This window comes from Pseudomonas sp. B28(2017) (assembly GCF_002113025.1).
Lineage (GTDB): Bacteria > Pseudomonadota > Gammaproteobacteria > Pseudomonadales > Pseudomonadaceae > Aquipseudomonas.
Genome location: NZ_NEJH01000002.1, coordinates 114,360 through 955,465 on the forward strand (window position 1 = coordinate 114,360; position 841,106 = coordinate 955,465).

At 59.7% G+C, this 841,106-nt stretch carries 778 protein-coding genes, 10 tRNA genes, 2 rRNA genes, 1 other RNA gene, 14 pseudogenes and 1 riboswitch (1 of these 806 only partly in view); of the genes and pseudogenes, 303 read left to right on the forward strand and 502 right to left on the reverse strand.

Annotated features, from left to right (window positions below; translation table 11 throughout):
* The 3 genes from CAF65_RS05140 to CAF65_RS05150 form a co-directional block, all read left to right on the forward strand.
* A protein-coding gene (locus tag CAF65_RS05140; RefSeq protein WP_085715338.1) for a TatD family hydrolase crosses the window boundary here: on the forward strand, nt 1-355 show its end. It extends 455 nt beyond the left edge of the window; the window shows 355 of its 810 coding nt (coding positions 456-810); the start codon falls outside the window, past its left edge; its stop codon occupies nt 353-355.
* A gap of 133 nt (nt 356-488) precedes the next feature.
* Nucleotides 489-1,970, forward strand: a complete 1,482-nt coding sequence (locus tag CAF65_RS05145; protein ID WP_085715339.1) for a methyl-accepting chemotaxis protein — start codon at nt 489-491, stop codon at nt 1,968-1,970.
* Nucleotides 1,971-2,126: 156 nt separating this feature from the next.
* Complete coding sequence (locus CAF65_RS05150; RefSeq protein WP_085715340.1) at nt 2,127-2,492, forward strand: terminase; 366 nt, start codon at nt 2,127-2,129, stop codon at nt 2,490-2,492.
* Here CAF65_RS05150 and CAF65_RS05155 read toward each other — a convergent pair whose 3' ends face one another.
* The 3 genes from CAF65_RS05155 to CAF65_RS05165 all read right to left on the reverse strand — a co-directional run bounded on the left by CAF65_RS05155 (nt 2,493) and on the right by CAF65_RS05165 (nt 4,595).
* A complete protein-coding gene (locus CAF65_RS05155; protein ID WP_085715341.1) occupies nt 2,493-3,290 on the reverse strand; it encodes an acyl-CoA thioesterase II in 798 nt (265 codons plus the stop codon).
* 167 nt (nt 3,291-3,457) lie between these two features.
* Nucleotides 3,458-4,216, reverse strand: a complete 759-nt coding sequence (locus CAF65_RS05160; RefSeq protein ID WP_085715342.1) for a CHAD domain-containing protein — start codon at nt 4,214-4,216, stop codon at nt 3,458-3,460.
* Between the two features lie 100 nt (nt 4,217-4,316).
* A complete protein-coding gene (locus CAF65_RS05165; RefSeq protein WP_008017838.1) occupies nt 4,317-4,595 on the reverse strand; it encodes a hypothetical protein in 279 nt (92 codons plus the stop codon).
* Between the two features lie 221 nt (nt 4,596-4,816).
* Between CAF65_RS05165 and CAF65_RS05170 the strand changes: the two genes are divergently transcribed.
* On the forward strand, nt 4,817-5,854 hold the full coding sequence (locus CAF65_RS05170) for a patatin-like phospholipase family protein (RefSeq protein WP_085715343.1): 1,038 nt from the start codon (nt 4,817-4,819) through the stop codon (nt 5,852-5,854).
* A 30-nt stretch (nt 5,855-5,884) separates the two neighbouring features.
* Here the strand turns inward: CAF65_RS05170 and CAF65_RS05175 are convergent, their stop codons facing one another.
* From CAF65_RS05175 to CAF65_RS05275, 20 genes are all read right to left on the reverse strand, one after another.
* Nucleotides 5,885-6,574: a response regulator gene (locus tag CAF65_RS05175; protein ID WP_085715344.1), complete on the reverse strand. Its 690-nt coding sequence runs from the start codon at nt 6,572-6,574 to the stop codon at nt 5,885-5,887.
* Nucleotides 6,575-6,621: 47 nt separating this feature from the next.
* Nucleotides 6,622-9,273, reverse strand: a complete 2,652-nt coding sequence (locus CAF65_RS05180) for a sensor histidine kinase KdpD (protein WP_085715345.1) — start codon at nt 9,271-9,273, stop codon at nt 6,622-6,624.
* A 289-nt stretch (nt 9,274-9,562) separates the two neighbouring features.
* On the reverse strand, nt 9,563-10,426 hold the full coding sequence (locus CAF65_RS05190; RefSeq protein WP_085715347.1) for a DMT family transporter: 864 nt from the start codon (nt 10,424-10,426) through the stop codon (nt 9,563-9,565).
* A 362-nt stretch (nt 10,427-10,788) separates the two neighbouring features.
* Nucleotides 10,789-12,030, reverse strand: a complete 1,242-nt coding sequence (locus CAF65_RS05195; protein WP_085715348.1) for a glycosyltransferase family 4 protein — start codon at nt 12,028-12,030, stop codon at nt 10,789-10,791.
* On the reverse strand, nt 12,027-13,265 hold the full coding sequence (locus tag CAF65_RS05200; protein WP_158090060.1) for a glycosyltransferase: 1,239 nt from the start codon (nt 13,263-13,265) through the stop codon (nt 12,027-12,029). The genes CAF65_RS05195 and CAF65_RS05200 overlap by 4 nt, the downstream gene beginning before the upstream one ends.
* Entirely contained in the window at nt 13,255-15,174 is a 1,920-nt protein-coding gene (gene asnB, locus CAF65_RS05205; RefSeq protein ID WP_085715350.1) for an asparagine synthase (glutamine-hydrolyzing), read from the reverse strand. The genes CAF65_RS05200 and asnB overlap by 11 nt, the downstream gene beginning before the upstream one ends.
* A gap of 58 nt (nt 15,175-15,232) precedes the next feature.
* A complete protein-coding gene (locus CAF65_RS05210) occupies nt 15,233-19,444 on the reverse strand; it encodes a D-glucuronyl C5-epimerase family protein (protein ID WP_085715351.1) in 4,212 nt (1,403 codons plus the stop codon).
* A complete protein-coding gene (locus CAF65_RS05215; RefSeq protein ID WP_085715352.1) occupies nt 19,444-20,805 on the reverse strand; it encodes a glycosyltransferase in 1,362 nt (453 codons plus the stop codon). Before CAF65_RS05215 ends, CAF65_RS05210 begins: the two co-directional genes overlap by 1 nt.
* Nucleotides 20,805-23,735, reverse strand: coding sequence for a class I SAM-dependent methyltransferase (locus CAF65_RS05220; RefSeq protein ID WP_085715353.1), 2,931 nt, complete (start codon nt 23,733-23,735; stop codon nt 20,805-20,807). Before CAF65_RS05220 ends, CAF65_RS05215 begins: the two co-directional genes overlap by 1 nt.
* The gene (locus CAF65_RS05225; protein ID WP_085715354.1) at nt 23,732-25,477 is read right to left on the reverse strand and encodes an ABC transporter ATP-binding protein; all 1,746 of its coding nucleotides are present in this window, start codon (nt 25,475-25,477) and stop codon (nt 23,732-23,734) included. Before CAF65_RS05225 ends, CAF65_RS05220 begins: the two co-directional genes overlap by 4 nt.
* Nucleotides 25,470-26,252: an ABC transporter permease gene (locus CAF65_RS05230; RefSeq protein WP_158090061.1), complete on the reverse strand. Its 783-nt coding sequence runs from the start codon at nt 26,250-26,252 to the stop codon at nt 25,470-25,472. Before CAF65_RS05230 ends, CAF65_RS05225 begins: the two co-directional genes overlap by 8 nt.
* A 4-nt stretch (nt 26,253-26,256) precedes the next feature.
* Nucleotides 26,257-27,345, reverse strand: coding sequence for a non-hydrolyzing UDP-N-acetylglucosamine 2-epimerase (gene wecB / locus CAF65_RS05235; protein ID WP_218191715.1), 1,089 nt, complete (start codon nt 27,343-27,345; stop codon nt 26,257-26,259).
* Nucleotides 27,342-28,436 carry a DegT/DnrJ/EryC1/StrS aminotransferase family protein gene (locus tag CAF65_RS05240; RefSeq protein WP_085715356.1) on the reverse strand — a complete coding sequence of 365 codons (1,095 nt, stop codon included), beginning with the start codon at nt 28,434-28,436 and terminating at the stop codon, nt 27,342-27,344. Before CAF65_RS05240 ends, wecB begins: the two co-directional genes overlap by 4 nt.
* Nucleotides 28,429-29,016, reverse strand: a complete 588-nt coding sequence (locus CAF65_RS05245; protein WP_085715357.1) for an acyltransferase — start codon at nt 29,014-29,016, stop codon at nt 28,429-28,431. Before CAF65_RS05245 ends, CAF65_RS05240 begins: the two co-directional genes overlap by 8 nt.
* Before the next feature lie 7 nt (nt 29,017-29,023).
* Nucleotides 29,024-29,971 carry a Gfo/Idh/MocA family protein gene (locus CAF65_RS05250; RefSeq protein ID WP_085715358.1) on the reverse strand — a complete coding sequence of 316 codons (948 nt, stop codon included), beginning with the start codon at nt 29,969-29,971 and terminating at the stop codon, nt 29,024-29,026.
* Nucleotides 29,972-30,027: 56 nt separating this feature from the next.
* On the reverse strand, nt 30,028-31,341 hold the full coding sequence (wbpA, locus tag CAF65_RS05255; RefSeq protein WP_085715359.1) for a UDP-N-acetyl-D-glucosamine 6-dehydrogenase: 1,314 nt from the start codon (nt 31,339-31,341) through the stop codon (nt 30,028-30,030).
* A gap of 263 nt (nt 31,342-31,604) precedes the next feature.
* Complete coding sequence (locus CAF65_RS05260; protein WP_085715360.1) at nt 31,605-32,543, reverse strand: aspartyl/asparaginyl beta-hydroxylase domain-containing protein; 939 nt, start codon at nt 32,541-32,543, stop codon at nt 31,605-31,607.
* Nucleotides 32,544-32,802: 259 nt separating this feature from the next.
* Nucleotides 32,803-33,777 (reverse strand): cysteine synthase A, encoded by a 975-nt coding sequence (gene cysK / locus CAF65_RS05265; protein ID WP_043302149.1) that lies wholly within the window; start codon nt 33,775-33,777, stop codon nt 32,803-32,805.
* Nucleotides 33,778-33,904: 127 nt separating this feature from the next.
* A complete protein-coding gene (locus CAF65_RS05270; protein WP_085715361.1) occupies nt 33,905-34,405 on the reverse strand; it encodes a DUF2442 domain-containing protein in 501 nt (166 codons plus the stop codon).
* The gene (locus CAF65_RS05275) at nt 34,393-34,623 is read right to left on the reverse strand and encodes a DUF4160 domain-containing protein (RefSeq protein WP_085716000.1); all 231 of its coding nucleotides are present in this window, start codon (nt 34,621-34,623) and stop codon (nt 34,393-34,395) included. The genes CAF65_RS05270 and CAF65_RS05275 overlap by 13 nt, the downstream gene beginning before the upstream one ends.
* Before the next feature lie 205 nt (nt 34,624-34,828).
* Between CAF65_RS05275 and CAF65_RS05280 the strand changes: the two genes are divergently transcribed.
* Complete coding sequence (locus CAF65_RS05280) at nt 34,829-35,674, forward strand: MoxR family ATPase (protein ID WP_085715362.1); 846 nt, start codon at nt 34,829-34,831, stop codon at nt 35,672-35,674.
* Between the two features lie 12 nt (nt 35,675-35,686).
* A complete protein-coding gene (locus CAF65_RS05285; RefSeq protein WP_085715363.1) occupies nt 35,687-36,865 on the forward strand; it encodes a VWA domain-containing protein in 1,179 nt (392 codons plus the stop codon).
* A 106-nt stretch (nt 36,866-36,971) separates the two neighbouring features.
* On the opposite strand, the gene CAF65_RS05290 is transcribed toward CAF65_RS05285, so the two are convergent.
* The 4 genes from CAF65_RS05290 to CAF65_RS05305 form a co-directional block, all read right to left on the reverse strand.
* Nucleotides 36,972-37,898, reverse strand: coding sequence for a biotin-dependent carboxyltransferase family protein (locus CAF65_RS05290; RefSeq protein ID WP_085715364.1), 927 nt, complete (start codon nt 37,896-37,898; stop codon nt 36,972-36,974).
* The gene (locus CAF65_RS05295) at nt 37,895-38,599 is read right to left on the reverse strand and encodes an allophanate hydrolase subunit 1 (protein ID WP_085715365.1); all 705 of its coding nucleotides are present in this window, start codon (nt 38,597-38,599) and stop codon (nt 37,895-37,897) included. Before CAF65_RS05295 ends, CAF65_RS05290 begins: the two co-directional genes overlap by 4 nt.
* A complete protein-coding gene (locus tag CAF65_RS05300; protein WP_085715366.1) occupies nt 38,596-39,348 on the reverse strand; it encodes a 5-oxoprolinase subunit PxpA in 753 nt (250 codons plus the stop codon). Before CAF65_RS05300 ends, CAF65_RS05295 begins: the two co-directional genes overlap by 4 nt.
* 73 nt (nt 39,349-39,421) lie before the next feature.
* Nucleotides 39,422-40,708 (reverse strand): MFS transporter, encoded by a 1,287-nt coding sequence (locus CAF65_RS05305; RefSeq protein WP_085715367.1) that lies wholly within the window; start codon nt 40,706-40,708, stop codon nt 39,422-39,424.
* A gap of 146 nt (nt 40,709-40,854) precedes the next feature.
* Between CAF65_RS05305 and CAF65_RS05310 the strand changes: the two genes are divergently transcribed.
* From CAF65_RS05310 to CAF65_RS05325, 4 genes are all read left to right on the forward strand, one after another.
* Nucleotides 40,855-41,784 carry a LysR family transcriptional regulator gene (locus CAF65_RS05310; protein ID WP_085715368.1) on the forward strand — a complete coding sequence of 310 codons (930 nt, stop codon included), beginning with the start codon at nt 40,855-40,857 and terminating at the stop codon, nt 41,782-41,784.
* Between the two features lie 112 nt (nt 41,785-41,896).
* A complete protein-coding gene (locus CAF65_RS05315; RefSeq protein ID WP_085715369.1) occupies nt 41,897-43,819 on the forward strand; it encodes an IucA/IucC family siderophore biosynthesis protein in 1,923 nt (640 codons plus the stop codon).
* Nucleotides 43,809-45,020 (forward strand): MFS transporter, encoded by a 1,212-nt coding sequence (locus tag CAF65_RS05320; RefSeq protein ID WP_085715370.1) that lies wholly within the window; start codon nt 43,809-43,811, stop codon nt 45,018-45,020. The genes CAF65_RS05315 and CAF65_RS05320 overlap by 11 nt, the downstream gene beginning before the upstream one ends.
* A gap of 15 nt (nt 45,021-45,035) precedes the next feature.
* On the forward strand, nt 45,036-47,147 hold the full coding sequence (locus CAF65_RS05325; RefSeq protein WP_085715371.1) for a TonB-dependent receptor: 2,112 nt from the start codon (nt 45,036-45,038) through the stop codon (nt 47,145-47,147).
* Between the two features lie 44 nt (nt 47,148-47,191).
* Here CAF65_RS05325 and CAF65_RS05330 read toward each other — a convergent pair whose 3' ends face one another.
* From CAF65_RS05330 to CAF65_RS05340, 3 genes are read right to left on the reverse strand one after another with little or no spacing between them, the layout of a single operon-like run.
* Nucleotides 47,192-47,734 carry a DUF2937 family protein gene (locus tag CAF65_RS05330; protein ID WP_008015970.1) on the reverse strand — a complete coding sequence of 181 codons (543 nt, stop codon included), beginning with the start codon at nt 47,732-47,734 and terminating at the stop codon, nt 47,192-47,194.
* A gap of 11 nt (nt 47,735-47,745) precedes the next feature.
* Nucleotides 47,746-48,522, reverse strand: a complete 777-nt coding sequence (locus CAF65_RS05335) for a class II glutamine amidotransferase (protein ID WP_085715372.1) — start codon at nt 48,520-48,522, stop codon at nt 47,746-47,748.
* A 32-nt stretch (nt 48,523-48,554) separates the two neighbouring features.
* A complete protein-coding gene (locus CAF65_RS05340) occupies nt 48,555-49,052 on the reverse strand; it encodes an MFS transporter (protein ID WP_085715373.1) in 498 nt (165 codons plus the stop codon).
* Nucleotides 49,053-49,188: 136 nt separating this feature from the next.
* Here CAF65_RS05340 and CAF65_RS05345 point away from each other — a divergent pair, with 136 nt between their 5' ends.
* The gene (locus CAF65_RS05345; RefSeq protein ID WP_085715374.1) at nt 49,189-51,243 is read left to right on the forward strand and encodes a S9 family peptidase; all 2,055 of its coding nucleotides are present in this window, start codon (nt 49,189-49,191) and stop codon (nt 51,241-51,243) included.
* A 194-nt stretch (nt 51,244-51,437) separates the two neighbouring features.
* Nucleotides 51,438-51,911, forward strand: a complete 474-nt coding sequence (locus CAF65_RS05350) for a cyclic nucleotide-binding domain-containing protein (protein ID WP_085715375.1) — start codon at nt 51,438-51,440, stop codon at nt 51,909-51,911.
* Here the strand turns inward: CAF65_RS05350 and CAF65_RS05355 are convergent.
* Nucleotides 51,908-52,198: a hypothetical protein gene (locus CAF65_RS05355; protein WP_085715376.1), complete on the reverse strand. Its 291-nt coding sequence runs from the start codon at nt 52,196-52,198 to the stop codon at nt 51,908-51,910. The two genes, CAF65_RS05350 and CAF65_RS05355, sit on opposite strands and share 4 nt — an antisense overlap.
* 95 nt (nt 52,199-52,293) lie before the next feature.
* Here CAF65_RS05355 and CAF65_RS05360 point away from each other — a divergent pair, with 95 nt between their 5' ends.
* Complete coding sequence (locus CAF65_RS05360; RefSeq protein ID WP_085715377.1) at nt 52,294-52,980, forward strand: spermidine synthase; 687 nt, start codon at nt 52,294-52,296, stop codon at nt 52,978-52,980.
* Nucleotides 52,981-53,029: 49 nt separating this feature from the next.
* Nucleotides 53,030-53,401 (forward strand): YajD family HNH nuclease, encoded by a 372-nt coding sequence (locus CAF65_RS05365; RefSeq protein ID WP_007898702.1) that lies wholly within the window; start codon nt 53,030-53,032, stop codon nt 53,399-53,401.
* A gap of 36 nt (nt 53,402-53,437) precedes the next feature.
* On the opposite strand, the gene CAF65_RS05370 is transcribed toward CAF65_RS05365, so the two are convergent.
* The 8 genes from CAF65_RS05370 to leuS all read right to left on the reverse strand — a co-directional run bounded on the left by CAF65_RS05370 (nt 53,438) and on the right by leuS (nt 61,973).
* Nucleotides 53,438-54,007: a 2OG-Fe(II) oxygenase gene (locus CAF65_RS05370; RefSeq protein ID WP_085715378.1), complete on the reverse strand. Its 570-nt coding sequence runs from the start codon at nt 54,005-54,007 to the stop codon at nt 53,438-53,440.
* Nucleotides 54,008-54,017: 10 nt separating this feature from the next.
* Nucleotides 54,018-54,584 carry a hypothetical protein gene (locus tag CAF65_RS05375; RefSeq protein WP_085715379.1) on the reverse strand — a complete coding sequence of 189 codons (567 nt, stop codon included), beginning with the start codon at nt 54,582-54,584 and terminating at the stop codon, nt 54,018-54,020.
* A 10-nt stretch (nt 54,585-54,594) separates the two neighbouring features.
* Nucleotides 54,595-55,344: a hypothetical protein gene (locus tag CAF65_RS27800; RefSeq protein WP_143492075.1), complete on the reverse strand. Its 750-nt coding sequence runs from the start codon at nt 55,342-55,344 to the stop codon at nt 54,595-54,597.
* A complete protein-coding gene (locus CAF65_RS05385; protein WP_256578608.1) occupies nt 55,322-56,551 on the reverse strand; it encodes a hypothetical protein in 1,230 nt (409 codons plus the stop codon). Before CAF65_RS05385 ends, CAF65_RS27800 begins: the two co-directional genes overlap by 23 nt.
* A complete protein-coding gene (locus CAF65_RS05390; protein WP_085715381.1) occupies nt 56,538-57,578 on the reverse strand; it encodes a SagB/ThcOx family dehydrogenase in 1,041 nt (346 codons plus the stop codon). The genes CAF65_RS05385 and CAF65_RS05390 overlap by 14 nt, the downstream gene beginning before the upstream one ends.
* The gene (locus tag CAF65_RS05395; protein WP_085715382.1) at nt 57,568-58,587 is read right to left on the reverse strand and encodes a hypothetical protein; all 1,020 of its coding nucleotides are present in this window, start codon (nt 58,585-58,587) and stop codon (nt 57,568-57,570) included. Before CAF65_RS05395 ends, CAF65_RS05390 begins: the two co-directional genes overlap by 11 nt.
* An 81-nt stretch (nt 58,588-58,668) precedes the next feature.
* Complete coding sequence (locus CAF65_RS28445; RefSeq protein WP_178076658.1) at nt 58,669-58,827, reverse strand: hypothetical protein; 159 nt, start codon at nt 58,825-58,827, stop codon at nt 58,669-58,671.
* A 548-nt stretch (nt 58,828-59,375) separates the two neighbouring features.
* Nucleotides 59,376-61,973: a leucine--tRNA ligase gene (gene leuS / locus CAF65_RS05400; protein WP_085715383.1), complete on the reverse strand. Its 2,598-nt coding sequence runs from the start codon at nt 61,971-61,973 to the stop codon at nt 59,376-59,378.
* A 284-nt stretch (nt 61,974-62,257) separates the two neighbouring features.
* Here leuS and CAF65_RS05405 point away from each other — a divergent pair, with 284 nt between their 5' ends.
* A complete protein-coding gene (locus CAF65_RS05405; RefSeq protein ID WP_007911337.1) occupies nt 62,258-62,728 on the forward strand; it encodes an RNA methyltransferase in 471 nt (156 codons plus the stop codon).
* Nucleotides 62,729-62,808: 80 nt separating this feature from the next.
* A complete protein-coding gene (locus CAF65_RS05410) occupies nt 62,809-63,186 on the forward strand; it encodes a DUF2892 domain-containing protein (protein WP_085715384.1) in 378 nt (125 codons plus the stop codon).
* 126 nt (nt 63,187-63,312) lie between these two features.
* Here the strand turns inward: CAF65_RS05410 and CAF65_RS05415 are convergent, their stop codons facing one another.
* Nucleotides 63,313-64,542 (reverse strand): hypothetical protein, encoded by a 1,230-nt coding sequence (locus tag CAF65_RS05415; RefSeq protein ID WP_085715385.1) that lies wholly within the window; start codon nt 64,540-64,542, stop codon nt 63,313-63,315.
* A 27-nt stretch (nt 64,543-64,569) separates the two neighbouring features.
* A complete protein-coding gene (locus CAF65_RS05420; RefSeq protein ID WP_008015986.1) occupies nt 64,570-65,019 on the reverse strand; it encodes a YcgN family cysteine cluster protein in 450 nt (149 codons plus the stop codon).
* A 278-nt stretch (nt 65,020-65,297) separates the two neighbouring features.
* On the opposite strand from CAF65_RS05420, the gene CAF65_RS05425 reads away from it, so the two are divergent.
* The gene (locus tag CAF65_RS05425) at nt 65,298-65,891 is read left to right on the forward strand and encodes a nitroreductase family protein (protein WP_085715386.1); all 594 of its coding nucleotides are present in this window, start codon (nt 65,298-65,300) and stop codon (nt 65,889-65,891) included.
* A gap of 59 nt (nt 65,892-65,950) precedes the next feature.
* On the opposite strand, the gene CAF65_RS05430 is transcribed toward CAF65_RS05425, so the two are convergent.
* The 6 genes from CAF65_RS05430 to CAF65_RS05455 all read right to left on the reverse strand — a co-directional run bounded on the left by CAF65_RS05430 (nt 65,951) and on the right by CAF65_RS05455 (nt 72,484).
* Nucleotides 65,951-66,883 carry a D-2-hydroxyacid dehydrogenase gene (locus CAF65_RS05430; RefSeq protein WP_085715387.1) on the reverse strand — a complete coding sequence of 311 codons (933 nt, stop codon included), beginning with the start codon at nt 66,881-66,883 and terminating at the stop codon, nt 65,951-65,953.
* Between the two features lie 119 nt (nt 66,884-67,002).
* Nucleotides 67,003-67,296: a YcgL domain-containing protein gene (locus tag CAF65_RS05435; protein ID WP_057400695.1), complete on the reverse strand. Its 294-nt coding sequence runs from the start codon at nt 67,294-67,296 to the stop codon at nt 67,003-67,005.
* The gene (gene rnd / locus CAF65_RS05440; RefSeq protein WP_085715388.1) at nt 67,293-68,426 is read right to left on the reverse strand and encodes a ribonuclease D; all 1,134 of its coding nucleotides are present in this window, start codon (nt 68,424-68,426) and stop codon (nt 67,293-67,295) included. The genes CAF65_RS05435 and rnd overlap by 4 nt, the downstream gene beginning before the upstream one ends.
* Nucleotides 68,427-68,549: 123 nt before the next feature.
* Entirely contained in the window at nt 68,550-69,200 is a 651-nt protein-coding gene (locus CAF65_RS05445) for a class I SAM-dependent methyltransferase (protein ID WP_085715389.1), read from the reverse strand.
* A gap of 72 nt (nt 69,201-69,272) precedes the next feature.
* Complete coding sequence (locus CAF65_RS05450) at nt 69,273-70,922, reverse strand: phosphoethanolamine transferase (protein ID WP_085715390.1); 1,650 nt, start codon at nt 70,920-70,922, stop codon at nt 69,273-69,275.
* Between the two features lie 179 nt (nt 70,923-71,101).
* Entirely contained in the window at nt 71,102-72,484 is a 1,383-nt protein-coding gene (locus tag CAF65_RS05455; protein WP_085715391.1) for a glutamine synthetase family protein, read from the reverse strand.
* Nucleotides 72,485-73,121: 637 nt separating this feature from the next.
* Here CAF65_RS05455 and CAF65_RS05465 point away from each other — a divergent pair.
* Nucleotides 73,122-74,039, forward strand: a complete 918-nt coding sequence (locus tag CAF65_RS05465; protein ID WP_085715393.1) for a DMT family transporter — start codon at nt 73,122-73,124, stop codon at nt 74,037-74,039.
* Between the two features lie 114 nt (nt 74,040-74,153).
* Entirely contained in the window at nt 74,154-75,092 is a 939-nt protein-coding gene (locus CAF65_RS05470; protein WP_085715394.1) for a LysR family transcriptional regulator, read from the forward strand.
* Between the two features lie 3 nt (nt 75,093-75,095).
* On the opposite strand, the gene CAF65_RS05475 is transcribed toward CAF65_RS05470, so the two are convergent.
* From CAF65_RS05475 to dapA, 7 genes are all read right to left on the reverse strand, one after another.
* Nucleotides 75,096-75,461, reverse strand: coding sequence for a 5-carboxymethyl-2-hydroxymuconate Delta-isomerase (locus CAF65_RS05475; protein ID WP_085715395.1), 366 nt, complete (start codon nt 75,459-75,461; stop codon nt 75,096-75,098).
* 58 nt (nt 75,462-75,519) lie between these two features.
* On the reverse strand, nt 75,520-76,446 hold the full coding sequence (locus CAF65_RS05480) for a LysR substrate-binding domain-containing protein (RefSeq protein ID WP_008016001.1): 927 nt from the start codon (nt 76,444-76,446) through the stop codon (nt 75,520-75,522).
* 337 nt (nt 76,447-76,783) lie between these two features.
* A tRNA-Ser gene (locus CAF65_RS05485) sits at nt 76,784-76,873 on the reverse strand.
* A gap of 83 nt (nt 76,874-76,956) precedes the next feature.
* A complete protein-coding gene (gene purC / locus CAF65_RS05490) occupies nt 76,957-77,670 on the reverse strand; it encodes a phosphoribosylaminoimidazolesuccinocarboxamide synthase (RefSeq protein WP_007944067.1) in 714 nt (237 codons plus the stop codon).
* 28 nt (nt 77,671-77,698) lie between these two features.
* Nucleotides 77,699-78,457, reverse strand: coding sequence for an MBL fold metallo-hydrolase (locus CAF65_RS05495; RefSeq protein WP_085715396.1), 759 nt, complete (start codon nt 78,455-78,457; stop codon nt 77,699-77,701).
* 4 nt (nt 78,458-78,461) lie between these two features.
* Complete coding sequence (bamC, locus tag CAF65_RS05500; protein ID WP_085715397.1) at nt 78,462-79,577, reverse strand: outer membrane protein assembly factor BamC; 1,116 nt, start codon at nt 79,575-79,577, stop codon at nt 78,462-78,464.
* A 17-nt stretch (nt 79,578-79,594) separates the two neighbouring features.
* Nucleotides 79,595-80,473: a 4-hydroxy-tetrahydrodipicolinate synthase gene (dapA, locus tag CAF65_RS05505; protein ID WP_085715398.1), complete on the reverse strand. Its 879-nt coding sequence runs from the start codon at nt 80,471-80,473 to the stop codon at nt 79,595-79,597.
* Between the two features lie 329 nt (nt 80,474-80,802).
* On the opposite strand from dapA, the gene CAF65_RS05515 reads away from it, so the two are divergent.
* Entirely contained in the window at nt 80,803-81,363 is a 561-nt protein-coding gene (locus CAF65_RS05515) for a glycine cleavage system protein R (protein WP_007984753.1), read from the forward strand.
* Nucleotides 81,364-81,373: 10 nt separating this feature from the next.
* On the forward strand, nt 81,374-81,847 hold the full coding sequence (locus CAF65_RS05520; protein WP_085715399.1) for a peroxiredoxin: 474 nt from the start codon (nt 81,374-81,376) through the stop codon (nt 81,845-81,847).
* A gap of 128 nt (nt 81,848-81,975) precedes the next feature.
* On the opposite strand, the gene CAF65_RS05525 is transcribed toward CAF65_RS05520, so the two are convergent.
* Nucleotides 81,976-83,046, reverse strand: a complete 1,071-nt coding sequence (locus tag CAF65_RS05525; protein WP_085715400.1) for an AI-2E family transporter — start codon at nt 83,044-83,046, stop codon at nt 81,976-81,978.
* 31 nt (nt 83,047-83,077) lie between these two features.
* Nucleotides 83,078-83,317 (reverse strand): sulfurtransferase TusA family protein, encoded by a 240-nt coding sequence (locus CAF65_RS05530; RefSeq protein ID WP_057400713.1) that lies wholly within the window; start codon nt 83,315-83,317, stop codon nt 83,078-83,080.
* Between the two features lie 98 nt (nt 83,318-83,415).
* Between CAF65_RS05530 and CAF65_RS05535 the strand changes: the two genes are divergently transcribed.
* On the forward strand, nt 83,416-84,849 hold the full coding sequence (locus CAF65_RS05535) for a M48 family metalloprotease (protein WP_085715401.1): 1,434 nt from the start codon (nt 83,416-83,418) through the stop codon (nt 84,847-84,849).
* 77 nt (nt 84,850-84,926) lie between these two features.
* Here the strand turns inward: CAF65_RS05535 and CAF65_RS05540 are convergent, their stop codons facing one another.
* The 4 genes from CAF65_RS05540 to rpoE all read right to left on the reverse strand — a co-directional run bounded on the left by CAF65_RS05540 (nt 84,927) and on the right by rpoE (nt 88,698).
* Entirely contained in the window at nt 84,927-86,351 is a 1,425-nt protein-coding gene (locus tag CAF65_RS05540; protein WP_085715402.1) for a DegQ family serine endoprotease, read from the reverse strand.
* Nucleotides 86,352-86,529: 178 nt separating this feature from the next.
* On the reverse strand, nt 86,530-87,489 hold the full coding sequence (locus CAF65_RS05545; RefSeq protein ID WP_085715403.1) for a MucB/RseB C-terminal domain-containing protein: 960 nt from the start codon (nt 87,487-87,489) through the stop codon (nt 86,530-86,532).
* Nucleotides 87,490-87,497: 8 nt separating this feature from the next.
* Entirely contained in the window at nt 87,498-88,085 is a 588-nt protein-coding gene (locus tag CAF65_RS05550) for a sigma-E factor negative regulatory protein (RefSeq protein ID WP_085715404.1), read from the reverse strand.
* Nucleotides 88,086-88,116: 31 nt separating this feature from the next.
* Nucleotides 88,117-88,698 (reverse strand): RNA polymerase sigma factor RpoE, encoded by a 582-nt coding sequence (rpoE, locus tag CAF65_RS05555; RefSeq protein ID WP_003172477.1) that lies wholly within the window; start codon nt 88,696-88,698, stop codon nt 88,117-88,119.
* A gap of 552 nt (nt 88,699-89,250) precedes the next feature.
* Here rpoE and nadB point away from each other — a divergent pair.
* Nucleotides 89,251-90,867 (forward strand): L-aspartate oxidase, encoded by a 1,617-nt coding sequence (gene nadB / locus CAF65_RS05560; RefSeq protein ID WP_085715405.1) that lies wholly within the window; start codon nt 89,251-89,253, stop codon nt 90,865-90,867.
* On the opposite strand, the gene CAF65_RS05565 is transcribed toward nadB, so the two are convergent.
* Together CAF65_RS05565 and CAF65_RS05570 are read right to left on the reverse strand one after the other, a co-directional pair.
* Nucleotides 90,836-91,288 (reverse strand): protein YgfX, encoded by a 453-nt coding sequence (locus tag CAF65_RS05565; RefSeq protein ID WP_085715406.1) that lies wholly within the window; start codon nt 91,286-91,288, stop codon nt 90,836-90,838. The genes nadB and CAF65_RS05565 overlap by 32 nt on opposite strands.
* Nucleotides 91,272-91,526 (reverse strand): succinate dehydrogenase assembly factor 2, encoded by a 255-nt coding sequence (locus CAF65_RS05570; RefSeq protein ID WP_007979797.1) that lies wholly within the window; start codon nt 91,524-91,526, stop codon nt 91,272-91,274. The genes CAF65_RS05565 and CAF65_RS05570 overlap by 17 nt, the downstream gene beginning before the upstream one ends.
* Nucleotides 91,527-91,674: 148 nt before the next feature.
* Between CAF65_RS05570 and CAF65_RS05575 the strand changes: the two genes are divergently transcribed.
* Nucleotides 91,675-92,616 (forward strand): folate-binding protein YgfZ, encoded by a 942-nt coding sequence (locus CAF65_RS05575; RefSeq protein WP_085715407.1) that lies wholly within the window; start codon nt 91,675-91,677, stop codon nt 92,614-92,616.
* A 34-nt stretch (nt 92,617-92,650) separates the two neighbouring features.
* Complete coding sequence (locus CAF65_RS05580; protein WP_085715408.1) at nt 92,651-93,472, forward strand: HDOD domain-containing protein; 822 nt, start codon at nt 92,651-92,653, stop codon at nt 93,470-93,472.
* Nucleotides 93,473-93,516: 44 nt separating this feature from the next.
* Here the strand turns inward: CAF65_RS05580 and CAF65_RS05585 are convergent, their stop codons facing one another.
* Nucleotides 93,517-94,905 carry a sensor histidine kinase gene (locus CAF65_RS05585; protein ID WP_085715409.1) on the reverse strand — a complete coding sequence of 463 codons (1,389 nt, stop codon included), beginning with the start codon at nt 94,903-94,905 and terminating at the stop codon, nt 93,517-93,519.
* Entirely contained in the window at nt 94,898-95,569 is a 672-nt protein-coding gene (locus CAF65_RS05590) for a response regulator (protein WP_057400723.1), read from the reverse strand. Before CAF65_RS05590 ends, CAF65_RS05585 begins: the two co-directional genes overlap by 8 nt.
* A 237-nt stretch (nt 95,570-95,806) precedes the next feature.
* Here CAF65_RS05590 and CAF65_RS05595 point away from each other — a divergent pair, with 237 nt between their 5' ends.
* Genes CAF65_RS05595 through CAF65_RS05615 form a run of 5 tightly spaced genes read left to right on the forward strand, consistent with a single transcriptional unit; the run spans nt 95,807 to nt 101,182 of the window.
* The gene (locus tag CAF65_RS05595) at nt 95,807-97,099 is read left to right on the forward strand and encodes an OprD family porin (protein ID WP_085715410.1); all 1,293 of its coding nucleotides are present in this window, start codon (nt 95,807-95,809) and stop codon (nt 97,097-97,099) included.
* Between the two features lie 39 nt (nt 97,100-97,138).
* Nucleotides 97,139-98,116, forward strand: a complete 978-nt coding sequence (locus CAF65_RS05600) for a tripartite tricarboxylate transporter substrate binding protein (RefSeq protein ID WP_085715411.1) — start codon at nt 97,139-97,141, stop codon at nt 98,114-98,116.
* 58 nt (nt 98,117-98,174) lie between these two features.
* Nucleotides 98,175-98,633 carry a tripartite tricarboxylate transporter TctB family protein gene (locus CAF65_RS05605; protein ID WP_085715412.1) on the forward strand — a complete coding sequence of 153 codons (459 nt, stop codon included), beginning with the start codon at nt 98,175-98,177 and terminating at the stop codon, nt 98,631-98,633.
* 1 nt (nt 98,634) lies between these two features.
* On the forward strand, nt 98,635-100,149 hold the full coding sequence (locus tag CAF65_RS05610; RefSeq protein ID WP_085715413.1) for a tripartite tricarboxylate transporter permease: 1,515 nt from the start codon (nt 98,635-98,637) through the stop codon (nt 100,147-100,149).
* The gene (locus tag CAF65_RS05615) at nt 100,142-101,182 is read left to right on the forward strand and encodes an AbrB family transcriptional regulator (protein ID WP_085715414.1); all 1,041 of its coding nucleotides are present in this window, start codon (nt 100,142-100,144) and stop codon (nt 101,180-101,182) included. The genes CAF65_RS05610 and CAF65_RS05615 overlap by 8 nt, the downstream gene beginning before the upstream one ends.
* A 55-nt stretch (nt 101,183-101,237) precedes the next feature.
* Here CAF65_RS05615 and ung read toward each other — a convergent pair whose 3' ends face one another.
* Nucleotides 101,238-101,930, reverse strand: coding sequence for a uracil-DNA glycosylase (gene ung / locus CAF65_RS05620; protein ID WP_085715415.1), 693 nt, complete (start codon nt 101,928-101,930; stop codon nt 101,238-101,240).
* A gap of 132 nt (nt 101,931-102,062) precedes the next feature.
* Between ung and CAF65_RS05625 the strand changes: the two genes are divergently transcribed.
* Nucleotides 102,063-103,175: an enoyl-CoA hydratase/isomerase family protein gene (locus tag CAF65_RS05625; protein WP_085715416.1), complete on the forward strand. Its 1,113-nt coding sequence runs from the start codon at nt 102,063-102,065 to the stop codon at nt 103,173-103,175.
* Nucleotides 103,176-103,231: 56 nt separating this feature from the next.
* On the opposite strand, the gene CAF65_RS05630 is transcribed toward CAF65_RS05625, so the two are convergent.
* Nucleotides 103,232-103,675 carry a hypothetical protein gene (locus CAF65_RS05630; RefSeq protein WP_085715417.1) on the reverse strand — a complete coding sequence of 148 codons (444 nt, stop codon included), beginning with the start codon at nt 103,673-103,675 and terminating at the stop codon, nt 103,232-103,234.
* 167 nt (nt 103,676-103,842) lie between these two features.
* A complete protein-coding gene (locus tag CAF65_RS05635) occupies nt 103,843-104,100 on the reverse strand; it encodes a hypothetical protein (RefSeq protein ID WP_085715418.1) in 258 nt (85 codons plus the stop codon).
* Nucleotides 104,101-104,311: 211 nt separating this feature from the next.
* On the opposite strand from CAF65_RS05635, the pseudogene CAF65_RS05640 reads away from it, so the two are divergent.
* From CAF65_RS05640 to CAF65_RS05660, 5 genes and pseudogenes are all read left to right on the forward strand, one after another.
* Nucleotides 104,312-104,807: pseudogene (locus CAF65_RS05640) on the forward strand (GGDEF domain-containing protein); the annotation flags it as partial.
* Nucleotides 104,794-105,012 (forward strand): cysteine-rich CWC family protein, encoded by a 219-nt coding sequence (locus CAF65_RS05645; protein ID WP_085715419.1) that lies wholly within the window; start codon nt 104,794-104,796, stop codon nt 105,010-105,012. The pseudogene CAF65_RS05640 and the gene CAF65_RS05645, both read left to right, overlap by 14 nt.
* Nucleotides 105,013-105,045: 33 nt before the next feature.
* Nucleotides 105,046-105,738 carry a pseudouridine synthase gene (locus CAF65_RS05650; RefSeq protein ID WP_085715420.1) on the forward strand — a complete coding sequence of 231 codons (693 nt, stop codon included), beginning with the start codon at nt 105,046-105,048 and terminating at the stop codon, nt 105,736-105,738.
* Between the two features lie 314 nt (nt 105,739-106,052).
* Complete coding sequence (locus tag CAF65_RS05655; RefSeq protein WP_085715421.1) at nt 106,053-106,937, forward strand: alpha/beta fold hydrolase; 885 nt, start codon at nt 106,053-106,055, stop codon at nt 106,935-106,937.
* Nucleotides 106,938-107,118: 181 nt separating this feature from the next.
* Nucleotides 107,119-107,192: transfer RNA gene (locus CAF65_RS05660), tRNA-Gly, on the forward strand.
* Nucleotides 107,193-107,744: 552 nt separating this feature from the next.
* Here CAF65_RS05660 and tam read toward each other — a convergent pair.
* The 5 genes from tam to CAF65_RS05690 all read right to left on the reverse strand — a co-directional run bounded on the left by tam (nt 107,745) and on the right by CAF65_RS05690 (nt 111,654).
* Nucleotides 107,745-108,515, reverse strand: coding sequence for a trans-aconitate 2-methyltransferase (gene tam, locus CAF65_RS05670; RefSeq protein WP_085715423.1), 771 nt, complete (start codon nt 108,513-108,515; stop codon nt 107,745-107,747).
* Between the two features lie 220 nt (nt 108,516-108,735).
* Entirely contained in the window at nt 108,736-109,239 is a 504-nt protein-coding gene (locus CAF65_RS05675) for a DUF4142 domain-containing protein (protein ID WP_085715424.1), read from the reverse strand.
* Nucleotides 109,240-109,313: 74 nt separating this feature from the next.
* Nucleotides 109,314-109,472, reverse strand: a complete 159-nt coding sequence (locus CAF65_RS05680) for a KGG domain-containing protein (protein ID WP_007982976.1) — start codon at nt 109,470-109,472, stop codon at nt 109,314-109,316.
* Between the two features lie 117 nt (nt 109,473-109,589).
* Nucleotides 109,590-110,936, reverse strand: coding sequence for a diguanylate cyclase domain-containing protein (locus CAF65_RS05685; RefSeq protein WP_085715425.1), 1,347 nt, complete (start codon nt 110,934-110,936; stop codon nt 109,590-109,592).
* A 79-nt stretch (nt 110,937-111,015) separates the two neighbouring features.
* Entirely contained in the window at nt 111,016-111,654 is a 639-nt protein-coding gene (locus tag CAF65_RS05690) for a LysE family translocator (protein ID WP_085715426.1), read from the reverse strand.
* Between the two features lie 153 nt (nt 111,655-111,807).
* Here CAF65_RS05690 and CAF65_RS05695 point away from each other — a divergent pair, with 153 nt between their 5' ends.
* Both CAF65_RS05695 and CAF65_RS05700 read left to right on the forward strand, forming a co-directional pair.
* The gene (locus tag CAF65_RS05695; RefSeq protein ID WP_085715427.1) at nt 111,808-112,047 is read left to right on the forward strand and encodes a CopG family ribbon-helix-helix protein; all 240 of its coding nucleotides are present in this window, start codon (nt 111,808-111,810) and stop codon (nt 112,045-112,047) included.
* Complete coding sequence (locus tag CAF65_RS05700) at nt 112,037-112,321, forward strand: type II toxin-antitoxin system RelE/ParE family toxin (RefSeq protein ID WP_085715428.1); 285 nt, start codon at nt 112,037-112,039, stop codon at nt 112,319-112,321. The genes CAF65_RS05695 and CAF65_RS05700 overlap by 11 nt, the downstream gene beginning before the upstream one ends.
* Before the next feature lie 19 nt (nt 112,322-112,340).
* Here the strand turns inward: CAF65_RS05700 and CAF65_RS05705 are convergent, their stop codons facing one another.
* The gene (locus CAF65_RS05705) at nt 112,341-113,249 is read right to left on the reverse strand and encodes a LysR substrate-binding domain-containing protein (RefSeq protein ID WP_085715429.1); all 909 of its coding nucleotides are present in this window, start codon (nt 113,247-113,249) and stop codon (nt 112,341-112,343) included.
* A gap of 77 nt (nt 113,250-113,326) precedes the next feature.
* On the opposite strand from CAF65_RS05705, the gene CAF65_RS05710 reads away from it, so the two are divergent.
* Nucleotides 113,327-113,815: a DMT family transporter gene (locus tag CAF65_RS05710; RefSeq protein ID WP_085715430.1), complete on the forward strand. Its 489-nt coding sequence runs from the start codon at nt 113,327-113,329 to the stop codon at nt 113,813-113,815.
* Between the two features lie 78 nt (nt 113,816-113,893).
* Here the strand turns inward: CAF65_RS05710 and CAF65_RS05715 are convergent, their stop codons facing one another.
* The 4 genes from CAF65_RS05715 to CAF65_RS05735 all read right to left on the reverse strand — a co-directional run bounded on the left by CAF65_RS05715 (nt 113,894) and on the right by CAF65_RS05735 (nt 118,606).
* Nucleotides 113,894-115,225, reverse strand: coding sequence for an MFS transporter (locus CAF65_RS05715; RefSeq protein WP_057400755.1), 1,332 nt, complete (start codon nt 115,223-115,225; stop codon nt 113,894-113,896).
* A gap of 184 nt (nt 115,226-115,409) precedes the next feature.
* The gene (locus tag CAF65_RS05725; protein WP_085715432.1) at nt 115,410-116,336 is read right to left on the reverse strand and encodes a hydroxymethylglutaryl-CoA lyase; all 927 of its coding nucleotides are present in this window, start codon (nt 116,334-116,336) and stop codon (nt 115,410-115,412) included.
* Nucleotides 116,333-117,526, reverse strand: a complete 1,194-nt coding sequence (locus CAF65_RS05730) for a CaiB/BaiF CoA-transferase family protein (RefSeq protein WP_085715433.1) — start codon at nt 117,524-117,526, stop codon at nt 116,333-116,335. Before CAF65_RS05730 ends, CAF65_RS05725 begins: the two co-directional genes overlap by 4 nt.
* 171 nt (nt 117,527-117,697) lie before the next feature.
* A complete protein-coding gene (locus CAF65_RS05735; protein WP_085715434.1) occupies nt 117,698-118,606 on the reverse strand; it encodes a LysR family transcriptional regulator in 909 nt (302 codons plus the stop codon).
* Between the two features lie 132 nt (nt 118,607-118,738).
* Between CAF65_RS05735 and CAF65_RS05740 the strand changes: the two genes are divergently transcribed.
* Nucleotides 118,739-119,758, forward strand: a complete 1,020-nt coding sequence (locus CAF65_RS05740) for a DUF4917 family protein (RefSeq protein ID WP_085715435.1) — start codon at nt 118,739-118,741, stop codon at nt 119,756-119,758.
* 32 nt (nt 119,759-119,790) lie between these two features.
* On the opposite strand, the gene CAF65_RS05745 is transcribed toward CAF65_RS05740, so the two are convergent.
* The 3 genes from CAF65_RS05745 to pap all read right to left on the reverse strand — a co-directional run bounded on the left by CAF65_RS05745 (nt 119,791) and on the right by pap (nt 123,840).
* A complete protein-coding gene (locus tag CAF65_RS05745) occupies nt 119,791-120,750 on the reverse strand; it encodes a DMT family transporter (protein WP_085715436.1) in 960 nt (319 codons plus the stop codon).
* A 280-nt stretch (nt 120,751-121,030) separates the two neighbouring features.
* Nucleotides 121,031-122,215: a thiolase family protein gene (locus tag CAF65_RS05750; RefSeq protein WP_085715437.1), complete on the reverse strand. Its 1,185-nt coding sequence runs from the start codon at nt 122,213-122,215 to the stop codon at nt 121,031-121,033.
* Between the two features lie 101 nt (nt 122,216-122,316).
* Nucleotides 122,317-123,840, reverse strand: a complete 1,524-nt coding sequence (gene pap, locus CAF65_RS05755) for a polyphosphate:AMP phosphotransferase (protein WP_085715438.1) — start codon at nt 123,838-123,840, stop codon at nt 122,317-122,319.
* 143 nt (nt 123,841-123,983) lie between these two features.
* On the opposite strand from pap, the gene mnmC reads away from it, so the two are divergent.
* The 5 genes from mnmC (at nt 123,984) to CAF65_RS05780 (ending at nt 131,362) form a co-directional block, all read left to right on the forward strand.
* Nucleotides 123,984-125,963, forward strand: coding sequence for a bifunctional tRNA (5-methylaminomethyl-2-thiouridine)(34)-methyltransferase MnmD/FAD-dependent 5-carboxymethylaminomethyl-2-thiouridine(34) oxidoreductase MnmC (mnmC, locus tag CAF65_RS05760; protein WP_085715439.1), 1,980 nt, complete (start codon nt 123,984-123,986; stop codon nt 125,961-125,963).
* A 170-nt stretch (nt 125,964-126,133) separates the two neighbouring features.
* Nucleotides 126,134-127,906, forward strand: coding sequence for an N-acetylglutaminylglutamine amidotransferase (locus CAF65_RS05765; RefSeq protein WP_085715440.1), 1,773 nt, complete (start codon nt 126,134-126,136; stop codon nt 127,904-127,906).
* Between the two features lie 3 nt (nt 127,907-127,909).
* Entirely contained in the window at nt 127,910-129,658 is a 1,749-nt protein-coding gene (gene ngg, locus CAF65_RS05770; RefSeq protein WP_085715441.1) for an N-acetylglutaminylglutamine synthetase, read from the forward strand.
* A gap of 158 nt (nt 129,659-129,816) precedes the next feature.
* Nucleotides 129,817-131,007: an osmoprotectant NAGGN system M42 family peptidase gene (locus CAF65_RS05775; RefSeq protein WP_085715442.1), complete on the forward strand. Its 1,191-nt coding sequence runs from the start codon at nt 129,817-129,819 to the stop codon at nt 131,005-131,007.
* 127 nt (nt 131,008-131,134) lie between these two features.
* On the forward strand, nt 131,135-131,362 hold the full coding sequence (locus tag CAF65_RS05780; RefSeq protein WP_008017754.1) for a YheU family protein: 228 nt from the start codon (nt 131,135-131,137) through the stop codon (nt 131,360-131,362).
* 166 nt (nt 131,363-131,528) lie between these two features.
* Here the strand turns inward: CAF65_RS05780 and CAF65_RS05785 are convergent, their stop codons facing one another.
* Both CAF65_RS05785 and CAF65_RS05790 read right to left on the reverse strand, forming a co-directional pair.
* The gene (locus CAF65_RS05785) at nt 131,529-131,861 is read right to left on the reverse strand and encodes a YnfA family protein (protein ID WP_085715443.1); all 333 of its coding nucleotides are present in this window, start codon (nt 131,859-131,861) and stop codon (nt 131,529-131,531) included.
* Nucleotides 131,862-131,925: 64 nt separating this feature from the next.
* Nucleotides 131,926-132,741: an SDR family oxidoreductase gene (locus tag CAF65_RS05790; RefSeq protein ID WP_057713747.1), complete on the reverse strand. Its 816-nt coding sequence runs from the start codon at nt 132,739-132,741 to the stop codon at nt 131,926-131,928.
* Nucleotides 132,742-133,026: 285 nt separating this feature from the next.
* On the opposite strand from CAF65_RS05790, the gene CAF65_RS05795 reads away from it, so the two are divergent.
* Nucleotides 133,027-133,179: a DUF3309 family protein gene (locus tag CAF65_RS05795; protein ID WP_008048964.1), complete on the forward strand. Its 153-nt coding sequence runs from the start codon at nt 133,027-133,029 to the stop codon at nt 133,177-133,179.
* A gap of 58 nt (nt 133,180-133,237) precedes the next feature.
* On the opposite strand, the gene CAF65_RS05800 is transcribed toward CAF65_RS05795, so the two are convergent.
* From CAF65_RS05800 to CAF65_RS05835, 8 genes are all read right to left on the reverse strand, one after another.
* Nucleotides 133,238-135,331 (reverse strand): LTA synthase family protein, encoded by a 2,094-nt coding sequence (locus CAF65_RS05800; RefSeq protein WP_085715444.1) that lies wholly within the window; start codon nt 135,329-135,331, stop codon nt 133,238-133,240.
* A 338-nt stretch (nt 135,332-135,669) separates the two neighbouring features.
* Entirely contained in the window at nt 135,670-136,275 is a 606-nt protein-coding gene (locus CAF65_RS05805) for an START domain-containing protein (RefSeq protein WP_085715445.1), read from the reverse strand.
* Nucleotides 136,276-136,361: 86 nt separating this feature from the next.
* Nucleotides 136,362-136,616: a YkgJ family cysteine cluster protein gene (locus tag CAF65_RS05810; protein ID WP_085715446.1), complete on the reverse strand. Its 255-nt coding sequence runs from the start codon at nt 136,614-136,616 to the stop codon at nt 136,362-136,364.
* A 165-nt stretch (nt 136,617-136,781) separates the two neighbouring features.
* Nucleotides 136,782-137,261, reverse strand: coding sequence for a translation initiation factor 2 (locus CAF65_RS05815; protein WP_085715447.1), 480 nt, complete (start codon nt 137,259-137,261; stop codon nt 136,782-136,784).
* Nucleotides 137,262-137,341: 80 nt separating this feature from the next.
* Entirely contained in the window at nt 137,342-138,781 is a 1,440-nt protein-coding gene (locus CAF65_RS05820; protein WP_007973699.1) for a PLP-dependent aminotransferase family protein, read from the reverse strand.
* A gap of 200 nt (nt 138,782-138,981) precedes the next feature.
* Nucleotides 138,982-139,794, reverse strand: coding sequence for an OmpA family protein (locus CAF65_RS05825; RefSeq protein WP_085715448.1), 813 nt, complete (start codon nt 139,792-139,794; stop codon nt 138,982-138,984).
* Nucleotides 139,791-140,147, reverse strand: coding sequence for a DUF4398 domain-containing protein (locus tag CAF65_RS05830; protein WP_085715449.1), 357 nt, complete (start codon nt 140,145-140,147; stop codon nt 139,791-139,793). Before CAF65_RS05830 ends, CAF65_RS05825 begins: the two co-directional genes overlap by 4 nt.
* 9 nt (nt 140,148-140,156) lie before the next feature.
* Nucleotides 140,157-140,993, reverse strand: coding sequence for an ABC transporter substrate-binding protein (locus CAF65_RS05835; protein ID WP_085715450.1), 837 nt, complete (start codon nt 140,991-140,993; stop codon nt 140,157-140,159).
* Nucleotides 140,994-141,035: 42 nt separating this feature from the next.
* Between CAF65_RS05835 and CAF65_RS28670 the strand changes: the two genes are divergently transcribed.
* Nucleotides 141,036-141,170: a hypothetical protein gene (locus CAF65_RS28670; protein ID WP_256578610.1), complete on the forward strand. Its 135-nt coding sequence runs from the start codon at nt 141,036-141,038 to the stop codon at nt 141,168-141,170.
* A gap of 10 nt (nt 141,171-141,180) precedes the next feature.
* Here CAF65_RS28670 and CAF65_RS05840 read toward each other — a convergent pair whose 3' ends face one another.
* Together CAF65_RS05840 and CAF65_RS05845 are read right to left on the reverse strand one after the other, a co-directional pair.
* Nucleotides 141,181-142,110, reverse strand: a complete 930-nt coding sequence (locus CAF65_RS05840; protein ID WP_085715451.1) for an electron transfer flavoprotein subunit alpha/FixB family protein — start codon at nt 142,108-142,110, stop codon at nt 141,181-141,183.
* Nucleotides 142,111-142,860 (reverse strand): electron transfer flavoprotein subunit beta/FixA family protein, encoded by a 750-nt coding sequence (locus CAF65_RS05845; protein WP_008017740.1) that lies wholly within the window; start codon nt 142,858-142,860, stop codon nt 142,111-142,113.
* A gap of 548 nt (nt 142,861-143,408) precedes the next feature.
* Between CAF65_RS05845 and CAF65_RS05850 the strand changes: the two genes are divergently transcribed.
* Nucleotides 143,409-145,073 (forward strand): electron transfer flavoprotein-ubiquinone oxidoreductase, encoded by a 1,665-nt coding sequence (locus tag CAF65_RS05850; protein ID WP_085715452.1) that lies wholly within the window; start codon nt 143,409-143,411, stop codon nt 145,071-145,073.
* Nucleotides 145,074-145,247: 174 nt separating this feature from the next.
* On the opposite strand, the gene CAF65_RS05855 is transcribed toward CAF65_RS05850, so the two are convergent.
* The 6 genes from CAF65_RS05855 to CAF65_RS05880 all read right to left on the reverse strand — a co-directional run bounded on the left by CAF65_RS05855 (nt 145,248) and on the right by CAF65_RS05880 (nt 151,116).
* Nucleotides 145,248-146,051: an IclR family transcriptional regulator gene (locus CAF65_RS05855; protein WP_085715453.1), complete on the reverse strand. Its 804-nt coding sequence runs from the start codon at nt 146,049-146,051 to the stop codon at nt 145,248-145,250.
* A 60-nt stretch (nt 146,052-146,111) separates the two neighbouring features.
* On the reverse strand, nt 146,112-147,422 hold the full coding sequence (locus CAF65_RS05860) for an MFS transporter (protein ID WP_085715454.1): 1,311 nt from the start codon (nt 147,420-147,422) through the stop codon (nt 146,112-146,114).
* A gap of 174 nt (nt 147,423-147,596) precedes the next feature.
* Nucleotides 147,597-148,745, reverse strand: a complete 1,149-nt coding sequence (gene dgoD, locus CAF65_RS05865; protein ID WP_085715455.1) for a galactonate dehydratase — start codon at nt 148,743-148,745, stop codon at nt 147,597-147,599.
* A 62-nt stretch (nt 148,746-148,807) separates the two neighbouring features.
* Complete coding sequence (locus CAF65_RS05870) at nt 148,808-149,428, reverse strand: 2-dehydro-3-deoxy-6-phosphogalactonate aldolase (RefSeq protein WP_085715456.1); 621 nt, start codon at nt 149,426-149,428, stop codon at nt 148,808-148,810.
* A 19-nt stretch (nt 149,429-149,447) separates the two neighbouring features.
* On the reverse strand, nt 149,448-150,440 hold the full coding sequence (locus CAF65_RS05875) for a 2-dehydro-3-deoxygalactonokinase (protein WP_085715457.1): 993 nt from the start codon (nt 150,438-150,440) through the stop codon (nt 149,448-149,450).
* Between the two features lie 193 nt (nt 150,441-150,633).
* Entirely contained in the window at nt 150,634-151,116 is a 483-nt protein-coding gene (locus CAF65_RS05880) for a GNAT family N-acetyltransferase (protein WP_085715458.1), read from the reverse strand.
* Between the two features lie 199 nt (nt 151,117-151,315).
* Here CAF65_RS05880 and CAF65_RS05885 point away from each other — a divergent pair, with 199 nt between their 5' ends.
* Both CAF65_RS05885 and CAF65_RS05890 read left to right on the forward strand, forming a co-directional pair.
* Nucleotides 151,316-152,569, forward strand: a complete 1,254-nt coding sequence (locus tag CAF65_RS05885; RefSeq protein ID WP_085715459.1) for an MFS transporter — start codon at nt 151,316-151,318, stop codon at nt 152,567-152,569.
* A 34-nt stretch (nt 152,570-152,603) separates the two neighbouring features.
* Nucleotides 152,604-152,921 (forward strand): hypothetical protein, encoded by a 318-nt coding sequence (locus CAF65_RS05890; RefSeq protein ID WP_085715460.1) that lies wholly within the window; start codon nt 152,604-152,606, stop codon nt 152,919-152,921.
* 120 nt (nt 152,922-153,041) lie between these two features.
* Here the strand turns inward: CAF65_RS05890 and CAF65_RS05895 are convergent, their stop codons facing one another.
* The 16 genes from CAF65_RS05895 to CAF65_RS05970 all read right to left on the reverse strand — a co-directional run bounded on the left by CAF65_RS05895 (nt 153,042) and on the right by CAF65_RS05970 (nt 166,368).
* Nucleotides 153,042-153,602 carry a DUF1285 domain-containing protein gene (locus CAF65_RS05895; RefSeq protein WP_085715461.1) on the reverse strand — a complete coding sequence of 187 codons (561 nt, stop codon included), beginning with the start codon at nt 153,600-153,602 and terminating at the stop codon, nt 153,042-153,044.
* A 16-nt stretch (nt 153,603-153,618) separates the two neighbouring features.
* Entirely contained in the window at nt 153,619-154,227 is a 609-nt protein-coding gene (locus CAF65_RS05900; protein WP_085715462.1) for a DUF4823 domain-containing protein, read from the reverse strand.
* 169 nt (nt 154,228-154,396) lie between these two features.
* Complete coding sequence (locus CAF65_RS05905) at nt 154,397-155,365, reverse strand: GTP 3',8-cyclase MoaA (RefSeq protein WP_085715463.1); 969 nt, start codon at nt 155,363-155,365, stop codon at nt 154,397-154,399.
* A gap of 137 nt (nt 155,366-155,502) precedes the next feature.
* Nucleotides 155,503-156,141, reverse strand: coding sequence for a TetR/AcrR family transcriptional regulator (locus CAF65_RS05910; protein ID WP_007997056.1), 639 nt, complete (start codon nt 156,139-156,141; stop codon nt 155,503-155,505).
* 341 nt (nt 156,142-156,482) lie between these two features.
* The gene (locus tag CAF65_RS05915; RefSeq protein ID WP_085715464.1) at nt 156,483-157,268 is read right to left on the reverse strand and encodes a TatD family hydrolase; all 786 of its coding nucleotides are present in this window, start codon (nt 157,266-157,268) and stop codon (nt 156,483-156,485) included.
* A gap of 72 nt (nt 157,269-157,340) precedes the next feature.
* Nucleotides 157,341-158,327: a DNA polymerase III subunit delta' gene (locus CAF65_RS05920; RefSeq protein ID WP_085715465.1), complete on the reverse strand. Its 987-nt coding sequence runs from the start codon at nt 158,325-158,327 to the stop codon at nt 157,341-157,343.
* Nucleotides 158,320-158,952 carry a dTMP kinase gene (gene tmk / locus CAF65_RS05925; RefSeq protein WP_085715466.1) on the reverse strand — a complete coding sequence of 211 codons (633 nt, stop codon included), beginning with the start codon at nt 158,950-158,952 and terminating at the stop codon, nt 158,320-158,322. Before tmk ends, CAF65_RS05920 begins: the two co-directional genes overlap by 8 nt.
* A 19-nt stretch (nt 158,953-158,971) precedes the next feature.
* A complete protein-coding gene (gene mltG, locus CAF65_RS05930; RefSeq protein ID WP_085715467.1) occupies nt 158,972-160,204 on the reverse strand; it encodes an endolytic transglycosylase MltG in 1,233 nt (410 codons plus the stop codon).
* Nucleotides 160,205-160,207: 3 nt separating this feature from the next.
* A complete protein-coding gene (gene pabC, locus CAF65_RS05935) occupies nt 160,208-161,023 on the reverse strand; it encodes an aminodeoxychorismate lyase (RefSeq protein ID WP_085715468.1) in 816 nt (271 codons plus the stop codon).
* Nucleotides 161,023-162,267 carry a beta-ketoacyl-ACP synthase II gene (gene fabF / locus CAF65_RS05940; protein WP_085715469.1) on the reverse strand — a complete coding sequence of 415 codons (1,245 nt, stop codon included), beginning with the start codon at nt 162,265-162,267 and terminating at the stop codon, nt 161,023-161,025. The genes pabC and fabF overlap by 1 nt, the downstream gene beginning before the upstream one ends.
* 108 nt (nt 162,268-162,375) lie before the next feature.
* Entirely contained in the window at nt 162,376-162,612 is a 237-nt protein-coding gene (gene acpP, locus CAF65_RS05945) for an acyl carrier protein (RefSeq protein ID WP_007987170.1), read from the reverse strand.
* A 197-nt stretch (nt 162,613-162,809) separates the two neighbouring features.
* Nucleotides 162,810-163,550, reverse strand: coding sequence for a 3-oxoacyl-ACP reductase FabG (gene fabG, locus CAF65_RS05950; RefSeq protein ID WP_085715470.1), 741 nt, complete (start codon nt 163,548-163,550; stop codon nt 162,810-162,812).
* A 17-nt stretch (nt 163,551-163,567) separates the two neighbouring features.
* Entirely contained in the window at nt 163,568-164,506 is a 939-nt protein-coding gene (gene fabD / locus CAF65_RS05955) for an ACP S-malonyltransferase (protein WP_085715471.1), read from the reverse strand.
* 123 nt (nt 164,507-164,629) lie between these two features.
* A complete protein-coding gene (gene plsX / locus CAF65_RS05960) occupies nt 164,630-165,640 on the reverse strand; it encodes a phosphate acyltransferase PlsX (protein WP_085715472.1) in 1,011 nt (336 codons plus the stop codon).
* Nucleotides 165,641-165,644: 4 nt separating this feature from the next.
* Nucleotides 165,645-165,827: a 50S ribosomal protein L32 gene (gene rpmF, locus CAF65_RS05965; protein ID WP_003179396.1), complete on the reverse strand. Its 183-nt coding sequence runs from the start codon at nt 165,825-165,827 to the stop codon at nt 165,645-165,647.
* Nucleotides 165,828-165,840: 13 nt separating this feature from the next.
* Nucleotides 165,841-166,368, reverse strand: coding sequence for a YceD family protein (locus tag CAF65_RS05970; protein WP_007942001.1), 528 nt, complete (start codon nt 166,366-166,368; stop codon nt 165,841-165,843).
* 105 nt (nt 166,369-166,473) lie between these two features.
* Here CAF65_RS05970 and CAF65_RS05975 point away from each other — a divergent pair, with 105 nt between their 5' ends.
* A complete protein-coding gene (locus tag CAF65_RS05975; protein ID WP_085715473.1) occupies nt 166,474-167,052 on the forward strand; it encodes a nucleoside triphosphate pyrophosphatase in 579 nt (192 codons plus the stop codon).
* A 54-nt stretch (nt 167,053-167,106) separates the two neighbouring features.
* On the opposite strand, the gene CAF65_RS05980 is transcribed toward CAF65_RS05975, so the two are convergent.
* Genes CAF65_RS05980 through rluC form a run of 3 tightly spaced genes read right to left on the reverse strand, consistent with a single transcriptional unit; the run spans nt 167,107 to nt 169,731 of the window.
* Complete coding sequence (locus tag CAF65_RS05980; protein ID WP_085715474.1) at nt 167,107-168,096, reverse strand: S49 family peptidase; 990 nt, start codon at nt 168,094-168,096, stop codon at nt 167,107-167,109.
* Nucleotides 168,097-168,119: 23 nt separating this feature from the next.
* Nucleotides 168,120-168,782 carry an HAD-IA family hydrolase gene (locus CAF65_RS05985; protein ID WP_085715475.1) on the reverse strand — a complete coding sequence of 221 codons (663 nt, stop codon included), beginning with the start codon at nt 168,780-168,782 and terminating at the stop codon, nt 168,120-168,122.
* Entirely contained in the window at nt 168,769-169,731 is a 963-nt protein-coding gene (gene rluC, locus CAF65_RS05990; protein ID WP_085715476.1) for a 23S rRNA pseudouridine(955/2504/2580) synthase RluC, read from the reverse strand. The genes CAF65_RS05985 and rluC overlap by 14 nt, the downstream gene beginning before the upstream one ends.
* 702 nt (nt 169,732-170,433) lie before the next feature.
* Between rluC and rne the strand changes: the two genes are divergently transcribed.
* Entirely contained in the window at nt 170,434-173,649 is a 3,216-nt protein-coding gene (rne, locus tag CAF65_RS06000) for a ribonuclease E (RefSeq protein WP_085715478.1), read from the forward strand.
* Between the two features lie 204 nt (nt 173,650-173,853).
* Here rne and CAF65_RS06005 read toward each other — a convergent pair whose 3' ends face one another.
* The 12 genes from CAF65_RS06005 to CAF65_RS06060 all read right to left on the reverse strand — a co-directional run bounded on the left by CAF65_RS06005 (nt 173,854) and on the right by CAF65_RS06060 (nt 185,326).
* On the reverse strand, nt 173,854-174,450 hold the full coding sequence (locus CAF65_RS06005) for an NTP transferase domain-containing protein (RefSeq protein WP_085715479.1): 597 nt from the start codon (nt 174,448-174,450) through the stop codon (nt 173,854-173,856).
* Nucleotides 174,447-175,430 carry an XdhC family protein gene (locus CAF65_RS06010; RefSeq protein ID WP_085715480.1) on the reverse strand — a complete coding sequence of 328 codons (984 nt, stop codon included), beginning with the start codon at nt 175,428-175,430 and terminating at the stop codon, nt 174,447-174,449. Before CAF65_RS06010 ends, CAF65_RS06005 begins: the two co-directional genes overlap by 4 nt.
* The gene (locus CAF65_RS06015) at nt 175,430-177,760 is read right to left on the reverse strand and encodes a xanthine dehydrogenase family protein molybdopterin-binding subunit (protein ID WP_085715481.1); all 2,331 of its coding nucleotides are present in this window, start codon (nt 177,758-177,760) and stop codon (nt 175,430-175,432) included. Before CAF65_RS06015 ends, CAF65_RS06010 begins: the two co-directional genes overlap by 1 nt.
* Nucleotides 177,757-178,227, reverse strand: coding sequence for a (2Fe-2S)-binding protein (locus CAF65_RS06020; protein WP_085715482.1), 471 nt, complete (start codon nt 178,225-178,227; stop codon nt 177,757-177,759). Before CAF65_RS06020 ends, CAF65_RS06015 begins: the two co-directional genes overlap by 4 nt.
* Before the next feature lie 244 nt (nt 178,228-178,471).
* Complete coding sequence (murB, locus tag CAF65_RS06025) at nt 178,472-179,491, reverse strand: UDP-N-acetylmuramate dehydrogenase (protein WP_085715483.1); 1,020 nt, start codon at nt 179,489-179,491, stop codon at nt 178,472-178,474.
* Nucleotides 179,488-179,952, reverse strand: a complete 465-nt coding sequence (locus tag CAF65_RS06030) for a low molecular weight protein-tyrosine-phosphatase (protein WP_085715484.1) — start codon at nt 179,950-179,952, stop codon at nt 179,488-179,490. The genes murB and CAF65_RS06030 overlap by 4 nt, the downstream gene beginning before the upstream one ends.
* A complete protein-coding gene (gene kdsB, locus CAF65_RS06035; protein WP_085715485.1) occupies nt 179,952-180,716 on the reverse strand; it encodes a 3-deoxy-manno-octulosonate cytidylyltransferase in 765 nt (254 codons plus the stop codon). The genes CAF65_RS06030 and kdsB overlap by 1 nt, the downstream gene beginning before the upstream one ends.
* Nucleotides 180,713-180,898 carry a Trm112 family protein gene (locus CAF65_RS06040; protein WP_003179363.1) on the reverse strand — a complete coding sequence of 62 codons (186 nt, stop codon included), beginning with the start codon at nt 180,896-180,898 and terminating at the stop codon, nt 180,713-180,715. The genes kdsB and CAF65_RS06040 overlap by 4 nt, the downstream gene beginning before the upstream one ends.
* A 24-nt stretch (nt 180,899-180,922) precedes the next feature.
* Complete coding sequence (lpxK, locus tag CAF65_RS06045) at nt 180,923-181,933, reverse strand: tetraacyldisaccharide 4'-kinase (protein WP_085715486.1); 1,011 nt, start codon at nt 181,931-181,933, stop codon at nt 180,923-180,925.
* Nucleotides 181,933-182,361 carry a biopolymer transporter ExbD gene (locus tag CAF65_RS06050; RefSeq protein ID WP_085715487.1) on the reverse strand — a complete coding sequence of 143 codons (429 nt, stop codon included), beginning with the start codon at nt 182,359-182,361 and terminating at the stop codon, nt 181,933-181,935. Before CAF65_RS06050 ends, lpxK begins: the two co-directional genes overlap by 1 nt.
* On the reverse strand, nt 182,358-182,993 hold the full coding sequence (locus CAF65_RS06055; protein WP_178076659.1) for a MotA/TolQ/ExbB proton channel family protein: 636 nt from the start codon (nt 182,991-182,993) through the stop codon (nt 182,358-182,360). The genes CAF65_RS06050 and CAF65_RS06055 overlap by 4 nt, the downstream gene beginning before the upstream one ends.
* A 98-nt stretch (nt 182,994-183,091) precedes the next feature.
* Nucleotides 183,092-185,326, reverse strand: coding sequence for a DNA internalization-related competence protein ComEC/Rec2 (locus CAF65_RS06060; RefSeq protein ID WP_085715489.1), 2,235 nt, complete (start codon nt 185,324-185,326; stop codon nt 183,092-183,094).
* Between the two features lie 135 nt (nt 185,327-185,461).
* Between CAF65_RS06060 and CAF65_RS06065 the strand changes: the two genes are divergently transcribed.
* A complete protein-coding gene (locus tag CAF65_RS06065) occupies nt 185,462-185,977 on the forward strand; it encodes a DUF2062 domain-containing protein (RefSeq protein ID WP_085715490.1) in 516 nt (171 codons plus the stop codon).
* A gap of 71 nt (nt 185,978-186,048) precedes the next feature.
* On the opposite strand, the gene CAF65_RS06070 is transcribed toward CAF65_RS06065, so the two are convergent.
* The 4 genes from CAF65_RS06070 to CAF65_RS06085 all read right to left on the reverse strand — a co-directional run bounded on the left by CAF65_RS06070 (nt 186,049) and on the right by CAF65_RS06085 (nt 189,217).
* Complete coding sequence (locus CAF65_RS06070; RefSeq protein ID WP_085715491.1) at nt 186,049-186,828, reverse strand: ABC transporter permease; 780 nt, start codon at nt 186,826-186,828, stop codon at nt 186,049-186,051.
* Complete coding sequence (locus CAF65_RS06075) at nt 186,825-187,757, reverse strand: ABC transporter ATP-binding protein (RefSeq protein ID WP_085715492.1); 933 nt, start codon at nt 187,755-187,757, stop codon at nt 186,825-186,827. The genes CAF65_RS06070 and CAF65_RS06075 overlap by 4 nt, the downstream gene beginning before the upstream one ends.
* A gap of 133 nt (nt 187,758-187,890) precedes the next feature.
* Nucleotides 187,891-188,514, reverse strand: a complete 624-nt coding sequence (locus tag CAF65_RS06080; protein ID WP_085715493.1) for a glutathione S-transferase family protein — start codon at nt 188,512-188,514, stop codon at nt 187,891-187,893.
* A 43-nt stretch (nt 188,515-188,557) separates the two neighbouring features.
* On the reverse strand, nt 188,558-189,217 hold the full coding sequence (locus CAF65_RS06085; protein ID WP_085715494.1) for a transglutaminase family protein: 660 nt from the start codon (nt 189,215-189,217) through the stop codon (nt 188,558-188,560).
* Nucleotides 189,218-189,469: 252 nt separating this feature from the next.
* Here CAF65_RS06085 and CAF65_RS06090 point away from each other — a divergent pair, with 252 nt between their 5' ends.
* Complete coding sequence (locus tag CAF65_RS06090; protein ID WP_085715495.1) at nt 189,470-191,917, forward strand: acyl-CoA dehydrogenase; 2,448 nt, start codon at nt 189,470-189,472, stop codon at nt 191,915-191,917.
* 74 nt (nt 191,918-191,991) lie between these two features.
* On the forward strand, nt 191,992-192,399 hold the full coding sequence (locus tag CAF65_RS06095) for a PA2817 family protein (RefSeq protein ID WP_007991629.1): 408 nt from the start codon (nt 191,992-191,994) through the stop codon (nt 192,397-192,399).
* Nucleotides 192,400-192,458: 59 nt separating this feature from the next.
* Here CAF65_RS06095 and CAF65_RS06100 read toward each other — a convergent pair whose 3' ends face one another.
* On the reverse strand, nt 192,459-193,457 hold the full coding sequence (locus CAF65_RS06100) for a LysR family transcriptional regulator (RefSeq protein ID WP_085715496.1): 999 nt from the start codon (nt 193,455-193,457) through the stop codon (nt 192,459-192,461).
* Nucleotides 193,458-193,546: 89 nt separating this feature from the next.
* Here CAF65_RS06100 and CAF65_RS06105 point away from each other — a divergent pair, with 89 nt between their 5' ends.
* The 4 genes from CAF65_RS06105 (at nt 193,547) to CAF65_RS06125 (ending at nt 197,161) form a co-directional block, all read left to right on the forward strand.
* Complete coding sequence (locus CAF65_RS06105) at nt 193,547-194,173, forward strand: hypothetical protein (protein ID WP_085715497.1); 627 nt, start codon at nt 193,547-193,549, stop codon at nt 194,171-194,173.
* A 637-nt stretch (nt 194,174-194,810) separates the two neighbouring features.
* Nucleotides 194,811-196,034 (forward strand): type II and III secretion system protein family protein, encoded by a 1,224-nt coding sequence (locus CAF65_RS06115; RefSeq protein ID WP_085715498.1) that lies wholly within the window; start codon nt 194,811-194,813, stop codon nt 196,032-196,034.
* A gap of 119 nt (nt 196,035-196,153) precedes the next feature.
* Nucleotides 196,154-196,867: a tetratricopeptide repeat protein gene (locus tag CAF65_RS06120; protein ID WP_085715499.1), complete on the forward strand. Its 714-nt coding sequence runs from the start codon at nt 196,154-196,156 to the stop codon at nt 196,865-196,867.
* 18 nt (nt 196,868-196,885) lie between these two features.
* Nucleotides 196,886-197,161 (forward strand): DUF3613 domain-containing protein, encoded by a 276-nt coding sequence (locus CAF65_RS06125; RefSeq protein ID WP_085715500.1) that lies wholly within the window; start codon nt 196,886-196,888, stop codon nt 197,159-197,161.
* Between the two features lie 215 nt (nt 197,162-197,376).
* Here the strand turns inward: CAF65_RS06125 and CAF65_RS06130 are convergent, their stop codons facing one another.
* The 12 genes from CAF65_RS06130 to CAF65_RS06185 form a co-directional block, all read right to left on the reverse strand.
* Nucleotides 197,377-198,339 (reverse strand): type II secretion system F family protein, encoded by a 963-nt coding sequence (locus CAF65_RS06130; RefSeq protein WP_085715501.1) that lies wholly within the window; start codon nt 198,337-198,339, stop codon nt 197,377-197,379.
* 30 nt (nt 198,340-198,369) lie between these two features.
* Entirely contained in the window at nt 198,370-199,356 is a 987-nt protein-coding gene (locus CAF65_RS06135) for a type II secretion system F family protein (protein WP_085715502.1), read from the reverse strand.
* Nucleotides 199,353-200,795: a CpaF family protein gene (locus tag CAF65_RS06140; RefSeq protein ID WP_085715503.1), complete on the reverse strand. Its 1,443-nt coding sequence runs from the start codon at nt 200,793-200,795 to the stop codon at nt 199,353-199,355. Before CAF65_RS06140 ends, CAF65_RS06135 begins: the two co-directional genes overlap by 4 nt.
* Nucleotides 200,796-200,798: 3 nt before the next feature.
* A complete protein-coding gene (locus CAF65_RS06145) occupies nt 200,799-202,019 on the reverse strand; it encodes an AAA family ATPase (protein ID WP_085715504.1) in 1,221 nt (406 codons plus the stop codon).
* The gene (locus CAF65_RS06150) at nt 202,013-202,507 is read right to left on the reverse strand and encodes a TadE/TadG family type IV pilus assembly protein (protein WP_085715505.1); all 495 of its coding nucleotides are present in this window, start codon (nt 202,505-202,507) and stop codon (nt 202,013-202,015) included. Before CAF65_RS06150 ends, CAF65_RS06145 begins: the two co-directional genes overlap by 7 nt.
* On the reverse strand, nt 202,507-202,986 hold the full coding sequence (locus CAF65_RS06155; protein WP_085715506.1) for a TadE/TadG family type IV pilus assembly protein: 480 nt from the start codon (nt 202,984-202,986) through the stop codon (nt 202,507-202,509). Before CAF65_RS06155 ends, CAF65_RS06150 begins: the two co-directional genes overlap by 1 nt.
* Before the next feature lie 8 nt (nt 202,987-202,994).
* Nucleotides 202,995-204,341, reverse strand: coding sequence for a TadE/TadG family type IV pilus assembly protein (locus CAF65_RS06160; protein ID WP_085715507.1), 1,347 nt, complete (start codon nt 204,339-204,341; stop codon nt 202,995-202,997).
* Between the two features lie 58 nt (nt 204,342-204,399).
* Nucleotides 204,400-205,215 carry a Flp pilus assembly protein CpaB gene (cpaB, locus tag CAF65_RS06165; RefSeq protein WP_085715508.1) on the reverse strand — a complete coding sequence of 272 codons (816 nt, stop codon included), beginning with the start codon at nt 205,213-205,215 and terminating at the stop codon, nt 204,400-204,402.
* 15 nt (nt 205,216-205,230) lie between these two features.
* Complete coding sequence (locus CAF65_RS06170; protein WP_085715509.1) at nt 205,231-206,559, reverse strand: AAA family ATPase; 1,329 nt, start codon at nt 206,557-206,559, stop codon at nt 205,231-205,233.
* A gap of 2 nt (nt 206,560-206,561) precedes the next feature.
* Nucleotides 206,562-207,092: a prepilin peptidase gene (locus CAF65_RS06175; protein WP_085715510.1), complete on the reverse strand. Its 531-nt coding sequence runs from the start codon at nt 207,090-207,092 to the stop codon at nt 206,562-206,564.
* A 27-nt stretch (nt 207,093-207,119) separates the two neighbouring features.
* On the reverse strand, nt 207,120-207,311 hold the full coding sequence (locus CAF65_RS06180) for a Flp family type IVb pilin (RefSeq protein WP_085716002.1): 192 nt from the start codon (nt 207,309-207,311) through the stop codon (nt 207,120-207,122).
* A 153-nt stretch (nt 207,312-207,464) separates the two neighbouring features.
* Complete coding sequence (locus CAF65_RS06185) at nt 207,465-207,656, reverse strand: Flp family type IVb pilin (RefSeq protein ID WP_085715511.1); 192 nt, start codon at nt 207,654-207,656, stop codon at nt 207,465-207,467.
* Nucleotides 207,657-208,061: 405 nt separating this feature from the next.
* Here CAF65_RS06185 and CAF65_RS06190 point away from each other — a divergent pair, with 405 nt between their 5' ends.
* A complete protein-coding gene (locus CAF65_RS06190) occupies nt 208,062-208,931 on the forward strand; it encodes a DNA-binding response regulator (RefSeq protein ID WP_085715512.1) in 870 nt (289 codons plus the stop codon).
* Between the two features lie 59 nt (nt 208,932-208,990).
* Here the strand turns inward: CAF65_RS06190 and CAF65_RS06195 are convergent.
* The 4 genes from CAF65_RS06195 to CAF65_RS06210 form a co-directional block, all read right to left on the reverse strand.
* Nucleotides 208,991-209,066: transfer RNA gene (locus tag CAF65_RS06195), tRNA-Gly, on the reverse strand.
* Between the two features lie 3 nt (nt 209,067-209,069).
* Nucleotides 209,070-209,145 (reverse strand) — tRNA-Glu (locus CAF65_RS06200).
* Between the two features lie 104 nt (nt 209,146-209,249).
* Nucleotides 209,250-209,325: transfer RNA gene (locus CAF65_RS06205), tRNA-Gly, on the reverse strand.
* Nucleotides 209,326-209,327: 2 nt separating this feature from the next.
* Nucleotides 209,328-209,403, reverse strand: a tRNA-Glu gene (locus CAF65_RS06210).
* Nucleotides 209,404-209,786: 383 nt separating this feature from the next.
* On the opposite strand from CAF65_RS06210, the gene CAF65_RS06215 reads away from it, so the two are divergent.
* Entirely contained in the window at nt 209,787-210,545 is a 759-nt protein-coding gene (locus CAF65_RS06215; RefSeq protein WP_178076660.1) for a hypothetical protein, read from the forward strand.
* 59 nt (nt 210,546-210,604) lie between these two features.
* On the opposite strand, the gene CAF65_RS29010 is transcribed toward CAF65_RS06215, so the two are convergent.
* Together CAF65_RS29010 and CAF65_RS29015 are read right to left on the reverse strand one after the other, a co-directional pair.
* Nucleotides 210,605-211,486, reverse strand: coding sequence for a methyl-accepting chemotaxis protein (locus CAF65_RS29010; RefSeq protein WP_371919002.1), 882 nt, complete (start codon nt 211,484-211,486; stop codon nt 210,605-210,607).
* A pseudogene (locus CAF65_RS29015) lies at nt 211,466-212,569 on the reverse strand (HAMP domain-containing protein); the annotation flags it as partial. The pseudogene CAF65_RS29015 and the gene CAF65_RS29010, both read right to left, overlap by 21 nt.
* 158 nt (nt 212,570-212,727) lie before the next feature.
* Between CAF65_RS29015 and CAF65_RS27810 the strand changes: the two are divergent.
* A pseudogene (locus CAF65_RS27810) lies at nt 212,728-212,832 on the forward strand (IS110 family transposase); the annotation flags it as partial.
* Between the two features lie 65 nt (nt 212,833-212,897).
* On the opposite strand, the gene CAF65_RS06230 reads toward CAF65_RS27810, so the two are convergent.
* Nucleotides 212,898-213,659: an SDR family oxidoreductase gene (locus CAF65_RS06230; protein WP_085715516.1), complete on the reverse strand. Its 762-nt coding sequence runs from the start codon at nt 213,657-213,659 to the stop codon at nt 212,898-212,900.
* Nucleotides 213,660-213,895: 236 nt separating this feature from the next.
* Here CAF65_RS06230 and CAF65_RS06235 point away from each other — a divergent pair, with 236 nt between their 5' ends.
* Entirely contained in the window at nt 213,896-214,900 is a 1,005-nt protein-coding gene (locus CAF65_RS06235) for an NADP-dependent oxidoreductase (protein WP_085715517.1), read from the forward strand.
* A gap of 121 nt (nt 214,901-215,021) precedes the next feature.
* Here the strand turns inward: CAF65_RS06235 and pyrF are convergent, their stop codons facing one another.
* The 11 genes from pyrF to CAF65_RS06290 all read right to left on the reverse strand — a co-directional run bounded on the left by pyrF (nt 215,022) and on the right by CAF65_RS06290 (nt 224,468).
* Nucleotides 215,022-215,720: an orotidine-5'-phosphate decarboxylase gene (gene pyrF / locus CAF65_RS06240; RefSeq protein WP_178076661.1), complete on the reverse strand. Its 699-nt coding sequence runs from the start codon at nt 215,718-215,720 to the stop codon at nt 215,022-215,024.
* Between the two features lie 213 nt (nt 215,721-215,933).
* The gene (locus CAF65_RS06245) at nt 215,934-216,989 is read right to left on the reverse strand and encodes an AI-2E family transporter (protein ID WP_085715519.1); all 1,056 of its coding nucleotides are present in this window, start codon (nt 216,987-216,989) and stop codon (nt 215,934-215,936) included.
* Between the two features lie 69 nt (nt 216,990-217,058).
* Nucleotides 217,059-217,865: a DUF4892 domain-containing protein gene (locus tag CAF65_RS06250; protein ID WP_085715520.1), complete on the reverse strand. Its 807-nt coding sequence runs from the start codon at nt 217,863-217,865 to the stop codon at nt 217,059-217,061.
* Between the two features lie 8 nt (nt 217,866-217,873).
* Nucleotides 217,874-218,533, reverse strand: a complete 660-nt coding sequence (locus CAF65_RS06255; RefSeq protein WP_085715521.1) for a glutathione S-transferase family protein — start codon at nt 218,531-218,533, stop codon at nt 217,874-217,876.
* 50 nt (nt 218,534-218,583) lie between these two features.
* Nucleotides 218,584-219,438 (reverse strand): alpha/beta hydrolase, encoded by an 855-nt coding sequence (locus tag CAF65_RS06260; RefSeq protein WP_085715522.1) that lies wholly within the window; start codon nt 219,436-219,438, stop codon nt 218,584-218,586.
* Nucleotides 219,435-220,241 carry an alpha/beta fold hydrolase gene (locus CAF65_RS06265; protein ID WP_158090062.1) on the reverse strand — a complete coding sequence of 269 codons (807 nt, stop codon included), beginning with the start codon at nt 220,239-220,241 and terminating at the stop codon, nt 219,435-219,437. Before CAF65_RS06265 ends, CAF65_RS06260 begins: the two co-directional genes overlap by 4 nt.
* Before the next feature lie 113 nt (nt 220,242-220,354).
* Nucleotides 220,355-220,798 carry a hotdog fold thioesterase gene (locus CAF65_RS06270; protein ID WP_085715524.1) on the reverse strand — a complete coding sequence of 148 codons (444 nt, stop codon included), beginning with the start codon at nt 220,796-220,798 and terminating at the stop codon, nt 220,355-220,357.
* A 32-nt stretch (nt 220,799-220,830) separates the two neighbouring features.
* Nucleotides 220,831-222,498, reverse strand: coding sequence for an AMP-binding protein (locus CAF65_RS06275; protein WP_085715525.1), 1,668 nt, complete (start codon nt 222,496-222,498; stop codon nt 220,831-220,833).
* Between the two features lie 110 nt (nt 222,499-222,608).
* Nucleotides 222,609-223,064: a phosphohistidine phosphatase SixA gene (sixA, locus tag CAF65_RS06280; RefSeq protein ID WP_085715526.1), complete on the reverse strand. Its 456-nt coding sequence runs from the start codon at nt 223,062-223,064 to the stop codon at nt 222,609-222,611.
* A complete protein-coding gene (locus tag CAF65_RS06285) occupies nt 223,061-223,411 on the reverse strand; it encodes a DUF4389 domain-containing protein (protein ID WP_085715527.1) in 351 nt (116 codons plus the stop codon). The genes sixA and CAF65_RS06285 overlap by 4 nt, the downstream gene beginning before the upstream one ends.
* Nucleotides 223,412-223,442: 31 nt before the next feature.
* Nucleotides 223,443-224,468, reverse strand: a complete 1,026-nt coding sequence (locus CAF65_RS06290) for an NAD(P)H-dependent glycerol-3-phosphate dehydrogenase (RefSeq protein WP_085715528.1) — start codon at nt 224,466-224,468, stop codon at nt 223,443-223,445.
* 195 nt (nt 224,469-224,663) lie between these two features.
* Here CAF65_RS06290 and CAF65_RS06295 point away from each other — a divergent pair, with 195 nt between their 5' ends.
* The 6 genes from CAF65_RS06295 to CAF65_RS06320 all read left to right on the forward strand — a co-directional run bounded on the left by CAF65_RS06295 (nt 224,664) and on the right by CAF65_RS06320 (nt 232,202).
* Nucleotides 224,664-226,787 carry a TonB-dependent siderophore receptor gene (locus CAF65_RS06295; RefSeq protein WP_085715529.1) on the forward strand — a complete coding sequence of 708 codons (2,124 nt, stop codon included), beginning with the start codon at nt 224,664-224,666 and terminating at the stop codon, nt 226,785-226,787.
* Between the two features lies 1 nt (nt 226,788).
* Nucleotides 226,789-227,721, forward strand: coding sequence for an ABC transporter substrate-binding protein (locus CAF65_RS06300; RefSeq protein WP_085715530.1), 933 nt, complete (start codon nt 226,789-226,791; stop codon nt 227,719-227,721).
* Nucleotides 227,718-229,619, forward strand: a complete 1,902-nt coding sequence (locus CAF65_RS06305) for an ATP-binding protein (RefSeq protein WP_085715531.1) — start codon at nt 227,718-227,720, stop codon at nt 229,617-229,619. The genes CAF65_RS06300 and CAF65_RS06305 overlap by 4 nt, the downstream gene beginning before the upstream one ends.
* 247 nt (nt 229,620-229,866) lie before the next feature.
* On the forward strand, nt 229,867-230,382 hold the full coding sequence (gene fabA, locus CAF65_RS06310; protein WP_003179264.1) for a 3-hydroxyacyl-[acyl-carrier-protein] dehydratase FabA: 516 nt from the start codon (nt 229,867-229,869) through the stop codon (nt 230,380-230,382).
* An 11-nt stretch (nt 230,383-230,393) separates the two neighbouring features.
* On the forward strand, nt 230,394-231,614 hold the full coding sequence (fabB, locus tag CAF65_RS06315; RefSeq protein ID WP_085715532.1) for a beta-ketoacyl-ACP synthase I: 1,221 nt from the start codon (nt 230,394-230,396) through the stop codon (nt 231,612-231,614).
* A 399-nt stretch (nt 231,615-232,013) separates the two neighbouring features.
* Complete coding sequence (locus tag CAF65_RS06320; RefSeq protein ID WP_085715533.1) at nt 232,014-232,202, forward strand: hypothetical protein; 189 nt, start codon at nt 232,014-232,016, stop codon at nt 232,200-232,202.
* A gap of 65 nt (nt 232,203-232,267) precedes the next feature.
* On the opposite strand, the gene CAF65_RS06325 is transcribed toward CAF65_RS06320, so the two are convergent.
* The 8 genes from CAF65_RS06325 to CAF65_RS06360 all read right to left on the reverse strand — a co-directional run bounded on the left by CAF65_RS06325 (nt 232,268) and on the right by CAF65_RS06360 (nt 241,948).
* Nucleotides 232,268-232,810 carry a DUF2058 domain-containing protein gene (locus CAF65_RS06325; protein ID WP_008016527.1) on the reverse strand — a complete coding sequence of 181 codons (543 nt, stop codon included), beginning with the start codon at nt 232,808-232,810 and terminating at the stop codon, nt 232,268-232,270.
* A gap of 28 nt (nt 232,811-232,838) precedes the next feature.
* Entirely contained in the window at nt 232,839-233,672 is an 834-nt protein-coding gene (gene mazG / locus CAF65_RS06330; protein ID WP_085715534.1) for a nucleoside triphosphate pyrophosphohydrolase, read from the reverse strand.
* A 126-nt stretch (nt 233,673-233,798) separates the two neighbouring features.
* Nucleotides 233,799-236,042 carry a GTP diphosphokinase gene (relA, locus tag CAF65_RS06335; protein ID WP_085715535.1) on the reverse strand — a complete coding sequence of 748 codons (2,244 nt, stop codon included), beginning with the start codon at nt 236,040-236,042 and terminating at the stop codon, nt 233,799-233,801.
* Nucleotides 236,043-236,162: 120 nt separating this feature from the next.
* Nucleotides 236,163-237,515 carry a 23S rRNA (uracil(1939)-C(5))-methyltransferase RlmD gene (rlmD, locus tag CAF65_RS06340; RefSeq protein ID WP_085715536.1) on the reverse strand — a complete coding sequence of 451 codons (1,353 nt, stop codon included), beginning with the start codon at nt 237,513-237,515 and terminating at the stop codon, nt 236,163-236,165.
* Nucleotides 237,515-238,417 carry a cysteine synthase CysM gene (gene cysM / locus CAF65_RS06345; protein ID WP_046043004.1) on the reverse strand — a complete coding sequence of 301 codons (903 nt, stop codon included), beginning with the start codon at nt 238,415-238,417 and terminating at the stop codon, nt 237,515-237,517. The genes rlmD and cysM overlap by 1 nt, the downstream gene beginning before the upstream one ends.
* Before the next feature lie 775 nt (nt 238,418-239,192).
* On the reverse strand, nt 239,193-239,714 hold the full coding sequence (locus CAF65_RS06350) for a hypothetical protein (RefSeq protein WP_085715537.1): 522 nt from the start codon (nt 239,712-239,714) through the stop codon (nt 239,193-239,195).
* 166 nt (nt 239,715-239,880) lie between these two features.
* Nucleotides 239,881-241,239 (reverse strand): sensor histidine kinase, encoded by a 1,359-nt coding sequence (locus tag CAF65_RS06355; protein WP_085715538.1) that lies wholly within the window; start codon nt 241,237-241,239, stop codon nt 239,881-239,883.
* The gene (locus tag CAF65_RS06360; RefSeq protein WP_085715539.1) at nt 241,229-241,948 is read right to left on the reverse strand and encodes a response regulator transcription factor; all 720 of its coding nucleotides are present in this window, start codon (nt 241,946-241,948) and stop codon (nt 241,229-241,231) included. Before CAF65_RS06360 ends, CAF65_RS06355 begins: the two co-directional genes overlap by 11 nt.
* Nucleotides 241,949-242,164: 216 nt before the next feature.
* Between CAF65_RS06360 and CAF65_RS06370 the strand changes: the two genes are divergently transcribed.
* The 4 genes from CAF65_RS06370 to CAF65_RS06385 all read left to right on the forward strand — a co-directional run bounded on the left by CAF65_RS06370 (nt 242,165) and on the right by CAF65_RS06385 (nt 246,922).
* Nucleotides 242,165-244,918 (forward strand): response regulator, encoded by a 2,754-nt coding sequence (locus CAF65_RS06370; protein WP_085715541.1) that lies wholly within the window; start codon nt 242,165-242,167, stop codon nt 244,916-244,918.
* Between the two features lie 95 nt (nt 244,919-245,013).
* Entirely contained in the window at nt 245,014-246,006 is a 993-nt protein-coding gene (locus CAF65_RS06375; protein WP_085715542.1) for a 2-hydroxyacid dehydrogenase, read from the forward strand.
* A 77-nt stretch (nt 246,007-246,083) separates the two neighbouring features.
* Nucleotides 246,084-246,518, forward strand: coding sequence for a hypothetical protein (locus tag CAF65_RS06380; protein ID WP_007988765.1), 435 nt, complete (start codon nt 246,084-246,086; stop codon nt 246,516-246,518).
* A complete protein-coding gene (locus CAF65_RS06385; protein ID WP_057396391.1) occupies nt 246,518-246,922 on the forward strand; it encodes an META domain-containing protein in 405 nt (134 codons plus the stop codon). Before CAF65_RS06380 ends, CAF65_RS06385 begins: the two co-directional genes overlap by 1 nt.
* A gap of 79 nt (nt 246,923-247,001) precedes the next feature.
* On the opposite strand, the gene CAF65_RS06390 is transcribed toward CAF65_RS06385, so the two are convergent.
* On the reverse strand, nt 247,002-247,469 hold the full coding sequence (locus CAF65_RS06390) for a TlpA disulfide reductase family protein (RefSeq protein WP_085715543.1): 468 nt from the start codon (nt 247,467-247,469) through the stop codon (nt 247,002-247,004).
* A 114-nt stretch (nt 247,470-247,583) separates the two neighbouring features.
* Between CAF65_RS06390 and arsC the strand changes: the two genes are divergently transcribed.
* From arsC to CAF65_RS06405, 3 genes are read left to right on the forward strand one after another with little or no spacing between them, the layout of a single operon-like run.
* Nucleotides 247,584-247,937, forward strand: coding sequence for an arsenate reductase (glutaredoxin) (arsC, locus tag CAF65_RS06395; protein ID WP_057396389.1), 354 nt, complete (start codon nt 247,584-247,586; stop codon nt 247,935-247,937).
* Nucleotides 247,934-248,530 (forward strand): NAD(P)H:quinone oxidoreductase, encoded by a 597-nt coding sequence (wrbA, locus tag CAF65_RS06400; protein ID WP_085715544.1) that lies wholly within the window; start codon nt 247,934-247,936, stop codon nt 248,528-248,530. Before arsC ends, wrbA begins: the two co-directional genes overlap by 4 nt.
* Before the next feature lie 2 nt (nt 248,531-248,532).
* A complete protein-coding gene (locus tag CAF65_RS06405) occupies nt 248,533-248,958 on the forward strand; it encodes a DUF2069 domain-containing protein (protein ID WP_085715545.1) in 426 nt (141 codons plus the stop codon).
* A gap of 88 nt (nt 248,959-249,046) precedes the next feature.
* Here the strand turns inward: CAF65_RS06405 and CAF65_RS06410 are convergent, their stop codons facing one another.
* Both CAF65_RS06410 and ttcA read right to left on the reverse strand, forming a co-directional pair.
* Nucleotides 249,047-249,721 (reverse strand): DNA-3-methyladenine glycosylase I, encoded by a 675-nt coding sequence (locus tag CAF65_RS06410; protein WP_085715546.1) that lies wholly within the window; start codon nt 249,719-249,721, stop codon nt 249,047-249,049.
* A 64-nt stretch (nt 249,722-249,785) separates the two neighbouring features.
* Nucleotides 249,786-250,610 (reverse strand): tRNA 2-thiocytidine(32) synthetase TtcA, encoded by an 825-nt coding sequence (gene ttcA / locus CAF65_RS06415; protein ID WP_085715547.1) that lies wholly within the window; start codon nt 250,608-250,610, stop codon nt 249,786-249,788.
* 281 nt (nt 250,611-250,891) lie between these two features.
* Between ttcA and CAF65_RS06420 the strand changes: the two genes are divergently transcribed.
* Both CAF65_RS06420 and CAF65_RS06425 read left to right on the forward strand, forming a co-directional pair.
* Complete coding sequence (locus CAF65_RS06420; protein ID WP_008016508.1) at nt 250,892-251,494, forward strand: Yip1 family protein; 603 nt, start codon at nt 250,892-250,894, stop codon at nt 251,492-251,494.
* 158 nt (nt 251,495-251,652) lie between these two features.
* Entirely contained in the window at nt 251,653-252,147 is a 495-nt protein-coding gene (locus CAF65_RS06425) for a SprT family zinc-dependent metalloprotease (RefSeq protein WP_085715548.1), read from the forward strand.
* Nucleotides 252,148-252,199: 52 nt separating this feature from the next.
* Here CAF65_RS06425 and CAF65_RS06430 read toward each other — a convergent pair whose 3' ends face one another.
* Nucleotides 252,200-253,381 carry a CaiB/BaiF CoA-transferase family protein gene (locus tag CAF65_RS06430; protein ID WP_085715549.1) on the reverse strand — a complete coding sequence of 394 codons (1,182 nt, stop codon included), beginning with the start codon at nt 253,379-253,381 and terminating at the stop codon, nt 252,200-252,202.
* A 144-nt stretch (nt 253,382-253,525) separates the two neighbouring features.
* Entirely contained in the window at nt 253,526-254,860 is a 1,335-nt protein-coding gene (locus tag CAF65_RS06435; RefSeq protein WP_085715550.1) for a dicarboxylate/amino acid:cation symporter, read from the reverse strand.
* 338 nt (nt 254,861-255,198) lie between these two features.
* On the opposite strand from CAF65_RS06435, the gene CAF65_RS06440 reads away from it, so the two are divergent.
* Nucleotides 255,199-256,197 carry an AraC family transcriptional regulator gene (locus tag CAF65_RS06440; protein ID WP_085715551.1) on the forward strand — a complete coding sequence of 333 codons (999 nt, stop codon included), beginning with the start codon at nt 255,199-255,201 and terminating at the stop codon, nt 256,195-256,197.
* A 54-nt stretch (nt 256,198-256,251) separates the two neighbouring features.
* On the opposite strand, the gene CAF65_RS06445 is transcribed toward CAF65_RS06440, so the two are convergent.
* From CAF65_RS06445 to CAF65_RS06455, 3 genes are all read right to left on the reverse strand, one after another.
* Nucleotides 256,252-257,598, reverse strand: coding sequence for an ATP-binding protein (locus tag CAF65_RS06445; RefSeq protein WP_085715552.1), 1,347 nt, complete (start codon nt 257,596-257,598; stop codon nt 256,252-256,254).
* Nucleotides 257,595-258,272 carry a response regulator transcription factor gene (locus CAF65_RS06450; RefSeq protein ID WP_085715553.1) on the reverse strand — a complete coding sequence of 226 codons (678 nt, stop codon included), beginning with the start codon at nt 258,270-258,272 and terminating at the stop codon, nt 257,595-257,597. Before CAF65_RS06450 ends, CAF65_RS06445 begins: the two co-directional genes overlap by 4 nt.
* 120 nt (nt 258,273-258,392) lie before the next feature.
* On the reverse strand, nt 258,393-258,995 hold the full coding sequence (locus tag CAF65_RS06455; protein ID WP_085715554.1) for a hypothetical protein: 603 nt from the start codon (nt 258,993-258,995) through the stop codon (nt 258,393-258,395).
* A gap of 146 nt (nt 258,996-259,141) precedes the next feature.
* Between CAF65_RS06455 and CAF65_RS06460 the strand changes: the two genes are divergently transcribed.
* Nucleotides 259,142-259,939, forward strand: coding sequence for a dienelactone hydrolase family protein (locus CAF65_RS06460; protein ID WP_085715555.1), 798 nt, complete (start codon nt 259,142-259,144; stop codon nt 259,937-259,939).
* Between the two features lie 85 nt (nt 259,940-260,024).
* Complete coding sequence (locus CAF65_RS06465) at nt 260,025-260,750, forward strand: 4'-phosphopantetheinyl transferase (protein ID WP_218191716.1); 726 nt, start codon at nt 260,025-260,027, stop codon at nt 260,748-260,750.
* Nucleotides 260,751-260,876: 126 nt separating this feature from the next.
* On the opposite strand, the gene CAF65_RS06470 is transcribed toward CAF65_RS06465, so the two are convergent.
* Together CAF65_RS06470 and CAF65_RS06475 are read right to left on the reverse strand one after the other, a co-directional pair.
* The gene (locus tag CAF65_RS06470; RefSeq protein ID WP_085715557.1) at nt 260,877-262,487 is read right to left on the reverse strand and encodes an ATP-binding protein; all 1,611 of its coding nucleotides are present in this window, start codon (nt 262,485-262,487) and stop codon (nt 260,877-260,879) included.
* Entirely contained in the window at nt 262,484-263,206 is a 723-nt protein-coding gene (locus CAF65_RS06475; RefSeq protein WP_085715558.1) for a response regulator, read from the reverse strand. The genes CAF65_RS06470 and CAF65_RS06475 overlap by 4 nt, the downstream gene beginning before the upstream one ends.
* A gap of 739 nt (nt 263,207-263,945) precedes the next feature.
* Between CAF65_RS06475 and CAF65_RS06480 the strand changes: the two genes are divergently transcribed.
* Nucleotides 263,946-266,840: a ribonucleoside-diphosphate reductase subunit alpha gene (locus CAF65_RS06480; protein ID WP_085715559.1), complete on the forward strand. Its 2,895-nt coding sequence runs from the start codon at nt 263,946-263,948 to the stop codon at nt 266,838-266,840.
* 220 nt (nt 266,841-267,060) lie between these two features.
* On the opposite strand, the gene pcaC is transcribed toward CAF65_RS06480, so the two are convergent.
* The 11 genes from pcaC to pcaR all read right to left on the reverse strand — a co-directional run bounded on the left by pcaC (nt 267,061) and on the right by pcaR (nt 277,842).
* A complete protein-coding gene (gene pcaC, locus CAF65_RS06485; RefSeq protein WP_085715560.1) occupies nt 267,061-267,453 on the reverse strand; it encodes a 4-carboxymuconolactone decarboxylase in 393 nt (130 codons plus the stop codon).
* A 10-nt stretch (nt 267,454-267,463) separates the two neighbouring features.
* A complete protein-coding gene (gene pcaD / locus CAF65_RS06490) occupies nt 267,464-268,255 on the reverse strand; it encodes a 3-oxoadipate enol-lactonase (protein WP_085715561.1) in 792 nt (263 codons plus the stop codon).
* An 11-nt stretch (nt 268,256-268,266) separates the two neighbouring features.
* On the reverse strand, nt 268,267-269,631 hold the full coding sequence (locus CAF65_RS06495) for a 3-carboxy-cis,cis-muconate cycloisomerase (protein ID WP_085715562.1): 1,365 nt from the start codon (nt 269,629-269,631) through the stop codon (nt 268,267-268,269).
* A gap of 45 nt (nt 269,632-269,676) precedes the next feature.
* A complete protein-coding gene (locus tag CAF65_RS06500; RefSeq protein ID WP_085715563.1) occupies nt 269,677-270,981 on the reverse strand; it encodes an MFS family transporter in 1,305 nt (434 codons plus the stop codon).
* A 129-nt stretch (nt 270,982-271,110) separates the two neighbouring features.
* Complete coding sequence (gene pcaG / locus CAF65_RS06505; protein ID WP_085715564.1) at nt 271,111-271,677, reverse strand: protocatechuate 3,4-dioxygenase subunit alpha; 567 nt, start codon at nt 271,675-271,677, stop codon at nt 271,111-271,113.
* Between the two features lies 1 nt (nt 271,678).
* On the reverse strand, nt 271,679-272,383 hold the full coding sequence (gene pcaH / locus CAF65_RS06510; RefSeq protein ID WP_085715565.1) for a protocatechuate 3,4-dioxygenase subunit beta: 705 nt from the start codon (nt 272,381-272,383) through the stop codon (nt 271,679-271,681).
* A 37-nt stretch (nt 272,384-272,420) separates the two neighbouring features.
* Entirely contained in the window at nt 272,421-273,626 is a 1,206-nt protein-coding gene (gene pcaF / locus CAF65_RS06515) for a 3-oxoadipyl-CoA thiolase (protein WP_178076662.1), read from the reverse strand.
* Nucleotides 273,623-274,402, reverse strand: a complete 780-nt coding sequence (locus tag CAF65_RS06520) for a CoA-transferase subunit beta (RefSeq protein WP_085715567.1) — start codon at nt 274,400-274,402, stop codon at nt 273,623-273,625. Before CAF65_RS06520 ends, pcaF begins: the two co-directional genes overlap by 4 nt.
* Nucleotides 274,402-275,259: a CoA transferase subunit A gene (locus CAF65_RS06525; protein WP_008016482.1), complete on the reverse strand. Its 858-nt coding sequence runs from the start codon at nt 275,257-275,259 to the stop codon at nt 274,402-274,404. The genes CAF65_RS06520 and CAF65_RS06525 overlap by 1 nt, the downstream gene beginning before the upstream one ends.
* Nucleotides 275,260-275,528: 269 nt before the next feature.
* The gene (locus CAF65_RS06530; protein ID WP_085715568.1) at nt 275,529-276,875 is read right to left on the reverse strand and encodes an MFS transporter; all 1,347 of its coding nucleotides are present in this window, start codon (nt 276,873-276,875) and stop codon (nt 275,529-275,531) included.
* Nucleotides 276,876-276,999: 124 nt separating this feature from the next.
* Entirely contained in the window at nt 277,000-277,842 is an 843-nt protein-coding gene (pcaR, locus tag CAF65_RS06535; RefSeq protein ID WP_085715569.1) for a pca regulon transcriptional regulator PcaR, read from the reverse strand.
* A gap of 689 nt (nt 277,843-278,531) precedes the next feature.
* Between pcaR and CAF65_RS06540 the strand changes: the two genes are divergently transcribed.
* Together CAF65_RS06540 and CAF65_RS06545 are read left to right on the forward strand one after the other, a co-directional pair.
* Nucleotides 278,532-278,732 carry a hypothetical protein gene (locus CAF65_RS06540; protein WP_007986337.1) on the forward strand — a complete coding sequence of 67 codons (201 nt, stop codon included), beginning with the start codon at nt 278,532-278,534 and terminating at the stop codon, nt 278,730-278,732.
* 376 nt (nt 278,733-279,108) lie between these two features.
* The gene (locus CAF65_RS06545) at nt 279,109-280,584 is read left to right on the forward strand and encodes an inorganic phosphate transporter (protein WP_085715570.1); all 1,476 of its coding nucleotides are present in this window, start codon (nt 279,109-279,111) and stop codon (nt 280,582-280,584) included.
* A 197-nt stretch (nt 280,585-280,781) separates the two neighbouring features.
* On the opposite strand, the gene ccoM is transcribed toward CAF65_RS06545, so the two are convergent.
* The 3 genes from ccoM to CAF65_RS06550 all read right to left on the reverse strand — a co-directional run bounded on the left by ccoM (nt 280,782) and on the right by CAF65_RS06550 (nt 281,639).
* Nucleotides 280,782-280,892 carry a cytochrome c oxidase subunit CcoM gene (ccoM, locus tag CAF65_RS28955; protein ID WP_008016477.1) on the reverse strand — a complete coding sequence of 37 codons (111 nt, stop codon included), beginning with the start codon at nt 280,890-280,892 and terminating at the stop codon, nt 280,782-280,784.
* A gap of 144 nt (nt 280,893-281,036) precedes the next feature.
* Nucleotides 281,037-281,198, reverse strand: coding sequence for a hypothetical protein (locus tag CAF65_RS28450; protein WP_178076663.1), 162 nt, complete (start codon nt 281,196-281,198; stop codon nt 281,037-281,039).
* A gap of 99 nt (nt 281,199-281,297) precedes the next feature.
* Nucleotides 281,298-281,639 carry a hypothetical protein gene (locus CAF65_RS06550; protein ID WP_057400799.1) on the reverse strand — a complete coding sequence of 114 codons (342 nt, stop codon included), beginning with the start codon at nt 281,637-281,639 and terminating at the stop codon, nt 281,298-281,300.
* Nucleotides 281,640-281,857: 218 nt separating this feature from the next.
* Between CAF65_RS06550 and rapA the strand changes: the two genes are divergently transcribed.
* Nucleotides 281,858-284,704 (forward strand): RNA polymerase-associated protein RapA, encoded by a 2,847-nt coding sequence (gene rapA, locus CAF65_RS06555; protein ID WP_085715571.1) that lies wholly within the window; start codon nt 281,858-281,860, stop codon nt 284,702-284,704.
* A gap of 168 nt (nt 284,705-284,872) precedes the next feature.
* Here the strand turns inward: rapA and CAF65_RS06560 are convergent, their stop codons facing one another.
* The gene (locus CAF65_RS06560) at nt 284,873-286,222 is read right to left on the reverse strand and encodes an MFS transporter (protein WP_085715572.1); all 1,350 of its coding nucleotides are present in this window, start codon (nt 286,220-286,222) and stop codon (nt 284,873-284,875) included.
* A gap of 267 nt (nt 286,223-286,489) precedes the next feature.
* Here CAF65_RS06560 and CAF65_RS06565 point away from each other — a divergent pair, with 267 nt between their 5' ends.
* Together CAF65_RS06565 and CAF65_RS06570 are read left to right on the forward strand one after the other, a co-directional pair.
* The gene (locus tag CAF65_RS06565; RefSeq protein WP_085715573.1) at nt 286,490-286,855 is read left to right on the forward strand and encodes a YkgJ family cysteine cluster protein; all 366 of its coding nucleotides are present in this window, start codon (nt 286,490-286,492) and stop codon (nt 286,853-286,855) included.
* Between the two features lie 147 nt (nt 286,856-287,002).
* The gene (locus tag CAF65_RS06570; protein ID WP_371918997.1) at nt 287,003-289,219 is read left to right on the forward strand and encodes a putative bifunctional diguanylate cyclase/phosphodiesterase; all 2,217 of its coding nucleotides are present in this window, start codon (nt 287,003-287,005) and stop codon (nt 289,217-289,219) included.
* Here CAF65_RS06570 and CAF65_RS06575 read toward each other — a convergent pair.
* Nucleotides 289,176-290,072, reverse strand: coding sequence for an NAD(P)-dependent oxidoreductase (locus tag CAF65_RS06575; protein WP_085715575.1), 897 nt, complete (start codon nt 290,070-290,072; stop codon nt 289,176-289,178). The genes CAF65_RS06570 and CAF65_RS06575 overlap by 44 nt on opposite strands.
* Before the next feature lie 196 nt (nt 290,073-290,268).
* Here CAF65_RS06575 and CAF65_RS06580 point away from each other — a divergent pair, with 196 nt between their 5' ends.
* Nucleotides 290,269-292,464, forward strand: a complete 2,196-nt coding sequence (locus tag CAF65_RS06580) for a hypothetical protein (protein WP_085715576.1) — start codon at nt 290,269-290,271, stop codon at nt 292,462-292,464.
* A gap of 271 nt (nt 292,465-292,735) precedes the next feature.
* On the opposite strand, the gene CAF65_RS06585 is transcribed toward CAF65_RS06580, so the two are convergent.
* Complete coding sequence (locus CAF65_RS06585) at nt 292,736-293,041, reverse strand: DUF2288 domain-containing protein (RefSeq protein ID WP_085715577.1); 306 nt, start codon at nt 293,039-293,041, stop codon at nt 292,736-292,738.
* Nucleotides 293,042-293,391: 350 nt separating this feature from the next.
* Between CAF65_RS06585 and CAF65_RS06590 the strand changes: the two genes are divergently transcribed.
* From CAF65_RS06590 to CAF65_RS06610, 5 genes are all read left to right on the forward strand, one after another.
* On the forward strand, nt 293,392-294,519 hold the full coding sequence (locus tag CAF65_RS06590; protein ID WP_085715578.1) for a branched-chain amino acid ABC transporter substrate-binding protein: 1,128 nt from the start codon (nt 293,392-293,394) through the stop codon (nt 294,517-294,519).
* A gap of 227 nt (nt 294,520-294,746) precedes the next feature.
* Nucleotides 294,747-295,670, forward strand: coding sequence for a high-affinity branched-chain amino acid ABC transporter permease LivH (gene livH, locus CAF65_RS06595; RefSeq protein WP_008016464.1), 924 nt, complete (start codon nt 294,747-294,749; stop codon nt 295,668-295,670).
* Entirely contained in the window at nt 295,667-296,923 is a 1,257-nt protein-coding gene (locus CAF65_RS06600; RefSeq protein ID WP_085715579.1) for a high-affinity branched-chain amino acid ABC transporter permease LivM, read from the forward strand. The genes livH and CAF65_RS06600 overlap by 4 nt, the downstream gene beginning before the upstream one ends.
* Nucleotides 296,920-297,687, forward strand: coding sequence for a high-affinity branched-chain amino acid ABC transporter ATP-binding protein LivG (livG, locus tag CAF65_RS06605; protein ID WP_085715580.1), 768 nt, complete (start codon nt 296,920-296,922; stop codon nt 297,685-297,687). Before CAF65_RS06600 ends, livG begins: the two co-directional genes overlap by 4 nt.
* On the forward strand, nt 297,688-298,389 hold the full coding sequence (locus tag CAF65_RS06610; protein WP_085715581.1) for an ABC transporter ATP-binding protein: 702 nt from the start codon (nt 297,688-297,690) through the stop codon (nt 298,387-298,389).
* A 196-nt stretch (nt 298,390-298,585) separates the two neighbouring features.
* Here the strand turns inward: CAF65_RS06610 and CAF65_RS06615 are convergent, their stop codons facing one another.
* Nucleotides 298,586-299,494, reverse strand: coding sequence for a LysR family transcriptional regulator (locus CAF65_RS06615; RefSeq protein ID WP_085715582.1), 909 nt, complete (start codon nt 299,492-299,494; stop codon nt 298,586-298,588).
* Nucleotides 299,495-299,601: 107 nt separating this feature from the next.
* Between CAF65_RS06615 and CAF65_RS06620 the strand changes: the two genes are divergently transcribed.
* The gene (locus CAF65_RS06620) at nt 299,602-300,201 is read left to right on the forward strand and encodes a short chain dehydrogenase (protein ID WP_085715583.1); all 600 of its coding nucleotides are present in this window, start codon (nt 299,602-299,604) and stop codon (nt 300,199-300,201) included.
* 21 nt (nt 300,202-300,222) lie between these two features.
* On the opposite strand, the gene CAF65_RS06625 is transcribed toward CAF65_RS06620, so the two are convergent.
* Nucleotides 300,223-301,323: an acyltransferase gene (locus CAF65_RS06625; RefSeq protein ID WP_085715584.1), complete on the reverse strand. Its 1,101-nt coding sequence runs from the start codon at nt 301,321-301,323 to the stop codon at nt 300,223-300,225.
* A 134-nt stretch (nt 301,324-301,457) separates the two neighbouring features.
* Between CAF65_RS06625 and CAF65_RS06630 the strand changes: the two genes are divergently transcribed.
* Together CAF65_RS06630 and CAF65_RS06635 are read left to right on the forward strand one after the other, a co-directional pair.
* Complete coding sequence (locus tag CAF65_RS06630) at nt 301,458-302,126, forward strand: COG3650 family protein (protein ID WP_085715585.1); 669 nt, start codon at nt 301,458-301,460, stop codon at nt 302,124-302,126.
* Nucleotides 302,127-302,233: 107 nt separating this feature from the next.
* Nucleotides 302,234-303,847, forward strand: a complete 1,614-nt coding sequence (locus tag CAF65_RS06635) for an NAD(P)/FAD-dependent oxidoreductase (RefSeq protein WP_085715586.1) — start codon at nt 302,234-302,236, stop codon at nt 303,845-303,847.
* A gap of 142 nt (nt 303,848-303,989) precedes the next feature.
* On the opposite strand, the gene CAF65_RS06640 is transcribed toward CAF65_RS06635, so the two are convergent.
* The gene (locus CAF65_RS06640) at nt 303,990-305,087 is read right to left on the reverse strand and encodes a PLP-dependent cysteine synthase family protein (RefSeq protein ID WP_178076670.1); all 1,098 of its coding nucleotides are present in this window, start codon (nt 305,085-305,087) and stop codon (nt 303,990-303,992) included.
* 247 nt (nt 305,088-305,334) lie between these two features.
* Between CAF65_RS06640 and nhaA the strand changes: the two genes are divergently transcribed.
* Nucleotides 305,335-306,522, forward strand: coding sequence for a Na+/H+ antiporter NhaA (nhaA, locus tag CAF65_RS06645; RefSeq protein WP_085715588.1), 1,188 nt, complete (start codon nt 305,335-305,337; stop codon nt 306,520-306,522).
* Nucleotides 306,523-306,622: 100 nt separating this feature from the next.
* Here the strand turns inward: nhaA and CAF65_RS06650 are convergent, their stop codons facing one another.
* Nucleotides 306,623-307,087, reverse strand: a complete 465-nt coding sequence (locus CAF65_RS06650) for a glycine zipper 2TM domain-containing protein (RefSeq protein ID WP_085715589.1) — start codon at nt 307,085-307,087, stop codon at nt 306,623-306,625.
* 165 nt (nt 307,088-307,252) lie between these two features.
* Between CAF65_RS06650 and CAF65_RS06655 the strand changes: the two genes are divergently transcribed.
* Complete coding sequence (locus tag CAF65_RS06655; RefSeq protein ID WP_008016450.1) at nt 307,253-307,489, forward strand: hypothetical protein; 237 nt, start codon at nt 307,253-307,255, stop codon at nt 307,487-307,489.
* A gap of 5 nt (nt 307,490-307,494) precedes the next feature.
* Here the strand turns inward: CAF65_RS06655 and pdxH are convergent, their stop codons facing one another.
* The 5 genes from pdxH to dinG form a co-directional block, all read right to left on the reverse strand.
* Nucleotides 307,495-308,142 (reverse strand): pyridoxamine 5'-phosphate oxidase, encoded by a 648-nt coding sequence (gene pdxH / locus CAF65_RS06660; RefSeq protein WP_085715590.1) that lies wholly within the window; start codon nt 308,140-308,142, stop codon nt 307,495-307,497.
* Nucleotides 308,143-308,166: 24 nt separating this feature from the next.
* Nucleotides 308,167-309,174, reverse strand: a complete 1,008-nt coding sequence (locus CAF65_RS06665) for an OmpA family protein (protein ID WP_085715591.1) — start codon at nt 309,172-309,174, stop codon at nt 308,167-308,169.
* Nucleotides 309,175-309,286: 112 nt separating this feature from the next.
* Nucleotides 309,287-310,432, reverse strand: coding sequence for a serine hydrolase domain-containing protein (locus tag CAF65_RS06670; RefSeq protein ID WP_085715592.1), 1,146 nt, complete (start codon nt 310,430-310,432; stop codon nt 309,287-309,289).
* 239 nt (nt 310,433-310,671) lie between these two features.
* Nucleotides 310,672-313,071: a beta-galactosidase gene (locus CAF65_RS06675; RefSeq protein ID WP_085715593.1), complete on the reverse strand. Its 2,400-nt coding sequence runs from the start codon at nt 313,069-313,071 to the stop codon at nt 310,672-310,674.
* A 96-nt stretch (nt 313,072-313,167) separates the two neighbouring features.
* Entirely contained in the window at nt 313,168-315,312 is a 2,145-nt protein-coding gene (dinG, locus tag CAF65_RS06680; RefSeq protein WP_085715594.1) for an ATP-dependent DNA helicase DinG, read from the reverse strand.
* Nucleotides 315,313-315,411: 99 nt separating this feature from the next.
* Here dinG and CAF65_RS06685 point away from each other — a divergent pair, with 99 nt between their 5' ends.
* A complete protein-coding gene (locus tag CAF65_RS06685) occupies nt 315,412-315,876 on the forward strand; it encodes a CopD family protein (protein WP_085715595.1) in 465 nt (154 codons plus the stop codon).
* 118 nt (nt 315,877-315,994) lie between these two features.
* Here CAF65_RS06685 and CAF65_RS06690 read toward each other — a convergent pair whose 3' ends face one another.
* From CAF65_RS06690 to CAF65_RS06705, 4 genes are all read right to left on the reverse strand, one after another.
* Nucleotides 315,995-316,753, reverse strand: a complete 759-nt coding sequence (locus CAF65_RS06690; protein WP_085715596.1) for a collagen pro alpha-chain precursor — start codon at nt 316,751-316,753, stop codon at nt 315,995-315,997.
* Nucleotides 316,746-317,024, reverse strand: coding sequence for a DUF1145 domain-containing protein (locus tag CAF65_RS06695; RefSeq protein ID WP_085715597.1), 279 nt, complete (start codon nt 317,022-317,024; stop codon nt 316,746-316,748). Before CAF65_RS06695 ends, CAF65_RS06690 begins: the two co-directional genes overlap by 8 nt.
* A gap of 148 nt (nt 317,025-317,172) precedes the next feature.
* Complete coding sequence (locus CAF65_RS06700; RefSeq protein WP_085715598.1) at nt 317,173-317,886, reverse strand: OmpA family protein; 714 nt, start codon at nt 317,884-317,886, stop codon at nt 317,173-317,175.
* A 91-nt stretch (nt 317,887-317,977) separates the two neighbouring features.
* Nucleotides 317,978-318,667, reverse strand: coding sequence for an OmpA family protein (locus CAF65_RS06705; RefSeq protein ID WP_085715599.1), 690 nt, complete (start codon nt 318,665-318,667; stop codon nt 317,978-317,980).
* A 189-nt stretch (nt 318,668-318,856) separates the two neighbouring features.
* Here CAF65_RS06705 and CAF65_RS06710 point away from each other — a divergent pair, with 189 nt between their 5' ends.
* The 4 genes from CAF65_RS06710 (at nt 318,857) to CAF65_RS06725 (ending at nt 320,620) form a co-directional block, all read left to right on the forward strand.
* Nucleotides 318,857-319,354, forward strand: coding sequence for a DUF6231 family protein (locus CAF65_RS06710; RefSeq protein WP_085715600.1), 498 nt, complete (start codon nt 318,857-318,859; stop codon nt 319,352-319,354).
* Nucleotides 319,355-319,358: 4 nt separating this feature from the next.
* Nucleotides 319,359-319,835: a YchJ family protein gene (locus CAF65_RS06715; protein WP_008016059.1), complete on the forward strand. Its 477-nt coding sequence runs from the start codon at nt 319,359-319,361 to the stop codon at nt 319,833-319,835.
* An 87-nt stretch (nt 319,836-319,922) separates the two neighbouring features.
* Complete coding sequence (locus CAF65_RS06720) at nt 319,923-320,417, forward strand: LEA type 2 family protein (protein WP_085715601.1); 495 nt, start codon at nt 319,923-319,925, stop codon at nt 320,415-320,417.
* Nucleotides 320,414-320,620, forward strand: coding sequence for an SEC-C metal-binding domain-containing protein (locus CAF65_RS06725; protein WP_008056806.1), 207 nt, complete (start codon nt 320,414-320,416; stop codon nt 320,618-320,620). The genes CAF65_RS06720 and CAF65_RS06725 overlap by 4 nt, the downstream gene beginning before the upstream one ends.
* 162 nt (nt 320,621-320,782) lie before the next feature.
* On the opposite strand, the gene CAF65_RS06730 is transcribed toward CAF65_RS06725, so the two are convergent.
* Nucleotides 320,783-321,340, reverse strand: coding sequence for a cysteine hydrolase family protein (locus CAF65_RS06730; protein WP_085715602.1), 558 nt, complete (start codon nt 321,338-321,340; stop codon nt 320,783-320,785).
* Nucleotides 321,341-321,531: 191 nt separating this feature from the next.
* Here CAF65_RS06730 and CAF65_RS06735 point away from each other — a divergent pair, with 191 nt between their 5' ends.
* From CAF65_RS06735 to CAF65_RS06770, 8 genes are all read left to right on the forward strand, one after another.
* Nucleotides 321,532-323,982: a penicillin acylase family protein gene (locus CAF65_RS06735; protein WP_085715603.1), complete on the forward strand. Its 2,451-nt coding sequence runs from the start codon at nt 321,532-321,534 to the stop codon at nt 323,980-323,982.
* Nucleotides 323,983-324,165: 183 nt separating this feature from the next.
* Nucleotides 324,166-325,200 (forward strand): ligase-associated DNA damage response exonuclease, encoded by a 1,035-nt coding sequence (locus CAF65_RS06740; protein ID WP_085715604.1) that lies wholly within the window; start codon nt 324,166-324,168, stop codon nt 325,198-325,200.
* A complete protein-coding gene (locus CAF65_RS06745; RefSeq protein ID WP_085715605.1) occupies nt 325,197-326,867 on the forward strand; it encodes an ATP-dependent DNA ligase in 1,671 nt (556 codons plus the stop codon). Before CAF65_RS06740 ends, CAF65_RS06745 begins: the two co-directional genes overlap by 4 nt.
* 226 nt (nt 326,868-327,093) lie before the next feature.
* Nucleotides 327,094-327,876 carry a transporter substrate-binding domain-containing protein gene (locus CAF65_RS06750; RefSeq protein ID WP_008016055.1) on the forward strand — a complete coding sequence of 261 codons (783 nt, stop codon included), beginning with the start codon at nt 327,094-327,096 and terminating at the stop codon, nt 327,874-327,876.
* Nucleotides 327,877-327,932: 56 nt separating this feature from the next.
* Nucleotides 327,933-328,661, forward strand: a complete 729-nt coding sequence (locus CAF65_RS06755; protein ID WP_085715606.1) for an ABC transporter permease — start codon at nt 327,933-327,935, stop codon at nt 328,659-328,661.
* Nucleotides 328,658-329,368 (forward strand): ABC transporter permease, encoded by a 711-nt coding sequence (locus CAF65_RS06760; protein WP_085715607.1) that lies wholly within the window; start codon nt 328,658-328,660, stop codon nt 329,366-329,368. The genes CAF65_RS06755 and CAF65_RS06760 overlap by 4 nt, the downstream gene beginning before the upstream one ends.
* 26 nt (nt 329,369-329,394) lie before the next feature.
* Nucleotides 329,395-330,513 carry a succinylglutamate desuccinylase/aspartoacylase family protein gene (locus CAF65_RS06765; protein ID WP_085715608.1) on the forward strand — a complete coding sequence of 373 codons (1,119 nt, stop codon included), beginning with the start codon at nt 329,395-329,397 and terminating at the stop codon, nt 330,511-330,513.
* 13 nt (nt 330,514-330,526) lie between these two features.
* Entirely contained in the window at nt 330,527-331,291 is a 765-nt protein-coding gene (locus CAF65_RS06770; RefSeq protein WP_085715609.1) for an ABC transporter ATP-binding protein, read from the forward strand.
* Nucleotides 331,292-331,407: 116 nt separating this feature from the next.
* On the opposite strand, the gene CAF65_RS06775 is transcribed toward CAF65_RS06770, so the two are convergent.
* On the reverse strand, nt 331,408-331,617 hold the full coding sequence (locus tag CAF65_RS06775; protein WP_085715610.1) for a hypothetical protein: 210 nt from the start codon (nt 331,615-331,617) through the stop codon (nt 331,408-331,410).
* A 107-nt stretch (nt 331,618-331,724) separates the two neighbouring features.
* Nucleotides 331,725-332,291 (reverse strand): dCTP deaminase, encoded by a 567-nt coding sequence (gene dcd, locus CAF65_RS06780; protein ID WP_007940589.1) that lies wholly within the window; start codon nt 332,289-332,291, stop codon nt 331,725-331,727.
* Between the two features lie 353 nt (nt 332,292-332,644).
* Here dcd and CAF65_RS06785 point away from each other — a divergent pair, with 353 nt between their 5' ends.
* The gene (locus CAF65_RS06785) at nt 332,645-332,854 is read left to right on the forward strand and encodes a cold-shock protein (protein ID WP_002554837.1); all 210 of its coding nucleotides are present in this window, start codon (nt 332,645-332,647) and stop codon (nt 332,852-332,854) included.
* Between the two features lie 148 nt (nt 332,855-333,002).
* Here the strand turns inward: CAF65_RS06785 and CAF65_RS06790 are convergent, their stop codons facing one another.
* Nucleotides 333,003-334,016, reverse strand: coding sequence for a DUF481 domain-containing protein (locus CAF65_RS06790; protein ID WP_371918998.1), 1,014 nt, complete (start codon nt 334,014-334,016; stop codon nt 333,003-333,005).
* A 148-nt stretch (nt 334,017-334,164) separates the two neighbouring features.
* On the opposite strand from CAF65_RS06790, the gene CAF65_RS06795 reads away from it, so the two are divergent.
* From CAF65_RS06795 to CAF65_RS06810, 4 genes are all read left to right on the forward strand, one after another.
* Nucleotides 334,165-334,527 carry an MGMT family protein gene (locus CAF65_RS06795; RefSeq protein WP_371918999.1) on the forward strand — a complete coding sequence of 121 codons (363 nt, stop codon included), beginning with the start codon at nt 334,165-334,167 and terminating at the stop codon, nt 334,525-334,527.
* Between the two features lie 44 nt (nt 334,528-334,571).
* Entirely contained in the window at nt 334,572-336,131 is a 1,560-nt protein-coding gene (locus CAF65_RS06800; RefSeq protein WP_085715613.1) for an AmpG family muropeptide MFS transporter, read from the forward strand.
* Between the two features lie 143 nt (nt 336,132-336,274).
* A complete protein-coding gene (locus tag CAF65_RS06805) occupies nt 336,275-337,990 on the forward strand; it encodes a proline--tRNA ligase (protein ID WP_085715614.1) in 1,716 nt (571 codons plus the stop codon).
* A 19-nt stretch (nt 337,991-338,009) separates the two neighbouring features.
* Nucleotides 338,010-338,963, forward strand: a complete 954-nt coding sequence (locus CAF65_RS06810; protein ID WP_085715615.1) for a hypothetical protein — start codon at nt 338,010-338,012, stop codon at nt 338,961-338,963.
* An 84-nt stretch (nt 338,964-339,047) separates the two neighbouring features.
* On the opposite strand, the gene dinB is transcribed toward CAF65_RS06810, so the two are convergent.
* The gene (gene dinB, locus CAF65_RS06815; protein ID WP_085715616.1) at nt 339,048-340,109 is read right to left on the reverse strand and encodes a DNA polymerase IV; all 1,062 of its coding nucleotides are present in this window, start codon (nt 340,107-340,109) and stop codon (nt 339,048-339,050) included.
* A 298-nt stretch (nt 340,110-340,407) separates the two neighbouring features.
* On the opposite strand from dinB, the gene CAF65_RS06820 reads away from it, so the two are divergent.
* From CAF65_RS06820 to CAF65_RS06835, 4 genes are all read left to right on the forward strand, one after another.
* Nucleotides 340,408-340,484: transfer RNA gene (locus tag CAF65_RS06820), tRNA-Met, on the forward strand.
* Between the two features lie 230 nt (nt 340,485-340,714).
* Nucleotides 340,715-340,791 (forward strand) — tRNA-Met (locus CAF65_RS06825).
* A gap of 272 nt (nt 340,792-341,063) precedes the next feature.
* Nucleotides 341,064-343,706 carry a bifunctional lysylphosphatidylglycerol flippase/synthetase MprF gene (gene mprF / locus CAF65_RS06830; RefSeq protein WP_085715617.1) on the forward strand — a complete coding sequence of 881 codons (2,643 nt, stop codon included), beginning with the start codon at nt 341,064-341,066 and terminating at the stop codon, nt 343,704-343,706.
* The gene (locus tag CAF65_RS06835; protein ID WP_085715618.1) at nt 343,706-345,001 is read left to right on the forward strand and encodes a virulence factor family protein; all 1,296 of its coding nucleotides are present in this window, start codon (nt 343,706-343,708) and stop codon (nt 344,999-345,001) included. The genes mprF and CAF65_RS06835 overlap by 1 nt, the downstream gene beginning before the upstream one ends.
* Nucleotides 345,002-345,064: 63 nt before the next feature.
* Here the strand turns inward: CAF65_RS06835 and CAF65_RS06840 are convergent, their stop codons facing one another.
* Nucleotides 345,065-346,966, reverse strand: a complete 1,902-nt coding sequence (locus CAF65_RS06840; RefSeq protein WP_085715619.1) for a potassium transporter Kup — start codon at nt 346,964-346,966, stop codon at nt 345,065-345,067.
* Between the two features lie 291 nt (nt 346,967-347,257).
* On the opposite strand from CAF65_RS06840, the gene rimO reads away from it, so the two are divergent.
* From rimO to tsaA, 6 genes and pseudogenes are all read left to right on the forward strand, one after another.
* The gene (gene rimO, locus CAF65_RS06850; RefSeq protein ID WP_085715620.1) at nt 347,258-348,595 is read left to right on the forward strand and encodes a 30S ribosomal protein S12 methylthiotransferase RimO; all 1,338 of its coding nucleotides are present in this window, start codon (nt 347,258-347,260) and stop codon (nt 348,593-348,595) included.
* Between the two features lie 111 nt (nt 348,596-348,706).
* A complete protein-coding gene (locus CAF65_RS06855) occupies nt 348,707-349,180 on the forward strand; it encodes a GNAT family N-acetyltransferase (protein ID WP_085715621.1) in 474 nt (157 codons plus the stop codon).
* 191 nt (nt 349,181-349,371) lie between these two features.
* Nucleotides 349,372-350,082: an rRNA pseudouridine synthase gene (locus CAF65_RS06860; RefSeq protein ID WP_085715622.1), complete on the forward strand. Its 711-nt coding sequence runs from the start codon at nt 349,372-349,374 to the stop codon at nt 350,080-350,082.
* A gap of 76 nt (nt 350,083-350,158) precedes the next feature.
* Complete coding sequence (locus CAF65_RS06865; RefSeq protein WP_085715623.1) at nt 350,159-350,629, forward strand: DUF1456 family protein; 471 nt, start codon at nt 350,159-350,161, stop codon at nt 350,627-350,629.
* A 6-nt stretch (nt 350,630-350,635) separates the two neighbouring features.
* Nucleotides 350,636-351,056: pseudogene (locus CAF65_RS06870) on the forward strand (SDR family oxidoreductase); the annotation flags it as partial.
* Nucleotides 351,057-351,232: 176 nt separating this feature from the next.
* Nucleotides 351,233-351,931 carry a tRNA (N6-threonylcarbamoyladenosine(37)-N6)-methyltransferase TrmO gene (tsaA, locus tag CAF65_RS06875; protein WP_085715624.1) on the forward strand — a complete coding sequence of 233 codons (699 nt, stop codon included), beginning with the start codon at nt 351,233-351,235 and terminating at the stop codon, nt 351,929-351,931.
* Nucleotides 351,932-352,114: 183 nt separating this feature from the next.
* Here tsaA and fpr read toward each other — a convergent pair whose 3' ends face one another.
* Nucleotides 352,115-352,894, reverse strand: coding sequence for a ferredoxin-NADP reductase (fpr, locus tag CAF65_RS06880; protein WP_003443014.1), 780 nt, complete (start codon nt 352,892-352,894; stop codon nt 352,115-352,117).
* 122 nt (nt 352,895-353,016) lie between these two features.
* Here fpr and CAF65_RS06885 point away from each other — a divergent pair, with 122 nt between their 5' ends.
* Nucleotides 353,017-353,943 (forward strand): LysR family transcriptional regulator, encoded by a 927-nt coding sequence (locus tag CAF65_RS06885; protein WP_085715625.1) that lies wholly within the window; start codon nt 353,017-353,019, stop codon nt 353,941-353,943.
* Here the strand turns inward: CAF65_RS06885 and CAF65_RS06890 are convergent.
* From CAF65_RS06890 to CAF65_RS06900, 3 genes are all read right to left on the reverse strand, one after another.
* Nucleotides 353,940-354,302 (reverse strand): diacylglycerol kinase, encoded by a 363-nt coding sequence (locus CAF65_RS06890; protein ID WP_085715626.1) that lies wholly within the window; start codon nt 354,300-354,302, stop codon nt 353,940-353,942. The two genes, CAF65_RS06885 and CAF65_RS06890, sit on opposite strands and share 4 nt — an antisense overlap.
* Before the next feature lie 75 nt (nt 354,303-354,377).
* Nucleotides 354,378-355,028, reverse strand: a complete 651-nt coding sequence (gene erdR, locus CAF65_RS06895) for a response regulator transcription factor ErdR (RefSeq protein ID WP_085715627.1) — start codon at nt 355,026-355,028, stop codon at nt 354,378-354,380.
* A gap of 218 nt (nt 355,029-355,246) precedes the next feature.
* Complete coding sequence (locus tag CAF65_RS06900) at nt 355,247-356,005, reverse strand: tRNA-uridine aminocarboxypropyltransferase (protein ID WP_085715628.1); 759 nt, start codon at nt 356,003-356,005, stop codon at nt 355,247-355,249.
* Between the two features lie 188 nt (nt 356,006-356,193).
* Between CAF65_RS06900 and CAF65_RS06905 the strand changes: the two genes are divergently transcribed.
* Nucleotides 356,194-356,616, forward strand: coding sequence for a quorum-sensing-regulated virulence factor family protein (locus tag CAF65_RS06905; protein WP_008019804.1), 423 nt, complete (start codon nt 356,194-356,196; stop codon nt 356,614-356,616).
* On the opposite strand, the gene CAF65_RS06910 is transcribed toward CAF65_RS06905, so the two are convergent.
* Complete coding sequence (locus CAF65_RS06910; protein WP_085715629.1) at nt 356,617-356,811, reverse strand: hypothetical protein; 195 nt, start codon at nt 356,809-356,811, stop codon at nt 356,617-356,619.
* A 482-nt stretch (nt 356,812-357,293) separates the two neighbouring features.
* Here CAF65_RS06910 and CAF65_RS06915 point away from each other — a divergent pair, with 482 nt between their 5' ends.
* Complete coding sequence (locus CAF65_RS06915) at nt 357,294-358,412, forward strand: TIGR00730 family Rossman fold protein (RefSeq protein WP_085715630.1); 1,119 nt, start codon at nt 357,294-357,296, stop codon at nt 358,410-358,412.
* Nucleotides 358,413-358,456: 44 nt separating this feature from the next.
* On the opposite strand, the gene recX is transcribed toward CAF65_RS06915, so the two are convergent.
* From recX to CAF65_RS06950, 7 genes are all read right to left on the reverse strand, one after another.
* Nucleotides 358,457-358,924, reverse strand: a complete 468-nt coding sequence (gene recX, locus CAF65_RS06920) for a recombination regulator RecX (RefSeq protein WP_085715631.1) — start codon at nt 358,922-358,924, stop codon at nt 358,457-358,459.
* A gap of 8 nt (nt 358,925-358,932) precedes the next feature.
* Nucleotides 358,933-359,991, reverse strand: coding sequence for a recombinase RecA (gene recA / locus CAF65_RS06925; RefSeq protein WP_085715632.1), 1,059 nt, complete (start codon nt 359,989-359,991; stop codon nt 358,933-358,935).
* A gap of 83 nt (nt 359,992-360,074) precedes the next feature.
* On the reverse strand, nt 360,075-360,575 hold the full coding sequence (locus CAF65_RS06930; RefSeq protein WP_085716003.1) for a CinA family protein: 501 nt from the start codon (nt 360,573-360,575) through the stop codon (nt 360,075-360,077).
* A 118-nt stretch (nt 360,576-360,693) separates the two neighbouring features.
* Nucleotides 360,694-361,035, reverse strand: coding sequence for a phage holin family protein (locus CAF65_RS06935; RefSeq protein WP_085715633.1), 342 nt, complete (start codon nt 361,033-361,035; stop codon nt 360,694-360,696).
* A 174-nt stretch (nt 361,036-361,209) separates the two neighbouring features.
* Complete coding sequence (locus tag CAF65_RS06940) at nt 361,210-361,944, reverse strand: XRE family transcriptional regulator (RefSeq protein WP_085716004.1); 735 nt, start codon at nt 361,942-361,944, stop codon at nt 361,210-361,212.
* A 401-nt stretch (nt 361,945-362,345) separates the two neighbouring features.
* On the reverse strand, nt 362,346-363,083 hold the full coding sequence (locus tag CAF65_RS06945) for a DUF5677 domain-containing protein (RefSeq protein ID WP_085715634.1): 738 nt from the start codon (nt 363,081-363,083) through the stop codon (nt 362,346-362,348).
* Between the two features lie 31 nt (nt 363,084-363,114).
* Nucleotides 363,115-363,909, reverse strand: coding sequence for a DNA adenine methylase (locus CAF65_RS06950; protein WP_085715635.1), 795 nt, complete (start codon nt 363,907-363,909; stop codon nt 363,115-363,117).
* Nucleotides 363,910-364,175: 266 nt separating this feature from the next.
* Between CAF65_RS06950 and CAF65_RS06955 the strand changes: the two genes are divergently transcribed.
* Nucleotides 364,176-364,547 (forward strand): hypothetical protein, encoded by a 372-nt coding sequence (locus CAF65_RS06955; protein ID WP_256578613.1) that lies wholly within the window; start codon nt 364,176-364,178, stop codon nt 364,545-364,547.
* A 111-nt stretch (nt 364,548-364,658) separates the two neighbouring features.
* On the opposite strand, the gene CAF65_RS06960 is transcribed toward CAF65_RS06955, so the two are convergent.
* The 30 genes from CAF65_RS06960 to CAF65_RS07100 all read right to left on the reverse strand — a co-directional run bounded on the left by CAF65_RS06960 (nt 364,659) and on the right by CAF65_RS07100 (nt 391,573).
* Nucleotides 364,659-364,817, reverse strand: a complete 159-nt coding sequence (locus CAF65_RS06960) for a hypothetical protein (RefSeq protein WP_256578614.1) — start codon at nt 364,815-364,817, stop codon at nt 364,659-364,661.
* Between the two features lie 121 nt (nt 364,818-364,938).
* Nucleotides 364,939-365,364 (reverse strand): cell wall hydrolase, encoded by a 426-nt coding sequence (locus tag CAF65_RS06965; protein WP_085715638.1) that lies wholly within the window; start codon nt 365,362-365,364, stop codon nt 364,939-364,941.
* A 98-nt stretch (nt 365,365-365,462) separates the two neighbouring features.
* Nucleotides 365,463-368,417 (reverse strand): hypothetical protein, encoded by a 2,955-nt coding sequence (locus CAF65_RS06970; RefSeq protein ID WP_085715639.1) that lies wholly within the window; start codon nt 368,415-368,417, stop codon nt 365,463-365,465.
* 12 nt (nt 368,418-368,429) lie between these two features.
* Entirely contained in the window at nt 368,430-370,967 is a 2,538-nt protein-coding gene (locus CAF65_RS06975; protein ID WP_158090063.1) for a phage tail protein, read from the reverse strand.
* Entirely contained in the window at nt 370,951-371,409 is a 459-nt protein-coding gene (locus tag CAF65_RS06980; protein ID WP_085715641.1) for an NlpC/P60 family protein, read from the reverse strand. Before CAF65_RS06980 ends, CAF65_RS06975 begins: the two co-directional genes overlap by 17 nt.
* Nucleotides 371,406-372,308 (reverse strand): DUF2163 domain-containing protein, encoded by a 903-nt coding sequence (locus CAF65_RS06985; protein ID WP_143492080.1) that lies wholly within the window; start codon nt 372,306-372,308, stop codon nt 371,406-371,408. Before CAF65_RS06985 ends, CAF65_RS06980 begins: the two co-directional genes overlap by 4 nt.
* Nucleotides 372,266-372,916: a DUF2460 domain-containing protein gene (locus CAF65_RS06990; protein ID WP_085715643.1), complete on the reverse strand. Its 651-nt coding sequence runs from the start codon at nt 372,914-372,916 to the stop codon at nt 372,266-372,268. Before CAF65_RS06990 ends, CAF65_RS06985 begins: the two co-directional genes overlap by 43 nt.
* Before the next feature lie 8 nt (nt 372,917-372,924).
* Nucleotides 372,925-375,699 carry a hypothetical protein gene (locus tag CAF65_RS06995; RefSeq protein WP_085715644.1) on the reverse strand — a complete coding sequence of 925 codons (2,775 nt, stop codon included), beginning with the start codon at nt 375,697-375,699 and terminating at the stop codon, nt 372,925-372,927.
* 81 nt (nt 375,700-375,780) lie between these two features.
* Nucleotides 375,781-375,972: a hypothetical protein gene (locus tag CAF65_RS07000; protein WP_143492081.1), complete on the reverse strand. Its 192-nt coding sequence runs from the start codon at nt 375,970-375,972 to the stop codon at nt 375,781-375,783.
* A 65-nt stretch (nt 375,973-376,037) separates the two neighbouring features.
* Nucleotides 376,038-376,385: a hypothetical protein gene (locus CAF65_RS07005; protein ID WP_085715646.1), complete on the reverse strand. Its 348-nt coding sequence runs from the start codon at nt 376,383-376,385 to the stop codon at nt 376,038-376,040.
* The gene (locus tag CAF65_RS07010; RefSeq protein ID WP_085715647.1) at nt 376,382-377,137 is read right to left on the reverse strand and encodes a hypothetical protein; all 756 of its coding nucleotides are present in this window, start codon (nt 377,135-377,137) and stop codon (nt 376,382-376,384) included. Before CAF65_RS07010 ends, CAF65_RS07005 begins: the two co-directional genes overlap by 4 nt.
* Before the next feature lie 10 nt (nt 377,138-377,147).
* A complete protein-coding gene (locus tag CAF65_RS07015) occupies nt 377,148-377,600 on the reverse strand; it encodes a hypothetical protein (RefSeq protein ID WP_085715648.1) in 453 nt (150 codons plus the stop codon).
* A gap of 5 nt (nt 377,601-377,605) precedes the next feature.
* A complete protein-coding gene (locus CAF65_RS07020; RefSeq protein ID WP_143492082.1) occupies nt 377,606-377,893 on the reverse strand; it encodes a hypothetical protein in 288 nt (95 codons plus the stop codon).
* A complete protein-coding gene (locus CAF65_RS07025; protein WP_085715650.1) occupies nt 377,886-378,098 on the reverse strand; it encodes a hypothetical protein in 213 nt (70 codons plus the stop codon). Before CAF65_RS07025 ends, CAF65_RS07020 begins: the two co-directional genes overlap by 8 nt.
* Complete coding sequence (locus tag CAF65_RS07030; protein ID WP_085715651.1) at nt 378,088-378,336, reverse strand: hypothetical protein; 249 nt, start codon at nt 378,334-378,336, stop codon at nt 378,088-378,090. The genes CAF65_RS07025 and CAF65_RS07030 overlap by 11 nt, the downstream gene beginning before the upstream one ends.
* 34 nt (nt 378,337-378,370) lie before the next feature.
* Nucleotides 378,371-379,315: a Mu-like prophage major head subunit gpT family protein gene (locus CAF65_RS07035; protein WP_085715652.1), complete on the reverse strand. Its 945-nt coding sequence runs from the start codon at nt 379,313-379,315 to the stop codon at nt 378,371-378,373.
* A 63-nt stretch (nt 379,316-379,378) separates the two neighbouring features.
* A complete protein-coding gene (locus tag CAF65_RS07040) occupies nt 379,379-379,795 on the reverse strand; it encodes a hypothetical protein (protein WP_085715653.1) in 417 nt (138 codons plus the stop codon).
* A 40-nt stretch (nt 379,796-379,835) separates the two neighbouring features.
* On the reverse strand, nt 379,836-381,188 hold the full coding sequence (locus CAF65_RS07045) for a S49 family peptidase (RefSeq protein ID WP_085715654.1): 1,353 nt from the start codon (nt 381,186-381,188) through the stop codon (nt 379,836-379,838).
* A 2-nt stretch (nt 381,189-381,190) separates the two neighbouring features.
* On the reverse strand, nt 381,191-382,801 hold the full coding sequence (locus CAF65_RS07050) for a phage portal protein (RefSeq protein WP_085715655.1): 1,611 nt from the start codon (nt 382,799-382,801) through the stop codon (nt 381,191-381,193).
* Nucleotides 382,798-383,019: a DUF6148 family protein gene (locus CAF65_RS07055; protein ID WP_085715656.1), complete on the reverse strand. Its 222-nt coding sequence runs from the start codon at nt 383,017-383,019 to the stop codon at nt 382,798-382,800. The genes CAF65_RS07050 and CAF65_RS07055 overlap by 4 nt, the downstream gene beginning before the upstream one ends.
* Before the next feature lie 3 nt (nt 383,020-383,022).
* Nucleotides 383,023-385,104 carry a phage terminase large subunit family protein gene (locus tag CAF65_RS07060; RefSeq protein ID WP_256578615.1) on the reverse strand — a complete coding sequence of 694 codons (2,082 nt, stop codon included), beginning with the start codon at nt 385,102-385,104 and terminating at the stop codon, nt 383,023-383,025.
* Nucleotides 385,067-385,567, reverse strand: a complete 501-nt coding sequence (locus CAF65_RS07065; protein WP_143492083.1) for a hypothetical protein — start codon at nt 385,565-385,567, stop codon at nt 385,067-385,069. Before CAF65_RS07065 ends, CAF65_RS07060 begins: the two co-directional genes overlap by 38 nt.
* A 183-nt stretch (nt 385,568-385,750) precedes the next feature.
* On the reverse strand, nt 385,751-386,467 hold the full coding sequence (locus tag CAF65_RS07070; protein WP_085715658.1) for a hypothetical protein: 717 nt from the start codon (nt 386,465-386,467) through the stop codon (nt 385,751-385,753).
* Between the two features lie 11 nt (nt 386,468-386,478).
* Complete coding sequence (locus CAF65_RS07075; protein WP_085715659.1) at nt 386,479-386,826, reverse strand: phage holin family protein; 348 nt, start codon at nt 386,824-386,826, stop codon at nt 386,479-386,481.
* Nucleotides 386,827-387,012: 186 nt separating this feature from the next.
* Nucleotides 387,013-387,495, reverse strand: coding sequence for a hypothetical protein (locus tag CAF65_RS07080; RefSeq protein ID WP_085715660.1), 483 nt, complete (start codon nt 387,493-387,495; stop codon nt 387,013-387,015).
* Nucleotides 387,492-387,827, reverse strand: coding sequence for a hypothetical protein (locus tag CAF65_RS27835; RefSeq protein ID WP_143492084.1), 336 nt, complete (start codon nt 387,825-387,827; stop codon nt 387,492-387,494). The genes CAF65_RS07080 and CAF65_RS27835 overlap by 4 nt, the downstream gene beginning before the upstream one ends.
* Nucleotides 387,824-390,526: a DUF5906 domain-containing protein gene (locus CAF65_RS07085; RefSeq protein ID WP_085715661.1), complete on the reverse strand. Its 2,703-nt coding sequence runs from the start codon at nt 390,524-390,526 to the stop codon at nt 387,824-387,826. The genes CAF65_RS27835 and CAF65_RS07085 overlap by 4 nt, the downstream gene beginning before the upstream one ends.
* On the reverse strand, nt 390,523-390,726 hold the full coding sequence (locus tag CAF65_RS07090) for a TraR/DksA C4-type zinc finger protein (protein WP_085715662.1): 204 nt from the start codon (nt 390,724-390,726) through the stop codon (nt 390,523-390,525). The genes CAF65_RS07085 and CAF65_RS07090 overlap by 4 nt, the downstream gene beginning before the upstream one ends.
* Complete coding sequence (locus CAF65_RS07095; protein WP_085715663.1) at nt 390,719-391,207, reverse strand: phage regulatory CII family protein; 489 nt, start codon at nt 391,205-391,207, stop codon at nt 390,719-390,721. Before CAF65_RS07095 ends, CAF65_RS07090 begins: the two co-directional genes overlap by 8 nt.
* A gap of 138 nt (nt 391,208-391,345) precedes the next feature.
* Entirely contained in the window at nt 391,346-391,573 is a 228-nt protein-coding gene (locus CAF65_RS07100) for a YdaS family helix-turn-helix protein (RefSeq protein WP_085715664.1), read from the reverse strand.
* 99 nt (nt 391,574-391,672) lie between these two features.
* On the opposite strand from CAF65_RS07100, the gene CAF65_RS07105 reads away from it, so the two are divergent.
* The 14 genes from CAF65_RS07105 to CAF65_RS07170 all read left to right on the forward strand — a co-directional run bounded on the left by CAF65_RS07105 (nt 391,673) and on the right by CAF65_RS07170 (nt 401,040).
* Nucleotides 391,673-392,419, forward strand: a complete 747-nt coding sequence (locus CAF65_RS07105; protein ID WP_256578616.1) for a helix-turn-helix transcriptional regulator — start codon at nt 391,673-391,675, stop codon at nt 392,417-392,419.
* Nucleotides 392,420-392,558: 139 nt separating this feature from the next.
* Entirely contained in the window at nt 392,559-392,765 is a 207-nt protein-coding gene (locus CAF65_RS07110) for a hypothetical protein (protein WP_085715665.1), read from the forward strand.
* On the forward strand, nt 392,762-393,139 hold the full coding sequence (locus CAF65_RS07115; protein ID WP_085715666.1) for a hypothetical protein: 378 nt from the start codon (nt 392,762-392,764) through the stop codon (nt 393,137-393,139). The genes CAF65_RS07110 and CAF65_RS07115 overlap by 4 nt, the downstream gene beginning before the upstream one ends.
* A gap of 8 nt (nt 393,140-393,147) precedes the next feature.
* On the forward strand, nt 393,148-393,423 hold the full coding sequence (locus tag CAF65_RS07120) for a hypothetical protein (RefSeq protein ID WP_085715667.1): 276 nt from the start codon (nt 393,148-393,150) through the stop codon (nt 393,421-393,423).
* Complete coding sequence (locus tag CAF65_RS07125) at nt 393,420-393,803, forward strand: hypothetical protein (protein ID WP_085715668.1); 384 nt, start codon at nt 393,420-393,422, stop codon at nt 393,801-393,803. The genes CAF65_RS07120 and CAF65_RS07125 overlap by 4 nt, the downstream gene beginning before the upstream one ends.
* A complete protein-coding gene (locus CAF65_RS07130; protein ID WP_085715669.1) occupies nt 393,800-394,042 on the forward strand; it encodes a pyocin activator PrtN family protein in 243 nt (80 codons plus the stop codon). The genes CAF65_RS07125 and CAF65_RS07130 overlap by 4 nt, the downstream gene beginning before the upstream one ends.
* 59 nt (nt 394,043-394,101) lie before the next feature.
* The gene (locus tag CAF65_RS07135; RefSeq protein WP_085715670.1) at nt 394,102-394,443 is read left to right on the forward strand and encodes a hypothetical protein; all 342 of its coding nucleotides are present in this window, start codon (nt 394,102-394,104) and stop codon (nt 394,441-394,443) included.
* 33 nt (nt 394,444-394,476) lie between these two features.
* The gene (locus tag CAF65_RS07140) at nt 394,477-395,298 is read left to right on the forward strand and encodes a YfdQ family protein (RefSeq protein WP_085715671.1); all 822 of its coding nucleotides are present in this window, start codon (nt 394,477-394,479) and stop codon (nt 395,296-395,298) included.
* A 72-nt stretch (nt 395,299-395,370) separates the two neighbouring features.
* Nucleotides 395,371-396,021 carry a hypothetical protein gene (locus CAF65_RS07145; RefSeq protein ID WP_085715672.1) on the forward strand — a complete coding sequence of 217 codons (651 nt, stop codon included), beginning with the start codon at nt 395,371-395,373 and terminating at the stop codon, nt 396,019-396,021.
* Nucleotides 396,018-397,037 carry a phosphohydrolase gene (locus tag CAF65_RS07150; protein ID WP_256578617.1) on the forward strand — a complete coding sequence of 340 codons (1,020 nt, stop codon included), beginning with the start codon at nt 396,018-396,020 and terminating at the stop codon, nt 397,035-397,037. Before CAF65_RS07145 ends, CAF65_RS07150 begins: the two co-directional genes overlap by 4 nt.
* Nucleotides 397,034-398,779 (forward strand): DNA cytosine methyltransferase, encoded by a 1,746-nt coding sequence (locus CAF65_RS07155; RefSeq protein WP_085715673.1) that lies wholly within the window; start codon nt 397,034-397,036, stop codon nt 398,777-398,779. The genes CAF65_RS07150 and CAF65_RS07155 overlap by 4 nt, the downstream gene beginning before the upstream one ends.
* Nucleotides 398,776-399,450, forward strand: a complete 675-nt coding sequence (locus tag CAF65_RS07160) for a hypothetical protein (RefSeq protein ID WP_085715674.1) — start codon at nt 398,776-398,778, stop codon at nt 399,448-399,450. The genes CAF65_RS07155 and CAF65_RS07160 overlap by 4 nt, the downstream gene beginning before the upstream one ends.
* 166 nt (nt 399,451-399,616) lie before the next feature.
* Nucleotides 399,617-399,814, forward strand: coding sequence for a hypothetical protein (locus tag CAF65_RS07165; RefSeq protein ID WP_056856218.1), 198 nt, complete (start codon nt 399,617-399,619; stop codon nt 399,812-399,814).
* Complete coding sequence (locus CAF65_RS07170; RefSeq protein WP_085715675.1) at nt 399,781-401,040, forward strand: site-specific integrase; 1,260 nt, start codon at nt 399,781-399,783, stop codon at nt 401,038-401,040. The genes CAF65_RS07165 and CAF65_RS07170 overlap by 34 nt, the downstream gene beginning before the upstream one ends.
* 75 nt (nt 401,041-401,115) lie before the next feature.
* Here the strand turns inward: CAF65_RS07170 and CAF65_RS07175 are convergent, their stop codons facing one another.
* Nucleotides 401,116-401,637 carry a hypothetical protein gene (locus CAF65_RS07175; protein WP_256578618.1) on the reverse strand — a complete coding sequence of 174 codons (522 nt, stop codon included), beginning with the start codon at nt 401,635-401,637 and terminating at the stop codon, nt 401,116-401,118.
* On the reverse strand, nt 401,595-401,960 hold the full coding sequence (locus tag CAF65_RS07180; RefSeq protein WP_371919000.1) for a DUF1778 domain-containing protein: 366 nt from the start codon (nt 401,958-401,960) through the stop codon (nt 401,595-401,597). The genes CAF65_RS07175 and CAF65_RS07180 overlap by 43 nt, the downstream gene beginning before the upstream one ends.
* A gap of 406 nt (nt 401,961-402,366) precedes the next feature.
* On the opposite strand from CAF65_RS07180, the gene mutS reads away from it, so the two are divergent.
* On the forward strand, nt 402,367-404,934 hold the full coding sequence (gene mutS / locus CAF65_RS07185; RefSeq protein ID WP_178076672.1) for a DNA mismatch repair protein MutS: 2,568 nt from the start codon (nt 402,367-402,369) through the stop codon (nt 404,932-404,934).
* Between the two features lie 142 nt (nt 404,935-405,076).
* Nucleotides 405,077-405,400: a ferredoxin FdxA gene (gene fdxA, locus CAF65_RS07190; RefSeq protein ID WP_085715678.1), complete on the forward strand. Its 324-nt coding sequence runs from the start codon at nt 405,077-405,079 to the stop codon at nt 405,398-405,400.
* A 472-nt stretch (nt 405,401-405,872) separates the two neighbouring features.
* Here the strand turns inward: fdxA and rpoS are convergent, their stop codons facing one another.
* The 8 genes from rpoS to CAF65_RS07230 all read right to left on the reverse strand — a co-directional run bounded on the left by rpoS (nt 405,873) and on the right by CAF65_RS07230 (nt 413,007).
* Nucleotides 405,873-406,880: an RNA polymerase sigma factor RpoS gene (gene rpoS / locus CAF65_RS07195; protein ID WP_007990225.1), complete on the reverse strand. Its 1,008-nt coding sequence runs from the start codon at nt 406,878-406,880 to the stop codon at nt 405,873-405,875.
* 105 nt (nt 406,881-406,985) lie between these two features.
* Nucleotides 406,986-407,843, reverse strand: a complete 858-nt coding sequence (locus CAF65_RS07200; protein ID WP_085715679.1) for a peptidoglycan DD-metalloendopeptidase family protein — start codon at nt 407,841-407,843, stop codon at nt 406,986-406,988.
* 211 nt (nt 407,844-408,054) lie between these two features.
* On the reverse strand, nt 408,055-408,690 hold the full coding sequence (locus CAF65_RS07205) for a protein-L-isoaspartate(D-aspartate) O-methyltransferase (RefSeq protein ID WP_177323574.1): 636 nt from the start codon (nt 408,688-408,690) through the stop codon (nt 408,055-408,057).
* A 41-nt stretch (nt 408,691-408,731) separates the two neighbouring features.
* The gene (gene surE, locus CAF65_RS07210) at nt 408,732-409,481 is read right to left on the reverse strand and encodes a 5'/3'-nucleotidase SurE (protein ID WP_007996928.1); all 750 of its coding nucleotides are present in this window, start codon (nt 409,479-409,481) and stop codon (nt 408,732-408,734) included.
* A complete protein-coding gene (truD, locus tag CAF65_RS07215; RefSeq protein WP_085715680.1) occupies nt 409,469-410,527 on the reverse strand; it encodes a tRNA pseudouridine(13) synthase TruD in 1,059 nt (352 codons plus the stop codon). The genes surE and truD overlap by 13 nt, the downstream gene beginning before the upstream one ends.
* Nucleotides 410,524-410,997, reverse strand: a complete 474-nt coding sequence (gene ispF / locus CAF65_RS07220; protein WP_085715681.1) for a 2-C-methyl-D-erythritol 2,4-cyclodiphosphate synthase — start codon at nt 410,995-410,997, stop codon at nt 410,524-410,526. The genes truD and ispF overlap by 4 nt, the downstream gene beginning before the upstream one ends.
* Nucleotides 410,998-411,040: 43 nt before the next feature.
* Entirely contained in the window at nt 411,041-411,886 is an 846-nt protein-coding gene (gene fghA, locus CAF65_RS07225; RefSeq protein ID WP_085715682.1) for an S-formylglutathione hydrolase, read from the reverse strand.
* 8 nt (nt 411,887-411,894) lie between these two features.
* Nucleotides 411,895-413,007 carry an S-(hydroxymethyl)glutathione dehydrogenase/class III alcohol dehydrogenase gene (locus CAF65_RS07230; RefSeq protein ID WP_008019788.1) on the reverse strand — a complete coding sequence of 371 codons (1,113 nt, stop codon included), beginning with the start codon at nt 413,005-413,007 and terminating at the stop codon, nt 411,895-411,897.
* Between the two features lie 107 nt (nt 413,008-413,114).
* Here CAF65_RS07230 and CAF65_RS07235 point away from each other — a divergent pair, with 107 nt between their 5' ends.
* Complete coding sequence (locus tag CAF65_RS07235; protein WP_085715683.1) at nt 413,115-414,011, forward strand: LysR substrate-binding domain-containing protein; 897 nt, start codon at nt 413,115-413,117, stop codon at nt 414,009-414,011.
* 169 nt (nt 414,012-414,180) lie between these two features.
* On the opposite strand, the gene ispD is transcribed toward CAF65_RS07235, so the two are convergent.
* From ispD to rpsB, 23 genes are all read right to left on the reverse strand, one after another.
* Nucleotides 414,181-414,888, reverse strand: a complete 708-nt coding sequence (gene ispD, locus CAF65_RS07240; protein ID WP_085715684.1) for a 2-C-methyl-D-erythritol 4-phosphate cytidylyltransferase — start codon at nt 414,886-414,888, stop codon at nt 414,181-414,183.
* Nucleotides 414,885-415,163: a cell division protein FtsB gene (ftsB, locus tag CAF65_RS07245; RefSeq protein ID WP_008019784.1), complete on the reverse strand. Its 279-nt coding sequence runs from the start codon at nt 415,161-415,163 to the stop codon at nt 414,885-414,887. Before ftsB ends, ispD begins: the two co-directional genes overlap by 4 nt.
* Nucleotides 415,164-415,393: 230 nt before the next feature.
* The gene (gene eno, locus CAF65_RS07250; RefSeq protein ID WP_085715685.1) at nt 415,394-416,683 is read right to left on the reverse strand and encodes a phosphopyruvate hydratase; all 1,290 of its coding nucleotides are present in this window, start codon (nt 416,681-416,683) and stop codon (nt 415,394-415,396) included.
* A 156-nt stretch (nt 416,684-416,839) separates the two neighbouring features.
* Entirely contained in the window at nt 416,840-417,685 is an 846-nt protein-coding gene (kdsA, locus tag CAF65_RS07255; RefSeq protein WP_057400872.1) for a 3-deoxy-8-phosphooctulonate synthase, read from the reverse strand.
* Nucleotides 417,686-417,690: 5 nt separating this feature from the next.
* Complete coding sequence (locus CAF65_RS07260) at nt 417,691-419,322, reverse strand: CTP synthase (RefSeq protein WP_085715686.1); 1,632 nt, start codon at nt 419,320-419,322, stop codon at nt 417,691-417,693.
* A gap of 274 nt (nt 419,323-419,596) precedes the next feature.
* On the reverse strand, nt 419,597-420,925 hold the full coding sequence (gene tilS / locus CAF65_RS07265) for a tRNA lysidine(34) synthetase TilS (protein WP_085715687.1): 1,329 nt from the start codon (nt 420,923-420,925) through the stop codon (nt 419,597-419,599).
* A gap of 135 nt (nt 420,926-421,060) precedes the next feature.
* Nucleotides 421,061-422,008 (reverse strand): acetyl-CoA carboxylase carboxyltransferase subunit alpha, encoded by a 948-nt coding sequence (locus tag CAF65_RS07270; protein ID WP_085715688.1) that lies wholly within the window; start codon nt 422,006-422,008, stop codon nt 421,061-421,063.
* 139 nt (nt 422,009-422,147) lie between these two features.
* Nucleotides 422,148-425,669 carry a DNA polymerase III subunit alpha gene (dnaE, locus tag CAF65_RS07275; protein WP_085715689.1) on the reverse strand — a complete coding sequence of 1,174 codons (3,522 nt, stop codon included), beginning with the start codon at nt 425,667-425,669 and terminating at the stop codon, nt 422,148-422,150.
* Between the two features lie 218 nt (nt 425,670-425,887).
* On the reverse strand, nt 425,888-426,514 hold the full coding sequence (gene rnhB, locus CAF65_RS07280; protein ID WP_057400877.1) for a ribonuclease HII: 627 nt from the start codon (nt 426,512-426,514) through the stop codon (nt 425,888-425,890).
* An 11-nt stretch (nt 426,515-426,525) separates the two neighbouring features.
* On the reverse strand, nt 426,526-427,656 hold the full coding sequence (gene lpxB / locus CAF65_RS07285; protein ID WP_085715691.1) for a lipid-A-disaccharide synthase: 1,131 nt from the start codon (nt 427,654-427,656) through the stop codon (nt 426,526-426,528).
* Between the two features lie 2 nt (nt 427,657-427,658).
* Nucleotides 427,659-428,435 carry an acyl-ACP--UDP-N-acetylglucosamine O-acyltransferase gene (gene lpxA, locus CAF65_RS07290; RefSeq protein WP_008019545.1) on the reverse strand — a complete coding sequence of 259 codons (777 nt, stop codon included), beginning with the start codon at nt 428,433-428,435 and terminating at the stop codon, nt 427,659-427,661.
* The gene (gene fabZ, locus CAF65_RS07295) at nt 428,432-428,872 is read right to left on the reverse strand and encodes a 3-hydroxyacyl-ACP dehydratase FabZ (protein ID WP_007978374.1); all 441 of its coding nucleotides are present in this window, start codon (nt 428,870-428,872) and stop codon (nt 428,432-428,434) included. The genes lpxA and fabZ overlap by 4 nt, the downstream gene beginning before the upstream one ends.
* A gap of 108 nt (nt 428,873-428,980) precedes the next feature.
* A complete protein-coding gene (gene lpxD, locus CAF65_RS07300; RefSeq protein ID WP_085715692.1) occupies nt 428,981-430,036 on the reverse strand; it encodes a UDP-3-O-(3-hydroxymyristoyl)glucosamine N-acyltransferase in 1,056 nt (351 codons plus the stop codon).
* 3 nt (nt 430,037-430,039) lie between these two features.
* The gene (locus tag CAF65_RS07305) at nt 430,040-430,543 is read right to left on the reverse strand and encodes an OmpH family outer membrane protein (protein WP_008000031.1); all 504 of its coding nucleotides are present in this window, start codon (nt 430,541-430,543) and stop codon (nt 430,040-430,042) included.
* Between the two features lie 45 nt (nt 430,544-430,588).
* Entirely contained in the window at nt 430,589-432,979 is a 2,391-nt protein-coding gene (gene bamA / locus CAF65_RS07310; RefSeq protein ID WP_085715693.1) for an outer membrane protein assembly factor BamA, read from the reverse strand.
* Between the two features lie 74 nt (nt 432,980-433,053).
* Entirely contained in the window at nt 433,054-434,406 is a 1,353-nt protein-coding gene (rseP, locus tag CAF65_RS07315) for a sigma E protease regulator RseP (RefSeq protein ID WP_085715694.1), read from the reverse strand.
* A gap of 53 nt (nt 434,407-434,459) precedes the next feature.
* Nucleotides 434,460-435,650: a 1-deoxy-D-xylulose-5-phosphate reductoisomerase gene (gene ispC, locus CAF65_RS07320; protein WP_085715695.1), complete on the reverse strand. Its 1,191-nt coding sequence runs from the start codon at nt 435,648-435,650 to the stop codon at nt 434,460-434,462.
* Nucleotides 435,647-436,453 carry a phosphatidate cytidylyltransferase gene (locus CAF65_RS07325; protein WP_085715696.1) on the reverse strand — a complete coding sequence of 269 codons (807 nt, stop codon included), beginning with the start codon at nt 436,451-436,453 and terminating at the stop codon, nt 435,647-435,649. The genes ispC and CAF65_RS07325 overlap by 4 nt, the downstream gene beginning before the upstream one ends.
* On the reverse strand, nt 436,453-437,208 hold the full coding sequence (gene uppS / locus CAF65_RS07330; protein WP_085715697.1) for a polyprenyl diphosphate synthase: 756 nt from the start codon (nt 437,206-437,208) through the stop codon (nt 436,453-436,455). Before uppS ends, CAF65_RS07325 begins: the two co-directional genes overlap by 1 nt.
* Nucleotides 437,209-437,221: 13 nt before the next feature.
* A complete protein-coding gene (gene frr, locus CAF65_RS07335; RefSeq protein WP_008019552.1) occupies nt 437,222-437,779 on the reverse strand; it encodes a ribosome recycling factor in 558 nt (185 codons plus the stop codon).
* Nucleotides 437,776-438,519 (reverse strand): UMP kinase, encoded by a 744-nt coding sequence (gene pyrH / locus CAF65_RS07340; protein WP_008000043.1) that lies wholly within the window; start codon nt 438,517-438,519, stop codon nt 437,776-437,778. Before pyrH ends, frr begins: the two co-directional genes overlap by 4 nt.
* Before the next feature lie 210 nt (nt 438,520-438,729).
* Complete coding sequence (gene tsf, locus CAF65_RS07345; protein ID WP_085715698.1) at nt 438,730-439,593, reverse strand: translation elongation factor Ts; 864 nt, start codon at nt 439,591-439,593, stop codon at nt 438,730-438,732.
* A 189-nt stretch (nt 439,594-439,782) separates the two neighbouring features.
* Complete coding sequence (rpsB, locus tag CAF65_RS07350; protein ID WP_085715699.1) at nt 439,783-440,520, reverse strand: 30S ribosomal protein S2; 738 nt, start codon at nt 440,518-440,520, stop codon at nt 439,783-439,785.
* 371 nt (nt 440,521-440,891) lie between these two features.
* On the opposite strand from rpsB, the gene map reads away from it, so the two are divergent.
* The 3 genes from map (at nt 440,892) to dapC (ending at nt 445,778) form a co-directional block, all read left to right on the forward strand.
* Nucleotides 440,892-441,674 (forward strand): type I methionyl aminopeptidase, encoded by a 783-nt coding sequence (map, locus tag CAF65_RS07355; protein ID WP_008000050.1) that lies wholly within the window; start codon nt 440,892-440,894, stop codon nt 441,672-441,674.
* 42 nt (nt 441,675-441,716) lie between these two features.
* On the forward strand, nt 441,717-444,419 hold the full coding sequence (locus CAF65_RS07360) for a [protein-PII] uridylyltransferase (RefSeq protein WP_085715700.1): 2,703 nt from the start codon (nt 441,717-441,719) through the stop codon (nt 444,417-444,419).
* A 159-nt stretch (nt 444,420-444,578) separates the two neighbouring features.
* Nucleotides 444,579-445,778, forward strand: a complete 1,200-nt coding sequence (gene dapC, locus CAF65_RS07365; protein WP_085715701.1) for a succinyldiaminopimelate transaminase — start codon at nt 444,579-444,581, stop codon at nt 445,776-445,778.
* A gap of 23 nt (nt 445,779-445,801) precedes the next feature.
* Here dapC and CAF65_RS07370 read toward each other — a convergent pair whose 3' ends face one another.
* Nucleotides 445,802-447,433: a Na+/H+ antiporter gene (locus CAF65_RS07370; protein WP_085715702.1), complete on the reverse strand. Its 1,632-nt coding sequence runs from the start codon at nt 447,431-447,433 to the stop codon at nt 445,802-445,804.
* A 183-nt stretch (nt 447,434-447,616) separates the two neighbouring features.
* Between CAF65_RS07370 and CAF65_RS07375 the strand changes: the two genes are divergently transcribed.
* The 4 genes from CAF65_RS07375 to CAF65_RS07390 all read left to right on the forward strand — a co-directional run bounded on the left by CAF65_RS07375 (nt 447,617) and on the right by CAF65_RS07390 (nt 450,781).
* Nucleotides 447,617-447,979, forward strand: a complete 363-nt coding sequence (locus CAF65_RS07375) for an ArsC family reductase (RefSeq protein WP_150754203.1) — start codon at nt 447,617-447,619, stop codon at nt 447,977-447,979.
* A gap of 32 nt (nt 447,980-448,011) precedes the next feature.
* Nucleotides 448,012-449,046, forward strand: a complete 1,035-nt coding sequence (gene dapD / locus CAF65_RS07380; protein ID WP_085715703.1) for a 2,3,4,5-tetrahydropyridine-2,6-dicarboxylate N-succinyltransferase — start codon at nt 448,012-448,014, stop codon at nt 449,044-449,046.
* Between the two features lie 128 nt (nt 449,047-449,174).
* On the forward strand, nt 449,175-450,380 hold the full coding sequence (locus tag CAF65_RS07385) for an aminotransferase class V-fold PLP-dependent enzyme (RefSeq protein WP_085715704.1): 1,206 nt from the start codon (nt 449,175-449,177) through the stop codon (nt 450,378-450,380).
* Nucleotides 450,377-450,781, forward strand: a complete 405-nt coding sequence (locus tag CAF65_RS07390) for a SufE family protein (protein WP_085715705.1) — start codon at nt 450,377-450,379, stop codon at nt 450,779-450,781. Before CAF65_RS07385 ends, CAF65_RS07390 begins: the two co-directional genes overlap by 4 nt.
* A gap of 88 nt (nt 450,782-450,869) precedes the next feature.
* Here CAF65_RS07390 and tcdA read toward each other — a convergent pair whose 3' ends face one another.
* Nucleotides 450,870-451,688, reverse strand: a complete 819-nt coding sequence (tcdA, locus tag CAF65_RS07395; RefSeq protein ID WP_085715706.1) for a tRNA cyclic N6-threonylcarbamoyladenosine(37) synthase TcdA — start codon at nt 451,686-451,688, stop codon at nt 450,870-450,872.
* Nucleotides 451,689-451,956: 268 nt separating this feature from the next.
* Between tcdA and CAF65_RS07400 the strand changes: the two genes are divergently transcribed.
* The 4 genes from CAF65_RS07400 (at nt 451,957) to CAF65_RS07420 (ending at nt 457,216) form a co-directional block, all read left to right on the forward strand.
* Nucleotides 451,957-454,548, forward strand: a complete 2,592-nt coding sequence (locus tag CAF65_RS07400; RefSeq protein WP_085715707.1) for a glycosyltransferase — start codon at nt 451,957-451,959, stop codon at nt 454,546-454,548.
* 234 nt (nt 454,549-454,782) lie between these two features.
* Entirely contained in the window at nt 454,783-455,934 is a 1,152-nt protein-coding gene (dapE, locus tag CAF65_RS07410) for a succinyl-diaminopimelate desuccinylase (RefSeq protein ID WP_085715709.1), read from the forward strand.
* Nucleotides 455,934-456,743 (forward strand): putative RNA methyltransferase, encoded by an 810-nt coding sequence (locus CAF65_RS07415; protein WP_085715710.1) that lies wholly within the window; start codon nt 455,934-455,936, stop codon nt 456,741-456,743. Before dapE ends, CAF65_RS07415 begins: the two co-directional genes overlap by 1 nt.
* A 95-nt stretch (nt 456,744-456,838) precedes the next feature.
* Nucleotides 456,839-457,216 carry a hypothetical protein gene (locus CAF65_RS07420; RefSeq protein ID WP_085715711.1) on the forward strand — a complete coding sequence of 126 codons (378 nt, stop codon included), beginning with the start codon at nt 456,839-456,841 and terminating at the stop codon, nt 457,214-457,216.
* 146 nt (nt 457,217-457,362) lie between these two features.
* Here the strand turns inward: CAF65_RS07420 and CAF65_RS07430 are convergent, their stop codons facing one another.
* Complete coding sequence (locus CAF65_RS07430; protein ID WP_008019570.1) at nt 457,363-457,572, reverse strand: cold shock domain-containing protein; 210 nt, start codon at nt 457,570-457,572, stop codon at nt 457,363-457,365.
* Nucleotides 457,573-457,807: 235 nt separating this feature from the next.
* Between CAF65_RS07430 and plsB the strand changes: the two genes are divergently transcribed.
* From plsB to CAF65_RS07445, 3 genes are read left to right on the forward strand one after another with little or no spacing between them, the layout of a single operon-like run.
* Entirely contained in the window at nt 457,808-460,312 is a 2,505-nt protein-coding gene (gene plsB, locus CAF65_RS07435; protein ID WP_085715712.1) for a glycerol-3-phosphate 1-O-acyltransferase PlsB, read from the forward strand.
* A gap of 51 nt (nt 460,313-460,363) precedes the next feature.
* Nucleotides 460,364-460,762 carry a YbaY family lipoprotein gene (locus CAF65_RS07440; RefSeq protein WP_085715713.1) on the forward strand — a complete coding sequence of 133 codons (399 nt, stop codon included), beginning with the start codon at nt 460,364-460,366 and terminating at the stop codon, nt 460,760-460,762.
* Nucleotides 460,763-460,786: 24 nt separating this feature from the next.
* The gene (locus CAF65_RS07445; RefSeq protein ID WP_085715714.1) at nt 460,787-461,476 is read left to right on the forward strand and encodes a DUF4197 domain-containing protein; all 690 of its coding nucleotides are present in this window, start codon (nt 460,787-460,789) and stop codon (nt 461,474-461,476) included.
* A gap of 451 nt (nt 461,477-461,927) precedes the next feature.
* On the opposite strand, the gene CAF65_RS07455 is transcribed toward CAF65_RS07445, so the two are convergent.
* Both CAF65_RS07455 and CAF65_RS07460 read right to left on the reverse strand, forming a co-directional pair.
* Nucleotides 461,928-464,993: an efflux RND transporter permease subunit gene (locus tag CAF65_RS07455; RefSeq protein ID WP_085715715.1), complete on the reverse strand. Its 3,066-nt coding sequence runs from the start codon at nt 464,991-464,993 to the stop codon at nt 461,928-461,930.
* A 6-nt stretch (nt 464,994-464,999) separates the two neighbouring features.
* Nucleotides 465,000-466,100 (reverse strand): efflux RND transporter periplasmic adaptor subunit, encoded by a 1,101-nt coding sequence (locus tag CAF65_RS07460; RefSeq protein WP_085715716.1) that lies wholly within the window; start codon nt 466,098-466,100, stop codon nt 465,000-465,002.
* Nucleotides 466,101-466,193: 93 nt separating this feature from the next.
* Here CAF65_RS07460 and CAF65_RS07465 point away from each other — a divergent pair, with 93 nt between their 5' ends.
* Entirely contained in the window at nt 466,194-466,832 is a 639-nt protein-coding gene (locus CAF65_RS07465) for a TetR/AcrR family transcriptional regulator (RefSeq protein ID WP_085715717.1), read from the forward strand.
* 124 nt (nt 466,833-466,956) lie between these two features.
* On the opposite strand, the gene CAF65_RS07470 is transcribed toward CAF65_RS07465, so the two are convergent.
* Nucleotides 466,957-467,739 (reverse strand): class I SAM-dependent methyltransferase, encoded by a 783-nt coding sequence (locus CAF65_RS07470; protein WP_085715718.1) that lies wholly within the window; start codon nt 467,737-467,739, stop codon nt 466,957-466,959.
* Nucleotides 467,740-467,832: 93 nt separating this feature from the next.
* On the opposite strand from CAF65_RS07470, the gene CAF65_RS07475 reads away from it, so the two are divergent.
* Complete coding sequence (locus tag CAF65_RS07475) at nt 467,833-468,453, forward strand: energy transducer TonB (RefSeq protein ID WP_085715719.1); 621 nt, start codon at nt 467,833-467,835, stop codon at nt 468,451-468,453.
* A 12-nt stretch (nt 468,454-468,465) separates the two neighbouring features.
* Here CAF65_RS07475 and CAF65_RS07480 read toward each other — a convergent pair whose 3' ends face one another.
* The 6 genes from CAF65_RS07480 to ppc all read right to left on the reverse strand — a co-directional run bounded on the left by CAF65_RS07480 (nt 468,466) and on the right by ppc (nt 475,069).
* The gene (locus CAF65_RS07480) at nt 468,466-469,302 is read right to left on the reverse strand and encodes an oxaloacetate decarboxylase (RefSeq protein ID WP_085715720.1); all 837 of its coding nucleotides are present in this window, start codon (nt 469,300-469,302) and stop codon (nt 468,466-468,468) included.
* Between the two features lie 34 nt (nt 469,303-469,336).
* Nucleotides 469,337-470,197 carry a DUF72 domain-containing protein gene (locus CAF65_RS07485; RefSeq protein WP_085715721.1) on the reverse strand — a complete coding sequence of 287 codons (861 nt, stop codon included), beginning with the start codon at nt 470,195-470,197 and terminating at the stop codon, nt 469,337-469,339.
* Nucleotides 470,197-470,502 carry a hypothetical protein gene (locus tag CAF65_RS07490; protein WP_085715722.1) on the reverse strand — a complete coding sequence of 102 codons (306 nt, stop codon included), beginning with the start codon at nt 470,500-470,502 and terminating at the stop codon, nt 470,197-470,199. The genes CAF65_RS07485 and CAF65_RS07490 overlap by 1 nt, the downstream gene beginning before the upstream one ends.
* A 232-nt stretch (nt 470,503-470,734) precedes the next feature.
* On the reverse strand, nt 470,735-471,409 hold the full coding sequence (gene tsaB, locus CAF65_RS07495) for a tRNA (adenosine(37)-N6)-threonylcarbamoyltransferase complex dimerization subunit type 1 TsaB (protein WP_085715723.1): 675 nt from the start codon (nt 471,407-471,409) through the stop codon (nt 470,735-470,737).
* Nucleotides 471,410-471,502: 93 nt separating this feature from the next.
* On the reverse strand, nt 471,503-472,150 hold the full coding sequence (adk, locus tag CAF65_RS07500; RefSeq protein WP_085715724.1) for an adenylate kinase: 648 nt from the start codon (nt 472,148-472,150) through the stop codon (nt 471,503-471,505).
* Nucleotides 472,151-472,438: 288 nt separating this feature from the next.
* Nucleotides 472,439-475,069, reverse strand: coding sequence for a phosphoenolpyruvate carboxylase (ppc, locus tag CAF65_RS07510; RefSeq protein WP_085715726.1), 2,631 nt, complete (start codon nt 475,067-475,069; stop codon nt 472,439-472,441).
* Between the two features lie 200 nt (nt 475,070-475,269).
* Here ppc and CAF65_RS07515 point away from each other — a divergent pair, with 200 nt between their 5' ends.
* Nucleotides 475,270-475,614, forward strand: a complete 345-nt coding sequence (locus tag CAF65_RS07515) for a pilin assembly protein (RefSeq protein ID WP_085715727.1) — start codon at nt 475,270-475,272, stop codon at nt 475,612-475,614.
* Nucleotides 475,615-475,737: 123 nt separating this feature from the next.
* On the opposite strand, the gene CAF65_RS07520 is transcribed toward CAF65_RS07515, so the two are convergent.
* The 15 genes and pseudogenes from CAF65_RS07520 to CAF65_RS27840 all read right to left on the reverse strand — a co-directional run bounded on the left by CAF65_RS07520 (nt 475,738) and on the right by CAF65_RS27840 (nt 491,575).
* Nucleotides 475,738-476,067 (reverse strand): hypothetical protein, encoded by a 330-nt coding sequence (locus CAF65_RS07520; protein ID WP_008051386.1) that lies wholly within the window; start codon nt 476,065-476,067, stop codon nt 475,738-475,740.
* The gene (locus CAF65_RS07525) at nt 476,064-476,978 is read right to left on the reverse strand and encodes an alpha/beta hydrolase (RefSeq protein ID WP_085715728.1); all 915 of its coding nucleotides are present in this window, start codon (nt 476,976-476,978) and stop codon (nt 476,064-476,066) included. The genes CAF65_RS07520 and CAF65_RS07525 overlap by 4 nt, the downstream gene beginning before the upstream one ends.
* Nucleotides 476,979-477,126: 148 nt before the next feature.
* Nucleotides 477,127-478,404 carry a flavohemoglobin expression-modulating QEGLA motif protein gene (locus CAF65_RS07530; protein WP_008019601.1) on the reverse strand — a complete coding sequence of 426 codons (1,278 nt, stop codon included), beginning with the start codon at nt 478,402-478,404 and terminating at the stop codon, nt 477,127-477,129.
* 32 nt (nt 478,405-478,436) lie between these two features.
* Nucleotides 478,437-478,991: a hypothetical protein gene (locus CAF65_RS07535; RefSeq protein WP_085715729.1), complete on the reverse strand. Its 555-nt coding sequence runs from the start codon at nt 478,989-478,991 to the stop codon at nt 478,437-478,439.
* A 50-nt stretch (nt 478,992-479,041) separates the two neighbouring features.
* Nucleotides 479,042-479,746: a TetR family transcriptional regulator gene (locus tag CAF65_RS07540; protein WP_085715730.1), complete on the reverse strand. Its 705-nt coding sequence runs from the start codon at nt 479,744-479,746 to the stop codon at nt 479,042-479,044.
* A 111-nt stretch (nt 479,747-479,857) separates the two neighbouring features.
* Nucleotides 479,858-481,360 carry a lysine--tRNA ligase gene (gene lysS, locus CAF65_RS07545; RefSeq protein ID WP_085715731.1) on the reverse strand — a complete coding sequence of 501 codons (1,503 nt, stop codon included), beginning with the start codon at nt 481,358-481,360 and terminating at the stop codon, nt 479,858-479,860.
* Nucleotides 481,361-481,472: 112 nt separating this feature from the next.
* Nucleotides 481,473-482,568, reverse strand: a protein-coding gene (prfB, locus tag CAF65_RS07550; protein WP_143492085.1) for a peptide chain release factor 2 whose coding sequence is annotated in 2 segments (ribosomal slippage) — nt 481,473-482,495 and nt 482,497-482,568 — 1,095 coding nt in all. Because the reading frame shifts where the segments join, the coding sequence is not laid out codon by codon here.
* A 125-nt stretch (nt 482,569-482,693) separates the two neighbouring features.
* Nucleotides 482,694-483,777, reverse strand: a pseudogene (locus CAF65_RS07555) (diguanylate cyclase domain-containing protein).
* 48 nt (nt 483,778-483,825) lie between these two features.
* The gene (locus CAF65_RS07560) at nt 483,826-484,836 is read right to left on the reverse strand and encodes a chemotaxis response regulator protein-glutamate methylesterase (protein ID WP_085715734.1); all 1,011 of its coding nucleotides are present in this window, start codon (nt 484,834-484,836) and stop codon (nt 483,826-483,828) included.
* Entirely contained in the window at nt 484,833-487,103 is a 2,271-nt protein-coding gene (locus CAF65_RS07565; RefSeq protein ID WP_085715735.1) for a hybrid sensor histidine kinase/response regulator, read from the reverse strand. Before CAF65_RS07565 ends, CAF65_RS07560 begins: the two co-directional genes overlap by 4 nt.
* Nucleotides 487,100-487,780 carry a chemotaxis protein CheW gene (locus CAF65_RS07570; protein WP_085715736.1) on the reverse strand — a complete coding sequence of 227 codons (681 nt, stop codon included), beginning with the start codon at nt 487,778-487,780 and terminating at the stop codon, nt 487,100-487,102. The genes CAF65_RS07565 and CAF65_RS07570 overlap by 4 nt, the downstream gene beginning before the upstream one ends.
* Nucleotides 487,777-489,048 (reverse strand): protein-glutamate O-methyltransferase CheR, encoded by a 1,272-nt coding sequence (locus CAF65_RS07575; RefSeq protein ID WP_085715737.1) that lies wholly within the window; start codon nt 489,046-489,048, stop codon nt 487,777-487,779. The genes CAF65_RS07570 and CAF65_RS07575 overlap by 4 nt, the downstream gene beginning before the upstream one ends.
* Nucleotides 489,045-489,581 (reverse strand): chemotaxis protein CheW, encoded by a 537-nt coding sequence (locus CAF65_RS07580; RefSeq protein WP_085715738.1) that lies wholly within the window; start codon nt 489,579-489,581, stop codon nt 489,045-489,047. The genes CAF65_RS07575 and CAF65_RS07580 overlap by 4 nt, the downstream gene beginning before the upstream one ends.
* Entirely contained in the window at nt 489,581-491,203 is a 1,623-nt protein-coding gene (locus CAF65_RS07585) for a methyl-accepting chemotaxis protein (RefSeq protein WP_085715739.1), read from the reverse strand. Before CAF65_RS07585 ends, CAF65_RS07580 begins: the two co-directional genes overlap by 1 nt.
* 54 nt (nt 491,204-491,257) lie before the next feature.
* Complete coding sequence (locus CAF65_RS27840; protein ID WP_143492086.1) at nt 491,258-491,575, reverse strand: hypothetical protein; 318 nt, start codon at nt 491,573-491,575, stop codon at nt 491,258-491,260.
* Between CAF65_RS27840 and CAF65_RS07590 the strand changes: the two genes are divergently transcribed.
* The 15 genes from CAF65_RS07590 to CAF65_RS07660 all read left to right on the forward strand — a co-directional run bounded on the left by CAF65_RS07590 (nt 491,549) and on the right by CAF65_RS07660 (nt 510,845).
* On the forward strand, nt 491,549-492,463 hold the full coding sequence (locus CAF65_RS07590; protein WP_007975056.1) for a LysR family transcriptional regulator: 915 nt from the start codon (nt 491,549-491,551) through the stop codon (nt 492,461-492,463). The two genes, CAF65_RS27840 and CAF65_RS07590, sit on opposite strands and share 27 nt — an antisense overlap.
* Nucleotides 492,464-492,568: 105 nt before the next feature.
* Nucleotides 492,569-494,068: a gamma-aminobutyraldehyde dehydrogenase gene (locus CAF65_RS07595; protein WP_085715740.1), complete on the forward strand. Its 1,500-nt coding sequence runs from the start codon at nt 492,569-492,571 to the stop codon at nt 494,066-494,068.
* An 84-nt stretch (nt 494,069-494,152) separates the two neighbouring features.
* The gene (gene ydcS / locus CAF65_RS07600) at nt 494,153-495,304 is read left to right on the forward strand and encodes a putative ABC transporter substrate-binding protein YdcS (protein WP_085715741.1); all 1,152 of its coding nucleotides are present in this window, start codon (nt 494,153-494,155) and stop codon (nt 495,302-495,304) included.
* Nucleotides 495,305-495,552: 248 nt separating this feature from the next.
* On the forward strand, nt 495,553-496,590 hold the full coding sequence (locus CAF65_RS07605; RefSeq protein WP_085715742.1) for an ABC transporter ATP-binding protein: 1,038 nt from the start codon (nt 495,553-495,555) through the stop codon (nt 496,588-496,590).
* A 1-nt stretch (nt 496,591) separates the two neighbouring features.
* Nucleotides 496,592-497,539: an ABC transporter permease gene (locus CAF65_RS07610; RefSeq protein WP_085715743.1), complete on the forward strand. Its 948-nt coding sequence runs from the start codon at nt 496,592-496,594 to the stop codon at nt 497,537-497,539.
* Nucleotides 497,529-498,338, forward strand: a complete 810-nt coding sequence (locus tag CAF65_RS07615) for an ABC transporter permease (RefSeq protein ID WP_057398636.1) — start codon at nt 497,529-497,531, stop codon at nt 498,336-498,338. Before CAF65_RS07610 ends, CAF65_RS07615 begins: the two co-directional genes overlap by 11 nt.
* Before the next feature lie 63 nt (nt 498,339-498,401).
* Complete coding sequence (locus tag CAF65_RS07620) at nt 498,402-499,826, forward strand: gamma-aminobutyraldehyde dehydrogenase (protein WP_085715744.1); 1,425 nt, start codon at nt 498,402-498,404, stop codon at nt 499,824-499,826.
* Nucleotides 499,827-500,029: 203 nt separating this feature from the next.
* On the forward strand, nt 500,030-501,514 hold the full coding sequence (locus CAF65_RS07625; protein WP_085715745.1) for an APC family permease: 1,485 nt from the start codon (nt 500,030-500,032) through the stop codon (nt 501,512-501,514).
* A gap of 763 nt (nt 501,515-502,277) precedes the next feature.
* Entirely contained in the window at nt 502,278-503,906 is a 1,629-nt protein-coding gene (locus CAF65_RS07630) for a glucan biosynthesis protein D (protein ID WP_085715746.1), read from the forward strand.
* A 277-nt stretch (nt 503,907-504,183) separates the two neighbouring features.
* The gene (locus CAF65_RS07635; RefSeq protein ID WP_085716009.1) at nt 504,184-505,098 is read left to right on the forward strand and encodes a glutamate/aspartate ABC transporter substrate-binding protein; all 915 of its coding nucleotides are present in this window, start codon (nt 504,184-504,186) and stop codon (nt 505,096-505,098) included.
* A 193-nt stretch (nt 505,099-505,291) separates the two neighbouring features.
* Nucleotides 505,292-506,038 (forward strand): amino acid ABC transporter permease, encoded by a 747-nt coding sequence (locus CAF65_RS07640; protein WP_085715747.1) that lies wholly within the window; start codon nt 505,292-505,294, stop codon nt 506,036-506,038.
* On the forward strand, nt 506,038-506,709 hold the full coding sequence (locus tag CAF65_RS07645) for an amino acid ABC transporter permease (RefSeq protein ID WP_085715748.1): 672 nt from the start codon (nt 506,038-506,040) through the stop codon (nt 506,707-506,709). The genes CAF65_RS07640 and CAF65_RS07645 overlap by 1 nt, the downstream gene beginning before the upstream one ends.
* Nucleotides 506,706-507,440 carry an amino acid ABC transporter ATP-binding protein gene (locus CAF65_RS07650; protein ID WP_085715749.1) on the forward strand — a complete coding sequence of 245 codons (735 nt, stop codon included), beginning with the start codon at nt 506,706-506,708 and terminating at the stop codon, nt 507,438-507,440. The genes CAF65_RS07645 and CAF65_RS07650 overlap by 4 nt, the downstream gene beginning before the upstream one ends.
* A 178-nt stretch (nt 507,441-507,618) precedes the next feature.
* Nucleotides 507,619-509,520, forward strand: coding sequence for a sensor histidine kinase (locus tag CAF65_RS07655; RefSeq protein ID WP_085715750.1), 1,902 nt, complete (start codon nt 507,619-507,621; stop codon nt 509,518-509,520).
* Nucleotides 509,517-510,845, forward strand: coding sequence for a sigma-54 dependent transcriptional regulator (locus CAF65_RS07660; protein WP_085715751.1), 1,329 nt, complete (start codon nt 509,517-509,519; stop codon nt 510,843-510,845). The genes CAF65_RS07655 and CAF65_RS07660 overlap by 4 nt, the downstream gene beginning before the upstream one ends.
* A 36-nt stretch (nt 510,846-510,881) precedes the next feature.
* Here the strand turns inward: CAF65_RS07660 and CAF65_RS07665 are convergent, their stop codons facing one another.
* The 4 genes and pseudogenes from CAF65_RS07665 to CAF65_RS07675 all read right to left on the reverse strand — a co-directional run bounded on the left by CAF65_RS07665 (nt 510,882) and on the right by CAF65_RS07675 (nt 513,811).
* Nucleotides 510,882-511,790: a hypothetical protein gene (locus CAF65_RS07665; protein ID WP_085715752.1), complete on the reverse strand. Its 909-nt coding sequence runs from the start codon at nt 511,788-511,790 to the stop codon at nt 510,882-510,884.
* Nucleotides 511,787-512,482 carry a hypothetical protein gene (locus CAF65_RS07670; RefSeq protein WP_085715753.1) on the reverse strand — a complete coding sequence of 232 codons (696 nt, stop codon included), beginning with the start codon at nt 512,480-512,482 and terminating at the stop codon, nt 511,787-511,789. Before CAF65_RS07670 ends, CAF65_RS07665 begins: the two co-directional genes overlap by 4 nt.
* A 98-nt stretch (nt 512,483-512,580) precedes the next feature.
* A pseudogene (locus CAF65_RS28675) lies at nt 512,581-512,706 on the reverse strand (disulfide bond formation protein DsbA); the annotation flags it as partial.
* Between the two features lie 70 nt (nt 512,707-512,776).
* Complete coding sequence (locus CAF65_RS07675; RefSeq protein ID WP_085715754.1) at nt 512,777-513,811, reverse strand: alpha/beta fold hydrolase; 1,035 nt, start codon at nt 513,809-513,811, stop codon at nt 512,777-512,779.
* Between the two features lie 215 nt (nt 513,812-514,026).
* Here CAF65_RS07675 and metR point away from each other — a divergent pair, with 215 nt between their 5' ends.
* Nucleotides 514,027-514,944, forward strand: a complete 918-nt coding sequence (gene metR, locus CAF65_RS07680) for a transcriptional regulator MetR (protein ID WP_007985733.1) — start codon at nt 514,027-514,029, stop codon at nt 514,942-514,944.
* 142 nt (nt 514,945-515,086) lie between these two features.
* Here the strand turns inward: metR and CAF65_RS07685 are convergent, their stop codons facing one another.
* From CAF65_RS07685 to CAF65_RS07705, 5 genes are all read right to left on the reverse strand, one after another.
* Entirely contained in the window at nt 515,087-515,584 is a 498-nt protein-coding gene (locus CAF65_RS07685; protein ID WP_085715755.1) for a GNAT family N-acetyltransferase, read from the reverse strand.
* A 2-nt stretch (nt 515,585-515,586) separates the two neighbouring features.
* The gene (locus CAF65_RS07690; protein ID WP_085715756.1) at nt 515,587-516,225 is read right to left on the reverse strand and encodes a LysE family translocator; all 639 of its coding nucleotides are present in this window, start codon (nt 516,223-516,225) and stop codon (nt 515,587-515,589) included.
* Nucleotides 516,226-516,248: 23 nt separating this feature from the next.
* Nucleotides 516,249-516,683, reverse strand: coding sequence for an NUDIX domain-containing protein (locus tag CAF65_RS07695; protein ID WP_085715757.1), 435 nt, complete (start codon nt 516,681-516,683; stop codon nt 516,249-516,251).
* A gap of 153 nt (nt 516,684-516,836) precedes the next feature.
* Complete coding sequence (locus CAF65_RS07700; protein ID WP_085715758.1) at nt 516,837-518,162, reverse strand: APC family permease; 1,326 nt, start codon at nt 518,160-518,162, stop codon at nt 516,837-516,839.
* Between the two features lie 164 nt (nt 518,163-518,326).
* On the reverse strand, nt 518,327-519,148 hold the full coding sequence (locus tag CAF65_RS07705) for a carbon-nitrogen hydrolase family protein (RefSeq protein WP_085715759.1): 822 nt from the start codon (nt 519,146-519,148) through the stop codon (nt 518,327-518,329).
* 124 nt (nt 519,149-519,272) lie between these two features.
* On the opposite strand from CAF65_RS07705, the gene CAF65_RS07710 reads away from it, so the two are divergent.
* Nucleotides 519,273-520,073 carry a LuxR C-terminal-related transcriptional regulator gene (locus CAF65_RS07710; protein ID WP_085715760.1) on the forward strand — a complete coding sequence of 267 codons (801 nt, stop codon included), beginning with the start codon at nt 519,273-519,275 and terminating at the stop codon, nt 520,071-520,073.
* Between the two features lie 165 nt (nt 520,074-520,238).
* Nucleotides 520,239-521,858, forward strand: a complete 1,620-nt coding sequence (locus CAF65_RS07715) for an FMN-binding glutamate synthase family protein (RefSeq protein ID WP_085715761.1) — start codon at nt 520,239-520,241, stop codon at nt 521,856-521,858.
* Nucleotides 521,859-521,885: 27 nt separating this feature from the next.
* On the opposite strand, the gene CAF65_RS07720 is transcribed toward CAF65_RS07715, so the two are convergent.
* From CAF65_RS07720 to CAF65_RS07730, 3 genes are read right to left on the reverse strand one after another with little or no spacing between them, the layout of a single operon-like run.
* Complete coding sequence (locus tag CAF65_RS07720; RefSeq protein WP_085715762.1) at nt 521,886-523,394, reverse strand: glucosyltransferase domain-containing protein; 1,509 nt, start codon at nt 523,392-523,394, stop codon at nt 521,886-521,888.
* 1 nt (nt 523,395) lies between these two features.
* Nucleotides 523,396-524,337 (reverse strand): glycosyltransferase family 2 protein, encoded by a 942-nt coding sequence (locus tag CAF65_RS07725; RefSeq protein WP_085715763.1) that lies wholly within the window; start codon nt 524,335-524,337, stop codon nt 523,396-523,398.
* Nucleotides 524,334-524,708, reverse strand: a complete 375-nt coding sequence (locus CAF65_RS07730) for a GtrA family protein (protein WP_085715764.1) — start codon at nt 524,706-524,708, stop codon at nt 524,334-524,336. The genes CAF65_RS07725 and CAF65_RS07730 overlap by 4 nt, the downstream gene beginning before the upstream one ends.
* Nucleotides 524,709-524,953: 245 nt before the next feature.
* Between CAF65_RS07730 and CAF65_RS07735 the strand changes: the two genes are divergently transcribed.
* The gene (locus tag CAF65_RS07735) at nt 524,954-526,078 is read left to right on the forward strand and encodes an OpgC family protein (RefSeq protein WP_085715765.1); all 1,125 of its coding nucleotides are present in this window, start codon (nt 524,954-524,956) and stop codon (nt 526,076-526,078) included.
* A 46-nt stretch (nt 526,079-526,124) separates the two neighbouring features.
* Here the strand turns inward: CAF65_RS07735 and CAF65_RS07740 are convergent, their stop codons facing one another.
* On the reverse strand, nt 526,125-527,555 hold the full coding sequence (locus CAF65_RS07740) for an amino acid permease (RefSeq protein WP_085715766.1): 1,431 nt from the start codon (nt 527,553-527,555) through the stop codon (nt 526,125-526,127).
* Between the two features lie 370 nt (nt 527,556-527,925).
* Here CAF65_RS07740 and CAF65_RS07745 point away from each other — a divergent pair, with 370 nt between their 5' ends.
* From CAF65_RS07745 to CAF65_RS07755, 3 genes are all read left to right on the forward strand, one after another.
* Nucleotides 527,926-531,039: a transglycosylase domain-containing protein gene (locus tag CAF65_RS07745; RefSeq protein ID WP_085715767.1), complete on the forward strand. Its 3,114-nt coding sequence runs from the start codon at nt 527,926-527,928 to the stop codon at nt 531,037-531,039.
* Nucleotides 531,040-531,181: 142 nt separating this feature from the next.
* Entirely contained in the window at nt 531,182-531,757 is a 576-nt protein-coding gene (locus tag CAF65_RS07750) for a PadR family transcriptional regulator (RefSeq protein WP_085715768.1), read from the forward strand.
* Nucleotides 531,754-532,545 carry a siderophore-interacting protein gene (locus tag CAF65_RS07755; protein ID WP_085715769.1) on the forward strand — a complete coding sequence of 264 codons (792 nt, stop codon included), beginning with the start codon at nt 531,754-531,756 and terminating at the stop codon, nt 532,543-532,545. Before CAF65_RS07750 ends, CAF65_RS07755 begins: the two co-directional genes overlap by 4 nt.
* 51 nt (nt 532,546-532,596) lie before the next feature.
* Here the strand turns inward: CAF65_RS07755 and CAF65_RS07760 are convergent, their stop codons facing one another.
* Both CAF65_RS07760 and CAF65_RS07765 read right to left on the reverse strand, forming a co-directional pair.
* A complete protein-coding gene (locus tag CAF65_RS07760; RefSeq protein ID WP_085715770.1) occupies nt 532,597-533,241 on the reverse strand; it encodes a Pr6Pr family membrane protein in 645 nt (214 codons plus the stop codon).
* A gap of 1 nt (nt 533,242) precedes the next feature.
* Nucleotides 533,243-533,473 (reverse strand): VF530 family DNA-binding protein, encoded by a 231-nt coding sequence (locus CAF65_RS07765; protein WP_008016727.1) that lies wholly within the window; start codon nt 533,471-533,473, stop codon nt 533,243-533,245.
* Nucleotides 533,474-533,824: 351 nt separating this feature from the next.
* Between CAF65_RS07765 and CAF65_RS07770 the strand changes: the two genes are divergently transcribed.
* From CAF65_RS07770 to cmoB, 7 genes are all read left to right on the forward strand, one after another.
* Complete coding sequence (locus CAF65_RS07770; RefSeq protein ID WP_085715771.1) at nt 533,825-535,207, forward strand: carbohydrate porin; 1,383 nt, start codon at nt 533,825-533,827, stop codon at nt 535,205-535,207.
* A gap of 190 nt (nt 535,208-535,397) precedes the next feature.
* The gene (locus tag CAF65_RS07775; RefSeq protein WP_085715772.1) at nt 535,398-537,809 is read left to right on the forward strand and encodes a glucose/quinate/shikimate family membrane-bound PQQ-dependent dehydrogenase; all 2,412 of its coding nucleotides are present in this window, start codon (nt 535,398-535,400) and stop codon (nt 537,807-537,809) included.
* A 316-nt stretch (nt 537,810-538,125) separates the two neighbouring features.
* On the forward strand, nt 538,126-540,543 hold the full coding sequence (gene lon, locus CAF65_RS07780; protein ID WP_085715773.1) for an endopeptidase La: 2,418 nt from the start codon (nt 538,126-538,128) through the stop codon (nt 540,541-540,543).
* Between the two features lie 216 nt (nt 540,544-540,759).
* Nucleotides 540,760-541,152 carry a protease inhibitor I42 family protein gene (locus CAF65_RS07785; RefSeq protein ID WP_008016732.1) on the forward strand — a complete coding sequence of 131 codons (393 nt, stop codon included), beginning with the start codon at nt 540,760-540,762 and terminating at the stop codon, nt 541,150-541,152.
* A gap of 2 nt (nt 541,153-541,154) precedes the next feature.
* Nucleotides 541,155-541,790 carry a lysoplasmalogenase gene (locus CAF65_RS07790; RefSeq protein ID WP_085715774.1) on the forward strand — a complete coding sequence of 212 codons (636 nt, stop codon included), beginning with the start codon at nt 541,155-541,157 and terminating at the stop codon, nt 541,788-541,790.
* A gap of 151 nt (nt 541,791-541,941) precedes the next feature.
* A complete protein-coding gene (gene cmoA / locus CAF65_RS07795; protein WP_178076674.1) occupies nt 541,942-542,721 on the forward strand; it encodes a carboxy-S-adenosyl-L-methionine synthase CmoA in 780 nt (259 codons plus the stop codon).
* Nucleotides 542,718-543,674, forward strand: a complete 957-nt coding sequence (gene cmoB, locus CAF65_RS07800) for a tRNA 5-methoxyuridine(34)/uridine 5-oxyacetic acid(34) synthase CmoB (protein ID WP_085715776.1) — start codon at nt 542,718-542,720, stop codon at nt 543,672-543,674. Before cmoA ends, cmoB begins: the two co-directional genes overlap by 4 nt.
* Nucleotides 543,675-543,738: 64 nt before the next feature.
* On the opposite strand, the gene tadA is transcribed toward cmoB, so the two are convergent.
* The 18 genes and pseudogenes from tadA to CAF65_RS07890 all read right to left on the reverse strand — a co-directional run bounded on the left by tadA (nt 543,739) and on the right by CAF65_RS07890 (nt 562,510).
* Entirely contained in the window at nt 543,739-544,236 is a 498-nt protein-coding gene (gene tadA, locus CAF65_RS07805; protein WP_085715777.1) for a tRNA adenosine(34) deaminase TadA, read from the reverse strand.
* The gene (locus CAF65_RS07810; protein ID WP_085716010.1) at nt 544,236-545,612 is read right to left on the reverse strand and encodes a multicopper oxidase family protein; all 1,377 of its coding nucleotides are present in this window, start codon (nt 545,610-545,612) and stop codon (nt 544,236-544,238) included. The genes tadA and CAF65_RS07810 overlap by 1 nt, the downstream gene beginning before the upstream one ends.
* Nucleotides 545,613-545,933: 321 nt before the next feature.
* A complete protein-coding gene (locus CAF65_RS07815; protein ID WP_085715778.1) occupies nt 545,934-547,280 on the reverse strand; it encodes a hypothetical protein in 1,347 nt (448 codons plus the stop codon).
* Nucleotides 547,281-547,284: 4 nt separating this feature from the next.
* Entirely contained in the window at nt 547,285-549,021 is a 1,737-nt protein-coding gene (locus tag CAF65_RS07820; protein ID WP_085715779.1) for a hypothetical protein, read from the reverse strand.
* Between the two features lie 382 nt (nt 549,022-549,403).
* Entirely contained in the window at nt 549,404-550,573 is a 1,170-nt protein-coding gene (locus CAF65_RS07825; RefSeq protein ID WP_085715780.1) for an RNA-binding domain-containing protein, read from the reverse strand.
* On the reverse strand, nt 550,555-553,230 hold the full coding sequence (locus tag CAF65_RS07830) for a TrlF family AAA-like ATPase (protein ID WP_085715781.1): 2,676 nt from the start codon (nt 553,228-553,230) through the stop codon (nt 550,555-550,557). Before CAF65_RS07830 ends, CAF65_RS07825 begins: the two co-directional genes overlap by 19 nt.
* Nucleotides 553,227-553,451 (reverse strand): hypothetical protein, encoded by a 225-nt coding sequence (locus tag CAF65_RS07835; RefSeq protein WP_085715782.1) that lies wholly within the window; start codon nt 553,449-553,451, stop codon nt 553,227-553,229. The genes CAF65_RS07830 and CAF65_RS07835 overlap by 4 nt, the downstream gene beginning before the upstream one ends.
* 38 nt (nt 553,452-553,489) lie before the next feature.
* Nucleotides 553,490-554,329, reverse strand: a complete 840-nt coding sequence (locus CAF65_RS07840; protein WP_085715783.1) for an HNH endonuclease — start codon at nt 554,327-554,329, stop codon at nt 553,490-553,492.
* Nucleotides 554,330-554,377: 48 nt separating this feature from the next.
* Nucleotides 554,378-554,530, reverse strand: a complete 153-nt coding sequence (locus CAF65_RS07845) for a hypothetical protein (protein ID WP_371919001.1) — start codon at nt 554,528-554,530, stop codon at nt 554,378-554,380.
* A pseudogene (locus tag CAF65_RS07850) lies at nt 554,502-554,869 on the reverse strand (Arm DNA-binding domain-containing protein); the annotation flags it as partial. The gene CAF65_RS07845 and the pseudogene CAF65_RS07850, both read right to left, overlap by 29 nt.
* A gap of 307 nt (nt 554,870-555,176) precedes the next feature.
* Entirely contained in the window at nt 555,177-556,754 is a 1,578-nt protein-coding gene (gene guaA / locus CAF65_RS07855; protein ID WP_008016739.1) for a glutamine-hydrolyzing GMP synthase, read from the reverse strand.
* 99 nt (nt 556,755-556,853) lie between these two features.
* Entirely contained in the window at nt 556,854-558,323 is a 1,470-nt protein-coding gene (guaB, locus tag CAF65_RS07860; RefSeq protein WP_085715785.1) for an IMP dehydrogenase, read from the reverse strand.
* 237 nt (nt 558,324-558,560) lie between these two features.
* The gene (locus tag CAF65_RS07865) at nt 558,561-559,109 is read right to left on the reverse strand and encodes a sugar ABC transporter ATPase (RefSeq protein ID WP_085715786.1); all 549 of its coding nucleotides are present in this window, start codon (nt 559,107-559,109) and stop codon (nt 558,561-558,563) included.
* 182 nt (nt 559,110-559,291) lie between these two features.
* Nucleotides 559,292-560,473 (reverse strand): formate-dependent phosphoribosylglycinamide formyltransferase, encoded by a 1,182-nt coding sequence (purT, locus tag CAF65_RS07870; protein WP_085715787.1) that lies wholly within the window; start codon nt 560,471-560,473, stop codon nt 559,292-559,294.
* Nucleotides 560,474-560,560: 87 nt separating this feature from the next.
* Entirely contained in the window at nt 560,561-561,028 is a 468-nt protein-coding gene (locus CAF65_RS07875) for a preQ0 transporter (protein ID WP_085715788.1), read from the reverse strand.
* A gap of 74 nt (nt 561,029-561,102) precedes the next feature.
* Nucleotides 561,103-561,318, reverse strand: a complete 216-nt coding sequence (locus CAF65_RS07880) for a DUF1289 domain-containing protein (protein WP_085715789.1) — start codon at nt 561,316-561,318, stop codon at nt 561,103-561,105.
* Nucleotides 561,315-561,839 (reverse strand): gamma carbonic anhydrase family protein, encoded by a 525-nt coding sequence (locus CAF65_RS07885; RefSeq protein WP_085715790.1) that lies wholly within the window; start codon nt 561,837-561,839, stop codon nt 561,315-561,317. The genes CAF65_RS07880 and CAF65_RS07885 overlap by 4 nt, the downstream gene beginning before the upstream one ends.
* 71 nt (nt 561,840-561,910) lie before the next feature.
* Nucleotides 561,911-562,510 carry a CoA pyrophosphatase gene (locus tag CAF65_RS07890; RefSeq protein ID WP_085715791.1) on the reverse strand — a complete coding sequence of 200 codons (600 nt, stop codon included), beginning with the start codon at nt 562,508-562,510 and terminating at the stop codon, nt 561,911-561,913.
* A gap of 148 nt (nt 562,511-562,658) precedes the next feature.
* Between CAF65_RS07890 and CAF65_RS07895 the strand changes: the two genes are divergently transcribed.
* From CAF65_RS07895 to nagE, 7 genes are all read left to right on the forward strand, one after another.
* On the forward strand, nt 562,659-563,210 hold the full coding sequence (locus CAF65_RS07895) for an NUDIX hydrolase (RefSeq protein WP_085715792.1): 552 nt from the start codon (nt 562,659-562,661) through the stop codon (nt 563,208-563,210).
* 107 nt (nt 563,211-563,317) lie between these two features.
* Nucleotides 563,318-563,821: a murein L,D-transpeptidase family protein gene (locus tag CAF65_RS07900; RefSeq protein ID WP_085715793.1), complete on the forward strand. Its 504-nt coding sequence runs from the start codon at nt 563,318-563,320 to the stop codon at nt 563,819-563,821.
* A gap of 296 nt (nt 563,822-564,117) precedes the next feature.
* A complete protein-coding gene (locus tag CAF65_RS07905; protein WP_085716011.1) occupies nt 564,118-564,849 on the forward strand; it encodes a GntR family transcriptional regulator in 732 nt (243 codons plus the stop codon).
* A 30-nt stretch (nt 564,850-564,879) separates the two neighbouring features.
* Entirely contained in the window at nt 564,880-565,986 is a 1,107-nt protein-coding gene (gene nagA, locus CAF65_RS07910) for an N-acetylglucosamine-6-phosphate deacetylase (RefSeq protein WP_085715794.1), read from the forward strand.
* Nucleotides 565,967-566,989 carry an SIS domain-containing protein gene (locus CAF65_RS07915; protein WP_143492087.1) on the forward strand — a complete coding sequence of 341 codons (1,023 nt, stop codon included), beginning with the start codon at nt 565,967-565,969 and terminating at the stop codon, nt 566,987-566,989. Before nagA ends, CAF65_RS07915 begins: the two co-directional genes overlap by 20 nt.
* Before the next feature lie 164 nt (nt 566,990-567,153).
* Nucleotides 567,154-569,670 (forward strand): phosphoenolpyruvate--protein phosphotransferase, encoded by a 2,517-nt coding sequence (gene ptsP / locus CAF65_RS07920; RefSeq protein ID WP_085715796.1) that lies wholly within the window; start codon nt 567,154-567,156, stop codon nt 569,668-569,670.
* A gap of 30 nt (nt 569,671-569,700) precedes the next feature.
* Nucleotides 569,701-571,416, forward strand: coding sequence for an N-acetylglucosamine-specific PTS transporter subunit IIBC (gene nagE / locus CAF65_RS07925; RefSeq protein ID WP_085715797.1), 1,716 nt, complete (start codon nt 569,701-569,703; stop codon nt 571,414-571,416).
* Between the two features lie 74 nt (nt 571,417-571,490).
* On the opposite strand, the gene CAF65_RS07930 is transcribed toward nagE, so the two are convergent.
* Together CAF65_RS07930 and purL are read right to left on the reverse strand one after the other, a co-directional pair.
* The gene (locus CAF65_RS07930; protein ID WP_085715798.1) at nt 571,491-571,802 is read right to left on the reverse strand and encodes a YqfO family protein; all 312 of its coding nucleotides are present in this window, start codon (nt 571,800-571,802) and stop codon (nt 571,491-571,493) included.
* A 20-nt stretch (nt 571,803-571,822) separates the two neighbouring features.
* Nucleotides 571,823-575,719 carry a phosphoribosylformylglycinamidine synthase gene (gene purL / locus CAF65_RS07935; protein ID WP_085715799.1) on the reverse strand — a complete coding sequence of 1,299 codons (3,897 nt, stop codon included), beginning with the start codon at nt 575,717-575,719 and terminating at the stop codon, nt 571,823-571,825.
* Nucleotides 575,720-576,004: 285 nt separating this feature from the next.
* On the opposite strand from purL, the gene mltF reads away from it, so the two are divergent.
* Nucleotides 576,005-577,465 carry a membrane-bound lytic murein transglycosylase MltF gene (gene mltF, locus CAF65_RS07940; protein WP_085715800.1) on the forward strand — a complete coding sequence of 487 codons (1,461 nt, stop codon included), beginning with the start codon at nt 576,005-576,007 and terminating at the stop codon, nt 577,463-577,465.
* A 125-nt stretch (nt 577,466-577,590) separates the two neighbouring features.
* Here the strand turns inward: mltF and pdxJ are convergent, their stop codons facing one another.
* The 8 genes from pdxJ to lptF form a co-directional block, all read right to left on the reverse strand.
* The gene (gene pdxJ, locus CAF65_RS07945) at nt 577,591-578,337 is read right to left on the reverse strand and encodes a pyridoxine 5'-phosphate synthase (protein WP_008053219.1); all 747 of its coding nucleotides are present in this window, start codon (nt 578,335-578,337) and stop codon (nt 577,591-577,593) included.
* Between the two features lie 66 nt (nt 578,338-578,403).
* Entirely contained in the window at nt 578,404-579,087 is a 684-nt protein-coding gene (gene recO / locus CAF65_RS07950) for a DNA repair protein RecO (protein ID WP_085715801.1), read from the reverse strand.
* 62 nt (nt 579,088-579,149) lie between these two features.
* Nucleotides 579,150-580,052, reverse strand: a complete 903-nt coding sequence (era, locus tag CAF65_RS07955) for a GTPase Era (protein WP_085715802.1) — start codon at nt 580,050-580,052, stop codon at nt 579,150-579,152.
* On the reverse strand, nt 580,045-580,734 hold the full coding sequence (rnc, locus tag CAF65_RS07960; RefSeq protein ID WP_007973960.1) for a ribonuclease III: 690 nt from the start codon (nt 580,732-580,734) through the stop codon (nt 580,045-580,047). Before rnc ends, era begins: the two co-directional genes overlap by 8 nt.
* A gap of 184 nt (nt 580,735-580,918) precedes the next feature.
* The gene (lepB, locus tag CAF65_RS07965) at nt 580,919-581,773 is read right to left on the reverse strand and encodes a signal peptidase I (RefSeq protein WP_085715803.1); all 855 of its coding nucleotides are present in this window, start codon (nt 581,771-581,773) and stop codon (nt 580,919-580,921) included.
* Nucleotides 581,774-581,778: 5 nt separating this feature from the next.
* The gene (lepA, locus tag CAF65_RS07970; RefSeq protein WP_085715804.1) at nt 581,779-583,578 is read right to left on the reverse strand and encodes a translation elongation factor 4; all 1,800 of its coding nucleotides are present in this window, start codon (nt 583,576-583,578) and stop codon (nt 581,779-581,781) included.
* Between the two features lie 171 nt (nt 583,579-583,749).
* Nucleotides 583,750-584,811, reverse strand: coding sequence for an LPS export ABC transporter permease LptG (gene lptG / locus CAF65_RS07975; RefSeq protein WP_085715805.1), 1,062 nt, complete (start codon nt 584,809-584,811; stop codon nt 583,750-583,752).
* Nucleotides 584,804-585,922, reverse strand: a complete 1,119-nt coding sequence (gene lptF, locus CAF65_RS07980) for an LPS export ABC transporter permease LptF (RefSeq protein WP_085715806.1) — start codon at nt 585,920-585,922, stop codon at nt 584,804-584,806. Before lptF ends, lptG begins: the two co-directional genes overlap by 8 nt.
* Before the next feature lie 406 nt (nt 585,923-586,328).
* Between lptF and CAF65_RS07985 the strand changes: the two genes are divergently transcribed.
* The 3 genes from CAF65_RS07985 to CAF65_RS07995 all read left to right on the forward strand — a co-directional run bounded on the left by CAF65_RS07985 (nt 586,329) and on the right by CAF65_RS07995 (nt 588,731).
* Nucleotides 586,329-587,819 carry a leucyl aminopeptidase gene (locus CAF65_RS07985; protein ID WP_085715807.1) on the forward strand — a complete coding sequence of 497 codons (1,491 nt, stop codon included), beginning with the start codon at nt 586,329-586,331 and terminating at the stop codon, nt 587,817-587,819.
* A 73-nt stretch (nt 587,820-587,892) separates the two neighbouring features.
* Nucleotides 587,893-588,321, forward strand: a complete 429-nt coding sequence (locus CAF65_RS07990) for a DNA polymerase III subunit chi (protein WP_085715808.1) — start codon at nt 587,893-587,895, stop codon at nt 588,319-588,321.
* Between the two features lie 8 nt (nt 588,322-588,329).
* The gene (locus tag CAF65_RS07995; protein WP_085715809.1) at nt 588,330-588,731 is read left to right on the forward strand and encodes a DNA polymerase III subunit chi; all 402 of its coding nucleotides are present in this window, start codon (nt 588,330-588,332) and stop codon (nt 588,729-588,731) included.
* Between the two features lie 154 nt (nt 588,732-588,885).
* Here the strand turns inward: CAF65_RS07995 and CAF65_RS08000 are convergent, their stop codons facing one another.
* On the reverse strand, nt 588,886-589,653 hold the full coding sequence (locus tag CAF65_RS08000; protein WP_085715810.1) for a sulfite exporter TauE/SafE family protein: 768 nt from the start codon (nt 589,651-589,653) through the stop codon (nt 588,886-588,888).
* Nucleotides 589,654-589,752: 99 nt separating this feature from the next.
* On the opposite strand from CAF65_RS08000, the gene CAF65_RS08005 reads away from it, so the two are divergent.
* From CAF65_RS08005 to leuA, 4 genes are all read left to right on the forward strand, one after another.
* The gene (locus CAF65_RS08005; RefSeq protein ID WP_085715811.1) at nt 589,753-590,643 is read left to right on the forward strand and encodes a LysR family transcriptional regulator; all 891 of its coding nucleotides are present in this window, start codon (nt 589,753-589,755) and stop codon (nt 590,641-590,643) included.
* Nucleotides 590,644-590,685: 42 nt separating this feature from the next.
* A complete protein-coding gene (xseA, locus tag CAF65_RS08010; RefSeq protein WP_085715812.1) occupies nt 590,686-592,065 on the forward strand; it encodes an exodeoxyribonuclease VII large subunit in 1,380 nt (459 codons plus the stop codon).
* 3 nt (nt 592,066-592,068) lie between these two features.
* A complete protein-coding gene (locus CAF65_RS08015; protein WP_085715813.1) occupies nt 592,069-592,890 on the forward strand; it encodes a M23 family metallopeptidase in 822 nt (273 codons plus the stop codon).
* A 489-nt stretch (nt 592,891-593,379) separates the two neighbouring features.
* Entirely contained in the window at nt 593,380-595,059 is a 1,680-nt protein-coding gene (leuA, locus tag CAF65_RS08020; protein WP_085715814.1) for a 2-isopropylmalate synthase, read from the forward strand.
* Between the two features lie 120 nt (nt 595,060-595,179).
* Here leuA and CAF65_RS08025 read toward each other — a convergent pair whose 3' ends face one another.
* The 21 genes from CAF65_RS08025 to trmJ form a co-directional block, all read right to left on the reverse strand.
* A complete protein-coding gene (locus CAF65_RS08025; protein WP_085715815.1) occupies nt 595,180-595,971 on the reverse strand; it encodes an amidohydrolase in 792 nt (263 codons plus the stop codon).
* Complete coding sequence (locus CAF65_RS08030; protein WP_085715816.1) at nt 595,959-597,107, reverse strand: pyridoxal phosphate-dependent aminotransferase; 1,149 nt, start codon at nt 597,105-597,107, stop codon at nt 595,959-595,961. The genes CAF65_RS08025 and CAF65_RS08030 overlap by 13 nt, the downstream gene beginning before the upstream one ends.
* 122 nt (nt 597,108-597,229) lie before the next feature.
* Entirely contained in the window at nt 597,230-598,702 is a 1,473-nt protein-coding gene (gene der / locus CAF65_RS08035; RefSeq protein WP_085715817.1) for a ribosome biogenesis GTPase Der, read from the reverse strand.
* A gap of 208 nt (nt 598,703-598,910) precedes the next feature.
* Nucleotides 598,911-600,062 carry an outer membrane protein assembly factor BamB gene (bamB, locus tag CAF65_RS08040; RefSeq protein ID WP_085715818.1) on the reverse strand — a complete coding sequence of 384 codons (1,152 nt, stop codon included), beginning with the start codon at nt 600,060-600,062 and terminating at the stop codon, nt 598,911-598,913.
* Nucleotides 600,055-600,696 carry a tetratricopeptide repeat protein gene (locus CAF65_RS08045; RefSeq protein ID WP_085715819.1) on the reverse strand — a complete coding sequence of 214 codons (642 nt, stop codon included), beginning with the start codon at nt 600,694-600,696 and terminating at the stop codon, nt 600,055-600,057. The genes bamB and CAF65_RS08045 overlap by 8 nt, the downstream gene beginning before the upstream one ends.
* A gap of 41 nt (nt 600,697-600,737) precedes the next feature.
* Nucleotides 600,738-602,027 (reverse strand): histidine--tRNA ligase, encoded by a 1,290-nt coding sequence (gene hisS, locus CAF65_RS08050; RefSeq protein WP_085715820.1) that lies wholly within the window; start codon nt 602,025-602,027, stop codon nt 600,738-600,740.
* 37 nt (nt 602,028-602,064) lie between these two features.
* Nucleotides 602,065-603,174: a flavodoxin-dependent (E)-4-hydroxy-3-methylbut-2-enyl-diphosphate synthase gene (gene ispG / locus CAF65_RS08055; protein WP_020795607.1), complete on the reverse strand. Its 1,110-nt coding sequence runs from the start codon at nt 603,172-603,174 to the stop codon at nt 602,065-602,067.
* A gap of 3 nt (nt 603,175-603,177) precedes the next feature.
* On the reverse strand, nt 603,178-604,167 hold the full coding sequence (locus CAF65_RS08060; RefSeq protein ID WP_085715821.1) for a RodZ family helix-turn-helix domain-containing protein: 990 nt from the start codon (nt 604,165-604,167) through the stop codon (nt 603,178-603,180).
* Nucleotides 604,167-604,925, reverse strand: coding sequence for a type IV pilus biogenesis/stability protein PilW (gene pilW, locus CAF65_RS08065; RefSeq protein WP_085715822.1), 759 nt, complete (start codon nt 604,923-604,925; stop codon nt 604,167-604,169). Before pilW ends, CAF65_RS08060 begins: the two co-directional genes overlap by 1 nt.
* A 12-nt stretch (nt 604,926-604,937) precedes the next feature.
* The gene (rlmN, locus tag CAF65_RS08070; RefSeq protein ID WP_085715823.1) at nt 604,938-606,086 is read right to left on the reverse strand and encodes a 23S rRNA (adenine(2503)-C(2))-methyltransferase RlmN; all 1,149 of its coding nucleotides are present in this window, start codon (nt 606,084-606,086) and stop codon (nt 604,938-604,940) included.
* Between the two features lie 28 nt (nt 606,087-606,114).
* On the reverse strand, nt 606,115-606,540 hold the full coding sequence (gene ndk / locus CAF65_RS08075) for a nucleoside-diphosphate kinase (RefSeq protein ID WP_007903599.1): 426 nt from the start codon (nt 606,538-606,540) through the stop codon (nt 606,115-606,117).
* Between the two features lie 92 nt (nt 606,541-606,632).
* Nucleotides 606,633-606,833 carry a Fe-S cluster assembly protein IscX gene (iscX, locus tag CAF65_RS08080; RefSeq protein ID WP_007941386.1) on the reverse strand — a complete coding sequence of 67 codons (201 nt, stop codon included), beginning with the start codon at nt 606,831-606,833 and terminating at the stop codon, nt 606,633-606,635.
* A gap of 14 nt (nt 606,834-606,847) precedes the next feature.
* On the reverse strand, nt 606,848-607,189 hold the full coding sequence (fdx, locus tag CAF65_RS08085) for an ISC system 2Fe-2S type ferredoxin (RefSeq protein WP_085715824.1): 342 nt from the start codon (nt 607,187-607,189) through the stop codon (nt 606,848-606,850).
* A 2-nt stretch (nt 607,190-607,191) separates the two neighbouring features.
* On the reverse strand, nt 607,192-609,054 hold the full coding sequence (gene hscA / locus CAF65_RS08090; RefSeq protein WP_085715825.1) for a Fe-S protein assembly chaperone HscA: 1,863 nt from the start codon (nt 609,052-609,054) through the stop codon (nt 607,192-607,194).
* 51 nt (nt 609,055-609,105) lie between these two features.
* Nucleotides 609,106-609,627: a co-chaperone HscB gene (gene hscB / locus CAF65_RS08095; protein ID WP_085715826.1), complete on the reverse strand. Its 522-nt coding sequence runs from the start codon at nt 609,625-609,627 to the stop codon at nt 609,106-609,108.
* Between the two features lie 8 nt (nt 609,628-609,635).
* The gene (gene iscA, locus CAF65_RS08100) at nt 609,636-609,959 is read right to left on the reverse strand and encodes an iron-sulfur cluster assembly protein IscA (RefSeq protein ID WP_003227904.1); all 324 of its coding nucleotides are present in this window, start codon (nt 609,957-609,959) and stop codon (nt 609,636-609,638) included.
* A 34-nt stretch (nt 609,960-609,993) separates the two neighbouring features.
* Nucleotides 609,994-610,380, reverse strand: coding sequence for a Fe-S cluster assembly scaffold IscU (iscU, locus tag CAF65_RS08105; RefSeq protein WP_007974006.1), 387 nt, complete (start codon nt 610,378-610,380; stop codon nt 609,994-609,996).
* 85 nt (nt 610,381-610,465) lie between these two features.
* Nucleotides 610,466-611,680 (reverse strand): IscS subfamily cysteine desulfurase, encoded by a 1,215-nt coding sequence (locus tag CAF65_RS08110; protein WP_085715827.1) that lies wholly within the window; start codon nt 611,678-611,680, stop codon nt 610,466-610,468.
* Nucleotides 611,681-611,730: 50 nt separating this feature from the next.
* The gene (gene iscR / locus CAF65_RS08115) at nt 611,731-612,222 is read right to left on the reverse strand and encodes a Fe-S cluster assembly transcriptional regulator IscR (protein ID WP_007982741.1); all 492 of its coding nucleotides are present in this window, start codon (nt 612,220-612,222) and stop codon (nt 611,731-611,733) included.
* Nucleotides 612,223-612,438: 216 nt separating this feature from the next.
* Nucleotides 612,439-613,215, reverse strand: a complete 777-nt coding sequence (gene cysE / locus CAF65_RS08120; RefSeq protein WP_085715828.1) for a serine O-acetyltransferase — start codon at nt 613,213-613,215, stop codon at nt 612,439-612,441.
* Nucleotides 613,216-613,217: 2 nt separating this feature from the next.
* A complete protein-coding gene (trmJ, locus tag CAF65_RS08125) occupies nt 613,218-613,988 on the reverse strand; it encodes a tRNA (cytosine(32)/uridine(32)-2'-O)-methyltransferase TrmJ (protein WP_085715829.1) in 771 nt (256 codons plus the stop codon).
* 146 nt (nt 613,989-614,134) lie between these two features.
* Here trmJ and suhB point away from each other — a divergent pair, with 146 nt between their 5' ends.
* From suhB to CAF65_RS08140, 3 genes and pseudogenes are all read left to right on the forward strand, one after another.
* Nucleotides 614,135-614,953: an inositol-phosphate phosphatase gene (gene suhB, locus CAF65_RS08130; protein WP_007982736.1), complete on the forward strand. Its 819-nt coding sequence runs from the start codon at nt 614,135-614,137 to the stop codon at nt 614,951-614,953.
* A 211-nt stretch (nt 614,954-615,164) separates the two neighbouring features.
* Nucleotides 615,165-615,356 (forward strand): annotated as a pseudogene (locus CAF65_RS27860) (MFS transporter); the annotation flags it as partial.
* Nucleotides 615,357-615,605: 249 nt separating this feature from the next.
* Complete coding sequence (locus CAF65_RS08140) at nt 615,606-615,866, forward strand: hypothetical protein (RefSeq protein WP_085715831.1); 261 nt, start codon at nt 615,606-615,608, stop codon at nt 615,864-615,866.
* Nucleotides 615,867-615,986: 120 nt separating this feature from the next.
* Here the strand turns inward: CAF65_RS08140 and CAF65_RS08145 are convergent, their stop codons facing one another.
* The 11 genes and pseudogenes from CAF65_RS08145 to CAF65_RS08200 all read right to left on the reverse strand — a co-directional run bounded on the left by CAF65_RS08145 (nt 615,987) and on the right by CAF65_RS08200 (nt 630,215).
* Entirely contained in the window at nt 615,987-616,967 is a 981-nt protein-coding gene (locus tag CAF65_RS08145) for a peptide ABC transporter ATP-binding protein (protein ID WP_085715832.1), read from the reverse strand.
* Nucleotides 616,967-617,935 carry an ABC transporter ATP-binding protein gene (locus tag CAF65_RS08150; protein ID WP_085715833.1) on the reverse strand — a complete coding sequence of 323 codons (969 nt, stop codon included), beginning with the start codon at nt 617,933-617,935 and terminating at the stop codon, nt 616,967-616,969. Before CAF65_RS08150 ends, CAF65_RS08145 begins: the two co-directional genes overlap by 1 nt.
* A 10-nt stretch (nt 617,936-617,945) precedes the next feature.
* Nucleotides 617,946-618,857 carry an ABC transporter permease subunit gene (locus CAF65_RS08155; protein ID WP_085715834.1) on the reverse strand — a complete coding sequence of 304 codons (912 nt, stop codon included), beginning with the start codon at nt 618,855-618,857 and terminating at the stop codon, nt 617,946-617,948.
* 10 nt (nt 618,858-618,867) lie between these two features.
* Nucleotides 618,868-619,878 carry an ABC transporter permease subunit gene (locus CAF65_RS08160; RefSeq protein ID WP_008018748.1) on the reverse strand — a complete coding sequence of 337 codons (1,011 nt, stop codon included), beginning with the start codon at nt 619,876-619,878 and terminating at the stop codon, nt 618,868-618,870.
* A 73-nt stretch (nt 619,879-619,951) separates the two neighbouring features.
* Nucleotides 619,952-621,547: an ABC transporter substrate-binding protein gene (locus tag CAF65_RS08165; RefSeq protein ID WP_085715835.1), complete on the reverse strand. Its 1,596-nt coding sequence runs from the start codon at nt 621,545-621,547 to the stop codon at nt 619,952-619,954.
* Between the two features lie 78 nt (nt 621,548-621,625).
* Nucleotides 621,626-623,059 carry an OprD family porin gene (locus CAF65_RS08170; protein ID WP_085715836.1) on the reverse strand — a complete coding sequence of 478 codons (1,434 nt, stop codon included), beginning with the start codon at nt 623,057-623,059 and terminating at the stop codon, nt 621,626-621,628.
* A 173-nt stretch (nt 623,060-623,232) separates the two neighbouring features.
* Nucleotides 623,233-624,834: an ABC transporter substrate-binding protein gene (locus CAF65_RS08175; protein WP_085715837.1), complete on the reverse strand. Its 1,602-nt coding sequence runs from the start codon at nt 624,832-624,834 to the stop codon at nt 623,233-623,235.
* Nucleotides 624,835-625,137: 303 nt separating this feature from the next.
* On the reverse strand, nt 625,138-626,763 hold the full coding sequence (locus CAF65_RS08180; RefSeq protein WP_085715838.1) for an ABC transporter substrate-binding protein: 1,626 nt from the start codon (nt 626,761-626,763) through the stop codon (nt 625,138-625,140).
* A gap of 495 nt (nt 626,764-627,258) precedes the next feature.
* Nucleotides 627,259-627,393: pseudogene (locus CAF65_RS08185) on the reverse strand (transposase); the annotation flags it as partial.
* Between the two features lie 274 nt (nt 627,394-627,667).
* A complete protein-coding gene (gene grxD / locus CAF65_RS08195; protein WP_085715839.1) occupies nt 627,668-628,009 on the reverse strand; it encodes a Grx4 family monothiol glutaredoxin in 342 nt (113 codons plus the stop codon).
* Between the two features lie 97 nt (nt 628,010-628,106).
* Nucleotides 628,107-630,215, reverse strand: a complete 2,109-nt coding sequence (locus CAF65_RS08200; RefSeq protein WP_085715840.1) for a molybdopterin oxidoreductase family protein — start codon at nt 630,213-630,215, stop codon at nt 628,107-628,109.
* A 630-nt stretch (nt 630,216-630,845) separates the two neighbouring features.
* On the opposite strand from CAF65_RS08200, the gene argF reads away from it, so the two are divergent.
* Complete coding sequence (argF, locus tag CAF65_RS08205; protein WP_085715841.1) at nt 630,846-631,766, forward strand: ornithine carbamoyltransferase; 921 nt, start codon at nt 630,846-630,848, stop codon at nt 631,764-631,766.
* On the forward strand, nt 631,763-632,872 hold the full coding sequence (locus CAF65_RS08210) for an ABC transporter ATP-binding protein (protein WP_085715842.1): 1,110 nt from the start codon (nt 631,763-631,765) through the stop codon (nt 632,870-632,872). The genes argF and CAF65_RS08210 overlap by 4 nt, the downstream gene beginning before the upstream one ends.
* Before the next feature lie 49 nt (nt 632,873-632,921).
* Here CAF65_RS08210 and CAF65_RS08215 read toward each other — a convergent pair whose 3' ends face one another.
* Both CAF65_RS08215 and ybaK read right to left on the reverse strand, forming a co-directional pair.
* A complete protein-coding gene (locus CAF65_RS08215; RefSeq protein ID WP_085715843.1) occupies nt 632,922-633,704 on the reverse strand; it encodes a PhzF family phenazine biosynthesis protein in 783 nt (260 codons plus the stop codon).
* A gap of 106 nt (nt 633,705-633,810) precedes the next feature.
* Nucleotides 633,811-634,281: a Cys-tRNA(Pro) deacylase gene (ybaK, locus tag CAF65_RS08220; protein WP_007971306.1), complete on the reverse strand. Its 471-nt coding sequence runs from the start codon at nt 634,279-634,281 to the stop codon at nt 633,811-633,813.
* 348 nt (nt 634,282-634,629) lie between these two features.
* On the opposite strand from ybaK, the gene CAF65_RS08225 reads away from it, so the two are divergent.
* From CAF65_RS08225 to glpD, 4 genes are all read left to right on the forward strand, one after another.
* Nucleotides 634,630-635,481: an MIP/aquaporin family protein gene (locus CAF65_RS08225; RefSeq protein ID WP_085715844.1), complete on the forward strand. Its 852-nt coding sequence runs from the start codon at nt 634,630-634,632 to the stop codon at nt 635,479-635,481.
* 74 nt (nt 635,482-635,555) lie between these two features.
* Nucleotides 635,556-637,061, forward strand: a complete 1,506-nt coding sequence (gene glpK, locus CAF65_RS08230; RefSeq protein WP_085715845.1) for a glycerol kinase GlpK — start codon at nt 635,556-635,558, stop codon at nt 637,059-637,061.
* Nucleotides 637,062-637,156: 95 nt separating this feature from the next.
* On the forward strand, nt 637,157-637,912 hold the full coding sequence (locus CAF65_RS08235; RefSeq protein ID WP_085715846.1) for a DeoR/GlpR family transcriptional regulator: 756 nt from the start codon (nt 637,157-637,159) through the stop codon (nt 637,910-637,912).
* A gap of 330 nt (nt 637,913-638,242) precedes the next feature.
* On the forward strand, nt 638,243-639,781 hold the full coding sequence (gene glpD / locus CAF65_RS08240) for a glycerol-3-phosphate dehydrogenase (protein WP_085716012.1): 1,539 nt from the start codon (nt 638,243-638,245) through the stop codon (nt 639,779-639,781).
* 67 nt (nt 639,782-639,848) lie between these two features.
* On the opposite strand, the gene CAF65_RS08245 is transcribed toward glpD, so the two are convergent.
* The 3 genes from CAF65_RS08245 to CAF65_RS08255 form a co-directional block, all read right to left on the reverse strand.
* Complete coding sequence (locus tag CAF65_RS08245; protein ID WP_085715847.1) at nt 639,849-640,955, reverse strand: NADH:flavin oxidoreductase/NADH oxidase; 1,107 nt, start codon at nt 640,953-640,955, stop codon at nt 639,849-639,851.
* A gap of 288 nt (nt 640,956-641,243) precedes the next feature.
* Entirely contained in the window at nt 641,244-642,953 is a 1,710-nt protein-coding gene (gene recJ / locus CAF65_RS08250) for a single-stranded-DNA-specific exonuclease RecJ (protein WP_085715848.1), read from the reverse strand.
* Between the two features lie 69 nt (nt 642,954-643,022).
* Nucleotides 643,023-643,565 carry a YaeQ family protein gene (locus CAF65_RS08255; RefSeq protein WP_085715849.1) on the reverse strand — a complete coding sequence of 181 codons (543 nt, stop codon included), beginning with the start codon at nt 643,563-643,565 and terminating at the stop codon, nt 643,023-643,025.
* 147 nt (nt 643,566-643,712) lie between these two features.
* Between CAF65_RS08255 and CAF65_RS08260 the strand changes: the two genes are divergently transcribed.
* Nucleotides 643,713-644,912, forward strand: coding sequence for a CaiB/BaiF CoA-transferase family protein (locus CAF65_RS08260; RefSeq protein WP_085715850.1), 1,200 nt, complete (start codon nt 643,713-643,715; stop codon nt 644,910-644,912).
* Nucleotides 644,866-645,831 carry a TIGR02285 family protein gene (locus CAF65_RS08265; protein WP_085715851.1) on the forward strand — a complete coding sequence of 322 codons (966 nt, stop codon included), beginning with the start codon at nt 644,866-644,868 and terminating at the stop codon, nt 645,829-645,831. Before CAF65_RS08260 ends, CAF65_RS08265 begins: the two co-directional genes overlap by 47 nt.
* A gap of 170 nt (nt 645,832-646,001) precedes the next feature.
* On the opposite strand, the gene CAF65_RS08270 is transcribed toward CAF65_RS08265, so the two are convergent.
* The 6 genes and pseudogenes from CAF65_RS08270 to xerD form a co-directional block, all read right to left on the reverse strand.
* Complete coding sequence (locus CAF65_RS08270) at nt 646,002-646,289, reverse strand: DUF3509 domain-containing protein (RefSeq protein ID WP_085715852.1); 288 nt, start codon at nt 646,287-646,289, stop codon at nt 646,002-646,004.
* Between the two features lie 161 nt (nt 646,290-646,450).
* A pseudogene (locus tag CAF65_RS28680) lies at nt 646,451-646,614 on the reverse strand (histidine kinase); the annotation flags it as partial.
* An 85-nt stretch (nt 646,615-646,699) separates the two neighbouring features.
* Nucleotides 646,700-648,109, reverse strand: coding sequence for a threonine synthase (thrC, locus tag CAF65_RS08275; RefSeq protein ID WP_085715853.1), 1,410 nt, complete (start codon nt 648,107-648,109; stop codon nt 646,700-646,702).
* A 66-nt stretch (nt 648,110-648,175) separates the two neighbouring features.
* The gene (locus CAF65_RS08280; protein WP_085715854.1) at nt 648,176-649,480 is read right to left on the reverse strand and encodes a homoserine dehydrogenase; all 1,305 of its coding nucleotides are present in this window, start codon (nt 649,478-649,480) and stop codon (nt 648,176-648,178) included.
* Between the two features lie 132 nt (nt 649,481-649,612).
* Nucleotides 649,613-650,344 carry a bifunctional protein-disulfide isomerase/oxidoreductase DsbC gene (gene dsbC / locus CAF65_RS08285; RefSeq protein ID WP_085715855.1) on the reverse strand — a complete coding sequence of 244 codons (732 nt, stop codon included), beginning with the start codon at nt 650,342-650,344 and terminating at the stop codon, nt 649,613-649,615.
* Nucleotides 650,345-650,528: 184 nt separating this feature from the next.
* A complete protein-coding gene (gene xerD, locus CAF65_RS08290) occupies nt 650,529-651,425 on the reverse strand; it encodes a site-specific tyrosine recombinase XerD (protein ID WP_085715856.1) in 897 nt (298 codons plus the stop codon).
* A gap of 107 nt (nt 651,426-651,532) precedes the next feature.
* Here xerD and CAF65_RS08295 point away from each other — a divergent pair, with 107 nt between their 5' ends.
* On the forward strand, nt 651,533-653,341 hold the full coding sequence (locus CAF65_RS08295; RefSeq protein ID WP_085715857.1) for a sodium:proton antiporter: 1,809 nt from the start codon (nt 651,533-651,535) through the stop codon (nt 653,339-653,341).
* A 113-nt stretch (nt 653,342-653,454) separates the two neighbouring features.
* Here the strand turns inward: CAF65_RS08295 and rplS are convergent, their stop codons facing one another.
* The 5 genes from rplS to ffh form a co-directional block, all read right to left on the reverse strand.
* A complete protein-coding gene (gene rplS / locus CAF65_RS08300; protein ID WP_008018567.1) occupies nt 653,455-653,805 on the reverse strand; it encodes a 50S ribosomal protein L19 in 351 nt (116 codons plus the stop codon).
* 45 nt (nt 653,806-653,850) lie between these two features.
* Entirely contained in the window at nt 653,851-654,603 is a 753-nt protein-coding gene (gene trmD / locus CAF65_RS08305; RefSeq protein ID WP_007897583.1) for a tRNA (guanosine(37)-N1)-methyltransferase TrmD, read from the reverse strand.
* 2 nt (nt 654,604-654,605) lie between these two features.
* The gene (gene rimM / locus CAF65_RS08310) at nt 654,606-655,142 is read right to left on the reverse strand and encodes a ribosome maturation factor RimM (protein ID WP_008053499.1); all 537 of its coding nucleotides are present in this window, start codon (nt 655,140-655,142) and stop codon (nt 654,606-654,608) included.
* 5 nt (nt 655,143-655,147) lie between these two features.
* Nucleotides 655,148-655,399, reverse strand: a complete 252-nt coding sequence (gene rpsP, locus CAF65_RS08315) for a 30S ribosomal protein S16 (protein WP_007972721.1) — start codon at nt 655,397-655,399, stop codon at nt 655,148-655,150.
* Between the two features lie 249 nt (nt 655,400-655,648).
* Nucleotides 655,649-657,025, reverse strand: a complete 1,377-nt coding sequence (ffh, locus tag CAF65_RS08320; protein ID WP_085715858.1) for a signal recognition particle protein — start codon at nt 657,023-657,025, stop codon at nt 655,649-655,651.
* 210 nt (nt 657,026-657,235) lie between these two features.
* Between ffh and CAF65_RS08325 the strand changes: the two genes are divergently transcribed.
* The 5 genes from CAF65_RS08325 (at nt 657,236) to rlmF (ending at nt 665,242) form a co-directional block, all read left to right on the forward strand.
* Nucleotides 657,236-658,048, forward strand: a complete 813-nt coding sequence (locus CAF65_RS08325) for an inner membrane protein YpjD (protein ID WP_085715859.1) — start codon at nt 657,236-657,238, stop codon at nt 658,046-658,048.
* Between the two features lie 12 nt (nt 658,049-658,060).
* A complete protein-coding gene (locus CAF65_RS08330) occupies nt 658,061-659,293 on the forward strand; it encodes a transporter associated domain-containing protein (protein WP_085715860.1) in 1,233 nt (410 codons plus the stop codon).
* Between the two features lie 260 nt (nt 659,294-659,553).
* Nucleotides 659,554-660,870 carry an MFS transporter gene (locus CAF65_RS08335; protein WP_085715861.1) on the forward strand — a complete coding sequence of 439 codons (1,317 nt, stop codon included), beginning with the start codon at nt 659,554-659,556 and terminating at the stop codon, nt 660,868-660,870.
* A gap of 251 nt (nt 660,871-661,121) precedes the next feature.
* Entirely contained in the window at nt 661,122-663,968 is a 2,847-nt protein-coding gene (locus CAF65_RS08340) for a valine--tRNA ligase (protein WP_085715862.1), read from the forward strand.
* A 245-nt stretch (nt 663,969-664,213) separates the two neighbouring features.
* A complete protein-coding gene (rlmF, locus tag CAF65_RS08345) occupies nt 664,214-665,242 on the forward strand; it encodes a 23S rRNA (adenine(1618)-N(6))-methyltransferase RlmF (protein WP_085715863.1) in 1,029 nt (342 codons plus the stop codon).
* A gap of 70 nt (nt 665,243-665,312) precedes the next feature.
* Here rlmF and CAF65_RS08350 read toward each other — a convergent pair whose 3' ends face one another.
* Nucleotides 665,313-665,594: an HU family DNA-binding protein gene (locus tag CAF65_RS08350; protein WP_007905514.1), complete on the reverse strand. Its 282-nt coding sequence runs from the start codon at nt 665,592-665,594 to the stop codon at nt 665,313-665,315.
* A 396-nt stretch (nt 665,595-665,990) separates the two neighbouring features.
* Here CAF65_RS08350 and yejK point away from each other — a divergent pair, with 396 nt between their 5' ends.
* Both yejK and CAF65_RS08360 read left to right on the forward strand, forming a co-directional pair.
* Nucleotides 665,991-666,995 carry a nucleoid-associated protein YejK gene (gene yejK, locus CAF65_RS08355; protein WP_008018580.1) on the forward strand — a complete coding sequence of 335 codons (1,005 nt, stop codon included), beginning with the start codon at nt 665,991-665,993 and terminating at the stop codon, nt 666,993-666,995.
* Nucleotides 666,995-667,345 (forward strand): glutaredoxin family protein, encoded by a 351-nt coding sequence (locus CAF65_RS08360; RefSeq protein WP_085715864.1) that lies wholly within the window; start codon nt 666,995-666,997, stop codon nt 667,343-667,345. The genes yejK and CAF65_RS08360 overlap by 1 nt, the downstream gene beginning before the upstream one ends.
* A gap of 40 nt (nt 667,346-667,385) precedes the next feature.
* Here CAF65_RS08360 and CAF65_RS08365 read toward each other — a convergent pair whose 3' ends face one another.
* From CAF65_RS08365 to CAF65_RS08410, 9 genes are all read right to left on the reverse strand, one after another.
* Nucleotides 667,386-668,321, reverse strand: coding sequence for a glutathione S-transferase family protein (locus tag CAF65_RS08365; protein WP_085715865.1), 936 nt, complete (start codon nt 668,319-668,321; stop codon nt 667,386-667,388).
* 88 nt (nt 668,322-668,409) lie between these two features.
* Nucleotides 668,410-668,712 carry a GIY-YIG nuclease family protein gene (locus CAF65_RS08370; protein ID WP_085715866.1) on the reverse strand — a complete coding sequence of 101 codons (303 nt, stop codon included), beginning with the start codon at nt 668,710-668,712 and terminating at the stop codon, nt 668,410-668,412.
* 40 nt (nt 668,713-668,752) lie between these two features.
* A complete protein-coding gene (locus CAF65_RS08375; protein ID WP_085715867.1) occupies nt 668,753-669,223 on the reverse strand; it encodes a nuclear transport factor 2 family protein in 471 nt (156 codons plus the stop codon).
* A 100-nt stretch (nt 669,224-669,323) separates the two neighbouring features.
* Nucleotides 669,324-670,628 (reverse strand): CynX/NimT family MFS transporter, encoded by a 1,305-nt coding sequence (locus CAF65_RS08380; RefSeq protein ID WP_085715868.1) that lies wholly within the window; start codon nt 670,626-670,628, stop codon nt 669,324-669,326.
* The gene (locus CAF65_RS08385) at nt 670,618-671,277 is read right to left on the reverse strand and encodes a FadR/GntR family transcriptional regulator (protein WP_085715869.1); all 660 of its coding nucleotides are present in this window, start codon (nt 671,275-671,277) and stop codon (nt 670,618-670,620) included. Before CAF65_RS08385 ends, CAF65_RS08380 begins: the two co-directional genes overlap by 11 nt.
* A gap of 246 nt (nt 671,278-671,523) precedes the next feature.
* Nucleotides 671,524-672,288 (reverse strand): amino acid ABC transporter ATP-binding protein, encoded by a 765-nt coding sequence (locus CAF65_RS08395; RefSeq protein WP_085715871.1) that lies wholly within the window; start codon nt 672,286-672,288, stop codon nt 671,524-671,526.
* Nucleotides 672,289-672,318: 30 nt separating this feature from the next.
* A complete protein-coding gene (locus CAF65_RS08400; protein WP_085715872.1) occupies nt 672,319-673,416 on the reverse strand; it encodes an amino acid ABC transporter permease in 1,098 nt (365 codons plus the stop codon).
* A gap of 10 nt (nt 673,417-673,426) precedes the next feature.
* On the reverse strand, nt 673,427-674,608 hold the full coding sequence (locus CAF65_RS08405; protein WP_085715873.1) for an amino acid ABC transporter permease: 1,182 nt from the start codon (nt 674,606-674,608) through the stop codon (nt 673,427-673,429).
* Nucleotides 674,609-674,673: 65 nt separating this feature from the next.
* Entirely contained in the window at nt 674,674-675,705 is a 1,032-nt protein-coding gene (locus tag CAF65_RS08410; protein ID WP_085715874.1) for an amino acid ABC transporter substrate-binding protein, read from the reverse strand.
* 467 nt (nt 675,706-676,172) lie between these two features.
* Between CAF65_RS08410 and CAF65_RS08415 the strand changes: the two genes are divergently transcribed.
* From CAF65_RS08415 to CAF65_RS08435, 5 genes are all read left to right on the forward strand, one after another.
* On the forward strand, nt 676,173-676,829 hold the full coding sequence (locus CAF65_RS08415; protein ID WP_085715875.1) for an alpha/beta hydrolase: 657 nt from the start codon (nt 676,173-676,175) through the stop codon (nt 676,827-676,829).
* 112 nt (nt 676,830-676,941) lie between these two features.
* Nucleotides 676,942-678,432 carry an ATP-dependent RNA helicase RhlB gene (rhlB, locus tag CAF65_RS08420; protein ID WP_085715876.1) on the forward strand — a complete coding sequence of 497 codons (1,491 nt, stop codon included), beginning with the start codon at nt 676,942-676,944 and terminating at the stop codon, nt 678,430-678,432.
* A 137-nt stretch (nt 678,433-678,569) separates the two neighbouring features.
* Nucleotides 678,570-679,514: an ornithine cyclodeaminase family protein gene (locus CAF65_RS08425; protein WP_085715877.1), complete on the forward strand. Its 945-nt coding sequence runs from the start codon at nt 678,570-678,572 to the stop codon at nt 679,512-679,514.
* Nucleotides 679,515-679,602: 88 nt separating this feature from the next.
* Nucleotides 679,603-680,736: an FAD-binding oxidoreductase gene (locus tag CAF65_RS08430; protein ID WP_085715878.1), complete on the forward strand. Its 1,134-nt coding sequence runs from the start codon at nt 679,603-679,605 to the stop codon at nt 680,734-680,736.
* Between the two features lie 90 nt (nt 680,737-680,826).
* Nucleotides 680,827-681,468 (forward strand): transcriptional regulator, encoded by a 642-nt coding sequence (locus CAF65_RS08435; protein ID WP_085715879.1) that lies wholly within the window; start codon nt 680,827-680,829, stop codon nt 681,466-681,468.
* 115 nt (nt 681,469-681,583) lie between these two features.
* Here the strand turns inward: CAF65_RS08435 and CAF65_RS08440 are convergent, their stop codons facing one another.
* The 6 genes from CAF65_RS08440 to CAF65_RS08465 all read right to left on the reverse strand — a co-directional run bounded on the left by CAF65_RS08440 (nt 681,584) and on the right by CAF65_RS08465 (nt 686,839).
* Nucleotides 681,584-682,360, reverse strand: a complete 777-nt coding sequence (locus CAF65_RS08440; protein WP_085715880.1) for an ABC transporter substrate-binding protein — start codon at nt 682,358-682,360, stop codon at nt 681,584-681,586.
* Between the two features lie 278 nt (nt 682,361-682,638).
* Nucleotides 682,639-683,091 (reverse strand): molybdopterin synthase catalytic subunit MoaE, encoded by a 453-nt coding sequence (moaE, locus tag CAF65_RS08445; RefSeq protein ID WP_007989960.1) that lies wholly within the window; start codon nt 683,089-683,091, stop codon nt 682,639-682,641.
* Nucleotides 683,092-683,094: 3 nt separating this feature from the next.
* Nucleotides 683,095-683,337, reverse strand: a complete 243-nt coding sequence (moaD, locus tag CAF65_RS08450) for a molybdopterin converting factor subunit 1 (protein ID WP_007989957.1) — start codon at nt 683,335-683,337, stop codon at nt 683,095-683,097.
* Complete coding sequence (gene moaC / locus CAF65_RS08455; RefSeq protein ID WP_007972660.1) at nt 683,334-683,807, reverse strand: cyclic pyranopterin monophosphate synthase MoaC; 474 nt, start codon at nt 683,805-683,807, stop codon at nt 683,334-683,336. The genes moaD and moaC overlap by 4 nt, the downstream gene beginning before the upstream one ends.
* 160 nt (nt 683,808-683,967) lie before the next feature.
* A complete protein-coding gene (locus tag CAF65_RS08460) occupies nt 683,968-685,362 on the reverse strand; it encodes a PhoH family protein (protein WP_085715881.1) in 1,395 nt (464 codons plus the stop codon).
* 352 nt (nt 685,363-685,714) lie between these two features.
* On the reverse strand, nt 685,715-686,839 hold the full coding sequence (locus CAF65_RS08465; protein ID WP_085715882.1) for a polysaccharide deacetylase family protein: 1,125 nt from the start codon (nt 686,837-686,839) through the stop codon (nt 685,715-685,717).
* Nucleotides 686,840-687,010: 171 nt separating this feature from the next.
* On the opposite strand from CAF65_RS08465, the gene yaaA reads away from it, so the two are divergent.
* The 16 genes from yaaA (at nt 687,011) to CAF65_RS08545 (ending at nt 707,025) form a co-directional block, all read left to right on the forward strand.
* Nucleotides 687,011-687,790, forward strand: coding sequence for a peroxide stress protein YaaA (gene yaaA / locus CAF65_RS08470; RefSeq protein ID WP_085715883.1), 780 nt, complete (start codon nt 687,011-687,013; stop codon nt 687,788-687,790).
* Between the two features lie 811 nt (nt 687,791-688,601).
* On the forward strand, nt 688,602-689,918 hold the full coding sequence (locus tag CAF65_RS08475) for a nucleotide sugar dehydrogenase (protein WP_085715884.1): 1,317 nt from the start codon (nt 688,602-688,604) through the stop codon (nt 689,916-689,918).
* Nucleotides 689,919-690,013: 95 nt separating this feature from the next.
* Nucleotides 690,014-691,495, forward strand: a complete 1,482-nt coding sequence (gene alg8 / locus CAF65_RS08480) for a mannuronan synthase (RefSeq protein ID WP_085715885.1) — start codon at nt 690,014-690,016, stop codon at nt 691,493-691,495.
* 36 nt (nt 691,496-691,531) lie between these two features.
* Nucleotides 691,532-692,701 (forward strand): alginate biosynthesis protein Alg44, encoded by a 1,170-nt coding sequence (locus CAF65_RS08485; RefSeq protein ID WP_085715886.1) that lies wholly within the window; start codon nt 691,532-691,534, stop codon nt 692,699-692,701.
* Nucleotides 692,702-692,710: 9 nt separating this feature from the next.
* Nucleotides 692,711-694,117 (forward strand): alginate biosynthesis TPR repeat lipoprotein AlgK, encoded by a 1,407-nt coding sequence (gene algK / locus CAF65_RS08490; RefSeq protein ID WP_085715887.1) that lies wholly within the window; start codon nt 692,711-692,713, stop codon nt 694,115-694,117.
* Nucleotides 694,114-695,595 (forward strand): alginate export family protein, encoded by a 1,482-nt coding sequence (locus tag CAF65_RS08495; RefSeq protein ID WP_085715888.1) that lies wholly within the window; start codon nt 694,114-694,116, stop codon nt 695,593-695,595. The genes algK and CAF65_RS08495 overlap by 4 nt, the downstream gene beginning before the upstream one ends.
* A 26-nt stretch (nt 695,596-695,621) precedes the next feature.
* Complete coding sequence (gene algG, locus CAF65_RS08500; protein ID WP_085716013.1) at nt 695,622-697,199, forward strand: mannuronan 5-epimerase AlgG; 1,578 nt, start codon at nt 695,622-695,624, stop codon at nt 697,197-697,199.
* A 10-nt stretch (nt 697,200-697,209) separates the two neighbouring features.
* Nucleotides 697,210-698,658, forward strand: coding sequence for an alginate O-acetyltransferase (locus CAF65_RS08505; RefSeq protein WP_085715889.1), 1,449 nt, complete (start codon nt 697,210-697,212; stop codon nt 698,656-698,658).
* An 8-nt stretch (nt 698,659-698,666) separates the two neighbouring features.
* Nucleotides 698,667-699,791 (forward strand): mannuronate-specific alginate lyase, encoded by a 1,125-nt coding sequence (locus tag CAF65_RS08510; RefSeq protein ID WP_085715890.1) that lies wholly within the window; start codon nt 698,667-698,669, stop codon nt 699,789-699,791.
* A 133-nt stretch (nt 699,792-699,924) separates the two neighbouring features.
* Nucleotides 699,925-701,490, forward strand: coding sequence for an MBOAT family protein (locus tag CAF65_RS08515; protein WP_085715891.1), 1,566 nt, complete (start codon nt 699,925-699,927; stop codon nt 701,488-701,490).
* 11 nt (nt 701,491-701,501) lie between these two features.
* A complete protein-coding gene (locus CAF65_RS08520) occupies nt 701,502-702,677 on the forward strand; it encodes an alginate O-acetyltransferase (protein ID WP_085715892.1) in 1,176 nt (391 codons plus the stop codon).
* A gap of 14 nt (nt 702,678-702,691) precedes the next feature.
* Nucleotides 702,692-703,348 carry an alginate O-acetyltransferase AlgF gene (locus CAF65_RS08525; RefSeq protein ID WP_085715893.1) on the forward strand — a complete coding sequence of 219 codons (657 nt, stop codon included), beginning with the start codon at nt 702,692-702,694 and terminating at the stop codon, nt 703,346-703,348.
* A 239-nt stretch (nt 703,349-703,587) separates the two neighbouring features.
* On the forward strand, nt 703,588-705,039 hold the full coding sequence (locus CAF65_RS08530; RefSeq protein ID WP_085715894.1) for a mannose-1-phosphate guanylyltransferase/mannose-6-phosphate isomerase: 1,452 nt from the start codon (nt 703,588-703,590) through the stop codon (nt 705,037-705,039).
* 200 nt (nt 705,040-705,239) lie between these two features.
* The gene (locus tag CAF65_RS08535; protein ID WP_085715895.1) at nt 705,240-705,704 is read left to right on the forward strand and encodes a multidrug transporter; all 465 of its coding nucleotides are present in this window, start codon (nt 705,240-705,242) and stop codon (nt 705,702-705,704) included.
* 32 nt (nt 705,705-705,736) lie between these two features.
* Nucleotides 705,737-706,561, forward strand: coding sequence for an SDR family oxidoreductase (locus CAF65_RS08540; protein ID WP_085715896.1), 825 nt, complete (start codon nt 705,737-705,739; stop codon nt 706,559-706,561).
* A gap of 74 nt (nt 706,562-706,635) precedes the next feature.
* On the forward strand, nt 706,636-707,025 hold the full coding sequence (locus tag CAF65_RS08545; protein ID WP_085715897.1) for a DUF4440 domain-containing protein: 390 nt from the start codon (nt 706,636-706,638) through the stop codon (nt 707,023-707,025).
* 115 nt (nt 707,026-707,140) lie between these two features.
* Here the strand turns inward: CAF65_RS08545 and CAF65_RS08550 are convergent, their stop codons facing one another.
* The 4 genes from CAF65_RS08550 to CAF65_RS08565 all read right to left on the reverse strand — a co-directional run bounded on the left by CAF65_RS08550 (nt 707,141) and on the right by CAF65_RS08565 (nt 712,048).
* On the reverse strand, nt 707,141-708,004 hold the full coding sequence (locus CAF65_RS08550; RefSeq protein WP_085715898.1) for an HlyD family secretion protein: 864 nt from the start codon (nt 708,002-708,004) through the stop codon (nt 707,141-707,143).
* A gap of 10 nt (nt 708,005-708,014) precedes the next feature.
* Nucleotides 708,015-708,215 carry a DUF1656 domain-containing protein gene (locus tag CAF65_RS08555; RefSeq protein ID WP_085715899.1) on the reverse strand — a complete coding sequence of 67 codons (201 nt, stop codon included), beginning with the start codon at nt 708,213-708,215 and terminating at the stop codon, nt 708,015-708,017.
* Nucleotides 708,205-710,409, reverse strand: a complete 2,205-nt coding sequence (locus CAF65_RS08560; RefSeq protein WP_085715900.1) for an FUSC family protein — start codon at nt 710,407-710,409, stop codon at nt 708,205-708,207. The genes CAF65_RS08555 and CAF65_RS08560 overlap by 11 nt, the downstream gene beginning before the upstream one ends.
* 139 nt (nt 710,410-710,548) lie before the next feature.
* Nucleotides 710,549-712,048: an efflux transporter outer membrane subunit gene (locus CAF65_RS08565; RefSeq protein WP_085715901.1), complete on the reverse strand. Its 1,500-nt coding sequence runs from the start codon at nt 712,046-712,048 to the stop codon at nt 710,549-710,551.
* A gap of 181 nt (nt 712,049-712,229) precedes the next feature.
* Here CAF65_RS08565 and CAF65_RS08570 point away from each other — a divergent pair, with 181 nt between their 5' ends.
* From CAF65_RS08570 to CAF65_RS08605, 7 genes are all read left to right on the forward strand, one after another.
* Nucleotides 712,230-713,198: a LysR family transcriptional regulator gene (locus CAF65_RS08570; protein ID WP_057395863.1), complete on the forward strand. Its 969-nt coding sequence runs from the start codon at nt 712,230-712,232 to the stop codon at nt 713,196-713,198.
* Nucleotides 713,199-714,249: 1,051 nt separating this feature from the next.
* Complete coding sequence (locus CAF65_RS08580; RefSeq protein ID WP_085715903.1) at nt 714,250-715,410, forward strand: efflux RND transporter periplasmic adaptor subunit; 1,161 nt, start codon at nt 714,250-714,252, stop codon at nt 715,408-715,410.
* A complete protein-coding gene (locus CAF65_RS08585) occupies nt 715,407-718,508 on the forward strand; it encodes a multidrug efflux RND transporter permease subunit (protein WP_085715904.1) in 3,102 nt (1,033 codons plus the stop codon). Before CAF65_RS08580 ends, CAF65_RS08585 begins: the two co-directional genes overlap by 4 nt.
* 9 nt (nt 718,509-718,517) lie before the next feature.
* Nucleotides 718,518-719,192, forward strand: coding sequence for a heavy metal response regulator transcription factor (locus tag CAF65_RS08590; RefSeq protein WP_085715905.1), 675 nt, complete (start codon nt 718,518-718,520; stop codon nt 719,190-719,192).
* Nucleotides 719,193-719,231: 39 nt separating this feature from the next.
* The gene (locus CAF65_RS08595) at nt 719,232-720,602 is read left to right on the forward strand and encodes a heavy metal sensor histidine kinase (protein WP_085715906.1); all 1,371 of its coding nucleotides are present in this window, start codon (nt 719,232-719,234) and stop codon (nt 720,600-720,602) included.
* 147 nt (nt 720,603-720,749) lie between these two features.
* On the forward strand, nt 720,750-720,974 hold the full coding sequence (locus tag CAF65_RS08600; protein WP_085715907.1) for a hypothetical protein: 225 nt from the start codon (nt 720,750-720,752) through the stop codon (nt 720,972-720,974).
* Nucleotides 720,975-721,221: 247 nt separating this feature from the next.
* Nucleotides 721,222-722,724, forward strand: coding sequence for a sensor domain-containing diguanylate cyclase (locus tag CAF65_RS08605; protein ID WP_085715908.1), 1,503 nt, complete (start codon nt 721,222-721,224; stop codon nt 722,722-722,724).
* A 188-nt stretch (nt 722,725-722,912) separates the two neighbouring features.
* On the opposite strand, the gene lpxC is transcribed toward CAF65_RS08605, so the two are convergent.
* From lpxC to rsmI, 18 genes are all read right to left on the reverse strand, one after another.
* On the reverse strand, nt 722,913-723,824 hold the full coding sequence (gene lpxC / locus CAF65_RS08610; RefSeq protein WP_008016709.1) for a UDP-3-O-acyl-N-acetylglucosamine deacetylase: 912 nt from the start codon (nt 723,822-723,824) through the stop codon (nt 722,913-722,915).
* A 112-nt stretch (nt 723,825-723,936) separates the two neighbouring features.
* Complete coding sequence (ftsZ, locus tag CAF65_RS08615; RefSeq protein WP_085715909.1) at nt 723,937-725,130, reverse strand: cell division protein FtsZ; 1,194 nt, start codon at nt 725,128-725,130, stop codon at nt 723,937-723,939.
* Nucleotides 725,131-725,195: 65 nt separating this feature from the next.
* A complete protein-coding gene (gene ftsA, locus CAF65_RS08620; RefSeq protein WP_007989901.1) occupies nt 725,196-726,455 on the reverse strand; it encodes a cell division protein FtsA in 1,260 nt (419 codons plus the stop codon).
* Nucleotides 726,456-726,470: 15 nt separating this feature from the next.
* A complete protein-coding gene (locus CAF65_RS08625) occupies nt 726,471-727,337 on the reverse strand; it encodes a cell division protein FtsQ/DivIB (protein WP_085715910.1) in 867 nt (288 codons plus the stop codon).
* A gap of 4 nt (nt 727,338-727,341) precedes the next feature.
* Nucleotides 727,342-728,325, reverse strand: a complete 984-nt coding sequence (locus CAF65_RS08630; protein ID WP_085715911.1) for a D-alanine--D-alanine ligase — start codon at nt 728,323-728,325, stop codon at nt 727,342-727,344.
* A complete protein-coding gene (gene murC, locus CAF65_RS08635; RefSeq protein WP_085715912.1) occupies nt 728,322-729,782 on the reverse strand; it encodes a UDP-N-acetylmuramate--L-alanine ligase in 1,461 nt (486 codons plus the stop codon). The genes CAF65_RS08630 and murC overlap by 4 nt, the downstream gene beginning before the upstream one ends.
* A complete protein-coding gene (gene murG / locus CAF65_RS08640; RefSeq protein WP_085715913.1) occupies nt 729,775-730,845 on the reverse strand; it encodes an undecaprenyldiphospho-muramoylpentapeptide beta-N-acetylglucosaminyltransferase in 1,071 nt (356 codons plus the stop codon). Before murG ends, murC begins: the two co-directional genes overlap by 8 nt.
* Nucleotides 730,835-732,052 (reverse strand): putative lipid II flippase FtsW, encoded by a 1,218-nt coding sequence (gene ftsW, locus CAF65_RS08645; protein WP_085715914.1) that lies wholly within the window; start codon nt 732,050-732,052, stop codon nt 730,835-730,837. Before ftsW ends, murG begins: the two co-directional genes overlap by 11 nt.
* Nucleotides 732,049-733,395, reverse strand: a complete 1,347-nt coding sequence (murD, locus tag CAF65_RS08650; protein ID WP_085715915.1) for a UDP-N-acetylmuramoyl-L-alanine--D-glutamate ligase — start codon at nt 733,393-733,395, stop codon at nt 732,049-732,051. Before murD ends, ftsW begins: the two co-directional genes overlap by 4 nt.
* Nucleotides 733,396-733,401: 6 nt before the next feature.
* Nucleotides 733,402-734,484, reverse strand: a complete 1,083-nt coding sequence (mraY, locus tag CAF65_RS08655) for a phospho-N-acetylmuramoyl-pentapeptide-transferase (protein WP_085715916.1) — start codon at nt 734,482-734,484, stop codon at nt 733,402-733,404.
* Nucleotides 734,484-735,851: a UDP-N-acetylmuramoyl-tripeptide--D-alanyl-D-alanine ligase gene (gene murF, locus CAF65_RS08660; protein ID WP_085715917.1), complete on the reverse strand. Its 1,368-nt coding sequence runs from the start codon at nt 735,849-735,851 to the stop codon at nt 734,484-734,486. The genes mraY and murF overlap by 1 nt, the downstream gene beginning before the upstream one ends.
* The gene (locus tag CAF65_RS08665; RefSeq protein ID WP_085715918.1) at nt 735,844-737,307 is read right to left on the reverse strand and encodes a UDP-N-acetylmuramoyl-L-alanyl-D-glutamate--2,6-diaminopimelate ligase; all 1,464 of its coding nucleotides are present in this window, start codon (nt 737,305-737,307) and stop codon (nt 735,844-735,846) included. Before CAF65_RS08665 ends, murF begins: the two co-directional genes overlap by 8 nt.
* Nucleotides 737,307-739,046, reverse strand: coding sequence for a penicillin-binding protein 2 (locus CAF65_RS08670; protein ID WP_178076677.1), 1,740 nt, complete (start codon nt 739,044-739,046; stop codon nt 737,307-737,309). The genes CAF65_RS08665 and CAF65_RS08670 overlap by 1 nt, the downstream gene beginning before the upstream one ends.
* Complete coding sequence (gene ftsL, locus CAF65_RS08675) at nt 739,046-739,339, reverse strand: cell division protein FtsL (RefSeq protein WP_008016694.1); 294 nt, start codon at nt 739,337-739,339, stop codon at nt 739,046-739,048. The genes CAF65_RS08670 and ftsL overlap by 1 nt, the downstream gene beginning before the upstream one ends.
* The gene (rsmH, locus tag CAF65_RS08680) at nt 739,336-740,283 is read right to left on the reverse strand and encodes a 16S rRNA (cytosine(1402)-N(4))-methyltransferase RsmH (RefSeq protein WP_085715920.1); all 948 of its coding nucleotides are present in this window, start codon (nt 740,281-740,283) and stop codon (nt 739,336-739,338) included. Before rsmH ends, ftsL begins: the two co-directional genes overlap by 4 nt.
* Nucleotides 740,280-740,735: a division/cell wall cluster transcriptional repressor MraZ gene (mraZ, locus tag CAF65_RS08685; protein WP_007917012.1), complete on the reverse strand. Its 456-nt coding sequence runs from the start codon at nt 740,733-740,735 to the stop codon at nt 740,280-740,282. The genes rsmH and mraZ overlap by 4 nt, the downstream gene beginning before the upstream one ends.
* A gap of 813 nt (nt 740,736-741,548) precedes the next feature.
* Nucleotides 741,549-741,902, reverse strand: an RNA gene (gene rnpB, locus CAF65_RS08690) — RNase P RNA component class A.
* A 75-nt stretch (nt 741,903-741,977) separates the two neighbouring features.
* The gene (gene rsmI / locus CAF65_RS08695) at nt 741,978-742,883 is read right to left on the reverse strand and encodes a 16S rRNA (cytidine(1402)-2'-O)-methyltransferase (RefSeq protein ID WP_178076665.1); all 906 of its coding nucleotides are present in this window, start codon (nt 742,881-742,883) and stop codon (nt 741,978-741,980) included.
* A gap of 177 nt (nt 742,884-743,060) precedes the next feature.
* Here rsmI and CAF65_RS08700 point away from each other — a divergent pair, with 177 nt between their 5' ends.
* The 4 genes from CAF65_RS08700 to CAF65_RS08715 all read left to right on the forward strand — a co-directional run bounded on the left by CAF65_RS08700 (nt 743,061) and on the right by CAF65_RS08715 (nt 746,507).
* Nucleotides 743,061-744,872 carry a penicillin-binding protein activator gene (locus CAF65_RS08700; RefSeq protein ID WP_085715922.1) on the forward strand — a complete coding sequence of 604 codons (1,812 nt, stop codon included), beginning with the start codon at nt 743,061-743,063 and terminating at the stop codon, nt 744,870-744,872.
* Nucleotides 744,872-745,234: a YraN family protein gene (locus tag CAF65_RS08705; protein WP_008016690.1), complete on the forward strand. Its 363-nt coding sequence runs from the start codon at nt 744,872-744,874 to the stop codon at nt 745,232-745,234. The genes CAF65_RS08700 and CAF65_RS08705 overlap by 1 nt, the downstream gene beginning before the upstream one ends.
* Before the next feature lie 104 nt (nt 745,235-745,338).
* Entirely contained in the window at nt 745,339-745,932 is a 594-nt protein-coding gene (locus CAF65_RS08710) for a phosphoheptose isomerase (RefSeq protein WP_007972584.1), read from the forward strand.
* Complete coding sequence (locus tag CAF65_RS08715; protein WP_007989868.1) at nt 745,929-746,507, forward strand: BON domain-containing protein; 579 nt, start codon at nt 745,929-745,931, stop codon at nt 746,505-746,507. Before CAF65_RS08710 ends, CAF65_RS08715 begins: the two co-directional genes overlap by 4 nt.
* 145 nt (nt 746,508-746,652) lie before the next feature.
* Here the strand turns inward: CAF65_RS08715 and CAF65_RS08720 are convergent, their stop codons facing one another.
* From CAF65_RS08720 to rplM, 7 genes are all read right to left on the reverse strand, one after another.
* Complete coding sequence (locus tag CAF65_RS08720) at nt 746,653-747,066, reverse strand: ClpXP protease specificity-enhancing factor (protein WP_085715923.1); 414 nt, start codon at nt 747,064-747,066, stop codon at nt 746,653-746,655.
* Between the two features lie 16 nt (nt 747,067-747,082).
* Nucleotides 747,083-747,700, reverse strand: a complete 618-nt coding sequence (locus CAF65_RS08725; protein ID WP_007989864.1) for a glutathione S-transferase N-terminal domain-containing protein — start codon at nt 747,698-747,700, stop codon at nt 747,083-747,085.
* 150 nt (nt 747,701-747,850) lie between these two features.
* Nucleotides 747,851-748,633: a cytochrome c1 gene (locus tag CAF65_RS08730; RefSeq protein WP_085715924.1), complete on the reverse strand. Its 783-nt coding sequence runs from the start codon at nt 748,631-748,633 to the stop codon at nt 747,851-747,853.
* Nucleotides 748,633-749,844: a cytochrome bc complex cytochrome b subunit gene (locus CAF65_RS08735; protein ID WP_085715925.1), complete on the reverse strand. Its 1,212-nt coding sequence runs from the start codon at nt 749,842-749,844 to the stop codon at nt 748,633-748,635. Before CAF65_RS08735 ends, CAF65_RS08730 begins: the two co-directional genes overlap by 1 nt.
* Nucleotides 749,844-750,437 carry a ubiquinol-cytochrome c reductase iron-sulfur subunit gene (gene petA / locus CAF65_RS08740; RefSeq protein WP_085715926.1) on the reverse strand — a complete coding sequence of 198 codons (594 nt, stop codon included), beginning with the start codon at nt 750,435-750,437 and terminating at the stop codon, nt 749,844-749,846. The genes CAF65_RS08735 and petA overlap by 1 nt, the downstream gene beginning before the upstream one ends.
* Before the next feature lie 268 nt (nt 750,438-750,705).
* The gene (rpsI, locus tag CAF65_RS08745; RefSeq protein WP_003228056.1) at nt 750,706-751,098 is read right to left on the reverse strand and encodes a 30S ribosomal protein S9; all 393 of its coding nucleotides are present in this window, start codon (nt 751,096-751,098) and stop codon (nt 750,706-750,708) included.
* Nucleotides 751,099-751,112: 14 nt separating this feature from the next.
* Entirely contained in the window at nt 751,113-751,541 is a 429-nt protein-coding gene (gene rplM / locus CAF65_RS08750) for a 50S ribosomal protein L13 (protein ID WP_003228062.1), read from the reverse strand.
* 245 nt (nt 751,542-751,786) lie between these two features.
* Here rplM and CAF65_RS08755 point away from each other — a divergent pair, with 245 nt between their 5' ends.
* Nucleotides 751,787-752,827 (forward strand): NADP(H)-dependent aldo-keto reductase, encoded by a 1,041-nt coding sequence (locus tag CAF65_RS08755; RefSeq protein WP_085715927.1) that lies wholly within the window; start codon nt 751,787-751,789, stop codon nt 752,825-752,827.
* 104 nt (nt 752,828-752,931) lie between these two features.
* On the opposite strand, the gene CAF65_RS08760 is transcribed toward CAF65_RS08755, so the two are convergent.
* A complete protein-coding gene (locus CAF65_RS08760) occupies nt 752,932-754,068 on the reverse strand; it encodes an acyl-CoA dehydrogenase family protein (protein ID WP_085715928.1) in 1,137 nt (378 codons plus the stop codon).
* 221 nt (nt 754,069-754,289) lie between these two features.
* Here CAF65_RS08760 and CAF65_RS08765 point away from each other — a divergent pair, with 221 nt between their 5' ends.
* Entirely contained in the window at nt 754,290-755,210 is a 921-nt protein-coding gene (locus tag CAF65_RS08765) for a GlxA family transcriptional regulator (RefSeq protein ID WP_178076678.1), read from the forward strand.
* A gap of 164 nt (nt 755,211-755,374) precedes the next feature.
* Here CAF65_RS08765 and zapE read toward each other — a convergent pair whose 3' ends face one another.
* The 3 genes from zapE to CAF65_RS08780 all read right to left on the reverse strand — a co-directional run bounded on the left by zapE (nt 755,375) and on the right by CAF65_RS08780 (nt 758,570).
* The gene (gene zapE / locus CAF65_RS08770) at nt 755,375-756,469 is read right to left on the reverse strand and encodes a cell division protein ZapE (protein ID WP_085715930.1); all 1,095 of its coding nucleotides are present in this window, start codon (nt 756,467-756,469) and stop codon (nt 755,375-755,377) included.
* 91 nt (nt 756,470-756,560) lie between these two features.
* Nucleotides 756,561-757,916: a tryptophan--tRNA ligase gene (locus CAF65_RS08775; RefSeq protein WP_085715931.1), complete on the reverse strand. Its 1,356-nt coding sequence runs from the start codon at nt 757,914-757,916 to the stop codon at nt 756,561-756,563.
* 24 nt (nt 757,917-757,940) lie between these two features.
* On the reverse strand, nt 757,941-758,570 hold the full coding sequence (locus tag CAF65_RS08780) for an alpha/beta hydrolase (protein ID WP_085715932.1): 630 nt from the start codon (nt 758,568-758,570) through the stop codon (nt 757,941-757,943).
* 144 nt (nt 758,571-758,714) lie between these two features.
* Here CAF65_RS08780 and CAF65_RS08785 point away from each other — a divergent pair, with 144 nt between their 5' ends.
* Nucleotides 758,715-759,149: a YhcB family protein gene (locus tag CAF65_RS08785; RefSeq protein ID WP_008016678.1), complete on the forward strand. Its 435-nt coding sequence runs from the start codon at nt 758,715-758,717 to the stop codon at nt 759,147-759,149.
* A 176-nt stretch (nt 759,150-759,325) separates the two neighbouring features.
* On the opposite strand, the gene CAF65_RS08790 is transcribed toward CAF65_RS08785, so the two are convergent.
* The 7 genes from CAF65_RS08790 to CAF65_RS08820 all read right to left on the reverse strand — a co-directional run bounded on the left by CAF65_RS08790 (nt 759,326) and on the right by CAF65_RS08820 (nt 770,036).
* Nucleotides 759,326-760,072, reverse strand: coding sequence for an OmpA family protein (locus CAF65_RS08790; protein ID WP_085715933.1), 747 nt, complete (start codon nt 760,070-760,072; stop codon nt 759,326-759,328).
* A 103-nt stretch (nt 760,073-760,175) separates the two neighbouring features.
* Nucleotides 760,176-760,817, reverse strand: a complete 642-nt coding sequence (locus tag CAF65_RS08795; RefSeq protein WP_008016675.1) for an MBL fold metallo-hydrolase — start codon at nt 760,815-760,817, stop codon at nt 760,176-760,178.
* An 87-nt stretch (nt 760,818-760,904) separates the two neighbouring features.
* Nucleotides 760,905-763,643, reverse strand: a complete 2,739-nt coding sequence (locus CAF65_RS08800) for a LuxR C-terminal-related transcriptional regulator (RefSeq protein ID WP_085715934.1) — start codon at nt 763,641-763,643, stop codon at nt 760,905-760,907.
* A 175-nt stretch (nt 763,644-763,818) separates the two neighbouring features.
* Complete coding sequence (locus CAF65_RS08805; protein ID WP_085715935.1) at nt 763,819-765,183, reverse strand: DUF1329 domain-containing protein; 1,365 nt, start codon at nt 765,181-765,183, stop codon at nt 763,819-763,821.
* A gap of 28 nt (nt 765,184-765,211) precedes the next feature.
* Nucleotides 765,212-767,113 (reverse strand): DUF1302 domain-containing protein, encoded by a 1,902-nt coding sequence (locus CAF65_RS08810; protein ID WP_085715936.1) that lies wholly within the window; start codon nt 767,111-767,113, stop codon nt 765,212-765,214.
* Nucleotides 767,114-767,451: 338 nt separating this feature from the next.
* A complete protein-coding gene (locus CAF65_RS08815; RefSeq protein ID WP_085715937.1) occupies nt 767,452-769,134 on the reverse strand; it encodes a fatty acid--CoA ligase in 1,683 nt (560 codons plus the stop codon).
* A gap of 272 nt (nt 769,135-769,406) precedes the next feature.
* Nucleotides 769,407-770,036 (reverse strand): LysE family translocator, encoded by a 630-nt coding sequence (locus tag CAF65_RS08820; protein ID WP_085715938.1) that lies wholly within the window; start codon nt 770,034-770,036, stop codon nt 769,407-769,409.
* A 91-nt stretch (nt 770,037-770,127) separates the two neighbouring features.
* On the opposite strand from CAF65_RS08820, the gene CAF65_RS08825 reads away from it, so the two are divergent.
* From CAF65_RS08825 to CAF65_RS08835, 3 genes are all read left to right on the forward strand, one after another.
* Nucleotides 770,128-771,093: a 2-hydroxyacid dehydrogenase gene (locus CAF65_RS08825; protein ID WP_085715939.1), complete on the forward strand. Its 966-nt coding sequence runs from the start codon at nt 770,128-770,130 to the stop codon at nt 771,091-771,093.
* 33 nt (nt 771,094-771,126) lie between these two features.
* Entirely contained in the window at nt 771,127-772,125 is a 999-nt protein-coding gene (locus tag CAF65_RS08830; protein ID WP_085715940.1) for a class I SAM-dependent methyltransferase, read from the forward strand.
* A gap of 51 nt (nt 772,126-772,176) precedes the next feature.
* A riboswitch (yybP-ykoY riboswitch) is annotated at nt 772,177-772,299 on the forward strand.
* A 90-nt stretch (nt 772,300-772,389) separates the two neighbouring features.
* Nucleotides 772,390-772,974, forward strand: a complete 585-nt coding sequence (locus tag CAF65_RS08835; RefSeq protein WP_007972537.1) for a TMEM165/GDT1 family protein — start codon at nt 772,390-772,392, stop codon at nt 772,972-772,974.
* A gap of 132 nt (nt 772,975-773,106) precedes the next feature.
* Here the strand turns inward: CAF65_RS08835 and CAF65_RS08840 are convergent, their stop codons facing one another.
* Nucleotides 773,107-773,925 carry a M48 family metallopeptidase gene (locus tag CAF65_RS08840; RefSeq protein WP_085715941.1) on the reverse strand — a complete coding sequence of 273 codons (819 nt, stop codon included), beginning with the start codon at nt 773,923-773,925 and terminating at the stop codon, nt 773,107-773,109.
* A gap of 1,361 nt (nt 773,926-775,286) precedes the next feature.
* Between CAF65_RS08840 and CAF65_RS29020 the strand changes: the two are divergent.
* A pseudogene (locus CAF65_RS29020) lies at nt 775,287-775,484 on the forward strand (HAMP domain-containing protein); the annotation flags it as partial.
* Between the two features lie 111 nt (nt 775,485-775,595).
* Nucleotides 775,596-776,339: a methyl-accepting chemotaxis protein gene (locus CAF65_RS29025; RefSeq protein WP_371919003.1), complete on the forward strand. Its 744-nt coding sequence runs from the start codon at nt 775,596-775,598 to the stop codon at nt 776,337-776,339.
* 127 nt (nt 776,340-776,466) lie between these two features.
* On the opposite strand, the gene CAF65_RS08850 is transcribed toward CAF65_RS29025, so the two are convergent.
* From CAF65_RS08850 to CAF65_RS08860, 3 genes are read right to left on the reverse strand one after another with little or no spacing between them, the layout of a single operon-like run.
* Nucleotides 776,467-777,090 carry an SOS response-associated peptidase gene (locus tag CAF65_RS08850; RefSeq protein WP_085715943.1) on the reverse strand — a complete coding sequence of 208 codons (624 nt, stop codon included), beginning with the start codon at nt 777,088-777,090 and terminating at the stop codon, nt 776,467-776,469.
* A gap of 35 nt (nt 777,091-777,125) precedes the next feature.
* Nucleotides 777,126-777,386 carry a putative signal transducing protein gene (locus CAF65_RS08855; RefSeq protein ID WP_085715944.1) on the reverse strand — a complete coding sequence of 87 codons (261 nt, stop codon included), beginning with the start codon at nt 777,384-777,386 and terminating at the stop codon, nt 777,126-777,128.
* A 9-nt stretch (nt 777,387-777,395) separates the two neighbouring features.
* Nucleotides 777,396-777,578: a CPXCG motif-containing cysteine-rich protein gene (locus CAF65_RS08860; protein WP_085715945.1), complete on the reverse strand. Its 183-nt coding sequence runs from the start codon at nt 777,576-777,578 to the stop codon at nt 777,396-777,398.
* Between the two features lie 138 nt (nt 777,579-777,716).
* Here CAF65_RS08860 and CAF65_RS08865 point away from each other — a divergent pair, with 138 nt between their 5' ends.
* On the forward strand, nt 777,717-778,883 hold the full coding sequence (locus CAF65_RS08865) for a 1-acyl-sn-glycerol-3-phosphate acyltransferase (RefSeq protein WP_085715946.1): 1,167 nt from the start codon (nt 777,717-777,719) through the stop codon (nt 778,881-778,883).
* Between the two features lie 76 nt (nt 778,884-778,959).
* On the opposite strand, the gene CAF65_RS08870 is transcribed toward CAF65_RS08865, so the two are convergent.
* Nucleotides 778,960-779,238 carry a hypothetical protein gene (locus CAF65_RS08870; RefSeq protein ID WP_085715947.1) on the reverse strand — a complete coding sequence of 93 codons (279 nt, stop codon included), beginning with the start codon at nt 779,236-779,238 and terminating at the stop codon, nt 778,960-778,962.
* Nucleotides 779,239-779,428: 190 nt separating this feature from the next.
* Between CAF65_RS08870 and CAF65_RS08875 the strand changes: the two genes are divergently transcribed.
* Nucleotides 779,429-779,635, forward strand: coding sequence for a hypothetical protein (locus CAF65_RS08875; protein WP_043302221.1), 207 nt, complete (start codon nt 779,429-779,431; stop codon nt 779,633-779,635).
* 105 nt (nt 779,636-779,740) lie between these two features.
* Here the strand turns inward: CAF65_RS08875 and CAF65_RS08880 are convergent, their stop codons facing one another.
* Nucleotides 779,741-780,325, reverse strand: a complete 585-nt coding sequence (locus CAF65_RS08880; RefSeq protein WP_008016656.1) for a YajG family lipoprotein — start codon at nt 780,323-780,325, stop codon at nt 779,741-779,743.
* A gap of 205 nt (nt 780,326-780,530) precedes the next feature.
* Between CAF65_RS08880 and CAF65_RS08885 the strand changes: the two genes are divergently transcribed.
* The gene (locus tag CAF65_RS08885; protein ID WP_085715948.1) at nt 780,531-780,770 is read left to right on the forward strand and encodes a hypothetical protein; all 240 of its coding nucleotides are present in this window, start codon (nt 780,531-780,533) and stop codon (nt 780,768-780,770) included.
* Between the two features lie 737 nt (nt 780,771-781,507).
* Nucleotides 781,508-783,016 carry a malate dehydrogenase (quinone) gene (mqo, locus tag CAF65_RS08890; RefSeq protein WP_085715949.1) on the forward strand — a complete coding sequence of 503 codons (1,509 nt, stop codon included), beginning with the start codon at nt 781,508-781,510 and terminating at the stop codon, nt 783,014-783,016.
* Between the two features lie 64 nt (nt 783,017-783,080).
* Here mqo and CAF65_RS08895 read toward each other — a convergent pair whose 3' ends face one another.
* The 4 genes from CAF65_RS08895 to CAF65_RS08910 all read right to left on the reverse strand — a co-directional run bounded on the left by CAF65_RS08895 (nt 783,081) and on the right by CAF65_RS08910 (nt 785,016).
* Nucleotides 783,081-783,368: a PA4642 family protein gene (locus CAF65_RS08895; RefSeq protein ID WP_085715950.1), complete on the reverse strand. Its 288-nt coding sequence runs from the start codon at nt 783,366-783,368 to the stop codon at nt 783,081-783,083.
* Nucleotides 783,369-783,431: 63 nt separating this feature from the next.
* The gene (locus tag CAF65_RS08900; RefSeq protein WP_085715951.1) at nt 783,432-783,917 is read right to left on the reverse strand and encodes a hypothetical protein; all 486 of its coding nucleotides are present in this window, start codon (nt 783,915-783,917) and stop codon (nt 783,432-783,434) included.
* A gap of 64 nt (nt 783,918-783,981) precedes the next feature.
* Entirely contained in the window at nt 783,982-784,455 is a 474-nt protein-coding gene (locus CAF65_RS08905; protein ID WP_007981336.1) for a WbuC family cupin fold metalloprotein, read from the reverse strand.
* Nucleotides 784,456-784,458: 3 nt separating this feature from the next.
* Entirely contained in the window at nt 784,459-785,016 is a 558-nt protein-coding gene (locus tag CAF65_RS08910; RefSeq protein WP_085715952.1) for a hypoxanthine-guanine phosphoribosyltransferase, read from the reverse strand.
* 163 nt (nt 785,017-785,179) lie between these two features.
* Between CAF65_RS08910 and upp the strand changes: the two genes are divergently transcribed.
* A complete protein-coding gene (gene upp / locus CAF65_RS08915) occupies nt 785,180-785,818 on the forward strand; it encodes a uracil phosphoribosyltransferase (RefSeq protein ID WP_085715953.1) in 639 nt (212 codons plus the stop codon).
* Nucleotides 785,819-785,820: 2 nt separating this feature from the next.
* A complete protein-coding gene (locus tag CAF65_RS08920; RefSeq protein ID WP_085715954.1) occupies nt 785,821-787,095 on the forward strand; it encodes a uracil-xanthine permease family protein in 1,275 nt (424 codons plus the stop codon).
* A gap of 104 nt (nt 787,096-787,199) precedes the next feature.
* Here the strand turns inward: CAF65_RS08920 and hemH are convergent, their stop codons facing one another.
* A complete protein-coding gene (gene hemH, locus CAF65_RS08925) occupies nt 787,200-788,222 on the reverse strand; it encodes a ferrochelatase (RefSeq protein WP_085715955.1) in 1,023 nt (340 codons plus the stop codon).
* Between the two features lie 13 nt (nt 788,223-788,235).
* Nucleotides 788,236-789,138, reverse strand: coding sequence for a TIGR01777 family oxidoreductase (locus tag CAF65_RS08930; protein WP_085715956.1), 903 nt, complete (start codon nt 789,136-789,138; stop codon nt 788,236-788,238).
* Nucleotides 789,139-789,334: 196 nt separating this feature from the next.
* Here CAF65_RS08930 and CAF65_RS08935 point away from each other — a divergent pair, with 196 nt between their 5' ends.
* The 7 genes and pseudogenes from CAF65_RS08935 (at nt 789,335) to CAF65_RS08965 (ending at nt 794,745) form a co-directional block, all read left to right on the forward strand.
* Nucleotides 789,335-790,321, forward strand: coding sequence for an NAD(P)/FAD-dependent oxidoreductase (locus CAF65_RS08935; protein ID WP_085715957.1), 987 nt, complete (start codon nt 789,335-789,337; stop codon nt 790,319-790,321).
* Nucleotides 790,322-790,518: 197 nt separating this feature from the next.
* Nucleotides 790,519-791,064: pseudogene (locus tag CAF65_RS08940) on the forward strand (YbgA family protein); the annotation flags it as partial.
* A complete protein-coding gene (locus CAF65_RS08945) occupies nt 791,061-792,002 on the forward strand; it encodes a MerR family transcriptional regulator (protein WP_085715959.1) in 942 nt (313 codons plus the stop codon). The pseudogene CAF65_RS08940 and the gene CAF65_RS08945, both read left to right, overlap by 4 nt.
* 21 nt (nt 792,003-792,023) lie before the next feature.
* Nucleotides 792,024-793,466, forward strand: coding sequence for a deoxyribodipyrimidine photo-lyase (gene phrB, locus CAF65_RS08950; RefSeq protein ID WP_085716014.1), 1,443 nt, complete (start codon nt 792,024-792,026; stop codon nt 793,464-793,466).
* A gap of 2 nt (nt 793,467-793,468) precedes the next feature.
* Nucleotides 793,469-793,546 (forward strand): annotated as a pseudogene (locus CAF65_RS08955) (nuclear transport factor 2 family protein); the annotation flags it as partial.
* A 17-nt stretch (nt 793,547-793,563) separates the two neighbouring features.
* A complete protein-coding gene (locus tag CAF65_RS08960; protein WP_085715961.1) occupies nt 793,564-794,346 on the forward strand; it encodes an SDR family oxidoreductase in 783 nt (260 codons plus the stop codon).
* A gap of 93 nt (nt 794,347-794,439) precedes the next feature.
* Nucleotides 794,440-794,745 (forward strand): YkgJ family cysteine cluster protein, encoded by a 306-nt coding sequence (locus CAF65_RS08965; RefSeq protein WP_085715962.1) that lies wholly within the window; start codon nt 794,440-794,442, stop codon nt 794,743-794,745.
* A 65-nt stretch (nt 794,746-794,810) separates the two neighbouring features.
* Here CAF65_RS08965 and CAF65_RS08970 read toward each other — a convergent pair whose 3' ends face one another.
* The 6 genes from CAF65_RS08970 to hemA all read right to left on the reverse strand — a co-directional run bounded on the left by CAF65_RS08970 (nt 794,811) and on the right by hemA (nt 800,190).
* Complete coding sequence (locus CAF65_RS08970) at nt 794,811-795,329, reverse strand: acyloxyacyl hydrolase (RefSeq protein WP_085715963.1); 519 nt, start codon at nt 795,327-795,329, stop codon at nt 794,811-794,813.
* A 128-nt stretch (nt 795,330-795,457) separates the two neighbouring features.
* Nucleotides 795,458-796,249 carry a glutamate racemase gene (murI, locus tag CAF65_RS08975; RefSeq protein ID WP_085715964.1) on the reverse strand — a complete coding sequence of 264 codons (792 nt, stop codon included), beginning with the start codon at nt 796,247-796,249 and terminating at the stop codon, nt 795,458-795,460.
* Nucleotides 796,242-796,997, reverse strand: a complete 756-nt coding sequence (locus CAF65_RS08980; protein WP_085715965.1) for a molybdopterin-synthase adenylyltransferase MoeB — start codon at nt 796,995-796,997, stop codon at nt 796,242-796,244. Before CAF65_RS08980 ends, murI begins: the two co-directional genes overlap by 8 nt.
* The gene (prmC, locus tag CAF65_RS08985; protein ID WP_085715966.1) at nt 796,991-797,821 is read right to left on the reverse strand and encodes a peptide chain release factor N(5)-glutamine methyltransferase; all 831 of its coding nucleotides are present in this window, start codon (nt 797,819-797,821) and stop codon (nt 796,991-796,993) included. The genes CAF65_RS08980 and prmC overlap by 7 nt, the downstream gene beginning before the upstream one ends.
* Complete coding sequence (gene prfA / locus CAF65_RS08990; protein ID WP_085715967.1) at nt 797,822-798,904, reverse strand: peptide chain release factor 1; 1,083 nt, start codon at nt 798,902-798,904, stop codon at nt 797,822-797,824.
* Nucleotides 798,901-800,190 (reverse strand): glutamyl-tRNA reductase, encoded by a 1,290-nt coding sequence (gene hemA / locus CAF65_RS08995; RefSeq protein ID WP_085715968.1) that lies wholly within the window; start codon nt 800,188-800,190, stop codon nt 798,901-798,903. The genes prfA and hemA overlap by 4 nt, the downstream gene beginning before the upstream one ends.
* A 350-nt stretch (nt 800,191-800,540) precedes the next feature.
* Here hemA and CAF65_RS09000 point away from each other — a divergent pair, with 350 nt between their 5' ends.
* From CAF65_RS09000 to ychF, 8 genes are all read left to right on the forward strand, one after another.
* Complete coding sequence (locus CAF65_RS09000) at nt 800,541-802,265, forward strand: tetratricopeptide repeat protein (protein WP_085715969.1); 1,725 nt, start codon at nt 800,541-800,543, stop codon at nt 802,263-802,265.
* 4 nt (nt 802,266-802,269) lie between these two features.
* Entirely contained in the window at nt 802,270-802,887 is a 618-nt protein-coding gene (lolB, locus tag CAF65_RS09005) for a lipoprotein insertase outer membrane protein LolB (RefSeq protein ID WP_085715970.1), read from the forward strand.
* Nucleotide 802,888: 1 nt separating this feature from the next.
* Entirely contained in the window at nt 802,889-803,740 is an 852-nt protein-coding gene (gene ispE / locus CAF65_RS09010) for a 4-(cytidine 5'-diphospho)-2-C-methyl-D-erythritol kinase (protein ID WP_085715971.1), read from the forward strand.
* Nucleotides 803,741-803,776: 36 nt separating this feature from the next.
* Nucleotides 803,777-803,851: transfer RNA gene (locus tag CAF65_RS09015), tRNA-Gln, on the forward strand.
* A gap of 46 nt (nt 803,852-803,897) precedes the next feature.
* Entirely contained in the window at nt 803,898-804,839 is a 942-nt protein-coding gene (locus CAF65_RS09020) for a ribose-phosphate pyrophosphokinase (RefSeq protein ID WP_003171603.1), read from the forward strand.
* Nucleotides 804,840-804,979: 140 nt separating this feature from the next.
* The gene (locus CAF65_RS09025; protein ID WP_085715972.1) at nt 804,980-805,576 is read left to right on the forward strand and encodes a 50S ribosomal protein L25/general stress protein Ctc; all 597 of its coding nucleotides are present in this window, start codon (nt 804,980-804,982) and stop codon (nt 805,574-805,576) included.
* Nucleotides 805,577-805,745: 169 nt separating this feature from the next.
* Nucleotides 805,746-806,330, forward strand: a complete 585-nt coding sequence (gene pth / locus CAF65_RS09030) for an aminoacyl-tRNA hydrolase (RefSeq protein WP_007973893.1) — start codon at nt 805,746-805,748, stop codon at nt 806,328-806,330.
* 22 nt (nt 806,331-806,352) lie between these two features.
* On the forward strand, nt 806,353-807,453 hold the full coding sequence (gene ychF / locus CAF65_RS09035) for a redox-regulated ATPase YchF (RefSeq protein ID WP_085715973.1): 1,101 nt from the start codon (nt 806,353-806,355) through the stop codon (nt 807,451-807,453).
* A gap of 122 nt (nt 807,454-807,575) precedes the next feature.
* Here ychF and CAF65_RS09040 read toward each other — a convergent pair whose 3' ends face one another.
* The gene (locus CAF65_RS09040) at nt 807,576-808,793 is read right to left on the reverse strand and encodes an MFS transporter (protein WP_085715974.1); all 1,218 of its coding nucleotides are present in this window, start codon (nt 808,791-808,793) and stop codon (nt 807,576-807,578) included.
* A gap of 335 nt (nt 808,794-809,128) precedes the next feature.
* Here CAF65_RS09040 and CAF65_RS09045 point away from each other — a divergent pair, with 335 nt between their 5' ends.
* Nucleotides 809,129-811,186, forward strand: coding sequence for a methyl-accepting chemotaxis protein (locus CAF65_RS09045; RefSeq protein ID WP_085715975.1), 2,058 nt, complete (start codon nt 809,129-809,131; stop codon nt 811,184-811,186).
* Between the two features lie 14 nt (nt 811,187-811,200).
* Here CAF65_RS09045 and CAF65_RS09050 read toward each other — a convergent pair whose 3' ends face one another.
* Nucleotides 811,201-812,106: a LysR substrate-binding domain-containing protein gene (locus tag CAF65_RS09050; protein WP_085715976.1), complete on the reverse strand. Its 906-nt coding sequence runs from the start codon at nt 812,104-812,106 to the stop codon at nt 811,201-811,203.
* A gap of 226 nt (nt 812,107-812,332) precedes the next feature.
* On the opposite strand from CAF65_RS09050, the gene CAF65_RS09055 reads away from it, so the two are divergent.
* The 6 genes from CAF65_RS09055 (at nt 812,333) to CAF65_RS09080 (ending at nt 817,957) form a co-directional block, all read left to right on the forward strand.
* Nucleotides 812,333-813,451 (forward strand): ABC transporter ATP-binding protein, encoded by a 1,119-nt coding sequence (locus CAF65_RS09055; RefSeq protein WP_085715977.1) that lies wholly within the window; start codon nt 812,333-812,335, stop codon nt 813,449-813,451.
* 15 nt (nt 813,452-813,466) lie between these two features.
* Complete coding sequence (locus tag CAF65_RS09060) at nt 813,467-814,387, forward strand: ABC transporter permease (RefSeq protein WP_008016605.1); 921 nt, start codon at nt 813,467-813,469, stop codon at nt 814,385-814,387.
* A complete protein-coding gene (locus tag CAF65_RS09065) occupies nt 814,387-815,193 on the forward strand; it encodes an ABC transporter permease (RefSeq protein ID WP_371919004.1) in 807 nt (268 codons plus the stop codon). The genes CAF65_RS09060 and CAF65_RS09065 overlap by 1 nt, the downstream gene beginning before the upstream one ends.
* Nucleotides 815,194-815,220: 27 nt before the next feature.
* Complete coding sequence (locus CAF65_RS09070; protein WP_085715979.1) at nt 815,221-816,267, forward strand: extracellular solute-binding protein; 1,047 nt, start codon at nt 815,221-815,223, stop codon at nt 816,265-816,267.
* A gap of 60 nt (nt 816,268-816,327) precedes the next feature.
* A complete protein-coding gene (locus CAF65_RS09075; RefSeq protein WP_085715980.1) occupies nt 816,328-817,788 on the forward strand; it encodes an amidase in 1,461 nt (486 codons plus the stop codon).
* 92 nt (nt 817,789-817,880) lie between these two features.
* Nucleotides 817,881-817,957, forward strand: a tRNA-Met gene (locus tag CAF65_RS09080).
* Between the two features lie 98 nt (nt 817,958-818,055).
* Here CAF65_RS09080 and CAF65_RS09085 read toward each other — a convergent pair.
* A complete protein-coding gene (locus CAF65_RS09085) occupies nt 818,056-819,165 on the reverse strand; it encodes a DUF2817 domain-containing protein (protein ID WP_085715981.1) in 1,110 nt (369 codons plus the stop codon).
* Between the two features lie 166 nt (nt 819,166-819,331).
* Between CAF65_RS09085 and ggt the strand changes: the two genes are divergently transcribed.
* On the forward strand, nt 819,332-821,164 hold the full coding sequence (gene ggt, locus CAF65_RS09090) for a gamma-glutamyltransferase (protein ID WP_085715982.1): 1,833 nt from the start codon (nt 819,332-819,334) through the stop codon (nt 821,162-821,164).
* Nucleotides 821,165-821,241: 77 nt separating this feature from the next.
* Here the strand turns inward: ggt and ddlA are convergent, their stop codons facing one another.
* From ddlA to CAF65_RS09110, 5 genes and pseudogenes are all read right to left on the reverse strand, one after another.
* A complete protein-coding gene (gene ddlA / locus CAF65_RS09095; RefSeq protein ID WP_085715983.1) occupies nt 821,242-822,336 on the reverse strand; it encodes a D-alanine--D-alanine ligase in 1,095 nt (364 codons plus the stop codon).
* Between the two features lie 47 nt (nt 822,337-822,383).
* Complete coding sequence (locus tag CAF65_RS09100; protein WP_085715984.1) at nt 822,384-822,983, reverse strand: flavin reductase family protein; 600 nt, start codon at nt 822,981-822,983, stop codon at nt 822,384-822,386.
* Nucleotides 822,984-823,090: 107 nt separating this feature from the next.
* Nucleotides 823,091-823,699, reverse strand: a complete 609-nt coding sequence (locus CAF65_RS29030; RefSeq protein ID WP_256578626.1) for a methyl-accepting chemotaxis protein — start codon at nt 823,697-823,699, stop codon at nt 823,091-823,093.
* Nucleotides 823,679-824,407 (reverse strand): annotated as a pseudogene (locus CAF65_RS29035) (PAS domain-containing protein); the annotation flags it as partial. The gene CAF65_RS29030 and the pseudogene CAF65_RS29035, both read right to left, overlap by 21 nt.
* A 117-nt stretch (nt 824,408-824,524) precedes the next feature.
* The gene (locus CAF65_RS09110) at nt 824,525-825,835 is read right to left on the reverse strand and encodes an MFS transporter (protein WP_256578624.1); all 1,311 of its coding nucleotides are present in this window, start codon (nt 825,833-825,835) and stop codon (nt 824,525-824,527) included.
* Between the two features lie 201 nt (nt 825,836-826,036).
* Here CAF65_RS09110 and CAF65_RS09115 point away from each other — a divergent pair, with 201 nt between their 5' ends.
* The 3 genes from CAF65_RS09115 to CAF65_RS09125 all read left to right on the forward strand — a co-directional run bounded on the left by CAF65_RS09115 (nt 826,037) and on the right by CAF65_RS09125 (nt 829,392).
* Complete coding sequence (locus CAF65_RS09115; protein ID WP_085715987.1) at nt 826,037-827,455, forward strand: short-chain fatty acid transporter; 1,419 nt, start codon at nt 826,037-826,039, stop codon at nt 827,453-827,455.
* A gap of 95 nt (nt 827,456-827,550) precedes the next feature.
* A complete protein-coding gene (locus CAF65_RS09120; protein ID WP_085715988.1) occupies nt 827,551-828,723 on the forward strand; it encodes a hypothetical protein in 1,173 nt (390 codons plus the stop codon).
* A 144-nt stretch (nt 828,724-828,867) separates the two neighbouring features.
* Nucleotides 828,868-829,392 (forward strand): lysine methyltransferase, encoded by a 525-nt coding sequence (locus tag CAF65_RS09125; protein ID WP_085715989.1) that lies wholly within the window; start codon nt 828,868-828,870, stop codon nt 829,390-829,392.
* Nucleotides 829,393-829,398: 6 nt separating this feature from the next.
* Here the strand turns inward: CAF65_RS09125 and can are convergent, their stop codons facing one another.
* Entirely contained in the window at nt 829,399-830,043 is a 645-nt protein-coding gene (can, locus tag CAF65_RS09130) for a carbonate dehydratase (protein ID WP_085715990.1), read from the reverse strand.
* 141 nt (nt 830,044-830,184) lie between these two features.
* Between can and CAF65_RS09135 the strand changes: the two genes are divergently transcribed.
* A complete protein-coding gene (locus tag CAF65_RS09135; protein ID WP_085715991.1) occupies nt 830,185-830,589 on the forward strand; it encodes a serine kinase/phosphatase in 405 nt (134 codons plus the stop codon).
* 51 nt (nt 830,590-830,640) lie between these two features.
* On the opposite strand, the gene rimI is transcribed toward CAF65_RS09135, so the two are convergent.
* Nucleotides 830,641-831,093: a ribosomal protein S18-alanine N-acetyltransferase gene (gene rimI, locus CAF65_RS09140; protein WP_007981794.1), complete on the reverse strand. Its 453-nt coding sequence runs from the start codon at nt 831,091-831,093 to the stop codon at nt 830,641-830,643.
* Complete coding sequence (locus tag CAF65_RS09145) at nt 831,086-831,832, reverse strand: energy transducer TonB (RefSeq protein ID WP_085715992.1); 747 nt, start codon at nt 831,830-831,832, stop codon at nt 831,086-831,088. Before CAF65_RS09145 ends, rimI begins: the two co-directional genes overlap by 8 nt.
* A 236-nt stretch (nt 831,833-832,068) precedes the next feature.
* Here CAF65_RS09145 and mksB point away from each other — a divergent pair, with 236 nt between their 5' ends.
* From mksB to mksF, 3 genes are read left to right on the forward strand one after another with little or no spacing between them, the layout of a single operon-like run.
* A complete protein-coding gene (gene mksB / locus CAF65_RS09150) occupies nt 832,069-833,349 on the forward strand; it encodes an Mks condensin complex protein MksB (protein ID WP_178076666.1) in 1,281 nt (426 codons plus the stop codon).
* The gene (gene mksE / locus CAF65_RS09155) at nt 833,339-834,052 is read left to right on the forward strand and encodes an Mks condensin complex protein MksE (protein WP_085715994.1); all 714 of its coding nucleotides are present in this window, start codon (nt 833,339-833,341) and stop codon (nt 834,050-834,052) included. Before mksB ends, mksE begins: the two co-directional genes overlap by 11 nt.
* Nucleotides 834,049-836,889 (forward strand): Mks condensin complex protein MksF, encoded by a 2,841-nt coding sequence (gene mksF, locus CAF65_RS09160; protein WP_085715995.1) that lies wholly within the window; start codon nt 834,049-834,051, stop codon nt 836,887-836,889. The genes mksE and mksF overlap by 4 nt, the downstream gene beginning before the upstream one ends.
* 163 nt (nt 836,890-837,052) lie before the next feature.
* On the opposite strand, the gene CAF65_RS09165 is transcribed toward mksF, so the two are convergent.
* From CAF65_RS09165 to CAF65_RS09185, 5 genes are all read right to left on the reverse strand, one after another.
* Nucleotides 837,053-839,356: an intermembrane transport protein PqiB gene (locus tag CAF65_RS09165; RefSeq protein ID WP_085715996.1), complete on the reverse strand. Its 2,304-nt coding sequence runs from the start codon at nt 839,354-839,356 to the stop codon at nt 837,053-837,055.
* Complete coding sequence (locus CAF65_RS09170) at nt 839,349-839,972, reverse strand: paraquat-inducible protein A (RefSeq protein ID WP_085715997.1); 624 nt, start codon at nt 839,970-839,972, stop codon at nt 839,349-839,351. The genes CAF65_RS09165 and CAF65_RS09170 overlap by 8 nt, the downstream gene beginning before the upstream one ends.
* Complete coding sequence (locus CAF65_RS09175) at nt 839,959-840,618, reverse strand: paraquat-inducible protein A (protein WP_085715998.1); 660 nt, start codon at nt 840,616-840,618, stop codon at nt 839,959-839,961. Before CAF65_RS09175 ends, CAF65_RS09170 begins: the two co-directional genes overlap by 14 nt.
* Nucleotides 840,619-840,765: 147 nt before the next feature.
* A 5S ribosomal RNA gene (gene rrf / locus CAF65_RS09180) occupies nt 840,766-840,881 on the reverse strand.
* A 145-nt stretch (nt 840,882-841,026) separates the two neighbouring features.
* Nucleotides 841,027-841,106 (reverse strand): 23S ribosomal RNA (locus CAF65_RS09185); the annotation flags it as partial.

The window sequence follows — 841,106 nt, forward strand, 5'->3', positions numbered from 1 at the left end:
GCCGGCTGCAGTCGTGCACTGCTTCACTGGCGAGCAGAAGGCACTGTTCAGCTATCTCGACCTGGACTTGCACATCGGCATTACCGGCTGGATCTGCGACGAACGCCGGGGCACGCATTTGCATCCGCTGGTCAAGGAGATCAAGCGCGGGCGCCTGATGCTCGAAAGCGATGCGCCGTATCTACTGCCGCGCAGCCTGCGCCCCAAGCCGAAAAACGGGCGAAACGAACCGGCATACCTGACCGAAGTATTGCGCGAAGTGGCGCTGCATCGCGGTGAAAGCCAGGAAGATCTGGCGGCGCATACTACGGCGTGTGCACGGGCGTTTTATCGGTTGCCCACCATCGGCATGTAAGCACTGCCCCCCCTGCTCGCTCCCACAGGGGTAATGGGGCAGCCCATTGATCTGTATCAAAATTCAGCCACCTGAGTAGCGGCACAATGCTGGCACCTTGCCAAAACTGTTTCCGCTATCAGAGAAGACCTCCATGGGTGCCTGGCTTAGCAATATCTCGCTGAAATACAAATTCTGGGCGGTCAACGCTGTCGCCTTCATCACCACGCTTTTGCTGGTGCTGTACGCCGTGCAGCTCGAACAACAGGCCCGCAGTCATGCATCCCGGGCTTCAGCTCAGTCACAGGCGCGACTGCTTGGCGCCTGGCCTGCCGGGCAACCTCTGCCCAAGACCGATAACCTGCTGACGTTCAATCGCGGACAGACGCCGACGCTGAATGGACAACCCATACCGCAACTCACCCATGCAAACGGCTGGGTCGAGATCAACTCTATGCCGCTGTTAGGTGACAATCCGTTGATGGGTGCCGAAGTGTTCTCGCGCGCCGACGACCAGCAGGTCGCCGTGATTGCCCACGGGCCAAGCCTGAGTCAGGTGTTCAGCGAGCGCTTCGCCAACTACGCGTCGGCGGTCTTCATCCTGATGCTGGCAATGCTCGGCGCATCGCAGTTATTGATCCGCTTCCTGCTCAGCCAGCTCAACACCTTGAAAGACGTCATGCTGCATGTGGAGAAAACCGGCGACCTGTCAGCCCGTGTGCCATTGGCTTGCAGCGACGAAGTCGGGCAAATGGCCAACGCGTTCAACGCCATGCAGGCCGGTTATCAACGGGTGGTCAACACCGTCGCCAACACCGCCCGGCAACTGGACGTCGGTGCCGCACAGCTGGCGGCCAGCATGAATGAAGTGCGCCACGGCATGCTGGGTCAGCAAAGCGAAACCGATCAGGCCGCCACAGCGATCAATGAAATGACCGCAACGGTCTATCACATCGCCCAACACGCGGGTGCCACCCGTGACCTTTCGCAATCAGCCGATACCCTGGCCGGCAGCGGCCAGGAGGTCGTGACACGGGTGCAGCGCTCGATTGCCGGACTGTCCACCGGCGTCCAGCAGACTGCCGAGATGATTCAACGCCTGGCCGAGGACAGTCAGAAGATAAACGGCGTAGTCAACGTGATTCACAGCATCGCCGAGCAGACCAATCTGTTGGCACTGAACGCCGCTATAGAAGCGGCCCGGGCCGGCGAAATGGGTCGCGGGTTTGCCGTGGTCGCCGATGAAGTGCGCAACCTTGCCAAACGCGTGCAGGCCTCCACGGACGAAATCACGCTCATGGTGTCAGCGTTGCAGGCCGGCACGCGGGACGCCGTGGATTTCATGCAGGAGAGCTCGTTCAAGGCCGACGACTGCGTGCATCAGGCGCAAGAGGCTGGCGTGGCATTGGCCGAGATCACCGGCGCGGTGGCGCAGATGCGAGAAAGCAATACACAGATCGCGGTGGCGGCCGAGCAGCAGAGCCAGGTGGCGGAAGAAATGAACCGGGCGGTGGTGAGCATCCGTGACGTGACCGAGAACACCGTGCAACAGACGATGACTTCGGCAACCACCAGCAATGAGCTGGCGGCATTGGCCGGGGAGTTGAGTAAGGCGATAGGTCAGCTCAAACTGTAAGGGCCTCTTCGACTTGCCCGCGATGAGGCCGGAACCGGCACCATCAATGTTGGTCAGGACACCTATCAAGCCAATAGCCAGCCTTGATTCGCCGCCTGCATTTACCGGGCCTATCCTTCAATCATGTAGTTCAACATGGATTCGAGGATCAGCATCATGGGCAAACGTCACCCCAACCTTCCCGCCTGGCAATGGCGAGCGTACCCGAACAATCATCAGCACCCGACCAATCTGGTGTTGTACCTGATCGCGGTGCCGCTGTTCATCGTGGCGTTTCTGTTGATCGTGTCCGGGGTGTTCAGCCTGAACCTGGCAAACATCGCCATCGGCGTGATCGGTGTAATTGCCGCGCTGGCCTTGCAACGTCACGGCCACAGCCTGGAGACGCAAGCCTCCGAACCCTTCAGTGACCGCAAGGATGCGATATCGCGCCTGATGGTCGAGCAGTTCCTGACGTTTCCGCGGTTCTTCCTCAGCGGTGGCTGGTGGCGCGCCTGGCGTGAGCGCCACCGCCGTCACTGATCAGGCAAACACCGTCACCGTCTGCCGGCTCATGGCGATCAACCGACCATCCGCGCTCCACATTTTCGCGGCGGCATGCCCGTAGCCGTCGGCGGCGTGCTCGGTTTCGACGAGGTATTTGCACCAGTCCAGGGTGTTCAGTTCCAGCAGCGGTTGAACGAATTCGATGGTCCAGGTCAGTGTGCTGCCCATCGCCGGCTTCTTCAGAAAAGGCATCAGGGCCGGCGGCCAGGCGTCCACCAGTGCCAGGATATGCGCCTCGCTGATGGCCTCTTCTTTGACGTCGCCACGCAGGCGCACCCAGCCGCCCATTTGCCGGGATGTGCTGCCGCTGAACGGCAGCCCGCCGACACTCCAGCGCATCGCCAGATGCCGCATGAACTCCGGGAGGACGCCTTCGACAAAAGGCAATTGCTGACACTCGTCCCAGTGCTTCATTTCAGGTGCCGATTCTGCGGCCACCGCCACTTCCGAAGGACGTGAGGCGCCAAAACTGCCCTGGATCAACGTCACCACCTGCCCCTTTTGCATCACCCGGCCCAATACCTGGCTGACCGCCTTGCCTTCGCGCAACACGTCGACTTCAAAACTGACCGGAACCTCGGGTTCGACCGGGCCGACAAAGGTGATTGCCAGCGAGCGCACTGGACGGTCCACCGGCACCCGGGCACGCATGGCTTCATACTGCAAGGCGGCCACCAGGCCACCGAAACTGGCGCGCCCCTGGGCCCAGGAGGCCGGGATAGACAGCTCCAGCGGCTGGCTACGGACAGCGTCGAGCAGTTCGGAAAAACGCATGAAAACCTCAAGGATCGAAAAAAGACGAAGGGATCTTAACCAGCAAGCGAGGGCTATACAGCACCCATTCCGGCCAAAAGTACTGACAGAAGAGCCGCACAGGTTTCATGCCGAACATAAAAACCCTGTGGGAGCAGACCCGTTCCCACATTAGTTCTCCGGCGTTTTCAGGGTTTGAAACAGGCCTTACTGAGCTTTTCCAGCACTCGGTCTGCACGACTTTCGGCCTCGGCCATGGTGGCTGTCCAGACCGCAACACAGGGTTGCAAGTCCGCTTCCTGTTCAGCCATGGCCAGCCATTGCACGCAATCGTGCCAATCACCCAGCGCACCCTGGGCCGATTTCAACCGGGGCATGGCTGCTTTCGGTAAACGGTCCAGTTCGGGGTAAGCGTCGATGCTATAGCGCACCCGCTTGATCAGCAGGCGCAAGCGATGACGGTCGTGGGCCGGGTCGTGCAGTGCCTCGTCGAGTATTTTCCACTGTTTGCCCAAGCGCTTTTCGATGCGCTTGCGCAGGCCCTTGAGCAATCCCTGGCGCTGGGCGGCACGCAGAAAACGCGGAAACGCATCGAGGACGATCAGCAATTGCGCAAGCTCCGGGCTGGCCGCAACGGCCGGATAGGCTTCGGCCATTTGCGCCATGCGCCGCTGTGCGGCTTGGGGTTGATGGTGCTGGAGCAGGTACGCCGCCAGCACTTCACGATCACGCAATGGCGTGGTCAGCTCGCCCACCCGGGAGGCTGCCGCTTCCAGTTGTTCGACACCGGGCAGCCCGCGCAAAGGCCGCAACAGGCTGCGTAACCGACGCATGGTTGTGCGCAGATCGTGTAACGCTTCAGGGTCAGTACGTTCTTTCAAGCGGGCCTGACAGGCCAGCAGACGAACTTCCAAGCCCAGAATTGTAGCCACCAACCGATTGATCATGGGGGGTTACTCCGTAAACAGCGCCAGGCTCCAGGCTACGAGCGGCAAGCCCGATGAGCATTGCAACTCGTAGCTTAGAGCCTGACGCTGCTTTTTGCCTTCAACGCCCCGCGCGCGATTCACGAATATAGAAACGGGCCTTCTCGGCCTTGTGGGAGCAGCCCTCGAATCCCTCGAATTGCTGCTGGGTCTTGGCCGCGGTCAACAGCGACAAGGCTTTGGAGTAGCTGACGGTCCCGGCGAAACCTTCGGCCTTGGCCAGGTCCAGCTCATGCCAGGCGGCATCGAGCTGGCTGCCACAGCTGTCGCGGTAGGCGGTTTTGCCAGCACAACCGGCGAGCGCCAGGGCAATCAATGGCACGCAGATCCAGGCTTTCATCATTCACTCCTCAAAGATAGGTCAACAGTCGTGCAGGTAAGACGGTGCGGCACCTGAAAAGTGCCGTTGGTCCCCTGTGCAAACTATAGCGCCGACGAGAATAATCATGTGCCGCCATGGAGTGTCGAAAATACGACGCTCCTGCCCCATCGAACGACCATGGCGATTGAAGCATGACCCCCGATGGGTGCATTGTTGAATCATTCAAACGAGGGCGATTCATGAAAAAGCGTGTCGCACTGGTATTGGGCTCGGGTGGAGCCCGGGGTTATGCGCATATTGGGGTCATTGAAGAGATCGAACGGCGCGGCTATGACATCGCCTGTGTCGCCGGTTGCTCCATGGGCGCGGTGGTGGGCGGAATCTACGCCGCCGGCAAACTCAATGATTACCGCGACTGGATCGAGAGCCTGGACTATCTCGACGTGCTGCGTCTGGTGGACGTCAGTTTTCGTCTGGGGGCGATTCGTGGCGAGAAAATCTTCGGGCAAATCCGCAAGATCGTCGGCGAGATCAACATCGAAGATTTGCGTATCCCCTACACGGCCGTTGCCGCCGACCTGACCAACCAGCAGGAAATCTGGTTCCAGGAAGGTTGTCTGCATCAGGCAATGCGCGCCTCGGCAGCGATTCCCAGCCTGTTCACCCCGGTGATGCAGGGTAACCGCATGCTGGTGGATGGTGGCATTCTCAACCCGCTGCCGATCGTACCGGTGGTGTCGAGCCATTGCGATTTGATCATCGCGGTCAACCTCAACTCCACCAACCAGCGCCACTATCAATTGCCGGTCATCCAGCGTCCCGCCGCCTTCAAGACCCGCTTCGACAGCCTGATCAACTCCCTGGGTTCGAAGCTGCCGTTCCGCCGCAAACAGGCCGAGCAACTGTTGATCCTGGAACAGGAGGCCTTGAAAGCCGAAGGTGCGGATTTCAACCCTTGGATCGAATCCGCCGAGCCCGACGCGCAGCAGCCCGCGGCTGCTCCGGAAACCAGTGGCGCTCCCCGCTCCGCCACCGGTTCGTTCATCATCGACAACGTAGGACCGGCATCCTTGCTGGACTTGATCAACCAGAGCTTCGAGGTGATGCAGACGTCGCTTGCACAGTACAAGATTGCCGGGTATCCGCCGGACATCCTGATCAACGTGCCCAAACGCGTGTGCCGGTTTTTCGAATTCTACAAGGCGCCGGAGCTCATCGCGTTGGGAAGGGAAATTGCTCGGGATACGCTGGATCGGTATGAGAATGAGCAGAACTGAACGCCTGATAGTCACCACAAAATTTCAAAACTACTCACTCAACAACCGATACCCCACCCCCGCCTCGGTCACGATGAACCGGGGTCGAGTCGGGTCATCCGCCAGTTTCTGGCGCAAGTGCCCGACCACGATGCGCAGGTAGTGAGTGTCTTCGGTGTGCGTCGGCCCCCAGATGTCCTTGAGCAATTGCTGCTGGGTGATCACCCGCCCGGGATACCGCGCCAGTTGCGCCAGCACGGCGTATTCCTTGCGAGTCAGTGCAACTTCGGTACCGTCGAGCAGTACCCGGCGATACGCCAGGTCGACCGTCAATGGACCGAAGGCCAGCGCCGCTTGCTGCACCTCGCCGACGGGCGCCTGGCGCAACAATGCACGAATCCGCGCCAGGAACTCCTGAATGCCGAACGGCTTGGTCACGTAGTCATTGGCGCCGCCATCCAGGGCCTCGACTTTCTGCCCTTCACCGGCGCGCACGGAGAGCACCAGCACGGGCACCGTCGACCACTCGCGAAAATCGCGCAATACCTGTTGGCCGTCCATGTCCGGCAAGCCCAGGTCGAGCACCAGCAAGTCCGGTTTGTTCAATGCAGCTTGTGCCAATCCTTCACTGCCGGTGCCGGCCTCCAGCACTTTATAGCCCTGGGAAGCGAGGCTGATGCGCAGGAACTTGCGGATCTGCGGTTCGTCGTCGATGACCAAAATGGTCGCGGTCTGGCTCATGAATTCATATCAATACAAAGAAGTGGCAGAGAGTAGCGCAAGCACGATCAGGCTTCACTCTCGTATCCCGGCTGAGCCTGTAGCGGCAGGTGCAACGTGATGCAGGTGCCGCGCCCCTCGATGCCGTCGGCAACGCTGATGCGCCCGCCATGAGCACCGACCATGCCCTGACAAATCGCCAGCCCCAGCCCGGTCCCCTGCCCGCCACGATCACCCCGCGCCGCGGTGTAGAACATGTCGAAAATCTTCGCCCGCTCCTCCTCCGGAATCCCCGGGCCCTCGTCGCTGACCGAAAAAAACAGCTCACTGTCATCAGTCCCGGCGCGCAATTGCAAACGCCCGTGGGACGGCGAAAACCGCGCGGCGTTTTCCAGCACGTTGATCAGTGCCTGCTCGATCAGTGCGGCATGCACGAACAGCAACGGTAACTCGGCCGGCACGTCGGTACTGACCTGCAACGGCGCAAGGACTGTACGCAGACGATTGAGCGCACTGCCGACGATGTCTGCCGGCGATACCCAGTCCCGCGCCAGCTTCAGGGCACCGTGGCCGAGCCGGGTCATATCGAGCAGGTTTTGAATGTAGCGGTCAAGGCGCTCGGCTTCATCGCGAGTTCCTTCGAGCAGTTCACGTCGATCCTCCAGCGGGATCGCTTCACCCAGGGCCAGCAGGCTATCGATACTGCCGCGCATGGATGTCAACGGTGTACGTAAATCGTGGGACACCGAAGCCAGCAAGGCACTGCGCAACTGCTCGGTTTCCCCGTGCAGACGCGCCGCTTCCAGATCATCGGCCAGTTGTGCCCGGGCCAGCGCCTGGGCCAGTGGTTGGGTCAGCGCGGTCAACAAGCGTCGGCGCTGGCCGCTCAGGGTCTGGCCTTCCCTGGCGCGCACGCCGAGCAACGCCAGCGGGCCGTCCTCCACCGATAATGGCCACCACCACCAGCGACCGAACGGCAAGGTGCCGGTACCCGCACCCGCCGATTGATCGTGCTGCCAGGCCCAATCGGCGGCGGCGCGTTCGGCTTCGGTGAACGCCAGCGGGCCACCGGTTTCGACTTTCCAGCCGTTTTGCCCGTCGCGATTGAGCAGGCACAACTGCGCATCTCTCCAACCGTTGAGGTGCTGGGCGGCCGCGCTGACCACGGCCTGGCGGTCGGTGGCGGCGGTCAGTTTGCGTGACAGGTCGAGCAATTCGGTGGTCTCTTCCTGGGTGTCGCGCAGGGCCTGCAATTGCCGGCGCTGGCGCGCCGCGAGATTGCCGGTGAGGGCCGCCATCAGCAGGAAGAACAGCAAGGTCAGCACGTCTTCTTCGCGCTGGATGCTGAGAGAGAAAGTCGGTGGAATGAACAGAAAATCATAGGTCAGGAACGACAGCGCCGCACAGGCCAGAGCCGGCCCCAGACTGCTGCGCACCGCCACCAGCAACACGGCGGCGAGGAACACCAGTGAAATATTTGGCAGCGGCAGAACACTCGCCACGGCCCAGGCCAGGGCGCTGGCCAGAACCGTCGCGACCACGGCCAACGCATAGTCGAACCAGACCAGTGAATGCATCGACCGCTGATGGGGTTGATGCTGCTGGTGATCGCTGTCGAGAACGTTGATTTCCAGTCCGCGGGCATTGCGCAACAGCCGCGCCGCCAGCCCGCCACCGAACAGACGTCGGCGCAAGCGCGGTCGGGACTGGCCGACCAGCACCAGGCTGGCACGACGTTCGGCGGCATGCTGAATCAAGGTTTTCGCCACCTCACCAGCGCGCAGCAACACCACTTCCCCCCCCAACCGTTCGGCCAGTTGCTGGGCGCTTTGCAGGCGCAGGCGCGACTGTTCGTCCCGCACGCGGCCGTTGTCCACGTGCACCAGGCTCCAGGGCAAGTGCCGCCGTTGGGCCACGCGACTGGCATGCCGTACCAGACGCTCGGCCTGGGCATCACCGTCGACCCCTACCAGCAAACGCCCGCGCACCGCTGGCGCCGCTTGACCGAGTTGGCGATAGCCTTGGGCCAGATCGTTATCGACCTGAGCCGCCGCGGTTTGCATCGCCAGTTCGCGCAGGGCTGTCAGGTTGGTCTGGGAAAAGAACGCGTCGATGGCCGCCCGCGCCTGCTCCGGCACATAGACCTTGCCGTCACGCAGGCGCTCCAGCAGTTCCCGTGGCGGCAAGTCGATCAGCAGCAGTTCGTAGGCCTCCTGCAATACCCAGTCCGGCAGGGTTTCGCGGACCTGCACGCCGGTAATGCCGCGCACCTGATCGTTGAGGCTTTCCAGATGCTGGACGTTGACCGTGGTGTACACGTCAATGCCGGCGGCGAGCAGCTCCTGGATGTCCTGCCAGCGTTTTTCGTGGCGGCTGCCGGGTGCGTTGGTGTGCGCCAGTTCGTCGACCAGCACCAGTTTCGGTTTGACTTTGATCAGACCGTCGAGATCCATCTCTTCGAGCAACACGCCACGGTATTCCGAGCGCACCAACGGCTGCTGCGGCAAGCCGCCAAGCAGTGCTTCGGTTTCGGCCCGGCCGTGGGTTTCGACGACGCCGGCAATGACTTTCACCCCTTGGCGTAACTGGGTGTGGGCCGCTTGCAACATGGCGTAGGTCTTGCCCACCCCCGGCGCGGCGCCGAGAAATACCTTGAGCCGGCCACGACCATCGCGGGGCAGGTCTGCTAACAGCGCGTCGGCGCGGCCGGAGTTGCTCATGCTTGGGGGGCTCATTTTTCAGATAGATATTGATGTGGTGATGCTGAGGCCGTCTTCGCGAGCAGGCTCGCTCCCACAGGGGATTTTCATTTTTCACAAATCCAGTGTGGGAGATTCTATGGTTGAGGGGAAGCCCTCAACCGGCTTTTGGCTGGTCAACAGCCAGAATCGGGCTTTGTCCCCCTCCTCCCTTTAAAGTCCACCCATACAAGAGGGCTTGCTCGCGAAGACAGTTGATCACACGCCAAAAATCACAAAGACCCGGAGCATGGCTCCAGGCCTTTTCGGATTACGCGGTTTTACGGAAGACGAATACCAGACCGACGATGATCAACAGCATGCCGAACAGGCTCAACATCGCCAGACGATTGCCGAAGATCAGAAAGTCCATCACTGCCGTTACCGCCGGCACCAGGTAAAACAGGCTGGTGACATTCACCAGATTGCCTCGAGCAATCAAGCGATACAGCAACAACGTCGCCAGCACCGACACCACCAGCCCCATCCATAGCACCGGCAGGATGAAACCGCTGCCGTGTTCGAAGTGAAATGGCTGGAAGGGTACGAAAACCCCGCACAACAACAGCCCCGCGAGGTACTGTACCGGCAGCGTGCCGAGGGGATTGTCGGTGATGCGTTTCTGCATGATCGAACCGAACGTCATGCTCGCCAGCGCCAGCAAACCGAAAAGCATCCCGGCCAGCGACATCCCGGCCAGTCCGATGCCCTGATAGACCACCATGATCAACCCGGTCAGCCCCAGAGCCAGACCGGACATCCGGCTCCAGGAACGCTGACGTTCCATCAGCACCACGGTGAGAATCGGCTGCACGCCCATGATGGTCGCCATCACCCCGGGCGTGACTTTAAGGTCGAGGGCCAGCAGATAGAAAATCTGATAGGCCCCCAACAACACCACGCCGGTGGCCATCGCATACAGCATCGGTTTGCCGCCCTTGGGTAACTTCAGCTTGAGCAACGGCACCAGCAACACCAGGCCGCAAAGAGCGATGACGAAACGAAACATCAGGAAGGCGAAAGGCGAGGCGTGGGCCAACCCCCATTTGGAGAAAATCGCCCCGCTGCTCCACAGCAGAACGAACAGGCTCGTGGACGCCGCCGCGAGCGCGGACTTTTTTGAAAGGACAAACATGAATACCACCTGTAGTCAGGCAAAAAGCCAACTCAGCCGAAGCTGAAATTCAGTCGTTTTTTCAGGCAGGCAGGGGAACAGCAGAACGCAGCTGATCAGCCCGAAATGCCAACGCCTGGCGGTGAGATCACCGCGCACACTGGCGTGCGACTAACAGGAGGGGGGTAATGACTGATCTGCCCAGGCTGCTGTTTCCCGCACGGCACGACGCCAGCGTTGACCGCTGAATCGACTACCGCGTTGATGAGGGATGCAGGCATTGGGTTGATCTTCATTTGATGGATGGTCAGATGGTCCGCAAACCATCGAGCGCCGACTATAACCAGCGCTCGACACAATTTGCAATGAGCCATGACAAGGATTTATACCCGTTCGGACTCACGGACAACGTCCCGCAAAATTTCTTCCATTTTGCTTTGAGAGGCGCTTGCCGAGTAAAACTCACGCACGTGAGCCAACGCATTGCTCCCCATATTCGTGGCGCGCTCAGGATCGTCGCACAGTTCGAGGACTGATCGCACCAACGCCTGATCGTCGTCCGGAGAGAAAACCAATCCGGCTCCCGCCAGCGTCATGATCCGCTGTGCCTCACCGCGAACGCCGCAGATTACCGGTTTGGAGCACGCCATGTAATCCAGCAGTTTGGTCGGAATCGCACCTTCGAACAGAGGAATGTCCTGCAGTGTCACCAGGCAGATATCCGCTGCATTGAGGTAGGCGCTGGCTTCATGCTTGGGCACCGGATCGAGAAACAGAACGTTGTCCAGCTCCATGGCTTGCGCCATTGCCCTCAAGGGTCGGCTCATCATCCCGTCACCAACAAGAACGAATAACACTTGCGGCTGGGACAGCAAGGCCTGGGCAGCCCTGAGCACGACCGCGATGTTGTTTGCCTCCCCGAGCGCACCAAAGTACATGACGACTTTACGATGTGCCCAGTCCATGCGTTGCCGGGTTTGCAGACGCAGTGTTTCATCAGGACGCAGCAAGTCGAAATCGACTCCACAAGTCACCAGTTCCACCTTGTCGTGTCGCCAGCCGCGATCGCGGATGTTCTGCTGGATACCTTCAGTCAGGGCGACGATGCGCCGGGATCTGTCATATAGCACCCGCTCGATCCAGCTCATGATCCGGATCAGATGACGATTGCGCAGGATACCCATCTGAACGGCGGACTCAGGCCAGATGTCACGTACTTCCAACACCATGGGAATACGGCGCAACTTGCACACCAGCCAGACGGAGAACATCGGGAAAATAGGTGGCGAAGATGCGATCACCACATCCGGACGACTCATGAACAGTAGACCCAGCGGGCAGGTCAGGGAAAAGGACAGGAAACTCAGCAACCGCCCCAAATAACTTTTATGCAGTTGCGAGTAGGTGTATGTGCGCATGACGTTCACCAGCCCGTCCCGCTCTGTGCGCATGAGCCGCTTGTACCAGGGACGGACAATCGCCTCGCGACGCATGTACCCGGTTTCACCCGTGACCACGGTAACCTCATGGCCGCGCTTGGCCAGGAACTGAGTCAGTTCGTAAACCAGCGAATGGCCAGGAGCACCGTGTCCCTGGTAGTACTGGTAAACCATGCAAATCTTCATCGAAAACGCTCATACAGTGTTTGCAGCCGGGCACCTTCGACTTGCCAATCGATCCGTTCACGAACCCTTGAAAGAGTTTCACGCCACACCTGCAATTCGGCACGATCCTGGAAAAAACTGTCGATGCTGCTTGCCATCGACGGGACACTCGACAAATCCGCCACCTGTCCAATTTCGTTGCCGCTGACAATGCGCCGCAACTCAGGAAGATCACTGGCCAGAATCGGCAGCCCGGCAGCGATGAACTCGAAAAGTTTATTGGGCGTGCAATAAAAGTTGTTCAGACAGATCGCCTGGTAAGGAATCACGCCAGCATCTGCGGCGGCCGTGATCTCCAGCAGGTCCCGTTGCGGCACGGCAGGATGCAGGAACACTCGTCGCTCCAGCCCCAGACGCTTGACCTGGGTGCTGAGCGCAGCCGCCAATTGCCCATCCCCCAGCAGCACCAGATGCACTGTCTGACATTTGACCAGTGCCATCGCGTTGATCAGTTCCGGCAGATGACGACCTGCCGAAAATCCCCCCTGAAACAGCAGGACTGCATGGCTGCGATCAATCCCGAAGCGGTCATGCAGGTACCAGGAGCGCGGCCCTGGCGGCAGAGCTCGCTCAGCGTTGTGAATCACCTGAACGTCATCCAGCTGATAGCGTCGCTCCAGTTCCCCGGCGATCGACGGATTGACAGTGATCACCAAATCACAGGCGCCGATATGCCGTTCTTCGATCAGTGCCCAATTGCGCCCCTGAGCCCGGCTGAACTCCTGTTCGCAATACAACTCGTGACTGTCGTACACCAGCTTCGCCGAAAACTCGGTGGCCAGCGCCCGCCCTACTGCAAGCATCGGTAAATCGTGAGCCACCACTACGTCAGCCCGCATCTGCCGAGCCTGATCGAAAAACAGGCGCAGGTAGAAACGCTCCTGATCGACCAGAAAACGCCAGGCCATCGCTTTGAGCAGGCGCATGACGCCGCCATTCATACTCAAATAGCGGCGTACGAACCGATACATCGACAACACCCGGTTCTCACGAATCGCTGTTTGCGAGGCGGCCTGCCCGACACGACAAACCCGGGGGTCATCTTCAGCCGGTGCATCCAGGGGCATTGCCAGAATGCGTACTTGCCAACCAGCCTCCTCCAGGCTGTCAGCCTGAAGAAGAATGCGCCGGTCAATTTGCCGATCATTGCACAGCATAAGAATCGAACGGTTGGAGCCAGTGCCGTCAGCGGGCATTGAGCGCAGCATCCCCGTCGATAAAGTTACGATGCCAAAGTTCCAGGCACAGCAGTCCCCACACCACACGACCGAACTCACGCTCGTTGTCGAGGGCCGCTTCTACCGCTTCGACGTTGTACAAACCGCGCTGACGTGCACGATCAGACAGCAGCGTATCGCGCACGAAGTCGCGAGCCACACCTTTGGTCCAGGCCGCCAAAGGCGTCGGGAAACCCATCTTGTCCTTGCGATCGAAGATTTGCTGCGGAACGATGTTGCGCACCGACTCTTTGAACAAATGCTTCATGCGTCCGCCCGCGAACTTGATGTTCGGAGGAACACGCGCCATGAACTCTACGATACGGTGATCCAGCAGCGGAACCCGCGACTCGATAGAGGCGGCCATGCTGGTGCGATCCTCAACGTGCAGTAACGCCGGCATGGAGCCTTTGAGGTCAAAGTAAGTCATTTGGTTGACCAGCGAATGCAGCCCTTCGTGATTGAAGATCTTCTGGTACGCCTCGAACGGCGAGTAACCCTTGTCGAAAACCCCTTGGTTGAAAAGGTGGGACATGCCTTCGCTGCGGTCGATCAGGCGGAAGTAGCGCTGATCGGCCGACGAAAACAAGCCCTCGCGCCACAACCCTTGAAGCATCGGCTGATACGTCTTGAGCAGCGGCAAGTTAGGGATGAGCGACTCCAGCGACACCGCGTAACGATGCTGATTCGACGTTTCGTTGATCGCACCGGACAAACATTTTTCGAGGTAGGCGGCCATGTAGCGGGCGTAGCCGACGAACAGTTCATCACCGCCCTGCCCGCCCAGTACGACCTTCACCTGCTCACCCGCCAGGCGCGACACGTAGTACTGCGGAATGACACCCGGACCCGCCAGCGGCTCGTCCATGTAGTGCATCAGCTTCGGCAGCATATCGGGCAGTTCATTACCCGGAATGTAGATCTCGTTGTAATTGGTGCCGGCAAAGGCTGACACAGCCTTGGCGTGTCCTGTTTCGTCGAATTGCGGCCCCTCACGGAAAGCCCCGGTGAATGTTTTCAGTTGCTCGCCACCCAGCATTCTGGATGCCAGGCAAACCACCGCACTGGAATCCAGACCACCTGAAAGGTGCGCACCCAATGGAACGTCGGAGCGCAGGTGCATGCGCACGGAATCTTCGATCAGTGCCGCCAGGTTATCGACGAAGTAGCGCTCATCATGGCTTTCATCGATATCGAATTGCAGGTCCCAGTACTGGCTCGTCTTGACCTTGAGCTGATTGCCCTCGAACCAGGCGTTGAGGTGATGGCCCGGCTCAAGTTTTTGCACACCTTTGAACAGCGTTTTTTCGTTGAGGCAGAACTGGAACGTCAGGTAATCCTGAAGACCATCGGAGTTCGATTCGGCCTTCACGCTACCGTCGGCAAACAGCGCCTTGATCTCGGAAGCGAAACTTAATTTGCGACCATCGAAGTGGTAGTAGAACGGCTTGATGCCGATCCGATCCCGAGCACAGAACAGACGTTGTTCGGCGCGATCCCAGATCGCAAAGGCAAACATGCCCAACAGACGATCAACACAACGCTCGCCCCACTCGTGAAACGCATAGAGCAGCACTTCGGTATCCGAGTAACTGTGCAGCGGGTGGCCACGACCAATCAGCTCACGGCGCAATTCCAGATAGTTGTAGATCGCACCGTTAAACACGATTGTGTAGCGACCATCTTCCGTCGTCATCGGTTGCTTGCCGTGCTCCGGGTCGATGATCGCAAGGCGTCGGTGCCCCAACGCCACGGGACGTGCAGGGTCCAGCCAGACGCCGTCACCGTCGGGACCGCGGTGGCGGATGGCGTCCATCATTGCCATGACACTGTTTTTTAACTCACCGGGTGAGCCGGCGGTTGTCAGAATCCCCGAAATCCCACACATACATTTCCCTGTTCAAAAATATAAAAATAAGAATAATTTATTTAACAAGAACGACTGATCAGATCGCCACCAAGCTATAACCACTCACCGTCATAAACATATACTTAGGATCGACATAATCATGAAGTATGCTTATCTTGGCTTCCGTGGACTTAGCCGTAAATTTTATCTCCATTGGAGGCGTGGTCTTTTTTGAAAAATCGAACCGGTGCGAAAATTTCGAAGTGACATCTCCATCAATAACAATGGAAACATCAAAAAACGGGGCAGCACCATCTATGTTACCAAACAGGTCTTTTGGTCGAACAGAAAACAAATAATTCTTACCTGGCGTCAGCTTGTTTAACGTCCACTCCTGATTTTGATTAGTAGAACCCGCACCGATAAAATTAGCCCCTTGCATGGCAGGGCCAAACCCTTTTTCGGTGATTTCTGCGTGACTACCAAATGCCATTTTCAGTGGAAAAGTCATTGGCTTATCCGGCCCACTCACACCTGAAGGGTTGGCTTTGGTAAAAATATTCTTTCCCGTAAAAGCCGCCAGGCCCAACCGAGTTGTTTTATGTCGCACACGAACAAATTTAAACCGTTTATAGGCGTCTTGCACCTCAGCAAAAGACAATGGTACCGTCGAATTTTGCCAAGTATAGTAAGCATTGTAGGTCGGATCATATAAATGCCAGGCATCGCCAAATTTCAACTCAGCGACAGCATGACCATCGTTTTTAGGGTAATTCAGAAGACTAATCACCCGCCCCTCTATCCCTTGAGCTGCGGCTAATGCCAGCAGGGTATTTGTAAAACTTCCACAAGCCCCAATGCGTTCGCTGACAGTTGCATCTGGTGTGTTTTCGCTTGCAACACCGACACCAAAGCCAGAAATATACTCCATGAACTTCATTACTTTTTCATGATCAGTATTTGCACCAACCGATAGTTTATCAGAAAGTTTTTTCATAGATAAACTGATCGACTGATGAAATATGCGCAAAGGGTTTGCAGGATCCTCGGCGGATAGAAAAAACTTCGAGTTATTCAGATCAGCGCTAGCAGCCTGAGGCAAAACAACAGGCGTAGCCTTGATTTCGATGAGGCGCAAGAGTAAACGTGGCTGCCCCGAAAAACCAGAGAACTCAAGCTTCATATGTTGAAATGCTTGAGCACCACTGAATTTAAAACTATAAGGCTTATCCGAACTCGAAACAGCATTAGAGAATACTTCTAGCGTATCTCCATGCTCATCAAGCAAATGGATCTTAACGTTTGCAGGGTAGTTACTTTTATTTTCCCACTGAAGTTTCAGAACACCATCCTTGATCGGGCTCGACATCTTCAAATTCACAAATGCTGACTGCTCACCCTCGATTCCCGCAACATAATCATTGCTCGGGTTACCATCCAGCGCATTCGAAAAACTGAAGTTCGCATAGGTGTCGGAAGCCGCTTCAACAGACGCAGAAATCACCTCTGCCTCGTCATCCTCCTGAGGTTCAATAATCACTGGTTTATTAGCAGCCTTGGCATCCAGAAAATATTTCTGGCGCTCAGCGTATTGTTGAAAAAACCAATCATTGGAAATATCTGCAATTCGCTTTAACTGTTCAACCTCGAAAACCTGATAGTCAGCCCCCTTGTACCATCCCATATCTTGAGGACGTACTTCGAAAACAGCCTCTTTCCACTGCTGATCCCCAACCATCGTCAGCAGACCGCCGCGCAATGGTACGAACGAGAGTACATTTCCTTCATTCAAGGCTTGCAGCTTGATATTGAAATGACCGGGTGCAACATCCTTGTATTTCACAATCAGCCGGTGTGGCTGCACGTCAAAATAACTTGTGAACTCCCGCTGCGGCAGCTCTGCAAAAAAATATGCGTTATGGCGAGTACCACCCGAAACCGCTGTCGAGTTGTTTTTATAACCGTCCACAAAACCGCGCACAGAACGTTGATCGACGACTGTAGAAGGGAGCCACTCAGAGCCGGAGATTCGGGTACCACCCTCAAAGGCGCTGTCCTTCCCGAGCTCCAGTTTCACACTCTTCTGAAATTGCGGAGCCAACAGCTGAATTTCTTCGATCAATGGTGAGCTTTCGCCGTCAATCCAATCCAATTGAAAGAGCAGTTCTTTCTTGGGATTCAGGTCATATCGCATCCAATAGCCAGTGTCGAACTGATTCAATTCAGTCCGAAGAGTATCAATACCAGAATCTGCAATAGCATTGATCCTGGCACTATTCAGCAGTTTCGCAGCGTTCTTCAGCCCTGGAATACTGATCAAATGAGCATTGAGCACATGCGTTGCATTAGGCACTTCTTCAAAGTAAGGCTGCCCGGCACGATTGACAGAGGATACTCCGCCGTCCTTGACACTTACCGTATAAGCATTGGCTACTTTTTCGATCAGAGCAGGTATTTTCGAAGAGCTGTCAGGTTTTGAGTGTGCAGTGCTGAGAGCTTCAAGCACGTAAGCTTGACTAAACGCCGAAGGCCAGTTTGCCTTGGTCGTCACGTCGTTATACGTGTTCTCGAAATTAAACAGATAAGTGACCGCAGAAGACGGGAGTTTCACTTGATGATGAGGCGAGAGAAACCAATCCAGCGCAGATTTACTCTTCACCAGGTTCTTATCTACTCCCCGATAGCCACCCTGCCCCACTGCCTCAGGCTGCAGATACTGTCGAGCAACAATAAATGGGGAATAAACAGGCTCACCAGGGTCGGATGCCGGATCATAACTTCCATCCTTCAGATACTTGGTTTTTTCGCTTGCACGCCACTGCATCACTACCCCATCCTTATCCAAAGAAAAGATTGGCAGCATAGGCGACTGACTTGGCACTTTATGCGCTGTTTGCTCTACAACCTTATATTCAGAGTCTTTTTTCCGAACATTAAGATAACCAGTGGCAACGTCGCTCCACTTCTGCAGCGACGGGCGAATCAATGCAAGCTTTTGAAGGTACTCTGCGTGTTTTTTCGCATAAGTATCTCCCACCCAATAGCCTAGATTTTCTGGCTTTACCGCGACCTTCCACTGACGCCATTGGCCAGAGCCACTCAACAACAGATCCGAATCAGGCAAGTTCTTGAAGGTATCGCTGCCAGGAGCGATAGAACGCATTTGTACAGCAATATTCCCTGGGGACGCGTCAAGATACTCGACACTTAGTTCTAACCGACGTGTCCTGAGGTTATTAGTCCATTTCGCTGGAAGCGCCATGTAAAAGTAGCTGTAAGGCGCAACCATTTTTCCATCAGAATCAGCAGGCTCCTTTTCACCCATTACAGACTTGAGCTTACGAACACTACGCCCGTCTACTGTTTCAATTTGCCCCCAGTCATTACCGGCGATTCTCAGAGAACCTTCACCATCGCCTGCTCCCCCCACATCCAGAACTGCATTCTTGCCAGTTTCTGGGTCACTCAGGGTAATCTTGTCAATTGCCAGTTCCGGGTTAGCGAAGCCATAGGGGTTTGCCAGACGAAAAAGCTGTTCATCTTTTTTTGCATTCAAGTCATAACGCAACCAATAAGATGCGTCGTACAAAGGCAACCAACGCTCCAGAGTATTGGCGCCTTTATCAAACCACTTTGTATAAACCGAGTCTCCGGTAACCTCAGCCAACTCTCGCAATGCGAGAAGGACCCGCATATGACCATTAAGGATATGTGATGGATTATTTATAGACGAAGGGATTTCTTCAAACCAGATATCATCGCCCGAAGTGAAAAGAAAACCGCCGCTTTTCAGTGGAACAAACAATGACTCTGCAGCTTTCCGTGCGGCAGCCAGACTTTTCTCGTCACCTGTTTTCTTCCAGTCAGCAAGAAGAGCCTGAATGCCAGTAGCCTGAGCAAACGCACTATCCCATGGAGCTTTTATGCTGACGTCATTGTAGGTACTGTCGAATTTATATAACCAAACCCACTGCCCCTGTGGGTTTTTCTTTAAATTATCGACCAGCCATTTAACATTCGCCTTGAATTTACTATCGTCTGGCTTTAGTCCCAACGAAGGATCATAGTCCTCCACCCCGGCATAGGCGAGTGCATACAAAGCGGTCCAGGCTGGGTGATTGACCATACCAAGTCCCTTGATATTGAGTAAAGGTATGCCATTTTCATCAACCGAATGTGCTGCTCGATCAACATCTGTCTGGCTGCTCAATACTTCAGCAGCCGAGCTTACGCCATAAGGCAAGCACAAACCAACACAAATAAATAGCGCAAGCATTCCACGACTTGAATATTTGAAAAGCGATGACATCAAACAACTCCAAACTGCAAAATCGACTCAATTTCCGAGGAAGCGACAGGTAGCAACTCCCCTACAGAATCGCCATAAACACTTTCCTGCGATTTCCAAGTCAGCAAAGAGCGCTTCTCTATCAAGTTTTTCTTCCAGGCATTGAGTTCTGAAGACAAAAATGCCGCATCAATAGCCATTGCTATATCCTTCGGTTTGTCCATTTTATGAGTCATCCCGAACCCATTCCCCTGAACAAACCGATTCAACTCAGGAGAGTCATTCGCAAGAATAGGCAATCCTGCCTGTATAAACTCAAACAACTTGTTAGGCGTACAAAAATACGAATTCAGATCAACATGAGGGTACGGAATAATACCCACATCGGCTGAGGCACTATGCTGCAACAACTCAACTTGCGGGACAGCCGCCATAAAGTACACATTGGAACCCAGCAACTTTAGACGCTCTGCCTTTGCCTTTAGCAAGTCGCCGTATGCTCCAAACCCCATCATTACAAGTGCTATGTCCTTGTTTTTCACATAGGCCATCGCGTCGATCAGGAACTCCAGGTTTCTGAATGGAGAAAAGCCCCCTTGAAACAACAGGATTTTTCGGTCTTGCGCAAGGTTCAGTTTTTCACGTAACAAGTCGTAGCTGGCCTGACCATCGAATTCCGGCACTGGATCGATGGCATTGAGCAGTGTCAGGGGCTTCTCAATGTCATAGCGATCGGCCATTTCCTCTCCAATCGACTCATTGACAGCAAACACCAAGTTTGCCTTTTTAATCAAACGAGCCTCGGTTTCCGAGCAAATCCTGCGCTGTTTGCCTGAGAAGGATTTCTGCTCTGGATAAAGCTCATGAGCATCATAAACCAGCGGCACGTCCCACTTCGCAGCCAGCTCAACGCCAGCTTCCAAGGCAGGCAAGTCATGAACCTGTACCAGATCACTCTTGTACATTTCCCCATGTTTAACGAATGCAGAGCGGAACGGCAACGGATCATGCAATGTTCGATTGCGATAGCGCTTCAACAGCAATAATTTATAGATTTCCCAGTTAATCTTACTTGCCCAGGCAAAACCTTTGTAAAATAGCTTGGTACGTTTCGGATAACGATTGGCCAGCCTATTTAGAATGTTATTAAAACCATGTTGGCGCGCGATATAAGCAAGGTACGTGTCATTCTCCGGAATAATGTCAGACAATCCAATACGAGTGAGATCAATCCCCTCAGGCATCTCTTCTGTATGAGTGTTCGCATCATAGGATAAGGCTAGAAGCCGTACTGAATGCCCAGCTTTAATAAGTGTTTGTGCTTGCGCGACCACTCGACGATCGAGATGTTGGTCGTGGCAAAGCATTAGGACGCGCGCCATTAGTTCTCCCCTGTCGAAACTCGATGGCGAATTTTTCCAAGATGCCTCCTGGCAAAGCTACCGAGCCGATTTTCAATATTCATATTCAGATTATTAAGTTGTGCCATTTGCTCTGCGGCTTCGGCTTCCAACTGGTGATAGCGCTGTTTCAGAGCGTCCCGCTCTTCAATAAGTTTGACGGATTGTTCAGCTCGCTCTTTCGTACGTTCAAGTTCTTCGAGTATTTGCTGATGATTCGCAACCAGCACTTGCAAGGCGATCGCCTGCTCGCCTGCTTCCCTCAAATGCATACGTTGGATTTCGTTTTGCTCTTCAATTTCCTGTACGACCACTGCCAGTCGGTCGGCATCCAATGCCTTGACCAAAAGTGCTTCGTGACTGGCTTCGAGGTTCTGCAACTTGACTTCTAGCGTTTCACACTCTTCAGCCCTGCGACGGAGTATCTGCAACTCATAGGTCAGGTTTTGATTTTGTACTTCAATCCGATTGGCATCAGATGCAATACGCATCAAAGCATCTCGTTCAGCGGAAACATTCTGCAAATCTACAGCAAGCCGATTTCCTTCTTCGGCTCTTAAGAGCAATGTGTCGCGCTCTGCTGTCAAATTCTGCAATGCCACCGCCAAGGCATCAGTCGCCCGGGTTTTCACCAACAAGGCGTCGCGCTCCGCGCTCAGGTTTTGCAGCTCCACCGCCTGGATATCCGCCGCGCGAGCCTTCGCCAGCAAGGCGTCGCGCTCCGCGCTCAGGTTTTGCAGCTCCACCGCCTGGATATCCGCCGTGCGAGCCTTCGCTTGCAAGGCATCGCGCTCTGCGCTCAGGTTTTGCAGTTCCACCGCCTGGGCATCCGCCGTGCGAACCTTCGCTTGCAAGGCATTGCGCTCTGCGCTCAGGTTTTGCAGTTCCACCGCCTGGGCATCCGCCGTGCGAGCCTTCGCTTGCAAGGCATCGCGCTCTGCGCTCAGGTTTTGCAGTTCCACCGCCTGGGCATCCGCCGTGCGAGCTTTCGCCTGCAAGGCATCGTGCTCCGCGCGCAGATTTTGCAATTCAACTGCCTGGACATCCGACGCGCGAGCTTTCGCCTGCAAGGCATCGCGCTCCGCGCGCAGATTTTGCAATTCCACTGCCTGGACATCCGACGCGCGAGCTTTCGCCTGCAAGGCATCGCGCTCCGCACTCAGGTTTTGCAATTCCACTGCCTGGACATCCGACGCGCGAGCTTTGGCTTGCAAGGCATCGCGCTCTGCGCTCAGATTTTGCAATTCCACTGCCTGGACATCCGACGCGCGAACTTTCGCCTGCAAGGCATCGCGCTCCGCACGCAGATTTTGCAATTCCACTGCCTGGACATCCGACGCCCGAGCCTTCGCTTGCAAGGCATCACGCTCCGCACTCAGGTTTTGCAATTCCACCGCTTGGGAGTCTGCTTCTTTGGCTCTTATTAGTAGTGCATCGCGCTCTTGCTCAAGGTTTTGAACTGCAATAGCAAAGCGTTCTACTTTTTTTTCCAACTTTTGAGCTGACTCCAGCCCAGCAGACTCGCTGGCCAATGCAAGCTTCTGTTTTAGTGCTGTGAACTGGATCTCCATTTGATCCAGAACACTGGCAATCGCCAGTTCACCTGGCACTCGCCAGGCGTTATACATTTCTGGATCAATCCATGAGGCTTCGACTACCTGGATATAAAGCGGCACGCCGGCGTATTGATCGATGAAATAACCAACCTTCGTGTCATCTGGCAGACTAAGCCTCAAGACTTGCGGCCCCTTATCCAGACTCAAACTGAGAAGCGGTGATCCTGCCTTCAACGTTACAAGCACACCGTAGTAGCCAGGCACAATGGCTCTGCCAAACTCCAGCGTTGCCTCGTTCTGGTCAGCCTCTAGTGCCAATGCGTCAAACAGCACACCAAACGCGTCTTCAATCACCAACGTCAACGGCTCGGTACTACCCGGAAGTCGGCGGACATGCAGTCGTGATCGATCAGCATAAAGCGGTAACTGAATCCGCCACAAACCATCGACCACAACGTATTGAGATACTTGCGGATAAGGAAGCAGGTACTGGACGGGAGGATTCGATGGTTGGAACTCTGCGGCCGACATGTCCTCCGCTAACGCAAGTGGCACCTCGACGTGAAAGTCCTTTTGGCGCGAGAACACAACCAAAACTTCACTGTGACTTCGCCAGTATCGGCCTTTGCGCAGATCTTCATAAACCACTTGTCCCAATGCGGCGGCACTCAAAGGGGCAAGAGGCGTCGGTGTTGTCCCGCAATGTCCGCAGGCACCGCAGTGTGGACATATTGCGCTTTCCCACCCTGCTGTTTCTCCAAGATGTTCGTGCCTGAAACGTGTTTCCACAGGCAGCATCTGCGTCCATGGCTCGCCTGCGATTACACTGGCAGTCACATGCCAGCCCGGCGGGGCTTTACAGTGCAGATCAACGATATCGTATGCACGCTGATGCCAATTTACATGATAGGCATGCTCACAGGAATTGCAGATCGAGGTGGCGTCCAGCATCTCCTCTCGGAAAGGGACAGCCACCATCACCCAATCCCGAGCAACCCGAAACAATTCACTCCAAGCGATATGCTCTTCGTGATCGGGCATATGCTCCAACGCATCGGTGGTTATTACCGAGTCGAATGCACCGTCTTCGAATGGCAACGATGTCGCGTCCCCAAGCACTCCTGGGTAAGGCAAACGCGACAATGCTTCAGCACTACTGTCCAAACCAGTGAATTGCGTACCCGTGGTTTGCGCGATGATGGCACTTAACTTTCCATCACCACACCCAACATCCAGTGCACTGACGACCGAACGAGGCCAAAAGTCCAGAAGAGCGGCCAGCAGATTGCGTTGGCCAGTCTGCATGGGTTGATCCCATATCTCCGCGCTTTGATAAAGACGGATATCCTGGCTCATGACAATTGTTCCCAGGTGGCGGGTTGATTGACGCAGCCAATTTGTACTTGAATTCCGGGCGGAGGGAGCACTTTGAGCGCATAGCAACGGTCATGCAAATCATAAGCCGCCGGCTCTATGGAAGACGCCAGATTCAGTTCCCTGAACAGGGCAACCGAAACCAAGTAGTCGCCAGGACCGAGAAACAGGGGATCAAATTTGACTCGAATACCGCCACGACCTTCCAGCTGTGAAAAATACTGGCCATTCAAACTGGCAATGACCTGCATTGCACAAGTTCCATCTGGCCGATATATAGCGACAACCGGGATCGGATCGCGCACTTGGGACGTCGCCGAATACGCTAATAATGCGCTCGCAGCCTCACCGCTGATCAAGGTATGCCGTGGCACCTCTTGCCCATCGAAGAAACCAAACCCGGTAATGATTACTTCGCCGCTTCCATAGCGATCGTCCTGGCTCAATTGTGGCAACTCCGCCAGCAATGAAGCGGTTGCGTCATCCTCTTCGTCCGCGCAAAGCTCCGCTCGAAGAAGCTTCCACTCTTGCGATTCATCGGCAGCGATTTCGGCGAGTCTTACATACTCTCCAATCTGTGTATCGAACTGCTCCAATGCAAGCGCAGTATCAGGACTGGATCTGAATTTGAGCTCAACCCAAGAGGAAGGATGACGCTTACCGAGCCATTGGACTTGCAGAGGTGCGTGCAGGTAGCGTCCGCCGAAGTCGCCAAACTGCCAGCCGTCACCCATTTTTTTCCAGTTCATGAACAGAGGATCGACTATGGGCCCCGAACCGTTCGACGAACCGTCCTGCATATCGAACCGGCCCTGCTTGCCCCGGGAGTCACCGAACGTAACCGATGCCAGAGTCAATGGCGACTTGGGCGCACCGCCCTGAGCACTGACAAGACGGAGCAAACTGATCTCATCGGTGCTGGACATCATGGAGGCGACTTGCCCGCGGGTCAGCGACATGCTCTTGGCACGCACACGTTTTTCCTCTTCTTCCCTGACTGAGGCCAGATAAGCTTTGCTCACCGGCAGAAGATCACCGTCCTGTCGAATCTTCCCGTGGTCGAGCCAGATCCCGCGATCACACAACATTTGCACCGAGCCAATGTCATGGGAAACAAAAATGATGGTTGCCCCCTGACTGGTCAGGGCCTTCATGCGCTGTATACATTTACCCATGAAGTAAGCGTCACCGGCCCCCAGCACTTCATCGATGATCAGGACTTCGGGAATGATTGATGTCGCAACAGCGAACGCCAGCCGCGCATACATGCCAGAGGAATATTCCTTGACCGGACGATGCAGGAAGTTATCAAGCTCGGTGAACTCAATGATTTCTTCCAGACACTCATCGACCCTCGAACGGGACACGCCTTGATAGGCCAGCGCCGACTCGATGTTCTGGATTGCGTTGAAGTCTGGATGAAAACCGGTGCCCAGACTCATCAAAGCCTGAACCTGACCATTGACCTGAATGACACCTTCGTCGGCTTTCATTTGCCCGGCGATAAGACGTAACAACGTACTTTTGCCCGCGCCATTACGACCGATCAGGGCGACTCTCTCTCCGCGCCCTATCTCAAGGTCAATATTTTTCAGCGCTTCGAAAACATCGAAACGCTTCTTGGCGACAGGAAGGCCCAGCGCATCCAAAGCCCTCCAACCAGGGCTCTGAAACCGGCGAAAGCTCTTGCTCACATTTTTGATGGAGACCGCGAACTCAGACATAGTCGGCAAATAGTGGCTTGAGTCTAAAAATCAATTTGTGCCCTGCCAGAAACAGCATCAGTGAGAACAATGCAAAAACGCCCAACTGCTCCATGGGAATGACGCCGTCTATCAAACAGCTTCTATAAAGCTCCATAAGCCAGGCGAGCGGATTGAAATGCACAATCGCTTTCATACCCTCTGGAACCATACTGGCCGTGTACGCAATCGGCGAAACCAACATCAGGAACAAGACAATGATTGGCAAAGCCTGTTGAAGGTCACGGAAAAAGACAGTCAATGTTGCAGTAATCCAGACCAGCCCCAGCACCATGAAAATCTGCAACAGATAAATGACGGGAACCATCAAGTGCGTCCAGTGCGGTCCATGCAGGTACAGTACGGCGCCCCACACCAGAAGCATCCCCATTCCCATAGTGGAGTGGCCGATGAGCACATCCCGGGCCACCACCAACTCGATCGGGAACAGGGTATTCATCAACAATCCCCTGTTAGCCACTATGCTGGTGGTACCCACACTGAACGCTTCAGCGAAAGCAAGAAAGGGAACGAGACCAGAGAACACCACAAGTATGTAATCTGGCGTGCCCATACCCGGCATCCGGACCTGCAAAATCTGGACAAATACCAAACTGTACATGCCAAGGAAAAGCAGGGGATAAAGAAGCAGCCAGATTGCACCCAGCACATTACCGCTGGTACGCCCACGAAGCCCTTGCCCAACAGTGGAGAGCAAAAGACGGCGATGGCGTATCAGAGTCTGAAAAGCATTCATCACATCAGGCCTGAAGCAACCGGGAAAGAACTTGCTGACTAGCCTGTCCATCACCGTACGGCTTTTCCAGAATGTCCTTGCGTACAGTGCGCATTTCGCGGAATGCATCAATGATTTTCTGGTGAGAGGCCCCCACCAGGGTATTCCAGCCCAACTCGACAGTTTCGAGCCATTCCGTTTCATCCCGCATGGTGATGCAGGGGACACCGTAAAAGAATGCTTCTTTTTGCACGCCACCGGAGTCAGTAAGAATGACCCGGGCGGATTGTTCCAGAGCAATCATATCGAGGAACGCAAGAGGTTCGACCACGGTGAGTGAGTTCAGATGGCGGGACAACCCATGGTCTTCCAGCAGCTTGCGAGTACGCGGGTGCAGTGGCAAAACCACCGGCAACTCTTGCGATATCTCTGCAAGGCCAGCCATGATTTCACCAAGCCTTTTCGGATCATCCGTGTTTTCCGCGCGATGGCAGGTAGCAAGAGCATAGACATTGTCTTCAAGCCCCAGTTGCTCTTTGATTCGACTCTGAACCTTGGCTCGCTCACTGTAGAACAGCGCGACGTCATACATGACATCGCCCACGTTATGTACGCCACTCACCAAGCCTTCTTTAGCCAGATTGTCGATAGCGGCCTGCGTTGGACACAGCAGCAAGGACGATACGCGATCAGAGAGGATGCGGTTGATTTCCTCTGGCATACACATGTTGAACGAGCGCAATCCGGCTTCTACATGCGCAACAGGGATATTGAGCTTCGATGCGGCCAACGCACCGGCCAATGTGGAGTTGGTGTCACCATAGATGAGCACCCAATCCGGCTTCTCTTCGAGCAGAACTTTCTCGATGCTTTCCAGCATCCGTCCGGTCATCACACCGTGAGTGCCACCGGATATTTCCAGGTTGTAGGCCGGAGTCGGAATGTCCAACTCATCGAAAAAGACCTTCGACATGTTTTCGTCGTAATGTTGCCCGGTATGCACCAGCACTTCCCGGATACGTTCGACACCTGCATTTTTTATTGCCCGCGACACAGCCGCAGCCTTGATGAATTGCGGACGTGCACCCACGATGGTGACAACTTTGATGCTCATGGTTTCAGCGCCTCGGACAATACATTGGCAATGACTTCCTGGCTGGAAGCTTCAAGATAGGGGTGCATCGGCAGGCTCATGATCTGCATTGCAACCTCGTCGCCGACCGGCAGTTGCGCCAGATGATCGGCCACCGCTGGCTGGCGGTTCAGGGGAATCGGGTAATGCACGGCGGTGGGGATGCCCGCCTCCTTCAGGCGCTGTTGAACAGTATCGCGCTGAGCGACACGAACGCTGTACTGCGCCCAGGCGCTGGTGTTGTGCGCTTCGACAAAGGGTGTGCACTTGATGTTGCGGGCCTGGAGCAATTGCTCATAGCGGCTGGCCACGGCCTGACGCAACTCCAGTTCTTCCGCAAATATTTCCAGCTTGGGCAGCAGGATGGCAGCCTGCAGGGTATCCAGACGACTGTTCACGCCGACCCGGATGTGGTGATAACGTCGGTCCTGACCGTGGCGAGCGATCTGGCGCAGCACCACGGCCAGCTCATCGTCATCGGTAAACAAGGCACCGCCATCGCCGTAGCAACCCAAGGGTTTGCTCGGGAAAAAACTGGTGCATGCGATGGTGGTCAGACTGCACGAACGTCGACCTTTATAGGTCGCACCAAAGCTCTGTGCCGCATCCTCGATCACCGGTATGGAGTGACGGGCAGCGATGGCATTGATGCTGTCAAAGTCGGCGCACTGACCGTAAAGCGAAACCGGAATGATTGCCTTGGTGCGCGACGTGATCGCAGCCTCCAGCAACAACGGATCAAGGTTGTAGGTACGCGGGTCGACATCAACGTAAACCGGCTTGGCACCCAGCAGCGCGACCGTCTCGGCAGTGGCGATGTAGGTGAAACCCGGCGTGATGACCTCATCGCCCGGACCGATGCCGATTGCCATCAAGGCGATCTGCAAGGCGTCGGTGCCGTTGGCGCAACTGATGCAGTGCTTGACGCCGACAAATCGTGCGAGTTTTTCCTCAAGCTCCGCGACTTCGGGGCCAAGGATATATTGACCATGAGCGAGTACCTGCTGGATGCCGGCATCTATCCGGTCCTTGAGGCGCAGTTGCTGGGTCTTGAGGTCGATAAATTCAATCACCGCGAGGCTCCTTGCTTAGTACTTTTCCATTTAGGACATAACGGTCGCCGGTGTGCTCGCATATTGCCGAAGACTGCCCTTGCAGAGGCAAAGCCAACTGCTCACCGAACTCGCTCATCCATCCGATCTGCTTGCCCGGAACACCCACGATCAACGCATAGTCCGGCACATCCTTGTTCACCACTGCCCCCGCACCGACGAATGCGAACGACCCGATGGTCACGCCGCAAACGATGGTGCAGTTGGCCCCCAAAGTGGCGCCCTGGCGGACCAGTGTGCTGCGGTATTCGTTTTTACGTTCGATGAGTGAGCGTGGGTTGTAAACGTTGGTGAAGACCATGCTCGGACCGCAGAACACACCGCGCTCGATGGTGACGTTGTCATAGACCGAGACGTTGTTCTGAATCTTCACGTCGTCGCCAATAACCACTTTGTTTCCGACAAACACGTTCTGCCCCAACGAGCAGCCTCTGCCGATGGAAGCCCCGGAGCAGACATGCACGAAGTGCCAGATACGACTGTCATCGCCGATCCGCGCACCTTCGTCGATGATTGCGCTGGCATGGACTTGATATGCCATAGCGCCCTCAGCGGACCAGGCGATTGAGGAACGGATGCCCTTCGCCATCCTGCGGCGCGACGGCGGCGGCCGAGCGAATCACATCAACGGTTTCGACGCAGTGACGCGCATCTTCGATGCCATAGCCCTTGCCATCCAGAATCGCCTGGTAGCTGACGGTATGCAGGTCGGTAAACCCTTCGGAAAACTCGATTTCGTTGCCGTCGACGGTGATCGAACGATACGTCGGTTTCTTGCCCTTGACCGAATCTGGCAGGTCATTGGCATCGATCGACAGGAACCAGCGAACCCGAGCGTTTTCGTACTCCAGGTAACCTGCGGCTTTGTGCTCATGACTGAAGTGAACGACGTTGCGTTGCAGTTTCCCGAAGATGAAATGCAGCATGTCGTAAAAGTGCACACCGATATTGGTGGCGACACCGAATGACTTGCGCGGATCGCCCTTCCAGCTTTCCATGTACCACTTGCCGCGAGAGGTGATGTAAGTCAGTTCAACTTCGTGCTTGTGCGTACGCTGCTCGCCCAGCACCCGATTGCGCAGGTCGATAATCGCCTGATGGTGACGCAATTGCAGGATATTCCACAGGCGCTTGCCGGTTTCCTGTTCGGTCAGCGTCAACTCATCCAGCATCGCCGGGCTTGGTACCAACGGCTTTTCGCAGATGACATCGCAGCCCAGGCGCAACCCGGCGTTAATGTGCGAAAAGTGCAGATGGTTCGGGCTGCATACCGAAACGAGATCCAGGGGTTGCTGCTGGCGTTTGAGCGTCCAGGCAAAGTCGTAGAACCGTTCGAACTCGGTAAAGAACTCACTCTGCGGGGAAAGACTGTCAATGATGCCGACCGAATCGTTGATGTCGTAGGCACAGACCAGTTCATGGCCGGTGTCCTTGATGGCGCGCATGTGTCGTGGGGCGATGTAGCCGGCAGCACCTACCAGGGCGAAACGTTTCACGGGCTTGCTCCAAATGATGACGCCCCGGCGTTGCCGGGGCTGGAAAGCTGAAGAAATCAGGCCTTGATGATGTGGCCTTCAGGCTGGCGGTACTTGCCGCGACTGTCGATCAACAGCTGCGAATGTTGGCCGATCAAATCGTAGTCGAAGCGCTCATGGTCCGTCGCCAGTACCACGGCATCGAACGTCGCCAGGTTTTCCGCTGTCAGGCTTTCGCTGTCCAGATCGAAATGGTGTTGACGCATTTTCGGGAACGTTTCTACGTGTGGATCGCTATAGGAGACGATGCCGCCCTTGGCTTCGATCAACTCCATGATTTCCACCGAAGGCGATTCACGCATGTCATCAACGTTTTTCTTGTACGCGATGCCCAGAACCAGCACGCGACTGCCTTTGACCGATTTGCCACGCTCGTTCAGGCCATCCATCAACTTCCCGACTACGTACTCGGGCATCGCCCTGTTCACTTCACCCGACAGCTCGATGAAGCGGGTGTGCAAACCGTATTCACGAGCTTTCCAGGTCAGGTAGAACGGGTCGATTGGAATGCAGTGCCCACCCAGTCCCGGCCCCGGGTAATAGGCGGTGAAACCGAACGGCTTGGTGGCCGCGGCATCGACGACTTCAAAAATATCGATCCCCATACGGTCAGCGACAACTTTCATCTCGTTAACCAGACCGATGTTTACCGCACGATGGATGTTTTCCAGCAACTTGGTCATTTCAGCCGCTTTTGTCGAGCTCACCGGAACAACCCGGTCAATCGCCTGCTCGTAAAGTGCAATACCGACTTCAAGACAGGCCTGGGTGTGGCCACCAATTACCTTGGGAATAGTGCGGGTCTCAAAGTCCGGATTACCCGGATCTTCGCGCTCGGGCGAGTACACCAGAAAGATGTTTTTACCTACCTGTAAACCGCCCTCTTCGATACGTGGCAACAACTCTTCCTCGGTAGTACCGGGGTAGGTTGTACTTTCAAGGGAAACTACTTGGCCCGCGCGCAAGTAGGGCTTGAGCGCATCAGTCGTATCGATAACGAAGCTCATGTCCGGCTCGCGATACTTGTTCAGTGGAGTCGGTACACAAAGAATCAACGCATCGCAATCGGCTACCCGGGCGAAATCCGAAGTGGCCTCGAAGCCCGAAGCAGACGCCTGGGCGATCTTGGCTGAGGGGATATGTTCGATGTAGCTTTGACCTGCATTGAGCTTGGTAACTTTCGACTCATCGATATCGATACCCAGTACGCGGTAACCGATAGCGTTGTAGCGCAACATCAAAGGCAATCCCACATAGCCAAGACCCACGATGCCGATCAAGGCCTCTTTGGATTTCAGTCGATTTTGAATAGCCTTGTGAGTATCTAGCATACAAACTCCATCTGAAAACAGGCTCCAATTACAAAGGGGGGGGGGTGAAGGCGGGGGACTGACAAACTGTTCGAAAGCTTAAATAACAGAAAAAACCAAGGGCTCAGGCCAGGCTGAGACGGGCTCTGTGTAAATCAATGGCATTTTGATGTTATTTTCGGTCAGCAATCGTACTACAAAGATGTTAAAAAGTTCCAAGCAAACAAAAAAAAAGATCGCCAATTGGCGATCTTTTTTTCTTGACACGCGGGGCAGTTGCAACTTCAGCCAAACAACCAGTAGGCCAGCAATCCCGATACCACTACCGCCAATATCGGCCGCAATACGCGGTAAGCCTTGGGATTACGGCGTTTCCACCGTTTAACCACACCACTGAATTTATCGCTGGAGTTCTTGCTCCAGGCGTAGGCTTTGTTGACCCCACCCACGCGCTCGTCATCCAGGTTCTGAGGAGCGGTAGCACGCCCCAGCCAGGCGCTGATGCTGCGGTTGATGCGGGTCATGAAGCGGTTGCTCAGCGGACGCTCGATGTCGCAAAACAGAATCACACGAGTCTTGTCAGTTTCGTTCTTGACCCAGTGAACATAGGTTTCGTCGAACATCACGTCTTCACCATCGCGCCAGGCGTAAACCTGACCGTCGACAAAGATTCGGCAATCATCGGAATTGGGGGTGGACAAGCCCAAGTGATAACGCAGGGAACCGGCAAACGGGTCGCGGTGCGGGTTGAGATGGCTGCCGCCCGGCAGCAGCGCGAACATGGCGCCTTTGACGTTGGGAATACCACTGACCAACTCCACGGTTCTCGGGCACAAGGCTTCGGCGGAAGGCAGCGGTTTGTCGTACCACTTGAGATAAAAACGCTTCCAGCCCTTCTTGAAGAACGAGCCAAAACCGGCATCGTTGTTCTTTGCCGCCGCACGGATATACCCCTCGTCGAACAAGTGCATCGCTTCGTCGCGAATCACCTCCCAGTTGTCCTTGAGCACATCCAGTTCCGGGAACTTGCTGCGATCCAGATACGGTTTCGAAGGCACACCGGAAAACAGGTACATCAAGGCGTTATAGGGGGCGAACAGTGCCGAATGGTTCACGAACTGGCGCAAAACCGGCAGACGCGCCTTGCCGCGTAAATGCACATAGAGGGTGCTGCCGAGAAACAGCAGCAACAACGAGGCCTTCGCGGCAAACGATAAGGTCATCAACAACTCCTTTGAAGATAAGCGACACGTGCGCCACGTCCATTGCCCGACATGGCTGCTGGCATGATAAACACTACCGACCCGATGAAAAACCTGCACTTTTCAACATTCAATGTTAATGAATGTGCAACAAAGCATTTCTTAACATAAAACGCCTGGCTGATGCAGATCCATCATCAACCGGACCCGATCAATGGATCGCAACCAGCGATAACGCCTCAACCATCAGCGCCAGCCACGACCCACCAATGTTCAACACTTACTGCTGATTCTCCTGTTCGGTAAACAGATCACTGAACAGCATGCTCGACAGGTAACGCTCACCGGAATCCGGCAGGATCACGACGATGGTCTTGCCCTGCATTTCCGGGGTCTCCGCCAGCCGAACGGCCACTGCCATGGCGGCGCCGCAAGAGATCCCGCACAAAATCCCCTCTTCCTGCATCAAGCGCAAGGCCATGGCCTTGGACTCTTCGTCGCTGACCAGCTCCACCCGATCGACCATCGACAAATCGAGGTTCTTCGGCACAAAACCGGCACCGATGCCCTGGATCTTGTGCGGGCTCGGCTTGATTTCTTCACCGGCCAGGGCCTGGGTGATCACCGGTGACACAGCCGGTTCCACCGCCACCGAGAGGATCGGCTTGCCCTGGGTATTCTTGATATACCGTGACACTCCGGTGATGGTTCCACCAGTTCCGACGCCTGCCACCAGCACGTCGACCGCACCGTCGGTATCGTTCCAGATTTCCGGGCCGGTGGTTTTTTCGTGGATGGCCGGGTTGGCCGGGTTGTCGAATTGAGCCGGCATGAAGTACTTCGACGGGTCGCCGGCAACAATTTCACCCGCTTTCTCGATGGCCCCCTTCATGCCTTTGGCCGGCTCGGTCAACACCAGTTCGGCCCCCAGTGCCTTGAGCACCTTGCGGCGTTCGATACTCATGGACGCCGGCATGGTCAGCATCAGTTTGTAGCCACGGGCGGCGGCCACGAAAGCCAGGCCGATACCGGTATTGCCAGAGGTGGGTTCGACGATGGTCATGCCCGGCTTGAGTTTGCCACTGCTCTCGGCGTCCCAGATCATGTTCGCGCCGATCCGGCACTTGACCGAGTAACCGGGGTTGCGCCCTTCGATCTTGGCCAGGATGGTCACACCACGCGGCGCAATGCGATTGATCTGCACCAGCGGCGTGTTGCCGATGGAGTGGGCGTTGTCAGCGAAAATGCGGCTCATGGCTGGGTCCTTAACGACAGCATTGAAATAGGGCATCAAGGTAAGCCTCTTGCCCACAGGCGTCCAGTCAGGTCGAACGTCCGCTTATCAGTGCAGTCAATGGCTTTGGATCGAAGCCGGATGCCAGCTAGTTATTGCGCGCGACAATGTACCGGCCAGTGTCTACTGCCGCACGGGGCGAATTCGATTGCCGTTGCAGGAAGTCCCAACCCAGGCAGGCCAAGGCTAACGATCGCGGCACCTTTTCGCGACCACTGCTATATCGGGTGATGCTGCGGGTACTGACCCCCAGCGCCTCAGCCGCCTGATTAAGCGGTAACCCGGTGCGCGCACGCCAATCAATGAAGATTCGGGTGTTTTCGTCGGCTGCATTTTGCGCCAAGGCATCCAGGTAGAGAGTGTCCGCACCAATCTGGATATCAAGTTCAGGCCATTCGACACTCCAGCCATCGTCACCCAGCGCTGCATAGTCAAAGGCGACTCCCTGCAAAGGCTGGAGGCCTGGATAGGCATGCAGGTCGCGGCTCAAATCGAGAGTCAGTTGCTGACCATCGATAAACGTCAGCGCCAGACGATAATCCGCCAACGCTTGCACTGCCGATAGCCGTGGTCGTTTCATGGGTAGCATCGTTTCCAATCCTCCAGTAATTGAGTCTGGTGGGCTCTGACCCACTCCAGAGCCTCCCTGAGAATCAGCGGCGGCGCCTTGCCCACCATCACTTCGACGGTTTCCAGGCCCAGCATGACGTCCAGCCCGCCACCCGTCAGATGAACGTGTGGCGGTGGATGATCCTTTTCGCGCAATTGAATGCGATACGTATCTCGAAATCGGTACTTGGTAGACATGCCCGACATGCTATCGCCAATATGGCGATACAAATATACTGGCCAACAGCCGAGACTGAGTCAAGATGTGACGCTCCATTCAGAGACTGAATACGCCGTCTGCGTTCACAGTCGACCGGGCACCGCGTTATAGTCGAGGCTGACTCTTTTATTGCGCCCCCGCCCTGCCGCGTTCAGGTCGGCGTTACCGTTCGAGGATTAGCAGATGAAGTTCGAAGGCACCCAGGCCTACGTCGCCACCGATGACCTGAAGCTGGCGGTCAACGCCGCCATCACCCTGGAGCGGCCATTGCTGGTCAAGGGCGAACCGGGCACCGGCAAGACCATGCTCGCCGAGCAACTGGCCGAATCCTTTGGCGCCAAGCTGATCACCTGGCACATCAAGTCCACCACCAAGGCTCACCAGGGCCTGTACGAGTACGATGCGGTCAGCCGCCTGCGCGACTCGCAGTTGGGCGTGGATAAAGTGCACGACGTGCGCAACTACCTGAAAAAGGGCAAGCTCTGGGAAGCCTTCGAATCCGAAGAGCGGGTGATCCTGCTGATCGACGAAATCGACAAGGCCGACATCGAGTTCCCGAACGACCTGCTGCAAGAACTCGACAAGATGGAGTTCTACGTTTACGAGATCGACGAGACCATCAAGGCAAAGAAACGCCCGATCATCATCATTACCTCCAACAACGAAAAAGAGCTGCCGGACGCCTTCCTGCGCCGCTGCTTCTTCCACTACATCGCTTTCCCGGATCGCGTGACGATGCAGCGGATCGTCGACGTGCACTACCCGGACATCAAGAAAGACCTGGTCAGCGAAGCGCTGGACGTGTTCTTCGACGTGCGCAAGGTGCCGGGCCTGAAGAAAAAGCCTTCGACCTCCGAGCTGGTGGACTGGCTGAAACTGCTGATGGCCGACAACATCGGCGAAGCGGTGCTGCGCGAGCGCGATCCGACCAAGGCCATCCCGCCGCTGGCCGGTGCGCTGGTGAAAAACGAACAGGACGTACAACTGCTGGAGCGTCTGGCGTTCATGAGCCGGCGCGGCACCCGCTAAGAGGCTGATGCCATGCTGCTCAACCTGTTCAATGAAATGCGCGCAGCCAAGGTACCGGTCTCGGTGCGTGAGCTGCTGGACCTGATCAACGCGCTGAAACAGCGCGTGACCTTCGCCGACATGGACGAGTTCTATTACCTGTCCCGGGCGATTCTGGTGAAGGACGAACGGCATTTCGACAAGTTCGACCGGGCGTTCGGAGCCTACTTCAATGGCCTGGAAAAACTCGACGACCACCTGCAGGCGCTGATTCCGGAAGACTGGTTGCGCAAGGAGTTCGAACGTTCGCTGACCGATGAAGAGCGGGCGGCGATCCAGTCCCTCGGCGGCCTGGACAAGCTGATCGAAGAGTTCAAGAAGCGCCTCGAAGAACAGAAGGAACGCCACGCTGGTGGCAACAAGTGGATCGGCACCGGCGGTACCAGCCCGTTCGGTTCCGGCGGTTTCAACCCGGAAGGCATTCGGGTCGGCGACGCCGGCAAGCGCCAGGGCAAGGCGGTCAAGGTCTGGGACCAGCGCGAATACAAGAACCTCGACGACTCGGTCGAGCTGGGCACCCGCAACATCAAGGTCGCCCTGCGCCGCCTGCGCAAGTTCGCCCGTCAGGGCGCGGCGGAAGAGCTGGACATCGATGGCACCATCGATCACACCGCCAAGGATGCGGGGTTGCTGAACATTCAGATGCGGCCGGAGCGGCGCAACACCGTCAAGTTGTTGCTGCTGTTCGACATCGGCGGCTCGATGGATGCCCACGTGAAGATTTGCGAAGAGTTGTTCTCGGCCTGCAAGACCGAGTTCAAGCATCTGGAGTACTTCTACTTCCACAACTTCATTTATGAATCGGTGTGGAAGAACAACATGCGCCGCACCTCCGAGCGCACCTCGACCATGGACCTGCTGCACAAGTACGGTGCCGACTACAAGGTGATCTTCATCGGCGACGCCGCCATGGCACCCTACGAAATCACTCAGCCGGGCGGCAGTGTCGAGCACTGGAACGAAGAAGCCGGTTACGTGTGGATGCAGCGCTTCAAGGAGAAGTACAAGAAGCTCATCTGGATCAACCCGTATCCGAAAGATACCTGGGGCTATACCTCTTCGACCAATATCGTGCGCGATCTGATCGAGGACCAGATGTATCCGCTGACGTTGCGCGGGCTTGAGGAAGGGATGCGGTTTCTTTCCAAGTAAAGATTTTTGTTGTCTGTGATGCCGCCTTCGCGAGCAGGCTCGCTCCCACAGTGGATCTTTGCTGTACATGAGATCCATTGTGGGAGCGAGCCTGCTCGCGAAGCTTTTAGCGGTCTGAAAAACGCCGCAAATACTCGACTTGTTCGCGATGCGCCACTTCCTGCACCACCGGCCGCAACCGCACCTCCGCTCCCGGCAGGCACTGCGCCAGCCGCGCCAGCGCCAACGGCGTCAATGCCCCCAATCGCGGATAACCGCCAATGGTCTGCCGATCATTGAGCAACACGATCGGCTGCCCGTCCGGCGGCACCTGCACGGCCCCCAGCGGGATACCTTCGGAAATCATCGGCTTGCCCTGGTACTGCAACGCCGGGCCCAACAGGCGAATGCCCATTCGGTCGGCACGGCTGTCGAGGTTCCACGCGCTGTTGAACGCATCGAACAGGCTCTGCCCGCTGAACTCACCGATCTGTGCACCAAGGACCAGATCCAGCACCGGGTTGCCGGTGAAATCCGGCACGCATTCGCTCGGCAACTCCCGCAGCAACATCACCGAATTGCCCGAATAGCTCAAATACGCGCCTTTGCCCAGCGCATGGCCCATTCCGTCCAGGCCGCCGAGCTCCTCTCGGACCACCGTCGCGCTACTGCCCAGTACTTTCGGTGCATCAAAACCACCCGGCGCCGCCAGATAGGCCCGGGCGCCGAGCAACGGTTGAGTGAATTGCAGACGCTGACCTTTGTGCAGCCTGAAACTGCGCCACGGTACCAGCGCCTCGCCGTCCACCTGCGCGCCAAGATCCGCTCCGGCCAAGGCCAGCACGCATTCTTCCTCGGCAACCACGGTAAAGCCTCCGAGGGTGATTTCGATCACCGGCGCATCCAGCCCGTTGCCCAACAGCCAGTTGGCCCAGGACATCGAACGCCAATCGGCCGCTCCACCCTGGGTCACGCCCAGATGCCGCACGCCGAATCGACCGGCATCCTGCAACAGGCACAGCGCCGTGCTCGCTTCAATCATCAAACGGCTCATGCCAGGGCCTCCAGTGGCGTATCGTCACCGCCCAGGTTAATGAACTCGGCATGGCCGACCGCTTCGAAGCGCACGGTGTCGCCGGGTCGCATCAGGCTGTAGCCATCACGGTTGCGATCGAACAATCTGGCCGGCGTGCGGCCAATCAGGTTCCAGCCGCCCGGCGACACCACCGGGTAAGCCGCCGTCTGCCGTTCGGCGATGCCGACACTGCCGGCGGCGACTTTCTTGCGTGGCGTGCTCAGACGCGGCGCAGCGAGCACCTTTTCCACCAGCCCCATGAAGGCGAAGCCCGGCGCAAAACCCAGGGCGAACACCTGATACTCACGCTCGCAGTGACGACGGATCACCTCCTCCACCGCCAATCCGCTGCGCTGCGACAACAGGCTCAACTCCGGTCCGACGCTCAAGTCGTACCACACCGGCAACACATGACAGGTACCGCGAGTACGCGCATTGGGCGACAGATCGATCAACGCCTGGGCAATCAATTCCCGGGCCTGGGCGGGACTCAGTGCGGTCAAGTCGTAATGCACCATCAGTGTGGTGTAGGACGGCACCAGATCGATCAGATGCGCACCGAATGCCGTGCGCAGACTGTCACTGGCGGCTAGCATCCATGGCATGTTGGTTTCGGCAATTTCATCGAACAGGCGCACCATCAGGCAATCCAGCGCCACCACTTCCACCCGCAGCTTCATGGCGCGCTCTGCCGGTTCAAGGCTTCACGGATGCGTTGCACGGCAGCGACCGAGCTGGCGTTGTCGCCATGCACACAGAGGGTGTTGGCTTGCAAATGCAGGGCGCTGCCATCGCTGGCGGTAAGCTGATCGCCACGGGCAATGGTCAGCGCCTGCTCGATGATCTTTTCCGGATCGTGATGCACCGCTCCCGGCAGTTGGCGCGAGACCAGCCTGCCGGCGCTGTCGTAAGCCCGATCGGCGAAGGCCTCGAACCACAGTGTCACGCCGTACTCATCGCCCATTTGTTGGGCGGCACTGTTGTCTTTGGTCGCCATCAGCATCAATGGCAGATTGCGGTCGTAGGACGCCACCGCTTGCAAAACGGCGCGCAATTGCACCGGGTTGGCCATCATGTCGTTGTACATCGCGCCATGGGGTTTGACGTAACTGACCCGGCCGCCCTGGGCCCGACAGATGCCGTCGAGGGCGCCGATCTGGTAATGCAGAATGTCTTGAAGTTCCTGGGCGGCATAAGCCATGGAGCGGCGGCCGAACCCCACCAGATCCTGATAGGCCGGATGCGCCCCCACTTGTACCCCGTGGCTGAGGGCCAGGCTGACGGTTTTGCGCATGACGCTCGGGTCGCCGGCGTGAAAACCGCAGGCGATGTTGGCGCAATCGATAAAGGGCATGATTTCTGCGTCCAGACCCATGGTCCAGCTGCCGAAACTCTCGCCGATGTCGCAGTTCAATAGCAGGCGGCTCACGCGGAACACTCCTGTAGGCTTTATTCTTTTTTGCTGCGGGACATATCTGTAAGACAGTCCCGAAGGTTATCAGTTACTGGGCGTCGAGTTGCTTGCCACGGGTTTCCGGCAGGCTCAAGGCCGCGAGGATCACCACGCCATAGGAAACCGCTGCAAAGGCACCGATGCCCACACTCAGCGGCACAGTCTGGCTGAGCAGGCCGATCAGCAGCGGGAACAACGCCGCCAGCGCCCGGCCGATGTTGTAGCAAAAGCCCTGGCCCGAACCGCGAATGCGCGTGGGGAACAACTCGGTCAGGAACGCGCCCATGCCGCTAAAGATCCCCGAAGCAAAGAAGCCCAGTGGAAAGCCCAGCCACAGCATCACGCCGTTGCTGACCGGCATTTGCGTGTACAGCAACACAATGGTGAACGAGCCGACGGCGAACAGGATGAAGTTCTTTTTACGCCCGAGGATGTCGGTCAAATAGGCGCTGATAACATAACCGACGTAGGACCCGATGATCACCATCGCCAGATAACCGCTGGTATTGAGTACGCTCAAACCGCGTTCGTTCTTCAGGAAAGTCGGCAACCAGGACGTGATCGCGTAGTAGCCACCCAGCGCACCGGTGGTCAGCAACGATGCGCGAATCGTGGTGAAGAGCATGCCGGGGGCGAAGATCTCGTAGAACTTCGACGGGTTGCTCGGTTCCTGTCTGGCTTTGGCTTCGCGATAGATTTCCGGGTCCTTGACCAGTCGGCGGACGAAGATCACGAAGATTGCCGGCACGATGCCGAGGATGAACAGCGCACGCCAGGCGTCGTCCGGTGGCAATACCGAGAACAACAGCGCATACAGAATCGCCGTCAGGCCCCAACCCAGCGCCCAGCCGGACTGCACCATGCCAACCGCCTTGCCGCGATCCTGGGCACGGATGACTTCACCAATCAGCACCGCGCCGGCCGTCCACTCGCCACCGAAACCGAAGCCCATCAGGGTCCGTGCGATCAGCAGTTGCTCGTAGCTCTGGGCAAAGCCGCAGAGAAAGGTGAAGAACGCAAACCACAACACCGTCAGTTGCAACGTGCGCACGCGACCGATGCGGTCGGACAGAATCCCTGCCACCCAACCACCGATGGCCGAAGCGATCAGCGTACTGGTATGAATCAGCCCGGCTTGACCGGTGGTGATGCCCCACATGGCGATCAGGGTCGGCACCACGAAGCTGAGCATCTGGGTGTCCATGCCGTCCAGACCATAGCCGATCTTGCAGCTCCAGAAGGTGCGCCGTTCCTGTTGATTGATGTTGCGATACCAGTCGAAAGGTCCCGGGCGGGCCGAGGCTTTCTGAATGAAGGGGGTGTCGGGCGCACTCATGGCAAATCTCCGCGCTGATTTTATTGGTATTGTTCTGAGCCCCGACGACGCCTATCGTGGGAACCGGATGCGTCGATTCTTGGATGCGCGCCCCTGCTGCGTCCAACTAATAAAAACCCGCCTTAGACATAAGAAATCTTTATCCCATGAACCTGAAGTTTCTCGAGACCTTTGTCTGGGTCGCCCGACTCAAGAGTTTCCGCCTGACCGCCGACAAGCTCTTCACCACTCAGGCCTCGATCTCCAGTCGCATCGCAGTGCTTGAAGGTGAGCTCGGGGTAAAGCTGTTCCTGCGTGATTCGCGCGGCGTGAGCCTGACGCCCGAAGGCCTGAAAGTGCTCGATTATGCCGAGCAGATGATGGACACCATGCAGGCGCTCAAACAGTCGATCGAAACCCGTTCGAGCAAGGCTGGGCGTGTGCGCATCGGCGTGATGGACACGGTGATCCACACCTGGCTCAGCCCGTTGGTGGCACAGATGACCGATCACTACCCCTTGGTGGAAATCGAGCTGGTGGCTGATACGTCGCTCAACCTCTGCGATCAGCTGCAAAAAGGCTTTCTCGATGTGATCCTGCAAACCGATTTGCTGCGCCAGGAAAGCGTGCGCAGCCTGGAGCTGGCCAGCCACCCCATGGGCTGGATCGTCGCCAGCAATTCCCTGTACAACCGCGAGTATTCAGGCGTCGCCGATCTGGCGAATGAGCGGATCATCACCTACTCGAAAAACTCCCATCCGCATCAGGAAGTGCTCGCCCTGATGCAAGCCAATGGCGTGATGGCGCCGCGACTGAACTGCGTGAATTCGGTGTCGGCGATTACCCGCTTGTTGCGCGATGGCTTCGGTATCGGTGCCTTGCCACCGGTGCTGGTGGCCGAGGAACTGGCGCGCGGCGAATTGACCTTGCTGGACATCGATCAACGACCACCCGACTTGCAGGTAGTGGTGTCGTGGCGGGTGGGTGTTGAGTGGGTCGAGGAGATTGTGGCGTTGTGTCAGCGCGTAGTGGAGCACTATGCGCAGAAGATGGGCGAGCACTACATGGTCTTGAGCAAACCCCTGGCCAGCCTCTGAAAAGGAATTCTCCACGCCACAAGTAGAAATCACTATCATTTGCATTATTATTTTAGAAATGTATTCTCTGCGCGCATTCAGCTAAACCACTGTCCAGAAGGAATCGGACTTGATGCGCGCTTACACGCAAAAACAGCAGCAATTGCTCTCGCACTGGAGCGAAGCCCTCGGCACTCAGGCCTTCCAGTCCCACCGCATCACCCTCGACCATTTGAGCAATGCCCTGGAGCCCGCCGCCCAGCGCTGCTTCCAACGCCTGATCCAGGCGCTGTTTCGTGAAGGTCTGATCAACCCCGACATCTGCGAATACGACACCGACAGCCGTTGCTGGCTGCCACTTGGCGACGGTGCGCGCCTTTGCTTCGATCACCTGTCGGGCGGAAGAATGAACAGCTGGGACGTGCGTGGCAGCATCGTCCTGCACACCCTCGACAGCCTGCCCCACAAAATCCAGTTGCCCAGCGAACTGCTCGCGCACCTCAGCACCCGGCTCAACCCGCCCGCCTCCCCGCAGGTACTGGAACGTCTGGCCCGCGAGCTGGACGACAGCTACAGCAACGACACCCTGTGCCTGGCGTTCCACCATGGATGGACCGAGCGCCTGAGAGAGCAGATCGACACCGAGCACGACGACAATCTGCTTGCCTGGCTCAAAGCCAGCCCCGACCACCAGAACCCGACGTCATTGCTCGAACAATGGGGCACGCTCGGCCATCCCTGGCATCCGAACTACAAGACCAAACTGGGCTTGAGCGCTGCGCAGGTCATCGCTTTCTCGCCGGAATTCGAAGCAAGTTTTCCAATTGTGCTGTGTGCCCTGCACCGTCAGTACGCGCACGTCGAATCACTGGCCGGCACCGGCGATTACTGGGACTGGTGGCAGGGCCACTTCCCGCAGGCCGCTGAACAATTGCAGCACCATTTGCAGCAACGGGGCCTGGAGGTAACGGACTACCTCCCGCTGCCATCGCACCCATGGCAAGCCAATGAAGAATTGCCCAATTCGTTCGCCAACGAGATCGCCGACAACCTGCTGATCATCACCGACATCGTTGCCTTCACTGGCCACCCGACCATGTCCTTCCGCACGGTCGTACCAGAGGCGAGCCGCGTTGCGCCGATGGTCAAGCTGCCGGTGGCCTTGCGACTGACCAGCGTGCAGCGCACCGTGTCGCCGCGCTCGGCCCGGATGGGGCCACGCATCAGCCAATTGATACTGCAGATTCTCGATCATGAACCGCAGATTCAGCGCCTGCTGAACATCGTGCCGGAGCGCATCGGCGTGCACTACGCGCCACAACCGGCCAATGACGAACGGTCCCGGCATGCCGCCGTGCTGTACCGCGACAACCCGCTGACGCTGCTGCAAGAAGGCGAACTGGCCGTGCCGGTCGGCAGCCTGTTCGCCGTCAACGAATTCGAACAGCCGTTGCTGCGTGACTGGGTGCAACTGGCTCAGGGCCGTGACGACAGCGAGGCCATGCTGGCGTTCTTCGATGATTACCTGTCGATTGCCGTCCCGAGCCTGCTGGGCATCTACCTGATGTATGGCGTAGCGTTCGAAGCGCACCAGCAAAACAGCTTCATGGTGATGGGTGCTGACGGACAGTTGAATCGGCTGCTGCTGCGTGACTTCGGTGACATCCGCATTGATCGTAAAACCCTGCACGCCAAGGGTCTGGATATCCAGCTGTACGATCCGAAAATGACCCTGTACGACGACGCCGGTTTTGTCCGCGACAAGCTCCTGCACACCACGTTCATGTGCCACCTCGGTGAGTTGACGCTGCTCTGCGCCCGCCACTGGAATGTGCCGGAAAACATCCTTTGGGAGTGCTTGGCCAAGCACGTTGAACAGTGCTTCGAGAGCGTTCGCGAGCACGTCGAACCGGCACGCTGGGCAAGCGAGCGTCAGGCCCTGCTGGAACAGGATTGGCCGGCCAAATCGTTCATGCGCATGCGCTTGCACGACAGCCACGCCGACATCGTCGGACGCCTGAGCAATCCGCTGCGAACCAACGCCGATGCTTGCTGATGGTCGTGCGTTGCGGCTGCTGATCGTCATCCAGTTTGTCTCCATGGGTGCCATGGAAATGAGCGGCCCGTTCTGGCCATTGCAGATCCAGCATCTGCTTGGGCCAGAGGGCGCCGGCTACACAGCGCTGCTATCGGCGCTGGTCTACGCCGGCCCGATGCTGGCGGCCATGCTGCTGACGCCCGCGTGGGGGCGTTTAGGTGATCGCACCGGGCACAAGCCGATGATCGTTCGGGCGTTGCTGGCACTTGCGCTGTGCCAAGGGCTGGCGGCTATTAGCCTCGACCCATGGCTGCTGGTGGGCATTCGCGTGATGCAAGGCGCATTGGCCGGGTTTCTCGCCGCCGCGCAAGCCTATGCCCTGGCCTGCTGCGACAGTTCCCGGCGCGGTCACACCCTGGCCCGTCTGCAATCGGCGACCGCCGTCGGCTCGTTGATCGGCCCGATACTGGGCGGCTGGTTGATGGACATCTCGGGGTTTGCCCTGCTCTGTCATGGCGCGATGGCGATTTGCCTGCTGTGTGCACTGGGGAGTTTTTTCCTGCCGGCCGACAAGGCGCGAGCCTCGACGAAGAAACCGGTGGCGCCGGTGGCCCTGCCTAAAGGCTGGCTCGGTGGAATCCTGCTGGTGATCGTGCTGATTCAAGCCGCGAAGATGATGCCCCAACCCTTCTACGCGCTGTACGTCGCCGACATTCTGCACGCGCCGGGCTGGCTGATCGGTGCCACTTACGCGGCGAGCGCCGCGACCCTGGCGATTAGCGCACCGCTGTGGGGGCGTCTGTTCGACCGCTGGCAGCCGGCCTACACCTTGCGCGTCATCGAAGGCGTTGCCTGGCTCTGTGCCCTGACGCTGGCGGCCACGGCTCTGGCTAACGAATGGCTGGGTTTTCTCGTCAGCCGGTTGGTCTGGGGCATCTGGCAAGGCGCACTGCTCCCCGTCGCCTATGCACTGATCGCCAACACCGTGTCCTCAAGCCAGCAGGGTTTTGCCCTCGGCCTGGGCAACAGCGCGGCCAAGGCTGGAGCCCTGCTCGGTACCGTCCTCGGCGGGATCTGCATGGGGCTGGTCGGGCTGGCCCACAGTTTCTGGCTGGTGGCGTTGACCTACGCACTGGCCGCCATCGGAATTCGCTGGGTGCGCTCATTCACCTCCATACCCGGCCCCGCAATCGTATCCACCCACACTTATCACGACTAAAAAAAAGACCAATTCATGACCCGAACCAAACTTTCCTTGTTGATTCCGCTGCTCGGCTCCGTCAGCGTCCAGACCTGGGCCGAGGACACCGAGCAGCAACCCGGCACATTGAACATGCAAGCCACCGTCGTTTCCGCGACTCGCAGCGAAGCGACCATTGCCTCGATTCCAGGCTCGGTCCAGGTGATCGACGAACAGCAGATCCGCGAACAGAGTGGCGCGGGGCGTCGGGTCTCCGACATCCTGGGGCAACTGGTTCCCGGCCTGGCGCCGTCCAGCGGCGGGATGAGCAACTTCGGCCAGACCCTGCGCGGGCGCAACATGCTGGTGTTGATCGACGGCGTGTCGCAGAACGCCACGCGTGACAACTTCCGCCAGCTCAACAGCATCGCACCGGCCAGTATCGAACGCATCGAGGTGGTTTCCGGCGCCAGCAGCATTTATGGTGCCGGTGCTTCGGGCGGCATCATCAACATCATAACCAAGCGCAATCAGGGTCAGGACCTTGCCTACAGCAGCAAACTGGGTCTGACCAGCGGCAACAACCTCAACAACAAGGGTTTCGCCTACGAGGCCTTTCAGAGTGCGACCGGGCGCAAGGATGCCCTGGACTGGTACGTGTCCGCCGACCTGACCCAGCGCAACGATCAGTACGACGGCAACGGCAATCGCATCCCTCAGGACACCTCCCAGGGCAGCAACATGGACACCGAAACCTATGACCTGCAGGGTCGTTTCGGTTACGAACTGGATGCCGACAAAAAACTCAGCCTGTCGCTGCAGGACTACAAGGACCAGCAGGACACTGGCTACACAAAAGATCCGAAAAACCTGCAACAGGCCGTGGCGGTCAAGGGACTGAAACTCGACGACCAGCCCTACACCCATAACCAGGCGGCCAACCTCAACTACACCGACAACGACTTCTACGGCCAGGGCCTGCAACTGGAAAGCTACTGGCGCCGGGCCGACGCGCTGTTCTTCCCGGACCTGTCGCGGGGCAAGGCCGGGATCGCCGACAACAACAGCGTGCAGGATGTCTACGGCCTGCGTGCGGCCATCGACACGCCGTTGCCGGCCATCGGCAGCGCCACAGGCAACCTGGTCTGGGGCGCCGACTATGATCACGAACGCTCCCGCCAACGCGGTGACCAATACACCCTCAATGGGCTGACCTACACCAAGACCGGCACCACTTACGAGCTGGGCCCGGATATCGAAACCACCACCAAGGCGCTGTTCGGGCAGATGTCCTGGGACATCGGAGACTGGACCTTGCGTGGCGGTGTGCGCCGCGAATGGATCGAAAGCGAGGTCTCCGACAGCATCGCTTACGGTCAGATCGTGCAGACTGGCGTACGCGCCATCCTGCCCGGTGACACGCTCAAATACGACGCGACGCTCTATAACCTGGGCGCGGTCTATCACCTGAGTGAACATCAGGACGTCTTCGCCAATTACAGCCAGGGCTTTTCGCTACCGGACATCCAGCGCTTCCTGCGTGATGTGAGCAGCACCTTCGACATCCAGAGCCTCAACGCCCAGGCGATCAAGGTCGACAGCTACGAGCTGGGCTGGCGCGGTGACTGGGACCGGTGGCAGGCCGACGTCACCGTCTATGAAAACACCTCGGACGTGACCCAGTTCTACGATGCCAACAGCCGTGTCTTGCGTCTGATCAACCAGAAGGAGCGGGTTCGCGGCATCGAAAACAGCCTGACCTACCGCGCGACCGATCACTGGTCGCTGGGTGGCACCTATGCCTGGGCCAAGGGCGAGACCCGGCAGAACGGGAAATGGATCGATCTGCCGGCAACACGCATTTCACCGGCCAAAACCACGCTGTTCGTCGGCTACAGCGAAGACGACTACAGCCTGCGCCTGCAAGGCATGCACCTGTCAAGTTACGATGCTGCCGCCAAGGACAACAATGGGCGCGACATCGAAGGCTATACGCTGGTGGACCTGCTCGGCTCCGTGTACTTGCCGGTCGGTCGTCTGGAAGGCGGGGTGTACAACCTGACCAACCGCACGTACGTCAACCTGTTCGCCCAGGCCAACGCCAAAGCGCCATTCCCCAACGCCGAAGGCCGTACCTTGAGCCTGGCTTATTCGATCGATTGGTAATCAAGCAAGGAGCCGGCTTGTCGGCTCCTTGACGTTCGACCGTGTTACAAACCGCGCAAATCCCGCTCTTCGATCGGTCGGCTCTGGCGCAGACGCTTGCCACCCAGCACCACCCAGTCAATCAGCCGGAACAGGCATTCCAGGCCAAACGACAGCAGCAAGGCGCCGCTCATGCCCCAGACCATCGCTTCAGGCGTCAACAGGATCTGGTAGCTGTAGCCATTCCAGGTTTCCTTGCGGATGTCCGGATCAGCGGCCAGCACCACTTGCAGGAAGCGGATGTACCACGGCCCTTGCATCGCCTGGAATTGCTTGTCCAGTGCCAGTTGGCGGGTCAGCAGGTTGCTCAGGCTGTCGGCGTCGCTGCGAAAGATCGGGTCTTCGCTGGCGCGGTAATGGGCCACCAGGGCCTGCATGTCACCTTTGAAGAACTGATTGGCGGTGTTCTGAAAGCCGCTCAATCCGGCTTGCGCTTCGATCAGATGGGCTTCGACCCGCTTGGCGTAATCGCCGATGAAGCCCGGCACCTGGACACCGATCAACAGGCCCGCCGCAAACAACACCAGCCGTAGATAACTGAGCAACATGCAAGGAGTCCTTATTCGGTCGTGCCCTGACTGACGCATTCGCCGCGTCGCCACAGGCTCCATTGACCCGGTTCGTAACGGGTCCAGGTTTCGTTTTCGGTCAGGGGTTCGGTGGCGATGACGGTGACCACATCGTTAGGGGTGGTTTCGGCCTGAAAATCGACGATCACGTCGACATCTTTCAAGCGCGCCGGGCCAAACGGTGCACGACGGGTGATCTGCGCCAATTTGGTCGAGCAATAGCAGAACAGCCAGTCGCCGTCGCTGAGCAGGCAGTTGAACACACCTTTGCTGCGGTATTCGGCGCAAGCGGCCACCAGATCCGGCAGCAACGCTTCGACCTCGACCGGCTCGGGGAACGCCGCACGCACGCGGTTGAGCAAATCGCAGAACGCCGCTTCGCTGTCGGTATCACCCACCGGGCGATAGAAACTGGTCGCTGGCTGAAAGTCCGCCAACTGGCCGTTATGGGCGAAACACCAGTTGCGGCCCCACAACTCGCGCACGAACGGATGGGTGTTGGACAGGCAGACCTTGCCTACGTTGGCCTGGCGGATGTGCCCGATCACCACTTCGCTCTTGATCGGATAGCGCTGCACCAGGTTCGCGACTTCCGACTCGCAGCTTGCCGCCGGGTCCTGGAACAGCCGCAGCCCACGGCCTTCATAGAAGGCAATGCCCCAACCATCGCGGTGTGGGCCGGTGCGTCCGCCGCGCTGCATCAGCCCGGTGAAGCTGAACACGATATCGGTCGGGACATTGGCACTCATGCCCAATAACTCACACATGCTCGGACTCTCGCTCAATCGCAGGGGCAAGGTTACAAACGGGGTTCGACTCGCATCCGCTGAGGATTGCTCGGCACGGGTGGACGACCGTAACGATCATCGCCGGCACCGCCGAACGGTTGATCATCCTCAGGCTCGTCGGCACGGACGGCGGCTTTGCTGACAGCCTCACGCTCCTTGCGGGCGTTGGAGGCGCGTTCGATGGGGAAACGGATCGCCACCAGCACCAGATAGAGGCCGAATGCGATCATGCCGTACATGAACAGATCGGAAATCGCCCGCCAGGCGTTATTGCCGACCTTGAACAGCAGGTCGAGCGCAGTAATGGCGACGGCCGGTGCGACTTTTTCCTTGACCGGATCGATGATGGTCGGGCTGAACAGCAACACGGCCATCGCCAGCCGCAGCGGCTCACGCAGCCAACGCCACATCCAGCGGGTCAAGCGCATCCACACCAACAGGCAGCCCAAAGCGGCAAAGGCGTAGAGGCCCCAAGCGATCAGATAGTCGTTCTCGGTCATGGTGTCCATGGCAAGGCAGGCAAAGAGGCGCTTATGATAACGGCTTTTCGCCCATCAGGCTGCATCAATGGCAGTCAAGCACCTGATGGAGCCTGTGGGTACAGGTTGCGAAGCCCCTATTGCGTACACTGTTCGAGAGCCCTTCATGCCCCTATCCGCCAACACTTGCGACGCTCCGATTGCCCACAAGGCTGATGGCTCCGACCCGTATGCCTGGCTGCAAGAGCGTGACACCGACGCAGTGATCGACTACCTGAAAGCCGAAAACCGCTATCAGGAGGCGCAGACCGCCGACCAGGCCGGACTGCGCGAAACCCTGTTCGAGGAGATCAAGGGGCGGATTCTCGAGACCGATTTGTCCCTGCCCTCGCCCTGGGGACCGTATCTGTACTACACCCGCACCATGGCGGGCGATGAGTACGCCCGGCACTACCGCTGCCCGCGTCCGGCCGATGACAGCCTGACCCTCGACGAAAGCCGCGAACAACTGCTGCTGGACCCGAACGAATTGGCCAATGGCGGCTTCTTTTCCCTGGGGGCGTTCAGCATCAGCCCGGATCATCAGCGCCTGGCCTACAGCGTCGACTCCAGTGGCGACGAAATTTACACGCTGTTCGTGAAGGAACTGTCCGACGGCCGCGTCAGCGAGCTGGAGTTCCAGGACTGTGACGGCAGCATGACCTGGGCCAACGACAGCCTGACACTGTTCTTTGGCGAACTGGACGACACCCATCGCCCGCACAAGCTGTATCGCTATCGACTTGACGGCACGGCGGCCGAAGAAGTGTTCCATGAGCCGGACGGTCGCTTCTTCATGCATTGCTACCGTTCAAGCTCCGAGCAGCAATTGCTGCTGTCCGTGGGCAGCAAGACCACCAGCGAAGTCTGGGTCCTCGATGCCTCCCAGCCCCAGCAGGCGTTCACCTGCCTGGCACCACGGGTCGAAGATCATGAGTATGACGTCGACCACGGCGTACTCGACGGTCAATGGACCTGGTTCATTCGCAGCAACCGTGACGGTATCAATTTCGCCTTGTACACGACCGTCGATACCGGCGCCGCGCCGACCGAAACCGACTGGAAGAACCTGATCCCCCACAGCGACACAGTGATGATCGACGGCATCAGCCTGAACACCGGGGCCATGACCCTGAGCCTGCGGGTCGGTGGCTTGCCGGTCATTGAGGTTCACCCACAAGGCCTGGCACCTTATCGCGTGCAACTGCCAGATGCGGCCTATAGCCTGCATGTGCAAAACAGCCTGGAATTCGAAAGCGAGCGGATTCGCCTGCGCTACGAAGCGTTGAACCGTCCGGCGCAAATCCGCCAACTGGACCTGGCCTCTGGCGAGCAGAAAGTCCTCAAGCAAACCCCGGTGCTCGGCCCGTTCGATGCCGACGACTACGTCAGCCAGCGTCTGTGGGCAACCGCGCCGGACGGCACGCAAGTGCCCATCAGCCTGGTGATCAAGCGCACAGACCTGGGCAAACCCGTGCCGCTGTACCTCTACGGCTATGGCGCCTATGGCGAAAGCCTCGACCCATGGTTTTCCCATGCGCGCCTGAGCCTGCTGGATCGCGGTATGGCGTTTGCCATTGCCCACGTGCGTGGCGGAGGCGAACTGGGGGAAGCCTGGTATCGCGCCGGCAAGCAGGAGCACAAGCACAACACCTTCAGTGACTTTATCGCCTGCGCCGAGCACCTGATCGCCCAAGGCTTTACCACTGCACCGCAGCTGGCGATCAGCGGCGGCAGCGCCGGTGGCTTGCTGATCGGCGCGGTACTCAATCAACGACCGGAGCTGTTCGGCGCCGCCATCGCCGAGGTGCCGTTCGTCGACGTACTCAACACCATGCTCGACCCTGACCTGCCATTGACCGTGACGGAATACGACGAATGGGGCAACCCTGAAGAGACGGACGTGCATGATCGGATCAAGGCCTACGCCCCGTACGAAAACGTCACCGCGCAAGCCTATCCGGCGACCCTGGTGATCGCCGGTTACAACGACAGCCGTGTGCAGTATTGGGAAGCCGCCAAGTGGGTGGCGAAACTGCGCGCGACCAAAACCGACAGCAACCCGCTACTGCTCAAGACTGAACTGGGTGCCGGGCATGGCGGGATGAGCGGTCGATATCAGGGGTTGCGTGACGTAGCACTCGAATATGCATTCTTGTTCAAGGTTTTGGGCATTGCCTGAGGAACCTGGCGCGGTGTGCCGGTCATAATTGCGTACAAGGCAGGCCGATACACTGCATATCCCCCTGTGCGAGCGAGCCTGCTCGCAAAAGCGGTGGCACATTCAATACCTCTATTGGCTGTGACAACCCATTCGCGAGCAGGCTCGCTCCCACACCCCGGAACAACAGACACAACAATAAAGACCGTGACGACATGTCTGAATCAACTTTTCTGAACAACGAAATTCGCGACTGGCTGATGGATTGCGGCCTGTTCAATCAACTGCTGCCGGCGGACTTCGCCGCGGCTTCGGGCTACTTCAGTATCAGCACCATTGCCCAGGGCGAGGAGATCTTCCAGGAGGGCGATGCCGGAAGTTTCATGTGCATCATCCATACCGGTCAGGTGGCGGTGCAGAAAACCTCCGCTGACGGGCAACGAGTCACCATCGCCACGTTGCGCAGCGGCCGTTCGTTCGGCGAAATGGCCGTACTCGATGGCGAACGGCGCTCGGCCAGTTGCGTGGCCGCCAGCAACTGCCAGTTGCTCAACCTGGGCAAGGACTCACTGGAAAAGATGCTCAACGACGCACCGAAAATCGCCGCCAAGATCATCCGCGCCCTCGCCGTGTCCCTTTCCAAACGCCTGCGCATGGCCGACGGCCAACTGCTTTCGCAGCAGGTCTAGCCACCCGGCGACTTGATTTTCGGCGGATTGGGCTCCAGGCCCGGTATCGGCTGGTCCTTGGTCGGCGGGCTCGGCATTTCAATCGGCACCAACGGCGGACCGCTACTGCCGGGGCCGACTTTAGGTAAAGGCGCCGGGCTGATTTGCGGGTACGGCGTGGGCGTCGCGGTGCCGGGCGAACCGGGTATTGGCGCGGGGCTTACGGGAATCGATTGCAACTGTTGAGCCTGCACTTCAGTTATCGAGAGCGCAGCCAGGGCAATGGCCGTTAGAATAGTGCGCTTCATCAATGGCTCCGTTGGCCTTGTCGTCATAAACAGGCTACTCCCAACTGTGTCTGTTTGCCCTCCCCTGTGCAGCCAATTTTCTTCAAGTGAGCCCCATGAAACGTTTCGTTCTGCTGGACACCACCCCCATTCCTGAAAACGGCGGTGCCCTGTGCCTGTTCGAATACGGCGAGGATTTCGTCATCAAGATCCAGGGTGGCGATGGCGGACAATTGATGAACACGCGCATGCATGGCTCCGAAGATGCCCTGGCCGAGATCCCATGTCGCAAAGTCGCCGGTCGACCGGACTCACGGGTGCTCATCGGTGGCCTGGGCATGGGTTTCACCCTCGCTTCGGCGCTCAAGCACCTGGGCAAGACCGCCGAAGTGGTGGTCGCCGAACTGGTCCCCGGTGTCGTTGAGTGGAACCGTGGACCGCTGGGCGAGAAGGCTGGCAATCCGCTGCTCGACCCGCGGACGGTGATTCGCATGGAGGACGTGGCAAAAGTCCTGCAAGCCGAACCCCAGGGCTTCGATGCCATCATGCTCGACGTCGACAACGGCCCCGAAGGCCTGACCCAGAGGGCCAATAGCTGGCTGTACTCCGCCGCAGGACTGAGCGCCTGCGCCAGGGCCATGCGCCCCAAAGGTGTACTGGCGGTCTGGTCGGCCAGCGCCGACCGGCAGTTTTCCGACAAACTGAAGAAAGCCGGCTTCAAGGCTGACGAAGTGCAGGTCTTCGCCCATGGCAACAAGGGCACCCGCCACACCATCTGGATTGCCGAGAAGCTCAAGGGCTGAGCTAAACTTCGCTTAATACCGTCATTAGTCTTTCTGCAAAGGTGAACCCATGAGTTCGTCCACCCCGACCAACACGTCCAAGCTGGATCGCATCCTCGCCGACAACCAGCGTGACAAGGAAATGGGCTACCGCGACAAGGCCCTGAAGATGTACCCGCATGTCTGTGGCCGCTGCGCCCGTGAGTTCTCCGGCAAGCGCCTGAGCGAACTGACGGTGCACCACCGCGACCACAACCACGACAACAACCCGCAGGACGGCTCGAACTGGGAGTTGTTGTGCCTGTACTGCCACGATAACGAGCACTCGCGTTATACCGACCAGCAGTATTTCGACGAAGGCTCCCTCAGCACGCCGAAGATCGCCAAGGCCACGCACAATCCGTTTGCTGCGTTGGCGGGGTTGATGAAAAAAGAAGACTGAGCTCTTTCGCCTCACAGAAAGGCACGCCCCCAGCGTTTACTTGGGCGATGATTTGAAAACGAGACTGACCCGCAACATGGGGCAAATCCTGCTGGGGGAGCTGGCGCGGTGAAGAATGCACCCTGGGAATATAACAATGCGCCCCGGCAGAGGGGCCACTGACTTTATGATTTCCCCGCTTTCATCGTAAAACAGAAGCTCCGCCCCCCAGTCTTGTTGCCAGTCGTCATGAGCAAAGTAAATCGAAGACAGATAGTCCGCTCGGCTACTGTCTTTATGCGCATACCCTTCCGTGCCGTAGGTATGTCCATTGGCGTACGCCCTGAGCAGTTTTTGCGGTGAACCAATTGCCGCTTCGATCTGTAGCCATAGCGCACTGACCGATTGTAGCCCCTGCCTGTCGGCTAAAACGGGGGCGCTGTCCGTCTCACTACTGGTATCGCCACCGGCGAAGTGCGAGTGCCAAAAAAAATAGTTATCATTTTGAACATTAGAACGCCAGCCGTACTGCCAGATCGGCTTTTTGGCCAGTGAGCTCAACTGACTTGCCAATTCGGTCGATATGATCCTGTCGTAGATTTTTACATCGTCGGCACCCAGCCTCATCTCAATCTCCCTATCCAATCCATAACACATATTCAATATTTAAACCGCCGTACGCTTCAGTGCTCGGGCGTTCATGACCATGACTGGCAAAACTGCCGAATCCACCCTCTACGGCAATGACACTGAGTTGTTGAGCCATGAACCCCGCGCTCAACCAGTTCACCCGCTTATCCGATTCAGCTGAGCATGTCGACATAAACAAAAACAACAAAGCATACCTTCCGACATCGACTTCATCTTCGAGTGATTTCTGTAACTGCTGGAATATCACTTCATTCGATGAGACATGAACAATATGCAGTTGTGCATCACAATACTGTTCTATCAATGCCAAGCAACGACGTTTTACTTCATCGATGCACCGGCTGTTCGATTCGCAGCCCAACCGCTCACGTGAAGTTTTACGCTGCAACCATGAACGTTCACATACATCGCTCATTCGTCGAGTCAGTTGCATAAAATCCCTGACACTCAACGTACGCTCGTCTCGCCAGCAACTGTAAATAATCGAGTACAGCGGCATATCTAGCGCAATAAATCCAGCTGTCGCTTCGTCCAGCTTTATCAGGTTATACACGCGCCACTCCTTATAGCGTGATGATCGCAATGGATGAGCAGCAATAATTCATGATTGGTTTAAAATCGCTCAACTCAAGCGACACTGGCGTTATATCCCTGACCTGCAGCGCATGAAATAATGCCGCTATTGAATGGCCTAACTCGATATAAAGCGCGCTGAGACTTCTTACGTCACGATAACGTTCGGCCAGCCGCTCGAAGTCACATTGAACGACCAGTTTCCCTGGTCGTTCATCGACTATCGCGGCGTCGTGTATTGCAAAAAACTGGTCATGGTATGAGTCATAAAGAAAACAATGACCGTGAATATCCGTATAGCAACACTCCAAAGAATGTACCGCGCCATTAGAGGGATAGACGCGCCGGACACCTGGCCCCAGATCCTTGATGGCCCACGGTGTGATCGCGTTATTCCGGAAAACAAATCGAATGGCCTCGAACACAGAATCCCGATCAGCTGGGTCATTGGCTTCTTCAACCGGGGGGGAACGCCGGAGTCGAGGCTTACCGAACAATACGGATTGGGCTCGCATTCGTTGATTGATAACGGTTTTTCCCCCATTAGAATAGTGGGTTCTGCGGCGCTCACATTCATAGATCGCGCCAGCCATCAGATTTGCACTCTGCGCCGAGCTGTCGAAACCTTCGCCCGCCAGCCGCTCCAGCAAACGCTCATTTTGTGAAAACAGCAGCCGTCCCGTATCAGTGTCATACCTGTACAGAGATTTTTTTGACTCAAACAAAGCATCGATTATCATCCAGAAAAATCCTTTTCCTGTACAAGTAATACATCAACAACAGCCTTACCATGTAACTGATGCCCACGAAATGGATGATTTGCGCCGCCCCAACATAGCCAAAATAGATCAACGCACTTAAAGGTACGAAATACAAACCTAATAACCACTTATTGGCGGACGAGATAACACTATTCATCGCTTTCAGCCGAAACACTCCATTCAGCGAGATAACAATGGCCATGGCTGGGTAGTAAGCCAGCGCCACCAGTGAATGAACGAATTGCCCCCTCGACATTTGATTTGTCAAAATACCGACGATCAATGTCAGGCCGAACGGAACAAACCAAGTGACCTTGAACGTATAACCAATCGCCTTAGAAAACAGCGTAGCGTCTTGCGCTGAATAATGACGAATGATCAACACCGCAGCACGCGCACAAATCATCCAGCAGGCCATCTGAAACGCAAAGGGGATGCGAAAATCGGCAAAATCTTCGGGAGCTATCTTGAACGCTACGACACTCAACAATAAACCAGACAGAGAAATACTGGCCACCGTGGACAGTTCCGGCAGGACAATCCCTCTGATCTTCATACAGAATTTCAACGAGGGTTTTATCGATTTAATGTTGATACTTGTGGAGCCCATGATTATCGAAACACCGATCACAAATAACGCCAGATCGATTGCCAGCATCCCCAAGCCTGCCACGACATAAGAAAAACCGACCCCGCTCAGCCAGAGCGCCAAATAAAGTCCGATATTGCATAACCACACACCTATCTGCAGCCAGAATACTGTCCGGCCATACCCCAACAACATTAAATAAGCCTGATTGAGTGAAGCAAATACCAGTACGCAGACAGACACCATTCGTAGAAACAGAAAAACCAGCAAACCTTCGTTGTGGCGACTCTCCTCGACCATATTTAGTGAAATCACTATATACACAATGGAAATGACGGCTCCGATAACTATCAGTGCTCCAGCACATTTAATATATGCGCGATGCCTTGATGCTTTTGAAAGTTGCAAAAAGGCGATCACCCAAGGCGATGCAAACGGTATCAACGCGGACATAATGTCTATGTTCACGCTCAACACACCAAACTGACCAGGAAACGCGACGCTCATCAACATCAGCACGCTGATACCTTTGATGACATCCACCGCCCCTGTGATGACAAAAAAAACATCGCTGAGGAAATCGTCACGCTTCAGCATTTCTGCTTCCGACTTTCCCCATCGTTGCCGTGTACATGGGAATCTCCTCGCTGGCCAGATCAATGCCCAGGACTGCTCGAAGTTCATCATCTCTAGTCGCCGGGGTGGTGACGCCCTGCACATTGAATTCGCTGCACGCGTTGACATGCATGTGCATGATTCTTCCGGCTTCGATAAACAGGTTTCTCAAGGCTTTATCATGTCGGTAGCGCCAGGCATAGGCGCTGGGTGTCGCGGTTAACACTAGCGTGTAATTGGCGGTCCTGGGAGCGACCATACCCCAGATGATGCGGGACATTGACTCTCTGAAATCACCCTCTTTGATCAGCCCGACGCACTGTTTGTCGAGATCGAGAAAGTAAACACCTGGGGGCAGACCGACAACGTCATACACCGTGACATACACGGAAAATGCCGCGCCGAAATTCTTGGTGTATTTCAAGCGACTGCCTTCCAGACGCCGGCACATGTCCAGTGTTTCCAGTAATCGCGATACTGAGTGCGACAATATTTCTAGAAACTCATCAACTTTAAGAGGGAGTGCCTTGAACTGCCGATGACTCCTGCGCTTGAGTGCTTTTTCTGCAAAGCCAGGGATCCAGTCGTTACTGGCTGAAGCTATTTTTCTCAGCGCAAGAACGAGTTGAACGCTGTCGATAAATGCTGGAACTTTCGGTGCCGGGCACAATGACGCCGACTCATATTCAAGGTATTTTTTTTCAAGGATCTTCACCCGATCCTTATCATCATCTACGTACTTGATGGTTCGGGACAACAAGTAGAAAGGAATACACGTTTCCCATCCTCTGTCAGACCAATGCTCGATACTTTCCGAGTTAATCAGGGTATCCGTTGCCGGAGTATTTTCATTTCGTGCGTTAGCCATCCGGGCAGCATGATCGTGACGTCTGAAAAAAGAAGGGGCGACCTCGAAACTTCTACCACTGCTTAAGTCGCTAAACTCTAGAATATTGTCATGGTTTTTGGCGAATGAAATATAAGCGTTTTTCAGGCTTTCATGCTGCATTCGATTGCCCCCCGACCATAATGGCACTCATCACCCCTTCCACAAGCGGATCAAGATCCAACATACGTTCGAAATTTATAACCTGAAGATTATATTGAGCCTGATTTCTATATTTCATCTTCAGCAGTGCCGTTTCGACTTGCATCGAAGCGTGCCCGGCATCCAGATGGACTGATCTAAATGTTCTCGGCTCGCGATACCGAAACATATTACGCTCCCAGATACAGGTAAACACAACGGCGAAATTTACGTCAAAATCGATATATGAATCGCGGACGCCAAACAGCGGTGTATATAGGTCCGGGGTATCAACAATTTTGACGGTATTAAAGCTATACGTCACGGCATTGAAGTGATGGACAGTCTGGTTGGCGAAATCCACCAGATACGCTTCAACCGGATGCCGCCCGCCGCCACTGGGCACTGTCTTTTTGAACACCCGACCACCGGTATTGAGTTGTGCCTCCTTTTGTACGCCCAGGCTCAGACTTACTGCACTCAGGATGTTCTCCAGATCACAGCCCGTGCCGCCTGCGCTGATGAGTTCTGCACTACGTTGCGGGTTAACGCCTTGCACCGAGACCGGGGATTCAGAATAGGCTTTGAAACGCTCCATTTCCTCTTCCACGGCCAGATATTCTTGCATTCGTTTATTGTCTCTGGTGCGACCATCCTTGTCGTATTCAAAAAACGGATAATTGTGCGTAACGCTCAAGTAGTCTGACGCACTTTTCCAGTTATAGTTCTTCAACTCAGCAACTCTGTCGTCACTGGCCGTGGCGCTACCGCTTAGTTTGACAAACTCGCTATCAATTAATTTTTCCAGCAGTTCTGATAGCGCACCCTTTTCCGTTCCAGGCGGAATTGAACGCGCAGAGAAGCCCAATAGATATTCGACAACAGGAAAGGAAATTCGAACTCTCTGGCGTGAGCCTATTAGATAAGCCAACGCATATTTTTCAAGCGTAATAATTCTTAAATCGGAATTTACCGACAGACTGGCAACCATGCCTGCTTACTCCTGAACGATGAAACAGGGCAATTTTAATTACCCTGTTCCGACACAGCTTTTTACGAAAAACGGGTTAACTTAGTTAATGCCACCGTCACCATGCTGCAAGCAAGCTTCGTTTCGTTCGATTTCCACAAAATCTGCAACGTCATATTGCTCGCTGATTTTCTGGGCGTTATCTACAGCAGTTTTGATCGAGGTTTCGGTAGATGCTATAGAAGTTTTTTCGATAGGCATGATTCATACTCCTCTATTAGTTATTTGTGTCCGCTGATAACGAACGCCCCCAATCTAAACAAATGAGAACCTGTGTCAACATGCGATTTCTCGCTAAATAAATATATTGGATCCAATTTGATTATTAAATTTGACGACTCACCGAACGCCTGCTAGCGATAAACCAGTGGTTGTATAATCTCCTATTTATTAGTCAAAAGCCTGTAAGAGATTGACTATGTAGCTGATTGCCATCCGTCCAGAAAAGAGAAAAAACGCCGCCATGCATCATGGTTTTTAATACCTAAACGAAATTAAAAAAATAAAACATATCTCCATTAAATATCAAAAAACTTCAGAATTCCCGCTTGAAATTTCTGGCTTTTGGAAATCGGAGGGCTTTAAACCAGCTGTTTCAGGATTTACCGGAAGGACTTTGAGATGTTAAAAGACCGATGTTGCTCAAGCGGCCCCATCAGAAAGCAGGGCCGGGGGAGGTCACCAGCGCCCGCCATGAAGGCTGACGCCGGTGTAATGAAGCAAGGAGCGAGCAATCCCTGCTTCAGATGTTACAGAACGATATTGACCAGGCGACCCGGCACGATAATGATTTTTTTCGCAGTGCCCTCGATGAATCGCGCGACTGCTTCGTCGTTGAGTGCACAGGCCTCTATTTCGGCTCGGCCGGCCTTGGCGGATACTACGATTTCCCCGCGCAACTTGCCGTTGACCTGGACCATCAGTTTCAACTCAGAGCGAGTGAGTACGTCAGGTGAAGCAATGGGCCACTGCGATTCGAGAATGTCCTCGGCGAACCCCAGTTCGGTCCAAAGTACATGGGCGATGTGCGGTGTAATCGGGTTGATGACTTTCAGCAGGATCTCGATCCCCTCTCGAATGACGTTGCCTGAGGCGGCCTTCTCGCTTTCAAGCAGGTTGAGGATTTTCATCACACCGGAGACGATGGTGTTGTAGTGCAGTTTTTCATAGTCCTTGTTGATGCTCTCCAACACACTATGAATTTCGAACCGCAGTTGCGCGGAGCGCTCGTCCAGACTGCCTCGCTGCACTGAAGCCACGATGGTATTCTGATGCTTGAAGGCGAAATTCCATAACCGCCGCAGGTAGCGATAGGCTCCCTCCACGCCGCTGTCACTCCAGACGATGCTTTGCGTGGGCGGTCCGGCGAAAATGGTAAACAGGCGAGCTGTGTCAGCACCGAACTTCTCGATGATTTCCCGTGGCTCGACGACGTTATTTTTCGATTTGGACATTTTTTCGATGCCGCCCATGATGACGGGCAAACCATCTTCCTTGGCGAGCGCCTCAATCGCCTGCCCCCCGTCACCGAACCTGACGTCGACTTCCGCCGGGTAGAACCAGCGTTTGGCGCCATCATCCGCTTCTCTGTAGAAGCACTCACGCAACAACATGCCCTGCGTGAACAGATTCTTGAACGGCTCATCAATCTCGATCAGCCCTTCATCACGCATCGCCTTGGTCCAGAACCGCGCGTACAGCAAATGCAGGACGGCATGTTCGACGCCGCCGATGTAGTGATCCATCGGCATCCAGTATTTTGCAGGCCCGGCGACCATCGCGTCTTGATCACCCGGCTCGCAGTAGCGCATGAAATACCAGCTGGAATCGACAAACGTGTCCATAGTGTCGGTTTCTCGCCGCGCGGGGCTACCGCAGGACGGACAATCGACATGCAAGAAATCAGGGTGTTTGAGCAAGGGATTGCCGGAGCCGTCGGGTATACAGTCCAGAGGCAAAATGACTGGCAGGTCCTTGAGCGGAACCGGGACATCACCGCACTGGTCGCAATAAATCATCGGGATCGGCGTGCCCCAGTAGCGCTGACGGGATATGCCCCAGTCCCGGAGTCGCCAGTTTGTTTTTTTCTCGCCGCCATGGTTGGCCAGTTCAGCGGTAATGGCTTCACTCGCCTCTTTGATTCCCAGACCGTCAAATGCGCCTGAATTGATCAGCACACCACGATCTTTCGCGGCGTATGACGCATCCCATACGCACTCGTCATACTCTAGCCCTTCAATGGCGATGACTGGTCGGATCGGGAGGCCTTTTTTACGGGCCAGTGAAAAATCACGCTCATCATGAGCTGCCACGCCCATGACCGCACCCGTGCCGTACCCCGCAACCAGATAATTCACCACCCATACAGGAATTGATGCACCGTTGATAGGATGCTCGACGGTGAAGCCGGTGAATACGCCGTCCTGATCAATGCTGTAAAGTTGTGCTTCGCTGGTGCCGCCACTTTTGAATTGCCCGATCACCTCTGCCAACTCTGGATTGAGCTCCACCGCCCGCAGGGCGATCGGGTGTTCCGGGGGGATGGCGCAGAAAGTCACGCCCATCAAGGTTTCGGCGCGGGTGGTAAACACCGACAGCTGCCCTTCCTCAATGAGCGCTCCATTTTTATCCTGTATTTGATGAGGGAATGCAAAGCTCACCCCTTCACTTTTACCAATCCAGTTGCGCTGCATGGACTTGACCATTTCCGGCCAACCATCCAGGTTATCGATATCCTTGAGCAATTCCTCGGCATATTGAGTGATCGCAAAGTAATAGCCAGGCACTTCTCTCTTTTCGACCAGCGCGCCTGATCTCCAGCCCCGGCCATTAATAACTTGTTCATTAGCCAGTACGGTTTTATCGACAGGGTCCCAATTGACAACCTGGGTATGTTTGTAAGCAATACCTTTTTCAAGCATTTTCAAAAAGAACCACTGGTTCCATTTGTAATAGTCAGGATCACAGGTTGCAACTTCACGGCTCCAGTCGATACTAAGCCCGAGGGGACTCAACTGCCCCTTCATATCCCGAATGTTCTGACGCGTCCAGTCTGAGGGCGACTTATTGGAAGCCAGCGCAGCATTTTCGGCTGGCAGCCCGAATGCGTCCCAGCCCATTGGCATCAACACGTTGAAGCCTTTCATGCGCATTTGCCGCGCAAGAACATCATTGATAGTGTAGTTGCGAACATGCCCCATATGCAGTTTCCCCGACGGGTACGGCAACATGGAACACGCATAATACTTGGGGCGCGAAGGGTGCTCGGAAACTTCAAATGTTTTTCTGACAGCCCAATCGGCTTGAGCGCTAGCTTCGACCTCGGCCGGATTGTATCTTTCCTGCATAAATACCCTCTCTGTACTTATCTATAAGAAGAAAGATCTCATGACCTTCCATTAGTCAGTCAACCCGTACTCCGTTAACGCCCTACCATACAGTACAAACCCGAAGGCTTTCCAGTCGCAGGCCAGGGTCTGCAATTTCGATCAAAATCGCGCCTGCTGCCAGAACTGGCAGCTACGCTGACTGCATTTCTGCTTAGTTTTATGTCGACGCCTGCGGTGTCTTTTCTGAACGGCGCCGGACATTTCCGTATAATCGCCCTCTTTTTCCCGAAGGCACCCCGCTCGTGGCAGACAAACGGTACAGCTGCATTGGTTTGTATAACCCCAAATCACCGGAAAACGTAGGTTCGGTGATGCGAGCCGCTGGCTGTTATGGCGTGGCGTCAGTGTTCTACACCGGCAAACGCTATGAACGCGCTGCCGACTTCGTCACCGATACCAAGCGCGTGCACTACGACATCCCGCTGATCGGCATCGACGACCTGAAGAAAATCCTGCCCCTCAATTGTGTGCCCGTCGCCGTGGAACTGGTCGAAGGCGCTCGCCCGTTGCCGGAATACACCCACCCGGATCGCGCGCTCTACATCTTCGGCCCGGAAGACGGATCGCTGGATAAAGAGATTCGCGACTGGTGCGAAGACGTGGTCTACATTCCGACCACCGGCTGCATGAACCTGGCCGCCACGGTCAACGTCGTGCTCTACGACCGCATGGCCAAGGGGCTCAATACCCGCTCCGGGCCAAAATTCCGCTGAATCGCCGCACATCCGATTGAACGAGCTGCCTGCCCGGGCAGTCAGCTTAACTATCGATCACTGAAGCCTGGAGACAGACCATGAGCGAACTCAAACCCGTCGAAAATATCGATTCCACCCCGTTCCAGAGCCCCTCCGGGCAGAACGTGCAGGGCTGGGAACGCATCGGCTCCCTGGCCGGCGGCGTGGTGATGGTGGGCAAGGGCCTGCGTCGTGGCGGGATATTTGGCCTGATCCAGGTGGCCATCGGCGGCGTGGCCCTGGCACGCGGCATCACCGGCCACAGCTCGGCGAAAAGCCTGCTGGAGAAAAGCCGTCAGGACATGAACAACGTGCGGACGAAAATCCAGCGGGCGGGTGAAGAACTGAAAACGCTGAAGGCCAATGCCGAAGCGGCGACCAAAACCGCCAGCGTTACCGGCAATGACGCCTTGAGGTCGCCGAAAACCGGGGTTTGATCCTGGATTTGCGCTTAAGCAACTGGCCTCATCGTCGGAACGCCGCCCGGAGCAAGCTCGCTCCCACAGGGGGTTTGTGTACAACACAGATCAAATGTGGGAGCGAGCCTGCTCGCGAATGCACAGTTACTGAATCAACTCGGTACTGAGCACCTTCGAAGAACCACCGATCACGCTCTCGCTGAGCTGAACAAACGCCTTGGTATCGATATCCCCCTGCCGCATTGCCCCGCGCAACACGTCGTCCAGCGAACGCTTGTTATGGGTTTTCAGGCGAATTTCGCGATCCAGCTCCTGCAGCAACACCACCGCCCTGGCCAGCTGCGCCGGGTTGATCCGGTCGCTGCGCAGCGTGGTGACTTTCTGGCTGATCCCGAGCAGTTTGCCGTGCAGGTTCTCGTAGCGTTCATCGCTCATGCCGCCGGCCCGGCGCACCAGTTCGATAGCGTAATACTCGGCAAAGCCTTCACTGATCCAGTCACTGCGCTGCGTGCCGTTGATCCGCCCGAACATCTGGGCCAACTCACGGACCAGAGCACTGGTGCCACTTTCGCTGACCAACGGCAGGTGGCTGTTGAGATAGATCGACTCGTGCGCCGACCGGCTGCCGCGCCACATTGGATCATTGGCCCCGACGATCAGCAGTTTGCCTGGGTGACGCGGATACAGCGCCTGCACTTGCGGCCAGACGAAGGTCAGCAGCGTCAGTACATCCATACGGCGCATACCCTGCCCCAGTGGCGAGGCGACGGTGACTTCAGTCTCACCCAGACGCGTACGGCGGCTGCCAAGCTGGCCGGCGAGCATCCAGCCTGTGGGCCGGTCGAACAGTCGGGAAGGGTTATCGATACGGAATTTGTTCTGACCAGTGCGCGGCCACGCGGTTTCAACGCTTTTCCAGCCACCGGGCAGCTCGAATTCAAGACGTGAAACCAGTTCGATGCCGTCCTGTTGATCGAGTTTGGCCGCCGGCACCAGATCTTCGCCGCGCATCAACGCCCAGTTTGGCGTCATGCGCGTGTCGAAGCTTCCGCTCTTGCGCCCGTGGCTGATACTCACGCGGTAGGTCAGGCTGGCCTTGTCAGCCGTCGGGCGCCAGACGCCTCGCGCCGCTTTGCCGGGGATCAGTTGCCATTGGCCGTCGGCCTTGAAATCGCTGTAGCGGCTGCCGTCGCCAAGGTCGAAATCCAGGCTGCGCACCGCCGAACCCTGGGCGAGCGTCAGGCGCACTTCGGCCTGATCGCTCTGCGGCAACAGGTGCACGTGATAATCCAGATTGACCTTGTTCGCCGCCCATAGGGGCGAACTCAGGGCTAATAATCCAACGCCCCACGCCTGCCGCCATCCCACAGCCATACACACTCCTTCGTGAAACGTTGAACGTCAGCCTGCGCGGAAAATCAGGTGATCTTCCCAATCGTCTTCCGGCACGCTGCCTTCGGCGAGCATGCGCCCGGACTGGGAAATCCGCTCGTGATGTACGGCATCGCGATCACCGCACACCAGGTGATGCCACAACGGCAGGTCCTTGCCTTCGCTGACCAGGCGATAGCCGCACGTCGGCGGGAGCCATTTGAATTCGTCGGCCTTGCCTGGCGTGAGCTGGATACAGTCCGGCACGGAGTCACGACGGTTAGGATAGTCCGTGCACTGGCAGGTTTTCAGGTCCAGCAATTTGCAGGCGATGCGCGTGTAATAAACGCTGTTGTCGTCTTCGTCTTCAAGCTTTTGCAGGCAGCACAATCCACAGCCGTCGCACAGCGACTCCCATTCCTCCTGATCGAGTTGATCGAGGGTCTTGCGTATCCAGAACGGTTCTACTTTGGCGGCCATGGTTCGAGCATCGACATCAGGTGGTGAAAAGGCCGCCAGTCTAGTGCCCGAAGTCCCTTGGGCCAAGCATTGGCGACTGTCGGTAGAACGGGCTTGTCAGTTTCTGCGCTGCCAAGTAGCTTTGCCAATCGCAAGGAGCCAGACCTGCGTGCCATTAACGCTCAACCGCGTTGCATTACGGTGAACTGCCACGGCTCTGGAAAACCTCACGGCCCGGCTCAACGGCGCCCACAGGTTTCGGACAACCCTCACTTTCAAACGTAGCAAGGAATCTCTTGATGAGTGCCAACCCACGCGTTGCCGATTACGCCATTCACCCTCAGTTCACCGATCGCTGGTCGCCCCGCGCCTTTACCGGCGAAACGATTCCAGAGGAAACCCTGCTGAGCTTCTTCGAAGCCGCCCGCTGGGCACCCTCGGCCTATAACTCGCAGCCCTGGCGCTTCCTCTACGCACGTCGCGACACGCCGAACTGGGAGCGTTACCTGGGCCTGCTGAACGAATTCAACCGCAGCTGGGCGCAACATGCTTCGGCCCTGGTGATCGTGATTTCGAAAACCACCTTCGCCGCGCCTGGTGCCACCGAAGAAACCCCGGCCCTGTGGCACACCTTCGACACCGGTTCCGCCTGGGGTCACCTGGCCTTGCAAGCAAGCCTGAGCGGCTGGCACACCCACGGCATGGCCGGCTTCGATCAGGAACTGACCCGCAAGGAGCTGAACATTCCTGAAGGCTACGCCCTGCACGCCGCCGTCGCGGTGGGCAAGCTGGGGGACAAGGCGAGCCTGGCGGATTACCTGCAAGCCCGCGAAGAACCCAGCCCGCGTCGTCCATTGAGCGAGTTGGCGGCTGAAGGCGACTTCACCCTCTAAGCCACACTGCAAAACCAATGTGGGAGCAAGCCCGCTCCCACATTTTTGATTGCGGTGAATCAATACCCGCGATCGAAATCCACTTCCCCGCGCAACGCCTCTCCCGCCTGATACGCCCGCAGGTTTTCGACAAACAGCTTCACCATCATCGACGGCGAAGTCGGTGCCGAACTGTGGCCGGTGAGCAGCAGGCCCCAGGCAGTCCAGAATGGATGACGCTGGGGCAATGGTTCCTGACGGCACACGTCGATCACCGCGCCCGCCAGGTGCCCTTCCTTCAAGGCCTCCACCAGATCCGCATCGACCACCGCCACACCGCGCCCGGCATTGATGAACAACCCGGTCGGCTTGAATTGCCTGAACAGAGCCGCATCGTAGATATCGTGGGTGGCCGGCGTGTTCGGCAGCAGATTGACCACGTAATCGACCTTACCGACCAGCCGCGGCAGATCCGCCAGTGAACCGACTTCGATAAACGGTGCCTGCTGGCGCGCGCTGCTGGCAACGCCATACAACTCGACGCCAAACGGCACGAGGAACTGCGCGACACTTTGACCGATATCACCGGTGCCGACGATCAACACCTTGCGCCCCGCCAGGCTCTGGCCATGGCGACTGTCCCACTTACGCTCGACCTGGCTGACCAGTCGCGCCAGCACTTCTCGTTCGTGGCCGAGCATATACGTGAGCACGTACTCGGCCATGACCTGGCCGAAGATGCCGACTGCACGGGTCAATCGATAGTGCCGCGGCAAGCCATCGGCCAGCAGCGGCGTAATGCCGGCCCAGGTCGATTGCAACCATTGCGGCTGATGGCCCTGGCGTAACAGGGTCGCCAGTAAATCAGGCTGGCCAAGCCACACCGGACAATCGGCGGCCTGGCTGGCCAGTTCGGCGGAGTCGCCGCTGGTCAGCACCTCCAGATCCGGTGCCGCCTCGCGCAACAGTTGGGCGTACACGGGGTGGTCGTGTTCAGCAATCAGGACGCGCATGCTTCAAACCTTTCAAAAACGGTGCAGACGGCAGCCGACAGAGCGGGGCTCCGTCGATGCTGCCATCGCTAAAATCAATCAGTGTTTCATAACCACTCTGAACAGAGCCTGTCTGCCGCTCAAACCGGATCGTTGCGACGCAACAACTCTTCTGGCAAGTGCTCGATGTACTCGTCTTCGGCAGGCGGCATTTGCAGGTGATAACCCTGTTTTTCGAGGTTTTCCAGTACGACCGTGATGTCTTCGCGTGACAGCTTGCGCTCGGGGGTCAGCACCAGGTCGAACGCGTGGATGGCCTTGCCGAAGGCTGCCATCAGGGCATCCGGCACACGCTCCAGAGCATCGCTCTTGAGCACATACAGATACATTTCGTTTTTCTTCGAGCTGCGGTAGATGGAGCAAATACGTTTCAAGGCTGTTCTCCGGCGGTGGCCAGGCTGTCGAGCAGCGCCTGGCCCATCAATTCGCGGCGCCAGCCACGCAGCGAATCAGGCAATTGGTAGGGACCATTGGGAAAGCCGCTCTTGAGCAGCGCTTCCAGGGTTTTCTTGCGCAGCATCAGTTCCGGCGCAATGTTCAGGCGCTCGGCTTCGGCCTGGCCGATGGCCTTCAGCTGCTTGAGTAGCACGGCAGCATCCACCGGTAATGGCTCCGCCACGGCTGGCGGCCATTGATCAGGCGACACACTGCCAGAGCGCTTGATCAGATCAAGCAGAAACTCGCCGTCCTGACGCACGGTACGCGGGTGCATGTCTTCGATCTTCGCCAGGGCACCGAGGTTGTCCGGCTGCGTGCGCGCCAATGGCCACAGCGAATGCTCGCGGATAATCCGGTTGCGCGGCAGGTCACGGGCGCGCGCTTCCTTTTCGCGCCAGGCGCAAAGCTCACGCAAAACGGCGAGTTGGGCTCGGGACAGCTTCCAGGCCAGCTTGGCATCGCGATAGACCTCGTCAGGGTCGATCTCGCGACGCAGGTTGGCCACCAGTTCGGCACCGTCTTCCAGGACCCAGGCGTATTTCTCGTCGGACAGCTTGGGACGCAGCTTTACGAAGACTTCAGCCAGGTGCACGGCATCTTCGGCGGCATAGCTGATCTGAGTTTCGGAAAGCGGGCGTTGCAGCCAGTCGGAACGGGTTTCACCCTTGGGCAGGTCGATGCCGAGCACTTCCTGCACCAGACGCGAATAGCCCATGGAAAAACCGAGGTTCAGGTAAGCGGCAGCCAGCTGCGTATCGAACAGTGGCGCCGGCAGGCTGCCGGCCAGGCGCAGCAGGACTTCGAGGTCTTCGCTGCACGCATGGACAACTTTGACCACGGCCGGGTTTTCCAGCAATGCGGCCAATGGTTGCCAGTTGTCGATAGTCAGTGGATCAATCAGGTAGGCGCGTTCGCCATCGCCGACCTGCAACAGGCCGGCGATCGGGTAGAAGGTGTCGACCCGCATGAATTCGGTATCGAGGGCAACGAATGGCAACTGCTGCCACTCGGCACACAACCGTCCGAGGCTATCGTTGTCGCGAATCCAGTGAATATCGATGGCCACACGGCTCTCCCTTGAAGAATGGCGCGCAGTATATATCGCCCCCGGCGATTTCCGCGCATCCACTGAACAAGAGCGTTAGCGAAAATTACTGCGTGACATACAGAATAGTCCGACAACGTCGGGCTAGCTGGTCTTACCCAGCACGTAGATCCGCATCCGCGCACAACCGGGAAAAAAGTCCTGATGGCTGAGCAAACGGAAACCCGCCTGCCTGAACTCGCTTTCCACCTCGGCCTTGCTCGGCAACGGCCCTTCCACGCTTGAACGCGCGCCCTTGAAACGACCGCCGAGACGCACCGCGACAATCACCGTATCGCGACTGACCCGGTAAAACTCGCCAAGCATCGCCAGACGATGTTCCGGATTGGCAAGGTACTGAAACAGTTGCATGCAAAAGATGCAGTCAACCGCGTTCTCCGACAAACCAATCGTGAACGCGGAGCTTTGAAAGGTCTTGATCCGCTTCAACAGACTCTGCGGGTGATGCGTACGGGCATGATCGAGGATGTCCTGGGACGGATCCGTCGCGAGAATCACCCGATTGGCATGTTCGGCCAGCACCGCCCAGAAACGCCCCACGCCGCAGGCCACGTCAAGGATCAACCCCGGTTCGCCGGCGACCTTGAGTGCATTGCGCACCAAACGCTCTTCACGCCAGAGCGCCAGACGTCCGGCCAGGCCCGGCGCTTGCGGCTGGAGGCAGACGCGCGCGTGTTCCTGGTCGTAGCGCCGGGCAATCTCAAGCTCGATGGCGGATGGGGGCTGAGCGGACATGTGCAATGGCTCTTGATGAAAGTTCTACAGGCCGCAGGTCGGCGGCCGCCGCGTGAAACAAAATCGGAGCACTCAATCTTTGGCCAACACACCGTCGACCACTGGACCACGACATCCGGCAAACATGTCCAGATCCTGGTTGTAGACCTTGCTGTTGACCTCCAGCAGCCCGAGCATCGAATGGAACAGGTTGTCCTGGCTCAAGGGCTTTTCACGACTCTGTTGCAGGCAGTGGGTATCTACCGCAAACGACTTTTTATAGCTGTCGGAGAACCACGCAAACATGGCTACATGCTTTTGCTGCTCCGGCGCCAGCATGTAAGGCGTGCCGTGAAGGAACAAGTTGTATTCGCCCAGGGACTCGCCGTGGTCCGACAGATACAGCATCGCGGTATCCACTTTGTCCTGGTTGCTGCGCAACAGATCGATCAGGGTCGACAGCACATGGTCGGTATAGACCAAGGTGTTGTCGTAGCCATTGACAATACTTTCACGACTGCAATTGTTCAGGGCATTACTCTCGCAAACCGGGGTGAAGCGCTCGAACTCTTTCGGATAACGCTTGAAGTACTCCGGACCGTGGCTGCCCATCTGGTGCAGTACCAATACCGTGTCCTTGTCCAGGGTATCGATGAAATGTTGCAGTCCTTGCAGCAGGATTTCGTCGCGGCATTCACTGTTGGCACACAGCGCCGGATCTTTCAGATTGCTGACGTCGTCAACGGTGACGCGATCGCACGTACCTTTGCAGCCTGACTGGTTGTCACGCCAGATCACGTCGATACCTGCATGCTTGAGCACATCCAGCAGGCCTTCTTCGTTCTTTGCCTTGCTGGCGTTGTAGTCCTTGCGCCCCATGTTGGAAAACATGCAAGGCACCGATACGGCGGTTTCAGTACCGCAGGAATGCACATCGGTGAAGGCGATCAGACCGTCTTCCTTACTCAGTTTCGGCGTGGTGTCACGACTATAGCCAAGGATGCCGAAATTCTCTGCCCGGGCACTTTCACCCACGACAAGAACAGTCAGGGACTTGCGCCCGTGAGTTTGCCAGACCGGATTGCGCTGGGCATCTTCCCCGATTTTGACAAAGGGCTGTCGTGCCGTGGCTACTTTTTCACGCAAGAAACCAGCCGAGGCACCAATGTAGTTGCTTGGCACCACCATCAGGCGCAACTCGTGATGATTGCGAAACAGCGAAGACAGGCCTTGATAGTTAACCAGTGCAACACCACCAATGACCGCTGCCGAGGCAAAAACCACCAGGACTTTACTCAGTAGCTCACGGTGCCAGCGACGGTAATCAATCGGCGTCGTCCACAACAGCCAGGTCGGTAAAACACCAAGCAGCACGATATAAAGAAACAACTTTAGCGACAGTAAGTCGCGCACTTCCGTAGCATTGGTTTCAGCAAAGTTACGCAACATGCCGGTGTCGATCAGAACACCATACTGACTCATGAAATACGCCACGCCCGCACTGATCATGAACAGCAGGGTCAAGACCGGTTTCAGCACCGGCCGGAAGGCCAGCAGGGTCAGCACAATGTTAAAGGCCGCGAAAATCATCACCCCGAAGGCCGCGCGCATGACGATGCCTTTACCATCGGATGCGGTGATTTCGAACAGGTGTTGCCAGAGTACAAAATTGAAACCAACTAACAAAAATGCGCTGGCAATCAGTGTCACCCATTCGGGGCGCACGGCTTTAATCTTGAGCATGAGGTTCGGCGGGTCCTGAAAAGATGTGCCTTCGGTAAATGTGAAAATTTCATTTACCGAGACAGCTGTAATTTTAGGTAGCCAACCATCAATTTTTTGTGAAAAAGAAGCCAACAATTAGTTGGCTTATTAAACCCGTCTGAAACTTTCAGACTATTTGAGAATGGTTCAGCTTCGACTCAAGCCTGGTGCAAGTACCAGCGCCAGTCCTGCTCACCGACCTCCCCCATGAATTGGCGGTATTCGGCGCGTTTCACCGCCAGGTAGACACCGAGGAACTCCTCGCCGAACGCTTCCCTGGCCCAACTGGAACCTTCCAGCGACCGCAATGTGGTCAGCCAGTCTGTCGGCAACAGTTTCGCAGCCTGTGCGTAGCCATTGCCTTCCACCGGCGCACCAGGGTCGAGTTGTTCGCGGATACCGCGATGAATGCCGGCCAGTATCGCCGCAGCCGCCAGATAAGGGTTGGCGTCTGCGCCACAAATCCGATGCTCGATGTGCCGGGAATACGCCGGCCCGCCGGGTACGCGCAGGCTCACGGTACGATTGTCCACGCCCCAGGTGGCCGCCAGAGGCGCATAGCTGTTGGCCTGGAATCGACGGTAGGAGTTGGCGTTGGGGCAGAACAGCAACAGCGAATCGAGCAAGGTACTGAGCATGCCTGCGACAGCCTGCTTGAGCAGCGGCGTTCCATCCGGGGCTTCGCTGGCAAAGAGGTTGTTGCCGTCCTTGTCCGCCAGACTCACGTGCATGTGCATCCCGGTACCGGCCAGGTCATCGAAAGGCTTGGCCATGAAGCAGGCTGTCATGCCGTGCTTGTGCGCCACCCCCTTGACCAGACGCTTGTAGCGCACCGCCTCGTCCATCGCCTGCAATGCGTCGGTGCGGTGCTCCAGGGTGATTTCCACTTGCCCCGGCGCGTATTCGGAAATGGCCGTGCGCGCCGGAATCCCCTGGAGCTTGCAGGCGCTGTAGAGATCGGCCAGGAACGGTTCGATCTGTTCAAGCTCGCGCAAACCATAAACCTGAGTGCCGCGCGGACGCCCGCCATCGACATCCAGTGCCGGTTGAGGCCGTCCGCTGCTGTCGCGTTGCTGATCCAGCAGGTAGAACTCCAGTTCCGCCGCCATGACCGGGTAATAGCCGTCAGCCTGTAAACCTTCGATGACTTTCGCCAACAAATGACGGGGATCGGCAATGGTGGCGGGCATTCCTTGCGTTGGGTGCATGCTGACCTGCACGGCCGCAGTCGGTATCAGACGCCACGGCATACGCGTGAGGCTGCCGCTGATCGGGTAGGCCCGGCAGTCGATATCACCGACATCCCAGACCAGCCCCGAGTTTTCCACGTCATCGCCGTTGATGGTCAGCCCGAGGATAGTGCTCGGCAATGGCCGCCCGCTTTCATACACTGCCAGCAACTCGTCACGGTGCAGCAGCTTGCCCCGCGGCACCCCGTTGTTGTCGAGAATGAACAGCTCGAACATTTCGATATCCGGGTTCTGTTCCAGAAAGGTCAGGGCTTCAAGCCTGGTGGCAAGCGAGGTGGTGGCACTGCTCATGGGGATTCTCTTTTTCCGTGTCAGACGGGTACGCAAAGGCACCCGCACGTCAATCCCGGCATCAACCGGAACAAGTAGGGACAATCAGCGGAAAAAGCAGGAATCCGGTGGGCGCGCATGGCGGCAATGCCACAGCGCCCAGAAGGCCAGTTCAGAAGGAAGTGCAGAAAGGTTCGGGGCGGTGGCGGGCGTGAATCGACGAACAAGGCTCGACGCTCGAGCGTCGATGGATGCCTTGAAGTGGATTGCGACTGGCCAACCGTCCATAGGGAGAACCGCAGAAAGCAGATGACCCGCAGCGTCACACGGCGGATCAAGTCGTTAAATCAGGATTTGTAGAACCTTGGATGTCGTTTGGCTAAACATTTCCCTGTTCAGTGGTGCCCCCCTGCGGGAGCTTGTATTTAATTTCCAAATACCACACCGGACTTTCTGATTTGCCGCCTCCAGGCTACGCGCGCCTAATCGGACACTACTGTTCAAGGTCCGATCATGGAAAACACGCGCGCCACCGCCCACCCTGCCCTCTTGCTGATGCCCTGCGTTGTCCCGTCTGCCCTGAACCTGCGCCCCTCCATGCCGCTGCCCTTCAACCCAGGGCACTACACCCGCCATATCCATTGACCCGGAGCCCGCCATGAAAACCACCGGTATCGCTACCGCTCACGCCAGTATGCTGCTTTGGGCCTTGTTGATCGCTGCGTCGTTTTCCGCAGCGGCGCAAGTCAGCCAGGCCATAGACCCGATCCTGCTGACCGGTTTACGCCTGTTGTTTTGCGCCGTGGTGTTTCTGCCGCTGTTGCTGCTCAAAGGCGATGCCGTCATGACCGCCCGCGCGTTGCTCGGTCACGCCGTGCTCGGCCTGCTGCTGGCACTGTACTTCGGCTCACTGTTCGAAGCATTGCGCTACACCTCGGCCGTCAACACCGGGACGATGTTCACACTGGTGCCGCTGATGACCCTGGCTTTCGAAGCCGTGCTGACACCTGACGGCAGCCTGAAACAACGGATTGTACCGATGCTGCTCGCCGCTGCCGGCGCAGTGTTACTGCTCATGAAAGGCAACGGCCCCGACGAGTTGCCATCGCCCTATGCATTGACCGTATACGGCATCGGCTGCCTGGCCATGGCACTCTACGCCCCCCTCAGCCAACGCCTGAAAGCCGATAGCCTCAAGGGCCGCGGGCCAGTGTCCATGACGTTCTGGAACATGCTGTTCGGCGCGCTGTTTCTGCTGGCATTCTGTGGCTTCAGTGGCGGTTGGCGCTCGGCATCATTACTAACGCTCAACGATTTTTATTGGCTGATGTACCTGGCGGTGTTCGCCACTCTGGCGACGTTTTGGCTGCTGCATCGAGCCATCGGTGTGATCGCACCGTCCTCGGTGATTTCCTACATCTACCTGAGCACGCTGTTTATCACCGTGTTTCACTGGCTTTGGGGGCGTCTGATGCCACTACCGCTGGGGTGGGCCGGCGCGGTACTGGTGGGCGTCGGCATGTTCGCGCTGTTGATGTCCAGCCGCCGTGCCGTGTCGGCGATGGTCCAGGGCTGAAAGGGCTTTGGGCGAAACTTCCGACGAGGCATTCTCCCTGTTCCCTCATTCCGCTAGGATCATTCGCTCATCCTTGCACAAGGTCAGCGCAAGGAACGTAGCGAGACGGAATGGATGCTGAACAGTAATTCGCTTAGAAAACTCGACATGCAGGACCTCATGGTGTTCGTCGCCTTGTACGAGCAAAACAGCGTCACCGGCGTATCCGAGGCGCTTTGCGTCAGCCAGTCCACAGTGAGTTACTGCTTGAAAAAACTGCGTACCGGTTTCGGGGACGAGCTGTTCATCAATACCCGTACGGGCGGCATGCAGCCCAGCCGCAAGGCTGGCACGATGTACCCTCACGTGCTGAAAATCCTCGAAAGCATCAACCTGTGTCACGCCGGCTCACCCACGTTCGACCCTGGACTGCAGCCCGTGATCTTCAACATCTGCGCACCGGAATATTTCGAGCAACTGATCCTGCCGCGCCTGTTGAAAACCTTCGACCTCGCCGATCTTCCGGTGATGGTCAACGTGGTCAAACTCGGAGCCGATATTCCTGCCCAAGCGTTGCGTGAAGGCAGCCTCGACCTGGTGATATGCTTCGGTCCGAACTTTCATCGCAGTCACGTCAATTTCAAATCGCAGACGCTGCTCGAAGATGATCTGGTGTGTGTTTTCGACAAACACGCCACGCCGGCGGAACCACGCTTGAGTCTGCAAACCTATGTCGAACGTCGACACGTATTCCCGACACCCTGGACGTCCGCCACCAACATGGTCGACGGCTGGCTCGCGCAGCAGGCTCATCAGCGCCAGATCGTCGCACGCGCCAACAGCTACAGCGCAGCGCTGAAGCTGATTACCGGAACCGACTATGCCCTGACCCTGCCCCGGCGCATCCAGCGATTGCTGGCCAGTGCCGAAACCTTCAATCACTGTGAAGCGCCCGAAGGCTTGCCGGGTTTCACCCTCGACATGCAGTGGAACCAGAGTGTCGATCGGGACAGCGCCAACACCTGGCTGAGAGAGCAGGTGATCCAGGCCTGTGTCGAGCAGGAAACGGCCTGATACTCAGTGGCTGATGGCGGTCTTGCTGTAGGAATCGCGATCAATGTCGAGAATTTCCACGCACAACTGGACTTCAATGCCGCTCGGCCATTCACACAGGTCCTGAACCACTGCCAGCAGGCTTTCAGACAGTTGTTTCTTGATCTGTGCGGAACGACCGCTCAACAGCGCCAGCTTCACATGCACGAACGCCCGCTGAGCCAGTGCCGTGCCAACCTTGAACGTCTCGACCTTGACCGCGCGGCTCTTGATGTCGAATTCGGCAGCAAACTGACCGGAACCCACCAGCGTATTGTTCAACCGCATCAATGCCACATCGGCATTCAGATCAGTCAGGTTGGCGGTGTATTCCATGTGCAGGTGAGGCATGAGTTGCTTCCTTCAAGTGGGGTGGAAAGGTCGTACATATAACACAACGCCACCCTGTTCACTCGGGCAGCGGCAATACGGCACGCTCACTCATGAACGCCTCCAGGCGCGAACGCAGCCAGCGCTCGGCAGGGTCGCTATCGACATGGCTGAGCCAGACCATGGACAGGTCCAGGGTCGGTGTCTTGAAGGGAAAGGGTTCCTTGAACAGCACTCCCGACGCGGCCATCGCCTCGGCTGTGTAATCCGGCAGGCTGGCAATCAGGTCGGTGCCGGCAAGCAGGGCCGGCAATGCACTGTACTGCGGCACCGAAAGCACCACTTGGCGCGTGCGACCGATATCCGCCAGCCACTCGTCGGCATAGCCACTGACATTGGCGGTATGGGACACCAGCACATGCGGTCGCGCGCAATATTCATCGAGGGTCAGCGGTGTGTCGGAAGCATCGGCGCGCAAAATGCTGGGCTGGATGTGCCGCAGCAACTTGCGTTTGGCATTGGCCGGCAGGCCGCGGGTCTGGCTGATACCCACCGTGATATCGCCGGATGCCAGCAAGTCGGGAATTCGCCAGTAATCGACATGCTGCACCACAAACACCACGTTGGGTGCCTCCTGGCGCAGAGCCCGCAGCAATGGCGGCAACAGTCCGAATTCGACATCGTCGGACAACCCGATGCGGAACGACATCGTGCTACTGGCCGGGTCAAAATCATGGGTCAGGCTCAAGGCCACGGACAAGGAATCCAGCGCCGGAGACAGGTGTTTGATGATCTCCTCTGCCCGCGCCGTCGGCTCCATGCGATGACCAACGCGTATGAACAGCGGATCATTGAACATCGCACGCAAGCGGTTGAGCGCAGAGCTGATGGTTGGCTGACCGAGAAACAGCTTCTCCGCCACCCGAGTGACATTGCGCTCGAGCATCAGTGTTTCGAATACCACCATCAGGTTGATATCGGCCTTGCGAAGTTCATTGCGGTTCATCCACTGTCCCCGATCCCCAAATCTACTGACAGTTTAGGTAGCTGGCACGATTGCCGTCTATCCAACTCAAGTTCACAGACTGATGCTGTTTACGGACGTCCAGGAACTGATCTAGAGAAAACCGGGCCGTACCCAGCCGTAAGGCGGGTGCAATAAAGCTGCTCCGAGCGAGCAGTTTTCCTGGAAACAGGCTTATGTTTTCCCACTTGGATGCGGTGCCTGGTCCGACAACGTTTCCTGTACCGGGGCGGGATGCCGACAGCGAGAGACCGCTGAAAAAAGCTTCAGAAACGAAAAAGCCCCGTAGCTTTTCAGCGACGGGGCTTTTTTCATGTAATGGCGGAGAGATAGGGATTCGAACCCTAGGTACCGGTGAAGGTACAACGGATTTCGAATCCGTCCCATTCGGCCACTCTGGCATCTCTCCAACGGCGCGCATCATAACAACACTTTCGCAGGAAGCGAACCCCCCAAGCGAAATATTTCTGTGCTTTCAGATGCTTGCGTCGTTTAAAGCGGTACGCCCAGACGATTGGCGACTTCTTCGTAGGCTTCGATGACATCACCGAGGCCCTGACGGAAGCGGTCCTTGTCCATTTTCTTGCCGGTCGCCTTGTCCCACAGACGGCAACCGTCCGGGCTGAATTCGTCGCCCAGCACGATGGAACCATCGTGGAACACACCGAATTCCAGCTTGAAGTCGACCAGCAGCAGGCCGGCGTCGTCGAACAGCTTGCTCAGGACTTCATTGACCTTGAGCGACAGTTCCTTCATGCGGACCAGTTGCTCGGCGGTGCCCCAGCCAAATGCCACGACGTGGGATTCGTTGATGAACGGGTCGCCCTTGGCGTCGTCCTTCAGGAACAGTTCGAAGGTGTAAGGGTTGAGCTTCATGCCCTCTTCGACACCCAGGCGCTTGACCAGGCTGCCAGCGGCGTAGTTACGCACGACGCACTCGACCGGAATCATGTCGAGCTTCTTCACCAGGCATTCGTTGTCGCCCAGCAATTTGTCGAATTGGGTCGGCACGCCAGCGGCTTCGAGCTTCTGCATGATGAAGGCGTTGAACTTGTTGTTCACCATGCCTTTGCGGTCGAGCTGTTCGATACGTTTGCCGTCGAACGCCGAGGTGTCGTTGCGAAACAGCAGGATCAAACGGTTAGCGTCGTCGGTCTTGTAAACCGACTTGGCTTTGCCGCGGTAGAGTTCTTCACGTTTTTCCATGATGGGCTCCGCTTGCTAAGTAGATGGGCTAGGCGATGTGGCGCCAGTCGAGCCCTGAATCTTGATCGGCCAGTTGCAGCCAGTCCGGGTCGCACCCGAGGGTGTCGACAAAACATTGCCGGGCCAGCTGCGGCAGGTTGTTCTTGCTGCTCAGATGGGCCAGGACCAGGTGTTGCAGGTCTTTCCAGCCCAACTCGGCCACCAGGAATGCCGCCTGATGGTTATTCAAATGCCCCAGCTCACCGCCCACCCGTTGCTTGAGAAAGTACGGGTAATGACCGCGGGCCAGCATGTCACGACAGTGATTGGACTCGATCATCAACGCATCGAGGTCCCGATAGCCGTCCAGCACCTTGTCACAGTACGAACCCAGGTCGGTCAACAGGCCGAAGCGCCGCTCACCGTCACTGAATACATATTGCGTCGGTTCCTGTGCATCGTGGGCCACGGCAATGACACCGATGCTCAAGTCGCCGATTTGCAGCTGCTCGCCGCCGGCCAGAAAGCCTGCGGGTTCAATCGGTTTGCGCATCCCGCGCAAGGTCCCGCGACTGAGGTAGACAGGCAGATTGTAGCGCCGAGACAGCAAACCCACGCCATGCACGTGGTCGGCATGTTCGTGGGTCACAAGTATCGCGCTCAGCTGCGCAGGGTTCACCCCCAGGCGCAGCAGGCGTTTTTCGGTTTCCCGCAGGGAAAAGCCACAATCCACCAAGACGTACGTATCAGCGCTGGCTACCAGCGTGCCGTTCCCTTGACTACCGCTGCCGAGAACGGCAAAACGCATAGGATCAGCCCAGGTTGTCCTGAATCTTGCTCAACACTTTACGCGCCACATCTGCCGGCGCCACGGTGTTGATGTTTTTCTCGACGGTGACCTGGACGTTCTCGCCAACCTTGCTCAGGCGAACCTGATAACGCTCGGCGCGGGCGTCAAGCTCTTCCTTGCTCGGCGCGCTGCCGAACAGGCTGCTGAAGAAGCCTGGCTTGTCGTCTTTCTTCTCGGCTTTTTCGGCCAGGTTGATGTAGTACAGGCCCAAGCTGCGGTTGATGTCTTCAACGCGCCACTCACCTTGTTCCAGGGCACGACCGACGCTCGACCAGGCACGATCCAGGTCGGTACCGACGTTCAGCACAGGGTTGCCGCTGCCGTCTTCGCTGAGGCTGACGCGGCTGGGTGCGTCGAAATCACGCGAAGCCAGCATCGAGACCGAACCGCCCTTCTCCGAGATACGGCTCATGCTCGCGAGCATGTCGTCGACCAGTGCCGCGTCCAGGCCAGTGTTGACCGAACGGTTGGTGAATGCCACGTCAGCGGTGCTGCCGGCAGGACGCTCGGCGCTGACCACATAGACTTCACTGGTATTGCGCTGTACGCCCGGCTCGATGCGCACCCGCACGCGGGTTTCGCTGTCCGTGCCGACGCCGGCCGCGCTCAGGCGTTTGCCCATGGCCGCGGACAGTTCGTCGGAATGTTGCCAGGTCGTGGTGAATTCGCCGGTTTGCGGACGCTGTTCATCCAGTCGGAAGCCGTTGTCCTGGAAGAACTGAACAGCCACAGGCCAGACTTCGGCTGGCGGGTTCTGGGCCAGGATAGAGCTGGAACCGCCGCTCTTCTGCAGGGAGTAGGCGCTGGCGTCGGCAGCTGCCGTCAGCGGCTGCGGCCGAGGCACGACGTATTCGCCCTTGGCGGTGTCATCAGCCACGTTGCGCGGGATCGGCAACAGCGGATCCAGACGCTTGGCGGTACGGACATCCGGTGGCATTTGCATCGGTGCAGTCTGTTGCGCGTCCAGGTAATCGCTACCGCGGTCACGGAAATAACCTTCCGGGCCCCAGACCCATCCACAGCCACTGGTGCTGGAGATAATCAAGGCAAGTGCGGAAAGTCCGGCCATTCGCTTCATGCGTTGTACTTCCTCAATTAAACCAGGACGCTGCACTGGCGCAGGGCCGAGCGGAGCGTTTCGTGACAAGGTGCGCTCAGCCAGGTCAGCGGCAGGCGAATGCCTTCGTGCATCAGGCCCATTTCAACCAAAGCCCACTTCACCGGAATCGGGTTGGCTTCGATGAACAGGTCCTTGTGCAGCGGCATCAGTTTTTCGTTGATGGCCCGCGCAGTCTCGGCGTCCCCCCGGAGGGCGGCCTCGCACAGATCGGCCATTTCACGCGGAGCGACGTTGGCGGTGACGGAGATGTTGCCCTTGCCGCCCATCAGGATCAGCTCGACTGCGGTCGGATCATCACCGGAAAGGACGATGAAGTCCTTGCTGACGCCATCGAGGATGGCTTTGGCACGTTTGAGGTCGCCGGTCGCTTCCTTGATACCGATGATGTTCGGCACGGTGGACAGGCGGATCACGGTCTCGGCCTGCATGTCGCAGGAGGTGCGGCCGGGAACGTTATAGAGAATCTGCGGGATGTCGACCGATTCGGCGATGTGCTTGAAGTGCAGGTACAGGCCTTCCTGGGTCGGCTTGTTGTAGTACGGCACGACCAACAGGCAGGCATCGGCGCCGGCTTCCTTGGCGTTGCGGGTCAGCTCGACGGCTTCGCGGGTCGAGTTGGCGCCGGTGCCGGCAATGACCGGAATGCGACCGTTGACCTGCTTGACCACGGCCTTGATGACGGCGATGTGTTCTTCGACGTCCAGGGTTGCCGACTCGCCGGTGGTGCCGACGGCGACAATGGCATGGGTGCCGTTTTCAAGGTGGAAGTCCACGAGTTTGCTGAGGCTGTCCCAGTCAAGACGCCCCTGTGCATCCATGGGTGTGACCAGTGCCACCATACTGCCCGCAATCATGAAACCGCTCCTGCCGGAAAAAGAGAGCCGTAATGGTACTGGCGCCAAGATGCTTGCACAAGCGAAGTACTGTGCTGCTGCCATTCCCCTTGGCGCCGGTTTTCGCTACCCTTCAGACTTTGATCGGTACTGATCAGCTTGTACGCCGGGTTCCAGCCTCCCTTTTCGGCCTCCCAGGCCCCGTTCCAGCGTCGCCGCTGCGCGCTCCCGCTATTATTGGAGCGAGTTGCGAGCCACGGCCCGGGATTTTCTGAACGGGCACGCGCAGGCGCACCCCGACGGCCAACGCCCGTCAACCTACCGACCGCTCATCGCTTTAGGAATGCTGCATGTCCACCCCCACAGTCCGCGAACAATTCCTTGTCATCAGTGCCCTCGGCGCCAACCCCATGGAGCTGACCAACGTCCTGTGCCGCGCCAGCCATGAAAACCGCTGCGCCGTAGTCACCTCCCGCCTGACCCGTCATGGCGAATGCAGTGCGCTGGTCCTCGAAATCTCCGGTAGCTGGGATGCCCTGGCGCGCCTGGAAGGCAGCCTGCCAGTACTGGCCAAGCGGCATGCGTTCACGGTCAACGTGGTGCGCAGCGCCGCCCTGGAAAACCGCCCCCAGGCCCTGCCGTACGTCGCTTATGTCAGCTCGGCCTACCGCTCGGACATCATCAACGAACTGTGCCAGTTCTTCATGGACCACAACGTCGAGCTGGAAAACCTGACCTGCGACACCTATCAGGCGCCGCAGACCGGCGGCACCATGCTCAATGCCACATTCACCGTGACCTTGCCGCCCGGCGTGCAGATCAGCTGGCTGCGCGATCAGTTCCTGGATTTTGCCGATGCGCTGAACCTGGATGCCCTGATCGAACCCTGGCGCCCACAGAACCCAATGTAAGGAAGCTTTCATGGCCGTTGCCATCGACCAACCGGTTGCCGATTTCGAAGCCCCCGCCACCAGCGGGCAGACCATCAGCCTCGCCGGCCTGAAAGGCAAACAGGTGGTGATCTACTTCTACCCCAAGGACAGTACGCCGGGCTGCACGACCGAGGGGCAAGGCTTTCGTGATCAATACGCTGCGTTCAAGGCCGCCAATACCGAAGTGTTCGGCGTGTCTCGCGACAGCCTGAAATCCCACGAGAACTTCAAGTGCAAGCAGGAATTCCCCTTTGAGCTGATCAGCGACAAGGACGAAGCCATCTGCCAGCTGTTCGACGTGATCAAGCTGAAAAAGCTCTACGGCAAGGAATACATGGGCGTGGATCGCAGCACGTTCCTGATCGACGCCAATGGCGTGTTGCGCCAGGAATGGCGCGGCGTGAAGGTGCCGGGGCATGTCGATGCGGTATTGGCGGCTGCTCAGGCTCTGAATAAGGCCTGATTTCCGGGCGTTCTTTCGGACACTTTCGCGAGCAGGCTCGCTCCCACATTGGTTTTGTGTTCAATCCCGTGGGAGCGAGCCCGCTCGCGAAGGGGCCATCAACCCCACTGAACAATCAAGCCTGACCGTTAAAGCAGCGGCGCCACCACCGGCTCCTTGCGCGGCCAGGCGTCCAGCACAGCCTTGAACAGCGTCGCCAGGGGAATCGCAAAGAATACCCCCCAGAAGCCCCACAACCCGCCAAACAGCAGCACCGCGCAAATGATCGCCACCGGGTGCAGGTTGACCGCCTCCGAGAACAGCAATGGCACCAGCACGTTGCCATCCAGCGTCTGGATGATCCCGTAAACCGCCATCAAGTAAATGAACTGATCGCTCCAGCCCCACTGGAACAGCGCAATCAGAAACACGGGCACCGTCACCACCACGGCGCCGACATAAGGCACCACCACCGAAATCCCCACCAGCAGTGCCAGCAACGCCGCATAGTTGAGCTCGAGAACAACAAAAGCGATGTAGGTCACGCCACCGCAAATGAAGATTTCGATGACCTTGCCGCGAATGTAGTTGGCGATCTGCCGGTTCATGTCATGCGCGACCCGGGTGATCAACGCCCGCTCACGGGGCAGGTAACCACGCACCCATTGGCCGATCATAGCCCGATCCTTGAGGAAGAAAAACACCAGGATCGGCACCAGCACCAGGTAGATCATGATGTTCACAAGCAATGGCAGGCTCGACAGCGAGAACGTCAGTGCCCACTGACCAAACTTGCCGATTTCACCCCGCGCCACTTCGATGGCCCGCAACACTTGCTCATCGGATACCAGGTGCGGATAGCGTTCGGGCAGCAGCAGTAACAGCGACTGCCACTTGGCAAGCATGCCGGGTAACTCATTGAACAACGTAATCAACTGATGCCACAGCAACGGCACGACAACCACGATAAATACCAGCAACAACCCCATGAATAACGCAAAGACCAGCCCCACTGCGGCCCAACCCGGCACGCGCAGGCGCTCGAGAGCCACCACCAGCCCCTGCATCAGGTACGCCAGCACCATCCCGGCGAGCACCGGCGCCAGCATACCACCCAGGGTCAGCACGGCGGTGAACGCCAGAAACAGCAGGACAGCCAGCACCACCGCCTCTTCATCGGAGAAATAGCGCTGAATCCAGTCGCGTAACACTTTGAACATCAATAATCCTTAGGGGTAAACGCAGCCGATTTCAGGCTTTTTTCAACCAGTAGCGGTAAACACCCGCGTCATCTTCTTCACGAAGCAGGGTATGACCGGCCAATCGGGCAAAGGTGCGAAAGTCGCGTTGCGAACCTGCATCAGTGGCGATGACCTTGAGTACCGCACCACTGACCATCCGGTTAAGTTCCATCTTGGCCTTGAGCAACGGCAACGGGCAATTCAGGCCACTGGCGTCCAGTTCAACGTCATGGGCTACAGCGTCGGTCATTGCATCACTCCGGGTCAGGTGGTTGAGCTGCCTAGAATATCTGGTCGCAACGCCGGTGTCCGGCTACAGTAAGGTCTTTGTCGACTAAGGCTTTGTGCATGACATTTTTGCGCCCTACCCTGCTGACGCTCGCTTGCCTGCTCGCCTCACCAGGCTTCGCCGACGACCTGCCGTCACTCGGCGACGCCAGTTCTGCCATTGTCTCACCTCAACAGGAATACCAGCTCGGCCGTGCCTGGCTGGCAATGTTGCGCAGCCAGGTTTCGCAGCTCAACGATCCGCAACTCAAGGATTACGTGGAGTCCAGTGTTTACCGACTGGTGGAGACCAGCCAGGTCACTGACCGGCGCCTGGAGTTCATCCTGATCAACAGCCCGCAGCTCAACGCCTTTGCGGCGCCGGGCGGGATCGTCGGGGTCAACGGCGGCCTGTTCCTCAATGCCCAGACCGAAGGCGAGTATGCCTCGGTACTGGCGCACGAACTGGCTCACTTGTCGCAGCGCCACTTTGCCCGGGGCGTCGAAGCACAGAAACGCATGCAAGTACCGATGATGGCTGCATTGCTGGCCGGTATCGTGGTTGCAGCCGCGGGCGCCGGTGACGCCGGGATCGCGGCGATTGCCGGCACACAGGCAGCAGCTATTCAGGAACAACGGCGATTCTCCCGCCAGAACGAACAGGAAGCCGACCGCATCGGCATTCTCAACCTGGAAAAGGCCGGTTATGACCCCCGGTCGATGCCCACCATGTTCGAACGCCTGATGCGTCAGTACCGCTACGATGCCAAGCCACCGGAATTCCTGCTGACTCACCCGGTCACCGAATCGCGTATCGCCGACACCCGCAACCGTGCCGAACAGGCACCACAGGGCGGTATCGAAGACAGCATGCGCTATCAACTGATCCGCGCGCGTGTCCAGTTGATCTATGAAGAAACCCCGGGGCTCGGCGCCAAGCGCTTCCGCGCCCAGCTTGACGAGAACCCGAAAAACGACGTGGCGCGCTACGGCCTGGCGATCGCCCAGATCAAGGGCGGTCAACTGAACGAAGCGCGGGAAAACCTCAAGCAGCTGCTGGCCAAGGCACCCAACGAAATCATCTACAACCTGGCTCAAGTGGATCTGGACATCACCAACAATCGCCTGCCCGACGCCCAGTCGCGGGTTGACCGGTTGATAACCCAGTACCCCGGCAACTACCCGCTGAATCAGGTGCGCGTCGACCTGCTGCTGAAGCAGAACCGCGCCGGGGATGCGGAGAAAGCCCTCGAAGGCCTGCTCAAGTCGCGCCCGGATGACCCGGACGTGTGGTATCAGGTTGCCGAAACGCGCGGCCTGTCGGGCAATATCATCGGCCTGCATCAGGCTCGTGCCGAGTATTTTGCGCTGGTCGGGGACTACAAACAGGCCATCCAGCAACTGGACTTCGCCAAGCGCAAGGCCGGCAGCAACTTCCCGCTCTCTTCACGGATCGACGCGCGGCAACGCGAACTGATGGAACAGGAGCGCATGATCAAGGACATGATGGGCTGACGCCTTCGGAGACAAAAAGTCCGGACATAAAAAAACCGCCTCTTTCGAGGCGGTTTTTTATTCAGCCGACAACCGGGTTATTCAGCCAGTTTGAAGGTGATGAAGCTCGCACGCCCCTGACGCAGTACCCGCATCGACACCGAGCGGTTCTTTGGCAGCGCCTTGGCGATGTCCGCGAACTCCTTGGTGGAACCGATGGCCTGGTTGTTCAGGTGGGTAATCACATCACCCGGCTGCAAGCCGATCATGGCGGCAGGACCGTCCTGCACCTCCTTGATCAGCACGCCACCTTTGAGGTCGTAGGTTTTCTTTTGCTCGTCAGTCAGCTCGACCACGGAAACACCGAGGCGATTGCTGCTGCGCTCGATGCTGGATTTTGGCAGCGCATCCAGCTCCTTGCCCTCTTCCGGAATCGCGCCGACTGTCAGTTCGACATTCTTGCGCTTGCCGTCACGAATCACTTCCAGATCGGCCTTGGAGCCGGCCTTCAATGCGCCAACGAGATGCGGCAGGTCGGCCGACATGACGATTGGCTGACCGTTCATGCTCAGGATCACGTCGCCAACTTGCAGGCCACCCTTGGCAGCCGGGCCATCATCCTGGATCTGGGCAACCAGCGCACCCGCCGGCTTCTCCAGACCGAACGACTCGGCCAGGTCCTTGCTCACTTCCTGAATCACGACACCCAGCCAGCCACGGCTGACCTTGCCTCCGGATTTCAGCTGATTGGAAACATCCATGGCCACGTCGATCGGGATTGCAAACGACACCCCCATGAAGCCACCGGAACGGGTATAGATCTGCGAGTTGATCCCGACCACCTCACCGTTCAGATTGAACAGCGGGCCGCCCGAGTTGCCCGGGTTGATCGGCACGTCGGTCTGGATGAACGGCACATAGTTTTCGTTCGGCAGGCTGCGACCGACGGCGCTGACGATGCCTTGGGTCACCGTGTGGTCAAAGCCGAATGGCGAGCCGATCGCGACAACCCATTGACCGGCCTTCAGGTCCTGGGATTTGCCGAGCTTCAGCACAGGCAGATCCTTGCCTTCGATTTTCAGCAGCGCCACGTCGGAACGTGGGTCGGTACCGATCAGCTTGGCTTTCATTTCGCTGCGATCAGCCAGACGAACGAGGATTTCGTCAGCATCGGCGATCACGTGGTTGTTGGTCAGGATGTAGCCATCAGTAGAGATGATGAAACCCGAGCCCAGGGAAGTTGCCTCACGCTGACGGTCGCGAGGTGAACGCGATTGCGGCGGCATGCCCCGCTCGAAGAATTCGCGCAGCATTGGCGGCAAGCCTTCGAGGTCGGGCATTTGCTGGTTGACTTTGCGATCCGGCAGCTTTTGCGTGGTACTGATGTTCACGACCGCAGGCGAGGCCTGTTCGACCAGTTGCGTAAAGTCAGGCAATTCGACCGCTTGGGCGGTGACCGCCTGACCGAGCACCAGCACGGTGGCAATTATGGAAAGGTAGGACTTCAAGCGTGGTATCGACATACGGCTCCCGTTACGACGAGCATGGTTAAGCGATATGGAGCAAGGAACACCGGGAACAATACGCCGGTATTTTTGTTCCGGGAACAACAAACAAGGCCAGAGCCGAGGGGCTCTGACCTATAAGAAATTTAAGGGATTTTTGCAAATTGAAATGCTCACGAAACATTTCGAATTCAGCTCACTGCTTGGTTGCAGCAGCGTCGGTACGCATCGAAAGCGCTATCCGTTCAGCAGTACCGACCGGTATCTCGCCGACGACGGTCACCATCATCTCACCCTGTGCTGTGGTCAAGCGCCGGGAAACCGCAACGGTCGGCCCCAACTGAGTACGGGTGTCGGTGACTGTTGCGCCATTCAACGGCTCGAGGAATACCGAAAAGCGCGCCAGACCATCGTCATACAACAGGCTATTGACCTGGGTTTTAGTCTCCGGATCCTTGCGAGCGGTGCTACTGGTCAGCTCGAAGCCCGGCGGCAACCAGTCGGAACGCCAGACCTGGGCGGTCTTGACGGCAGAAGCCTTGTCACTTTCAAGGTTGACCGGCTTGCAATCGTTACTGGCCTGCAGGTCGTCTTCGGAAGGAACGTCTTTAGTATCCAGTTGCGTGAACTGGAAGCGCTCCAGCAACCGCCCCTTGTCGTCCAATAGCAAAGACTTCAGAGGCAGGCCGGTTTCCTTATCCAGATGCAGTTCAAAACCGTAGCGGTGTTGATCGCGGGGTGTAAGCGATACGATCACCGCCGAACGGCCGGCGACACGCGACTTGCCGACGACAGCAAGGTCATACCAATTCTTGAGCTTTTGAGGATCGAGTGCACGGGCAGCCGAGTTGGGGGAGTCCCCAAGCCCTGCTATCAGTGTGCCGCTGACGCATTGAGTATGCCCATCAATGCGCACGACTTCCTGAGCGGAACCGTCGAGCTGGATCAATCGCTCGCGGACCTTTCCATCCTGGACACGGTGCCAGATGTTATGGGTAGAAAAACTACCGTTACGCTCGTAGACGAAAGTACCCTGAAAGCTCTGCTGTTGCTCTGCCTGGCCCAGGCGTGTCAACCAGTCCTGGGCATCATCGGCATGGGCTGGAACGATGAACCAGCCGCTGAGCAGAAGCGAAAGTAGAGGTATGGCGCGCATGATCCTCCTTAACGGTTTTCCAGGCTTGCGGCACGAGCGTAAGGCAGAGCGCTCTCAGTGCCTTTCAGTGCAGCCTGTTGTGCATGTTGGCGCAAGTAACCTGGCAGACGCTGATCGTGCCAGCCTGGCTGACCTTGCAAAACGCCGCTGGCCATTGGGCCGGTGGCTTCCGAACTCTCATTGTAGCCTGCCAGGACAGCAGGGCCTTTTACTTGAGGAACGGCCAGCGCGGGTTGACTGGATTGCTGGGCCAGTTCGACACCGGCGATCTCATCCTGGTTGTACAGACGCACACCGGCCAGCACCGCCAGGGTCACAGAAGCTGCGACCGCCAGACGACCCAGGCTGCGCCATGGACCACGGGAAGGTTTTGCCGGTACGGCTTCGTCAGTCAGGGCAGCAGAAACAGCCGCAGCGATGTCCAGACGTGGAAGCAGCAGATCCTTGTGCATCACTGCCCGAGCGATCTGATAACGAGCCCAGGTATCACGGGTTTCAACATCGTCACAGGCATTCAATACCCGACGCAATTCCAATTCGTCCGCTTCGTTATCCATCACTGCGGACAGCGATTCCTGCAGGGCTTCACGACTCATGGCGTTCCTCTCTTGGCTGTCGCCGCTGTCTTTAGTTTTCCTGCAACAACGGCTGCAGGGCTTTGTCGATGGCCTCCCGGGCGCGGAAGATCCGGGAGCGCACGGTGCCTACCGGACATTGCATGACGCTCGCAATGTCCTCGTAACTCAGACCATCAAACTCACGTAAAGTTAGAGCCGTACGTAAATCTTCCGGCAGTTGCTGAATGGTTCGATGGACGGTGCCTTCGATCTCATCCCGCAGCAAAGCCCGTTCTGGCGACTCGAGATCCTTGAGGCCGTGATCGCCATCGTAGAACTCTGCATCCTCGGAACTGACATCGCTATCCGGCGGCCGACGGCCGCGTGAAACCAGATAGTTTTTCGCCGTGTTGATGGCGATGCGGTAAAGCCACGTATAAAACGCGCTGTCTCCGCGAAAATTTCCAAGTGCACGGTACGCCTTGATAAAGGCTTCTTGTGCCACATCCTGGGCTTCATGGGTGTCGTGCACGAAACGCACGATCAACCCGAGAATTTTGTGCTGGTATTTCAGCACTAGCAGATCGAAAGCACGCTTGTCGCCGCGCTGAACGCGTTCGACCAGTTGCTGATCCTCTTCCTGGGTTAGCATGAACACTCCTCGATGAGCTCGGAGGAGGCTTGCAGAACCAAACGACCAGACTTGCAAACATAGACTCGGGCTTTTCGCAAAAGTTCTCCCCCTCCAGGCAAGTTTCCTGCGGGCTCTGATTTGGCACGCACGAAAAGCGCAGCGCGAGTTGACCCGGCTGCGCGAATAATCTTGTCATCGGATTCTTCGGCAAGGATCGAACCGCAATTCCTCACTGAAGCCGACACTGTCCCTTGTTTCAGGCAACCGTCTATTGATCTTGGCCCTTTGGCAAAAGTTCCAAATATTTATAGCTGCGCCGAACCGACATTGTGCAACCGTGAAGCGAAAATGACTGTTAAATCGGCGATACAGTCACTCTCGCGCCCAACGGGCAGAAAAACATCCGACGAAGCGAGCGATGTTTTGCGTCACAGTAGTTTCACAATGCCATGCTGGCTCGGGTATTGTGCCGCTCCCCCCCTCTATATACTAGTGGGCAGTGCGGCCGACTCGACTCACCAGTCCGGCTGCGCCACCCCCGACCCGGGTCGCTTTGAGCGGAATCCTGAAATGAGCCAACAGTTTCAACACGATGTTCTGGTAATTGGCAGCGGTGCTGCCGGCTTGAGCCTTGCGCTGACCTTGCCCGGTCATTTGCGCATTGCCGTTCTGAGCAAGGGCAACCTCGCCAACGGCTCGACTTTCTGGGCCCAGGGCGGCGTTGCGGCCGTGCTGGATGACACCGATACCGTTGAATCCCATGTCGATGACACACTCAATGCCGGCGGCGGCCTGTGCCATGAGGACGCCGTGCGCTTTACCGTCGAGCACAGCAAGGAAGCGATTCAATGGCTGATCGACCAAGGCGTGCCCTTTACCCGCGATGAACACTCGAGCAACGAAGATGGCGGGTTCGAGTTCCACCTGACCCGCGAGGGCGGTCACAGCCACCGGCGCATCATCCACGCCGCCGATGCCACGGGCGCTGCCATTTTCACAACCCTGCTCGACCAGGCCAGGAAGAGACCGAACATCGAACTGCTGGAACAGCGGGTTGCGGTTGACCTGATCACGGAGAAACGCCTGGGACTCGAAGGTGATCGCTGCCTCGGCGCTTATGTGCTCAATCGCGGCACCGGCGAAGTCGACACCTATGGCGCCCGTTTCGTGATCCTCGCCTCTGGTGGAGCGGCCAAGGTTTACCTGTACACCAGCAACCCTGACGGCGCCTGCGGCGATGGCATCGCCATGGCCTGGCGCTCGGGCTGCCGGGTGGCAAACCTGGAATTCAATCAGTTCCACCCTACTTGCCTGTATCACCCGCAAGCCAAGAGTTTCCTGATCACCGAAGCCCTGCGAGGCGAAGGTGCCCATCTGAAGCTGCCCAACGGCGAGCGCTTCATGCAGCGCTTCGATCCACGGGCAGAGTTGGCGCCACGGGACATCGTCGCCCGGGCCATCGACCATGAAATGAAGCGCCTGGGCGTCGATTGCGTCTATCTGGACATCAGCCACAAGCCCGAAGCGTTCATCAAGACGCACTTCCCGACGGTGTACGAACGCTGCCTGGAATTTTCCATCGACATCACCAGACAACCGATTCCGGTGGTCCCGGCGGCGCACTATACCTGCGGCGGTGTGATGGTCGATCAACAGGGCCGCACCGATGTGCCGGGACTGTACGCCATTGGCGAAACCAGTTTCACCGGCCTGCACGGCGCCAACCGCATGGCCAGCAACTCGCTGCTGGAGTGTTTCGTTTATGCCCGTTCAGCGGCTGCGGACATTCTCGAACAGTTGCCCCGGGTTCAGATGCCAGCCCCCCTTCCCGCCTGGGACGCGAGCCAGGTCACCGACTCCGATGAGGATGTGATCATCGCGCACAACTGGGATGAACTGCGGCGGTTCATGTGGGACTACGTTGGCATCGTGCGCACCAACAAGCGTCTGCAACGGGCGCAACACCGCGTGCAACTGTTGCTGGATGAAATCGACGAGTTCTACAGCAACTACAAGGTCAGCCGGGATCTGATCGAGTTGCGCAACCTGGCCCAGGTGGCCGAGCTGATGATTCTGTCAGCCATGGAGCGCAAGGAAAGCCGTGGCCTGCATTACACCCTCGACTACCCGGACATGTTGCCGGTCGCGCTGGACACTATTCTGGTGCCGCCCACCTACGTCGGCTGAATTTGAGCCGGACCCGCAGGCGTCGGTGTACATCCGCCGCCTGCGCATCCCGGGGCACGCAAATGGCCCTGACCCGGCGCTCGCCACGCAAACGGAAACGCAGTACCACCACCAACGGCAGCGCCAGGCTATCCGGCCTTAGTTGCACGGGCTGCCAACCCTTGGCCCGACTCCACAACTGCCAGCCATCGGCATCGCGCCGCAAACCGCAAAATGCCTGCGGGTGCGTCAGCAGGATCTGCCGGGGCAACAGCCAGGCTCCGTGAGCCACGCACAGCACGACGCCGAGCCAGCTGGCCCAGACCGGAATCGACAGTAGACACAACGAACCCAACGCGAACAGCTGGGCCAAAAGATACGCCGCCAGCAACTGCCGTGAGGCATGCCAGCGGCATTCGAACCCGTTACTTGGGCTGGACACGATCCAGGATCATGCGAACCATGCGTTGCAGTTCGGGATCCTCGGATTCGCTGCGTTCCATGAACCAGCCGAACATGTCCTGATCCTCACACGTCAGCAGTCGGACGTACAACGCGCGATCCACCTCGTTGAGCGTTGCGTAAACCTCTTTCGTGAACGGCACCAGCAACACATCAAGCTCAAGCATGCCGCGGCGGCTGTGCCAAAAGAGGCGGTTCAGTTCAACATCTTCGACCATGGAGCGCTCCTCAAATAGGCCGCAAGTATACAGACCCGCGCCCCGTCGAACACTCGGCTTTGGTCGGCACCGGCGATCCTTTGTGAACTACCCATTTCGAAGGCGCCACCTTATGATGTCCGCCAAACTCTTTACCCTGCGATGACCCATGGCCGATTCTGCTTTTTTCTGCACGCTTTCTCATGAAGGTGTTCTCGCGGTCCGCGGCGCGGACGCCAGCAAATTCCTGCAAGGCCAACTGACCTGCAATCTCAACTACCTGAGCGATTCCCGGGCCAGCCTCGGTGCGCGCTGCACGCAAAAAGGCCGGATGCAATCGAGTTTTCGCATCCTGCTCGAAGGTGACGGCGTGGTCCTGGCCATGGCCACCGAATTGCTCGAACCGCAACTGGCGGACCTGAAAAAATACGCGGTGTTCTCCAAATCGAAACTGACCGACGAAAGTACCGCCTGGGTCCGCTTCGGCGTTGAGCATGGCGATGCTGCTCTGATCAGCCTCGGTCTGGACCTGCCGGCAGAAACCGACAGCGTCGTGCGCAACGATGGACTGATCGCCATCCGCGTCTCGCCGGAGCGCGCCGAGTTGTGGGTCGCCGCCGGTCAAGCCGACGCGGTCAAAGGCAAGCTGTCGGCTGCGCTGAGCGAAGGCGATCTGAACCAGTGGCTGCTGGGCCAGGTCCGTGCAGGGATCGGCCAGGTCATGCCCGGCACCCGCGAGTTGTTCATCCCGCAGATGCTCAACCTGCAAGCGGTCGGCGGCGTGAGTTTCAAGAAAGGTTGCTACACCGGGCAGGAAATCGTTGCGCGGATGCAGTACCTGGGCAAACTCAAGCGCCGCCTGTATCGCCTGCAACTGGCTGCCAGCGAGCTGCCTGAACCGGGTATCGCGCTGTTTTCCCCGACCCACGGCAGCTCCATCGGCGAAGTGGTGCTGGCTGCCCGCGCCGGGCAAGGCATCGAACTCCTGGCGGTGTTGCAAGCCGAAGCAGCAGAGAGTGGAGACATTCACCTGGGCGCCCTCGAAGGGCCGTCCCTGCAACTGCTCGACCTGCCTTATGAACTGGACCGCGATCGCGAAATCCAGCAATAACGGCAGCACTTGGCGCGACACCTAGAGAGACTAAATGAGCGAGCTGGCGGAAAAGGTCCAACAGGATTTGGTTGAGGCCATCAATAACGATGACCTGGTTCTGCCAACGTTACCGGAGGTGGCCCTGCAAATTCGCAAGGCCGCAGAAAACCCGGAAATCAGCATCAGCACCCTGAGCAAAGTGATCGGCCGCGATGCCGCGTTGTCGGCGCGCCTGATCAAGGTGGTCAATAGCCCGTTGCTGCGCGCGACCCAGGAAGTCACCGATCTGCACACGGCGATCACGCGCCTGGGCATCAACTACAGCAGCAATCTGGCGATCGGCCTGGTCATGGAGCAGATTTTCCATGCCCGCTCCGACGTGGTGGAACAGAAGATGCGCGATGTCTGGCGTAAAAGCCTGGAAATCGCCGGTGTCAGCTATGCGTTGTGCCGCAGCTACACCCAGCTCAAGCCCGATCAGGCGGCCCTTGGCGGGCTGGTGCACCAGATCGGCGTGCTGCCGATCCTGACCTACGCCGAAGATCACTATGAGCTGCTGTCCGACCCGGTCAGCCTCAACCATGTAATCGACCAGATTCATCCGCTGATCGGCGAAAAACTGCTCAAGGTCTGGGAGTTCCCGGACATGCTGGTGCAAGTGCCACGGCTATACCTGAACTTCAAACGCCAGTCTGCACAAGTCGACTATGTGGATCTGGTGCAGGTGGCCAGCCTGTATTGCTTCCAGGACACCGATCATCCGCTTGCCCGTACCGATGCGCTGAATGTACCGGCCTTCAGGGCACTCGGAATCGATTTCGATGACGCGGCGATGTGCGCCGATCTGGAAGAAACACGCACGATGTTTTACTGATCCTTGTTGCGAGGGGGTCTGCCCCCTCGCCACAGTGTGAATGTTCATTCTCCCGCAATAAAACTCACCCGCACCTTCAAACCCGCCTGCTCACCATCGTGCAAGCTGACCTGTGCCAGGTGCGCGCGACAGATCTCGCCGACAATCGCCAACCCCAATCCGGAACCGGCCACTTGCTGATTGCGTCGGTAAAAGCGTTCGAATACCCGATCACGCTCTTCAAGAGGTATGCCGGGCCCATCATCTTCGACTTCCAGTACGGCGGGCGCCGAGACGCGCAGAATCACGTTGCCACCGGGCGGCGTGTGAGCCAGTGCGTTATCCACCAGGTTGCTCAGCAATTCGTTCAGTAGCGTCGGCTCGCCCCGCAACCAGACGGGTTCATCCGCTTCCAGCGCCAGCGCGATGCCGCGCTTGTGGGCCAACGGTGCCATGGCCATGCCCAGCTCCCGTGCCAATTGACTCAGGTCGAGTAACTGCGCGCCGCCCTCGGCAATCGCCCGGGCGCCATTTTCGACCCGTGCCAGGGAAAGCAACTGATTGGCCAGATGGGTCAAGCGATCGGTGCCCTGGGCGGCGGTCTCCAGCGTGCTGCGCCAGGTATCGGGCTCGGCCGAGCGCATGCCCAGCTCCAGTCGCGCCTTGAGTGCCGCCAATGGCGTGCGCAGTTCGTGGGCGGCGTCGGCAATGAATTGCGCCTGTTTCTCGAACTGGCCGCGCAAGCGCTCGGTAAAGTGATTGAGTGCACGCACCAGCGGCCACAACTCGCGCTGCACTTCCACCAACGGCAAAGGGCGCAGATCGTCCGGCTGGCGCTCTTCCACCGCCGTGCGCAAGCGCTCCAGCGGGCGCAACGCAGCACTCACCGCAAACCACACCAGCATCAACGCCCCCATTGCCAGCATGCCCAGGCGCAGCAACGTATCCGCCGCCAGGCTGCGGGCCATGCTGACGCGCGCTTCATCGGTTTCCGCCACGCGGATTTCCGCCATGCCGTTCATGTTCGGTTCGCTCACGGGCTTGAGCAGGCTCACCACGCGCACGTTCTGCCCGCGGTACTGGGCGTTGTAGAAGCGTGCCAGCGCCGGATAGTCGTCGGTGCGCGGCGTTCCCGGCGGTGGCGCGGGCAAGTTTTCGTAACCGGAAATCAGCTTCTGATTGATGTCGTTGACCAGGTAGAAAATTCGCCCGGCACTGTCGTAGGCAAACGTATCGAGGGCCACGTAGGGCACGTCGGCGCTCAGGCTGCCGTCGCGCTGGGAGACGCCGGCGGCGATGGTCCGCGCCGAGGCCAGCAGGGTCCGGTCATAGGCCGTGTCGGCGGCTTCACGACCGTTCCAGTAGGCGCTCAACCCGCTGGCCAGCATCAACACCACCAGCAACAGCGCCAGGTTCCACAGCAACCGCCAGCGCAGGCTGCTGGGCTTATGCATCGCGGCTTTCCAGCAAGTAACCGAGGCCACGGAACGTCACGATGGCGACCGGCTGACCATCGAGTTTCTTGCGCAGGCGGTGCACGTAGATTTCGATCGCATCGGGGCTGGCCTCTTCATCGAGACCGAACACTTGCGACGCCAATTGCTCCTTGCTCATCACCCGACCGGGGCGTGCGATCAGGGCTTCGAGCACGGCTTGCTCGCGGGAGGTCAGGGTCAGCAATTCTTCGCCGAGGGTGAAACGCCGGGTTTCCAGGTCATAGGCCAGCACACCGCAACGCTGAATGCGTTCACCGCCCAGCACACTGCGGCGCAACAAGGCTTTGACCCGGGCTTCGAGTTCGGTCAGTTCGAATGGCTTGGCCAGATAGTCGTCGGCGCCGAGGTTGAGGCCGTGGACCCGATCCTTGACGTCGCTGCGGGCGGTCAGCATCAACACCGGCAGGTTCTTGCCCCGTGCCCGCAAGCGCGCCAGCACTTCGAAGCCATCCATGCGCGGCAAGCCGACGTCGAGGATCGCCATGGCGTATTCCTCGCTGCCCAGCGCCAGGTCGGCCGCCACGCCATCGTGCAGGACGTCCACGGTCAGCCCGGTGCCCTTGAGCGCCTGGGCGACACTTTCGGCGAGCTGCAGATGGTCTTCGACGAGCAGGACACGCATGGATCTTTACCTCATTCAGGGATGGTCGACGCCATTCTTTGGCGCGGAGTTTACAGCCGCAACCGCCGCTGTGAAGCCCGAAAACCGTGAAAGTCAGCTGAAAGCTTAGCGAAAGGTTAGCCCGTTACAGTCCAGCCACGGACAGTTTCGACTGCCGTCGCTGCGGCCACACAGCGATACGAAAAACGCCTCGAAGCGTTTTCGACAAATAAGAACAATAAACGGAGTAAGTCATCCATGCAGTCCTTGCAGACCCAGGCTATCGTGCCTGCCCGCCTCTCCCGTTTCAGCCACACTGCGCTTGCCAGCGCTGCCGCCCTTGCCGGTTTTTCACCTTTGAGCCATGCCGCATTCTTCGAAGACAGCTCGGCCACTTTCGAAACCCGCAACATGTACTTCAATCGCGATTTTCGCGACGGTACCAGTGCCCAACAATCCAAGCGTGACGAGTGGGCCCAGGGTTTCATGCTCAATCTGAAATCAGGCTACACCGACGGCACCGTGGGGTTCGGTGTCGATGCGCTGGGCATGATGGGGGTCAAGCTCGATTCGAGCCAGGACCGCACCGGTACCGGGCTGCTGCCAACCCATGACGACGGGCGCGCGGCTGACGAATATTCCAAGCTCGGCCTGACCGGCAAAATGAAAATCTCCGCCAGCGAGCTGAAAATCGGCAGCCTGATCCCGGAACTGCCGATCCTCAAGCCCAACGACGGGCGCATCCTGCCACAGACCTTTGAAGGCGGCATGCTGACCTCCAAAGAGATCAAGAACCTGACCTTCACCGGCGGGCGCCTGGACAAGGCCAAGGATCGCGACAGCACCGACTTCGAGGACGTTGCCCTCAACAACAAGAACAGCCGCTTCGCCGGAACGGTGGCCGGCGAACACTTCGACTTTGGCGGCGTGGACTACAAGTTCACCGACAAGATCACTGGCAGCTACCACTTCGCGCAACTCGATGAAGTCTACAACCAGCACTATCTCGGGCTGGTTGCCTCACTGCCGTTCGGCCCCGGCACCTTCGCCAGTGACCTGCGGTTTGCCATCAGTGATGACCAGGGCGAGGCCCGTGGCGGCAAGATCGACAACAAGTCCCTCAACGGCCTGGTGAGCTACGCCCTGAGCGGGCACAAGTTCAGCGCGGGCTACCAACACATGTCCGGTGACAGCGCGTTCCCGTATGTGGATGGCACCGACCCGTACCTGGTGAACTTCGTGCAGATCAACGACTTTGCCGGTGCCGAAGAGCGCTCCTGGCAAGCGCGTTATGACTTCGACTTCGTCACCCTCGGCGTCCCCGGTCTCAGCTTCATGAGCCGTTACGTGAGCGGTGACAACATCAAGCTCAAGAACGGTGACGAAGGCAAAGAATGGGAACGCAACAGCGAGATCAAATATGTAGTACAAAGCGGCGCGCTCAAGGATGTCGCCGTGCGTCTGCGCAATGCCACCTACCGCTCCAACTACTCCGCTCGCGATGCCGATGAAGTGCGTCTGCTGGTGAGCTATAGCGTTGCCCTTTGGTAATTCAGTACGTCCATAACAACAACTCCCAAGGAGACTTGAATGAACCTGTCAATGCGTAAAATCGCCCTCGCCGCCAGCGTCCTGCTGTTCACCGGCCAAGCGCTCGCCGAACCCAAACGCCCTGAATGCATCGCCCCGGCCTCGCCCGGCGGTGGCTTCGACCTGACCTGCAAACTGGCGCAAAGCGCGCTGATCAACGAAAAACTGCTGACCAAACCGATGCGCGTGACCTACATGCCCGGCGGTGTCGGTGCGGTGGCGTATAACGCGGTGGTCGCCCAGCGTCCGGCCGATGCCGGCACCCTGGTGGCCTGGTCCAGCGGCTCACTGTTGAACCTGGCCCAAGGCAAGTTCGGCCGTTTCGATGAAAGCAACGTGCGCTGGCTGGCCGCCGTTGGCACCAGCTATGGCGCCATCGCGGTTAAAAGCGACTCGCCCTACAAGACCCTCGACGATCTGGTTAAGGCACTGAAGAAAGATCCGAGCAAAGTGGTGATCGGCTCCGGTGGCACCGTCGGCAGCCAGGACTGGATGCAAACCGCGCTGATCGCCAAGGCCGCCGGGATCAACCCTCGCGACCTGCGTTACGTTGCCCTTGAAGGCGGCGGTGAAATAGCCACCGCCCTGCTCGGCGGTCACATCCAGGTCGGCAGCACCGACATCTCCGACTCCATGCCGCACATCCTCAGCGGCGACATGCGCCTGCTGGCGGTGTTCTCCGACAAGCGTCTGGACGAACCGGAAATGAAAGACATCCCTACGGCCCGCGAACAAGGCTACGACATTGTCTGGCCGGTGGTGCGCGGTTTCTACCTCGGGCCAAAAGTCAGCGACGAAGACTACGCCTGGTGGAAAGCTGCCTTCGACAAACTGCTGGCCTCCGAAGACTTCGCCAAGCTGCGCGATCAGCGCGAGCTCTTCCCGTTCGCCATGACCGGCCCGGAGCTGGACACCTACGTGAAGAAGCAGGTCGCGGACTACAAAGTGCTGGCCAAAGAGTTCGGCCTGATCCAGTGATCGTCTCTGTCTAGCGGCTGCGACTTCGCTCGGCGGAGTCGCAGCACAGGAGTTCCTCATGCTCTTACAACGCATTTTTGCTTCGGTGCTGTTGCTGGCCTGTATCGGCCTGGCACTGATGGCGTGGCCGTACCAAGCGGCTTTTTCCTACGAACCGGTGGGGCCTCGGGCCTTTCCATTGCTGATGCTCGGCCTGATGGGCTCGGCACTTCTGTACATGGTATTTCGTCCTGCGCCGATCAAGCACAGCGATGACGAGCCGCCGCTGGACCGCGAAACCCTGACCAAGATCGGCATCTGCGTGGTGCTGTTGCTGGTATTCGCCGGCGCCTTCGAACCTCTTGGTTTCATCGTCGCCAGCATCCTCACCGGCGTGCCGATGGCACGCCTGTATGGCGGCCGCTGGGTACCCAGCATCGTGATCATCAGCCTGATGGCCGTCGGCCTTTACCTGCTGTTCGACCGCGTGATGGACGTACCGCTGCCCCTCGGCCTGCTCGACGTTCTGGAGAACTGATATGGATACTCTTGGCTATTTGGGTCAGGGTTTCGGCGTCGCGCTGAGCCCCTACAATCTGGTGACCGCCCTGTGCGGCACCCTGATCGGCACCGTGGTCGGCCTGTTGCCGGGGCTGGGCCCGATCAATGGCGTGGCACTGTTGATCCCGATCGCATTTGCCCTCGGCCTGCCACCGGAGTCGGCGTTGATTCTGCTGGCGGCGGTGTACCTGGGTTGTGAATACGGCGGCCGGATCAGCTCGATCCTGCTGAACATCCCGGGCGAAGCCTCCACTGTGATGACCACCCTCGACGGCTACCCGATGGCCCGCCAGGGCCTGGCCGGTGTCGCGCTGTCGCTGTCTGCCTGGAGTTCGTTCATCGGCGCCTTCATCGCGACCTGCGGCATGGTGCTGTTCGCTCCGCTGCTGGCGAAATGGGCAATTGCCTTCGGCCCGGCGGAATACTTCGTGCTGATGGTATTTGCGATTGTCTGTCTCGGCGGCATGGCCGGTGATCGACCGTTGAAGACCTTCATCGCGGCGTTGATCGGTCTGTTCCTGTCGACAGTCGGCATCGACGCCAACAGCGGCGTGTATCGCTTCACCGGGGACAACATCCACCTGACCGACGGCATCCAGTTCGTCGTGCTGGTGCTGGGACTGTTCTCCATCAGCGAAATCCTCCTGCTGCTGGAAAAAACCCATCACGGCCAGGAAGCGGTGAAAGCCACCGGCCGCATGATGTTCAACTTCAAGGAAGCGGCGTCAGTGTTCGTGGTGAACATTCGCTGCGGCGTGCTGGGCTTCATCATGGGCGTGTTGCCGGGTGCCGGCGCGACCCTGGCCAGTGCCGTGGCCTACATGACCGAGAAACGCATCGCCGGTGCCAGCGGCAAATTCGGCCAAGGCGACAAGCGCGGCCTCGCTGCCCCGGAAACCGCCATCGGTGGCGCGGCCTGCGGTGCGCTGGTACCGATGCTGACCCTCGGTGTTCCAGGTTCCGGCACCACGGCGGTGATGATCGGTGCACTGTCGCTGTACAACATCACCCCGGGCCCGCTGCTGTTCCAGGAACAACCCGACATTGTCTGGGGCCTGATCGCTTCGTTGTTCATCGCCAACGTAATGCTGGTGATCCTCAACATCCCGATGATCCGCGTATTCACCCGCATCCTCGCCGTGCCGAACTGGGCACTGGTGCCGGTGATCGCCATCATCACCGGGATCGGTGTCTACGCGGTGCACGCCACCACCTTCGACCTGTTCCTTATGATCGGCATCGGCATCTTCGGCTACATCCTGCGCAAGCTGGACTTCCCGTTGTCGCCGCTGCTGCTGGGCTTCATCCTCGGCGGCCTGATGGAGCAGAACCTGCGTCGTGCCCTGTCGATATCCAACGGTGCGCTGGAAATCCTCTGGTCGAGCCCGATCACCTTCGGTGTCTGGGTGCTGACGGCGATCATGCTGTTGATGCCGATCATCCGTATCTGGCGCAAACGTTCGGCCGCGCAACGCGCTATCGCCGATGTCTGATCGGACACCCTTCAGAAACTGGTGGGGAACCCCGCTGGTCGGCCTGCTTGGCGGTTACCTCGCCAGCCAGGTCGGCTGGCCTTTGCCGTGGATGGTCGGCTCGTTGCTGGCGATCATCCTCGTGCGCTGCCTGACACCCTGGCAATTGGCCGAAATCCCTGGCGGCCGCAAGTGCGGCCAGTGGATCGTCGGTATCGGCATTGGCCTGCACTTCACCCCGCTGGTGCTGGAGCAGGTGCTGAGTCATTTCGGTCTGATCTTCTTCGGTGCGCTGGTCACCAGCCTGTCTGCGGTCGTCGGCGTATGGCTGATGCGCCGTACCGGTGAGGATCGCGCCACGGCGTTCTTTTCCAGCATGCCCGGCGGTTCCGGAGAGATGGTCAACCTCGGCGCCCGCAATGGCGCGGTGCTCAGCCGTGTGGCGGCGGGGCAGAGTTTGCGGGTGTTGGTGGTAGTGCTCTGCGTGCCGGCGGCTTTCAAGTATTTACTGGGCGATGGTGCCCCGGTTTTACATGCCACCGCTGTGGACTGGCGCTGGCTGGCCCTGCTGTTTCCAGCAGGTGCATTGGCGGCCTGGATCTGGGAACGCCTGCGTCAACCCAACCCTTGGCTGTTCGGGCCGTTGCTGGTCAGTGCGACAGTCAGCATCGGCTGGGATCTGCACATCGGCCTGCCCAATGGCGGTAGCCAGATCGGCCAATGGTTGATCGGCAGCGGTCTGGGCTGTCACTTCAACCGGCAGTTTTTCCGCCGGGCACCATCGTTCATGGGACGCACCTTGATCGGCACGCTGTTGACCATGTTGATTGCAACGGCGGCGGCGCTGGGCTTGAGTGCCCTGACCCACCTGGATCTGCGTTCGCTGACCCTGGGCATGATGCCAGGCGGCATTGCCGAGATGAGCCTGACCGCGGAAACCCTGCAACTGTCGGTACCGCTGGTGACGGCTATGCAGGTGATGCGGTTGTTGTTTGTGCTGTTTTTGGCGGAGCCGTTGTTCAAGTACTGGAACCGGGGTCCGGATTCAGTCTGATAGACCAAGGTGACTCCGGGCGGCGATCCGACGAAGGGGCCACCACGGCCCTCCATCAAATGGGCGGCAACCGCCACTCGATCGGCGTCTCGCCATTCTGTTCCAGAAACTTGTTGGTCCGGCTGAAGTGCCCGCAACCGAGGAAACCACGATAGGCGGACAGCGGTGACGGATGTACCGAAGTCAGCACCAGATGCTTGGTCGCATCGATCAGCTTCTGCTTGCTCTGGGCATGGGCGCCCCACAGCATGAATACCAGGTGCGGCTGCTGTTGGCTGACCACTTCAATGATGCGATCGGTGAAAAACTGCCAGCCCTTGTCCTTGTGTGCATTGGCGTTGGCGCGTTCAACGGTCATGGTCGTGTTGAGCATCAGCACGCCCTGATCGGCCCAGCTCTGCAGGTAGCCATGGTTGGGGATGTCGATGTTCAGGTCGCGCTTGAGTTCTTTGTAGATGTTCACCAGCGACGGTGGCGCCGGCACGCCCGGCTGCACCGAGAAGCACAAACCATGGGCCTGACCCGGGCCGTGATAAGGATCCTGACCGAGGATCACCACTTTGACCTTGTTCAGCGGCGTGGAATTGAGCGCGTTGAATATCATCGGCCCCGGCGGATAGATCTCCTTGCCGGCCGCCCGCTCCTGTTGCAGGAAGTTTCGCAACTCTGCCATGTAGGGCTGGTCGAATTCGGCACGCAGTGCCTCCTTCCAGCTCGGTTCGAGTTTGATACGGTCGTCAGCAGTCATGGGGATACCCGGCAAAAACAGTGGGGCGAACCCTAGGAAAGCCTACCTCGCTTGTCAATTGATCTGACGCAGATCCAGCACTTTCCCACACAGCGATCATACTTAACCCTCAATTTCCTGATCGAGGTCACGATGAATCTGCACTTCGAAGAACTCACCGGCACCGACGGCGCCCGCATCGGCATCGCCAGCCTGGATGCCGAAAAAACCCTGAACGCCCTGTCCCTGCCAATGATCAACGCCCTGCGCGACCGCATGGCAACCTGGGCCAAGGACCCGCAGATCGTCTGCGTCCTCTTGCGCGGCAATGGCGCCAAGGCTTTTTGCGCCGGTGGCGAAGTGCGCAGCCTGGTGGAGGCCAGTCGCGCCCATCCGGGTGAAGTACCGCCACTGGCCGCGCAGTTTTTTGCGGCGGAATATCGCCTGGACTTCAGCCTGCACACCTACCCCAAACCGTTGATCTGCTGGGGCCATGGCTATGTGCTCGGCGGTGGCATGGGACTGTTGCAAGGTGCGGGCATCCGCATCGTCACGCCGAGCAGCCGGTTGGCAATGCCGGAGATCAGCATCGGCCTGTACCCGGATGTTGGCGGCAGTTGGTTTCTGTCGCGCCTGCCCGGCAAGCTCGGGTTGTTCCTGGGACTGACCGGCGCATACATGAACGGCCGCGATGCCATCGATCTGGACCTGGCCGACCGCTTCCTGCTCGACGATCAACTGCCGGCACTGATCGACGGACTGCTGCAATTGAACTGGCAGGAACAGACACCCATGCAGCTCAACAGCCTGCTCAAGGCCTTGCAGCAGGAAGCCGTGGCACAGATGCCCGAAGCCCAGTGGCTGCCGCGCCGTCAGCAGATCGACGAGTTACTGGATGTCAGCGACGTGCGTTGCGCCTGGAAGACCATCAGCGCCTTGCGCGATCACAGCGACCTGTTACTGAGCCGCGCAGCCAGGACCCTGAGCGAAGGCTCGCCGCTGACCGCGCACCTGGTGTGGGAGCAGATAGTCCGTGCCCGGCACCTGTCGCTGGCAGAGGTCTTCCAGATGGAATACACCCTGAGCCTCAACTGCTGTCGTCATCCGGAGTTCAGCGAAGGCGTACGCGCCCGGTTGATCGACAAGGATCAGAAGCCGCACTGGCACTGGCCGGACATCAACAATGTGCCGGACGCGGTGGTAGAGGCGCATTTCCACAAGGCCTGGGAAGGTCGGCATCCGCTGGCGGATTTATCCGAGTACTGAACGAACTGTGGGGGCGGGCTTGCCCGCTCCCACAGGTTCTGTATTTAACTGAGTGATCAGCGGTGATTGCCCCGCCAGTTGTGATCGCCGCGTCCGCCACGATGGTTGCGCCCGTCGTGACCGCGAAAGTCATTGTTCCAGCCCCCGTGGTTACGGCCGTCCCAACCATGGTTCTGATGCATCCGGTAATCACCCCGGTATGGCTGATAGTAACGCGGAGCGGGCTGGTAATAGTGCGGTTGATACATCCGCGGCTGCGAGTAATAACGCGGTGTCGGCTGGTAATACCGCGCTGGCGGCATGTAATACCGGGGCGGCGGCGTGTAGTAACCATTGGAATAGTAGGAACTTCCCCCGGCGTAATGGGTTGGCGCAGGCGAGGTATAGACTTCGGAACTGTAGTAACTGCCTCCTTCGTCGTAGTAAGGCTCGCACCCACCAAGGGACAATCCCGACACAGCAAGCAGAAGAATTCGCCGCAGCCTTTTTTGACAGAGCATGGCGGCCTCCTGGACCGCGGGTGAGCCACACCAGCGACGCTGGCAGGCGACAGTCAAATGTTCAGTGACTGTCGATAGATCAGACATCGAGTTCGGAATCTGGTGCGCCCCTGAAACAAGTAGAAACATCTGGCCGATGAAAGGTTTTTCACCCATTCACGCCACGATTAACGGTGGCCACCGTGAAATCCACCGCCATGATGTCCACCTCCGTAAAAACCGTGTCCACGGTAATAACCATGCCCACCGTAGTAATAGGAGCGATAGCCGCCGTAATAACGTGGGCCGTAGTAACCGTAATAGTAAGGCGAGTAGTAACCGGGATAGTAATAAGGTGCCGCGTAGACATCGGCAGGACCGTCGTAGTAGTAGCAGCCAGACAATCCAACACCGAGCAATGCACCGAACAACAATCGACGTAACATGACGGCCTCCGTAAAGACCTGTGACAGCAGCCAGCACAGACCGTGCTGACATCTGTTTTGACTGGCAAATCCCTGCCAAGTGCAACGTCGCACCCACCTTCTGATCAGCGGCGGATACTTTCCAGTGCGCTGCACTTACATACAATCGCAAGGCAGCCTTGCTCGCCCCAACAAAGTCCGGGCACCCTCTTCATTGAACATGGGAACGACCATGACCGAACTGCCCAACCGTCGTGGCTTCGACCTGCTGGCCGCACAGGCCATGCTGGAAGCCCGGCGCGAGCCCAAACCGCTGACCGCCCTGCTGCTGGACCTCGACCATTCCAAGGCGATGAACGACACCTACGGCCACTTGGCCGGCGACCAGGTACTGATCGGTTTCGCCCGGGATCTGGAAAGTTGCCTGCGGCACTCCGACATCGTCTGCCGCTGGGGCGGTGAAGAGTTCATCGTTCTGCTCCAGGACACCAACGGGACAGGCCTGATGATTGCCGAGAAAATTCGCCTGGCACGTGGAACAGCAGCGCTATGCCTACAATGACAAGGCCTTGCAACTGACCGTGAGCATTGGCCTCACGCCCCTGCAACCCGATGACACCTTGCACAGCCTGCTGTCACGGGTGGATCATGCGATGTATCGGGCCAAGCAAAGTGGCCGTAACCGAAACTGCGTGGAAATGTCTCACTCCGTCCATGAACCAGCCTGACCTCTGCCCCGCCTGCGGCGCCCCCAACGACTGCACCCTGGCCGACCCACGAACCGCCGACCGAGCCTGCTGGTGCTACGGCGTCAGCATTGACCCGGCAGTGCTCCAGGCGCTGCCGGCGCAAGTGCGCAACGCCTCGTGCCTATGCCCGCGTTGCGCCGAGGTTGGGGCGCAGTTGCAAGCAGCGTCCGAGTCGATCAAGTAAGATGCGCCCCCCCTTCTTCACTGATCCCTAGTCATGCGTGTCGACCGATTCCTCAGCAACCTGCCGCGCTTCAACCGTAAACAGGTGCGCCTGTTGCTGGTGGAAAAACGCGTCAGGGTTGACGGAAACGTCGTCAGCGACCCGCACAGCGAGGTCCGCGAATTCAGCCGTGTCGAAGTGGACGACGACGTGCTGCAAGTCGGTAAACCGCTGCTCCATTTCATGCTGCACAAGCCCGCCGGATGCGTCAGCGCCACGCGGGACCCACAGCACCCGACCGTGCTCGATCTGATCCATGAACCAGACAAGGACGAACTGCACATCGCCGGCCGCCTGGACTTCAATACCACCGGCCTGATGCTGATCACCAATGACGGCAGTTGGTCGCGCCGACTGACCCAACCGCAGACCAAACTGCCCAAGGTCTATTACGTCGAAACCGAGCAGGACATCGGCCCTGAATACGCGATCAAATTCAGCCAAGGCCTGTACTTCGCCTTCGAAGACCTCACCACGCAACCGGCCGGACTAGAGCGGCTCGGGCCGAAATCGGCACGCCTGAGCATTATCGAAGGCCGTTATCACCAGGTGAAGCGCATGTTCGGCCACTTCGACAACAAGGTGCTGCGCCTGCACCGCGAACGCATGGGGCCGCTGGTGCTCGACGACGCGTTGAAACCGGGCGAATACCGCCCGCTGACCGACGAGGAGATCCGATCGATCTAAGCACACGACCGCTCAGCAGAAAGTTGTCGAACAATTTATCAACGGCACTTGCGCAATGATGTGACCCCTGCTTGAATCAGGACGTCGGCCGAAATGTGACCGATGAGTCACCCCATACTTCTAAGAAACTTTTTGCCGGTAGGAACCCAAGGGTTCCGGCCTCATCCGGCAGACTGCCCGCCAATAACAATACCCGTCGACCGGACTGCAATGGATCGACATGGGCCTCTCAAATTCCAGGCGTATGCCTACCTGTCACAAAGCTCGTGCAATCTCTATTTGCGCGCATACCCGCTTGCCAGGAGTCTTATGACATGAGGCCAGAAATCGCTGTGCTGGATATACAGGGTCAGTACCGGGTTTACACGGAGTTCTATCGCGCAGACGCCGCAGAGAAGACCATTATCCTGGTCAACGGCTCGATGGCCACGACTGCGTCGTTTGCACAAACCGTGAAAAACCTCCATCCGCAGTTCAACGTCGTCTGCTACGACCAGCCCTACGCGGGTCGGTCAAAAGCCCACAACCTGCATGAGAAAATGCTCACCAGGGAAATCGAAAGTCAGATCCTGCTGGAGCTGATCGACCACTTCGCCGCCGAGCATGTGCTGTCGTTTTCCTGGGGTGGCGCCGCGACCATGATGGCGTTGTCGCAACGGCCACGGCGCATCGAAAAAGCCGTGATCAGCTCGTTCTCCCCGGTGATCAACGCGCACATGCTCGACTACCTCGAGCGCGGCGTCGAACACCTCGGCAACCTGGACCGCGACCGGGTCGGGCACTTGGTGAACGACACCATCGGCAAACACCTGCCGTCGTTGTTCAAGCGCTTCAACTATCGCCACGTCAGCTCCCTGGCCGAGCATGAGTACGGGCAGATGCACTTCCACATCAACGACGTGCTGCACAGCGACCGCCAGTGCTACCTGCACACGGCGAAAAAAATTGATGTGCCGGTGCTGTTCCTCAACGGCGAATGGGACGAATACACCGCCGCCGACGACGCCCGGTTGTTCGCCGGCCACGTGCAACACAGCACGTTCAGCACCCTTCAGGCCACCGGCCACTTTCTCGACATGGAACACAAAGCTGCCTGCCGAGACAGCCGCAACGCACTGATGGGATTCCTGAAACCGTCGCAACACGAAAGTCGACCGCGTTACCACAACGTCCAGGAACACCATGCATTGGCAAGCTGAAGTAGCGTCATCGCGAGCAAGCCCCGCCCTGCTGCGTTAAACGTATTGCACAAGCGCGAGGCTTGCCCGCGATCGACCGTCACGGGCTCCAGGCATTGTTGATACATCCGGGTTAAACCCGCCCCACGTAAAGAAAAACTTCAAATCGCCGGCCGTATCTGGTACAAAGTCAGCGCTCTGAGCGGGTGTCGTATAATGGCATTACTCCAGCTTCCCAAGCTGATAACGAGGGTTCGATTCCCTTCACCCGCTCCAACCGAATTCAGTCTCACGTCAGGATGGTTTTGACGGGGGATGCAGAGATAGAAAAAACCGGTCCAGGTGACCGGTTTTTTCATGCCCGGGATTTGGTGGATTTTGCTTCTTCAGCCATTCCGCCATTTTCCCTCATCGATTAGCAAGTGCCCCTGGGCGATAGCGTCTATCCTGAGACCTGTTAGCGTTTTTTTCGAAAAACACGGATTTGTTATCAAATTCAATCCGGCATTAGTGTTTTCAGCGTTTCGAAATTAGCGTTTTCGTATCTTTTGCGTATAGATCCCGGTACGCGAATAAAGAAACCGTAGAGCGGCATTGAGCCCGGCAGTTGATCCCTTATTCTCCCCCGCTCATCCTTCGCCTCGAGATCAATATGCACAATTCAGAGTTGGGAATCATGATCATTTCAATGATCGGGTTGTTCGGCTTTGCTTCGTTTGCTTTTGAATACTTGAGCGCCCGACGCTCGAAAAAAAAAACAAGCCTCAGTGATATTTCCAAGCGGTAAAAAAAGGACAGATGACGCACATCAACTTTCCCTTTTTTGCATCAACGGGTCGCGACGATAAACAGTCGCGGAAACGGCAACAGCACCGATCCATCGGACAAGGCCGGATACGCCCGCTCGATAGCCGCCTGATATTGCTTCAGATACTGCGCCCGCTCCGCCTCGTCCAGCGGCTCAAGGAACGGCCGCAGACCGCTGCCCTTGAACCACTCCACCACGCCAGACGCACCGCCCGCGAGCGGATGATGGTAGGTGGTGCGCCACACATCGACGCGGGTGCAGCAGGCTTTGAGTATCGAGTAGTAACCGCTGGCACTGTCCATTTCCGTGCGCTGCCCGGCAGCACCTGCCAGTTTGCCCATCCATGGACCGTCCGCGGCCACTTCGCGCATCAAGCGGTGTGAAGGTTCATTGAGGTTGTCGGGCATCTGGATCGCCAGGCTGCCACCCGATGCCAGTTTATTCACCAGTGAAGGCAGCAACGCTGCGTGATCGGGCACCCACTGCAACACCGCGTTGGCGAAAATCACGTCGAACGGGCCGCTGTCGTTCCAGGTGTCGATATCGGCAACATCGAACTGCACATTCGGCAGGCGCTTGCGCGCAGCCTCGATCATGTCGGTCGAACTGTCCAGCCCGCGCACCGTGGCCTTGGCAAAACGCTCGACCAGCAACTCGGTGGAGTTACCGGGGCCACAACCGATATCGATGGCCGAACGCACGTCCCCGGCGGGGATGGCCGTCAGCAGGTCACGGGCGGGACGGGTGCGTTCATCTTCGAAAGCGACGTACTGCTTGGCGGACCAACTCATTGTGTTCTCCTGTCGGTACGTTGTGCTCGGGTCGCTACGATACCGCGGCGAGCGCCGTTAAAGGTTTCAGAAATTCACCTTTTCGGTCACCTCGTATTTTCTTTCCCCCACCACTGCCTGAAAAAACCAACGCCCAATCCCAAGCCGCATCTGGATCAGCACTGAACAGAAAAACGGCGCGTGACCGAAGTCCCGCGCCGTGTGTGTTCAAATCTTCCGCTCAACTTCTGGCCTGCAATGCCTTGGCCATTTGCAGATGATTTTGCAATTTTGGCAGGGTTTCTTTAGCGAATGCCTTGATTTGCGGCAGATCGGTGGTCTGCGCTTGCTGCTGCAGTTGATCGATGGCTTCCTGTGTGGTCTTCACCTGACTGGCTGTATAGGCCTCATCGAAGGTTGCCCCATCCATGATTTGTGGCATCAGGGCTTTGGCCTTTTCGACAATTTCTTCCCGTGGGGCCACCGGCAAATCCAGTTGCCTGGCGATTTTCGCCAGGTGCTGGTTCGCAGTGGTGCGGTCGTTGATAACGATGATGGTGTAGTCCTTCACTTCCCGGGACTCGGATTTCTGGTGCGCCAGGCGACTCGCTTCAATATCGGCGATACCTTTTGCCGAGGCCTCGTCGATGAATTCGGCGGGGGACTGGGCAAAAGCGCTGCTGGCTAACAGGCCCAGTAACGTGGCTAAACTGACATTGCATAATCGGGTGGCCATGCGGTTCATGGTCGCGCCCTCCTTATTTCCAATTCAAACGGGAGCTTTCGCCCCCGTCTCTCAATCAAAACCACCAGCATCCTTTAGCGGGATTTCTGACCGCCCTTGCGGCCCATGTCGGGTTTCGCCGGGTCTTTATCGACGGTCGTGGTGGTGGTTTTCCCACCCTTGCGACCGGCTTCAGAGGCCTTCGTTCGGTCGTTGGCGAAGTTTCCCGAGTTCGAGTTTCTTGAGTTGGGCATGATTCTCTTCCTCTTGATGATGATCGCGGCGAACCGTAGCCCGCATAGAATCTGAATTTGCGCGTCGCAAAAGGTTTAGAAAATTGCGTGGATACCACGACGAACGGTGCCCGGCTGTCAGACCATTCGCAGGTGATGCTCGCGCTTGGCGCAATACATCGCCTCGTCGGCATGCCGGAACAACTGCTTTTCTTCGGTGCCGTGATCGGGGTATCGGGCGACGCCGATACTCGGCTGGATGCTCAGGTTATGCCCATCCAGGCGCAGGGGCTGGGCCAGGACCTGACGGATTTTTGCGACCACGATATCAGTGTCTTCCGAGGCGTGAATGCTGTGCAGCAGCACCACGAACTCATCGCCGCCAATGCGGGCCACGGTGTCGGTTTCCCGCACGCAGCCCTTGAGCCGGTTGGCCACCGCCTGCAGCAGCATGTCGCCAACCGCGTGGCCATGGGTGTCATTGACTTGCTTGAAGCGGTCGAGGTCGACGTACAACAGCGCCATGTACCCGCCGTCCTCACGTGCCAATCGCAGTGACGCCTTGAGCCGGTCGCGCAGCAGCTCACGGTTGGGTAACTGGGTCAGTTGGTCGTACTGGGCCATGTGTTGCAGGCGGGCGTGCAATTGCTTGCGCTCGATGGCGGTCGCGACCTGGGCGCAGACGTATTGCAGCAGCTCCATGTCTTGCTCAGTGTAGCGTTCGCCGCCCGGAATGCTTTTGACGATCAACGCGCCGATGGTGCCGTTTTGCGAGTTCAGCGGCACACCCAGCCAACACGGTGCGTTCTGCCCGGTTTCCAGCACTTCGAAGCCGGCAGGCGGTGCGCTCTGGTCTGGAGTCAGCAGGATCGGCTGCCCCGTGCGGATCACTTCGGTGCACAGGCGCCCGGTCATGGTTCCGGGTTGTTCGGGCTGTGGTTCGTGGTCATCGATGTGATAAGGGAAATTCAGTTGCGCACAGTGCTCGTCGTACAGCGCCACGGAAAAATTCAGTGCCGGCAGCCATTCGCCAATGATCAAGTGGATGCGTTTGAACAACGCCAGCAGATCCTCTGCCGCATGGGCCGCCTCGGAAATCGCATACAACGCGGCCTGCCGGGATTCGGCCTGCTTGCGTTCGGTGATGTCGCGAGCCACCGCGATGCGCAACTGGTCGACCTCGGACCAACGTGCCGACCAGAGGATGTGCACCACGCGGCCATCCTTGCGCAGGTAGCGGTTTTCGAAGTTGAGCTTGGGTTCGCCGCCCATGATTTCCCGGGCGGCGTCGAGGGTGCGCTGGCGATCGGCCGGGTGCACCATGTCGATCATCGGCTGGCCGATCATTTCATCGGCGCTGTAGCCGAATATACGCTCGCACGCCGCACTGACAAAGACGAAGCGGCCCTGTTTATCCACCGCACAGACGGCGTCCAGCAACAGATCGATGTAACTCGCCAGCGGCGCGGAATTTCGGTTTTCCATGGTTCGGCGTGGGTGCCCCGATAATGCAGCGCTCTTCAATCATCCCTGCCCCGTCAGCCTTGCATCCCTGTGATTATATTCAAGCCTTGTCCGGCATCAGCCCCGGCAACGCATGGACCAGCGCATTGATGGCGAAACCGATGAACATTACCCCGCACAACCGGGTGATTGCCAGTTCATGACGCTGGTACAAGGTACGCACCCGCCGTGCACCGACGATGCCGATGAGAATAGCGTAGGCGAGCAACCCGCCGACGAAGCTCAGGCCGATCAGTGTCGGCAGCATTGACCAGCTGAGCAGTTCCGCGCGGCTCGACAACAGCGCCGTGAACGTCGCCACCGCCACCGGATAGGCCTTGGGATTGGTCAGGCCAAACAGGATGCCGTGCCAGAACGGCTGCCGCGCCGGGCCCTGCGGCGCATCACCGCTGCTGCGCCGCGCATGCACCGCACGCCAGCCGAGCCAGAACAGGTACAGGCCGCTGAGCACACCGAGCACGTCGAACGCTGTGCTGCCAATCTCCCGCGCACCGACAATCGCGATCAGCGCCGTGCTGCACCAGACCACATCGCCGAGCAAATGCCCGCACAGAAACCCCGCCCCGGCCCGTCGCCCATGGGCGGCGCCAATACCGAACACCGCCAGCACTCCCGGCCCCGGGGTGATGCCGTAGATAAAACCCGAGGCAAGCACGGCCATTAGCAACGATGGGGTCATTGAGAGTCCTTTTGAACGGTTTGGTGAATGGTGGCCAGTCTATATCAGGTCATTGCCTGTCGACTGAAACATCTCGACAGACGAACGGGCTGGTTCCGCCCCACTGATGACGGTGTAGTATGTTGTATTACAAACCACTACATCGAGACCAACATGTCAGTCATGTCCCTGCGCGTACCAGACGAAATCGCTGATACCCTCGCGAGTCTTGCTAAAGCAACGGGCCGCAGCAAATCATTTCTGGCCGTGGATGCGCTGCGTGAATACCTGGCCCGTGAAGCGTGGCAAATCGAGGAAATTCAGAAATCCTTGAAGGAAGCCGATGAAGGTGACTTCGCGACACAAGAAGAAGTGAACGCAGTTGCTGACAAGTGGGCGGCGAATGCGCGTTGAGTGGTTGCGTACGGCGTTAAAGAATCTGGATGACGAAGCCGCGTACATCGCCATCGAGAATCCAGAAGCTGCAGCAGATTTTGTCCAGGCAATTCTCGCCAGTGTCGATCACCTTGCCCGATTTCCATCGACGGGTCGTGAGGGGCGCTTAGCCGGTACCCGGGAATGGGTCATGCCTGACCGCCCCTATTTGATTCCCTACCGGGTTCGCCAAGGTCGGCTTCAGGTGCTACGATTTTTTCATACGCGTCGCCTGCCACCTTCCAATTGGTAAAGGCCATTTGGAAAAGCCTCTAGCGTTCGATCCCCTCCCCAATCCTCCGATTCAACCAGTTCAACGCCTGATCCCCGCCTCGCCGCTTGTGCCAGACCAGTACGAAGGTGAACGACGGGATGTGAAACGGCGGCGGCACGACAATCAGTGATTGCTCATCGATATCGCGCAAGCCTCGGGACGCGACGGTGAGGATCAGGTCGGTGCCGCTGATGAGTTCCGGGGCCACACTCCAGTGCGGCAGGCTGATGGCGACGCGGCGGCGCTCACGCAATGCGGTCAGGGCCCGTTCAATTTCCGGGGTGCCACTGCCGCGCATCTCCAGCAGCACATGAGGCCGTGCCAGGTAGCTGGGCAGGTCGAGCACACCGTCGGCGGGCAAGCTTTTGCGGTCTACCAGGCAGGCGTAGTGCTCTTCGAACAGCGGGGTGCTGCGCAAATCATTGGGCATTTCCGGGAACACACCGACCGCGACATCAATGTCACCGTTGAGCACCCCGTCGAGCATGCTTTCGCGGCTGCCATGGCTGATTTGCAGGTCAATGCCCGGCGCTTCGTGGCGCAATGTACGGATCAGTCCTGGCAGGACAATAGCGGCGCCATAGTCGGACATCGCCAGGCGCAAGGTACGCTGGGTGGTCGCGGGATCGAAGGCACTGGGCGCCAGCAGCGCTTGCACCTGGGCCAGGGCTTCGGCCAGCGGCGCCACCAGTTCCAGCGCTCGCGGAGTCGCTACAAGGCCAGCCCCGGCGCGCACCAGCAGCGGATCGCCGAGCAGGTCGCGCAACCGCGCCAGCGCATGACTGACCGCTGGCTGGCTCAGGTGCAGACGCTCGGCCGCCCGGGTCACGTGTTGCTCGCTGAGCAAAGCGTCGAGGATCACCAGCAAATTGAGGTCGATACGTCGAAGATCATTCATTTGCTGCATGTTCTGGATAACAAAACGGAATTTAAATCTGCGCGACGAATACTCTAGAGTCCAGCAAAACCTGTTGGAGATCGATCATGAGTACGTTGCATTGGGCGGGTTGGTTGCTGCTGGCCGCCTTCGCCGGGGCTGTGGTGCCGTTTCAGAGCGCAATCAACGTCAACCTTGGACGCGGCTTGGGTCATCCGTTGTGGGCGACGCTCGCCTCGTTGCTGGTGAGCGTTGTGGTGCTGTTGCCGATCATCGTTGCGATGCGTTTACCGTTGCCGTCTCTGGCATTCATCAGCAAGGCGCCGCTCTGGATGTGGGCAGGTGGTGCTTTTGGGGTGTTCTTTATTTCGCTGGCATTGGTGCTGCTGCCCAAACTCGGTGCCGCGGGGTTCATGGCATTGGCGCTGGCGGGGCAAGTGGTGGCGTCGTTGTTGCTGGATCACTTCGGCTGGTTTGGGTTGGTGGAGCGGCAGCTCACCTTGCCCAAGGTATTTGGGGTGGTGCTGTTGATGGCCGGGGTGGTGTTGATTCAGTTTAGTGGCGCTGCGGAAAAAGCGATGGCAGCGACTTCTTGAAAATCAAAAGATCGCAGCCTCCGGCAGCTCCTACGGGGATGCGTGGTCCGAGCAGGAGTTGCCGAAGGCTGCGATCTTTTAAAACTTGTCGAGTGTCCGCAACTTCTGCGGCAACCCCCACAGCAACAGCGCCACGGCGATCAGCGCGCAGACACCAATGACATACAGCGCCGGCGTGGTACTGCCGGTCAGGTCTTTGATCCGGCCAACCATCACCGGGCTGACGATGCCGCCGAACTGGCCCAGGGTGTTGATCACTGCGATCCCGCCGGCAGCCCCCGCACCAGCTCCGGCCAGCAGTTTCGGCGGCAGGGTCCAGAAGCTCGGGATGGAGGCGATGATCCCGGCACCGAGCAGGCCCAATGCGACAATCAGGAAGGTCGTGTGGCTGGCAAAGATCCCCGCACAGAAGAACCCGACCGCACCGACCGCCACCAGACCGGCGACATACTTGCGCCGCTCGCCAGAAGCATCGGACAGGCGTCCGATCACCACCATGCTGATGGCGCCACAGATGTACGGGATGGCCGTCAGCAAGCCGATCATCACCGGACTTTCGGTGCCGGCGCTGCGGATCAGTTGCGGCGCCCAGAAATTCAAGCCGTAGGACGCCACCTGAATCAGGAAATAGATCAACCCCAATGTCAGGAAACCCGGGATCCGCAGGGCGGCGAGCAGCGAACCGCCGCTCTTGTGCGGCTCATGCTGAGCGATACGGCTGGCCAGCAGGGTCTTCTCCGAAGGCGTCAGCCAATGGGCGTCTTCGATGCGATCCTTGAGCAGGGTCAACACCAGCAGACCGAGGCCGATACACGGCACGCCACCGAGCAGGAACAGCCAGTGCCAGCCACGCATTTGCAACACACCGTCGAGGTGTTGCAGCACCAGGCCGGAGAACGGCGCGCCCACCAGGCCGGCGAATGCCGACGACAGGAACAGCATCGAGGTGATGCGCCCGCGATAGTGCTGCGGAAACCACAGGGTCAGGTAATACAGCACGCCCGGGGCGAAACCCGCCTCCATCGCGCCAATCACGAAGCGCAGCACGTAGAACTGCCATTCGCTGTTGACGAACACCATGGCTGCCGTGGCCAGCCCCCAGGACATCATGATCCGGGCGATCCAGCGCCGGGCGCCGACCTTGTACAGCATCATGTTGCTCGGCACTTCGAAGATTACATAGCCAACCACGAACAAACCGGCGCCGAGGCCGTACGCGGTGTCGCTCAGGCTCAGGTCGGCCTGCAGCTGGAACTTGGCGAAGCTGATGTTGATGCGGTCGAAAAAGGCGAACAGGTAGCAGACCATGATCAGCGGCATCAGACGCCAGGCGACTTTGCTGACCAGCGCTTTTTCGGTGTCGTGGCTAACGGACGGGCTCACGCCCGCCTCCAGTGCATTGAGGCTCATTGCGGTTCTCCAGGCGGACTTCCCGTGGGTGTCCGATTGTTTTTGTTGTCTGGTAAATGTTCGATTTCACTGTAGGAGCGAGCTCGCTCGCGATGAACCTGAGATCGCCGCGGGGTATCTGGCATCCAGAGTTATCGTTGACGTCCATCGCGAGCATGCTCGCTCCTACAGGGGGGCAGTCTGCTCAGGAGGGCACGGGGTGCAGGTCGCAATTACGCCCTGCCTTGGCCAGTTGACCGGGCACTTCATGGCCGAGCAGCGCCGGCAGTCCTCGGGACAGTTTCAGTAACAGCGGCAAATCGATACCGGTGTGAATGCCGACTTCATCGCACAGGTTCACCAGATCCTCGGTGCAGATGTTTCCCGATGCCCCCGGTGCGAACGGGCAGCCGCCGAGGCCGCCGAGGGCCGCGTCGAAGCGCCGGGCACCGGCCTCGTAAGCGGCCAGCACGTTGCACAGGCCAAGGCCGCGGGTGTTGTGAAAATGCAGAGTCAGGTCTGATGGGGAGACCCTTTGCAGCACCCGGCGCACCAGCCGGTCGACCTGACGCGGGTTGGCCATGCCCGTGGTATCGGCCAAGGTAATGCCCTGGATGCCGAGTTCCTGATAGGCCTCGACGATTTGCAGTACGCGGTCCTCATCGATCTTGCCTTCGAAGGGGCAGCCGAAGGTGGTGGCGATGCTGGCGTTGAGTCGCACAGGGCTGTCGCCAACGAAGTGCACAATCTCACCGAACGCCGCCAATGAATCTTCGCAACGCATGCGCATGTTCGCCAGGTTGTGGGTCTGGCTGGCGGACATCACCAGGTTCAGCTCATCGGCCCTACACGCCAGAGCCCGTTGCGCGCCCCTGAGGTTGGGGATCAGCGCGACGTAGATCACCTCCGGTTGCCGGGTGATGCCCTTGAACACCAACTCGCCATCGCGCAGTGCCGGAATGGCTTTGGGCGACACGAACGAACCGGCTTCGATACGGCTGAATCCGGCCTGCGACAGCTGGTCGATCAAGGCAATCTTGTCGTGGGTTTCAACCCAGGTCGGCTCGATTTGCAAACCGTCGCGCGGGGACACTTCCTGCACGATCAGGTGGTCGGAATAATCAGTGATCATTGCACCACCCCTTCGACTTTCAAGCGTTCGATGTCTGTTGCAGTCAGGCCCAATTGCGCGAGGATGCCATCGGTGTGCTGACCCAGCCCGGGCCCGGACCAGTTCACACCACCGGGGGTCTCGGAGAGTTTCGGCACGATGCCCGGCATCTTCACCGTGGCGCCACCGGGCAGCTCGGCATTGAGCAGCATGTCCCGCGCCTGATAGTGCGGGTCGGCGACGATGTCGGCCACCGAGTAGATGCGCCCGGCCGGGACTTCGGCAGCCTCCAGCTCGGCCAGCACCTCGTCGATGGGCAGACTGCTGGTCCAGTGGGTGATGGCGGCGTCGAGCAGATTGCTTTTGGCTGCACGTCCATCGTTGTGGGCGAACTCCGGTGCTTCGGCCAGATCGGTGCGGCCAATGGTTTGCATCAGACGCCGGTAGATCGGGTCGCTGTTGCCGGCAATCACCACGTAGGCGCCGTCGGCGGTCAGATACGTGTTGGACGGCGCGATCCCCGGCAAGGCGCCACCGCTGCGTTCACGCACATGGCCAAGCATGTCGTATTCCGGCACCAGGCTTTCCATCACGTTGAACACGCTTTCGGCCAGGGACACATCAACGATCTGCCCGACGCCCTGCCCGGTCTTGACCCTTAGCAGCGACATCAGCGCACCGATCACCGCATGCAGCGAAGCCAGGGAATCGCCAAGGCTCACGCCGACCCGCGCCGGCGGCGAACCGGGAGTGCCGGTGGTGTAGCGAATCCCGCCCATGGCCTCGCCGATGGCACCGAAACCCGGGCGATCGCGATACGGGCCGGTCTGGCCGTATCCGGAAATCCGCACCAGCGTCAGGTTGGGGTTGAGCGCGTGCAACACGTCCCAACCGAGGCCGAGTTTTTCCAGGGCGCCGGGGCGCAGGTTCTCGATCAGCACATCGGCGCTGGTCGCCAGTTGCTTGACCAGTTCGATGCCTTCAGGGGATTTGAGGTTCAGCGCCAGGGACTTCTTGTTGCGTGATTGCAGGTACCACCACAACGAAGTGCCTTCGTGCAGCTTGCGCCATTTGCGCAGGGGATCGCCCTGGCCCATGGCTTCGATCTTGATCACTTCGGCGCCGAACTCGGCCAGCATGCGCGCCGCAAACGGCGCGGCGATAAGCGTGCCGATCTCGATCACTTTGATCGCACTCAAGGGGGCAGTCATCGCGGGGTACCTCTTGTTCTTGGAATATGAGCCAAGGCTAGAGGACAGGGGACTCGGGAATCCAACCTTCAGTTGGCAACGGGCGTTCGCGAAATGCGAACGCTCTGGAAGATTGTCCTCACCTCAGGGCCGCCTGCTCGCGAAGAGGCCGGCCCATTGAGCCGAGAACGATCAGACTGGACTGCGCAAATGCTCAAACAACATCCGGCTCACCGGCGACAGCAGCGCCTCATCCCGTACCACCAGAATCAACGCCCGGTCCGACCACTCGTCCGTCAACGGCACCGCGTGCAAACCCAGCGCCCGGCCAAACAATTCATAGGCCCGCTGCGGAAGGATGCCGATCCCCATGTTGGCCTGGATCATGCGGCACATGGCGTCGAACCCTGGCACATGAATGCGCACCCGCAACACCTTGCCGGCCTGGCGGGCGGCGGTGTGGGTCCGCATGTTGATCGAACTGGCGGCATGCAAGCCAACGTAATCGCTGTCCAGCGTATCGGCGAAAGCCACGCTCGACCGGCTCGCCAATGGATGGTGCGGCGGCATCAACACCACCAGTTTGTCCTGGCGATACAGCACGCTGTGCAGGCCCTTGATGTCGCTGTCGATGGAACAGATCCCGAGGTCGGCTACCCCGTCGAGCACGCCCTGAATCACCCCGGCGCTGGGGCGTTCTTCGAGGTCGGTCTTGACCTGTGGGTGACGCTCGGAAAAGTCCCGCAGGTCCTCGGGCAAAAACTGAATGATCGCCGACAGGTTGGCGAGCATCCGCACATAGCCGCGCACACCGTGGCTGTGCTCGCCCAGTTCAAGGCCTATTTTCTCGACGTTGAACAACATCTGTCGGGCATGGTGCAGCAGCGTTTCACCGGCCGGCGTCAGGGACATGCCCTTGGCCTGGCGCACGAACAGGCTGATGCCCAGCGCCTCCTCCAGCTCCATCAAGCGCTTGCTCGCAGCCGAGACGGCAATCGCTTCGCGCGACGCAGCACGGGTCAGCGTGCCCTCTTCATGGACGGCGACGAACAGTTGCAGAGTGATCAGGTCGAGACGGCGGATCAGGCTTTTTTGCAGCATCGGGTACTCGGCGAAGTCGGCTCGGGCGAAGCCACAGCATAACGTTCTTCACCCGAGTCGTGCCGTGGTCCAGGCACCCGGTCGTGATAAAGTCGCCGCCCATAGACCTTTTGCCATGAGACGAAGACCGCAATGACCGATTTCCAGGATGTCGATGCCCAACTTGAAGACTGGAACGCCTTGCGCAGCACCACTTCGTTCAGTGGTTTGCTGGTGGGCAACGGTGCCAGTCGCGCGGTGTGGGACGATTTCAGCTACGAGTCGCTGTTCGAAAACGCGCGCACCGTTGAAGAAAAGCCCCTGAGCCCGTCCGAACTCAGCGTGTTCGATGCAATGCAGACCCGCAGTTTCGAGCAGGTACTGAGCGCGTTGAAAACCACCAGCCGGGTCAACAAGGCCCTGGCTGTCAGCTCCGCCGCCCCGCGCAATCGCTACTACGCGATCAAGGAAGCGCTGATCAACACCGTGCACGCGGTGCATATCCCGTGGCGGCTGGTAGTGCCTTCGACGCTGGCAACCATCAATCAGGAACTGGCCAGCTACCGCACGGTGTTCACCACCAATTACGACCTGCTCAACTACTGGGCGGTACAACACCAGCCTGGGGCGATCACCGATCTGTTCCAGGGTACCGAACCCGGTTTCGACCTGAGCGACACGGCCACCGACAAAACCCGCTTGCTCTACCTGCACGGCGGTCTGCATCTGGTGCGCAACCAGGACGGTACGGCGCGCAAGCTGATGTCGACCGAGGGCACGTTGCTGGGCAATTTCGCCATCAACAACACGATCAAGACCCTCGACGACGTGCCGCTGTTCGTCAATGAAGGCCCGAGTGCGGACAAGCTCAAGACCATTCGCAGTTCGGACTATCTGTCGTTCTGCTACGAGCAGTTACTCGGTCACGGCCAGGCGCTGTGCATCTTCGGCCATGCACTGGGGGAGCAGGACAGCCACATCATCCACGCCTTGCGCCTGGCGAAACCGCAGGTGGTGGCAATCTCGATTTACCCGCGCAGCAAGGCGTTCATCCAGCACCAGAAGCGGCATTACGCGAAAGTGTTCGAGGGGACGGGGGTTGAGTTGCGTTTTTTTGATTCGAAGAGCCATGCACTGGGTGGCCCGAAGCTGGCAGTTCCAGTCGAGGTTTAGCGGCGACTGCCCGCGATGAACGATGACGCAGTCTAACTGGCCGCCATCCGCACCTTTCGTGCCTTCAACCCGGCAATCAACGACGGCCCCAACGCCACCAGCGCCGATCCCAGCACCACCAGCACCGCGCCGCCGTAACCCAAACCATTGATCGTCTCGGCCTGCACATAGTCGGGCCACAGCCATGCAGCCATGGCAACCGCCGCAAAGGTCACCAACGGCGTGATGGCCAACGTCGCGCTGACCCGGGAGGCTTCCCAATGGGCCAGGGCCTCGGCAAACGCGCCATAGGCAATCAGGGTGTTGAGGCAGCACGCCAGCAGCAGCCAACCCTGCAACGGGTTCAATTGCAAGGCTTCGAGTGGATGCACCCACGGCGTTAACAGCAGCGCGCAAAACAGGTAGATCACCATCATCACCTGCAGCGAATTCCACACCGTCAGCAATTGCTTCTGCCCCATGGCATAGAAAGTCCAGACCGTGGACGCCAGCAACACCAGCAGCACACCGGCGGTGTAATCGGTCAACGAAGTGAGCAGTTCGCTCAGGCGCTGATTGAAAAACAGCGCAAAGCCGATCAGCAGCACCAACAGGCCAATCCCCTGCCCCAGGCTGAAGCGTTCCTTGAACACAAAGACGCTGGCAATCAGCAGCATGATCGGCCCCATCTGCACCACCAATTGCGCCGTGCCGGCGCTGAGCAGGTTGAGCCCCATCAGATACAACACGTAATTGCCCACCAGGCCGAGCACTGCCATCAGCACCAGCCAGCCCCCATGCGGGCCCAGCACCTTTCGGCTCGGCAGACGTTTCGTCGCAGCCAGGTAAATGAACAGACAGCCGCCGGACACCATCAGGCGAAACCAGGTCACCGTCATCGGGTCCATCACCAGCAATACCTGCTTGAGCTTGATCGGCAGGATTCCCCACAACAACGCGGTCAACAAGGCCAGGAACAGACCGTAGACCCAGCGACCCGATGAAATGTGCATGCGAACCCCAATGCCAAAGTACAGGAGCCGTCATTCTAGGCTCCAAGCCGTGGCGTACACAGGGACAGTTTCGGTCTGGCCGCGAATGAAACTGTGCAGGTCGTAATCTTTGAGGGGGATTTTTTACAATCGAGGTGCGCCCATCGCGAGCAAGTCGGATCGCCGCACCGTCGCTCCCACAGTGTTCAGCTGCGATCAAAAATGTTGTGTACGCCACCAAACCTGTGGGAGCGAGCTTGCTCGCGATAGCTATCTAACTGACAACGAAGAATATCGAGGTTCAGCGCACCGCCTCGAACAGCCCCGTAGCCCCCATCCCGCCGCCCACGCACATGGTAACGATGCCGTAGCGCAGATTGCGTCGCTGCAATTCGCGAACGAGATGCCCGACCTGGCGCGACCCGGTCATGCCGAACGGGTGACCGATGGAAATCGAGCCGCCGTTGACGTTGTACCGGGCGTTGTCGATTTCCAGCCGGTTGCGGCTGTACAGACACTGCGAGGCGAACGCTTCGTTGAGTTCCCACAGGTCGATGTCGTCAATCCGCAAGCCCTTGGCCGTGAGCAATTTCGGTACCGAAAACACCGGGCCGATGCCCATCTCGTCCGGCGCGCAACCGGCCACGGTAAAGCCGCGGAAGAACGCTTTCGGCTTGAGCCCCAGTTCCAGGGCTTTCTCCAGGCTCATCACCAAGGTCATGGACGCGCCGTCAGACAGCTGCGAGGAGTTGCCGGCCGTCACCGATCCATCGTCGGCGAATACCGGTTTCAACCCGGCCAGACTTTCCAGGGTGGTATCAGGGCGGTTGCAATCGTCGCGATCGACAACGCCGTCGAGAATCTGCACTTGGCCCGTGGCCTTGTCCTCGACCTGGTATTTCACCGCCATCGGTACGATTTCGTCGCTGAACAGGCCGGCAGCCTGCGCCTGGGCGGTGCGTTGCTGGCTTTGCAGGGCGTACAGATCCTGTTCTTCGCGGCTGACGCTGTAGCGACGGGCAACGATCTCGGCGGTCTGGCCCATCGGGAAGTAGATGCCCGGCACCTGCTCCTTGAGCAGCGGGTTGATCAGGTTATCGGTGTTGACGCTTTTCATGGTCAGGCTGATGGACTCAACGCCACCGGCGACGATGATGTCACTGCAACCCGAGGCGATCTGGTTGGCGGCAATGGCAATCGCCTGCAAGCCCGAGGAACAGAAACGATTGAGGGTCATGCCGGCCGTGCCGATGCCCAGGCGCGACAGCACCGCGACGTTGCGACCGATGTTGAAGCCCTGGGCACCTTCATTGGAGCCGGCGCCAACGATGCAGTCCTCGACGCTGGCAGGGTCAATACCGCTGCGCGCCAACAGAGCGTTCACACAATGGGCCGCCATGTCATCCGGGCGGGTCATATTGAATTTACCGCGAAAGGATTTGGCCAGGCCGGTCCGCACGCTGTCGACAATCACCACTTCACGCATGGCATACCTCATTGTTGTTATCGTTGAGAGTGGATCGAGCATAAGCCCACCCAATTACCGACTGCGACAATCATTCATCTCGCGTATGCGTAACCATCGCCTCAATCCTTGCCCTTGTACTTCTTGTGTTCACGCCGGTCGGACTTTTCGAAAGCCTCCTCCAGTGCCCGGTTGATGGTGCGCAAGACCTTGACCCGTGCCCAGCGCTTGTCGTTGGCTTCCACCAGAGTCCATGGCGCAATCTCGGTGCTGGTACGGTCGACCATATCGCCGACCGCCGCACGATAGTCATCCCATTTTTCACGGTTGCGCCAGTCGTCCTCGGTGATCTTGAAGCGCTTGAAGGGAATTTCCTCGCGTTCCTGGAAGCGCTCCAGTTGCGTCTGCTTGTCGATGGCCAGCCAGAACTTGACCACGATCACTCCGGCATCGGTAACCTGTTCTTCGAAATCGTTGATCTCGCTGTAGGCGCGCAGCCAGTCTGCCGGACTGCAAAAACCTTCGATGCGCTCCACCAACACCCGGCCATACCAGGAGCGGTCGAACACGGTGAACTTGCCCCGGGCCGGAAGGTGTCGCCAGAAACGCCACAGATACGGTTGCGCCCGCTCTTCTTCGGTGGGCGCGGCAATCGGCACGATGCTGTACTGGCGCGGATCAAGCGCTGCCGCTACCCGGCGGATCGCCCCGCCCTTGCCGGCCGCGTCGTTGCCCTCGAACACCGCCACCAGTGCATGGCGGCGCATGCGTTTGTCACGCATCAACCCGGAAAACCGCGCCTGTTCGGTGATCAGCTGTTCTTCGTAATCTTCCTTGTCCAGCTGCAGGGTCAGGTCCAGGCTGTCAAGCAGGTTCACTTGATCGACACTGGGGACCACTGGCGCGGCGCTGACTTTTTCCGGATGGATCGTCGGCCGCTGCAATGCGCCGTGCAGCCCCTCCAGCAGAATCCGCCCCACGGCCAGGCTGCGATAATGTGCATCCGCCCCGGCGATCACATGCCACGGTGCATAGTCGCGGCTGGTGCGGCGCAGGACGCGTTCGCCGTACTTCACGAATTTGTCGTAGGTTTGCGACTGCTGCCAGTCCAGCGGGCTGATACGCCAACTGTGCAGCGGGTCGTCGGCCAACGCCTTGAGGCGTGCCTTCATTTGCTTCCTGGAGAGGTGAAACCAGAACTTGAAGATCAGTGCACCTTCATCGCACAGCATCTTTTCCAGACGCTCGGCGGCATTGATCGCCTGATCGAGTCGCGGATCCTTGAACTCGCCATGGACCCGTCCCTGCAACATCTGGCTGTACCAGTTGCCGAAAAAAATCCCCATGCGGCCCTTGGCCGGGAGCATCCGCCAGTAACGCCAGGCCGGTGGCCGCGCCAGCTCTTCGTCGGTTTGCTGATCAAAGGTGCGAACCTCGATCAAGCGCGGGTCCATCCACTCGTTGAGTAACTTGATTGTCTCGCCCTTGCCGGCGCCTTCGATGCCGTTGATCAAAACGATCACCGGAAACCGGCGTTGCTGCTGCAACTCGAATTGTGCTTCGAGCAACGCTTCGCGCAGGGCCGGTACTTCGGCGTCATAGGTGTCTTTGTCGATGACGTGATCGATTTCAGCAGATTCAAACATGAGCGGCTCCCTTCCAGATGTGAGCAAGCCTAGCGGATGGAACTGAAGGCCAGCACAGATTTTCCTGATGGCCCCTCGCCACAAAGAGCTTGACCATGCCGTCGATCGGCTAGAATGACGACCTTGCCGTTGCCGAGCCTGCCATGAAACCTGTATTGCCCCACGCCCAGCTCGACTGGGACGACCAAGGTCGCCCGTATTCGCGAGTGTTCGACGATGTGTATTTCTCCGACCAGTCGGGGCTGGACGAAACCCGCTATGTCTTTATCGAGCAGAACCGCCTGGCCGAACGCTTTGCGGCCTTGCCCGAGGGCGGACGGCTGGTCATCGGTGAAACGGGATTCGGCACCGGGCTGAATTTCCTGTGCGCCTGGCAGGTGTTCGAGCAACACGCGGCGGCCGGGGCTCGGCTGCATTTTGTCAGCGTCGAAAAGTACCCGTTGAGCCCGGCCGACCTGCAACGTGCCCTGGCGCTGTGGCCTGGGCTCAAGGTGTTTGCCGATCAGTTGCTGGCGCAGTACGTGGCAATCCATCAGGGTTTTCAGCGCCTGACACTGGACAACGGCCGCGTCACCCTGACTCTGCTGATCGGCGATGCGCTGGAACAACTGCCCCAACTCGATGCCCGAATCGATGCCTGGTTCCTCGACGGTTTCGCTCCGGCGAAAAACCCCGACATGTGGACCGCCGAACTGTTTGCCGAACTGGCGCGCCTGGCCGCTCCCGGTGCATCCATCAGTACCTTCACCAGCACTGGCTGGGTGCGGCGTCTGCTCAACGCCGCCGGCTTCAAGATGAAACGCATCCCCGGCATCGGCCACAAATGGGAAATCCTGCGCGGCGAGTTCCTCGGCTGGCCTCAGGAAACGCCGGCCCCGGCCCAGGACAAACCCTGGTTTGCCCGCCCGGCTCCGCTGACCGGCGAGCGTCAGGCACTGGTGATCGGCGCCGGGCTGGCCGGTTGTGCCAGCGCCGCCAGCCTCGCCGCGCGGGGCTGGCAAGTGACATTGCTGGAGCGCCACGACGCCATTGCCCAGGAAGCCTCGGGCAACCCACAGGGCGTGCTCTACCTGAAGTTATCGGCCCATGGCACGGCGCTGTCGCAAATGATCGTCAGCGGTTTTGGCTACACCCGCAGACTGCTCGAACACTTGCAGCGTGGCAGCGACTGGGATGATTGCGGCGTGCTGCAACTGGCGTTCGACGCCAAGGAAGCCGAACGCCAGATGCAATTGACGGCAGCGTTTGCGCCGGACCTGCTGCACCTGCTGGATCAACCCGAGGCGCAGGCGGTGGCCGGAATCGGGCTGGCACACGGCGGCCTGTTCTATCCCGAAGGCGGCTGGGTGCACCCACCGGCACTGTGCCAATGGCAAACCGCTCATCCAAACGTTCAGCTGCATGTGCATCACGATGTGCTCGAACTGCGCAAGGTCGATGGCCAGTGGCAGGCCTGGGATGGCGAGCGCTTGCTCGCCAGCGCACCGGTCGTGGTGCTCGCCGGTGCTGCCGACATCCAGCGTTTTCCCGAAAGTGCCGGGTTGCCGCTCAAGCGTATCCGCGGGCAAATCACCCGCCTGGCGCAAACCCCGCAAAGTCGGGCTCTGGGCACGGTGGTCTGTGCCGAAGGCTATGTCGCCCCCGCGCGTTTGGGCGAACACACCTTGGGGGCCAGTTTCGATTTCAAGAGCGATGACCTGACGCCGACCACTGCAGAACACCTGGGCAACCTGGCCATGCTCGAAGAGATTTCCCACGATCTGGTCGCCCGCCTGGCGATCGACCGCCTCACCCCTGAAAGCCTCCAGGGTCGCGCCGCGTTTCGCTGCACCAGCCCCGACTACCTGCCGATCGTCGGCCCATTGGCCGACGCGCAGTCGTTTGCCCAGGCCTATGCCGCACTGAGCAAGGATGCCCGGCAGGTGCCCAACGTCGCATGCCCGTGGCTCGACGGTTTGTACGTCAACAGCGGGCACGGTTCGCGTGGCCTGATCACTGCGCCATTGTCCGGGGAACTGCTGGCGGCGTGGCTGGACAATGAGCCCCTGCCGTTGCCCAGAAGCGTGGCCGAAGCCTGTCACCCCAATCGGTTTGCCTTGCGGCGCCTGATCCGGGGCAAGTAGTCGATACCGCCGTCGAGGGCGCCCGCACAGCGGCTCTCGGCCTGGATTTCGCCTGCTTATAACTCATTATTCTAAAACTCCCCTTACCGAGGTGGGTCAGTCTCTGAGTACCCACCCTTTCGGCGCGGTATCGATTGACCCTCCCCAACGGAAAAACCGGTAAGGAATTTATGTGCGGATTAGCTGGCGAGTTACGTTTTGATCATCAACCTGCAAACCTTGCAGCCGTTGAACGAATCACCCATCACCTGGCCCCTCGCGGCCCCAACGCGTGGGGCTTTCACAGCCAGGGGCCGGTTGCCCTGGGCCATCGGCGCCTGAAAATCATGGACCTGTCGGACGGCTCTGCGCAGCCGATGGTCGACCAACAACTGGGCCTGTCCCTGGCCTTCAACGGCGCGGTCTACAACTTTCCTGAACTGCGCACCGAGCTTGAAAGCCTGGGTTACGCCTTCTATTCCGGTGGCGACACCGAAGTGTTGCTCAAGGGTTATCACGCCTGGGGCGAAGCCTTGCTGCCGAAACTCAATGGCATGTTTGCCTTTGCTGTTTGGGAGCGCGATGCCCAATGCCTGTTCATCGCCCGCGACCGTCTCGGCGTGAAACCGTTGTACCTGTCACGCACCGGCCAGCGCCTGCGCTTTGCTTCCGCGCTGCCGGCATTACTCAAGGGCGGCGACATCAATCCGGTTCTCGATCCGGTAGCGCTCAATCATTATCTGAATTTCCACGCAGTGGTCCCGGCACCGCGCACCTTGCTGATGGGTATTGATAAACTGCCGCCGGCCACCTGGATGCGCATCGAAGCCGATGGTCGCACCGAGCAGAAAACCTGGTGGACCCTGCCCTACGGCCCCCATGCCGATGAAATGAACCTGACCCTCGAAGACTGGCGCGACCGTGTGCTCGACAGCACCCGCGAAGCGGTAGCGATTCGTCAGCGTGCAGCAGTGGATGTCGGCGTGCTGCTGTCCGGCGGCGTCGATTCAAGCCTGCTGGTGGGCTTGTTACGGGAAGTCGGCGTGGACAACCTGTCGACCTTCTCCATCGGCTTCCAGGATGCCGGTGGCGAGCGCGGTGACGAGTTCCAGTATTCGGACCTGATCGCCAAACACTATGGCACCCGGCACCACCAATTACGCATCGATGAAAAAGAGATCATCGAACAGTTGCCCGCCGCGTTCAGGGCCATGAGCGAACCGATGGTCAGCCATGACTGCATCGCCTTCTACCTGTTGTCACGGGAAGTGGCCAAGCATTGCAAGGTGGTACAGAGCGGCCAGGGCGCGGATGAGCTGTTCGCCGGTTACCACTGGTATCCGCAAGTGGACGGTGCGAGTGATCCGTATGCCGCGTACCGCGAAGCGTTTTTCGACCGTAGTTACGACGACTACGCCGCCACCGTACAACCGAAATGGCTGACCGCGAATGACGCCGCCGGTGACTTCGTCAAAGCCCATTTCGCCCAGCACGGTGCCGATGCGGCGGTGGACAAGGCCTTGCGTCTGGACAGTACGGTGATGCTGGTGGACGACCCGGTCAAACGTGTCGACAACATGACCATGGCCTGGGGCCTGGAAGCACGCACGCCGTTTCTCGACTACCGCCTGGTGGAGTTGTCGGCACGGATTCCGGGGCGCTTCAAACTGCCGGACGGCGGCAAGCAGGTCTTGAAAGAAGCTGCGCGCCAAGTGATTCCCGGTGAAGTGATCGACCGCAAGAAAGGTTATTTCCCGGTGCCGGGGCTCAAGCATTTGCAGGGCGATACGCTGGAATGGGTGCGCGAATTGCTGCTCGATCCCAGCCAGGATCGCGGACTGTTCAACCCGGCGATGCTCGACCGCCTGCTGACGGATCCACAGGGACAATTGACGCCGTTGCGCGGTTCGAAGCTGTGGCAACTGGCGGCCCTCAACCTGTGGCTCAGCGAACAAGGAATCTGACCGATGAAATCTCATGCCACGGCTTTCAGCCAACGCCTGTTGCGCGGCCAGTCACCTTCCTACGAACGCTTGCAGGCTCGTCTGGCCGAGGATGGCAGTGAACTCGGCGGGGCGCCGATTGCCGTGCATTGCGGCTGGGGCCGCTTGCTGATCGGCCACACCTTTGTCGATGCCGCGAGCCTCGCCGGGGAGTTGCTCAATGAGCAGCCCGGCGAGCGGGACATTGCGCTGTACGTCGCCGCGCCCCAGCAAATACTGGGGCTGGAGCCGACACAGCTGTTTCTCGACCCGTCCGATACCTTGCGTCTGTGGTTCAGCGATTACCGTCAAGCGACCCGGGTGTTTCGCGGGTTCCGCATTCGACGCGCGCAAAACGAGGCCGACTGGCAGGCGATCAATCAGCTGTATCAAGCGCGTGGCATGCTGCCGATCGACGCCACCCTGCTCACTGCGCGTCACCTTGGCGGCCCGGTGTACTGGCTGGCCGAAGACGAGGACAGCGGCGCGGTCATCGGTAGCGTCATGGGTCTCAACCACCACAAGGCCTTCAACGATCCGGAAAACGGCAGCAGCCTGTGGTGCCTGGCGGTCGACCCGCATTGTGCGCGGCCGGGTGTCGGTGAAGTGCTGGTGCGGCATCTGATCGAGCACTTCATGAGTCGCGGGCTCGCTTGCCTCGACCTGTCCGTACTGCACGACAACCGTCAGGCGAAGAACCTTTACGCCAAGCTCGGTTTTCGCAACCTGATGACCTTCGCCATCAAGCGCAAGAACGGCATCAATCAACCACTGTTTCTCGGGCCCGGCCCGGAGGCCGCGTTCAACCCATATGCGAGGATCATTGTCGAGGAGGCACACCGTCGCGGCATCGATGTGCAAGTCGATGACGCCGACGCCGGGATGTTCACCCTCAGCCATGGCGGGCGCCGGGTACGCTGCCGTGAATCCCTGAGCGACCTGACCAGTGCCATCAGCATGAGCCTGTGCCAGGACAAAAGCCTGACCCACAAAGTGCTCAAGGCTGCCGGGTTGAACCTGCCGGCGCAGCAACTGTCCGGTACCGCCGATGACAATCTGGCGTTCCTCGATGAGCACATCAGAGTGGTGGTCAAACCGCTGGATGGCGAACAGGGCCAAGGCGTGGCGGTGGATTTGCAGACCATCGAAGACGTCCAGCAAGCCATCGAGGCGGCCCGCCACTTTGACAGCCGCGTGCTGCTGGAAAGCTTTCACCAAGGCCTCGACCTGCGGATCCTGGTGATCGGTTTTGAAGTGGTCGCCGCTGCGATTCGCCGCCCCGCCGAAGTGGTGGGTGATGGTCAGCACTCCATCGGCGCGCTGATCGAAGCCCAGAGCCGGCGCCGACAAGCGGCCACGGGCGGTGAAAGCAAGATCCCTCTTGATCACGAGACCCGGCGCACCTTGAATGCAGCCGGTCATGACTACAACAGCATTCTTCCGGCCGGCGAGCGTTTATTCGTACGACGTACGGCGAATCTACACACCGGCGGGACACTCGAGGACGTCACTGCAATTCTGCACCCGACGCTGGCAAATGCCGCCATCCGCGCCGCGCGGGCGCTGGACATACCCGTGGTCGGCCTGGATTTGATGGTGCCCGCCGCCGATCAGCCCGAATACGTGTTTATCGAAGCCAACGAACGCGCCGGGCTGGCTAACCACGAACCGCAGCCAACGGCTGAGCGGTTTGTGGATTTGTTGTTTCCGCATAGTCAGCCGGTGGTCTCTTAGTTCTGTACTGTCTGGACTGGCTCCATCGCGAGCAGGCTCGCTCCCACTTTGGAATGCGCTCGAATGTGGGAGCGAGCCTGCTCGCGAAGGCGGCCTGACAGACAGCCACAAACCTTCTCATCGAAACCATCGATGGCCTCAACTCATCAGGAGTTTCCATGACCAGCAAAATTCCCGAACCGGACCTCGGTTACCTGCAAAAAGTGCTGCTGGAAATGCTCGCCATTCCCAGCCCCACCGGGTTCACCGACACCATCGTGCGCTACGTCGCCGAACGCCTTGAAGAACTGGGCATTCCCTTCGAAATGACCCGCCGCGGCACCATTCGCGCCACGCTCAAGGGCAAGAAGAACAGCCCTGACCGCGCCGTTTCCGCCCACCTGGACACCATCGGCGCGGCGGTGCGGGCGGTGAAGGACAACGGCCGTCTGACCCTCGCGCCAGTCGGCTGCTGGTCCAGCCGCTTCGCCGAAGGCAGTCGGGTCAGCCTGTTTACCGACAACGGTGTGATCCGCGGCAGCGTCTTGCCGTTGATGGCGTCCGGACACGCGTTCAATACCGCCGTGGATGAGCTGCCGATCAGTTGGGATCACATCGAATTGCGTCTGGACGCCTACTGCGCCACCCGCGCCGACTGCGAATCCCTGGGCATCAGCGTCGGCGATTTCGTCGCCTTCGACCCGCTACCGGAGTTTACCGAAAGCGGCCACATCAGCGCCCGCCACCTCGACGACAAGGCCGGGGTGGCCGCGCTGCTGACGGCGCTCAAAGCCATCGTCGACAGTGGCCAGGACCTGATGATCGACTGCCATCCGCTGTTCACCATCACCGAGGAAACCGGCAGTGGCGCCGCGGCGGCATTGCCCTGGGACGTCAGTGAATTCGTCGGCATCGACATCGCACCGGTCGCGACTGGCCAACACTCCAGTGAGCACGCGGTGAGCATCGCGATGCAGGACTCCGGCGGGCCCTATGACTATCACCTGTCGCGCCACCTCCTGCGCCTGGCCGGCGACAACGAGCTGCCGGCACGCCGGGACCTGTTCCGCTACTACTTCAGTGACGCACATTCGGCGGTTACCGCCGGCCACGACATTCGCACCGCCCTGCTCGCCTTCGGCTGCGATGCCACCCATGGTTACGAACGCACCCATATCGACAGCCTCGCCGCCCTGAGTCGCCTGCTCGGTGCGTACATCCTCAGCCCGCCAGTGTTTGCCAGCGATGCGCAACCGGCCAAAGGGTCACTGGACCGCTTCAGCCATCAGCTCGAACACGATACCCAGATGGAAAGCGATACGCGGGTGCCGTCGGTGGACAGCCTGGTGGGGCAGCGGTCGGAGAGTTGAGTTGAGGATTGTTACTGACCGGGCGATTGCCATCGCGATGGGGCCTGATTGACCGCACTTTCGCCTCAGGCTAGCCGCAATCACCCAATCGCCGTAGCATCGCGCCATTGATTGAACCGAGGTACCTATGCTGATCCCCTACGACCAACTTCAAGTCGACACTCTCACCCGCCTGATCGAGGACTTCGTGACCCGTGACGGGACGGACAATGGTGACGACACGCCACTGGAAACCCGCGTGTTACGCGTGCGCCAGGCCTTGACCAAGGGGCAGGCACTGATTGTCTTCGACCCGGAAAGCGAGCAATGCCAACTGATGCTCAAGCACGACGTGCCCAAGCACCTGTTTGACTGAAGTCTTCAGCGTCCCTTGGTTTGCGCCAGTTTTTTCTGGACCTTGAAGTTGCGCGGCCTGCCGCAGGCCTACAATGCTCCGGCAGCAAACCAATCCGGACTGACAGCCGCAACACACCATGCTGACGGAGAGGTCTGACAAGCCGGATGATTGTAGGGACGATCCGTCAGGACGCGGAAAATCGTGGCCCGAACAGGATGATGCTCGCTCCGAGCACACACAGCGCTACGCCGAGCCAGTCCGAGCCCAGTGGACGAATCCGCTCGACCACGGCCAACCAGCCGATGGACGCAATGATGTAGATGCCGCCGTAAGCGGCGTAGGCGCGGCCGGCGTAAGCGGCTTCAATACGGGTCAGCAACAGGGCGAACAGGGTCAGACTGAGGAGCGCCGGCACCACCCACCACATGCTTTTACCTTGGCGCAGCCACATCCAGAAGGCGAAGCAACCGGCAATTTCGAACAGCGCAGCGAGGAAAAACCACAGGTAATTGAGCATGCAAGTGTCTCGCGAGGATGGCCGATGGCGGCCACCCTAACCACAGCGTTGCCTGTGAGCAAGATCAGCTTGCGGATTGCCTGGCCTTGGCGCGCATTTTGTCGGCCATGGCGGTCATTTCGTTGTAGAGCAGTTGCGGGTTCTTCTGCTTGATCGCCCAGGCCATGCGGCCCTGTTCGTGGGGCAGGATCATGAACTCGCCGGCTGCGACCTGCTGATAGATGTAGTCGGCGATATCGGCGGCGCTGATCGGCGAGCTCTCCAGCAACTTGCCGACCTGGGCCTTCATGGCCGGTGTCGGGCCGCGAAACGAGTCCAGCAGGTTGGTCTGGAAGAACGAAGGACACACCACATGCACGCCGACTTCCTGATGCGCCAGCTCGATCAGCAGGCTTTCGGACAACGCCACTACGCCCGCCTTGGCCACGTTGTAGTTGCTCATCGCCGGGCCTTGCATCAGCGCGGCCATGGACGCGATGTTGATGATCTTGCCTTTGCTTTTTTCCAGCAGCGGCAGGAAAGCCTTGCAGCCCTTGACCACACCCATCAGGTTGATCGCGATCTGCCAGTCCCAGTCCTCAAGGGACAACTCACTGAAGAAGCCGCCAGAGGCTACACCCGCGTTGTTGACGATGACATCGATGCCGCCGAGCTTGACTTCGCAGGCTTGGGCGAACGCCGTCAACTGGCTGTAATCGCGCACGTCGCAACGCTGGATAAAACCATCACCACCGGCTTCGCGAACCAGCTTGAGGGTTTCCTGCAAGCCGGGCTCGCTGACGTCGGACAAGGCCAGTTGCCAGCCTTCACGCGCCCAGCGCAGCGCGATTTCGCGACCCAGGCCAGAGCCTGCACCAGTGATCATCATGCGATTTTGCATAGCAAACAGCCTTGTTGTTCTCGGAAGATGCATCGAGTGTAGCGAAGGAAATTGCCTGCCCCACGCTCCATCAGATTGCTGAATGGCCCAAGCAAACCGCGGGAGCGCCTGAAGTAACTGATGCAACAACAAGAACGTTAAAGACCTGTTCGAAATACTTGAAAATAACCTGGAATTTTCCTGCAAGCGCGAGAGTCGGACTTGTTAAGCAGGTCGAATTTACTTCATTCCCGCTGACCTTGATTGGCATGGTCAATCCACTGCACTTTCGACAAGGAAACAGACATGGGCACAATACTGATCATCATTCTGATCCTGTTACTGATCGGTGGTTTGCCGGTCTTCCCACACTCCAGAAGTTGGGGTTATGGCCCATCCGGAATCCTCGGCGTGGTGTTGGTGGTACTGTTGATCCTGCTCTTGCTCGGCCGAATATAAAAATACGCCAGGCAAAAAAAGAGGCCCTTGAAGGGCCTCTTTTCTATTGCGTCACAACTTACTGCGGCGTGCCGTGAACGACACCGGCGGTGTTGTCCAGCAGGCTCTTGGTCGCGGTTTGCAGGAACGCTTCGAGCTTGAGTTTCAACTCGGCGGTACGCGGTGCATCGTCAATAATCTCGGCGTGCGCCGTAGCGCCCATTTCATACTGGTACAACTTTGGCGCCATGTCCTTTTCCTTCGGCAACACCAGGATCTGGTCGTCGCTGAGGATGGCCGTGGTCTGCTCGTTACCCGAAGGTTTGATCACACCAAAACCCTTGTCGCCCTCAGGCAGGTTGAGCAGGTCGCGGCCCCAGCATTGCTGGCGGGTTTCGCCACCCAGGCGGCCCATGATGGTCGGTACGATGTCGATCTGGGTGCCCACGGTGTGGTCACGCTGGCCGAACTTCTCCTGGATGCCCGGTGCGATCATCAGCATCGGGATGTTGAAGCGGCCCAGGTCCATTTCGGTAATCTGCTGTTCGTTGCCAAAACCGTGGTCACCGACAATGATGAACAGGGTTTCCTTGAAGTACGGCTCCTTGCGGGCCTTTTCAAAGAACTGGCCCAGCGCCCAGTCCGCATAACGCATGGCGGTCAAGTGCTCGTTCAGGGTGCCGCGATTGGTCACGCGCTCGACCGGCAATGGCGTCGGCAAGGCGTATGGCGTGTGGTTGGACAGGGTTTGCAGCAACGCATAGAACGGCTTGCCGTTTTCCCGCGCCTTGAGCTCTTGCAGGCTGCGATCGAACATATCCTGGTCGGACACGCCCCAGGTCGGGTCGGAAAACACCGGGTTAACGAAGTCGTTACGGCCGATGAAGTTGGTCATGCCCTGGTTGCTGAAGAACCCCGACTGGTTGTCCCAGGCAAAATCGCCGTTGTAGACATACACGTCGTCATAGTGACGGGCGCTGAGCAATTGCGGCAGCCCAGACAGCTTGTGGCTGCCTTCCGGAGTCTGCATCAGGTATTCGAAACCCGGCAGGTTCGGGAAGCAACCCATGGTGGCAAACATACCCTGGTGGGTATGGGTACCGTTGGAGAAGAAGCGGTCGAACATCAGGCCCTCCTTCGACAGTTTGTCGAGGTACGGCGTGATGTTGTCCGGGCCACCCAACGCTCCGACCGAGTGACCGGCCATGCTTTCCATCAGGATCACCACGACGTTCTTGATCGGCAGCGTCTTGTCGACCGGTGGCGTGTAGTCACGACGTACGGCGGCAATGTCGGCCTCGACCAGTTTTTCGTCCGGCAGCACCAACATGTCACGCACGATTTGCTGGGCTTGCTCCTGCGGCAAGGTGGCCTTCCAGATGTTGTCGCGTTCCTCGGACATCCGGCTCTTGGCAGCCGCCACCAATTGCAGGGTACCGTTGAGGCCCAACTGGTTGGCGAAAATCGAGTTGGTGGTGTAGACGTCACCCCAACGCAATGGCGGGCCTTGGCGCAGGGTGCCACGTGCGGCAACCACGCAGATCAGCAGGCACACCACGAATACCGCAATTCGCGCATACCATGGGGCCACCTGGCGCGTGCCGATGCTGCCGCCACTGAATGGGCCACGGGGACGGGTTGCACGGTCGGCGCCCTTGAATGCCAGGCTCAGGATCCAGGTGCCCACGGCCCATGCCAGCAGGTAGCGAACCACCGGGAAACCGTACCAGAGCATGCTCATCACGGTTTTAGGGTCTTCCTTGACGTACTGGAAGACCAGGCCGTTGAGGCGCTGGTGGAATTCACGGTAGAAGTCCATTTCCATCAGGCCCAGGAACAGCGCGATGCTGGAGACGATCGTCAGCCAAAGACGGAACAGCCCGCGTGCGGCCATGGCCCGGGCGCTGAACAATGCCAGCAGCAACGGGATACTCAGATAGACCACCAGACGCACGTCGAAACGCAGACCATTGGCGAATGCCTCGAGGAAGGTCGAGGCCGGTGTGTCGAGGATCATCGAGCGGTTGTAAACCAGCAGCGCGACGCGCAGCAGGCTGAACATGACCATCATGACCAAGGCACACAACAGCGTGTAGGCCAGATGCGATTTGACGGTCGGTTGCAGCAGGCGACTAGAGGCTCGCTGCTGATTCAGGGCGTCCGGGATTGCCATGTCGTTTTAGGACCCATTGGAAGTTTAAGTTTCGAAAATACAGCTGCGCCTTGCCCTCTTTTCAGCCCGTAACAAGGCCCGGGGTTTGCGAGGTGCGCAAATGTTGCACGATCAACGGCTGCATTGCCATTGATTACTACCCTCATCCCGACTCTTTCATCCTGCATTCAGGGCTATGCAGCGTGTGGCGGGAGAGCCGGCGAATTGTCTTGGAGAGTTGGTGAAAATTTCGTGCAACGCATATTCGGAAACAAATTAAAGCGCCCGCCCCCCGTCAAAAACGCAAACGCCCCGAACCGGTCGGGGCGCTACGAAGTCACCTCAAAAGAACGACACCGTTACTTCTCGGCGCGTTCCTTGAGGGCTTTCAAGGTATTGAACGGGGCATCCACCACGAACTTGTTGGCCACCATCGACGGCACGCTGCCGCCCGGCTCGGTGTGCACCTGATAGGTCACTTCGATCTGGTCGCCCTTGGGCACGAACTTCCAGAAACCGTCGACCTTGGCGACCCGGACGAAACCTTTTTCTTCAGGAATGTATGTCGGTACGCCTTCGAGCTTGCGGGTCAGGCTGCCGTCGGGCCCTTCGGTGGTGGTGACGTGCAGCACCGAATCACGCGGAGTGACCGGCCACGGGGTGTTGAACTGTGTGTAGGTCCAGCTCTGATTACCTTCGTGCTTGAGCAGCTTCTGGGTTTTGCATTCGTGAATCCAGGCGCAAGCTCCGGACACGTCGTCCTGCAACGCACGCAGCTTGGCCACGGTGGTCTTCATCAGCGTGACGCCCTGGTAGGCCTTGTAGTCGGACCCCGCCACTTCACTCAGGGAGATCTTGATGCCGTCTTCGTCCTTTTTGACTTTCCAGTCTTCGGCCTGGGCCGCCGAGGTAGCCAGCACAACCGTCAAACCACACAGCACAGCAATACGATGCAGCGAACCCATAGTCTTATTCCTTATTGTTGAAGTTCCGTTCGTTGGGCTTGCACATCCGATCACCTTCAGGTTTTTCGGAGGTGCAAGCCCACACATCACGCCGCCGTCATTTGCTCCCACCAGCCGATCAGCCGAATGGCTTCTTCGCTGCTGCTTCCGCACATCTCGGGGTCGGCCTCGAAGGCGGAGCACACCGCCGGCCGTTCCGGCTGGCCGAAAATACTGCACAGGTTATCCGGGGAAAGTTGCAGGCAACGCTGCCCCGCGGCTTTGCCATTGGGCATACCGGGAATCGGTGAGCTGATGGAAGGGGCAATGCAACATGCGCCACAGCCCTCACGGCATTTCATGACGACAAGCTCCTCGCGACGAGCAATGTGTTAAAGGACGGGGCACAGAGTACCCGCTAAAACAGTTGTTTTAAATTACCTGCGAGCAGGTTTTTCAACGTAAACGAACATGACCGGGCAGTCTCCGACAAAGCGTCTGCCCTGCGGTGCGCGGAGCTTGACGACTTACTGTTTGAACTCGAAATCCAGTGCAGCGCCTTCGACCTCGCGGCGCTCTTCATTGCGCAGTTGCAGCTGCATTTCATTGGTGAGCAGACGGCCGTTGAGCTGGAACGGGCTGCTGCCGCTTTTGTCACCGAACATCTGGGGCAACAGCGGCTCACGCTTGGTCAACGGTACCGTTCCGACCGGCTTCAGTTCTTGAACCATATCCTTGGGCAAGCTCAGGTCCAGATTGGCGGATGGAAGCTCAGTCTTTACCACTTCACTGGCCGGTTTCGGTTTGGAGGCAATGGGTGAATGCTTTTTTGCGGGCGTCGTCGGTTTTTTGGCCGACGAGGCTTTTTTTGCAGGTTCGGCGTTTATCGGTGCTACGTGAAAACTGCCGGTAGCCTGTTCCTGCTCGGAAGCGGCAACGACGGATGCCGGCTGAATACTCGCAAACAGGCAGAGCCAAAGCCAGGCGGCAGGAAGAATCGGTTTCATGTATCCCACGGTGGGTGCAAACGGCAGAGATACATATGCTCGCCTGTCACAGCCCACAAGACAAGCGCAGTAGCAGCCTGTTACAAACCGCCTGCCATCTCCTGGCAGAGTTGGGTGGCCAGCATGCCCAGGGTCATCAACGCGCGCTCGGCTTCACGGTTCCATGGCGTGCCGCAATTGAGGCGAATGCAGTGATTGAATTGCTCGGTATTACTGAAGATCAGTCCCGGCGCAATACTGATGCCCTGCTGCAAGGCCCGCACGTGCAACTCCTGGGTGTTGACCCGCCCCGGCAGACTCACCCACAGAATGAAGCCACCGGTAGGCCGGGTCATCTGCGTGCCTTCCGGGAAATACTGCTGCACCGCCAACTGGAAGGCACTGAGGTTCTTACGGTATTCCTGGCGGATGAAGCGCAAATGCCGATCGTACCCGCCATTTTCCAGGTAAGCGGCGATACCCATCTGGGTCACGCTGCATGCAGAATGCGTACTGAACGTCTGCAAACGCTGGATTTCCTGCTGATACTTGCCGGCAATCATCCAGCCGATCCGCACACCCGGCGACAGGGTTTTAGAGAAGCTTGAGCAATAGATCACCCGGTCCAGCCGATCGTAGGCCTTGAGGGACTTGGTGCGCCCCTGCTCGAACATCAGCTCACCGTAGATATCGTCTTCGACAATCTGGATATCAAAGTCCGACGCCAGGCGCAGCAGTTGTTTCTGCCGCTCTTCAGGCATGGTACCGCCCAATGGATTACTCAGTCGGGTGGTCAGCACCAACGCCTTGATCGACCATTGGTTGGCTGCCAGTTGCAAGGCTTCCAGGCTCATGCCCGTGGCTGGATCACTGGGGATCTCGATGACTTTGAGCCCCAACAGATCGGCCAGTTGCAGCAAGCCGTAATAGGTCGGCGACTCGGCCGCAATCAGATCGCCCGGACGGGTCAGCACGCGTAAAGACATCTGCAGTGCATCGACACAGCCGTGGGTGATCACCACTTCCGACGGATCGACCACCACGCCCGCATCGCGCATGCGGATCGCCACCTGTCGGCGCAACGGCTCGAAACCGGGGCTGAACATGTAACTGAAGGCCCGCGGGCTATGGAAACGGGTGACTTTGGCCAATTGCTGATGCAGTGCCCGCACCGGCAAATAGTCGACACTCGGCACTGCAGCGCCCAGCGGGAACACGCCTTCACGACGGGATTCCACCAGGACTTGTTGAATGATGCTGCTGCGGGTGACCAGGCCGGGGCGCTCGACCCGGGCGATGTCCGGCGTCGGAGCGGTGAGTGCCGGCGTCTGGTGCACGTAGTAACCCGACTGCGGCCGGGCGCGGATCAGCCCCTGATCTTCGAGATTGGCATACGCCTGCAACACCGTCGCATGGCTGACATTGAGCTGCGAGCTCATCTTGCGCACCGAAGGTACGCGCTCTCCCGGCTGATAGACCCCACGGCGGATGTCTTCGGCCAGTTGTTGAGCAATACGTTGATAGAGCAAAAGATTGGTCATGACGCAGCACTCGATTTCACGGGCATTTTATTCTTGTGTGAAACAATACCGGAACAGTTTAGAAGTGTACGGGGACAGTTGCCACAATAGTCGACCGTACAGTGCAGTGTCAGCAAAATCTGTACTGTTTTGTGCGGTAATCGGCAGGCAAAAAAAACCCGGCGCTGCATGGCAGGCCGGGCTTTCCAGCGACGCAACCCCTAGCGGGCAGCGCCGAGCTGGCCCTTTTCGTCGGAAAACACAATTTCCACCCGACGGTTCTGCGCTCGTCCCCGTTCCGACGCATTCGCGTCCACCGGATATTCGTCGCCATAACCCTCGACCTGGATGCGCTTGTCGTCGATGCCCAGGTCCATCAGCACGTCAGCCACCGATTGTGCGCGGTCGCGGGACAGCTTGAGGTTTTCCTGTTTGCCCCCGGTACTGTCCGTATAACCTTCGATGCGCACCACACGCTTGGGGTTGAGCTGCAGGAACTGCACGATCTTCAACACCACACGGTTGGCCGAAGGTTTCAATTCCGCTTCGCCGGTGTCAAACAGCATGTCGCCCAATGTCATCACCAGACCGCGGTCGGTCTGGGCGGTCGTCAATGCCAGGATCTGCTCCTCAAGCCATTTGCCCTGCTGCTGCACGCTGAACAGTTTGGACTCACGCAACGCCAGTTGCAGGCGCTGCCGCTCCAGTTCGAGTTTTGCCGCTTGCTCTTCGTTAAGCGCCTGATTGGTATGTTCCCGGGCAATGGCGCTGTAGCGCTGACTCAGGTAGGCGTAATGCACCACGTCCGAACCGCTGCCCCAATAGCTGGACAGTCGATCGGCGCGGGCCAGGGATTCACCGGCGCGAATCACGTCCTTGGGGGCGATTCGCAGCACATTGGAGTCTTCCTTGACCTTCTGAAAGTCGGCTCCAGCCTGCTGCAACGCGCTCTCGCTGTGCTGGCTGACGCAACCAGACAGCACAGTGCAGCCTGCCAGGATCAAACCGCCGATGGCTTTGCTCTTGAGACTCATTCGGCATCTCCCAGTTGCTTGCGCAGGCGGGCGATGCGGGCGTTAAGCACGTTCAACTGCTCCTCGCTCTTGGCCGTCAACACCTTGGCTTCAGCCAGACGCGCATCGAGCTCGGCCTGTTCGGCCCGCATGCGTGCGTTTTTGAAGGATTGGTCAGTCATGTTGCCCTTGGCGCGATTGAACTTGTCTTCGGCCAGTTTCATTTCCGGCACATCGTCGGCGGTAGCGCCCACGGCCTTGGCCTGTTCGAGTGCCTGTTCGGTCAGGCGAATCTGTTCATTCGGCGCAGGATCGGTTGCACAACCGGCCAGGAGCACAAAGGCCATGGCAGCGAAAAGAGGTCGAATACTCACTAAATATCCCTACTGTTTTGGGGTACTGGCGGGTTGTTGCGAGGGTTGCTGCGGTTGTGAGCGTTGTGCCTTCCATCGCTCGATATTACGCATCAGCACGGTCTCCGTCAGTCCGGACGCGGGCAATTCTGTCATCTTTTTGGCCAACTGTCCGCGCAACCACGGATCGTTGCAGGCTGAGTCATGGGAAATCGCCAGGTACAGGCCAGGCTTGTCGACTGGCTGCAAGCGAGCGACCAAATCGCCGGCCATGCCCAGTGTCTGTGCGGTCGCCATGCCCGAGTAACGTCCTGCCAGTACGAATTCGACCTCACCCAACAGCAGTTTCTGAAAGGCCTGGGTCAGGCTGGACGTGCGTGCGAGGGTTAATTGCTGTTCGGCAAAGGTGCTGAATTGCGCAGTCAATCGGGCCTTTTCCGACGCGGCTCCGGGATGGCCGTGCAGGTCCTGCGCCTGGTTGTAGACCAGCGTCGAGTCCTTGCGCGTCCAGACCAGATAGTCGTTTTCCAGCAAGGGTGGATGGATGTAATCCAGGGTTTCCAGCTCGCTGACCGTCAACGCTGCGTCCGCCAGCATGTCCATGCGCCCGCTGCGCACTTCGTCCAGGGCCTGGGCACGTTTGCCGGCATAAAGCAGTTCGACCTTGAGCCCCAACTCCCCCGCCACTTGCTGCAACAAATCGGCGCTGGCACCTATCAGGTGTCTGGGATTCTGCGGGTCTTGCCACAGGTACGGCGGTGCGTCCGGGCTGCCGGTTACCACAAGGCGTTCGCACTTGCCTGCGGCGACCGTCATCGTTGGCAATAACGCCAATCCCAGTAAGCTCCACGCAAGTCGCAGATCCATGGCAATTCACTCCACTTGGATATACCACCTGTAGGAGCGAGCATGCTCGCGATGGTCGTCAACGATAACGCTGGAAGCCTGATGCCCCGCGCTGTTCCTGCGTTCATCGCGAGCATGCTCGCTCCTACAGAGGGCAAAAAAAAAGCCCGGCCAAAAGGCCGGGCTCTTTATAAGTGAAGCAGCCGGATTAGACCAGCTTCTCCAGCTCAGGGATGGCTTCGAACAGGTCTGCCACCAGGCCGTAATCGGCTACCTGGAAGATCGGCGCTTCTTCGTCCTTGTTGATCGCAACGATCACTTTGGAGTCTTTCATGCCGGCCAGGTGCTGGATCGCGCCGGAGATACCGACGGCGATGTACAGCTGTGGAGCAACGATCTTGCCGGTCTGACCGACCTGCATGTCGTTCGGTACAAAACCGGCGTCGACCGCGGCGCGCGATGCTCCCACGGCAGCGCCGAGCTTGTCGGCCAGGGCGTACAGGTGTTTGAAGTTGTCGCCGTTCTGCATGCCGCGCCCGCCGGAAACGACGATCTTGGCAGCGGTCAGTTCCGGTCGATCGGACTTGGCCAGCTCTTCGCCGACGAAGCTGGAGATCGCAGCATCGTGAGCAGCAGCAACGGCTTCAACGGCAGCCGAACCACCAACAGCTGCAACCGGATCGAAACCGGTGGCACGCACGGTGATCACTTTCACGGCAGCGTTCGATTGCACGGTCGCGATAGCGTTACCGGCGTAGATCGGACGCTTGAAGGTGTCAGCGCTTTCTACCGAGATGATCTCGGAGATCTGGTCAACGTCCAGTGCTGCGGCAACGCGCGGCAGGATGTTTTTGCCGTTGGAAGTAGCGGCAGCCAGGATGTGGCTGTAGCCCTTGCCCAGCTCTGCAACCAGAGGAGCAACGTTTTCCGGCAACTGGTGAGCGTAGGCGGCGTTGTCGGCCACCAGCACTTTAGCCACGCCAGCCACTTTCGCAGCGGCTTCAGCCACGGCGCCAGCGCCCTGACCTGCAACCAGAACGTGGATGTCACCACCGATTTTGGCGGCAGCAGCCACGGTGTTCAGCGTGGCCGGGGCCAGTACTTTGTTGTCGTGTTCAGCAATAACCAAGATAGTCATTTAGATTACCTTCGCTTCGTTTTTCAGTTTCTCGACCAGTTCAGCCACCGACTTGACCTTGATACCCGCGCTGCGTGCAGCAGGCGCTTCGACTTTCACGGTCTTGTTGGTGGAGGCGGTGGAAACGCCCAAAGCGTCCGGAGTCAGCGTCTCGAGAGGCTTCTTCTTGGCTTTCATGATGTTTGGCAGAGACGCGTAGCGCGGCTCGTTCAAACGCAGGTCGGTGGTGACGATGGCTGGCAGTTTCAGGGAAACTGTCTGCGCGCCGCCGTCGATTTCACGGGTGACAGCCACGCTGTCGCCACTGATTTCGACTTTCGAAGCGAACGTGCCCTGACCGTAGCCGCTCAGTGCAGCGAGCATCTGGCCGGTCTGGTTGTTGTCGCTGTCGATGGCTTGTTTGCCAAGGATCACCAGCTGAGGCTGTTCCTTGTCGACAACGGCCTTCAGCAGCTTGGCAACAGCCAGGGAAGTCAGGTCTTCGGCGGACTCGACGAGGATGGCGCGGTCGGCACCCAGAGCCAGCGCGGTGCGCAGTTGCTCTTGAGCGGTGGACGGGCCTACGGAGACGACGACGATTTCAGTCGCAACACCCTTCTCTTTCAGGCGTACGGCTTCTTCCACGGCGATCTCGCAGAACGGGTTCATCGACATCTTGACGTTGGCAAGATCGACGCCGGAATTGTCCGCCTTGACGCGAACCTTGACGTTGTAATCCACAACGCGTTTGACAGCTACAAGAACCTTCATGGATTCCTCGTTACTCTCCGGTGAAAAGAAAGTCGCCTAGGCGAACCTGGCGGTTGATGCTCATCGGGCGCAAGGGCACCTCTAAAAACGCCGGCAAACGTGTCAAGTGACCATCGCTCATGATGTGGATGACCGTTCGTCAGAGGTGACTGACGAGTCATTCAACATCGCGGCGTGTAAACTGCGCACCAGACCCGCACGGCGCTTCACTCTCTACTGCCATCGCCCTGTCTTTAGAGGTGCTCTTGAAACCAACAGTCAGCCTACGGCGAGCGCAAAACCGCCCGTATCTTGACCGGAACGCCTATTCCGGTCAATACGCCAAAACAGCCGTTCATAAGGCGCGTGACTTTGATTTCTCTGGCTTTGAGCCAATTCAAACAAACGTTTGTATTGGACGCTGAGAGTGGTGTAGATATAATGCGCCACCCAAAGAGAAAGGTGGTCAATCGATTGTCCGCTTCCGGCGCTGCGCCGGGATTCATGGATGCGACACCCAACCTCCAAATTAGAAAAAAAACTGTTGAGCCTTGAGTAGGAGATAACCTGTGGAACGCGAATACATGGAATTCGACGTGGTCATCGTCGGTGCCGGCCCCGCTGGTCTTTCCGCCGCCTGCCGCTTGAAGCAGAAGGCCGCCGAAGCCGGTAAGGAAATCAGCGTCTGCGTGGTCGAAAAAGGCTCCGAAGTCGGTGCTCACATTCTGTCCGGTGCCGTGTTCGAACCACGCGCCCTGAACGAACTGTTCCCGGACTGGAAGGAACTCGGCGCACCGCTGAACACCCCCGTCACCCGCGACGACATCTTCGTTCTGAAGAACGCTGAAAGCGCGCAGAAAGTTCCGGACTTCTTTGTGCCCAAGACCATGCACAACGAAGGCAACTACATCATATCCCTGGGCAACCTGTGCCGCTGGCTGGCCCAGCAGGCCGAGAACCTGGGCGTGGAGATCTACCCGGGCTTCGCCGCCCAGGAAGCGCTATTCGACGAGAACGGCGTGGTGCGCGGGATCATCACCGGTGACCTGGGCGTCGACCGCGAAGGAAATCCGAAGGAAGGCCTGTACACCCCGGGCATGGAACTGCGTGGCAAGTACACGCTGTTCGCCGAAGGTTGCCGTGGCCATATCGGCAAGCAACTGATCAAGCGTTTCAACCTCGACAGCGATGCCGACGCCCAGCACTACGGCATCGGCCTGAAAGAAATCTGGGAAGTCGACCCGGCCAAACACCAGCCTGGCCTGGTGGTACACACCGCCGGTTGGCCGATGGACATCATGGGCACCGAGAACACCGGTGGCTCGTTCCTCTATCACCTGGAAAACAATCAGGTGGTAGTCGGCCTGATCGTCGACCTGTCCTACAGCAACACCTACCTGTCGCCGTTCGACGAGTTCCAGCGCCTCAAGCATCACCCGGTGCTCAAGCAGTACCTGGAAGGCGGCAAGCGCATCAGCTACGGCGCCCGCGCAATCTGCAAGGGCGGCCTGAACTCGCTGCCGAAAATGGTCTTCAAGGGCGGCGCGCTGATCGGTTGCGACCTCGGCACCTTGAACTTCGCCAAGATCAAAGGCAGCCACACCGCGATGAAGTCCGGCATGCTCGCCGCTGAATCCGTGGCTGACGCGCTGTTCGCAGAGAAGGACGGCACCGACGAACTGACTACCTACGTTGACGCGTTCAAGAAGAGCTGGCTCTACGACGAACTGTTCGCAAGCCGCAACTTCGGCCCGGCGATCCACAAGTTCGGCGCCATCGTCGGTGGCGGTTTCAACTGGCTGGACCAGAACATCTTCGGCGGCAAACTGCCGTTCACCCTGCACGACACCAAGCCGGATTACGCGTGCCTGAAACTGGCGGCCGACTGCAAGAAGATCGACTACCCGAAACCGGACGGCAAGATCAGCTTCGACAAACTCAGCTCGGTATTCATCTCCGGTACCAACCATGAAGAAGAGCAGCCGTGCCATCTGAAGCTGGCCGACGCGAGCATTCCGCTGGCAAAGAACCTGCCGCTGTATGACGAACCTGCCCAGCGTTACTGCCCGGCCGGCGTATACGAAGTGGTGACCAAGGAAGACGGCGAGAAGCGCTTCCAGATCAACGCCCAGAACTGTGTTCACTGCAAGACCTGCGACATCAAGGACCCTGCGCAGAACATCACCTGGGTGGCGCCGGAAGGTGCCGGCGGCCCGACTTACCCGAACATGTAAGCCGAACCGCGAACATCAAGGCTCCCGAAATGGGGGCCTTTTTGTTGCCTGCGATTTAAGCCGCATCCCCCCCTGAGGGAGCGAGCCTGCTCGCGAAGACAGTTGTTCACTCAACATTGATGTCGACTGATACACCGCATTCGCGAGCAGGCTCGCTCCCACATTAAATGGTGTTCAAACCTTGAGGCCCAGCTCCGCCGACAACCGCGCCGTAACGCCTTTGATCAATGGAATCAACTCGGCCATTTTTTCCAGCGGCATGTAAGGCACGGTACTGGCAATGCTGATGCCGGCGACGATGCGTTTGCTGGCATCGCGGACCGGCGCCGCCACGCAACGGATCGACGGCTCGTTATCTTCCAGATCGAAGGCGTACCCGCCAGCCACGTACTCGATCATGCGCTGCTCGAACTGCTCCCAGGATTGCTCCGGGTGCTGCGGCCAGAACTGGTTTTTCCCACCCATCGGCAGGCTGACTTCGTACAGGCGCTGCCACTCTTGCGGTGAATCATCGAGCATCAGTGCCTTGCCGATTCCGGTGCGCGCCAATGGCATGCGATGGCCGACCCGTGAACGCATTTCCGGGCCATTGCGCCCCGGGTTCTTGTGCAGGTACAGCACTTCGTCGTCTTCACGTATCGCCAGGTGAATGGTGTCGCCGGTCAACGCCGACAACTCATCCAGATACGGCCCGGCCAGGGTCACCAACGGCAGCTCTTCACGGGCCTGAAAACCCAACTCGATCAGTTTCGGCCCCAGCAGATAACCGACTTGCGGCACCACCCGCAGATAACGCTCGTCGACCAGGCAACTGGCCAGGCGATGGGTGGTGCTGCGCGTAGTGCCGATCAGCCGGGCGATTTCCTTGAGATCGCGGGCACCGCTGGCCACGGCCTGGACCACACCCAGCCCGCGAAGCAGGGTCTGGGTGCCGGTCGGCGCGGCGTCCTTGGCGATTTTTGGGGCGTCTTCCTGCATATCCAGCCTTTACCGTTGAGCGAGTGAACGGGCGGCATTATGGTCGCCCGCGTGCCACGACTACAACTTGATACGCTCGACCTTGCCCACCAGCAGGATGTAGGACAGTGCGCCAATCAACGCCAGCACCGAGATGTAGGTAATCGCCGGGGCAAAGGAATCACCCGTCGCGAGAAAACCGATCACGATAGGCGTGGCAATCGCCGACAGGTTGCCAATGAAGTTGAACACCCCGCCGGTCAGCCCGAGCAAGCGCGCCGGAGCAAGTGTCGACACCAGCGACCAGGTGATCGAAGCCAGCCCGTTGCCGAAGAATGCGAGCGCGAGGAAGGCAATCACCAGCGGCATCGACTCGACGAAGTTGGCGCCGATGATCGAGGTGGAGATCAGCAAGCCGCTGATGATCGGCAATTTGCGGGCGAACCCCACCGTGCAGCCGCGACGGATCAAAAAGTCCGAGAAGAAGCCGGAACACAACACACCGACAAACGCGGCGAGAAATGGCAGCGACGCCAACAGCCCGGACTTGATGAAGTCCATGCCGCGATATTTCACCAGGTAAGTCGGGAACCAGGTGAGGAAGAACCACAGCGTCGAGTTGAGGCAGAACTGCCCGAGATAGATGCCCCAGAGTTTGCGTTTGGTCAGGACAATCCCCAGGTCGGTCCAGCTGAATCTGGCTTTGACCCTGGCCTGCTCGGCCTGGATGTCCACCAATCCACCGCCCTCGCGGATCAAGTCAATTTCCGCGTCATTGGCGCCTTTGAAATCCCGTGGCTCGCGATACACCGCGTACCAGATCACCGCCCACACGATGCCCACCGCGCCGGTGGAAACGAACACCATGTGCCAGCCGAATTCGTGCTGGAGCCAGGCCAGCACCGGCGTCAGGAATGCCAGGCCGACAAACTGCCCGGAGGTGTAGAAACCGATAGCCGTGGCGCGTTCGCGCTCGGGGAACCAGGTGGTGACCACGCGACTGTTGATCGGATACGCCGGCGCTTCCAGGGCACCGACCGCCATGCGCAACACGAACAGCGCGATGAAGCTGGCAGCGAAGCCGAGCATCACCGTGGCCACCGACCACAGCAGCAATGCGAGGCTGTACAGAATCCGTGGCGGCACGCGGTCCACCAGCCAGCCACCGGGGATTTGCATCGCGGCGTAGGTCCAGCCGAAGGCAGAAAAGATCAGGCCGACGTGAATCGGATCGATGCCCAGGTCACTGGTCAGCGCCGGGGCGGCAATCGACAGGTTACTGCGGTCCAGGTAGTTGATCACCACGGTGATGAACAACAGCACCATGATGAAAAAACGCTTGCGGCTGGGCGTCACCAACGACGCCTGCCCGGTGAGGGTTTGCGGTTGCATGGGGGGTGCCTCTTCTTATGGTTATTGAGGTCGGTGTAAAGACAGATGCTGGCCCATTGTGGGAGCGAGCCTGCTCGCGAAGGCAGTAGTTCAGTCGACATTGATGTTGGCTGGTCAATCGCTTTCGCGAGCAGGCTCGCTCCCACAGGGGTTCAATGTTGAATCAGCGGGATATCACCACTCGGCAAAACTGCCATCGGCATGGCGCCAGATCGGGTTGCGCCAGCGGTGACCGATGGCAGCACGTTCGATCACGTATTCCTCATTGATCTCGATCCCCAGGCCCGGGCCGTTCGGGATCTTCACGAAGCCCTGGTCGTAGTCGAACACCCGTGGGTCTTTCACGTAGTCGAGCAGGTCGTTGCTCTCGTTGTAATGGATGCCCAGGCTCTGTTCCTGGATGAACGCGTTGTAGCAAGCCGCGTCCAGTTGCAGGCAGGCTGCCAGGGCAATCGGGCCCAGCGGGCAATGCAGCGCCAGCGCCACGTCGTAGGCTTCGGCCATGTTGGCGATCTTGCGCGTCTCGGTGATGCCACCGGCGTGGGACGCATCCGGCTGGATGATGTCGACATAGCCTTCGCTGAGCACGCGCTTGAAATCCCAGCGCGAGAACAGCCGCTCACCGAGGGCAATCGGCGTGCTGGTCAGCGGCGCCAGCTCCTTCAGTGCTTCGTAGTTTTCGCTGAGTACCGGCTCTTCGATGAACATCAACTTGTACGGATCGAGTTCCTTCATCAGTACCTTGGCCATGGGCTTGTGCACCCGGCCATGGAAGTCCACGCCGATACCCACGTTCGGGCCGACCGCATCGCGTACGGCAGCGACGTTGGCCAGGGCCTGGTCGACTTTGTCGAACGTGTCGAGGAACTGCAGTTCTTCGGTGCCGTTCATTTTCACCGCAGTGAAACCACGCTCGACCGCTTCTTTCGCCGCACGCGCCGTGTCTGCCGGACGGTCGCCGCCGATCCACGAATACACACGAATCCTGTCCCGCACCTGACCACCCAGCAGATCGCTGACCGACACGCCCAGCGCCTTGCCCTTGATGTCCCACAAGGCCTGATCGATACCGGCCAGGGCGCTCATGTGGATAGCGCCACCACGGTAGAAGCCGCCGCGATAGAGCACGGTCCAGATGTCTTCGATGTTGCGGGGGTCTTTGCCGATCAGGTAGTCGGACAACTCTTCAACGGCAGCGGCAACGGTGTGGGCACGACCTTCGACCACAGGCTCGCCCCAGCCGGTGACGCCTTCGTCGGTCTCTACCTTGAGGAAGCACCACCGCGGCGGAACGATGAAGGTAGTCAGTTTGGTGATTTTCATCTGTGCTCTCTTTTTATCAATGCAGCTCTTGATAGATGCAGCGCTCGCAGCGCCAAAAAGTCTTAGCGAAGGGCTTTCCAGGCAGCGACGTAAGCCTTGGCATTGGCCGCCACTTGCGCAGGCGTCATGCCTGGTTTGAACAGGCCGGAACCCAGGCCGAAGCCTTTGACGCCAGCGTCGATGAACACCTGCATGTTGTCAGGAGTGATACCGCCGACCGGCGCCAGAATCGTTCCCGCTGGCAGCACCGCGAGCCACGCCTTGACGACTGCCGGCCCCATCTGCTCGGCCGGAAACATCTTCAGTACATCCGCACCCTCGGCCAGTGCCGCGAAGGCCTCGGTCGGCGTGGCGACACCCGGAGACAGGTACAAACCGGCCGCCTTTGCCGCACGCAGCACCTTGGGATCACTGTGGGGCATGACGATCACCTGGCCGCCCGCCGCTTTCACTTGCTCGACCTGCTCCGGCGTCAACACCGTGCCGGCACCGATCAGGCAATCGGCAGGCAAGGTACTGCGCAGGATACGGATACTGTCGTACGGTTCAGGGGAGTTGAGCGGCACTTCGATGACGCGAAATCCGGCAACGTACAGGACTTCGCCGATGGCGGCGGCCTCCTGTGGACGCAGGCCGCGCAGGATCGCGATCAGGCCGTTTTGCGCCAGCGCTTGTTTGAGCATGTCAGACCTCCAGGCAGGATTAACGGGATGCGGTGGACGTGACCAGGCCGGCGGCGAGCGCCAGTTGCCACAATCCGCGTTCGGTGGCCTGTTCGGCCAGGGTCACCCGGGCAAAACCGCAGGCGTCGAGCGCACGGCTGTAGCGGGCGCAGAGTTGGGTATTGCCGATGAGGATGATCGACGGCAGGTGCACGCTGTTGCGCCGACGCCGCTGGACACTGGCCAGGGCCGCCAACTCGTGGCCGATCAGCAGGCCGGACAGGTAGTCCACCTGGGCGGTGGCGCTCAATTCGCCCGTCAGGCCCAGGCTACGGGCGCTGAACATCGTCGACAGCGGACCGGTTTCACCATCCGCCGACAACGCGAGCTGCACGCCGCGATCAAACGCGTCGCCATCGAAGGACCCGCCACGCTGCTGGGTGCGTCCGAGAATGCTGTGCTCGCTGAGCACGGCGAAGACTTCGCCGGTCATGAACGTATCGAAATGCACGATGCAGCCATCGGCCACTTCCACCCATTTCGAATGACTGCCCGGGAGGCCGATCAACAGGTCAGCGCCCACCTCACCCGCCAGGTTATGCAGCACACCGAGCACCTGGGTTTCTTCGCCGCGCATCACGTTCGGCAAACGCGAGCGCTGGATGACGCCGGGCACGATGTGCACATCGACGCCGCACAGGCTGCGCACGGTTTGCAAGGAGGTACCAAGATTGGCGACGTTCGCCGGCGTGTTGCGGTAAGCCACTTCGCGCCACCCCTGGGCGCTGCCGACCATGCCGCAGGCAATCACCGGCAATTGCGGCTGCGCACCGAGCCAGTCGCCGCAAGCCTCGTCGAAGGCCAGTTCGAAACCATCGGTGCATTCCCGGCCGCCAATGATTCGCGGCGCCTTCGGCAGCTGCATGATCCCCGACGACAGCGAACGCTGTTCGAGCACCTGCCCGCCTTCAGCCAGTTTGTAAGCACGTAATGAGGTCGTCCCCCAGTCGAGCGCGATCAATTGCGCCTGCATCGCTTCACCTGTTTTGGTTTTTGGCAGTGAGTGAGCGGGACTATAAACCTGCGCCGGGACAAATCTCAATATATAAATATCAATCCCATATTATGAGACAAGACAAAAAAAGATCGCAGCCTTCGACAGCGCCTGCAGGACATACGTCATCCCGATGCAGGCGCTGCCCAAGACTGCGATCTCTTAAAAGTGATCAGTTACCCGCTGCGAAATCCCGCAGTACAGCCCCATCCATCCGATACCGAACCCATTCCTCCTGCGGCTGTGCCCCCAGGGATTTGTAGAATTCGATGGCCGGGGTATTCCACTCCAGCACGCTCCACTCGAAACGGCCGCAGTCATTGGCGCAGGCGATTTTCGCCAGATGCCGCAGCAGGGTCTTGCCCGCTCCACCGCCACGCTGTTCCGGGGTGATGTAGAGGTCTTCGAGGTACAGGCAATTGCTGCCAAGCCAGGTGGAATAGCTGAAGAAGAACACCGCGAAACCGATGGGTGCACTGTCGCGCAGGCAGATCAGGCCATGGGCAGTGGCGCCTTCGCTGAACAGACTGCGCTCGATATCGGCAACGCTGGCGATGACTTCATGGCGGGCACGTTCGTAGTCGGCCAGTTCAGTGATGAACGCGAGAATTTGCGGTGCGTCACTGGGGGTCGCCGGGCGGATTTCGATCGTCATGGACGTGCCTTGTCAAAAATGGAAAACGCCATACTAAGTCGGCGCGGTATTTGTGGCGAGGGGGCTTGGCCCCTCACCACAAAAGCGGTCGTTACTCCGGCCGGCACTAACCCTGGAATCGATAAACTCGGACCTGACATTCGGGCACTGCGTGGTTAGATAGAGACGCCGCTCATTCATCCGGTCAAGGAACCGCGTCATGTCTACCGCAACCCCCATTGTCTCAAGCAGGTTGTTCGGCCTGTTTTGCCTCGCCAGCTACCTGTTGTCGTTGTCCTACGGCTCGACGTTTTTGCTGTCGCTGCTGATTGGTTCTCGCGGCGGTAACGAACACGACGCCGGAAGTGTGATTTCGGCGGCGATGTTCAGCACCTTTGCGGCGGTGATTGTTTCCGGTCATTTGTCCGACTTGCTCGGTGCCGCCCGATCGGTGGCACTGTTCGGGGTATTGCTGGTCGCGGCCAGCCTGGGCTTCGCCCTGACCCCGGGCTTTGGCCATCTGCTGTTGTTTTTCGGCTTGCTGCTGGGCCTGGGCTGGGGCGTGTTCTACACCCTCGGGCCGATCATCGTGGCGAGCCTGGTGACGCCTGCACAACGCGCCAAATACTTCGCCCTGCTGTCGGGCAGCATGATGACCGGGATCGGCAGCGGCCCGTTGCTCGGCCGCGCAGCGAGTGCGCTGGGCTATCCGGTGACCGCGGCGTTTTATCTGGCGGCGCTGGCCAGCCTGATCGGAGTATTGCTGTTCTGGCGTCTGGACCGACAACTGAAACAGGCGCCCGCGCATTCGAGCAGCGTGTCGCGGATTTCCTGGCATGCAGCGGGTCAAGTGCTGTCGTCCAGGGCCGTTTTTCCGATCATCATGGTCGGTCTCGGCGGCTGTGTATTCGGCGGTCTGTCGAGCTTCCAAACCAGTTATGCCGCAGCGCGCTCGCTTGACTATTCGCTGTTCTTCCTCGGTTTCATGAGCGCGGCGATCAGCGGGCGCATGCTGGTTGCCGGCTTCGTGGTCAGGCGCGATCCATTGCGTGCATCGTGCCTGCTTTCGGGGCTGATGCTGGCATCGATCGTGATGTTCGGTTTTGTCGTCGACAGCAGCTTCAGCTACGTGCTCGCGGCGGTGATGCTCGGGATCGGTTACGGTCTGACCTACTCGGTGATCAACGGCCTGGCTGCCAATGAAGCGCCGAGCGGCTCCACCGCGCAATCCTTACTGCTGTTCAGCCTGTCGTACTTCATTGGCGTGTTCGGCTTTCCCTTGCTGGCCGGGAAAATCATCGTCGAGCAAGGCATGGCCACGCTGTTGCTCACCGTGCTGGCGGTCGCTTCGCTCAACTGGATGATCACCGTAGGCCGGTTGATCTGGCGCAGAGCCACAGCGGTCAGGGCATTGGAGCAATGCCTGAGCCGTTCGTCGCTGATAATGCACCCATCCAGGTCGAGGGCGGACTAATCAGGTAAGGACTCTAATCACTGGAGACAACACCATGATCCTGTCCAGGTTGATCGCCCTCGTTCTCATGGCCCTTTTGTCCATTGCCACTTTCGCCGTACCCCTTGGCTCCAGCACCGGCCCGACCAATCCGGTGGAAAAACCGCGGGCCCCTGCCATCCAGAGTGCCCCTGGCATGAACACCGATGGCACCACGATCGACCACAACCTGCCACCGTCCACCGGCACCGACCCGCGAGTTCAAGGCAATGATGCAGGACGACAGTTGCCAGACCGCAAATCACCCGGCAGTGGCGGACTTGGCTCGACCACTAGCGGTGACTCGGGTGACGACGACAGCGACAGCCAATAACTTCCGGTTTGAGGACAACGGAACTGATCGAGCGTTGCGCAAGGCATACTGTAGACAGTTGCTCCCACAGGATCTGTGCCGGACCACAATTCGATGGTGAGCACTCCCACAGGTTATGCGTCAGGGTTCAAGACCGATGGGGAAAAACTCGCCACCACTCCAGACACCGAGCCAGCGCTGGCCGTCGATTTCGCGACTCACCGCCAGTTCCACGAGTTGATAGAACACATTGCGGTGAATCAATGCTTCAAGATTGCTGCGCACATGCACGTAAGGCGCTGGCTCCTGCGTTACCGGGTCGATGACCACCCGCATCGGATGCCCGGCACCGGCCTCGGTGGTTTCATCGACGTTGGTGGTAAAGCGCAACACCTGCGCCTCACCCTCGCCTTCCACGTCCACTGCAATCGCCACGAACGGTGCATCGTCGACCTTGATGCCGACTTTTTCGACCGGGGTGATCAGGAAATAATCATCGCCATCGCGGCGAATGATGGTGGAGAACAGTTTGACCATCGGCTTGCGCCCGATCGGCGTGCCCAGGTAATACCAGGTGCCGTCCCGGGCGATGCGCATGTCGATGTCGCCGCAAAAATCGGGATTCCACAGGTGCACCGGCGGCAAGCCTTGGGTCTTGGGGATTTGCCCCAGCAGGTCGTTGGCTTTTTGCGGGCCACTCATGGCGTTCTCCTTGGCATTACTGGTCGCTGAGCCCCAGCAGGCTGCGCGCGTATTGTTCCAGCGGCGGGCCCATCAGGTCTTCGGGTTTTTTATCGTGGAACGTCAGTAAACCGCCACGACTCTTGATGGTCGCAGTATCAATCAAATACTGGGTACCGGTCTCGATCAACATGATCTGAATCATACCGCTGTCGATGCCGAGGCGGTCCAGGGCTTCCTGATCCAGCCACTCGTCAGAGTTGCCGATACGGTCGTCAGACTTGGCAAATCGGGTGTAGAGCAGGTAGTGCGCACCGGCGGCACGGGCTTCGCCCATGGCCTGGTCGAGGCCTTCCGGCGTACGGGCACGGCGGACCATCGGGAAGTATTCGACAAAGCCATCGAACGCGACTTCGGCAATCACGTTGGGCCGTGGGTAAACGGCGCTGCCCGGCGGCACGAAAGCGCCTTGGGCGATGTAGACGAATGAGTCCGGCTGAATGCGCAGGTTGTTTACGCGACGGCTGTCGCTGTGATCGAGCAACCCCGCATCGCTCATATGGTAACGAGTCCCTTCGGCCATATCGCTGACGTTCATGCAGCCACCAAGTGCCAAAACGGCCAGCAGCAAAACCAGGCTACGCATCCTATCCTCCAGAGGCCAGTGTCGGAAAACCGGCGAATGGCCGTAGGATGCAGCTTTTGCGCCAGCTCATGAGCATTGCTGACTTATCTATAGCTATCGCGAGCAGGCTCGCTCCCACACGGATTTATGCAATACCTGTGGGAGCGAGCCTGCTCGCGATGACGGACGATCAGCCGCCGATAATCTTCATGACAGTCGCGCCGCCGGAGAACGCCACTTCCTGCTTGTCGCCCAAGGCTTTCACCAGAAGGCGTTGCAAGGCCGGCAGCGCCTGGTGACGGGGCTTGTCCAGCAGGTCGCCGATGTAATGGCGATTGCTCGACGACAGGCAGCCATGCAGCCACCCGGTGGAGGACAGACGAAGTCGCGAGCAGGTACGGCAGAAAGGCACACTTTCGTTGGCAATCACGCCGAAATAACCCTGGCCGGGAATTTCATAGCGAACGGCCGTCGCATCGATCGGGGCATCGGCCTGCAGGTATTCGTAGCGCTCGCCGATCAGGCTCAGCAGCTGCTGGAGGCTGACGAACTGTTGCACAAAGGCATTGGAATCGCTGGCCAGGTGGCCCATGCGCATCAGCTCGATGAAGCGCAATTCATAACCGCGCTCCAGACAGTAGTCGAGCAACGGCATCACTTGATCGAGGTTCTGCCCGCGCAGCGGCACCATGTTGACCTTGATCTTCATGCCGGCCGCACTGGCCTCGCTCATGCCGTTGAGCACAGTAGCCAGGTCGCCGCCCCGGGCAATGCCGCGGAATGCACTGGCGTCGAGGGTATCGAGGGAGACGTTGAGGCGCCGAATGCCGGCGTCCACCAGCAGCGGCAGTTTCTTCGCCAGCAACTGACCATTGGTGGTCAGGCTGATGTCTTCCAGGCCCATCTTCCCGACCGCCGTCATGAACGACTCGAGTTTCGGGCTGACCAGCGGTTCGCCGCCGGTAATGCGCAGACGCTCGATCCCCGCCGCTTCAATCAGATAAGCCACACCGCGCGCCATGGCTTCGGCCGACAATTCATCCTGCGCAGCCACCAGCCGCTTACCGTTGGGCACGCAGTAGGTACAGGCGTAATTGCAGGCAGAGGTCAGACTGATTCGCAAGTTGCGAAAACGCCTGCCTTGACGGTCAACGATCATGATCACTCCGGCGGAAGAATATCGGGCCGCTAAAACTTGACTTAGAAATCAAGTTTTAGCAAGTCCTCTACCTGAGTATATTCCTGCGGTACCGCGCCAAGTAGCGAAATCATGGCGCAATAAGGCAACTGAATGGCTCAGCTGCTCGGAGTGTCGGTGTCGCGCTTGCGCTTGTTGCCCATGCGCACGCCGATGTCCATGAGGAACTGGAAGAAACCTTCCTGGTCTTCCAGCACGTTGCTCCAGAACGGCGAGTGATACAGCGCGACGGCACCGTGCACCAGCGCCCAGGACGCGCAGTAATGGAAGTACGGTGGCACGTCTTCAAGCTTGCCTTCGCTGATCCGGCCCTTGATCAGCAGGGTCAGGCGTTCGAAGTTCGAGGCACGGATCTTGTGCAGCTCCTCGATCATCTCCGGCACCTGGTTGCCCTTGACCACTTTCTCTTCGAGGCGGTCGAACAGGCGATAGCGTTGAGGATCGCGCATGCGGAATTCGAAGTACGCACGGGACAGGGCTTCCTTGTCCTTGTCGACATCGGCCGAATGCAGCAATGCGTTCAAATCGCGCTCGTAGTCGAGCATCAGGCGCAGATAGATTTCCGCCTTGGATTTGAAGTGCTTGTAGATCGTGCCTTTGCCGATACCGACGGCATCAGCAATCATCTCGACGGTGACACTGTCTTCACCTTGTTCGAGGAACAGCTTGAGCGCGGTATCGAGAATTTCCTGCTCGCGGCGACGAAACTCACGGACCTTACGAGGTTCTTTATGCATAAGAAAAGGTCTGTCGGGTCAAAATTCGAAGCCGCGTATTATGCCTAACTTGCGCAAAATTGCACGGATCATCCGACCATATCTGTGCTTTCTGGTCATTCCGCGCACGTTTACAGCTTGATGAGAACTCTTCCGAAGCGCACGTATTCCAAATTTGTTTAAAAACCCGTGCCACCAAACTGGACTAGGCGCAATCCTGATCAATACTTGAAATGTCGGCGGGGCATCTCCCCCAAGTGTCACGCCGGTATTGGTACCAATGGACCGCGTGCCATTGTTTTACTCCTAATGGTCTTAACCCGGATTCACCCCCCAGAACCCGGGTTTTTTTTGCCTGCGATTTAACCTTTTACGTGTGCCAGCGGAAACAGCCGCTTGAAATTGGCCGTGGTCTGCCCGGCAAATCGCTCGTAGGGTTCACCGCGCAACATTGCCAGAAATTCCGCTACTTCACGCACGTACTGCGGCAGGTTTGGCTTGCCGCGATGGGGAATCGGCGCCAGGTATGGCGAGTCGGTTTCCACCAGCAATCGGTCGGCCGGCACCTTGCTGGCCACATCGCGCAACGCATCTGCATTGCGGAAAGTGACAATACCGGACAGGGAAATGTAATAGCCCATGTCAAGCGCGGCCTTCGCCATTTCCCAGTCTTCGGTAAAGCAGTGCAATACGCCCGCCTGGGGCAGCGCCGCCTCACGCAGCAAGTCCAGGGTGTCGGTGCGGGCGCCACGGGTGTGGATGATCACCGGCTTGCCGGTCTGCTGCGCCGCTTGCAGGTGCAGGCGAAAGGATTCCTGCTGTAACTGCGCCGCTTCCGGCTCGTAATGGTAATCGAGGCCGGTTTCGCCGATGGCGACCACACGCGGGTGATTGAGCTCCTGCAACAGCCAGTCCAGCGCTGGCGCGGCACCCGGCTGCACATCCAGAGGGTGCACGCCCACCGAGCAGTCGACGTCGTCATAGCGTTCGGCCAGGGCCTTGACGTCGGCCGCGTTGTCCGCGCTGACACCGATACACAGAAAGTGCCCTACCCCGCGTTGCCGGGCAGCATCCAAGGCAGCATCCAGGGAGCCGCCGTGGGCGGCCAGGTCGAGGCGATCAAGGTGACAATGGGAATCTACGAGCATAAAGGGCTGCAACTTACATCCAATGGGTGGGACGGTCGGGTGTTCTGATATTCAGAGTCTAGGCGCAGGCAGTCATCTTTGGGCAGGCAACGATGCCCATTGCACCAGCAATGCCTCCAGCAGCAGGGCTGGATTGAGGTTGGCCTTGCTCAAGACTTTCTGTCGCTGGGCGAGGATCCAGTCCTGAATATCGAGGACTTTGCCCTGGGCGCTTTTCTGCGCCAGGTATTGCACGACTTTGCGCATATCGGCCAGGCCGAGGCCGGCTTCGTCCTGGGTCAACTGATAGCGCAGGATCAGGTTCGACCAATCGCAGAACCAGTCGAACAGGCGCAACATCGGAATGTTTTTCCATTCCTCTGCCAGTTGCGTCGGCGACTGCTGTTGCTTGAGGAGTTTTTTCACCCCTTCGACCACTTGCGTGCGTTGTTCACGCACGCCCTGGGCCTGAAGATTGACCGCCGCCAGAGGCGAACCGGCAGCCAGCGTCAGCAGTTCGACGCGCTCTTCTTCGGAACACTCCGGCAACGCCTTAGCCAGCCACTTCAAGCTCATGGCCTCGCCCGGCAGCGGACAGGCCTGCTGAACGCAACGACTCTTGATGGTTGGCAACAAGCGGCTCGGCTGATGACTGACCAGCAACAGAACCGTATCGCCAGACGGTTCTTCAAGGCTCTTGAGCAAGGCGTTGGAGGCGTTGATGTTCATCGACTCGACCGGCTCGATCAGCACCACTTTGCGCCCGCCCAACTGCGCGGTCTGCACCACGAAACTGACCAGATCGCGAACCTGATCGACCTTGATCGCCTTGTCGGCTTCTTCCGGCTCCAGGATGTAGTTATCCGGGTGGCTGCCAGCCTTGAGCAGCAGGCAGGATTTGCAGTCGCCACAGGCATCCAGCGCGATCGGGCGCTGGCACAGCAGGCTGGCCATCAGGCGCTCGGCCAGTGCCCGCTTGCCGATCCCGGCCGGGCCATGCAGCAGGTAGGCGTGCGCATGCTGGGCGCGACCCGCCAGGTGCTGCCAAAGGTTTTCCTGCCACGGATAGGCCTCAGCCACGGCTCAACTCCAGCAGGCGCGGCAACAAGGCATCCAGCGATTGCTGAACCTGCGCCAACGGTTGGGCAGCATCGACCAGCACATAACGCGCCGGATCCGCCTCGGCCCGCTTGAGGAAGGCATTGCGCACGGCATCGAAAAAGGCCCGGCCTTCGAGCTCGAAGCGATCCAGGCGACCGCGAGCACTGGCGCGGGCCAGTCCCACCTCGACAGGCAGATCGAAGATCAACGTGAGGTCCGGGCGCAGATCACCTTGAACGAAGGTTTCCAGGGTCGCGATGCGCTCCAGCGACAAGCCACGACCACCGCCCTGGTAGGCATATGTCGAATCGGTAAAGCGGTCACACAAGACCACGGCACCACGGGCCAGCGCCGGGCGAATCACTTCGGCCAGGTGCTGGGCACGCGCGGCGAACACCAACAGCAGCTCGGTATCCGGGTTCATGACTTCGTCGACAGGGGCCAACAGAACTTCACGGATGCGCTCGGCCAACGGCGTGCCGCCCGGCTCGCGGGTCAGCACCACCTCGATGCCGGCTGCGCGCAGGCGCTCGGCGAGGTATTCGCGATTGGTGCTCTTGCCGGCGCCTTCCGGGCCTTCCAGAGTAATAAACAAGCCAGTCACAGGCAGTCCTTAGTCAGAGTCATTGCGGGCTTTTCGATGCGTTGGCATCGGAGGCCGGCGTTTCAGGGGCCGGCGCTGGGTCTTGCGACGGTACCTGCGGCAGCGCCTCGGGGGCCGTGTTCGGTGACGTCGCCGGGCCCGGCAACTGCTCTTGCGAAGCCTTGGCCTCCTGCGTACCGGTTTGTTCAGTCCCGGTTGGCGGCGTCTCGGGGGCGGTAGCTGGCGCCGGGCTGGAGCGGTAATCGGCGCGACGCTTGAGCTGGAACTCCTTCACGGCATTGTTGTGTGCATCCAGGTCATCGGAGAACACGTGAGTGCCATCACCGCGCGCCACGAAGTAAAGGCTGTTGCCGTCCACCGGATTGAGTGCCGCATGGATGGCTTCGCGACCGACCATCGAAATCGGCGTCGGTGGCAGACCCGCATTCATGTAGGTGTTATAGGGCGTCGCTTCCTTGAGATGAGCCCGGGTCAGCTTGCCGCTGTAGCGGTCGCCGAGGCCGTAGATCACCGTCGGGTCGGTCTGCAGCAACATACCCATCGCCATGCGCCGTACAAACACGCCGGCAATCTGCCCGCGCTCCTGCGGTACGCCGGTTTCCTTCTCGACCAGCGAGGCCATGATCAGCGCTTGATAGGGTTCGGTGTACGGCGTATCCGTGGCGCGCTGCTCCCATTCCTTGGCGAGCACTTCGTCGAGGCGGTCGTAAGCGGTTTTCAGCAGCTCGATGTCGGACATGCCGCGCACGTAACGATAGGTGTCAGGGAAGAAACGTCCTTCCGGAAAAATCCCGGTGTGGCCAAGCTTGTCCATGACCTGGCTATCGCTCAAACCGTTGAGGCTATGGTCGAGCTTCTCTTCCTTGGCCAGCGCTGCGCGGACCTGGCGGAAATTCCAGCCTTCGACCAGGGTCAGGCTGTACTGAACCATTTCCCCGCGTTTCCACAGGTCGATCAGGCCTTCGACGGTCATGCCCGGTTGCATGCGATATTCGCCGCTGTGCAGGGGTTGTTTGGCGAGATTGAAGCGCCAATACACGCGCAGCCAGAATGCGTCTTTGATGACACCATTGGCTTCGAGTCGATAGAAGGTGCGGGTCGGCGTGGTGCCCTTGGGCACATTCAGCAATTGTTCCTGGGTAATGTTCAGTGGCTGTACCAGCGCCGAATGAATTTTCCAGGCTGAAGCGCCCAACAGCAGCCCTGCCAGAACCAGTCCGGTTTCCAGCAGCAGCAAGAGTTTACGTCTCACGTATCAAGCATCCAGTAGTGCACGGGCAATAGATTGGAGTTTACGGGTGAGCGGCCCAACCGGCCAGTGAAGAGCAGCATAAGCGCGCACCGGCCACACGCCATACACACTGTTGCAGACAAAGACTTCGTCAGCCCATTGCAGCTGTTCGAGGGGGATATCGGTGATTTGCGTGGGGATTCCCAGCGACTTGGCCTGAAACAATATTTCGGCGCGCATCACGCCTGCCACGCCGCAGTGCTTGAGGTCAGCAGTGATTAGTACGCCATTACGCACCAGGAACAAGTTGCTGAACACGCCTTCAATCACGCGCCCGGCCTGATCGAGCATCAAGCCTTCGGCATGCTCTGTGTCCTGCCATTCCGCGCGGGCGAGGACTTGTTCAAGACGATTCAGGTGCTTGAGGCCGGCAAGTAATGGCTGTCTGGACAATCGCGTGGCGCAAGCGAACAAGCGAACACCCAACTCGCCATGCGCGGCAGGGTAAGCCGCAGGTGGATTGCCTTGCAGAATGCGTCGGGCCTGAGCCGAAGGATCGGGAGCGTAACCGCGTAGACCGTCGCCACGGGTGAGAATGAGCTTGAGTACCCCGTCACCCAGTGCCGCCGCATAGGCCAGCAACTCGCTGCGGACCAACTCATGATCGACAGTAATTGCCAAACGCGAACAGCCATCCGCCAGACGCGCCAGATGCCGGTCCAGCAACACTGGCTGCCCGTTGCGCACGGCGATGGTCTCAAACAGACCATCGCCATAAGCCAGGCCGCGATCCTTCAGCGACAAAGCGTCAGCCGGCTGACCATCGACCCAGCTGTCCATCAGCCTGCGAACCGGCGGAACACCAGCGAGCCGTTGGTACCACCAAAACCGAAGGAGTTGGAAACGACCACATCGATATCCATGTTGCGCGCCGTGTGCGGCACGAAATCGAGGTCGCAGCCTTCGTCCGGCTCGTCAAGGTTGATGGTCGGCGGCGCTACCTGGCTGTTGATTGCCAGCACACTGAAGATCGCCTCGACCGCGCCCGCCGCACCCAACAGGTGGCCGGTCATGGACTTGGTGGAACTGACGGCCAGCTTGTAGGCGTGATCGCCGAACACCGACTTGATTGCATTGACTTCAGCCAGGTCGCCAGCGGGAGTCGAGGTGCCATGAGCGTTGATGTACTGCACTTGATCGCCATTGATTCTGGCGTCGCGCAGCGCATTGGTGATGCAGCGCGCAGCACCCGCGCCATCTGCAGGCGGCGAGGTCATGTGGTAGGCATCGCCACTGGTGCCGAAACCGATCAGCTCGGCATAGATGGTCGCGCCGCGGGCCTTGGCGTGCTCCAACTCTTCGAGCACCAGCGCACCGGCGCCATTGGACAATACGAAGCCATCGCGCCCCTTGTCCCATGGACGGCTGGCACGGGTCGGCTCGTCGTTGCGGGTCGACAGCGCGCGGGAGGCACCGAAGCCGCCCATGCCCAGACCACAGGCCGCCATCTCGGCGCCGCCGGCAATCATCACGTCGGCTTCGTCGTACATGATGTTGCGGGCTGCCATGCCAATGCAGTGGGTACCGGTGGTACAGGCCGTGGCGATAGCGTAGTTAGGTCCCTGTGCCCCCAGGTGGATCGACAGGAAACCGGAAATCATATTGATGATCGAGCCCGGCACGAAGAACGGGGAAATCCGTCGTGGGCCGGTCTCGTGCAGGGTGCGGCTGGTCTCTTCGATATTGGTCAGTCCGCCAATACCCGAACCCATGGCCACGCCGATGCGCTCACGGTTGGCGTCTGTGACTTCCAGACCGGCGTTGCGTACCGCCTGAAAACCCGCGGCCAAACCGTACTGAATGAACAGGTCGAGCTTGCGGGCTTCCTTGAGCGACAGGTATTCCTCGACATTGAAGCCCTTTACCGAGCCGCCAAAACGGGTGGAATAGGCAGAAAGGTCGGTGTGTTCGATCAGACCAATGCCACTGCGGCCAGCCAGAATGCCCTGCCAGCTGCTTGGCACATCCGTGCCCAGTGGCGACAACATACCCATACCGGTGACTACGACGCGTCTACGCGACACAGCACTCTCCTTTTTCAAATGACGACTTTGCATCAGGCCTAAAGAAAAAACCGCACGCCACGATGGCAGTGCGGTTTTTCCATGACAGCGAGCAACGATTACAAACTATTACGCCTGGTGGGCAGTAACGTAGTCGATTGCAGCTTGTACAGTAGTGATCTTCTCGGCTTCTTCGTCAGGGATTTCGGTCTCGAATTCCTCTTCCAGAGCCATCACCAGCTCAACGGTGTCAAGGGAGTCGGCACCCAGGTCTTCTACGAAGGAAGCAGTGTTGACTACTTCTTCTTCTTTAACGCCCAGTTGCTCAGCAACGATTTTCTTGACGCGCTCTTCGATGGTGCTCATACCTTGTTTTCACTCCTAATGGACAAATTCAGGCAGCTGGCCAGTGGGTAAGTGTATAGAAAGGCTTTTCAGCTTTTCAACTGAAAGCTTCATTCCTCGAACCCGGTGACCCTCTGCCTATAAAATAGATTGCAGCTTTATAACGGATTTTAGGCAGCTCGTATGACATTTTTTTGAAGCAATCCGTCACATTTGAATTACATGTACATCCCGCCGTTCACCGGGATTGTAGCTCCGGTAACGTAAGCCGCACCGTCCGACGCAAGAAAAGCGACCACGGACGCGATCTCTTGAGCTTGCCCCAGACGCCCCAGCGGAATCTGCGTCTGCAAGGCTTCACGCTGCGCCTCGGGCAGTTCACGGGTCATATCGGTATCGATGAACCCAGGGGCCACCGAGTTTACCGTAATCGAACGCGAACCGACTTCACGCGCCAGTGCACGGCTGAAACCTTCCAGGCCGGCCTTGGCGGCAGCGTAGTTTACTTGGCCTGCGTTGCCCATGGCACCCACAACCGAACCGATACTGATAATTCGACCCCAACGGGCTTTGGTCATGCCACGCAAAACGCTCTTGGACAGGCGGAACAGACTGTTCAGATTGGTATCGACAACGTCGTGCCACTCGTCGTCTTTCATGCGCATCATCAGGTTATCGCGGGTGATACCGGCATTATTGACCAGGATCGCCGGCGCACCGAACTGCTCCTGAATGCTCGCCAGGACTGCTGCCACGGACTCGTCGCTGGTGACATTGAGTTCCAGGCCGGTGCCCTGAATACCATTTTCCTTCAGGGTGGCGGCAATGCGTTCGGCACCCGACGCGGAGGTCGCAGTACCGATAACGATGGCGCCTTGACGACCCAGTTCCAGGGCGATGGCCTGGCCGATGCCACGGCTCGCACCGGTGACCAGTGCAACTTTACCTTGCAGACTCATGCAAGCTTCTCCTGAGTTCAGGCCAACGCTGCACGGGCGGCAGCGAAAGCATCTGGGGTATTGAGGTTGGATGTCGACACGCCTTCGGCGCAACGCTTGTTCAGACCGGCGAGTACTTTACCCGGGCCGCACTCGACCAGATTGGTCGCGCCCCTGGCTGCCAGCGTCTGTACGGATTCGACCCAGCGTACTGGCTTGTACAGCTGCTCGAGCAGATCGCGCTTGAGGGTTTCCAGATCGGCCGACACTTCGGCACTGACGTTCTGGACCACAGGAATCTGCGGTGCCTGCCAGTCGATTGCCGCGATCGATTCGGCGAAACGCTCGGCAGCCGGACGCATCAGCTCGCAGTGCGACGGCACGCTCACCGGCAGCGGCATGGCGCGCTTGGCGCCACGGGCCTTGCAGCCTTCGATGGCGCGATCAACGGCAGCCTTGGCTCCGGCAATCACCACCTGGCCGGGAGAGTTGAAGTTGACGGCGCTGACCACTTCGCCCTGCGCTGCTTCGGCACAGGCAGCCAGCACATCGGCATCTTCCAGACCGAGGATGGCAGCCATGCCACCCTGCCCGGCTGGAACCGCCTCCTGCATCAGTTGGCCGCGGCGCTCAACGAGCTTCACCGCGTCTGCCAGCGTCAGGCTACCGGCAGCAACCAGCGCGCTGTATTCGCCCAGGCTGTGCCCGGCAACGTAAGCCGGACGCGCACCACCTTCCGCCAGCCACAAACGCCACAGGGCGATCGAAGCGGTCAGAATGGCCGGCTGGGTTTTATCGGTTTGATTGAGTTGCTCTTCCGGCCCTTGCTGGGTCAGTGCCCACAGGTCGTAACCCAGTGCTTCGGAAGCTTCTTTGAATGTTTCGAGGATCAGCGGATGTTGTGCGCCCAGCTCGGCCAGCATGCCGAGGGACTGCGAACCCTGTCCTGGAAAGACGAATGCGAGGGAAGCAGACATGTAACAAGCCCCTAATGATCTTGTCGTCGGAAAATGACGCCCCGCTTGGGGACGCAAGAAACTGACAGTTGGATGGCCCTTTGAACCGGGCAGTCACATTTAAGCATTGTCCGACGAAAACGCCTAAGACAACAAATCCTCCAGACGGCCATGGAGGCGCTCAGGCAAGTTCTCCTGAATCTCTATCAAGGCACGCTGAATTGCACTCTGGAAGCCCTGAACCCCAGCCGAACCGTGACTTTTCACCACGATGCCCTGCAGGCCGAGGAAGCTTGCACCATTATGTCGCGCCGGCGCCAGGTCAGCCTGCAAGCGCTTCATCAACGGCAGCGCCAAGGCACCGACAGCGCGAGAAGCGAAGCTTTTCTTGAACAAGGCTTCGATACGCGCGGCAATCATGGTCGCAAGACCTTCGCTGGACTTGAGCAGGATATTACCGACAAAGCCATCGCAGACCACCACGTCCGCCTCACCGCGATACAAACCATCACCTTCGATGAAGCCTATGTAGTTAATACCTCGGGCAGCTTGCAACAACGTCGCAGCCAGTTTGACCTGCTGATTACCCTTGATGTCTTCGGTACCGATATTCAGCAGCGCTACCCGTGGGCGGGTTATGCCCAGGGTCTCGGCCGCAACCGAGCCCATGACCGCAAACTGCAACAGGTGCTCGGCACTGCAATCGACGTTGGCACCCAGGTCGAGCAATTGGCAGTAACCCTTTTGTGTCGGAATCGCCGCCACCATGGCCGGGCGGTCAATGCCCGGCAGGGTTTTGAGTACGAACCGCGACAACGCCATCAGCGCACCGGTATTGCCGGCACTGACACAGGCCTGGACTTTGCCGTCGCGCAGCAGCTCAAGGGCCACGCGCATCGATGAGTCCGGCTTGCCACGCAAGGCCTGGGCAGGTTTTTCGTCCATGGTGATGACTTCACTCGCCGGAGCAATCGACAGGCGCGCGCGATCCACAGCCGAATGGCCAGCGATCAATTCTTCAAGAAGGGAGGGTTGACCGACAAGGGTCAGGTACAGCGAGGGTGTGGCAGACAGACAAGCAAGGCTGGCCTGGACAATGCTGCGGGGACCGAAGTCCCCGCCCATTGCGTCAATCGCGATGACTTGAGCGGACAAGTGATTACTCGTCAGCGCCCTTGTCGATCACTTTACGGCCACGGTATACGCCTTCTGGCGATACGTGGTGACGCAGGTGAACTTCACCGGTGGTTTTTTCTACAGACAGGGTGCTAGCCTCGAGAGCGTCGTGCGAACGGCGCATGTCACGGGCAGAGCGGGATTTTTTGTTCTGCTGAACAGCCATAATTGATTAACTCCTAAACGTTTGGGTCACGCTTTAACTGCGCCAATACACTGAACGGGTTGGACCGCGTTACCTCGTCCTCGCTCGGTTCGGGCTCATCTGCTCCCGCCGGCTGCTGGCATTCTTCCGGATGATGAGCAGGCACAATGGGCAAGGCGAGCAGAAGCTCCTCCTCGATCAGTGACTGCAGATCCAAAGGATCTTCGCCCAGTTCCAGCACGTCATAACCTTTCGGCAACGACTGGGTATTCGCACCCTCCTTCACCACAGCGTAACTGCATTCGCTATGGATCGGCAGGGTGACCAGCTCAAGACAACGCTGGCAAACCATTTTGACTTCAGTGTCGATAAAGCTGTGGATGACCACAGATTTACGTTCATCTCGTTCAAAAACGAATTTAGCCTGCACCGTACCGACATTGTCGGAAAGCGGGTCGCAGAGTCTCTCCAAATCGGCCAGCAGCATTTCACCCTGAAGGGTGGTGCCACGATCAGCCAATTTGCGCGGGTCAACGTGAGGTGGAATCGGGTCATTCAACATAGGCGCAGCATTATAGGGATGCACCCGCCCATGTCAAAGGAAATTCAGCCCTGTCCGTCACTTGGAAGCCTCGCTAGAATTCGCACCTGCTTTCTGGAGATGCGCATGCTGCCTTTATTACTCGCTTCTGGCTCGGTCTATCGCCGGGAATTACTGACTCGCCTGCAGCTGCCTTTCACGTGCAGCTCGCCGGACATCGACGAAAGCCATCGCCCCGGTGAATCCGCCATCGAGCTGGTCAAGCGCCTCGCAGAAGAGAAAGCGCGCGCCCTGGCTGACAGCCATACCGCTCATCTGATAATCGGCTCCGACCAGGTCGCCGTGCTGGGAGACCGGATAATCGGCAAGCCCCATACGTTCGAAAAGGCCCGCGAACAACTGCTGGCCGCCAGCGGTGCCAGCGTGACCTTCCTGACCGGCCTGGCCCTGCTCAACAGCCAGACCGGGCACTGTCAGGTCGATTGCGTACCGTTCACCGTACACATGCGCACATTCGATGCGCCCCGTATCGAACGCTACCTGCGCGCCGAGCAACCCTATGACTGCGCAGGCAGCTTCAAGGCCGAAGGCTTGGGTGTCAGCCTGTTTCGCAGCACCGAGGGACCTGACGCCACCAGCCTGATCGGCCTGCCACTGATTCGCCTGATCGACATGTTGCTGGCCGAGGGCGTGCAAATCCCCTGAATCTCAATACTGAAAAACCGGCCTCGCAGGCCGGTTTTTCATGTCACGCCATAATCAGCGCAACGATGGACCACTGAACCCCATCCACATCGCCAAATGCTCAGCCACGCTGGCTCCGAGTTTTTTCGAGAAGCGATCGAATGGCGACTCCTGAACGGTAAAGTCCACCAGCTCTTTCTCGCCGATCACATCCCGCGCAACCGAACTGGCATTACCCAGCCCATCGATCAACCCCAGCGGCAGCGCCTGCTCGCCGGACCAGACCAGGCCGGAGAAAAGCTCCGGATGCTCCTTGTCCTTCAGGCGATCGCCACGCCCCTGCTTGACGCTATTGATGAACTGCTTATGGGTCGTATCGAGCACGCCCTGCCAGAAAGCGGTTTCCTCCGGCTTTTGTGGCTGGAACGGATCGAGGAATGACTTGTGCTCGCCAGAGGTATAAGTGCGACGCTCGACGCCCAGCTTCTCCATGGTGCCGACAAAACCATAACCGGCTGCCGTCACACCAATGGAGCCGACCAGGCTCGCCTTGTCGGCATAGATCTGATCCGCCGCACTGGCGATGTAGTAGGCACCGGAAGCCCCCAGATCGGAAATGACCGCATACAGCTTGGTATCCGGATGCAGGCCGCGCAGACGACGGATCTCGTCATAGACATAGCCCGACTGCACCGGACTGCCACCAGGACTATTGATCCGCAGGATAACACCCTTGACCTTCTCGTCCTCGAAAGCCGCGCGCAGACTGCCAACGATATTGTCTGCACTGGCCGGCTCCTTGTCGGCAATCATGCCTGTCACATCGATCAGCGCCGTGTAATGGGCACTGCGGGTGGCGGCTTTTTCCATATCCATCAGCGGCGAAAACAGAGCAACAGCGCCGAACAGATACACAAAAATCAGAAGCTTGAAGAATATTCCCCAGCGACGGGAACGACGCTGCTCCTGCACGCTGGCCAGCAGCGCCTTTTCCAGCAGCTTCCAGCTTTTGTCGTCACCGCTCTCTGCGCTCGCCTTGGCGGGCGCTTTCCATTCGTCGGTCATGCCATCACCCCAAAAACAACCGGTTAAGCCTGCTGACTCAGCCAGGCATGCAATTCTGAAAAACGGTCGATGACCAGTCGCGGCTCATACAACTTCAACGCATCGATCATTTGGGCACCATAGCTGACTGCCACCGAGTCCATGCCGGCGTTGCGCGCCATCTGCAGATCAAAGGACGAATCACCGACCATCAACGCCTGTTCCGGGCGAACCTCGCAATGAGCGAGAATTTGCTCGAGCATCAACGGATGGGGCTTGCTGGCGGTCTCGTCAGCCGCACGGGTGATATCGAAGTAATTCTCCCAGCCATGAGACTTCAGCACCCGGTCCAGCCCGCGACGGGCCTTGCCGGTCGCCACAGCCAGATGATACCCCTCGGCACGGAATGCCTCGAGCGACTCGACCACACCCTCGAACAACGGTGAAGGCACAGCCTCCGACGCGATGTAATGCTCGGCATAATGCTCGCGGAATGCGATCAGTTCGGCGTCACCAATCTCGGGATACAGGGTGCGGATCGCTTCCGGCAGGCCCAGGCCAATAATACCCTTGACGGCAGAATCATCGCGCTGTTCAAACCCGGAACGCTGCGAGGCAACATGCATCGCCTCGACAATCCGACCAATGGAATCGGCCAGCGTGCCGTCCCAATCGAAGATCAGCAGTTTGTAATCAGATGGGCGCACTCAATCGCTCCACGGTTTTGGCCCACATCTCGTCGACCGGTGCCTGCAACTTCAGCTCACCACCATCAGGCAGCGGCACAGTCAGCATGTAGGCGTGCAGGAACAGGCGCTTGCCGCCCAGATCGCGGATTTCCTTGCTGAAACCTTCGTCGCCATACTTGGTATCGCCAGCGATGCAATGCCCGGCGTGCAAGGTATGGACGCGGATCTGGTGAGTCCGGCCGGTAATCGGCTTGGCTTCGATCAGGGTGGCAAAGTCGCCGAAGCGGCGCAGGACCTTGAACACGGTCACGGACTCCTTGCCCTCATCCTCGTCGACCTCGACCATGCGTTCGCCGGAACGCAGATTGCTCTTGCCCAGCGACGCACGGACTTGCTTGATCGAGCTCGCCCAGTTACCGCGGACCAACGCCATGTAGCGCTTGTCGACGCCATCACCGCGCAACGCGGTGTGCAGGTGGCGCAACATGCTGCGCTTCTTGGCGATCATCAACAGGCCGGACGTATCACGGTCGAGACGGTGAACCAGTTCGAGTTCTTTGCAATCGGGGCGCAACTGACGAAAGGCTTCGATCACCCCGAAAGTCAGCCCGCTGCCGCCGTGCACCGCAATGCCCGCAGGCTTGTTGATCACGATCAGCGCCTTGTCCTCGAAGACAATCGAGGCTTCGAGTCGCTGCAGCAGGCCTTGTGCCAGCGGCACCGGCTCGTCGCGCTCAGGCACACGCACCGGCGGCACGCGCACGATATCGCCAGCCTGCAGCTTGTACTCGGGCTTTATCCGACCTTTGTTCACGCGCACTTCGCCCTTGCGCAAAATGCGGTAAATCAAGGTCTTGGGCACGCCTTTGAGTCGGGCGAGAAGGAAATTATCAATGCGCTGGCCGGCAAATTCCGGCGAGACCTCAAGCAGTTGTACGCCTGGAGTCGGGGGGGTAGTCGTCGTCATGGCGCGGATGATAACAATTTTTTATGGAATTGAAGCACTTAATCATTGCTGCTATAGTCGCGAACGTCGCCAAAAGCGGCCTGGACAGCGGACCAACGGTCAAAAACCGGCCCTGACCAACGCAATTCACCAGGACGCGAGGCCGTCCTACGGGGCTTTCGCTACGTAACGGTGGAGTTTGCAGGTGTAACGAGCGCAGGTGACATGAGGCCTGAATCAAGCCGCAAGGCAGAGTTTTCCACTCGTTTTGCGAGCCATATTCACGGCCAGTTCACAAAGTGCAGTCAGCTGCGAATGACCCCGAGCGAAGGCATCGGAAACAACGCCCAAATTAGCCATGATGCGTGACCTCCCCTTTCGGAGCTCACGGTAAATGCCAACCCGCTGCGGATTCTGCGCGCGGCAGCACCCGAATTATCAGGGATACGTGTAGGGTGGAGATGCACAACCGCCGGACTGTGTAGCAACAGGCTTTCTCAAGACGCTTTATCTCGTCCACAGCCGCTGGTTGATTCCTCCTCCTGACTGAGTGCTTAAGTAGCCACAGCAAGCAGGACGCGTACGTCGCGATGAAGGCCCACATTGGCCGGACTTCGCTGGACACGGGAAATGGCCAACCACTCCCGACGCACCTGACACCGACCGTGAGAAGTCGTGTGTGCCGAACGCCGTTTCCGGCAGCCCGGAAACCGACGGTACTACATGAAAAGAATGCTGATTAACGCAACTCAACCCGAAGAGTTGCGTGTTGCACTGGTAGATGGCCAACGCCTCTACGACCTGGACATAGAATCCGGTGCACGCGAGCAGAAGAAGGCCAACATCTATAAAGGCCGGATTACTCGCATCGAACCAAGCCTTGAGGCCGCCTTTGTCGATTTCGGCTCTGAGCGCCATGGCTTCCTGCCCCTCAAAGAAATCTCCCGCGAATACTTCAAGAAAGCCCCGGAAGGTCGCGTCAACATCAAGGACGTCCTGAGCGAAGGCCAGGAAGTCATCGTTCAGGTCGAAAAAGAAGAACGTGGCAACAAAGGCGCCGCCCTGACCACCTTCATCAGCCTGGCCGGTCGTTACCTGGTGCTGATGCCGAACAACCCGCGTGCCGGCGGTATCTCCCGTCGCATCGAAGGCGAAGAGCGCAATGAACTGCGTGAAGCCCTGAACGGTCTGGTTGCCCCGGCCGACATGGGTCTGATCGTGCGCACTGCCGGCCTGGGCCGCAGCAGCGAAGAAATGCAGTGGGACCTCGACTACCTGCTGCAACTGTGGACCGCCATCAAGGAAGCCTCGCTGGACCGCGCCGCGCCGTTCCTGATCTACCAGGAAAGCAACGTGATCATCCGCGCGATCCGCGACTACCTGCGCCAGGACATCGGCGAAGTGCTGATCGACAGCGTTGAAGCCCAGGACGAAGCCCTGACCTTCATCCGCCAGGTGATGCCGCAGTACGCCAGCAAGATCAAGCTGTACGAAGACAGCGTTCCGCTGTTCAACCGTTTCCAGATCGAAAGCCAGATCGAAACCGCTTTCCAGCGCGTTGTCGAACTGCCTTCCGGCGGTTCCATCGTTATCGATCCGACCGAAGCCCTGGTGTCCATCGACATCAACTCGGCGCGCGCCACAAAAGGCAGCGACATCGAAGAAACCGCGCTGCAAACCAACCTTGAAGCGGCCGAAGAAATCGCCCGTCAGTTGCGCCTGCGCGACATCGGCGGCCTGATCGTCATCGACTTCATCGACATGACCCCAGCCAAGAACCAGCGCGCCGTGGAAGAGAAAGTCCGCGAATGCCTGGAAGCCGACCGCGCTCGCGTGCAAGTCGGTCGCATCTCGCGCTTCGGCCTGCTGGAAATGTCCCGTCAGCGCCTGCGTCCGTCCCTGGGCGAAAGCAGCGGCATCGTCTGCCCGCGCTGCAGTGGCACCGGCATCATCCGTGACGTTGAATCGCTGTCCCTGGCGATCCTGCGCCTGATCGAAGAAGAAGCCCTGAAAGACCGTACCGCCGAAGTTCGTGCACAAGTGCCGATCCCGGTGGCTGCGTTCCTGCTCAACGAAAAACGCAACTCGATCACCAAGATCGAACTGCGTACCCGCGCCCGCATCGTCATCCTGCCGAACGATCACCTCGAAACGCCGCACTTCGAAGTGCAGCGCCTGCGTGATGACAACCCGGAAGCGGCGACCAACCAGTCCAGCTACGAAATCGCCGCTGCCGCTGCCGAAGTCGAGGAAGTCCAGCCAGCCGCCGCAACCCGCACCCTGGTTCGCCAGGAAGCGGCGGTCAAGACGGCCCCGGCCCGCGCCAATGCTCCGGTTCCGACCGAAGTCGTCGCTCCGGCCCCTGCTCCGGTTGCCGTGCCAGAGCCAAGCCTGTTCAAAGGCCTGGTGAAGTCGCTGGTGAGCCTGTTCGCCACCAAGGAAGAGCCTGTCGCGCCGGTTGTGGTTGAAAAACCTGCCGCCGAGCGTCCGGCCCGCAACGAAGAGCGTCGCAGCGGTCGCCAGCAAAGCCGCAACCGTAACGGTCGCCGCGATGAAGAGCGCAAGCCTCGCGAAGAACGTGCACCGCGTGAAGAACGCGCACCACGTGAGGAGCGTCAGCCACGCGAAATTCGCGAGCCTCGCGAGTCCCGTGAAGAAACGCCGGCAGTAGCCCGCGAAGAACGCGCACCACGCGCTCCTCGTGAAGAACGTGCACCGCGCGCTCCACGCGAAGACCGCAAGCCTCGTGGCGAGCGCGAAGAACGCGTTCGTGAACTGCGCGAACCTCTGGATGCCGCTCCGGCCGCCGCTGCTACCGCTGAAGAGCGTCCAGTTCGCCAGCCGCGCGAAGAACGCGCTCCACGCCCGCCGCGTGAAGAACGTCAACCACGTGCCGAACAAGCTGCCGCTGCTGCAGCCGAAGAAGAACTGACCACCAACGAAGAGCAACTGCAGGAAGAGGGTCAGGAAGCCGCCGAAGGCGATCGTCCACGCCGCCGTTCCCGTGGCCAGCGTCGTCGCAGCAACCGTCGCGAGCGTCAGCGTGACGCCAACGGCAACGTGATCGAAGGTTCGGAAGAGTCCGAGTCCGGCGAAAACGTGGAAGCGCCAAGCGTTGCCGATCTGACCGCCGGCCTGGCAGTCACCGCAGCCGTCGCCAGCAGCGTGATCAGCGCTCCAGCCGAAGCACAGGCCAACGAGCAAGCCGAACGCGCCACTGCCGCGACCCAGGAGCCTGCTCCGGTTGAAGCGCCAGTCGTTGAAGCGACCACGCCGGTCGAAGTCACCGCGTCGCCGGAAATCGAACTGGCGCCAGCGCCTGAGGCACAGCCTGCCGTTGAAGTGGCCGCCGAGCTGGCTCCAGCGGTTGAAGCACCTGCCGTCGTTGCAGAAGCCGTCGTCGAGACCGTGACTGAAACCGTTCGCGAAGTACGTGAAGAGCAAACGGCGTTCAATTGGGTGGCCGAGCCAGCCGTCGCTGAAACAGCTGCACCAACCGCTGAAACCCAAGTGGCTGAAGCCATGGTTTCCGAGCCGGTAGTTGCCGCAGCGGAGCCAACTCCAGCGCCGGTGGTTGAAGCACCGGTCGTTGCCGAAGCGCCTGCGCCGGTAGTCGAGGCCGCGCCTGTCAGCGCTCTGACGCCGAGTGGTCGTGCGCCTAACGACCCGCGTGAAGTGCGTCGCCGCAAGCGTGAAGCCGAGCGTCTGCAGAAGGAAGCTGAACTGGCTGCCGCTGCTGCTTCGGCTGAAGCGGTTGTCGCTGCCGAACCTGCACCGGTTGCCGCTGAAGAGGTTGAGGCAGCTCCTGCCCCGGCTGCTGAAGTGGCTGCCGAGCCGGTCGAATCGGTGATCCACGAAGCACCACGCTCCGTTCAGGAAGCGGTCGAGCAACACGAACAGGCCCAGGAAAAAGAACACGAGCCTAAACCTCTCGTCTGATTCCATCGGCCACTAAAAAGCCCCGCCTGGTGATCCAGGCGGGGCTTTTTTATGTCTGGACTTCACAGCTATCCAATGTGGGAGCGAGCCTGCTCCGGGCGGCGATCCGACGATGGCGTCGGATCAGATTGCATCACTGTTGGATGCCAGACCGCTTTCGCGAGCAGGCTCGCTCCCACATTGGAACCAGGTTGATTTGAAGATCTATGCGGGGCTGAAGCTCAATGCCTGCGGCACATCCACATCCCACAACACACCAGGATCATCCACGGTCATTTCAACCACCCGCCCTTGGGCAAACAGCGGTTTGGCGCCACGATCCCCCGATAACGCCATCAACCCCGCCGCGAAGTCCCGTCCGAATCCGACCGGATGACCGTACTCACCGTCCTGCACGGGCACGCTGATACTGTCGCGGCCAATGCCTGCCAGCACTTGCTCGATACTGGACGGCAGGATGAACGGCATATCTCCCAGCACCATCAGCCAACCCTCGAGTTGCTTGCAGGCTGCGACCCCGGCGGCAATGCTGTCGCCCATACCGCTCGACTCGATCAGCACAATTTCGCAACCATAGGCCTGAGCCATGCGAATAACCTGCGGGCGGTCAGCGGTCGTTACCAGTACGCGCTTGTCCAGAGCGGCAGGCAGATTGACCAATGTGTGTTCAATGACGGATCGAACCGTGCCATCACGACCGGTGCAATCGGCCAGCAATTTATCCTTTTCGGCGCCCGCCACCTGACGAAACCGACTGCCCTGCCCCGCCGCCAACACGATGACGCCAATCGACTCGCTCATACCCTCTCCTGCAGGATCCTCTTCTGTTTCAGTTCGACGCCATTTTTGACCGCCACGATTTCCGCCATGAGCGATAAGGCAATTTCCGCCGGATTATGACTGCCGATGTGCAAGCCGATCGGAGCATGCAAGCGGTCAATCGCCGATTGCGACAAGCCCAGTTGAGCCAGGTTTTCCCGGCGCTTCTGACTGTTGACCCGCGAACCCAGCGCCCCGACGTAAAAAGCCCTGGAATCCAGGGCCGTGAGCAGCGCCATGTCGTCCAGACGCGGATCATGGGTCAAGGCCACGATAGCTGTGCGTTCGTCGGTCTGGATATTCAATACCGCCTCATCCGGCATGCCCGAAACGAATCGTCCGTGCTGCTCCTCCCAGCCGTAGACGAACTCGGTACGCGGATCGCAAATCAATACCTCGAAATCCAGCAGCCGGGCCATTTCAGCGACATAGCGCGACAACTGCCCCGCGCCGATCAGCAGCAAGCGCCAGCGTGGACCGTAGATTGCGCGCAAGGTCTGGCCGTCGAACGTCAACACGTCAGCCTTATTGGCCGGCTGCAAAAGCACCTCGCCGGTGGCCAGGTTCAGTTCACGCGCAACGATTTCATGGGCCTCGCAACGAGCGAGCAATTGCTCGACCCAATCCCCATCGTCGATACGCTCCTCGGTCAAGCGCAAGGTACCACCGCAGGGCAGGCCGAAACGTGCAGCTTCCTCGCGGGTCACGCCGTACGTGATCAATTGCACCGGCGGCCCATCGAGCGCAAGGCGGCCGTCGTGCAGGCGGGCGATCAAGTCATCTTCGACACAGCCGCCCGAGACCGAACCAATCACCATGCCGTCTTCACGCAAGGCCAGCATGGCGCCGGGTGCCCGGGGCGCAGTGCCCCAGGTTTCGACCACGCTGTACAACACCACCCGCTGACCGGCGCGATGCCATTGCAACACGCTGCGCAGGACGTTCAGATCGGCGCTGTCCATCAGGCTCCAGCCTGCTGCCAGCCCGACAGCTGATAACGAACCGGCAGGTTACGGATGCGTTTGCCGGTGGCAGCAAAGATCGCATTGCACAGTGCTGGCGCAATCGGTGGCACGCCCGGCTCACCGACACCGCCCAATGGGACATTGCCCGGCGGCGTCACCAGATGCACGGTCACTTCTTTCGGTGCCAGGGACATGCGTGCCACTTCGTACATGTGGAAGTTATCCTGCTGGACCTTGCCGTCCTTGAAGCTGATTTCTCCCAGCACCGCATTACCCAGGCCCATGACGCAGGCGCCCTCGAACTGCGCGCGAATCCGCTCGGGATTGATCTGCGGTCCGCAATCGACGGCGATGTCGGCCTTGTGCACCACCAGCGTACCGTCGTCTTTCACCTCCACCTCGATGACCGCCGCCACATATGTGACGAAGCTGTAATGCACCGCAAGGCCCAGGCCGCGCCCCTTGGGTAACTCACGCCCCCAACCGGCGGCCTTGGCGGCGGTCTCCAGTACCGTGCGCAGTCGCCCGGTGTCGATCGGATAACGCTCGGGGGATTCGCCGTAGTTCCACTCTTCGCTCAGGGTGCGCGGATCGATCTGACGGTCCGGGCCGAGCAGTCTGATCTGGTATTTCAGCGGGTCTTCCCCGGCCTTGTGCGCCAGCTCATCGATAAAACTCTGGATTGCGAAGCCATGGGGAATGTTCGACACCGAGCGATACCAGCCGACCCGGGTATGCACCTTCGCCTCGGGGTTTTCCAGGCGAATGTTGGGGATTGCATACGCCATGTTGGTAAATCCCATGCCCAGTTCGAACGCCGCCTCATGGTTCATGCCCGGCGCAAACAACGCAGTGATGCTCGGCGCCACCGTACGGTGCAACCAGCCGGACGGCAGGCCATCCTTGTTCAGGCCAGCCTTGAGGTATTCGACCGATACCGTGTGGAAGTAGGAACAATGGATGTCGTCTTCTCGGGTCCATTGCACCCGCACCGCTTTGCCGGGGAATTCCTTGGCGAGGATAGCGGCTTCGATGATGAAGTCGGGCTTGGACTTGCGCCCGAATCCACCACCGAGCAGGGTCACGTTGAACATGACGTTGTCGAACGGCAGGCCCAGGCGTTCAGCGATCCGCTCCCGGGTGACCTGCGGTGCCTGGCTTGGCCCCCAGGCTTCGCACGCACCGTCCTTGAACCGCGCAATGGCGACCATCGGCTCCATCGGCGACTGTGACAAATGCGGCAAGTAGTAGGACGCTTCCAGCGTGCTATCGGCGCTACTCATGGCCTTATCGATGTTGCCGGTATTGCGTACCACCTTGCCGGGCTTGAGCGAGGCGGCTTCAAGTACCTTGCGATAGGCGATCGAGTCGTAGCTGGCGTTGGGTCCGTCGTCCCACTCGATTATCAGTGCCTCACGGCCCTTGATCGCCGCCCAGGTATTGCTCGCCACCACGGCGATACCGCCGAGTGGTTGAAACTCCGAAGGCAAAGGCCGGCTTTCGATCTGCAACACTTTGACGACGCCCGGGACTTTCATCGCCGCGCTGCCATCGAAGCTTTTGACTTTGCCGCCATACACCACGGGCCGCGCAATGGTCGCGTACAGCATGCCGTCGAGATGCACATCGGCACCGTACACCGCCTGGCCGTTGACAATGTCCTCACCATCGATGGCCTTGGTGCCTTCCTTGCCAATGTAGCGAAATTCCGAAGGCTGCTTGAGCTTCAGGCTGTCCCGCGCTGGAACGGGCAACGCAGCGGCAGCGGCGGCGAGCGCCCCATAGCTCAATTCACGACCGGAAGGTTCGTGTATGACTTTATGCAGTTGCGCGTGACACTCGCCTGCTGGCACTTTCCACTGGTTGGCGGCAGCCTGTTCGAGCATGGTCCGCGCAGCGGCACCGCAGCGACGCATCGGCTCGTACCAGTGACGCATGCTGCGCGAGCCGTCGGTGTCCTGGTTGCCGAAGCGCACTTCATCGCCGGGAGCCTGCCGCACCTTGACCATCGCCCAGTCGGCTTCCAGTTCATCGGCCACCACCATGGTCAAACTGGTGCGCACGCCCTGGCCCATCTCCGAGCGGTTGCAGATCACGGTCACCGTGCCATCCGCAACGATGCTCACATAGACTTTCGGATCGTCGACCCAGCCGTGGGGCATGCCGTCGGCGCCGAACTTCTTGTCTTTTTCTTCGGCAAAAGCGTCTTGCCAGCCCCAGCTCGCCGCCAATACCAGCGCACTGGTGGCGCCCACGCCTTTCAGAAAGCCACGGCGACTGAGCTGGCTCAGATTGCTCAGGGCAAAATCATTCGGTAACCGGCTCATGCCTTGGCCTCCTTCAGGTGAGTGGAGGCCTGGCGGATCGCCGTCTTGATGCGGTTATAGGTGCCGCAGCGGCAGATGTTGCCGATCATGGCTTCTTCGATCTGCTCGTCGCTCGGGTCCGGATTGGTCTTGAGCAGCGCGGTGGCGGACATGATTTGCCCACCCTGGCAGAAACCGCATTGGGCGACCGCCGTGTCGAGCCAGGCCTGCTGCACGACTTTGCCGACCGGGTCGGCGTGCAGGTTTTCTATGGTGCTGACATTCTGTCCGACGACTGAACCGATGGGCGTGATGCAACTGCGTGCCGGAGCTCCTTCGATATGAATGGTGCAGGCCCCGCACAGGCCCATGCCGCAGCCGAATTTGGTGCCGTTGTAACCGGCCACGTCGCGGATGGCCCAGAGCAGTGGCATGTCCTCGGTGACGTCGAGTGGATGGTCTTGACCGTTGAGCTTCAGGGTAATCATGGGCACGCCCGCATAGTATTGGGTTATGGGGTCGAGCAATCTGCCGCCCGAACATCGGCGGTTGGCATTACGCAGATCGACTCAGGCTAATGGGCTCTTTTGTGCAGACGCAAACGGCCTGCACCGGGCCTTTGATGGAACACGTGTGTGCATCGTTAGCTGACTAAGTTAACCGGGCATTAACAAAAAAGCCCTGCACAATAAACATTGTGCAGGGCTTTTTGATCCGCCCTGAAAGCTTAGCTCAATACCGGTTTGGCTCCATTTCCAGGTCAACATGGAAACGTTCTGAAATGTCTTTCTGGATACGCTGCGCCAGGTCGAGCAACTGCAGACCGGTCGCGCTGCCGTAGTTGACCAATACCAACGCCTGCAACTTATGCACACCCGCATCGGCTTCGCGGAAACCCTTCCACCCTGCCCGCTCAATCAACCAACCGGCAGCCAGCTTCATCTGCCCGCCGGGTTGCTCATAGGCCACCAGGTCCGGGTATTCGCCCTTGAGCCGTGCGGCCAGTGCCGCCGATACCAACGGGTTCTTGAAAAAGCTGCCGGCATTACCGAGCACGGCAGGGTCCGGCAGTTTTTCGTTGCGGATGCTGCAAATGGCCTGGCTGACATCACTGGCGGTCGGATGCTCGATGCCTTGTTCGGTCAGGCGCTGACGCACCGGGCCGTATTCGAGGTGCAAATGCGCGGCGCGATCAAGTGCGAAACGAACACGCAGGATCACCCAACGCCCCGGTTCCTGCTTGAACAGGCTGTCGCGATAAGCGAAGTTGCATTCCGCCAGGCTGAAGTCGCGCAGTTCGCCGGTGTGGCGATCGAGGGCGGTCAAGCCGGCAAACACGTCCTTGATCTCGACCCCATAGGCGCCGATGTTCTGCATCGGTGCCGCACCGACGGTACCGGGAATCAGGCTGAGGTTTTCCAGGCCGGACAACCCCAGGGCCAGTGTATGTTGCACAAATGGATGCCAGGGCTCGCCCGCCTCGGCCTCGATCACCACTTTGTCGGCATCATCGCTCAGTACGCGAATCCCGCGAGTGGCCATGCGCAGCACCAGTGAATCGATATCCGCCGTCAGCAGCAGGTTGCTGCCACCGCCGATCACCAGCACCGGGACCTTGTGTTCCAGCCCATAGGCCAGGGCTTCACGCACATCGGCGTCGCTATGGGCCTCGGCAAACAGCCGGGCCTGGACATCCACGCCAAAGCTGTTGAACGGCTTGAGCGAAACCTGCGATTGAACCTGCAAACTCATAACCGTCCCTTCAATTCGATGACCAGCAGATCGCTGGCGCGCTCGATCAGGTCCAGCACCTGCTCGAAACCTTGTTCGCCGTCGTAGTACGGGTCCGGCACTTCATCGATTTGCGACTGGTAACGACGCAGGAACAGGTCGAGTTCGGCCTTGCCCTGAGCCGGCTGCAAGGCCTTGAGATGGCGCAGGTTGCTATTATCCATCGCCAGGATCAGATCGTAGGTGGCAAAATCAGCGCGGGTGACTTGCCGGGCGCGCTGGGCGGACAAGTCATAACCGCGCAGCTTCGCTGCGGCCTGACTGCGCTTGTCCGGTGCCTTGCCGACATGCCAGTCACCGGTGCCGGCGGAAGCGACTTCAACCCGGTCAGCAAGGCCCGCTTCACGCAACTTGTGCCGCAGCACGCCTTCCGCCGTGGGAGAGCGGCAGATGTTGCCCAGGCAGACAAACAGAACCCGCATCACGCCTCCAGCAGGCGACGAACGCGCTCAAGGTCTTCAACAGTGTCGACACCGGCTGGCGGTGCGATCAGTGCGTCGGCTACGTGGATCCGCACGCCGTGCCACAGGGCACGCAACTGTTCCAGACACTCGGTGTTTTCCAGCCAGCATGGGCCCCAGCTGACGAAATCCTGCAGGAAACCGGCGCGATAGGCATAAATGCCGATATGGCGGCGATACGGCACACCTTCCGGCAACTGCTCACGGCTCAGGGCGAACGCATCCCGCGCCCAGGGCAAGGTGGAACGACTGAACGTCAGCGCCAGACCATTGAGGTCGCTGACAACCTTGACCACGTTGGGATTGAACAGGGTGTCCGCGTCTTCGATCGGCTCAGCCAGGGTGGCCATGCGCGCTTCGGCGTGGGCCGCCAGATTGGCGGCGACCTGATCGATCACGCTCGGCGGGATCAGCGGCTCGTCGCCCTGGACGTTGACCACGATGGCGTCAGGCGCCAGGCCGAGCTTCATCGCGACTTCGGCCAGTCGATCGGTGCCGGAGTTGTGATCTTCACGGGTCAACACCACTTCGGCACCAAAGCCATTGCAGGCCTCGACGATGCGCGCGTCGTCGGTGGCCACCACCACCCGCTCGGCGCTGCTTTGGCTCGCCTGTTCCCAGACGTGCTGGATCATCGGCTTGCCGGCGATCAGCAGCAGCGGTTTGCCCGGCAGGCGGGTGGAGGCATAACGCGATGGAATGACGACGGTAAAGGCTGTGGTCATTTATCCAGGCGCTCGTCGGTGGTCAGGGTGCGCGCTTCCGATTCGAGCATCACCGGGATGCCGTCGCGAATCGGGTAGGCCAGGCCTGCGCCCTTGCTGATCAGCTCGGTTTTGTCGGCGCTGAGCTTGAGCGGGCCTTTGCAGACCGGGCAAGCGAGAATATCGAGCAATTTGGTGTCCATGAGCATTCCCTGGAAAAAACGGAGTTAAGGCAACAAACGAGCCGGTAACAGGCGCATCAGCTGTGTGTCGAACCAGGCCACGAAGGCCGGCGATGGCACAGCATCGACCGCCAGGTACCACCAATCGGTGGCGGCAAAGGCACGGCATTTCACCGCATCTTTTTCCGTCATCACCAACGGTAACGACGGCACGAAATTCAAAGCCTCCACGCTGTACTCGGCGTGGTCGGCAAACGCATGTGGAACCGGCTTCCAGTGTAGCGTTTCGAGGGTCTTGAAGAAACGTTGCGGATTGCCGATGCCGGCCACCGCATGCAGGGCCTGGCCGCTGGGGAAATGGTCAAGGGGACGCCGTTCGCCGCTGCGCAGATTGACCAGCGCGGTGGGTTGCAATTGGAAAGCAAAACCGTCAGCGCGGTCAGCCGCTGCACCGTTGTAGAGGACCGCATCGACGCTTTGCAGGCGCTCGACCGGCTCACGCAATGGCCCGGCAGGCAGGCAACGGCGGTTACCCAGGCCGCGAGCGGCGTCGATCAGCACCAGTTCCAGGTCACGGGCCAGGCGGTAATGCTGCATGCCGTCGTCGGACAGGATCAGGTCCAGCGACTCACTGGCCAGCAACGCTTGGACCGCGTTGCTACGATTGGGGTCGATCATCAACGGCACGCCCGTGCGCTGGACGATCAGCAACGGCTCGTCACCGGCGACGTCGGCGCTCTGCTCGGCCTCGACCCGCCATGGCAACTGCGGCGGTCTGGCGCCGTAGCCACGGCTGACCACGCCGACCCGCAGGCCGCTGCGCTGGCAATGCTCGATCATCCATAGAATCAGCGGCGTCTTGCCGGTGCCACCCACGGTGATATTGCCGACCACGATCAACGGCACCGGCGGCTGGTAGATCTCGCCCTCACCCGCCAGAAAGCGTTTGCGCTTGTTCATGACCACGCGCCGGTACAGCCATTCCAGCGGCTGCAACAGTTTCAGGGCCGGATGACCTGCGTACCACGCCGCCAGCAATCGTTCGGACATGGCCATCAGGATGCGGGGGGTGCCGCTTCGACAGTGGTCATGCGCAAATGGCTGAAACCGAGCTTGCCGGCCGCATCCATGGCGGTGATGACGGACTGATGCTGCGTCTTGCCGTCAGCGCTGATCGACAGTGGCCGGTTGGTGTCGCCATTGGCTTCCTTTTGCAGCGCGTCCATCAGGGAGGCCAGGTCGCTTTTCGGCAGGATCTGGTTATTCACCGAGAACACGCCGTCGGCGCTGATGGCGATGTCCAGCGGCTTGTTCTGGTCTTCGGCCGGGGAGCCGCTGACCGCTTCCGGCAGATCGACGCGCAGCTGGGTCTCACGGGTAAATGTGGTGGTCACGACGAAAAACAGCAGCAGGACAAACACCACGTCGATCAGCGACACGAGGTTGATGTCCACGTTCTCCCGTTGCTTGCGGCGGAATTTCACGCTTTGCCCTCAGCCAGATCAACGTCACGGTCGCCCTGCACCACTTCAACCAGCTTGATGGCTTCCTGCTCCATGCCCACGACGAGTTCATCAATGCGCCGTTGCAGAAACCGGTGGAAGAACACCGACGGGATACCGACGATCAGGCCCGAGGCCGTGGTAATCAAGGCTTTGGAAATACCGCCGGCCAACACTGCGGCGTTGGTCATCATGCCCGTGCCCATGAACGAACTGAAGATATCGATCATGCCCAACACGGTACCCAGCAGACCCAGCAAAGGCGCCATGGCGGCGATGGTGCCCAGCGCGTTGATGTAGCGCTCCAGCTCGTGGATCACCCGGGCAGCGGCCTCTTCGATGCACTCTTTCATGATCTCGCGACCATGTCTGGAGTTGGCTAGGCCGGCCGCCAGGATTTCGCCCAACGGGGAGTTGGCGCGCAGTTCCTTGAGTTTGTCCTTATTGAGCTGTTTGTCCTTGATCCAGACCCAGACCTGCCCGAGCAAGTGCTCCGGCGTTACGCGGCTGGCGCGCAGCGTCCAGAGACGTTCGGCGACGATGGCCATGGCCACGATGGAACTCAGAATGATCGGCAGCATCATCCAGCCGCCGGATTTGACCAATTCCCACACAGTGACAGTCCCCTCGAAAAAGTGCGCCACTCTAACATAGGGGGTGGAAGCACCGAAGACCGTGATGTCGCATCCGGTCGGACCTTCATAACGCTCGGTTATTGGTTCAAGGGCGGCGGATCGCGCCAGAAACGCCGTTCCTGACGCATTGACCACGGCGGCTCGAAGCGCCCCAGTTGCAGACGAATGGCACCGTGTTCTGCACTGTCGTAGATTGCCATTCCACGTTTTTGATAACGCGCGATCACCGTGGGATGCGGATGGCCAAACGAATTGCCCTGCCCACGGGAGATCAGCGCACCTTTAGGTTGCAGGACATCCAGCAGGGCCCCGGACGACGAACTGCGACTGCCGTGGTGTGGCGCCTGCAGCCAGTCGGCGGGCAGGGCCAACGGACTATCCAGCAGGGCCCTCTCGGCGGCGGCATCAATGTCGCCACTCAACAGCAACCGTTCGCCATTGGCCTCGATCAGCAGGACACAGGAGTTCTGATTGCTGTCGCCGGCCAATGGCCAGTGCCAAAGCTGGAAATCGACTTCATCCCAGGTCCATTGCCGTCCACTCTCACAACGCTCGGCCTGCAACTCCACTGGCAAGTCTGACGGCTCACCACTGACCACCTGTTTCACCGGCAAGCCCTTGGCAATCGCCCGGGCTCCACCGGCATGGTCGGCATGGGCGTGGCTGATCAGCATCAGGTCGATGTCTTTCACCCCCAGTTTGCGCAACACCGGCAGTACCACCCGTTCCCCCTGGTCGAGTTCACCGAAACGCGGTCCGGCGTCATACAGCAATGTGTGATGCCGGGTGCGCACCAGAATCGCCAGGCCCTGTCCGACATCCAGTTGCCAGACTTCGGCCCTGCCTTCCTGCACCATCGGCCTGGGCGAAAAAACCAGGATCAACAGCATGGGCCACCCTAACGGACGCATCGGTACGCCGCGCGGCAGCAATAGCAAAAAAGCGCCAATGGCACCGATTGCCCAGGCCCATGACGGGACGGCCATGGGCACCCACGCGGGAACCTGGCCGGAGACGAGCCCCAATCCCCTGAACCACCCGTCGATCAAGCCGCCCGCCAACCACAGCAATTTCTCACCCACATAAGGCACCGGCAGTAACAGCGTCCCGAGCAACGCCGGTGGCAGTACCACCAGACTGATCCAGGGCACGGCAAACAAATTGGCCAGCGGCCCGCTGAGACTGATGGGCAACCCCAGTGCCAGTAACAACGGACACAGCCCGATTGCAATCAGCCACTGGGCGCGGGTCCAGGTTTGCCACCATCGCCATGGCCCCAACCGGCCGGCGAAGGTAAAAATCAAGATTGCCACGGCCGCGAAAGACAACCAGAAACCAGGCTGAAGACTCGCCAGCGGCTCCAGCAGCAAAATGCCATTAAGTGCCCACAACAGGGGCCGCCATGCACCGAGATGGCGGAACCGCAGACGCCACAACAACACCAGACCGAGCATCAGGCAGGCTCGTCGCACCGGCACCTCGAAACCGGCCAGCATCCCGTAACCGAGCGCAGCGGCGAATGCCAGGCCACACGCCCAAGGCAACCATGGCAGACGGTTCGGCCATAACCCAAAGCGGGCCAGGCCGGCGATCAGCAGATACACAGCTCCCGCCAGCAATCCGATGTGCTGCCCGGAAATCACCAACAGATGCACCGTGCCGGTGTCCTGCAATACCTGCCAGTCTTCGCGACTCAGCCCGGCGCCGTCCCCGAGCACCAGCGCCGTCAATGCGCCGCTTCGCCCCTGGGCATCCACCGCCAGCAAACGCTGACGGATGCCATCGCGCCAGGCCCATTGGGCTGGCGCAAGGCGTTCGCCCGCCTTGACCGTCCCGGTCGCCCCGATGCGTTGTGCCAGCAACCAGGCCTGGTAGTCGAAGGCCTGCGGATTGAGGAGTCCGACCGGGCGCTTGAGCTTGACGGCCAGGCGCCAACGTTCGCCACTGTTCACCGGCGGCCCGCCATACCAGGCCAGACGCATTTGCCGCGGCAGCCGGGTACGTCGAGACTGAATGTCGGTCAATTCGAAACGCACGACACCCTCGTCATGCCGGGGCAGACCTGTGACCCGCCCTTCGACCCAACGGGTTTCTCCGTCCAGCGCCGGCGGCAACCGGTCATCCAGCGCCCACTGCGCATTCGCGCAGGCCCAACTCAAACCGAACAAATAAAACGCCAGCGGATACGTCCTGAACGGCAACAACATCAAACCCGCCACCGGCATCGCCAGCCACAACCAGACCGGCGGCAATGCCGGTAAAAAACGCAAGGTCAGCAGACCCAACGCCAGCGCCATCATCCCTGTGCGCATAAGCCCGTCCTTGAGAGTCCCCCTCAAGGCTTAGCCCGTCCGTCGCACAGGCGCCGTTATCAATTGTCACAAAGTCTGAATGGGGCATTCATGGAATCCAGACATACTTGCCACCCTGACTGACCGAGAAGCCTTATGCCCCGGCGCTTATTCAAACGTTACATGCCAGACCCGATGAGTATCAGGGAACACAAGTCCTTACGCTTTCTCGGCACACTGTTGCATGACCCGAACCTCTGGCACCTCAACCGCCACTCCGTTGCCCGCGCCATGGCGGTGGGTCTGTTCGCGGCGTTCCTGCCGATACCGCTGCAGATGCTGCTGGCGGCAATCCTCGCCATCATCGTGCGCGGCAACATGCCGATTGCCGTAAGCCTGGTCTGGCTGACCAACCCGATCACCATGCCTGCCGTATTCTTCTGCACCTACCAGGCCGGCGCCTGGCTGATGGATGTTCCCGCCCGGCAGTTGCCGGACTCACTGACCTGGGAATGGATCAGGGGTGAAATCTCGACCTTGTGGCAACCGTTTCTGTTGGGCTCGGTAGTGACGGGGCTGGCACTCGGTGCGCTGGCCTACTTCCTGGTGATGGCTTATTGGCGCTGGTGGGTGGCCAGGCAATGGAAGCGGCGCAAGAAAAACCGGATGTGAGAATGCAAGACGGCCTCCACTTGGGAGGCCGTTTTTTGTGGCGTCAGGACTAAAGCTATCGCTGTAGCCCCTCAGGTACGCATCCCTCGCCCACTCACCAGCAACCGTGCACAACCGAAATACAGCACCACAGTCGCAACCAGCATGAAGGCGATGGCCACACTGATCCGGATATCCGATACGCCGAGAATGCCGTAACGGAATGCGTTGACCATGTGCAGCACCGGGTTGGCCAGGGATACGGTCTGCCAGAACGGCGGCAGCAAGGTGATCGAATAGAAGACCCCGCCCAGGTAGGTCAGTGGCGTCAGTACGAAAGTCGGAATGATCGAAATGTCATCGAAGTTGCGCGCAAACACGGCGTTGATGAAGCCCAGCAGCGAGAAGATCGTCGCGGTCAGCACCACCACCAGAATGGTCACGCCCAGGTGATGCACCTGCAAATGGGTGAAAAACAGCGACAGCAGGGTCACGATGATCCCCACCATCAAGCCACGCAGCACGCCGCCCAGGGTGTAGCCGATCAGAATGGTGTGCGGCGACAACGGCGAGACCATCAATTCTTCAATGGACCGCTGGAACTTGCTGCCGAAGAAACTCGACACCACGTTGCCGTAAGAGTTGGTGATCACCGACATCATGATCAGCCCCGGCACGATGTACTCCATGTAAGTGAAGCCACCCATGTCGCCAATTTGCCGACCGATCAGATTACCGAAGATCACGAAGTACAGGACCATGGTAATGGCCGGCGGCAGCAAGGTCTGCGGCCAGATCCGGGTGAAACGCCGGACTTCACGGTAAACGATGGTGTTGAGGGCAACGAGGTTGGCGCGCAACTCGGAACTCATACCGCCACCTTCGACAGATTTTTCTCCACCAGGGACACGAACAACTCCTCAAGGCGATTGGTTTTGTTACGCAGGCTCAGCACTTCGATATTCTGCTGTGCCAACTGGGTGAACAGCGCGGTGATGCCCATGGACTTGTCCACCTGGACTTCCAGGGTGTGGCTGTCGATCAGCCGGGACGGGTAGCCGAGCAACTGAGGTGCGGCTGGCAGGACCCCCTTGAGGTCCAGCACAAAGGTTTCGACATGCAATTGGCTGAGCAACTGACGCATGCTGGTGTTCTCGACGATGGTGCCGTGGTCGATGATGCCGATGTTGCGGCACAACTGCTCAGCCTCTTCCAGGTAGTGGGTGGTGAGGATGATGGTGATGCCTTTCTGGTTCAGCTCTGTGAGGAAGCTCCACATCGAGCGACGCAGCTCGATGTCCACCCCGGCGGTCGGTTCGTCGAGGATCAGCAGGCGCGGTTGATGAACCAGCGCGCGGGCGATCATCAGGCGACGCTTCATGCCACCGGACAGTGAACGCGAAGGCACATCCTTCTTGTCCCACAGGCCGAGTTGGGTCAGGTACTGTTCGGCGCGTTCCTTGGCGATTTTCGCCGGAATGCCGTAGTACCCGGCCTGGGTCACGACGATGTCGAAGGTTTTTTCGAACTGGTTGAAGTTGAATTCCTGAGGCACCACGCCGATGGAGCGCTTGAGCTGCGCAGGATTCCTGTCCAGGTCGTGACCGAAGATATTCACCGTGCCGCTGGTCTTGTTCACCAGGGTCGAGAGAATGCCGATTGTGGTGGATTTGCCGGCGCCGTTCGGGCCGAGCAAGGCGAAAAAATCACCTTCGGCGACATCCAGATCGATACCATTCAGGGCCTGGAAACCGTTGCCGTAGGTTTTGGTTAGCTGCCGGATGGACAGAGCGGAACTCATATCGGATTTACGCACCAAGAAGGGAAGAAAGGGTCAGGTAAGGGCGGGCGGCGCGCATTGCAACCACGTCGCATGAGCGCAATGGTGCTTGTCGCCGCCACACAAGTACAGTCAAGTGTGTCGATAGTGAGTATTAAGTCAACGCGGTCATGACAGCTTTGCGATACGCCGGACGCTGTTTCAATCGTGCATACCAGGCTTCCAGATGAGGCTGCGGCGCACGCTCGATCGGCATCTCGAACCAGGCATAAATGAAACTGCCCAGGGGAATATCGCCCATGCCGATCTCGTCTCCGGACAGGTAGGGCTTGTTCGCCAACGCCTGATCGGCCATTGCCAGCAGCGTGTCGCATTCCTTGATCGCGGCCTTGATGGCGGGCCAGTCCTGCTGGTCTGCCGGGGTACGCAGCACGCCCCAGAACACGGTACGGAACGGGCCGGCAAAGCTTGAGGTGGTCCAGTCCATCCATTTGTCAGCGCTGGCACGGGCTTGCAGATCCGCCGGATACCAGGCCGTGCCGTCGGCGTGGCGGGCCATCAGGTAACGTACGATGACGTTGGATTCCCACAACACAAAACCATCGTCCTCCATCACCGGAACCCGACCGTTGGGGTTCATCGCGCGGTACTCGGGCGTATCGACGACACCAAAGGCGCCACCGGCATCGATAGCCTCGTAGGCCAGTCCCAGTTCTTCGGCGGCCCACAATGGTTTTCTGACATTCGATGAGTTTTTCCGACCCCAGATCTTCAGCATGACCGCCTCTTTTTCGATAAGTGGGCAGGCAGCATACGCCGGATCAGGCACGACTCAAATCGCTCTGCATATCCCCCAGCAGCGGTTGCTGCTGCTCACCGAACAGGTGCGGATAGCATTTTTCCAGGTGTTCGAAAAAGAACGCCTCAGGTACGTCGGCGAACTGGCCGTGATCGACGAGGTACTCCATCAGCTTCGCGCCATCGCGGTTGAAGGGATGAAAAACACTGTCGTTGATCCCGTCGAATTCCAGCGGCGCCACATTGAACAGGTCGCAGAGTTTCCGGTTGAACGCTGGCGTCGCCTTGATCCAGCGATCCTGCAAATAAAACTCGGTGTAGCCGTGCATGGCGAACATGTCGCTCTTGAGCAACTCAAGCAGCCGTGGCGTCGACAAATGATTGCGCACATCCGCCAGGCCGATCCGCGCGGGAATCCCGCAATGCCGCGCCGCACCGGCCAGCAACGTGGCCTTGGGGACGCAGTAACTCTCCCCGGTCGCCAGTGCATGACTGCCGCGCAGGGTCTGCGGATCGCGACTGAATGTGTACGGGTTGTAGCGCACCGCTTCGCGCACGGCGTAATAGAGACTGATTGCCTGCTCAATCGGATCGCGACTGGCGCCACGGTGTTTTTCGGCGAACTCCACCACGGACGGATGGTCACTATCGATGAAGCGGCCGGGACTCAGATACTCGTGCATGAGAATAATCTCCTGGGGAAGCCCCGAGTCTAGCGAGAGCTTCAGCACAGAGATAACGACGTTTCGGCCAAACATGGGCGCTTTGCCGCTTACCCAAAAAACGCTTTTCCCACGTATGCGGCGGTCCGTCTGCCCCACGAAAATCATCCGGGGCTTTCCACGATTCCAATCACATCGCTGTGACCCGCCTGTTTTGCGGATGCCGTCTAAGCTCTGAAGGCTGGTTCGCCCTGGTTTCACGGAGGAATGAATATGCTGCTGTTGTGGATACTGGTTTTGCTGGTCGGAGTTGCTTGTTTGGCCCACCGCCGCATCGCCCCGCTGCCCACCCTGGCCATCGTGGCCGTCTATATCGTGGCAATGGGCGCTTTCAGCCGCGCGCCGGGCTGGTTGCTGCTGGTCTTCTGGGTCTTGATCGCCGCCGTCGCTGCGCCCTTGCTGCTGCCTGACCTGCGCCGCAAATTGTTCAGCGCACCGATGTTCAACTGGTTCCAGAAAACCCTGCCACCCATGTCGCAAACCGAACGCGATGCCATCGATGCCGGCACGGTCTGGTGGGACGGCGAACTGTTCAGTGGCCGGCCGGACTGGAGCAAACTGCTGTCCTATCCCAAAGCGCAATTGAACGAAGAGGAACAGGCTTTCATCGACGGGCCGACTGAAACACTCTGCGCCATGGTCAATGATTGGCAGCTCGGTCAAACCATGGACCTGCCACCCGAAGCCTGGACATTCATCAAGGACAACGGCTTTTTCGCCCTGATCATCCCCAAGGAGTTTGGCGGCAAGGGCTTTTCCGCCTATGCCCACTCGCAAGTGGCGATGAAACTGGCGAGCCACAGCGGCGACCTCGCCTCCACCGTGATGGTCCCCAACTCCCTCGGCCCGGCCGAACTGTTGCTGCATTACGGCACCGACGAACAACGCAATCATTACCTGCCACGCCTGGCACGTGGCGATGACATCCCGTGCTTTGCCCTGACCGGTCCACTGGCCGGTTCCGACGCCGGCGGCATGCCGGACTCCGGAGTGATCTGCAAAGGGCAATGGGAGGGTCAGGAAGTCCTCGGCCTGCGCCTGAACTGGGAAAAGCGCTACATCACCCTCGGCCCGGTGGCCACCCTCCTCGGCCTGGCCTTCAAGGCCTACGACCCGGATCACTTGCTGGGCGAACAGGAAGACCTGGGTATCAGCCTGGCATTGATACCGACTGACACCGCTGGTGTCGAGATCGGCCGCCGGCATCTGCCGCTGGGTGCCGCATTCATGAATGGCCCGAACTCGGGCAAGGACGTGTTCGTCCCACTGGAGTTCCTCATCGGCGGCCAGGAAATGCTCGGCAAAGGCTGGATGATGCTGATGAATTGCCTGTCGGTCGGGCGTTCGATCTCCCTGCCGGCGGTGGGCACCGGCATGGCCAAGTTCACCAGCCTGGTGACGGGCCAGTACGCTCAGGTTCGCGAGCAGTTCAATGTACCGATTGCCGCTTTCGAAGGCATTCAGGAAGCCATGGCCCGCATCGGCGGCAATGCCTGGATGATGGACGCCGCGCGGATGCTCACTGCCAACGCGGTGGACCTCGGCGAGAAGCCGTCGGTGCTGTCGGCGATTCTCAAATACCACCTGACCGAACGCGGCCGCGAGTGCATCAGCCACGCCATGGATGTGCACGGCGGCAAGGCGATCATCATGGGGCCGAACAATTATCTCGGACGCATGTGGCAGGGCGCGCCGATCTGCATCACGGTGGAAGGCGCGAACATTCTTTCGCGTAACCTGATGATCTTCGGCCAGGGTGCGATTCGCTGCCATCCCTTCGTACTCAAGGAAATGGCCCTTGCCGGCCGTGAAGACAAGGACCAGGCACTCAAGGAATTCGATGGCCTGCTGCTCAAGCACATCGGCTTTGCCGTGAGCAACGCCGCCAGTACGCTGGTGTTGAATCTTGGTTTCGGGCACCTGGAACACACCCCGGGCGACAAACTCAGCCAGGGTTACTTCCGCGCACTCAATCGTCAGGCCGCTGCTTTCGCCATGCTCGCCGACCTCAGCATGATGCTGCTGGGTGGTGAACTGAAACGCCGGGAACGTCTGTCCGCGCGGTTGGGTGACGTGCTGAGCAACCTTTACCTGGCCAGCGCCGCACTCAAGCGTTACCACGATCTCGACTCACCGCAATACATGATGCCGCTGCTGGCCTGGGCCATGGAGGAAAGCCTGGGGCAGGCCGAACGCGCCATGGATGAACTGCTGAGCAACTTCCCGAACAAGGTTGTGGGCTGCCTGTTGCGGGTGATCGTGTTCCCGTTCGGTCGCCGTCACAAAGGACCATCGGACAAACTCGCTGCCGAAGTCGCTGCATTGATTGGCCGCGCCAAAGGCGACCCTGCTCTGGAGGAATTGCTCCAGGGTTGCTATCGCCCACAAGCGAGCGACGATCCGGTCGGAGCATTGCAACACGCCTGCAATCTGTTGAGCGCCGCACAGCCGTTGCACAAAAAGCTGCACGTGGCACTCAAGAGTGGCCAGGTCAAACCGGTGGCCGGCGAGTCGCTGATCGATGCCGCGTTCGAGGCTGGCGTGTTGCAGCCGGCGGAGGCCCAAACCCTACGTGAAGCCGAGGCGGCCCGGCGCAAGGTGATCGATGTCGATGACTTTGACCAAAAGGCTTTGGCACTGGCCAAGGGAAAGGTCCGCTGATCCCTTCAAACATGTAAAAACGGGCGCAGGCGCTTTATACTCCCGCGCCCGTTTTGCTCTTGAGGACTTATCTCGTGTCCAACATCGTTGCCGATCATCTCGTTTTACTCGACCACCTGCGCAGCATTCTGGTCGCCGTAGGTGAGGCCGAGCAGGTTCCCGAAGAAAGCCATGCCTTGTTCCTTGAGCGCTTCGACGAACTGCTGGCGTCACTGCCGATCGATCCGATCGAAAGCCAATACCTTGGCCAGGACATCCTGACTCAAGTCATTTCCCGTTACCCGCAAATCGCCCACCTGATTCCACGGGATCTGCTGTGGTATTTCGCCGGTGACTGTCTGCACTACTTGTCCGATGAAGAAATCGACCTGTATCAGGCACTGGAAGAGCGCCGCTTCGAAGCCGAACAGAACGACGAACCGTTCGACTGGAATCAGGAAAAGCAGCTGCTGGCGTTATCGAACCAGGACAGCAAGCACTGATCCCCGAATGATTCATGCAAAAGGCCCGCATGGTTGAACATGCGGGCCTTTTTTTGTGTTCAGAACAACCCGTCACTCTCCGGCAGTTCATACTCCGACGGGGACCAACCCGGACCATTCGACCTGCCTGGCTTGCCCAACGTCGGCTCCTTCTCCAGACACTCCACCAGGTAATCGATCAGCACCCGAAGCTTGGGAGGCAGGTACCGGGTTGGCGAATGCAGCAACCAGGCGCCGCCGTGATAGGACGCCAGAAAGGTCCAGTCCGGCAGCACTTGCACCATCAACCCCTTCTCCAGGGCATGCCGCGCCGTGAAATACGGCAGGCTGCCAATACCGATGTGCTGCAACACCGCGCCATAACGTACGCCGGTGTGATTGGCCGCATACCGCCCACGCACACCGACGGTGACAGTCTTGTTGCCTTGCTTGAATTTCCAGCGCGCATCGCTCGGGGTTTCGCCCAAGTAAATGCAACTGTGGTTGAGCAAGTCATGGGGGTGAGTCGGCATGCCGTGCTCGGCCAGATACTGCGGTGTGGCGCAGAGCAAATGATCGATCGACAGCAACTGCCGCCCCACCAGCCCCGCAGGCGGCCGGTCGGTGATGCGAATCGCCAGGTCGACGTGATCGTCGATCAGATCGACCTGACGGTCCTCAAGCAACATTTCCACATCCACTTTGGGATAACGGCGCAAAAACTCCGGCATATGCGGATGAATCACGATCCGGCCCACCGCTTTCGGCACGCTGATACGCACCAGCCCCTCGGGTTCATCGGTGAACTGACCACTGATTTCCATCACTGACCGGGCGGCACTGACCATATCCTGGCAGCGCTTGAACACCTCCTCGCCGCCGTCACTCAGGCGCAGCTTGCGCGTGGTTCGTTGCAGCAACCGGGTCGCGAGCGCCTTCTCCAGACGCGAAATGCTACGGCTGACCGCCGAGGGCGAAGTACCCAACTGACGAGCCGCCTCCGAGAAACTGCCCGTCTCGACAACCTTGACGAAAATCGCCATTTCACCCAGCAGCGGCAGCGGAAGATTTATGCTCACAGCGCAACAGTCCTTTGATGTTTGCCCGGATTATCACGTATTTACCGGCTTTCTATAATAAAAGCAGATATTCAATACGAGCCTGGAATATGACGCTGCGCCTTTTTTTCCATAGTGATGAGCTCAAGGCCAACGTGGAAGTCCTGGAGTGCATCCCCCACGAAAACGAGTTTGCCGTGGTCTTGCGAGCGACCCTGTTCCACCCTCAAGGCGGCGGACAGCCTTGCGACACTGGCGGGATCGGCGAAAGCCAGGTGCTGCGCGTGCTCCAGGAGCCCGGGCGGATCATTCATTTCGTCGACCGACCGGTAAAAACCGGCATGACGCAAATCCGCGTCGACGAACAACGCCGGTTGTTCAACACGCGCATGCATTCGGCCGGGCATTTGATCGGGCACTTTGTACAAGCCATGGGCTGGATGCCGATCAAGGCGCATCACTGGCCTGGTGAAGGTCGTGTGCAATTCAAACCGGGTAACTCAGCGCAGGACATCGAGGCCCGGACAATTGAGCATGGCATCGGGCAGTGGATCGACCACGACCTGCCGCGCCTGACCTCACTGCGCGAAGGCGCCCGGGAGATCGGTTTCGGTGAACTGCCCGCCTACGGTTGCGGCGGCACCCATGTACGCAGCCTGAAGGATTTGGGTGCGGTCACGATCAACAGCCTTTCGCAAAAGAAAGGCACGCTGTCGGTCCACTACCACGTCGACTGAGCACAGGGCGCTCGTGAGAGCACCTGATTTTATCGATGCAAGCATTGCCTGGAACGCAAAAGGCCCGCTCAGTCAGACTGGCGGGCCTTTTTTTACTTCAGCGCAACCGGTCGACATCAGGCGGGCGCATTGCACTGCGACCCCGCCCACCCGCCTGGCTCCAGTCTTTGCACCAATGGTTTTCTTAAAATTCATGGCACTTTGGTTTGATTGAACTACCTTCAAACAATAAGAAGTCATGACGGCTCGAATTTCCACGTCAGCTTCAGTGATCAGAAAGCGGACTGGCAAAAGGAGTTACCTCACCATGATCCTGGCAGGCGTTTCCGGCTCTGTACCTTCATGGCCGATTACTTTGCGGGGGAACCAGGTTGGCGGGCAGTACCGTCCACAGGCGCGAGTATCGCTCCGACAGGCAGTCCAGGTAACCGGATCACTAAAAACCGTTTCAGCAAAGGTCGCTCGCTGTCCAGCCAGATCAGCGAATGGCGCCCGCTCGTGTGCAGCATGCAAGGAATAACGCCAGGGCCTTGAATAAGTGGTCTGGCGCATTGGGGGGGGATAGCCCGATCCCCGTGAAGTGATCCGAGACAACCAAGACTGCCTAAAGGCGGCCTATCCAGTGAGGATGTACTAAATGAGCCTTCATCCCGTGCCCGCTTTCAAGCGAATTATCCATGGCCTGTTCTGGGTGGGCCTCAGCGTGGATGCGGCTCATGCCGCGCCGGCCAACTGTCCGCAACTGGACAATTGGCCGACGACGTACGAGGTCGGCCAAGGGCTGCAGAGTGAACTGCGCAGCCCCGTTCCGGTAACGCAACTGGCGGTGGGTGACCCGAAGATTGCCGACGTGCAACCCAGCGGCAGCAACGCTTTCATACTCACGGGCATTGCGCCGGGGACCACCAGCCTTATGGTGTGGACCGCCTGTTCGAAAACCCCGCGCCAAAGCATGGTGTTCGTCAAGGGCAAAGCCACAGCGGCGCTGACCAGCGTGCCGTCGGTACCTTCCGACGACCCGCTGTTGCCGAGCCAGGTGCAGACCGATATCCGCTTCGTTGAAGTCAGCCGGACCAAGCTCAAGGAAGCCTCGGCCTCGATTTTCGGCATTCGCGGCAACTTCCTGTTCGGCTCGCCGAGAACCTTGCCCACCATCGGCGGCATTGTCACGCCGGTGATACCGGTGAACAACAACAACTTCAACCTCACGTTTGCTACCGGCAATACCCTGGTGGCGCTCAACGCGCTGGAAGGCAGCGGTTTCGCCTACACCCTGGCGCGGCCCAGCCTGGTAGCGCTCAGCGGGCAGAGTGCGAGCTTCCTGGCCGGCGGTGAAATACCGATTCCGGTGCCTAGTTCAGGTAGCGATAACGTGTCTATCGAGTACAAGGAGTTCGGTATCCGCCTGACCCTGACACCGACCATCGTCGGAAAAAGCCGTATCGCGCTGAAGGTGGCGCCGGAAGTCAGTGAACTGGACTTCACCAACGCCGTGAGCATCGCCGGCACGGTAGTCCCGGCCCTGACCGTGCGCCGCACCGATACCAGCATCTCCCTGGCCGACGGCGAAAGCTTCGTCATCAGCGGCCTGATCAGCACCCACAATGATTCCCAGGTGAACAAGTTTCCGGGGCTGGGCGATATCCCGGTGCTGGGCGCGTTTTTCCGCGACAACACCATCAACCGTGAAGAGCGCGAACTGCTGATGATCGTCACCCCGCATCTGGTCCAGCCACTGGCGGCCAATGCACAATTGCCATCATTGCCTGGCGAACAGCTGCGCAATTATGACCCGAACTTCTACCGCATGTTTTTCCTCGAAAATGGCGACTTCGACAGTCGCAGCGGGCTCTCGCAATGAACCGAAGCCTGAACCGGACTTGCCTCACCCTCACTCGTAACGGCGACGTTGAACGCTTGCCGGGCCAGCTGTATTGCCATTGGCCAGGCGTTCAACCTGTTGTCGCCAGAGGACCTTCGATGAAAGCAGTCATTGCAATAGCGGCGACATTGATGCTCGCAGGGTGTGCCAGCAATGGCACTGTTTCGCGGCCGGCCAGCTGTGCCAAGCCCGGTTCGGAGCAAGAACTGTCCCTGAACCTGGCCGACAACATGGCCGACGAAGGCCGTTTGTATGCCAGCCTGGCGAATCTGGAAGGTTTGCCCGATAACCTGGTCCAGGTTCGCCTGCGCAAGGCTCGCGTGCTGCGCTTGATGGGCCGTAGCGGCGACGCGCAGCCGTTGTACGAAAGCCTGCTCGGCACCTGTCTGGCGGCTGAAGGGGAACATGGCCTGGGCCAGTTGGCCGCCGCCAGGAATGATAACGCCAGCGCTGCCACTCACCTCGAACGTGCGGTGAAGATGGCCCCCACTGACGAAAAAATGCGCAATGACCTGGGGGTCGTCTATCTCAATCAGCGACGGATCCCCGAAGCACGCTTTGAGTTCATGACCGCCATGGAGCTCAAGCAGGCCAACACACTGGCGGCACTCAATATGGTGACGCTGCTGATCTACCAGGATAACTGGAAGGCAGCTGCCGAACTCGTGACCCGCGCCGACTTGAGCCCCAAGCAAGTCGCCGAGGCTCAAACCCGCGCGGAAAAACTCAAGGCCTCCGCCAAAAAAGTGGTGGCCGCCGAGGAGAATCGCAAGACTGAGGTAGCCGATGCCTCTTCCAGTGCGAACAAGTAGAACGTACGAGGAGTCAAGATGAAGACCAAAAGGCTGTTGATCCTGTACATGGCTTGCCTGTCCACCACTGCCTGGGCCATTGAACCGGGCCCCTCTTCGCCGTATCAACAAGGCACCGAACAGTGGTTGCAGCTGCAGATTCGCGGCGTGGTTGCCTCCCCTATACGGCAAACCGCTTCGGCCACCGAACGTGACCTGGCCATGCAGCGCTGGCTGAATAGCTTCAGCTACCCGATTCCGGAGTTTTATGACCAGGATCAAGCGGGAGATCTGAGCATCAGCGGCAGTAACTGAGGCTTATCGATGGGTGATCAGCTTCTGGCCCGGACCAGAGTAGCCTGGCTGCAAAGCCAGGCTTTTTGTCGTGTGCAGCAAAAGCGCTGGTATCTACGCACTATCCATCTGTGGACGGATTTCCCCGAAGCAGATGTGTAGATAATTGACAGGACAGTGCTGGTCAGGTTCGGGTGGCAAGGCTGTCGCACTCGACAGCCTCAAGCCGTTTGACCTCATCCGAAGGCTCTCAACACCCCGATCAGGGCTGGACCGATGGCAACCAGAAAGAAGCTCGGCCACAGGCAAAAAATCAACGGAAATATGAGTTTGGTACCGATTTTTGCCCCAGCCTCTTCCGCAGCCTGGGTGCGCCGGTCGCGGAACTCATCGGCATAGATACGCAGGGTGTCGGCCACGCTGGTACCGAAGCGGATGCTCTGCGCCAACAGGCTGACCAACCCTTGCACGTCATCCAGACCGGTGCGCACAGCCAGTTGCTTGAGTGCCTCGGTACTGGTAATGCCCGCGCGAATTTGCGCATTGACCTGTGCCAGTTCCTCCGCAAGCTCAACGTGGCTGACCGACATCTCCTCAGCCACGCGTTCGATGGTCGTGGGCAGGGCCAGGCCCGATTCCACGCAGACGACCATCAGATCCAGTGCATCCGGAAACGCGACACGCAGCCGGTTTTGCCGCGCCTCCTTACGCTTACTGACATACAGTGCCGGCAGCAGCCAGCCAATACCGACCGCCATGATCACTACCAACAGGCCGATCATCAATGTGACCTTGGGGATCAACGGCAACAGCAACAACGCAAGGCCGGCCAATGACAGCGGTAACATCAGGCGCACCGCCCAGTACATTTGCACCGCCGAAGAGGAACGGTAACCGGCATGCATCAACAAGGTGCGGGTTGCGGACGTCTTGGTCGACTCGACCGAAGAAAAGCGCTGGCCGACCCGCTCCAGCAGCAATTGCAGGTTACCCGGAGCCTCCTGCTCGACCGTATTGCCTGAATGACCACGCTTGATCAATGCCAGGCGACGTTGCACCGGGTCCTGGAGGCCAAACATCAGCAACATCAGGGCAACGACCGCAAACACTGTACTCAAACCGATCACGCTGATGAACAATATGCGCGCCAGTTCTTCGCTCCCCGTAACCCGACTGAACAACCCCAGTAGAAAGTCCATGAACCTGTACCTCCCGGTAGCGAATACCGCTTAAACCTGAATCCGGATGATTTTTCTGATCCAGAAAATCCCGATCAGCATGGCGACAAAAGCCCCGATGATCAGCTTATGGCCCGTGGGATCATTGACCAGTACAGGAAGGTAACTGGGGCTTGTAACGATGATTGCGATCGCCAGTACGAAAGGAATCGCCACCAGCACCCATGCCGACATACGCCCCTCCGCCGACAAGGTCTTGACCTTGCGCTGGAAGCGGAAGCGTCCACGGATCAGCCGACTCAGGCGCTCCAGCACTTCCGTCAGATTGCCGCCGGTCTCGCGATGGATGAGGATCGAGGTCACCAGCATCATCACCGTCATGCTCGGCATGCGTTCCAGCAGGCCGAGCATGGCCCGGCGTACATCGTTGCCATAGTTGATATCGGCGAAGGTCAGGCCGAACTCATGAGCGACCGCCCCCTGATGCTCCTCGGCGACCAGGCGCAGGGTTTCGTTGAACGGGTGCCCGGCACGCAGGGCCCGGCACATGGCATCCAGCGCATCTGGCAAACCTTCCTCGAACTGCGCAAAACGCTTGTTGCGATCACGCAGGATTTTCAGGACCGGGATCCAGGCCACCACAAAAGCCACCGCCAGCGCCATCCACCAAATAGCCGAAACCATCAGGACCAGGGTGCCAGCCGCAACGCCAAGAGCAAGCCCGAGCAATATCACCCGATAAGCACGATATTCATGGCCCGACTGCTCGATCAGCTGTGTCAGGTCCCCCATGAAAGGCAACTGCTCGAGCATCGCCTCAAGTGGCGACAAGCGCGTCAGGTACTTCTGCCTCAGTACCGTTTGCATGTTGGGTAGATGGTTGGCTTTCTCCAGTACATGCAAGCGGCTGCGGATGAGCTTGCGCATCTTCCCGGCCTCGCCGAATACCGGCACCGCCACGCCTTGGGACAGAAGAAAGACGGCAATAAACACCATGCCGAGGAACATCAGAATGAATTCACCAGGAATATTGTTCATGGCTGCCGTGCCTCCATCCACTCAGGCCTGAACATCGTCAACGGCAACTCGATGCCGCGCTTGGCCAGCACATCGCGGAAGGCGGGGATCATGCCGCTGGGCCGATAATCACCCAACACCTCGCCGTTTTCGCCCACGCCATGGCGCGCGAAGGAGAAGATTTCGGTCATGGTGATGATCTCGCCCTCCATGCCGTTGATTTCCTGCACGCTGACCAGCCTGCGCTTGCCGTCCTCCTGGCGTTCCAGCTGGATCACCACATCGATGGCTGAAGCAATCTGCTGACGCATGGCCTTGATCGGGAAGGTCGCCCCGGTCATGGAAACCATGTTCTCGATCCGGCCCAACGCATCGCGCGGGGTGTTGGCGTGGATCGTGGTCAACGAGCCGTCGTGGCCGGTGTTCATCGCCGTCAGCATGTCCAGCGCCTCGACGCCACGCACCTCGCCGATCACGATGCGGTCCGGACGCATCCGCAGGCTGTTGCGCACCAATTCCCGCTGACTCACCTCGCCACGCCCCTCGATGTTCGAAGGCCGGGTTTCCAGGCGCACTACGTGGGGCTGCTGCAGTTGCAGTTCGGCCGAGTCCTCGATGGTGACAATGCGCTCGTTTTGCGGAATGAAACTGGACAGGACATTGAGCATGGTGGTCTTGCCGCTGCCGGTGCCGCCGGAAATCAGCACGTTCATGCGCCCACGGACAATTGCCTTGAGCAGCAGGGCAATGGCCGGGGTCAAGGTCCCTACCTGGATCAGGCTCTCGGTATTGAGCAGGTCCACCGCAAAGCGCCGGATCGACATGCTCGGGCCGTCGATGGCCAGCGGCGGGATAATCGCGTTGACCCGCGAACCGTCCTTGAGCCGGGCATCCACCAACGGCGAGGACTCATCAATACGCCGCCCCAGGCTGGAGACGATGCGGTCGATGATGTTCAGCAAATGCTGATCATCGCGAAAGCGCACATCAGTGCGTTGCAGTTTGCCAAAGCGCTCGACATATACCGAGGCAGAGCCGTTGACCAGAATGTCGGACACGCTGTGATCAGCCAGCAACGGCTCCAGCGGGCCAAGGCCGAGCACCTCGTCGGTGATCTGCTTGATGATCAACTGGCGGCTGGAAGTACTCACCGGTGCCGAATGCTCATCGAGCAGGCGCTGGCAAATATCGCGGATCTGCCGCGCGGCCTCGGCCTGTTCAAGGGAGTCCAGCAAGGACAGGTCCATGACCTTGAGCAACTGCTGGTAGATCTTTTCCCGCCACTCGGCCTCCACCGGGGTGACCTGGCTTCTGGTTTCGTAAACAACATCCGGGGTTGCACGCTCCCACGCCATTATTTCCTCTGCCGGATCCGGCAGGTCGTCACCCGGCTGATTGGCCGACGACGGGGCGGTTTTACCGGACTGTTTGCGCAAGCGGTTACGAAAGTCGCTGATCATGGGTCACCCCCCGAAAAAACGGTTGAAGGCTCGTTTGAACACGCCTTTTTTTCCAGCCATCTGGTTGCCGAGCAGGTCATCGGCCACGTTGCGCAGAGCAACGGTGATCGCCGCCTTCGGCGCATGCACACCCAACGGCACGCCGGTGTTCTGGCTCTGGCTGACCAGGTTGAAGTCGTTGGGCAATTTCGACAGGTTCGTGCAGCGCAGCGCCTCGCCGATATCCTTGAGGTTGACCGCTGCCGCCTTGTCATAGCGGTTGACCACTATCTGCAATTGATCCCCGCGCACGCCCAGGTCTTCGCGAAGAATCCGCACCAGGGAGCTGGCATCGCGCAGATGGCTGACGCTCTGCTGCACCACCACGTACACCCGATCCGCCTGTTCCAGCACCGAGCCGGTGAGGTGGTCGATTTGCCGTGGCAGATCGATCACTACCCAGTCATAGCTGGCGCGAGCCAACTGCAACAAGGTGTCAAGTTGCTCGGGCTGGGCATCCTGCGGCAAACACAGCTCACCGGCCCGGCCACCCAGCACATGCAAGGTCGGGCTGAAGTGGCTGCAAAAACCCCGTAGCGCAACGCTGTCCATGCCGTCGATCTGATGCAACACCTCAAGATGGCTGTGGGTTTGCGCCACATCCAGGTAGTGCGTCACGCTGCCGAATTGCAGGTCCATATCCAGCAACAGGGTACTGCCTCCTCTCATGCTGAGCTGCTGAGCCAGGTTGCAGGCCAGCATGGTGCCGCCGGAACCGCCCTTGGAGCTGGTCACGGCGATCAGTTTTCCTTCTGTACCACTGCCGGTCCGAACCTCCATGACCAGCCGATTCAAGGCGGCCACCAGTTCCGTCTCGGCAACGGGCTCCGGAAGCACGTCACGGGCGCCGGCCTGCATCGCCAGACGCATGCCTTCCTGTTCGCTCAGCAGCCCGCAGATCAGCATCGGCGGACGCTCATGGGCCGGGCGCTGCAACAGTGCCGCCAGCTCCTCGCGCCACAGGTGGCTGACACGCAACAGCAACAGATCGGGCATCCGCTCCAGGCCATAGAGCGGGTCGACATGTCCATTGCTCACCAGGCGGGTGCTCACCTCCAGGCTGGGCATGCGTTGGCAGACGCTCTGCAGGTCGCGCAACGACGTGGCATCACGGCTGCTGATCAGTAACCTGAGCCCCGCTTTTCCGGTCGAAGCAGAGAGTGGAGTGTCCTTGGTATTCAGCATGGCGTGATCTCCCCGGAATCGGAATGACGCCCGAGGCTTTCGCGTGGCAACGTTGCCCTGAATGCAGGCAAGGTAATGGGCACACCGAACCCGGGAATGAACAGATTGAAAACGAAGTTTTGCAGACTTAACTGGACATAGCGGATGGCACGGAAGCCATTGGCCCCACTCGTATCGGCAGGGTTTGCCACCACAGCACCGTTTGCGTCCAGATAGCTCAGCGTCAGGTTGGTGGTGGCCAGATTGCCGATCAGTTGGCTCGTACCCGCATCGCCCGCGGCATTGAAGATCGCCCGCCGCAACACCACCGGATCGCTGATATTGCACACCGCCGCCAGGCGCGTGCCACGGCGCACGGCTTCATCCAGTGCATTGACCGTAAAGTACAGGCGGCCCATTTCCACTACACCGAACAACAGTGTGAACACCAGCAGACCAATGATGGCGAACTCCACCGTATAGGTGCCGCGCATATGTTTTCTGTTCATCACAGTGCCCTCATCACGGTAGTGGCAACCAGCGGAATGCTCAGTGCAATCGAGTTGCCTACAAAACCGGGAAGTGATCCGGTGCAATTGCCACCGCCAATCACAGGGCAAAACGTGTAAGTGATGGTGACCCGCACATGGTCGGTGCCCACCGCGGCAACGACCACATTGCCAGTCGTCAACCCTGACACCACCGCGGTCCCGGTGTTGGCAGGTACGCCATACACCGCAACGTTTTTCGTCTGGGTCAGTAACGTACTGCTCAGGGAAACCATGCCAAGCGTCGAGTTCCATGCCTGACTGGCGACAAAACGGTCGGCATCGCGACTGGCCTGCAGCAATACGTTGTACTGATAGAGCATGCGGCCAAACTCGCCGAAAGCCAGCATCATCAACAGCAACACCGGCAGGACCAGGGTGAATTCCACCATGGCCAGGCCTTGCTGGCGCTGCCGACTTTTAAATCCATGAACTCTCATGACGCCCCCTAAGAGTCAGTGCTCGGAGTACCGCTGCCGTTGAGATAGGTTTTGTACAGCTGGATGATCTGCGGGCCGGAATCGGTCGACGGCGAGGGGCCGGCCACGTTGTCGCCTTCGCATTCGCGCACAAACTGGCCGAAAATCTGCGCTTGCGTGCCGCCGCCATCCATAGGCTGCACCACGAAATAGCAGCCAAAGCCCAGGACAGGGATGGTGGTTGAACCACCCTGTTTGCCAGTGCAGTTGCCAACGACAATTTTCAGCATCCGACGCTCGAAGACTCCTCCGCTCTGACAACCACTTCCGGACCCCGCCACACAGGCGGCAACGCTTGCCTTCCAGTCGTTGTAGTCCAGTATCGCGTTACTACCCGCGGTGAGATTGCCATTACTCGAGGTGACGGGTTGTCCTTTGTAGAGCGTCTGCGCCGGGGTGACCGAGTCGTTGTAAGTGATCGCTGGACTGCTCGACGACGTCACCATGTCTGGCGGATAGTTCGAGGCACTGACCGGGCCGTTGTAGATGCCGAAGCGCGTATTCAAGCCTTGGGACGCAGGGCCGACAGTGTTGCCGGGTGAGGTCTGGACAGTCTCCCCCACATTGCGGCAGACCGTGCCGCCACCGGCCAGGTCTTCTCTGACCGAACTGCCGCCCGAACCGAAATCGAGCAATTGAAAGTTGCCAGGGCCGATGGGGGACGAATTGTTGGCCGCTGACTTCAATACCTGCAAATCACCAAACTGGAAACCCCAGAACATGCCTGCGGCCGGGTTGTATTGTGTCGAGTCGCCACAGATCATCAACGGAGCGACATCGCATGGGTTGGTCGGGCTGGGACCCGCGGTGGCGATCGCCGCCACTGCCTTGGTTCCCAGGCCGCCAGTGCCGAAGACCTGGGCGAAATTCCAGAAAAATCCGGTCAGGCCAAAGCTCGGTACCGACACCCGAACGTACTTGGCATTCGCCGGCCCGGGATAGGAGAACGGGCCATAGACGCTGCTTGCCAGTTCCACCACTGCAAATGCAGCAGCGTTACCGCCCACAGCCGTGGCCAGTTCGTTGTTGCCCGTGGCATTGGCATTCTGTACCAGCGTATTCAGCGCGGCGGTCTTCGTAGTGCTGGCACTGTTGCTGGCACCCGCCACCTGACTCAGGGTTTTGGCGCCACTCAGGGCGGCGGCATCCACCGCATTCTGCAGGCGCGTTTTGTTCAGCATCAGATGCCCGCCGTCCAGAGCCAGCGCGGCCATCATGCCCATCACCGCCAACGCGATCACCATCAAAACACTCACCGATCCTTCCTGGCGCCTTGCCGTCGAAGTGAACGGCCGCTGAATACGAAGATTCATCATCAAGCCCTCGATTGGCGATACTGATCCGGGCCGGCTCTGCCATTACCCTTGTGCCTTGTCAGCGAATGTTGACTACTTTGGCTTCGATCCCGCGGATCACGGTGATACCTCCACCCCCGCCATTGCTGCGCTGTACCATGGGTTTTGGCGTCTCGGTGGTGGCCATAGCCATGGCCGCCGGAGCGGGGGCAGCAGGTGCAACGGCCGGGCTTTTCTTCTCGAGGTTCAGTGGATTACGCAGCGCCAGTTGCAACTTGCCTTCCGTCTGCGCCGTTACCAGGGCTTCCGCTTCAGCGGCCGACATCTCCAGGGTCACTGCGCGCACCACGACCGGTTGGGTCTTGTCGGTACCTGCGGTCTGATCCACTGCCAACACCCGCAAGTTCTCGAGGATGGTCCTGGACGTGGCGTTGTTACTGCCGGCATTGGTGGTTTTGGTCGCCAATACATCGACCCGGTTACCCGGCAGCAGGAAACCGCCCACGCCCACTACATCGTCCACCCGTACCGATATGGCGCGTTTGTCAGGATCAATCAGGGAAGCCAGGGTGCTGCCCCCCAGGTGCTCGCTCAGACGCGCACCACGCACGATGTCGCCCCGCAGAATGTCGAACGTTGCGATCTTGCCCACGGCTTTTTCGCTGGCATCGAAGGCATCGTCCGGGATCGTATCCATGGGCATGCGTACGGTCGTGACCTGCTGGGCCTCGACCATCTGCCCGAATGGAATCTCTACCGTGGCGACCACCACGTTTCGAAGGTGGTCATCCGGGCTGGCATTGAGCCGCGCACTCAGCCAGGAGTCGGCCATCCATGCAGCGCCAAGGCCCATGGCCAGAGAAACGCCTATCAGGGTCAGCGTACGAGAGCTCATGTCAGTATCTCCGTATCAAAGAAAGTCGAGCTGGACGAAGTAGTTGTGCCAAGCCCATTCCAACTCTTTCGGTGACAGTGGTCCGGAACCGCCGATATAACGCTGGCGATCGAGCGCCATGTTCAGGAGATCGCGGGGATGGCAGGGCACCAGGGGCATGCCTTCACTTGCATACAGCCTTTGCAGCACATAACGCACCAACAGCGGGTCATAGGAAATACCCAGACGCTCGCTTTCCATACGCCAGATCTTTTCGTACTCCTCGGGCTTCAGGTAACCGAAATGCAGCTTGTAGCCAATCCGGCGAAGGAAGGCCTCATCGGCCAGCTCCAGGGGATTGAGGTTGGTGGAAAACACCAGAATCAGATCGAACGGCAGCTCGCAATGCCGACCGCCGCCCAGGTTGAGGAAATCGCGTTTCTCTTCCATCGGCACGATCCAGCGATTCAACAGTTCGGCGGGGGCCATGCGCTGGCGTCCCATGTCGTCGATGATGAACAGGCCATTGCTGGCCTTGAGCTGCAAGGCGGCCTGGTATTGACGGGTGAAGGGGTCATAGCGAACGTCCAGTTGTTCCATGCTCAACTCACCGCCGGTGATGACGATCGGGCGTTTGCAGCGCAGCAGTCGACGGTCGATCCCCTCACTGAGCATCAGATTGTTCTGTTGAACGTGATCATCGAGCCGCTGATGCACCTGCGGGTCATAGATCTCGATCACTGACTCGTTGATGACGATGGCATGAGGAACCCAGATGGCCTCGGCGAACAGACGGATCAGCCGACTGCTGACATAAGTCTTGCCGGTACCCGCAGGGCCATAAATCATGATCGCCCGCCCGGAGTTCATCGCCACACCCAACTGATCGAGCATGCCCTCCGTGAGCACTACGCCGGTAAGAGCATTACGCATATCGTTGGCAGTGATGCGACCATGGTGAATGGTTTGCAGCTTGATCAGGGACCGGTAGGTACTCACCGGGAAGGGGGCCGCACCGATATAGCCACTGCGCGACAGGGCATCGCGGGCGGCACTGCGACCCCGTTCGGTCAGGCCATAACGCAGCATCTGCCCACCCGTTTGACTCACCTGGCCAAGCACTTCGACACGGCCATCCTTGCGCAGAAACGCCAGGACTTCATCAAGTACCGCGCCGGTCAGCGCCAGGCGATCCACCAGCCGCGACATGTCCAGCACACCGGCATCAAACAAATGCTTGCACACCAACTCACCGAGAAAACTGTCGGTCAGACCGGTTTCACGGATTGTGCACGGCTGAGGAGCCAGTCGTTGCACCGCTTCCCGTTCATTGGGGAAGGCATCAGTATCAACCATGACGTGCATGACTAATCTCCCAACCCACTGGCAATGAGTTGCCAATAGATGCTGCCCAGCGTGCCGATCAAAATTGCAATCGAATAAGGAAATGGCTTGCCGGCTACTTCATCCGAAGTTGGCGCCAAATAAGCCTGCGCCCTAAGAATCAGCCAATAACGCCCCAGGGTCTGAAACAATTGACCGCGATACAGCACGATCAAAAAACCGCATATTCCGCCGGCAATCAAACTGAACATTGCAGCCCACAACGCGAAATGGAAGGGTAGAAAACTGCCGACCATGGCCATCAACTTGACGTCGCCGGCGGCCATGCCACCGAAGGCGTACATGGGCAGGAACAGCGCAAAACAGATCAGAATGCCCAACAGGCTGTCACCCAAGCCACTGATGCCACCCGAATACATTTGAGCCCCCAGTCCCAGGGCAAGGCCCAACAGGACCAGCATGTTGGGAATACGGTGGTGAAGCAGATCGCTCACCACCGCGACGCCCAGCAGTCCTACCAGTACAACTGTCGACACCAGCAACTCCATGGACATGGCGCGTCTCCCCGACCGGGATTATCGTTAGCAGGCAGAACCTTTGACCGCTGTGCACAACGCTGTGATCTTGGTGTTCACCTCGCCGCCCAGAGTTACAAACATTGCGGCAACAGCTACCGTAACTAACCCACCGGCAACGGCGTACTCCACAATGGTCAGGCCATCTTCATCTTTGATGAACTTGCTTATCGAGGTTCTGATAGTTTGCAGAGTCATTTTTGTGTACCTCACATCAGCGGCCATTCGGCTCAGTAAGTACATTGGCGGGGACAGCGCGAAGTCCATCGAATTACCCGGTCTATCAGCGAAACAGTAGAAACCGGTTGCTCCATGGATATCGCCGCGCCCCGCCTCCGTGAGTTGCCGTCATCAGCAGGCAGAGCCTTTGACCGCAGTGCACAGCGCTGTGATCTTGGTGTTCACGTTGGTACCCAAAGTTACAAACATTGCGGCAACAGCCACCGTAATCAGCCCACCCGCCACCGCGTATTCCACAATGGTCAGGCCATCTTCGTCTTTGACGAACTTCAGTACCGAAGCCTTGATTGTTTGCATGATCATTTTGCCCACCTCACTCGAATGTTGTTTTTTCTGAGGCAGTACGTTCTGCGCTGCCTGAGTGCAACACTAGTCAGGGGCAAGGCATGGGCGTTAGGAAGATTTTGCACATCGCTAGGACTTTTTTGCTGGGCGGCCAAATACGGGTCATTGGCCTTTGCAGAAGTAACGGGAGGGGTAAACAAGGCGTTGAAAACCAAAGGCAATTGTCATTGATTCACAAGCGACAAGCGGTTAAAGCCGGTTTGTCGAAAACACATCAACAAACACTCGCCCGGGCTGCCTTCCAGGCAACCCATAGAGCGAACAGAACTAAAAAACGTCTTTTCTATCAGGATTAAATCTGCAAAGTGATAGCACCTTGGCAATACTGGCGAAGAGAGTCACCCAGAACCCCAGAGTAGAGACATGACGTCCAACTTGACCCAAAGGCCATCGCTCCTGTGGTTCGATCTGACTCATGATCGTTCCACGAAAGAACTCGTCGCGCAGTTCGAGGACACCTGCGACTGCGATCTGGCGAAAAACTCCGTGCTGCCCGTCAGGGAACAGGCAGACATGATCTGCATCCACTTTGATCGCCCCGACACGCAAGGCTTGAGGCTATTGCTGGAGATCAAACGCACCACACCCAGCATTCCGATCACCATGTTCACCGTGCAGCACTCGGAGGAACTGGCTGTATGGGCCATGCGTTCCAGTGTCTGGGAATACATGGTGCTCCCGCTCTCGACCAGCGAGAGGAAGCGCTACCTGACGGCGCTGGCGCAGCTCTGCGAGCTGCGCCGAAATGCCAAGGGCCAGGGCAAGTCATCGCAGATCGACCACTCACCGACCCTGCCGGACAGCATCCGGCTGACCTCGGGACACCAGAAACACCAGGCGCTGAGCAATATCATGCTGTACATCGAACAGCACTTTCGAGACAGCATCGATCAGAGGGAACTGGCAAAGCGCTGCGGCATGACGACATTTCGCTTCAGCCGCCTGTTCAAGGAAGCCAATGGGCTTGGCTTCACGGATTACATCCTGGACAAGCGCATGAACTTCGCCAAAGAACTGCTCGACAACAGCCAGATGCCGATTACCAGCATCGGCTATGAGGCCGGTTTCAAGGATCCTTCCTACTTCGCCCGTGCCTTCAAGCAGTTCGCCAACTGCACACCGAGCGAATACCGCGTTGCACGCCAAATCAAAGCGGCTGCGGCTACACAACCGGTGCCGGATGAAGAAACCACTGAAGCGCTCGAAAGCCTGGTACAAAGCCTCAGCGGTTGATCCGGTTTTTTTACGCGCAAACAAAAACGCCGCTCTATGAGCGGCGTTTTCGTTAAATATGGAGCGGGAAACGAGACTCGAACTCGCGACCCCGACCTTGGCAAGGTCGTGCTCTACCAACTGAGCTATTCCCGCAAATGGCGTCCCCTAGGGGACTCGAACCCCTGTTACCGCCGTGAAAGGGCGGTGTCCTAGGCCACTAGACGAAGGGGACACGCTGCCCGGAACACATGGTGTGTGTTTCGGTGCCCAGATCCGCATCCGAAGACTTGGTTCTGGTTTCACTCAGCCCTGCCCGAAAGCAACGCTGTTTAAAATTGGAGCGGGAAACGAGACTCGAACTCGCGACCCCGACCTTGGCAAGGTCGTGCTCTACCAACTGAGCTATTCCCGCATTGGCGTCCCCTAGGGGACTCGAACCCCTGTTACCGCCGTGAAAGGGCGGTGTCCTAGGCCACTAGACGAAGGGGACACACTACAACATTCACTCCCTGCCGCGTTTCGCTGTGTGCTTTACGCTGCAAGTGGCGCGCATTCTATGGATGGATTGAGAGGTCGTCAACCCCCTGATATAAATTTATTTAAATCAATGACTTCGCCCTGGTTTTGGGGGCTATTGCGATTTTTCCGCTGCCCGGCGTTTGACGCCTATATTCTGGCACCCGCCAAGACGTTATAGTCCACCAGTGATGGCAATCTGTATATCACGTGCCACCATTCATAGAAGCGGGGCTGCGGCCGATACAAGCGCAGGCATGTCCGATCCAGCCCGTCGTGCGGGCCTGGGCGCTCAAATGCCAAGCCACTCAATTCGCATGCGTATCCTAACAAGAGGTCTTACCGGTGACGCCACTCATGATCACCCTGCTCGTTGTAGCCGGGATCGCACTGTTGATCGCCATTGGTTACATCAACCATGTGGTGGAAAACAACAAGCTGGAAAAGGCCCGTACCAAGATTGAACTCAACGATCGGCTGCGACGCTGCGGCGAGATCACCGAGACGTTCCCCGGCCAACTGATGACCCCGGCACTCAAGCTGTTGTTGGCCCGCCTGGAACTGAACGTCTGCCAGCGCCTGCTCAATCTGGAAAAATCCAGCGCCAACCTCAAGGCACGGATCGCCGAACTGGAGACCCTTGTCGGCCAGGGTGAATCCATCCCGGTCAACAATCCACCGGCACCGATCCAGACCGAAGCCAAGGCCAAGGATGTACGTTTCCTGCTCGAAGCGCTGCACGGTCAAATCACCCGCGCGGCACAGGACGGCTTCATGGCCCCCAACGAGGCCAAACGCTGGATCCGTGAAGTGCGCCACATCCTCGTGCTGCTACACATCGAGTTCTTCAACAACCTCGGCCAGCACTCTCTGCAACAGAACCAGCCCGGGCAGGCTCGCCTGGCATTCGAACGCGGCGTGCAATACCTGCGCAAACAACAGGAACCACAGGTCTACGCCGAACAACTGGAATATCTGGAAAAACTCCTGGCCCGCGCCAATGACCAGGTCATGGATCGCATTGCGCCGGTCGAAGGCGAGGTCAACCAGTTGACCGAAGGCCTCAAAGACGTCGAGGCTGACGCGGACTGGAAAAAGAAAGTGATCTACGACTGATCAGCGAAAACAGAAAAGCCACCGCGAGGTGGCTTTTTTTGGCCTAGCCCAAGATCATTTCAAAGCCTGAAATGCCCCACCATCCCCTTCAGCTCAACCCCCAGTTGCGCCAGCTCGATACTGGATGCGGCATTGCCCTGCATCGCCAGCGATGACTGATCGGCACTGGCACGAATACTGGTGACACTGCGGTTGATCTCTTCGGCCACCGAGCTCTGCTCCTCGGCTGCCGCGGCGATCTGCTGATTCATCTGCTGGATCAACGATACCGCTGCCGCAATACTTCCCAGCGCACTCTCGGTCTGCAAGGCATCGCTGACCGCCAGCTTCACCAATTCGCCACTGCTCTGGATCTGCTGTACCGACGACTGCGCCGCCGCGCGCAAAGCGCTGACCAGGCGTTCGATTTCCTCGGTCGATTGCTGGGTTCGCCTGGCCAGTGCACGTACTTCATCGGCCACCACGGCAAAGCCCCTGCCCTGCTCGCCAGCCCGGGCCGCCTCGATTGCCGCGTTCAACGCCAACAGGTTGGTCTGCTCGGCCACGCTTTTGATCACACTCAAAACCGTGCCGATGTTCTGGATTTCCGCACTCAGGCTTTCGATGCTCGAACTGGCCGATGAGGCCGAATCCGCCAACTGTTCGATCCGCACCATGCTCTGGCGCACTACCTGCTGACCGCTTTCAACCTTGCCGTCAGCCGTTTGCGCGGCTAACGCCGCCTCTTCGGCATTGCGTGCGACATCATGCACCGTGGCCGTCATCTGATTCATCGCGGTGGCGACCTGTTCGGTTTCCTCCTTCTGCGTGCTGACTTCGAGGTTGGTCTGTTCAGTCACTGCCGACAGCGATTGGGCGGAAGTCGCCAACTGCTCGATACCCGACTGCAAGCCGCTGACGATATGACTGAGCCCCGCGCCCATTTGCTGCATTGCCTGCATCAACTGACCGATTTCGTCACGGCGGGTCACGTCAATGGTCGCACTCAAATCCCCTGAGGCAATCTGCTGCGCCACATGAATCACGCTGCGCAGCGGGGCCACGATCAACCGGGTAATGAACCATGCGGCAACCAGCCCAACCAGCAAGGCCAACGCGGAAGAGCCGAGGATCAGCAACGAGTTCTTTTTCAGTTCGGCCTGCATCGCCAAATCTTCAGCGACATAAGCCTGATCCACCCGCTCGACCACTTGGGCTGCGCGCTGGTGCAATTGTTGATAGACGGTTTTTTCCTGCTCCAGCAGGCCGGTGTACTCGGCAAGCTTGTCACTGAAACTGGCGATATGGCCCGCCACCTCATTGAGGACGGTCTGGTAACCCTCGTCCTTGACCGTGGTCTTGAGCTGCTCGGCCTGGGCCAATGCCTGGCTGGCCTGTTCGATCTTGCCCTGCCCCGCGCTGTCGTCGCCTTTGCGGCTTTGATCCAGACGGACACGCGCTTCATTCATGGCTTGCAGCATCAAGCGTGAAACCTGGCTGACCTGACTGGCCTGCTCGATGAATTGCGCACCGTCCTTGCCTTCGGAATCTTTCAGCGTATAGGCGCCGTCATCGGCGAGCCCGGATTGCAAAACATCAAGATTGTTGGCCACGCTGGACACCGACCAACTGGCCATTTCCAGCGCCAGGTCCTTGGCCTGGGTGAGCGAGACAAACTCGTCGAAGGCCTTGCGATAGGCCCCCAAAGACTGTTCGACATCATTCATCACCGGCACGTTGGCCGCAGACGCCGCCTTGAGCTGGCCGGCCAGGGCGATCAGGCCATCGACGCCCTCGTGCAGGGCATCGACGGTCTTCGGATTGCCATGCAAGGCGTACTCCTGCTCCAGCAGCCGCACCTTGAGCAAACCGCTGTTGAGCGATGACATTTGCTTGAGCCCGTCGAAGCGCTGGCTGATGGTTTGCAGGGACCAAACGCCAATGCCCGCCACCAGCGCAGTCAACAACAGCACCAGGACAAACCCGAGACCCAGTTTTTTCGCCATACCGAGGTTGGCAAAACGTCCTTGCACGGCCGAATTCATTGCACTTAGTCCCCTGCCAAAGTCTGTAGGCGCAGATTCGCAACGGGCCAGTGGCAACACAAGGCTCTGGCGCCGGAATAATGGCAAAAAGCTACGCCGACGTCGTTTTCAGAACGCTTGAGGTCGATCCCGGGCTGTGGCCTGAAGGAGCGCACGGGCTGCGGGAGCGAGGCAAGAGCGCGAAAGTCGCGCTCATCGCCTGCATGCGGGTGCTACTGATCAGGCTGAATGCCATGCTGCGCGACGGCACCGAATGGCGATGACGAACGGCAGGGTTAGACAGTTGCTCCCACAGGTTCCGTGTTTCCTAGCATTGTGAAGCGCTGGTTCAGAACGCAGTAACGCCGCCATCCACCGCCAACGAATGGCCGGTGGTGAACGCCGCTCCATCGCTGCACAGATACAGCACCGCGCTGGCGATCTCTTCGACCTTGCCGATGCGACCGACCGGATGCATGGCGTTGGCGAACTCGCCTTTTTTCGGGTCGGCTTCATACGCTCGACGGAACATATCCGTGTCGATCACCGCCGGGCACACTGCATTGACCCGGATCTTTTTCTTGGCGTACTCAATGGCCGCCGATTTGGTCAGGCCGATCACCGCATGTTTAGAGGCTGCGTAGATGCTCATTTTCGGCGCTGCCCCAAGGCCGGCCACCGATGCCGTATTGACGATCGCGCCGCCCCCTTGCGCCAGCAGCAGCGGCAATTGGTATTTCATGCACAGCCAGACACCTTTGACGTTGACGCCCATGATCGCGTCGAACTCGTCGAGCGTACCCTCGGCCAGCTTGCCTTTCTCGATTTCGATGCCGGCATTATTGAAGGCATAGTCAAGGCGGCCGTAAGTATTGATCACCTCATCCATCAGATTTTTTACATCGTTTTCCAGGGTAACGTTGCAGCGCACGAAGGTGGCTTCGCCACCAGCCGTACGAATCAGCGCCACCGTGCCCTCGCCGCCCGCCGTGTCCATATCGGCCACCACTACTTTCAGGCCCTCGGCGGCAAATGCCTGGGCAGTCGCGCGGCCAATACCGGCCGCCCCACCCGTTACCACGACCACCTGGCCGGAAAACGTCATGCTCATTGTTATGTCCTCGAAGAGAAGAAAGCGGGGAATCGCGCATGACCAGTCTAGCCATGGAGGTCTTGAACACGGCAGCACTATCAAGACTCCGGTTGGGCGCCCATGATTTGCAGTGATGGAACTTCCGTACCAACTATCACTGCACTGGATCAACGTGCATTCGCCGCATCAGCCAAACTTGCGGCATCGTCGCTGACCGGCTATCAACAAAGCTTCATTCATCTTGAGTGCCTGCCATGACCTCCCAGACCAATCGCCAATTCCTGCTCGCCAAACGTCCGGTTGGCGCGGCGACCCGCGAGACATTCACTTACCAGGAGGTGCCGGTCGGCGAACCGGCGGCGGGTCAGATCCTGGTCAAAAACGAATACCTGTCCCTGGATCCGGCCATGCGTGGCTGGATGAATGAGGGCAAGTCCTACATCCCGCCGGTCGGGCTCGGCGAAGTCATGCGCGCATTGGGTGTAGGCAAAGTCATTGCGTCGAACACCCCTGGCTTTGCAGTCGGGGATTACGTTAATGGCGCCATCGGCGTGCAGGATTACTTTCTCGGCGAGCCACGGGGCTTCTACAAGGTCGATCCGAAACTGGCCCCCCTGCCACGTTACTTGTCCGCACTGGGCATGACCGGGATGACCGCGTACTTCGCCCTGCTCGACGTCGGCGCGCCGAAGGCCGGTGACACCGTGGTGCTGTCGGGCGCGGCCGGCGCCGTGGGCAGCATTGCCGGGCAGATCGCCAAGATCAAAGGGTGCCGGGTAGTCGGCATCGCCGGCGGCGCGGACAAGTGCAAGTTCCTGATCGATGAACTGGGTTTCGATGGTGCTATCGACTACAAGAGTGAAGACGTCCTCGTCGGTCTCAAGCGCGAGTGCCCGAAAGGCGTCGACGTGTATTTCGATAACGTGGGTGGCGACATCCTCGATGCGGTGTTGAGCCGCCTGAACATGAAGGCGCGGGTGGTGATTTGCGGTGCCATCAGCCAGTACAACAACAAGGAAGCGGTCAAGGGGCCGGCCAATTATCTGTCGCTACTGGTCAACCGCGCGCGCATGGAAGGCTTTGTGGTGATGGACTACGCCGCCCAATACGCCAGTGCCGCCCAGGAAATGGCCGGCTGGATGGCCAAGGGGCAGCTCAAGAGCAAGGAAGACATCGTCGAAGGACTGGAGACTTTCCCGGAGACGTTGATGAAGTTGTTCAGCGGGGAGAATTTCGGGAAGTTGGTTCTAAAGGTCTGACACTGAAAACCAATGTGGGAGCGAGCCTGCTCGCGATAGCGGTCTGTCAGTCACATTGATGTTGAATGTGCCATCGCCATCGCGAGCAGGCTCGCTCCCACATTTAAATCCAACAGGCTGGTTAAGCGAGTTCGGCCACAACCGAAGCCAACGCCTGCGCCGGATCCGCCGCCTGACTGATCGGACGACCGATCACCAGATAGTCGGAACCGGCATCCAGCGCCTGACGCGGAGTCAGAATGCGGCGCTGATCGTCCTGGGCGCTGCCCGCCGGACGAATCCCCGGGGTCACCAGTTGCAGCGACGGATGCGCCGTTTTCAGGGCCGTGGCTTCCAGGGCCGAGCACACCAGGCCGTCCATCCCGGCTTTTTCCGCCAGGGCGGCCAGGCGCAGAACCTGCTCTTGAGGCTCGATGTCCAGACCGATACCCGCCAGATCTTCACGCTCCATGCTGGTCAGCACGGTCACGCCGATCAGCAGTGGTTTCGGGCCGGTACGCTGATCCAGCACTTCACGGCACGCGGCCATCATGCGCAGGCCGCCGGAGCAATGCACGTTGACCATCCACACGCCCATTTCCGCAGCCGCCTTGACGGCCATCGCGGTGGTGTTCGGGATATCGTGGAACTTGAGGTCCAGGAACACTTCGAAACCCTTGTCGCGCAGGGTCCCGACGATTTCCGAAGCGCAGCTGGTGAACAGTTCCTTGCCGACTTTGACCCGGCACAGCTTCGGGTCCAACTGATCGGCCAGCTTCAGTGCGGCGTCACGGGTAGGGAAATCCAGGGCGACGATGATAGGAGTCTGGCAGGCGGACATGAGTGGGCTCTCAGGCAAGTCGAAATCGGCGCGCATTGTAGCGGAACCAACGCCGCTGCGGGACCCGATGATCGGTAAATCGTCGCGACGGCTCAGGCAAGCCTAGCCCTCGAGGCCATTGTGTCGAGCTCGATACACACACGACACGCCCGCAACACCCTGGCCCGCTACCCTCGGCAACCGCAACAGGTCCCTACAACAGCACTTCCCGCCTCAGGGCCGGCGATCTTCAACCCGCGCCTGGGTCTTGCTCCAGTCGATCAACAGGCTGTAGGCCACCGCCAGCAATGTCGGGCCGATGAACAGGCCAATAAAGCCAAAGGCAATCAACCCGCCAAACACCCCAAGCAACACGATTACCAGCGGCAGATTACCGCCACGGCTGATCAGGTACGGCTTGAGCACGTTGTCGACGCCGCTGATGATGAATGTGCCCCAGATGCCGAGGAATACGGCCAGCCCGTACTCGCCTTTCCAGGCCAGCCACGCGCTCGCCGGAATCCATACCAACGGCGGGCCCATCGGAATCAGGCTGAGCATGAACGTCACGATACCGAGCACCAGCGCTCCCGGCACGCCGGCAATCAGGAACCCGATCAGCGCCAGGATCGCCTGGGCCGCTGCCGTGCCGATCACACCGTTCACCACCCGCTGTACAGTGCCGGCCACCAGTTCAATGTAGTAGCCAGCCCGCTGACCGATCAGCCGCTCCAGCAATGTGTGTACAAACGCGGCCAGGCGCGGCCCGTCACGATAGAAAAAGAACACGAAGACGATGCTCAGGGTCAGCTCGAGAATACCGCCGCCGATCTGCGCGCTGCGCGCCAGCAACCAGTTACCCACCTGCCCCAGATAAGGCTTGAGCGACACCATCATCGCCGCGCCCTGCTCATCGATGCTGTTCCAGATCCCGACCAGCCGCTCACCCACCAGGGGAATTGAACCCAGCCAGACCGGTGCTTCGGGTAGCCCTTCGACCTGAGCATCCTTGATGAATGCCGTGGCATCGCGCACATGATCGGCAAGGTTGAAACCCAGCCACACCAGCGGCGCTGCTACCAGCACCATCCAGCCCAGCGTCAACAATGCCGCTGCCAGGGACTCGCGGCCATTGAGCCAACGGGTCAGCAAGCGCATCAGCGGCCAACTGGCAAATGCCAGGACCGCGCCCCAGAACATCGCCGACCAGAACGGCGCCATCACCCAGAAGCTCGCGCCGAACAACACCACGAGCAGGATCTGCACCAACAGGCGATCGTTATTGATCATCAAAAGTCTCGAAAAAGTCAGTCAGCAATAGAGTAGGCGAACGCAGCGTGCACGTTCGCCCGATACAGCCTACCGCAATAGCTCGATGTGCAAGCCAGAGCCTTCGACACTGCCGGTTTCCATTCGCGCGGCACGCACGCCCTGGTCAATCAGTGCCTGACGCCAGACTTCGGCGTTCGCTCCGGAAATACTGACCCGCAAGGTGGTGTCCAGATTCAGTCCGCGAGAAATCAGGCGTAGCCAGGTCTCGTCAGGTGCGCCGTTCAATGTGGAAAAATCGAGCTCCCCGGTACTCTTGAGTTCACGCAGCAAGGTCGCGGAGGTCGGTAACAGCTCGCCCAGCGGTGCCGAAGCGTCGAACTGCTCGACATGCAGGTAGGCCTTGCGATTACCGCGGGTAATGCTGTACAGCGCGACGAGCGTGTTGTCCCGTGGAGCAGCAAGTCGCAGCAGCAAATAGGCTTGTTGATCGTCGGCGCCGTACAGCTTGGCGTTGCCAAAGACCTGGTTGGCCCAGAGGCTGCTTTCACCGCAATCGCGCGCCTGGCACCAGAAGAGCAACCCGACGTCCTGCTGTTGCAAAGCCTCGCGGGCAGCGGTGAACGCCTCGATGGATGAATGCTCCGAGGGCAATTCGTAGGTCACCGAAGTGACCTTGCCGCGGGCACTGACCTGACCGTCGAAACGTAACTGGCCACTGATCTTGCGGATCGAACCCAATGGGTAGATCCGCTCCAGTTCAGCGGCGGGGCGATAGTCGACAATCTGGGCGTCGACCATGCGCGGCACTATCGGGAGGTCCTGACTGCCCGGAACATCGACGGCGAACAACAAGGGACTGAAACTGCACAGCACCAGCAAACTGAATGAACGCATGGATAGGCTCATCGGATCAGCATGGCCTGGGCGCCCTTGATGACACTGGCTTCATCGGCGCGTTGCGGTACCTGCAGACCACGCTGCACCGCCGGCCGAGCCTCCATGGTTGCCATCCAGCGTTGCAATGCCGCCAACCCCTCCACCGAGACGCCCGACCACTCGTAACCACGCACCCACGGAAAGGTGGCGATGTCGGCAATGCTGTACTCGCCGGCGAGGAACTCCACGTTTTGCAAACGCGTGTCGAGCACTTCGTAGAGGCGACGGGTTTCGTGCTGATAGCGGTCGATGGCGCTCTGGAGTCTTTCCGGAAAGTAGCGGAAGAACACGTTGGCCTGGCCCTGCATCGGGCCGATGCCCCCCATCTGGAACATCAGCCACTGCAATACCAGAGAACGTCCCTTCGGGTCGCCCGGCATCAATTTGCCGGTCTGTTCAGCGAGGTAAATCAGGATGGCGCCGGATTCGAACACGGCGAAATCGCCATTGGCACGGTCGACAATCGCCGGAATCCGCCCATTGGGGTTGATCTTGAGGAAGTCCGCGGACTTCTGCTCCTTTTTGTCGAAACTCAAGGCGTGCACCGTGTAGGGCAGACCGAGTTCCTCGAGCACGATAGAGACCTTGTGGCCATTCGGGGTCGCAGCGGTGTAGAGATCTATCATGGTTGTCTCCCATTTCAACCCGCCCAGCCTCGACAGTTGCCCGACGCAAGTCAAGGAATGGCGAAGAACCGATTGAAACAGTCTGCGACAAGATCGGCGCCGGTCTCGTCATTGAGATGCAAATGATGGCCGCCTGGCAGCTGTTCACGGCTAAAGGGTAGACGCTCCAGCAATTCGGGGTGCTTGGCGAGCATGCCATCAGCAGCGACCACCAGTGTTGCAGGACATTTGACCCGCTGGACGAAGGCCATGGCCTGCTCGGAGGTAAGACGCAGTGGCGATGGCAGCGTGAGGCGACTATCGGTGCGCCAGGTATAACCGCCCGGTACCGGCATCAGGCCACGCTGTGCCAGCAGTTCAGCGGCCTCGCGGCTGACCGCCACCAGGCCCTTCATGCGCGCCTCGATGGCACGGTCGAGGGTGTCATAGACCGGTTTGCGCTTTTCCCGCAGATCCAGTTGCGCTTGCAGGGCCATGCCCATGCGCTCGGCAGCGTTTTCACCTTTGTCCGTTGGCGGAATGATGCCGTCGATCAACGCCAGGTGGGTGACCCGCTCGGGCAGCGATCCGGCGATGATCAGCGAAGCAATGGCCCCCATCGAATGCCCCATCAGCGCAAATTTCCGCAGTCCAAGCTGTTCGGCGACTTGCAGCACGTCGTGGGCATAGTCCCACATGGCGTAGCCGGCTCCCGGTGGACGATGCCCGGAGTGACCGTGACCGGCCATGTCCAGAGCGATGATCCGCAGGCCTTTAAGCTTCGGCGCCAGGCGGGCAAAACTGTTGGCGTTGTCCAGCCAGCCATGCAGGGCAATGACCGGCAAACCGTCTTCAGGACCGAACAGGTGCGCCGCCAGTTCGATGTGCGGCAGGCTCAGGCGGACCTCTTCGACGACGTGGTTCATGCGCAATCCTGTTGTCGACGGCCGTCCCAACGGTAGAACAGGCCTTTGAGCATTTCAGCGGTATCAAGCGGACGTTCCAGCGGAAACATGTGGCCGCCGGGCATGGTCAGCGACTCGCCCAACGGCAGGCGGTCGACCGAACTGGCGTGATGACGCATCACCACGCGGCTGTTGTGCCCGCGAACCACCGCCAACGGCACTTGCAACTGCCGGGTGCTGCCCGGACTGGTGTGCGGCACGCCGCGATAGATGCTGATTTCCGTGGCCGGGTCGAAGCGCAGGCGCAACTTGTCACCGGCCTGTTGCAAGCCATGTTGCAGGTAGGCGTCAAAGCATTCCGGGTCGAAGCTGCGAAACAGGGTTTTACCGGCGAAATATTTCCGGGCGCTTTCCAGGTCGGCGAACTCTTCACGGCGGCCCAGGGTACGGCCGGCCGGGGTCAAGCGGTCGATGAAACCGAAGCGCTTGGCCGCCCGGATCACCCATCGATCGGCTCGGGTCAGCACTGGCGAGTCGAGCATCACCACGCCGCGATACAACTCCGGGCAGCGCAAAGCCGCATGCAGATGCAACACGCCACCGAAGGAGTGACCGACGCCCCACACGGGCTCGGCCTGTTGTTGCAGGTGATGGATCAGTTCATCCACCAGGTTGTACCAGTTGTCGTCCGCCGGGAAACGCGGGTCGTGGGCGTGCTGCTCCAGATGCGTCACCTGATATTCGGGGCCCAGCGCCGCAAACAACTTGCCGTAGGTTCCCGAAGGAAAACCATTGGCGTGGGCGAAAAAGATCTGTTGCGACATACCTGCAAATCCATGAGCGAGAACAGGTATTGATTGTCTGCAAGACCGCGTCCTGCGGCAATGACCGTAACTGCCAGGAATGATGACAGTCCGGTCAAGGACATGGCTTGAGTTCAACGCGCCGGCGGATTCTCACCCAACGGCACCACCGCCATGGTCAACCGCGACACGCAACTGGCCTTGCCCTCATCGCTGGTCAGCCGAATGTCCCAGACATGGGTCGTGCGGCCGATGTGGATCGGCCTGGCCACCGCCGTCACCCGCCCGCTACGCAGGCCGCGCAAATGGTTGGCGTTGATTTCCAGACCCACGCAATAGAACTTGCTGGCATCGATGCACAGGTAGCTGGCCATCGAGCCGACCGACTCGGCCAATACCACCGAGGCGCCGCCATGCAGCAAGCCGTAAGGCTGGTGAGTGCGATGGTCAATGACCATGCTTGCCGTCAGGGACTCATCGTCGAAGGCCTCGAAACGGATGTCCAGCACTTCGCCGATGGTGTTTTTCTGGATTGCGTTCATTTGCTCGATGTTGGGGGTGGTGCGCCACAGGCTCATCGCAGAGTTTCCTTGTTGGTCTTGTTTGTGAATCAATCCTGCCACAGCACCGCTTCGCTGCGCTCGCTCCATTCTTCAAAGCACTTACCGTAGGCCGCTTCGATCATGTTGCGCTTGATCTTCAGGGTCGGGGTCAGGAAGCCGTTTTCCACGGCCCAACTGTCCTTGACCACCACCAGGCGCCGCAATTGCTCATGTTTGTCGAGGGCACCGTTGACCTCTTCCAGCAGTTTTTCCAGGCTGGAATGCAAGCCGGCGCGCGCGGCCCCGCCGGCATCCTGCTGGCCGACGGCCGACAACACGCACAAACCCAGCGGTGCGCTCAAGCCATCGCCCACCACGCAGACCTGTTCGATGCGCGAATGCACGGCCAGACGATTTTCAATCGGTGCCGGCGCCACGTATTTGCCTTTGCTGGTCTTGAAGATTTCCTTCAGGCGACCGGTCAGGCGCAGATTGCCTTCGGCGTCCTCCTCGCCTTTGTCGCCGGTGCGCAGGAAACCGTCCTCGGTGATAGTGTCAGCGGTTTTTTCCGGCTCCTTGAAATAGCCGAGCATGGTCGCACCACTGCGCACCATGACCTCCCCTGTCTCGGCAATCCGCACTTCGACTTCCGGGCACGGCTTGCCGATCCAGCCCGGTTTGTTCTGGCCCGGCATACAGATGTGGGAATAGCCGCAGCTTTCAGTCATGCCGTAGACCTCCAGCACATCCAGCCCCAGTTTGCGGTACCACAGCAACAGGGTCTGCGGTACCGGCGCAGCGCCGGACAGCGCAATGCGCAACGCATCCAGCCCCAACCCGGCGAGGACTTTATGCCCGACCCGCTTGCCGATGATCGGCAGGCCGAGCAGGAAGTCGAGGCGTTTTGCCGGGATCTTGCTGTACACGCCCATCTGGAACTTGGTCCAGATGCGCGGCACGCCAAACAGTGCGGTCGGGCGTGCACGTTGCAGGTCGGTGAGAAAGGTATCCAGGCTCTCGGCGAAAAAAACCGTTTGGCCGGTATAGATCGACGCCAGTTCGACGAACATCCGTTCAGCAACGTGGCACAACGGCAGGTAGGACAACAGCCGGTCCGACTCGTTGAGGCCGAACAACGAAGTGCCGCGTGTGGTGGCGAACCCCAGGGTGCCGAAGCTGTGCATCACGCCTTTGGGCATGCCTGTGGTGCCGGACGTGTAAATGATGGTTGCCAGTTGATCGGCGGCAGGTTTGGGATCGTCCTGGATCGGCGAACTGCATTGCAGGTCGGCCCAACTGAAATCGAACGTACCCGGCGGATGCAGGGGCAGGCTGATGGTCGGCAGGTTGGGGCTGACGCCACGGGACATGCCTGGCCAGTCGTCGAGCTTGCCGATGAACGCCAGCACCGCTTCCGAGTGATCAAGTACCTGGGAAACCGATTCGGCGGTGAGGTTGGGGTACAACGGCACCGACACATGCCCGGCCATCCAGATCGCCAGGTCGGCAATGATCCAGTGTGCACAGTTCTTCGAGATCAGGGCGATATGGCTGCCCTGCGGCAGTTCTCGCGCTCGCAACCAATGGGCCGCGCAACGGGCCTGGTGACCGACGTCCGCCCAGGTCAACGTCTCGACTCGGCCGCCTCCGACAGGCTGGACCAGAAACCGCTGGCGAGGATGACGGGCCTCACGCTCGTAGAAAACGTCCAGTGGCAAACGAAACGCAGCAGACATGACTCGCTCCTGTTTTTTTGGTCTGGAGCAAGCGTAGTCAACCAAGCAAGTGCTTGGTTGACTATTTCATACAAATTTTCTCAGGTGATGACATCCTATGGAAATGCGGTTCAAGGGTGCTTGATGCTATCGAGCGTCATCGAACCGACCAGCAGTTCATCGCCCTTGAGTTCGGCCAGCCCGGCGGTGCTGACTCTCTCCGGGGGGTATCCTGCGCCATGTTGCAGGTAGCTCAGCAAGTTACCCACCAGTGGGTTATGACTGACCAGCAGGGCTTCACTGACGGAAACCAGTTGCTCGGCGACCTTGTCCGGGTCGGTGTCCGGGGTCAGCCATTCGACGGTGCGGATTTCCGGTTCGAATCCCAGTGTTTCACGCACCAGTTGCGCCGTCTGCTGCGCTCGCATGTAAGGGCTGGCATAGATCGCTGTGAGCGGCTGACCCATCAGGTTGGCGGCGGCGCGCAGCACTTCTTCACGACCGTTGGCTGTCAGTTCCCGCTCCGAATCGTGGGGTTTGGAACCGTGTGGTTCGGCTTCACCATGACGCAATACCCAGAGTTTCATAGCTTGGGTTCCTCATCTCGAGCCGGATGCGGTGCCGGTGCCACGACATGCGGCGCTTCACCTTCCGGCGTACGCGGCGTCGGCCAATCGGCGAACGGCCAAGGCTTCTGGTCGCTGTGAAAGCTGCCGAAACGACCGATCTGCGCCAGAAACTGGCTCAGGCTGTCGCCGAAATTCATCAGGCTGGCGCTCGGGGCGCCATAGAACAAACGATAGATCAACTGCACCAGTACGACGGCGCCAAGGATGAACTGCGCCACTTGCCACACCAGCACGAAGACGATCATCCACAACACGCGCAGCAGGATGGATTCGTAACTGACTTCTACTTTTTTTGGATCGTTCATGTGCAACTCCCTGCTTTTCTGGCAAGCGTGATTAGTTGAAACCACTGGTGGAGATAAAGTCGACATCGGTTTTCGGCTCGCCACGCATCAACAGAGCGATGACCTGCTCCAGCGTGCGGCCTTCGAACAGGATCGCGTGCAGCCCGGCGACCAGCGGCATGTACACGCCCACCTCCTGGGCCTTGGCCTTGAGGACTTTAAGGGTGTTGACCCCTTCGGCAACTTCGCCCAGGCGCGTGACGGCCTCGTCGAGGCTCAGGCCTTGGCCGAGGGCGAAGCCGACCTGATAGTTGCGGCTCTTGGGCGACGAACAGGTCACGATCAGATCGCCCACGCCCGCCAACCCCAGGAAGGTCATCGGGTTGGCACCCTGATTCACCGCGAAGCGGGTCATCTCCGCCAGAGCCCGGGTGATCAGCATGCTCTTGGTATTTTCCCCCATGCCCATTGCCACTGCCATGCCGGCGATGATCGCGTAGACGTTTTTCAACGCCCCGCCCAGCTCCACGCCGAAACGGTCGGCGCTGGCGTAGACACGAAAGGTGCGCCCGTGCAGCGCGGCCTGTACCTGCTGGCACAGTTCTTCGTCCTCACTGGCGACCACCGTGGCGGTCAGTGCATGTTCGGCGATTTCACGGGCCAGGTTGGGTCCGGACAACACGCCGATGCGCGCTTGCGGGGCGATCTCTTCGAGGATCTCGCTCATCAACTTGAACGTGTGGGCTTCGATGCCCTTGGTCAGGCTCACCAGCAATTTGCCAGTCAAGCGTTCGGCGTACGGCACCAGCACCGAGCGCAGCGCGCTGGAGGGCAGTGCGACAAAACACAGGTCACAAGCGTCCAGGGTGGCTTGCAGGTCGGTGACTGCAGTCACACCCGGCAAAATCCTGATGCCTTTGAGGTAACGCGGGTTTTCGCGGTTGACCCGAATGGCCTCGGCCTGTTCGGGGTCACGCATCCACTGAAGGACCTGATGCCCATTCTCGGCCAGCAGATTAGCCACGGCGGTTCCAAAACTTCCGCCTCCCAGGACCGCAATCGGGCGCTGTTCAGTCATATGCAATCCGTTAATCCATACCAGTGGCGATGTCGGCATTATACGGGGCAGCCCATCGGCGGCCAGCCCCGACATCAAATACCGGCACCCGTAGGAAGAAGACCAATAAAACCTGGGAAAATGCGGACATCGTGAATGGAAAAGTCATTCGGCTCGGTTAACATGCGCGCCTTCAATCACTGACAGGGATGTGTTGTGTCTCCGGGTGCTCCTTCACCGCGTTCGCCGCTGGTACTGGCGCTGATTTTCAGCTCGCCATTGCTGGCCGACGACTTGTTCCTGGACAGCGAACCGCTACCGCAAGTGCTCACGGCCACGCGCCTGAAGCAGTCGCCGGCGGCCGTTCCGGGAAGCATGACGGTCATCGACAGTGCCCTGATCCACGCCAGCGGCGCCCGCGACATCAGCGAACTGCTGCGTCTGGTGCCAGGGATGATGGTCGGCAACATCAACGGTAATCAGGCGGCGGTGAATTACCACGGCACCAATGCGACTGAAGCGCGACGCATGCAAGTGCTGATCGACGGACGCTCGGTGTATCGCGCCGGCCTGGCCACCGTGGACTGGAGTGACATTCCGGTGGCCATGGAAGACATCGAGCGCATCGAAGTCTTTCGCGGGCCGAATACCGTCAGCTACGGCGCCAATGCCCTGATGGCGGTGGTCAACATCATTACCCGGCGGCCCGCCGACAGTCACGGTACGCGCATGAAGGTCACCCAGGGTCAGCGCGGCATCAACGACTTTTACGCCAGCCAGAGCATGGGCTGGGAGGGCGGTGACTTGCGCCTGTCCCTGTCCGGCCAGCAAGACGACGGCTTCGACACCGACCGAACCGGTGCCGACTACCGTGACAGTCGTCGCCTCAATCGCTTCAACCTTGCCGTCAGCCAGAGCCTCGACGAACGGCAAAGCCTCGATTGGCAATTGAATGCCAAGGACGGCACTAACCAACGGCCCTATACCTACCGGCCGGTGTTCCCGGGGATTACCCGCGCGGGTGACGACTCCGACGTCACTGCCAAGGACTACGCCGGGTCATTGCGCTGGAATCTGGACGTCAATCCCGACCACAGCCTTTATATCCTGGGTTCGGCCCAACACTGGGATCGCCAGCAAACCTGGCGCGCCTGCGACGCAGAAGTTTCGTTCAGCCCGCAACTGACCGAGCTCTGGCAATTGAACCCGAACTACACCGAACGCCTGGCCCGCAACATCACGCGCTTCATCGGTCCTGGTGCACCGGCCGGCACACCCGCCGAGCAGGCACTGGCCAACCAGGTACTCAATCAATGGCGCAACGGCGCGAGCCAGACTGTTTGCGGCGACATCGACCAGAGCACCCGGGAATCGCGCTACGACCTCGAACTGCAGGACACTCTGAGCCTTGCCGACAACCTTCGGCTGGTCAGCGGGATAAACTATCGTTACGACCGGGCGGATTCCGAAACCTACTTCAATGGCACGCTCGATGACAGGATCTGGCGGGCGTTCGGCCAGTTCGAGTGGCGTGCCAGCGAACACTGGCTGCTGCAGGGCGGAGCCATGTTCGAGGACACCCGTTTGATCGGCAGCTCGCTGACACCTCGCATGGCGGTCAACTACCTGATCAACCCGCGTCACGGCTTGCGTGCAGTGTACTCCGAGGCCGTCCGTTCGCCGGACATGTTCGAGAACAATGTCAACTGGAGTTATCAGGTCACCAACCTCAGCCCAGGTGCCTTTGGCCAGTCCAGCGCCCGCTATTTCGTCAAGACCCGCGGCCCCGGTGACCTCGATCAAGAGCACATGCGCTCCCGGGAACTGGGCTACAACGGCTACTTTCCCGATCCGGGGCTGGCGATTGACGTGAAGTTGTTCCACGACGAAATCACCGGCATGATCAGTGAACCGCTGCGCAACAATCAGTACATCGCCAGCAATGCCAACGAGGCGCGATTTACCGGCGCCGAAACCCAGCTCGACTGGCGTGTCGGCAGCCTCGATCGCCTGCGACTGACCTATGCCTACGTCGATGCCGACACCAGCAATCCGTTGGATGCCAGACAGACCGCAAGCAATAGTGGTTCAGCCGGATGGCTGCGGGATTGGGGCCAGGGCTGGAACAGTGCTCTTTTCTACTATGGCGATGACGCCCTCAATGGCTACCGCTTTGAACGGGTCGATGTGCGCATCGCCAAACGTATTGCCCTGGGCAAGGCCAGCCTGGAGCTGGCCGGAGTGCTCCAGCAACGGTTGGACAATCAGCCAACCACCTTCATCGACAACAATTATGAGCAGCGCCACGTGACGTATTTCAGCGCGGAGCTGGAGCTTTAAGATGCCGTGTCGTCCCGCGTGGAGAGCGCCGACCCTGGGTCGGCTGCTGGCCATGCTTTGCCTGCTGACAAGCGGCATGCTGGGCAGCCTGGCGAGCAACGCGGCCGACATCTTGCTCACGGGGGCCGAAGACAGCCCCGGTGTGCGGGCGTTTACTCAGGCCCTGAGGGAGTTACGACCGAGCGACAACGTACGGTTCCAGACCCTGGCCAGTTTGCCGGTTCCTGACAAGCTGCCGGAAAACATCCGCTTGATACTGCTCGACCTGCCCAGCCTCGACTGGCGCCTTCAGGACGCCCAGGGCCCGGCGACACTGGTGTTGCGCATCAGTCGCCTGCAAGCCAGGCAACGCTTGAACAACACACTGCCTGCGCGCCTTTGCCTGCTATGGAGCGATCCACCACTGGACCGCCAGTTGCGTTTGACCCGTACCCTGCTGCCGCAAACCAAACGCATCGGCGTGCTCTACGACAACCACAGTGAATTCCTGTTGAATGAGTTGCGTCAGGCCGCCCTCCCCTTAAGCCTTGAGGTGGTCACCCAGCGCTGGGACAACATTCACGACAGTCGTCCGCTACAGGCCTTGCTGAAAAAAAGCGACGTGTTGCTGGGCTTGGACGACGCCGACCTGTACAACCCGCAAACCGCCAAGAACCTGCTGCTGAGCAGCTACTCGCAGCAAGTGGCGCTGATCGGACCCAACGCCGGATTCGTCAAGGCCGGGAGTCTGGCCAGCACATACAGTGATCAGAGCGATTGGCTGGCGATCATCAACGAATTGCTCGACCGGCCACCAGCCACTTGGCCGCGCGCGCACTACCCCCATCGATTCAAGGTCGCGAGCAATCCGCAGGTGGCGCGCTCATTGGGTATCGAACAGATAGACGACGCGTCTGTCGCCACCTTGCTGGCTGAAGGAGAACGCCGTCCATGAACTTGCGCCGTCGCTGGGATATCAACACTCGCACCCAACTCATCAGCCTCGGCCCTGCGTTGCTGCTGACCTTGTTGCTGATCAGTTTCTTCACGTTCGTGCGCATCCAGGATCTGCGTCAGGAAATCACCCACACCGGCCAGTTGATCGCCAATCAACTGGCCCCGGCCACCGAGTACGGTGTGATTTCGGGCAACATCGAAGTGCTTGAAACCTTGCTCAAGGCGACGCTGGCCACGCCCAACGTGAGCTTTCTGGAAATCCAGGACAGTTCAAACCGGGTTCTGGTGTACGTCGAACAACCGAGCGAACACCACAATCGCGCGCAACAGCTCGAAGTGTTCCAGGCACCGATACGGCTCCAGCGAATCGCCTTGCACAATGATTTTTTCCAGAGCAGCAAAACCGCCAGCGCGGCCCCCACCGAAGACTATCTCGGCCGGGTGATCGTCGGGTTGTCCAACGATTCCTTCAGCCAGCGTCAGCAGGAAATCGTGCTCAAGGCCGCCATCCTGGCGCTGTTTGCCCTGCTGTTTACCTTCCTCGTGGCCCGGCGTCTGGCGGGCAGCCTGTCGCAACCGATCCGTGATATCGGTAATGCGGTCAAGGCAATCCAGGGCGGCGACTACAAAAAACCGCTGCCGATTGTCGACGACACCGAACTGGGGGCGCTGTCGCAACACATCAACAACCTCGCCAGCGGTCTCGAGCAGGCCAGCCGCGAACAACATCAGGCCATGGCGCAGTTGATCCAGACCCGCGAAGAGGCGGAAAAGGCCAACAACGCCAAATCCGACTTCCTGGCCATGATGAGCCATGAACTGCGCACGCCAATGAATGGCGTCCTGGGCATGCTGCAGTTGCTGGAAACCACCGACATGACCGAGGAACAGGTGGAGTACGCGGCGCTGGCCTCGGAATCTACCGAGCACTTGCTCAAGGTCATCAACGACATCCTGGATTTTTCGCGGATCGAACGTTCGGAACTGGAACTGGAGCACATTGCGTTCAACCTCGTCGACCTGATCGGCAGTTGCGCCCAGTCGTTCCAGCACAGTGCCGCGCAGCGCGGTCTCGATTTGCAACTGATGATCCCCGACGACATGCTCGGCTTGCAGGTCAAGGGCGACCCGACGCGTATCCGGCAGATACTGGTCAACCTGGTCGGCAATGCGCTGAAGTTCACCGAGCAGGGCCGCGTTACCATCGAAGCTCAGTGGCAGTCGCTGGACCACGAGTTGCTGTGGTTCACCTGCACCGTGCGCGACAGCGGCATCGGCATCCCGGCGCAAAGCCTGGAGTTGATGTTCAACGCTTTCCAGCAGGCCGACAGCTCCATTTCAAGGCGCTACGGCGGCACCGGGCTGGGCCTGCCGATAGCCCGCACGCTCGCCGAACGCATGGGCGGCACCTTGCGCGCGCAGAGTGAGGAAGGCTGCGGTTCGGTGTTCACCCTGGAAATTCCCCTGGCACTGCACCATCAAACACAGCCGCCGTTGGTCCCACGCGCGCAAACCCGCAACAGCGACGGCGAAGGGCGCAATGTGCTGCTGGTCGAAGACAACCCGGTCAACCAGACGGTCATCGAAGCCATGTTGCGCAGCCTGGGCTTCAAGATCAGTGTCGCGACCGACGGCGCACAGGCGGTACGCAGTGCCGAGAGCCTGATTTTCGAAGCGATCCTGATGGATTGCCGCTTGCCGGTCATTGATGGCTATGAAGCCACCCGGCAGATCCGCCAATTGCCCGGTTGCACCGACCTGCCGATCATTGCCCTGACCGCCAACGCCTTGCAGGGCGATCGCGAAGCCTGCCTGTCGGCGGGGATGAACGATTACCTGGCCAAGCCCTTCAAACGGACTGATCTGCAGCAAATTCTGCAACGTTGGGTGCAGTAGTGCAGGCCTTTCGACCATCTGCGACTGGCGTGAAAGGCGAAAGTGCGGCAGTCTTAGGCACCTCGACAGGCCCGAAAAGGGGCTTGAATAATAATTTCAGTGCACAAGTGTACATTCATGTCCTTGTTGCTGTGACTTTCACCACAACGCAATAGTCTATGAGTAGGCTGCCGGTTCGAGGCATGAACGCTTCGATCGGCCGGGAAGATTTGCCCCACCTGCCGCATGGGACTATTGAGGAGCTCGCATGACCAAACAAAACGCCTTTACCCGGGAAGACCTGCTGCGCTGCAGTCGCGGTGAGCTGTTCGGCCCAGGTAACGCGCAACTGCCCGCCCCGAACATGCTGATGGTTGACCGCATCACCCTGATCAGCGAAGAAGGTGGCAAGTACGGCAAAGGTGAATTGGTCGCCGAGCTGGATATCACTCCGGACCTGTGGTTCTTCGCCTGCCACTTCGAAGGCGATCCGGTGATGCCGGGCTGCCTGGGCCTCGACGCCATGTGGCAACTGGTCGGCTTCTTCCTGGGCTGGCAAGGCCTGCCGGGCCGTGGCCGTGCGCTGGGTTCGGGCGAAGTGAAATTCTTCGGCCAGGTCCTGCCGACTGCCAAGAAAGTCACCTATAACATTCATATCAAGCGCGTCCTCAAGGGCAAGCTGAACCTGGCCATCGCCGACGGTTCGGTCACTGTCGACGGGCGCGAAATCTACACCGCCGAAGGCCTCCGGGTCGGCGTGTTCACCTCCACTGACAACTTCTAAGGGTTATCCGCATGCGCCGCGTCGTTATCACTGGTCTGGGCATTGTTTCTTGCCTGGGCAATGACAAAGAGACCGTCTCCGCTAACCTGCGTGCAAGCCGCCCTGGCATCCGGTTCAACCCGGAATATGCCGAAATGGGTCTGCGTAGCCAGGTTTCCGGCTCCATTGACCTCAACCTTGAAGAACTGATCGATCGCAAGATCTATCGCTTCGTCGGCCACGCGGCAGCCTATGCCTACCTGGCCATGAAAGACGCCATCGCCGACTCGGGCCTGACCGAAGAGCAGGTGTCCAACCCGCGTACCGGCCTGATCGCCGGTTCCGGTGGCGCATCGACCCTGAACCAGATGGAAGCGCTGGACATCCTGCGCGAGAAAGGCGTCAAGCGCGTCGGCCCATACCGCGTAACGCGGACCATGAGCAGCACCGTTTCCGCTTGCCTGGCCACTCCGTTCAAGATCAAGGGCCTGAACTACTCCATCGCTTCTGCCTGCGCCACCAGTGCTCACTGCATCGGTACTGCCATGGAACAGATCCAGATGGGCAAGCAGGACATCGTCTTCGCCGGTGGCGGTGAAGAAGAGCACTGGAGCCAGTCGTTCCTGTTCGACGCCATGGGCGCCCTGTCCAGCAAGCGCAACGACGCTCCGGAAAAGGCCTCCCGAGCCTACGACGCCGACCGTGACGGTTTCGTCATCGCCGGCGGTGGCGGCATGGTCGTGGTTGAAGAGCTGGAACACGCCCTGGCCCGTGGTGCAAAGATCTACGCGGAAATCGTTGGCTACGGCGCGACCTCCGACGGCTACGACATGGTTGCCCCGAGCGGCGAAGGCGCGATCCGCTGCATGCAGCAGGCGCTGTCCACCGTCGACACCCCGATCGACTACCTGAACACCCACGGCACTTCGACCCCGGTCGGCGACGTCGCGGAAATGAAAGGTGTGCGTGAAGTATTCGGCGACAAGGCTCCGGCCATCAGCTCCACCAAGAGCCTGTCGGGTCACTCCCTGGGCGCCGCCGGTGTTCACGAAGCGATCTACTGCATGCTGATGATGGAAGGCAACTTCATTGCCGGCTCCGCCAACATCGACGAGCTGGACCCTGAAGTGGCCGACCTGCCGGTGCTGACCAAGACCCGCGAAAACGCCACCATCAACACCGTGATGAGCAACAGCTTCGGTTTCGGTGGCACCAATGCCACGCTCGTACTGAAGCGCTGGGAAGGCAAGTAATTTCCCGCTGCTGAGCCGCACATGAAAACGCCCCGACTGGTTCGGGGCGTTTTTTTTGCCCTCGAAGAATTGAACACCACAACCATTGTGGGAGCGAGCTTGCTCGCGATGAGGGAGTGTCAATCGACATCATTGCTGTCTGACCCACCGCCATCGCGAGCAAGCTCGCTCCCACAGTTTCCGTGCTCGACACTGGATTTGTGGTGCCTTCAACATGAAACGTTTGTCATGAAACTTAAGGCCTGCGACTGAATGTCGCGTATTTCGCGGGCTGCAGGACTGTTTCCATTTTTGCAAGAAACCCTTTCCAATCTCGACCATTTACTTAGCAGGCTAACAAAATCTATAACAGAGTCCTGCACACGCCTTGCTGCAGATAACAGAGATTGGAGCTAGCAGATGACTGTAAAAGTAACTGAACGCGACGATTCACATAAATCCCATGAAGGTGTAGCCGCCGGTATCCGCATCTGGGACGTGCATCAACAAGACCTGCTGGTCGGGATTTTCCACTCCGAGACCGAAGCCCACAAATACAAGGCCGAACTGGAAACACTGGAGCAGCAACGCGAAGCGCGTTCTGAATAACTGCCGCATTGAAAACGACAAACCCCGCCATGAGCGGGGTTTGTCGTTGTTACAGCTGTATCGATCTACCACATCAGATCGTCAGGGATCTGATAGGCCGCGTACGGATCGTCCTCGGTGCTGACCTCTTCGGTCTTCACGTTCATCTGCACGATGCGCTGCGGGTCGCGCTCCTGGATCTTCAGCGCCGCTTCCCGCGGGATCACTTCGTAGCCACCAGCGTGATGCACGATGGCCAGCGAACCGTTGCTGAGCTTGTTGCGCATCAGCGTGTTGACCGAGAGACGCTTGACCTTCTTGTCGTCGACGAAGTTGTAGTAGTCCTCGGTCGTCAACTTCGGCAGGCGCGTAGCTTCGATCAATTGCTTGATCTGCGCGACACGGGCTTTGGCCTCGGCTTTTTCCTGCTGCTGGCGGTTGAGTTCCTGATCGCGCTTGACCTTCTCGGCCATGGCTTCCTGTGCCGCGCGCTGCTGAGAGTCATCCAGCTCGATCTGGCCTTTGTGGGCCAGGCGTTGTTGCTTCTGCTTGTCTTTGCTGACCTGCTTGGCCTGCTTCTGGTTGACCAGCCCTGCTTTGAGCAACTGGTCGCGAAGGGAAATGCTCATGGTGCTTATTACTCACTTAGGCCACTGCTCAACCGCAGCTGGGCAAATTCTTTTCCTGACGTTTGGCTTCGCCCCACAAGGCGTCCAACTCTTCGAGGGTGCAATCTTCCATGGGACGATGGGTATCGCGCAATGCCTGTTCGATAAAACGAAAGCGTCGCTCAAACTTGCCATTGGCGCCACGCAGCGCGGTTTCCGGATCGACCTTGAGGTGCCGCGCCAGATTGACCACGGAAAACAGCAGGTCGCCGATCTCGTCGGCCACGGCTTCGGGATCGTTTTCCGACATGGCTTCGAGGACTTCATCGAGCTCCTCACGCACTTTATCGAGCACCGGCAAGGCGTCCGGCCAGTCGAAGCCGACCTGCCCTGCGCGCTTCTGCAATTTGGCCGAGCGGGACAGCGCCGGTAATGCAGCCGGGACGTCATCGAGCAACGACAACTGTTCGGGTGCCGAAGATTTCTCCGTGCGCTCCTCGGCCTTTATCTCTTCCCAGCGCTGCTTGACCTGTTCCTCGCTCAGACGAGGGACATCCAGCGGTGCATACAGGTCACCGGTGGGGAATACATGGGGATGACGACGGATCAGCTTGCGGGTGATGCTGTCGATCACGCCAGCGAACTCGAAGCGCCCCTCTTCCCGGGCCAACTGGCTGTAATACACCACCTGGAACAGCAGATCGCCCAGCTCACCCTGCACGTGATCAAAGTCGCCGCGTTCGATGGCGTCGGCGACTTCGTAGGCTTCTTCAAGGGTGTGCGGGACGATGGTGGCCCAGGTTTGCTTGATGTCCCACGGGCAACCGTACTGCGGGTCGCGCAGGCGGTTCATCAGGTGCAATAAATCTTCAAGGCTATACATCGATCAATCTCTGCCCGCTCTCTGTAGGAGCGAGCTCACTCGCGAAGAACCAGAGGACGACGCGTTTAACCTGATTGCACGCGTCATCGTTAACGTCCATCGCGAGCAAGCTCGCTCCTACATGTCTTATGGTGTTCGGTTACGCCGGGTTTCAATGATGTTCGGCAACTGCGAAATCCGCCCCAGCAACCGCCCCAGTGCGTCCAGCCCCGGAATCTCGATGGTCAGGGACATCAACGCGGTGTTGTCCTCCTTGTTCGAGCGGGTGTTGACCGCCAGCACGTTGATCCGCTCGTTGAGCAACACCTGCGAAACGTCACGCAGCAAACCGGAACGGTCGTAGGCGCGGATCATGATGTCCACCGGATAGGTGAGCACCGGTACCGGCCCCCAGCTGACCTGGATGATTCGCTCGGGCTCGCGCCCGGCCAGTTGCAGCACCGAGGCGCAATCCTGGCGGTGAATGCTCACGCCGCGACCCTGGGTGATGTAGCCGACGATTGCATCGCCCGGCAATGGCTGGCAGCAACCGGCCATCTGGGTCATCAGGTTGCCAACGCCCTGAATCTGGATATCGCCGCGCTTGCCCGGCTTGTAGCCGGTGGCCTTGCGCGGAATCAGTTCCAGCTGTTCGTTGCCGCGCTCCGGCTCGACCAGTTGCTGCGCCAGGTTGACCAGCTGCGCCAGGCGCAAATCCCCGGCACCGAGGGCGGCGAACAGGTCTTCGGCGGTTTTCATGTTGGCCTTGTCGGCCAGCTTGTCGAAATCCACCGCGGGCAGACCGAGGCGATTGAGTTCGCGCTCAAGCAGCGTTTTACCGGCCGCGACGTTCTGGTCACGAGCCTGCAACTTGAACCAGTGAACGATCTTCGCCCGCGCCCGCGACGTGGTGACGTAGCCCAGGTTCGGGTTCAGCCAGTCGCGGCTCGGGGTGCCGTGTTTGCTGGTGATGATCTCGACCTGTTCACCGGTCTGCAGGCTGTAGTTGAGCGGTACGATGCGCCCGTTGATCTTGGCGCCACGGCAGTTGTGACCGATTTCGGTGTGTACGCGGTAGGCGAAGTCCAGCGGCGTCGCCCCCTTCGGCAAGTCGATGGCGTGACCGTCCGGGGTGAAGATGTAGACCCGGTCGGGTTCGATATCGACCCGCAACTGTTCCGCCAGACCACCGATGTCGCCCAGCTCTTCGTGCCATTCGAGCACCTGACGCAGCCAGGAGATTTTCTCTTCGTAGTGATTGGAACCGGACTTGACGTCGGTGCCCTTATAGCGCCAGTGCGCGCACACGCCGAGTTCGGCTTCCTCATGCATCGAGTGAGTGCGGATCTGCACTTCCAGCACCTTGCCCTCGGGCCCGATCACCGCAGTGTGCAGCGAGCGATAGCCGTTTTCCTTGGGGTTGGCGATGTAGTCGTCGAACTCTTTCGGGATGTGTCGCCACAAGGTGTGGACGATGCCGAGCGCGGTGTAGCAATCGCGCATTTCCGGCACCAGCACACGAACGGCACGCACGTCGTAGATCTGGCTGAACGCCAGACCCTTGCGCTGCATTTTGCGCCAGATCGAATAGATGTGTTTGGCCCGGCCGCTGATGTCGGCATCGACGCCGGTAGCCTGCAATTCGTTTTTCAGCTGGCTCATCACGTCGCTGATGAAGCGCTCGCGATCCAGTCGCCGCTCATGCAGCAACTTGGCGATCTGCTTGTACTGGTCCGGTTCCAGGTAACGGAAGGACAAGTCCTCCAGTTCCCACTTGATATGACCGATACCCAGGCGATGGGCCAGTGGCGCGTAGATGTCGAAGACTTCACGGGCCACGCGGTTGCGTTTTTCGTCGTCGGCGGTTTTCACCGCGCGGATTGCGCAAGTGCGTTCGGCCAGCTTGATCAGAGCGACACGAACGTCGTCGACCATGGCCACCAGCATCTTGCGCAGGTTTTCAACCTGGCCCTGGGTGCCCAGCACCAGGGATTTGCGCGGGCTCAGGCTGTCGCTGATCGCGGCCATGCGCTGCACGCCGTCGATGAGTTTGGCCACCACCGGACCGAAGCGCTGGCTGACCGCCGGCAACTTGATCTGGCCTTCGCGCACGCCTCGATACAGGATCGCGGCGACCAGTGAATCCTGATCGAGTTTGAGATCGGCGAGGATCTCGGCGATCTCAAGACCGGTACGGAAAGTCGAGTTACCTTCCGACCACAGATTCTGTGCCGCATTGGCTTGTTGTTCGGCCTCGCGAGCGTACTCGCAGGCCTCCTTCAAGGCTTCGCGATCCAGTGCCAGATCGACACTCACCGCGTGATCGAGCCAAGCCTCGAGATTGATACTGCCGTCGGTGTTGATCGGCTGGTGTGCTCTCACCTGTACCATCTTGCTTACCTTCCCTACGACGCAGATTCAATGCGTCAAATCGCTGACCTTCGTTGCCCGTGCGCCCACATCGGGCCGAGTGCGGCTGCACGGGCGGGCCAGTCGGACCAGACGAGCATCCTAGCTCGCTTCAAATAACGCCATGGCCTCGACATGTGCCGTTTGAGGAAACATATCGAGAATCCCGGCACGTTTTAACCGGTAGCCCTGCTTGATCAACTCGACCGTGTCGCGCGCCAGAGTCGCCGGGTTGCACGACACGTACACCAACCGTTCGGCGCCCAGGCTCTTGAGCTTGCGCACAACCTCGAAAGCACCGTCACGCGGTGGGTCCAAGAGTACCGCACAAAAGCCTTCAGCGGCCCATTCAGCGTCCGTCAAAGGCTGGGATAAATCGGCCTGAAAAAACTTCGCGTTATGCAGATTATTGCTAGCGGCATTCGCCGCCGCCCGATCGACCATCACTTGCACACCTTCCACCGCCACCACTTCGCGAGCGGCTTTGGCCAGCGGCAAGGCAAAGTTGCCCAGACCGCAGAACAGGTCGAGTACACGCTCATCCGCTGTCGGCTTCAACCAGTCCAGCGCCTGGGCGACCATCGCTTCGTTGACTCCGGCGTTGACCTGGATGAAATCCCCGGGACGATACGCCAGCTCCAGATCCCACTGTTCAAGGCGATAGCCCAACGACTGACCGGCCTCGACCGGCTGAGGTTCACCGTCGCCATGCAGCCACAGCTGGGCTTCGTGGAACGCGCAGAAATCCTTGAGGATCGTCAGGTCGGCGTCGGACAACGGCGCCATGTGCCGCAGCAAAACCGCCAGTGTCGAGCCGCTGAACAATTCCACATGCCCGAGTGCCTGAGGTTTGCTCAGACGCCGCAGCATCTCCGGCAGGCGGCTCATGATCGGTTGCAAGGGCTGTACCAGCACCGGGCAATCATCGATGGCCACGATGTCCTGGCTGCCGGCGGCACGGAACCCGACTTCGAGTTTCTTCGCCTTCATGTCCCAGCGCACCGCCAAACGGGCGCGACGTCGGTAAGCGAACTCCGCACCGCTCAATGGCGCCGCCCACTCTTCGGGTTCGACGCCCGCGACCTTCGCCAACTGCTCGGCGAGCATGCGCTGTTTCAGGGCAAGTTGTTCGTTGTGAGGCAAATGCTGCACGCTGCAACCGCCGCAACGACCGGCATGGGCGCACGGCGCCGGGCGGCGCAATTCGCTGGCCGTGAACACCCGCTCAGTCCGTGCCTCGACCACTTTGCCGTGGGCACCGAGCACCCGTGCCTCGATTTCTTCGCCGGCCAATGCGCCGATGACGAACCAGGTACGACCTTCGAAAAACGCGATACCGCGACCGTCATTGGCCAGGCGCTCGATGGTCAGGCGCTGCTTTTTGCCGGTCGGGATTTGCGGGGCCTTGCTGCCGCCGGTGGGCTGGAAGCGCAGGCCTCTTTCATGTTTGGCCATCAGTTGGGCGCGTCGAAAATGCCGGTCGACAGGTAACGGTCGCCGCGGTCGCAGATGATCGCGACGATCACCGCGTTTTCAACTTCTTTAGACAGGCGCAGCATCGCTGCAACGGCACCGCCCGATGATACGCCGCAGAAGATGCCTTCTTCGCGAGCCAGGCGACGGGTCACGTCTTCGGCTTCGCTCTGAGCCATGTCGACAATGCGGTCCACGCGATCGGCCTGGTAGATCTTCGGCAGGTATTCCTGGGGCCAGCGACGGATACCCGGGATCGCCGAACCTTCCATGGGCTGCAGACCGATGATCTGCACGTTGTCGTTCTGCTCTTTCAAGTAGCGCGAGACGCCCATGATGGTACCGGTGGTGCCCATGGAGCTGACGAAATGGGTGATGGTGCCCTGGGTCTGGCGCCAGATTTCCGGGCCAGTGGTGGTGTAGTGCGCCTCCGGGTTGTCACCGTTGGCGAACTGATCCAGTACCTTGCCGCGACCCTCGGCTTCCATCTTCTGCGCGAGGTCACGGGCGCCTTCCATCCCTTGTTCCTGGCTGACCAGAATCAGCTCGGCGCCATAAGCCGTCATGGCCGCCTTGCGTTCGGCGCTGGAGTTGTCCGGCATGATGAGGATCATCCTGTAACCCTTGATCGCGGCGGCCATGGCCAAGGCGATCCCGGTGTTGCCCGAGGTCGCTTCGATCAGCGTATCGCCGGCGTGGATCTGCCCGCGCAGTTCGGCGCGGGTGATCATCGACAGCGCCGGACGGTCCTTGACCGAACCCGCCGGGTTGTTCCCTTCGAGCTTGAGCAATAGGGTATTGCTGGTGGCGCCGGGCAGGCGCTGCAAACGGACCAGCGGAGTGTTGCCGACGCAATCGGCGATGGTTGGGTACTGCAAGGTCATGGCGTATTCGCAATCCAGACTGCGGGGGCGACTATCATACCGGCAAACGTTCGCAGGCCATATCACGCAAAGTGTGGTGCTTATGGCTTATGGGTATAAGGAGGGTTGTGACTCCCACGTTCCGGCTGGACCAGGCAGAGGGTGGATGTCATTAAATAGCCATCATCCGCCTTCGATCCCTATCAACGAAAAACTCACTCCATCAGAAATTTCCTGCAACCCATGACGACATGCATGAACTAGTTGGCAATGGTTTTCTTGGATAGTCTTTTGTAACGCGGAATATGAACTTCATGCAGTTTCGCGATACCTATCACATTGACAGCTACTTCAAATGAGCATTCAGATGAAAACACTTTTATCGCTTTCCCTCGCCAGCCTGATACTGGCGAGCACACAAGCTTCAGCAGCATGTACCAGCATTCTTAATACCTATAACGGTTCCGTCCCCGCTAACACAGATATTCTTGCACAGGGCCCTTTTTACTATTAACACTACGAATGGATGTCGACAAGCAAACATCTCCTCTACGATTACCGCTGTAGGCGCCGGCTCTCCCCCTAAGCTATATATTGACAGACTAACGGGGACAACCTGGACCGAAGTCGCCGGCGGCACTGGCAATACCGCTTCGGTACTTGGGCCGCTGGGAACCTACAGAGTTCGTCACTCAAACAAACTTAACGTGGACAGACAGTATTCTGGAACCACACGCTATGCTCGATGAGCAATAGCTTGCCGGTACCCGTCAATTACTGCCGGGTATCGATTTACTCAAACCTGAATGCTGATGGACAGATCATTTCGAGATGAGTTCGCAAAATAGGAAAGCGCGTTTATAACCTGGTTGGCGCCCAGCAGCTTTTTCGTCACGATTTTGAATGACTCCTGATGAGCATACATAGGCCATTCGCGGGCGTATGCCTTGTTATCACCCAGCATCTGATTAAACATGGCAATTGCGTTATATTTAACATCTCTTTCAGTCGAGTGACCATTTTTATCAAACGCCATATGTCCCGATATAAAAGCACATGCCACGTGCTCATCTATCAAATCAAGCTCACTAAGCTTTGATCCAATCCTTGCGAGCTGGTTGGTACTTATCGACGTAAAATCGCACCCCCTTATCAATTCTTTCAACGCATCAATTTCAGAACTATTTGTCAAATTCAATACACCAGCAGCATCAGCAGCATTGGTTATTGTGTGAGAATTTCTTGTTTCGAAAGGATTTTTTATGACATAGGCATCAGCCTGCATTGATAAGGCGGGCGTTCTTATTGAGACATTCATTGGCTGTCCTCCTTGATATTGACCTGCAAGGTAGGTATCGCCCGTCACATTAAAGGCTTGAGATCCCTTTTCTCATTTCAGAAATTTCATACACCCAGCACTTCTTACAACGTAGGATATTTCCGAATTAGTTGTATGAGCGCAGCCGCAATCCGACTTTTCCCTATCAGACTGGCGATTTATCAGCCAATAACCGCATATTCATCCGCAACCCGTGCTTGGTGTTCTGCGCCCAAAGTTTCCCTCCCTGACGTAGCACCGCATTCCTCGCAATACTCAATCCCAACCCAAAACCTCCATCCCCCGGTCGCGAGCCGTCGAGGCGGGTAAATGGCAGGAAGATCCGCTCCAGATCGGCTTCAGCCACGCCGCCGCCCTGATCCTCCAGCCACAGATGCCAATAGTCACCGTCACGATGCCCGGCAAGCCGGACAATGCCGCCGGTGGGGGAATGGCGAATCGCATTACGCAGCATATTTTCCAGCGCTTGAGCCAGGGTATTGAGATGTCCGCGAACCCAACAGGACGCATCCACCCTGCACTGCAACTGCCACTGCGGCCAGCCACTTTCATAGCAGGCGTTTTCCGTGAGCATTTCCCACAGGGCCTGGATCTGGATCGCTTCGTCGGGTAATCGGGTGCGCTCGGTGTCCAGCCATGCCAGTTGCAGCGTGTCTTCCACAAGGCGCTGCATGCCATCGACCTCACGGCCGATACGTTCGCGCAATAGCTCCAGCCCCTGCTCACTTTCACTGGCCACCCGCAGGCGACTCAAGGGCGTACGCAATTCGTGGGACAGGTCGCGCAGCAGTTGCTGCTGCAAGGCCACAGTGCTTTGCAGGCGTTCAGACATGTGATCGAACGCCCTGCCCAGCTCGCCCAGTTCATCCGAGCGATTGGTGGTCCGGGTCGACAGCCGTACGTTCAGTTGATCGGCACGCCAGGCATTGGCCTGTTCACGCAGGCTGTTGAGCGGTACCACCAGCAAGCGGTACAGGCCGACGCACAGCAGCAAGGTGAACAACCCCGGAATCACGCCGTTGGTGATCACGCGCCAGAACACCCGGTAATGACCCGGCACAAAGCGCTCGGGCAGTTCGATCACCAGGTTGCCGGTGGACGGGTCGCCGGGAAACGGTATGCGCATCCACGGCCGGCCTTTCCTGTGGACCGGCCAATCGAGGCCGCGTAAAAAAGTCAGGCGTTCGACTTCCTTGTCCGTCAGCGATTGGTTGCTCAAGGACTGCAAGTCACCACCGATGACACCGACCCAGCCTTTTTCCCGCTGATGCATGCCTTGCAGCCAGTCATCGACACCGGCGCTCTGGCGCTGCTGCCACGCCTGCTCGGCTTCGGCGGCATAGCCCGTCAGGGTGCCGCGGGCTTCATCCGAGAGGAACTGGTTGCGTTGCTCCATATAGCGTCCCCAGGACCAACTGAGCCAGATCATCAACAAGCAGAACGCAACCAATAGGCAAGCAAGCTTCCAGAACAGCGAATGCCTGCCCGGCAAGTTACATTTCATCGCCGGCGCTCAGGATGTAACCCTTGCCCCATACCGTGCGTACTTCACGTTCGGTGTAGCCAATGGCCTTGAGCTTGCGGCGGATCTGGCTGATGTGCATGTCCAGGCTGCGGTCATGGGCCGCGTAACCGCGCTGCAGCACCTGTTGATAAAGGAAGGCTTTGCTCAGTACTTCGTCGGCGCTGCGGTGCAGCGTCTCCAGCAACCGATACTCGCTGCGGGTCAGGCCGCCGGCCTGTTCGCCATAAAAGACCTCGAAGCTTTCATCATCGAAACGCAGGCTGTCCATCAAAGGGGCCGGCACTGCGGGTGCGGGCCGGCGGTCTAAGGCCACCCGCCGCAGAATGGCCTCGATGCGTACCCGCAACTCCACCATGCTGAAGGGTTTTGTCAGGTAATCATCGGCCCCCAGGCGAAAGCCGCTGATGCGATCGGCCTCGGCACCGAGCGCCGACATCAGCAGCACCGGGGTGGAATGGCTCTGGCGCAATTGGGTCAATACCGCCAGGCCGTCCATGCCCGGCAGCAGAATATCCATCAGCACCACGTCGAAAGGTTGCCGCCGGGCAATGTCCAGGCCTTCCTGACCATTCTGGCACCAGGTCACCTGGAAACCACTGCGGTCGAGGTGCTCATGGACGTAGGCGCCGAGCACAAGGTCGTCTTCGATGGACAGGATTCGCGGGAGGCCGGCAGTGATGGGAGTCATGACTATCTGCAAACAATTCTCAGTTGAGCCGATTATTCAAGATTGCCACGCCAGGGGCAACCCACGGTTTGTCCGTATCGCCAATGAGCTGCCCGGGCCGACGAATGACCGCACCATTTTTACGAAGATTGCCCGCGAGCAAATCGCTACACTGCGCAAGTGGTGCATGGCGGATGCATGTGTCGGTCTATAAATAGCGGGATGCAGGAGAGATGCGTGCTCAAGAAACTGGGAATCAAAGGCCGCGTGCTGTTGCTGACCCTGTTGCCAACCAGCCTGATGGCGTTGGTGCTGGGAGGGTATTTTACCTGGATGCAACAAGCTGACCTGCAAACCCAACTCATGCAGCGCGGCGAAATGATCGCCGAGCAGTTGGCTCCACTGGCGGCGCCAGCGATGGGCCATCAGGACAACGAACTGCTCGAACGCATCGCCACCCAGGCCCTGGAACAGACCGATGTACGGGCCGTGTCCTTCCTGGCACCCGACCACACGCTGCTGGCCCACGCCGGCCCGACCATGCTCAATCAGACGCCCTCCGGCACTGGCACGCAGATGCTGCGCCGCAGTGGCAACGATGCGACCCGCTATCTGCTGCCGGTCTTCGGCAAACACCGCAACCTGGCCGGGGACCTGATTCCCGAAGAAGCCGACCGCCTGCTCGGCTGGGTCGAGCTTGAGCTGTCCCATAACGGCATGCTGTTGCGCGGTTACCGCAGCCTGTTCGCCAGCCTGATGTTGATCAGTGCGGGACTGGTGGGTGCGGCTCTGCTGGCCGTGCGCATGGGGCGCACGATCAATCGGCCACTGAGCCAGATCAAGCAGGCCGTGGCCCAACTCAAGGACGGTCATCTGGAAACCCGCTTGCCGCCCCTCGGCAGTCAGGAGCTGGATGAACTGGCCTCCGGCATCAACCGCATGGCCGGCACCCTGCAAAATGCCCAGGAAGAGTTGCAGCACAGCATCGACCAGGCCACCGAAGACGTGCGCCAGAACCTGGAAACCATCGAGATCCAGAACATCGAGCTGGACCTGGCGCGCAAGGAAGCCCTGGAAGCGAGCCGGATCAAGTCCGAATTCCTGGCCAACATGAGTCATGAAATCCGCACCCCGCTCAATGGCATTCTCGGCTTCACCCACCTGTTGCAAAAAAGCGAGCTCACCCCACGCCAGCTCGACTACCTGGGCACCATCGAAAAATCCGCCGACAGCCTGCTGGGTATCATCAACGAGATTCTCGACTTCTCGAAAATCGAGGCCGGCAAGCTGGTGCTCGACCATATTCCGTTCAACCTGCGCGACCTGCTGCAGGACACCCTGACCATCCTCGCCCCGGCCGCCCACGCCAAGCAGCTGGAACTGGTGAGCCTGGTGTACCGGGACACACCGCTGTCACTGGTGGGCGACCCGTTGCGGCTCAAGCAGATCCTGACGAACCTGGTGAGCAACGCGATCAAGTTCACCCGCGAAGGCACCATCGTCGCCCGTGCCATGCTCGAAGAAGAGCACGAAGACACCGTGCAGTTGCGCATCAGCATTCAGGACACCGGCATCGGCCTTTCGAACCAGGACGTGCGCGCCCTGTTCCAGGCCTTCAGCCAGGCCGACAACTCGCTGTCGCGGCAACCCGGCGGCACTGGCCTGGGCCTGGTGATTTCCAAGCGCCTGATCGAACAGATGGGCGGCGAGATCGGTGTCGACAGCACGCCGGGGGAAGGGTCGGAATTCTGGATCAGCCTGAGCCTGCCAAAAACCCGCGACGATGCCGAAGACCTGCCCGCCGCGCCCTTGCTCGGGCGCCGGGTGGCGGTGCTGGAAAACCACGAGCTGGCGCGGCAGGCGTTGCAGCATCAACTGGAAGACTGCGGCCTCAGCACCACGTCGTTCAATACCCTGGAAAGCCTGACCAATGGCGTCACCGCCGCCCACCAGACCGATCAGGCGATCGACCTTGCCGTACTCGGTATCACCAGCAACGACATGCCGCCGGAGCGCCTCAACCAGCACATCTGGGACCTCGAGCATCTTGGCTGCAAAGTGCTGGTGCTGTGCCCGACCACGGAACAGACGCTGTTCCATCTTTCCGTGCCCAACCCCCACAGCCAGCTCCAGGCGAAGCCGGCCTGCACCCGCAAGCTACGACGCTCCCTGTCTGACCTGGTCAGCCCGCGCCCGATGCGCAACGAGCCGGGCGAACCGGTGTCCAGCCGTGCTCCGAAAGTGCTATGCGTCGACGACAACCCGGCCAACCTGATGCTGGTGCAGACCCTGCTCGAAGACATGGGCGCCAAGGTACTCGCGGTGGAAAGCGGTTATGCCGCCGTCAAGGCGGTACAGAACGAGACATTCGACCTGGTATTGATGGACGTGCAGATGCCTGGCATGGACGGCCGCCAGAGCACCGAGGCGATCCGTCATTGGGAAAGCCAACGCCATTGCACGCCACTGCCGATCGTGGCCCTCACCGCCCACGCCATGGCCAACGAAAAACGCGCGCTGCTGCAAAGCGGCATGGACGACTACCTGACCAAACCGATCAGCGAACGGCAATTGGCGCAGGTGGTGTTGAAGTGGAGCGGCCTGGCGCTGCGCAATCAAAACCCGGAGCGCTCCGGCGATGGACATGGCGGTGCCCATGACCTGTTGGTGCTCGATCACGAGGAAGGATTGCGCCTGGCCGCCGGCAAGGCTGACCTGGCTGCAGACATGCTGGCAATGCTGCTGGCATCCCTGGAGGCTGACCGCGAAGCCATCCGTCTTGCTCAGCAGAACAATGACCACAACGCCCTGATCGAACGAGTCCATCGCCTGCATGGCGCGACGCGTTACTGCGGCGTACCGCAATTGCGTGCGGCCTGCCAACGCAGCGAAACCCTGCTCAAGCAACAGGACCCGAAAGCCAGCGTGGCACTGGATGAGCTCGACCGGGCGATCAATCGGCTGGCAGCCCAGGCGCGCATGAATGCTTGATGCAGCGCAATCGCGCGGACCTGCCGGCGAGCTAATCTGACGACTGCCGAATGTCGGCTTGCTCAACCGTGCAGATCACCTTCAAGGAGCACCGCATGCGTACGATTCTTTTCAGCAGCCAGAACTACGACCGCGACAGTTTTCTTGCGGCCGGGCAACCGGCCGGCATCGAGCTGCACTTTCAGCCTGCACGCCTGAGCCTCGACACGGTGGCGCTCGCTCAGGGGTATGAAGCGGTCTGCGCGTTCATCAATGATGACCTCGGCGCGGCAGTGCTCGAACGCCTGGCGGCTGGAGGCACACGCCTGATCGCCTTGCGCTCGGCCGGTTACAACCACGTCGACTTGCCGACGGCAAAGCGTCTGGGGCTGGCCATCGTGCGCGTGCCGGCCTATTCGCCCCACGCTGTGGCCGAACACGCGGTGGCGCTGATCCTCGCGCTCAACCGGCGTCTGCACCGCGCCTACAACCGCACCCGCGAAGGGGATTTCAGACTGCAGGGGCTGACCGGTTTCGACTTGGTGGGCAAGACTGTCGGCGTGGTCGGCACCGGGCAGATTGGCGCCACATTCGCAAAGATCATGAACGGGTTTGGCTGCCGGTTACTGGCCTATGACCCCTACCCCAACCCGCAGGTCGAAGCCCTCGGCGCGCGCTACCTGAGCCTGCCGCAACTGCTGGCCGAATCGCAGATCATCAGCCTGCACTGCCCGCTCAACGAGCAGAGCAAGCACTTGATCAACCGCGAATCACTGGCGCACATGCAACCGGGCGCGATGCTGATCAATACCGGGCGTGGTGGCCTGGTGGACACCCCCGCGCTGATCGACGCGCTGAAAGACGGTCGCCTGGGTTACCTGGGACTGGACGTGTATGAGGAAGAGGCACAACTGTTCTTCGAAGACCGCTCCGACCTGCCGCTGCAAGACGATGTGCTGGCACGGCTGCTGACCTTCCCCAACGTGATCGTCACCGCGCACCAGGCCTTTCTGACCCGCGAAGCGCTGGACGCGATTGCCGCCACCACGTTGCGCAACATTGCAGCCTGGACGGCGGGCACACCGGAAAATCAGGTGACGGGAGACTGAACCGGATCGAAGGTCAATTGCCTGCGCGATGCGGCGTGCAAGCCCGTGATAGCATATCGCGCATATTTGGAGGACCCATGGTCGAACACGATTTCCGCTACAGCCTGATGAACCCGCAACACACCCTCACCGAATGCCGCGCCCTGGTGCCAGGGCGTTATCAGGTCACCGGCAACGGTGGCTCGATTCGCAACAACGACGTGCTGGTCGTGACTCTCAAGGGTGCCAAGGACTTGTCCATGCGCCTGACCGTCGAAACGGTCCGCCACCTGATCAACCCGCCTGGCCAATGGGTCGCGGTGGCCAGTGGTCCGGTGTTCGGCGAACTGGCGATCCACACCTGGCAAGTGAACTGTGACAGCTGTGCCAAAGAGCTGAGCTTTGAATTCGCCGTCGATGCCAAACTGGGCAACAAGGCTGAAAAGCCTGCCGCCACCGCACGGATTGCCGAGCTGGGCTGGACCACCGTTGGCGAGAAACACCTGTGCCCGAAATGCCAGGAGCCTGCGTGATGAAACGCCTTGCTCTGACCGCTACGGTCGGTGCCAGCCTGCTGGGCTGCGCCGCCGAGCCGGTGCAACTTGAACACAATCGCAGCTACATCCTGGAGTGGATCGGCGAGCGGCCGTTGATGGACTACAGCCACCTGACCATCACCCTCGGCGAAGACGGCCGGGCCTACGGCAATGGCGGCTGCAACCACTGGTTTGCGCCGTACACCCTTGATGGTGACAAACTGACCTTCGGCAAAATCGGCAGCACCCGCAAACTGTGCGCGCCGGCGCTGATGGAACAGGAAAAACGCTTCCTTTCGGCCCTGGAAAACGTCCAGCGCTGGGACGTCTCCCCGATCGAGCAAATCCGCTTCTGGCCAGCCGAAGGCAAGCCGCTGCGTTGGTGGCTCGAGGAGGGTTGATCCTCTCGGTTTCAGCCCGGTGAAATCCGTGGCGAGGGGGCTTGCCCTCCCTCGCCACAAAAGCGTCCCTTGTCACAAATCAGTTTTTCGCCTGCAACGCCTCAAGCTTCGCCATCACCCCCGCCGCCGTCTGTTCCCCCATCAACTGCTCACGCACCTTGCCCTTGTTATCGATGATGTACGTCACTGGCAACGCCTCGCTGCGCGGCAGCTCGAACAGTTCGGAAGGGTCCTGGGCCAGCACCGTGAACCTGATCCCCAGTTTCTCGCTCGCGCCCTTCAGTTCCTGCCCCTGGACGTTGTCGAAGTTGACCCCGAACACACCGATTTTCCTGTCCTTGAGCTGCTCGGCCAGGGTGTTCAATTCCGGGATCTCGGTACGGCAAGGCCCGCACCATTCTGCCCAGTAGTTGAGTACCAGCCATTTGCCATCCAGTCGCTCGGCGGCGATCTTGTGGCCGTCCTGGTCGATGCCATAGTCATTACCGCAGCCCCCCAGCATCAACGCTCCGATGATCGCCAATACTGCTGCCAGTCGCCTTGTCATGTCATGTTCCCTGTCAAAAATTGAATGCGCCTGCGACCCATCGCCTCTCACGGTTCTGGATTGCGCGCTGCACAGTTAGAATAGCCGCCACCTTACGCAAGATGCGACCCGCTCATGACCGATCTGACGCTTTATCACAACCCGCGCTGCTCGAAATCCCGCGGTGCGCTCGAACTGCTTGAAGCCCGTGGCCTGACCCCGACCGTGGTCCGTTACCTGGACACTCCACTGGACGCTGCGCAAATCCAGAGCCTGCTGGGCAAACTCGGGATCAGCGCCCGGCAATTGCTGCGCACCGGCGAGGACGAGTACAAAACCCTCGACCTGGCCAACAGCAGCCTGAGCGAAGCGCAATTGATTGCTGCCATCGCCGCCCACCCGAAACTGATGGAGCGACCGATTCTCGAAGTCGGTGACAAAGCCATCATCGGCCGCCCGCCGGAGCAGATCCTGGAACTGTTGCCATGAGTGCGCCCTACATTCTGGTTCTGTACTACAGCCGCAGCGGCTCGACCAACGAGATGGCCCGACAGATTGCCCGTGGCGTCGAACAGGCCGGGCTTGAGGCCCGCCTGCGCACGGTGCCGGCGATTTCCGCCGAGTGCGAAGCCGTTTCGCCGGAGATTCCCGACGAAGGTGCACTTTACGCCAGCCTCGACGACCTGAAGAACTGCGCCGGCCTGGCACTCGGCAGCCCGACCCGCTTCGGCAACATGGCAGCACCGCTCAAATACTTCCTCGACGGCACCAGCAACCTGTGGCTGACCGGTGCCCTGGTGGGCAAACCGGCGGGTGTGTTCACCTCCACGGCGAGCCTGCATGGTGGCCAGGAGACGACCCTGCTGTCGATGATGCTGCCGTTGTTGCACCACGGCATGTTGATCACCGGCCTGCCGTACAGCGAATCGGCACTGCTGGAAACCCAGGGCGGGGGCACGCCATACGGCGCCAGCCACCACGCCGGTGCCGACGGCAAAAGCGGTCTGGATGCCCATGAAGTGGCGCTGTGCCGCGCGCTGGGTATGCGCCTGGCGAAGACTGCACAGAAACTGGAGGGCTGAGGGTGGCCAAGAAGCCGAAGATCCTGCCCGCCATTGAATGGCTTGAACCCCGTGTCCGGGCCATGCGCGTGATCAGTCTGTTGTGTTTTTTCGGTCTGGTGGGACTGCTGTGCATCTACTACCTGCTTGTAGCCGATCTGCACGGCGCCCGGCCTTGGGTGATTCTATTGATCGAGCTGGTGCCCCTGCTGATCCTGGCGCCGGGGATGATCCTCGGCAGCCCTCGAGGGCATTCGTGGATGTGCTTTGTGGTGAACCTGTATTTCATCAAGGGCGCGTTGGCTGCCTATGACCCGAACCGGCAAATCTTCGGCTTGCTGGAGATGGGTGCGAGCCTGACAGTGTTTTGCTCGGCGCTGCTGTATGTGCGCTGGCGGTATCAGTTGAATCGCAAGTTAGCTGGCGAGGGCGAGATTTCCGTCGCCTGACAGACCGTTTTCGCGAGCAGGCTCGCTCCCACAGGGCCAGCGTAAATCCTGTGGGAGCGAACCTGCTCGCGAATGGGACGGCTCGGCCTCAATGATTGACGGTATACGCCAGCATCATCGAAATCTGGCTCATCGGCCGTCCGCCACTTTCCTCATGCCACTGGTTGAACACGTCCTGCACCAACGCCAGGTCGCGCAGACTGCTCGGCACCTTGTCGATGATGTCCTGCGCATTCAATGCCGCCACCACGTCATAGCTCGGTACAAAGGTGTCCTTGCCGATCATCCGCAAGAAGCGCGGGGCGGACAGCCCGCCCAACTGATGTCCGCGTTTTTTCAGGAAGGTCCAGAGCCCGACGATATCGGTCACCGGCCAGTCGGCGATCAACGCGCCGAAGCTGCCCTTTTCGTGAGCCACATCGAGCACGAACTGCGCATTGCGCGGCACACTCTTGAGCTTGCCCAGATGACGGATGATCCGCGTGTCCTGCATCAGGCGCTCAAGGTGCTCGGCACTCATCAGCACGACTTTTTCCGGGTCGAACCTGAAGAAGACCTCTTCAAAGGCCGGCCACTTGGCATCCACCAGGCTGTGCTTGAGCCCGGCGCGGAATACCCGTAGCGCCATCATCGAGAGGTAGCGATCATCGCTGATCTTGCGCAGTTGCTCGGGAGTCTTGGGAACGGGCAGATGGGCTTCCAGTTCAGCCGCCGAACCGAAGCGGTTCAAGCAGTATTCGTTCAGCCACTTGTAGTCGCGCATGCCCTCTCCTGAGGAATAAAACGAAAAACCTGATGTGGGAGCGGGCTTGCTCCCACAGTTTCAATCAGAGATTGACGACGTTGACGAAGCGCGAAGCCGCAGACTCGTCGATCTTGAGGCTGGTGAAGTCGAACAGGTTGCGATCCGCCAGTTGCGACGGGACCACGTTCTGCAGGCTGCGGAAAATGCTCTCGGTACGGCCCGGGGTCTTGCGCTCCCAGTCCTGCAGCATTTCCTTGACCACCTGACGCTGCAGGTTTTCCTGGGAACCGCAGAGGTTGCACGGAATGATCGGGAACTGCTTGAAATCCGAGTAGGCCTGGATGTCTTTCTCGTTGCAGTAAGCCAGCGGGCGGATCACCACGTTACGCCCATCGTCGGCACGCAGCTTCGGTGGCATGGCCTTGAGCGAACCGTTGAAGAACATGTTCAGGAAGAACGTTTCGACGATGTCGTCGCGGTGGTGACCGAGGGCCATCTTGGTCGCGCCGATTTCATCGGCAAAGGTGTAGAGCGTACCGCGACGCAGGCGCGAGCACAGCGAGCACGTGGTCTTGCCTTCCGGAATCAGCTCCTTGACCACCGAGTAAGTGTCTTTCTCGACGATGTGGTACTCGATACCCAGTTCTTTCAGGTAGGCCGGCAGCACGTGCTCCGGGAAGCCCGGCTGCTTCTGGTCCATGTTCACGGCCACGATCTCGAACTTGATCGGCGCGACCTTCTGCAAGTGCATCAGCACATCGAGCATGGTGTAGCTGTCCTTGCCACCGGACAGGCAGACCATGACCTTGTCGCCGTCTTCAATCATGTTGAAATCGGCAACCGCCTCACCAGCCAGTCGGCGAAGGCGCTTTTGCAGTTTGTTCTGGTTGACCGTGAGAGTGCCCATGACGCGAAATCCGTGAGGTGTGACGAAAGGCGGGCATTTTACGCAAAAACACCTCAAGGGCGAAGTGCCTCGCCAAAAGGGCTGTTCGCCACAGACCCGGCGGCGATTAACAGTTGTGTTTACAGCGCGATTTGCTCTAAAGCCCCTACTCCTTCTGGGGAAACTCCTCCCTATACTGCGACATAAGGTCTCATGAAAATTACAGACCTGTGACTTGCTTGGCCGCATTGGCCCGTAGGCGCTCCACTGGGGGGCGACGGTAAAAAAGAGGAGTGACTGGCATGATCCATCACGTAGTGGGGCTCTTCACCCACCCTGACCAAGAATGGAAAGAGATCCGTGGCGACCAGGAGGAAAGCATCAGCCACATGTACCTGACCCATACGCTGATCCTGGCGGCAATCCCCGCCGTGTCTGCCTTCATAGGCACCACACAGGTCGGCTGGGTCATCGGCAATCGGGCTCCCGTGATGCTGACCGTAGAAAGCGCGATATGGATGACGATCATGTCATACGTGGCGATGCTCGGTGGTGTTGCGGTAATGGGCGCATTCATTCACTGGATGGCCCGCACCTATGACGCCAACCCAAGCCTCGCCCGCTGCATTGCGTTTGCGACGTACACCGCTACACCGCTGTTCATCGGTGGCCTCGCAGCCCTGTACCCGCACTTGTGGCTGGGGATGATCGTCGGCACCGCAGCCATCTGCTACACGGTGTACTTGCTGTATGTAGGCTTACCGACATTCATGAACATTCCATCTGACGAGGGCTTTCTGTTTTCAAGTTCGGTGCTCGCCGTAGGCCTGGTGGTGCTGGTCGCCATCATGGCGTTCACTGTGATTGTCTGGGGACTCGGCGTGGGGCCGGTCTACACCAATTAGCCACCCATCACTGATAATCAGAAACCAACGATACAGGCCGCCGCAAGGCGGCCTTTTCATTCTTCAGCAACGAGGAGGCACACGACCATTCGGCACCTTGGCGATTCGCAAGGCCGCAGGCTTGCGGCATACTCGACCGCTCTGGAGATCCATCAAGCATGCCCGAGCAACTCAATTCCCGCGTCGAAGACTGTTTCCAACTAGCCGAATCCTTTTTCAAACGACCTTTCAAGCGCCCCGTGGTGAGCCTCAAGCTGCGCGGGCAAAAAGCCGGTGTCGCGCATTTGCACGAGAACCTGCTGCGCTTCAACCTGCAGCTGTATCGGGAAAACGCCGAAGATTTCCTCAAGCAGACTGTAGCCCATGAAGTCGCACACCTGATCGCCCATCAGCTGTTCGGCGACCGCATCCAGCCCCATGGCGAAGAATGGCAATTGATCATGCGCGGCGTATACGAACTGCCGCCCAACCGCTGCCACACCTATGACGTCAAACGCCGCAGCGTGACCCGCTACATCTACAAGTGCCCGTGCGCCGACAGCGATTTCCCGTTCTCGGCCCAGCGCCACAGCCTGGTGCGCCAGGGGCGCAGGTACTTGTGTCGGCGGTGTCGCAATACCTTGGTGTTCAGTGGGGAGATGCGGGTCGAATAGCGGGACTCTCGGTGTTTGTACCGGCCTGCTCGCGATGGCGGCCTGACAGGCACTAGAGAATCACCTTGGCCCGCCGCAACTGCTCGATCCGCTCAATGCTAAACCCCAACTCCCCCAACACCTGATCCGTATGCTGCCCCAGCGCCGCGCCAACATGCCGCGGCTCAGGCAAACCTTGCGAAAACTTCAGTGGGCACGCCATCTGCGCCTGGCTTGATCCGTCACCCCGCGGCACTTGCGCCACCAACTCCCGTGCCTGCAACTGCGGATGACGCAGCGCTTCTCCCAGGCTCAACACTGGCTCGACACAAGCATCCAGCTCCGCGAACAGCGCGCACAATTCGGCAAAGTCATGCTTTTCGAATTCGACCTTCAGCGCGTCCTTAAGCTGTTGCTGATGCGCCAGCTGCGGTGACAGGCCGAGGCCGGCCAGTTCTTCCAACCCCAAAGCAGTGCACAACTGCTTCATGAATGCCGGTTCCAGGCTGCCCACCGATAGCCAGCGCCCATCCCGGGAGCGGTAGTAATCGTAGAAACTGCCGCCATTGAGCACCTGGTTTTCCGGTGCCGGCTCGACGCCACAGGCCAGATACCCGGCACCGGCCATCGCATTCAGGCTGAACGCGCAGTCGGTCATGCTGACATCCAGGTGCTGGCCCTGACCGGTTTGCTGCCGGGCAATGACCGCCGCCAGCAAGCCAATCACTCCGTGCAACGAGCCACCGGCGACATCCGCCACCTGCATGCCCAACGGCAGCGGCCCACTGGCGGCCCGGCCGGTGTAACTCGCCAGCCCGGACAAGGCCAGGTAGTTGATGTCATGGCCGGCGCGGTCCTTGTAGGGGCCGGTCTGGCCATAGCCGGTGATCGATACATAAATCAATTCGGGATTGATCGCCTTCAGGGCTTCGTAACCCAGGCCCAGACGCTCCATGACACCTGGGCGGAACTGCTCGAGCACAATGTCGTAGTCCTGCAGCAACGACTTGATCACCTCCAGCGCCTCAGGCTGCTTGAGGTCCAGGGCGAGGCTGCGCTTGTTGCGGTTGAGGTAGGCATGGCTGGCTGACACGCCTTGATCGTGGGGCGGCAACACCCGCAGCAGATCCAGGCGGGTCGGTGATTCGATGCGCAGCACTTCGGCGCCCATGTCCGCCAGCAGCAACGAGGCGAACGGCCCCGGCAGCAATGTCGAGAAATCCAGAACCTTGAGTGATGCCAGTGGACCGGGCATGAGCGTTCTCCCTTGACGATGCACCCAGCCTAGGCAGCCGTTGGCATTGCAGCAATCACCTTATGCGCCAACTGCAGTGACCGTTGTGCTCAATCACCGGGCATGAAAAAACCCGCCGAAGCGGGTTTTTCATAGCGACAAGGCTTACTTGGCGTTCGTCGAGGTTGCCCCTTCGACGTGGCCCAAAACATCGTCTTTAGGCTCGTCGGCAATGCCGCGACCGCCCGAGGCCAGCTCCGCTTGCAGCACGTCGGTGTCCAGTTCCTTGACCCACTTGGCCACGACGACAGTGGCAACGGCGTTGCCGATCAGGTTGGTCAGGGCACGGGCTTCGGACATGAAACGGTCGATGCCGAGGATCAGCGCCAGGCCGGCAACCGGCAGGTGGCCCACGGCGGACAGAGTGGCCGCGAGTACGATGAAGCCGCTACCGGTCACGCCCGCAGCGCCCTTGGACGACAGCAGCAACACCACCAGCAGGGTGATCTGGTGCGTGATGTCCATGTGGGTGTCGGTGGCCTGGGCAATGAATACCGCGGCCATGGTCAGATAGATGGCGGTACCGTCGAGGTTGAACGAGTAACCGGTCGGGATCACCAGGCCTACTACGGATTTCTTCGCGCCCAGACGTTCCATCTTGATCAGCATGCGTGGCAGCACCGACTCCGAAGAGGAAGTGCCCAGCACGATCAGCAGTTCCTCACGGATGTAGCGGATCATTTTCAGAACGCTGAAGCCGTGGGCGCGAGCGATCCCACCCAGTACGATCAGGATGAACAGCAGGCATGTGATGTAGAAGCAGGCCATCAGTTGACCCAGCTGCACCAGCGAGCCGACACCGTAGGCACCGATGGTGAACGCCATGGCACCGAAAGCACCGATTGGCGCGAGCTTCATGATCATGTTGATGATGTTGAACATCACGTGGGCGAAGCGATCGATGAAGTCCAGCAGCGGCTTGCCGTAGGCACCCAGGCGATGCAGGGCGAAACCGAAGATCACCGAGAACATCAGTACTTGCAGGATGTCGCCGGTGGCGAAGGCGCCGACGATGGTGGTCGGGATCACGTTCAGCAGGAAGCCGACGACGCTTTGGTCAGCACCGGCCGCAACATAAGTGGCAACCTTGGAGGCATCCAGGGTGGTGACATCGATGTGCATGCCATTGCCAGGCTGCACGATGTTGACCACGACCAGACCGACCAGCAAGGCAATGGTCGAAACGATCTCGAAGTACAGCAGCGCATAGCCACCGGTCTTGCCGACCGACTTCATGCTCTGCATGCCGGCGATACCGCTGACAACGGTACAGAAGATGATCGGGGCGATGATCATTTTGATCAGCTTGATGAACCCGTCACCCAACGGTTTAACGGCCACACCAAGCTGTGGGTAGTAGTGACCGAGTGCGATACCGATGACAATTGCAACGATCACCTGGAAATACAGGGATTTGTACAGTGGCTGACGAGTCGTCATTGCAAAGTTCCTCAAGGGTGCCCGGTGACAACATCCAGCTGTTGCCCGCAACACCGCAATTGCGAACCCTCCTGCACTGGAGGGATTTGTTTTTTCGAGCTGCGCAACGGCAAGCAGCTGCATGTTGTATCGCAAGGCCCGTGCCACCTTGCGCAAAATCCCTGCAAGCCTTTTGATATCAGGGTTCGCAGCGATTTCCCTGTCACCGGACGGTTACAATCATGTGGCGGATTTCCGCCCTTCCATTAAAAGTCGTCCTGCAATTTGGCGGATATCCGCCCTGTTCACGCCCGAAGTGCGCAGCTACCATCCGTCGATCAACGGTCAGAACTGCTGTCATGCGCGAACGCACCATTGCCAGTCACTTCGCCCGCGCCGTCCTTGGTGGTGCGCGTCGGCACGGCTACGACTATTCGGGCCTGCTACAACAACTGGGGATCAGCCCCGAGTTGCTGGACGAGCCCCGGGCGCGCATCGCTCCAGAGCAATTCACCCAATTGATTCAGGCCTTATGGCTGGCACTGGACGACGAGTATCTGGGGTTCGGGCAAGCCCCTAGCAGGCCGGGCAGCTTCGCGATGATGTGCCATGCCGTGATTCACTGCCGCAGCCTTGATAAGGCACTCAATCGCGGCTTATTGTTTTATAGCCTATTCCCCGGGGCTCCGCGTTTGACCCTGAGCCGCGAAGATGAATGGGTCCGCCTAAGCCTCGACGACTCGCAACTCTGGGACCCGGATCATTTTCTCAGCGAAAGCCTGCTGGTGATCTGGCACCGTTTCGGCAGCTGGTTGATCGGCCAGCGCATTCGCCTGGAACAGGCCACGTTCAGCTATCCCCGACCAGAACACGGCGCCGAGTACGACCTGCTGTTTTCCTGCCCGCTGGAGTTCTCCAGCCCCCAAAGCAGCCTGTTGTTTCACAGCCGCTACCTGACCATGCCGCTGTTGCAGGATGAACGCACCCTCAAGCATTTCCTCGAGCGCTCCCCCGCCGACCTGCTCTCGCGCCCGGACGATGGCGACAGCTTGAGCAGCCGCTTGCGCCGCCTGCTCAGTCGCGACAGTTCACGCTGGCCCGACCTGGAAACCGTGGCCGCGCAGTTGCACATCAGCCCGCAGACCTTGCGCCGGCATTTGCGGGAAGAGGGATCGAGCTTTCAGGAATTGAAGGACCAGTTGCGCCGGGACATCGCGATTTATCACCTGAGCCGCGCTGACCTGTCGTTGCAACAGATCGCCGAGCAGTTGGGGTTTTCCGAACCATCGGCGTTCCACCGAGCGTTCAAGAAGTGGACGGGGCTGACGCCGGGGGCTTATCGGGCGCAGGAGAACTGAGGTTCAAGGCTCAGCTACCCGGTGAACTCGCGATGCGGCCAGTAAAGCCAACGTCTAAACCACCGGAAAATGAATCCGGAACGCCGCCCCGCCCATCGGCGAGTCACCCAAGGTCAGCTTGGCGCTGTAGCTCTCGATGATGTCCTTGACCACCGCCAGGCCGATGCCCTGCCCCGGGTGCTGACGGTCCAGGCGCTCGCCGCGCTCGAGAATCCGTGCGCGCTGATCCTGCGGTACGCCGGGGCCGTCGTCCTCGACACACAACTCGATGCCGCCGAGAGTTTCGCGCACGCTGATGCGTATTTCGCCCAGGCACAGGCGATAGGCATTTTCCAGCAGGTTGCCCATCATTTCCAACAGAGCGCCCTGCTCGATCGGTACGTAGCACGGGTCGGGCAGGTCGAATGCGACGTGCACGCGCTTGTCGCGATAGACCTTGTCCAGCGTGTCGCACAGGCTTTTCAGCACCGGGTGCAAGCGCACCTGATGACGTACCAGACCGCTTTTGCGCAGGCTGGCGCGCTGCAATTGGTAGCCGATCTGCTGGCTCATGCGTTCGATCTGGGTTTGCAGAACCCAGGCCTGATCGCGATCCTCCGGACGCTGGGCCAGGTCTTCGATGACCCCTTGCAACACCGCCAGCGGCGTTTTCAGGCTATGGGCCAGGTCATCGAGGGAATCCCGGTAGCGGCTGCGCTGTTCACGCTCACTGTGCAGCAAACGGTTGAGAGAACCAGTGAGGCGCAGCAATTCCCGGGGATGTTCCTCACTGAGGCTTTCACGGGTGCCACCTTCGATCTGGTCCAGTTCCTGGCTCAAGCGTCGCAATGCCTGCAAGCCCCAGGTCAGACCGATCCACAACAACGCCAGCAGCACCAGCAATGCCGCGCCAAAACCCAGATAGAGGTTTTCCCGCAGGCCTTCGAGGGTCAGTTCGTACTCACGAACCGGCTGCAGCGCCACAATGCTGAAGGCTGCACTTTTGCCGCCGAGCAACTTGACCTCGACGTCGTAGACGAAGAACTCCTGACCATTTTCTTCGCGGATCCGCGCAAACTCGTTGCCACGTCCGTCGTAGCGCGGCTTGTAATTGATGTGTTCTTCCTGGGTCGCCTTCGAACGCCAGACCAGATGCCCCTCACGGTCATAGATGTAGCCGAGCAATCGGCTGTCTGTGAGGTTGAAGCGTTCGTCGGGCAGTTGCGCCGGCATCTGCAGGCTGTTGTTCTCCACCCGGGCGGCAGAGATCAACGTGGTCACGTCCGATGCCAGACGCTGCTCGATGGAGTCCTGCAACGCCAGGCTGAAGGCACCCTGCATCGCCGGCAGCAACGCCAGCATGAACAACACCGCCAACAGCGTGGCGGCGAGCATCAAGCGAATGCGCAGCGAACGGATCAAGTGCAACGCTCATTGAACAGGTAGCCCAGGCCGCGCACGGTGTCGATCGGCTTGAACCCGCCCGGTCCCTCCAGCTTGCGGCGCAGACGACCGACCAGCACCTCGATCACATTCGGATCACGCTCGTCGTCATCCGGATAGAGCTGCTCCATCAAGCGGTCCTTAGGCACCACTTGCTGATGGTGACGCATCAGATATTCGAGAATGCGGTACTCATACGCGGTCAGTGCCAACGGCTGATCGTCGAGGGACGCCTGCTTGCGGTTCAGGTCCAGCAGCAACGGACCCGCAACGATGGTCGACTGGGTAAAGCCGCTGGAGCGGCGCAGCAAGGCATTCAGGCGAGCCTCCAGTTCTTCGAACTGAAACGGCTTGACCACGTAATCGTCGGCACCGGCGGCCAGGCCCTCGACCTTGTCCTGCCAGTTGCCACGCGCGGTGAGGATCAGGATCGGGAAGGTTTTGCCACTTGAACGCAACTGCCGGATCAGGTCGAGCCCGCTCATGCCCGGCAGACCGAGGTCGATCACCGCCAGGTCAAAGTTGAACTGCGCGGTCTGGTACAGCGCCTCCTCCCCGTTGGCCACGGACTCGACCACGTGGCCGCTCTCCGTCAGGCGGGTTTTCAGGTGATGACGCAGCAGCGCTTCATCTTCGACGACCAGCAGTTTCATAACGCTCTCCCGGGCAAATCAATATCTCCAGAGGCGCAACGTCGCACCTCGATAGCTAACATGGCAACGCCGGATCAACCACTCGGGTTGATCCGGCGCAGGCCGCTCACGAAACGCTTGTCAGAAAGCGTAGTTGGCGGACAGGTAAGTCTGGGCGCTGCTGGTCAGGTCCAGCGAACCCCGCTTGCTGCCACCACGCTCACTCATCTCGGTGCTGGCGTTGCTGCGCAGGTAACGGTAACCCAGTTCAACCGAGGTGTTCTGCGAAACCTGTTGCAGCACACCCGCCTGGCCACCGATGGCATAGCCGATATCGCTGTCGCGGCTGAAGCCTGGCGATTCCTGAGTCATTTTGGTCAGGCCGGCCGTGGCACCACCGAACAACTTGGTGCTACCGCCTACCGGGTAAAACAGATCGTAGCTGCCCAGGAGGTTTTCCTGACGCAGTTTAATGCCGTTGTGCGAGCCCGATACATTGTCATAAGTGGCGTAGTACCGGCCCTTGGTGTTTTGCTGGCCCAGACGCACACCCCAGGTGGTGTCCTTGCCGATCACGCCATCGGCGTTCGGATGGTTCAGGCTGTCGTTCAGGGCGTGGGATTTTTTGACCTTGTCGCTGGTCTGTCCAAGAGTAAGGCTGGCGAAGTTGTCGTCGGACGCGAAGGCTGCGGTGCTTGCGCCCAGTACAGTGAATGCCAGAAGCAGTTTTTTGAATCCAGTCATTGGGAGTGTCCTCATGTGCCGTTTGTTTTTTGGGTACGGGGGCAAGGTTACGCACCGAGCCCTGAACTCCCCCTGAACGCACTCTGAACCTGGGCTGAACCGCCACCTCCCGAATGTTTCGACACGTTTCAAGAGGAGTTCCGACCATGCGCATGTTCTTCGCCGTCCTCCTGCTGGCCTTGAGTGGGCTCAGCCAGGCCGCCGTCCAGACCCGGGAAATCCCCTACCAAAGTGCCGATGGCACGAAAATGATTGGCTACTACGCCTACGACGATGCCCTCAAGGGACCGCGCCCCGGAGTCATGGTGGTGCATGAGTTCTGGGGCCTGAACGATTACGCCAAGCGTCGCGCCCGGGATCTCGCCGGCCTGGGCTACAGCGCCCTGGCCATTGACATGTACGGTGACGGCAAAAATACCGAGCACCCCAAAGACGCCATGGCCTTCATGCAAGCCGTGGCAAAAGACAGTGCCGTGTCGAGCGCGAGGTTTCAGGCCGGGCTCGACCTGCTCAAGCAACAACCGCAAACCGATCCGCATAAAATCGCTGCCATCGGCTACTGCTTCGGTGGTGGCGTGGTGCTCAATGCCGCAAGACAGGGCCTGCCATTGGCAGGCGTGGTGAGTTTCCATGGCGCGCTGACAACCAATACGCCGGCAACACCAGGCAGCGTCAAGGCGAAGATCCTTGTGGAACACGGGGCGCTGGACAGCATCGTCACCCAGGAAAACATCACGGCTTTCAAGCGCGAGATGGACAAGGCCGGCGCCGACTACAGATTCGTCATCCTCGACGGTGCCAGGCACAGTTTCACCAACCCGGATGCCGATCGACTTGGCCATGGCGATCATGGCGGGCCGGACATTGGCTACAACAAGGCTGCGGATGAAAAATCCTGGGCGGACATGCAGGCGTTCTTCAAAAGGATCTTTGGTCAGCCCTGACATCTGTGGCGAGGGGGCTAGCCCCCTCGCCACAAAAGCCGTCTGCTACTACCCAGCCCCAGGGCAACCCGGCAAAATGCCCGGCATGAACACCACTCCTGCCCTGCCCGTTTGCTGCACCCCCCTCGATGACCATTGGCCGCTGCCGTTTGTGCTGCCCGATACGGTCCTGTTGAGCACTCATTTCGATAGCACCCGACTGGCCAGCGATGACTTTCGGCGCAGCGCCGTGGAAGCGCCGGCGAGCATTCAGCGCTCTGTCGCCAAACGGCAGGCGGAGTTTCTCGCCGGGCGGGTATGCGCCCGGGCCGCGTTACAGCAGCTCGAAGGCTTGAACTTCATTCCGGCCATCGGCGAAGACCGGGCACCGGTCTGGCCTGCCCATATCACCGGTTCGATCACCCATAGCACTGGCCGGGCCGCGGCGATTGTCGCGAACAAAAGCCATTGGCGCGGCCTGGGCATGGATCTGGAAAACCTGCTCAATGCCGATCGGGCCGAACGCCTGGCCGGGGAAATCCTCAATCCGCCGGAGCTACTGCGCATGGCGACCGCTCATCACGATCAGCGGGCGTTGTTGGTCACCCTGACGTTCTCGGTCAAGGAAAGCCTGTTCAAGGCGCTTTATCCCATCGTTCAGCAACGTTTTTATTTCGAACACGCCGAAGTGCTGGAGTGGCGTGAGTCGGGTGAGGTGCGGTTGCGACTGCTGACGGATCTGTCCCGCGAATGGCGCAACGGCACCGAGCTGGATGCGCAATTCGGGGTCAAGGATGGGCAGTTGTTGAGTCTGGTCAGCATCAGGGCCTGAAGCTCTGTAGCGACCATACCGACCCCATCGCGAGCAGACTCGCTCCCACACAGGATCGATACCACACCAAAAATCCCTGTGGGAGCGAGCCTGCTCGCGATTAGGCCCGATCAAACGACGCAAGACTCACCGTTTCTCCTGATTCCTCGGCCAACTCAAGCTGAAACACGCCCCCCCCAGGCTTTTGCTCTTGCCGATCAATGCCCGCCCGCCATGCCAATGGATGATGCGTCGCACAATGGACAGACCTAACCCATGGCCTCCGGAAGCACGGGTGCGGCTATCGTCGAGACGCAGGAACGGCGTAAAGATCTTCTCCCACGCCGACTCCGGCACCCCCGGCCCGTCATCCTCGATATCCACCCGGCATCGCTGCTGCCCCACCTGATAGCTGATGGTCACCCGTGATTGCGCATGGCGCATGGCATTGCTCACCAGATTCTGGATCGCCCGGTGCAGATAACGCGGTTCGGCCTCGACCCAGGCGTCGTCGTTATCGGCCGCCGACAGGCACAACCCGCGCTGTACCGTGACGTCGGCGCGTAACGGCGCCAGCTCTTCAATCACTTGATTGACCAAGGCATCCAGATCGATCCGCTGAAAACTCAGCGCCGGAGAACCCTGTTCGAGCCGCGCGTAGGTCAGCATCTCGTCGACCAGCCGGTCGAGGTCCTCGATGTCGTGGTCCATGCCCTGGCAGTATTTTTCCAGGGCTTGCGGCGTGGTGGCCGAGCCGATCATCTCCAGGCCAAAGCGCAGGCGCGCCACCGGCGTGCGCAATTCGTGGGACACCGCACGCACCAGTTCGCGCTGGATCGCCAGCAACTGTTGCAAGTGCTCGGCCATGCCGTTGAAGGCCGATGCCAGGCGCCCCACGGAATCCGCGCCGCGCGCCGGCACGCGGGTTTCCAGGCTGCCCTTGGCGATGCGCGTGGCGGCGGCCTCCAGGCCACGCAAGCGGCGCTCGAGCTGACGCACCAACAGATAAACGATCAAGCCGATCAGCGTCAGGCCCAGCGCGGCGATCAGCACCAGCCATTCCGGGGGATAAGGATTCATCTGATACAACGGACCGATTTCCAGAACCCACGGCGTGCCGACCATGCCGGCAAACACCCGGATCGAATCGCCCCCCTTGCCCAGCGCCATCACCGTGTCGCCCTCGGACACCCGGCGGCTCTGGTCTTCATCCATGTCCGCCTCGTCAACCGTGACCAGGCGCAGGTCGAAGCCGAAGCCCTTGCTTTCCTTCAATTGCGCCAGGCGCAAGGGCTGGTCGGCTACCGGGGTCCGCACCAGTTCATCAGTCAACAGGTAGATGGTTGCACGGGCCAGTTGTTCGCTGATCTGCTGCACTTCCCCGGTGAGCATCAACTGCTCCTTGTCGCTGACCAGCTTGTATACCTTCGCCGCGTGCGGCCCGGTCTGTTCCACCAATGCCTGGCCACGCAACACACGAGTGCGCTGGGTAAGGTCGAGGTCAGTTTCGGTAAAGGTTTTCAGCGCCAGCGGAATGCCCAGCAGTCGCTCCCACACCAGCAGGGCCCGGTGGCGCTCGGTCTGGTTCATCGGTTGCAGGTTGTCGGCCATCAGCGAAAACGTGCCGTGGGCCAGGCGTTCGCGGTATTGCTCGCTGCGCACCTCATTGAGCAGGTGCAACGCCAGCACACCGAGCACCGCTACCAGAATCAGCGCGGCGCACATGCCGCCATAGATGCGCAGGAAGATCGAGTTCACAGGGTCTGGTCTACGCAAGCCTCGGGAACGAACAGATAGCCTTTGCTGCGCACGGTCTTGATCAGCCGTGGATGCTCCGGATCATCGCCGATCTTCGGGCGGATGCGCGAGATGCGCACATCGATGGAGCGATCCTGACCGTCATAGCCAATGCCCCGCAGCGCGGTAAAGATCTCTTCCCGGGAGAGGATGCGCCCGGCATTGGCCACCAATAGCCAGAGCAAGTCGAATTCGGCGCTGGTCAGCTCGATGCCGCGGCCCTGCAACCAGGCTTCGCGCAAGGCGTTGTCGACGATCAGCGGGCCGAACTGTAGACGCCGCTGTTTTTCCGGGGCGACTTCGGGCGTTTCACTGCGACGCAGCAAGGCCTGGATGCGTGCCAGCAGCAGACGCGGGCGTACCGGTTTGCACACGTAGTCGTCAGCCCCCAGGTCCAGGCCGAGAATCTGGTCAGCGTCATCAGTGCGGGCGGTGAGCATCAGGATCGGGCCGTCATATCGGGCGCGGACCTTGCGGCAAATGCTCAGGCCATCTTCACCGGGGAGCATCAGGTCGAGGATCACCAGGTCCGGTTGTTCCTTGATGATGCGGTTCGCAGCGAGCGCCCCATCGCCTTCGATCGATACACGCAGGCCATTGGCTTCCAGGTAATCGCGGGTCAGTTCGGCCAGTCGCTGGTCGTCCTCCACAATCAATACCTGCCAGGCTTCTTGCTCCACGGGTGACCTCTGCTTGCCAAAACACTGATAAGGAAGGATCCGCCCGTCTTTTTGTAATGATTCGGGAGGATAAATATGTATACACGCTGGGCCGATTGTATAAACGCCGCCCGTCGAGAACACAAGCGGGTAAATGCGTTCGGACAACAGGGTTTTTTGTGATAGGGTTCGCGCCCTTAAAAATCCGAACGAGCATTTTCGATCGTGGAAAATCGCTGAAAAAAGGTCCGGTCCAGCAGTGTCGCGGCCTACACGCCGGTTCCCTCTTTCACACACAATTTACGCACAGGTTTATCCACAGGCAGTACGTTGCAATCCTCCCCTAAAACGCATTATCTTGTAGCCAGGCGCTAAAAAAACCCTAGATATAGGGTTTTGCGCAAAAAACCAAACACAAACCAGACACCAATTTCAAGCGCTATTATTGCCTCTGTCCGGTTGAACCAAACGTATTTTCGAAAGACCAAACCGCGCGTGCGGATGGCTACTGTATTTCGGCCCCGAGTGGCGAAAACGGTACGGGTGTTGCAGTCCCGACTGTCACCTGCAATGGATCCCGGTTTCAGGCCCAAGGCGTGAAACCAAAGACTTCGGCATGGAAGCGGCGCCCGATAAAGCCCCCTTCCTACTGTCCCGAAGTTGTTATGCCCGGCGCTCGCCGGTTGTAGTGCTTCAGGACGGAACGGTGGGCACCGTGATGGTGCCCAAACAAACATAGAGAATGTGGAGACACTCCCCCATGCAAACCGACACAACTCGCGAGAACCCGCAGGGCACCTTGCCGCAGGCCGCCGATTCGAATTCGGATCTGTCCGCCACCGCGCCTGGCCAACTGCGCGTGATCAAGCGTAACGGCACTGTCGTTCCCTACACCGATGACAAAATCACCGTCGCCATCACCAAAGCGTTTCTCGCAGTTGAGGGCGGCACTGCTGCCGCCTCGTCGCGAATCCACGACACCGTTGCCCGCCTGACCGAACAGGTCACCGCGACCTTCAAGCGTCGCATGCCGTCGGGCGGCACCATCCACATCGAAGAAATCCAGGACCAGGTCGAACTGGCCCTGATGCGTGCCGGCGAGCAGAAAGTAGCCCGCGACTATGTGATCTACCGTGACTCTCGCGCCAAAGAGCGCGCAGCGCATACCCCTGCCGAAGAAGCCGTCAACGCTCACCCATCGATCCGCATCACCCGTGCCGACGGCAGCCTGGCGCCGCTGGACATGGGCCGCCTGAACACCATCGTCACCGAAGCCTGCGAAGGCCTGGAAGAAGTCGACGGCGACCTGATCCAGCGCGAAACCCTGAAGAACCTGTATGACGGCGTGGCCCTGAACGACGTCAACACCGCCCTGGTGATGACTGCCCGTACCCTGGTTGAACGCGAGCCGAACTACTCGTTCGTGACCGCGCGCCTGCTGATGGACACCCTGCGCGCCGAAGGCCTGGGCTTCCTCGGTGTGGCTGAAAGCGCCACTCACCACGAAATGGCCGACCTGTATGCGAAGGCGCTGCCGGCCTACATCGCCAAAGGTATCGAGTTCGAACTGCTGAACCCTGTGCTGGCCTCCTTCGACCTGGAAAAACTGGGCAAGGCGATCAACCACGAGCGCGACCAGCAATTCACCTACCTGGGCCTGCAAACCCTGTACGACCGTTACTTCATCCACAAGGATGGCGTGCGTTTCGAACTGCCGCAGATCTTCTTCATGCGTGTGGCCATGGGCCTGGCGATCGAAGAGAAGCAAAAAGAAGACCGCGCGATCGAGTTCTACAACCTGCTGTCGTCCTTCGACTACATGGCTTCGACTCCGACCCTGTTCAACGCCGGTACCCTGCGTCCACAGCTGTCGAGCTGCTATCTGACCACCGTTCCGGATGACCTGTCGGGCATCTACCACGCGATCCACGACAACGCCATGCTGTCGAAATTCGCTGGCGGTCTGGGCAACGACTGGACGCCGGTTCGTGCGCTGGGTTCGTACATCAAGGGCACCAATGGCAAATCCCAGGGCGTCGTACCGTTTCTGAAAGTCGTCAACGACACCGCTGTTGCCGTTAACCAGGGTGGCAAGCGCAAAGGCGCTGTATGCGCCTACCTGGAAACCTGGCACATGGACATCGAAGAGTTCATCGAGCTGCGCAAGAACACCGGTGATGACCGTCGTCGTACCCACGATATGAACACCGCCAACTGGATCCCTGACCTGTTCATGAAGCGCGTCTTCGATGACGGCAAGTGGACCCTGTTCTCGCCGTCCGAAGTGCCGGACCTGCACGATCTGACCGGCAAGGCCTTCGAAGAGCGCTACGAGTACTACGAAGCCCTGACCGAGTACCCTGGCAAGATCAAGCTGTTCAAGACCATCCAGGCCAAAGACCTGTGGCGCAAGATGCTGTCCATGCTGTTCGAAACCGGCCACCCATGGCTGACTTTCAAAGACCCGTGCAACCTGCGCAGCCCGCAGCAGCACGTCGGCGTGGTCCATAGCTCGAACCTGTGCACCGAGATCACCTTGAACACCAACAAGGACGAGATCGCCGTTTGCAACCTGGGCTCGATCAACCTGCCGAACCACATCGTCGACGGCAAGCTGGACACCGCCAAGCTGCAACGCACCGTGAACACCGCCGTGCGCATGCTCGACAACGTGATCGACATCAACTACTACTCGGTGCCGCAAGCGAAGAACTCCAACTTCAAGCACCGTCCGGTCGGCCTGGGCATCATGGGCTTCCAGGACGCGCTGTACCTGCAGCACATTCCTTACGGCTCCATTGCAGCCGTCGAGTTCGCCGACAAGTCGATGGAAGCGGTCAGCTACTACGCGATCCAGGCCTCCTGCGACCTGGCCGATGAGCGCGGCGCGTACGAGACCTTCAATGGTTCGCTGTGGTCCAAAGGCATCCTGCCACTGGATTCGCAACAGATCCTGATCGAGGCTCGCGGCCAGAAGTACATCGATGTCGACCTGAACGAAACACTGGACTGGGCACCGGTTCGCGCCCGTGTACAGAAAGGCATTCGTAACTCGAACATCATGGCCATCGCACCGACCGCGACCATCGCCAACATCACCGGCGTGTCGCAGTCGATCGAACCGACCTACCAGAACCTGTATGTGAAATCGAACCTGTCGGGCGAATTCACCGTGATCAACCCGTACCTGGTTCGCGACCTGAAGGCTCGCGATCTGTGGGACTCGGTCATGATCAACGACCTGAAGTACTACGACGGTTCGGTGCAGCAGATCGAGCGCATCCCGCAAGAACTCAAAGAGCTCTACGCGACTGCATTCGAAGTGGACACCAAGTGGATCGTCGACGCCGCCAGCCGTCGTCAGAAGTGGATCGACCAGGCTCAGTCGCTGAACCTGTACATCGCCGGCGCTTCGGGCAAGAAGCTGGACGTGACCTACCGCATGGCCTGGTACCGTGGTCTGAAGACCACTTACTACCTCCGTGCCCTGGCTGCGACCAGCACCGAGAAATCGACCATCAACACCGGCAAGCTGAACGCTGTTTCCAGCGGCGGCAACCACGGTGAAGATTCGGTCCTGGCAGCGCCAGCCGGCCCTGCTCCAGTGCCGAAGGCTTGCGCCATCGACGAGCCGGATTGCGAAGCTTGCCAATAAGCTGAGCCGGTAAGCGTCGCAAGACGCTTACTCGAAACCCCCGATCAGCCTCTGGCGGGTCGGGGGTTTTCTTTTGCCTATAGGAGTGAGCTTGCTCCGGGCGGCGATCCGACCATCGTCTTGAGAACGACGCGTGTATTCAGGATGAGCTCGTTATCGCTATCGACCATCGCGAACACGCTCGAGATGGCGTTGGCTCAAGCAACAAAAATCGCCGGATCTACTCCCGCGACTCAACCCCCAGCTCATCCCACACCGACTCGGCCAGATGGAACGTCGCATTGGCCGCCGGGATGCCGCAATAGATCGCGCTCTGCATGATCACTTCCTTGATCTCGCCACGGCTGACGCCATTGTTGGCGGCAGCGCGCAGGTGCAGTTTGAGTTCACCCTCGCGGTTCATGCCGATCAGCATGGCGATGGTGATCAGGCTGCGGGTGTGGCGCGGCAGGCCCTCGCGGGTCCAGATGTCGCCCCAAGCGTGGCGGGTGATCATTTCCTGAAACTCCGAGTTGAACTCGGTCAGGGTAGTCAGGCTGCGATCGACATGAGCGTCGCCCAGTACCGCGCGCCGGACGTTCATGCCTTCGTCGTAACGTTGTTTCTCGTCCACGGAATTTCCCTCAACGAGCCAGCAGGAACGCCAGTACGCGTTCGCTGAAATCAGCGCCGGCCTGCACGTTGGACAAGTGCGCAGCATAGAACTCGGCGTATTCGGCACCCTGCACATGTTCCTGAATGAAGTGCCCGCCCGATGGCGGCGTGACCGCATCCTGAGTGCCGGCGATCACCAGCAGCGGCGCCTTGATCGAGGACAACTGATCACGGAAATCGGCATCGCGCACGGCCGCACAGTTGGCCGCATAACCTTCAGGTGAAGTGGCCGCCAGCATGTCGGTAATCTGCTTGGCTGCCGCCGGGTTGGCCTCGGAGAAATCCGGGGTGAACCAGCGGGCAATCGACGCATCGCGCAGGGCAACCATGGCCGCCTGACCATCACGCAGCACCATTTCGATACGCGGGTTCCATACCGATGGATCGCCGATTTTTGCCGCGGTGTTGCACACGATCAACTTGTTCAGGCGCTCGCCGGCATTGATGCCCAGCCATTGCCCGATCAGTCCGCCCATGGACAGACCGCAGAAATGTGCCCGTTCGATGTGCAGGGCATCCAGCAACGCCAGCACGTCGCGACCCAGTTGCTCGATGCTGTAAGACCCCGGCGTTACCAATGACTGGCCATGACCGCGGGTGTCGAAACGCAACACGCGAAAATACTCGGAGAACGCCGGGATTTGCGCATCCCACATGTGCAGGTCCGTGCCCAGTGAGTTGGACAACACCAGCACCGGCGCATCGACCGGTCCATCGAGTTGGTAATGAAGTTCGCCCTCGGCGAGTTGTACAAAAGCCACAGCAGTCTCCTTCAGGCAGTCAATGCAGAATGTTCAGCCACCGCCCGCTCGACCCAGGCATGGGCCTGGCCGAGGTAATGGGCGGGGTCCAGCAGATGATCGAGTTCTTCAGCCGACAGTTCGGCGGTCACTTGTGGTTCGTCGCCGAGTACCGCGCGCAGATGACGTTGTTCGGCCACGGCGCGTTTGCAGCATTGCTCCAGCAGATGATGCGCGGTGTCGCGCCCAACCCGTTGCGCCAGGACGATGCTCACTGCTTCGGCGAGCACCAGGCCCTGGGTCAGATCGAGGTTGCGGGCCATGCGCCCGGCATCCACTTCCAGGCCTTGGGCGATCGCCAACGCCTGCTGCAGGCTGCCCGACACCAGGCAGCAAATTTCCGGCAGGGTTTCCCACTCGGCATGCCACAGGCCGAGGCTGCGCTCGTGTTCCTGGGGCATGGCACTGAACAGCGTCGAGAGCAGACCGGGTACGCGAGTCGCCGCGCCGATCAGCACCGCCGCGCCCACCGGATTGCGCTTGTGCGGCATGGTCGAGGAACCGCCCTTGCCCGGCGCCGAGGGTTCGAACACTTCGGCGGCCTCGGTTTGCATCAGCAGGCTGATGTCGCGACCGAGCTTGCCGAGACTGCCGGCGATCAGGCCGAGTACCGCACCGAACTCCACCACGCGGTCACGCTGGGTATGCCATGGCTGATCGGGCAAGGTCAGTTGCAGCTCTTCGGCCAGCGCCTGGGCAATCGGCATGGCCTGTTCACCAAGGGCCGCCAGGGTCCCGGATGCACCGCCCAATTGCAGCACCAGCAGCCGTGGCTTGAGTTCAGCCAGGCGTTGGCGACTGCGCGTCACCGCGCCCAGCCAGCCGGCGATTTTCATGCCGAGAGTAACGGGCGTTGCGTGTTGCAACCAGGTGCGCCCGGCCAGCGGCGTGGCCACATAATGTTGGGCCCGCGTCGCCAGGGTCTGACCCAGTTGTGCCAGATCGCTTTCGATCAGTTCCAGTGCGCGGCGCAGTTGCAGCACCAGGCCGCTGTCCATCACATCCTGACTGGTCGCACCCAAATGTACATAACGCTCGGCTTCGGCATCGGTCGCCGCGATCTGTTTGCCCAGCGCCTTGACCAAGGGAATCGCCGAGTTACCTGCTGTGGCAATCGCCTCGCCCAACGCCGCAAAGTCGTAAAGTCCGGCGCTGCAAGCTGCTTCAATAGGCCCGACAGCACTCGACGGAATCAACCCGACCCGCGCTTCGGCCCGAGCCAGTGCCGCTTCGAAATCGAGCATGGCCTGAACCCGGCCCTGATCGCAGAACACGTCACGCATATCGCGGGCAGTGAAATAGGCATCGAACAATTGATTGCCCGGTCGCTGGTTCATAAACAATTCCTGGAGGCGCGGGCCACTACGGCCCGCGCGAAAAGATCAAAGGTCGTGTTGCAGGTACGCGGACTGTTTCGGCAGACGCAGGCTGAACAGGAACGCCACCGCCATCATCACCGTGACGTACCAGTAGAAGGAGTTTTCCATGCCCACAGCCTTGAGGCTCAAGGCCACGTATTCCGCCGAACCGCCGAAGATCGCATTCGCCACCGCATACGCCAGGCCGACACCCAGTGCACGCACCTCTGGCGGGAACATCTCGGCTTTCACCAGGCCACTGATGGAGGTGTAGAAACTGACGATCGCCAGCGCCAGGGTAATCAACACAAAGGCCAGGAACGGACTACTGACACTTTTCAGGCTCAACAGGATCGGTACAGTGAACAGCGTGCCGAGGGCGCCGAACCAGAGCATCGAGTTACGCCGGCCGATCTTGTCGGCGAGCATGCCGAAAACCGGTTGCATGCACATATAGAGGAACAGCGCGCCGGTCATGATGTAGCTGGCGGTCTTGGCCGGCATGCCGGCGGTGTTCACCAGGTACTTCTGCATGTACGTGGTGAAGGTGTAGAAAATCAGCGAACCACCGGCGGTGTAACCCAGTACAGTGATGAACGCGGCTTTATGGTCGCGGAACAGTGCGCTGATGCTCCCGGCGTCCTTGTTCTCGCGCATTTCCTTGCTGGTGGTTTCTTTCAGCGAACGGCGCAGATAAAGCGACACGAGCGCCGCCATGGCACCCACCACGAATGGAATCCGCCAACCGTAGGCACGCAACTCGTCTTCACTGAGGAACTGTTGCAGGATCACCACGACCAATACCGCCAGCAGTTGCCCGCCAATCAGCGTTACGTACTGGAACGAAGCGAAGAAACCGCGCTGCCCCTTGAGGGCGACTTCACTCATGTAGGTGGCGGTGGTGCCGTACTCGCCGCCTACCGACAGGCCCTGGAGCAACCGTGCAAACAACAACAGAATCGGCGCCCAGATCCCTATGCTGCTGTAGGTCGGCAGGCAAGCAATCAGCAACGAGCCGAAGCACATCATCAGAATCGAGATCAACATCGAATTCTTGCGCCCGTGCTTGTCTGCCAAGCGCCCGAAAATCCAGCCACCAATCGGTCGCATCAGGAACCCGGCGGCAAACACGCCCGCGGTATTGACCAACTGCACCGTGGGGTTGTCGGAGGGGAAAAAGGCCGAGGCGAAATAGATCGCACTGAAGGCGTAGACATAGAAGTCGAACCATTCGACCAGGTTACCGGACGAGGCGCCGACAATGGCAAAGATCCGTTTTCTGCGCTCTTCGCCGGTATATAGCGCGGGTGTAGCGGTTGGCGTTGTCATTGTTTTTCACTCAATGGGGACAGTGAGAGTCTAGACACACTTTGCAACAGCCCCGTTCCACAGATAGCTCAGTAACGCGATCCCTTGTAGGAGCGAACATGCTCGCTCCTACAGGGTTTTGTGAGTTACTCAATAATCGAAGAACACCGTCTCGGCATCAGTGCCCTGCAGAATCACGTTCCACTGGTACACACCGCTTGCATCCTTCTTCGCCAGCAAAGTACCCCGACGCTCGGCCGGCACGCACTCCAGCAGCGGATCGTTCACATTCGCCGCCTCGCCATCGAAGTAAATCCGTGTCAGCAGGTGCTTTACCAGGCCACGGGCAAACACCAGTACCACCAGATGCGGTGCCTGAGTCGCGCCTTTGAGCCCCTCAACCGTACCCGGCTTGATGGTGGTGAAGCGAAAGCGTCCTTCGGCATCCACCGGCACCCGACCAAAGCCTTCGAAGTTCGGGTCCAGGGGTTTGTCCTGGTCGTCTTCGGGGTGGTCATACTTGCCTGCGGCGTTGGCCTGCCAGACTTCCAGCATCGCGTCGTTGACGATGTCGCCATTGCCGTCGACCACTTGCCCGGTGATCGCCACGCGCTCGCCCAGGGTTTGTTCGACGGTCAGGTTTTCACGGTTCAGCCAGGTCAGGCCGATATGGTAGTACGGCCCGACGGTGTGGGACGTGGTCGCAGTCAGCGTCATCTTATTTCTCCATCGGCGTGGCGTCGCGGCCGCGCAATACGATGTCCCAGCGATAGCCGAGGGCATAGGAAGGGATGGTTTTTTCCAGATCGAACGTGGCGATCAAACGCTCTTTGGCGCTGGTATCGGGCACGCAGTTGTAGATCGGGTCGTATGCCAGCAGCGGGTCACCCGGGAAATACATCTGCGTCACCAGGCGCGTCAGGATGCTCGGCCCGAACAGCGAAAAGTGGATGTGCGCCGGGCGCCACGCGTTGTGGTGGTTACCCCATGGATAAGCGCCAGGCTTGATGGTCTGGAACTGATACCAGCCATCGGCGTCGGTCACGGTGCGGCCGGTGCCAGTGAAGTTCGGGTCCAGCGGTGCGTCGTGCAGGTCGCGAGCATGGGCGTAGCGACCGGCGGCGTTGGCCTGCCAGATCTCGACCAGAATCCCCGGCACCGGCAGACCGTTTTCATCCAGCACACGGCCGTGGATGATGATGCGCTCGCCCAGGGGTTCACCCTGGTGCTGGGCGGTCAGGTCGTTGTCCTTCTCGTTGATGCGCTCGGCGCCGATGGTCGGCCCGGTGACTTCCGACAACGAATGGGGCAGGAACACCAACGGCTTGGACGGCGAGCGCAAGTTGGTGGATTGATAGGTCGGGTGCAGGTATTCCGGCTGAGTGCCGGCCTGCGGGCGACGGTATCCAGGTTTGTCAGTCATTACACGTTCCTCAGTTCTTGTTGGCCGACGGGGTGTGTCAGACACGTTCGATCGCCAAAGCCAGCCCCTGGCCGACGCCGACGCACATGGTCGCCAGACCTTTCTTGCCGCCGGTTTTTTCCAGCTGATGCAACGCGGTCAACACCAATCGCGCGCCGCTCATGCCCAACGGGTGACCCAAGGCAATCGCGCCACCGTTCGGGTTGACCTGGGCCGCGTCGTCCGCGATCCCCAGTTCACGCAGCACCGCCAAACCCTGGCTGGCGAATGCTTCGTTGAGTTCGATCACGTCGAAATCGCTGACCGCCACACCGAGGCGCTCGGTCAGTTTGCGCACCGCCGGCACCGGGCCGATGCCCATCACCCGAGGAGCGACACCGGCGCTGGCCATGCCCAGCACTTTGGCGCGGGCGGTCAGGCCGTGTTTCTTCACGGCTTCGGCCGAGGCCAGGATCAACGCCGCTGCGCCATCGTTCACTCCGGAGGCGTTGCCGGCGGTGACGGTTTTGTCGGGGCCGTTGACTGGTTTGAGTCTGGTCAGGGCTTCCAGAGTGGTGTCGGCGCGAGGGTGCTCGTCCTGGCTGACCACGGTTTCACCCTTCTTCTGGGCAATCCGTACTTCGACAATTTCTTCGGCGAAGAACCCGGCGGCTTGCGCGGCGGCGGTGCGCTGCTGACTGCGCAAGGCAAAGGCGTCCTGATCCTCGCGGGAGACTTTGTAGTCGTCGGCCACGTTGTCAGCGGTCTGAGGCATCGCGTCCACGCCGTACTGCGCTTTCATCAGCGGGTTGATGAAGCGCCAACCGATGGTGGTGTCTTCAAGCTTCATGTTGCGCGAAAACGCTGCGTCGGCCTTGCCCATCACGAACGGTGCACGGGACATCGACTCGACACCGCCGGCAATCGCCAAGTCCATCTCGCCGCTGGCAATAGCACGAAACGCGGTGCCGATGGCATCCATGCCCGAAGCGCAAAGACGATTGAGGGTCACGCCAGGAATGCTGTCCGGCAACCCGGCCAGCAACAGCGCCATGCGCGCCACGTTGCGGTTGTCTTCGCCGGCCTGGTTGGCGCAGCCGAGGAACACCTCGTCCACCGCGCTCCAGTCCACCGACGGGTTGCGCTCGATCAAGGCCTTGATCGGCACGGCGGCCAGGTCGTCGGCACGCACTGTCGACAGACCACCGCCGAAACGGCCGATGGGGGTACGAATCGCGTCGCAGATATAAACGTCACGCATCACGCTTCTCCGGGGGCTTGGCCGTGGGCGGCAGCAGTACGGGCCTCGAGATCACGCAGCGCGCTCAGTTCGACGTCGGTCGGCTCGGCGGTTTGCTCAACGTTGTCGGCAAAACGGATTGCCCAACCGGTGGCGGCGACCACTTGCTCGCGGGTCACGCCCGGGTGCAGTGCGGTGACCACGAACTCGTGGGTACCCTCCTCCGGCTCCATGATGCACAGGTCGGTGATGATCCCGACCGGACCGGCGCCCGGCAGGCCGAGACGCTTGCGCGAATCACCGCCCTCGCCGTGGCCGACCGAAGTAATGAAGTCGAGTTTATCGACGAACGAACGCGCCGACTGCTTGAGGATGATCAGCACGCTCTTGGCCGAGCCGGCAATCTCCGGCGCGCCACCGGCACCGGGCAGGCGCACTTTCGGCGCGTGATAATCGCCGACCACGGTGGTGTTGATATTGCCGAAACGGTCGACCTGCGCCGCGCCGAGGAAGCCGACGTCGATGCGTCCGCCCTGCAGCCAGTAACGGAAAATCTCGCCGGTCGGGACTACGGTGTCGGCGGTTTCCGCCAACTCACCGTCACCGATCGACAGTGGCAGTACGCTCGGCTTGGCACCGATCGGACCCGATTCGTAGATCAGTACTACATCCGGAGAGGACGTCAGGCGCGCCAGGTTGGCCGCTTTCGACGGCAGACCGATGCCAACGAAGCACACTGAACCGTTCTTCAGACGACGGGCAGCGGCGACGGTCATCATTTCATTGGTGGTGTAAGTCATTACTTCGCCTCCGAAGCGGCGGCCAGTTTGGCCTGGAACTCGCTGAAGTCAGCGCTGCCATGGATGTATTCGTTGATCCACGCGGTGAAGGTTTCACGGTCGCGGGCAATCGGGTCCCAGGCCTGGTAGAAACGGTTGTCGCGTTCGGTGTAACCGTGGGCGTAGGATGGATGAGCGCCGCCAGGTACGTGGCAAACCGCACTCAAGGCCCAGGTGGGCAGCACACAGGCATTCATTGGCGCATTGAGGTCGTCGACGATTTCTTCAACGGTGACGATGCAGCGCTTGGCGGCCAATGCGGCCTCTTTCTGTACGCCGAGGATGCCCCAGAGCAGCACGTTGCCCTTGCGGTCGGCTTTCTGCGCGTGAATCACGGTAATGTCCGGGCGCACCGAAGGCACGGCGGCCAGCACTTCACCAGTGAACGGGCAGGTCACCGATTTGATCAGCGGGTTGACCTTCGGCAAGTCGGAACCGGCGTAGGCACGCAGGACCGCGAACGGCAGGCCGGAAGCGCCGGCGACGTAGGCATTGGCCAGGTCGGCATGGCTGTGTTCTTCGATCTCCAGCGCATGCGGCCACTGTTTCTCCACCGCGTCACGCAGGCGATGCAGGGAGCCGACACCCGGGTTGCCACCCCAGGAGAAAATCAGCTTGCGGGCACAACCGGCACCGATCAACTGGTCGTAGATCAAGTCAGGGGTCATCCGCACCAGGGTCAGGTCTTTCTTGCCCTGGCGAATGATTTCGTGACCCGCCGCCGTCGGGATCAGGTGGGTAAAGCCTTCGAGCGCGACCGTATCGCCGTCGTTTACGAATTGCTTCACCGCGTCGTGCAGCGAAAGGATTTCAGCCATTGGGGCAGGCTCCCGTTTGTTATTAACCGACAGTGGAAGAAGGCGCCGATGCGCAGCGCCGGAATGACTGAAGGTTAAGCTTCTGAAAAAGGCCAAACAATCCGATAATCGACTGAGCGTTCGATTATCGAACACATTGTTGTCTGGCTACCTATCCCCAAAAGCATCGCGAGCAGGGCTCACTCCCACAGAGGATTGCAATCAACTGTGGGAGCGAGCCCTGCTCGCGAAGAGGCCATCTACATCACACGAGATTCCGGATCAGGCTGTCAGGTCGCATCCGCATGACTGACCATACCCTTGATCACCACCGCCGTGGTCGCCAGCGCCGCCGGTATCACCAGCGCCGTCAGCACTTGCTCGAAGTTCCAGCCCAGCCCCAGCAGCGTCGCCCCCATCCACGCCCCGAGGATGGCGCCGAAGCGACCGATCCCGAGCATCCACGACACTCCGGTGGCCCGCCCCTGAGTCGGATAAAAACGCGCAGCCAGCGACGGCATTGCCGATTGCGCACCGTTGACACACATCCCGGCCACCAGCACCAGCGTTGCCAGCAGCGCGATGTCGCCCAGGCTCTGCCCTACCGCGTAGGCAAACACCCCGGCCAGCAGGTAGAAAGTGCCGATGACCTTGTGCGGATTGAACCGGTCCATCGCCCAGCCCACGCCCACCGCACTCAACACGCCACCCAACTGGAACAGCGCACCAATGAAGGCGGCCTGTTCCATACTCGCGCCACTGTCACGCATCAGCGTCGGCAGCCAACTGGTCAGCAGGTAAACGATCACCAGGCCCATGAAGTAGGTCAGCCACAGCAGCAAGGTGCCGAAGCTGTAGGTGCCGGAGAAAATCACCGCGAACACATTGCGCGCCTTCACGGTTTTCTGTTCCGGCACGCTGAAACTGGATGCCTGGGCCACCATTGTCGGGTCAATCGGCGCCAGTGCCTTGCGCACTTTGTCCGTACCGCGGTTACGCACCACCAGGTAGCGCGCCGACTCCGGCAGCCAAAGCAGCAAAACGACGGCGAGGATCAGCGGCAGAATTCCGCCGATCAGCAGCAGGCTGTGCCAGCCAAAGGCCGGAATGAGCTTGGCCGAGATAAATCCGCCGCCGGCCATGCCGAGGTTGAAACCGCAGAACATGCTGGTCACCAGCAGGGACTTCTTGCGCTCCGGGGTGTACTCCGACAGCAGGGTCGTGGCATTCGGCATGCCGGCGCCCAAACCCAGGCCGGTCAGGAAGCGCAACACAAGCAACTGATCGACATTGCTGCTGTAGGCCGAGGCCAGGCTGAAGGCGCCGAACAAAAGCACCGCCCCGACCAGTACGACTTTTCGCCCGAAGCGGTCAGCCAAAGGACCGGAGCCCAGTGCACCGAAGACCATGCCGATCAAGGCTGCGCTCATTACCGGGCCAAGACTGGCACGATCGATCCCCCAATCCTGAGACAGCGCCGGCGCGATGAAGCCCATGGCCGCAGTATCGAGGCCGTCGAGAAAGACAATCAGAAAACACAGGATCACCACCCGCCACTGGTAGCGCGAAATGGGTTGAGCGTTGATGAAGGACTGCACGTCAAGGCAGTTACCTACAGCAGACTGAGGCTGGTTCATTATTTTTATTCCGTGGATCACAGTCGAAAAGGGGTCAGCCGGGGCTGACGCAGTCGCGACAGTAATGATCCACAGGAAACAGCGTCAATTCGCTGAACGCGACTCTGTGCGTTTATCGAACAGCTTAGGAGAACAACTGGGTACTCAGGTCGCGACTGGCACTCAGCAGTCCAGGCAGAAAACGCTGTTCCAGCTCATTGCGGCTGACTCGCCCGGCGTGCGTGCTGACGTTGAGGGCCGCGACCACCTGGCCGGAGGCGTCATACACCGGGACGGCAATCGAACGCAGCCCTTGCTCAAGTTCCTGGTCGACGATGCACCAGCCTTGCTGTCGCACCTCCTGCAGGCATTCGAGCAGTGCCTCGGGGGTGTGAATCGTACGGCTGGTCTTGGCCTGCAACTCGGCGTGTTCGAGGTATTCGCCCAGCGAAGTGTCATCCAGCGCGGCCAGCAGAATCCGTCCCATCGACGTGCAATAGGCCGGCAGGCGCCCGCCCACCGACAGGTCCACCGAAATCAGACGCTGGGTGGTCGCGGAGCGGGCGATGTACAGAATGTCATCACCTTCCAGCGTGGCCATGTTGCAGGCCTCGTGCAGTTGCTCGCTCATGCGGTCCAGGTAAGGCTGGGCGGAAACCGCCAGCGGCGTCGATGACACATAGGCATGGCCGAGGGTCAGCACTTTGGGCAGCAGCGAATAGGTGCGGCCGTCAGTGGTGGCGTAGCCGAGCTTGATCAGGGTGTGCAGGCAACGTCGCACGGCGGCGCGGGGAATTTCCGTGCGGTGACTGATCTGGGCGATGGTCAGGTGCCGTTTGCGCTCCTGAAACGCTTGTACCACGGCCAGGCCACGGGCCAGGGACGTCATGAAATCCGGGTCGCCGGTCAGTGCCTGGATCCGTTTGGCCGGTGAGGCAACGATGGGGGGAGCCACTGAAGCGAAGGAGTTGCGCATTTGATCGTTCATACAAGGTCCTTTTACCCACTCGGATCAGCGGCTATTACAAAGGGCTACCGCCTGGCACTCAAGCCCGGCCTGTCATCTTCGGGCGATTATCGAACGCTCGACCGATAATCGCAATCCATCCTGTCAATCGCCCGATCCGCTGATGTCCGGTTTTTCGCGGACTCACGAACCTCTGTTTACATCGACTCGCCACAGGACTTAATGAGGCAATCCAAGTGCCGAAACTTGCTCGGCTTAATGGCGTCAGAAAGGCATCTCGGCGATGTGGTATCAGTCGACGTTCCAGTTAATCGCAAGTTTTGAGCAACAAAACGGTCACACACCAAAATTCACTTTTAACTCTTTGGAGATAGTGTTCTTCAAATCGGCCGCTATAATACAATTCAGTAGCGCTTCGGTTTTTTACTTGCCGAACCCGCTGCCCGGCAATGCGATGTTCCATCGCCGTTGCCCGTAGCAAGCGCCAGACCCGCATTGCACAGCCTTGTCAGTGCGCTTGCTGAAACAGGAAACTGAAGCTACGTCAGCTATTTATCTCTGGTGTCGTAGCCGCCTGTGACATGGAAGTATTGATCACGCCGTTGCCAAAACGATGCTTTGACGGGCATTGCCCATTCAACGAACGTGATCAGTCGATTTGATACAGCGCGTTTTCACCAGAATTTATCCAAACTCAATCAGGTAGCACTGTGACGAAAGACGAACTGCGCGCGGAACTAGAGCGCCAGGAACAACGTTACAAGGAAGTTTACGGCGGAGAAGTCACCACTTACGCCGCTCAACCCGAACCGGAACGCAAACCCTGGCGTAAACGCGCCACCGTTCAGGATCAGGTTTTCCAGCAAGAACTTCAAAAAATGGAAAAGGAACTCAAAGCCGAAGAGCCGTGACTGCTTTGGCCTGATCCTTACAAGGGCCTGCCTCTGCACCTGTTAAAAGCAGGATGTATTGATGTTGCCTTTCGCGCCCGCTACAAGCGGGCAGCGGCCATCACCATCGTAGAATCAGGCGGATTTCTGATATCTGACCTATTTCTCAGATTTTTCGCACAGCCATTCAGGCCCCTTTTACCGGGTCGTGAAGGTTTTGCTTCAGCAAATTTATCTAACGAAATCAAGCACTTAAAAAACACAGCAAAACCCTGGGGTTTTAGGTGCTGCGGCAAAAAATTTCGTTGAAGATTGTTACCGATGAGCAGCTAGTGCGTTGATTAGCAGTCTTTTCTGGCATAATCGCGCCCCCTTATGACCGGGTCAGAAAACCTTCATGATCGATTTATTCAGCGGACTGGATGCTTGGGTGCTTGTGAGCCTCTTGCTCGCCCTGGCCTTTGTCCTCGCCTTCGAGTTCATCAACGGCTTTCATGACACCGCTAACGCGGTGGCCACCGTTATCTACACCAAAGCCATGCCGCCTCACCTGGCGGTGTTCTTCTCCGGTGTATTCAACTTCCTCGGCGTGCTGCTGGGCGGGGTCGGCGTGGCGTATGCCATCGTCCACCTGCTGCCGGTAGAACTGCTGATCAATGTGAACACCGGTCACGGACTGGCCATGGTGTTCTCGTTGCTCGCCGCAGCCATCACCTGGAACCTGGGTACCTGGTACTTCGGTATCCCCGCCTCCAGCTCCCACACGCTGATCGGTTCGATCCTCGGCGTGGGCCTGGCCAACGCGCTGATCAACGAAATTCCGTTGGCCGACGGGGTGAACTGGCAAAAGGCGATCGATATCGGCATGTCGCTGGTGTTCTCGCCAATGGCAGGCTTCCTGATCGCCGCGCTGGTCCTGATCGGTCTTAAATGGTGGCGTCCGCTGTCGAAGATGCACAAGACGCCGGAACAGCGCCGCAAGATCGACGACAAGAAACACCCGCCGTTCTGGAATCGCCTGGTACTGGTGATCTCGGCCATGGCCGTGAGTTTCGTACACGGTTCCAACGATGGCCAGAAAGGTATCGGCCTGATCATGCTGGTGCTGATCGGTATCGTGCCGGCCCAGTTCGTCCTCGACCTGAACAGCACAACTTATCAGATCGAGCGGACTCGCGACGCGACCCTGCACCTGAACCAGTTCTACCAGCGCAATTCCGAAACCCTGGGCGAGTTCCTGGCCCTGGGCAAGAGCCTGGACGGTGACTTGCCGGAGAAATTCCGTTGCAACCCGCAACAGACCGAACCGACCATTACCGCCCTGCTTGGCACCCTCAATGGTGTAGCCGACTACCATTCGCTGTCGGCGGAAAGCCGTATCGAAGTACGTCGTTACCTGCTCTGCCTGGACGACACCGCGAAGAAAGTCAGCAAGTTGCCAACTCTTGGGGCGCGTGAAAAGGCCGACCTGGACAAATTGCGCAAAGACCTGACCACGACCACTGAATACGCCCCGTTCTGGGTGATTCTGGCGGTAGCACTGGCCTTGGGCCTGGGCACCATGGTCGGCTGGAAACGCGTTGTACTGACCATCGGCGAGAAGATCGGCAAGCAAGGCATGACTTACTCCCAGGGCATGTCGGCGCAGATCACCACCGCCAGCCTGATTGGCATGGCGAACGTCTTCAGCCTGCCGGTTTCCACCACCCACGTGCTGTCCTCCGGCGTGGCGGGCACCATGGTCGCCAACAAAAGTGGCCTGCAAGGCGGCACCGTCAAAACCATCCTGCTGGCCTGGGTGTTGACCCTGCCAGCCACCGTGGCCCTGTCGGCCGGGTTGTTCTGGCTGGCCTCGAAGGCACTGGGTAGCTGATACAGCCGCATCGAAAAAGGCGCGCTCCGCAAGGAACGCGCCTTTTTTATTGCCGGCTACATCCGACACTACACAAATAATGTGGGAGCAAGCCCCACCCTTATCTTGTGTACATCCTCAAATCTCAGGCAAAAAAAAGGGCAACCGAAGTTGCCCAAAATGCCTTGCGTGCTCATTACATCCAGAAAGACCTGCGGTTATTTCCGCTTGTGCGAGTCCTTCCAGATAAAAAATCCGAAACCTGCAAAAAAAACCAACATGAGGCTGACAGTCAGCACCCCGGCGATCACCACGTTGTCGAAAAACATGACGCGTCTCCTGCACTTGCCCTGTTGCGATAGGGCTAAGTTAACCAAACGGGCAGGACAGAATATTGACCGGGATCAATGTCGCCCGAGACCGGGCAAGAGGAAGGGAGATGTTTGACCCGCATCAATGAATGCGGGGTGGGGTCAGCGTTTTTTCGGTTTGTTTTTCGGCTTTTTCCTCGCCTTGCCCAATGGCATGGCTTGCTCGAACGCCTGGCGAACTTCATTGAGCCGCTTGTCATTGAGGTCATGAACACGCTTGGCGCGTTCAGCATTGAGGTCGATCAGTTTGTCGTCTTGGCTCATGGCGGTCAGTGCATCGCTTGAAATGAGTGTCAGCCGCCGTAGCGTTCGGCAACCCTGCGTCAATAATGCGGCCTGACGGCCGCGCTGACCAGTCTGCGCTCAAATCTCGATATCGACCCACAGTCCCTGCCGCGGCTGATCTTCCATCAGCGGCGCCACCGGTACGGTGTTGTCGGCATTGAGCTCATCACCGGGAATCGCCAGGTGAGCCTCGGGGTCATTATCGGCTTCACGACGGCGCCTTTCCTGCTCCTGCCTGCGGCGCTGCTCCTCGCGCAGCACTGCCCCGTCCTCTTCAGGATTGCGCTTTTGCAGGTCAATGGTGCTTTCACTGGAGCTTTCCTGCACCGGCACCACTGGTGGAATATCCGGACGCTGGCGGATCGGGTCGGTTTGTGAAGTGATCGGCACGGCACTCAGGGGGAGCATCGGTGGCAGCATGATTTTCGGTCTCCTGTCAGCAGGCTGTCGGCTGCGGGGATGGCGACTTGAGCCATCGGTCGCAAACTGTGACCCAATTGGCACTCATTAGTGCACCGAGCGGCGCGTCATGCATACGTGGGCTAACGTAAGACTGTGAGTTTTTCTGAGAGTCCTTTGGCCCTGAAGCCCTCATTCCGTTAAGATAGCCCGCTTTTTCAAGGTGGGAGTCAGGCAGCATGGCGCAGCAGTATCAACCGGGGCAACGCTGGATCAGTGACAGCGAAGCCGAGCTGGGATTAGGCACCGTTCTGGCACAGGACGGCCGCTTGTTGACCGTGCTCTACCCGGCCACTGGCGACACTCGCCAGTACGCGCTTCGGAATGCGCCTCTTACCCGCGTGCGGTTTTCGCCGGGTGACACCATCACTCACTTCGAAGGCTGGAAACTGACCGTCCGCGAAGTCGACGACATTGATGGCCTGCTGGTTTACCACGGCCTCAACGGGCAGAACGACGTGGTCACCCTGCCGGAAACCCAACTGTCGAACTTCATCCAGTTCCGCCTGGCCAGCGACCGTCTGTTCGCCGGCCAGATCGACCCGCTGGCCTGGTTCTCCCTGCGTTATCACACCCTGGAACATACCAGCCGCCAGTTGCAGTCCTCCCTTTGGGGGCTGGGCGGCGTGCGTGCGCAACCGATCGCGCACCAATTGCACATTGCTCGCGAAGTCGCCGACCGTATCGCGCCACGGGTTCTGCTGGCCGACGAAGTGGGCCTGGGCAAAACCATCGAAGCCGGCCTGGTGATCCATCGCCAATTGCTCTCGGGCCGCGCCAGCCGTGTGCTGATCCTGGTTCCGGAGAACCTGCAACACCAGTGGCTGGTAGAAATGCGCCGTCGCTTCAACCTGCAGGTTGCGCTGTTCGACGAAGAGCGCTTCATCGAAAGCGATGCCAGCAACCCGTTCGAAGACACCCAGCTCGCACTGGTCGCCCTTGAGTGGCTGGTGGACGACGAGAAAGCCCAGGACGCACTGTTCGCGGCAGGCTGGGACTTGCTGGTGGTCGACGAGGCTCACCACCTGGTGTGGCACGAAGATCAGATCAGCCCTGAATACTCACTGGTCGAGCAACTCGCCGAAACCATTCCCGGCGTGCTGCTGTTGACCGCCACCCCGGAACAATTGGGCCAGGACAGCCACTTCGCTCGTCTGCGCCTGCTCGACCCGAACCGTTTCCACGACCTGCAGGCCTTCCGCGCCGAGAGCGAAAACTATCGCCCGGTGGCTGAAGCCGTTCAGGAGTTGCTGGACAAGGGACGCCTTTCGCCGCAAGCCCACCAGACCATCCACGGTTTCCTCGGTAACGAAGGCGAAGCCCTGCTGGCCGCCGTCAACGATGGCGACACCGAAGCCAGCGCCCGCCTCGTGCGCGAATTGCTCGACCGTCACGGTACCGGCCGCGTGCTGTTCCGTAACACCCGCGCCGCCGTGCAGGGTTTCCCGGAGCGCAAGCTGCACCCGTACCCGCTGCCATGCCCGGACGAATACCTCGAACTGCCGTTGGGCGATCACGCCGAGCTGTACCCGGAAGTCAGCTTCCAGGCCCAACCGGATACCAGCGAAGAAGAACGCTGGTGGAAATTCGACCCGCGCGTCGAATGGCTGATCGATCAGCTGAAGATGCTCAAGCGCACCAAAGTGCTGGTGATCTGCGCCCACGCCGAAACCGCCATGGACCTGGAAGACGCCCTGCGCGTGCGTTCCGGCATTCCGGCCACGGTGTTCCACGAAGGCATGAACATCCTCGAGCGTGACCGCGCCGCCGCCTACTTCGCCGACGAAGAGTTTGGCGCACAAGTGCTGATCTGCTCGGAAATCGGCAGTGAAGGTCGAAACTTCCAGTTCTCCCATCACCTGGTGCTGTTCGACCTGCCGTCCCACCCGGACCTGCTGGAACAACGTATCGGTCGACTGGACCGGATCGGCCAGAAACACGTCATCGAACTGCATGTGCCGTACCTGGAAACCAGCCCGCAAGAGCGCCTGTTCCAGTGGTACCACGAAGCACTGAACGCCTTCCTCAACACCTGCCCGACCGGCAACGCCTTGCAGCACCAGTTCGGCCCGCGCCTGCTGCCGCTGCTCGAAGAAGCCGACGATGTCGAATGGCAAGCGCTGATCGACGAAGCCCGCACCGAGCGTGAGCGCCTGGAAGCCGAGCTGCACACCGGCCGTGACCGCTTGCTGGAGCTGAACTCCGGTGGCGCGGGCGAAGGCGATGCACTGGTGGAAGATATCCTTGAGCAGGACGATCAGTTCGCGCTGCCGATCTACATGGAAACCCTGTTTGACGCCTTTGGCATCGACAGCGAAGACCACTCGGAAAACGCGCTGATCCTCAAGCCGAGCGAAAAAATGCTCGACGCCAGCTTCCCGCTGGGCGACGACGAAGGCGTGACCATCACTTACGACCGTAACCAGGCGCTGTCTCGCGAAGACATGCAATTCATCACCTGGGAGCACCCGATGGTTCAGGGCGGCATGGATCTGGTGCTGTCCGGCTCCATGGGCAACACCGCCGTGGCGCTGATCAAGAACAAGGCACTCAAGCCGGGCACCGTGTTGCTGGAACTGCTGTATGTCAGCGAAGTGGTTGCCCCGCGCTCACTGCAACTGGGCCGCTACCTGCCGCCGGCCGCCCTGCGCTGCCTGCTTGATATCAATGGCAACGACCTGTCGGCCCGCGTGTCGTTCGAAACCTTGAACGATCAGCTCGAAAGCGTGCCGCGTGCCAGCGCCAACAAGTTCATCCAGGCCCAGCGCGACCAACTGACGCCACGGATCAATGCCGGCGAAGCGAAGGTCCTGCCTCGCCACACTGAGCGTGTCGCCGAGGCGCAGCGTCGCCTGGCCGCCGATACCGAAGAAGAACTGGCGCGCCTGACCGCGTTGCAAGCGGTCAACCCGACCGTGCGCGACAGTGAACTGGTTGCCCTGCGCAAACAACGCGAGCAAGGCCTGGCCATGCTCGACAAGGCTGCGCTGCGACTGGAAGCGATTCGGGTGCTGGTGGCGGGTTAATTCCCCTGCTGCACCTTGCTGAAAAAAAGGCCCGCAGTGATGCGGGCCTTTTTGTTTATCTGATTGTTGTAGTGATGTGGATGGCCTCATCGCGAGCAGGCTCGCTCCCCCAAAGATCTCATTTGCACCGAAGATCCAATGTGGGAGCGAGCCCGCTCGCGAAAACGATTATGCAGTCGCTATAGCTTCCACTGGCTCAACCACCGCCACCAACCCCGCCTTCATTCGCTTGGCATCGCGCACAAAACATCGCGAAGCCAGGAACAGAAACACCACGGTGAAAAACAGCGCCACCGGAATCAGGTACATCGCATCGTGCAGGCCGATCGCCTTGAAGGCTTCGGTCATCTGCCCGGCACCGGCCGCCAGCATCGCCGAGTGGGCAAAGTGATCTGACAAGGCCCCGACCACCACCGGCCCCAGGCCGCCGCCCAACAGGTACAACCCGGCAAAGAACAATGCCATGGCCGTCGCCCGCAACCGCGGCTCCACCACATCCTGCATCGCCGTATACACGCAGGTGTAGAAGTTGTAGGCGAACAACCAGCCAACGCTGAATACGGCGACAAACACACCGATCTCGATGCGCCCGGAATGCAGCGCCCACGCGGTGCAAACCGTCGAAATCATCAGGCTGAACGCTGCAAACAACAGCCGCCCGTTGGCAATCCGCTGGTGAATCCTGTCCGCGATCCAACCACCAAGGGTCAGGCCGACCAACCCGGTCACGCCGACAATGACTCCGGTGGCGACCGCGGCATCCTGCAACGGCATGAGGAAATACCGTTGCAACATCGGCACCAGAAACGAGTTGCAGGCATAGGTGGCGAAGTTGAAACACAGACCTGCCAGCACCAGCCACAGGAAGGTCGGCACAGCCAATACCCGACGGATCGGCCGATCGATCTTTTCCTGCGACACCTGAACGCTCTCGGCGGCGCCGCGTTTCGGTTCCTTGATGAAAAACATGAAGATCGCGAGGAACAGCCCGGGCACCGCCGCGATAAAGAACGGCGCGCGCCAGCTATCGAAAGCCTTGACCATCGCGCCGATGGTGAAGAACGCCAGCAACAGCCCCAACGGCAGCCCGAGCATGAAGATACCCATGGCCCGCGCCCGGCGATGCGCCGGAAACAAGTCGCCGATCAACGAGTTAGCGGCTGGCGCGTAACTGGCCTCGCCGATGCCGATCCCCATGCGCACGACCAGGAAGCTCCAGAAGCTGCCCACCATACCGTTGACGGCGGTCAACCCGCTCCACACTGCCAGCCCCCAGCCCATCAGTTTGCTGCGCGAACCGGTATCGGCCACCCGCCCCAACGGCAAGCCGGCAATGGCGTAGACGATGGTGAAAGCCGTACCGATGATTCCCAACTGGAAATCACTGAGGTGCCATTCCATGCGAATGGGTTCGATGATGATGGCCGGGATGGTACGGTCGAAAAAATTGAACAGGTTGGCCAGGAACAACAGGAACAGGATGCGCCAGGCATTGGCCGCTTGGGTCGAGTTCTGCATGGGTCCGTCTCTTTTATTGTTTTTGGGGCGTCACTGCCCCCGGACTTTGCAATCTAGACAGGCCGGCCACACCTGTCTTTCATTATTCGCCAGACTGATACCAACCCATGGGACGCAACTTGCAGGCGCTTTCGCAGGACGGGTATTTCACAGCCCGTCAGGCCGATGAAAAATACCTTTCTTCCCCCCTTCCCAAGCCGTTGGCGAAGCCTAGAATAGCGGCCTTGCTCCCCCTTGTGTCTCCACTCCTCCTTACGATAATCGCCCATGTCCGAAGCCAGTCCGTGTCTGAATTGCGGTGCCTGCTGTTCTCATTTTCGCGTGTCATTTTTCTGGGGTGAATGCGCCTCTGCCGGGGGGACGGTACCCGATGAGCTTGTCGAGCAGATCAGCCCCAGCCGGGTCGCGATGATCGGCACTGGCTGCAAACCCGTGCGCTGCACCAGCCTGGTGGGAGACGTAGGCAGTACGGTGCAGTGCTCGATTTACGAAAAACGCTCCAGCACCTGCCGGGAATTCGACGCTTCATGGGTCGATGGCCAGGCCAACCCCGATTGCGACGCGGCCCGTGCCGCATTCGGCTTGCCGGCCCTGCAACCCGCGTTCGAGACGCCTCAGAAGCAAATCGCCTGAGCAATAGTACCAATCGCTATTAGATTAATATCAAAATGATTGGTGCCAATGTGCCACTATCGCTTGCGCTCCATCCTTGCCCTCTATACTCCAAGGCATTCGCCGGCGCTCCTTGCACCGGCCTGAGGGATAACTATGGGGCATTCTATGGAGTGGCTTGGTTTGCATTTCATTACCGAGCTACCAGAGAGTGGGCAGGTCATACTCAATTGCACACATGACCCTTTTCTGGTGCTGCTGGCTTATCTGGTCGCCTGTGTCGGCTGTTTCGCGACACTGGACATGGCCGAACGGGTTGCTCACGCTGAAAAGTCCGCATCCAAAACGCGCTGGCGCTGGGTGGGCAGCGGATGCCTGGCCGGCGGTATCTGGGCCATGCATTTTGTCGCGATGCTGGCATTCCAGGCGCCTATCGGTCTTTACTACCAATTGCCTGTCACGGTGTTCTCGCTAACCATCGCGCTGCTCGCCGCATGGCTGGCAATGCATACCCTCAGCCTCCCCGATTTGAATTTGCAACAGTGCCTCATGGCATCGATCGGGATTGGCCTGGGTATCGCGACCATGCATTACGTGGGCATGACGGCCATGCATTCCAGTGCCTTGGTCTATTACCATCCGGGGCTGTTTGCCCTTTCCATCGCGCTCGCGATCGGTGCTGCGCTGGCAGCCTTGTTGCTGGCATGGTATCTGCGCAATGGCGCCGGCATGCTGCATCAGCTCTTCAAATACTGCGCCAGCCTGTTGCTCGGGGTGGGCATCCTCAGTATGCACCTCACTGCCATGGCCGCCTTCAACCTGGTACTGCCCAACGACAGCCTGCCAGTGCAATCCAGCGAACAAAGCCATCTGCAACTGGCGTTGACCGTGACGGTCATGACCCTGCTAATCATCGGCAGCAGCATCAGCGCGGCATTGGCGGACAAGAAACTGCAACACAAGGACCGCGACCTGCAGCGGGTCAACTCCCTGCTCAGCCAGCTCGACCAAGCCCGCATGTCGCTGCAACAGGTGGCGCACTACGACCCGCTGACCAACTTGATCAATCGCCGCGGGTTCAACCAGGTCTTCGCCGAAAAGCTCATCGAGAAAACCAATGAGACCGGGATGCTGGCGGTCCTGTTCCTGGACATCGATCATTTCAAGCGGATCAATGACAGCCTTGGCCACGATGCCGGTGACGAACTGCTCAAAGTGCTTGCCGGGCACATCAAGAGCTCGGTTCGCAGTCACGAAGATGTGGTCGCACGCTTGGGTGGCGACGAGTTCTGCCTGCTCATTGACCTGCATGACCGTGACGAAGCACGGCAGTTGGCTCAACGCATCATGCTGAAAATGAAGGAACCCATCGAGCTGGCCGGCCGGCGCATGGTCATGACCACCAGCATCGGCATCAGCCTGTTTCCGGAAGACGGCAAGACATGTGAGGAACTGCTGAAGAACGCCGACCTGGCGCTGTATCAGTCCAAGGGCAGCGGCCGCAACGGCTTGAATTTTTTCAGCGCCAACCTGAAAACCCGCGCCACGCTGGAGCTGCAACTGGAAGAAGAGTTGCGCCACGCCCTGCGCGAAGACACCGGCCTGATGCTCTACTACCAGCCGATCTATGACCTCAAGACCGGTCAGGTCAGCAAGCTCGAAGCCTTGATCCGCTGGCAACACCCGGTCCACGGTTTGCTCGTACCTGATCGTTTTATCGCCATCGCCGAGGCCAACGGACTGATCGCCGAGCTGGATAACTGGGTGCTGCGCAAGGCCTGCGAGGATCTGGGCAAGTTGTCGCGCCAGGGCTGTGAAGACCTCAAGATCGCCGTGAATTTCTCGCCGCTGAACCTGGCGCGCGAAGAACTGGCCGATGAAATCGAGCATGCATTGCGGGCCGCCGGTGTGGAGCCCCACCGGCTGGAGCTGGAAGTCACGGAAAACGCCTTGATGGGAAATATCGCCAACACCCTGGTGTTGCTGCGGCAGATACGCGCCCTCGGTGTGTCGCTGTCGATCGATGACTTCGGCACCGGCTATTCATCCCTGGCCTACCTCAAGCGCCTGCCCCTCAACACGCTGAAAATCGACCGCTCGTTCATCCAGGACATCCCCAAGGCCACCCAGGACATGGAAATTGTCCAGGCGATTATCGTCATGGCCCATACCCTGCACCTGCAAGTGGTCACCGAAGGGGTCGAAACCTTCGAGCAATACCAATTCCTGGAAAACCACGACTGTGACTTCGTTCAGGGCTATTTGCTCAGTCGACCGGTGCCACTGGCCGAGCTGCATCCGGTGCTGAACGAAATCAACCAGCGCAAACACGCCTACACCGTCACGACGCTGAGTCTGGCTCACGGTACATCTGCACTAATGTAGACGGGTCTTTTTCAAGGAAACCCTGACTCCCATGCAGGCGCATCAACTGCGCGGCCAATCCGCTTATCGGTGTCGCCGAGCCTTGTTCACGGGAAAACTTTACCGCTGTATCCAGATCTTTGAGTAACGTGCGCACGTGCCACTTGACCGGCTCGAAACGGTTTCCAGCCATCTGCGGGGCCAGGATCTGCAACGGTTTGGAATCGGCAAAGCCGCCGGCCAGCGCTTCGGCGATCAGGCTTGCATCTACCCCGGAACGTTCGGCCAGCGCGACCACTTCGGCAATCACCAATGCATTGCAGGCAACGATCATCTGATTGCACGCCTTGGTCACCTGCCCCGCCCCGACACCACCCATGTGCGTCACACGCTGCCCCAGGCTCAGCAGAACGGGACGCACTCGATCCAGATCCCGTGACTCGCCACCCACCATAATTGCCAGGCTTCCAGCCTCGGCACCGACCACGCCACCGGATACCGGCGTGTCGAGCCAGCCCATACCGGTTTTACCGACAAGTTCTGCGGCCATTTCCCGCGTGGCGTTGGGCTCCAGACTGGAGAAATCCACCAGTAACTGGCCTTTTCTTGCCCCCTCGACAATGCCTGTCGGACCAAACACTACCTCGCGTACGACCGACGTATCCGCCAGACACAACATCACCACGTCGGCGTGCTGGCACAGTTCGGCCGGGCTGGCGACCTGGCGTGCGCCTGCCTCCACCAGCGGCTTGCACTTGTCCGGATTGCGATTCCATACCGCCAGCGGATAACCCGCGGCCAGCAGGCGCCGGCACATCGGCAGCCCCATCAGGCCAATCCCGGCAAACCCCAGCGAAGGTAGCATTGACATCATTTAGCCTCCTTTTGATTAAAGATCGCCAAATATTGGCCGATCCATCATGACTTAGGAAAGGATTCACTCCGAGTAATGCTCAGGCTAAAGACCAAGGCATGGTCCAAGTACGCGCTGAAAAAAGACGCGATTCTATTCCGTGACGGTTCGACGACAGTGAGTCGGCCAACCAATCAGCCCAGGTAGATGGCGAACAATGACTTCTAAAAACAACCCGGCCACTGCGGTAACCGATCTGACGTTGAGCCCCGCGGCCAACAGCCCGTCATCACCGAAGCCATTGATTCAATCTCGCCCGTTGGCGACCCAGCAATACCTGTACTTCACCGAAACCAACACCGACCGCATCCTCGATAACCTCGACGGCCTGCGCGACATGGTGTTCCCGCGCCCACCGCACTTGGAAGGCGACAGCGAACAGCACAACGACCAGGAGTTCCCGTCGGTGTGCCTGATCGGCCTGGGCCGCTGCGGCTCGAACATTGCGCTGGACGTGGCGGAGCTGGTGTACAACGCCCGCAAGTTCTACCTCAACGAATTCAATAACGAAGATCGCCTGTCTCCAGACAAGCGTTTTGTCGAAAAGGGCTACAGCCCGGCCCAGTGGATCCGCAACAACCTGCGCCTGGGCCAGAACAAAAACACCAAGCCGGTGTTTCTGGTCGAGCCACTGGTGATGCTCGGCGACCTGGACAAGGACATCGCCGGACGCATCCGTTTCTCGCGCAAGGGCGAAAAAAGCGGTTTCCTGCGTGACTACAGCAAGATGAAAATCATGGACTTGTCGGAAGTCCACGCCGGTGGCGCCGGTAACGCGCCGATCCTCGGCCAGTACCTGGCCAAGATCATCCTGAACAAGGACACCCAGCGTTTCTCCAGCCCTGACTGGAAAATGATTCACTCGTACCTGATCGACAGCTGCGGCATCAAGGCCAACCAGTCGCGCCTGTATTTCTCGATCTTCAGTGCCGGCGGCGGTACCGGCTCGGGCATGGCTTCGGAATTCGGCCTGGCCCAGCAGCATTCGTACATGAACAAGACGTTCGACACCAAACCGATGGACGAGCACGACAGCAAGAGCGGCCACTCCTTCGTCTTCGAACCGATCTTCACCAGTGGCATCTGTGTACTGCCGAACATTTCCGATCACCGCAGTGAAATGTCCGAGGCGCTGCACATCAACGCCGGTCGCCTGCTGTGCAAATACCTGTCGGAAGAGTGGGACTTCTCCTACAACTTCGCCAACGAGGACAGCAGCGAAGCCAGCGTCATGGGCCGTATCCGCCCATGGAACGCGATGATGCTGATCTCCAACGACATCATGCGCTACGCCGAAGAAAGCGATGACGGCAACATCCAGAACATCGACGTCAATGCGATGGAAAAGCATGCCAACCAGTACATCTCACAGCAGATCTTCAACATCCTGACGGCCCAGGCGGTAACCACCGACTACGACCAGAACTATTTCCGTCGTGCCGGCATCGACATCGGCGAAACCATCCGCCTGGACGCCAACGACCTGTTCATGAGCCTGGCCGGCCCGGTGGCCATTGCCTACGCCGAGTCCGTGGTGCCGGAAACCCCGCCGCCGAGCAGCGACAAGTTCAAGGTGTTCGAGAAAGAGCCGCAGCGCCTGAACATCGACGATCTGTTCTTCCGTTCGATCGACCTGCCGCACTTCAACAAGGTCACCCAGGCCATCGAAGGCATCAGCCTGTTGCCGATCGAGTCCAAGCGCTATCGCGCGTCGCTGGAGCAGTACAAGAACTCGGGTTACGACGCGGCGGCCCTGCATGACCTGCACTTCTTCAAGAATTGCTCGTCGGTAGTGTCGATCGTTTCCTTGCCGAAGGACTACAAGCTGTCCTACATGGACTTGAACCGGTTGAAGACTCACCTCAACAGCCTGTTCCCCAACACCACACTCAAGCGCTATGCGCTGGTGATCGGTGCCTCGGCCAACCTGTCGCTGACCACCCTGATCGCCAAGAGCCCGTGTCTGTCGGATGACTTCCTGACGCTGATCGTGGCCTTCATCAAGCGCTGCTTTGCAAAGTCGGCCTACCGTTTCGACGACACCCTGGACAACTCGATCCTGGACTTCATCGTCCAGGAAGAGTTCGACGAAGGCCGCATCGACGACTTGCTCAACGAATTCGAGAACCCGGCAAAGATCCTCGATACCAACTGGTACGCGATCAAGCCGATGTACGAGAAGAAATACCGCGAACTGATCAACGACAAGGAAAAATTCGTCTCGATCAACGACATCCGCCTGTCACGCGACTGCGTAAAGAAAGCGATCAAGTACCTGCGCGAGATCTACCGTCACCGCATCGGCAAGACCAAGGTCATTTCGTTGAATAACCATACCGGTAAAACCTTCTAAATCGCTTCGCAACAATCGCGAGCAGGGCTCGCTCCCACAAGGTCATCACTGACCCCTGTGGGAGTGAGCCCTGCTCGCGATGGCGTTCTCAGATTCAACACAACATCAACATCCAGAAACAATTGAGCAGCCGTTCAGTTGCCCTCTCAACTGTTCCCGTTACGTTTACGTCACCGTGAAGCTGTGGCCTTTCTCTACGGCAACGTGCCATCACGCTACTCGGCTACACACTTTTCCCTCTGAAAGGAGTGCACCAACCTGGTGCAACCTTTTAAGACTGCGCCCTTTCCTGGATCAGAATCCACGGCGAAACAACCACGGCCCACAACTGCGGATCACGCTCAAAAAGATCCAGCGCCCGCGTTTCAGACAGCTTGGCGAGCTTGTCAGCGGCCAGCCAGGCAGCCACTTTCTCCCCTTCATCCTGGGCCATGGCCTCGGCGGCGGCGATCAAATCCAGGTCGGGATCGACCCACAATAGGGCACCCTTGGCGAAGAACGGCTCCAGCTCTTTCCAGGAAATAGATGCGGTTTCACCAAGCAGCTTGGCATAGAGGGTGCTAGGTTCTTGATTCATGGGACTGTCCGGAAAAGAAATCGACGCGAATGATAACGTCGGTGGACTGGCAGAAAAACCCGGATGCAATTGAGTGACCGAAATGAAAAGCGCAGGAAAGCCAGGGAGTGCAGTGAATCCGGCTATAAGCCTCTCGACACCACGCCGCAATTCTGTCTTTTTCTTTCAATAAAGCGACATTTGCAGGTTTTGTCCCCCGGCGCCGCCTTCCCAGGCCAACAATCGGCGCTCTACACTGTACCGGTACAGTTGCCGAGGGACTTTTCCGGGGAATGTCGCAGATATCTGACCCGGTTCTGCTGCTTTCGGCGCCAGGACTATAAAAATTACAACAGTAAGAGTGGAGCACTATGACTAAGGCTACTAAGCAGATTTCCAAACTGTTTGCCGCTATGGTTCTGGCCGGGGTTGCCAGCCATTCGTTCGCAGCTGACACCATCAAGATCGGCATCGCCGGCCCTAAAACCGGCCCGGTCACTCAATATGGCGACATGCAGTTCATCGGCGCCAAGATGGCCATCGAGCAGATCAACGCCAAGGGCGGCGTCGATGGCAAGATGCTCGAAGCCAAGGAATACGACGACGCGTGCGACCCTAAACAAGCTGTGGCCGTCGCCAACAAAGTGGTCAACGATGGTGTGAAATTCGTTGTCGGTCACCTCTGCTCCAGCTCCACTCAACCGGCTTCGGACATCTACGAAGACGAAGGCGTGATCATGATCACCCCGGCCGCCACCAACCCGGACATCACCACCCGTGGTTACAAACTGGTGTTCCGCACCATCGGTCTGGACAGCGCCCAGGGCCCCGCCGCCGGCAACTACATCGCCGACCACGTCAAGCCGAAGGTCGTAGCGGTTCTGCACGACAAACAGCAGTACGGTGAAGGCATCGCCACCGCCGTGAAACAGACCCTTGAGAAGAAAGGCGTCAAGGTTGCCGTGTTCGAAGGCCTCAACGCCGGTGACAAGGACTTCTCCTCGATCATCCAGAAGCTCAAGCAAAACAACGTCGACTTCGTTTACTACGGCGGCTACCACCCGGAGCTGGGCCTGATCCTGCGCCAGTCCGAGGAAAAGGGCCTGAAAGCCAAGTTCATGGGACCTGAAGGCGTCGGCAACGACTCCATCTCGCAAATTGCCCAGAACGCCTCCGAAGGCCTGCTGGTGACCCTGCCGAAGTCCTTCGACCAGGACCCTGCCAACAAGGCGCTGGTACAAGCCTTCGCCGACAAGAAGCAGGACCCGAGCGGCCCGTTCGTGTTCCCGGCCTACTCGGCCGTCGAAGTGATCGCCGAAGGTATCAAGGCCGCCAAGAGCGAAGACACCGCCAAGGTGGCTGAAGCCATCCACAAAGGCACCTTCAAGACCCCAACCGGCGATCTGTCGTTCGACGACAAGGGCGACCTGAAGGACTTCAAGTTCGTGGTCTATCAGTGGCATTTCGGTAAACCAAAGACCGAAGTTTCGCCTCAGTAAGCGGGCTCCACGAGTCATGAAGCCCACTGCGCAAGCAGTGGGCTTTGTTTTACGAGATTAATGAGTCAGAGTCCCGCGATCCGGGAGCTGGCTTACCTGAAAATCTTAAAACCGTCACCAGCGGTTCGCTGGCAAACGCTCGAGCAAAAGTGGCCACAGACCACATCGCCCGGGCTGGAACATGACTCCACCAGTGAAATGCGTATCAGGTTTTTAGGAGCGCTGTAATGCCTGAGATCTATCACTTCTTCCAACAGCTGGTTAATGGGATGACCATTGGCAGCACCTATGCCCTGATAGCCATTGGCTACACAATGGTGTACGGCATTATTGGAATGATCAACTTCGCCCATGGCGAGGTCTACATGATCGGTTCCTACGTGGCCTTCATCGTCCTTGCCGGACTGGCCATGCTGGGTTTTGACTCACTGCCGCTGTTGATGACCGCCGCTTTCCTGGCGACCATCGTTGTTACCAGTGCCTACGGCTACAGCATCGAACGGATCGCCTACCGCCCCTTGCGGGGCAGTAACCGCCTGATCCCGCTGATCTCGGCCATCGGCATGTCGATCTTCCTGCAGAACTCCGTACTGCTCTCGCAGGACTCCAAGGACAAATCGATCCCCAACCTGATTCCGGGCAGCTTCAGCTTCGGTCCGGGCGGCGCACAGGAAGTGCTGATCTCCTACATGCAGATCCTGGTGTTCGTGGTGACCCTGGTGGTGATGCTCTGCCTTACCGGATTCATCTCGCGTTCACGCCTGGGACGCGCCTGCCGGGCCTGTGCCGAAGACATCAAGATGGCCAACCTGCTGGGCATCAACACCAACAACATCATCGCCCTGACCTTCGTCATCGGTGCCGCCCTGGCGGCCGTGGCGGCTGTACTGCTGAGCATGCAGTACGGCGTGATCAACCCCAACGCCGGCTTCCTGGTAGGTCTAAAAGCCTTTACCGCAGCGGTTCTGGGTGGCATCGGCAGCATTCCTGGCGCCATGCTCGGCGGGCTGGTGCTGGGGGTGGCAGAAGCCTTTGGCGCCGATATCTTCGGTGATCAGTACAAGGACGTGGTGGCTTTCGGGCTGCTGGTTCTGGTGTTGTTATTCCGGCCAACCGGCCTGCTGGGCCGTCCGGAGGTTGAGAAAGTATGACTAGGAATCTTAAACAGGCGCTGTTCAGCGCCTTGCTGGTATGGGCCGTGGCCTATCCGGTACTCGGTCTGAAACTGTCCATCGCCGGTATCAGCCTCGAAGTGCAGGGTGCCAGCACCTCGACCCTGTTCATCATCAGCACCTGCTCGGTGCTGATGTTCCTGCGTGTGCTGTTCGATCGCCAATACTCGGCGGCCATGCGCTCCATGCCCAAGGGTAAACTGATCCCGGCCAGCGCGAGCCACTTCCTGACCCTGCCGACAACCCAGCGCTGGATCATCATGGCGTTGATCGTCGTTGCACTGGTCTGGCCGTTCTTCGGCTCACGCGGTGCGGTGGACATCGCCACGCTGATCCTGATCTACGTGCTGCTCGGCCTGGGCCTGAACATCGTGGTCGGCCTGGCCGGCCTGCTCGACCTCGGTTACGTCGGCTTCTACGCCGTGGGCGCCTACAGTTATGCACTGCTGTCGCACTACTACGGCCTGAGCTTCTGGATCTGCCTGCCGATCGCCGGACTGATGGCGGCCACCTTCGGCTTCCTGCTGGGTTTCCCGGTACTGCGTTTGCGCGGTGACTATCTGGCGATCGTGACCCTGGGCTTCGGTGAAATCATCCGTCTGTTCCTGCGCAACCTGACCGACCTCACCGGTGGACCGAACGGCATCAGCAACATTCCCAAACCGTCGCTGTTCGGCCTGAGTTTCGATAGAACGGCCGCCGAAGGCATGCAGACCTTCCACGAGTACTTCGGCCTGACCTACAACCCCGTCAGCAAGGTGGTTTTCCTCTACCTCGTTGCGTTGTTGCTGGCGCTGTTCGCGCTGTTCGTGATCAACCGCCTGCTGCGCATGCCTATCGGCCGTGCCTGGGAAGCCTTGCGCGAAGACGAAATCGCCTGCCGTGCCCTGGGCCTGAACCCGACCGTGATCAAGCTGTCTGCCTTCACCCTGGGTGCCTGCTTCGCCGGTTTCGCCGGTAGCTTCTTCGCCGCGCGTCAAGGGCTGGTCACACCGGAGTCGTTCACCTTCATCGAGTCGGCCACCATCCTCGCCATCGTGGTTCTGGGCGGCATGGGCTCGCAGTTGGGCGTGGTCCTCGCAGCTGTCGTGATGATCCTGTTGCCCGAGCTGATGCGTGACTTCAGCGAATACCGCATGTTGATGTTCGGTGCCTTGATGGTGCTGATGATGATCTGGCGTCCTCAAGGTCTGCTGCCGATGCAACGCCCCCACATGGAGCTGCGCAAATGAGCCGTGAGATTCTGAATGTAAGCGGCCTGAGCATGCGCTTCGGCGGTCTGTTGGCGGTCAATGGCGTAGCCTTGAGCGTCAAAGAGAAACAAGTGGTGTCGATGATCGGCCCCAACGGTGCCGGCAAGACCACCGTGTTCAACTGCCTGACCGGGTTCTACAAACCCACCGCCGGCAGCATCCAGCTCAACGGTGAAGCGATCGAAGGCCTGCCCGGTCACAAGATCGCTGGCAAAGGCGTGGTGCGAACCTTCCAGAACGTGCGGTTGTTCAAGGACATGACGGCGGTCGAGAACCTCCTGATCGCCCAGCACCGTCACCTGAACACCAACTTCCTGTCCGGCCTGTTCAAGACCCCGTCGTTCCGCAAAAGCGAACGCGAGGCCATGGAATACGCCGAGTTCTGGCTGGAAAAGGTCAACCTCAAGGAGTTCGCCAACCGTCCGGCCGGCACCCTGGCCTACGGTCAGCAACGTCGCCTGGAAATCGCTCGCTGCATGATGACCCGCCCGCGGATCCTCATGCTCGACGAACCGGCCGCCGGCCTCAACCCACGGGAAACCGAAGACCTCAAGGCACTGATCGGCACCCTGCGTGAAGAGCATGATGTGACCGTACTGCTGATCGAACACGACATGAAACTGGTCATGAGCATTTCCGACCACATCTTCGTGATCAACCAGGGTACACCGCTGGCCAACGGTACGCCGGAACAGATCCGCGACAATCCTGAAGTGATCAAAGCCTACCTGGGGGAAGCGTAAATGCTGCAGTTCGAAAACGTTTCCACCTTCTACGGCAAGATCCAGGCCCTGCACGGCGTCAACGTCGAAGTCCGTCAGGGCGAGATCGTGACCCTGATCGGCGCCAACGGTGCCGGCAAGTCGACCCTGCTGATGACGCTCTGCGGTTCGCCGCAGGCCCACAGCGGCAGCATCCGCTACATGGGTGAGGAACTGGTCGGCCAGGACTCCTCGCAGATCATGCGCAAGAGCATTGCCGTAGTACCGGAAGGTCGTCGGGTGTTTTCCCGCCTGACCGTGGAAGAAAACCTGTCCATGGGTGGTTTCTTCACCGCCAAGGGCGACTATCAGGAGCAGATGGACAAGGTCCTCGGACTTTTCCCGCGCCTGAAAGAACGTTTCAATCAGCGTGGCGGCACCATGTCCGGCGGTGAACAGCAAATGCTCGCCATCGGCCGTGCGCTGATGAGCAAGCCCAAGCTGTTGCTGCTCGACGAGCCTTCCCTGGGCCTGGCACCGATCATCATCCAGCAGATCTTCGACATCATCGAACAGCTGCGCAAGGACGGTGTGACCGTGTTCCTGGTCGAGCAGAACGCCAACCAGGCGCTGAAAATCGCTGACCGCGCGTACGTTCTGGAGAACGGCCGGGTGGTGATGACAGGCACCGGTGAAGCACTGCTGACCGATCCGAAAGTGCGTGACGCGTACCTCGGTGGCTAACCTTTGCGGTAAACAAAAGAAACGGCCTTCGCGGGCCGTTTTTTTATGCCTGGCACAACCTCACCAACAATGAAATCTCCTGTGGGAGCGAGCTTGCTCGCGATGGCGGCATCACCTTCAACATAGGTGTTGACTGACCCACCACTATCGCGAGCAAGCTCGCTCCCACAGGGTCTTTATGGTGTCAGATTTTTTGTCACAGCCGATCCAATGCCTCCCCACTGCGCTTGAACCACCCGACCAAATAATCCGCCAGCACTTGCGTGCGCTTGGGCAATCCGCCCTGATATGGATGCACCAGGTACATCGGCATGCTGCGGGTCTGATAATCACGCAGGAGCCACCGTAAACGCCCATCGGCCAGTTCTGTTGGCAAACAGTAGGATGGCAGGCGTGCAATACCGGCGCCGACCAGTGCGGCTTTCTTCAAGAGGTTGTAGTGGTTGCTGGCGAACGGCCCCGACACCCGCACCCGCAGCAACTCGTGCTGCTGGTGATACAGCCATTCTTCGCGGCCGCTGTAATGGCTGTTGAGCAGGCAACGATGCTCGGCCAGCGCCTGGGGCGTTTGCGGTTCACCGTATTGCTCCAGATAAGCCGGGCTGGCACAGGTCAGCTCCTGCCACGCCAGCAGCGGGCGCGCCACCAGTCGCTGGTCAATGGCCACGTCAGAGCGAATCGCCAGGTCGAAGCCGTCACGGGACAGGTCGCGGTAACTGTTGTTGAGCTCCAGCTCGATCTGCACCTGAGGGTATTTGGCGGAGAACTCCAGCAGCAGGCCATCGAAGAAAGTTTCTCCGAGTGATACCGGCACCGTCATCCGCACCGGGCCGGCCATGTCATCCTTCAAACGCGCCAGGGCCTGGCGCGCCCGTTCGACTTGCACCACCAGCGCCTGCGCCTGGGGCAACAACGCAGCACCGGCCGCGGTCAGGCTCAGACGGCGGGTGGTGCGTTGCAAGAGCATCACGGAGAACTGCACTTCCAACTGGCTGATGCGTTTGGACAGTTGGCCTTTGCTGCAACCAAGCTGCTGCGCCGCCAGGGTGAAACTTCCCGCTTCGATCAATACAGCGAACGCGGCCAGGTCATCCATCTCGCTCATGGATTGTTTCCATTTGAAAACCAAAGGTTGCCTATTAGTGCGCTTATCTGTGAAAAAAACCACCCTAAACTGATACCTCGTTCAACCCACAACGAGGATCAACATCCATGAAAATTCTATTGATCGGCGCAGGCGGTACCATCGGTTCGGCCATCGACAAAGAACTGTCGCCACGCCACGAAATCATCCGCATCGGTCGCACCAGCGGCGACTTCCAGGTGGACATCAGCGACAGCGCCTCGATTCGCAAACTGTTCGAGCAGACCGGCAAATTCGACGCGCTGGTGTGCGCCGCCGGCAACGTGACCTTTGCCCCGCTCAATGATATGACCGAAGAGAGCTTTGCCCTGGGCCTGAAAGACAAACTCATGGGCCAGGTCAACCTGCTGCTGATCGGCCGCGAGTTCGCCAACGACGGTGCTTCGTTCACCTTCACCACTGGCGTGCTCAGCCACGACCCGATTTACAGCGGTGCCTCGGCGGCGTTGGTCAACGGTGCACTGGACAGTTTCGTGCGGGCCGCCGCCATCGAACTGCCGCGCGGCCTGCGTGTGAATTCGATCAGCCCGAACGTCCTGGTCGAAGCCATGGGCAAATACGCGCCGTACTTCCGCGGCTTCAAGCCGGTTCCTGCGGTGGATGTGGCATTGGCCTACGCCAAGAGCGTGGAAGGCCTGCAAACAGGTCAGACCTTTCACGTCGGCTGACCGTACTTTCTGACAGACGCGTTACTGGCGAGCGATCACGCCGTTCGCCAGACGCTTGTGCCCAAACTGTCGCAGCCACTGTTGCATCGGCCGTTCAAACCATCGATGACAGATCAGGCTGGCACCGATCAGTACCGAAAAAAACAGCAGCAACGTCCACGGTTGATAAAAGACATTACGTCCCGGGAAGAATTTATCCACCAGCAGCGCGGCGATAATTTGCAGTGGGAAGTGCAGCAAATAGGAGGCGTAGCTGATATCACCCAGCCACGCCAATCGCCGGGCGAGCGGTTCCAGCAACTGATGACACGCCGCAATGGCCATGATCGTCAGCGGAAACAACAGCGCAAACCTGATCAACGGCTGATCAGCGCCAAACAGCCACCATCCCGCTGCACAACCTGTTGCCAAACAAATTCCCACCCAGCGCGTGGGCGCCCGTTGCAGCAGCCACGCGACCCACACATAACCAACGCCACCACAGAAAAAGCTGAACACGCCGAGGGTAATTTTGTACTGGGCAGGAAAGATGCAAGCCGCCACGGCGATCAACAAAAAGCTGACCAGCGTTGGAAAAGGTGAATAGCGCCACAGCAGGAAGAACGCCGCGTAGAGCAGTACTTCAACAGAGATCGACCAGGCCGGGCCGTTGAAAGACCAGCCTTGTTCCAATCCCCAGGCTGGGGCAAGAAAAATGTTCAACACGCTGTGATAGAGATCATTGAACGGATAAACAAAAGCGTTTCCCGTATACCGCGTGTAGACCGTCTGTAGCAACGCAACAGCGCCGAACGTTGCCAGATGCAGCGGATAGATACGGCTGAAACGCTCGATGAAAAACTGTTTTCCGGTCAGTTTTCTCTGCGCCACGGCATGACCGGACAACCAGAAAAAGATGAACCCGGACAAGCTGAAGAACAGCGCGACCGCATCGCCACCATATCGATAAAACAATGAGAACACGCTGTAGAACGGTTGCTGTTCGGTTTGCAGCTCACCCGGCACTGCTCCTTGAAAAAAGAAGTGTTGCCAGTGCCAGAACACCACCGCCAACGCCGCGATACCACGCAGTGCATCCAATGCGTACAGCCGTTTGGGGAAAACAGACAGGTGTTGGTTCATGCCGAAGTGGGCCCGATCCTGGACAAATGCGCCACTATGCTGCGACGCCCCCGGCAACTCAATCCCTGACACACAAGCCTTGTGATCACAGGCTTGCCTGAGTAACGTGGCGGCACCTGTCAGGAGACCCCAAGATGCGTGTTGCCCGTTCCTTAGTCCTCGTTGCCCTGCTTCCGCTGTTTGCCGCTTGCCAGTTGTTCGAGGGTGAACGGCAGAGCGCCTCCCATGTCGGCCAGACACGCATGCAAGGCCAGTTGACCGCAGCGGACGGCAACCTGGTGTTCCAGCCGTGTAACCAGGCAAACCGTTACGTGGTCAACGACACGGGCGGTACCAGTGTCCTGCAGCAGGCTGCAAACCTGGCGGACAAACAGGGCAAGCTGTTTGCCGACGTGCGCGGACGGGTTGTGGCTGGCAGCGGTAGTGACGGCCAGCTCGATCTGGAGCAGTTGTACCGCGTCGAGCGTTCGGGCACCGCGTGCGATGATCCGAACTTCAAACTGCTGATTCTGCGCGCCGCCGGCCACACCCCGGAGTGGAGCGTGAAAGTCAGTGGCAAAGGCATGGTCGTCGACCGCACCGGCCAGCCGCCGCTGGCCGTGCCTTACGTCGAGGAGCAACTGGGCGATGGCCGTTTCAACCTCAGCACCGAAGCCAATAACCAGCACATCGAACTCTGGGTTGCACCGCAACGTTGCGTCGACAGCAGCACCGGCAGCATCCAGCACATGAGCGCCGAGCTGCGAATTGACGGCCAGGTTCAGCGCGGATGCGGTTATTTCGGCGGATCGCGCGACGACTGATTCGACGAGAGGCTGTTTTTGCCTCACTGGACGCAGCCTTTGGGGCTTATAATCGCGGGCTTCAAACGCCCTGGCGCAGTTGTGCGCCCCGCGAACCGGATCCCGCCATGTTACGAATCACCGAACTCAAGTTGCCGATCGACCATCCCGATGAAGACCTGCGCCCTGCCATCGCGCAGCGCCTGGGCATCGCCAGCGATGACCTGCTCGATTTCACCTTGTTCAAGCGCAGCTACGATGCGCGTAAAAAGTCCTCCGAACTGTGCTTCATCTACACCATCGACCTTGAAGTTCGCGACGAGGCGGCGGTGCTGCACAGGTTCGCCGACGACCGTAACGTCAACGTGGCGCCGGATGTCAGTTACAAAGCGGTAGGCCAGGCGCCGGCTGACCTGAACGCGCGTCCGATCGTCGTCGGCTTCGGTCCGTGCGGGATTTTCGCCGGGCTGCTGCTGGCGCAAATGGGCTTCAAGCCGATCATCCTCGAACGCGGCACCGAAGTACGCCAGCGCACCAAGGACACCTGGGGCCTGTGGCGCAAAAGCGTGCTCAACCCCGAATCCAACGTGCAATTTGGTGAAGGCGGCGCGGGGACATTCTCCGACGGCAAACTGTACAGCCAGATCAAGGACCCGAAGTTCCTCGGGCGCAAGGTCCTGCATGAATTCGTCAAGGCCGGCGCGCCGGAAGAAATCCTCTACGTCAGCAAACCGCACATTGGTACATTCCGTCTGACCGGTGTGGTGGAAAACATGCGTGAGCAGATTCGCGCCCTTGGCGGCGAAGTGCGCTTCCAGCAGCGTGTCACCGACGTGTTGATCGATGACGGCCAACTGGTCGGCGTCGAGCTCAATGGCGGCGAACAGATCCATTCGAAACATGTGATCCTGGCCCTCGGCCACAGCGCACGCGATACATTCCGCATGCTCCACGGCCGTGGCGTGTACATGGAAGCCAAGCCATTCTCGGTGGGTTTCCGCATCGAGCACCCGCAGTCGCTGATCGACCGCGCGCGCCTGGGCAAGTACGCCGGCCACCCGAAACTGGGCGCCGCCGACTACAAACTGGTGCACCACGCCAGGAATGGTCGTTCGGTCTACAGCTTCTGCATGTGCCCGGGCGGTACGGTCGTGGCAGCGACGTCCGAACCGAACCGTGTCGTGACCAATGGCATGAGCCAGTACTCGCGTAACGAGCGCAATGCCAACTCCGGCATCGTCGTCGGCATCACCCCGGAAGTCGACTATCCGGGCGGTCCGCTGGCCGGTATCGAGTTGCAGGAACGCCTGGAATCCCACGCCTTCGTGCTGGGCGGCAGCAACTACGAAGCCCCGGCGCAACTGGTCGGCGATTTTATCGCGGGCAAAGCGTCCACCGAATTGGGCAGCGTCGAGCCGTCCTACAAGCCGGGCGTTGCCCTGGGTGATCTGGCGCTGGCGTTGCCGGCGTTCGCCATCGAAGCGATTCGCGAAGCCTTGCCGGCGTTCGAGAAGCAGATTCGTGGTTACTCGCTGCACGATGCTGTGTTGACCGGCATCGAGACGCGTACGTCGTCGCCATTGCGCATTACCCGCAACGAGTCGATGCAGAGCCTGAACGTGAAAGGCTTGTTCCCGGCCGGTGAAGGTGCCGGTTATGCGGGCGGGATTCTCTCGGCGGGTGTCGACGGGATTCGCATCGCTGAAGCGGTGGCCCGGGACATCCTCGGTCTCGAGGCTTGATATCCGGTCATTGACGTGACACAAATCCCTGTGGGAGCGAGCCTGCTCGTGATGGCGGTAGATCAATCAACCTATGTGTTGAATTTGATACCGCTTTCGCGAGCAGGCTCGCTCCCACAGTGGTATTCGGCGTTTGTGAATTTCAGATATTGGCGCGCAATACCGAGTCCGGCAGCGCCTCCCCCCGCTCCACGGTCGCAGCTACCGCAGCCATCAAGCCACTCAACTCATACCCCTGGGCCTTGAGCCACTTCGGATCGTAATAGGTCGTGGCGTAGCGCTCGCCTCCGTCACACAGAATCGCCACCATTGACCCCGTCTCCCCCGCCGCCTTCATGTGCTGAGCGGCCATCAGTGCGCCAATCAGGTTGGTCCCGCTCGACCCGCCCACATGGCGCCCCAGACGCTCGGCAAGGTAGTGCATGGCCGCCAGTGACAAGGCATCCGGCACCTTGACCATTGCGTCGATCACCGTGGGCAGAAACGACGCTTCCACACGTGGCCGGCCGATGCCTTCGATACGCGAGCCGTGGTCCAGGCGCAAGCTGGCATCGCCAGTCTGGTAGTAATCAAAGAACACCGAACGCTCGGCATCGGCACACAGCACGCGGGTGCCATGCTGGCGATAACGCACGTATCGGCCCAGGGTGGCCGTGGTGCCCCCGGTACCGGGGCTGGAAATCAGCCAGCTCGGCTCGGGATGCTGCTCGAAACGCATCTGATAAAAGATCGACTCGGCAATGTTGTTGTTCGCCCGCCAGTCGGTAGCACGCTCGGCGTAGGTGAACTGGTCGATGAAGTGCCCGTCGTGTTCGCGAGCCAGACGCTCGGACTCGGCGTAGATCTGGGTCGGGTCGTCCACCAGATGGCTTTGTCCACCGTAGAAGGCAATTTGTGCGATCTTTTCCCTGGACGTGGTCGCCGGCATCACCGCAATGAACGGCAAGCCCAGCATGCGCGCGAAGTACGCTTCGGAAATCGCCGTCGAACCGCTGGACGCTTCAATGACCGGCGCACCGGGTTTGAGCCAGCCGTTACACAGCGCATAAAGAAACAGCGAGCGGGCCAGGCGGTGCTTGAGGCTGCCCGTGGGGTGGCTGGATTCATCCTTGAAGTACAACTCGATGCCTGGAAAACCCGGTAGCGGCAAGGGAATCAGGTGTGTGTCGGCGCTGCGCTGGAAGTCGGCTTCGATGATCCGGATCGCTTCACGGGCCCACTGTCGGTTGTCGCTCATGATGGTTTTCTCGTTGAATCAGGCAGGAGTTGGCCTTGTCACAGGGCTCAACCATCAAGCTTAGGAAAAAACCTACATACAGCACAGGCACAGCTGAGATCCAATACGCCCGGCAACTGCTAGGCTCAGGTCCCTGCTGCCGGATTACGTTGTAACGACATATAACAAAAAAGAATATAAGTTTTGTTTTAACAACTAACAGTACTTGTTAGGGTGTAACACCTTTTGAATTCACAGATGGAGAGCGACCTTGCCTCTGCGTAGCACTTTCACGCGTTTCTTTCAGTTGGAAGCTGCCAGCGGTCTGTTACTGATCGCCGCTGCCGTTCTGGCTCTGATTATCAACAACTCGCCGCTGTCGTGGCTGTACAACGGCCTGCTGGACACCCCCGTGGTGGCCCAGATCGGTGCCCTGAAAATCGCCAAACCCTTGCTGCTGTGGATCAACGATGGCCTGATGGCGCTGTTCTTCCTGCTGATCGGCCTGGAAGTGAAGCGCGAAGTCCTGGACGGCCAGTTGTCCAGACCGTCGCAAATCGTCCTGCCTGGCGCAGCGGCGATTGGCGGCATGGTGGTGCCGGCGCTGATCTACTGGTACCTCAATCGCGACACGCCACCGGCCCTCAACGGCTGGGCAATCCCGACCGCTACCGACATCGCCTTCGCTCTTGGCGTGCTGGCATTGCTGGGCAAACGCGTTCCGGTCTCGCTGAAACTGTTCCTGATGACCCTGGCGATCATCGACGACCTCGGCGCAATCATCATCATTGCGATCTTCTATTCCGGCGCGCTGTCGACCTTGTCCCTGGCACTGGCCGCCGCCTGTATTGCGGCGCTGATCGGGATGAACCGGCTTGGGGTGGTCAAGCTCGGACCGTACATGATCATTGGCTTGATTCTCTGGGTCTGCGTGCTCAAGAGCGGTGTCCACGCCACGCTGGCCGGCGTGACCCTGGCTTTCTGCATCCCGCTGCGCACGAAAAATGCCGAACCTTCGCCGCTACTGACCCTGGAACATGCCCTGCACCCGTGGGTCGCCTACGGCATCCTGCCGCTGTTCGCCTTCGCCAACGCCGGCCTGTCCCTGAGCGGCGTCACCGTCGAAAGCTTCACTCACCATGTCCCCATGGGCATTGCCATCGGGCTGCTGCTGGGCAAGACCGTCGGTGTTTTCGGCCTGACCTGGCTGGCCGTGAAAACCGGTATCGCCGCACTGCCCCAAGGCGCCAATTGGGGCCAGATACTGGGCGTGGCGATTCTCTGCGGCATTGGTTTCACCATGAGTCTGTTTGTCGGCTCGCTGGCCTTTGAGCCGGGCGTGAGCGATTTCGCCGGGATGGACCGCATGGGGATCCTGACCGGTTCGATACTGGCGGCGCTGATCGGTTACGGGGTGACGGCGATGGCGAGCCGCAAGAACACCGCGCTGGCCTCCTGATAAACAGCGATAACGCCTGACGCCAACCAGGAATCCCTCCAGCAGAAAAACAAAAAACCCGATCAGCCACCTGATCGGGTTTTTTATCCGCTATTTACGCTTAGTGCGAAACGCGGCTGGTGCCATTCACACTGGCGATGCGTACACGCTCGCCAACACGGAACACTTCGTTCGGTTGAACTTCCTGAACATAGGCACGCATGCTGCCATCGTCTTCGCGCACGGTGATTTCCACGCCCTGGGTGCGGGTCAGGCCTTCTTCAGCGGCCGAACCGAGCAGGCCACCCGCCACAGCACCGATGACTGCAGCAACAACACTGCCCTTGCCACCACCGACGGAGCTGCCGCCAACGCCGCCGACCACTGCGCCTGCAGCGCTACCGATCGGGGTCTTGGTGCCTTCGATTTTCACCGGACGCAATGCTTCGATGGTGCCCATGCGAACGGTCTGCACGCGACGCGCCTCGTCACGGGAGTAGGAGTCACCGGTCAGGCTCGATTGGCAACCAGTGAGCAACATCGCCATCGTGGAAAAGGAAGCAACCAGCAGAACAGACTTACGCATAGCATCAACTCCAAAGAAACAGATGATCATTAGACCCCGCGGCTTGACGCCTGTCACGGCAGCACCCGGGTAAAATTGGTTTGATTCAGGCTCCGTTAAGGCGCCCCCACGAACTCACACAGTAGCGGCAACATCGGAAAACTGCCCCGCTGAGCAAGGATTTTCATGGACTACTTTATCATCGTCGTCACGACTGTTGCCGGTTTGTACTTTCATTGGTGGCTGTACGTGCGGATCAAACGCTGGATGGACCGCGACCTGGCACTGGCGCTGGCCGGCAAGGACGAGCAGAAAAAAGCCTTCATGCTCGAACGGTTGGCGAGTGCCCGGGTGCAGAAGATCAAGCGTCGAGACCTGCCGAAGTGGCTGGAGGCCGCTGCGGCAGACTATCCCGGTCGGTAGACTGCTCAGGGTGCCAGGCGTTCAAGAATCCAGTCGGCGCCCTGCTGGCGATAGTTGAGGCGGTCGTGCAGGCGGCTTGGGCGGCCCTGCCAGAATTCGATGCGCTCCGGCAGCAGGCGATAACCGCCCCAGTGTTCCGGGCAATGTGGCTGGGTGTCGCTAAAACGTTGCTCGGTGTCCTTGAGCAGCGCTTCGAGCTCGCCACGATCGGCGATCACGCGGCTCTGCGGCGATGCCCAGGCCCCCAGGCGACTGCCGAGGGGGCGAACCTGATAATAGGCGTCTGACTCTTCAGGCGTCACCTTCACCACCCGCCCTTCGATGCGTACCTGACGCTCCAGCGCCGGCCAGAAAAACGTCATGGCCGCGAACGGATTCGCGGCCAGTTGCTGGCCCTTGGCACTATCGTAGTTGGTGAAAAAGGTGAAACCCTGCTCGTCCAGGCCTTTGAGCAACAGGATGCGACAGTGCGGTCGACCGTCCTGGTCAACGGTGGCCAGGGTCATGGCGTTGGCTTCCACTGGTACCTGTTCGGTTTTTACCGCGTCGGCAAACCACTGGTGGAACAACGCAAACGGCTCGGCCGGGGCTTGCGCCTCGGTCAGGCCATCACGGGTGTAGTCACGACGCATATCAGCCAGGCCCTGGGTCATGGCGCATTCCTTTTGGTTAACGAATCACTGCTTTGCAGTATCGGTGTTGGCGACCTTCTTGTCTGCCGCAGAGGCTTTGGCTGGCGTGGTTTTCTTCGCCGGCGTTGCAGTTTTCGCAGGTGCTTTCTTGGCCGGAGCTTTTTTCGCCGGGGCTTTTTTCACCGCTGGAACAGCCGCCTTTTTAGACGCTGGGGCCGGTGTCACAGGCTTGGCGACCGGTTTGACGTCAGCGGAAGCGACCATGGTCGCAGGCGCCGGCGCCGGCATGTTGTACTTGCTCAGCAGTGCGACCATGGTGTTTTGCGGGGTCACCAGCAGTTCCACGCGGCGATTCAACGCACGCCCTTGCACGCTGTCATTGGCCGCACGCGGCGCTTCACCACCCAGGCCACGCAGCATCAAGCGATCACGCTGCAAACCACTGAGACGGAAAATCGCCGCAACGGCCTGGGCACGCTCCTGACTCAGTTTGACGTTGGCTGGTGCAGAGCCGGACGTATCGCTGTGGCCGAGGATCAAGACAGCGGTCTTTGGATCGGCTTCAAGGATTTTGGCAACGCGGGTGAACGGACCAAGTGTGACCGGTAGCAACATGGCCGGACGATCAGGGTTGAACGAGCCTTCGACCGGCGCAGTCACCACCAGCACGTTTTCGCGGCGTTCGATCTGCAGGTTACTGCCCTTGACCGCCTCGCGCAGGCGCGGTTCGTAGTCGTCAAGCCAGGCCTGGGTGACTTTCGGGTCCGGCGCCGGTACAGCCTTGGCTGCGCTCTGCTCGCTACCGCCGAATGGCCACCACCACTTGCTGCCGCTATCGGTTCCGGCCTTGGCCACCGCGACGGGTTTGACTTCAGGTTTCGCTTCCGGCTTGACCGCGGGCTTGCCGGCGCTGTCGTCGGAACCGAACGGCCAGTACCAGTGGCTGCCGCTTTCAGTCTTGACGACAGGTGCCATCGCGTCTTTCTGTGGAGTCTGTGCGCAACCGGTAATAGCGAAGCACAGGGCCAAGGCGAGGGTTTTATTGGATGACATTGGATATCCACAAAAATGAAGTCAAAAAATCAGGCCACATCGGCCCGTATAAGCAGACGCTTTGAAAGTGAAAAGACTATCGGGTTCCAGCCCCGGAAGCCGATAGCCGCTTTTACAGACAAGTGGCCAGAACCCGCACCAGCTTTTGCGCGCGCGGGTCCATCAAGACGTACGGTCCCAGGGTATTTGTCACAAATCCGAAGGCCACATCGTACTCCGGGTCAGCAAAACCTATGGAGCCGCCGGCGCCCGGATGACCAAACGCGCGCGGGCCAAGGCCGAAGGTGGCGTTGGCAACGTCCGGTTGATCGAGCATGCAACCCAGACCGAAACGGGTCCGGGTCAGTAAAGTCTTGTCCTCGCCGAGGCTGTGCTCACGAGTCAATTCATCGAGCATTTCGCTTTCCAGCAGGCTGCCGTCGAGCAGGCCGGCGTAGAACCCGGCCAGGCTGCGGGCATTGCCATGACCGTTGGCGGCTGGCTGCTGCATGCGTCGCCACTCGGGTTTGTTGGTGCTGGTCATGATCGACGGCGGGTTGGTGAACGCCCGGGTCGTCATGGCCGTTGGCTCACGCATGGTCACTTGCAACAGGCGCTGGGCGGCAGCATCGCCGACATTGCCCTTACCCCGCGCAATGTGGGCCACGCGATAGAACTCTTCGTCGGCCAGGCCCACATGGAAGTCCAGGCCCAACGGCCTGGCGACCCGCGCAACGATGGATTCACCCGGCCCACGACCATCGGCACGGCGCAGCAATTCGCCGACCAGCCAGCCATAGGTGATCGCCGCGTAACCGTGACCTTCGCCCGGCGTCCACCACGGCGTTTCGGCGGCCAGGGCGTCGACCATGGTTTGCCAGTCGTAAAGGGCTTCAGGGGCCAGTAATTCGCGCAATGCCGGAAGGCCGGCCTGATGACAGAGCAGTTGACGAAGAGTGACAGACTCTTTGCCGGCAGCGGCAAATTCGGGCCAGTAACGCGCAACCGGGGCATCCAGTTGCAGCTTGCCTTCAGCCACCAATTGCAGCACGGTGACTGCGGTAAAGGTCTTGGTGCAGGAGAACAGGTTGGCGATGGTATCGCTGTGCCAGGCCTCGGCCCCGTCCTTGTCGGCAGTGCCGGCCCAGAGGTCGAGCACCGTTTCGCCAGCGATCTGAACGCACAACGCGGCGCCACGCTCCTGGGGATCGTCAAACAATGCCGCGAAAGCCTCACGCACCGCCTCGAACTTTAGCTCGTAATGACCCTGAATCTGCACCCGCAACTCCCCCGGAATAACGCTCTACAAAGTGGCGGGCATTGTTCCAGCCCTTGAAGGATTTGGGAACAGGGTTGGGCTGGATGGTCAGTCACTCATAGAACTGATCGGAAATTTATTGCGCCTGAATAGGCGCCTTCGCGAGCAGGGTCGCTCCCACATTGGAATGCATTCTCTTGTGGGAGCGGCGGTACGGCGATCCGACTTGCTCGCGAAGAGCGATAACGCGGTGTCAGGACTCAGTGACCATTCCCGGAATGTCCACCAGCGCCCTTCCCTGGCCCCTTGCCGGCCTCGGCCTTGCGGCCGCCCTCGGCGTCGTGGCTGGCTTTGTCGGCGGCCGCAGACTTCTCGGCCTCTTTGCCCAATTGTTCGACTGTCACCAGGTTGCTCTTGCGCACGCTGTCGACAAAGCCCTGGAACGGCAGATCAGTGATGCCCACCAACCCGAAGTGACCGTTTTCACCGTCAAGCAGGCGCCCGGTGACCGGTTGATCAAGGTACTGGAACCAATGCACGCCAACAATCGACGGCTCACTCAAGGCTTGCTTGAGGAAGTTGGCATACGCCGCACCGCGGTCCTCTTCCTTCGCCAAAGGTGTGACGCCCCCCCAGAACGGGCCACGATCAGCCGAGCCGAAATTGAACTCGGTCACCAGCACCGGTTTGTCGAGGCTGCGCAGCCTGGCGAAGTCATAACCATCCTGGGGTTGCAGGGTATACATGTTGAAGCTCAACACGTCGCAATACTGGGCGCAGGATTCCACGGCTTCCGGCGTGCTGATGGCGAAACGGCCGCCGAGCAGCAACTGGTTAGGTGCGTGCCACTGGAGTGAGTCGGAGATGGTCTTGAAGTAAGTGTCGGCAAAGACCTTCTGGAAGTATTTGAAGTCGGCTTCGATTTCCGGGTGCTCGGCGCTCGGGAGCGGCGGTACGAATCCCGGATCTTCCATCAGTTCCCAGGCCGGCAGATCAATGCCCCAGGCTTTCGACAGGCCAGCCTGATTGCGGTACTTGTCACGCAGTTGCTTGAGGAACGCGCGCTTGGCCGGCACGTCGGTGGTCATTTTCAAGGTACCGTAGGCCAGAGCATAACGGGCTTTCGGGTCATCGCCGGGACCGGCCCAGGCCAGTTCGTTGTCAGCGTAGTAACCGATCAGCCATGGATCGTCACGATGGTCACGAGCGGCAATTGCCACGGCGCGTTCGGTGGCCATGGCGAAACGCGGGTCGAACGGGTCAGGCATACCGCCCCACCAGTCGGTGCCGGTGCTGATGCTGGCGTAGTCGCCGACGATCGACAGCGGCAAGGTGTACGGCAAGCGATCAGCGTTGCCCAGCACCGGCGCACTCCAGTTGCCAATGGTGTTGAAGCCCCAGGCCTGCAAGCGATCAAGGGTGTGGCTGGCCCAGCGCTGCTCGTCGAACTTCGCCTTGCACGGTTCGACAGGTTTTGACTCTGCCGCTTTCGCTACCGTCGCTTCGGAGTTGGCCGCCTCGGCGACTCCAGCTCTGGTTTCGCTGCCCAACGCACAAGGATCACCATAAAGGCGTTGCAGGTTGGCACCGTAGAAATCGTACCAGCGGCCGGCATTGTAGCCGCGCCCTTGATCGGCCCCGTTGCCGCCACGGTTGTCGCCTTCGCCATAGTGGCTGGCCAGCGCCTCGTCAGCCTTGGGCAGGGATTCGAACATCCACTCGCGGCCGGCAACATAGGTCTGGTCGACATCCGGGGCCACGGTATTGACCCCGAGGGAATAGAACGGGTGACCTTCAGGCGTCACCAGATACCAGCGACCGTCACGCTTCTCTGTGCGGAAAAAGCCGCTGGCCTTGAAGGATGGGCCTTTGGTCAAACCACCGAATTTGTCCAGGGAGGACTTTTCGCGCTCGGCCAGCCAGGTTTTCAGTTGTTGCTGCTCCTTGCTGGCGGCGTTTTTGAGTTGTTCGTCGCTGTTGATCTTTTCCGGCCATTTGCCCCGGGTCGACTGACCGTAAGCATCCACCAACCCGCCATACACGGCTTGGGTTACCGACTCACCGTCCTGCACGCCAAAGCGCTCCAGCAGGATGCTCTGCGCGGCTTTTGGCTGATCCATCGACAAACTCACCGACACCACTTCTCTGCGATCCAGCTCACCGGCGCTACTGGCCAGCAACACACGTTGGCCATCGACGGTCATCGGCATCGGCGGGCCAGCCTTCATGCCCTGGCTCAACGGGGATGTCGCTTGCAGTGGCACCAACAGGGTTTGCGCAGGCCCCGCCGGCAGATCGACGCGGCTGACCAGTGTCTTGCCGTCGTTGCTCTGGATGGTCACGTACAGGGTCAAGGCCCAGTTCATCGCACTCTGGACCCGCAGGCTCATGACGCCCGACTGCGACCAGTCCCAAGCGCCGGTTAGCGGGGTCAGGCGCAACGTCGGCCGGGCGACCGGGTTGAACGTCACCCGACGCAGCACTTCGCCCTCGGGGGTTTGCTCGGCGTTGGATTGCGGCAGGCTGGCATCCTGAGTCGCCACCTGGACCACGTCGGTGGGGCGCACAAAGTTGAACAGCGTCTGCTGGCCGGCGGGAGCGGCCAGCAGAGGTGTTGCGAACAGCAAGGCAAAAACGGCAGGCAACGAACGGCAAATCATGAGAACGAAATTCTCCCTAACGACCTTCAATGGGCCAGTGGAAAAGCGGTGGCAGAGAGATAGACAACGCGGCGGGCAAAACTGCCCACCGGTGCGTCAGGAAATTTCTCGACGGAACGGCGGCAACGCGTTGAGGATGGCTTTGCCATAGCGCTGGGTCACCAGGCGCCGGTCGAGCAAGGTGATGGTGCCGCGGTCTTCTTCGGTACGCAGCAGGCGACCGCAGGCCTGGACCAGCTTCAGCGAGGCGTCCGGTACGGAGATTTCCATGAACGGATTGCCGCCCCGGGCCTCGATCCATTCGGACAAGGCTGCTTCGACGGGATCATCGGGCACCGAGAAAGGAATCTTGGCAATGACCACATGCTCGCAATAGGCACCGGGCAAGTCGACCCCTTCGGCGAAGCTCGCCAGGCCGAACAACACGCTGGAATCCCCGCCATCGACTCGCGCCTTGTGCTTGTTCAGGGTTTCCTGTTTCGACAGATTGCCCTGAATGAACACTTGCTTGCGCCAGTCGCGGTCAAGGCCATCGAACACGTCCTGCATCTGTTTACGCGAGGAAAACAGCACCAGGGTGCCCCGCGAGCCTTCTACCAGCTCAGGCAGATCACGAATGATCGCGGCGGTATGCGCCGCTGCATCACGTGGGTCGGCGTTCAGGTTCGGCACCCGCAACACACCGGCGTCGGCATGATGGAACGGGCTTGGCACCACTGCGGTCACGGCTTTTTTCGGCAGGCCTGCGCGCATGCGGAAGCGGTCGAAGGTACCCAGGGCAGTCAGGGTCGCCGAGGTCACCAGACAGCCATATGCCACGTTCCACAAATTGCGCCGGAGCATTTCCGCCGCCAGGATGGGACTTGCGTTGACCTCGATGTCGAACAGCGAGCCACTTTCGGCCAGGGTCAGCCAGCGGGCCATGGGCGGGTTGTCTTCCGGGTCTTCGACGGTGAAGGCGGTCCACAGCTCCCAGTTGCCGGAAGAACGGGACAACAGGCTGCCGAACAGCGGATACCACTCTTCAGCCTGGTTACTGGCGATGCCGATGTTGACCTCGCCGTCCATGCCTTCCTTGAGCAGGTCGGTCAGGCGGGTGAACAAATCGGTCAGCCGTGCGAAGCCTTTCTTCAGTTCGATGCCCATTTCGCGCATGTGCTCGGGAATCACCCCGCCGACGAATCGATGACGCGGGCGCTCGCGACCTTCAACGTCCTCGCCGGGTTTGAAATCGGCAATCTGCTCGCACGCAGTGAACATGAACTGCTGCTGGGTCTTGATCTCCCGCGCAAGCTCCGGCACCTGCTCGATCAACTTGCCCAGGTCGCCCGGCAACGGATGCTGGGCCAGCAGTTTGGTGAGGTTCTTGGCGGTGGTTTCCAGCCAGTCGGCAGTGGAGCGCAGGCGCGTGTAATGGGCGAAATGGCCGATGGCCTTGTCCGGCAGGTGATGGCCTTCGTCGAACACGTAGATGGTGTCGCGCGGGTCCGGCAGCACGGCGCCGCCGCCCAGGGCCAGGTCGGCCAGGACCATGTCGTGGTTGGTGACGATCACATCGACCTTGCCCATGCCTTCGCGGGCCTTGTAGAAGGCGCACTGGCCGAAGTTCGGGCAATGACGGTTGGTGCACTGGCTGTGATCGGTGGTCAGGCGCGCCCAGTCGGCGTCTTCCAGGGTGGTTGGCCAACTGTCGCGGTCGCCGTCCCATTTATTGCCGGCGAGTTTTTCGATCATGCTGGTAAACAGCTTCTGACTGGCCTCGTCGACCTCGATCTTGAAGCCCTCTTCCTCGAACAACTGTGCCGTGGCGGTCTGCGCGTGGCCCTCCTGAAGCAACATGTCGAGCTTGGACAGGCACATGTAGCGCCCGCGCCCTTTGGCCAGGGCGAAGCTGAAGTTCAGCCCGCTGTTGCGCATCAGGTCGGGCAAGTCCTTGTAGACAATCTGCTCTTGCAGGGCCACGGTGGCCGTGGCGATCACCAGGCGCTTGCCGGCGGCCTTCGCCGTGGGAATCGCCGCCAGGCTGTAGGCCACGGTCTTGCCGGTACCGGTGCCGGCTTCCACCGCGACTATCGCGGGGTCGCCACTGCGCCGGCCTTCGTCGTCGGTGTCGATGTCACCCAGGACCTTGGCGACTTCGGCGATCATCAGGCGTTGGCCGTAGCGTGGCTTGAGGCTCTTGGCTTCGAGAAAACGCGAGTAGGCGCCCTGGATCGTGGTTTTGAGTTCGGTGCTGATCATGGATTGTCGGGCGCAAAAAACGCTGGATAAATTTTCAGTAGTTCGGTTCGGCCGCTATCATACTCCGCTAATGAATCCCGCGCAGAACGGAGTACCCCAATGACACCTTTTAGCCTCGTTTATAGCCTGCATGTACTGGCGGCCCTGGTCTGGGTCGGCGGCATGTTTTTCGCCTGGATGGTCCTGCGCCCCGCGGCGATCAAGGCACTTGAAGGCCCTGGCCGGCTGAAGTTATGGGTAGAAGTGTTTCAAGGTTTTTTCCGCTGGGTCTGGGTGGCGGTCGTGCTGTTGCCGGTCAGCGGCGTGGTCATGCTGAATCTGCACTTCACCGGTTTTGAAAACGCGCCGCGCTATGTGCAGGTGATGATGGGCTTGTATGTGGTGATGACTGCGCTGTTTATCCGCATTCAGGCGCTGATGCTGCCGGAACTGCGCACCGCCGTGGACGCGCAGGATTGGCCCATGGGGGCCAGTGTACTGGGGCGGATTCGCCGCTTGGTGGGGATCAATCTGCTGGTGGGGTTGGTGGTGGTGGCGATTGCGGCGGTTCGGCCGACGCTTTAAAAGCTTCGTCGGAACGCCGTCCGAACCAAGCCCGCTCCCACAAGGTTCGGTGATCCAATGTGGAAGCGGGCTTGCCCGCGAAGACAATCGACTGGACGACACACATTTCGGCGATTGCTTACAACCGCTGAACCGTCACCGAACCCGCCGCCCCTTCTGGCCCAGGCTGACCATCAGCCCCGGGTTTACCGCTCTTGCCGCCATCGGCCTTGTAGATCAGGCAACCCTTGGCCTTGCCACCCGCGCCCGGTTTGCCGCCCGGACCGGCCAGACCACCGGCACCGCCAGCCACCTGGACCTTGATTCGGTCTGCCGGGAAGTCGTGTGGCACCGCCAGTTTAACCAGCGCTCCCGGGGCCCCCGGCTGACCATTGCTGCCATCACTGCCATCGGCGCCACGACCGGCCTGCCCCCAAGTGCACCCCGGTTCCTCACCGTTAGCCCCATCGAGACCGACAAACCCCGGTGCGCCCGCGCCACCACGGGCATCAACGAGCAATTGCGGTGCATTCAGTGCCTTGATCTGCAAATCAAGATTGCGTCCGGATCGAGCGGCCTTCTGATAGGTCCCGGGGGCGCCACGGGCGGTGATCTGGCTGCCTTCGGACAAATCAGCGCGGCGGACCTTCAGCGCCAGTGCCTGTTCCCCCGGCACGATGGCGATGCGCGCCTCTCGCCCCAGATGCAATTCACCCACGGTGACTTCGGTGACGTTCGAGGGAATCAGCAAGGTGCCATAATCGGCCACTTCCAGGCGTTCCAGTTGCAGGGTGCTGGCAGTGTTGGGCAAGCGCATCAACGAGTTGGGTTCGACACTCACCACCTGTGCGCAGGCCAATGGGCTGATGAGTGCGGCGAGCAGGCAGAGTTTACGCATGGGAAGCCTTCGAAGCGGTAGGGGCTGGAATGGTTTGCAGGTGGAATACGCCGAAAATGACGATCTTCAGGCGGTCAAGCCAGGGATGGGCGCGACCCCGCAGGCTGCGATAGCACAGCAATGCTTCCAGTAGATGGATGAATCCCAACAGGCCGCCGGCCAGATTGACCAACGGGTGCAGCGGAAAGACGAACGGCGTGAGCAGGTTGACCAGCACCACCGACCAGAACACCAGGGTCAATAACCGCCCCAGCCCCCATATGACTTTCATACGCTCCCCCGATGAGAATTATTGTTTGCACGCACAGTAACGGCTTCCACGCGGGTTAAGCCAGAGGGCAACGGAAAATTCTTCATGAAGGCCGCCGAACGGCCGTCGCAGCGCTCACAACTGTCGCTCGACGGCTCTATCTCTTGGTTCAACGGTTTATATGCAGATCCACGCGACGGTTTTTCGCACGCCCTTCTTCCGTTTCGTTATCGGCAATCGGTTGACTCTCGCCCTTGCCTTCGCTGGTGACTTTGTTCGGCGCCACACCCTGGCTCAACAGGTATTCCGCCACGCTGCTGGCACGCCGCTCCGACAAGGCCTGGTTATAGACATCCGAGCCGACACTGTCGGTATGGCCGACCACCTTGATGCTGACCACATCGGCATCTTCGAACTTGCTCATCAATGCATCCAGACGACTCTTCGCCGTCGGGGTCAGGTCGGATTGATTGAAGGCAAACAGCACGTCATCGCTCAGGGTGATGACTTCGGATTGTGCGGACTCGGGTTTGACGCTGGCGGCCGGATACTGCGGCATCGGGCAACCGTGATGCTCGACCGGGGTATTGGCGGGGGTGTCAGGGCAACGGTCGCGTCGGTCGAAAACGCCGTCGCCGTCTTCGTCGCCATCCTGGGCATAGCAGATCAAACCGCCGGACAAGATACCCAGCGCCGCCCCACCCGCGGCCCAACCACCATTCTCGATGGCGCCCAGACCACCACCGACCAGGCCACCGATGAGGCTGCAAATTGGCCAGGTTCGTTGATTGAGGGGGGCAGTGCCGTCGCTGTGGGTCGCGCAGCCGGTCAAGAGACTGCCAAGTAGCAGAACCGGCAAGACGGTCCTTGTGAGAACGATCATGTTGAAAGCTCCTGTGTCCCCGGCCAATACCGGTTACACAGGAGTAAAGACCCGCATCCGCGACTGCACAAGGCGCGGATGCGAGGGGGGCTTAACGCTCGATTTTGATTTCCGTACGACGGTTCTGTGCACGACCGTCAGCGGTTTTGTTGTCAGCAACCGGCTGGCTTTCACCGGCACCGACAACCGACACGAAGTTACTGCGAGGTACGCCTTGCGAGATGAGGTATTCAACCACCGAGTGGGCGCGTTTATCCGACAGTTTCTGGTTGTAGACATCGCTGCCCACGCTGTCGGTATGACCGGTGACGGTCAGTTTGGCAGTCGGGGCTTCGGCTTTCAGGCGAGTGGCAATCTTGTCGAGTACCAGTTTGTCGGACGAGGTAAGCGTGGCTTTATCAAACTGGAAGTGAACATCGCGGATGACGATGGTTTCTTCCTTGACCACAACCGCTTCTTCGACCACAGGTGCTGGTGGTGGGCAACCGTTGGCATCGACCTGAACGCCTTTTGGCGTGCCTGGGCACTTGTCACGGCTGTCCGGCACACCATCACCGTCTTCGTCGCCATCCCCGTGAACCCAGCAATAAGCCGCTGCCGTGCCGCCGACGAGCAGAGCACCATACCCTGCCCATGCCGAGCTTTCGGTCGCACCGAGGCCCGCGCCCACGACACCACCAACCGCCGCGCAGGTCGGCCAATCGGTTTTCTGCAAACCTGCGCAACCAGTCAAGACACTGGTTAGCAGAACCAAGGGTAATGCTGTCCGAACTATGCTCATCTAGTTTTCTCCTGAAGGATCGGCTTAGAACCGATTCAGGTAGTAAAGACCCGAGTTTTAAACTCCGCCAGCAATAGGCCATGCTGTTTATTCACGCATTGGCGACAGGTTGACGCTTTTGTCGCCAAGCCGCTCTAGGCCCGAACGTTCGGGCAGGCTAGTCTTGGCAGATCTGATTGAGGATCTTCGATGACTGCAGATATTTCTTCACGCACGCCGCAACAGGCTCTGGCCGCTTTACTTGACCGATATGCCCCCGCGCGCCTGTTGTTGATCGGCGCCAGCGAGTTCCCGGCACTGGAAGCATTCAAACTTGCTCACCCTGAAAGCAGCGTCGCTTGCGCTGCCCCCGGGCCATTGCCCGCCGAGTTGGCAGCCCGCCGATTCGACCTGGCCCTGGCGGTCGATTGCCTGGAGCACTTGCCCAAGCGCGACGGCCTGAACCTGCTGGGCGGTATCCGCAACCTCAACGCCAGCCGCATCGCCGTGCTGGCGGATCTGTCGGCCTGCGGATGGCAGGAAACCGACTTTTTCTCCATGGCCCTGCAAGCCAGCGAACGCTTTCAACGGGACGAACAGGTCCTGACCCTGTTTACCTACGATCTGCTTGAATACAAACAAGTCCCCGACTGGCTGAATTCGCGCTTTTGGGCCAATCCGGAAAACTTCGGGAAATACTGGTGGTAATGCAATGAGTACATCCATTTGCCCTTGCGGCAGCGGCACCCCGCTCGATGCCTGCTGCGGTCACTACCATGCCGGGCACCCGGCGCCGTGCGCGGAAGCCTTGATGCGCTCACGCTACAGCGCCTATGTGTTGGGGCTGGTCGATTATCTGGTGGCCACCACCCTGCCTGCCCAACAGGCCGGCCTGGACCGTCAATCGATCAGCGACTGGAGCGCACAAAGTACGTGGTTGGGCCTTGAGGTGGAAAGCTCCGAAGTACTGGGCGGCCAGCCTGAACACGCTTTCGTGACCTTCACCGCGCGGTGGCACGACAGCGGTGGCGAGCACAGCCACCGCGAGCGTTCGTCATTTGTGCAAAACACCGGGCGCTGGTATTTCATCGACCCCACCGTGCCGCTCAAGGCTGGACGCAATGATGCCTGCCCGTGTGCGAGTGGGCAGAAGTTCAAGAAGTGTTGCGCGGGGTATTTCAGCAGCTAGGACATGGAATGCCTGTCCACCCCGCAGGAGTAGCCGAAGGCTGCGATCTTTTGGGTCTAGACTGGGGCTCAAGGGAGAAACACCACGATGATCATCCGGCGCGGCGCACTCTATCTGCTCACGTTGTTCCTGACACTGGGACTCGGCGGCTGCGTATCGTGGTTCGGCGACGACTTGCCGGACCCCGAAGTCCATCTGGTGAAGATAGAGGTGGTCCGCGCCAAATTGCTGGAACAGAAACTCCTCCTGCATTTTCGCATCGACAACCCCAACGACAGCGACCTGACGGTGCGCAGTCTGGAGTACCGCATTCACTTGGGTGACATTCTGCTTGCCGAAGGCGAGCACGAACACTGGTTCACCGTCGGCCCCAAACACAGCGCCTACTTCAAGGTACCGATCCGCACCAACCTGTGGTCAAAGGTACGTGACCTGGCCAAACTGCTGAAAAAATCCGATCAACCCATTCCCTATCGTCTGGAAGGTGAGCTGGAAACCGGTATATTCATCGCCCACTACGTGCACCTGGCGCGCAATGGCGTGATAATCCCCGCCGATTTAATTCCGGAGCAACACCGATGACCCAGCAACCCCACGTCCATGGCCCTGACTGCAACCACGATCATGACCATCACCAGCATGATCACGACCACGGCCATGTCCACGGTCCGAACTGCGGCCACGCTCACCAGGAACCGGTGCGCAACGCCCTGAAAGACGTCGGCCGCAACGATCCGTGCCCATGCGGCAACGGCAAGAAATTCAAGAAGTGCCACGGCGCTTGATGCTTCGGGCGAAGACTTGCTTCGCCTGTTGAATCGTCTTCGCAAGCAGACCTGTGGTGTGAATGCAGTTCCCTTGCAGGAGCGAGCTTGTTCGCGATGGACTGTCAGTCGACATCTGTGTAGCTGACACACCATCGCGAGCAAGCTCGCTCCTACAGGTTTTCAGTCAGCCTTTAATACACATGCGGTGCTGACCACCGTCGCATACTCACCGTGCAAATTCCCCAGCGACATCGCATGCACCTCCTCGGCGCTATGGGCATGGCCGAAAAAATCAGCCTTGTCGAAGGTAAAGCACGCATCCTCGGCCACCCACGTATCAAACCCCAGGTTGCCCGCAGTGCGTGCCGTGGATTCCACCGAGTTGTGGGTCGCGACACCGGCGATGATCAACTGCCCGATCCCTGCCTCGCGCAACTGCGTCTCCAGCCCCGTCGAACAAAACGCATCCGGCACCTGTTTCTGGATCAGGCGTTCGCCGGCCCTTGGTGCAAAACGCTCCTGAAACTCCACCCCCGACTGCTGCGGCCAGAACACTGAGTCCTCTGAGCGGGACAGGTGCTGTACATGGATCACCGGCCGAGCGGTGCGCCGCCAATGGTCGAGCATCTCCAGCATGCGCGCTTCGGCTTGCGGGTTGTTCCTGCGGCCGAGTCTGGGGTGAAGGATGCCTTTCTGTTGATCGATGATGATCAGTGCCGCATTTGCCTTGAGCTCCATGCCGACTGTTCTCCAGGATTGTTGACCGTATCGCACTTCAACATCGCCCATTGCGACTGGCAAGGCTGCGATCTTTCAGGTTTATCAGACAAATCCTGAAATAACCTTGCACCCCGCTTGCGCGGTCACCTCCCGCTCACTAACGTAGCGCCTTTATTTCGCGCCGCCTCTACCCCCGCAGGAGCTTTGCCATGGCCTCGCCAGCCCTTACTCATTCTCTACCCCGGTTCGGCGTTGCCGCAGCAGTGGCCGGTGTCTTGAGCCTGACCGGTTGTCAGAACTTCAACGCCCAGGACACCCTCCCGCCGACCTCCGGCGTACAACCGCTCAAGGGCCTGGCGCAGAACGTTTCGGTGCGCCGCAATGCCATGGGCATGCCGCTGATCGAAAGCAACAGCTTCCACGACGCGCTGTTCACCCTCGGTTACGTGCATGCCAGCGACCGCATCACGCAGATGGTCACCCTGCGCCTGCTGGCCCAGGGCCGTTTGGCCGAGATGCAGGGTGCGGACCTGCTGGATGCCGATCGCTACATGCGGGCGGTCAACCTGAAGAAAAGTGCTGGCGAGTTGTACAAGGCCTCTTCGCCGCGCCTCAAGCGTTTCTTCGAAGTCTATGCGCGGGGCGTCAACGCCTACCTGTTCCGCTACCGCGACAAACTGCCGGCCGACCTGGCGGCCACCGGCTACAAGCCTGAATACTGGCAGCCGGAAGATTCGGCGCTGATTTTCTGTCTGTTGAACTTCAGCCAGTCGACCAACCTGCCGGAAGAAATTTCCTCGCTGGTACTGGCCCAGACCATCACCACCGACAAACTCGCGTGGCTGACGCCGTCGGCACCCGATGAAAAACTGCCGGTCGCCGAAAGCGAAAAACTGCAAGGACTCAAGCTCAACGGGCAAGTCCCGGGGCTGGCCGAACTCAGTAAAGCCATTGGACAACTGTCGGACCTCAATCTGCCGGGCGCCACTTCGTCGAACAACTGGGCCATCGCCCCGCAGCGCAGCCGCAGCGGCAAGAGCCTGTTGGCCAGTGACAGTCACGGCCCGCTGGGCGTGCCTTCGCTGTTCAGTTACGTGCAGATTCGCACGCCGAAGTATCAGGCGTCCGGCGTGACCGTCGCGGGCCTGCCGATGGTGCTGGGAGGTTTCAACGGCAAAGTGGCGTGGAGCATGACGTCCGTGATGGGCGACAACCAGGACCTGTTCCTGGAGAAGATCAAGCGCCAGGGTAATGGGCTTACCTACGAAAACGCCGGGAAATGGCAGCCGGTGATCGTGCGCGACGAAACCTATTTCGTCAAAGGCCAGCGGCCGATTCGCGAAGCCGTATACGAAACCCGCCACGGCCCGCTACTCAACAGCGCCCAGAGCACCACGCTGGCCAATGGTTTTGGCCTGGCCTTGCAGATGCCGAGTTTCACCGACGACAAGAGCCTGGACGCGTTCTTCGACCTGTCCCGCGCCCAGAGCGTCGAGAAAGCCTCGGATGCCAGCCGCGAAATCCGCGCCATCGCACTGAACCTGGTATTTGCCGATGCCAGCCACATCGGATGGCAAGTTACCGGTCGTTACCCGAACCGCCGCGAAGGCGAAGGCCTGCTGCCCTCACCGGGCTGGGAAGGCCGCTACGATTGGGACGGTTATGCCGACCCGATGCTGCACCCGTACGACCAGGATCCGGCCCAAGGCTGGCTCGGCACTGCCAACCAGCGGGTCATTCCCCATGGCTACGGCATGCAGTTGTCCAACTCCTGGGCCGCTCCGGAGCGTGGCGAGCGCCTGGCCGAACTGGCCGGTGCAGGCAAACATGACAGCCGCAGCCTGATCGCCATGCAATACGACCAGATCACGACCTTCGCTGCCAAGCTGAAGAAGATGTTTGAAGCGCCGGGCATGGCCCAGCCGCTCAAGCAAGCCATCGACGCCTTGCCGGCGACCGATCGCGCCAAGGCACACGAGGCCTACAGCCGCTTGATGGCGTTCGACGGCAAGCTCGGCCCAACCTCCACCGATGCGGCAATCTACGAATTGTTCCTGCAGGAAAGCACCCGGCAGATCTTCCTCGATGAACTGGGTCCTGAAAGCAACCCTGCATGGAAGGCTTTTGTCGCCGACGGCAAGCTGTCTTACTCGGCCCAGGCCGATCATTTGCTCGGACGTGAGGACAGCCCGTTCTGGGATGATGTGCGCACCGCGCAGAAAGAAGACAAACCGGCCATCCTCGCTCGCAGCCTCGCCGCCGCGATCAGCGCAGGCGACAGCCAGTTGGGCAGCGATCACAAGACCTGGCAGTGGGGCAAACTGCATCGCTATGAATGGAAGAACACCAGCGGCCAGACCGTACGCGGACCATTGCCGGCCGGCGGCGATCACACCACGCTCAACACCGCCGTCTTCGCCTGGGGCCAGGACTTCAACACTACGCTGGCGCCAGCCATGCGTTTTATCGTCGACTTCGGCCAGTCCGAACCGCTGATGGCGCAGAACGGTACCGGCCAATCCGGCAACCCGGCCAGCCCGAATTACCTCAACAGCATTGAACCGTGGCTCAAGGGTCAATACATGAGCCTGCCGATGCAGCCGCAGAACTTCGACAACGCCTATGGCAAGGCGCGGTTGACGCTGACCCCCGGCAAGTAATCTCCCCTGTGGGAGCCTGCTCGCGATTGCGCCCTGTCAGTCAACATTGTCGTGTGACTGACGCACCGCTATTGCGAGCGGCTCACTCTCACGCTGGATTTTTGTCCGCCCACAACCCCTCGATAGAACTTCACGCCCCGCGCCAGACTCTTAGCTAACAAATTCCTCCTCTCTGGCACTGCCATGGACCTTGTTGTCTCGCGTCCCGAAGGTTTGTACTGCCCCGCCGGCGACTTTTATATCGACCCGTGGCGACCGGTCGAACGCGCCGTGATCACCCACGCCCATGGCGACCATGCCCGCGCCGGCAATCAGCATTACCTGGCGGCAGCGCCCGGCGAGACCATTCTGCGCATGCGACTGGGTCAGGCCATCAACCTGCAGTCCCTGGGCTATGGCGAACGCCTGCTGCATCAGGGCGTGTTCCTCAGTTTTCATCCCGCCGGCCACGTGCTCGGCTCGGCGCAAGTAAGACTGGAATACGCTGGAGAAGTCTGGGTGGCTTCCGGGGACTACAAGATCGAACCCGACGGCACTTGCGCCCCCTTTGAACCCGTACGCTGCGACACCTTCATCACCGAATCGACCTTTGACCTGCCGATCTACCGCTGGCAACCCCAGGCTCAGGTGTTTGCCGAGATAAATCGATGGTGGCAAGCCAATGCGGCGGTCGAAAAAACCAGCGTGCTGTTCTGTTATTCCCTCGGCAAGGCCCAGCGCATTCTCCATGGCATCGACGCACGACTCGGACCCGTTCTGGTGCATGACGCCGTAGAACCAATCAACCGGATCTACCGCGAAGCGGGGATTTATCTGCCGCCCACGATTCATGCCACCGAAATCAAAAAGAGCGACCCGATGATGCGCAAGGCGCTGGTGCTCGCACCGCCATCTGCGGCGAACAGCAGCTGGATGCGCCGCTTCGGCGATTACAGTGATGGCTTTGCCAGCGGCTGGATGCGTTTGCGCGGCACACGCCGACGGCGCAGTGTGGACCGGGGTTTCGTGCTGTCCGACCATACCGACTGGCCCGGTCTGCTGTGGGCCATCGAACAGACCGGCGCCGAACGGATCATGGTCACTCATGGAACGGCCGGTGCTCTGGTACGCCATCTGCGCGAGCAGGGTCTAGATGCCACGACGTTCGACACCGAATACGGTGATGACGAAGATGACGCGATCATTGCCCAAGCCGAGCCTGCCAAGGTGCTGCCATGAAGGCGTTCGCCGAGCTGTATGCCGAACTGGACGCCTCCACCTCGAACAACGCCAAACTGGCAGCAATGCAAAACTACTTCGCCCAGGCCACGCCGGAAGATGCCGCATGGGCGGTGTACTTTCTGTCGGGTGGACGCCCCCGGCAATTAGTGCCGGTGCGGGTACTGCGCGAACTGGCCGTAGCGATTTCCGGTTTGCCGGAATGGCTGTTCGAAGAGAGTTACCAGGCCGTCGGTGACCTCGCGGAAACCATTTCTCTGGTTTTACCGCAAGCGTCACACCATTCAACCGACGGGCTGGCCACATGGGTCGAGGACAAACTGCTGCCACTGCGCGGCGAAACAGCGCAATCCCTCGCGCATCGGTTACCGATGCTATGGGCGCAACTGGACAGTCTGAGCCTGATGGTCTGCATCAAACTGATCACCGGCAGCTTGCGCGTCGGGGTGTCCAGATTGCTGGTCACCCGCGCCCTGGCAGCCATGGCCCACCTCGACAGCAAACGCGTGGCGCAGCGGCTGGTGGGCTACACCGACCAGTCCCATCGCCCCAACGCCACCAGCTACCTGAAACTGATTGCCGCCGAATCGCAAGATGAACACGCCCAGCGTGGCGGCCAGCCTTACCCGTTTTTTCTCGCCCATGCCTTGTCGCCGCCTGTGGAACAATTCGAAACGCTGCTTGGCCCTGTCCAGCAGTGGCAGGTGGAGTGGAAATGGGATGGCATCCGCGCCCAGGTGATCAAGCGCGACGGGCGACTGTGGATCTGGTCGCGGGGTGAAGATCTGGTGACCGAACGCTTCCCTGAACTGGACAGTTTGATACTGGGCCTTCCTGACGGGACGGTGATCGACGCAGAGATCGTCGCCTGGAAATCTGCACCAACCGGCATCGAAAAGGTTTTTCAATCAGCGGCGCAACCTTTCGCCCTCCTGCAACAACGAATCGGTCGCAAGACCCTGGACCGGAAAATCCTCGAAGACGTGCCAGTGGTACTGCTCGCCTTCGATTTGCTCGAATGGCAGGGCGAGGACTGGCGCAACCGGCGTCAGGCCGAGCGACGCGCGCAACTGGAATGGGTGACCGGTGATTGCGCCAATCCGCGGTTGCGCCTCTCCCCATTGTTGTCCGGCGACACCTGGCTCGACCTCGCCCGCCAGCGCGAGGCCTCCCGCGCCCTCGGTGTCGAGGGCCTGATGCTCAAGGCGCGTGATGCCCTGTACGGCATCGGCCGGACCAAGGACATGGGCGTGTGGTGGAAATGGAAAGTCGACCCGTTCAGCGTTGACGCCGTGCTGATCCATGCGCAACAGGGGCAAGGACGCCGGGCCAGCCTCTACAGCAATTACACATTCGCCGTCTGGGACGGCCCCCCGGATGCCGGCGAACGCTCCCTGGTGCCGTTCGCCAAAGCTTATTCAGGGCTGAGCGATGACGAAATCCGCCAGATCGACAGCATCGTGCGCAAGACCACGGTGGAAAAGTTCGGGCCCTTGACCAGCGTCCAGCCAAGCCTGGTGTTTGAATTGGTTTTTGAGGGAATCGCCCTCTCCCGCCGTCACAAAAGTGGCATTGCTGTGCGCTTTCCGCGGATATTGCGCTGGCGCAAGGACAAGTCGGTCGACGAAGCCGACACTTTGACGACCCTGCAAAATCTGCTCAGCTAGCCCCTCTTTTCATCCTCATTATTTTTTCTTTTTGAACCGAACGGGTGCGGCCATTTCCCTGCGCCCGTTTTCGTGCATAAATCTGTCTCCGGCCATTTCCAAGCACCTTTTTAAACGCTTGTTCGGCACTCTGGTTCGGAAATTGCTACTTTCAATAGGTCACACGCTTTCCAGTAACAACAATTCTGCGCCACGAGCGCTCATATTGGTTTTTAGGGATTGAATAATGAAAAAAGCATTGCTGACCCTTTCTGCACTGGCGTTGTGCGTGGCTGCTGGCTCCGCCATGGCGAAGGAGTACAAAGAACTGCGTTTCGGCGTTGACCCCTCCTACGCGCCGTTCGAGTCGAAAGCGGCCGATGGCAACCTGGTAGGCTTTGACATCGATCTGGGGAACGCGATCTGCGCCGAACTGAAGGTCAAGTGCAAGTGGGTCGAAAGTGACTTCGACGGCATGATCCCCGGCCTGAAGGCCAACAAATTCGACGGTGTGATCTCGTCGATGACCGTTACACCGGCCCGCGAAAAAGTCATCGACTTCTCCAGCGAGCTGTTCTCCGGCCCAACCGCTTACGTGTCCAAGAAAGGTTCTGGCGTGACCGCAGACGTCGCGTCCCTCAAGGGCAAAACCGTCGGCTACGAACAAGGCACCATTCAGGAAGCCTATGCCAAAGCCATTCTGGACAAGGCCGGCGTAAAAACCCAGGCCTACGCCAACCAGGATCAGGTCTACGCTGACTTGACTTCCGGTCGTCTCGATGCAGGGATCCAGGACATGCTGCAAGCCGAACTGGGCTTCCTGAAGTCGCCACAGGGTGCCGACTACGAAGTCAGCAAACCGGTCGACAATGAACTGCTGCCGGCCAAAACAGCGGTCGGTATTAAGAAAGGTAACACCGAGCTGAAAGCGCTTTTGGATAAAGGTATCAAAGCGTTACACGATGATGGCACCTACGCCACCATTCAGAAGAAACACTTTGGCGATCTGAATCTGTACAGCGGCAAATAATGCCCGGCGCCCATCTTGCGATGGGCGCTTTATTCTTCCGATCAGGTTGCTGATTTATGTTCGAAAACCTCCTGCAAAATCTGGGGCTCTCAGCCTTCAGCCTCAAGGGCTTCGGTCCGTTGCTGATGGAAGGCACCTGGATGACCATCAAATTATCGGCGATGTCGCTGCTGGTGGCCGTGTTGCTCGGCCTGCTCGGCGCCAGTGCCAAGCTGTCGAAAGTCAAATTGCTGCGCCTGCCTGCCCAGTGCTACACCACGCTGATTCGCGGGGTGCCGGATCTGGTGCTGATGCTGCTGATCTTCTACAGCCTGCAAACCTGGCTGACGTCGCTCACCGACTACATGGAATGGGAATACATCGAGATTGACCCGTTCAGCGCCGGGGTTCTGACCCTGGGCTTCATCTACGGCGCGTACTTCACCGAAACTTTCCGCGGCGCCATCCTTGCCGTGCCTCGCGGTCAGGTCGAAGCGGCCACCGCCTACGGCCTCAAACGCGGCCAGCGCTTCTGGATCGTGGTGTTCCCGCAAATGATGCGCTTTGCCCTGCCAGGCATCGGCAACAACTGGATGGTGATGCTCAAGGCTACCGCACTGGTGTCGATCATCGGCCTCGCCGACCTGGTCAAGGCTGCTCAGGATGCGGGTAAAAGCAGCTATCAACTGTTTTACTTCCTGGTACTCGCCGCCTTGATCTACCTGTTGATCACCAGTGCCTCCAATATCGTGCTGCGCTGGCTCGAACGCCGCTACGCCGCCGGCACACGGGAGGCCGTACGATGATTGAACTCCTGCAGGAATACTGGAAAGCCTTCCTCTACACCGACGGGCAGAACATCACTGGCCTGGCCATGACCATGTGGCTGCTCAGCGCTTCGATTTTCTTCGGCTTCATCGTGTCGATTCCGCTGTCCATCGCCAGGGTTTCTCCACACTTCTACATTCGCTGGCCGGTGCAGTTCTACACCTATCTGTTTCGGGGTACGCCGCTGTATATCCAGTTGCTGATTTGCTACACGGGGATCTACAGCCTGGCCGCCATACGCGCGCAACCGCTGCTCGACAGCTTCTTCCGCGATGCGATGAACTGCACCATCCTGGCCTTCGCCCTGAACACCTGCGCCTACACCACGGAGATCTTCGCCGGGGCGATTCGCAGCATGGCCCATGGTGAAGTCGAAGCGGCCAAGGCCTATGGCCTGACTGGCTGGAAGCTGTATGCCTACGTGATCATGCCGTCGGCCCTGCGTCGCTCGCTGCCTTACTACAGCAACGAAGTGATTCTGATGTTGCACTCGACCACCGTGGCCTTTACCGCAACCATCCCGGACATTCTGAAAGTCGCGCGGGACGCCAACTCGGCGACCTTCCTGACCTTCCAGTCGTTCGGCATTGCCGCGCTGATCTACCTGACCGTCACTTTTGCGCTGGTCGGCCTGTTCCGCCTTGCCGAACGCCGATGGCTGGCCTTCCTCGGGCCGACCCACTAGGTCTCAACCTGCTTCAGGAACAACAGATGCGCCACCAGAAACATGACCTGCTGGCCCCAATGCCGGGGACCGCGAGACAGATCCACAGTTTTCACTTCGGCCCACAACCGGCCAATGGCAAGATCTACATCCAGGCCTCCCTGCACGCCGACGAAATGCCCGGCATGCTGGTGGCCTGGCACCTCAAGCAACGCCTGGCGGAGCTGGAAGCAGCCGGTCGCCTGCGCAGCGAAATCGTGCTGGTGCCCATCGCCAACCCGGTGGGCCTGGAACAGGTACTGATGGATGTGCCGCTGGGCCGCTACGAGCTGGAAAGCGGCCAGAACTTCAACCGCTGGTTCGTCGACCTCAGTGAAGAAGTCGGCAACGCGATCGAAGGCAAGCTCGGTGACGATCCGCAGCAAAATCAGCAATTGATCCGCAGCAGCCTGCGCGATGCACTAGCCCGGCAGAGCGCCGGCACCCAACTGCAATCCCAGCGCCTGACCCTGCAGCGACTGGCCTGCGACGCCGACATGGTGCTCGACCTGCATTGCGATTTCGAAGCGGTCGCGCACCTCTACACCACACCTGAAGCCTGGCCGCAGGTCGAGCCGCTGGCCCGCTACATCGGTGCCGAAGCCAGCCTGCTGGCAACCGATTCCGGTGGCCAGTCGTTCGACGAATGCTTCACCCTGCTCTGGTGGCAGTTGAAAGAACGCTTCGGCGAGCACTTCGACATTCCGCCGGGCAGTTTTTCGGTGACCGTCGAATTGCGCGGCCAGGGCGACGTCAATCACCCGCTGGCCAGTCTCGATTGTCAGGCGTTGATCGACTACCTGATCCATTTCGGCGCGATCGCCGGCGAACCCGCGCCCCTGCCCGAACTGCCCTACCCGGCGACACCGCTGGCCGGTGTAGAACCGGTGGCCACACCCGTCGGCGGGCTGCTGGTGTTCACCGCACTGCCGGGGCAGTACCTGGAAGCCGGGCAACTGATCGCCGAGATCATTGATCCGGTCAACGATCACGTCACCCCCGTTCATTGTTCCGCCGCCGGGTTGATGTATGCCCGCTCGCTGCGCCGCATGGCCACTGCCGGCATGGTGATCGCCCACGTCGCGGGCACCGAAGCCTATCGCAGCGGCTATCTACTTTCGCCTTGAGGATGCATGCCCCATGTACAAATTGACCATCGAAGGCCTGCATAAAAGCTATGGCGATCATGAAGTCCTCAAAGGTGTTTCGCTCAAGGCTAAAACCGGTGACGTCATCAGCCTGATCGGCGCCAGCGGCTCGGGTAAAAGTACCTTCCTGCGTTGCATCAACTTCCTGGAACAACCCAACGACGGCGCCATGAGCCTTGACGGGCAGAACATCCGCATGATCAAGGATCGTCACGGCATGCACGTGGCCGATGCCAATGAACTGCAGCGGATTCGCACCCGCCTGGCCATGGTGTTCCAGCACTTCAACCTGTGGAGCCACATGACGGTGCTGGAAAACATCACCATGGCTCCGCGTCGGGTATTGGGGTGCGACAGGAAAGAAGCCGAGGACCGCGCCCGGCGTTACCTCGACAAGGTGGGGCTGGCCTCCCGCGTGGCAGACCAGTACCCGGCATTCCTGTCCGGCGGTCAGCAACAACGGGTCGCGATTGCCCGGGCACTGGCCATGGAGCCGGAAGTCATGTTGTTCGACGAACCGACTTCGGCGCTGGACCCGGAACTGGTGGGTGAAGTACTGAAAGTGATCCAGGGCCTGGCCGAAGAAGGCCGGACCATGATCATGGTGACTCACGAAATGAGCTTCGCCCGCAAAGTATCGAGTCAGGTGTTGTTTCTGCACCAGGGCCTGGTTGAGGAAGAAGGCGCGCCGGAAAACGTGCTGGGCAATCCGAAAAGCGAGCGGTTGAAGCAGTTCCTGAGTGGCAACCTGAAGTAACGCCTACTGCAAAACCTGTGGGAGCGAGCCCGCTCGCGAATTGGCCATGTCAGTCAACATCTCTGTTGGATGAAACACCGCCTTCGCGAGCAGGCTCGCTCCCACATTCAATTCAATCAGACAACAGGCGCAGGCGGTGGCTCATCCGGCAAAGTGGGTTCGCCAGGCTCCATCGGCTCCTCGTTCGGGGTATCAGGGTCAGGCTGACCAGGGATGCCGCCCGCCATGCTGACGGGTGGATGTGCCATCAAGGACCAGGCCAGAACGCCAACCTGATTGGGTTCAAGCCTTGCCAGCTCGGCACTGATTCGTGGATCGATCTTCATTCGGCACTCCTGAGCGATGGCCCGACCCGCCTTGCGCGGATCGCAGCAGGACACTCCATAGAGTCTACGCCCGCTCAGGAATTCCCGATATTTGCCTGACGGTTGACTCAGGTGCGAGGCAGGGTCACGCCACGCTGGCCCTGATACTTGCCGCCACGGTCCTTGTAGGACACTTCACACTCTTCGTCAGACTCGAGGAACAGCATCTGCGCCACGCCTTCGTTCGCGTAGATTTTCGCCGGCAGATTGGTGGTGTTGGAGAACTCCAGGGTCACGTGACCTTCCCACTCAGGCTCGAGCGGCGTGACGTTGACGATGATGCCGCAGCGAGCGTAGGTGCTTTTGCCCAGGCAAATGGTCAATACATTACGCGGAATGCGGAAATATTCGACGGTGCTGGCCAGGGCGAAGGAGTTCGGAGGAATGATGCACACGTCGCTGTGGATGTCGACGAAGCTGCCGGCATCGAAGTTTTTCGGGTCGACGATCGCCGAGTTGATGTTGGTGAACACCTTGAAATGATTAGTGCAACGCACATCGTAGCCGTAGCTCGACACGCCATAGGAGATCACACGGCTATCGTCGCTGCCGCGCATCTGGCGCTCGACGAAAGGCTCGATCATGCCGTGCTCTTGCGCCATGCGGCGAATCCACTTGTCCGATTTGATGCTCATGGCGGGTGTCCTGAATAGCGAGGTCGAAAAATTCTGTCCGGCATCTTACCGGGCGCGCCGCCGGGTTCAAAGTCCGCGGTGCAATTCTCGCCGAACAGGCAGGAATTACCTGCACTGGCGACGAACCGTCACACCGCCGATCCTTAAAACAGAGAAACCTGCGCATGAAGCATTGGCACGTCCCTGAAAAAGGGTTAAGGTGACGCCACTGTGCTGCTTGTGTCACTGAGAATCTCTACACGATATGTTGAATTTCGATCCAACCATCTACAAGAATTTTTCCTGCTCTTTGCACTCAGTCTCGGCCAGGGTTCTTCCTGAGTCGCAGTTATCTTTGTTCAAGGAGTTACACCATGTCTAATCGCCAAACCGGTACCGTTAAGTGGTTCAACGATGAAAAAGGCTTCGGCTTCATCACCCCACAATCCGGTGACGACCTGTTCGTTCACTTCAAAGCTATCCAGTCCGACGGCTTCAAAAGCCTGAAAGAAGGCCAACAGGTTTCTTTCATCGCTACCCGCGGTCAGAAAGGCATGCAAGCTGAAGAAGTTCAAGTTATCTAACTTGTACTTGCTTTAGTAAAAAGCCCCGCCCTCAACAGCGGGGCTTTTTTGTGGGCGGGCATTTTTTCCACACAAAAAGAACGCCGCCTTCGATAGCCCCTGCGCTGACCTTGCAGGAGCTGTCGAAGGCGACGATCTTTCGATTTTCTTACCAGGTCACGCCAAACCCTGCGGTGTAGCGTGTCTTGTCCAGATCCGCATCGTCGGTGCCGCTGATGATGTCCCGCTCCGCCTTCAGGTTCAGCGAAGCCCAGTCAGTCACCTTGTAGCGCAACCCCATCTCGGCATCGAGTGCGTAGTCGGCCACACTCGACAGCGGCTTGCCGACCTCGCCATTGGTGAAAAACTCGACACGCTTGCCAACCAGGTAGCGGTTGTAGTCCCACTTCATGGCCAGGGCGTAGAAGTTGTCCTTGCTACCATCAGAGAACTCATAGTCCGTGTGGTTGACCAGCGAGCCCAGGGAGAACGCCCCAAGTTCGTCATCCCAGAACTGATAGCCGGGACCGGTACCGACTGTGCGCTGACGGGAAAGGTCTTCGACCTTGTCACGCTTGTACACCAGGCGCCCCTGCCAGAACCATTGCTCGGTCAGGAATCGGTCGATGGAGTACTCGGCCCGCCAGTTGTCGGTAGTCACCACGCTGTCCTGGAACTCGCGGTTGTATTCGCCTGTGGCGGTATGCCGCCAGCGACCGTGACGCGCACTAGTCTTGAAATCGATGCCATAGTCATCGGTATCGTTTTCCGCCCGCTGATAATCCAGCGCGATATCGATGTTGCCTTTCCACACCAGATCCTCGACCACCGGTTTTGGCTTGAGAATCTGCTGAATGCTCGCCAGTTCGACCGTCCTCGGTACTTCGCCATTGGCCAGCGTGACCTTGCCGGCGTCCGCCGCTTTCAGCGACTTGGCTTTCTCGCCACTGTAGGCATCCTGCTTGACCAGCAACTCCTGATCACTGTCCAGGGTCTTGACCTGTTTCCAGTCGATCGTCACCGCACCGGCGTACTCGGTCTGGATTAGCAGCTTGCCGCCATCGAACAGCGTGATCTTTCCGCTCAGCCTGTCACCGTTCTTCAGCCACACGGTATCGGCCAACAAGGGAGTGGAAGCACTGAAGACAGCGAGGCACAGCAAGGATCTGGACAACTTAAGCAAAATACAGACTCAGGCTTGCGAGAAAAGTCGGCATTATCCGTAGGAACAAGGCCCTGACAAGGACTGACCCGACTATTTCTGTCGAGTTCATTTCTCAACTTTCTGTACAGGAATTACTCTACAGGCGGTAAAGCAGATTTCTTCAGGAATGACGGACGTGACCGATCCAACCGATGAACCCGAGAGTGCGACGCAAATCCGACGCACGGCGCTGTACCTGACACTGGCGCAAGTTCCCGAGGGCAAAGTCGTCAGCTACGGTCAATTGGCCGAGCTTGCAGGACTGGGTCGCGCCGCCCGCTGGGTCGGCCGCACCCTCAGCCAATTACCGAGCGACAGCAAGTTGCCCTGGCATCGCGTTCTGGGCGCAAACGGACGTATCAGCCTGCCGGTCGGCAGCCCTTCGGGGGATGAACAGCGCGCACGATTACGCATGGAGGGCATCAGTGTCCTGAATAATCGTGTTGATATTCAGCGCCATGGCTGGCGTCCAGTAGAGCACAGCGGTTAGAGTGCGCGCTTTGTTTCCGTATTTCTTGAGGCAGACTCCAGCCCATGCCCCGTAAAACCTGGCGCGCCGCGCTCGCCGCTTATGCCAGCCCCTCGACACTCGTGCTGTTGCTGCTTGGTTTCGCCGCCGGCCTGCCTTACATGCTGGTGTTTTCGACGCTTTCGGTCTGGCTGCGTGAAGCCGGCGTGGCTCGCGAAACCATTGGCTATGCAAGCCTGATCGGCCTGGCATATGCCTTCAAATGGGTCTGGTCACCGCTGCTCGACCAATGGCGACTGCCATTGCTCGGCAAACTCGGTCGACGACGATCCTGGCTCGTATTATCCCAGGCATTGGTCATCCTTGGCCTGATCGGGATGGGTTTCTGCGACCCGCAAAAGCATCTCTCCTGGCTCATCGCTATTGCGGTGGTCGTCGCCTTCGCCTCGGCGACGCAAGATATTGCGGTAGACGCCTATCGCCTGGAAATCGCCGAAGACAATCGTCAGGCCGCCCTGGCCGCCAGCTACATGTCCGGTTACCGGGTCGCTGCGCTGCTGGCGACTGCAGGCGCTCTGTACTTCGCCGAAGGCTTTGGCTCCACCGGCTTCAACTACAAGCATTCGGCCTGGGCTGGCACTTACATCCTGTTCGGGCTGCTGATGGTCCCGGCACTGCTGACTTCACTGTTCATGCGCGAACCACCCGTGCCGTTACGCACGCAACTGCAGGCCGGGCGCTACAGTTTCGTGCATCAACTGGCCTCGGTATTCGTGCTGATCATATTGCTGGTGTCCGTGCCGGCCATGTTCACCCAGCTCTACAACACCGACTTTGCCAGTGTGCTGTTCGAAGGCGTGAGCCTGCTCGACCTGCTGCTCGAAGACCGCGCATTCCTGCGCGCCATCCTCTATATCACGCTCACTGCCCTGTGCCTTTCGGCCATGGGCCGACGCGGCCTGGCGCCGGTACTGACGCCGGTCAACGACTTCATCCTGCGATACCGCTGGCAAGCGCTGCTGCTGCTCGGCTTGATCGCCACCTATCGGATGTCCGATACGGTCATGGGGGTGATGGCCAACGTGTTCTATATCGACCAGGGCTTCACCAAGGACCAGATCGCCAGCGTCAGCAAGATCTTCGGCCTGATCATGACCCTGGTCGGCGCCGGCATGGGCGGCCTGCTGATCGTGCGTTTCGGCATCCTGCCGATCCTGTTCATTGGCGGCGTCGCCTCCGCGGCGACCAACATCCTGTTCCTGATGCTCGCCGACATGGGCCCGAATCTGCAGATGCTGATCCTGACCATTTCCCTGGACAACTTCAGTTCAGGCCTGGCCACCTCAGCCTTCGTCGCCTACCTGTCGAGCCTGACCAACCTCAAGTTCTCCGCCACCCAGTACGCCCTGCTCAGCTCGATCATGCTGCTACTGCCACGCCTGATCGGCGGCTACTCCGGGGTCATGGTGGAAAAGTTCGGTTATCATGACTTCTTCCTGATTACCGCCCTGCTGGGCGTCCCGACCCTGCTGCTGATCGCCTTGCACTGGTTCCAGGAAAACCGCCGAGCAGGCCCGACACCTACACCGGAACCGGTGCAGACCCCAGTCGCCGAAGAATCGTAGGTTCTTTACCCAGGAAAAGTCGCGGAGGGCCGAGTGAATCGCGCCCTCCTGCCATGCCACCGACCGCACGCCTGTACGCCAGCGGAACTCGCCCGTACAATGCTCCGTCATTTCTCGTCATCAGCAATCGATAACGGCCAACCATGCGCACCAGTCAATTTTTGCTCGCCACACAAAAAGAAACGCCTTCCGACGCGGTCGTGATCAGCCACCAGCTGATGCTGCGCGCCGGCATGATCCGCAAACTCGCCTCGGGCCTGTACACCTGGCTGCCGATGGGCTTGCGGGTAATGCGCAAGGTCGAAGCCGTCGTTCGTGAAGAAATGAACGCCGCCGGCTCTCTCGAAGTGTTGATGCCGAGCACGCAACCGGCTGAGCTGTGGCAGGAATCCGGGCGCTGGGAAGAGTACGGCCCGGAATTGCTGCGTTTCAAGGATCGCCACGGTCGCGATTTCTGTGCCGGCCCGACCCACGAAGAAGTCATCACCGATCTGATGCGCAATGAGCTGAGCAGCTACAAGCAGCTGCCGATCAACCTGTACCAGATCCAGACCAAATTCCGTGACGAAATCCGCCCGCGCTTCGGCTTGATGCGCGGCCGCGAATTCATCATGAAGGACGCCTACTCGTTCCACGCCGACCAGGCTTCGCTGCAGGTCACCTACGACCGCATGCACCAGGCCTACTGCAACGTGTTCACCCGTCTGGGCCTGAAGTTCCGCCCTGTTGAAGCCGACAACGGCTCCATCGGCGGTGCCGGTTCCCACGAGTTCCACGTGCTGGCCGAGTCCGGTGAAGACGACATCGTTTTCAGCAACGGCTCCGACTACGCCGCGAACATCGAGAAAGCCGAAGCCGTGCCACGGGAAACCTCGCGCGCCGCTCCGACTGAAGAACTGCGCCTGGTCGACACGCCGAACGCCAAGACCATTGCGCAACTGGTCGAAGGCTTCAACCTGCCGATCGAGAAAACCATCAAGACCCTCGTGGTGCACGCTGAAGAAAAAGGCAAGCTGATTGCCCTGATCATCCGTGGCGACCATGAGCTGAACGAAATCAAGGCGGCCAACCAGCCAGGCGTTGCCAGCCCTCTGGTCATGGCCTCGGAAAGCGAACTGCGCGACGCCATTGGCGCGGGCGCCGGTTCTCTCGGCCCGCTGAACCTGCCGCTGCCGATCATCATCGACCGCTCTGTCGAACTGATGAGCGACTTCGGCATCGGTGCCAACATCGACGACAAACACTACTTCGGCGTGAACTGGGAGCGCGACCTGCCTGTTCCAACCGTTGCCGACCTGCGTAACGTCGTGGCCGGCGACCCGAGCCCGGACGGCAAAGGCATCCTGGAAATCAAGCGCGGCATCGAAGTCGGGCACATCTTCCAGCTGGGCAACAAGTACAGCAAAGCGATGAAGTGCGAAGTGCTGGGCGAGAACGGCAAGCCGGTCACCCTGGAAATGGGCTGCTACGGCATCGGCGTGTCCCGCGTGGTGGCTGCAGCCATCGAGCAGAACAACGACGAAAACGGGATCATCTGGAGCGACACTCTCGCACCGTTCCAGATTGCCCTGGTGCCGTTGCGCTACGAAACCGAGCAGGTTCGCGAAGCCACCGACAAGCTGTACGCGGAACTGACCGCTGCCGGCTTCGAAGTGTTGCTGGACGACCGTGACAAGAAAACCAGCCCGGGCATCAAGTTCGCGGACATGGAGCTGATCGGCATCCCACACCGGATCGTGGTCAGCGACCGCGGCCTGGCCGAAGGCAACCTGGAATACAAGAGCCGTACCGAGGCCGACGCACAAGCGCTGCCGGTCGCCGACGTGCTGTCCTTCCTTCAGGCCCGCATCCGCCGCTGATACCAGATATAGAGGCGTCATGTTCAAGCGAAACACCTTAGGCCTCGGTGGTGCCGCCTTGTGCGGCACCCTGCTGGTCAGCGGCTGTGCCAACCACATGTCACAACGCAGCGAGCAAGAGGAACGTGTCGAGCGCAAATTGCTCGATCACAGCCTGCAGATCGATGTCGGTGAGCCCAAGGTGCTTGAGCTGCCGCAACGGCGGGTGAAAATTCACGAACAGAAGACTTTCGAAGTCACCGAGTACGAAGTCACGCGTCACTACGACCGCTATACGCCGTACCAACCCTGGCGGGAGATTTATGAAATCCCGCTGGGCGCGGTAGCCGTGGTGGCGGGTATCGGTGCCAACGTGGTCAATGTGTTCACCCTCGGCAATCTGCCGGACAGCGTGACCAAGGATTGGCTGAGCTACGGTTTTGCCGGGCTCAACCCGTTCATGAACGTGCAGTCCCACGGCCGCGCGCAGCAAAACCTCGCCGGCATTGGTGAAGTCCAGCGCGACAAACGCACGGAGTACTCAAGCCTGCCCTGGAGCGAGCGTCCGGTCGAGGTCAAGGCCGGCAAGGAAACCTTCGAGCTGACCACCGACAAAAACGGTGTGCTACGCCTGAACCTGTTGGACAGCCCGTTCGCCGAAAATGACATCAACCATCTGAGCCGGTTGCTGATCCGTGTCGAGGATGCCCAGGGCAACGTGCACAGCGATTCCACCCTGGCCATCAGCAGCAACTTGCGCAGCAAACTCTATGAGGCCCACAGCCTGATTTACGACGACCTCGAAGGCGATGAGGTGAGCCAGTGGGTACACCGGGTCAAGCGTCTGTCGGAACTGGGTCTTGAAGAAGAAGCCAGCGAGCTGGAGCAGAGCCTGATCGAACTGACGCGCAATGATCCCGAATTGCAGAGCGAATTCCTCAAGTCGCTGGCCCGCAATGGCGAACGATTGGTGGCGAATCCGGGGCTGAACTAAAAAGCCAAAAGCATCGTCGGAACGCTACCCGGAGCCGGCTCCGGGCGGCGATCCGACGAAGGCACCCTCATGTTCACCACCCGACTACCGCTCAAACAACTCCATCTGCTCGAACCCGCCCCGCAAGTCCTCCAGTCGTACGCCGACGCCTAACAACCGCACCGGTTTACCGCCGCGATTGAAGGCTTGGGTCAACATCAACTGATAACTTCCCAGATCCCGCCCCGCCCCGGCCTGCTCCAGTGTCGTCTGGGTGAAGTCGTGGAACTTCACTTTGACGAATGGCTTGCCCGGACGATAACTGCTGTCTATTCGTGCCATGCGGCCGGCCAGGGTCTCCAGCAGCTCGGGCAACTTGTCCAGGCAACTCTTCAGGTCCGGCAGGTCAACGTCGTAGGTGTTTTCAACACTGATCGACTGACGGCGACTGTCGTTATGCACCACGCGGTCATCGATCCCACGGGACAGGCTCCAGAGGCGCTCGCCAAAGCTGCCGAACTCCCGCACCAGCGCCAACTTGTCCCACTCGCGCAATTGCCGGCAATCGGAGATACCCAGCTTGCCGAGCTTGTCGGCGGTGACTTTGCCGACCCCGTGCAATTTGCTCACCGGCAAGCCACTGACAAAGTCCTCGACCTGGTCCGGAGTAATGACGAACAGGCCGTTGGGCTTTTTCCAGTCACTGGCGATCTTGGCCAGAAACTTGTTCGGCGCCACACCCGCCGACACGGTGATATGCAATTGGTTGGAGACCCGGCGCCGGATGTCCTGGGCGATTCGTGTCGCACTGCCCGCGAAATGCGCGCTGTCCGACACATCGAGGTACGCCTCATCGAGCGAGAGCGGCTCGATGATCTCGGTGTAATCGCGAAAGATCGTGTGAATTTCCCTGGACGCTTCTCTATAGGCATCCATGCGTGGTTTGACGATGATCAGGTCCGGGCACAGTTTCAAGGCATGCCCGGAAGACATTGCCGAACGCACCCCGTACGCTCGCGCCTCATAATTGCAGGTGGCGATAACCCCGCGCCGATCCGCCGACCCACCCACCGCCAATGGCTTGCCGGCCAGACGCGGGTCGTCACGCATCTCAATGGCGGCGTAGAAACAGTCGCAATCGACGTGGATGATCTTTCGCTGAGTCATGGCAAAGCAGTGTTCATGGCAAGGAGGCGTCTTGGTATGCCGGATTTGTAGTATCTCACCGACACCTGTATATAGCACCAGTAGTCTGAATGTTCTTTTCGACTCGTGGGAAATGTCGTTGGTAAATTTATTTTTTCAATCAGAAAAACACTCGCGATAGAGCCGCAGGCCTTGCCCCGCCTGCCTCACAGCCTGACAACCCCGCCCTTGCGCAAGCTAACCGATTGAAGCGGAACAGGTTTTATCGAAATTGAAGGTTGACACCACGACGGATCTCTATAGAATGCCGCCACACAGACGCGGGATGGAGCAGCCTGGTAGCTCGTCGGGCTCATAACCCGAAGGTCGTCGGTTCAAATCCGGCTCCCGCAACCAAACACCAAAAAAGGCTACTCGAAAGAGTGGCCTTTTTTGTGCGCGCTTGTTTTGCAGCACCGGGCACCAAACCAGCCACCCTAGTGAATCGAGCAGAAAACAGAAAGCGTTCTGATTCCGAAACTTAGGCCAAGGCTGCGACCGTTTGCCGCGATTCAACGTTTATTTGACCTGCTTCAGGATTAACGGTTGACACCTCGGCATTACTCTATAGAATGCCGCCACACAGACGCGGGATGGAGCAGTCTGGTAGCTCGTCGGGCTCATAACCCGAAGGTCGTCGGTTCAAATCCGGCTCCCGCAACCAAACATCAAAAAAGGCTACTCGAAAGAGTGGCCTTTTTTGTATCTGTTGAAAAAGTCCTTTCGCAACAATGATCTGTCACTGTGTAGCAAGCCGTTTGGGGTCACCCATGCGCCGGGTTCAGACTATGCTCTATTGCAGGCTGAAGCCTTCACGACTGATGTCGCGCCGTCCCCCGGTGATAGGCGTTAATATTTGTGATTATTTTTTTCTACAGGGATTGGTAACTTGGCTGGATACCCCCATCCTGTCGCGCACAATCCAAGAGGTGATTGATGCGCGCCAACTCGTCTGATTCACAAGACACTGTCACAGCGACACAACCGATCAAGGCCGAGCGTCTGCGCCTGCTTGATCTGTTGAGCAAGTACCGTCAACCCATTGGTCTGGCGGTCACCCTGCTGTTGTTCGCGATCGCGCTGATTGCCTGTCGCCACCTGTTGAGCGAACTCGACCTTTACGCGCTGCACGATTCAATCCTCGAAGTTCCGCAACCTGCCTTGATGGGGGCCCTCGCCGCAACTGTAGTGGGTTTCATCATTCTGCTCGGCTATGAATGGTCTGCCAGCCGCTATGCCGGCGTGAGCCTGGCACCACGCACACTGGCACTGGGCGGTTTCACGGCCTTTGCCATCGGCAATGCCATCGGTCTTTCAATGTTGTCGGGCGGTTCGGTTCGCTATCGCCTCTATGCCCGTCATGGTGTGGGAGCGGCTGAAGTCGCCCGCATGACACTGTTCGCCAGCCTCTCGCTGGGTTGCGCCCTGCCGCCGCTGGCCGCCCTGGCGACGCTCAGCGACCTGCCGGCCGCGTCCACCGCCCTGGGACTCTCCGAGACGTTGCTGGGCGTGGTGGCAACCGCCGTGCTCGTGCTGTTTTCGGTGCTGGCCTTCGGCATCTACCGTCGTCGGCTACCGGAACAACCTTACCCGGACAACCTGCTGGTCAAGGTCGGGCGCCGCACCTTGCGCTTGCCCGGGAGCCGCCTGACGCTCCTGCAATTGGTCATCACCGCCCTGGACGTAGCCGCCGCCGCGACCGTGCTCTATCTGTTGCTGCCGGAAACGCCGCCCTTCGGTGCGTTCCTTCTGGTTTACCTGCTGGCTCTGGCCGCCGGCGTGCTCAGCCATGTGCCGGGTGGCGTCGGGGTGTTCGAGGCGATCTTGCTGGCGGCGTTTTCCGACACCCTGGGTGCCGCACCACTGGCGGCCGCCCTGCTGCTTTATCGCTTGATCTACGTGCTCCTGCCCTTGCTGGTGGCCTGCCTGCTGTTGCTGATCAACGAAGGTCAGCGCCTGTTCCAGACACGCCAGACATTGCGCGCGGCCTCAGGCCTGGCGGCTCCGATTCTGGCGGTGCTGGTATTTCTGTCCGGTGTTGTCCTGCTGTTCTCCGGGGCCACCCCGGAAATCGATACCCGCCTGGAACACATCGGTTTTCTGATCCCCCATCGACTGGTCGACGCTTCGCACTTTGGCGCCAGCCTGGTCGGCGTTCTTTGTCTGTTGCTGGCCCAAGGGCTGCGTCGCCGGCTGTCGGCTGCGTGGATGTTGACCACCATTCTGTTGCTGGTCGGTGCCCTGCTCTCACTGCTCAAAGGCTTCGACTGGGAGGAAGCCAGCCTGATGGTGCTGACGGCGAGCCTGCTCGGGGTATTCCGCCGCTCGTTCTATCGCCCCAGCCGCTTGACCGAAGTCCCGTTCTCGCCGCTGTACCTGGTGGCCAGCCTGTGCGTGCTTGGTGCGTCGATCTGGTTGCTGTTGTTCGCCTACCAGGACGTTCCGTACAGCCACCAACTCTGGTGGCAGTTCACTCTGGACGCCGATGCCCCTCGAGGCCTGCGCTCGCTGCTCGGGGCTGCCGTGCTGCTGGTAGTGGTGTCGCTGACCTGGCTGCTGCGCACCGCGCGTCCGGTCATTCACCTGCCGACGGCCGACGAACTGGAGCGCGCCAGCAAGATCCTCATGGCATCGGCCCAACCGGATGGTGGCCTGGCCCTGACCGGTGACAAGGCGCTGCTGTTCCACCCCAATGACGAAGCGTTCCTGATGTACGCTCGCCGTGGCCGCAGCCTGGTGGCGTTGTATGACCCGATCGGCCCGGGCCAGCAACGGGCGGAAATGATCTGGCAGTTCCGCGACCTGTGCGATATCCACCACGCCCGCCCCGTGTTCTATCAGGTGCGCGCGGAGAACCTGCCGTATTACATGGACATCGGCCTGACCGCGATCAAGCTCGGCGAAGAAGCCCGGGTCGATCTCAAGCGGTTTGATCTCGAAGCCAAGGGCAAGGAGATGAAAGACCTGCGTTATACCTGGAACCGCGGCACCCGTGACGGTCTGTCGCTGGAAATCTTTGAACCGGGCCACGCGCCGATGGACGAGCTCAAGGTGATTTCCGACGCCTGGCTGACCGGCAAGAACGTCCGGGAGAAAGGTTTTTCGCTGGGGCGCTTCAGTGATGACTACCTCAAGTATTTCCGCATCGCGGTGATTCGTTTCGAAGGACGCCCGGTAGCGTTCGCCAACTTGCTCGAGACCTACGGCCACGACCTGGCCAGCCTCGACCTGATGCGCGCGCATCCGGACGCCCCGAAGCTGACCATGGAGTTCATGATGGTCGGCCTGATCCAGCATTATAAAAATCATGGATACGCGCGTTTCAGCCTGGGCATGGTGCCGTTGTCGGGGTTGCAACCCCGTCGCGGCGCACCCTTGACCCAGCGCCTGGGCTCGATGGTATTCCGCCGTGGTGAGCAGCTGTACAACTTCCAGGGCTTGCGCCGCTTCAAAGACAAGTTCCAGCCTGATTGGGAACCCCGTTATATGGCCGTGCCCGCCGGACTCGATCCGCTGGTTGCGCTGGCCGACACTGCTGCCCTGATCGCGGGCGGCTTGACCGGATTGGTGAAACGCTGATGATTCAACGCTCCTTGCGGTATGTATTGGGCACACTGGTAATAGTGGCCCTGATTCTCGGTGGAGGTTACTGGTACCTGAAACGCCCGGCACCGGAACCGACCCTCGAAATGCTGAACCCGGCCGATGGTGCGGCGATGACCCGTGTCATCCCCGGCACTACGCCTCGCGCCCAGGTGCTGGTGGCGGTCAACGAAGACCAGAAACTCAGCGACAAGCAATTGCTGACCCTGAGCCGCAGTGGCTCGGCGCAAATTGTCCAGGTGATCCTGCCCAAGGACTGCCTGCTGCAAAGCCGGGCCCTGCAATCGGGCCTGAGAGAACTCAAAGGCCCGGCGACCCTGGTCAGCGGCATCGGCCCGGGTGCCGTGCTGGCCTGGCGCTGGTTGTCCGAGCAGAAGAATGACAAGGCCCAGGCCGTCTCGGTCGACCTGGCCCTGGAAAAAGGCGGCTGCACCCACCTGCTGCCGAAAAGCGCTGCCCACGGCCATTGGCTGGTCGCGTGGAACGACAACCCGGACGACACCAGTGCAGGTTTTGTGCGTGATCAACCGAACGCCGAAACCAGCATCAGCGACTACGACATCAACCTGCCGCAAGTGCTGAACAACGAACTGCGTAAAATCCTCGTCGGTGGCGACAAAGCCGCTGGCGGCCTGCAGATCCCGGTGGTCGAAGTGCCAGCCGGTCAGGCCAGGGACACCGTGACCCTGTTCCTGTCCGGTGACGGCGGCTGGCGCGACCTCGACCGTGATGTGGCGGGCGAGATGGCCAAGATCGGCTACCCGGTGGTCGGCATCGATACCCTGCGCTACTACTGGCAGCACAAGAGCCCGGAGCAAAGCGCGCTGGACCTGGCTGAACTGATGCAACACTACCGGCAAAAATGGGGCACCAAGCGCTTCATCCTGACCGGTTACTCGTTCGGCGCCGATGTCCTGCCGGCGATCTACAACCGCCTGGCCGAGTCCGAGCAGCAACGCGTCGACGCGATCATCCTGCTGGCCTTCGCCCGTACCGGCAGCTTCGAGATCGAAGTCGAAGGCTGGCTCGGCAACGCCGGTAAAGAAGCCGCCACCGGCCCGGAAATGGCCAAGCTGCCAGCCGCCAAAGTGGTGTGCATCTACGGTGAAGAAGAAACCGACGAGAGCGGCTGCACCGACAAGACGGCGGTGGGCGAAGCCATCAAGCTGCCAGGCGGCCACCACTTCGACGAGAACTACCCGGCCCTGGCCAAGCGCCTGGTGGATGTGATCGAGAAGCGTCAGCCTAAGGAAACGGCTGCTACAGAGTGATCTGAGCCAGCCGAAAAAAAGCCCCCGTCACCAAACTGGCAACGGGGGCTTTTTGTGGATTGCTTACATCTCCACTTGAGTACCCAACTCAATCACCCGGTTCAGCGGCAGATTGAAGAAACGCAGGTTGCCATTGGCGTTCTGCAACATGAACGCAAACAGCGCCTCGCGCCAGCGCGACATGCCTTCGAGCTTGGAGGCGATGACCGTCTCGCGGCTGAGGAAGTACGTGGTGCGCATCGGGCTGAAATTCAGTTCATCGAGATGACACAACTTCAACGCCTGCGGCACGTCCGGCTCATCGATGAAGCCGAAATGCAGGATCACCCGGAAGAAACCTTCGCCATAGGCATCGACCTCGAACCGTCGTGATGGCGGCACCCGCGGGATGTCTTCGTACACCACTGTCAGCAGCACCACTTGCTCGTGCAGTACCTGGTTATGCAGCAGGTTGTGCAACAACGCGTGGGGCACGGCATCCGGCCGTGCCGTCAGGAACACGGCGGTGCCCTGAACACGATGGGGTGGTTGCACGGCGATGCTGCTGATGAAGATCGGTAGCGGCAATCCACCCTCATCGATGCGCTCGACCAGCAACTGCTTGCCGCGTTTCCATGTGGTCATCAGCACAAACAAGGCGAAACCGGCGATTACCGGGAATGCACCGCCCTGAATGATTTTCGGCACGTTGGCGGCGAAGTACACACCATCTACCAACAGGAAACCCAACAGGATCGGAACCACAAGCACCGGTGGCCATTTCCACAGCAGCAGGATCACCGCGGACACCAGAATGCTGGTCATCAGCATCGTCCCGGTCACCGCCACACCATAGGCCGAAGCGAGGGCTCCGGAGGATTCGAAACCCAACACCAACAGCACCACACCGACCATCAGCGCCCAGTTCACCGCGGCGATGTAGATCTGCCCCTGTTCGGCGCTGGAGGTGTGCCGGATGTGCATGCGCGGAATATAACCGAGCTGGATCGCCTGACGGGTCAGGGAGAACGCACCGGAAATCACCGCTTGCGAGGCAATCACCGTGGCCAGGGTCGACAGACCGACCAGCGGGATCAATGCCCAGCTCGGTGCCAGCAGGAAGAACGGGTTACGGGCAGCTTCCGGGTCCCCCAGCAGCAAGGCGCCCTGACCAAAATAATTCAGCACCAGCGCTGGCAGCACCAGGAGAAACCAGGCACGAGCGATCGGCTTGCGACCGAAGTGCCCCATGTCCGCGTACAGCGCTTCGGCACCGGTCAGCGCGAGCACCACGGCGCCGAGAATCGCCACGCCCATGCCCGGATGAACCACGAAGAAACGCACACCCCATACCGGGTTTATCGCTCCCAGGACTTCTGGATGCTGGCTGATGCCGTAGACACCCAGTGCGCCCAGCACGAGGAACCAGGTGACCATGATTGGCCCGAACAGAATGCCGATGCGCGCGGTACCATGGCTCTGAATCAAAAACAGCGCGACCAGCACTACCAGTGATATCGGCACGACCCAATGATCGATGCCCTCGAATGCCAGGCCCAGGCCTTCAATCGCCGACAGCACGGAGATCGCCGGGGTAATCATGCTGTCGCCATAGAACAACGCCGCGCCAATCAGTCCGCAGACCACCAGCAACGTGCGCAATCTGGCATGCCCTGCCGCCGCCCGCCGGGCCAGTGCGGTCAAGGCCATGATCCCGCCTTCGCTCTGGTTGTCCGCGCGCAGTACAAACATCATGTATTTGATCGACACGACCCAGATCAGCGACCAGAAAACGAGTGCCAGAATCCCCAGCACCCCGTCATGGTTGACCGGCACGCCATAGCCTCCGGAAAACACTTCTTTAAGGGTGTACAACGGACTGGTGCCGATATCGCCATAAACCACCCCGACTGCCGCGACCAGCATACCGATCGGCTTCACCGCCGTATGCTCGGCGCCCGCAGCCTGACTACTTGCCTGACCCATCCACCACTCCTACTACCCAGACCCGGGCTTCTTTGAAAGAAGCACTATGCTTTGTCGTGCAGCATGCGCTGTTTTACTTCTCGTTACAGACGTTTTGTTGACTGTAAAAAACAGTAAAGCGTAACGGCGCGAAGCATAGCGCAGCACTCGTCGTATTTCCCTGCATAAAGCTGGTCAAGTGCGCTTACCATCGCTAGAATTGCGCACTTTTTGATCAGAGGCGCCAAATAAGCGCCCGTCCGTCGTCTTGCCGCACTCGGCACGAGGCGTCACAAAATACCGAGGTTAGACATGTCCACCACTCCTGCGTCGGCCAATCCAAAGGTTGGCTTCGTATCCCTGGGCTGCCCCAAAGCACTGGTCGACTCCGAGCGCATCCTTACCCAGCTGCGCATGGAAGGCTATGACGTCGTGTCCACCTACCAGGACGCCGATGTCGTGGTGGTCAACACCTGCGGCTTCATCGATTCGGCCAAGGCCGAGTCCCTGGAAGTGATCGGCGAAGCCATCAAGGAAAACGGCAAGGTCATCGTGACCGGCTGCATGGGCGTCGAAGAAGGCAACATCCGCGACGTACACCCGAGCGTTCTGGCCGTGACCGGTCCACAGCAGTACGAGCAAGTGGTCAACGCCGTGCACGAAGTCGTACCGCCGAAGCAGGATCACAACCCGCTGATCGACCTGGTGCCGCCACAAGGCATCAAACTGACTCCGCGCCACTACGCCTACCTGAAGATTTCCGAAGGCTGCAACCACAGCTGCAGCTTCTGCATCATCCCGTCGATGCGCGGCAAACTGGTCAGCCGCCCGGTCGGCGATGTGCTCGACGAGGCCCAGCGCCTGGTCAAGTCCGGGGTCAAAGAGCTGTTGGTGATCTCCCAGGACACCAGCGCCTACGGCGTCGACGTGAAATACCGCACCGGTTTCTGGAATGGCGCGCCGGTGAAAACCCGCATGACCGAACTCTGTGAAGCCCTGAGCACCCTCGGCGTCTGGGTTCGCCTGCACTACGTTTATCCGTACCCGCACGTCGACGAGCTGATCCCGCTGATGGCCGCCGGAAAAATCCTGCCGTACCTGGACATCCCGTTCCAGCACGCCAGCCCGAAAGTCCTCAAAGCCATGAAACGCCCAGCCTTCGAAGACAAGACCCTGGCGCGGATCAAGAGCTGGCGCGAAATCTGCCCGGACCTGATCATCCGTTCGACCTTCATCGTCGGCTTCCCTGGCGAAACCGAAGAAGACTTCCAGTACCTGCTGAACTGGCTGACCGAAGCGCAGCTCGACCGCGTCGGCTGCTTCCAGTACTCGCCGGTAGAGGGTGCACCGGCCAATGACCTGGACCTGGAAGTCGTCCCGGACGACGTCAAGCAGGACCGCTGGGAGCGCTTCATGGCGCACCAGCAGGCCATCAGCTCGGCGCGCCTGCAAATGCGCATCGGCCGCGAGATCGAAGTGCTGGTCGATGAAGTCGACGAGCAAGGCGCGGTGGGCCGCTGCTTCTTCGATGCCCCGGAAATCGACGGCAACGTATTCATCGACAACGGCAGCAACCTCAAGCCGGGCGACAAGGTCTGGTGCAAAGTGACCGACGCCGACGAATACGACCTGTGGGCTGAACAGATCTAAACGCAAAAAATACGCAAAGCCCCGCTCTCTTGACGAGATGCGGGGCTTTTTTACGGCTATCGTTTGAGATTGAACGGATTCACATCACTCACGCATCAGAGGCAGACAGGCATGCGTCAGCATTCGGTCATCCACACGCCGAAATTCAGCGACTACGAAGAATTGACCCGGGTCTGGGAGGCCTCGGTACGCGCCACCCACGACTTTCTGCCTGACAGCTACATCGAGCTGCTGAAAAACCTGGTGCTGACCCGTTACCTCGATGCGGTGATGTTGATCTGTACCAAGGATTCAAGCCAACGCATCACCGGGTTCGCCGGCGTCGCGGCTGGCAAGATCGAAATGCTCTTCATCGACCCTGAACATCGCGGCCAGGGCCTGGGCAAGAAACTGTTGCGCTATGCCCTGGAACACCTGAACGCCGACGAACTGGACGTCAACGAACAGAACCCGCAAGCCCTCGGCTTCTACTTCAAGCAGGGTTTCGAGGTCATCGGTCGCTCGGAGGTCGATGGCATGGGGCAGCCGTATCCGTTGCTGCATATGCGTTTGCGCCAAAACCAGAAGTTTTCACAACACGGCTGACACACTACAGATCAACTGTGGGAGCGAGCCTGCTCGCGAAGGCGGAGTGTCAGGCGCCATCAATGCTCGCTGGCCCACCGCTTTCGCGAGCAGGCTCGCTCCCACAAAAAGCCCCCTGCGGCAAAATGGTTCCGGGATTAACCGGCGCCAGGCAGGTACAATGCCCACCCCCTTTTTGTTACGGCCCTGACATGACTGACCCGATTCGTCTCTCCAAACGCCTCATCGAACTCGTCGGCTGTTCCCGTCGGGAGGCTGAGCTGTTCATCGAGGGCGGCTGGGTCACCGTCGACGGTGCGGTCATCGACGAGCCGCAATTCAAGGTCGGCACCCAGAAAGTCGAGCTTGATCCGCAAGCCAAGGCCACTGCGCCGGAACCGGTGACCCTGCTGCTCAATGTGCCCGCGGGCATGGACGCAGACACCGCCATGGCCACCCTCAGTGCCGAGACCCTGAGCGAAGAACACCGCTACGGCAAGCGCCCGTTGCGCGGGCACTTCCTGCGACTGACCGCCAACACCGATCTGCAGGCCAACGCCAGCGGTCTGCTGGTGTTCACCCAGGACTGGAAAATCCTGCGCAAACTCACCGCCGACTCCAGCAAGATCGAGCAGGAGTATGTGGTCGAGGTTGAAGGCGAGATGGTGGCTCATGGCCTCAACCGCCTGAATCACGGCCTGACCTACAAGGGCAAGGAGTTGCCGGCGGTCAAGGCCAGCTGGCAGAACGAAAACCGCCTGCGCTTTGCCATGAAGAACCCGCAACCGGGCATCATCGCCCAGCTGTGCCAGGCCGTCGGCCTGAAAGTCGTCGCCATCCGCCGCATCCGTATCGGCGGCGTGTCCATCGGCAAAGTGCCGGTGGGGCAATGGCGCTACTTGTCCGGCAAAGAGAAGTTCTAAGGCTTCCCGCGCCGCCACACCTTTCGGCGCTGCTGTTTTCGGCGGCGCCCATAGCTGAATTATCAGGACTGCACACATGATTCATAACGACGTACTGCGCAGCGTGCGCTACATGCTCGACATCAGCGACAGGAAAGTCATCGAGATCATCAAGCTCGGCGGCCTGGACGTGGCCCTGCCAGACCTGGTGACCTATCTCGACAAGAAAGAGGAAGACGAGGAAGGTTTCGTACGCTGCCCGGACGAAGTCATGGCACATTTCCTCGACGGCCTGGTGATCTTCAAACGCGGCAAGGACGAAAGCCGTCCGCCGCAGCCGATCGAAGTGCCCGTGACCAACAACATCATCCTGAAAAAGCTGCGGGTGGCGTTCGAGCTGAAAGAAGACGACATGCACGCGATCCTCAAGGCCGCCGAGTTCCCGGTGTCCAAGCCGGAGCTGAGCGCGCTGTTCCGCAAGTTCGGCCACACCAACTATCGCCCGTGCGGCGACCAGTTGCTGCGCAACTTCCTCAAGGGGCTGACCCTGCGAGTGCGCCCACAGTAAACCGTTTTGGACATTCTGGTGAACAATGCCGGCACCACGATCAAGGGCTGGGAAAAAGTCATGCAGCTCAACGTGACGTCGGTATTCAACTGCATCCAGCAATTCCTGCCCCTGCTGCGCAAGGCCGGCTCGGCGCAGAATCCCATGGCAGGGATTTCATCCTTCGGTGAACAGGCGTATGCCTACGGGCCGAGCAAGGCTGCGTTGCATCAACTGTCGAGGATTCTGGCGCGCGAACTGGTGAGCCAGCACATCAACGTCAATGTGATTGCACCGGGGCGCTTTCCGAGCAAGATGACCCAGCACATTGGCAATGATCCCGATGAAGCGTTGGGGCCGCGAGGAAGAGATGGCGGCGCTGGCGATCAGCCTGGCGAGCACTGCCGGGGCTTATATGACCGGGAATATCATTCCGCTGGATGGTGGGTCAGCCTGTAGGTCCGCGGTGCGGCTTTCGCGAGCAGGCTCACTCCCACAGGATTTGAGTACGCCACAAACCTGTGGGAGCGAGCCTGCTCGCGAAGAGGCCGGGACAGGCGCCACCTGGCTTGAGGCCCGTCGGGTTATCATGCCCACCCTCTTCCCCCGCCTCGACCTCAAACCATGACCTACAGCGTTTCCCCCATCGGCTTCGTACGCTCCTGCTTCAAGGAGAAGTTCGCCATTCCGCGCCAGCCGCAACTGGCCCCGGCTGCCCGTGGGGTGCTGGAGCTGGTGGCACCGTTCGATCAAGGGGACGCGGTACAGGGCCTGGAGCAGGTCAGCCACGTGTGGCTGCTGTTCCTGTTCCACCAGACCCTGGAGGAAAAACCTCGCTTGAAAGTCCGCCCTCCTCGCCTCGGCGGCAATAAATCCATGGGCGTGTTTGCTACCCGCGCAACCCATCGCCCCAATGGTATCGGGCAGTCAGTGGTGAAACTGGACAAGGTCGAAGCCAACCGCTTGTGGATCTCGGGCATCGATCTGCTCGATGGCACGCCGGTTCTCGATATCAAACCCTACGTGCCCTACGCCGACATCATCGATACAGCCGCCAACAGTATCGCCAGCGCCGCGCCGCAGCTGATTCCCGTGCAGTGGACGGATGCCGCGTTGCAACAGGCTCACGAGCACGCTCAGCGCCTGCAAGAGCCTTTGGTGGAGTTGATCGAGCAATGTTTGGCGCAGGACCCACGCCCGGCGTATCAAACGCCTGCACCGGAGCGGGAATACGGCGCGCAGTTCTGGGATCTGGATGTGCGTTGGCATTATCCGACACCAGAGCTGATCCGCGTCCTGGAAGTCATTCCCGCGAAGGTCTGAACTCCGGAAACGAAAAAGCCCGCATGACCTTTTCAGGCCATGCGGGCTTTTTAGATGCGCTGCAAATTTTCTGTAGGAGCGAGCATGCTCGCGATGAATCTGAAAACATCGCGGGGTGCCAGGCTTCCCGCGTTATCGGTGACGACCATCGCGAGCATGCTCGCTCCTACAAGTGACCTGCGGTCACTTCTCGACGAACGCACGCTCGATCAGGTAATCACCCGGCTCGCGCATCCGCGGCGAAACCTTCAGACCGAAGCTGTTCAGCACTTCGCTGGTCTCGTCGAGCATGCTCGGGCTGCCGCACAACATGGCGCGGTCGTCCTGCGGATTGATCGGTGGCAGGCCGATGTCGCTGAACAGCTTGCCGCTGCGCATCAGGTCGGTCAGGCGACCTTCATTCTCGAACGGCTCGCGAGTCACGGTCGGGTAGTAGATCAACTTGTCACGCAGTGCTTCGCCGAAGAATTCATTCTGCGGCAGGTGCTCGGTGATGAACTCGCGGTAAGCGACTTCGTTGACGTAACGCACACCGTGGCACAGGATCACTTTTTCGAAACGCTCGTAGGTTTCCGGATCCTGGATGACGCTCATGAACGGCGCCAGACCGGTACCGGTGCTGAGCAGGTACAAATGTTTGCCAGGCTTCAAGTCATCCAGTACCAGCGTGCCGGTAGGCTTCTTGCTGATGATAATCTCGTCGCCTTCCTTCAGATGCTGCAACTGCGAAGTCAGCGGACCATCAGGCACCTTGATGCTGAAGAACTCGAGATGCTCTTCCCAATTCGGGCTGGCAATCGAGTAAGCGCGCATAAGCGGGCGGCCGTTGGGCTGTTGCAGGCCGATCATCACGAACTGACCGTTCTCGAAGCGCAGACCCGGATCACGGGTGCACTTGAAGCTGAACAGAGTGTCGTTCCAGTGGTGAACACTGAGGACACGCTCGTGGTTCATGTTGCTCATGTACGTGGGACTCCTGGAGATTTTGCCTGCGCCGATGATGTGCACAATTGCATCGCATTCTAATGGCAGCGACAATATCTGTTAAATGGATTATTAAGATAAGGGTTATCGGTTATATCGATATGCGATTTACTCTCCGTCAACTTCAAGTATTCGTCGCCGTCGCCCAGCAGGAAAGCGTATCCCGCGCTGCGGGCCTGCTCAACCTCTCGCAATCGGCGGCGAGCACCTCTATCACCGAACTGGAGCGCCAGTGCAGCTGCCAGCTGTTCGACCGCGCCGGCAAACGCCTGAGCCTCAATGCGCTCGGCAAACAGCTGCTGCCTCAGGCGGTGGCCTTGCTGGACCAGGCCAAGGAAATCGAAGACCTGCTCAACGGCAAGTCCGGCTTCGGCTCGCTGGCCGTGGGCGCGACCCTGACCATCGGCAATTACCTGGCCACCCTGCTGATCGGCAGCTTCATGCAGCGCCATCCGGAAAGCCAGGTGAAGCTGCACGTGCAGAACACTGCCAACATAGTGCAACAAGTGGCCCACTATGAAATTGATCTGGGTCTGATCGAAGGTGACTGCAGTCACCCGGACATCGAAGTACAAAGCTGGGTCGAGGACGAACTGGTGGTGTTTTGCGCCCCTCAGCATCCGCTGGCCGAGCGCGGCACGGCCACCATGGAGGAATTGAGTCACGAAGCCTGGATCTTGCGCGAACAAGGCTCGGGCACACGGTTGACCTTCGATCAAGCCATGCGTCATCACCGCACTTCTTTGAATATCCGCCTGGAGCTTGAGCACACCGAAGCAATCAAGCGCGCGGTGGAGTCAGGTCTGGGGATTGGTTGCATTTCCAGGCTGGCTTTGCGCGACGCATTCCGCCGCGGCAGCCTGGTGCCCGTCGAGACGCCGGATCTGGATCTGGCGCGACAGTTTTATTTCATCTGGCATAAACAGAAATATCAGACCTCGGCGATGCGCGAATTCCTCGACCTGTGCCGCGCCTTCACCGCCGGGGTTCAGCGCAGCGACGAGATCGTACTGCCTACTATCGCTTAGAGCAGAATCACCGCCCACACCAGGGCAATCATGCTCAATGCCACGAACTGGGCGGCACTGCCCATGTCCTTGGCATTCTTGGACAGCGGATGCCGCTCAAGGGAAATGCGGTCGATGGCCGCTTCCACTGCCGAGTTGAGCAACTCGACGATCAACGCCAACAGGCATACCGCGATCAACAACGCCCGTTCGACCCGGCTGACATTCAGGAAGAACGACAAGGGAACCAGGATGACGTTGAGCAATACCAGTTGCCGAAAGGCGGCTTCACCAGTGAAGGCTGCGCGCAGGCCGTCCAGCGAATAACCGGAGGCGTTGAGGATTCGTTTCAGGCCGGTCTGGCCTTTGAAAGGTGACATAGAGTGGGCAACTGACAAAAAAGAAGTGGGAAAGCTAGTTCAACCAAAGTCAAAAAAGCGTGAAGTCGCCAGCCTTTAATGGCTGGAAATTGACTCAAGTTGTTGCAAGAGCAGCGCAGCCTGGGTCCGGGTCCGCACATTCAGTTTACGGAAAATCGCGGTTACGTGCGCCTTGATCGTTGCCTCGGAAACACTCAGCTCGTAGGCGATCTGCTTGTTCAGCAAGCCTTCGCAAACCATGGTCAACACCCGGAATTGCTGCGGCGTCAGGCTGGCAAGCCCCTCGCTGGCCGCTTTCGCCTCTTCTGAGACGCTGACCGCTTCGAACGCCTGCGGCGGCCAGAACACGTCGCCATCGAGGACCGCCCGCACGGCTTTCTGGATCACACTCAAGTCGCTGGATTTGGGAATGAAGCCACTGGCGCCGAACTCACGAGACTTGACCATAATGGTCGCCTCTTCCTGGGCCGAGACCATGACCACCGGAATCTGCGGGTACTGACCGCGCAGCAGGACCAGTCCGGAAAAGCCATAGGCCCCCGGCATGTTCAGGTCCAGCAGCACCAGATCCCAGTCGGGCTTTTCCGTCAGACGGACTTCCAGTTCGGCGATGCTCGCCACTTCCACCAGGCGGACATCCGGGCCAAGGCCCAGGGTCAGCGCTTGATGCAAGGCACTACGAAAAAGTGGGTGGTCATCGGCAATCAGGATTTCGTATGTGGCCATTTTTCAAATGATCCTGTTTTTCATGGGACGCCCGATGCATTCGGACCTCGCCAAAGCAACTCAAGGCACAGCCACGAAGCTGCACCTACAAGGCACGCTCAACGCAAAAAACCGCGTTGCAAACTCTGGCCGCACCCTAATCGGCGCCAAGCATGCCCAGCGAAGCCGGGGTGGTCAAGCAGCATGGCCGGTACACTTTATTGCAGTATCCGCGACAATCAGTCCATCAATGGCGTGACCGACTGGACGTAGGGCATCAACTCGGCGTGCGCCGGGGTCGAAACGTTCATGTCCAACTGATGCTTGGCGTCGAGGTAGTGCTGGCTGAACACATCGAAGTAGGCATCCAGCGCCGAGGCTGCGGCTACATCGCCTGCAAGGTCGAGGCACAGCGCCGCCACTTCTGCCGTGCACAGATGCTCGCTGCGGGTCGAGCGGCGCAACCGGTAACGGGAGAGTTTCTCCGGCAGCAGGCTGAGGATCGGCAATCGATCGAAATAGGGGCTCTTGCGAAAGATCTTCCGCGCCTCGGTCCAGGTCGCATCCAACAGAATGAACAACGGGCGCTTCGTGCCATCGACATCCACGCTGTTTGTCACACGTTCAGGCGCGACGTACTCCCCCGGAAACACCAGGTAAGGCTGCCATTGCGGGTCGGACAACAGCGCCAGCAACTTCGGATCGACCTCCGTACGGGACCAGATGAAGGCATGGTTGTCCGGGACCACGTCGGCGATCAGCCAACCGGTGTTGCTCGGCTTGAACACTTCCTTGTTGGTCATGATCAGGCACACGCCGGAGCGGGTAGCGACCTGCGGACGCCATGCGCACAGGCAGTGACTCTCGATCACCCGGCAGTCACGGCAACGCGGCGCGCGCCAGCCGCGGGCCTGAATCGGCTTGATGCCCTCCTCCTCGCGCTGATCGCGCAGGCGGGCTACGGCATTCAAGGCAAAGCGCCCGGGGGTATGACTCATGGCGAGCAACGCCCGCAGAGAAGGGAAATCGACACGAAAAACACTCGACAGGGTAAAAAGTGCCAGCAGTTTACCAGACCGTCCGATGCAAGCCTGTACCGTCCAGCCTGCCTCCCCTATAATTCGCCGCCACTGAACGCACAGTCACGTGACGGGTCAAAGCCCCATCACTGAACCAGGAGAGTTTCATGCTGCGCCTTATCGTTCCTACCGCGGCCATTTTGCTGGCGTCGTCCTTCAACGCCCAGGCAGCGTCCCTGAAAGACACGGAACTGAACAAAATGCTGCAAAACGTCGCTACCCAGAGCAGCGTCGGCACTCCACGAGCGATCAACGAAGACATACTCGATCAAGGCTACACCGTTGAAGGCAAACAGCTGATCAACCATCTGAGTGTGCAGAGCAGCCACGCCGACAAGATGCGCGCAGACCCGAAAGCGGTGTACTTCCAGCTGGGAGCTTCTGTCTGCAGAAACGAAGGGTTTCGCAAGCTGATGGCCAAGGGCGCGATCATGCGTTACGACTTCACCGAGGTGAAGACCAACCGCCCGGTCGGCTCTGCAAGCTTCCAGGAATCGGATTGCCTGCAACCGACCAAGAAGAAAAAGTAATCACCGCGAATTGGCGCGCCGCTGTTCATCTTCGGCGCGCAATTCCGCCAGCAGCGCCTGCAAGTAATGCGAACGGCGTTCGCCGCCACGCAAACGTCGGCAGCACTCCTCTTCGAGACTCAAATGATTGGTCTCGGCTGATGACTTCAGCAATCGATACAGTTGCGTATCGATCTCCAGAACGACTCTGGCCATGGCTTCCCGCCTCCCTGCACTCCACTCTTGTTTGAGCGATAAATCCTTGAACCGCTTGTACCGTGCGCCCTGCCGTTGACGCAAAGTTGTCGTGTGACACCTGTAACTTAGTAAATCAGAGTGCAGCACATGCGACGTACGTTCAGACGAGCGGTGAAACCACCTTGCAAATCGTCAATAAGCGGTTGCCAGGAAAGACTTTGTGGCGCAATGATCAAGACAGCAAAAATCACTGTGAAGGTCTAGATTTCAGGTTATCCACGTTCACTTTTTCAGGGCTGGAAAGGGGCTGCCCGTCGCTTGTCGTATTGTGCGAATGTTTCTTTCATCCAAGGGAAAAACAGAGCCTGTTTGGATGACCCGATGTTTTTCGGGTCAAGTAGATCGCCCAGGCATGGGCCGGGGCAGACAACGACACATGAAGTGTCGTGGCACCGACGTACGTTGTCGGGCCGAGGGTTCTGTGCAGAAGGAGAAGTTGAATGCCTTACCAACCGAATGACCTCCTGAGCCGTCATTTCGAAGAAAGCGGCCACGACCTCATCAGCAAGGTCGAAGAACAGCTCAAGCTGATTTCACCCGACAGCCCGAACACCCCGATCTACCGCGACATGATCCTGACCGTGCTACGCATGGCCCAGGAAGACCACAACCGCTGGAATGCCAAAATCACCCTGCAAGCCCTGCGCGAACTGGAACAGGCTTTTCGCGTGCTCGAACAGTTCAAGGGACGACGCAAGGTCACCGTCTTCGGCTCGGCTCGTACCCCTATGGAACATCCGCTCTACAGCATGGCCCGAGAACTCGGTGCCGCGCTGGCGCGCTCGGAGATGATGGTCATCACTGGCGCCGGTGGCGGCATCATGGCCGCCGCCCATGAGGGCGCCGGCCTGACACACAGCCTGGGGTTCAACATCACCCTGCCCTTCGAACAGCATGCCAACCCCACTGTCGACGGCACGACCAACCTGCTGCCCTTCCACTTCTTCTTCACCCGCAAGCTGTTCTTCGTCAAGGAAGCCGATGCCCTGGTGCTGTGCCCGGGTGGCTTCGGTACCCTGGATGAAGCGCTGGAGGTGCTGACGCTGATCCAGACCGGCAAAAGCCCATTGGTACCAGTGGTGCTGCTCGACACGCCGGGTGGCAAATTCTGGCAAGGCGCACTGGACTTCATTCACCAGCAACTGGAGGAAAACCACTACATCCTGCCCACTGACATGAAGCTGGTGAAACTGGTCTACAACGTCGAAGACGCGGTAGAGCACATCAACCAGTTCTACAGCAACTTCCACTCCAGTCGCTGGCTCAAGCACCAGTTCCTGATTCGCATGAATCACGTACTCAGCGACAGCGCACTCGAACACATGCAGGTGGCTTTCGCCGACCTGTGTCTGAACGACCATTTCCATCAGCACGTTTACAGCAGTGAGGAACACGACGAAACCGAATTCAGCCATCTGGCGCGGCTGGTCTTCAACTTCAACGCCCGCAATCATGGCCGCCTGCGCGAGCTTGTGGACTACATCAACCTGCCGGAAAACTGGGCACAATCAAAACCCCAGGTACAGCAGCGCACGCGGGAGCCGTCAAAGGTTACTTGAGGCATAAAAAACGGCCCGCTATCAAAATAGCGGGCCGTTTCAGTTCAATCATCCATCCCTCGACCGCTGAACAGGCGGTTGATCATTTCCATGGAATATCCCCGATACGCCAGGAACCTGCCTTGTTTCGCTCTCTCCCGAGCGTCTGCCGGCAATTGCCCTGAGAACTTGCGTCGCCAGGTATCGGCCAGTTGCTCCTGCCAGTCGATACCGCTCTCACGCAGGGCGAGTTCAATATCCGAGCGCTGCAGGCCTCGCTGGCTCAACTCCTCACGAATGCGTAAAGGGCCATAACCGGAACGGGCGCGGTAGGAAACGAAACTTTCGAGATAACGGGTTTCGGACAACAACCCCTCTTCCGTCAACCGGTCGAGTGCTGTTTCGATCATTTCAGGGAGGGCGCCGCGCTGACGCAGTTTACGCGTCAGCTCGACACGACCGTGCTCGCGTCGTGCGAGCAGGTCCATTGCGGTTCGCCGCACCGCGACCAGTGTATCGAGTACGGCGGTCATCGCTTTGATCAGATATCAGCGTCAGCCAGGTCGTCTTCGGTCTCTTTGACCGCAGAAGCTTTGGCGTCTGCTACCGATGCCGGGGACAGCAGTTTGTCGCGCAGTTGCTTCTCGAGCGCTGCAGCGACTTCCGGGTTATCCGCCAGGAACTTGGCCGAGTTGGCTTTACCCTGACCGATCTTGGTGCCGTTGTAGGCATACCAGGCGCCGGACTTCTCAACGAAACCGTGCAGAACCCCGAGGTCGATCATCTCACCGTTGAGGTAGATGCCCTTGCCGTAAAGAATCTGGAACTCGGCCTGACGGAACGGCGAAGCCACCTTGTTCTTCACAACCTTGACGCGGGTTTCGCTACCGACGACTTCATCACCCTCTTTCACCGCGCCAGTACGACGGATGTCCAGACGAACCGATGCGTAGAACTTCAGTGCGTTACCACCGGTGGTGGTTTCCGGGCTACCGAACATCACGCCGATTTTCATACGGATCTGGTTGATGAAGATCACCAGGCAGTTGGCGTTCTTGATGTTACCGGTGATTTTACGCAGAGCCTGGGACATGAGACGGGCTTGCAGGCCCACGTGCATGTCACCCATTTCGCCTTCGATTTCAGCCTTAGGCACCAGGGCGGCCACGGAGTCGACGATGATCACGTCAACCGCGTTGGAACGCACCAGCATGTCGGTGATTTCCAGGGCCTGCTCGCCGGTGTCCGGCTGGGAAACCAGCAGGTCGTCAACGTTGACGCCCAGCTTGCCGGCATACTCAGGGTCGAGGGCGTGTTCAGCGTCGACGAATGCGCAGGTCGCGCCGGCTTTTTGAGCCTGGGCGATCACGGACAAGGTCAGCGTGGTTTTACCGGAAGATTCAGGACCGTAGATTTCAATAATACGGCCTTTTGGCAGACCGCCGATGCCGAGAGCGATGTCCAGACCCAGAGAGCCAGTGGAGATGGCCGGGATCGCCTGACGGTCCTGATCGCCCATACGCATTACGGCACCCTTGCCGAATTGACGTTCGATCTGACCCAGGGCCGCAGCCAAGGCTTTCTTCTTGTTGTCGTCCATTAAAGTCCTCACGTAATCAATAAGGCCTGACGGCCAACACCTGTATAAGTAGCCAGTATTATTCCACAGCGTTTGAGGATCGCCTACCCCTGATTTGAGATTTCTGCCGCGGCATACCGCAGCAGCCCCTCTAGCGCGGCCTTCACCGTTTGTCGGCGTACCTCGTCGCGGTCACCGGGGAAGTGCTGCAACTCGCTGAACACTCGCTCGCCAACGCCCCAGGCCAGCCATACCGTGCCCACTGGCTTGCTCGGCGAACCACCGTCCGGCCCGGCCACGCCACTGACCGCCACGGAAAAAAATGCGCGACTTTTCTCCTGCGCGCCCTTGGCCATCGCTTCGACCACCTCGCGACTGACCGCCCCCACCGTGGTGAACAACCCCACCGGGACACCCAGTTGCAGGTTCTTCTGCAGATTGGAGTAAGTGACATAACCGGCCTCGAACCACGCCGAGCTGCCCGGAATACGGGTGATCGCCTCGGCGATCCCGCCTCCGGTACAGGACTCGGCCGTGGAAACATGGGCATTGAGAATCTGCAATTGCCTGCCTAGGTCAGCGGCGAGCTGGGTGATTACTTTCACGGTCATCTCCTGATGGGGCGGGATGGGTTAACCGTACACGAGCAGACCGCACTTGCAAGCTACGGGACCGATCAAAATGTAAAGAACCAGAGGCTCTGGAAAAGGCCTGTCGGGGGAATCAATCTTCCACGTCACCGGACGGAACATGGGCGATCCCCATGCGCTTGGCTGCCCAGCGCTCATACAGCCCTAAAACTACATCTGTCCCGGCCATTGCAGTTAAACAGCCACCCGCACAAGCAGCCCAAATGGAAACATTGGCGGCGTGCAGCAGCATGATGACCGAGGCGCCGCAAATCATGCTGGAGCCAGACCGCAGGCTCAGGCGCAGGATAAGGGGCCAGCCACGAACACCCTCTTTATCGGCACGCCACATTTCACCGGTAACGCCACCGAGTACTGGCAGGATGATGAGCAGCCACAGAGGCATGTCCAGCAACGCATATTGCTCAGCGGTCATTTCATGCCTCCTTGAGTGAATGGTCACTCCATGTGTTTGTTATGGACAGGCAATCAGACTATGCACCAATGCATAAACAGTCAATGCATTTACGCATCGAAAAGACGCCCCAATGCTTTCAGGGCGCGAAAAAAAACCCGCTCGGGGAGCGGGTTTTATCCGAATGCACAGGTATTAGCGGGCATACATCCCCCACCAGAAGACATGTCCGAGGATAACTATCGACTCCCCCTGGATTTCCTGAAAGGTGTAGTCTTCGTCCGGATGTTCATCGCGGTTAAAGCTGCGCAGGCGAATCCCGGTTGGCAGCCGATACAGCTGCTTCACCCGCAATTGGCCGTTGTGATTGATTGCATAAAGGTCGCCGTCAACGATATCGCCAATACCGCACTTGCCGGCATTGACCCCGACCGTGGCACCGTCGCGCAGTACTGGCAACATGCTGTTACCCCGCACCGTCACGCATTTGGCCTGGTCGAACTGCACGCCGTTATGGCGCAGGCTTCGTTTGCCGAAGCGCAGGCTAGAGCGCTCGCTTTCTTCGATGACGAATCTTCCTGATCCTGCGGCCAATTCAACCTCGCGAAGAAAGGGGACCGACACCTCGTCGTCATCGACAGGGGTATCGTCGTCCCACAGACTTATATCCTTGAGTTCCGAATGCACGGGAGCGCGTCCGGCATTAGCGGCAGGCGCGACGTCCGCGCGGCCACGCAACTGGTCGGTGCTCACCGAGAAATACTCGGCGATCTTCGAAATATGCTTATCCGAAGGATCGACGATTTTCCCGCTGAGAATGCGCGAGAGCGTGGATTGAGGCACGCCGGTACGACGGTGAAGCTCCGTAGGGGAGATCCCGTGCTGATCGAGCAATGCTCTTAATACGGTAGATACGTTGCGTTTTTGCATAATGCGCATAGTGCTTGTTCTTTTCAAAGAAGACAAATGCCGAATTGCATAATCAATGCATAACATGATTTTTGCATCGTAAAGGATGTCACCGGGCCGTGGCGCCTGCGTCGGGTAGACCGCCCATGGTAACCTTGCGTCCATCGCGGAAAAGCCCGGCCGTTGCCCCGCTTTTACCCCACCTCTTTCAACGAGCTTCCTGACAATCCGATGAATAAAGCCGTCTCCGACCTGTCCTCCCACACCCCGATTGTGTTGGAGTACTAGCGCAAAAAAGCCCTACAACCCCGAGATTGAAGGGCTGTAGGGCTTTTTTGACATATCGCGGTTATTGTTCATTTGGCATTAAATGGCATAGATTGGCTTATGGTTTGCCCCATTTTTGCCCCATCAAAATCGCCCTAGCCCTCCACACGACCGTCTAGAACCTCTATCCATTTCAGATTCATAGCCTTAAAAACTGATTCGAAATGGTTGTCGGGGAATTTGGCAATCTTGCCAAACTGATCAGTTGCATCCATCAGGACAATCAACGAAGTGGAAATGATTGCTTCTACAAACTCAGGTTTATCTTCCTGCTTATAGACCATGCTACTTTCACCCTGATGCCGGAACGCCAATACAGCTAGATCGTTATGAGAAAAAGCACATAGCATCGAGTACGGCGCAACCAGATGCGATAACTCCGCAGTGCCAAGATCGTCACTAATTTTTTTTGGTTTCAGGCCAGCAGCCCGAAAAACCTCACACTCGGATGCACAACTAACTTCCATTTCCTTGATCGGAGCCTTCAGAGCTTCAGGAATGTGGGGATCAGCGAGTATCCCCTTGTACACACGTCGCTCACCTCTCAATTTTTCGTAACGCATCTGGTCAACGTATACGCTATTGGACTTAAGCATCCTCATCGCTACGAGCGCCTCAATCATCGACCTTGCATGCGTAGCTGCATGCGTACACATATGGGCATTGGCCAGGCGCAGCGTTGCCTCAAACTGCTCGGCGATGGTTAGTACGAGGCTAACCCGTAAACGGTCCGGTGAATGCAGAGGGGGACGGGAGCGAATAATGAGACTTTGAAGATCTTCAAGTATCTGCTCCGCCACTTTGAGCAACGGTACGACTGTTGTAATGCTCATCTATTCTCCATTGGGATGGCTCAACCATGCATCAAAATAGTCCACCTAACGTGTTCGGTACCCAATTCATGATTACCAGTTCTCCACTGACAGTAGCCTTTCCCTGCCTCTGATTAGTGTTGCAGTAGCGAATTTCTAGTGTCTCCATGTGAAAGCCCGAAAAAACTCGCCGGATGTCGGGGTGATCATTGATGCTGACCATTACTCTACCCTTGCAGCGCCGCATGAAGTCGGCCATGCGCTTGTAATTCTCGAAAGGGAAATCCACCCCGTACCCGGCGGTCTGCCAGTACGGCGGATCCATGTAGTGGAAGGTATGGGCACGGTCGTAGCGTTCAGCGCATTCCAGCCAGGGGAGGTTTTCGACGTAGGTACCGGACAGACGCTGCCAGGCGGCTGAGAGGTTTTCCTCGATCCGCAGCAGGTTGATGGCCGGGCCGGTGGTGGCGGTACCGAACGTCTGCCCAGTGACCTTGCCGGCGAAGGCGTGGTGCTGCAGGTAGAAAAATCGCGCAGCACGCTGGATGTCGGTGAGGGTTTCGGGGCGGGTCATTTTCTGCCACTCGAACACCTGGCGTGAGCTGAGCGCCCATTTGAATTGGCGCACGAACTCTTCGAGGTGGTTCTGCACAACACGGTACAGCGTCACCAGGTCGCCATTGATGTCGTTGAGGACTTCAACCGGCGCGGCCTGGGGTCGCATGAAGTACAGCGCGGCGCCGCCGGCAAAGACTTCGACGTAGCATTCGTGTGGCGGAAAAAGTGGAATGAGGCGGTCGGCCAGACGGCGCTTACCGCCCATCCAAGGAATGATGGGAGTAGACATAGAGAGCAAGACCTTTACTGTATATATAAACAGGTGCTAGGCTCGCCGCGCTTTGTGCACGGAGCAAGAGCCTTGGCTGGACTTGCAGGGACCATCTGCAGGGACGGCGGCCAAGCTGGGTGTTGACGCACCCAGTTCGGTCGCTCTTTTTAACTTTAGTGTTGAGGTTGCAAAGCCGGAATGGCCCAGCAGTTCGTCACCTTACTCTCGCCGAATCGTCACGCCTCAACTACTGTATATAAAACCAGCATCCGTAAGGTGTGACCGTGGACCCGTACGAAATCGAAGACACCAGCGACTGGCTTGGCTGCCCGACGCCGCTCGATACCTGCCGGCATCAGCTTCGAATGCTCGAGAACGAAATTCAGGAACTGACTCTGCAAATACGCCAGGCCCGACAAAACATCTTCAAGCTGGTTGAGATGCACACCGAAGCTGCCAATGAGCGCGATACGCTTCGCTCTCAATTGTCCACTGCCAAAGCTGAAGCGGCAGATGCGAACAGCCTCGCGACCGAGATCGAAACCCGGAGCAACTGGGAGTTGATGGCTAAGGACAAGCACATCAGCGAGCTCACCGCAAAGCTACGCGCCCTCACTTGCACAGATCAGCCCGTCGGGTTACCGGGCGACAGGTAAATCCGGCATCAGCGCCCGCCCATAGACCTGACACGCAGCCAGGGCGATCAATCCTTGATCGCCCTGGCTGCGGTGATGGCGACAACTCTTTGAGCTCGCGCCAGTCCCTCCCTAGTTACTCAGCTTGGGTTGCAGGATCACCCGTGCCAGCATCACCAGAATGCCCAGAACGCCGTAGGCTGCAGGCGGCAGTACCGCCTGCAACTGAGGCAGCATCTGCTCAGCAATGCCCAGCGCTGCAATCGCACCGCCAGCCTGAACGCTGGACATCTTCAGACCATCTTTCCAATTACTAATCAGTTGCATATTTTGTTGCCTCGGGTGTTGGGAAAGGTTCAGGCCAGCGTCTTCAGCGTGACCTGGTATTACGCAAACATCAGTGCCACGGGGCTCACGGCACATCCTTGAAGAAAATGTGGCGCCCAAGCGTCAGCGTCTGCTTGGCGTCCTTGATCCACGTAGGTGGTTTGGGCATGGTGGTCGCGTAGTAATGCGTGGCACCACCGGTGGGATCTGACACCTTGCCCGCGATCACCTGATCGGCAGCGATCTGCGCCTGGGCAAACTCGCGGAAAGGAATCTGCTTCGCGCCACTCAGGTAGGCGAAGTTCGGGTCGTTCCTGTTCCAGCAGCTGAACTGGTACGGCTTTTGGCACACACCGGCATAGCCCTCGCCCCACCACGACCTGGCCTTGCCGTCGTTCACCCGGTTGCGGATGGTCCAGGCCACGGCGATCTGGCCGGACAGGGATTCGCCGCGAGCCTCACCCCACAGCGTGCGGGCAAGGATGTCGCGGTCTCTTTCTGTTGCAGTCATCACTTTTCTCCAGGCGAAAAAAAGCCCGCATTCGGCGGGCATAGCTCTTCTACGAAACGGCACTGCAGGACGGACTTCCGTCCCTGTCTGGCGCTTGATCAGAGATTGGTAGTCATCTTGATGACGCTGTCCACGTTCCAGGTTTCCCCGGGTTGAGTGGTGTGCGTTACCCCGCCCATGGTGCTGACCGCGCTACCGGCAACGCTGTAATAGTCCTTGTTGTAGAACGGCGCGTTGGCCACATAGAAACCGCAATCGGCATACCCTGGGTGCTTCAAGATCTGAACGCTCGCGGAGATCCCGGTAGGCCCCCAAATCTGGGAATCAGGTAACCACCCCAAAGTCGCTACCTGCGGAAAGCCCTCGACAGACACATCCTCTTTGCCAACATAGGGCGAGCGCAGCGCGGTATTGGTAATCACCTCGCCCGTCGAGTCATCCAGCAGACGCTTGATCGGCAGCATGGTGAGCATTGCGGCCTCCAGCACCAGCGATTGCGACCACACGACCTTTTGCGACATGTCGATCTTCGCGTGGCCATTTTCGTGACTGAGCACCAAGCTCTGCGACCGCGTGGCCACCGCCGTTTGGGTGTTGCACTTGAACAGCGTCGAGCGCTGGACATACTGCAACTTCTTGCCGACGTAGGTCGCCACCGTGCCCATCGGGATTTCGACGCCATCGAGCAGCAATATCGCCGTGCTCTTGACCTCATCGCCGTGGAAGCCACCGATGTAGTCCGGCGCACCCTGCTCCTTGATCGCGCAAGTAATCTCACCGCCATTGAGCAGCGCCTTGCCCGCACGCGAGCGAACGAACGAGATCGCCACCGGGTCCAAGTCGGTCTCGTAGGCGTGCTTCAACCGCCACAAATCCGCATTGCCATAGGCATCCGCCCCGGTAGGGTCAAACGGCTTGTACTCATAGCCCAGAGTGAACTCCAAGTACTTTTTCGAGGTGGCCTTGCTGCCTTTGATAAAGGTACTGACCAGAGTTGCCCCGACCTTGACCACGACATCATCCGGCGCCAGCGTCGAAACCACCGTCGCGCCCGGCTCGGATGCACGCGGAAAACCACAGAGCGAGCCGAAGTCGTTGACGCCGTTCCAGTAGAACATCGGCAACTGATTGGACAGGCCTCGAAAGCGGTCAGGGCTGGGAGACTCGTAATAGACCCCGCCCTTGACTGCCGTAGCCGGGGTGTCGCCGGTCGTTACCGTGGCCGACAGGTCAAGGTAGGCCACATTGAAGCCAGTGCTGGTGAAAGTAAACGAGCCTGGGGCGACCTTGATGCGCCCCTGCCCACTGTTAGTGGGCAGAATCAAATAGTTGTCCCAGGCCAGCGTTCGGGTAGCCGGGTCAAAGGTGATTTTGATCGGCGCCTGTTTCAGCCAGACCTCTCCCAGGTACGTGTTCAGCGGCCTTCGATTGGCCAGCGCACCGCCATACCCAGCCCCATCATTGATAAACAGGTAGAGCTTGTTGTCATCGACGAATGCGCCCGAAGCGATGCTACCGCCAACACTCGAATAGCCGGCGGTGGTGACCTCGGCCACCAACTTGCCGCCGACCAGCTCGGCGCCCAGATCGACGTAAAGCGCCTGGCCTTGGGGGACCGTCACATCCGTAAGACCCGCGATCACCAGCGTAGTGTTGCCTACACCCCGCGCAACACGAAGATCGCCAAACGACATGACGCACGCCGTTCCGCTGAGAAGGAACCGGCTAATGTCGCCAATCACCTGATAGGCCGCACGCACCGTGCGGTTCTTCAACGTTTGATCAATGGAATCAACGGAGGCTTCCTGCCGGGCCAGGGGACCACCAAGCCCGGAGGTGCCGTTGATGAGCAGATACACCTTGCGATCCGTGACGAACGCACCAGAGGCCAGCATCCCGGCTGTAAAACCACCGGTTGTGACTTGCGGAACCAGCTGACCACTCTCATTGGGAGCACTGTCCAGGTCCACATAGATCGCTTCGCCGAACGGCACATTCTGACCATTGACTGGGGCTACCTTTTTCGACGAAAAGGTCAAACCACCGGTGACCGTCAGTTCAGAAAAACTGATTGAGTAGGTGCTTGGAGTACCTACGTTGCGCTGCAGTTTGGTAGCCCGGCCCACCACGTGCCAGCCGGCCCGGTCCATGGTGTTCTGCAACGCGCCGGTCAAGGCCGCACGCGACACTACCCCATCGCCCACCGAGTGGTACTGGGGATACAGCGCCCCACCGACGATGCCGTTCAGGCAGGTGAACAGAATAATTTTGCTGTCTTCGATGTAGGAGCCCGGCGGGTTAGCAATCGCCGTCAGCGGGAGCGATGACACGTGCACCACGTACTCGCCGCCGACCAAGGGCTCAGCCAGATCCACATAAGCACATTTACCGTCCGGCACCACCAGGTCAGTCACAGCTTGAACGTTGGCTCGGGCCTTGCCGGTGCCGGTAAAGAAGTAGAGCCGGCCCCAGCTCACCGTGAAATCCAGACTCGAGGCACCTTTCTCAACCTTCGTCGTGCGCCCGGACAACTGGTAGTTACTCCGCCGGGCAATGTCCAGAATGGCGCTACTGGGATAACGCTTGATTTCAAGTGGCACGCCGCCGTTGTTCAAATACAGGATCAGCGATTGACTCCACTCAGGGCTTGGCACGCTGAAATAGCGACCGGATGCAGTGTTACTGATGCCCGCTGAGGTATTGGGGTAGATCCCCGACGACAGTTGGGCTGCATCCCTGGCGGCCTCCGCACGATCGGCTGCTGAGACCGCCGCGTTCAAAACATCGCCGGGGTCGGTGGTGACGATCCCCCGCAACAACGGCGCCACATATCCGCCGCGACTGATCGCAACGTCAATCTTTCGCTCTTTCGTGTAGAAGAACACTCCCGCATTGGCATCGGCATACGCAGGATTCGCCAGCGGCACATACGTGCTCTCGTCACTGTACAAATTCGCCAGAGTCGAGGTACCGCTGATATACACGTTAATCGTTGCACCAGGCAGCAGAGCACCGTCCTCAGCCCTGGCGGCGAAGAATTGAATAGGTTGCATATCGAGTCTCTATCAGGTGTTGAAAGGAATTGCCGGGGCAAAGTTGAGCTGACTGCGGGTGCTGCTCCAGGTGTCGTAAGCGGCGGCGCAAAGGTAGTAGGTCGTGCCGGTGGTCAAGCCAGTGATCTGCCCCGTTCGGGACACGCCTTGGTAACCAACGGTTCCGGCAATGGTCGGGTCAAAATCGGCGACCGTTGAGTACACAAACAGGTAACCGGCAGCGTCTGCCGCGTTGCTTGCATCGCAACTCACATCGGCCGTGGTACCGCTCACGGTGGCCGCTGTCCCGCTCACGGCCGCCGGTGCCAAGTTGGCGACCAACAGCGAAGCCAGCGGAGCGCTGCCAGCGGCGTTGCGCTCGATGATCTCGACGCGGTAGCTGCGAATCAGCGCACCATCGACCAGCGCATCCTCGTGTTGGTAGGTGAAGGCCGTGCTGGTGGTCGTCACCTGACGCAGCAGTGCATCGCTGCCTGCATTGCGGATCCGCACCAGCCGATCCTCTGCGCGAGCCCCCGCCGTCCAGCTGACGGTGAAATACGGCGCTTCGAATGTGCCGACCAATGCCAGGTTCTGCGCCGGTGCAGGGACCACCCGCGCGGGCGACAAGGTGACGCTGTACGCCGTGACGTCCGCCAGATCCTCCAGCGCCCGACCGTACACGTTGAACGAGCGAAACTTGACCCACACCGTGCTGCCGATCTGATCGCGGGCATAGCTGTATTTCCAGACCGCGTCGTCCAGGCGCACAAACGGAGCTCCGCTTGGATGACTGGCCACCGCCGAGCTCAGCCGCCCGCGTCGCAGGTAGCCCAACTGATAGGCCCCCACGCCGGTGAGCGTGGCATCGCGGTAACTGAGCAGTTCTCCGTCCACCCAGCACAGGGTGGCGCCGCTGTCGGCCTCGGCGGTAGTCGCGGCCGTCAGTTCGTCCGGTACCGCCAGTTGCACGGACAAGGTATGGACCGTGTCCGGATCGTTGCCGGCGGCCAGGGCGGCGGAAAGCTGCCCCATACGCGCCCGACCATAGATGGTTTCAGCCATCCGATAGCTGTCACCGTCGGCACTTATCCAGATCTCGCAGCCACCCCAGTTGGGGTTCGCCCCCGCCACGGCGCCCCACACTTGCAACTCACCGGCGAGCAACAGGCTTTCCGGTGGGTTGAACATGATCGGCGCCAGGACCGGACCGGGCGCAGCGTTCTGATTGCCCTGAAAGCCGCTCTTGCTTTGCACCGGGTAATTCGGCGCGCTGCCGACCCCCAACAACGCATCCTCGGCGACCACCGCCAACTTGCCGTCTTCATCCTCCTCGACCGAAATCAATCGGACCAAGCGCTGCTGCAGGTTCAATCCCGGCTCGGTGATGGTGACCAGATCCATCGGCTCCAGCAGCACATGCTGCCAGCCCAGGGAAAACTGGTATTCATTGCGCACGTACAGCTTGCGCTGCACCAGCAATTGCGCGGCATGCGCGCCGATCGCCACATCGCAGATCTCATAGGCCTTGATTGTTTCCATCGGTCGCGAGCCGAACTGCTCGATGGCCGCCTGATCAGTGCCGCGCACCACATCGGTGTTGTACTCGTGAGCGCGATCGAGGATCTCCAGCGAGACTTCGTTGTAGCTGTCCGCCTGGCTTTTGATCTTGAGTGAGACCGGTGGCTCGCCCTCCTCGGCCAGAAAATCATCATCGGTCAGATCTGCCACGGGTGTGACATTCGGGTACCAGGTCACGCCGTTGCCGGTCACGACCTGATCGCCATAGGGAATGACCTTGAGCTGACCGGCCGACCAGACCAACTCGCTGTTGGTCAGTTGCAGCCAGCGAGCGATCGCTTCACTGGCCGGTGACTGCTCATCGAGCACCGGGCTCAACAACAGGTTTTCGGCCAAACAGTAATTGCGATAATTGCTCAGGTCGGCAACCCACCATGGGTGAAATCCAATGCCGTCCAGAGGATCGAGCAGTAACCCTGGCAAGAATTCCCCGGGATTGGCGTCCGGCAACCCCGGCACTTGATAGGGACCGTCCACCTCGAACGTGTGGTTCTGCACCCCGGCGCTGTCGTTGAGCAGGTACCGACCGGCATACACATAGGCGGTGTCCGCGTAGGCGATGGCCTCGGCGGGATGTTTGGTTTGAAGAAAGCCCCACACCGGTTGGTCCCGGTCACCTCGGGCAAAGCTGAAACCCGCCTGCGCCAAGGCCGACTGAGTCACCCCATTGATGACCGTTTCAGTAAACACTTCCTTGTCACGAAAAACGCGGTGAACCGCCCCCAACGTCCCACGACCGATCGCGAGGATCAGCGCCGCGTAGTAGGTGTAGGTGGTGTCTTTCTGGGTCGCCCCGCCGCCGCCCTTGCCGCCCGATTTCTTCTTCGTGGTCTTCGCCACGGCTTCGAAGTCGGTGTAGTAAATCAGGTTGGGGCTGATGCGATTTCGGCCGGCGATCCAGGCGATCGGCTTGCCGCTGGCACTGCTCTGCACTTGCAGCGCATTGATGCGCGTGGCGCTGGTGGAAATGGTGCTACTGCTGCCCCCCATCGCTGACTCCATATAGGTTGAGTGTGTAATAACGCACCAGCTGGCTGGCCAGCCGTTCCTCGCGCATGTCTGCGTATTCCACGCCGATATCGCGGTAGGCATGGATGACCCGGTGTTCATCGATCACCACCGCGCCATGGCTGTAGGTGCGGCCGAAACGCCACACCGCCATGTCGCCGGGTTGCGGTGTCTCCACCGGGTGGCCGTACCGGTCGAGCCAGTCCAGGTAGCGTTCCTCGCTGCGATGCAGGTGCCAGTCCTGGGCATAGGGACCGGGGTCAATCAAGGGCATCAGCCCGACCGCGTTGTAGACCTCGATCAGCAGCCAAGCACAGTCGACACCAACACCCAGCAAGTGCTGGCGGTGCTGGTACGGCGTGCACAGCCAGCGTTCGGCCTCGGCCACCACGGCCGCCCGCTGTTGAGCTTCAAGCGCATTCATATGGACGTCTCCGCGACCGGGATGAAGGGCATGCCGCGATAACGTGCGCGGTTGCCAAACTTATTGGTGCAGGCATCCAGCGTGCGTGGGCAGCCCGGATAAATCAGGAACTGGTCACCTGGGACGGGCACCGCGGGCACGCCGAGGATCATCGTGACCGCGCCGTCTCCAGTCTGCCGGCGCACCGTGCGGGCCACCCCGGCGTTCGTGCCGTTGACGAAGCGAATCACCCCTTGGTCGAACCAGCCCTGTTCCGCCATCACGTTGGAGTTGATCCGCAGGGCGGTATTGCTGCCGGCCTGGACGATGCCGGCTGTCTGGAACAGCGCCCGATTCACCCCGCAATCGGCGCTGTACACCGTGCGCAAACACGACGGCTGATACACACCCCGAGGGACTTTGGTGTCCAGCAACTCCATCGGCGACTTGACCGTCACCGTTGCCTGCTCACGATCGACAGGATCGACCTCGGCCACCCGGCCGATGAAGCGCGTCACCGTTCCAATCACCGGCTGACCCCAATCCGCCATGAAGGCCCGGGCCAGAATCAACGTCGCGCCATCGAAGCCGCCGCCGGCAATGAAGGGCAGCACCGACTCCCCCAACACCGTGTCGTTCAGCCCGGCGGTGAAGGTGACGTTCAGGGTATCCACCTCGATGCCGCGCACCGCCCGCACGCCAGTGCGCTTGATCAGCGGGCCGCTGGCCGAGTAGTTCTGTCCGGCGTGGTAAATCTGCAGGCCGGCATCGGTGTAGCGCAGCACTTGGCCGCTGGCCAAGGCAATCGTGTACAGGTCGGCCATCACGAAGCTGCGCGCCGTGGCCAGGAACTGTTTCAACTCGGGGCTGGCATCGATCATGGTTTGATACTCGTAAAGGCGATGTTCTTCATTTCCCAAATCGTCCGGAACGGCTGGGTGCCATCCAGCGAGTCGGCATCGAAGGCACAGCGGAAATAGAACGCGCCGCTCCACACCAGTGACGCCCCGTTGGGGGGTGGCACGGCAAAAGTGATGCGCCCCAGCTCGTCCACGTTGTAGCTCGAAACCGGTGCTCCACCGACCGTCAGCGCATCAATGTTGACGACGCCATACACCGGTTCGACCCAACTGCCGATGGCACGGGAAAGCTGAAAGGTGACGGTGGCACCGTCGCCGGTACCGAATCGCTGAAGTTTCACCAGGTGGTCGGAGCGATCGAAGTACAGGAACTCGCCGAACTGGCCTTTGCGGCTGTTAAAGAAGTCCATCAGCCGCGTCCACTCATCCAGACCCGGCCGTTTGCGCACCGCGTTGTAGCTGATCTGGAACGACCACAAGGGCGCCGAGTAGTACGCGATAGTGCGCCGCCGACCGCTGGCCGCCCTTTGCACCCCCGTGCTCCACTCCGGTGCCTTTTTCGACAGCAATGTTTGCCCCGGCAGGCGCGGCAACACCCCATCGCTCACCTCACCCACGTCTGGATAACTGGCGATCCAGCGTGCTGGCCAGAACGGACCTAATGGCATGATTCCCCCTATGCCTTGATGGCACCGTTGCGCCGCATTTTTTGCATTTCTTCGGCAAACGCCCGCGCATTGCGCCGGATGTCTGCCGGCGTCATCCGGCCGCTGTAATCGTTGTAGTGGTAGGTGCCACCGCCACCCAGTTGCCCGTCGCCATTCGCCGCCTGGCGGATGACGTTCGCGTACTGCTTGGGCAGAACCATTTCCTGTTCGTGAAGCTGGGTCATCGGGTTGGTACCCGCCGGAATGTCGTAGCCGCCTTCGGCCGACGCCACGTTTTTCACCAGGCCAAACACAAAGGCGCCGGCCGCCGCAGCGGCAGCCACACCCAGCACCGGACCGATGATGGGAATCGCCGACATGGCCGCAAAGGCGCCGGCCATCGCTTGCCAGGCACTGGCGATAATGTTCTTGATCGTGGCCGCACCCCAGATCGCTACGGACATGGCCGCACCACCCGCCTCGGCGGCGGTACGCACACCGACGCCGGCCACCGTCGCGCCGGTTTTCGCCGTCTCACCGAAAACCCAAGCCATCAATGGCTTGGTCACCATGTTCTCGATGAACGCGCCACCGATGCTGCTGAACAGCCCATTCAGCAGCCCCTGAGTACTCATCGTGCCGTTTAGGATGCCGCTGAGGCCGCTGCTCCAGCTTGACTGGATGCTGCCGAGCATGCCGCTCCAGTTATTTTGGGACTCCATGGTTTGCTGCCGGCCGATGACCGCCATGCTGTTGCGATGCGTTTGCTCCAGCGCCAGGATCTGTTGCTGAACCTGCTGCAGGGCAACGGGGTTGCGGTCAGGGTCTTGATCCAACAACGCTTTTCGCTGCACCAATGCAGCCGCTTCAATCGCATAGCGCTGCTGCTCGAACTCGGCTTGCGCCTGGAGCAATTGCCCTTGGGTGATCAGGTTGGCCTGCAGGTCCAATTGGGCCATTTGCTCGGCATGGGCAATGTCCGTGAGCCGGGTTTGCTGATCAGCCGCAACTTGCTGCTGTTTCATGTTGGCTATCTGCTGCTGTTTCTCCCGCTCGATAGCAACCACCTCAGAAGCCGCCCGCTGGTACTCCTGGGAGTCTTGGCCATAGAGCTGCCGACTGCGATCCAGCGTCTGCTGAGCAATTTGCAGCCGAGCGTCCATGTTGTGGCGGTACTGCTGGGCCTGGGCCTGCAGATCGGCAAACGCTTTTCCTTCGTCCTGACGCCGAAGCCCATTCAAGACGCCCAAGTAGTTGCGTTGCACAGTGAGCCTTTCGGACGCGCTGAGATCAGTACGTTTAAGGATGCCCTGCCAGTAGTCCATTTCCTTCTGTTGGGAGAACTTCTGAAAGGTCCCCTGCTCCGACTGCATCTGCGCGTGTGCGACCTTCTGCGCATCCAGCGCTTCTGACCACTGGCTGACCCGAGATTTTGTAGGTCCAGTCGGTGCGGTCGGAGTGTCCGTTTTCGCCGGTGGCGGCGTGGTGGTTTGAACCAGATTTTTGCGATGCTCGACGGCAGCGGCGTATGCCTGTTCAAGCTTGGTGAGGCGCGCTATTTCAATGCCATAGGCTGTTGGAGCGACGCGTCCTTGCTGGGGAGGCTTGGTCAGCGCGGTGTCACCGGTCGCCGCCATTTCCGCGACCTTGGCTCGCTGTGCCTCGATTCGCGCCATGCGTGACCGCATGCCGGCGTCTACCTGATCAATCTTCGTAGAGGTGAGCTGCATGCTTTCCAGCAACAGGCGCTCTTCCTGTAGCGAGCCCTCCAGCTGGGCCTTGCCACCCCCACCCCGCGATCCTTTATTACCAACGTTTGCCAGCATCGCCTCATAGCGAGCGACATTCGCCGACACTTCCTCGACGGTCAGCCCCACCCCCGTCATACCTTTGAGAATTCCATTGAACCAACCGGCGGTTTCAGCCAGACGCTTGTTCAGGCTGATAAAAACGGGCTCGAGGATTGTGCCAATGGTGACTTTGAGTTCATTGCTCCTTGAGTCAAGCTCAGCCTGGCTCCCCGTCAGCCCATCGGCCGCCTTCTTCGCATTGCCGACCTGGGCCTCGGTCTCTTTCATGATTCCGTTGTATTCGGCCTGGATCTTCTGCGAATCGCTCAGCTTGTCACGCGACGTGCCGATGCTCTTGGCGTACTCATCCCACATTTTTGCGACGTTTTTCGTTACCCCGGCGTTGTCGACCAGAACCGAGTTTTCGTTCTTCAAGCCCTCGGTCGCGGTCACCACTGCTTCGGACATGCTGAGACTGGCTTGTCGGTTGAACGCCGCGGCGTCCTTCAAGCGGTTGATGACCGACACTGCCTGATCAACGCTATAACCACGGCTCAGCAGGTTCTGCAGCGCCTTGGCCGCATCCCCGACACTAATCAAACCATCCGCTGCCAGCTTGTTGGCCTCATCCATGGCCCGACCGATACCAACGCCAGCATGGTTGGCCACCGCTTCCAACCCGCGATAAGCCGCCTGCTGCTGGATCGCTGCTTCCTTGCTGTCACCGACCAACTGGCTCAGCTTGAAGGCCCCGATCCCAAACACGCCCAAAATGCCCGCGGCTACGCCACCCAAACCAGAGCGCATGACGCTAGCGACACCCGCAAAGGCGTCATTCACCGCCGGGCCAAACTTTCCGATCTGGGCCTGACTACCCACCATGTCCGTGTTGATGGCCCGCAACTCTCGGCTGAGCGTTGTTCGGGCGTCACGCATATTGCGCTCGATGCTTTCGACTGCGCGGTCAAATCCCTGGGTGCCGGCAGTGAACTGGTACGCGATATTTCTATCCATGCCGGAGACTCACTGTGCAGATAGTAAAAAACTCCGCCGAAGCGGAGTTCTGTTGATGACGAGACAACGCTCGGCGCTGCCTCAACCTGGTACGACAAAGGCATCCAACGCGCCACGCAAATGCTCTGGCAGTTCGTCGCGCATATCAGCAGCCAGCGCTGCCATGTTGGTCGCCAGATCAGGCGCCCCACGGTCCGATTGCGTTGGCTTGTATCCCAGATATCCGGCAACCAGCACATGAACAGGCGGATGGTGATGCCAGTAGTCCGTCATGTGCCCCACCATGATCATGTCCCAGTCACGTCGCAGCGTGACCGGGCTCTGACCGGTACTCGCAATCAGGTGAGCGTAGAGCTGGCCCCAGTCGAAGGGGCCTCCGCTTCCCCCGGCGCCGCATCCTGGACTACCAGACCCGAGGCGCTCATCACCGCATCGAGGGCATCACGCATGTTTCGCAGGTCCAACAGCGCGGCAACCTCAGCGCGCTCGATATCGGGATAGTTACGACGCAAAGCGGCGTGCGTCGCATCGATCACGGTCGCGATGCTGTCCTTGTCCATGTTGCCCGCCATCACCGAGTTGATGCGGTCCAGTAACTGCTCCAGATCACCCAGAGCCAGCGGCGGAATAACTAATACCTTCCCGGGAAACGGGAACTCGACACCCGGTACATTCACGACCGTCATTCGCTGGCACTCCAGTACACGACCTCGCCAAACTCATCGGCGTAGCCAGTGAATTCAAAGTCAGGGATGGTGTAGTCGTCCTGCTTGGTACCGAAGCCCAGCTTGTTGCTGACGAAGTTCGGCACTCGGACATAAATCGCTTTGCCCTTGTACTTCAGGTACAGCTCACCCTGGAACACCGGCATATCGCCCATGGGCAAGTTGCGAACCGACAGGCTCTTACCCGTCGAAACGGAATAGCGGTAGTCGATAAACACCGGAACATTGACATCGGCAACCGCGAAACTGTACTCGCCCGTCACGGCGTTATAGGTGTACTGACCTACTGCAGGAGCGGTCAGCACTCGCTCGAAAGGCAGCGCTCCGGCGCCACGTACCCCCAGATCACCCGCCAATAGACCACCAACGGGCGGCGTCACGGTGATCTTGCCGCCTGCAGGCACAGGCGTCGGCGTGGTCGCATGATGCACCAGCACCTGACCGGGCTGCAGGTTCTGGCCGAACACCAGAGCATTCCACTGTGCAAGGCTGATCTGCGCCGCTTTGGCCTTGCCGGACAGCTTGCCCTGACCACGAGCGGCGTCGACCGCGAACTGCTCGCTACCGAACAGCTCCTTGGAGTCATAGGACAGATCTACCGAGGCTTCCTGCATGATGCCGAGCAGGATGGGGGTCGGTGCGGCCAGCGAGTTGCCATAGGCGTCCATCAGCGGGGTGGCATAAAACAACCCGCTGCCGAATGCAATTTGCATGATGTGTTCCTCAGTAAAAGGTAGGACCGGACGTCAAGTCGCCGGTATTGCACAGGTAGGTAAAGCGGTAACGCACCATGCAGTTACCGGCTGTGTTGTCCCCGTCTTCCTCGATCCAATCGATGTAGAAACGTTGAACCCGATCCGCCTCGACAAACGCATCTTCTGCCAGCAGGATGGCATGGACCGCGACCTTGACCAGATCGGCAACCTGGTCCCAGGCCTCACCGGTGGTGGTGTTCTCCCGCGCCAGAATTTCAACTGACAGTTCAAACTGGTTGCGGTCCACCGAGAAGCTTTCTCGCTCGGTAGTTTCCAGGTCAGGACGCAGCACGATGGCCGGGGTCATGCCTCGCGTCAGCGCTTCAGTACGGCTTCGAAACACACGATCCTCTGCCAACGTACCGGCAGCCGAAATCAGCGCCTTCGCCTTTTCGACGATGCGTTCTTGAATCGAGGGCATGGGAGTTAAACCTTGGTGAGAGAGGCCAGACTGAAAGCGCCGTCATCAATCATGCGGCGATCGCGCACCCTGAAAGTGACGCCACCGACGGTGATCAACTTGGGATTGTCGATGCCAAGGCGTTCGGCCTCGGCGGTGATAACCAGGATCTCGTAGCTGGTGGATTGGCTGTTCAGTCCACCCATTCCAACGATCTCGTCGGGCATATCTCGAGCCGCCAGAAAGGGTTGACCATCAATCACCCCGCCCACGTCGAAATCCTCCAGAAAGCCCGCGAGATCCTCATTAAGCACTGCCGCCATCCTTGGCCTGGACGCCTTTGCGAGGAACGCTTTCCTGAACTGGCTGGGCGACGGCTTCCACCTTCACCTCCACCAACTGATGGCGAAAACGTTCAGCAACGTCGGCCGGCAACTCAATCTGGCTACCGGGCGCGGTCACCTTGTTACCCGGACCGCGAAACGTTCCGGACACGACTGTGTAGGTCTTATTCGCCATCACTGCCCCCGGCTGCTCTCTCGACCTTACTCACGCGCTGCGCCAATGCCTTGTCCGGTTCGCCTGGGATAACGATCACCTCCCCCGCCTTGAACTGAACGGCATCCAGAATGATGTAACGCCCCTTCTTGCCCGCGACCGCCTCCAGGCTATGCGCACGCACAGCGGCCTGGGCAGCGGTCAAGATCAACTCACCGCTATACAGCGTGATGGGCTGATCAACTTGATACTTCGGCATATCAATGTCCTCGATGACGTGTAGGCCCGCGGGCTTACACCAGTTTGTTCAGGACGGCGTACTGCCAGCGACCGAAGCCCACGTTGCGCCAGGTGTCGACACCGTACTGGTGGGCATCGTTGTCGAACTCGAACTCCGAGCCTTCAGCCTTGGCCTTCATCACCACATCGGTTTCCTGCTGACGAATGAACGCTTTCAGGCGACCGTCAGTACGCAGGGTGACGAACTGGTCCTGCCAAGCGTTGAGGCGGACGTTGCCCACCACGCGCACCACGACGTTATCCGGCATGACGATTTCGCTGATGCTGGTACCACGGGGAACGCTCAACGCAGACTGGGCAACGCTCAGCAGGTTGAACGGCACCATCACCAGGAATTCGCGAGCCAGCTCGTTGATCGGCTCGCCCTGATCGTCCTTGAGGCTGGTGAGTTGAGTGACCGAGCGGGCCACTGCCTGCTGGAACTCTTCGACGCTCGGGGCAGTCGGAGTGCCGTGCACCTTGGCCGGCAGGCTGGCAATGGTCGTGGTGATCTTGTTGGACTGGACACCGCTTTGGCCTTCCTGGTGGTCGGTGTCGAAGTAGTACTGCCCGTCGTAGCAAACCTGACTCTCGCCGTTGAGCAGCAGCACCGACAACAGGCGCGCCCAGTGCGCGTTGGTGCGGTCGGCCAGCTCGCCCAGACGAATGCGCAGTTGGCCCGTTTTGTCGCGGCGCAATTCTTTGACCAAGACTTCGATAGTCGCTTCAAAGTGCAGGTTCTCGATTTCGAGCTCAGCACTGTTGAAACCCTTGGCATGACGCCCGCCGATCCATTCGCGCAGGGTTGGCACCATGCCGATCCACGGATAAGTTTCTTTGGCCTGGTCGGAGTCGAACAGGTTGGACACTGCATCGATCCAGGTATTACCCACATTTTGTTCGAGCAGTTCGTAAAACGTACCGATCACGGCACGACTGGACAGTACTTCAGCACCCATAGGTGATTCTCCTGAAGAAGGATGAATTAAGAAAAAATGGAGTTGCGCCAGTTGCGGGGGGTGTTACGGAGCGACCGGAACGGCCTGTGCAGCGAACTTGACAATGCCAACGCCGCCACTGACGAAGCGGTGCACATGGCCGACGCGGCTATTGCCAGCCGCGGTCAGCACGAAGGTGCCGCTGTCACTCGCGTAGACAGCCTTGCCGATATCCGTGATCGCCAGCGCAGCGACGGCCAGCTGAACCTTGCCGTGCTCACGGGTGCGAACGCGGATCGCACCGGCGCCGCCGATGCGGTTGTCAGCACCGCGATCAGCAAAGCCGGCAAACAGATCACCGGCGGCAAGCGGTCGAGCCAGGCCGCTGGCGGCAACAATGCCGATCGCCGAGCCTTCGAAGATTTGAGCGCCGCCAGCGACGGGCAGATCATTGATATCCCCCGTTTCGTAAGCGCGTGGGGTGTCGAGGGTAAGTGGCATAGGATTCTCCAGGGCCAGGGGTTAGAGGATTACCGGGTACTTACTTTTTCAGGACCTTGATCAGGCCTTTTTCAGAAGCGCGGCGATAACCGTGGTAGGCCTCGAAGCTTCCGAATTCAGTGCGCAATTCCTTGTCGCTGTCCCACGTTGCTTTGGCGCGCTCTTCCAGAGGCGCGTCCGGATCTTCCTGGGTAGCCGCTGGAGCCGCTGGCGGTGTCGCGACAGCCGGTACGGGCTCGGCAGCACTGCTGCGAATATCGGCCAGTGCGTTTACGCGCTTCGATTTCTCGGCACTGATCACCTGTGCGGCGGCTTCGGCCCCACTGGTTTTGCCATCGAACTTGAGGCTGGCAATCAGTTCTTCATGGCCCGGCAAGCCAGCCGCCTCGACAGCCTTGATGCGGTCACACTCAGCACGGGCACCGGCTGCATGGGCGTCATGTTCCAGGCTGGCCAGCAACTCGGCATGGTTCGCGGCCAGGTACTCGCGGGTCATGGCCGGCTTGTCAGTCGTTGGGGTCGGTACGGTGCTGCTGTTTGGCGTGGACATGGATCGATCTCCAGAAGAGCTGCCGTTGAATTCGGCGATAAGGTTTTCAAGGGTGGATTCACGGTCAGCCATGCCCAGTTCAACGGCATCAGAACCAATCCGCATGTCGCCCTGGCCGAAGTCGGCCAGCACGGTTTCAACACTGAGGCCGCGATAGTTGGCGACGTCCTCGACAAAGATGTCGGTCAATCGATCGACATGGGCCTGGGCCTGAGCACGGCCTGATTCGGTACCGAAGTCCGGCCGTTTTTTGGGACTCTGGCTGCTGACGATCTCGAAACTGCCGTCGTCGCCGTTTTTCTGCACCGTCAACACCGTGCCAATGGAGCCGACCGCGCCGGTGCGGCTCATGACGATTTCATGGGCCGCCGCAGCCATCCAGTAACCGGCGCTGGCTGCGTTGCCGGAGACGTAAGCCACCACCCGCTTGGGCGAGGCGCGAATCATTTGGCCGAACTCTGCAATGCCGCTGGCGATACCGCCGGGCGTGTCCATCACCAGGATGATGGTGTCGGTTCGTGGATCGTCGACGGCGGTGGTGAATTCCTTGGCCAGCACGTCCAGTGAGGTCGCACCGGACAGCGCCGTAAAGAGGTTGGCGTAGCGGAACACCGGGCCGGTGACGGGCAGCAGCGCCACGTTGCCGCGCTGTGTCACCGTTCGAGTGTTCTGCAGGGGCTTGCCTTGCCGAGCCTCCAAGGCTTCTGGCCCTTCATTCTCGCGGCGGGCGATGGCGGTGATGGTCTGCAGCATGTCCGGGGTAATGGCCCAGGGCTCGCGTGACACCAGGTCGAACGCCGTCACCCGGTGCACGGGAGGTGCATCGTTTGGGTTGTCGCTCATAGTCAGGTCCGTTCAGGAAGATCGGGGGTTGCCGGGGGCTGATTTTCCGGGCGTGCGGTCGGCGTGGCAGAGAGGCCATCGTCAAGGCGGCGCTTCACTTCCAGCGCCCGCTGTTCGTGGTTCTCCTCCCAGTCGCTGCCGTCGTAGAGCATCGATTCCTTCGCCAGCGTGCTGATGCCGATATCGATGCGTTTCTCCGCGGCGTTGACGTCCTTGAGCGGGTCCACCGTACCCGGACCATCACCCACCCACAGCGAGCCGCAATAGGCGTAGCGCAATAACGGATGGTCGAAGAAGCCCGGCGCGTCGATATCACCCTGCGCCACTGCCTCTTCCAGCCAGTGCTCATACACCGGCTGGCAGAAGTTGTGGCCCAGGAAGTCACGACACCCGCGCACAAACTGCCAGGCCTCCATGACCGCGGCCCGGGCCGCCGTATAGCTGGCAGTGAAGTGCTTGATCAGCACCTCATACGGCAGCTCCAGGGCCATCCCGATCTGACGAAGCATCGCCAGCACGAATGGATCGAAGGCCATGTTCGGCCGGCCGGGGGACGCAGTTTCGATGGAGGCGCCGTCATCCAGCTCGGCCACAATGCCGCCGCTGAGCGAACCATCCCAGCCACCCTGATCACGTCCAGCCGGACGATCACCACCCACCGGCGTATTGCCCGTAGCAGCTGAGGCCAAAGGGCTGAGCTGACCACCATTGCCAGGCTTGATGAACACCGCGAAGAACGCCGACACTACCGCTGCTTCCAGCTCGGCATCGGTGTAGCGATCAATCTGCTTGAGCTTTTCGATCACCGGCGCCAGATAAGGCACCCCGCGGGGCTGCCCCACACGACGGCGCCGATACAGGTGCAGCAGCACCCGGCCGCCCCGCTCATTGAAGAATGGACGCTCATCCCACTTCCGCTCTTTCACACCCAGCGCACCCGGATGGCTGCGCAGGATATGGGCCTTCACCGGCGCCCCATCCGCATCGCGTTCAATACCGGCGGTGAGTGCCTCAGTGTCGGCCTTGCCGTCTGGGTTGCAGACCCGATCGCCCTCGATCAATTGAACGCACGCCGAGTAGTGATGACCGGGTTGAACCTTGTGCGTCAGCAGTGGGAACACGTCCCCGCTGCTCAGCACCGAGCGCCATGCCAGCTCCTGCAGTCCGTAAAAGTTCTGCTCGCGGGTAATGTCGCAGCAGTTGGTTTCGGCCCAGGACTTGAAGAGCGACTCGGTGTTGCGCTGCCATTCCCGAGCGGTGTCCTCATCCCAACCCAGAATCTGCCGGTTGACCACCGACTTCAGGGCCAGGCCGGTACCGACCGTTTTCGTCGTCACCGTGTTGATCGCGCCGCCGCCGATGGGATTGTTGCGTTCCAGGTCGCGGCAGCGCTCGCGCAACGTGGGCAAGTCCGGCAGCAGATCCGCCGCAGCACTGCCCGCTGCTGGGTTCCAGGCACTCAATGAGCGCTTGGCCTTGGAGGCACCGGTGTAACCGCCCAACGCTGTCATCGTCATCCGGGCATGCATCCGCTTAGCACCGCGCTCCGGACTGATCCAACTGATGGCCTTGTCCAGCAGCGTCGGCTCAGGTGCTTTCGGTGCGCGGCTCATAGCGGCGTGATCCCACGCAGCGTGATACCCCGAGGCCGTCCGCTGGCCAGTCGGTCCACCTGGCCTTGCCAGTAGTCGATCATCCGCGTGATTTCAGCAGCATCGGCGTACTCCAGCTGCCGGGTGCCGATGCGATAGCTCTGTTTCTGGCTGACCTTGATGCTTGCGTCGAGCCACGCTTGAAGCTGGCTCTGCGCCTGTTCCAGTGTGATGGCCATGGGTTAATTCCTGCGTTGGGAGAGCACACGCATGGCACTGCGGCGCCCAGAAATAACTCTCCCGCCAGATGGCGGGAGTTCAGGGGGTTCAACAGGGGTGGCCGGTGCCGGCTGCTCGACAACGGCATCAGGTCCGGGATCCGGATCGTGAGCCGGTTCAGGTGCGGGTGGTGCATCGAAGAACAACGCGCCCTGCCGAATCTGGGCATCCAGTGCCGCCCAGTCGTGCTCTTGCAGCAGGTGAGTTTTCAGCGAACGCGCCGCGTGGAGGGCGTAGGTTTCACAGTCGGTGGCCTCATTCGGCTCACCGGCCTTTTTCTGCCACACCTTGCGGTAGTGATGCCGGCGGCTGGGGGCTTTCACTTCGGCCGTGATCTGCCGCCAGTAGTCGGGACGCACCGTCTTGTAGAAGTGCATCCGTCCCGGCCCATCGCCAGCCAACGGCAAACGCCCCTCAATCCAGAGATCCTTGGCTCGCGAGGTACCGACGATGTAGGGGCGCAGGCCGTACTTCGAGGCCTTCTGCTCTTTGTCGGTGTCGACCCCCTGCCGAGGCGCACTGAAGATTTCCTTTCGCTCATCGTCCCGGCTGTTGCCCCGTTCACTGGCGCCCTTGATCGCCATCACGCCATTGCGCTGGTGTTTACGGCAAAACGCATACGCCGCGTCCTGGGTAACGGTACCGTCCGAGGTATCGAGCGATACCGCGAGCACCTTCAACTTGGCACCGCAGGCATGGGTAATCGGAGCAAACAGCAGTTTCTCCAGGTCCAGCCACACCCCTTGATCGGGCAATACCACTTCACCGTAGATCTCACCCCAGTACAGCAGCCAGGACTCCTCGCCTCGGCCCCAAGCCCGCATGACCACCGCGAGGCGGTCGTGCTGGACGTCCACGCCGGCAGTGACCACAAGGCCACCCATGGGCACGAACAGTTCGGGGTAGTCTTCCGCCCGCTCTGCCAGCTTGTCCGCCTCGGGCAAGTCGGATTTGTACTCGTAGGCCCGACCCTGCTTCTGGTTGACGAACTTGATCAGCAGCGACAAGTCGCCCATTGAGGCCCGGTGCTCGGCGTTGAGTTTCTCGCGCACGATATCGGCCAGGCTGGTGCCCGGCAGGCAGGCATAGAGTTCGTTCAATTCTATGAACCCGGCGCGCCCGGCAAAGGGCTTGGTCGGCACCCAGCCACAGTTCGGATCACCTGCGTCAATCGCGTTGAACACCGTGTTGCGGATGTTCTCCTTGCGCTGGTAGTCATCCCAGATATCGCCGCAGTGTGGGCAGGCGTAACCCGCCGTTTCTGGATCGGCGCGGCCGTAGATTTCGTGGGGTTGGTCTTGCTCTTCAATGTCCAGCCACTTGATGTGCGCGAAGTCCAACACATGGGACTGACTGCAGGTGTGGCAGATAACCGGTAGCACCCGGCAATCGGTCTGGGCTAGCCGGGCCTCGGTCTTGCTCGCGCCCTTGATGGCCGGCGTACCACCCACGAGCATTTTCGAGCCGGGGTAGCGTTTGCCACGCTCTTCCAGCAAGGCGATGGCATCGCCCTGCCCCTTCACGTCGTCGCTGGTGTCGTCCGGTTCTTCAACCACCGACAGGCCGACAGATGAAGTGGATTTGACGTTACCGGGTGAGTTGGAAGCGACCAGCTTCAGGAAGCCGCCCGGAAAGGTCTTATGGTCCCAACGGTTGCCGGAGCTGCGACTGACGTCCACCGGCATCAGCTTCGCCACTTCGGTGTTCGCCGTGACACCGAACTTGAGCTTTTCGTCGTGGAAGTTCTTGCCGTCCTTTTCCTTGGCAAACAGGATCATGATCGGGCGCGGCAGGTTATGAATGAACTTGAACAGGTAGCCGATCAGGAACCAGGTCCAGCCGATCTGCGCCGCCTTCATCAGGTCAACTTCGCTGACCCGTGGATCATCCAGGGCAGCGGCGACGCCAAGAAAGTAAGGCGTGTATTGGAAGTCATATAGCCCGTGCAACACGCCGCTCTCTGAGGGCAGGTAAAACTCGGTACTCAGGTAGTGCGCGGTCGGAATGTCACGGGGCGGGTTGAACTTCCCCGCTGCTGCCAACAAGCTCCGCGCCAAGTTTTCTCGCGTAGCCTGCAATTCGCTCGGTTGTAGGTCCAGCAACTTTGGCCACCACTGTTCGATCTATCGTGAGTTTCTGCACGTTCTCGATTTCCTGAAGAATTCGTTCAAGGCCGCCCTGGTATTCCCGGTTTGCGAAACTGGCCCAGTCGGACAGCGCCCGCTCAGCCTCGCCGGCGGAGATCAATGAGCGCAGCTTTTCGTGATACGCCAGCCGGCCGTTGGCCGACTTCTGCTGCAGATCATCAATCCGCGCTCTGTTGAGTTGTTCAATCTGGCTGCCCCCACGCCCCGCGGCTTTTTCGCGCAGGTCACGGATGTAGGCCGTGCGGATCTCATCGAGGGTCGCCGTCTGCCAGTCCAGGTCCAACCGCTTGAGCACATCGCGTGCACTACGCTCGCTCAGGTCCAGGTGTTCGGCGACTTCAAGTTGGGTTGGCATGCTCATCTCCAAGTACTGACAAGGAAGCGGAACCCCCTATGTCGGGTTGAATCTGCAAAAAAGTCGGGGTTCGAATTACCCCATTTCCCCAGATCGCCGGAAGGACCCATTGAAAAAGGGGACGAAGCCTCGATCCGAGCCTGAATCGCACCCAAACCGGGCGAAACCGCCGAAAAATCGACGCTGGCCTCAGTCGCGAGCCATCTCGCGGGCCAGGGCGCGGCGGAACAGGGGTTCGAACTCGGCAGCGGCAACGCGGTTGGCCACCCCATAGAAGTCAAAGCGACGACGATAGGTCGGGCGCTTCACAAAGATCAGGATGGGTCGTGCACCGTTACCGATGCGCTGCCAGATACCCAATGGGCCAGTGCCATTGCCTGGGCGACCCACGAAGTAGTCAGGAGCATTGCGATTGCGGCGTTTACTGCGAGCCGTACGGTTGGCCATGAAGCCCGATACCCGTTCGGCAGCGCCGAGCGCTGACAGTATCTGGACGATCTGGCCCCGGCTGATGTTGCCGTTGCCATCCATGCGTGCCCGTCGACCTGGTACCGCGTACATGTCGGCAGGCATCAGGCCATAGTGGATCAGCGCTTTCTCGAATCGCTTGTGCGGACGATTGCCGCCGTCCATATGCACCGGCAGGTACTTCGAGGCCGCAACGCCTGAGCTGGATTCATCCTTGACCCACACGCGGGCGAACAACCGGGTGGCGGTAGCGCTTCGCTTATAGATCGAGTTCAACGTCCAGCGGGTCGGACGATCAAACACACGGGCAATCTCTTCCTTCTCTGCGATCTGCACCCGTTCAGCAGTGAAGGTCAACGCCTTGGCCGCAGCCGTTGGCACCTTGTTGCGGCTGAGCCCTCGCATGCTCTTCACGATCTTGTCGATGTTGTCGCGCATCTCAAGCCGCATCATTGCCCTGGTTCGCCGCCAGTGGCTGACGACTCGCTAACGCCAATACGCTTGGCTGCCCATCGCTCGTACAACCCAATCGCCACATCGGCGCCGGCCATCGCGGTCAGGCAACCGATCGCGCCTGCCGTCCAGACCGACATTCCCGCTCCGATCATCAGCATCATTGCCGACACACCGCAGACGATGCAGGCGCCCGACCGCAGAGCCAAGCGCCGCAACAATGCCCAACCTCGCGCGCCGTCTTTGTCTGCCCGCCACATCTCACCCGAAACACCGCCGACCAGGGCCAAGAGGATCACCAACCAGATCGGCATTTCAGCCAGCGCCTGCTGTTCATTCGTCATGTTCTGTCCTTATTGGTTGCGCCATACGCCGAAAATAAAAACCCCGCCGAAGCGGGGTTAGGTGACCGGCTCAGGGAGGCCGGGTGAAGCAGCACAGCACGTGCGAGGTCAGCGCCAAGGCGCAAATTCCATATCGTGGTGACTTTTTACTCCCTGAGTACGGAACCGAAAAGGGGGCATTTTCGGTTAACCAACTCGACGCAACTTTGACGCAACTTTGAGGAGGCTTTGAGGTAATGCACCCCGACCAGCGGTAAGCCACTTCCGTGCCTCGGCACGCTCGGTCAGCACCTCCAGCAACCGCTCATGCAGACGGTGCACCTGGTCGTAATAGGTCTGCTTTGCGGTCGACCCCAGCTGCAGCAGATGCAACTGCATCATCCAGGTCGGCGCCGGATCATCGCCGTAACGCAAGCCCGCCAGCCGCTGCAACAGCTCACCCCGCGCATCCTGCCGACCAATCTCGGAAAGTGCCGCACCAACTTCCTGTGCAACCGCATCAGGACCAGCACCGGCGCCGAGGATGATCCGCGACCCTGGCGTACCGCGCGGCGCAGATCCGCCCCACTCCATGATCGTCGCCATCGGGCTGCCCATGCCACCGGCCTCGCCGTTGTTGCGGCATTGCTCGCCCCAGTGCTTCAACAGTACCTCCATCGCCTCGATCATCGTCCTTCCCCCCGAAAAACCGAACCCAACACACAAAACCCGCAACCCAACACAAACCCAACACAACTAAACCCCTTCAAAATCAATACTTTCAACAACATTGTGTTGAGTGTGTTGGGTTTGTTGGGTTTTTCTGACCTCGCATAAGAAAATTTTCCATCCATCGTTTTCACTGCAAAAAACACCACGCATGCGCGCACGCGACGCCAAACCCAACACACCCAACACAAAACCCGCAAACCCGCGTAATTAAAGGCCTCAATCTGTGTTGGGTAGCCAAAACCAACCCGACACACACCCGACACACCCAACACACTTTTAGGTGTAGTCATGCGGCAGCCGCCTTAATGTGGTCCCAATTGTCCACATTCCAGCCAGCCAACTTCGCCTTCGCCCTCCAGGCGACGACCATCGCGCCCAGCTCGGCCGACTTGAGTGATGGGGGCGGGGAAGCATCCTGATCAACAGGGAAAAAGAACGCGCCGAACTTGCGATTGCTGCCATCGGTCCAGGGTATCGAACGCGTTTTTTCCACCTCGGAGTTGATGAACAGCGAGAACTTCGTCTGGCTCATCACGTGTTCTTTGTTTCGCTGACACCACTCCAGGAACAGCGAATAGAGGTCGGTGGAAAGACAAGCACCCCACAGCCCCTGACCCAGCTCGCTGTACTTCCACAGGTGCAAAAACGTCTGCCAGCCGGCCCGACTCAAGGCCACCAGCCGTTCACGGGCATCAGTAGAGGGCGGTCGAGTCCGCTGGTTAAAGTCGCCGCAATCGATCGACAACAGCCAGCCATACAGCGCCGCGACCCCGCCCTGCTCCAACTCTTGCCCAATGGCTTTCTGGCGTTCGACCGACAATGTCTCCAAAGGCCAAACCACCAGCATCCGGCGATCGCTGTCACTGATAGGCCACGGCATAATCTCGTTGCTCAGGAACACCGCGTTCATATGGTTGGCTTCCTCCCAACCGTTGATGAACTTGGACTCCATTCGCACCGTCTTGCCAGTAACGAGGTGCTTGATCTTGCCCACCTGGTTGTAACGCTGATCCCGACTCACAACCTCTTCGAACACAGCCCACAACTTCCGGCTTTGCCAAGCGTTGAAATTACTTTCCAGCTGGGTCTGACCAACCGTCGCGGCGTACTGCCCGTAAAGCTGGCCCAGGGTATCGGCGAAAAAAAGACTCTTACCCGATCCTTCCATGCTGGAGTGCATCAGCACTGCGGTATCCATCTTTGCGCCAAGGTGCTGCAACGGATACGCAAGCCAACGCGTCAGCCAGAGCACCGCCTGCTCATCATGGTTGCACAGGAACGAAATCAGCCACCGCAGGTTGGCGCAGGCCGCATCGTCCCTGATCGGTTCCAGTGGCAGCCCGTCAAAGGTATTGATGTACACCGCTGGATCCTTGGTCATCGTCGGGTCAAACACGATGTGGTCCACGTCCACCGTGCGGCGCTCGCTGCTGTTCAACCACAACGCATAGGCGTCACCCAAGGCCATTTTCACGGCACCTTCAGCCACCCGACGCTTTTTCTCCCGATCCCAAACATCCTTCGTGCCATCGATGTACACGTAGCGCTCGGTCGGCGGCATGCCGAAAGCACCACCCTTTTTGCCCGACATGCGTCGCGCCTGCTCGATGTCGCGCACATGGTCATCAGAGATCAGCTTGCGCCGCTCGGTGTCCTCCAGCCACTGTTTGGCCAGGGGCTTACCTACACGGGCTTCAAACGCAGACTTCTTCATCTGCCGCGATTGGTCGAAGTCCCAGACGTGCGTTGTTCCCTCCACCAGTGCAAAACGCCGGAGAACGTGTTCAAGGGTCAACGCCTCCCCCGCACCCCCATCGGGAGCTGGAGCGGCCTCGCTGCTTTCGTCGTTCGCACAGCTCGGCGCGCTCGTCTCACCGGATGGGGTTGGGGGAAGATCACGCGGGTCAGGGCGCGATGAATGCTGCATTCCCAGCATTCGTGCAGCATCCTTCACGGCCTTGGACTGATCACCGCCGTGCTCGAGCAAACAGAAAACCTCGAAGGCATCGTTCTGGTGACCGTTGGCCAGCGGATCGGCGCCGTGGTGCGAGTAGACCTTGCCCTCTTCGCTGATCGTCACCCCTGGCAGCCCGGTACTACTCTGCGGATAAAGCCATTTGCTGCCACGCTTGATGTAACCGTGTGCGCGCAAAAGCTCTTCAACATCATGGCAGCGGTTGAACTCATCGATCACCGACGGGCGATTGCCCACCGCCGCAACTGGTCGTTTGGCAACCTTCGCCGGCGGCGTTGATGGCTTGATCGCCCAAGGGCACGCTGCCTCAGCATCGCGCTTGAAAAACTCCCAGCCTTGCCAGATGTTCAGCAAGTCAGTAGTCAGCGTCGGCAGACCATCAGTGGCATTCGGCGGCGTTCGCCAGGTGTAAGGCTTGCCAGTACCTGGATGAATCGAAGGCGGGAACACATCCTGCACCAGGCCAGCGCGCAGCTCGAACACCGTGAAACGCTTGTACTCTTCAGCCTCGGCGCGTGCCGCAGCGTCACCGTCCGCGTCGCCTTGGTCTTTTGCCGCCTTGGCCTTAGCCATCAGACCTTTGTGAATCGAACCATCAGGGTCTTTTTCATTCGGCCACGACAAAGAATGCCGGGTCAGCTCGACGCCGTCCGGCATTTTGAAAACCACCCGGAAGCGCGCAGGGTTACCGACAATAGTCGGATACACCACCGCCATGGCATCCAGATCTACGCCCAGCAGTTCATACAGCACATGCCGCGTCCACTGAACGTCATCAACGTCCAACGAGCAGATACGGCTTGGCCCAAGCACGACGCCTAGGTTGTGGTTAGGGTTTCGTTGCCAGAAAGCTTCAGCCACAGCGGCGTCAGTGATGTATCCGCCCGGCTTGTTCCACCCCATACCCTTCGGGCCTTTCTCACCGGGCTCAATAGAGACCAGGGCCAGGTTAAAGTTATCGATGTAACGTTTTGCCCAGTTGGCGATGGCTATTCCTTTGGCCGGTTCAGTCATCGCCGAGCCTCCCGCAACCCCTGACAGTCAACGCAGGTTTGGCAACCCGCAATCGTCTGCTGTCGAAGCAACGGGATAGCTTCGTCGCAATCCGCGCAGAACTGCGCGCTGATGCGGCTTGATGGCGCACGGCGGCTGCGCTGAAGCGCAACGTCGAGCAGGTATTGCGCCTGGTCATTGGCGCGATCGATGTCATCCATTGACACGGTCCTCCATCGCCTGACGGGCACCTGCCATGATGCCGAGGATTTCGCGGATCACGTCCATGCCGCACTTTTCCAGTGCCTTCACTTCGTGAAGCTCCCAGACGTTGTCGGCAGCACCATCGTGCATCGCGGCAACGAACTCACCGGTTTCGCCGAGCAACTTGCCGACGGCCTTCAACGCATCGCGAGTTGCCGGTACCGGTACCGGGCGATACCAAACCGCACCTGCCGGACGCATCAGCGCATCGAGCAACCGCGAATCACTAGTCAACCTGATCAGCTCTTCCAGCTCATCAGGATTCAGCCAGCGGCGCTCTTCATCGAGCTTGAGTTTCTTCTGGAGGGTGTCATTGTCCAACACCATGTCAAAGGCAAGGGCGGTGATTCCGCCCTTGTAGTCACGACCAGCACGATAGATCGCCTGGCGTAATGGAAGGACCGGACCAGCGTCCGGCAACAGATCTGTTCGACTCATAACCGTAAATCCCCTGTTTACGGTGTAGCCACAGGCCAGGGTAATCCCTATCCTACGACCACGACCGATGTGCATGTGCTGTGTGTCGTCGTAGCTGGGCTGGGGGATCTTTGGTGAGAGGCCCCAGCCCGGCACCCTTTAAGCAGCGTTGGAACCGCGAAGGTAAGCCCAGTCAATGTCTGCACGAAGTTGCTCGCAAGTGACTAAGCCAGCCGACTCTCGCTCGATACCGACCGCCAAAGCGGCGCCGGCGCGACGGTTGCCATAAGCGACCTGCTTCAACTGGCCGACTGAAGTACCGCATCGGCTTGCGAATGCATCCATCGCAGCCTTATCAAGACTCTTCAAATACTCGTGCAAGGTCATGTTCACCTCCTTCTGGACGCCGAGATTAGCAACTGCTAAAGCTTTCAGCAATAGCAAACCGTAATTTACTGTTTGCTAACGGGAAGCGATGATTGGGGAATGGATATAAAGAAGATGCGAGTTCAGGTTCTGCGTGACTTGATGGGCGAAAAAACCCAGAAAGAGTTCGCCGACCAATACAACCTAGACGCCTCATACCTGTCGCAATTGCTCAACGGGCATCGATCGCTGGGTGAGAAAGCGGCAGCAAATCTTGAAGCGAAAATTGGTCTTGCTGAAGGCACACTGACAGTGCCGTCCGTCTCGATGCGCGCGCCCGCGCCAGGAGCGCCGCATACGCCAGAGAATCAAATCGTCCCAAGCAACGCCGAGTATCTCGGCCCCATAGATGTTTGGGACGACGATACCCCCTTGGATGATGACGAGGTCTACGTGCCGTTTCTTAAGGAAGTTGAACTGTCCGCTGGAAGCGGCCGGACTGCTGTCCATCAGTCCCACAAGCAAAAGCTTCGGTTCGGCAAGATGACCCTGAGGCGGCAAAACGTCCAGGCAAATGAAGCAGTCTGCGTAACCGTTAACGGCAACAGCATGGAACCCGTTCTCCCTCACGGGAGCACCGTAGGGGTTGATCAGGGTTGCACAACCATCACGGACGGAAAAATGTATGCGCTGAATCACGGTGGCCAGCTGCGAGTTAAAACGCTGTACCGGTTACCTGGTGGAGGCATCAGGATGCGTAGCTATAACCGAGAGGAGCATCCAGACGAAGAGTACAGCGCGATCGAACTGCTCAAAAACGAAATCATCGTGATCGGTAAAGTCTTCTGGTATTCCGTGCTGCTATAACCGACTCCTACTCAAAGAACCCGCCATGTGCGGGTTTTTTTTGCTCTCCACAAAACTAATTTAGCATCTGCTATTGCATGTTTATTTAGCTATTGCTAATTTTGCGCTCGTATCTACCTCTCACCAAAGAGTACGAGCCATGCAAACCACACAGCACAGCAACACCTGCTGCCCCGTCTACCTGCACCCCGCCGCGTGCAGCAGCCGCGCAGCAGTCGAAGAGATCCAGCGCCGCACCGGCCTGCTGGTCATCACCACCCCCAAAGGTCGCTCCGCTGCCATCAAGCCAGCCGAAACCGCCACTATCGCCGACGACACCCGGCCGTTCGGAGGTGATGCAGCATGAATTGCTACGTGATCCCTCTCGCTAAACAAGAACTGCTGCATCAAATGCTGCAGGTTGGCGGCGCCGCCGAATGCCCGCTCCAGCGCCCCGAACAAACCATCCTCGCAAAGTTTGATGTCGAGCTCACCGACACCCATGCCGTCATCAGCGTGGACTTCGGCGAGCACACCGGCCAACTGAGCCTCAAGCGCTCCGACAGGGCCAACCACCTGCACTTGCGGGACTTCATCCAGGACGTTGCGAACGGCCGTATCGAGTCAGCAGAGCCTTGCCCACCGGCCGCACTGCCGGGTAGTGCACTGGCCCAAGTCGACCAGGTGCTGGCCAAGTCCGAGGCATTGCTTGAACACGTCCGCAAACTGATCGCCGCCTGAGGTCTGCCATGAACCGCACCCTGGACGAAACGGCCGCCGTGCTCGGCCTCAAACCTCGGAAGTTTCGTGAACAACTGCGTGCCCTCCGCGTGCTGACGCAAAGCGGCGACCTTGCAAGCCACCACCGTGGCAGCGGCCATCTGTTTTCAGACCCGCGCAGCGTCCAGATCGGCACCACCAGCCGCTACAAGCACTACGCCGTGGTGATGGTCACCGAAGCCGGTGTGCCATGGCTGGCAAAAAAGTTGGGCATCACCATCACGCACAAGGACGCCGCCGCATGAAAACCAATACCGCCAACGCATACACGCAGGCCCTGGGCGCACTGAAGCTGATCCCGATCTACCTCAACTGCCCGGGCGTCATCAGCCGCGCAACGCTGGTCGGCGCCTCCACCGAAGCGGTGCAGCTACTGGAAAGCATGCCAGTGCTGAGCACCGAACTGGCCGAGGTATTTCGCTGCGTCAACAACGTGATCGAAGACGGCCAGGTGGCCTACGTCACCCCCACCAACTCACCGGAGTACCCCTTCGGCGCCGTGGTCGCGGATGCACAGGGCCAGATCTGCGCCGCCGCCATGGGCAAAAGCAAAGAAGGCCTCGCCGAACTGATTCGACTCAAGTTGGCGCCCCGATCGGAGGGGTTCGGGGAGGTCGCAGCATGAGCAACACCCTGGACCAGCTTCGCAAACAGTTCGCCACACCCTGCCCGTCGCTGACGGCAGTACGTGAGCACTACTTCACCCACATCCGCACCGACCGTTACTTGCTGAGCGAAATCAAGGCAGGCCGAATCGCGCTGATCGTGACACGCCTGCACAACTCGGCGCGGGCAAAGCCGGTGGTGTACCTGCACAACCTGGCCGCCTACCTCGACGCCCAAGCGCCGAAGCAAGCGGCCTGATCAAACGGTGGCCCCTGCCGTCCAGGGGCGGACAACTTGTAACCAATGAGGCACAGCACATGAGCAAAGCACGCCCCTTCATCGACACGCTACGGGACATCGAGGCCGGCGGCCTGCTCGATGAACTGAGCGAGGCCCAGTTCAACTTGGTCGACGCCATTCGCCTGTCCGGCAAAGGCGGGAAGCTGGTCATCGAACTGAACTACAAGCCCGATGGGCGCGGCCAGATGAACATCAAGGCTGACGTGAAGGTGAAGGAACCGGTTCTGTCCCGTGGCACGTCCCTGTTCTTCCTGACGCCAGAAGGCAACCTCACCCGCCGCGATCCCCGCCAGCAGGACCTTGCCCTGCGTCCGGTCGAGGAAGACGACAAAGCACCACTGCGACACGTCGCACCGTAACGATCACTCACCACCGCAACTGGAGCACATCCAATGCAAGAAGCAATCAACCACCTGGTCACCATCGCCCAGTCACTGGGCAAGCCACAGGATCACCCCAAACTGCCTGCGCCGTTCGCCCTCGTCCCTGATGGCGTGCAGATCAAAGACCTCGAAGGCTTGCTGAACGCACCGACGCGCATCCGTCAGGGCGTCAAAGTTCTCGATGCAGACACCTTCATCGCCTATATCAATCGCTACGCCACTTCGGCATCGGTCGTGTTCTGTGACGGCCCTGAAGGCCGGACATTCAAGGGCGTTCTCGATTACCACCAACCGGACCAACCGTCGTGGGGCCAGCACGTCGCGGTTTACCAATGCCCGATCAGCATTGAGTGGGGCCGCTGGAAGAGTTCAGATCGCAAGAAGATGGACCAGGCAACGTTTGCCGAATTCTTCGAAGACAACATCAAAGACATCACCGTCCCCGAAGGCATCCCCGGCGCACCATCAGCCGCAGACATGCTGGAAATCAGCCGCACCCTCGAAGCGAAGAAAAACATCAGCTTTCGCCAAGGCACCCGCCTCGACAACGGCCAAGTCCAGCTCACCTACAACGAGCAGATCGACGGCCAGGCCGGCGAAACCGGTCAGCTGAAAATCCCCGAGCAGTTCTACATCGGTGTGAAACCTTTCCTCGGCGGCGACGCTTTCTGCGTAGCGGTGCGCTTCCGCTACCGCATCCAGGAATCGCGCCTGGTCATGTGGTTCGAACTGGTTCGCCCGGACAAAGTGCTGGAAGAGGCCTACACCACCGTTCGCGCCAAGATCCAAGGCGCGATCAACGACGTTCCAATGTACGAAGCCACCCTCTAACGACTGCAACACCCCGCCGCCGTCCTCTCACCAACGATCCCGGCGGCGGGCTCTAATTGAGGAACACAGCACATGCAAACTCAAGACCTGATCATCGCCATATGTTCAGCCTCAGCGCTGCTGCTAACGGGTTACTACGTCCGCAAACTGTTGCTGCAGGTCTTCGATCGGCATTACGCGGCAGGCATTCTTAACCAGAAAATGGAGCATGCCGGTCGCTTCGCCGCGCTAAATGCAGACATCGCCACGCTAACGCAGCTTCGGAAACACGAAGCCCAGCAACTGGCGGACCTTCGCAACCAGTTGCGCAATGTCAAAGTCACCCCATTCACTTCGAGCGACTTCAACGATTTGATGGACATCACCCGGTTTCTGACCCTCGCCCTACAGACCTGGAAAGCGCTTCAAGGTACCGAATCCACTCAAGCCCGGGCCGAACAACTTATCAAACTATCCAGGGCCATGTCCTACCGCGTTTTCCACACGGTTGAGTCAGCAGCAAACCTCAACGCCCAGTCGTTGGACACCCAGCTAATCGAATGGCTGAACAAGAGCGGCGACCTATATCCCGACATCGAGCAGAGCGCCATCAGCTTCCCACATGTAGCCGATACAGAAGGTTATGCCCACCTGCGCGACGCACTGCGCGAAGCCTTCGAACAGGACAAAGCCCGTCAGACGGAAGAGCTGGACATCACGCACCAACCCGGAGCAGCAGCATGAAAACTACCGTATGCATCTACCACGCAAACTGCGCTGACGGTTTCGGCGCCGCCTGGGTTGTTCGTAAAGCTTTAGGACCCGATGTCGAATTCGTACCTGGCGTCTACGGTCAAGAGCCGCCGGACGTTACCAATAAAGACGTGATTCTCGTCGACTTCAGCTACAAGTACGACGTCCTGGCCAACTTGAGCTGGAAAGCCCACAGCATTATCGTGCTGGACCATCACAAAAGTGCCGCTGAAGACCTCTCCCGCTTCCCGCCTTTCCATGCAGGAATTGAACTCGACGGCCGAGCGGACGACGGCTCTGCGCTGCTTGGTTGGAAATCTGCTCATGACTTCATGAGTCTGCAAAATGCTCCGTCCATTGCCTGCTGCTTCGACATGAACCGCAGCGGCGCAATGCTGGCCTGGGACCATTTCTTTCCCGACCAAGAGCCCCCGCAACTCCTGCGCCACATCGAGGACCGGGACTTGTGGCTGTTCAAACTGGATGGGACGCGGGAGATTCAGGCCAACCTGTTCAGCTACCCATACGACTTCGATGTCTGGGACAAGTTGATGGCTGCTGACGTGCTATCGCTGGTATCGGATGGCGCTGCGATCGAGCGTAAACACCATAAGGATATCGCCGAGCTGGTTGGGGTGACCAAGCGTAGACAGGTGATCGGCGGCTATGACGTTCCGGTAGCGAGCTTGCCCTATACATTGACCAGCGATGCGGGCGCCTTGATGGCACAGGGCGAACCTTTTGCTGCGTGTTATTGGGATACACCAACCGGACGAACTTACAGTCTGCGCAGCACTGATGACGGCATAGATGTTTCCGAGATCGCCTCGCAATACGGCGGGGGCGGACATCGCAATGCGTCCGGCTTTCGAGTTTCCTTCGATCATTGCCTGGTGACAACACCGAACGGCTGCGAAAACTGCGCAATGGATCTCGTCACTTGTGATTGCGTCGAGCCGAAGCCGGTGCGCTGGACTGTGAGCCCGAGCGCAAGGAGCAAATCATGACGTCGATCTTCACGCCCTCCCCAATCGTTACCGCATGCATCACCCAGTTCGGCCTGGACCTGGCCGGCGAGATTCGCGTCGACCTGTTCGCAGGTGGCGGCGGCGCGACCATGGGCCAAGAAATGGCAACAGGTAAGGCAGTCGACATTGCGATCAACCATAACCCTAAAGCCATCAGCATGCACAAGCGCAACCACCCAGGTGCAGAGCATTACATTACTGACGTATACGAGGTCTGCCCGCGCAAGGCGACCCGTAACCGCCCGGTCGCGCACTTGCACGCCAGCCCCGAATGCACCCACCACAGCCTTGCAGCCGGGGGCCAGGCACGCAGCAGCACCAGCCGCTCACTGTCATGGGTCATCATCAAATGGGCAGGCCAGGTCAGGCCGAGCATGATCACCATGGAAAACGTCTGGCAGATCCTGCAGTGGGGGCCGCTGATTGCCAAACGCTGCAAAGTGACTGGCCGGGTGGTCCGCCGTGATGGCAGCGTGGCCGCCCCTGGCGAGCGGGTTCACGTGCAGGATCAGTACCTAGTGCCAGATCCTAAGCGCAAGGGCCAGACCTGGCGCCGTTTCGTGCAGATCCTCAAAGGCATGGGCTACGACCTGATGCACGGGAAACTCAAGGCCTGTGACTTCGGCGCCGCAACCACCCGCGAACGGCTGTACATGGTAGCTCGATGCGACGGCAAGCCTCTCCGCTGGCCGGAGCCGACCCACTTCAAGAACCCAGCGAAGGGGCAGAAGAGATGGCGAACCGCTGCCAGTTGTATCGACTGGTCGATTCCCTGCCCGAGCATCTTCCTCAGCAAAGAAGAAGGCCGTGCTGCAGGCGTCCGACGCCCGCTGGTGAACAAAACCATGGAGCGCGTCCGCAAAGGCGCACGCCGCTATGTGATCGAACATGCAGACCCCTTCATCGTCAGCGTTAACCACTCAGGCGATGATTTGGCTCGCTGCCAATCCGTGCAGGACCCAACCAAGACCATCACTGGCGCGCACGGCTTCGCACTGGTAACACCACAACTGGCGCCCTTCCTCACCGAACATGCCAACGCGACCACCCAGCGCACCATGCCCGTCGACGCACCACTGGGCACCATCTGCGCCCAAGTCAAGGGTGGGCATTTCGCGCTGGCCGTGGCCTACATCGCGCAGCACAACGGAGGCTTCAACGAAACACTGGGGCGACACCCCGAACAGCCCCTCACCGCTATCACCACCACGGGCAGCCAACAGCAGCTGGTGACAGCCAATCTACTCACCCTGCGTAAAAACTGCGTGGGCAGCGCGATGGATGAGCCGGTATCAACCATCTGTGCCGGCGCCGAGCACCATGCCCTAATCGAGTACTCGCTGGCACCCGAGGCTGAGGAAGGCGCCCTGCGCGTGGCAGCGTTTCTGATGGGGTACTACGGCTCTGACAACATCTACGACCTGCGCGACCCAGCCGCCACCATCACAACGCGGGATCGGCTGGCCCTGGTTACCGTGGTTATCAGGGGCATGCCGTATGTGATCGTCGACATCGGCATGCGCATGCTGACCCCTCGTGAGCTGTACCGCGCCCAAGGCTTCCCCGACAACTACGTCATCGACAACGGACACGACGGCGTCAACTTCAGCAAGAAAGACCAGGTGCTGATGGTTGGGAACTCGGTATCACCACAACCGATGGCCGCATTGATTCGGGCCAACATGGGCGAGTCCACAATCGAGCAGATGGAGGCAGCATGATCGCAATCAAAGAGCGCCCGATTCTATTCAGTGCGCCGATGGTGCGCGCCATCCTCGCAGGTCACAAGACTGTCACGAGGCGGCCTGTCCGGCACCAGCCTGACGTGTCAGTTACCGACGCCATTCCCCGGCGCAACTTCCCCCATGGACCTGCCACGATCGATTGGTACTGGCGGCCCAAGCATGGTCACCTGAATGGCGCGCCAAGCGCCGGTTGGGACTTCAAGTGCCCGTATGGACAGCCCGGCGACCGGCTGTGGGTACGCGAGGCGTGGGCAGCTGACGCGCAAGTCGATGCGATATCGCCCCGGGAGCTGAGTCAAGGCGAACCGATTCTGTATCCAGCCGATGGCACAGTACGGCAAACCGGTTGTTCCATGTTGAAGTCGGGCAGAACTCGCCCATCAATCCACATGCCGCGCTGGGTCAGCCGCATCCTGCTGGAGATCACCGACGTGCGCGTCGAGCGGCTGCAGGACATCAGCCTTGCTCAAGTGCGCAAGGAGGGGTGCGAAGTTCGCGAGTTCTGGCTGTTCGGGTCCGATGCAGAGGAACGCCAGAAGATCGGCGCCAGAGTATTCGGCAACCTCTGGGCATCTATCAACGGCGAGGAATCTTGGCGCTCGAACCCGTGGGCCTGGGTGATCGAGTTCAAGCGGGTGACGCCATGACAGCCCTTCGCCGAACAGTACGAATCCGTCGCGGGCAAATGCCGCCTCTCGATTTACAAACCATCTGCGACAAATGTGACTGGTCGCGGGCCCACGGTAACCACGAACAATGCAGCAAGCAGCGCCAGGCCGAAGGCATCGCGCGCCGTGCACGGGAGCAACAGCAATGAGCCTTCCACGCTGGGTAATGATCAACCGCGCCTCCGAACTCACCGGTTACAGCGAAGACGCTATTCGCCACAAAGTGAAGAACGGGACCTGGGCACAAGGCCGGATCTGGCGCAAAACGCCAGACGGCCGCATCGCTATCAACATGACGGAGTACGACAAGTGGGCCGAGAGCGCACCGCAGGAAGCGGCCTAGAAGCCGAACTGGCAAAACACAAAGGGATCGAGGTACACGGCGGCAACATTCGCGTCGTGTTCATGTGGCGGCGTATCCGCTGCCGCGAATCCCTTGGGCTTCCGGTCACCAAAGCCAACATCAAACACGCCGCCCTGCTCAGGGCGGCAATCATTCATGAGATCAAAACCGGGCACTTTGACTACACCCGTCACTTTCCCAACTCGAAGAACGCGACCAACTACAGCAACGTAAAAGATGAACGACTGTCTGCGTTGATGGATCGATACAAACCACTGAAGGCAGTCGATATCACGCCGATGACCGAGGAAAAGTACGGGTACGCGCTGGATATCTGCAACGAACTACTGGGGCCTGACCGATTGGCAGGCATCCTGTTACCCGAAGACATCCAGCTGCTCAGGACGCAACTGATCGCCACCCGAGCGCCTTCCACGGCGAACCATTACCTGGCCACGTTCGCCGGCTTCTTGGCCTGGTGCGAAAACAACAACTACTGCCGTAAAGGTCTGTCCGCCGCGTGCATACGGTTTGCGATGATCGGCCGCGAACCGGACCCGCTGACCAAGGGCGAATTTGAACAGTTATTAAAAAAGGGCTGTCTGCATTCGCAGGACTCGGCTGCGATCACCCTCGCGGTTTACACAGGACTTCGCCCGGGCGAGCTATGCGCGCTCGCCGTCGAAGACGTCGACCTGATCGCCGGACAGATCAACATCACCAGAGCAATCACAGCAGACGGTACCTTCAAGGTACCCAAGACCGGAAAAACCCGGGCCGTACTTCTAATGCCACCGGCAGTCGAAGCCTGTAAAACCCTGATGGACCTAGTAGCCGACCACGCACCACGCGAGATCGAGGTGTACATGAACCGCCACGAAAGCCGAATGGAGTCAGTCACCCCGCTGCTGTCCCCAACCACACAAGCCCGAAAGAAAATCATCAACCCCTGGTTTATCCCCACGTCATGGAACACAAAGTGGGCAGCCATTCAAAAGCGTTCGGGGATTCGTCCGCGCCGGCCGTACCAGACTCGGCACACCTATGCCTGCTGGTGCCTAACTGCCCGTGGTAACCTTGCGTTCATTGCAAAGCAAATGGGCCATAAGGACTTCACCATGCTTGTCGAGGTGTACGCCAAATGGATGGACGACGAGTCACCAACCGAGCTTTTGCAAATCTGGCAAGGAATTCAAAGAACTGTCCAGCAACAAGCACAAACGTAGCCCGTTCAAACAGTGGAAAGGCGGGAGGCAAGAAGAGAAACCCCCGCCGGCGAACCGGCGGTTGTTAGGGGCCTGCTATCGCAAGGAAAGCATCATTGTCAGCGGGGATAAATCTGGGCAGCACTTGAACCCGGCGTGCTTCGCATAGAAGTCGGCGAGCTTATCGTTGAGTGGATGAACCAGAACAGCGGAAGTACCGACTGTCTCTGATGCATTCATGCACCGACGGATCGCGTCCTGCAGGAGGTCGATGGAGAATCCGTACCCCTGCGCAACCCCACTCATGCCCATACGACCAAGGATCGTTACTGGATGAGCACTAGGCGAGTTCCGCTGATGGCTCTTGGGAACAACGTGTTCCCGCACAATCGATCCGTTGGACAATGTGTAGTAACCGGCAACGCGGTTGGTACCGGCGAAGCAAGTGACATAAACCACTGCCAGCTTGTTTTCTTGAGCTTTCCGAGCGGTCTTGTGAAGGTAGTCGTTGATCGACGGCTCTCCACAGTCGAACTCAGTGAAATCATGAAACTTATTCAGCTTTTCGGGTTTGCTCAGCTCCACCGGTTCGGTCTGGACATCAATTTCTGTAGGCACTTGTTATTCCTTATTGAGTTGTCATCGAGTGCCTGCTCGAAACGGTCAAATGCTTCATCACTGAGAAGAAACAACTGTCGATCCATGATTACATCCTCGGCCCGCTTGCAAGCGGCGTCCAAGATAAAGCTGGTTCGATCTGTTCCCAGTAATTCCACTGCCGCGTCAATCAGGCTTCGCTTCTTTGTGTCGACCCGCATATTTATTGGCACGGGCTTTTCACGTTCTAGAATTTGGTTCATAGGCTGGTCTTCTCCGGTCTTTGGTTTATTTCTGTTTCTGCGTTCCTCCTTACTAGGATCGTCGCCCATTGGCGTTGCCATGATTTATGCACATTTTGGTAACCCCTTACTCTCATCTCGCTTTTGGTTATGCCTTAAAAGGCCTGTTTAAGTGGGATAGCGGAACCCACAAAACAAATGTTATCACTCCGTGTATGCGATGTATAGCTGTGTATGCAAATGACTTACTACAGGGTGAGCCTCAGCAAACGCGTGACATCTGGCTCATTGCAGCCTGCGAACGCCCGAGCCGCCGTGTTAACCTTGCGTCCATCGCAGAGCGAATGGGCCTCTCTAAGAGTGCTTGAGGTACCTAGTTTTTGGAGCTCCGCCGATTCCTCGACTAGCCTCGCTGATCCGGTTAGACATTCAAAAACGCGATCCAAAAAGCCCCATTTTTGCCCCACACTTTTGAACGAATCATCCTAAGCCACTGATGAATAAAGCAATTTCAGATCTATCCAGTCACACCCCGATGATGCAGCAGTACTGGCGCCTGAAAAACCAGCACCCGGACCAGTTGATGTTCTACCGCATGGGCGACTTCTACGAGATCTTCTATGAAGACGCGAAGAAGGCTGCCAAGTTGCTGGACATCACCCTGACTGCCCGCGGGCAGTCGGCCGGGCAGGCGATTCCGATGTGCGGGATTCCTTACCATGCCGCTGAGGGTTACCTGGCAAAACTGGTAAAGCTCGGCGAATCGGTGGTGATCTGCGAGCAGGTCGGCGACCCGGCCACCAGCAAAGGACCGGTGGAGCGGCAGGTTGTGCGCATCATCACGCCGGGGACGGTGAGTGACGAGGCGCTGCTCGACGAGCGTAGGGACAACTTGATCGCCGCCGTTCTGGGTGATGAGCGCCTGTTCGGCCTGGCGGTACTGGACATCACCAGTGGCAACTTCAGTGTGCTGGAAATCAAGGGTTGGGAAAACCTGCTGGCAGAGCTGGAGCGGGTCAACCCGGTGGAACTGCTGATCCCGGATGACTGGCCCAAGGATTTGCCGGCGGAAAAACGCCGCGGCGTGCGTCGCCGTGCGCCGTGGGATTTCGAACGCGATTCGGCGCTGAAAAGCCTGTGCCAGCAATTTTCGACCCAGGACCTCAAGGGCTTTGGCTGCGAAAACCTGACCCTGGCGATCGGCGCCGCCGGTTGCCTGCTGGCCTACGCCAAGGAAACCCAGCGCACTGCCCTGCCCCATTTGCGCAGCCTGCGCCATGAGCGCCTGGACGACACCGTGGTGCTCGATGGAGCCAGCCGTCGCAACCTGGAACTCGACACCAACCTGGCCGGGGGCCGCGACAACACCCTGCAATCGGTGGTGGACCGTTGCCAGACTGCCATGGGCAGCCGCCTGCTGACCCGCTGGCTGAATCGCCCGTTACGCGATTTGACCGTGCTGCTGGCGCGTCAGACCTCGATCACCTGCCTGCTCGACGGTTACCGCTTCGAAAGACTGCAACCGCAGCTCAAGGAAATCGGTGATATCGAGCGGATTCTTGCACGGATCGGCCTGCGCAATGCCCGCCCCCGCGACCTCGCCCGCTTGCGTGACGCCCTCGGCGCACTGCCCGAGCTGCAAGTGGCAATGACGGAGCTCGAAGCGCCGCACCTCCAGCAACTCGCCACCATCACCAGTACCTACCCGGAACTGGCGGCCCTGCTGGAAAAAGCCATCATCGACAACCCGCCCGCAGTCATTCGTGACGGCGGCGTGCTGAAAACCGGCTACGACAGCGAACTCGACGAACTGCAGTCGCTCAGCGAAAACGCCGGACAATTCCTGATCGACCTCGAGGCGCGGGAAAAGGCCCGAACCGGCCTGTCGCACCTGAAGGTAGGCTACAACCGCATCCACGGCTACTTCATCGAACTGCCGAGCAAGCAGGCGGAGTCGGCACCTGCCGACTATATTCGCCGCCAGACGCTCAAAGGCGCCGAGCGTTTCATTACCCCGGAACTCAAAGCGTTCGAAGACAAGGCACTATCAGCCAAAAGCCGCGCCCTGGCTCGCGAGAAGATGCTTTACGAAGCGCTGCTCGAAGACCTGATCGCCCAGTTGCCGCCGTTGCAGGACACCGCTGGCGCCCTGGCTGAGCTGGACGTCTTGAGTAACCTGGCCGAGCGTGCATTGAACCTCGACCTGAACTGCCCGCGCTTCGTCAGCGAACCGTGCATGCGCATCAGCCAGGGTCGTCACCCGGTGGTCGAGCAAGTGCTGACCACACCGTTCGTGGCCAACGATCTGAGCCTGGACGACAACACCCGCATGCTGGTGATCACCGGCCCGAACATGGGCGGTAAATCCACCTACATGCGTCAGACCGCCTTGATTGTGCTCCTGGCGCACATCGGCAGCTTCGTGCCGGCAGCCAGTTGCGAATTGTCGCTGGTCGACCGCATCTTCACCCGGATCGGCTCCAGCGATGACCTGGCCGGCGGGCGTTCGACCTTCATGGTGGAAATGAGCGAAACCGCGAACATTCTGCACAACGCCACTGAGCGCAGCCTGGTACTGATGGACGAAGTCGGGCGCGGCACCAGCACCTTCGACGGTCTGTCCCTGGCATGGGCGGCAGCCGAACGCCTGGCACACCTGCGTGCCTACACGCTGTTCGCCACCCACTACTTTGAACTGACCGTCCTGCCGGAAGCCCAGCCACTGGTGGCCAACGTGCACCTCAATGCCACCGAGCACAATGAACGCATCGTGTTCCTGCACCACGTACTACCCGGGCCGGCCAGCCAGAGTTATGGCCTGGCCGTTGCGCAACTGGCAGGTGTGCCGAGTGAGGTCATCACCCGTGCTCGCGAGCATTTGAGCCGCCTGGAAGACACCGCCCTGCCCCATGAGGTGCCTGCACCTGCCAAAGGCAAACCGGCTGCGCCGCTGCAGAGCGATCTGTTTGCCAGCCTGCCGCACCCGGTACTGGAAGAACTGGCCAAGCTCGATCTGGACGACATGACACCACGTCGTGCACTCGAAATGCTCTATACACTAAAGACACGGATCTAACGCAGCGGCTTGCAAGCTGTTAGAATCTCGCGCGGTTTGGGATGCTGCTGGCTAATAGCCTGGCCAGCAGACTATCGCTCCCGAACCTGGCGACCCCTACGAGAAGGGGCGCAGCAAGCCGCGCCTGAGGAGAAAATTAGAAATGACCTTCGTCGTCACCGACAACTGCATCAAGTGCAAGTACACCGACTGCGTAGAAGTCTGTCCGGTGGACTGCTTTTACGAAGGCCCGAATTTCCTGGTGATCCACCCGGATGAGTGCATCGATTGCGCGCTGTGCGAACCTGAATGCCCTGCCGTGGCTATCTTCTCTGAAGATGAAGTTCCGGCCGGCATGGAAAACTTCATCGAGCTGAACGCTGAGTTGGCCGAGATCTGGCCGAACATCACCGAACGCAAAGATCCGCTGCCCGATTCCGCAGAATGGGATGGCAAGCCAGGCAAGATCGCAGACCTCGAACGCTGATTACCCCCGCGTTCCCGAAAAAGGCCCCACAAGGGCCTTTTTGCTTTTCTTCGGGCAAAAAAAAGGGGCGGTTTGACCCGCCCGCATTTTTTCCCTACTCCCTGTGTTCCTTTTCATCGTCCTGATGAATCGCTTCCTGCGATGTCCTTTCCCTTCATCCTTGAAGGGTGTGTCTGTCCGTCGACACAGCCTGAATATTAGAGCTTTCCCCTCCGGGATCAATCGCCGCCCGGGGTGAAATCTGACCGTCACACATCATCGACCGTAAAAAATAATCTTATAAATCATAAAGATAGATGCATGTAGTGCTCAGCGTAGACAACTGTCAGGGTGTAAAAATAACGAACACTTACGCAAGAGTAAGCCAAGGCTTACAGCACGAAACCACAATCCCGAGCGGATTCTGTCCCCGGGCCCGGCAAAAAAAAACCCCGAGTCAGTCGGGGTTTTTCATGCCATCGCAGTGAGTGCCTTACTGGAACAGCGACTCGCTCGACAAGCCATTTTTTTCCAGGATTTCGCGCAGCCGCTTCAAGCCTTCCACCTGAATCTGTCTGACTCGTTCCCGGGTCAAGCCAATTTCCAGGCCCACGTCTTCAAGGGTGCTGCTTTCATGACCGCGCAGACCGAAGCGGCGTACAACCACCTCGCGTTGCTTATCGGTCAGTTCCGAGAGCCATTGATCGATGCTCTGGGACAGGTCGTCGTCCTGCAACAGTTCGCATGGATCGGTTGGGCGGTCGTCAGTCAGGGTGTCGAGCAGGGTTTTATCCGAATCCGGACCCAGCGAGACGTCGACCGAAGAAACCCGCTCGTTAAGACCGAGCATACGCTTGACCTCTCCCACCGGTTTTTCCAGCAGGTTGGCGATTTCTTCGGGTGAGGGTTCATGGTCGAGTTTTTGCGTCAGCTCCCGCGCGGCGCGCAGGTACACGTTCAACTCCTTGACCACATGGATCGGCAACCGGATGGTCCGGGTCTGATTCATGATTGCGCGTTCGATGGTCTGGCGAATCCACCAGGTCGCGTAGGTCGAGAAGCGGAAACCGCGTTCCGGATCGAACTTCTCCACCGCCCGGATCAAGCCGAGGTTGCCCTCTTCGATCAGGTCCAGCAGCGACAGCCCACGATTGACGTAACGTCGGGCGATTTTCACCACCAGCCGCAAGTTACTTTCAATCATGCGTTTGCGCCCGGCCGGATCGCCACTTTGCGACAGGCGCGCAAAATGAACTTCTTCTTCGGGGGACAGCAGGGGAGAGAAACCAATTTCATTGAGATACAGCTGCGTGGCATCAAGTGCCCGCGTGTAGTCAATGTACTTGTGTTGTTTCAACGATGCGGAGTGTTTGGATTTGGCACGAACGGAAGGTGGAGCCGCCCCTTCATCATTCGACATCGAATCCGTATCAATGCTGCTCTCCATCAGGAGAACCTCATCGTCGATGTCAAACTCCGGCACTTCTTTACTGAGAGCCATTGTTATAGTCCTTTGGTGAGTTCGACCTCAAGCTCAAGCGGCGCCTTTATCCCTGGCAACGCTGGAGCCTGTCCCCTCTACGCGACGGAACAGGCTGGTAAGCGATCAACGACGTGGCAGGAACTGCAGCGGGTCTACAGGTTTACCTTGGCGGCGAATCTCAAAATGCAGTTTCACCCGGTCTGTACCCGTTGACCCCATTTCGGCAATTGTCTGCCCAACCTTGACCTGCTGCCCCTCCCGAACCAACAACCTGCGGTTATGTCCGTAGGCACTGACGTAGGTTTCACTGTGTTTGATGATCACTAATTCGCCGTAGCCCCTTAAGCCACTCCCGGCGTAAACCACCGTCCCATCAGACGCAGCTAAAACAGGCTGTCCCAAATCTCCGGCGATATCAATTCCTTTATTCAAACTACCGTTTGAAGAGAATTTTCCAATCAGAATGCCATTAGATGGCCATCCCCAGCCGGTCGGGGCCGGCCCGGGAGGGGGCAATGGAGCAGGTGCAGGCTTGTTCGCGACGGACGGTATAACCGTCGTTGTGCTGGCAGCCGAACCGTTTACCGGACGACGGATGACCGTGGTTTTACTCGACGACGAAGGTGTTGAACTGGACGAACTGACCACCGCCGTCGACGTGGAATCGTTACGACCATCAAAGCGAATCGTCTGGCCCGGATGGATGGTGTAAGGCGCTGCAATGTTGTTGCGTGCCGCGAGAGCCTTGTAGTCCCAGCCGTAACGGAAGGCGATGGAGAACAGGGTGTCCTTGGGCCGAACGACGTATTGTCCGGTGGTCACGGCTGGACGCTGGGCCGCGGCATTGTTGCGGTCCACCACACGAACATCGCTGGATTTGTTGCTGGAACAACCGACCAGCAAGGTGCTCAAGACAAGGCCAGTCACCAGGCGCTGAAAGCTCGTTTTACTCATACGCTGCGCAATGACTGTGAGACTCACCCGCCGCTCCCTCTGTGGTGGCTGAAAATGTGAAATACCGGAGTCCGGCATGAAGTGTCGCAAGTATAACGGGCTGTGCACGCTTTACCTTTAATGTGGCGAATCGGCGTCGCGCACACGTTTGCTGCCTGACGATGAATCCCGTTCAACCGAACGATGCCGCTGTAAGACAAAGGCAATCGAAGAGAATTCAGCGTGTCGAAACAAATGCTCAGGCCAGCGGCCCATTGAGCAATGGCACGAAGCGCACAGCCCCCAGAACATGCCTGGAAAAACCCTGTTCCTCGCGAATGATCAGCATCAACTGCTGGACTTCACCGGACCCGACCGGAATCACCATTCGCCCTCCCGGTGCCAACTGGTCAAGCAGTGCCTGGGGCACATCGGTCGCCACTGCGGTGACGATAATCCCATTGTACGGCGCCAGTGCCGGCCAGCCCTCCCAGCCATCGCCCCAGCGGAACACCACGTTGCGCAGGTTCAGTTCGACCAGGCGTTCCTTTGCCCGATCCTGCAGAACCTTGATGCGCTCGACCGAGAACACACGCTCGACCAGTTGCGACAGTACCGCCGTCTGATAACCCGACCCGGTACCGATCTCCAGCACCTTGTCGAGAGGACCGGCTTCCAGCAGCAGCTCGCTCATTCGCGCCACCATATAAGGCTGGGAGATGGTCTGGTTATTGCCAATCGGCAACGCCGTGTCTTCATAGGCACGGTGCGCCAGCGCTTCGTCGACAAACAGGTGGCGCGGGGTCCGGCGAATGACCTCCAGCACCCTGGCGTTGGAAATGCCTTCCTCGTACAGGCGCTGGATGAGCCGCTCCCGGGTACGCTGGGAAGTCATGCCGATGCCGCGACGCAGCATATCGTCTTGTTCGCGACTCATCAGCGCAGCCCCTCCAGCCAGCCGTCCAGACTTCTGAAGGCATCATTGAACGTGCGATCCAGCTGCAGTGGCGTGATCGAAACATAACCCTGCATCACCGCATGGAAATCGGTACCCGGGCCACCGTCTTCGGCATCCCCGGCCGCCGCGATCCAGTAACCGGACTTGCCCCGCGGATCCACCACTTTCATCGGTGCCGCGGCTCGGGCGCGATGGCCCAAGCGGGTCAACTGGATACCGCGGATACGATCCAGCGGCAAATTGGGAATGTTCACGTTCAGTACCGTGCGCGGTGGCAGATCCAGGTCAGCGTGGGCTTCGACCAGTTTGCGCGCAAAATAGGCAGCTGTGGGAAGGTTCTCCACCTGGCGTGAGACCAGTGAAAAGGCAAACGAAGGGTGTTTCAGGAAACGCCCTTCAAGGGCCGCCGCCACCGTACCGGAATACAGGACATCGTCCCCCAGGTTCGCGCCCAGATTGATACCGGAAACCACCATGTCCGCTTCGCGCTCCAGCAGGCCGTTGAGGCCCAGGTGCACGCAATCGGTTGGCGTGCCGTTCAGGCTGATAAAGCCGTTGGCCAGAGTTTGCGGGTGCAACGGACGGTCGAGCGTCAGCGAACTGCTGGCGCCGCTTTTGTCCTGGTCCGGGGCGATAACCACACATTCGGTGTAATCCGCCAGCGCAGCATAAAGCGCGGCGAGTCCGGGTGCGGTTACCCCATCGTCGTTAGAAATCAGAATACGCATGGGCTGTCCGTCTGCCCCACCGGCACCAGATCAACAAGCTCGCGCACCAATACGGTGGCGAAGCATCCAGCCGGCAGGACGAATTCCAGTTGCAGAATGTCAGGCTCGGGATAATGCCACGTCAACCCGCCAATGGGCAGTCGCAGGATGCGACGTTCGTGGCTCATACCGGCGTTGATCAACCAGTCACGCAAATCCGCTTCGCGTGCGGCGATGGCCTGCTCCAGTTCATGGACAACGCCCGTGGCCGGCGAGTCACCTTCGCCCCACTGCGGACCGGTCGGGTGCAGATCGAGAATCGCCAGGCGCGGGTCGCTGCACTCGGCTTCGCCTGCCGGGAAAAAGCTGCGGCTGTCGGTGAACGCCAACAGATCGCCCACCAAGGCACGCTGCCAGGTGCCATCGGCGACACGTGCGGCCAGCACCTGATTGAACAGAAAACTGCGCGCCGTGGAGAGCAGCCGTGAGCGCACGTTGCGCTGCTCCGGCAAGGCCTTGCGCGCGGCCCAGGCGCGGGCATCGACAACGTTGCCGCCGTCATGGCCGAAACGCTGGGCGCCGAAATAATTGGGAATGCCTTGTTTGGCGATCAGTTGCAGGCGCTCTTCGATGGCGGCCTTGTCGCCGGCAAACTGCGTCAGGCGTAAGGTGAAACCGTTGGCCGAGTGGGCCCCGCGTTGCAGCTTGCGCTTGTGCCGGCTGGTCTTGAGGATCTTCAGTGTTTCGTTTTCTGCCGCCGACAGGTCCGGATCAGCCTTACCCGGCAGCTGCACGCTGAACCACTGACGAGTCAGTGCCTGACGATCCTTGAGCCCGGCGTAGCTGACGGTGCGCAAGGGTACACCAGCTGCCTTGGCGATCCGGCGCGCCGCTTCTTCGGTATTCAGGCCACGTTTCTCGACCCAGATCCACAGGTGCTCACCGTCACCAGTCAGGGGAATATCAAGGACTTCGTCAACCTGGAAATCTTCCGCGATCGCTTTCAGTACCGCCGTGCCGAGGGCCTCACCGTAAGCCCGCGGGCCGAGCAATTGCAGTTCGTTCATGCGCGCAGCAACAAGGCAACGGAGTGCACGGCAATGCCTTCTTCGCGACCAACGAAGCCGAGCTTTTCGGTGGTGGTAGCTTTCACGTTCACTTGATCCAACTCTACTTGAAGATCCGCGGCAATCAGCGCGCGCATCGATTCGATATGCGGGGCCATTTTCGGCGCCTGGGCGACAATGGTGTTATCGACGTTGCCGACTTTCCAGCCTTTGGAATGGACCAGTGCGACGACATGACGCAACAGCGCACGGCTGTCGGCGCCCTTGAATTGCGGGTCGGTATCCGGGAAATGCTTGCCGATGTCTCCCAGCGCTGCGGCGCCGAGCAAGGCGTCGCTCAAGGCGTGCAAGAGTACGTCACCGTCAGAGTGAGCGAGCAATCCGAAACTGTGTGCAATGCGCACACCGCCCAGAGTGATGAAATCGCCTTCAGCGAAACGGTGCACATCATAGCCGTGGCCAATACGCATAAAAAAACGCCCCGATTTTTGTCAGGGCGTGATTCTACCTGCATTAAAGGCCTAGAGCGCGCCCGTGATGCTGCAAGTGGTCGTCGATGAAACTGGCAATGAAGAAATAGCTGTGGTCGTAGCCGGGTTGCAGGCGCAACGTCAGCGGATGACCGGCTAATTTTGCCGCCTGTTGCAGGGCTTCAGGCTTGAGCTGGGTAGCGAGGAAATCATCACGATCTCCCTGATCGACCAACAGCGACAGCTTTTCTTCGGCCTCAGCGATCAGTGCGCAGGCATCCCACTCGCGCCACTTCGAACGGTCCTCTCCCAGGTAACGGGAGAAGGCCTTCTGCCCCCAGGGACAATCCACAGGATTGTTGATCGGCGAGAACGCCGACACCGATAGATAACGCCCTGGATTGCGCAACGCGCAAACCAGGGCGCCATGGCCGCCCATGGAATGGCCGCTGATGCCGCGCTTGTCCGACGCCGGGAAATGGGCTTCAACCAATGTCGGCAATTCCTGCACGACATAGTCATGCATCCGATAGTGGCGCGACCACGGTTCCTGGGTGGCATTCAGATAAAACCCGGCGCCGAGGCCGAAGTCCCAGGCACCGTCCGGATCACCCGGTACATCGGCGCCGCGAGGACTGGTGTCCGGTGCGACGATGATCAGCCCCAACTCGGCGGCCATGCGCATGGCGCCAGCCTTTTGCATGAAGTTCTCGTCGGTGCAGGTCAGGCCGGACAACCAGTACAACACCGGCAGCTTGCCGCCCTGCTCCGCTTGCGGCGGCAGGTACACGGCAAACACCATGTCACAGCCGAGCACCTCGGAGCGATGCCGGTAGCGCTTGTGCCAGCCACCGAAGCTTTTCTGGCAGGAGATATTTTCCAGGCTCATGACCGACCTCAGAAATGGATGACGCTACGGATGCTTTTGCCTTCATGCATCAGGTCAAACGCCTTGTTGATATCTTCCAGGCCCATGGTGTGGGTGATGAAGGTATCCAACGGAATTTCACCGGTCTCGGCCATTTCCACATAGCTCGGCAACTCGGTACGGCCGCGCACGCCGCCGAACGCCGAACCACGCCAGACGCGGCCGGTGACCAACTGGAACGGACGGGTTGAAATTTCCTGGCCGGCACCGGCCACACCGATGATCACCGACTCGCCCCACCCCTTGTGGCAGCACTCAAGCGCGGCACGCATCAACTGCACGTTGCCAATGCATTCGAAGGAGAAGTCGACGCCGCCATCGGTCATGTCGACGATGACTTCCTGAATCGGACGATCGAAGTCTTTCGGATTCACGCAATCGGTTGCACCCAACTGTTTGGCAATTTCGAATTTGGCCGGGTTGATGTCGATGGCAATGATACGGGCAGCCTTGGCTTTGACCGCGCCGATGACCGCCGACAAACCGATGCCGCCGAGGCCGAAAATGGCCACGGTGTCACCCGGTTTCACCTTGGCGGTGTTGAGCACTGCACCGATACCGGTAGTGACGCCGCAACCCAGCAGGCACACTTTTTCCAGTGGTGCTTCTTTAGCGATCTTGGCCACGGAGATTTCCGGTAGCACGGTGTACTCGGAAAAGGTCGAGGTACCCATGTAGTGGAAAATCGTCTCGCCCTTGTAGGAAAAACGAGAGGTGCCGTCCGGCATCAAGCCTTTGCCTTGGGTCGCGCGGATGGCCTGGCAGAGGTTGGTTTTGCCCGACAGACAGAATTTGCACTTTCGGCATTCCGGGGTGTACAGCGGGATCACATGATCGCCTACCGCAACGGACGTCACGCCCTCGCCGATCGCCTCGACAATCGCACCGCCTTCGTGGCCGAGGATAGACGGGAAGATGCCTTCAGGATCAGCCCCGGACAGGGTGTAGGCATCAGTGTGGCAGACACCGGAGGCCACCACGCGCAGCAATACTTCGCCGGCCTTGGGCATGGCGACATCGACTTCAACGATTTCGAGGGGTTTCTTGGCCTCGAAGGCAACGGCGGCGCGCGACTTGATCATGGTGGTTCTCCAGTGAATAAAAACGAGACAGGGAGTGTAATACAGCGCCTTACAGTGAATAATCCGGACAAAAGCAAAACATTATTGCTGTACAGGGATAATCATCCATGTCCGAAAACCGCTGGGAAGGAATCGACGAATTTGTCGCCGTGGCCGAATGCAGCCAGTTCACCGCTGCCGCGGAACGCCTCGGGGTTTCGTCCTCTCACATCAGTCGACAAATTGTACGCCTCGAAGAACGCCTGCAAACCCGTTTGCTCTACCGCAGCACCCGCCGGGTCACGCTGACCGAGGCAGGGCAAACCTTCCTGCAGCACTGCCAACGCCTGCAGGATGGGCGTGAAGAGGCGTTGCGCGCGGTCGGCGACTTGACCAGCGAGCCCAAAGGCATGCTGCGCATGACGTGCGCCGTGGCTTACGGTGAACGCTTCATCGTGCCGCTGGTGACGCGTTTCATGGGGCTGTATCCGCAACTGCGCATTGATATCGAACTGACCAACCGGCAACTCGACCTGGTACATGATGGCCTCGACCTGGCGATCCGCCTGGGGCGTTTGCAGGATTCACGGCTGGTCGCCACCCGCCTCGCGCCACGACGCATGTTTCTCTGCGCGTCGCCTTCCTACCTGGAACGCTACGGTCGGCCACACAGTTTGTCGGAACTGAGCCGGCACAACTGCCTCATCGGCAGTTCGGATCTGTGGCAACTGGAACAGAACGGGCGGGAATTTTCGCAACGGGTCCAGGGAAACTGGCGATGCAACAGTGGGCAGGCGGTGCTGGATGCGGCGCTGCAGGGCGTAGGGTTGTGTCAGTTGCCGGACTATTACGTGCTGGAGCATTTGAATAGCGGCGCGTTGATTTCGTTGCTGGAAGCACACCAACCGCCGAATACGGCCGTTTGGGCGTTGTATCCGCAGCAGCGGCATCTGTCGCCGAAGGTGCGCAAGCTGGTGGATTTTTTGAAGGAGGGGTTGGCCAAACGGCCGGAATACCGAAACTAGCTGGCGTGTCAGCAAGATCCCGGTGCCCGGACTACCGCTATCGTCGGAACGCCGCCCGGAGTAAGCTCGCTCCCACAGTGGGCGGGCTCGAACACAAATCTTGTAAACGCCAGCAAACCCTGTGGGAGCGAGCTTGCTAGCGATTGGGGGCAGCACAAACCAATGTCAATCAGCGACGATTGGCCCAACGCTGTCTCAACCACTCAAGGTCTTCAGGACGCGTAACCTTGAGGTTGTCGGACCGCCCTTCGATCAGCCGCGGTGCCGAACCGGCCCACTCCATCGCCGAAGCTTCATCCGTAACTACCGCGTCAGCCACCAGACTGTCCGCCAATGCCCGATGCAACGCCCCAAGGCGGAACATCTGCGGCGTGTAGGCCTGCCAGATCACGCTGCGATCCACGGTTTCGACCACACGACCGTGCAGATCGACGCGTTTGAGCGTATCCCGCGCCGGGACCGCCAGCAGTCCGCCGACAGGATCGTCAGCCAGTTCAGTCAGCAGCTTGTCCAGGTCGTCACGACTGAGGTTCGGCCGTGCGGCATCGTGAACCAAAACCCAATCCTCATCATCAGCGCCCTGTGCGTGCAGATGCAGCAACGCATTGAGCACCGACCCTGAACGTTCGGAACCGCCCTCGACCCGGGCAATCCGCGGATCACTGGCACACGCCAGGTTCGGCCAATAAGGATCGTCAACAGCAAGACTGACCACCAAGCCTTTCAGGCCTGGATGACCAAGGAAACAGCCGAGGCTGTGTTCGAGAATAGTGCGCCCGCCCAGTTGCAAGTATTGCTTGGGACGGTCCGCAGCCATACGGGCACCGACGCCCGCGGCAGGAATCACGGCCCAGAAGGCCGGTAACGACTTGATCATTGGGCCAACTGGTAAAGGGTTTCACCATCCTTGACCATGCCCAACTCATGGCGAGCCCGTTCTTCAACGGTCTCCATGCCCTTTTTCAACTCACTGACTTCGGCGTCCATCACCCGATTGCGCTCCAGCAATGTCTGGTTCTCGGCCTGCTGATCCGCGATCTGCTGAGTCAGGTCGGCCACTTGCGCCAGACTGCCATTACCCACCCACAGGCGGTATTGCAGGCCAGCCAGCAGCAGGAGCAAGACGAGGAACAACCAATTGGGACTGCGCATCGAATATCAGGTATCCAGTGAAAAAAGACAGCCATACCAAAACATGAAGCTACTGATAGCACGAAGCCTGGAAGAACCAGGCTTGTGCTTATAAGGCATCAGATTAGTGGCAAAAACGTCGCTGTAGCGATTTTTCCGACACAATCCGGTGTCTTTTTTACCAAGCAGTGCCGTACCTCACCAATACGCACCGTCAAAAATGAGCAGTATTGGCGAGGCACGGCACTCTATCAACCGCGGAATTCGCCGCGACCGTTGTACTTGGCCTTGCCGTTCAACTGCTCTTCGATGCGCAGCAGTTGGTTGTACTTGGAAACGCGGTCGGAACGGCACAGGGAACCGGTCTTGATCTGGCCAGCCGAAGTGCCCACAGCCAGGTCGGCAATGGTCGCATCTTCGGTTTCGCCGGAGCGGTGCGAGATCACGGCAGTGTAACCGGCAGCCTTGGCCATCTGGATGGCTTCCAGGGTTTCGGTCAGGGTGCCGATCTGGTTGAACTTGATCAGGATCGAGTTGGCGATCTTTTTATCGATGCCTTCTTTCAGGATCTTGGTGTTGGTTACGAACAGGTCGTCGCCTACCAGCTGGGTCTTCTCGCCGATCTTGTCGGTGAGGATTTTCCAGCCAGCCCAGTCGGACTCGTCCAGGCCATCTTCGATGGAGATGATTGGATAACGTTCGGTCAGACCTTTGAGATAGTCAGCGAAACCTTCAGCGGTGAACACCTGGCCTTCGCCGGACAGGTTGTACTTGCCGTCCTCGTAGAATTCGCTGGCCGCGCAGTCCAGGGCCAGGGTCACGTCGGTGCCCAGCTTGTAACCGGCGTTGGCCACGGCTTCGGAGATCACTTTCAAAGCGTCTTCGTTGGAAGTCAGGTTTGGTGCGAAACCACCTTCGTCACCGACGGCAGTGCTCAGGCCACGGGCCTTCAGCACGGCTTTGAGGTGGTGGAAAATCTCGGTGCCCATGCGCAGGCCTTCCGAGAAAGACTTGGCGCCAACCGGCTGAACCATGAATTCCTGGATGTCGACGTTGTTATCGGCGTGCTCACCGCCGTTGATGATGTTCATCATCGGAACCGGCATCGAGTAAACACCCGGGGTGCCGTTCAGGTTGGCGATGTGAGCGTACAGCGGCAGGTCCTGGTCCTGTGCTGCTGCCTTGGCCGCGGCCAGGGAAACGGCGAGGATCGCGTTGGCGCCCAGGGAACCTTTGTTTTCAGTGCCGTCGAGCTTGATCATTGCCAGATCGAGCGCTTTCTGGTCGCTTGGGTCCATGCCTTTCAACAGATCGCGGATCGGACCGTTGATGTTGGCCACGGCCTTGAGGACGCCCTTGCCCAGGTAACGGCTCTTGTCGCCATCACGCAGCTCGAGCGCTTCACGCGAGCCAGTGGAAGCACCGGACGGCGCGCAGGCACTGCCGATGATGCCGTTGTCGAGAAGCACGTCCGCTTCCACGGTGGGATTGCCACGGGAGTCGAGAACTTCACGACCTTTGATGTCGACGATTTTAGCCATTGTTGTAAACACTCCAAAGTTGACGAAAACGACGCAGCTGTAGGAAATCTTTGATCGTCGGCAAGCGAGGTGCAGCGGGCAGTCTTGCAGACGACAAGGCTCAGGCCCGAGGGCCTGAGCGTTAAATCGTGCGGTACTTTACCGGAGAATTGAGGATTACGCGGTTTCTACCGTCGGAAAACTCTTCACCAGCTCGTCCAGAGCTTTGAGCTGGGCCAGGAATGGCTCCAGTTTGTCCAGACGCAAGGCGCAAGGACCGTCGCATTTGGCGTTGTCCGGATCCGGGTGGGCTTCCAGGAACAGGCCGGCCAGCGACTGGCTCATGCCAGCCTTCGCCAGGTCGGTGACCTGGGCGCGACGACCGCCGGCGGAATCGGAGCGACCGCCTGGCATTTGCAGCGCGTGGGTCACGTCGAAGAACACCGGATATTCGAACTGCTTCATGATGCCGAAGCCGAGCATGTCGACGACCAGGTTGTTGTAGCCGAAGCTCGAACCACGCTCGCAGAGGATCAACTGATCGTTACCTGCTTCCACGCATTTGTTCAGGATGTGCTTCATTTCCTGAGGGGCGAGGAACTGGGCTTTCTTGATGTTGATCACTGCGCCCGTCCTGGCCATCGCGACCACGAGGTCGGTCTGGCGCGACAGGAAGGCTGGCAACTGGATGATGTCGCAGACTTCAGCGACGACCGCGGCCTGATCAGGCTCGTGGACGTCGGTGATGATCGGCACGCCGAAGGCTTGCTTGATGTCCTGGAAGATGCGCATGCCTTCTTCCAGGCCAGGACCACGATAGGAGGTCACAGAAGACCGGTTGGCCTTGTCGAAACTGGCCTTGAACACGTAAGGGATGCCGAGCTTCTCGGTGACCTTCACATACTCTTCGCAAACCTGCATGGCCATGTCACGGCTTTCCAGCACGTTCATGCCGCCGAACAGCACCATGGGTTTGTCGTTGGCAATCTCGATGTCGCCGACGCGGATGATCTTCTGTGCCATCGGGGTTACGCCTTCTTCTGGTGTTGAGCCAACGCTGCCTTGACGAAACCGCTGAACAGCGGGTGACCGTCGCGTGGCGTAGAGGTGAACTCAGGGTGGAACTGGCAAGCGACGAACCATGGATGATCCGGAGCTTCAACCACTTCAACCAGTGCGCCATCGCCGGAACGACCGGAGATTTTCAAACCGGCTTCCATGATTTGCGGCAGCAGGTTGTTGTTCACTTCGTAGCGATGACGATGACGCTCGACAATCACGTCCTTGCCGTAGCAGCCGTGAACCAGCGAACCCGGCTCCAGCAGGCAGTCCTGTGCGCCCAGGCGCATGGTGCCACCCAGATCGGAAGCTTCGGTACGGGTTTCGACAGCGCCGGTGGCATCTTCCCACTCGGTGATCAGACCCACGACCGGGTGACCGCTTGCACGATCGAACTCAGTGGAGTTGGCGTCTTTCCAGCCCATCACGTTACGGGCGAACTCGATAACGGCCACTTGCATGCCCAGGCAGATACCCAGGTACGGAACCTTGTTTTCGCGAGCGTATTGAACGGCGGTGATCTTGCCTTCAACGCCACGCAGACCGAAGCCACCCGGTACCAGGATGGCGTCGACGCCTTCAAGCAGCGCGGTGCCCTGGTTCTCGATGTCTTCGGAATCGATGTAGCGCAGATTGACCTTGGTACGGTTGCTGATGCCGGCGTGACTCATCGCTTCGATCAACGACTTGTAGGCGTCCAGCAGTTCCATGTACTTGCCGACCATGGCGATGGTGACTTCGTGCTCAGGGTTGAGCTTGGCGTCGACCACGGCTTCCCACTCGGACAGATCGGCACCGCCGCATTGCAGGCCGAAACGCTCGACGACGAAATCGTCCAGGCCCTGGGAGTGCAGGATACCCGGGATCTTGTAGATGGTGTCGGCATCTTCCAGGCCGATCACCGCACGCTCTTCAACGTTGGTGAACTGCGCGATCTTGCGACGCGACGATACATCGATCGGGTGGTCGGAGCGGCAGACCAGCACGTCCGGTTGCAGGCCGATGGAACGCAGTTCCTTCACCGAGTGCTGGGTTGGCTTGGTTTTGGTTTCGCCGGCAGTGGCGATGTACGGCACCAGAGTCAGGTGCATCAGCATCGCGCGCTTGGCGCCGACTTCGAAACGCAGTTGGCGGATCGCCTCGAGGAACGGTTGCGACTCAATGTCGCCCACAGTGCCACCGATCTCGACCATTGCCACGTCGGCATCGCCAGCACCCTTGATGATGCGGCGCTTGATTTCGTCGGTGATGTGCGGGATCACCTGGATGGTTGCACCCAGGTAGTCACCACGGCGCTCCTTGCGCAAAACGTGCTCGTAGATACGGCCAGTGGTGAAGTTGTTGTTCTGGGTCATGGTCGTGCGGATGAACCGCTCGTAATGACCCAGGTCCAGGTCGGTCTCGGCGCCGTCGTGGGTGACGAACACTTCACCGTGCTGGAACGGGCTCATGGTGCCCGGGTCGACGTTGATGTACGGGTCCAGCTTCAGCATGGTGACCTTAAGTCCCCGCGCCTCCAGGATGGCCGCCAATGATGCCGATGCAATGCCTTTCCCCAATGAAGAAACAACACCGCCCGTGACGAATATGTAGCGCGTCATGAAAAACCCTAGAAGTCTGCGTTAAAGCGGTCCGAGCCGCCGGGGAAAGCGAAGGAAGGCCGAAGCCCCCGATCACCTGCATTAATCACAGTGCACCTTTCAAAAAAACCGCCGCGTTGGGACAGACCGGAAAATGGATCACCGGTTCGTTGCTCGCTACACATTTTTTGGAATCGCCCAGCAAAGACTGCTTGGTAATCGGCAACTCCTGCAATTCAGGTGAATCCACAGAAGTTGTATCAAGAAGGGAGCGTAGTCTACCGGAAAGCCCCTTTCAGCTCAAACCTTGATCTTCGTTCAGTGGCTGCCAATGCAAATGCCAGTCGCCGATCACACCACCATCAAGCCCCTTGAGGTTCGCTACCGCGAGCAACTGCCCCTCTTTGTAGAGCAGCGGCAATCTGCCGCGCACGAAGGACGGTACACCGCTTTCATTGAGCAAACGTTTCAGGTCCCGATGGCCGCGACCAGGCAAAGCCATGATCTCTCCCCCTTCACGATAGCGGATCTGTAACGGGCCATCGGGGGGGTGCCCGGTGAGCGAAAGCACGCCGTTGCCTGGAATTGCCAGCGGTGAAGTCGGGTCCTGCCAGGCGCAGGCGGCGGGCAGCGGACGTAACCAGCGCCCGGACAGCCACCAGATCCGCCCGCCCGCACGATGCAGTTCGCCATCGGCCAGCCGCCACACCGGGCAGGCATCGCCGGTGGCGTCGCGCAAATCCTCCCAACCCGACCAGTGGTCGGTGTCCGGCAGACGGGTCAGCGGTTCTAGCCAGTGACTGAGCGCATTGCGCTGACGCGCGACAGAGAGTTTTTCCAGTGAGGCCAGTTCCAGCGACGGCAGGCCCAGCCAATCGAATTCACTGACGGTGCGCGCCAGGTTCAAGTCAATCTGTGCCAGTTCATCAAGCAGCCCTTGGGCTTCACTCAAATGCGCAGCGCTGCGAGCCATGGTCGCCATCGCCTGTGGCCAGCGCGAGGTCAACACCGGGAACACCTGATGGCGCAGGAAATTGCGCGAGAATTGTCGGTCCTGATTGGAGGGGTCCTCAATCCAGCGCAATTGATGCTCCGCCGCATAGGTTTCCAGTTCGGCGCGGGTCGCATCGAGCAAAGGCCGCAGCAGGTGCCCTTTACCCAGTGGACGCTGCAGTGGCATGCCCGACAAACCTCTCACTCCGGCTCCACGCAGCAGCCGGAACAGCAGGGTTTCCGCCTGATCGTCACGGTGTTGGGCTGTCAGCAGCACTTCACCAGGCCGAATCACTTGGCTGAATGCGTGATAACGCGCGTCCCGGGCCGCCCGCTCCAGACTGGCACCGGGCTGTACCTGTACACGAATAACCTGCAACGGGACGTCCAGCGCAGCGCACACCGAACGACAATGCTCCGGCCATGCATCGGCCGCGGCTTGAAGGCCGTGATGTACATGGATGGCACTCAGCGCCGGCAGGGATTCGGTTTTTTCGAGGTATGCAAGGAGGTGCAGCAGGACAGTGGAGTCCAGGCCTCCTGAGAAGGCGATGCACCAGGTTGTGGCGTTGCGCCACGGGGCAAGATTCAGCAAAAGCCTGGAAGGCAAATCAATCGCGGGCCGATCCATATCTTTCCCTTTGCACAAATCAAATGTGGGAGCGAGCCTGCTCGCGAAGACAGTTCAACATTCAACACATTCGTTGGCCGTTATACCGCTTTCGCGAGCAGGCTCGCTCCCACACATGGGTACAGCGAGATCTGATTACAGACCGTAGCTCATCAGACGTTCGTACCGACGGGCCAGCAGCGCGTCGTTGTCGAACTTCTTCAACATCGCCAGTTGCGAGCTCAGCTCGGCGCGGATCGATGCGGCTGCAGCGGCCAGGTCACGGTGCGCGCCACCCAATGGCTCGCCAATCACCTTGTCCACGATACCCAGGCCTTTAAGGCGCTCGGCAGTGATGCCCATCGCCTCTGCGGCGTCTGGTGCTTTCTCGGCGGTTTTCCACAGAATCGAAGCGCAACCTTCCGGCGAAATCACCGCGTAGGTCGAGTATTGCAGCATGTTCAACTGGTCGCAGACACCGATTGCCAGTGCACCACCGGAACCACCCTCACCGATCACGGTGGCGATGATTGGGGTTTTCAGGCGCGCCATCACCCGCAGGTTCCAGGCAATCGCTTCGCTCTGGTTGCGCTCTTCCGCGTCGATGCCAGGGTAGGCACCCGGAGTATCGATGAAGGTCAGGATCGGCATTTTGAAACGTTCGGCCATTTCCATCAGGCGGCAAGCCTTGCGGTAGCCTTCCGGACGCGGCATACCGAAGTTGCGGCGAACCTTCTCGCGCACTTCACGGCCTTTCTGGTGACCGATAACCATCACCGGCTTGTCCTCCAGACGGGCAATACCGCCAACGATCGCAGCGTCGTCGGAGAAGTGACGATCACCGTGCAATTCGTCGAATTCGGTGAAGATGTGCTCGATGTAGTCCAGGGTGTACGGACGTTTCGGGTGACGCGCCAGACGTGCGATCTGCCAGCTGGTCAGCTTGCCGAAGATGTCTTCGGTCAGCGTTTTGCTCTTGTCCTGCAGGCGGGAGATCTCATCGCCGATATTCAGCGAATTGTCATTACCGACCAAGCGCAACTCTTCGATCTTGGCTTGCAGGTCGGCGATCGGCTGTTCGAAATCTAGAAAATTCGGGTTCATAGGCGTCCGTCTTGGGTCGAGTCCCAAGTGATCTTGGGCCGGCCGGTTGTCTATTCGCGCCCTACCTTAAGGGACAGGCGCGCTGAGGTCGAGATTAAAAATTCAGGTCAAGGTCAGGGCAATCTGATAGCACTGACCGTCAACGGTATTGGAGGAAGACGTTGTCTCGCCCGAACTGGTCACGCAGGGCTTGAATCAACGCATCCGCCGGATCGATCCGCCAGCCCTCGCCGAACTGCAACAAGGCCTTCGCATCAGGGCTGGTGTAGTCCATGGTGATCGGGCATGCACCGCGGTGACGCTTCAACAGTTCGCCCAACCAGCGTAGCTGATCGCCCTTGAGGTCCCTGGCATGCAGCTTCAGGCGCAGGCTTTCGGCCAGATTGGTGCGCGCATCCTCCATGCTCATCACCCGTTTGACCCGCAACTTCAGGCCACCGGAGAAGTCGTCGTTGCTGACCTCACCTTCGACCACCACCATCGCGTCGGTCTGCAACAGTGATTGCGCAGAATGGAACGCCTCGGAAAACAGCGAGGCCTCGATCCGTCCAGAGCGGTCGTCAAGGGTGATGAACCCCATCTTGTCGCCCTTTTTGTTCTTCATCACCCGCAAGGCGATAATCATCCCGGCGACCGTCTGGGTATCACGCGCAGGTTTCAGATCGATGATGCGCTGACGGGCGAAGCGACGGATTTCACCTTCGTATTCGTCGATCGGGTGACCGGTCAGGTACAGGCCGAGGGTATCTTTCTCCCCTTTCAGGCGTTCCTTGAGGGTCAGTTCCTTGGCCTTGCGGTGATTGACATAGACGTCGGCGTCTTCTTCGACAAACAGACCGCCAAACAGGTCGGAGTGACCACTGTCCTGGGTGCGCGCGGTCTGTTCGGCCGCCTTGATCGCTTCTTCCATGGCCGTCAGCAGCACCGCGCGATTGCGGTCGATGTTGGCCTGGTAGGCTTTCTGCTCATCGTAAAAATACGGCCCGAGGCGATCCAGGGCACCGCTGCGGATCAAACCGTCGAGGGTGCGCTTGTTGATGCGCTTGAGGTCGACACGCGCGCAAAAATCGAACAGATCCTTGAACGGACCGGCCAGACGCGCTTCGGTAATCGCCTCGACCGGGCCCTCACCCACGCCCTTGATTGCACCCAGGCCGTAGATGATCCGGCCCTCGTCGTTCACCGTGAACTTGAATTCGGAAGTGTTCACGTCCGGCGCGTCGAGACGCAGCTTCATGGTCCGCACTTCTTCGATCAAGGTCACGACCTTGTCGGTGTTGTGCATGTCCGCAGACAGTACCGCGGCCATGAATGGCGCCGGGTAGTGCGCCTTCAGCCACGCGGTCTGGTACGACACCAGGCCATAGGCGGCGGAGTGCGACTTGTTGAAGCCGTAACCGGCGAATTTTTCTACCAGGTCGAAAATGTTACCGGCAAGGTCCGCGTCGATATTGTTGGTGGCGCAACCTTCGATGAAACCGCCGCGCTGCTTGGCCATTTCCTCGGGTTTTTTCTTACCCATGGCTCGACGCAGCATGTCCGCACCACCGAGGGTGTAACCGGCCATGACCTGGGCAATCTGCATCACCTGTTCCTGATACAGGATGATGCCGTAAGTCGGTGCCAGTACTGGCTTGAGGCCTTCGTACTGGTAGTCCGAGTGTGGGTACGCCAGCTCGGCGCGACCGTGCTTACGGTTGATGAAGTCGTCCACCATGCCCGATTGCAGCGGGCCCGGACGGAACAGCGCCACCAGTGCGATCAAGTCTTCCAGGCAGTCGGGCTTGAGCTTTTTGATCAGCTCTTTCATGCCGCGGGATTCGAGCTGAAACACCGCCGTGGTTTCGGCTTTCTGCAGCAGGTCGTAAGTTTTCTTGTCATCGAGCGGGATGAAGTCGATGTTCAAGTCATCCAGGCCTTTCTTGGCCTGTTCGCGATTGATGGTTTCCATCGCCCACTTGATGATGGTCAGGGTCCGCAGACCGAGGAAGTCGAACTTCACCAGGCCAGCAGCCTCGACGTCATCCTTGTCGAACTGGGTGACCAGGCCACCGCCCTCTTCATCACAGGCGATCGGCGAAAAGTCCGTAAGCTTGGTCGGGGCAATAACCACACCACCGGCGTGCTTGCCGGTACCCCGGCAGACACCTTCGAGCTTGCGCGCCATGTCCCAGATTTCCTTGGCGTCTTCGTCGACCTTGAGGAAATCGCGAAGGACCTCTTCCTGCTCGTATGCCTTCTCCAGGGTCATGCCGACCTCGAAGGGGATCATCTTCGACAGGCGATCGGCCAGGCCGTAGGATTTGCCCTGCACCCGCGCCACGTCGCGCACCACCGCCTTGGCGGCCATGGTACCGAACGTGATGATCTGACTCACCGCGTTGCGACCATAGGCATCGGCCACGTACTCGATCACCCGATCGCGACCGTCCATGCAGAAGTCGACGTCGAAGTCGGGCATGGAGACTCGCTCCGGATTGAGGAAACGCTCGAACAGCAGGTCATAGGCCAGCGGGTCAAGGTCGGTGATCTTCAGTACGTAGGCGACCAGGGAACCGGCACCCGACCCTCGGCCCGGGCCCACCGGTACGCCGTTGTTCTTGGCCCACTTGATGAAGTCCATAACGATCAGGAAGTAACCGGGGAACCCCATCTGGATGATGATATCCAGCTCGAACTTCAGCCGATCAAGGTAGACCTGGCGCTTCTCTTCGTAATTGGGGGTTGTATCTTTCGGCCACAACACCGCCAGGCGTTCTTCCAGGCCTTCGTGGGAAACATGGCGCAGGTAATCATCGATACCCATGCTGTTGGGCGTGGGAAAGTCCGGCAGGAAGTGCTTGCCCAGTTTCACATCGATATTGCAGCGTTTGGCAATCTCGACTGTATTTTCCAGCGCCTCGGGTATATCGCTGAACAGCTCGGCCATTTCCTCGGCGCTTTTGAGGTATTGCTGATTACTGTAATTCTTCGAACGCCGCGGATCGTCTAGAGCCCGCCCCTCACCGATGCAGACGCGGGTTTCGTGGGCCTCGAAGTCTTCCTGCTTGAGGAAACGCACATCGTTGGTAGCGACCAGCGGCGCACCGAGCTTCTCGGCCAGGGCCACGGCGCCATGCAATTGCTCTTCGTCGTTGGGGCGATTGGTACGCTGGATTTCCAGATAGAAACGGTCCGCAAACACCGCCATCCACTCACGCGCCAGGGTTTCGGCCTCGTCCGGGTTGCCACTGAGCATGGCCTGGCCGATTTCGCCCTCTTTCGCCGCCGACAGCATGATCAAGCCTTCGTTGGCTTCGGCCACCCATTCGCGCTCGACGATGACCGAACCATTGCGCTGACCATCGATGAAGCCGCGAGAGATCAATTCGGTGAGATTACGATAACCCAGTGGATTCATGACCAGCAGGCTGATCCGGCTCAGTGGGTTGTCCGGATCCTTGTTCGACAGCCACAGGTCGGCGCCGCAGATCGGTTTGATCCCGGCACCCATGGCGGCTTTATAGAATTTGACCAGGGAGCACATGTTGTTCTGGTCGGTGACCGCTACGGCAGGCATGTTCATGCCGACCAGGGTCTTGACCAGCGGCTTGATCCGCACCAGACCGTCGACCAGGGAGTATTCAGTGTGCAGGCGTAGGTGAACGAATGAAGCCGGCATAGTGATCCTGCGTATATTCATGAAAACAACAAGGCCCGGAAATCCGGCGCTTTAAAGCTACTTCACTTGGTAATACTGCGTTGAACGACAGTTCGAAATGCTCATTGACTAAAGTCAACTCCGCTTTCTCACTGCCGTTCGCCTTGTCTTACCTGCGCTCGTGACGCTTTAAAGAGCCGGATTGTACCGGGCCTTGGCAAAAAAAATCAGCCTTGCGACTAACTCTCGATCAATCCTTCCCGTGCCTCATACGCCAGCCGCACCGGGGCAAACGATCGCCGGTGAATCGGGGTCGGGCCAAGACGGGTGAGCGCTTCCAGATGAACGGGCGTCGGGTAGCCTTTATGTCCGCCGATGCCGTAACCCGGATAAATCAGTTCGAACGCGGCCATCTCACGATCACGGCTGACTTTGGCCAGAATCGAAGCCGCTGCGATGGCCGGCACCTTACTGTCACCCTTGACCACCGCCTCGGAACGCATCGGCAGCTTAGGGCAACGGTTGCCGTCGATCATCGCCAGCTTCGGTTGAATGTGCAGCCCCGCCACCGCACGCTGCATGGCCAGCATGGTGGCGTGCAGGATATTCAGTTCGTCGATCTCTTCGACTTCGGCGCGAGCGATGCACCAGCTCAGGGCCTTTTCGCAGATTTCGTCGTAGAGCTTTTCGCGGCGGGCCTCGGTGAGCTTCTTCGAGTCGTTAAGGCCGAGGATCGGGCGATTCGGATCAAGAATCACCGCCGCCGTCACTACTGCGCCACAGAGCGGGCCGCGACCGACTTCATCGACGCCGGCAACCAACTCTTCGACTTCCGCCACCAGGGTGAAATCCAGCCCCATCTGCATGTTCGTTTTACTCATTTCACTTGGCCGATCAGGTTCAGCACTGCGTCCGCAGCCTGGTTGGAGGCATCCAGACGCAGGGTCCGGTGAATCTCATCAAAACCGCGGGTCTGCTCTTCCCCACCATCGATCAAGGGTGACAACGTCTGGGCCAGCGCTTCGACCGTTGCATCGTCCTGCAATAACTCGGGCACCAACAGACGCTGGGCCAACAAGTTCGGCAACGAAATGTAGGGGCTTTTCACCATGCGTTTGAGAATCCAGAACGTCAGCGGCGCCAGGCGATAGGCGACCACCATCGGCCGCTTGTACAGCAATGCTTCAAGCGTTGCGGTGCCGGAGGCAATCAACACCGCATCGCACGCTGCCAGGGCGAGATGAGACTGTCCATCGAGCAGAGTCAGCGGCAGATCGCGACCGACCAACAGCTCTTCAAGCTGTGCGCGACGCTGCGCACTGGCGCACGGCATGACAAACCGCACCCCCGGGCGCAACGCCCGCAGGCGCTGCGCGGTATCGAGAAACAACGCACCGAGCCGACCAACTTCACCGCCACGGCTGCCGGGCATCAACGCAACCAGCGGCCCATCGGGCAAACCGAGTTCGGCCCGTGCAGCAGCGCGATCGGCTTCGAGTGGAATGGCATCGGCCAGGGTATGGCCGACGAACCGCACCGGCACGCCTTTCTCTTCATAGAACCTGGCTTCGAACGGGAACAGCGTGAGCATCAGGTCGCAGCCTTCGCGAATCTTCAGCACGCGTTTCTGCCGCCAGGCCCAAACCGACGGGCTGACGTAGTGCACGGTCTTGATCTCGGCCTGGCGCAGTTTGAGTTCGATATTGAGGTTGAAGTCGGGTGCATCGATACCGATGAACACGTCCGGCTTCGCGGCGATCAGGTCGGCGACCAGTTTCTTGCGCCGCGCCAGCAACTCGCGCAGGCGACCCAGGACTTCCACCAGCCCCATCACAGACAGGCGCTCCATCGGGAAGTACGGGGTCAGGCCCTCGGCCTGCATCAGCGGACCACCAACACCGATGAATTCGACGGCCGGGTGACGAGCCTTGAGCGCGCGCATGAGGCCCGCACCCAGAATGTCACCGGAAGCCTCACCCGCTACCAGCGCAATACGCAGATTGGCCATGATTAGCGGGTGATGCCGCGAGTCGAAGACTGGATGGAGTCACGGAACACCGCTACTTCCGGATACTGGGCCGACGGCTCGGCCAGTTCGGCGAGCGCCTGCTCAACGGTCAGGCCCTGACGGTACACCACCTTGTAGGCACGACGCAGTGCGTGGATCGCATCTTCGCTGAAGCCCCGACGGCGCATGCCCTCGAAATTCATGCTACGGGCTTCGGCCGGGTTGCCGAACACCGTGACATACGCTGGAACATCCTTGCCAATCGCCGTACCCATGCCTGAGAAGCTGTGGGCGCCAATGTGGCAATACTGATGAACCAGGGTGAAGCCGGAGAGGATCGCCCAGTCTTCCACGTGCACATGGCCCGCCAGTGCAGTGTTGTTCACCAGGATGCAGTGGTTGCCGATTACGCTGTCGTGGCCGATGTGGGCATACGCCATGATCAGGTTGTGATCACCCAGGGTCGTTTCCGAACGGTCCTGGATGGTGCCACGGTGAATCGTCACGCCTTCACGGATGACGTTGTGATCACCAATCACCAGCCGGGTTTCCTCACCCTTGTACTTCAGGTCAGGTGTGTCTTCACCCACCGAGGAAAACTGGTAGATGCGATTGTGCTTACCGATTCGGGTCGGCCCCTTGAGGATCACGTGCGGCCCGATGACTGTCCCCTCGCCGATTTCCACACCCGCACCGACGATCGACCACGGGCCAACCTCGACGCCCTCAGCCAGAACGGCTGTCGGATCGATGATTGCACGAGGGTCAATCAAACTCATAGCTTGCGTTCCGCACAGATGATTTCAGCGGAGCAGACAGGCTTGCCATCGACCGAAGCCTGGCATTCGAACTTCCAGATCTGACGCTTGCAGCTGATGAACTTGGCTTCAAGTATCAGCTGGTCACCTGGCAGAACCGGCTGGCGGAAGCGCAGCTTGTCGGAGCCGACGAAATAATAAAGAGTGCCATCGGCCGGTTTCACGTCGAGCATTTTGAAGCCAAGGATCCCGGCAGCCTGAGCCATGGCCTCGATGATCAATACGCCCGGCATGATTGGATGCGCAGGGAAGTGACCATTGAAGAACGGCTCGTTGATGCTGACATTCTTGTAGGCGCGAATGCGCTTGCCTTCAACATCCAGCTCCACTACCCGGTCCACCAGCAGGAACGGGTAACGGTGAGGCAGGTATTCGCGAATCTCGTTGATGTCCATCATTTCGGGGGGAAGCCTATGTAAAGATTGGGAGCGCGCGACTGACGCACGTTCCGCTAGCAAATCAAGGAGGCAGTCTAGCGGCTGTGCACACTTGATATGGAAATGGTATCAGCCATCTGATGAAGCATTACCGTCAGGGGTCACTTCCCCTACTTGCTTTTCCAGCTGGCGCAGACGCCGTGCTATGTCATCGAGCTGACGAATGCGTGCCGCGCTTTTGCGCCACTCGGCTGCCGGCTGCATGGCCGTACCGGAAGAATAGGAACCCTTTTCGGTAATCGAGTGGGTCACCATGGTCATCCCGGTGATGAAAACGTTGTCGCAAATTTCGATATGCCCCACCAGGCCTACACCACCGGCGAGCATGCAATGCTTGCCGATTTTGGTGCTGCCGGAGATCCCGACGCACGCCGCCATGGCGGTGTGATCACCGACCTGAACGTTGTGAGCAATCTGAATCTGGTTATCGAGCTTCACGCCGTTGCCGATGATGGTATCGGCCAACGCACCGCGATCTATAGCGGTGTTCACGCCGATCTCCACATCATCACCGATCAGCACACCACCGATCTGGGCAATTTTCTGCCAGATGCCTTTTTCATTGGCAAAACCGAAGCCTTCGCCGCCGAGCACCGCACCGGACTGAATGACAACTCGCTTGCCAACGCGAACATCGTGATACAAGGTCACACGCGGCGCGAGCCAGCCACCCTCACCCACCACGCTGCGAGCGCCGATGAAGCAATGCGCGCCGACAGTCGTACCAGCTGCAACCTGCGCACCACTTTCGATCACCACAAACGCACCGATACTCGCCGCAGGATCGATCACCGCATCCGCGGCGATCACCGCCGTCGGATGTATGCCGGCGGCGGCCTTGGGCTTTGGATCGAACAGGTGGGAAACACGTGCGTAGGCCGCATAAGGATCCGGCACCACCAGCACATCGCCGGAATGACCTTCGGCGTCAGCGGCTTTCAGCAACAGGGCTGCCGCCTGACTGCCTGCCAGGTATTTACGGTATTGGGGGTTTGCAAGAAAGCTCAACTGAGCTGGGCCAGCCTCCTGCAAGGTGGCTAGCCCAGTAATTGCTTTCTCGGGGTCGCCACGTAGCGTGGCGCCGAGGAACTCGGCCAGCTGGCCGAGCTTAATGGTCACGGTCATGGATTACTTCAGCTGATTCATGCGCTCGATAACCTGGCGAGTGATGTCGTACTGAGGCTTGACATCAATCACTGCGCCACGCTCGAAGACCAGGTCATAAGCACCTTTCTTGATGACTTCTTCCACAGCGCTGTCCAGTTTCGGCTTGAGCTGCTTCAGCATTTCACGGTCGGCAACGGCTTTGGCTTCGTTCAGTTCCTTGGACTGGAACTGGAAGTCACGGGCCTTTTGCTTGAATTCAAGCTCCAGACGCTCGCGCTCGCCCTGCTGCATTTTGTCACCACCAGCCATCAGGCGGTCCTGAATGCCCTTGGCGCTGCTTTCCAGCGTCTTGAGTTTGGTCAGTTGAGGACCGAACTTCTTCTCGGCATCCACGGCGTACTTCTTGGCCGCGTCGGACTCCAGCAGAGCCATCTGATAGTTCAGAACGGCAATTTTCATGTCGGCAAATGCCGGACCAGCGACCAGTACGCTGGCCAGGAGAACCAATTGAGTCAACTTACGCACGATGCACTCCTACAAAATTCATTGTCGTTATCTTGGGTCAGACGCTTAGAACGTCTGGCCGAGGGAAAATTGGAACACTTGAGTCTCCGCGTTATCCGGTTTCTTGACCGGCATGGCCAACGCGAAACTCAGAGGCCCCAGCGCAGTTACCCACGTCACACCTAAACCCACGGAACTGGCCATGTTGCTGAGGCTGATATCGTTACACTGCGTATTGGACTTCGACGCAGGATTGGTATTGGTCGTCTGATCACACTTGGAGTCGAATACGTTACCCACATCCCAGAACACCGACGTACGCAGGGAACGTTGATCCTTGACGAACGGCAGCGGGAACAGAACCTCGGCACCACCTTGAATCAGGACATTACCGCCGAACGGCAGTGGATCCTGATCCGGGTCAGCAAGAGTGCCCGGGTTGCCAGTACTGCCTTCGCCACGGCTCGGAGTACTGCGCGGACCCAATGTACTGTCCTTGAAACCACGAACCGAGTTGAAACCACCAGCATAGTAGTTTTCATAGAATGGCAAGCCGTCGGTCGAACCATAACCATCGCCATAACCCAATTCGGTGTGCAGGCGCATGGTGTAGTTTTCAGACAGTGGCTGGAACAACTGGCCACGGTAATCGAGTTTGAAGAACGACAGGTCGCTACCCGGTACGGTGGCTTCCGCCGTCAAGCTTTGAGAATGACCACGGGTCGCCAGTACGCCTTTGTTAAGGGTGGATTCGGACCAGCCGGCCGAAGCCTTGAAGTTCAGGTACTGATCGCCTTCACGGTTAACGAAGTCGAAAATCTCGTCGACGGTGTATTGACCGGTCTTGATCTTGTCCTGTTGCGCAGACAGGCCGAAGGTCAGACGCGAAGTCTCGCTGATCGGGTAGCCGACGCTCACGCCAGCACCCATGCTGTCCACGGCATAGCTCGCTACATCGACGTCGAGGTCGTTGTAGTCGGTGGTGCGGTAGAACGCATTGTAACCCAGGCTCACGCCATCGGCGGTCCAGTAGGGGTCGACGAAACCGAAGTTGTAACGTGTCTGGTATTGGCTTTTGGTCAAGCCGATGCTGACCTTGTTACCGGTACCCAGGAAGTTGTTCTGGGTGATCGAACCACCGAGGATCAGGCCGGCGCTCTGGGCGAAACCGACGCTGGCAGTGATCGAGCCGGAAGCCTGCTCTTCAACGCTGTAGTTGACATCGACCTGGTCATCGACACCCGGCACGGCCGGTGTCTCGACGTTGACTTCCTTGAAGAAGCCCAGACGTTCCAGACGGGTCTTGGATTGGTCGATCAGGTAGGTTGAAGCCCAGCCGCCTTCCATCTGACGCATTTCACGACGCAGCACTTCGTCTTCGGACTTGGTGTTGCCACGGAAATTGATGCGGTTCACGTAAGCACGCTTGCCCGGATCGACCGCGAACAGGATGTCTACGGTGTGATCTTCATCATGCGGTTGAGGCACGCCGTTGACGTTGGCGAAGGTATAACCTTCGTTACCCAGACGACGGGTGATCAGCTCGGAGGTAGTGGTCATCAGCTTGCGCGAGAACACCTGGCCTTTTTGCACCAGCAGCAGGGACTTGACCTGGTCTTCAGGGACTTTCAGGTCGCCGCTGAGCTTGACGTCACGAACGGTGTATTTCTCGCCTTCGTTGACGTTGACGGTAATGTAGACGTGCTTCTTGTCCGGCGTAATGGAAACCTGGGTCGAAGCGATATCCATATTGATATAGCCACGGTCCAGGTAGTAGGAACGCAGGCGCTCCAGGTCACCGGAGAGTTTTTCACGGGCGTACTTGTCGTCGTTCTTGAAGAACGACAACCAGTTGGTGGTCTTGAGTTCGAACAGGTCGATCAGGTCTTCATCGGGGAAAACCGTGTTGCCCACCACGTTGATATGTTGGATGGCTGCAACGGTACCTTCGTTGATATTGACCTTCAGGCCAACACGGTTACGTGGTTGCGGTACCACTTCGGTATCGACGGTAGCCGAGTAGCGACCCTGGGCGACGTACTGGCGCTGCAGTTCGTTACGCACACCTTCAAGGGTGGCACGCTGGAAGATCTCGCCTTCGGCCAGACCGGATTGCTTGAGGCCTTTCATCAGGTCTTCGGTAGAGATCGCCTTGTTGCCTTCGATCTCGATACTGGCGACAGACGGGCGCTCGACTACAGTGATGACCAGGACGTTGCCATCGCGGCCCAGCTGGATATCTTGAAAGAAACCGGTTTTGAACAACGCACGAGTGGATTCCACCAGGCGACGATCATCCGCCTGTTCACCGACGTTCAACGGCAAAGCACCAAAGACGCTACCCGCGGAGACCCGCTGGAGGCCATTGACGCGAATATCAGAGATAGTGAAGGACTCGGCGTGAACTTCGGCGATCATCAATACGGTGAGAACCGCAGTTAGCAGCAGACGTTTCATGAAGTCCTTTCTTATTCCAACTGGCAATAAACAAACTGCCGCAAAATGCGGCAGATTCGCAATTCAGCGAAGCGTTACAGTCGACCCAGATCATTGACCAGAGCAAGCAACATCACCCCGATCACCAAACTGATACCGATCTGTATCCCCCAACCTTGCACCCGATCCGACAAGGGACGACCACGCGCCCACTCGATCAGATAAAACAACAAATGCCCCCCATCCAGTACCGGAATGGGCAACAAATTCAGAACACCCAGGCTAATACTCAGATAAGCAAGGAAATTCAGGAAATCAGCAACACCCGACTGGGCCGAAGCGCCCGCCACTTTAGCAATGGTTATCGGTCCACTCAAGTTTTTTACCGAGAGCTCACCGAACAACATTTTCTTCAGTGAATCGAGGGTCAGCACGCTCATGGTCCAGGTGCGTCGAGCCCCCTCGCCAATCGCTGCCAATGGCCCGTAACTGACCTCGCGCATCATCTCCGGCGGCCAATCGACAGCCTTCACCCCTGCCCCCAGGTAACCGCTGGGTGACTTGCTCTCGCCGCGAGCGGCCAGCGTCACCGGGATGTCGATTTGAGCACCGTCACGCTCGACCCGCAGTATGATTTTGGTATCAGGATGCATACGCACGGTATCGACAACCTGCTGCCAGTCATCCAGCGTACGACCATCGAGCGCCAGCAACCGGTCGCCGGTCTTCAGGCCGGCAGCCTGGGCCGGCCCCTTTGGATCGAGTTCGGCCAGCACAGGTGGCAATGCCGGACGCCACGGGCGAATCCCCAACGAATGGATAGGGTCGGGTTCGTTAGCCCCTTTAAGCCATTTGTCCAGCACAAGTTCACGAGGAGAATCGGTCGTGGAGCCTTGTTCGCGAACCATTACCTGCAACGAGCCGCTTTCACCCAGGCGACGAACCAATTGCAGATTCACCGCCGCCCAGCCGGAAGTCGCTTCGCCATCAATGGCCACGATCTCCTCGCCCGGGTTCAAACCCGCCTTGGCCGCGATACTGCCGGACTCTACAGCCCCGATGACCGGACGCACCTGCTCACTGCCGAGCATTGCCAATCCCCAGAAGAAAACCAATGCCAGCAAGAAGTTGGCAATCGGCCCTGCCGCTACAATGGCAATGCGCTGACGAACGGATTTGCGATTGAAGGCTTGATCAAGTTTATCGAGCGGTACTTCACCTTCGCGCTCGTCGAGCATTTTTACGTAGCCGCCCAACGGGATGGCTGCAACGACAAACTCGGTGCCTTGCTTGTCGTGCCAGCGCAGCAACGGCATGCCAAAGCCAACGGAGAAGCGCAGCACCTTGACCCCACAGCGACGCGCGACCCAAAAATGGCCGAACTCGTGAAAGGTAACCAGCACACCCAGAGCGACCAGGGTGCCGACAATCATATAGAGCGCGCTCATCTACTTTCTCCGCAAACCTGTCCGCTGCTGCGCAGGTCAACTATCCGCAGCATTTACCGCCCATGACGGCTCAACCATTGTCCGGCCAGCAAGCGCGCTTTCGCGTCTGCCGTGAACACTGCATCGAGATCATCCACTGCCACCACGGGCTCAAGATTCAGTACTTCCTCGATGATACTCGCGATTTCCGGATATCGAACCCGCTCGTCGAGAAATGCCGCCACTGCCACCTCATTTGCTGCATTAAGCATCGCTGGCGCGCTGTTACCCGCCTCGGCCGCCTGACGAGCCAGGCGCAAACAAGGGAAACGCTCTTCATCGGGCGCCTCGAAGTCCAGCCGTGCAATGGCAAACAGATCCAACGGTGCCACACCCGAGTCGATCCGCTCCGGCCAGGCCAGGGCATTGGCGATGGGCGTGCGCATGTCCGGATTACCCAGCTGCGCCAGGACAGAACCATCGACATAGTCGACCAGCGAATGGATCACACTTTGCGGGTGAACCACCACCTCGACCTGCGCCGGCCTGGCATCGAACAGCCAGCAGGCCTCGATCAACTCAAGCCCCTTGTTCATCATGCTGGCCGAGTCAACGGAGATTTTTCGCCCCATGGACCAGTTCGGGTGCGCACACGCCTGGTCAGGTGAAACATGCGCCAGCTCAGCCATTGGCGTCTGCCGGAACGGACCGCCAGAAGCCGTCAGCAAGATCCGACGTACGCCGACTGCCTCAAGGCCACGGGCATAATCGAGCGGCATGCACTGGAAAATCGCGTTGTGCTCGCTATCGATCGGCAGCAACACCGAGCCACTCTTGCGCACCGCCTGCATAAACAGCGCGCCGGACATGACCAGCGCTTCCTTGTTGGCCAGGAGGATCTTTTTGCCAGCCTCGACTGCCGCCAGTGTCGGGCGCAATCCCGCCGCACCGACAATGGCCGCCATGACCGTATCGACTTCCGGATCGGAAGCGACCCGACACAAACCGTCCTCACCCACCAGAACACGGGTCGAAAGACCCGCCGCACGCAAATCGTCCTGCAAGGTGCGGGCAGCAGCGACCTCAGGTACGACAGCGAACCGTGGGACATGGCGCACGCAAAGCGCCAGCAACTCACTCAAGCGAGTGAAGCCGCTCAATGCAAAGACCCGATAACGATCAGGATGGCGAGCGATGACGTCGAGCGTACTCAGGCCAATCGAGCCGGTCGCACCCAGAACGGTAATCTGTTGCGGGCGACTCATGGCGCCGCCATCCACAACAGTACGGCGAACACCGGAATCGCTGCCGTCAGGCTGTCGATACGATCCAGCACCCCCCCGTGCCCCGGAAGCAGGTTGCTGCTGTCCTTGATCCCGGACTGGCGCTTGAACATGCTTTCAGTGAGATCGCCCACCACCGAAATGAACACGATCAGCGCGGCCCCGATCAACCCCTTGAGCAGCTCGGCCACCGTCCAGTCACGCACCAGGCCAACGAATGTGGTAATGACCAGACTCAGCGCCAGCCCACCGTACACGCCTTCCCAGCTTTTGCCCGGGCTGACCTGCGGTGCGAGCTTGCGCTTGCCGAAAGCACGACCGGAGAAGTAGGCACCAATATCGGCACCCCAGACCAACACCATCACCGCCAGGATCAGCAAGTTACCCAGCGGGTATTGCTTGATCTGCACCAGACCTTGCCACGCCGGCAGGAGAATCAACAGGCCGATCACCAGCTTGGTCGCCGCATTGGACCAATGATCGCTCGAATGCGGATAGCTCAGCACCAGATACGTCGCCACCGCCCACCACAATACCGAAGCGCCCAATACCCAAGGCGCGAGGCCGGGCAGGATGTACATGAGCAACAGCATCAAAGCGACCACGGCGGAATAGCCGAGGCGAAACGCTTGACCGGCGAAACCCGCCAGTCGCGCCCATTCCCAGGCACCCAGGGTTACGACCAACCCGATGAACAGCGCAAAACCGGAACCTTCAAGCAGGAAAAACCCGCACAAGGCAATCGGCAGCAGGATCAGTGCGGTGATGATTCGTTGTTTAAGCATTAAACCCGGGCTCCAGCCTCGACCTGCTCGCTCGTTTTACCGAAGCGGCGCTGGCGGGAAGCGAAATCGGCCAGCGCATTGCGCATGGCATCGTGTTTGAAGTCCGGCCAGAACAGGTCGGAGAAATACAACTCGGCATAGGCCAGCTGCCAGAGCAGGAAGTTGCTGATGCGGTGCTCGCCACCGGTACGGATACACAAGTCAGGCAGCGGCAGGTCACCCGTGACCAGACAGGTCTGCAGCAGATCAGGCGTGATGTCTTCCGGACGCAAGTGCCCGGCCTGAACCTCTCGCGCCAGTCGTTGTGCAGCTTGCGCGATATCCCACTGACCGCCGTAATTGGCGGCGATCTGCAGGATAAAACGATTGGCGCCAGCCGTCATGCTTTCAGCTTCGCGCATGGCAGCCTGCAGCTCGGGATGAAAGCGTGAGCGATCACCAATGATGCGCAGGCTGATGTTGTTGTCGTTGAGGCGCTTGGCCTCACGACGCAGGGCCTTGAAGAACAGATCCATCAAGGCGCTGACTTCATCGGCTGGACGCTGCCAGTTCTCGCTGGAAAAGGCGAACAAGGTCAGCACTTCGACCTTGGCCTCGGCGCAGACTTCAATGACCGCACGTACCGCATCCACACCCGCTTTATGCCCGGCGACACCCGGCATAAAGCGCTTTTTCGCCCAGCGATTGTTACCATCCATGATGATCGCGACATGGCGCGGCACCGCGGACGGTGCAGTCTGCTTGGTCTTTTCCATGAAAACGCGACCCTTATACGGCCATCAGGTCTTTTTCTTTCTCTGCCAGCTTCGCGTCGATTTCAGCCACGAACTTCTTGGTCAGGTCGTCGATCTCGCCAGTAGCGCGACGCTCTTCGTCTTCACTGATCTCTTTTTCCTTGACCAGGTCTTTCAACGAGCTGTTGGCATCGCGACGGATGTTGCGCACGGCAACACGAGCGTCTTCAGCCACATCACGGGCCTGCTTGGTGAAACCGCGGCGGGTTTCTTCGGTCAGGGCCGGCATGCTGATCAGCAGCAGCTCACCCAGGTTTGTCGGGTTCAGGTTCAGACCTGCACTGCCGATAGCCTTGTCGACTGCGCCGAGCATGTTGCGCTCGAAGGCAACGACTTGCAGGGTACGGGCGTCCTTGACGGTGATGTTGGCCACTTGCTTGATCGGGGTGTCAGCGCCGTAGTACGGCACCATCACGCCTTCCAGAATGCTCGGGTGCGCCTGGCCGGTACGGATGCGGCCGAAGTTGTGCGACAGGGACTCCACCGACTTCTGCATGCGCTCTTTAGCGTCTTTCTTGATTTCGTTGATCATTGTTCGCCTTCCTCGATCAGGGTTCCTTCAGCGCCGCCATGCACGATGTTCAGCAGGGCGCCGGGCTTGTTCATGTTAAATACGCGTAGCGGCATCTTGTGGTCGCGGCACAGGCAAATGGCCGTCAGATCCATCACACCCAGCTTGCGATCCAGCACTTCATCGTAGGTCAGATGATCGAACTTCTCGGCATGCGGGTCTTTGAACGGGTCAGCGGTGTAGACGCCATCGACCTTGGTCGCCTTGAGCACGACATCGGCATCGATTTCGATTGCACGCAGGCAGGCAGCCGAATCCGTCGTAAAGAACGGGTTGCCGGTACCGGCCGCGAAAATCACCACGTCCTTGGAGTTCAAGTGGCGCATGGCCTTGCGGCGATCATAGTGATCGGTCACGCCAACCATCGAAATAGCGGACATCACGATGGCCGAGATGTTGGCGCGCTCAAGGGCGTCGCGCATGGCCAGGGCGTTCATCACAGTGGCCAGCATGCCCATGTGGTCGCCGGTGACCCGATCCATGCCAGCCTTGCTCAGCGCCTCACCGCGGAACAGGTTACCACCACCGATAACCAGACCGACCTGAACACCGATGCCGACCAGCTGGCCAACTTCCAATGCCATGCGATCCAGAACTTTCGGGTCGATCCCGAACTCCTCCGAGCCCATCAGGGCCTCGCCGCTAAGCTTGAGTAGAATGCGTTTATAGCGAGCCTGATAACCACTGCCCTGCTGAGCCATTGCGAATCTCTCCTGCGGCGTATTTTAAAAATTCTTTGCGAGCTGTTTACAGCTGGCGTTCACTCTTGCTTGGCGCTGCTTCAGCGCCATCGGAACATGGCTTTGTAAGCCAGTTCCAAAAGGAAACCAAATAAAAATTGGTGCCCCATCTGAAAAGAGGCTGCGCGCGTGAGCGGGCAGCCTCTTCTGGGCGACAGTTAAAAAACCGTCTTATTGCTTGGCGGCAGCCAGCTGGGCAGCAACTTCTTCTGCGAAGTTGTCCACTGGCTTCTCGATGCCTTCGCCGACTTTGAAGTAGGTGAAGGAAACGATTTCAGCGCCGGCTTTCTTGGCCAGGGCACCCACGGTGAGTTCCGGGTTCATCACGAAAGCTTGCTCGACCAGGCTGGCTTCAGCCAGGAACTTGGTGATACGGCCGGCAATCATCTTCTCGACGATTTCAGCAGGCTTGCCTTTCATCTTGTCTTCGTTCAGCTGCAGGAATACAGCCTTCTCGCGCTCGATGGCTTCGGCAGAAACCTGCGATGGCAGCAGGAACTCAGGATTGCTTGCAGCCACGTGCATGGCGATCTCTTTGGCCAGCTGAACATCACCGCCCTTGAGAACAACAGCAACACCGATCTTGTTACCGTGCAGGTAGGTGCCGACAACGTCACCCTCTACGCGTACCAGACGACGAATGTTGACGTTCTCGCCAACCTTGGCCACCAGGGCTTCACGAGCCGCTTCCTGAGCAGCGATCAGCGGAGCTGCGTCGGTCAGTTTTTCGGCGAAGGCTTTTTCTACGCTGGCAGCAACGAAGTTCTTGAAGTCGTCTTGCAGGGCCAGGAAGTCGGTCTGCGAGTTGACTTCCAGCAGCACGGCTGCCTTGTCGTCAGCCTTGATGGCGATAGCGCCTTCAGCGGCAACGTTGCCGGCTTTCTTGGCAGCCTTGATGGCGCCCGAAGCACGCATGTCATCAATGGCTTTCTCGATGTCGCCACCAGCCTTGGTCAAGGCCTTTTTGCAATCCATCATGCCTTCGCCGGTACGCTCGCGCAGTTCTTTGACCAACGCTGCAGTAATCTCTGCCATTTCAAAATCCTCTTGGATAGGTTTTCAACCATTCCACCCGACCGAACGGGCGATCAATTCTTCCCGAACCACCCTTGTTAGCTGCCGCACGTTACAGATAGAGCAGTGGGCGCCGACAAATGGTTTTCGAGGTGGCAAAAAGGGGGCCAAGCCCCCTTTTTGCTTACTGAGTCAACGCCAAGGCGTCAATTACTCAGCTGCTGCTACCGGAGCTTCGTCAACGAATACTTCGGTGCCGCCGGCAACATTGTTGCGACCGCGGATTACAGCGTCAGCCATCGAACCCATGTACAACTGGATAGCGCGGATTGCGTCATCGTTGCCTGGGATGATGTAGTCAACGCCTTCCGGGCTGCTGTTGGTATCGACTACGCCGATAACCGGGATGCCCAGCTTGTTGGCTTCGGTGATCGCGATGCGCTCGTGATCAACGTCGATAACGAACAGAGCGTCTGGCAGACCGCCCATGTCCTTGATACCACCCAGGGAACGATCCAGCTTTTCCAGGTCACGAGTGCGCATCAGCGCTTCTTTCTTGGTCAGCTTGGCGAAAGTACCGTCTTCAGATTGAACTTCAAGGTCACGCAGACGCTTGATGGAAGCACGGATGGTTTTGAAGTTGGTCAGCATGCCGCCCAACCAGCGGTGATCGACGTACGGCGAACCGCAACGTGCTGCTTCTTCAGCAACGATCTTGCCAGCGGAACGCTTGGTGCCGACGAACAGAATCTTGTTTTTGCCCTGGGCCAGACGCTCTACGAAAGTCAGAGCTTCGTTGAACATTGGCAGGGTTTTTTCAAGGTTGATGATGTGAATCTTGTTACGCGCGCCGAAAATGTACTTGCCCATTTTCGGGTTCCAGTAACGGGTCTGGTGACCGAAGTGCACACCGGCCTTCAGCATATCGCGCATATTGACTTGGGACATGATAGTTCCTTAATAAGTCGGGTTTGGCCTCCACGTATCCCAATGACCAACCAGCAGCATCAGCTGAAGGCACCCAGGTCATCGTGTCGACACGTGTGTGGATTTAGGCTTTTCGGGACATCCCCGGAAAGCGGCGCATTTTATACCACAAGGCAGGGCAAAACGGAACCCGGATTCTGAAATCCTGGCGAGCGCTTTGCTCCATTCCTTGGAATCCGCCAAGAATGCACCATTCTATAAAGAGAAGCGATGCACACAGGCGCAGATTTGCGCTGATCGTCTGGTAGAATCGCATTTTTCAGGGCCGCGAAGATCGATCGCGTAATGCCCTTTCCGTTTAGAAAGCGCCATCGAGCGCAGAGAGAGCCTGTATGACCGTCACCCTCAAAACCCCCGAGGATATCGCCAAAATGCGTATCGCCGGCAAACTGGCCGCCGATGTGCTGGAAATGATTGCCGAATATGTCAAGCCGGGCGTTACCACCGATCAACTGAACCAGATCTGCCACGACTATATCGTCAATGAGCAGAAAGCCATCCCCGCCCCGCTCAACTACAAGGGCTATCCAAAGTCGATCTGCACGTCGATCAACCATGTGGTCTGCCACGGCATCCCGAACGACAAGCCGCTGAAAGATGGCGACACCCTGAACATCGACGTCACTGTCATCAAGGACGGCTACCACGGCGACACCAGCCGCATGTTCCATGTCGGCAACGTGCCGGTCTGGGCCGAGCGCCTGTCCCAGGTGACCCAGGAATGCATGTACAAGGCGATTGAAATCGTCAAACCCGGCTGCCGCCTGGGCGATATCGGCGAAATCATCCAGAAGCACGCTGAAAAGAACGGTTTCTCGGTGGTTCGCGAATTCTGCGGTCACGGAATCGGCAAGGTTTTCCACGAAGAGCCGCAGATCCTGCACTACGGCCGCGCTGGCACCGGCATGGAACTCAAGGCCGGCATGACCTTCACCATCGAGCCGATGATCAACCAGGGCAAGGCTGACACCAAGGTACTGGGCGATGGCTGGACCGCGATCACAAAGGACCGCAAGCTCTCGGCACAGTGGGAACACACCCTGCTGGTGACCGAAACCGGTTACGAGATCTTCACCCTGCGCAGCGATGACACCATCCCTCGCGTTTCGGCCTGATCCCGTTACCGTACATCGCCTTATAGAAAGGAAAGCCAATCGATGCCGCAGGTGGATCCCGAACTCTTCGACCGAGGCCAGTTCCAGGCTGAACTGGCCCTGAAGGCAAGCCCGATAGCGGCCTTCAAGAAGGCGATCCGCCAGGCCCGCGAGGTGCTCGACACCCGTTTTCGCAACGGACGGGACATTCGCCGGCTGATCGAGGATCGTGCCTGGTTTGTCGATAACATCCTGCAAAAGGCCTGGAACCAGTTCAGCTTGAGTTCCGAAGCTGGCATTGCATTGGTCGCGGTCGGTGGCTACGGCCGCGGCGAATTGCATCCTTATTCCGATATCGACTTGCTGATCCTGCTGGACAGCGCCGACCACGAAGTTTTCCGCGATTCCATAGAGCGTTTTCTGACGCTGTTGTGGGACATCGGCCTGGAGGTTGGCCAGAGCGTTCGCTCGGTCGACGAGTGCGCCGTCGAGGCCCGCGCCGACCTGACGGTCGTCACCAACCTGATGGAAAGCCGCACCATCGCCGGCCCCGAGCATTTGCGCCAGCGCATGCTGGAGGTCACCAGCACCACGCACATGTGGCCGAGCAAGGACTTCTTCCTGGCCAAGCGCGCCGAACAAAAGGCCCGCCACCACAAGTACAACGACACCGAATACAACCTGGAACCCAACGTCAAAGGCTCACCCGGCGGCTTGCGGGATATCCAGACGATTCTCTGGGTAGCCCGTCGCGAGTACGGAACCCTGAACTTGCGGGCACTGGCTGGCGAAGGGTTCCTGGTCGAGAGTGAAAACGCCCTGCTCGCCTCTTCCCAGGAGTTCCTGTGGAAGGTTCGCTACGCCCTGCACATGCTCGCCGGTCGTGCCGAAGACCGCCTGCTGTTCGATCACCAGCGCACCATTGCCGGGCTGTTGGGCTTCAAGGGCGACGACGCCAAGCAAGCCGTCGAAAACTTCATGCAGCAGTATTACCGGGTGGTGATGAGCATCGCCCAGCTCAGCGACCTGATCATCCAGCACTTCGAAGAAGTCATCCTCGCACCGGAAGACGAAGCGCCACCACAACCGATCAACTCGCGCTTCCAGCTGCATGACGGCTACATCGAAGCACGCAACGACAACGTCTTTCGCCGCACGCCGTTCGCCATGCTCGAAATATTCGTGCTGATGGCCCAGCAGCCGGAAATCAAGGGGGTGCGCGCCGACACCATTCGTCTGCTGCGGGAAAATCGCTACCTGATCGACGACGACTTCCGCAACGATATTCGCAACACCAGCCTGTTCATCGAGTTGTTCAAGTGCAAGATCGGCATCCACCGCAACCTGCGGCGAATGAACCGTTACGGCATCCTCGGGCGTTACCTGCCCGAATTCGGCTTTATCGTCGGGCAGATGCAACATGATTTGTTCCATATCTATACAGTCGATGCCCACACCCTGAACCTGATCAAACACCTGCGTAAGTTGCAGTACACCAAGGTGTCGGAAAAATTCCCGCTGGCCAGCAAGCTCATGGGCAAGCTGCCCAAGCCCGAACTGATTTACATGGCCGGCCTGTACCACGACATCGGCAAAGGCCGGCATGGCGATCACTCGGACATCGGTGCCGTGGATGCCGAGGCCTTTTGCCAGCGTCATCAACTGCCCACGTGGGACAGCCGCCTGATCGTTTGGCTGGTGCAAAACCATCTTGTGATGTCGACAACCGCCCAGCGCAAGGACCTGTCCGACCCGCAGGTGATCCACGATTTCGCACAGATCGTCGGCGACGAAACCCGCCTCGACTACCTGTACGTGCTGACCGTCGCCGACATCAACGCCACCAACCCGACCCTGTGGAACTCCTGGCGCGCCAGCCTGCTGCGCCAGCTCTACACCGAGACCAAGCGCGCCCTGCGTCGCGGCCTGGAGAACCCGGTGGATCGCGAAGAACAGATCCGCCAGACCCAGAGCGCCGCCCTGGATATCCTGGTGCGCGGCGGCACCGACCCGGACGATGTCGAGCAACTGTGGGCACAGTTGGGTGACGACTATTTCCTGCGCCACACCGCCGGCGATGTGGCCTGGCACAGCGACGCGATCCTCCAGCAACCGGCCGACGGCGGGCCACTGGTACTGATCAAGGAAACCACCCAGCGCGAGTTCGAGGGCGGAACACAGATCTTCATCTACGCCCCCGACCAGCACGACTTCTTCGCCGTGACCGTGGCTGCGATGGACCAGCTCAACCTGAACATTCACGACGCCCGGGTCATCACCTCCAGCAGCCAGTTCACCCTCGACACCTATATCGTGCTCGACACCGACGGCGACTCGATTGGCGATAACCCGGCACGAATCAAGCAAATCCGCGACGGCCTGACCGAAGCCCTGCGCAACCCGGATGACTACCCGACCATCATCCAGCGCCGGGTGCCCCGTCAGCTCAAGCATTTCGCCTTTGCGCCACAAGTGACGATCCACAACGACGCCCAGCGCCAAGTGACGGTGCTGGAACTCACGGCACCTGACCGCCCGGGCCTGCTGGCGCGGATTGGGACGATTTTCCTGGAGTTCGATCTGTCACTGCAAAATGCCAAGATCGCCACCCTCGGCGAACGCGTGGAAGACGTGTTCTTCATCACCGACGCCAACAATCAGCCGTTGTCCGACCCGCTGCTGTGCAGCCGCTTGCAGGATGCGATCGTCGAACAACTGAGCGTCAACCAGGAACCTGATATCAAACTGTCGCGCATCAGCATCTGAATCAACAACGGCCCGCCCTAATATAGGAGCGAGCCTGCTCGCGATGAACTCAAATACGCCGCGTTACCCTGGCAAGAACGCGTTATCGTTGACGACCATCGCGAGCAAGCTCGCTCCTACAGGGACCAGCGCCGCTCCAACACCGAACGAGATTTATCGATGAACAACGCTCTGACCCAGCTCCAGCCCTACCCGTTCGAGAAACTCCGCGCCCTGCTCGGCAGTGTCACGCCCAATCCGGACAAACGCCCGATTGCCTTGTCCATCGGCGAGCCGAAACACCGCTCGCCGAGCTTTGTCGCCGAAGCCCTGGCCAGCAACCTGGATCAGATGGCGGTGTACCCGACCACCCTCGGTATTCCGGCCCTGCGTGAAGCTATCGCTGCATGGTGCGAGCGGCGCTTCGATGTCCCTAAAGGCTGGATCGACCCGGCGCGCAACGTGCTGCCGGTCAACGGCACCCGCGAAGCGCTGTTCGCCTTCACCCAGACCGTGGTCAACCGTGGCGATGACGCTCTGGTGGTCAGCCCGAACCCGTTCTACCAGATCTACGAAGGCGCGGCGTTCCTCGCCGGCGCCAAGCCGCATTACCTGCCGTGCCTGGACGAAAACGGCTTCAACCCGGATTTCGACGCCGTGTCGCCGGACATCTGGAAACACTGCCAGATCCTGTTCCTGTGCTCGCCAGGCAACCCGACCGGCGCATTGATTCCGGTGGAAACCCTGAAAAAGCTGATCGCACTGGCCGACGAGTACGACTTCGTGATTGCCGCCGATGAGTGCTACAGCGAGCTGTATTTCGACGAACAGACTCCGCCGCCAGGCCTGCTCAGCGCTTGCGCGGAACTAGGCCGCAAGGATTTCAAGCGTTGCGTGGTGTTCCACAGCCTGTCCAAGCGCTCCAACCTGCCGGGCCTGCGTTCCGGTTTCGTCGCCGGCGATGCCGATATCCTCAAGGGGTTCCTGCTGTATCGCACCTACCACGGCTGCGCGATGCCGGTTCAGACGCAACTGGCCAGTGTTGCCGCGTGGAATGACGAAGTGCATGTGCGCGCCAACCGTGCGTTGTACCGCGAGAAGTTCGATGCGGTCCTGGACATCCTCAGCCCGGTGCTGGACGTACAGCGTCCGGATGGCAGTTTCTACCTGTGGCCGAATGTGGCAGGTGACGACGCAGCGTTCTGCCGCGACCTGTTCGAACAGGAGCACGTGACCGTGGTGCCGGGCTCTTACCTGTCACGGGATGTCGATGGCGTCAATCCGGGGGCCGGGCGTGTGCGCATGGCGCTGGTTGCACCGTTGGCGGAGTGTGTTGAAGCCGCCGAGCGGATTCGCGATTTCATCCAGCGCCGCAAATAACCCCCTACCGGTGACGGCCAGGTTTACTTCACCTGGCCCAGCTTGGCCTCACTCAAGTCCAGCTCACCCAACACCTCACGCAACACGTCATCACCAACCTGGTGCTGACGACTGAGGCTATACAACTCCAGGCGCTGCGCCCGCAGCGCCTTCAAGCGCAAACGCCGCTCCAGCAAGTCCATCTGAAAGGCCAGGGCCTGGGCTTCAGCGGAATCGTTGAACACCTCCAACTGATGTCGGTACTCCGACATGATCCGCGCCTTGAGTTCTGCAGCCAGCGCGGATTGGGCGGCGTCCTGCGGGTTGACCTCTTCTGCCTCAAGCGCATGAATGGCCGCTTCGGCGGTCTTGCGCCAGGCGTCACGCACTTCATTACGCCGCTTGTCGTCCGGGCTGGCTTCGATGCCACGCAACAACAGCGGCAGCGCGATGCAGGCCGCAATCAACGACAGCAGAATCACCCCGGCAGCAATAAAGATCAGCAAGTCCCGCTCTGGAAATGCGCTGCCCCCCATAAGCATCGGCACCGACATCACACCCGCCAGCGTCACGGCCCCGCGCACACCGCCAACGGTCAGCAACCAACAGGATCGCGCTGTCGGCACCCGGGTAACCTCACCCTTGCCGCGCAGGCGTCGCAGCAACACCGACAGGCGCCAGATGCTCTGCACCCAGACGAAGCGCAAGGCCAACAGCACCAGGAAAATTGCCAGCACGTCCAGCCCGCGATACAGCAACGTCGGCCATAGCGAGGTTTCGTGACTGGCGACGGCCTTGATGATGTCTGGCAACTGCAGGCCCAGCAGCAGGAAAATCAAGCCATTGAAGGCGAACTCCAGCAATGACCAGACGCTGCGATTGAGCAGGCGGGTGTTGGTCTGGCGCGGCAGCAGATCGAGCCAGCTCTGCATCATCCCCGCCGCCACCGCCGACAGGATGCCCGACACTTCCATCCGCTCGGCCAGCACGTAGGCCGCAAACGGCAGCAGCAACATGAACACCACGTGCGTCGCCGGATCATCCCAACCGCGCGCGATCATCCACGCTCGCAGGCGGCCGACCAGCCAGCTCAAGGCCACCCCGACGGCCAGACCACCGACGGCGACCAGCATGAATGTCAGGCTGGCATTGGCCAGCGAGAACACGCCGGTCACCGCTGCCACCAGCGCAAACTTGAACGTCACCAGGCCCGAGGCATCGTTCATCAGCGCCTCACCCTGCAAGATGTGCATCAAGGGTGTGGGCAGTCTATTGCGGGAAATGGCCGACACCGCCACCGCATCTGTCGGCGACAGCACGGCCGCCAGGGCAAACGCCACCGGCAACGGCACACCGGGCAACAGCCAGTGAATGAAATACCCGGCGCCGACCACGGTGAACAGCACCAACCCCACCGCCAGAGTCAGGATCGGTCCGCGCAGACGCCAGAGTTCGCGCTTGGGCATTCGCCAGCCGTCGGAGAACAACAGCGGCGGCAGGAACAGAAACAGGAACAGTTCGGGATCAAGGGCTACATGCAAACCCAGCGTCGGCCATGCAAGCAAGGCCCCAGCGGCGATTTGAACCAGCGGCAACGGCAACGGAATCACCCGTCCGATCAGGCGCGAAACGCCGACCAGCATCAACAGGATCAGGACGGTGTAAGCGGTTTGCATAAAGCGTGGTTCCCGGACAATCGACAGCATTGAAGTGCCATATTAGCCGCTTAGACTCTCTGCTGACCCTTGCACCAATGTCGCACGCAGGTCGCTGAAGCAACCGTATTCCCTGTGGGATTTGCGCTTCCATGGCATAATCCGTCACCTTTTATTTACGGCATATGCAAAGGGGGCAATTCCTTGACCGTTTCAAGCAAAACGTTGCACCTTTTCGGCATCAAAGCCTGCGACACCATGAAAAAGGCGCGCACCTGGCTCGATGAACACGCTGCCAGTTATGACTTTCATGATTACAAAGCGGTCGGTATCGACCGTGAACACCTGACCCAATGGTGCAACGAGCACGGCTGGGAAGTGGTGTTGAACCGTGCAGGCACGACCTTTCGCAAGCTCGACGACGAACGCAAAGCCGATCTCGACCAGACGAAAGCCATCGAACTGATGCTCGCACAACCCTCGATGATCAAGCGCCCGGTGCTCGATCTCGGTGACCGAACCCTGATTGGCTTCAAGCCAGATATCTACGCGGCCGCGCTCAAGTAAGCAGCCCGTTTCAATTTGCTAGAGGTATCAACATGTCTACTACCCTGTTCAGCCTGGCCTTTGGTGTCGGCACTCAAAACCGTCAAGGCGCATGGCTGGAAGTGTTCTACGCCCAACCGCTGCTCAACCCGTCCGCCGAGCTGGTCGCTGCCATTGCGCCGATCCTCGGTTACAGCGAAGGCAACCAGGCCATCACCTTCACCACCGCACAGGCCGCGCAACTGGCTGAAGCCGTGAAAGGCATCGACGCGGTACAAGGCAAGCTGCTGACCCGCCTGGCCGAAAGCCACAAGCCGCTGGTTGCCACCTTGCTGGCTGAAGACGCCCAGTTGTCGTCCACCCCGGAGGCTTACCTCAAGCTGCACCTGCTGAGCCATCGCCTGGTCAAGCCACACGGCCTGAACCTGGCCGGGATCTTCCCGTTGCTGCCAAACGTGGCCTGGACCAGCCAGGGCGCGATCGACCTGAGCGAGCTGGCCGAGCTGCAACTCGAAGCCCGCCTGCGCGGCGAGCTGCTGGAAGTCTTCTCGGTGGACAAGTTCCCGAAAATGACCGACTACGTGGTTCCGGCCGGCGTACGTATCGCTGATGCTGCGCGTCTGCGCCTGGGTGCTTACGTGGGCGAAGGCACCACCGTGATGCACGAAGGCTTCATCAACTTCAACGCCGGCACCGAAGGCCCGGGCATGATCGAAGGCCGCGTATCCGCTGGCGTATTCGTTGGCAAGGGTTCGGACCTGGGCGGCGGCTGCTCGACCATGGGCACCCTGTCGGGCGGCGGCAATATCGTGATCAAGGTCGGCGAAGGCTGCCTGATCGGCGCCAACGCCGGTATCGGTATCCCGTTGGGCGACCGTAACACCGTCGAGTCGGGCCTCTACGTGACCGCTGGCACCAAAGTCGCGTTGCTGGACGAAAACAATCAGTTGGTCAAAGTGGTCAAGGCTCGTGAACTGGCCGGTCAGCCGGACCTGTTGTTCCGTCGCAATTCGGAGACCGGTGCCGTGGAATGCAAAACCCACAAATCGGCCATCGAACTGAACGAAGCGCTGCACGCGCACAACTAAGTGCCACAGGCATCTGTGGGAGCGAGCTTGCTCGCGATGTTTTTTGGCGACCTTACGGACGCCATCGCGAGCAAGCTCGCTCCCACAAGGTCCGGTGTACATCCGCCCAAGTTCACAGGGCCGAACACATGATGATTCTCTCTCCCTGGCGCGCCGACTTTCCGGCCATCGCCGCCCTGCAACGGCAAGGCCAGACCTATCTGGACAACGCCGCCACCACGCAAAAACCTCAAGCCCTGCTGGATGCCCTGGCGCATTACTACGCCAACGGCGCGGCCAACGTGCATCGGGCGCAGCACTTGCCCGGCGCTCACGCCACCCAGGCCTTCGAGGACAGCCGCCGCAAAGTCGCGCAATGGCTCAATACGGGCGATTGCGGTCAGATCATCTTTACCCACGGCGCGACGTCCGCGCTGAATCTCCTGGCATACGGCCTGGAACATCTTTTCAATCCGGGCGACGAGATTGTCATCAGCGCCCTGGAGCATCACGCCAACCTGTTGCCGTGGCAGCAACTGGCGCACCGCCGCGACCTGAAACTGGTGATCCTGCCGCTGGATGCCGACGGCGTGATCGACCTTGAAGCCGCAGCCGGCCTGATCGGCTCGCGCACACGTCTGCTGGCGGTCAGTCAACTGTCCAACGTGATTGGCGCGTGGCAGCCACTGCCGCAATTGCTGGCGCTGGCCAAGGCGCACAACGCACTGACCGTGATCGACGGCGCCCAGGGCGTGGTCCATGGCCGCCACGACGTGCAAGCGCTGGGCTGCGATTTTTATGTGTTCTCCAGCCACAAGCTCTACGGCCCCGATGGCCTGGGCGTTCTGTTCGGGCGCAATACAGCGCTGCAACAGCTGCGTCCCTGGCAGTTCGGCGGAGAGATGGTGCTCGATGCCAATTATCACGACGCACGCTTTCGCCCGGCGCCGCTGGGTTTCGAGGCCGGGACACCGCCGATTGCCAGTGTGATCGGTCTTGGAGCGACCCTGGATTACCTCGCCGGGCTCGATCAGGACGCTGTGTCCACCCATGAAGCGGCGCTGCATGCCTGTCTACTCAAGGGCCTTGAGTCGCGCAACGGCATTCGCTTGCTGGCCAGGCCGCAAGTCGCACTGGCCAGTTTTACCGTCGAGGGTGTGCATAACTCCGATCTCGCGCATTTACTGACCGAACAAGGGATCGCGGTGCGCGCCGGACATCACTGTGCCATGCCGTTGCTCAAACGCTTCGAACTGGCCGGGGCGATTCGGGTATCGTTGGCGCTGTACAACGATTCCGAAGATCTGGAGCGATTCTTTGAAGCCCTGGATCAGGCGCTGGAGTTGCTGCGATGAGCCTGCCTGCCGATGCCGTGACGGCCCTGGACACCTTTCAGAAAGCTGCCGGCTGGGAACAGCGTGCACGCCTGCTGATGCAATGGGGAGAGCGTTTGCCAGCGTTGAGTGATGAGCAGATGTGTGACGCCAACCGGGTGCACGGCTGTGAAAGCCAGGTGTGGCTGGTGGGCGAACTGCACGATGGCCATTGGCAGTTCAGCGCTAACAGTGATGCTCGCCTGATTCGCGGGTTGGTGGCGTTGCTGCTGGCACGGGTCAACGGGTTGTCGGCAGCTGAGTTGCAGCAGGTGGATCTGGCGGATTGGTTCAATCAGCTGGGGTTGGGGCGGCAGTTGTCTGAATCCCGCAGCAATGGCTTGAATGCGGTGCTTCAGCGGATGCGGGAGCTGGCTGGTTAAGCGCCTTCGCGAGCAGGCTCGCTCCCACAGTAAAACGCATTCCAATGTGGGAGCGAGCCTGCTCGCGAAGGGGTCATCAGCCGCAATTTCAGGCCTCAGGCTTGACCCGATCCGCCGGCCGCCGCACGCCCGCCACGATCTTGTCCACCGCCTTGGTCGCCGCGACCATGCCGAAGGTCGCCGTCACCATCATCACTGCACCAAACCCGCCCGCGCAGTCGAGCTTCACGCCATCGCCGACAAAGCTCTTCTGCAGGCAAATGCTGCCGTCCGGTTTCGGATAGCGCAGTTGCTCGGTGGAAAACACGCACGGCACGCTGTAGTGGCGGGTCACGGTGCGGGAAAAACCATAGTCGCGGCGTAGCGTGGAGCGCACTTTCGACGCCAGCGGGTCGTTGAACGTGCGATTCAGGTCGCAGACCTGGATCAACGTCGGGTCAATCTGCCCGCCCGCGCCGCCGGTGGTGATGATCTGGATCTTGCGCCGCTTGCACCAGGCGATCAGCGCAGCCTTGGCGTTGACGCTGTCGATGCAGTCGATCACGCAGTCGATGTTCGGCGTGATGTACTCGGCCATGGTGTCACGGGTAACGAAGTCAGGCACCGCGTGCACCGTGCAGTCCGGGTTGATCCCGCGCAGACGCTCGGCCATCACCTCGACCTTGGGCTTGCCCACCGTGCTGTCCAGCGCATGCAACTGACGGTTGGCGTTGCTGACGCAGACGTCGTCCAGGTCGAACAGCGAAATCTCGCCCACGCCACAGCGGGCCATGGCTTCCGCCGCCCAGGAACCGACACCACCGACGCCAACGATCGCCACATGGGCCGTACGCAGGCGTTCAAGGCCTTCGATGCCATACAAGCGGGCGATGCCTGCAAACCGCGGATCGTCTGTACTCATGACCATTACCCCAAAAACCGGCGCGCATTATAAGGGGTGTCCTGCCTCACAAACACTGTTCCTTTTTGACGGTGTCTGCGAGGCAGGACACCTACGCAGCAACAAGATTTAGGTTTCAAGCTGCAAGTGTAAGAACTTATGTGAAAGTTAACTGCCCAACGTCAGGCATTTCCCTGTCCGATGTACGTTCAGTGAACTGCCGGTGTAGGATGCGCGCCCCTTTACGGCCGCCGACCGTCCCCTCGTTCCACAGCCTTTGGAACCCGAAATAACCATGTCATCGCGTAAATTTGGACTCAACCTGGTCGTGGTGCTCGCCATCGCTGCCTTGTTTACCGGCTTCTGGGCGCTGATCAATCGCCCGGTCACCGCCCCCAACTGGCCGGAGCAGATCTCCGGTTTCTCCTACTCACCGTTCCAGCAAGGACAATTCCCACAGAAGGACCAGTATCCGTCCGACGATGAGATGCGCCGTGACCTGGAGATCATGAGCAAGCTGACGGACAACATCCGCATCTACTCGGTCGATGGCACCCTGCAAGACATCCCGAAACTGGCGGAAGAGTTCGGCTTGCGGGTGACCCTGGGGATCTGGATCAGCCCGGACCAGGAACGCAACGAACGGGAAATTACCCGAGCCATTGAAATCGCCAACTCCTCACGCAGCGTGGTTCGTGTGGTGGTCGGCAACGAAGCGATCTTCCGCAAGGAAATTACCGCCAAAGAACTCAGCGTCATGCTGGACCGCGTGCGCGCCGCCGTGAAAGTGCCGGTGACCACGTCCGAGCAGTGGCACGTCTGGGAAGAACATCCGGAACTGGCCAAACACGTCGACCTGATCGCCGCGCACATCCTGCCTTACTGGGAATTCATCCCGATGGACAAGGCCGGGCAGTTCGTCCTCGACCGCGCCCGCGACCTGAAAAAGATGTTCCCGAAAAAGCCGCTGCTGCTGTCCGAAGTGGGCTGGCCGAGCAACGGCCGCATGCGCGGTGGCGCCGATGCCTCACCGGCGGACCAGGCGATTTACCTGCGAACCCTGGTCAACAAGCTCAACCGCCAGGGCTTCAACTACTTTGTGATCGAGGCGTTCGACCAGCCGTGGAAAGCCAGTGACGAAGGTTCCGTCGGCGCCTACTGGGGCGTGTTCAACGCCGCACGCCAGCAGAAGTTCAACTTCGAAGGCCCGGTAGTGGCGATTCCGCAGTGGCGCGTACTGGCCATTGGTTCGGTGGTCTTGGCGCTGTTGTCGCTGACCCTGCTGATGATCGATGGCTCGGCCCTGCGCCAGCGTGGCCGTACCTTCCTGACCTTCATTGCGTTCCTGTGTGGTTCGGTGCTCGTGTGGATCGGTTACGACTACAGCCAGCAATACAGCACCTGGTTCAGCCTGACGGTGGGCTTTCTGCTCGCCCTCGGTGCGCTCGGGGTGTTTATCGTGCTGCTGACCGAAGCCCACGAACTGGCCGAAGCGGTGTGGGTGCACAAGCGTCGTCGCGAGTTCCTGCCGGTGGTGGGCGATTCCAGCTACCGCCCGAAAGTGTCGATCCACGTGCCCTGCTACAACGAGCCGCCGGAGATGGTCAAACAGACCCTCAACGCCCTGGCCAACCTCGACTATCCGGACTTCGAAGTCCTGATCATCGACAACAACACCAAGGACCCGGCGGTCTGGGAACCGGTGCGTGACTACTGCGCAACCCTCGGCCCGCGCTTCAAGTTCTTCCACGTTGCACCCCTGGCCGGTTTCAAGGGCGGCGCGCTGAACTACTTGATTCCGCACACCGCCAAGGATGCCGAAGTGATTGCGGTGATCGACTCGGACTATTGCGTTCACCCGAACTGGCTCAAGCACATGGTGCCGCACTTCGCCGATCCGAAGATCGCCGTGGTGCAGTCGCCACAGGACTACCGCGACCAGAACGAAAGCACCTTCAAGAAGCTCTGCTATGCAGAATACAAGGGCTTCTTCCACATCGGCATGGTTACCCGAAACGACCGTGACGCGATCATCCAGCACGGCACCATGACCATGACCCGCCGTTCGGTGCTCGAGGAGCTGGGCTGGGCCGACTGGTGCATCTGTGAAGACGCCGAACTGGGTCTGCGGGTGTTCGAGAAAGGCCTGTCGGCAGCGTACTACCACGACAGCTACGGCAAGGGCCTGATGCCCGATACCTTCATCGACTTCAAGAAACAGCGTTTCCGCTGGGCCTACGGGGCGATTCAGATCATCAAACGCCACACCGCCAGCCTGCTGCGCGGCAAGGACACCGAGCTGACCCGTGGCCAGCGTTACCACTTCCTCGCGGGCTGGTTACCGTGGGTGGCGGACGGCATGAACATCTTCTTTACCGTCGGCGCACTGTTGTGGTCGGCAGCGATGATAATCGTGCCGCAACGGGTCGATCCACCGCTGCTGATCTTCGCAATCCCGCCACTGGCGCTGTTCGTGTTCAAGGTCGCCAAGATCATCTTCCTCTACCGCCGTGCGGTTGGAGTGAATTTGAAAGATGCCTTCTGCGCGGCGCTGGCCGGACTGGCGTTGTCCCACACCATCGCCAAAGCGGTGCTGTACGGCTTCTTCACCAGCAGCATTCCGTTCTTCCGTACACCGAAAAACGCCGACAACCACGGCTTCTGGGTGGCGATTTCGGAAGCCCGGGAAGAGATGTTCATCATGCTGCTGTTGTGGGGCGCGGCCTTGGGGATCTTCCTGGTGAACGGTATGCCGAGCAATGATATGCGCTTCTGGATCACCATGCTGCTGGTGCAGTCGCTGCCGTACGTCGCGGCGCTGATCATGGCGTTCCTGTCGTCGCTGCCGAAACCGACCGCCGAGCCTGAAACGGCACCTGTCGTCTAAATCTCTGCGGATGCACTAAACGGCGGCCAATGGTCGCCGTTTTGCTTTAAGATAACCGCCATTTTGCGGGGCTTGGCGGAGTACGGTTTGTCAACCGACCCAATACCTGTGGGAGTGAGCCTGCTCGCGAAGACGTTGTCACAATCAAAGTTTATGTTGACTGACACACTGCATTCGCGAGCTGGCTCGCTCCCACAGTAGCCCATGCCCAATTTCATGTTCCCGGAGTTTTCCATGACGGCCCACGCCGACCTTTCGCCGACCCTCCAACTCGCCATCGACCTGATCCGCCGTCCGTCCGTGACGCCGATCGACGCCGATTGCCAGAAGCAGATGATGCAACGCCTGGGCGATGCCGGTTTCACCCTGGAACCGATGCGCATCGAAGATGTGGATAACTTCTGGGCCACCCACGGCCAGGACGACGGTCCGGTGCTGTGCTTCGCCGGCCACACTGACGTGGTCCCGACCGGCCCGGTGACGGCCTGGCAGATCGAACCGTTCAACGCACTGATCGACGAACACGGCATGCTCTGTGGCCGTGGGGCCGCCGACATGAAAGGCAGCCTCGCCGCCATGACCGTCGCCTCCGAGCGCTTTGTCGCCGACTACCCGAATCACAAGGGCAAAGTCGCGTTCCTGATCACCAGCGACGAAGAAGGCCCGGCGCATCACGGCACCAAGGCGGTGGTCGAACGCCTCGCCGCACGCAAGGAACGTCTGGACTGGTGCATCGTCGGCGAACCGTCGAGCACCAGCCTGGTGGGTGATGTGGTCAAGAACGGCCGTCGTGGCTCCCTCGGCGCCAAGTTGACCGTGCGCGGCGTGCAAGGCCACGTGGCCTACCCGCACCTGGCGAAGAACCCGATCCACCTCGCGGCGCCGGCCCTGGCCGAACTGGCTGCCGAGCACTGGGACCACGGTAACGATTTCTTCCCGCCGACCAGTTTCCAGATCTCCAACGTCAACTCCGGCACCGGTGCGACCAACGTGATCCCGGGTGATCTGGTGGCGGTGTTCAACTTCCGTTTCTCCACCGAGTCCACCGTCGAAGGCCTGCAGAAGCGCGTCGCCGACATCCTCGACAAGCATGGCCTGGACTGGCACGTCGACTGGGCCCTGTCCGGCCTGCCGTTCCTCACCGAGCCGGGCGCACTGCTGGACGCGGTGTCTTCGAGCATCAAGGACGTCACCGGTCGTGAAACCAAGGCGTCCACCAGCGGTGGCACCTCCGACGGCCGCTTCATCGCAACCATGGGCACCCAGGTTGTTGAGCTGGGCCCGGTCAACGCGACCATCCACCAGGTCAACGAGCGCGTGTTGGCAGCGGATCTCGACGTGCTGACCGAAATCTACTACCAGACCCTGATCAAGTTGCTCGCCTGATGCTGGCGTGCCCGATCTGCAGTGAACCGCTGAACGCGGTCGACAACGGCGTGGTCTGCCCCGCCGGGCATCGTTTCGACCGTGCGCGTCAGGGTTACTTGAACCTGTTGCCGGTGCAACACAAGAACAGCCGCGATCCCGGGGATAACCAAGCGATGGTCGAGGCCCGCCGCGACTTCCTGAACGCCGGCCACTATGCGCCGGTGGCCAGGCGTCTGGCGGAGCTGGCGGCAGGTTATGCGCCGCAACGTTGGGTCGATATCGGTTGTGGCGAGGGTTACTACACCACGCAGATCGCCGAGGCCTTGCCGGATGCTGACGGCTACGCGCTGGATATCTCTCGCGAAGCCGTCAAACGCGCCTGCAAACGCAACCCGAAGCTCACCTGGTTGATCGCCAGCATGGCGCGGGTGCCGTTGGCTTCCGGCAGTTGCCAATTCCTGGCGAGCGTCTTCAGCCCGCTGGATTGGGAAGAAGCCAAACGTCTGCTCAGCGTCGGCGGCGGCCTGATGAAAGTCGGGCCGACCAGCGGCCACCTGATGGAACTGCGTGAGCGGCTGTACGACGAAGTGCGCGAATACACCGACGACAAGCATCTGGCCCTGGTGCCCGAAGGCATGGTGCTCCGGCACAGCGAAACCCTGGAATTCAAACTGACGCTGGCAAGCGGTCAGGACCGGGCGAATCTGCTGGCCATGACGCCTCACGGCTGGCGCGCCAGTGCCGAGCGCCGTGCAGCCGTTATCGAGCAGGCCGAGCCGTTCGAGGTCACCGTGTCGATGCGCTACGATTATTTCGTTCTGCAGTAGTCATTAGAGAGCAACTTTAATTTTTGGTCTTGGGCAATGGCTCAAGACCGGCTAAATCCGCGAATGGATTTTTCAGACCCGCAGTGAGGACATCCATGCGCCAGCCCGATATCGAGATTTACCTGAAAGACGCCGACGTCGACCACAAAGCCATTTCCACCTGGCTCGGTGCGGCATTGGGTCCGTGCACGGATTGGGTCCAGAAGGGCCAGACCTACAAGTGCAAGGCCGGCAACGTGCCCGTGACCTGGCTGCCAAAAGCGGTCGGCAAGTGGAACAGCCTGTACCTGGAAAGCGACCAGACCCCATGGGACGACGACATCGCCTGCGCCCGCGCCGCCTTTGCCGCGCTCAACGTCGAAGTGCGTTGCGCACCGGGTAGCTGGGTCGAGGAAGAAGATGAGGAAACAGCAGACCGCTGGATTCGCATCAGTGCCGATGGTGAAGAAGAAATCACCTGGAAGACTGCCTGAAGCCTGAACACCGCCCCTGTAGGAGCGAGCTTGCTCGCGATGGTCGTCAACGATAACGCGCCAATTCCGGGAAAGCGCGGCGTCCTTGAGTTCTTCGCGAGCAAGCTCGCTCCTACAGTGGTTTTTGGGTGAACTGAAGAGTGGGTTTACAGCCCCACTACATCCTCAGCCTGCAAGCCCTTCTGCCCTTGCACCACCGCGTACTCGACCTGCTGGCCTTCGGTCAGCGAGCGGTGGCCTTCGCCACGAATCGCGCGGTAGTGCACGAACACGTCCACCCCGTCTTCGCGCTGAATGAAGCCGTAGCCCTTGGCGTCGTTGAACCACTTCACGTTGCCGGTTTCGCGTGTTGCCATTTGTTCATACTCCCTTTTTATTATTGATCGGGCTTTTCGCAGGAAAGCCTCGGGAACGTCAGCCTGCGCATACCGGTCCCATGAGGACGACGGCGACAGTGCGCCGAGTATATGTCAGACATTTAATCTCTCAATAGCACTTTGATTGCCGCTTTTTTGCCGATTTTCAGTGAATCCGGCAAACTATCGCCCGCCCGAGCAAACGCTTGGTTTTATCCACTCACGCAGAAGCCGTATGACCCGTTCCCCGTTCCGCCGTCTTGTGTTTGGCACCCTGCGCCGACTGTTGTACCTCTGGGTTCGCTCGGAGACGATCAACCAGTCGTCGTTCACACTCAACCTCGACCGCAGTCGTCCGGTGTTCTACGTCCTGCAAAACCCCTCGCTGACCGACCTCGCCGTGGTCGATACCGAGTGCAGCAAGGCCGGTCTGCCACGCCCGGTGCTGCCGGTTTCGGTGGGTAACCTGCTGGAACCTGCCGCGTTCTTCTACCTGACGCCGGACCCGGACTGGCTCGGCCGCCAGGACAAGCGCGGCGCGCCGCCGACGTTGACCCGCCTGGTCAGCGCCCTGAGCCAGAACGCCGCCGAAGATGCGCAGATCATTCCGGTCAGCGTGTTCTGGGGCCAGTCGCCGGACAGCGAAAACAGCCCATGGAAACTCCTGTTCGCCGATAGCTGGGCGGTCACCGGGCGCCTGCGTCGCCTGCTGAGCATCATCGTGCTGGGACGCAAGACCCGCGTGCAGTTCTCCGCGCCGATCCACCTGCGCGAACTGATCGAACACGACAAGGGCCACGCGCGCACCGTGCGCATGGCCCAACGCATCCTGCGGGTGCACTTTCGCAACCTGAAGGCCGCGGTGATCGGCCCGGACATTTCCCACCGGCGCAACCTGGTCAAGGGCCTGCTCAACCAGCCGCTGGTCAAGCAAGCGATCTTCGACGAAGCCGAGCGCGAAAACATCTCTCCGGAAAAAGCCAAGGCCCAGGCCTTGCGCTACGGCAACGAGATCGCCTCGGACTATACCTACACCGCGATCCGCTTCATGGAAGTGGTGCTGAGCTGGTTCTGGAACAAGATCTACGACGGCATCAAGGTCAACAACATCGAAGGCGTGCAGAAAGTCGCCCCGGGTTACGAAGTGATCTACGTACCCTGCCACCGCAGCCACATCGACTACCTGTTGCTGTCCTACCTGCTGTTCCGCAATGGCCTGACCCCGCCGCACATCGCCGCCGGGATCAACCTCAACATGCCAGGGATCGGCGGCTTGCTGCGTCGCGGCGGTGCGTTCTTCATGCGCCGTACCTTCAAGGGCAACCCGTTGTACACCTCGGTGTTCAACGAATACCTGCACACGCTGTTCACCAAAGGCTTCCCGGTGGAGTACTTCGTCGAAGGCGGCCGTTCGCGCACCGGACGCATGCTGCAACCGAAGACCGGGATGCTGGCGATCACCCTGCGCAGCTTCCTGCGTTCGTCGCGCATGCCCATCGTCTTCGTGCCGGTGTACATCGGCTACGAGCGCGTGCTGGAAGGCCGCACCTACCTCGGCGAACTGCGTGGCGCGAGCAAGAAGAAAGAATCGATCTTCGACATCTTCAAAGTCATCGGTGCACTCAAGCAACGCTTCGGCCAGGTGGCGGTGAACTTCGGTGAGCCGATCAAGCTGGCGGAGTTCCTCGACAACGAGCAGCCAGACTGGCGCAAACAGGAACTCGGCCCGCAGTTCAGACCGGCATGGCTCAACGAAACCACCAACCGTCTCGGCGAGAAAGTCGCGCAGCATCTGAACGAGGCAGCAGCGATCAACCCGGTCAACCTGGTGGCGTTGGCGTTGCTGTCCACCAGCCGTCTGGCACTGGACGACCGCGCCATGGCGCGGGTCCTCGACCTGTATCTGGCGCTGTTGCGCAAGGTGCCGTACTCGCCGCACACCACACTGCCGGAAGGTGATGGCCGTGCGCTGATCGAGCACGTGAAGGACATGGACCTGCTGTCCGAGCAGAGCGACGCCCTTGGCAAGATCCTGTATCTGGACGAGCAGAACGCCGTCCTGATGACCTATTACCGCAACAACGTGCTGCACATCTTCGCGCTGCCAGCGTTGCTGGCGAGCTTCTTCCAGAGCGCCTCGCGCATGAGCCGCGAACAGATCCTGCGCTACACCCGCGCGTTGTATCCGTACCTTCAAGCGGAACTGTTCATTCGCTGGACGCTGGACGAACTGGATGCGGTGATCGACCAGTGGCTGGAGGCGTTCGTCGAGCAAGGCCTGCTGCGCTTCGAGAACGATGTGTACCTGCGCCCGGCCCCAAGCTCGCGGCATTTCGTGCTGCTGACCCTGCTGTCGAAAAGCATCGCCCAGACCCTGCAACGCTTCTACATGACCGTGTCCCTGCTGCTCAACAGCGGCCAGAACAGCATCAGCGCCGAAGAACTGGAAGACCTGTGCACGGTCATGGCCCAGCGCCTGTCGATCCTGCATGGCCTGAACGCCCCGGAATTCTTCGACAAGAGCTTGTTCCGCCATTTCATCCAGACCATGCTGGATCTCGACGTGCTCAAGCGCGACGAGGCCGGCAAGCTGGGCTATCACGAACTGCTCGGCGAACTGGCCGAAGGCGCGGCCAAGCGGGTGTTGCCGGCGGAGATTCGCTTGTCGATCCGGCAAGTGGCGCTGCATCGCAGTGAAGATGCAGCCGACCAACCCGCAGCGCCTGAACAAAGCGTCTAGATTGATCAGGGCGCCAGTCGGCTCTGGCGTCCTCGATACGGAGATCTTTCGATGAAAAAACTGTCCCTGATCGCCGCCGCCGTGCTGCTCACTGCCTGCCAGCACCCGACTCCGGCACCCAAGGCATCCCTCAATGGTGAAGTCTTCTACCTGCAACGCATCGCACTGCCACCAACCGCGATCCTCAGTGTCAGCCTGCAAGACATTTCACTCGCCGACGCCCCGGCCAAGGTCATCGACGAACAACGCGGCCCGGTCATAAGCCAGGTGCCGCTCCCCTTCAAGCTGAGCTACGACCCGCTGCAGGTCGAGCCCAATCACCGTTACTCGATCAATGCGCGCATTGAAGTCGATGGCAAACTGCTGTTCATCACCACCGAGAATCACGCCGTGCGCCTGGACGGCTCAGATCCACAGCCCTTGAAGGTCCGCGTCGACGCGGCCCGCTAAGTCTTTTTGAAAAAGGAAGTTGCCATGTTCCGCCCTACCCTTCGCTTTGCCGGCCTGTGCGCAGGCCTGATGATCTCCGCGAGCGCACTCGCACTGTCCCTCAGCGACCTGTCGCAGACAGACGCCACCGGCGGGCTCAAGGACGCCTTGACCCAAGGCGCGCAACTGGCCGTAAAACAACTCGGCACCCCGGGCGGCTTCAGCAACAACCCGGACGTGAAAATCGAACTGCCGGGCAAACTGGGCAAAGTCGCGAGCAAGATGAAACAGTTCGGCATGGGTGATCAGGTCGATGAGCTGGAAGCCAGCATGAACAAAGCGGCGGAAACCGCCGTCACCCAGGCCCAGCCGATCCTCGTCGATGCCGTGAAGAAAATGACCGTGGAAGATGCCAAGGGCATCCTCAGCGGCGGCAACGACTCGGCCACCCAATACCTGAACAAGACCAGCCGCGAACAGATCCGCGCCAAGTTCCTGCCCATCGTCAAGCAAGCCACCGACAAGGTTGGCCTGGCCCAGCAGTACAACTCGTTCGCCGGACAAGCGGCGACCATGGGCGTAGTGGATGCGAAAAACGCCAACGTCGAAAACTACGTCACCGAGCAAGCGTTGAATGGCTTGTTCGAGATGATCGGCAAACAGGAAGAAACCATCCGCCAGAACCCGGCGGCTGCGGCGACCAGTTTGGCGAAGAAGGTGTTTGGTTCGCTCTGAGCCTCCGCGAAAACACTGTAGGAGCGAGTACATCTGAAAAAGTCAGGTCGGCCGGTAGGCCGCCTTCGCGAGCAGGCTCGCTCCCGCAATATGATCGGCGTCCCCCCACCACTCAACAGGCCGAGCGTTAGCTCGCCTGCCGCTTTTGATCTTGATCCACCCGCCCCCTCGGAAGGCTGAGTGGAGGTGTTCATTCGGGGATGGGCGCACAGCGCCGTTCGACGCAGTCGAACTCATTGCATGTAGGTCGAGCGAAGCCGACCGGAGGGCAATGCCCCCGGATGAATACCGGAGCGAAGGAACCCCGAGCCCAGGCGAGGGGCCGTACGTAAGGGGCGAGACCTTTTGGTTCCTTTTGGCTGGGCCGGCACACCGGGCGTTTGCCAAAAGGGACTCGCCGTAAGGGCGAACCCCTAAGCCGCCATTACCCAAATAATGGATAAGCCCCCGGTCAAACGGACTCCTTCCTGACCCGAAACCACGCCGCATACAACGCCGGCAAAAACAAAAGCGTCAACGCCGTGGCAACAATCAACCCGCCCATGATCGCCACTGCCATCGGCCCAAAGAACACACTGCGCGACAGAGGAATCATTGCCAACACCGCCGCGAGCGCCGTCAACACAATCGGCCGGAACCGCCGCACCGTGGCCTCGATAATCGCCTGCCATGGCTTCAACCCGGCGGCGATATCCTGCTCGATCTGATCCACCAGAATCACCGAGTTGCGCATGATCATCCCGGACAAGGCGATGGTCCCCAGCATGGCCACGAAACCGAATGGCTGACGGAACACCAGCAGGAACAGTGTCACTCCGATCAACCCCAGCGGCGCCGTCAGAAACACCATCGCCGTGCGCGAGAAACTTCGCAATTGCAGCATCAGCAAGGTCAGCACCACCACGATGAACAACGGCACGCCAGCCTTCACCGAGTTCTGCCCGCGCGCGGAGTCTTCCACCGTACCGCCGACATCCAGCAAGTAGCCATCTGGCAGTTCGGCGCGGATCGGGTCGAGGGTCGGCATGATCTGTTGCACCAGCGTCGCCGGTTGCTCCTTGCCATAGATGTCGGCACGAACCGTCACATTGGGCAGACGGTTGCGGTGCCAGATGATGCCCTCCTCGAAGCCGTACTCCAGGGTGGCAATCTGCGACAGCGCTACGCTGCGACCGTTATCGGTCGGCACCGCCAGGCTCGGCAGCAATGACAACTCGGTGCGCTCATGCAAGGTGCCGCGCAACAGGATCTCGATCAACTCGTTGTCTTCACGGTACTGACTGACGCTGGAACCGGTCAGGGAGCTTTGCAGGAACCTCGACAGGTTCGCCGTGCTCACGCCCAGCGCCCGCGCGCGGTCCTGATCGATGTTCAGGTACACCACCTTGCTCGGCTCTTCCCAATCCAGGTGGACGTTGACCACATGCGGGTTCTCGCGAACCTTGGCCGCGACTTTACGCGCCAGCGCCCGCACCTCCTCGATGTGCTCCCCGGTCACGCGGAACTGCACCGGATAGCCAACCGGCGGACCGTTTTCCAGACGCGTGACCCGCGAACGCAAGGCCGGGAATTGCTCGTTGAGCGTTGCGATCAGCCAGGTACGCAGGGCTTCGCGTTCCTCGATGGTTTTCGCCAGGACGACAAACTGGGCAAAGCTCGCCGCTGGCAGTTGCTGATCCAGCGGCAGGTAGAAACGCGGCGAACCGGTGCCGACGTAGGCCACGTAATTGTCGATCCCCGCCTTGTCCTTGAGCAGCGCTTCGAGGCGTTTTACCTCGTCTGCGGTATTGCTCAGCGAAGCGCCTTCGGCCAGTTTCAGATCGACCATCAACTCCAGGCGACCCGATGCCGGGAAAAACTGTTGTGGCACAAAACGGAACAGCACGATGGAGGCGATGAACAACAGCACGGTCGCCAGAATCACCGTTTTGCGCCAGAGCACACACCACTCCACCAGACGCCGGACGCGCTGATAGAACGGCGTGCCATACGGATCGGGCTGGCCGGCACCGTGTTTGGCGGCGTGAATTTTCGCCAGGTCCGGCAGGAGTTTTTCCCCGAGGTACGGCACGAAGACCACGGCGGCAACCCATGACGCCAACAACGCGATGGTGACCACCTCGAAGATCGAACGGGTGTATTCGCCAGTGCCCGATTGCGCCGTGGCAATCGGCAGGAAGCCGGCCGCCGTGATCAGCGTACCGGTGAGCATCGGGAACGCGGTACTGGTCCAGGCATAACTCGCCGCTTTGATCCGGTCGAAGCCCTGCTCCATTTTGATCGCCATCATTTCCACGGCGATGATCGCGTCGTCCACCAGCAAGCCCAGCGCCAGTACCAGCGCACCGAGGGAGATCTTGTGCAGGCCGATGCCCAGGTAATACATGCAGGCGAAGGTCATTGCCAACACCAGCGGAATCGCCAGGGCCACCACCATGCCGGTACGCACGCCGAGGGAGAAGAAGCTCACCAGCAACACAATGGCCAGTGCCTCGACCAGCACCTGCACGAACTCGCCAACACCGGTTTTCACCGCTGCCGGTTGGTCGGAGACTTTGCGCAGCTGCATGCCGGCCGGGAGGTTTTTCTGAATGCGGGCGAATTCGATTTCCAGCGCCTTGCCCAGCACCAGGATGTCACCGCCGTCCTTCATCGCCACCGCCAGGCCGATCGCGTCTTGCGCCATGAAGCGCATGCGCGGCGCCGGTGGGTCATTGAAACCACGCCGCACGTCGGCCACATCGGAGATGCGAAAGGTGCGATCAGCGACGCGGATCGGGAAGTTCCTGATCTCGTCGACCGTCTGAAAATTCCCCGTCACCCGTAGCTGCAATCGCTCGCTGCTGGTTTCGAAGAAACCTGCGGTGGACACCGCGTTCTGTTCTTCAAGGGCTTGCTGGACGGTAGCCAGCGGCAAACCGAGAGTGGCGAGTTTGACGTTGGAAAGTTCGATCCAGATTTTCTCGTCCTGCAATCCCAGCAGCTCGACCTTGCCCACATCCTTGACCCGTTGCAGCTGGATCTGGATGCGGTCCGCGTAATCCTTGAGCACGGCGTAGTCGAAACCCTCGCCGGTCAGGGCGTAGATATTGCCGAACGTGGTGCCGAATTCATCGTTGAAAAACGGCCCCTGAATCCCCGGCGGCAGGGTATGACGGATGTCGCTGATTTTCTTGCGCACCTGATACCAGAGCTCCGGAATCTCCACCGAGTGCATGGAGTCGCGGGCGATGAAGGTCACCTGGGATTCACCCGGACGGGAGAACGACACGATGCGCTCGTACTCGCCGGTTTCCATCAGTTTCTTTTCAATGCGTTCGGTGACCTGGCGCGAGACTTCCTGGGCAGTCGCTCCTGGCCAGTTGGTGCGAATCACCATGGCCTTGAAGGTGAACGGCGGGTCTTCGCTCTGGCCGAGCTTGGTGTAGGAAAGAGCGCCGACAATAGCCAGCAACAGCATCAGGAACAGGACGATCTGGCGATTACGCAGCGCCCATTCGGAAACGTTGAAGCGCATCGGGGCTTACTCCTTGTTTGCCAGATTGACCACGCGGTTCGAACGATCCACCGGGCGTACCTGCTGCCCTTCGAGAAGCACATGAACACCAGCGGCCACCACCCAGTCGCTGGCGTTGAGCCCTTCAAGCACCGGTACGCTTTTCTCGCCGAAGGCACCCACGCGCACCGGAGTTTTCTTCAAGGTGTTGTTGGCGCTGACGACCCAGACATAGGTCACGCCGTTTTCCGCCGTCAGCGCTGAGAGCGGAACGGACAGAGGGACCGCGTCGGCAGCCTGCACGAATACTCGGGCACTCTGGCCAAGCTCGACAGGCACCTTGCCGGCGTTGAAAGCGATGCGCGCCGCAAAAGTGCGCGACTTGGGATCAGCCGCTGGCGACAGTTCACGGATGCGCCCTTCGAAGCGCTGATCGGGTTGAGTCCAGAGCTCCACCGAAACCGGCTCACCGACCTTGAAACGGCCGAAATTCTGCTCCGGCAGGCTGATCGACACTTCACGCTCACCATCGGTGGCCAGGGTGAACACCGTTTGCCCGGCGGCCACGACTTGCCCGACTTCCACCAGACGCTTGGCCACGACACCGTCCTGCGGCGCACGCAACACGGCGTAGCTGGCCTGGTTATTGGAAACGTTGAATTCGGCTTTGATTTGCTTGAGACGCGCTTCGCCGGAGCGGTAGAGATTTTCGGCGTTGTCGTACTGCGAACGACTGACCAGTTGGCGCTCCATCAGGGTCTTGTAGCGATCACGCTCGGAGCGAACCAGATTCAGATTGGCTTCAGCGGCGGCGACCTGGGCCCGGGTGGCCTCCAGTTGCAGGCGCACGTCCTGGGGATCGAGCTCCGCCAAAGGCTGATCGGCCTTGACCCGCTGCCCTTCCTCGACCAGTCGTCGGCTGACTTTGCCACCGATACGGAACGCCAGGTCCGGCTCATAACGCGCGCGAACTTCACCGGGATAACTTTCCATGGACCGCGCCGAGGGCTCTGGCTGGACCACCATGGCCGGGCGCACGCTGACTTGCGGTGCCTCTTCGTGACCACACGCAGACAATAAAAAAGCCAGGGTGACTGGCAACGCGAGGGGCAAGGCATAGCGGAACATGGTGAAGGACCTTTCGCTAATGGTGCTTTGAATAATTATACTGAGCAGTATGTTATTAATAGCAAACTCACCAGTCCAGTAATAAAAACGAATATGCCAAACAATCTTTCAGCACCCAATGGCCCAGGCAGACCCAAGGATCTGGTGAAGCGCCAGGCGATTCTCGATGCGGCGAAAACGCTGTTTCTGAGTAAGGGGTATGCCAATACCAGCATGGATGCTGTCGCAGCCGAGGCCGGTGTGTCGAAGCTGACGGTCTATAGCCACTTCAACGACAAGGAGACACTGTTCTCCGCCGCCGTGATGGCCAAGTGCGAGGAGCAGTTGCCACCGCTGTTCTTCGAATTGCCGGAAGGCGTGGCCGTGGAAACCGTGCTGCTGAACATCGCACGCGGTTTCCATCAGCTGATCAACAGTGATGAATCGGTGAACCTGCACCGCTTGATGATGACCCTGGGCAGTCAGGACCCGAAACTCGCGCAAATTTTCTTTGAAGCCGGCCCACAGCGCATGCTGCATGGCATGGAACGCTTACTGAGCAAGATCGATGAAAGTGGTGCGCTGAGCATCGACAAGCCGCACAACGCCGCCGAACACTTTTTCTGCCTGCTCAAGGGCGCCGGGAATTTCCGCTTGCTGTATGGCTGCGGCGAGCCGCCGGTTGGCGAAGCGGCGGAGAGCCATGTACGGGAGGTGGTGGGGTTGTTTATGCGGGCTTATCGGCCTGAGTAGGCCTGGTGGATTGTTGGTGCCTGGACTGACGCCATCGCGAGCAAGCTCGCTCCCACACTGGATCTATAGATCACCACAAATCCCCTGTGGGAGCGAGCTTGCTCGCGATCGGGGCAACTAGGTCTTACGGCTTGAGCGCCTTCTTCGGATAGATGTCATACCGACTGGACTTGCCATCCAGCGCATGGCTCGGCTTCGGCCCTTCGATGCACGGCGCCTTGCGCGGGCGCTTGACCACTACCCGGTGGCTGGCCAGGGCCAACGCGGCTTCGAGCAATGCCGGCGCGTCCGGGTCATCGCCGACCAGCGGTCGGAACAGGCGCATTTCCTTCTTCACCAGCGCGGTTTTCTCGCGGTGCGGGAACATCGGGTCAAGGTAGATCACCTGCGGCGGTTCGCCCTCCCAGTTGCGCATCACCTCGATCGAATTGCCCTTGAGCAAGCGCATGCGCGCCACGATCGGCGCCACGTCGAAATCTTCCGCACCACGTGCCAGGCCGTCTTCCAGCAAGGCGCCAATCAGCGGCTGACGCTCGATCAGGCTCATCTCGCAACCGAGGCTGGCCAACACGAATGCATCCTTGCCCAGTCCCGCCGTGGCATCCAGTACCCGCGGGCGCACGCCCTGGGCAATACCAACAGCCTTGGCGATCATCTGCCCGCTGCCGCCGCCGTACAACCGGCGATGGGCCGCACCGCCCTCGACGAAGTCCACCCGCACCGGCCCAGGCGCATCCGGCCCCAGCTGTTGCAGCTGCAAACCCTGGTCACCCACCTGCAAGGCAAATTCGCCATCCGCCACTTGCATCGGCAAGCCCAGGCGCTCGGCCCATTGCTCGGCTTGTGGCTCGAAAGCCGCGTCCAGGGCCTGGACATGGATGCGGCAGGCCGCAGGTTGATCAATCATCGGAAAACACGCTCAAAAAATTAATGATCGGCAAAAACGGCCGATAACAAAACTATCGAGCATTTTGCCAGAGCTGAGCGTCGACCGAGAGAAATGTCAGACATTCAACCCACAATCACAGGTTTTATCTCGCCCTACGGCGACTACAACCTGCGAAACACCCAGGCACTGAGCGGCGTCAGCCACATCTGGCAGGATTTCTTTGCCCGGGCGCTGGCCGAACAGTCGGGTGAAGTGCTGCCCCAATCGCTGAACTTTCCTCCGGTCGATCTGGAAAGCCCGGTTGAACCCACCGTTGGCAGCGACCTGCTGGCGCATATCGTGTCCCAGCGCGAATGCGACGTGAAGGACACCCCGGTCCGCCCGCCCGAGCCGCTGTTCCTGCCGATTGCCGAATTCGAAATGGACCTGGCCGACAAGCCACGCCCACCGTTCCCGGCGGATGAAATCGTCGCCCAGCAAAAACAACAGGACTTCGAAAGCGGCTGGGTGCGCCCGATCGTGCTGAACGCCGGTCAGCCGTTACCAGAAGCCAGCCCTGCCCCGCAACCGCGTCCACTGCATCTGCCAATCGCCGAATTCGAACTCGATCTGCTCGACAAGCCGTTCCCGCCGTTCTCGCCAGAAGAACTGGTGGAACAGCAGAAACAACTCGATTTCGACAACGGCTGGGCCCGCCCGATCATCCTGCAGAACCTGCGCATCGCCGCCTGATCCTCACCGCCCTTACAAATCCCCTGTTCCGCCTTTGAAGAATTGATTGGCCTTCTGGTACGGCATCGACCGCGAAGTGAAACCGAACGTGCCTGACGTCTGGATTTCTTCGGCGGCGCGAAAGAATTCGCCATACGCCGCCAGTGCCAGCGCCGAACCGACGCTGATGCGCTTGACGCCCATTTCACCCAACTGCGCGACCGTCAGCTTCAAGCCGCCCGACATCAACACATTCACCGGCTTTGGCGCCACGGCGCGCACCACGGCCAACACCTCCTCGGCGCTACGCAGACCGGGTGCGTAAAGCACATCGGCACCGGCCTCGGCGAATGCCTGCAAGCGGCGGATGGTGTCATCCAGATCGGGATTGCCGTGCAGGAAGTTTTCGGCCCGGGCGGTCAATGTGAAGGGGAACGGCAAACGGCGAGCGGCCGAGACAGAGGCCTCGATCCGCGCCACGGCGTGTTCGAAACAGTAGATCGGGCCTTCTTCGCGGCCGGTGGCATCTTCAATCGAACCACCGACGGCACCGGCCTCGGCAGCGCGCAAAATGCTTTTGGCGCAATCAGCCGGGTTGTCGGCAAAGCCGTTTTCCAGGTCGACTGCAACCGGCAAGTCGCTGGCGGCGACAATCGCCCGAACGTTCAACAGGGTATCGTCGAGGGTCAATCCGCCATCGGCACGGCCCCGGGAAAAGGCATAACCGGCACTGGTGGTCGCCAGCGCCTCGAAGCCGAGACTCGCAAGCATTTTCGCCGAACCGGCATCCCACGGATTGGGTATCACAAATACACCGGGGTGCTCATGAAGGGCTTTGAACGCCTGGGCTCGAAGGGTTTGCGCATCCATTGGGCAGGCTCCTGAAGAGGGGAAGGAATCCGCCTCAGAGCAGGCCAAGTTGCTCGGCGACGGGCTCTCTGTATAGCTCAGGCAGCGCCGGCAAGCCAGGCAAACGCAGCATCAGGCGGGCGTGAAAACGCTGCGCCAGTTTCGCCGCCAGCAGGTTGTCGGCCGTGTGCAGGAAGATATACGGTGTGCGGCCTTCTTCGATCCATAGCGCGATTTTCTCGACCCATGGCTGCAGAAACCTATCGTTGGCCTCAAGCGTCGGGTGGCCGATAAAACGTACCTGCGGGAACTGCGTGAATGCTGCCGGACGCGGTGGCACACGGGGTTTCTTCGATTGGGCGTGCAGCACCGAAGCCTCGGTGGACGTGCAACTGAACAGCGCACGGGGATCGAGGCAGATGCGTTCGACACCGCGATCCAGCAGCAGGCGATTGAGCATTCGTTCGCTGTCGCCCTTGGCGAAAAAATCATCATGCCGCACTTCAACGGCCAGCGGCCGCTGCAGGGCATCGATAAATCCGGCCAGTTCATGCAAACGTTGCGGCGTGAAGCTTTTCGACAGCTGCAACCACAGCGGCGCCACCCGTTCACCGAGAGGGCTGAGCAATTGCAGGAAGGTGTCAGCGGCGGTCAATTGCTCGCGCAGATCGCCACCGTGGCTGATCTCGCCGGGAAACTTGGCGGTGAAACGAAAATGTTCGGGCATGGTGTCGGCCCAACGCTGCACGGTGCCGGCAGCCGGGCTCGCGTAGAAAGTCGTGTTGCCTTCTACGGCATTGAATACCTGGCAATAGAGATCAAGAAAATCAGTGGCTTTGGCGTCTGGCGGATAGAGGTAATCGCGCCAGGCGTTCTCGCTCCAGGACGGACAACCGAGGTAATAAGGCAGCACCATCAAATGTACAGGTCGAGCCTCAGCACATCCGCTTCCCAATCGACGAAACCGGCGGTGCTCAGGTAACTGGCCAGGGCTGTCGCCACGCTTTTGCTCATGACGCGGTGGTAAATCATGTCTTGCTGACGGGCAGGAAGATTGCTCAGTTTTTGCGCAGAGGCTTTGGCGGCGCGGGCAGCCAGTTGCTCTTCAGTCGGGAATTCCAGCTCGCCTTCGATATCAATGGCGTCATCTTCCACCACGCGGCCTTTACGGGGTTTGCGCTTGATAGGGTAGGACTGAGAGGAAACGCCGTCTATACGCATACGTGCATACTCGGAATCAGTGATGGCAGTTTAGTGGCGCAAAACCCGCTTCGCAAACCGCCGAGTGATAACTAGAACACATAAAAGGCAAAAGGTTTAAAAGCCGGGTTAGAAAATGACGATTGGCTATGTCCATTTGAACGCCTTCGCGAGCAGGCTCGCTCCCACAGGAACTGTGCTATCCCTTGTGGGAGCGAGCCTGCTCGCGAAAAGACCTGCTCGGTATCGGGGGTTAACGCGCTTTAGGCGTCGCCACTTTATCCCGCAGATACACCGGCTGCGCCTCGTCGGCCACGATCGCCTCGCCGCGTTCCCAGGCAAATCGCGCCAGGGTCAGCAGATCTTCGGCGTGGGGCAACATGCCCGCGTCCTTCCCGCTCAGGCTGACGGCGATACGCTCGCCATAGCCCCAACCGGTGCCGGCGCCAAACCACTCGCCACTGGCATCGACCGGCAGTGCAGCGGACTCCGGCGGCAGTACCGCTTCCGCCCCCACCAGACGCATCTCCCCGACCGTTTCGCGGTAGCAACCCCAATACACTTCATCCATGCGCGCATCGATGGCGGCTGCGACCTGGGTGGCGCCGTGTTCGCGCAACGCACGTTGCGCCAGCACGGCCAGGTTCGACACCGGCAGCACCGGGCGATCCAGGGCAAACGCCAGCCCTTGCACCACGCCGATGGCGATGCGTACACCGGTGAAGGCACCCGGCCCACGGCCGAACGCAATGGCATCGACCGCTTGCAGGGTGGTGCCAGCATCGGCCAGCAATTGCTGGATCATCGGCAACAGCTTCTGCGCATGCAGGCGCGGGATCACCTCGTAATGGCTCGTGACCTTGCCGTCATGCAGCAAGGCAACGGAGCAAGCTTCAGTCGCGGTGTCCAGGGCCAGCAAGGTGCTCATCGATGTTTCCGTAAAAGAGGTCAGAAAAAGTGCGCCAGTATAAACAACTACGGCCCGCAAGCGGGCCGTGGATGATGCAGCGGATCAGGTTTTTCAGCTCAGCGCTTCAAGTACCTTGGCGGTGATCGCTTCAACCGAGCCAACACCTTCGATATGGCTGTACTGCGGCTTGCCATTGGCAGCCGACAGCTTCTGGTAGAACTCCACCAGCGGCTTGGTCTGCGAATGGTAGACCGACAGGCGATGACGCACGGTTTCTTCGGTGTCGTCCTTGCGCTGTACCAGCTCTTCACCGGTGATGTCGTCAATGCCAGCAGTTTTCGGCGGGTTGTAGACGATGTGGTACACGCGGCCGCTGGCCTCGTGAACACGACGACCGGCGATACGCTGGACGATTTCTTCGTCTTCGACGGCGATTTCAACCACTGCATCGAGCTCGACGCCAGCCGTCACCAGGGCTTCAGCCTGGGGAATGGTGCGCGGGAAGCCGTCGAACAGGAAACCGTTGGCGCAGTCGGACTGGGCGATGCGGTCCTTGACCAGTGCAATGATCAGGTCATCGGACACCAGGCCGCCGGCATCCATGATGCTCTTGGCCTTGATGCCCAGCTCGGTGCCGGCCTTGACCGCGGCACGCAGCATGTCGCCGGTGGAGATTTGCGGAATGCCGAATTTTTCGGTGATGAACTTAGCCTGAGTACCTTTACCGGCCCCGGGAGCTCCCAGCAGAATGACGCGCATCGATGTGCTCCTCAATTTTTTATATGGATAACGTCAGATTCGCCTCGTGGGGCCAATCTCAAAAATAGGGTCGTGACCGCCCAAACGGCCAAAGGCTGCTCAAGATACACAGCAGGCTGCGCCCACACAAGCCGCCAAAAGTCGGAGAAACCGCTGCCTCCTGCGACCATTGCGCACAGTTTCCCAAGTCGCAACCCCATCATTAACTGTCGCCTGACAGCACTTTTCAACCCGTCATACAGCGGCATCCGACCCACCTGCCGGATGCCTGACCCCACGGCAAAAACCTTAGCCGGTGTTTCGCAAACCGGCGGCAATTCCCGCGACAGACACCAGCAACGCCTGTTCTACCGGGCTGCCCTGCGCCACGTCCTGCAATCGCGAACGGGCCAGCAACTCGGCCTGCAATAGATGAAGCGGGTCGAGGTAGGTGTTGCGCAAGCGGATGAACTCAAGGGTCGCCGGGCTATGTGCCAGCAGCTGCGACTGCCCGGTCAGGCCGAGAACGATGGTGCACGCCTGCGACAATAGGTCGCGTAAGTGTGCACCCAATGGCAACAGATCCGGCTCGACCAGACGTTCATCGTAGGACTGAGCAATCTCGGCATCAGCCTTGGCCAGGACCATTTCCAGCATGTCGATGCGGGTGCGGAAGAACGGCCACTGCTCACGCATCTGCCCCAACAGTTCGCCTTCACCACGCTCCAGTGCCTTGCTCAGGGCGGCCTCCCAACCCAGCCACGCCGGTAGCATCAGGCGTGTCTGGGTCCAGCCGAATATCCATGGAATCGCCCGCAGGCTTTCGATTCCCCCGGCCCGACGCTTGGCCGGACGACTGCCCAGCGGCAAACGACCAAGCTCCTGTTCCGGCGTGGACTGTCGGAAGTACTCCACGAACTGCGGATTTTCCCGCACCACGGTGCGGTAAGCGCTGACACCGTCTGCGGCCAGCTCGTCCATCAAATGGCGCCACTCAGGCGTTGGTGGCGGCGGAGGCAGCAAGGTCGCCTCAAGCACGGCGGCCAGATACAGGTTGAGGTTCTGTTCGGCGATGTCCGGCAGGCCGAATTTGAATCGAATCATTTCGCCCTGTTCGGTAGTGCGGAAACGCCCCGCCACCGAACCCGGTGGCTGCGACAGGATCGCCGCGTGGGCCGGGCCGCCGCCACGCCCCACGGTGCCACCGCGACCGTGGAACAACAGCAGTTCAACGGCGTGCGAGCGGCAGATATCCACCAGGCGCTCCTGCGCCCGGTACTGCGCCCAGGCCGCCGCAGTGGTGCCGGCGTCCTTGGCCGAGTCGGAGTAACCGATCATCACTTCCTGCGGCCCTTGCAGGCGCGCGCGATAGCCCGGCAACAGCAGCAGCTTCTCGATCACCGGACCTGCGTTGTCGAGGTCGGCCAGGGTTTCGAACAGCGGCACTACGCGCATCGGCCGCAACACGCCGGACTCTTTGAGCAACAACTGCACAGCCAGGACATCGGAAGCCGCACCGGCCATGGAAATCACATAGGAACCGAGGGATGCCTGCGGCGCAGCAGCGATTTCCCGGCAGGTCGCCAGCACTTCGGCGGTGTCGGCGGAGGGCTTGAAGTACGCCGGCAGCAAGGGACGACGATTGCTCAATTCGCGCATCAGGAAGGCGATGCGCTCTTCTTCACTCCAGTCCTCGTAGCGGCCCAGGCCAAGGTAGTCGGTGATTTCGGTCATGGCGGCGGTGTGCCGCGAGGAGTCCTGGCGCACATCCAGACGAACAAGGAACAGACCAAAGGTCACTGCCCGGCGCAGACAATCGAGCAACGGCCCGTCGGCGATCACGCCCATGCCGCACTCGTGCAAAGAGTGATAGCAAAGCTCCAGTGGATCGAGCAGTTCGCGGTTGTCTTGCAACACATCGGCCGGTGCCGGCGTTGGTGCCGACAACGAGGTGTGCGCCCAATTGCGCGTCGCCCGCAGGCGTTCACGCAGCTGTTTGAGCACTGCCCGGTAAGGTTCGGCGCTGTCTCCCGCCTTGGCCTTCAATTCATCGCTGGCCTGCTGCATCGACAGTTCAGCCGCCAGGTGATCGACATCGCGCAGGTACAGATCAGCCGCCATCCAGCGCGCCAACAGTAAAACTTCTCGGGTAACCGCCGCCGTCACGTTCGGGTTGCCGTCGCGGTCACCGCCCATCCACGAGGCAAAGCGAATCGGTGCCGCCTCCAGTGGCAAGCGCAGGCCGGTGGCGGCGTGCAGGGCCTGATCGGCCTTGCGCAGATAATTGGGAATGGCCTGCCACAGCGAATGCTCGATCACCGCGAAACCCCACTTGGCTTCGTCCACCGGCGTCGGACGCGTGCGGCGAATTTCTTCGGTGTGCCAGGCTTCGGCGATCAGGCGCTGCAAGGTGGTCTTGATCTGCCCGCGCTCGGCACTGGTCAGGTCACGGTGATCCTGAGCCGCCAGTTGCGCGGCGATGGCGTCGTACTTCTGGATCAGCGTGCGACGCGCGACTTCGGTGGGATGTGCGGTCAGTACAAGCTCGATTTCCAGTCGCCCCAGTTGCCGGGCCAGCGCTTCGGCGCCATGCCCCTCGGCGCGCAGGCGGGCGAGCAATTCCGGCAGCACCCGGGCTTCGAACGGCGCCTGTTGCGACTCCTCGCGGCGGTGAATCAACTGGTACTGCTCGGCGATGTTGGCCAGGTTGAGAAACTGGTTGAACGCCCGCGCCACAGGCAGCAATTCGTCTTCGGTCAACTGGTTGAGGCTGGCACTGAGTTCGGCGTCCATGGAGCCGCGCCGGTCAGCCTTGGCGCCCTTGCGGATCTGCTCGATCTTGTCGAGAAAACCGTCGCCATATTGTTCACGAATGGTGTTGCCCAACAGCTCACCCAACAGGTGAACGTCCTCGCGCAAGCGTGCATCAATATCGGTCATCAGCAGGTCTCCAGCAAAAATCCGGGCGGCTACGAACCTAGAGAGTGCCGCCCCAGACCGGTTCTTACAAGCAAGACGACGAAGGGCCTTTAAACCTTGCCTGTTGAAGCTAGTCTGAAGATAAGCCGTACAACGACTATCGCCGGCCAATGCCGGACACTCACCCTGCCTGCCACGAGCGGGAGCGCCATGAGGTCAATATGAAAATCCGCGAGCTTGCCCACCACTGGGAAGAAAACGCCAAGGGTCGCCTGACCGACACCGGCTACTCGATTCACCTGGACGTCGAGTCGGCCGCACGGCTGGCCGCGATCATCGAGATGTACCCCAAGCGGCATCCCGAAGAACTGCTCGGCGATCTGATCGGCGCCGCGCTGGAAGAACTGGAAAGAAGTTTCCCGTACGTCAAAGGCTCGACCGTGGTCGCCACCGACGAAGAAGGCGATCCGCTCTACGAAGACATCGGGCCGACGCCGCGTTTCCTGGCGCTGTCCCGTCGGCACCTGCACGATTTGTCGATGCCTGACGACAAACAGAATCACTGAACCTTGTGGGAGCGAGCCTGCTCGCGAAAGTGGTGTATCGGTCAACATCAATATTGAATGTTAAATCGCATTCGCGAGCAGGCTCGCTCCCACATTGGGTCCTGTACTGCCATCGAAACGCTGTTACTGCTCCAGCTTCTGCGGCGTTTCCTGCCCCATGCAGCGCACGGCTTTTTTCTTGCTGTCGACCAGCACACCGGTCAGGCCTTTTTGTTCCATGTCGAACAGCACCAGCACGCCATCGATGCACTGCGCCACCTGGGCTGCCGGCTCCAGGGAGACTTTGTAGTCTTCACCCGGAATGGTCTTGAGCATGGTGAACTCGTTGAGCAGCAACGCATCCTCAGGCTTGGCGAAGTGCAGGTAGCCGTACCACCACAGGGCACCGACGGTGCCGAGGATGCTGCAGATACCGGTGATGATCAGCGGGATGGCGTTACGTTCTTCACTCATTGCGGGCTCTCTGGTGGTTCATCTTCTGAATTCTGGGCTGCCGGATAATTGGGGATTTCACCCAGGCGGCGCAGGCCGTTGAAATGCTGCGGATCCTCGAGATAACGCAGCATGACTTTGCGCCAGACCGGATTGGCGAACGTCTGCACATGACCGCCACGGGTCAGTTGCAGCACCCGCGGCGGCGGCGCAGCTTGATACAGTCGGATGCCGTTGGAAAGAGGCACGATCGGATCGTCGATGCTGTGGTAGAGCAGTTTCGGCACATCCTTGAGTTGCGCCATGGAGTTGATCGCGCTGTCGCCGTCCGGCACCAGCCATGACAACGGCACCTGGAACGGCCAGGTCAACCATGAGGTGCTCAGGGCAAACCGACCCACGCTGCGGTAACTGGCGGGTGCGCCATCGAGGACGATGGCCTTGAGTTGTTTCTGCCGTTGCGGGTGCTGGACCAGGTAATGCACGGCCATCGAGCCACCGAGACTCTGGCCGAGCAGTATCAGCGGCTTGCCTTGAACCTCGGGCGACTTGTCCAGCCAGGCGAATGCCGCATCGATGTCCCGATAGATCGCCGGCAGGCTCGGCTTGCCTTCGGACAAGCCATAACCGCGATAGTCCACAAGCAACACCTGGTAACCATTTTTCGGCAACCAAAAGCTCCCGCCGAGGTGCATGGGCAGGTTTCCACCATTGCCGTGCAGGTGCAGCACCGTGCCCTTGACCTCGAGCCCCTGCTTCGCCGGCAGCCACCACGCATTCAGCTTGAGGCCATCGGCGGTGTTCAAGGTGACGGTGCGGTACTCGAGCCCGGCCTTTTCCGGGGTGAACAACTGGCCTGGTTCGGGGTAGAACAGCAGCGAGCTGCAACCGCTCAAGGCCAGCAGAAGGCAGATGATGCCGAGGGTTCTCATCCGTTGAAACCTCGCTGGAAATGGGGATGGAATACACAACCCTGTGGGAGCGAGCCTGCTCGCGATGACGGTGTGCCAGACAACACAATGGTTGAATGTTAGTCCGCTATCGCGAGCAGGCTCGCTCCCACAATGGTTCGCGTCACCGTTAGAGGATGTTGGAGTAATCCGCCTCGATCCGGTCCAGGCTCAGATGGTTGAGGAAGTTGGAGAAACACATCCACGCCGACAACGCATTCATGTCACGGAACTGTTCCGGCAGGTACTTGGGCGGTACCACCAGGCCTTCATCCACCAACTGGCGCAAGGTGCGCATGTCTTCCAGGGTGGTCTTGCCACAGAACAACAGCGGTATCTGCTCCAGCTTGCCTTTACGCACGGCCAGTTGAATGTAGTTGTAAATCATGATGAAGCCCTTGAGGTAGGACAAGTCTTTGGTAAATGGCAGACCTGTCGGCACCGAGCCGCGGAAAACGCGACTGGCGTTGCTGTAGCTCTCGGGCATCTCGAAGCCTTGTTCACGGAAGAACTCGAACACCTGCAGGAAATCCGCGCCCTCCTCCACCATGTGAATGGCCCGCGTGCGGTTGGTCAGCTTGCGCAGGCGGCTCGGGTAGGAGGCAAAGGTGATGATTTCCATCAGGATCGCCAGGCCTTCCTGGGTCACCGTCGACGAGGGCGGCCCCTTGGACAGGAAGGTGCAGATCGGCTGATTCAGACCATTGAGTGTCGTGCCTACATGCACCAGCCCTTCGTGGACTTCCAGGGCCCGCACGTCACGCTCGTTGAACATCGCGTCAGTGCGGATCTTGATGTAGTCGGCACCGGCCGCCGCATCGGCGACAATCCCGTCGGACTCGAACACCCGAATGGTTTCCTCGGCTTCGCCAAACACCTTGTTCAAGCGATGCTGCAACATATCAACCGCATCCTTGGCAGTCAGCGTTTTCGGTTCATCTTTCAGATCGCCACGGCCGTCGATGTTGTTCAGGTATTCGGACAGCATCATGCCCAGGTCGGACAGGGTCGGGTCGCCGGCATGGAACGCGTCGGAGGCGGCGCCGTACAATTCCTGGGAAATCAGGCCGAAATCCTCTGTGCCACGCGCTTCGAGCATGCGCACCACCATGCGGTATTCCTTGCACATGCGCCGCATGATCTGCCCGACCGGGTTGAACTGGCCAAGCTGGCGGGTGATATCGCGCTCGATATTCTGGAACTCCAGCTTGACTTTGCTGGAGTCGAACGCCAGTGGCCGGTTGAGGTAGTAGTCACGGTCCACTGCCGGCATTTCCTTGCCCTTGGCCTTGAGGAAGCCCTTGCGAATGTTGTCGTCCCATTTGACCGCATCAAGGACACGGATCGGTGTCTGCGCCAGCACGATGCGATCGGACAAAATGCGTATCGACTGTTGGTAATCGTCCACCCGAAACTCCTGTAGAAGCCTGCTGTTGCCGGTTATTTGGCTTTGGCCTGACGCTGGTAGCGCACCGCTTCGACGAACACATCGGAATTGGCCGGGTCGTCGAGGTAGGCGGTGACTTGATCCATGTTGCTGTCGATCAGTACGCCATCGCCGTCGTTGGTCTGGAAGCTCTCACCGCTCAGGGCTTTTTGCTTCATGGCCTGGTTGATCTGGTCGAGGTCGAGGTTGTAGACCACCAGCTCATGCTTGTCGGTCAGCTCAAAACCGCCAATGGCGAAATGCCCGCCGAACTGCGCCGGCACCTTCGCCGACAGATACCAGCGGTTGCCATGGCGCGACACAGTGAAGGAATAGGCCTCCCGCTCCCTGGGCCTGGCCCGGTAATAGCTGACGGCCTGATAGCGGTTGCCGCCGATGCGGGTCAGTTCGAGGTTGAGCGGCTCGCCCCAGCCATTGGTGCTGGTCCATTTGCCGAGCAATCCCTTGGGCGCGGGCTCGCTTGCAGGCAGCGGCTCCTTGAAGGTCACCAGACAGCCACTGAGCAGCAGGAACGACAAGGCGATCACAACGACACGCCAGTCTTTCATTCAACACTCCCTTTTCAACACACTCCCACAGGGTAAAGCACCAGCCGGAACTACTCCGACGCCAGCACCAGGTGCATGTAGCGCGTCAGGATACCGAGCATTTCCTCTTCGGCGGCAGGCTCGCCTGCGTTGAGCAGCCCCTGATATTCCATCCGGCCGATAATCGCCGTCAACACCTTGGCATCCTGATGCGGCTCGCGCGAGCCCAACACCTGGAACAGCTGGCAGGAGCCCTGCAACAGGATTTGCTGATGCGAGCGCACCAGTTCGGCCAGACGCGGGTTCAGCAACGCTTCCTGGCGGAACGCCTGCTCGGCCATCAAATGCTCACGGCGATTGACCAGTTGCCGGTGAACGTAATCGGTCATCAGCCGTGCAATGTCGTCCGCTAGTTTCGAGCGCGCCTGCGGGCTGCCATCGCCACTGGCGATCATGTCGCGCAACAGCCCCTCGTTGTTCACCCACAGCTTGCCCATGTACGCCGCACTGCGCTCCACGTATTGGGCGAAGGTATCGGTGAGCAAGTCATCGATATCCTTGAAGTAGTAAGTGGTCGCAGACAACGGCACTTGCGCCTCGGCGGCCACCGCACGGTGCCGGACGGCACGCACGCCATCGCGCACGACAATGCGCATCGCGGCGTCGAGAATCTCCTGTCGTCGCTGTTCACTGCCCTGTCGGCTGGCCTTGCGACCCTGGTACTGAACGCTTTCAGCGACCGCAGTGGCGATACCCGCTGCACCTTCTTGAGCCATTGCACGAATCACGACAGGTATTTCCTCTCAGATGAAAGTAACAAGTTGATACGTTTGTACCAGACAGGCAATAAAAAACCGCCTGAAAAGGCGGTTTTTTAATTGAAGCACTTACGCTTGCGGCCGCATGTGCGGGAACAGGATCACGTCGCGGATCGACGGGGAGTTGGTCAGCAGCATCACCAGGCGGTCGATACCAATGCCTTCACCCGCCGTTGGCGGCATGCCGTACTCCAGCGCACGAACGAAGTCGGCGTCATAGTGCATGGCTTCGTCGTCGCCGGCGTCCTTGTCGGCCACCTGGGCCATGAAGCGCTCGGCCTGGTCTTCCGCGTCGTTCAACTCGGAGTAGGCGTTGGCGATTTCACGACCACCGATGAACAGCTCGAAACGGTCGGTGACGTTCGGGTTCTCGTCGTTACGACGGGCCAGCGGCGACACTTCGAACGGGTACTGGGTAATGAAGTGCGGCTGCTCCAGCTTGTGCTCGACCAGCTCTTCGAAAATCATCACCTGCAACTTGCCCAGGCCTTCGAAGCCCAGCACCTTGGCGCCGGCCTTCTTCGCAATAGCGCGAGCCTTGTCGATGTCGTTCAGGTCGTCAGCGGTCAACTCGGGGTTGTACTTGAGGATCGAGTCGAACACCGACAGACGCACGAACGGCTCGCCGAAGTGGAACACCTTGTCGCCGTACGGCACGTCGGTGCTGCCCAGAACCAGCTGAGCCAGTTCGCGGAACAGTTCTTCGGTCAGGTCCATGTTGTCTTCGTAGTCGGCGTAAGCCTGGTAGAACTCCAACATGGTGAACTCAGGGTTATGACGAGTCGATACACCTTCGTTACGGAAGTTGCGGTTGATCTCGAACACTTTTTCAAACCCGCCAACAACAAGCCGCTTGAGGTACAGCTCCGGCGCAATACGCAGGAACATGCCCATGTCCAGTGCATTGTGGTGGGTTTCAAACGGCTTGGCTGCCGCGCCGCCAGGAATAGTCTGCAGCATCGGCGTTTCCACTTCCAGGAAGTCACGCTTCATCAGGAAGCTGCGGATGTGGGCGATGACTTGCGAACGCACGCGGAAAGTCTGGCGCACGTCTTCGTTGACGATCAGGTCAACGTAGCGCTGACGGTAGCGCTGTTCGGTGTCGGTCAGGCCGTGGTGCTTGTCCGGCAGCGGGCGCAGGGATTTGGTCAGCAGGCGCACGCTGGTCATTTCAACGTACAGGTCGCCTTTGCCGGAACGGGCCAGGGTGCCCTCGGCGGCGATGATGTCGCCCATGTCCCAGGTTTTCACCGCGGCCAGGGTTTCTTCGGACAGGGTCTTGCGGTTGACGTAGACCTGGATTCGCCCGGTCATGTCCTGGATCACCATGAACGAGCCACGGTTGAGCATGATACGACCGGCAACCTTGACCGGGATCGCAGCCTCTGCCAGCTCTTCCTTGGTCTTGTCCGCGTACTGTTTCTGCAGTTGATCGCAGTAGTTTTCGCGGCGGAAGTCGTTCGGGAAGGCATTGCCCTTGGCGCGCTCGGCAGCAAGCTTTTCCTTGCGCAGGGCGATCAGGGAGTTTTCTTCCTGTTGCAGGGCTTGCGGATCGAGTTCTAGGTCGCTCATGTCTTTAGATATTCCATCTGGTTCGTTGCCCCCGGCCTGCGGTCGGGGATCGCCAGCAAGCTGGCTCCTACAGGGGATCGGGGGGGTGTCAGCCGATCCCGTATTGCATTGCTTACAGCCCGGACTTCAGGCTCGCTTCCAGGTATTCATCGATATCACCGTCGAGTACCTTGTCGCAGTCACTGCGCTCGATGTTAGTGCGCAGATCCTTGATGCGCGAGGCATCGAGTACATAAGAACGGATCTGATGACCCCAGCCGATATCGGACTTGGTGTCTTCCAGCGCCTGGGACGCTGCGTTGCGCTTCTGCATTTCCTGCTCGTACAACTTGGCCCGCAGCATTTTCATGGCGGTGTCTTTGTTGGCGTGCTGGGAACGTTCGTTCTGGCAGCTGACCACGGTGTTGGTCGGTACGTGGGTGATACGTACGGCCGAGTCGGTGGTGTTTACGTGCTGACCACCGGCACCGGAGGAGCGATAGGTGTCGATCCGCAAGTCTGCCGGGTTGATTTCGATTTCCACCTTGTCATCGATCTCTGGCGAGACGAATACCGCGGAGAACGAGGTGTGGCGACGGTTGCCGGAGTCGAACGGACTCTTGCGCACCAGACGGTGTACGCCGATCTCGGTCCGCAACCAGCCAAACGCGTATTCGCCCTTGATGTGCACGGTCGCGCCCTTGATCCCGGCGACTTCACCGGCGGACAGCTCCATGATGGTCGCATCGAAACCGCGTTTGTCGGCCCAGCGCAGGTACATGCGCAGCAGAATGTTGGCCCAGTCCTGGGCTTCGGTGCCGCCGGAACCGGCCTGGATGTCCAGATAGGCGTTGTTCGGGTCCATTTCGTTGCTGAACATGCGGCGGAATTCCAGCTTGGCCAGACTTTCCTCGAGACGGGCCAGTTCGGCGACGACATCGCCCACTGCGCCTTCGTCGTTTTCTTCGACGGCCATGTCCAGCAGGTCACGGCAATCGGCCAGACCGGTCTTCAGCTCGTCCAGGGTATCGACGATTTGCGCCAGCGCAGCGCGCTCGCGGCCCAACTCCTGGGCATATTCAGGTTTGTTCCAGACACTCGGATCTTCAAGCTCGCGATTGACTTCGGTCAGACGCTCATGCTTTTGATCGTAGTCAAAGATACCCCCGAATAGTTTCGGAGCGCTCGGACAGGTCCTTGATGGTGTTCAGGATCGGGTTGATTTCCATGACGGGCAGCACTCGTTGGCGAACTTTTGAAAGCCGGCGAGTATACCGGGAAACGGCCGGTAACGGCAGTCCGCCTGGCCGAAAAGCCAAGTCCCTGTAGGAGCGAGCTTGCTCGCGAGAAACGCTCAGGCACCGCGTTTATTCAGATAGCCATCGCCATCGTTAACGACCATCGCGAGCATGCTCGCTCCTACAGGGGGATTCGGTTCAGCCGATCCCCACCTGATTGCGCCCATTGTTCTTCGCCAGGTACAGCCCCTTGTCCGCCGCCAGGATCAGGTCACGGCAATTGCTGCCGGTTTTCGGGGTAATGGTCGACAGGCCGATGCTGATGGTCAGGCTCGATCCTTCAGTCGGGGCAATATGCGGGATTTTCAGCGCCTCCACGGTCATGCGCAGTTTTTCCGCCACAAGACGCGCACCGCCCTGGGAGGTATTGGGCAGTACCAGGGCGAATTCTTCACCGCCGTAACGAGCCGGCAGGTCGGACGGCCGGGCACTGGCGTCGCGGATCGCCGTGGCGACCATGCGCAAGGCCTCATCGCCTTCCAGGTGGCCGAAGGTGTCGTTGTAGGTCTTGAAGTAATCCACATCGATCATCAGCAACGACAACTGGCTCTGTTCACGCAGCGAACGGCGCCACTCCAGCTCCATGTACTCATCGAAGTGCCGACGGTTCGACAACCCGGTCAGGCCATCGGAGTTCATCAGGCGTTGCAGCACCAGGTTGGTGTCGAGCAACTGCTGCTGGCTGACCCGCAACGCGCGATACGCCGCGTCCCGTTGCAGCAAGGTCATGTAGGAGCGCGAGTGATAGCGGATGCGCGCGACCAGTTCGATGGTATCCGGCAGTTTGACCAGATAATCGTTGGCCCCGGCCGCGAAGGCCGCGCTCTTGATCAGCGGATCTTCCTTGGTTGACAGGACGATGATCGGAATGTCCTTCGTCGCCGGATGATTGCGGTATTCGCGCACCAGGCTCAGACCGTCAAGGCCGGGCATGACCAGATCCTGCAGGATCACTGTCGGTTTGATGCGGACCGCGTGGGCAATGGCCTGGTGCGGATCGGCGCAGAAGTGGAAGTCGATGTTTTCTTCGTTCGACAACCCGCGCCGTACTGCCTCGCCGATCATCGCCTGATCGTCCACCAACAACACCATGGCGGCATTTTCGTCAGTCTTGAAGTCATCGAGCTGTAATTCATTCATGTGCGTTCACCTGAGAACTGCCTGTGCCAGGATTGCTGCTAATGGTAGTCATTTTGGAAAGATCTCCAGCAATCGTGGCGCTATCTTTTCCAGCGGGCGTATTTCCACGGCAGCGTCGATGGCCGCGGCCGCCTTCGGCATGCCGTACACCGCACTGCTGTTTTGGTCCTGTGCGATGGTCAGGTAGCCCTGTTGGCGCATGAGTTTAAGCCCTTGGGCGCCATCACGCCCCATACCGGTGAGCAAAACCCCCACGGCGTCACCGTTCCAGTGACTGGCCACGCTCTCGAAGAACACATCGATGGAGGGCCGGTAGATCTCGTTGACCGGCTCGGCGGTGTAGGCCAGCGTGCCGTTTTTCAGCAAGCGAATATGGTGATTGGTGCCGGCCAGCAATACCGTGCCGCCTTGCGGCGGCTCGCCTTCCTCGGCCAGGCGTACATCAAGGCCGCTGGCGCTGCCGAGCCATTCGGCCATGCCGGCGGCAAACACCTGGTCAACGTGTTGCACCAGCACGATGGCCGGAGAGAAATCACGCGGCAGCCCCTTGAGCAAGACTTCCAGCGCTGCCGGCCCGCCCGCGGAGGAGCCGATGGCGATCAGGCGCTGGCGCGAGGCCGAACTGCGCAGAGGACTCGGAGCGTTCGGCGCCTGCTTGCTCTTCTCGCCGATCAGCCAGCCGATGTTCATGATCTTGCGCAGCAACGGCGCCGCTGCTTCCTGGGCATTGCCGGCACCGAGGGCCGGGGTGTCGACCACATCCAGCGCGCCATGGCCCATGGCTTCAAACACCCGATGCACGTTCTGTTGCCGATCCACAGTGACAATGACGATGGCACAGGGCGTTTCGGCCATGATCCGCCGGGTGGCTTCCACCCCGTCCATCACTGGCATGATCAGATCCATGAGGATCAGGTCCGGCGTCTGCTCGGCACACTTTTGCACTGCTTCCTTGCCATTGCCGGCGACCCAGACCACCTCGTGCGTCGGCTCGAATGCCAGGGCGCGGCGCAGGGCTTCCACCGCCATGGGCATGTCATTGACGATTGCGATCCTCATGCACGCGCTCCTCCGATGAGATCGACCACAGCATCGAGCAAGGCGTCGTCATGAAAACTGGCCTTGGCTAGATAATAGTCGGCCCCGGCATCCAGTCCACGGCGTCGATCCTCTTCACGATCCTTGTAGGACACCACCATCACCGGCAACGACTGCAGGCGATTGTCCCGACGCAGCAGCGTGACCAGTTCGATGCCATCCATGCGCGGCATATCTATGTCGGTGATCAGCAGATCGAAATCCTCCGAACGCAACGCGTTCCAGCCATCCATGCCATCCACCGCAACCGCCACGTCGTACCCACGATTGAGCAACAGCTTGCGCTGCAACTCTCGCACGGTCAGGGAGTCATCCACCACCAGAATTCGCTTGCGGGCCGCCTCGACCACCTGATTACCGTGACGGGCAATGCGCTCCAGGCGCCCCGTATTGAGCAGTTTTTCCACCGAACGCAGCATGTCTTCGACATCGACGATCAGCACCACCGAACCGTCGTCGAGCAAGGCCCCGGCGGAAATGTCCTGCACCTTGCCCAGACGCTCGTCCAGCGGTAGCACCACCAACGTCCGCTCACCGATAAACCGTTCCACCGCCACGCCGTAGATTGCATCGCGTTCGCGAATCACCACGACGTTCAGGGTTTGCCCGCTGTTCTGGCTGGCCGGGCGTTGCAGCAATTGGCTGGCCGCCACCAGGCCGACATGCCGGCCTTCGTGCCAGAAGTGTTGACGACCTTCGACCTGCACGATATCCGCCGGCTCCAGATCGCACATGCGCTCGATGTGCGCCAGCGGGAAGGCATAGGCTTCGTCGCCGACTTCCACGACCAGGCTGCGCACCACCGACAGGGTCAGCGGCACTTCAAGGTGGAAACGACTGCCCTCGCCTGCCGTTTGCTCCAGCAGCACCGCGCCGCGCAACTGCCGCACCATGTGCTGCACCGCATCCAGGCCGACGCCGCGACCGGACACCTCGGTGACCGTATCGCGCAGACTGAAGCCGGGCAGGAACAGGAACGTCAGCAACTCTTCTTCGCTCAACTGCGCGGCGGTTTGCGCAGGCGACAAATTTCGCTCAACGATGCTGCGACGAACCTTTTCCAGATCCACGCCGTTGCCGTCATCGCTCAATTCCAGCACCAGCAGACCGGCCTGATGCGAAGCTCGCAGGCGAATCAGGCCTTCAGCCGGCTTGCCCGCCAGCAGACGTTGTTCCGGGGTTTCGATGCCATGGTCTACCGCATTGCGCAACAGGTGAGTCAGTGGCGCTTCGAGCTTTTCCAGCACGTCGCGATCAACCTGAGTCTTCTCGCCTTCAATCTCCAGTCGCACCTGCTTGCCCAGGTCGCGTCCCAGATCGCGGACCATTCGCACCTGCCCGGTCAGCACGTCGGCAAACGGCCGCATGCGACAAGCCAGTGCCGTGTCGTACAACACCTGCGCCCGCTGGCTGGCATGCCAGGCGAACTCATCGAGTTCGGCGTTCTTTTCCATGAGCAACTGCTGGGATTGCGCAAGTAAACGGCGCGCGTCCTCAAGGGTTTCCTGAACCTCCAGGCTCAAGGCGTGATCCTTGAGGTGAACGTTGAGACTCTCCAACGCTCGCAGGCTGTTGCTCTGCATGCGCTTGAGTCGCTGCATGGTCGCCAGGTGCGGTTTGAGCCGCTGGGTTTCCACCAGGGATTTGCTCGACAGATCGAGCAGGCTGTTCAGGCGCTCGGCGGTGACACGCAGCACACGCTCGCCATTTTCGGCGGTGCGTGGGCTGCGCGGGGCTGGTGGCGGTTCGGCGGCGGGCGCCACCGGCTCGACCTTGGGCGCAGGTGCTTCGAGCTGAAGTTCGGCCATCACCGGTGCGGCGGGCGTACCCGGCGTACCAGCAGGATCCGGCAACAGCGTCATCAACGCCACATAGGCCTCGATGTCCGCAGACTCCGGACTGTTGCCCGGCGTGGCGATACGCATCAGCAAATCGGTGCCTTGCAGCAACGCATCGATGTGCTCGGGGCGCAGCAACAGGCGCCCTTCCTGGGCACTGACCAGACAGTCTTCCATCACATGGGCGACGCTGACCCCGGCATCGACGCCGACGATTCGCGCCGCGCCCTTGAGCGAGTGCGCGGCACGCATGCACGATTCAAGATGATCGGCCTGGGTCGGGTCACGCTCAAGCGCCAGCAGGCCGGCACTCAAGACCTGGGTCTGGGCTTCGGCTTCCAGGCTGAACAGCTCCAGCAAAGAGGTGTCGCGCATTTGCTCGGGGGTCATGTGAGGCTCCGGGTCACGGCGGACAGCAGCTGTTCTTCATCCAGCCAGCGCAGGCTGCGACCTTTGAATTGCAGCACGCCACGGGTGTATTTGGCGCTCGCCTGCGCACCTGAGCACGATGCGGTATCGAGGATGCGCTCGTCGATGGCGTGGATCCCGTCGACTTCATCTACCGGCACCACCACCGGCCCACCATGGGCCGCGATGATCAGCATGCGCGGGATGACCCGCGCACCGGGTGCCACGCTGCTGGTGCCGTCGAGGCCGAGCAGCTCCACCAGCGATAGGCAGGCGACCAGCGCGCCGCGCACATTCGCCACGCCGAGCAAGGCACGGGAACGCTGATGCGGCAAGGAGTGAATCGCTTGCAGCGGCGCCACCTCGACCAGACTGCGGGTCGCGAGACCCAACCACTCTTCACCCAGACGGAACATCAACATCGAGCGGGTTTTCACCTCGTTCTCGACCGCGACGGACACTGGCCCGCGATCTTCCTGCTGCAATGCATAGCGATCGAGCAAGCGTGTGGCGGCCGCTGAATACACCGCACAATTGCGGCAATGAACATGTTCGGCCAGCAACGGGCAGGACTTGTCGCCGTGGATACCGATACGGTTCCAGCAGTCGTCGATGGCCTGGGCATCCCGGGTGACGCTGAAGGTATCGGAGGCGGTCATCGTTTACGCTCACTGTCAGCGGCGCGCCCGCTACGCACGGCACGCGCCTGCAATCGTCTGGCTCCCGCCGCGTCGCCCTGGGCCTGCAGCAACGCGGCCAGGTGCATCAACGCGTCGGGATGTTGCGGTTCGAGGTACAACGCCTTGCGATAAAAACCCTGGGCTTCCAGGACGTTTCCGGCGACATCGCTGAGCAGCCCCAGCCAATAGAACACCTGGGCTACCGGTTCATGGCTGCGCAAATAGCTTTCACAAGCAGCCCTCGCCTCGGCGCTTTTGCCTTCATTGGCCAGCGCGGCGATGTTCGCCAGCAGCACCGCGGTATCGGTACCAGACGATTTCGGCGCAGCAGCCAGCGGCACGACACTGGCGAATGGACGACTGCGCGCTGGCGCAGGAGGTGGAGTGCGCAGCGGTTGCGGCACGGGCAATGGTGCTGGAACGTATGCCGGCAAGGGTTCAGGGTCCGAAGTCCCCTGTCGACTGAACGCGAAGGACTGCGCGATACCGATCGAGCGCATCCCCAAACGCCCCAGCAGGCCGCCTTCGGCCGGGCCGATAAACAGCACGCCGTCAACGTGGGTCAGACACTTGAGCACTTCGAAGACTTGCTTCTGGGTCGGCTGGTCGAAATAGATCAACAGGTTGCGACAAAACACGAAGTCGAATGACGGCTCACCGGCCAGCAAGGCCGGATCCAGCAGATTGCCGACCTGCAAGCGCACCTGTTCCTGCACACGCGGGTTCAGACGATAGCCATCACCCTCGGCCATGAAGTGGCGGTCGCGAAACGCAATGTCGTCACCTCGAAAGGAATTCTTGCCGTACAAGGCTCGCCTGGCTTTTTCCACCGACAACGGGCTGACATCCATGCCGTCGACCTTGAACTGGTGTGGCTGGAGCCCGGCATCGAGCAACGCCATGGCGATCGAGTACGGCTCTTCGCCAGTGGAGCACGGCAAACTGAGAATCCGCAGTGCGCGCAGGTTGTTGATCTCGGCCAGACGCTTGCCCGCCAGTTTCGCCAGCGTGGCGAATGATTCCGGATACCGGAAGAACCAGGTTTCCGGAACGATCACCGCTTCGATCAATGCCTGCTGCTCGTCCCGCGAGCTCTGCAAGGTTCGCCAATACTCATCGGCTGAGGGTGCTTGCGAGGCAATGCTGCGCTGACGCACCGCTCGCTCGATGATTGCCGGCCCCACCGAGGTCACGTCGAGTCCGATACGTTCCTTGAGGAAGTCGAAAAAACGCTGATCGCTGTTCATGGCCGCTCCTGCAGCAGCGACGGATCCATTGGCGGCGAGGGAAACAACAATGCGCGCACTTGATCCTCCAGTAGATCGCTGACCCGTACCCACTGCAGCAAGCCCTGCTCGTCCTTGCGGACCGGCCCGAGGTAAGGTGTCTGGCGATTGTCCAGGCCGTAAGGCTGAAAGTCCGCCGGATCGCAGCGCAAGGTGACGGTCGCCTGCTCCAGAATCAGCCCGAGCAGCTGCGTCTCGCAGGCTTCATCCGGGCGATAGTTGACCAGCACCAATCGAGTGCTGGTACGGGCCTGTGCAGGCGTACCAAACGTCAGTGCGCTCAAGTCGATCACCGGCACCACGGCACCCCGATAGGCGAACACTCCGGCGACCCAGGCGGGGGCATGGGGAATGGGCTTCAAGGGCAGGCGCGGCAGTACCTCCGCCACTTCGACAGCCTTCAAGGCATAGCGCTCGTTGCCAATGCGAAACACCAGAAACAATGCATGCGGCGCCTGCTTCACGGCAGAGCGTTTGGCCGTGATTTCGCTCATCAGACTTTGAATCGCGAAACGCCGCTGCGCAGCCCGACGGCCACCTGGCTCAGCTCATCGATGGCGAAACTGGCCTGGCGCAGAGACTCGACCGTCTGGCTGCTGGCATCACCCAACTGCACCAGCGCATGGTTGATCTGCTCGGCGCCGGTAGCCTGGGCCTGCATGCCTTCGTTGACCATCAGCACCCGCGGCGCCAACGCCTGGACCTGATGGATGATCTGCGACAACTGCTCGCCGACCTGCTGTACCTCGGACATCCCGCGACGCACCTCCTCGGAGAACTTGTCCATGCCCATGACCCCGGCCGATACCGCCGACTGGATCTCGCGCACCATTTGCTCGATGTCGTAGGTGGCCACAGCCGTCTGGTCCGCCAGGCGCCGCACTTCGGTGGCGACTACGGCAAAACCGCGTCCGTATTCCCCGGCCTTCTCGGCCTCGATGGCAGCGTTGAGCGACAACAGGTTGGTCTGGTCAGCGACCTTGACGATGGTGACCACCACCTGATTGATGTTGCCGGCCTTCTCGTTGAGGATCGCCAGCTTGGCGTTGACCAGATCGGCCGCGCCCATCACCGAGTGCATGGTTTCCTCCATGCGCGCCAGGCCCTGTTGCCCGGAGCCGGCGGCCACGGAAGCCTGATCGGCGGCGGTGGAGACCTCGGTCATGGTGCGTACCAGGTCCCGGGAAGTGGCGGCGATCTCACGGGAGGTCGCGCCTATTTCCGTGGTGGTGGCGGCGGTTTCCGTGGCGGTGGCCTGTTGCTGCTTGGATGTGGCGGCGATCTCGGTCACCGACGTGGTCACCTGCACCGACGAACGCTGGGCCTGGGACACCAGAGAAGTGAGCTCGGTCATCATGTCGTTGAAACCGGTCTCCACCGCGCCGAACTCGTCCTTGCGTTCCAGGTTCAGGCGGCTGCTGAGGTCGCCAGTGCGCATGATCTCGAGGATTTTCACGATGCGGCTCATCGGCGCCATGATGGCGCGCATCAATAGCAAACCGCAGAGACCGGCAGCCAGCACCGCCACCAGCAGGGAAATGCCCATGCTGATTTTTGCCGCAAGTACCGCGTCGTCGATGGCGGCCATTTCGTGATCGGCCACCGCTTTGTTTTCGCGGATGATGTCGTTGAGCTTGTTGCGGCCTGCGGTCCAGGCGGGGGTCAGTTGCTCGGTGAACAACTTGACGGCCTCGGGCCCCTGGTTGCGGCTGTGCAGATCGAGTACTGCCGCCAGAATCCTGCTGAACTCCTCGTGCCGTTGTTCGAAAGCGGCAAACTCGACCTTGTCTTCGTCGGTCGTGATGGTGTTGCGGTAGTTACCCATCTGCTCCAGCAGACGCGCTTCGAAAGCCTTGAACTCCGCAGCGTCTTCACTGCTGATGCCCTGCCCTTCTTTCAAACCGAGCAATTCCTGTGTCTGCAGGAAGGAGTCGACCCAGGCGCTGCGAATCATCGAGCTGTAGTAAACCCCCGGCAAAGCGTCGTCCCGGACGCTGGCTTCGCTCTCTTCGATCTTCAGCAATCGCGAATAGGAAAGGACCACCATCAGCAACATGATTGTGATAATGACCGCAAAACTCGCCAAAATGCGTTGGCGCAACGTCCAGTTCTTCACAGTCAATCCTCGGGTCTGATTCGAAATGCGGGGAGTATAGCCGAGGGCGGTGTTTCATTTATAAGACGGATGCGCGCTGCTTCTCATCCCGTTGAAAAAGGCGGGATGGATCGGCCATTGGAGACGTGGCGCGGCTGAAAACGCCATCGCAAGCAGGTTCGCTCCCATGCGTGGTCTGCGTCGTGCGCAAATTGAGCCTTGCGAGGCTCCCGCAACCTTGCCCCCGACTTGATGTTGCTCAAGCCTTTCTGCTTGCCGCTTGAAGCTTGCGCCATAAAGTTGCGTTTCAAAAAAACGATATACACTCTCGAAAATCGATAAAAACAGCCCACCGGGTGCTTTCCCATGATGACCTTGCGCCAGATCCGTCATTTCATTGCCGTGGCCGAGACCGGCTCGATCTCGGCCGCCGCGCAAACCGCGTTCATTTCCCAGTCGACCCTGACCCTGGCCATCCAGCAACTGGAGGAAGAAATCGGCGTCAGCCTGTTCAGCCGCCACGCCAAGGGCATGACCCTGACCCACCAGGGGCATCAATTCCTGCGCCAGGCGCACTTGATCCTGGCCACCGTGGACAACGCCAAGCGCAGCCTGCAACAAAGTACCGACCAGGTTGCCGGGCAATTGATCGTCGGCGTGACCAGCCTGGTGGCCGGTTATTACCTGGCGGATTTGCTCACGCGCTTCCAGCGCGCCTACCCCAACGTGGAAATCCGCGTGATGGAAGATGAGCGCCCGTACATCGAGCATTTGCTGGTCAGCGGCGAGATCGATGTCGGCGTGCTGATCCTCTCCAACCTCGAAGACCGCCACGCCCTGCAGACTGAAGTGCTGACCCACTCGCCGCACCGGCTCTGGCTACCGGCCCAACACCCGTTGCTGGAGCACGACAGCATCAACCTCGCCGATGTGGCCCGCGAGCCATTGATTCAACTGAACGTCGATGAAATGGACCGCAACGCCCAGCGCATGTGGTCCGCCGCCTCGCTGCAACCGCGCATCACCCTGCGCACCGCCTCGACCGAAGCCGTGCGGAGCCTGGTGGCCGCCGGATTGGGAGTGTCGATCCAGCCCGACATGACTTATCGCCCATGGTCACTGGAGGGCGACATCATTGAAGCCCGGCCGATTGCCGACCTGAGCCAGACCCTCGATGTCGGCCTGGCGTGGCGTCGCGGCACGGCGCGGCCGGCGTTGGTGGACCCGTTCCTCACGGTCGCCCGCGAGCAACCCCATGGTGGACGCAAGCCATCTATTTAATCGAACGCAACCTTCAGTATTTAGTATTTGTTGTCCTCGGGGCCGCGCACTAGTCTTCTTACAACTAATAAAGACAGCCGGCCCCCGGTCACAGGGAGCGCTGCCATGTCTACACAAGAAGCCACACAAGCAAAGAGAACCCGAAAAATGGCTGGTGCGCAGACCCCGTTGTTCACCGCATTGTTGATCGATGGTGAATTAGTCGCCGGTCAAGGCTGCGTCGAGCCGATTCTCAACCCGGCCACCGGGGAAGTCCTGACCCGGATCGCCGAAGCCAGCACCGAGCAGGTCGAAGCCGCGATCCTCGCCGCCCATCGTGCCTTTGCCGGTTGGTCACGCACTACACCGCAGCAACGTTCGAACCTGTTGCTGGACATCGCCAACGCCATCGAAAAAAACGCCGACCTGCTGGCCCGCCTCGAATCCATGAACTGCGGCAAGCCGTTGCACCTGGCCCGTCAGGATGACCTGAATGCCACGATCGACGTGTTCCGCTTCTTCGCCGGTGCCGTGCGCTGCCAGACCGGCCAGCTCAGCGGCGAATACCTGCCGGGCTACACCAGCATGGTGCGCCGCGATCCTATCGGGGTGGTGGCATCGATTGCGCCGTGGAACTACCCGATCATGATGGCCGCGTGGAAAATCGCCCCGGCCCTCGCCGCCGGCAACACGCTGGTGTTCAAGCCGTCGGAACACACGCCGCTGTCGATCCTGGCCCTGGCGCCGGCGCTGGCCGAGATCCTGCCACGAGGTGTGATCAACATCGTTTGCGGTGGTGGTGAAGGCGTCGGCAGCCATTTGGTCAGCCATCCAAAGGTCCGCATGGTGTCGCTGACCGGCGATATCGTCACCGGGCAAAAAATCCTCCAGGCCGCCTCGAAAACACTCAAGCGTACCCACCTCGAACTCGGCGGCAAGGCCCCGGTGATCGTGTGCAACGATGCCGACATCCAGGCGGTGGTCGAGGGCGTGCGCACTTACGGCTATTACAACGCCGGCCAGGACTGCACCGCCGCTTGCCGCATCTACGCCCAGGCCGGGATTCATGACCGCTTGGTGGCCGAGCTCGGCGCGGCCGTCGGCAGCCTGCGCTTCGCCGGTAAACGCGACACCGACAACGAAATCGGCCCGCTGATCAGCACCCGCCAGCGTGACCGCGTGGCCAGTTTTGTCGAGCGCGCCCTCGGCCAGCCGCACATCGAACGGGTCACCGGTGCAGCTGTGCATTCCGGCGCCGGGTTCTATTACCAGCCGACCCTGCTGGCCGGTTGCAAGCAAGGTGACGAAATCGTCCAGCGCGAAGTGTTCGGTCCGGTGGTCACCGTGACCCGTTTCGACGAGCTGGAACAAGCGGTGGACTGGGCCAACGATTCGGAATACGGCCTGGCCTCGTCGGTCTGGACCCAGAACCTCGACAAGGCCATGCAGGTCGCGGCGCGCCTGCAGTACGGCTGCACCTGGATCAACAGCCACTTCATGCTGGTCAGCGAAATGCCCCATGGCGGCCTGAAGCGTTCGGGCTACGGCAAAGACCTGTCCAGCGATTCGCTTCAGGACTACAGCGTGGTGCGGCACATCATGGCCCGCCATGGCGAGCATCTCTGACTAAGCTAATAACAAGCCACCAACGGCCTGCTTCACCACGTTCAAGACACTGCCCCGACCATAATTAAAGAAGAGGGAATTCCCATGTTCGTGCACAAGACCGCACTGCTCAGTGCAATCACCACCGCGCTGCTGGCCAGCGCCAGCGTCCAGGCCGCCGAGCCGCTCAAAGCTGTCGGGGCGGGCGAGGGCCAACTGGATATTGTGGCCTGGCCTGGTTATATCGAACGTGGCGAGAGCGACAAGGCCTACGACTGGGTGACCGGTTTCGAGAAAGAAACCGGCTGCAAGGTCAACGTCAAGACCGCGGCCACCTCCGATGAAATGGTCAGTCTGATGGCCAAGGGTGGTTACGACCTGGTGACAGCGTCGGGCGACGCCTCCCTGCGCCTGATCGTCGGCAAGCGCGTGCAGCCGATCAACACCGCGTTGATCCCGAACTGGAAAAACCTCGACCCACGCCTCAAGGACGGACCGTGGTACGTGGTCAACAAGCAGACCTACGGCACCCCGTATCAGTGGGGCCCGAACGTGTTGATGTACAACACCAACGTATTCAAGACCGCTCCCACCACCTGGGGCGTGCTGTTCAATGCGGAAAACCTGCCGGATGGCAAGCCGAACAAGGGCCGCGTGCAGGCCTATGACGGCCCGATCTACATCGCCGACGCGGCGCTGTACCTGAAGTCAGCCAAGCCGGAACTGGGTATCAAGAATCCTTACGAACTGACCGAAGCCCAGTACAAGGCAGTGCTCGACCTGCTGCGCGCCCAGCAGCCATTGATCCACCGTTACTGGCACGACACCACGGTACAGATGAGCGACTTCAAGAACGAAGGCGTGGTCGCCTCCGGCGCGTGGCCGTATCAGGTCAACGGCCTGATGAACGAGAAACAGCCAATCGCTTCGACCATCCCGAAAGAAGGTGCCACCGGGTGGGCCGACACCACCATGATGCACGCCGAGGCCAAGCACCCGAACTGCGCCTACAAGTGGATGGACTGGTCGCTGCAACCGAAAGTCCAGGGTGATGTTGCGGCGTGGTTCGGCTCGTTGCCGGCAGTCCCGGCGGCGTGCACCGGTAGCGAGTTGCTCGGCGCCGAGGGCTGCAAGACCAACGGTTTCGACAATTTCGACAAGATCGCCTTCTGGAAAACCCCGCAGGCTGAAGGCGGCAAGTTCGTGCCGTACAGCCGCTGGACCCAGGATTACATCGCGATCATGGGCGGTCGCTAAAAGTCATTCCGGTAGCTGCTGCGCGTCGATTATCCGCGCCCGGGCAGTGCTCGCCTCCTCACGTACTGACGTACGCTCCGGGGGCTGCGCGCTGGCCGGACACGGCTAATCGCCGCTCGCGACGCTCCCGAAACGACTTTTCCACAACCCAAGCCTTGTCAGAAGCATAACGGTTTACGGAATAACTGTTTTTCAGAAGTCCAGGCAGGGCCGCTGCGACGGCCTTCGCCTTTTTGGAGCACCGCACCATGACACTTGCAGTCCAGTTCACCAACGTTTCCCGTCAATTCGGCGAAGTGAAAGCTGTTGACCGGGTTTCCATCGACATTCAGGACGGCGAGTTCTTCTCCATGCTGGGGCCTTCCGGTTCGGGCAAAACCACCTGCTTGCGCCTGATCGCCGGGTTTGAACAACCGAGCGCAGGTTCCATCCGTATTCATGGCGCCGAAGCCGCCGGGCTGCCGCCCTACCAGCGTGACGTAAACACTGTGTTCCAGGATTACGCACTGTTTCCGCACATGAACGTTCGCGACAACGTCGCCTACGGACTGAAAGTCAAAGGCGTCGGCAAAGTCGAACGCCAGAAGCGCGCCGAAGAAGCCCTCGACATGGTCGCCCTCGGTGGCTACGGCGACCGCAAGCCGGTGCAACTGTCCGGCGGCCAGCGCCAGCGTGTGGCCCTGGCCCGCGCCCTGGTCAACCGCCCACGGGTGCTGCTGCTCGACGAACCCCTCGGTGCCCTCGACCTGAAGCTGCGCGAGCAAATGCAGGGCGAACTGAAAAAACTGCAACGCCAACTCGGCATCACTTTCATCTTCGTCACCCATGACCAGACCGAAGCGCTGTCGATGTCCGACCGCGTGGCGGTGTTCAACAAGGGGCGCATTGAACAGGTCGATAGCCCGCGCAACCTGTACATGAAACCGGCCACCACCTTCGTGGCGGAGTTCGTTGGCACTTCCAACGTGATTCGCGGCGACCTGGCCAGACAGCTCAGTGGCAACCCGCAGCCTTTCTCGATTCGCCCGGAACACGTGCGATTCGCCGACGGTCCGCTGGCCAGCCACGAAATCGAAGTCAGCGGCCTGCTCCACGACATTCAGTACCAGGGCAGCGCCACCCGCTACGAACTGAAACTGGAGAACGGCCAGACCCTGAACATCAGCAAGGCCAACAACCAGTGGCTGGACACCAGCGCGCAACACCAGACCGGGCAGCGCATCAGCGCACGCTGGGCGCGCGAGGCAATGATTCCGCTGCACGACACCCTTGCAGGCGGGGTGTGAGATGAACACCGTGGCTATCCCTCAATCTCCGGTCAGCGGCTCGCTGCTGCGCAGGTTTTCCAATCTGCTGTATCGCCGCCCGAATTTTTACCTGTCGCTACTGCTGGTACCGCCGCTGCTGTGGTTCGGCGCGATCTACCTGGGTTCATTGCTGGTTCTGCTGTGGCAAGGTTTCTACACCTTCGACGACTTCACCATGGCGGTCACCCCTGACCTGACCCTGGCGAACCTCACCGCGCTGTTCCAGCCGTCGAACTTCGACATCATCCTGCGCACCCTGGGCATGGCGATTGTCGTGTCGATTGCCAGCGCCATCGTCGCGTTCCCGATTGCCTACTACATGGCGCGCTACACCACAGGCAAGACCAAGGCGTTTTTCTACATCGCGGTGATGATGCCGATGTGGGCCAGTTACATCGTCAAGGCGTACGCCTGGACATTGCTGCTGGCCAAGGGCGGCGTGGCGCAGTGGTTCGTGCAGCACCTGGGGCTGGAACCGCTCCTGCAATGGGTGATGGGCATTCCTGGCTTTGGCGGCAGCACCTTGTCGACCTCACACCTGGGCCGCTTCATGGTGTTCGTCTACATCTGGCTGCCGTTCATGATCCTGCCGATCCAGGCCTCGCTGGAGCGCCTGCCGCCCTCGCTGCTGCAAGCCTCTGCCGACCTCGGTGCCAAGCCTGGCCAGACCTTCATGCTAGTGATTCTACCGCTGTCGGTGCCGGGCATTGCCGCCGGCTCCATCTTCACCTTCTCGCTGACCCTGGGTGACTTCATCGTGCCGCAACTGGTCGGCCCGCCTGGCTACTTCGTCGGCAGCATGGTGTACGCCCAGCAAGGTGCCATCGGCAACATGCCAATGGCCGCCGCCTTCACCCTGGTGCCGATCGTGCTGATCGCCATCTACCTGTCCATCGTCAAACGACTGGGGGCCTTCGATGCACTCTGAGAAAGCTTCCATAGGCCTGCGAATCGCAGCCTGGGGCGGGTTGCTGTTCCTGCACTTCCCGATCCTGATCATCTTTCTGTACGCCTTCAACACCGAAGATGCGGCGTTCAGCTTTCCACCCAAGGGCTTCACCTTGAAGTGGTTCAGCGTGGCGTTCTCACGGCCAGACGTGCTGGAAGCGATCAAGCTGTCGTTGCAAATCGCCTCGATTGCCACACTGATCGCCATGGTCCTCGGCACGCTGGCCTCGGCCGCGCTGTACCGTCGGGACTTCTTCGGCAAGCAGGGCATCTCGCTGATGCTGATCCTGCCAATCGCCTTGCCGGGGATCATCACCGGGATCGCGCTGCTGGCGACATTCAAGACACTGGGGATTGAACCTGGGATGTTCACCATCATCGTCGGTCACGCGACCTTCTGCGTGGTGATCGTCTACAACAACGTCATCGCCCGCTTGCGCCGTACTTCACACAGCCTGATCGAAGCCTCGATGGACCTGGGCGCCGACGGCTGGCAGACCTTCCGCTACATCATCCTGCCGAACCTCGGCTCGGCGTTGCTGGCCGGCGGCATGCTGGCGTTTGCCCTGTCGTTCGACGAAATCATCGTCACCACCTTCACTGCCGGTCATGAACGCACCCTGCCGCTGTGGCTGCTCAACCAGCTCAGCCGGCCCCGGGACGTGCCGGTGACCAACGTCGTGGCGATGCTGGTGATGCTGGTGACCATGCTGCCGATTCTCGGCGCCTATTACCTGACCCGTGGCGGTGAGAGCGTTGCGGGGAGTGGCGGGAAATAAATCAGGAACCAACAACGAATATCCCACAGAAAAACAAGAACAGCTTGTAAGAGGACAGATACCATGCAAACCAAGCTCTTGATCAACGGTCAACTGCTCGACGGCGAAGGCCCCGCCCAACCTGTGTTCAACCCGGCGCTGGGGTGTGTGCTGGTGGAAATCAACGAAGCCAGCGAAGCCCAGGTCGATACCGCCGTGCGCGCCGCCGACGCTGCGTTCGACAGTTGGTCGCAGACCACGCCGAAAGAACGTTCGCTGCTGCTGCTCAAGCTCGCCGATGCCATCGAGGCCCATGGCGAAGAGCTGGCCAAACTGGAATCGGACAACTGCGGCAAGCCGTACAGCGCTGCGCTGAACGACGAGATCCCCGCTATTGCCGACGTATTCCGTTTCTTCGCCGGCGCCAGCCGCTGCATGAGCGGTTCGACCGGTGGCGAGTACCTGCCGGGTCACACCTCGATGATCCGCCGCGATCCGGTGGGCGTGATCGCCTCCATCGCGCCGTGGAACTACCCATTGATGATGGTCGCCTGGAAAATCGCCCCGGCCCTGGCCGCCGGTAATACCGTGGTGCTCAAACCGTCGGAGCAGACTCCACTGACCGCCCTGCGCCTGGCCGAACTGGCGTCGGATATCTTCCCGGCCGGCGTACTCAACCTGGTATTCGGCCGTGGTCCTACCGTCGGCAGCCCGCTGGTCACTCACCCGAAAGTGCGCATGGTCTCGCTGACCGGTTCGATTGCCACCGGTTCGAACATCATTTCCAGCACCGCCGACACCGTCAAACGCATGCACATGGAACTGGGCGGCAAAGCCCCGGTGATCATCTTCGACGACGCCGACATCGATGCCGCCGTCGAGGGCATCCGCACCTTCGGTTTCTACAACGCCGGCCAGGACTGCACCGCTGCCTGCCGCATCTATGCCCAGGCAGGCATCTACGAGAAGTTCGTCGAGAAACTCGGCGCCGCCGTCAGCAGCATCAAGTACGGCTTGCAGGATGATCCGTCGACCGAACTCGGCCCGCTGATCACCGCGCAACATCGTGACCGTGTCGCCAGTTTCGTCGAACGCGCCGTGGCCCAGCCGCACATTCGTCTGATCACCGGTGGTAAAGCAGTGGAAGGCGATGGTTTCTTCTTCGAACCGACCGTGCTGGCCGATGCGCAGCAGGATGACGAAATCGTCCGTCGCGAAGTGTTCGGGCCGGTGGTGTCTGTAACCAAATTCACCGATGAAGCACAAGTGCTGGGCTGGGCCAACGATTCGGACTACGGCCTGGCCTCTTCCATATGGACCGCCGATGTCGGCCGCGCCCATCGCCTGTCGGCCCGCTTGCATTACGGCTGCACCTGGGTCAACACGCACTTCATGCTGGTCAGCGAAATGCCTCACGGCGGTCAGAAGCTGTCCGGTTATGGCAAGGACATGTCCATGTACGGGCTGGAGGACTACACCGTCGTGCGGCATGTGATGTTCAAGCACTAAGAAAAGCATCGCCTCTAGGAGCGAGCAAGCTCGCTCCTAGAGCGAAGGTCTCACCTCGGTTTCAAGGCAGAAACCGGCAATACGCACCACTAGGTTCCACCCCAAAGAAGACAAAACAATAACCACCGATCCGGGCGGTGCCCTCAAGGCCCCGCCACGGTTTCGGACATCCGAAATCTGCCGATTTTCCGGAGCAAATACACATGAGTGCATCACCCGATCTCTCTGCAGTCGTTGCCGACAGCGATGCCGAGCAGCTACGCAAACTGGGCTATACCTCCAACTTCAATCGCAGCATGAGCCTGTGGGAAAACTTCGCCCTGGGCTTCACTTATCTGTCCCCGGTCGTAGGGGTTTATACCCTGTTTGGCTTGTGCCTCGCTGCAGGCGGGCCACCGATGTTCTGGGCCTATCTGCTGGTCGGTTGCGGCCAGTTGCTGGTGTGCCTGATCTTCGGCGAAGTGGTATCGCAATTCCCGATTTCCGGTGGCGTGTACCCATGGGCCCGCCGTCTGGTGGGCAAGCGCTGGGCGTGGATGGTCGGCTGGATCTACTCCATCGCCCTGTGCGTCACCATCGCGGCGGTTGCCGTGGGTGCCGGTCCGTACCTCGCCGCCATGATGGGCTTTGAACCGAGCAACAACACCAACATCATCATCGCCCTGTTCCTGACGCTGTTCGCCACCCTGGTCAACCTCAGCGGCACCAAGGCGTTGGCGCGGATTGCCATGTTCGGTTTCCTGTGCGAACTGGTCGGCGCTGTCATCGTTGGCGTTTACCTGCTGATATTCGAGCGTCATCAATCGATCAGCGTGTTGTTCAACACTTTCGATATCAGCGTCGACGGCTCGTACCTGCCGGCGTTCCTCACCGCTTCGCTGGCGGGGATGTTCCTGTACTACGGCTTCGAGGCCTGCGGCGATGTGGCCGAAGAAACCCCGAATCCGAGCAAGAAAATCCCGGTGGCCATGCGCATGACCATCTACATTGGCGGCATCGCGGCAATGTTCGCCTGCCTGGCGCTGATCCTGGCCGTGCCGGACATGCAAGCGGTGATCAACGGCACCGACAAGGACCCGGTCACCACCATCCTCAACAACGCGTTTGGATCAGTCGGTTCGAAAGTGGTGATGGGTGTGGTGATGGTTTCCTTCATCTCCTGCGTGATCAGCCTGCAGGCGGCGGCCAGTCGTCTGCTGTATTCCTACGCCCGCGATGAAATGGTCATCGGCAGCCGACTGCTGAAGAAGATTTCCCCTACGACTCAGGTTCCAGTTGCCGCGCTGTTCGTGTCCGGCGTCCTGCCGGCACTGATCATCATCCTCGGCTTCTTCCTGCAAGACGCGGTGGCCACCATCGTCAGCTTCGCGGCCATCGGCATCTACCTGGCATTCCAGATGATCGTGCTCGCGGCCCTGTACGCCCGCATGAAGGGCTGGAAACCGAGCGGCAAATTCACCCTCGGCGCCTGGGGTTGGACCGTGAACATCGGCGCGCTGGTCTATGGTATCGGTGCCATCATCAACATGGCTTGGCCACGTACGCCGGATGCCGCCTGGTACATCAACTACGCGATGGTGCTCAGTACCGCCATCGTGATTGGCTTGGGACTGCTCTACATGTGGATCGCCAAGCCGTATGACCACGGCACGGCGCCTGCGGGGGATGCGTGGAAGGTCAGTCGCTGACGAACATCGCCCCGGGATAAATCGAGCGGACAAAAAAGGACGGACCTCACAGTCCGCCCCTTGGGTTCGATTCCTGACATGAGCTATGTCCGCCTGTGAAGAAAACTGTAGGAGCGAGCAAGCTCGCTCCTACATTACTCAACCAGGCGATCGATGCGAACATTGCAGACGCTAATGCAGGCATGTTGACCCGCCCGCCTACCGAAAAAACCAAATGAATTTCATGGTAGGCAGGTCCAGTCAAAACCTCGAAACACTCCTCATCGCGTCCACCAGATACCTCATCGCAATCCTGTCGCTCTCCGACAGCTCCCGATAGCGCTCCACCATGTTCTGTACTTTCGACATGGACGATGTCCTTCTGAACGTCAAAGAAAACTGCAAAAAAGAACCGCATCGCCCTCCCCCCTTTCAGCAGCATCGTGCCGACTGAACCGCACCGGCCTTTCGGGCATTGACCGGTCATGCACACAGAACAGGAACAATCCGGGCGCTGAAAGGCAGCTTTTAGAGTAACTAGTAGAAAAGGCAGAAATGCCCTCTGAATAAGAAACCCCTGTCGAAATTGTTTCCCGACATGTCTTGTTTCATTGCCGAGCCGGCGCAATGCCATCAATCAATTCTGCTCTGCAATCGAACGGTTTAAGCTATCCGGCATCTGTTTCAAAGTCCGTTGCGTTTGGCCGAAGGCATGTCCGAACCGATATTTCTGATCCAGCACGTGCCAGGAACGGCGCGGGATTGTTCACGACAGGTTGTATTTATGCACCGCAGGAACTTGCTCAAAGCCTCCATGGCCATTGCCGCCTACACCGGCTTGTCCGCCACTGGCCTGTTGGCCGCCCAGGCCTGGGCCGCCAACGCCGGTACCGCTGATGGCGAGGCCACCGCGTTCGACTTCGAAGCGCTGAAAATCCAGGCCAAGCAGCTCGCCAGCAATCGTTACCAGGACACCAAGCAGCAACTGCCGCCGACCCTGGCGAGCATGACACCACAGAACTTCAACGCGATCCGCTACGACGCCAACCACTCTTTGTGGAATGACCTGAACGGTCAGCTGGATGTGCAGTTTTTCCACGTCGGCATGGGGTTCAAGCAACCGGTGCGCATGTACAGCGTCGATCCCAAGACCCGCCAGGCGCGTGAAGTGCATTTCCGCCCGTCGCTGTTCAACTATGAAAACACCACGGTCGACACCGCGCAGCTCAAGGGCGACCTGGGTTTCTCCGGCTTCAAGTTGTTCAAGGCCCCGGAACTGGACAAGCACGATGTCGTGTCTTTCCTTGGCGCCAGTTACTTCCGTGCGGTGGACGCCACCGGCCAGTACGGCTTGTCAGCCCGCGGCCTGGCCATCGATACCTACGCCAAAAAACGTGAAGAATTCCCCGACTTCACCAAGTTCTGGTTCGAGACGCCGGACAAGGACAGCACCCGCTTCGTGGTCTACGCCCTGCTCGACTCGCCGAGCGCCACCGGTGCCTACCGCTTCGATATCGACTGCCAGGCCGAGCGCGTGGTAATGGAAGTCGATGCCCACATCAATGCTCGCACCGCCATCGACCAATTGGGCATCGCACCGATGACCAGCATGTTCAGCTGCGGTACCCACGAACGCCGGATGTGCGACACCATTCACCCACAAATCCACGACTCCGATCGCCTGGCCATGTGGCGCGGCAACGGCGAGTGGATCTGCCGCCCGCTGAATAACCCGGCGACCCTGCAATTCAATGCCTTCGCCGACAAGGACCCGAAAGGTTTCGGCCTGGTACAGACCGACCACGAGTTCGCCAGCTATCAGGACACCGTCGACTGGTACAGCCGCCGCCCGAGCCTGTGGGTCGAACCGACCACCGCATGGGGTGAAGGCTCGGTCGACCTGCTGGAAATCCCCACCACCGGCGAAACCATGGACAACATCGTCGCTTTCTGGACCCCGAAGAAACCGGTGGCTGCCGGCGATTCGCTGAACTACGGCTACAAGCTCTACTGGAGCGCATTGCCACCGGTCGGCACGCCGCTGGCGCGGGTAAACGCCACCCGTTCCGGGATGGGCGGTTTCACCGAAGGCTGGGCGCCGGGCGAACATTACCCGCCTGTCTGGGCCCGTCGTTTCGCCGTGGATTTCACTGGCGGTGGCCTGGACCGCTTGCCCGAGGGCGCGGGCATCGAGCCGGTGGTGACTTGCTCGAACGGCGAGGTCAAGGATTTCAGCGTACTCAAGCTCGATGACATCAAGGGCTACCGCATCCTGTTTGACTGGTACCCGACCAATGACAGCACTGCCCCTGTCGAGCTGCGCCTGTTCATCCGCACCAACGACCGCACGCTGAGTGAGACCTGGTTGTACCAGTACTTCCCGCCAGCACCGGACAAGCGCAAATACACCTGATGACTCGGTAGCACCCTGCCACCATTCGGTTTTCCGAACGCGACTTGACGGTCGGTTCGGTTAACCGGATCACTTCACTGAAGTTTCAGCGCAAAAAATATTTAATTTCCTTATAAATCAAATACTTGATTAATTAAGACTGGTCTGGCACGAGTCATGCTCTACACTTCTTCGACGAATGTCCTTTGCGCTCACTCATCGTAGCGCTCAGGTGTTTTGCAGCACAAAAGGGCCGATGAACTGGCTCCATAAAAAAAACAATGTCGAGGAAAATTTGATGCGCATCGTTCCCCACATCCTGGGCGCAGCCATTGCTGCCGCTCTGATCAGCACGCCAGTTTTCGCCGCCGAACTGACCGGCACCCTGAAGAAGATCAAAGAGTCCGGTGTTATCACCCTTGGGCATCGCGACGCTTCCATTCCGTTTTCCTACATCGCGGATGCTTCCGGCAAACCGGTCGGCTACTCCCACGACATCCAGCTGAAAGTCGTTGAAGCCCTGAAAAAAGACCTCGACATGCCGAATCTCCAGGTCAAATACAACCTGGTGACCTCGCAAACCCGCATCCCGCTGGTGCAGAACGGCACCGTGGACCTCGAGTGCGGCTCTACCACCAACAACGTCGAGCGTCAGCAGCAAGTTGACTTCTCCGTCGGCATCTTCGAAATCGGTACTCGCCTGCTGTCCAAGGCTGACTCCAAGTACAAGGATTTCCCGGATCTGGCCGGCAAGAACGTCGTGACCACCGCAGGCACCACGTCCGAGCGCATCCTCAAGGCGATGAACGCCGACAAGCAAATGAACATGAACGTCATCTCCGCCAAGGACCATGGCGAATCCTTCCAGATGCTGGAAACTGGCCGTGCCGTCGCTTTCATGATGGATGACGCCCTGCTGGCGGGTGAAGCGGCCAAGGCCAAGAACGCGAAAGACTGGGCTGTAACCGGCACTCCACAGTCCTTCGAAATCTACGGCTGCATGGTGCGCAAAGGCGACGAGCCGTTCAAAAAGGCTGTGGATGACGCCATCAAGGCCACCTATGCTTCGGGCGAGATCAACAAGATCTACGACAAATGGTTCATGCAGCCAATCCCGCCAAAAGGCCTGAACCTGAACTTCCCGATGAGCGACGAGCTCAAGGCCCTGATCGCCAATCCGACCGATAAAGCGGCTGACGACAAGAAATCCTGATTTCTGACTAACCTTATCTCCTGAGAGGGCACAGCCCTTTCAGGAGATGGCATTCCCTGCTGGCATTTTCTGGAAGCACTCGAACCGGTGGTTGTCGAGCCGTTCGCGTGTGCCTGACCGTCAAGGTTGGGCGGGAACGGAGCTTCCCCCAAACGGGCATTTGTACATCGATCGAATCCGAGGGGAGACCCTAATGAATTACAACTGGGACTGGGGCGTGTTCTTCAAGTCCACCGGCGTGGGCAGCGAGACCTATCTCGACTGGTTCATTTCCGGCCTGGGCTGGACCATCGCCATCGCCGTCATGGCCTGGATCATTGCCCTGACACTGGGCTCGATTCTGGGCGTCATGCGCACGGTGCCGAACCGCATCGTATCGGGCATCGCCACCTGCTACGTCGAACTCTTCCGTAACGTACCGCTGCTGGTTCAGCTATTCATCTGGTACTTCCTGGTACCCGACCTGCTGCCAGCGAACCTGCAGGAATGGTTCAAGCAGGACCTGAACCCGACGACCTCGGCCTTCATCAGCGTCGTCGTATGCCTGGGCCTGTTCACCACCGCCCGGGTTTGCGAACAAGTACGCACCGGTATCCAGGCGCTGCCCAAAGGCCAGGAATCCGCTGCCCGCGCCATGGGTTTCAAGCTGCCGCAGATCTACTGGAACGTGCTGCTGCCCCAGGCCTACCGGATCATCATTCCGCCGCTGACCTCGGAATTCCTGAACGTGTTCAAGAACTCCTCCGTGGCTTCGCTGATCGGCCTGATGGAACTGCTCGCGCAGACCAAGCAGACCGCCGAGTTCTCCGCGAACCTGTTCGAGGCTTTTACCCTGGCGACCCTGATCTACTTCACCCTGAACATGAGCCTGATGTTGCTGATGCGCCTGGTCGAGAAGAAAGTTGCTGTCCCGGGCCTGATCTCCGTAGGGGGTAAATGATGGAATTCGACTTCTCGGGCATCATCCCGTCCCTGCCGGGGCTGTGGAACGGCATGATCATGACCCTCAAGCTGATGGCCATGGGCGTGGTCGGCGGGATCATCCTTGGCACGGTCCTGGCCCTGATGCGCCTGTCCCACAGCAAACTGCTGTCGAACATCGCTGGCGCCTACGTCAACTATTTCCGTTCGATCCCGTTGCTGTTGGTGATCACCTGGTTCTACCTGGCGGTGCCTTTCGTGCTGCGCTGGATCACCGGCGAAGACACCCCGATCGGCGCGTTCACCTCGTGCATCGTGGCGTTCATGATGTTCGAAGCGGCGTACTTCTGCGAAATCGTCCGCGCCGGCGTGCAATCGATCCCCAAGGGGCAGATGGGTGCAGCAAAGGCGCTGGGCATGACCTACGGCCAGATGATGCGCCTGATCATCCTGCCCCAGGCGTTCCGCAAGATGACTCCGCTGTTGCTGCAACAGAGCATCATCCTGTTTCAGGACACCTCGCTGGTCTACGCCGTCGGCCTGGTGGACTTCCTCAATGCCTCGCGCGCCAGTGGTGACATCATCGGCCGCTCCAATGAGTTCCTGATCTTCGCAGGTCTCACGTACTTCATCATCAGCTTTGCCGCCTCGCAGCTGGTCAAGCGTCTGCAAAAAAGGTTCGCCGTATGATCTCTATCAAGAACGTCAACAAGTGGTATGGGGACTTCCAGGTACTGACTGATTGCAGCACCGAGGTCAAAAAAGGCGAAGTGATCGTGGTATGCGGGCCATCCGGTTCCGGCAAATCGACCCTGATCAAGTGCGTCAACGCCCTGGAACCGTTCCAGAAAGGCGACATCGTGGTCGACGGTACGTCCATTGCCGACCCGAAGACCAACCTGCCGAAACTGCGTTCTCGCGTGGGCATGGTGTTCCAGCACTTCGAGCTGTTCCCGCACCTGACCATCACCGAAAACCTGACCATCGCGCAGATCAAGGTGCTGGGCCGCAGCAAGGAAGCAGCCACCAAGAAGGGCTTGCAACTGCTCGAGCGCGTCGGTCTCTCGGCCCATGCCCACAAGCATCCCGGCCAACTGTCCGGTGGTCAGCAACAGCGCGTGGCGATTGCCCGTGCGCTGGCGATGGACCCGATCGTCATGCTGTTCGACGAACCGACCTCGGCGCTGGACCCGGAAATGGTCAACGAAGTGCTCGACGTGATGGTGCAACTGGCCCATGAAGGCATGACCATGATGTGCGTGACCCACGAAATGGGCTTCGCCCGTAAAGTGGCCGACCGCGTGATCTTCATGGATGCCGGCAAGATCATCGAAGACTGCAGGAAAGAGGAGTTCTTCGGCGACATCAACGCCCGTGCGGAGCGTACACAGCACTTCCTCAACAAGATTCTGCAGCACTAAGCACCACGTACTTGCTGGATGCCACACCAACCCCTTATGGGAGCGAGCCTGCTCGCGAAGAAGCCCTTACAGTCAACATTGAGGTTGAATGTCAGTCCGCTTTCGCGAGCAGGCTCGCTCCCACAGGGGATGGTGGTGGCTCACGATCAAGTGTTGTGGTTGACCCAAGGCATCTGTGATGAAATGCGACCCCAATCTTTATCGCGCAGCAATGCCATCACTCGCCGTGAAACCCCGTCTGGTTCGTCATTTGCTTCTGCCGCCGCTGATCATCGCAATGATGATCGGCCTGGGCTATATCGGCTTCTGGATCAGTGAGCACTATGGCATTCGCAGCCTTGGCGAGAACGGCCAGCGTCAGCTGGAACTGCACGCCCGTGCCGTCGAAAGCGAAATCAGCAAATACACCTACCTGCCCAGCCTGCTGGAGCTCGAAACCAGCGTTTCGCAGTTGCTGGCCGACCCGACCCCGGAACACCGGCAAACGGTCAACGCTTACCTCGAAGGCCTGAACCGGCGCAGCCGCAGTCGGGCCATCTACGTGATGGACACCACCGGCCGCGTCATGGCCACCAGCAACTGGCGCGATGTCGACAGTTACCTGGGTGAAGACCTGTCCTTTCGCGCCTATTTCCAGAACGCCGTGCGCGGTCAGCCGGGGCGCTTCTACGGCATCGGCAGTACCAACGGCGAACCCGGTTACTACCTGGCCCATGGCCTGGAAGAGCACGGCAAGATCATCGGTGTCGCAGTAGTCAAGGTACGCCTGGAAGCCATGGAAGAACGCTGGCAGCGGGCGCGCCTGGAGGCCTTCGTCAGCGACGAAAACGGCATCATCATTCTGTCCAGCGATCCGGCCCGGCGTTTGAAGTCGGTGGTGCCGCTGAGCGAAGAAGCCAAGGAAAAACTCGCCCGCAGCCTGCAGTACTACTGGTTCCCGCTCAATGAACTGCAACCGCTGGCCCGGGAAACCCTGTCCGAAGGCGTGGAAAAACTCACGTTCCCGGCCAACAGCGAACTGGTGTCCGACGAAGAAAACATCAGCTACCTGTCGCAAACCCGGCCGCTCAGCGATACGCCGTGGAATTTCACCCTGCTCACGCCGCTGCAGGACTTGCGCCGCGAAGCGATCAACCAGGGGATTCTGGTGGCCGTGGCGTTTGCCCTCTGTGCCTTTCTGTTGATCGCCTGGAACGAACGGCGCAAGGTGATTGCCACCCGCCTAGCGGCTCGGGAAGCCTTGCAGGAAGCCAACAATCAGCTGGAGCGTCGGATTACCGAACGCACCACCGACCTGCGCGCCAGCAACGAACGGCTCAAGGGGCAGATCCGCGAACGCCGGCTCGCCGAAGAGACTTTGCGTCGCGCCCAGGATGAACTGGTACAGGCTGGAAAACTCGCGGCCATCGGCCAGATGTCCACCAGTATCGCCCATGAACTGAACCAGCCGCTGGCGGCACTGCGCACCTTGTCCGGCAATACCGTGCGGTTTCTCGAACGCGGCCAACTCGACGTGGCCAGCACCAACCTCAAGACCATCAACGAACTGATCGACCGCATGGGCCGGATCACCGCCAGCCTGCGCTCGTTCGCCCGGCGCGGGGACGACAAGGGCCAGGCCTGCCTCGTCAAGGGCGTGGACGCAGCCCTGCAATTGCTCAACGGCCGCGTGGAAAACATTCAATTGCAATTGCACCGAGACTTCACCGATGTGCAGGTGCAAATCGACCAGACCCGTCTGGAGCAGATTCTGGTCAACCTGATTGGTAACGCCCTCGACGCCATGCAAGCGCAACCGCTGCCGCAGCTATGGCTGGAGGGCGAAGCATTCGATGGCAAATATCGCCTGCGCGTACGGGACAACGGCCACGGCATCGACGCCGAAGCGCGCAAACACCTGTTCGAACCGTTCTTCACCACCAAACCCGGCGAACAGGGCCTGGGCCTTGGCCTGACCCTTTCCGCCAGCCTGGCCGCCGCCACCGGCGGTCACCTGGGTGTCGAGTACCCGGCCAGCGGTGGTACCACCTTTGTCCTCATTTTACCGTTGGTAAGCCCCACTCCCGCCGAGCCAATATGAACAACGACCTTAGTGTATTGATCGTCGAAGACGACCCCCATGTGCTGCTCGGCTGCCAACAGGCGCTGACCCTGGAAGACATTCCCTGCATTGGCGTGGGCAGCGCCGAAGAAGCCCTGGAGCGGGTCGGCGACAACTTCGCCGGCATCGTCGTCAGCGACATTCGCCTGCCGGGCATCGATGGCCTGGAATTGCTGACCCGGCTCAAGGCCCGCGACCGCAGCCTGCCGGTGGTGCTGATCACTGGGCACGGCGACATCTCCATGGCCGTCGGCGCGATGCAGAAAGGCGCCTACGACTTCATGGAAAAGCCGTTCTCCCCCGAGCGCCTGGTGGACGTCGCCCGCCGCGCACTGGAGCAACGCAGCCTGGCGCGGGAAGTGTCGTCGCTGCGTCGGCAACTGGCCGAGCGCGACTCCCTGGAAGGGCGGATCATCGGACGCTCGCCGGCCATGCAGAACCTGCGGGAACTGATCGCCAACGTCGCCGACACCTCGGCCAACGTGCTGATCGAAGGCGAGACCGGCACCGGCAAGGAACTGGTTGCGCGCTGCCTGCACGATTTCAGTCGGCGGCACACCCGGCAATTCGTCGCCTTGAACTGCGGCGGCCTGCCGGAGAACCTCTTCGAAAGCGAAATCTTCGGCCACGAGGCCAACGCCTTTACCGGCGCGGGTAAACGGCGGATCGGCAAGATCGAACACGCCGACGGCGGCACGCTGTTCCTCGACGAAGTGGAAAGCATGCCCCTGCCCTTGCAGATCAAGCTGCTGCGGGTGTTGCAGGAACGCACCCTCGAACGACTCGGTTCGAACCAGAGCGTGGCGGTGGATTGCCGCGTCATCGCGGCAACCAAATCCGACCTCGTAGAGTCGAGCAAGGCCGGCGAATTCCGCAGCGACCTGTATTACCGACTCAACGTGGTGACCCTGGAACTGCCACCGCTGCGCGAGCGCCGCGAGGACATCCTGCAACTGTTCGAACACTTTTTGCAGCAGTCGTCCCTGCGCTTCGATCGCATCGCGCCGGAACTGGACAACCAGACCGTTTCGAACCTGATGAGCCACGACTGGCCGGGCAACGTGCGTGAACTGCGCAACGTTGCCGAGCGCTTTGCCCTGGGCTTGCCGGCGTTCAAGAAAACCGGTGCCAGCGGCGGCAATCAGGGCCTGGCCTTTGCCGAAGCAGTGGAAGCGTTCGAGCGCAACCTGCTCAGCGATGCCCTGCAACGCAGCGGCGGCAACCTGACCCAGGCCAGCCAGGAACTGGGCATGGCCAAGACCACGCTGTTCGATAAAGTGAAAAAGTATGGCCTGAGCCATTAGGGGGGGGTCATGCTCGCTCCCACAGGTGCCGCACTTTTACTTCCCGTACACTTTCTCGAGCTGCGTCTGGGTCAGCGCATCCTCAAACGGCACCGGCACTGACTTCACCGCACCGTAGAGGTTGCGGTAACGCCAATAGCTACCGTTGTTTACCAGTTGATAACCGCGCTCGACCACGCGCTGACCATCGAGCACGTAACGCAAGGTTTCCTGGGCGGCCGGCGGTGGCGTCGGCTGCATAAGGTCGGTGGCCAGTACCCGCATGGACTCGTCGATGCACTCATCGAGCACGGCGGTGACTTTCGCCAGTTCAAGAATACCGTCATCGACACATTGGTAGCCGCAACGACGGATCGACTGGCTGGTGACCTCGATGCGCATACGGTACAGCGGCGTACCGGCGATGTCCTGGACCTGAACCTGATTGATCAGGACAAAACTGCCACGATCCGGAGTCAGCATCAGTTTCGGTTCAATTAACAATCGAGCCGTAACCTGCCCCTCACCCCGCTTGAGCCCAGCCGCTTGTGAAGCCTGCTGATAGCGCTGCTGCAGACGTTCCTGCAGTGGCACGCCGGCGAGCAAATCAGCCATTGGCCGCGAGTCCTTGAGGGCGCTCTTTTCCGCATCGCGCTGCAAGGTGCCGCTGCCCATCTGGGTATTGACCAGACTGGCAAGCATCACCCCGGCCAGCCCGGCACTAGTGCCAGAGTTCAGCAACAGGGCCTGACTCGACGAGGCCGCCTTCAAGGCGTCCTTGCTATCGATCACTGTACTGGCCCCGACAAAGGCTTGCGGCACTTGCACATCGACCTTGAGCCCGTGCGCCTGGACGTAAGGCAATGCCCCTTGATCCTTGAAACCGACCTCGGGAGCCGGTTTCTGCGCACAACCGCCCGACATCAGCAGGGCCAGCGCGCTGGCCACTACAATTGAATGCTTCATTTGGCGAACGGGGTGATCATTTGCTGACGGCTGTTATCCACAGCCTGGTAGAACGCATTGGACAGGTTGGTGTAGGTCGGCTCGTCCCACTCGCCCTGTGCGGCTTGCACCGCGACAAATGGCTGGAACCACAACAATTTGTTGTCCGTCAGATCAACCACCATGCCCTGCCCGCCCACCTGTGCCATCGGCACGCTGGTTGGCACGACACTGTAGTAACTACGGGTCGCACCGGTGGCGGTGACATACACCAACAGCAAACGATCGACGCCATATTTGGCCTTGATCGGGGTCAAGTCCTTGGCCGTGTAACCTTCGCGGAATTTGATTTCCTTATAGGCCGTCAGATCCACCTTCTCGTCGATGCGCTTGGCTTTGTAACCCTTGGCCTGCAACTTGGCGACGATCGCATCCGGCAAAGTATCAAAGTCTCGAACCTGCCAGGTTTTGACGTTGTCACTGAGTTTGCTGTTGACGCCCGAATTGATGGCGTAATCGAGAATCCCCTGGTTTCCGGTCAATGCCAACACGGGTGGCGGCAAGGTACTGATTGCCACACCGATGGTCGGCTCCTTGGCATCCCAGAATTGTTGGTCAAGCGGTACCGGAGGTTGTACGTTGGCGCAGCCGGTGAGGGTCAGGCAGGCAAGCAATGTCAGTGCTGCAATTGTACGTAGAGCGTGAAATGTCATGGATCAAATCCCTATGATTGAAAACGTTGCTGCGTTTATCGGCAGCAACGGTTAAAACCATAGTGGCACATTGACACTTATTTGACGACTTCAATCCGTCAGCTAACTGTTCCGCCCTTCGCTTCACTCATGATTTGCCGAATTGCCTCGACAAACGATTCCACCGGTTGCCCGCCCGTGACGGCGTATTGGCCGTTGAACACAACGGTCGGCACGAAACTCACAAACGGGAAAGGCACCGGAAAACCTGCACCATACACCTGAGGGATGTCGCTACTACAGGGGATCGGAGGGTTACAGGAGATTTTGATCGGCCACCGGTTCGATCTGCGCCCAGTGCGACGTGTCTTCACGATGAGCCCGCAAGTACGGCAACACCGCCGCCAGCAACGGTGCCTTGAACGCCTCCTGAAAGCGATGGGCCAGGCCCGGAATCAGGATCAACTGACTGCCACGCAGATGCGCCGCCAGATGCACCCCGTGCATCACCGGCAGCAGCGGGTCGGCCGTGCCATGCACCACCAGCGCCGGGACCCGCAGCTGATTGAGCAGCGCCACCCGGCTCGGCTCGGCGAGGATGGCCATGATCTGGCGTTTCACGCCTTCGGGATTGAACGCCCGGTCATAAGATAGCGCCGCCTGATGCAGCAGCACCTGACGATCGTCGCTGACCATCGGGCTACCCAATGCCGCCAGCAGGTCGGCCTGTTGCTCCAGCGCCACTTCGCGGTTCGGTGCGCCACGACGGGCAAGCAGTTGCACCAGCGCGGCACTGGGTGCCGGCAAGCCTTCGGCACCTGAAGAGGTCATGATCAGGGTCAGGCTCTCGACCCGTTGCGGCGCCATGGCCGCCATGTGCTGGGCGATCATCCCGCCCATGCTGGCGCCCAATACGTGGAATTGGTCGATGTGCAAGGCGTCCATCAAACCCAGGCCATCGTCGGCCATGTCGGTCAGCGAGTACGGTGACGACACCGGCAAACCGAGCTTGTAGCGCAGCACTTCGAACGTCAGGTTGGCCTCGCCCGGTGGCTGTCGCCAGGTCGAAAGGCCGACATCGCGATTGTCATAGCGGATCACCCGAAAACCTTGTTGGCACAGGGCAACCACCACTTCGTCCGGCCAGTGAATCAATTGCCCGCCCAGCCCCATCACCAGCAGCAATGCCGGATCCGACGCACGGCCGATGCTCTGGTACGCCAGACTTACCTGGGCCAGATCCACCCGTTCGGTCGGAACATTGACGTCACAACGCGCAGCCGCCAGGGACGGCAGGCCGAACACCAGCGCGGCCAAAAATACAATTCGTGAAAAAAATGCAGCACCCATGGAAAAACACCAAAACGCAGAACCCCAGTAGAGCGCGAGTCTGATGAAGTTTGTTCAAGCGCGCTGCCACAGTTGCATGACAGTTTGATGAAGAGTGCCGAGCGGTCAAATACGCGCGCCATTAAAAAACGGGTGTTGTGGTCGACAGACACCCAAACATGAGACAATCTCAACGATTTTGAGTTTTTAACAAATTTTCCTCATGGAGCCACCCGGTGCTTGAAATCCGCCACCTCAAGACCCTGCACGCCTTGCGCGAAGCCGATAGCCTGGTGGACGCGGCTGACCGCCTGCACCTGACCCAGTCGGCCCTGTCCCACCAGTTCAAGGAGCTGGAAGAGCGCATGGGCATGCCGCTATTCGTGCGCAAGACCAAACCGGTGCGTTTCACCAGCGCCGGTTTGCGCCTGCTGCAACTGGCTGACGCCACCCTGCCGCTGCTGCGCGCCGCCGAGCGCGACATCAGTCGTCTGGCCGGTGGCACCGCCGGGCGTTTGCACATGGCCATCGAATGCCACAGTTGCTTCCAGTGGCTGATGCCGACCATCGACCAGTTCCGTGATGCCTGGCCGGAAGTCGAACTGGACCTGGCTTCGGGCTTCTCCTTTGCGCCGTTGCCGGCGCTGGCCCGTGGCGACCTGGACCTGGTGGTGACCTCCGATCCGGTGGATCTTGCCGGGATCACCTATGTACCGCTGTTCACCTATGAAGCGATGCTGGCGGTGGCCAACCAGCACCGCCTGGCCAGCAAGGCCTATATCGTTCCCGAAGACCTGCTGCCGGAAACCCTGATTACCTACCCGGTGGAACGGGACCGGCTGGACATCTTCACCCGCTTCCTCGAACCCGCCGACATCGAACCGGCCCAGGTGCGCACCTCGGAACTGACGGTGATGATGATGCAACTGGTGGCCAGCGGTCGCGGCGTGTGTGGCATGCCCCATTGGGCGCTGCACGAGTACAGCTCGCGAGGCTATGTGAAAGCCAAGCGGCTGGGTGAGAAAGGTTTGTTCGCCACACTGTATGCGGCGATTCGCGCCGACATGCTGGATGCGCCGTACATGCGCGACTTCTTGCTGACGGCCAAGGACACGTCGTTTTCGACGCTGGACGGGGTTAGCGCCGTTCGCTAGAACACCACCCCCCCTGTAGGAGCAGCCGGTCTACGCTCGATCGCTCGCGATAAACCTGAGAGAGACACGGGGTGTCTGGCTTCCAGCGTTATCGTTGATGACCATCGCGAGCATGCTCGCTCCTACAAGGGATTGCGGTGGTTTAAATTTCGCGCCACATGTGGATTTTGTCGAAGTAATCCTCGCCCACCCGCACGGCCATCGGTTCCAGGCCGAACTGGATGAAACCGCAGCGCTGGTAGAGGTTGAACGCGGCATCGTTGCCGGCGGTGACGGTCAGCTGGATCAGGCGCACGCCCGGATGAAGCTTCGCCTCGGCCAAAGCGGCCTGGACCAGTTGAAACCCGAGCCCGCGCTGGCGAACCCTGCCGCTCACATACATGCCAAACAACGTGACCTTGTGCCGGGCCTTTTCCCTGGGTTCGAAAGCCAGACCGACGATGCCCGCCAACCGGCCCTCCTCGAACGCACCGAACACCACATCGAGCTTGCCGGTCAGACGCGACTCCCACCAGCCCAGCGGCATCGCCGCCCGCTCGCGCACACTCGAGGTGAAGGCTTGCGGGTGCAGATCGTAGGCTTCGAGCATCAACGCCCGATAGTCCAGGGCATGGCTGGCATCCAGTCGCTCGATCCACATGCTCAGGCCATCCGTTTTTGCTCAAGCATCAGCCGCACCGCCAGCCCCGACAATACGAAGCCCATGAAATAGCGTTGCATCGCCAGCCAGGTCGGATTGTTGACGAACCACGAGGCAATGCCCGCGGCAAACATGGCGATCATCAGGTTGACGCTAAAACTGACGCTGATCTGGGTCAGGCCGAGGATGATGCTCTGGCTGAACACCGAGCCGTGCTCCGGCGTGATGAACTGCGGAAACACCGACAGATAGAACACCGCGATTTTCGGGTTCAGGGCACTGGTCAGAAAGCCCATGGTGATCAGTTTGCGTGACGAGTCCGGGGGCAATTGCTGCGCCTCGAACGGCGAGCGCGCACCGGGTTTGACCGCCTGCCAGGCCAGCCACAGCAGGTACAGCGCACCGGCCCACTTCAACACTTCATAGGCCATCGGCACCGCCAGGAACACCGCCGTCAAACCGGCGGCCGCAGCAAACAGGTGCACGAAGAATCCGGCGACCACCCCCAGCAACGAAATCACCCCGGCCTTGCGCCCCTGGCAGATCGAGCGAGAGATCAGGTAGATCATGTTCGGCCCCGGCGTCAGCACCATCAGCAACGCGGCGGCGGCAAAAATCAGCAAGTCTTGAAACGGGATCATGGGCGAAGTCCTTTGCGTAATGATCAGGCGATCGCGGTCAGCGATGCTCGATAAAACGGCAGGATCAGGTCCCGTGTCAATGGCGCCAGGCTGACATCGCCATCGGTGGCCGGGTCGATCCAGATCACTTCTTCGATCTCCGCCGCCGGGGTAACGTCGCAATGAACACTCAGCTGAAAGAGTTCGGCGTGTACGACAAACCCCGGTTCGTTGGCGGCCGGTGCCGAGAAGTGACCGAGGTAAACGGCCTGCGCCGGGTCGATGTCCAGACCCAACTCTTCTTCCAGCTCCCGGGCCAGGGCGTGAACCGGCAATTCATGGGGCTCGATCTTGCCGCCCGGCTGCATGAAGGCCTGGGTACCGCGCTTGCGCACCAGCAGGGTTCGACCGTCAGGTCCGATCAACAGGGCGGCGGCGATGTGGATAAGTCCAGCGGGCTGGGTAGAAAATGTTGTCATGAACAAAAGCCTTCGACTCAAAAGCGGCAAGGATCACATGTCCGCCCTGTAGGAGCGAGCTTGCTTGCGATGGTCGTGAACGAAAACGCGTAAACCAGATGCCCATCGGTGCTCTCAGGTTTATCGCGAGCAAGCTCGCTCCTACAGTTTCCTTTATACGGCTTCCTGGAAATCCATCTCCGGCGGCTGCCGACGGAATCCGCCGGTCAATACCGCCAGGTACACCACGCCAATCGCCAGCCAGCTCAGGCCCAGATAAACCGCCAAATGATCGAGGCTGACCATCAACCACAAATCCGCTGCCAGGCCGATGAACGGGAACAGCAGGAACAGTACGAACTCGCGCAGGCCTTTTTTCTCGCCACTGATCCAGTAGTGGAAGATCACCGACAGGTTCACCAGGCTGAATGCCAGGAACGCGCCGAAGTTGATGAACGAGGTCGAGGTGGTCACATCCAGTTTCAGCGCCAGCAAGGCCACGACCGCGCACAGCAGGATGCTGTTGATCGGCGTGCCGAAACGTTCGTGCAAGGTGCCGAAGAACGATTTCGGCAGTACACCGTCACGGCCCATGGCGTACAGCAGGCGCGAACCGCTGGCCTGGGCCGACAGGCCAGAAGCGAACTGGCCAACGATCAGGCCGATCAGGAAGATCGAGACGAACAGGTCGCCACCGACATTGCGCGCGATTTCATAGGCCGCCGAGTCGACGTTGTCGAACTGGAAGGACGGATGAGCGATCTGCACGAAATACGACACGCCGACGAAAATCAGGCCGCCGATCAGGGTGATCAACATGATCGCCCGGGGAATGGTGCGGCGCGGGTCGCGGGTTTCTTCGGTCAGGGTGCTGACCGCGTCGAAACCGAGGAACGAATAACAGGCAATGGCCGCACCGCTCATGATCAAGGGCATCTGCATGTCGCCGTTGAAGAACGGTTTGATCGACCACAACGGCGTGCTGGCATCACCGCCGACGTAATGCACGCACAGCGCGACAAAGGCGATCAGCACCAGGAACTGCACCAGCATCAACAGGGCATTGATGCCGTTGGCCAGTTTCAGGCCGATGATGTTGATTGCGCTGGTGATGCCGATGAACGCCAGCACCCAGATCCACTGCGGCACCGCCGGGAAGGCGGAGTTGAGGTAGGCCGCGCCGATCAGCCAGATCGCCATGGGCAAAAACAAATAGTCGAGCAGCACCGCCCAACCGGCGATGAAGCCGAGCTTGGGGCTGATGGCCTTGCGCACATAGCTGTAGGCCGAGCCGGCCACCGGGAACGCCGAGGCCATGCGGCCGTAACTCATGGCGGTGAAGAACATGGCCACCAACGCTGCAAGATACGCGGCCGGCACCATGCCGGCGGTGGATTGGGCGAGGATGCCAAAGGTGCCGAGCACAATGATCGGCGTCATGTAGGCGATGCCAAACAGCACCACCGACCCTAATGACAGGGTGCGTTGCAAACGAGCCATGAGCGACTACTCCGGATTTTATTGGATTTATGGCAGAGCCGAGTTCGGCGCAGAATTTTCGGGTGTTGCGTTGTTGTTCTTTGGTCAGACAGGTGTGTCGTCTGTCTGGACCTCATCGCGGGCTTGCCCGCGAAGGCGTCAGCCCGGTCAATAAGTAATCAGGATCAGTTCTTGGGAATCAGCAGCTCGCGCAATCCACAAGCATGCTCAACCATCTCTCCCGGCAACTTCAGCCGCTGATCATCCAGATAGCGATAATCCTGGCGCGCCGCCGTCAACAGGTTCAGGTCCAACTCGACCGCAAACTGCCCCTCCTCGCGCCCAGCCTCGAACAACAGCGTGCCCAGTGGATCCACCAGCGCGCTGCCGCCGGCAAACAACAAACCGCCATCACCCTCTTCCACCCGATTGACCATCAGCGCAAACGCCTGGTTTTCCTGGGCGCGGGCCATGATCGCGGTGCGGTGGGTCGGGCCGTAGGGGTCCATGTTGCCGTTGGTAACCAGCAGCACCTCGGCACCCAGTTGCGCCAGGGCACGGGCGCTTTCGGGGAATTCGATGTCGTAGCAAATCAGCAGGCCCACGCGCACGCCGTTCCACAAACACGTGGTGTAGCGATCGCCCGCCTCGTAGACACCACGATCCGAGGCCCACAAGTGAGTCTTGCGGTATTTCAGCGCAATGCCTTCAGGGGTGATCAGCAACGTGGTGTTGTAGAAGCGGCCGTTATCGTTTTCGGCCATGCCGATGGCTACGGCGATATTGTGCTGACGGGCAGCAGCGATCACTGCACTGACGGAGGGTCCGTCCAGCGGCTCGGCCACCTCGACCACGGACTCAGCCGAAGGGAAGCCCATCAAGTGGCCTTCAGGGAACAGGATCAGCTGCGTGTCGGCCGCGCATGCAGCAATGGCCGCCAGGGTGCGTTCGAGGTTGTAAGCCGTGTCGTTGTCACGACCTGCCAATTGGGCGAGTTCGACCTTCATGGGTATTCCTTGTTATGGACCGGGCGGCAGAAAGATTGCCCGGTCGGTGTCTGTGCGCCAGTATGCGCAGCAAGCAACCGGGCGGGGAATCACGCCGCTGGGGTAACACGATAGGGGTAGATGCATGACACTCTCGTTGGACGACATCGCCTGGCACCGTTCGGTGGGGCAACTGATCGACGCCCTGGACAAGCCAAATTTCTGGACCCAGTTGGTACGCCTGCTGAATCAATACGTGACTTTCGACAGTTGGGTGGCCCTGCTTTTCAGTGCCGACCAGCGTCCGCAGGTGTTCGCCGAGTGCCCGGGCGAAGATGGCAGCCCCGACCAGTTGTTCCAGGATTACCTGCGCGGCCTGTACCTGCTCGACCCGTTTTACATCGCCTGTCGCGAGCAATCGCGCACCGGGCTGTATCGTCTGTCGGAAGTGGCCCCAGAGCATTTCGAGCTGACCGAGTATTACCAGCGCTACTTTCGTCTGAATGTGGTCGCCGACGAAATCCAGTTCAATTGCCAGCTCGAAGGCGACCGCACGCTGTGCCTGTCGCTGGGCAGCACGCAGCGCTTCAGCAGCCAGCAGATCGCCTTGCTGTCGCTGATCCAGCCGTGGGTGCTCGGGCTGTTGCGCCAACGTCTGCCCTATGAAATCAACGAAGTCGTGGCCTTGGCCCCCGCGCCACCGCAAGGTGACTGGCGGGTGCAACTGGAGGCTTCGGTGCAGCAGCTCAAAGGCGCGCAGTTGACGGCCCGGGAGCTGGATGTCGGGCGCTTGATGCTCAGCGGTTGCTCCAGTAAAGAAATCGCCCGTAAGCTGGAAATCTCCGTCGAAACCGTGAAAGTCCATAAGAAACACATGTACAGCAAGCTGGGGATCAAATCCCAGTCCGAGCTGTTTTCGATTTTTCTCCAGGCACAAAATGCTTGATTGGCCTGTGGAACATTCTGCTTTTCTGTGGGAGCGAGCCTGCTCGCGAAAGCGATTTTTCATTCAACATTGATGTCGACTGAGCTACCGCCATCGCGAGCAGGCTCGCTCCCACAGTGATTTGTGTCTAGCCAAATTCATTGAGTCCGAACCCAAGGAAACCGTATGAGCCTGTCACTCCTGAGCCGCTACGCCTTCTTTGTCGTCTGCGTGATCTTTACCCTCGCCAGCCTGCCGTTTCTTGAATACGACTGGCTCTGGCCGATTACCGCTGTCACCGCTGTCCTCAGTCTGATCGGCCTGTTCGATCTGCTGCAAAGTCCGCATGCCGTGCGGCGTAATTACCCGATCCTCGGCAATATCCGTTATCTGGTCGAAGGCATCCGCCCGGAAATCCGCCAGTACCTGCTCGAATCCGACAGCGACGCCCTGCCCTTCTCCCGGGCCCAGCGCTCGCTGGTCTATTCCCGGGCCAAGAACGAAACTGCCGACAAACCGTTCGGCACGCTGATTGACGTGTATCAGTCGGGTTTCGAATTCATCGGCCATTCCATGCGCCCGGCGCCGTTGAGCGACCCGAGCAGTTTCCGGGTCACCGTTGGCGGTCCGCAGTGCACCCAGCCGTATTCGGCGTCGGTGTTCAACATCTCGGCCATGAGCTTCGGCTCCCTCAGCGCCAATGCAATCCGCGCGTTGAACCAGGGCGCCAAGCTCGGCAACTTTGCCCATGACACCGGCGAAGGCAGCATCAGCCCCTATCACCGCGAGCACGGCGGCGACCTGACCTGGGAACTGGGCAGCGGTTACTTTGGCTGCCGCACCAGCGACGGTCGCTTCGACCCGGAACGCTTCGCGGCGCAAGCCCGGACGCCACAGGTGCGGATGATCGAAATCAAGATGAGCCAGGGCGCCAAACCCGGTCACGGCGGCATCCTGCCCAAGCACAAGGTCACCCGGGAGATCGCCGAGACCCGCGGCATCCTGATGGGCGAGGACTGCGTGTCCCCCTCGCGCCACACTGCATTTTCCACGCCGATCGAAATGATGCATTTCATCGCACAACTGCGTGAGTTGTCGGGTGGCAAACCGGTGGGCTTCAAGTTCTGTCTCGGCCATCCGTGGGAGTTCATGGGCATCGCCAAGGCCATGCTGGAGACAGGCATCCTGCCAGACTTCATCGTCGTCGATGGCAAGGAAGGCGGCACTGGCGCAGCACCTGTGGAGTTCACCGACCACATCGGCGTGCCGATGCGCGAAGGCCTGCTGTTCGTCCACAACACCCTGGTCGGCCTGAACCTGCGGGACAAGATCAAACTCGGCGCCAGCGGCAAGATCGTCAGCGCCTTCGACATTGCCAGTGTGTTGGCCATCGGCGCCGACTGGGCCAACTCGGCGCGCGGCTTCATGTTCGCCATCGGCTGCATCCAGTCGCAGAGCTGCCATACCAACAAATGCCCGACCGGTGTCGCCACCCAGGACACCCTGCGCCAGCGTGCGCTGGTGGTGCCGGACAAGGCGCAGCGGGTATTCAATTTCCACCGCAACACCCTCAAGGCCCTGGCGGAAATGCTTGCCGCCGCCGGCCTCGAACATCCGTCGCAACTGTCGGCCAAGCACTTGGTGCGACGCATGTCGGCAACCGAGATCAAGCTGTTCTCGCAACTGCACGTGTTCCTCAAACCCGGCGAGTTGCTGACCGGTGAAGTGAACGGCGAGTTCTACTCACGGATGTGGCAGATGGCCCGGGCCGACAGTTTCGAGCCCCATGAAATAGCGGCAGCGTGACATCGCCGCCCCGGCCAACATCGCGCATCACCAGCGCAGCGTTTTGGGCGGGGCCGGTTCCTTCATCACGATAAAACCGTAATCGCCGATCAGGTAAATCCGGTAGAACTGGCTTTCGACCAACGCCGGATAGCCCTGATAGCCGACCCGCGTCGCATTACGCCGCTCCTGCTCCGCCACCACGTTGGTGATGCCTGCTTTCGGCAGATTCTCGGCCAGCATGTAAAAGTCGGTATTGAGCAGGTAATGCAGCACCGGCATCTGCTTGAACGAGCCAGCCGCCGCCGTTAACCAGTAGTCGGAGTAAGTCACCGACATGTAAATACGTTTTGCCTCGCGCAGCGCCTGACGACTGGCGATGTCGTACTCAAGGCTGGTCAATGCCATGGACGCGAAGGTTTTCTGCATGGTCAGCACCCGGCCATAGGCGAACGACAGCGACAACATCGCCAGCAGCGGAATGATCAACAACAGTGGCAGTCGCTCATGGATCGACGCCAGCGCCAGATGACTCAGATAGAGCAGCAACACCAGCAGCACGGCGAAGCCCATCAAGGTACGGGCGCCCTCGTTGAAGTCGCGGAAAAACAACGTGACACCGGACACCAGCAGTGTCACCAACGGCAATGTCAGCAAACACACCAGGCCGATCAATAGCTTCTTCGGTCCGCCGTCCTGGCGCGCCGCTACGTTCAGTCCCAACTGCACCGCCCCGGCTATTGCAACCAATAACAACCCGCCGAACAACCAAAGCCATCCGCCATGGAACAGCAGCACGACTTTTTCCAGGACCCGGGCAATGTTGATCTGGATCTGCATCAAAGGATGGGCCGTCCAATTGAGCAGCGATGTGCGATTGGAACCCATGAACGGATAAGCACTGACGCTGTAAATCAACCCGCCCAAGAAGAGCTGGGCGGCTTTCCAGCCCAGCAGGTCATGCCAGGGCACCGGGGTCGTTTTATCGTTGGCAGCCCTGAGCAATTCCAGGCAACACAGGCCCAGGAACACATTCAGGCTGACTTGATACAGCCCCAGCGCCAAGGCAATCAGGAACGACGGCACCAGCCACTGCACGCCACGCCAGGGGTGGCGAAAGGTGATCGCGTAGATCACCGCCACCAGGCTCAGGGTCGTGGCGGGACCGTCGTATTGATAAGACAGGTTCTGCAGGAAGAATGGGTTGTACCAAAGCGGCAGCAGCACCAGGCAGCAAGCAACGGTGGGCTGGCGGAAGTAATGGAACGTCAGGCTGGTCAGCGCCGACGCCATGGCCAGCGTGGCAATCAACAAGGGCAAGGGAAAGATGTTCGGCGCGGCGTGGCTGAAAGTCAGCGCGTTGTAGAACAGCTGGGTGAACAGTCGCCCCTGCCCTGACCAGGCCATGCCCGCCGCCAGCGAGCGCCAGTTGTCATCGATGTAGGGAAAATCCGCGAGGATCAACGGCAGGACATACAAGAAGGTCGCGAACAGAAAAAACCGCCAGACCTGATGCCGGCTGAGCTCGCGAACGAAGAAGTCACTGAACCGGCCCATGCTAGCGCTCGCCCCGGGCTTTCCCGCCGACGATGTCCTTGATCACGTAGCGCGGCCGGTGCTTGGCCTCGATATAGATGCGACCGATGTACTCGCCGAGGATGCCGATGCCGATCAATTGCACGCCGCCCAGAAACAGGATGGCGGTCATCAGCGACGGATAACCGGGGACGCTGTTGCCGAAGAAAATCTTGTCCAGCACCATGTACACCGCATACAGCACCGCGAAAATCGAAAGGCCGCCACCGACGTATGTCCACAAACGCAGCGGCACGGTGCTGAACGAGGTCACGCCTTCCAATGCCAGGTTCCACAGCTTCCAGCCATTGAACTTGCTGTTCCCCGCCACCCGCCCGGCCCGCTCGAACTCCACCACCACGGTGTTGAACCCGGCCCACGACAACACACCTTTCATGAACAACTGATGCTCGGGCAGGGAACGGATCACATCGACCACCTTGCGATCCATCAGCCGGAAGTCGCCGACGTTTTCCTCGATGCGGGTGTAGGCGATGCGATTGAGCACGTGGTAGAAAATCGACGCGCTGTGACGCCTGAGGTAGCCGTCGACGTCCCGATTGCGGCGCTTGGCGAGCACCACATCGGCGCCCTTTTGCCATTGCTCGACCAGCAACGGAATGACGCTGATCGGGTCCTGCAGGTCGACATCCATGGGAATCACGGCATCGCCGCTGGCGTGCTCCAGTCCGGCAAACAGTGCCGGCTCCTTACCGAAGTTACGCGAGAAATTGATCAGCATGACCTGATCATCCACCTGCGCCAGTGCCGTAGCCTGCTCGGCAGTGCGGTCGGAGCTGCCGTCGTTGATGAACACGATTTCGACCTCTGCGTCCCCCAGCATCAGCTCGTGGCGCACGGCCTGGTAAAACAGGTTGATCGACTGCTCTTCGTTGAACACCGGGACAATGAGCGAGATTTTCATTGATCACGCTCGCGAAACACCACGTATTTGGAATAAAGGAATCCGAACACCAGGCTCAACGCCGAAAACAGGATCACGGTGAGCAAACCGTGCATTTGCCAGACGTCGCCCAGATGCCCGATCCCCAGGCTCAATGCCCCCATGCCTAGAAGAAACAACAGGTACCCCGCGACCGTGGCACTGGCGGCGAAGGTAAATTGCGCATTCATGTAGAAGGAAAACGACGCTGCCACGCAGAAGGCGGTCAGATTGCTGATCGCCTGGCTGAGGCCGGCCGCCACGCTCAGCAGGAAAAAGATCTGCCAGTGAATCAGGGTGTTGGCAACCCCGATCACCGTGTAACTGGACAGCCCTTTCCACAACAGTCTCATGTGAGGCTCCCGCTTTAAGAACGTTGCATCCTTTATTATTTGAGCCTGTCTACTGTCAGAAATCGCATATTTACGGACCTTTCAGACCAGCGGCCGGGCCTTGGGGCAACACCCGAGACATCCGGTAATACCCCGGTTTTGCAATTACCCGCGAATCAGTCCACCCTGCGCGCCGCCGGTTGGGCCTGCGGCCTTTTGCACCCGCGGCCAATCCCATTTTCACTCGCTGTTACGAGCCTGCCGTCATGACGTTAGCACGCGATCAACGGATCGACTTTTTTCGTGGTCTGGCACTGATCTTCATCTTTTGGGATCACGTGCCCCACAACCCTTTGGGGCAAATCACCCTGCGTAACTTCGGTTTCAGTGATGCGGCCGAGGTTTTCGTGTTTCTGGCAGGTTTCGCGGCCGTGCTGGCCTACGGCAAAGTCCTGGCGCGAGACGGTTTCCTGATCGCCTGCGTGAAGATCCTGCGCCGCGCTTGGGTGCTCTATGTGGTGCATATCTTCCTGCTGGCGATGCTGATGGGTATTGTGTTTTTCGCCAACAGCCACGTGGAAACACGGGATCTGGTGGAGGAAATGGGCATGCATCATTTCATCAGCAACCCCCAACAGGCCCTGATCGATGAACTGCTGTTGCGCTTCAAGCCGAACCTGATGGACCCGTTGCCACTGTACATCGTGCTGTTGGCGGGCTTGCCCCTGGCGCTGCCGATGTTGGTGCGCAAGGCCTGGATAGTGGTCACGATGTCCCTGGCGCTGTACTTGATGGTGCCGCTGGCTGGCTGGAACCTGGCAGCCATCAAGGACGGCGTGTGGTATTTCAATCCTGTCGCCTGGCAGTTGCTGTTCGTGCTCGGTGGTGCCGCTGCGATTCACGGCCAGCGCCCGCGCTTGCCCGAAACCCGCCCATTGCTGCGCCAGCCGTTGTTTGTGAGTGCGGCGTTGTATGTCGTGGTCGCCGGTGTGTTGACCGTCCTGTGGCGTTGGCCGGACATACACGACGCCGTGGTGCCGGCGAGCCTGCAAAACGTCTTGTACCCCATCAGCAAGACCAACCTGTCTCCCGTGCGCCTGTTGCATTTCCTCGCACTGGCCTATGTCACAGCAAAACTGATACCCGACAGCGAATGGACGCAAAACTGGCTCGCGCAGCAAAGTTGCCGCATGGGCCGTTTCTCGCTGGAGATTTTCTGCCTGGGCGTGCTGCTGGCGCCATTGGCGGACATGGTCAACGCCTTGACCGATGATGCCTTCACCATGCAGGTCTTTACCGCGCTGGTGGGTGCCGGGTTAATGGCGTTGCTGGGGGCGTGGCTGGAGTTCAACAAGCGCTTGAATCGATCACTGCAAACTGCGCCCGCCTGATATGCCCCCCGGTCTCTGGACCGTCTTATCTCTATGTAGGAGCGAGCTAGCTCGCTCCTACAGAAGCCGAACGTACCGCGCCTTGCGCAACTTGGGTCGGTTGCAGCTTGAACACGTAGAACAACACCGTCAGCAGCACCAGGAACGCTGGCCCCACATACAGCGCCACGCGGGTGTCCGGGAAGTACGCCATCAGGCCGACCACCAACACCAGGAACGCCAGCGCCAGGTACGAGCTGACCGGGTACAGCCACATGCGGTACTTCAAGCCCGCTCGCTCGCTGGCGCTCAGGCCTTTGCGGAATTTGAGCTGAGCCAGCAGGATCATCACCCAGGTCCAGATCGCGCCGAAAGTGGCAATCGCCGTCACCCAGACAAACACTTTCTCAGGCACCAGGTAGTTGAGCAGCACGCCCAGCAGCAAGGCGCCAATCGACAGCAACAACGCGCGACGTGGTACACCGTTCGAGGTCTTGGCAAAACCGGCCGGAGCCTGGCCGTTCTGCGCCAGGCTGTAGAGCATGCGCCCGGTGCTGAAGATGCCGCCGTTGCAGGAAGACAACGCAGCGGTGATCACCACGAAGTTGATGATGCCAGCGGCAGTCTTGATGCCCAGGCGCTCGAAGGTCATCACGAACGGACTGCCCTGGGTGCCGATTTCGTTCCACGGGTAGATCGACAGGATCACGAACAACGCGCCGACGTAGAACAGCAGAATCCGCCAGAACACCGAGCCGATGGCGTCAGGGATGGTCTTCTGCGGGTTCTTCGCTTCACCGGCGGTCAGGCCGATCATCTCCACGCCCAGGTAGGCGAACATCACCATTTGCAGGGACATCAACACGCCTTGCACGCCGTTTGGCATGAAACCGCCGTGGGTCCAGAGACTGGAAATACCCAAGGCAACGCCGTCATTACCGAAGCCAAAGGCGATGATGCCGATACCGCCGAGCACCATGGCAATGATGGTGACGATCTTGATCAGGGCGAACCAGAACTCGAATTCGCCGAAGGCCTTGACCGCGATCAGGTTGATCGAGCCCATGCTGACCAGCGCTGCCAGCGCCCAGATCCAGCGCGGTACATCGGGGAACCAGACACCCATGTACACCGCGACGGCTGTGATTTCCGCGACACAGGTCACCAGCCACAGAAACCAGTAGTTCCAACCGGTCAGAAAGCCCGCCAGAGGGCCGAGATAGTCTTGGGCGTAACGGCTGAATGAGCCGGCAACCGGGTTGTGCACGGCCATCTCGCCGAGGGCGCGCATGATCACCAGAATCGCCAGACCGCCGATGATGTAGGACAGCATGATGGCCGGACCGGCCATTTCAATGGCCTTGGCCGAGCCCAGAAACAGGCCGACGCCGATACAGGCACCGAGTGCCATCAGGCGAATGTGCCGCTCGCCGAGTTCACGTTTGAGCGGACCGCCCTGAGCGGCCTCGCCGTGGGGCAGGTGATTGCCTACAGGCATGGGGGACATCCTCGTCTTGTTATTGAATATGACCACCGAGTGGCGAAGCGCTGACCGGTAAGCCATCACCTCCCGAACCGGGTCTGCTTCGTGGACAGACCCTTTTTGTAGGAAAAACCCGCAAAATCAGTGGGAAAAACGACGCCGAGTATTGCACAACAATGGTGCATCGCCATGCCCCTGCCAAAGCCGTATTTACCCATTCGACATGTCTAAATCAAGCATTTCAGCCCGACGATCACCGTTGCGAGGGAGCCATTGGTATGGACAAAAACCCGATAGTTGTTTGTTCACATTTTTTTCACCCTCGCCAACCACCGTCTAAGCTTGAGTCAAGTCCGATCAATCTGCGTGAATGGATCAGTCGACTATGGGCGCTTTGTGGCAAACCGATTCGAGTAAAACCGTGGTTCCGACTGAACGTGAGGATGAAGCGCCTATACCTGAAAAACCCCGTCGTTCCGGGCACGGATGGGGAGCGTTCTGGTTATTGCTGTTGATAATCGCGATTGTCGTGGGGCTGGCGGCAGCGAGGGAAATGCGTACCTCGAAGTTCCAGGCGCGGGAAGTCAGCAAATACGCCGCGACCCTGAACTATGAGCTCAAACCTGGCCCCAGCGATGCCATTCGCTACCCGGGCGACGGTCCGTTCGATCGGCGCCTGGGCTACAGCTCTCTGGATGAATTCCTGCCGCGCCTGATCAAGCGCGATTTCGTCGTTGAGGCACAAACCCGCTTTTCTCCAGCCCTGTTGAAGTACAGCGACAAGGGCCTGTTCGTGCCTTATGCCGAAAAAATCCAGGCCGGGCTGTCGATCACCGATTGCCGTGCAGCGCCGCTCTATCAGTACAACTATCCACAGCAGCTGTATTCAACCTTTGCCTCGATCCCGCCCGTGGTGGTCAACAGCCTGCTGTTCATCGAGAACCGCTTCCTGCTCGACCCCAAGCAACCGCTGGCCAACCCGGCGGTGGACTGGCCGCGGTTCGGCATGGCGGCGTGGTCCCAGGTGGCCAAGATGTTGCACGTGCCCGGCCAGTCCGCCGGTGGCAGTACCCTGGCCACGCAACTGGAGAAGTACCGGCATTCCCCCGATGGTTTGACGGTCAATGGCGCGGAAAAGATCCGCCAGATGATTTCCGCCACCGTACGCGCCTATCAGGCCGGGCCACAAACCCTCGAAGCCCGGCAGAACGTGGTTCGTGACTATCTCAACAGTGTGCCGTTATCGGCCGTACCGGGGCACGGCGAAGTGCATGGCATGGCTGAAGGCTTGCGCGTGTGGTATGGCTCCGACTTCAAGCAAGCCAACGAAGCCCTGACCAGCACTGCGACGGATCCAAAAACCATGGCGGAAAAAGGCCTGGCCCTGCGTGAAATGCTGTCGTTGATGATTGCTCAGCGCCGCCCGTCGCATTACCTGACCAAGGGCCATGATGAACTGGCCGACCTCACCGACAGCCATATTCGCCTGCTGGCGCAAAACAATGTGATCGACGCTCAGCTCGCCGCCGCTGCCCTGGCCAGCAAAGTGACCTACCGCGACTGGGCCACCCAGCCGACCATTCAACCGATTGAAACCAACAAGGGCATCAGTGTGGCGCGCAGCCGTCTGGCCGGCATGCTCAATCGCCCGCTGTATGACCTCGATCGCCTCGACCTCTCGGCCACCAGCACCCTGCAGAGCGAACTGCAAAGCAAGGCGACCGAGTACCTCAAGCGCCTGGCCGATCCAGCGTTCGCCACGGAAATCGGCTTGATGGGTGAGCGCCTGCTGACGCCCACCAGCACCACCCAGGTGCGCTACAGCTTCACCTTGTTCGAGCTGACCCCGGACGGGTCGCGAGTGCGGGTGCAAACCGACAGTACCGACCAGCCGTTCGACATCAACGAAGGCAGTAAGCTGGAACTGGGTTCCACGGCAAAGATGCGCGTGCTCACCACCTACCTGCAAATCATCGCCGAGTTGCACGACAAATATGCCGGCATGAGCGTGCCGGAACTGAAAAAAGTCGATGTGCCGGATCAGGACCGCCTGAGCCGCTGGGCAGTCGATTACCTGATTGAAAACAACGACCGCAACCTGCAAAAAATGCTCGGCGCGGCCCTGGACCGCAAATATTCCGCCAGCCCCGGCGAGGCGTTTTTCACTGGGGGCGGCCTGCATGTGTTCCACAACTTCCGCAAGGAAGACAACGGCCGGCTACCGACCCTGCGCGATGCCATTCGCGAGTCGATCAACCTGCCGTTCATTCGCCTGATGCGTGACCTGGTGCGCTACACCACCTACTCCGGCCCGAACAGCAGTGCCGAACTGCTCAAGGACGACCGCGACCCGCGGCGTCAGGAATACCTGGCCTCGTTCGCCGACCGTGAAGGCACTTCGTTCCTGCTCAAGTTCTGGAAGAAATACAAGAACAAGGACACCCAGGACCGGCTTGAAACCTTCCTCGACAGCATGCGCCCGACTCCGATCCGCATGGCTGCCGTGCACCGTTATCTACTGCCGCAGGCCAGTCAGGAAAGCTTCAACGCCTTCGTGCGCTCGCACCTCACCGGCGCCAAGCTCACGGAAAAACTCACCGACGATCGCCTTCAGCGGCTCTACGAGGCCTATGGACCGGGCACCTACGACCTGCCGGACCAGGGCTTCATCGCCAAGGTTCACCCGCTGGACCTGTGGCTGATGGGCTACTTGCTCAATCACCCCGACGCCAAGTGGGGTGACATCGTCAAAGCCAGCCAGTTCGAACGCCAGGAGGTCTACAGCTGGTTGTTCAAAAGCAGGCACAAGGGTGCCCGCGACAGTCGCATCCGCACCATGCTGGAGATCGAGGCGTTCCTCGACATCCACCAGCGCTGGCAGAAAGTCGGCTACCCGTTCGACCACCTGGTGCCATCGCTGGCTACCGCCATTGGCAGCTCCGGCGACCGCCCGGCAGCGCTGGCGGAGTTGATCGGCACCATCCTCAACGACGGTGTGCGCATGCCGACCCTGCGCATCGACAGCCTGCATTTCGCCGCGAACACGCCCTATGAAACCCAACTGATCAATGACCCGGACGTCGGCAAACGGGTGATGCCATCCGAGGTCGCCACGGCTATGCGAGAAGCCCTTTCACAAGTGGTGGATGCCGGGACTGCCAAGCGCGTGGCCGGGACGTTCAAACTGGCCGACGGCAGTCCGCTGGCCATGGGCGGCAAGACCGGCACCGGCGACAACCGTATCGAAGCAATAGGCTCCGGCGGGCGGATATTGAGCTCCAAGTCGCTCAATCGCACGGCGACCTTTGTGTTTTACATCGGCGACCATCATTTCGGCACGCTGACCGCGTTTGTACCGGGCCGCTCTGCTGAAAGCTTTACCTTCACCTCGGCGTTGCCAGTGCAGGTACTCAAGGGCATGGCGCCAATCCTCTCGCCCTACCTGCAACCGGGTACCCACACAATGTGCGAGCCAAACGCAAGGACCGCTGTTCGTTGAACGAGGGTCAACGGTGGAAATGATTGCTGGTAACTATGCATGCTTCACTCGTTGAATCTGCTTTGCTCGCTGGTCACCTTCTCTTGCAGAGTCGTTTAGATATATCTTAAGCTATATCTAAACACGACAGAGAGAAGAGAAAATGAGAGACCCTCATTCCCCCCATCGCGAGCACGGCAACGACCGTGATGGTTTCGAGAAACGTCCCGGCCGCGAACGCGGCGGTCGCGGCCCCCGTGTTTTTGCCCCGGGCGACCTGAAATTGCTACTGCTGGCATTGATCGCCGAGCAGCCCTGCCACGGCTACGACATGATCCGCCAGATCGAAGGGATGTTCGACGGTGCCTACAGCCCCAGTCCCGGTGTGATCTATCCGACCCTGACGTTCCTGGAAGAAAGCGAAATGATCCAGGGCGACGCCGAAGGCGGTAAAAAACGCTACAGCGTGACCGACGCCGGTCGCCTGTCCCTGAGCGAGCAAGCGGTTGCCCTTGAAGGTGTGCGGGTGCGCATCGATGTCAGCAAACGCTCACTGCGTGGTCATGACCGCCCACCGGAAATCCACGAGGCGGTGCACAACCTGCGCCATGCCTTGCAACTACACCATGGCCTCTGGAACCCGGAAGAAATCCAGCGCGTCTCGACCTTGCTCAACAACACCGCCAAAGCCATTGTCGACGGCCCTGCCGTTCAGTCTGCCCAGGAGACAGCCGAATGATCGACGTTATCGAGCCTTCCCAAACCATTCGCCGCGTCATGCATGAAATCAAACGGCGTCGCCTGGAAGTGCTACGGGTAGTCGACCTGACCCCACGCATGCGTCGGATCACGCTGGGCGGTCCGGAACTGGCAGGTTTCGTCAGCCTTGGTACCGACGATCACGTCAAACTGCTGTTCCCGCAGAACGCCGAGCAAGCTGCGGCGCTGGAAACCCTGGTGCTGGGCGCCGGCAAGGACATCGGGCCGATGCCGGCCATGCGCGACTACACGCCACGCCGCTACGACCTGAACACGCTGGAGCTGGACATCGATTTCGTGCTGCACGGCGACGGTCCAGCCTCGACCTGGGCAGAACAGGCCAAGCCAGGCCAGTTTCTGCACATCGGCGGGCCCCGTGGTTCGATGATCGTGCCGGACATTTTCGACAGCTACTTGCTGATCGGCGATGAAACCGCCCTGCCCGCCATCGCCCGGCGCCTGGAAGGCCTGGCGGCCAATCGCCGGGCGTTGGTGATTGTCGAAGTGGAGAACGGCAAGGAGCAGCAAGTGCTGCAGAGCGCTGCCGAAGTCAATGTGATCTGGGTGCTGCGCGAAGGTGGCAAGAACCATTTGCTGAGTACTGTTCGGCAGATCCAGGTTCCTGCAGGAAGCCTGTATGCCTGGGTCGCGACCGAGAGCAAGGTGTCGCGGCAGATACGCCGGGTGCTGCTCGATGAGCATGGGCTGGATGACCAGTTTGTAAAAGCCGTCGGCTACTGGCGGCTGGATGACAGTGACGAAGAATGACAGCGACTCCTTATTGTGGCGAGGGGGCTTGCCCCTCGCCACAATAAGCGTTCACTTCCGTACGGCACGCCATCGATCCAACGCGATCAACAACAACGCAATCACCACGAACCCCGCCAACAATCCCCCGGCATTGATAAACACCTGTGGATAACCCAGTTTCTCCACATCAATGAACGGATATGGATAAACCGCCAGCAAATGCCCGCGCAGCAGGGAATAGGCGAAGTACACCAACGGATAAATCACCCACAACGCAATGTGCCCCAACCGCAACGTGCCCTTCGGCACACAACACCACCAATAGCCCAGAAACAGCAGCGGCATGATGTCATGCAGCAGCTCATCGGCCAGCCATTGCCAACCCTCGGGATGCCACAAATGGCGCAGCAGCACGTTATAGGCCAGACCGACCACGGCGATGCTCACGGCCACTCCACTGCTGACCCACGGCTGTAAAAACCAGCGGCGCGCGGCCGACCCGCGGGACGTCATTTCACAGGTCAGCACGGTTGCCACCAGCGTATTGCTGAGCACGGTGAAATAGCTGAAGAAGCTCACCAGCCCGCCTGTCAAACTGGCTGCCAGCGTCCAGCGCGAGTAGAAAATCAGGTACATCTGAATACTCAATCCCACCCAGCCAAGGATGGCAGCGATGGCGACGAAACGACGCCGCGCGACTGACGGGATGAACATGTCAGAGCGGACGCTTGGTGCGCATCAGTTTCACGTAGAGGCGCTCGACCTTCTCCCGTGCCCACGGGGTTTTACGCAGGAACGTCAGGCTTGACTTGATGCTCGGATCACTCTTGAAGCAGCGGATATCGATGCGCTCGGCCAGCCCCGACCACTCGTAATGTTCAACCAGGGCATTGAGGATTTGCTCCAGGGTTACGCCGTGCAGCGGGTCGTGGTTCTGTTCGGTCATGCCGGGCCTTCAGCGATATAGGGATGAGAAGCCGCGCACCTTAGCCGAGGGCTTCGTTGGGGGGAAGCGGTCTGTTAAATGTAGGTGATCCCGGGATCCTGTAGGAGCGAGCTTGCTCGCGAAAAACCTGAGGGCGCCACTAAGCATCCGGTTTTGCGCGTTATCGTTCACGACCATCGCGAGCTCACTCCTACAGGAGAACACTGTTACCAAAATTGAAACGATGCATGTCACTAAAAGCCCTTTCTCTATTTTTAACAGAACATTATCCTTGCATACGCTTTAGCTGAAACGCTTCCGCCAACCACTTCTTCCGCTCATCCCCCAGAAAAGATCAAGAATTTCTTCTCTATGCCTGATTTTCAATTCTCGAAAGACAGCGCTGTCTTTAAGGCTGTCTCTTGCCACAATGTCCTCAACCTGATCGGCGGATTCACCGCGTTCGGCCTCGCCACCTGTGCCCAGGCCGCTCCGGCATTCGATAGCGACTCACCGTGGATGCTCGGCGACTGGAACGGCGCTCGCACTGAACTTGCGGAAAAAGGCTACGACTTCAAAGTCGATTACACCGGCGAGATGGGCAGCAACCTGCACGGTGGCCACGACCACGACCGCACCGCGCGCTACAGCGATCAGTTCGGCCTGGGCACCCATCTGGACTTGCAGAAGATCCTCGGCTGGGACGATGCCGAATTTCAGCTGACCATTACCGAACGCAGCGGCAACAACATCAGCAACGACCGCATCAATGATCCGCGCGTCGGTGGCTTCACCTCGGCCCAGGAAGTCTGGGGACGTGGCCAGACCTGGCGCCTGACGCAGATGTGGTATCAGCAGAAGTTCTTCGATCAGAAACTCGACATCAAGGTCGGCCGCTTCGGTGAAGGCGAAGACTTCAACAGCTTCCCCTGCGACTTCCAGAACCTGGCGTTCTGCGGCTCCCAGGTCGGTAACTGGGCGGGCGACATCTGGTACAACTGGCCGGTCAGCCAGTGGGCGATGCGGGTCAAATATCACCTGACGCCCGAGTTGTACGCGCAGGTTGGCGCATATGAGCAAAACTCGTCGAACCTGGACCGCGGCAATGGCTTCAAGCTCAGCGGCAGCGGAACCCAGGGCGCGGTCCTGCCGGTGGAGCTGGTGTGGACGCCGAAGCTCAACGGCCTGCCGGGTGAATATCGCGCTGGTTACTACTACAGCAGTGCCAACGCCACCGACGTCTACAAGGACAGCAACGGCCAACCGGCCGCCCTGAGCGGCGAGGCCTACCGCAGCGCCTCAAGCAAACACGGCGTGTGGCTGGGCCTTCAACAACAAGTCACCAGCCTCGCCAGCGACCACTCGCGCGGCCTTAGTCTGTTCGCCAACGGCACGATGCACGACAAGAAAACCAACGCCATCGACAACTACGTCCAGGCCGGCCTTGTCTACAAAGGCCCGTTCGATGCCCGAGCCAAAGACGACATCGGTTTCGCCATGGCCCGCGTGCACGTCAACCCGGCCTTCCGCAAAAACGCCGAGGCGACCAACCAGGCCCATGCAGCTTTCGACTTCGACGACCCGGCTTTCCTGCCACCGCAGGACACCGAATACAGCGCCGAACTCTATTACGGCGTGCACGTCACCCACTGGCTGACCGTGCGCCCGAACCTGCAATACATCCGCCACCCCGGCGGCGTGGACCAGGTCGATGACGCGCTGATCGGCGGGATCAAGATCCAGTCGTCGTTCTAACCCACACCACAAAACCCTGTAGGAGCGAGCTTGCTCGCGAAGGTCGTGAATGATAACGCTGCGAATCTGAATGCCCGCGTCGTTCTCAGGTTTTTCGCGAGCAAACTCGCTCCTACAACATGCCCGCTCAGGATAGTCATCTACAGTGAACTTGCGCGGGACTACTTGAAACGTCACGGAGAATCACACTATGAGCACTGATGGTGCCTTGGGTCGAAGCCGTCTATTGCCGACCCTGCTCGGCATACTGCTTCTACTGATGGGCCTGGCCATGCTGGCCGGGGGGATCAAGCTGAGCATGCTCGGCGGCTCGCTGTACTACCTGCTGGCCGGTATCGGCCTGGCGCTGAGCGGCGTATTGCTGATCGCCGCTCGCCGCGCTGCGCTGGGCCTGTACGCCCTGGTGCTGTTCGCCAGCACCCTGTGGGCCCTGTGGGAGGTTGGCCTGGACTGGTGGCAACTGGTGCCGCGCCTGGCGCTGTGGTTCGCCCTCGGCGTGGTGATGCTGCTGCCGTGGTTCCGTCGCCCATTGCTGATCAACGGCCCGGCCCCCATGGGCACTGGCGCCTTGAGCGTGGCCGTGGTCCTGGCCGGTGTCACCGCCGTGGCCAGCCAGTTCACCCATCCGGGCGAGACCTTCGGCGAGTTGGGTCGTGACTCGGCTGACATGACCAGCACAGCGCCACAAATGCCTGACGGAGACTGGCAGGCCTATGGCCGCAGCGAATTCGGTGACCGCTATTCGCCACTCAAGCAGATCACCCCGGGTAACGTCGGCAAGCTGCAGGAAGCCTGGCGTATCCAGACCGGCGATCTGCCAACCGCCGATGACCCGGTGGAACTGACCAACGAAAACACCCCGCTCAAGGCCAACGGCATGCTCTATGCCTGCACCGCCCATAGCAAGGTGCTGGCGCTGGACCCGGACACCGGCAAGGAACTATGGCGTTTCGACCCGCAGATCAAGAGCCCCGTGGGCTTCAAGGGCTTCGCCCACATGACCTGCCGTGGCGTGTCGTACTACGACGAAGCCGCTTACGCCAAGTCTGAAACCACTGCGTCTGCCGTCATCTCCGAGGCCGGCAAAGCCGTTGCCCAGGCTTGCCCGCGTCGCCTGTACCTGCCAACCGCCGATGCACGCCTGATCGCACTCAACGCCGACACCGGCAAGATCTGCGAAGGCTTCGGCACCAACGGCGTGGTTGACCTGACTCAAGGCATCGGCCCGTTCACCGCCGGCGGCTACTACTCCACCTCGCCAGCGGCGATCACCCGTGATCTGGTGATCATGGGCGGTCACGTCACCGACAACGAATCGACCAACGAGCCGTCCGGCGTGATCCGCGCCTACGACGTGCGCGACGGTCATCTGGTATGGAACTGGGACAGCAACAACCCGGACGCCACCGAACCGTTGGCCCCGGGCCAGACCTACAGCCGCAACTCGGCGAACATGTGGTCGCTGGCCAGCGTCGACGAAAAACTCGGCATGGTCTATCTGCCACTGGGCAACCAGACCCCGGACCAGTGGGGTGCTGACCGCACTCCAGGCGCCGAGAAATTCAGCGCCGGCCTGGTCGCCCTGGACCTCGCTACCGGCAAGGTACGCTGGAACTACCAGTTCACCCACCACGACCTGTGGGACATGGACGTCGGCAGCCAGCCAACCCTGCTCGACATGAAAACCGCCGACGGCGTGAAACCTGCGCTGATCGCCCCGACCAAACAGGGCAGCCTGTATGTCCTCGACCGTCGTGACGGCACGCCGATCATTCCGATCAAGGAAATCCCGGTTCCGCAAGGCGCCGTGAAAGGCGACCACACCGCCCCGACCCAGGCCCGTTCGGACCTGAACCTGCTGGCCCCGGAACTGACCGAAAAAGCCATGTGGGGCGCCAGCCCGTTTGACCAGATGCTGTGCCGCATCCAGTTCAAGGAACTGCGTTACGAAGGTCAGTACACCCCGCCGTCGGAACAGGGCAGCCTGATCTACCCGGGTAACGTTGGCGTCTTCAACTGGGGCGGCGTTTCGGTCGACCCGGTTCGCCAGATGCTGTTCACCAGCCCGAACTACATGGCCTTCGTCTCGAAAATGGTGCCTCGCGCCGAAGTCGCGGCCGGCAGCAAGCGCGAGAGCGAAACAGCGGGCGTGCAACCTAACACGGGCGCACCTTACGCGGTGATCATGCACCCGTTCATGTCGCCGTTCGGCGTACCGTGCCAGGCTCCGGCCTGGGGCTACGTGGCCGGCATCGACCTGACCAGCGGCAAAGTCGTGTGGAAGCGCAAGAACGGCACCAGCCGCGACAGCTCGCCAATTCCTGTCGGCATGAACCTCGGCGTACCGAGCATGGGCGGATCGATCGTCACCGCCGGCGGCGTCGGCTTCCTCAGCGGTACCCTGGACCAGTACCTGCGCGCCTATGATGTGAACAGCGGCAAAGAGCTTTGGAAATCGCGCCTGCCGGCCGGCGGCCAGGCTACGCCGATGACCTATACCGGCAAGGACGGCAAGCAGTACGTGCTGCTGGTCGTCGGTGGACACGGCTCACTGGGCACCAAAATGGGTGACTATGTGATTGCGTACAAACTGTCGGAATAAGCTTTAGCGGCAGTCAAAACAAAGGCGACGCCCGTGAGGACGTCGCCTTTTTTTGTGGCCGCAGATTTCAAAACACCCCCGTCCCCCTGTGGAGCGAGCCTGCTCGCGAAGAGGCCATCCCAGGCGATGTAAATGTGCCTGATACATCGCTTTCGCGAGCAGGCTCGCTCCCACAGTTGAACGTGTCGTGCCGAAATCCAGCTAACCTGTCTCTCTGCTGAACACGCCTTCGAAACAGCGCTTCGCAGAAAATGACCGTTGAAACCACCGCCAACCTGCCCCATCTAAGACCCATACCCATTGCGCAGGTGCCCCCATGAGCGACCAGCAAGCATTCCCCGAAAACCCGAGCGAATACGCAGACCCGGAAAACGCACCGCATCCCACCACCGGCAAAGGCCTGGCCCTGCCCGGCCAGAACCTGCCGGACAAGGTCTACATCATTCCGATCCACAACCGACCGTTTTTCCCGGCCCAGGTGCTGCCGGTCATCGTCAACGAAGAGCCATGGGCCGAGACGCTCGACCTGGTGGCCAAGTCCGGACACAACTCCCTGGCCCTGTTCTACATGGACACGCCCCAAGAGGACACGCGCCACTTTGACACCTCGACCCTGCCGCTCTACGGCACCCTGGTCAAGGTGCACCACGCCAGCCGTGAAAACGGCAAGCTGCAGTTCGTCGCCCAGGGTCTGACCCGTGTGCGCCTGAAGACCTGGCTCAAGCATCACCGCCCACCATACCTGGTGGAAGTCGAATACCCGCACCAGCCCACCGAGCCGACCGACGAGGTGAAGGCCTACGGCATGGCGCTGATCAATGCGATCAAGGAACTGCTGCCGCTCAACCCGCTGTACAGCGAAGAGCTGAAGAACTACCTCAACCGCTTCAGCCCCAACGATCCGTCGCCGCTGACCGATTTCGCCGCCGCGCTGACCTCGGCCACCGGTAGCGAACTGCAGGAAGTGCTCGACTGTGTGCCCATGCTCAAGCGCATGGAAAAAGTCCTGCCGATGCTGCGCAAGGAAGTCGAGGTTGCGCGCCTGCAAAAAGAGATTTCCGCCGAAGTTAACCGCAAGATCGGTGAACATCAGCGCGAGTTTTTCCTCAAGGAACAACTCAAGGTCATCCAGCAGGAACTGGGCCTGACCAAGGACGACCGTAGCGCCGACCTCGAACAGTTCGAGCAACGGCTGACAGGCAAGGTGCTGTCGCCACAAGCGCAAAAGCGCATCGAAGAAGAGATGACCAAGCTGTCGGTGCTGGAAACCGGCTCGCCCGAGTATGCGGTCACCCGCAATTACCTCGACTGGGCGACCTCAGTGCCGTGGGGCGTGTACGGCGAGGACAAACTCGACCTCAGGCACGCGCGCAAGGTGCTGGACAAACATCACGCCGGCCTCGACGACATCAAGGACCGCATCCTCGAATTCCTCGCGGTCGGGGCCTACAAAGGCGAGATCAGCGGTTCCATCGTATTGCTGGTCGGTCCGCCGGGCGTGGGCAAGACCAGCGTCGGCAAATCCATCGCCGAATCCCTGGGCCGGCCGTTCTATCGCTTCAGCCTCGGCGGCATGCGCGATGAAGCCGAGATCAAGGGCCACCGCCGCACCTACATCGGCGCGCAGCCGGGCAAACTGGTCCAGGCGTTGAAAGACGTCGAAGTGATGAACCCGGTGATCATGCTCGACGAGATCGACAAGATGGGCCAGAGCTACCAGGGTGACCCAGCCTCGGCACTGCTGGAAACCCTCGATCCGGAGCAGAACGTCGAATTCCTCGACCACTACCTCGATCTGCGGATGGACCTGTCGAAAGTGTTGTTCGTGTGTACTGCCAACACCCTCGATTCGATCCCCGGCCCGCTGCTGGACCGGATGGAAGTGATCCGCCTGTCGGGTTACATCACCGAAGAAAAAGTCGCCATCGCCAAACGTCACCTGTGGCCCAAGCAGCTTGAGAAAGCCGGTGTGTCCAAGGCCAGCCTGAGTATCAGCGACAGCGCGCTCAAGGCGTTAGTCGACGGTTATGCCCGTGAAGCCGGCGTGCGCCAGCTGGAAAAAAACCTGGGCAAACTGGTGCGCAAAGCGGTGATGAAACTGCTCGACGAGCCGCAAGCCGTGATCAAGATCGGGCCGAAAGACCTGGAGGCCTCTCTCGGCAAACCGGTGTTCCGCAACGAGCAGGTGCTGGCGGGTGTCGGTGTGATCACCGGGCTGGCCTGGACCAGCATGGGCGGTGCGACCCTGCCGATCGAAGCCACGCGCATCCACACGCTCAATCGTGGGTTCAAGCTCACCGGGCAGTTGGGTGACGTGATGAAAGAGTCGGCGGAGATCGCCTACAGTTACGTCAGCTCACACCTGAAGTCGTATGGCGGCGATCCGAAGTTCTTCGATGAAGCCTTCGTCCACCTGCACGTGCCGGAAGGCGCTACGCCGAAGGACGGCCCGAGCGCCGGCGTGACCATGGCCAGCGCCCTGCTATCGCTGGCACGCAACCAACCGCCGAAAAAAGGCGTGGCCATGACCGGCGAACTGACGTTGACCGGGCATGTGCTGCCGATTGGCGGCGTGCGGGAAAAAGTCATTGCGGCACGGCGGCAGAAGATTTTCGAGCTGATTCTGCCGGAGGCGAACCGGGGCAACTTCGAGGAACTGCCGGAGTATCTGAAGGAAGGCATAACCGTGCATTTCGCCAAGCGGTTTGCGGATGTGGCAAAGGTGTTGTTCTGACAGTGATGTAGCGCCTGCACTACCGCTTTCGCGAGCAGGCTCGCTCCCACAGTGGAATGTGTAGAACACAAACTGAGTGTTCAGCAAAAATCCCTGTGGGAGCGAGCCTGCTCGCGAAGACGTCAGTACTCACAACACCAACTCCCACAGCTGTCACACTTTGTCTCATCTCGGTTATGCTCGCCGTTCGTCGTGAACGCCGGAGCCACTGACCTCATGTCCCCCATTCGCCTGCTTGTCCCCCTCGCCCTCGCCTTGCTGGCCGCGTGCGCCACGCAACCGAAACAAAACGTGACCGTGGAAAAACAAAGCGAATGTCCGGTGAAACTCACCAACGGGCAGAACCTGATCCTGACTCTGCCGAGCAATCCGACCACGGGCTATCGCTGGGCGATCCAGGATTCGGCTGGCGGCGTCTTGCACGCTCTGGGGCCAGAGGTTTATCGAAACCCGGAAGATGCCGGCATCGTCGGCGCGGCCGGGGTCTCGACCTGGCGCTTTCAGGCGTTTGCGACCGGCACCGGGCGTTTGCGCCTGACCTCACAACAGCCGTGGGCACCGGAAGTGCTGCCGGTGGAATCCTTCGACTGCGCGATCTCGGTTAACTGACCATGGGCTGGCTGATTCTGGCACTGATGGGCGCGGTGACCTTTCTTTACGGCCTGAGCGTGCATGCCTCTCTCCTGTGCCTGCTGGTCAAACCACTGCCGGTGTTGGCCCTGCTCGGCTGGCTGCATGACGCACCGCCTGGCGAATATCGGCGCTGGATCAGCCTGGGCTTGATCTTCTCCCTGCTCGGCGACGTGTTGCTGGCGTGGCCGGGGGACTTGTTCGTGTTCGGCCTCGGCGCGTTTCTGGTCGCCCACCTGGCCTATCTGAAAGCGTATTTAAGCGATTGCCGGCGGCTGGCGTTGCTGCCACTGGTGCTGGCCCTCGGCGTCGGTGCCGTCCTGCTGGGAATTCTGATTTCCAACGGTCTCGGCCCATTGCTGGTGCCCGTGATTGTCTATGGCACGGCGATCAGCGCCATGCTCTGGCGCGCCCTCGCGCGGCTCGGCACTGACGTGCCCAAGCGTTCGGCACTGCTGGCGGCAGCCGGTGCGGTGGCGTTTGTGTTTTCCGACAGTGTGATTGGCATCAGCCGTTTCGTGGTGCCGTTCGATGCGGCGCCTTACGTGATCATCCTCAGCTATTGGCTGGGGCAATGGGGGATCACCGCGTCGGCGTTTGGCACAAAACCGCGCTGAATTCTTCGCGAGCAGGCTCGCTCCTACAGGTACTGCGCTGAACCTGTGGGAGCGAGCCTGCTCGCGAAAGCTATCTCACTGACAACGAGAATACGGACCTGCCCGCCGGTTTATCAGACAACCCGCGCATCGGCGCGCCAACTTGGCTAAAATGCCGGCCTTTTCCATCTACACCGCTGGAACCGCCGTGAGCAAAGAACCCGATCGCCTTTTCGCCCAGCCTCTGGCCCAGGTGCCTGACTTCGCCTTTAACGAGGACGTGGTGCGGGTGTTCCCGGACATGATCAAGCGCTCGGTGCCGGGCTATCCGACCATCGTTGAAAACCTCGGCGTGCTCGCCGCGCAGTTCGCCCAGCCGGGCAGCGTGCTTTACGACCTGGGCTCGTCGCTGGGTGCCGTGACCCAGGCCCTGCGCCGTCACGTGCGCACCGACGGTTGCCGAGTGATCGCTGTGGATAATTCGGCGGCGATGGTCGAACGCTGCCGCGAATACCTCAACGGGCAGGATTCGATGTTTCAGGAGTTGCTGCCGGTCGAGGTGATCGAAGGCGACATCCTCGCCCTGCCATTTCAGCCCGCCTCGGTGGTGGCACTGAACTTCACCCTGCAATTCATCGCCCCCGACCAGCGTACCGCGTTACTGAGTCGCATCCGCCAATCGCTGCTGCCCGGTGGCGCGCTGATCCTCTCGGAAAAACTGCGCTTCAACGACCCCGAAGAACATGCGCTGCTGACAGACCTGCACATCGCCTTCAAACGCGCCAACGGCTACAGCGAGCTGGAAATCGCCCAGAAGCGCAGCGCCATCGAAAACGTCATGAAGCCCGACAGCCTCGAAGAACACCGCGAACGCCTGCTGGCCGCCGGGTTCTCGAAAGTCGTGCCGTGGTTCCAGTGTCTTAACTTTGCCTCGTTGATTGCCTTGCCATGATTGATCTGTCCCCCCTCGCCCGCCGTCTGGCCGGAACACCGTTGGCCGACTGGGCCAACACCCTGCAAGCGCAACTCGACAAGAAAATGGAAAAAGGTCATGGCGACCTGGAGCGCTGGCAAAGCGCGCTGGACGCCCTGCCGCAGATCCAGCCAAGTGAAGTTGATTTGCTCAATGGCTTGAGGCTGGACACCGATTGCGATGACGCAACCCGCGAGCAAATGCGCACCGCGTTGATGGGCCTGTCGCCATGGCGCAAGGGACCGTTCGACCTGTTCGGCGTGCACGTCGATACCGAATGGCGCTCGGATTGGAAGTGGTCACGGGTCGCCCCGCATCTGGATCTGAAAGGTAAGCGCATCCTCGATGTCGGCTGCGGCAACGGCTATTACATGTGGCGCATGCTTGGCGCCGGTGCAGACAGCGTGATCGGCGTCGACCCGAACTGGCTGTTCTTCTGCCAGTTCCAGGCCATGCAACGTTACCTGTCACAGCCGAACGCCTGGCACCTGCCCTTCCCGTTCGAAGACCTGCCACCGAACCTCGAAGGCTTCGACACCGTGTTCTCGATGGGCGTGTTCTATCACCGTCGCTCCCCAATCGAACATTTGCTGGCGCTGAAGGATTGCCTGGTCAAGGGCGGTGAGCTGGTGCTGGAAACCCTGGTGGTCGAAGGCGATAAACATCAGGTACTGGTGCCGGAAGACCGTTACGCGCAGATGCGCAACGTGTGGTTCCTGCCATCGGTGCCGGCTCTGGAATTGTGGCTGCGTCGCGCCGGGTTCACGGATGTGAAATGCGTGGATGTGAGCACCACCACGGTCGAGGAACAGCGCGGGACGGAGTGGATGAAGTATCAGTCGCTGAGTGACTTCCTTGATCCGGAAGATCACAGCAAGACCATTGAAGGACTGCCGGCGCCGATGCGCGCCGTCATCGTCGCTCGCAAATAAGTCTCCAGACAATGGAGATCCCCCTGTAGGAGCGAGCCTGCTCGCTCCTACAGGGGGTTGGTGTTCAGTCTGAGGGTTTGGCTCGCCGGGCCTTGAAGAACTCGCTCAGCACCGCCCCGCACTCCTCCGCCAACACCCCGCCCTCATACAGCACCCGGTGATTCAAGAAGCCCTGGGTAAAAAACTGCCCCTGGCTTTGCACAATCCCGGCTTTCGGCTCCAGCGCGCCGTATACCACCCGCGCAATCCGCGAGTGCACGATCAAGCCTGCGCACATGCTGCACGGCTCCAGGGTCACATACAGCGTGCTGCCGGGCAGGCGATAGTTGCTCACGGCCTGGGCGGCAGCGCGGATGGCGATCATCTCGGCGTGGGCGCTCGGGTCGCTGCCACTGATCGGGCAATTGAAGCCGCGACCGATGATTTCACCGTCCTGCACCAGCACTGCGCCCACCGGCACTTCGCCGAGTGCGGCACCTTGCGCGGCCAGTGCCAGGGCTTCACGCATGAAATCCCGATCACGGCTGCGGTCGATAATGGCGGCGGGTCGAATCTGACGCATCACGCCACCTCGATCGCGGCCATCAGGCCGGTTTCCATGTGGTCGATCACGTGGCAGTGGAACATCCACACGCCAGGGTTATCCGCCACCAGCGCCACCTGGGCGCGCTCGTTCTTGCCCAGCAAGTAGGTATCGGTGAAGTACGGAATGATTTTGTGCCGGTTCGAGGCGATGACCTTGAAGCTCATGCCGTGCAGGTGGATCGGGTGCTGATACTGAGTCATGTTTTTCAATTCGAAGATGTAGCTCTTGCCCTTCTCAAGCTTGGCAATCGGGCGCTCGGCGCAGGTCTTGTCAGTGATGTCCCAGGCCTTGCCGTTGATCTGCCACAGGCTTGGCGGCTTGCCGTTGTCGACATTGACCGACACCGAGCCCACCCATTCGAAATTGAAGTTGAGTTTCTCGGCATTGGCCAGGTCCGGCTCGGCGATCGGGTTGGCGGGCAGTGCCGGCGGCCAGTCGGTCGGCGCGTCGCTATTGGCCACCGAGCGCAAGGTAGCCAGACGAACCGGACCATTGCGCAGGGACAACTCCTCACCAGCCGGTGGCGCCTTGATCGCCAGGCAAATGCGCATGCCGGGACCGAGCCAGTATTCCTTGCCCAGCGGGCGCGGCTCGATGGGGTTGCCGTCCAGAGCGTAGATCTGCGCTTCGACGCCGGGAATGTTCAGTCGATAGGTCAGAGTGTTATCGAGGTTGAGCAGGCGTACACGGGTGATCTGCCCGGCGGGTAACTCGATCACCGCTTGCGGGATGCCATTGATGGTCGCCAGTCGCCCCGCCGTGCCACCACGGGCCGCTTCGCGAGGAATGCTGAACTCGACGAAATTGCCCTCGTCGTCGACATGCCAACTCTTGAGACTCAAGGTTTTTTCGTATTTGAATCCGGTCGGCTCGCGCTCTTCGATGATCAGCGGCCCGACCAACCCACGGCCAAGCTCTTCGCTGCTGTTCACGTGGGGGTGATACCAGTAGCTACCGGCGTCGGGCACACGGAATTTGTAATCGAAATATTCACCCGGCAGCACCGGCAACTGCGAGACGTAGGGCACGCCGTCCATTTCCAATGGCAGGCGGATGCCGTGCCAGTGGATGGTGGTGGCGACCGGCAAATGATTGATGAAACGCACCCGTAGCCATTCGCCCTGACGCACGCGCAACTCGGTGCCCGGTGCCGACGGGCCGAACGCCCAGGCCTCAGTCTTGTGCCCGGGCACCAGCTCGACGTCCAGCGGTGCGGCGATCAGTTCATAGTCGTGACCGGCATCTGCGTCGGCCATCTTGCCCAGCCAGTAGCGCGACGCACCACCGGCTCCCACGCCAACGACAACAAGACCGGCCAGACCACCGAGTATTTGGCGACGGGTAAACGACATGAACTCAACTACCTCACGAATCAGCAACAGGCCCACGGCCCGCAAAAGGCGAATACGATACACCTGCGGTTGAGAAACAGTAAGGGCTGCGCGGCGGATGGACGCAGGGCGGCATCGGACATACAGGCTAAATCGGGACGCGGTACAGCCCTGTCCTTACCCGAAATCGAATCGCAAATGGGCGTAACCCTGGCCGGCTGGTCGAAATCGCCGTAGCGCGTGCAAAAAAGCCATGCGAAATCGGGTTTCACACGGCTTTTGATGTTGCAGCGCTCAGGCCATCAAGGCTGGCGCGGGATCCTTCCCACTCAATGGTTTTCTTCATCTCAGGTCGATCACGATGATCTCGCAAAGATCGCCGGCTTTCAGGTCCTGCGTGTTGTGAAGCTCCGATTGGGCCTTCAGTTCGTCCACCAGTGGTATGCGCGGCACTTCAGTCGGTGCACCTTTCTTGCCACCATGCTTGCCCGCCATCGTTGACATCACGGTCTTGAGGCGATCGGGTGTCTGTTCCTCGTTGCGTTTGTTGAAGCGGTTCCACATCGCCTTGGGCGTTGCGTTCAGGCTGCCGTGATGTCCGACCTTGTAGAAATCGACGTCGTCGAGCAGTTCCGCCATATCCGATTGGAGCGCGTAGTTCCAGTTCTCCAGTTGCGCATCACCGGGAAACAACAGCTTCCTGGTTCCCGCTTCGAACAAAAGGATCAGGCTCGTATTGTTCATGGCGTCATCCAGCGCCGTGACGATCCCGAGCAACTGATCAGCTTCCGCGTTGTCGACCCGTTCCGCGACCCAGCGCATCTCGCTTGGCAGGCGCGTCTTGCGAAACATTTCTTCTTCCGATAACTGTGGGAACAGCTTGCTGTTCGACTGCGTAGCCAGTTCGCCATCCGCACCGAGAGCCACCAGGGGATTCGCACGTAACCAGTAATCGCTCGAGGCTTTCGCATACTTTTTGATCGACTTCGACTGCTGCAATGTCGGGGGGCCCAACACGTGCACCTTGATGTTCGGCAGGACTTCATCGAGAGCGACATCACAGCCGTGAAACAGATAGACGTTGCGTGTCTCATCACCGGCCATGGTCATCAGGTTCTTTACCGCGGAGAGGTTCTTGATGTTGTCCTCGCCGAGAAAGCGCAGGCGGTCGGCGAACGGCCACTGGGCGTTGAAGCCCTTCTCGCTGTCAAGACGCCGCACCACCGATTCGGCGATGGCATGCATGCTTTCGAGCGAGGCAACACGCGTGTCAAACGCCTTCTTCGCCGCTGCCGCATCAGTCGGGCCCGCCCAGTTCTCAGGTGCTTCGGGCGCCTCGGTCCATGGCTGCAGCACGCGATCAGGCTTCAGTGCCCGGATCACATCACCAGGACCATCACCATTGTCGGACGTCGCGAACCCGCTGATGTGATCGGCATGCCGGTGGGTGGCGACCACGATGTCGAGCTTGCCGCCACATTGCTGCGCGATGTCGTCGGCCACGTGCTTCATGTCCGCCTTCGGATCGTTTTTCGGCATGCCGGTGCTGCCGAAATCGATCAGGATGTGCCTGGCGCTGCCGTCGCTGTAGTCGAAGCGCAGAAGAAAGCAGTCGCCGAATCCGACCTGGTAGGCACGAATTGTCGCCTTGACGGGTTGCGGTTCTGCGGCGTGAGCGGTAGTGACCATGGTGTCAATCCTCCATGCGCGCCAGATGCATGTTCGAGAAGCGCATGCGCGCCTCTTCGCGTGGCATGTGCAGTTGCCCTGTATCGCGCAGGTACTCGAGGCGCCGTACTTGCCGCGCGCCATCGAGCAGGCCATTGCAGATGTGGTACTTGACGCGACCGTACTGGTCGAAGACGACGACACCACCGCCGAAGAGATCGGCCCGCGTGCGGGTCGTGAAGCCCTCGGGCAAGGGTTTGATGCCGCACTCCGACATCAGCTCGGATCCGAAGAAATGCCCGATCTGGACGTACTGACAAATCGTTTCCCTGAACGGAATGCCGTCGGGATCGACACGCACGGCCGAGTCGATCGACTGCACTTGCGTATAGCCCCGATCGGTGATGCCGAGTGACTCGCGGTTTTCCCAAAGGAAGCGAAAGCATTCATCAGGGTCACGCGTCAGCGCTTCGGCATTGCTGCGCGAATACTGCAGCTCATCCGGCGTCGAAAAACGCGACCAGCATCCGTCGGCGTCAGTTTGTCCGCAGGGCGGGGCGATGCCATAAGCCTCGAAGGAATTCCTGATCTGCGAGCGATAACCGAACCGGCTGTCATCCGGCACCAGCTCGCGATCCGCCGTGAGCAGCCCGGCCAGGAACTGGCCAAAATCGAGATCGGTCGGTGGACAGTAGTCGATCGCACGGATCGACATCTGCAACAACTGCGCAGCGGCCTTGGCTCCTTCCTCGACAACAGACTTGAGGTTGTAGCCACCACCTTCGAATGTGCCGAGCTGGGCGATGCGTTCGGTCCATAGTTCGACGAAGGCGCGCATCATCGCTGCCACGAGGACTTCCCCTCGTCGGTGCGGCTCCAGCATTTCGCAGGCGTTGAGAATGTCCGGATCAGGCGCGATCTTGACTGATTGGCGCAGAGCCTCGCGTCCACCATCGGCAATGGCGCCGATCTGTGCAGCAATGCCGAGCAGGATCGACGATCGTATGGCATCGCCCGTCACCTTCTCGGCAGGGATCAGCTGCATCGGCTCGCCGAGGCCCGGCAGTTTGTCATTGAAGCCCAGACCCGCTGCGACCACTTCGGGCAGCGAGAAGATCGAGAGGATCGCAACGATGTCGGCGAAGCCTTCATGGAAGGCGGCCTGGTCGGGACCAGACGGTTCCGTGTAGCACGTGCGCAGGCCGTCCAATACCGCATGCGTCGTCTCATGTGCAATGACGTCGTGGCTGAGCGCGGTGAAGACCGGCTGCATCTTGTCGTCGAAGAAGTAGCCAAACATCAGCGCCCTGTCAGGCTCTGAATAAAAGGCGTTGGCCAGCGCAAAGGCATGTGGCGCAATGTGCAGCTGATGGCCGCCGAACGACCAGCGGACGCGGCGACCGAGCGCGCGCTCGAACAGACCCAGCGTGCGCATCGCGATCGCATAGCAGTTCTGGGCATGGAAATTGGGATTCGCGAGCAGGCGGGCCTGGTAGGCCTTGTCGTGCAGTGTTTCGCCGTCCTGCGGCGCGAAGGGATCGAGCAAGACATTGACGTCTTGATAGCATTGGCGATTGGCGTAGGCGCGCCGCTCGGTCGCGTTGTAGTCGACCACCTTGATCCTGTAGCCAGTGGGGCCCCAAGCCAGGATCTCGGCGGGCACGTCGACCTGCGCGAACACTATGGGTCCGTTGTCGCCCAGGCGCAGACCAGGATCCTTGGCGATGACGGTAAGTTTACGCACGGATTGCAGAACAGTCATGGAAGCGTCCTCTTGCGAAAAAGCTACTCACAGACTTTATGCGTTGTACTGCGTGCGCATCATCTGGTTTGGGTAGAGTAGATGAACTCATTCAGACCTGTGCCGAATTTGCCCCTCTAGCCGCAGGCGCTGCCGTTCACCCTAAAGAATTCAACGGCTTAGAGTTTTGGAAGCCGCAATCGATATCGTATTCACGATCATCGACAGCCCTCCTCTAAGCCATTGACTCACATAGGCAGTTCAACCACCCTCATTCCCACTCTATTATCAACAGATAGATTTTTATCAGTGAATTCAAGATATTCAAGAAATCGAAAAATTAAAAACCATAAAAATACCATGTCCAATACGATTACCCAGCGTGCTCTACCCTAAGGTCAATCTACCCCTCCGCCTGCTGAACGCTGGCACGTGCCACAACGACCTTGAACAAATTGCCGGCCCGGTCCTCGACAAACTCGATCTGAGGCCAGGCCCGAATTACACGCAAAAGACCACTGCCTAGCCCACGGTAAGGAAGGAGCTTGGCCGCAAAAGAGGCTAGGATGGGATTGCGCATATTGGAGTTGCCTGCCTTGATGTTCTCGATAGTCAGGTTGTTAGGCAAGTGGCCCGGGCTGATGATCTCGACGCGATCCGCAAAGACCAGCACTCTCACTGGAGCGCTGATGAAGTAGTCGCGGTGGATGAGCGCGTTGGCGACCAGCTCCTCCCAAACGATGCGGGGAATCTCAGGCTGACCCTGAGAGTTGAATCCTTGCTCGCCCTGAGTGGCGCGGGTGTTTGCAACGATAAAGCCTAAGGTCTGCTGGAAGACATCAGCCAGCTTTCCGCTAATATCGCGGCTGTCGATGTACCGCTCGTCCTCGATCTGCGTGCCGACAAAAGCTACAGCCTTAACGATAAAAGCAGGGAGCGTGTATTGCGGAGCCCTAGCGAACAGCAGGCTACCTGCCACATTGAGCTGCCCTTGGTTCATTAGGTTCATATTGCTGAGCAACTGCGGCAGCGGCTGACTATGTTGGGCAAGCGGCTCGCCGAATTGCTGCTCAAAGAACTCTGCGAAATAGGGCATGTCCACATCGCCAGCACTCAAGCCCATCACGGGCGTTTCATCCGCATGCACCAAACCCGCCTGTTGAAACAACCGCTGCAGCTCCTCGCGCGAGGTTGCACGGCGCTTGTCTGAACCGCTCTTCACCCAGATCACGCCGTTGTTGTCCATATACGGCTTATTGACGCCCTCCGGAATGGAGACCACCATGACCGTGCCATTTGGGTGTGGTACGTTTTCCGTGAGCGGGTTTACGGCGGGACGCACAACCTGAGAGGCAGCGTTCGCGATCAGTTGGTTGAGCCGGGCAACGTCATCCCCAGAAAGACCACGTACCGAACTGTCGTCGTTAACGCCAATGAAGATTCGTCCGCCAGCAGTATTGCTGAAGGCCACGATCTCTGCAGCCAAGCCGGCTGCATTTGTCATATCCGCCTTAAACTGCTGTCGGCTGTCCTCACCCCGGCTGAGCAAGTCGATCAGCTCTGTGGTTTCCATAGGTTGTAGACCTCTTTGCGACGGTTGAAGGCTTCCTGGCCCCCTTCCATTATGTTGATGATGGCGTCCTGCACCGGGCGGGCGTCTATACTACCGCTTTCAACGCGAACCCTTTCATCCTCGTACTGGCAGGCGTGCACCTGCTCCGCATCTCCCAGCACTGGAAAGTTGGCGTTGTGGGTAGCGAAGATGAACTGGGCGAGGGGCTTCATCTCACGTAGCAGCTTGATCACGTCATCGTAGATAGTCTGGTTGTCCAAATCGTCTTCTGGCTGGTCGATGATAATTACATCGTTCTGTCGTTGGCTGAGCACGTATAACAGCAGCGCTGAGGCCCGCTGTCCAAGTGAATGGTGTCTCAGCTCCTTGCCGCGATAGCGTATAACGAAACGGTTGGGAACCTGCCAGGTGACGAACTCGACAAGGTTCTGCATGAAGGTCTTTTCGAAAGCACCTGGGGTACTACCCGCCTTGGCCAAAGCATTCGGCAAAGCACGGAGAAGCCCCCCGAAATCGACGTAATCCTCCATCACTGCGCGTAGCGTGGTTTCGCGGATGTTGCTGCCCTTGAAGAGTTGCTGCATGAAGTTGATAGCAGCTTCCTTATCGCCCTTGAAATCAGCTTCAATCTGCAAGGCAGTATGGCCAGCGTTCACGCGATCCAGCTCCACCTTGATGGTGTTGAATTCATGCAGCCAAAGCTCGTTAAGCCTGTCGATCTCGGCAAACAGAGCATCTCGGATGCTAGTCTGCTGTGATTCCTGCTTAGCTAGCGCTTGAAGCATTTGCTCCGCTTTGGTTTTACGCTGCTGCTGGGCTAGGAAATCGTCTGGCTGGATGGCAGACATGCCGGTTTGCTTGAGTTCCTGAGCCAGATGGCGTTCGATTTGTGCGAACTCTTCCTGAAGATTTCTACTTGCACCCTCAAATTCGCCCTGTTTAGCCCTGAGACGATCCGTAATGGCGCGAGCCTCTTGCTCGATCTGCTTGAGCTGATCGACCTTAGTAATGAGATTGGAGAATTCAACAAAGTAGGCCGCGAAAAAATCCGCGTTCTGCTTGGACACATAACTTGTCGCATTTCGCAACTCGTCCTCATGCTCAGAGATCAGGCTGCCCAACGCGAGGATGAAACTGTCTGCCCGCTCCTTCAGTCGCGTCAGTGCTGCAGCATCCTGTTGAAAGCCAAGGCGCTTTTGGAGTTTGTCGGCAACGCCGTGCTCCTCGTACTTAGTCAGACGGAAATTAGCATCGTTGAGTTGGGTCTCGAAGTCACGCTTGAGTTCGGCCGTATTACTGATCTTAAGCCAGCGCTGAGCAGCCTCGCGCACACGCTGGCGTTGGGCCTCTAGCTCTTCACGCTGCACACGCAGTTTCTCGCCAACCAACTTTTCCACCAGATCAGTCTCGAAACCTTCGCCGGTGCTGGAAAGGTCCTTCTGGCCAAAGTAGATCGGGCGGCGCAGTACAGTCTCCCGTATCGAAACGCCTGGCTGCAATTTGCCGCCCAAGTAGACGTTAGGTGCTTCACGGAAGATGCGAGAAACGGTGAACTCCTGCCCATACACGTCACAGGCCGTCAGTGTCACCTTGCCACCACTGCCGAGGGTATGACGGATCAACTCATCCTTATACTTGGTGTCCTGCGCCTTTTCGCCCCTTGGAATGTCGAGGGCATAGCGTACGGCCTCTAGGATGGATGACTTTCCACTACCCCGAATGCCGATCAACGTATTAAGTTCGGAAGAAAAATGCAGCGTCTGGCCGTCAAAGATGCCGCCGTCGAAATGAATACTGCGAATGTGCGATGCCTGATGCTTGGGTGGATCTAAAGCCACCCGCGCAACGGGATCGCTCAAAGCAAATTTAACAGCCTCAAATGACAGCTCCCCCAATTTTAGGAAGCAAGCTTTACCTTGGCCGATATCCTCTATGCACTTGGCATCGCAGCCTTCGAGTTCAGCTGGGTACCAGTCCCCCAGATGCTGCTGGACTTTGCTCCGACAGGGTTTGTTTTTTTCTTGCAGCTTGTTGTAAGTGCGAACCTTTTGGAAACCAAGTGCACGGCGGCGGAAGAATTCGTTCTGACCAAGCTCGGATAGACGCCCTCCGTCCAGCTCAGCCCAAAGTCCGCTCGGCGCTTCGACATGTGCAAAGACGAGGAAAAAGTCGCGGTGATAGCTTTCCAGCTTCTTGATGGTTTCTAACAGTGAGAGAGAGGAGCGCCCGTTTTCCTGTTCATACTGCGCAGGAATTTTTCCTTCAAAAGCGACACCCAAAAATGGATTGATATGATCATGCCCATCAGCCAACCAGTCTTCGGAAAATACGACCAACGTATGAATTCCATTAGCCCCATCATTGACCGACAACTCAACGCCAGGAAGAAGTGAAATTCCCTTCTTCAAGGCCGTCTTGCGTAGCGCCTTAAACTCTTCAAAGTCGAACTTGTTATGGTTGGTGATAACACCAAGCCGGATACCTGCTTTCTCCAACGCATCTACATAACTGCTGTTGTAGAAGTTCTCATCGCCCGTGAACTTAAATTCGCGGTCTGCTCGAGTATGCAGATGAAAGTCCGCGCGAACCCACTCAGCACCTTCTGTAAAGACAACGGTTCGATTCCCAAATCGCGTGAGTGGTAGACTATCCATCATGATCCTCCTAATTTTCTGACGCCCCTGCGACCGCTGGCCACTACGAGTGGCTCGGCATCGTCGACAAAAATCCCACTATCCAAGGGCTGAATTTGCCGCAGCAAGATAGCTAGCTCATCACAATCTCCGCCGCGCAGAACTTCGTCGAGCAGCGCTTTCGTATAGAGGGGATCGGCGCGCAGCACCTCCACCATTACCAGGTCGTGCGCTATGTCCTTCATAGTATGCTCGCCTCGTTTCGGACTCAGAAAACCAAAATTCAATTTTCCTCTCCCCAGTACAAATGCTCCCTATGCCAAGCAAGGTATTTGAGGTGTTGAGGTGACAGCTTGATACTCAGCTCAGCTGAGCAGTTTAAGATCTCACGATCCCTCTCGGAAACGTAAGACGAAATCAGGATTTTCCCTTCATCGTCAAAGGACACGTAACCCTTGTCAAACAAGGCATCGACGTTCGGGCTCAACAGAAGACCGTTGTAAACGTCCAACCGCTCGGAGTTGTTTGACTCGCTCCACGGTTTGATGTGTGAGGCTTTGAGGATGTCGATCTGTGAGCAGCCAGTAGCAGAGCATTCGCCCCAGTGCTTGATCAGTTTCTTACGAAAAGCGCCCTGCCCAACCCGAGCAAGGATGATCTGACTTTTCTGCGTCTCAGTGAGCATCGCATCACTCATCACTTGCTGCTCTTGGCCCTTAGCGATGACCTCAGCCACATCGTCAGTTGCCCAATATTTGCGGTTGACACCAAAGCTACCTTTCCGGCTGGGGGCTACCCCAATAGAAACACAGAAACTTTCGAAAGCGAGCTGTAGACTCTCGTTCTGAACGGGATACGAGCCGTAAATTTTGTTCAGCGCGAGGTTGGTTTCACTTCCATGCTTCTCCCTGTTCAATCCGTGGATTTGAATCGTGTTGCCAACGTAGCCGATGAACCGAGATGGGGCGAACGCAATACCGGCATCTGTAAGGTATGGCAGATAACATGTCCCTTTTTTAATGAGGTCTTGGTGGATCTTCCTATCCCCATCTGCTGACACTCTCGCACGCTCAAGCTCAGCAAGGTTCTCTGCTACCTGCTCCTCGTTTACCACCAGCTCCATCACTGCTCCTTACAATGAAAAGCCCGGCTCAGTGGCCGGGCGTCAAGGTCAAGACATCCCAATGACCGCAAGCAACTGCTCACGAACACCACGGCCTTGCTCGTCCTTCTTTTGAGCCATCAGATACAGACCTTTCTCCGCTGATTTTTTGGCCCATAGCTCACCAATCAGGCGCTTCTCTTTGCTGTCGTCGTTGCTCACACGGTCGCCATCCTTGTAGGCCATTTCTCCGCCCAGGCATCAAACGTTTCCGCGCCCTTACTACGAGCCTTGTCTCGGGCTTTCTCCTTGGTAGGTGACCTTGCCAGCCGCAACCATTTTTTTGGCCTCACCAAGCCGCTCTCGCGCCTCCGCGAGAGTGATACCACCTACGCCATAGCGACCAAACGTGATCGTCTCCTGTCGGCCGTTGATGGAGTAGTTATAGCGAAACGAGATTGACCCCGCAGCCGTGACGGCCACGTAGAGTCCGTCTCGGTCATTCACTTTGTAGAGTTTTTCTTTCGGTTTGAGATTACGCAGCTTGGTATCGGTCAGCATGGGGCTCGCGGATTCCGTTCAAAGAATACCATGCTCAGAAACGCACCCAAAACCGCAAGGAAACCCAATAAAACCGGGCGAATGATGGGAATTGATACCACGTTTCCCTCTACAGCGACGACATGGTATCGAACACCGAGCATGGCATTTGGCTCAGTTAATGCCTCGTACCATGCCACATAAACACGGTGCTTGGCGATGCACAGAGCTGCCAGAATTTGCTAGACCCCAAAAGCCGAAAGCCCGCAATTACGCGGGCTTCAGGGTATTTCTTGCTAAATGGTGCCGGTCAGTACCAGACGCCCAATCATTCCCACTCAATGGTCGCTGGCGGCTTGCTCGACACGTCGTAGGTGACGCGGGAGATGCCTTCGATTTCATTGATGATGCGGCCACTGACGGTTTCCAGCAATTCGTAAGGCAGGTGTGCCCAACGCGCGGTCATGAAGTCGATGGTTTCCACGGCACGCAGGGCCACGACCCAGGCGTAACGACGGCCATCACCGACCACGCCAACCGATTTAACCGGCTGGAACACCACGAACGCCTGGCTGACCTTGTGGTACCAGTCGGCCTTGCGCAGTTCTTCGATGAAGATATGGTCGGCGCGACGCAGCAGGTCGGCGTATTCCTTCTTCACTTCACCGAGGATGCGTACGCCCAGACCCGGGCCCGGGAACGGGTGACGGTAGACCATGTCGTACGGCAGGCCCAGTTCCAGGCCCAGACGACGGACTTCGTCCTTGAACAGTTCGCGCAGTGGCTCGACCAGTTTCAGGTTCATTTCTTCCGGCAGGCCGCCCACGTTGTGGTGCGACTTGATCACGTGGGCCTTGCCGCTTTTCGCGCCAGCCGACTCGATCACGTCCGGGTAGATGGTGCCCTGGGCCAGGTACTTGATGTTGTCCAGCTTGCAGGATTCAGCATCGAACACGTCGATGAAGGTACGGCCGATGATCTTGCGCTTCTTCTCAGGGTCAGCTTCGCCGGCCAGGTTGTTGAGGAACTGGTCCTCGGCGTTGGCACGGATCACCTTGACACCCATGTTCTCGGCGAACATGGCCATCACTTGCTCGCCTTCGTGCAGGCGCAGCAGGCCGTTGTCGACGAACACGCAGGTCAGCTGGTCGCCGATGGCCTTGTGCAGCAGCGCGGCAACTACCGAGGAGTCCACGCCGCCAGAGAGGCCGAGCAGCACGTTGTCGGTGCCGACCTGGGCACGAACCTGGGCGATGGCGTCTTCAGCGATCTTCGAAGGAGTCCACAGCGCTTCGCACTCGCAGATGTCGAGGATGAAACGCGACAGGATGCGACCGCCCTGCTTGGTGTGGGTCACTTCCGGGTGGAACTGCACGCCGTAGTAGCGACGCTCGTCGCTGAACATACCAGCGATCGGGCAGCTCGGAGTGCTGGCCAGGATATGGAAGTCAGATGGCATTTTGGTGACTTTGTCACCGTGGCTCATCCACACGTCGAGGCCGAACAGGCCGTCGGCGTCGATGTGGTCTTCGATACCGTCGAGCAGGCGGCTCTTGCCGACCACGTCGACGCGAGCGTAACCGAACTCACGCAGCTCGGAACCTTCAACCTTGCCGCCCAGTTGCTCGGCCATGGTCTGCATGCCGTAGCAGATACCGAAGACCGGCACGCCCAGGTCAAAGACTGCCTGCGGGCAGCGAGGGCTGTTGGCTTCGTGCACGGACTCCGGACCGCCAGCGAGAATGACGCCTTTGGGCGCGAACTCGCGGATCGCATCCTCGTCCATGTCGAACGGGTGCAGTTCGCAGTACACGCCTATTTCACGCACGCGGCGGGCGATCAGCTGGGTGTACTGGGAACCGAAGTCGAGGATCAGGATGCGGTGAGCGTGAATATCGAGGGCCATGATTCAGTCTCGTCTAAGTCATTCAGAAACAGTCGTGATTCAGAAACAACTCGGGGCTGAATAAAACAGCCCCGGTTGCTTAGCTTGTTGCTTGAAGGCTCAACCTACGCGGTAGTTCGGCGCTTCCTTGGTGATCTGCACGTCGTGAACGTGGGATTCGGCCATGCCTGCGCCGGTGATCCGCACGAACTCGGGCTTGGTGCGCATCTCTTCGATGTTGGCGCTACCGGTGTAGCCCATCGAGGAGCGCAGGCCGCCCATCAACTGGTGGATGATGGCGCTCAGGGTGCCCTTGTACGGAACACGTCCTTCGATGCCTTCCGGAACCAGCTTCTCGGCGCCTGCCGAGGAGTCCTGGAAGTAACGGTCGGAGGAACCCTGGGCCTGGGACATGGCGCCCAGCGAACCCATGCCGCGATAAGCCTTGTACGAACGGCCCTGGAACAGTTCGATCTCGCCCGGCGCTTCTTCGGTACCGGCGAACATCGAGCCCATCATCACGCAGGAGGCACCAGCCACGATGGCCTTGGACAGGTCACCGGAGAAACGGATACCACCGTCGGCGATCAACGGTACACCAGTGCCTTCAAGGGCAGCGGCGACGTTGGCGATGGCACTGATTTGCGGCACGCCGACACCGGCAACAATACGGGTGGTGCAGATCGAGCCAGGGCCGATACCGACCTTGACTGCGTCAGCGCCAGCTTCGGCCAGAGCCTTGGCGGCAGCGCCGGTGGCGATGTTGCCGCCGATCACCTGCACTTCAGGGAAATTCTCCTTGACCCAGCGAACGCGGTCGATCACGCCTTTGGAGTGACCGTGAGCGGTGTCGACCACCACCACGTCAACACCGGCGTTGACCAGGGCTGCAACGCGGTCACCGGTGTCTTTACCGGTGCCGACGGCCGCGCCAACACGCAGACGACCTTGATCGTCCTTGCTGGCCAGTGGGTAAGCCTTGGATTTTTCGATATCTTTGACGGTCATCATGCCTTTGAGGGCAAACTTGTCGTCGACGATCAGGACTTTTTCCAGGCGGTGCTTGTGCAGCAACTCGCGGACTTCGTTCTTGTTGGCGCCTTCCTTGACCGTGACCAGACGCTCTTTAGGCGTCATCACTTCACGTACGGTGGCATCCAGACGGGTTTCGAAGCGCACGTCACGGGAAGTGACGATGCCGACCAGGTCGCCATCGTGCAGCACCGGAACGCCGGAAATGTTGTGCATACGGGTCAGTTCGAACAGGTCACGCACCGTGGCGTCAGCCTCGATGGTGATCGGGTCCTTGACCACACCGGCTTCGAATTTCTTGACCTTGCGGACTTCGGCAGCTTGCTGCTCGATGGTCATGTTCTTGTGGATGATGCCGATACCACCTTCCTGAGCCATGGCGATTGCCAGACGGGCTTCAGTGACGGTGTCCATGGCGGCGGAAACCAGTGGAATATTCAGCTCGATGCCACGGGTAAGGCGGGTCTTGAGACTGACTTCGTTAGGAAGCACCTCGGAATAACCAGGCACTAGGAGAATGTCGTCGAATGTCAGAGCTTCTTGGCTGATACGCAGCATCGCGGGGGCTCCCGAGCGGGAAAATGGAAGCGCGCCATTATAGTCAGACACCCCTTCGGGTTCAATGTAAAACTCTGTCTATTATTGGCATTACTGATATACGGGGATTACGGCGTTACGGATGGCTGTTTTTTTGTGGGAGCGAGCCTGCTCGTGATGAGCTTGAAGACGACGCTTGTTTTCAGACAACAAGCGTCATCGTTCACGACCATCGCGAGCTTGCTCCTACAAAGGTCTTCAGAGTTCGACTTTCACCCAACTGACCGGCTGATCCAGCCAATCGGCGAACTCATCGAGAAAGCTCTGCTTGAATCCGGCTTCGGCCCAGTTGTTGAAGATGAAACCGAGGTTGGAGAAGCCGCACTCCTGCAGGAACAGGAAGCCGTTGATGTCGTCTTCATGCCCGCATTCCGGACAGGTGAAGTTATCGGTACGCCCCGGCATCCAGTCCTCCAGGCTTTCGAACAGGGCTTCACCCACTTCCTTTCGGCACTCGGCACAGCCCGCTTCGCCAAGAAAACCCTTGGCCGGTGTATAGATGCAACGCTTGGTGATGATCTCCAGACCATTGACCGGCTCGCCGAATGGCAGCGCGTCAGGGTGCAGGACCACCTCACGGGCACCCTCGGCGATGGCATGCCCCATGCGATTGCCGGTGCGGCCGCACGTGGTCAGCTCTTCCTGGACGATGCTCTTGCGCACCAGCCAACGCACAACGGCCCGGGCCCGGGGCTCGTGCACCGGCAGCGTGGATATTTTCGGGACGATGATGCTTTGCGAATTCATGGGGTACAGCCCTGGAGCTTTGATAAATGACCTGTAGGAGCGAGCCTGCTCGCGATGGTCGTTAACGAAAACGCGTAATCCCTGATTAAACGCGTTGCCCTCAAGTCCATCGCGAGCAGGCTCGCTCCTACAAGGTTTGAGTCGGCGAGCCTTTAGAAGGTATAGGCCCACCGCAGCTGTTTTTACAGCTCGACCACAACCGCCTGCGACGCACGAGTCGCCTTGGCGCGGGCGGCTTCGATCGATTCGTCGCGAGCCAGGGCAACGCCCATGCGGCGCTGGCCGTTGACTTCAGGCTTGCCGAACAAGCGCAACGCGGTATCCGGCTCGCTCAAGGCTGCGCCCAGATTGGCGAATGCGGTCTGGGTCGACTGCCCTTCCACCAGAATCACCGCCGAGGCCGATGGCCCGAACTGACGGATCAACGGGATCGGTAGACCGAGAATGGCCCGCGCATGCAGGGCGAACTGCGACAGGTCCTGGGAGATCAGCGTCACCAGGCCAGTGTCGTGCGGGCGCGGCGAGACTTCGCTGAACCACACCTGATCACCCTTGATGAACAGTTCGACACCGAACAGACCACGGCCACCCAGGGCTTCGGTCACGGCTTTGGCGACGCGTTCGGATTCAGCCAGGGCAATCGGGCTCATGGCTTGTGGCTGCCAGGATTCCTGATAATCGCCCTTCTCCTGACGGTGGCCGACCGGCGCGCAGAAGGTGGTACCGCCGACGTGGCGCACGGTCAGCAAGGTGATTTCGTAGTCAAAGTCGATGAAGCCCTCGATGATCACCCGACCTTTACCGGCACGGCCACCTTCCTGGGCGTAGTCCCAGGCTTTCTGCACGTCATCGACGCTGCGCAACAGGCTCTGGCCCTTGCCCGAGGAACTCATGACCGGCTTGACCACGCACGGGAAACCGAGGTCTTCGACCGCCTTGCTGTAGTCCTCGAAGGTGTCGGCGAAGTGGTACGGCGAGGTTGGCAGGTCCAGCTCTTCAGCGGCCAGGCGACGGATGCCTTCGCGGTTCATGGTCAATTGCGCGGCGCGGGCGGTCGGGATCACGTTGAAACCTTCGGCCTCCAGCTCCACCAGGGTCGCGGTGGCGATGGCTTCGATTTCCGGCACGATGAAGTGCGGTTGCTCGGCTTCGATCACGGCACGCAGGGCAGCGCCGTCGAGCATGTTGATCACGTGGCTGCGGTGCGCCACCTGCATGGCCGGCGCGTTGGCGTAGCGATCCACGGCAATCACTTCAACGCCCAGACGTTGCAGCTCGATCACCACTTCCTTGCCCAACTCGCCACAGCCACACATCAATACGCGGGTCGCGGTAGGCGACAATGGAGTTCCGATACGGGTCATCTGAAGGTCCTCAAGGAGCGGATCATCGAGGGATGCGACGGCTGGCGCGCGTCCCATGGGGAGAAAGCGCGGCATTTTACATGAACTTCAGCCGACGACAGCCTGTTTGCGCAGACGCCAGGCCATGATCAGCCACACGGCAGTGACCCCGGCGAATTTCGAGCCCAGGGCGGTGAGGATCACCCCCGGCGTCAGGGCGTCGATCATGCCGAAAAAGATAAAGGTATCGAGGGGAATGCTCAGAGCCGAACTTATCCACAGACGGTCATGCAGCGGGCGCCTGGTGATGCTGAACACCAGCCAGTCGATGCACTCGGAAACCGCGAATGCCGTGGCGCTGGCCAGGGCGATGGACGGATCGGAGGTGACATAGGACAACACCAGCGCTACCAGCATTGCCACGAGGGCGCCATGGCCGAACCGGGCTTGCACCATGTCGCGCAACACAAACACCAGCCCGCCCCAGGCCGACCAGATGATGTCCAGGTTCGGCGCAGTGGAAAAGGCGTAGTTGATCAGCACGACGCTGCTGATGTAGGCGATCAGGAAGAACATGGGATTTGAAAGTACCTGTCAATTTGGTGCACAGGGTACTGTAGGAGCGAGCCCGCTCCTACAATGTTCGCGCCTCAGTTTCCCGGCTTTGCCCCGATCATCCACACCAACCCACTGGCCTTCGCCCGCTCATGACACAACCCCAGCACCTTGCGCCGCTCGTCGTTGGTCATGCGGCTCCAGCGAGTGATCTCCTCCACCGTGCGCTGGCAACCGGTGCAGATGTCATCTTCATCCAGCGCGCAAATGCTCACGCAGGGCGATGGCACCGGACGTTCGGGCGTGCTCATTCTTCCTGCTCGGCCAGATCGCGGGCATAACGTTGCGAGTTGTGCACGTAGTGAGCCGCGCTGGCTTCCAGCATTTTGATTTGCGACTCGGTCAATTCTCGAACCACTTTGCCGGGTGAGCCCATGACCAGCGATCCATCCGGAATCTCCTTGCCCTCGCCGATCAGCGAGTTGGCGCCGATGATGCAGTTCTTGCCGATCCTTGCCCCGTTGAGGATCACCGCGTTGATGCCGATCAGGCTGTAGTCGCCGACGGTGCAGCCGTGGAGCATGGCGTTGTGGCCGATGGTCACGCCGGTGCCGATGGTCAGCGGGTAGCCCATGTCGGTGTGCATCACGGTGCCGTCCTGGACGTTGCTGTTCTTGCCGATCAGGATCAACTCGTTATCGCCGCGCAGCACGGCGTTGAACCAGACGTTGGCGCCCTCTTCCAGCTTGACCTTGCCTACCAGCACGGCATTGGGGGCGACCCAGCTCTGTGGATGGGTTTCGACGCGGGCGTCGCCCAGGCGGTATTTCATTGTTGTTTTCCTCAAGGCTCAGGCAGGCTTTTTTCAGCCAGATCAGGATTCAGGCCATGCGAACGATGGTTTCAGATATTGATGAAGCTTTTGGGAGGCTGGTGCAGGCTGATTTTGGCGTCATACAGCAGGTTGATCAACTCGACGATCATGATCGCCGTCAGCCCCCAGATCTTGTACTCGCCATAGCGATAGCTCGGCACGTACCAGCTGCGGCCCTGATAGTCGATGCGATGGGTATGTTCGCGGGGATCTTTGCGGAAGAATTCCAGGGGCACGCTGAACACCGCGGCGATCTCGGCATCGTTGGCCCGGTATTCGACAAAATCCGGGATGACCCCGACATAGGGCGTGACCATGATGCCATGCAGGCTGATCAGCGGGCTGAGCGGGCCGATCACCTCGACCAGCCCCGGCGGCAGGCCGATCTCTTCTTCGGCTTCTCGCAGGGCGGTGAACGTCAGGTCGGGGTCTTCGGGGTCACGACGCCCGCCGGGAAAGGCGACTTCGCCACCATGGGTCGACAGGCCACTGGCACGCAGGGTCAACACCAGCTCAGGCTCGTCACTGCGGGTGATGGGCACCAGCACCGCGGCCTCGGGAAAACGACGGTCGGTCTCCACTGTGCGTGGTGTGTGGTTACTAACCCGATGCAGTAGCTCGTCCAGCATGAGTGTTCTCGATCTGTGCCTTACCCGGCATCATGCACCAATCGCTGCGGCCGCCCAACCCCCGCAACAGCCCCATGTCGCGAAACGACAACTTGCCGACAGACACTGCCGCACGCCAAGATAGGCGCAGCATTCAGGAACCCCCAGCATGAAATTTTGCAGCCAGTGCGGTAACCCGGTGACCCAGCGCATTCCCGAAGGCGATTCCCGCCTGCGTTTTGTCTGCGACAGCTGTCAGGCCATCCACTACCAGAACCCCAACATCGTCGCCGGCTGCGTGGCGACCTGGGGCACCAAGGTGTTGCTGTGCCGGCGCGCCATCGAGCCGCGACGCGGTTACTGGACCCTGCCCGCCGGCTTCATGGAAAACGGTGAGACCATCGAACAGGCCGCCATTCGCGAAACCGCCGAGGAAGCCTGCGCCCGGGTGCGCAACCTGAGCATCTATACCCTGATCGATGTACCACACATCAGCCAGGTGCATGTGTTCTTCCGTGCAGAGCTGGCGGACCTGGATTTTTCTGCCGGCCCCGAGAGCCTGGAAGTACAACTATTCGACGAAGCGGACATTCCTTGGGATGAGCTGGCTTTCCGCACGGTGGGTCGTACCTTAGAATGCTTCTTCGCTGACCGGCGGACCGAGGTCTATCCCGTACGGTCCGAATCGATCCCGCCGCTTGCTCAGCCTGCCATTACTTGATGCCATATTGGTATCATTCGTAGCCGCTGAAAAATCGCAGCCTGCGGCAGCTCCTGCAAAAACATCTATAAATAAATAGTCGCGACACCTCCTGGGGAATCGTTTCAATGCGCTGGTTGTTTGCCCTGTTCTGTTTGTCGTTCGTCACGGTGTCACAGGCTTCTGCCGTGGAAACCCTGGACGGCAAGGTCATCGAGAAAATCCTGATTCTCAAGTCTTCCCATCAATTGCAATTGATCAATGACGGCAAGCCGCTCAAGACCTATCGCATTTCCCTGGGCAAACGGCCCAAGGGGCCAAAGCTGATGGAAGGCGACAAACGCACCCCGGAAGGCTTCTACTGGGTTGACTGGCGCAAGGTCAGCGACCGCTTCAACCTGGCGATGCACATTTCCTACCCGAACATCAGCGACTCCGCCCGGGCCCGCCGTGAAGGCGTCGAGCCCGGCGGCATGATCATGATCCACGGCACCCCGGACACCGAGGACACCCCGGAAGACCTGTTCCACACCCTGGACTGGACCGACGGCTGCATCGCCATGCGCAACATGGACATGCGCGAAGTCTGGAACCTGGTGCCGGACGGCACGATGATCGAAATCCGCCCGTAACTCCCCCCGACCATTGGTCGCCCTCGAAAAATAAATTCAAAAAATCGCAGCCTGCGGCAGTTCCTACAGTAGTGATACCACTCTGACCTGTAGACGCTGCCGCAGGCTGCGATCTTTGCTGCTGTATCCCCCTGCGCTAATACCACTTAGAACCACTCTCTGAACAACCGGCCAAAACGGCAGGATTTCCCACGCCAAAGGCCCGGTGGCGGCGTTGACATGGTATGCAAGTGGTATTAGGTTTCGCCTCACAACCGGGCGACAACCATCCTGCAACCGCATCGGACAATGCCTACATGAATGACCTACAAGCCCTGCGCCCCGACGACACCCAACCCACGCCGCTGTACCTGCAACTGGCACGCAATCTGGAAGCGGCGATCCATGCCGGCCAGTGGAAAGCCGAACAGGCCATGCCGTCGGAACGCAATCTGAGCGAGACGTTGGGCATCTCCCGCGTCACCGCCCGCAAGGCGCTGGAAGTGTTGTTCGAACAAGGCCTGATCCGCCGTAACCAGGGCTCCGGCACCTTCATTACGCCGCGCCTCGAACAACCGTTGTCGCGCCTTTCCGGTTTCAGTGAAATGCTCCGCCTCAAGGGTTTCGTGCCCGGCTCGCAATGGCTGGAGCGAGAAATCACCCTGCCGACCCACGAAGAGCTGATTCGCCTCGGCCTGTCGCCCAACGACAAGGTCGCGCGGCTCAAACGCCTGCGCAAGGCCGACGACACCGTGATGGCAATCGAGATGAGTACCCTGCCCGCCTCGATCATTGCCAACCCGCAATTGGTTGGCGACTCCCTCTACGAATTCCTCGACGGCATCGGCAAACCGGTTGTCCGCGCCCTGCAGCATATCCAGGCGATCAACGCCTCGGACGAGTTCGCCGCACTGGTCGGCATCGCCCCCGGCACCGCGATGCTGCTGATGACCCGGGTTGGATACCTGGAAAACAACACGCCAATCGAAGTCACCGACACCTATTGCCGTAACGACTACTACGACTTTGTGGCAGAGCTTCGCAGGTAAGTAGCCGCGCAGTTAAAACCGAGACCGATCATGTCCGAAGACAACATCCTCACCGCTCACGGCTGGGTTCGCGGCCGACTGGTCCACGCACACGGCAAAGTCGTGTCGATCGAAGGCCAGCCCTGCGATCCGGCAGACAATGACCTGCCGTACCTGCTCCCGGGTTTCATCGATCTGCACGTTCACGGCGGCGGCGGCAAAGACATCATGGAAGGCGCGCAGGCCTTCGAAACCATCACCCGAACCCACCTGCGCTTCGGCACCACGTCGCTGCTGGCCACCACCATGACCGCGCCGAGCGACGAAATGACCAGCGTGCTCAAGGCCGTCGGCGAATTCTGCGAGCTGCGGCCCCAAGGCTGCGCCAGGGTGCTCGGCGTGCACCTCGAAGGTCCGTACATCAACCCCGGCAAGCTCGGTGCGCAACCCAACTTCGCCCACACGGCGCTGATGACAGAAGTCGAAGCGTACCTGGCGCTCGCTCCGATCCGGGTGATCACCATTGCTCCGGAAATCGCCGGTCACGACGCCTTGATCCGTGACCTCAGCAGCCGCGGCATCCGCATGCAGATTGGCCACACCCTGGGCAGCTATGAGGAAGGCGTGGCGGCGCTGGAGGCCGGCGCCAGCAGTTTCACCCACCTCTACAACGCCATGAGCCCGCTGCATCACCGTGAGCCGGGGATCGTCGGCGCCGCGTTGGCCCACGCCCAATACGCCGAACTGATTCCGGACTTGCTGCACGTGCACCCCGGCGCCATTCGCGTGGCCCTGCGCTCGATTCCATGCCTGTACTGCGTCACCGACTCGACCGCGGCCGCCGGCATGCCCGACGGCGAATACAAACTCGGCAGCCACACCGTGACCAAATGCCTGGGCGGCGTGCGCCTGCCCGACGGCACCCTGGCCGGCAGCACGCTGACCATGGATCAGGCCCTGCGCAACCTGGTGAAGATCGGCCTGCCCATCGCCGAAGCCTCGCAGCGCCTGTCGCAATTCCCCGCCGACTACCTCGGCATCACCGAACGCGGACGCCTGCAACCCGGGGCCTGGGCCGACTGCGTGCGGCTGGATCGCTCACTGAAACTGACCGCTGTCATGGTCGAAGGAGAAGACATTGACTTCAAAAATGCTTGAAGAGGCACTGTCCTCGTTCGAGGCCGTGCAAGTCCAGTTGCAACAACTCGACCCGCAGATGATCGAGATCGCCGGACGCCTGCGCCGTCAGCCACCGCAAGTGGTCATGACCGTGGCGCGTGGCAGTTCTGACCATGCCGCCAGTTACTTCGCCTACCTGACCATGCAACTGCTGGGCATCCCGGTGGCCTCGTTGCCAATGTCGGTGGTGACCATGCAACAGGCACCGTTGAAGGTCAGCGGCCAGGTGGCATTCGCCTTTTCGCAATCGGGGCAGAGCCCGGATCTGGTCAACAGCCTGCGCCTGTTGCGCAAGCGCGGCGCGCTGAGCATTTCGCTGGTCAATGCCGAAGACTCGCCACTGGAAGCCGCCTGCGAATTCAGCCTGCCGCTGTGTGCCGGCACCGAAAGCAGCGTTGCCGCGACCAAGAGTTTTATCGCCACCCTCAGCGCCAGCGCCCGCCTGATCGGGAACTGGAAAGAAGACGCCGAACTGCTCGAAGCCGGCCTCGCCTTGCCCGATGGCCTGCGCGACGCCGCGCAACAGGACTGGAGCCCGGCCATCGACGCCTTGCGCGATTGTCAGCGGCTAATGGTAATCGGCCGTGGCGCCGGTTTTGCCATCGCCCAGGAAGCGGCGCTCAAGTTCAAGGAAACCTCGGCGATCCAGGCCGAAGCCTTCAGCAGCGCGGAAGTCCGTCACGGCCCGATGGCCTTGATTGGCGACAACTACCCGCTTCTGGTGTTCGCCCCGCGAGGTGCCGAGCAGGCTGGCTTGCTGAGCCTGGCCGCCGACATGCGCCAGCGCGGTGCCCGTGTCCTGCTGGCTGCCCCGGATGACGTACTCGAACGCGACCTGACCCTGACCCGCGCCGAGCACCCGGCCCTCGATCCGATCCTGGCGATCCAGAGTTTCTACGTGATGGCCGCCGGTTTGGCGGTTGCACGCGGCATGGACCCGGACCAGCCGCGGCACCTGAGCAAAGTCACTCGTACGCACTAACCACCCTTGTAGGAGCAGCCGGTCAACGCTCGATTGCTCGCGATGGTCGTCAACGAAAACGCGCGCTTGCTGGATAAACGCGGCGTTCTTTAGTCCATCGCGAGCTCGCTCCTACAGAAGGGGGCGTTGATCCGAACCGAAGTTTTTCCTGATGAGACCGAGCCATGCATAACAACAATAAAGAGCTGACTTTAAGCGCCCCGCTCAGCGGCCCGGTGCTCACGCTCGCCAAAGTCCCGGACCCGGTGTTTGCCAGCGGCGCCATGGGCGACGGCATCGCCATCGATCCACTCAACGACACGCTCCACGCTCCCTGCGCGGGCGTGGTGGTGCATGTTGCGCGCACCGGCCACGCCGTGACCCTGCGCGCGGACAACGGCGCTGAACTGCTGCTGCACCTGGGCCTGGACACCGTCGAACTGCAAGGCCAGGGCTTTTCGATGCTGGTGCAGGAAGGTGCACGGGTTGCCAACGGCCAACCGCTGCTGCGCTATGACCTGGACAGGGTCGCGCAACAATGCAAAAGCCTGGTCAGCCTGCTGATCCTCACCAACAGCCAGGACTTTCAGGCACGCCCCATCACCCTCAAATCGGTGAAAGTCGGCGAGCCGTTGCTGCACATCATTCGCCACCAGGGCGTGGGCGCGCAGGCGGACGTGGCGCTTGCCGGCGAAGAAGTGCTCGGCCACATCCACATCGCCCATCGTGGCGGCCTGCATGCCCGGCCAGCTGCGTTGATCCGTCAGACCGCGCAAGGTTTCAGAAGCAAATCCCGGCTGCATTTCGCCGGTAAATCGGCGACCTGCGACAGTCTGATCGGACTGATGGGTCTGGCCGTCGGCGAACAAGACGAAGTGCAGGTCAGTTGCCAGGGCCCGGATGCCGAAGCCGCACTGCAAGCCTTGTTGACCGCTCTGTCCACGGCGCTGCCCGAAGAGCATCACGCCACCGCCCCGGCACCGATGATCCAGCGCAACCGGGTGGCCGAAGCCGGTGTGCTGCACGGTGTCTGCGCCGCTCCGGGGCTGGTCGGCGGGCCGCTGTTGCGCTTGAACGCGATCAGCCTGCCTGCGGATGCCGGGCACAATGATCCGGTACAGCAACGGCAAACCCTCGACACTGCGTTAACCCAGGTCCGCAGCGAAATCGCCGGTACCCTGGTCCATGCCAGAAAACACAAGAACACTGACGAAGAAGCCATCTTCGCCGCCCATCTCGCGCTGCTGGAAGACCCGGCATTGCTGGACGCAGCGCGTCAGTCCATCGATCTCGGCACCGCGGCGACCCACGCCTGGAGCCAATCGATCGACGTGCAGTGCGACGTGCTCCAGCAGTTGGGCAGCACGCTGTTGGCCGAACGCGCCAACGACCTGCGCGACCTCAAGCAACGGGTGCTGCGCACCCTGCTCGGTGAAGCCTGGCATTACGATGTACCACCCGGTGCCATCGTCGCCGCCCACGAGTTGACCCCATCCGATCTGTTGCAACTGAGTCAGCAAGGTGTCGCCGGTTTGTGCATGGCCGAAGGCGGCGCGACGTCCCACGTGGCAATCCTCGCGCGGGGCAAAGGCTTGCCGTGCATGGTCGCCCTGGGTGCGTCGCTGCTGGATCAGGATCAGGGTCAGTCGGTCGTGCTGGACGCGGACGGCGGTCGTCTTGAACTGATGCCAAGCGCCGAACGCCTGGTTCAAGTGCAGCAGGCGCAGCTTGATCATCAGAAACGCCGCGCCGAGCAACAGGCCCATGCGCATATCCCGGCACACACCCTGGATGGCCAGCGCATCGAAGTCGCAGCCAATGTCGCCTCCTGCGTCGAGGCGGCGGACGCATTGGCCAATGGCGCCGACGGCGTCGGCTTGCTGCGCACCGAATTTCTCTTCGTCGACCGCCATACCGCCCCGGACGAACAGGAACAACACCACGCCTATCAAGCCGTGCTCGATGCCATGGGTGACAAGTCGGTGATCATTCGCACCATCGACGTTGGCGGCGACAAGCAACTCGACTACCTGCCACTGCCCGCCGAGGCGAACCCGGTGCTCGGCCTGCGCGGCATTCGCCTGGCCCAGGCCCGCCCGGAACTGCTCGACCAGCAACTGCGCGCCCTGCTGCACGTCAAGCCGTTGTCCCGTTGCCGGATCCTGTTGCCGATGGTGACCGAGGTCGAGGAACTGCTGCACATCCGCCAGCGTCTCGACGCCTTGTGCACCGAACTGGGCCTGAGCGAGCGCCCGGAGCTGGGAGTGATGATCGAAGTTCCGGCCGCCGCTCTGCTGGCTGAACAGCTGGCGGAACACGCGGACTTCCTGTCCATCGGCACCAACGATCTGTCGCAATACACCCTGGCCATGGACCGCGACCACGCCGGTCTCGCCTCGCGGGTCGATGCCCTGCACCCGGCGCTGCTGCGATTGATCGCCCAGACCTGTGCAGGTGCCGCACAGCACAAACGCTGGGTCGGGGTTTGTGGGGCACTGGCCTCCGATCCGCTAGCCACGCCGGTGCTGATCGGGCTGGGCGTGAGCGAACTGTCGGTGAGCCCGGTGCAGATTGGTGAGATCAAGGATCGCGTGCGCCATCTCGATGCCAGCCAATGCCGGCGCATCAGCCTGGATCTGCTGAAACTGAGCAGTGCCGGTGCGGTGCGTCACGCCTGCCACCAGCACTGGTCTCTGAGCTGAAGAACAATAAAAAATCCAGGGAGTACCGCCATGTACCAATACTTTATCGAAGGTCTGCAGCGCCTCGGCCGCGCGCTGATGCTGCCAATCGCGATCCTGCCGATTGCCGGCCTGCTGCTGCGCCTGGGCGACACGGACCTTTTGAACATCGCGATCATCCACGACGCCGGCCAGGTGATTTTCGCCAATCTGGCGCTGATTTTCGCCATCGGCATCGCGGTCGGTTTCGCTAAAGACAACAACGGTACGGCCGGTCTGGCCGGGGCCATCGGTTATCTGGTGATGGTGTCCACGCTCAAGGTGCTGGATGCGAGCATCAACATGGGTATGCTCGCCGGGATCATCAGCGGCTTGATGGCCGGCGCGCTGTACAACCGTTTCAAGGACATCAAGCTGCCGGAGTACCTGGCGTTCTTCGGTGGCCGGCGCTTTGTGCCGATCGCGACCGGTTTCAGCGCGGTCGGCCTGGGCGTGGTGTTCGGCCTGATCTGGCCGCCGGTCCAGCACGGCATCAACAGCTTCGGCACGCTGCTACTGGATAGCGGCAGCATCGGTGCACTCATTTTCGGTGTGCTCAACCGCCTGCTGATCGTCACCGGCCTGCACCATATCATCAACAACATGGCCTGGTTCGTGTTCGGTAACTTCACCGAACCGACCACGGGTGCCTTGGTGACCGGCGACATATCACGCTACTTTGCCGGCGACCCGAAAGGCGGCCAGTTCATGACCGGCATGTTCCCGGTGATGCTCTTCGGCCTGCCCGCTGCCTGCCTGGCGATGTACCGCAACGCCCTGCCGGAACGGCGCAAAATCATGGGCGGGATATTCCTGTCAATGGCCCTGACTTCATTCCTGACTGGCGTCACCGAACCCATCGAATTCGCCTTCATGTTCCTCGCGCCGCTGCTGTTCTTGCTGCATGCGCTGCTGACCGGCCTGTCCATGGCCGTCACCAATCTGCTGAACATCCACCTAGGCTTCACATTCTCCGGCGGTTTCATCGACATGGTCCTCGGCTGGGGCAAATCCACCAATGGCTGGCGCGTGGTCCCGGTCGGCCTGGTCTATGCGCTGATCTATTACCTGGTGTTCGACTTCTGTATCCGTCGTTTCAAGCTCAAGACGCCGGGACGGGAAGACACTGCTGCCACTGAAAAAGCCGCAGTGGCGGACAGCGACCGTGCCGGGGCCTACATCAAGGCCTTGGGCGGCGCCGAAAACCTGATCACCATCGGCGCCTGCACTACCCGGTTGCGACTGGACATGGTGGATCGCAACAAGGCGTCGGATGCGGACTTGAAAGCACTAGGTGCCATGGCTGTGGTGCGTCCGGGCAAGGGCGGGAGTTTGCAAGTGGTGGTTGGGCCGATGGCCGACGCGATTGCCGATGAAATTCGCCTGGCAATGCCGGCATTGGGTCGCGCATTGATCTCCACTCCGGCCGTCATCGTCGACGTACCGCCAGCCGTCACCGTGGCGAAAACTGAAGCCCAACAATGGCTGAGCGCACTCGGCGGTGGCGACAATGTGTTGCAACTGGACTGCGTGGCCATGACCCGGATTCGTCTGCAATTGGCGGATGGCAAGGCAATCTCGGAGTGCGATTTGAAGGCACTGGGTTGTCAGGGTATGAGTCAGCTTGAGGGTGGGATCTGGCATCTGTTGGTGGGCGACAAGGCAGCCAGTTTGAGTGATGCGCTGGAGGGGCTGGCCAATCGTAGCGAGGTGAGTGCGAAGGTTTAGATTGACGGCGTCTGGGCATTAAAAAACCCGCTGAAATCACTTCAGCGGGTTTTTCATTTCAGCAGCCTGGAAGATCAGAAATCCTCCAGCCGCCACACCTCATAAGCTGGCGTCTCATAGGGATGGCTCTGTTTCAAAGCCGCCACCACCGAGCGAATCAACTCATCGGCCACCACCAGCTCAACCTTCCATTCCTCGACCTGCTCGACCTGCCCCGCTTCGCCAATGAACGGCTGACTGCCGTCCAATGGACGAAACTGGCCCTGACCCAGCACCTGCCAGGCGCAGTGATCGTAAGCGCCGATCCGTCCGCCACCGGCGGCGAAGACGGCACTCTTCACGTCTTCGACGTGACTGGTTGGAACAAAGAAGCTGAGCTTGTACACGGCGCTTGGTTCACCCGTTCTTAGTTCACCCATACGCGAGCATTACGGAACATGCGCATCAGCGGTGCATCTTCGTTCCAGTCATCCGAACGCCACGAGTTCTGCACGGCACGGAACACACGCTCCGGGTGCGGCATCATGATGGTCACGCGACCGTCGCGGCTGGTCAGGCCGGTGATCCCGCGCGGCGAGCCGTTCGGGTTGGCCGGGTAGCTTTCGGTGACCTTGCCGTGGTTGTCGACGAAACGCATCGCCACGCAACCCGACAGATCGGCCTCCAGCAGTGCCTCTTCGCTGGCGAACTCGGCATGGCCTTCACCGTGGGCGATGGCGATCGGCATACGCGAACCGGCCATACCTTGCAGGAAGATCGAGTTCGATTCCTGGATCTGCACCATGGCCACACGGGCTTCGAACTGCTCGGAACGGTTACGCACGAAGTGCGGCCAGAACTCGCTGCCCGGGATCAGCTCGTGCAGGTTGGACATCATCTGGCAACCGTTGCACACGCCGAGGGTGAAGCTGTCGTTGCGCTCGAAGAAGCCCTGGAACGCATCGCGGGCACGGCTGTTGAACAGCGCCGACTTGGCCCAACCTTCACCGGCACCCAATACGTCGCCGTAAGAGAAACCGCCGCAAGCGACCATGCCCTTGAACTCGTTCAGGTCGACACGGCCGGCCAGAATGTCGCTCATGTGCACGTCGATCGCGTTGAAACCGGCGCGGTCGAACGCAGCCGCCATTTCCACCTGACCGTTGACGCCCTGCTCACGCAGCACGGCAACCTGTGGGCGGATGCCTTTCTTGATGTAAGGCGCGGCGATGTCCTGGTTGATGTCGTAGCTCAGCTTGACACTCAGGCCCGGGTTGTCTTCTTCCAGCAGCACGTCGAACTCTTGTTCGGCGCATTCGGCGTTGTCACGCAGACGCTGGATCTGGTAGCTGGTCTCGGCCCACTGGCGTTGCAGCAGACGACGCTGGCCTTCGAACACGGTGTCACCGTTGAAGGTGATGCTGATCTCGCCATTGTTGATTGGCTGACCGATCACCGACACGCAATCGCCCAGGCCGGCAGCGCTGAACTGCGCGAGGATGTCCGGGGTGGCGTCCTGGCGAACCTGGATCACGGCACCCAGTTCTTCGTTGAACAGGATCGCGGCGATGTCGCTGGAAGAATCCGCCAGGCTGTCGAGGTTCAGGCTCAGGCCGCAATGACCGGCGAAGGCCATTTCCACGACGCTGGTCAACAGACCGCCGTCGGAACGGTCGTGGTAAGCCAGCAGGTGACCGTCGGCATTGAGGCCCTGGATCACCGCGAAGAAGGCTTTCAGGTCTTCGGCGTCATCGACGTCCGGAGCCTGCTTGCCGAGCTTGCCGTGAACCTGTGCCAGGATCGAGGCGCCCATGCGGTTCTGGCCGCGGCCCAGGTCGATCAGGATCAGGTCAGTGGTGCCCTTGTCCATGCGCAGTTGCGGGGTCAGGGTCTGACGAATGTCAGTCACTGGTGCGAAACCGGTCACGATCAGGGACATTGGCGAGGTGACGGACTTGTCCACGCCTTCTTCGTTCCAGCGGGTGGCCATGGACATCGAGTCCTTGCCCACCGGAATGGTGATGCCCAGCTCAGGGCACAGTTCCATGCCGACCGCTTTCACGGTGTCGTACAGGCGTGCATCCTCACCCGGGTGACCGGCAGCGGACATCCAGTTCGCCGACAGCTTGATGTCGGAGATCTTGCCGATGCGCGAAGCGGCGATGTTGGTCAGAGTTTCGCCGATGGCCATGCGGCCCGACGCCGGAGCGTCCAGCAGCGCCAGCGGAGTACGCTCGCCCATGGCCATGGCTTCACCGGTGTAGACGTCGAAGCTGGTGGCGGTGACAGCAACGTCGGCCACCGGCACCTGCCACGGGCCGACCATCTGGTCACGGGCCACGAGGCCGGTGATGGTGCGGTCGCCGATGGTGATCAGGAAGCTTTTGCTGGCCACGGCCGGGTGATGCAGAACGCGCTCGACGCAGTCGGCGATGTTCAGGGTCGATGGATCGAACTCATCGCCCAGTTCGGCCTCACGCACCACCGAACGGTGCATGCGCGGGGCCTTGCCCAGCAACACTTCGAGTGGCATGTCCACCGGGCTGTTGCCGAAATGGCTGTCGGTGACGGTCAGCTGTGGTTCGGCAGTGGCTTCGCCGACGACGGCAAACGGGCAACGCTCGCGTTCGCAGATCGCCTTGAAGCGCTCGAAATCCGCCGGCCCCACGGCCAGAACGTAGCGTTCCTGGGATTCGTTGGACCAGATTTCGTGCGGGGCCATGCCCGGCTCGTCGTTTGGAATGTTGCGCAGTTCGAAACGGCCACCGCGGTCGCCGTCGTTGACCAGTTCCGGGAAGGCGTTGGACAGACCGCCCGCACCCACGTCGTGGATGAAGCTGATCGGGTTCTTGTCGCCCAGTTGCCAGCAACGGTCGATGACTTCCTGGCAACGGCGTTCCATTTCCGGGTTCTCACGCTGTACCGAAGCGAAGTCCAGGTCTGCCGAGCTGGTGCCGGTGGCCATGGAGGAAGCGGCACCGCCACCCAGGCCGATCAGCATGGCCGGGCCGCCGAGCACGATCAGCTTGGAGCCGACGACGATCTCGCCTTTCTTGACGTGTTCTTCACGGATGTTGCCCATGCCGCCCGCCAGCATGATCGGCTTGTGGTAGCCGCGAACTTCATCGCCGTGCGGGGTGGTGATCGATTGTTCGAAGGTACGGAAGTAACCGGTCAGCGCCGGACGGCCGAATTCGTTGTTGAACGCGGCACCGCCCAACGGGCCTTCGATCATGATGTCCAGCGCAGTGACGATGCGCTCGGGTTTGCCGTATGGCACTTCCCACGGCTGTTCGAAGCCCGGGATCTGCAGGTTGGACACAGTGAAACCGGTCAGGCCGGCTTTCGGCTTGGCACCACGACCGGTAGCACCTTCGTCGCGGATTTCGCCACCGGAACCGGTGGACGCGCCCGGGAACGGGGCAATCGCGGTCGGGTGGTTGTGGGTTTCAACCTTCATCAGGATGTGCACCGGCTCCTGCACCGCGCCGTACTGGCGGGTTTCAGGGTCCGGGAAGAAGCGACCGGCCACGGAGCCGACGATTACCGAAGCGTTGTCCTTGTAAGCCGACAGGACACCTTCGTTGTGCATCTGATAGGTGTTCTTGATCATGCCGAACAGGCTTTTTTCGTGGCTTTCGCCGTCGATATCCCAACTGGCGTTGAAGATCTTGTGACGGCAGTGTTCGGAGTTCGCCTGGGCGAACATCATCAGTTCGATGTCATGCGGGTTGCGCTTCAAGCCGACGAAGGCGTTGACCAGATAGTCGATCTCGTCTTCAGCCAGGGCCAGGCCCAGCTCGGTGTTGGCTTTTTCCAGCGCGGCACGGCCGCCACCCAGCACGTCGATCGCGGTCAGGGGTTTCGGTTCGGCGTGGCTGAACAGGCCGGCGGCCTGTTCGAGGTTGCCCAGGACGATCTGGGTCATGCGGTCGTGCAGGCCGTCAGCGATCAACCGGGCTTCAGCGTCGCTGAACTGGCCGGCCACGTAGAACGCAATGCCGCGCTCCAGGCGCTGGACTTTCGCCAGGCCACAGTTGCGGGCGATGTCACTGGCCTTGCTCGACCATGGCGAGATGGTGCCGAAACGCGGCAATACCAGGAACAGACGACCGGTCGGTTCTTGTACCGGAACGCTTGGACCGTACTTCAGAAGGCGCGCAAGCACCTGCTGTTCGTCGCCGGTCAGGACGCCGGTAACTTCGGCGAAGTGAGCGAATTCAGCATACAGGCCACTGACAGCCGGAACCTTCTGGCTCAGTTGCTCAAGGAGTTTGCTGTGGCGAAAGGCAGAAAGGGCAGGAGCGCCGCGCAGGATCAACATCTTCGGGACAGCCTCGGGAAGGGGTGTGCTTTGAGGCCGTGCATTCTAGCCTAAACAGGCCGCGACATCACCCGAAACGCTACGCACGGTTGCACCCGGGCGTCGATTTGTGTTTCTGCCTCGAAAGTCAGGTTAACGCGACGTGTGACGACAGCTTATTTTTACTGTAACAAGATGCAGACCAGGCCCATTCCTGCGGGGTTTCGGCCGGTTTTGTGATCGCTAGCAGACAAGCCCTTCGCTGTCGAGATATGGCGCCCGTGGTCGTTTGCGTATACTGCGCAGATGTTTTCCCCAATGGCTTTACGTCCGCGGTACGCCAAATGGCTGATCGCAACCGGACTCTTCCTGATGCTCGGTGGCTGTGTTGATAAACCCAACACGCTTGAGCGCGTAAAGGAGGATGGTGTGCTGCGGGTGGTTACCCGAAACAGTCCCGCCACCTACTTTCAGGATCGCAACGGTGAAACCGGCTTCGAATACGAGCTGGTGAAGCGCTTCGCCGACGATCTGGGGGTCGAACTCAAGATCGAGACCGCCGACAACCTCGATGACCTGTTCAACCAGGTAGGCAAGCCAAACGGCCCGGTGCTGGCGGCTGCCGGCCTGGTCAGCAGCGAAGAGCGCAAGAAGCAGGTGCGCTTCTCGCATTCCTACCTGGACGTCACCCCGCAGATCATTTACCGCAACGGCCAGTCACGGCCGACCGACGCGAAGGATCTGGTGGGCAAGAAGATCATGGTGCTCAAGGGCAGCACCCACGCCGAACAATTGGCACAGCTGAAACAGAAATTTCCCGGCATCGAATACGAAGAGTCTGACGCGGTCGAGGTCGTCGATCTCCTGCGCATGGTCGACGAAGGTGAGATCGACCTGACGCTGGTTGACTCCAACGAAGTCGCGATGAACCAGGTGTATTTCACCAACATCCGGGTCGCCTTCGACCTCGGTGATGCCAGCAACCAGAGCTGGGCCGTCGCACCGGGCGACGACAACAGCCTGCTCAACGAAATCAACGACTACCTCGACAAGGTCAAGAAAAACGGCACCCTGCAACGCCTCAAGGACCGTTACTACGGGCATGTCGATGTCCTCGGATACATGGGCGCCACCACGTTTGCCCAACACTTGCAGCAGCGCCTGCCCAAGTACGAACAGCACTTCAAGTCGTACGCCAAGAAAGAGAAAGTCGACTGGCGCCTGCTGGCGGCCATCGGGTACCAGGAGTCGTTGTGGCAACCGGCCGTCACGTCCAAGACCGGCGTGCGTGGCCTGATGATGCTGACCCAGAACACCGCACAGGCCATGGGCGTGTCCAACCGCCTGGACCCCAGGCAGAGCATCATGGGCGGCGCCAAGTACCTGGCCTACATGAAAGACCAGCTCGACGAGTCAATCCAGGAACCGGACCGTACCTGGTTTGCCCTGGCGGCCTACAACATCGGCAGCGGCCACCTGGACGACGCACGCAAACTGGCGGCCAAGGAAGGGTTGAACCCGGACAAATGGCTGGATGTGAAGAAGATCCTGCCGCGCCTGTCGGAAAAGAAGTGGTACAGCAAAACCCGTTACGGCTATGCCCGTGGCGGCGAACCGGTGCATTTCGTGGCGAACATCCGGCGCTACTACGACATCCTGACCTGGGTCACGCAGCCGCAGCTTGAAGGCGACCAGGTCGCCGAGGGCAAACTGCTGGTTCCGGGGATCGACAAGACCAAGCCGGCTCAAGAGCCTTCACCGCTCTAAAACCCTACCCAATCAAACTGTGGGAGCGAGCCTGCTCGCGAATGCGGTGTAACAGTCAACATCAACGCTGAATGCTACATTCTCTTCGCGAGCAGGCTCGCTCCCACAGGGTTTTGTACTGGCCTTTAGGCTTTCGCAGCAGCAGCCAGAATCAGTGCCTTCATTTCCGACACGGCCGACTTGAAGCCAACGAACAGCGCATGGGCCACCAGCGCGTGTCCGATATTCAGCTCGTTGATGCCCTTGATCGCCGCCACGGCTTCGACGTTGTGATAGTGCAGGCCATGGCCGGCATTGACGATCAGGCCCTGGGCCAGGCCGAAGGCCACGCCATCGGCCACACGCTTGAGTTCTTCAGCAACTTCGGTCGGCGTTTCGGCATCAGCGTAGCGACCGGTATGCAGTTCGATGGCTGGCGCGCCGACACGGCGGGAGGCTTCGATCTGCCGCTCATCGGCATCGATGAACAGCGACACTTCGGAGCCGATCTTCGACAGACGCTCGACCGCCGCCTTGATCCGGGCTTCCTGCCCCGCCACGTCCAGGCCGCCCTCGGTGGTCAGCTCCTGACGGGTTTCCGGCACCAGGCAAATGTGCGCCGGGCGGATGCGTTCGGCGAACTGCATCATTTCTTCGGTGACGCCCATTTCGAAGTTCATGCGGGTTTGCAGCACGTCCTTGAGCAACAGAACGTCGCGCTCCTGAATGTGCCGACGGTCTTCGCGCAGGTGCACTGTGATGCCGTCAGCGCCCGCCTCTTCCGCGTCCAGTGCTGCCTTGACCGGGTCCGGGTAACGAGTGCCCCGGGCCTGACGCAGGGTGGCAACGTGGTCGATGTTCACGCCAAGAAGAATACGGGTGCTGGTGGTCACGGAAGCGCTCCAGAAGAAGAGAAAGTTCGGTGCACAGCATACACGGGGAAATAGGGTCTGTTGACGCTACGGTTTTCGAAACAACTCTCGGGAAACCAGCGGGCGACCGCCCAAATGAACAGCCAACGCCTGACGCATCAAACGCTTGGCAGCAGAAAGCGCGCCGGGTGCGGACCAGTCGACTTCGGCCATTGCCAACAGTTCGAAACCGTTGAACAGCCCCGGTTGCAGCAGGTAGACCCGCTCCAGCCCCGCATCCACTTGCAAGCGGTAGAGGCCATCCGGGGCAATGGGTTGATCGTGAATATCGGTGGTCAGGGAAAAGCCGTAGCCAAGATCATCGAGCAGGCGCCATTCAAAGGAGCGCAGCAACGGTTCCAGCGCACGACCTTCGGCCAATGCCAGCAAGGTCGCAGTATAGTGATCGAACACGGCGGGGTGCGGGTCTTCGGCGGGCAGCAGGCGAATCAGCAACTCATTGAGGTAAAGACCACTGAACAGTGCCTCTCCGTTAAGCCAGGTGGAAACGCCGGCACTTTCCATGCGCCCGACATTCTTCAACTCTCCCCTGCCCCGAAACTCCACTTCCAGCGGCACGAACGGCCGCGCCAACGTCCCGGCCTTGCCCCGCGCACTGCGCAACACCGCCCGCAGCCGGCCTTGCGGCGTGAGGAAGTCCACCAGGGCGCTGTTTTCGCGGTAGGCGCGGCTGTGGAGGACGTAGGCAGGTTGGCCGATGGGCTGGGACATGGGAGTCTCGTTGAACTGTAGGAGCAGCCGGTCGACGCTCCTACAGGGGGGCCTGCGGTGTGTTACAGGTCGCCATAACCCAACGAACGCAACGCACGCTCGTCATCGGACCAGCCACCCTTAACCTTGACCCATAGGTTGAGCATGATCTTGGAGTCGAACAGCAGCTCCATGTCCTTGCGCGCTTCGGTGCCGATGCGCTTGATGCGCTCGCCCTTGTCGCCAATGATGATTTTCTTCTGGCCATCGCGTTCGACGAGGATCAAAGCATGGATGTGCAGGGTCTTGCCCTGCTGCTTGAACTCTTCGATTTCAACGGTGATCTGGTACGGCAGCTCGGCGCCCATCTGACGCATGATTTTCTCGCGCACCAGCTCGGCGGCGAGGAAACGGCTGCTGCGGTCGGTGATCTGGTCTTCCGGGAAGAAGTGATCGTTTTCCGGCAGCTGCTCGGCAATCACCCGCTCCAGCGCGTCGAGGTTGTGCCCGTGCTGCGCGGAAATCGGCATGATCTGCGCGTTTGGCAGCTGTTCCTGCAACCAGGACAGGTGCGGCATCAGCTCGGCCTTGTCTTCGATGCGGTCGGTCTTGTTCAGCGCGACGATCAGCGGGCCGGTCACGTACTGGACGCGTTCGAGAACCATCTGGTCTTCGTCGGTCCACTTGGTGCGGTCGACCACGAAAATCACCACGTCGACGTCTTTCAACGCCGCCGAAGCGGTCTTGTTCATGTAGCGGTTCAGGGCCTTTTCGCCACCCTTGTGCATACCGGGGGTGTCGACGTAGATCGCCTGTACATCGCCCTCGGTCTTGATACCGAGCATGTTGTGGCGGGTGGTTTGCGGTTTGCGCGAGGTAATTGCCAGCTTCTGACCCAGAATGTGGTTCAGCAGCGTGGACTTGCCCACGTTCGGACGGCCGACGATGGCAACATAGCCACAGCGAGTTGCGTTTGTATCAGTCATTGCCATTCTCCACACCCAGGGCAATCAGTGCTGCGGCGGCCGCTACCTGTTCGGCAATACGACGGCTCACACCCTGACCTCGGCTTTTTTCATTCAGTAAGATGATTTCGCATTCGACGAAGAACGTTCGGCAATGCGGTTCCCCCTGGATATCCACCACTTCGTAACGCGGCAGCTCACAACCACGGGACTGCAGGAACTCTTGCAGGCGGGTCTTTGGATCCTTGTTGGTATCGACCAGCGTCAAGCCTTCGAACTCTCCGGCCAGCCAGGCGAGCACACGCTCGCGGGCCACTTCCATGCCAGCATCGAGGTAGATCGCACCGATCAGCGCTTCCAGGGCATCGGCCAGAATCGACTCGCGACGAAAGCCGCCGCTTTTCAGCTCGCCGGAACCCAGGCGCAGGTATTCGCCCAGATCGAAACCACGGGCCAGTACGGCCAGGGTCTCACCTTTCACAAGACGCGCGCGCAAACGCGACAACTGGCCTTCGCGAGCCAGCGGGAAGCGCTCGAACAACGCCTCGCCGGCGACGAAATTGAGGATAGCGTCACCGAGAAACTCCAGGCGTTCGTTGTTACGCCCGGCAAAACTGCGGTGAGTCAGGGCCAGGACCATCAGTTCCTGATCCTTGAAGGTGTAGCCGAGCTGACGCTCTAGACGGCTTAAGGAGACGCTCACGGTTTACCCACGCTGAGTTCGTGGCTGGATTGCACTGCCATCGCCGTGAGGCGGCGCAGGCTTGGGACAATTAACGCTGTGTTCAAAAATAACGTCCTGAATATCATTGGCTTCATGCTTGCGGCGTCGAATCTGTCGACTCCAGAAATGCATTCGGCGCTGTGTTCAACAGCGCCGTGTTTGATTACTTGATCAGGCCAACCCGCGAGAAATTCGGCAGGTGACTGAGTTTGGGTTCCGGCCAGCTCATCCAGACCGCAAAAGCCTTGCCGACGATATTCTTGTCGGGAACCATGCCCAGCAGATCCTTGGGAATGCTCGGATCATCCCAGTAGCGACTGTCGTTCGAGTTGTCGCGGTTGTCGCCCATCATGAAGTAGTGCCCGGCCGGCACGATCCACGAATGGTCCGGCATTGCGCGGTAGCGACTCATTTCCTTGCGGATCATGTGCTCGGCCGCACCGAGTTTTTCCTTGTAGAGCTCAGCGCTGCCCAGCGTGCCCGGCTCGGAGCCGACCAGCTGTTCGGCAATCGATTGACCGTTGACGAACAGACGCTTGTCGGCGGTGTAACGGACCGTGTCGCCCGGCAAGCCAACCACACGTTTGATGTAGTTGACGTTCGGATCGCTCGGGTAGCGGAACACCATGACATCACCGCGCTGCGGATCACCGACTTCGATGACTTTTTTGTCGATCACCGGCAAGCGAATCCCGTAGGAAAACTTGCTCACCAGAATGAAGTCGCCGACATCCAGGGTTGGTTTCATCGAGCCGGAAGGAATCTGGAACGGTTCCACCAGGAACGAACGCAGCACCAGCACGATGAACAACACCGGGAAGAACGACTTGCCGTATTCAACCAGCAGCGGCTCTTTGTTCAGCTTCTCGACCACGACCATGTCAGGCTGGCTGACGCTGCCCTGATAGGAAGCGATGGCCGCACGCCGACGCGGGGCCAGGATCAACAGATCGAGCAACGCCAACAGGCCGCAGACAAATACGGCGATGACCAGCAACAGCGGGAAATTTAGTGACATAGGACCTAACTATCCAACCTGAGCACTGCAAGGAAGGCTTCCTGTGGAATTTCCACGTTGCCGACTTGCTTCATGCGTTTCTTACCGGCCTTTTGCTTTTCCAGCAGCTTTTTCTTACGGCTGACGTCACCGCCGTAGCATTTGGCCAATACGTTCTTTCTGAGCGCCTTGACGGTTGTCCGCGCCACAATCTGCCCGCCAATGGCGGCCTGAATTGCCACGTCGAACATCTGCCGCGGAATCAGATCCTTCATCTTCTCGGTCAACTGGCGACCTTTGTAGTGCGAATTGTCACGGTGCACGATCAGCGCCAGGGCGTCGACCTTGTCACCGTTGATCAGCACGTCCAGTTTCACCAGGCTGGCCGATTGGTAACGATCGAAATGATAGTCCAGAGAAGCATAGCCGCGACTGGTGGATTTCAGGCGGTCGAAGAAGTCCAGAACCACTTCGTTCATCGGCAGGTCGTAGGTCACTTGTACCTGAGAGCCGAGGAACAGCATGTCGACCTGTACGCCACGCTTTTCGATGCACAGGGTAATGACGTTACCCAGGTGCTCCTGCGGCACAAGAATATTGGCGCGCACGATCGGCTCGCGCATGTCTTCGATGGCAGACAGGTCCGGCAGCTTGGACGGGTTATCAACGTAGATCGTCTCGCCGGTCTTGAGCAGCAGTTCGAAGATTACCGTCGGCGCCGTGGTGATCAGGTCCAGGTTGTATTCGCGCTCGAGGCGCTCCTGGATGATTTCCATGTGCAGCATGCCGAGGAAGCCGCAACGGAAGCCGAAGCCCAGTGCGTCGGAGCTTTCCGGAGTGTATTGCAGCGACGAATCGTTGAGGGTGAGCTTTTGCAGCGCCTCGCGGAAGTCTTCGAAGTCATCGGAGCTGACCGGGAACAGACCGGCGTAAACCTGCGGCTGGATGCGTTTGAACCCCGGCAGCACGTCGACGTCCGGCGTCGAGCTCAAGGTCAGGGTGTCGCCCACTGGCGCACCGTGAATGTCCTTGATGCTGGCGATGATGAAGCCCACTTCACCGGCCTTCAGGTCGGCGGTAGGGGTGTGTTTCGGGTTGAATACACCGACGCTGTCCACCAGGTGGACCTTGCCGGTGGACTTGACCAGAATCTTGTCGCCCTTCTTCACGCGGCCGTGGCGAACGCGAACCAGGGAGACAACGCCCAGGTAGTTGTCGAACCAGGAGTCGATGATCAACGCTTGCAGCGGATCTTCGATGTTGCCGGTCGGCGCCGGAATGGTGGTCACCAGACGCTCGAGCACTTCATCGACGCCCAGGCCGGTCTTGGCAGAGCAAGTGACCGCGTCGGTGGCATCGATGCCGATGACTTTTTCGATTTCTTCCTTGACGCGCTCCGGATCGGCCTGTGGCAGGTCGATCTTGTTCAGCACCGGCATCACTTCCAGGCCCTGTTCGATTGCCGTGTAGCAGTTGGCAACCGACTGCGCTTCAACACCTTGACCGGCGTCGACCACCAGCAGCGCGCCTTCACAGGCGGCCAGCGAACGGCTCACCTCATAGGTGAAGTCAACGTGGCCGGGGGTATCAATGAAGTTCAGCTGGTAATTGATGCCATCGCGAGCCTTGTAATACAGGGTGACGCTGTGCGCCTTGATGGTGATCCCGCGTTCACGCTCAAGGTCCATGGAGTCCAGGACCTGGGCTTCCATTTCGCGCTCGGCCAGGCCGCCGCACATCTGGATGAAGCGATCGGCCAGCGTCGACTTGCCATGGTCAATGTGGGCGATGATGGAGAAATTGCGGATATGACTCAAATCACTCACGGATCAACACTCAAAAAGGCTGCAGGCATAGCCCGCCGAAAAATAGCCGGGAATTGTACCTGATCCACGGCGCAAGCGTCACGTTCGCAGGTCAGACGGCACTTACAAAAACGCCCCGGTCTTGCGACAAGGGCGTTTTTTATCGTCAAAGCGCTCGGAAAATGACCGCCGTCAGCCTGCTCGACGCAACAGCCAGAGCCCCGCCACGGCGCAAACACCCGCCGGAAGCAGTACCGAAAGCAAAGGCGGGAAGCCAAATACCTGGCTCGAAGGCCCCAGCAGATCCTGAACGATGCGGAAGGTGAAGCCCACCAGCACGCCGGTGAACACGCGTTGGCCCAGGGTCACCGAACGCAGCGGGCCGAAGATGAAGGAAATCGCCATCAACACCAGGGCGGCGGTCACCAGTGGCTGCAACACCTTGACCCAAAATGCCAGCCAGTAGCGGCTGTTGTTCAGCCCCTGCTCCGCCAGGTAGTGGATATAACTCCACAGACCGCTGATCGACAATGACTCCGGCACCATGACCACCGTGTTCAGCAATTGCGGACTCAAGGCCACGGCCCAACGCTCGACCGGGACCGACACCACCTCAGTGCTGCGCTCGTGGAACAGCGTGGTCGTGACGTCCGTCAACTGCCAGTGATCCGTGTCGAACTCGGCGCGCTTGGCGAAGCTCGCCGACAGCATGTGCCGCTCATTATCGAAACGATAACGGGTCACGCCGTACAGGATGCCGTTGGGCTGCACCGAGTTGACGTGAATGAACTCATCGCCCTGGCGGTGCCACAGGCCGTGCTTGGCGCTTTGTGCATCGCCACTGCCCTGGGCCAGCGAGCGATTGGCTTGCGCGGCGGTCTCGGCAGGCGGAGCAATGTACTCCCCGACCAGCACACCGGCGAGCATCAATACCAGCATCGGTTTCATGACCGCCCAGACGATCCGGCCGATCGATACACCGGCGGCGCGCATGATGGTCAGCTCACTGTTGCTGGCCAGGCTGCCAAGACCAATCAGACAACCGATCAGCGCAGCCATCGGCAGCATTTCGTACATCCGGCGCGGAGCGGTCAACAAGACATAACTCAGCACATCGACCAGGGTGTAGGTATCGCTGACTTCACTCATCTCGTCGATGAAGGCAAACAGTGTCGCCAGACCGAGAATGATCCCGAGCACCGCCAGAATCGCCATGAACACGCTGCTACCAATGTAGCGATCCAGCTTAACCACGGGCCACCTCCAGCGCGCTGCGGCGACTCGCCCTCTTCAATCGCAGGGGTTCCCAATAGAGCAAGCCCAGGCCAATGAACAGAAAAATCCCGTGTACCCACCACAACCCGAGCGCCGCGGGGATCTTGCCCTTGTCGAGGGCGCCGCGGGCGGCGATCAGAATGGTCAGGTAACCCATATAAAGAAGAATCGCCGGCAGTAATTTGAGGAATCGGCCCTGACGCGGGTTGACCCGCGAAAGCGGCACCGCCATCAAGGTCACGATGAACACCAGCAATGGCAGCGATATACGCCATTGCAATTCGGCACGCATGCGAATGTCTTCACTGCCGATCAACGTACTGGTCGGCATCGCATCACGGTCGGTGACTTCGTCACTGACGTCGGGTTTTGGCAGCAACACACCGTACTCGTCGTACTTGATCGCCCGGTAGTCGGCCTGACCCGGACTGCCGTCATAGCGATAGCCGTTATCCAGAATCAGGTAGCGGTTGCCGTCCGGACGAATCTCCTGACGCCCCTTTTCCGCTACCAGGACAGAAATTCCGCGGTCCTTGTTGTTGGAACTGATGTTCTTTTGCGAGATAAACACACCGCCCAGATTGACGCGGTCATCCGTCATGCGTTCGGTGTAGGTGACCCGGGTACCGTCACGCAGGGCCTGGAAGCGCCCTGGCTCCAGGGTATCGAATTCGGTCAGTGCATCCTGCTTGTTCAGCAGCAACTGAAACTGGTTGGCCCCTTGTGGCGCAAGGCTCAGGCTCAACCACGCCACGATGAGTGCGACCAGGGTGGCCGGAAACATGGTCAAGCAGACCAGCCGTTGCTGGCTCATGCCGGTGGCCGAGAGTACGGTCATTTCGCTTTCGAGGTACAGGCGCCCGTAGGACAGCAGGATCCCGAGAAACAGCCCCAGCGGCAGGATCAGCTGGAGAAAGCCCGGCAGACGAAAGCCCATGATCAGGAACAGCGAACCCGGATCCAGCAGGCCCGAGGCCGCCTGGGCGAGGTATTTGATGAAGCGACCGCTCATGATGATGACCAGCAGCACGGCACTGACGGCGCTCAAGGTCAACAGGACTTCGCGGGATAGATAACGGAAGACGATCAAACCAGACACTCCAGGGTTGTCAGGCTAAGGCGGCCAAACAAGCAAACGTATCGGACAGCCCGCAAGACAGGGCCGCCGAAAAAAGATGGCGCATTATCCTGTGATTGGGTGCGCCTGTCACTGCGCAATGCATGGCAACGCCTGTAGGAGCGAGCTGGCTCGCGATGGTCGTCAACGATAACGCGGGAAGCCTGAAACCCCGCGGCGGTCTCGAGTTCTTCGCAAGCATTCGAGCGTCGACCGGCTGCTCCTACAATCGTACGCCTGAGGGTTGTCAGGCGCCGCTGGCGAGGTTCAAACTGCGGCCTTCGTCGCCGATCGGTATTGGCGCCTTCTATTTTACAAGCAAGCGACGCAGACCACTGTCGGACGCTTGCGTGCTAACCATCAATTCAGGGACCCGGACATGGAACTGGTTGTAAAAAGCGTCAACCCGGAAACGTTGAAGACCGCCACGCTGGTGGTTTCCGTTGGCGAAGGTCGCAAGCTCGGTGCGGTTGCCAAGCAACTCGACGAATTGAGCGGCGGCGCGATCAGCGCAGTGCTCAAACGCGGCGATCTGGCTGGCAAGGTTGGCCAGAGCCTGTTGCTGCACAGCCTGCCGAACCTCAAGGCCGAGCGCGTGCTGCTGGTGGGCGTGGGCAAGGACGACGAACTGGGTGACCGCCCGTTCCGCAAAGTCATCGCCGGCATCCTCAACACGGTGAAAGGCCTGGGTGGCAGCGACGCGGTGCTGGCCCTGGATGAAGTGGTCGTCAAAGGCCGCGACAGCTATGGCAAGACACGCCTGCTGGCCGAGACCCTGGTGGACGGCGAGTACACCTTCGATCAGTTCAAGAGCCAGAAAGCCGAACCCCGCGCCCTGAAGAAAATCACCCTGCTGACCATCAAGGCAGCTCAGGCCGAAGTGCAGCGCGCCGTGACCCACGCCACCGCCATTGCCAACGGCATGGCCTTCACCCGCAACCTGGGCAACCTGCCGCCAAACATCTGCCACCCGACCTTCCTCGGTGAACAGGCGAAAGACCTGGGCAAAGAGTTCAAGGAACTGAAAGTCGAAGTCCTCGACGAGAAGAAAATCAAGGCACTGGGCATGGGCTCGTTCTACGCCGTGGGCCAGGGCAGCGCCCAGCCACCGCGCCTGATCGTCATGCAATACAACGGCGGCAAGAAATCCGAGAAGCCGTATGCGCTGGTCGGCAAAGGCATCACCTTCGACACCGGCGGCATCAGCCTCAAGCCGGGCGCCGGCATGGATGAAATGAAGTACGACATGGGCGGCGCCGCCAGCGTGTTCGGCACCCTGCGTGCGGTGCTGGAACTCAAACTGCCGATCAACCTGGTGTGCATCCTGGCCTGCGCCGAGAACATGCCAAGCGGCAACGCTTCGCGCCCAGGCGACATCGTCACCACCATGAGCGGCCAGACCGTGGAAATCCTCAACACCGACGCCGAAGGCCGTCTGGTGCTGTGCGACGCACTGACCTACTCCGAGCGCTTCAAGCCGCAAGCGGTCATCGACATCGCGACCCTGACCGGCGCCTGCGTGGTCGCCCTGGGTTCCCACACATCGGGCCTGCTGGGCAACAACGACGAACTGATCGGCCAACTGCTGAGCGCCGGCAAGGCCGCCGACGACCGCGCCTGGCAACTGCCGCTGTTCGATGAGTACCAGGAACAGCTGGACAGCCCGTTCGCCGACATCGCCAACATTGGCGGCCCGAAAGCCGGCACCATCACCGCGGCCTGCTTCCTGTCGCGCTTCACCAAGAACCTGAACTGGGCGCACCTGGACATCGCCGGCACCGCATGGACCAGCGGCGGCAAGGACAAGGGCGCCACTGGTCGTCCGGTTCCCCTGTTGACCCAATACCTGCTGGACCGCGCCAAGGCCTGAAACCGATGAGCCAGGGGGCGTTCTCAGGACGGCGTCACTTTCGGGTGATGCCGCTCCAGACTCAGGAACCGCAATGACCAAAGTCGACTTCTATATCCTGCCCAGCGCCGATCCTTCGGCACGCCTGGATTTCGCCTGCAAGCTCACCGAAAAAGCCTGGCGCATGGGCCACCGTGTCTACCTGCATTGCAGCGACGCGGCCCAGCGTGACGATCTCGACGCACGCCTCTGGACGTTCAAGGGTGAAAGCTTCGTACCCCACAGCCCCGTCGAAAGCGAACCGGATGGCTTGATTGTCCTGGGTCTGGGGGACGATTGCGGTCAGCACCAGGATTTGCTGGTCAACCTCGACCTGAAAGTCCCGGCCTTCGCCCGGCGTTTCGCCCGCGTGGCGGAAGTGGTGGTGGAAGACCCGACGATTCGCCAGGCCGCGCGGGAGAGTTTCCGCTTCTACCGCGAACAGGGCTATCCTCTGCAAGATCACCGTTTACAGCGACTCTGAGCCTTCCAATGGACACTCCAAAACCGCTGCAACAGTCCGCGCACCTGCTGGATGACCTCGAGTCAATCCGCCAATTGCTCGGCGATGACAACCTGCAACCGCCCCTGCTGACCGACACGGTCGAGGATGGCGACCAGGAACAGATTCCCATGCTGTTCGACGCCGTGAGCGAGCCTTCGCCGCCCGTGGCACCGCCCCCCCCTGCCCCCATCGTTGAACCTGCCTGCGCGGCGACGCCTGCCGCCAGCAAGAAACCGGATGACTTGCTGCACCTGGACAGCGAACTGCGTGCCGCTGCGCAGTTGATCATGCAAGACGTGATAGACGATTTCGCCCCGCACATCGAGACCGAAATCAAACGCCGCCTCAGTGCACGGCTGGAGCGGTTGCTGAGCCAGTACAACGATTGAGAAATCGGTTGTACTGCATCTTTTTGTAGGAGCGAGCTTGCTCGCGATGGACGTGAAGGCGACGCGTTGTATCAGGAAACACGCGTTATCGTTAGCGTCCATCGACGGACCGCCGCCCGGAGCAAGCTCGCTCCTACAGAGAGCAAAATGCAGTTCAAGTGCTCAAATATCGCCCGATCAATGCGATCCCGCTGGCCAGCACCAGCCACGTCACCAGTCGCACGAACGCCTCGCGGGACAAGCGCATGGTCAGCCGTCGACCGACCCACAACCCCAGCGCCATGGCCGGCAACAGACAAACCGCCAGCACCAGCAACGGTAGATCGGTATACACACCGGCGATAACAAACAGACTCAAACGCACCACTGTGCTGCAGCTGATCAATGCACTCTGGGTGGCCCGGGCTGCCTCCTTGGGCAAACGGCTGTTCAAGTAGATCGCATAGAGAAAGCCGCCACTGCCAAACAAGGCGCCAAACATTCCACCCACCGTCCCCATCGGCAGCGCCCACACCGCGGACAACTGCGTTGGCCGGGTTTTGACCCACAGGCTGTAGATCGCATAGGCGCTGATAAACACCCCCATCAACAGCAGCAACAGGTCAGACTTGAGGTTCAGCAGGAAAATCACCCCCAGCGTGCACCCCACCGCCATGCACGGCAGTAACCGCAACAGCTCCGGCCTCGCCACATCGCGCCGCGAAGGCAACAGATTGCCGAATGCCGCGACAAAATCGAGCACCACCAGCAACGGCACGATCTTCGACAGCGGCATGAACAGAATCAAAATCGGCCCCGCCACCAGCGCGGTGCCGAAACCGGCGATGCCGAACACGATGTAGGCCAGGGCGATGCCAAAGCCAATCACCAGCCAATCCACTACGCCGAAAGGCCATTGGCTCAACAACGTCAATGCGCTCATTGCAGCGCTCCTCTATTTAAGTTCGCTGACTTTAGCCATCGCTGAGCGTTGCGACTAATATCATCAAAGTCACTAACCCATCTCAAAAAGGCATGCCTTGTGCTTTCAATCCGGCAACTGCGTTACTTCGTTGAAATCACTGAATGCGGCAGTTTCGGCGCCGCAGCCGAGCGCCTGTTCATCGCCCAGTCGGCCCTGAGCCGGCAAATCAAGGACATGGAAGTCCACCTGCAAACCCCACTTTTCGAACGTACTGCGCGGCGGCCCCAACTCACACCAGCGGGCGAGGCTTTTTTACCCCGTGCCAAAAACCTGTTGAGCGAACTGATCAAGGCCAGCGACATGGCCACCAGGATCGGCAATGGTCAACACGGCACCTTACGTTTGAGCCATTCCAGCACTGTGCCCATGAGCGGCCGACTGCTGCGCAGCGTCGACCGTTATCTCGAACATCATCCAGGCGTGTCCATGGACATCGCTCAGTTGTCTTCCGAGGCGCAGCTGCAAGAGTTGGCAGACGGCCGACTGGACATCGGCCTATTGCGTCTGCCAGTGCTCCGTCAGCGTGAAGAGGTGCAGATCGACCCGCTCTACGATGAACCGTTGCTGGTGGCAGTCCCGCCCGATCACTGGCTGGCCGGGGACAAATCCGGGCGGCAGATAAACCTGGGGCAGCTACGCGACGAAGCGTTTATTTCCATCCCTCATCCCCAGCGAGGCGGTCTTAGCTACCTGTCTGCCGAGTTGTGCATGCGCCAGGGCTTCTTTCCCAAAGCAGCTCGGGTAATGTCGCGTAAAACCACGCAACTGCAACTGATCCAAGCGGGATTTGGTATCGCCCTCTTGCCGGAATCGATGCAGGACATTGCGCCACCCGACGTTCATTTCCTGCCTTTGGCAGACCCTGGCAGTCATAGCAGCGTCGCTCTGGCGTACCGCAAACACCCGACGGCACTGGTTCAACAGTTCCTCGAGCATTTGGTGATATAGGGGTCGTGCATTCACTTGAAGAATGCCTTTAAACTGCGCTCCATGATTAAAGATCCCTTTGCAAGACTCGGCCTGGACCGCGAAGTCCTGACCGTCAGCCAGCTCAACGGCCGCGCACGGGTGTTGCTAGAAGACGTGTTCAGCAACATCTGGGTCGAAGGCGAAATCTCCAACCTCGCCCGCCCGGCTTCCGGCCATGTGTACTTCACCCTGAAGGACAGCAGCGCCCAGGTCCGTTGCGCGCTGTTCCGGCAGAACGCGGCACGGGTTCGCCAGGCACTGAAGGACGGGCTCGCGGTCAAGGTGCGCGGCAAAGTCTCGCTGTTCGAAGGGCGCGGTGATTATCAATTGATCCTCGACACCGTGGAGCCGGCCGGTGATGGTGCCTTGCGCCTGGCCTTCGATGCACTCAAGGAAAAGCTCAGTGCCGAAGGCCTGTTCAGTGCCGAGCGCAAGGTCCCGTTGCCAGCCCACCCACAACGCATCGGCATCATCAGTTCGCCCACCGGGGCGGTGATCCGCGACATCATCAGCGTGTTCCGCCGTCGCGCACCGCAGGTGCAGTTGACACTGATCCCCACTGCCGTACAGGGCCGCGAAGCCACCGCGCAGATTGTCCGTGCCCTGAAACTGGCAGATGCCCGCGGCTTCGACGCACTGATCCTCGCCCGCGGCGGCGGCTCGCTGGAAGACCTCTGGTGCTTCAACGAAGAAGCCGTGGCCCGCGCCGTAGATGCCTGCGTGACGCCGATCGTCAGTGCCGTCGGCCATGAGACCGACGTGTCGATCAGCGACTTCGTGGCCGATGTTCGCGCGCCCACCCCTTCCGCTGCCGCCGAATTGCTGGCCCCAGACTCCAACGATCTGGTGCGGCGGGTCGAAAGCCTGCACCGACGCTTGGTGATGCGCATGCGTGACCGCTTGATGCGCGACCGCCTACGCCTGGAAGGCATTTCCCGTCGCCTGCGTCATCCCGGCGAGCGCCTGCGCCAGCAAGCGCAACGCCTGGATGACCTGGACATGCGCATGCGTCGCGCATTCGAGCGCAGCCTCAACACTCGTCGCGAACGCTTGATCCGCCTGGAAACCCGTTTGGCCGCACAACATCCGGGCCGGCAACTGGCACTGCTTCGCCAGCGTCTCGACAGCCTGGCCGAACGCCTGCCGCGCGCCATCCGCGAGGGACTGAAGAACCGTCGCCTGCAATTGCACAGCCAGATGCAGACATTGCATGTGGTCAGCCCGCTGGCAACCCTCGCCCGTGGTTACAGCATCTTGCTGGATGAGCGTGGCAACGCCATCCGCAGTGCCGAGCAAACCCATACCGGCCAGCGCCTGAAGGCCAGGCTGGGCGAAGGCGAACTGCAAGTGCGGGTCGAAGACAATCACCTGACACCTGTCACCCTTTCTTTACTGGACTGATCCATGCCGCGTTTCCTGGCTCCATTGCTGTTGCTGTGCCTGACCGTCAACGCCCACGCCGACAGCTACATCACCCGCCTGCTGAACAAACCGGTGCCGGGCGGCGTTGCGGTAGTGGACCTGGGCACGTCTGCCCAGATGCCAAAAGCCACCTATCAAGGCAAACCCGTCCTGGTCGTCAAGGAACAGAACAACTGGCTGGCCATCGTCGGCGTGCCGCTGACGGTCAAGCCGGGGGCTCAATCGGTCAGCAGCGGCAGTCGTAATCTGGGTTTCACGGTTGGCAACAAGAAATACCCGGAACAGCGCATCACGCTGAAGAACACCCAACAGGTCAATCCAGACCCGGAAAACCTCAAGCGTATCGAGCGAGAACTGGCCGAGCAGATTGCCGCTTACCGCACGTTCAGCCCCAACACCCCGAGCAACCTGCTGCTGGACAAACCGGTGAACGGGCCGCTGTCGAGCAAATTCGGCGTGCGACGCTTTTTCAACGGTGAAGAGCGCAATCCCCACTCTGGCCTGGACTTCGCCGTGCCGGCCGGCACACCGATCAAGACCCCGGCTGCTGGCAAGGTGATCCTGATCGGCAACTATTTCTTTAACGGCAACACGGTGTTCGTCGACCACGGCCAGGGCTTCATCAGCATGTTCTGCCACATGTCGAAAATCGACGTGAAAGTGGGGCAGCAACTGGCACGGGGGGCTGTGGTCGGAAAAGTCGGAGCAACCGGCCGCGCGACCGGACCGCATATGCACTGGAACATCAGCCTGAACGATGCGCGGGTGGATCCGGCCATCTTTATCGGCGCATTCCAGCCTTGAATCCTTGGCGAGGCTGATGGCCTCTTCGCGGGTAAGCCCGCTCCCAAAAGTACAGCGCAATCCATGTCGGAGCGGCGGTGCGACGATTCGACTTGCCCGCGAAGGCGGCATTCCAGCCACCAGAAAAACCCAAGGCTGCCCCCAATCTCGCGCCTCGACATCTTGCTTTACACAATTGCGCACCGCTCAAACCTCGCGCAAACAACAAAACAATCACTGCCAATCACAGCAATAAAATCTCGATAAACACTCGTTCACGAGTATTCCTCTCAATTTTTTTTGACTGCTTGCCATCCTCCCCCCTCAAGGTTAGGGTTGAAGGCATGAAAACCTCTCACACCCTTATCCAGCTCCGTCAGCATCGCAGCCTGTGCCTTGTCAGCGCACGACTGCCGGGCTGAATTGCGACACCCCGTCTTTCGCTTGATCCAGAACATTCGATCCACCGGCAGGCCGCCTTTTTTCGGCCCATACAATAAGGATTTCCCCATGAGCATGCTCAAAGACCCGTCTTCGAAATATCGCCCGTTCCCGACCATCAACCTCCCGGATCGCACCTGGCCGTCGAAAACCATCACCGCCGCGCCGATCTGGTGCAGCTCCGACCTGCGTGACGGTAACCAGTCGCTGATCGAACCGATGGACTCTGCCAAGAAGCTGCGCTTCTGGAAAACCCTGGTACAGGTCGGCGTGAAAGAAATCGAAGCCTCCTTCCCGTCCGCTTCGCAAACCGATTTCGACTTCGTCCGCACCCTGATCGAAGACGGCCATATTCCGGACGACACCACCATCCAGGTGCTGACCCAGGCACGTGAAGATTTGATCGCGCGTACTTTCGAATCCCTGCGCGGCGCGAAAAAAGCCATCGTTCACCTGTACAACGCCACTTCTCCTTCTTTCCGTCGCATTGTCTTCAACCAGGACAAGGACGGGGTCAAGGAAATCGCCGTGAACGCGGCCAAGCTGTTCGTCAAATACGCCGCCCAGCAGCCGGAAACCGAGTGGACCTTCCAGTACTCCCCGGAGACCTTCAGCGCTACCGAGCTTGAGTTCGCCAAGGAAGTCTGCGACGCGGTGATCGAAGTCTGGAACCCGACGCCCGAGCGCAAGATCATCCTCAACCTGCCGGCCACCGTCGAATGCGCGACCCCGAATATCTATGCCGACCAGATCGAATGGTTCGGTCGTCACATCAATCGTCGTGACAGCGTGATCATCAGCCTGCACACCCACAACGACCGTGGCACTGGTGTTGCCGCCACCGAACTGGGCCTGATGGCTGGCGCCGACCGTGTCGAAGGCTGCCTGTTCGGTAACGGCGAGCGCACCGGTAACGTCGACCTGGTGACTGTGGCCCTGAACATGTACACCCAGGGCCTTGACCCTGAACTGGACTTCTCCGACATCGACGGCGTGCGCAAAGTCGTCGAAGAGTGCAACCAGATCCAGGTGCACCCACGTCACCCGTACGTCGGCGACCTCGTGCACACCGCGTTCTCCGGCTCGCACCAGGATGCGATCCGCAAGGGCTTTGCCCAGCAGAAACCCGATGCACTGTGGGAAGTACCGTACCTGCCAATCGACCCGGCCGACATCGGCCGCAGCTACGAAGCGGTCATCCGCGTCAACAGCCAGTCGGGCAAGGGTGGTATCGCCTACCTCCTGGAACAGGAATATGGCATCAGCTTGCCGCGTCGCATGCAGATCGAGTTCAGCCAGGTCGTGCAGCGTGAAACCGACCGCCTGGGCCTGGAAATGACTGCCCAGCAAATCCACGCCTTGCTGCACAGCGAGTACTTGCAGGCCAACACCCCGTACGCACTGGTCAGCCATCGCCTGCAGGAAGAAAACGGCCACAGCGCCGTTGAAGTGGAAGTGGCCAGCAAAGGCCAGGGCGAGACCAACCTGCACTGGCGCGGCAAGGGCAACGGCGCCCTGGAAGCGCTGGTGGCCGGCCTGCCGGTACCGGTGGAAATCATGGACTACAACGAGCACGCCATCGGCGCGGGCACCAATGCCAAGGCCGCAGCCTATATTGAACTGCGTGTGAACGGCGAACGTGCGGTGCATGGCGTCGGCATCGACGAAAACATCACCACCGCCAGCTTCAAGGCCCTGTTCAGCGCACTGAACCGTTCGCTGAGCCAGCCGGAAGCGAAAGCGGCGTAAACCACCGCAGAAATACAAAAGGCCCCGAGGTGTGAACCTTGGGGCCTTTTTGTTTGCCTGCGATTTTTGAGCCCCTTCGCGGGCTTGCCCGCGATGATGGCCTGTCAGGCAGCGAAAGTCTCAGGTGAACTCAAAGGTATCCGCATCCAGATTCGCCGGAAACCGCGTGCGGTACGCTGCCAGTTCCGCCGCATCCAGCACCACCTTGAACACCCCGTCAGCCTCTCCGGCACTGAGCAACGTCTCGCCCTGGAAATCCAGCACCTGGCTGTCACCGGTGTAGGCAAAGCCTTTGCCGTCGGTCCCGATACGGTTCACCGCTGCCACATAGCACAGGTTCTCGATCGCCCGCGCAGGCAGCAAGCGATTCCAGTGCTGGCGCCGGGCGCCTGGCCAATTGGCGGTGTACAGCAGCAGATCTGTGTCCTGGGCGTCACGACTCCACACCGGGAAACGCAAGTCGTAACAAATCAGCGGCCGCACACGCCAGCCCTTGAGCTCGAACTGCACCTGTCGCTCGCCAGGGGTGTAGTGGTTATGCTCACCGGCCATGCGGAACAGGTGACGCTTGTCGTAATGCAACACCTCGCCATCCGGACGTACCCACAGCAGGCGATTGCGATGACTGCCGTCGACTGCCTGGACGATCACGCTGCCGGTAATCACCGCATCAAGCCTCAAAGCCTGAGCCCGCAGCCATTTGCTGGTCGGTCCGTTTTCCGCTTCAGCGAGGGTCTCGGACTCCATGGAAAAACCGGTGGTGAACATCTCCGGCAGAATGATCAGGTCAGCGCCACGAGCCTGTTCCAGCAGCGGTTCGAAATGCTCCAGATTGGCCTGACGGTCGTGCCAGGCCAGGGACGTCTGAATCAGCGCCACGGTCAGATTGGGTAATGCACTCAGATCACGCATAGTTTTTCCGCTGCTTCACGCAGGGTCTCCTCACGCTTGGCAAAGCACAGCCGCACCAGGCGCTGGCCAACTGGTGGCGTCTGGTAGAACACCGAGATCGGGATACTGGCCACGCCATGTTCGCGAGTCATCCACAGGGCCATCTCGACATCATTGAGGTCCGGACGGATCTGCGAGTAATCGACCAACTGGAAATAGGTGCCGGTCACCCGGGTGAAACTGAAACGCGACGGCGCCAGCAGATCGCAGAACAGATCACGCTTGGCCTGATAGAAACCCGGCAGCTCCTCGACGTGCTCGGGATGCTCGGCCATGTAATCGGCCAAGGCATATTGCAGCGGCGTCACACCACAAAAATTCACGTACTGGTGCACCTTGCGCAATTCCGCCGTCAGGGCCGGTGGTGCGACCACATAGCCGGTTTTCCAGCCTGTGACGTGGTAGGTCTTGCCGAACGAACTGACGACGAATGCACGCTGATACAGCTCTTCATGGGCCAGCACGCTGACGTGGGGCACGCCGTCATACACCAGGTGCTCGTAGACTTCGTCGCTGATCACATAGATATCGCGATCACGGATCAACGCTGCCAACTGATCGAGTTCGGCACGGCTGATCAGCGCACCACTAGGGTTGTGCGGGGAGTTGAGGATAATCATCCGCGTGCGCGGGCTCAGTGCCTGGGCAAGCTTCTCGAAGTCGATACTGAAGTCGTTCAGGCCCAGTTGCACGTGTACGCAACGACCACCGGCCAGCTCTACCGAGGGCTCGTAGCTGTCATATGCCGGGTCAAACACGATGACTTCATCGCCGCTGTGGATAACCGCCTGAATGGCACAGAAAATCGCCTCGGTCGCGCCTGGGGTGACCGTCACTTCAGTATCCATATCCACCTGCGCGCCATAACTGCGGGCGATCTTGGCTACGATCTGCTGACGCAACACTGGCAGCCCGGTCATTGGCGAGTACTGGTTATGGCCGCTGGCGATATGTCGGCCGACCGCATCGCACAGCGCCTGCGGGGCCGCGAAATCGGGAAAGCCCTGGGACAGATTGAGCGCGCCGGTCTGTGCCGCGAGCTGAGACATCTGAGTGAAGATAGTGATGCCGACATTCGGCAGCTTGCTGGTGATCATCGGTGGTTCCCTGCTCTACACCCGGCTCTACGGCGGCGCGGGGGAGTCCGAGGATAGCCCAAACCGCAGGCATGAAAAAGGGCGCCATTGGCGCCCTTTCCATCCCACGGGAAAAACCTCAATCAGCGCTTGTCGCGACGCTTCTTGTCAGCCTTCTTGTGGTGCGACATCAAACGACGCTTCTTGTTGACCTGGCGGTCGGTGAGCGTGTTCTTGTTGCCTTCGTACGGGTTCTCGCCGCCCTTGAACTCGATGCGGATCGGCGTACCGACCAGCTTCAGGACACGGCGGTAAGTGTTTTCCAGGTAACGCACGTAGGACTTCGGCACCTTCTCGATCTGGTTGCCGTGAATCACGATGATCGGCGGGTTCGCGCCACCGAGGTGGGCATAACGCAGCTTGATCCGGCGGCTGTTGACCATCGGCGGCTGGTGCTCGCTGACCGCGTCTTCCAGGATCTGGGTCAGGCGACTGGTCGGCCAACGGGTAACCGCAGACTTGAACGAGTTCTGTACCGACGCGTAGAGGTTGCCCACGCCTGTGCCGTGCAGGGCCGAGATGAAGTGGATATCGGCGTAGTCAACGAAGAACAGCCGACGTTGCAGCTCGACCTTCACGAAGTCGCGCTCGCTCGGCGTCATGCCGTCCCACTTGTTGATCGCGATCACCAGCGCACGACCCGCCTCAATGGCGAAGCCCAGCAGGTTGAGATCGTGATCCACCACGCCTTCGCGGGCGTCCATCACAAAGATCACCACGTTGGCGTCTTTGATCGCCTGCAGGGTTTTGACCACGGAGAACTTTTCGACTTCTTCGTGGATCTTGCCGCGCTTGCGCACACCGGCGGTATCGATCAGCGTGTACTTCTCGTCGTTACGCTCGAACGGGATGTAGATACTGTCGCGGGTGGTGCCGGGTTGGTCGTAGACGATTACCCGGTCTTCGCCGAGCATGCGGTTGACCAGCGTCGACTTGCCGACGTTCGGACGACCGATGATCGCGATCTTGATCCCGTCTTTTTCGCTTGGGCCAGGAATGCGCTTGGCTTCCTCGCCTTCGGCGACGATCTCTTCCTCTTCGCCTTCCTGCGGCTCGTCATCGTCTAGCGGAAACTCACTCAGTGCCGCTTCCAGCAACTGGGTGATACCACGGCCGTGGGCGCCGGCGATCGGGATCGCATGGCCCATGCCCAACGGGGCGAATTCGGCGCGAGCCATTTCCGGATCGATGTTGTCGACCTTGTTGGCTACCACGTGAGAGCGCTTGTTACGTTTGCGCAAATGTTCGGCGATCATCTGGTCGGCGGCGGTAAAACCGGCCTTGGCATCTACCAGGAACAGAACGACATCCGCTTCTTCGATGGCCAGCAGCGACTGCTCGGCCATCTTTTCGTCCATACCATGCTCGTCACCGGAGATACCGCCGGTGTCGATCAGAATGTAGGAACGCCCTTGCCACTTGGCCTCACCGTACTGGCGATCACGGGTCAGACCGGACAAGTCGCCAACGATGGCGTCACGAGTCCTGGTCAGGCGGTTGAACAAGGTGGACTTGCCGACGTTGGGTCGGCCCACCAGGGCGATTACGGGAACCATGCGGCTCTCCACTTCGTTATTTCAGAAAATACAAAAGCCGCTGCGAGGCAGCGGCTGGTGCTCGGGACCATCCCAGGGCATGTATTTGCAGGAGCGAGCCCTGCTCGCGAAAAACGCATGGACACCGCGTTTATCCAGGGAGCCACCGTTTTCGTTGGCGCCCATCGCGAGCATGCTCGTTCCTACAGTTAAACCCCAAGCATAGTCGTTACTTGATGGTCAGGGCTTCCAGTTTGCCGCTGTTGCCATACACATAAATCGTGTCACCCACCACCAGCGGACGGGCACGCAGGCCGTCGCTGTCGATGCGCTCGCGGCCGACGAAACGACCGTCCACCTGACTCAGCAGGTGCAGGTAACCTTCCAGGTCACCGACTGCAACGTAGCTGGAGAACACTTCCGGGGCCGACAGTTGACGACGGGCCAGCGAATCGTTGCTCCACAAGGCGGTGGCGGAACGCTCGTCGACGCCTTCAACGGTACCCGAAGACAGGCTCACATAAGCGGTGCCAAAACCCTGGGCCACACCGGCGTAGCTGGAAGCATCACGCTGCCAGAGCTGACGGCCACTTTGCAGGTCCAGAGCGGCAACGCGCCCCTGATAGCTGGCGACGTACAGCGTCTCGCCCGACAGCAGCAAGCCACCGTCGATATCGACCACGCGCTCCAGCTCCGAGCGACCTTGCGGGATCGCTACGCGCTGTTCCCACACCGGTACGCCGTTGGAGATATCCACGGCAACCACCTTACCGGTCGACAGGCCAGCCACCGCAAGGCGGTTGGTAACGATCGGCGCACTGGTACCACGCAGGGTCAGTACCGCAGGAGTACTGTCATAGATCCAGCGACGATTACCGGTGGAAGCATCCAGGCCGATCAGACGATCGTCCTGAGTCTGAACCACCACAACGTCACCGTTGTTGGCTGGCGGAGCCAGTACTTCGCTGGACACGCGAGCGCGCCACTTTTCTTCACCGTTGATGGCGTCCAGGGCAACGATTTCACCCTTGAGCGTACCGATGGTGACCAGACCGTAACCTACGCCAACAGCGCCGGAAACAGGCAGCTCAAGATCTTTCTTCCATTTGACGTCGCCCGTGTTGCGGTCCATCGCCATCAACACGCCAGTGACGTCGGCGGCATAGATGGTATCGCCATCGATGGCCGGAACCAGCATATTGTAGGTTTCGCCCTGACCGTCACCGATCGAACGACTCCACTGCTTGTGCAGAACCACTTCTTCCTTGAAGTCGACCAGTTCGGCCGGAGGCAATTCTTTTTTGCTGTTGCTGCTGCAACCCGCGGCCATCAAGGCCAGAGCCAGCAATGCTGCATGTTTCCAACGAATCACGTCACGCATCCCCTTTGGCCAGGTCGTCCAGCTTGATTTGCAGGCCACCGACCGCCGCTTCATCCGACAGTGCCGCCTTGGCTTTTTGATACGCCGCGCTCGCCTCATCGGTACGACCCAACTGCACCAGCAGGTCGCCCTTGAGCTCTTCACGAGTAGCCAGGAATGCCTTGTCGGCATCGCCTTCGAGCAGCTTCAGTGCTTCGTCGGCCTTGTTCTGAGCACCGAGTACCTGGGCCAGACGCTGACGGGCGATTTCGCCCAGCGCCGGGTTGGCCGGCTTGTCGACGATGGCTTTCAGCTCGCTGGCCGCGTCGTCCAGCTTGCCGCTGTCGACCGCCACTTTGGCGACGAACAGGCTGCCGTACTGCGCATAAGCGCTACCGCCGTACTCGCTGTTGAGCTTGCCGGCCAGGTCCGAAACACGGGCCGCATCAGGCTTGCCGTCAGGCGTCAGCGTGGTTTCGAGCAATTGCTGATAGAGAATCGAGGCGCCTTGCGACTGATTGCTCTGATACTTGTGGAACGCCTGCCAGCCGAACACGATGACCAGCGCAAACAGGCCGCCAGTAACCAGGGGCTTACCGTTGCGTGACCACCATTCCTTCAATTCCGCCACATGTTCGTCTTCGGTACTCGACACCCCAATACTCCTTAATCGCTAATTCGGCTGTTTGGACAGCTTCAACCCTGCACGACGCAGGTGGCCAGGTGTGCTGCAAGCGCATCCCAGGCAATGCTTTGTTGTTCGCCCTGGCCACGCAGGGGTTTGAAACCTACCACTTGCTGGGCCATTTCGTCGTCACCGAGGATCAGCGCATACAGTGCGCCGCTCTTGTCGGCTTTCTTGAACTGGCTTTTGAAACTGCCGGCACCGGCATTCACTTGCAGCCGCAGGTTGGGCAACTGATCACGAACGCGCTCCGCCAGGGTCAGGCCGGCAAGTTCGGCCGCTTCACCGAAGGCGCAGAGGTAGACGTCGACCTGACGGGAGATCTCTTCCGGGATCTGTTCCAGGGTTTCCAGCAACAACACCAGGCGCTCGATGCCCATGGCAAAACCAACGCCGGCGGTCGGCTTGCCGCCCATCTGCTCCACCAGACCGTCGTAACGGCCACCAGCGCAGACGGTGCCCTGGGCGCCGAGTTTGTCGGTGACCCATTCGAAAACGGTCTTGCTGTAGTAATCCAGCCCGCGAACCAGCTTCGGGTTGATCACGTAAGGAATGCCGGCAGCGTCCAGGCGAGCCTTGAGACCCTCGAAATGCACGCGGGATTCTTCGTCGAGGTAGTCGGCCATTTTCGGCGCACCGACCAATACCGCCTGGGTATCGGCGTTCTTGGTATCAAGAACCCGCAGCGGGTTGGTTTTCAGGCGACGCTGGCTGTCTTCGTCGAGCTTGTCCATGTGCGCCGAGAGGTACTCGACCAGCGCTTCGCGATAACGGCCGCGGGATTCGCTGGTACCCAGGCTGTTGAGCTCGAGTTTTACCGCATCGCGGATGCCCAGTTCGCCCCACAGGCGCCAGGTCAGCACGATCAGCTCGGCGTCGATGTCCGGACCGTCGAGGTTGAACACTTCGACACCGATCTGGTGGAACTGGCGGTAACGGCCTTTCTGCGGACGCTCGTGGCGGAACATCGGGCCGATGTACCAGAGTTTCTGAACCTGGCCACCGCCGGTGATGCCGTGCTCCAGCACCGCGCGCACACAGGCCGCCGTGCCTTCAGGGCGCAGGGTCAGGGAGTCGCCGTTGCGGTCGTCGAAGGTGTACATCTCTTTTTCGACGATGTCGGTCACTTCACCGATGGAGCGTTTGAACAGTTCGGTGAACTCGACGATCGGCATGCGGATCTGCTTGTAACCGTAGTTATCCAGCAGGCGCGAAACGGTGCCTTCAAAATGACGCCAAAGGGGAGTCTGTTCGGGCAGGATGTCGTTCATGCCACGAATGGCTTGCAGAGACTTGCTCACATTAAATCCTTAAATTCGTTCGGCTCTTCAGTCGGGCTCAGCCACGCGCAATGACGGCAGCGTCGGCTTCGACCTTTTCGGCCGCTTTCTCGCGGATCAAGCGTTCAAGCTCATCCACCAGATTGTCATTCGTCAGTTTCTGCGACGGCTTGCCGTCGATGTAAATCAGGTTTGGCGTGCCGCCGGTCAAGCCGATATGGGCTTCCTTGGCTTCGCCCGGGCCGTTGACCACGCAACCGATAACCGCGACATCCAGCGGCACCAGCAAATCTTCGAGGCGCCCTTCCAGCTCGTTCATGGTCTTGACCACATCGAAATTCTGCCGCGAGCAGCTCGGGCAGGCGATGAAGTTGATGCCACGGGAGCGCAGGTGCAGGGATTTGAGAATGTCGTAGCCGACCTTCACTTCCTCGACCGGGTCGGCCGCCAACGAGATGCGGATAGTATCGCCAATCCCTTCGGCGAGCAGCATACCGAGGCCCACGGCGGATTTCACCGTGCCTGAACGCAAACCCCCGGCTTCAGTGATGCCCAGGTGCAGCGGCTGGACGATTTCCTTGGCCAGCAGACGGTACGCTTCGACGGCCATGAACACGTCGGACGCTTTCACGCTGACCTTGAAATCCTGGAAGTTCAGGCGCTCGAGGTGCTCGACGTGACGCAAGGCAGACTCGACCAGTGCCGCCGGGGTCGGCTCGCCGTATTTCTTTTGCAGGTCTTTTTCCAGGGAACCGGCGTTCACGCCGATACGGATCGGGATACCGCGGTCACGGGCGGCATCGACCACTGCGCGCACACGGTCTTCGCGGCCGATGTTGCCTGGGTTGATCCGCAGGCAATCGACACCCAATTCGGCTACGCGCAACGCGATCCGGTAGTCGAAGTGGATGTCGGCAACCAAGGGTACTTTGACAAGCTGCTTGATCTTGCCGAAGGCTTCGGCAGCGTCCATGTCTGGTACGGAAACCCGCACGATATCGACGCCGGCCGCCTCAAGGCGGTTGATTTGCGCGACAGTGGCCGCGACATCGTTGGTGTCGCTGTTGGTCATGCTCTGCACAGCGATAGGCGCATCGCCGCCAACAGGCACGTTACCGACCCAGATCTTGCGAGATTCGCGACGTTTGATTGGAGATTCGCCGTGCATGACTTATTGACCCAACTTCAGGCGAGCAGTCTCGCCACTGGTGAACGGAGCGACATCAACCGGTTGGCCGTTGTAGCTGACCTGAGCGCCGCGGGCATAGCCCAGACGCACGGCAAACGGTGGTTTGCCATTGACTGCCAGGCTGTCGCCTTTGCGTTTGAGACCGCTGAAAAGCACCTTGCCACTACCGTCGGTCACTTGTGTCCAGCAATCGGCGGTGAATTGCACCTGAACCTGGCCTTGACCCGCCACCGGTGCGGTTACCGCTGGAGCAGGAGTCGGAGCGACAGGGGCTACCGGTGCAGTCACCACCGGGGCCGGGACGGCAGGAGCAACCGGGGCCGGAGTTGCCGGGGTCACTGGCGCAGCCGGGGCGGCTGGCGAAGTCGCCTGAGCCTGCACCGGTGCTTCAGCCGGAGTGTCGGCCTGTGGCAGCGCGAGGGCGGTTCCGCCTTCGGTCTGACCTTCCGCGACGGCCTGGTCTTCCGGCTCGTCCAGCGGATGAATCTGCGTCGTACCGTCGGCGCCTTCGACTTCAACGTGCTCCGGTGCCAGACCGATCAGGTCCTTGGTGCGCATCGAGGTCTGGTCCTGCCACCAGACAAAACCGCCACCGATCACCGCAATCAGCAACAGCAGGCTGACAATTCGCAAAATGGTGTGGGAAACCCGGACCGGCTCTTCGATACGACCCAGGCTGTGAACACTGCTGCCCTGGGAATCGGAACCGGTGGATTGATCGAACTGCTGGACCAGAACCGCCTGGTCCATGCCGAGCAACTTGGCATAGGCACGAATATAACCACGGGCAAAGGTGTGCCCTGGCAGCTTGTCGAAAGCGCCGGCTTCCAGATTGCTCAGGGAAGTAGTGGTGAGGTTGAGCTTGAGAGCCACTTCGGCCAGCGACCAGCCATTGCTTTCGCGAGCCTGGCGCAAAGTCTCACCTGGGTTAACGCGATTCGCTGCTACAACTTCGGGATGCGCCGCTTTCATCATTGCTCCGACAGGTATTGCTGATATTCCGGCGTACCGGGATAGAGTCGTTTTAGTTGCAGGCCAGCACTGGCGGCCTTGTCGCGATCTTCAAACACTTTTGCCAGCCGAACGCCGAGCAATAGACTACGTGCATTTTGCTCGGCAAGCAGGCTAAAACGATCGTAGTAGTCACGCGCTGGCACATAATGCCTGTCTTCGTAAGACAACTCAGCCATTTCCAGCAATGCACGAGGTTGTTGGTGGTTCAGGCGCAGGGCTTTTTCCAGTTGCTGCCGGGCCAGTTCACGCTCTCCCAGCATTGAAGCGGTCATGCCGAGGTTTTCGAATACCCGTGAACGCTCAGGATACAGGGTATCGGCGGCGGCTTGTTCAAAGCGCTCGTAGGCTTCCTTGTAACGCTTCTGTTCGAACAGAAAGCTGCCGTAATTATTGAGTATTCGTGCATCGGCGGGACGGGAAGACAGTGCCTTGCGAAAATGCTCGTCGGCCAGTTCCGGTTCCATTTCCGCCTGGAACACCAGCCCCAGCGCCGCGTTGGCATCAGGGTCTGCGCCATCCAGTTCCAGGGCCTTTTTCAGCGGGACCTTGGCGCGCTCGGTCATGCCTTGTTGCAAATATCCGATACCGAGTTGCACATATGCCTCACGCGCTTCATCACGGCCCTTGCTGGTCTTCATCGGGCTGTAGTCGCCCGAAAGCACACAGCCAGCACACAGGCTGGCCAACAGCAAAAGCAGCGCAAAGCGCAGGGACATAGAGATCCTCTCTTAGTTGTTGTTCGCAGCGCCCGAAGCAACATCGCTGTCGGCGCTCAATTCACGCACGGCGATATAACGTTCGCTGCGACGGGTGCGATCCAGCACCTGCCCTACCAATTGACCACAGGCGGCGTCGATGTCTTCACCACGGGTGGTGCGGACGGTGACGTTGAAACCGGCATGATGAAGCTGATCCTGGAAACGACGAATGGCGTTGTTGCTCGGACGCTCGTACCCGGAATGCGGGAACGGGTTGAACGGGATCAGGTTGATCTTGCACGGGATGTTCTTGAGCAGCTCGATCATTTCCACGGCGTGCTCAACCTTGTCGTTGACGTCCTTGAGCAAGGTGTACTCGATGGTCAGCACGCGCTTTTCGCCGAGATTCGACATGTAGCGCTGGCACGACTCGAGCAGCATTTTAAGCGGATACTTCTTGTTGATCGGCACCAATTGGTTACGCAATGCGTCATTCGGTGCGTGCAGGGACAACGCCAGAGAGACGTCGATGTGCTTGGAGAGCTCATCGATCATCGGCACCACGCCGGAGGTCGACAGGGTCACGCGGCGCTTGGAAATGCCGTAGCCCAGGTCGTCCATCATCAGATGCATGGCCGCGACGACGTTGTCGAAGTTCAGCAGCGGCTCACCCATGCCCATCATCACCACGTTGGTGATGGCACGGTCGACGGTTGCCGGGACGCTGCCAAAGGATTTGTTGGCAATCCACACCTGGCCGATGACTTCGGCGGCGGTGAGGTTGCTGTTGAAGCCTTGCTTGCCGGTGGAGCAGAAACTGCAATCCAGGGCACAGCCTGCCTGGGACGAAACGCACAAGGTGCCGCGCTTGCCCTGGGGAATGTACACGGTCTCGACGCAGCTGCCGGACGCCACGCGCACCACCCACTTGCGGGTGCCGTCGCTGGAGATGTCCTCGCTGACCACTTCCGGACCACGGACTTCAGCAACAGCCTTGAGCTTTTCGCGCAAGGCCTTGCTGACGTTCGTCATGGCATCGAAATCATCGACACCAAAGTGGTGAATCCATTTCATTACCTGACCGGCACGGAAACGCTTCTCCCCGATTGAGTCGAAGAATTTTTCCATTTCCAGCTGAGTCAGACCCAGCAGGTTAGTTTTTACAGTCGATGTAGTCATGGATTCACCTTCACTCTTAAGCCAATGCTTAGCGAGTGGTTACTTCAGTAGCTGCGAAGAAGTACGAGATTTCGCGAGCGGCAGCGGCTTCGGAGTCCGAACCGTGTACAGCGTTAGCGTCGATGGAGTCAGCGAAGTCAGCGCGGATGGTGCCGGCAGCAGCTTCTTTAGGGTTGGTAGCGCCCATCAGCTCACGGTTCAGAGCGATAGCGTTTTCGCCTTCCAGAACCTGAACGACAACCGGACCGGAGATCATGAAAGCAACCAGGTCGTTGAAGAAACCACGAGCGCTGTGCTCAGCGTAGAAGCCTTCGGCTTCGGCTTTGGACAGTTGCTTCAGTTTCGAAGCTACAACGCGCAGGCCTGCTTTTTCGAAACGGGTGGTGATCTCGCCGATCACGTTTTTAGCAACGGCGTCAGGCTTGATGATGGAGAAAGTACGTTGAACAGCCATGGTGTAACTCCAGAAACGGTAATTTACGAAAAATTAAACCCGCGAATTATACGCGGGTTCTTTGGTATTGCCTAACTGCGTACGGTGTAGACTCAGTCTGCTTCTTCGATCCAGGCGGCCTGAATGGCTTCAAGCACCTTCTCGCCACCGCGGGTCGGATCATCACTGAACTCCGGCAATGCCAGCACCCACTGATGCAGGTCGACGAAGTTCACGTAACGCGGGTCCACATCCGGCTTTGACTCAGCCAGCTGGATCGCGATTTCCAGCACATCAACCCATTTCAGGCTCATGAAAGCTCCTTGAATCAGTGCGGCGCTTCGGCTGCGTGGTTGAGCGAGTATTTGGGAATTTCAACGGTCAGGTCTTCAGTCCCGACCTTTGCCTGACAGCCCAGGCGCGACTGGGCTTCCAGCCCCCAGGCCTTGTCAAGATAGTCTTCTTCCAGCTCATCGGCCTCCTCCAGCGAGTCGAAACCCTCGCGGATGATGCAGTGACAAGTGGTGCACGCACAGACGCCACCACAGGCACTTTCCATCTCGATATGGTGCTCGTGAGCCAATTCGAGGATGGACGTACCCGTCTCAGCCTCCACAACCATGCCTTCGGGGCAGAACTTCTCGTGTGGCAGAAAAATGACCTGCGGCATCGTTATTCCTCAATCTCATTCAGGTTGCGCCCCGCCAGCGCGGCTTTCACCGTCGAGTCCAGGCGGCGGGCAGCAAAGGCGTCGGTCACTTGCGACAGACGCTTGGTCTGCTGCTCGATGGCGTAACCATCGGTACCTTTCATCAGTTCGGTCAATTCCTGCACTTGCAACTCGATGACCATGCGCTCATCGGCGTCGAGCAGACGCTCTCCATCAGCCTCCAGAGCGGCCTGCACCGCTTCGATCAGGCGCTGGGCGTCGACCTGCTGCTCGCGCAGTACGCGGGCAACCTTGTCGTCATTGGCGTGCTGGAACGAGTCCTTGAGCATTTTGGCGATTTCACCGTCGGTCAGGCCGTAGGAAGGCTTGACCTGAATGCTGGCTTCGACGCCCGAACCCAGTTCGCGGGCCGAAACACTGAGCAGACCGTCGGCATCGACCTGGAAGGTCACGCGAATCTTCGCCGCGCCGGCCACCATCGCCGGAATGCCGCGCAATTCGAAGCGTGCCAGGGAGCGGCAATCGCTGATCAGCTCGCGCTCGCCCTGCAATACGTGAATGGCCATGGCCGACTGGCCGTCTTTATAAGTGGTGAAGTCCTGGGCGCGGGCGACGGGGATGGTGGTGTTGCGCGGAATCACCTTCTCCATCAGGCCGCCCATGGTCTCCAGCCCCAGGGACAGCGGAATCACGTCCAGCAACAGCAGTTCGCTGCCGTCACGCTTGTTGCCGGCCAGGGTATCGGCCTGGATCGCAGCACCAATGGCCACCACTTGGTCCGGGTCGATTTCAGTCAGCGGCTGGCGACCGAAGGCTTCGGCGACGGCTTCGCGAACGCGGGGAACGCGAGTCGAACCACCGACCATGACCACGGCGTGCACGTCTTCCAGCTCGATAGCGGAATCACGCACCGCACGACGGCAGGCTTTCAGACTGCGAGCGACCATCGGCTCGATCAGTGCATTGAAGGCTTCACGGGTCAGCTCGGCTTTCCAGGCGCCATAAGTGACTTCAACCGACGCGGCGTTGGTCAGGGCTTCCTTGGCGACACAGGCGGTTTGCAGCAAGTTGCGTTGTGCTCCCGGATCGAGGTCGGCGGACAGGCCGGCGCTCTCGATAATCCAGCCAGCGATCGCGTGGTCGAAGTCATCGCCGCCCAGGGCGCTGTCGCCACCGGTGGCCAGGACTTCGAAGACACCGCCGGTCAGGCGCAGAATCGAAATATCGAAGGTGCCGCCGCCCAGGTCATAAATGGCGACCAGGCCTTCGGCGTGCTGGTCCAGACCGTAAGCCACCGCCGCCGCGGTCGGCTCATTGAGCAAACGCAGCACATTCAGGCCGGCCAGCTTGGCCGCATCCTTGGTGGCTTGACGCTGAGCGTCGTCGAAATAGGCCGGAACGGTGATGACCGCGCCTACCAGCTCACCACCAAGGGTGGCTTCGGCACGCTGGCGCAGGACCTTGAGGATGTCCGCCGAGACTTCGACCGGGCTTTTCGGGCCCTGGATCGTGTCGATGAACGGCATGTGCGATTCGCCATCGACAAAGCGGTACGGCAATTGCTCGCCCAATTGCTTGACGTCGGACAGACCGCGACCCATCAAGCGCTTGACCGACAGCACGGTGTTCAAGGGATCGGTAGCGGCGGCCAGCTTGGCGGATTCGCCCACCTCGACGCGATCGGCGTGGTAGCGCACGGCAGACGGCAGGATGACCCGCCCTTCTGTGTCCGCCAGAGGCTCGGAAAGACCACTGCGCAACGCAGCGACCAGCGAATTGGTAGTGCCCAAGTCGATCCCCACAGCCAGACGGCGCTGGTGCGGTTGAGGACTTTGGCCGGGTTCGGCGATCTGCAGTAGGGCCATCGTTATCAGGACTTATCTGTATATCAGGCGTGCGACCGGAGCGGCACTGGGTTAATCGTCGAGGCGCTCTTCTAACTGGCGCACTTCGTAAGTGAGCTTGTCGAGGAACTGCATGCGCCGCATCAGGCGTTCGGCCTGCTCACGTTGCGCTGCATCATTCCAACAGGCTGCGAAACTGTCGTTGAGTTTTTCCTGAGCAACTTTCAGGCGACGCTTGAACACGGCAACACCTGCCAGATCGGCACTGTCTTGCAGGTCTTCGAGTTCTTCGCGCAACTCCATCTGCTGCAGAAGAAACTCCGGATCATGCACCGTGACCTCCAGCGGCAGCTCGCCACCATTCAAGGCGAGCAGGTAACGCGCGCGCTTGGGTGGACTCTTGAGCGTCTGGTAGGCCTCGTTGAGGCTCGCGGATTGCTCTAGCGCCAACCGCTGCTCGCGCTCGGAAGCGTCAGCAAAGCGGTCGGGGTGAACGCTGCGCGCCAACTCACGGTAGCGCGTAGCCAGCTGATCGAGGTCCAGATTGAAACCCGGTTGCAGCTCGAATAAAGCGAAATGACAAGGAGTACCCACGACAAGCCTCAGATGTTGAAGCTTTCGCCGCAGCCACATTCACCGCGTACGTTGGGGTTGTTGAACTTGAAGCCTTCGTTCAACCCTTCCTTGACGAAATCGAGCTCGGTGCCGTCCAGGTAGGCCAGGCTTTTCGGGTCGATGATCACTTTTTCGCCGTGACTTTCGAACACCTGGTCCTCTGCAACCACCTCATCGACAAACTCCAGCACGTAGGCAAGGCCGGAACAGCCTGTAGTGCGAACACCCAGACGAATCCCTTCACCTTTGCCGCGCCCGTCGAGGGAGCGCCGCACGTGTCGAGCAGCCGCTTCTGTCATGCTGATAGCCATCGGTGACTCCTTACTCGTCGCCAAATCTTGAAGGTCAGATCAAGCCTTTCTTCTGCTTGTAATCGCGAACAGCCGCCTTGATGGCGTCTTCAGCGAGTACCGAGCAGTGAATTTTCACTGGCGGCAGGGCCAGTTCTTCTGCCAGCTGGGTGTTCTTGATGGTTTCTGCTTCGTCCAGGGTCTTGCCCTTCATCCACTCGGTGGCGAGGGAGCTGGAAGCGATAGCCGAACCGCAGCCGTAGGTCTTGAACTTGGCATCTTCGATGATGCCGGCGTCGTTGACCTTGATCTGCAGGCGCATCACGTCGCCGCACGCCGGAGCGCCGACCATGCCGGTGCCGACATCAGGGTCTTCCGCGTCCATCTTGCCGACGTTGCGCGGGTTTTCGTAGTGGTCGATGACCTTTTCGCTGTAAGCCATGATTCTTAATCCTCACTCATCAGAGAGTCGCTCTTTGAGCCCTGCAACCCGGAGGTTCACAGGGCCGGTTCGCGGCGACTTGAAATCAGTGTGCCGCCCACTCGATTTTCGAAATGTCGACACCGTCTTTGTACATGTCCCACAGCGGCGACAGAGCGCGCAGCTTGGTTACGGCCTCGCAGACTTTCTGCGCGGCGTAGTCGATTTCTTCTTCGGTGGTGAAACGGCCGAAGGTGAAGCGGATCGAGCTGTGTGCCAGCTCGTCGTTGCGGCCCAGGGCGCGCAGTACGTACGAAGGCTCAAGCGATGCCGAGGTGCAGGCCGAACCGGACGATACTGCCAGATCCTTGAGCGCCATGATCAGCGACTCGCCTTCAACGTAGTTGAAGCTCAGGTTCAGGTTGTGCGGAACGCGGGCGGTCATGCTGCCGTTGACGTACAGCTCCTCCAGGTGCTCGACCTGTTTGAAGAAGCGGTCGCTCAGGGCCTTGATGCGCGCGTTCTCGGCTGCCATGTCTTCCTTGGCTACACGGAAGGCTTCACCCATGCCGACGATCTGGTGGGTCGCCAGGGTGCCGGAACGCATGCCGCGCTCGTGACCGCCGCCGTGCATGGTCGCTTCGATGCGAACACGCGGTTTGCGGCTTACGTACAGCGCACCAATACCTTTAGGGCCATAGGTCTTGTGAGCCGAGAACGACATCAGGTCGACTTTCAGCTTCTGCAGGTCGATGTCGACCTTGCCGGTGGACTGAGCGGCGTCAACGTGGAACAGGATGCCCCTGGAGCGGGTCAGCTCGCCGATGGCGGCGATGTCGTTGACAGTGCCGATTTCGTTGTTCACGTGCATGACCGACACCAGGATGGTGTCGTCACGCAGTTCGGCTTCGACCATCTCCGGAGTGACCAGGCCATCGGTGCGAGGCTCGATGTAGGTCACTTCAAAACCTTCACGCTCCAGTTGGCGCATGGTGTCGAGGACAGCCTTGTGCTCAATCTTGGTGGTGATCAGGTGCTTGCCTTTGGTGGCATAGAAATGCGCCGCACCCTTGATTGCCAGGTTGTCGGATTCGGTGGCACCGGAGGTCCAGACGATTTCACGCGGGTCGGCGTTGACCAGGTCGGCGACCTGACGACGGGCGTTTTCGACGGACTCTTCGGCTTTCCAGCCGAACACGTGGGAACGGGACGCCGGGTTACCGAAGTTTCCGTCGACCAGCAGGCATTCACTCATTTTTTGCGCAACACGCGGATCAACCGGGGTGGTCGCAGAGTAATCAAGGTAAATCGGCAATTTCATGGACTATCTCCTAAATCAGGCTGGCTGGCGTGCCGCTAGCTCTTCGGCTGTCATTCGACGGCGGACGCTTCAATCTTGTCCAGGCGTGGCACCTTGCTGTTGCAACGGCGCTGGTCCTGACGCTGGGCTACTTCTTGCACCTCACGGCGAGTCACAAGGTCAGCCAAGCTGATACCGCTCAGAAATTCGTGAATCTGCAGACTCAGATCGCACCACAAGTGGTGAGTCAGGCAAGTGTCGCCGGAATGGCAATCACCCTGTCCTTGGCATTTGGTGGCATCGACCGATTCGTTCACCGCATCGATCACCTGGGCGACCTGGATGCCCTGCATGTCGCGGGACAATTGGTAACCACCGCCCGGACCACGCACGCTGGACACCAGATTGCTGCGGCGCAGCTTGGCGAAAAGCTGTTCGAGGTAGGACAGGGAGATGCCTTGGCGCTCGGAGATATCGGCCAGGGACACGGGCCCGTGCTGCGCGTGCAACGCCAGATCAAGCATGGCGGTCACGGCGTATCGGCCTTTTGTAGTCAGTCGCATGGACAATTACCACGGAGTTCGGAATGAGGCGAGTATGCAATTCCCGAGTATTTAAGTCAACTATAAGACCTAGTACTTTAGTCAGGTTTACCCGCAAAGAGCGGCGGCATCATAGCAGGGTCTGCGGCCTAATGGCACACCGCTTAGCGCAGCGCCATTGTCTAAACGCGACCCATGCAGTAGCTACCGCAGCCTGCGGCAGCTCCTACAAAAGCGTCAACTGGCCTGACTCTGATCCTTGTCCTTCACACAGGCGAAATCCTCTTCGCGCAGTTCAGGCAGATCTTTCGCACAGTAATTACTGCCCAGATCCTTCAATGCCCCGCACATCCCCTCCAGGCGCCCATCGACCGCCTGCAGATGATCCAGCAACTGGTTGATGGCACGCGCCACCGGGTCCGGCATGTCTTCGCTGACGCCATAGGCATCAAAACCGATCTTCTCGGCCATGGCCTTGCGCCTGGCATCCTGCTCTTCGTCGGATTTGACGATGATCCGCCCGGGAATACCAACCACCGTCGCACCCGCCGGAACCGCCTTGGTCACCACCGCATTGGAACCGACTTTGGCACCAGCGCCCACGGTGAACGGCCCGAGCACCTTCGCACCTGCGCCAACCACCACGCCATCTTCCAGGGTCGGGTGACGCTTGCCCTTGTTCCAGCTGGTGCCGCCCAGGGTCACGCCCTGATAGATAGTCACGTCATCGCCAATCTCGGCGGTTTCACCGATGACGATACCCATGCCATGGTCGATGAAAAAACGACGACCGACCTTGGCCCCCGGATGAATCTCGATCCCGGTCAACCAGCGACCGAAGTTCGACACCAGCCGCGCCAGCCATTTCAGCTCCGCACGCCACAGCGCCGCCGACAAACGGTGAATCCAGATGGCGTGCATGCCCGGGTAGCACGTCAGGACTTCAAAAGCGTTACGCGCCGCCGGGTCTCGATGGAATACGCTCTGGATATCTTCACGCAAACGCTCAAACATCATTAATCCTTCCGCTTTAGAAGCTCACCACGGGCCGCTTTCTGGGTTTCCGTGAGGATGCCACGCAAAATATTCATTTCCGCTCGGCTGACCGAGCTGCGTCCGTACAACCGGCGCAGGCGCGCCATCAAGTGCCGTGGCTTTTCCGGATCGAGGAATTCGATGGCCACCAGGGTCTGCTCCAGGTGTTCATAGAATCGCTCCAGCTCATCCATGGTCGCCAGCTCGGCGCTTTTGACCGAGGCCACTTCTTCCTTCTCGACCTTGCTTGGCTGGCCTTGCGCGGCCAGCCAGGACATGCGCACTTCATAGCTCAACACCTGCACCGCCGCCCCCAGGTTCAGCGAACTGAACTCAGGGTCGGATGGGATGTGCACGTGATAATGACATCGCTGCAGCTCTTCGTTGGTCAGGCCGGAATCTTCACGACCGAACACCAGGGCAATTTCCGCCCCCTGCCCGGCTTCCTCGACCACTTTCGCGCCGCATTCGCGGGGATCGAGCAGCGGCCAGGGAATCCGCCGGTCGCGGGCGCTGGTGCCGAGCACCAGATTGCAGCCGACCAGGGCATCTTCCAAGGTGGCGACGACTTGCGCTTTTTCAAGGATGTCACCGGCACCGGAAGCACGGGCATCGGCCTCGTGGTGCGGAAACAGACGAGGCTCGACCAGCACCAGCCGCGACAGGCCCATGTTCTTCATGGCGCGCGCAGTCCCGCCGATATTGCCCGGATGGCTGGTATTGACCAGGACGACACGAATGTTTTGCAGCAAGGGAGGCGCTCTCGAACACGATAATCGGGAGCGGAATCTTACAGCCGAAGCTACCGTTAAGCCATGAAAGCGAACGTCGTCCTTCTCCTGTAGAAACTTTCTGATAGAATGCCCGGCTTTCTTTAACAACCTTAGGTGACACATCCATGCAGCCCATGCTGAATATCGCGCTGCGCGCCGCCCGCAGCGCCAGTGAATTGATCTTCCGCTCCATCGAGCGCCTGGATACCATCAAGGTCGACGAAAAAGACGCCAAGGATTACGTATCCGAGGTAGATCGCGCCGCTGAACAGAAAATCATCGACGCGCTGCGCAAGGCTTACCCGAACCACTCGATCATGGGTGAAGAAACCGGCATGCACGCCGGCACCGGCATCGAAGGCGAAGAGTACCTGTGGATCATCGATCCGCTGGATGGCACCACCAACTTCCTGCGCGGCATTCCTCACTTCGCTGTCAGCATCGCCTGCAAATACCGTGGCCGCCTGGAACACGCCGTTGTTCTGGACCCGGTTCGCCAGGAAGAATTCACCGCCAGCCGTGGTCGCGGCGCTCAACTGAACGGTCGTCGCCTGCGCGTCAGCGGTCGCACCAGCCTCGATGGCGCCCTGCTGGGTACCGGCTTCCCGTTCCGTGACGACCAGATGGACAACCTCGACAACTACCTGGGCATGTTCCGCGCCCTGGTTGGCCAGACAGCCGGCATCCGCCGCGCCGGCTCGGCGAGCCTGGACCTGGCCTACGTGGCCGCCGGCCGCTTCGACGCCTTCTGGGAGTCGGGCCTGTCCGAGTGGGACATGGCTGCAGGCGCCCTGCTGATCCAGGAAGCAGGCGGCCTGGTGAGCGACTTCACCGGCGGTCACGACTTCCTTGAGAAAGGCCACGTCGTTGCCGGCAACACCAAATGCTTCAAGGCAGTCCTGACGGCGATCCAGCCGCACCTGCCGGCCTCGCTGAAGCGCTAAGCGTCCAAGCGACAGAAAAAGCACCCTTCGGGGTGCTTTTTTTTTGTGGGTTGAAATTGTGGTCGAGGTGATTGTGTAGGTATTTTCCTGCGCACTTGTAGCTTGCCTCTGCTTTTGACCCATGGGGAGTTTCGCCCGCGACAAGTCTGTCGTTGGCGTTTAGCGCTCAAAGGATATTTCGCAAACAGCGGTCTTTTTGATGATCAAGGGAATGACGCGCCGGCTGATCCATCTGCTGCGGCTGGATGGCTATTTTTGTGTGATGGCCTGGGTGCTCGCGGCGCTGTTATTCATCAATCGGCTAAACAGCATGGTCAAGCTGTTCATGGCGCTGTACCTACGTCAGGAGCTGGGGTTGGCGGTCAGTTATACGTCCACTTTGGCTGGTCAGTACGACGCTGGCGCTGATGTCCATGCCGCTGATTTATCAGGCTACCCGTTCGCGTGAGCCGGACGCGATTTCCGGGCAAGCGCGCAAAGCAGATTCGCTTAGTCGATCCGGTAATTGGACTTATTCGAAACCAGTCTTTCCATCCACGGCATTTCCGGCCGCTCATTAGCGTCCTGTCTGGTGAACCCGGCTGATCGGAACTAGATTTCACAGAGCGCCAGCCAGGCACTTGGGTTCACCTGAAAGAGGATGGAATCGATCATGAAGAACAGGTTGCTACGCGCTTTACTGCTGTTGAAAGTGATGGTGATGCTGTCCCTTGGCACCGCAACGGCCTGGGCCGAATGTGAGAATCACGACACTCAGGCATTCAGCGGACAGGTGGGGCACAGTGGATTGATGCTCGCCAAGTCCGAGTCCGAACCGGGCAATGAGGGACAGGGTGGTGCCGACAACGGCGATGACTCGACCACTGACGAGCCGGACTCCGATGATGAAGAAGAAGGCGACAGCCAGACCTGATTGCTGAATGGCAAGCAAAAGAAAACCCCTTCTGCCTCGACTGATGCGCAATCGAAGTGGAAGGGGTTGGGTTAATCCGCGAATCCCTGCAGGAGCGAGCAAACTCGCTCCTGCAGTTTTTTATGCCGCGCCGTCGAGGAACTGCTCGGCGTAGTGGCAAGCCACCTGGCGCCTGTCGAGCAGGCGCAGGGCCGGCTCTTCAGTGCTGCAACGCGCTGTGGCGTAGGGGCAGCGTTTGTGGAACGCGCAGCCAGGTGGCGGGTTCAGCGGGTTGGGCAACTCGCCGACGATCTTGATTTTCGGCTTGTTCGGGTCCGGGTGAATCGTCGGCGTGGCCGACAGAAGTGCCTGGGTGTAAGGGTGCAGAGGACGCTCGTAGATGTCGTTCTTCGGACCCATTTCGACCGGGCGCCCGAGGTACATCACCATCACGTCATCGGCAACGTGTTGCACCACCGCCAGGTTGTGGGAAATGAACACATAGGCGGTGTTGAACTCTTGCTGCAAATCCATGAACAGGTTGAGCACCTGTGCCTGGATCGACACGTCCAGTGCCGAAGTCGGCTCGTCCGCCACCAGCACTTTCGGTTGCAACATCATTGCGCGGGCCAGGGCGATCCGCTGGCGCTGACCACCGGAGAACATGTGCGGATAACGCTGGTAGTGCTCAGGACGCAAGCCCACCTGCTTCATCATCGCCTGAACTTTCTCACGACGTTCCGCGGCGCTCAGGTTGGTGTTGATCAGCAGCGGCTCAGCCAGTTGATCACCGACTTTCTGCCGTGGGTTCAACGAGGCGTAGGGGCTCTGGAACACCATCTGCACGTCTTTGCGCAGTTGTTTACGCTGGGCCTTGTCGGCACCGGAGACTTCCTGTCCGGCAATTTTCAAGGAGCCGGAGGACGGCTCTTCGATCAGGGTCAGGGCACGAGCCAGGGTGGATTTACCGCAGCCCGACTCGCCTACGACGGCGAGGGTCTTGCCGGCTTCCAGTTCGAACGATACGCCGTTGAGGGCGCGCACGGTGGCATGCCCCTTGAACAGGCCTCGGGACACCTCGTAGTGACGGGTCAGGTCGCGGGCAGTAAGAACGACGGCCATTACGCCACCTCCTGGTTCAGCGGGTAGAAGCAGCGAGCGAGGCTGTTGCTTTTCGGGTCAAGTGCCGGACGTTGTTGACGGCAGTTGTCTTTCACGTAAGGGCAGCGTGGCGACAGCAGGCAACCCTGTGGACGGTCGTAGCGACCGGGAACGATACCCGGCAGGGTCGACAGGCGCGAGGCACCCAGGCTGTGTTCCGGGATCGCCTTGAGCAGTGCTTCGCTGTACGGGTGTGCCGGAATGTCGAACAGTTGCGGCACCTGACCGACTTCGACCGCTTGGCCGGCGTACATCACACACACGCGCTGGGCGGTTTCGGCCACGACGGCGAGGTCGTGGGTGATCAGTACCAGGCCCATGTTCTGCTCTTTCTGCAACGCCAGCAGCAGGTCCATGATCTGTGCCTGAATCGTCACGTCCAGCGCCGTGGTCGGTTCGTCGGCGATCAGCAGTTTCGGCTCGCCGGCAATCGCCATGGCAATCGCGACACGCTGGCTCATACCACCGGACAGTTGATGCGGGTAGGCGTCCATACGGTTGGCGGCACCCGGGATCTCAACTTTTTCCAACAGTTCGATGGCGCGCTTGCGGGCAGCCTTGCCGGACATTTTCAGGTGCAGGCGCAGTACTTCTTCGATCTGGAAACCGACGGTGTAGCTCGGGTTCAGCGCGGTCATCGGATCCTGGAAGACCATGGACAGGTCTTTACCGACGATCTGCCGGCGCTGGCGATTGTTGAGCTTGAGCATGTCCTTGCCATCAAAGATGAGCGAGTCGGCGGTGACGATGCCTGGATGCTCGATCAGCCCCATCAGCGCCATCATGGTCACGGATTTGCCGGAGCCGGATTCGCCAACGATGGCCAGCACTTCGCCCTTGTCCACTTTCAGGTCGAGGCCATCGACAACTGGCGTGGCGTTTTTGTCGCCGAAGCGAACGTTGAGATTCTTGATTTCTAACAGTGACATGGGAATCTCCTCAGGCGGCGTTCTTGAGTTTCGGATCCAGCGCATCGCGCAGGCCGTCGCCCATCAGGTTGATTGCCAGCACGCTGAGCAAAATGGTCAAACCAGGCAGACTCACCACCCACCAGGCGCGTTCGATGTAGTCGCGGGCCGAAGCCAGCATGGTGCCCCACTCAGGGGTTGGCGGTTGTACGCCAAGGCCGAGGAAGCCCAGTGCGGCGGCATCGAGGATCGCCGAAGAAAAGCTCAGGGTGGCCTGAACGATCAGCGGCGCCATGCAGTTGGGCAGCACGGTGACGAACATCAGGCGTGGCAGGCCTGCACCGGCCAGGCGCGCGGCTGTCACGTAGTCGCGGTTCAGTTCACCCATTACCGCGGCGCGGGTCAGGCGAACGTAGGACGGCAGGGACACCACGGCGATGGCAATCACGGTGTTGATCAGGCCTGGGCCGAGGATAGCGACGATCGCCACGGCCAGCAGCAGGGACGGCAAGGCCAGCATGATGTCCATCAGGCGCATGATGGTCGGGCCGACCATGCGCGAGAAGAACCCGGCGAACAGACCCAGCAGGATACCCGGGATCAGCGACATCACCACCGACGACAAGCCGATCATCAAGGACAGGCGCGAGCCCGTGATCAGGCGCGACAGCAGGTCGCGACCCAGTTCGTCGGTGCCGAGCAGGAACTGGATCTGCCCGCCTTCCAGCCAGGCTGGCGGGGTCAGCAGGAAATCACGGTATTGCTCGCTCGGGTCGTGGGGTGCGACCCACGGCGCGAAAATGGCGCAGAAAATAACCAGCAGCATGAACATCAGGCCAGCGACGGCACCTTTGTTCCTGGAGAACGCTTGCCAGAATTCTTTGTACGGGGACGGGTACAGCAGGCTTTGATCGACTGCTACCGATGGAATTGGAGTGGTCATGGTCATGATCTCAGCGCTGATGACGGATGCGTGGGTTGGCAAAGCCGTAGAGGATGTCCACTACGAAGTTGACCAGAATCACCAGGCAGGCGATTAACAGGATGCCGTTTTGCACGACGGGATAGTCCCGGGCGCCAATGGCTTCGATCAGCCATTTGCCGATGCCGGGCCACGAGAAGATGGTTTCGGTCAGGACCGCACCGGCCAACAGGGTGCCGACTTGCAGGCCGACTACCGTCAGTACCGGAATCAGCGCGTTACGCAGACCGTGCACAAACACCACGCGCGACGGCGACAGGCCCTTGGCCTTGGCGGTGCGAATGTAGTCTTCACGCAGCACTTCCAGCATCGACGAACGGGTCATCCGCGCGATTACCGCCAGCGGGATGGTACCGAGCACAATGGCCGGCAGGATCAGGTGGTGCAGGGCATCGACGAACGCGCTGACGTCATCGGCCAGCAGCGTGTCGATCAGCATGAAGCCGGTGCGTGGCTCGATGTCGTAAAGCAGGTCGATCCGCCCGGACACCGGGGTCCATCCCAGGCTCACCGAGAAGAACATGATCAGGATCAGGCCCCACCAGAAGATCGGCATCGAGTATCCCGCCAGGGAGACACCCATCACCCCATGGTCGAACAGGGATCCTCGCTTGAGTGCCGCGATCACCCCGGCCAGAAGGCCCAGGATGCCGGCGAACAACATGGCGGCCGTGGCCAGTTCCAGGGTCGCGGGGAATAGAGAGCTGAACTCGCTCCAGACGCTTTCACGGGTTCGCAGGGATTCACCGAGGTCGCCGTGGGCCAGTTTGCCGATGTAATCCAGGTACTGGGCATACAGGGGTTTGTTCAGACCTAGGCGTTCCATTGCCTGAGCGTGCATTTCCGGGTCGACTCTGCGTTCGCCCATCATGACTTCCACGGGGTCGCCAGGGATCATGCGAATCAACGCAAATGTCAGCAAGGTGATGCCAAAAAACGTGGGGATCAGTAACCCCAGTCGGCGGGCAATAAAACTAAACATCGTAAGGTGTACCTCATCAGCCGGGTAGGCGTGCCCGGCATGCCTGGGTCAGGCATGCCGGGAGTTTTCTTATCTACTTCACCTGGGTGGTGGCGAAGTTATTCGTGGTGAGGGGGCTAATGTTATAGCCCTCTACGTTGTTGCGCATTGCGGTAAACATTCTAGTGTGCGCCATGCTGATCCATGGCTGGTCCTCGTTGAAAACAACCTGGGCCTGCTCGTAGAGCGCGGCACGCTCGGCCGGATCGGTTTTTTCCCGGGCCTGGTCGATCAGCGCCTGGAACTTGTCGCTGCACCAGCGAGCGTAGTTTTCTCCGTTCTTGGCCGCTTCACAACTGAGCATAGGCGTCAGGAAGTTATCCGGGTCGCCGTTATCGCCCGCCCATCCGGCGGAAACCATGTCGTGCTCGCCGTTTTTGGCGCGTTTGAGCATTTCACCCCATTCCATCACGCGGATGTCGATCTTGATCCCGACCTTGGCCAGGTCGGCTTGCATCATCTGCGCGCCGAGCATCGGGTTCGGGTTGGTCGGACCACCACCGTTGCGGGTGAACAGGGTGAACGTGGTGCCTTCCGGTACGCCGGCTTCCTTGAGCAGGGCGCGAGCCTTGTCCAGGTCACGGGGCGGGTTCTTCAGGCTGTGGTTGTAGCCCAGCAGGGTGTCCGGGTACGGGTTGACCCCGGCCGTTGCATTGCCCTTGCCGAACAACGCATTGACGTACGCCTCCTTGTCGAAGGCGATGTCGATGGCTTTGCGCACCCGCACGTCACTCATGTACTTGTGGGTGGTGTTCATGGCGACGTAGGAAACGGTCATCGCGTTCAGTTCGTCGACCTTCAGGTTCGAGTCTTTCTTGATGCTCGGGATGTCATCCGGCTTCGGATACAGCGCGACCTGGCACTCGTTGGCCTTGAGCTTCTGCAGGCGCACGTTGTTGTCGGTCGCGATGGCCAGGATCAGCGAGTCGGCCGGTGGCTTGCCACGGAAGTAGTCCGGGTTGGCCTTGAAACGAACCTGGGCATCCTTGTTGTAACGCTGGAAGACAAACGGGCCGGTGCCGATCGGCTTGCTGTTCAAGTCGCCGGTCTTGTTGGCCTTGAGCAACTGGTCGGCGTATTCGGCCGGGTAGATCGAGGAGAAGGCCATGGCGATGTCGGCCAGGAATGGCGCTTCGCGGCGGGTCAGGGTGAACTTGACCGTGTTGTCGTCGACTTTCTCTACGCTCTTGAGCAGCTCTTTGAAACCCATGCTTTCAAAGTACGGGAAGCCCACGCTCGACAGCTTGTGCCACGGATGATTCGGGTCCAACTGACGCTGGAAGCTCCAGACCGCGTCGTCGGCGTTCATGTCGCGGGTCGGCTTGAAGTATTCGGTGGTGTGGAATTTGACGCCTTTACGCAGATGGAAGGTGTAGCTCAGACCGTCTTCGCTGATGTCCCAGGATTCGGCCAGCGCCGGAATCACTTCGGTGGTACCGGGCTTGAAGTCCGCCAGGCGATTGAAGATGGTTTCGGCCACGGCATCGGCGGTGACTGCAGTCGTGTACTGGACCATGTCAAAGCCTTCGGGGCTGGCTTCGGTGCAAACCACCAGGGGTTTGGCCGAGACACCGACAGCGACACTGAGCAAAGCAGCCGCGATGGCCGCACGTAGGGGAAGCATTTTCATCAAGAACCCTCTGCAATCAGTTAAAGGACAAAAGCCGAACGGCCGATTCATGGCTGAGCCAACCGTTCGGCAGCGGTATTACAGGATGTTGAACGGAACCGTGGTCACGAGACGGAACTCGTTGATGCTGCCGTCAGCCTGGTTTTCGCTGGCACGGTGAGCGGTGTAGGTGCCGCGGATCGTGGTGGCCTTGAGCGGGCCGCTCTGCACGGCGTAGGTCGCGCCGATGCCGTATTCATAATGGGTTTCGCCATCCTGGGCCTGGATGCCGTCGTAACCCTTGCCCGCCACGCCGCCGTTGCCGGTGTAGTGAGTACCGTCGATGCCCCAGCCACGAGCCTGGTAGATGTTGAACTTCAGGCCCGGTACGCCGTATTCGGCCATGTTCAAACCGTAGGCAACCTGGAACGATTTTTCGTTCGGGCCGTTGAAGTCCGACAGCAGGGAGTTGGCCAGGTAGATGCCGTTGGTTTCATGCAGGTAGTCGAAGTACTCGTTACCGTTCACTTCCTGATACGAGAAGGTCAGGGTGTGGGCCTGGTGGGTCAGGCCGAACGACAGCGAGTAGGTGTCGTTGTCGATGTCGCCGATCAGGGCCTTACCGGTTTCCTTGGTTTTGTAGTAGTTCAGGCCAGTGGTCAGGCTCAGTACCTGGCTATCGCCCAGTACGTGAGAGGCGCCGAAGTAATACTGGTTCCAGATGTCTTCAGCCTGGGTCGCCCAGAGGCTGGTGGTCAGGCTGGCGAGCGGGTTGTAGGTGATGCCGCCGGTGTAGACGTGGTCGGTTTCGACGATGCCGTTGGCGTATTCGGTGCGGAATTTGCGCTGGCTTTCTTCGGTACGCGGTGAGTTGCGGTCGAAGGTGGCCAGGTCGAAGGCCAAGTTGTTCAGTTCTTCGCTGTGGATGGCCAGACCTTCGAAGCTCGAAGGCAGTGCACGGTTGCCGATCACGTCGACCATCGGACTGCTGAAGTTCATGCGACCGGCGGTCAGGGTGGTGTTGGAAACACGGGCCTTGACGTTGGCCAGGCCCAGTTTGCTCCACTGGCCTTGAGCGTCGCCGCCTTCCTTGGTCAGGGTACGGTTGTTACCCGCGCCTGGACGAGTGCCCGGTGCGCCACCGTTGTTGGATGCCAGGTCCTTGCGGTCGCGATCCAGGGCGATAGCGTTATAGGCCGCCACTTCAGTGCTGAAACCGACAGTGCCTTCGGTGAAGCCCGAGTTGTACTTGAGGATGGTGCCCTGGACCCAGTTGATCCGGCGATCGGTCGGGGTCGAAACGCCGTCTTTCTTGTAGGCGAACTTGGCGCCGCGTTGCAGTTGCTCGTTGGCGTACCAGTTACGCGTGGTGCCAGTGATCGACTGGCCTTCGACAAAGCCGGTGGCTTCGCTCTGGGCGTTTTTCTCGTTCACGGTAACCGGGGTGAAAGCCTGGCTTTGGGTCTCTGCGTAAGCCGTGGCGGTTACGCTGCTGATGGCCAGGGCCAATAACGCGGTGCTGCTCAGTTTCATGGGTAAAGCTCCTTACTTTCTTTTTTTATACCGGTCTTTTTTTGTGATCCGGCTATTGGTTTAGAACTCGTTCATGGCATCGCAAACGTTTGCTATCAGCCAAGTTGGCGAAAGACGGCAAAGCGTCTGCGTGAGGGCGGAAAATCCGCCCTCTGGCATTTCTGGCTAATCGGTTATTTTTCTATGCTGACACCCGAGAAAACATTGCGGCCGAACGGGCTCACCTTGAACCCTTCGATTTTGGCGCTCAGCGGCTGATTGACCGTTGAGTGGGCGATAGGCGTGATCGGCACTTGCTGTTTGAGCAACTGTTGCGCCTGTTTGTAGAGCTGGGTGCGCTGGTCACGATCGGTGACGACCTTGGCCTGCTTGATCAGCGTGTCGTAAGCCGGATCACACCACATCGAGTAGTTGTTGCCGCCAATGGCGTCACAGCTGTAGAGCGTGCCCAGCCAGTTGTCCGGATCACCATTGTCACCGGTCCAGCCGATCAGGCTGATGTCGTGCTCGCCATTCTTGGTGCGCTTGATGTACTCGCCCCACTCATAGCTGACGATATTGACCTTGAGACCGATCTTCGCCCAGTCAGCCTGAAGCATCTCGGCCATCAACTTGGCGTTGGGGTTGTATGGACGCTGGACCGGCATGGCCCAGAGGGTGATTTCAGTGCCTTCCTTGACGCCGGCAGCCTTGAGCAATTCCCGGGCTTTTTCCGGATTGTAGGTGGCGTCTTTGATAGTGTCGTCGTAGGACCATTGGGTCGGTGGCATGGCGTTGACCGCCAGTTGCCCCGCGCCCTGGTAAACGGCATTGAGAATGCCTTGCTTGTTCACCGCCATGTCCAGCGCCTGACGCACCTCGAGCTGGTCGAACGGTTTGTGGCGCACGTTGTAGGCGATGTAGCCGAGGTTGAAACCAGGCTTCTCGATCAGTTGCAGGGCCGGGTCGTTCTTCAGCGCGGTCACATCGGCAGGGCGCGGGTGCAGGGTGATCTGGCACTCGTTGGCCTTGAGTTTCTGCACGCGCACCGAGGCATCGGTGTTGATGGCGAATATCAGGTTGTCGAGCTTGACCCGGCTCGGGTCCCAGTAATGTTTGTTGCCGGTGTAACGGATGTTCGAGTCTTTCTGATAGCTCTTGAACACGAACGGCCCGGTGCCGATCGGCTTCTGGTTGATGTCGCTCGGTTTGCCTTGCGCCAGCAGCTTGTCGGCGTATTCGGCCGAAAGGATGGCAGCGAAGCTCATGGCGATGTTCTGGATGAACGCGGCGTCCACGCTGTTGAGCGTCATGACCACGGTCAGCGGCCCGGTCTTTTCGACCTTGGCGATGTTCTTGTTCAGGCTCATCCCGTTGAAGTACGGAAACTCTGTCGGATAAGCCTTACGGAAAGGCTGTTGCGGGTCGAGCATGCGATTGAACGTGAACAGCACGTCATCGGCATTGAAATCACGGGTTGGCGTGAAGTATTTGGTGGTATGAAACTTCACCCCTTCGCGCAGGTGGAAAGTGTACTTCAGGCCGTCCTCGGAAATATCCCAGCTCGTGGCCAGGCCCGGTACGACGTTGGTCGCGCCTTTCTCGAATTCTGCCAACCGGTTGTACAGCGGCTCGGCGGCGTCGTTGTCGGTCGCAGTGGTGTACTGCGCCGTATCGAAACCGGCGGGGCTGCCTTCGGAACAGAACACCAGGCTGTTGTTGGCGGCCTGGCTGATGGAAGTGGCGGCCAACAGGCCGGTGCCCAGCAGTGCGGATAAAACCAAGGTATGGCGCATAACGCTCCCTTTTCTCTCAAAGTGTTGTCAATGAGCCGCCGTCTCGTCCGCAGACGTAGAGGCATCACTGATTTCAAGCCATGCACGCAGCAGTAACCGATGACCCACGCATGCACTGGTCGGATCCCGACGGTATGAACCATGGGTCCGGCAGTAAATGCGTAGAGTCCTGAAGACTCGTAGGAAATGGCAACGCGTCCTCACCCGATGCTGTAGTCAGCTGCGGATTTGGATGTAGGCGAATTCCTGCTTTCTCGGTAGATAAAGCAACGGCGACGTCAGAAACGTCGCCATTGCAAAACCTTATTTGCTGACGCTGACGCCGTAGAAGGAGTTCAAGCCAAATGGGCTGATCTTGAAGTCCTGCACTTCGGCACGCATGGGCTGGAACACCGTCGAGTGAGCGATAGGTGTCATTGGAACAGCATCTTTGAGGACGTGTTGCGCCTGCTTGTACAGTTCGGTGCGCTTGGCCTGATCGGTCGTGCGCTTGGCTTCTTTCACGATGCCGTCGAACTTCTTGTCGCACCACTTGGAGAAGTTGTTGCCTTGCAGGGAGTCGCAGCCGAACAGCACGTTCAGCCAGTTGTCAGGGTCACCGTTATCGCCGCTCCAGCCAATCAGCATCGCGCCGTTCTCGCCGCCTTTGGAGCGCTTGATGTACTCGCCCCATTCGTAGCTCTGGATTTTGGCCTTGATACCGATCTTCGCCCAGTCGGACTGCAGCATTTCTGCCATCAGCTTGGCGTTCGGGTTGTACGGACGCTGTACCGGCATCGCCCACAGAACGATTTCGGTGCCTTCCTTCACACCGGCTTCCTTGAGCAGCTCTTTGGCTTTCTCAGGGTTGTACGGTGCATCCTTGATAGTGGTGTCGTAGGACCACTGGGTCGGTGGCATGGCGTTGACGGCCAGTTGGCCGGCGCCCTGGTAAACCGAGTCGATGATCTGCTGCTTGTTGACGGCCATGTCCAGTGCCTGACGCACTTTCAGTTGGGCCATCGGGTTCGGCTTGTCGTCACCCTTGATCTTGTCCATCACGTTGTAGGCGATGTAACCCAGGTTGAAACCAGCCTGATCAGGCACTTTCAGGGTTTTGTCTTCCTTGAGCGCCTTCAGGTCGGCCGGACGCGGGAACAGAGTGATCTGGCACTCGTTCTTCTTCAGCTTCTGGATACGTACCGACGGGTCTGTGGTGATGGCGAAGATCAGGTTGTCGATCTTCACGTCGTCAGGCTTCCAGTAGTCCTTGTTCCCGGTGTAGCGGATGTTGGAGTCTTTCTGGTAGCTCTTGAACACGAACGGACCAGTGCCAACCGGCTTCTGGTTGATGTCGGCGGCTTTGCCTTCCTTGAGCAGCTGGGCAGCGTACTCGGCGGACTGTACCGAGGCGAAACTCATGGCCATGTTCTGGATGAACGCGGCGTCAACTTCCTTGAGGGTGAACTTGACCGTGTGGTCGTCGACTTTATCGATCTTGGTGATGTTGGTGTCCATCCCCATGTCGGTGAAGTACGGGAATTCGGTCGGGTACGCCTTACGGAACGGGTCATCCTTGTTAATCATGCGATTAAAGGTGAACAGCACGTCGTCGGCGTTGAACTCACGAGTCGGCTTGAAGTACGGAGTAGTGTGGAACTTGACGCCTTCACGCAGGTGGAAGGTGTAGGTCAGGCCATCATCGGAGATGTCCCACTTGGTCGCCAGACCAGGAACAACGGCGGTACCGCCGCGCTCGAACTGGGTGAGGCGGTTGAACATGGTTTCTGCAGAGGCGTCGAAGTCGGTTCCGGTGGTGTATTGACCTGGATCGAAACCGGCCGGGCTCCCTTCGGAGCAGAACACCAGGTTAGTCGCTGCTTGGGCGAACGGTGCGCTGGCTAACAAGCTTGCGCCAACTAAAAACGGAATGACCGCGTGTTTAAGCATGGTGGCCTCATGATTTGTTGTCATTTTTGGAATTAGAGGACGACCTCGTGAGTCGTGCCTGCGGATACTTATGCAGGGGCCATACCCAATGCAAGATCCAGAGTGACTACAAGCCTTAAACGGTGGCACGAACGTACCTTAATGTCGCATTTGTATAACTCCTGACGCATTTGACCGTTTGCACGGTCTTTTTACGGTGCAAACGACGCACTTTCAGGGTGCGTCATGAGCACCGGGTGCTCCCGACCAGGGCAGGGTGTTACTTATTTATACCCCGTTTTGTGCGGTGGGTATGGCGTGAATAAAAGTGGTTATTGTTGCACCGATAGTGGCCAATTAATCTCAGTTGCACCAGGTGCAGCTGCCGGCTTTTCTCAGTGGACTATCCAGTTATAGCTCATGCCTGAACACTGCCAAAAAAAAGGTTCATCACAGATTGCCTGGAAAGACACTCTTGATCTTCATGAAAAAGAATTCGCTATCCCGGTAACCCTACGCCATCCGCTTGATGACTTTTATTCGATTGTTTATCCCTTCCAACTGACCGGCGTGCATCGGCCAGTGAACTCGGCTCACAATGCCCCGCCAGTAACCCTTTAGCCGTTCGGCGAATTGGATCAGAGCTGGTATTTCGTAGCGTGGGGAGTCAGATCGATCTGTAGGGCGTCGCCGTCAGGTTTGATGGTGACGACAGAAAAGCCCTCCCAAAAGGAAGGAAAGTCTTAATATCGCGCATAAGAACGCCGGTTTGCTCGCTGTGTTTGCTCGCACGAACATCGTCAATCAAATCGGCGTTCTTGTTTCTGTGTTTCCCGGGGTTCCGTGAAGAACCTTGAAAAAAGCCCCGCCCTCTTTCGAGTGGCGGGGCTTTCTTAATGCCTGCTGCCTCTGTAGGAGGTGTCAGTCAGGCTTCGGTCTTAGGAGCAGCGGCTTTGGCAGCGGCTTCCTTGATCAGCGCTTGCAACGAACCGTCGGCGGCCATCTCGGTCATGATATCGCTACCGCCGACCAGCTCACCGGCAACCCACAGCTGTGGGAAGGTTGGCCAGTTGGCATATTTTGGCAGGTTGGCGCGGATTTCCGGGTTCTGCAGGATGTCCACGTACGCAAACTTTTCACCACACGCCATCACGGCCTGTGCAGCTTTCGCAGAGAAACCGCACTGCGGGGCATTCGGCGAGCCTTTCATGTAAAGCAGAATGGTGTTGTTGGCAATCTGCTCTTTAATCGTTTCGATGATATCCATGGAGCACCTCGGCTGAACTTTCCGACTCATGGGTCGGCACGGTGGCGCATTGTAACGGAAAGCCGAGCGCCCTGCTCGGTCTCTCCGTCAGTATGTTTCATGCGGCGGCCACGGTCACCGGCACGCCATTGAGCGCGGCATTTCCCGACAGCTCGTCAATCTGGCATTCGTCGGTCAGGTCGTTGGCGCTGGAGCCTGGCTGACTGCTGGCAATCGACATTTGTACGCCCGGCCGCGCATGACCCCAGCCGTGAGGCAGGCTGACCACGCCTTTCATCATGTCCAGACTGCCAAGCACTTCGACTTCAATCACGCCCACCCGCGAACTGACTCGCACGCGCTGCCCGTCACTGAGCCCGCGACTGGCCAGGTCGTCCGGATGCATCAGCAACTGGTGACGTGGCTTGCCCTTCACCAACCGATGATAATTATGCATCCATGAGTTGTTGCTGCGTACATGCCGACGGCCAATCATCAACAACTCGTCGGCAGCCGGCGCCTGCAAGGCTGCGAAGCGCGCCAGGTCGGCGAGAATCACCGCAGGCGCGGCCTGGATACGTTGATTGGCAGTCTTCAGGCGTGGCGCCAGGTTAGGCTTGAGCGCTCCCAGATCAACACCATGGGGATGATCGAACAAAGTCGCCAGCGATAGCTTGTGCTCTGAAGTGTCGCCGTACAGCCCCATGCGCAGGCCGCGATCGATCATTTGCGCCGGAGCGATGGTGGGTTTCAACTCTTTGCCGGTCCTGACGGCAAATGCCTTGGCCAGCCCGACGAAGATCTCCCAGTCGTGCAATGCACCTTCGGGTTTGGCGAGGATGGCGCGGTTGAAACGACTGACGTTGCGCACCGCGAACAGGTTGAATGTGGTGTCGTAATGGTCGTTTTCCAGCGCCGATGTGGATGGCAGGATCAGGTCGGCGTAACGCGTGGTTTCATTGATGTACAGGTCGATGCTGACCATGAACTCCAGCCCGTCCAGCGCCTGTTCGAGCTTTCGGCCATTGGGCGTGGACAGTACCGGGTTGCCTGCCACGGTGATCAACGCCCGGACTTGCCCTTCCCCTTCGGTGAGCATCTCTTCGGCCAGCGCTGACACCGGTAGCTCTCCGGCGTACTCCGGGCGCCCGGAAACCCGGCTCTGCCACAGATTGAAATGCCCGCCCGATGTCGTCGCCACCAGGTCCACCGCCGGCTCGGTGCACAAGGCGCCACCCACGCGATCGAGGTTGCCGGTGACCAGATTGATCAACTGCACCGCCCAGTGGCACAGCGTACCGAAAGCCTGGGTCGAGACACCCATGCGGCCATAGCAGACTGCACTCGGTGCCGCGGCGAAGTCCCGCGCCAATTGGCGGATCTGTTCGGCCGGCACGGCGCACAACGGACTCATGGCCTCGGCGGTGAACGGCGCGACGGCCGCCCGCACCGCCTCCAGACCGTCAACCGGCAGATGGCTGCCACGGGTCAGACCTTCAGCGAACAGGGTGTTGAGCAGCCCGAACAACAGCGCGGCATCACCGCCAGGGCGAACGAACAGATGCTGATCGGCAATGGCCGCCGTTTCACTGCGGCGCGGATCGACCACCACCACTTTGCCACCCCGGGCCTGTATCGCCTTCAAACGTTTTTCCACATCCGGCACGGTCATGATGCTGCCGTTCGAAGCCAGCGGGTTGCCGCCCAGGATCAGCATGAAATCGGTGTGATCGATGTCCGGGATTGGCAGCAACAAACCATGGCCGTACATCAAATGACTGGTCAGGTGATGAGGTAACTGATCGACCGACGTCGCGGAAAACCGGTTGCGGGTTTTCAGCAGGCCAAGGAAGTAATTGCTGTGGGTCATCAGCCCGTAATTGTGCACACTGGGGTTGCCTTGATAGACCGCCACGGCATTCTGCCCGTGATGCGCCTGAATGGCGGCGAGGCGTTCGGCGACCAGATTGAATGCCGCGTCCCACTCGATGGGCTGCCACTCATTGCCCACCCGCTGCATGGGTTGGTGCAGGCGATCCGGATCATTCTGGATGTCTTGCAGCGCCACGGCCTTGGGGCAGATGTGCCCACGGCTGAACGTGTCCTGAGGGTCGCCCTTGATCGACGTGATCTGGACGTTACCGCGTTCGACCTCGGTGGTTTCGATGCTCAGGCCACAGATGGCTTCGCACAAATGGCACGCACGGTGATGGAGAGTCTTGGTCATGGCCAGTCTCTGTCTTGTCATGGGCGGGCAACGATGGCCGCGGAAACAAAACTATGGTGCCAGACCCGCCACCACGCCAGCGATGTTCGTCTTGTGAATCGAAGGTTATCAGGCCAGCCGATGACCGCCCCAGTTCAGTTTGGTCATCATCGAAGCGGTGAGGTGGGTCAGCGAGCGTGCCGTGAGGTCCGGTAGCTCCATTAACAGCTGTTCTTTCGATTCCATCGAGAAGCTTCCTGCATCGCTCGAGATTTATTTAGAACCCGGCACTTTGCATTAGTAAATATTTCAGGCTGGCGACACGCGGCTCAAGACCAGGAATGACAGGTCAGAAACCGACTGCCAGCACACCATTGCCGTCCCGCCTGATTGCCAAGCCCGGAGAGGCCGGTGTACAAATGAGCCGCTGCTATCAGGAAACAGGCTTCAAAAGCGCTACCTCGGTGAACCCGTAGCACCTCTGAAACTCCCTAAAAACTGTAGCCCTATTGGTAAGACGCGACATTTAATTATAAGATCGCGCCTTCCCCTATTTCGTCGCCCCGTGCGGCTTACGCCGCAGGTCTCGCCCGTTGTTCCGTCAAACAAGGCTTTGAGCATCTGCGGTTTGTAGCAAAAAGGTAGTCAATGATGAGCGCAAGGCACTTTCTCTCCCTGATGGATTGCACGCCCGAAGAGCTGGTCAGCGTGATCCGTCGAGGCGTTGAGCTCAAGGACCTGCGTAACCGCGGCGTACTGTTCGAGCCTCTGAAAAACCGCGTCCTGGGGATGATTTTCGAGAAGTCCTCGACCCGTACCCGAATCTCCTTCGAGGCCGGCATGATCCAGCTCGGCGGCCAGGCGATCTTCCTGTCGCCACGTGACACCCAACTGGGCCGTGGCGAGCCGATCGGAGACTGCGCCATCGTCATGTCGAGCATGCTCGACGCGGTGATGATCCGTACCTTTGCCCACAGCAACCTGACCGAGTTCGCCGCCAACTCCCGCGTACCGGTGATCAACGGCCTGTCCGATGACCTGCATCCGTGCCAGTTGCTGGCGGACATGCAGACTTACCTCGAACACCGCGGCTCCATCCAGGGCAAGACCGTGGCCTGGATCGGCGACGGCAACAACATGTGCAACAGCTATATAGAAGCGGCAATCCAGTTCGACTTCCAGTTACGCGTTGCCTGTCCGGAAGGCTATGAGCCCAATCCTGAATTCGTGGCCAAGGCCGGCGATAGGGTCACCATCGTTCGCGACCCGAAAGATGCCGTGCGTGGCGCACACCTGGTGAGCACCGACGTCTGGACCTCCATGGGCCAGGAAGAGGAAACCGCCAAGCGTCTGCAATTATTCGCCCCCTACCAGGTCAACCGCGCCCTGCTCGACCTGGCCGCTGAAGACGTGCTGTTCATGCATTGCCTGCCGGCGCACCGTGGCGAGGAAATCAGCGTCGACCTGCTCGACGACCCGCGCTCGGTGGCTTGGGATCAAGCCGAAAACCGTCTGCACGCGCAAAAAGCCTTGCTCGAATTCCTCGTTCCGCCTTCGTACCACCACGCATGAGCCAGCCATTACTGCTTAACCTGCGCAACCTCGCCTGCGGCTACCAGGACCAACGTGTGGTGCAGGACCTGAACCTGCATTTGAACGCCGGCGACATCGGTTGCCTGCTGGGCTCTTCCGGTTGTGGCAAAACCACCACACTGCGGGCGATTGCCGGTTTCGAACCGGTACACGAAGGCGAAATCCAGCTGGCTGGCGAGACCATCTCCAGTGCCGGTTTCACCCTCGCCCCGGAGAAACGTCGCATCGGCATGGTGTTCCAGGACTACGCGTTGTTCCCGCACTTGAGCGTGGCCGACAACATCGCCTTCGGCATTCGCAAGCACCCGCAAAAAGATCGCGTTACCGAAGAGCTGCTGGAACTGGTCAACCTGAAGAACCTCGGCAAGCGCTTCCCACACGAGCTTTCCGGTGGGCAGCAGCAACGTGTCGCCCTGGCCCGCGCACTGGCGCCGGAACCGCAACTGCTGTTGCTCGACGAGCCGTTCTCCAACCTCGATGGCGAATTGCGCCGCAAGCTCAGCCATGAAGTACGTGACATCCTCAAGGCCCGTGGCACCAGCGCGATTCTGGTGACACACGATCAGGAAGAAGCTTTCGGGGTCAGCGACCACATTGGCGTGTTCAAGGAAGGCCGACTGGAACAGTGGGATACGCCCTACAACCTCTACCACGAACCACTGACGCCCTTTGTGGCCAGCTTCATCGGCCAGGGCTATTTCATTCGCGGTCAGTTGAGCAGCCCCGAATCGGTGCAGACCGAGTTGGGTGAGTTGCGCGGCAACCGGGCCTACACCTGGCCGGTAGGCGGTGCTGTTGACGTGCTGCTGCGCCCGGACGATATCGTTTATGCACCGGACAGCCCACTGAAGGCGCAAATCTCTGGCAAGACCTTCCTGGGTGCGTCGACCCTGTATCGCTTGCAGCTGCCGACAGGCGCACAGCTGGAATCGATCTTCCCGAGCCATGTCGATTGTCAGGTTGGGGCGGATGTGGGTATTCGTGTCGCGGCTGAACACCTGGTGCTGTTCCAGGCGTCAGGCAGCAAGGCGGCTCAGATTCCTGCCGTTGAATCAGGTGTCCGGCGTTACAGCACGGCCAACTGATACCTCCCTCTGTAGGAGCAAGCTTGCTCGCTCCTACAGAGGGATTGCGTTATCCCAGCATCAGCGTGCCGCTGGCAACCAAGGTCGCATTCCCGCCGATCTTCACCCGGTCACCTTCCAGCCGGCAGAACAACTCCCCACCTCGCGTCGAACGCTGACAGGCCGTCAGGCTCGACTTGCCCAAACGCTTCGACCAGTACGGAATCAGGCTGCAATGAGTCGATCCGGTTACCGGATCTTCGTTGATGCCGATCGCCGGTGCGAAATAACGGGACACGAAATCGTGTTGGTTGCCTCGTGCCGTCACGATGGCACCCAGCCATGGCAGTTTCGCCAGGGCCACCATGTCCGGCTTGCAGTCGAGCACCGCTTGCTCGGACTCCAGCACCACAAACAACTCATTCGAACCCAGCACATCGACAGCTTCAACGCCGAGCGCACGCTCGACATCGAGGGTCACGCCGATTTCCGAGGGGATGATCGACGGGAAATCCAGCCACAGGCGACCACCTTCACGCGTTACGCTCAACGGGCCGGATTTGCAGATGAAGTCCAGTCGTTCGACAGGTTCCTTGTAGACCTCAAACAGCACATGGGCGCTAGCCAGCGTCGCATGACCGCACAATGGCACCTCGGTGGTCGGTGTAAACCAGCGGATGTGCCAGCCTTGCCCTTCGCGCACGACAAACGCCGTTTCGGCGAGGTTGTGTTCGGCGGCAATTTTTTGCATCAATTCATCGGCAAGCCAGGTATCGAGCCGATAGACCATCGCCGGGTTGCCGCTGAATGGCTGATGGCTGAACGCGTCGACCTGATGGAACTCCAGTTGCATAACCTTCTCCCTTTGTCAGACCGCTGAGCATGCAGTGCCGGCCGCCCCGGCACCAGTGACAGAGCTGGCTGATTTTCACCATACAGCGCTGCGCGCACGTCGACGCTCACGCACGGCCGATATCGGCAAACTTCGCCTGAGTGTGTTCGGCCAGCACGGCCGGTGCCAGCTCGACTTCCAGTCCACGTCGACCCGCACTGACAAAAATGCTGGCGAAGGGCTGGGCTGAATTATCAATGAACGTACGCAAACGCTTTTTCTGCCCCAGCGGGCTGATCCCGCCCAACAGATAGCCAGTGGAGCGCTGCGCTGCCGCCGGATCAGCCATTTCAACCTTTTTCACGCCGGCGGCGTGGGCCAGCCCTTTCAAGTCCAGGCTGCCGACAACCGGCACCACGGCCACCAGCAACTCGCCTTTTTCGCTGGCCGCCAGCAAGGTCTTGAACACCTGCGCCGGATCGAGCCCGAGTTTTTCCGCTGCTTCCAGCCCGTAGGAGGCAGCCTTCGGGTCATGTTCGTAACTGTGTACGCGATGTTCGGCCCGAACCTTTTTCAACAAATCCAATGCGGGGGTCATGGCAGCTCCAGACAGGGCGGCAGAAGAAAAATACTGCGTCGGATTCTAGGACATTGATCGTTAAAAGGCTCTACGGCAACGCATCCATAACGCCATCGTCTGGCCATCCCATTACCCAACGACTTGTTCATTCATGCGACGAATAGTTTATTTATGACCGATGGTTCACTTTCGACCTTTGACAGTAGCGTTTCTTGTCTATATTTTTTCGTTTATGAAACTGCACGAAATGTCCTACCGCAGTACCCGGCAGTAAACCGCGACCAGGATGGGGATCCTGCCTCGGCGAAAACCGCGCTTCGCCCATGATGGAAAAAAGCGCCAGACAACAAAAAAAATGAGGTTTCAATGACAACTGCTTTACAACAACCGTCGCTCTCGAGCCAATGCATGGCCGAGTTTCTGGGTACAGCGCTGCTGATCTTCTTCGGTACAGGTTGTGTTGCCGCGCTCAAAGTCGCGGGTGCCAGTTTTGGCTTGTGGGAAATCAGCATCATCTGGGGCGTCGGCGTCAGCATGGCGATCTACCTCACCGCCGGGGTTTCCGGAGCTCACCTGAACCCTGCCGTAAGCATTGCCCTGAGCATTTTCGCGGACTTCGAAAAGCGTAAACTGCCTTTCTACGTACTCGCCCAAGTGGCGGGGGCCTTCTGTGGAGCACTGTTGGTTTACACGCTCTACAGCAATCTATTCTTCGAATTCGAACAAACGCAACACATGGTTCGCGGCACTCAAGCCAGCCTTGAACTGGCCTCCGTGTTCTCCACATTCCCGAACCCTGTACTGACCACCGCCCAGGCATTTCTGGTCGAGGTGATCATTACAGCCATCCTGATGGGCGTGATCATGTCCCTGACCGACGACAACAATGGCCTGCCCAAAGGCCCGTTGGCGCCGCTGCTGATCGGCCTGCTGATTGCGGTGATCGGCAGCTCGATGGGGCCGCTGACCGGTTTTGCCATGAACCCCGCACGAGACTTCGGCCCTAAACTGATGACTTTCTTCGCCGGCTGGGGTGAAATTTCCTTCACTGGCGGACGCGACATTCCGTACTTCCTGATTCCGGTTTTCGCACCGATTGTCGGTGCCTGCCTCGGCGCTGCGGCATATCGCGGGTTGATTGCCCGTCATCTGCCAAACGCCGCACCAGCGACAAAGGAAGCAGTACCGGCCATCGACGGCAAACCGAGAACTTCCTGATACCGTTGGCGCGTGCTCCTGCCCTTTGATCACGCGCCAGACCTCACTCCCTTTTTTCGTCCAAGGCAATCGACATGACCGACACACAGAATAAGAACTACATCATTGCCCTCGATCAGGGTACGACCAGTTCCCGCGCAATCATTTTCGACCGCGACGCGAACGTGGTCTGCACCGCCCAACGGGAGTTCGCACAGCATTATCCGCAAGCCGGTTGGGTTGAGCATGACCCGATGGAGATCTTCGCCACGCAAAGCGCCGTGATGGTCGAGGCCCTGGCACAAGCCGGCCTGCACCACGATCAGGTCGCAGCCATCGGCATTACCAACCAGCGCGAAACCACCGTGGTGTGGGACAAGAACACCGGCCGCCCGATCTACAACGCAATCGTCTGGCAGTGCCGACGCAGCACCGAGATCTGCCAGCAACTCAAACGCGACGGTCACGAGCAATACATCAGTGAAACCACCGGCCTGGTCACCGACCCGTACTTCTCCGGCACCAAGCTCAAGTGGATCCTCGACAACGTCGAAGGCAGCCGCGAACGCGCGCGCAACGGCGAGCTGCTGTTCGGCACCGTCGACAGCTGGCTGATCTGGAAATTTACCGGCGGCAAGGTCCACGTCACCGATTACACCAACGCCTCGCGCACCATGCTCTTCAACATCCACACCCTGGAGTGGGATGCGAAGATGCTGGAGGTTCTGGATATTCCGCGCGAAATGCTGCCGGAAGTGAAATCCTCGTCGGAAATTTATGGCCATACCAAAAGCGGCATTGCCATCGGCGGGATTGCCGGCGACCAGCAAGCCGCCCTGTTCGGCCAGATGTGCGTCGAGCCAGGCCAGGCGAAAAACACCTACGGCACCGGCTGCTTCCTGCTGATGAACACCGGCGACAAAGCGGTGAAATCCCGACACGGCATGCTGACCACCATCGCTTGCGGCCCGCGTGGCGAAGTGGCCTACGCTCTGGAAGGCGCCGTATTCAACGGCGGATCCACCGTGCAATGGCTGCGTGACGAGCTGAAGATCATCAATGACGCCCATGACACCGAATACTTTGCCAACAAGGTCAAGGACAGCAACGGCGTGTATCTGGTGCCCGCTTTCACCGGACTTGGCGCTCCGTACTGGGACCCGTACGCACGTGGCGCATTGTTCGGCCTGACCCGCGGCGTACGTGTGGACCACATCATTCGCGCAGCCCTGGAATCGATTGCCTACCAGACCCGCGACGTGCTGGACGCCATGCAGCAGGACTCCGGGGAACGCCTCAAGGCCCTGCGCGTGGACGGTGGCGCAGTCGCGAACAACTTCCTCATGCAGTTCCAGGCCGACATCCTCGGCACCCAGGTCGAGCGCCCGCAAATGCGCGAAACCACGGCACTCGGCGCCGCTTACCTGGCAGGCTTGGCCTGTGGCTTCTGGGGAAGCCTGGAAGAGCTGCGTGGCAAAGCCGTGATCGAGCGCCAGTTCGAGCCGACGCTGGATGAAACGGCGAAGGAAAAACTCTACGCCGGCTGGAAAAAAGCCGTCAGCCGTACCCGCGACTGGGCGGCTGAAGACGAGGCTGAATAAGCCAAGACGCAGACTCGTATCTGTATGTAACTGGTCGGGAGCAGATTCCTGCGGCATCATGGGCAAATTTTGCACGGCAGCCCAAAGGACGCCCCATGAATCTGCCTCCCCGTCAGCAGCAAATCCTCGAACTGGTTCGCGAACGCGGCTATGTCAGCATCGAGGAAATGGCCACGCTGTTCGTAGTTACCCCGCAGACCATCCGCCGCGATATCAATCAGCTCGCGGAAGCCAATTTATTGCGTCGCTACCACGGCGGCGCAGCTTACGATTCAAGTGTCGAAAACACCGCCTACGCCATGCGCGCCGATCAGATGCGCGATGAAAAACAGCGTATCGGCGAAGCCATTGCCGCGCAGATTCCCGACCATGCCTCGTTGTTCATCAACATCGGCACGACTACCGAATCCATCGCCCGGGCACTGCTCAACCACAGTCACCTGAAGATCATCACCAACAACCTGCATGTGGCGTCGATGCTCAGCGCCAAGGACGATTTCGACGTACTGCTGACAGGTGGCAACGTACGGCGTGACGGTGGAGTTGTGGGTCAGGCCAGTGTCGACTTCATCAACCAGTTCAAGGTCGATTTCGCCCTGGTGGGCATCAGCGGCATCGATGAGGACGGCAGCCTGCTGGATTTCGACTACCAGGAAGTGCGGGTATCCCAGGCGATCATCGCCAATGCCCGGCAAGTGATCCTTGCGGCCGACTCCAGCAAGTTCGGGCGCAACGCCATGATTCGCCTGGGGCCGATCAGCCTGGTTGATTGTCTGGTCACTGACCAACAGCCTTCGCCAGCGCTGGTGCAACTGTTGAACCAGCACAAGGTTCGCCTGGAAGTGGTTTAACCCCCCTGCCCATGGCGCCTGCACTGGCGCCATCGCGAGCAAGCTCGCTCCCACAGAAAATTGAGTCGGTCACAAATCTTGTGCGCGTCATCAATCACTGTGGGAGGACTTGCTCTGGGTGGCAATCCGCGAAGACTTCCGCGAAAACAACACATCAGCCGCGCCCGGCACCCACTTGATGTTCGAATATTTTCCTTTAACGGCCCTTCGATGAGTATTTTCAATCGAAGCTGACTGGCTGTGGGCGTCTTTATGGGCTAGTATTTTCGCAAATGAACATTTATGTTCGAATTCAAATACAGAACATCAAAGAATTCCGAGGCCGAGCCGATGCCCACTTCCACCTTGCCTACGCCCCCTCTCGCCGAGGTCTACGATATCGCCGTCATCGGTGGCGGGATCAATGGCGTGGGGATCGCAGCGGATGCCGCCGGCCGCGGTCTCTCGGTGTTCCTTTGTGAAAAGGATGACCTGGCCAGCCATACCTCGTCGGCCAGCAGCAAGCTGATCCACGGCGGCCTGCGCTACCTCGAGCATTATGAATTCCGCCTGGTGCGCGAAGCCCTGGCTGAACGCGAAGTGCTGTTGGCCAAGGCTCCGCACATCGTCAAGCAAATGCGTTTCGTGTTGCCGCACCGCCCGCACCTGCGCCCGGCGTGGATGATCCGTGCCGGCCTGTTCCTCTATGACAACCTGGGCAAGCGCGAGCAACTCGAAGGTTCGAAAAGCCTGAAGTTCGGCCCCGACAGCGCGCTGAAAAGCGAGATCACCAAAGGCTTCGAATATTCCGATTGCTGGGTCGACGACGCGCGCCTGGTGGTATTGAACGCCATGGCCGCCCGGGAAAAAGGCGCCCACGTTCACACTCAGACCCGCTGCGTCAGCGCGCGCCGTACCAAGGGCCTGTGGCACCTGCACCTGGAACGCGCCGATGGCAGCCTGTTTTCGATCCGCGCCAAGGCATTGGTCAATGCGGCCGGGCCATGGGTCGCCAAGTTCATTCGGGATGACCTCAAGATGGAATCGCCTTACGGTATCCGCCTCATCCAGGGCAGCCACCTGATCGTGCCGAAGCTGTATGAAGGCGAACACGCGCATATCCTGCAAAACGAAGATCAGCGCATCGTGTTCACCATTCCGTACCTGAATCAGTTCACTCTGATCGGCACCACCGACCGCGAGTACACCGGCGATCCGGCAGCGGTTGCGATCACCGATGGCGAAACCGATTACCTGTTGAACGTGGTCAATGCCCACTTCAAAAAGCAAATCAGTCGCGGCGACATCCTGCACAGCTATTCCGGCGTACGCCCATTGTGCAACGACGAATCCGACAACCCGTCGGCCGTGACCCGCGACTACACCCTGGCGCTGTCTGGCACTGGCGAAGAAGCGCCGTTGCTGTCGGTGTTCGGCGGCAAGCTCACTACCTATCGCAAACTGGCAGAGTCGGCGCTGGCGCAACTGGCACCGTACTTCAAGCACATCCAGCCAGGCTGGACCGCCAGCGCCACGCTGCCGGGCGGTGAAGACATGACTACCCCGCAAGCCTTGAGCTCGCGTATCCGCGACCAATTCGACTGGGTACCGAACGAGATCGCTCGCCGTTGGGCCACCACCTACGGCAGCCGCACCTGGCGCATGCTCGAAGGCGTTCAGGACCTCAGCGATATGGGCGAGCATATCGGCGGTGGTCTCTACACCCGTGAAGTCGACTATCTGTGCAGCGAAGAATGGGCCACCAGCGCCCACGACATCCTCTGGCGGCGCAGCAAGCTTGGTTTGTTCACGACGGTGGCCGAACAGGAAAAGCTCAAGGATTATCTGAACCAGGTCGAACAGAACCGCAGCAAGATCGAAGCGGCCTGATCGGTCACTGGTATAAACAAAAGCCCCTGGGCCTCACGATCCAGGGGCTTTTTCGTATCGATGGGTTTCAGTCACGCAAATCCGATTCGTGAATCGGCTGCTCACGGTGAGTCGCCCGCTGATACTGCGCCGGCCACACGGCCTTGTGCCCGCCCAGATCATCATCTGCATGCAGCGCCCAGTACGGATCGCGCAACAACTCCCGGGCCAGGAAAATGATGTCCGCCTGACATGTGCGCAGGATGTGCTCGGCCTGGGCCGGCTCGGTGATCATGCCAACGGTGCCGGTGGACATCCCCGACTCCTTGCGCACACGCTCGGCGAAGCGGGTCTGGTAACCCGGCCCTGTGGGAATCTCGGCATTCACCGCCGTCCCGCCCGACGAAACGTCGATCAGGTCCACCCCCAAGGCTTTGAGGCGACGCGCAAGCTCCACGGTTTCATCGGGGTTCCAGCCGTCCTCCACCCAGTCGGTGGCGGAGACCCGGACAAACACTGGTAATTCTTCAGGCCACACTGCACGCACCGCTTCGGTGACCTGCAGCACCAGCCGAATGCGATTGTCGAACGAACCGCCGTACTGGTCACGCCGCTGATTACTCAGGGGCGAAAGAAACTGGTGCAGCAGATAGCCGTGAGCCGCATGCACTTCGACCACCTTGAAACCGGCCGTCAATGAGCGTTTTGCCGCATCGACAAAGGCCTGGATCACTTGAGTGATATCGCCGTCATCGAGTTGTCTGGGTTGGGTGTGCTGCGGGTCGAACGCAATCGGTGAAGGGCCGACCGGCACCCAACCGCCCTCATCGGGTTTGACGCTGCCATGCTTGCCGAGCCACGGCCGGTGGGTGCTGGCCTTGCGCCCGGCATGGGCCAGCTGAATGCCGGCAACGGCACCCTGTGCATTGATGAAGCGGGTGATGCGTTGCAGGGGTTCGATCTGTTCGTCATTCCACAGACCGAGGTCCTGAGCCGTGATACGTCCGTCGGCGGTGACCGCCGTGGCTTCGGTAAATACCAGCCCGGCCCCGCCGACAGCGCGGCTGCCGAGGTGGACCAGGTGCCAGTCATTGGCCAGGCCATCGGCGCTGGAGTACTGGCACATCGGCGAAACGGCGATGCGGTTGGGTAGGGTCAATTGGCGAAGGGTAAAGGGCTCAAGCAGCAGACTCATGGGGCACCTCTCGTATCAGTGGGCAGGCTCCAGGTTCTGTTTGAATAGTCGACGAGTGACAGGAAAAAGGTACAACACCCGCCCCCGCGGGCAAAAAATTCGACAAGACGTCACAAGGATAATCAAGCAGTGCTTAGAGCCTAGTCGACATCGGGGGATGTCGCCCCCTTGCAAGAGCGAGCTCGAGATGGACGACAGGACACCACGGGGTATCAGCTCCCCAGCGCCATCGTTCACGTCCATCGTCGGAACGCCGCCCGGAGCGAGCTCGCTCCTACAGGTGTCAGTTCAACGCGGTTCGATGTGGGCAATCATCAGTTGAACCGTCTCGTTCCCTCGAAACTCGTTGAGGTCGAGCTTGTAGGCCAGCTCCACCCACTTGATCGTGGGATTCGGCCAGATGTCGCGGTCGACTCCAAAGGCAATGCCGTCGAGCTTCACCGAACCACATTCACTTTTCAGCACCACTTTGAGGTGCCGCTCGCCCACCACCCGTTGCTCGACCAACTGGAACACCCCATGAAACAACGGCTCCGGGAAGTGCTGCCCCCAAGGACCGGCATGTCGCAGGGCGCGGGCCAGTTCCAGGTGAAACTCTTCCACCGCCAGGGTGCCGTCCGACAGCAGGCGGCCAGTCAGGTCTTCTTCGCGCAGTTGCCGGCGCACTTCAGCGTCAAAGGCTTCGGCGAACAGGGGGAAATTCGCCTCCGGCAGCGTCAGGCCGGCCGCCATTGCGTGGCCACCGTACTTGGTGATCAGATTCGGATGCTGCGCCGCCACTACGCTCAGGGCGTCGCGGATGTGAAAGCCCTGGACCGAACGCCCCGAGCCCTTGAGCAGACCATCTCCGGCATCGGCAAAAGCGATGGTCGGGCGGAAATAGCGCTCTTTCATCCGTGACGCGAGGATACCGATGACGCCCTGGTGCCATTCGGGATCGAACAGGCACAAGCCGAATGGCATCGACTCCACTGGCAGATCCTTGAGTTGCGCCAGCGCTTCGCGCTGCATGCCCTGCTCGATGGATTTGCGATCCTGGTTCATGCCGTCCAATTGAGCAGCCATCTCACGGGCCAGACCTGCGTCTTCGGTCAGCAGGCATTCGATTCCCAGGCTCATGTCATCCAGGCGCCCTGCAGCGTTCAGGCGCGGGCCGACAATGAAACCCAGATCGGTGGAGGTGATGCGCGCATGATCGCGCTTGGCCACTTCGAGGATCGCCTTGATCCCCGGTCGGGCACGTCCGGCGCGAATCCGCTCCAGCCCCTGATGTACCAGAATCCGGTTGTTGGCATCCAGCGGCACCACGTCAGCCACGCTGCCCAAGGCCACCAGATCGAGCAGTTCGCCAATATTCGGCTGCGGCTTGCTGGTGTACCAGCCCAGCTCGCGCAACCGCGCACGCAGGGCCATCAGCACATAGAAAATCACCCCGACACCGGCCAGCGCCTTGCTCGGGAACTCGCAACCGGGCTGGTTCGGATTGACGATGGCGTCGGCCAACGGCAACTCGTCACCGGGCAAGTGGTGGTCGGTGACAAGCACCTTGAGCCCGGCCTTTTGCGCCGCTGCCACACCTTCGACGCTCGAGATGCCGTTGTCGACGGTGATCAGCAAATGAGGCTGACGCTCAAGCGCGACCGCGACGATCTCCGGTGTCAGGCCGTAACCGTAGTCGAAACGGTTCGGCACCAGATAATCGACATGCGCCGCCCCCAGCAAACGCAGGCCCAATGTGCCCACGGTGCTGGCCGTCGCGCCGTCGGCATCGAAGTCGCCGACGATCAGAATGCGCTGGCGTTGTTCGAGCGCCGTCACCAACAGGTCAACCGCGGCATCGATGCCCTTGAGCTGCCGGAACGGAATCAAGCGTGCCAGGCTCTTGTCCAGTTCCGCCTCGGATTGCACGCCCCGCGCTGCGTACAGGCGGGTGAGCAGCGGCGGAATATCACCGAGGAATGGCAGGGTGTCGGGCAGCAGGCGAGGTTCGATGCGCATGGGGCGAAAGATGCTTCTCTTCAATACGTAGGATAAAACCGGATGACGCGCTAAAGCAGTAGCGAAAAATCAGCCGCGCTCACCGGCCAGCCACTGCAACTGGACTTCGTGCTGACCACGGTCGTCGGTGACGAAAATCGTCCCTTCACTGATCATCACGTCCCACTTGATGACACGCGGCATGTCCTTGGCCAGAGTTTCCAGGACTTCCTGAGGCACGGCAGCAATGTTGACGTTTTTCAGGTTTTTCACTGCCGGTACCACTTTGCCTTCCCACACGCGCAGGCTGCCATAGGCCAACAGGCTGGTACGCTCAGTGCGGCGCGAACACCAGGTCAGGCGCTCGGCATCCGGCTGGCCGACTTCGATCCAGTGCAGGACGCGGTCATCCAGGCTTTTTTCCCACAAGGCAGGTTCATCCACTTCCGACAGACCACGGCCGAACGACAGCTGTTCGTTGTACCAAAGGGCGTAGGCCAACAGGCGCACGGTCATGCGCTCTTCAGTTTCCGAAGGGTGACGGGCAATGGTCTGCTTCACGTTCTCATAGATGCTGCGGTCGAGGTCGGTGAGGTTCAGTTCAAACTTGTAGGTCGTGGACGGCTGGGCCATGAACGGGCTTCTTGATACGAGGAAAGGCGGCAAGTCTAACCGATGCGCGAGGTATTCCACGAATTGAAGGTGATCGACCTGAAGCGTCTGACAGTCGGCTATGTTAAAACGCTGTATTCGCTCATCCCTTGCCCTACAGGATCCCGTATGCCGCTCACCGCCAAACCGCTTTCCGGTCTGAAAGTCATCGAATTGGGCACTTTGATTGCCGGCCCGTTTGCTTCGCGCATTTGCGCCGAATTCGGTGCCGATGTGATCAAGATCGAATCCCCGGACGGCGGTGATCCATTGCGCAAATGGCGCAAGTTGTATGAAGGCACTTCGTTATGGTGGTTCGTCCAGGCCCGCAACAAAAAGTCCCTGACCCTCAATCTCAAGCACCCCGACGGTCAGGCGATCCTGAAACAGCTGCTGGGTGAAGCAGACATTCTGATCGAAAACTTTCGCCCCGGCGTGCTGGAAAAACTCGGCCTGGGCTGGGATGTCCTGCACGCCTTGAACCCGAAACTGGTCATGGTGCGGCTGTCGGGTTTCGGCCAGACCGGCCCGATGAAAGATCAACCCGGTTTTGGTGCGGTCGGTGAATCCATGGGGGGCCTGCGCTACATCACTGGCTTTGAAGACCGGCCACCCGTGCGCACCGGCATTTCCATCGGCGACTCGATTGCCGCGCTCTGGGGCGTGATCGGCGCACTGATGGCCCTGCGTCATCGCGAGGTTAACGGTGGCCAGGGGCAAGTGGTGGACGTGGCGCTGTATGAAGCCATCTTCGCGATGATGGAAAGCATGGTTCCGGAGTTCGATGTGTTCGGCTTCATTCGCGAACGCACGGGCAATATCATGCCGGGCATCACCCCGTCCTCGATCCACACCAGTGCCGATGGCAAGCACGTGCAGATCGGCGCCAATGGCGATGCGATTTTCAAACGCTTCATGCTGATCATTGGTCGGGAAGACCTGGCCAACGACCCCCTGCTTGCCAGCAACGATGGCCGTGATACCCGACGCGACGAGATTTATGGCGTCATCGATCGCTGGGTCAACTCGTTGCCGCTGGACACTGTGCTGGCACTGCTTAATCAGGCCGACGTGCCGGCCAGCCGGATCTTCAGCGCCGAAGACATGTTCAACGACCCTCAGTACCTGGCGCGGGAAATGCTCCTGCAAGCCAGGCTGCCGGACGGCAAAGACTTCAAGATGCCGGGCATTGTGCCGAAACTCTCAGAGACACCCGGTGAATGTGAATGGGTCGGGCCACAACTGGGTGAGCACAACGCACAGGTACTCCAGGAACTTGGCTATGACGCGACGCAGATCGCACAGTTGCGCAAAGACGGAGCCATCTGAACTGAGGCGTCTGCCGGCATGGGGCATTCACTGCCCATCGCGCGGCGGCTGGCTGCTGTGCGTGCTGGCGACCTTGTTCCTGCTCCTTGAACCGGTCCCCTCAGTCCTGGCGCAAACCAGGGAAACCCTGATCTGGCTCAAGCGCGACCTGCCGCCGCTGACGATTTTCGACGGACCGAAAAAAGGTCAGGGCGTTATCGATCAATTACTTCCATTGTTGATTGCCGGCATGCCGCAATACCAGCACAGCGTGATGAGGGTCAATCGCGCGCGTGGCCTGCAAATGCTTCATGAACCAACCCTGGTCTGCGACGCGGCGCTGAACTGGAGCAAGGAACGGGAACAGTGGATCGCCTTTTCCATCCCGGTCTTCCGCGCCATGAGCAATGGCCTGGCCGTGCGGCGCGTTGACCAGAACGTGCTGGCCCCCTTTATCAAGGATGGCGAAGTGGACCTGGCAGAGTTGCTCGCCAGCGGCAGCGAAAAACTGGGGATCATTGCCGAGCGCAATTACGGCGAATACCTCGACGAGCTGCTCAAGCAAGCGCCAGCCGACGCGCTGACCCCACATTATGGCAACGACGCTTTGGGCAGCCTGCTGCAAATGCAGCGCCTGGGACGCTTGCGCCTGTTGCTAGGCTATCGCCCGGAAATTCGCTACCAGGCCTCACTGCAAGGCATCGCAGAAGATGAGCTGCAGTTCTATCCGATTCGCGGCACGGGTAAATACCTGTCCGGCTACATCGGCTGTACAGATACGCCCAAGGGCCGACAGGCCATTGTCGAGATCAACCAGGTACTGCGCACCCTGCCCCGCGAACGCCTTGATGAGGCCTACGCCGCCTGGCTGGATCCACAAAGCCGCAGCGATTACCTGAAAGACACCAAGGCGTTTTTCGACAATCTGGCGCAGCCATGACAAATCCCGGGCAAAAAGAAACCCCGGGAAGTGGGGAGACGACCCGGGGTTAAACGTGGCCTGTTTGGAGACCCGTAGCAGCAAGCTACAAGCACCGGAGCACAATGCTTGATCCTGCTGTTACAAGGTCTGACTGACCTCGGCGCGGGAAGGTTCCCACAAAAATTCCTTCAATTGCGGCTGGCCAGCAGCTTGTCCTGCGCCGCATTTCGCAATGCCGCGATGACACAAGGCTCCAGGCGTCCTTCAGCGATCAGCACATCGCGATGCAAACCGTCGACCACGTCCGTCAGCAGGCGTTTGTCATTCAACTGGGCCTGATTGAACTCGCGCTCGACCACGGTCACGCCGATAGCATTCTTCAGGGTCACCCGGTATTCGCCACGAATGCCTGACGGGCTCAATGTGACCTGATACGGGCTCAGCGCCTCGCCGAGCAACAGACTGATACTTTCCATCCCGATCACCACTCAATAGTCCGAAAACAATGTGCCTGGGTCATGCCTGCAACAGATGACCACTGGCCCGAGAAGAAAGTTCTGGATACCGACCGCAAGCGAACCTGCTGCTCAGTCAACAGAGCATGCACGGCAAACATGACAGAGAAAAAACGCCAGCATCACGTCTGTCGGGTACGCCGGGCGATATCGGCCCAGCCCCCAACAATCCTCGTAGCTCGCCATCGGCCGTGTAAAACGGCACTGTCCACTGGTAGATATCCCTGACACCGTCCTTGAACACCAATTGGCGCTCGAAGAAGCGTGTCCTTCGCGTACTCAATTTTCGCGGCGATAACACGACAAGTGTGCATGCAGAAATGAAAAAGCCCGTCAGGAGACGGGCTTCAAAATGTAACAGCGCTGACCGGTTACAACGGCTTGCCGCGGTTGCCATGCTGACTGACAAAGGCCTGCACGGCCTTCAGGTCATTTGGCAATACGGTGCAACGTTCGTCTCGTTCAAACAAATCAGAAAGATGTACAGGCAGTTCGAGAGCTTTTCCTACACCGGCTTTTTCCACAGCGTCCGGGAATTTGACCGGGTGGGCGGTGCCCAGGATCACCATTGGAATGTCCAGGCTACGGCGACATTCCCGCGCGGCTTTCACACCAATGGCAGTGTGCGGATCCAGCACTTCGCCGGTCTGCTCATAGACTTCGGCGATGGTTTCGCAGGTTTGCGCATCATCCACGGCCAGCGAGTCGAACAACTTGCGGGCTTCGGTCCAGCGCTCTTGCTCGACACTGAAACCGCCGCCTTGCCTGAACGAATCCATCAGCCCGGCGATTGCCGCGCCATTGCGACCATGCAGGTCGAACAACAAGCGTTCGAAGTTCGACGAGACCATGATGTCCATTGACGGCGACAGAGTGGCGTGCAGGGTTTCCTTGACGTACTGGTTGCCGCTCATGAAACGGTGCAGGATGTCGTTGCGGTTAGTGGCGACGATCAACTGGTTGATCGGCAGGCCCATGTTGCGCGCCAGGTAACCGGCGAAGATGTCGCCGAAGTTGCCGGTCGGCACCGAGAACGACACCGAACGTGCCGGGCCACCCAGTTGCAGGGCCGCATGGAAGTAGTAAACGATCTGGGCCATGATCCGCGCCCAGTTGATCGAATTCACGGCGACCAGGCGAGTGCCCTTGAGGAAACCCTGGTCGGCAAAACTCGCCTTGACCATTTCCTGGCAGTCATCGAAGTTGCCTTCGATGGCGATGTTATGGATGTTCTCGCCGAAAATCGTGGTCATCTGCCGACGCTGCACTTCGGACACGCGGTTGTGCGGGTGCAGGATGAAGATGTCGACGTTTTCGCAGTGCTTGCAGCCTTCGATGGCGGCCGAGCCGGTATCACCGGAGGTGGCGCCGACAATCACCACGCGCTCGCCGCGCTTCTCCAGCACGTAGTCAAGCAGGCGACCGAGCAATTGCAGGGCGAAGTCCTTGAACGCCAGGGTCGGGCCGTGGAACAGCTCCAGCACCCATTCGTTGCCGTTCAACTGACGCAGCGGTGCGACGGCGTTGTGGGCGAACACACCATAGGTTTCTTCAAGGATCTTTTTGAAATCGGCATCCGGGATGCTGCCGGTGACGAACGGGCGCATGACGCGGAAAGCCAGTTCGTGATACGGCAGGCCGGCCCAGGAAGCGATTTCTTCCTGGGTGAAACGTGGCAGGTTTTCCGGGACGTACAGACCGCCGTCGGTGGCAAGGCCTGCCAGCAGGACGTCTTCGAAATTCAGGGCCGGTGCCTGGCCGCGGGTACTGATGTAACGCATGACTGACTCCAATGGACAGTGTTCGTAGTGCCGGGCCCGCAAACGAGCCCGGTCAACGATATCGGCTTAGTTCAGGTGCTCGACACGAATCCGCACGACCGGACCGACCACACCCGCCAGGGCTTCCAAAGCAGCGATGGCATCGTTGATGTGCTGTTCCAGCACGCGGTGGGTCAGCAGGATCATCGGCACCAGGCCGTCGTGTTCCTCGGCTTCCTTCTGCATGATCGACTCGATGTTGATGCCGCGCTCCGAAAGGATGCTCGCGACCTGAGCCAATACGCCTGGATGGTCCTTGGCCTGAATACGCAGGTAGTAGGCGCTTTCGCAGGCTTCGATCGGCAGGATCGGGTGAGCCGACAGCGAATCCGGCTGGAACGCCAGGTGCGGTACGCGGTTTTCCGGGTCGGACGTCATGGCGCGGACCACGTCCACCAGGTCGGCGATCACCGACGAAGCGGTCGGTTCCATACCGGCGCCCGCACCGTAGAACAGGGTCGAACCGGCAGCATCGCCGTTGACCATTACCGCGTTCATCACACCGTTGACGTTGGCGATCAGGCGATCGGCCGGGATCAGCGTCGGGTGCACGCGCAGTTCGATACCGGCCGCGGTGCTGCGCGCCACGCCCAGGTGCTTGATGCGATAGCCCAGCGCTTCGGCGTAGTTCACGTCAGCGGTGGTCAGTTTGGTGATGCCTTCGGTGTAAGCCTTGTCGAATTGCAGCGGGATACCGAACGCGATGGAGGCCAGGATCGTCAGCTTGTGAGCGGCATCGATACCTTCAACGTCGAAGGTTGGATCGGCTTCGGCATAACCCAGGGCCTGGGCTTCGGCCAATACGTCTTCGAAGGTGCGACCCTTCTCGCGCATTTCGGTCAGGATGAAGTTGCCGGTGCCGTTGATGATGCCGGCCACCCAGTTGATGCGGTTGGCGGACAGGCCTTCGCGGATCGCCTTGATCACCGGAATACCACCAGCCACCGCCGCTTCGAACGCAACGATCACGCCTTTCTCGCGGGCCTTGGCGAAAATTTCATTACCGTGAACGGCGATAAGCGCCTTGTTCGCGGTGACCACATGCTTGCCATTCTCGATGGCCTTGAGTACCAGCTCGCGGGCAACGGTGTAGCCGCCCATCAGCTCTATGACGATGTCGATCTCAGGGTTCGTGGCCACTTCGAAGACATCGGTGGTAATCGCAATACCGGTCGTTTGGAACTGAGGCTTTGGCGTGCGAATGGCAATTTGCGCCACCTCGATCCCACGCCCGGCACGACGAGCAATTTCCTCGGCGTTGCGCTGAAGTACGTTGAAGGTACCGCCACCGACGGTTCCTAACCCACAGATGCCTACTTTGACCGGTTTCACTGTGAACTCCCCATAAAACGGCCGACTCGAGGCCGGCCGTGAACACAACCGCAGACTCGCGGCTCTCTATTGATGGTCCGGCGAATGTGGCTACCGGACCATGATCGTCAAGGCTTGCCGTGACGTGCGAATTTACTTCGCGCCCAGCGCCAGTTTGGCGACTTGTGGCGCAGGCTGGTAGCCCGGAATGACCTGACCGTCGGCCAAAACGATAGCCGGTGTGCCGTTTACGCCGATCGACTGGCCGAGTGCGAATTGCCTGGAAACCGGGTTATCGCACTTGGCGGCCTTGATTTCCTTGCCCTCGACCATTTTATCCATGGCCGCTTTCTTGTCTTTCGAGCACCATACCGCCTGCAGCTGTTCGTCTCCCGGCGAGCCCAGACCCTGACGCGGGAACGCGACGTAACGCACTTCGATGCCGCGCTTGTTCAGCTCAGGCACTTCGGCGTGCAGCTTGTGGCAATACGGGCAAGTGGTGTCGGTGAATACGGTGATGTGCGACTTGGTTTCGCCAATGGCCGGGTAGACCACGGTTTCAGCCACTGGAATGTCGTTGATCAGCTTGGCAATGCCCAGGCGTTCAGTCTTCTCGGTCAGGTTGACCGGCTTTCCGTCCTTGAGATCGAACAGGTAGCCCTGGACCACGTACTGGCCGTCGGCACTGGCATATAGCACGCGGCTGCCCTTGAGCTTGACTTCGTACAGGCCGGGCAATGGGCTGGCGGTGATGCTTTCTACCGGCACCTCGAGCTGGAGGTTTTCCAGGCTTTTACGAATGGCTTTGTCGGCCGCGTCATCGGCGACGGCAAAGGTGCTGACCAGCGCAATGGCTGCGGCGGCGAAAATCTGGGTCAGACGCATGAGAACTCCTGAAGGCGAACATATGGGACGATCAGAACGCCCGTGCCAAGACACCGGGTCATAACCGCCCATCGTGCAAACCGGTCAAGCCTATCACATAAGGTTCGTGGGGCCGAATGCCGGTGATACAAGGCATTGGCGAATGCTTCTGTAGGAGCAAGCTCGCTCCTACAAGGGTTTACGGTCAGCCTCTGGGGTGGTGTTTGGCATGCAGGTCCTGCAAGCGCGCCCGGGCAATGTGGGTGTAGATCTGGGTGGTCGACAAATCGCTGTGCCCCAGCAGCATCTGCACTACCCGCAGGTCGGCGCCGTGGTTGAGCAGGTGCGTGGCGAAGGCATGGCGCAGCGTGTGCGGTGACAGCGACTTGCCGATTCCGGCCACCTTGGCCTGGTGCTTGATCCGGTGCCAGAAGGTCTGGCGGGTCATCTGTTCGCCACGCTGACTCGGGAACAACACGTCACTGGGACGCCCGCCAAGCAGTTCGCTGCGGGCATCACGCATGTAGCGCTCGACCCAGACAATCGCCTCCTCGCCCATCGGGACCAGTCGCTCCTTGCTGCCCTTGCCCATCACTCGCAATACCCCTTGGCGCAAATTGACCTGCTCCAGCGTCAGACTGATCAGCTCAGTCACCCGCAGACCGCAGGCGTAAAGCACTTCAAGCATGGCGCGGTCGCGCTGTCCGATGGCTTCGCTCAAATCAGGCGCCTTCAACAGTGCTTCTACATCGGCCTCCGACAAGGATTTAGGCAGTGGCCTGCCGAGCTGCGGCATATCAACCCTTAACGTCGGATCGACAGCGATCATCTTTTCCCGCAACAGATAGCGATAGAAGCCACGCACACCCGAGAGAAATCGTGCGGTGGAACGAGGCTTGTAGTTTTGCTCCAGGCGCCAGGCCAGGTGGTCGAGAATCAACTCGCGCCCGGCATTGACCAGCTCCAGCCCTTTATCCTGTAGCCAGCCATTGAACAGCGCCAGGTCACTGCGATAGGCATCGCGGGTGTTGTCGGAAAGGCCCTTCTCCAGCCACAAAGCGTCGAGGAATTGGTCTATAAGCGGGTGATCGATGGCAGGCATGGGCTCTCAAATCACACAGTCTCGAGACTGCGCACAAAATTAAAAACAGACATGGAAACGGCCGCTAGTCTTTCACAGGCCGCCAATTCAAGGAACAGGGAGCAGCAATGAGCGAGCAGCAGATTTTATTGGCATTTGGCGGGATAGGCGCGGCGGCGCTACTTTGCCAATGGCTGGCTTGGCGCCTGAAACTGCCGGCGATACTTTTCCTGTTGCTGACCGGCATCCTGGCCGGCCCCGGACTACACCTGCTCGACCCGCAGGAAATGTTCGGGCCACTGCTGATGCCGCTGGTGTCCCTGGCGGTGGCGCTGATCCTGTTCGAAGGCAGCCTGACCCTGCATTTGTCCGAGTGGCGCGAAATCGGCAGCGTCGTCCACCGCCTGGTCACGATTGGTGCCCTTTCCACTTGGGCAGTGATTGCGGTTGCCACTCACTGGCTGCTGGGTTTCGACTGGATGCTGGCCATCCTGTTCGGCAGCCTGACCCTGGTGACCGGGCCGACCGTGATCGTGCCGATGCTGCGCGTCGTGCGCCCGAAAGCCTCGATTGCCAACATCCTGCGCTGGGAAGGCATTGTCATCGACCCCATCGGCGCCCTGCTGGCGGTGGTCGTCTATAGCTTCATCATCGCCAGCGCCGTAGGTAACGGCTTCAAGGAAAGTCTGCTGACCTTCGGCGGCGTCATTTTGTGCGGTAGCCTGTTCGGTGCTTTTGGTGGCTGGTTGCTCGGCACCCTGATTCGTCGCCAATGGCTGCCGGAATATCTGCACAACCTGGCAGCGCTCGCGGCAGTCCTGGGTATTTTCATTGCTTCCAACGAGGTCACCCATGAGTCCGGGTTACTGGCCGTGACCCTGATGGGCATGTGGCTGGCCAACATGAAAGGCGTGGACGTGCGGCACATCCTGCACTTCAAGGAGAACCTCAGCGTACTGCTGATCTCCGGTCTGTTCATTCTGCTGGCGGCACGGCTGGACCTGAACGCCATGATCGGCCTCGGGCCCCTGGTGCTGATTTTGCTGCTGGTCATCCAGTTCATTGCCAGACCTTTGAATGTGCTGCTGTGCACGGCGGGCTCCAGCCTGAGTTGGCGCGAACGGGCCCTGCTGGCATGGATCGCCCCGAGGGGAATCGTGGCAGCGGCGGTGTCGGCAATCTTCGCCATCCGCCTGCATGAGACCGGTCATCAGGGGGCATTGCTGCTTGTGCCGCTCACCTTTGCGGTGATCATCGGCACGGTCGTATTGCAAAGCGCGACAGCACGACCGCTGGCACGCCTGCTGAAGGTGGCGGAGCCGGCGCCAAGTGGCTTCCTGATCATCGGCGCCAACGGACCTGCGCGCACGCTGGGCAAGGCGCTGCAACAACTGGGCAGCCGGGTGCTATTGACGGATTCGAGCTGGGAGAATATTCGTGCAGCCCGGATGGAAGGTTTGCCGACCTATTTTGGCAACCCGGCGTCGCAACATGCCGATGCGCATCTGGACCTGGTCGGCCTCGGGCATTTGCTGGCGCTGTCACCCTCCGGTGAGATGAATACCCTGGCACTGATGCGCTTTCGTCATGAACTGGGTCACCAGCGCATGTTCGGCCTGGCCAGCGGCCAGGAAAGCCGCCGCACCGACAAGCACCGCACCAGCCTGGAACATCGCGGCAATCAACTGGGCAGCGAAACGCTGACCTACGCCAAGCTCGCCAGCCAATTGAGCCTGGGCGCCGAGCTTTACAGCACGACTTTGAAGGACGGCTTCAGTTGGGACGACTACTGCGCGTTGCATGGCGAGCGTGCGACCTTGCTGTTCGTGCGTGACGATAACGGTTGGGTGCACGTGGTGACGCCGGACAGCTCACTGAAACCTTCGGCGGGGTGGACACTTTTAGCATTGATTCAGCCCGAGACGAGCAGCGCCTGACAGATCGATTCGCCCTGTAGGAGCTGGCTTGCCAGCTCCTACAGGGGACAGACAAATCGCACGCAACAAAAAAGCAGCCCGTAGGCTGCTTTTTTCTGCATCGGAAGCTGGACTTAAACCAGTTTTTCCTTGATGCGAGCTGCTTTACCCGACAGGTCGCGCAGGTAGTACAGCTTGGCTTTACGTACGTCACCGCGACGCTTGACAGCCATGCTGTCGATTTGCGGGGAGTAGGTCTGGAAAGTACGCTCTACGCCAACACCGTTGGAGATTTTACGAACGGTGAATGCACTGTTTACGCCGCGGTTACGCTTGGCGATAACAACACCTTCGAACGCTTGCAGACGCGAACGGTCGCCTTCCTTCACTTTCACCTGAACGACAATGGTGTCGCCCGGGGCAAAGGGAGGGATCTCTTTGGTCATCTGCTCTGCTTCGAGTGCAAGGATGATTTTGTTAGTCATGCTGTGCTCCTAAGGTAAATCGTCGGATCTACCATCGATACGTTGTTAACTATCGTCCCGCTCGCGGATATATTCCTCGAGCAGCTTCTTCTCTTCTCCAGAAAGCGAGCGGCTTTCCAGAAGATCGGCGCGTCGTTCAAAGGTCCGACCAAGGGACTGCTGTAAACGCCAACGCCGGATGTGCGCGTGATTGCCACTTAGCAATACGTCGGGAACACGCTGATCCGCATACACCTCCGGTCGGGTGTAATGCGGGCAATCCAGCAAACCATCCGTAAAGGAATCTTCCTCGGCGGAGTCCGCATGCCCTAAAGCTCCAGGCAGCAGTCGTGTAACCGCATCGATCAGGACCATCGCCGGCAGCTCGCCGCCAGACAATACATAGTCGCCAATCGACCACTCTTCATCGACATGAGCATCAATAAAACGCTCGTCAATGCCTTCATAACGGCCGGCAATCAGGATCAATGCATCCAGATTCGCCAACTCGCGTACCGCCGACTGAGTCAGTTGACGGCCTTGGGGGGACAGGTAAATTACCTTCGCCGCCTCCCCGGCTGCTGCCTTGGCCTGAACCAGAGCATCTTCCAGGGGCTTGATCTTCATCACCATGCCCGGACCACCGCCAAACGGGCGATCGTCCACAGTGTGATGTCGATCCGTCGTGTAGTCTCGCGGATTCCAACAGGTGAGCTGCAAGAGCCCCTGTTTCACCGCACGACTGGTGATGCCGTACTCGCTGATGGCGGAGAACATCTCGGGAAACAGACTGATCACTTCTACGCGCAAGTTAGCCACGCTTAGAAATCCGCGTCCCAATCCACCTTCATCTCGCCCGCGGCCAGGTCGACGGCCAACACGCATTGCTCCGTATAGGGCAACAGGCGTTCGCGATCATCCAGGCTGCCAGCGCAAGGCTTGACCACCATGACATCGTTCGAGCCGGTTTCCAGCAGATGATCGATTTTCCCGAACAGTTGTCCGAGAGTGTCGATGACCTTGAGACCTTCCAGCTGGTACCAGTAGTACTCGCCGTCGGTCAGTTCAGGGAACAGGTTGCGCGGCACGCAGATCTCATAACCGGCCAGAAGACGAGCTTCTTCGCGATCATCGAGACCCTTGAGCTTTGCGACCAGGAACTTGTCGTTCCCGCGTCCGCTGACCAGCTCTACCTGCTTTACATTGCCGTCACGCTTGAGCGTCCAGGTTTTGTAGTCCAGCAGGTTTTTAATCGGATCAGTAAAGGAGTACACCTTCACTTCGCCGCGAACGCCGTGAACAGAATAAATCTTGCCGATAACGATCAAATCATCAGCAATGGCTGGCGTCGCGTTCATATTGCTCAGGCCGCAGCCTTGGCAGATTCCTTCAACAACTGAGCAACGCGCTCAGAAGGTTGTGCACCAACGCTCAGCCAGTAGGCTACGCGCTCTTGGTTCACGGACAGACGAACTTCCTGACCACGGGCAACAGGGTTGAAGTAGCCAACCTGTTCCTTGTGCGAACCGTCGCGCGGGTTGCGGCTGTCGGTTACGGTCAAGTGGTAAAACGGGCGCTTTTTGGAGCCGCCAAGGGCAAGACGGATTGTTAGCATGTGAACATCGTTCCTGTAGTCGGTGCTGCAAATCTAAATGCACAGCGGGCATGGGTGCCCGAAAGGCCGCATATTCTAAGGAATATCCGGACTTTTGCAAATGCCTTTTTCCGGCACCTGTCACCGTGCCATCCAGATTGGCTATAGAGCCGTCGTTGAAAACGGCCGATCAGCTCCCGCCAAGCGCGGGTTTGCTGGAGATCCCGCTTCCTTGCGGGACTGCGCCGGTACGACGACCGGCGAGTTTTTTCAGATCTTTGGCATGCCGCCGCCGGGCAACATTCCGCCCATGCCGCGCATCATCTTGGCCATTCCGCCTTTTGCAGAGAACTTCTTCATCATTTTCTGCATCTGCTTGTGCTGCTTGATCAAGCGGCCGATGTCCTGCACCTGGGTGCCGGAACCCATGGCGATCCGGCGCTTGCGCGAACCGCTGATCATCTCGGGATCGCGGCGCTCGGCCGGGGTCATGGAGTTGATGATGGCTTCCATCTGCTTGAATTGCTTTTCTGCCGCGCCCTGGGCGTTGCCCATCTGCGCCAGATTCATGCCGCCCATGTTCGGCAGCTTGTCCATGAGCCCGCCGAGGCCGCCCATGTTCTTCATTTGTTGCAGCTGATCACGGAAGTCTTCGAGGTCGAAGCCCTTGCCCTTCTTCAGCTTCTTGGCCAGTTTGTCGGCCTTGTCCTTGTCGAGGGTTGCTTCGGCCTGCTCGATCAGGCTGAGCACGTCACCCATGCCGAGGATGCGCGAGGCGATACGCTCAGGATGGAACGGATCGAGCGCTTCGCTCTTCTCGCCCATACCGATGAACTTGATCGGCTTGCCGGTGATGGCACGCACCGACAGAGCGGCACCGCCACGGGCGTCGCCGTCGACCTTGGTCAGGATCACACCAGTCAGCGGCAATGCATCGCCGAAGGCCTTGGCCGTGTTGGCGGCGTCCTGGCCGGTCATGGCGTCGACCACGAACAGGGTTTCGATCGGCTTGATCGCGGCATGCAGTGCCTTGATCTCGCCCATCATCTCTTCATCGATGTGCAGGCGGCCGGCGGTATCGACGATGACCACATCGATAAATTTGAGTTTTGCTTCCTTGATAGCCGCGCTGGCGATGTCGACCGGCTTCTGGCTCAGGTCCGACGGGAAGAACGTCACGCCGATGTCGTTGGCCAGGGTTTCCAGCTGCTTGATCGCCGCCGGACGGTAAACGTCGGCGGACACCACCATGACCGACTTCTTCTTGCGCTCTTTAAGGAAGCGCGCGAGTTTTCCGGCGGTGGTGGTCTTACCCGCGCCCTGCAAACCGGCCATCAGGATGACGGCGGGTGGAACGGCGCTCAGGTTCAGGTCTTCGTTGGCCGCACCCATCAGGCTTTCGAGCTCGGCCTGGACGATCTTCACGAAGGCCTGGCCCGGCGTCAGGCTGCGCGACACCTCGGTACCGACGGCACGTTCCTTGACCGAATTGACGAAGTCCTTGACCACCGGCAGGGCGACGTCGGCTTCGAGCAGCGCCATGCGCACTTCGCGCAGGGTGTCTTTGATGTTGTCTTCAGTCAGCTTGGCCTTGCCGGTGACATGGCGCAGCGTCTGCGAGAGACGGTCGGTTAAGTTTTCAAACATTGCGCGATCCTTTCAGGCCCTGTGTAGACCGGGATAATGGCGGCCCGGACCGGACTAAACGTGTGCTCGGCGAGCCTGCGGCGTGGGCAGGTCGCGGATTATAGCGAAGACTGTGGCTGGCGGACACCTCGCCGTCGGGTTGCGCGGTCTTTCGTGTGGTGGGGGTTCTATGCCAAACTCAGCGACTTTCGGGCTTGCCTAACAGGATTTATGCTCCCCTTGTCACCCAGTTTGCTTACTACCCTCGCCGCCGCCTGCTTGTATGCCGCTGCGACCATTTATCAGGGCACTCGCCTGGCTTCCGGTACCAAGGCCAACAAACGCCTGCTGGTCATGCTCGGCGTGCTCGCCGTATTGACCCACGGCGCCAGCCTGCTCTCCCACCTGCTGACCCCAACCGGCCTGGGCCTGGACTTCTTCACTGCTGCCAGCCTGATTGCCGTGGCGGTCATCGCATTGACCCTGCTGGCCTGCTCGCGGATTCCGGTAGAAAACCTGCTGGTCCTGCTGTTCCCGCTGGGGGCCTTGACCGTATTGCTGGCGCATTTCGCGCCAGCCGGCACGGTGCAGATCATCGATGAAGAGCCGGGGATCCTCGCCCACATCCTGCTCTCGATTCTTGCCTACGGCATGTTCACCATCGCGGTGTTCCAGGCCTTGCTGCTGCTGGTTCAAGACCACCAGCTCAAGCACAAGCACCCATCCGGGCTGATCAGGAACTTCCCGCCGCTGCAAACCATGGAAAGCCTGCTGTTCGGCTTCCTCTGGGCCGGCTGGACGCTATTGTCGCTGTCGCTGATTTCCGGCTGGCTGTTCGTCGAAAACCTGTTCGCCCAGCATCTGGTGCACAAAACCCTGCTGGCCTGCCTGGCCTGGATCGTTTTCAGCGTGCTGCTGTGGGGGCGCAATCGCCTCGGCTGGCGCGGGCACAAAGCCATTCGCTGGACCCTGGCTGGTTTTTGCTTGCTGATGCTTGCGTATTTCGGCAGCAAACTGGTTCGTGAATACATCCTGCACATCTGACGGGCGGCATATATGGACGACTTGCCCATAGGGCCGATGCTCGCAGTAGTGACCCTGCTGATTCTATGGTCGGGGCTGTTTACCGCCATCGAAGCCGCGCACCAGCATTTACTGGCCCAGCGCACCGCAACGCGCTCCAGCGACAAACCGGTAGCGAAACTCAGTTTCCCGCTTGCCAGCCTGATTTTTTGCAACACCCTGTGCCGTGCACTCGTGGTGGTCATCAGCACCTTGCTGGCCATTTTCACCTGGGCCGAGAACGGCCCGTGGATCGCCTGCCTTGGGGCGGGCGCTATTTTGCTGGTGTTTTCCGACTATTTGCCACGGGCGCTCGCCACCCGCTATCCGGATGCGATCCTGGCCCAGGGCAACAATCTGTTGCGCGTACCGCTGAAAATCATCTATCCCGCGGCATGGCTGCTCAACAACATCAGTCAGTTGCTGACGCGACCATTCGCCCGCAAAGCCAAAGTGGTGCAACAGAGTGAGGACGAAGCGCTGACGGAGCGGCATGCGCCCTCCGAAACCGTAAGCCGCCCTCACCCACTGCCAGGCATCCACGCACTGGACAACATCACGGTCAATGACATCCTGGTGCCGCGCAGTGACGTGGACGGCATCAACCTCGATGACCCCATCGAAGAAATCATCGAACAATTGCGCCACAACAAGCGCACTCGCCTGCCGGTGTTCCACAGCGATATCAATCAGGTCGAAGCCGTCCTCAACACCCGACACATCCTTCACTTGCTACCCGATGCGAGCCTGACCAGGGAAGCCTTGCTGGCGGCCAGTCACGAGCCGTACTTCGTGCCGGAAAGTACCCCGTTGCAGTTGCAACTGCTCAACTTCCACAAGCAGCAGCGGCGTCTGGGCATGGTGGTCGATGAATACGGCGAAGTGCTGGGCATCGTCACCCTGGAAGACATTCTTGAAGAAATCGTCGGCGAGTTCGAAAGCCAGCACAGCCTGGATAACCCGCACATTCATCCGCAAGCCGACGGACGCCTGGTGATCGACGGAGCCGCGTCCATTCGCGAGCTGAACAAAAGCCTCGGCTGGCACCTGCCCAGCGATGGCCCGAAAACCCTGAACGGCCTGGTCACCGAAGCGCTGGAAACCATCCCCGAAAGCGCGGTGTGCCTGAAGGTCGGCCGGTATCGACTGGAAATTCTCGAGACCGAGGACAACCGAGTCACGCGGGTGCTGATCTGGCAGACCAGCTCGATGCCTGTCGTTATCTAAAACCTGACACAAATCCCTGTGTTCGCCAGGCCACTTGTTCGATCGTTAGCTACCTTCCTATAATCGAAGCGCTTACCCAAGCCTCGCCGGCCCCGTGCCTACCCCGCACTTCGCAACTTCCGGCCTGTCCATCAGCAAAGCCCGCAACCAACCGACGACTGTTCCTACCTTGAACAGCGACTGTGTCTCCACCCACATCCCTGGGTTCTCGACCATAATAATTCGCTCCACTGGAGCACATGACAGTCAGGGATAACCGCATGACGACCAGCACGACTTACAGCGACTCCACACCTGCGCAACCAACGAACTCCGCCACCCGCGTGGCCACGGCAAGCTTCATCGGTACCGCCATCGAGTTCTACGATTTCTATGTCTATGCCACTGCCGCCGCGCTGGTGATCGGCCCGGTGTTCTTTCCGCAGACATCCGGCACCGCCCAGATGCTTTCGGCGTTTCTCACTTTCGGTATCGCCTTCCTTGCACGCCCCTTGGGTTCGGCCCTTTTCGGCCACTTTGGCGACCGTATCGGCCGCAAATCGACCCTGGTCGCCTCGCTGCTGCTGATGGGCGTGTGCACCACGCTGATCGGCGTACTGCCAGGTTACGACAGCATCGGCGCCTGGGCACCGATCCTGCTTTGCGTCCTGCGCTTCGGCCAGGGCCTGGGGCTGGGCGGTGAATGGGGTGGTGCGGCATTGCTGGCCACGGAGAACGCGCCGAAAGGCAAACGCGCATGGTTCGGCATGTTTCCGCAACTGGGTCCATCCATTGGCTTTCTGGCGGCCAACGGCCTGTTCCTGACATTGGCCCTGGTACTGGACGATGAACAGTTCCGCTCCTGGGGCTGGCGTATTCCGTTCCTGCTCAGCGCCGCACTGGTGATTGTCGGCCTGTACGTGCGCCTCAAGCTGCATGAAACCCCGGTGTTCGCCAACGCCGTGGCACGCCAGGAGCGGGTGAAGATCCCGCTGTTCGAGCTGTTCGGCCAATACTGGGCTCCTGTGTTGCTGGGCGCCGGCGCAATGGTCGTGTGCTACGCACTGTTCTATATCTCCACCGTGTTTTCCCTGAGTTACGGCGTGGCAACGCTCGGCTACAGCCGCGAAACCTTCCTCGGCCTGCTGTGCTTCGCGGTGCTGTTCATGGCTGCCGCCACCCCGCTGTCGGCCTGGGCCAGCGACCGTTACGGGCGCAAACCGGTGCTGATCGTCGGTGGCGTACTGGCGATCCTGTCCGGCTTCCTCATGGAGCCGCTGCTGACCCAAGGCTCGACCTGGGGCGTGGCGTTGTTCCTGTGCATCGAGCTGTTTCTGATGGGCGTGACGTTTGCGCCGATGGGCGCCCTGCTGCCGGAACTGTTCCCCACCCACGTGCGCTACACCGGCGCCTCGGCGGCCTACAACCTGGGCGGTATCGTCGGCGCTTCCGCGGCGCCGTTCTTCGCGCAGAAGCTGGTGGCGATGGGCGGCTTGAGTTACGTCGGCGGTTATGTGTCCGGGGCGGCAGTGCTGAGCCTTATTGCCGTTCTGAGCCTGAAGGAAACGCGGCATAACGATTTGAATCAGGTTGCCTGACCGACTGCTTTCGCGGGAAATCCCGCTCCCACAGGGTTGGTGTCGATCACAAAGCTGTACGACACATAACCTGTGGGAGCGGCGGTGCGGCGATCCGACTTGCCCGCGATGGCGTCTTCGCTGACAAAACACTCCCCCGAAAAAACACAGCTTTTCCCCCACCCATTGTCACCTCGCTCTACGCGCATCGGCTCATCCCCGCTATACTTCCCGGCTTTTCCTGAATAAATGCCAATAGGGTCCCGCCGCGCATGGATAAGACCTACCAGCCGCACGCCATTGAAACTTCCTGGTACAACACTTGGGAGTCAGAGAATTACTTCGCCCCGCAAGGCGCGGGCGAGTCCTACACCATCATGATCCCGCCGCCGAACGTCACCGGCAGCCTGCACATGGGGCACGGCTTCAACAACGCGATCATGGACGCCCTGATCCGTTTCCGCCGCATGCAGGGTCGCAACACTCTGTGGCAGCCGGGCACCGACCACGCCGGTATCGCCACGCAGATGCTGGTGGAGCGTCAGCTCGAAGCCAAGGGCCAGAACCGCCATGACCTGGGTCGCGAGAAATTCCTCGAGAAAGTCTGGGAGTGGAAGGATGAATCCGGCGGCAACATCAGCCGTCAGATCCGTCGCCTCGGTTCGTCCGTCGACTGGAGCCGCGAGCGCTTCACCATGGACGACGGCCTCTCGGAAGCCGTTAAAGAAGCCTTCGTCCGTTTGCACGAAGACGGCCTGATCTACCGCGGCAAGCGTCTGGTCAACTGGGACACCAAGCTGCACACGGCGATTTCCGACCTCGAAGTGGAAAACCACGACGAGAAAGGTTTCCTGTGGAACCTGAAATACCCGTTGGCCGACGGTGCCAAGACCGCTGAAGGCAACGATTTCCTGATCGTCGCGACCACTCGCCCGGAAACCATGCTCGGCGACTCCGCCGTGGCCGTTAACCCGAACGATGAACGCTACAAAGCCCTGATCGGCAAATTTGTCGAGCTGCCGCTGGTCGGCCGCCGCATCCCGATCATTGCCGACGATTACTGCGACCCTGAATTCGGTACCGGCTGTGTGAAAATCACCCCGGCCCACGATTTCAACGACTACGAAGTCGGCAAGCGTCACAACCTGCCGCTGCTGAACATCTTCGACAAAAACGCAACGGTCCTGCCGGCCTGCCAGGTGTTCAACCTCGACGGCACGCTGAACGAAACCATCGACGGCAAGATCCCGGCCGAATACGCCGGTCTCGACCGCTTCGAAGCCCGCAAGCAGATCGTGGCCGCGTTCGACATTGCCGGCCTGTTGGTCAGCGTTGACGATCACGCCCTGAAAGTACCGAAAGGCGACCGCTCCGGCACCGTCATCGAGCCATGGCTGACCGACCAGTGGTACGTGTCCACCAAGCCTTTGGCCGAGCCTGCGATTGCCGCAGTTGAAGACGGCCGTATCCAGTTCGTGCCGAAGCAGTACGAAAACATGTACTTCTCGTGGATGCGCGACATCCAGGACTGGTGCATCAGCCGTCAGCTGTGGTGGGGCCACCGGATTCCGGCCTGGTACGACGAGTCGGGCAAGGTCTACGTCGGTCGCGACGAAGCCGAAGTACGCGCCAAACACAACATCGGCCCGGACGTCGCGCTGCTACAGGACAACGACGTTCTCGACACCTGGTTCAGCTCGGGCCTGTGGACGTTCTCCACCCTCGGCTGGCCGGAAAAAACCGAATTCCTGAAGAAATTCCACTCCACCGATGTGCTGGTGACCGGCTTCGACATCATTTTCTTCTGGGTTGCCCGGATGATCATGCTCACCATGCATTTGGTGAAAAACGAAGATGGCACACCGCAGGTTCCGTTCAAGACGGTGTACGTGCATGGCCTGGTGCGTGACGGCCAGGGCCAGAAGATGTCCAAGTCCAAGGGCAACGTCCTGGACCCGCTGGACATCATCGACGGTATCGAACTGGAAGAACTGGTGCAGAAACGCACCTCCGGCCTGATGCAGCCGAAACTGGCGAAGAAGATCGAGAAGCAGACCCGCGACGAGTTCGCCGAAGGCATCGCCAGCTACGGCACCGACGCCCTGCGCTTCACCTTCTGCTCGCTGGCATCCACCGGTCGCGACATCAAGTTCGACATGGGCCGCGTCGAAGGTTATCGCAACTTCTGCAACAAGATCTGGAACGCAGCGCGTTACGTGCTGGACAAGGGCGAAGACTGTGGCCAGAACGGCGAAGCCTATGAGCTGTCCCTGGCCGATCGCTGGATCATTTCGCAACTGCAACGCACCGAAGCCGAAGTGACCCGCCAACTCGACCAGTTCCGTTTCGACCTGGCGGCGCAAGCCTTGTACGAGTTCATCTGGAACCAGTATTGCGACTGGTACCTGGAATTGTCCAAGCCTGTGCTGTGGGACGAAAACGCACCGGTCGAACGCCAGCGCGGCACCCGTCGCACCCTGGTGCGCGTACTGGAGGTCGCCCTGCGCCTGGCACACCCGTTCATGCCGTTCATCACCGAAGAAATCTGGCAGCGCATCGCGCCGCTGGCCGGTATCGAAGGCAAGACGATCATGCTGCAACCTTGGCCAGTGGCCAACGAAACACGCATCGATCAGGCGGCCGAAGATGACATCGAATGGCTCAAGGGCCTGATGCTCGGCACCCGTAACATCCGTGGCGAAATGAACATCGGCCCGGGCAAACCGCTACCGTTGTTCCTGAAGAACGTCAGCGCCGAGGATCAGCGTCGCCTGACCGAGAACGAAGCCCTGCTGAAGAAGCTGGCGCGCCTCGAATCGATCACCGTGCTGGCTGCTGGCGAAGAAGCACCGCTGTCCGCCACCGCACTGGTCGGCGAGATGGAAGTGCTGGTGCCAATGGCCGGCTTGATCGACAAAGGTGCGGAACTGGCGCGTCTGGACAAGGAAATCCAGCGCCTGCAAGGTGAAGTGCAACGTGTCGGCGGCAAGCTGTCCAACGCCGGTTTCGTTGACAAGGCACCCGCCGAAGTCATCGATAAGGAACGCGCCAAACTGGCCGAGGCCGAACAGGCCCTGGGCAAGCTGGCCGAGCAGCATGCGCGGATTGCCAGCCTGTAACGGCAGATCGCACTGAAAGAGGGAGGTCCATACGGCCTCCCTTTTTTATGCCTGCCGTTTTTTCACAGCGAATGAAAATCCTCTGTGGGAGCGAGCCTGCTCGCGATGGCGGTGTATCAATCAACAATGATGGCGACTGAACCGCCGCATTCGCGAGCAGGCTCGCTCCCACATTTGATCGGTGTTGCCCCACAGATGTGGGACAATGCCCGCCACTTTCAGCCATGCCCGAATCGACCACACCCATGACCGCCCCCCGCCCCCCCAAGCCTGCGCGACAAAAGCCTGCCCCGAAGACCCCGGCCACGGCCGCCGCCCCAAAGGAAAAGGCCAACCTGCACCCGCGCAATCGCCATCAGGGTCGGTACGACTTTCCGGCGCTGATCAAAAGCTCCCCGGAACTGAAGAAGTTCGTGATCATCAATCCGTACGGCAAGGAAAGCATCGACTTCGCCAGCCCGGAAGCCGTGCGGGTGTTCAACCGGGCGTTGCTCAAGTCGTTCTATGGCATCGCTCACTGGGACATTCCGGCCGACTACCTGTGCCCACCGGTGCCAGGCCGTGCCGATTACGTGCACTTCCTCGCCGACCTGCTGGCCAGTGGCAATGACGGCGTGATCCCCCGTGGCGCCGCCGTGAAGGTGTTGGACATCGGCATGGGCGCCAACTGCGTGTATCCGCTGATCGGTTACAGCGATTATCGCTGGCAGTTCCTTGGTTCCGATATCGATGCGACCGCCATCGCTGCAGCGAAGGCGATCATTCAATCCAATGGCTTGAACAAAGCAATTCAGGTACGCCAGCAGAGCAACCCCAAGCAGATCCTTACAGGCCTGCTGGAGAACGCAGAACGGTTCGACCTGACCATGTGCAACCCGCCATTCCACGCATCGCTGGACGAGGCCACACGGGGCAGCACGCGCAAATGGCGCGCCCTGGGCAAAGCCGATCCGAAACGCAAGCTGCCGGTGTTGAACTTTGGCGGGCAAGCGGCGGAATTGTGGTGTGAGGGCGGGGAGGTGCGTTTCGTCACGCAACTGGTCAGCGAGAGCGTGCAGGTGGCGCAACAAGTGCTGTGGTTCAGCACACTGGTGTCGAAGGCCTCGAACCTGCCAGCGATCCAGGCAGCCCTGAGCAAGGCCGGCGCACTGGAAAGTCAGGTGGTGGAAATGGGGCAGGGACAGAAACAGAGCCGCTTCGTCGCCTGGACCTTCCAGACCAAAGCGCAGCAACAGGCCTGGCGTCAGGCACGATGGAGCAACGCTTCAGCGTAGTGAGCGCTTTATCGCACCCACAAAAAAACCGTGCCCGGATCGCTCCGGTGCACGGTTTTTTTAACAAGCCTTACTTGTTGACAGCATCGGTCAGGCCTTTGGCCACAACCAGCTTGATCACTTTCTTGGCAGCGATTTCGATGGCTGCGCCAGTCGAAGGGTTACGGCCGGTACGGGCAGGGCGCTCAGTCACTTTCAGTTTGCCGATACCTGGCAGAGTGATTTCGCCGCCGTTTTCCAGCTGATCGGCAACGATTTGGCCCAGTTGGTCCAGAGCGTTACGCGCGGTGGTTTTCGGCGCGTCGATAGCTTCAGCGATGTCGGCGATCAGTTGGTCTTTAGTAAGAGCCATTTAGTGTTCCTTCCCTATCAAATTCATATGGATTGCAGAGTGCAATGTCAGCCATCGAGCCCGATCTTCTGGATCTGGCACCCTCGGCCAAATAACCTCGGGATCGGGGTTATAGATACCGAAATCAGGGTTTGGTTCGACCTGACAAATGCTGACTGCACGCTTAACGCAGTGACTTCGCGCAAGACCGGGCAAAGCTAGCACACAGGCGTGGAAATATCCGCCTCTAGCTACCCATTTGGTCAGCTTTATTGCGCTAAAACGGGAAAAAAACGCATAAGCGCCGTCGGTCGCCTGCCAATTGCCCTTCGCACCGCGCCAAAACCAGCGGTTGCGGTACACTGAGCGCTTTTTCGGGGGAGCACGCCCTCCTCTCTTCATTCAGCCGAGAAGCCCATGCCGATCCGTCATTGCATCGTCCACCTGATCGACAAAAAACCCGACGGCACACCTGCAGTTCTCCACGCCCGTGACTCTGAACTGGCCGAGTCCGCGGCTATCGAGAACATGCTCGCCGACCTCAACGAAAGCTATAACGCCAAACAGGGTAAAGCCTGGGGCCTGTTCCATCCGGAATCCGGCGCGTTCCCGTTCAGCGGCTGGCTGAAGGAGTACCTCGAGGGCGGCCAGGATTTCACTGCATTCAGCCGCGTGGCGGTCGAGCATCTGCAAAAACTGATGGAAGAATCGAACCTGTCGGTCGGTGGCCACGTGCTGTTCGCACATTATCAGCAAGGCATGACCGACTACCTGGCCATCGCCCTGCTGCACCACAGCGAAGGTGTAGCCGTGACCGATGAACTGGACGTGACCCCGTCCCGTCACCTGGACCTGGGCCAATTGCACCTGGCGGCGCGAATCAACGTTTCCGAGTGGCAGAACAATAAACAGTCCAAGCAGTACATTTCGTTTATCAAAGGCAAGAACGGCAAAAAGGTTTCGGAGTATTTCCGCGACTTCATTGGCTGTCAGGAAGGCGTCGACGGCCCCGGTGAAACCCGTACCTTGCTCAAGGCCTTCAGTGATTTCGTCGAAAGTGAAGACTTGCCGGAAGACGACGCCCGCGAGAAGACCAAGACCCTGGTGGATTACGCCAGCAGCCAAGCCAAGCTCGGTGAGCCGATGGGCCTGGAAGAATTGTCGGGGCTGATCGACGAAGAACGCCCGAAGGCCTTCTACGATCACATTCGCAACAAGGATTACGGCCTCTCGCCGGAAATCCCGGCCGATAAACGCACCCTGAACCAGTTCCGCCGATTCACTGGCCGCGCCGAAGGCCTGTCGATCAGTTTCGAAGCCCACCTGCTGGGTTCGAAGATCGAGTACGACGAGGAAGCCGGTACATTGATCATCAAGGGCCTGCCCACCTCGCTCACCGATCAGCTGAAGCGTCGCAACTGATGCTCGGCGGCGTACTGAAAAAGTTCCTGCTGATCCTGCTGGTGGTCGTGGCTTACCAGAACTGGGGCAAGGTCGAGCGGGTGCTCAATCCTTCACAAGTCGTGTCGGAACAGACGCAGGCCCAGGCCAACGTCGTGCTCTACGCCACCGAATGGTGTGGTTACTGCAAGCTGACCCGGCGCTTTCTCGATCAGAAAGGCATTCCGTACAAGACATTCGATATCGAGAAGGATGCCGTCGCGCGCAAGGACTATGAGGCCTTGGGTGGCGCAGGGATTCCGATCATCGATGTGAACGGAACCCTGATTCGCGGCTATGACCCGGATGCGATTCTGGCTGCCTTGAAATAACCCTGTAGGAGCAGCCGGTCGACGCTCCTACAAGGGATCGTCAGACAGCTTCGATCCGGAAACCAAACCGCGGGAAGTGCACATGCACCACGCCGCCACGCTCGTCCTTGCGCCGCACGATCAGCTCCTCGCGGCCGGCAAACAACAACTCCCCCGCCACCGGATCAACGCCATAGTCCGTGGCCGTGATCACTACCTGCTGCCCCGCCTTGAACCCATTGGGATCGACGAACTGCTCATCCGGCAATGCCGCTGGCGTGGACGTGCGCGCCACTGCCAGAGCCTCCTCGGAACTCATCTCGCTGGACGCACCGTGACCGAAGCCCAATACCCGCGCATGCCACGCGGCCACTGCCGGGTAAGCATCCACCAGTGGCGCCGTGACAGGTGTTGCCTTGAGGAACCAGAGGCAATGAGCCAGGGCAAAGTCGGCAATCGACGGTTCACCGAACAGGAAATCACCCTCTTCGCGCTGCAACTGCAGTTCCAGCCGCGACATGATCGTTGGCCATTGATGTTTGGCCAGCTCGGCGGACAGTTTTGTCGCACTACCACCACTGAAGAACCCGGCGCGGTCGGCAATAAACGCCTTGATCGCTTCCGGCGACAAGTTGCCAAAGCGAACCGCTATCGATTCCGGCTGGAACACCAGGCTGACCGCATGCTGGAACACCACTGAGTCGGCCCAGGCTGCAAACGTCGCAGTGATCATTTCCTGACCTTCCGGGAAAAACGCCGGCAAGGTTTTTTCCTGCTCCAGTCGCCGGGCAATCAATGCCGTATCGCAGTAAATATCCGCACCGACCTGCAACACCGGGGTTTTGCGGTAACCACCGGTCAACGCCGTGAGATCAGGTTTGGGCATCACTGGCGAGATCTTCACCGAACGCCAGGACAAGCCCTTGAACCCCAGCAGCAGGCGAGCCTTCTCGGCAAAGGGGGACGTCGGGTAATGATGCAGAATCAACTCGGACATGCTCGGCTCCGCCGCAAAAATCAGGAGCCCTCAGCTTATCGCGCTATCACCTGGCAGCCTACAGATCTGCCTGATGGGAACTGATCAGTCAGAGTGATAAGCCAGAGGCGGCACTCGCTGCGCTCGCCACCAGGCATTCCTTGGCGCTCTTTTTGAGCTTTTTGATCAGCCGTTCCTGACGCAACGCATCGCTTTTGTCACGACAGCGTTCGGTGTAGACCAGGGCCATGGCGGGGCTGGAAAGAAAGAATCGTGCGCCCTTGCCGCTTTGATGCTTGGCGAAACGACGTACGGGATCATCGCTGATCCCACAATAGAGCGAACCGTTGGCCGCACGAACGAGGTAGACGAACCAGGTTTTGTCGACAGGGGTATCGTTGAGGGTGGTCACGTAACGATCAGGGCTTGAAGGAAAACAAGCCGCGATCTTATCAGCGACTGGCCTGGAATGCCTTCAGGCCCTTCAATGCCTGCGTGCGGACGGCGTTTCGCACCAGCGGCGTCCAGCCCAGAAGCAGGCCTTTGAAACCCAATGCCTGACGTGACCAGGCCCACAGATCGAAACTGTCGTGGTGCTCGCAAATCTTGCCGTCCCGGAAGACAAAACGCGCCTGGATATCGTTGACCACGATGTTGCCGGTCTGGCTGAACAGATAGGTCGCGACCCAATGGGCGCTACCGGCACGATCATCGGCACGGACATGATCGAAGGTCAGGGAAAAGTCCTTGGCCCGAGTGGTCAGCATGCGCCACATGTCACCAGCGTCGCGATCACGAAGCTCTCCGAACGCCGGATCACTGAACACCACATCATCGGTGTAGCAGGCCGCCATGGCTTCAGCATCCAGGCACTGGAAGGCTTGATAGAACTGGGTGATCAACGCGCTGTTGACGTCACTCATGGGCAGGCTCCATACGATAAAAGGGTTTTGCCTGCACGATAGTCTGCAAATGCGTCGAGCACTATCGGCATTCGTGAGCCGAATACCGATAGTGCTCGAATCAGACCTTTTCGCTTACCACCTGAACGTACAGCGCCCGCCCGGCACCAAGGCCGGCGATGATCGCGCCCAGGCCGATGACGCCGAAGATCCAGCCCACAGCCGTCCAGCCACCGGTCCAGTCATGCACGATGCCGACCGCGAACGGCCCCATGGACGCCAGGGTGTAACCGAAGCCCTGGGCCATGCTCGACAGGTTCGCCGCGACGTGGGAATCCCGCGAACGCAGCACAATCAGCGTCAATGCCAAGCTGAAAGTGGCGCCCTGCCCCAGCCCCAGCACAATTGCCCAGCCCCACAAGCCATCGATCGGCGCATACAGGCAACCGAACAAACCACCGAGGGTCAGCGCCATCACGATCACGATCGCCAGCCGCTGGTCCTTGCCACGGGTCGCCAGCCAGGGTGCCGCGAGCGAGCTGACCAATTGCACGATCACCGAGCCCGACAGCACCAACCCAGCCTGGGTCGGGGTCAGGCCGCGCCCGATCAGAATCGATGGCAACCAGCCGAACACGATGTAGGCCAGGGACGATTGCAAGCCCATGTACAAGGTCACTTGCCAGGCCAGCGGGTCGCGCAGCAAGCCGCGAACGCGATAGGCGACGTTGTGCGCGCCGTGTTTCTGGCCGACTTGTGGCAGCCAGAACACTGCCGCCGCCAATGCGGGGATAACCCAAAAACCGAGGCCCAGCGCCCAGCTCTTGTCGAAATGCTCACTGAGGGGCACGGTCGCACCCGCCGCCATCGCCGCTCCCAGGCACAGGGCCATGGTGTAGACGCCGGTCATGGTCCCGGCCTGTTTCGGGAAATCTCGCTTGACGATGCCTGGCAGCAACACGCCGATCACGCCGATGCTGGCACCGGCGAGCACGCTTCCGGCAAACAGGCCGATTTCGCCGAACGAACTGCGCAGGATAATCCCGCCAGCCAGGGTCAGAAGAATGCCCAACACGACCCGCTCGGCACCGAAGCGGCGCGCCAGCACCGGCGCCAGTGGCGCAAACAGGCCAAGGCAAAGCACCGGCAACGTGGTCAGCAATCCCGCCGTGGACGCGGACAAACCGAGGGTCTTCGAGACCTCGCTGAGCATCGGCGCCATGCTCGACAGCGCCGGGCGCAGGTTCAGCGCCACCAGAATCAGGCCCAGGAGCAACAGCCATGGCCGGCGCAGGACCGGGTGAGCTTGCTGGACCTGTTCGTCATCGGCCTCGGCGTCGATCAGCAGCTCGTCCAGCTCTGTCGAACGCTTTCGGGCTGTGGATAAATCACGGTGGTGTATGGATTTCTCGGTTTCAAGGTTCATTGATCAACTGCCTCGACAGGGCTTTGGCCCGTTCCGGGTCGCGTTGTTCGACGGCATCGAGCAACTCGATGTGCAGGTCGAACACTTCCTGGCGGCGCGGGACGATGCTCAGGGTCTGGCGCAACTGCGCACCAACGATGCTGGAGAAATAGCGATATAACTCACTGAGGGTCGGGTTGTGCGCGGCGTCCACCAACCGACGGTGGAACACCAGATCGCAGGCGATGTAGGTCTCAAGATCGCCGTGGTAGTGGCTACCGCTGACTCCCAGCGCCTCGCGCAATGCCACCAGGTCTTCATCAGTGCGGCGCATGGCTGCCAGGCCGATAGCCTCGACTTCAAGGATGTGCCGGGTTTCCCGGGCCTGCTCAAGGGAGCAACGCGACAGCGCTTTCAAGGTATCGAGCGGATCGACCACCGCCCGCAGGTAACTGCCGTCACCCTGGCGGATCTCGATCAACCCGGAAAATGCCAGCACGCGCATGGCTTCGCGCACGGTGTTGCGGCTGATGCCCAGTTCGGCGGACAACTCAGGCTCGGTGGGCAAGCGCTGGCCCACGACCCAAACGCCCCGGTTAATACGCAGGCGCAACTGGTCCAGGGCCTGGTCGACCAGGGATCGTTTTACCAATGGAGAGATTTCTGACATGGAATTCGCCCTCTCATCCAATCATAGGATGAATTTTCTGACATGTTAGTCAGCTTCACCCAAGAGAGCAACATGATCCCTGTAGGAGCGAGCATGCTCGCGATGGTCGTCAACGATAACGTTGGTTGGCAGGTACCCTGCGGTGCTCTCAAGTCCATCGACGGAACGCCGCCCGGAGCGAGCTCGCTCCTACAGGCAAAAATAAACCCGGAACATGTCCGGGTTTATTTCAGAGCCTGGATTCGATCAATGCAGGATCTGACTCAGGAACAGCTTGGTGCGATCATTCTGCGGGTTATCGAAGAAGTCGTTCGGCGCGGCCTGTTCGACGATTTCGCCCTTGTCCATGAAGATCACGCGGTTGGCCACGGTGCGGGCGAAGCCCATTTCGTGGGTTACGCAGAGCATGGTCATGCCGTCTTCGGCCAGGCCGATCATGGTGTCGAGCACTTCCTTCACCATCTCCGGGTCGAGTGCCGAGGTCGGCTCGTCGAACAGCATGATTTTCGGCTTCATGCACAGCGCGCGGGCGATCGCCACACGTTGTTGCTGACCGCCGGACAGTTGCCCCGGGTATTTATGCGCCTGCTCCGGAATGCGTACGCGTTCCAGGTAGTGCATGGCAATTTCCTCGGCCTTGCGCTTGGGCATCTTGCGCACCCACATCGGCGCCAGGGTGCAGTTCTGCAAAATGGTCAGGTGCGGGAACAGGTTGAAGTGCTGGAACACCATGCCGACTTCGCGACGGATCGCTTCGATCTGCTTGAGGTCGTTGGTCAGTTCCGTGCCATCGACCACGATGCGACCCTGCTGGTGCTCTTCCAGACGGTTGAGGCAACGGATGGTGGTGGATTTGCCCGAACCTGATGGGCCGCACAGGACGATACGCTCACCCTGCCTGACGTTCAGGTTGATGTCTTTCAACACGTGGAACTGGCCGTACCACTTGTTCACGCCCTGCATCTGAATAATGCCTTCAGGGCCCGCAGGTTGTTTGATTGCTTCGCTCATAAAAGAACTTCCTAAATTAGGTACGGCGCTTCAGCGCTTGTGGCCAGTGTCGAGCTTGCGTTCCAGATGCATGGAATAGCGCGACATACCAAAACAGAAAATCCAGAACACCAGGGCGGCGAACACATAACCTTCGGTGGCCATGCCCAGCCATTTCGGGTCGGCAGCGGCTTGCTTGACGCTGTTGAGCAGGTCGAACAGGCCGATGATGATCACAAGACTGGTGTCCTTGAACAGCGCGATGAAGGTGTTGACGATGCCGGGGATCACCAGCTTCAGGGCTTGAGGCAGAATCACCAGGCCCATGCTGCGCCAGTAGCCCAGGCCCATCGCGGCAGCCGCTTCGTACTGACCTTTGGGAATCGCTTGCAGACCACCGCGCACCACCTCGGCCACATAGGCCGACTGGAACAGAATCACGCCGATCAAGGCCCGCAGCAGCTTGTCGAAGTTCATGCCTTCAGGCAGGAACAGCGGCAGCATCACCGAGGACATGAACAGCACCGTGATCAACGGCACGCCGCGCCAGAACTCGATGAAGGTCACGCAGACCACGCGAATCGCCGGCAGGTTCGAACGGCGCCCCAGGGCCAGGACAATCCCCAGCGGCAGCGCACCGGCGATGCCGACGGTGGCGATCACCAGGGTCAGCATCAGGCCGCCCCATTGGCTGGTCGCGACGTTGGTCAGGCCGAAGATGCCGCCATGCAACAGGAAGTAGGCAAAAATCGGGTACAGCACCAGGAAGCCCAGCCCGTACACCGCTTTATGGTGAAAGCGCGAAATGAACAACGGCGCCACACCGACAATCGCCAACCACACCGTCAGGTCCACACGCCAGCGCAGTTCCGGCGGGTAATAGCCGTACATGAACTGGCCGAAACGCTGCTGGATGAACACCCAGCAGGCGCCCTCCTTGGTGCAGTCGGCGCGGGTCGTGCCCACCCAGTTGGCGTCGAGGATGGCCCAGTGCAGGATCGGCGGCACCACCAGGTAGATGAGGTAGAACGCAAACAGGGTCAGCAGGGTGTTGAGCCAGCTGGAGAACATGTTCGCGCGCATCCACGCCACCACACCGATGCTGCTGTGAGGAGGTGGCATGTCAGGTTTGAAAGTATGAGTACTCATGCGCTTTTCCTTACCGCTCGATCAGCGCAATGCGCTTGTTGTACCAGTTCATCAGCAGGGAAATGCTGATACTGATCGCCAGGTACACGCTCATGGTGATGGCAATCACCTCGATCGCCTGGCCGGTCTGGTTGAGCACGGTGCCGGCGAACAGCGAGACCATTTCCGGATAACCGATACCGGCCGCCAGCGAGGAGTTCTTCGCCAGGTTCAGGTATTGGCTGGTCAGCGGTGGAATGATCACGCGCAGGGCCTGCGGGATGATCACCTTGCGCAGGGTCGGACCGTTGCGCAGGCCGAGGGAATGCGCCGCCTCGGTCTGGCCATGGCTGACCGACTTGATGCCCGAACGCACGATCTCGGCGATGAACGCTGCGGTGTACACGGTGAGGGCCAGCGTCAGCGCCAGCAGTTCCGGGATCAGCACCCAGCCGCCGACGAAGTTGAAGCCTTGCAGCTTTGGCATTTCCCAATGCAGGGGTGCGCCGAAGATCAGTGCGCACAAGGCCGGGATCACCAGGAACAGCGCCAGGCCAGCCCAGAACTTGTGGAACGGTACACCCGTCTCTTCGAAGCGTTTGGTGGCCCAGCGGCTCATCAGCACAATGGCGACGATGGCCACCACGATACTGGCTACGAACGGCCAGAAACCATCCGCCAGCAGCGCGGCGGGCATGTTCAGGCCGCGGGCGCTGACGAAGAAGGTATCGCCGAAGTTATGGCTGTTGCGCGGCCCCGGCATGGTCAGGAACACCGCGAAGTACCAGAACAGGATCTGCAGCAATGGCGGAATGTTGCGAAAGACTTCCACGTACACCGTCGCCAGCTTGGCGATGATCCAGTTCTTCGACAGCCGCGCCACACCGATGATGAAGCCGAGGATCGTCGCCAGGATCACGCCGATGAAGGTCACCAGCAAGGTGTTGAGCAGGCCGATGACAAACACCCGGGCGTAAGTGTCCGCTTCGGTGTAGTCGATCAGGTGCTGAGCGATGCCGAAACCGGCACTGCGCTCCAGAAAGTCGAAACCGGAGGTAATGCCCCGGTGTTGCAGGTTGGTCTGGGTGTTATCGAACAGATACCAGCCCAGCGAGACCACCGCGATAATCGTGATGATCTGGAATACCCAAGCACGCACGCGTGGATCGCTGAGGCTGAGCCTCTGCTTTGGTGCGCCGATTGAATTTTGCATGAAGTGCCCCGGAAATAATGGAACAGAACATCACCCGGTGGTTGGCCCACCGGGTGATAGAACCATCAGCGCACTGGTGGTGCGTATTGAATGCCGCCAGCGTTCCACAGAGCGTTCAGCCCGCGGTCGATTTCCAGCGGAGTGCTCTTGCCGAGGTTTTTCTCGAACACTTCGCCGTAGTTACCCACTTGCTTGATGATCTGCACGACCCAGTCTTTCTTCACTTTCAGGTCTTTGCCGTATTCACCGTCGGTACCCAGCAGACGCGCAACGTCAGGGTTCTTGGTGGCCTTGGCTTCGGCTTCGACGTTCTTCGAAGTGATGCCGGCTTCTTCAGCGTTGAGCATGGCGTAGCCAGTCCAGCGCACGATGGCCAGCCACTCGTCGTCGCCATTACGCACGACCGGGCCCAGAGGTTCCTTGGAAATGGTTTCCGGCAGAACTACGTAGTCCTTCGGCGAAGCCAGCTTGCTGCGCTGGGCGAACAGTTGGGACTTGTCGGAAGTCAGAACGTCGCAACGACCGGATTCCAGCGACTTGGCGCTTTCGTCGGAGGTGTCGAAGGTGATCGGGGTGTACTTCAGGCCGTTGCCGCGGAAGTAGTCGGAAACGTTCAGCTCGGTAGTGGTACCGGCCTGGATGCAGATGGTTGCACCGTCCAGTTCTTTAGCGCTTTTCACGCCCAGCTTGTTATTTACCAGGAAGCCGATGCCGTCGTAGTAGGTGATGAAGCCTGGAAACTTCAGGCCCATGCCCGCGTCACGGGAGCTGGTCATGGTGGTGTTGCGCGACAGGATGTCGATTTCGCCGGATTGCAGCGCGGTGAAGCGCTCCTTGGCATTCAACTGGCTGAACTTGACCTTGGTCGCGTCGCCGAAGACAGCAGCCGCTACTGCGCGGCAGTAGTCAGCATCGATACCAACGATCTTGCCGGTGGAATCAGGAACCGAGAAGCCTGGCAGACCATCGCTGACGCCACACTGCACGAAGCCTTTCTTCATCACTGCATCCAGGGTTGCGCCCGCCTGGGCAAACCCGCTGACACCGAGTACTGCGGCTGCAGTCACGATAGCCAGGGTGGATTTCAACATCTTCATTCAAACCTCCAGTTTTGCTCTTGTTGTGTCGGAGCGTGAGTCCAGTCGCACCCTTTTGAGGCGTAGTCGACCCGTGTTGGCTTGTTTTGGGGTCAACCGACGTAAGACGTCAGCTATGAGTCTAGTAGGAGAAAATCCACATCATGGAAAACTCACTCTCACCAGTCGGCCGAACGGGCTGTAGCCCTTTCACGTTCGCGAAGCCCCGTAGCGGCCATTGGCGAACATCCATCACCGGATTCATTGCTATCCCACAGTCGGCAGTACACTGATAGTGTTACCGCCGGGCGCGAGATGTGTTGCACGGTTTCCCCATAGCAAAGCCCGTACCACACTGCCCGCGGAAGCGGTTCAGCTGCAGGTCAATAGCAAAACTTGTAACCTTGCGACATCTTCGTAACTGATCAACCAGACGCGCACTCCCCCCTCGCACTCAATGAGAGCGCGCGCACATTTTTGGAGCAGCCATGACCAACCCCTTGATTCTAGAACCCGTCAAGACCGCAGACGCCTGCGTCATCTGGCTGCATGGCCTGGGCGCCGACCGCTATGACTTCCTGCCGGTGGCCGAAGCGCTACAGGAAAGCCTGCTGAGCACGCGCTTCGTTTTGCCCCAGGCACCGAACCGCGCCGTGACCATCAATGGCGGTTACGAAATGCCGAGCTGGTACGACATATTGGCCATGAGCCCGGCGCGCGCGATCAATCGCGAACAACTCGAGGAGTCGGCCAACTGGATCATCGAATTGGTTGAAGCGCAGCGAGCCAGCGGAATAGACGCCTCGCGAATTTTCCTGGCCGGTTTTTCCCAGGGCGGTGCCGTGGTGTTACACACCGCTTTTCTGAAATGGCAGGGACCACTGGGTGGCGTAGTTGCCCTCTCTACTTATGCACCCACCTTCAGCGACGAACTGGAATTGTCCGCGAGCCAGCAACGCATCCCGGTGCTATCGCTGCATGGCCAATACGATGACGTGGTGCAAAATTCGATGGGACGTACCGCTTACGAGTATCTGAAGCAGCATGGTGTCACCGTGACATGGCAGGAGTACCCAATGGCTCACGAAGTGTTACCCGAAGAAATTCGCGACATCGGCACCTGGCTCGCCGAGCGCTTGCGTTAAACGTTTTGTGTTGCTCTTTTTGTTTAAAGGGCGCCCTTTGATCCATCCCCCTACGCCGCGCCCGATTCTTGCATTACACTGCCCGGCGTACATTCCTTAACCAATTGATGAGATGACCGTGCTCAAAGCACTCAAGAAAATGTTCGGTAAAAGCGAGACTGAGCAACTCGCGCCAGCCCCCAGTGCTCCGTCTCACGCTCCCGGCCACCGCACCGACGGCAATCAGTCCGAACGGGCCGTCACCACGACGGCACCCAAGCACGAGCCGAAGACCGCAAAAGCCGCCCAGCCTGCGGCGATTACAGCCCCGGAACAGCCGCGCAGCGACACGCCGAAACCCGCCAAGCCGCGCCGCGAACCCAAGCCAAAAGCTCCGGTCATCCCATGGAAACTCGAAGACTTCGTCGTCGAACCCCAGGAAGGCAAAACCCGCTTCCACGATTTCAAACTCGCCCCTGAACTGATGCACGCCATCCATGACCTGGGCTTCCCGTATTGCACGCCGATCCAGGCACAGGTGCTGGGCTTTACTCTCGCGGGCAAAGACGCCATCGGCCGCGCCCAGACCGGTACCGGCAAAACCGCTGCGTTCCTGATCTCGATCATCACCCAGTTGCTGCAGACCCCGCCGCCGAAAGAGCGCTACATGGGTGAGCCACGGGCGCTGATCATCGCGCCGACCCGCGAACTGGTGGTGCAGATCGCCAAGGACGCCGCCGACCTGACCAAGTACACCGGCCTCAACGTCATGACGTTCGTCGGCGGCATGGACTTCGACAAGCAGCTCAAGCACCTCGAAGCCCGCCACTGCGACATCCTCGTGGCCACGCCGGGCCGCCTGCTGGACTTCAACCAGCGCGGCGACGTGCATCTGGACATGGTCGAAGTGATGGTGCTGGACGAAGCCGACCGCATGCTCGACATGGGCTTCATCCCGCAAGTGCGCCAGATCATTCGCCAGACGCCACCGAAGTCCGAGCGTCAGACGCTGCTGTTCTCCGCGACCTTCACCGAAGACGTGATGAACCTGGCCAGGCAATGGACCACCGACCCTGCCATCGTCGAAATCGAAGTCACCAACGTGGCCAACGAAAACGTCGAGCAGCACATCTACGCGGTGGCCGCTGCCGACAAATACAAACTGCTCTACAACCTGGTCAACGACAACGGTTGGGAGCGGGTCATCGTCTTCGCCAACCGCAAGGATGAAGTGCGGCGCATCGAAGAACGCCTGGTGCGCGACGGCATCAACGCCGCGCAACTGTCCGGCGACGTGCCGCAGCACAAGCGCATCAAGACCCTGGAAGGTTTCCGCGAAGGCAAGATCCGCGTGCTGGTCGCCACCGACGTGGCCGGTCGCGGCATCCACATCGACGGCATCAGCCACGTGATCAACTTCACCCTGCCCGAAGTGCCGGACGACTACGTGCACCGCATCGGCCGTACCGGGCGTGCCGGCGCCGACGGCGTGTCCATCAGCTTTGCCGGTGAAGACGACTCCTACCAGCTACCGTCCATCGAGGAAAAGCTGGGGCGCAAGATCAGCTGTGAAACGCCTCCGACGCATCTGTTGCGGGCGGTTGAGCGCAAGCGTCCGCATTAAGCGACGCGATCAAGAGAAGCGCAGCCGACAACGGACTGCGCTTTTTTTTCGCCCGGCTTTTTTCAACAGGAGCTTGCTAGCGACAACTAAAAGTCCATAATAGACAAATTAGTTTACTTCCAGCTCCGGAGCCAACCATGCCCAGCACACCCCAAGTGATCACCCAAGCCCTGGCCCGCGAGTATCTGGCGCGAGTCGATGTGCCGCAGATCCTGCGCAAGCTGTTCCGCGACCTGGCCGCCGGGCAAGCGGTGCAACCGGCGCAGCAACTGGTGGAGTTCCCGCGGGGCGCCGGCGACTTCATCAATTACCTGGGCGTGCTGGCCGAAGACGGCGTGTACGGAATCAAGACTTCGCCGTACATCGTCCGTGAACAGGGGCCATTGGTGACAGCGTGGACTCTGCTCATGTCGATGCAAACCGGGCAGCCGCTGTTGCTGTGCGATGCCGGAGAACTGACCACGGCCCGCACCGCCGCAACCACCGCTGTGGCGGTCGATGCCCTCGCGCCGCTCACAGCCAATCGCCTGGCCATCATCGGCAGCGGCAAAGTGGCACAGGCGCACCTGCATTACGTGAAAGGCCTGCGCGACTGGCAGAGCATCAGCCTGTACTCGCCGAGCCTGAACGAAGATGCCGAAACCGTGAGCCTGCTGAAAAACATCGAGCCACGCCTGAACATCGTCGACAGTCGCGAAGCTGTCATCCAGGACGCCGACGTGATCATGCTCTGCACCTCGTCCGCCGGTCCGGTGATCGATCCGTCGAGCTTGCGCAAACCGGCGCTGATCACTTCCATCAGCACCAACGCGCCACGTGCTCACGAAGTGCCGCCGCAGAGCCTCAACGACATGCAGGTGTTTTGCGACTATCGCCTGACCACCCCGGGCTCGGCTGGTGAAATGCTGATCGCCGCCGAACAGCACGGCTGGGACAGGAGCACGATTGCCGGCGACTTGCCTGACCTGCTCAGTGGAAAAGTCCCGCGTCCCGACTACGATCGCCATGTGTTTTTCCGCTCCATCGGCCTGGGCCTGGAAGACATTGCGCTGGCTAATGCGATCTATCGCCTGTCCCGCTGACACCACCACTCACCTGTGGGAGCGAGCAGGCTCGCTCCCACAGGAAATCTCTACATCATTGGCATTTACGCCCCAACAGGAGACGTTCATGAGCCAGGCAGATTTCATCATCATCGGCGGCGGGATTGCCGGTGCTTCCACGGGTTTCTGGCTGTCGCAGCACAACCGTGTGATCGTGCTCGAACGCGAATCCCATCCGGCCTATCACTCCACCGGCCGGTCGGCTGCGCTGTACACCGCCGCCTATGGCACCTCACAAGTGCGGGCGCTGACCCTGGCCAGCCGGGACTTTTTCGACAACCCGCCCAGCGGTTTCTGCGAACATCCGCTGCTGACCCCGCGCGGCGAAATGACCGTGGACTTCACCGGTGATCCGGACGAATTGAACCGGCAGTACCAGAGCGCAAAAACCACGGTGCCGGAGATGCAATTGCTCGGCGTCGACGAGGCTTGCGCGTTGGTGCCGATCCTGCGCCGGGAAAAGGTCCACGGCGCCATCTACGACCCGACCGCCAGTGACATCGACACCGATGCCCTGCATCAGGGTTATTTGCGCGGCATTCGTCGCAACCAGGGCGAAGTGCATACCGACAGCGAAGTCATCAGCCTGAGCCGCGACGGCCAAGGTGTATGGCACGTCCAGACCGGCACCCGGACCTTCAGCGCCCCGATCATCATCAACGCCGCCGGCGCCTGGGCCGACAAGATCGGCGAACTGGCCGGTGCGCAACCGCTGGGCCTGCAACCGAAACGCCGTGCCGCGTTCATCTTCGCCGGTCCGGAAGGCGTGGACATCCATCATTGGCCGATGCTGGTCAGCCTCGACGAATCCTTCTACATGAAACCCGACGCCGGGATGTTTCTCGGCTCGCCGGCCAACGCCGACCCGGTCGAACCCCACGATGTGCAACCCGAAGAGCTGGACATTGCCATGGGCATCTACCAGATCGAAGAGGCCACGACCCTGACCATTCGCCGCCCGACCCGTACCTGGGCCGGCCTGCGCAGCTTCGTCAGCGACGGCGATTTGTTGTCCGGCTTCGATCCACAGGTGCCGGGGCTGTTCTGGGTCGCGGCGCAAGGTGGCTATGGCATCCAGACGTCGCCAGCCATGGGCCAGGCCAGCGCGGCACTGGTGCGCGGTGCGGCGCTGCCCGAGTCGCTCGGCCGTTTCGGCCTGAGCGCCGAAATGCTCTCCCCTGCCCGCCTCGACCGATCCTGATCCTCATCCTCAGGTGACGTACCCACACGATTACGGCACACTTTCAGCGCCCCTTTGATGGGGCGTTGACGCTGCCTGGAGCTCCATCAAATGAACGCCCCCGAAAAAGACTCGGCCCTGGACGACACGTCCCTGGATAACTTCCACGCGATCGCCGACGCTATCGCCACGTTGTTTTTCCCCCACGCCGAAGTGGTGCTGCACGACCTGCGCACGCAAAAGGTCGACTACATCGCCAACAACCTGTCCAAGCGGGAAATCGGCGACGACTCGGCGCTCGAAGACATGCTCAGCGACGATGTCAGCGAACGGAATATCGGGCCGTACGAAAAGCTCAATTGGGATGGACAGAAGATTCGCAGCCTTAGCACCGTCCTGCGCGACAGCGAGGGGCATCCGCTGGCCGTGCTGTGTATCAACCTGAATATTTCGCTGTTCGAAAATGCCAAGGCCGCCCTGGATCTGTTCCTGTCGCCGACCAAGCTGATCCCGCAACCGGACGCACTGTTCCGCGACGACTGGCAGGAGCGGATCAACACCTTCCTCCACGCCTGGCTGCGAGAGCGCCAGTTGAGCCTGAATCTGCTGACCCGCGACCACAAGCGTGAGCTGGTGCTGGCGTTGCACGCCGAAGGCGCGTTCAAGGGCAAAAGCTCATCGAACTACGTGGCCAATGTGCTGAACATGGGCCGGGCGACGGTGTACAAGCATTTGAAGGAGTTGAAGGGCTAGGCCCTGAGATTTGCACTAACTGGGCGGCCTCTTGGCGAGCAGGCTCGCTCCCACATCTGATCTGCGGCGTTCACAAATCCCCTGTGGGAGCGAGCCTGCTCGCGAAGGCGTTTTATCAATCGCCGTAGATATCAGACTTGAAGTACTTCTCGGAAATCTTCTGGTACTCACCACTGGCACGAATGCCATCAATGGCCGTGTTCAGCTCGCTGACCAGTTCGGTATTGCCCTTGCGCACGGCAATCCCGGCCCCCTCGCCCACATATTTCGGATCTTTCAGCTCCGGCCCGACAAAGGCATAACCCTGGCCACGCGGCATCGACAGAAAGTCATTGAGCGGAATGGTGTCGGCAAAAATCGCATCGAGTCGACCGGCCGCCAGGTCCATGTAGATTTCTTCGTTGTTGCTGTAGCGCTTGACGTTGATGCCCTTGGGCTCGAACACCTCAGTGGCGTAACGGTCGGTGGTGGTGGCGCGCTGCACGCCGACGGTCTTGCCCTTGAGGCTGGCGTACTGGTCATCCACCACCGCGCCATCCTTCATTACAAGGCGCGACGAGGTGAAATAGTACTTGTGGGTGAAGTCCACCGACTTCTTGCGGTCTTCGTTAATGGTCATGGACGACAGCGCCATGTCGATTTTCTTCACCTTCAGGGAAGGAATCAGACCGTCGAACTCGCCTTCGACCCACACACACTTGACCTTCATCTGCGCGCACAGGGCATTGCCGATGTCATAGTCGAAACCGACGATTTCGCCTTTATCGGTTTTCGAGGCGAACGGAGGGTAAGCTGCTTCAATGCCGATGCGCAGGGTTTTCTCGGCGGCAAACACAGAACTGCACGCCAACAGGCTCAGGGCCAGACCGGTGATGAGGGGGAACTTCTTCATGTTCGTTTCTCGCGGGTTGTTGTTGGTTTGGCAAGACAGAAGAAAAAGCTGAAACGGGTGGAACCTTTTTTGTACTTATAATTCCATCTTGGACTTTTATGTATTGGCCGTCAATCGGGCAAATGCAGCTCGCACAGGCCGATGGTCGGGAGATGAATCAGCAGGATTTTTGCTATTGCGGATGACGCCTTCGCGAGCAGGCTCGCTCCCACAGGGGAATGCGCTCAACTGTTGGAGCGAGCCTGCTGGCGAAGACTTAATTGAAAACGCCGCAGGAATTACTGCTTCCAGCGATCCGCCGCCGCATGATCGCTGTCACGGCCCTCGACCCAACGCGGCCCATCGCTGGTGTTTTCTTTCTTCCAGAACGGTGCGCGGGTTTTCAGGTAATCCATGACAAAGGCGCAGGCGTCGAATGCCGCCTGACGATGGGCACTGGCGGCGCCAACGAAGACGATCGGCTCGCCCGGCTCCAGGGCGCCAATGCGGTGCAGCACTTCCAGCTTGAGCAACGGCCAGCGTTGTTCGGCCTCGATGGCGATCTTGCCGAGGGCTTTTTCGGTCATGCCTGGATAGTGTTCGAGGAACATCCCGGCCACGTCGAGGCCGTCATTGAAGTCGCGCACGTAGCCGACAAAACTCACCACCGCGCCAACGCCAACATTGGCATCGTGCATGGCGTTGACTTCGGCCCCCGGGTCGAACGCGGTGGACTGCACGCGAATCGCCATGCCTCAGCCTCCGGTCACGGTCGGAAAGAACGCCACTTCATCACCCTCGCTCACCGGCTCATCGAGCTGGCAGAGGTCTTCGTTGCGGGCGCACATCAGGTTTTGCTCGCTCAATACCTCGGCACCGTCACGCTGGGCCAGCAGTGCCCGGACATCGTCGACGGTGGCGAAATCGCCTTGGACCTTCACCGAGTCCAGCCCCAGCGCTTCACGATAACGAGCGAAAAACTTAACGGTCACGTTCATGGCTGCTCCGCCTGGAAATGTCCGCTCTTGCCGCCGACCTTCTCCAGCAGACGCACACTTTCGATGGTCATGCCGCGGTCCACGGCCTTGCACATGTCGTAGATGGTCAGCGCGGCGACGCTGGCAGCGGTCAGGGCTTCCATTTCGACACCGGTTTGCCCGGACAGCTTGCAGCGCGCCACGATACGCACCGAGTCATCGCCTTCGGCACTGAGTTCGACCTTGACGCCGGTCAGCATCAGCGGATGGCACAGGGGAATCAGATCGCTGGTTTTCTTCGCCGCCTGGATGCCGGCAATACGCGCCACGGCAAACACATCACCCTTGGGGTGACCGCCACTGACGATCATCTGCAGGGTCTCGGGCAGCATGCGCACCAGCGCTTGGGCCGTCGCCTCACGGAACGTCACGGCTTTTTCAGTGACGTCGACCATGTTGGCGCGACCTTGGGAATCGAGATGAGTCAGCACGGGATTACTCCTGATCAGGAGCATCGATTGTAAACCTGCGGGTCAATTTTTCGCACGCTTGATTATCAGGTCACCACCATCCCTTGCTCGCTCCTGCAAGGGATTTGTGTTGTGCATAAAAAACCGGGCGGCTGTGAAGCCGCCCGGCTCCGGTGGACAGTTACAGATGCGATTCGGCGTATTCGGCCAGGATCGAACGTGGCACCCCTTGCAGGGTGATGTGCACCCCGTTCGGGAAGTCCTTGAAGCGTTCAGTGAGGTAGGTCAGCCCGGAGCTGGTCGCGGACAGGTAAGGGGTATCGATCTGCGCCAGGTTGCCCAGGCACACCACTTTGGAACCGGCGCCGGCACGGGTGATGATGGTTTTCATCTGGTGCGGCGTGAGGTTCTGGCATTCGTCGATCAGGATCAGGCTCTGCTGGAAGCTGCGGCCCCGGATGTAATTGAGGGATTTGAACTGCAACGGCACTTTGCTGAGGATGTAGTCGACGCTGCCATGGGTGCTTTCGTCATCCATGTGCAAGGCTTCGAGGTTGTCGGTGATGGCACCCAGCCAAGGCTCCATTTTTTCCGCCTCGGTGCCGGGCAGGAAGCCGATTTCCTGGTCCAGACCCTGCACGCTACGGGTGGCGATGATGCGGCGATAGCGCTTGCTGACCATGGTCTGCTCAATCGCAGCGGCCAGCGCCAGGATGGTTTTACCCGAGCCTGCGGCACCCGACAGGTTGACCAGGTGGATGTCTGGATCGAGCAAGGCGTACAACGCCAGGCTCTGATAGATATCACGCGGCTTCAGGCCCCAGGCCTCCTGGTGCAGCAGCGGTTCCTGGTGCAAGTCGAGGATCAACAAACGGTCTTCTTCAATCTCCTTGATCCAGCCGACAAAGCCCTGCTCATCAATGATGAACTCATTGATGTGCACCGCCGGAAGGTTGTCGATCAACTGCACCTGGTGCCAGGTGCGGCCGTGGTCCTGACGGGTTTCGACCTTGCTTACGCGGTCCCAGAAAGAGCCGGTCATGTTGTGGTAGCCATTGGGCAGCAAGGACACGTCGTCGACCAGTTGGTCGGTGCTGTAGTCCTCGGCCTCGATCCCGCAGGCGCGCGCCTTGAGGCGCATGTTGATGTCTTTTGTGACCAGCACCACGGGCTTCTTCGGGTCGCGCGCGTGCAGGTCGATCAGCTGGTTGATGATTTTGTTGTCATTGAGGTGCTCGGGCAGAATCAGGTTCGGCTCGGCATTCCTGCTCATCAGAATTGACAGCAAACCCTTGGGTCCGCTTTTGCCACGCTGGATCGGCACACCCTGCTCGACGTCCTCGGGTGAGGCATCGCCCAGTGTCTTGTCGATCAGCCGGATGGCCTGGCGGCATTCTGCGGCAACGCTGTGAGGCCCGCTCTTGAGCTTGTCGAGCTCTTCAAGCACGGTCATCGGGATCGCTACGTGGTGTTCTTCGAAGTTGAGCAGCGCGTTTGGATCGTGAATCAATACGTTGGTATCGAGTACATAAAGGATTGGCTGGTTGGAAGAAGAGCTACGTCCGTGATCATCCATACTCGGTCACCTTTGTGGGAGCCAGTCGACGCAATACCTTGACGGTGCTGCGCCTCGAAGGGCCGCCGAACTTCACCCCGCACTACCTACTAAAAGCAGGACGCAAGTGAACTGCATCAAGCATGGGTCTTGGGAGACGCCACCTGTGTTGCAGGTTTCGGCGGTCTGTCTTCGTAATACTCCAAAACGTGTGACAGAAAAAAGTACTTTGACGCTTTTTTGAAGTTTATTTTTCAGAATGACCAATAACACTTGGCGGACTGCCATCACCCGTTTACAGTCGGAGATCAACCTGCAGTGAAATCCCGCTTAAAATCGCTCCATCCCCAATGTTTACTGGCTTTCGCCGCTTTCAGCGAAACGCATCCTGACAGTCTTCCCAGCCGATCCCGACCGGTGCCGTTTGCGTGACCAGCCACGGCAACGCCGTTTTCACGCCATCCTGCTTCGCATTGAAATTGATTACCCCATGCCGCCACAGCAACATCAGGGTCAGCACCCGTTGCGCACTCTGGTTGCCTTTGAGTTTGCCGGCGCCGTCCTGGGCGTCGATGTCCCATAGCGCTACCTGCAAACCCTGAGCCTTGAAGAACCCTTCGGCATCGGAACGGCGCTGACCATCGGGCGGACGGAACAGTGGCACGTAGTTCTCCGGCAGCTTGCTCTTGACCAATTCGGCGCTGCGGCGCACCGAGTCCTGCCAGTCCTGCCAGTGGCTGTGGGAACGGAACTCCCAGCCTTGCACGCCGATGCACTGGGTCGAATAGGTCGCTTGCAGGTTACTCACCGAATGCTCTGCCAAACGGGCCTGGATGTCCTTGCCGAGAACGAAGAACGTCCCGCTCATGTTTGACTTGCGCAGGTACTCGGTGACCCAGGCCGTATTGTCCGGTGTGGCGTTGGCGGCGCTGTCGAAGGTCAGCAGAAACAGCCGGTCATGCATCTCGTCGCCGGTGCGCTCATAGTCGCCAAAACGATCGACTTCGCTGCTGGTTTGCGGGAACAGCGCAGCCTTGCGCAATTGTTCGTCCAGGTACTGGGTGTGGAACACACGGCTCGGCTCGGCCCACTTGATGTAGTAGCTGTCTGCACTGATCTGGAACTTGGCAGCTTGCTCGCGCAGGGTAGGCATGTCTTCGACCAGAAAACAGAAAGAGGCATCCTGGTCGCAACTCTGTTGGGCGTAGTTGTAGTTGGTCAGCAGCCGTTGCCACATGCGCTGGCGAACCCGGTTGACCGACTCCAGATTGATCCTGCGCAGGCCCAGGCGCTGGGCCAGGGCGGGTTCTTCCAGCGACTCGCTGGCCAACAGGACACTGGAAAACATGAGGATCTCGGCCCTCGACGCCACATCGAATAGCGTCGGGTTGCCGAGTTTTTCCGGCCAGGTGCTGCGATCGAGCGTCGCCACATCGCCCGGTGCGGCGATGGCGCCGAAGCTCAGTAGCCAGATCGAGATGAGAAAAGCGATACGCAATGGGATGTCTCCATAACCAAACCCGCGCGGCACTATAGCCGATCCGATCTGTATTCCCGCACTCCCACAGGGTTTGGTGCAAAGCCACCGGCCATCACCTATGGACGCGATAGCTGGAGTCAACGCCGGCAACCCCCTAGAATCGCCGCCACGATTAAAGGAGACGACTTCATGCTGATGGTGATTTCACCCGCCAAGACCCTCGACTATGAAACACCGCCGGCGACCCAGCGCTTCACCCAGCCGCAGTACCTCGACCATTCCCAGGAGCTGATCCTGCAATTGCGCGAGTTGTCCCCGGCACAGATCAGCGAATTGATGCACGTTTCCGACAAGATCGGCGGGCTCAACGCTGCGCGTTTTGGCAGCTGGACGCCCGCATTCACCCCGGAAAACGCCAAGCAGGCACTGCTGGCCTTCAAAGGCGACGTGTACACCGGCCTGGATGCGCAAACCTTCAGCGAAGCCGATTTCGACTATGCCCAACAGCATTTGCGCATGTTGTCCGGCCTGTACGGACTGCTGCGCCCGCTGGACCTGATGCAACCCTATCGCCTGGAAATGGGTACCAGACTGGCCAACGCCCGGGGTAAGGACTTGTATGCTTTCTGGGGCACACGCATCAGCGAATGGCTGAACGAAGCCCTGGTCGATCAGGGCGATGACGTGCTGCTCAACCTGGCGTCCAACGAGTACTTCTCGGCGGTCAAACGCAACGCCTTGAACGCGCGAATCATCAATACCGAATTCAAGGACCTGAAGAACGGTCAGTACAAGATCATCAGCTTCTACGCGAAAAAGGCCCGCGGCATGATGAGCCGCTTCGTCATCGAAGAACGCATCAACGATCCGGCCGCCCTCAAGCAGTTCGACGTGCAAGGCTATCGCTACAGCGCCGAACAATCCAAACCGGACAATCTGGTGTTCCTGCGCGATCACGCACCAGAGTGATGCATCCAGTCGGCGCACGACTTCCCCCAACCCTCGCGCGCCGACCTTGGATTCACTTCAGACTTTCCCGCCATATTCGCCATTTTTATGGCGCCAAAAATACACCACTCGATTTCTTAACTTTAGTTTCACTCGACTTCAATCATTTTTTTGCGTAGTGGCACTGACTTTTTTTAACAGTAGTGGCAAAAAACTATCCGCTCCAATTATCCGCCTATATATAAAGGGCGAAACGGCAAGTGCTATCAATATGAGAGCAGTGCCATCTTTCTCAATATTTCAAAAAATTTCAGTTTTCACGATGAGCGGGCTGGAACTATGTCCAAACGCGCCGTTCATACCACCGGTAACGATTCTCGCCGAGCTTGTACGAGATAACTTACGCAGATAAGCGATTCGTGTAGCGAAGTTGTAATAATAACTTATGCCGACCAATCACTGATTTGGACAACAGCAAGCGGACAGGAGATAACGCGATATGACTATCCCCTACAAGGCCAAGGCAGCGCCCCTACAATCGTGCTCACCCGAGCACCAGACCGCTTGATCCACGGGCTTTCGGCCTGAAATCAGGCGTGCAAGACCTTTGCATCTGGATCTTTTGAAAAGAGGATCGGCTGCATAACAGGGCAAATCATAATAACAAGGCCTAGTTGCGCACACCTTGAGTGCATTTATTTAGACACTCGTAACTTATATGCCAGCACGCGGCATCATTGTGCCTGTAAGGCGCACTTGCGAGTGCACTATCACCGCTGAACACCATTAACTCCGGCCATTTAATGGCTTGATCAATACAGAGGTAATTGCGATGCGCATCAGCATTTTCGGTTTGGGTTACGTCGGCGCAGTATGTGCCGGTTGCCTGTCTGCACGGGGTCATGACGTCGTTGGCGTCGATGTGGCCAAAGACAAGATCGACATGATCAATGCCGGCAAATCGCCGATTGTTGAACCTGGCTTGGGCGAACTTCTGGCCCAGGGCATCCAGACCGGTCGCCTGCGTGGCACCACCAACTTCGCCGAAGCGATTCGCGACACCGACCTGTCGATGATCTGCGTGGGCACGCCGAGCAAAAAGAACGGCGACCTGGAACTGAACTACATCGAGGCAGTGTGCCGCGAAATCGGTTTCGTCCTGCGTGACAAGACCACCCGCCACACCATCGTCGTGCGCAGCACCGTGCTGCCGGGTACCGTGGCCAACGTGGTCATCCCGATCCTCGAAGACTGCTCCGGCAAAAAGGCCGGTGTTGATTTCGGCGTGGCCGTGAACCCTGAGTTCCTGCGCGAAAGCACCGCCATAGCCGACTACGACCAGCCGCCAATGACCGTCATCGGCGAATTCGACAAAGCGTCCGGCGACGTTCTGCAATCGCTGTACGAAGAGCTCGACGCCCCGATCATCCGCAAGGACATCGCGGTCGCCGAGATGATCAAGTACACCTGCAACGTGTGGCACGCCACCAAGGTCACCTTCGCCAACGAAATCGGCAACATCGCCAAGGCAGTCGGCGTCGACGGCCGCGAAGTGATGGACGTGGTCTGCCAGGACAAGACCCTCAACCTGTCCCAGTACTACATGCGCCCGGGTTTCGCCTTCGGCGGTTCGTGCCTGCCCAAAGACGTGCGTGCCCTGACCTACCGCGCCGGCTCCCTGGACGTGGAAGCCCCGTTGCTCAACTCGCTGATGCGCAGCAACGAATCCCAGGTGCAGAACGCTTTCGACATCGTTTCCAGCCACGACAAACGCAAAGTCGCCCTGCTGGGCCTGAGCTTCAAGGCCGGCACCGACGACCTGCGCGAAAGCCCGCTGGTCGACCTGGCGGAAATGCTGATCGGCAAGGGCTATGACCTGAGCATCTACGACAGCAACGTCGAGTACGCCCGCGTTCACGGCGCCAACAAGGACTACATCGAGTCGAAGATCCCTCACGTCTCGTCCTTGCTCAACGCCGACTTCGACGCGGTGATCAACAACTCCGACGTGATCATCCTCGGCAACCGCGACGAGAAATTCCGCGCGCTGGTGCAGGAAGTTCCACAGGGCAAGCAAGTGATCGACCTGGTCGGTTTCATGTCCAAGGCCACCAGCACCACTGGCCGCGCCGAAGGTATCTGCTGGTAAAGCAGCCGCAAGCTTCAAGCTCCAAGCCGCAAGTTCAAAGCTCCTCGCTTGGGGCTTGAAGCTTGGGGCTTGCAACTGACTTTAGGATTCCGATTATGCACAGGCTAAAACACGGCCTACTCCAGGCCGCCGGTTGGCTGTTCTACCTGAGTTTACTGATGGGCCTCGCCATGGCGTTGCCCGTGTCCACGTTCGACTCCGAGTCGAAGGACTTCATTTTCCTGATTGGCGCCGTGGGTATCTGGCGCTACTCGATGGGTGCCACCCACTTTGTGCGCGGCATGATTTTTCTGTACATCGTCTACCCGTACCTGCGGCGCAAAGTGCGCAAGCTGGGCAAAGCGGCTGACCCGTCCCACGTGTTTCTGATGGTCACCAGTTTCCGCATCGACGCCCTGACCACTGCGCAGGTCTACAGCTCGGTGATCCGCGAAGCGATCGACTGCGGCCTGCCGACCACTGTGGTCTGCTCCATCGTGGAAATGTCCGATGAGCTGCTGGTGAAGAGCCTGTGGAACCGGATGAACCCGCCGTCCCGGGTCAAGCTCGACTTCGTGCGCATTCCCGGCACCGGCAAACGCGATGGCCTGGCCTTCGGTTTCCGCGCCATCTCCCGTCACCTGCCGGACGACCGTGCCGTGGTGGCCGTGATCGATGGCGACACCGTGCTCGGCGAAGGCGTGGTGCGCAAGACCGTGCCATGGTTCCAGTTGTTCGGCAATGTCGGCGGCCTGACCACCAACGAGTTCTGCGAAGTGCGTGGCGGCTACATCATGAGCGAATGGCACAAGCTGCGTTTCGCCCAGCGCCACATCAACATGTGCTCGATGGCCCTGTCCAAGCGCGTGCTGACCATGACCGGCCGCATGTCGGTGTTTCGCGCCACCGTGGTCACCAACCCGGACTTCATCGCCGACGTGGAAAGCGACTCGCTGCAACATTGGCGCCTGGGTCGCTTCAAGTTCCTTACCGGCGATGACAAGTCGAGCTGGTTCAGCCTGATGCGCCTGGGCTACGACACCTTCTACGTGCCCGACGCGGCGATCAACACCGTTGAACACCCGCCGGAAAAGAGCTTCATCAAGGCCAGCCGCAAACTGATGTTCCGCTGGTACGGCAACAACCTGCGGCAGAACTCCCGTGCCCTGGGCCTGGGGATCAAACGCCTCGGCGTGTTCACTTCGGTGGTGCTGTTCGACCAGCGCGTGTCGATGTGGACCTCGCTGCTGGGCCTGACCGTGGCACTGATCGCCAGCTTCAAGTACGGCACCGCGTTCATCCTGGTGTACCTGCTGTGGATCGGCATTACCCGCCTGATCCTGACCGTGCTGCTGTCCTGCTCCGGACACCGGATCGGCCCGGCCTACCCGGCGATTCTCTATTACAACCAGATCGTCGGCGCGCTGGTGAAGATCTACGTGTTCTTCCGCCTCGACCAACAATCCTGGACTCGCCAGCCCACTTCTCTGACCCGTGATCTCGCCAGCTTTCAACGTTGGTTCAACACCTGGTCGTCTCGGACCATGACCTTCTCTGCCGGCAGCATCTTTGTCGCCGTGCTGCTGTTGATGGTCTGACCGCCCCCTTATTGAATTAACCAGGAAATCGCCTTTATGAATACCGCCGTCAACGCCAACGTAGTGCATGAATCCGAAGCCCAGCGCCAACACGCCCGAGTGAAAATCCCGGCCAAGTTGCGTTTCTTCGGCCCTGACCGGACACCGGTCGAAGCCCGGGTGATCGACCTGTCCGCCGGTGGCCTGGCGTTCAACGCCGGTCAATTGCCGCTGAAAATGGGTGACGTGTACAAGGCCCGCCTGCAATTCGTCATCGACAACCTCGGCCTGGCCATGGACGTCGAGTTGCAGATCCGCTCCTTCGATCGCGAGACCGGACGCGCCGGCTGCCAGTTCCAGAACCTGGAACCACGGGACATCTCGACCCTGCGCCACCTGATCACTTCGCACCTGGCCGGCGACATCGTCAGCGTGGGTGAAATGCTCGCGACCCTGCAGCGCGACAACTTCACCAAGGCGCGCAAGGTCAAGGACGGCGGCCATGGCATGACCGCGTTCGGACGCATGAAAGCCGTGACCTTCAGCCTGGGGGTCTTCGTGGTTGGCCTGGCAGCTTTCGGCTTTGTTTTCAAATCGGTGTACGGCATGTACTTCGTCAGCCACGCCCAGGCCGGCCTGGTCAGCGTGCCTGGCGTGAACATCACCATGCCTCGCGACGGTACCGTGCAGAGCCTGGTGAAAGCCGACGGCGTGGCCGCCAAAGGCGCACCGCTGGCGACCTTCAGCACCAGCATGCTCGACGTGCTCAAGGGCCATCTGGACGAAGACCAACTGCAACCGGCCAAGGTTGAAGAGCTGTTCGGCAAACAAATGACCGGCACGCTGACCTCGCCTTGCGACTGCACCGTAGCCCAGCAAATGGTCGCCAACGGCCAATACGCCAGCAAGGGTGACGTGATCTTCCAACTGGTGCCGCGCAACAGCGAAGCCAACGTAGAAGCGCGTTTCTCCTATCGCCAGTTCAGCGACGTGCGCCCGGGTACTTCGGTGCGCTTCCAGATCGCCGGTGAAGACCACTCTCGCACCGGCAAGATCGTCAGCAGCACCAGCCTGAAAAGTGCCGACCTGTCCTCCGACATCCGCGTGCTGATCCAGCCGGACGAAACCCTGGACAGCTCCCTCGCCGGTCGCCCGGTGGAAGTGAACAGCGACCGCGGCCCGAACCTGAACTGGCTGATCGACAAAGCCATGGCTGTTGGTCTTTAAGTCGAGGAAATGCCCGTGACTAGTCCACTCAGAATCCTGCCGGTCCCACTGACCCTGGCCATGGCTATTGCCCTGGCCGGTTGCGCCGGCCTCCCCGACCAGCGCCTGGCCAACGAAGCGCTCAAACGCGGTGATACCGTCACCGCGGCGCAGAATTACCGGCAACTGGCGGACCTGGGCTACAGCGAAGCCCAGGTCGGTCTGGCCGACATCCAGGTCGACAGCCGTGACCCGGCGCAGATGAAACAGGCTGAGGCGACTTACCGCGCCGCGGCCAGCGTTTCGCCGCGCGCCCAGGCACGCCTCGGTCGTCTGCTGGTGGCCAAGCCCGGCTCCACCGAGGCCGAGCAGCACGAAGCCGAAACCCTGTTGAAAAAAGCCGCCGCTGCGGGCGAAGGCAACACGCTGATCCCGCTGGCAATGCTGTACCTGCAATACCCACATAGCTTTCCCAACGTGAATGCACAGCAGCAAATCAGCCAATGGCGTGCCGAGAACAAACCGGAAGCCGGTCTGGCGCAAGTACTGCTCTATCGCACCCAGGGCACCTATGACCAGCATCTGGATGATGTGGAAAAAATCTGCAAGGCCGCGCTCAACACCAATGACATCTGCTACGTCGAGCTGGCCACGGTCTATCAGAAACAGGCCAAGCCTGAGCAACAGGCCGAACTGATCAAACAGCTGCAAGCGGCTCACGCTCGCGGCACCGTTTCGGCGCAGCGCGTCGACAGCGTTGCTCGCGTGCTCGCTGACTCGTCCCTGGGCAAGACCGACGAGAAAACCGCACAGTCGCTGCTCGAACCGATCGCACCAGGCTACCCGGCCTCGTGGGTATCCCTCGCGCAACTGCTCTACGACTTCCCCGAACTGGGCGACGTCGACCAGATGATGAAGTACCTGGACAACGGCCGCGCCGCCGACCAGCCCCGCGCCGAGCTGTTGCTGGGCAAGCTCTACTACGAAGGCAAACTGGTGCCGGCTGACGCCAAGGTCGCCGAAGCGCACTTCCAGAAAGCCGTCGGCCGCGAAGTCGCCGCCGATTACTACCTCGGCCAGATCTATCGCCGTGGCTACCTGGGCAAGGTCTATCCGCAGAAAGCGCTCGACCATCTGTTGACCGCTGCGCGCAACGGCCAGAACAGCGCCGACTTCGCCATCGCCCAACTGTTTTCCCAAGGCAAGGGCACCAAGCCTGATCCGCTCAACGCCTATGTCTTCAGCCAACTGGCCCTGACCCAGAACACTGCGCAAGCCACCGAGCTTGCGCAAACAATCCAAACGCAACTGCCGCCTGACCGGCTGGCCGAGGCCCAACGCCTGTTGAAACAAGAACAGGCCGTGCGCGGTGCCCTGAGCCCGAACACGCCGGAACTGAAAGCCCTGCAAGACGAAGACGGCGAGGAATCCCTATGAAGCTCAATCCATTCATGAAGGCCGGCATTGGCCTGACATTCGCGCTGATCTGGTCCTGCCCGACGCTTGCTGCGATCACTGAAACCAAGAACTTTGGCCTCGAAGTGAAAATCACCGGTCAGTCCGAAGACGACCGCGACCTCGGCACCGCCCCCGGTGGCGACGTCAATGGCGTCGGCCTCGACCTGCGCCCTTGGGTCTACGGCGAAAGCGGCGCATGGAGCGCCTACGCCATGGGTCAGGCGGTGACGTCCACCGACATCATCGAGACCGACACCCTGCAACAGTCCGATGGTGCCCAGAGCACTAACAACAGTGATCGCGAGACCAAGAAAAACTACCTGGCGATGCGCGAATTCTGGGTCGGCTACAGCGGCTTCACGCCCTACCCCGGCGAGATCCTCAAGCTCGGTCGCCAACGCCTGCGCAATGACGACGGCCAATGGCGCGACACCAACATCGAAGCCTTGAACTGGACTTTCGATACCACCCTGCTGCGCGCCAACGTCGGTATCGCCGAACGCTTCAGCGAGTACCGCACCGACCTCAAGGAACTGGCACCGAAAGACAAGGATCGCCTGCACGCCTACGCCGATGCCGCGTATCAGTGGACACCCGGCAACTGGGTGGGCATTCGCGGTCATCACACCCATGACAACGGCAAGCTCGACTTCCCGGAGCCAGGTGTACCGGCCGATTCGCTGGACAAAAAACAGAACGGCGACATCAGCTGGATCGGCCTGACCGCCGACAGTGATGCCTACAACTGGCGCAACACCAACACGGTCAACTACTGGGGCAGCATCACTGGCATGCGCGGCGACACCGACACGGTCAACCCGCTGAATGCCGATGGCACACGCCCGACCGAAGCCAAGCACGGTGATGATCTTAACGGTTGGGCCACCGACGTCGGCGTGCGTTTGCGCCTCGACCCGCAATGGCAAGTCGGTGCCGCCTATGCCCGCGCCAGCGCCGAGTACCAACAGAACGGCCTGGAAAGCAATCGCTCGAACTACACCGGCACCCGCTCGCGGGTACACCGTTTCGGCGAAGCCTTCCGTGGCGAAATGAACAACATGCAGACCGCCACCCTGTTCGGTTCGTGGATGCTCAACGACGAATACGACGCCAGCCTGATCTACCACAAGTTCTGGCGCGTCGACGGCAACAAGCCGGTCGGCAGCAATGGCATCAACGCCGTCGAAAACAACACCGACGACGTGACTGGCGCAATCCTCTCCAGCACTTCGCTGCCGCTGAACGATGGCGAAAAAGACCTCGGTCAGGAGATGGACCTGGTGGTCACCAAGTACTTCAAGCAAGGCCTGTTGCCGGCGGCGCTGAGCCAGTCCATCGATGAGCCTTCGGCCCTGGTGCGCTTCCGTGGCGGTGTGTTCAAGCCGGGCGATGCCTACGGCAAGGAAGTCGATTCGTACATGCACCGCGCATTCATCGACGTGATCTGGCGCTTCTGATGCAAACCGCGAAGGGAGTGCCCGACATGAACAATTCGAAGCGAGGTTCGCTCACCTTGTTGGCCGGCGCGATGCTGCTGGCAAGCTCGGCCGCCTTCGCCAATGTAGAGCCGGCCAAACCGGCACACGCGGCCACCATCGCCAAGGAACTGCAACAGGCCAAGACCTACACCGTCAGCAGCGCGCCGACCGCGCCGCTGGAACTGGCCAAGCCGAAACTGCCGGACGTTTCCGGCTACAACGCCGAGGCCATCGCCGCGAAAATCGTGCGCAGCAAGGCCGGCAAGATCAGCGTGCGCCGGATGATGCAGGAAGACGCCCTGAAGGACTTCATCGGCGGCGACAACAAGATGGCCGAGTGGGTGGTGCGTCAGCATGGCATCCCACAGGCGATCTTCGTCGACGACGGCTACATGAACCTCAAGGACCTGGCGAAGAAGCAACCCAAATACGTCATCGAAACCGCGCCTGGAGTTTATCTGGCGAAGTTGCCGATCGTGGTCGGTCGCCACGGCATCCTGGAAATCGACAAGCAGACCCAGGAACTGCGCCTGTCCCAGGAGGCCGGTTCGTTCCTGGTCAACGACGGTCAGTTGTTCGTGCGCGACACCAAAATCACCGGCTGGCGCGAGAAGGACAACGGCCCGGCGACGTTCAACTCGCCGAAGGAATTCCGTCCGTTCCTGCTGGCCTGGGGCGGCACCGAGACTTACATCGCCAACAGCAAGATCGCCAGTTTCGGCTACGCCAACAGTAAGTCCTATGGCGTAAGTATTTCCCAGTACACGCCGAACATGGCCAAGGTGCTCAAGCGTCCTGAACCGACCGGCTGGATCGTCGGCTCCGAATTCTCGGACATGTGGTACGGCTTCTACTGCTATGAAACCCGCGACTTCGTGGTCAAGGGCAACACCTACAAAGACAACATCGTCTACGGCATCGACCCGCACGACCGTTCCCACGGCCTGATCATCGCTGACAACACGGTGTTCGGGACCAAGAAGAAGCACGGGATCATTATTTCCCGTGAGGTCAACGACAGCTTCATCTTCAACAACCGCAGCTACGACAACAAGCTGTCGGGCCTGGTGATCGACCGTAACAGCGTGAACAACCTGATCGCCCACAACGAGATCTACCAGAACCACACCGACGGCATCACCCTCTACGAGAGTGCCGACAACCTGCTGTGGGGCAACCGTGTGCTGAGCAACAAGCGCCACGGCATCCGCATTCGTAACAGCGTGAACATTCGCCTCTACGAAAACGTCGCCATGGCCAACGGCCTGACCGGCGTCTACGGCCACATCAAAGACCTGAGCAACACCGACCGTGACATCAAGCTCGACCCGTTCGACGCCCAGGTGTCGCTGATCGTGGTCGGCGGTGAGCTGGCGGCCAACGGCAGCGGGCCGCTGTCCATCGACTCGCCACTGAGTGTCGAGCTGTATCGCGTGTCGATGCTCGCACCGGCCAAATCCAGCGGCATCAGCTTCACCGGCATCCTTGGCGAGCGCCAGGATGAAATTCTCGACCTGCTGGTGCGCCAGCAGAAAGCCGTGCTGATCGACCCTGTCGAACGCCAGACCGAAATGCGGGACTGAGGATAATCTTATGCACCCACACTTGATCAAATTACTCAGCCTGTCGGCCCTGACCGCCGGCATTCTCGCCGCCAGCAGCGGTGCGCGTGCCGATGAGGTCAAAGCGCCTGTCTTCACCGCAGAACCGTGCTGCAGCCTGTGCCCGGCCGCCCACGATGCGAAGAACTACACCACCCGTTATCAGCAGAACTTCACCACGCTGGTACAGGCCCAGGGCGACTGGCTGTTCCGCACCCAGGAAGACCTGCGCACCGAATTCGACACCACGCCTGCCGGCTACAAACGCATGAAACAACTGCACGATGCGTTCAAGAGTAAAGGCGTGGAACTGGTCATCGTGTACCAGCCGACCCGTGGCCTGGTGAACCGCAACAAGCTCAACCCGGCGGAGAAAGCCAGCTTCGACTTCGACAAGGCACTGCAGAACTACAAGACCATGCTCGGTCGTTTCGCACAGATGGGCTATGTCGTCCCGGACCTTTCGCCGCTGACCAACGAGTCGTTGCCCGACACCCTGCCCGCCCACGACTTCTACTTCCGTGGCGACCAGCACTGGACGCCGTACGGTGCCCAGCGCACGGCGAAGATCGTCGCCGAGAAGGTCAAGCAGTTGCCTGAATTCGCCGACATTCCCAAGCGCGAATTCGAGACCCACAAGTCGGGTCGCATGGGCAAGACCGGAACCCTGCACAACATGGCCGGTCAACTCTGTGGCACCAGCTACGCGATCCAGTACATGGATCAGTTCACCACCGAGCCGAAGGGCGAAGCGGGTGATGGCGATCTGTTCGGCGACTCCGGCAACCCGCAAATCACCCTCGTGGGCACCTCCCACAGCGGCAAGAACTACAACTTCGCCGGGTTCCTCGAAGAAGCCATCGGTGCCGACATTCTCAACGTGGCGTTCCCCGGCGGCGGCCTGGAAGGTTCGATGCTGCAGTACCTGGGCAGCGACGAGTTCCAGAAGAACCCGCCGAAGATTCTCATCTGGGAATTCTCACCGCTGTACCGCCTCGACCAGGAAACCATCTACCGCCAGATGATGGCGCTGCTGGACAACGGTTGCGAAGGCAAGGATGCACAGATGTCCGGCAGCGCCACGCTCAAGCCGGGCAAAAACGAGTTGATGGTCAACAGCAAAAACATGGACCTGCGCAACAGCAGCCACCAGGTCGACATCCGCTTCGCCGACACCTCGGTGAAAACCCTGCAAGCCACCCTCTGGTACATGAACGGTCGCCACGAGGACATCAAGATCGACAAACCGGAAACCTCCGAAACTGACGGGCGTTTCGCTTTCGAGTTACGCACGGATGAAGACTGGGCCTCGCAGAACCTGCTGGCCGTTGAAGTCCAGGGCCCCGAAGCCGGTGCCGCGCCTCAGAAAGTCGAAGCGAAAATCTGCAAACGCAACGTATTCCCGGGCGCCGAGCAGCGTACTGCTTCGGTCGGGCAATGAGGTCTGCTATGCGCTATCCGACAATTTCAACACTGTTGGCACCGACGCTCCTGAGCCTGGCGATGTTCGCCGGGGCCACGCAAGCGGCTGCGCCACTGCGACCACCCCAGGGCTATTTTGCGCCTGTGGATAAATTCAAGACGGGCGACAAAAGCGAAGGCTGCGATGCGATGCCGACGCCATACACCGGCTCGTTGCAATTTCGCAGCAAGTACGAAGGTTCGGACAAGGCCCGCGCGACCCTGAACGTGCAGTCGGAAAAAGCCTTCCGCGAGAGCACGGCCGACATCACCAAGATCGAGCGCGGCACCAGCAAGCGCGTAATGCAGTTCATGCGTGACGGTCGCCCGGAACAGCTGGAATGCACACTCGACTGGCTGACCGCCTGGGCCAAGGCCGACGCGCTGATGTCCAAGGACTTCAACCATACCGGCAAGTCGATGCGCAAATGGGCATTGGGCAGTATGGCTTCAGCGTATATCCGCCTGAAGTTTTCCGACTCCCACCCGCTGGCCACCCATCAACAACAAGCGCAGTTGATCGAAGCCTGGTTCAGCAGGATGGCTGATCAGGTGGTCAGCGATTGGGACAACCTGCCGCTCGACATGACCAACAACCACTCGTACTGGGCGGCGTGGTCGGTGATGGCCACCTCCGTCGCCACCAACCGTCGCGATCTGTTCGACTGGGCGGTGAAGGAATACAAGGTCGGCGCCAACCAGATCGACGCCGACGGTTACCTGCCCAACGAACTCAAGCGTCAGCAGCGGGCCCTGGCTTACCACAACTATGCCCTGCCGCCGCTGGCGATGATCGCCAGTTTCGCCCAGGTCAACGGCGTGGATCTGCGCCAGGAAAACAATGGCGCGCTCAAACGCCTGGGTGACCGGGTGCTGTCCGGGGTGAAAGACCCAGACCAATTCGAGCAGAAGAATGGCAAGGAACAGGACATGACCGACCTGAAAGAGGACATGAAATTCGCCTGGCTCGAACCGTTCTGCTCGCTCTACACCTGCTCGCCCGAAGTGCTGGCGAAGAAACACCAGATGCAGCCGTTCAAGACCTTCCGCCTCGGCGGTGACCTGACCAAGGTCTACGACCCGGCCAATGAAAAAGGCAACAAGGGTTCATAGAACAGATGCAATCCCCTGTGGGAGCGAGCCTGCTCGCTCCCACAGTGACGTGATGTTTGCCCTCCAGATTTCCTTGGGGGGTTTGGGGGGGCCGTTGGCCCTTGACTGTAGGTTCAAACAAGGAGAGATCGGGATGGTTTTCTCGTCCAACGTGTTCCTGTTTTTGTTCTTGCCGATCTTTCTCGGCCTGTACTACCTGAGCGGGCAACGCTATCGCAATTTGCTGCTGCTGATTGCCAGCTACGTGTTCTACGCCTGGTGGCGTGTGGACTTCCTCGCGCTGTTCGCCGGCGTCACGCTGTGGAACTACTGGATCGGCCTGAAAGTCGGTGCCGCCGGGGTCAGGACCAAACCGGCGCAGCGTTGGCTGCTGCTCGGCGTGGCCGTCGACCTGTGCATCCTCGGCTACTTCAAGTACGCCAACTTCGGCGTCGACAGCATCAACGCAATGATGACGTCGGTGGGTCTTTCGCCCTTCATCCTGACCCACGTGCTGCTGCCGATCGGGATCTCGTTCTACATCTTCGAGTCCATCAGCTACATCATCGACGTCTACCGTGGCGACACCCCGGCGACCCGCAATCTGATCGACTTCGCGGCGTTCGTGGCGATCTTCCCGCACCTGATTGCCGGTCCTGTGTTGCGTTTCCGTGATCTGGCCGACCAGTTCAACAACCGCACCCACACCCTCGACAAGTTCTCCGAGGGCTGCACACGGTTCATGCAGGGTTTCATCAAGAAAGTCTTCATCGCCGACACCCTGGCCGTCGTGGCTGACCACTGCTTCGCCCTGCAAAACCCGACCACGGGTGATGCCTGGCTCGGCGCCCTGGCGTACACCGCGCAGTTGTATTTCGACTTCTCCGGTTACAGCGACATGGCCATCGGCCTGGGCCTGATGATGGGTTTCCGCTTCATGGAAAACTTCAAGCAGCCGTATGTCAGCCAGTCGATCACCGAGTTCTGGCGGCGCTGGCACATCAGCCTGTCGACCTGGCTGCGTGACTACCTGTACATCACGCTGGGCGGTAACCGCAAAGGCACGCTGATGACCTATCGCAACCTGTTCCTGACCATGCTGCTCGGTGGTCTGTGGCACGGCGCGAACATCACTTACATCGTCTGGGGCGCCTGGCACGGTACCTGGCTGGCGATTGAAAAAGCCATCGGCCTGAACACCTCGCCGCGCAGTTTCAACCCGATCCGCTGGGCGCTGACCTTCCTGCTGGTAGTGATGGGCTGGGTGATCTTCCGCGCAGAAAACCTGCACGTCGCCGGACGCATGTACGGCGCGATGTTCAGCTTCAGTGACTGGTCGCTGTCGGAACTCAACCAGGCCAGCCTCACCGGCCTGCAAGTGGCAACACTGATCGTGGCTTACGTGACTTTGGCGTTCTTCGGCCTGCGCGACTTCTACACCCATCAGCCACCGGTCAAGACCAAGCCTGCCGTGAACGTCGACGCCGACGGCCCGGCCGCCGCTACAGCGGGAACGATCAAGGCCGTGCCTGGGGATAACCCGGCGAGCATCCATCAGCCTGGCTACACCGTCGGCGTCGAAGCCCAGGTGCAACCGGCCTACTGGACCGCTGACTGGTCGCGCTACGTGATGCGTGCGCTGGTGCTGCTGTTGTTCATCGCCTCGATTCTCAAACTCTCGGCGCAAAGCTTCTCGCCGTTCCTTTACTTCCAGTTCTGAGGGATCTGACCATGACCCGCTCATTACGTATCTTCTACATCGCGCTGTTCCTGGTGACCCTGCTGGTGCTCGGTCTGTGGTCGGTGCGCAGCTTCTTCGGCTTCAGCACCAACGCCGATGCGACGGTGCTCAACGGTCGCTGGTCCAAAGCCGTGGAAACGCACTACGACGACGAGTTCCCGATCAAGCGCCTGGGCACCAATCTTTGGGCCGCACTGGATTTCAAACTTTTCAACGAAGGTCGTCCGGGCGTGGTGCTCGGTCGCGACCAGTGGTTGTACAGCGATGAAGAATTCCACCCGGTAGTCAACGAAGAACTGAACCTGCAAGGCAACTACGCGCTGGTTGAAGGCGTGCGCCAGACGTTGAAGGAAAAAGGCGTGCAACTGGTGATGGCCGTGGTGCCAGCCAAGGTGCGCCTGTACCCGGAACACCTCGGTGAGGTGAAGCCGGCGAGCATCCACGCCAACCTCTACAAGGACTTCCACCAGCGCCTGGCCGCCGACCGGATTCCCGCCCCTGACCTGCTCGGCCCGCTGCAACAGGCCAAGCAGAATGGCCAGCAAGTGTTCCTGCGCACCGACACCCACTGGACCCCGGAAGGCGCCGAGATTGCTGCCAACCGTCTGGCCCAAACCATCGCCGACAAGTACCCGCTGAGCGGCGAGCCACAGCGCTTCGTCACCGAACCTGCGGAGAAAATCACCCACAAGGGCGACCTGCGTCTGTTCCTGCCGCTCGACCCGCTGTTCGAAAACCTGATGCCGGCGCAAGAGTCGCTGCAAAAACGCAACACCGTAGCAGCGGATGACCAGCCGGCCGGTGACGATGCCCTGTTCGCCAACACCGAAGTGCCGGTGGCCCTGATCGGCACCAGCTACAGCGCCAACCCCAACTGGAACTTCGTCGGCGCGCTCAAGCAAGCCCTGCACAGCGACGTAGTCAATTACGCCGAAGACGGCCACGGCCCGATTCTGCCGATGCTCAGCTACCTCAAAAGCGATGCCTTCAAGAACAGCCCGCCACAGGTGCTGATCTGGGAGTTTCCTGAACGATATCTGCCCGTGAACAACGAAATCGGCGACGCCGACCCGCAGTGGGTCGCAGAGCTTAAACAAGCCGGTGCGCGCCAACAAAACGTAGCCATCAACAACAAATCCGAGACGCCCGACCGGGCGCAAAACTGAAAGAGAGGTACACCATGACTTTCACTACAACTCCTCGTCGTCTCGCTAAAAGCTTTGCCCTGGTTGCCGGCCTCAGCGTGCTGTCGATACAGGCCTTCGCCGGTGGCGACGCAGCACTCTACGGCCCGACCGCACCGAAAGGCTCGACCTTCGTGCGCATCTACAACGCCAGCAACGCCGAAGTCAGCGCCACCGTCGGCAGCACCAACCTGAGTGATGTCGCACCACTGTCCAGCAGTGACTTCAGCTTCATGCCAGGCGGTGACTACAGCGCCAAGATCGGTAGCCAGACCCTGCCGGTGAAACTGGCCGGCGACCACTATTACACCCTGGTCAACAACGCCAGCGGCGCACCGCAACTGATCGAGGAGCCGCCGTTCAAGAACAAGCAGAAATCCCTGGTACGCGTACAGAACCTCAGCGACAAGACACTGACCCTGAAAACCGCCGACGGCAAGACCGACGTGGTCCCGAACGTGGCTGCAAAGGGCCGTGGCGAACGTGAAATCAACCCGGTGAAAGTCAGCCTGGCGCTCTATGACGGCGCGACCAAAGTCGGCGACGTGAAACCGGTCGCCCTGGAACGCGGCGAAGCCGCCGTGCTGTACGTCACCGGCAACGGCAGCAGCCTGTCGCCGGTCTGGGTGAAACGCCCGGTCTCGACGCGCTGATCAATTTTCCGGGCTGACCCATGTCCCCCTGTAGGAGCGAGCTTGCTCGCGAAAAACGCAAAGGCAACGCGTCTATCCAGACAGCCCGCGTTTTCGTTGACGTACATCGTCGGAACGCCGCCCGGAGCAAGCTCGCGCCTACAAGGGACCGAGGCGTCAGATCGGACACGGAACAAAAACAAGAGTGAAACGACACAAACGCGGTAGCTCTAACCAATCGATATTCAAGGAGTAACAACATGATTCCGGTGATCTTGTCAGGTGGTAGTGGCTCACGTCTTTGGCCGCTTTCCCGTAAGCAATTCCCCAAGCAGTTCCTGGCCCTGACCGGCGAACACACCCTCTTCCAGCAAACCCTGGAACGCCTGGTGTTCGAAGGCATGGACACACCTATCGTGGTCTGCAACAAAGACCACCGTTTCATCGTCAACGAGCAGTTGGCCGCGCGCAAACTGGAAACCCAGCGCATCCTGATGGAGCCGTTCGGTCGCAACACCGCGCCGGCCGTGGCCCTGACCGCGATGATGCTGGTCAACGAAGGTCGCGACGAGCTGATGCTGGTGCTGCCGGCCGACCACGTGCTGGAAGACCAGAAAGCCCTGCAACGCGCCCTGGCCCTGGCCACCGTCGCTGCCGAAAACGGCGAAATGGTGCTGTTCGGTGTGCCGGCCACCAAGCCGGAAACCGGTTATGGCTACATCAAATCGACCAACGACTCGCTGCTGCCTGAAGGCGTCAGCCGCGTCTCGCACTTCGTCGAAAAACCCGACGTGAAGCGCGCCACCGAGTTCGTCCAGTCCGGTGGTTACTTCTGGAACAGCGGCATGTTCCTGTTCCGCGCCAGCCGCTTCCTGGAAGAGCTGAAAAAGCACGATCCGGACATCTACGACACCTGCCTGCTGACCCTGGAACGCAGCAAGCAGGATGCCGATACCATCACCCTCGACGAAGCCACCTTCGCCTGCTGCCCGGACAATTCCATCGACTACTCTGTAATGGAAAAAACCCGACGCGCCTGCGTCGTGCCGCTGACCGCCGGCTGGAGCGATGTCGGCTGCTGGTCGTCGCTGTGGGAAGTCAATGAAAAAGACGCCAACGGCAACGTCAGCAAAGGCGACGTGGTGATCCAGGACAGCCGCAACTGCATGATCCACGGCAACGGCAAACTGGTGTCGGTGATCGGCCTGGAAAACATCGTCGTGGTCGAAACCAAGGACGCCATGATGATCGCCCACAAGGACAAGGTCCAAGGCGTGAAACAGATGGTCAACACCCTCAACGAACAGGGCCGCAGTGAAACCCAGAACCACTGCGAGGTCTACCGTCCGTGGGGCTCCTACGACTCGGTAGACATGGGCGGCCGCTTCCAGGTCAAGCACATCTCGGTCAAGCCGGGCGCGTGCCTGTCACTGCAGATGCACCACCACCGCGCCGAACACTGGATCGTCGTGAGCGGCACCGCCGAGGTGACCTGCGACGAGAACGTGTTCCTGCTGACCGAGAACCAGTCGACCTACATTCCGATTGCTTCGGTGCATCGTTTGCGTAACCCCGGGAAGATTCCGCTGGAGATCATCGAGGTGCAGTCGGGGAGTTATCTGGGTGAGGACGATATCGAGCGGTTTGAAGATATCTACGGGCGGTCGACGCCGGTCGAGCGTGGGGTTTCGGTGAAGACCATCGCGCAGTAAACATCTGTAAACCTTAAGCCCCCGATCCACCCGCTGCGTTCCCTATCCGCAGCGGGCTGGACCGGGGGCTTTTTTTGCCTGAAATTTGTGTTGCCCCGGCCTGCTCGCGATGGGGCCATTAGATTCACCACAAAAATCTCTCCCACCACTAACCTCCGCTAGGTACGATGGTCTTCTCCATCACCGAGGTCTGCGCCCCCATGTTCATCGGCGTCCTGCTGGTCATCACCTGGCTGGTCCTGTTGCTGCGCTATCCGGCCAAGGCCTTGCCTGTTTCCATGGCCGCCGCCGTGGGGCTGGGCATTGTCGCTACCTGGGTCATCTGGATGGACCACCGCGAACTCAAGCAACTGCAACGCCTGGAATTGCGCATCAGTTACGCGCCGCAGCAATGCCCCGCCGACCGCCCATTGCAATTGACCCTGAACAACGGCAATGACGTGCCGCTGACGGAACTGCGCTGGCGGGTCGCGGCTTATGCACCGGGCGACACGGTGAACCTGGCCGACAATCAATATACTGCCCCGCGTTATCGTGGCCCTGGCGAATTGCAGGCCGGTGGCAACTGGGAAGACTGCTTGCCGCTGCCGCCATTGCGCCCCGGCTACCGTCCGGAAAGCCTGGAGTTTCGCGCCGAGCGATTGCACGGTAGTTTTTCCGACTGATCCTTCCCCATTTTTTGCACAAGGAATGCGCCATGCCCGTTGCGTTGATTACCGGTTGTTCCAGCGGCATTGGCCGTGCCCTTGCCGATGCGTTCAAGGCCGCCGGCTATGAAGTCTGGGCCAGTGCCCGCAAGGCCGAAGATGTCGCGGCACTCACCGCCGCCGGTTTCACAGCCGTACAACTGGATGTCAACGATGCCGCGGCGCTCGAAGCCTTGAGCGAGCGAATCAACCAACAAACCGGTGGCCTCGATGTGCTGATCAACAACGCAGGATATGGCGCCATGGGGCCGCTGCTCGATGGTGGCGTGCCAGCCATGCAGCGCCAGTTCGAAACCAATGTGTTCGCCATCGTCGGTGTCACCCGCGCCTTGTTCCCTGTGCTGCGTCGGGCCAAGGGGCTGGTGGTGAATATCGGTAGCGTGTCCGGCGTACTGGTCACGCCCTTTGCCGGCGCCTACTGCGCCTCGAAGGCCGCCGTGCATGCCTTGAGCGATGCCTTGCGCATGGAACTGGCGCCGTTCGGCGTGCGGGTCATGGAAGTCCAGCCGGGGGCCATCGCTTCCAGTTTTGCCAAAAATGCCGGGCATGAAGCCGAGCAACTGATCAGTGAACAATCGCCGTGGTTTCCGCTGCGCGAAGGCATACGCGCCCGGGCCAGGGCTTCCCAGGACAAGCCGACTCCGGCCAGTGAGTTTGCTGCCGGATTGCTCAAGGCTGTGCAGCAGGCCAAACCGCCGCGGTTGCTTCGTCTCGGCAATGGCAGTCGCGCGTTGCCGCTGATGGCAAGTTTGCTGCCCAAGGGTTTGCTCGAATCCGGGCTGATGAGGCGGTTCGGGTTGCGTGGGCAGCTCTGAGACCGAGTCATCGTTCTTCGCGGGCTTGCCCGCGATGGCATCAGAACAGACACCACAGAATTTCAGGGAACAACATGACCGACTTCACCGAATACTTTGACGAAGTGATCCAGGCCCACGTGGCCATCGAAAAATGGCTGGCTGAGGAGCAGGATCCGTCCGGGCTAGACCACCTGCTGACCCGTTTTTCACCGCAGTTTTCCATGGTCTCGCCGCTCGGTCGGGTGCTGGATTTTGACGCGCTGAACGAATTGTTCACGTTGGCGGGCGGCAAGAAACTTGGGTTCCGCATCGAACTCAGCGAACTGCGTGGCATCGCCCTGCACGATACTGGCGCGACCGTGAGTTACCGCGAGCAACAGACCGATGCGACCGGACTGCACTCGGATCGTCGCTCGACCGTGGTGTTCGAGCAGGTGGATGGCAAGATCCTTTGGCGGCATTTGCAGGAGACGTTTTGCTGATCAACTGTAGGAGCGAGCCTGCTCGCGATGGACGTCAACGATAACGCAGGCATTCAGAAAGCACGCGTCGCTCTCAGGTTTTTCGCGAGCAGGCTCGCTCCTACAGGGGAATGGGTTAAGCACCATTGCCTTGCTTCACCACCACCGTACACGTAATCCCCGCCGCCAACAGCGCCCCCTCCGGCACTTCATCGATGTGAATTCGCACAGGAACACGCTGCGCCAACCGCACCCAGTTAAACGTCGGATTCACGTCAGCAATCAACTCACGGCTCTCCGGGTTGTCGCGGTCGTAGATGCCGCGCGAGATGCTTTCCACGTGGCCCTTGAGTACTTCACCGCTCATCAGTTGCATGTCGGCTTTATCACCCACGCGCACGTGGGGCAGCTTGGTTTCTTCGAAGAAGCCGTAGACCCAGAACGAGTTCATGTCGACCACGGCCATTTTCGCTTCGCCGATGCGTGCGTAGTCGCCGCGATGCACGTTGAGGTTGGTTACGTAGCCGTCCACCGCTGCGCGCACTTCAGTGCGTTTGAGATTGAGCTCGGCGGCTTCCAGTTGCGCCTGGGCCTGCTGGTAATCGGCCAGGGCCGAGTCGGCGAGATTACTGGCGTCGTCGCGGTTTTCCCGGGAGATCACCAGGTTGTCCATATCGGCGCGACGATGGGCATTGACCTTGCGCATCTCCCAGGTCGCCTTGCGCGATGCCACCAGGCTTTGCGCCTGTTTCACCGCGAGACGGTAGTGCTCGGGGTCGATCTGCATCAGCAAATCACCCTTCTTCACCAATTGGTTGTCGCGCACTGGCACGTCCACCACTTCGCCAGTGACGTCGGCGGCGACGTTGATGATGTCGGCCCGCACGCGGCCGTCACGGGTCCACGGCGTGTTCATGTAGTGCTCCCACAAGGATCGGCCGATCCAGAGCGCGAGGGCCAGCACCAACAGGGTCGCGAGCAGGCTGAAAAACTTTTTCATCAGGACGTTCTCAACGGTAGACAGTCAGCGCCATGGCGCCGAACAGACAGGTAAACAGACTCAGGCGCAGTAACGCCGGGTGCCAGAAGAAGCGGTACAGATCAAACCCGGAGAGGAAGCGGTCCAGTGCCCAGGCCAGTACCGCCGCAATGAAAAACATCAGGGTCATGGTCGGCATGTACACGCCGTGGAAGGCGATTTCACGAGGCATGTTCAAGTCCTTGTGGCTTGCCGCTGGCACTGGCATTCATGTAGCCAGCGAGCGGTGATTGCGGATCGAGCAGAGAGGTACGGATGAAGTGCAGGTAGCTCTTCACCCGGCGCAGCGCCGAGGTATCGAAGTGGGGAGCGAAGGGTTCGTCGGTGGACTGCACACGACTGATCGCGTGATCGACGGCGATCAGCGCGCGTTCGAGGTTGCTGCCGTTCGGTTGCAGGAACAGCCGCACCAATGCACGCCCCATCACCCGGATCGCCTGGCGCCATGGCTGGGATTCGGCATAGGCCGGATGCACCGGCAGTATCGCCTGCTCCTTGCGCAACTCGATGATCGCATGGCCGACTTCCAGCACCACGAACATCCAGCGCAGCAAGCCCCGCTGCACTTGCGGTTGCCCTGCCGCGAAGCCGTAGGCCTGATGTACCAGATCGCGGGTGCGGCTTTCGAAACTCGACGCCAGCCCCTTGAGTTTTCCGCTGATGGCGTACACCACCTGAGCGCGCAGGTCTTGCTCCAGCCGGCGCCACAACCACCGGCTGTTGGGCGGCAGAATGATCGCCCCGGCCGCTGCGCACACCAGCATGCCAAGGACCATGGCGATGTAGTCGTTGATGAAGGTGTAGGGGTTGTAGACCGTGAGGTTGTCCGGCACCGAGCCGGTGCTGAAAAAGATCAGCAAGCCCAGGCCGACGCCGACGTATTGCGGCCGCGAAGTCAGGAACGAGCCCAGTACGATCACCGGTGCGAGCATCACGCACAGCAACGCAAATCCATCGATCCACGGGAAGATGAAAAACATCTCGACGAAGCCGATCAGCGCCCCGAGCAATGTTCCGCACGCCATCTGAAAGGCCATGCGTTTCGGGTTCGGGGTGGCGGCAGACAAGCCCACGGTCGCGGCGGCGATCAGTGTCATGGTCGCCCCGCTCGGCCAGGCGGTTGCCACCCAATAGCTGCCCAATACCACCAGGATGAATGCTGCGCGAATCCCCGATGCTGCCGCTGCCATCCAGTTGGTTTGCGGTGTGAACGGCTCGTCCCAGCGCTCCCGCTCGTGACTGTGATCGGCCAGGGATGCGTGGGTCTGCGCGTAACCGTGCAGATCGTCGACGAAGCGATAGAGCAACTCGTACGCGGTATGGAAATCCAGTTGCTCGGCATCGCCAGGATTGCTCTGCTGGAACGTTGCCCGCAGACAGCGCACTCGTGCCGGCAAACCTTCCTTGTAGGCGCTCAGCACCATGACCAGACGCGCCGCATCGGCGCTGGTCAGGGCACGACCGCTGAAGCCGTCGAGCAACTCGGCGAGGTCCTGCAGACCCGGCTTGATTGCCGCCACCACGGTGTCCGCCGCGCTGCTGCGCAAGCGTTCGAGCAACTGGTGCAAGGCATTGAAGCGCGTGGTGATGCCCATGAACTCGCTGTTCAGGCGACTGAGCCGGCCATTGCGCCGACGCATGTGCGGGTCTTCAAAAACAGTGACGCTGCGCAAGCCTTCCAGGCCCACGGCTTCGGCGATGAAACGCACGTTACCGGCCTCGAATGCCTCACGCTGACTGCGTCCGCGCAAGCCATCGGTGACAAACAGGGCGAATACGCCAAAGCGCTGATACAAGGCATTGCGCATCGCCGCGCTAGCCGATTGCGGCAGGATGGCGGCACTGATCAGGGTCGAACAGAGAATGCCCAACGAGATTTCCAGCACCCGCCAGACCGCCGCCATGAACGCCCCCTCCGGATGGGCCAGCGCGGGCAAGCCGACCATCGCCGCGGTGTATCCGGCGAGGACGAAACCGTAGGCCCGGAAGTTGCGGCAGCGGGCGGCGCCGGCCGTGCAGATACCGACCCAGATCGCCAGCGAACCGAGGAACAGTTCAGTGTTCTGCGCAAACAGTGCAATCAACGCGACCATCACCGACGAGCCGGCCAGGGTGCCGAGAAAACGATAGAAACTCTTGGCGAACACATGACCGCTTTGCGGCTGCATGACGATGAACACGGTGATCATCGCCGTACGCGGTTGCGGCAGTTCCAGGCGCATGGCCAGCCACAGCGTCAGGAATGCCGCGAACAGCACCTTGAAAATGTAGACCCAGGTCACGCCGTCGCTGCGTGCCCAGTCGAAGAAGCCCCGGCGCCATTCCAGGGAATACAGCCAGCGCAAGGGTGCGGGCAAGGAAGTCATGAAATCCTGCTCAATAAATTCCAGTGAAAACCCGGAACCTGTGGGAGCGAGCCTGCTCGCGAAGAGGGAGTGTCAGTCAGCATAAATGTCGTCTGACACACCGCTTTCGCGAGCAGGCTCGCTCCCACAGATGTTGTGTTCAACGCAAAAGGCTCGGCGTTTTCGGCACTTGAGTCTGTTCGGCATTCGGCACGTCATTACCCGCACCGAGACCACCGCCCAACGCCGTCACCAGCTCGGCATGGGCGCTCAAGCGCGCCGCCTGAACCTGCTGCTGCACTTGCTGCTGCTTGAACAGCAGGGTCTGGGCGTTGAGCACGTTGAGGTAGTCGGTCAGGCCACGCTGGTAGGCGATCATGGCGATGTCGTAGGTCTTCTGCGCAGTGGCCACCGACTCGGCGGCGAAAACCTGCTGCTTGTCCATGGACTCGCGGCGGATCAACTGGTCAGAGATGTTTTTCAGGGCATTGACCAGGGTCTGGTTGTACTTGGCCACGGCGATGTCATACCCGGCCGAGGCTTCGCCCAATTCAGCGCGCAAACGTCCACCATCGAAGATCGGCAACGAAATCGCCGGACCCACGCTGTAGTTGAGCTTCTTGCCGGTCAAGAACTCCAGCGCCCCGCCGCCGGTGGCCATGTAGCCGAGGCTGCCGACCAGGTCGACGTTGGGGTAGAAACCGGCATGCGCGACATCGATGCCCCGGGCCTGCGCCGCCACTTGCCAGCGGCTGGCGACCACGTCCGGGCGCTGCCCGAGCAATTGCGCCGGCAACGAAGACGGCAGTTTCAGTGGTGCACCCAGCGACAGCGTGGGCCGCTGCAACTGCGCGCCCTCCCCCGGGCCCTTACCGGCGAGGGCGGCGAGCTGGTTGCGGCTCAAGGCGATTTCTTCGTCGAGAGCATCGATCTGGCGATGGGTTTCCGGCAACGGTGTTTCAGCCTGGCTGACTTCGAAATGCGTGCCGATGCCACCATTCAAACGCTTCTGCGCCAACTCAAGGATCTGCTGTTGCTGCTTCAGGGTCGCTTCGACGATGTCCCGCTGGGCGTAATGCAGCGAAAGCTCGATGTAGACCCGGACGATGTTGTCCTGCAATTCAAGCTGGGCCTGGCGGGCTTCAGCTGCTGTCATGTGCGCCATGTCCACGGCGCGCTCGGTGGCATTGCTTTCGCGGCCCCAGAGGTCGAGGGCATAACTGAAACCCAGCGCGGCGTTGTTGTCCCAGGTGGTGCTGTTGGCCAGCTCGCCGGGGCCATAGAACTGGTCGGTAGGCCAGTTGTGACGCTTGAGGGTGGACTCGCCATTGACCTGCAGCGACTCGGCCGCTTGCGCCACGCCGGCCATGGACCTGGCCTGACGTACCCGGGCGGCGGCCATGGCCAGGCTCGGGCTGCCTTGCAGGGCGAGGTCGATCCAGCGGTTCAGTTGCGGGTCGCCATAGGCCTGCCACCATTGCGCGGTGGGCCAGTGCGCATCTTGCACGGCGTTCTGGATCGCTTCGTCGGTGGCCAGTGAATCGGCCTCCAGCGCCTTGTCCTGCGGGGCAATACCTCCGGTTCCGATGCAGCCGCTGATTGCCAGGGTTAAAGCCAAAACACTGAGCGGCTGAAGCGCTCTGCTGATGCGACGCGGCACTGCTGCGATTTCCTGAGGTGGGGTGTACTTGAGGTGAGCGCAATTCTATGGGGCGGCCTGAAGGACGATAAGCCGGGATTCCTGTGAATCTTTGTTACCGTAAACGAGATAATCCTTAAGTCTGGGGTCTCAGACCCTGAAACTTCGTGTCACAATTTGCCATCGCACCCGAGAGCCCCCCATGGACACTTTGCAAAACATGCGCGCCTTCAGTTACGTGGCCGAAGCCGGCAGCTTCACCGCCGCCGCCATACAACTGGACACCACCACGGCCAACGTCTCGCGCGCGGTCTCCAACCTGGAAGCCCACCTGCAAACCCGCCTGCTCAATCGAACAACCCGTCGCATCGCCCTGACCGAAGCCGGCAAGCGCTACTTGCTGCGCTGCGAACAGATCCTGGCCTACGTCGAAGAGGCCGAAGCCGAAGCCAGCGACGCCCACGCCCGCCCGGCCGGGCAGCTGAAAGTGCACACCATGACCGGCATCGGCCAGCACTTCGTGATCGACGCCATCGCCCGCTACCGCAAGACCCACCCGGACGTGACCTTCGACCTGACCATGGCCAACCGCGTGCCGGACCTGCTCGACGAGGGTTACGACGTGTCCATCGTCCTCGCCCGCGAACTGCCGGATTCGGGTTTCGTCTCCCAGCGCCTGGGCATCACCTACAGCATCGTTTGCGCCTCGCCGGCCTACGTCAAAGCCAACGGCTGTGCACAAAAACCCAGCGACCTGCTCAACCACGCCTGCCTGCGCCTGGTCAGCCCGGTGATTCCACTGGAGAAATGGGCCTTCGACGGCCCCGATGGCCAGGAAATGGTCACCATCAACAGCTCACCGTTTCTGGTGAACTCCGCCGACGCGATGAAATCCGCGATCATCAGCGGCATGGGCGTTGGCGTCCTGCCGCTGTACGCCGCAATAGAAGGCCTGCGCAACGGAACGCTGGTGCGCGTGATGCCCAAATACCGCTCGCAGGAACTGAACCTGTACGCCATCTACCCGTCGCGCCAGTACCTGGACGCGAAGATCAAGACCTGGGTCGAGTATTTGCGTGGATCGTTGCCGGAATTGCTGGCCGCGCATCAGGCGGAATTGGCGGCGTATGAATTGAGCGGGAGTTTGGGTGGGGTTCGGGTGGCGAACTGAAAGTCGCTCGGCTGACAGATTGATACCTTGTGGGAGCGAGCCGGCTCGCGAAGGCTATGTGTTGAGTGACGTTTTCTGTGTACATATCCGTTTCTGCGGTCACGGCCACTAACGGTTCCGCTTTTACAGCGGGTTACTTGGAAAAGCCCCAAGTAACCAAGGGCTCTTGCCCCTTTCGTTCGGTGCCTCGCCAAGGCTCGGCATTCCCTCGCTCCGGTCCTGCTCCGTGGGCCCGCCGCGATCGGCCATCCCTGGCCGTACGCGGCTAACCCGGCATCCATGCCGGGTTGCCCACTGCGCAGAACCTGCGCTCGGCCTCTCGAGGGGACAAGAAGATCAAAAGCCAAAGCCAAAGCAAAAGCGAGGCGGCCTGCTGGCCGGCCTGATCGCGATTGAACGCGCTTCCCTGTAGGAGCGAGCTTGCTCCGGGCGGCGTTCCGACGAAAAACGCCGAGACACCGCGGGGATTCAGACAGCCCGCGTCATCGTTGACGACCATCGCGAGCAGGCTCGCTCCTACAGAAGAGCAGAGCAAAAGCAGAGCGGCGTACACCCACGCTCTTCACCACTCAACAGGCCGAGCGTTAGCTCGCCTGCCGCTCTTGATCTTGATCCACCCGCCCCCTCGGCAGGCTGAGTGGAGGTGTTCATCCGGGGAATGGCGCGTAGCGCCGTTCGACGCAGTCGAACTCATTGCATGTAGGTCGAGCGCAGCCGACCGGAGGGCAATGCCCCCGGATGGACACCGAAGCGAAGGAACCCCGAGCCCAGGCGAGGGGCCGTACGTAAGGGGCGAGACCTTTTGGTTCCTTTTGGCTGGGCCGGCACACCGGGCGTTTGCCAAAAGGGACTCGCCGTAAGGGCGAAACCCTAAGTCGCCGTTACCAAAGAAACGGATATGTACACGGTCAACCAAGAACATGGTCGGCCCAGAGGCCGCCAAAGCCAAACTGACAGCGCCGTCAGTTAGCCGTCACCCTCCTGACCGTCAAACAGGTTTATAAAGGAAAATACCCACCTACCGACCACCCAGCCCCGGCGCCCCACCCGCATGCGAATCCAGAAAAAACCCGCCCTGCTCGTCGCCCTTCTGATCGTCCTGGCAGCGCTGGGCCTGTGGTATGCCGCCAAACCGGCCAAGGCCAAGCTCGCCGCCCCCACCGCCATCCCCGTGCGAGTGATCGCCGTGGCAGAAAAAGACGTTCCACGCTACGTCAGCGGCATCGGTTCGGTGCTGTCCCTGCACAGCGTCGTGGTCCGTCCACAAATCGACGGCATTCTCACCAGACTGCTGGTCAAGGAAGGCCAACTGGTGAAAAAAGGTGATCTGCTGGCCACCATCGACGACCGGTCGATCCGCGCCAGTCTCGACCAGGCCCGAGCACAACTGGGCGAAAGCCAGGCGCAACTGCAAGTGGCGCAGGTCAACCTCAAGCGCTACAAATTGCTCAGCGTCGACGACGGGGTGTCCAAGCAGACCTACGATCAGCAACAGGCTCTGGTCAATCAACTCAAGGCCACCGCCCAAGGCAACCAGGCCTCGATTGATTCCGCCGAGGTACAGCTTTCCTACACACAAATACGCTCCCCGGTCAGCGGTCGTGTCGGTATTCGCACAGTCGACGAAGGCAACTTCCTGCGCATGAGCGACGCCCAAGGCCTGTTCACCGTGACCCAGATCGACCCCATCTCCGTGGAGTTCTCCCTGCCGCAGCAAATGCTGCCGACCTTGCAGGGCCTGATCAACGACCCACAGCACGCTCAGGTCAAGGCCTACATCGGCGCCGACACCGACGGCGAAACCGGCAACCTGCTCGGCGAAGGCCACCTGACCCTGATCGACAACCAGATCAACGCCAACACCGGCACCATCCGTGCCAAGGCCGAGTTCGACAATCCGGGGCAGAAGCTTTGGCCGGGCCTGCTGGTGACGGTAAAGATTCAGACAGCCCTGGACAAAGATGCGCTGGTGGTGCCGCCGACCGTCGTACAACGGGGCCTGGACCAGCACTTCGTGTACCGGGTCAATGGCGACAAAGTCGAAGCCGTGCAGGTGCAGATGGTCTATCAAGGCAGCGGCCAGGACATCATCAAAGGCGTGAAGCCCGGTGATGTGCTGGTCAGCGATGGTCAGTCGCGGCTCAAGCCCGGCGCCACCGTGCAAGTACTGACCGAACCGTCGCAAGTGGTGCAATCGGAGTCAGCGCAATGAAGGGCCACGGTTCGGTATCCGCCTGGTGCATCGACCACCCTGTGGCCACGGTCCTGCTGACGTTCGCCCTGGTGCTGTTGGGCGTCATCGCGTTTCCGCGCCTGCCGGTAGCGCCGTTGCCGGAGGCAGAGTTCCCGACCATCCAGGTGGCCGCGCAACTGCCCGGCGCCAGCCCGGAAACCATGGCTTCCTCGGTGGCCACGCCCCTTGAAGTGCAATTCAGCGCCATTCCCGGCGTGACCCAGATGACCTCGAGCAGTGCACTGGGCTCGACCAACCTGACCCTGCAATTCACCCTCGACAAGAGTATCGACACCGCCGCCCAGGAAGTGCAGGCGGCGATCAATACTGCCGCGGGCAAGCTGCCCAAGGACATGCCGAACCTGCCGACCTGGCGCAAGGTCAACCCGGCCGACAGCCCGGTGCTGATCCTCAGCGTCAACTCCTCGCTGATGCCCGGCCCGGAGCTCAGCGACCTGACGGAAACCCTGTTGGCCCGTCAGCTCAGCCAGGTCGACGGTGTAGGCCAGGTCGCCATCACCGGTCAGCAGCGTCCGGCGATCCGCGTCCAGGTTTCGGCGGACAAACTCGCGGCCATCGGCCTGACCCTCGCCGACATCCGCCTGGCGATCCAGCAGACCAGCCTCAACCTGGCCAAGGGTGCGCTGTACGGGGAGTCGAGCATCTCGACCCTGTCCACCAACGACCAGTTGTTCCATCCGGAGGACTACAGCCAGCTGATTGTTTCCTACAGGGACGGTGCACCAGTTCATCTGCGCGACGTCGCCAAAGTCGTCAACGGTTCGGAAGATGCCTACGTCCAGGCTTGGGCGGGCACACAACCGGGGGTCAACCTGGTGATCTTCCGTCAGCCGGGGGCCAACATCGTCGAAACCGTGGACCGCATCCAGGCCGCCTTGCCGGCGCTGGAAGCGATGCTCCCCGCCTCGGTGCAGGTCAAGACGCTGATCGACCGCACCCAGACCATCCGTGCCTCGCTGCATGAAGTGGAAATCACCCTGCTGATTGCAATCATGCTGGTGGTGGCGGTAATGGCGCTGTTCCTGCGCCAGTTGTCGGCAACATTGATTGTCTCGGCGGTGCTGGGGGTTTCTCTGACCGCCAGCTTTGCGCTGATGTACGTCATGGGATTCAGCCTGAACAACCTGACGCTGGTGGCGATCGTGGTGGCCGTGGGCTTTGTGGTCGACGATGCGATCGTGGTGGTGGAAAACATTCACCGGCACCTGGAGGCCGGCGACGGCATGCGCGAAGCGGCGATCAAGGGCGCGGGCGAGATCGGCTTCACGGTTGTCTCGATCAGTTTTTCGCTGGTGGCGGCGTTCATCCCGCTGCTGTTCATGGGGGGCGTGGTCGGACGGTTGTTCAAGGAATTCGCCCTGACCGCCACCTCGACCATCTTGATTTCCGTGGTGGTGTCGTTGACCCTGGCGCCGACTATGGCCGCGCTGTTCATGCGTGCGCCGGTGCATCATGCCCACGACAAACCGGGCTTTGGCGAGCGTCTGCTGGAATGGTACGAAAAAGGCCTGCGCCGCGCCCTCGCCCATCAGCGCTTGATGATCGGCGTGTTCTGCCTGTCACTGGGCCTGGCCGTTGCCGGATACATTCTGATCCCGAAAGGTTTCTTCCCGATCCAGGACACCGGTTTCGTCCTCGGCACCACCGAAGCCGCTGCCGACATCTCCTACGGCGACATGGTGAAAAAACACCTGGCAATGGCGGAAATCGTCGCCGCCGACCCTGCGGTGGAAACGTTCTCGCACTCGGTCGGGGTTTCCGGCAGCAACCAGACCATCGCCAACGGCCGCTTCTGGATCACCCTGAAAAAACGCAGCGACCGTGATGTCTCGGCCAGTCAGTTCATCGACCGGATTCGTCCGCAACTGATGAAAGTGCCGGGCATTGTGCTGTACCTGCGCGCCGGCCAGGACATCAACCTCAGCTCCGGCCCAAGCCGGGCCCAGTACCAATACGTACTCAAGAGCAACGACGGCGGCATACTCAGCACCTGGACCCAGCGCCTGACGGAAAAACTGCGCGCCAACCCGGCGTTCCGCGACATTTCCAATGATTTGCAACTGGGCGGCAGCATCACCCACATCAGCATCGACCGCAGTGCGGCGGCGCGTTTCGGCCTGACCGCCAGCGACGTCGACGAAGCCCTGTACGATGCATTCGGCCAGCGCCAGATCAACGAATTCCAGACCCAGGTCAATCAGTACAACGTGATTCTGGAGCTGGACACCAAACAGCGCGGCAAGGCCGAAAGCCTCAACTATTTCTACCTGCGCTCGCCCCTGAGCGGGCAAATGGTGCCGTTGTCAGCCCTGGCCAAATTCGATGCGCCGACCGTCGGCCCGCTGTCCATCGCCCATGACGGCATGTTCCCGGCCGCCAACCTGTCGTTCAACCTGGCGCCGGGTGTGGCATTGGGCGATGCGGTGATCATGCTCAACCAGGCCAAGGCCGATATCGGCATGCCGAGCGCCATCAGCGGCAATTTCCAGGGCGCGGCCCAGGCGTTCCAGAGTTCTCTGGCCAGCCAGCCGTGGCTGATTCTGGCGGCGCTGGTGGCGGTGTACATCATTCTCGGCGTGCTCTACGAGAGCTTCGTCCATCCGCTGACGATCATTTCCACCTTGCCCTCGGCGGGCCTCGGCGCGGTGATCATGCTGTGGATTTGCGGCCAGGACTTTTCGATCATGGCCTTGATCGGCCTGGTGTTGTTGATCGGTATCGTCAAGAAAAACGGCATCCTGATGATCGACTTCGCCCTCGAAGCGCAGCGCAATGCTGGATTGTCGCCTGAAGAGGCGATCTTCAAGGCCTGTCTCACGCGGTTCCGGCCGATCATCATGACCACCCTCGCCGCCCTGCTCGGCGCCCTGCCGCTGATGCTCGGCTACGGCACCGGCGCCGAGTTGCGCCAACCCCTGGGGATCGCGGTAGTCGGCGGCTTGCTGGTGAGCCAGGCCCTGACGCTGTTCACCACACCGGTCATATACTTGTGGCTGGAGCGGTTGTTTCACAGGCCCAAACCTTCGCCAGTGCCAGCGCTGGCGAGCACAGACTGAGGCAGGGTCATGCGCGTTCTGATTATCGAAGACGAGGAAAAAACTGCGGATTATCTACACCGCGGTCTGACGGAACAGGGTTACACCGTGGATCTGGCGCGGGACGGGGTCGAAGGCCTGCACCTGGCGCTGGAGAGCGACTACGCGGTGATCGTCCTCGACGTGATGTTGCCGGGCCTCGACGGCTTCGGCGTGTTGCGCGCCTTGCGTGCGCGCAAGCAAACCCCGGTGATCATGCTCACCGCCCGCGAACGTGTGGAAGATCGCATCAAGGGCCTGCGTGACGGCGCCGATGACTATCTGGGCAAACCGTTTTCCTTCCTTGAACTGGTGGCACGCCTGCAAGCGCTGACCCGGCGCAGCGGCGGCCATGAACCGGTGCAAGTGAGCATCGCCGACCTGTGGATAGATTTGATCAGCCGCAAGGCTACGCGTGGCGGTACACGGCTGGACCTGACCGCCAAGGAGTTCTCGCTGCTCAGTGTGCTGGCCCGCCGCCAGGGTGAAATCCTCTCGAAAACCGCCATCGCCGAAATGGTCTGGGACATCAATTTCGACAGTGACGCCAACGTCGTCGAAGTCGCGATCAAACGCCTGCGGGCCAAGCTCGACGGGCCGTTCGAGGAGAAACTGCTGCACACCATTCGCGGCATGGGTTATGTGCTGGAGAGCTGTGGTGTTTAGGGTAAGTCATCATTCATTTCCTGCGCCAGGAAATGAATGATGACCTACCCTCGCAATTCCATTGCCCTGCGTCTGAGCGGGATGTTCACGCTGGTGGCGTTATTGGTGTTTCTGTTGATCGGTTGGGCGCTGTACCAGCAGGTCGACAAGGGCCTTGGCCTGTTACCCGAAGCCGAGCTGGACGCGCGCTACAGCGTGCTCGAATCCACAGTCGGCCGTTACGGCACACCCGAGCATTGGGTGAAAATCAACAACAAGCTCAATCTGCTGAGCGAAGAAGACAAGCGCATCCGTTTCTGGATCATCAGCGGCGATCCACACTACGAATACGGCAACCTGAACCCACAGATCCGCGCCTTTGCCCAAGGGCCGCTGGGCACGCGCGACATGCAGTTGCCGGATCACCCGTATCCACTGAAAGTGCTGGTCAGCGAGTTCCCGGCCAAGGACCAGCGCCCACCGCTGCGCTTCATGATCGCCATCGATACCGAAACGTTTTTCCATACCCAGCATCAACTGCTGATCGCGCTGATCAGCCTGGCGATAGTCGGCGTGCTGCTGGCCTCGGCACTGGGTTACTGGGTGGCGCGGATCGGCCTCAAGCCGCTGATCAAACTGTCCCAGGAAGCCCAGCGCCTGGCCCCGCCGTTGCGCTCGGGGCGCTTGCGATTGTCACCGTTGCCGCCGGAACTCGATCAATTCGTCAGTTCGTTCAACTCGACCCTGGAACGGGTCGAGCAAGCGTACTCGCGCCTTGAATCGTTCAACGCAGACGTCGCCCACGAATTGCGCTCGCCACTGACCAACCTGATCGGCCAGACCCAGGTCGCATTGACCCGCGGACGCTCCGCCGAGCATTACTTCGAAGTGCTGCAATCGAACCTCGAAGAGCTTGAGCGACTGCGTTCGATCATCAACGACATGCTGTTCCTCGCCAGCGCCGACCAGGGCAGCAAGGCGACCAAACTCACCTCAACCTCACTGGCCGAAGAGGTGGCCACAACACTGGAATATCTGGATTTCATTCTCGAAGACGCTCAGGTCCGGGTTGAGGTCAGGGGTGACGCGCAAGTGCGCATCGAGATTGCCCATCTGCGCCGGGCGTTGATCAACCTGCTGAACAACGCGGTGCAGCACACCGCGCCCGGGCAGGTGATTCAGGTGCGCATTGAAGCCGCAGAACACCAGGTCAGCATCGGCGTCACCAACCCCGGTTCGCCGATTGCCCGTGAACACCTGCCACGGCTGTTCGAGCGTTTCTATCGGGTCGATGCTTCGCGCAGCAACAGCGGCAACAATCACGGCCTGGGGCTGGCCATCGTCAAGGCGATTGCATTGATGCATGGCGGCGATGTGTTCGTGCGCAGCGACCATGGGATGAATACGTTCGGGATTCATCTACCTGTTTGACGGCCCCCACGCCACAGTTAATGAGTACTCACCGATCTTTGCTTTTGCTGTAACAGTCCTTTCATGAATCCGCTCTTTTTCCCTTCGCCTCATATCCTTATCTTTGCCCGCACCAAACAGCACTTGCCAAGCAAGAAGGTTTTAAAGATGTCCAACAGTATGGGTATTGCCAGCGCTTTCGTTTTGTCCTCTTTGTTCCTCTCGCCATTGGCGATGGCTGAAGAATCGCAGACTTTCGTCGCGCATAACGCTGCACACTCTGCGGCGTTCGAAGAGCATCAGATCGAGATGACGGCCAAGGCTGCGCAAGATGCCCAGGCCCCGCAAGCATCCAGCACCCAGGCCCAGCCACGGGCCGAAAAAGACAGCTGATCCGTAACTGTCACACCTGTTTCCCTCGACACTTTTCATCGGCTCTTCCCTTTGAAAAGTTGTCCTCAAAGCCGCTGCTGTCAGCGGCTTTTTTTATCGTGGCGACTCAACCTTCATTGCAATTTCTGCAACGAAAGTCACTGACACCCACGCCATTGATCAATCGTTCGAGCAACAGAAGCGATTCACTCGGCTGCTACGTTTATGCAACTACGCTTACTACGTCCATCCAGCAGACGTCAGCCCTATGACCGCAAGCCGCACCCCACATATTCAAGGCCCACCCGGGCGACCGGAGATCATGGTGATCCTCGGCAGCACCCTGACCGTCATCTCGATCCTGTGCATCGTCACGTTCCTGCTGATCCGCGAACACGCCTATGCCCAGCAGACCGCCACACGCAGCGCAACCACCATTGCGCAGCTGATCGATGCCGATGTCCTGCGTACGGTCGAGCTCTATGATTTGACCTTGCAGGGCCTGATCGCCGCCGCCCAACGGGACGACCTGAAACAGGTATCACCGCAGATCCGTCATCTGGTGCTGTTCGACCGCTCCACCACCGCGCGCTACAAGGGCGACATCCTGCTGCTGGACAAGCACGGCGACGTGTTGGCCGACTCATCATTGATCGAACCGAAACCGGGCAACTTCGCTGACCGCGACTATTTCCTGGCCCATGTCTCCAATCGCGACACCGGCATGTTCATCAGCCGACCGTTCAAGCCGCGCTGCGACTGCGATGACAGCGACGAATGGCGCATCAGTTTCAGCCGACGCATTTCCTCACCCTCGGGTGAGTTTCTGGGGGTCGCGGTGGCGTCGATGCGCATGAGCTACTTCGATCAGCTGTTCAACAGCCTCGACATCGGCACCGGCAGTACGCTGGCCATCATCAACAATGACGGGATTCTCCTGGCGCAGAAACCGTACCGGGAACAAAACTCCATCGGTAAAAACTTCTCCAGCCGCCCCAACGTCGTACGCATGCTGCAGGAGCGAAGCGGTACCTTTGAAAGCGTATCGAGTGTCGACCATCAACGGCGCCTGTACACCTTTTCCCGAGTCGGCAACCTGCCGCTGACCGTCATCGTGGCCCTTTCCATCGATGAAGTGTTCGCCACCTGGAGCCGCACGGCCTATGTGATCAGCGGTGCTACCGGGGTTTTGTGCATCGGTTTGTTCTGGCTGACCTGGCTGCTCTGCCGCGAGCTGCGCCTGCGCCAATATGCCGAGCAGGAACTGGCGCAACTGGCGGCCACTGACGCCTTGACCGGCGTAGCCAACCGTCGATCCCTTGATCAGACGCTGCGCCATGAATGGTTTCGTGCACAGCGCAGCGGCAAGCCCTTGTCGTTGCTGATGATCGATGCCGATCATTTCAAGGCCTTCAATGACCGGCACGGGCATCAGGCCGGCGACGACGCCTTGCGGGCATTGGCCGAGGTCGTCCGCGCCAATGTCCATCGCCCGGCAGACCTGGTGGCGCGCTATGGTGGCGAGGAGTTTTCGGTGATTCTGGCGGAAACCGGCAGTGAAGGCGCGCGGCAGATCGCCGAACATATCCGTGAGGCGGTGCAAAAACTGCCGCTGGTGGATCCGGATGAGTCGCCGATGAGCGTCAGTATCGGCATTGCCACCTGGACGGCGGCCAGCGATATCAACCTGGAACAATTGCTGTTCAGTGCGGACAAGGCGTTGTATCAGGCCAAGGACGGGGGACGTAATCGGGTGGTGTGTGCCAAATAGGATTTTTACTGGATGGGCCGACGCCTTCGCGAGCAGGCTCGCTCCCACAAGGGAATGCAATCCTCTGTAGGAGCGAGCTTGCTCCGGGCGGCGTTCCGACGATGAGGCCAGCCCAGACACTGCAAACTTCAGGGCATAAAAAAAGGCCACCCGAAGGTAGCCTTTAAAAAACTAGAGAGGTTTTTTGCTTACACGGCCGCAACCGGGCGCATGTAAGAGATCGGTGCAGTGCTGGCGTCTTCGAACGTCACGACTTCCCAGGCATCTGTCTGCTCAATCAACTTGCGCAGCAGCTGGTTGTTCAGTGCGTGGCCGGACTTGAAGCCCTTGAACTCACCAATCAGGCTGTTGCCCAGCAGGTAGAGGTCACCAATTGCGTCGAGAATTTTGTGCTTCACGAATTCGTCTTCATAGCGAAGGCCGTCTTCGTTCAGTACGCCATCGGCGTCGACCACAATAGCGTTTTCAACGCTGCCGCCGAGTGCGAGGTTGTGCTTGCGCAGGTACTCGATGTCACTCATGAAACCAAAGGTACGGGCGCGGCTGACTTCTTTTACAAACGAAGTGCTGGAAAAATCCACGCTTGCACTTTGTGTGCGGTCACGGAAAACCGGGTGATCGAAATCGATCTCGAAGCTCACCTTGAACCCGTCGAAAGGGACGAAAGTAGCGCGTTTGTCGCCATCTTCCACTGTCACTTCACGCAGGATGCGGATGAACTTCTTGGCGGCGTCCTGTTCTTCCAGGCCAGCCGATTGAATCAGGAATACGAAAGGTCCGGCGCTACCATCCATGATCGGGACTTCGGACGCGGAGAGCTCGACGTAGGCGTTATCGATGCCCAGGCCTGCCATGGCCGAGAGCAGGTGCTCTACCGTGTCCACTTTGACGTCACCGTTAACCAGCGTAGTCGACATAGTGGTTTCACCAACGTTTTCCGCGCGGGCAGGAATCTGCACCACGGGATCGAGGTCGGCGCGACAAAACACGATGCCGGTGTCGACAGGCGCTGGCTTGAGGGTCAGGTAGACCTTCTCCCCGGAGTGCAGGCCAACACCTGTGGCACGGATAATATTCTTCAGGGTGCGTTGTTTAATCATGGCATGGGCCGCTTCAGCGCAAATTGCGAACTGGTATCAACAAAGGCTGGCGATGATAGCAGACCAGACCTTTGCTGAACACCAATCACCCTAATACCCCTGATACATTTCATCAATCGGCCTGTCGACGCAGGAAAGCCGGGATGTCCAGGTAGTCCAGGTCATCTTGCGGATTCATCTTCGCGGCAGTCGCAGCACCGGCCTGGGCCTGGTTGCGCATGACGGTCGGACGGTCCAGGTCACGGTAGTTCACCGCTGGAGCTTCCTGACGAACAGGGGCCTGCTGTTGTGGCTGTGCAGCCATCGAGGCGTGGACGGTGTTGTCGATGACCTTCACAGGCTTCTCGATTTTAGCGCCTAAACCTGTGGCAACGACGGTCACGTGCAGCTCGTCGCGCATGTCCGGATCGATAACGGTACCGACCTTGACCATCGCGTGCTCGGATGCGAATGCCTCGATGATGCTACCCACATCGGAGTATTCACCCAGGGACAGATCCGGACCGGCGGTAATGTTCACCAGGATGCCGCGAGCGCCTTGCAGGTTCACGTCTTCCAGCAGCGGGTTGCGAATGGCCGCTTCGGTGGCTTCGCGTGCACGGTTCGGACCGCTGGCGCAGCCAGTGCCCATCATCGCCATGCCCATTTCGCTCATCACGGTACGCACGTCGGCGAAGTCGACGTTGATCATGCCCGGACGCTTGATGATGTCGGAGATACCGCGAACGGCACCGGCCAGTACATCGTCAGCCTTGGCGAAAGCCGACAGCAGGCTTGCGTCTTTACCGAGGATGGTCAGCAGCTTCTCGTTGGGAATGGTGATCAACGAGTCGACGCTTTCGGAGAGCATGCGGATGCCTTCGTCGGCGATCTGCATGCGCTTGCGGCCTTCGAACGGGAACGGACGGGTCACCACCGCAACGGTGAGGATGCCCATTTCCTTGGCCACTTCGGCGATGATCGGCGCAGCCCCGGTACCGGTACCGCCGCCCATGCCAGTGGTGATGAACACCATGTTGGTGCCGGCCAGCACTTCGGCGATGCGCTCACGGTCTTCCAGAGCGGCTTGACGGCCGACTTCAGGGTTGGCGCCAGCGCCCAGGCCCTTGGTCACGCCGGTGCCCAGTTGCAGGATGGTACGTGCGCCGATGTTTTTCAGCGCTTGAGCATCGGTGTTGGCGCAGATGAACTCGACGCCTTCGATGTTGCTCTTGACCATGTGGTTGACAGCGTTGCCGCCGCCACCGCCGACACCGATAACTTTGATTACCGGGCTTGCGGGGATGTTGTCTACGAGTTCGAACATTTTCCCTCTCCTTTACATTCTCTAGTTTTTTCGCCTACTGCGTGCTTCGGTGTTGCGGTAAATCTTCAGAAATTGCCCTGGACCCATTTCTTCAGGCGGTCCAGCAGCGGAGCCTGTGGCTCTTCATTGCTGTAGCTGTCGCGGCTGCCGATGCCCGAGAACGAGATGCCGTCGGACTGTTTCTGCAGGCCGTACATCAACAGGCCGACGCCGGTGGAATAGATCGGGTTGCGTACTACGTCATCCAGACCTTTCACGCCGTGAGGCACGCCCAGGCGGACCGGCATGTGGAAGATTTCCTCGGCCAGTTCGGTAGCGCCTTCCATCTTCGACGTACCGCCGGTCAGCACGATGCCGGCCGGGATCAGGTCTTCGTAGCCGCTGCGGCGCAGTTCGGCCTGGATCAGCGTGAACAGTTCGTCGTAGCGCGGCTCGACCACTTCGGCCAGGGCCTGGCGGGACAGCTCACGCGGCGGACGGTCGCCAACGCTTGGCACCTTGATGGTTTCACCGGCACCGGCCAGCTTGGCCAGGGCACAGGCGTAGCGAATCTTGATTTCTTCGGCGTACTGGGTCGGAGTACGCAACGCCATGGCGATGTCGTTGGTCACCTGGTCACCGGCAATCGGGATCACCGCGGTGTGACGGATCGCGCCTTCGGTGAAGATCGCAATGTCGGTGGTACCGCCACCGATGTCCACCAGGCACACGCCGAGCTCTTTCTCGTCATCGGTCAGAACCGAATACGCCGAAGCAAGCTGTTCGAGAATGATGTCGTCAATTTCCAGACCGCAGCGACGCACGCATTTTTCAATGTTCTGTGCGGCGTTGACGGCGCAGGTGACCACGTGGACCTTGGCCTCCAGACGCACGCCGGACATGCCCAGCGGCTCGCGGACGCCTTCCTGGTTATCGATCACATAATCCTGCGGCAGGGTGTGCAGCACGCGCTGGTCAGCCGGGATCGCCACGGCCTGGGCTGCGTCGAGCACACGCTCAAGGTCCGCCGAACTGACTTCGCGATCGCGAATCGCCACGATGCCGTGGGAGTTCAGGCTGCGGATGTGATTGCCGGCCACGCCGACGAACGCCGAGTGAATGCGGCAACCAGCCATCAGTTGCGCTTCTTCGATCGCGCGCTGGATCGATTGCACGGTGGACTCGATGTTCACCACCACGCCTTTCTTCAGGCCTCGGGACGGATGGGTGCCGATCCCGACGATTTCCAGCGTGCCGTCGTCCGCGACCTCGCCCACCAGCGCCACCACCTTGGAGGTGCCGATATCGAGACCGACGATCATTTTGCCGCTTTGCACGTTTGCCATGGGTCCTGCCTCTTCTTAATTCTTCGCGACAGCGGGTTGGGCTGCCGTGGGCGCTACAGGTTCCCGCCAGCCAACGGCAAGGCCGTTGGCGTAGCGCAGATCGATGCGCGCAATGTTCGTAATCTGTTCTTTGAGCGTCTTGTCATAGATGGCAATGAAGCGGCGCATCTTTTCCACCAGGTTGCCGCGTCCCAGCAGCAGTTCAGTGCCCGGGCCGGCACTGCCGGGGCCGGTGGTCAGGAACCAGCTGCCGCGTTCACGCAACTCCAGGCGTGCAATCGAGAAGCCCAGCGGCCTGAGCATCTGGCTCAGCACCTGGTATTGCTGCATCACTTGCTGCTGGGCCCGCTGTGGGCCGAACAGCTGCGGCAGATGTTCGTAATTCGCCAGCTCACGCGGCGTAAACGCCTGCCCCTGGTTGTTCAACAGCGACTCGTCGCCCCAACGGGCCACCGGCAGTTGTTCTTCCAGGCGGATCACCACTTGATCCGGCCACACCCTGCGCACTTCGGCGTGGGCAATCCATGGCATCGTTTCCAGCTCGGTGCGCATGCTCGCCAGGTCAATGGTGAAGAAGCTCGACGCCACGTACGGGGCGATCCGCTGCTGCACCGCTTGCTGGCTGATGTAACTCAAGTCGCCCTGCACGTTGATCCTGGTGATCGGCCGGTCGGCATACGGCAACAGCCGTGTCGCGCCTTCGTAAGTACCGAACCCCAAAGCCACCAGCACTACCGGCCAGAACAGGCTTTTCAGAAAGCCGAAATTGGCTTTCGGCAGGCGCGCGGACATCGGCTCTTTGGCCACCATACGGCTGGCACCCCGTGGCACCGGCTTGCGGCCGGGTGCGGGAGGCTGATGTCTGAGCTGAGCGCCTTGCATGGCCTTAACCTCTCATCGACTCTTGGTTACCGGCAGTGTTGCCGGCAACGCTCTCGGCCAGAATGGCCAGAACCAGTTGCTGGAAATCCAGACCGGCGGCACGGGCCGCCATCGGCACCAGGCTGTGATCGGTCATGCCCGGTGCAGTGTTGACTTCCAGGAACCAGAACTGCCCGTCGGCGTCCTGCATCACGTCTGCCCTGCCCCAACCGGCGATACCCAGCGCTTCACAGGCTTTGGCCGTGAGGTCCATGAGTTCCTGTTCCTTCGCGCTGTCCAGACCGCACGGAATGCGGTACTGGGTATCGTTGGCGATGTACTTGGCGTCGTAGTCGTAGAAGCTGTGCGTCGTGCCCAGGGCAATCGGTGGCAACACCTGGTCACGCAGGGTGGCGATGGTGAACTCCGGACCGTGAATCCATTGCTCGACCAACACTTGCGAATCGTAGGTACTGGCCGCTTTCCATGCGTCGATCAGCTCGGACGCGGAACTCACTTTGGCCATCCCGATACTTGAACCTTCATGGGCCGGTTTGACGATCAAAGGGAAGCCCAGTTCCGTCGCCGCCGAAATACAATCGGCCTCGCTGCTCAGTACCGCGTGACGTGGCGTCGGAATGCCCAGGCTGTGCCAGACCTGCTTGGTGCGCAGTTTGTCCATGGCCAGGGCCGACGCCAGGATGCCACTGCCGGTGTACGGAATACCCAGGCATTCGAGCAGGCCCTGCATGCTGCCGTCTTCACCGCCACGACCGTGGAGGATGATGAAGGCGCGGTCGATTTTTTCGCTCTGCAGACGCTGCAGCAGGTCATCACCCACGTCGAGGCCGAACGCGTCCACACCGGCGCTTTGCAGTGCATCGAGTACAGCATTGCCCGACTTCAGGGAGACTTCGCGCTCGGCACTCTTGCCGCCGAACAGCACGGCGACACGGCCGAAATCTTTCGGCGCGATCGTGGAGACCAGGTTGGCGTAGGCAGCAGTCATTTCAACGTCCCCTTCTCCGGCGCGGCAACAGCCCCGGCGAACAACTCACTTTTCAACAGTTTTGGTGCGAGACCGCCGATATCACCGGCGCCCTGGCACAGCAGGATGTCGCCGGCGCGCAGCAGCGGCTTGACCACTGGCGCGAGGTCGACACCACGCTCGATGTAGATCGGGTCGAGTTGGCCACGCTGACGGATGCTGTTGCACAGCTTGCGGCTGTCGGCACCCGGAATCGGCTCCTCGCCGGCCGGATAGACTTCCATCAGCAGCAGTACGTTGGCGTCGGCCAGCACATTGACGAAATCGTCGTACAGGTCACGGGTGCGGCTGTAGCGGTGCGGCTGGTAGACCATCACCAGGCGGCGCTCCGGCCAGCCACCGCGTACAGCCTTGATCACGGCCGCGACTTCCGTCGGGTGGTGACCGTAGTCATCAACGAGCATCACATTGCCGCCGTCCACCGGCAGTTCGCCGTAGACCTGGAAGCGTCGGCCGACACCCTGGAACCCGGACAGGCCCTGGACGATGGCTTCATCGCTGACGCCTTCGTCGGTGGCAATGCAGATGGTTGCCAGAGCGTTCAGTACGTTGTGGTTGCCCGGCATGTTGACCGAAACATCCAGCGGCTCGCGGTCAGGGCGCAGCACGGTGAAGAAGGTCTGCATGCCCTGCTGGCGCACGTTGATGGCGCGCACGTCACAGTCTTCGCCGAAGCCATAGGTGACTGCCGGGCGTTTGACCAATGGCAGGATTTCACGCACCACCGGATCGTCCAGGCACACCACCGCCAGACCGTAGAACGGCAGGTTGTGCAGGAATTCGACGAAGGTTTTCTTCAGCTTGTTGAAGTCACCATCGTAGGTCGCCATGTGATCGGCGTCGATGTTGGTAACCACGGCCACCAGCGGCTGCAAGTGCAGGAAGCTGGCATCGCTTTCGTCGGCTTCGGCGATCAGGTAGCGGCTGGTGCCGAGTTGGGCATTGGTACCCGCGGCATTCAGGCGGCCACCGATCACGAACGTCGGGTCCAGGCCACCGGCCGCGAACACCGAAGCGATCAGGCTGGTGGTGGTGGTTTTGCCGTGGGTACCGGCAACGGCGATACCGTGGCGATAACGCATCAGCTCAGCCAGCATCTCTGCACGTGGCACCACCGGAATACGGCGTTCCAGCGCGGTAGCGACTTCCGGGTTGGACGTGTTCACGGCACTCGACACCACCAGCACGTCGGCGGCAGCGGCGTTCTCGGCGCGGTGGCCGATGAAGATCTGTGCCCCGAAGGACTCCAGGCGCTCAGTCACCGGCGAGGCCTTCAGGTCTGAACCGGACACGGCATACCCCAGGTTCAGCAACACTTCGGCAATCCCGCACATACCCACACCGCCGATACCGACGAAGTGAATGCGACGGATACGGCGCATTTCCGGTTGTGGCATGGCTTTCTGACTCTCAACCATGGGCCACCTCCAGGCAGCTATCGACCACGTTACGGGTGGCATCGGGTTTGGCGAGGCGGCGTGCCGCGGTAGCCATTTCGTTGAGTCGTTGTGGTTGCATCAGGACCTCTGTCAGACGAGCGGCAAGATCCGCTGCGCCAGTCGTTCTCTGCGGCATCAGGAAGGCTGCGCCTTCACGGGCCAAATATTCGGCGTTGCGGGTCTGGTGATCGTCGATGGCGTGAGGCAAAGGCACCAGCATCGAGGGCAGACCGGCGGCGGCCAGTTCACTGATGGTCAGCGCGCCTGCGCGACATACCACCAGGTCGGCCCAGCCGTAGGCTTGGGCCATGTCTTTGATGAAAGGCTGCACCTGCGCCTCGACGCCAGCCGCGCGATAGCGCTCTGCAGTCACTTCATCGTGTTTTTTGCCGGCCTGATGGAACACTTCCGGACGCAAATCGGCAGCAACTTGCGACAGGGCTTCAGGCAGCAACTTGTTCAACGGTTCTGCGCCCAGGCTTCCGCCCAGGATCAGCAAACGCGCCTTGCGACCGGCCAGGGCAGGTCGCGATGTCTCGAGGAAAAGCTCGGTGCGCACCGGATTACCGGTGGTCCGGCGGCTGTCCGACAGGGTAAAGGTGTCGGGGAACGCTTCACAGACTCGGGCGGCCAACGGCACCAGCAACCGATTGGCGGTACCGGCCACGGCGTTCTGCTCGTGAACGATCACCGGCACACCGGCCAGTTTGGCCGCAACACCACCAGGACCGGTCACAAAACCACCAAAACCCACGACGCAGACCGGTTGCAGACGGCGAATGATCGCCCGCGCCTGCCAGACCGATTTGAACAACATGAACGGTGCCTTGAGCAGCGACAGCTTGCCCTTGCCGCGCAGACCGCTGGCATTGATCCGGTGCAGCTCGATACCGGCCGCCGGCACCAGGTCGTTCTCGATGCCACGCGGAGTGCCAAGCCAGTGCACGGTATAGCCGCGCGCCTGGAATTCGCGGGCACAGGCCAGCGCCGGGAACACGTGGCCACCGGTGCCGCCGGCCATGATCATCACGTTAGCGCCCATGGTGCGGCTCCTCGACGAAGTCGCTCTCATGGAACTCCATCTCCTCACTGCCCAGGTGGGTTCGACTTTCCCACTCGATGCGCAGCAACAAGCCGAGACAGGCGCAGCAAATAACCAACGAACTGCCGCCATAGCTGAGGAACGGCAGGGTCAGCCCCTTGGTCGGCAGCAAGCCCACGTTCACGCCGATGTTGATCAGGAATTGACCAATCCACAGGAACGACAAGCCGTAGGCGACATAAGCAGCAAAAAACTGCTTGGCCTTCTCGGCCCACAAACCGATGTACATGCCGCGGATACACACGAAGACGAACAGTGCCACGGTGCACAGCGAGCCCACCGCGCCCAGTTCTTCGGCCAGGACCGAAAACACGAAGTCAGTGTGGGCCTCCGGCAGATAGAACTGTTTCTGTACGCTGTTGCCCAGGCCAACACCCAGCCATTCGCCACGACCGAATGCGATCAATGCCTGGGACAACTGATAGCCGGCACCGAACTGGTCCGCCCATGGATCGGCAAAGTTGGTCAGACGCGCCATTCGATACGGCTGCATTTGAATCAACAGCACCACCGCTCCGACAGCCAGGACCACCATCAGGGAAAAACGGAACAGCCCGACGCCGCCAAGGAACAGCATCGCCGCCGCAGCGCCCATCATCACAACGGTGGCACCGAAGTCCGGCTCCATCAGCAGCAGGCCCGCCATCGGCAGCAGCACGATGAACGGCTTGAAAAAGCCCATCCAGCTTTCACGCACTTCTTTCTGGCGACGCACCAGATAACCGGCGAGGTAGATCACCACGAACACCTTGGCGATCTCGGAAGGCTGGACGTTGAAGAAGCTGAAGCCGATCCAGCGCATCGAGCCGTTAACCTCGCGGCCGATCCCCGGAATGATCACCATCACCAGCAAACCGAACGCACCCAGCAGCATCAGCCAGCCCAGGCGTTGCCAGGTGGCAATCGGAATCATCATGGTGACGATGCTGGCCCCCAGGCCCAACACCACGTAAATAAGGTGGCGAATCATGTAGTACAGGGCGCTGCCCGACTGCACGGCCGCCACTTCGGTCGACGCAGAGGCAATCATGATCAGCCCCAGGCCGAGCAATGACAGGCAACCGGCGAGCATCGGGAAATCGAGGTCGATACCGCGCCCGGTAATGATCGGCGACGGGTACGGCTTGATGATGCCTTTCAGGCTCATGCCAGATCCTCCACGGCTTGGACGAACTGGTGACCACGGTCTTCATAGTTCTTGAACATGTCGAAACTGGCGCAGGCTGGCGACAGCAGCACCACGTCTCCCGGCTGTGCGGCGGCACGGCATTGCTCGACCGCTTCGATCAGGGAGCCGGCGCGGATCAGCGGCACAGCGTCGCCGATGGCCTCGCCGATCTTGTCGGAGTCGCGGCCCATCAGCACCACGGCACGGCAGTTGGCCGCCACCGGATCACGCAGGTCCTTGAACTCCGCCCCCTTGCCGTCGCCACCGGCGATCAGCACGATCTTGCCCTCGATGTCCGCGCCCAGCCCTTCGATGGCGGCCAGCGCGGCACCGACGTTGGTGGCCTTGGAATCGTTGTAGTAACCCACGCCGTCGAGGTCACGGACCCATTGGCAGCGATGCTCGAGGCCGGCGAAGGTGCGCAGGCTCGACAGCATGGCATCGAACGGCAGGCCGACGGCATGCCCCAGGGCCAGGGCCGCGAGGGCGTTGGACTGGTTATGGGCGCCGCGAATCTTCAACTCGCGCACCGGCATCAGGTTCTGGAATTCGAAAGCCAGGTACTTCTCGCCATCTTCTTCACGGATGCCGAAGGCTTTGAAGTCGGGTTTACTCAGGCCGAAGGTCCAGCACGGCTGGCCCTCGCCGATCAGCGGACGGCTCAAGGCATCCTGGCGATTGACCACGAACTGTTTGGCGCCACGGAAGATCCGGTGTTTGGCCAGGTGATAGGCCGGCAGACCGCTGTAGCGATCCATGTGGTCTTCGCTGATGTTGAGCACGGTCGCCACTTCTGCGTTGAGCTGGTCGGTGGTTTCCAGCTGGAAGCTCGACAGCTCCATCACGTACAGCTCGACGTCGTCACTGAGCAGATCCAGCGCCGGCGTGCCGAGGTTGCCGCCCACCGCGACGCGCTTGCCGGCCGCTGCCGCCATCTCGCCGACCAGGGTGGTGACGGTGCTTTTCGCGTTGGAGCCGCTGATGGCCACGATCGGCGCCTTCGCGTTACGCGCGAACAGCTCGATGTCGCCGGACAGTTTCACGCCACGGGTGGCGGCGGCCTGCAGGGCCGGGGTCGCCAGCGCCAGGCCGGGGCTCACGTAGAGCTCGTCGGCACGGCACAGGAACTCGACGTCCAGCTCGCCACAACGCACTTCCACGTGCGGATAGTCACGCTTGAGCGTGGCCAGTTCCGGTGGATTTTCCCGCGTATCGGCCACGGCAAACGCCACGCCCCGGTTCGCCAGGAAGCGAACCAGGGACATGCCGCTCTTGCCGAGGCCGACAACGATGCGGAAGTGGTCAGAAGCGATCAGAGACACGAATTTCTACCTCAGCTTCAGGGTGGCAAGGCCGATCAGCACGAGAATCACTGTGATGATCCAGAAACGGACGATCACACGCGGCTCGGGCCAGCCCTTGAGTTCAAAGTGGTGGTGGATGGGCGCCATGCGAAATACGCGGCGACCGGTCAGTTTGAAAGAGGCGACCTGAATGACCACTGACAGGGTTTCCATCACGAACACGCCCCCCATGATGAACAGGACGATTTCCTGACGGACGATCACCGCGATGGTGCCCAGGGCCGCGCCCAGCGCCAGCGCGCCGACGTCACCCATGAAGACTTGTGCCGGATAGGTGTTGAACCACAGGAAGCCCAGGCCTGCACCGATCAGTGCACCACAGAACACGATCAGTTCGCCCGCGCCCGGGACATAAGGAATCAGCAGGTATTCTGCGAATTTCACGTTACCCGACAGGTAGCAGAAAATGCCCAGGCCGCCGCCCACCATCACCGTCGGCATGATCGCCAGGCCATCGAGGCCGTCGGTCAGGTTGACCGCATTGCTCGAACCGACAATCACGAAATAGGTCAGGACGATGAAGCCTGCGCCCAGCGGAATGCTGTAGTCCTTGAGCATCGGCAGGATGAGCGTGGTTTCCACCGGAGTGCCGGCAGTCACATACAGAAAGATTGCCGCGCCCAAGCCAAATACCGACTGCCAGAAATACTTCCAGCGGCTTGGCAGGCCGCGGGAGTTTTTCTCGATGACCTTGCGGTAGTCGTCGACCCAGCCGATGGCGCCGAACAGCAAGGTCACCAGCAGTACGACCCAGACGTAGCGGTTGGTCAGGTCAGCCCAGAGCAAGGTGCTGACGCCAATGGAGGACAGGATCAGCGCGCCGCCCATGGTCGGAGTGCCCGACTTGGACAGGTGCGACTGCGGGCCGTCATTGCGAACGGATTGACCGATCTGACGGTTCTGCAACGTGCGGATCATCCAGGGGCCATAGCACAGCGACAAGACCAGCGCGGTCAGTACACCGAGAATCCCGCGCAGGGTCAGGTACTGGAAGACCGCGAAGCCTTTGTAGAACTGTTGCAGATACTCCGCTAGCAGCAGCAGCATTAATGTTTCTCCAGACTGGACCCGCACAAGGCGGCGACGACGTTTTCCATCGCAGCGCTGCGCGACCCCTTGATCAAAATGGTGGTGTTTGTGTCTTGCTCGGCGCCAAGGGCCTTGATCAGTTCAGCCTGCGTGCTGAAGTGAAAAGCTTGTGGGCCGAATGCGTTCACGGCATGAGCCATCATTGGCCCGACGGCGTACAGCGCAGAAACCTTGCCACGGGCGTACGCGCCCACGTCGCGGTGCCCCTGCTCCGCCCAATCGCCCAACTCGCCGATATCTCCGAGCACCAGAACGGTGCGACCGGAAAAGCCAGCCAGTATATCAACGGCAGCGCACATGGAGGTGGGATTGGCGTTGTAAGTGTCATCGATCACGCGCATGCCGTTGCTGGCCAATTGCGCAACGGTGCGTCCCTTGACCGGTTGCACCGCACCCAGCCCGCTGACGATGCCGAACAGCGATACGCCCAGCGCGTGGGCGGCAGCGGCGGCAGCCATGGCGTTGGCGACGTTATGGGTGCCGAGCAGGTTCAGTTGAACACGCTCTACACCTTCAGGGCTGTGCAGGTTGAACGCCGGGCAACCACGGGCATCGGTGGCCAGGTCACTGGCGTGGAAATCCGCCTGAGTGTTGCTCAGGGCAAACGTCAGCACCTTGCGGGCGCCTGCGCGGGCTTTCCAGATGCCAAACGCCTTGTCATCGAGGTTGAGCACGGCGACGCCATCGGCCGCCAACCCTTCGATGATTTCACCCTTGGCCTCGACGATTTTCTCCGGCCCGCCGAACTCGCCTACATGAGCGGTTCCTGCGTTGTTGAGGATCGCCACGTGTGGCTTGGTCAGCCCCACGGTGTAAGCGATTTCACCCAGACGCGAAGCGCCCAACTCGATCACCGCCGCGTTGTGTTCCGGGGCGAGTTCCAGCAGGGTCAGCGGCACGCCGAGGTCGTTGTTCAGGTTGCCACGGGTCGCCAGTACCGAACCGCGAGTACGCAGGATGCTTGCGAGCATTTCCTTGACCGTGGTCTTGCCGCTGGAACCAGTGACGGCTGCGACAGGTTTGGTGAACGCCGCACGATTCAGCGCACCCAACTGGCCGAGGGCCTGGCGAGTGTCGCTGACCAGCAATTGCGGCAGCGTGCTGTCGGCGACTTCACGCTCGACCAGCGCGGCCACGGCGCCCTTGGCGGCAACTTCATTCAGATAGTCATGGCCGTCAAAACGCGGGCCGGCCAGAGCAATGAACAGTTGGCCCGGCTTGATCGCGCGACTGTCGATGCTGACGCCGTCGAAGCTGGCATCGGTGGACACCAGGCGAGCATTCAGCACACCGGTCAGTTCGCTCAGTTTCAAGGCCTCAAGCATGGGCCACCTCCCATGCGGTCAAGGCATGATCAGCCTCGACCAGATCGGAAAAGGCATGACGCTCGCCGTTGATTTCCTGATAGTCCTCGTGACCTTTGCCGGCCAGGACAATCACGTCGTCCACCGAAGCACTGGCGATCAACCGGGCAATCGCCTGACCACGGCCGGCAACGAACTCCACTTTATCCACAGCCGCGAAACCGGCGCGGATGTCATCGAAAATCACCGAAGGGTCTTCCGTACGCGGATTGTCATCGGTGACCAGCACGCGATCGGCCAGACGCTCGACCACCTCTGCCATCAGCGGACGCTTGCCGCGATCACGGTCACCGCCACAGCCGAACAGGCACAGCAACTGACCCTTTGCGTGTGGACGCAGAGCCAGCAGCACTTTTTCCAGGGCATCCGGGGTGTGGGCGTAATCGACCACCACCAACGGCTGAGTGCCGCCACCCAGACGCTGCATGCGACCGGCGGGGCCTTCAAGCTTCGGCAGCACCTGGAGGATTTCGTCCAGCGCATAATCCAGGCCGAGCAAGGCACCGACCGCAGCCAACACGTTGCTCAGGTTGAAACGGCCGAGCAAGGTGCTGCGCAAATGGTGCTCGCCTTGCGGCGTAACCAGCGTGGCACGCACACCTTCGTCATTGAACTGTGCTTCGCGGCAATACAAGTAAGCGCGTGAGTCTTCCAGGCTGTAAGTGATCAGCCGCGACTCGCCCTCATCAGCCGCCAGTTGCCGCCCAAAATCGTCGTCGAGGTTGACCACGCGGCATTTCAAATCATTCCACGCAAACAGCCTGGCCTTCGTTTCGCCGTAAGCCTGCATGGTGCCGTGGTAGTCCAGATGATCGCGGGACAGGTTGGTCATCACCGCAACGTCGAAGGCCAATGCCGTCACACGGCCCTGGTCCAGCCCGTGGGAAGAAACTTCCATCGCCACGGCTTTGGCCCCGGCCTTTTTCAGGTCCGCCAGGGTCGCTTGCATGGCAATCGGATTCGGTGTGGTGTGCAGGCCGCTTTCCAGCGCGCCATAGAAACCGCAGCCAAGTGTGCCGACCAGGCCGCAGTGCTGGCCAAGCAGGTCCAGTGCCTGAGCGACCAATTGAGTCACGCTGGTCTTGCCGTTGGTGCCGGTGACGCCCACCAGGTTCAGGTGATGGCTTGGCTCGCCATAAAAACGCCCGGCGATATCCGACAACTGGGCCGCCAGCCCCTTGACCGGAATCAGCGGAACTTCAGTGATCGGCAGGACCGTAGCGCCTTCGACTTCATAGGCCACTGCAGCAGCACCGCGTTGCAAGGCGTCGGCAATGTGCGCACGCCCATCGAACTTCCCGCCCGGCACGGCGAGGAACAGATCACCCGCGCGTACATTGCGGCTGTCCAGAGCGAGCTCGCGAATCAGCAGATCGTGACCGGCATGAGGGAAAATCTTGTTCAGGCTCAGAGACATCAGCCGCGCCCTCCATTGGCTTTCAGCGGAACGACCGGTGTAGCGTTCGCTTGTTGAGTGGGTGGCAGGTTGTCCGGCGTAATGTTCATCAGGCGCAGGGTGCCCGACATCACGCGGCTGAACACCGGCGCGGAAACCAGGCCACCGAAGTAACCGGCCTTGGTCGGCTCATCGATTACGACCACGATGGCGTAGCGCGGATCACTCATCGGGCCGAAACCGGCGAACAGCGAACGGTAGGAGTTCTCGGCGTAACCCTTGGTGCCAACCGAGGTTTTACGCGCAGTACCGGACTTGCCGCCCACGTGATACGCCGGCACTTGTGCACGGAACACACCGCGCGGGGCCTCAATCACTTGTTGCAGCATGCCTTGCATGGTTTTCGCGACGGCCTCCGGCAACACCTGGGTGGTTTGCGGCGGCTTGTCGGTCTTGATCAGGGTCAGCGGTGCAAGGCGACCGTTGTTGGCCAGGGCAGAGAAGGCATGGACCAACTGGATCGCGGTCACGGAGATACCGTAGCCATAGGACAGCGTGGCGGTTTCTGCCTTGCGCCATTCGCGGTAGTTCGGCAGGTTGCCGACGCGCTCGCCCGGGAAGCCCAGGCCGGTGTCCTGGCCGAGGCCGATCTTCTGCGCCAGGCGGAAAATCGTTTCGCCGCCGATGTCGAACGCGACCTTGCTCATACCGACGTTACTGGAGTTGATCAGAATGCCGGTCAGGTCGAGTACCGGGCCTTCGGTCTTGGATACATCCTTGATGGTGTACTTACCGATCTGCAACGAGCCCGGATACACCTCGACAGTGTCACTCGGTTTCCAGCGGCCGGTTTCGATCGCGGCGCTCATCGAGATCGCTTTCATGGTCGAACCGGGTTCGAACACGTCGATCATCGCGCGGTTACGCATCATCGCCGGTTGCAGGTTGCGACGGTTGTTCGGGTTGTAGGTCGGCTGGTTGACCATCGCGAGAATCTCACCGGTCTTCACGTCCATGATCACCAGGCTGCCGGCCTTGGCGCCGTTCTCGATGATCGCGTTACGCAATTCGCGGTTGGCCAGGTATTGCAGGCGCAGGTCAATGGACAACGCCAAGGGCTTGCCGGCCTTGGCGTTTTTGGTGACCTGGACATCCTTGATCAGCCGGCCGCGCCGGTCCTTGATCACCTGGCGCTTGCCAGGGACCCCAGCCAGCCATTCGTCGTAGGCCAGTTCGACACCTTCACGACCGTGATCGTCGATATCGGTAAACCCGACCATATGGGCGGTGACTTCGCCGGCAGGATAAAAGCGCCGGAACTCTTCGATGCCATAGACACCAGGCACCTTCAGGTCAAGCACCGCCTGCCCCTGCTCCGGCGTCAGCCCGCGCACCAGATAGATGAATTCTTTGTTGGCCTGGGCTTCAAGACGCTCGGTCAGGGCCTTGGGATCTTGCCCCAGCGCTGCGGCCAGTGCCGGCCACTTGTCTTTTTCCAGCTGCATTTCCTTGGCATTGGCCCACAGTGTGGTCACCGGGGTACTGACGGCCAAAGGCTCGCCGTTACGGTCAGTGATCAGACCACGGTGAGCTGGAATCGGAATATGACGGACACTGCGCGCATCACCCTGACCTTTCAGGAAGTCACGGTCGACGACCTGCAGGTCGATGATGCGCCAGGCAATCGCGGCCACCATGACGCCGAGCAAACCCAGGACCACACGGAACCGCCAGGGAAAGAGTGCACCTTCGAGTTTCATCATGGCGCCACCATCTTCACGTCAGCGGCACCGGGAATATGCATTTTCAATTGTTCGGTGGCCAGCACTTCGATACGACTGTGAGCGGTCCAGGTGCTCTGCTCCAGAATCAACCGGCCCCACTCGGCTTGCGCTTTGTCGCGCACGCTCAATTCGTTGTACAGCGTGTTCAACAACTGGCGATTCCAGTGGGCGCTATAAGACACGCCGATGGCCGAAACGAGCACGGCAACAAACAGCAGCAGCATGAAGAAGCTTCCGCCGGGCAATGGCTTGGCGAAAAGCTTGCTCACCGCAGCTTCTCCGCCACGCGCATGACCGCGCTACGGGAACGTGGGTTGGCTTTGAGTTCGGCGTCGGAGGCCGTCTGCGCTTTGCCATGGACTTTGATTTTCGGTTCGAAGGCGACGTGCCGAACCGGCAGGTTGCGCGGCAGGTTGTCGGCTTCACCTTTCACCAGCTTGCGCATGAACAGTTTGACGATGCGGTCTTCCAGCGAATGGAAGCTGATCACCACCAGGCGACCGCCCACTTCCAGGCATTCCAGCGCGGCTTCGAGGCCGGCCTCCAGATCACCCAGTTCGTTGTTAACGTGAATACGCAACCCCTGGAAAGCACGGGTCGCCGGGTTCTTGCCCTTTTCCCACGCTGGGTTGGCGACCTTCAGGACTTCCGCCAGGTCACCGGTGCGCTCGAATGGCTTGATGTCGCGACGTTCGACCACGGCACGGGCCATGCGACCGGAGAAACGCTCTTCGCCGTATTCCTTGAACACACGGGCGATTTCTTCCACGGGTGCGGTGTTGACGAACTCGGCAGCGCTGATGCCACGGGACGGATCCATGCGCATGTCCAGCGGGCCGTCGTTGAGGAAACTGAAACCGCGTTCAGGGTCGTCGAGCTGTGGCGAAGACACGCCAAGATCCAGCAGAACGCCGCTGACCTTGCCGGTCAGGCCGCGTTCGGCGACTTCGGATCCGAGTTCGGCAAAGCTGCGCTGCACAACGACAAAGCGGCCGTCTTCGGCCGCTAGCGTCTGCCCGGTGGCAATCGCTTGTGGATCTTTATCGAATCCCAGCAACCGGCCATCGGGGCCGAGCTGGCTGAGGATCAACCGGCTGTGCCCGCCGCGCCCGAACGTGCCGTCCAAATAGCAGCCATCAGGACGTACGGCGAGAGCCTCGACGGCTTCGTCAAGCAGTACGGTGATGTGGTTAAAGCCGCTATCAATAGTCACAGGATCAAATCACGCAGTTCATCAGGCATCGCGCCCGGTTGTTGAATAGCAGCCAGGTCAGCGGCAGAAACCGCGTTCCAGGCATCCTCGTCCCACAATTGGAACTTGTTCAGTTGGCCTACCAACATCGCGCGCTTATCCAACTTGGCATATTCACGAAGACGCGGCGGAACCAGGAAACGACCACTGCCATCGAGCTCGAGGTCGACGGCATTACCAATCAGTAAACGTTGCAGGCGGCGGTTCTCTTCGCGAAGCGAAGGCAGTGCGCGCAGTTTGGTTTCAATAATTTCCCACTCATCGAGGGGGTAAACACACAAACAAGGATCAACGGCATCAATTGTTACGATCAATTGACCGGAACTACGCGAATCGAGCTCGTCACGGTACCGGCTCGGCATGGCGAGACGGCCCTTTGCATCGAGACTGATAGCGTTGGCTCCGCGAAACACGTCAGCGTTTCTCCAAATTCTAGCGTTTTGAGTTCAAAAAACCCACTTCATGCCACTTTCCGCCACTTGCGCACACTATAGGAATGCGCCCACCACACCGTCAAGGCGCGGATCAAAGGAAAACCCTTACAGAACTGAGATTTAGGAGCATTAAAGGAGGGGCAACGAGAATCCGGCACATGAAACTGCCCGATAACTTGAATCAGCACAGGAGGCTGCATTCGAAAGTTAAAGTAATTTATTAAGAGTAAGATTTTTTCGGTATTACAAAAGTGGTTCTGCTGACGATTGTGTAACGAGGGAAACCGGTGCTGCGTGGAGTTTATGCGATCACTACAAGCGCGGGCTAATCGACATCACAAAATCGCTTCTCCTGACGATTGTGTAACGAGGGAAACCGGTGCTGCGTGGAGTTTATGCGATCACTACAAGCGCGGGCTAATCGACATCACAAAATCGCTTCTCCTGACGATTGTGTAACGAGGGAAACCGGTGCTGCGTGGAGTTTATGCGATCACTACAAGCGCGGGCTAATCGACATCACAAAATCGCTTCTCCTGACGATTGTGTAACGAGGGAAACCGGTGCTGCGTGGAGTTTATGCGATCACTACAAGCGCGGGCTAATCGACATCACAAAATCGCTTCTCCTGACGATTGTGCAAGGAGGAAAACCGGTGCTGCGTGGAGTTTATCCGATCACTACAAGCGCAGGCTAATCGATATCACAAAACTGCTTCTCCCGACGATTGTGCAAGGAGGGAAATTGCTATCACCAACACCCTGCCCAACGATTCAAGCAGAGAAGAAAAAGGTGGAGAGTCGATCTGTAAGCCGGGTTCTGTCTTGAACAGTCATTCGTCTACGATGGCCATCACTGGACACCTTTAGCAACCTACCCGGTCCCAGCGCGGGCCACGCCTTGGGACCCTATTTGGTCTTGCTCCAAGTGGGGTTTACCTAGCCACGAACTGTTACCAGACGTGCGGTGCGCTCTTACCGCACCTTTTCACCCTTACCGGCGCCGAAGCGCTTAGGCGGTTATTTTCTGTGGCACTTTCCGTAGGCTCACGCCTCCCAGGCATTACCTGGCACTTCGCCCTATGGAGCCCGGACTTTCCTCCCCCCCCTAATTTTCATAGGGGGCAGCGACTGTCCGATCGACTCTCCGCCGCGAAGGTTACCGGCAGAGCGCCCGAAGAACAAGCGCCAAGCGCCGTCGAGCACGCCTGCGCGTCGGGTTTTACTCGCCCTTCTGTTGATCAAGGGCGATCTGATACAGCACATTCTTTCGCTCGCCGGTGATTTGCGCCGCCAAAGCCGCCGCACGCTTGAGCGGCATTTCTTCGAGCAACAGGTTGAGGATGCGCATCGCCTCGCTGCTGACGGCCCCCTCTTCCTCGGGGGCAGACCAGCCCGCCACCAACACCACGCACTCGCCGCGCTGCTGATTGCTGTCCGACTCGACGAACTCGCGCAGTTCAGCCAGCGGCAGCCCCTTGAGAGTTTCAAACGTCTTGGTCAACTCACGGGCAAGTAGCGCCGGGCGCTCAGGGCCGAACACCAGCTCCATGTCTTGCAGGCATTCCAGAATGCGATGCGGAGCCTCATAGAAGATCAAAGTGCGAGGCTCTTCCTTTACTTGCTCCAGACGCGCTCGCCGCCCCACAGCCTTGGCCGGCAGGAAACCTTCGAAAATGAACCGGTCGGAAGGCAACCCCGCCGCCGACAATGCTGCAATCAACGCACAGGCACCCGGAACCGGAACCACATCGACACCCGCTGCCCGGGCCTGCCGCACCAGGTGATAACCCGGATCGGAAATCAGCGGCGTGCCGGCGTCAGAGATCAACGCCACGTTGTCACCCGCGAGCAGACGAGTGATAAAGCGACTACCTTCATCCCGCTCGTTATGCTCATGGCAAGCTGCCAATGGCGTCGAAATGCCGAAGTGTTGCATCAAGCGCTGGGAATGGCGGGTGTCTTCCGCAGCGATCAATGCCACTTCACGCAGAATCTTCAGTGCCCGCGCACTGATGTCATCCAGGTTGCCGATGGGCGTCGCCACCACATAAAGCGAGCCAGCAGCGGAATTCAAAGCACCTGGAGCAGTCAAAGCGCACACCTCATGATCGGTAAAAGTCGCCATTGTAGCGCGTAGCGAGACTCACGATACGCGCAAGCAAACGAGGTATCGCCGCCCGTTTGTGCACTGGCGCAACATTTACACCAGCTAAATTGATCGATTCACGCCACTAACATCGCGCCCCGGCCAGTGCTTGGGTACAATTCCACGCTAATTTGATCGAGTATCAGGAACGCTTACATGATCGCTTGCCTGCGGCTGTTATCTGCCCTCTGCCTCGCTGCCTTGCTGGCGGCTTGCGCCAGCTCGCCCTCCTCCAGCCTTGGCGAACTTCCACGGACACCGGACGCCAGTATTGAGCAACTGCTTGAGAAGGCCGCCCAAAGCAAATCACCGGAAGATGCCGCCCTGCTGCGCTTGAGCGCTGCCGACCTGGCCTATCACCAGGGCAATGCCGGCCAGTCCGCGCAAATCCTGCAACAGGTTCCAATCGAACAGCTCAAGCCGGGCCAACAGATTTTCGCCAGCACCCTGGCGGCTGAACTGGCCATGACCCGCAATCAGCCCAAGGCAGCGCTTACAGCCTTGGGCCATCCGAGCCTGCAGCGCTTGAGCGAACTGCCGGTAGAACAACAGGTCCGCACCGGCACCGTTCACGCCCGCGCCCTTGAAGCCGATGGCCAGACCCTCGCCGCTGCTCGCGAGCGCATTTTCATTGCCCCGATGCTGAAAGGTGAAGCCGCAAGCAAAAACCACGAAGCCATCTGGACCCTGATCGCTTCGCTGCCGACCGAACAGCTGCAGCCGAACACCACCGACGATCTCGGCGGCTGGATGGCCCTGGCGCTGGCCGTGAAGTCCGCCGGCACCCTGGAGCAGCAACAGGCCGCCATCGACAACTGGCGCGTGAAGAATCCGAAACACCCGGCCGCCATTCAATTGCCACAGCCACTGACCCAACTCAAGGAGCTGGCCAGCCAGCCCCTGAACAAGATCGCCCTGCTGCTGCCTCAGGACGGCCAGTTGGCCTCGGTTGGCAAAGCACTGCGCGACGGCTTCATGGCCGCTCACTACCAGGCACAACAGGCCGGGCAGAAACCACCTGCCATCGAGTTTTATGACAGCTCGCACCTGACCTCCATGGACGAGTTCTATCGCAAGGCCCAGGCCGATGGCGTGCAACTGGTCGTCGGCCCGCTGGAGAAGCCGCTGGTCAAACAGCTGAGCACTCGCCCGCAATTGCCGATCACCACGCTCGCGCTGAACTACAGCGAAGGCGATCAAGGCCCGGCGCAGCTGTTCCAGTTCGGTCTTGCCGCTGAAGACGAAGCCCGTGAAGTGTCGCGCCGCGCTCGCGCCGATGGCCTGCATCGCGCAGCCATCATGGTGCCGAAAGGCGAATGGGGCGACCGCGTGCTCAAGGCGTTCAGCCAGGATTGGCAAGCCAATGGCGGCACCATCGTCGCCACCGAACGCGTCGATCAACCGGTCCAGTTGGCCCAACAGATTGCCGACATGTTCCAGCTGCGTCAGAGCGAAGGTCGCGCCAAGAGCCTGCAAAGCACTGTTGGCTCGCAAGTAGCCGCCCAGCCATCGCGCCGCCAGGACATCGAGTTCATCTTCCTGGCCGCGACACCGCAACAGGCCCAACAGATCAAACCGACCCTGAACTTCCAGTACGCTGGTGATGTTCCGGTCTACGCCACCTCCCACGTGTTCAGTGCCAGCGGTGACGTCAACCAGTACAACGACATGAATGGCATCCGCTTCTGCGAGACGCCATGGTTGCTGGACGCCAACGACCCACTGCGCCGTCAGGTCACCGCTCAGTGGCCACAAGCCGCCGGCAGCCTGGGGCGCCTGTATGCCATGGGCGTGGACGCCTATCGACTGGCGCCACGCCTGGGTCAGCTCAAGTCTCTGCCGGACAGCCGGATCGACGGTGAATCGGGCAGCCTTGGCATGACTCAGAGCCAGCGTGTCGTACGCCAGCTGCCATGGGCCCAGTTCGCCAATGGCCAGGTCCAGCGCCTGCCGGACACCACTCGCTGATGCCTGACAGGTCACGCCAGCAAAGCGGTAAGGATGCCGAGCGCCATGCGCTCGAGCATCTTCAACAACAGGGTCTGCGCCTGCTGGCGCAGAACTGGTTGTGTAAACGCGGCGAGCTTGATCTGGTCATGCTAGATGGCGATACAGTAGTATTCGTTGAAGTCCGCTACAGAAAAAACACTCAATGGGGTGGCGCGCTCGATAGCATCGATGGGCGCAAACGGCAAAAACTGATTTTCGCCGCGCAGTATTTTCTTCAGTGCGAGTCGCGCTGGGCCAATTCCCCTTGCCGCTTCGACGTGATTGCCATCGACAGCAACCTCGATCAGTTGAACTGGCTACAGAATGCCTTCGACGGCTGATCGCCAGCATTGCGAACCGGACACTATCACCCAACACTTTTGCTCTTTGCTTTGCGGGCTGCACATTCACGTGCCGAACAGCCGCGCTACTTAAGGTCACACAGATGGACATGCAATCGCGAATTCGCCAGCTTTTTCAGGCCAGTATCGACACCAAGCAACAGGCGATGGAAGTACTTGCACCGCACATCGAACAAGCCAGCCAGGTCATGGTCAACGCCCTGCTCAACGAGGGCAAAATGCTTTCCTGCGGCAACGGCGGCTCTGCTGGCGACGCCCAGCACTTCTCGTCCGAGCTGCTCAATCGTTTTGAGCGCGAGCGCCCGAGCCTGCCGGCCATCGCCCTGACGACCGACAGCTCGACGATCACCTCGATCGCCAACGACTACAGCTACAACGAAATCTTCTCCAAGCAGATCCGCGCACTCGGCCAACCGGGCGATGTGCTGCTAGCCATCTCCACCAGCGGCAACTCGGCCAACATAATTCAAGCGATCCAGGCCGCACATGATCGCGAAATGATTGTCGTAGCATTAACGGGTCGTGATGGCGGCGGCATGGCGTCGCTGCTGTTGCCCGAGGACGTGGAGATTCGCGTACCGGCCAACGTCACCGCTCGTATTCAAGAAGTCCACCTGCTGGCGATCCATTGCCTTTGCGATTTGATCGACAGCCAATTGTTCGGGAGTGAAGAATGACCCCTAATCGCCTTGGCCTGCTGGCCTTGACCCTGTGCCTCGGCATCAGTGGCTGCACCTCGGTCGTGACTGCCAGCCGTGAAGCACCGATTGAAGATGACCGCGGCACTCGCACACTGGGCAGCAAGATCGACGACTCCCTGATCGATACCAAGGTTGGCGTGAACGTTGCCAAGGCCGACCCGGCCCTGGACAAGGATTCGCACATCGTCGTCACCAGCTTCAACGGTGTCGTGCTGCTTGCCGGGCAAACGCCACGCGCAGACCTCAAGGCCAAGGCCGAACAGGCCGCTGCCGCGGTCCAGCGCGTGAAACAGGTGCACAACGAACTGCAAATCCTGCCACCCTCCTCGTTGCTGGCACGCCAGAACGACACCTGGCTGACCACCAAGATCAAGACCCAGATGCTCGCCGATGCGAACATCCCCGGTTCGCGCATCAAGGTCGTTACTGAAAACGGTATCGTCTACATGCTGGGCCTGCTGACCAAGCAGGAAGCCGCGCAGGCGACCAACCTGGTGCAAGGGGTTTCCGGTGTGCAGAAGATTGTGAAGCTGTTTGAATACATCGACTGATGTACATCTTGCAGGAGCGAGCTTGCGATAAACGCAGCGACACCGCGTTTATTCAGACAGCAACCGTCATCGCTCACGCCCATCGCGAGCAGGCTCGCTCCTACAACGTAATAAAAAAGGCGATCCTTGCGGATCGCCTTTTTTATTACTTGACCACTTTCAGACTGGGCCGACCGCTTGGACGCGGCGGCTCACTGTCCGGTGGCGGAAGATCGTCATCCGGTTCGATCTCTTCGTCCTCGCCCATCGGCGATTCCAGATCAAACACCATGCCCTGACCATTCTCCCGGGCGTAGATACCCAGGATCGAAGCGATTGGCACGTACAGGGTGTGCGGCACGCCACCAAAGCGCCCTTCGAAACTGACCGCCTCGTTGTCCATGTGCAGGTGACGCACGGCTTGTGGCGATACGTTCAGGACGATCTGCCCGTCACTGGCAAACCCCTGGGGAACCTGTACCGACGGGTACTCGGAATTGACCAGCATGTGCGGGGTGCAATCGTTGTCCACAATCCACTCATAGAGCGCGCGGACCAGATAAGGTCGACTGGAGTTCATAGCGGCTCCCTAAGCCTTAGCGCATGTCGCGTTCGACACCAGACAGACTCGCCTGGAAAGCCTCACGCGCAAACTGGCGCTCCATATAATCAAGCAGCGGCTTGGCCGGCCGCGGCAGTTCTATACCCAGAATCGGCAATCGCCAGAGTATTGGCAGTAGGCAGCAATCCACCAGACTTTGTTCCTCACTGAGGAAGAACGGTTTGTCGGCAAACAGCGGCGATACCCCCGTCAGGCTTTCGCGCAATTCTTTCCGGGCCACGGCACGGGCCGCCTCCTTGGTCCGAGAATCCAGAATCAGATCCACCAGACCACACCAGTCACGCTGAATGCGGTGCATCAGCAGGCGACTGTTGGCACGCGCCACGGGATAAACCGGCAGTAGCGGCGGGTGCGGATAACGCTCATCCAGATATTCCATCACCACAGTCGACTCCCACAACGCCAGGTCGCGATCGACCAGGGTGGGCAAGCTGCCGTAAGGGTTCACTTCAATCAGTTTAGGTGGCTGGCGTCCAGCTTCCACGTAAATGATCTCGGCGCTGACACCTTTCTCTGCCAGTACGATGCGCACTCGGTGGGAATAGTGGTCGGCGGGGTCGGAGTAACAGGCCAACCGATTGGTCACGCCCATGGCGATCCTCCTCGCTTGTAGAAATAATCGAACGCGGAAAAACGAGCGCGCCCAGAGGGCGCCTCCCGTAACGACTGGATTACCAGTTTCGCTACATCCTCAGAGGCGCCCTTGGGCGCGCGCGATTAACAGCAATAGCTTGAAGCTTTATCAGTGCACGTCTTTCCAGTATTCGCGCTTGAGCAGGTAAGCGAATACGAAGAAGAACGCCAGGTACAGCAATACGTATGTACCGATGCGCTGATGTTGCAGCTTAACCGGGTTAGCCGAGTAAGCCAGGAAGGTTACCAGATTCTTGACCTTCTCATCGAACTGCTCTGCAGTCAGGGCACCGCTTTTCGGCACGATGGTCAGTTGGTCGCACGCTTCATGAGTCAAAGGCGTACCGGTCAACGGATCAAATTGCTTCTTGCCATCTTCGACGATCTGAACCTGTTTGCAGCCAACCACCTGGCGACCTTGCAGGCCGGCCAGGACGTTAGGCATACCCACGTTCGGGAAGACCTTGTTGTTCACACCCCATGGGCGCGCCGGATCTTCATAGAACGACCTCAGGTAACCGTACAGCCAGTCAGTACCGCGAACACGGGCAACCAGGGTCAGGTCCGGTGGCGCCGCACCAAACCAGGCCTTGGCGTCCGCCGGCTGCATGCCGATGCTCATGTGGTCGCCGATCTTGGCGCCGGTGAACACCAGCTTCTCCATCATCAGCTCATGGGGAATGCCCAGGTCGTCGGCAACACGCTCGTAGCGCTGGAACTTGGCACTGTGGCAACCCATGCAGTAGTTGGCGAACGTACGCGCACCGTCTTGCATGGCTGCTTTATCGGAAACGTCGATGTCGACTTTTTCCAGCTCGGGGCCACCGTGTTCTGCTGCGAAAGCGAACACTGGCAGCGCGGCAAGCATCAATACAGCAAATAGTTTTTTCATCAGCCAGTCACCCTTTCCGGAACCGGTTTGGTCTTCTCGAGCCTGGTGTAGAACGGCATCAGAATGAAGTAGGCGAAGTACAGGAAGGTACATACCTGCGACAGCAACGTACGCTCAGGGGTCGGGGCCAGTACGCCCAACACTCCCAGGATCACGAACGCGATGCAGAACACCCAGAGCCAGATCTTGCTCAGCCAGCCCTTGTAGCGCATCGACTTGACCGGGCTACGGTCCAGCCATGGCAGGACGAACAGCACGGCAATGGCCGCACCCATGGCGATCACACCGAAGAGCTTGTCCGGAACCGCACGCAAGATGGCGTAGAACGGGGTGAAGTACCAGACCGGAGCGATGTGCTCTGGGGTCTTGAAGGCGTTCGCCACTTCAAAGTTCGGCTTTTCGAGGAAGTAACCGCCCATTTCCGGGAAGAAGAACACGATCGAGCAGAAGATGAACAGGAACACCACCACGCCGACGATATCTTTCACGGTGTAGTACGGGTGGAAGGCAATGCCGTCCAGCGGTATGCCGTTTTCGTCCTTGTGCTTCTTGATGTCCACGCCGTCCGGGTTGTTCGAACCAACTTCGTGCAACGCCAGGATGTGCAACACAACCAGACCAAGGATAACAATCGGCAGGGCAACCACGTGCAAGGCGAAGAAGCGGTTCAGGGTAATGCCGGAAATCAGGTAGTCACCACGAATCCATTGGGTCAGGTCGTTGCCGATGACCGGAATCGCACCGAACAGCGAGATGATTACCTGGGCCCCCCAGTAGGACATCTGTCCCCACGGCAGCAGGTAACCCATGAAGGCTTCGGCCATCAAAGCCAGATAGATCAGCATGCCGAAGACCCACACCAGTTCACGCGGTTTCTGGTACGAACCGTAGAGCAGGCCGCGGAACATGTGCAGATAGACCACGATGAAGAACGCCGAAGCGCCGGTGGAGTGCAGCAGACGCAGGATCGAGCCGTACTCGACGTCGCGCATGATGTATTCGACGGAGGCAAATGCCTCTTCCGCCGACGGGGTATAACTCATGGTCAGCCAGACACCGGTAACGATCTGGTTGACCAGCACGAGCAGCGCCAGGGAGCCAAAGAAATAGAAGAAGTTGAAGTTCTTCGGAGCGTAATACTTGCTGAGATGGTCTTCCCACATCTTGGTTGCGGGAAAGCGTGCATCAACCCAATCCATGAACTTGCTCATCACGCTTTCTCCGTATCGACGCCAATGACAATGATCTCATCGGTCTCATAGGAATGCGGGGGAACTGGCAGGTTCAAAGGCGCAGGTTGCGACTTGTAGACGCGGCCAGCCAGATCGTAGTGGGAACCGTGGCAAGGGCAGAAGTAACCGCCCACCCAGTCTTTACCCAGATCCGCAGGTGCCACTTCAGGACGGAAGGTCGGCGAGCAACCCAGGTGCGTGCAGATACCAATCAGCAGCAGAACCTCAGGCTTGATCGAACGGATTTCCGGATCAACGTAAGTCGGTTGTGTCGAGTTCTTGGAGGTCGGATCAGCGAGCTGACCCTCGATCTTCTTCAGATTCCCCAGGATTTCCGGTGTACGGCGGACGATGAACACCGGCTGACCGCGCCACTCAGCAATCATCTGCTGGCCTGGTTCGACTTTGCTGACATTCACTTTCACCGGTGCACCTGCGGCTTTCGCCTTGGCACTGGGAAACCATGACCCCACGAACGGGACCGCAGCCCCCACCGCTCCTGCAGCACCCACCACGGATGTGGCTGCCACCAAGAAGCGACGCCGGCCTGCATTCACGCCGTCATTGCTCATTCAGTCCTCTCCCATCAGCTTTGTAGCCTGTTAAATCAGGCATCTACTAAGTAAATCTATGTACTTATAAAAATTTTGCCGAATGGTAATGAAAAGCCCCAATTCTGACAAGGTAATTACCGGAACCCATCACCCCCAAGCCTTGTAGTATAGGGCGTCTACGGATGTGGCAAGTTGTCACAGCGCAATTCTTTGATAAATCGCAGACATAAAAAAACGCCCAGCTCCGTGAGGATACTGGGCGTTCTTTTTTGAACGTGAAAGCGAATTAACGCTTCGAGTACTGCGGACGCTTACGCGCTTTACGCAGACCGACTTTCTTACGTTCAACTTCACGAGCATCGCGGGTTACGAAGCCGGCTTTACGCAGGGCGCTGCGCAGAGTCTCGTCGTAGTCCATCAGAGCGCGAGTGATGCCGTGGCGGATTGCGCCAGCCTGACCACTTACACCACCGCCGATCACGGTGACGTAGATGTCGAACTTCTCGACAGTCTCAGTCAATTCCAGCGGCTGACGAACTACCATGCGGGCAGTTTCGCGACCGAAGAAATTATCCAGCGAACGGTTGTTGATGGAGATGTTACCAGTACCCGGACGCAGGAAAACGCGTGCGGTTGCGGTCTTGCGACGGCCAGTGCCGTAATTTTGAGTCGCCGACATAATGAACTATTCCGTTAAATCTTCAGTTCTTGGGGCTGCTGAGCAGTATGAGGGTGTGCAGCGCCCGCATAGACTTTCAGCTTACGGTACATGTCGCGACCCAGCGGGTTCTTAGGCAGCATGCCTTTGACCGCGGTCTCGATCACGCGCTCAGGGGCCTTGGCGATCAGCTTTTCAAAGTTGATCGACTTGATGCCGCCCGGGAAACCGGAGTGGGAGTAGTACATTTTGTCAGTGGTTTTAGCACCGGTAACACGGATCTGCTCAGCGTTGATTACGACGATGTAGTCGCCGGTGTCAACGTGAGGAGTGTACTCAGGCTTGTGCTTGCCACGCAGACGGCTCGCGATTTCGGTGGCCAGACGACCCAGGGTCTGACCAGCAGCGTCGACGACAAACCAGTCGCGCTTTACTGTTTCCGGTTTAGCAGTAAAAGTTTTCATTCTTTATAGCCTCAGGGGCCGCCCTGTAAAATAGACGGCGGATCTTACTGAATAGTGCGTACTTTGACAAGTCAAAGGCAGCCGGATACAGACGCTTTCGGGGGCTCGGGTCGGCGCGTCCGTTCAACGGCAAGATTCTTCGGCGGCGGGGCATCACTTCCACTGCAGAAAGAGGTGCGCAATTATGCAGATTGCGAAAAATAATTCAACCTGCTTTTATGATTGTTTTGCCCAAGGAGCACACGATGGACTATCGCCAGCTAGGCCGAACGAACCTGAACGTGAGCGCCATCTGCCTCGGAACCATGACCTGGGGCGAGCAAAACAGCGAGGCAGATGCCTTCGCCCAGATTGAGCGGGCCAAGGCTGCCGGGATCAACTTCATCGACACCGCCGAGATGTACCCGGTGCCACCCAAGGCCGAAACCTACGCCACCACCGAACGCTATATCGGCAATTACTTCAAGAGCCGCGGCGACCGCACCGACTGGATCCTGGCCAGCAAGATCGCCGGCCCCGGCAACACCATCGACTACATCCGAGACAAAAACCTTCGACACAATCGACAGCACATCACCGAAGCCTTGGATGCCAGTCTCAAGCGCCTGCAGACCGACTACATCGACCTGTACCAGTTGCACTGGCCGGAGCGCAGCACCAACTTCTTCGGCCAGCTCGGCTACAAGCACAAAATCGAAGCCAACCTGACCCCGCTGGAGGACACCCTCGAAGCGCTGGACGAGCAGGTCCGCGCCGGCAAGATCCGCCACATCGGCCTGTCCAACGAGACGCCATGGGGCACCATGCGCTTTCTCGCCCTGGCCGAAGCCCGAGGCTGGCCACGCGCCGTGTCGATCCAGAACCCGTACAACCTGCTCAACCGCAGCTTTGAAGTCGGCCTGGCGGAAATCGCCATCCGCGAGCAATGCGGCCTGCTCGCCTATTCGCCGCTGGCGTTCGGTTTCCTGTCAGGCAAGTACGAAGGTGGCGCCCGCCCGCCAAAAGGTCGCCTTAGCCTCTACAGCCGCTTCAGCCGCTATTTCAACCCACAGTCGGAAGCAGCCTGCAGCCGTTACGTGGCGCTGGCTCGCGAGCACGGTCTGGACCCGGCGAAAATGGCCCTGGCGTTCGTGACGCAGCAGCCGTTCGTGACCAGCAACATCATTGGCGCAACGACCATGGAACAACTGGAGAGCAACATTGCCAGTTTCGATCTGAAACTGTCGGAGGAAGTGCTGGAAGGGATCGAGGCGATTCACAAGGATCATCCGAATCCGGCACCTTGATTGATTCATAGTGCCATTCGCGAGCAGGCTCGCCCCCCACAAGGATTACGCTGTACCTGTGGGAGCGAGCCTGCTCGCGATGACGGACTGGTAGTCAGCGCAATTCAAAGCGACCGCGCAATGATCTCCTTCATGATTTCGTTGGTCCCGGCATAGATTCGCTGTACCCGCGCATCCGCCCATGCCCGTGCGATCGGGTACTCCCACATGAACCCGTAACCACCGTGCAATTGCACACACTCATCGAGCACCTTGCATTGCAGGTCGGTGCCCCAGTACTTGGCCATCGCCGCCGTCGGCACGTCGAGCTTGCCTTGCAGGTGCAACTCAAGGCAGCGGTCGACGAAAACGCGACCGATCTGGATTTCCGTAGCCATCTCCGCCAGTTTGAACCGGGTGTTCTGGAAATCCGCAATCGACTTGCCGAACGCCTTGCGCTCGCGGGTGTAGTCGAGCGTCCATTGCAGCGCCGCTTCAGCTGAAGCCAGCCCGCCAACGGCCACGGTGAGGCGCTCCTGTGGCAACTCCTGCATCAGGTAGGCAAAGCCCATCCCGGCTTGGCCCAACAGGTTTTCCTTGGGCACACGCACGTCCTGGAAAAACAGTTCCGAGGTGTCCTGGGCTTTCATCCCGACCTTTTCCAGGCGCTTGCCCTTGTCGAAGCCCGGTGTGTTGACTTCTACCAGAAACAGACTGGTGCCCTTCGCACCGGCCTTCGGATCGGTCTTGGCGACGACGATCACCAGATCGGCCAGGTAACCGTTGGTGATGAAGGTCTTGGAGCCGTTGATCACGTACTCATCGCCATCGAGCACGGCCGTGGTTTTCACGCCCTGCAGATCGGAACCGGCACCCGGCTCGGTCATGGCGATCGCGCTAACCATCTCGCCGGACACCAGCTTCGGCAGGTACTTCTGCTTCAGCACTTCACTGCCGTAATGCAGGATGTACGGCGCCACGATGTCCGAGTGCAGGGAAAAACCGATGCCGGTCAGGCCAAGTCGCCCCACCTCTTCGATCACCACCGCACTGTAGAGAAAGTCCGCCCCCAGACCGCCGTATTCTTCCGGCAGGTGCGAGCACAGCATCCCCGCCTCCCCTGCCTTGTTCCACAGCTGTCGGTCGATATAGCCTTGTTTTTCCCATTGCCCATGGAATGGCACCGCCTCTTTTTCGAGGAACGTTCGCACGCTGTCGCGGAAAAGCTCGTGCTCGGAGCTGAACAAGGTTCTGGGGATCATGCGGCACCTTTTCTTTGTTTTTAGAAGGAGTTGACCTTCAGAGACTATGCCTCGCATCCGATACAGGACACTGGACACATCCGACAAAAAATAAGACGATCCAGCCGTCTGGTGACCACTTTCCCCTATAAGAATAAAGTTGAATTATGTCTAACCAAGCCTCCACGCCCCTGCGGCGCGTCAGCATCCTGGCCATCGACCGGGTTTTCGCTTCCACCCTCATGCAAGCCAAGGATTTCTTTCACCTCGCCAGCCTGCGCTACGGCAAACAGCTGGGCCAGGGCCTGACACCGGCGTTCGAAACCCGCCTGGTCAGCCCCGACGGCAAACCGGTCAACACTTTCAGCGATGTGGTGATTCCGGTGGATGGCGGACTGGAAAACGCCGATATCATCGTTCTTCCCGCGTTCTGGGATGATTTCGAAAGCCTCTGCAAACGTTACCCACAAGTCCTGCCCTGGTTGCGCCAGCAACATGCGCGCGGCGCCGTGCTGTGCGGCGAGGCCACCGGTGTTTTCTGGCTGGCCGAAGCCGGGCTGCTCAATGGCAAGGAAGCGACCACCTACTGGCGCTTCTTCAATGCCTTCGCCGAACGCTTCCCCCAGGTTCAACTCAATCAGGACAAGCACCTGACCGACGCCGACAACCTGTACTGCGCCGGCGGCACCACTTCGGCATGCGATTTGTACATTTACCTGATCGAGCGCTTCTGCGGTGCCAATGTGTCCCAGGCCGTAGCGCGGGACATTCTGTATGAAGTGCAGCGCAGCTACTCGCCAGGGCGCATCGGTTTTGGTGGCCAGAAACTGCATCAGGACGTAATCATCCTGCAGATACAGCACTGGCTCGAAGAACACTTCGCCGACAAGTTCCGCTTCGAAGACGTCGCCCGCGAACACGGCATGAGCATCCGCAACTTCATGCGCCGCTTCCAGACAGCCACCGGCGACAAGCCACTGCATTACCTGCAACGCCTGCGCATCGAAACCGCCAAGGGCTTGCTGTCCGGCAGCCGCAAGAGCATCAAGACCATCAGTTACGAAGTCGGTTACGACGATGCGAGCTTTTTCGCACGGTTATTCCGCCAGCACACGGAGTTGTCGCCGAACCAGTATCGGCAGCAGTTTCAGCAGGCTGCGTAGGCCCTGCAGGAGCGAGCTTGCTCGCGAAGAATCAGGGAGCGATGCGTTTAGCCCGCATGAACGCGCTATCGTTAACGTCCATCGCGAGCTCGCTCCTACAGCTAACCTCCAGCGCACAAAAAAAGGCCTGCATGTGCAGGCCTTTTTTTATTATCCGATTTGTCCTACGGCTTATGCGCCCGGGACAGGAATTCGTGGGATTGCATTTCCAGCAGTCGGCTGAGGGTCCGTTGGAACTCAAAGTTCAGGCGACCGCCGGTGTACAGATCCTTAAGCTCGACTTCAGCAGAAATGATCAGCTTAACATTACGGTCGTAGAACTCGTCGACCATGTTGATGAAGCGTCGGGCGATGTCGTCGGTGGTGACGCTCATCTGTTCGACACCGCTAAGCAGCACGGCGTGGAAGATCTTGCCCAGCTCGATGTAGTCGTTCTGGCTGCGCGGGCCGTCGCACAGTTCGCGGAAATCGAACCAGGCTACGTCGTCACAGGTGCGCAGGGCACGGATCTCGCGGTTTTCGATCATCAACACGTCGTTCTCGATCGCTGCCGTGCATTCCGGTGTCAGCGCGCGGAAGCTCTTGCGCAGGCTTTCGTGGGACGCCTCGTCGAGCGGGAAGTGGAACAGTTCCGCTTGCTCGAGGTGACGCAAACGGTAGTCGACGCCGCTATCGACGTTGACGATCTCGGTGTTCTGCTTGATCAGCGCAATGGCCGGCAGGAAGCGTGCGCGTTGCAGGCCATCCTTGTACAGGCCATCCGGCACGATGTTCGAAGTCGCGACCAGGCTCACGCCGTTCTTGAACAGCTCTTCCATCAGGGTGCCCAGGATCATGGCGTCGGTGATGTCGGAGACGAAGAACTCATCAAAGCAGATCACCCGGGCTTCAGCGGCAAAGCGCTTGGCGATGATGGTCAGCGGATTTTTCTCGCCGCCCAGGGTTTTCATCTCTTCGTGCACCCGCTTCATGAAGCGGTGGAAGTGCGTACGAGACTTTTCCTTGAAGGGCAGCGCTTCGAAGAAGGTGTCCACCAGGTAAGTCTTCCCGCGACCTACGCCCCCCCAGAAATACAAGCCCTTGACCGGGGCCTGATCCTTCTTGCCAAACAACTTGCCCAGCAGGCCCGGCTTGTTTTGCTCGGCCGCGACCAGGTCGTCGTACAGGCGCTGCAAATGGCGCACGGCAGTTTCCTGCGCGGCGTCATGAAAGAATTCCGGGCGTTTCAGATCAGCTTGATATCGTTCTAGGGGCGTCATAATTCGTTAGCAAGGCAACAAAAACGGGCCGACACTGTAGCGACGGCCCGGAGGAATGGCAATCGGCCCTTGGTTCGGGCCGAACCGTTATTTATTCCTGAACCGGCGTCAGGGCAATGCGCAAGGCTTCGATGGCCGCGTCGCGTGCGGCGCTGTCGGCGAAGGCCGGGCTGTCGGCAACACACTGGCCTTCGAGCCAGACACTGAAGCCCAGTTCGTCACTGCGCACGTCCAATGCCAGGCCCGCTTGCAATTGCTTGGTCACCTGACCGGCGGTTTTGCCATCGGCGAAGTTGCGCGACAGCAGCAGTTGTTCGCCGTCGGCCGCCAGCAGACGGAAGCGGAAACTGCCATCGTCCTCGCGGAAGCTGACAAAACGCGCAGCCTTCGCGGCTTTCTTTTTGGTGGTCGCCGCCACTTGAGTCTGGGCAACGAAGGAGCGCAGGCCCACCGCTTCACGCAGTTCGTGGAGGAACGGCGTCGCCACCGCACGGGCCTTTTTCGCGCCGTGTTGCAGGATGTCTTCCAGATCCGCCGGACGCTCGATCAATTGGTTGTAGCGCTCGCGGGATTCGCCCAGTTCGGCGTCCAGCAGCTGGAACAGACGATTCTTCGCCTCACCCCAACCCAGGCCCTGCAACAGCTCGCTACGGAACTCGTCAGCCTGCGCCGGGGTGGCGAACGCCTGGAACAGGGTGAACAGGTGCGAATTGTCCGGATCCTTGGCTTCGCCCGGCGCGCGGGAGTCGGTGACGATCCGCGAAATCGCGTCCTTCATCTCTTTGGCGCTGCTGAACAGCGGAATGGTGTTGTCGTAGCTCTTCGACATCTTGCGGCCATCCAGGCCCGGCAACGTGGCGACGCTCTCTTCGATCAGCGCCTCGGGCATGGTGAAGAACTCTTTGCCCTGGCCAAACAGGTGGTTGAAACGCTGGCCGATGTCCCGCGCCATTTCCACGTGCTGGATCTGGTCACGACCGACCGGCACCTTGTGTGCGTTGAACATCAGGATGTCCGCCGCCATCAGCACCGGGTAGCTGTACAGGCCCATGGTGATACCCGCGTCCGGGTCTTCGCCGGTCTCGACGTTCTTGTCCACCGAAGCCTTGTAGGCGTGGGCGCGATTGAGCAGGCCCTTGGCGGCGACGCAAGTCAGCAGCCAGGTCAGCTCGGGGATTTCCGGGATATCGGACTGACGGTAGAAGGTCACACGATCGACATCCAGGCCACCGGCCAGCCAGGTCGCGGCGATTTCCAGACGCGAGCGCTGGATGCGCAGCGGGTCATCGCACTTGATCAGGGCGTGGTAGTCGGCCAGGAAGTAGAACGAATCGGCATTGCTGTCACGGCTGGCAAGGATCGCCGGGCGGATGGCGCCAGCGTAGTTGCCCAGGTGCGGCGTGCCGGTGGTGGTGATGCCGGTGAGGATACGGGTACGAGTCGTCATGGGTAATCGCTTGTCAGACTGCAATCAATTCGAGAGACGCGGCAGGATCAGATCCTTGAGATCGGTCAGCTTGCCATGAAAAAAGTGTCCGCATTCTGCCACTTTCAGCAGCTCATGGGGGCGTTCGAGCTTGTCGGACCATTCGTAAACGACTTGTGGATCGATCACTTCGTCGGTTTCCGGCTGGATCAGGGTCAGTTCACCTTGCTGCGGCAGCTGATCCCGATCGCCGAGGCGCATGACCGCCGGCGCGACCATGAACAGGTGCTTGAGTTGCTCGCCCTTGGCCTCGAGGCGCCCACCGAGACTTGCTGCAACAAAACCGCCAAAGGAAAAACCGAACAGGGTCAGCGGCAATTCCGGGTGTCTGGCGCGAAACCATTCGGCGACAGCCTGGGCATCATCGACCTCACCGCTGCCCATGTCGTGAGAGCCTTCGCTGGCACCGACGCCACGGTAGTTGAAGCGCAGGGTGATCAGTCCGGCGTCGCGCGCGGTGCGCTGCAGGGTCGAGACCACTTTGTTGAGCATGGTGCCGCCTTGCACCGGGTTCGGATGGCAGATGAGCGCCAGGCCGCGCGGCTGCTCGTTGTCCAGGTACAGTGCTTCCAGTTGGCCGACCGGGCCATCAATCACTACAGGGGTTTCGCGCATAAGCAAGGAAGGAACTCCGTGACCTCGAATCGGGTCGACTCGTCTAGCAAATTGTCTGTGGCTGTCTATTGCGAGTGAATCGCGGTATACAGCGCAGGTTCGAGCCGTTAACGTAAAGCAAAGCCGTTTATAGAGGAAGGACTCGTGGAACACTCGCTCTTAGTTTGGTTGTTACCGACTCTTGCCCTGGTTGTGGGTGTCGCCATTGGGTTTCTGATCGCTCGCCTTGCGCCGAATGCCGCGCCTAGCAGCACGCAACGTCAGCTGGACGACATTCAGGAACGTTTCGACAGTTATCAGAACGAAGTGGTGACCCACTTCAACAGCACTGCAACGCTGGTCAAGAAACTGACTGCGAGCTACCAGGAAGTGCAGGATCATCTCGCCGAGGGCGCCAACCGCCTGGCCCTGGACGAACAGACTCGCCAACGCCTGCTGGCCTCCCTGCACGCCGATGCGGCGCAGGCTCCACGGGAACGCCTGACGCCGCCACGCAATCAGGAACCGCCTCGCGACTACGCGCCAAAAGCCCCGAACGCGCCGGGCATGCTCGATGAGCATTACGGCCTGAAGAAGTAATCAGACCCGCGCAATAAAAAGCCCTCGGACATTCACTTGTCCGGGGGCTTTTTTGTTTCTGCCCGTTCCAGATCTTTATTGCCCGCGAAGGGGCCAGAACTGACGATACAAAAAAGCCCGCCTGATCTGTTCAGGATCGGGCGGGCATTTTTTACACCCGGAACTCAGTCAGACGCTTACGGGTACTGCTGAACCGTGCCCTGCTGCTCAGCGCCATACTGCTGACCCGGAATCGCCTTGAGGTTGACCTCTACACGGCGGTTCTGCGCCCGGCCATTAGCGTCGCCGTTGCTGGCAACCGGGCTATCCGGACCGGCGCCACGAGCACTCAGGTTGGCACCGCTGACACCTTGCGAGGTCAGGTAGGTGGCCACGCTTTGTGCACGACGCTGGGACAGGTCCATGTTGTGCTGGCGGCTGCCGGTGCTGTCGGTATAGCCGACGATTTCGATCTGGTTCTGGTTGAACTCTTTCAGCGAGCCCGCCAGGTTGTTCAGCGGCTGATAGAAACCTGGTGCAATGTTCGCCGAATCGGTCGCGAACGTGATGTTGCCCGGCATGATCAGCTTGATCTGGTCGCCTTGGCGCTGCACTTCAACACCGGTGTTGGCCATGCTGGCGCGCAGCTTTTTCTCCTGCTGGTCGGCGTAGTAGCCGTAACCGGCGGCGGATGCACCGACCACTGCCGCACCGATCAGCGCACCCTTGCCACGGTTATCGTGGTTGATGGCAGCACCGGCCAGCGCACCGGCCAGCGCGCCGAGGCCACCGTATTTCGCGGTCTTGCTCATGCCTTCGGAGCCGCTATCCGCCTGGCCCTGAGCCTGGCCCTGGCCCTGGCCGCCGTAAGGGTTAGGCGTGGCACAACCGGACAAAACGGCCACAGCCGTAGCGACAATAATCAAACGACGCGTGGTGAACATGTAAAGCTCCTACTTTTTTGCATTCTGTGGTGCAACGGACCAAGGCATCAGCCTTTGCGGGCGTTGGATCACTTCCTGGATTAAAAATTCCGCTCGTTACAAATCAGGCCCGTACAAACGGGTTTTCGCGCATTTCATCGCCCAGACGGGTGTCCGGACCATGCCCGGCTACCACCGTCGCCTCTTCGTCGAGGGTGTACAGCCGCTGCTTGATCGAACGCACTATGGTCGCCTGGTCGCCACCCCACAAGTCCGTGCGCCCGACTCCGCGACGAAACAACGTGTCGCCGGCAATCAGCAGCTTGGCCTCGGAAAACCAGAAACTCATGGAACCCGGCGTATGACCCGGCGTGTGCAGCGCCACACCGCAGCCGCAGGCCAGCTCTTCATCATCGGCCAGCCAGCGATCCGGTGATGGTACCGGGGTATAAGGGACGCCGAACATCTGGCACTGCATTTCCAGGTTGTCCCACAGAAACTGGTCTTCCTTGTGTAGATGCAGCGTAGCGCCGGTCTTCTCTTTGAGTTGACCGGAAGCGAGGAAATGATCGAGGTGAGCATGGGTATGGATGATGCTGACCACTTTCAACCCCAAGGCATCGAGACGCGCCAGGATCAGCTCATGATTGCCACCCGGATCGACAACGATGGCCTTTTTCGTCACCGGATCGCCGATGATTGTGCAGTTGCACTGCAAAGGGCCGACGGGGAAGGTTTCGCGGATGAGGGTGGGTTGCTGGGACATCGGGGGCCTGCTCGATAAACGGGGACGAGCAATTTTCGCACAATTGAGCATCCAGCCAATGGCCGCGATCTGTATCGTGAAAAATCCTTAATCCAGCACCCCCAACTCCTTGGCCCGCGCCACGGCCTGTGTACGCCGCTCGACCCCGAGCTTGCTGTTGATGTGGCTGGCGTGGGTCTTGACCGTGTGCAGGGATATAAACAGCTGATCGCTGATTTCCTGATTCGAACAGCCCTGGGCAATCAATCTCAGTACCGCCAGTTCCCGCGTGCTGAGCTGTTCCGCGGCCACGCTGGACTCCAGTCCGGAACGCGCAGCCAATGTCGGCAGTTTTTCACTGAGGCTCAGGGAAACGGGGGTTGGCGGACAGAGTTGCAGTTGCCCGCGCAGCCAGTCCGGGTACCCGGCCAGCAAGCACTCAAAGGGTTGCAGCACCCCGCCACCGGCGACGTCCAGCGCCTGAGCCAGTGCCTTGCGTGCTTCCGGTTCCCGTCCGGTGCCCAGCAATAGCGCCACTTTCTGGGTCAGCGCCATGGTGCTGAGCATCTGCCGACCGCTTTGCTGGCCATGTTCAAGCAGCGCATTCAAACGCCCTTCAGCCAGCATCGGTTGGCCCTGGATGGCATCCAGCAAGGCTTGCTGCAATTCGATATGCAGCGGCAATTGCGGGTGGAACTCTGGTGGTGCTGCCCCGTTTTCGCCGTTATAGGTCTGGCCCAGACGCGCCAGCCAGGCTTCGGCCAGATCGGTGCGCCCCTGGGCCAGCCAGAGTTCACATTTGACCAGGGTGATCATCGCCAGGTAGTAGATCGGCGGCACGTCCCAGATGTGCATCAGCCGTTCGGCTTCGGCGAGCTCGGCAAAGGCCTTGGCGAACTCGCCGCTGCTGCCTTCCAGCCTGGCAATCACGCAGTGGCCGATAAGCACGCTGATGTCACGACAGGCACGCGCCTCACTCAGCCCTGCCTGCAACCGCACCCGTGCCAATTGCGGTTGCATGCGCTGGGCCAGCAAAAAACCTTCGTACAAGGTCAACCGGGCGCGAACCGCATACAGCCGTTGCGCAGACAAGTTCTGCAGGCGCTGCATTCCTTGACGGACCTCTTCCAGCGCCCGACAGATTTCCCCGCGCGCTTGCAACACTCGGGCGCGATCGTAGTGCGCCAGTGCTTCGAACAACGGGTTGCCGACCCGTTGCGCCAGCTCCAGCGATTCGCGGTTCAGTCCCCGTGCCTGCCACAAATCACCGTCGGCAATCGCCAGGTTGGACAGGGTCGAGAGGCACATCAGACGCTGGCCGTAACGCTTGGAAGGAAGACTTTCCAACGCTTCGCGGCAGTACCGCAGCGTCAGTTCGCGATTGCCGCGCCCACGGGCAATGATGCCGCTCAATGCCAGCCATTGAGCCAGCATGGACTTCTGGGCGGTGGCCGACGGAGCCGGCAGGAAGCGGCTCAAATGGCTGGCCAGCTCCTCGGCGGCATCCAGTTGGCAAGCCATCCCCAGCGCCCAGCTATACAGCACGATCAGTCGCGGCGTGCTGATCAGCAAGCTGTCAGGCAAGTCCATTTTCCAGCGCAGCAACATGCCGACATTCTGCTCGGCCAGCAGTTGCTCTTCGGAGAGGTTCTGCACCAGGTTCGCCGCGACGTCCAGATGACCGGCACGCAAGGCCTGCTCCACGGCCTCATCGAGCAATCCCTGGGCATTGAACCAGCGACAGGCACGCAGGTGCAGGCTCGCGGCCGGGACCATCGACTGGGAAGTCGGCCGCGTGCGCAACAGATCGGAAAACAGGTGGTGGTAACGATACCAATGGCCATGCTCGTCCAGCGGCACCAGGAACACCTGGTGAGCCAACAGGAAGCGCAGGATCTCTGCGCTGTCATGAGCGTCGCGAACGGCATCGCACAGTTCGCTGCAAAAACGTTCCTGGGGCGCCGTGTCATAGAGGAACGACTGGACCTCGGCGGGCAGGCAATCGATGACTTCTTCGAGCAGATAATCACGGATCAGCCCTTCCCCACCGTGCAACGATTGCGGCAGCGTCCCATCGGTGCCCGCCTCCGAAGCGGCCAGCAGCCAGAAGCGCAGCCCCGCGACCCAGCCTTCGCTGCGCTGGATCAGGTTTTCCAGTGCCTCACCGCGCAAGGAACTGCTGTGCCGGTCGAGCAGGCTCAAAGCCTCGTCACGGGTCAGGCGTAAATCCTGTTCATGCAGTTCAAGCAGTTGTCGCGACAGCCGCAGCCGTGCCAGGTGCCAGTCTGGACGCTGCCGACTGGTGACCATCACCAGCAGACCATCGGGAAGATGATTGAGGAAAAACTGCAGGCAACGGTCCAGTACCGGCCCTTGGGCCAGATGGTAATCATCCAGCACCAGCAGCAATGGCTTCGCTGTGGACAGGTGCACAGCCAATTCGTCGAGCAGGCCGTCCAGCCATTCTTCGAACGCGAACGGCTGATGGCGTTGGCGCATTTTCAGCAGCCCGAGGGATTGCCTGCCCAGATGCGGGAAATAGTCCTGAAGGCCCTCCAGCAGGCGCTCGAGAAAACGCCCCGGGTCACTGTCTCGCAGGCTCAACCCCAGCCAGAGACTTTGCCAGTGCTCCGGTAATCCCTGACAAAACTCCACCGCCAACGAACTCTTGCCGAACCCTGCCGGTGCGCTGACCAACAATAACCTGCCCGCGAGCCCGGCACTCAGCCGTTCGCACAAACGTGGACGCAGCACATGGCCGTCGGGCAACGGCGGGCGGAAGAAGCGCCCGTCGAGTGTCGCGACGGCAACATGAGCAGAACCTGAAGGTGTAGACAAATCAGTCATAGCCGGCTCTTGTTTGAGTTGCGGGTGGCGGCGTTGCAGATGTCCGCAGACTAGCCGTAATCGGATAGGGAATGAAGGTAATTGCTACAAATGGCTACAAAAAGACTACAAGCAAAAAAAAAACGCCCCGAACCAGTCGGGGCGTTTCAGAGGGTGCGTCGCTACTCAGTTCACCTTAGCGAACACCATCCTGACGCAAGGCTGCCGGGGTGAAGTCGCTGGTGGTGGCGGTGAAGCCAAAGTCATAGGCCGACTTCTCTTCGTTCTTCATGCCCAGCGCCAGGTAACGACCCGATTGCAGGTCATACAGGGTTTCGAGGGCATACCACGGTACTTGCTTGTCGTAGTAGTTCTCGGCATGGGCCTCGGCGACACGCCACAGTTGACCGCGACCGTCATAGTGATCGATCACTGCAGCTTGCCAGGTGTCTTCGTCAATGTAGAAGTCACGCTTGGCGTAGATGTGACGCTGACCTTCCTTCAGGGTCGCAACCACATGCCACACACGACGCAACTCGTAACGAGCCAGATCCTGATTGATGTGGCCGGCCTTGATGATGTCGGCGTACTTGAGTTTCGGATCATCGAGCTTGTAGGCATCGGAGGCGATGTACATCTCTTTCTTGCCTTCGAGCTTCCAGTCGTAACGATCCGGTGCACCGTTGTACATGTCCAGGTTATCGGAAGTACGCAGGCCGTCGGCTGCGGTGCCCGGGCCGTCATAGGACACTTGCGGTGCACGGCGCACACGACGCTGGCCGGCGTTGTAGACCCACGCCGAGCGCGGTTCCTTCACCTGGTCGAGGGTTTCGTGCACCAGCAGCACACCACCGGCCAGACGTGCCGGCGCGGTCACTTTCTGCTTGAAGTAGAACAGGATGTTGCCCGGGTTTTTCGGGTCGTAATCCTTCATCTTGTCGCGGAACACGAACTGGTCCTGGAAGTACACCAGGCTGAACGAGCCGTTCGGCTGTGGTGTGGCCTGGGTCACCAGACGGGTCACGCTGCCCCCGCGATAGCGGGTGATGTGGTTCCAGATGACTTCCACCCCGCTTTTCGGAATCGGGAACGGTACAGCCGTTTCGAAGTTTTCCAGACCATTACCTCCGGACACCAGGTTGGTGTTGGTGGCGTTACGCTTGATGGCGGCGAACACGTCATCCGGCACGGTGGCACCGCGGTGGGACGGGTACACCGGCATCTTGAAGGTTTCCGGGTAGCGCTTGAACATCGCGTACTGGCCCGGGGTGAGCTTCTCTTTGTACTGATCGACGTTCTGCGCCGTGATGGTGAACAGCGGCTTTTCGCTGGCGTACGGATCGGACAGGAAGCCCTTGCTGTCAGCGGTGCCGGCATTCTTCGGCATCGGTTTCCAGGCCGGAATCGAACCGTCGGCATTACCCGCCATTTCGGCGCCCATCGGGGTCAGGCTCTTGCCCAGTTTGTCGGCCTCGGCCTGAGGAACCGCTGCGATGACGCTGGTCGCCAGCAGCGAAAGCCCCAGAACACCGGCGTGGAACAGACTCTTTGTTATTTTCATATGTGCGTTCGTCCTGAGAATACAGTGCTTAGAAGTTCACGCCGAAGCTGAGCGCAACGAAGTCGCGGTCATCCACGGTGGTGTACTTGCCGTCGAAAAAGTTGGTGTACGCCAGGCTCGCGGTGTAGGTGTTCTGGTAATCGGCGTCGACACCCAGGCTCACCGCCTTGCGGCCTTCCTCGAAGTTGCCGCCAGGGCCAGGCGAGTAACCGCTCACGTCATGGGACCAGGCAACGTTCGGCTTGAGGTTCACACCGGCAAACACGTCGTTGTATTCCCAGATGGCGCGACCGCGGTAGCCCCACGAAGTCGGGGTGGTGAAGCCTTCATCGGTGCAGTTGCGGCTGCGGTTGTTGGTCGGCGTACCCGGGCCGGCACCGTTGATGGTGCTGGTATTGAGCGCCACGCAGGTATCGAGCGCGCCAGAGGCTGGCAACTCACCCGGGCCGTAGACCGGATCGCGGCCGTAACGAACGTCGGAAGTGCTTTCCAGGCCGCCAACGTGGGTCACGCCCACTTCACCCACCAGGGTCAGACGGCTGGCGCCCATGACTTGGTCGAAGAAGTGCGTCAGGGTGGTCTGGAACTGGGTGATTTCCTTGCGACGATACCCGTGCAGGTCTTGACCCGGCACGCCGTTAAGCAGCGATGCATTGGTCAACGGATTGTTCGGGTTGTTATTGCCCAATGGACGTACACCGGCGAACAGGATGTCGGTGGTGTTGAGCTGCACCGGAGCGTTCGGACGGTAGCTGATTTCACCACTCCACGCCGTGCCGGTAGGCAGAGTGGTGGAGAAGCTCAGACCGTAGAGGCGGATGTCTTCCGGGTATTCGATGAAGTACTTCGAATTACCCGCCACCAGCAATGGCGCCAGCGCGGCGAACGGCCCCGGGAGTCCCGCTGCGGTGTTGTAGACCGACTGCGGTGCACCGGTGGCACTGAAGATCGGCGCACGGCTGTGGTAGTTCATGAAGTAGGCACCGAACTCGGTGTCCAGCGGATCGAACATGTACTTGAAGGACGCGCCCCACTGGCCACTGTCACGGGCATCGCGATCGCCGCCACGGCGTACCAGAACACCCTCATTGTTGACGTCGACGCCGTTGGCGGCCAGAGGCCCCAGGGCAATGGCCGGAATCTGCGAGCGCTTGGCCAGCACACGCAGGTTGTTGTCGCAGCCATCGGCAACGATGTCTGGCTGGGAGAAGAACGTACCGCAGTTATCGACGACGGTCTGGTCCCATTCCAGTTGGTAGAAGGCTTCGGCCGAGAGGTTTTCGGTCAGGCTCTGGGAGATGTAGAACATGTTGACCGGGATCAGGCCTTCCTTGATCTCGGCACCCGGACGGCGGAACGCGGACACGTCGATCGGGTTGATCGAGTTGATGCCACCGCCAATGAAGGTGCTTTCACCCCAGCTCACGACCTGCTTGCCCAGACGCACGGAGCCTGGTTGATCGGCAATGGAGTAGTTGTGGTAAACAAAGGCATCAAGGAGCTCGGAACCAGCGGACTTGGCGCCTTCCTTGCGGCCGTCGTCACTGATGTCCTTGAACGGACGGCTTTCGTCCTTCAGTTCAAAGTCGTACCAATATTTGCCACGGACGAATACACCGGTATCGCCATATTTCAGTTCAAGGTCATGGATACCTTTGAAGATCTTCGAAAAGGTTTCCCCGCTCTTGAAGTTCAGGTGACCGTCATCAGAAGTCTGGGACAGACCCTTGCCGCCGTTATTGACACCGATGAGGTTCTTGTTTGGTTGCTGAGTAGACCAGCTGGCACCAATCGACAGGGATGAGTCGAACTGACCTTCGATTTCACCTACGTTGAAACTGACGCCGAATGCTGGCCCGGCGAGCGTAGAGGCAAGACTGACGGCCAGGGGCAGTTTCGCCCGGCGCCAGAACTGGTTAGCTGATGTCATCGACGCTACTCCATGTGCATTTTATTGTTATGGCAGTGAGCACTTCTAAAAACGCTGTGGATAACCGGGAGCCATGGCATCCCAAAGTCATTCCAAAGTTGCATCGCCCCCGTTTTGCGGTTGCTCCGTTCTTAAAAATCCTTGAGCGGACTATAGCCAGCGGGTAGTAGTGCTTGATCCCTCTAAAGTGTGATTTGCAGCTGCCAGCCACTCTGGAACAGTCCTTTCGCCAGTCCGACGCCCGTCGGCCCGGCAAGGATGGCTGAAAATTTCGATTTGACAAGCCAAGCGCTTGCTTGGTGGGGCTGGCGCGCCCTTTCGGGCACGCCGAGAGGTGCTTAAAGCGTCGAGAGGAAGGTGCTGTTGGTGGCCTGCCATTCGGTGATGTCGACACGAATGCGCTTCTTGTCGAGTTTGCCGACACTGGTCTTGGGAATTTCAGTAACAAGAGCGATCTGGTTCGGAATCGCCCACTTGCTCAGGTGCCCCAACTCCACAAACGGCTTGAGGTGCTCCTTGAGTTCCCGTGCCCCGATTTCGTGACCCTCGCGGACCACCAGCAGGGCAAACGGCCGCTCGCCCCATTGCGGATCAGGGATCCCCACCACTGCTACTTCGCGTACCGCCGCATGGCGGCTGATCAGGTCTTCGAGATCCAGGGAGGAAATCCACTCGCCACCGGTCTTGATCACGTCCTTGATGCGGTCACGAATATCGATCACGCCCATACTGTCCAGCGTCGCCACGTCGCCGGTGTGCAGCCAGCCGCCGGCCCAGAGTTCGGCACCCTTCTGCGGCTCATTGAAATACCCCTCGGTCAGCCACGGTGCGCGTAACACCAGCTCGCCCTGCGTCTCGCCGTCAGCGGGCAGGAAGTTGCCCTCGGTGTCGACGATCGCCGCCTCCACCAGTGGCCCGGGTACGCCGGCCTTGATTCGGTAGGTGGTGCGCTCGTCTTCGGTGCCGGCCATCAACTCGTCGTTGAGGTGCGCGCACGACACCAGCGGCCCGGTTTCCGACATGCCGTACGCAGCGGTCAACTGAATCCCCTTGGCCTTGGCCGCCTCGTACAGCGTGCGGTTCAGGGCGCTGCCGCCGATGACGATTTTCCAGCCGCCGAAGTCGACGTTCTGCGCGGCCTTGGCATTGAGGACCATCTGCAAAATGGTCGGTACGCAATGGGAGAACGTGACCTTCTCCTTGCGCCACAACTCCACCAGATACTCCGGGTCATAGCGACCCGGGTACACCTGCTTGAGTCCGAGCATGGTCGCCACATACGGCAAGCCCCAGGCGTGCACGTGGAACATGGGGGTGATCGGCATGTACACGTCGTTGGTGCCCAGCAGGCGCACGCTATCGATCGCGCCCATGATGGTCGACACGCCCATGGTGTGCAGCACCAGTTGCCGATGAGTGAAGTACACGCCCTTGGGATTGCCGGTCGTGCCGGTGGTATAGAACGTGGTGGCGACCGAGTTTTCGTCGAAATCCTCGAAGTCGTACTGCGGGCTCGCCGCGGCCAACAGTTGCTCGTATTCGCCGACGAGGTTTGGCAGGTCAGCGGTTTTTTCCGGCAGGTCAGTCAGCAGCAGGGTTTTGTCGACTGTGGTCAGATGCCCTTCGATGGCCTTGTAGAGGCCGACGAACTCGCTGTTGACCAGCACAAAGCGGTCTTCGGCGTGGTTCATGGTGTAGAGGATCTGTTCCGGCGACAGGCGCACGTTGATGGTGTGGATCACCGCACCGATCATCGGGATGGCGAACATGCATTCCAGGTAACGATGGCTGTCCCAGTCCATCACACCCACGGCATCCCCGGGCTTGACCCCGGCCGCTGTCAGCACGTTGGCCAGACGGGCCACCCGCTCGATCAGGGTCGGGTAGCTGTAGCGCAACTTGTCGCGGTAGATGATCTCGCGGGTTTTCTCATAACGGGCACCGGACATCAGTAGCCGCTTGATCAGCAGCGGATACTGGTAAGCACCTTCGGCCGGGGGGATAACGCGAGTCTGCAACATAAGAATCCCTTTTTCTGACTGCACGGACGTGACTGAAAGTACGCACTGTAGTGCCCTTGATCGTCAGCCAAATCAGCCAAAGGAATGATTTGCAGGGCCCCACAAATGCTAGCATTAAGCCATCACTCATAGTACTTGATCACCTGCTGGAGCAAGCCTGCTCGCGATGAACCCGGGATCACCGCGGGGCACCAGATAGGGAGTGTTATCGTTGACGAGCATCGCGAGCAATCGAGCGTCGACCGGCTGCTCCTACAGGGATAGATATCTGATCAGTGCATCTCGGTAAAAGCGAGCTTTACGCCAATCGCAATCAGCACCGCGCCCATGGTCCGGTCGAACCAGTGACCCATGCGAGCGAAACCGGCGCGTACGCGCTGCTGGCTGAACAACATTGCCACCAGACAGAACCAGGTCGCTGTCGCCGCCGCCAGGTAAACCCCGTAACCGGCCTGCACGGCCAGTGGTGTGTGCGGATTGATTACCACGGTGAACAGCGAGAGGAAGAACAGCGTGGCTTTCGGGTTGAGACCATTGGTGACGAAACCTGAGGTGAAGGCACCACGGGCCGTGCGTTCCCCGGCTTCCTTGTGCAGATCGTCCGCCACCGGCTTGGCCGGTTGCGCGCGCAGTGCCTTGTAACCTATGTACAGCAGGTAAGCGGCGGCGGCCCATTTCAAGGCATTGAACAGCATGATCGACTGGGACACGATCAGGCCGATCCCCAACAGGGAATAACCCACGTGCAGGAAAATCGCAGTACCCACGCCCAGCGCGGTCCAGGTGCCCGCGCGGCGACCGTGGGTAACACTCTCACGCACCACCACGGCAAAGTCCGGGCCAGGGCTGGCCACGGCCAGCAGGTGAATCAGGGCAACGGTCAAGAACTCTGTCCAGTACATGGGGGCTCCTTCAGGCCAAGCGTAACTATTTTTTTCATCTGGTAGGCTCGGCAGGTTACGCCTTCAGTTCATTGCACAAAAGGTACAGTTGATGACGAACACTCGCCGCGCCGTTTTCCTCGACCATCCGTCCCTGGACCTCGGCGACCTTGACCTCAACCCGCTGCGCAGTTGTTTCAGCGAACTGCAGCTGTTCGCCCAGACCTTGCCCGATCAAGTCATCGAGCACCTCAAGGGCGCCAGCGTCGCCATCAGTAACAAGATCCTGATCGATGCCGCCGCCATGGCCGCCAGCCCTGATCTCAAGCTGATCCTGATCACCGCCACCGGCACCAACAACGTCGACCTCGCCGCCGCCCGCGCCCACGGGATTACCGTGTGCAACTGCCAGGGCTACGGTACGCCATCGGTGGCGCAGCACACGATCATGCTGCTGCTCAACCTGGCCACGCGCCTGGCCGATTATCAAAAAGCCGTCGGCGAAGGCCGCTGGCAGCAAGCCAGACAATTCTGTTTACTGGATTACCCGATTGTCGAACTCGAAGGCAAAACCCTTGGCCTACTGGGCCACGGCGAATTGGGCAGCGCAGTCGCACGGCTGGCTGAAGCCTTCGGCATGCGTGTTCTGCTGGGGCAAGTTCCCGGCCGCCCTGCCCGGCCGGACCGCCTGCCACTGGATGAACTGTTACCGCAAGTCGATGCCCTGACCCTGCACTGCCCGCTCAACGAACACACCCGGCATTTCATCGGCGCCCGTGAACTGGCCTCAATGAAGCCCGGCGCGTTCGTGGTCAACACCGCCCGCGGTGGCCTGATCGACGAACAGGCGCTGGCCGACGCCTTGCGCAACGGGCATCTTGGCGGCGCCGCCACTGACGTTCTGAGCGTCGAGCCCCCCATTAATGGCAATCCGTTGCTGACCAACGACATCCCGCGCCTGATCGTCACCCCGCACAATGCCTGGGGCAGTCGCGAAGCGCGTCAGCGAATCGTTGGCCAAGTGACCGAAAACGCACTGGGATACTTCAGCGGTAAGGCGCTGCGGGTCGTCAGTTGATAAACTGCGGCACTTTTTTTCACGGGAGCAGTTATGGATCCGCGCAGTGAAGTACTGCTTCGTCAGGCCGAGTTATTCCAGGGATCGGTGCTGTTGGCCGGTTTGCCAGCCGACGACTTGCTGGGCCGTCTGCCCGAGGCTCACGGCTGGTGCTGGCACGCCGGCGATCAGGCCGCGCTTGAAGCCCGCTTTGCCGGGCGCAGCCATTTTGGCGTGAACGCGCCTGAGCGCAGGTTCGATAGCGCCGTGGTGTTTTTGCCCAAGGCCAGGGACCTGACCGACTACATCCTCAATGCTGTGGCCTCGCGGCTGGGAGGTCGCGAGGTGTATCTGGTGGGCGAGAAAAAAAGCGGCATCGAAGGTGCCGCCAAACAACTCAACCCGTTCGGCAAGCCACGCAAGCTCGACAGTGCACGGCATTGCCAGCTCTGGCTGGTCACCGTGGCCAATGCGCCACAAACCAAACCGCTGGAAAGCCTGGCGCAGACCTACGAACTGCCGCTGGCCGAAGGCCCGTTGAAGGTCATCAGCCTGCCGGGGGTGTTCAGCCACGGTCGTCTCGATCGCGGCAGCGCGCTGCTGCTGGAGCATCTGGATAAACTGCCCGGCGGTCACTTGCTCGATTTCGGTTGCGGCGCAGGGGTCTTGGGCGCGGCGGTGAAACGTCGCTACCCGCACAATCAGGTGACGATGCTGGATGTGGACGCCTTTGCCGCCGCCAGCAGTCGCCTGACGCTGGCGGCCAATGGTCTGGAAGCCGAAGTGATTACCGGTGACGGAATCGATGCGGCACCGATGGGCTTGAGTGCGATTTTGAGCAATCCGCCATTCCATGTCGGCGTGCACACCGACTATTTCGCAACGGAGAACTTGCTGCGAAAATCGGCCAAACATCTGAAAAACGGTGGCGAACTTCGCTTGGTGGCAAACAGCTTCCTGAAGTACCAGCCACTGATCGAAGAGCATCTGGGCCCATGCACGATCAAGGCCGAAGGCCAGGGTTTTCGCATCTACCGGGCCAAGCGCGGCTAAGGCTTTTTTGAAAAAGAAGGCTTGCCGAATGGATTTTGCCTAGGCAGAATCCGCTCCGTCCTAGGGGAGTAGTCTCCCACGAGCGCCATGCTCGTCCGGCATGCGTCAACATACTTGGTCCTCAGACCATGGCGTATGCGACCCAAGCATCCACATCAGATGGATCGCAGGGTTTGACAAGACCTATGACACGAACACCTTACCCGGGGCGGGAAGGCTGTACGTGTCATAGCCGTGTCGACCCGCCCCTTAGGAAAACCCCTGATGCTGGATTCACTACTCGTACCTACCGCAATCGTTGCCTTGGCCGAAATCGGCGACAAGACGCAACTGCTCGCGCTCATTCTCGCTGCCCGCTTCCGCAAGCCCTGGCCGATCATCGCCGGTATCGTCGCCGCGACCCTGGCCAACCACGCGGCCGCCGGTGCAGTCGGTGCCTGGGTCGGCAGTTTCTTCTCGGATACGATGCTGCACTGGATCCTCGCCGCGAGTTTTGCCGCGACCGCACTGTGGACTCTGGTGCCGGACAAGATGGATGACGACGAGGCCAGCACCGCCCGCAAGTTCGGACCGTTCCTGACCACGCTGATCGCGTTTTTCCTCGCGGAAATCGGCGACAAGACGCAGATCGCAACCGTGATGCTGGCTGCGCAATATCCGGAGTTGTGGCTGGTGATCATCGGCACCACCGCCGGCATGCTGATTGCCAACGTACCGGTGGTTCTGGCGGGTAACTTTGCCGCAGACAAGCTGCCATTGACCCTGATCCGTCGACTGGCGGCGTCGGCGTTCTTCATTCTGGCGATTGTCGCGGTGTACAAGGCGATGCAGAGCAGTGGGTGGGTTTGACTGTTTAGGTTGATAGACCGCGTTATCGTTCATCGCGAGCAAGCTCGCTCCCACAGGGTTCGGCGCCGAGCACAAAACCAATGTGGGAGCGAACTTGCTCGCGATGGCGATAGCGGCCTCACCGCATAGACATCAGTACTTCCTGGCCTGCTCGTACAGCGGCATAACCTTCGGAATCGCCGCCTGCAACGCAGCGGTCCGGCTGCTGGAAGACGGGTGAGTGCTCATGAATTCCGGCGGCGCGCCTTCGCTGGCCTTGCTCATCTTGCCCCACAGGCTGATCGCGGCGTTCGGGTTGTAGCCGGCGCGTGCAGCCAGCTCAAGGCCAATCAAATCTGCTTCGTTTTCGTTTTCACGACTATTGGGCAACGTCATACCATAGTTGGCTACCGTGTCCGCCAGTGCCAGACTGTCCTGGCTCAGCCCCAACAAAGCGCCGGCGCCCTGCTTGGCCATTTCGATGCCGTAAGCCTTGGACATCGCTTCTCGACCGTGCTCGCGCAGGGCGTGGGCGATTTCATGGCCCATGACCGCGGCAATTTCATCATCGGTCAGTTGCAGTTTGTCGATCAACCCGGTGTAGAAAATGATCTTGCCGCCAGGGCCGCAGTTGGCATTGAGTTCATCGCTCTTGATCAGGTTGACTTCCCACTTCCACTGGGCCGCGTCCGGACGGAAGTTCGGCGTCTGGGCAATCAGCCGGTCGGCAATCGCCTGAACCCGCCTGGCTTCATTGCTGGACTTGTCCAGCACACCTTTGCTGGACGCTTCGCCCACTGTCTTCTGATAGGACTGGGCGTACATCTGGTCGACCTCTTGCGAGGACAACATGCTGAACATGTACTGTTTGCGCTCAACGCCGACAGCGCCGCCGCTGGTGGTATTGATCGACTGGCAACCGGCGAGCAGCAGGCTTGCGCTCAGAGCACACAAAGCCAATGTCTTGTTCATCTAAAAACTCCCTGAAAACATGCCGCGTATCCTAGGCGTGGAATTGTATCGACGCCAGATACAACGGACATAAGACGCACAATTCGGACAAAGCTCTCATCGGCGCAGGAAAAAATTCATATTCTGCGGCGAGCCGTAGCCCATCACGCCGCGTATAGATTCATTTGCGACATCCGGCACACAAAATCAGCTATTTCAACGGCCCGCGCTCATGCTCGCCCGACACCCTGCCGATACACCTCCGCAGATGTCCTTTCGCGTGCGGAGCCCCCATGAAATTCAAGTCGATCCAGTTTTCCGTGGCGGCCCTTGCCGGCGCCATTGTCCTTAGTGTCGTGGCAGCGTTGGTGGTGTACGCGCTGTTTTCCGGCGCCCGCACGCAAGACATGGTCCAGGAGCGGACCCAGGCCCAATTCGAGCAAGTCATCGAACAACGCCTGACGTCACTGGCGCAAACCCAGGTCAGTCAGATCCAGCGTGAACTCGAAGCACCGCTGCTGATTGCCGGCGGACTGGTGCGGGTCAATGCCCTGATCGGCACACCGGGTGCCGATGGCAAGCCCGCCCTGAGCCTCAGCCGCGAGCAACTGATCGGCCTGATCAAGGAAAACGTGGTCAAGAACCCGAAAATCCTCGGCACCTACATCGGTTGGGAAAAAGACGCACTGGATCATGACGATACGGCCTACGTCGGCACCCAGGTGGTCGGCATCGACGCCAGCAACGGGCGCTTCCTGCCCTGGTGGTTTCGCAATGACGACGGCACCCTGGGCCTGGACAAGCTGGTGGACGTCGACGATCAGAAGACCTTGTCCACCGGCGTGCGCGCCAGCGAGTACTACCTGTGCTCGAAAGAAACCAAAAAATCCTGCGTGATCGATCCGGCGCCTTACAAGGTGGGCGACAAAATCGTGATGCTCGCCTCCTTTATTGAACCGATCATGCTCAACGGTGCCTTCCAGGGCATCGTCGGTGCCGACCTGTCGGTGAACTTCATTCAGGAAATGCTCCTGGGCGCCAACCAGAAACTCTACAGCGGCGCAGGTGAAATGGCCCTGGTTGGCGGCAATGGCCGGATCGTTGCGTACACCAAGGATCCGAGCAAATTCGGTGAAAAAGTCAGTGACATCCTCGACAGCAAGCAGATTGCCAACATGGCCAATCTCAAGCGCGGCGAAGTGACCTACACCGTCGACAAGGCCCAGGGCCGGATCGAGCTGTACCTGCCTTTCGGCATCGGCCAAACCGACGCCCGCTGGACCTTGATGCTGCAACTGCCGCTGAACGCGGTGATGGCCGACCTGCAAAAACTCCAGGCCGACCTGAACGCACAGCGCAAATCCGACACCTTCGGCATGGCGATGGTCGGTCTGGTGATCGCCGGTATCGGCTTGCTGGTGATCTGGCTGGTAGGCCACGGCATCGCCCGCCCACTCAAGCAGATGGTGGCCATGCTCGACGACATCGCCCAGGGCGAAGGTGACCTGACCCGACGCCTGACCAGCGACCGCGCCGATGAACTGGGTTCGATTGCCAAGGGGTTCAACACTTTCCTGGCCAAGTTGCAGGCGATGATCACCCAAGTGGTGACTTCGGTGCAGAGCGTCAGCGATTCCTCGGAACACACCGCCGACATCGCCATCCGCACCAACACAGGTGTACACAAACAAATGGCCGAGATCGATCAGGTGGCCACCGCCGTGCAGGAAATGACCGCCACCGCCCAGGACGTGGCGCGCAATGCGACCCAGGCCGCACAGGCCGCCAGCCATGCCGATCAGGCCGCCAGCCAGGGCATGCAGATCGTGCGTGACACGTCGGACTCGATTGGCGCCCTCGCCGTGGAGATCGGCCGGGCTGTCGGCGTGGTGCAAACCCTGGCCAGGGACAGCGAAAACATCAATGCCATCCTCACCGCCATTCGCGGGATCGCCGAGCAGACCAACCTGCTGGCTCTGAACGCAGCCATCGAAGCCGCCCGTGCCGGTGAACAGGGCCGAGGGTTTGCCGTGGTGGCCGACGAGGTGCGTAACCTGGCGCAGAAGACACAAAAGGCCACCGAAGAAATCCAGACCATGATCCAGCAACTCCAGCAAGGCACGCGGGATGTGGTGCGAGTCATGGAAGACAGCCAGAACCGCACGGACGAAAGCGTACTGCACGCCTCCAAGGCCGCCGAAGCACTGGAAACCATTACCCAGGCGGTGTCGGTGATCAACGACATGAACACCCAGATTGCCAGCGCGGCCGAAGAGCAAAGCGCGGTAGCGGACGACATCAACCGCAACGTGATCAACATCGGGCAAGTGGCCAATGAAGTGGCCGGTGGCGCGGATGAATCGAGTGCAGCCAGTGCGGACTTGACCAAACTGGCCGAGCAGCAGCGGCGGTTGATCAATCAGTTCAGGGTCTAAATGTTGCCGGAAGGTCCTGCGGACCTTATCGCGAGCAGGCTCGCTTCCACACTGGATCTGCGGCGCAAGCCAATCCTTTGTGGGAGCGAGCCTGCTCGCGAAGAGGCCGACACTGACAACACACCACTCAACCCGGTGTAAGGCACTCCGGCCCATTGAGCTTCGGATCATTGACCATGTTCGCCAGCACCCGCTCGCGCAACGCGGCGGGCTCACTGGCCAGCAAGGCTTGCAAGGCATGCAGCGGCGTATCCGGATCCAGCCATGCCGCCTGCCCCGCCTCATCGAGAATCAACGGTCGACGCTGACTGGCGGCTGGCTGGGTAATGACCGCCGTACTCAGCCACATCTGCTCCTGAACCGGATACGCCTCCCAGATCGCCGCAAAGAACAATGACGAGCCCTCCCCCGGCGTCAGCCAGTACGGCCGCTTGCGGGTGGTGCCGCGCCATTCGTAAAAACCATTGGCCGGCAACAGGCAGCGGCGCAAGCGCAGGGCTTCGCGGAACATCGGTTGTTCGGCAACGGTTTCGGCACGGGCGTGGGCCGGAGTGCGCGACAGATCGGTCAGCCAAGGCGGCGTCAGGCCCCAACGGGCGCGGGCCAGCGTGCGCTGGCCGTCAGGCTCGGCCCGCAGCATCAACACCGAATCATTGGGGGAAATGTTCCACTGCGCCTGCTGGTCGGCGGGAAAACCGGGCAGTGCCGCGAAGGCGGGATTCCAGCGAAACAGGGCATAACGTCCACACATGGGGCAACACGGCTCTTGATCAAACGAACGCCAGCCTAACAGACCAGCGTGCCGGGAAAGCTCTCCGGGTCATCGCCGGACAGCGGCAGCGCGGCATTGTACGCGGTGATCAGCTCGCGGGCGTATTCGGCCTGGTCGTTCTCGACCGACAGCCCGAGCAGGCCATAGATCGGCAACTCGCCGCTGCCCCCGAGCAAATCACGGCCCACCAGATGCGCCTCGATACCTTCGCTGGCGAGCATGCCTTGCAGCAACTCGCCTTCCATCAGGTTTTCCGGATCGTAGATGCGCTGCATACACGCCCCTCACTCGTTTTCACTGAACACTTCGAGATGCCATTCCTCTCCATGAACCTGCAACACGAACGTTATCGGCCGGCAGCACACCTGGCAGTCCTCGATGTAGGTCTGATCGCCACCGGACAAATCCAGAGTAGTCTCTACCTCCTCACCACAATACGGACATTCATACAGCGCGTTTTCCAGCATCGCAGTCTCCCAGGTGACTTGTGCGTATAATCGCCGGTCTATTTGCAGGGCTATTTTTGTCTGGCTACTTTTCAGACCGTGCCCCGCCGGTTTTCGATCAAAACCTTTACTTACCCTAGCCGTTTCTAACAAGAGAGCATGATGGGCGAATTCGATGCCATCCGACCTTACGACGACAGTGAAGTCCCGGCAGTGCTGGCACGGCTGCTCGGCGACAAGGCGTTTCTAGATATCCTCACCCACTTCCGCTTCCCGCGTTTCGCCGGCGCTTTAGGCTGGGCGCTCAAACCTCTTATAGCCCATCGGCTGCGCCGTGAGTTTGCCGGCGTGACCTCCGTGGCCACGTTACAGGACAAAGTCGAGCATTACGTCGACCATACCATCGAGCGTGCCACCGACGGTGTCACCTATACCGGGGTGGAGCAATTCAAGTCCGGCAGCGCCTACCTGTTTATCGCCAACCACCGCGATATCGTGATGGACCCGGCCTTCGTCAACTATGCCGTGTATCACGCCGGTCTGCCGACCCCGCGCATTGCCATTGGCGACAACCTGCTGCAAAAGCCTTTCGTCAGCGACCTGATGCGCCTGAACAAGAGCTTCATCGTGCACCGCTCGATCAGCGGGCGTCGGGAGAAAATGGCGGCCTATCAATTGCTGTCGGCGTACATCAACCATTCGATCCGCAACGATTGCGCCTCGATCTGGATTGCCCAGGCCGAGGGGCGTGCCAAGGACGGTGACGACCGCACCGAATCGGCGATCCTCAAGATGTTCCACATGAGCCGCAAGGACGAGCCGTTCGGTGAAGTCATTCAGTCGCTGAATCTGACCCCTGTGTCGATCAGCTACGAATACGACCCGTGCGATCAGGCCAAGGCCCGCGAGCTTTACATCCGCGCCACCACCGGCAGCTACACCAAGGTGCCGGGCGAGGATGACGTGAGCATCGCCAAGGGCATCACCGGCTACAAGGGCCGGGTGCATGTGAACTTTGCCGCGCCCATCACCGACCTGTTCGAAGACACCAAGCAATTGGCGGTCGAGATGGACAAGCAAATCCTCAGTGGCTATCGCTTGTTCCCGGTGCATTACCTGGCTTATGCGCAGTGGAAGGACGCTGACCCGCAACTGCAGGTACCAAAAGCTGCGCAAGTGTTCCCGGCCGAAGAACTGACCAAGGCCCAGGAAGAATGGCAACGCCGCCTGGACGCCTGCCCCGAAGAGCATCGTCCATTCCTGGTGCTGCAATATGCGACGCCGGTACGCAACCAGTACCGGGTGAAGGCAGGGTTACCGCTGTAAGCGGTTTCGGCCAGACGCAAAAACGGCGCCCTTGAGGCGCCGTTTTTTGTATCTGCGAGGGTGCTGCATCAAGACTTCAGACCTGCGTACTGATCCAAGACACCAGCAACGCCATCCCCATGCAGGCAAAACCGAAAATGTAGAAAAACCGGTTCCTGCGCAAGGTCGCCCAGTCCAGCGTAGGCTCTACGTTGGGACTGCTCTGGCGCTGCATCTGCAAACTGGCCATCGCGCGCAGTTCGCGACGACGGGTGGCGTGCAGCAACCAGCCGCCCGGGAAGGCAAAGAGCAAGGCCAGCAGATTGATCAATTTGGCGGGATGGGCGGTAAACAGCGTCATCAAGTGCAGCGACATCACAAACCTCAAGTAAAACAGGTGGCAGGTGCCGGACCGGCGACCGCGGCGCGAATTCTACCGAAAGCCCGCGCCCCTGCCCTCTGTTTCCGACAAATAACGAAGCAATCGATCAAAGGCTGTCCTGAGTCACGGCATCGTCATCTGTATCGGCGACCATGCGCGCCTCGAAACCGACAGGGACCACGTCATGCTCCACGCCGAAAACCAGGATCGTCTTTACCTAATCACCCCCAGCGAAGAACAGCAAGCCCTCGTCGGCAGCCTCGCTTTCAACGTTCAAGACCGCCATTGGCTGGTGTATTGCGCCTTGGGTGGACATCAACATGCGGACTTGCCGGAAACGGATTTGCTGACGGGTGTGAGTGTGCTGGACTTCTACTCCGAGGCAGCCTGACACAACCATTCCCACATTTGCTCAGTGTGAATCCGACTCAACCCAACAGACATGAAAAAGCCCGGAACCATCGCTGGCACCGGGCTTTTTCACATCCCGCGAAGATTACTCGCCGAGAATCTGGCCCACGGTCGGGTCCTTGAACAGGCGGGTCAACGCATCGCTCAACACATCGCTGACCAGCTTGGTGTTGGTTTCCTGATTCGGCGCCATACCGAAGCGCTGATCCAGGGATGAGCCATAACGGCCGCTGTAGCGACGGTTGGCGTTCTGCACATCGGAGCGGAACGTCGCGCCGATGGTGGCCTCGGTCACGTACAGACCTTCCTTGGGCGACTGGTACTTCAACTCTGCCAGGGTCACGGTCAGTTGCGGTGCATTCATGGCGTTGTTCGTCGGGGTAAAGCCCAACAGACGCACGGCGGCTTCAGCCTGGGCCTGCAGCTTAGGCAGGATCTGCGCGCCCTGCACGGTGATCGCGCTGGTCTCCGGATACAGGCCGCCACGGGTACCCAGTGTCGGCGACGGACGACCGTCCACTACACGTACCACAACGGGCTGGCCATGGCCGACCGGGGCCAACTGGGCGGTCAACTTGGGTTCCGGGCTCAGTTGTTGCGGGCTGTGGGCGCAGCCAACCAGGGTCAAACTGGTCACAGTGATCAAACCGAACAACAGGCGTTGCAACATGCTCTTCTCTCCAGAATCAGGCACAAACAGGCCGGCAGTATAGCGGTGCGCCACTGTGGGGAACCAGCACCTCACAGTGTTTGATGAAGTCTTTGACAACTCCTTGGGAAAGCGGTTCTTGTCACCTGTCTGTCATCACTCATACACTTGCACGTAACGGCTAGTGGGCTATTTTCACAACAACCACCCCACAAGGTAAATTGCCATGCGATACCTCGTTTCGTTGTTCGCACCACGCCCACTGCACCGCTGCTTTGCCCTGCTCGACAGCAATGGCCATTGCCAGGCCTTCAAGCAGTGCAGCCTCCAGCCCATGGGCGATGGCTGGGTTGAAGTCGAAGAGATCCGCCTGAACTGGCTGAATCAGCCGCTGCCGGCCGGTGCCCACGTCGTTTCGCAACAGCACCAGCCACGCTCGCGAGCACAGCAATTGATGACGACCTGACCAAACACCTAATAAAAGTCATTAAACACGACCATTTCCCTGCGTTTCTTAGATACAATCTCCCCCCGATTATAAGGACGTCTCCTGATCGGGCCTCGCAGCATCGTCAATGCGCTTGTGTTGACACCCCGCACTGCCCACAGAGAGCCGCCCACACAGATCGAGTGAAGCTGGCGCGCTTGCTGTTTCGTTGAGCAAAACCTCCACTTTTCGCGAATCTGCAGAGCTGTCATTACGCTCGGTCACTGAGCTGTTTGCCCGTTTTGCCTGCCTTGTATCTCATGGCGGCAATCCATCCGGGCACGGTGCCAGGCTGGGACAGCCCTTTTTGAGGTTCACGTCTTCAAAAGAGCGTGAAAAAAACGGGTTTTCACAACTTCACAAGAGTGTGGCGAGCAAATGAATAGTTTTGCGTCTGAACATGCACCATTAGCGTCTACAACAGCCCAACGACACAGGACCGAGTATTCCTCGAACACCGGAGCCTGAAGCCTGTCCGCTACGGATTTGGTTGCACAAACGGACGTATCGACCATAAGTCGAATTGCCTCCCGCGCGCTGAAATGAGTTCATATGGCTCATAGGCCCGGCAGGTAGCGTCCGTCGAAGTTGCGATAAATTGCGAAGATTCGGACATGGCGACACTGCCATGGGTACCTGGGGCAACACTGACACGCCCCGTCACTCCTGGCAGCCATGCCGACAATTTGGTGCTGCAGATTTTGGAGACGCGTTAAATGGCGCATAACGAAGCAGTCGACGTAGTACTGGTTGGGGCCGGCATCATGAGTGCCACCCTGGCGGTACTGCTCAAAGAGCTCGACCCCGCGATCACGCTGGAAGTCGTCGAGCTGATGGATTCCGGTGCCGCGGAGAGTTCCAACCCATGGAACAACGCCGGTACCGGTCACGCCGGGCTGTGTGAGCTCAACTACACGCCGCAGGCAGCCAATGGCGCCGTCGACATCAAGAAAGCCGTGCACATCAACACCCAGTTCGAGGTGTCGAAGCAGTTCTGGTCGTACCTGACCCGAAAAGGCACGTTCGGCTCGTGCAAATCATTTATCAGCCCGGTGCCACACCTGAGTTTCGTGCAGGGCGACAGCGGCGTGTCCTTCCTCAAGGAACGCTTCAAGGTGCTGAGCAAGCACCACGCCTTCGCCGACATGGAATACACCGAAGACAAGGCCAAAATGGCCGAGTGGATGCCGCTGATGATGCCTGGCCGCGACCCTGGCGAAACCCTCGCCGCGACCCGCGTGATCAATGGCACCGACGTCAACTTCGGCGCCCTGACCAACCAGTTGCTCAAGCACCTGACCAGTGCACCCGATGCCCAGGTCAAGTACTGCAAGCGCGTGACTGGCCTCAAGCGCAGCAACGGCGGCTGGACCGTCAGCATCAAGGACGTCAACAGCGGCAATACCCGTGAAGTCGACGCAAAATTCGTCTTCCTCGGCGCTGGCGGCGCGGCACTGCCGCTGCTGCAAGCCTCAGGCATCGAAGAAAGCAAAGGCTTCGGCGGCTTCCCGATCAGCGGCCAGTGGCTGCGTTGCGACAACCCGGAAGTGGTCAAGCACCACCAGGCCAAGGTCTACAGCCAGGCCGCAGTGGGTTCTCCACCCATGTCCGTGCCGCACCTTGACACCCGCGTAGTCGATGGCAAGAAATCCCTGCTGTTCGGACCGTACGCCGGCTTCACCACCAAGTTCCTCAAGCACGGTTCCTTCATGGACCTGCCGATGTCGGTTCGCGCCGGCAACATCGGCCCGATGCTCGCCGTGGCGAAAAACAACATGGACCTGACCAAGTACCTGGTCAGCGAAGTGATGCAGTCGATGGAGCAGCGCCTGGATTCCCTGCGTCGCTTCTACCCGCAGGCGAAACCCGAAGACTGGCGCCTGGAAGTGGCCGGCCAACGGGTGCAGATCATCAAGAAAGACCCGAAAAAAGGCGGCATCCTGCAATTCGGTACCGAACTGGTCGCGGCCAAGGACGGTTCCCTGGCGGCACTGCTCGGCGCCTCTCCAGGTGCTTCGGTGACCGTTTCGATCATGCTCGAGCTGATCGAAAAATGCTTCCCGAGCAAAGCCAAGGGCGAATGGGCCACCAAACTGGCCGAAATTTTCCCGGCCCGGGAAAAGGTTCTGGAAACCGACGCTGCGCTGTATCGCAAGATCAACGCGCAGAACAACGTTGCCCTGGAACTGGTTGAAGCCAGCAGCGAGACCGAAAGCTACGCTTGATTCGGCGCCATGAAAAACGCCCCGTTCTCACTGAGGCGGGGCGTTTTTTTATGGCTGTATTTACTCAGCTGCGAGCCTTTTCGATCAGCTCGATGTAATCCGCCGCGTTGCGCTGATCCTTGATCAGGGCAATGAAGTCATTGCCGTGCTCATCCTTGCCATTCACGTCGTAACCCGCTTCGACGAAAAACGTCAGGAAACGCTCGAAATCGTCGATGCGCAGGCCACGGTAGGCCTTGACCAGTTTGTGCAGGGACGGAGAAGTCGCGCCGACCGGTTCGAAATCGAGGAACAACTTGATCTGCTCATCGCCGATCTCGTCACCAATCACTTGTTTTTTATCTTTACGCATTGCCGACTCCAGCTCGCAGACATTTCACGGGGCGGGCAGTTTACCCCTGCGCAGGCAAAGGGCTCAACGCGCACGAGTGCTGCCGGTGTGCAGATCGGCCCAGACATGCCCATTGGCGTAGCTGAGAAACTGGCAATACACCGTGTCGTTGCGCAACAAGTCGATCACCACCCGGTATTGCGCCAGCGGGTAATAGAGGGTCAGGGTCTTGCTCGGCTCATCGTAGACCGGCTTCTTCAGGCTTTTGCTTTCGCCATCGAAATTGACCAGCACCTGACTGATGGTGGCGCCCTTGTTCAGGGATTTGCCCTTGAGTCGAATCATCAGCGGCGAAGTGACCGGAATCGGCTGTTGACTGGATTGACGCTGGCTGCCGACCACCACCGAATACTCGGTAACCTGCAACAATTGTTGCTGTTCGGGTTCGCTGTCACGCAGGGTCAAGTCATCGGGCGGCAGGAACTGCGCGTGCATGGGCGCCGGCGCGGCAGCCAGAGGCAGGCTAAGGGTCAGCAACAGGGCGGCGCAACTGCGGATCAAAAGGCTCATGGCTGGCTCCAAGGGTGAACGCGTCCTGTAGGAGCGAGCCGGCTCCTACAGGGTACAAAATCAATCAGTCGAACTGCGCGCGCATCCAGGCCTGATATTCGGCAACACCGGGCTCGCCTTCGCGTGGCGCCCAATGCGCCAGTTCACCTTCACCGACCGGACGGTAAGGACCGGCCTTGCATTCGAACATCAGGCTGTCGGCCTCCAGCACCACCAAACCGTGGAACACACCGGTTGGCAGGTCCACACCAACACAGTCGCCACCGGCCTGAAGCACGGTCTTGCTCAGCACCGTACCCGTCTCATCAAAGATCAACACGCCCAGCCGACCCTTGAGGACCAACAGGGTTTCGGCCTTGTTGTCGCCCAAATGCCGGTGAGGCGGGATATACGTGGACGGCTGCAACCCCACCGCCATGCGATGGCAAGCGTCCTCCATCTGGTGGAAGTTGTGATGCTGGCGCCCACGAGGATTGGCCGCGGCTTTCCCGGCCAGCTCGGCGAACAAGGTCTGATCCAGAAAGCGAGGCGTATCCATGTCTTACATTCCTTTAACGGCGAAAATCCCGTTGGCATTACGCCAGTAGCCTTTGTAGTCCATGCCGTAACCGAAGATGTAGCGGTCGACGCACGGCAGGCCGACGAAGTCTGCCTTCAGGTCAGGGCGGGCCTTGCGGTCGTGGTCCTTGTCGATCAGCACGGCGGTGTGCACTTTGCGCGCGCCGGCGTGACGGCAGAAATCGATGATCGCACCCAGGGTGTGACCTTCGTCAAGGATGTCGTCGATGATCAGCACGTCGCGGTCGATGAACGAGACTTCCGGCTTGGCTTTCCAGAACAGGTCGCCGCCGCTGGTTTCGTTGCGATAGCGGGTAGCGTGCAGATAGGACGCTTCCAGCGGGAACTGCAGACAGGTCAGCAGTTTGCCGGAGAAGATCAGGCCGCCGTTCATCACGCAGAACACCACCGGGTTGCTGTCGGCCAATTGTTCGTTGATTTGTGCACCGACGCGGGCGATGGCGGCCTCGACTTCAGCTTCGGTGTACAGGCAGTCAGCCTCTCGCATGATTTGACGGATATGCTCGAGATCAGCGGACATGGCGCTCTCCAAGGGGGTTCGATTTCGGAAAAGCGGGCAAAGGTACGCATCCCGCACGGTCAGATCAAGCGTTTGTGGACTAACGTACTGTATGTCTATAGGACAACACCCTCGGATAGATTAATCTAGGCCGGTTTTTTTGCCCGCCGCCGGAGCCTTTCCCATGTCCATCCAAGAGATCCGCCACCCGCTGATCCGTCACAAACTTGGCCTTATGCGCCGTGCAGACATCAGCACCAAGAATTTCCGCGAGCTCGCTCAGGAAGTCGGCGCTCTGCTGACCTATGAAGCCACCAAAGACCTGCCGCTGGAAGCCTACGATATCGAAGGCTGGTGCGGCACCGTATCGGTCGAGAAAATCGCCGGCAAGAAAATCACTGTGGTACCGATCCTGCGTGCTGGTATCGGCATGCTCGAAGGCGTGCTCAGCCTGATCCCGGGCGCCAAGGTCAGCGCCGTCGGCGTGGCTCGCAACGAGGAAACCCTTGAAGCCCACACCTACCTGGAAAAACTGGTACCGGAAATCGACGAACGCCTGGCGATGATCATCGACCCGATGCTTGCCACCGGCGGCTCGATGGTTGCCACCATCGACCTGCTGAAAAAAGCCGGCTGCAAGGACATCCGCGCCATGGTGCTGGTCGCCGCGCCAGAAGGCATCGCTGTGGTTGAGAAAGCTCACCCGGACGTGATCATCTACACCGCTTCCATTGATCAAAAACTGAACGAACACGGTTACATCATCCCAGGGCTTGGCGATGCCGGTGACAAGATCTTCGGCACCAAGCAGAAGGACGCGTAAGCATGCAGCAAGAGTTCAACGATCCGCTCTGGCGCACGGTGCTGTCGGGTGCGCAGATGCTGTTCGTGGCCTTCGGTGCCCTGGTGTTGATGCCGCTGATTACCGGTCTCGACCCGAACGTAGCGCTATTCACGGCCGGCCTGGGGACGATCCTGTTCCAGATCGTCACCGGGCGTCAGGTGCCGGTGTTCCTGGCATCGAGCTTTGCCTTCATCACCCCGATCATTCTCGCCAAGGGCCAGTTCGGCCTGGCCGCGACCATGGGCGGCGTGATGGCGGCGGGTTTCGTCTACACCTTCCTCGGCCTCGCGGTGAAGATCAAAGGCACCGGTTTCATCGACCGTCTGCTGCCGCCGGTGGTGATCGGGCCGGTGATCATTTCGATCGGCCTGGCCATGGCGCCGATTGCCGCCAACATGGCCATGGGCAAGGCCGGCGACGGCAGTGAGTTGGTTCACTACCAGACGGCGATGATGATCTCGATGCCCGCGCTGCTGACCACGCTGATCGTCGCGGTTTTCGGCAAGGGCATTTTCCGCCTGGTGCCGATCATCTCCGGCGTGCTGGTCGGTTTCGGCATGTCGTTCTACTTCGGCGTGGTCGATGTCGCAAAGATTGCCGCGGCACCGTGGTTATCCATCCCGAACTTCACCGCTCCGGAATTCAACTGGCAGGCGATTCTGTTCATCGTTCCGGTGGCCCTGGCCCCGGCGATCGAACACATCGGCGGCGTGATTGCCGTGGGTAGCGTGACCGGTCGCGATTACCTGAAGAAGCCCGGCCTGCACCGCACCCTGCTCGGCGACGGCATTGCCACCACGGCGGCCGGCCTGTTCGGCGGCCCGCCCAACACGACCTACGCCGAAGTGACTGGCGCGGTCATGCTGACCAAGAACTACAACCCGAAAATCATGACCTGGGCGGCGATATTCGCCATCAGCCTGGCGTTTATCGGCAAGTTCGGCGCACTGCTGCAAAGCATTCCGGTGCCGGTAATGGGCGGGATTCTCTGCCTGTTGTTCGGCTCGATTGCGGCGGTGGGAATGAACACGCTGATCCGCCACAAGATCGACCTGGGCGAGGCGCGCAATCTGGTGATTGTTTCGGTGACCCTGGTATTCGGGATCGGCGGCGTGCTGATCGGCACCGGCACCGGGCCGGACGATTTCGGCCTCAAAGGCATCGCGCTGTGCGCGGTGGTGGCGATTGGTTTGAATCTGATCCTGCCGGGCAACGACAGCTGGAAGCACAAGAAGGCGAATGAGCCGCTGATCTAAGGAAGCTCGGATATTCGCTGACTGAAAGTCCACTTCGCGAGCAGGCTCGCTCCCCCAGCCTGGGAATGCATTTCCCTGTGGGAGCGAGCCTGCTCGCGATGCTTTTAAAGCGCCAACGGTGCCCTTTCGCACAACGCACTCAATGCCCGCACCCAATGCGGGTCATCGTTGAGGCACGGCACCAACACCAACTCATCTCCTCCTGCTGCGCGGAATTGCTCCTTCCCGCGATCACCAATCTCTTCCAGTGTTTCGATGCAATCGGCAACGAATGCCGGGCACATCACCAGAATCTTTTTCACACCGCTTCTGGCTAACTCATCAAGGCGCGCTTCGGTGTAGGGTTCGATCCATTTGGCGCGCCCCAGTCGCGACTGGAACGACACCGACCACTTGCCCTCCGGCAACCCCATGCGCTTGGCAAACTCTGCCGCCGTACGCAGGCATTGGCCGCGATAACAGGTGGCGACCACCTCAGGGGGCGCCCCGGCACAGCAATCACCGCCACCCTCGAAGTTGTGACCCGGGTTGAGCTTCTTCAGATGCCGTTCCGGCAATCCATGAAAACTCATCAACAAGTGATCGAAGTCCTGCTGCAAATGCGGCCGGGTCGTGGCCACCAACGCATCGAGGTACTCCGGTTGATCGTAGAAAGGCTGGAGCACCGACAGCTGCACATCGAGGCCCTTCTCGCGCACCACACGTCTGGCTTCCGCGATGACCGTGGTGGTGGTGCTGTCGGCGAACTGTGGATACAGCGGCGCCAGCGTGATTCGCTTGTGCCCCGCTGCGGCCATGCGCACCAGCGTCGATTCAATCGACGGCTCGCCGTAGCGCATCGCCAGTTCGACCGGGCCGTGCTGCCACTGGCCGGTCATGGCTTGTTGCAGGCGACGACTGAGCACCACCAGCGGCGAGCCCTCGTCCCACCAGATCGAGGCATAGGCATGGGCCGACTGCTCGGGACGCTTGATCAGGATCAGCGACACCAGCAAGCGTCGAACCGGCCATGGCAGGTCGATCACGTACGGGTCCATCAGAAATTGATTGAGGTAGCTACGCACATCCGCCACCGAGGTAGAGGCAGGTGAGCCCAGGTTGACCAGAAGCAACGCGTGATCGGTCATGCAACGTCCTATTTCAAAGGCGACCGGACAGATCGTCCAGAGCCGCACGCAAATCCGTGAACTGAAAAGTGAAACCCGCCTTCAACAGGCGAACCGGCGTGGCCCGTTGGCCACCCAGCAACAGCAAGGACAACTCGCCCAGCCCCACCTTCAATGCAAAGGCCGGCATCGGCATCAACGCCGGGCGATGCAGCATGCTGCCCAGCGCCTTGGCAAATTCGCGGTTGCGCACCGGTTTGGGCGCGCACGCATTATAGGGACCGCTGGCCTCATTGCGATGCAGAAGAAAATCAATCAGGGCGATTTGATCGTCGATATGAATCCACGACATCCACTGCCGGCCGTTGCCGATCGGCCCTCCCAGGCCCAGTTTGAACGGCAGAAACAGCCGCGACAAAAAGCCGCCCTCCGCCGACAGCACCAACCCCGTACGGATGAGAATGACGCGGATGCCCAGCGCTTCAGCCCGCTGTGCAGTCTCCTCCCAGGCGATGCATAACTGGCTGGCGAAATCTTCGCTGACCGGCGTCGAGTCCTCGGTCAGTTCGCGCTCGCCACCATCGCCATACCAACTTGCAGCCGAACCGGAAATCAAGACCCGTGGTTTCTGCTCGCGGCTTTCAAGCCATGCCAGCAGGGTTTCAGTCAGCGTGATCCGGCTGCTCCATAACAAGGCTTTACGCCTGTGCGTCCAGAGCCGGTCGGCAATCGGCGCACCGGCAAGATTGACGATCGCATCCACCGGCTCCTGCCCCACATCCTCCAGCCGGGCAACTCCACGCACTTGGGCACCACATATTTTCGCGACTTTTTCAGGCTTGCGGCTCCAGACTGTCAGGCGATGGCCCTGCCCCGACCAGTGCCGGCAGAGCTGACGTCCTATCAAACCAGTACCGCCGGTCAGCAATATGTGCATGACTTCTTCCTCGCGTGGCGTTTTACCCTGTCCATTAGTCTATTTTTATAAGCAGGGATCTTTGGTATCGAGCAGGCTCTATGTTTAACAATAGGCCAAGCTGTCAGAACAAGAACGCTAAAAGTTATACCAAAAAACAATATTGTACAGGTTTGAACCCCGGCGTAGTCTGTACAGAAAGGTAAACGAGGCCCCTATGACTGTACCTATCGCAATCGTTGGCACCGGCATTGCCGGACTCTCCGCCGCCCAGGCCCTGACTGACCTCGGGCATGTGGTTCAACTGTTCGATAAAAGCCGCGGCAGCGGCGGGCGCATGTCGAGCAAGCGCAGCGATGCGGGTGCTCTGGACATGGGTGCGCAGTATTTCACCGCCCGCGACCGTCGCTTTGTCAACGAAGTCCAGCGCTGGCAGGCCAAGGGCTGGGTCGCCGAATGGACGCCACAGCTCTACACCTACCATGGCGGTCAGCTCAACCTGTCGCCGGACGAGCAGACCCGCTGGGTCGGTACACCCCGCATGAGCGCCATCACCCGCGCCCTGCTCGGTGACCTTGAAGTGCATTTCGCCTGCCGGATCACCGAGGTCTATCGCGGAGAAGAACACTGGCATCTGCAGGACGCCGAGGGCTTCACCCACGGGCCGTTCAGCCATGTGGTCATCGCCACGCCAGCCCCACAGGCCACGGCTCTGCTGGCATCTGCGCCGAAACTCGCGGGCGCCGCCGCCGGGGTGAAAATGGACCCGACCTGGGCGATTGCCCTGGCCTTCGAAACGCCGTTGGATACCCCCATGGAAGGCTGCTTCGTACAGGACAGCCCACTCGACTGGCTGGCCCGCAACCGCAGCAAGCCAGGGCGCGACAACACCCTCGACACTTGGGTGCTGCACGCCACCAGCGGCTGGAGTCGCCAGCACATTGACCTGCCCAAGGAGGCTGTGATCGAACAGCTGCATGGCGCATTCGCCGAACTGCTGCACGACTCCATGCCTGCGCCGAGCTTCAGCCTCGCCCACCGCTGGCTCTACGCCCGCCCTGCCAGCAGTCATGAATGGGGCACCCTGGCCGATGCCGACCTGGGACTGTACGCCTGTGGCGACTGGTGCCTGTCCGGACGCGTCGAAGGGGCCTGGCTCAGCGGTCAGGAAGCCGCCCGCCGCTTGCATGAACACCTGCAGTAAAGAGCATCAATCCGAGCAAGTCGCTGCTGTCATCATGGACAGCAGCCGGTCAAAATACCTATACATATAATTTGACTTGTACAACTTTGAATCTATGATGAAATTATCTTGTACAGACACGAATGTTTGTATAGGTTCAGATTCGAGGTGCTCCGATGCCCCACTCCCCCGCCAAACCGAAAATCGCTATCAGCGCCTGCCTGCTGCACACCGATTTGCCGGTGGAGGAAGACGGCCGACTCAAGGATCCGGTGCTGAGGGAAAACTTCCTCACTCGCGTACTCGCCTACAGCGCCTGGCAGCAGCTGTGCCAGGAAGGCCTGACCCGGCACGGTCTCACGGACTTTCACTCGCGCTATAAATACCTGCTGATGGCGCACAACCCGGCGCAATACAAAGTGCTCGGCAAGCTGCTGGGCAACATGGGCCATACCGATCCGAAGGAACTTGGCGCGCGCTATTTCAGTGAACTGATGGCGGCACTGAAAAAGTGCGCCACCCGCGGTACCCATACCAATGTCCTGCAACACCTCAGTGGCCACCTGAAGCAGGCCATCAGCCGCGAAGACAAGCAGGAGGTGCAACACGTGATCAGCCAGTATCGCCTGGGCATCGTGCCGTTGGTGGTGCCATTGACACTGCTCAAGCATCACTTCCGCCAACACCCCGATCCGTACATCGCACAGCAGGTTTACCTGCAACCGCTCCCGGAAAACCTCAGCCTGCGAAACGCCATCCAATGAAAAAAGCACCCGACACCAGCGCCTGCGATGGCCTCAGCGATGACTTTAACAAGGCGTTGGACGAAGGCTGGCTGCCGATCCGTGAAGTGGCGCGGCAAACCGGCGTCAATGCCGTGACCTTGCGCGCCTGGGAGCGGCGTTACGGGCTGATCGTGCCGCAACGCACACCCAAGGGGCACCGGTTGTTTTCGGCCGACCATGTCCAACGCATCCAGGCCATCCTCACCTGGCTCAACCGTGGCGTTGCCGTCAGCCAGGTCAAACAATTGCTCGACACGCCGCAAGCCTTCAGCGAGTCCGTCGACAACGATTGGCACACTTTGCTGCAAACGTTGCTGCAGGCGGTCAGCGGATTGAAGGAACGCGCCCTGGATGACAGCGTCAATCAGGCGATGGCGCTGTATCCGCCGCGAACCCTGTGCGAACAATTGCTGATGCCCCTGCTGGCCGCTCTGGAGCTACGCTGGCAAGGCCAGTTCGGTGCGCAGATGGAGCGGGTGTTTTTTTGTGCCTGGCTGCGCAGCAAGTTCGGCGCACGCATCTACCATAACAATCGTCAGTTGCGCAGCGCACCGCTGCTGTTAATCAACCACTCGGACCTGCCCACTGAGCCGAATCTGTGGCTCACGGCCTGGCTGATCAGCACTGCCGATTGCCCAGTGGAGGTCTTCGACGGGCCGCTGCCTGTCGGTGAACTGGCACTGGCGGTCGAACTGCTGCAACCCCGCGGGGTTCTGCTGTACTCCAGCAAGGCCATGAACCTGGCGCAACTGCCAAAACTTTTCAAAGGCATCAGTTGCCCAAAAATGATTGCCGGACCAACGGTATGCATCCACCACGCCGAGTTGTCCGCAAGTACTACCGAGATCGCTGACTTGTACCTCGCCGAAGATCCATTGTCGGCACATCAGTCACTCATTCAGCGCGGGCTGATTTAAATGAATCGCGTGGATACCAATATGCAATTGATCTGGTTGCGCAGCGACTTGCGCCTGCATGACAACACCGCCCTCTCGGCCGCCGCGACTCGCGGCCCGTGCGTGGCCGTGTATCTGCTGAGCCCGGAACAATGGCTGGAACATGATGACGCGCCCTGCAAAGTGGACTTCTGGCTGCGCAACCTGCGCGAGTTGAGCCGCGAACTGGGTCAACTGAACATTCCCCTGCTGGTCCGTCGTGCACCTCGCTGGGAGGACGCGCCAGCCGTGTTGCTGGATCTGTGCCGACAATGGCAGATCGACGCGGTGTACCTCAATGAAGAGTACGGCATCCATGAAACCCGTCGCGATGCGGCGGTCGCCAGGACGCTCAGAGCCGAAGGCATCGAAGTTCACCGCTACCTCGATCAATTGCTGTTCAAGCCCGGGGGTGTGCTGACCCGGACCGGCACTTACTTTCAGGTTTTCAGCCAGTTCCGCAAAGCCTGCTACGAACGCCTGCACCACTCGCTGCCCAGCCTGGTCCGCGCACCGCACAAGCAAGCACCACTGAACATTGCCAGCGATGCGATCCCCTTGAGTGTCGAGGGTTTTGCGACGCCCGGTGATAACCTGCGCAGCCTGTGGCCGGCGGGCGAAGCCCAAGCCCGGCAGCGCCTCGACAGCTTCAGCGATGCACAAATCGATCATTACCATAACGAGCGCGACTTCCCGGCAAAACCCGGCACCAGTCAGCTCTCGGCCTATCTCGCGGCCGGAGTGATTTCTCCCCGCCAATGCCTGCACGCCGCCTTGAACAGCAATCAGGGTGAGTTCGAAAGCGGCAAGACCGGCGCCGTCACCTGGATCAACGAACTGCTGTGGCGCGAGTTCTACAAACACATCCTGGTGGGCTACCCACGGGTGTCCCGGCACCGCGCGTTTCGCCCGGAAACCGAAGCTCTGGCCTGGCGCGATGCACCCGAAGAACTGGCTGCCTGGCAACAGGCACGTACCGGTTTGCCGATCATCGACGCGGCCATGCGCCAACTGCTGGCTACCGGCTGGATGCACAACCGCCTGCGCATGGTGGTGGCGATGTTCTTGAGCAAAAACCTGTTGATCGACTGGCGCGAAGGCGAACGCTTTTTCATGCGTCACCTGATCGATGGCGACCTGGCGGCGAACAATGGAGGCTGGCAGTGGAGTTCCTCCACCGGTACCGACTCGGCGCCTTACTTCCGGATTTTCAACCCGTTGAGCCAGTCGGAAAAATTCGATCCCGAGGGCCTGTTCATCAAGCGCTGGCTTCCGGAACTGGCCGGGCTGAATAAAAAAGACGTGCACAACCCGGCCAATCTCGGCGGCCTTTTCGGTGTAGTGGATTACCCCTCACCGATCGTCGACTTGAGTACTTCCCGTACGCGCGCGTTGACTGCATTCAAGAACCTGCCCTCACGACAATACGCCGCCGTTGGGTCATGAGTTACCGCCACCGGGATTACTTCGATGCCGGGACTCTGCGTTATGAACATTTACCCGTATTGGGCCGGGCAGCTGCCTGACTGAAAAGGAGATTGGGATGAGTCGTACACTCGCACGACGATACTGGCTGACCGGCGCCAGCAGCGGCATTGGTGCCGCCCTGGCCGAAGAAATCCTGAAGACCGGCGCGCACCTGGCGGTAAGTTCAAGGTCAGTTGCGCCACTGAAAGTCTTGTCGCAACGTTATCCGGGACAAGTGCAGGTAGTCGCCGGAGACCTGACCAACAGCCAGACCGTGCGCGAAATCGGCGAGCAGATTGCCGAGGATTGGGGTTCGCTGGACACCGTGATACTCAACGCCGGTACCTGCGAGTACGTGGACGCCAAGCAGTTCGATGCGTCGATTGTCGAGCACGTGGTGCGCACCAACCTGTTGGCCAGCAGCTATTGCATCGAAGCTGCCCTGCCTTTGCTACGGGCTGGCACCGCACCGCATATGGTGCCCATGGCCAGTGCGGTGACTTACCTGCCGCTGCCCAAGGCGGAAGCCTGCGGCGCCTCGAAAGCCGGGCTGCGTCATCTGTTCGAATCCCTGCGCATCGACCTGGCTCCCGAAGGCATAGAAGTCACGGTGATCAGCCCCGGGGGTGTCGAATCGCCGCTGACGACGAAAGACAGATTTCCCATGCCCTTGAGCTGGCCGGTGGAGAAAGCCGCACGACACATCTTCGAAAAACTCAAGGACCGCCCTCTCGAAATCGCTTTCCCGGCAGCATTCATGTCCACCCTCTGGCCGCTCTCCAGACAGCCGGACCAAGTGAAACTGGAGATTGGCAAACGCATGGTGCGTAGCCTGCCACCGCTCAAGGATCAACCGTGAAAACCGCCATCATCGGCAGCGGTATCTCGGGGGCCGGCCTGCGTCTGTCAGAGCTTTCACACAGCACCCGGTGACTGCCTTACACTGCGCGCCATGAATAACATCCCCCATACGCAAATCGCAGAACCCGCAGTCACCTGCTCGACCTGCGCAGCCTGCTGCTGCCAGCTCGAAGTCATGCTGATCACCGATACGGGTGTGCCTGAACGGTTCATCGATACCGATGATTGGGGCGGGGAAGTCATGCTGCGTCTGGGCGACGGCTGGTGTGCCGCACTGGATCGCAACTCGATGATGTGCACCATCTACGAGAAACGCCCGCTGATCTGCCGGGAGTTCGAGATGGGCGCACCGGAGTGCATCGACGAACGCCAGGGGATTTCGACGGCGTATCGCTAGTTTGAAGTCACCCAAATACAAATGTGGGAGCGGGCTTGCTCCCACATCTAATACAGCGTCGTGTCTTACAACGGCAACGTGTAATGCAGCGAGTAGCTTTCTACACCGTCGTTGGAACTGGCGAGCCCGGCGTTGGAGTAGTGCGTCGCGCGGATTCCCACTTCATGGCCGCCGTTGAAGCGCAGGCCAAAACCGAGCCGGTCTTCAAACTGAAAAGAACTACCGAGGTTGTTGTCTTCGAGTCGGGTATTGGAGAAAAACGCCACGCCAATGCCTGCTTCAACGTACGGTTTGACGTTCTGGCCGGCAAATTCGTAAACGAACACCGGAGAGAACGACAGGCTGTTGTTGCTCGAGGTCTTGTCGCCTTCCCAGTAGGTATAGGCACCGCTCCAGTAGCCGGTCATGCGACCAACGTCACTCTGCCACCAACTCTGGTCCCAATCGAATTGCATGCCCAGTCGATACGTCATGGTCGAATCGCTGGTCTGACCAACCGCAAACTCCACACCTGCCGCTTGCGCAGTAAAGGTGTGCCCCATTAATGCGGCCGCAATCGCGGCCAAGCAGAATAGTCGCTTCACTAGAAACTTCCTTTTCCGAACGATTTCGTATGGTTTTTTTGTTACCAAGCCCTGCAAAACTATAGAAGTCAGCGATTTATCAGAAGTTCACCCCGATTTTTCGTACTCCCCCTCCCCCGGACAGGCTTCTACCTGTTGAAGCTTCGCACAACGCCAGCGGTATTCCACAGTATCGGCAAGATATTTCTGAAATGAAGCGGATCGGCACTGGTCCAGAACTGCGCTTCACGGGCCGGCCCCTGGGCGAGCAGCTCGCTTTCGGCCAATAGCCGCTGGAGTTGCCGTGCGACGGCGGCACCGGTGTCGATCAGACTGATGTCCTCGGGGATCATCTGCCGGAGCATCGGCTTGAGAAAGGGATAATGGGTGCAGCCGAGAATCAAGGTGTCCGCGCCGGCGGCCAGCAGCGGCTGGACATACCTGGCCAACAGCTGACGCAGCTCGGGGCTGTGCAGATCGCCGTTTTCAATCAGCTCCACCAGCCCCGGACACGGCTGGGTAATCACTTTCACGTCCGTGGCGAAACGGTCGAGCAATGCGGCGAACTTGGCGCTCTGCAAGGTGCCGGTGGTAGCCAGCACCCCCACTACGCCTGAGCGGGTGGCGGCGGCCGCCGGCTTGACTGCCGGCTCCATACCGACGATGGGCCATTCGGGATAGTCGCGGCGCAAGTCAGCGACACCGGACACCGTCGCCGTGTTGCAGGCCAGCACCAGAGCCTTGGCGCCCTGTTGCTGAAAGAAGTCGGCCATCACGCTGCAACGCTGCCGGATGAATTCCGGGGTTTTCTCGCCATAGGGAACATTCCCGCAATCGGCGACGTACATCAGCGTCTCGTTGGGCAACAAGCGCTGGATCTCGGCCAGCACCGAGAGCCCACCGACACCAGAGTCGAACACGCCGATTGGCGCCTCACGCATGTGAAGGCCCACAGACGCTGCAACCCGGATCCCGCTTGACCCGCAATTCGCGAAAGCGCGTGCCCAAGGCGTCGATCAACAGCAGGCGCCCCACCAGCGGCTCGCCGAATCCGGCCAGCAATTTCAGTGCTTCAAGCGCTTGCAGACTGCCCACCAGCCCCACCAGCGGCCCGACCACCCCGGCTTCGCTGCACGTCAGTTCGGCTTCGCTGCCGTGCCCGTACAAACAGTGGTAGCACGGGCTCTCTGGCCGGCGCGGATCGAACACCGACAATTGCCCTTCGAGGCGAATCGCCGCGCCGCTGACCAGCGGTTTGCCGGCCGCCACGCAAGCGGCGTTGACCGCTTCCCGGGTGGAGAAATTGTCGGAGCAATCGAGCACCAGATCCACCCCGGCCACCACTGCAGCCAGGGAATCTTCGTCCAGCGCCGCACGATGGGCGATCAGTTGAATTTCAGGATTGATCGCGCTCAGGCGCTTGAGCGCCGAATCGACCTTGGTCATGCCGACGCTGTCGGTGTCGTGAATGATCTGGCGTTGCAGGTTAGTCAGGTCGACCGTATCGAAGTCCGCCAGATGCAACTCGCCGACTCCTGCGGCGGCGAGATACAGCGCCACCGGCGCACCGAGGCCACCGAGGCCGACGATCAATACGCGGCTGTCCTTGAGGCGCAACTGGCCGTCGATATCGATGTGTTGCAGCAGAATCTGCCGGCTGTAACGCAGTAACTCCTGATCATTCAGCACGGCAGGCGCCCCAGACTGATGCGTTGGTGACCGCCCAGATCGGTGCGGCTGTGAACTTCCTCAAAACCGCGGGTCAGCAACAAATCGCGGACCGCCTCGGCCTGATCATAACCATGCTCGAGCATCAGCCAACCGCCAGCGTCGAGATGGTCCGGTGCCTGGGCGACGATCAAACGCAGATCGTCGAGCCCATCGACACCGGCCACCAGAGCGCTGGCCGGTTCAAAGCGCACATCGCCCTCGACCAGATGCGGGTCGGCAGCTGCAATGTAGGGCGGGTTGCTGATGATCAGTTGAAAACGCTGACCTTCCAGGGCACTGAACCAATAGCTGCTCAGTACCTTGGCGTTATTCAGATGCAGACGCTGGCGATTGCGTTCGGCCAGGGCCACGGCTTCCAGCACGCGATCCACGGCAGTGACGTTCCAGGCCGGACGCTCGCTGGCCAGCGCCAGGGCAATCGCGCCACTGCCGGTGCCCAGGTCGAGGACCTTGGCCGGTGTGGCCGGCAGCAACTCCAGCGCAGCCTCCACCAGCAGTTCGGTGTCCGGGCGCGGGATCAGCGTGTGCGGTGCCACTTCCAGATCCAGCTTCCAGAAACCTTGCTGGCCGAGGATATAGGCCACCGGCTCACCGCTGCGGCGGCGCTGCAAATACTCGGCGAACGTCAGCACCGCTTCGCTGGGAACGATGCGTTCCGGCCAGGTGTGCAGGAAGCTGCGGGACTTGCCCAACGCCGCCGCCAGCAGCAATTCGGCATCCAGACGCGCCGTCGGCGAGTCGGGTAAGTCGGCGGCGCGCAACAGACTGGCAATGATCGTCATTTACTCACCTATCGCCGCCAGTTGATCGGCCTGGTACTCGGCCAGCAACGGCTCGATCACCGCCTCGACGCCGCCGGCAAGGATCTCGTCAAGGGAATACAGGGTCAGGTTGACCCGGTGGTCGGTGACCCGGCCCTGGGCAAAATTGTAGGTGCGGATGCGCTCGGAGCGATCACCGGAACCGACCAGCAACTTGCGCTCACTGGCGATGGCGTTGGCCGCGGCCGAGGCCTGCTGATCGTTCAGCTTGGCCGACAACCAGGACATCGCCCGGGCACGGTTCTTGTGCTGTGAACGTTCTTCCTGGCACTCGACCACGATACCAGACGGCAAGTGAGTGATACGGATAGCCGAGTCGGTCTTGTTGACGTGCTGGCCACCGGCGCCGGAGGAGCGATAGGTATCGATGCGCAGGTCGGCCGGGTTGATCTCGATGGCTTCCTGTTCGTCCGGTTCGGGCAATACCGCCACGGTGCAGGCCGACGTGTGGATACGGCCCTGGGATTCGGTCGCCGGCACCCGCTGCACGCGGTGGGCACCGGATTCGAATTTCAGCTTGCCGTAGACGTTGTCGCCTTCGACCCGGGCAATCACCTCTTTATAGCCGCCGTGTTCACCCTCGCTTTCCGAGAGGATTTCCACCCGCCAGCCACGACGCTCTGCATAACGCGAATACATGCGGAACAGGTCGCCGGAGAAAATCGCTGCCTCGTCGCCGCCGGTGCCGGCACGGATTTCGAGGAACACGTTGCGCCCGTCATTCGGGTCCTTGGGCAGCAGCATGCGCTGCAGGTCGGCTTCGAGCGTGACCAGGCGCTCCTTGGCCTCGCGGACTTCTTCCACGGCCATTTCGCGCACGTCCGGGTCGCTGTCCTTGAGCAGAGCCTGGGCGCCTTCGAGGTCGCCCTGCACTTTCAGCAGCTGTTTATAGGCGTTCACGATCGGTTCAACTTCCGCGTACTCCTTGGAGTAGGTGCGGAACTTGTTCTGATCGGAAATGACCTCGCCGTCGCCCAGCAGGGCGGTCAGCTCCTCGAAACGGTCCTGGAGAATATCCAGCTTATTGAGCAGTGACGCTTTCATTGCGGTTTTTTATCCGAAAAGCTATCCGATGAGCCCTCACCGAGGGCAAAGAGTTCCTGGGCCATCGCCAGCGCATCCAGGCGACCTTCGGCAGAGAGCTTTTTCAACTGCACGCTCGGTGAGTGCAACAGTTTGTTGGTCAACCCGCGAGCCAGTTGCACCAGCACCTCTTCGGCACTGGTGCCGTTGGCCAGCAGGCGCTGGGCTTTTTGCAATTCTTCGTCGCGCAGGCGTTCGCTCTGTTGACGATAGGCCTTGAGAACATCCACTGCCGCCAATTCACGCAGGCGGACCATGAAGTCTTCGGCACCGACCGAGACCATCTCTTCGGCGGCCTGGGCTGCGCCCTGGCGGCTCTTGAGGTTCTCGGCGACCACTTCGTGGAGATCGTCGACGCTATAGAGGTAAACATCGTCCAACTCGCCGACTTCTGGCTCGATGTCACGCGGAACGGCGATGTCCACCATGAAGATTGGTTTGTGCTTGCGCAGTTTCAAGGCGCTTTCCACTGCACCCTTGCCCAGAATCGGCAACTGGCTGGCGGTGGAACTGATGACGATATCGCTGCGCACCAGCTCCGCCGGAATATCCGACAACAACACGGCATGGGCGCCGAACTGTTCGGCCAGAATGCTGGCGCGCTCCAGGGTACGGTTGGCGACCACGATGCGCTTTACACCCAGGTCATGCAGATGGCGGGCGACCAGGGTGATGGTCTCGCCGGCGCCGATCAACAAGGCCTGGCTGCGCTGCAAGTCGCTGAAAATCTGTTTCGCCAGGCTCACCGCGGCAAACGCCACCGATACCGGGTTCTCGCCGATGGCCGTGTCGGTGCGCACCTGCTTGGCCGCGTTGAACGTGGCCTGGAACAGCCGCCCGAGCAATGGCCCGATGGTCCCTGCCTCGCGGGCCACGGCATAGGCCGACTTCATCTGACCGAGAATCTGCGGTTCGCCCAACACCAGCGAGTCGAGCCCGGAGGCCACCCGCATCATGTGACGAACTGCCGCATCATCTTCATGCACATAGGCGCTTGCGCGCAGCTCGTCGAAGCTCAAATGATGATATTCGGCCAGCCAGTGCAGCACGACGTCCGCCGACAGGTGATCCTGTTCTATATAGAGTTCACTGCGATTGCAGGTGGAGAGGATCGCAGCTTCGCGGCTGTCGGTGAGTCGGCAGAGCTGCTGCAAGGCCTCAACCAGCTGTTCAGGGGTAAAAGCCACGCGCTCGCGGACGTCTACTGAAGCAGTCTTGTGGTTAATACCGAGTGCAAGGAAGGCCATTCAAAGTCGCTGATTGTGACGTGAAGCCGGTAATTGTCCTACTTCGACGGAGTCAGAACAACCACTCGATATCTATCGCCATGGCAGGCACCTGCCCGTACTGCGAGCCATTCTCGTTTACAGGCACGTACATCGCCTCCTGTGGGAGCTGGCTTGCCTGCGATGGACTGACAGCCGCCGCGTCTTTGCGGTTAAATCGCGTCATCGTTAACGACCATCGCTGCGATGCGGCGACCCGACAAGCCAGCTCCTACAGGGACCGTGTACATGGGAAAATGGCTGGCCGGTTATGTTTGGCCTAAAGCTTGTGTCATGATGATCTGACCGCAGGTTAGTCGTCCTCTTCCTATATGAATAGATCTTCCGCGTTGCTCCTCGCTTTTGTCTTCCTCAGCGGTTGCCAGGCCTTGGCACCCGTTTCGTCGGACGGTACGCCGCCGGCTGAAGACAGCACCCCGGCCCCTGAAAAGCCCAAGGTCTACAGCTCATTCAGCGAGGAAACCATCTTCAGCCTGTTGAGCGCCGAACTGGCTGGCCAACGCAATCGTTTCGACATTGCGCTGGACAACTATGTGACCCAGGCCATCAACACCCAGGATCCGGGCATCTCCGAGCGTGCATTCCGTATCGCCGAATACCTGGGCGCCGATCAGGCAGCCCTGGATACCGCGCTGATCTGGGCCAGGAACGCCCCTAACGACCTCGAAGCGCAACGCGCCGCCGCCGTGCAACTGGCGCGCGCCGGGCGTTATGACGACTCCATGGCCTATATGGAGAAAGTCCTGCAAGGCAAGGGCGACACCCATTTCGACTTCCTCGCGCTGTCCGCGGCCGACACCGACCAGGACACCCGCAACGGCTTGATGAAAAGCTTCGACCGTTTGTTGCAGCGTCATCCAAACAATAGCCAGCTGATTTTCGGCAAGGCACTGCTGATGCAACAGGATGGCGACGCCAAGGGCGCGCTGACGCTGCTGGAAAACAACCCGCCGGATGACGGCGAAATCGCTCCGATCCTGTTGCGCGCACGCCTGCTGCAAACCCTGAATCGCGGTGACGAAGCCCTGCCGCTGCTGCAGAAAAGCATCAAGAAATACCCGGACGACAAGCGCCTGCGTCTGACTTATGCACGTATGCTGGTTGAACAGGACCGCATGAACGACGCCAAGGCCGAGTTCTCGAGCCTGGTCCAGCAATACCCGGAAGACGACGAACTGCGTTACTCCCTGGCGCTGGTCTGCCTGGAAGCCAAGGACTGGAATGAGGCCAAGGGTCATCTTGAAGACCTGATCGCCCGGGAAAGCCATGTCGACTCGGCGCACCTGAACCTCGGCCGCATCGCCGAAGAACAAAACGACCCGCAAGGCGCACTGATCGAATATGCCAAGGTTGGCCCGGGCAACGACTTCCTGCCGGCGCAATTGCGTCAGGCCGACATCCTGATCAACAACGGCAAGACCGCCGAAGCGCAACGCAAGCTCGCGGCAGAGCGCGATGAGCAGCCGGATTACGCCATCCAGTTGTACCTGATCGAAGCCGAAACCCTGTCCGCCAACAATCAAGGCGACAAGGCCTGGAATGTTCTGCAGCAGGCCTTGCAGAAATACCCGGACGACTTGAACCTGCTCTACACCCGCGCCATGCAGGCGGAAAAACGCAATGACCTGGCGCAGATGGAAAAAGACCTGCGCACGATCATCAAGCGCGACCCGGACAATGCCATGGCGTTGAACGCCCTCGGCTACACCCTGTCCGACCGCACAACGCGCTACGCCGAAGCCAAAGCCCTGATCGAACAGGCGCACCATATCAGTCCGGAAGACCCGGCGGTACTCGACAGCCTTGGCTGGGTGAATTACCGCATGGGCAATCTCGACGAAGCCGAGCGCCTGCTGCGTCAAGCCCTGGATCGCTTCCCCGATCAGGAAGTCGCCGCTCACCTGGGCGAGGTCCTGTGGGCCAATGGCAAACAGCGTGAAGCCAGGCAAGTCTGGGGCAAGTTCCTCAAGGAACAGCCTGACAGCCCGACCTTGCGCGGCACCATCAAACGCCTGACCGGATCAGAGACCCTTTAGGATTATGTTTTTGCGCCATCTCATCGTTTTCAGTTTTATCGCCCTGCTCGCCGGTTGTGCCGGACTGGGTCCCCGCGAATCGGTCGAGGGGCACGGCAATCCTGCCCAATGGCGTGCGCACAAACAGCAACTGACCAGCCTCGATGGTTGGCAGATCGACGGCAAGATCGGCATCCGCGCCCCGAAAGACTCGGGCAGTGGCACGCTGTTCTGGCTGCAACGCCAGGATTACTACGACATTCGCCTCTCCGGCCCGCTGGGTCGTGGCGCAGCACGCCTGACCGGACGGCCGGGCAAGGTTTCGCTGGAAGTCGCCAACCAGGGGCGTTACGACGCACCAACCCCTGAAGTGTTGCTCGAAGAGCAACTGGGCTGGAAGTTGCCGGTGTCCAACCTGGCCTGGTGGGTCCGCGGGCTTCCGGCTCCGGATAGCAAAAGTCACCTGACACTGGATGCCGACAGTCGCCTGGCCAACCTCGAACAGGATGGCTGGCAGGTCGAATACACCGACTACACCCAGCAAAACGGTTACTGGCTGCCCGAGCGAATCAAGCTGCATGGCACCGACCTTGACGTCACACTGGTGATCAAGGCCTGGCAACCGCGCAAACTGGGGTCGTGACATGCCAGCCAATCGCCTGACTTTGCCGTCTCCGGCCAAACTCAACCTGATGCTGCACATTCTCGGTCGCCGTGAAGACGGCTACCACGAACTGCAAACGATGTTTCAGTTTCTCGATTACGGCGACGAAATCACCTATGCGCTGCGCGAAGACGGTGTCATTTGCCTGCACACCGAATTCGAAGGCGTCCCCCACGACAGCAACCTGATCGTCAAGGCCGCGAAAAAACTTCAGGAGCAATCCGGGTGCACGTTGGGCGTCGATATCTGGATCGAAAAAATCCTGCCCATGGGGGGCGGCATTGGCGGCGGCAGTTCGAATGCCGCAACGACTTTGCTCGGCCTCAATCACCTGTGGCAATTGGGTTGGGATGAAGATCGCCTGGCTGGCCTGGGATTGACGCTGGGCGCCGACGTCCCGGTTTTCGTACGTGGCCACGCAGCTTTCGCCGAGGGCGTGGGAGAAAAACTGACGCCTGTCGACCCGGAAGAACCGTGGTATCTCGTGCTGGTGCCGCAAGTCTCTGTAAGTACGGCAGAAATTTTTTCAGATCCGTTGTTGACACGTAACACGCCTCCCATTAAAGTGCGCCCCGTTCCCAAGGGAAACAGTCGAAATGACTGCTTGCCGGTGGTAACAAGGCGCTACCCAGAGGTACGTAACGCTTTGAATTTGTTAGGTAAATTTACCGAAGCAAAACTCACCGGAACTGGAAGTTGTGTGTTTGGGGGCTTCCCAAGCAAAGCTGAAGCTGATAAAGTCTCGGCCCTTCTTACAGAGACCCTTACAGGGTTTGTAGCGAAAGGAAGCAACGTTTCGATGTTGCATCGCAAGCTGCAAAGTCTGCTCTAAAGGAACCGATTACAGGGTAATCGTTGCAACAGATACAGGGGCGTCGCCAAGCGGTAAGGCAGCAGGTTTTGATCCTGCCATGCGTTGGTTCGAATCCAGCCGCCCCTGCCATTTTCCTATACTCATCCAGGTTACCCTCAGCCTTCAGGTACTGCGCGTGTCCAAGATGATGGTCTTTACGGGGAACGCTAACCCCGATCTGGCTCGGCGTGTCGTACGTCAGCTGCATATCCCTCTCGGTGACATCTCTGTCGGAAAATTCTCCGACGGCGAAATTACAGCCGAGATCAATGAAAACGTCCGCGGTAAAGACGTCTTCATTATTCAGCCGACTTGCGCTCCGACCAACGATAACCTGATGGAACTGGTAGTGATGGCTGATGCCTTCCGCCGCTCCTCGGCTACTCGTATCACTGCTGTTATTCCTTACTTTGGTTATGCCCGTCAGGATCGCCGTCCGCGTTCCGCACGTGTGGCTATCAGCGCGAAAGTCGTGGCTGACATGCTTACCGTAGTCGGCATCGACCGTGTTCTCACGGTTGATCTGCATGCTGACCAAATCCAGGGTTTCTTCGATATTCCGGTAGATAACATCTACGGCTCCCCGGTTCTGGTGGATGACATCGAAGATCAGCGCTTCGAAAACCTGATGATCGTGTCCCCGGACATTGGTGGCGTCGTGCGTGCACGTGCCGTTGCCAAATCCCTGGGTGTGGATCTCGGGATCATCGACAAACGCCGTGAGAAAGCCAATCACTCTGAAGTGATGCATATCATCGGTGATGTCGAAGGGCGCACCTGTATTCTGGTCGATGACATGGTCGATACCGCCGGCACCCTGTGCCACGCGGCCAAGGCCCTGAAAGAGCATGGCGCAGCCAAGGTTTTCGCCTACTGCACGCACCCGGTGCTGTCGGGTCGGGCGATCGAAAACATTGAAAATTCCGTGCTGGACGAGTTGGTGGTGACTAACACCATCCCACTGTCCGCTGCAGCACAAGCCTGTGCGCGTATCCGCCAACTGGATATCGCACCGGTAGTTGCCGAGGCGGTCCGCCGCATCAGCAATGAAGAATCGATCAGCGCGATGTTCCGCTAAGGGCCCAGCCCATTTCGAACATCTCGTTGACGAAAAGCGCCCCGCCCCGGCATTCCTGTCGGGGCGGGGCTTTTTTGCCCATACCGTGTTTGGCGCTGGTCGCAAACGCCAATCGGTGATGGCTATTTTGGAGATACAAAATGACTGAATTTACTCTGAACGCTCAAGCGCGTACTGACCTGGGGAAAGGTGCGAGCCGCCGCCTGCGTCACGCTCTGAACATCCCTGCCGTTGTATACGGTGGCAACAAGCCTGCTGAATCCGTGACCATCCTGGCCAAGGAAATCACCAAGCTGTTCGAAAACGAAGCGGCCTTCAGCCACGTTATCGAGCTGAACATCGACGGCGCCAAGCAGAACGTTGTTGTTAAAGCCATGCAGCGCCACCCAGCCAAGCAATTCATCATGCACGCTGACTTCGTGCGCGTTGTTGCTGGTCAGAAACTGACCGCTATCGTTCCAGTGCACTTCATCAACGAAGAAGCTCCGGTCAAGAAAGGCGGCGAAATCTCTCACGTAGTTGGCGAGATCGAAGTTTCCTGCGAAGCCAAGGACCTGCCTGAGTTCATCGAAGTCGACCTGGCTAACGCTGAAATCGGCACCATCGTTCACCTGTCCGACCTCAAAGCCCCTAAAGGCGTTGAGTTCGTGGCCCTGGCACACGGCGATGACAAGGCAGTTGCCAACGTCCACGCTCCACGTGTTGCTCCAGAAGCTGCAGAAGGCGCTGCAGAGTAATTTCACTCTGTACGCCAGAGTGATGGGAACATCGCGGACTGAAACGTAGCGAGAAAGCGGGCGGGAACGCGGAGTTTACATTCATGGTAAATGAGCATTTTTCGTCCACTTTCGCCGCTCGCACTGCTTGCGGCGATGTTATCCACCACTTCAAGGAAGGGCCCCTATTGTGACTGCCATCAAACTGATCGTTGGCCTGGGAAATCCAGGCGCCGAATACGAACAGACCCGGCATAACGCAGGGGCCCTTTTTGTTGAGCGCATTGCGAACGCACAAGGCGTGAACCTTGTGGCGGACCGCAAATATTTCGGCCTGACCGGGCGCTATTCGCATCAGGGTCAGGATGTTCGTCTGCTGATTCCCACCACGTACATGAACCGCAGCGGCCAGGCCGTGGCGGCCCTTGCAGGTTTCTTCCGCATCAAGCCTGAAGAAATCCTCGTGGCACACGACGAACTCGATCTGCCTCCGGGCGTCGCCAAACTCAAAGTGGGCGGCGGCCATGGCGGTCACAACGGGTTGCGCGACATCATTGCGCAACTGGGCAATCAGAACACTTTCCACCGCCTGCGGCTTGGCATCGGTCACCCGGGCGTCGCCAGTATGGTTTCAAATTTCGTCCTGGGTCGTGCGCCACGCGCCGAACAGGAAAAACTCGATGCCAGCATCGACTTTGCCCTCGGCGTGCTGCCGGATATCCTCGCCGGTGAATGGAACCGCGCGATGAAAAACCTGCACAGCCAGAAGGCCTGACTCTTACCCGAGGGGAAACACCATGGGATTCAATTGCGGCATCGTCGGCCTGCCTAACGTCGGCAAGTCCACCCTGTTCAACGCCCTGACCAAATCCGGGATCGCGGCCGAGAACTTCCCCTTCTGCACCATCGAGCCGAACAGCGGTATCGTGCCGATGCCGGATCCGCGCCTGCAAGCCTTGGCAGAGATCGTCAATCCAAAGCGCATCCTGCCAACCACCATGGAGTTCGTCGACATCGCCGGCCTGGTGGCCGGGGCATCGAAAGGTGAAGGCCTGGGCAACAAGTTCCTGGCCAACATCCGCGAAACCGATGCCATCGCTCACGTGGTCCGCTGCTTTGAAGACGAGAACGTGATTCACGTCTCCAACAGCGTCGACCCGAAACGCGATATCGAAATCATCGATCTGGAACTGATCTTCGCCGACCTCGACAGCTGCGAGAAGCAACTGCAGAAAGTCACGCGCAACGCCAAGGGCGGTGACAAGGACGCAGTGGTCCAGAAAGGCCTGCTGGAGCAACTGATCGCTCACTTCACCGAAGGCAAGCCGGCGCGTAGCCTGATGAAGAACATGGGTACCGACGAGAAAGCGGTGATCAAGGGCTTCCACCTGCTGACCACAAAACCGGTCATGTACATCGCCAACGTCGCTGAAGACGGTTTCGAAAACAACCCGCACCTGGACGTGGTCAAGGCCATCGCCGAAGAAGAAGGCGCCGTGGTTGTTCCGGTGTGCAACAAGATCGAAGCGGAAATCGCCGAGCTCGATGACGGCGAAGAGAAAGACATGTTCCTCGAAGCCCTGGGTCTCGAAGAGCCTGGCCTGAACCGCGTGATCCGCGCCGGCTACGAAATGCTGCACCTGCAGACCTACTTCACCGCCGGTGTCGAAGAAGTCCGCGCCTGGACCGTCCGCGTCGGTGCCACCGCACCACAAGCCGCTGGCGTGATCCACACCGACTTCGAAAAAGGCTTCATCCGCGCCGAAGTGATCGCTTACAACGACTTCATCCAGTACAAGGGCGAAGCCGGTACCAAGGAAGCCGGTAAATGGCGTCTGGAAGGCAAGGATTACATCGTTAAAGACGGCGACGTGATGCACTTCCGTTTCAACGTGTAAACACACCGCCCCAAAAAAAGCCGCGTTTGATACGCGGCTTTTTTGTGCGTGAAACAATCATCCGCCATACCACATTCCCCTGTGGGAGCGAGCAAGCTCGCTCCCACAGGATATTTGTCGGTTCAGGCCTTTTTGGTTCGCGGCAGAAAGATCGCCAGCCCCCCAAACAGCGGCAGGAACGAACACAGGAAGTACACGTACTCGATGCCGTGAATATCCGCCAGATGGCCCAGCAACGCCGCGCCAATTCCGCCGAAGCCAAACATCAAGCCGAAGAACACCCCGGCGATCATCCCGACATTGCCTGGCACCAACTCCTGGGCGTACACCACGATGGCCGAGAACGCCGAGGCGAGAATGAAGCCGATGACCAGGCTGAGAATGCTGGTCCAGAACAGGTCGACATGCGGCAGCAGCAAGGTGAACGGTGCAACGCCGAGGATCGAAAACCAGATCACCGCCTTACGCCCGATCCTGTCGCCAATCGGCCCGCCAAAGAATGTCCCCGCCGCTACCGCCCCCAGAAACAGGAACAGGTGCAACTGCGAACTGGCGACCGACAGGTCGAATTTCTCGATCAGGTAGAAGGTGAAGTAGCTGGTGAGGCTGGACATGTAGAAATACTTGGAGAACACCAGCAACCCGAGCACGACCAGCGCGCTGATCACTCGCCCCCTGGACAGGCCGTGAGTTGCCGCCTGACCTTGCTTGAGCTTGAACAGGCTCAAGTGACTGGCGTACCAGCGGCTGATCCGGTAGAGCACGAACAGCGCAAATACCGCGAACAGGCCGAACCACGCCACGTGCCCTTGACCGAAGGGAATGATGATCGCCGCCGCCAGTAAAGGGCCGAACGCCGAGCCTGCGTTCCCCCCAACCTGAAAAGTCGATTGCGCCAGCCCGAAGCGCCCGCCTGAAGCCAGGCGCGCCACGCGGGACGCTTCGGGGTGGAAGGTCGAAGAACCGATGCCGATCAAACCCGCCGCCAGCAGAATCAACGGAAAGCTGCCAACTACCGACATCATCAGAATCCCGATCAGGGTGCAGACCGTGCCCGCCGGCAGAAGCCACGGCTTGGGATGGCGGTCGGTGTAGTAACCCACCCACGGCTGCAACAGCGAGGCCGTCAACTGGAACGTCAGGGTGATCAGGCCGACCTGGGTAAAGGTCAGGCCATAGTTGGCCTTGAGCATCGGATAGATCGACGGCAGTACCGACTGGATCAGGTCGTTGATCAAATGCGCCAGCGCCACCGCGCCGATGATGCGCATCACCAGGGGACTGCTTTGGGGCGTAGCGGACGCCGGCACTGAACCGGTCTGGGCGTTGCTGATGGCCATGGGGTTTTCCGTACAACAGGTGGGTGCAAACGGGCAGGTGCACCAATGTGCCATTTTTCAGTGCAGCAACGCCATCCCCTTAGCCTGCTAACGACTTCGATTTTCATCGCCACAACATTGATGGCGCATAGCCATGGTCTGAATCTTGCCTTGCTTGTCTGCTTGAACGCGGCTTCCTTACAAAGGAGGCCGACAATGGGAAGTTTCGCTACAGAGTCAGCCTACAGAGCGGACAAGGGTGAACTTTCGAGGCCTTTTTTAGAGGGCACGAGTCGGCGGTGCAACAACCTCCGACGCACGCCAATGGTGCGTGGTGTCCAGAGGAGTCATGGGGCATGCAGGCTTTTTTATCACCGGGGATCGGGTTGCTGGGGCGTTTTGGCTTTGCACGTAAATTCCAGCTGTTGTTTCTGCTGTTTATCCTGCCGCTGGCCGGCAGCCTGTGGATGATCGGCCAGGACTATCGCGACAAACTCAGCCTGATCTCCGGCGAACGCGCCGGGGTGCGGCAACTGCTCGCTCTTGATGCGCTGGATGACCTGCTCGCCGCCCAGCGTGATCGCGCCGCCCGGTGGCGTGCTACGGAAACCAATCGCCAGCCAACGCCGGCCACACTCGCTGCGATGGCTGCGTTCGATGCGGCTCAACCCGCCGTCAGCCAGGCCACTGCCGAGTTGGGCAACGCCCTGCAAAAAGATGGTGCCGAGGGTGAAACGCTATCGCGTTATCAGGCCCTGCAAACCGCCCTAGATGGCCTCGACTCAAAAAGCCTGAGCAATATCGGCTGGTGGCCGGATGGCTACGATCGCTTCACCAACGCCTTGAGCGCCCTGCAAGCCTTGCGCGAACAGATCGCCATGGATAATCGCCTGACGCTGGCACCGTGGCTGGAAACCTACTTGCTGACGCAGATCTCCACCCAACATGCGCCAGACCTGATCGAGCGAGTCGGTCGCCTGGCGGCGGTGGGCCAGGCTTCGGTAGTGTCCGGGCAGTTCACTCTGCAAAGCCGCTTGCAACTGCGCGACTTGCGCAGCCGCATCGGCGATGCGCGCGAGCAGCTGGTGAAAACCGCAGGCCTGCTCGAAGCGCGCCTGCCCGGCGCCCTGCAAACCTGGGCCGGGCAATACCATGACAGCCTCAAGCACCTGGACGCCGGCCTGAAGGTGCTGGATGACGGCGTGTTCGGCGGCAGCATCAACCTCAAGCCGGATGATTTCGAACGCAGTCTCGATGCCCTGCTCTCTGACCTCGCCTCGTTGCGTCAGCAGTCGCTGGTATCGCTGGATCAACGCCTTGATCACTACCACGGCTCAGCGATCCGCCAGTTCATTGTGGTGGCTGCCGTGTTGGGCTGCCTGCTGTTGGCCGCCCTGTATCTGTTCATCTGTTTGCAGGCTTCGATCCGCCGCAGCGCCAGCGGCATCACGCTACTGGCCGAGGCCTTGCGCGATGGCAATCTGAGCCTGCAAGTACCGGTTCAGGGGCGGGACGAACTGGCGGCCATCAGCACCGCGCTGAACGTCGCCGTGGTGCAACTGCGCACCAGCCTGCAAGGGGTGGATCACGAAACCCTGCAATTGAGCCACGCCGTGCAAACCCTCAACCATCACTCCAGCGACGCCTTGGGTGAAGTCGAAGCCCAGCAGTTGCAGATCAGCCAGATTGCCGCGGCGGCGACGCAACTGGCTGCCACCTCACAAGGGGTGGCCCACAGTTGCGAACAGGCGTCCGGTAGCGCCCAGCACACCCGGCGCATCGCCACCGACAGCAGCCGTGACAGCCAGCGCACCACCGCGAGCATCCAGCAACTCAACCAACGCCTGAATGAAACCGCAGCGGCGCTGGGCCGGGTCAGCGAGCAGGGGCAACAGATCCAGCTGGTGGTCGATACCATTCGCGGCGTTGCCGAACAGACCAACCTGTTGGCGCTGAATGCTGCAATCGAAGCTGCGCGGGCCGGCGAACAGGGTCGTGGCTTCGCGGTGGTGGCCGATGAAGTGCGCAGCCTGTCGCAACGTACGCAATCTTCGACTGCGCAGATTGCCAGCACAGTCGATAGCTTGCGCAACACGGTGAACGAAGCCGTGAGTCTGATGGAAGCGGCCTGTGGTCAGGCACAATCCGATGCGCAGGCAGTGACAGGCCTGGGCGAGCGGCTCGGGGAAATCGCCAGTGCGGTGCAAAGTGTCACCGCTACCCTGGCGCAAATCGCCACGGCGGTGGAGGAACAGGCCAACACCGCCGACGAGGTCAGCGGCAATATCCAGCAGGTCGATCAAGCGGCGGTGCGTTTGCTCGAAGGTGCGCGCGCGGTGAACCAGGCAGCGGACACCTTGAGTCACGGCAGCAAGGCCCTCAGCGACAACACCGGACGCTTCCGCTTGAGTTGAATCCGCAGCGCTGCTCAGGCGCGGATCACCGCCTCCGGGAAGTCCTGCTCCAGCTCGGTCTTGAGCCAGTCGATAAACCACGCCACGTCCGCCGAGAGCTCGGCGGACGGCGTGAGCACCCGATAGCTTTCCAGCTTCACTTGCGCGTCCACCACCCGCACCAGCTTGCCGCTATGGAGTTCTTCGCGCACCAGCACTTCGTTGGCCAGCGCAATGCCCTGCCCGCTCTCGGCCACCGACAACGCGTGGTCGTTGTTGACGTAGAGCATGTCCGAATTGAGGTGCATGTCGAGGTCGTTGGCGGCAAACCACAGGTTCCACCACTCTCCGTCATCGACATGGATCAGGTTGTGCTTCACCAGGTCCGCAGGGCTGTCGATGGGCTCGACGCTGGCCAGATATTCGGGGGAGCAGATCGGAAACACCCGAGGACAAATCAGGCTGGTGCGGGAGTGGGCATACTGGCCATCCAACCCGTAGACGATGCCCAGGTCAGCGCTTTTGCCATCCACTTCGGTGAAGGTCGAATTGGGTTCGATGGCGAATTTCAAACCCGGACGCAGATGGCGCATGGCCTCGATGCGTGGCATCAGCCAGCGCTTGGCGAACCCCGGTACCACCATGATGCGCAGCCAGCGCTCGGCGTGTTTGGGCTGCGCCTCTTTTCCGGCTTCGATGATCAGTTGCAGGGCGGCGCTGATCTTGCGGTGGTACTTCTCCCCCGCCGCCGTCAGGTTGACCCCGCGAGAGGTGCGCTCGAACAGTTGGATGCCCAGCCAGTCCTCCAGCAACTTCACATGGCGGCCGATGGCAGGCTGGGTCACGTGCAAGGCTTTGGAGGCTTCGACATAGCTACCCAACCGGGCCGCGGCATCAAAGGCACGCACCGCGTTGAGCGGCGGCAATCGGTGGTCAGGCATGGTTTCTGTACGCCTTTAGCTGTTAATTTTTTTAACAACCCCTATGTTAAAATTGAAGTTTCGCCCCCCGCAACCCCTCGCTGATAATCGATCCACAGCAGAACAAAAAACAGCTGGTTACTACACCCGAACGCAATCTCGATCCTGCCCAGAAAAATAATATCCATGGTCCGACAGCTCAGCTGTTTACAGCACTCGCGGGCGATGGGGGAATCGGAGGTAACGCATGAATGCCCTGCATTCGCTGCAAACGCTGGCGGTGTCCATCCGCTCAGTGCGCAAAGTCTACGGTGATCCACACACCGGTCCGGTGGCGCTCAAAAGCATCGACCTGGACATTCGCGACAACGAATTCTTCACCCTTCTCGGCCCTTCGGGCTGCGGTAAAACCACGCTCCTGCGGATGATCGCCGGGTTCGAATTCCCTACCGAAGGCGAGATTCTGCTCTACGGCGAAAACATCGCCGATCGCCCGCCCTTCCAGCGCCCGGTCAATACGGTGTTCCAGCATTACGCACTGTTCCCGCACATGAGCATCGCCGAGAACCTGGCCTTCGGCCTGGAATCCCACCCAATGGGCAAAGTCCTGAACAAAACGCAAATGGCTGAACGGGTGCGCGAGATGCTCGCCCTGGTGCAGATGGAACGTTTCGCCAACCGCAAACCGGCGCAACTCTCCGGCGGTCAGCAACAGCGCGTCGCCCTGGCTCGCGCACTGGCGCCACATCCCAAGGTCTTGCTACTCGATGAACCGCTCTCGGCCCTGGACCTCAAGCTGCGCCAGGCCATGCGCGAAGAGCTGAAAACCATCCAGGCGCGCACCGGCATCACCTTCATCTTCGTCACCCACGACCAGGAAGAAGCCCTGACCATGTCCGACCGCATCGCCGTGTTGTCCGAAGGCGAAGTGCAGCAGGTCGGCCGCCCGGAAGACATCTACGAGCGCCCGCGCAATCGTTTTGTCGCGGACTTCATCGGTGAAACCAACTTCATCGAAGGCACCGTCACCCGCGTCGAAGATGGCCTGGCCTGGTTCGCCGGCCCGGCCGGTCACCCGCTGCCTGCGCAGCCGTGCAGCGATGTGCGGGTCGGTGCCAACGTCGCGTTGTCCGTGCGTCCCGAGCGTTTGCATCTGGTGCCGGGCAATACCGACGGTGCCTTACCGTGCCGGATCGAAGCGCAGATCTACCTCGGCACCGACCTGCAATACCAGGTCAGCCTGAGCGACGGTTCACGCCTCACCGTGCGCACCCCCAACTGCGTCGACCAGAGCAAACGCTTCGCACCAGGAAGCCAGGCCGGCCTGTTGTTTGACCAGGGTAGCGCCAGCGTCCTGCACGATTGAGCACGAGGAATTGCCATGCACGCTTTACCGATTGCCAATGCCCTGGAACGTCGGCGGGCTTTCCAGAGTTTTCTCGGTGTCAGCCCCGCGCTGATCGCCATCGGCCTGTTTCTGATCGTGCCGATCCTGATCGTCATCGGTTACTCGCTGATGGAAGCCAACCCCTACGGTGGGGTGAACAAGGTATTCAGCAGTGACGCCTACACCTCGCTGCTCTTCGAACGGCAACTGGACGACAGCCTGGCCTTCGCCGACTCCTACCTGATCATCGCCTTGCGCTCCATCGGCATCGCCGGGCTGACCACCGTCATCACTCTGTTGATCGGTTTTCCGGTCGCGGTATGGCTGGCCATGCAACCGGCCCATCGCCGAGGCTTGCTGATCTTTCTGATCACCGTGCCGTTCTGGGCCAACCTGTTGATCCGCACCTATGCGTGGATTTTGCTGCTGCGTAACACCGGAGTGATCAACAACAGCCTGATGGGTCTCGGGGTCATCGATCAGCCGTTGCAACTGCTCTACACCGACGGCGCAGTGCTACTGGGGCTGGTCTACACCTATGCGCCCTTCGTCGTGCTGCCGATCTACGCCACCCTGGAAAAAATGGACATCCGCCTGCTCGAGGCCGCCCAGGACCTCTACGCCGGGCGCGTGCGCACCTTGCGCAAGGTGGTGTTGCCTATCGCCAAACCGGGGATTCTTGCCGGCGCCATCCTCACCTTCGTGCCTTGCCTGGGCGCGATGATCGCCCCGGAATTGCTCGGCGGCGGCACGCGAATGATGCTCGGCAACCTGATCTTCCGGCAGTTCAGCGATGCCCGTAACTGGCCCTTCGGCGCGGCCCTGTCGCTGGTGTTGATGGCGGCGGTGATGTTGGTTCTGACGGTCTATGCCCTGCGTGCCGAACGCCAGCGCATCGCCAAAGGAGGTGCATGATGATCGGCCTGTTCAAGCGCAACACGCTGGGCGTGCAGGACTTCCCCGGTTTCGGCGGTTTCAGCTTCCTGTTCTACCTGTATCTCTACGCGCCGATCGTGGTGCTGGTGGCGTTCTCGTTCAACGCCAATCAGTCGGCAACGGTATGGACCGGATTCAGCCTCGACTGGTATCGCGCCGCCTTCGCCAACCAGGCCCTGCGCCAGGCGGCCGGCAACAGCCTGTTGATCGCGGTCTGCGCCAGCATGGTCGCCACGGCCATCGCCACCCTCGCCGCCCTCGGCACCTCACGGGGTGCGAAGTTCAAAGGCCTGCAACTGTCCATGGGCGCAATCATGCTGCCCTTGGTATTGCCGGAAATCGTGGTCGGCGTCGCCACCCTCGCACTGTTTTCCACCATCGGTCTGTCCCTGGGCTACGGCAACCTGATCATCGCTCACACGGTGTTCTGCATTCCGTTTGCCTTTCTGCCGATACGGGCACGCCTGAACGACATGGACCTGTCCCTGGAACAGGCCTCGGCCGACCTCTATGCCGGCCCTTGGCGGACCTTGCGCAAGGTCACCCTGCCGCTACTGATGCCGGGGATTTTCTCCGGGCTGATGCTGGCCTTCATCGTGTCGCTGGATAACTTCGTGATCTCGATGATGGTCTCCCAGGCCGGCACCACCACTTTGCCGATCTTCATCTTCGGCCTGTTGCGCATGGGCGTGACACCCGACGTCAACGCCGTGTCGACCCTGATCCTGGGGGTCTCGGTGCTGTTCGTTACCCTCTCTTATCTGCTGGGCAAAAAGAAATCCTGATCTTTCTACGCACTGTGGGGAAATAGCATGAGCAAGTGGATTAAAAGCATCGGTACGTCGTTGTTCCTGACCTTGCCACTGACCATGGCCGGCAGCGTTCAGGCCGCGGAAAAACTCAACGTGGTGAGCTGGAGCGGTTACTTTTCGCCGGAAATTCTCAGCAAATTCCAGAAGCAGACCGGCATTGAAGTTACCGTCGATTCCTACGACTCCAACGAAACCCTGCTGGCCAAATTGAAACAGGGCGGTGCCGGTTACGACGTGGCGATCCCGTCCCACCAGTTCATTCCGATCCTGATCAAGGAAAAGCTGCTGGAGCGCTTCGACCCGGTCAACGAGCCCTACTATGCCGGCGTCGTCGACAACCTGAAAAAACCCACCTGGGACCCGGAAGGCGCCTATTCCGTGCCGTTCATCTGGGGCACCACCAGCGTGGTGCTCAACACAGAGCGCTACAAGGGCCCTGCCGACAGCCTCAAGGTGCTTTACGAGCCACCGGCCGAGCTGCAAGGGCGAATAAACATGTTCGACTCGGTCAGCGATGTGGTGGACATGGCCAGCCTGTACTTGAACATTCCGCTGTGCAGTGAAGATCCGAAGCAGATGCAGCAGATTCTGACCCTGCTCAAGGCGCAGAAGCCGTTCGTCAAAACCTACAGTTCCAAGGCAGGCTCGATCCGCGAAAACCTGGCGTCCGGTGAGATCGACATGTCGACCTTCTGGGGTGGTTCGTCGATGCGCGCCCGGGAAATGAAACCGAGCCTGAACTACCTGTACCCGAAAGAAGGCGTACTGGCCTGGGTCGACAACATGGTCATCCCGACCGGGAGCAAGAACCCGGCGAATGCCAAGGCATTCATCGCGTTCCTCAGTCAGCCTGAAAACGCGGCGATGACCCAGAACTTCCTCAAGCACCAGAGCCCGATCAAGGGGGTGGAGCCGTTCCTCGACGCGGGCCTCAAGGATGCGCCGGAACTGCACATTCCCGATGGCACTCCGGTGGTGTTCAGCAAGACCTGCGGCGAAGGCGCGATCCGCCTGGCCGACCGTCTCTGGACCAACCTGATGCGTTGATCGCTACCGCCCCGACGCAATGGCGGGGCGTTTTTCCAGCCGTCTGAAAGGCCGCTTGCAATGAACTCTAATAACATCAGCGAACTGGTCCTGCTGCAGGCCCATGAGCTCGCCGAACGCATCCGCCTGCGCCAGGTTTCCTGCCGGGAAGTGATGCAGACTTATCTTGCCCATATCGAACGCTTCAATCCGCAGGTCAATGCACTGGTGAGCCTGCAAGCGCCGGAAGACCTGCTGGCCCAGGCGGATATCCGCGACGCGGAACTGGCCAGCGGCCAATACCGTGGCTGGATGCACGGCCTGCCCCATGCCATCAAGGACCTGTCCCTGACCCGTGGCATCCGCACCACGCTGGGTTCGCCGCTGTACAAGGACTTCATCCCCGAGCGCGACGGCATCATGGTCGAGCGGATCAAGGCCGCCGGCGCGATCATCATCGGCAAGAGCAACACCCCGGAATTCGGCCTCGGCTCGCAAAGCTATAACCCGCTGTTCGGCGCGACCGGTTGCGCCTACGACCCAAGCAAGACCGCTGGTGGCAGCAGCGGCGGCGCGGCGGCAGCGCTGGCCATGCATCTGGTGCCGGTGGCCGATGGCAGCGACATGATGGGCTCGCTGCGCAACCCGGCCGCGTTCAACAACATCTTCGGCTTCCGTCCGTCCCAGGGCCGCGTGCCCTTCGATGACAGTGCCGACCTGTTTATCGACCAGCTCGGCTACGAAGGCCCCATGGCGCGCAGCGTGCGCGATGCGGCGTTGCTGCTGTCGGTGCAGGCCGGGGCCGATGCGCGAGCGCCGCTGTCAATTGCCGAGTCCGGCAGTGCATTTGCGGCACCGCTGGAGCGGGACTTCAAAGGCACTCGCCTGGGCTGGCTCGGCGACTTCAACGGCTACCTGCCGATGGAAAAAGGCATCCTCTCGCTGTGCGAAAAGGCCTTTGCCGATTTCGAAAGCCTGGGTTGCCATGTCGAGCCCGTACGGCCGGAATTCGCGCCAGAGAAGCTCTGGAGCAGTTGGCGGACATTGCGTCACTGGATGGTTGCCGGCTCGTTGGGCGCGACCTATGCCGACCCGCAAAAGCGTGCACTGTTGAAACCGGAAGCCTGCTGGGAAGTCGAAAACGGCCTGAAACTCTCGGCCACTGACGTGTTTGCCGCGTCGGTGATGCGCAGTGACTGGTATCGGGCGATTTCCAGGCTGTTCGAAAAATACGACTACCTGCTGCTGCCGAGCGCCCAGGTATTCCCGTTCGATAAAACCCAACCCTGGCCCGCCTCCATCGAAGGCGTGAGCATGGACACCTATCACCGCTGGATGGAGGTAGTGATTCCCGGCACCCTGTCCGGCTGCCCGGTGGCTAACGTACAGGTCGGTTTCAACGCCAGCGGCCTGCCCATGGGCCTGCAAATCATCGGCAGACACCAGGCCGACTTCGCTGTCCTGCAACTGGCCCACGCGTACGAACAGGCCAGCCGCTGGTTCCAGCGCTGCCCTTCACCGCTGCTCAGAGGCCCGATTTAGATAAAGAGTTGATAAACGGTTGAAAGCGCAGAGAAATATTTTAGATTTGTGCTTGACGCATCCCCGTTACCGGTGAATAATGCGCGCCACTTGGCTACATAGCTCAGTTGGTTAGAGCATAGCATTCATAATGCTGGGGTCCGGGGTTCAAGTCCCTGTGTAGCCACCAAGTACTAAAAACGGCTTACCGAAAGGTAGGCCGTTTTTTTATGCCTTGAAAAAATACGCTGCGGTTGCAGGAAATCCTCAACCGCATGCGCGCGTCGATCAGACACCAATGGTCGGCAATGCAGACAACGCCCGTTCCCAGATCTGCCATGTGCGCAACCAGACCATCGCCTGCCAATCGCTATCCGCCGGATAGAACTGCTCCAGCAGATTCAACTTGATCCCGCGCCCCGTTGCGTCACTCGGGTTGCCATGCAAATGCAGCCAGTGGTCATCACGCAGATGCCGGTGAACATCTGGCCCCGGATAGGTCCCGCACTCGATGACGAAAGGCATCAGCCGTACCTGCGGCAACGCATCGATCAACGCCTGCGAGGTGTAGCCGGTGGCTGTCGCGGCCACGCCGGTTTCGCTGACAGTCTCGGCGCCGGTTTGCAGACTGTAGAGCCACGGGCCGTAAATCGCCTGCGCATCCGGCAGCGCCGGATAGGCCGACTCGGTGATGGTCAGCAACATCGGATGACCGTACTCGCCCGCGCCGGTGTGCAAGTCGAAACACATGGCAACCTCGGCATGACTCACGTGCTTTTGCACGATCCGGTGCAACGTGCGGTTCGACCAGCTCGGCGCCAGCCCGCCGTAAAACAGGCCATCGGGATGAGCGTGCTGACCGCCCTCGACAATCGACATCACCGCCGGCCAGCCATGCAGGCGAATCTGCTCGTCGAGCAAGGCATCGGCACGCTCACGCTGCGGGCCGTGCAACTGCGGGCAGGCATATATTTCATGCAGGGCGTTGTACGCCTGGTTGTCTGGCAGCGGACGCTGAAAGTTCAGGTGATTGCGGTTCAGGTCGATGTTGTCTTCGTTGACCCGACGCAACCACGCCATGCCCCAAGGGTTGATGGCGTGGATCATGACCACGGCGACATCCGCTGGCAGGGAGCGTTTGCCCAACTCCTGCAGCCATTTGATCTGGCACCCCGAGCCATAGAAGCCTTCAACCCCATGGGTGCCGCTCAGCGCAATCAACAGGCGCTTGGCGCCCGGATCACCCAATACCGCCACATCGGTACTCAGCGATTCGCCGAACGGTCCTTTGAGCGGGTGTGGATATTCCGTCAGCGTCGCGCCTGCCGTGGTTGCTGCGGCCAGGAACTGTTCACGCTGGGTGTGATAGCCGGGCTGGGTGGGGAACTCGGTTTGCATGTCTGCCTCTTGTTGATTTTCTGGACTGCCTGTTGGCAACGACCCTACAGAAAATCCTGCCATTGATGAAGGACAAAAACGTCAGTCCTGCGGGACCTGGTTTGCGTCCCTTCCGGTCGGCCGATACAGTCCACTGTTCGTAGATCCAACGGACGGAGTGCCCCACGTGTTTTCAGCCTTCCCTTTGCGCCGCTATCGCCTGCCAGCTCTGGTTCTACTGGCAAGTACCTTGACCCTGGCCGCGTGCCACAACGCTTCGGTGCCGACATTACCGCTCGCTCCGGAAAGCGCTTCCGGGTTCCGCACCGACCTGCGCACCCAGCACGCCGACAAATACATGGCAGCGGCGGCCAACCCGCTGGCAGCCGAAGCCGGGCGGGAAATGCTGCGCCGGGGCGGCTCGGCCATCGATGCCGCGATTGCGATGCAAGCCGTGCTGACGCTGGTCGAACCACAGTCCTCGGGCATCGGCGGCGGCGCATTGATCGTACTCTGGGATGGCAAGGCCGTGCGCACCTACGACGGCCGTGAAACCGCCCCGTCCGGCGCTACCGAGAAGCTTTTCCTGCAAGCCAACGGGCAACCGATGGGGTTCACCCAGGCACAGATCGGTGGTCGCTCGGTAGGCACGCCGGGCGTACTGCGCGCCCTCGAACTGGCCCATCAAAAACATGGGCGCCTGCCCTGGGCGCAGCTGTTTGAACCCGCCATCCAGCTCGCCGAGCAAGGCTTTGCCATTTCGCCACGCCTGCACCAGTTGATCGCCGCGGATTCGTCCATGCCGCGCTCACCGGAAATGATGGCGTACTTCCGTAATGCCGATGGCAGCCCGAAAGCCGTCGGCACAAACCTGAAGAACCCGGCGCTGGCCGCCGTGTTCAAACGCATCGCCCATGAAGGTCCCGATGCCCTGTACAAAGGCCCGGTCGCCGAGGAAATAGCGGCCAAAGTTCAAGGCCACGCCAACCCCGGCAGCCTGTCCCTGAGCGACCTCGCCCACTACCAGGCCAAGGAACGCGCACCACTGTGTACCGACTACAAGCGCTGGCAAGTTTGCGGCATGCCGCCACCGTCGTCAGGCGGAATCGCCGTGGCGCAGATTCTCGGCACGTTGCAAGCCCTGGAGACTCGCGACAAGCGCCTGGCGCTGGCACCGCTGAAACCGGTCAAGACCACGGCCCCAGCCGGCATCGAACCCGCCCCGCAAGCCGTGCACCTGATCTCGGAAGCCGAACGCCTGGCCTACGCCGACCGCGCACAGTACGTAGCCGATACCGACTTCGTGCACGTGCCGGTCAAGGGCCTGGTGGACTCGGCCTACCTCGCCAGCCGCGCCGCCCTGATCGGCGAACGCAGCATGGGCACGGCCAAGCCCGGCACCCCGCCGGGGATTCAGGTGGCCTACGCGCCGGACCGCTCGCCACTGCGGATTTCCACCTCGCAAGTGGTGGCCGTCGATGACGCAGGCGGCGCCGTGTCGATGACCACCACCATCGAGTCGGCGTTTGGCTCCCACATCATGGTTCAGGGATTCATGCTCAACAACGAGATGACCGACTTCTCGTTCATTCCCGAGGAGAACGGGCAGAAAGTCGCCAACCGCGTCGAACCCGGCAAACGCCCGCGCTCATCCATGGCCCCAACCCTGATCTTCGACCGCCAGAGCGGCGAATTCCTCGCCACTGTCGGCTCCCCCGGTGGCTCGCAAATCATCGAATACGTCGCCAAATCCACCATCGGCCTGCTCGACTGGAGCCTCGACGCGCAAGCCGCCATCAACCTGCCCAACTTCGGCAGCCGCAACGGCCCGACCGAGCTGGAACAGGGACAGTTCAGCCCCACGCTGATTCAGGCACTGAAAGACAAGGGCCATAGCGTGAGCGAAATCGACATGACCAGCGGCACCCAGGCGATTGTCCGGGTCAAGGACGCCCAGGGGAAAGCATCGCTGACGGGAGGCGCCGACCCGCGGCGTGAGGGACAAGCGTTGGGGGATTGAGTCGTACGCGGAACGAGAAAGGGCTTACCGGTGGGTAGGCCCTTTTGTTTACGAACAAGCGAAAATCAGCAGCGCATTTATCGACTGATCTTCAACCCCTGCCGAACGTGGTGCTTCTCCAGCGCCAGCTCGATCAGTCGCGTCACCAGTTCGCTGTAGGTCATGCCGGTGGCCTGCCACAGTTTCGGGTACATGCTGATGCGGGTAAAGCCGGGCAGCGAGTTGATTTCGTTGATCAGTACTTCGCCGTTGTCGGTCAGGAACACATCGACGCGGGCCAGGCCCGAGCAGCCCAGTACCTGGAACGCTTCGACGGCCAGGGCGCGAATGCGCTCGCTTGCCTCGACGCTGATATTGGCCGGCACCACCACTTCAGCCGCCTTGTCGTCGATGTATTTGCTGTCGTAGGAATAGAACCCGCTGTGCACCACGATCTCGCCGCAGCCACTGGCGATGGCCTCTTCATTGCCGAGCACCGCGCATTCAATCTCGCGGCCGCTGACGGCAGACTCGATCAACACCTTGGTATCGAAACTTAACGCCAGTTCCACCGCAGCGGTGTATTCGACCTCGTCGGTGACCTTGCTCACGCCCACGGATGAGCCCTGATTCGCCGGTTTGACGAACAGCGGCAAACCCAACTTGCCCCGCACCTCCGCAAACCCGGTACGCGCCGCCGTGGCGCGGGTCAATGTCACGAACGGCGTCACGGCCAGGCCGGCATCGCGCAGCAGGCGCTTGCTGATGTCCTTGTCCATGCAGACGGCCGAGCCGAGTACATCGGAGCCGACAAACGGCAAATCGGCCATGCGCAGCAAGCCTTGCAGGCAACCATCTTCACCGAGAGTGCCGTGGACAATCGGGAAGATCACATCGACGTGGCCGAGCATTTCCTGGCTGGAAGTTTCCACCAGTTGCTGGCTGGCCTTACCCGGCACCACAGCCAGTTCGCGATTGGACTGGTTGAGGGCGATCAGCGCCGGATTTTCCTGATTCAGCAAAAAATTCGAAGGATCATTCAGGTGCCAGTGGCCTTGTTTGTCGATGCCGATCAGCACAGGTTCGAAGCGTGAACGATCCAGCGCATCGACGATGTTTTTCGCCGATTGCAGCGACACTTCGTGCTCTGCCGAGCGCCCGCCAAAGATTATCCCTACACGCAGTTTTCTCATCGCCTGGCCTCTTGGTGAATGTGCTTGCAACTTGAATAGTCGAAACCTCACGCCTGCAAGGTCTTGCCGTCCACCGGATCACCAATGGTCAAGAAGTGCCCGCCGGCCACATGGTGCAAGGTGCGCAAGGCATCTTGCCCTTCGAAGTGCCAGCGGCCTTCGCTGAACACGCGCTCGTCGGCCTGGGCGGCAATCACTTCGGCCAGGAACAGATCGTACTGCTGGTGATTGTTCGGCTCCGGCAACAGGCGACATTCCAGCCAGGCCACGCAGCCTTCAAGCATCGGCGCATCGACCGCCTGGCCGGCGAACGTCTGCAGGTCATAGGTTTCAAACTTGTCGCGCCCCTGGCCCTGGGTCAGCTCCAGGCCGGAGGTCGAACCGACGGTTTGCACAATATCGGCCTGGGCAGCACAAGGAACGTTCAGCACAAATGTGCCCGAGGCTTCCAGCAATTGGCGCGTCCAGGTGGACTTGTCCAGCACCACGGCAATTTTCGGCGGTTCGAAATCCAGCGGCATGGCCCAGGCCGCTGCCATGATATTGCGCTGACCACCGTGGGCTGCGCTGACCAGCACGGTCGGGCCGTGATTGAGCAGACGATAAGCCTTGGGCAAGGGAACCGGGCGGCGGTGGGAAACGCTCATGGACGTTTGCTCCTGAGGGAAATGAGCCGATTGTAACGGGATAAAACGAGCTGAAATGAAAAGATCGCCGATGGCGATCTTTTCAAGCTTCGAGCTGAACGCTGGACTCAACTCGCCAGCTGATTGGCAAACTGCCCCACCGCATTGACCACTTTCTGCGCACCGTCCTGGATCTCGACAATCACCGTACCTGCTTCCGCCGCCAGCGCCAGGCCCTGTTCGGCCTGAAGCTTGCCATCGGCCATCAGCGCCACGGCGTTGCGCGCCATGTCCTGGTTCTGCCGCACCACGAGGACAATTTCGTCAGTGGCCTGGCTGGTCCGCGAAGCCAGTTGCCGGACTTCGTCCGCCACCACGGCGAAGCCCCGCCCCTGTTCGCCCGCACGCGCCGCTTCGATGGCCGCGTTGAGCGCCAGCAGATTGGTCTGCTCGGCGATGCCACTGATGGTCTTGACGATGGTCCCAATCACCAGCGACTGCTCGTTTAAGGCTTCGATGCCATCGCCGGCGGTTTGCATATGCCTGGCCAGGTCACGCATCACGTCCACGGCCTGGGTCACCACGGTGTTGCCGCGCTGGGCGCTTTGGTCGGTTTGCTGCGAGGTGCTGTAGGCGATGTTGGCCGCTTCAGCGACGGCTTGCTCCTGATTGACCTGATCGGTAATCACCGTGGCGAACTTCACCACTTTGTAGAGATTGTTGTTGGCATCGGTCACCGGGTTGTAGGACGCCTCCAGCCAGACCGTACGACCATGGCTGTCGACACGTTTGAAACGGTCGGCGACGTATTCACCCGTGTTCAAGCGACGCCAGAAGTTCTGGTACTCGGCACTGTTGTACTCATCCGGCAGGCAAAAGGTGCGGTGATGCTTGCCCTTGATCTGCGCCAGACTGTAACCCATGACACTGAGAAAGCGGTCGTTGGCGGTCAGCACGTTGCCGTTTAGGTCGAATTCGATCACTGCCGTGGAGCGAACCAGTGCGCCGATCAGGTTCTCGTGTTCGCGGGAGGCCTCGATGGTGCGGGTCAGGTCGCTGGAGAAGATCGAAAAATGCCTGATCCGCCCATCTGCCGAGCGCACCGGTTGCAGGATCGACCGCAACCACGCTTCCTGGCCCGTACCGCGCAACAGGCGCACAGCACCAGCAAAGTGCTCGCCACGGGTCAGCGCGTTCTTGAAACGCAGCTGGAATTCATCGGATTTGACGTGATCCGGGACGAAGTCGTCGATGTGTCGGCCGATCAGGTCAACACTCTTGTAGTGCATCTCGCCAAGGAAGTTCTGGTTGACCGACTGAACCCGCCCGTCGCTGTCGAGGGTCAGCACCAGCATCTCGCTTTCCAGACTTTCCTTCACTTGCTGGAGGCTGGAGAGTTCTTCACGAAGAGCCGACAGCTCCTGCTTCAAGCGTTTATTGAACATGGAAAAGCACCGATGGACAGGGGTAGAAAGCGATATGCAGCCTAACCATCGGCCTTGGAAACATTTTCTTAAGCGTGCTTCAGGCTTGTCCTACAAAAATTGTTACGACATGCCCGATCAATGCGCGCCAGCGGCAGAACAGCCTGCGACTCTCGGTATCCGCGCACCGAAGTACGCCGCACTGCCTACGCCCACCGCGCCCATCACCGCACTGAACATCACACAGATCCATGGACTCCACGGCATCAGACCGATCAATAACAGCGGTGTGATGCTCGCCCACGCGGCGTAGGCAATGTTGTAGGTGAACGAAATGCCCGAGACACGAATTCGCGCCGGGAACAGGCTGACCATCACCGATGGCACCGCGCCGACCACCCCGCAGGCCAGCCCTGCCACGGCATAGGCCAGGCCGATCCAGTCGCCGCCCATGATCAGGCAGGCATACAGCACGCCGATGCCCAGCGGCAGCAGCAGGCTATAGAGCATCACCGTGCGCCAGGCGCCGATGCGGTCGACCAGCAACCCGGCGAGCACGCAGCCGATGTTCAGGAACACGATGCCCAGCGCGCTCAAGGCGAAGGTATGGCTGGCGCTCATGCCAAAGACTTTCTGCATCATGGTCGGGGTGATGACCACGAACACCACCACGGCCGAGGTCAGCACACAGGTGAGCATCATCGCCGGCAAAATGGCCAGGCGATGCTCGCGCAAGACCGTGCGCAGCGGCAGTTCGCCGACCGCCTCGCGTTGCGCCTGCATGGCCATGAACACCGGGGTTTCGTTGAGCCAGCGGCGCAGCCACACGCCAATCACCCCAAACACGCCGCCGAGCAGGAACGGGTAACGCCAGGCGTAATCGAGAATTTCCGCTGGAGTGAATGCCTGCGCCAGGAAGGTCGCGGTCAACGCACCGATGAGGTAACCGAAGGTCAGCCCTGCTTGCAGGAAGCCCAAGGCATAGCCGCGATGGGCGATGGGCGCGTGCTCTGCGACGAATACCCAGGCACTGGGCACCTCACCGCCCACCGCCGCACCTTGGAGGATGCGCAGGGCCAACAGCAGCAACGGTGCGAAATAGCCGATTTGCGCGTAGGTCGGCATGATCCCGATCAGCAGGCAGGGCAACGCCATCATCAGGATGCTCAGGCTGAAGACTTTCTTGCGCCCCAGACGGTCGGCGAAATGTGCCATCAGTATGCCACCCAACGGCCGAGCCAGATAACCGGTGACGAAGATCCCGAAGCTTTGCAGCAGGCGCAGCCACTCGGGCATTTCCGGCGGGAAGAACAACTGACTGAGGGTCAGGGCGAAAAACACGAAGATGATGAAGTCGTAGATTTCCAGTGCCCCGCCGAGGGCAGCGAGCCCCAGGGTCTTGTAGTCCGAGCGGCTGAACGGCGCCGGGCGCGAATCGGTGTTAGTCATGAAAAGAACTCTGGCACAGGCAAAAACCAAGACGCCCATGGTCTACGCAAATGCACCGGCGGACAACCCGTTAGACCAAAGTCCCATAGCCACGAAACAGCCCCACAAAAATCCTCGGCTTGAATTAATGTTGGCGCCTGTCCAGACGGGCCGTTGCCGCCCCGAAGACCACAACAAACATAAAAATCCGAGGTACCCTCCGTGGCCGCCAAGATCGAAGATAGCCGCTCCGCCCGCTTTGCCCTGCACTGCTCAAGTTTTGCCGAACGCTGGTTCCCCGACTCCTGGGTGTTTGCCGCCCTGGCGGTGATTATCGTGGCCCTGGCCACCATGGCGATGGGAGCCAAACCCACCGACGCCGCCATGGCCTTTGGTGATGGCTTCTGGAGCCTGATCCCCTTCACCATGCAGATGGCCTTCGTGGTGATCGGCGGTTATGTGGTCGCCAGTTCGCCGCCAGCGGTAAAGCTGATCGATCGCCTGGCGAAAATCCCGAAAAACGGTCGCTCTGCCGTGGCCTGGGTCGCCCTGATTTCCATGGTCGCGTCGCTGCTGAACTGGGGACTGTCGCTTGTCTTCGGCGGCCTGCTGGTGCGCGCCCTCGCCCGTCGTACCGATCTGAAAATGGACTATCGCGCCGCCGGTGCCGCCGCCTATCTGGGTCTCGGTGCCGTGTGGGCATTGGGCCTGTCGTCGTCCGCGGCACAGTTGCAGGCCAACCCGGCGAGCCTGCCGCCATCGATTCTGTCGATCACCGGGGTGATTCCATTCACCCAGACGATCTTTCTCTGGCAGTCCGGCGTGATGTTGCTGGCCTTGATCGTGATCTCGCTGATCATTGCCTACGCGACCGCCCCCGGCCCGAATTCGGCGCGTGACGCCAAGGCCTGTGGCGTCGACCCGAGCTTCAACTTGCCGCCGCTGCAACCACGCACCCGCCCCGGCGAATGGCTGGAATACAGCCCGCTGCTGATGATCCTGCTGGTGCTGCTGGCCGGTGGCTGGCTGTTTCACGAGTTCTCGACCAAACCGGCGATCAGTGCGATTTCCGGGCTGAACACCTACAACTTCCTGTTCATCATGCTGGGGGCCCTGTTGCACTGGCGTCCGCGCAGCTTTCTGGATGCCGTATCCCGTGCGGTGCCGACCACCACCGGCGTGCTGATCCAGTTCCCGCTATACGGTTCGATCGCCGCACTGATGACCACGGTCAAAGGCGCCGATGCACAGACTTTGGCACACCACATCTCGACCTTTTTCGTCAGCATTGCCTCCCACGACACTTATGCCCTGCTGATGGGCGTGTACTCGGCGATTCTCGGTTTCTTCATTCCGTCCGGTGGCGGCAAGTGGATCATCGAAGCGCCGTACGTGATGCAGGTGGCCAATGACCTGAACTATCACCTGGGTTGGGCCGTGCAGATCTACAACGCCGCCGAAGCCTTGCCGAACCTGATCAACCCGTTCTACATGCTGCCGCTGCTGGGCGTGCTGGGGTTGAAGGCACGGGACCTGATCGGTTTTTCCTTCGTGCAGTTGCTGGTGCACACGCCACTGGTGCTAGTGTTGTTGTGGGCACTGGGGACGACGCTGGCGTATTTGCCGCCGGTAATGCCGTAACCATGAAAAAGGGCCGATATTGAAATCGGCCCTTTTTGTTCCGCCCCGTCTGTTTCAGTATCTGCTGGTCTTAATACGCTGAAAAGGATCTGAGCATGTTCAAACTCGCGGCACTCACCCTCGCAGCCCTTACCCTGAGCACCACCGCCCACGCCGATGCCAATTTGAAGCTGGGCACTACCGAACGCGTTACCCGCCTCTTCGCCTACCCCAACAATTGCAACGTGATCTGCTTTCGCAACTGGACGCTTGAGCAAACCGTCGAGCATTACCTGACCCAGAGCGTGCAGCGCGATGGCTACGGCGACGCGAAGGTTCTGGTCAAAACCGACAATGGTCAGCTTCACGCAGAAATCATCGGCGTGCCCAACGGCTATGAAAAACCTTTGGCGGCACTGCTCGATGCCGGTGACCTGGCCTATAACGGAGCCAGCAAACTGAATGCCGACGGCAAGTGGGCGTATAGCTGGTACCTGTTCCTGCCGCTGGGCATGGCCCTGGAGAACCGCAAAAGCGTCGAGCTGCTGCACTTCCCGCCCGACTATTCGTTGACTCAGGCCCAGGATTACCTGAAGTCCGCCACTACGGATCGTTGGGCCACGCTGCTCACTGCCAATGGCATCCCGGCCGAGCAGACGCCAGGCTTTCAGACCATTGTCGACATCGCCCCCATCGCCGCCCCATCCAATGCAGGCAAAGACCTGGAGGGCGTCTACAGCTACTTCAACGACTACCAGACCACCATGGTCAAGAATGTCAGCCTGCACCCCGGCGGTGAAACATTGCCGATGGTCGCCTTCGGCGCACCGGTGCGTAACTGGATCAAACAACAATACGGCTCGACCGTGAACGTGCTGGGCCTGGCGACAATCAGCCCGAGTGACGGGATGAAAGTGCGGGTGCTGGGTTCCAACCACCCGAGCTACATCTGGTACGCCGCCGACCCGGCGAACTATTCCGGCAACGATGCCAAGGCCAAGGCCGATGCAGCGGGCCTGAAAGTCATGGGCCAGGATTTGAGCGCCGCGTGCTGGCAGGCCGTCATGGGCCGCCAACCGGACAGTAATGCTGATGTCGAGCTGAAAACCTGCACTCAAACCTGGCAAGTGGCCGAGAAAGAAAAAACCTGCCAGCTGTTCTACACCTCGATCCGCAACCTGACGCCTGGCCAGGCAGCAGCCAAATGTTCGACGGCGACGATTCAATTGCAGCTCAAACAGCTCAAGGCGCCAGCTCCAGCCACCGCCCTGCCTGTTCCACCGTTATAAACCGATTGCGGGCAGTCGACCTGTCAGTTATGACAGTAGACTGCTCGCGATATCTGCGAGAGGCTTGGGCCGTACCCACGTGCTGCAGCACTGACAGGATCGTCAGCCGGTGGAAGTTGCAGCACCCAGCCGACAAGGATCGTTATGAGTGCTCATACCCTTCAAGGAAAACAACCACATCCTCCGCAAGGTATTTACCCCTTTTCGGAGCTGCCCGTTCGCCTGGGATTTCCGTCCCTGGCCGACTTCGAAATCATTGCAAACGCCAACGGACAGGCCACAGCCATTGCCGCACGACGCGAATTCCCGCGAATCACGCGTATCTGTCGGGCGTCGGGGCATTTGCTGCCCTATCGCCGCCGCCATACCCGCCAGCTCGCGCCGGGCGTGCATGTCTATGATCCGCGCTTCTGCGGACTGCTGCGACACTCCTGCGACCCCAATGTCTTTCTCGACATGAGCGAGTTGTGGTTATGGGCGCTGAAGGACATCAGCAAAGGTGACTGGCTGACCATGGATTTCGCCACCACCGAAGACAAACTGCAACGCCAGTTCGCCTGCCAGTGCGGCTCATACGATTGCCGTGGCTGGATTACCGGCTACGACGAATCGCCGAACGCCGACGGCCAGGCGTTTCTGCAACACTGGCGTCGGCGAAGCCACGATTGACGGGCTTTATTGCGAACCGAGCGGACGCAGACGGTACTGCGGCGGCAATTGCTCGAAGCCACTGATGGTGGTGTTCAGGCTTTTCCAGCGACCGTCCTTGATGCCGTAGATGCAACCGTGGATCGACAGGCTCTGCCCGCGGTGCCAGGCATTTTGCACAATGCTGGTATGGGCGACGTTGGCCACTTGCTGAATCACGTTGAGTTCGCAGAGGCGGTCGACCTGTTCCTCTTCGGTGGCCAGTTTGGCGAGTTCTTCGCGCTTCTCGTAGTAGAGATCGCGAATCGAACGCAGCCAGCCGTCGATCAGGCCAAACTGGCGATCCTGCATCGAGGCGCGCACGCCGCCGCAGCCGTAGTGGCCGGTGACGAGGATGTGTTTGACCTTGAGTACGTCGACTGCGTACTGAATCACCGACAGGCAGTTAAGGTCGGTGTGCAGCACGACGTTGGCCACATTACGGTGTACGAACAGATCGCCCGGTAGCATGCCGACGATCTCGTTGGCCGGCACCCGGGCATCGGAACAGCCGATCCACAGATACTCAGGCGTTTGCTGGCGGGCCAGTTTGGCGAAGAAATCCGGGTCTTCCTTGGTGATCGCGTCAGCCCAACGCTCGTTGTTATCAATCAGGTCTTGTAAGTCGTGCATGCTGTAAGGCCTCAAGAAAGATGCGCTGCTTTGACAGCCGACCGCCCGTCGGGGTCACGCCAGAATCGCAAGTGTTTTCGTTGGAATTCTCGTGTGTCCGGTGAGTCAACCCTAGTAAGGCCCACAGTATGAGGAATTGCCATGACTGATTCACGACGTCCATACGATGCGGTGCAACCGGAGCCCATCGATGATAACGAAGACCGCATGGGCTCGGTGCATGAACTGAATTTCGACGACGAAGAACCCGGCGCCAGAATCGGTGACGAACTGCCGGACGAGGAGCGCGAGCAACTGATGCCACGCCGGCGCGTACGTGAAGCGGGCCTGACCGGCGCCTCGACCGACGACCATCAACCTACGGACGATGACTTGAGCCCGGAAACCCTGATCCGTGAAGACGGCGCCCGGGATGCCCATGAGGCGGGTAGTGATAACCGCGCGGATTGGGACCTGAGCATCGTCGACAAGGACGATATCGGTGGCGGGTATGGCCTGGATGAGGCGGAACTGGCGCGGCGGGATCCGATCGACAGGAAGCGTTGATCGTTGTCGTCAGCAACAACGCCTTCGCGGGCAAGCCGAAGCTTTTTGACCTCAATCGACCAAAGTGCAGGCCATGACCACCGCATCTTCGCGCCCCCCAACCGCCGGGTAGTAATCCCGCCGCCGGCCGATTTCGTTGAAGCCATAACGTTCGTACAGCTTGAACGCCGCGGTATTGCTGTCGCGCACCTCCAGGAAACACTCCCGGGCGTCGGCCTTGTAGGCAATCGACATCAAATGCTCAAGCAAAGTCAGCCCCAGGCCACGACCCTGGTTTTCCGGCTTGACCGTAATGTTCAGCAGGTGCGCCTCGTCGAGGATGATCTGCACCACGCCGTGGCCTACCTGTTGCTGACCTTCGAACATCAGCCAGATCTGATACTTGCCCAGGCCATCGAGGAAAATCCCGCGAGTCCACGGATGGCTGTAGGCCGCGTATTCGATTTTCAGTACAGCTTCCAGGTCAGCCTCGGTCATCGGGCGAAACGATACAGCGTCACTCATTCGATTCTTTCCAGCGCGCCATCAGCCGACGCATGGCTTGCCACACATCAGCCTTACGCTGTGGCTCTTCCATTAACAATTCCAGGCCCGGTACCGCCCAGGCCGTGCCCAGTCCCTCGATCTGCAACTCGCGATTGAACGCCCCGGCATCCGCTTCACCGGCAAACCGCACCGCGGGCAGGCCAATCAGCCACAAGCAAGCGCATGGCGTTTCTTCCATCCGCACAGAAAGGAAACCCTGTACGAAGTCCCTCGCGGCTTCCGGTCCCTGATCCATCGTGCCACGCACCAGCAACGGCCAGCGTACCGGCTCCCCGACGATCTGCGGGCTGTCCGGCAGACCGGCGGCGCGCAGCATGTCCTTGAGCAACAGGTAGGCAGGATCGCGGGTCTGGAAGGATTCGCCTGTGGGTAACTCCACCAGCAGCAAGCAGCGCCCGGCCCGCAGCAATTGCAGGGCGAAACGCGGGGGCGGCACGATCGGCGCCTTGACCACCACGGGCGCCTCTTCGGCCTCTTCCAGCGGTTTTGCACCGGTGCGCGTGCTTGCCTGCGATGGCCGCGGCACCTCGATCTTCGCCCGCTCGGCCGGTTTGACCACCGGCGCTACGGGCGTTTCAGCCACAACAGCCGGCACGACAGGCACGAGCGCAGCCGGCTCGGGCGTCTCCAGCAGTTCGGGCCGCGACGGCGCAGCAAAGGGCAATTCGGTGCGCGGCAGCCAGTTGACCACCTGCATGGCGGCCAGATAAGCGCGACGACGGGACTCGATAAGCAAAGGTCGGCCACTTGTGAATAACTAAAGTGCGCTGATTCTACCGCCGTTCGCTCAAGATCGCCTGCTGTTGATCGATAGACTTCACCGATAGTCTTTCCACCTATGAAAAATGGCGACAGCCCGTCCCGAGAGTGAATCGCATTGCCCCCGATGCAGTACAATCGCGGCTTTTAATCGCCAACCAGCCGGCCATTCCGATGATCGAACCCAAGCGCGTCTTGCGCGCCCTCGCTGAACACTGGGCACTTCTGGAGCCTCTGTGCGAGCACTTCGACCAAGGCACACTGAGCCTGAACGAACTGCGCACGCAACTGGCCGCCCAGCAACTCGACAGTACGCCGCAGGACATCACCAGCCTGCTCGACGTGTGGATTCGCCTCGACATCCTGGTTCCCGTGGCCAAAAGCCCGAACCGTTTCGAGCTCAATGCGCAGATTCACGACTTCCTCGCCTATCTGCGCCGTGAACACCGGCTGGGCCTGTGCCTGGAGATTGAAGCCTACCTGCGCCACCTGGAGCGTCTGGCCGGTTATATCCAGGACGCGTTCGATATCCGCGACGGCAATGACCTCGCCCGCCAGTTGCGCCTGCTCGACATGCGCGTGCGTGACGTGCTGAAAAAGCTCGATAACGACGAACAGGCACTGGTGGCCGTCGCCGAACGGGCGAAAACCAGCGACCGGCAGATTCCGTTGCGCCAGCGCTACGCCGAAGTGCTGGCGACCTGGGACGAATACGTCGAGCCGATGATTGATCTGGTGAACGCCGACGGCGCCTTCGAACAAGGTGTACGCAAGGTCGAAACCGTCTTGCTGAAAATGCTCAGCGAACAGCAACGCCTCGGCCACCTGGTCGACGACGACATGCTGCTGCGCACCCACGCACGCATCCTCGAAATGCAGACCAGCGCCCAGTTGACCCTGCGTCATGCCCGCGAACTGCTGCTGCCGCTGCGTGAAGAAGCCCGCCGGCACAACGCCGTGACCCGTGGCGCGGCGCTGGCCTTGTCGATGATCCGTCGCAAGGGCCTCGACGCGGTGCCACAAGCGGCGATGCCGATGTTCACCCGCCCGCAAAGCACCTTCCTCGGCAGTGCCAGTCAGGTCGAAGCCTACGTTTATGCCCTGGCGCGTTTCGAACCGAAACCGGCGCGTTTCCCCAAGGCGCACAAGTCTCACAAGGGCGGCGATGCACCACGGGCGCCGCGCACGGTTCGGGAAATGCTCGAACGCTGCGAAGACGCCTTGCCGATGCCGGACCTGATGACCTGGCTGCTGGAGCAGGAACCAGACGGCGCCACCGACGAATTGCTGTACTGGTTCTCGCGCCTGTCGCGGGAAAAACGCTTCACTCGCGAGCGTCTGGAACGTCGCGAATACCATACTCACGAGCATCAGGTCAGCCTGCGCTCCTTCGCCCTGCTCTCGGTCAGCGATGACGCCGCCGAGAATTCTGCGAGCACCCCAAATGCATCTTGATCTTTCCGAACTGTCCCAACTGGCGCCGATCTTTCGCGAGCTGTTCAAGGGTTACCACGTCAGCCGCCGCGATCCGGAACTGTACGCACAGTTGTCGAACTTCCAGGACCAGTACCGCACGCTGTTCAAGGCCCTGGGCTTTGAACTGGTCTGCGACACCCGCGGCTTCTACTACTTCGTGCCGGACCTCGCGGCAGCGGCGGTGAACAAGACCGCCCAGCGTCTGGCCCTGTTCACCTTCATCCTCGTTGAGCACCTGGCCGATCAGGGCCGCGACCCGATCGCCGTGCTCGACGGCGGCAGCCTGGGGCGCGATGAGTTGCCGTCGCTGCTGGAAAAATACCGCGACCTGTTCATCCAGGCCGAAGTGCAGACCCAGGACGAGCTGGAAGAAAAGATCATGCGGCGCATGACCCAGCTCGGTTTCGCCAGCGAAGAAAACGGCATCTACCGTTTCCTGCCGCCGATGCACCGTTTCCTCGATGTGTGCCTGTCGGTGCAGCAGGACCGCGATCTGGCCGCCAGCCTGCACAGCGTCCTGCCGTTGCCGGTGCCGGTACTGATCGACGAAGACAGCGACGAAAAACTGCTGCAGACCGATGACCCACTCGACCTCGCGGGTTTTGAAGAAGACAGCGAAGATGAAAGCGAAGAAGACGCCTTAGCCCGGGCCATTGCCGAAGAACAGGAGCTCGACGCATGAGCAAGGAACGTTACGGCATCCGCCGCTTTGCCCTTTTGAATACCGCCGGCTACAGCCTTGGCCTGTTCCCGCTGGAAGAGCCGCTGTCGGTGTACGGCGCAAACAACCTCGGTAAGTCCGCCTCGATCAACGCCTTGCAGTTCCCGATCCTGGCGCGCATGTCGGACATGAGCTTCGGCAAATACAGCCTGGAACAATCCCGACGCTTCTACTTCGCCTCGGACACCAGTTACATCCTGGTCGAAGTGAACCTGCCCCACGGTCCCCATGTGATCGGTGTGGTCGGCCGTGGCCCGGGCGGCGGTTTCGGTCACCAGTTCTTTGCCTATACCGGCAAACTGGACCTGGCCCACTACCAGAAAAACGATACCTGCCTGCGCCAGAAAGAGCTGTTCACCAACCTTGAGCGCGAAGGCCTTAAGGCCTACGAACTCAAGCCGGATGAGCTGCGCCGTTTGCTGGTCGGTGGCCACACCTCGATCCCGCTGGACCTGACGCTGATCCCGCTGCGCTCCACCAGCGAGCAAAGCCTGAAGACCTTCCGCGCGCTGTTCATCAACCTGCTGCACATGCGCGAAATCACTGCGGCCAAGCTCAAGCAACTGTTCCTCGATGCTTTCGAACACAGCCTGCGTTCCGGCAGCGTCGATTACATTGCCGCGTGCGAAGAAGCGTTCCGCGATGTACGACGCATGGAGCAAGACTACAACTCGCTGGTCGCCGCCGGCCCCTTGGTCGAAGCCTTGGCCAACGGCGTGAAACAACGTGACCTCCTGCGCGGCAAACTGCACCGGATCTCGCCCCTGCTCGACTCCTTGCTCGGCACCTGGTCGGACTACGCCAGTGCGCGCAAAGAGGAGCTGACCATTCAGGCCGAACATTACCGCAACGAGCAGGATGCCCTGCAAAACGACCAGCGCGGTGGCACTCAGGAGCTGATGCGCCTGGAGCGGGAAATCACCGGCATCCAGCGCTGGCTCGGCGAATTGTCAGTGCTCAAGCATCGCTTTGCCCTGGTCGATGACGTCAAGGTGCTGGAACAGCAACTGCTGGCCGCAAAGGACGCCCACGACGAACTGGCCGGTGCGCTGGCACAATCGCGCCAATTCAGCGCCGAAGACCTGGACGAACGCCTGCGCGACCTGGAAAAACGCCTAAAGTCTGTCAAGCAGCAACTCGATCACGCCGATAACAACAGCTACGCCCGCCTGCGCGAAGAGTTCTCGCAGCAAGACGTCGAACGCCTGATGCGCCTGTTCAACAGCGCACTGTTCAGCCTGCCGCTGGGTGAACACGGCATCACCCTTGACGACGATGGCGAGTGGGTCAAATCCGTGGAACTGATCCTCGACGGTTTCAAAGGCGAACGCTTCGAAGTGCCTGGCCTGTCCATCGACATCTCGCACATCGAACCACCGGCGTTGCAGGCCCTGGCTGACCGCGCGGCCCTGCGCGACCAGAAAGAACGCCTGGAAAAAGAACTCAAGCAACTGAAAACCCAGCAGGCCGTGGCCGCCGACCGCGCCGCGAGCAAGACCCGGACCGAAGTCCTGTACCAGCAAGTGCTGGATGCGCAGAAAGCCCTGGAAGATTTCCGTCGCGCGCAAACCCTGAGCGCTGAAGAAGGCGACAAGCTGGAACAGATGGCGCAGATGGAAGCCGCACAGGACGAATTGAAGCGCTCCAGCGATGCCTTTACCGAGCGCGTCCAGCAACTGTCGGCCAAGCTGCAACTGGTCGGCCGTCAGATCGGCGACATGGAAGCCAAGCAACGCACCCTCGACGACGCCCTGCGCCGCCGTCAGTTGTTGCCGGCGGACCTGCCGTTCGGCACACCGTTCATGGATCCGATCGACGACTCCATGGACAACCTGCTGCCGCTGCTCAATGACTATCAGGACAGCTGGCAGGGCCTGCTGCGGGCCGATGGCCAGATCGAAGCGCTGTACGCTCAGGTGCGCCTCAAGGGCGTGGCCAAGTTCGACAGCGAAGACGATATGGAGCGTCGCCTGCAACTGTTGATCAACGCCTATGCGCACCGCACCGACGAAGCCCTGACCCTGGGCAAGGCTCGCCGTGCCGCCGTGACGGACATCGCCCGGACCCTGCGCAACATCCGCAGCGACTACGACAGCCTCGAACACCAGCTGGCACTGTTCAACCGCGAGATCAACAAACGCCAGGTCTCCAACCTGCAAAGCTTCCGCATCGTCCTCGCTCCGAACAAGGAAGCGCTCAAGCACATCGACCAGATCATCCACAGCGCCGGTCAGTACGAAGAAGGCGAAACCCTGTCGGTCTTCGATCTGAGCCAAAGTGCCGAGCAGGACAACAAGAACGAAGAGGCCAAGGAGTACCTGGCACGGCTGGTGGCGGCCAACCACAACCAGCTCGGCCTCAAGGACCTGTTCGAACTGGCTTTCGAAATCACCAAGGTCAATGGCCAGCCGGTGATCCACACCGACATCGACGGCGCGGCGTCCAACGGCACCACCATGACCATCAAAGCGCTGACCAACATGTACTTGTTGCTGCACTTGATGGACCGTGACCAGGCCGGTCGCGTGCGCCTGCCGTACTACCTCGACGAAGCGGCGGACATCGACGAGAAGAACCAGGCCGCATTGTTGGAAACCAGCCTGCAACTGGGCTTCGTGCCGATCCTGGCGAGCGTCAAGCCGCAGGTCTGCGCCAGTGTCGCCATCGATCTGGAAGGCGGCAGCGGCCCCTCCGGCATCTACATCGACGAGGCGGACTGGAAGTACATCCGTCGTCACGACCAGGTGAAGGCGACGATCAACGAGCAAGCAGATGAACCGGAGCTGGACGCGGTCTGACGCTTGAATCGAAGGCAATGAAAAAGGCCGCGATCCAATGGATTGCGGCCTTTTTCATAGGTGGGTCATTTAGCTTTGCAGTGAACTTCAGGGCCTCTTCGTCGGAGCGCCGCCCGGGGCAAGCCCGCGAAGGCGTCATCACTGACGCCACATAACCCTCAGACTATTTACCCAGCGAAATCTTCGGCGCCCAGGTCAGCCATTCCTCTTCGAACTTATCGAACAGCGCGAACGTCTGCTCCGGTCGCGCCGGGCTGCCCATGCGCTCGCCGTCCGGCGTGGCGAAGGCGACACCACCCTGAATCATCGTCTCCAGGGATTCAGTACGCACCGTTGCACCTCTGAACAGGCCGACATCGAAATCAAAACCGCTGGTGTTCCAGAACCGAGTGCCGCTGCGTACCAGTGGCGCGTACTTCGGCTCGATCAGGATATGGATCAATACACGATCAGCGGTCTGGCCCAGCTCATAACCCGTCACCTTGCCCACGGTGATTTCGCGATATGTCACCGGCACGCCGGCTTTCAGCGAACCGCGACGAGCGGCGCTCAGTACCAGACTCAATCCCGCTTCCTGCCTGGCCGTTTCCGGCGCAGCGGCCAAAGCCACAAAGTTGTTTTGCGGCCCCAGATTCTTCGGCGCCGGTTGCACCTCGATGTACTGCCCGGTCACCAGGGTCTCGAGGTTTGACGTCTTGATCAGGCCCAGCTCAGGCTTGACCACCCAGAACTGACTACCGACCCGGGCAATGCGCTCCGGCACTTCCGTTATCCGCGCGGTCAGCAGCACCGATTGCAGGTCGTCACTCAGGTCAACGTCCTCGATCTTGCCGACATCCAGGCCCTTGAAGCGAATCGGCGTGCCCGTACGCAAACCATCGGCGCGGTCTACCTTGATGGTGATCACCGAACCCTTTTGCGTGGCGTCGTCATGGCTGGCGAACAAGCGGAAACGTGGGATGCGCTTGCGTAGCGGCGCCTTGGCTTCCGGGGTTTCAAACGCAATACCGCCGGCCATCAAGCTTTGCAGCGATTCACTTTTGACTTGAATCCCACCGGTCAGCCCGCCCGTGAGCGTGATGCCGCTGGCATTCCAGAAACGTGTCGAAGCGTTGACCAGATCCTCATACTCCTTCTCGATGTGCACGCCAATGATCAACTGTTTCTTGGTGCGCGAGAACTGATAGCTCTGTACCGAACCGACCTTGACCTGCTTGTAGAGAACCGGGCTGCCGACTTCCAGCGAGCCGAGATTTTCCGTGAACAACACCAGGTGCAGACCAGGTGCACGCAGATCCAGCGGTGGTGCCTTGGCCCGTGCCACGAACTCCCGTTGTGGCGCCGCACCCTTGTCGCCAGGACGCACAGCGATGTAGTTACCTTTGACCAGCGCTTCCAGGCCGGTAATCCCCGCCAGGGAAATCGACGGTTTGACCACCCAGAATTGCGTACCGTCCACCAGGTAATCTTCGGCCAACGGATCCATCGTCAATTCGGCGGTGGCCCCGGACAGATCGGGATCAACCTTCAACGCTTTGAGATTGCCGACCTGAATACCTTTGTACATCACCGGCGTACGACCGGCCTGCAAGCCTTCGAAGTCGGTGAGCTTGACCTTGACCCGGATACCGGCCGCCGCTGCATCGAAGTCTTCGTAGAGTCTGAACGGCAGGCTTGGGTCGGTAGGCGGGCTGTCCTTGCGGTTTTCAGGTGTAGCGAACGCAATACCACCGGCGACAATGCTGGCCAACGACTCGCTACGCACTTTCACACCGGATAGATTGGCATCGATGCTGATGCCGCTGGCGTTCCAGAAGCGCGTGTGTTTGCGCACCAGTTTGGCGTAGGTCGGTTCGATGAAAACCTTGAGCTCTACGGTGCTCTGATCTTCAGAGAGCACGTAGCTCTTGATCTGCCCCACCTTGATCTGTTTGTAGAACACCGGGCTGCCGCGATTCAATGAGCCCAAGCGATCAGCCTTGATGGTCAGGTGCAGACCCGGCTGGGCATCGGAGAGCGGTGGCTCCTGAGCCAGGGCCTTGAACTTGCGAACCGGTTCACCCTCGCCCGGACTGATTGCAACGTAGTTACCCGAAACCAGCGTCTCAAGGCCCGTAATACCGGCCAGCGTCACGCTCGGCTTGACCAGCCAGAAGCGCGTGCTGGTTCGCAGGTATTGCTCTACGTCCTTGTTCATTTCGATGCTGGCAATCACACCTTTGGAACCGCCCTCGTCATCGAGCTTGAGGCTTTTGACCTTGCCGACCGACATGCCCTTGTAGACGACTTCCGTCTTGTTGGCCTGAATGCCTTCGCCACTTTCAAAGCGCACCTGAATCTCGATGCCATTCTCGTTGTAAGCACGCCAGCCAAGCCAGCCACCGATGATCAAGGCGATCAGGGGCAACACCCAAATGGCAGACCAGTTGGAGGCCGGTCTGGTTTTCGCTACAGGCAAATCAGTCATGGTCGTCGTCCGACTCCGTGTTATCCCAAATCAGTCGGGGATCGAAAGTTACGGCGGCAAGCATCGTCAGAATCACCACAGTGGCGAAAGCGATGGCGCCTAGATTGGCTTCAATACTGGCAAGCCGTCCAAAATTCACGACCGCCACCAGGATGGCGATCACAAAGATATCGAGCATCGACCAGCGGCCGATGAACTCGATGAAGCGGTACATCCAGATACGCTGGCGAGCCGAAAGGGGTTGACGACGCTGCACGGAAAACAGCAGCAAAGCGATGCCTACCAGCTTGAAGGTAGGCACCAGGATACTGGCGATGAACACTACGGCCGCAATGGGGAACATCCCGTAGTGCATCAACTCGATCACACCGGCCATGATCGTGCTCGGCGCACCTTTGCCCAAGGAGTTCACGGTCATGATCGGTAGCAAATTGGCCGGTATGTAGAGAATGGCGGCGGTAATCAGCAATGCCCAGGTCCGTACCAGGCTATTCGGGCTGCGAGCATGCACCAGCGCTCCGCAGCGCGTACAGACTTGCTCATCGGTATCAGCTTCCTGCCTGTTCAATTCATGACATTCCTTGCAAATCAGAATGCCTGCATCAATCGCCCGCATGAGCATCTTCTCCTGATAACGCTTGCCAGATCTGGTGAGGCGACATCACGACTTCCAGCCAGACTTGAATCAGCAACAAGCCAATGAAGCACGCCAGGCCGAGGCCTACGGTGATTGCTGCCATATCTGCCAGCTTGACGATCGCCACCAGTACGCCCATGAAGTAAACCTCGAGCATCCCCCATTCGCGTATATGGTGATAAATGCGATAGAGCAACAGGCCGTAGCTGCGTCCGACATCAAAACGGATGCTCAACAATACGGCCAATTGGCACAGTAGCTTGAGCAGCGGAATCCCCATGCTGCACAGGAACACGATTACCGAAACGCTTTGCATGCCTGTGTCAAAAAGCGCGACAACACCGCTCCACACTGTGTCTTGCGAAGATTGCCCGAGCAGATTGAGTTGCATGATGGGTAAAAAGTTCGCCGGAATAAACAACAACAGGGCAGCAATGACCAGGGCAAGACTGCGCTGTACGACGTTGTAACGATTGGCGTAAAGCTCGTAGCCACAGCGCGGACACAGGGCTTTTTCGCCATGGGCGAGTTCTGGCTTACGCATGAGCAGGTCGCACTCATGACAGGCAACCAGATTGTCTAGTGGTAATTCTGACAGCCCTTGGGCGTCAACCGGATCCGGCATACAGGCTCTGAGTCTGAAAAAGTTGGCCCTATTCTAGTGCCATGAACTGAAAATAACTGTGCAAAATGTGCAACAGCCAGCCCTGTTTTTTCACGCACAAAAACAAAACCCCTACCTGCGTATGCAGATAGGGGTTTCGGAATTTAATCTTGACGATGACCTACTCTCACATGGGGAAACCCCACACTACCATCGGCGATGCATCGTTTCACTTCTGAGTTCGGGATGGGATCAGGTGGTTCCAACGCTCTATGGTCGTCAAGAAATTCGGTGTGCCGACCCGTCTTTCGACGTTTCAGCAAATTGGGTATGCGATAGATTTGTGTGTTGTGCGAACTTTCGGTTCATTGCGTCTTCACACACCGCAATCTGGTGCCTTTTCAGGTCAGCAAATTGCTTGGGTGTTATATGGTCAAGCCTCACGGGCAATTAGTATTGGTTAGCTCAACGCCTCACAGCGCTTACACACCCAACCTATCAACGTCGTA

Excerpts from the sequence above, each read along its gene's own strand:
- CAF65_RS05145 (WP_085715339.1), top strand. The coding sequence starts at position 489 with ATGGGTGCCTGGCTTAGCAATATCTCGCTGAAATACAAATTCTGGGCG.
- CAF65_RS05150 (WP_085715340.1), top strand. The coding sequence starts at position 2,127 with ATGGGCAAACGTCACCCCAACCTTCCCGCCTGGCAATGGCGAGCGTAC.
- CAF65_RS05155 (WP_085715341.1), bottom strand. The coding sequence starts at position 3,290 with ATGCGTTTTTCCGAACTGCTCGACGCTGTCCGTAGCCAGCCGCTGGAG.
- CAF65_RS05160 (WP_085715342.1), bottom strand. The coding sequence starts at position 4,216 with ATGATCAATCGGTTGGTGGCTACAATTCTGGGCTTGGAAGTTCGTCTG.
- CAF65_RS05165 (WP_008017838.1), bottom strand. The coding sequence starts at position 4,595 with ATGAAAGCCTGGATCTGCGTGCCATTGATTGCCCTGGCGCTCGCCGGT.
- CAF65_RS05170 (WP_085715343.1), top strand. The coding sequence starts at position 4,817 with ATGAAAAAGCGTGTCGCACTGGTATTGGGCTCGGGTGGAGCCCGGGGT.
- CAF65_RS05175 (WP_085715344.1), bottom strand. The coding sequence starts at position 6,574 with ATGAGCCAGACCGCGACCATTTTGGTCATCGACGACGAACCGCAGATC.
- CAF65_RS05180 (WP_085715345.1), bottom strand. The coding sequence starts at position 9,273 with ATGAGCAACTCCGGCCGCGCCGACGCGCTGTTAGCAGACCTGCCCCGC.
- CAF65_RS05190 (WP_085715347.1), bottom strand. The coding sequence starts at position 10,426 with ATGTTTGTCCTTTCAAAAAAGTCCGCGCTCGCGGCGGCGTCCACGAGC.
- CAF65_RS05195 (WP_085715348.1), bottom strand. The coding sequence starts at position 12,030 with ATGAAGATTTGCATGGTTTACCAGTACTACCAGGGACACGGTGCTCCT.
- CAF65_RS05200 (WP_158090060.1), bottom strand. The coding sequence starts at position 13,265 with ATGCCCGCTGACGGCACTGGCTCCAACCGTTCGATTCTTATGCTGTGC.
- asnB (WP_085715350.1), bottom strand. The coding sequence starts at position 15,174 with ATGTGTGGGATTTCGGGGATTCTGACAACCGCCGGCTCACCCGGTGAG.
- CAF65_RS05210 (WP_085715351.1), bottom strand. The coding sequence starts at position 19,444 with ATGTCATCGCTTTTCAAATATTCAAGTCGTGGAATGCTTGCGCTATTT.
- CAF65_RS05215 (WP_085715352.1), bottom strand. The coding sequence starts at position 20,805 with ATGGCGCGCGTCCTAATGCTTTGCCACGACCAACATCTCGATCGTCGA.
- CAF65_RS05220 (WP_085715353.1), bottom strand. The coding sequence starts at position 23,735 with ATGAGCCAGGATATCCGTCTTTATCAAAGCGCGGAGATATGGGATCAA.
- CAF65_RS05225 (WP_085715354.1), bottom strand. The coding sequence starts at position 25,477 with ATGTCTGAGTTCGCGGTCTCCATCAAAAATGTGAGCAAGAGCTTTCGC.
- CAF65_RS05230 (WP_158090061.1), bottom strand. The coding sequence starts at position 26,252 with ATGAATGCTTTTCAGACTCTGATACGCCATCGCCGTCTTTTGCTCTCC.
- wecB (WP_218191715.1), bottom strand. The coding sequence starts at position 27,345 with ATGAGCATCAAAGTTGTCACCATCGTGGGTGCACGTCCGCAATTCATC.
- CAF65_RS05245 (WP_085715357.1), bottom strand. The coding sequence starts at position 29,016 with ATGGCATATCAAGTCCATGCCAGCGCAATCATCGACGAAGGTGCGCGG.
- wbpA (WP_085715359.1), bottom strand. The coding sequence starts at position 31,341 with ATGCTAGATACTCACAAGGCTATTCAAAATCGACTGAAATCCAAAGAG.
- CAF65_RS05260 (WP_085715360.1), bottom strand. The coding sequence starts at position 32,543 with ATGACCTTATCGTTTGCCGCGAAGGCCTCGTTGTTGCTGCTGTTTCTC.
- cysK (WP_043302149.1), bottom strand. The coding sequence starts at position 33,777 with ATGAGCCGCATTTTCGCTGACAACGCCCACTCCATCGGCAACACGCCG.
- CAF65_RS05270 (WP_085715361.1), bottom strand. The coding sequence starts at position 34,405 with ATGCTACCCATGAAACGACCACGGCTATCGGCAGTGCAAGCGTTGGCG.
- CAF65_RS05275 (WP_085716000.1), bottom strand. The coding sequence starts at position 34,623 with ATGTCTACCAAGTACCGATTTCGAGATACGTATCGCATTCAATTGCGC.
- CAF65_RS05280 (WP_085715362.1), top strand. The coding sequence starts at position 34,829 with ATGAAGTTCGAAGGCACCCAGGCCTACGTCGCCACCGATGACCTGAAG.
- CAF65_RS05285 (WP_085715363.1), top strand. The coding sequence starts at position 35,687 with ATGCTGCTCAACCTGTTCAATGAAATGCGCGCAGCCAAGGTACCGGTC.
- CAF65_RS05290 (WP_085715364.1), bottom strand. The coding sequence starts at position 37,898 with ATGAGCCGTTTGATGATTGAAGCGAGCACGGCGCTGTGCCTGTTGCAG.
- CAF65_RS05295 (WP_085715365.1), bottom strand. The coding sequence starts at position 38,599 with ATGAAGCTGCGGGTGGAAGTGGTGGCGCTGGATTGCCTGATGGTGCGC.
- CAF65_RS05305 (WP_085715367.1), bottom strand. The coding sequence starts at position 40,708 with ATGAGTGCGCCCGACACCCCCTTCATTCAGAAAGCCTCGGCCCGCCCG.
- CAF65_RS05310 (WP_085715368.1), top strand. The coding sequence starts at position 40,855 with ATGAACCTGAAGTTTCTCGAGACCTTTGTCTGGGTCGCCCGACTCAAG.
- CAF65_RS05315 (WP_085715369.1), top strand. The coding sequence starts at position 41,897 with ATGCGCGCTTACACGCAAAAACAGCAGCAATTGCTCTCGCACTGGAGC.
- CAF65_RS05320 (WP_085715370.1), top strand. The coding sequence starts at position 43,809 with ATGCTTGCTGATGGTCGTGCGTTGCGGCTGCTGATCGTCATCCAGTTT.
- CAF65_RS05325 (WP_085715371.1), top strand. The coding sequence starts at position 45,036 with ATGACCCGAACCAAACTTTCCTTGTTGATTCCGCTGCTCGGCTCCGTC.
- CAF65_RS05330 (WP_008015970.1), bottom strand. The coding sequence starts at position 47,734 with ATGTTGCTCAGTTATCTACGGCTGGTGTTGTTTGCGGCGGGCCTGTTG.
- CAF65_RS05335 (WP_085715372.1), bottom strand. The coding sequence starts at position 48,522 with ATGTGTGAGTTATTGGGCATGAGTGCCAATGTCCCGACCGATATCGTG.
- CAF65_RS05340 (WP_085715373.1), bottom strand. The coding sequence starts at position 49,052 with ATGGACACCATGACCGAGAACGACTATCTGATCGCTTGGGGCCTCTAC.
- CAF65_RS05345 (WP_085715374.1), top strand. The coding sequence starts at position 49,189 with ATGCCCCTATCCGCCAACACTTGCGACGCTCCGATTGCCCACAAGGCT.
- CAF65_RS05350 (WP_085715375.1), top strand. The coding sequence starts at position 51,438 with ATGTCTGAATCAACTTTTCTGAACAACGAAATTCGCGACTGGCTGATG.
- CAF65_RS05355 (WP_085715376.1), bottom strand. The coding sequence starts at position 52,198 with ATGAAGCGCACTATTCTAACGGCCATTGCCCTGGCTGCGCTCTCGATA.
- CAF65_RS05360 (WP_085715377.1), top strand. The coding sequence starts at position 52,294 with ATGAAACGTTTCGTTCTGCTGGACACCACCCCCATTCCTGAAAACGGC.
- CAF65_RS05365 (WP_007898702.1), top strand. The coding sequence starts at position 53,030 with ATGAGTTCGTCCACCCCGACCAACACGTCCAAGCTGGATCGCATCCTC.
- CAF65_RS05370 (WP_085715378.1), bottom strand. The coding sequence starts at position 54,007 with ATGAGGCTGGGTGCCGACGATGTAAAAATCTACGACAGGATCATATCG.
- CAF65_RS27800 (WP_143492075.1), bottom strand. The coding sequence starts at position 55,344 with ATGATAATCGATGCTTTGTTTGAGTCAAAAAAATCTCTGTACAGGTAT.
- CAF65_RS05385 (WP_256578608.1), bottom strand. The coding sequence starts at position 56,551 with ATGCTGAAGCGTGACGATTTCCTCAGCGATGTTTTTTTTGTCATCACA.
- CAF65_RS05390 (WP_085715381.1), bottom strand. The coding sequence starts at position 57,578 with ATGCAGCATGAAAGCCTGAAAAACGCTTATATTTCATTCGCCAAAAAC.
- CAF65_RS05395 (WP_085715382.1), bottom strand. The coding sequence starts at position 58,587 with ATGGTTGCCAGTCTGTCGGTAAATTCCGATTTAAGAATTATTACGCTT.
- CAF65_RS28445 (WP_178076658.1), bottom strand. The coding sequence starts at position 58,827 with ATGCCTATCGAAAAAACTTCTATAGCATCTACCGAAACCTCGATCAAA.
- leuS (WP_085715383.1), bottom strand. The coding sequence starts at position 61,973 with ATGCAGGAAAGATACAATCCGGCCGAGGTCGAAGCTAGCGCTCAAGCC.
- CAF65_RS05410 (WP_085715384.1), top strand. The coding sequence starts at position 62,809 with ATGAGCGAACTCAAACCCGTCGAAAATATCGATTCCACCCCGTTCCAG.
- CAF65_RS05415 (WP_085715385.1), bottom strand. The coding sequence starts at position 64,542 with ATGGCTGTGGGATGGCGGCAGGCGTGGGGCGTTGGATTATTAGCCCTG.
- CAF65_RS05420 (WP_008015986.1), bottom strand. The coding sequence starts at position 65,019 with ATGGCCGCCAAAGTAGAACCGTTCTGGATACGCAAGACCCTCGATCAA.
- CAF65_RS05425 (WP_085715386.1), top strand. The coding sequence starts at position 65,298 with ATGAGTGCCAACCCACGCGTTGCCGATTACGCCATTCACCCTCAGTTC.
- CAF65_RS05430 (WP_085715387.1), bottom strand. The coding sequence starts at position 66,883 with ATGCGCGTCCTGATTGCTGAACACGACCACCCCGTGTACGCCCAACTG.
- CAF65_RS05445 (WP_085715389.1), bottom strand. The coding sequence starts at position 69,200 with ATGTCCGCTCAGCCCCCATCCGCCATCGAGCTTGAGATTGCCCGGCGC.
- CAF65_RS05450 (WP_085715390.1), bottom strand. The coding sequence starts at position 70,922 with ATGCTCAAGATTAAAGCCGTGCGCCCCGAATGGGTGACACTGATTGCC.
- CAF65_RS05455 (WP_085715391.1), bottom strand. The coding sequence starts at position 72,484 with ATGAGCAGTGCCACCACCTCGCTTGCCACCAGGCTTGAAGCCCTGACC.
- CAF65_RS05465 (WP_085715393.1), top strand. The coding sequence starts at position 73,122 with ATGAAAACCACCGGTATCGCTACCGCTCACGCCAGTATGCTGCTTTGG.
- CAF65_RS05470 (WP_085715394.1), top strand. The coding sequence starts at position 74,154 with ATGCTGAACAGTAATTCGCTTAGAAAACTCGACATGCAGGACCTCATG.
- CAF65_RS05475 (WP_085715395.1), bottom strand. The coding sequence starts at position 75,461 with ATGCCTCACCTGCACATGGAATACACCGCCAACCTGACTGATCTGAAT.
- CAF65_RS05480 (WP_008016001.1), bottom strand. The coding sequence starts at position 76,446 with ATGAACCGCAATGAACTTCGCAAGGCCGATATCAACCTGATGGTGGTA.
- purC (WP_007944067.1), bottom strand. The coding sequence starts at position 77,670 with ATGGAAAAACGTGAAGAACTCTACCGCGGCAAAGCCAAGTCGGTTTAC.
- CAF65_RS05495 (WP_085715396.1), bottom strand. The coding sequence starts at position 78,457 with ATGCGTTTTGCCGTTCTCGGCAGCGGTAGTCAAGGGAACGGCACGCTG.
- bamC (WP_085715397.1), bottom strand. The coding sequence starts at position 79,577 with ATGAAGCGAATGGCCGGACTTTCCGCACTTGCCTTGATTATCTCCAGC.
- dapA (WP_085715398.1), bottom strand. The coding sequence starts at position 80,473 with ATGATTGCGGGCAGTATGGTGGCACTGGTCACACCCATGGATGCACAG.
- CAF65_RS05515 (WP_007984753.1), top strand. The coding sequence starts at position 80,803 with ATGTCCACCCCCACAGTCCGCGAACAATTCCTTGTCATCAGTGCCCTC.
- CAF65_RS05520 (WP_085715399.1), top strand. The coding sequence starts at position 81,374 with ATGGCCGTTGCCATCGACCAACCGGTTGCCGATTTCGAAGCCCCCGCC.
- CAF65_RS05525 (WP_085715400.1), bottom strand. The coding sequence starts at position 83,046 with ATGTTCAAAGTGTTACGCGACTGGATTCAGCGCTATTTCTCCGATGAA.
- CAF65_RS05530 (WP_057400713.1), bottom strand. The coding sequence starts at position 83,317 with ATGACCGACGCTGTAGCCCATGACGTTGAACTGGACGCCAGTGGCCTG.
- CAF65_RS05535 (WP_085715401.1), top strand. The coding sequence starts at position 83,416 with ATGACATTTTTGCGCCCTACCCTGCTGACGCTCGCTTGCCTGCTCGCC.
- CAF65_RS05540 (WP_085715402.1), bottom strand. The coding sequence starts at position 86,351 with ATGTCGATACCACGCTTGAAGTCCTACCTTTCCATAATTGCCACCGTG.
- CAF65_RS05545 (WP_085715403.1), bottom strand. The coding sequence starts at position 87,489 with ATGCGCGCCATACCTCTACTTTCGCTTCTGCTCAGCGGCTGGTTCATC.
- CAF65_RS05550 (WP_085715404.1), bottom strand. The coding sequence starts at position 88,085 with ATGAGTCGTGAAGCCCTGCAGGAATCGCTGTCCGCAGTGATGGATAAC.
- rpoE (WP_003172477.1), bottom strand. The coding sequence starts at position 88,698 with ATGCTAACCCAGGAAGAGGATCAGCAACTGGTCGAACGCGTTCAGCGC.
- nadB (WP_085715405.1), top strand. The coding sequence starts at position 89,251 with ATGAGCCAACAGTTTCAACACGATGTTCTGGTAATTGGCAGCGGTGCT.
- CAF65_RS05570 (WP_007979797.1), bottom strand. The coding sequence starts at position 91,526 with ATGGTCGAAGATGTTGAACTGAACCGCCTCTTTTGGCACAGCCGCCGC.
- CAF65_RS05575 (WP_085715407.1), top strand. The coding sequence starts at position 91,675 with ATGGCCGATTCTGCTTTTTTCTGCACGCTTTCTCATGAAGGTGTTCTC.
- CAF65_RS05580 (WP_085715408.1), top strand. The coding sequence starts at position 92,651 with ATGAGCGAGCTGGCGGAAAAGGTCCAACAGGATTTGGTTGAGGCCATC.
- CAF65_RS05585 (WP_085715409.1), bottom strand. The coding sequence starts at position 94,905 with ATGCATAAGCCCAGCAGCCTGCGCTGGCGGTTGCTGTGGAACCTGGCG.
- CAF65_RS05590 (WP_057400723.1), bottom strand. The coding sequence starts at position 95,569 with ATGCGTGTCCTGCTCGTCGAAGACCATCTGCAGCTCGCCGAAAGTGTC.
- CAF65_RS05595 (WP_085715410.1), top strand. The coding sequence starts at position 95,807 with ATGCAGTCCTTGCAGACCCAGGCTATCGTGCCTGCCCGCCTCTCCCGT.
- CAF65_RS05600 (WP_085715411.1), top strand. The coding sequence starts at position 97,139 with ATGAACCTGTCAATGCGTAAAATCGCCCTCGCCGCCAGCGTCCTGCTG.
- CAF65_RS05605 (WP_085715412.1), top strand. The coding sequence starts at position 98,175 with ATGCTCTTACAACGCATTTTTGCTTCGGTGCTGTTGCTGGCCTGTATC.
- CAF65_RS05610 (WP_085715413.1), top strand. The coding sequence starts at position 98,635 with ATGGATACTCTTGGCTATTTGGGTCAGGGTTTCGGCGTCGCGCTGAGC.
- CAF65_RS05615 (WP_085715414.1), top strand. The coding sequence starts at position 100,142 with ATGTCTGATCGGACACCCTTCAGAAACTGGTGGGGAACCCCGCTGGTC.
- ung (WP_085715415.1), bottom strand. The coding sequence starts at position 101,930 with ATGACTGCTGACGACCGTATCAAACTCGAACCGAGCTGGAAGGAGGCA.
- CAF65_RS05625 (WP_085715416.1), top strand. The coding sequence starts at position 102,063 with ATGAATCTGCACTTCGAAGAACTCACCGGCACCGACGGCGCCCGCATC.
- CAF65_RS05630 (WP_085715417.1), bottom strand. The coding sequence starts at position 103,675 with ATGCTCTGTCAAAAAAGGCTGCGGCGAATTCTTCTGCTTGCTGTGTCG.
- CAF65_RS05635 (WP_085715418.1), bottom strand. The coding sequence starts at position 104,100 with ATGTTACGTCGATTGTTGTTCGGTGCATTGCTCGGTGTTGGATTGTCT.
- CAF65_RS05645 (WP_085715419.1), top strand. The coding sequence starts at position 104,794 with ATGAACCAGCCTGACCTCTGCCCCGCCTGCGGCGCCCCCAACGACTGC.
- CAF65_RS05650 (WP_085715420.1), top strand. The coding sequence starts at position 105,046 with ATGCGTGTCGACCGATTCCTCAGCAACCTGCCGCGCTTCAACCGTAAA.
- CAF65_RS05655 (WP_085715421.1), top strand. The coding sequence starts at position 106,053 with ATGAGGCCAGAAATCGCTGTGCTGGATATACAGGGTCAGTACCGGGTT.
- tam (WP_085715423.1), bottom strand. The coding sequence starts at position 108,515 with ATGAGTTGGTCCGCCAAGCAGTACGTCGCTTTCGAAGATGAACGCACC.
- CAF65_RS05675 (WP_085715424.1), bottom strand. The coding sequence starts at position 109,239 with ATGAACCGCATGGCCACCCGATTATGCAATGTCAGTTTAGCCACGTTA.
- CAF65_RS05680 (WP_007982976.1), bottom strand. The coding sequence starts at position 109,472 with ATGCCCAACTCAAGAAACTCGAACTCGGGAAACTTCGCCAACGACCGA.
- CAF65_RS05685 (WP_085715425.1), bottom strand. The coding sequence starts at position 110,936 with ATGGAAAACCGAAATTCCGCGCCGCTGGCGAGTTACATCGATCTGTTG.
- CAF65_RS05690 (WP_085715426.1), bottom strand. The coding sequence starts at position 111,654 with ATGACCCCATCGTTGCTAATGGCCGTGCTTGCCTCGGGTTTTATCTAC.
- CAF65_RS05695 (WP_085715427.1), top strand. The coding sequence starts at position 111,808 with ATGTCAGTCATGTCCCTGCGCGTACCAGACGAAATCGCTGATACCCTC.
- CAF65_RS05700 (WP_085715428.1), top strand. The coding sequence starts at position 112,037 with ATGCGCGTTGAGTGGTTGCGTACGGCGTTAAAGAATCTGGATGACGAA.
- CAF65_RS05705 (WP_085715429.1), bottom strand. The coding sequence starts at position 113,249 with ATGCAGCAAATGAATGATCTTCGACGTATCGACCTCAATTTGCTGGTG.
- CAF65_RS05710 (WP_085715430.1), top strand. The coding sequence starts at position 113,327 with ATGAGTACGTTGCATTGGGCGGGTTGGTTGCTGCTGGCCGCCTTCGCC.
- CAF65_RS05715 (WP_057400755.1), bottom strand. The coding sequence starts at position 115,225 with ATGAGCCTCAATGCACTGGAGGCGGGCGTGAGCCCGTCCGTTAGCCAC.
- CAF65_RS05725 (WP_085715432.1), bottom strand. The coding sequence starts at position 116,336 with ATGATCACTGATTATTCCGACCACCTGATCGTGCAGGAAGTGTCCCCG.
- CAF65_RS05730 (WP_085715433.1), bottom strand. The coding sequence starts at position 117,526 with ATGACTGCCCCCTTGAGTGCGATCAAAGTGATCGAGATCGGCACGCTT.
- CAF65_RS05735 (WP_085715434.1), bottom strand. The coding sequence starts at position 118,606 with ATGCTGCAAAAAAGCCTGATCCGCCGTCTCGACCTGATCACTCTGCAA.
- CAF65_RS05740 (WP_085715435.1), top strand. The coding sequence starts at position 118,739 with ATGACCGATTTCCAGGATGTCGATGCCCAACTTGAAGACTGGAACGCC.
- CAF65_RS05745 (WP_085715436.1), bottom strand. The coding sequence starts at position 120,750 with ATGCACATTTCATCGGGTCGCTGGGTCTACGGTCTGTTCCTGGCCTTG.
- CAF65_RS05750 (WP_085715437.1), bottom strand. The coding sequence starts at position 122,215 with ATGCGTGAAGTGGTGATTGTCGACAGCGTGCGGACCGGCCTGGCCAAA.
- pap (WP_085715438.1), bottom strand. The coding sequence starts at position 123,840 with ATGTTTGAATCTGCTGAAATCGATCACGTCATCGACAAAGACACCTAT.
- mnmC (WP_085715439.1), top strand. The coding sequence starts at position 123,984 with ATGAAACCTGTATTGCCCCACGCCCAGCTCGACTGGGACGACCAAGGT.
- CAF65_RS05765 (WP_085715440.1), top strand. The coding sequence starts at position 126,134 with ATGTGCGGATTAGCTGGCGAGTTACGTTTTGATCATCAACCTGCAAAC.
- ngg (WP_085715441.1), top strand. The coding sequence starts at position 127,910 with ATGAAATCTCATGCCACGGCTTTCAGCCAACGCCTGTTGCGCGGCCAG.
- CAF65_RS05775 (WP_085715442.1), top strand. The coding sequence starts at position 129,817 with ATGACCAGCAAAATTCCCGAACCGGACCTCGGTTACCTGCAAAAAGTG.
- CAF65_RS05780 (WP_008017754.1), top strand. The coding sequence starts at position 131,135 with ATGCTGATCCCCTACGACCAACTTCAAGTCGACACTCTCACCCGCCTG.
- CAF65_RS05785 (WP_085715443.1), bottom strand. The coding sequence starts at position 131,861 with ATGCTCAATTACCTGTGGTTTTTCCTCGCTGCGCTGTTCGAAATTGCC.
- CAF65_RS05790 (WP_057713747.1), bottom strand. The coding sequence starts at position 132,741 with ATGCAAAATCGCATGATGATCACTGGTGCAGGCTCTGGCCTGGGTCGC.
- CAF65_RS05795 (WP_008048964.1), top strand. The coding sequence starts at position 133,027 with ATGGGCACAATACTGATCATCATTCTGATCCTGTTACTGATCGGTGGT.
- CAF65_RS05800 (WP_085715444.1), bottom strand. The coding sequence starts at position 135,331 with ATGGCAATCCCGGACGCCCTGAATCAGCAGCGAGCCTCTAGTCGCCTG.
- CAF65_RS05805 (WP_085715445.1), bottom strand. The coding sequence starts at position 136,275 with ATGGGTTCGCTGCATCGTATTGCTGTGCTGTGTGGTTTGACGGTTGTG.
- CAF65_RS05810 (WP_085715446.1), bottom strand. The coding sequence starts at position 136,616 with ATGAAATGCCGTGAGGGCTGTGGCGCATGTTGCATTGCCCCTTCCATC.
- CAF65_RS05815 (WP_085715447.1), bottom strand. The coding sequence starts at position 137,261 with ATGAAACCGATTCTTCCTGCCGCCTGGCTTTGGCTCTGCCTGTTTGCG.
- CAF65_RS05820 (WP_007973699.1), bottom strand. The coding sequence starts at position 138,781 with ATGACCAATCTTTTGCTCTATCAACGTATTGCTCAACAACTGGCCGAA.
- CAF65_RS05825 (WP_085715448.1), bottom strand. The coding sequence starts at position 139,794 with ATGAGTCTCAAGAGCAAAGCCATCGGCGGTTTGATCCTGGCAGGCTGC.
- CAF65_RS05835 (WP_085715450.1), bottom strand. The coding sequence starts at position 140,993 with ATGGATCTGCGACTTGCGTGGAGCTTACTGGGATTGGCGTTATTGCCA.
- CAF65_RS28670 (WP_256578610.1), top strand. The coding sequence starts at position 141,036 with ATGCTCGCGATGGTCGTCAACGATAACGCTGGAAGCCTGATGCCCCGC.
- CAF65_RS05840 (WP_085715451.1), bottom strand. The coding sequence starts at position 142,110 with ATGACTATCTTGGTTATTGCTGAACACGACAACAAAGTACTGGCCCCG.
- CAF65_RS05845 (WP_008017740.1), bottom strand. The coding sequence starts at position 142,860 with ATGAAGGTTCTTGTAGCTGTCAAACGCGTTGTGGATTACAACGTCAAG.
- CAF65_RS05855 (WP_085715453.1), bottom strand. The coding sequence starts at position 146,051 with ATGCAGGAAGACGCCCCAAAAATCGCCAAGGACGCCGCGCCGACCGGC.
- CAF65_RS05860 (WP_085715454.1), bottom strand. The coding sequence starts at position 147,422 with ATGCAACCGCAAACCCTCACCGGGCAGGCGTCGTTGGTGACGCCCAGC.
- dgoD (WP_085715455.1), bottom strand. The coding sequence starts at position 148,745 with ATGAAAATCACCAAACTGACTACCTTCATCGTTCCGCCGCGGTGGTGC.
- CAF65_RS05870 (WP_085715456.1), bottom strand. The coding sequence starts at position 149,428 with ATGCTCAAACAAGCGCTGGCGCAAAACGGCCTGATCGCGATCCTGCGC.
- CAF65_RS05875 (WP_085715457.1), bottom strand. The coding sequence starts at position 150,440 with ATGCAGGCGCAATTGATCGCGCTCGACTGGGGGACGACCTCATTACGT.
- CAF65_RS05880 (WP_085715458.1), bottom strand. The coding sequence starts at position 151,116 with ATGACGATCGAAATCCGCCCGGCGACCCCCAGTGACGCACCGCAAATT.
- CAF65_RS05885 (WP_085715459.1), top strand. The coding sequence starts at position 151,316 with ATGTCTACCGCAACCCCCATTGTCTCAAGCAGGTTGTTCGGCCTGTTT.
- CAF65_RS05890 (WP_085715460.1), top strand. The coding sequence starts at position 152,604 with ATGATCCTGTCCAGGTTGATCGCCCTCGTTCTCATGGCCCTTTTGTCC.
- CAF65_RS05895 (WP_085715461.1), bottom strand. The coding sequence starts at position 153,602 with ATGAGTGGCCCGCAAAAAGCCAACGACCTGCTGGGGCAAATCCCCAAG.
- CAF65_RS05900 (WP_085715462.1), bottom strand. The coding sequence starts at position 154,227 with ATGCGTAGCCTGGTTTTGCTGCTGGCCGTTTTGGCACTTGGTGGCTGC.
- CAF65_RS05905 (WP_085715463.1), bottom strand. The coding sequence starts at position 155,365 with ATGATCGTTGACCGTCAAGGCAGGCGTTTTCGCAACTTGCGAATCAGT.
- CAF65_RS05910 (WP_007997056.1), bottom strand. The coding sequence starts at position 156,141 with ATGCATAAAGAACCTCGTAAGGTCCGTGAGTTTCGTCGCCGCGAGCAG.
- CAF65_RS05915 (WP_085715464.1), bottom strand. The coding sequence starts at position 157,268 with ATGCTCGTAGATTCCCATTGTCACCTTGATCGCCTCGACCTGGCCGCC.
- pabC (WP_085715468.1), bottom strand. The coding sequence starts at position 161,023 with ATGGACAGCTGGGTCGATGGTCAGCCGGCTGACGCTTTGTCGCTGAAG.
- acpP (WP_007987170.1), bottom strand. The coding sequence starts at position 162,612 with ATGAGCACCATCGAAGAGCGCGTCAAGAAAATCGTTGCTGAGCAACTG.
- fabG (WP_085715470.1), bottom strand. The coding sequence starts at position 163,550 with ATGAGTCTGCAAGGTAAAGTTGCACTGGTCACCGGTGCGAGCCGTGGC.
- fabD (WP_085715471.1), bottom strand. The coding sequence starts at position 164,506 with ATGTCTGCTTCCCTCGCATTCGTCTTTCCAGGACAGGGTTCGCAGTCC.
- rpmF (WP_003179396.1), bottom strand. The coding sequence starts at position 165,827 with ATGGCTGTTCAGCAGAACAAAAAATCCCGCTCTGCCCGTGACATGCGC.
- CAF65_RS05970 (WP_007942001.1), bottom strand. The coding sequence starts at position 166,368 with ATGTTGAATGACCCGATTCCACCTCACGTTGACCCGCGCAAATTGGCT.
- CAF65_RS05975 (WP_085715473.1), top strand. The coding sequence starts at position 166,474 with ATGCTGCCTTTATTACTCGCTTCTGGCTCGGTCTATCGCCGGGAATTA.
- CAF65_RS05980 (WP_085715474.1), bottom strand. The coding sequence starts at position 168,096 with ATGACCGACGAATGGAAAGCGCCCGCCAAGGCGAGCGCAGAGAGCGGT.
- rluC (WP_085715476.1), bottom strand. The coding sequence starts at position 169,731 with ATGACGACGACTACCCCCCCGACTCCAGGCGTACAACTGCTTGAGGTC.
- rne (WP_085715478.1), top strand. The coding sequence starts at position 170,434 with ATGAAAAGAATGCTGATTAACGCAACTCAACCCGAAGAGTTGCGTGTT.
- CAF65_RS06005 (WP_085715479.1), bottom strand. The coding sequence starts at position 174,450 with ATGAGCGAGTCGATTGGCGTCATCGTGTTGGCGGCGGGGCAGGGCAGT.
- CAF65_RS06010 (WP_085715480.1), bottom strand. The coding sequence starts at position 175,430 with ATGGACAGCGCCGATCTGAACGTCCTGCGCAGCGTGTTGCAATGGCAT.
- CAF65_RS06015 (WP_085715481.1), bottom strand. The coding sequence starts at position 177,760 with ATGAGCCGGTTACCGAATGATTTTGCCCTGAGCAATCTGAGCCAGCTC.
- CAF65_RS06020 (WP_085715482.1), bottom strand. The coding sequence starts at position 178,227 with ATGATTACCCTGAAGCTCAACGGTCAAGACCATCCACTCGACGTCACC.
- murB (WP_085715483.1), bottom strand. The coding sequence starts at position 179,491 with ATGAGTTTGCAGGTTCAATCGCAGGTTTCGCTCAAGCCGTTCAACAGC.
- CAF65_RS06030 (WP_085715484.1), bottom strand. The coding sequence starts at position 179,952 with ATGCGGGTTCTGTTTGTCTGCCTGGGCAACATCTGCCGCTCTCCCACG.
- kdsB (WP_085715485.1), bottom strand. The coding sequence starts at position 180,716 with ATGACCACAGCCTTTACCGTCGTCATTCCATCGCGTTATGCCTCCACC.
- CAF65_RS06040 (WP_003179363.1), bottom strand. The coding sequence starts at position 180,898 with ATGGACACCAAATTGCTCGATATTCTCGCTTGCCCGGTCTGCAAAGGC.
- lpxK (WP_085715486.1), bottom strand. The coding sequence starts at position 181,933 with ATGGCCATGTCCGAACGATTGCTGGCGGCGTGGTACGCAGGTCATCCG.
- CAF65_RS06060 (WP_085715489.1), bottom strand. The coding sequence starts at position 185,326 with ATGCGCACAGGGATGATGGCGCTGGCGTTGGGTCTGCTGACCTTGCGT.
- CAF65_RS06065 (WP_085715490.1), top strand. The coding sequence starts at position 185,462 with ATGCCCCGGCGCTTATTCAAACGTTACATGCCAGACCCGATGAGTATC.
- CAF65_RS06070 (WP_085715491.1), bottom strand. The coding sequence starts at position 186,828 with ATGAGTTCCGAGTTGCGCGCCAACCTCGTTGCCCTCAACACCATCGTT.
- CAF65_RS06075 (WP_085715492.1), bottom strand. The coding sequence starts at position 187,757 with ATGAGTTCCGCTCTGTCCATCCGGCAGCTAACCAAAACCTACGGCAAC.
- CAF65_RS06080 (WP_085715493.1), bottom strand. The coding sequence starts at position 188,514 with ATGCTGAAGATCTGGGGTCGGAAAAACTCATCGAATGTCAGAAAACCA.
- CAF65_RS06085 (WP_085715494.1), bottom strand. The coding sequence starts at position 189,217 with ATGCACGAGTATCTGAGTCCCGGCCGCTTCATCGATAGTGACCATCCG.
- CAF65_RS06090 (WP_085715495.1), top strand. The coding sequence starts at position 189,470 with ATGCTGCTGTTGTGGATACTGGTTTTGCTGGTCGGAGTTGCTTGTTTG.
- CAF65_RS06105 (WP_085715497.1), top strand. The coding sequence starts at position 193,547 with ATGACGCTGCGCCTTTTTTTCCATAGTGATGAGCTCAAGGCCAACGTG.
- CAF65_RS06115 (WP_085715498.1), top strand. The coding sequence starts at position 194,811 with ATGAGCCTTCATCCCGTGCCCGCTTTCAAGCGAATTATCCATGGCCTG.
- CAF65_RS06120 (WP_085715499.1), top strand. The coding sequence starts at position 196,154 with ATGAAAGCAGTCATTGCAATAGCGGCGACATTGATGCTCGCAGGGTGT.
- CAF65_RS06125 (WP_085715500.1), top strand. The coding sequence starts at position 196,886 with ATGAAGACCAAAAGGCTGTTGATCCTGTACATGGCTTGCCTGTCCACC.
- CAF65_RS06130 (WP_085715501.1), bottom strand. The coding sequence starts at position 198,339 with ATGGACTTTCTACTGGGGTTGTTCAGTCGGGTTACGGGGAGCGAAGAA.
- CAF65_RS06135 (WP_085715502.1), bottom strand. The coding sequence starts at position 199,356 with ATGAACAATATTCCTGGTGAATTCATTCTGATGTTCCTCGGCATGGTG.
- CAF65_RS06140 (WP_085715503.1), bottom strand. The coding sequence starts at position 200,795 with ATGATCAGCGACTTTCGTAACCGCTTGCGCAAACAGTCCGGTAAAACC.
- CAF65_RS06145 (WP_085715504.1), bottom strand. The coding sequence starts at position 202,019 with ATGCTGAATACCAAGGACACTCCACTCTCTGCTTCGACCGGAAAAGCG.
- CAF65_RS06150 (WP_085715505.1), bottom strand. The coding sequence starts at position 202,507 with ATGAACAGAAAACATATGCGCGGCACCTATACGGTGGAGTTCGCCATC.
- CAF65_RS06155 (WP_085715506.1), bottom strand. The coding sequence starts at position 202,986 with ATGAGAGTTCATGGATTTAAAAGTCGGCAGCGCCAGCAAGGCCTGGCC.
- CAF65_RS06160 (WP_085715507.1), bottom strand. The coding sequence starts at position 204,341 with ATGATGAATCTTCGTATTCAGCGGCCGTTCACTTCGACGGCAAGGCGC.
- cpaB (WP_085715508.1), bottom strand. The coding sequence starts at position 205,215 with ATGAGCTCTCGTACGCTGACCCTGATAGGCGTTTCTCTGGCCATGGGC.
- CAF65_RS06170 (WP_085715509.1), bottom strand. The coding sequence starts at position 206,559 with ATGCACGTCATGGTTGATACTGATGCCTTCCCCAATGAACGGGAAGCG.
- CAF65_RS06175 (WP_085715510.1), bottom strand. The coding sequence starts at position 207,092 with ATGTCCATGGAGTTGCTGGTGTCGACAGTTGTACTGGTAGGACTGCTG.
- CAF65_RS06180 (WP_085716002.1), bottom strand. The coding sequence starts at position 207,311 with ATGACTCTGCAAACTATCAGAACCTCGATAAGCAAGTTCATCAAAGAT.
- CAF65_RS06185 (WP_085715511.1), bottom strand. The coding sequence starts at position 207,656 with ATGATCATGCAAACAATCAAGGCTTCGGTACTGAAGTTCGTCAAAGAC.
- CAF65_RS06190 (WP_085715512.1), top strand. The coding sequence starts at position 208,062 with ATGACGTCCAACTTGACCCAAAGGCCATCGCTCCTGTGGTTCGATCTG.
- CAF65_RS06215 (WP_178076660.1), top strand. The coding sequence starts at position 209,787 with ATGATCACCCTGCTCGTTGTAGCCGGGATCGCACTGTTGATCGCCATT.
- CAF65_RS29010 (WP_371919002.1), bottom strand. The coding sequence starts at position 211,486 with ATGCAGGCAATGCAGCAAATGGGCGCGGGGCTCAGTCATATCGTCAGC.
- CAF65_RS06230 (WP_085715516.1), bottom strand. The coding sequence starts at position 213,659 with ATGAGCATGACGTTTTCCGGCCAGGTGGTCGTGGTAACGGGTGGGGCG.
- CAF65_RS06235 (WP_085715517.1), top strand. The coding sequence starts at position 213,896 with ATGACCTCCCAGACCAATCGCCAATTCCTGCTCGCCAAACGTCCGGTT.
- pyrF (WP_178076661.1), bottom strand. The coding sequence starts at position 215,720 with ATGTCCGCCTGCCAGACTCCTATCATCGTCGCCCTGGATTTCCCTACC.
- CAF65_RS06245 (WP_085715519.1), bottom strand. The coding sequence starts at position 216,989 with ATGATCAATAACGATCGCCTGTTGGTGCAGATCCTGCTCGTGGTGTTG.
- CAF65_RS06250 (WP_085715520.1), bottom strand. The coding sequence starts at position 217,865 with ATGCGTTCATTCAGTTTGCTGGTGCTGTGCAGTTTCAGTCCCTTGTTG.
- CAF65_RS06255 (WP_085715521.1), bottom strand. The coding sequence starts at position 218,533 with ATGATAGATCTCTACACCGCTGCGACCCCGAATGGCCACAAGGTCTCT.
- CAF65_RS06260 (WP_085715522.1), bottom strand. The coding sequence starts at position 219,438 with ATGAACCACGTCGTCGAAGAGGTCCGCCTGAGCCTGCCGCACATCGAA.
- CAF65_RS06265 (WP_158090062.1), bottom strand. The coding sequence starts at position 220,241 with ATGTCGCAACAGATCTTTTTCGCCCACGCCAATGGTTTTCCTTCGGGA.
- CAF65_RS06270 (WP_085715524.1), bottom strand. The coding sequence starts at position 220,798 with ATGAGCCTGTGGCGCACCACCCCCAACATCGAGCAAATGAACGCAATC.
- CAF65_RS06275 (WP_085715525.1), bottom strand. The coding sequence starts at position 222,498 with ATGTCTGCTGCGTTTCGTTTGCCACTGGACGTTTTCTACGAGCGTGAG.
- sixA (WP_085715526.1), bottom strand. The coding sequence starts at position 223,064 with ATGAAACTCTGGGTATTGCGTCATGGTGAAGCCGAACCACACGGTTCC.
- CAF65_RS06285 (WP_085715527.1), bottom strand. The coding sequence starts at position 223,411 with ATGAACGATCCAAAAAAAGTAGAAGTCAGTTACGAATCCATCCTGCTG.
- CAF65_RS06290 (WP_085715528.1), bottom strand. The coding sequence starts at position 224,468 with ATGACTGAACAGCGCCCGATTGCGGTCCTGGGAGGCGGAAGTTTTGGA.
- CAF65_RS06300 (WP_085715530.1), top strand. The coding sequence starts at position 226,789 with ATGCCGTGTCGTCCCGCGTGGAGAGCGCCGACCCTGGGTCGGCTGCTG.
- CAF65_RS06305 (WP_085715531.1), top strand. The coding sequence starts at position 227,718 with ATGAACTTGCGCCGTCGCTGGGATATCAACACTCGCACCCAACTCATC.
- fabA (WP_003179264.1), top strand. The coding sequence starts at position 229,867 with ATGACCAAACAAAACGCCTTTACCCGGGAAGACCTGCTGCGCTGCAGT.
- fabB (WP_085715532.1), top strand. The coding sequence starts at position 230,394 with ATGCGCCGCGTCGTTATCACTGGTCTGGGCATTGTTTCTTGCCTGGGC.
- CAF65_RS06320 (WP_085715533.1), top strand. The coding sequence starts at position 232,014 with ATGACTGTAAAAGTAACTGAACGCGACGATTCACATAAATCCCATGAA.
- CAF65_RS06325 (WP_008016527.1), bottom strand. The coding sequence starts at position 232,810 with ATGAGCATTTCCCTTCGCGACCAGTTGCTCAAAGCAGGGCTGGTCAAC.
- mazG (WP_085715534.1), bottom strand. The coding sequence starts at position 233,672 with ATGTATAGCCTTGAAGATTTATTGCACCTGATGAACCGCCTGCGCGAC.
- relA (WP_085715535.1), bottom strand. The coding sequence starts at position 236,042 with ATGGTACAGGTGAGAGCACACCAGCCGATCAACACCGACGGCAGTATC.
- rlmD (WP_085715536.1), bottom strand. The coding sequence starts at position 237,515 with ATGGCCAAACATGAAAGAGGCCTGCGCTTCCAGCCCACCGGCGGCAGC.
- cysM (WP_046043004.1), bottom strand. The coding sequence starts at position 238,417 with ATGACCTTGCAGTACCCAACCATCGCCGATTGCGTCGGCAACACTCCG.
- CAF65_RS06350 (WP_085715537.1), bottom strand. The coding sequence starts at position 239,714 with ATGAATGTCTCAATAAGAACGCCCGCCTTATCAATGCAGGCTGATGCC.
- CAF65_RS06355 (WP_085715538.1), bottom strand. The coding sequence starts at position 241,239 with ATGAAATGTAACTTGCCGGGCAGGCATTCGCTGTTCTGGAAGCTTGCT.
- CAF65_RS06360 (WP_085715539.1), bottom strand. The coding sequence starts at position 241,948 with ATGACTCCCATCACTGCCGGCCTCCCGCGAATCCTGTCCATCGAAGAC.
- CAF65_RS06375 (WP_085715542.1), top strand. The coding sequence starts at position 245,014 with ATGCGTACGATTCTTTTCAGCAGCCAGAACTACGACCGCGACAGTTTT.
- CAF65_RS06380 (WP_007988765.1), top strand. The coding sequence starts at position 246,084 with ATGGTCGAACACGATTTCCGCTACAGCCTGATGAACCCGCAACACACC.
- CAF65_RS06385 (WP_057396391.1), top strand. The coding sequence starts at position 246,518 with ATGAAACGCCTTGCTCTGACCGCTACGGTCGGTGCCAGCCTGCTGGGC.
- CAF65_RS06390 (WP_085715543.1), bottom strand. The coding sequence starts at position 247,469 with ATGACAAGGCGACTGGCAGCAGTATTGGCGATCATCGGAGCGTTGATG.
- arsC (WP_057396389.1), top strand. The coding sequence starts at position 247,584 with ATGACCGATCTGACGCTTTATCACAACCCGCGCTGCTCGAAATCCCGC.
- wrbA (WP_085715544.1), top strand. The coding sequence starts at position 247,934 with ATGAGTGCGCCCTACATTCTGGTTCTGTACTACAGCCGCAGCGGCTCG.
- CAF65_RS06410 (WP_085715546.1), bottom strand. The coding sequence starts at position 249,721 with ATGCGCGACTACAAGTGGCTGAACGAATACTGCTTGAACCGCTTCGGT.
- ttcA (WP_085715547.1), bottom strand. The coding sequence starts at position 250,610 with ATGGGCACTCTCACGGTCAACCAGAACAAACTGCAAAAGCGCCTTCGC.
- CAF65_RS06420 (WP_008016508.1), top strand. The coding sequence starts at position 250,892 with ATGATCCATCACGTAGTGGGGCTCTTCACCCACCCTGACCAAGAATGG.
- CAF65_RS06425 (WP_085715548.1), top strand. The coding sequence starts at position 251,653 with ATGCCCGAGCAACTCAATTCCCGCGTCGAAGACTGTTTCCAACTAGCC.
- CAF65_RS06430 (WP_085715549.1), bottom strand. The coding sequence starts at position 253,381 with ATGCCCGGTCCACTGGCATCACTCAAGGTTCTGGATTTCTCGACATTG.
- CAF65_RS06435 (WP_085715550.1), bottom strand. The coding sequence starts at position 254,860 with ATGACGACTCGTCAGCCACTGTACAAATCCCTGTATTTCCAGGTGATC.
- CAF65_RS06440 (WP_085715551.1), top strand. The coding sequence starts at position 255,199 with ATGCGCGAACGCACCATTGCCAGTCACTTCGCCCGCGCCGTCCTTGGT.
- CAF65_RS06450 (WP_085715553.1), bottom strand. The coding sequence starts at position 258,272 with ATGAAACTGCTGGTCGTCGAAGATGAAGCGCTGCTGCGTCATCACCTG.
- CAF65_RS06455 (WP_085715554.1), bottom strand. The coding sequence starts at position 258,995 with ATGACTGGATTCAAAAAACTGCTTCTGGCATTCACTGTACTGGGCGCA.
- CAF65_RS06460 (WP_085715555.1), top strand. The coding sequence starts at position 259,142 with ATGCGCATGTTCTTCGCCGTCCTCCTGCTGGCCTTGAGTGGGCTCAGC.
- CAF65_RS06465 (WP_218191716.1), top strand. The coding sequence starts at position 260,025 with ATGAACACCACTCCTGCCCTGCCCGTTTGCTGCACCCCCCTCGATGAC.
- CAF65_RS06480 (WP_085715559.1), top strand. The coding sequence starts at position 263,946 with ATGCAAACCGACACAACTCGCGAGAACCCGCAGGGCACCTTGCCGCAG.
- CAF65_RS06495 (WP_085715562.1), bottom strand. The coding sequence starts at position 269,631 with ATGAACCAGCGACCGGGCAATCAATTGTTCGATGCCTATTTCACTGCC.
- CAF65_RS06500 (WP_085715563.1), bottom strand. The coding sequence starts at position 270,981 with ATGACAACGCCAACCGCTACACCCGCGCTATATACCGGCGAAGAGCGC.
- pcaG (WP_085715564.1), bottom strand. The coding sequence starts at position 271,677 with ATGACGCTGACTGCGACCACGTCCCACACCGTCGGGCCGTACTACCAT.
- pcaH (WP_085715565.1), bottom strand. The coding sequence starts at position 272,383 with ATGACTGACAAACCTGGATACCGTCGCCCGCAGGCCGGCACTCAGCCG.
- CAF65_RS06520 (WP_085715567.1), bottom strand. The coding sequence starts at position 274,402 with ATGACTTACACCACCAATGAAATGATGACCGTCGCCGCTGCCCGTCGT.
- CAF65_RS06525 (WP_008016482.1), bottom strand. The coding sequence starts at position 275,259 with ATGGCTGAAATCCTTTCGCTGCACGACGCGGTGAAGCAATTCGTAAAC.
- CAF65_RS06530 (WP_085715568.1), bottom strand. The coding sequence starts at position 276,875 with ATGAACCAGCCTCAGTCTGCTGTAGGTAACTGCCTTGACGTGCAGTCC.
- pcaR (WP_085715569.1), bottom strand. The coding sequence starts at position 277,842 with ATGAACGATCAAATGCGCAACTCCTTCGCTTCAGTGGCTCCCCCCATC.
- CAF65_RS06545 (WP_085715570.1), top strand. The coding sequence starts at position 279,109 with ATGATCGATTTATTCAGCGGACTGGATGCTTGGGTGCTTGTGAGCCTC.
- ccoM (WP_008016477.1), bottom strand. The coding sequence starts at position 280,892 with ATGTTTTTCGACAACGTGGTGATCGCCGGGGTGCTGACTGTCAGCCTC.
- CAF65_RS28450 (WP_178076663.1), bottom strand. The coding sequence starts at position 281,198 with ATGAGCCAAGACGACAAACTGATCGACCTCAATGCTGAACGCGCCAAG.
- CAF65_RS06550 (WP_057400799.1), bottom strand. The coding sequence starts at position 281,639 with ATGCTGCCACCGATGCTCCCCCTGAGTGCCGTGCCGATCACTTCACAA.
- rapA (WP_085715571.1), top strand. The coding sequence starts at position 281,858 with ATGGCGCAGCAGTATCAACCGGGGCAACGCTGGATCAGTGACAGCGAA.
- CAF65_RS06560 (WP_085715572.1), bottom strand. The coding sequence starts at position 286,222 with ATGCAGAACTCGACCCAAGCGGCCAATGCCTGGCGCATCCTGTTCCTG.
- CAF65_RS06565 (WP_085715573.1), top strand. The coding sequence starts at position 286,490 with ATGTCCGAAGCCAGTCCGTGTCTGAATTGCGGTGCCTGCTGTTCTCAT.
- CAF65_RS06570 (WP_371918997.1), top strand. The coding sequence starts at position 287,003 with ATGGAGTGGCTTGGTTTGCATTTCATTACCGAGCTACCAGAGAGTGGG.
- CAF65_RS06575 (WP_085715575.1), bottom strand. The coding sequence starts at position 290,072 with ATGATGTCAATGCTACCTTCGCTGGGGTTTGCCGGGATTGGCCTGATG.
- CAF65_RS06580 (WP_085715576.1), top strand. The coding sequence starts at position 290,269 with ATGACTTCTAAAAACAACCCGGCCACTGCGGTAACCGATCTGACGTTG.
- CAF65_RS06585 (WP_085715577.1), bottom strand. The coding sequence starts at position 293,041 with ATGAATCAAGAACCTAGCACCCTCTATGCCAAGCTGCTTGGTGAAACC.
- CAF65_RS06590 (WP_085715578.1), top strand. The coding sequence starts at position 293,392 with ATGACTAAGGCTACTAAGCAGATTTCCAAACTGTTTGCCGCTATGGTT.
- livH (WP_008016464.1), top strand. The coding sequence starts at position 294,747 with ATGCCTGAGATCTATCACTTCTTCCAACAGCTGGTTAATGGGATGACC.
- CAF65_RS06600 (WP_085715579.1), top strand. The coding sequence starts at position 295,667 with ATGACTAGGAATCTTAAACAGGCGCTGTTCAGCGCCTTGCTGGTATGG.
- livG (WP_085715580.1), top strand. The coding sequence starts at position 296,920 with ATGAGCCGTGAGATTCTGAATGTAAGCGGCCTGAGCATGCGCTTCGGC.
- CAF65_RS06610 (WP_085715581.1), top strand. The coding sequence starts at position 297,688 with ATGCTGCAGTTCGAAAACGTTTCCACCTTCTACGGCAAGATCCAGGCC.
- CAF65_RS06615 (WP_085715582.1), bottom strand. The coding sequence starts at position 299,494 with ATGAGCGAGATGGATGACCTGGCCGCGTTCGCTGTATTGATCGAAGCG.
- CAF65_RS06620 (WP_085715583.1), top strand. The coding sequence starts at position 299,602 with ATGAAAATTCTATTGATCGGCGCAGGCGGTACCATCGGTTCGGCCATC.
- CAF65_RS06625 (WP_085715584.1), bottom strand. The coding sequence starts at position 301,323 with ATGAACCAACACCTGTCTGTTTTCCCCAAACGGCTGTACGCATTGGAT.
- CAF65_RS06630 (WP_085715585.1), top strand. The coding sequence starts at position 301,458 with ATGCGTGTTGCCCGTTCCTTAGTCCTCGTTGCCCTGCTTCCGCTGTTT.
- CAF65_RS06635 (WP_085715586.1), top strand. The coding sequence starts at position 302,234 with ATGTTACGAATCACCGAACTCAAGTTGCCGATCGACCATCCCGATGAA.
- CAF65_RS06650 (WP_085715589.1), bottom strand. The coding sequence starts at position 307,087 with ATGCGTAAGTCTGTTCTGCTGGTTGCTTCCTTTTCCACGATGGCGATG.
- CAF65_RS06655 (WP_008016450.1), top strand. The coding sequence starts at position 307,253 with ATGGACTACTTTATCATCGTCGTCACGACTGTTGCCGGTTTGTACTTT.
- pdxH (WP_085715590.1), bottom strand. The coding sequence starts at position 308,142 with ATGACCCAGGGCCTGGCTGATATGCGTCGTGACTACACCCGTGATGGC.
- CAF65_RS06665 (WP_085715591.1), bottom strand. The coding sequence starts at position 309,174 with ATGTCATCCAATAAAACCCTCGCCTTGGCCCTGTGCTTCGCTATTACC.
- CAF65_RS06675 (WP_085715593.1), bottom strand. The coding sequence starts at position 313,071 with ATGATTTGCCGTTCGTTGCCTGCCGTTTTTGCCTTGCTGTTCGCAACA.
- dinG (WP_085715594.1), bottom strand. The coding sequence starts at position 315,312 with ATGATCAGCACCGAACTCAAAACCACGATCCAGGGCGCCTACTCGCGT.
- CAF65_RS06685 (WP_085715595.1), top strand. The coding sequence starts at position 315,412 with ATGACACCTTTTAGCCTCGTTTATAGCCTGCATGTACTGGCGGCCCTG.
- CAF65_RS06690 (WP_085715596.1), bottom strand. The coding sequence starts at position 316,753 with ATGCGTAAACTCTGCCTGCTCGCCGCACTCATCAGCCCATTGGCCTGC.
- CAF65_RS06695 (WP_085715597.1), bottom strand. The coding sequence starts at position 317,024 with ATGAAAGTCATATGGGGGCTGGGGCGGTTATTGACCCTGGTGTTCTGG.
- CAF65_RS06700 (WP_085715598.1), bottom strand. The coding sequence starts at position 317,886 with ATGATCGTTCTCACAAGGACCGTCTTGCCGGTTCTGCTACTTGGCAGT.
- CAF65_RS06705 (WP_085715599.1), bottom strand. The coding sequence starts at position 318,667 with ATGAGCATAGTTCGGACAGCATTACCCTTGGTTCTGCTAACCAGTGTC.
- CAF65_RS06710 (WP_085715600.1), top strand. The coding sequence starts at position 318,857 with ATGACTGCAGATATTTCTTCACGCACGCCGCAACAGGCTCTGGCCGCT.
- CAF65_RS06715 (WP_008016059.1), top strand. The coding sequence starts at position 319,359 with ATGAGTACATCCATTTGCCCTTGCGGCAGCGGCACCCCGCTCGATGCC.
- CAF65_RS06720 (WP_085715601.1), top strand. The coding sequence starts at position 319,923 with ATGATCATCCGGCGCGGCGCACTCTATCTGCTCACGTTGTTCCTGACA.
- CAF65_RS06725 (WP_008056806.1), top strand. The coding sequence starts at position 320,414 with ATGACCCAGCAACCCCACGTCCATGGCCCTGACTGCAACCACGATCAT.
- CAF65_RS06730 (WP_085715602.1), bottom strand. The coding sequence starts at position 321,340 with ATGGAGCTCAAGGCAAATGCGGCACTGATCATCATCGATCAACAGAAA.
- CAF65_RS06735 (WP_085715603.1), top strand. The coding sequence starts at position 321,532 with ATGGCCTCGCCAGCCCTTACTCATTCTCTACCCCGGTTCGGCGTTGCC.
- CAF65_RS06740 (WP_085715604.1), top strand. The coding sequence starts at position 324,166 with ATGGACCTTGTTGTCTCGCGTCCCGAAGGTTTGTACTGCCCCGCCGGC.
- CAF65_RS06745 (WP_085715605.1), top strand. The coding sequence starts at position 325,197 with ATGAAGGCGTTCGCCGAGCTGTATGCCGAACTGGACGCCTCCACCTCG.
- CAF65_RS06750 (WP_008016055.1), top strand. The coding sequence starts at position 327,094 with ATGAAAAAAGCATTGCTGACCCTTTCTGCACTGGCGTTGTGCGTGGCT.
- CAF65_RS06755 (WP_085715606.1), top strand. The coding sequence starts at position 327,933 with ATGTTCGAAAACCTCCTGCAAAATCTGGGGCTCTCAGCCTTCAGCCTC.
- CAF65_RS06760 (WP_085715607.1), top strand. The coding sequence starts at position 328,658 with ATGATTGAACTCCTGCAGGAATACTGGAAAGCCTTCCTCTACACCGAC.
- CAF65_RS06765 (WP_085715608.1), top strand. The coding sequence starts at position 329,395 with ATGCGCCACCAGAAACATGACCTGCTGGCCCCAATGCCGGGGACCGCG.
- CAF65_RS06770 (WP_085715609.1), top strand. The coding sequence starts at position 330,527 with ATGTACAAATTGACCATCGAAGGCCTGCATAAAAGCTATGGCGATCAT.
- CAF65_RS06775 (WP_085715610.1), bottom strand. The coding sequence starts at position 331,617 with ATGAAGATCGATCCACGAATCAGTGCCGAGCTGGCAAGGCTTGAACCC.
- dcd (WP_007940589.1), bottom strand. The coding sequence starts at position 332,291 with ATGAGCATCAAATCGGACAAGTGGATTCGCCGCATGGCGCAAGAGCAC.
- CAF65_RS06785 (WP_002554837.1), top strand. The coding sequence starts at position 332,645 with ATGTCTAATCGCCAAACCGGTACCGTTAAGTGGTTCAACGATGAAAAA.
- CAF65_RS06795 (WP_371918999.1), top strand. The coding sequence starts at position 334,165 with ATGACGGACGTGACCGATCCAACCGATGAACCCGAGAGTGCGACGCAA.
- CAF65_RS06800 (WP_085715613.1), top strand. The coding sequence starts at position 334,572 with ATGCCCCGTAAAACCTGGCGCGCCGCGCTCGCCGCTTATGCCAGCCCC.
- CAF65_RS06805 (WP_085715614.1), top strand. The coding sequence starts at position 336,275 with ATGCGCACCAGTCAATTTTTGCTCGCCACACAAAAAGAAACGCCTTCC.
- CAF65_RS06810 (WP_085715615.1), top strand. The coding sequence starts at position 338,010 with ATGTTCAAGCGAAACACCTTAGGCCTCGGTGGTGCCGCCTTGTGCGGC.
- dinB (WP_085715616.1), bottom strand. The coding sequence starts at position 340,109 with ATGACTCAGCGAAAGATCATCCACGTCGATTGCGACTGTTTCTACGCC.
- mprF (WP_085715617.1), top strand. The coding sequence starts at position 341,064 with ATGCGCGCCAACTCGTCTGATTCACAAGACACTGTCACAGCGACACAA.
- CAF65_RS06835 (WP_085715618.1), top strand. The coding sequence starts at position 343,706 with ATGATTCAACGCTCCTTGCGGTATGTATTGGGCACACTGGTAATAGTG.
- CAF65_RS06840 (WP_085715619.1), bottom strand. The coding sequence starts at position 346,966 with ATGGGTCAGGCAAGTAGTCAGGCTGCGGGCGCCGAGCATACGGCGGTG.
- rimO (WP_085715620.1), top strand. The coding sequence starts at position 347,258 with ATGTCCACCACTCCTGCGTCGGCCAATCCAAAGGTTGGCTTCGTATCC.
- CAF65_RS06855 (WP_085715621.1), top strand. The coding sequence starts at position 348,707 with ATGCGTCAGCATTCGGTCATCCACACGCCGAAATTCAGCGACTACGAA.
- CAF65_RS06860 (WP_085715622.1), top strand. The coding sequence starts at position 349,372 with ATGACTGACCCGATTCGTCTCTCCAAACGCCTCATCGAACTCGTCGGC.
- CAF65_RS06865 (WP_085715623.1), top strand. The coding sequence starts at position 350,159 with ATGATTCATAACGACGTACTGCGCAGCGTGCGCTACATGCTCGACATC.
- tsaA (WP_085715624.1), top strand. The coding sequence starts at position 351,233 with ATGACCTACAGCGTTTCCCCCATCGGCTTCGTACGCTCCTGCTTCAAG.
- fpr (WP_003443014.1), bottom strand. The coding sequence starts at position 352,894 with ATGAGCAACATGAACCACGAGCGTGTCCTCAGTGTTCACCACTGGAAC.
- CAF65_RS06885 (WP_085715625.1), top strand. The coding sequence starts at position 353,017 with ATGCGATTTACTCTCCGTCAACTTCAAGTATTCGTCGCCGTCGCCCAG.
- CAF65_RS06890 (WP_085715626.1), bottom strand. The coding sequence starts at position 354,302 with ATGTCACCTTTCAAAGGCCAGACCGGCCTGAAACGAATCCTCAACGCC.
- erdR (WP_085715627.1), bottom strand. The coding sequence starts at position 355,028 with ATGGCCACATACGAAATCCTGATTGCCGATGACCACCCACTTTTTCGT.
- CAF65_RS06900 (WP_085715628.1), bottom strand. The coding sequence starts at position 356,005 with ATGAGTCATACCCCCGGGCGCTTTGCCTTGAATGCCGTAGCCCGCCTG.
- CAF65_RS06905 (WP_008019804.1), top strand. The coding sequence starts at position 356,194 with ATGCTGCGCCTTATCGTTCCTACCGCGGCCATTTTGCTGGCGTCGTCC.
- CAF65_RS06910 (WP_085715629.1), bottom strand. The coding sequence starts at position 356,811 with ATGGCCAGAGTCGTTCTGGAGATCGATACGCAACTGTATCGATTGCTG.
- CAF65_RS06915 (WP_085715630.1), top strand. The coding sequence starts at position 357,294 with ATGCCTTACCAACCGAATGACCTCCTGAGCCGTCATTTCGAAGAAAGC.
- recX (WP_085715631.1), bottom strand. The coding sequence starts at position 358,924 with ATGACCGCCGTACTCGATACACTGGTCGCGGTGCGGCGAACCGCAATG.
- recA (WP_085715632.1), bottom strand. The coding sequence starts at position 359,991 with ATGGACGACAACAAGAAGAAAGCCTTGGCTGCGGCCCTGGGTCAGATC.
- CAF65_RS06935 (WP_085715633.1), bottom strand. The coding sequence starts at position 361,035 with ATGACCGCTGAGCAATATGCGTTGCTGGACATGCCTCTGTGGCTGCTC.
- CAF65_RS06940 (WP_085716004.1), bottom strand. The coding sequence starts at position 361,944 with ATGCAAAAACGCAACGTATCTACCGTATTAAGAGCATTGCTCGATCAG.
- CAF65_RS06945 (WP_085715634.1), bottom strand. The coding sequence starts at position 363,083 with ATGAGCATTACAACAGTCGTACCGTTGCTCAAAGTGGCGGAGCAGATA.
- CAF65_RS06950 (WP_085715635.1), bottom strand. The coding sequence starts at position 363,909 with ATGTCTACTCCCATCATTCCTTGGATGGGCGGTAAGCGCCGTCTGGCC.
- CAF65_RS06960 (WP_256578614.1), bottom strand. The coding sequence starts at position 364,817 with ATGTCCAGCGTTCAGGCTGGCGGTGCGATTGCAGCGCTGGGCATTGCT.
- CAF65_RS06965 (WP_085715638.1), bottom strand. The coding sequence starts at position 365,364 with ATGACTGCAACAGAAAGAGACCGCGACATCCTTGCCCGCACGCTGTGG.
- CAF65_RS06970 (WP_085715639.1), bottom strand. The coding sequence starts at position 368,417 with ATGCAACCTATTCAATTCTTCGCCGCCAGGGCTGAGGACGGTGCTCTG.
- CAF65_RS06975 (WP_158090063.1), bottom strand. The coding sequence starts at position 370,967 with ATGGGGGGCAGCAGTAGCACCATTTCCACCAGCGCCACGCGCATCAAT.
- CAF65_RS06980 (WP_085715641.1), bottom strand. The coding sequence starts at position 371,409 with ATGAATGCGCTTGAAGCTCAACAGCGGGCGGCCGTGGTGGCCGAGGCC.
- CAF65_RS06990 (WP_085715643.1), bottom strand. The coding sequence starts at position 372,916 with ATGCCATTAGGTCCGTTCTGGCCAGCACGCTGGATCGCCAGTTATCCA.
- CAF65_RS06995 (WP_085715644.1), bottom strand. The coding sequence starts at position 375,699 with ATGGATAGAAATATCGCGTACCAGTTCACTGCCGGCACCCAGGGATTT.
- CAF65_RS07000 (WP_143492081.1), bottom strand. The coding sequence starts at position 375,972 with ATGACGGACTACTGGCATCACCATCCGCCTGTTCATGTGCTGGTTGCC.
- CAF65_RS07005 (WP_085715646.1), bottom strand. The coding sequence starts at position 376,385 with ATGACGGTCGTGAATGTACCGGGTGTCGAGTTCCCGTTTCCCGGGAAG.
- CAF65_RS07010 (WP_085715647.1), bottom strand. The coding sequence starts at position 377,137 with ATGCAAATTGCATTCGGCAGCGGGTTGTTTTATGCCACCCCGCTGATG.
- CAF65_RS07015 (WP_085715648.1), bottom strand. The coding sequence starts at position 377,600 with ATGCCCTCGATTCAAGAACGCATCGTCGAAAAGGCGAAGGCGCTGATT.
- CAF65_RS07025 (WP_085715650.1), bottom strand. The coding sequence starts at position 378,098 with ATGGCGAATAAGACCTACACAGTCGTGTCCGGAACGTTTCGCGGTCCG.
- CAF65_RS07030 (WP_085715651.1), bottom strand. The coding sequence starts at position 378,336 with ATGCCGAAGTATCAAGTTGATCAGCCCATCACGCTGTATAGCGGTGAG.
- CAF65_RS07035 (WP_085715652.1), bottom strand. The coding sequence starts at position 379,315 with ATGGGTGCTGAAGTACTGTCCAGTCGTGCCGTGATCGGTACGTTTTAC.
- CAF65_RS07040 (WP_085715653.1), bottom strand. The coding sequence starts at position 379,795 with ATGCCACTTACCCTCGACACCCCACGCGCTTACGAAACGGGGGATATC.
- CAF65_RS07045 (WP_085715654.1), bottom strand. The coding sequence starts at position 381,188 with ATGAGCGACAACCCAAACGATGCACCTCCCGTGCACCGGGTGACGGCG.
- CAF65_RS07050 (WP_085715655.1), bottom strand. The coding sequence starts at position 382,801 with ATGAGCCGCGCACCGAAAGCACCTGAGCCGACGCTGCTGGACAAGGCC.
- CAF65_RS07055 (WP_085715656.1), bottom strand. The coding sequence starts at position 383,019 with ATGGCCATCACACTGGAACAGGCGCAGAGCCAGCTTCAAGCGTGGCTC.
- CAF65_RS07065 (WP_143492083.1), bottom strand. The coding sequence starts at position 385,567 with ATGAGCATGCCAACCCAACTTGAAGTCGCCGAACACCTGGACCTGAGC.
- CAF65_RS07070 (WP_085715658.1), bottom strand. The coding sequence starts at position 386,467 with ATGCGCGACAACATCGACAAGATCGTGAAGAGCATGCGAGGGCTCAGC.
- CAF65_RS07075 (WP_085715659.1), bottom strand. The coding sequence starts at position 386,826 with ATGACGAATGAACAGCAGGCGCTGGCTGAAATGCCGATCTGGTTGGTG.
- CAF65_RS07080 (WP_085715660.1), bottom strand. The coding sequence starts at position 387,495 with ATGATCGAGGCGATGGAGGTACTGTTGAAGCACTGGGGCGAGCAATGC.
- CAF65_RS27835 (WP_143492084.1), bottom strand. The coding sequence starts at position 387,827 with ATGACTACACCTAAAAGTGTGTTGGGTGTGTCGGGTGTGTGTCGGGTT.
- CAF65_RS07085 (WP_085715661.1), bottom strand. The coding sequence starts at position 390,526 with ATGACTGAACCGGCCAAAGGAATAGCCATCGCCAACTGGGCAAAACGT.
- CAF65_RS07090 (WP_085715662.1), bottom strand. The coding sequence starts at position 390,726 with ATGGATGACATCGATCGCGCCAATGACCAGGCGCAATACCTGCTCGAC.
- CAF65_RS07095 (WP_085715663.1), bottom strand. The coding sequence starts at position 391,207 with ATGAGTCGAACAGATCTGTTGCCGGACGCTGGTCCGGTCCTTCCATTA.
- CAF65_RS07100 (WP_085715664.1), bottom strand. The coding sequence starts at position 391,573 with ATGACCTTGCACGAGTATTTGAAGAGTCTTGATAAGGCTGCGATGGAT.
- CAF65_RS07105 (WP_256578616.1), top strand. The coding sequence starts at position 391,673 with ATGGATATAAAGAAGATGCGAGTTCAGGTTCTGCGTGACTTGATGGGC.
- CAF65_RS07110 (WP_085715665.1), top strand. The coding sequence starts at position 392,559 with ATGCAAACCACACAGCACAGCAACACCTGCTGCCCCGTCTACCTGCAC.
- CAF65_RS07115 (WP_085715666.1), top strand. The coding sequence starts at position 392,762 with ATGAATTGCTACGTGATCCCTCTCGCTAAACAAGAACTGCTGCATCAA.
- CAF65_RS07120 (WP_085715667.1), top strand. The coding sequence starts at position 393,148 with ATGAACCGCACCCTGGACGAAACGGCCGCCGTGCTCGGCCTCAAACCT.
- CAF65_RS07125 (WP_085715668.1), top strand. The coding sequence starts at position 393,420 with ATGAAAACCAATACCGCCAACGCATACACGCAGGCCCTGGGCGCACTG.
- CAF65_RS07130 (WP_085715669.1), top strand. The coding sequence starts at position 393,800 with ATGAGCAACACCCTGGACCAGCTTCGCAAACAGTTCGCCACACCCTGC.
- CAF65_RS07135 (WP_085715670.1), top strand. The coding sequence starts at position 394,102 with ATGAGCAAAGCACGCCCCTTCATCGACACGCTACGGGACATCGAGGCC.
- CAF65_RS07140 (WP_085715671.1), top strand. The coding sequence starts at position 394,477 with ATGCAAGAAGCAATCAACCACCTGGTCACCATCGCCCAGTCACTGGGC.
- CAF65_RS07145 (WP_085715672.1), top strand. The coding sequence starts at position 395,371 with ATGCAAACTCAAGACCTGATCATCGCCATATGTTCAGCCTCAGCGCTG.
- CAF65_RS07150 (WP_256578617.1), top strand. The coding sequence starts at position 396,018 with ATGAAAACTACCGTATGCATCTACCACGCAAACTGCGCTGACGGTTTC.
- CAF65_RS07155 (WP_085715673.1), top strand. The coding sequence starts at position 397,034 with ATGACGTCGATCTTCACGCCCTCCCCAATCGTTACCGCATGCATCACC.
- CAF65_RS07160 (WP_085715674.1), top strand. The coding sequence starts at position 398,776 with ATGATCGCAATCAAAGAGCGCCCGATTCTATTCAGTGCGCCGATGGTG.
- CAF65_RS07165 (WP_056856218.1), top strand. The coding sequence starts at position 399,617 with ATGAGCCTTCCACGCTGGGTAATGATCAACCGCGCCTCCGAACTCACC.
- CAF65_RS07180 (WP_371919000.1), bottom strand. The coding sequence starts at position 401,960 with ATGGCAACGCCAATGGGCGACGATCCTAGTAAGGAGGAACGCAGAAAC.
- fdxA (WP_085715678.1), top strand. The coding sequence starts at position 405,077 with ATGACCTTCGTCGTCACCGACAACTGCATCAAGTGCAAGTACACCGAC.
- rpoS (WP_007990225.1), bottom strand. The coding sequence starts at position 406,880 with ATGGCTCTCAGTAAAGAAGTGCCGGAGTTTGACATCGACGATGAGGTT.
- CAF65_RS07205 (WP_177323574.1), bottom strand. The coding sequence starts at position 408,690 with ATGACTTCCCAGCGTACCCGGGAGCGGCTCATCCAGCGCCTGTACGAG.
- surE (WP_007996928.1), bottom strand. The coding sequence starts at position 409,481 with ATGCGTATTCTGATTTCTAACGACGATGGGGTAACCGCACCCGGACTC.
- truD (WP_085715680.1), bottom strand. The coding sequence starts at position 410,527 with ATGAACGAACTGCAATTGCTCGGCCCGCGGGCTTACGGTGAGGCCCTC.
- ispF (WP_085715681.1), bottom strand. The coding sequence starts at position 410,997 with ATGCGTATTGGCCACGGCTATGATGTGCACCGTTTCGCTGAAGGCGAT.
- fghA (WP_085715682.1), bottom strand. The coding sequence starts at position 411,886 with ATGAGCCTGGAAAATATCTCCTGCCAGAAAAGCTTCGGTGGCTGGCAC.
- CAF65_RS07230 (WP_008019788.1), bottom strand. The coding sequence starts at position 413,007 with ATGATCAAGTCGCGCGCCGCCGTTGCCTTCGAGGCCAAGAAACCCCTC.
- CAF65_RS07235 (WP_085715683.1), top strand. The coding sequence starts at position 413,115 with ATGTCCGAAAACCGCTGGGAAGGAATCGACGAATTTGTCGCCGTGGCC.
- ispD (WP_085715684.1), bottom strand. The coding sequence starts at position 414,888 with ATGATCAAGTCGTTACCGGCCTTCTGGGCCGTGATTCCTGCCGCGGGC.
- ftsB (WP_008019784.1), bottom strand. The coding sequence starts at position 415,163 with ATGCGCAGTCCCAATTGGTTGTTCCTCGTCTTGCTCCTGCTGCTGGCT.
- eno (WP_085715685.1), bottom strand. The coding sequence starts at position 416,683 with ATGGCTAAAATCGTCGACATCAAAGGTCGTGAAGTTCTCGACTCCCGT.
- kdsA (WP_057400872.1), bottom strand. The coding sequence starts at position 417,685 with ATGGCACAGAAGATCATCCGCGTCGGCGACATCGAGATTGCCAACGAC.
- CAF65_RS07260 (WP_085715686.1), bottom strand. The coding sequence starts at position 419,322 with ATGACGCGCTACATATTCGTCACGGGCGGTGTTGTTTCTTCATTGGGG.
- tilS (WP_085715687.1), bottom strand. The coding sequence starts at position 420,925 with ATGGATCGGCCCGCGATTGATTTGCCTTCCAGGCTTTTGCTGAATCTT.
- CAF65_RS07270 (WP_085715688.1), bottom strand. The coding sequence starts at position 422,008 with ATGAACCCGAATTTTCTAGATTTCGAACAGCCGATCGCCGACCTGCAA.
- dnaE (WP_085715689.1), bottom strand. The coding sequence starts at position 425,669 with ATGCCGGCTTCATTCGTTCACCTACGCCTGCACACTGAATACTCCCTG.
- rnhB (WP_057400877.1), bottom strand. The coding sequence starts at position 426,514 with ATGCAGATGGGGCTGGATTTCACCCTGGTGGCGGAAGTCGAAGAGTTG.
- lpxB (WP_085715691.1), bottom strand. The coding sequence starts at position 427,656 with ATGGCCAATCTGCGTATTGCGCTGGTAGCGGGTGAGGCTTCCGGTGAC.
- lpxA (WP_008019545.1), bottom strand. The coding sequence starts at position 428,435 with ATGAGTTTGATTGACCCTCGTGCAATCATCGATCCGACAGCCGTTCTG.
- fabZ (WP_007978374.1), bottom strand. The coding sequence starts at position 428,872 with ATGATGGACATCAACGAGATTCGCGAATACCTGCCTCACCGTTACCCG.
- lpxD (WP_085715692.1), bottom strand. The coding sequence starts at position 430,036 with ATGACCGTGACCATTAAGCTCGGCCAGCTGGCCGAGTTCCTCGGCGCC.
- bamA (WP_085715693.1), bottom strand. The coding sequence starts at position 432,979 with ATGAAACGTCTGCTGCTAACTGCGGTTCTCACCGTATTGATGATCGCC.
- rseP (WP_085715694.1), bottom strand. The coding sequence starts at position 434,406 with ATGAGCGCGCTCTATATGATTGTCGGCACCCTGGTCGCTCTGGGTGTG.
- ispC (WP_085715695.1), bottom strand. The coding sequence starts at position 435,650 with ATGAGTCGCCCGCAACAGATTACCGTTCTGGGTGCGACCGGCTCGATT.
- CAF65_RS07325 (WP_085715696.1), bottom strand. The coding sequence starts at position 436,453 with ATGCTTAAACAACGAATCATCACCGCACTGATCCTGCTGCCGATTGCC.
- uppS (WP_085715697.1), bottom strand. The coding sequence starts at position 437,208 with ATGGAAAAGACCAAGCAGACTGCACCGTCCGCGGTGCCGCGCCATGTC.
- frr (WP_008019552.1), bottom strand. The coding sequence starts at position 437,779 with ATGATCAACGAAATCAAGAAAGACGCTAAAGAGCGCATGCAGAAGTCG.
- pyrH (WP_008000043.1), bottom strand. The coding sequence starts at position 438,519 with ATGGCTCAGCAGGGCAGTGGTTATCAGGCTCGCTATAAACGCATTCTA.
- tsf (WP_085715698.1), bottom strand. The coding sequence starts at position 439,593 with ATGGCAGAGATTACTGCAGCGTTGGTCAAAGAACTGCGCGAGCGTACC.
- rpsB (WP_085715699.1), bottom strand. The coding sequence starts at position 440,520 with ATGTCCCAAGTCAATATGCGCGATATGCTGAAGGCCGGTGTGCACTTC.
- map (WP_008000050.1), top strand. The coding sequence starts at position 440,892 with ATGACCGTCACCCTCAAAACCCCCGAGGATATCGCCAAAATGCGTATC.
- CAF65_RS07360 (WP_085715700.1), top strand. The coding sequence starts at position 441,717 with ATGCCGCAGGTGGATCCCGAACTCTTCGACCGAGGCCAGTTCCAGGCT.
- dapC (WP_085715701.1), top strand. The coding sequence starts at position 444,579 with ATGAACAACGCTCTGACCCAGCTCCAGCCCTACCCGTTCGAGAAACTC.
- CAF65_RS07370 (WP_085715702.1), bottom strand. The coding sequence starts at position 447,433 with ATGCAAACCGCTTACACCGTCCTGATCCTGTTGATGCTGGTCGGCGTT.
- dapD (WP_085715703.1), top strand. The coding sequence starts at position 448,012 with ATGTCTACTACCCTGTTCAGCCTGGCCTTTGGTGTCGGCACTCAAAAC.
- CAF65_RS07385 (WP_085715704.1), top strand. The coding sequence starts at position 449,175 with ATGATGATTCTCTCTCCCTGGCGCGCCGACTTTCCGGCCATCGCCGCC.
- CAF65_RS07390 (WP_085715705.1), top strand. The coding sequence starts at position 450,377 with ATGAGCCTGCCTGCCGATGCCGTGACGGCCCTGGACACCTTTCAGAAA.
- tcdA (WP_085715706.1), bottom strand. The coding sequence starts at position 451,688 with ATGGTCATGAGTACAGACGATCCGCGGTTTGCAGGCATCGCCCGCTTG.
- CAF65_RS07400 (WP_085715707.1), top strand. The coding sequence starts at position 451,957 with ATGTCATCGCGTAAATTTGGACTCAACCTGGTCGTGGTGCTCGCCATC.
- dapE (WP_085715709.1), top strand. The coding sequence starts at position 454,783 with ATGACGGCCCACGCCGACCTTTCGCCGACCCTCCAACTCGCCATCGAC.
- CAF65_RS07415 (WP_085715710.1), top strand. The coding sequence starts at position 455,934 with ATGCTGGCGTGCCCGATCTGCAGTGAACCGCTGAACGCGGTCGACAAC.
- CAF65_RS07420 (WP_085715711.1), top strand. The coding sequence starts at position 456,839 with ATGCGCCAGCCCGATATCGAGATTTACCTGAAAGACGCCGACGTCGAC.
- CAF65_RS07430 (WP_008019570.1), bottom strand. The coding sequence starts at position 457,572 with ATGGCAACACGCGAAACCGGCAACGTGAAGTGGTTCAACGACGCCAAG.
- plsB (WP_085715712.1), top strand. The coding sequence starts at position 457,808 with ATGACCCGTTCCCCGTTCCGCCGTCTTGTGTTTGGCACCCTGCGCCGA.
- CAF65_RS07440 (WP_085715713.1), top strand. The coding sequence starts at position 460,364 with ATGAAAAAACTGTCCCTGATCGCCGCCGCCGTGCTGCTCACTGCCTGC.
- CAF65_RS07445 (WP_085715714.1), top strand. The coding sequence starts at position 460,787 with ATGTTCCGCCCTACCCTTCGCTTTGCCGGCCTGTGCGCAGGCCTGATG.
- CAF65_RS07455 (WP_085715715.1), bottom strand. The coding sequence starts at position 464,993 with ATGCGCTTCAACGTTTCCGAATGGGCGCTGCGTAATCGCCAGATCGTC.
- CAF65_RS07460 (WP_085715716.1), bottom strand. The coding sequence starts at position 466,100 with ATGTTCCGCTATGCCTTGCCCCTCGCGTTGCCAGTCACCCTGGCTTTT.
- CAF65_RS07465 (WP_085715717.1), top strand. The coding sequence starts at position 466,194 with ATGCCAAACAATCTTTCAGCACCCAATGGCCCAGGCAGACCCAAGGAT.
- CAF65_RS07470 (WP_085715718.1), bottom strand. The coding sequence starts at position 467,739 with ATGATTGATCAACCTGCGGCCTGCCGCATCCATGTCCAGGCCCTGGAC.
- CAF65_RS07475 (WP_085715719.1), top strand. The coding sequence starts at position 467,833 with ATGTCAGACATTCAACCCACAATCACAGGTTTTATCTCGCCCTACGGC.
- CAF65_RS07480 (WP_085715720.1), bottom strand. The coding sequence starts at position 469,302 with ATGGATGCGCAAACCCTTCGAGCCCAGGCGTTCAAAGCCCTTCATGAG.
- CAF65_RS07485 (WP_085715721.1), bottom strand. The coding sequence starts at position 470,197 with ATGGTGCTGCCTTATTACCTCGGTTGTCCGTCCTGGAGCGAGAACGCC.
- CAF65_RS07490 (WP_085715722.1), bottom strand. The coding sequence starts at position 470,502 with ATGCGTATAGACGGCGTTTCCTCTCAGTCCTACCCTATCAAGCGCAAA.
- tsaB (WP_085715723.1), bottom strand. The coding sequence starts at position 471,409 with ATGAGCACCTTGCTGGCCCTGGACACCGCGACTGAAGCTTGCTCCGTT.
- adk (WP_085715724.1), bottom strand. The coding sequence starts at position 472,150 with ATGCGCGTCATTCTGCTGGGAGCTCCCGGGGCCGGTAAAGGTACTCAG.
- ppc (WP_085715726.1), bottom strand. The coding sequence starts at position 475,069 with ATGACCGATATTGATGCACGCTTGCGCGAGGACGTTCACCTGTTGGGT.
- CAF65_RS07515 (WP_085715727.1), top strand. The coding sequence starts at position 475,270 with ATGAAAATCCGCGAGCTTGCCCACCACTGGGAAGAAAACGCCAAGGGT.
- CAF65_RS07520 (WP_008051386.1), bottom strand. The coding sequence starts at position 476,067 with ATGAGTGAAGAACGTAACGCCATCCCGCTGATCATCACCGGTATCTGC.
- CAF65_RS07525 (WP_085715728.1), bottom strand. The coding sequence starts at position 476,978 with ATGAGAACCCTCGGCATCATCTGCCTTCTGCTGGCCTTGAGCGGTTGC.
- CAF65_RS07535 (WP_085715729.1), bottom strand. The coding sequence starts at position 478,991 with ATGAAAGACTGGCGTGTCGTTGTGATCGCCTTGTCGTTCCTGCTGCTC.
- CAF65_RS07540 (WP_085715730.1), bottom strand. The coding sequence starts at position 479,746 with ATGGCTCAAGAAGGTGCAGCGGGTATCGCCACTGCGGTCGCTGAAAGC.
- lysS (WP_085715731.1), bottom strand. The coding sequence starts at position 481,360 with ATGAGCGACCTAGAACTCGATCCGCAAGCCCTGCAACAGGAAGAAAAC.
- CAF65_RS07560 (WP_085715734.1), bottom strand. The coding sequence starts at position 484,836 with ATGAGGATCGCAATCGTCAATGACATGCCCATGGCGGTGGAAGCCCTG.
- CAF65_RS07565 (WP_085715735.1), bottom strand. The coding sequence starts at position 487,103 with ATGACCCCCGAGCAAATGCGCGACACCTCTTTGCTGGAGCTGTTCAGC.
- CAF65_RS07570 (WP_085715736.1), bottom strand. The coding sequence starts at position 487,780 with ATGACCGCCTCCGATACCTTCAGCGTCACCCGGGATGCCCAGGCCATC.
- CAF65_RS07575 (WP_085715737.1), bottom strand. The coding sequence starts at position 489,048 with ATGAACAGCGATCAGCGTTTTTTCGACTTCCTCAAGGAACGTATCGGA.
- CAF65_RS07580 (WP_085715738.1), bottom strand. The coding sequence starts at position 489,581 with ATGAGCGAAATCACGGCCAAACGCTCTGCCGTGAAGCAGGCGCCGCAT.
- CAF65_RS07590 (WP_007975056.1), top strand. The coding sequence starts at position 491,549 with ATGATGACCTTGCGCCAGATCCGTCATTTCATTGCCGTGGCCGAGACC.
- CAF65_RS27840 (WP_143492086.1), bottom strand. The coding sequence starts at position 491,575 with ATGACGGATCTGGCGCAAGGTCATCATGGGAAAGCACCCGGTGGGCTG.
- CAF65_RS07595 (WP_085715740.1), top strand. The coding sequence starts at position 492,569 with ATGTCTACACAAGAAGCCACACAAGCAAAGAGAACCCGAAAAATGGCT.
- ydcS (WP_085715741.1), top strand. The coding sequence starts at position 494,153 with ATGTTCGTGCACAAGACCGCACTGCTCAGTGCAATCACCACCGCGCTG.
- CAF65_RS07605 (WP_085715742.1), top strand. The coding sequence starts at position 495,553 with ATGACACTTGCAGTCCAGTTCACCAACGTTTCCCGTCAATTCGGCGAA.
- CAF65_RS07610 (WP_085715743.1), top strand. The coding sequence starts at position 496,592 with ATGAACACCGTGGCTATCCCTCAATCTCCGGTCAGCGGCTCGCTGCTG.
- CAF65_RS07615 (WP_057398636.1), top strand. The coding sequence starts at position 497,529 with ATGCACTCTGAGAAAGCTTCCATAGGCCTGCGAATCGCAGCCTGGGGC.
- CAF65_RS07620 (WP_085715744.1), top strand. The coding sequence starts at position 498,402 with ATGCAAACCAAGCTCTTGATCAACGGTCAACTGCTCGACGGCGAAGGC.
- CAF65_RS07625 (WP_085715745.1), top strand. The coding sequence starts at position 500,030 with ATGAGTGCATCACCCGATCTCTCTGCAGTCGTTGCCGACAGCGATGCC.
- CAF65_RS07630 (WP_085715746.1), top strand. The coding sequence starts at position 502,278 with ATGCACCGCAGGAACTTGCTCAAAGCCTCCATGGCCATTGCCGCCTAC.
- CAF65_RS07635 (WP_085716009.1), top strand. The coding sequence starts at position 504,184 with ATGCGCATCGTTCCCCACATCCTGGGCGCAGCCATTGCTGCCGCTCTG.
- CAF65_RS07640 (WP_085715747.1), top strand. The coding sequence starts at position 505,292 with ATGAATTACAACTGGGACTGGGGCGTGTTCTTCAAGTCCACCGGCGTG.
- CAF65_RS07645 (WP_085715748.1), top strand. The coding sequence starts at position 506,038 with ATGGAATTCGACTTCTCGGGCATCATCCCGTCCCTGCCGGGGCTGTGG.
- CAF65_RS07650 (WP_085715749.1), top strand. The coding sequence starts at position 506,706 with ATGATCTCTATCAAGAACGTCAACAAGTGGTATGGGGACTTCCAGGTA.
- CAF65_RS07655 (WP_085715750.1), top strand. The coding sequence starts at position 507,619 with ATGAAATGCGACCCCAATCTTTATCGCGCAGCAATGCCATCACTCGCC.
- CAF65_RS07660 (WP_085715751.1), top strand. The coding sequence starts at position 509,517 with ATGAACAACGACCTTAGTGTATTGATCGTCGAAGACGACCCCCATGTG.
- CAF65_RS07665 (WP_085715752.1), bottom strand. The coding sequence starts at position 511,790 with ATGAAGCATTCAATTGTAGTGGCCAGCGCGCTGGCCCTGCTGATGTCG.
- CAF65_RS07670 (WP_085715753.1), bottom strand. The coding sequence starts at position 512,482 with ATGACATTTCACGCTCTACGTACAATTGCAGCACTGACATTGCTTGCC.
- CAF65_RS07675 (WP_085715754.1), bottom strand. The coding sequence starts at position 513,811 with ATGGGTGCTGCATTTTTTTCACGAATTGTATTTTTGGCCGCGCTGGTG.
- CAF65_RS07685 (WP_085715755.1), bottom strand. The coding sequence starts at position 515,584 with ATGTGGATCGAGCGACTGGATGCCAGCCATGCCCTGGACTATCGGGCG.
- CAF65_RS07690 (WP_085715756.1), bottom strand. The coding sequence starts at position 516,225 with ATGATCCCGTTTCAAGACTTGCTGATTTTTGCCGCCGCCGCGTTGCTG.
- CAF65_RS07695 (WP_085715757.1), bottom strand. The coding sequence starts at position 516,683 with ATGACAACATTTTCTACCCAGCCCGCTGGACTTATCCACATCGCCGCC.
- CAF65_RS07700 (WP_085715758.1), bottom strand. The coding sequence starts at position 518,162 with ATGGCTCGTTTGCAACGCACCCTGTCATTAGGGTCGGTGGTGCTGTTT.
- CAF65_RS07705 (WP_085715759.1), bottom strand. The coding sequence starts at position 519,148 with ATGAAGGTCGAACTCGCCCAATTGGCAGGTCGTGACAACGACACGGCT.
- CAF65_RS07710 (WP_085715760.1), top strand. The coding sequence starts at position 519,273 with ATGACACTCTCGTTGGACGACATCGCCTGGCACCGTTCGGTGGGGCAA.
- CAF65_RS07715 (WP_085715761.1), top strand. The coding sequence starts at position 520,239 with ATGAGCCTGTCACTCCTGAGCCGCTACGCCTTCTTTGTCGTCTGCGTG.
- CAF65_RS07720 (WP_085715762.1), bottom strand. The coding sequence starts at position 523,394 with ATGGGCCGGTTCAGTGACTTCTTCGTTCGCGAGCTCAGCCGGCATCAG.
- CAF65_RS07725 (WP_085715763.1), bottom strand. The coding sequence starts at position 524,337 with ATGAAAATCTCGCTCATTGTCCCGGTGTTCAACGAAGAGCAGTCGATC.
- CAF65_RS07730 (WP_085715764.1), bottom strand. The coding sequence starts at position 524,708 with ATGAGACTGTTGTGGAAAGGGCTGTCCAGTTACACGGTGATCGGGGTT.
- CAF65_RS07735 (WP_085715765.1), top strand. The coding sequence starts at position 524,954 with ATGACGTTAGCACGCGATCAACGGATCGACTTTTTTCGTGGTCTGGCA.
- CAF65_RS07740 (WP_085715766.1), bottom strand. The coding sequence starts at position 527,555 with ATGCCTGTAGGCAATCACCTGCCCCACGGCGAGGCCGCTCAGGGCGGT.
- CAF65_RS07745 (WP_085715767.1), top strand. The coding sequence starts at position 527,926 with ATGGGCGCTTTGTGGCAAACCGATTCGAGTAAAACCGTGGTTCCGACT.
- CAF65_RS07750 (WP_085715768.1), top strand. The coding sequence starts at position 531,182 with ATGAGAGACCCTCATTCCCCCCATCGCGAGCACGGCAACGACCGTGAT.
- CAF65_RS07755 (WP_085715769.1), top strand. The coding sequence starts at position 531,754 with ATGATCGACGTTATCGAGCCTTCCCAAACCATTCGCCGCGTCATGCAT.
- CAF65_RS07760 (WP_085715770.1), bottom strand. The coding sequence starts at position 533,241 with ATGTTCATCCCGTCAGTCGCGCGGCGTCGTTTCGTCGCCATCGCTGCC.
- CAF65_RS07765 (WP_008016727.1), bottom strand. The coding sequence starts at position 533,473 with ATGACCGAACAGAACCACGACCCGCTGCACGGCGTAACCCTGGAGCAA.
- CAF65_RS07770 (WP_085715771.1), top strand. The coding sequence starts at position 533,825 with ATGCCTGATTTTCAATTCTCGAAAGACAGCGCTGTCTTTAAGGCTGTC.
- CAF65_RS07775 (WP_085715772.1), top strand. The coding sequence starts at position 535,398 with ATGAGCACTGATGGTGCCTTGGGTCGAAGCCGTCTATTGCCGACCCTG.
- lon (WP_085715773.1), top strand. The coding sequence starts at position 538,126 with ATGAGCGACCAGCAAGCATTCCCCGAAAACCCGAGCGAATACGCAGAC.
- CAF65_RS07785 (WP_008016732.1), top strand. The coding sequence starts at position 540,760 with ATGTCCCCCATTCGCCTGCTTGTCCCCCTCGCCCTCGCCTTGCTGGCC.
- CAF65_RS07790 (WP_085715774.1), top strand. The coding sequence starts at position 541,155 with ATGGGCTGGCTGATTCTGGCACTGATGGGCGCGGTGACCTTTCTTTAC.
- cmoA (WP_178076674.1), top strand. The coding sequence starts at position 541,942 with ATGCCGGCCTTTTCCATCTACACCGCTGGAACCGCCGTGAGCAAAGAA.
- cmoB (WP_085715776.1), top strand. The coding sequence starts at position 542,718 with ATGATTGATCTGTCCCCCCTCGCCCGCCGTCTGGCCGGAACACCGTTG.
- tadA (WP_085715777.1), bottom strand. The coding sequence starts at position 544,236 with ATGCGTCAGATTCGACCCGCCGCCATTATCGACCGCAGCCGTGATCGG.
- CAF65_RS07810 (WP_085716010.1), bottom strand. The coding sequence starts at position 545,612 with ATGTCGTTTACCCGTCGCCAAATACTCGGTGGTCTGGCCGGTCTTGTT.
- CAF65_RS07815 (WP_085715778.1), bottom strand. The coding sequence starts at position 547,280 with ATGGTCACTACCGCTCACGCCGCAGAACCGCAACCCGTCAAGGCGACA.
- CAF65_RS07820 (WP_085715779.1), bottom strand. The coding sequence starts at position 549,021 with ATGACTGTTCTGCAATCCGTGCGTAAACTTACCGTCATCGCCAAGGAT.
- CAF65_RS07825 (WP_085715780.1), bottom strand. The coding sequence starts at position 550,573 with ATGGAAACCACAGAGCTGATCGACTTGCTCAGCCGGGGTGAGGACAGC.
- CAF65_RS07830 (WP_085715781.1), bottom strand. The coding sequence starts at position 553,230 with ATGATGGATAGTCTACCACTCACGCGATTTGGGAATCGAACCGTTGTC.
- CAF65_RS07835 (WP_085715782.1), bottom strand. The coding sequence starts at position 553,451 with ATGAAGGACATAGCGCACGACCTGGTAATGGTGGAGGTGCTGCGCGCC.
- CAF65_RS07840 (WP_085715783.1), bottom strand. The coding sequence starts at position 554,329 with ATGGAGCTGGTGGTAAACGAGGAGCAGGTAGCAGAGAACCTTGCTGAG.
- guaA (WP_008016739.1), bottom strand. The coding sequence starts at position 556,754 with ATGGCCCTCGATATTCACGCTCACCGCATCCTGATCCTCGACTTCGGT.
- guaB (WP_085715785.1), bottom strand. The coding sequence starts at position 558,323 with ATGCTGCGTATCAGCCAAGAAGCTCTGACATTCGACGACATTCTCCTA.
- CAF65_RS07865 (WP_085715786.1), bottom strand. The coding sequence starts at position 559,109 with ATGAATTCGCAAAGCATCATCGTCCCGAAAATATCCACGCTGCCGGTG.
- purT (WP_085715787.1), bottom strand. The coding sequence starts at position 560,473 with ATGACCCGTATCGGAACTCCATTGTCGCCTACCGCGACCCGCGTATTG.
- CAF65_RS07875 (WP_085715788.1), bottom strand. The coding sequence starts at position 561,028 with ATGTTCTTCCTGATCGCCTACATCAGCAGCGTCGTGCTGATCAACTAC.
- CAF65_RS07880 (WP_085715789.1), bottom strand. The coding sequence starts at position 561,318 with ATGAGCACGCCCGAACGTCCGGTGCCATCGCCCTGCGTGAGCATTTGC.
- CAF65_RS07885 (WP_085715790.1), bottom strand. The coding sequence starts at position 561,839 with ATGAAATACCGCCTGGGCGACGCCCGCGTCGAAACCCATCCACAGAGC.
- CAF65_RS07890 (WP_085715791.1), bottom strand. The coding sequence starts at position 562,510 with ATGCTGGACGAGCTACTGCATCGGGTTAGTAACCACACACCACGCACA.
- CAF65_RS07895 (WP_085715792.1), top strand. The coding sequence starts at position 562,659 with ATGAAATTTTGCAGCCAGTGCGGTAACCCGGTGACCCAGCGCATTCCC.
- CAF65_RS07900 (WP_085715793.1), top strand. The coding sequence starts at position 563,318 with ATGCGCTGGTTGTTTGCCCTGTTCTGTTTGTCGTTCGTCACGGTGTCA.
- CAF65_RS07905 (WP_085716011.1), top strand. The coding sequence starts at position 564,118 with ATGAATGACCTACAAGCCCTGCGCCCCGACGACACCCAACCCACGCCG.
- nagA (WP_085715794.1), top strand. The coding sequence starts at position 564,880 with ATGTCCGAAGACAACATCCTCACCGCTCACGGCTGGGTTCGCGGCCGA.
- ptsP (WP_085715796.1), top strand. The coding sequence starts at position 567,154 with ATGCATAACAACAATAAAGAGCTGACTTTAAGCGCCCCGCTCAGCGGC.
- nagE (WP_085715797.1), top strand. The coding sequence starts at position 569,701 with ATGTACCAATACTTTATCGAAGGTCTGCAGCGCCTCGGCCGCGCGCTG.
- purL (WP_085715799.1), bottom strand. The coding sequence starts at position 575,719 with ATGTTGATCCTGCGCGGCGCTCCTGCCCTTTCTGCCTTTCGCCACAGC.
- mltF (WP_085715800.1), top strand. The coding sequence starts at position 576,005 with ATGTTTTCCCCAATGGCTTTACGTCCGCGGTACGCCAAATGGCTGATC.
- recO (WP_085715801.1), bottom strand. The coding sequence starts at position 579,087 with ATGTCCCAGCCCATCGGCCAACCTGCCTACGTCCTCCACAGCCGCGCC.
- era (WP_085715802.1), bottom strand. The coding sequence starts at position 580,052 with ATGACTGATACAAACGCAACTCGCTGTGGCTATGTTGCCATCGTCGGC.
- lepB (WP_085715803.1), bottom strand. The coding sequence starts at position 581,773 with ATGTCACTAAATTTCCCGCTGTTGCTGGTCATCGCCGTATTTGTCTGC.
- CAF65_RS07985 (WP_085715807.1), top strand. The coding sequence starts at position 586,329 with ATGGAACTGGTTGTAAAAAGCGTCAACCCGGAAACGTTGAAGACCGCC.
- CAF65_RS07990 (WP_085715808.1), top strand. The coding sequence starts at position 587,893 with ATGACCAAAGTCGACTTCTATATCCTGCCCAGCGCCGATCCTTCGGCA.
- CAF65_RS07995 (WP_085715809.1), top strand. The coding sequence starts at position 588,330 with ATGGACACTCCAAAACCGCTGCAACAGTCCGCGCACCTGCTGGATGAC.
- CAF65_RS08000 (WP_085715810.1), bottom strand. The coding sequence starts at position 589,653 with ATGAGCGCATTGACGTTGTTGAGCCAATGGCCTTTCGGCGTAGTGGAT.
- xseA (WP_085715812.1), top strand. The coding sequence starts at position 590,686 with ATGATTAAAGATCCCTTTGCAAGACTCGGCCTGGACCGCGAAGTCCTG.
- CAF65_RS08015 (WP_085715813.1), top strand. The coding sequence starts at position 592,069 with ATGCCGCGTTTCCTGGCTCCATTGCTGTTGCTGTGCCTGACCGTCAAC.
- leuA (WP_085715814.1), top strand. The coding sequence starts at position 593,380 with ATGAGCATGCTCAAAGACCCGTCTTCGAAATATCGCCCGTTCCCGACC.
- CAF65_RS08025 (WP_085715815.1), bottom strand. The coding sequence starts at position 595,971 with ATGCGTGATCTGAGTGCATTACCCAATCTGACCGTGGCGCTGATTCAG.
- CAF65_RS08030 (WP_085715816.1), bottom strand. The coding sequence starts at position 597,107 with ATGATCACCAGCAAGCTGCCGAATGTCGGCATCACTATCTTCACTCAG.
- der (WP_085715817.1), bottom strand. The coding sequence starts at position 598,702 with ATGGTTCCCGTAATCGCCCTGGTGGGCCGACCCAACGTCGGCAAGTCC.
- bamB (WP_085715818.1), bottom strand. The coding sequence starts at position 600,062 with ATGCGTGACGTGATTCGTTGGAAACATGCAGCATTGCTGGCTCTGGCC.
- ispG (WP_020795607.1), bottom strand. The coding sequence starts at position 603,174 with ATGCACGGCGAATCTCCAATCAAACGTCGCGAATCTCGCAAGATCTGG.
- CAF65_RS08060 (WP_085715821.1), bottom strand. The coding sequence starts at position 604,167 with ATGAAAGCGGCGCATCCCGAAGTTGTAGCAGCGAATCGCGTTAACCCA.
- pilW (WP_085715822.1), bottom strand. The coding sequence starts at position 604,925 with ATGTCCCTGCGCTTTGCGCTGCTTTTGCTGTTGGCCAGCCTGTGTGCT.
- rlmN (WP_085715823.1), bottom strand. The coding sequence starts at position 606,086 with ATGACTACATCGACTGTAAAAACTAACCTGCTGGGTCTGACTCAGCTG.
- ndk (WP_007903599.1), bottom strand. The coding sequence starts at position 606,540 with ATGGCTGTTCAACGTACTTTCTCCATCATCAAGCCTGACGCCGTTGCT.
- iscX (WP_007941386.1), bottom strand. The coding sequence starts at position 606,833 with ATGAGCCTGAAATGGGTTGATGTGCTGGAAATCGCGATCCAGCTGGCT.
- fdx (WP_085715824.1), bottom strand. The coding sequence starts at position 607,189 with ATGCCGCAGGTCATTTTTCTGCCACACGAGAAGTTCTGCCCCGAAGGC.
- hscA (WP_085715825.1), bottom strand. The coding sequence starts at position 609,054 with ATGGCCCTACTGCAGATCGCCGAACCCGGCCAAAGTCCTCAACCGCAC.
- iscA (WP_003227904.1), bottom strand. The coding sequence starts at position 609,959 with ATGGCTATCAGCATGACAGAAGCGGCTGCTCGACACGTGCGGCGCTCC.
- iscU (WP_007974006.1), bottom strand. The coding sequence starts at position 610,380 with ATGGCTTACAGCGAAAAGGTCATCGACCACTACGAAAACCCGCGCAAC.
- CAF65_RS08110 (WP_085715827.1), bottom strand. The coding sequence starts at position 611,680 with ATGAAATTGCCGATTTACCTTGATTACTCTGCGACCACCCCGGTTGAT.
- iscR (WP_007982741.1), bottom strand. The coding sequence starts at position 612,222 with ATGCGACTGACTACAAAAGGCCGATACGCCGTGACCGCCATGCTTGAT.
- cysE (WP_085715828.1), bottom strand. The coding sequence starts at position 613,215 with ATGTTTGAGCGTTTGCGTGAAGATATCCAGAGCGTATTCCATCGAGAC.
- suhB (WP_007982736.1), top strand. The coding sequence starts at position 614,135 with ATGCAGCCCATGCTGAATATCGCGCTGCGCGCCGCCCGCAGCGCCAGT.
- CAF65_RS08140 (WP_085715831.1), top strand. The coding sequence starts at position 615,606 with ATGAAGAACAGGTTGCTACGCGCTTTACTGCTGTTGAAAGTGATGGTG.
- CAF65_RS08145 (WP_085715832.1), bottom strand. The coding sequence starts at position 616,967 with ATGGCCGTCGTTCTTACTGCCCGCGACCTGACCCGTCACTACGAGGTG.
- CAF65_RS08150 (WP_085715833.1), bottom strand. The coding sequence starts at position 617,935 with ATGTCACTGTTAGAAATCAAGAATCTCAACGTTCGCTTCGGCGACAAA.
- CAF65_RS08155 (WP_085715834.1), bottom strand. The coding sequence starts at position 618,857 with ATGACCACTCCAATTCCATCGGTAGCAGTCGATCAAAGCCTGCTGTAC.
- CAF65_RS08160 (WP_008018748.1), bottom strand. The coding sequence starts at position 619,878 with ATGTTTAGTTTTATTGCCCGCCGACTGGGGTTACTGATCCCCACGTTT.
- CAF65_RS08165 (WP_085715835.1), bottom strand. The coding sequence starts at position 621,547 with ATGAAAATGCTTCCCCTACGTGCGGCCATCGCGGCTGCTTTGCTCAGT.
- CAF65_RS08170 (WP_085715836.1), bottom strand. The coding sequence starts at position 623,059 with ATGAAACTGAGCAGCACCGCGTTATTGGCCCTGGCCATCAGCAGCGTA.
- CAF65_RS08175 (WP_085715837.1), bottom strand. The coding sequence starts at position 624,834 with ATGCGCCATACCTTGGTTTTATCCGCACTGCTGGGCACCGGCCTGTTG.
- CAF65_RS08180 (WP_085715838.1), bottom strand. The coding sequence starts at position 626,763 with ATGCTTAAACACGCGGTCATTCCGTTTTTAGTTGGCGCAAGCTTGTTA.
- grxD (WP_085715839.1), bottom strand. The coding sequence starts at position 628,009 with ATGGATATCATCGAAACGATTAAAGAGCAGATTGCCAACAACACCATT.
- CAF65_RS08200 (WP_085715840.1), bottom strand. The coding sequence starts at position 630,215 with ATGACCAAGACTCTCCATCACCGTGCGTGCCATTTGTGCGAAGCCATC.
- argF (WP_085715841.1), top strand. The coding sequence starts at position 630,846 with ATGAGCGCAAGGCACTTTCTCTCCCTGATGGATTGCACGCCCGAAGAG.
- CAF65_RS08210 (WP_085715842.1), top strand. The coding sequence starts at position 631,763 with ATGAGCCAGCCATTACTGCTTAACCTGCGCAACCTCGCCTGCGGCTAC.
- CAF65_RS08215 (WP_085715843.1), bottom strand. The coding sequence starts at position 633,704 with ATGCAACTGGAGTTCCATCAGGTCGACGCGTTCAGCCATCAGCCATTC.
- ybaK (WP_007971306.1), bottom strand. The coding sequence starts at position 634,281 with ATGACCCCCGCATTGGATTTGTTGAAAAAGGTTCGGGCCGAACATCGC.
- CAF65_RS08225 (WP_085715844.1), top strand. The coding sequence starts at position 634,630 with ATGACAACTGCTTTACAACAACCGTCGCTCTCGAGCCAATGCATGGCC.
- glpK (WP_085715845.1), top strand. The coding sequence starts at position 635,556 with ATGACCGACACACAGAATAAGAACTACATCATTGCCCTCGATCAGGGT.
- CAF65_RS08235 (WP_085715846.1), top strand. The coding sequence starts at position 637,157 with ATGAATCTGCCTCCCCGTCAGCAGCAAATCCTCGAACTGGTTCGCGAA.
- glpD (WP_085716012.1), top strand. The coding sequence starts at position 638,243 with ATGCCCACTTCCACCTTGCCTACGCCCCCTCTCGCCGAGGTCTACGAT.
- CAF65_RS08245 (WP_085715847.1), bottom strand. The coding sequence starts at position 640,955 with ATGAGTCTGCTGCTTGAGCCCTTTACCCTTCGCCAATTGACCCTACCC.
- recJ (WP_085715848.1), bottom strand. The coding sequence starts at position 642,953 with ATGCGCATCGAACCTCGCCTGCTGCCCGACACCCTGCCATTCCTCGGT.
- CAF65_RS08255 (WP_085715849.1), bottom strand. The coding sequence starts at position 643,565 with ATGGCCCAGCCGTCCACGACCTACAAGTTTGAACTGAACCTCACCGAC.
- CAF65_RS08260 (WP_085715850.1), top strand. The coding sequence starts at position 643,713 with ATGCCGCTCACCGCCAAACCGCTTTCCGGTCTGAAAGTCATCGAATTG.
- CAF65_RS08265 (WP_085715851.1), top strand. The coding sequence starts at position 644,866 with ATGACGCGACGCAGATCGCACAGTTGCGCAAAGACGGAGCCATCTGAA.
- CAF65_RS08270 (WP_085715852.1), bottom strand. The coding sequence starts at position 646,289 with ATGGAAAGTATCAGTCTGTTGCTCGGCGAGGCGCTGAGCCCGTATCAG.
- thrC (WP_085715853.1), bottom strand. The coding sequence starts at position 648,109 with ATGCGTTACATCAGTACCCGCGGCCAGGCACCGGCCCTGAATTTCGAA.
- dsbC (WP_085715855.1), bottom strand. The coding sequence starts at position 650,344 with ATGCGTCTGACCCAGATTTTCGCCGCCGCAGCCATTGCGCTGGTCAGC.
- xerD (WP_085715856.1), bottom strand. The coding sequence starts at position 651,425 with ATGCCTGCCATCGATCACCCGCTTATAGACCAATTCCTCGACGCTTTG.
- CAF65_RS08295 (WP_085715857.1), top strand. The coding sequence starts at position 651,533 with ATGAGCGAGCAGCAGATTTTATTGGCATTTGGCGGGATAGGCGCGGCG.
- rplS (WP_008018567.1), bottom strand. The coding sequence starts at position 653,805 with ATGACTAACAAAATCATCCTTGCACTCGAAGCAGAGCAGATGACCAAA.
- rimM (WP_008053499.1), bottom strand. The coding sequence starts at position 655,142 with ATGAACGCGACGCCAGCCATTGCTGATGATTTGATCGTTATCGGCAAG.
- rpsP (WP_007972721.1), bottom strand. The coding sequence starts at position 655,399 with ATGCTAACAATCCGTCTTGCCCTTGGCGGCTCCAAAAAGCGCCCGTTT.
- ffh (WP_085715858.1), bottom strand. The coding sequence starts at position 657,025 with ATGTTTGAAAACTTAACCGACCGTCTCTCGCAGACGCTGCGCCATGTC.
- CAF65_RS08325 (WP_085715859.1), top strand. The coding sequence starts at position 657,236 with ATGCTCCCCTTGTCACCCAGTTTGCTTACTACCCTCGCCGCCGCCTGC.
- CAF65_RS08330 (WP_085715860.1), top strand. The coding sequence starts at position 658,061 with ATGGACGACTTGCCCATAGGGCCGATGCTCGCAGTAGTGACCCTGCTG.
- CAF65_RS08335 (WP_085715861.1), top strand. The coding sequence starts at position 659,554 with ATGACGACCAGCACGACTTACAGCGACTCCACACCTGCGCAACCAACG.
- CAF65_RS08340 (WP_085715862.1), top strand. The coding sequence starts at position 661,122 with ATGGATAAGACCTACCAGCCGCACGCCATTGAAACTTCCTGGTACAAC.
- rlmF (WP_085715863.1), top strand. The coding sequence starts at position 664,214 with ATGACCGCCCCCCGCCCCCCCAAGCCTGCGCGACAAAAGCCTGCCCCG.
- CAF65_RS08350 (WP_007905514.1), bottom strand. The coding sequence starts at position 665,594 with ATGGCTCTTACTAAAGACCAACTGATCGCCGACATCGCTGAAGCTATC.
- yejK (WP_008018580.1), top strand. The coding sequence starts at position 665,991 with ATGCCGATCCGTCATTGCATCGTCCACCTGATCGACAAAAAACCCGAC.
- CAF65_RS08360 (WP_085715864.1), top strand. The coding sequence starts at position 666,995 with ATGCTCGGCGGCGTACTGAAAAAGTTCCTGCTGATCCTGCTGGTGGTC.
- CAF65_RS08365 (WP_085715865.1), bottom strand. The coding sequence starts at position 668,321 with ATGTCCGAGTTGATTCTGCATCATTACCCGACGTCCCCCTTTGCCGAG.
- CAF65_RS08375 (WP_085715867.1), bottom strand. The coding sequence starts at position 669,223 with ATGAGTGACGTCAACAGCGCGTTGATCACCCAGTTCTATCAAGCCTTC.
- CAF65_RS08380 (WP_085715868.1), bottom strand. The coding sequence starts at position 670,628 with ATGAACCTTGAAACCGAGAAATCCATACACCACCGTGATTTATCCACA.
- CAF65_RS08385 (WP_085715869.1), bottom strand. The coding sequence starts at position 671,277 with ATGTCAGAAATCTCTCCATTGGTAAAACGATCCCTGGTCGACCAGGCC.
- CAF65_RS08395 (WP_085715871.1), bottom strand. The coding sequence starts at position 672,288 with ATGAGCGAAGCAATCAAACAACCTGCGGGCCCTGAAGGCATTATTCAG.
- CAF65_RS08400 (WP_085715872.1), bottom strand. The coding sequence starts at position 673,416 with ATGAGTACTCATACTTTCAAACCTGACATGCCACCTCCTCACAGCAGC.
- CAF65_RS08405 (WP_085715873.1), bottom strand. The coding sequence starts at position 674,608 with ATGCAAAATTCAATCGGCGCACCAAAGCAGAGGCTCAGCCTCAGCGAT.
- CAF65_RS08410 (WP_085715874.1), bottom strand. The coding sequence starts at position 675,705 with ATGAAGATGTTGAAATCCACCCTGGCTATCGTGACTGCAGCCGCAGTA.
- CAF65_RS08415 (WP_085715875.1), top strand. The coding sequence starts at position 676,173 with ATGACCAACCCCTTGATTCTAGAACCCGTCAAGACCGCAGACGCCTGC.
- rhlB (WP_085715876.1), top strand. The coding sequence starts at position 676,942 with ATGACCGTGCTCAAAGCACTCAAGAAAATGTTCGGTAAAAGCGAGACT.
- CAF65_RS08425 (WP_085715877.1), top strand. The coding sequence starts at position 678,570 with ATGCCCAGCACACCCCAAGTGATCACCCAAGCCCTGGCCCGCGAGTAT.
- CAF65_RS08430 (WP_085715878.1), top strand. The coding sequence starts at position 679,603 with ATGAGCCAGGCAGATTTCATCATCATCGGCGGCGGGATTGCCGGTGCT.
- CAF65_RS08435 (WP_085715879.1), top strand. The coding sequence starts at position 680,827 with ATGAACGCCCCCGAAAAAGACTCGGCCCTGGACGACACGTCCCTGGAT.
- CAF65_RS08440 (WP_085715880.1), bottom strand. The coding sequence starts at position 682,360 with ATGAAGAAGTTCCCCCTCATCACCGGTCTGGCCCTGAGCCTGTTGGCG.
- moaE (WP_007989960.1), bottom strand. The coding sequence starts at position 683,091 with ATGGCGATTCGCGTGCAGTCCACCGCGTTCGACCCGGGGGCCGAAGTC.
- moaD (WP_007989957.1), bottom strand. The coding sequence starts at position 683,337 with ATGAACGTGACCGTTAAGTTTTTCGCTCGTTATCGTGAAGCGCTGGGG.
- CAF65_RS08460 (WP_085715881.1), bottom strand. The coding sequence starts at position 685,362 with ATGGATGATCACGGACGTAGCTCTTCTTCCAACCAGCCAATCCTTTAT.
- yaaA (WP_085715883.1), top strand. The coding sequence starts at position 687,011 with ATGCTGATGGTGATTTCACCCGCCAAGACCCTCGACTATGAAACACCG.
- CAF65_RS08475 (WP_085715884.1), top strand. The coding sequence starts at position 688,602 with ATGCGCATCAGCATTTTCGGTTTGGGTTACGTCGGCGCAGTATGTGCC.
- alg8 (WP_085715885.1), top strand. The coding sequence starts at position 690,014 with ATGCACAGGCTAAAACACGGCCTACTCCAGGCCGCCGGTTGGCTGTTC.
- CAF65_RS08485 (WP_085715886.1), top strand. The coding sequence starts at position 691,532 with ATGAATACCGCCGTCAACGCCAACGTAGTGCATGAATCCGAAGCCCAG.
- algK (WP_085715887.1), top strand. The coding sequence starts at position 692,711 with ATGCCCGTGACTAGTCCACTCAGAATCCTGCCGGTCCCACTGACCCTG.
- CAF65_RS08495 (WP_085715888.1), top strand. The coding sequence starts at position 694,114 with ATGAAGCTCAATCCATTCATGAAGGCCGGCATTGGCCTGACATTCGCG.
- algG (WP_085716013.1), top strand. The coding sequence starts at position 695,622 with ATGAACAATTCGAAGCGAGGTTCGCTCACCTTGTTGGCCGGCGCGATG.
- CAF65_RS08505 (WP_085715889.1), top strand. The coding sequence starts at position 697,210 with ATGCACCCACACTTGATCAAATTACTCAGCCTGTCGGCCCTGACCGCC.
- CAF65_RS08510 (WP_085715890.1), top strand. The coding sequence starts at position 698,667 with ATGCGCTATCCGACAATTTCAACACTGTTGGCACCGACGCTCCTGAGC.
- CAF65_RS08515 (WP_085715891.1), top strand. The coding sequence starts at position 699,925 with ATGGTTTTCTCGTCCAACGTGTTCCTGTTTTTGTTCTTGCCGATCTTT.
- CAF65_RS08520 (WP_085715892.1), top strand. The coding sequence starts at position 701,502 with ATGACCCGCTCATTACGTATCTTCTACATCGCGCTGTTCCTGGTGACC.
- CAF65_RS08525 (WP_085715893.1), top strand. The coding sequence starts at position 702,692 with ATGACTTTCACTACAACTCCTCGTCGTCTCGCTAAAAGCTTTGCCCTG.
- CAF65_RS08530 (WP_085715894.1), top strand. The coding sequence starts at position 703,588 with ATGATTCCGGTGATCTTGTCAGGTGGTAGTGGCTCACGTCTTTGGCCG.
- CAF65_RS08535 (WP_085715895.1), top strand. The coding sequence starts at position 705,240 with ATGTTCATCGGCGTCCTGCTGGTCATCACCTGGCTGGTCCTGTTGCTG.
- CAF65_RS08540 (WP_085715896.1), top strand. The coding sequence starts at position 705,737 with ATGCCCGTTGCGTTGATTACCGGTTGTTCCAGCGGCATTGGCCGTGCC.
- CAF65_RS08545 (WP_085715897.1), top strand. The coding sequence starts at position 706,636 with ATGACCGACTTCACCGAATACTTTGACGAAGTGATCCAGGCCCACGTG.
- CAF65_RS08550 (WP_085715898.1), bottom strand. The coding sequence starts at position 708,004 with ATGAAAAAGTTTTTCAGCCTGCTCGCGACCCTGTTGGTGCTGGCCCTC.
- CAF65_RS08555 (WP_085715899.1), bottom strand. The coding sequence starts at position 708,215 with ATGCCTCGTGAAATCGCCTTCCACGGCGTGTACATGCCGACCATGACC.
- CAF65_RS08560 (WP_085715900.1), bottom strand. The coding sequence starts at position 710,409 with ATGACTTCCTTGCCCGCACCCTTGCGCTGGCTGTATTCCCTGGAATGG.
- CAF65_RS08570 (WP_057395863.1), top strand. The coding sequence starts at position 712,230 with ATGGACACTTTGCAAAACATGCGCGCCTTCAGTTACGTGGCCGAAGCC.
- CAF65_RS08580 (WP_085715903.1), top strand. The coding sequence starts at position 714,250 with ATGCGAATCCAGAAAAAACCCGCCCTGCTCGTCGCCCTTCTGATCGTC.
- CAF65_RS08585 (WP_085715904.1), top strand. The coding sequence starts at position 715,407 with ATGAAGGGCCACGGTTCGGTATCCGCCTGGTGCATCGACCACCCTGTG.
- CAF65_RS08590 (WP_085715905.1), top strand. The coding sequence starts at position 718,518 with ATGCGCGTTCTGATTATCGAAGACGAGGAAAAAACTGCGGATTATCTA.
- CAF65_RS08595 (WP_085715906.1), top strand. The coding sequence starts at position 719,232 with ATGACCTACCCTCGCAATTCCATTGCCCTGCGTCTGAGCGGGATGTTC.
- CAF65_RS08600 (WP_085715907.1), top strand. The coding sequence starts at position 720,750 with ATGTCCAACAGTATGGGTATTGCCAGCGCTTTCGTTTTGTCCTCTTTG.
- CAF65_RS08605 (WP_085715908.1), top strand. The coding sequence starts at position 721,222 with ATGACCGCAAGCCGCACCCCACATATTCAAGGCCCACCCGGGCGACCG.
- lpxC (WP_008016709.1), bottom strand. The coding sequence starts at position 723,824 with ATGATTAAACAACGCACCCTGAAGAATATTATCCGTGCCACAGGTGTT.
- ftsZ (WP_085715909.1), bottom strand. The coding sequence starts at position 725,130 with ATGTTCGAACTCGTAGACAACATCCCCGCAAGCCCGGTAATCAAAGTT.
- ftsA (WP_007989901.1), bottom strand. The coding sequence starts at position 726,455 with ATGGCAAACGTGCAAAGCGGCAAAATGATCGTCGGTCTCGATATCGGC.
- CAF65_RS08625 (WP_085715910.1), bottom strand. The coding sequence starts at position 727,337 with ATGCAAGGCGCTCAGCTCAGACATCAGCCTCCCGCACCCGGCCGCAAG.
- CAF65_RS08630 (WP_085715911.1), bottom strand. The coding sequence starts at position 728,325 with ATGACTGCTGCCTACGCCAACCTGGTCTCCACGATCGCGCCGAAAGAT.
- murC (WP_085715912.1), bottom strand. The coding sequence starts at position 729,782 with ATGGTTGAGAGTCAGAAAGCCATGCCACAACCGGAAATGCGCCGTATC.
- murG (WP_085715913.1), bottom strand. The coding sequence starts at position 730,845 with ATGGGCGCTAACGTGATGATCATGGCCGGCGGCACCGGTGGCCACGTG.
- ftsW (WP_085715914.1), bottom strand. The coding sequence starts at position 732,052 with ATGAGCCTGAAAGGCATCATCAAGCCGTACCCGTCGCCGATCATTACC.
- mraY (WP_085715916.1), bottom strand. The coding sequence starts at position 734,484 with ATGCTGCTGCTGCTAGCGGAGTATCTGCAACAGTTCTACAAAGGCTTC.
- murF (WP_085715917.1), bottom strand. The coding sequence starts at position 735,851 with ATGCTTGAGGCCTTGAAACTGAGCGAACTGACCGGTGTGCTGAATGCT.
- CAF65_RS08665 (WP_085715918.1), bottom strand. The coding sequence starts at position 737,307 with ATGTCTCTGAGCCTGAACAAGATTTTCCCTCATGCCGGTCACGATCTG.
- CAF65_RS08670 (WP_178076677.1), bottom strand. The coding sequence starts at position 739,046 with ATGAAACTCGAAGGTGCACTCTTTCCCTGGCGGTTCCGTGTGGTCCTG.
- rsmI (WP_178076665.1), bottom strand. The coding sequence starts at position 742,883 with ATGGCGACTTTTACCGATCATGAGGTGTGCGCTTTGACTGCTCCAGGT.
- CAF65_RS08700 (WP_085715922.1), top strand. The coding sequence starts at position 743,061 with ATGATCGCTTGCCTGCGGCTGTTATCTGCCCTCTGCCTCGCTGCCTTG.
- CAF65_RS08705 (WP_008016690.1), top strand. The coding sequence starts at position 744,872 with ATGCCTGACAGGTCACGCCAGCAAAGCGGTAAGGATGCCGAGCGCCAT.
- CAF65_RS08710 (WP_007972584.1), top strand. The coding sequence starts at position 745,339 with ATGGACATGCAATCGCGAATTCGCCAGCTTTTTCAGGCCAGTATCGAC.
- CAF65_RS08715 (WP_007989868.1), top strand. The coding sequence starts at position 745,929 with ATGACCCCTAATCGCCTTGGCCTGCTGGCCTTGACCCTGTGCCTCGGC.
- CAF65_RS08720 (WP_085715923.1), bottom strand. The coding sequence starts at position 747,066 with ATGAACTCCAGTCGACCTTATCTGGTCCGCGCGCTCTATGAGTGGATT.
- CAF65_RS08725 (WP_007989864.1), bottom strand. The coding sequence starts at position 747,700 with ATGGGCGTGACCAATCGGTTGGCCTGTTACTCCGACCCCGCCGACCAC.
- CAF65_RS08730 (WP_085715924.1), bottom strand. The coding sequence starts at position 748,633 with ATGAAAAAACTATTTGCTGTATTGATGCTTGCCGCGCTGCCAGTGTTC.
- CAF65_RS08735 (WP_085715925.1), bottom strand. The coding sequence starts at position 749,844 with ATGAGCAAGTTCATGGATTGGGTTGATGCACGCTTTCCCGCAACCAAG.
- petA (WP_085715926.1), bottom strand. The coding sequence starts at position 750,437 with ATGAGCAATGACGGCGTGAATGCAGGCCGGCGTCGCTTCTTGGTGGCA.
- rpsI (WP_003228056.1), bottom strand. The coding sequence starts at position 751,098 with ATGTCGGCGACTCAAAATTACGGCACTGGCCGTCGCAAGACCGCAACC.
- rplM (WP_003228062.1), bottom strand. The coding sequence starts at position 751,541 with ATGAAAACTTTTACTGCTAAACCGGAAACAGTAAAGCGCGACTGGTTT.
- CAF65_RS08755 (WP_085715927.1), top strand. The coding sequence starts at position 751,787 with ATGGACTATCGCCAGCTAGGCCGAACGAACCTGAACGTGAGCGCCATC.
- CAF65_RS08760 (WP_085715928.1), bottom strand. The coding sequence starts at position 754,068 with ATGATCCCCAGAACCTTGTTCAGCTCCGAGCACGAGCTTTTCCGCGAC.
- CAF65_RS08765 (WP_178076678.1), top strand. The coding sequence starts at position 754,290 with ATGCAAGCCAAGGATTTCTTTCACCTCGCCAGCCTGCGCTACGGCAAA.
- zapE (WP_085715930.1), bottom strand. The coding sequence starts at position 756,469 with ATGACGCCCCTAGAACGATATCAAGCTGATCTGAAACGCCCGGAATTC.
- CAF65_RS08775 (WP_085715931.1), bottom strand. The coding sequence starts at position 757,916 with ATGACGACTCGTACCCGTATCCTCACCGGCATCACCACCACCGGCACG.
- CAF65_RS08780 (WP_085715932.1), bottom strand. The coding sequence starts at position 758,570 with ATGCGCGAAACCCCTGTAGTGATTGATGGCCCGGTCGGCCAACTGGAA.
- CAF65_RS08790 (WP_085715933.1), bottom strand. The coding sequence starts at position 760,072 with ATGTTCACCACGCGTCGTTTGATTATTGTCGCTACGGCTGTGGCCGTT.
- CAF65_RS08795 (WP_008016675.1), bottom strand. The coding sequence starts at position 760,817 with ATGTCCCAGCAACCCACCCTCATCCGCGAAACCTTCCCCGTCGGCCCT.
- CAF65_RS08800 (WP_085715934.1), bottom strand. The coding sequence starts at position 763,643 with ATGACTGATTTGTCTACACCTTCAGGTTCTGCTCATGTTGCCGTCGCG.
- CAF65_RS08805 (WP_085715935.1), bottom strand. The coding sequence starts at position 765,183 with ATGAAAATAACAAAGAGTCTGTTCCACGCCGGTGTTCTGGGGCTTTCG.
- CAF65_RS08810 (WP_085715936.1), bottom strand. The coding sequence starts at position 767,113 with ATGACATCAGCTAACCAGTTCTGGCGCCGGGCGAAACTGCCCCTGGCC.
- CAF65_RS08815 (WP_085715937.1), bottom strand. The coding sequence starts at position 769,134 with ATGTTGCAGACTCGCGTTATCCCCCCGGCCGAAGGTGCTTACCAGTAT.
- CAF65_RS08820 (WP_085715938.1), bottom strand. The coding sequence starts at position 770,036 with ATGTACTGGACAGAGTTCTTGACCGTTGCCCTGATTCACCTGCTGGCC.
- CAF65_RS08825 (WP_085715939.1), top strand. The coding sequence starts at position 770,128 with ATGACGAACACTCGCCGCGCCGTTTTCCTCGACCATCCGTCCCTGGAC.
- CAF65_RS08830 (WP_085715940.1), top strand. The coding sequence starts at position 771,127 with ATGGATCCGCGCAGTGAAGTACTGCTTCGTCAGGCCGAGTTATTCCAG.
- CAF65_RS08835 (WP_007972537.1), top strand. The coding sequence starts at position 772,390 with ATGCTGGATTCACTACTCGTACCTACCGCAATCGTTGCCTTGGCCGAA.
- CAF65_RS08840 (WP_085715941.1), bottom strand. The coding sequence starts at position 773,925 with ATGAACAAGACATTGGCTTTGTGTGCTCTGAGCGCAAGCCTGCTGCTC.
- CAF65_RS29025 (WP_371919003.1), top strand. The coding sequence starts at position 775,596 with ATGGCCGAGATCGATCAGGTGGCCACCGCCGTGCAGGAAATGACCGCC.
- CAF65_RS08850 (WP_085715943.1), bottom strand. The coding sequence starts at position 777,090 with ATGTGTGGACGTTATGCCCTGTTTCGCTGGAATCCCGCCTTCGCGGCA.
- CAF65_RS08855 (WP_085715944.1), bottom strand. The coding sequence starts at position 777,386 with ATGCAGCGCATCTACGATCCGGAAAACCTGATGGAAGGCGAGTTGCTG.
- CAF65_RS08860 (WP_085715945.1), bottom strand. The coding sequence starts at position 777,578 with ATGCTGGAAAACGCGCTGTATGAATGTCCGTATTGTGGTGAGGAGGTA.
- CAF65_RS08865 (WP_085715946.1), top strand. The coding sequence starts at position 777,717 with ATGATGGGCGAATTCGATGCCATCCGACCTTACGACGACAGTGAAGTC.
- CAF65_RS08870 (WP_085715947.1), bottom strand. The coding sequence starts at position 779,238 with ATGTCGCTGCACTTGATGACGCTGTTTACCGCCCATCCCGCCAAATTG.
- CAF65_RS08875 (WP_043302221.1), top strand. The coding sequence starts at position 779,429 with ATGCTCCACGCCGAAAACCAGGATCGTCTTTACCTAATCACCCCCAGC.
- CAF65_RS08880 (WP_008016656.1), bottom strand. The coding sequence starts at position 780,325 with ATGTTGCAACGCCTGTTGTTCGGTTTGATCACTGTGACCAGTTTGACC.
- CAF65_RS08885 (WP_085715948.1), top strand. The coding sequence starts at position 780,531 with ATGCGATACCTCGTTTCGTTGTTCGCACCACGCCCACTGCACCGCTGC.
- mqo (WP_085715949.1), top strand. The coding sequence starts at position 781,508 with ATGGCGCATAACGAAGCAGTCGACGTAGTACTGGTTGGGGCCGGCATC.
- CAF65_RS08895 (WP_085715950.1), bottom strand. The coding sequence starts at position 783,368 with ATGCGTAAAGATAAAAAACAAGTGATTGGTGACGAGATCGGCGATGAG.
- CAF65_RS08900 (WP_085715951.1), bottom strand. The coding sequence starts at position 783,917 with ATGAGCCTTTTGATCCGCAGTTGCGCCGCCCTGTTGCTGACCCTTAGC.
- CAF65_RS08905 (WP_007981336.1), bottom strand. The coding sequence starts at position 784,455 with ATGGATACGCCTCGCTTTCTGGATCAGACCTTGTTCGCCGAGCTGGCC.
- CAF65_RS08910 (WP_085715952.1), bottom strand. The coding sequence starts at position 785,016 with ATGTCCGCTGATCTCGAGCATATCCGTCAAATCATGCGAGAGGCTGAC.
- upp (WP_085715953.1), top strand. The coding sequence starts at position 785,180 with ATGTCCATCCAAGAGATCCGCCACCCGCTGATCCGTCACAAACTTGGC.
- CAF65_RS08920 (WP_085715954.1), top strand. The coding sequence starts at position 785,821 with ATGCAGCAAGAGTTCAACGATCCGCTCTGGCGCACGGTGCTGTCGGGT.
- hemH (WP_085715955.1), bottom strand. The coding sequence starts at position 788,222 with ATGACCGATCACGCGTTGCTTCTGGTCAACCTGGGCTCACCTGCCTCT.
- CAF65_RS08930 (WP_085715956.1), bottom strand. The coding sequence starts at position 789,138 with ATGCACATATTGCTGACCGGCGGTACTGGTTTGATAGGACGTCAGCTC.
- CAF65_RS08935 (WP_085715957.1), top strand. The coding sequence starts at position 789,335 with ATGACTGTACCTATCGCAATCGTTGGCACCGGCATTGCCGGACTCTCC.
- CAF65_RS08945 (WP_085715959.1), top strand. The coding sequence starts at position 791,061 with ATGAAAAAAGCACCCGACACCAGCGCCTGCGATGGCCTCAGCGATGAC.
- phrB (WP_085716014.1), top strand. The coding sequence starts at position 792,024 with ATGCAATTGATCTGGTTGCGCAGCGACTTGCGCCTGCATGACAACACC.
- CAF65_RS08960 (WP_085715961.1), top strand. The coding sequence starts at position 793,564 with ATGAGTCGTACACTCGCACGACGATACTGGCTGACCGGCGCCAGCAGC.
- CAF65_RS08965 (WP_085715962.1), top strand. The coding sequence starts at position 794,440 with ATGAATAACATCCCCCATACGCAAATCGCAGAACCCGCAGTCACCTGC.
- murI (WP_085715964.1), bottom strand. The coding sequence starts at position 796,249 with ATGCGTGAGGCGCCAATCGGCGTGTTCGACTCTGGTGTCGGTGGGCTC.
- prmC (WP_085715966.1), bottom strand. The coding sequence starts at position 797,821 with ATGACGATCATTGCCAGTCTGTTGCGCGCCGCCGACTTACCCGACTCG.
- prfA (WP_085715967.1), bottom strand. The coding sequence starts at position 798,904 with ATGAAAGCGTCACTGCTCAATAAGCTGGATATTCTCCAGGACCGTTTC.
- hemA (WP_085715968.1), bottom strand. The coding sequence starts at position 800,190 with ATGGCCTTCCTTGCACTCGGTATTAACCACAAGACTGCTTCAGTAGAC.
- CAF65_RS09000 (WP_085715969.1), top strand. The coding sequence starts at position 800,541 with ATGAATAGATCTTCCGCGTTGCTCCTCGCTTTTGTCTTCCTCAGCGGT.
- lolB (WP_085715970.1), top strand. The coding sequence starts at position 802,270 with ATGTTTTTGCGCCATCTCATCGTTTTCAGTTTTATCGCCCTGCTCGCC.
- ispE (WP_085715971.1), top strand. The coding sequence starts at position 802,889 with ATGCCAGCCAATCGCCTGACTTTGCCGTCTCCGGCCAAACTCAACCTG.
- CAF65_RS09025 (WP_085715972.1), top strand. The coding sequence starts at position 804,980 with ATGACTGAATTTACTCTGAACGCTCAAGCGCGTACTGACCTGGGGAAA.
- ychF (WP_085715973.1), top strand. The coding sequence starts at position 806,353 with ATGGGATTCAATTGCGGCATCGTCGGCCTGCCTAACGTCGGCAAGTCC.
- CAF65_RS09040 (WP_085715974.1), bottom strand. The coding sequence starts at position 808,793 with ATGGCCATCAGCAACGCCCAGACCGGTTCAGTGCCGGCGTCCGCTACG.
- CAF65_RS09045 (WP_085715975.1), top strand. The coding sequence starts at position 809,129 with ATGCAGGCTTTTTTATCACCGGGGATCGGGTTGCTGGGGCGTTTTGGC.
- CAF65_RS09050 (WP_085715976.1), bottom strand. The coding sequence starts at position 812,106 with ATGCCTGACCACCGATTGCCGCCGCTCAACGCGGTGCGTGCCTTTGAT.
- CAF65_RS09055 (WP_085715977.1), top strand. The coding sequence starts at position 812,333 with ATGAATGCCCTGCATTCGCTGCAAACGCTGGCGGTGTCCATCCGCTCA.
- CAF65_RS09060 (WP_008016605.1), top strand. The coding sequence starts at position 813,467 with ATGCACGCTTTACCGATTGCCAATGCCCTGGAACGTCGGCGGGCTTTC.
- CAF65_RS09065 (WP_371919004.1), top strand. The coding sequence starts at position 814,387 with ATGATCGGCCTGTTCAAGCGCAACACGCTGGGCGTGCAGGACTTCCCC.
- CAF65_RS09070 (WP_085715979.1), top strand. The coding sequence starts at position 815,221 with ATGAGCAAGTGGATTAAAAGCATCGGTACGTCGTTGTTCCTGACCTTG.
- CAF65_RS09075 (WP_085715980.1), top strand. The coding sequence starts at position 816,328 with ATGAACTCTAATAACATCAGCGAACTGGTCCTGCTGCAGGCCCATGAG.
- CAF65_RS09085 (WP_085715981.1), bottom strand. The coding sequence starts at position 819,165 with ATGCAAACCGAGTTCCCCACCCAGCCCGGCTATCACACCCAGCGTGAA.
- ddlA (WP_085715983.1), bottom strand. The coding sequence starts at position 822,336 with ATGAGAAAACTGCGTGTAGGGATAATCTTTGGCGGGCGCTCGGCAGAG.
- CAF65_RS09100 (WP_085715984.1), bottom strand. The coding sequence starts at position 822,983 with ATGAGCGTTTCCCACCGCCGCCCGGTTCCCTTGCCCAAGGCTTATCGT.
- CAF65_RS09110 (WP_256578624.1), bottom strand. The coding sequence starts at position 825,835 with ATGACTAACACCGATTCGCGCCCGGCGCCGTTCAGCCGCTCGGACTAC.
- CAF65_RS09120 (WP_085715988.1), top strand. The coding sequence starts at position 827,551 with ATGTTCAAACTCGCGGCACTCACCCTCGCAGCCCTTACCCTGAGCACC.
- CAF65_RS09125 (WP_085715989.1), top strand. The coding sequence starts at position 828,868 with ATGAGTGCTCATACCCTTCAAGGAAAACAACCACATCCTCCGCAAGGT.
- can (WP_085715990.1), bottom strand. The coding sequence starts at position 830,043 with ATGCACGACTTACAAGACCTGATTGATAACAACGAGCGTTGGGCTGAC.
- CAF65_RS09135 (WP_085715991.1), top strand. The coding sequence starts at position 830,185 with ATGACTGATTCACGACGTCCATACGATGCGGTGCAACCGGAGCCCATC.
- rimI (WP_007981794.1), bottom strand. The coding sequence starts at position 831,093 with ATGAGTGACGCTGTATCGTTTCGCCCGATGACCGAGGCTGACCTGGAA.
- CAF65_RS09145 (WP_085715992.1), bottom strand. The coding sequence starts at position 831,832 with ATGCAGGTGGTCAACTGGCTGCCGCGCACCGAATTGCCCTTTGCTGCG.
- mksB (WP_178076666.1), top strand. The coding sequence starts at position 832,069 with ATGATCGAACCCAAGCGCGTCTTGCGCGCCCTCGCTGAACACTGGGCA.
- mksE (WP_085715994.1), top strand. The coding sequence starts at position 833,339 with ATGCATCTTGATCTTTCCGAACTGTCCCAACTGGCGCCGATCTTTCGC.
- mksF (WP_085715995.1), top strand. The coding sequence starts at position 834,049 with ATGAGCAAGGAACGTTACGGCATCCGCCGCTTTGCCCTTTTGAATACC.
- CAF65_RS09165 (WP_085715996.1), bottom strand. The coding sequence starts at position 839,356 with ATGACTGATTTGCCTGTAGCGAAAACCAGACCGGCCTCCAACTGGTCT.
- CAF65_RS09170 (WP_085715997.1), bottom strand. The coding sequence starts at position 839,972 with ATGCGGGCGATTGATGCAGGCATTCTGATTTGCAAGGAATGTCATGAA.
- CAF65_RS09175 (WP_085715998.1), bottom strand. The coding sequence starts at position 840,618 with ATGCCGGATCCGGTTGACGCCCAAGGGCTGTCAGAATTACCACTAGAC.